The 922,746-nt window shown below is 48.1% G+C and carries 846 protein-coding genes, 21 tRNA genes, 2 pseudogenes and 3 riboswitches (2 of these 872 cut by a window edge); of the genes and pseudogenes, 405 read left to right on the top strand and 464 right to left on the bottom strand.

All coding sequences use genetic code 11. The features are described 5' to 3' along the window. Nucleotides 1–74, bottom strand: the 5' end (the start) of a protein-coding gene (locus ACKU41_RS04885) for a pitrilysin family protein (protein WP_321404411.1). Its footprint begins 2,758 nt before the window's first position; the window shows 74 of its 2,832 coding nt (coding positions 1–74); the start codon lies at nt 72–74; its stop codon lies beyond the left edge, outside the window. A 332-nt stretch (nt 75–406) separates the two neighbouring features. Between ACKU41_RS04885 and ACKU41_RS04890 the strand changes: the two genes are divergently transcribed. The 5 genes from ACKU41_RS04890 to ACKU41_RS04910 all read left to right on the top strand — a co-directional run bounded on the left by ACKU41_RS04890 (nt 407) and on the right by ACKU41_RS04910 (nt 5,220). Next, nucleotides 407–1,057, top strand: coding sequence for a succinate dehydrogenase/fumarate reductase cytochrome b subunit (locus ACKU41_RS04890; protein ID WP_319780272.1), 651 nt, complete (start codon nt 407–409; stop codon nt 1,055–1,057). 141 nt (nt 1,058–1,198) lie between these two features. Continuing rightward, a complete protein-coding gene (locus ACKU41_RS04895) occupies nt 1,199–1,894 on the top strand; it encodes a FadR/GntR family transcriptional regulator (protein WP_321404413.1) in 696 nt (231 codons plus the stop codon). Between the two features lie 24 nt (nt 1,895–1,918). After that, nucleotides 1,919–2,716 carry a sulfite exporter TauE/SafE family protein gene (locus ACKU41_RS04900; protein WP_319780274.1) on the top strand — a complete coding sequence of 266 codons (798 nt, stop codon included), beginning with the start codon at nt 1,919–1,921 and terminating at the stop codon, nt 2,714–2,716. A 140-nt stretch (nt 2,717–2,856) separates the two neighbouring features. Continuing rightward, a complete protein-coding gene (locus ACKU41_RS04905) occupies nt 2,857–3,867 on the top strand; it encodes an alpha-hydroxy-acid oxidizing protein (protein WP_321404414.1) in 1,011 nt (336 codons plus the stop codon). A 579-nt stretch (nt 3,868–4,446) separates the two neighbouring features. Next, nucleotides 4,447–5,220, top strand: coding sequence for a transporter substrate-binding domain-containing protein (locus ACKU41_RS04910; protein ID WP_321404415.1), 774 nt, complete (start codon nt 4,447–4,449; stop codon nt 5,218–5,220). Here ACKU41_RS04910 and ACKU41_RS04915 read toward each other — a convergent pair. The 4 genes from ACKU41_RS04915 to ACKU41_RS04930 form a co-directional block, all read right to left on the bottom strand. Then, complete coding sequence (locus ACKU41_RS04915) at nt 5,217–5,351, bottom strand: hypothetical protein (protein ID WP_321404417.1); 135 nt, start codon at nt 5,349–5,351, stop codon at nt 5,217–5,219. The two genes, ACKU41_RS04910 and ACKU41_RS04915, sit on opposite strands and share 4 nt — an antisense overlap. Before the next feature lie 92 nt (nt 5,352–5,443). Continuing rightward, nucleotides 5,444–5,908, bottom strand: coding sequence for a GNAT family N-acetyltransferase (locus ACKU41_RS04920; protein ID WP_321404419.1), 465 nt, complete (start codon nt 5,906–5,908; stop codon nt 5,444–5,446). Nucleotides 5,909–5,917: 9 nt separating this feature from the next. Then, the gene (locus ACKU41_RS04925) at nt 5,918–6,784 is read right to left on the bottom strand and encodes a DNA polymerase III subunit delta' (protein ID WP_321404420.1); all 867 of its coding nucleotides are present in this window, start codon (nt 6,782–6,784) and stop codon (nt 5,918–5,920) included. Between the two features lie 298 nt (nt 6,785–7,082). Further along, the gene (locus tag ACKU41_RS04930) at nt 7,083–8,363 is read right to left on the bottom strand and encodes an adenylosuccinate synthase (protein ID WP_319780281.1); all 1,281 of its coding nucleotides are present in this window, start codon (nt 8,361–8,363) and stop codon (nt 7,083–7,085) included. Between the two features lie 423 nt (nt 8,364–8,786). On the opposite strand from ACKU41_RS04930, the gene ACKU41_RS04935 reads away from it, so the two are divergent. Beyond that, nucleotides 8,787–10,076, top strand: a complete 1,290-nt coding sequence (locus tag ACKU41_RS04935) for a transglycosylase SLT domain-containing protein (RefSeq protein ID WP_321404421.1) — start codon at nt 8,787–8,789, stop codon at nt 10,074–10,076. Here ACKU41_RS04935 and ACKU41_RS04940 read toward each other — a convergent pair. Further along, the gene (locus ACKU41_RS04940) at nt 10,017–10,388 is read right to left on the bottom strand and encodes a hypothetical protein (protein WP_321404422.1); all 372 of its coding nucleotides are present in this window, start codon (nt 10,386–10,388) and stop codon (nt 10,017–10,019) included. The two genes, ACKU41_RS04935 and ACKU41_RS04940, sit on opposite strands and share 60 nt — an antisense overlap. Nucleotides 10,389–10,565: 177 nt before the next feature. Here ACKU41_RS04940 and ACKU41_RS04945 point away from each other — a divergent pair, with 177 nt between their 5' ends. The 3 genes from ACKU41_RS04945 (at nt 10,566) to plsY (ending at nt 14,907) form a co-directional block, all read left to right on the top strand. Then, entirely contained in the window at nt 10,566–11,840 is a 1,275-nt protein-coding gene (locus tag ACKU41_RS04945; RefSeq protein ID WP_321404423.1) for an IMP cyclohydrolase, read from the top strand. Nucleotides 11,841–12,151: 311 nt separating this feature from the next. Beyond that, on the top strand, nt 12,152–14,215 hold the full coding sequence (locus tag ACKU41_RS04950) for a ribonuclease catalytic domain-containing protein (RefSeq protein ID WP_321404424.1): 2,064 nt from the start codon (nt 12,152–12,154) through the stop codon (nt 14,213–14,215). 104 nt (nt 14,216–14,319) lie between these two features. Next, on the top strand, nt 14,320–14,907 hold the full coding sequence (gene plsY / locus ACKU41_RS04955; RefSeq protein WP_319780286.1) for a glycerol-3-phosphate 1-O-acyltransferase PlsY: 588 nt from the start codon (nt 14,320–14,322) through the stop codon (nt 14,905–14,907). Nucleotides 14,908–15,094: 187 nt separating this feature from the next. Here the strand turns inward: plsY and ACKU41_RS04960 are convergent, their stop codons facing one another. Both ACKU41_RS04960 and ACKU41_RS04965 read right to left on the bottom strand, forming a co-directional pair. Continuing rightward, nucleotides 15,095–16,660, bottom strand: a complete 1,566-nt coding sequence (locus ACKU41_RS04960; protein ID WP_319780287.1) for a DUF3369 domain-containing protein — start codon at nt 16,658–16,660, stop codon at nt 15,095–15,097. Between the two features lie 20 nt (nt 16,661–16,680). Then, nucleotides 16,681–17,835: a hybrid sensor histidine kinase/response regulator gene (locus ACKU41_RS04965; protein ID WP_319780288.1), complete on the bottom strand. Its 1,155-nt coding sequence runs from the start codon at nt 17,833–17,835 to the stop codon at nt 16,681–16,683. A 222-nt stretch (nt 17,836–18,057) separates the two neighbouring features. Between ACKU41_RS04965 and ACKU41_RS04970 the strand changes: the two genes are divergently transcribed. Both ACKU41_RS04970 and ACKU41_RS04975 read left to right on the top strand, forming a co-directional pair. Further along, on the top strand, nt 18,058–18,285 hold the full coding sequence (locus tag ACKU41_RS04970; RefSeq protein ID WP_321404425.1) for a hypothetical protein: 228 nt from the start codon (nt 18,058–18,060) through the stop codon (nt 18,283–18,285). A gap of 32 nt (nt 18,286–18,317) precedes the next feature. Next, the gene (locus tag ACKU41_RS04975; protein ID WP_319780290.1) at nt 18,318–18,731 is read left to right on the top strand and encodes a hypothetical protein; all 414 of its coding nucleotides are present in this window, start codon (nt 18,318–18,320) and stop codon (nt 18,729–18,731) included. A 76-nt stretch (nt 18,732–18,807) separates the two neighbouring features. Here the strand turns inward: ACKU41_RS04975 and ACKU41_RS04980 are convergent, their stop codons facing one another. The 4 genes from ACKU41_RS04980 to ACKU41_RS04995 form a co-directional block, all read right to left on the bottom strand. Next, the gene (locus tag ACKU41_RS04980; RefSeq protein ID WP_319780291.1) at nt 18,808–19,488 is read right to left on the bottom strand and encodes a CBS and ACT domain-containing protein; all 681 of its coding nucleotides are present in this window, start codon (nt 19,486–19,488) and stop codon (nt 18,808–18,810) included. 100 nt (nt 19,489–19,588) lie between these two features. Next, entirely contained in the window at nt 19,589–20,338 is a 750-nt protein-coding gene (locus tag ACKU41_RS04985; protein ID WP_321404427.1) for a methyltransferase domain-containing protein, read from the bottom strand. 7 nt (nt 20,339–20,345) lie between these two features. Further along, complete coding sequence (locus ACKU41_RS04990; RefSeq protein WP_321404429.1) at nt 20,346–20,945, bottom strand: hypothetical protein; 600 nt, start codon at nt 20,943–20,945, stop codon at nt 20,346–20,348. Next, complete coding sequence (locus ACKU41_RS04995; protein ID WP_321404430.1) at nt 20,945–22,120, bottom strand: 8-amino-7-oxononanoate synthase; 1,176 nt, start codon at nt 22,118–22,120, stop codon at nt 20,945–20,947. Before ACKU41_RS04995 ends, ACKU41_RS04990 begins: the two co-directional genes overlap by 1 nt. 223 nt (nt 22,121–22,343) lie before the next feature. Between ACKU41_RS04995 and ACKU41_RS05000 the strand changes: the two genes are divergently transcribed. Next, nucleotides 22,344–23,330 (top strand): DUF3089 domain-containing protein, encoded by a 987-nt coding sequence (locus ACKU41_RS05000; RefSeq protein ID WP_321404431.1) that lies wholly within the window; start codon nt 22,344–22,346, stop codon nt 23,328–23,330. A gap of 44 nt (nt 23,331–23,374) precedes the next feature. Here ACKU41_RS05000 and ACKU41_RS05005 read toward each other — a convergent pair whose 3' ends face one another. From ACKU41_RS05005 to ACKU41_RS05035, 7 genes are all read right to left on the bottom strand, one after another. After that, complete coding sequence (locus ACKU41_RS05005) at nt 23,375–23,599, bottom strand: hypothetical protein (RefSeq protein ID WP_321404432.1); 225 nt, start codon at nt 23,597–23,599, stop codon at nt 23,375–23,377. Further along, nucleotides 23,599–25,488: a LamG-like jellyroll fold domain-containing protein gene (locus ACKU41_RS05010; protein ID WP_321404434.1), complete on the bottom strand. Its 1,890-nt coding sequence runs from the start codon at nt 25,486–25,488 to the stop codon at nt 23,599–23,601. The genes ACKU41_RS05005 and ACKU41_RS05010 overlap by 1 nt, the downstream gene beginning before the upstream one ends. After that, on the bottom strand, nt 25,475–26,431 hold the full coding sequence (locus ACKU41_RS05015; protein ID WP_321404436.1) for a hypothetical protein: 957 nt from the start codon (nt 26,429–26,431) through the stop codon (nt 25,475–25,477). Before ACKU41_RS05015 ends, ACKU41_RS05010 begins: the two co-directional genes overlap by 14 nt. A gap of 113 nt (nt 26,432–26,544) precedes the next feature. Next, nucleotides 26,545–27,369, bottom strand: coding sequence for a hypothetical protein (locus tag ACKU41_RS05020; protein WP_321404438.1), 825 nt, complete (start codon nt 27,367–27,369; stop codon nt 26,545–26,547). Between the two features lie 24 nt (nt 27,370–27,393). Then, complete coding sequence (locus ACKU41_RS05025) at nt 27,394–27,867, bottom strand: hypothetical protein (RefSeq protein WP_321404439.1); 474 nt, start codon at nt 27,865–27,867, stop codon at nt 27,394–27,396. Next, complete coding sequence (locus ACKU41_RS05030) at nt 27,864–29,960, bottom strand: hypothetical protein (RefSeq protein WP_321404440.1); 2,097 nt, start codon at nt 29,958–29,960, stop codon at nt 27,864–27,866. The genes ACKU41_RS05025 and ACKU41_RS05030 overlap by 4 nt, the downstream gene beginning before the upstream one ends. 2 nt (nt 29,961–29,962) lie before the next feature. Then, nucleotides 29,963–30,556 (bottom strand): hypothetical protein, encoded by a 594-nt coding sequence (locus ACKU41_RS05035; protein ID WP_319780306.1) that lies wholly within the window; start codon nt 30,554–30,556, stop codon nt 29,963–29,965. Between the two features lie 288 nt (nt 30,557–30,844). Between ACKU41_RS05035 and ACKU41_RS05040 the strand changes: the two genes are divergently transcribed. Then, a complete protein-coding gene (locus tag ACKU41_RS05040; RefSeq protein WP_321404441.1) occupies nt 30,845–31,753 on the top strand; it encodes a universal stress protein in 909 nt (302 codons plus the stop codon). Nucleotides 31,754–31,817: 64 nt separating this feature from the next. Here the strand turns inward: ACKU41_RS05040 and ACKU41_RS05045 are convergent, their stop codons facing one another. The 5 genes from ACKU41_RS05045 to ACKU41_RS05065 form a co-directional block, all read right to left on the bottom strand. Beyond that, nucleotides 31,818–32,009 carry a hypothetical protein gene (locus ACKU41_RS05045; RefSeq protein ID WP_319780308.1) on the bottom strand — a complete coding sequence of 64 codons (192 nt, stop codon included), beginning with the start codon at nt 32,007–32,009 and terminating at the stop codon, nt 31,818–31,820. A gap of 13 nt (nt 32,010–32,022) precedes the next feature. Then, complete coding sequence (locus ACKU41_RS05050; RefSeq protein WP_321404442.1) at nt 32,023–32,415, bottom strand: Bbp16 family capsid cement protein; 393 nt, start codon at nt 32,413–32,415, stop codon at nt 32,023–32,025. Between the two features lie 48 nt (nt 32,416–32,463). Then, entirely contained in the window at nt 32,464–33,432 is a 969-nt protein-coding gene (locus ACKU41_RS05055) for a major capsid protein (protein WP_321404443.1), read from the bottom strand. 198 nt (nt 33,433–33,630) lie between these two features. Beyond that, a complete protein-coding gene (locus ACKU41_RS05060) occupies nt 33,631–34,263 on the bottom strand; it encodes an endoprotease (protein WP_321404444.1) in 633 nt (210 codons plus the stop codon). Continuing rightward, nucleotides 34,260–34,595, bottom strand: a complete 336-nt coding sequence (locus ACKU41_RS05065) for a hypothetical protein (RefSeq protein WP_321404445.1) — start codon at nt 34,593–34,595, stop codon at nt 34,260–34,262. Before ACKU41_RS05065 ends, ACKU41_RS05060 begins: the two co-directional genes overlap by 4 nt. Nucleotides 34,596–34,856: 261 nt before the next feature. Here ACKU41_RS05065 and ACKU41_RS05070 point away from each other — a divergent pair, with 261 nt between their 5' ends. Then, nucleotides 34,857–37,265 carry an acetate--CoA ligase family protein gene (locus ACKU41_RS05070; RefSeq protein ID WP_321404446.1) on the top strand — a complete coding sequence of 803 codons (2,409 nt, stop codon included), beginning with the start codon at nt 34,857–34,859 and terminating at the stop codon, nt 37,263–37,265. Between the two features lie 77 nt (nt 37,266–37,342). Here the strand turns inward: ACKU41_RS05070 and ACKU41_RS05075 are convergent, their stop codons facing one another. From ACKU41_RS05075 to ACKU41_RS05090, 4 genes are all read right to left on the bottom strand, one after another. Continuing rightward, entirely contained in the window at nt 37,343–37,474 is a 132-nt protein-coding gene (locus tag ACKU41_RS05075; RefSeq protein ID WP_321404447.1) for a hypothetical protein, read from the bottom strand. Between the two features lie 237 nt (nt 37,475–37,711). Beyond that, nucleotides 37,712–38,890 (bottom strand): MFS transporter, encoded by a 1,179-nt coding sequence (locus ACKU41_RS05080; RefSeq protein ID WP_319780319.1) that lies wholly within the window; start codon nt 38,888–38,890, stop codon nt 37,712–37,714. 218 nt (nt 38,891–39,108) lie between these two features. Continuing rightward, complete coding sequence (locus ACKU41_RS05085) at nt 39,109–39,324, bottom strand: hypothetical protein (protein WP_319780321.1); 216 nt, start codon at nt 39,322–39,324, stop codon at nt 39,109–39,111. Nucleotides 39,325–39,642: 318 nt separating this feature from the next. Continuing rightward, on the bottom strand, nt 39,643–40,260 hold the full coding sequence (locus ACKU41_RS05090; RefSeq protein ID WP_321404449.1) for a flavodoxin family protein: 618 nt from the start codon (nt 40,258–40,260) through the stop codon (nt 39,643–39,645). Between the two features lie 209 nt (nt 40,261–40,469). Between ACKU41_RS05090 and ACKU41_RS05095 the strand changes: the two genes are divergently transcribed. Then, the gene (locus ACKU41_RS05095) at nt 40,470–42,017 is read left to right on the top strand and encodes an FAD-dependent protein (protein ID WP_321404450.1); all 1,548 of its coding nucleotides are present in this window, start codon (nt 40,470–40,472) and stop codon (nt 42,015–42,017) included. A 2-nt stretch (nt 42,018–42,019) separates the two neighbouring features. Here ACKU41_RS05095 and ACKU41_RS05100 read toward each other — a convergent pair whose 3' ends face one another. From ACKU41_RS05100 to dgcN, 4 genes are all read right to left on the bottom strand, one after another. After that, entirely contained in the window at nt 42,020–42,931 is a 912-nt protein-coding gene (locus ACKU41_RS05100) for an ABC transporter substrate binding protein (RefSeq protein ID WP_319780324.1), read from the bottom strand. Nucleotides 42,932–43,239: 308 nt separating this feature from the next. After that, a complete protein-coding gene (locus ACKU41_RS05105) occupies nt 43,240–44,085 on the bottom strand; it encodes a D-amino-acid transaminase (RefSeq protein ID WP_319780325.1) in 846 nt (281 codons plus the stop codon). 34 nt (nt 44,086–44,119) lie between these two features. Continuing rightward, nucleotides 44,120–45,088, bottom strand: a complete 969-nt coding sequence (gene dgcA, locus ACKU41_RS05110; protein WP_319780326.1) for an N-acetyl-D-Glu racemase DgcA — start codon at nt 45,086–45,088, stop codon at nt 44,120–44,122. Further along, a complete protein-coding gene (dgcN, locus tag ACKU41_RS05115) occupies nt 45,088–46,083 on the bottom strand; it encodes an N-acetyltransferase DgcN (protein WP_321404451.1) in 996 nt (331 codons plus the stop codon). Before dgcN ends, dgcA begins: the two co-directional genes overlap by 1 nt. A gap of 639 nt (nt 46,084–46,722) precedes the next feature. On the opposite strand from dgcN, the gene ACKU41_RS05120 reads away from it, so the two are divergent. Next, the gene (locus ACKU41_RS05120) at nt 46,723–48,978 is read left to right on the top strand and encodes a methyl-accepting chemotaxis protein (RefSeq protein ID WP_321404453.1); all 2,256 of its coding nucleotides are present in this window, start codon (nt 46,723–46,725) and stop codon (nt 48,976–48,978) included. Between the two features lie 397 nt (nt 48,979–49,375). Beyond that, entirely contained in the window at nt 49,376–50,416 is a 1,041-nt protein-coding gene (locus ACKU41_RS05125) for an IS481 family transposase (protein WP_321403488.1), read from the top strand. A 162-nt stretch (nt 50,417–50,578) separates the two neighbouring features. On the opposite strand, the gene ACKU41_RS05130 is transcribed toward ACKU41_RS05125, so the two are convergent. The 4 genes and pseudogenes from ACKU41_RS05130 to ACKU41_RS05145 form a co-directional block, all read right to left on the bottom strand. Then, nucleotides 50,579–52,324, bottom strand: coding sequence for an EAL domain-containing protein (locus ACKU41_RS05130; RefSeq protein ID WP_321404454.1), 1,746 nt, complete (start codon nt 52,322–52,324; stop codon nt 50,579–50,581). 30 nt (nt 52,325–52,354) lie between these two features. Next, a pseudogene (locus tag ACKU41_RS05135) lies at nt 52,355–52,657 on the bottom strand (response regulator); the annotation flags it as partial. A gap of 43 nt (nt 52,658–52,700) precedes the next feature. Further along, on the bottom strand, nt 52,701–56,369 hold the full coding sequence (locus ACKU41_RS05140; protein WP_321404455.1) for a PAS domain S-box protein: 3,669 nt from the start codon (nt 56,367–56,369) through the stop codon (nt 52,701–52,703). A gap of 64 nt (nt 56,370–56,433) precedes the next feature. Next, entirely contained in the window at nt 56,434–59,199 is a 2,766-nt protein-coding gene (locus tag ACKU41_RS05145; protein ID WP_321404457.1) for a transporter substrate-binding protein, read from the bottom strand. Nucleotides 59,200–59,463: 264 nt separating this feature from the next. Between ACKU41_RS05145 and ACKU41_RS05150 the strand changes: the two genes are divergently transcribed. From ACKU41_RS05150 to ACKU41_RS05165, 4 genes are all read left to right on the top strand, one after another. After that, the gene (locus tag ACKU41_RS05150) at nt 59,464–60,786 is read left to right on the top strand and encodes a response regulator (RefSeq protein WP_321404458.1); all 1,323 of its coding nucleotides are present in this window, start codon (nt 59,464–59,466) and stop codon (nt 60,784–60,786) included. 9 nt (nt 60,787–60,795) lie between these two features. Further along, nucleotides 60,796–61,929 carry an HD domain-containing phosphohydrolase gene (locus ACKU41_RS05155; protein WP_321404460.1) on the top strand — a complete coding sequence of 378 codons (1,134 nt, stop codon included), beginning with the start codon at nt 60,796–60,798 and terminating at the stop codon, nt 61,927–61,929. A gap of 288 nt (nt 61,930–62,217) precedes the next feature. Then, complete coding sequence (locus ACKU41_RS05160; protein WP_321404462.1) at nt 62,218–63,141, top strand: tyrosine-type recombinase/integrase; 924 nt, start codon at nt 62,218–62,220, stop codon at nt 63,139–63,141. Between the two features lie 61 nt (nt 63,142–63,202). Then, complete coding sequence (locus tag ACKU41_RS05165) at nt 63,203–65,629, top strand: hypothetical protein (RefSeq protein ID WP_321404464.1); 2,427 nt, start codon at nt 63,203–63,205, stop codon at nt 65,627–65,629. Here the strand turns inward: ACKU41_RS05165 and ACKU41_RS05170 are convergent. The 4 genes from ACKU41_RS05170 to ACKU41_RS05185 all read right to left on the bottom strand — a co-directional run bounded on the left by ACKU41_RS05170 (nt 65,598) and on the right by ACKU41_RS05185 (nt 69,609). Next, entirely contained in the window at nt 65,598–66,728 is a 1,131-nt protein-coding gene (locus ACKU41_RS05170) for a hypothetical protein (RefSeq protein WP_321404465.1), read from the bottom strand. The genes ACKU41_RS05165 and ACKU41_RS05170 overlap by 32 nt on opposite strands. Before the next feature lie 160 nt (nt 66,729–66,888). Beyond that, complete coding sequence (gene traI, locus ACKU41_RS05175; protein ID WP_321404467.1) at nt 66,889–68,505, bottom strand: TraI/MobA(P) family conjugative relaxase; 1,617 nt, start codon at nt 68,503–68,505, stop codon at nt 66,889–66,891. Then, a complete protein-coding gene (locus tag ACKU41_RS05180; protein ID WP_321404469.1) occupies nt 68,502–68,819 on the bottom strand; it encodes a plasmid mobilization protein in 318 nt (105 codons plus the stop codon). Before ACKU41_RS05180 ends, traI begins: the two co-directional genes overlap by 4 nt. Next, a complete protein-coding gene (locus ACKU41_RS05185) occupies nt 68,794–69,609 on the bottom strand; it encodes a Rha family transcriptional regulator (protein ID WP_321404470.1) in 816 nt (271 codons plus the stop codon). Before ACKU41_RS05185 ends, ACKU41_RS05180 begins: the two co-directional genes overlap by 26 nt. 542 nt (nt 69,610–70,151) lie before the next feature. On the opposite strand from ACKU41_RS05185, the gene ACKU41_RS05190 reads away from it, so the two are divergent. Continuing rightward, the gene (locus ACKU41_RS05190) at nt 70,152–72,038 is read left to right on the top strand and encodes an alpha-amylase family glycosyl hydrolase (RefSeq protein ID WP_321404471.1); all 1,887 of its coding nucleotides are present in this window, start codon (nt 70,152–70,154) and stop codon (nt 72,036–72,038) included. A 16-nt stretch (nt 72,039–72,054) separates the two neighbouring features. Here ACKU41_RS05190 and ACKU41_RS05195 read toward each other — a convergent pair whose 3' ends face one another. From ACKU41_RS05195 to ACKU41_RS05240, 10 genes are all read right to left on the bottom strand, one after another. Next, complete coding sequence (locus tag ACKU41_RS05195) at nt 72,055–75,201, bottom strand: type I restriction endonuclease (protein WP_321404472.1); 3,147 nt, start codon at nt 75,199–75,201, stop codon at nt 72,055–72,057. Between the two features lie 13 nt (nt 75,202–75,214). Beyond that, a complete protein-coding gene (locus tag ACKU41_RS05200) occupies nt 75,215–76,126 on the bottom strand; it encodes a DUF5655 domain-containing protein (protein ID WP_321404473.1) in 912 nt (303 codons plus the stop codon). Nucleotides 76,127–76,172: 46 nt separating this feature from the next. After that, nucleotides 76,173–76,613: a hypothetical protein gene (locus tag ACKU41_RS05205; protein WP_321404474.1), complete on the bottom strand. Its 441-nt coding sequence runs from the start codon at nt 76,611–76,613 to the stop codon at nt 76,173–76,175. Continuing rightward, nucleotides 76,613–77,935: a restriction endonuclease subunit S gene (locus tag ACKU41_RS05210; RefSeq protein ID WP_321404475.1), complete on the bottom strand. Its 1,323-nt coding sequence runs from the start codon at nt 77,933–77,935 to the stop codon at nt 76,613–76,615. Before ACKU41_RS05210 ends, ACKU41_RS05205 begins: the two co-directional genes overlap by 1 nt. Next, a complete protein-coding gene (locus tag ACKU41_RS05215; RefSeq protein ID WP_321404477.1) occupies nt 77,935–79,887 on the bottom strand; it encodes a class I SAM-dependent DNA methyltransferase in 1,953 nt (650 codons plus the stop codon). The genes ACKU41_RS05210 and ACKU41_RS05215 overlap by 1 nt, the downstream gene beginning before the upstream one ends. A 448-nt stretch (nt 79,888–80,335) precedes the next feature. Further along, nucleotides 80,336–80,560, bottom strand: a complete 225-nt coding sequence (locus tag ACKU41_RS05220; protein ID WP_321404478.1) for a hypothetical protein — start codon at nt 80,558–80,560, stop codon at nt 80,336–80,338. Next, nucleotides 80,560–83,130 carry a LamG-like jellyroll fold domain-containing protein gene (locus ACKU41_RS05225; RefSeq protein ID WP_321404480.1) on the bottom strand — a complete coding sequence of 857 codons (2,571 nt, stop codon included), beginning with the start codon at nt 83,128–83,130 and terminating at the stop codon, nt 80,560–80,562. The genes ACKU41_RS05220 and ACKU41_RS05225 overlap by 1 nt, the downstream gene beginning before the upstream one ends. Before the next feature lie 54 nt (nt 83,131–83,184). After that, complete coding sequence (locus ACKU41_RS05230) at nt 83,185–85,005, bottom strand: hypothetical protein (protein ID WP_321404481.1); 1,821 nt, start codon at nt 85,003–85,005, stop codon at nt 83,185–83,187. Next, nucleotides 85,005–86,006 carry a hypothetical protein gene (locus ACKU41_RS05235; RefSeq protein WP_321404482.1) on the bottom strand — a complete coding sequence of 334 codons (1,002 nt, stop codon included), beginning with the start codon at nt 86,004–86,006 and terminating at the stop codon, nt 85,005–85,007. The genes ACKU41_RS05230 and ACKU41_RS05235 overlap by 1 nt, the downstream gene beginning before the upstream one ends. Nucleotides 86,007–86,014: 8 nt before the next feature. Next, a complete protein-coding gene (locus ACKU41_RS05240) occupies nt 86,015–86,872 on the bottom strand; it encodes a hypothetical protein (protein ID WP_321404483.1) in 858 nt (285 codons plus the stop codon). A 90-nt stretch (nt 86,873–86,962) separates the two neighbouring features. Here ACKU41_RS05240 and ACKU41_RS05245 point away from each other — a divergent pair, with 90 nt between their 5' ends. The 4 genes from ACKU41_RS05245 to ACKU41_RS05260 all read left to right on the top strand — a co-directional run bounded on the left by ACKU41_RS05245 (nt 86,963) and on the right by ACKU41_RS05260 (nt 88,964). Then, nucleotides 86,963–87,121, top strand: a complete 159-nt coding sequence (locus ACKU41_RS05245) for a hypothetical protein (protein WP_321404485.1) — start codon at nt 86,963–86,965, stop codon at nt 87,119–87,121. A 569-nt stretch (nt 87,122–87,690) separates the two neighbouring features. Then, complete coding sequence (locus ACKU41_RS05250; protein ID WP_321404487.1) at nt 87,691–88,356, top strand: phage antirepressor N-terminal domain-containing protein; 666 nt, start codon at nt 87,691–87,693, stop codon at nt 88,354–88,356. An 11-nt stretch (nt 88,357–88,367) separates the two neighbouring features. Beyond that, a complete protein-coding gene (locus ACKU41_RS05255; protein ID WP_321404488.1) occupies nt 88,368–88,544 on the top strand; it encodes a hypothetical protein in 177 nt (58 codons plus the stop codon). A gap of 93 nt (nt 88,545–88,637) precedes the next feature. Beyond that, nucleotides 88,638–88,964 carry a hypothetical protein gene (locus tag ACKU41_RS05260; protein ID WP_321404490.1) on the top strand — a complete coding sequence of 109 codons (327 nt, stop codon included), beginning with the start codon at nt 88,638–88,640 and terminating at the stop codon, nt 88,962–88,964. 14 nt (nt 88,965–88,978) lie between these two features. Here the strand turns inward: ACKU41_RS05260 and ACKU41_RS05265 are convergent, their stop codons facing one another. Together ACKU41_RS05265 and ACKU41_RS05270 are read right to left on the bottom strand one after the other, a co-directional pair. Then, complete coding sequence (locus ACKU41_RS05265; protein ID WP_321404491.1) at nt 88,979–90,094, bottom strand: hypothetical protein; 1,116 nt, start codon at nt 90,092–90,094, stop codon at nt 88,979–88,981. Beyond that, nucleotides 90,095–91,585 carry a hypothetical protein gene (locus tag ACKU41_RS05270; RefSeq protein WP_321404493.1) on the bottom strand — a complete coding sequence of 497 codons (1,491 nt, stop codon included), beginning with the start codon at nt 91,583–91,585 and terminating at the stop codon, nt 90,095–90,097. Nucleotides 91,586–91,646: 61 nt separating this feature from the next. Between ACKU41_RS05270 and ACKU41_RS05275 the strand changes: the two genes are divergently transcribed. After that, the gene (locus tag ACKU41_RS05275; protein WP_321404495.1) at nt 91,647–91,985 is read left to right on the top strand and encodes a hypothetical protein; all 339 of its coding nucleotides are present in this window, start codon (nt 91,647–91,649) and stop codon (nt 91,983–91,985) included. On the opposite strand, the gene ACKU41_RS05280 is transcribed toward ACKU41_RS05275, so the two are convergent. The 44 genes from ACKU41_RS05280 to ACKU41_RS05495 all read right to left on the bottom strand — a co-directional run bounded on the left by ACKU41_RS05280 (nt 91,982) and on the right by ACKU41_RS05495 (nt 115,176). Continuing rightward, nucleotides 91,982–93,001, bottom strand: a complete 1,020-nt coding sequence (locus ACKU41_RS05280) for a hypothetical protein (protein ID WP_321404496.1) — start codon at nt 92,999–93,001, stop codon at nt 91,982–91,984. The genes ACKU41_RS05275 and ACKU41_RS05280 overlap by 4 nt on opposite strands. After that, nucleotides 93,002–93,619 carry a hypothetical protein gene (locus ACKU41_RS05285; protein WP_321404498.1) on the bottom strand — a complete coding sequence of 206 codons (618 nt, stop codon included), beginning with the start codon at nt 93,617–93,619 and terminating at the stop codon, nt 93,002–93,004. 1 nt (nt 93,620) lies between these two features. Beyond that, nucleotides 93,621–93,935: a hypothetical protein gene (locus ACKU41_RS05290; protein ID WP_321404499.1), complete on the bottom strand. Its 315-nt coding sequence runs from the start codon at nt 93,933–93,935 to the stop codon at nt 93,621–93,623. Between the two features lie 54 nt (nt 93,936–93,989). Beyond that, complete coding sequence (locus tag ACKU41_RS05295) at nt 93,990–94,952, bottom strand: DUF5309 family protein (protein ID WP_321404501.1); 963 nt, start codon at nt 94,950–94,952, stop codon at nt 93,990–93,992. Between the two features lie 48 nt (nt 94,953–95,000). Next, complete coding sequence (locus ACKU41_RS05300; RefSeq protein ID WP_321404503.1) at nt 95,001–96,041, bottom strand: hypothetical protein; 1,041 nt, start codon at nt 96,039–96,041, stop codon at nt 95,001–95,003. A gap of 13 nt (nt 96,042–96,054) precedes the next feature. Beyond that, the gene (locus tag ACKU41_RS05305; protein WP_321404505.1) at nt 96,055–96,327 is read right to left on the bottom strand and encodes a hypothetical protein; all 273 of its coding nucleotides are present in this window, start codon (nt 96,325–96,327) and stop codon (nt 96,055–96,057) included. A 105-nt stretch (nt 96,328–96,432) separates the two neighbouring features. Then, nucleotides 96,433–98,511 carry a hypothetical protein gene (locus ACKU41_RS05310; protein WP_321404506.1) on the bottom strand — a complete coding sequence of 693 codons (2,079 nt, stop codon included), beginning with the start codon at nt 98,509–98,511 and terminating at the stop codon, nt 96,433–96,435. After that, nucleotides 98,511–99,899: a hypothetical protein gene (locus ACKU41_RS05315; protein ID WP_321404508.1), complete on the bottom strand. Its 1,389-nt coding sequence runs from the start codon at nt 99,897–99,899 to the stop codon at nt 98,511–98,513. Before ACKU41_RS05315 ends, ACKU41_RS05310 begins: the two co-directional genes overlap by 1 nt. A 60-nt stretch (nt 99,900–99,959) precedes the next feature. Continuing rightward, a tRNA-Trp gene (locus ACKU41_RS05320) sits at nt 99,960–100,034 on the bottom strand. Nucleotides 100,035–100,038: 4 nt separating this feature from the next. Further along, nucleotides 100,039–100,114: transfer RNA gene (locus ACKU41_RS05325), tRNA-Ile, on the bottom strand. An 8-nt stretch (nt 100,115–100,122) separates the two neighbouring features. Further along, nucleotides 100,123–100,198, bottom strand: a tRNA-Asn gene (locus ACKU41_RS05330). A gap of 3 nt (nt 100,199–100,201) precedes the next feature. Next, nucleotides 100,202–100,276 (bottom strand) — tRNA-Pro (locus ACKU41_RS05335). A gap of 7 nt (nt 100,277–100,283) precedes the next feature. After that, a tRNA-OTHER gene (locus tag ACKU41_RS05340) sits at nt 100,284–100,371 on the bottom strand. 1 nt (nt 100,372) lies between these two features. After that, a tRNA-Ser gene (locus tag ACKU41_RS05345) sits at nt 100,373–100,461 on the bottom strand. 3 nt (nt 100,462–100,464) lie between these two features. Beyond that, nucleotides 100,465–100,539, bottom strand: a tRNA-Thr gene (locus ACKU41_RS05350). Beyond that, on the bottom strand, nt 100,540–100,896 hold the full coding sequence (locus tag ACKU41_RS05355) for a hypothetical protein (protein ID WP_321404509.1): 357 nt from the start codon (nt 100,894–100,896) through the stop codon (nt 100,540–100,542). After that, the gene (locus ACKU41_RS05360) at nt 100,893–101,168 is read right to left on the bottom strand and encodes a hypothetical protein (protein ID WP_321404510.1); all 276 of its coding nucleotides are present in this window, start codon (nt 101,166–101,168) and stop codon (nt 100,893–100,895) included. Before ACKU41_RS05360 ends, ACKU41_RS05355 begins: the two co-directional genes overlap by 4 nt. A 344-nt stretch (nt 101,169–101,512) precedes the next feature. After that, on the bottom strand, nt 101,513–101,842 hold the full coding sequence (locus tag ACKU41_RS05365; RefSeq protein WP_321404511.1) for a hypothetical protein: 330 nt from the start codon (nt 101,840–101,842) through the stop codon (nt 101,513–101,515). Nucleotides 101,843–102,144: 302 nt separating this feature from the next. Beyond that, complete coding sequence (locus ACKU41_RS05370; RefSeq protein ID WP_321404513.1) at nt 102,145–102,612, bottom strand: terminase small subunit; 468 nt, start codon at nt 102,610–102,612, stop codon at nt 102,145–102,147. Further along, nucleotides 102,596–103,135 (bottom strand): helix-turn-helix domain-containing protein, encoded by a 540-nt coding sequence (locus tag ACKU41_RS05375; protein WP_321404514.1) that lies wholly within the window; start codon nt 103,133–103,135, stop codon nt 102,596–102,598. Before ACKU41_RS05375 ends, ACKU41_RS05370 begins: the two co-directional genes overlap by 17 nt. A 64-nt stretch (nt 103,136–103,199) precedes the next feature. Continuing rightward, on the bottom strand, nt 103,200–103,412 hold the full coding sequence (locus tag ACKU41_RS05380; protein WP_321404516.1) for a hypothetical protein: 213 nt from the start codon (nt 103,410–103,412) through the stop codon (nt 103,200–103,202). An 8-nt stretch (nt 103,413–103,420) separates the two neighbouring features. After that, on the bottom strand, nt 103,421–103,663 hold the full coding sequence (locus ACKU41_RS05385) for a hypothetical protein (protein WP_321404517.1): 243 nt from the start codon (nt 103,661–103,663) through the stop codon (nt 103,421–103,423). Further along, on the bottom strand, nt 103,663–104,109 hold the full coding sequence (locus tag ACKU41_RS05390) for a hypothetical protein (RefSeq protein WP_321404519.1): 447 nt from the start codon (nt 104,107–104,109) through the stop codon (nt 103,663–103,665). The genes ACKU41_RS05385 and ACKU41_RS05390 overlap by 1 nt, the downstream gene beginning before the upstream one ends. Further along, a complete protein-coding gene (locus ACKU41_RS05395) occupies nt 104,109–104,291 on the bottom strand; it encodes a hypothetical protein (RefSeq protein ID WP_321404520.1) in 183 nt (60 codons plus the stop codon). Before ACKU41_RS05395 ends, ACKU41_RS05390 begins: the two co-directional genes overlap by 1 nt. A gap of 18 nt (nt 104,292–104,309) precedes the next feature. Next, a complete protein-coding gene (locus tag ACKU41_RS05400; RefSeq protein ID WP_321404522.1) occupies nt 104,310–104,435 on the bottom strand; it encodes a hypothetical protein in 126 nt (41 codons plus the stop codon). Continuing rightward, nucleotides 104,419–104,562, bottom strand: coding sequence for a hypothetical protein (locus ACKU41_RS05405; protein ID WP_321404523.1), 144 nt, complete (start codon nt 104,560–104,562; stop codon nt 104,419–104,421). Before ACKU41_RS05405 ends, ACKU41_RS05400 begins: the two co-directional genes overlap by 17 nt. 374 nt (nt 104,563–104,936) lie before the next feature. Continuing rightward, nucleotides 104,937–105,347 (bottom strand): DUF5675 family protein, encoded by a 411-nt coding sequence (locus tag ACKU41_RS05410; protein WP_321404524.1) that lies wholly within the window; start codon nt 105,345–105,347, stop codon nt 104,937–104,939. Continuing rightward, nucleotides 105,340–105,855 (bottom strand): hypothetical protein, encoded by a 516-nt coding sequence (locus tag ACKU41_RS05415; RefSeq protein WP_321404525.1) that lies wholly within the window; start codon nt 105,853–105,855, stop codon nt 105,340–105,342. The genes ACKU41_RS05410 and ACKU41_RS05415 overlap by 8 nt, the downstream gene beginning before the upstream one ends. Next, a complete protein-coding gene (locus ACKU41_RS05420) occupies nt 105,848–106,006 on the bottom strand; it encodes a hypothetical protein (RefSeq protein ID WP_321404527.1) in 159 nt (52 codons plus the stop codon). Before ACKU41_RS05420 ends, ACKU41_RS05415 begins: the two co-directional genes overlap by 8 nt. 217 nt (nt 106,007–106,223) lie before the next feature. Continuing rightward, nucleotides 106,224–106,523 (bottom strand): hypothetical protein, encoded by a 300-nt coding sequence (locus ACKU41_RS05425; RefSeq protein WP_321404529.1) that lies wholly within the window; start codon nt 106,521–106,523, stop codon nt 106,224–106,226. Nucleotides 106,524–106,541: 18 nt separating this feature from the next. After that, the gene (locus ACKU41_RS05430) at nt 106,542–107,432 is read right to left on the bottom strand and encodes a phosphoadenosine phosphosulfate reductase family protein (RefSeq protein ID WP_321404531.1); all 891 of its coding nucleotides are present in this window, start codon (nt 107,430–107,432) and stop codon (nt 106,542–106,544) included. Then, nucleotides 107,429–107,575, bottom strand: coding sequence for a hypothetical protein (locus ACKU41_RS05435; RefSeq protein WP_321404532.1), 147 nt, complete (start codon nt 107,573–107,575; stop codon nt 107,429–107,431). Before ACKU41_RS05435 ends, ACKU41_RS05430 begins: the two co-directional genes overlap by 4 nt. Further along, on the bottom strand, nt 107,575–107,790 hold the full coding sequence (locus ACKU41_RS05440; protein WP_321404534.1) for a hypothetical protein: 216 nt from the start codon (nt 107,788–107,790) through the stop codon (nt 107,575–107,577). Before ACKU41_RS05440 ends, ACKU41_RS05435 begins: the two co-directional genes overlap by 1 nt. A gap of 123 nt (nt 107,791–107,913) precedes the next feature. Next, on the bottom strand, nt 107,914–108,258 hold the full coding sequence (locus ACKU41_RS05445; protein ID WP_321404536.1) for a hypothetical protein: 345 nt from the start codon (nt 108,256–108,258) through the stop codon (nt 107,914–107,916). A gap of 119 nt (nt 108,259–108,377) precedes the next feature. Then, a complete protein-coding gene (locus tag ACKU41_RS05450) occupies nt 108,378–109,142 on the bottom strand; it encodes a helix-turn-helix domain-containing protein (protein ID WP_321404537.1) in 765 nt (254 codons plus the stop codon). Further along, complete coding sequence (locus ACKU41_RS05455; RefSeq protein ID WP_321404538.1) at nt 109,126–110,418, bottom strand: replicative DNA helicase; 1,293 nt, start codon at nt 110,416–110,418, stop codon at nt 109,126–109,128. Before ACKU41_RS05455 ends, ACKU41_RS05450 begins: the two co-directional genes overlap by 17 nt. Beyond that, nucleotides 110,402–110,872, bottom strand: a complete 471-nt coding sequence (locus ACKU41_RS05460; protein ID WP_321404540.1) for a hypothetical protein — start codon at nt 110,870–110,872, stop codon at nt 110,402–110,404. Before ACKU41_RS05460 ends, ACKU41_RS05455 begins: the two co-directional genes overlap by 17 nt. Further along, nucleotides 110,872–111,036 carry a hypothetical protein gene (locus ACKU41_RS05465; protein ID WP_321404541.1) on the bottom strand — a complete coding sequence of 55 codons (165 nt, stop codon included), beginning with the start codon at nt 111,034–111,036 and terminating at the stop codon, nt 110,872–110,874. The genes ACKU41_RS05460 and ACKU41_RS05465 overlap by 1 nt, the downstream gene beginning before the upstream one ends. A gap of 44 nt (nt 111,037–111,080) precedes the next feature. After that, complete coding sequence (locus tag ACKU41_RS05470; RefSeq protein ID WP_321404543.1) at nt 111,081–111,479, bottom strand: hypothetical protein; 399 nt, start codon at nt 111,477–111,479, stop codon at nt 111,081–111,083. A 17-nt stretch (nt 111,480–111,496) separates the two neighbouring features. Beyond that, the gene (locus tag ACKU41_RS05475; RefSeq protein ID WP_321404544.1) at nt 111,497–112,705 is read right to left on the bottom strand and encodes an AAA family ATPase; all 1,209 of its coding nucleotides are present in this window, start codon (nt 112,703–112,705) and stop codon (nt 111,497–111,499) included. 13 nt (nt 112,706–112,718) lie between these two features. Then, nucleotides 112,719–113,141 carry a single-stranded DNA-binding protein gene (locus tag ACKU41_RS05480; RefSeq protein WP_321404545.1) on the bottom strand — a complete coding sequence of 141 codons (423 nt, stop codon included), beginning with the start codon at nt 113,139–113,141 and terminating at the stop codon, nt 112,719–112,721. Continuing rightward, nucleotides 113,141–113,719, bottom strand: a complete 579-nt coding sequence (locus ACKU41_RS05485; protein ID WP_321404546.1) for a 3'-5' exonuclease — start codon at nt 113,717–113,719, stop codon at nt 113,141–113,143. Before ACKU41_RS05485 ends, ACKU41_RS05480 begins: the two co-directional genes overlap by 1 nt. Continuing rightward, nucleotides 113,719–114,372, bottom strand: coding sequence for a ribonuclease H-like domain-containing protein (locus ACKU41_RS05490; RefSeq protein ID WP_321404547.1), 654 nt, complete (start codon nt 114,370–114,372; stop codon nt 113,719–113,721). Before ACKU41_RS05490 ends, ACKU41_RS05485 begins: the two co-directional genes overlap by 1 nt. Then, on the bottom strand, nt 114,373–115,176 hold the full coding sequence (locus tag ACKU41_RS05495; RefSeq protein WP_321404549.1) for an ERF family protein: 804 nt from the start codon (nt 115,174–115,176) through the stop codon (nt 114,373–114,375). A 369-nt stretch (nt 115,177–115,545) separates the two neighbouring features. On the opposite strand from ACKU41_RS05495, the gene ACKU41_RS05500 reads away from it, so the two are divergent. The 9 genes from ACKU41_RS05500 to ACKU41_RS05540 all read left to right on the top strand — a co-directional run bounded on the left by ACKU41_RS05500 (nt 115,546) and on the right by ACKU41_RS05540 (nt 121,586). Next, nucleotides 115,546–116,196: an XRE family transcriptional regulator gene (locus ACKU41_RS05500; RefSeq protein WP_321404551.1), complete on the top strand. Its 651-nt coding sequence runs from the start codon at nt 115,546–115,548 to the stop codon at nt 116,194–116,196. Nucleotides 116,197–116,708: 512 nt separating this feature from the next. Next, on the top strand, nt 116,709–117,023 hold the full coding sequence (locus tag ACKU41_RS05505; RefSeq protein ID WP_321404553.1) for a hypothetical protein: 315 nt from the start codon (nt 116,709–116,711) through the stop codon (nt 117,021–117,023). Nucleotides 117,024–117,105: 82 nt separating this feature from the next. Then, nucleotides 117,106–118,224 (top strand): hypothetical protein, encoded by a 1,119-nt coding sequence (locus ACKU41_RS05510; protein ID WP_321404554.1) that lies wholly within the window; start codon nt 117,106–117,108, stop codon nt 118,222–118,224. Then, on the top strand, nt 118,225–118,407 hold the full coding sequence (locus ACKU41_RS05515; RefSeq protein ID WP_321404556.1) for a hypothetical protein: 183 nt from the start codon (nt 118,225–118,227) through the stop codon (nt 118,405–118,407). It begins immediately after the preceding gene. Then, nucleotides 118,394–119,098, top strand: a complete 705-nt coding sequence (locus ACKU41_RS05520) for a hypothetical protein (protein ID WP_321404557.1) — start codon at nt 118,394–118,396, stop codon at nt 119,096–119,098. The genes ACKU41_RS05515 and ACKU41_RS05520 overlap by 14 nt, the downstream gene beginning before the upstream one ends. Beyond that, nucleotides 119,095–119,223, top strand: a complete 129-nt coding sequence (locus ACKU41_RS05525; RefSeq protein ID WP_321404558.1) for a Com family DNA-binding transcriptional regulator — start codon at nt 119,095–119,097, stop codon at nt 119,221–119,223. The genes ACKU41_RS05520 and ACKU41_RS05525 overlap by 4 nt, the downstream gene beginning before the upstream one ends. Then, on the top strand, nt 119,213–119,608 hold the full coding sequence (locus tag ACKU41_RS05530; protein ID WP_321404559.1) for a BC1872 family protein: 396 nt from the start codon (nt 119,213–119,215) through the stop codon (nt 119,606–119,608). Before ACKU41_RS05525 ends, ACKU41_RS05530 begins: the two co-directional genes overlap by 11 nt. A gap of 348 nt (nt 119,609–119,956) precedes the next feature. Beyond that, on the top strand, nt 119,957–120,433 hold the full coding sequence (locus ACKU41_RS05535) for an ImmA/IrrE family metallo-endopeptidase (RefSeq protein ID WP_321404561.1): 477 nt from the start codon (nt 119,957–119,959) through the stop codon (nt 120,431–120,433). Between the two features lie 100 nt (nt 120,434–120,533). Next, on the top strand, nt 120,534–121,586 hold the full coding sequence (locus ACKU41_RS05540; RefSeq protein ID WP_321404563.1) for a site-specific integrase: 1,053 nt from the start codon (nt 120,534–120,536) through the stop codon (nt 121,584–121,586). A gap of 45 nt (nt 121,587–121,631) precedes the next feature. Here the strand turns inward: ACKU41_RS05540 and ACKU41_RS05545 are convergent. Further along, nucleotides 121,632–121,707, bottom strand: a tRNA-Lys gene (locus ACKU41_RS05545). An 80-nt stretch (nt 121,708–121,787) separates the two neighbouring features. Between ACKU41_RS05545 and ACKU41_RS05550 the strand changes: the two genes are divergently transcribed. From ACKU41_RS05550 to ACKU41_RS05560, 3 genes are all read left to right on the top strand, one after another. Then, on the top strand, nt 121,788–123,728 hold the full coding sequence (locus tag ACKU41_RS05550; RefSeq protein ID WP_321404565.1) for a cytochrome c biogenesis protein CcdA: 1,941 nt from the start codon (nt 121,788–121,790) through the stop codon (nt 123,726–123,728). 86 nt (nt 123,729–123,814) lie between these two features. Then, nucleotides 123,815–125,002, top strand: coding sequence for an iron-containing alcohol dehydrogenase (locus ACKU41_RS05555; protein ID WP_319780331.1), 1,188 nt, complete (start codon nt 123,815–123,817; stop codon nt 125,000–125,002). 266 nt (nt 125,003–125,268) lie between these two features. Next, on the top strand, nt 125,269–126,156 hold the full coding sequence (locus ACKU41_RS05560) for an AMIN domain-containing protein (protein WP_321404567.1): 888 nt from the start codon (nt 125,269–125,271) through the stop codon (nt 126,154–126,156). A 71-nt stretch (nt 126,157–126,227) separates the two neighbouring features. Here the strand turns inward: ACKU41_RS05560 and ACKU41_RS05565 are convergent, their stop codons facing one another. Next, nucleotides 126,228–127,457, bottom strand: a complete 1,230-nt coding sequence (locus ACKU41_RS05565; RefSeq protein ID WP_321404568.1) for a Xaa-Pro peptidase family protein — start codon at nt 127,455–127,457, stop codon at nt 126,228–126,230. 142 nt (nt 127,458–127,599) lie between these two features. Between ACKU41_RS05565 and ACKU41_RS05570 the strand changes: the two genes are divergently transcribed. From ACKU41_RS05570 to hisF, 5 genes are all read left to right on the top strand, one after another. Further along, nucleotides 127,600–128,022 carry a CoA-binding protein gene (locus ACKU41_RS05570; protein ID WP_319780335.1) on the top strand — a complete coding sequence of 141 codons (423 nt, stop codon included), beginning with the start codon at nt 127,600–127,602 and terminating at the stop codon, nt 128,020–128,022. Further along, entirely contained in the window at nt 128,022–128,459 is a 438-nt protein-coding gene (locus tag ACKU41_RS05575) for a YkgJ family cysteine cluster protein (protein WP_319780336.1), read from the top strand. Before ACKU41_RS05570 ends, ACKU41_RS05575 begins: the two co-directional genes overlap by 1 nt. An 8-nt stretch (nt 128,460–128,467) precedes the next feature. Next, nucleotides 128,468–129,277, top strand: coding sequence for a DnaJ domain-containing protein (locus tag ACKU41_RS05580; RefSeq protein WP_319780337.1), 810 nt, complete (start codon nt 128,468–128,470; stop codon nt 129,275–129,277). 235 nt (nt 129,278–129,512) lie between these two features. Then, a complete protein-coding gene (gene hisH, locus ACKU41_RS05585) occupies nt 129,513–130,151 on the top strand; it encodes an imidazole glycerol phosphate synthase subunit HisH (protein ID WP_319780338.1) in 639 nt (212 codons plus the stop codon). Next, complete coding sequence (hisF, locus tag ACKU41_RS05590) at nt 130,144–130,923, top strand: imidazole glycerol phosphate synthase subunit HisF (protein WP_319780339.1); 780 nt, start codon at nt 130,144–130,146, stop codon at nt 130,921–130,923. Before hisH ends, hisF begins: the two co-directional genes overlap by 8 nt. 160 nt (nt 130,924–131,083) lie before the next feature. Here hisF and ACKU41_RS05595 read toward each other — a convergent pair whose 3' ends face one another. Beyond that, nucleotides 131,084–132,196 carry a glycosyltransferase family 4 protein gene (locus ACKU41_RS05595; RefSeq protein ID WP_321404570.1) on the bottom strand — a complete coding sequence of 371 codons (1,113 nt, stop codon included), beginning with the start codon at nt 132,194–132,196 and terminating at the stop codon, nt 131,084–131,086. A 326-nt stretch (nt 132,197–132,522) separates the two neighbouring features. On the opposite strand from ACKU41_RS05595, the gene ACKU41_RS05600 reads away from it, so the two are divergent. Continuing rightward, nucleotides 132,523–133,122, top strand: coding sequence for a phosphatase PAP2 family protein (locus tag ACKU41_RS05600; RefSeq protein ID WP_321404571.1), 600 nt, complete (start codon nt 132,523–132,525; stop codon nt 133,120–133,122). A gap of 299 nt (nt 133,123–133,421) precedes the next feature. Here ACKU41_RS05600 and glyA (ACKU41_RS05605) read toward each other — a convergent pair whose 3' ends face one another. The 3 genes from glyA (ACKU41_RS05605) to ACKU41_RS05615 form a co-directional block, all read right to left on the bottom strand. Continuing rightward, nucleotides 133,422–134,678, bottom strand: a complete 1,257-nt coding sequence (glyA, locus tag ACKU41_RS05605; protein ID WP_319780342.1) for a serine hydroxymethyltransferase — start codon at nt 134,676–134,678, stop codon at nt 133,422–133,424. A 53-nt stretch (nt 134,679–134,731) separates the two neighbouring features. Further along, nucleotides 134,732–134,820: riboswitch (ZMP/ZTP riboswitch) on the bottom strand. Between the two features lie 67 nt (nt 134,821–134,887). Continuing rightward, nucleotides 134,888–135,331 (bottom strand): hypothetical protein, encoded by a 444-nt coding sequence (locus ACKU41_RS05610; protein ID WP_321404573.1) that lies wholly within the window; start codon nt 135,329–135,331, stop codon nt 134,888–134,890. A 73-nt stretch (nt 135,332–135,404) separates the two neighbouring features. Continuing rightward, nucleotides 135,405–136,295: a LysR family transcriptional regulator gene (locus ACKU41_RS05615; RefSeq protein WP_321404574.1), complete on the bottom strand. Its 891-nt coding sequence runs from the start codon at nt 136,293–136,295 to the stop codon at nt 135,405–135,407. A gap of 117 nt (nt 136,296–136,412) precedes the next feature. Between ACKU41_RS05615 and ACKU41_RS05620 the strand changes: the two genes are divergently transcribed. Continuing rightward, nucleotides 136,413–137,654, top strand: a complete 1,242-nt coding sequence (locus ACKU41_RS05620; protein WP_321404576.1) for an amino acid permease — start codon at nt 136,413–136,415, stop codon at nt 137,652–137,654. Nucleotides 137,655–137,720: 66 nt separating this feature from the next. Here the strand turns inward: ACKU41_RS05620 and ACKU41_RS05625 are convergent, their stop codons facing one another. Both ACKU41_RS05625 and ACKU41_RS05630 read right to left on the bottom strand, forming a co-directional pair. Next, nucleotides 137,721–138,182 carry a hypothetical protein gene (locus tag ACKU41_RS05625; RefSeq protein ID WP_319780346.1) on the bottom strand — a complete coding sequence of 154 codons (462 nt, stop codon included), beginning with the start codon at nt 138,180–138,182 and terminating at the stop codon, nt 137,721–137,723. A gap of 238 nt (nt 138,183–138,420) precedes the next feature. Next, nucleotides 138,421–139,620: an aminopeptidase gene (locus ACKU41_RS05630; RefSeq protein ID WP_321404578.1), complete on the bottom strand. Its 1,200-nt coding sequence runs from the start codon at nt 139,618–139,620 to the stop codon at nt 138,421–138,423. Between the two features lie 337 nt (nt 139,621–139,957). Between ACKU41_RS05630 and ACKU41_RS05635 the strand changes: the two genes are divergently transcribed. From ACKU41_RS05635 to pgm, 6 genes are all read left to right on the top strand, one after another. Beyond that, nucleotides 139,958–140,146: a ferredoxin gene (locus ACKU41_RS05635; protein WP_319780348.1), complete on the top strand. Its 189-nt coding sequence runs from the start codon at nt 139,958–139,960 to the stop codon at nt 140,144–140,146. 340 nt (nt 140,147–140,486) lie between these two features. Further along, complete coding sequence (locus ACKU41_RS05640; protein WP_321404580.1) at nt 140,487–141,257, top strand: YkgJ family cysteine cluster protein; 771 nt, start codon at nt 140,487–140,489, stop codon at nt 141,255–141,257. A gap of 16 nt (nt 141,258–141,273) precedes the next feature. Then, on the top strand, nt 141,274–141,621 hold the full coding sequence (locus ACKU41_RS05645) for a hypothetical protein (RefSeq protein ID WP_319780351.1): 348 nt from the start codon (nt 141,274–141,276) through the stop codon (nt 141,619–141,621). A gap of 66 nt (nt 141,622–141,687) precedes the next feature. Further along, entirely contained in the window at nt 141,688–142,308 is a 621-nt protein-coding gene (locus ACKU41_RS05650) for a tetratricopeptide repeat protein (RefSeq protein ID WP_321404582.1), read from the top strand. 254 nt (nt 142,309–142,562) lie between these two features. After that, nucleotides 142,563–143,009, top strand: a complete 447-nt coding sequence (locus ACKU41_RS05655; protein WP_321404583.1) for a hypothetical protein — start codon at nt 142,563–142,565, stop codon at nt 143,007–143,009. Between the two features lie 248 nt (nt 143,010–143,257). Further along, a complete protein-coding gene (pgm, locus tag ACKU41_RS05660) occupies nt 143,258–144,907 on the top strand; it encodes a phosphoglucomutase (alpha-D-glucose-1,6-bisphosphate-dependent) (RefSeq protein WP_321404584.1) in 1,650 nt (549 codons plus the stop codon). An 83-nt stretch (nt 144,908–144,990) separates the two neighbouring features. Here the strand turns inward: pgm and ACKU41_RS05665 are convergent, their stop codons facing one another. The 8 genes from ACKU41_RS05665 to ACKU41_RS05700 all read right to left on the bottom strand — a co-directional run bounded on the left by ACKU41_RS05665 (nt 144,991) and on the right by ACKU41_RS05700 (nt 156,706). Next, nucleotides 144,991–147,453, bottom strand: coding sequence for a response regulator (locus ACKU41_RS05665; protein ID WP_321404585.1), 2,463 nt, complete (start codon nt 147,451–147,453; stop codon nt 144,991–144,993). Beyond that, nucleotides 147,443–148,519 (bottom strand): chemotaxis-specific protein-glutamate methyltransferase CheB, encoded by a 1,077-nt coding sequence (cheB, locus tag ACKU41_RS05670; RefSeq protein ID WP_321404587.1) that lies wholly within the window; start codon nt 148,517–148,519, stop codon nt 147,443–147,445. The genes ACKU41_RS05665 and cheB overlap by 11 nt, the downstream gene beginning before the upstream one ends. A 126-nt stretch (nt 148,520–148,645) precedes the next feature. Further along, entirely contained in the window at nt 148,646–150,934 is a 2,289-nt protein-coding gene (locus ACKU41_RS05675; RefSeq protein WP_321404588.1) for a response regulator, read from the bottom strand. 32 nt (nt 150,935–150,966) lie between these two features. After that, nucleotides 150,967–151,533 carry a chemotaxis protein CheW gene (locus tag ACKU41_RS05680; protein WP_321404590.1) on the bottom strand — a complete coding sequence of 189 codons (567 nt, stop codon included), beginning with the start codon at nt 151,531–151,533 and terminating at the stop codon, nt 150,967–150,969. 24 nt (nt 151,534–151,557) lie between these two features. Further along, nucleotides 151,558–153,111 (bottom strand): CheR family methyltransferase, encoded by a 1,554-nt coding sequence (locus tag ACKU41_RS05685; protein ID WP_321404591.1) that lies wholly within the window; start codon nt 153,109–153,111, stop codon nt 151,558–151,560. Further along, complete coding sequence (locus tag ACKU41_RS05690; protein ID WP_319780363.1) at nt 153,104–153,583, bottom strand: chemotaxis protein CheW; 480 nt, start codon at nt 153,581–153,583, stop codon at nt 153,104–153,106. The genes ACKU41_RS05685 and ACKU41_RS05690 overlap by 8 nt, the downstream gene beginning before the upstream one ends. A 6-nt stretch (nt 153,584–153,589) precedes the next feature. After that, on the bottom strand, nt 153,590–154,192 hold the full coding sequence (locus ACKU41_RS05695) for a lytic transglycosylase domain-containing protein (protein ID WP_319780365.1): 603 nt from the start codon (nt 154,190–154,192) through the stop codon (nt 153,590–153,592). Between the two features lie 99 nt (nt 154,193–154,291). After that, nucleotides 154,292–156,706: a diguanylate cyclase domain-containing protein gene (locus ACKU41_RS05700; RefSeq protein ID WP_319780366.1), complete on the bottom strand. Its 2,415-nt coding sequence runs from the start codon at nt 156,704–156,706 to the stop codon at nt 154,292–154,294. A gap of 394 nt (nt 156,707–157,100) precedes the next feature. Between ACKU41_RS05700 and ACKU41_RS05705 the strand changes: the two genes are divergently transcribed. Further along, complete coding sequence (locus tag ACKU41_RS05705; RefSeq protein ID WP_321404592.1) at nt 157,101–159,149, top strand: chemotaxis protein CheW; 2,049 nt, start codon at nt 157,101–157,103, stop codon at nt 159,147–159,149. Nucleotides 159,150–159,161: 12 nt separating this feature from the next. On the opposite strand, the gene ACKU41_RS05710 is transcribed toward ACKU41_RS05705, so the two are convergent. Beyond that, complete coding sequence (locus ACKU41_RS05710) at nt 159,162–159,605, bottom strand: Lrp/AsnC family transcriptional regulator (protein WP_319780368.1); 444 nt, start codon at nt 159,603–159,605, stop codon at nt 159,162–159,164. A 639-nt stretch (nt 159,606–160,244) separates the two neighbouring features. On the opposite strand from ACKU41_RS05710, the gene panC reads away from it, so the two are divergent. From panC to ACKU41_RS05725, 3 genes are all read left to right on the top strand, one after another. Next, nucleotides 160,245–161,093, top strand: a complete 849-nt coding sequence (gene panC, locus ACKU41_RS05715) for a pantoate--beta-alanine ligase (protein ID WP_321404593.1) — start codon at nt 160,245–160,247, stop codon at nt 161,091–161,093. Nucleotides 161,094–161,219: 126 nt separating this feature from the next. Further along, nucleotides 161,220–162,389: a methionine adenosyltransferase gene (gene metK, locus ACKU41_RS05720; protein ID WP_319780371.1), complete on the top strand. Its 1,170-nt coding sequence runs from the start codon at nt 161,220–161,222 to the stop codon at nt 162,387–162,389. Nucleotides 162,390–162,526: 137 nt separating this feature from the next. Beyond that, nucleotides 162,527–163,054, top strand: a complete 528-nt coding sequence (locus ACKU41_RS05725) for a hypothetical protein (RefSeq protein WP_319780372.1) — start codon at nt 162,527–162,529, stop codon at nt 163,052–163,054. 84 nt (nt 163,055–163,138) lie between these two features. Here the strand turns inward: ACKU41_RS05725 and ACKU41_RS05730 are convergent, their stop codons facing one another. The 3 genes from ACKU41_RS05730 to ACKU41_RS05740 all read right to left on the bottom strand — a co-directional run bounded on the left by ACKU41_RS05730 (nt 163,139) and on the right by ACKU41_RS05740 (nt 164,860). Continuing rightward, on the bottom strand, nt 163,139–163,885 hold the full coding sequence (locus ACKU41_RS05730; protein WP_321404595.1) for a transporter substrate-binding domain-containing protein: 747 nt from the start codon (nt 163,883–163,885) through the stop codon (nt 163,139–163,141). 166 nt (nt 163,886–164,051) lie between these two features. Then, nucleotides 164,052–164,522, bottom strand: a complete 471-nt coding sequence (locus ACKU41_RS05735; protein ID WP_319780374.1) for a hypothetical protein — start codon at nt 164,520–164,522, stop codon at nt 164,052–164,054. 65 nt (nt 164,523–164,587) lie between these two features. Continuing rightward, nucleotides 164,588–164,860 carry an SHOCT domain-containing protein gene (locus ACKU41_RS05740; RefSeq protein WP_321404596.1) on the bottom strand — a complete coding sequence of 91 codons (273 nt, stop codon included), beginning with the start codon at nt 164,858–164,860 and terminating at the stop codon, nt 164,588–164,590. A 382-nt stretch (nt 164,861–165,242) separates the two neighbouring features. Between ACKU41_RS05740 and ACKU41_RS05745 the strand changes: the two genes are divergently transcribed. Further along, a complete protein-coding gene (locus tag ACKU41_RS05745) occupies nt 165,243–166,682 on the top strand; it encodes a caspase family protein (protein WP_321404597.1) in 1,440 nt (479 codons plus the stop codon). A gap of 56 nt (nt 166,683–166,738) precedes the next feature. Here the strand turns inward: ACKU41_RS05745 and ACKU41_RS05750 are convergent, their stop codons facing one another. Together ACKU41_RS05750 and ACKU41_RS05755 are read right to left on the bottom strand one after the other, a co-directional pair. Further along, complete coding sequence (locus ACKU41_RS05750; protein ID WP_321404599.1) at nt 166,739–167,839, bottom strand: spore photoproduct lyase family protein; 1,101 nt, start codon at nt 167,837–167,839, stop codon at nt 166,739–166,741. A gap of 139 nt (nt 167,840–167,978) precedes the next feature. Further along, entirely contained in the window at nt 167,979–168,932 is a 954-nt protein-coding gene (locus ACKU41_RS05755; RefSeq protein WP_321404601.1) for a ParB N-terminal domain-containing protein, read from the bottom strand. A gap of 203 nt (nt 168,933–169,135) precedes the next feature. Between ACKU41_RS05755 and ACKU41_RS05760 the strand changes: the two genes are divergently transcribed. The 15 genes from ACKU41_RS05760 (at nt 169,136) to ACKU41_RS05830 (ending at nt 186,097) form a co-directional block, all read left to right on the top strand. Then, nucleotides 169,136–171,199, top strand: a complete 2,064-nt coding sequence (locus tag ACKU41_RS05760; protein WP_321404604.1) for an elongation factor G — start codon at nt 169,136–169,138, stop codon at nt 171,197–171,199. A 163-nt stretch (nt 171,200–171,362) separates the two neighbouring features. Beyond that, on the top strand, nt 171,363–172,250 hold the full coding sequence (locus ACKU41_RS05765; RefSeq protein WP_321404605.1) for a M23 family metallopeptidase: 888 nt from the start codon (nt 171,363–171,365) through the stop codon (nt 172,248–172,250). Nucleotides 172,251–172,405: 155 nt separating this feature from the next. Then, on the top strand, nt 172,406–174,598 hold the full coding sequence (katG, locus tag ACKU41_RS05770; RefSeq protein WP_321404607.1) for a catalase/peroxidase HPI: 2,193 nt from the start codon (nt 172,406–172,408) through the stop codon (nt 174,596–174,598). Between the two features lie 245 nt (nt 174,599–174,843). Further along, nucleotides 174,844–175,563, top strand: a complete 720-nt coding sequence (locus tag ACKU41_RS05775) for a lysophospholipid acyltransferase family protein (protein WP_319780383.1) — start codon at nt 174,844–174,846, stop codon at nt 175,561–175,563. Then, the gene (locus ACKU41_RS05780; protein WP_321404609.1) at nt 175,556–177,259 is read left to right on the top strand and encodes a ribonuclease J; all 1,704 of its coding nucleotides are present in this window, start codon (nt 175,556–175,558) and stop codon (nt 177,257–177,259) included. Before ACKU41_RS05775 ends, ACKU41_RS05780 begins: the two co-directional genes overlap by 8 nt. A gap of 78 nt (nt 177,260–177,337) precedes the next feature. Further along, nucleotides 177,338–178,105, top strand: a complete 768-nt coding sequence (locus ACKU41_RS05785) for a fumarylacetoacetate hydrolase family protein (protein WP_319780386.1) — start codon at nt 177,338–177,340, stop codon at nt 178,103–178,105. Nucleotides 178,106–178,279: 174 nt separating this feature from the next. Continuing rightward, entirely contained in the window at nt 178,280–179,059 is a 780-nt protein-coding gene (gene rpsB / locus ACKU41_RS05790) for a 30S ribosomal protein S2 (protein WP_319780387.1), read from the top strand. 2 nt (nt 179,060–179,061) lie between these two features. Next, nucleotides 179,062–179,682: a translation elongation factor Ts gene (tsf, locus tag ACKU41_RS05795; RefSeq protein WP_319780388.1), complete on the top strand. Its 621-nt coding sequence runs from the start codon at nt 179,062–179,064 to the stop codon at nt 179,680–179,682. Between the two features lie 433 nt (nt 179,683–180,115). Beyond that, nucleotides 180,116–180,835, top strand: coding sequence for a UMP kinase (pyrH, locus tag ACKU41_RS05800; protein WP_319780389.1), 720 nt, complete (start codon nt 180,116–180,118; stop codon nt 180,833–180,835). 2 nt (nt 180,836–180,837) lie between these two features. Further along, nucleotides 180,838–181,395, top strand: coding sequence for a ribosome recycling factor (gene frr / locus ACKU41_RS05805; RefSeq protein ID WP_321404612.1), 558 nt, complete (start codon nt 180,838–180,840; stop codon nt 181,393–181,395). Nucleotides 181,396–181,399: 4 nt separating this feature from the next. Next, the gene (locus tag ACKU41_RS05810) at nt 181,400–182,095 is read left to right on the top strand and encodes an isoprenyl transferase (RefSeq protein ID WP_319780392.1); all 696 of its coding nucleotides are present in this window, start codon (nt 181,400–181,402) and stop codon (nt 182,093–182,095) included. Between the two features lie 217 nt (nt 182,096–182,312). After that, nucleotides 182,313–184,079 carry an SH3 domain-containing protein gene (locus ACKU41_RS05815; protein WP_321404613.1) on the top strand — a complete coding sequence of 589 codons (1,767 nt, stop codon included), beginning with the start codon at nt 182,313–182,315 and terminating at the stop codon, nt 184,077–184,079. A 22-nt stretch (nt 184,080–184,101) separates the two neighbouring features. Beyond that, the gene (locus ACKU41_RS05820; protein WP_319780394.1) at nt 184,102–184,314 is read left to right on the top strand and encodes a hypothetical protein; all 213 of its coding nucleotides are present in this window, start codon (nt 184,102–184,104) and stop codon (nt 184,312–184,314) included. 4 nt (nt 184,315–184,318) lie between these two features. Then, nucleotides 184,319–185,437, top strand: coding sequence for a hypothetical protein (locus ACKU41_RS05825; protein WP_321404615.1), 1,119 nt, complete (start codon nt 184,319–184,321; stop codon nt 185,435–185,437). A 24-nt stretch (nt 185,438–185,461) separates the two neighbouring features. Then, a complete protein-coding gene (locus ACKU41_RS05830) occupies nt 185,462–186,097 on the top strand; it encodes a hypothetical protein (RefSeq protein WP_321404616.1) in 636 nt (211 codons plus the stop codon). Between the two features lie 62 nt (nt 186,098–186,159). Here ACKU41_RS05830 and ACKU41_RS05835 read toward each other — a convergent pair whose 3' ends face one another. After that, nucleotides 186,160–187,893, bottom strand: a complete 1,734-nt coding sequence (locus tag ACKU41_RS05835) for an HD domain-containing phosphohydrolase (RefSeq protein ID WP_319780400.1) — start codon at nt 187,891–187,893, stop codon at nt 186,160–186,162. A 455-nt stretch (nt 187,894–188,348) separates the two neighbouring features. Between ACKU41_RS05835 and ACKU41_RS05840 the strand changes: the two genes are divergently transcribed. The 17 genes from ACKU41_RS05840 (at nt 188,349) to rpe (ending at nt 206,291) form a co-directional block, all read left to right on the top strand. Beyond that, nucleotides 188,349–189,152, top strand: coding sequence for a phosphatidate cytidylyltransferase (locus tag ACKU41_RS05840; RefSeq protein WP_321404618.1), 804 nt, complete (start codon nt 188,349–188,351; stop codon nt 189,150–189,152). A gap of 41 nt (nt 189,153–189,193) precedes the next feature. Then, nucleotides 189,194–190,396, top strand: a complete 1,203-nt coding sequence (locus ACKU41_RS05845) for a 1-deoxy-D-xylulose-5-phosphate reductoisomerase (RefSeq protein ID WP_321404619.1) — start codon at nt 189,194–189,196, stop codon at nt 190,394–190,396. Between the two features lie 9 nt (nt 190,397–190,405). After that, nucleotides 190,406–191,473, top strand: coding sequence for an RIP metalloprotease RseP (gene rseP / locus ACKU41_RS05850; protein WP_321404621.1), 1,068 nt, complete (start codon nt 190,406–190,408; stop codon nt 191,471–191,473). Then, the gene (gene tsaB, locus ACKU41_RS05855) at nt 191,470–192,276 is read left to right on the top strand and encodes a tRNA (adenosine(37)-N6)-threonylcarbamoyltransferase complex dimerization subunit type 1 TsaB (RefSeq protein ID WP_321404622.1); all 807 of its coding nucleotides are present in this window, start codon (nt 191,470–191,472) and stop codon (nt 192,274–192,276) included. Before rseP ends, tsaB begins: the two co-directional genes overlap by 4 nt. Nucleotides 192,277–192,490: 214 nt before the next feature. After that, nucleotides 192,491–193,372 carry a flagellin gene (locus ACKU41_RS05860; RefSeq protein WP_319780408.1) on the top strand — a complete coding sequence of 294 codons (882 nt, stop codon included), beginning with the start codon at nt 192,491–192,493 and terminating at the stop codon, nt 193,370–193,372. A gap of 209 nt (nt 193,373–193,581) precedes the next feature. Continuing rightward, on the top strand, nt 193,582–195,318 hold the full coding sequence (fliD, locus tag ACKU41_RS05865; protein WP_319780409.1) for a flagellar filament capping protein FliD: 1,737 nt from the start codon (nt 193,582–193,584) through the stop codon (nt 195,316–195,318). 79 nt (nt 195,319–195,397) lie between these two features. Next, complete coding sequence (gene fliS / locus ACKU41_RS05870; RefSeq protein ID WP_319780410.1) at nt 195,398–195,940, top strand: flagellar export chaperone FliS; 543 nt, start codon at nt 195,398–195,400, stop codon at nt 195,938–195,940. Nucleotides 195,941–196,147: 207 nt separating this feature from the next. Further along, nucleotides 196,148–197,164 carry a glycosyltransferase family 4 protein gene (locus tag ACKU41_RS05875; protein ID WP_321404625.1) on the top strand — a complete coding sequence of 339 codons (1,017 nt, stop codon included), beginning with the start codon at nt 196,148–196,150 and terminating at the stop codon, nt 197,162–197,164. Nucleotides 197,165–197,167: 3 nt separating this feature from the next. After that, complete coding sequence (locus ACKU41_RS05880) at nt 197,168–198,355, top strand: glycosyltransferase (protein WP_321404626.1); 1,188 nt, start codon at nt 197,168–197,170, stop codon at nt 198,353–198,355. 87 nt (nt 198,356–198,442) lie between these two features. Further along, nucleotides 198,443–199,486 carry a zinc-ribbon domain-containing protein gene (locus ACKU41_RS05885; RefSeq protein WP_321404628.1) on the top strand — a complete coding sequence of 348 codons (1,044 nt, stop codon included), beginning with the start codon at nt 198,443–198,445 and terminating at the stop codon, nt 199,484–199,486. Nucleotides 199,487–199,502: 16 nt separating this feature from the next. Beyond that, entirely contained in the window at nt 199,503–199,838 is a 336-nt protein-coding gene (locus tag ACKU41_RS05890; protein ID WP_319780415.1) for a hypothetical protein, read from the top strand. 134 nt (nt 199,839–199,972) lie between these two features. Further along, nucleotides 199,973–201,121, top strand: a complete 1,149-nt coding sequence (locus ACKU41_RS05895) for an OmpA family protein (protein ID WP_321404629.1) — start codon at nt 199,973–199,975, stop codon at nt 201,119–201,121. Nucleotides 201,122–201,439: 318 nt separating this feature from the next. Beyond that, nucleotides 201,440–202,624 carry a 12,18-didecarboxysiroheme deacetylase gene (gene ahbC / locus ACKU41_RS05900; RefSeq protein WP_319780417.1) on the top strand — a complete coding sequence of 395 codons (1,185 nt, stop codon included), beginning with the start codon at nt 201,440–201,442 and terminating at the stop codon, nt 202,622–202,624. 346 nt (nt 202,625–202,970) lie between these two features. Next, nucleotides 202,971–203,954, top strand: coding sequence for a porphobilinogen synthase (hemB, locus tag ACKU41_RS05905; RefSeq protein ID WP_321404631.1), 984 nt, complete (start codon nt 202,971–202,973; stop codon nt 203,952–203,954). 1 nt (nt 203,955) lies between these two features. Next, nucleotides 203,956–205,155 carry a heme b synthase gene (gene ahbD / locus ACKU41_RS05910; protein WP_321404632.1) on the top strand — a complete coding sequence of 400 codons (1,200 nt, stop codon included), beginning with the start codon at nt 203,956–203,958 and terminating at the stop codon, nt 205,153–205,155. Further along, nucleotides 205,156–205,620 carry an AsnC family transcriptional regulator gene (locus tag ACKU41_RS05915; RefSeq protein WP_319780420.1) on the top strand — a complete coding sequence of 155 codons (465 nt, stop codon included), beginning with the start codon at nt 205,156–205,158 and terminating at the stop codon, nt 205,618–205,620. It abuts the gene before it with no gap. Beyond that, nucleotides 205,620–206,291: a ribulose-phosphate 3-epimerase gene (rpe, locus tag ACKU41_RS05920; RefSeq protein ID WP_319780421.1), complete on the top strand. Its 672-nt coding sequence runs from the start codon at nt 205,620–205,622 to the stop codon at nt 206,289–206,291. Before ACKU41_RS05915 ends, rpe begins: the two co-directional genes overlap by 1 nt. 123 nt (nt 206,292–206,414) lie before the next feature. Here the strand turns inward: rpe and ACKU41_RS05925 are convergent, their stop codons facing one another. From ACKU41_RS05925 to ACKU41_RS05935, 3 genes are all read right to left on the bottom strand, one after another. Then, complete coding sequence (locus ACKU41_RS05925) at nt 206,415–207,605, bottom strand: hypothetical protein (RefSeq protein WP_321404633.1); 1,191 nt, start codon at nt 207,603–207,605, stop codon at nt 206,415–206,417. A 15-nt stretch (nt 207,606–207,620) separates the two neighbouring features. Next, nucleotides 207,621–208,580 (bottom strand): tetratricopeptide repeat protein, encoded by a 960-nt coding sequence (locus ACKU41_RS05930; RefSeq protein WP_321404634.1) that lies wholly within the window; start codon nt 208,578–208,580, stop codon nt 207,621–207,623. Nucleotides 208,581–208,691: 111 nt separating this feature from the next. After that, nucleotides 208,692–209,294 (bottom strand): DUF445 family protein, encoded by a 603-nt coding sequence (locus ACKU41_RS05935; RefSeq protein ID WP_321404636.1) that lies wholly within the window; start codon nt 209,292–209,294, stop codon nt 208,692–208,694. 191 nt (nt 209,295–209,485) lie between these two features. Here ACKU41_RS05935 and ACKU41_RS05940 point away from each other — a divergent pair, with 191 nt between their 5' ends. Beyond that, nucleotides 209,486–210,637 carry a GGDEF domain-containing protein gene (locus ACKU41_RS05940; RefSeq protein WP_321404637.1) on the top strand — a complete coding sequence of 384 codons (1,152 nt, stop codon included), beginning with the start codon at nt 209,486–209,488 and terminating at the stop codon, nt 210,635–210,637. On the opposite strand, the gene ACKU41_RS05945 is transcribed toward ACKU41_RS05940, so the two are convergent. The 4 genes from ACKU41_RS05945 to ACKU41_RS05960 are packed head-to-tail and all read right to left on the bottom strand — an operon-like array spanning nt 210,619 to nt 214,325. Continuing rightward, entirely contained in the window at nt 210,619–211,305 is a 687-nt protein-coding gene (locus tag ACKU41_RS05945) for an ABC-type transport auxiliary lipoprotein family protein (protein ID WP_321404638.1), read from the bottom strand. The genes ACKU41_RS05940 and ACKU41_RS05945 overlap by 19 nt on opposite strands. 2 nt (nt 211,306–211,307) lie before the next feature. After that, the gene (locus tag ACKU41_RS05950; protein WP_321404639.1) at nt 211,308–212,456 is read right to left on the bottom strand and encodes an MlaD family protein; all 1,149 of its coding nucleotides are present in this window, start codon (nt 212,454–212,456) and stop codon (nt 211,308–211,310) included. Then, a complete protein-coding gene (locus ACKU41_RS05955) occupies nt 212,453–213,250 on the bottom strand; it encodes an ATP-binding cassette domain-containing protein (protein ID WP_319780430.1) in 798 nt (265 codons plus the stop codon). Before ACKU41_RS05955 ends, ACKU41_RS05950 begins: the two co-directional genes overlap by 4 nt. A 1-nt stretch (nt 213,251) precedes the next feature. Beyond that, nucleotides 213,252–214,325 carry an MlaE family lipid ABC transporter permease subunit gene (locus ACKU41_RS05960; protein WP_321404641.1) on the bottom strand — a complete coding sequence of 358 codons (1,074 nt, stop codon included), beginning with the start codon at nt 214,323–214,325 and terminating at the stop codon, nt 213,252–213,254. 453 nt (nt 214,326–214,778) lie between these two features. On the opposite strand from ACKU41_RS05960, the gene ACKU41_RS05965 reads away from it, so the two are divergent. Next, a complete protein-coding gene (locus ACKU41_RS05965) occupies nt 214,779–216,743 on the top strand; it encodes a methyl-accepting chemotaxis protein (protein WP_321404642.1) in 1,965 nt (654 codons plus the stop codon). 83 nt (nt 216,744–216,826) lie between these two features. Here the strand turns inward: ACKU41_RS05965 and ACKU41_RS05970 are convergent, their stop codons facing one another. Both ACKU41_RS05970 and ACKU41_RS05975 read right to left on the bottom strand, forming a co-directional pair. Further along, nucleotides 216,827–219,850, bottom strand: a complete 3,024-nt coding sequence (locus ACKU41_RS05970; RefSeq protein WP_321404643.1) for a proline dehydrogenase family protein — start codon at nt 219,848–219,850, stop codon at nt 216,827–216,829. A gap of 135 nt (nt 219,851–219,985) precedes the next feature. After that, complete coding sequence (locus ACKU41_RS05975) at nt 219,986–220,465, bottom strand: Lrp/AsnC family transcriptional regulator (RefSeq protein ID WP_319780436.1); 480 nt, start codon at nt 220,463–220,465, stop codon at nt 219,986–219,988. Between the two features lie 580 nt (nt 220,466–221,045). Between ACKU41_RS05975 and ACKU41_RS05980 the strand changes: the two genes are divergently transcribed. The 5 genes from ACKU41_RS05980 (at nt 221,046) to ACKU41_RS06000 (ending at nt 224,571) form a co-directional block, all read left to right on the top strand. Continuing rightward, entirely contained in the window at nt 221,046–221,483 is a 438-nt protein-coding gene (locus ACKU41_RS05980) for a C-GCAxxG-C-C family protein (RefSeq protein WP_319780437.1), read from the top strand. Nucleotides 221,484–221,488: 5 nt separating this feature from the next. Then, on the top strand, nt 221,489–222,370 hold the full coding sequence (locus tag ACKU41_RS05985; RefSeq protein ID WP_319780438.1) for a DMT family transporter: 882 nt from the start codon (nt 221,489–221,491) through the stop codon (nt 222,368–222,370). 275 nt (nt 222,371–222,645) lie between these two features. After that, nucleotides 222,646–223,161 (top strand): ribosome biogenesis factor YjgA, encoded by a 516-nt coding sequence (gene yjgA, locus ACKU41_RS05990; RefSeq protein ID WP_319780439.1) that lies wholly within the window; start codon nt 222,646–222,648, stop codon nt 223,159–223,161. A 94-nt stretch (nt 223,162–223,255) separates the two neighbouring features. Then, nucleotides 223,256–223,513, top strand: a complete 258-nt coding sequence (locus ACKU41_RS05995) for a hypothetical protein (RefSeq protein WP_319780440.1) — start codon at nt 223,256–223,258, stop codon at nt 223,511–223,513. Nucleotides 223,514–223,683: 170 nt separating this feature from the next. Then, nucleotides 223,684–224,571 (top strand): DMT family transporter, encoded by an 888-nt coding sequence (locus ACKU41_RS06000; RefSeq protein ID WP_319780441.1) that lies wholly within the window; start codon nt 223,684–223,686, stop codon nt 224,569–224,571. Between the two features lie 162 nt (nt 224,572–224,733). On the opposite strand, the gene ACKU41_RS06005 is transcribed toward ACKU41_RS06000, so the two are convergent. Next, complete coding sequence (locus ACKU41_RS06005; RefSeq protein WP_321404645.1) at nt 224,734–225,582, bottom strand: 1,4-dihydroxy-6-naphthoate synthase; 849 nt, start codon at nt 225,580–225,582, stop codon at nt 224,734–224,736. A 91-nt stretch (nt 225,583–225,673) separates the two neighbouring features. Between ACKU41_RS06005 and mqnE the strand changes: the two genes are divergently transcribed. The 3 genes from mqnE (at nt 225,674) to ACKU41_RS06020 (ending at nt 228,946) form a co-directional block, all read left to right on the top strand. Beyond that, nucleotides 225,674–226,762: an aminofutalosine synthase MqnE gene (mqnE, locus tag ACKU41_RS06010; protein ID WP_321404646.1), complete on the top strand. Its 1,089-nt coding sequence runs from the start codon at nt 225,674–225,676 to the stop codon at nt 226,760–226,762. Between the two features lie 269 nt (nt 226,763–227,031). After that, entirely contained in the window at nt 227,032–228,129 is a 1,098-nt protein-coding gene (gene mqnC, locus ACKU41_RS06015; protein ID WP_321404648.1) for a cyclic dehypoxanthinyl futalosine synthase, read from the top strand. After that, nucleotides 228,122–228,946 (top strand): menaquinone biosynthesis protein, encoded by an 825-nt coding sequence (locus tag ACKU41_RS06020; protein ID WP_321404649.1) that lies wholly within the window; start codon nt 228,122–228,124, stop codon nt 228,944–228,946. Before mqnC ends, ACKU41_RS06020 begins: the two co-directional genes overlap by 8 nt. A gap of 252 nt (nt 228,947–229,198) precedes the next feature. Here ACKU41_RS06020 and ACKU41_RS06025 read toward each other — a convergent pair whose 3' ends face one another. The 48 genes from ACKU41_RS06025 to ACKU41_RS06260 all read right to left on the bottom strand — a co-directional run bounded on the left by ACKU41_RS06025 (nt 229,199) and on the right by ACKU41_RS06260 (nt 261,450). Next, a complete protein-coding gene (locus tag ACKU41_RS06025; protein WP_319780448.1) occupies nt 229,199–230,092 on the bottom strand; it encodes a selenium metabolism-associated LysR family transcriptional regulator in 894 nt (297 codons plus the stop codon). Nucleotides 230,093–230,176: 84 nt separating this feature from the next. Then, complete coding sequence (rplQ, locus tag ACKU41_RS06030) at nt 230,177–230,587, bottom strand: 50S ribosomal protein L17 (protein WP_321404650.1); 411 nt, start codon at nt 230,585–230,587, stop codon at nt 230,177–230,179. Further along, the gene (locus tag ACKU41_RS06035) at nt 230,577–231,617 is read right to left on the bottom strand and encodes a DNA-directed RNA polymerase subunit alpha (protein ID WP_319780450.1); all 1,041 of its coding nucleotides are present in this window, start codon (nt 231,615–231,617) and stop codon (nt 230,577–230,579) included. Before ACKU41_RS06035 ends, rplQ begins: the two co-directional genes overlap by 11 nt. A 13-nt stretch (nt 231,618–231,630) precedes the next feature. Then, nucleotides 231,631–232,257, bottom strand: coding sequence for a 30S ribosomal protein S4 (gene rpsD, locus ACKU41_RS06040; RefSeq protein WP_319780451.1), 627 nt, complete (start codon nt 232,255–232,257; stop codon nt 231,631–231,633). A 19-nt stretch (nt 232,258–232,276) separates the two neighbouring features. Then, entirely contained in the window at nt 232,277–232,666 is a 390-nt protein-coding gene (gene rpsK / locus ACKU41_RS06045) for a 30S ribosomal protein S11 (RefSeq protein ID WP_015851090.1), read from the bottom strand. 72 nt (nt 232,667–232,738) lie between these two features. Beyond that, nucleotides 232,739–233,110, bottom strand: a complete 372-nt coding sequence (gene rpsM, locus ACKU41_RS06050; protein WP_015851089.1) for a 30S ribosomal protein S13 — start codon at nt 233,108–233,110, stop codon at nt 232,739–232,741. Nucleotides 233,111–233,122: 12 nt separating this feature from the next. Beyond that, complete coding sequence (rpmJ, locus tag ACKU41_RS06055) at nt 233,123–233,236, bottom strand: 50S ribosomal protein L36 (protein WP_015851088.1); 114 nt, start codon at nt 233,234–233,236, stop codon at nt 233,123–233,125. Between the two features lie 189 nt (nt 233,237–233,425). After that, the gene (gene map, locus ACKU41_RS06060; RefSeq protein WP_319780453.1) at nt 233,426–234,193 is read right to left on the bottom strand and encodes a type I methionyl aminopeptidase; all 768 of its coding nucleotides are present in this window, start codon (nt 234,191–234,193) and stop codon (nt 233,426–233,428) included. 5 nt (nt 234,194–234,198) lie between these two features. Continuing rightward, complete coding sequence (secY, locus tag ACKU41_RS06065; protein ID WP_319780454.1) at nt 234,199–235,509, bottom strand: preprotein translocase subunit SecY; 1,311 nt, start codon at nt 235,507–235,509, stop codon at nt 234,199–234,201. A 3-nt stretch (nt 235,510–235,512) separates the two neighbouring features. Further along, entirely contained in the window at nt 235,513–235,959 is a 447-nt protein-coding gene (gene rplO / locus ACKU41_RS06070; protein WP_319780455.1) for a 50S ribosomal protein L15, read from the bottom strand. Next, nucleotides 235,956–236,129, bottom strand: a complete 174-nt coding sequence (gene rpmD / locus ACKU41_RS06075; RefSeq protein WP_319780456.1) for a 50S ribosomal protein L30 — start codon at nt 236,127–236,129, stop codon at nt 235,956–235,958. The genes rplO and rpmD overlap by 4 nt, the downstream gene beginning before the upstream one ends. A 12-nt stretch (nt 236,130–236,141) precedes the next feature. Then, on the bottom strand, nt 236,142–236,633 hold the full coding sequence (gene rpsE, locus ACKU41_RS06080) for a 30S ribosomal protein S5 (RefSeq protein WP_319780457.1): 492 nt from the start codon (nt 236,631–236,633) through the stop codon (nt 236,142–236,144). Between the two features lie 16 nt (nt 236,634–236,649). Then, a complete protein-coding gene (gene rplR / locus ACKU41_RS06085; RefSeq protein ID WP_163352562.1) occupies nt 236,650–237,009 on the bottom strand; it encodes a 50S ribosomal protein L18 in 360 nt (119 codons plus the stop codon). A 12-nt stretch (nt 237,010–237,021) separates the two neighbouring features. Next, entirely contained in the window at nt 237,022–237,558 is a 537-nt protein-coding gene (rplF, locus tag ACKU41_RS06090) for a 50S ribosomal protein L6 (protein ID WP_321404654.1), read from the bottom strand. A 12-nt stretch (nt 237,559–237,570) separates the two neighbouring features. Next, complete coding sequence (gene rpsH, locus ACKU41_RS06095; protein WP_319780459.1) at nt 237,571–237,954, bottom strand: 30S ribosomal protein S8; 384 nt, start codon at nt 237,952–237,954, stop codon at nt 237,571–237,573. A 15-nt stretch (nt 237,955–237,969) separates the two neighbouring features. Then, nucleotides 237,970–238,155 (bottom strand): type Z 30S ribosomal protein S14, encoded by a 186-nt coding sequence (locus ACKU41_RS06100; RefSeq protein ID WP_015337847.1) that lies wholly within the window; start codon nt 238,153–238,155, stop codon nt 237,970–237,972. Nucleotides 238,156–238,167: 12 nt separating this feature from the next. After that, nucleotides 238,168–238,707: a 50S ribosomal protein L5 gene (gene rplE / locus ACKU41_RS06105; RefSeq protein ID WP_015851079.1), complete on the bottom strand. Its 540-nt coding sequence runs from the start codon at nt 238,705–238,707 to the stop codon at nt 238,168–238,170. A gap of 9 nt (nt 238,708–238,716) precedes the next feature. Further along, the gene (gene rplX, locus ACKU41_RS06110) at nt 238,717–239,034 is read right to left on the bottom strand and encodes a 50S ribosomal protein L24 (RefSeq protein WP_319780460.1); all 318 of its coding nucleotides are present in this window, start codon (nt 239,032–239,034) and stop codon (nt 238,717–238,719) included. A 25-nt stretch (nt 239,035–239,059) separates the two neighbouring features. Continuing rightward, nucleotides 239,060–239,428, bottom strand: coding sequence for a 50S ribosomal protein L14 (gene rplN, locus ACKU41_RS06115; RefSeq protein ID WP_015851077.1), 369 nt, complete (start codon nt 239,426–239,428; stop codon nt 239,060–239,062). A gap of 11 nt (nt 239,429–239,439) precedes the next feature. Next, the gene (gene rpsQ, locus ACKU41_RS06120; protein WP_319780461.1) at nt 239,440–239,706 is read right to left on the bottom strand and encodes a 30S ribosomal protein S17; all 267 of its coding nucleotides are present in this window, start codon (nt 239,704–239,706) and stop codon (nt 239,440–239,442) included. A 3-nt stretch (nt 239,707–239,709) separates the two neighbouring features. Beyond that, nucleotides 239,710–239,904 (bottom strand): 50S ribosomal protein L29, encoded by a 195-nt coding sequence (gene rpmC, locus ACKU41_RS06125; protein WP_015851075.1) that lies wholly within the window; start codon nt 239,902–239,904, stop codon nt 239,710–239,712. 1 nt (nt 239,905) lies between these two features. Continuing rightward, nucleotides 239,906–240,319, bottom strand: coding sequence for a 50S ribosomal protein L16 (gene rplP, locus ACKU41_RS06130; protein WP_319780462.1), 414 nt, complete (start codon nt 240,317–240,319; stop codon nt 239,906–239,908). Beyond that, the gene (gene rpsC / locus ACKU41_RS06135) at nt 240,319–240,960 is read right to left on the bottom strand and encodes a 30S ribosomal protein S3 (protein WP_319780464.1); all 642 of its coding nucleotides are present in this window, start codon (nt 240,958–240,960) and stop codon (nt 240,319–240,321) included. Before rpsC ends, rplP begins: the two co-directional genes overlap by 1 nt. A gap of 9 nt (nt 240,961–240,969) precedes the next feature. Further along, a complete protein-coding gene (rplV, locus tag ACKU41_RS06140; protein ID WP_015851072.1) occupies nt 240,970–241,302 on the bottom strand; it encodes a 50S ribosomal protein L22 in 333 nt (110 codons plus the stop codon). Nucleotides 241,303–241,315: 13 nt separating this feature from the next. After that, entirely contained in the window at nt 241,316–241,597 is a 282-nt protein-coding gene (gene rpsS / locus ACKU41_RS06145) for a 30S ribosomal protein S19 (RefSeq protein WP_015851071.1), read from the bottom strand. A gap of 9 nt (nt 241,598–241,606) precedes the next feature. Next, entirely contained in the window at nt 241,607–242,437 is an 831-nt protein-coding gene (gene rplB / locus ACKU41_RS06150) for a 50S ribosomal protein L2 (protein WP_319780465.1), read from the bottom strand. Between the two features lie 3 nt (nt 242,438–242,440). Then, on the bottom strand, nt 242,441–242,731 hold the full coding sequence (gene rplW / locus ACKU41_RS06155) for a 50S ribosomal protein L23 (protein WP_015851069.1): 291 nt from the start codon (nt 242,729–242,731) through the stop codon (nt 242,441–242,443). A 2-nt stretch (nt 242,732–242,733) separates the two neighbouring features. Then, a complete protein-coding gene (rplD, locus tag ACKU41_RS06160) occupies nt 242,734–243,354 on the bottom strand; it encodes a 50S ribosomal protein L4 (RefSeq protein WP_319780466.1) in 621 nt (206 codons plus the stop codon). Between the two features lie 12 nt (nt 243,355–243,366). Next, complete coding sequence (rplC, locus tag ACKU41_RS06165; protein WP_319780467.1) at nt 243,367–243,999, bottom strand: 50S ribosomal protein L3; 633 nt, start codon at nt 243,997–243,999, stop codon at nt 243,367–243,369. 14 nt (nt 244,000–244,013) lie between these two features. Next, entirely contained in the window at nt 244,014–244,331 is a 318-nt protein-coding gene (gene rpsJ, locus ACKU41_RS06170) for a 30S ribosomal protein S10 (protein WP_015851066.1), read from the bottom strand. A 246-nt stretch (nt 244,332–244,577) separates the two neighbouring features. After that, nucleotides 244,578–246,599: an elongation factor G gene (fusA, locus tag ACKU41_RS06175; protein ID WP_407944428.1), complete on the bottom strand. Its 2,022-nt coding sequence runs from the start codon at nt 246,597–246,599 to the stop codon at nt 244,578–244,580. A gap of 57 nt (nt 246,600–246,656) precedes the next feature. Then, nucleotides 246,657–247,127, bottom strand: coding sequence for a 30S ribosomal protein S7 (rpsG, locus tag ACKU41_RS06180; RefSeq protein WP_319780469.1), 471 nt, complete (start codon nt 247,125–247,127; stop codon nt 246,657–246,659). 26 nt (nt 247,128–247,153) lie between these two features. Next, nucleotides 247,154–247,525 (bottom strand): 30S ribosomal protein S12, encoded by a 372-nt coding sequence (gene rpsL, locus ACKU41_RS06185; protein WP_015851063.1) that lies wholly within the window; start codon nt 247,523–247,525, stop codon nt 247,154–247,156. A 155-nt stretch (nt 247,526–247,680) separates the two neighbouring features. Further along, a complete protein-coding gene (gene rpoC, locus ACKU41_RS06190) occupies nt 247,681–251,838 on the bottom strand; it encodes a DNA-directed RNA polymerase subunit beta' (RefSeq protein ID WP_319780470.1) in 4,158 nt (1,385 codons plus the stop codon). Between the two features lie 65 nt (nt 251,839–251,903). Continuing rightward, entirely contained in the window at nt 251,904–256,010 is a 4,107-nt protein-coding gene (gene rpoB / locus ACKU41_RS06195; protein WP_319780472.1) for a DNA-directed RNA polymerase subunit beta, read from the bottom strand. 302 nt (nt 256,011–256,312) lie between these two features. Beyond that, nucleotides 256,313–256,702: a 50S ribosomal protein L7/L12 gene (rplL, locus tag ACKU41_RS06200; RefSeq protein WP_319780473.1), complete on the bottom strand. Its 390-nt coding sequence runs from the start codon at nt 256,700–256,702 to the stop codon at nt 256,313–256,315. 48 nt (nt 256,703–256,750) lie between these two features. Further along, entirely contained in the window at nt 256,751–257,272 is a 522-nt protein-coding gene (rplJ, locus tag ACKU41_RS06205; protein ID WP_319780474.1) for a 50S ribosomal protein L10, read from the bottom strand. Between the two features lie 149 nt (nt 257,273–257,421). Further along, a complete protein-coding gene (rplA, locus tag ACKU41_RS06210; RefSeq protein WP_319780476.1) occupies nt 257,422–258,126 on the bottom strand; it encodes a 50S ribosomal protein L1 in 705 nt (234 codons plus the stop codon). Nucleotides 258,127–258,142: 16 nt separating this feature from the next. After that, nucleotides 258,143–258,568 (bottom strand): 50S ribosomal protein L11, encoded by a 426-nt coding sequence (rplK, locus tag ACKU41_RS06215; protein ID WP_321404662.1) that lies wholly within the window; start codon nt 258,566–258,568, stop codon nt 258,143–258,145. Nucleotides 258,569–258,642: 74 nt separating this feature from the next. Further along, nucleotides 258,643–259,203: a transcription termination/antitermination protein NusG gene (nusG, locus tag ACKU41_RS06220; protein WP_319780478.1), complete on the bottom strand. Its 561-nt coding sequence runs from the start codon at nt 259,201–259,203 to the stop codon at nt 258,643–258,645. A 26-nt stretch (nt 259,204–259,229) separates the two neighbouring features. After that, the gene (gene secE / locus ACKU41_RS06225) at nt 259,230–259,481 is read right to left on the bottom strand and encodes a preprotein translocase subunit SecE (protein WP_319780479.1); all 252 of its coding nucleotides are present in this window, start codon (nt 259,479–259,481) and stop codon (nt 259,230–259,232) included. Nucleotides 259,482–259,501: 20 nt separating this feature from the next. Then, nucleotides 259,502–259,578 (bottom strand) — tRNA-Trp (locus ACKU41_RS06230). Between the two features lie 15 nt (nt 259,579–259,593). Then, nucleotides 259,594–259,743: a 50S ribosomal protein L33 gene (gene rpmG, locus ACKU41_RS06235; RefSeq protein ID WP_015851054.1), complete on the bottom strand. Its 150-nt coding sequence runs from the start codon at nt 259,741–259,743 to the stop codon at nt 259,594–259,596. 6 nt (nt 259,744–259,749) lie between these two features. Beyond that, nucleotides 259,750–260,943, bottom strand: a complete 1,194-nt coding sequence (gene tuf, locus ACKU41_RS06240; protein ID WP_319780480.1) for an elongation factor Tu — start codon at nt 260,941–260,943, stop codon at nt 259,750–259,752. Nucleotides 260,944–261,013: 70 nt separating this feature from the next. After that, nucleotides 261,014–261,089: transfer RNA gene (locus tag ACKU41_RS06245), tRNA-Thr, on the bottom strand. A 43-nt stretch (nt 261,090–261,132) separates the two neighbouring features. After that, a tRNA-Gly gene (locus ACKU41_RS06250) sits at nt 261,133–261,208 on the bottom strand. A 59-nt stretch (nt 261,209–261,267) separates the two neighbouring features. Beyond that, nucleotides 261,268–261,352, bottom strand: a tRNA-Tyr gene (locus ACKU41_RS06255). 22 nt (nt 261,353–261,374) lie between these two features. Continuing rightward, nucleotides 261,375–261,450, bottom strand: a tRNA-Thr gene (locus ACKU41_RS06260). Nucleotides 261,451–261,871: 421 nt separating this feature from the next. Here ACKU41_RS06260 and ACKU41_RS06265 point away from each other — a divergent pair. The 3 genes from ACKU41_RS06265 (at nt 261,872) to ACKU41_RS06275 (ending at nt 265,680) form a co-directional block, all read left to right on the top strand. Next, a complete protein-coding gene (locus ACKU41_RS06265; RefSeq protein ID WP_321404663.1) occupies nt 261,872–262,843 on the top strand; it encodes a tRNA-dihydrouridine synthase family protein in 972 nt (323 codons plus the stop codon). Between the two features lie 99 nt (nt 262,844–262,942). Continuing rightward, a complete protein-coding gene (locus tag ACKU41_RS06270; RefSeq protein WP_321404664.1) occupies nt 262,943–263,890 on the top strand; it encodes a chemotaxis protein in 948 nt (315 codons plus the stop codon). Between the two features lie 17 nt (nt 263,891–263,907). Then, complete coding sequence (locus ACKU41_RS06275; protein ID WP_321404665.1) at nt 263,908–265,680, top strand: chloride channel protein; 1,773 nt, start codon at nt 263,908–263,910, stop codon at nt 265,678–265,680. Here ACKU41_RS06275 and ACKU41_RS06280 read toward each other — a convergent pair. The 4 genes from ACKU41_RS06280 to ACKU41_RS06295 all read right to left on the bottom strand — a co-directional run bounded on the left by ACKU41_RS06280 (nt 265,677) and on the right by ACKU41_RS06295 (nt 269,808). After that, complete coding sequence (locus tag ACKU41_RS06280; RefSeq protein ID WP_321404666.1) at nt 265,677–266,927, bottom strand: EAL domain-containing protein; 1,251 nt, start codon at nt 266,925–266,927, stop codon at nt 265,677–265,679. The two genes, ACKU41_RS06275 and ACKU41_RS06280, sit on opposite strands and share 4 nt — an antisense overlap. Before the next feature lie 127 nt (nt 266,928–267,054). Next, nucleotides 267,055–268,062 carry a hydrogenase expression/formation protein HypE gene (hypE, locus tag ACKU41_RS06285; protein WP_321404667.1) on the bottom strand — a complete coding sequence of 336 codons (1,008 nt, stop codon included), beginning with the start codon at nt 268,060–268,062 and terminating at the stop codon, nt 267,055–267,057. 1 nt (nt 268,063) lies between these two features. After that, entirely contained in the window at nt 268,064–269,158 is a 1,095-nt protein-coding gene (hypD, locus tag ACKU41_RS06290; RefSeq protein ID WP_319780486.1) for a hydrogenase formation protein HypD, read from the bottom strand. Nucleotides 269,159–269,442: 284 nt separating this feature from the next. After that, the gene (locus ACKU41_RS06295; RefSeq protein WP_319780487.1) at nt 269,443–269,808 is read right to left on the bottom strand and encodes a response regulator; all 366 of its coding nucleotides are present in this window, start codon (nt 269,806–269,808) and stop codon (nt 269,443–269,445) included. A gap of 185 nt (nt 269,809–269,993) precedes the next feature. Between ACKU41_RS06295 and ACKU41_RS06300 the strand changes: the two genes are divergently transcribed. The 3 genes from ACKU41_RS06300 to ACKU41_RS06310 all read left to right on the top strand — a co-directional run bounded on the left by ACKU41_RS06300 (nt 269,994) and on the right by ACKU41_RS06310 (nt 273,241). Beyond that, the gene (locus ACKU41_RS06300; protein ID WP_321404670.1) at nt 269,994–270,944 is read left to right on the top strand and encodes a chemotaxis protein; all 951 of its coding nucleotides are present in this window, start codon (nt 269,994–269,996) and stop codon (nt 270,942–270,944) included. Between the two features lie 138 nt (nt 270,945–271,082). Beyond that, a complete protein-coding gene (locus ACKU41_RS06305) occupies nt 271,083–271,409 on the top strand; it encodes a hypothetical protein (RefSeq protein WP_319780489.1) in 327 nt (108 codons plus the stop codon). A gap of 365 nt (nt 271,410–271,774) precedes the next feature. Beyond that, a complete protein-coding gene (locus tag ACKU41_RS06310) occupies nt 271,775–273,241 on the top strand; it encodes an autotransporter outer membrane beta-barrel domain-containing protein (RefSeq protein ID WP_319780490.1) in 1,467 nt (488 codons plus the stop codon). Between the two features lie 112 nt (nt 273,242–273,353). On the opposite strand, the gene ACKU41_RS06315 is transcribed toward ACKU41_RS06310, so the two are convergent. The 3 genes from ACKU41_RS06315 to hflX all read right to left on the bottom strand — a co-directional run bounded on the left by ACKU41_RS06315 (nt 273,354) and on the right by hflX (nt 275,314). Continuing rightward, on the bottom strand, nt 273,354–273,563 hold the full coding sequence (locus ACKU41_RS06315; protein ID WP_319780491.1) for a cold shock domain-containing protein: 210 nt from the start codon (nt 273,561–273,563) through the stop codon (nt 273,354–273,356). Nucleotides 273,564–273,607: 44 nt separating this feature from the next. Beyond that, nucleotides 273,608–273,826: a translation initiation factor IF-1 gene (gene infA, locus ACKU41_RS06320; RefSeq protein WP_319780492.1), complete on the bottom strand. Its 219-nt coding sequence runs from the start codon at nt 273,824–273,826 to the stop codon at nt 273,608–273,610. 117 nt (nt 273,827–273,943) lie between these two features. Further along, nucleotides 273,944–275,314, bottom strand: a complete 1,371-nt coding sequence (gene hflX / locus ACKU41_RS06325) for a GTPase HflX (RefSeq protein WP_321404672.1) — start codon at nt 275,312–275,314, stop codon at nt 273,944–273,946. Between hflX and ACKU41_RS06330 the strand changes: the two genes are divergently transcribed. Continuing rightward, the gene (locus ACKU41_RS06330; protein WP_321404673.1) at nt 275,300–275,539 is read left to right on the top strand and encodes a hypothetical protein; all 240 of its coding nucleotides are present in this window, start codon (nt 275,300–275,302) and stop codon (nt 275,537–275,539) included. The two genes, hflX and ACKU41_RS06330, sit on opposite strands and share 15 nt — an antisense overlap. A 302-nt stretch (nt 275,540–275,841) precedes the next feature. Here the strand turns inward: ACKU41_RS06330 and ACKU41_RS06335 are convergent, their stop codons facing one another. Together ACKU41_RS06335 and ACKU41_RS06340 are read right to left on the bottom strand one after the other, a co-directional pair. Next, complete coding sequence (locus ACKU41_RS06335; RefSeq protein ID WP_319780494.1) at nt 275,842–276,441, bottom strand: IMP cyclohydrolase; 600 nt, start codon at nt 276,439–276,441, stop codon at nt 275,842–275,844. 169 nt (nt 276,442–276,610) lie between these two features. Continuing rightward, nucleotides 276,611–277,165 carry a tetratricopeptide repeat protein gene (locus tag ACKU41_RS06340; protein ID WP_319780495.1) on the bottom strand — a complete coding sequence of 185 codons (555 nt, stop codon included), beginning with the start codon at nt 277,163–277,165 and terminating at the stop codon, nt 276,611–276,613. Nucleotides 277,166–277,485: 320 nt separating this feature from the next. Here ACKU41_RS06340 and flgB point away from each other — a divergent pair, with 320 nt between their 5' ends. From flgB to ACKU41_RS06375, 7 genes are all read left to right on the top strand, one after another. Further along, entirely contained in the window at nt 277,486–277,896 is a 411-nt protein-coding gene (flgB, locus tag ACKU41_RS06345; protein ID WP_319780496.1) for a flagellar basal body rod protein FlgB, read from the top strand. Continuing rightward, nucleotides 277,896–278,339, top strand: a complete 444-nt coding sequence (flgC, locus tag ACKU41_RS06350; RefSeq protein ID WP_319780497.1) for a flagellar basal body rod protein FlgC — start codon at nt 277,896–277,898, stop codon at nt 278,337–278,339. Before flgB ends, flgC begins: the two co-directional genes overlap by 1 nt. Nucleotides 278,340–278,390: 51 nt before the next feature. Then, the gene (fliE, locus tag ACKU41_RS06355; protein ID WP_319780499.1) at nt 278,391–278,717 is read left to right on the top strand and encodes a flagellar hook-basal body complex protein FliE; all 327 of its coding nucleotides are present in this window, start codon (nt 278,391–278,393) and stop codon (nt 278,715–278,717) included. Nucleotides 278,718–278,957: 240 nt separating this feature from the next. Continuing rightward, a complete protein-coding gene (gene fliF / locus ACKU41_RS06360; RefSeq protein ID WP_319780500.1) occupies nt 278,958–280,562 on the top strand; it encodes a flagellar basal-body MS-ring/collar protein FliF in 1,605 nt (534 codons plus the stop codon). Between the two features lies 1 nt (nt 280,563). Beyond that, nucleotides 280,564–281,565, top strand: coding sequence for a flagellar motor switch protein FliG (gene fliG / locus ACKU41_RS06365; RefSeq protein ID WP_319780501.1), 1,002 nt, complete (start codon nt 280,564–280,566; stop codon nt 281,563–281,565). Then, on the top strand, nt 281,552–282,292 hold the full coding sequence (locus tag ACKU41_RS06370; RefSeq protein WP_319780503.1) for a FliH/SctL family protein: 741 nt from the start codon (nt 281,552–281,554) through the stop codon (nt 282,290–282,292). The genes fliG and ACKU41_RS06370 overlap by 14 nt, the downstream gene beginning before the upstream one ends. Then, the gene (locus ACKU41_RS06375; RefSeq protein ID WP_319780504.1) at nt 282,292–283,602 is read left to right on the top strand and encodes a FliI/YscN family ATPase; all 1,311 of its coding nucleotides are present in this window, start codon (nt 282,292–282,294) and stop codon (nt 283,600–283,602) included. The genes ACKU41_RS06370 and ACKU41_RS06375 overlap by 1 nt, the downstream gene beginning before the upstream one ends. Before the next feature lie 42 nt (nt 283,603–283,644). On the opposite strand, the gene ACKU41_RS06380 is transcribed toward ACKU41_RS06375, so the two are convergent. The 3 genes from ACKU41_RS06380 to ACKU41_RS06390 all read right to left on the bottom strand — a co-directional run bounded on the left by ACKU41_RS06380 (nt 283,645) and on the right by ACKU41_RS06390 (nt 286,528). Beyond that, nucleotides 283,645–284,835, bottom strand: a complete 1,191-nt coding sequence (locus ACKU41_RS06380) for a SpoIIE family protein phosphatase (RefSeq protein ID WP_319780506.1) — start codon at nt 284,833–284,835, stop codon at nt 283,645–283,647. Nucleotides 284,836–284,941: 106 nt separating this feature from the next. Next, complete coding sequence (locus ACKU41_RS06385; protein ID WP_319780507.1) at nt 284,942–285,172, bottom strand: hypothetical protein; 231 nt, start codon at nt 285,170–285,172, stop codon at nt 284,942–284,944. Between the two features lie 513 nt (nt 285,173–285,685). Further along, entirely contained in the window at nt 285,686–286,528 is an 843-nt protein-coding gene (locus tag ACKU41_RS06390; protein ID WP_319780508.1) for a ThiF family adenylyltransferase, read from the bottom strand. 115 nt (nt 286,529–286,643) lie between these two features. On the opposite strand from ACKU41_RS06390, the gene cysQ reads away from it, so the two are divergent. Together cysQ and ACKU41_RS06400 are read left to right on the top strand one after the other, a co-directional pair. Further along, nucleotides 286,644–287,399 carry a 3'(2'),5'-bisphosphate nucleotidase CysQ gene (gene cysQ, locus ACKU41_RS06395; protein ID WP_321405244.1) on the top strand — a complete coding sequence of 252 codons (756 nt, stop codon included), beginning with the start codon at nt 286,644–286,646 and terminating at the stop codon, nt 287,397–287,399. Nucleotides 287,400–287,413: 14 nt separating this feature from the next. Next, nucleotides 287,414–287,677 (top strand): hypothetical protein, encoded by a 264-nt coding sequence (locus ACKU41_RS06400; protein ID WP_319780509.1) that lies wholly within the window; start codon nt 287,414–287,416, stop codon nt 287,675–287,677. Nucleotides 287,678–287,737: 60 nt separating this feature from the next. Here ACKU41_RS06400 and ACKU41_RS06405 read toward each other — a convergent pair whose 3' ends face one another. Continuing rightward, the gene (locus ACKU41_RS06405; protein ID WP_321404675.1) at nt 287,738–289,222 is read right to left on the bottom strand and encodes an ATP-binding cassette domain-containing protein; all 1,485 of its coding nucleotides are present in this window, start codon (nt 289,220–289,222) and stop codon (nt 287,738–287,740) included. Between the two features lie 237 nt (nt 289,223–289,459). Here ACKU41_RS06405 and ACKU41_RS06410 point away from each other — a divergent pair, with 237 nt between their 5' ends. The 4 genes from ACKU41_RS06410 to hypF all read left to right on the top strand — a co-directional run bounded on the left by ACKU41_RS06410 (nt 289,460) and on the right by hypF (nt 295,640). Further along, complete coding sequence (locus tag ACKU41_RS06410; RefSeq protein WP_319780512.1) at nt 289,460–290,923, top strand: TSUP family transporter; 1,464 nt, start codon at nt 289,460–289,462, stop codon at nt 290,921–290,923. Further along, on the top strand, nt 290,920–292,302 hold the full coding sequence (locus tag ACKU41_RS06415; RefSeq protein WP_321404677.1) for a hypothetical protein: 1,383 nt from the start codon (nt 290,920–290,922) through the stop codon (nt 292,300–292,302). Before ACKU41_RS06410 ends, ACKU41_RS06415 begins: the two co-directional genes overlap by 4 nt. Then, nucleotides 292,292–293,230 carry a DUF362 domain-containing protein gene (locus tag ACKU41_RS06420; RefSeq protein ID WP_319780514.1) on the top strand — a complete coding sequence of 313 codons (939 nt, stop codon included), beginning with the start codon at nt 292,292–292,294 and terminating at the stop codon, nt 293,228–293,230. The genes ACKU41_RS06415 and ACKU41_RS06420 overlap by 11 nt, the downstream gene beginning before the upstream one ends. A 61-nt stretch (nt 293,231–293,291) precedes the next feature. Continuing rightward, a complete protein-coding gene (gene hypF, locus ACKU41_RS06425) occupies nt 293,292–295,640 on the top strand; it encodes a carbamoyltransferase HypF (protein WP_321404678.1) in 2,349 nt (782 codons plus the stop codon). Between the two features lie 203 nt (nt 295,641–295,843). On the opposite strand, the gene ACKU41_RS06430 is transcribed toward hypF, so the two are convergent. From ACKU41_RS06430 to ACKU41_RS06465, 8 genes are all read right to left on the bottom strand, one after another. After that, nucleotides 295,844–296,272: a response regulator gene (locus ACKU41_RS06430; protein ID WP_319780516.1), complete on the bottom strand. Its 429-nt coding sequence runs from the start codon at nt 296,270–296,272 to the stop codon at nt 295,844–295,846. A gap of 36 nt (nt 296,273–296,308) precedes the next feature. Continuing rightward, nucleotides 296,309–296,938 carry a sensor histidine kinase gene (locus tag ACKU41_RS06435; protein ID WP_321404680.1) on the bottom strand — a complete coding sequence of 210 codons (630 nt, stop codon included), beginning with the start codon at nt 296,936–296,938 and terminating at the stop codon, nt 296,309–296,311. A gap of 20 nt (nt 296,939–296,958) precedes the next feature. Then, nucleotides 296,959–297,315: a response regulator gene (locus ACKU41_RS06440; protein ID WP_319780518.1), complete on the bottom strand. Its 357-nt coding sequence runs from the start codon at nt 297,313–297,315 to the stop codon at nt 296,959–296,961. Nucleotide 297,316: 1 nt separating this feature from the next. Next, on the bottom strand, nt 297,317–299,059 hold the full coding sequence (locus ACKU41_RS06445; protein WP_321404683.1) for an ATP-binding protein: 1,743 nt from the start codon (nt 299,057–299,059) through the stop codon (nt 297,317–297,319). A gap of 24 nt (nt 299,060–299,083) precedes the next feature. Further along, the gene (locus ACKU41_RS06450; protein WP_321404684.1) at nt 299,084–300,298 is read right to left on the bottom strand and encodes a response regulator; all 1,215 of its coding nucleotides are present in this window, start codon (nt 300,296–300,298) and stop codon (nt 299,084–299,086) included. Nucleotides 300,299–300,310: 12 nt separating this feature from the next. Beyond that, the gene (locus ACKU41_RS06455; protein WP_321404685.1) at nt 300,311–302,446 is read right to left on the bottom strand and encodes a SulP family inorganic anion transporter; all 2,136 of its coding nucleotides are present in this window, start codon (nt 302,444–302,446) and stop codon (nt 300,311–300,313) included. 13 nt (nt 302,447–302,459) lie between these two features. Continuing rightward, nucleotides 302,460–303,053 (bottom strand): TetR/AcrR family transcriptional regulator, encoded by a 594-nt coding sequence (locus ACKU41_RS06460; protein WP_321404686.1) that lies wholly within the window; start codon nt 303,051–303,053, stop codon nt 302,460–302,462. 355 nt (nt 303,054–303,408) lie between these two features. Then, nucleotides 303,409–304,548 carry an aminotransferase class V-fold PLP-dependent enzyme gene (locus tag ACKU41_RS06465; protein ID WP_319780523.1) on the bottom strand — a complete coding sequence of 380 codons (1,140 nt, stop codon included), beginning with the start codon at nt 304,546–304,548 and terminating at the stop codon, nt 303,409–303,411. A gap of 472 nt (nt 304,549–305,020) precedes the next feature. Between ACKU41_RS06465 and ACKU41_RS06470 the strand changes: the two genes are divergently transcribed. The 3 genes from ACKU41_RS06470 (at nt 305,021) to mltG (ending at nt 310,228) form a co-directional block, all read left to right on the top strand. Next, nucleotides 305,021–308,563 carry an FAD-binding and (Fe-S)-binding domain-containing protein gene (locus ACKU41_RS06470; protein ID WP_321404688.1) on the top strand — a complete coding sequence of 1,181 codons (3,543 nt, stop codon included), beginning with the start codon at nt 305,021–305,023 and terminating at the stop codon, nt 308,561–308,563. A gap of 214 nt (nt 308,564–308,777) precedes the next feature. After that, entirely contained in the window at nt 308,778–309,185 is a 408-nt protein-coding gene (gene ruvX / locus ACKU41_RS06475) for a Holliday junction resolvase RuvX (protein WP_319780525.1), read from the top strand. Next, complete coding sequence (gene mltG / locus ACKU41_RS06480) at nt 309,107–310,228, top strand: endolytic transglycosylase MltG (RefSeq protein WP_321404689.1); 1,122 nt, start codon at nt 309,107–309,109, stop codon at nt 310,226–310,228. Before ruvX ends, mltG begins: the two co-directional genes overlap by 79 nt. A 95-nt stretch (nt 310,229–310,323) precedes the next feature. Here mltG and ACKU41_RS06485 read toward each other — a convergent pair whose 3' ends face one another. Genes ACKU41_RS06485 through ACKU41_RS06500 form a run of 4 tightly spaced genes read right to left on the bottom strand, consistent with a single transcriptional unit; the run spans nt 310,324 to nt 315,405 of the window. After that, a complete protein-coding gene (locus ACKU41_RS06485) occupies nt 310,324–311,037 on the bottom strand; it encodes a response regulator (protein WP_321404690.1) in 714 nt (237 codons plus the stop codon). A gap of 37 nt (nt 311,038–311,074) precedes the next feature. Continuing rightward, nucleotides 311,075–313,105: an ATP-binding protein gene (locus ACKU41_RS06490; protein ID WP_319780528.1), complete on the bottom strand. Its 2,031-nt coding sequence runs from the start codon at nt 313,103–313,105 to the stop codon at nt 311,075–311,077. Beyond that, nucleotides 313,102–314,319, bottom strand: coding sequence for an ABC transporter substrate-binding protein (locus ACKU41_RS06495; RefSeq protein ID WP_319780529.1), 1,218 nt, complete (start codon nt 314,317–314,319; stop codon nt 313,102–313,104). The genes ACKU41_RS06490 and ACKU41_RS06495 overlap by 4 nt, the downstream gene beginning before the upstream one ends. Before the next feature lie 3 nt (nt 314,320–314,322). Continuing rightward, nucleotides 314,323–315,405, bottom strand: a complete 1,083-nt coding sequence (locus ACKU41_RS06500; RefSeq protein WP_321404691.1) for a hypothetical protein — start codon at nt 315,403–315,405, stop codon at nt 314,323–314,325. A 247-nt stretch (nt 315,406–315,652) separates the two neighbouring features. Here ACKU41_RS06500 and ACKU41_RS06505 point away from each other — a divergent pair, with 247 nt between their 5' ends. From ACKU41_RS06505 to ACKU41_RS06525, 5 genes are all read left to right on the top strand, one after another. Continuing rightward, nucleotides 315,653–316,039: a response regulator gene (locus tag ACKU41_RS06505; protein ID WP_319780531.1), complete on the top strand. Its 387-nt coding sequence runs from the start codon at nt 315,653–315,655 to the stop codon at nt 316,037–316,039. 10 nt (nt 316,040–316,049) lie between these two features. Continuing rightward, on the top strand, nt 316,050–317,816 hold the full coding sequence (locus ACKU41_RS06510) for an HD domain-containing phosphohydrolase (RefSeq protein WP_319780533.1): 1,767 nt from the start codon (nt 316,050–316,052) through the stop codon (nt 317,814–317,816). Between the two features lie 116 nt (nt 317,817–317,932). Then, complete coding sequence (locus ACKU41_RS06515) at nt 317,933–319,171, top strand: ABC transporter substrate-binding protein (protein WP_321404692.1); 1,239 nt, start codon at nt 317,933–317,935, stop codon at nt 319,169–319,171. Nucleotides 319,172–319,173: 2 nt separating this feature from the next. After that, nucleotides 319,174–321,666, top strand: coding sequence for an ATP-binding protein (locus tag ACKU41_RS06520; RefSeq protein ID WP_321404693.1), 2,493 nt, complete (start codon nt 319,174–319,176; stop codon nt 321,664–321,666). Between the two features lie 13 nt (nt 321,667–321,679). Then, nucleotides 321,680–322,369, top strand: coding sequence for a putative molybdenum carrier protein (locus tag ACKU41_RS06525; protein WP_321404695.1), 690 nt, complete (start codon nt 321,680–321,682; stop codon nt 322,367–322,369). Here the strand turns inward: ACKU41_RS06525 and ACKU41_RS06530 are convergent. Continuing rightward, on the bottom strand, nt 322,317–322,619 hold the full coding sequence (locus ACKU41_RS06530; protein ID WP_321404697.1) for an Hpt domain-containing protein: 303 nt from the start codon (nt 322,617–322,619) through the stop codon (nt 322,317–322,319). The two genes, ACKU41_RS06525 and ACKU41_RS06530, sit on opposite strands and share 53 nt — an antisense overlap. Before the next feature lie 228 nt (nt 322,620–322,847). Here ACKU41_RS06530 and ACKU41_RS06535 point away from each other — a divergent pair, with 228 nt between their 5' ends. The 4 genes from ACKU41_RS06535 to ACKU41_RS06550 are packed head-to-tail and all read left to right on the top strand — an operon-like array spanning nt 322,848 to nt 325,111. Next, complete coding sequence (locus tag ACKU41_RS06535) at nt 322,848–323,240, top strand: metalloregulator ArsR/SmtB family transcription factor (protein WP_319780538.1); 393 nt, start codon at nt 322,848–322,850, stop codon at nt 323,238–323,240. After that, on the top strand, nt 323,233–324,408 hold the full coding sequence (locus ACKU41_RS06540; RefSeq protein ID WP_321404699.1) for an SO_0444 family Cu/Zn efflux transporter: 1,176 nt from the start codon (nt 323,233–323,235) through the stop codon (nt 324,406–324,408). The genes ACKU41_RS06535 and ACKU41_RS06540 overlap by 8 nt, the downstream gene beginning before the upstream one ends. A gap of 27 nt (nt 324,409–324,435) precedes the next feature. Next, nucleotides 324,436–324,582: a hypothetical protein gene (locus tag ACKU41_RS06545; protein ID WP_319780541.1), complete on the top strand. Its 147-nt coding sequence runs from the start codon at nt 324,436–324,438 to the stop codon at nt 324,580–324,582. Beyond that, nucleotides 324,575–325,111, top strand: coding sequence for a hypothetical protein (locus tag ACKU41_RS06550; protein WP_319780542.1), 537 nt, complete (start codon nt 324,575–324,577; stop codon nt 325,109–325,111). Before ACKU41_RS06545 ends, ACKU41_RS06550 begins: the two co-directional genes overlap by 8 nt. A gap of 73 nt (nt 325,112–325,184) precedes the next feature. Here the strand turns inward: ACKU41_RS06550 and trpS are convergent, their stop codons facing one another. From trpS to ACKU41_RS06570, 4 genes are all read right to left on the bottom strand, one after another. Beyond that, nucleotides 325,185–326,180, bottom strand: coding sequence for a tryptophan--tRNA ligase (trpS, locus tag ACKU41_RS06555; protein WP_319780543.1), 996 nt, complete (start codon nt 326,178–326,180; stop codon nt 325,185–325,187). Between the two features lie 27 nt (nt 326,181–326,207). Next, nucleotides 326,208–326,846, bottom strand: a complete 639-nt coding sequence (locus ACKU41_RS06560; protein WP_321404700.1) for a site-2 protease family protein — start codon at nt 326,844–326,846, stop codon at nt 326,208–326,210. A 36-nt stretch (nt 326,847–326,882) separates the two neighbouring features. Next, nucleotides 326,883–326,959: transfer RNA gene (locus ACKU41_RS06565), tRNA-Trp, on the bottom strand. A 155-nt stretch (nt 326,960–327,114) separates the two neighbouring features. Then, nucleotides 327,115–327,474 carry a response regulator gene (locus tag ACKU41_RS06570; protein ID WP_321404702.1) on the bottom strand — a complete coding sequence of 120 codons (360 nt, stop codon included), beginning with the start codon at nt 327,472–327,474 and terminating at the stop codon, nt 327,115–327,117. A 317-nt stretch (nt 327,475–327,791) separates the two neighbouring features. On the opposite strand from ACKU41_RS06570, the gene ACKU41_RS06575 reads away from it, so the two are divergent. The 4 genes from ACKU41_RS06575 (at nt 327,792) to ACKU41_RS06590 (ending at nt 331,420) form a co-directional block, all read left to right on the top strand. Continuing rightward, nucleotides 327,792–327,989: a hypothetical protein gene (locus ACKU41_RS06575; protein WP_321404703.1), complete on the top strand. Its 198-nt coding sequence runs from the start codon at nt 327,792–327,794 to the stop codon at nt 327,987–327,989. 4 nt (nt 327,990–327,993) lie between these two features. Beyond that, nucleotides 327,994–328,932, top strand: a complete 939-nt coding sequence (locus ACKU41_RS06580; RefSeq protein ID WP_321404704.1) for an ATP-binding protein — start codon at nt 327,994–327,996, stop codon at nt 328,930–328,932. Next, nucleotides 328,929–329,948: a glycosyltransferase gene (locus ACKU41_RS06585; RefSeq protein ID WP_321404705.1), complete on the top strand. Its 1,020-nt coding sequence runs from the start codon at nt 328,929–328,931 to the stop codon at nt 329,946–329,948. Before ACKU41_RS06580 ends, ACKU41_RS06585 begins: the two co-directional genes overlap by 4 nt. 206 nt (nt 329,949–330,154) lie before the next feature. After that, the gene (locus ACKU41_RS06590; protein WP_321404706.1) at nt 330,155–331,420 is read left to right on the top strand and encodes a phosphatidylserine decarboxylase family protein; all 1,266 of its coding nucleotides are present in this window, start codon (nt 330,155–330,157) and stop codon (nt 331,418–331,420) included. An 82-nt stretch (nt 331,421–331,502) separates the two neighbouring features. Here the strand turns inward: ACKU41_RS06590 and ACKU41_RS06595 are convergent, their stop codons facing one another. The 3 genes from ACKU41_RS06595 to ACKU41_RS06605 are packed head-to-tail and all read right to left on the bottom strand — an operon-like array spanning nt 331,503 to nt 334,067. Continuing rightward, a complete protein-coding gene (locus tag ACKU41_RS06595; RefSeq protein ID WP_321404708.1) occupies nt 331,503–332,264 on the bottom strand; it encodes an aminotransferase class IV in 762 nt (253 codons plus the stop codon). Then, the gene (locus tag ACKU41_RS06600; RefSeq protein WP_321404709.1) at nt 332,261–333,550 is read right to left on the bottom strand and encodes an anthranilate synthase component I family protein; all 1,290 of its coding nucleotides are present in this window, start codon (nt 333,548–333,550) and stop codon (nt 332,261–332,263) included. Before ACKU41_RS06600 ends, ACKU41_RS06595 begins: the two co-directional genes overlap by 4 nt. Then, nucleotides 333,516–334,067: an aminodeoxychorismate/anthranilate synthase component II gene (locus tag ACKU41_RS06605; protein ID WP_321405245.1), complete on the bottom strand. Its 552-nt coding sequence runs from the start codon at nt 334,065–334,067 to the stop codon at nt 333,516–333,518. The genes ACKU41_RS06600 and ACKU41_RS06605 overlap by 35 nt, the downstream gene beginning before the upstream one ends. A gap of 229 nt (nt 334,068–334,296) precedes the next feature. Between ACKU41_RS06605 and ACKU41_RS06610 the strand changes: the two genes are divergently transcribed. Next, nucleotides 334,297–335,457 (top strand): pyridoxal phosphate-dependent aminotransferase, encoded by a 1,161-nt coding sequence (locus ACKU41_RS06610; protein ID WP_321404710.1) that lies wholly within the window; start codon nt 334,297–334,299, stop codon nt 335,455–335,457. Between the two features lie 73 nt (nt 335,458–335,530). Here the strand turns inward: ACKU41_RS06610 and ACKU41_RS06615 are convergent, their stop codons facing one another. The 4 genes from ACKU41_RS06615 to ACKU41_RS06630 form a co-directional block, all read right to left on the bottom strand. Continuing rightward, nucleotides 335,531–336,199 carry a retron system putative HNH endonuclease gene (locus ACKU41_RS06615; protein WP_321404711.1) on the bottom strand — a complete coding sequence of 223 codons (669 nt, stop codon included), beginning with the start codon at nt 336,197–336,199 and terminating at the stop codon, nt 335,531–335,533. Between the two features lie 6 nt (nt 336,200–336,205). Beyond that, the gene (locus tag ACKU41_RS06620; RefSeq protein WP_321404713.1) at nt 336,206–337,408 is read right to left on the bottom strand and encodes an AAA family ATPase; all 1,203 of its coding nucleotides are present in this window, start codon (nt 337,406–337,408) and stop codon (nt 336,206–336,208) included. Between the two features lie 138 nt (nt 337,409–337,546). Next, nucleotides 337,547–340,663, bottom strand: coding sequence for an efflux RND transporter permease subunit (locus ACKU41_RS06625; protein ID WP_319780554.1), 3,117 nt, complete (start codon nt 340,661–340,663; stop codon nt 337,547–337,549). Nucleotides 340,664–340,684: 21 nt separating this feature from the next. Further along, the gene (locus tag ACKU41_RS06630) at nt 340,685–341,740 is read right to left on the bottom strand and encodes an efflux RND transporter periplasmic adaptor subunit (RefSeq protein WP_321404715.1); all 1,056 of its coding nucleotides are present in this window, start codon (nt 341,738–341,740) and stop codon (nt 340,685–340,687) included. A 241-nt stretch (nt 341,741–341,981) separates the two neighbouring features. On the opposite strand from ACKU41_RS06630, the gene ACKU41_RS06635 reads away from it, so the two are divergent. Then, nucleotides 341,982–342,311, top strand: coding sequence for a hypothetical protein (locus ACKU41_RS06635; protein WP_321404716.1), 330 nt, complete (start codon nt 341,982–341,984; stop codon nt 342,309–342,311). A 173-nt stretch (nt 342,312–342,484) separates the two neighbouring features. Here the strand turns inward: ACKU41_RS06635 and icd are convergent, their stop codons facing one another. After that, complete coding sequence (gene icd / locus ACKU41_RS06640) at nt 342,485–343,630, bottom strand: NADP-dependent isocitrate dehydrogenase (protein ID WP_321404717.1); 1,146 nt, start codon at nt 343,628–343,630, stop codon at nt 342,485–342,487. 412 nt (nt 343,631–344,042) lie between these two features. Further along, nucleotides 344,043–344,927: a flagellin gene (locus ACKU41_RS06645; RefSeq protein ID WP_319780559.1), complete on the bottom strand. Its 885-nt coding sequence runs from the start codon at nt 344,925–344,927 to the stop codon at nt 344,043–344,045. A gap of 763 nt (nt 344,928–345,690) precedes the next feature. On the opposite strand from ACKU41_RS06645, the gene ACKU41_RS06650 reads away from it, so the two are divergent. Beyond that, nucleotides 345,691–348,219, top strand: a complete 2,529-nt coding sequence (locus ACKU41_RS06650; protein ID WP_321404719.1) for a PAS domain S-box protein — start codon at nt 345,691–345,693, stop codon at nt 348,217–348,219. Between the two features lie 76 nt (nt 348,220–348,295). On the opposite strand, the gene ACKU41_RS06655 is transcribed toward ACKU41_RS06650, so the two are convergent. Further along, complete coding sequence (locus ACKU41_RS06655) at nt 348,296–349,426, bottom strand: glycoside hydrolase family 3 protein (RefSeq protein ID WP_321404720.1); 1,131 nt, start codon at nt 349,424–349,426, stop codon at nt 348,296–348,298. A 159-nt stretch (nt 349,427–349,585) separates the two neighbouring features. Here ACKU41_RS06655 and ACKU41_RS06660 point away from each other — a divergent pair, with 159 nt between their 5' ends. The 3 genes from ACKU41_RS06660 to ACKU41_RS06670 are packed head-to-tail and all read left to right on the top strand — an operon-like array spanning nt 349,586 to nt 351,276. Next, complete coding sequence (locus ACKU41_RS06660) at nt 349,586–350,203, top strand: D-sedoheptulose 7-phosphate isomerase (protein ID WP_319780562.1); 618 nt, start codon at nt 349,586–349,588, stop codon at nt 350,201–350,203. A 27-nt stretch (nt 350,204–350,230) separates the two neighbouring features. After that, nucleotides 350,231–350,644 (top strand): response regulator, encoded by a 414-nt coding sequence (locus tag ACKU41_RS06665; RefSeq protein WP_319780563.1) that lies wholly within the window; start codon nt 350,231–350,233, stop codon nt 350,642–350,644. Between the two features lie 8 nt (nt 350,645–350,652). Then, the gene (locus tag ACKU41_RS06670; RefSeq protein WP_321404721.1) at nt 350,653–351,276 is read left to right on the top strand and encodes a LysE family translocator; all 624 of its coding nucleotides are present in this window, start codon (nt 350,653–350,655) and stop codon (nt 351,274–351,276) included. Nucleotides 351,277–351,279: 3 nt separating this feature from the next. On the opposite strand, the gene ACKU41_RS06675 is transcribed toward ACKU41_RS06670, so the two are convergent. Next, on the bottom strand, nt 351,280–351,558 hold the full coding sequence (locus tag ACKU41_RS06675) for a hypothetical protein (RefSeq protein WP_321404723.1): 279 nt from the start codon (nt 351,556–351,558) through the stop codon (nt 351,280–351,282). A gap of 134 nt (nt 351,559–351,692) precedes the next feature. Between ACKU41_RS06675 and ACKU41_RS06680 the strand changes: the two genes are divergently transcribed. The 3 genes from ACKU41_RS06680 (at nt 351,693) to asnB (ending at nt 356,648) form a co-directional block, all read left to right on the top strand. Then, a complete protein-coding gene (locus ACKU41_RS06680) occupies nt 351,693–352,055 on the top strand; it encodes a hypothetical protein (RefSeq protein ID WP_321404724.1) in 363 nt (120 codons plus the stop codon). 141 nt (nt 352,056–352,196) lie between these two features. Further along, nucleotides 352,197–354,605, top strand: coding sequence for a Cache 3/Cache 2 fusion domain-containing protein (locus tag ACKU41_RS06685; RefSeq protein WP_321404725.1), 2,409 nt, complete (start codon nt 352,197–352,199; stop codon nt 354,603–354,605). Between the two features lie 171 nt (nt 354,606–354,776). Continuing rightward, entirely contained in the window at nt 354,777–356,648 is a 1,872-nt protein-coding gene (gene asnB, locus ACKU41_RS06690; protein ID WP_321404726.1) for an asparagine synthase (glutamine-hydrolyzing), read from the top strand. 43 nt (nt 356,649–356,691) lie between these two features. On the opposite strand, the gene ACKU41_RS06695 is transcribed toward asnB, so the two are convergent. After that, entirely contained in the window at nt 356,692–357,504 is an 813-nt protein-coding gene (locus tag ACKU41_RS06695) for a metal ABC transporter permease (protein WP_319780570.1), read from the bottom strand. Beyond that, entirely contained in the window at nt 357,497–358,318 is an 822-nt protein-coding gene (locus ACKU41_RS06700) for an ATP-binding cassette domain-containing protein (RefSeq protein WP_319780571.1), read from the bottom strand. Before ACKU41_RS06700 ends, ACKU41_RS06695 begins: the two co-directional genes overlap by 8 nt. A gap of 217 nt (nt 358,319–358,535) precedes the next feature. On the opposite strand from ACKU41_RS06700, the gene ACKU41_RS06705 reads away from it, so the two are divergent. Beyond that, nucleotides 358,536–359,114 carry a GDSL-type esterase/lipase family protein gene (locus ACKU41_RS06705; protein ID WP_321404728.1) on the top strand — a complete coding sequence of 193 codons (579 nt, stop codon included), beginning with the start codon at nt 358,536–358,538 and terminating at the stop codon, nt 359,112–359,114. 96 nt (nt 359,115–359,210) lie between these two features. After that, nucleotides 359,211–360,227 (top strand): low specificity L-threonine aldolase, encoded by a 1,017-nt coding sequence (locus tag ACKU41_RS06710; RefSeq protein WP_321404730.1) that lies wholly within the window; start codon nt 359,211–359,213, stop codon nt 360,225–360,227. Between the two features lie 106 nt (nt 360,228–360,333). On the opposite strand, the gene ACKU41_RS06715 is transcribed toward ACKU41_RS06710, so the two are convergent. Continuing rightward, nucleotides 360,334–362,181, bottom strand: coding sequence for a GNAT family N-acyltransferase (locus ACKU41_RS06715; protein WP_321404732.1), 1,848 nt, complete (start codon nt 362,179–362,181; stop codon nt 360,334–360,336). A 197-nt stretch (nt 362,182–362,378) separates the two neighbouring features. After that, nucleotides 362,379–362,732, bottom strand: coding sequence for a hypothetical protein (locus ACKU41_RS06720; protein ID WP_319780575.1), 354 nt, complete (start codon nt 362,730–362,732; stop codon nt 362,379–362,381). 127 nt (nt 362,733–362,859) lie between these two features. Here ACKU41_RS06720 and ACKU41_RS06725 point away from each other — a divergent pair, with 127 nt between their 5' ends. From ACKU41_RS06725 to ACKU41_RS06745, 5 genes are all read left to right on the top strand, one after another. Next, nucleotides 362,860–364,653, top strand: a complete 1,794-nt coding sequence (locus tag ACKU41_RS06725; RefSeq protein ID WP_321404733.1) for an alpha-amylase family glycosyl hydrolase — start codon at nt 362,860–362,862, stop codon at nt 364,651–364,653. A 104-nt stretch (nt 364,654–364,757) separates the two neighbouring features. Continuing rightward, nucleotides 364,758–366,269 carry a 4-alpha-glucanotransferase gene (gene malQ, locus ACKU41_RS06730; protein ID WP_321404734.1) on the top strand — a complete coding sequence of 504 codons (1,512 nt, stop codon included), beginning with the start codon at nt 364,758–364,760 and terminating at the stop codon, nt 366,267–366,269. A 165-nt stretch (nt 366,270–366,434) separates the two neighbouring features. Continuing rightward, nucleotides 366,435–366,785 (top strand): TraR/DksA family transcriptional regulator, encoded by a 351-nt coding sequence (locus ACKU41_RS06735; RefSeq protein WP_319780578.1) that lies wholly within the window; start codon nt 366,435–366,437, stop codon nt 366,783–366,785. 75 nt (nt 366,786–366,860) lie between these two features. Next, complete coding sequence (locus tag ACKU41_RS06740; protein WP_321404735.1) at nt 366,861–367,568, top strand: TIGR04283 family arsenosugar biosynthesis glycosyltransferase; 708 nt, start codon at nt 366,861–366,863, stop codon at nt 367,566–367,568. Next, a complete protein-coding gene (locus ACKU41_RS06745; protein ID WP_321404736.1) occupies nt 367,565–368,242 on the top strand; it encodes a TIGR04282 family arsenosugar biosynthesis glycosyltransferase in 678 nt (225 codons plus the stop codon). Before ACKU41_RS06740 ends, ACKU41_RS06745 begins: the two co-directional genes overlap by 4 nt. A 55-nt stretch (nt 368,243–368,297) precedes the next feature. Here the strand turns inward: ACKU41_RS06745 and ACKU41_RS06750 are convergent, their stop codons facing one another. The 7 genes from ACKU41_RS06750 to rpmH form a co-directional block, all read right to left on the bottom strand. Continuing rightward, on the bottom strand, nt 368,298–368,555 hold the full coding sequence (locus tag ACKU41_RS06750; RefSeq protein ID WP_319780581.1) for a hypothetical protein: 258 nt from the start codon (nt 368,553–368,555) through the stop codon (nt 368,298–368,300). 1 nt (nt 368,556) lies between these two features. Beyond that, nucleotides 368,557–369,936: a tRNA uridine-5-carboxymethylaminomethyl(34) synthesis GTPase MnmE gene (gene mnmE / locus ACKU41_RS06755; RefSeq protein WP_394700736.1), complete on the bottom strand. Its 1,380-nt coding sequence runs from the start codon at nt 369,934–369,936 to the stop codon at nt 368,557–368,559. Nucleotides 369,937–370,028: 92 nt separating this feature from the next. Beyond that, nucleotides 370,029–371,537 (bottom strand): RNA-binding cell elongation regulator Jag/EloR, encoded by a 1,509-nt coding sequence (gene jag / locus ACKU41_RS06760; protein ID WP_321404739.1) that lies wholly within the window; start codon nt 371,535–371,537, stop codon nt 370,029–370,031. 51 nt (nt 371,538–371,588) lie between these two features. Beyond that, on the bottom strand, nt 371,589–373,208 hold the full coding sequence (gene yidC, locus ACKU41_RS06765; protein ID WP_321404740.1) for a membrane protein insertase YidC: 1,620 nt from the start codon (nt 373,206–373,208) through the stop codon (nt 371,589–371,591). Nucleotides 373,209–373,238: 30 nt separating this feature from the next. Continuing rightward, nucleotides 373,239–373,502 carry a membrane protein insertion efficiency factor YidD gene (gene yidD / locus ACKU41_RS06770; RefSeq protein ID WP_394700728.1) on the bottom strand — a complete coding sequence of 88 codons (264 nt, stop codon included), beginning with the start codon at nt 373,500–373,502 and terminating at the stop codon, nt 373,239–373,241. Beyond that, entirely contained in the window at nt 373,499–373,879 is a 381-nt protein-coding gene (gene rnpA, locus ACKU41_RS06775) for a ribonuclease P protein component (protein WP_321405246.1), read from the bottom strand. The genes yidD and rnpA overlap by 4 nt, the downstream gene beginning before the upstream one ends. Beyond that, the gene (rpmH, locus tag ACKU41_RS06780) at nt 373,867–374,001 is read right to left on the bottom strand and encodes a 50S ribosomal protein L34 (RefSeq protein WP_136674522.1); all 135 of its coding nucleotides are present in this window, start codon (nt 373,999–374,001) and stop codon (nt 373,867–373,869) included. Before rpmH ends, rnpA begins: the two co-directional genes overlap by 13 nt. 367 nt (nt 374,002–374,368) lie before the next feature. Between rpmH and ACKU41_RS06785 the strand changes: the two genes are divergently transcribed. Then, the gene (locus tag ACKU41_RS06785) at nt 374,369–375,019 is read left to right on the top strand and encodes a lactate utilization protein (protein ID WP_321404741.1); all 651 of its coding nucleotides are present in this window, start codon (nt 374,369–374,371) and stop codon (nt 375,017–375,019) included. A gap of 137 nt (nt 375,020–375,156) precedes the next feature. Beyond that, nucleotides 375,157–375,891, top strand: coding sequence for a UPF0280 family protein (locus ACKU41_RS06790; RefSeq protein ID WP_321404742.1), 735 nt, complete (start codon nt 375,157–375,159; stop codon nt 375,889–375,891). A gap of 102 nt (nt 375,892–375,993) precedes the next feature. On the opposite strand, the gene ACKU41_RS06795 is transcribed toward ACKU41_RS06790, so the two are convergent. The 4 genes from ACKU41_RS06795 to aroL form a co-directional block, all read right to left on the bottom strand. Beyond that, nucleotides 375,994–376,485 carry a hypothetical protein gene (locus tag ACKU41_RS06795; protein ID WP_321404743.1) on the bottom strand — a complete coding sequence of 164 codons (492 nt, stop codon included), beginning with the start codon at nt 376,483–376,485 and terminating at the stop codon, nt 375,994–375,996. A 22-nt stretch (nt 376,486–376,507) separates the two neighbouring features. Then, on the bottom strand, nt 376,508–376,801 hold the full coding sequence (locus tag ACKU41_RS06800; protein ID WP_319780587.1) for an MTH1187 family thiamine-binding protein: 294 nt from the start codon (nt 376,799–376,801) through the stop codon (nt 376,508–376,510). A gap of 165 nt (nt 376,802–376,966) precedes the next feature. After that, a complete protein-coding gene (gene aroC / locus ACKU41_RS06805; RefSeq protein WP_319780588.1) occupies nt 376,967–378,019 on the bottom strand; it encodes a chorismate synthase in 1,053 nt (350 codons plus the stop codon). 1 nt (nt 378,020) lies between these two features. After that, nucleotides 378,021–378,551 carry a shikimate kinase AroL gene (aroL, locus tag ACKU41_RS06810; protein WP_321404745.1) on the bottom strand — a complete coding sequence of 177 codons (531 nt, stop codon included), beginning with the start codon at nt 378,549–378,551 and terminating at the stop codon, nt 378,021–378,023. A gap of 272 nt (nt 378,552–378,823) precedes the next feature. On the opposite strand from aroL, the gene ACKU41_RS06815 reads away from it, so the two are divergent. Beyond that, nucleotides 378,824–381,319, top strand: coding sequence for a mechanosensitive ion channel domain-containing protein (locus ACKU41_RS06815; RefSeq protein ID WP_321404746.1), 2,496 nt, complete (start codon nt 378,824–378,826; stop codon nt 381,317–381,319). Nucleotides 381,320–381,403: 84 nt separating this feature from the next. Here ACKU41_RS06815 and ACKU41_RS06820 read toward each other — a convergent pair whose 3' ends face one another. From ACKU41_RS06820 to ACKU41_RS06830, 3 genes are all read right to left on the bottom strand, one after another. Continuing rightward, entirely contained in the window at nt 381,404–382,741 is a 1,338-nt protein-coding gene (locus ACKU41_RS06820) for an APC family permease (RefSeq protein WP_321404747.1), read from the bottom strand. Nucleotides 382,742–382,902: 161 nt separating this feature from the next. Continuing rightward, on the bottom strand, nt 382,903–383,241 hold the full coding sequence (locus ACKU41_RS06825) for an STAS domain-containing protein (RefSeq protein WP_321404748.1): 339 nt from the start codon (nt 383,239–383,241) through the stop codon (nt 382,903–382,905). A gap of 89 nt (nt 383,242–383,330) precedes the next feature. Next, on the bottom strand, nt 383,331–383,762 hold the full coding sequence (locus ACKU41_RS06830; protein WP_321404749.1) for an ATP-binding protein: 432 nt from the start codon (nt 383,760–383,762) through the stop codon (nt 383,331–383,333). A gap of 142 nt (nt 383,763–383,904) precedes the next feature. Between ACKU41_RS06830 and ACKU41_RS06835 the strand changes: the two genes are divergently transcribed. From ACKU41_RS06835 to ACKU41_RS06845, 3 genes are read left to right on the top strand one after another with little or no spacing between them, the layout of a single operon-like run. After that, a complete protein-coding gene (locus ACKU41_RS06835) occupies nt 383,905–386,400 on the top strand; it encodes an ABC transporter ATP-binding protein/permease (protein WP_321404750.1) in 2,496 nt (831 codons plus the stop codon). Nucleotides 386,401–386,402: 2 nt separating this feature from the next. After that, nucleotides 386,403–386,900, top strand: coding sequence for a cyclic nucleotide-binding domain-containing protein (locus ACKU41_RS06840; protein ID WP_319780599.1), 498 nt, complete (start codon nt 386,403–386,405; stop codon nt 386,898–386,900). Between the two features lie 32 nt (nt 386,901–386,932). Continuing rightward, the gene (locus ACKU41_RS06845) at nt 386,933–387,535 is read left to right on the top strand and encodes a hypothetical protein (protein ID WP_321404752.1); all 603 of its coding nucleotides are present in this window, start codon (nt 386,933–386,935) and stop codon (nt 387,533–387,535) included. Between the two features lie 398 nt (nt 387,536–387,933). Here the strand turns inward: ACKU41_RS06845 and qrcD are convergent, their stop codons facing one another. The 5 genes from qrcD to rfbC form a co-directional block, all read right to left on the bottom strand. Next, nucleotides 387,934–389,166, bottom strand: coding sequence for a menaquinone reductase integral membrane subunit QrcD (gene qrcD, locus ACKU41_RS06850; protein ID WP_319780601.1), 1,233 nt, complete (start codon nt 389,164–389,166; stop codon nt 387,934–387,936). Nucleotides 389,167–389,180: 14 nt separating this feature from the next. Beyond that, nucleotides 389,181–389,939 (bottom strand): menaquinone reductase iron-sulfur cluster-binding subunit QrcC, encoded by a 759-nt coding sequence (qrcC, locus tag ACKU41_RS06855; RefSeq protein ID WP_319780602.1) that lies wholly within the window; start codon nt 389,937–389,939, stop codon nt 389,181–389,183. A gap of 23 nt (nt 389,940–389,962) precedes the next feature. Continuing rightward, nucleotides 389,963–392,032 carry a menaquinone reductase molybdopterin-binding-like subunit QrcB gene (gene qrcB / locus ACKU41_RS06860; RefSeq protein ID WP_321404753.1) on the bottom strand — a complete coding sequence of 690 codons (2,070 nt, stop codon included), beginning with the start codon at nt 392,030–392,032 and terminating at the stop codon, nt 389,963–389,965. Between the two features lie 13 nt (nt 392,033–392,045). Further along, nucleotides 392,046–392,597, bottom strand: a complete 552-nt coding sequence (gene qrcA, locus ACKU41_RS06865; protein WP_319780604.1) for a menaquinone reductase multiheme cytochrome c subunit QrcA — start codon at nt 392,595–392,597, stop codon at nt 392,046–392,048. A gap of 192 nt (nt 392,598–392,789) precedes the next feature. Continuing rightward, nucleotides 392,790–393,341 (bottom strand): dTDP-4-dehydrorhamnose 3,5-epimerase, encoded by a 552-nt coding sequence (rfbC, locus tag ACKU41_RS06870; protein ID WP_321404756.1) that lies wholly within the window; start codon nt 393,339–393,341, stop codon nt 392,790–392,792. A 254-nt stretch (nt 393,342–393,595) separates the two neighbouring features. On the opposite strand from rfbC, the gene ACKU41_RS06875 reads away from it, so the two are divergent. The 7 genes from ACKU41_RS06875 (at nt 393,596) to ACKU41_RS06905 (ending at nt 405,054) form a co-directional block, all read left to right on the top strand. Then, nucleotides 393,596–394,156: a CvpA family protein gene (locus tag ACKU41_RS06875; RefSeq protein WP_319780606.1), complete on the top strand. Its 561-nt coding sequence runs from the start codon at nt 393,596–393,598 to the stop codon at nt 394,154–394,156. Nucleotides 394,157–394,158: 2 nt separating this feature from the next. Then, nucleotides 394,159–394,926: a nucleoside triphosphate pyrophosphohydrolase gene (gene mazG / locus ACKU41_RS06880; protein ID WP_319780607.1), complete on the top strand. Its 768-nt coding sequence runs from the start codon at nt 394,159–394,161 to the stop codon at nt 394,924–394,926. Between the two features lie 191 nt (nt 394,927–395,117). Beyond that, on the top strand, nt 395,118–395,327 hold the full coding sequence (locus ACKU41_RS06885; RefSeq protein WP_319780608.1) for a hypothetical protein: 210 nt from the start codon (nt 395,118–395,120) through the stop codon (nt 395,325–395,327). Between the two features lie 293 nt (nt 395,328–395,620). Then, the gene (locus ACKU41_RS06890; RefSeq protein WP_321404757.1) at nt 395,621–398,284 is read left to right on the top strand and encodes a sulfatase-like hydrolase/transferase; all 2,664 of its coding nucleotides are present in this window, start codon (nt 395,621–395,623) and stop codon (nt 398,282–398,284) included. A gap of 90 nt (nt 398,285–398,374) precedes the next feature. After that, nucleotides 398,375–399,373: a glycosyltransferase family 4 protein gene (locus tag ACKU41_RS06895; protein ID WP_321404758.1), complete on the top strand. Its 999-nt coding sequence runs from the start codon at nt 398,375–398,377 to the stop codon at nt 399,371–399,373. 402 nt (nt 399,374–399,775) lie between these two features. Further along, entirely contained in the window at nt 399,776–403,111 is a 3,336-nt protein-coding gene (locus ACKU41_RS06900) for an ATP-binding protein (RefSeq protein ID WP_321404759.1), read from the top strand. A 386-nt stretch (nt 403,112–403,497) separates the two neighbouring features. Then, nucleotides 403,498–405,054 (top strand): hypothetical protein, encoded by a 1,557-nt coding sequence (locus ACKU41_RS06905; protein ID WP_321404761.1) that lies wholly within the window; start codon nt 403,498–403,500, stop codon nt 405,052–405,054. A 32-nt stretch (nt 405,055–405,086) separates the two neighbouring features. Here the strand turns inward: ACKU41_RS06905 and ACKU41_RS06910 are convergent, their stop codons facing one another. Next, complete coding sequence (locus ACKU41_RS06910) at nt 405,087–406,919, bottom strand: SLC13 family permease (RefSeq protein WP_321404763.1); 1,833 nt, start codon at nt 406,917–406,919, stop codon at nt 405,087–405,089. A 245-nt stretch (nt 406,920–407,164) separates the two neighbouring features. Here ACKU41_RS06910 and ACKU41_RS06915 point away from each other — a divergent pair, with 245 nt between their 5' ends. Then, a complete protein-coding gene (locus ACKU41_RS06915; RefSeq protein ID WP_319780616.1) occupies nt 407,165–407,734 on the top strand; it encodes an Hsp20/alpha crystallin family protein in 570 nt (189 codons plus the stop codon). Nucleotides 407,735–408,069: 335 nt separating this feature from the next. After that, entirely contained in the window at nt 408,070–409,110 is a 1,041-nt protein-coding gene (locus ACKU41_RS06920; protein ID WP_321401718.1) for an IS481 family transposase, read from the top strand. A 636-nt stretch (nt 409,111–409,746) separates the two neighbouring features. Here ACKU41_RS06920 and ACKU41_RS06925 read toward each other — a convergent pair. From ACKU41_RS06925 to ACKU41_RS07025, 21 genes are all read right to left on the bottom strand, one after another. Beyond that, nucleotides 409,747–409,956, bottom strand: a complete 210-nt coding sequence (locus ACKU41_RS06925) for a hypothetical protein (protein ID WP_321404766.1) — start codon at nt 409,954–409,956, stop codon at nt 409,747–409,749. A 4-nt stretch (nt 409,957–409,960) separates the two neighbouring features. Then, entirely contained in the window at nt 409,961–411,034 is a 1,074-nt protein-coding gene (locus tag ACKU41_RS06930; RefSeq protein ID WP_321404768.1) for a radical SAM/SPASM domain-containing protein, read from the bottom strand. Between the two features lie 57 nt (nt 411,035–411,091). Beyond that, a complete protein-coding gene (locus ACKU41_RS06935; protein ID WP_321404769.1) occupies nt 411,092–411,796 on the bottom strand; it encodes an SEC-C domain-containing protein in 705 nt (234 codons plus the stop codon). Between the two features lie 8 nt (nt 411,797–411,804). Beyond that, nucleotides 411,805–413,031, bottom strand: coding sequence for a nucleotidyltransferase (locus ACKU41_RS06940; RefSeq protein WP_321404772.1), 1,227 nt, complete (start codon nt 413,029–413,031; stop codon nt 411,805–411,807). Further along, nucleotides 413,024–413,998: a CBASS cGAMP-activated phospholipase gene (locus tag ACKU41_RS06945; protein WP_321404773.1), complete on the bottom strand. Its 975-nt coding sequence runs from the start codon at nt 413,996–413,998 to the stop codon at nt 413,024–413,026. Before ACKU41_RS06945 ends, ACKU41_RS06940 begins: the two co-directional genes overlap by 8 nt. Nucleotides 413,999–414,163: 165 nt before the next feature. Continuing rightward, nucleotides 414,164–416,662, bottom strand: coding sequence for a MobF family relaxase (gene mobF, locus ACKU41_RS06950; RefSeq protein WP_321404775.1), 2,499 nt, complete (start codon nt 416,660–416,662; stop codon nt 414,164–414,166). Next, nucleotides 416,662–416,958, bottom strand: coding sequence for a hypothetical protein (locus ACKU41_RS06955; protein WP_321404776.1), 297 nt, complete (start codon nt 416,956–416,958; stop codon nt 416,662–416,664). Before ACKU41_RS06955 ends, mobF begins: the two co-directional genes overlap by 1 nt. Before the next feature lie 95 nt (nt 416,959–417,053). Further along, nucleotides 417,054–418,550 (bottom strand): type IV secretion system DNA-binding domain-containing protein, encoded by a 1,497-nt coding sequence (locus tag ACKU41_RS06960; RefSeq protein WP_321404777.1) that lies wholly within the window; start codon nt 418,548–418,550, stop codon nt 417,054–417,056. Beyond that, the gene (locus ACKU41_RS06965; protein WP_321404778.1) at nt 418,543–418,809 is read right to left on the bottom strand and encodes a plasmid mobilization protein; all 267 of its coding nucleotides are present in this window, start codon (nt 418,807–418,809) and stop codon (nt 418,543–418,545) included. Before ACKU41_RS06965 ends, ACKU41_RS06960 begins: the two co-directional genes overlap by 8 nt. A 361-nt stretch (nt 418,810–419,170) precedes the next feature. Further along, nucleotides 419,171–419,374, bottom strand: coding sequence for an AlpA family phage regulatory protein (locus ACKU41_RS06970; RefSeq protein WP_321404780.1), 204 nt, complete (start codon nt 419,372–419,374; stop codon nt 419,171–419,173). 170 nt (nt 419,375–419,544) lie between these two features. Further along, a complete protein-coding gene (locus ACKU41_RS06975; RefSeq protein WP_321404781.1) occupies nt 419,545–420,294 on the bottom strand; it encodes a hypothetical protein in 750 nt (249 codons plus the stop codon). Nucleotides 420,295–420,300: 6 nt separating this feature from the next. Then, on the bottom strand, nt 420,301–421,518 hold the full coding sequence (locus tag ACKU41_RS06980) for a phage integrase central domain-containing protein (protein WP_321404782.1): 1,218 nt from the start codon (nt 421,516–421,518) through the stop codon (nt 420,301–420,303). A gap of 178 nt (nt 421,519–421,696) precedes the next feature. Next, nucleotides 421,697–421,788, bottom strand: a tRNA-Ser gene (locus tag ACKU41_RS06985). Nucleotides 421,789–421,951: 163 nt separating this feature from the next. Continuing rightward, nucleotides 421,952–422,608: a response regulator transcription factor gene (locus ACKU41_RS06990; RefSeq protein ID WP_319780619.1), complete on the bottom strand. Its 657-nt coding sequence runs from the start codon at nt 422,606–422,608 to the stop codon at nt 421,952–421,954. A 170-nt stretch (nt 422,609–422,778) separates the two neighbouring features. Further along, nucleotides 422,779–422,873, bottom strand: a tRNA-Ser gene (locus tag ACKU41_RS06995). A 101-nt stretch (nt 422,874–422,974) separates the two neighbouring features. Beyond that, nucleotides 422,975–424,327, bottom strand: coding sequence for a ribosome biogenesis GTPase Der (gene der / locus ACKU41_RS07000; protein ID WP_321404784.1), 1,353 nt, complete (start codon nt 424,325–424,327; stop codon nt 422,975–422,977). A 173-nt stretch (nt 424,328–424,500) separates the two neighbouring features. After that, nucleotides 424,501–425,541 (bottom strand): S-methyl-5-thioribose-1-phosphate isomerase, encoded by a 1,041-nt coding sequence (gene mtnA / locus ACKU41_RS07005; RefSeq protein ID WP_321404785.1) that lies wholly within the window; start codon nt 425,539–425,541, stop codon nt 424,501–424,503. Between the two features lie 18 nt (nt 425,542–425,559). Further along, nucleotides 425,560–427,005 (bottom strand): Asp-tRNA(Asn)/Glu-tRNA(Gln) amidotransferase subunit GatB, encoded by a 1,446-nt coding sequence (gene gatB / locus ACKU41_RS07010; RefSeq protein WP_321405247.1) that lies wholly within the window; start codon nt 427,003–427,005, stop codon nt 425,560–425,562. Between the two features lie 193 nt (nt 427,006–427,198). After that, nucleotides 427,199–428,479, bottom strand: a complete 1,281-nt coding sequence (locus ACKU41_RS07015) for an MltA domain-containing protein (protein ID WP_321404787.1) — start codon at nt 428,477–428,479, stop codon at nt 427,199–427,201. 6 nt (nt 428,480–428,485) lie between these two features. Next, nucleotides 428,486–430,231: an ARMT1-like domain-containing protein gene (locus tag ACKU41_RS07020; RefSeq protein ID WP_321404789.1), complete on the bottom strand. Its 1,746-nt coding sequence runs from the start codon at nt 430,229–430,231 to the stop codon at nt 428,486–428,488. 7 nt (nt 430,232–430,238) lie between these two features. Next, nucleotides 430,239–431,090 carry an NAD(+)/NADH kinase gene (locus ACKU41_RS07025; RefSeq protein ID WP_319780625.1) on the bottom strand — a complete coding sequence of 284 codons (852 nt, stop codon included), beginning with the start codon at nt 431,088–431,090 and terminating at the stop codon, nt 430,239–430,241. 233 nt (nt 431,091–431,323) lie between these two features. Here ACKU41_RS07025 and ACKU41_RS07030 point away from each other — a divergent pair, with 233 nt between their 5' ends. Both ACKU41_RS07030 and flgM read left to right on the top strand, forming a co-directional pair. Next, nucleotides 431,324–431,740 (top strand): DVU0524 family FlgM-associated protein, encoded by a 417-nt coding sequence (locus tag ACKU41_RS07030; protein ID WP_319780626.1) that lies wholly within the window; start codon nt 431,324–431,326, stop codon nt 431,738–431,740. A 58-nt stretch (nt 431,741–431,798) separates the two neighbouring features. Next, nucleotides 431,799–432,098 (top strand): flagellar biosynthesis anti-sigma factor FlgM, encoded by a 300-nt coding sequence (gene flgM / locus ACKU41_RS07035; protein ID WP_319780627.1) that lies wholly within the window; start codon nt 431,799–431,801, stop codon nt 432,096–432,098. Between the two features lie 104 nt (nt 432,099–432,202). On the opposite strand, the gene fliW is transcribed toward flgM, so the two are convergent. The 12 genes from fliW to ACKU41_RS07095 all read right to left on the bottom strand — a co-directional run bounded on the left by fliW (nt 432,203) and on the right by ACKU41_RS07095 (nt 443,365). Next, a complete protein-coding gene (gene fliW / locus ACKU41_RS07040; RefSeq protein WP_319780628.1) occupies nt 432,203–432,646 on the bottom strand; it encodes a flagellar assembly protein FliW in 444 nt (147 codons plus the stop codon). Further along, nucleotides 432,622–432,861 (bottom strand): carbon storage regulator CsrA, encoded by a 240-nt coding sequence (gene csrA, locus ACKU41_RS07045; protein ID WP_319780629.1) that lies wholly within the window; start codon nt 432,859–432,861, stop codon nt 432,622–432,624. Before csrA ends, fliW begins: the two co-directional genes overlap by 25 nt. A gap of 145 nt (nt 432,862–433,006) precedes the next feature. Continuing rightward, nucleotides 433,007–434,572 (bottom strand): flagellar hook-associated protein FlgL, encoded by a 1,566-nt coding sequence (gene flgL, locus ACKU41_RS07050; protein WP_321404794.1) that lies wholly within the window; start codon nt 434,570–434,572, stop codon nt 433,007–433,009. Between the two features lie 34 nt (nt 434,573–434,606). Beyond that, nucleotides 434,607–436,721, bottom strand: coding sequence for a flagellar hook-associated protein FlgK (gene flgK / locus ACKU41_RS07055; protein ID WP_321404796.1), 2,115 nt, complete (start codon nt 436,719–436,721; stop codon nt 434,607–434,609). After that, nucleotides 436,721–437,200 carry a flagellar protein FlgN gene (locus ACKU41_RS07060; protein ID WP_319780632.1) on the bottom strand — a complete coding sequence of 160 codons (480 nt, stop codon included), beginning with the start codon at nt 437,198–437,200 and terminating at the stop codon, nt 436,721–436,723. The genes flgK and ACKU41_RS07060 overlap by 1 nt, the downstream gene beginning before the upstream one ends. Before the next feature lie 78 nt (nt 437,201–437,278). Beyond that, complete coding sequence (locus ACKU41_RS07065; RefSeq protein WP_319780633.1) at nt 437,279–437,998, bottom strand: rod-binding protein; 720 nt, start codon at nt 437,996–437,998, stop codon at nt 437,279–437,281. Nucleotides 437,999–438,268: 270 nt separating this feature from the next. Beyond that, nucleotides 438,269–439,402 carry a flagellar basal body P-ring protein FlgI gene (locus ACKU41_RS07070; protein ID WP_321404797.1) on the bottom strand — a complete coding sequence of 378 codons (1,134 nt, stop codon included), beginning with the start codon at nt 439,400–439,402 and terminating at the stop codon, nt 438,269–438,271. 122 nt (nt 439,403–439,524) lie between these two features. Beyond that, nucleotides 439,525–440,223 carry a flagellar basal body L-ring protein FlgH gene (locus ACKU41_RS07075; RefSeq protein WP_319780635.1) on the bottom strand — a complete coding sequence of 233 codons (699 nt, stop codon included), beginning with the start codon at nt 440,221–440,223 and terminating at the stop codon, nt 439,525–439,527. Nucleotides 440,224–440,243: 20 nt separating this feature from the next. Then, nucleotides 440,244–441,248: a flagellar basal body P-ring formation chaperone FlgA gene (flgA, locus tag ACKU41_RS07080; RefSeq protein ID WP_319780636.1), complete on the bottom strand. Its 1,005-nt coding sequence runs from the start codon at nt 441,246–441,248 to the stop codon at nt 440,244–440,246. Between the two features lie 126 nt (nt 441,249–441,374). Then, the gene (gene flgG, locus ACKU41_RS07085; RefSeq protein ID WP_319780637.1) at nt 441,375–442,157 is read right to left on the bottom strand and encodes a flagellar basal-body rod protein FlgG; all 783 of its coding nucleotides are present in this window, start codon (nt 442,155–442,157) and stop codon (nt 441,375–441,377) included. Nucleotides 442,158–442,181: 24 nt separating this feature from the next. Further along, on the bottom strand, nt 442,182–442,949 hold the full coding sequence (gene flgF / locus ACKU41_RS07090) for a flagellar basal-body rod protein FlgF (RefSeq protein WP_321404799.1): 768 nt from the start codon (nt 442,947–442,949) through the stop codon (nt 442,182–442,184). Nucleotides 442,950–443,092: 143 nt separating this feature from the next. Next, the gene (locus ACKU41_RS07095) at nt 443,093–443,365 is read right to left on the bottom strand and encodes a hypothetical protein (protein ID WP_319780639.1); all 273 of its coding nucleotides are present in this window, start codon (nt 443,363–443,365) and stop codon (nt 443,093–443,095) included. Between the two features lie 423 nt (nt 443,366–443,788). Here ACKU41_RS07095 and rimP point away from each other — a divergent pair, with 423 nt between their 5' ends. From rimP to pnp, 10 genes are all read left to right on the top strand, one after another. Continuing rightward, entirely contained in the window at nt 443,789–444,256 is a 468-nt protein-coding gene (rimP, locus tag ACKU41_RS07100) for a ribosome maturation factor RimP (RefSeq protein WP_319780640.1), read from the top strand. A 73-nt stretch (nt 444,257–444,329) separates the two neighbouring features. After that, nucleotides 444,330–445,703 carry a transcription termination factor NusA gene (nusA, locus tag ACKU41_RS07105; protein ID WP_319780641.1) on the top strand — a complete coding sequence of 458 codons (1,374 nt, stop codon included), beginning with the start codon at nt 444,330–444,332 and terminating at the stop codon, nt 445,701–445,703. Nucleotides 445,704–445,742: 39 nt separating this feature from the next. Further along, nucleotides 445,743–445,988, top strand: coding sequence for a DUF448 domain-containing protein (locus ACKU41_RS07110; RefSeq protein WP_319780642.1), 246 nt, complete (start codon nt 445,743–445,745; stop codon nt 445,986–445,988). Nucleotides 445,989–445,994: 6 nt separating this feature from the next. Next, a complete protein-coding gene (infB, locus tag ACKU41_RS07115) occupies nt 445,995–448,892 on the top strand; it encodes a translation initiation factor IF-2 (RefSeq protein WP_321404801.1) in 2,898 nt (965 codons plus the stop codon). Nucleotides 448,893–448,945: 53 nt separating this feature from the next. After that, the gene (locus tag ACKU41_RS07120) at nt 448,946–449,233 is read left to right on the top strand and encodes a DUF503 domain-containing protein (protein ID WP_319780644.1); all 288 of its coding nucleotides are present in this window, start codon (nt 448,946–448,948) and stop codon (nt 449,231–449,233) included. Nucleotides 449,234–449,421: 188 nt separating this feature from the next. Continuing rightward, a complete protein-coding gene (rbfA, locus tag ACKU41_RS07125) occupies nt 449,422–449,775 on the top strand; it encodes a 30S ribosome-binding factor RbfA (protein WP_321404802.1) in 354 nt (117 codons plus the stop codon). After that, nucleotides 449,738–450,703 (top strand): bifunctional oligoribonuclease/PAP phosphatase NrnA, encoded by a 966-nt coding sequence (locus ACKU41_RS07130; RefSeq protein WP_319780646.1) that lies wholly within the window; start codon nt 449,738–449,740, stop codon nt 450,701–450,703. The genes rbfA and ACKU41_RS07130 overlap by 38 nt, the downstream gene beginning before the upstream one ends. Before the next feature lie 11 nt (nt 450,704–450,714). Then, nucleotides 450,715–451,647, top strand: coding sequence for a tRNA pseudouridine(55) synthase TruB (gene truB, locus ACKU41_RS07135; RefSeq protein WP_321404805.1), 933 nt, complete (start codon nt 450,715–450,717; stop codon nt 451,645–451,647). Nucleotides 451,648–451,719: 72 nt separating this feature from the next. Further along, nucleotides 451,720–451,989: a 30S ribosomal protein S15 gene (rpsO, locus tag ACKU41_RS07140; protein WP_163292042.1), complete on the top strand. Its 270-nt coding sequence runs from the start codon at nt 451,720–451,722 to the stop codon at nt 451,987–451,989. A 249-nt stretch (nt 451,990–452,238) separates the two neighbouring features. Further along, the gene (gene pnp, locus ACKU41_RS07145) at nt 452,239–454,494 is read left to right on the top strand and encodes a polyribonucleotide nucleotidyltransferase (protein WP_321404807.1); all 2,256 of its coding nucleotides are present in this window, start codon (nt 452,239–452,241) and stop codon (nt 454,492–454,494) included. A gap of 96 nt (nt 454,495–454,590) precedes the next feature. On the opposite strand, the gene ACKU41_RS07150 is transcribed toward pnp, so the two are convergent. Then, nucleotides 454,591–455,880, bottom strand: coding sequence for a phenylacetate--CoA ligase (locus ACKU41_RS07150; protein WP_319780650.1), 1,290 nt, complete (start codon nt 455,878–455,880; stop codon nt 454,591–454,593). 110 nt (nt 455,881–455,990) lie between these two features. Here ACKU41_RS07150 and ACKU41_RS07155 point away from each other — a divergent pair, with 110 nt between their 5' ends. Beyond that, complete coding sequence (locus tag ACKU41_RS07155; protein ID WP_319780651.1) at nt 455,991–456,773, top strand: prepilin peptidase; 783 nt, start codon at nt 455,991–455,993, stop codon at nt 456,771–456,773. Between the two features lie 60 nt (nt 456,774–456,833). Here ACKU41_RS07155 and ACKU41_RS07160 read toward each other — a convergent pair whose 3' ends face one another. Continuing rightward, nucleotides 456,834–457,094 carry a hypothetical protein gene (locus ACKU41_RS07160; protein WP_319780652.1) on the bottom strand — a complete coding sequence of 87 codons (261 nt, stop codon included), beginning with the start codon at nt 457,092–457,094 and terminating at the stop codon, nt 456,834–456,836. 211 nt (nt 457,095–457,305) lie between these two features. Here ACKU41_RS07160 and lpxB point away from each other — a divergent pair, with 211 nt between their 5' ends. From lpxB to ACKU41_RS07180, 4 genes are all read left to right on the top strand, one after another. After that, nucleotides 457,306–458,433 (top strand): lipid-A-disaccharide synthase, encoded by a 1,128-nt coding sequence (lpxB, locus tag ACKU41_RS07165; protein ID WP_321404811.1) that lies wholly within the window; start codon nt 457,306–457,308, stop codon nt 458,431–458,433. Between the two features lie 30 nt (nt 458,434–458,463). Further along, the gene (locus ACKU41_RS07170) at nt 458,464–459,174 is read left to right on the top strand and encodes a hypothetical protein (RefSeq protein ID WP_321404813.1); all 711 of its coding nucleotides are present in this window, start codon (nt 458,464–458,466) and stop codon (nt 459,172–459,174) included. A 28-nt stretch (nt 459,175–459,202) separates the two neighbouring features. Next, nucleotides 459,203–459,409, top strand: coding sequence for a hypothetical protein (locus ACKU41_RS07175; protein ID WP_321404815.1), 207 nt, complete (start codon nt 459,203–459,205; stop codon nt 459,407–459,409). Nucleotides 459,410–459,625: 216 nt separating this feature from the next. Further along, nucleotides 459,626–461,419 (top strand): diguanylate cyclase, encoded by a 1,794-nt coding sequence (locus tag ACKU41_RS07180; protein ID WP_321404816.1) that lies wholly within the window; start codon nt 459,626–459,628, stop codon nt 461,417–461,419. Nucleotides 461,420–461,607: 188 nt separating this feature from the next. Here ACKU41_RS07180 and ACKU41_RS07185 read toward each other — a convergent pair whose 3' ends face one another. Next, a complete protein-coding gene (locus ACKU41_RS07185; protein ID WP_321404817.1) occupies nt 461,608–464,040 on the bottom strand; it encodes a SpoIIE family protein phosphatase in 2,433 nt (810 codons plus the stop codon). Between the two features lie 564 nt (nt 464,041–464,604). Then, nucleotides 464,605–464,922 (bottom strand): TusE/DsrC/DsvC family sulfur relay protein, encoded by a 318-nt coding sequence (locus tag ACKU41_RS07190; protein ID WP_015850868.1) that lies wholly within the window; start codon nt 464,920–464,922, stop codon nt 464,605–464,607. 407 nt (nt 464,923–465,329) lie between these two features. Here ACKU41_RS07190 and ACKU41_RS07195 point away from each other — a divergent pair, with 407 nt between their 5' ends. The 9 genes from ACKU41_RS07195 to ACKU41_RS07235 all read left to right on the top strand — a co-directional run bounded on the left by ACKU41_RS07195 (nt 465,330) and on the right by ACKU41_RS07235 (nt 472,463). Continuing rightward, nucleotides 465,330–465,614 carry a hypothetical protein gene (locus tag ACKU41_RS07195; RefSeq protein ID WP_319780660.1) on the top strand — a complete coding sequence of 95 codons (285 nt, stop codon included), beginning with the start codon at nt 465,330–465,332 and terminating at the stop codon, nt 465,612–465,614. A gap of 156 nt (nt 465,615–465,770) precedes the next feature. Then, a complete protein-coding gene (locus tag ACKU41_RS07200) occupies nt 465,771–466,430 on the top strand; it encodes a phosphohydrolase (RefSeq protein WP_319780661.1) in 660 nt (219 codons plus the stop codon). Beyond that, nucleotides 466,396–467,304, top strand: coding sequence for a D-alanine--D-alanine ligase (locus tag ACKU41_RS07205; protein WP_321404818.1), 909 nt, complete (start codon nt 466,396–466,398; stop codon nt 467,302–467,304). Before ACKU41_RS07200 ends, ACKU41_RS07205 begins: the two co-directional genes overlap by 35 nt. Before the next feature lie 32 nt (nt 467,305–467,336). Then, on the top strand, nt 467,337–468,611 hold the full coding sequence (locus ACKU41_RS07210; RefSeq protein WP_319780663.1) for a glycosyltransferase N-terminal domain-containing protein: 1,275 nt from the start codon (nt 467,337–467,339) through the stop codon (nt 468,609–468,611). A 5-nt stretch (nt 468,612–468,616) separates the two neighbouring features. Next, on the top strand, nt 468,617–469,360 hold the full coding sequence (gene kdsB, locus ACKU41_RS07215) for a 3-deoxy-manno-octulosonate cytidylyltransferase (protein ID WP_319780665.1): 744 nt from the start codon (nt 468,617–468,619) through the stop codon (nt 469,358–469,360). After that, the gene (gene carA, locus ACKU41_RS07220; RefSeq protein WP_321404821.1) at nt 469,357–470,481 is read left to right on the top strand and encodes a glutamine-hydrolyzing carbamoyl-phosphate synthase small subunit; all 1,125 of its coding nucleotides are present in this window, start codon (nt 469,357–469,359) and stop codon (nt 470,479–470,481) included. The genes kdsB and carA overlap by 4 nt, the downstream gene beginning before the upstream one ends. A gap of 31 nt (nt 470,482–470,512) precedes the next feature. After that, nucleotides 470,513–471,313: a tetratricopeptide repeat protein gene (locus tag ACKU41_RS07225; protein ID WP_321404822.1), complete on the top strand. Its 801-nt coding sequence runs from the start codon at nt 470,513–470,515 to the stop codon at nt 471,311–471,313. Between the two features lie 186 nt (nt 471,314–471,499). Further along, entirely contained in the window at nt 471,500–472,039 is a 540-nt protein-coding gene (gene gmhB, locus ACKU41_RS07230) for a D-glycero-beta-D-manno-heptose 1,7-bisphosphate 7-phosphatase (protein ID WP_321404823.1), read from the top strand. After that, on the top strand, nt 472,032–472,463 hold the full coding sequence (locus tag ACKU41_RS07235; RefSeq protein ID WP_321404824.1) for a hypothetical protein: 432 nt from the start codon (nt 472,032–472,034) through the stop codon (nt 472,461–472,463). Before gmhB ends, ACKU41_RS07235 begins: the two co-directional genes overlap by 8 nt. A gap of 149 nt (nt 472,464–472,612) precedes the next feature. Here the strand turns inward: ACKU41_RS07235 and ACKU41_RS07240 are convergent, their stop codons facing one another. Further along, nucleotides 472,613–473,629 (bottom strand): methyltransferase, encoded by a 1,017-nt coding sequence (locus tag ACKU41_RS07240; RefSeq protein WP_321404825.1) that lies wholly within the window; start codon nt 473,627–473,629, stop codon nt 472,613–472,615. Between the two features lie 47 nt (nt 473,630–473,676). Further along, nucleotides 473,677–474,135 carry a MarR family transcriptional regulator gene (locus tag ACKU41_RS07245; protein WP_321404826.1) on the bottom strand — a complete coding sequence of 153 codons (459 nt, stop codon included), beginning with the start codon at nt 474,133–474,135 and terminating at the stop codon, nt 473,677–473,679. A 241-nt stretch (nt 474,136–474,376) separates the two neighbouring features. Here ACKU41_RS07245 and ACKU41_RS07250 point away from each other — a divergent pair, with 241 nt between their 5' ends. Further along, on the top strand, nt 474,377–475,510 hold the full coding sequence (locus tag ACKU41_RS07250) for an alpha/beta hydrolase (RefSeq protein ID WP_319780672.1): 1,134 nt from the start codon (nt 474,377–474,379) through the stop codon (nt 475,508–475,510). After that, on the top strand, nt 475,507–476,385 hold the full coding sequence (locus ACKU41_RS07255) for a VacJ family lipoprotein (protein WP_321404827.1): 879 nt from the start codon (nt 475,507–475,509) through the stop codon (nt 476,383–476,385). Before ACKU41_RS07250 ends, ACKU41_RS07255 begins: the two co-directional genes overlap by 4 nt. Nucleotides 476,386–476,424: 39 nt before the next feature. Here ACKU41_RS07255 and ACKU41_RS07260 read toward each other — a convergent pair whose 3' ends face one another. Next, nucleotides 476,425–477,261: a DUF4198 domain-containing protein gene (locus ACKU41_RS07260; protein ID WP_319780674.1), complete on the bottom strand. Its 837-nt coding sequence runs from the start codon at nt 477,259–477,261 to the stop codon at nt 476,425–476,427. A gap of 112 nt (nt 477,262–477,373) precedes the next feature. Continuing rightward, complete coding sequence (locus ACKU41_RS07265) at nt 477,374–478,351, bottom strand: helix-turn-helix domain-containing protein (protein WP_321404829.1); 978 nt, start codon at nt 478,349–478,351, stop codon at nt 477,374–477,376. 111 nt (nt 478,352–478,462) lie between these two features. Between ACKU41_RS07265 and ACKU41_RS07270 the strand changes: the two genes are divergently transcribed. Beyond that, the gene (locus tag ACKU41_RS07270; protein WP_321404830.1) at nt 478,463–479,008 is read left to right on the top strand and encodes a cysteine hydrolase family protein; all 546 of its coding nucleotides are present in this window, start codon (nt 478,463–478,465) and stop codon (nt 479,006–479,008) included. Here the strand turns inward: ACKU41_RS07270 and ACKU41_RS07275 are convergent. The 3 genes from ACKU41_RS07275 to msrB all read right to left on the bottom strand — a co-directional run bounded on the left by ACKU41_RS07275 (nt 479,005) and on the right by msrB (nt 481,875). After that, nucleotides 479,005–479,937, bottom strand: a complete 933-nt coding sequence (locus ACKU41_RS07275) for a multidrug resistance efflux transporter family protein (protein ID WP_319780677.1) — start codon at nt 479,935–479,937, stop codon at nt 479,005–479,007. The two genes, ACKU41_RS07270 and ACKU41_RS07275, sit on opposite strands and share 4 nt — an antisense overlap. A gap of 38 nt (nt 479,938–479,975) precedes the next feature. Then, the gene (locus ACKU41_RS07280) at nt 479,976–480,788 is read right to left on the bottom strand and encodes a glycosyltransferase family A protein (protein ID WP_321405249.1); all 813 of its coding nucleotides are present in this window, start codon (nt 480,786–480,788) and stop codon (nt 479,976–479,978) included. A gap of 73 nt (nt 480,789–480,861) precedes the next feature. Next, a complete protein-coding gene (gene msrB, locus ACKU41_RS07285; protein ID WP_321404831.1) occupies nt 480,862–481,875 on the bottom strand; it encodes a peptide-methionine (R)-S-oxide reductase MsrB in 1,014 nt (337 codons plus the stop codon). Nucleotides 481,876–482,438: 563 nt separating this feature from the next. On the opposite strand from msrB, the gene ACKU41_RS07290 reads away from it, so the two are divergent. Continuing rightward, a complete protein-coding gene (locus tag ACKU41_RS07290) occupies nt 482,439–483,377 on the top strand; it encodes a substrate-binding domain-containing protein (protein WP_321404832.1) in 939 nt (312 codons plus the stop codon). A 49-nt stretch (nt 483,378–483,426) separates the two neighbouring features. On the opposite strand, the gene ACKU41_RS07295 is transcribed toward ACKU41_RS07290, so the two are convergent. The 4 genes from ACKU41_RS07295 to ACKU41_RS07310 all read right to left on the bottom strand — a co-directional run bounded on the left by ACKU41_RS07295 (nt 483,427) and on the right by ACKU41_RS07310 (nt 487,797). Beyond that, nucleotides 483,427–483,789, bottom strand: a complete 363-nt coding sequence (locus tag ACKU41_RS07295) for a hypothetical protein (protein WP_319780680.1) — start codon at nt 483,787–483,789, stop codon at nt 483,427–483,429. A 147-nt stretch (nt 483,790–483,936) separates the two neighbouring features. Continuing rightward, nucleotides 483,937–485,295: a deoxyribodipyrimidine photo-lyase gene (locus tag ACKU41_RS07300; protein WP_321404833.1), complete on the bottom strand. Its 1,359-nt coding sequence runs from the start codon at nt 485,293–485,295 to the stop codon at nt 483,937–483,939. Next, nucleotides 485,295–486,842: an SDR family oxidoreductase gene (locus tag ACKU41_RS07305; RefSeq protein ID WP_321404834.1), complete on the bottom strand. Its 1,548-nt coding sequence runs from the start codon at nt 486,840–486,842 to the stop codon at nt 485,295–485,297. The genes ACKU41_RS07300 and ACKU41_RS07305 overlap by 1 nt, the downstream gene beginning before the upstream one ends. Beyond that, nucleotides 486,835–487,797 carry a DUF523 and DUF1722 domain-containing protein gene (locus ACKU41_RS07310; protein ID WP_321404836.1) on the bottom strand — a complete coding sequence of 321 codons (963 nt, stop codon included), beginning with the start codon at nt 487,795–487,797 and terminating at the stop codon, nt 486,835–486,837. The genes ACKU41_RS07305 and ACKU41_RS07310 overlap by 8 nt, the downstream gene beginning before the upstream one ends. A gap of 216 nt (nt 487,798–488,013) precedes the next feature. Here ACKU41_RS07310 and ACKU41_RS07315 point away from each other — a divergent pair, with 216 nt between their 5' ends. From ACKU41_RS07315 to ACKU41_RS07325, 3 genes are all read left to right on the top strand, one after another. Next, nucleotides 488,014–490,479 carry an ATP-binding protein gene (locus tag ACKU41_RS07315; protein ID WP_321404838.1) on the top strand — a complete coding sequence of 822 codons (2,466 nt, stop codon included), beginning with the start codon at nt 488,014–488,016 and terminating at the stop codon, nt 490,477–490,479. 115 nt (nt 490,480–490,594) lie between these two features. Further along, nucleotides 490,595–490,978: a pancreas/duodenum homeobox protein 1 gene (locus tag ACKU41_RS07320; RefSeq protein WP_321404839.1), complete on the top strand. Its 384-nt coding sequence runs from the start codon at nt 490,595–490,597 to the stop codon at nt 490,976–490,978. A 152-nt stretch (nt 490,979–491,130) separates the two neighbouring features. Then, nucleotides 491,131–492,222, top strand: coding sequence for a tetratricopeptide repeat protein (locus tag ACKU41_RS07325; protein ID WP_321404840.1), 1,092 nt, complete (start codon nt 491,131–491,133; stop codon nt 492,220–492,222). Nucleotides 492,223–492,232: 10 nt separating this feature from the next. Here ACKU41_RS07325 and ACKU41_RS07330 read toward each other — a convergent pair whose 3' ends face one another. Beyond that, a complete protein-coding gene (locus ACKU41_RS07330; RefSeq protein WP_319780687.1) occupies nt 492,233–492,715 on the bottom strand; it encodes a methylated-DNA--[protein]-cysteine S-methyltransferase in 483 nt (160 codons plus the stop codon). 204 nt (nt 492,716–492,919) lie between these two features. On the opposite strand from ACKU41_RS07330, the gene ACKU41_RS07335 reads away from it, so the two are divergent. After that, complete coding sequence (locus tag ACKU41_RS07335) at nt 492,920–493,219, top strand: putative quinol monooxygenase (RefSeq protein WP_319780689.1); 300 nt, start codon at nt 492,920–492,922, stop codon at nt 493,217–493,219. Nucleotides 493,220–493,414: 195 nt separating this feature from the next. Here the strand turns inward: ACKU41_RS07335 and ACKU41_RS07340 are convergent, their stop codons facing one another. Continuing rightward, complete coding sequence (locus ACKU41_RS07340; RefSeq protein ID WP_321404841.1) at nt 493,415–494,584, bottom strand: Bcr/CflA family efflux MFS transporter; 1,170 nt, start codon at nt 494,582–494,584, stop codon at nt 493,415–493,417. A gap of 249 nt (nt 494,585–494,833) precedes the next feature. On the opposite strand from ACKU41_RS07340, the gene ACKU41_RS07345 reads away from it, so the two are divergent. Genes ACKU41_RS07345 through ACKU41_RS07360 form a run of 4 tightly spaced genes read left to right on the top strand, consistent with a single transcriptional unit; the run spans nt 494,834 to nt 499,861 of the window. Next, nucleotides 494,834–495,469: a TetR/AcrR family transcriptional regulator gene (locus ACKU41_RS07345; protein ID WP_319780691.1), complete on the top strand. Its 636-nt coding sequence runs from the start codon at nt 494,834–494,836 to the stop codon at nt 495,467–495,469. Continuing rightward, nucleotides 495,459–496,499 carry an efflux RND transporter periplasmic adaptor subunit gene (locus tag ACKU41_RS07350; RefSeq protein WP_319780692.1) on the top strand — a complete coding sequence of 347 codons (1,041 nt, stop codon included), beginning with the start codon at nt 495,459–495,461 and terminating at the stop codon, nt 496,497–496,499. Before ACKU41_RS07345 ends, ACKU41_RS07350 begins: the two co-directional genes overlap by 11 nt. Next, the gene (locus ACKU41_RS07355) at nt 496,496–499,636 is read left to right on the top strand and encodes an efflux RND transporter permease subunit (RefSeq protein WP_319780693.1); all 3,141 of its coding nucleotides are present in this window, start codon (nt 496,496–496,498) and stop codon (nt 499,634–499,636) included. Before ACKU41_RS07350 ends, ACKU41_RS07355 begins: the two co-directional genes overlap by 4 nt. A gap of 54 nt (nt 499,637–499,690) precedes the next feature. Then, complete coding sequence (locus ACKU41_RS07360) at nt 499,691–499,861, top strand: hypothetical protein (protein ID WP_321404843.1); 171 nt, start codon at nt 499,691–499,693, stop codon at nt 499,859–499,861. Nucleotides 499,862–499,894: 33 nt separating this feature from the next. On the opposite strand, the gene ACKU41_RS07365 is transcribed toward ACKU41_RS07360, so the two are convergent. The 3 genes from ACKU41_RS07365 to ACKU41_RS07375 form a co-directional block, all read right to left on the bottom strand. Further along, nucleotides 499,895–500,698 carry an AraC family transcriptional regulator gene (locus ACKU41_RS07365; protein ID WP_321404845.1) on the bottom strand — a complete coding sequence of 268 codons (804 nt, stop codon included), beginning with the start codon at nt 500,696–500,698 and terminating at the stop codon, nt 499,895–499,897. 240 nt (nt 500,699–500,938) lie between these two features. Then, the gene (locus ACKU41_RS07370; RefSeq protein ID WP_321404846.1) at nt 500,939–501,208 is read right to left on the bottom strand and encodes a DUF805 domain-containing protein; all 270 of its coding nucleotides are present in this window, start codon (nt 501,206–501,208) and stop codon (nt 500,939–500,941) included. Nucleotides 501,209–501,338: 130 nt separating this feature from the next. Beyond that, entirely contained in the window at nt 501,339–503,072 is a 1,734-nt protein-coding gene (locus ACKU41_RS07375; RefSeq protein ID WP_319780698.1) for a bacteriohemerythrin, read from the bottom strand. A 346-nt stretch (nt 503,073–503,418) separates the two neighbouring features. On the opposite strand from ACKU41_RS07375, the gene ACKU41_RS07380 reads away from it, so the two are divergent. After that, nucleotides 503,419–503,664: an EAL domain-containing protein gene (locus tag ACKU41_RS07380; protein WP_321404847.1), complete on the top strand. Its 246-nt coding sequence runs from the start codon at nt 503,419–503,421 to the stop codon at nt 503,662–503,664. A gap of 288 nt (nt 503,665–503,952) precedes the next feature. On the opposite strand, the gene ACKU41_RS07385 is transcribed toward ACKU41_RS07380, so the two are convergent. From ACKU41_RS07385 to ACKU41_RS07420, 8 genes are all read right to left on the bottom strand, one after another. Beyond that, on the bottom strand, nt 503,953–505,005 hold the full coding sequence (locus tag ACKU41_RS07385) for an FAD:protein FMN transferase (RefSeq protein ID WP_321404849.1): 1,053 nt from the start codon (nt 505,003–505,005) through the stop codon (nt 503,953–503,955). 10 nt (nt 505,006–505,015) lie between these two features. Beyond that, nucleotides 505,016–507,130 carry an FAD-dependent oxidoreductase gene (locus ACKU41_RS07390; protein WP_321404851.1) on the bottom strand — a complete coding sequence of 705 codons (2,115 nt, stop codon included), beginning with the start codon at nt 507,128–507,130 and terminating at the stop codon, nt 505,016–505,018. 27 nt (nt 507,131–507,157) lie between these two features. Then, entirely contained in the window at nt 507,158–507,733 is a 576-nt protein-coding gene (locus tag ACKU41_RS07395; RefSeq protein WP_319780701.1) for an RnfABCDGE type electron transport complex subunit A, read from the bottom strand. Nucleotides 507,734–507,747: 14 nt separating this feature from the next. Beyond that, the gene (locus ACKU41_RS07400; protein ID WP_319780702.1) at nt 507,748–508,434 is read right to left on the bottom strand and encodes an electron transport complex subunit E; all 687 of its coding nucleotides are present in this window, start codon (nt 508,432–508,434) and stop codon (nt 507,748–507,750) included. An 8-nt stretch (nt 508,435–508,442) separates the two neighbouring features. Then, nucleotides 508,443–509,012 (bottom strand): RnfABCDGE type electron transport complex subunit G, encoded by a 570-nt coding sequence (gene rnfG, locus ACKU41_RS07405; RefSeq protein WP_321404852.1) that lies wholly within the window; start codon nt 509,010–509,012, stop codon nt 508,443–508,445. 2 nt (nt 509,013–509,014) lie between these two features. Continuing rightward, nucleotides 509,015–509,986 carry an RnfABCDGE type electron transport complex subunit D gene (locus tag ACKU41_RS07410; protein ID WP_321404854.1) on the bottom strand — a complete coding sequence of 324 codons (972 nt, stop codon included), beginning with the start codon at nt 509,984–509,986 and terminating at the stop codon, nt 509,015–509,017. 249 nt (nt 509,987–510,235) lie between these two features. Continuing rightward, nucleotides 510,236–511,381: a 4Fe-4S dicluster domain-containing protein gene (locus ACKU41_RS07415; protein WP_321404855.1), complete on the bottom strand. Its 1,146-nt coding sequence runs from the start codon at nt 511,379–511,381 to the stop codon at nt 510,236–510,238. A 5-nt stretch (nt 511,382–511,386) separates the two neighbouring features. Continuing rightward, the gene (locus ACKU41_RS07420) at nt 511,387–511,863 is read right to left on the bottom strand and encodes a cytochrome c3 family protein (protein ID WP_319780706.1); all 477 of its coding nucleotides are present in this window, start codon (nt 511,861–511,863) and stop codon (nt 511,387–511,389) included. A gap of 998 nt (nt 511,864–512,861) precedes the next feature. On the opposite strand from ACKU41_RS07420, the gene ACKU41_RS07425 reads away from it, so the two are divergent. Then, nucleotides 512,862–514,889: a methyl-accepting chemotaxis protein gene (locus ACKU41_RS07425; RefSeq protein WP_321404857.1), complete on the top strand. Its 2,028-nt coding sequence runs from the start codon at nt 512,862–512,864 to the stop codon at nt 514,887–514,889. Nucleotides 514,890–514,933: 44 nt separating this feature from the next. On the opposite strand, the gene ACKU41_RS07430 is transcribed toward ACKU41_RS07425, so the two are convergent. The 3 genes from ACKU41_RS07430 to ACKU41_RS07440 form a co-directional block, all read right to left on the bottom strand. Then, nucleotides 514,934–516,874: a diguanylate cyclase gene (locus ACKU41_RS07430; RefSeq protein ID WP_321404858.1), complete on the bottom strand. Its 1,941-nt coding sequence runs from the start codon at nt 516,872–516,874 to the stop codon at nt 514,934–514,936. A 120-nt stretch (nt 516,875–516,994) separates the two neighbouring features. After that, on the bottom strand, nt 516,995–517,789 hold the full coding sequence (locus ACKU41_RS07435) for an ABC transporter permease (RefSeq protein WP_321404859.1): 795 nt from the start codon (nt 517,787–517,789) through the stop codon (nt 516,995–516,997). Next, nucleotides 517,786–518,475 (bottom strand): ATP-binding cassette domain-containing protein, encoded by a 690-nt coding sequence (locus ACKU41_RS07440; protein ID WP_321404860.1) that lies wholly within the window; start codon nt 518,473–518,475, stop codon nt 517,786–517,788. Before ACKU41_RS07440 ends, ACKU41_RS07435 begins: the two co-directional genes overlap by 4 nt. A 321-nt stretch (nt 518,476–518,796) precedes the next feature. Here ACKU41_RS07440 and ACKU41_RS07445 point away from each other — a divergent pair, with 321 nt between their 5' ends. From ACKU41_RS07445 to ACKU41_RS07455, 3 genes are all read left to right on the top strand, one after another. Further along, a complete protein-coding gene (locus ACKU41_RS07445; protein ID WP_321404861.1) occupies nt 518,797–520,119 on the top strand; it encodes a M48 family metalloprotease in 1,323 nt (440 codons plus the stop codon). A gap of 280 nt (nt 520,120–520,399) precedes the next feature. Then, nucleotides 520,400–522,832 carry a methyl-accepting chemotaxis protein gene (locus ACKU41_RS07450; protein ID WP_319780714.1) on the top strand — a complete coding sequence of 811 codons (2,433 nt, stop codon included), beginning with the start codon at nt 520,400–520,402 and terminating at the stop codon, nt 522,830–522,832. Nucleotides 522,833–523,010: 178 nt separating this feature from the next. Continuing rightward, nucleotides 523,011–524,516 (top strand): DUF1566 domain-containing protein, encoded by a 1,506-nt coding sequence (locus ACKU41_RS07455; protein ID WP_321404863.1) that lies wholly within the window; start codon nt 523,011–523,013, stop codon nt 524,514–524,516. A gap of 48 nt (nt 524,517–524,564) precedes the next feature. Here the strand turns inward: ACKU41_RS07455 and ACKU41_RS07460 are convergent, their stop codons facing one another. Continuing rightward, nucleotides 524,565–525,788 (bottom strand): NAD(P)-dependent oxidoreductase, encoded by a 1,224-nt coding sequence (locus tag ACKU41_RS07460; RefSeq protein ID WP_321404864.1) that lies wholly within the window; start codon nt 525,786–525,788, stop codon nt 524,565–524,567. Nucleotides 525,789–525,980: 192 nt separating this feature from the next. Next, complete coding sequence (locus tag ACKU41_RS07465; protein WP_319780717.1) at nt 525,981–526,637, bottom strand: nitrite reductase; 657 nt, start codon at nt 526,635–526,637, stop codon at nt 525,981–525,983. Between the two features lie 212 nt (nt 526,638–526,849). On the opposite strand from ACKU41_RS07465, the gene ACKU41_RS07470 reads away from it, so the two are divergent. The 5 genes from ACKU41_RS07470 (at nt 526,850) to ACKU41_RS07490 (ending at nt 531,155) form a co-directional block, all read left to right on the top strand. Further along, entirely contained in the window at nt 526,850–527,167 is a 318-nt protein-coding gene (locus ACKU41_RS07470; RefSeq protein ID WP_321404866.1) for a DUF3302 domain-containing protein, read from the top strand. A 2-nt stretch (nt 527,168–527,169) separates the two neighbouring features. Further along, nucleotides 527,170–528,123, top strand: coding sequence for an efflux RND transporter periplasmic adaptor subunit (locus ACKU41_RS07475; RefSeq protein ID WP_319780719.1), 954 nt, complete (start codon nt 527,170–527,172; stop codon nt 528,121–528,123). Between the two features lie 14 nt (nt 528,124–528,137). Continuing rightward, complete coding sequence (locus ACKU41_RS07480) at nt 528,138–529,490, top strand: TolC family protein (protein WP_321404868.1); 1,353 nt, start codon at nt 528,138–528,140, stop codon at nt 529,488–529,490. 182 nt (nt 529,491–529,672) lie between these two features. Beyond that, a complete protein-coding gene (locus ACKU41_RS07485; RefSeq protein ID WP_321404869.1) occupies nt 529,673–530,326 on the top strand; it encodes a transporter substrate-binding domain-containing protein in 654 nt (217 codons plus the stop codon). A 55-nt stretch (nt 530,327–530,381) separates the two neighbouring features. Next, nucleotides 530,382–531,155, top strand: a complete 774-nt coding sequence (locus ACKU41_RS07490) for a hypothetical protein (protein ID WP_321404871.1) — start codon at nt 530,382–530,384, stop codon at nt 531,153–531,155. Here ACKU41_RS07490 and ACKU41_RS07495 read toward each other — a convergent pair. Further along, on the bottom strand, nt 531,127–531,474 hold the full coding sequence (locus tag ACKU41_RS07495) for a helix-turn-helix transcriptional regulator (protein ID WP_319780724.1): 348 nt from the start codon (nt 531,472–531,474) through the stop codon (nt 531,127–531,129). The genes ACKU41_RS07490 and ACKU41_RS07495 overlap by 29 nt on opposite strands. A 96-nt stretch (nt 531,475–531,570) precedes the next feature. Here ACKU41_RS07495 and ACKU41_RS07500 point away from each other — a divergent pair, with 96 nt between their 5' ends. Beyond that, entirely contained in the window at nt 531,571–531,777 is a 207-nt protein-coding gene (locus ACKU41_RS07500; RefSeq protein WP_319780725.1) for a hypothetical protein, read from the top strand. Nucleotides 531,778–531,826: 49 nt separating this feature from the next. Here ACKU41_RS07500 and ACKU41_RS07505 read toward each other — a convergent pair whose 3' ends face one another. The 21 genes from ACKU41_RS07505 to ACKU41_RS07605 form a co-directional block, all read right to left on the bottom strand. Continuing rightward, nucleotides 531,827–532,675, bottom strand: a complete 849-nt coding sequence (locus ACKU41_RS07505; protein ID WP_321404872.1) for a uridine kinase — start codon at nt 532,673–532,675, stop codon at nt 531,827–531,829. A gap of 75 nt (nt 532,676–532,750) precedes the next feature. Next, entirely contained in the window at nt 532,751–533,941 is a 1,191-nt protein-coding gene (locus ACKU41_RS07510; RefSeq protein WP_321404873.1) for a putative sulfate/molybdate transporter, read from the bottom strand. Between the two features lie 189 nt (nt 533,942–534,130). Continuing rightward, complete coding sequence (gene prxU, locus ACKU41_RS07515) at nt 534,131–534,856, bottom strand: thioredoxin-dependent peroxiredoxin (protein WP_319780728.1); 726 nt, start codon at nt 534,854–534,856, stop codon at nt 534,131–534,133. Between the two features lie 174 nt (nt 534,857–535,030). Next, nucleotides 535,031–535,306, bottom strand: a complete 276-nt coding sequence (locus ACKU41_RS07520; RefSeq protein ID WP_319780729.1) for a hypothetical protein — start codon at nt 535,304–535,306, stop codon at nt 535,031–535,033. A gap of 68 nt (nt 535,307–535,374) precedes the next feature. Then, the gene (locus ACKU41_RS07525) at nt 535,375–535,848 is read right to left on the bottom strand and encodes a methylglyoxal synthase (RefSeq protein ID WP_319780730.1); all 474 of its coding nucleotides are present in this window, start codon (nt 535,846–535,848) and stop codon (nt 535,375–535,377) included. Nucleotides 535,849–536,007: 159 nt separating this feature from the next. Continuing rightward, nucleotides 536,008–536,274 (bottom strand): ArsC/Spx/MgsR family protein, encoded by a 267-nt coding sequence (locus ACKU41_RS07530; protein WP_321405250.1) that lies wholly within the window; start codon nt 536,272–536,274, stop codon nt 536,008–536,010. 213 nt (nt 536,275–536,487) lie between these two features. Then, nucleotides 536,488–537,153: a DUF3431 domain-containing protein gene (locus ACKU41_RS07535; RefSeq protein ID WP_319780731.1), complete on the bottom strand. Its 666-nt coding sequence runs from the start codon at nt 537,151–537,153 to the stop codon at nt 536,488–536,490. 147 nt (nt 537,154–537,300) lie between these two features. Next, the gene (locus ACKU41_RS07540; RefSeq protein WP_321404874.1) at nt 537,301–539,307 is read right to left on the bottom strand and encodes a methyl-accepting chemotaxis protein; all 2,007 of its coding nucleotides are present in this window, start codon (nt 539,305–539,307) and stop codon (nt 537,301–537,303) included. Between the two features lie 197 nt (nt 539,308–539,504). Next, complete coding sequence (locus tag ACKU41_RS07545) at nt 539,505–540,125, bottom strand: flavodoxin family protein (RefSeq protein ID WP_321404875.1); 621 nt, start codon at nt 540,123–540,125, stop codon at nt 539,505–539,507. A gap of 149 nt (nt 540,126–540,274) precedes the next feature. After that, entirely contained in the window at nt 540,275–541,750 is a 1,476-nt protein-coding gene (locus ACKU41_RS07550) for an adenylate/guanylate cyclase domain-containing protein (RefSeq protein WP_321404876.1), read from the bottom strand. Between the two features lie 189 nt (nt 541,751–541,939). Beyond that, nucleotides 541,940–544,054, bottom strand: a complete 2,115-nt coding sequence (locus ACKU41_RS07555) for a hypothetical protein (protein ID WP_321404877.1) — start codon at nt 544,052–544,054, stop codon at nt 541,940–541,942. Then, nucleotides 544,051–545,532: a hypothetical protein gene (locus tag ACKU41_RS07560; RefSeq protein ID WP_321404878.1), complete on the bottom strand. Its 1,482-nt coding sequence runs from the start codon at nt 545,530–545,532 to the stop codon at nt 544,051–544,053. Before ACKU41_RS07560 ends, ACKU41_RS07555 begins: the two co-directional genes overlap by 4 nt. A 5-nt stretch (nt 545,533–545,537) precedes the next feature. Next, a complete protein-coding gene (locus tag ACKU41_RS07565) occupies nt 545,538–545,963 on the bottom strand; it encodes a hypothetical protein (protein WP_321404880.1) in 426 nt (141 codons plus the stop codon). Nucleotides 545,964–545,988: 25 nt separating this feature from the next. Continuing rightward, nucleotides 545,989–546,624, bottom strand: a complete 636-nt coding sequence (locus ACKU41_RS07570) for a MotA/TolQ/ExbB proton channel family protein (RefSeq protein WP_321404882.1) — start codon at nt 546,622–546,624, stop codon at nt 545,989–545,991. A gap of 6 nt (nt 546,625–546,630) precedes the next feature. Next, entirely contained in the window at nt 546,631–547,206 is a 576-nt protein-coding gene (locus ACKU41_RS07575) for a hypothetical protein (RefSeq protein WP_321404883.1), read from the bottom strand. After that, complete coding sequence (locus tag ACKU41_RS07580; protein ID WP_321404884.1) at nt 547,139–548,788, bottom strand: hypothetical protein; 1,650 nt, start codon at nt 548,786–548,788, stop codon at nt 547,139–547,141. Before ACKU41_RS07580 ends, ACKU41_RS07575 begins: the two co-directional genes overlap by 68 nt. Beyond that, the gene (locus ACKU41_RS07585) at nt 548,781–549,932 is read right to left on the bottom strand and encodes a hypothetical protein (RefSeq protein ID WP_321404886.1); all 1,152 of its coding nucleotides are present in this window, start codon (nt 549,930–549,932) and stop codon (nt 548,781–548,783) included. Before ACKU41_RS07585 ends, ACKU41_RS07580 begins: the two co-directional genes overlap by 8 nt. Before the next feature lie 271 nt (nt 549,933–550,203). After that, nucleotides 550,204–550,809, bottom strand: coding sequence for a response regulator transcription factor (locus tag ACKU41_RS07590; protein WP_321404887.1), 606 nt, complete (start codon nt 550,807–550,809; stop codon nt 550,204–550,206). A 163-nt stretch (nt 550,810–550,972) separates the two neighbouring features. Then, the gene (locus tag ACKU41_RS07595; protein ID WP_319780746.1) at nt 550,973–551,386 is read right to left on the bottom strand and encodes a choice-of-anchor X domain-containing protein; all 414 of its coding nucleotides are present in this window, start codon (nt 551,384–551,386) and stop codon (nt 550,973–550,975) included. Between the two features lie 257 nt (nt 551,387–551,643). After that, on the bottom strand, nt 551,644–552,315 hold the full coding sequence (locus ACKU41_RS07600; RefSeq protein WP_319780748.1) for a response regulator transcription factor: 672 nt from the start codon (nt 552,313–552,315) through the stop codon (nt 551,644–551,646). Between the two features lie 101 nt (nt 552,316–552,416). Beyond that, on the bottom strand, nt 552,417–555,092 hold the full coding sequence (locus tag ACKU41_RS07605) for an ATP-binding protein (protein WP_321404889.1): 2,676 nt from the start codon (nt 555,090–555,092) through the stop codon (nt 552,417–552,419). Between the two features lie 468 nt (nt 555,093–555,560). Between ACKU41_RS07605 and ACKU41_RS07610 the strand changes: the two genes are divergently transcribed. Beyond that, nucleotides 555,561–556,223 carry a peroxide stress protein YaaA gene (locus ACKU41_RS07610; RefSeq protein ID WP_321404891.1) on the top strand — a complete coding sequence of 221 codons (663 nt, stop codon included), beginning with the start codon at nt 555,561–555,563 and terminating at the stop codon, nt 556,221–556,223. A 146-nt stretch (nt 556,224–556,369) separates the two neighbouring features. Here ACKU41_RS07610 and ACKU41_RS07615 read toward each other — a convergent pair whose 3' ends face one another. Genes ACKU41_RS07615 through ACKU41_RS07625 form a run of 3 tightly spaced genes read right to left on the bottom strand, consistent with a single transcriptional unit; the run spans nt 556,370 to nt 558,845 of the window. Then, nucleotides 556,370–557,329 (bottom strand): aliphatic sulfonate ABC transporter substrate-binding protein, encoded by a 960-nt coding sequence (locus ACKU41_RS07615; RefSeq protein WP_319780752.1) that lies wholly within the window; start codon nt 557,327–557,329, stop codon nt 556,370–556,372. Then, a complete protein-coding gene (locus tag ACKU41_RS07620) occupies nt 557,326–558,084 on the bottom strand; it encodes an ABC transporter ATP-binding protein (protein WP_321404892.1) in 759 nt (252 codons plus the stop codon). Before ACKU41_RS07620 ends, ACKU41_RS07615 begins: the two co-directional genes overlap by 4 nt. Beyond that, nucleotides 558,081–558,845: an ABC transporter permease gene (locus ACKU41_RS07625; protein ID WP_321404893.1), complete on the bottom strand. Its 765-nt coding sequence runs from the start codon at nt 558,843–558,845 to the stop codon at nt 558,081–558,083. Before ACKU41_RS07625 ends, ACKU41_RS07620 begins: the two co-directional genes overlap by 4 nt. Nucleotides 558,846–559,512: 667 nt before the next feature. Between ACKU41_RS07625 and ACKU41_RS07630 the strand changes: the two genes are divergently transcribed. Next, the gene (locus tag ACKU41_RS07630; RefSeq protein ID WP_319780755.1) at nt 559,513–560,583 is read left to right on the top strand and encodes a 2,3-butanediol dehydrogenase; all 1,071 of its coding nucleotides are present in this window, start codon (nt 559,513–559,515) and stop codon (nt 560,581–560,583) included. A 276-nt stretch (nt 560,584–560,859) separates the two neighbouring features. Further along, nucleotides 560,860–561,651 (top strand): MBL fold metallo-hydrolase, encoded by a 792-nt coding sequence (locus ACKU41_RS07635; RefSeq protein WP_321404895.1) that lies wholly within the window; start codon nt 560,860–560,862, stop codon nt 561,649–561,651. Nucleotides 561,652–561,770: 119 nt separating this feature from the next. Here the strand turns inward: ACKU41_RS07635 and lipA are convergent, their stop codons facing one another. Continuing rightward, nucleotides 561,771–562,649, bottom strand: a complete 879-nt coding sequence (lipA, locus tag ACKU41_RS07640; RefSeq protein WP_321404897.1) for a lipoyl synthase — start codon at nt 562,647–562,649, stop codon at nt 561,771–561,773. Beyond that, nucleotides 562,636–563,286 (bottom strand): lipoyl(octanoyl) transferase LipB, encoded by a 651-nt coding sequence (lipB, locus tag ACKU41_RS07645; protein ID WP_321404899.1) that lies wholly within the window; start codon nt 563,284–563,286, stop codon nt 562,636–562,638. Before lipB ends, lipA begins: the two co-directional genes overlap by 14 nt. Nucleotides 563,287–563,660: 374 nt before the next feature. On the opposite strand from lipB, the gene ACKU41_RS07650 reads away from it, so the two are divergent. Beyond that, a complete protein-coding gene (locus tag ACKU41_RS07650) occupies nt 563,661–563,987 on the top strand; it encodes a carboxymuconolactone decarboxylase family protein (protein WP_321404900.1) in 327 nt (108 codons plus the stop codon). Nucleotides 563,988–564,392: 405 nt separating this feature from the next. On the opposite strand, the gene ACKU41_RS07655 is transcribed toward ACKU41_RS07650, so the two are convergent. From ACKU41_RS07655 to ACKU41_RS07680, 6 genes are read right to left on the bottom strand one after another with little or no spacing between them, the layout of a single operon-like run. After that, nucleotides 564,393–564,701 carry a DUF6506 family protein gene (locus ACKU41_RS07655; protein WP_321404902.1) on the bottom strand — a complete coding sequence of 103 codons (309 nt, stop codon included), beginning with the start codon at nt 564,699–564,701 and terminating at the stop codon, nt 564,393–564,395. A gap of 20 nt (nt 564,702–564,721) precedes the next feature. Then, nucleotides 564,722–565,744 carry an NAD(+)/NADH kinase gene (locus ACKU41_RS07660; protein ID WP_321404904.1) on the bottom strand — a complete coding sequence of 341 codons (1,023 nt, stop codon included), beginning with the start codon at nt 565,742–565,744 and terminating at the stop codon, nt 564,722–564,724. A gap of 20 nt (nt 565,745–565,764) precedes the next feature. Further along, nucleotides 565,765–566,736: an alpha-ketoacid dehydrogenase subunit beta gene (locus ACKU41_RS07665; RefSeq protein ID WP_319780763.1), complete on the bottom strand. Its 972-nt coding sequence runs from the start codon at nt 566,734–566,736 to the stop codon at nt 565,765–565,767. 45 nt (nt 566,737–566,781) lie between these two features. After that, a complete protein-coding gene (locus ACKU41_RS07670; protein ID WP_319780764.1) occupies nt 566,782–567,741 on the bottom strand; it encodes a thiamine pyrophosphate-dependent dehydrogenase E1 component subunit alpha in 960 nt (319 codons plus the stop codon). A gap of 54 nt (nt 567,742–567,795) precedes the next feature. Next, complete coding sequence (locus tag ACKU41_RS07675) at nt 567,796–568,182, bottom strand: Lin0512 family protein (RefSeq protein ID WP_319780766.1); 387 nt, start codon at nt 568,180–568,182, stop codon at nt 567,796–567,798. A gap of 7 nt (nt 568,183–568,189) precedes the next feature. Continuing rightward, the gene (locus tag ACKU41_RS07680) at nt 568,190–569,536 is read right to left on the bottom strand and encodes a dihydrolipoamide acetyltransferase family protein (RefSeq protein WP_319780767.1); all 1,347 of its coding nucleotides are present in this window, start codon (nt 569,534–569,536) and stop codon (nt 568,190–568,192) included. 317 nt (nt 569,537–569,853) lie between these two features. Between ACKU41_RS07680 and ACKU41_RS07685 the strand changes: the two genes are divergently transcribed. Then, on the top strand, nt 569,854–571,926 hold the full coding sequence (locus ACKU41_RS07685; protein WP_321404908.1) for a sigma-54-dependent Fis family transcriptional regulator: 2,073 nt from the start codon (nt 569,854–569,856) through the stop codon (nt 571,924–571,926). Between the two features lie 317 nt (nt 571,927–572,243). On the opposite strand, the gene ACKU41_RS07690 is transcribed toward ACKU41_RS07685, so the two are convergent. The 7 genes from ACKU41_RS07690 to ACKU41_RS07720 form a co-directional block, all read right to left on the bottom strand. Next, on the bottom strand, nt 572,244–573,368 hold the full coding sequence (locus ACKU41_RS07690) for an FAD-binding oxidoreductase (protein WP_319780769.1): 1,125 nt from the start codon (nt 573,366–573,368) through the stop codon (nt 572,244–572,246). A gap of 111 nt (nt 573,369–573,479) precedes the next feature. After that, nucleotides 573,480–574,874 (bottom strand): NAD(P)/FAD-dependent oxidoreductase, encoded by a 1,395-nt coding sequence (locus tag ACKU41_RS07695; protein WP_319780770.1) that lies wholly within the window; start codon nt 574,872–574,874, stop codon nt 573,480–573,482. Then, nucleotides 574,867–575,172: a (2Fe-2S)-binding protein gene (locus ACKU41_RS07700; protein WP_319780771.1), complete on the bottom strand. Its 306-nt coding sequence runs from the start codon at nt 575,170–575,172 to the stop codon at nt 574,867–574,869. The genes ACKU41_RS07695 and ACKU41_RS07700 overlap by 8 nt, the downstream gene beginning before the upstream one ends. A 13-nt stretch (nt 575,173–575,185) precedes the next feature. After that, nucleotides 575,186–577,048, bottom strand: a complete 1,863-nt coding sequence (locus ACKU41_RS07705) for an aspartate ammonia-lyase (protein WP_321404911.1) — start codon at nt 577,046–577,048, stop codon at nt 575,186–575,188. 93 nt (nt 577,049–577,141) lie between these two features. After that, the gene (locus ACKU41_RS07710; protein WP_321404913.1) at nt 577,142–577,708 is read right to left on the bottom strand and encodes a DUF3156 family protein; all 567 of its coding nucleotides are present in this window, start codon (nt 577,706–577,708) and stop codon (nt 577,142–577,144) included. Between the two features lie 17 nt (nt 577,709–577,725). Continuing rightward, on the bottom strand, nt 577,726–578,049 hold the full coding sequence (locus ACKU41_RS07715; protein ID WP_319780774.1) for a P-II family nitrogen regulator: 324 nt from the start codon (nt 578,047–578,049) through the stop codon (nt 577,726–577,728). 48 nt (nt 578,050–578,097) lie between these two features. After that, on the bottom strand, nt 578,098–579,561 hold the full coding sequence (locus ACKU41_RS07720; protein ID WP_319780775.1) for an APC family permease: 1,464 nt from the start codon (nt 579,559–579,561) through the stop codon (nt 578,098–578,100). A gap of 34 nt (nt 579,562–579,595) precedes the next feature. Between ACKU41_RS07720 and ACKU41_RS07725 the strand changes: the two genes are divergently transcribed. Further along, a complete protein-coding gene (locus ACKU41_RS07725; protein ID WP_319780776.1) occupies nt 579,596–579,736 on the top strand; it encodes a hypothetical protein in 141 nt (46 codons plus the stop codon). Between the two features lie 44 nt (nt 579,737–579,780). On the opposite strand, the gene ACKU41_RS07730 is transcribed toward ACKU41_RS07725, so the two are convergent. Both ACKU41_RS07730 and ACKU41_RS07735 read right to left on the bottom strand, forming a co-directional pair. Beyond that, nucleotides 579,781–580,917 (bottom strand): tyramine oxidase subunit B, encoded by a 1,137-nt coding sequence (locus tag ACKU41_RS07730; RefSeq protein WP_321404916.1) that lies wholly within the window; start codon nt 580,915–580,917, stop codon nt 579,781–579,783. 28 nt (nt 580,918–580,945) lie between these two features. Further along, complete coding sequence (locus ACKU41_RS07735; protein ID WP_321404919.1) at nt 580,946–581,341, bottom strand: Rid family hydrolase; 396 nt, start codon at nt 581,339–581,341, stop codon at nt 580,946–580,948. A 404-nt stretch (nt 581,342–581,745) separates the two neighbouring features. Here ACKU41_RS07735 and ACKU41_RS07740 point away from each other — a divergent pair, with 404 nt between their 5' ends. Continuing rightward, nucleotides 581,746–582,537 (top strand): helix-turn-helix domain-containing protein, encoded by a 792-nt coding sequence (locus ACKU41_RS07740; protein ID WP_319780779.1) that lies wholly within the window; start codon nt 581,746–581,748, stop codon nt 582,535–582,537. A 495-nt stretch (nt 582,538–583,032) separates the two neighbouring features. Here ACKU41_RS07740 and ACKU41_RS07745 read toward each other — a convergent pair whose 3' ends face one another. Both ACKU41_RS07745 and ACKU41_RS07750 read right to left on the bottom strand, forming a co-directional pair. Next, entirely contained in the window at nt 583,033–583,959 is a 927-nt protein-coding gene (locus tag ACKU41_RS07745; RefSeq protein WP_321404921.1) for a hypothetical protein, read from the bottom strand. Between the two features lie 242 nt (nt 583,960–584,201). Further along, nucleotides 584,202–584,277, bottom strand: a tRNA-Ala gene (locus ACKU41_RS07750). 245 nt (nt 584,278–584,522) lie between these two features. Here ACKU41_RS07750 and ACKU41_RS07755 point away from each other — a divergent pair. The 17 genes from ACKU41_RS07755 (at nt 584,523) to rpmA (ending at nt 599,932) form a co-directional block, all read left to right on the top strand. After that, the gene (locus ACKU41_RS07755; protein WP_319780822.1) at nt 584,523–585,515 is read left to right on the top strand and encodes an ABC transporter permease; all 993 of its coding nucleotides are present in this window, start codon (nt 584,523–584,525) and stop codon (nt 585,513–585,515) included. Next, nucleotides 585,515–586,360 (top strand): ABC transporter permease, encoded by an 846-nt coding sequence (locus ACKU41_RS07760; protein WP_321404925.1) that lies wholly within the window; start codon nt 585,515–585,517, stop codon nt 586,358–586,360. The genes ACKU41_RS07755 and ACKU41_RS07760 overlap by 1 nt, the downstream gene beginning before the upstream one ends. A gap of 11 nt (nt 586,361–586,371) precedes the next feature. Then, a complete protein-coding gene (locus tag ACKU41_RS07765; RefSeq protein ID WP_321404926.1) occupies nt 586,372–587,931 on the top strand; it encodes an AAA family ATPase in 1,560 nt (519 codons plus the stop codon). Nucleotides 587,932–588,058: 127 nt separating this feature from the next. Continuing rightward, the gene (locus ACKU41_RS07770) at nt 588,059–588,628 is read left to right on the top strand and encodes a TetR/AcrR family transcriptional regulator (RefSeq protein WP_321404928.1); all 570 of its coding nucleotides are present in this window, start codon (nt 588,059–588,061) and stop codon (nt 588,626–588,628) included. A 43-nt stretch (nt 588,629–588,671) separates the two neighbouring features. Beyond that, nucleotides 588,672–589,874: an HlyD family secretion protein gene (locus tag ACKU41_RS07775; RefSeq protein ID WP_321404930.1), complete on the top strand. Its 1,203-nt coding sequence runs from the start codon at nt 588,672–588,674 to the stop codon at nt 589,872–589,874. A 2-nt stretch (nt 589,875–589,876) separates the two neighbouring features. Continuing rightward, complete coding sequence (locus ACKU41_RS07780) at nt 589,877–591,448, top strand: DHA2 family efflux MFS transporter permease subunit (RefSeq protein WP_319780826.1); 1,572 nt, start codon at nt 589,877–589,879, stop codon at nt 591,446–591,448. 99 nt (nt 591,449–591,547) lie between these two features. Then, nucleotides 591,548–591,648: riboswitch (SAM riboswitch) on the top strand. 277 nt (nt 591,649–591,925) lie between these two features. Next, a complete protein-coding gene (locus tag ACKU41_RS07785; RefSeq protein ID WP_319780828.1) occupies nt 591,926–592,198 on the top strand; it encodes a hypothetical protein in 273 nt (90 codons plus the stop codon). Nucleotides 592,199–592,328: 130 nt separating this feature from the next. After that, the gene (locus ACKU41_RS07790; protein ID WP_321404932.1) at nt 592,329–592,919 is read left to right on the top strand and encodes a hypothetical protein; all 591 of its coding nucleotides are present in this window, start codon (nt 592,329–592,331) and stop codon (nt 592,917–592,919) included. 19 nt (nt 592,920–592,938) lie between these two features. After that, on the top strand, nt 592,939–593,454 hold the full coding sequence (locus ACKU41_RS07795) for a nitroreductase (protein WP_321404934.1): 516 nt from the start codon (nt 592,939–592,941) through the stop codon (nt 593,452–593,454). Next, a complete protein-coding gene (locus ACKU41_RS07800) occupies nt 593,454–594,080 on the top strand; it encodes an MBL fold metallo-hydrolase (protein WP_321404935.1) in 627 nt (208 codons plus the stop codon). The genes ACKU41_RS07795 and ACKU41_RS07800 overlap by 1 nt, the downstream gene beginning before the upstream one ends. A gap of 58 nt (nt 594,081–594,138) precedes the next feature. Beyond that, nucleotides 594,139–594,336, top strand: a complete 198-nt coding sequence (locus ACKU41_RS07805) for a hypothetical protein (protein ID WP_321404936.1) — start codon at nt 594,139–594,141, stop codon at nt 594,334–594,336. 1 nt (nt 594,337) lies between these two features. Continuing rightward, nucleotides 594,338–594,946, top strand: a complete 609-nt coding sequence (locus ACKU41_RS07810) for a flavodoxin family protein (protein ID WP_321404938.1) — start codon at nt 594,338–594,340, stop codon at nt 594,944–594,946. Beyond that, nucleotides 594,936–595,310, top strand: coding sequence for a response regulator (locus ACKU41_RS07815; RefSeq protein WP_319780835.1), 375 nt, complete (start codon nt 594,936–594,938; stop codon nt 595,308–595,310). Before ACKU41_RS07810 ends, ACKU41_RS07815 begins: the two co-directional genes overlap by 11 nt. Nucleotides 595,311–595,412: 102 nt before the next feature. After that, nucleotides 595,413–596,066 carry a ComF family protein gene (locus tag ACKU41_RS07820; protein ID WP_319780837.1) on the top strand — a complete coding sequence of 218 codons (654 nt, stop codon included), beginning with the start codon at nt 595,413–595,415 and terminating at the stop codon, nt 596,064–596,066. A 74-nt stretch (nt 596,067–596,140) separates the two neighbouring features. Beyond that, nucleotides 596,141–599,248: a DUF5714 domain-containing protein gene (locus ACKU41_RS07825; RefSeq protein WP_321404939.1), complete on the top strand. Its 3,108-nt coding sequence runs from the start codon at nt 596,141–596,143 to the stop codon at nt 599,246–599,248. Nucleotides 599,249–599,317: 69 nt separating this feature from the next. Beyond that, nucleotides 599,318–599,629, top strand: a complete 312-nt coding sequence (rplU, locus tag ACKU41_RS07830; RefSeq protein ID WP_319780839.1) for a 50S ribosomal protein L21 — start codon at nt 599,318–599,320, stop codon at nt 599,627–599,629. A gap of 33 nt (nt 599,630–599,662) precedes the next feature. Further along, a complete protein-coding gene (gene rpmA / locus ACKU41_RS07835) occupies nt 599,663–599,932 on the top strand; it encodes a 50S ribosomal protein L27 (RefSeq protein WP_319780840.1) in 270 nt (89 codons plus the stop codon). Here rpmA and ACKU41_RS07840 read toward each other — a convergent pair. Further along, nucleotides 599,929–600,132 carry a hypothetical protein gene (locus ACKU41_RS07840; protein WP_321404940.1) on the bottom strand — a complete coding sequence of 68 codons (204 nt, stop codon included), beginning with the start codon at nt 600,130–600,132 and terminating at the stop codon, nt 599,929–599,931. The two genes, rpmA and ACKU41_RS07840, sit on opposite strands and share 4 nt — an antisense overlap. A gap of 70 nt (nt 600,133–600,202) precedes the next feature. Between ACKU41_RS07840 and obgE the strand changes: the two genes are divergently transcribed. From obgE to ACKU41_RS07855, 3 genes are all read left to right on the top strand, one after another. Beyond that, on the top strand, nt 600,203–601,270 hold the full coding sequence (gene obgE / locus ACKU41_RS07845; RefSeq protein WP_319780842.1) for a GTPase ObgE: 1,068 nt from the start codon (nt 600,203–600,205) through the stop codon (nt 601,268–601,270). Next, nucleotides 601,227–602,369 (top strand): glutamate 5-kinase, encoded by a 1,143-nt coding sequence (proB, locus tag ACKU41_RS07850; RefSeq protein ID WP_321404941.1) that lies wholly within the window; start codon nt 601,227–601,229, stop codon nt 602,367–602,369. The genes obgE and proB overlap by 44 nt, the downstream gene beginning before the upstream one ends. Before the next feature lie 292 nt (nt 602,370–602,661). Then, entirely contained in the window at nt 602,662–603,816 is a 1,155-nt protein-coding gene (locus ACKU41_RS07855) for a hypothetical protein (RefSeq protein ID WP_321404942.1), read from the top strand. Nucleotides 603,817–603,828: 12 nt separating this feature from the next. Here the strand turns inward: ACKU41_RS07855 and ACKU41_RS07860 are convergent, their stop codons facing one another. Further along, entirely contained in the window at nt 603,829–604,581 is a 753-nt protein-coding gene (locus ACKU41_RS07860) for a potassium channel family protein (RefSeq protein ID WP_319780845.1), read from the bottom strand. Between the two features lie 140 nt (nt 604,582–604,721). On the opposite strand from ACKU41_RS07860, the gene ACKU41_RS07865 reads away from it, so the two are divergent. Beyond that, complete coding sequence (locus tag ACKU41_RS07865) at nt 604,722–605,900, top strand: MFS transporter (protein WP_319780846.1); 1,179 nt, start codon at nt 604,722–604,724, stop codon at nt 605,898–605,900. Between the two features lie 255 nt (nt 605,901–606,155). Here the strand turns inward: ACKU41_RS07865 and ACKU41_RS07870 are convergent, their stop codons facing one another. Continuing rightward, entirely contained in the window at nt 606,156–606,512 is a 357-nt protein-coding gene (locus tag ACKU41_RS07870; RefSeq protein WP_321404943.1) for a PilZ domain-containing protein, read from the bottom strand. A 94-nt stretch (nt 606,513–606,606) separates the two neighbouring features. Then, complete coding sequence (locus ACKU41_RS07875) at nt 606,607–607,815, bottom strand: cation:proton antiporter (protein ID WP_321404944.1); 1,209 nt, start codon at nt 607,813–607,815, stop codon at nt 606,607–606,609. 448 nt (nt 607,816–608,263) lie between these two features. On the opposite strand from ACKU41_RS07875, the gene satP reads away from it, so the two are divergent. The 7 genes from satP (at nt 608,264) to ACKU41_RS07910 (ending at nt 614,916) form a co-directional block, all read left to right on the top strand. Next, nucleotides 608,264–608,821: an acetate uptake transporter gene (satP, locus tag ACKU41_RS07880; protein ID WP_319780849.1), complete on the top strand. Its 558-nt coding sequence runs from the start codon at nt 608,264–608,266 to the stop codon at nt 608,819–608,821. A gap of 188 nt (nt 608,822–609,009) precedes the next feature. After that, complete coding sequence (argB, locus tag ACKU41_RS07885; RefSeq protein WP_319781022.1) at nt 609,010–609,888, top strand: acetylglutamate kinase; 879 nt, start codon at nt 609,010–609,012, stop codon at nt 609,886–609,888. A 142-nt stretch (nt 609,889–610,030) separates the two neighbouring features. After that, nucleotides 610,031–610,738 (top strand): molybdopterin-guanine dinucleotide biosynthesis protein MobB, encoded by a 708-nt coding sequence (locus ACKU41_RS07890; RefSeq protein ID WP_319780850.1) that lies wholly within the window; start codon nt 610,031–610,033, stop codon nt 610,736–610,738. 232 nt (nt 610,739–610,970) lie between these two features. Continuing rightward, nucleotides 610,971–612,212, top strand: a complete 1,242-nt coding sequence (gene glp / locus ACKU41_RS07895) for a gephyrin-like molybdotransferase Glp (RefSeq protein WP_321404945.1) — start codon at nt 610,971–610,973, stop codon at nt 612,210–612,212. A gap of 39 nt (nt 612,213–612,251) precedes the next feature. Further along, on the top strand, nt 612,252–614,183 hold the full coding sequence (locus tag ACKU41_RS07900) for a molybdopterin biosynthesis protein (RefSeq protein WP_321404946.1): 1,932 nt from the start codon (nt 612,252–612,254) through the stop codon (nt 614,181–614,183). Between the two features lie 25 nt (nt 614,184–614,208). Continuing rightward, nucleotides 614,209–614,694 carry a hypothetical protein gene (locus tag ACKU41_RS07905; protein WP_321404947.1) on the top strand — a complete coding sequence of 162 codons (486 nt, stop codon included), beginning with the start codon at nt 614,209–614,211 and terminating at the stop codon, nt 614,692–614,694. A 27-nt stretch (nt 614,695–614,721) separates the two neighbouring features. After that, complete coding sequence (locus ACKU41_RS07910) at nt 614,722–614,916, top strand: 4-oxalocrotonate tautomerase (RefSeq protein WP_321404948.1); 195 nt, start codon at nt 614,722–614,724, stop codon at nt 614,914–614,916. A gap of 84 nt (nt 614,917–615,000) precedes the next feature. On the opposite strand, the gene ACKU41_RS07915 is transcribed toward ACKU41_RS07910, so the two are convergent. Genes ACKU41_RS07915 through ACKU41_RS07930 form a run of 4 tightly spaced genes read right to left on the bottom strand, consistent with a single transcriptional unit; the run spans nt 615,001 to nt 618,781 of the window. After that, nucleotides 615,001–615,648, bottom strand: a complete 648-nt coding sequence (locus ACKU41_RS07915) for a cytochrome b/b6 domain-containing protein (protein WP_319780856.1) — start codon at nt 615,646–615,648, stop codon at nt 615,001–615,003. A 2-nt stretch (nt 615,649–615,650) separates the two neighbouring features. Then, the gene (locus ACKU41_RS07920; protein ID WP_321404949.1) at nt 615,651–617,279 is read right to left on the bottom strand and encodes a tetrathionate reductase family octaheme c-type cytochrome; all 1,629 of its coding nucleotides are present in this window, start codon (nt 617,277–617,279) and stop codon (nt 615,651–615,653) included. A 58-nt stretch (nt 617,280–617,337) separates the two neighbouring features. Continuing rightward, on the bottom strand, nt 617,338–617,802 hold the full coding sequence (locus ACKU41_RS07925; protein WP_321404950.1) for an iron-sulfur cluster-binding protein: 465 nt from the start codon (nt 617,800–617,802) through the stop codon (nt 617,338–617,340). Further along, nucleotides 617,795–618,781: a 4Fe-4S dicluster domain-containing protein gene (locus ACKU41_RS07930; RefSeq protein WP_321404952.1), complete on the bottom strand. Its 987-nt coding sequence runs from the start codon at nt 618,779–618,781 to the stop codon at nt 617,795–617,797. Before ACKU41_RS07930 ends, ACKU41_RS07925 begins: the two co-directional genes overlap by 8 nt. Before the next feature lie 268 nt (nt 618,782–619,049). Here ACKU41_RS07930 and ACKU41_RS07935 point away from each other — a divergent pair, with 268 nt between their 5' ends. The 4 genes from ACKU41_RS07935 to ACKU41_RS07950 all read left to right on the top strand — a co-directional run bounded on the left by ACKU41_RS07935 (nt 619,050) and on the right by ACKU41_RS07950 (nt 624,635). After that, the gene (locus ACKU41_RS07935; RefSeq protein WP_321404953.1) at nt 619,050–620,423 is read left to right on the top strand and encodes a sigma 54-interacting transcriptional regulator; all 1,374 of its coding nucleotides are present in this window, start codon (nt 619,050–619,052) and stop codon (nt 620,421–620,423) included. Nucleotides 620,424–620,837: 414 nt separating this feature from the next. Continuing rightward, the gene (locus ACKU41_RS07940) at nt 620,838–622,127 is read left to right on the top strand and encodes a citrate synthase (RefSeq protein WP_321404954.1); all 1,290 of its coding nucleotides are present in this window, start codon (nt 620,838–620,840) and stop codon (nt 622,125–622,127) included. A 212-nt stretch (nt 622,128–622,339) separates the two neighbouring features. After that, nucleotides 622,340–622,426 (top strand) — tRNA-Leu (locus tag ACKU41_RS07945). A gap of 643 nt (nt 622,427–623,069) precedes the next feature. Next, the gene (locus ACKU41_RS07950; protein ID WP_319780864.1) at nt 623,070–624,635 is read left to right on the top strand and encodes a DEAD/DEAH box helicase; all 1,566 of its coding nucleotides are present in this window, start codon (nt 623,070–623,072) and stop codon (nt 624,633–624,635) included. Nucleotides 624,636–624,722: 87 nt separating this feature from the next. Here the strand turns inward: ACKU41_RS07950 and ACKU41_RS07955 are convergent, their stop codons facing one another. Together ACKU41_RS07955 and ACKU41_RS07960 are read right to left on the bottom strand one after the other, a co-directional pair. Then, a complete protein-coding gene (locus ACKU41_RS07955; protein WP_321404956.1) occupies nt 624,723–627,188 on the bottom strand; it encodes a multiheme c-type cytochrome in 2,466 nt (821 codons plus the stop codon). Continuing rightward, on the bottom strand, nt 627,188–628,228 hold the full coding sequence (locus ACKU41_RS07960; protein ID WP_321404957.1) for a hypothetical protein: 1,041 nt from the start codon (nt 628,226–628,228) through the stop codon (nt 627,188–627,190). Before ACKU41_RS07960 ends, ACKU41_RS07955 begins: the two co-directional genes overlap by 1 nt. A 221-nt stretch (nt 628,229–628,449) precedes the next feature. On the opposite strand from ACKU41_RS07960, the gene ACKU41_RS07965 reads away from it, so the two are divergent. Continuing rightward, a tRNA-Leu gene (locus tag ACKU41_RS07965) sits at nt 628,450–628,536 on the top strand. A 160-nt stretch (nt 628,537–628,696) separates the two neighbouring features. Next, entirely contained in the window at nt 628,697–629,359 is a 663-nt protein-coding gene (locus ACKU41_RS07970; RefSeq protein WP_319780867.1) for a hypothetical protein, read from the top strand. Nucleotides 629,360–629,457: 98 nt separating this feature from the next. On the opposite strand, the gene ACKU41_RS07975 is transcribed toward ACKU41_RS07970, so the two are convergent. The 3 genes from ACKU41_RS07975 to ACKU41_RS07985 all read right to left on the bottom strand — a co-directional run bounded on the left by ACKU41_RS07975 (nt 629,458) and on the right by ACKU41_RS07985 (nt 633,840). Continuing rightward, a complete protein-coding gene (locus ACKU41_RS07975) occupies nt 629,458–630,339 on the bottom strand; it encodes a methylenetetrahydrofolate reductase (protein ID WP_321404958.1) in 882 nt (293 codons plus the stop codon). A 70-nt stretch (nt 630,340–630,409) separates the two neighbouring features. Beyond that, entirely contained in the window at nt 630,410–632,683 is a 2,274-nt protein-coding gene (metE, locus tag ACKU41_RS07980; protein WP_321404963.1) for a 5-methyltetrahydropteroyltriglutamate--homocysteine S-methyltransferase, read from the bottom strand. A gap of 78 nt (nt 632,684–632,761) precedes the next feature. Continuing rightward, a riboswitch (cobalamin riboswitch) is annotated at nt 632,762–632,956 on the bottom strand. 311 nt (nt 632,957–633,267) lie between these two features. Then, nucleotides 633,268–633,840: a DUF4136 domain-containing protein gene (locus ACKU41_RS07985; protein ID WP_319780870.1), complete on the bottom strand. Its 573-nt coding sequence runs from the start codon at nt 633,838–633,840 to the stop codon at nt 633,268–633,270. 199 nt (nt 633,841–634,039) lie between these two features. Here ACKU41_RS07985 and ACKU41_RS07990 point away from each other — a divergent pair, with 199 nt between their 5' ends. Both ACKU41_RS07990 and ACKU41_RS07995 read left to right on the top strand, forming a co-directional pair. Then, complete coding sequence (locus tag ACKU41_RS07990) at nt 634,040–634,390, top strand: PilZ domain-containing protein (RefSeq protein ID WP_319780871.1); 351 nt, start codon at nt 634,040–634,042, stop codon at nt 634,388–634,390. A gap of 65 nt (nt 634,391–634,455) precedes the next feature. Continuing rightward, complete coding sequence (locus ACKU41_RS07995) at nt 634,456–635,451, top strand: glycosyltransferase (RefSeq protein WP_321404967.1); 996 nt, start codon at nt 634,456–634,458, stop codon at nt 635,449–635,451. 149 nt (nt 635,452–635,600) lie between these two features. Here the strand turns inward: ACKU41_RS07995 and metC are convergent, their stop codons facing one another. From metC to ACKU41_RS08010, 3 genes are all read right to left on the bottom strand, one after another. Further along, nucleotides 635,601–636,764 carry a cystathionine beta-lyase gene (gene metC, locus ACKU41_RS08000; RefSeq protein ID WP_321404969.1) on the bottom strand — a complete coding sequence of 388 codons (1,164 nt, stop codon included), beginning with the start codon at nt 636,762–636,764 and terminating at the stop codon, nt 635,601–635,603. A gap of 193 nt (nt 636,765–636,957) precedes the next feature. Next, the gene (gene aroB / locus ACKU41_RS08005; protein ID WP_319780874.1) at nt 636,958–638,046 is read right to left on the bottom strand and encodes a 3-dehydroquinate synthase; all 1,089 of its coding nucleotides are present in this window, start codon (nt 638,044–638,046) and stop codon (nt 636,958–636,960) included. Then, nucleotides 638,046–639,137: a bifunctional 3-deoxy-7-phosphoheptulonate synthase/chorismate mutase type II gene (locus ACKU41_RS08010; RefSeq protein WP_321404970.1), complete on the bottom strand. Its 1,092-nt coding sequence runs from the start codon at nt 639,135–639,137 to the stop codon at nt 638,046–638,048. The genes aroB and ACKU41_RS08010 overlap by 1 nt, the downstream gene beginning before the upstream one ends. A gap of 462 nt (nt 639,138–639,599) precedes the next feature. On the opposite strand from ACKU41_RS08010, the gene ACKU41_RS08015 reads away from it, so the two are divergent. Then, entirely contained in the window at nt 639,600–640,040 is a 441-nt protein-coding gene (locus ACKU41_RS08015; protein WP_319780876.1) for a flavodoxin, read from the top strand. Between the two features lie 87 nt (nt 640,041–640,127). Here the strand turns inward: ACKU41_RS08015 and ACKU41_RS08020 are convergent, their stop codons facing one another. Further along, nucleotides 640,128–640,529 carry an Hpt domain-containing protein gene (locus tag ACKU41_RS08020; RefSeq protein WP_319780877.1) on the bottom strand — a complete coding sequence of 134 codons (402 nt, stop codon included), beginning with the start codon at nt 640,527–640,529 and terminating at the stop codon, nt 640,128–640,130. 274 nt (nt 640,530–640,803) lie between these two features. Here ACKU41_RS08020 and ACKU41_RS08025 point away from each other — a divergent pair, with 274 nt between their 5' ends. The 3 genes from ACKU41_RS08025 (at nt 640,804) to ACKU41_RS08035 (ending at nt 645,068) form a co-directional block, all read left to right on the top strand. Beyond that, nucleotides 640,804–642,729, top strand: coding sequence for an ATP-binding cassette domain-containing protein (locus tag ACKU41_RS08025; protein ID WP_321404973.1), 1,926 nt, complete (start codon nt 640,804–640,806; stop codon nt 642,727–642,729). A 106-nt stretch (nt 642,730–642,835) separates the two neighbouring features. After that, the gene (locus ACKU41_RS08030; RefSeq protein ID WP_321404974.1) at nt 642,836–644,197 is read left to right on the top strand and encodes a potassium transporter TrkG; all 1,362 of its coding nucleotides are present in this window, start codon (nt 642,836–642,838) and stop codon (nt 644,195–644,197) included. A gap of 208 nt (nt 644,198–644,405) precedes the next feature. Then, on the top strand, nt 644,406–645,068 hold the full coding sequence (locus ACKU41_RS08035; protein ID WP_319780880.1) for a TrkA family potassium uptake protein: 663 nt from the start codon (nt 644,406–644,408) through the stop codon (nt 645,066–645,068). Here the strand turns inward: ACKU41_RS08035 and ACKU41_RS08040 are convergent. Beyond that, nucleotides 645,065–646,048: a tetratricopeptide repeat protein gene (locus tag ACKU41_RS08040; protein ID WP_321404976.1), complete on the bottom strand. Its 984-nt coding sequence runs from the start codon at nt 646,046–646,048 to the stop codon at nt 645,065–645,067. The two genes, ACKU41_RS08035 and ACKU41_RS08040, sit on opposite strands and share 4 nt — an antisense overlap. 176 nt (nt 646,049–646,224) lie before the next feature. On the opposite strand from ACKU41_RS08040, the gene ACKU41_RS08045 reads away from it, so the two are divergent. The 4 genes from ACKU41_RS08045 (at nt 646,225) to traT (ending at nt 654,347) form a co-directional block, all read left to right on the top strand. After that, entirely contained in the window at nt 646,225–647,028 is an 804-nt protein-coding gene (locus ACKU41_RS08045; protein ID WP_321404978.1) for a glutaminyl-peptide cyclotransferase, read from the top strand. Between the two features lie 49 nt (nt 647,029–647,077). Further along, nucleotides 647,078–651,250, top strand: a complete 4,173-nt coding sequence (locus ACKU41_RS08050) for an acyl-CoA dehydratase activase (protein ID WP_321404980.1) — start codon at nt 647,078–647,080, stop codon at nt 651,248–651,250. A 104-nt stretch (nt 651,251–651,354) separates the two neighbouring features. Beyond that, nucleotides 651,355–653,592 carry a S1C family serine protease gene (locus ACKU41_RS08055; protein ID WP_321404981.1) on the top strand — a complete coding sequence of 746 codons (2,238 nt, stop codon included), beginning with the start codon at nt 651,355–651,357 and terminating at the stop codon, nt 653,590–653,592. An 11-nt stretch (nt 653,593–653,603) separates the two neighbouring features. Next, nucleotides 653,604–654,347 (top strand): complement resistance protein TraT, encoded by a 744-nt coding sequence (gene traT, locus ACKU41_RS08060; RefSeq protein ID WP_319780886.1) that lies wholly within the window; start codon nt 653,604–653,606, stop codon nt 654,345–654,347. A gap of 179 nt (nt 654,348–654,526) precedes the next feature. Here traT and ACKU41_RS08065 read toward each other — a convergent pair whose 3' ends face one another. Together ACKU41_RS08065 and lgt are read right to left on the bottom strand one after the other, a co-directional pair. Then, nucleotides 654,527–655,108 (bottom strand): hypothetical protein, encoded by a 582-nt coding sequence (locus ACKU41_RS08065; RefSeq protein WP_319780887.1) that lies wholly within the window; start codon nt 655,106–655,108, stop codon nt 654,527–654,529. A gap of 487 nt (nt 655,109–655,595) precedes the next feature. Then, a complete protein-coding gene (gene lgt / locus ACKU41_RS08070; protein WP_319780889.1) occupies nt 655,596–656,402 on the bottom strand; it encodes a prolipoprotein diacylglyceryl transferase in 807 nt (268 codons plus the stop codon). 109 nt (nt 656,403–656,511) lie between these two features. Here lgt and ACKU41_RS08075 point away from each other — a divergent pair, with 109 nt between their 5' ends. Then, nucleotides 656,512–657,258: a hypothetical protein gene (locus ACKU41_RS08075; RefSeq protein ID WP_319780890.1), complete on the top strand. Its 747-nt coding sequence runs from the start codon at nt 656,512–656,514 to the stop codon at nt 657,256–657,258. Between the two features lie 50 nt (nt 657,259–657,308). On the opposite strand, the gene ACKU41_RS08080 is transcribed toward ACKU41_RS08075, so the two are convergent. From ACKU41_RS08080 to dsrA, 4 genes are all read right to left on the bottom strand, one after another. Further along, nucleotides 657,309–658,700, bottom strand: coding sequence for a cobyrinate a,c-diamide synthase (locus ACKU41_RS08080; RefSeq protein ID WP_319780891.1), 1,392 nt, complete (start codon nt 658,698–658,700; stop codon nt 657,309–657,311). Nucleotides 658,701–658,837: 137 nt separating this feature from the next. Further along, a complete protein-coding gene (locus ACKU41_RS08085) occupies nt 658,838–659,074 on the bottom strand; it encodes a dissimilatory sulfite reductase D family protein (RefSeq protein ID WP_319781024.1) in 237 nt (78 codons plus the stop codon). A gap of 76 nt (nt 659,075–659,150) precedes the next feature. After that, nucleotides 659,151–660,296 carry a dissimilatory-type sulfite reductase subunit beta gene (gene dsrB, locus ACKU41_RS08090; RefSeq protein WP_319780892.1) on the bottom strand — a complete coding sequence of 382 codons (1,146 nt, stop codon included), beginning with the start codon at nt 660,294–660,296 and terminating at the stop codon, nt 659,151–659,153. A gap of 15 nt (nt 660,297–660,311) precedes the next feature. Next, a complete protein-coding gene (gene dsrA / locus ACKU41_RS08095; RefSeq protein WP_319780893.1) occupies nt 660,312–661,625 on the bottom strand; it encodes a dissimilatory-type sulfite reductase subunit alpha in 1,314 nt (437 codons plus the stop codon). Between the two features lie 386 nt (nt 661,626–662,011). Between dsrA and ACKU41_RS08100 the strand changes: the two genes are divergently transcribed. Both ACKU41_RS08100 and ACKU41_RS08105 read left to right on the top strand, forming a co-directional pair. Continuing rightward, nucleotides 662,012–662,668, top strand: a complete 657-nt coding sequence (locus ACKU41_RS08100) for a YkgJ family cysteine cluster protein (RefSeq protein ID WP_321404982.1) — start codon at nt 662,012–662,014, stop codon at nt 662,666–662,668. Between the two features lie 11 nt (nt 662,669–662,679). Beyond that, nucleotides 662,680–662,949, top strand: coding sequence for a hypothetical protein (locus ACKU41_RS08105; RefSeq protein WP_319780895.1), 270 nt, complete (start codon nt 662,680–662,682; stop codon nt 662,947–662,949). A gap of 156 nt (nt 662,950–663,105) precedes the next feature. Here ACKU41_RS08105 and ACKU41_RS08110 read toward each other — a convergent pair whose 3' ends face one another. After that, nucleotides 663,106–663,510 (bottom strand): DUF523 domain-containing protein, encoded by a 405-nt coding sequence (locus ACKU41_RS08110; RefSeq protein ID WP_319780896.1) that lies wholly within the window; start codon nt 663,508–663,510, stop codon nt 663,106–663,108. Nucleotides 663,511–663,605: 95 nt separating this feature from the next. Here ACKU41_RS08110 and ACKU41_RS08115 point away from each other — a divergent pair, with 95 nt between their 5' ends. Continuing rightward, a complete protein-coding gene (locus ACKU41_RS08115) occupies nt 663,606–664,955 on the top strand; it encodes an L-serine ammonia-lyase (protein ID WP_321404983.1) in 1,350 nt (449 codons plus the stop codon). A 220-nt stretch (nt 664,956–665,175) separates the two neighbouring features. On the opposite strand, the gene ACKU41_RS08120 is transcribed toward ACKU41_RS08115, so the two are convergent. The 6 genes from ACKU41_RS08120 to ACKU41_RS08145 form a co-directional block, all read right to left on the bottom strand. Then, on the bottom strand, nt 665,176–666,918 hold the full coding sequence (locus ACKU41_RS08120; protein ID WP_321404984.1) for a phosphoenolpyruvate carboxykinase (ATP): 1,743 nt from the start codon (nt 666,916–666,918) through the stop codon (nt 665,176–665,178). A 372-nt stretch (nt 666,919–667,290) separates the two neighbouring features. After that, complete coding sequence (locus tag ACKU41_RS08125) at nt 667,291–668,418, bottom strand: sodium ion-translocating decarboxylase subunit beta (RefSeq protein WP_319780903.1); 1,128 nt, start codon at nt 668,416–668,418, stop codon at nt 667,291–667,293. Between the two features lie 9 nt (nt 668,419–668,427). Continuing rightward, complete coding sequence (locus tag ACKU41_RS08130; protein ID WP_321404985.1) at nt 668,428–668,706, bottom strand: OadG family protein; 279 nt, start codon at nt 668,704–668,706, stop codon at nt 668,428–668,430. A gap of 34 nt (nt 668,707–668,740) precedes the next feature. Beyond that, nucleotides 668,741–670,567: a biotin/lipoyl-containing protein gene (locus tag ACKU41_RS08135; RefSeq protein ID WP_321404986.1), complete on the bottom strand. Its 1,827-nt coding sequence runs from the start codon at nt 670,565–670,567 to the stop codon at nt 668,741–668,743. 708 nt (nt 670,568–671,275) lie between these two features. Then, entirely contained in the window at nt 671,276–671,461 is a 186-nt protein-coding gene (locus ACKU41_RS08140; protein ID WP_319780907.1) for a FeoB-associated Cys-rich membrane protein, read from the bottom strand. Between the two features lie 108 nt (nt 671,462–671,569). Then, on the bottom strand, nt 671,570–671,743 hold the full coding sequence (locus ACKU41_RS08145; RefSeq protein WP_319780909.1) for a hypothetical protein: 174 nt from the start codon (nt 671,741–671,743) through the stop codon (nt 671,570–671,572). Between the two features lie 229 nt (nt 671,744–671,972). Here ACKU41_RS08145 and ACKU41_RS08150 point away from each other — a divergent pair, with 229 nt between their 5' ends. Both ACKU41_RS08150 and cbiM read left to right on the top strand, forming a co-directional pair. Next, on the top strand, nt 671,973–673,598 hold the full coding sequence (locus ACKU41_RS08150; protein ID WP_321404987.1) for an ATP-binding protein: 1,626 nt from the start codon (nt 671,973–671,975) through the stop codon (nt 673,596–673,598). A gap of 161 nt (nt 673,599–673,759) precedes the next feature. Beyond that, entirely contained in the window at nt 673,760–674,362 is a 603-nt protein-coding gene (gene cbiM, locus ACKU41_RS08155) for a cobalt transporter CbiM (protein ID WP_321404988.1), read from the top strand. A gap of 64 nt (nt 674,363–674,426) precedes the next feature. On the opposite strand, the gene ACKU41_RS08160 is transcribed toward cbiM, so the two are convergent. Further along, nucleotides 674,427–675,797 carry an MATE family efflux transporter gene (locus tag ACKU41_RS08160; protein ID WP_321404989.1) on the bottom strand — a complete coding sequence of 457 codons (1,371 nt, stop codon included), beginning with the start codon at nt 675,795–675,797 and terminating at the stop codon, nt 674,427–674,429. 183 nt (nt 675,798–675,980) lie between these two features. After that, nucleotides 675,981–676,253 (bottom strand): HU family DNA-binding protein, encoded by a 273-nt coding sequence (locus ACKU41_RS08165; protein WP_015850656.1) that lies wholly within the window; start codon nt 676,251–676,253, stop codon nt 675,981–675,983. Between the two features lie 468 nt (nt 676,254–676,721). On the opposite strand from ACKU41_RS08165, the gene ACKU41_RS08170 reads away from it, so the two are divergent. After that, nucleotides 676,722–676,994 carry a co-chaperone GroES gene (locus ACKU41_RS08170; RefSeq protein ID WP_319762070.1) on the top strand — a complete coding sequence of 91 codons (273 nt, stop codon included), beginning with the start codon at nt 676,722–676,724 and terminating at the stop codon, nt 676,992–676,994. A gap of 47 nt (nt 676,995–677,041) precedes the next feature. Further along, a complete protein-coding gene (gene groL / locus ACKU41_RS08175; RefSeq protein ID WP_321404990.1) occupies nt 677,042–678,628 on the top strand; it encodes a chaperonin GroEL in 1,587 nt (528 codons plus the stop codon). A 97-nt stretch (nt 678,629–678,725) separates the two neighbouring features. Here groL and ACKU41_RS08180 read toward each other — a convergent pair whose 3' ends face one another. The 6 genes from ACKU41_RS08180 to ACKU41_RS08205 all read right to left on the bottom strand — a co-directional run bounded on the left by ACKU41_RS08180 (nt 678,726) and on the right by ACKU41_RS08205 (nt 689,917). Beyond that, nucleotides 678,726–681,158: a glycosyltransferase gene (locus ACKU41_RS08180; RefSeq protein ID WP_321404991.1), complete on the bottom strand. Its 2,433-nt coding sequence runs from the start codon at nt 681,156–681,158 to the stop codon at nt 678,726–678,728. 193 nt (nt 681,159–681,351) lie between these two features. Then, entirely contained in the window at nt 681,352–684,330 is a 2,979-nt protein-coding gene (locus ACKU41_RS08185; RefSeq protein ID WP_321404992.1) for a phosphoribosylformylglycinamidine synthase subunit PurS, read from the bottom strand. A 33-nt stretch (nt 684,331–684,363) separates the two neighbouring features. Further along, nucleotides 684,364–686,856, bottom strand: a complete 2,493-nt coding sequence (locus tag ACKU41_RS08190) for an HDOD domain-containing protein (protein ID WP_321404993.1) — start codon at nt 686,854–686,856, stop codon at nt 684,364–684,366. A 28-nt stretch (nt 686,857–686,884) separates the two neighbouring features. Further along, on the bottom strand, nt 686,885–687,853 hold the full coding sequence (locus ACKU41_RS08195) for a polyprenyl synthetase family protein (protein ID WP_319780918.1): 969 nt from the start codon (nt 687,851–687,853) through the stop codon (nt 686,885–686,887). A 51-nt stretch (nt 687,854–687,904) separates the two neighbouring features. Next, nucleotides 687,905–688,603 (bottom strand): futalosine hydrolase, encoded by a 699-nt coding sequence (gene mqnB, locus ACKU41_RS08200; protein WP_319780919.1) that lies wholly within the window; start codon nt 688,601–688,603, stop codon nt 687,905–687,907. A gap of 3 nt (nt 688,604–688,606) precedes the next feature. Further along, nucleotides 688,607–689,917 carry a nucleotide sugar dehydrogenase gene (locus ACKU41_RS08205; protein WP_321404994.1) on the bottom strand — a complete coding sequence of 437 codons (1,311 nt, stop codon included), beginning with the start codon at nt 689,915–689,917 and terminating at the stop codon, nt 688,607–688,609. 141 nt (nt 689,918–690,058) lie between these two features. Here ACKU41_RS08205 and ACKU41_RS08210 point away from each other — a divergent pair, with 141 nt between their 5' ends. Next, nucleotides 690,059–690,268, top strand: coding sequence for a DUF2065 domain-containing protein (locus ACKU41_RS08210; protein WP_319780921.1), 210 nt, complete (start codon nt 690,059–690,061; stop codon nt 690,266–690,268). Between the two features lie 5 nt (nt 690,269–690,273). Here the strand turns inward: ACKU41_RS08210 and ACKU41_RS08215 are convergent, their stop codons facing one another. The 9 genes from ACKU41_RS08215 to ACKU41_RS08255 form a co-directional block, all read right to left on the bottom strand. After that, nucleotides 690,274–691,005 (bottom strand): ubiquinone/menaquinone biosynthesis methyltransferase, encoded by a 732-nt coding sequence (locus tag ACKU41_RS08215; RefSeq protein WP_319780922.1) that lies wholly within the window; start codon nt 691,003–691,005, stop codon nt 690,274–690,276. Beyond that, nucleotides 691,006–691,191, bottom strand: coding sequence for a hypothetical protein (locus ACKU41_RS08220; RefSeq protein ID WP_319780923.1), 186 nt, complete (start codon nt 691,189–691,191; stop codon nt 691,006–691,008). 349 nt (nt 691,192–691,540) lie between these two features. Then, nucleotides 691,541–693,787 (bottom strand): hypothetical protein, encoded by a 2,247-nt coding sequence (locus tag ACKU41_RS08225; RefSeq protein WP_321404995.1) that lies wholly within the window; start codon nt 693,785–693,787, stop codon nt 691,541–691,543. Nucleotides 693,788–693,855: 68 nt separating this feature from the next. Further along, nucleotides 693,856–694,260, bottom strand: a complete 405-nt coding sequence (locus ACKU41_RS08230) for a cytochrome c3 family protein (RefSeq protein ID WP_321404996.1) — start codon at nt 694,258–694,260, stop codon at nt 693,856–693,858. 138 nt (nt 694,261–694,398) lie between these two features. Then, nucleotides 694,399–695,157, bottom strand: coding sequence for a precorrin-3B C(17)-methyltransferase (gene cobJ, locus ACKU41_RS08235; RefSeq protein ID WP_321404997.1), 759 nt, complete (start codon nt 695,155–695,157; stop codon nt 694,399–694,401). Next, the gene (locus tag ACKU41_RS08240) at nt 695,154–696,179 is read right to left on the bottom strand and encodes a cobalamin biosynthesis protein (protein WP_321404998.1); all 1,026 of its coding nucleotides are present in this window, start codon (nt 696,177–696,179) and stop codon (nt 695,154–695,156) included. Before ACKU41_RS08240 ends, cobJ begins: the two co-directional genes overlap by 4 nt. Before the next feature lie 152 nt (nt 696,180–696,331). Next, nucleotides 696,332–697,600: a glutamate-1-semialdehyde 2,1-aminomutase gene (gene hemL, locus ACKU41_RS08245; RefSeq protein WP_319780928.1), complete on the bottom strand. Its 1,269-nt coding sequence runs from the start codon at nt 697,598–697,600 to the stop codon at nt 696,332–696,334. A gap of 176 nt (nt 697,601–697,776) precedes the next feature. Then, on the bottom strand, nt 697,777–698,262 hold the full coding sequence (locus ACKU41_RS08250; RefSeq protein ID WP_321404999.1) for an Lrp/AsnC family transcriptional regulator: 486 nt from the start codon (nt 698,260–698,262) through the stop codon (nt 697,777–697,779). Nucleotides 698,263–698,661: 399 nt separating this feature from the next. Then, a complete protein-coding gene (locus ACKU41_RS08255; RefSeq protein WP_321405000.1) occupies nt 698,662–699,030 on the bottom strand; it encodes a hypothetical protein in 369 nt (122 codons plus the stop codon). A gap of 188 nt (nt 699,031–699,218) precedes the next feature. On the opposite strand from ACKU41_RS08255, the gene ACKU41_RS08260 reads away from it, so the two are divergent. Together ACKU41_RS08260 and ACKU41_RS08265 are read left to right on the top strand one after the other, a co-directional pair. Then, complete coding sequence (locus ACKU41_RS08260; RefSeq protein WP_319780931.1) at nt 699,219–700,208, top strand: NAD(P)H-dependent glycerol-3-phosphate dehydrogenase; 990 nt, start codon at nt 699,219–699,221, stop codon at nt 700,206–700,208. A gap of 18 nt (nt 700,209–700,226) precedes the next feature. Further along, nucleotides 700,227–700,505: a hypothetical protein gene (locus ACKU41_RS08265; RefSeq protein ID WP_319780932.1), complete on the top strand. Its 279-nt coding sequence runs from the start codon at nt 700,227–700,229 to the stop codon at nt 700,503–700,505. 79 nt (nt 700,506–700,584) lie between these two features. Here the strand turns inward: ACKU41_RS08265 and ACKU41_RS08270 are convergent, their stop codons facing one another. After that, nucleotides 700,585–701,538, bottom strand: a complete 954-nt coding sequence (locus ACKU41_RS08270) for a chemotaxis protein (protein ID WP_319780933.1) — start codon at nt 701,536–701,538, stop codon at nt 700,585–700,587. A 234-nt stretch (nt 701,539–701,772) separates the two neighbouring features. Between ACKU41_RS08270 and ACKU41_RS08275 the strand changes: the two genes are divergently transcribed. The 3 genes from ACKU41_RS08275 (at nt 701,773) to ACKU41_RS08285 (ending at nt 704,939) form a co-directional block, all read left to right on the top strand. Next, nucleotides 701,773–702,411, top strand: coding sequence for a hypothetical protein (locus ACKU41_RS08275; RefSeq protein WP_319780934.1), 639 nt, complete (start codon nt 701,773–701,775; stop codon nt 702,409–702,411). 122 nt (nt 702,412–702,533) lie between these two features. After that, nucleotides 702,534–704,213, top strand: coding sequence for a long-chain fatty acid--CoA ligase (locus ACKU41_RS08280; protein WP_321405001.1), 1,680 nt, complete (start codon nt 702,534–702,536; stop codon nt 704,211–704,213). A gap of 213 nt (nt 704,214–704,426) precedes the next feature. Beyond that, nucleotides 704,427–704,939 (top strand): hypothetical protein, encoded by a 513-nt coding sequence (locus ACKU41_RS08285; protein WP_321405002.1) that lies wholly within the window; start codon nt 704,427–704,429, stop codon nt 704,937–704,939. 91 nt (nt 704,940–705,030) lie between these two features. Here the strand turns inward: ACKU41_RS08285 and dxs are convergent, their stop codons facing one another. From dxs to ACKU41_RS08330, 9 genes are all read right to left on the bottom strand, one after another. Continuing rightward, on the bottom strand, nt 705,031–706,950 hold the full coding sequence (gene dxs, locus ACKU41_RS08290) for a 1-deoxy-D-xylulose-5-phosphate synthase (protein WP_319780937.1): 1,920 nt from the start codon (nt 706,948–706,950) through the stop codon (nt 705,031–705,033). Between the two features lie 161 nt (nt 706,951–707,111). Beyond that, nucleotides 707,112–708,002 carry a farnesyl diphosphate synthase gene (locus tag ACKU41_RS08295; RefSeq protein WP_319780938.1) on the bottom strand — a complete coding sequence of 297 codons (891 nt, stop codon included), beginning with the start codon at nt 708,000–708,002 and terminating at the stop codon, nt 707,112–707,114. After that, complete coding sequence (locus tag ACKU41_RS08300; RefSeq protein WP_319780939.1) at nt 707,992–708,234, bottom strand: exodeoxyribonuclease VII small subunit; 243 nt, start codon at nt 708,232–708,234, stop codon at nt 707,992–707,994. The genes ACKU41_RS08295 and ACKU41_RS08300 overlap by 11 nt, the downstream gene beginning before the upstream one ends. A 90-nt stretch (nt 708,235–708,324) precedes the next feature. Next, the gene (locus ACKU41_RS08305) at nt 708,325–709,224 is read right to left on the bottom strand and encodes a M23 family metallopeptidase (protein WP_319780940.1); all 900 of its coding nucleotides are present in this window, start codon (nt 709,222–709,224) and stop codon (nt 708,325–708,327) included. Between the two features lie 18 nt (nt 709,225–709,242). After that, on the bottom strand, nt 709,243–710,622 hold the full coding sequence (gene xseA, locus ACKU41_RS08310; protein WP_321405003.1) for an exodeoxyribonuclease VII large subunit: 1,380 nt from the start codon (nt 710,620–710,622) through the stop codon (nt 709,243–709,245). Nucleotides 710,623–710,670: 48 nt separating this feature from the next. Further along, on the bottom strand, nt 710,671–712,416 hold the full coding sequence (locus ACKU41_RS08315; RefSeq protein ID WP_321405004.1) for a proline--tRNA ligase: 1,746 nt from the start codon (nt 712,414–712,416) through the stop codon (nt 710,671–710,673). Further along, nucleotides 712,417–713,493 (bottom strand): flavodoxin-dependent (E)-4-hydroxy-3-methylbut-2-enyl-diphosphate synthase, encoded by a 1,077-nt coding sequence (ispG, locus tag ACKU41_RS08320; protein ID WP_319780943.1) that lies wholly within the window; start codon nt 713,491–713,493, stop codon nt 712,417–712,419. 203 nt (nt 713,494–713,696) lie between these two features. Then, entirely contained in the window at nt 713,697–714,404 is a 708-nt protein-coding gene (locus ACKU41_RS08325; RefSeq protein WP_321405005.1) for a uracil-DNA glycosylase, read from the bottom strand. Nucleotides 714,405–714,479: 75 nt separating this feature from the next. Then, nucleotides 714,480–715,184: a phosphoadenosine phosphosulfate reductase family protein gene (locus ACKU41_RS08330; RefSeq protein ID WP_321405006.1), complete on the bottom strand. Its 705-nt coding sequence runs from the start codon at nt 715,182–715,184 to the stop codon at nt 714,480–714,482. Nucleotides 715,185–715,443: 259 nt separating this feature from the next. Between ACKU41_RS08330 and ACKU41_RS08335 the strand changes: the two genes are divergently transcribed. Then, nucleotides 715,444–715,914, top strand: a complete 471-nt coding sequence (locus ACKU41_RS08335) for an ATP-dependent zinc protease (protein ID WP_319780946.1) — start codon at nt 715,444–715,446, stop codon at nt 715,912–715,914. Nucleotides 715,915–715,932: 18 nt separating this feature from the next. Further along, on the top strand, nt 715,933–716,838 hold the full coding sequence (rimK, locus tag ACKU41_RS08340; RefSeq protein ID WP_321405007.1) for a 30S ribosomal protein S6--L-glutamate ligase: 906 nt from the start codon (nt 715,933–715,935) through the stop codon (nt 716,836–716,838). 87 nt (nt 716,839–716,925) lie between these two features. Here rimK and nifJ read toward each other — a convergent pair whose 3' ends face one another. From nifJ to ACKU41_RS08385, 9 genes are all read right to left on the bottom strand, one after another. Beyond that, entirely contained in the window at nt 716,926–720,450 is a 3,525-nt protein-coding gene (gene nifJ, locus ACKU41_RS08345; RefSeq protein WP_319780948.1) for a pyruvate:ferredoxin (flavodoxin) oxidoreductase, read from the bottom strand. A gap of 227 nt (nt 720,451–720,677) precedes the next feature. After that, the gene (gene pta / locus ACKU41_RS08350) at nt 720,678–722,795 is read right to left on the bottom strand and encodes a phosphate acetyltransferase (protein ID WP_321405008.1); all 2,118 of its coding nucleotides are present in this window, start codon (nt 722,793–722,795) and stop codon (nt 720,678–720,680) included. Nucleotides 722,796–723,251: 456 nt separating this feature from the next. After that, the gene (locus tag ACKU41_RS08355; RefSeq protein WP_321405009.1) at nt 723,252–724,790 is read right to left on the bottom strand and encodes a DASS family sodium-coupled anion symporter; all 1,539 of its coding nucleotides are present in this window, start codon (nt 724,788–724,790) and stop codon (nt 723,252–723,254) included. Nucleotides 724,791–725,035: 245 nt separating this feature from the next. Continuing rightward, nucleotides 725,036–726,355, bottom strand: coding sequence for a malic enzyme-like NAD(P)-binding protein (locus ACKU41_RS08360; protein ID WP_319780951.1), 1,320 nt, complete (start codon nt 726,353–726,355; stop codon nt 725,036–725,038). Nucleotides 726,356–726,393: 38 nt separating this feature from the next. Then, nucleotides 726,394–726,951 carry a Fe-S-containing hydro-lyase gene (locus ACKU41_RS08365; RefSeq protein ID WP_321405010.1) on the bottom strand — a complete coding sequence of 186 codons (558 nt, stop codon included), beginning with the start codon at nt 726,949–726,951 and terminating at the stop codon, nt 726,394–726,396. Next, nucleotides 726,951–727,790, bottom strand: coding sequence for a fumarate hydratase (locus ACKU41_RS08370; RefSeq protein WP_321405011.1), 840 nt, complete (start codon nt 727,788–727,790; stop codon nt 726,951–726,953). The genes ACKU41_RS08365 and ACKU41_RS08370 overlap by 1 nt, the downstream gene beginning before the upstream one ends. A 3-nt stretch (nt 727,791–727,793) precedes the next feature. Continuing rightward, on the bottom strand, nt 727,794–728,531 hold the full coding sequence (locus ACKU41_RS08375; RefSeq protein ID WP_319780954.1) for a fumarate reductase iron-sulfur subunit: 738 nt from the start codon (nt 728,529–728,531) through the stop codon (nt 727,794–727,796). Nucleotides 728,532–728,551: 20 nt separating this feature from the next. Continuing rightward, nucleotides 728,552–730,405, bottom strand: coding sequence for a fumarate reductase flavoprotein subunit (locus ACKU41_RS08380; RefSeq protein WP_321405012.1), 1,854 nt, complete (start codon nt 730,403–730,405; stop codon nt 728,552–728,554). Between the two features lie 13 nt (nt 730,406–730,418). Continuing rightward, the gene (locus tag ACKU41_RS08385; RefSeq protein WP_319780956.1) at nt 730,419–731,066 is read right to left on the bottom strand and encodes a succinate dehydrogenase/fumarate reductase cytochrome b subunit; all 648 of its coding nucleotides are present in this window, start codon (nt 731,064–731,066) and stop codon (nt 730,419–730,421) included. A gap of 1,095 nt (nt 731,067–732,161) precedes the next feature. Between ACKU41_RS08385 and ACKU41_RS08390 the strand changes: the two genes are divergently transcribed. From ACKU41_RS08390 to ACKU41_RS08410, 5 genes are all read left to right on the top strand, one after another. Then, on the top strand, nt 732,162–732,734 hold the full coding sequence (locus ACKU41_RS08390) for a TetR/AcrR family transcriptional regulator (protein WP_319780957.1): 573 nt from the start codon (nt 732,162–732,164) through the stop codon (nt 732,732–732,734). Further along, entirely contained in the window at nt 732,698–734,869 is a 2,172-nt protein-coding gene (locus ACKU41_RS08395; RefSeq protein ID WP_321405013.1) for an MFS transporter, read from the top strand. The genes ACKU41_RS08390 and ACKU41_RS08395 overlap by 37 nt, the downstream gene beginning before the upstream one ends. 134 nt (nt 734,870–735,003) lie before the next feature. Beyond that, a tRNA-Arg gene (locus ACKU41_RS08400) sits at nt 735,004–735,080 on the top strand. A 194-nt stretch (nt 735,081–735,274) separates the two neighbouring features. Then, nucleotides 735,275–735,351 (top strand) — tRNA-Arg (locus ACKU41_RS08405). A gap of 184 nt (nt 735,352–735,535) precedes the next feature. Beyond that, nucleotides 735,536–737,953, top strand: coding sequence for a cache domain-containing protein (locus tag ACKU41_RS08410; RefSeq protein WP_321405014.1), 2,418 nt, complete (start codon nt 735,536–735,538; stop codon nt 737,951–737,953). A gap of 7 nt (nt 737,954–737,960) precedes the next feature. Here ACKU41_RS08410 and ACKU41_RS08415 read toward each other — a convergent pair whose 3' ends face one another. Beyond that, complete coding sequence (locus ACKU41_RS08415) at nt 737,961–738,368, bottom strand: hypothetical protein (protein ID WP_319780960.1); 408 nt, start codon at nt 738,366–738,368, stop codon at nt 737,961–737,963. Between the two features lie 229 nt (nt 738,369–738,597). Here ACKU41_RS08415 and ACKU41_RS08420 point away from each other — a divergent pair, with 229 nt between their 5' ends. Further along, a complete protein-coding gene (locus tag ACKU41_RS08420) occupies nt 738,598–743,997 on the top strand; it encodes an MG2 domain-containing protein (protein WP_321405015.1) in 5,400 nt (1,799 codons plus the stop codon). A 108-nt stretch (nt 743,998–744,105) separates the two neighbouring features. Further along, a complete protein-coding gene (gene pbpC, locus ACKU41_RS08425) occupies nt 744,106–746,412 on the top strand; it encodes a penicillin-binding protein 1C (protein ID WP_321405016.1) in 2,307 nt (768 codons plus the stop codon). Here the strand turns inward: pbpC and ACKU41_RS08430 are convergent. Further along, the gene (locus ACKU41_RS08430; protein ID WP_321405017.1) at nt 746,409–747,980 is read right to left on the bottom strand and encodes a SidJ-related pseudokinase; all 1,572 of its coding nucleotides are present in this window, start codon (nt 747,978–747,980) and stop codon (nt 746,409–746,411) included. The genes pbpC and ACKU41_RS08430 overlap by 4 nt on opposite strands. A 203-nt stretch (nt 747,981–748,183) precedes the next feature. Here ACKU41_RS08430 and ACKU41_RS08435 point away from each other — a divergent pair, with 203 nt between their 5' ends. The 6 genes from ACKU41_RS08435 (at nt 748,184) to ACKU41_RS08460 (ending at nt 753,509) form a co-directional block, all read left to right on the top strand. Then, nucleotides 748,184–749,461, top strand: coding sequence for a double-cubane-cluster-containing anaerobic reductase (locus tag ACKU41_RS08435; protein WP_321405018.1), 1,278 nt, complete (start codon nt 748,184–748,186; stop codon nt 749,459–749,461). A gap of 107 nt (nt 749,462–749,568) precedes the next feature. Beyond that, complete coding sequence (locus tag ACKU41_RS08440; RefSeq protein WP_321405019.1) at nt 749,569–750,321, top strand: acyl-CoA dehydratase activase; 753 nt, start codon at nt 749,569–749,571, stop codon at nt 750,319–750,321. 120 nt (nt 750,322–750,441) lie between these two features. Further along, a complete protein-coding gene (locus ACKU41_RS08445; protein ID WP_319780967.1) occupies nt 750,442–751,971 on the top strand; it encodes a 30S ribosomal protein S1 in 1,530 nt (509 codons plus the stop codon). Between the two features lie 143 nt (nt 751,972–752,114). Beyond that, nucleotides 752,115–752,249 (top strand): hypothetical protein, encoded by a 135-nt coding sequence (locus tag ACKU41_RS08450; RefSeq protein WP_319780968.1) that lies wholly within the window; start codon nt 752,115–752,117, stop codon nt 752,247–752,249. A gap of 5 nt (nt 752,250–752,254) precedes the next feature. Beyond that, nucleotides 752,255–752,980 (top strand): sulfite exporter TauE/SafE family protein, encoded by a 726-nt coding sequence (locus ACKU41_RS08455; RefSeq protein ID WP_319780969.1) that lies wholly within the window; start codon nt 752,255–752,257, stop codon nt 752,978–752,980. Between the two features lie 28 nt (nt 752,981–753,008). Then, nucleotides 753,009–753,509: an FxsA family protein gene (locus ACKU41_RS08460; protein ID WP_321405020.1), complete on the top strand. Its 501-nt coding sequence runs from the start codon at nt 753,009–753,011 to the stop codon at nt 753,507–753,509. An 82-nt stretch (nt 753,510–753,591) separates the two neighbouring features. Here ACKU41_RS08460 and ACKU41_RS08465 read toward each other — a convergent pair whose 3' ends face one another. The 3 genes from ACKU41_RS08465 to ACKU41_RS08475 form a co-directional block, all read right to left on the bottom strand. After that, nucleotides 753,592–754,389: a potassium channel family protein gene (locus ACKU41_RS08465; RefSeq protein ID WP_321405021.1), complete on the bottom strand. Its 798-nt coding sequence runs from the start codon at nt 754,387–754,389 to the stop codon at nt 753,592–753,594. A gap of 4 nt (nt 754,390–754,393) precedes the next feature. Further along, complete coding sequence (locus tag ACKU41_RS08470) at nt 754,394–755,113, bottom strand: septal ring lytic transglycosylase RlpA family protein (protein WP_321405022.1); 720 nt, start codon at nt 755,111–755,113, stop codon at nt 754,394–754,396. Nucleotides 755,114–755,222: 109 nt separating this feature from the next. Next, the gene (locus ACKU41_RS08475; protein ID WP_319780975.1) at nt 755,223–755,531 is read right to left on the bottom strand and encodes a hypothetical protein; all 309 of its coding nucleotides are present in this window, start codon (nt 755,529–755,531) and stop codon (nt 755,223–755,225) included. 39 nt (nt 755,532–755,570) lie between these two features. Between ACKU41_RS08475 and rlmD the strand changes: the two genes are divergently transcribed. The 4 genes from rlmD (at nt 755,571) to ACKU41_RS08495 (ending at nt 762,799) form a co-directional block, all read left to right on the top strand. Beyond that, a complete protein-coding gene (rlmD, locus tag ACKU41_RS08480) occupies nt 755,571–756,968 on the top strand; it encodes a 23S rRNA (uracil(1939)-C(5))-methyltransferase RlmD (RefSeq protein ID WP_321405023.1) in 1,398 nt (465 codons plus the stop codon). Nucleotides 756,969–756,985: 17 nt separating this feature from the next. Beyond that, a complete protein-coding gene (locus tag ACKU41_RS08485) occupies nt 756,986–760,918 on the top strand; it encodes a class I adenylate cyclase (RefSeq protein ID WP_321405024.1) in 3,933 nt (1,310 codons plus the stop codon). A 47-nt stretch (nt 760,919–760,965) separates the two neighbouring features. Beyond that, nucleotides 760,966–762,210 (top strand): HD domain-containing protein, encoded by a 1,245-nt coding sequence (locus ACKU41_RS08490; protein WP_319780978.1) that lies wholly within the window; start codon nt 760,966–760,968, stop codon nt 762,208–762,210. Nucleotides 762,211–762,313: 103 nt separating this feature from the next. Continuing rightward, nucleotides 762,314–762,799, top strand: a complete 486-nt coding sequence (locus ACKU41_RS08495) for a CBS domain-containing protein (protein ID WP_321405025.1) — start codon at nt 762,314–762,316, stop codon at nt 762,797–762,799. Between the two features lie 154 nt (nt 762,800–762,953). On the opposite strand, the gene ACKU41_RS08500 is transcribed toward ACKU41_RS08495, so the two are convergent. Next, nucleotides 762,954–763,970: an HD domain-containing phosphohydrolase gene (locus ACKU41_RS08500; protein ID WP_321405251.1), complete on the bottom strand. Its 1,017-nt coding sequence runs from the start codon at nt 763,968–763,970 to the stop codon at nt 762,954–762,956. A 430-nt stretch (nt 763,971–764,400) separates the two neighbouring features. On the opposite strand from ACKU41_RS08500, the gene mraZ reads away from it, so the two are divergent. The 26 genes from mraZ (at nt 764,401) to gltX (ending at nt 794,984) form a co-directional block, all read left to right on the top strand. After that, entirely contained in the window at nt 764,401–764,850 is a 450-nt protein-coding gene (gene mraZ / locus ACKU41_RS08505) for a division/cell wall cluster transcriptional repressor MraZ (protein ID WP_319780980.1), read from the top strand. A 137-nt stretch (nt 764,851–764,987) separates the two neighbouring features. Beyond that, nucleotides 764,988–765,962: a 16S rRNA (cytosine(1402)-N(4))-methyltransferase RsmH gene (gene rsmH, locus ACKU41_RS08510; protein ID WP_319780981.1), complete on the top strand. Its 975-nt coding sequence runs from the start codon at nt 764,988–764,990 to the stop codon at nt 765,960–765,962. A 6-nt stretch (nt 765,963–765,968) separates the two neighbouring features. Next, on the top strand, nt 765,969–766,244 hold the full coding sequence (locus tag ACKU41_RS08515; RefSeq protein WP_319780982.1) for a hypothetical protein: 276 nt from the start codon (nt 765,969–765,971) through the stop codon (nt 766,242–766,244). A 25-nt stretch (nt 766,245–766,269) separates the two neighbouring features. Further along, nucleotides 766,270–768,213 carry a penicillin-binding transpeptidase domain-containing protein gene (locus tag ACKU41_RS08520; protein ID WP_321405026.1) on the top strand — a complete coding sequence of 648 codons (1,944 nt, stop codon included), beginning with the start codon at nt 766,270–766,272 and terminating at the stop codon, nt 768,211–768,213. Between the two features lie 14 nt (nt 768,214–768,227). Continuing rightward, a complete protein-coding gene (locus tag ACKU41_RS08525; RefSeq protein ID WP_321405027.1) occupies nt 768,228–769,688 on the top strand; it encodes a UDP-N-acetylmuramoyl-L-alanyl-D-glutamate--2,6-diaminopimelate ligase in 1,461 nt (486 codons plus the stop codon). Beyond that, a complete protein-coding gene (gene murF, locus ACKU41_RS08530; protein ID WP_321405028.1) occupies nt 769,685–771,076 on the top strand; it encodes a UDP-N-acetylmuramoyl-tripeptide--D-alanyl-D-alanine ligase in 1,392 nt (463 codons plus the stop codon). Before ACKU41_RS08525 ends, murF begins: the two co-directional genes overlap by 4 nt. After that, the gene (gene mraY / locus ACKU41_RS08535; RefSeq protein ID WP_319780986.1) at nt 771,073–772,152 is read left to right on the top strand and encodes a phospho-N-acetylmuramoyl-pentapeptide-transferase; all 1,080 of its coding nucleotides are present in this window, start codon (nt 771,073–771,075) and stop codon (nt 772,150–772,152) included. Before murF ends, mraY begins: the two co-directional genes overlap by 4 nt. A gap of 7 nt (nt 772,153–772,159) precedes the next feature. Continuing rightward, nucleotides 772,160–773,464: a UDP-N-acetylmuramoyl-L-alanine--D-glutamate ligase gene (gene murD, locus ACKU41_RS08540; protein WP_319780987.1), complete on the top strand. Its 1,305-nt coding sequence runs from the start codon at nt 772,160–772,162 to the stop codon at nt 773,462–773,464. Then, nucleotides 773,461–774,576 (top strand): putative lipid II flippase FtsW, encoded by a 1,116-nt coding sequence (ftsW, locus tag ACKU41_RS08545; protein WP_319780988.1) that lies wholly within the window; start codon nt 773,461–773,463, stop codon nt 774,574–774,576. The genes murD and ftsW overlap by 4 nt, the downstream gene beginning before the upstream one ends. Further along, nucleotides 774,576–775,658: an undecaprenyldiphospho-muramoylpentapeptide beta-N-acetylglucosaminyltransferase gene (gene murG / locus ACKU41_RS08550; protein ID WP_321405029.1), complete on the top strand. Its 1,083-nt coding sequence runs from the start codon at nt 774,576–774,578 to the stop codon at nt 775,656–775,658. Before ftsW ends, murG begins: the two co-directional genes overlap by 1 nt. Before the next feature lie 53 nt (nt 775,659–775,711). Continuing rightward, on the top strand, nt 775,712–777,124 hold the full coding sequence (murC, locus tag ACKU41_RS08555) for a UDP-N-acetylmuramate--L-alanine ligase (RefSeq protein WP_319781028.1): 1,413 nt from the start codon (nt 775,712–775,714) through the stop codon (nt 777,122–777,124). Nucleotides 777,125–777,137: 13 nt separating this feature from the next. Continuing rightward, nucleotides 777,138–778,010: a UDP-N-acetylmuramate dehydrogenase gene (murB, locus tag ACKU41_RS08560; RefSeq protein WP_321405030.1), complete on the top strand. Its 873-nt coding sequence runs from the start codon at nt 777,138–777,140 to the stop codon at nt 778,008–778,010. Beyond that, nucleotides 778,007–778,861, top strand: coding sequence for an FtsQ-type POTRA domain-containing protein (locus tag ACKU41_RS08565; RefSeq protein ID WP_319780991.1), 855 nt, complete (start codon nt 778,007–778,009; stop codon nt 778,859–778,861). Before murB ends, ACKU41_RS08565 begins: the two co-directional genes overlap by 4 nt. Before the next feature lie 52 nt (nt 778,862–778,913). Further along, entirely contained in the window at nt 778,914–780,143 is a 1,230-nt protein-coding gene (gene ftsA, locus ACKU41_RS08570) for a cell division protein FtsA (protein WP_319780992.1), read from the top strand. 105 nt (nt 780,144–780,248) lie between these two features. Then, entirely contained in the window at nt 780,249–781,529 is a 1,281-nt protein-coding gene (gene ftsZ / locus ACKU41_RS08575) for a cell division protein FtsZ (protein ID WP_319781029.1), read from the top strand. A 75-nt stretch (nt 781,530–781,604) separates the two neighbouring features. After that, nucleotides 781,605–783,293 carry a radical SAM protein gene (locus ACKU41_RS08580; protein ID WP_321405031.1) on the top strand — a complete coding sequence of 563 codons (1,689 nt, stop codon included), beginning with the start codon at nt 781,605–781,607 and terminating at the stop codon, nt 783,291–783,293. A gap of 320 nt (nt 783,294–783,613) precedes the next feature. Continuing rightward, the gene (locus ACKU41_RS08585; protein WP_321405032.1) at nt 783,614–784,111 is read left to right on the top strand and encodes a periplasmic heavy metal sensor; all 498 of its coding nucleotides are present in this window, start codon (nt 783,614–783,616) and stop codon (nt 784,109–784,111) included. A gap of 146 nt (nt 784,112–784,257) precedes the next feature. Continuing rightward, nucleotides 784,258–785,100, top strand: coding sequence for a DUF4405 domain-containing protein (locus ACKU41_RS08590; RefSeq protein ID WP_321405033.1), 843 nt, complete (start codon nt 784,258–784,260; stop codon nt 785,098–785,100). A 12-nt stretch (nt 785,101–785,112) separates the two neighbouring features. Next, nucleotides 785,113–786,864, top strand: a complete 1,752-nt coding sequence (locus tag ACKU41_RS08595) for an ATP-binding protein (RefSeq protein WP_321405034.1) — start codon at nt 785,113–785,115, stop codon at nt 786,862–786,864. Continuing rightward, the gene (locus ACKU41_RS08600; RefSeq protein WP_321405035.1) at nt 786,864–788,264 is read left to right on the top strand and encodes a sigma-54 dependent transcriptional regulator; all 1,401 of its coding nucleotides are present in this window, start codon (nt 786,864–786,866) and stop codon (nt 788,262–788,264) included. Before ACKU41_RS08595 ends, ACKU41_RS08600 begins: the two co-directional genes overlap by 1 nt. Before the next feature lie 615 nt (nt 788,265–788,879). Then, a complete protein-coding gene (locus ACKU41_RS08605) occupies nt 788,880–790,070 on the top strand; it encodes a glycine betaine/L-proline ABC transporter ATP-binding protein (protein WP_321405036.1) in 1,191 nt (396 codons plus the stop codon). A 1-nt stretch (nt 790,071) separates the two neighbouring features. Continuing rightward, the gene (locus tag ACKU41_RS08610) at nt 790,072–790,905 is read left to right on the top strand and encodes a proline/glycine betaine ABC transporter permease (RefSeq protein WP_321405037.1); all 834 of its coding nucleotides are present in this window, start codon (nt 790,072–790,074) and stop codon (nt 790,903–790,905) included. 29 nt (nt 790,906–790,934) lie between these two features. Next, a complete protein-coding gene (locus ACKU41_RS08615; protein ID WP_321405038.1) occupies nt 790,935–791,786 on the top strand; it encodes a glycine betaine ABC transporter substrate-binding protein in 852 nt (283 codons plus the stop codon). Nucleotides 791,787–791,930: 144 nt separating this feature from the next. Then, nucleotides 791,931–792,986, top strand: a complete 1,056-nt coding sequence (locus ACKU41_RS08620) for an HDOD domain-containing protein (protein ID WP_321405039.1) — start codon at nt 791,931–791,933, stop codon at nt 792,984–792,986. 145 nt (nt 792,987–793,131) lie between these two features. Then, nucleotides 793,132–793,356, top strand: a complete 225-nt coding sequence (locus ACKU41_RS08625) for a NifU family protein (RefSeq protein WP_319762246.1) — start codon at nt 793,132–793,134, stop codon at nt 793,354–793,356. Nucleotides 793,357–793,589: 233 nt separating this feature from the next. Then, the gene (gltX, locus tag ACKU41_RS08630) at nt 793,590–794,984 is read left to right on the top strand and encodes a glutamate--tRNA ligase (RefSeq protein ID WP_319781002.1); all 1,395 of its coding nucleotides are present in this window, start codon (nt 793,590–793,592) and stop codon (nt 794,982–794,984) included. Between the two features lie 173 nt (nt 794,985–795,157). Here the strand turns inward: gltX and ACKU41_RS08635 are convergent, their stop codons facing one another. Continuing rightward, complete coding sequence (locus ACKU41_RS08635; protein ID WP_319781003.1) at nt 795,158–795,832, bottom strand: transporter substrate-binding domain-containing protein; 675 nt, start codon at nt 795,830–795,832, stop codon at nt 795,158–795,160. A gap of 258 nt (nt 795,833–796,090) precedes the next feature. On the opposite strand from ACKU41_RS08635, the gene ACKU41_RS08640 reads away from it, so the two are divergent. The 4 genes from ACKU41_RS08640 to ACKU41_RS08655 all read left to right on the top strand — a co-directional run bounded on the left by ACKU41_RS08640 (nt 796,091) and on the right by ACKU41_RS08655 (nt 801,531). Continuing rightward, nucleotides 796,091–797,758 (top strand): gamma-glutamyltransferase family protein, encoded by a 1,668-nt coding sequence (locus ACKU41_RS08640; RefSeq protein ID WP_321405040.1) that lies wholly within the window; start codon nt 796,091–796,093, stop codon nt 797,756–797,758. Nucleotides 797,759–798,000: 242 nt separating this feature from the next. Further along, entirely contained in the window at nt 798,001–798,990 is a 990-nt protein-coding gene (locus ACKU41_RS08645; protein WP_321405041.1) for a TAXI family TRAP transporter solute-binding subunit, read from the top strand. A gap of 124 nt (nt 798,991–799,114) precedes the next feature. Further along, a complete protein-coding gene (locus tag ACKU41_RS08650) occupies nt 799,115–801,043 on the top strand; it encodes a TRAP transporter permease (protein WP_321405042.1) in 1,929 nt (642 codons plus the stop codon). A gap of 125 nt (nt 801,044–801,168) precedes the next feature. After that, nucleotides 801,169–801,531, top strand: coding sequence for an STAS/SEC14 domain-containing protein (locus tag ACKU41_RS08655; RefSeq protein WP_321405043.1), 363 nt, complete (start codon nt 801,169–801,171; stop codon nt 801,529–801,531). A gap of 86 nt (nt 801,532–801,617) precedes the next feature. On the opposite strand, the gene rpmB is transcribed toward ACKU41_RS08655, so the two are convergent. Further along, on the bottom strand, nt 801,618–801,821 hold the full coding sequence (gene rpmB / locus ACKU41_RS08660; protein ID WP_321405044.1) for a 50S ribosomal protein L28: 204 nt from the start codon (nt 801,819–801,821) through the stop codon (nt 801,618–801,620). Between the two features lie 182 nt (nt 801,822–802,003). Between rpmB and ACKU41_RS08665 the strand changes: the two genes are divergently transcribed. The 24 genes from ACKU41_RS08665 to ACKU41_RS08780 all read left to right on the top strand — a co-directional run bounded on the left by ACKU41_RS08665 (nt 802,004) and on the right by ACKU41_RS08780 (nt 824,504). Further along, entirely contained in the window at nt 802,004–802,522 is a 519-nt protein-coding gene (locus ACKU41_RS08665; protein WP_321405045.1) for a DUF177 domain-containing protein, read from the top strand. A gap of 51 nt (nt 802,523–802,573) precedes the next feature. Next, the gene (rpmF, locus tag ACKU41_RS08670) at nt 802,574–802,753 is read left to right on the top strand and encodes a 50S ribosomal protein L32 (protein WP_015850548.1); all 180 of its coding nucleotides are present in this window, start codon (nt 802,574–802,576) and stop codon (nt 802,751–802,753) included. Then, nucleotides 802,746–803,771, top strand: a complete 1,026-nt coding sequence (gene plsX, locus ACKU41_RS08675; RefSeq protein WP_321405046.1) for a phosphate acyltransferase PlsX — start codon at nt 802,746–802,748, stop codon at nt 803,769–803,771. Before rpmF ends, plsX begins: the two co-directional genes overlap by 8 nt. Nucleotides 803,772–803,862: 91 nt before the next feature. Next, on the top strand, nt 803,863–804,849 hold the full coding sequence (locus ACKU41_RS08680; RefSeq protein ID WP_321405047.1) for a beta-ketoacyl-ACP synthase III: 987 nt from the start codon (nt 803,863–803,865) through the stop codon (nt 804,847–804,849). A 185-nt stretch (nt 804,850–805,034) separates the two neighbouring features. Continuing rightward, the gene (fabG, locus tag ACKU41_RS08685) at nt 805,035–805,778 is read left to right on the top strand and encodes a 3-oxoacyl-[acyl-carrier-protein] reductase (RefSeq protein WP_321405048.1); all 744 of its coding nucleotides are present in this window, start codon (nt 805,035–805,037) and stop codon (nt 805,776–805,778) included. A 35-nt stretch (nt 805,779–805,813) separates the two neighbouring features. Next, nucleotides 805,814–806,044, top strand: coding sequence for an acyl carrier protein (locus ACKU41_RS08690; RefSeq protein WP_320007440.1), 231 nt, complete (start codon nt 805,814–805,816; stop codon nt 806,042–806,044). A 121-nt stretch (nt 806,045–806,165) separates the two neighbouring features. Continuing rightward, nucleotides 806,166–807,404, top strand: coding sequence for a beta-ketoacyl-ACP synthase II (gene fabF / locus ACKU41_RS08695; protein WP_321405049.1), 1,239 nt, complete (start codon nt 806,166–806,168; stop codon nt 807,402–807,404). A gap of 225 nt (nt 807,405–807,629) precedes the next feature. Further along, nucleotides 807,630–808,868 carry a serine hydroxymethyltransferase gene (glyA, locus tag ACKU41_RS08700; protein ID WP_321405050.1) on the top strand — a complete coding sequence of 413 codons (1,239 nt, stop codon included), beginning with the start codon at nt 807,630–807,632 and terminating at the stop codon, nt 808,866–808,868. Between the two features lie 162 nt (nt 808,869–809,030). Further along, a complete protein-coding gene (locus tag ACKU41_RS08705) occupies nt 809,031–809,486 on the top strand; it encodes a cytidine/deoxycytidylate deaminase family protein (protein WP_321405051.1) in 456 nt (151 codons plus the stop codon). Continuing rightward, nucleotides 809,461–810,603: a bifunctional diaminohydroxyphosphoribosylaminopyrimidine deaminase/5-amino-6-(5-phosphoribosylamino)uracil reductase RibD gene (gene ribD / locus ACKU41_RS08710; protein WP_321405052.1), complete on the top strand. Its 1,143-nt coding sequence runs from the start codon at nt 809,461–809,463 to the stop codon at nt 810,601–810,603. Before ACKU41_RS08705 ends, ribD begins: the two co-directional genes overlap by 26 nt. A 1-nt stretch (nt 810,604) precedes the next feature. Beyond that, nucleotides 810,605–811,261: a riboflavin synthase gene (locus tag ACKU41_RS08715; RefSeq protein ID WP_321405053.1), complete on the top strand. Its 657-nt coding sequence runs from the start codon at nt 810,605–810,607 to the stop codon at nt 811,259–811,261. Nucleotides 811,262–811,436: 175 nt separating this feature from the next. After that, on the top strand, nt 811,437–812,654 hold the full coding sequence (locus tag ACKU41_RS08720) for a bifunctional 3,4-dihydroxy-2-butanone-4-phosphate synthase/GTP cyclohydrolase II (protein WP_321405054.1): 1,218 nt from the start codon (nt 811,437–811,439) through the stop codon (nt 812,652–812,654). A 15-nt stretch (nt 812,655–812,669) separates the two neighbouring features. Next, nucleotides 812,670–813,140: a 6,7-dimethyl-8-ribityllumazine synthase gene (ribE, locus tag ACKU41_RS08725; protein ID WP_321405055.1), complete on the top strand. Its 471-nt coding sequence runs from the start codon at nt 812,670–812,672 to the stop codon at nt 813,138–813,140. 178 nt (nt 813,141–813,318) lie between these two features. After that, a complete protein-coding gene (gene nusB / locus ACKU41_RS08730) occupies nt 813,319–813,786 on the top strand; it encodes a transcription antitermination factor NusB (protein ID WP_321405252.1) in 468 nt (155 codons plus the stop codon). Between the two features lie 251 nt (nt 813,787–814,037). Continuing rightward, the gene (leuS, locus tag ACKU41_RS08735; RefSeq protein ID WP_321405056.1) at nt 814,038–816,533 is read left to right on the top strand and encodes a leucine--tRNA ligase; all 2,496 of its coding nucleotides are present in this window, start codon (nt 814,038–814,040) and stop codon (nt 816,531–816,533) included. A 111-nt stretch (nt 816,534–816,644) separates the two neighbouring features. Next, nucleotides 816,645–817,142 (top strand): LPS assembly lipoprotein LptE, encoded by a 498-nt coding sequence (lptE, locus tag ACKU41_RS08740; protein ID WP_321405253.1) that lies wholly within the window; start codon nt 816,645–816,647, stop codon nt 817,140–817,142. Nucleotides 817,143–817,392: 250 nt separating this feature from the next. Beyond that, nucleotides 817,393–818,373, top strand: a complete 981-nt coding sequence (gene holA / locus ACKU41_RS08745; protein ID WP_321405057.1) for a DNA polymerase III subunit delta — start codon at nt 817,393–817,395, stop codon at nt 818,371–818,373. 222 nt (nt 818,374–818,595) lie between these two features. Beyond that, entirely contained in the window at nt 818,596–819,273 is a 678-nt protein-coding gene (gene radC, locus ACKU41_RS08750) for a DNA repair protein RadC (RefSeq protein WP_321405058.1), read from the top strand. Between the two features lie 27 nt (nt 819,274–819,300). Continuing rightward, nucleotides 819,301–819,573, top strand: a complete 273-nt coding sequence (locus tag ACKU41_RS08755) for an acylphosphatase (RefSeq protein ID WP_321405059.1) — start codon at nt 819,301–819,303, stop codon at nt 819,571–819,573. 187 nt (nt 819,574–819,760) lie between these two features. Further along, nucleotides 819,761–822,280: an endopeptidase La gene (lon, locus tag ACKU41_RS08760; RefSeq protein WP_407944425.1), complete on the top strand. Its 2,520-nt coding sequence runs from the start codon at nt 819,761–819,763 to the stop codon at nt 822,278–822,280. A gap of 303 nt (nt 822,281–822,583) precedes the next feature. Continuing rightward, nucleotides 822,584–822,838, top strand: coding sequence for a zinc ribbon domain-containing protein (locus ACKU41_RS08765; protein WP_321405060.1), 255 nt, complete (start codon nt 822,584–822,586; stop codon nt 822,836–822,838). A gap of 85 nt (nt 822,839–822,923) precedes the next feature. Beyond that, nucleotides 822,924–823,850: a hydroxymethylbilane synthase gene (gene hemC, locus ACKU41_RS08770; protein WP_321405061.1), complete on the top strand. Its 927-nt coding sequence runs from the start codon at nt 822,924–822,926 to the stop codon at nt 823,848–823,850. Beyond that, nucleotides 823,837–824,106, top strand: a complete 270-nt coding sequence (locus ACKU41_RS08775) for a helix-hairpin-helix domain-containing protein (RefSeq protein WP_321405062.1) — start codon at nt 823,837–823,839, stop codon at nt 824,104–824,106. The genes hemC and ACKU41_RS08775 overlap by 14 nt, the downstream gene beginning before the upstream one ends. A gap of 176 nt (nt 824,107–824,282) precedes the next feature. After that, a complete protein-coding gene (locus ACKU41_RS08780) occupies nt 824,283–824,504 on the top strand; it encodes a hypothetical protein (protein WP_321405063.1) in 222 nt (73 codons plus the stop codon). Between the two features lie 99 nt (nt 824,505–824,603). On the opposite strand, the gene selD is transcribed toward ACKU41_RS08780, so the two are convergent. Beyond that, nucleotides 824,604–825,644 (bottom strand): selenide, water dikinase SelD, encoded by a 1,041-nt coding sequence (gene selD / locus ACKU41_RS08785; protein WP_321405064.1) that lies wholly within the window; start codon nt 825,642–825,644, stop codon nt 824,604–824,606. A 55-nt stretch (nt 825,645–825,699) separates the two neighbouring features. Continuing rightward, nucleotides 825,700–826,779, bottom strand: a complete 1,080-nt coding sequence (cobT, locus tag ACKU41_RS08790) for a nicotinate-nucleotide--dimethylbenzimidazole phosphoribosyltransferase (RefSeq protein WP_321405065.1) — start codon at nt 826,777–826,779, stop codon at nt 825,700–825,702. A 72-nt stretch (nt 826,780–826,851) separates the two neighbouring features. Between cobT and ACKU41_RS08795 the strand changes: the two genes are divergently transcribed. After that, nucleotides 826,852–827,688 carry a WcbI family polysaccharide biosynthesis putative acetyltransferase gene (locus tag ACKU41_RS08795; protein WP_321405066.1) on the top strand — a complete coding sequence of 279 codons (837 nt, stop codon included), beginning with the start codon at nt 826,852–826,854 and terminating at the stop codon, nt 827,686–827,688. A 7-nt stretch (nt 827,689–827,695) separates the two neighbouring features. Here ACKU41_RS08795 and ACKU41_RS08800 read toward each other — a convergent pair whose 3' ends face one another. The 3 genes from ACKU41_RS08800 to pyrR are packed head-to-tail and all read right to left on the bottom strand — an operon-like array spanning nt 827,696 to nt 829,407. Next, the gene (locus ACKU41_RS08800) at nt 827,696–828,292 is read right to left on the bottom strand and encodes a hypothetical protein (RefSeq protein ID WP_321405067.1); all 597 of its coding nucleotides are present in this window, start codon (nt 828,290–828,292) and stop codon (nt 827,696–827,698) included. Continuing rightward, entirely contained in the window at nt 828,292–828,846 is a 555-nt protein-coding gene (gene thrB / locus ACKU41_RS08805; RefSeq protein ID WP_321405068.1) for a homoserine kinase, read from the bottom strand. Before thrB ends, ACKU41_RS08800 begins: the two co-directional genes overlap by 1 nt. Before the next feature lie 24 nt (nt 828,847–828,870). After that, a complete protein-coding gene (gene pyrR, locus ACKU41_RS08810; protein ID WP_321405069.1) occupies nt 828,871–829,407 on the bottom strand; it encodes a bifunctional pyr operon transcriptional regulator/uracil phosphoribosyltransferase PyrR in 537 nt (178 codons plus the stop codon). A 134-nt stretch (nt 829,408–829,541) separates the two neighbouring features. Between pyrR and ACKU41_RS08815 the strand changes: the two genes are divergently transcribed. Together ACKU41_RS08815 and ACKU41_RS08820 are read left to right on the top strand one after the other, a co-directional pair. Beyond that, entirely contained in the window at nt 829,542–832,028 is a 2,487-nt protein-coding gene (locus ACKU41_RS08815) for a heavy metal translocating P-type ATPase (RefSeq protein ID WP_321405070.1), read from the top strand. Nucleotides 832,029–832,030: 2 nt separating this feature from the next. After that, nucleotides 832,031–832,870 carry an arginase family protein gene (locus ACKU41_RS08820; protein WP_321405071.1) on the top strand — a complete coding sequence of 280 codons (840 nt, stop codon included), beginning with the start codon at nt 832,031–832,033 and terminating at the stop codon, nt 832,868–832,870. Between the two features lie 197 nt (nt 832,871–833,067). On the opposite strand, the gene ACKU41_RS08825 is transcribed toward ACKU41_RS08820, so the two are convergent. Next, on the bottom strand, nt 833,068–833,643 hold the full coding sequence (locus ACKU41_RS08825) for a tetratricopeptide repeat protein (protein ID WP_321405072.1): 576 nt from the start codon (nt 833,641–833,643) through the stop codon (nt 833,068–833,070). Between the two features lie 637 nt (nt 833,644–834,280). Between ACKU41_RS08825 and ACKU41_RS08830 the strand changes: the two genes are divergently transcribed. Continuing rightward, complete coding sequence (locus ACKU41_RS08830) at nt 834,281–835,657, top strand: sodium:alanine symporter family protein (protein ID WP_321405073.1); 1,377 nt, start codon at nt 834,281–834,283, stop codon at nt 835,655–835,657. 129 nt (nt 835,658–835,786) lie between these two features. On the opposite strand, the gene ACKU41_RS08835 is transcribed toward ACKU41_RS08830, so the two are convergent. Then, entirely contained in the window at nt 835,787–836,341 is a 555-nt protein-coding gene (locus ACKU41_RS08835) for a TetR/AcrR family transcriptional regulator (RefSeq protein ID WP_321405074.1), read from the bottom strand. 204 nt (nt 836,342–836,545) lie between these two features. Between ACKU41_RS08835 and ACKU41_RS08840 the strand changes: the two genes are divergently transcribed. Together ACKU41_RS08840 and ACKU41_RS08845 are read left to right on the top strand one after the other, a co-directional pair. Further along, nucleotides 836,546–836,854 (top strand): IscA/HesB family protein, encoded by a 309-nt coding sequence (locus tag ACKU41_RS08840; protein WP_321405075.1) that lies wholly within the window; start codon nt 836,546–836,548, stop codon nt 836,852–836,854. A 194-nt stretch (nt 836,855–837,048) separates the two neighbouring features. Then, nucleotides 837,049–837,930, top strand: coding sequence for a hypothetical protein (locus ACKU41_RS08845; RefSeq protein WP_321405076.1), 882 nt, complete (start codon nt 837,049–837,051; stop codon nt 837,928–837,930). A gap of 6 nt (nt 837,931–837,936) precedes the next feature. Here the strand turns inward: ACKU41_RS08845 and ACKU41_RS08850 are convergent, their stop codons facing one another. Together ACKU41_RS08850 and ACKU41_RS08855 are read right to left on the bottom strand one after the other, a co-directional pair. Further along, nucleotides 837,937–838,695 (bottom strand): ABC transporter substrate-binding protein, encoded by a 759-nt coding sequence (locus ACKU41_RS08850; RefSeq protein WP_321405077.1) that lies wholly within the window; start codon nt 838,693–838,695, stop codon nt 837,937–837,939. A 201-nt stretch (nt 838,696–838,896) separates the two neighbouring features. Continuing rightward, a complete protein-coding gene (locus ACKU41_RS08855) occupies nt 838,897–839,556 on the bottom strand; it encodes a CBS domain-containing protein (protein ID WP_321405255.1) in 660 nt (219 codons plus the stop codon). A gap of 254 nt (nt 839,557–839,810) precedes the next feature. Between ACKU41_RS08855 and ACKU41_RS08860 the strand changes: the two genes are divergently transcribed. The 6 genes from ACKU41_RS08860 to ACKU41_RS08885 all read left to right on the top strand — a co-directional run bounded on the left by ACKU41_RS08860 (nt 839,811) and on the right by ACKU41_RS08885 (nt 844,905). Then, complete coding sequence (locus ACKU41_RS08860) at nt 839,811–840,161, top strand: hydrogenase maturation nickel metallochaperone HypA (protein ID WP_321405078.1); 351 nt, start codon at nt 839,811–839,813, stop codon at nt 840,159–840,161. Between the two features lie 15 nt (nt 840,162–840,176). Further along, nucleotides 840,177–840,833 (top strand): hydrogenase nickel incorporation protein HypB, encoded by a 657-nt coding sequence (gene hypB, locus ACKU41_RS08865; RefSeq protein WP_321405079.1) that lies wholly within the window; start codon nt 840,177–840,179, stop codon nt 840,831–840,833. 308 nt (nt 840,834–841,141) lie between these two features. Continuing rightward, nucleotides 841,142–842,476 carry a sigma 54-interacting transcriptional regulator gene (locus tag ACKU41_RS08870; protein WP_321405080.1) on the top strand — a complete coding sequence of 445 codons (1,335 nt, stop codon included), beginning with the start codon at nt 841,142–841,144 and terminating at the stop codon, nt 842,474–842,476. A 130-nt stretch (nt 842,477–842,606) separates the two neighbouring features. Beyond that, nucleotides 842,607–843,077 (top strand): NifB/NifX family molybdenum-iron cluster-binding protein, encoded by a 471-nt coding sequence (locus ACKU41_RS08875; RefSeq protein ID WP_321405081.1) that lies wholly within the window; start codon nt 842,607–842,609, stop codon nt 843,075–843,077. 1 nt (nt 843,078) lies between these two features. After that, on the top strand, nt 843,079–843,438 hold the full coding sequence (locus ACKU41_RS08880; RefSeq protein ID WP_321405082.1) for a NifB/NifX family molybdenum-iron cluster-binding protein: 360 nt from the start codon (nt 843,079–843,081) through the stop codon (nt 843,436–843,438). A 201-nt stretch (nt 843,439–843,639) separates the two neighbouring features. Further along, nucleotides 843,640–844,905, top strand: a complete 1,266-nt coding sequence (locus tag ACKU41_RS08885; RefSeq protein WP_321405083.1) for an iron-sulfur cluster carrier protein MrpORP — start codon at nt 843,640–843,642, stop codon at nt 844,903–844,905. A 145-nt stretch (nt 844,906–845,050) separates the two neighbouring features. Here ACKU41_RS08885 and ACKU41_RS08890 read toward each other — a convergent pair whose 3' ends face one another. From ACKU41_RS08890 to rfaD, 6 genes are all read right to left on the bottom strand, one after another. Beyond that, on the bottom strand, nt 845,051–846,199 hold the full coding sequence (locus ACKU41_RS08890; protein WP_321405084.1) for an ABC transporter substrate-binding protein: 1,149 nt from the start codon (nt 846,197–846,199) through the stop codon (nt 845,051–845,053). 89 nt (nt 846,200–846,288) lie between these two features. Continuing rightward, nucleotides 846,289–846,477, bottom strand: a complete 189-nt coding sequence (locus ACKU41_RS08895; RefSeq protein WP_015850502.1) for a hypothetical protein — start codon at nt 846,475–846,477, stop codon at nt 846,289–846,291. A gap of 16 nt (nt 846,478–846,493) precedes the next feature. After that, a complete protein-coding gene (alr, locus tag ACKU41_RS08900; protein WP_321405085.1) occupies nt 846,494–847,618 on the bottom strand; it encodes an alanine racemase in 1,125 nt (374 codons plus the stop codon). Between the two features lie 30 nt (nt 847,619–847,648). Then, nucleotides 847,649–849,565, bottom strand: a complete 1,917-nt coding sequence (gene mutL / locus ACKU41_RS08905; RefSeq protein ID WP_321405086.1) for a DNA mismatch repair endonuclease MutL — start codon at nt 849,563–849,565, stop codon at nt 847,649–847,651. 240 nt (nt 849,566–849,805) lie between these two features. After that, nucleotides 849,806–852,115 carry an LPS assembly protein LptD gene (locus tag ACKU41_RS08910; protein ID WP_321405087.1) on the bottom strand — a complete coding sequence of 770 codons (2,310 nt, stop codon included), beginning with the start codon at nt 852,113–852,115 and terminating at the stop codon, nt 849,806–849,808. Between the two features lie 24 nt (nt 852,116–852,139). Further along, the gene (gene rfaD, locus ACKU41_RS08915) at nt 852,140–853,117 is read right to left on the bottom strand and encodes an ADP-glyceromanno-heptose 6-epimerase (protein ID WP_321405088.1); all 978 of its coding nucleotides are present in this window, start codon (nt 853,115–853,117) and stop codon (nt 852,140–852,142) included. Between the two features lie 452 nt (nt 853,118–853,569). Between rfaD and ACKU41_RS08920 the strand changes: the two genes are divergently transcribed. The 3 genes from ACKU41_RS08920 to ACKU41_RS08930 all read left to right on the top strand — a co-directional run bounded on the left by ACKU41_RS08920 (nt 853,570) and on the right by ACKU41_RS08930 (nt 856,569). Continuing rightward, a complete protein-coding gene (locus tag ACKU41_RS08920) occupies nt 853,570–854,889 on the top strand; it encodes an L-serine ammonia-lyase, iron-sulfur-dependent, subunit alpha (RefSeq protein WP_321405089.1) in 1,320 nt (439 codons plus the stop codon). 117 nt (nt 854,890–855,006) lie between these two features. Next, the gene (locus tag ACKU41_RS08925; protein ID WP_321405090.1) at nt 855,007–856,080 is read left to right on the top strand and encodes an OmpA family protein; all 1,074 of its coding nucleotides are present in this window, start codon (nt 855,007–855,009) and stop codon (nt 856,078–856,080) included. 69 nt (nt 856,081–856,149) lie between these two features. Further along, nucleotides 856,150–856,569, top strand: coding sequence for a hypothetical protein (locus tag ACKU41_RS08930; protein WP_319776776.1), 420 nt, complete (start codon nt 856,150–856,152; stop codon nt 856,567–856,569). 171 nt (nt 856,570–856,740) lie between these two features. On the opposite strand, the gene ACKU41_RS08935 is transcribed toward ACKU41_RS08930, so the two are convergent. Next, nucleotides 856,741–858,744 (bottom strand): methyl-accepting chemotaxis protein, encoded by a 2,004-nt coding sequence (locus tag ACKU41_RS08935; protein ID WP_321405091.1) that lies wholly within the window; start codon nt 858,742–858,744, stop codon nt 856,741–856,743. A 9-nt stretch (nt 858,745–858,753) separates the two neighbouring features. Beyond that, complete coding sequence (locus ACKU41_RS08940; protein WP_321405092.1) at nt 858,754–859,233, bottom strand: cytochrome c family protein; 480 nt, start codon at nt 859,231–859,233, stop codon at nt 858,754–858,756. A gap of 538 nt (nt 859,234–859,771) precedes the next feature. Here ACKU41_RS08940 and ACKU41_RS08945 point away from each other — a divergent pair. The 8 genes from ACKU41_RS08945 (at nt 859,772) to ACKU41_RS08980 (ending at nt 867,023) form a co-directional block, all read left to right on the top strand. Further along, entirely contained in the window at nt 859,772–860,332 is a 561-nt protein-coding gene (locus ACKU41_RS08945) for a 4Fe-4S dicluster domain-containing protein (RefSeq protein ID WP_321405093.1), read from the top strand. Then, the gene (locus tag ACKU41_RS08950; RefSeq protein WP_321405094.1) at nt 860,329–861,219 is read left to right on the top strand and encodes a CoB--CoM heterodisulfide reductase iron-sulfur subunit B family protein; all 891 of its coding nucleotides are present in this window, start codon (nt 860,329–860,331) and stop codon (nt 861,217–861,219) included. Before ACKU41_RS08945 ends, ACKU41_RS08950 begins: the two co-directional genes overlap by 4 nt. 28 nt (nt 861,220–861,247) lie before the next feature. Next, nucleotides 861,248–863,206 carry a CoB--CoM heterodisulfide reductase iron-sulfur subunit A family protein gene (locus tag ACKU41_RS08955; RefSeq protein WP_321405095.1) on the top strand — a complete coding sequence of 653 codons (1,959 nt, stop codon included), beginning with the start codon at nt 861,248–861,250 and terminating at the stop codon, nt 863,204–863,206. Then, nucleotides 863,194–863,658 (top strand): hydrogenase iron-sulfur subunit, encoded by a 465-nt coding sequence (locus ACKU41_RS08960; RefSeq protein ID WP_319776784.1) that lies wholly within the window; start codon nt 863,194–863,196, stop codon nt 863,656–863,658. Before ACKU41_RS08955 ends, ACKU41_RS08960 begins: the two co-directional genes overlap by 13 nt. A gap of 30 nt (nt 863,659–863,688) precedes the next feature. Then, nucleotides 863,689–864,648, top strand: a complete 960-nt coding sequence (locus ACKU41_RS08965; RefSeq protein WP_321405096.1) for a 4Fe-4S dicluster domain-containing protein — start codon at nt 863,689–863,691, stop codon at nt 864,646–864,648. 2 nt (nt 864,649–864,650) lie between these two features. Next, nucleotides 864,651–865,709, top strand: a complete 1,059-nt coding sequence (locus ACKU41_RS08970; protein ID WP_321405097.1) for a 4Fe-4S dicluster domain-containing protein — start codon at nt 864,651–864,653, stop codon at nt 865,707–865,709. Beyond that, a complete protein-coding gene (locus ACKU41_RS08975; protein WP_319776787.1) occupies nt 865,702–866,532 on the top strand; it encodes an FAD/NAD(P)-binding protein in 831 nt (276 codons plus the stop codon). Before ACKU41_RS08970 ends, ACKU41_RS08975 begins: the two co-directional genes overlap by 8 nt. A 122-nt stretch (nt 866,533–866,654) precedes the next feature. Next, nucleotides 866,655–867,023 (top strand): response regulator, encoded by a 369-nt coding sequence (locus ACKU41_RS08980; protein WP_321405098.1) that lies wholly within the window; start codon nt 866,655–866,657, stop codon nt 867,021–867,023. Nucleotides 867,024–867,164: 141 nt separating this feature from the next. On the opposite strand, the gene ACKU41_RS08985 is transcribed toward ACKU41_RS08980, so the two are convergent. The 7 genes and pseudogenes from ACKU41_RS08985 to ACKU41_RS09015 all read right to left on the bottom strand — a co-directional run bounded on the left by ACKU41_RS08985 (nt 867,165) and on the right by ACKU41_RS09015 (nt 871,484). Further along, nucleotides 867,165–867,668 (bottom strand): 4Fe-4S binding protein, encoded by a 504-nt coding sequence (locus ACKU41_RS08985; RefSeq protein ID WP_321405099.1) that lies wholly within the window; start codon nt 867,666–867,668, stop codon nt 867,165–867,167. 21 nt (nt 867,669–867,689) lie between these two features. After that, nucleotides 867,690–867,905: pseudogene (locus ACKU41_RS08990) on the bottom strand (4Fe-4S ferredoxin); the annotation flags it as partial. Beyond that, nucleotides 867,898–868,755 carry a substrate-binding domain-containing protein gene (locus tag ACKU41_RS08995; protein ID WP_321405100.1) on the bottom strand — a complete coding sequence of 286 codons (858 nt, stop codon included), beginning with the start codon at nt 868,753–868,755 and terminating at the stop codon, nt 867,898–867,900. The gene ACKU41_RS08995 and the pseudogene ACKU41_RS08990, both read right to left, overlap by 8 nt. Continuing rightward, nucleotides 868,745–869,290 carry a hypothetical protein gene (locus tag ACKU41_RS09000; RefSeq protein WP_321405101.1) on the bottom strand — a complete coding sequence of 182 codons (546 nt, stop codon included), beginning with the start codon at nt 869,288–869,290 and terminating at the stop codon, nt 868,745–868,747. The genes ACKU41_RS08995 and ACKU41_RS09000 overlap by 11 nt, the downstream gene beginning before the upstream one ends. Before the next feature lie 342 nt (nt 869,291–869,632). Continuing rightward, complete coding sequence (locus tag ACKU41_RS09005) at nt 869,633–870,814, bottom strand: NAD(P)/FAD-dependent oxidoreductase (protein ID WP_319776794.1); 1,182 nt, start codon at nt 870,812–870,814, stop codon at nt 869,633–869,635. Further along, nucleotides 870,815–871,132 (bottom strand): XRE family transcriptional regulator, encoded by a 318-nt coding sequence (locus ACKU41_RS09010; RefSeq protein WP_319776795.1) that lies wholly within the window; start codon nt 871,130–871,132, stop codon nt 870,815–870,817. It lies immediately after the preceding gene. A 1-nt stretch (nt 871,133) separates the two neighbouring features. After that, a complete protein-coding gene (locus ACKU41_RS09015) occupies nt 871,134–871,484 on the bottom strand; it encodes a type II toxin-antitoxin system RelE/ParE family toxin (RefSeq protein WP_319776798.1) in 351 nt (116 codons plus the stop codon). Between the two features lie 267 nt (nt 871,485–871,751). Between ACKU41_RS09015 and ychF the strand changes: the two genes are divergently transcribed. Continuing rightward, a complete protein-coding gene (gene ychF / locus ACKU41_RS09020; RefSeq protein WP_319776799.1) occupies nt 871,752–872,852 on the top strand; it encodes a redox-regulated ATPase YchF in 1,101 nt (366 codons plus the stop codon). A gap of 176 nt (nt 872,853–873,028) precedes the next feature. Here ychF and ACKU41_RS09025 read toward each other — a convergent pair whose 3' ends face one another. Continuing rightward, a complete protein-coding gene (locus ACKU41_RS09025) occupies nt 873,029–873,952 on the bottom strand; it encodes a DMT family transporter (protein ID WP_321405102.1) in 924 nt (307 codons plus the stop codon). Nucleotides 873,953–874,108: 156 nt separating this feature from the next. On the opposite strand from ACKU41_RS09025, the gene ACKU41_RS09030 reads away from it, so the two are divergent. The 13 genes from ACKU41_RS09030 to ACKU41_RS09090 all read left to right on the top strand — a co-directional run bounded on the left by ACKU41_RS09030 (nt 874,109) and on the right by ACKU41_RS09090 (nt 889,869). Beyond that, nucleotides 874,109–875,230, top strand: a complete 1,122-nt coding sequence (locus ACKU41_RS09030; protein ID WP_321405103.1) for a hypothetical protein — start codon at nt 874,109–874,111, stop codon at nt 875,228–875,230. A gap of 143 nt (nt 875,231–875,373) precedes the next feature. Next, the gene (gene pseF / locus ACKU41_RS09035) at nt 875,374–876,060 is read left to right on the top strand and encodes a pseudaminic acid cytidylyltransferase (protein WP_319776804.1); all 687 of its coding nucleotides are present in this window, start codon (nt 875,374–875,376) and stop codon (nt 876,058–876,060) included. Next, on the top strand, nt 876,050–877,051 hold the full coding sequence (locus ACKU41_RS09040) for an acylneuraminate cytidylyltransferase (RefSeq protein WP_321405104.1): 1,002 nt from the start codon (nt 876,050–876,052) through the stop codon (nt 877,049–877,051). The genes pseF and ACKU41_RS09040 overlap by 11 nt, the downstream gene beginning before the upstream one ends. 18 nt (nt 877,052–877,069) lie before the next feature. Then, nucleotides 877,070–877,984, top strand: coding sequence for a class I SAM-dependent methyltransferase (locus ACKU41_RS09045; protein ID WP_321405105.1), 915 nt, complete (start codon nt 877,070–877,072; stop codon nt 877,982–877,984). 6 nt (nt 877,985–877,990) lie between these two features. Continuing rightward, nucleotides 877,991–878,740 carry a 3-oxoacyl-ACP reductase family protein gene (locus ACKU41_RS09050; RefSeq protein WP_321405106.1) on the top strand — a complete coding sequence of 250 codons (750 nt, stop codon included), beginning with the start codon at nt 877,991–877,993 and terminating at the stop codon, nt 878,738–878,740. 9 nt (nt 878,741–878,749) lie between these two features. Beyond that, complete coding sequence (locus tag ACKU41_RS09055) at nt 878,750–879,586, top strand: transketolase (RefSeq protein WP_321405107.1); 837 nt, start codon at nt 878,750–878,752, stop codon at nt 879,584–879,586. After that, nucleotides 879,586–880,515 carry a transketolase family protein gene (locus ACKU41_RS09060; RefSeq protein ID WP_321405108.1) on the top strand — a complete coding sequence of 310 codons (930 nt, stop codon included), beginning with the start codon at nt 879,586–879,588 and terminating at the stop codon, nt 880,513–880,515. The genes ACKU41_RS09055 and ACKU41_RS09060 overlap by 1 nt, the downstream gene beginning before the upstream one ends. A 9-nt stretch (nt 880,516–880,524) precedes the next feature. Further along, nucleotides 880,525–882,057 (top strand): TIGR04372 family glycosyltransferase, encoded by a 1,533-nt coding sequence (locus tag ACKU41_RS09065; protein ID WP_321405109.1) that lies wholly within the window; start codon nt 880,525–880,527, stop codon nt 882,055–882,057. Nucleotides 882,058–882,070: 13 nt separating this feature from the next. Continuing rightward, the gene (locus ACKU41_RS09070; protein ID WP_321405110.1) at nt 882,071–883,276 is read left to right on the top strand and encodes a methyltransferase domain-containing protein; all 1,206 of its coding nucleotides are present in this window, start codon (nt 882,071–882,073) and stop codon (nt 883,274–883,276) included. Between the two features lie 92 nt (nt 883,277–883,368). Further along, the gene (locus tag ACKU41_RS09075) at nt 883,369–884,598 is read left to right on the top strand and encodes an ATP-grasp domain-containing protein (protein ID WP_321405111.1); all 1,230 of its coding nucleotides are present in this window, start codon (nt 883,369–883,371) and stop codon (nt 884,596–884,598) included. Between the two features lie 5 nt (nt 884,599–884,603). Then, entirely contained in the window at nt 884,604–886,544 is a 1,941-nt protein-coding gene (locus ACKU41_RS09080; protein ID WP_321405112.1) for a glycoside hydrolase, read from the top strand. A gap of 2 nt (nt 886,545–886,546) precedes the next feature. Further along, complete coding sequence (locus ACKU41_RS09085) at nt 886,547–887,566, top strand: sialidase family protein (RefSeq protein WP_321405113.1); 1,020 nt, start codon at nt 886,547–886,549, stop codon at nt 887,564–887,566. Nucleotides 887,567–887,709: 143 nt separating this feature from the next. Next, nucleotides 887,710–889,869 carry a glycosyltransferase gene (locus ACKU41_RS09090; RefSeq protein ID WP_321405114.1) on the top strand — a complete coding sequence of 720 codons (2,160 nt, stop codon included), beginning with the start codon at nt 887,710–887,712 and terminating at the stop codon, nt 889,867–889,869. Between the two features lie 67 nt (nt 889,870–889,936). Here ACKU41_RS09090 and ACKU41_RS09095 read toward each other — a convergent pair whose 3' ends face one another. Further along, nucleotides 889,937–894,487: an LIC12162 family transferase gene (locus tag ACKU41_RS09095; protein ID WP_321405115.1), complete on the bottom strand. Its 4,551-nt coding sequence runs from the start codon at nt 894,485–894,487 to the stop codon at nt 889,937–889,939. A 35-nt stretch (nt 894,488–894,522) separates the two neighbouring features. After that, nucleotides 894,523–895,986, bottom strand: coding sequence for a hypothetical protein (locus ACKU41_RS09100; RefSeq protein ID WP_321405116.1), 1,464 nt, complete (start codon nt 895,984–895,986; stop codon nt 894,523–894,525). 553 nt (nt 895,987–896,539) lie between these two features. Between ACKU41_RS09100 and gmd the strand changes: the two genes are divergently transcribed. Then, a complete protein-coding gene (gene gmd, locus ACKU41_RS09105) occupies nt 896,540–897,610 on the top strand; it encodes a GDP-mannose 4,6-dehydratase (protein ID WP_321405117.1) in 1,071 nt (356 codons plus the stop codon). Nucleotides 897,611–897,641: 31 nt separating this feature from the next. Here the strand turns inward: gmd and ACKU41_RS09110 are convergent, their stop codons facing one another. The 7 genes from ACKU41_RS09110 to ACKU41_RS09140 all read right to left on the bottom strand — a co-directional run bounded on the left by ACKU41_RS09110 (nt 897,642) and on the right by ACKU41_RS09140 (nt 905,430). Then, entirely contained in the window at nt 897,642–898,688 is a 1,047-nt protein-coding gene (locus ACKU41_RS09110; RefSeq protein ID WP_321405118.1) for an N-acetylneuraminate synthase family protein, read from the bottom strand. Continuing rightward, complete coding sequence (locus tag ACKU41_RS09115; protein ID WP_321405119.1) at nt 898,672–899,613, bottom strand: dihydrodipicolinate synthase family protein; 942 nt, start codon at nt 899,611–899,613, stop codon at nt 898,672–898,674. The genes ACKU41_RS09110 and ACKU41_RS09115 overlap by 17 nt, the downstream gene beginning before the upstream one ends. After that, entirely contained in the window at nt 899,614–900,324 is a 711-nt protein-coding gene (locus tag ACKU41_RS09120) for an acylneuraminate cytidylyltransferase family protein (protein ID WP_319776824.1), read from the bottom strand. It abuts the gene before it with no gap. Then, on the bottom strand, nt 900,317–901,774 hold the full coding sequence (locus tag ACKU41_RS09125; protein ID WP_321405120.1) for an aminotransferase class I/II-fold pyridoxal phosphate-dependent enzyme: 1,458 nt from the start codon (nt 901,772–901,774) through the stop codon (nt 900,317–900,319). Before ACKU41_RS09125 ends, ACKU41_RS09120 begins: the two co-directional genes overlap by 8 nt. Before the next feature lie 5 nt (nt 901,775–901,779). Then, nucleotides 901,780–902,658, bottom strand: a complete 879-nt coding sequence (locus ACKU41_RS09130; RefSeq protein ID WP_321405121.1) for a TIM barrel protein — start codon at nt 902,656–902,658, stop codon at nt 901,780–901,782. A 28-nt stretch (nt 902,659–902,686) separates the two neighbouring features. After that, complete coding sequence (locus tag ACKU41_RS09135) at nt 902,687–903,718, bottom strand: N-acetylneuraminate synthase family protein (RefSeq protein ID WP_321405122.1); 1,032 nt, start codon at nt 903,716–903,718, stop codon at nt 902,687–902,689. 290 nt (nt 903,719–904,008) lie between these two features. Next, a complete protein-coding gene (locus tag ACKU41_RS09140; RefSeq protein WP_319776830.1) occupies nt 904,009–905,430 on the bottom strand; it encodes a mannose-1-phosphate guanylyltransferase/mannose-6-phosphate isomerase in 1,422 nt (473 codons plus the stop codon). A 253-nt stretch (nt 905,431–905,683) separates the two neighbouring features. Between ACKU41_RS09140 and ACKU41_RS09145 the strand changes: the two genes are divergently transcribed. From ACKU41_RS09145 to ACKU41_RS09205, 13 genes are all read left to right on the top strand, one after another. Further along, on the top strand, nt 905,684–906,550 hold the full coding sequence (locus ACKU41_RS09145) for an N-acetylneuraminate synthase family protein (RefSeq protein WP_321405123.1): 867 nt from the start codon (nt 905,684–905,686) through the stop codon (nt 906,548–906,550). Beyond that, the gene (locus ACKU41_RS09150) at nt 906,551–908,080 is read left to right on the top strand and encodes a PfkB family carbohydrate kinase (protein WP_321405124.1); all 1,530 of its coding nucleotides are present in this window, start codon (nt 906,551–906,553) and stop codon (nt 908,078–908,080) included. Nucleotide 908,081: 1 nt separating this feature from the next. Beyond that, complete coding sequence (locus tag ACKU41_RS09155; RefSeq protein WP_321405125.1) at nt 908,082–909,047, top strand: hypothetical protein; 966 nt, start codon at nt 908,082–908,084, stop codon at nt 909,045–909,047. Nucleotides 909,048–909,063: 16 nt separating this feature from the next. Continuing rightward, the gene (locus tag ACKU41_RS09160) at nt 909,064–909,630 is read left to right on the top strand and encodes an SIS domain-containing protein (RefSeq protein WP_321405126.1); all 567 of its coding nucleotides are present in this window, start codon (nt 909,064–909,066) and stop codon (nt 909,628–909,630) included. 8 nt (nt 909,631–909,638) lie between these two features. Then, nucleotides 909,639–910,709, top strand: coding sequence for a radical SAM protein (locus tag ACKU41_RS09165; protein WP_321405127.1), 1,071 nt, complete (start codon nt 909,639–909,641; stop codon nt 910,707–910,709). 74 nt (nt 910,710–910,783) lie between these two features. Beyond that, nucleotides 910,784–911,437: a hypothetical protein gene (locus tag ACKU41_RS09170; RefSeq protein WP_319776839.1), complete on the top strand. Its 654-nt coding sequence runs from the start codon at nt 910,784–910,786 to the stop codon at nt 911,435–911,437. Then, the gene (locus ACKU41_RS09175) at nt 911,424–912,449 is read left to right on the top strand and encodes an aminoglycoside phosphotransferase family protein (RefSeq protein WP_321405128.1); all 1,026 of its coding nucleotides are present in this window, start codon (nt 911,424–911,426) and stop codon (nt 912,447–912,449) included. The genes ACKU41_RS09170 and ACKU41_RS09175 overlap by 14 nt, the downstream gene beginning before the upstream one ends. 22 nt (nt 912,450–912,471) lie before the next feature. After that, nucleotides 912,472–913,278 carry a transketolase gene (locus ACKU41_RS09180; RefSeq protein ID WP_321405129.1) on the top strand — a complete coding sequence of 269 codons (807 nt, stop codon included), beginning with the start codon at nt 912,472–912,474 and terminating at the stop codon, nt 913,276–913,278. Then, a complete protein-coding gene (locus tag ACKU41_RS09185) occupies nt 913,271–914,194 on the top strand; it encodes a transketolase C-terminal domain-containing protein (protein WP_321405130.1) in 924 nt (307 codons plus the stop codon). Before ACKU41_RS09180 ends, ACKU41_RS09185 begins: the two co-directional genes overlap by 8 nt. Nucleotides 914,195–914,340: 146 nt before the next feature. Further along, nucleotides 914,341–915,000 carry a class I SAM-dependent methyltransferase gene (locus ACKU41_RS09190; protein ID WP_321405131.1) on the top strand — a complete coding sequence of 220 codons (660 nt, stop codon included), beginning with the start codon at nt 914,341–914,343 and terminating at the stop codon, nt 914,998–915,000. 11 nt (nt 915,001–915,011) lie between these two features. Next, nucleotides 915,012–916,079 carry a radical SAM protein gene (locus ACKU41_RS09195; RefSeq protein WP_321405132.1) on the top strand — a complete coding sequence of 356 codons (1,068 nt, stop codon included), beginning with the start codon at nt 915,012–915,014 and terminating at the stop codon, nt 916,077–916,079. A gap of 15 nt (nt 916,080–916,094) precedes the next feature. Beyond that, nucleotides 916,095–918,041 (top strand): sugar nucleotide-binding protein, encoded by a 1,947-nt coding sequence (locus tag ACKU41_RS09200; protein WP_321405133.1) that lies wholly within the window; start codon nt 916,095–916,097, stop codon nt 918,039–918,041. A gap of 55 nt (nt 918,042–918,096) precedes the next feature. Then, nucleotides 918,097–920,709, top strand: coding sequence for a radical SAM protein (locus ACKU41_RS09205; RefSeq protein WP_321405134.1), 2,613 nt, complete (start codon nt 918,097–918,099; stop codon nt 920,707–920,709). Between the two features lie 61 nt (nt 920,710–920,770). Here the strand turns inward: ACKU41_RS09205 and ACKU41_RS09210 are convergent, their stop codons facing one another. From ACKU41_RS09210 to ACKU41_RS09220, 3 genes are all read right to left on the bottom strand, one after another. Next, entirely contained in the window at nt 920,771–920,917 is a 147-nt protein-coding gene (locus tag ACKU41_RS09210; RefSeq protein ID WP_321405135.1) for a hypothetical protein, read from the bottom strand. Next, the gene (locus ACKU41_RS09215) at nt 920,914–921,159 is read right to left on the bottom strand and encodes a hypothetical protein (RefSeq protein ID WP_319776852.1); all 246 of its coding nucleotides are present in this window, start codon (nt 921,157–921,159) and stop codon (nt 920,914–920,916) included. The genes ACKU41_RS09210 and ACKU41_RS09215 overlap by 4 nt, the downstream gene beginning before the upstream one ends. Nucleotides 921,160–921,240: 81 nt before the next feature. Further along, entirely contained in the window at nt 921,241–922,146 is a 906-nt protein-coding gene (locus ACKU41_RS09220) for a LysR substrate-binding domain-containing protein (RefSeq protein WP_321405136.1), read from the bottom strand. A gap of 109 nt (nt 922,147–922,255) precedes the next feature. Here ACKU41_RS09220 and ACKU41_RS09225 point away from each other — a divergent pair, with 109 nt between their 5' ends. Beyond that, on the top strand, nt 922,256–922,746 hold the beginning of the coding sequence (locus ACKU41_RS09225; protein WP_319776855.1) for an aldo/keto reductase. It continues 502 nt past the right edge of the window; only the first 491 of its 993 coding nucleotides appear in the window; its start codon is at nt 922,256–922,258; its stop codon lies beyond the right edge, outside the window.

Consider the following 922,746-nt stretch of genomic DNA (forward strand, 5'->3'; position numbering starts at 1 on the left):
ATGAAAATACATAATTTCTCAAAATCAAATCCTTTAACGGCTGCAACAGCCTGCACTTTTTGTTGAGGGACCATGTCTTTTAAACTCCGGTATGTCAATCTGGTTTGAAGTACAAATTATCGGAAAAATAGAGGGCGGTAACAATATCCCATAAACACAGAAAATAATTTAAGCATAGGTTCCGCAGAGGTCAACGTATGAAAAATAAAAATCGGAAAAAACAACTTGATCCTGTAAACAATTCCAAAAATTGTTAATTCACGCTCCAAGGTCGGAAAAACAAGTACCTATATGCAAGGTAGAATGTATATGTTGATTGACAAAACAACTTCCGAGGGACATTATTTGCGGCGCGGAAAATACCAGTTGCGAGGTGTTTTACTTCAATTAATTTACGGAGGTGCTGATGCCTTTTAATTCAACGGTCTCCCCAGTCAAACGGGGCAAGAGCGACGCAATTCTGGACTGGCTCCAGATGTTTTCAGGAGTGGCTCTTATCATTTTTGTATTTATGCATATGAGCCTTGTATCAAGCGTAATTTTCAGTCCATCCATCATGGACACCATTGCGCACACTTATGAGGAAAACTACATGGCCCAGATCGGCGGGCCGATCCTTTTTCTACTTTTCCTCTTTCATTTTTATCTTGCCGCACGCAAGATTCCCTTCAGGCTTGAAGGACAGAAAACCATCTGGAAGCATGCCAAAATGCTCAAGCATCGCGACACATGGCTCTGGGTGGTTCAAGTGGTTTCCGCCATGCTGATTCTGGTCATGGGAGCCATCCACATGTGGGCTGTACTGAGTGACCTGCCCATCACCGCAGCCCGCTCTGCCGAGCGCATTCAGTCCGGGCCGTGGATTTTCTTTTATCTTGTACTCGCTCCGCTTGTTGTAATGCATGTTGTAGCAGGTTTGTACAGGATCGCAGTAAAATGGGGCTTCATCAAAGACTACCAGCGCGGCAGGTTGAACAAATTTGCTACCGGTCTGGCCGTAGTCTTTATCTGCATCGGACTGGCAACTCTGGCCAGATTCATGACTCTGACTACATAGATTTTGCTGCAACCCGTGGCTTTAAAGCTGTCTATCTTATGATGGACAGCTTTTTTTACGGTTAAATCCTGTTGATTGATTTACAAATCAATGGTATTGGTCAGACCAATTGTTCAAAAACTTAAATTGGTAGGACCCATTATGGAGTCAAAATCTGCAAAAACAGTTCACCAGTCTGTGGCCCGGCAGATTGCAGAACTGATTGAATCCGGAAATCTCAAAAAAGGGGACAAGCTGCCGGCGGAACGCACATTAGCCGAGCGTTTCAAGGTTTCCAGAAGTTCAATCCGTGAGGCAATCAAGTCACTGGCCCAGAAGAATTTGGTCGAAAGCCGCCGGGGAGACGGCACTTACATCCTCGCTGACATGGATGCTGACATCTTCGATGCCTTCATCACTGCTTTCAGTGACCAAAAAAAACGCATCAATGATATTTTCCAGTTCAGGAAAGTAATAGAGCCGGAGATAGCCGCTCTGGCCGCATCATCAATGGATGAAGAAACCCTGAACCGAATGAAAGTGATTGTCTGTGACCAGCAGATAAAGGCCCGGACCGGGAAAAACAGCAGCAATCTGGATGCCCAGCTGCATCTGGAAATTGCCAGGGCCACCGGCAACTCAATCTTTCCGGAAATGATGCAGGCTCTGGATCGCATAATGACGGAAAGCCGCTCTGAAATCCTGCAGCCCCCGGCAAGGCAAAAGGCATCTATTGCGGCCCATTTCAAAATTCTTGAAGCTTTTGAAAACCGGGACCCGGCAATGGCCCGCGAAGCCATGCGCCAGCATATCGCTGAAGTTGAAGAAGCAGCGACCGGCCATGATTCAAAAGAATAACCTGTAGCCCAAGCAGGAGGACAAATGTTCTCGACCTTATTGATTTTCATCATACTCGGCATTTTCGCCGGGATACTGGCCGGATTGCTCGGCATCGGCGGAGGACTGGTCATCGTGCCTATCCTTGTCTTTACCCTGCCGCCGCTGGGTATCCCGGAAGTACACCTGATGCACATTGCATTGGGCACATCCCTCGCAAGCATCATATTTACTTCCATCTCAAGTATGCGTTCGCACAATAAACGAGGTGCTGTACGCTGGGATATTTTTAAATCAATTACTCCGGGTATCATTCTCGGTACATTTCTCGGTTCCCTCTCCACCTCATTCATGAACACCAATTTCCTGAAAGGCATTTTTGTAGTTTTTCTCTACTATGTGGCCTCTCAGATGCTTTTCGGGCTCAAGCCTAAAGCATCACGCAAGGTTCCGGAAGCTAAAGGAATGTTCGTAGCAGGTAACGTGATCGGCATCTTTTCCAGCCTCGTAGGTATCGGCGGGGGAACTCTTTCCGTACCCTTCCTGACTATGTGTAACATCGTAATTCACACCGCAATCGGCACAGCCGCAGCAATCGGATTGCCCATCGCCATTGCCGGAACCGCCGGATACGTCTGGACCGGTATCGGCGTGGAAGGCCTGCCCAATTACTGTATCGGTTATGTATACCTACCTGCTTTGATCGGGATTGTTTCTGCAAGTATGCTGACCGCGCCCATCGGTGTACGTCTGGCGCACAGCCTACCCGTTGACAGACTCAAAAAGATTTTCGCGGTGCTGCTGATCATTGTAGCAACCAGAATGTTGCTTAGCATTTTTTAGCTTATGCGCTAACGCGCTCTAAACAAACAATTTCGCCTCCGGTGGCCGAAAAGACTAAGCCCCTTGGAATCCCTATCAAAAGGGTTTAAGATCCCCGGCAATACGGTCTAAGGCATAATCATTTTAAAAGGAAAACCAACATGAAAGAAGTACGTAATAATGCTCGTGAATTAATGAAAGGTTACTGCAAAGTATGTCCGGTCTGTAACGGTAAGGCCTGCGTAGGTGAAGTCCCCGGAATGGGCGGACTAGGTACGGCTTCGAGCTTCAAGAACAACGTAAAGGCCCTTGAGGCCCTGAAGCTGAATATGCGCACCATCCACGAATTCAGCGAACCGGACACATCTGTCAATGTTATGGGCATCGACCTCGATATTCCGGTCATTGCCGCTCCTATAGGCGGTGTGGAATTCAACATGGGCGGCAAGGTAAGCGAAATAGATTACGTGACCAACAAACTCAAAGCATGCAAGGAAAAAGGTATCATAGGCTGTACCGGAGACGGCGTGCCGCCTTTTATCTATGAAAGCGGGTTCGCAGCCATCAAAGAAGTTGGCGGCCACGGCATTCCCTTTATCAAACCCTGGGGAGAAGAAGAGCTTAACGAAAAACTACAGAAAGCCCAGGAGACCGGATGTAAAATTATCGGTATGGATATCGATGCCGCCGGGCTGATCACTCTTAAAAAGATGGGCCGCCCAGTTACTCCCAAAAGCATACGCAAACTTCGTGAAATCATTGAATCCGTAGATGCCGACTTTATTCTCAAAGGTATCATGACTCCTGATGAAGCACGCATGGCTATCGATGCCGGAGCCAAGGGAATTGTTGTTTCCAACCACGGAGGTCGTGTACTCGATTCCTGCCCCGGCACAGCAGAAGTGCTTTTTGAAATCTCACGGGCAGTGGCCGGACAATGCTCCGTAATGGTAGACGGCGGTGTACGCACCGGAATTGACGTGCTCAAAATGCTGGCTCTGGGCGCAAATGCGGTCATGATCGGCCGCCCGTTCTCCATAGCTACCATGGGCGGCCTGCAGGAAGGTGTGGAAAAATACATCGACCAGCTTAAGTCAGAGCTCACCGCAGCCATGGTCCTTACCGGAACAGAGAAAGCAAGTTTCGTAGATATAAAAGTTTTATATCGTTAAGCACAAAAATAATATTTTGGTGTTGACGCAAGGCGATAGCGGAGTTATCTTTAAGTCAAAGGCAGAGGTAGTTGTACCAAGGCAACCCGTTACCAACCCTCAGACGGGAGTGAAATCAATTTGATGTCACTTTCTAAAAGCGAGTCTCCCAGCGAGGCTCGATTCGAGGGGAGCCTACCGCGAGAGTTCTTTTAAGACCTCCAACGGGCCCATGGAGAGATAGGAAATCGCCGGTTATCCCGGCAAATGCGAAAACGGATCCCCTCTTCTAAGGCAAAACGGATTTATTGAAACTTCGTAACCAACCATTAAATCGGTTTAGACGCGTATAGATAAGATCAAAACAACCGCTAATCCTGGTTGAAACGCGTAATTTAGGTAAAGCTAAAAGAAAACCGTCAACTTTGGTTAGGACACGTTACTTAGTAATCTGTAAAACATGTATTTAAAGCCCCCGGACAGGACTTCAGTTCTGTTCGGGGTTTTCTTTTGTGTGCTTTGTGCCTGTCTGATGGACATTCATCGTTTTGTGTGGAACTATTGGCAGACACTTAAATTATAACTACTAGACATTGCAGCATGAAACGCATTCTCTATTTTATAATCATATACACTATTGTAAGTTTATCTATATTTTGCGAACAAACACAGGCAGAACAAATAACTATCGGCTATATTGAACTACCGCCATACTACTATACAAACTCAGAAAACAAACCGGACGGATCATTACTTCATCTTACCAAAAGAATAATGAACAAAGCAGGTTATGAATGCCGTTACATAAGCATGCCATCCAAAAGAATATTGCACACAATCCAGAAAGGTAAAAATTTTGCATCAATAGGATGGTTTAAAACACCGCAACGCGAAAAATATGCTAAATTCTCACTTCCAATATATGAAAACAAACCTATTGTTGTTCTTTTAAGACATGAAGACCATGATCAATTTATAAAATACAACACACTTAAAGAACTTCTCGAGCAAACAAAATTCAAAACAGGAATAGTTGCAGGGCACTCAATGGGTGGATATATTGATTACTTACTGGAAATGCACCCCCAATCCGTCTATACTCTTTCCGGTACAACCCAACAGCTTGTAAGAATGCTGCATACCGGCCACATTGATTTTTGTCTCTTGGCGCCGGTTGAAATAGCCAAAATAATCAAACAATCGCATTACAAAGATGATAAATTTTCCTTCATGTCCATGGCAGACATCATTAAGGGAAACACACGCCACCTGATTTTTTCAAAAGACGTTTCAAACGATACCATCAGCAGAATTAACTCTGCCATAACTGAGATCAAGTACGAGACGGAGCTAAGCAGATATGCCGGCCATTAATAAATGTATGAACTATCCACATTATCGGTGGCGATGGTCATTTCAGGCAGGTCGGTAAAAAGGTTGCTCAATGCCCCTTTGGCAACCAGCAGGGATCGCTCGTCATGTTCTTTCCTGATCAGTACAGACAACCTTTTGCGTAAAAATCATACTGATCTTATTTAATAGCATGGAAAAGGCAGATTAAGCCAACTGCGGAGAGGTTAATTTAGGAAACGGGGGCTCACAATACAAACTTCATAGGCACAAAGCGAATACCATTCATATTCTGCTCTTCGCCTTCTACCGTGAAGCCACAGCCAAGATAGAAAGCGCGGGAATTTGGTGATGAATTCACGGTCAATTCACTGGTTCCGGCTTTGCGGCAATGTTCAATGACCAGACTCATCAAAATTTTGCCAATACCATTTCCCTGCTCGGCAGAATCGACGAAAAGCATTCCCAAATGCCTGAAAAAACGTATTTCAGCTACTCCGACAATCCGTCCGGCATGTCTGGCCGTGAAAACAACCGCCCCCTGCTCCATTCGTTCTCGCAAGGCCTGCGGAGTTGCGTAAACTTTAAACTCGGAACGTCCCTGCGCTGTAAAACCGGGGGCAACTTTTTCATCAAAGACTTTAAAAATCAATTCTGAGGCTTGATATTCCTCACCGGGCTGTAACTGATCGTATATAATTGACTCCGACATATTACTTTCCTAACGCCGCCGTTTAGGCATGGCAGCAGTGCAAACCCAGTCCAAAACAAGGGGCGGATTCACATTATAATTAAGGGATTCCTGTGCCTTGCCGAGCACGAGGTCGAGTCTGCGCAGTCCTTTGGGATCAAAAAGCCCTGAAATCGCATTGGCGGCGGAAGTGGACTGAGGATTGACCAGCGCATTCTTGAGTTCCCGCTGGCAGCCCATGACTACCTGTAAGCCCATTTCTTTATCCAGAGCCCCTTTGGCCGAAGTACGGGCAAACCACCCCTGACCTGATCTCCAGAAATGAAGCATGGCATTGACCCATTCGGCGACTTCCGGGGAATTCTGCTGATCTGTAGGCCATGCGAGAGTGATGACCCAGCTGCGTGAGACAAGGGTTTCCAGCAGCCGTTCACGCTGCGGGGCGGTGAGCACAAAGACATTGCCGGGGCGAGGTTCTTCCAAGGTCTTGAGGAGCGCGTTAGCAGAGTTGCCGTTAAGGTGCTGTGCTTCGCGGACCACGGTAACGCGGGTTCCGCCGCCATGCGGAGGCTGCCCCCAGACCGGAAGTAATTCACGGATTGAATCTACTGAAATATCCTGTTTGAGGCCGGTTCCGCTGTCATTTTCTTCACGGTCAATAAGCAGAAAATCGTTGAAAGCATTGTCCGCAATCTGCTGGCATGATTGGCAGGTTCCGCAAGGTTCCTGACCGTTCTCGCAGTTGAGCACACAAGCCCAGTAACGGGCCATATCCATGCGCTCGTCAGCGTTGCCGCCTTCAATCAAAAGACATTGCGGAGGCTTCTGGGCCAGTTTCGCAAAACGGGACAGAACCAGATTTTGGCGAGAAGCAGTTTCTTGAATGGATGTGAACATAGTGTGCCTCCGGCGGCCCTGCCGGGGGCCTCTCCGAGGGCCAAAGAACCCTTTTGGAAAAGGGTTCTCTGGACTCTCCTAAAACTTTTAATAAGCTTCGCGTCCCTTATTCCAAAAACACGCACTAACTTAAAAACACCAAATCCCACGTAAAACACAACGTGGGAAAGAAATATCTAAACATCATGCACTCCTAAATATCCCCGCAGCGAAGCCAACTAAAGGTTTCTGAAGGGGATGGGGTCTGGGGAAGGGGAAACTCTTGCAAGAGTTTCCCCTTCCCCAGCCGCCGGAGGTACTATCTTACAATAGTCTGAGCGCGGTCGGGACCGACGGAGACTATGCCGACTTTTACGCCGGAGAGTTCTTCAATGCGTGCAATGTAGTTGCGTGCAGCTTCAGGCAGTTCGTCGTAGGAAGCTGCCTTGGTGATATCTTCATCCCAACCGGGCATGGATTCATAAACAGGCTTGACGTAAGCCATTCCGTTCTGTTCCTGCGGGGGATAATCTACCTTTTCACCACAGTACTCGTAGGCAACGCAGATTTTAATTTCTTTAAGGCCGGAAAGTACATCCAGCTTGGTCAGAGCGAACTCAGTGAGGTCACAGAGACGTGCGGTTTCACGCAGGACAACCATGTCCAGCCAGCCGCAACGACGCTTACGTCCGGTTGTTGCACCGAACTCATGGCCGTTTCTCTGCAGGGTATCACCGGTTTCATCAAACAGTTCGGTGGGGAAAGGTCCGGCACCGACACGTGTAGTGTACGCTTTACAGATACCTATGATACGTTCCAGCTGGCGGGGACCGCATCCTGCTCCGGCAGCGGCGTTACCTGCAACAACATTGGAGGAAGTAACAAAAGGATAAGTTCCGTGGTCGATATCAAGATGCACACCCTGTGCGCCTTCGAAGAGGACCATGCTGCCTTTCTTGTTTTCATCCTGAATAACGGAGGAAACATCTCCCAGGTAAGGGACAACTCTTTCAGCGATGGGCAGTATTTCCTGATATACCTTTTCAGCATCAAGCGGCTCAACATTGAAAAGTTTTTCAAAAAGAACGTTCTTTTCCTGAAGTCCTGCAACAATTTTTTTACGCAGAAGTTCAGGATCAGCGAGATCGGCGGCACGGATACCGCAACGGTTCATTTTATCTTCGTAGCAGGGGCCGATACCGCGACCGGTGGTACCGATCTTGTTATCAGCGGATTTAAGGGATTCGCGGCAGTTGTCCATCAATTTGTGATACGGCATGATGATCTGGGTCTTCTTGCTGATCATCAGACGTTCGGGGGAAATATCCACACCTTTTTCGGCAAGTCCGTCAATCTCCTTGAGAAAAACCTCAGGGTCGAGTACTACCCCATTACCGATGAGGCACTTTTTACCCTGATGAAGAACCCCGGACGGGATGAGATGCAGGATACACTGCTCTCCTTCCACAACAAGAGTGTGACCGGCATTGTTTCCACCTTGGAAACGTACGATCGCACCAGCTTGTTCGGCGAGCATATCAACGATTTTGCCCTTGCCTTCGTCCCCCCACTGGGTTCCCACAATTACGGTATTAGCCATTACTAATGTGCTCCTTCTACAGTATTTCCGCATGCCTTTGACTTAAGACATGGAATTCTTGCTGTAATTTGATTACTTGATAGCGGCACTGCGTCTGACGTATAATAACAGGAACAAGCCTGTTGCTGCATAAAAAACCGTAAAATGGCCGCTCAAGAAGATCCGCTTACCTGCTGTTAATACCTTTTTTGCTAAAGGTTCGCCAGCATTAAGCACGGCAGACGGGTTTTAATGCGTAAAAAATCTTTCGGGGAAATGTCAATACATCAAAGTAAATTAAATGACCCAAAAACGGGTATTTTGACACTTTTTTCACAACATATTTTCAATATTGTTGTGTACTTGGCGTTATTCTCTTTTTTTTATTACATTTATTCAATCAAGCATGATATTCCCCTGCCCGGCACAATCCGGGTGGCCGCCGTGAATATAGAAAGGGTCTTTCCAAAACTTTCCCCGTGGGGTCCGGGATTCGAACGGGAATTGGTGGATGAATTCATAAAATACACCGGAACGAATCTTGATATTAAAGCCTATCCCACCCATGATCTTGCCTTTGAGGCTCTGGTCAAAGGCAAAGCCGACATCATGCTGGCCACGGGCTACAATCCGGACCTCAAATCAACCACCACACCGCTGATCAAAGGTCCGGTCTATGAACAAAATCAACCTGTCATGCTGCATCACATACTGCGATTCGAACTTCGCACCCCGTTTGAACTCTGTGATCAGGAAGTTTTTGTTCCGGCCCACTCAGGCTTGGAGCAGACTTTCAATAATCTGATCGAACACCTTGCCTGCACACCGACCATGGTCCGCGGCAAGAACTCCGCCCATCTGGAACCGCTGCTGCGGTATAACAACAACAAAACCATGCGCTTCCATCTTGTGGAATACGGAGCTTTCAAGCCCATCAGACCGTTTCTGCACAAGCTGAGAATCACGGACTATTTCGGTGATGACCTTGAATACAGGTGGTATATGCGAAAAGACGTTCATGGTCTGGGTCATGAAGCAGAAGACTATTGGCACCTGATAACATCCAACGGAACATTGGATGACCTGAAAGAAAAATATTTTGGTTTCATCCCTGAAGAAACAGACTTTTACGATCTTTACTCCCTTCGTAAAGACATCCGGGAAAAACTGCCCCTCTACCGCAATTACATAATCAAGGCAGCAAAAAAATATGATATTGACCCATTGCTGCTCACCGCGGTGATGTATCAGGAATCACATTTCGATCCCCTCGCCCGCAGCAAGACCGGGGTTCGAGGACTCATGCAGCTTACCACCGACACAGCCCAGCTCCTGGGGCTGACCAGTAGACTGGACCCGAAGCAATCCATCTACGGCGGGGCTCGTTATATCAAATTTTTATGGAACAAACTGGACAGCAGAGATGTGGACGGCTGGGATCGCTGGCTGTTTGCTTTAGCCGCCTACAATCAAGGACTGGGACATGTTTACGATGCAATAGAAATCGCCAAGTACACCAGCAAACATCCGGGAACATGGCGATCACTGAAGCAGGTGTTTCCGCTGCTGACCAGGTCTAAATACCATTCAAAAACAAAACACGGCTACACACGTGGGTATGAAGCCGTAGATTACGTTGATAGCATTCGCTATTACTATTACATTATGAACGGATTAGCTATCCTTCCGGGGCTGGAGTCGGATTACCTTGCTCCCCTTGCCGGAGCCCGTTGAACCTGCAGTAGAACTTTTAGTCTTTGACCCGAACAGCTCATCTTCGCCTTTTTCAGGCACAAAATCAGGTCTGGGAGACATTGATTCCGGTCCGGCGGCCTGAGCCCAGTGATAATTAAAAAGCTGGTTTTTAAGCCGCACAGCCTGTATCATACCGAACACGACTGCGGCTTCCTCCCACTTGCGGGTGGGTTCGAAATCGGCCACTTCAGCTTCATACTTATTCCATAATTCCGTAAGGGATGCTTCATCGTAAGCATTGAGCTGCTTGGCCAATTTCAACAGGGCCTTTTCCATATAACCTTCTGACATATATTCTCCAGATAAAATGCTGGCGACGGGACTCAGAAAAAAAACCGATCTTTTCCCGCGCACTTGAACAGAATCAACCTACAAAAAGTTTGCTGATACCGCAATTCAAAATTGCCCGCCGGAAAAGGGTGTGCTATGAGCGGCTTACCACAAGGCAACAACTCACGGAGAACAACTATGAGTGATCTTAAAAAAATGTACAAAACCCTGCAGCAGGATCCATTTCCAGCTGATATGACCGTCACCCTCGGGGACCAGAAACTGTCCTTTAAAAAAAGGACCTGGGAAATCGACGGGGAAACAAAAGGGCTTCGCTACGGCGAAAACCCCGACCAGCCCGCAGCTCTTTACGAACTGGTTTCCGGAGGTCTGGAGTACGACGGCATCAAATTTCGCGGCGAAGGACAGGGTCTTGTTTCCGCTCTCACTGAAGAACACATGATTCAGGCGGGAAAACATCCCGGCAAGACAAACCTGACCGATGTGGACAACGCTCTGAACATCCTGCAGTACCTTACCGCCAAGCCTGCGGCTGTTATCCTCAAACACAACAACCCCTGCGGAGCCGCATGGTCCGAAGACGGTGTAGGTGTTGCACTGCGTAACGCTTTTCAGGCTGACCGCATCGCCGCCTTCGGTGGAGCAATCGTAGTCAACCGCCCCTTCACCAAGGAAGCTGCCGAGGTTGTAGACAGTGCATATTTCGAAGTTGTTGCGGCCCCCTCTTTTGAGGAAGGAACCCTTGAAGTTCTTAAGAAACGCAAGAACCTGCGCATTCTTCAGATTCCCGGCATTAACAATCTTGAAAAGATGCTCGGCCAGCCTTTCCTTGATGTAAAGTCTCTCATGGACGGCGGCATGGTTATACAGTTCTCCTTCCGCAACCGTATTCTCGATGCAGAAGATTTCATCCCTGCCACCGCAGAAAAAGACGGCTCCACCTTCTCTTCCCGCGCTCCTTCCAAACAGGAAATGGATGACATGCTCTTCGCATGGGCAGTTGAAGCAGGTGTGACCTCCAACTCTGTAATTTTTGCCAAAGACGGCGTGACCACAGCCATCGGCACCGGTGAACAGGATCGCGTCGGTTGCGTGGAGCTGGCCGTTACCAAGGCCCGTATCAAATACGCTGACGGACTCTGCTTTGAAAAATTCCAGATGTCCCTTTTCGAACTGAAGCTCAAAGCCCTCAATGATGAACAGGCGGCCAAGGATCTCGCCGAAATCGAGCAGGCAGCAGTTGAAGCCAAGGGCGGACTCAAAGGTTCCGTGCTGGTTTCAGACGGTTTCTTCCCCTTCCGCGACGGCGTGGATCTCTGCATGGCGCAGGGTATCACCGCCATCGCCCAGCCCGGCGGTTCCATCCGCGACCACGAAGTGATTCAGGCTACAAATGAAGCCTCACCTCAGGTCGCCATGGTATTTACCGGACAAAGATCTTTTAAACATTAAGAATGCCTCCGGCGGCTGGGGAAGGAAAACTTTTGAAAAAAATTTTCCTTCCCCAGCCCCCATCCTTTCAAAACTATTTATTATGCTTCGCAACGTTGTTTATTAAATCAACCTAATTTTAGGCGAAGCATGCCATTTCAATAATTAAACATTTATGTTAAGTATGCCCGGATGTCTTGTTTAGACGTTCGGGGTTTATTTTTTTTTAAGACTTAGCAAGTTTGAACATTACTCCCGCCAGATTGCGAGCAGGCGGGATGCGGGAAACGTTTACTGTAGCGGCAAACACAGCAGTTCCCGGAAGGATTTACATGTCCCTATTCAAAGAAGGACGTTACGTTGCGCCCGGAAATATTGTAGAATTCATGCATGGCAACCAGCCTCAACTGGCCTTTGTCATGGAAGAGCAATCCGGAAAGCTGAAGCTTTACACTATCAACAAACGCGAAACAAAAATGCCTGCGGCACGGGTTCTTCCATGGATCGGACCGCAGTATTCCGCTACCGCTACCCGGCAGGAAATGCTTGATCACATGGTCACTCATCAAGAAAAACGGGGTGAACTTCAAGCCGGGCTTGATACCATGGAAATATGGGAACTCTCTCAGGGGGAACTGGAAAAAGCTCCTCTGAGCTGGTTTGCCGGGCTGCTCTGGGAAGAGCCGGATGCCGACCAGATTTCCGCCCTTGGCCGAGCCATGATCGCTGCCAAGACTCATTTCAAATTTCAGCCGCCTGAATTTATAATCTACACTCAGGAAAAAGTTGACCTCCGTCTTCAGCAACAGGCAGAAGAAAAAGCCCATGAAGAAATCATGAATGCCGGGCAGGAGTTGTTTAAAAACATCTGGACTGCCCGCGAATCTGGAGGAAGAATCAGGCCGGACCGTATCCCGGCAATGTCCGATGAAATCGCAGAGGGTTTAAAATCTTTCCTCATGGACAGAATTTCCGGTCTGAATGAAGATAAATCCAATAAAATGTGGTCCGCCCTGCGCAAGGGACTTCCCGACCATCCTCATTTACCTCTTCTGCTGGCTCAAGGCTGGGGCATACTTCATCCGCACCACAACTATCTTCTGGACGAAGCAGAATACGTTTTCGATGACAGCTGGGCAGAACCGCACAGTGCAGAAATATCCCGGCTGGTCAAGGCCGTGGAAACAAAAGCAGGCGCTCCCTGCCCCCTGCCCATGCGCAGTATTGATTCCGCTACCACCAAAGACATTGACGATGCTTTCAATCTGAGGAAACGGGACGATGGCGGCTACACCCTGACCATAGCACTGGCCCGGCCCTGCATGGATTGGGATTTCGGTGCTGAACTGGATCAGGCAGTCATGAATCGCGGGACCAGCATATATCTGCCCGAAGGCACCAGCCACATGCTTCCTGAAGCTCTTGGAATTGGAGCATTCAGCCTTTTTGCCGGTGAAATTCGTCCGGCTTTGATTACGACCTTCGAGCTCGACGAACATGGAATCCTGCAGTCGGTCAATCCCCACAACGGATGGGTGAAAATTACTGACAACTCCACTTATCTCGCAGTGGAGCAGATGCTTGAGGAAGGCAGTGATGATGAAATGGCCCTTGCTTATGAGCTTTCTGAAAAACTTCTGCACGAACGCATTAAACACGGGGCTATCGTAATCCGCAGGCCTGAACCCGAACTTTCCCTTGAAGGTTGGCCGCAGCAGACCAAAGTCCTCATGTCTACCAAAGAGAAAACCACCCGTGCAGACCAAATCATCAGCGAGTTCATGATTCTTGCCAACTCCGGACTTGGCAAATTCGCCGGGGATAAAGATTTACCGCTGCTCTACCGTACGCAGGACATAGCCCTGCCTTCCGACCTAAGTGGAATAATCACCGAACCGCATGAAATTTACATTCGGGTGCGCCAGATGGTCCCTCCGCAGATGGAAACGACTCCCAAGAAACACGCCACACTGGCTGTAAACGGGTACAGTCCCATAACTTCACCCCTGCGCCGCTACGCGGATTTCATTAATATGGCCCAGCTTTGCCATTTTCTTGTGGAAGGTCAGCCCAAGTGGGATGCGGACGGATTGAAATCACTCGCAGAGACTCTGCAACTGCGTTTGCAATCGGTTATAAAAATCCAGCGATTCAGACCCCGCTACTGGAAACTGCTCTATCTGGCACAAAACAGAAAAGGCTGGCACCATGCTGTGGTTGTTGACGACAATGGTCCTTTGGCTACGCTGGCTATGCCCGAAATCCAAATAAATGTACGGGTTCCCCGCCCCATGCTTGGCGACAAATTATACCCGGGTCAGGACTTTCAGATCAGGTTTAACAAAATTGACCCGTTGACAAATGAGTTACGGGTTGTGGAAGCTATGGAAGAATAATTTTCGAGGAGAGGAGACGCTTATTTCCGGCTGTCATTCTGGCTGGAATTAGCATATATGTAATTTCAGTTTATTAAACGAAAAAGACTTAAAGGAGTTAGCGCATGCTCTGGATATTCTGGCTGGTTTTCGCCTATTTTCTGGGATCAATTCCCTTCGGACTTTTTATCGGCAAAATTTGCTGCAACCTCGACATACGCACAGAGGGCAGTAAAAGCACCGGCGCCACTAATGTTGCCCGCCTTTGTGGATTCAAGTACGGAGTAGCCGCACTGGTTCTGGATCTAGCCAAAGGATTTGTTCCGGTTCTCATGGCCTGCCAGTACAGCCACAACTGGATCTTTATTTCCCTTGTAGCCGCAGCAGCAGTTCTTGGGCATGTTTTCTCCATCTTTCTGGATATGAAAGGCGGCAAGGCTGTAGCCACTACCATCGGTATATTTCTGGCTCTCGCCCCGGTTGCAACTGTCTACTCAGTCATCTTACTGCTGGCTGTTATCGGCCTGTCCGGTTTCGTTTCCATGGGTTCGCTGACATTTGCAGTGGCTCTGCCCTTCTTTACGCTGATCACCGGATCCATCGGCATGGTTCCGCTGGCATGCTGCATGACCGTGCTTCTTTTCTGGACTCACCGGGACAACATAAGACGTCTGGCTAAAGGTGAAGAAAATTCCTGGAAGAAAAAGAAATAACACCTAAGAAGGAACCTTAAGGCTCCCTCTGACTGCAGATAAAACACTATCTGCAGCATTTTATACAAAAAAAAGGCTGAAACTAGCGTATGTCTATCTACGCACCGTTTCAGCCTTTTTCTTATTCCTTACACCAGACACTGTTCTCAACAGTCTGCCAATTCTGGATTTGTAAGCGATAAGAGAATTAATCCCTATACTTTTCCCTGACTTTCATTATCTTTTCAAGATTATCAAAGAAAACATCCACCAAGTCAGGGTCAAACATTTTTTCCTTATGTTTTTTCAAAAATTCCAGTGCCCGTTCAACTTCCCATGCCTCTTTGTAAACACGGTCGCTGCACAAGGCGTCAAATACATCCGTAAGACAGATTATACGCCCAGCGATGCTGATCTCTTCTCCCTTTAACCCTTGCGGATATCCTGATCCATCCCAGTATTCATGGTGTTCGTGAGCAATGGTAGCCGCCGCCTTAAGCAACTTGCGGTTACTTGCCCGCAGAATATTATATCCTATCTCGGTGTGGGTTCGCATGACTTTAAGTTCTTCGGCGGTCAGTTTTCCCGGCTTAAGCAGGATGGAATCCGGAATACCGATCTTACCGACATCATGCATGGGTGAAGCAAAGTACAATTCATCAACTTTAACAGGATCAAGCCCCAAGGCCATCCCTAGGATACGGGCGATTTCAGAAACGCGGATTACATGAAAGGCTGTCTCTTTGGACCGGAATTCCACAACTTCACCCAACATGCGGACAATCTCTTTCTGGGTATCCAGAATCTCCTGATTAAGATAGATATTGTCGAAAGCCACCCCTACGTTATCAGAGAAGATCCTCAGCAAATCCTCATCCTGCTCATTGAATTCATTGCCGCAATTTTCCACATACAGAAGATGTGACCCGTGCTGTCGGGTAGGCAGGTAGCCAATATAATCGGAGTCGACAAAGCAACCGAATCCCTTTTCACGGACCTTATTCAGCTGTTCCTTGGTCTGCTCGGAAATAACCGGACACTCATCTACGGAGGCATTACATTCAGAATACTTACCTGTAGAAGCTATGATTCTCATCATATCATGATCCGGGCTGGAAACAGCCACTCCATCACCCTCAATGTAAACAGAGTCACGCAACCCGATAAGAGAAATGACTTGCGTCAGCACACCCTGCGCAAGTCGATGGACTGACTGCTGCTTGAAAAGGCTGCCTGAGGCTTCAATAATATGCTTGAGCCCTTTGCGGTTCTGCTCAATAACCTGCAGATCCCGGTATGAACGCAACGCGGAAAGCACTGAGGTAAAAAGGCGCTGGGCGGTCAGCTCGGCCTTATGTTTATAGTCGTTAATATCATATTCGATGATGACCTGCCGCTCTGGAGCCTGCCCAGGCTGCCCGGTACGCAGAATAATACGCACTAGAGAGTTCTTCATCTCTTGACGAATGGTTTGGACGAGTTCCAGTCCGGCATGGTTTGTTTCCATAACCACATCAAGCAGAATTACCGACACATCAGGATGTTCCTCCAGAATCGATACTGCCTGTTCAGCCGAATATGCACTGAGAAACTCCAATCCGGCACCTTCAAATTCAAAATCAGCAAGAACAAGACGCGTGGTACTATGAACGTCTTCTTCATCGTCAACTATAAGTATCTTCCAGTTTTTGCTTTTCCGCACTTGGCTCTTTTCGGGAGTTTCGTCTGCAAAAAGGAGCTCATCATTATCAACGTGATCCGAACTAGCTACCATACACTGACCTCACTTGCATATCACAAAGGGATTACTACAGAGAAAACAGCTCCCCCTTCATCCGAACAGGAAACATCCACTGTCCAATTATAACCGCTGACAATTCTGTTTACAATACTTAATCCCATTCCGACCGCTTCCGGTCTCGTAGTAAAAAAGGGATCGAAAATATATGGTAAATCAGCATCATTAATGCAGGTACCGTTATCTCTTACCTGCAGCGTGCAGACCTGGCCTTCTGTCTTGGTGCTGACAAATACTCGGGGCTGCTGCTCGGCAGCGAAAAAAACGGCATTGGAAACAAGCTCTACGATAACTTTTTCCAGAAGATCAGGGCGGGCATCAATCTTCTGCTCTGAAAGGGCAAGGTCAAACAGGACATCCCTGCCGATTTCCTGCGCATATTCCCGGCATAAATCCACCGCTTTTTCAGCAACACTAGAAATATCCGAACTACAGTGTTCACAATTGCCTATGGAAGCAAAAGTAGTAACACTTTTAACTATCTCTTCAAGACGGGCGGTCTCGGACGCTATGGTTTCCAGATATTGCAGAATCTCGGAATCATCTTTGAGCTTGCGGGAAGCCAGACCTGCAAAACCATTTATGGTCATGGTACGGTTACGTATCTGATGCGCCACGGACTTAGCCATCTGAGCCAGACTTTCGCGATTCAGTTCAATCTTACGCAAGTCGCGATAGGAGCGAAGGGCCGTGGTCATAGAAGTGGTCAACCTTCTGGAGGTAAGCTCAGCTTTCTGCCAGTAATCATTAATATCAAGCTCTGTTATGACTTTATGTTCAGGTGCAAAGCCGGGCTGTCCGGTTCTTAATATGACCCTGATGAATTGATTATTCAACTCGTTCCGGATCCGGTGGGCAACATCAAGGCCGGCAGTATTGGTCTCCATTACCACGTCGAGAAGCACCACCGCATAACCGGCATTATTCTTCAACAGATCAATGGATTCCTCCCCCGAATAGGCACTGGTAAATTCCAGGGGCCGTCCCTCAAATTCAAAATCACCGAGAACCATTCGGGTCATGGAATGAACATCCGGCTCATCGTCAACGATTAGCACATGCCAAGGATCAATATCCCGAGACAAAGAATCTTCCGGCTCATCCCCAGAAAACATAAGATCATCATCAGCAAACAAGTTATCCGAATGCATGCATATCCTCACCCGAAATCAAAATTCTAAAAAAAAGCAATCCTACCTTTAGCCTACCCCACTTGAGGAAAAACTCAAATAGTATTATTGCTTCAATCGGTAATTTATATAATTTTTTCGCCGACATTAATCATTATTTTAAATGGATAGCTATTTCTGCTTGAACATGAAAGCTATATAACCTAAGGTTTCGTTACTAAATTCACACAGGAATGAATTCTTATGACCGAAATGCTTATAGCATCAATAGCACTGATCATTTTTGCCTTTATTATCTACACTGCCTACAGTGGACAAAATGCTAAGCATGCGCAAAGGCTAAAGGCTTATGAATTGAAAGAGACACACATGAATAAATCCATGGAAAAAATACGCTCTGAAATCAGTTTAATTGAAAAAGAAATATCTGAAACAGAACAAAAATTAGAAGACATGCATAAAGACAGCTAGTCCTTGAAAAGCTATAAAAAAAAGACATTATCATGATTTTTGCAATCACATTTTCAGTAGTTGGTGCAATAGCCACAATTTTTATCTGTAAAACAATTAATAATAATTTTGAGATTAGATCCAAAGATATAGCTAAAAAAGAAAGAAAGCTGACCGAAGAAATGCAAGAACTTCGCAATCAGCGTAAATACCTTTCCCGCAGACTGGAAGACTTGAAAACACTTCTAAAAGCCGGCATCAAATCTGAAAATTCAGCAAAACCTCAAGAAGTCCCGACAAACTTGAAAGGCTGGTTGCTCCGGAAAGGGATATTGACAGAAGCTCAATATTTATCAGCTGAAATTTACGGTATGGAAAAAAATATTGACGTAATAGCCGCTCTGCTGACCCTGAATATGGTTTCAATTGAAATATACGAAGAAGCCAAACGCATGAAACTGGTTTAAAAATTTTCTGCCCAAAAAAAATGCCGCACCGGATTAATTCCAGATGCGGCATTGCTTTTTTTATTGATTTAAATCATTAAAATTCACTTTTGTACGTCTCACCCCGATGAACATGGTATCTGAGATCATAAGTTTTCTTAAGGTGAAGAACCAAAGATTCCACTGTTTCGTCATCAAGTTTCTGAACCCAAATAAAAACACGGCGCGCACCCTGCTTCACTCCCTCGTAAGAAGTAAAAACAGTAGAAAGCCTTACTCCTCTGGCCCAGAGATCATTGAGTAATTCCTCAAGAGCGGAAGCGGTATCGTCCAGCACAAAAGCAAACTGGGAACTACCCTTGCTGACACCGGTCACTGTGGTCAGGAAACGATAAACATCAACTTCGGTTACTATTCCAACAAGTCCGAACTCATCAACAACAGGAAGGCCTCCGATTTTTTTTTCCAGAAGAATCTCAGCCGCAACCTCCATACAGGTGTCCGGAGAAACGATATACGGGTCATGAGTCATTATATCCTTGACTTTCAGGCTCATCAACCCTTCTCCGTTTCCTGCGGCACTATCACCCGGAAGGAATTTTGAAGGCATGGCATCACGTATATCCCTGTCGGAAACAATGCCGGCTACCAATCCGGAAGCCTCGATAACCGGGATTTGTCTGATTCCGGCATCACGCATCATTACCATAGCGTCAAATATGGGTGCTCCAGGCTGAATGGTCAGCACACCTTCTGTCATCCAATCCCCTACTAACATTTCTCAACTCCTAAATCTCAACATCATTAATCTTCAAAAGAATTCTAATTGATCAGCAAAAAAGTCAAATGGAAACTGCCGTTCTTCAGATAATGGACAATTACAATTTCTCACCATAGGCAAAGAAAACCTTATAACTTGCTTTTATGCCTGATCCTCCACTGTATAATTTTTCATATTCTTCAACAAACCGGCGATATTTATTCTTGCCCCAGGAAATATCCACACTAGAGGCCACGGCACCGGTCTGTTTATGTTTTTTCAGGAAGTGCTTTACGGAAGGGAAGAACACCTCATGCTCCTCACGTGCGTAATTCACCTTGAGTCCTGGAATATTGTTAAAAACATCTTCATAAAAAGAACAGGAACGCAATTTCTTGACTGAACCGAATCCGGTTCTGGCACTGATTTCAGCCAATTCGCGAAGAGTACCTTCCGCAAAAATCGCAATGGCAAATCTTCCACCGGATTTCAAAACACAAAAACTTTGCGGAATTGACTTTTGAGATTCACCATACCACTGCATGGCCGAGGAACTTACCAGCAGATCAAAACAACCTTCCGAAAAAGGCAGCTCTTCACCATCCGCCGAAACAAGTAGCGCGCCCGCGCCTTTCTGTTCGAGCAGCATTGGGCTGACCAGATCCAGCGAAACATAACAGCCATAAGTGATGCGCTTCTGCAGTTCCTCATGAAGAAAGCCCACCCCGGAACCGATATCCAGAACGCGGTTATAATCCCCCTGTGGACAAAGCCCGGCACAATTACCTGCAACAATACGCTGCACAGAAGCAGCCTCACTATAGCTGGAAGCGGCTTTGCCGAAACATTGGCGAATTCTCTTTTTCACTTAATCACTATTCCCTGATGATACCCATCAATTCAGTTTCGGAAATTTTATGCCCGCTGCCTGCTTCAATGAATCTGGCAGACTCAACTACTTCTGCAACTTTATCCAAAGCCTTGCGGCGGACAATGCGATCCTTTACGCCGTGCACAATGGTCAGATTCGGGCAGGATACTTTTTCCGGAATCTCAATTTTTGAAAAGATGAGGTACTCTAGTCCGGAAACAAGGGACGCATAATCAGCGGGATTATAGTCAGGAGGATCTGTCTCGCCACAGTTTTCATGAAAAGAACTGACCACTCCGGCAGGATCGGTTTTCATGCCGGAAATCATCCTCCGGACCAACCGTTCAGGGAAAGAATCCGTAAACGATAAAAAAGGTGCGATCAAGATAACTCTTTCATAACTTTCAAATAAATGGCGGCAATCCTTGAGCAGCATATGTGCTCCTGTTGACCAGCCGACCAGAACTTCACCGCCCTGTGCAATCTGACCCGGAAGATCAACAGGTTCAAACCCGGTAAAGGGCACTAAAAAACGAGCCGATTCCGACAGTTGCGGATACTGATTCGGGGACGAAGCCCACCCCCCGACAAAAACAATCTTCATTATGTCAGATCCGTCTTCAATTTAGCAAATGCGGTCTTAATCTTTTGCAAATCATCATCAGTTAAATCTGCCCGCAAGGAAATTCGCAGCCGGGCAGTACCATCCGGTACAGTTGGAGGACGAATTGCCGCTGTGTACACCCCTTCCCCAATAATTTTTTCACGGGCGGCGAGAACTTTCTCATTGTCACCCAGAATGACCGGAATAATCTGACTCGCAGAATCTCCGCAATTAAAGCCCAAAGATTCTAAATACGTTTTCAATTCCCGGCTCATTACCAAAAGCCTTTCGCCCCGTGAGGAATCACTTGCAATCAGCCGTAAGGCAGCAAGGTTGGCTCCTATCACCGCCGGAGAAAGGGCCGTACTGAAAACAAAAGACCGTCCTTTGTTACGCAGGTAGGAAATCAGGTCCTTACGTCCGGACACAGCACCGCCGAGAGATCCGAAACCTTTTGAAAAAGCCCCCATATGCAGATCCACACGGTCAGCAATATTTCGCTCGTGGGAAATGCCCCTGCCGGACCCGAAAACCCCTTCGGCATGAGCTTCATCGACCACCAGCATGGTATCGTAAAAATCGCACAGGTCAGCAATCTCTTCCAAACGGGCAAGATCCCCATCCATACTGAAAATAGTATCCGTGACCAGGATTCTGGAATCAACATCTTTTGCGGATTCCATCCGCTTCTTCAGATGGGCAATATCATTATGACGGTACCGTACATGCCGAGCCCCGGAAAGCCTGATACCATCCAATATGCTGGCATGGTTCAATTTGTCAGAAAAAACAATTGTACGGCGCCCGGCAAAACTGTCCATTATAGCCAAATTGGCTGCATAACCGGAAGTAAAAAGCATGGAAGCTTCCTGTTCCTTGAACTCTGCCAACTCACATTCCAACTCATCGTACAAACGGAAATTGCCGGTCACCAGCCGGGACGCAGCTGAGCCGCACCCGTATTGTTCAACAGCTCCAACTGCGGCGATCTTTAGTCGTTCATCATTCGCAAGCCCGAGGTAGTCGTTGGATGCAAGATTAAGCAGATTCCTGCCCCTAAAAACAAGTTCCCTTGCAGAGCCGTAATCGACATCAGGGATATCCCTGAACAGGGAAGCCTTTTCAAGATCAGCGAGTTCGCCCTCAATACGGCGATAAAAACTTTTAGGAGTCATAAAAACAAAATCCGGCGGTCATTAGATAAATGGAAAATTTTAATTGTGAACGGAAAAAGTAAAGCTCATGAGCCAGAATAGCAACCATGATTTTAAAATGAAGAAAAATTTATGGATATGCGCCCATATTTATTGTAATTTACATCAGGAAATATAACATGGCTGCGTTACAATTATTACAATTCTATCAGCTATTACAGGCTAAACCAAAACCGGAGTCCCCATGAGACATAACAAATTAACACTCTCTATCCTTACATTAGGGATGGCATTCTTTTTTTGTGCCTGCAACCTCAAAAATACTCACCAGCTTCCCGCTGAACCGGACTATTCTCTCGACAAATCATGGTCCATCAAAACCGAAAATATCACTCATAAAATTGATGTCTTTTTCGTACATCCAACCACCTACGGCCCACCGTCGAACGGCCACTTAATTGCCGATCTCGACAATCAAAAACTTAATCAAATCACAGACAGGGACACTGTGCAGTGGATCACCGCTGCTTTTGCCGACTCATGCAATATTTTTGCTCCACGATACAGGCAAATGAATATCGAAGTATTGCAAAAGGATGACCAGAACCTGCAAGATTATCTGAAAACACCTGTTTCCGATATTGAAGCCGCATTTAAATACTATCTCAACAACCTGAACAATGGGCGACCTTTTATTTTAGCAAGTCATAGTCAGGGATCATACGTGCTGCTGACTCTGATGCGTAAGGCACCAAAGCTGATGAACAAAAGCAAACTTGTTGCCGCTTACATGCCCGGCTGGACATTTACAGACAAAGATATTGCCGACCTCGGACTCAAGCTGAGCGAAAAACCTGACCAGACAGGTTGTCTGATCACGTGGAATACCGTCGGTCCCGGCGGGATATCCCCTACGGTTAAGAAAGGAGCGCGTTGTGTCAACCCACTCTCATGGAACACTGAAACAAAAGAATTTCCGGCCTCAATGAACATCAAGGCCAAAATCTTCCTCAATCCGAATAAGAAACTGCTGATCAAAAACTTCACTGCAGCCCGTATTAATGATGACGGAGCACTGGAAATTCCGACTCCCAACCAAGTAGTGCTGGACCAACTGAATATGTCTCTGGGGAAAGAAGTATACCATCGCTACGATTATGATTTTTTCTTTTACAATATAAAAGAAAATGTGAAGCAACGCTGTGCTGCTTACCTAGAAGCACATAAATAAGACAAGAAAAGGGGTTGATGCTCACAAGCACCAACCCCTTATTTTTATTTTAAAATCTCCCCAACCACGATCCGCCCCAGAATGGACTCAAAAACATGCCTGTAATCCTCTGGTGTTGCTCCACCATCCTGGCAGACTCTGCAGAAAGCGGCACGGGTTTCAGCACTCATCTGGCTGACGTCAAAATCCTCATGGCTGCGCTTTCCCGGAATCTCACGGTGGATGGACACTCCTACCTGTTCTTCGACTTTATGTATAACGTCACTCACTACAGTTTCTCCTTGGTATAAATTTTACCGGATTTAAATATACCCCCTTCACCGCTGACGGACATAGCCAGCCGCTTGAGATTCGGGTTATCCTCCAACTCAATTTCTGCCCCGGTTATTTTGAGGTCTTCCCCGTCCAATGCTTGGGTATAACTGGCAGGGGTTAAATTGCAGCGGTCAGGAATTTTTACAATCTCAGTTCCGGCAGGTGCGGACGTAAGCGGGTTTTCAAGGGTTGCGGTCGTTATGTATTCAGACTGCGACCCGCTCAGCTTGAACCACCAGTCTTCCCCTGCACCGCTGACCTGATCATCGGTAAAATTAGATATTGTATCCCCTCTGGTGGAACCAACACCAGTAACGTCCGAAACGGTAGTAAAAGCCGGGTTACCTGTTCCTGATTGATGTTCCAGTACTATCCAATAAGAGGCACCCACCGTCAGTTCTTGTGCGGTTTCCCACGCGAATTGATATTGATCCGAGCCATCAAGCGTTACACTTGACGTTTCCGCAATTAGACTTCCGGGGCTTCCATCAACATCAGTATAAAGTTGTCCTACAAGAACGTAATCGTTACCTGCTAACGTATCAAACAGCACGCTCTCGAGAAGATTAAATTCAGCAACAAATTTTACACCTAAATGTAACCCCGACACAGAACCGATGTTCCTTGCGCTTGATACAGTTTCCTCCCACGTTCCCGCTAACGCTGGGGTACTGTTATCAACCTCATTTACACCACTGATTTTGTGGTCAACTCCATCAATTTCAATGTTGTTATGTACGCCTTCCAGCACGAAAAGGTTATTCACAAGGGAAGTGGTGGAATCGAATTTCAGCTCGGAGGTAGTCGATCCTGCCCCCCAAACCAACGGGATTTCCTGACCCAGATACTCTCCGGTTACGCCTGCGCCTACCTTGAGTGCAAGGTCAGGCTGTTTGACTGCCTTTGTAGGGATATCTGGGAGAGCTTCTACAAGAGTTGTGGTATAAACTGGATTCGTTTCAGTATACAGACGAGTCTTCTCTTCCGCAGTCAAAATACGATTAAAAACACGAAACTGATCCATTGGTGTAGCTTGTGTTGTCCCTAGTTGATAAATAGAATACAGAACATTTACGTCAGTGTGGGGGTGGGGGCTTGCATTCTTTTTCTCGCCATTGAGATAAAAATTTGACCCAGCAGTCGAGGATTCCCAAATACAATGGTACCATTCTGTTTCTGGATCCTCAAAAGACCCCATTACCCCACCACCTTGTATCATGTAGTGGAGAGTTGATGCATCTGCTCTGTACACGCCATAGTTTTTATTTACAATTGGCGTTTGGTAATCATCACCAGACTCCGCGGAAAAAAACCAACTGGTTTTTGTAGCATCCCTTTTCAGCCAGATAGATAATGTAAATTCTTCGCCAAGAGGTATAGCGTTGGTGCCAGATACAAGAGCTTCGTTATTGGCTGCTGGTGGATTCAGAGCTTGTCCAAACTTACCAGTTGTATACCCAGAGGAAACATCAAATGTATAATCATCGTATGATCCAAGATCATTTACATTCCCATTAAATGAAACACAAGATACACACGACCCATCACCAAAGATGTCAAGAGTTGTTGACGCATCTACAGAATCATCAGTGACACTTGCAACAACACACTCTCCCTGATCCGTAATAATCACATCTCCGGAAGCAAGGAGTATTGCCAATTTCAGAATGGATTCGGTTGTGCCGTCCAGCAAAACCAGTTTGCCGTTGACAACCAGAATTTCAGGGATTGCGCTAACAACCTGATTCGTATTATCCGCACCGACTGAATGGGCCGGGGTATGTACGCCGTCTGCATCAACAGTAGCACCGGGATAGCCTGCGGAAGAATCAGCAAAGGCCATTGTCGGGCCGTCCTGCACAGGGAACATATTTTACCTGTAGTTGATGAACTGCTGTATCCGAATATAATTCCCCCCTGCGCCTTCTGACCACCTCGATACTTTTTGATATATCCATGCCTGTTGTTCCCAATACCCAACTAATAATATTACCGGAAATTGATGCAGTTCCGAAATCGAAGGTGTTCAGTTCGTAGGAAGTCAGCCCATCTTCAATATGGTCAGAGATGGTTAGTGAAACAGTTGTCCCCTCCGCAGCCTCAGAAGGGCCGAACAGAACCGGAACAGCACTTCGCAGTGCCGTTATATCACCCACAGCAATTCTTATTGCGGAATCTCTTGCCTCTTCAGCTGCTGATTGTGCAGTGAGAGCCATGTCGCGGGCTCCTTCAACCTCAGTTTGAATCTCGTGTGCTTCCGAGACTAAGCTAAGGACAGTTTCTTCCGCCTCAACAGCTCCGGCATGAGCTTCCACAGCCAGATCTCTTGCATCTGAAATAGTCCGCATCAACTCCTGAGGCGATAGACGATCTTCTTCAGGGGTCGAAATGTCATATTTTACGGCTCGGTCCACCTGTTCCTGCAACTGCTGGTCACGCATCACACCACGATCAAATGCCTCATTGAGAAGTTGGGCGGAAAAAGGATCGTTATCAACAAGCTCCAGTTCCTGTGTGTAGGGAATATCGCGATAAAAAGTAATGCTCTCTCCGGGAGGCAAAGGTTCTCCGGAAACGGGGTATTGAACCCTGCCGCCGGATTCCGAATCCATGCTGGAAATAATCTTGAAATCACTTCCGGAGACGAGGCTTCTTTCCTGCCCTTCGTTGTTACGCACAACCGCGCAAAGGTCCTCTGTCTTAAAAATACGAAAATTAAAATCAAAAAGATTTTGTACACCATCCCCTGCAAAAGTTATGGTGCTGCCACTTGAAACCAATGTCATAATTTTCTCCTGTTGATGTTTTAAACCACTAAATTACCTTCCTTATTTTCAAAGTTTAAAAAAAAGGGCGGACCTGAGTAACCCTACTCAGGTCCGCCCTGCTGAAAAAACAATTATGATTTAAACGAACCAATACCCCCCATATTGGAACTCAACATGGACCCGGCGATCTTCGTGCCTTGCGAAATCAACCCGGAATTAATTGCGGCATTTCCCGCATTGGTTTCCTCCTGTGTTCTATTATAATTCAATATGGAATTACTATGCGCGGACCAGACTGACATGTCGCCACGTTCAATCATTCTGTTGGAATTAACCTCAGCCTGATATTTCACAATCTCGGCATCATAAGCAGCCTGACGGACAGTGTCTTCCCGGACATCAACTATGGAACCGGAATCAAGACGCACACCCTTGTACCCGGATACGGAATGATTGCGGCGGTATAATTCCCGGCGCAAAGTAGCCAGCTTGATTTCCGCATCCTGCTTTATAAGCTGCGCCTCTTTATAACTGACACTGCGATTGTATATGCCCTGCTGCATCAGATGGTAATTATTCATCTCAGTCAGCTGTGAATTGTATTCAACCTCGCTGCGATCCTGACTTGAGCTTAACGCGGACTGCCCGAACTGGGTCATCAAGCCTAAATAATTCATTCCTCCATCGCTTCCCCCAAGCATGCTGCTGCCCGCACTACCGGAATCACCCGATGTTGACCCCGCAGTTCCAGATGATCCGACAGTGCTGGACAGACTTGAAAGTCCGCCACCGGCACCACCGAGCATGGAACCTAAACCGCCACCGACAGCTCCGCCAAGAGCGTCCATTCCGATATTTCCGGCAGTAATATTCTGACCGGATATTCCTCTTGATGCCGCCCCCATAGCAGCACTGAAAACACCGCTATAAAACATTGAAGTTATTCCTGTTGCCATCTAACTCACCTCCATTTCCTGTTTTCACACCTTACGCAGAGCATGATAATATTCATCCCTTCCCAGCCGGATCTTTTCTTTATAAAATTCAAAACCGCACCACTTATGCCAGCTCACACTCTTGCTGTTCCGGGCACAAATCCATGTCTCTATCACAGGGAATGTCCGCTGCAGCATATCCAGCAATCTTTTGGAAGCCCTTGCATGGGCCAACGGTGCTTCATCAACCTCTGCAGAACCGACAACCCAGGGACTTCCTATTCCCTGAGCAATAGGAATGATCCCGAAAATACCCTGAATCCGGCCATCCCGGTACAGACCATAAACCAGTCTTGAATATTCAACATCGGTCAGAATAATATCACGCAGGGACTTTCCTGCATGCAGACCTTCAAGATCCTGACGGTCACTTTCACGTATATTGGCAGCCAAAAAATCTACATCTTCAAACGTAGGAATTCCCAATTTGAGGACCGAGTTTTTTTTTAATATGCTCATGAGTATACCGAAACTTCAGGAATCAAAGCCAATACGGACAAAGGCAGAGGTTGATCCTGCCTAATATAAATCTGCCCGTCTCGATCATATCCCCTGTTGAATTTGACTTCATAATCTCCGGTGTAAAGAGCAGGTGCGCCGCCGACTTTATCTGCGGAAGTACGGAAAGGGGCACGCTCAAGATGTTCCCCGTCGTACCCCACCTGCAACCCTAAAGACTGGAACAAACGCACAATGACATGGGAAATACGTTTCTTTCGCCCTTGAGCAGTACCTCCATGCATGGCCCCGCCCTCAATGCGCAGGGTTTTCATATTGGAAACATAAGGAAGTCCGGCATGGACGACCTTTGCAGGTGCGGCAAGGGTTATTGTTCCATCTTTAACCAAAACGTCCGGACGTACGGCTCCATCCGCCAGCACAGAAACGGTCTTACCCTCCAGATGTTCAAGTCCGGTAAAAACCGTATCCTCTACCCCCTGATCATAACTCAACCCGGAATCCACAAAGAATGCATCCCTCGAGCCTTCACCGCCAAACTGGTTTTCCATACGCTCCACATATTTGCGGACGGTTCCGGCGACTTCCCGCTCCACCACAGTCCAGACCTCATCCTGAGTCGGGCCGGGGATAGCGCATACCGAACGGAATTTTCCGTCCGTTGAATGACGGTGAAAACCCACAACTTCATGCTCCCGCTGATATGTAAGACCAATCATGGCCCCGTCATCACGTACCATCCAGATGATGGAATCAGGAGACTGCTGGTAAGCCCATTCAGTAATGGAATTTGATCGGGTCAGGTGTTCAGCAAGTATGGTCAAATCCGGTGCTACGTAGCCGTCTGCTTCGAATGAGTAGGAAAGCTCACGGATAGTGCGCCCCTCACGCTGGAGAAAAACCATGACTCCGCCCACAATGACCGGGGAAATTGCCGCAGAACCGTGGGTGGTTTCACGGCGGACCATTACCGAATTGGGAGTTACGGTATCTGCGCTGCTGCCGCCGGAAAGCCACCATTCTCCACCGGAAGTACCCATAATGAGTTTCTTGGAACTGACCATCCAACGTATGGCGTTCACCTGATCCGCTGAAAGCGTATAGGTACAGGCATCATCGTCCACCACCGGGGAGGAAACCCCAAAATCCTCGTATGAACCGGCCTTGCTCATCCAGACGGTTTGAGGATTCGCAGGGCTGGCCGCAAAACAAAGCCGTTCTTCAAAAAAGGTCACACATGAAGGAAATCCCTTTTCGCTGTTCCATTCTTCAGGTGGAGAGGTAAAGGAAACCGGTGCCATCTGCCAATCAACATGGGAAGTCCGGGAAAGCTTGTAGGGTTGAATTTCCGGATGGGTCAGATACATTACATCCGCAGACTGGGTAAAACGAAGTCCAGGCAAGTCATTTTCCGTGTAAGGGATCTCCACCTCCACCGGATGGCCCTGTTCGTCGACCACAATTCCGCCATTTTTATAAATGCGCACATTATGGTCAGTGAACTCCAACACGTATGCCTGCTCGGTAGAGAATTCAAAAGGGATCAGACGAGTTGCAGGATTAATTTCCCGTACCTGTACAGCCTCAACCGCCCCTGAAAAATCCGCATCTGCGATAATGGACAACAGACCGCTTTCATCAGCTCTTGAACGAAACGCATAACTACCGTCAGCAAAGACGAATTCACTGACACTTCCACTACCGGTACTGACGCACACTCCTCCGGAATTGTAATCGGAAATTGTAAAACTGATCTCATAGATACGGTCCTCAACCAGCTTTAAATCCCGGCTCAAAACAGACTGTTCTGTCTGGCTGCCGTCACAGGTCGCTCTTGAGGATGCCACGGCCCAGCCGTCACCCAAAGTCCAACCCGATGCGGAATCAAAACTTGTTTCCGGAAGCCGGTTACGCCCCAGAACTTCACGAATGAAACGGAAACCGGTCCGGCGGGATGCTCCGCCGTGTGGGTGGGTAAACATATTCTCCAACTCCGCCAGCCCGTTAGCGTACTTGGCAAGGTCTACCCTGCCGCCCAGTCGCGGAGAGAGTTCTCCAGCGCTGAAGTTGGTCATAATAAGGGATACGGACATCTCTACGCCCTCCAAACCGGGGAATCCATGCCATGGATGCCCCTTGCTTCCAGCCATGGATCATTGAGGATATTATCCTCGCGCCCTTCAGCAGAGTCTGCCAACCGGGCAGACTGCATTGCATTGAGATACAAAGTCCACATTTCACGGGCTCTGGTCGTTGATCCGGTTATATCATCAGCCATTTCCGCAGCCAGACGAGCCGCGAAAGCCATTACAAAGGAGGGGTCAAAAAGGACCGGATTGGTCACTTTCATGGTATAAACCGCTGACGCCCCGTCACGGTCTGTAAGGATTTTGTCGCCTTCGACCACAAAATCATCATTCGGCGTATCCAACTGACGCAGATGCAGGCAATCCGAAGGCAATTGATATTGGTGCGCGTAACCAAAGGCCGGAAGATCAGCCAGCTTGGCAAGCCTTATGCGCGATGCCGCAAAGTTCCATGGATGTTCACGCAGTACCGCATCACGAACCTGATCATAAAAAAGATTACAAGTTACAGCCTCCTGCGAACTGTCGCTCAAAGATTCAATAAGTCTCGCCCCAAGTTTCCTCAGGGCGAGGTTGCAAATCTTTACTTCCGAAACAGCCATAATTTCTCCTGATATGTTTTAAAGATACGATTCATTTCGTTCTCTTTTTCATTGTCAGGATAAATATAAGGGCGGACCTGAGTAACCAGACTCAGGTCCGCCACGGCAATTAAGGAAGCTAAAAAACTTCAACTCTGCTTAAAAACGATCAAACTTAGGTCCTTCTTCCATCAACAAAATTATAATTCACCCCCCTGTTTTTTATAAATGTTACCTGTTAAAGTATAGTAAATGTCCTCCTCCATTATGGCTGAGGTCCGCACCGTTTTTAAAATCAAAGAGGATAACATGATAAAAAAAATCTTACTGTTCCTTGGTACGGATATAGACTCTCCCCTGATTAAACATGCTCTGGATTTTGCAGACAAAAGCGGTGCAGAACTTACAGTTCTTCATGTTTTTAAAACTCCCAAAAAAAACGTGCTGGACTACTTCAACACTCAAGGTAAAAACCTGCAAAAATATATTATTGACGGTCATAACGCCAACATGCAGACAGCTCTGGACAAAGAGGATATCGAACAAAGCCGTATAAATTTCTCGATCCGCTGGGGCAAAGGTTTCATTGAATGCATAAAAGCGGTCAACGAAGAAAAATTCGATCTGGTCATCTGCCCACCGGCTAATCATGATAAAACACCGGACAGCACGGCCATGCACTTACTGCGAAAATGCCCCTGTCCGGTATGGATTCATCATGGTCACCTTTGGCGCGGCGCGGTAAGGATTCTTGCCGCAGTCGGTCCATTTGACAATTCACCGGGCAACGAGGCCCTGAACCGTAACATCCTCGCACATGCAGCAGAACTGAACCGTATCCTCGGCGGTAAACTCCATGTCATGCACTGTTGGAAAGGATACCTTGAAGGTGTCACGGACAATCCCTATTTTTCTGAATCGGAAGTGGAAAAATATCTTGATTACGAAAAAAACAGCAGCGAAGAAGCTTTCAATGAACTTTTTGAGTCTGCTCCATTTCAGAAAAAACCACGTAAAGTAATCATGCACGGTGACCCCGGCACACTAATCCCGGAATACGCACTGGAAAAAAAGATGGATATAGTTGTCATGGGTAGCGTGGCCCGCTCCGGTATAGCCGGGTTGCTAATCGGCAATACAGCTGAAAAAGTTGCCGGATCGCTCACGGAATCACTGCTGGCCATCAAACCGGCCGGATTCGTCTCCCCGGTAAAATAATTCCACCCAACAAAAATTGCCCCCCGGTCCTTACGGACCGGGGGGTTGTTATGCGGAGCGCTAACTACTTATCATTCATTTTCCTGCCCTGAACAGTCTTTTTTACTTCCGGCTTGGTTTTAACTCCGTCCACAGGCTCAAAATGCTCTGCCACTTTAGTTCCGGCAGCATAATCAACGCTCATACCTGCCTTGAAAAGCTGCAGCCTGCCCTGCGGATTCCTCACATAACAATCTTTTTTGCATACGTATTTCATTTCTTCACCAGCCTTAAATATTAGTCTGATCATCCATGATCAGGTAGCCGCTAAGTTTGCCGGCTGTGGCGTTGCTCCCGGTAACAGTAAAGGACAGCCTCAAAAAAGCCTTATGCTGTCCCGGCAATGAAGGCAGCGGAAAGCTGTATCCCTGCTTGAGTTCCGCAACAGGAATTGAGCCGGATTCGAAAAGAGTATCAAAGAGCGCAAAATCTTCAGCTTCAGAAGCCTGCACCCCCACACGCAGGCTCGTCAAAGTAGCAAAGTCCTCACCATCCACCAGCACCTTAAGCTTCACACTACCGCCGGAACCGCAATCCTCACCGGCATTGAGAACATTCTGGGAAACCGCACTTGCAGTAACAGCCTGCTCCTCACAAAAACAAAGTTCTTTATCAAGATACATAATACTTATCCTTTTATTTAAGATTAACAGATAGCCTCAAGACTATAATTACGCAGTAACAGCGGCCTCGGTATTCAGAATAGAATCCACGCGACGGACCGGACATCCCCAGAAGGTGGTTACGGGTTTGCCTTCCCAGTTCTCGGTCTTGAGCATGACATTGTTTTTGTCAGACGCTTCAATATCGAGCAGGGTTTTTACTGTCTGGTTGCAATAGATAGCAGTTCTGCCCATGTTGGTATTGGGGATCATATTCAGCCCCTCAATCAGCGCATGGCGCAAGGAATTTGAACCGAGGTTCTCGGGGTCAATGGAAGCGATGCGCACTACATAACGCCAGTCGCGTACAACAAGGCCGGGAGTCCACTTGTAATGAGTGCGCAGCCCCTGATACTTGCCGCCGTTACCGTCTTCGAGGGTTACTTCGCCAAGATCCTTATGACTCAGGCCGTTGGAACTGCCTTTGGGAAAGGTAAAGTGCACAGTCTGGTCGGACCAGCAAACAATCCAGATAGAAGTGCAATTGTTACCGCTGCCGCCGAAGTTAATGACGTTTTTATGATCAAGAGAATTGAAACGCGGAGCAAGGCCGAGGAATTTTTCTGGCTCAAGCGCAGTATCTCCATATACAAAGGTATCGGCGAATTCCTTGTTCATTGCTTCAAGGAAAGCACGTTCCTCGGAAGTCCGGAAATTGGATGAATGCCCATTGAGATCGGAAAGGGCCTTATCCATCTCCGCATAGGATTCGAGCATGCCGCAAGTGTCATCGATCTGCTTGGTACGGGATTTACTGGGCTTGATGCCGTAGTTGAGCTTACGCCAGCTCACGGTAGGCAGGTCGGTGCGCACGGTGGTGCGGTGACCGGTGGGCAGGTTTCCTTCAACCCATGCGGCGTCATCAAGAATTTCGTTGCTGTGGGTCAGAACTTCAGTAACTTTAGCTACATCTCCGTTGGGATCAAGGCGTCCGCCCCAGTCTGCAAGAGTAAGTGCGTTCATTCCAAGAGTTGCCATAATTAATTCTCCTTACGAGATTCGGCCCTCTTGGGAGCTCTTGTTTAAATGACGCTTTAAGCGTTCTATATTTGTTGCGCTATGCGCTTTATTTATGAGACTTCGTCTCCGGCGGCTTAAGACCTTTTGAAAAAAGGTCTTAAGAATCCCAAAAACTTTTATTCTGCTTCACAATGTAATTAACAAACCGTAATAACTTTAAATCGGCTGATTGGGATACAGAATCTCACCAATCGTCTTCTGGCGTCCGGTATTCCTGTTACTGTCCACATAGGAATCTTCAGTTAGACGCCTGCCAACATTGTAAAAGGTTCTAACCACTTCCGGGTGGCAGGAATACCCTGACTCCCGGATCATTTTTGCAAGAGCCGGGGAAGCGAAAGCCTGCAGGGCTTTGTTGGCTACCCCCATATTTTTACGGTAATTGTTGCCGTGCCAACCGGGAAGAGCACGGGTCTGCCGTTCCCATTCCCCGGTCTGGTTTTGATGTTCCTGATAACGGGCCGCTTCAAGGGAATTATGAAAATCCACCAGCCTCTGAGCCATTTCACCGCTGACACCGTTCTCGTGTGCAAACTCCCGGAACTGACGGTCAACATGCGGGTCAATCCCGTCCGGCACGCCGTAATCCAGTTCATACGCTTCCGGTGCACCGGGAACCGGATTGTCGGTCAATTGATCGGCTTCTTCCACTATGTGACCGGACAGGTCTTCAGCCTCTTCTTCCTCCAGAGTATCTCCACCGAGAACTGGTTCAGCCACATCTTCCATCTTTGCCTGCGGGGAATAATGATCCGGTTGCTGCTCATCCTCCACCGGAAAATCAATCATTTACGTTCCTCCTCTACCTTTCTCAATTTTTCAGCCCGTTCGCGGATGATGGAAAGATAAATTTCCTCATCCGCGGTGATCACCGGGCCAAGTACATTTTCGTTTACAAAATCATGAACAGCCACGTTGCGGTAGATGTCGCTCTCTCTGGAAAAAAGAACCGCATTAACACCGCCCTGCTCCAGCAGAAAGGTAAAAACCCTTTTACCATGCGCGGAACCGAATGTTTTCCGTATATCAGTTAAAAACTGATCATTGACTCTGCGTTGCTCTTCACGCTCTTTCTCTGCCTCGAGCTGTTCATCCTCCAGAAACCCGGAATCAGTTGTCATTTAATGCCGACCTCCTTTGTTTTTGGGCTCTGCCGCCCCCTTCAAAATGCATAATATGTCTCAGGGCGGACCTGAATCAGGAGACTCAGGTCCGCCCTGTTCTTTTTTTCAAAAAAAGTTTGGGATATATCTTTGAATACCTAATTGTTTAAAGCAGTTAACTATCAAAAAAAATACTTTCATATCCATAACTGTCTTGTGCCTTTCAATATAGATGTGGCATAGACCGTTAAGGAATTAATCATATCCAAGCGAGTATATATGTTTATTGAAAATGAAATCAGCTTTAAAGCGATAAGTGACCTGTTCTGCAATGCTGACAATGAAGGGCGCGACTATTTATACGAATATGAAGTATATAACCTGTTGGCCAATTCCGGTGCGGAAACTCCTCCGGCTGCCAACCTGCTGCCGCGGGGAGCTCGTTTTTCAGACGAAGAATTGATCTCCATACCGGGCGAAAAAACAGTGCTGAAAATCGTCTCCCCGACCATCATCCACAAAACAGAGGTCGGCGGAGTACGCATCGTCAAAAAAGAACCATCCAAGATTCGCTCCGCAGTACGCGGAATGATGTATGAGGTCCCGGAAAATTACGCCGCATACATTGAACGCAATCCGGACCACAGTCCCAAAGAATACAAAGGACTGCACGGCGAAGCACTGGTCAAGGCCATCAGCAGGGATCTGAAAGGGGTGCTGCAGGTCCAGTTCATGCCACCGGATTCAGATTCTTTCGGCAACGAACTGATTGTAGGCTTACGCCGGACCCGTGAATTCGGGACTATTATCAGTGCCGGGCTAGGCGGAACAGATACAGAACTCTACGCTGAAAGATTCCGTAAAGGACAGGCTATTGTTGCCGCATCAGTGTATATGGTCGATGGTCAATCCTTCTTCCAGCTTTTTAAAAATACCATCTCCTACAAAAAGCTGGCCGGATTGACACGGGGTCAACGCCGCATCGTCACAGATGAACAGCTTATCGAATGCTTTGATTCATTCATCGAGATGGGCAAATATTTTTCCCCTTCAGACAAGGATAGCGGATTCGTAATTGACGAATTGGAAATCAACCCCTTTGCCTTTACTGAATACCTTATGGTTCCACTTGACGGCATGTGCCGCTTTTCCAAAACAGGACAAAAACCGCAGGGACGCCCGGTTCAAAAAATCCACAACCTGCTCCACCCCAAGAAAATAGGCATCATCGGTGTATCCTCCACCAGACGCAATTTCGGACGTATTATTTTAGATAATGTGCTGGCAGAAGGATTTTCCAAAGAAGATGTGGTCATAGTCAGCGAAGGCTGTGATACGGTTAACGGTGTACGCTGTGTTCCCAACCTTGACTCCTTGAATCACAAGCTGGACCTGTTCGTAGTGGCTATCGCAGCCCAGCACGTTCCGGATCTGGTAGACCAGATTATTAAACTGGACTCCGCCAAAAGCGTGATGCTCATTCCCGGCGGCATGGGCGAAACCGAGGAAAGCAAGGAAAGGGCTGAACAGATAATAAACACTATCAATGAAAAGCATGCAGAAGAAGACGGCGGACCGGTTTTTATCGGTGCCAATTGCATGGGTGTTGTCTCCCGCCCCGGCGGATACGATACATGGTTCATCCCCGAAGAAAAACTTCCCAAAAACCGCAACGCAGGACATCAGCGGGCAGCGTTAATCAGTCAAAGCGGGGCTTTTATGGTTTTCCGGACCAGCCAATGCCCGGAGCTGAACCCGGCCTATATGATTTCCATGGGTAACCAGACCGATCTGACATTAGGGGATATGGTCCATTACTTTAAAAATTCTCCGGAAGTGGATGTAATCGCGGTTTATGCCGAAGGATTCAACGACCTCGACGGATTGGAATTCTGCCGGGCCGTTCGGCAGGCAGTGATGAACGGCAAGGAAGTAGTCTTTTACAAAGCCGGACGTACTCCTGAAGGAAAAAGCGCCACCAGCGGTCACACCGCCTCACTGGCCGGGGATTACATGGTCTGCGAAAGCTGTGTACAGCAGGCCGGGGCAATTGTGGCCCGCACATTTCAGGAATTTCAAGACCTGTTCATGCTGGCTGAAAAACTCAGCGGCAAAACCATCTGCGGTGACAGACTTGCCGCTGTGAGCGGAGCCGGCTTCGAAGCCGTAGGCATGGCCGATTCCATCCAGTCAGATGACTATGACATAGAACTGGCAAAATTCAGTGATGATTCAATCGCGGCAATTGATGAGATTCTCATATCCCAAAAATTGAGTACACTGGTTACCATTCAGAATCCGCTGGACCTGACTCCGGGGTCAAACGACATGGTTCACGCAAAAATGGCTGGAATTCTGGTAAAAGACCCGGCAGTAGATTCAATTGTAATCGGACTGGACCCGCTTTCCCCGTCCATGCATACGCTGGCAGATTCATCAATCCCAGCTTTCTCAATGGACGATGAAAACTCTCTGGGAAACCAGCTCATAAAAATCGTTGAAAACAGTGATAAACCGCTGTTGGCAGTTGTTGACGGAGGAAGACTCTACGAACCCCTGCGCGATATGCTGCTTGCCAACGGGGTGCCTGTTTTTCCGGTCTGCGACCGTGCGGTAGCAGCTATTGCCCTGTACTCCAAAGCACGCATGCATGCAGAAGTGATCCGTCTGACTCACGGCTGTGACTAGTGCAAATGTAAAAAGAAGGGCCGTGGTTCTGTCGAACCACGGCCTGCACTTGAAGGAGGACCTACTATTTAAACACTTTAATACTTATCGTTGTAGCGACAGGATAGTTTATCTTCACGACTGGTCTTTTCAACAACAACGCAAGCCTTTTCAGCATTAGCAAAAAAAGCGTCTTCAATAAACCTTGCTATTCCACACAACCAGCACATAAACATAAAAACAACTCCTGCAACTTAAAAGTACAATCAAGAAATCATTTTTGATTTCTTTTAATAACTTAAGTTTCAGTGTACGCAGAAAAAACACATCGTCAATGAGATTCGTTTAATTCTTTTTTTCACATTTATATAGTCATCCACTTCTAATGGATAAAATCCCTTAATCATGCGAACAACAAAACTGAATACAGATTCAGTTTTTATCAAAATAACATCCCCCCCAAAAAATCATACCTTAAACTCAGCCCTCTTTTCAGCCCTTCGCTCGATTAACCCGACACTGAGCGGTATTATCAAAAAACAGGACAAAAAGAAGATCACCCCATTCCAGCCAGAACATTCATATGCAAACCCGGCACCGGTAAGGCCCAGCCATCCTCCACTATAGTAACATAAAACATACAAGGCGTTGGCCTTACCATGACTGCAGGTCAATTTACGGTTTAACAGGACAACCGCCACTGTATGCAGAGTAAAAAAACCGGCACAGACTCCTGACAATCCCACAACTACAGCTGTAATTGACGGTAATAGAAGCAGAAAAAGCGAAACCCCAAGAAGAATAGAACTACAGATCAAAATCAGTCCCCCTCCAAGGCGGCCGCAGAGTCTACCGGAAAGAGGTCCCAGAAAAATACCGAGAACATAAACCAGATAAACAAGGGTAATTGTCTCAGTGGCAAGGTCGAAAGGTGGATGTGAAAGTCTGTATGGCAGGTAATTGAAAACAGGTGAAAAAATAAGCAGACTCCCAGCTCCGCATGCATAAACCAGAAGTAACTCTTTACGTTTAAGCAGAGAAGCATAGGTCTCTTTACCGTTGCTGGAGCGTGCGGCGGCAATTTCCTCTTTACCACTGGAGGGCAGGATAAGTACCGCCATTAAAGTTGTTACCAGAATCAGCACCGAAGCCGTACTGAACGCATATCGCCAGTGCAATGGAGGATGAATCCATCCACCGAGCAGCCTTCCGCCCAGCCCGCCTAGAATTGTGGCAGAAACATAGGCTCCCATGACCACGCTCAACCTTTTGGCCGGGAGTGTTCGGGCCAGCCATGCAGCAATACTGGTAGTCAAAGCCGGAATGAAAAGACCCTGCACAAGCCTTGCTCCGACCAGAATTGCATAACTATCGGTCGATGCACAGATAAAACCACCGGCAGCAACAAAAACACCACCGGCAACAATTATAGGTTTAACAGGATACCTATCCGACAAGTACCCGAAAAACAGGTTTGACAGTACAATCCCCAAAATTACAAAAGAAACCGCAAAGGAAGCCTGTACAGGACTGATTTGAAATTCCGACTGTAATATGGGCAAAACAGGTTGTGGAAGGTAGATATTGGTAAATGAGGCCGAAACTAGAGCAAAAACTGCAAGTTGAATTTTAATGATATTATTCATAATCGATCCTATTACAAGAATTATCACTATACCGCTTCGAAAGGTAGAACCGAAATTATTTCGCTGTCAAGGAACTAAAACCAAAACCCCGAAATTCAGCATTGCTACATTATCAAAACACCGGATTACCGCATAGACCAACCCATTTAACGCCAAAAACCCCGCTCCGGTACCGGAGCGGGGTTTTTGGGTCCAAAACAATACTATTTTAGATCAAATCAGCTTAACTCAAATGCATCTTTTTTGAAGAAACAGTAAAACTCATGATCGTAATGATAAAATCTATCAAAATTATCTTTAACAAGCTTAACTACACTATCAATTCTTTTTGATTTAATTGAAACGTTATTTTCGACATACTGTTCTGCTTTGGCTACTGCGTTCACAGAAACAAAAAAAACTAGACCAAGCGCGAAATACATTTCTAAAGCCACTTCCAGACTCCTTTTCTTGAAGGTTCTGAAATAAGCATACACTCAAAAAGACCATCGTCAACAGTTTTAAGTTAATTATTTTTTTCACATTTAAAGTAATTTTACGACATTTTTCACAATCGCTATATTTTTATTTTTAAATAATCATCAATTCTTATTTTAAACGCAAAAAGCCGCCACATTGTACTGTGCCGGCTTAAAATAAAAAGTCTTTTGTTCTTTTTTTAACAAAAACTAATATACAGAAATAATGAAATAATATCAAAAAGAAGCACTCTGACAGCCTGTCTTCAGAGTGCTTCTGCCAACAATCAGGTTCTATCCCTTTATACCTTCGCTACTCAATTGCCTGCCAAGCTTACGGGCCTGTTCCAAGGCTTCTTCCATACGATGCTGATCTGGATATGTACCGGGATCACCAAATTCACGAATGGTGTGAATTTCAGAAAATCCGAGATATTTAAAAAAGAGAGGATAACGATCCTGTATATCGGCATACAAATCTTCATTGATTGCACCTTGGCTTGTCATGAACACAACCTTTACTCCATCCTTCAGACGGCTGAAACGACGACGTTCCACAGAACCTGGCTCAAGATTTAAACCATCATGAAAATCAGGGGTAAAAATATGGTAAAGACGATCAATAAAAATTTTGGCCTGACCACTTACATCGCCAAAATAGACCGGACTAGCGATAACAAGCACATCACTTTCATGCATATCGTCATAAACCGGAGTAAGCCCATCCTCAATAGCACAACGCTCAGTTTTCCCCTTGCAGGACATACATCCGATGCACCCTGAACCTTTTAGTTCTTGTAATTCGTAACTTACGACCTCTGTGTCTTCTGCAAAGCCCTCACAGAGTGCAGCTACAAGGCTATGCGAGTTTCCTTTTTTGCGGGCACTTCCGTTAACAACAGTAACTTTCATTTTATCTTCCTCTCATTTAGGTCAAAATTTGTTAATACAGATATACTTTGTTCCGAACAGATAAGAAGAATGATAGCCAAACCTGCGAAAAGTAAAATCAACCGAAAGTATGAAAGGCAAACTGCGAAAAGACATACAATTTTTACATTGACTTTAGTAGGCCAGTAAGTACACGTAGGCTGACTTTTATACTTAATAAGGACGCAGCAATGAAACAGATAGAAATACAGATTAAAATCAATCCCGGACAAATTGAGAATCCCGGTGCAATCCGCAAAGAAGCTTTGAAGGCTTCCGGATTGCCGGACGACGAAAATATTTCAACCCGTGTGCTGCGCCGCTCAATTGATGCCCGTTCCCGCAAACCTCATTATGTGCTTCAGGTAGCCATCGGTGATCCGGAAACCGTAGAGCCGCAAAAATCCATCTTCACTCCCCTGCCCCTTAGCGGCAGACAGGTTATCATTGCCGGGGCTGGACCGGCCGGATACTTTGCAGCACTGACCCTGTTGGAACATGGCATCAAACCGATCATCATCGAACGGGGCCGCACTGTAAACGAGCGCCGTAAGGACCTCAAAAAAATATATACTGAAGGACTTATAAACCCGGACTCCAACTACTGCTTCGGAGAAGGCGGAGCCGGAACTTATTCAGACGGGAAACTATACACCCGTGCCACCAAACGCGGCAACGTCGGCCGTATCCTTGACCTGCTGATCGCAAACGGCGCTCCGGGCGATATACGCATTGACGCCCACCCGCACCTTGGCTCAAATGTATTACCTCGAATAGTAAGCAGGATGCGTGACGACATTCTTTCCTGCGGCGGAGAAATTCATTTCAACACACGTGTAGACTCCTTCATACTCGAGGGAAACTGTATGAAAGGCGTTGTTGCCGCAGGTAATGCGATCAAGGCAGATGCAGTAATCCTCGCCACCGGGCATTCCGCACGGGATATTTTCTACGCCCTGAATAATCAGGAAATTAAAATCGAGGCCAAACCGTTTGCTTTGGGAGTGCGTATAGAGCACCCGCAACCGCTGATCGATAAAATTTTCTATCACCAGTCACCGCGCCATGAGAACCTGCCCGCAGCAAGCTACCGAATTTCAACTCAGGCTATGGGGCGCGGAGTCTTCTCATTCTGCATGTGTCCGGGCGGGTATATTGTCCCGGCCTCCACTGCACCGGGAGAACTTGTTCTGAATGGAATGAGCCTTGCCGCTCGCAATGCACCTTTCGCCAATGCCGGACTAGTGGCAGAAGTAAAACTTGAGGATTTAAGCGATCCGGAGAATCCACTCTGCGCTTTGGAGTATCAAGCTACAGCGGAAAAAAAGATGTTTAACGCAGGTGATGGTAAAACCCAGCAGGCCCCGGCCCAGCGAGTCTGTGACTTCATTGCCGGTAAAATTTCAAAATCCATCCCCAAGACATCCTACATACCCGGCAGCTATTCTGCTCCGGTACACGAACTGCTGCCCTTCATTCAATCGGAAGCCTTGCGTAGTGGACTCAAAACTTTATCTCAAAAATTCAAAGGTTTTGACTCAAATGAAGCCAAAGTGCTGGCAGTGGAATCACGCACCAGTTCACCGGTACGCATCCCGCGCAACCGCGAGACATTAGAGCATGAGCAGATTAAAGGTTTTTTCCCCTGCGGAGAAGGAGCCGGGTATGCAGGCGGAATCATCTCCGCTGCCATGGACGGTGAGAAATGTGCACTTGCCGCAGCCCGGATGATAAAATAAAATCAGCGGATTATTTTGATCAGAAAACCTTTGGAAGTCAAAGATTGAGGGAGAGAAATATTCCAGCGTTTCATCTCGGGAGAGCTGAACAACAACACCCCGTTCTTACCGATGACAGGTTGAATATTTTCAACCTTCTCCCCGGCTAAGACCTTCTTCACTATTTTAAGAGCTTCACGGCCCTGTGCGACTCCCGAGACCACATACCCGCCAATAGCCATACCTTTCCCGACTGATAAATCCCAGAGTCCGAACACCGGAACCGGAGCATGCCGAGAAGTCCATTTAATTACATCTATACTGGAAATATGCCGTCCCTGATCATCCCGAAAGACATGGTAGGTTCCAACAAGAATACAGGAATAACCATCCTTTCGGGCATTTTTGACCATTTCTTTCCAGTCATTGAAATTTTTGACCAGCTTAATCCGGGCCCGCGCTCCGGCCACTGCAAGATTCATCTGTCCATGCAGAGACTCACGCACAAAGACCCTGGCACTCAGGCTGTCATCCATGAGCACAATATATTTTCCCGGTCCGATTATCTCAGCCAAATAAGCTACAGAACGTTTTACAAGTGGACGCTCAAACACCCCGGTAATTTTATGGATGTTGTCCACGTATCCGCGGGCATTTCCATTTATACCCAAAAAGACAACAGGAATACCCCGGTCCACTAGGAACTGGCCGAATGTTTTAAGCGCGTAATCATCGGTTACAACAACCAGATCAGGTTTTTCCCGGTCCACAGCCGATCTGACCTCTGCAACCCGCAAATCGCAATCCTTTTTACTAAGTCTCTTATAATCAAGATAGTAAAACGAAAAATCCACTTGACCGGCAAGCCCCCGCCTCAAAACACCATTGTGCCCCTCCACCCAGTTGAAACCTTTATTGTAACTGTTAATTACCATAATCTTTTTATCCAAAGCACGGGCAGGAGCTGAGACAAAAAGCAGCATCAAAATCAGAATAAAAGACGTCAAAACCTTAGGGAACGGTAGCCCCTTACAAGTCATATATGCGGATTTAATTACATTCATGAATAAATTATAGCACAGTCTTAAATTTCTGTACAACCTCATAACCATTAGAGTGTAGCCACTATCAAAGCGACACTAAAGAAACAGGCGGCCCGCTTCATTTGAAACGGACCGCCTTTCAACTAATTAACACAGATGTAAGTCTGTTCAGGAGCGTATACTCCCCAAGCAACGCGGATTTAGCAGGAGGCCTTACGGCTTTCCTCAATATAGACTTCACAAAGTCGTTTGCTGACCGGGCCGGGGGTACCGCCGTTAAGCTCAACACCGTCAACTTCAATAACCGGGGTTACAAAAGAAGTTGCTGCAGTCATAAAAGCTTCGACAGCATTCTGGGCTTCTTCAATGGTAAATGGACGTTCTTCAATTTCCATATCCATTTCGTCGGCAATGCGAAGTACGGATTTACGGGTAATACCGGGAAGGATGGAGTTGGAAAGGTTACGGGTAATAATCTTTCCTTCTTTGGTCACGATGTAGGTGTTGTTAGAAGAGCCTTCGGTAACAAAACCGTCTTCAACCATCCATGCGTCGTCCTTGCCCTGTTTTTTGGCTTCGGTCTTAACCATGGAGGCAGCCAGCAGCTGAACGGTCTTGATGTCACGGCGTCCCCAACGGATATCAGGAACGGAAATTACGCGCAGCCCTGTTTTCTCGCCGGTCAACTTCTTGGCCTGAGTAAAAAGAACCACAGTCTGTTCCAGCCCTTTGGGCATTACGAAATCACGATCAATGGCACCACGGGTAACCTGCAGGTAAATTGCACCTTCTTCAAGGTCATTACGCTTGACCAGTTCGCGATGAATTTCAAGCAATTCTTCGGAACTCATGGGCATGTCCATGCCGATTTCACCGAGTGAACGCTCAAGACGGGCCACATGACCTTCCCATTCACAAATTTTGCCATCCACAACAGCGGTAACTTCGTAAATTGCGTCAGCAAACAGAAAACCACGGTCGAAAACAGAAACTCTAGCCTCTTCTTCGGGCACAAAAGCGCCATTCACATAAACAGTACGACTCATTTTATTCACTTAATCCAATATGAAAGTTAAATTACTAGCCCCACAATTCACTTTGTGGAGGAAAAACAAATTTGTCATCGTATTCCAACGAGTGATTCCTGTCTTCGGCCAAAAGCAAAGGGCCGTCAAGGTCTACCACAGCAGCCCCACTGGCAACCAGCACAGCAGGAGCCATGGCCAGCGAAGAACCGACCATACATCCGACCATTACCTTGTAACCTGCAGCCAAAGCTGCTTCACGCAACTTAAGGGCCTCGGTCAGACCGCCGGTCTTATCAAGCTTGATGTTAACCATATCATACTTGCCCTTCAGTGCAGGCAAAGATTCACGGTCATGGCAGGATTCATCCGCACAGACAGGCAGAACTCTTTCTATTTCCAGCAAGGCCTCATCGTCAGATGCCGGCAACGGCTGCTCAACCATCTCCACACCAAGACGAACCAAAACCGGTGCCATCTCGCGGTAGACATCAGCTGTCCACCCCTCATTGGCATCTACAATTATGCGGGAATCAGGAGCGCCTCTGCGCACAGCCTCAATACGGGCAATATCCTCAATTCCGCCACCAAGCTTTGTCTTGAGTAAAGGACGGGCTGAATTTTCCGCAGCCTGAGCTTCCATCTTTTCCGGGGTATCAAGGGAAAGAGTGTAAGCTGTAATTTCCGGGGTCGGTTTGCTGATCCCAGCCAACTGCCAAACCGGAACACCTGCTTTCTTGGCTTCGAGGTCCCATAAGGCGCAATCAACAGCATTACGTGCAGCACCGGCTTCCAGCGCGGTCTGCAGTTCCTCACGGGTCAACGGAGTTTTCAGCCCTTCAATCTGGGCCGTAACGGATTCCACAGTCTCGTTGTAGCGGGCGTAGGGAACGCATTCCCCACGCCCGGTAAATCCGTCTTCTTCAATCTCGACCCGCAGCACAACAGCCTCGGTTCTTGAGCCGCGAGCGATAGTGAAAACCTGCGCCAGCGGGAAAACGTCTTTAGTAACCGAGATTTTCATTATACCAGAGCCTCAACCAGACGGGCTGCACCCTGACGGAAAGGATCAACAGCGGGAATGCCCATCTGCTTTTCAACTTCGGCAAGATAAGCCAGAGCCTCATCTTCAGCCATATGCTGAGTATTGACGGAAACAGCAACGGCCTTGCATTCGGGATTCACAACTCTGGCAAGGGTCAGAGCGGTATCACGCAACTCTTCGAGAGTCGGCTGCTGGTAATCGGGCAGACCACGCATATGCTCGCGGGTAGGCTCGTGGCAAAGAATAAGAGCATCAGGCTGGCCACCATGAACAAGAGCCATGGTCACGCCGGAATAGGAAGCATGATAAAGGCTGCCCTGTCCTTCAATGATATCCCAATGGTCGGGATCATTGTCCGGGGTAAGGTATTCAATAGATCCGGCCATAAAATCAGCAACAACCGCATCAAGAGGAACACCGTTGCCTTCAATGAGAATACCGGTCTGTCCGGTAGGACGAAAAGTGGACTTAAGACCCTGCTTTTTCATTTCGCGGTCAACAGCCAGAGCAGTGTACATCTTACCTACGGAGCAGTCTGTTCCTACAGCGAGACAGCGCTTACCGGTGCGCTTTTTACCACTGGCAATAGGATATTTTACAGTAGGAATACGCACATCGTGCAGTTTGCTGCCGCTCTTTTCCGCAGCTTCAACCAGTTCGGGCTGGTCACGCAGCAGGGTATGCAGTCCGGAGGCAACGTCCATACCGGCTTCAAGAGCTTCCACCAGAACAGATTTCCAGCTGTCGGAAATAATTCCGCCACGGTTTACAACACCGACAACAAGAGTTTTAACTCCTGCTTCAACAGCTTCTTTAATAGAAAGGTCTTTGATTCCGAGGTCAGCCTTGCAGCCTTCCATACGAAACTGTCCGGCAACGGCCTCCGGTCTCCAATCATATATTCCCTGAGCCATTTTTGCGCCAAGCGCATCCGGAGCATCTCCAAGAAAAAGTAAATATGGTGCTTCAAACATGATTACTGTCCCCTTTGTATTTTAATTTTTTATTTGGTTTTGTGGAATTATCAATTTGCATGCCATCGGCAATTCACAAAGAGAAAAAACACAAAATAACGGCAAGTTACCAAACACAAAACCAATTCCCCCAAAACAAGTGCACTTCAAAGGCCCACCTGAATGAATAAAATTGTATAAGGGGAGGTTTTACCAAAGATTACAATCGACAAAAACGTTATTCGTTAAATTTAATTCTATTTTTTTGCGTTTTTTTTAAATTTTATACGTTTTACCCCCCTCCAAAACGAAGCCAACTCACACTAATTTAACATTATTGTACACTGACATGAAAAAAACTTTGTTTCATAGGGCTTTTCTGCAAAAAAGAGCAAACCTGAACGAAGAGACCCTCAAACTAAAATAACACAGGATTAGAATTTTTTTTAAGACTAGCTGTTTTTTATCCTGATTAATTTGATTCAGTCATAGGGATATGATAACTTTAAAAGGGATAACCTCAGATATAGAGTAATTTGAAACATTGATATTGATAAACTTTAGCAGCGACGTATTTAATTGCAATAATACTTTCCAAATCAATTAAAATATGCTTATAAAACAATTTAATACTTAAATCTTTGTGGGATAGGAGGACAGATGAATTTAAAATCAATTAAAACCAAAATACTCTTAAGTTCAGCTTGTTGTATTGTTATTTTGGCAGCCTCAATAATTTTGTTACAGATTTGGGACCAGAACAAAACCAGTCAATTTGTCGAAAATGAAGTTAACAATTTGATTGAAGAATCAACCCAAAAAGGACTTCTAGCTGTTGCTAAAGGAGAAGCAGGAGTAATTGGTGCAAAGCTGGAAAAGAATATCGATACTGCGAGAACTATTGCCAGTGCATTTAAATCCATACGGTTAGATGACACAACCAGACATAACATAGATATCAGAAGAGTATTTAGTAACATTCTTCTCACTACTCTCAAAGATAACCCCGAATTTCTTGGCACATACAGTGCTTGGGAACCTAATGCTATTGATGGTAATGATGAATACTACAAAGGCAAAACTGAAGACGGCTATGACGATTCCGGACGTTTCATTTCCTACTGGAACAGAGACAAAACCGGGCACATCGCCCGGCAGGCACTGGTTGGTTATGAAGATTCAAGCCTGCATCCAAATGGAGTACGCAAAGGCGGATGGTATTTAAATCCAAGAGAAACGGGTAAAGAAAATATTCTAGACCCATTTCCATATATCGTCCAAGGCAAACAAGAATGGCTAACAACAATGTCTGTTCCTGTTACCATAAACAATAAGTTTCTCGGGATTGGCGGTTCAGACCTTCGATTGGATTTTGTACAAAAATTATCAGAGGATGTTGCCGGGAGTTTGTATAACGGACAGGCTACAGTAAAAGTCATCAGTTATATGGGTATTATTGTGGCAGACAGTGCCAATGCCCAGAACGTAGGTAAGCCTATTACTCAAACCAAAACCGGACATGCGGAAGAAATAAAAGCCAAAGTTAAAGCAGGCGAGGCTTTTGTAGAGCTCGGACAAGATGCTGGACTAGTGCTGGCAATGTCCCCGATTCCATTAGGAAAAACAGGAACTCCTTGGGCTGTGCTTATTGAAGTACCAAGAAAAGTAGTTTTCGCTGATGCTATCAAATTAAATTCAGCTATGAGTGAAAATGCTTCTGCAAGCTTCCAGAAGGCCATTTTAGCAGGATCAGGCATTGCTGTAATGGCATGCCTTGCCTTGTGGTTTATCACCGGTGCAATAGTGGTCCCAATCAAAAAATCCGTGGAATTTGCAGAAAGTGTTGCCAATGGTGATTTTGATCAGAAGTTGGAAATCAATCAGGCTGACGAAATCGGTGTATTGGCTAACTCGCTAAAAAAGATGGTCGATAACCTCAAAAAAATGATTCTGGAAGCTGAAGAAAAGAGTAAGGCTGCAGAAGCAGAAGCTGAGCGGGCCAACGTTGCGGTTGAAGAAGCAAATATAGCTAAGGAACAGGCTGCAAGAGCTGAAAAAGAAGGTAAACTCCAGGCTGCAAGAGACCTTGAAGAAGTTGTAAACATTGTAACTTCTGCCTCAGAGCAACTTTCAGCACAAATTGAGCAATCATCTTCGAGCATCTCAGACCAATATGCTCAAATCAGTGAAGCAGCAACCGCAATGGAAGAAATGAATGCGACCGTTTTAGAGGTTGCCCAGAATGCTTCCAGCTCAGCAGAAACAGCAAACCAGACTAAAGAAAAGGCCCAGACTGGATCGAACATTGTTACGCAAGTTCTCGCCAGCATGGAAGAAGTTCAGGCTGTCGCCAAGCAGCTCAAGGACGATGTAACAAGCTTAGGTAAAGATGCTGAAAGTATCGGTCAAGTCATGGAAGTTATCTCAGATATCGCAGACCAGACAAACCTCCTCGCCCTTAACGCTGCCATCGAAGCAGCCAGAGCAGGTGAAGCAGGCCGGGGATTCGCTGTAGTAGCTGATGAAGTTCGCAAACTCGCTGAAAAGACAATGACCGCTACTCAGGAAGTAGGCTCTGCTATCAGCAAAATCCAGCAGGGAACACAGGCAAACATAGGCCACGTTGAAACAGCAGTAACTAAAATTAATGAGACCGCAGAACTTTCAGGAGAATCCGGTCAGGCTTTGGATTCAATCGTTTCATTTGTAGATGAAACATCTGCACAGGTTCACAGCATAGCAACTGCATCTGAAGAACAGTCAGCTACAAGTGAAGAGATCAACAAATCTCTTGCGCAAGTAGCAGAAATATCCTCTCAAACAACACAAACAATGCAGGAATCAGCAAAAGCTGTTGATGAGATGGCAAAGCAGGCACAGGTTTTACAGAACCTTATAACTCAGATGAAAAACTAGGGATTGATGTAAACTTATTCTTAGCCACAGAACTGAGCTTAAAACAGTTATCCGAAGCAGTCAGTCTCAATTGAGATTGACTGCTTCTTAATTTTGCTGATTGGGATCAACCGAACACAGGTAACATAGATACGGTACTCCACAGCAACAAAATAGACCCCCCAACAATCATAAATAATTTCGGGGTAGACGGATAAGAAGAGTCACTCAGCGTCACGCGAAAGGGTGTATAGGGGTTATACAACCCGAAAAAAGAAAAAGTAAAAGGGTGCTAGACTATTAATTGTATTAGTTCCGACTTGATCTGACATTTCCTCTTGAAACAGAAGAGGTTCTCCTTTTTGATGGGAATACTAAGGAACCATCAAAACAGGGCACCGTGCCCAAGGAGAACCACATGTCCAGTTTCAATCAAAACATCATAAAACACAAGATAGGTCTGCTGAATCTGGCGGAAGAACTCGGTAATGTTTCCAGAGCTTGCAAGCTGATGGGCTTTTCTCGGGACACCTTTTACCGGTATCATTCAGCCAAGGAAGAAGGCGGTGTGGAAGCACTTTTTGATAAGTCCCGTCGTAAACCGAACCTGAAGAATCGGGTAGATCAGGCAATCGAAGACGCAGTTGTTGTTTACGCAACTGACTTTCCTGCTCATGGACAAACAAGAACCAGTAATGAGCTAAGAAAGTTGGGCGTTTTTGTTTCGCCTTCAGGAGTTAGATCCATTTGGCTCCGGCACAATCTCCATAATTTCAAGCTCCGGTTGACTGCGCTGGAGAAGATTTCAGCAGAGCAAGGAGTTGTACTCACCGAGGCGCAGGTTCAGGCCCTTGAGAAGAAAAAGGATGATGATTTGGCCTGCGGTGAAATCGAAACAGCCCATCCTGGCTATCTGGGTAGTCAGGACACCTTCTATGTCGGCACAATCAAAGGCGTTGGGCGGATCTATCAGCAGACTTTTGTGGACACCTATTCCAAGTGGGCAGCCGCAAAGCTCTACACAACCAAAACGCCGATCACTGCAGCCGATATGCTCAACGACAAGGTCCTTCCTTTCTTCGCAGAGCAGGAAATGGGCATTTTACGCATGCTGACCGACAGAGGAACCGAGTATTGCGGATGCGTTGAGAAACACGATTACGAACTGTTTCTTGGCATTTGCGGCATCGAGCACACAAAGACTAAAGCACGTCACCCGCAAACAAACGGGATTTGCGAACGCTTCCACAAAACGATTCTGGATGAATTCTACAGGGTCACATTCAGACGTAAGATCTATACTTCACAGGAAGAATTGCAGACAGATCTTGATATCTGGATTGATGAATACAACACGCAACGATCTCATCAGGGAAAAATGTGTTGCGGTCGAACACCACTGGCAACTATGCTGGATGGAAAAGAACTCTGGAACGACAAGGTTCTGAGTTTAAACTAAACTGACAATTTCGGTCCCATCAAAAAGGCGGACTGTCAGATCAAGTATGAACCACTACATATTAATCTAACACCCTGTATTTACTGTGGTAGGCCACGAAGGACTTGAACCTTCAACCAACGGATTAAGAGTACCGGTCTACCGAATTTATCCCTTCTTCATTTACGTTAAAATGTCACGATAATTATCTTTAAGCAAAGCTTCATCCTTACTCATAGGCTTGTCAAAAAGAAAACCTTGCCCATATTTACAGCCAAGTTTTCTCAGATGAGTCAGCTGTTCAACTTTCTCAATGCCCTCGGCAACAACATCCATGCCTAGCGAATCCGCGAGGGTTATGATTGTTTTGACTATGGCCAGTTTTTCTTCGTCATTCTCCATCCCATCAACAAATGAACGGTCAATCTTCAGGTTATCCGCTGGAATTCTGCGCAGGTAGCCCAGTGAAGAATAGCCGGTTCCGAAGTCGTCAATCTGAAGCCTGAGTTTTTCTTTCTTTAATGTGTGTAATAACCGGAGGGAAGCTTCTGCATCTTCCATTACCCCGCTTTCGGTTATTTCAACCTTTAACAAAAATGGATCAAGACCATAACCTTTAATCGTGCTTATTACACGCGTTGCAAAATCAATCTGCCGCAATTGATGAACCGACACATTGAAACTGATAAAAGGCGGAATTGACGATTTGCTTAATTCCCATTCCTTGGCCTGAGCACAAGCCATCTCCATTACTTTATCCCCAAGAGGAAGAATCAATCCACTTTCTTCAGCGACCGGAATAAATTTATCCGGCATTATCAAACCTTCTTCTGGATGCTGCCAGCGCAGCAGGGCTTCAAAGCCCTCAACCTGAAGAGAGTTTATATTTACGATAGGCTGGAAAAGCAGATAAAAGTCGTTATTGGACAACCCCTTGCGCATATCTCCAGTCATTTTGAAATGCAGAGCAGCTTTATCATGCATTTTTGCATCAAAAACCTGGACTGAATTCTTGCCGTGCGACTTGGCTTCGTACATTGCGGTGTCTGCATCACGGATCATTTGCAAGGCGGATCCATCTGGATTGAGATTAAAAGCAATGCCTATTGAATTAGATACGAAAATTTCAATCTTTCCAATATTGAAAGGTTGTTCCATTGCTTGTTGAATACTTTCAGAAAGAGTAAGGGCATCTCCATTGAGCTCATGCACAACAATTGCAAACTCATCACCTCCCAACCGTATTGCTTCAGTATTCATTGGCATCAGGGAGGTCAGGCGTCGTGCGTAGTTCTGGAGTAATAAATCCCCGAAAGAATGCCCAAGACTGTCATTGACTAATTTGAAATTATCCAGATCAATGAAAAGTAAAGCAACTTGTTGTTTGGCAGCAGACGCTTTGTCCAGTGCTTCAGTGAGTTGTTCAAGCAGGCGTGCTCTATTGCCGAGTCCTGTAAGCTCGTCATGGTAAGCTTGGTATTCAAGTTGTTCCTGCTGCCTTTTTTGTTCCGTTATGTCACTTAATACAGAAAGCAAACGAAGGCTTTTCCCATTTGCGTCCATAGAAACATCACTTGTTTGCAGTATCCACCTGTATTGTCCGTCAGGCAATATTATGCGGTATTCTGCCGAGGGGCATTGATTATGATCCATGCAGAACAGGCAGCCTCTACGTGCGGTTAAGACATCATCAGGATGAACTTTATCGAAGAGGATTTCCAGATTATCCAACGGCTGGACCTTATCCAGAACAAGCATGTCCCGTGCGTTGTCCGACCAACGGGTATAGATCTGCCGTCCTTTTTGATCGATTTGAATCTCGAAGCTGCAGACGCTGCCAGCTCGTTGCGACAGACTTAACAATCTGTTGTATTGAAAACGTTCATTAAGACCTTGATAGAGTGCTTCCAGAAGATCATCCTTTGTCACGGGCTTGAGCAGAAATCTAAATATTCGGCCTGAATTTATGGCACTTATACTGGCATCAAGGCTTGCATGCCCGGTCAACATTATCCTGCATAAATCCGGATAAAGACGTTTAACCTCTTTTAGCAGGTCGCTCCCGCGCATTCCGGGCATTCTTTCATCGCTGACAATAATATCCACAGATGTCGCTTCAAGTATCTCCAGGGCTGCGGCAGCAGACTCGGCTGTTAGCACTTTAAATGGTTCGCCCAAAAGGAGCCTTTTCAGGGTGCTCAAAATCCTTTTTTCATCATCTACAAAAAGAACAGTGCTAATATTCGCAGAGGAGTCAGCCATAATGTTCTCCCGAAGTTTTAGAGCCTTGTATATCAGTCAATATTTAATCCCGCTGTATTCCTTCCTCTTCCGGTTCAGGCTCAATCGGAAAGCGAAGAGTAAAAGTCGTCCCTTCATCTAAAGCGGTATTGAAACTAACACTTCCACCATGTTTTTGCATTACCGAATGTACAATTCCCAATCCTTGACCGGTTCCTTTACCCACTTCTTTCGTTGTAAAAAACGGATCAAAAATTCTGTGTTGTATATCTACAGGGATTCCCTTACCTGAATCACTTATACTAATCTCGGCAATATTTCCTCTCTTGCGGGTTTTGATAATTATATTCTTTTGTTGTCCTTTTACAGCGGCATCTGCATTGGCGTGCGCCGCGTTAACGATCACATTTAGTATAACCTGATTAAAACTTCCGGGCATGCATGAAATTGTGGGAAGGTCCGGGTCGAAATCTGTTATAATCTCGGAATAATATTTCCATTCATTACGGGAAACCGTGATAATATTTTCAATTGTTTCTTTAAGCTTGATGCTCTGCTTTGTCTCTAAACCGGGATGTGAAAATTTTCGCATCGCTTTAACGATTGAGCTAACCTGATTGACTCCAAACAATGTTTCCCTGAAGGCCTCGGGAACATCCACATGAAGAAAATCAATATCATTATCGCTTTTGACTTTTTCCCATTTCCTTAAAATGGGTTGGTCCACATTATTTTCTAAATTTTTAAAAGACTCATCACAGAAAGATAGAAGTTTCATCACCTTGGCAAATGCGTCTTGCAGGTAAGTAAGATTACCTGCAACATATTGCACAGGAGTATTTATTTCATGCGCAAGCCCCGCTGCGAGTTGCCCTATTGATTCCAACTTTTGCGCATATGCCAGTTGGTGTTCAAGATCTTCTTGTTCAGTTACATCGAACAAGACAGCAACAACCATTTTTTGACCACGCATTGTTACCGGAATAAAGCTTTCTTCCAACGGAATTCTTTTTCCTTCAGAATTTTTAATACTGCTGCGCTCTCTAAAGACAAATTTATGAGAGATTTCTCCATCGGCATCGCATTTCGGGCATTGTGAATTACATTGAAGAACCTTAGAACAGGATTGACCAATCACATCTGCTTTATTCACGCCAACTATATTTAAAAATTCATCATTGACATCATCAACAACCCTCTTCTGGAAATCTATGATCAGAATTGCCGCTTTAATGCCATGTAATACGTCTCGCAAAAATTTTTCCTGTTCCTCCAGATAAATCAATACCTGCTTTTGCTCAGTAATGTCTGTCATAGCTCCCAGTATCGCAACAGGATTACCGGATTCATCCCTTTCCCATGTCATGCTGTCGTATACCCAGTGAACATTACCACTGCGATCCAGAATTCTGTATTCTATCTTTACGTCTTTGAATTCCTGAACTGCTTTAGTAAAAAAGTTCAGGACCAACTCTTTGTCTTCCGGATGTAATGTTTTTTCCCAAATATTCGGCTGCTCCAGCCATTCGGATGGAGTATGCCCGTATATATCTTCAACGGCTTTGTTCACATAATTGACAGCGAAAGTTTTATAATCAGCCCTATAGATTAATTCTTTGAGATTTTCGGTAATTACTCTGAATTTAGTTTCCGAAGCCTTGAGATCTTCTTCAGCCTTTTTCCGCTTGCTGATATCGCGAATGGAGGCAATTGCGTGAGGGCTACCATCTATAGAGGTCAATGATAAGGCGATATCAACAGGAATTCCGATCCCGTTGCGAGTGAATATACAGATGTTTTTATTCCATAATGGGGCATGAAAATCAGGAGAACTGAAATATGATTTACATTTAGCTGCATGGCCTTTTTTGTATGGTTCCGGGACAAAAATATCGATATTTTCTCCCAACAACTCATCTCTTGAATAACCGAACGTCTTGATCGTTGCAGAATTGACCATTGTAATCTGACCGTCTTCGTTCACGACTACCAAAGCGTCCGAAATGGCCTCCAGAATATCATGCAGTTTTTTTTCACTGTTTCGAACGCTTAATTCTGCTTGTTTTATATCGGTAATGTCCTGAAACGCACCCCGGATGGAGAGAACTTTCCCATCCTCAACTCTGGGTTTGCAAATGGTTCTTATCCATTTTGTTTGACCTGTTGCGGTTACCATTTCCAATTCGAGGTCATAAGGAGTTCCGTTCTCAGTCGCTTCTTTCAGTGCCGCATCAATTTTATTTCTGTGTTCGCCATGGAAAAAAGATAACCCCAGTTCTGCTGTTGCTTTGATATTAGGATCAAGATTGTGAATTCTGGCAATTTCATCCGTCCAAGCCCCTTCTCCGGTTTCGGGGTTGAACTCCCAGCCACCGACCTTCGCCAACTGTCCCATTTCCTCAAGAAGAAAAGCCTGAGACCTCATCTCCTGCTCAGTTTTTTTTCTACGGGTAATATCGCGGGTAATGGCGGATGCACCAATAATTGTACCTTGATGGTTTCGTATAGGAGAAATACAAGTTGAAACGTTAATGCGCGACCCATCTTTGTGCATACGGATAGTTTCGAATTGTTGTATGTGATCCCCCATGGCAATTCGGTTCATTATTTTGCTTTTATCAGTGGAAATCTCAGGTGGAACTAAAATTTGGACAGATTGACCTATTATTTCATTTTGGGTGTAGCCGAAAATTCTTTCAGCTCCAGAATTCCAGTCAGTAATCGTCCCATCTAACTTTGCTCCGATAATGGCATCCTCTGATGATGTAACCAATGCCGCCAGACGAGATTGTTCAATTTGCAGTCTCAGACATTTTGCCACCGCATTATCTACCTCCTTCCGGACTTGCTGTGTAGAAAGAGGTATACTGATCGATTCTATTAGACTGTCTCTAGTAAATATTTCACTAGTCTCTGTTGCGTTACTTTCGGTCACGAGCACAGAAGTATTAGCGAATTCCTTTTCGGCGCGTAATGAATCAAGCAAAGATTGTATTTTATCCGGGCAGTTCAGCTCAATTATGATCACTGTGGGCTTAAAATTGTGTATGCTTTGCAGAGCCCCCTCACAACTGGTGGTTTGAAAAAATCTATAGCTGCCTTTGAGGGCTGAACTAACTATCTGAACTGTTTCTGGATTTGTGCTGAGCAAAAGCACTCTGGGGAAATAGCTCCCATCCTCAATATGATCGGAGGAAAAAGCTTGAGGAGTTGGGGTATAGGCATTGGTGCATCTTTCTTTTGAAGAACTGTCGGCAATATTTTTCCCGGCTTGAACAAACGGTGTAACATCTTCTGCCTTAAAAACGATACAGAACAGTTCGCCATTTTCATTCAAGATCGGATAGTTGGAATAGCTAACGTATTGTTCCTTGATTTCATCGTCACAACCTGATTGATTCGCGACCACATTCTCTCTGAGCTGCATTATATCCGGAACCAGGTTAGCTACGACCCTGTTTAACGATGACTTCAAAGATGTCAGGTAGTCTTCTGAATTGTTTTCGTGAAATGGAGAAGGTGTTTGAAAAATACTTTGCCCGAGAATGTCAGTTGTTGAAGTAGTCGCTGTAAAGAAATCCTCACTGGCGTCTATGATCTTGAATTTATTATCAAGTATTGCAAAAATACCGGAGATATGGACACATATGTCTTTAAGTCCATTGCCATCTGACACGGAATCAACACGATACTTTCTGGAAGAAGATAAATTTTCTGTATTCTTTTTATCCATTCGCCAGCCCTCTGAATTTACGGTCTCAGCACTCCCGTTGGGATTTGACAATATCTTAACAAAATCATTTGGAAATAGGTAAGGTCATAGTTACAGTTGTTCCAACTCCTTCCTTGGAATCTAACACAATGCTGCCGTTATGAATATTCACAATGACATTATAGGCGATCGCTAATCCCTGCCCTGTACCTTTCCCTATTTGCTTGGTTGTAAAAAAGGGATCAAAAGCCTTTTTCATAACATGCTCCGGCATTCCGCATCCCGTGTCTTTAATCTTGAGTATAATCGAGTCTTCCTCAGTGTAATTTTTAACTAAGATGAGTCCCTTGTCCGTTTTATCATGACCGCTGCTTTGTTCAATTGCATGCGCACTGTTAATAATGAGATTCAATATTACCTGCCCCATTTCTCCTTTTAGGCAATACAAGGGAGGCAAGTTCTCATCCAATTCCATCTCTACTTCTGCGACATACTTCCATTCATTTGTTGAAACAGTAACAGCGTCATATATGATTCCGTTTAAATCATGATAACTCTTCTGCGTTTCGCCAGGATGAGCCAACTGCTTGACCGATTTAACTATATCGGCGATCCTTCTTAATCCCTCAGTGGATTCTTTGATTGCATTGGGTATGTCTTCAGCGAGGAATTTGAGATCTTCTTCATCCATCATGTCGGCAACAATAGATTCAACTTTCTCCCATGAGTAGTTCTCTGAACCCATATTCCTGATCGTATTAAGTCTATCCAGAGTTTCAAGTATTTCCGGGTAACTGTCTTCCAAGAATTTGACATTAGTGGTTACATATTGAGTAGGAGTGTTGATCTCGTGGGCAATTCCGGCTGCAAGTTCGCCTATTGATTCCAATTTTTGGGCCTGGCGTAGCTGAGCCTCAATTACCAATTGCTGACTGATATCCCTTGCGACAGATACAAAATTAACGATCTTCCCATTATCATTACGTACTGGAGCAATGATTGTATCCTGAGTAAAGCGACTTCCGTTCTTGCCTAAATTGACAATTTGTCCCTTCCATACTTGTCCCCGGTTTATTGATTCCCACATATTAGCATAAAATGAGTCTTCGTGCTCATTGCTCTTAATTATACTGGGATTATGCCCGACAACGTCCTTGGCTGAGTAGCCACTGATAGTCTCAAAGGCTGGATTTACATAAGTTATGATCCCCGAAGTATCTGTTATAAGGATAGCCTCTGCTGCCTGATCTATCACAGCTGAAAGCAGCTTATGGTCCAGCTCGGCTTCTTTTATAGGGTTTATATCGGTTAGCGTTATAATAAATCCGGACATTTCGGATTGTGTATTACCCATTTTAACAATCTGGCCAAGTACCCATATATCAGTTTCTTCTTTTCTTTTAATCCTGAATTCAAGTCTGTTTTCAGTCAGGGTTTCAGCGTTAAACCATTTTTGAAAAATAAGAAGCTTATCCTTCATCTCTAAGAAATGAGTCCAACCTCGTTTTTTCATCTGGTCAAAAGTTGTACTGCACATCTCGACTGCACGGCAATTAGCATACTGAACGTTTCCGTAGGTATCAGTAATAATGATACCGACAGGAGATGCTTTTGCTATTTCTTTAAATTTTCGTTCACTTTCGGCCAGTTCTGTCGCCAGCTTTTTGCGTGAGACAATCTCTGCTTCAAGATTTGAACGTAAGGTAACGTCTTCAGGCACCTGGCTGAGAATCTGGATGACAAGTTCTTTAAATGGAATATCCGCGTTTTCCACTCCCAGCCAAGGTAATGGTGCGATAGGCTTTTCACTCTGCCACAGGATATCAAATTGTCCGGATTCATTATATCTGCCGATATATCCGCTACGCGAAACATGATGGTTGGCCTGTATCTCCAACCACCCCAAGGGACTGTCGATCGCACTCCCGGAGAGATTTGCCAAAATATCAGCAGGATCGCACGAGCCGATACGATCCACAATGGAGGCCCAGAGCAGAACCTGACTGTAGGCCGTGGCTAGAGGGTCCGACGAAATCCTATAGTCTATACCTTCAAGCTTGGACAAAAAAAGCTTGTTGGCAGGAGTATCAAGAGACTGAAAATATCCCCAACAAGCCAACAGCCCTTTAGGACGGTACGAAAGCATGGAGAATAAAATTTCACAGCAACTTAGTGAACAGATAAGATCAGGCTGAGTCAGGGAAGGGAAAGATTGAAGCTGCTCAAAAAAAGAAATATTTCCATAACCATTAATGGAATTTATGATCAGATCTGGGCGACTTTCGCTTAAGGCGTCAAAGACAGGATGAAAATCACTACAATTCAAAGGATGATAACTTTCATGTACGATGGCAGCATCTGTCTTTGTAAGCATAGATGCGATTAGTTTGTTCGCAGTGCGTGGAAAGACATAATCTGAACCTATCAAGGCTATCCGTTTCCTACCCATGGATAGAGCCCAGCGTATCATAGGAACAATCTGCTGATTCATACAGCTGCCAGTGTAAACAATATTCGAAGATTGCTCCAACCCTTCATACTGAACAGGATACCAAAGAAGGGAGCCCTCCTGCTCAACAACCGGCTTCACCTTCTTACGCGATGCGGAAGTCCAACACCCGAAGAGGGAACGGACTCCCCTGTTGCATATAAGTTTTTCCGCCTCTAATCCGAAATCAGCGGCTTCTTCTAGCCTTTCACCAACATAGGGGCGCACTTGTCGACCGAGAAGCCCCCCTCGCGCGTTAATTTCATTAACAGCTAAAAGAGCCGCGTCAATCAACATACGTTCACTACTGGCCATCGGTCCATCTAGAGAGTGAAGAATACCAATGGGAATATCGGATGGCATCGTAACTCCTTATATGTATGCAAAAAGTTGTATATATTATAGGCTATTATGCTGTATTGACTGTCAACTTTCAGGTTTTGCCAAGTCCATGTTCATATATTTGAGCAAGCTCAGAGGTGTAGTTCCATAGGTTAAAATTGAAAAGTTTTAAATCAGGCAAAGATTACTCCAGTTAATTTGTTTTCAAGTAACGATGGATTTCGTAGTGCATATTTTATATGCTAGAACACAGTCTATCATTTTACTATAGGTATATGAAGCACAATGCTGAGGTTATTAGCAATTGAGAGCACAACAACAGATAATATTTTAGATATAATATGTGACTGGGAAGAAATGATGCAAAATAAAATACGAGTTATTTTTGTTGATGACGAACCGAATGTCTTGGGAGCTATCCGCCGCATGCTCCGCTTTAAGCGCAAAGAGTGGGAAATTGTCTTCGCTGAGTCGGGAACAGAGGCTCTTGCCTTGTTTGAGGAAAAGCCCTTTGATGTTATTGTTTCAGACATACGAATGCCCGGTATGGACGGAGCTGAGCTTTTGCAACTAATCAAGCAAAACTATCATAAGACAATCCGTATCGCTTTATCCGGTCAAGTGGGGCTGGATGAAGTTGTTCGCACTATCCGCTCTGTACACCAATATATATCCAAACCCTGCGATGCTAGGGATCTTGCGGAGAAAATAGAAGGGACCCTGAAATCAAGATACATATTGAATGACCCTGTTATGCAAGAATTAGTTGCCGAAATTGAAACGCTTCCCGTCCTTCCCCATGTTTTCCAATCTGTTGAAAAAGAATTGGCTTCTCCGGAACCTTCAATAAAAGAAATTGCCGAACTGATATCCATGGATGTCGGGCTGGTTGCCAAGATTATTAAGCTGATCAATTCTCCATATTTCGGGCTACCTTCACAGGTGGATTCAATATTACAGGCTATCACGATGCTCGGTCTTGAAACAATTCGGGCTTTAATTGTAGGAACGCATCTGTTTTCAATGTATGATACTGAATCCCTACCTGGTTTTTCTTTGAGTATGCTATGGGAGCATAGTTTCAGAGTTTCAAACATTGCGAAAAGTATTGCTGAATATGAAGGTCTCGAAAGAAGTTTCGTCGTTGAGGCTCGCATGACAGGGCTGCTTCATGATGTCGGCAAATTGGTTCTGGCTAGCTCATTCCCCAAGCGATACAGAAAAGTTTTGGAAATAGTAGCAGGAGAAAACCTTTCTATATTTAATGCCGAATTAAAAGTATTTGGAACAACTCATGCACAAATAGGTGCTTACCTAATGGGGCTATGGGGTATGTCTGGTGAAGTTGTTTACGGAATAGGATATCATCACACTTACGAGAAGTTTGATATGAGTGTGCCAATGCTGGTGTCTGTTGCGAATATGATTGATCATCAGTGCATAATAATTAATGAAAAATACAACAAAATTGTGGTAGAAAAAAATATGTTGCATGGAGTTGGAGGGATAAAGCTTGAGGAATGGATTTCGCATATTGCGGATAATTGGGAAGGTATTGTGAAATTCAATATTCTGGATAAAGAGATGATAAATCTTTTAAGAGCATAGGATAAAGAAATGAAACATCGAATTCTGCTAGTTGATGATGAACCTAATATCTTGTCCTCTTTGAAAAGACAGTTGCGTACGTATTACGATGTTCATACCGCGGATGATCCTGAAAAAGCTCTCGGATATTTAAAAAAGGGAAAACCCTTTTCCGTGGTCATCTCTGACTATAGAATGCCTCAAATGAACGGGATAGAACTCCTCAAGGAAGTAAAGTCACGCAGCCCGGAAACGACCCGTATGATACTTACCGGTTATGCCGATCTGGATAACGCTATCATGGCGGTAAACGACGGACATGTATTCAGGTTTTTGACTAAGCCATGCGAGAAAGAGACTCTGCTTGAAAATATTAGTGAAGCCGCGAAGCAGTATGATTTGATTACGAGTAAACGAATTTTATTGGAACAAACCCTGAAAGGCAGTGTCGAGTTGCTGACCGAGATAACATCACTCGTAAATCCCCAAGCCAGTGAACGTATCAGCAGGGTCCGAAGATATGTTAAGTACCTAGCTCAAAAAAAAGAGATTAAGGCTCTCTGGCGGTTTGACATCGCCGCAATGCTTTCTCAACTGGGGCTTCTAATACTCCCTCCGGGGACTATGGAGGCGTATATTGCGGGTAAAAAGCTTACGGCTGAACAGATGCAACTTTTTGAAATGCACCCAGTAGTGGCCAAAGACCTAGTTGCAAAGTTACCCAGAATGCAAAGTATTGCTGAAATGATCGCATACCAATTAAAAGGTTTTGACGGCTCTGGAACTCCAAGAGATGGGGTTGAGGGTGAAGACATTCCACTTGGAGGAAGAATTTTAAGAATTGCACTTGATTACGATCTTTATCTTCATCTGTATGGAAACCAGCGTGCTGCATTTGGAAAACTTGAAGAGCAGGCCCAAGTATATGACCCTGAACTTCTATACTATATGGAAGGAATGCTTGGAGTTGAAGCCCGTTATGAAGTGAAATCCCTAACGATAAAGGAACTTTATCCCGGAATGATTCTGTATGAAGATGTTCTATCAGACAAGGGCGCTATGCTTCTGAGAAAAAGCCTTGAATTGGATAAAGACAAAATTGATCGTATCCATATGTTTGCCCATAAAGTCGGTGTTACTGAGCCTATCAGTGTACTTGTTTAGGCCTGACGCAGTGCAAACGCTATCTGTTCATCGCTAAATTTACTTTTCTTCACGGCAAACTCCTTACTGTGACAATAGGTTGGTTTGCCAAAAATCTCTATTTTTAATTGGTCCAGCTTATTGGGAAGACGTCATAACCCCAAAACAGCAAGGGACGCCCTGCGTGGTTATCTGCCGAACGAATCTCTCCTTAAATGAAACTTACGCCCTAAAATGATTACATATATATCAATTGTACCTTCTTTGTTTTTGTCGCATTAACTACAAAAATCAAAGGAGAAACTATATATGAAACTCAATTTCGCTATTAAAACATTTTTGCAGTATTGTTCATTAGAAAGATCACTCTCCTCATTAACATTGCAAGCCTACAGAAAAGACCTATCTCAATTTAGTGAGACAATAGATTTAAATAATATTGAATTAGTAAAAATCGACAAAGAATCTATAAGAACATATCTATCAAACATAAATCATGATTATAAACCAAAAACACTAAAAAGAAAGCTTGCTACACTAAAGTCCTTTTTTAACTTCCTTGAAAGAGAAGACTTAATCCCATTCTCTCCATTTAGAAAATTACATATTAAAATCGATAGATCAAAAGAACTACCTAAAATAATAAAAGAGACATCTCTATCTAGAATTTTAAAATATGCGTATCTGGAGAAACAAAAATTTGATCATAAAAGCAAAGCATATAGAGAAATCACACGAGACATATGTGTAATAGAATTATTATTTGCTACTGGGATCAGAGTCTCTGAATTATGCAGTATTTCACCATCTGAAATAGATTTAAAGAATAAGAAATTAATCATAAATGGGAAAGGGAATAAACAAAGATTAATCCCTCTTTGTGAAAACAAATCTTTGAAAATTTTAAAAGAATACAGCCTGCTTTATCAATATGCACTACATGATTCTACATCGTTTTTTCTAAATAGGGACCTCAAACCACTCTCCGATCAATCCGTTAGGAGAATTATCAAAAAATACAGTGAAATTGCAGGCGTTACCGAAAACATCACCCCACACATGTTCCGCCACACCATCGCGACGATGCTACTCGAAAACGGAGTAGATATAAGAAACATACAAATATTACTGGGACATAGTTCACTGTCAGTCACAGAAATATACACTCATGTGAGCCTCTCTTCTCAGCGAGATATACTCGCGAAAAAACATCCAAGGAGGAAAATTAGGTAGGATAGAAGTATCGATAACTAAAAATTATAGATCACATACATACTAATAGGTGTCAAATTTTGTGCAATTAAAAGAAGCATTAAAATTACTGCGTAAAAACCGCGTCGTAGCTATTTACGGTAGAAGCGGAGTTGGGAAATCGCATTTTGCGCTAACTCTAGGGGAAAAAGCAGGTAAGCAGATAAATGCAAAGGTTGCAGGGGTGACAGGGGATCAATTTCGTCAGCATGCATCCTTTCATCCTTTTGAACAGCAGAACTATCTAGATTCTTTACGCAAATCAAAAGACGAAATTCTTCAATTCGGCTCAGTCGCACTAGGAGCTGTTGTTCCGTGTTCCAAAATCTTTTATTCGTTTTATAAATTAATTAAAAAGCTATTTGTCTCGCAAAGGACTGCATCTACTGGTTTTACCCAAGAAGAAATAGAAGGAGCGCGTAGCTTCGCTACTAAGTCATCAGAAGAAAGAATATTTATTTTCGATAATTTCCATTTCTGGGATAGTAAGTCTCTCGATTTCGCCAGAAAGATAATTCTGACCAGAAATAAAATGAAGACATATATTATAATTGTCTGGACAGAATACGACGTAATTCAAAGTGTTAATTCTTATCATTCAGTTATAGAAGGATTTTTATTTGATCTAAAATTTCATTTCAAAGGATTGCCAGACAATGAACTTCAGCGACTTTTTTTAAATGATCTCTCCTCTGATCATGCGGCTACTATTTTAGACTGCGCTGGAGCGAATATTCCACTTATTAAACGGTTAGCGCAATTGGCAAAGGATCATACGAATAATTCGGGTATAAATGATATCCTGAGCAATGCAGCTGTTGAAATAAAAGTAGAAAGCTTGTTTGCGGTCTCAGAGATTGCTCAAGAGCAACGGGCTCTTGGATCTCTTGCTACTCTTGGATCTGGGACACCTTTGCGAGATATCGCATGCTCGCTGGATCTATCGGTAGATGAAGTGTGCCCTATCCTTGAATGGGGAATTCAACATGATTTGATAAACGTTCTGGATTCACACCAAGTCGTTTTTATTCATGACTTATATCAACGACTTTTTGACACTCCAGCCATTCTCACTCCCAAGTTTTTACATAGAATTAATTTATGCTGTTCACTTGGATTACCAGACGAATATGAGAAGAGATTGGCTATCTCTTGCAGAGGGAGCAATAGAGATTATACTTTATCTCTAGCTATTTCTTTTATTAGGCAGCACATTCTTAGTTGGAATGAAGGGAAATCGGATATAAAATGTGAACTTAATCGAATTCATCAGGTTATGAAAGGAAAGTATGCATTAGAAATACAAAATTTATATACAGTAATATCCGAGATTCTTAGACATGCTTCAAATGGTAGGTATGCTGAAGCTGCATCAATCGTATCGTTCACAAACATTGCCACTTCACCTGAAATATACGTTGAAGAAGTTGTTGTTTTTTCTCATTATGCATACATGTCTCGCGACAATTCTTTAAGGCTTTCGGCTATTGAGAAGTTAATGTCGGTTCGTGAAGTTGCCCAAAAGGAAGCAGAGAGATCTTTCATTGTTTCAACAATGCTTACTTATGGCTTGTCACTTGAAAATAGACTGAAAGAAGCCACAGCAGTTCTGGCTGAAGAAGAATCTAGATTAATTTCTTCTGCTGATCGTTTTCATGAAGCATTTTATTATATAGCGATATGTGAGCGGATCTCTTTGTCTTGTTATGGTAATGATCTGGCCCGTTTAAGGTTGGAGAGATCTTTTTCCAGTCTTGAGAGTAAATTTTATGAAGATGGATATTTGAAGCGCCCTGACGAAATTATTAAATGTGCAACAAATCTTTGTTCAGCATACATTATAGGTAATTCGGTCGAGCGAGCACACAAGGTAATCAATTCAGCACAGGCAATATCTCAAACAATTGATTTCAGTTGGTCTACAGCCCCAAGTTTTCTTTTAAATAACGAGATGGTTGTGAATATACATATGGGAAAAGCCGACTATGAGAAATATGCAAATTCATGGATGCTTCTTGCTGGACGAAATATACACGCAAAATTGTTTTTTCTCATAAATGCTCTTGCGTGCTTTTTGGAGACAGAATCCTGTCAACTCGGAAGTTTATCTATCAACAAAGTAATTGAGAAAATACTATTCTCACTAGCCGATAGCAAAGATTTGGAATCATTTATAGCTTACATGGCGCATGTTACAATATGGCAGACTTTGATTTGCCTTAATCTAGAAGGAAATAAACACTTACACCTTAAGGAAGCTACAAAGTTTGTTTCTGAAATTCCATATGTAAATGGCGATTACTTTAGAGTGCGTCATGATGCTCTTGTTGAATCAGCTAAGAAATTGAAAGAGGTACACATGATTAAATGGCAAAAAGCTGCGTTTGACAAAATTCCAATACATACTTTGCCGTACTTCTATAGACGTATTGCTCATTTTAACCCGATAGAACACTGGCTTCCATACTAGTTTTTTTAGCTAAGATTCGTTGTATATTTAGGGCTAGCATTAATTCCCAAGCGTCAAAATTAGCTCCCGATGCTTTCAATGACTGAGAAATGGCATGCCCTTCACCTAATCCTGGGACTTCAGCCATATCGAAGAGTCTAGGAGTTCCTAAAGAATCAATCCTAAAATCCATTCGTGAAATAATATCGATATTAAGCCATTCCATAGCCTCAGCTGCAATTTTTGAAATTTTATGTGATATTTTTGCAGAAGAAAAAGGTTGAAAATAATGTTTTTTCAACGTGTTCAATTTAAACCCAATGGGTCTTCCAACTGACCATTCAGGTGTTTTAATTTTAATCTCCATAGGAGTGAAAACTAAATAATTTGAAAACAATTTAAAAACAGGGGTATATATTTCAGGACCCTCAATGAACTCCTGAACTATCAGTTCATCTAAATATGTTTCATCACATATTTTGATACATTCTTCTTCAACTTCCTGAATGCTTTTATTTTTCAGTACAGGCTCATTTGATACTCCTAGCCCCCATGCTTCGGTGTTATTTTTTATGATTAAATCAATCCCGCTTTCAGGGCTAATAGACGATATCCAGCCTTCCTTCTTTTTAAATAACCAACTGCGGGGAGTAGGTATGCCATTGGATTGTAGTATAGTGGTAGAAAGGTACTTGTTCCACCCCAGAACTCGACCCGTAACTCCTGAATTTGAATAGTTTATAGAGCGAAGATCACAGATAATTGGTAACAAACATCTAATACCTTCAGTTGTAGAACTTTTCCCACCGCTGTATGCAATTTGAATTGGCTTGGTCCAATCAATCGCCTGAGTAGAAACTCCGGCAAGAAAATCAGAGTCAGAAAGGTATAGACTATGCGAGAAACCAAGCTCAGCGATCCTCAACAAGGCAATATTCGTTTTAGCCTCTGAATCGGCCCGAAATGAAATATGCGCATGTTCATCCTGATCAGTTTTTCTAACTGAATTGTCTAGGTTTGCTATGTAATGAATATTAGTTTGCTTGAAGTAGGGCCTTGTGGACTCAATGATTTTTTCTGCTTCAGCTACCGCCTCTGATCCAATAAAAATTCTACTCATAATTTTTAGTTATTTTAAAGTTTATATTACTCAACAAATCAGTTGCTCATTAATTAAACTCAAACAACAGGAGTTATATTATCTTAAAAACAACGTCAAAGCCTTTTTAAATAATCATAAAATGATATTTATACATTTATATCCTGCCCCCTTCCTTACTTTATCTTTTAATCTGCCGTGAAGCCTTACGCCCAATCTCATTCCCAAAAACCTTAACATTCCGCCCAAACATCATCCGCGCAAATCCCTGCGCTACCTGTGCCGCTCCCGGATCATTCACGCTGAAGAAAATCTTATCGCCATTGTCTTTGACCATGGAACCATTCTTCAGTGTATAGAGCACGTTTCCGGAGGAATCTACACGCCAGGTCATATTATCCAGATTACGCTTTCTCGGATCGTCCGTGCGCTTGGCCTCCTCGGCCTGCAACTGGAGCATTTTGGAAATGGATAACAGCCTGCGCTTATCCTTCCAAGCCAGATTAGAATCAGTTCTGAACTGACTCTGTTTGAGCTTCAGGTCAGATACTTTTGATTCTGGGGTATTAAACACAGGTGAAGGATTGCTTTGGATCGGCTCCTTCTTCGACCGCAGGACCTTCAGGGCGATTTCATCACCACTCGCAGCCTTCCATTTCAAGAAATCGTTCCAGCGGTTAAACGGAGTTTGCTCACGCAGCTCCGCGCGCTTTCCGAACATTTCCTTTTTGAGTGCTTCGATAGCCTCTGTCTTTCTGCCGGCAGCAAGAGCAATTAGCCGGCTACGGTCTTTGATTCTAAGTTTTTTGTCATTCTTAAGAGCTTTGATCTTGCCGTCCCAATAGGAACTGGCCTGCTTCCAGCGACCATCCTGCTCCTCACGTAGATTCTCATAATCCTTTTTCCTGCCGGCAACAGCGGCACGGTATTCAGCATACAGTTCACTGCGGTGCTTGTGCAGTGGACGGGCAACGTATCTATCCTTCTCGCTGACCACGATCCCCTTGGTATACTGGTAGTGGCCGAGCTGCGCCTCAAGCTTGGACTTGGTAAAATTCCGATCAAGCCGGCTAGCTTTAATGGCCGTCTTGGAATGACGGTCCTTTATGCTGCAACCATTCCCGCGCAGACGGACTTCAATCCCGATCGCAGCAAGAGACATATGGAATTGGTGCCAGTCCTGCGCCTGATCCAAAGACTTCAAGATAAAGTCCTTGCGTTCCTTCACGTATGAATCAAAGGACTGCTGGCCGGAATGCGCCTCATAGGTCGTTGCACGGTCATTACTGCGCTTGGGCTCCTGATCTTTCTTCCTACCATTATCGAACTTCAGGGCGAACTTCTGCTCCAACTCACGGTGCAGCCGGTCGCGCTTGTAAAAATCTCGATAAGGCTCGTAGCGGGTCAGCTTCTCCGGATGAATCATATTATATGCGATGTGCATATGAATGTTGTTGGTATTCTTGTGGACACCGCAATGCCGCTGGTGCTCCTCAAAGCCCAAGGCCTTGGAGAACTCTTGCTCGATCTCTTTGAAATCCTTCTCCGTGAGGACGGATTCATCTTCCGGCCTGAAGGAAACTATCAGATGATAGGTCTTTTCCTTGCGAGTACGCTGATTCAGATCCTGAGTATCGAGAACCTCCTGAATCGCCAGCTCGTAATCTTCACCAGCCCAACAACCGGCGCACCACAACATCAAGGTCTTTTCACCCTTGTGCTTGGCATCGGCAATGTAATCGGCCAACCGCCGATAATTGTCATTCTGAGGCTTACAAGAAATCCTGCGGCTAATCATATTGTCCGAACCTTCTGAACTATTTCCTTCTGAAGCCGGCGGAGATCTTCCAGCAAAGCTTCAACATCCGTGCGGTGCTGGTCATCATCAAGAATCCACATTTTAAGCAGACCGCCCAAACGGCCCTGATCGGCATTGAGTTTTAGCAGCTCCAGACGAGCCTGCTGATCAGTACGGCTCTTGATTTCATGTCCCAGACAAACGGCCTTCGCAAAGGCAGACCGCGACAAACTGCACTGCTGTGCGGTCGCGCTGATCTGCGCGTATTCCTCTTTGGAAACGTAGGTTTTAATGACTTGCTTCTTTGAGGGCATTTGTCTTACCGGATTCATGGTTGATGCCTTCCCAGATAAGACTTACTGCGTGGGGAACATAAGATTTAGGCAGGCACTCCAGTGATTCAATGCACATGTCTCCACACAAATTAACAAGCAGCTCATCACGAGTGGACTGGCCGCAATAAGCCCAGTAATCAAGCAACCCGTTGACCGGAGACAAATCGTCTTTCGAACATATGTCCTTACCGCGCATTTTGGGCGGGACAATGCGCATACACATTCTGAGATAAGTCCATGCACTACTCATGGCCAAGGCATCCATTTCATAAAGATCAGGAACCCGGATAGCCCCTTCAATCTGCCTTTTGCCCTGCTCCCAGCTGATACCTTCCAAAAAACACCAGTAACGCGCTACACCCTCAAATGACCTTACTGCTTCAGGCGTTGCCTTCTTATACTGAATCTTCCCCTCCACCGGCGGGATCGTAAGCTTGGCTTCCATGGCATTGAAGGCTTCAAGAAACTTGATTTTCCATTCCATGGCCTTCTTACCGGTAAACCCCATGGCGAGGAGGGAGAAGCCGTCACGGGTCATGTTGAACGAGGGCTGCTCTTTGTTCTGTTTGTTGACATAGGAGGACGGCTGAAAATTCAGCTGTCGAAAATCGTCCGGAATTTCCAATTCATTTATGGATTGCAGAACATTCTTATGCTGCTTTTCAAACAGTTCAGCCACAACTAAAGACGATGCCATTGGCTGATTATTCTCCATCACCAATTCAACAGCACTTGATATTTGTCCGTTTTTATTAGCCTTTTTATTCATCACATATACTCCACTTAGTTTGCAGTTAATGTCAGTCCAAAATTCAGCCGTCCTGAATTTCGTCAGCAACATGCGTTGAGCCGAAGGCGAATAAGCCAACCTCAGCCCCAAGGCTGAGCAGGACGTAAGGGAGACCACCTGAAAAGGTGGGCCTACCTTACCTGTCCTGCCTTCGGACTCCGGGAGATTATATGAGATTTTCCGTTATTTCGGAACCCATTTTGAAAAATATCCTATAATAACAGATAGTAACCGATAATAACCAAAAGTAACCTATGAGAGCCGCAGAAAATTAATTTACATCGGTCGCCCCATTCTTAGGGACCTTAAAAGTAGCGGCTATGCAGCCTTCAGCATATTTCCTCCACCGGAATTGATTTTTAGTTGCAGCCACAGACGTATACTTGTTATAATTAAAAATATTTTCTCATCGTAAATGTAGCTGTGAAAAAAAAGCTAATTTGATGCAAAGTTAACCTTCCTTTAATTTGAAAATTGCTTAGGTGAACACCGCGATTTTCACAAAGAATGGGGACATAAACATGAACCTATTGGAACTTGATAAACTTGGTCCACATCAGCAGGGGAATAGCAATATTGTTAATTTTGCAGTATATTTACCATGGATTACTGCCAAAGAAGGATTTGCTGTATCAGTTAAAATCATACATGAACGCGACCAATTTATTCAAGATGTTCAGCCTGTTGCCTATTCATTAAATCATCTAAGTGATCATCCAACATACGGAGCTTACTGGGCTGGGGAAGTAAATATTGATTCTATCCAGAGACCTTCCCATTCACGAGGCTGGGGAAAGCCAGGGCGTTATGTTTACCGTTATGAAGTGAGCAACAAGGAGCGTATGCAGGCTGTAGATTGGGTTATTGATCCTTTTGCTCGCGAGTATGGCATAGGGAAAATGTCCGTTTTTACACTCGATTATGAACCATACACATGGAGTAGTTTTGAGAGTGCATGGAGAACTCCACTTTTATCAGACCTTGTCGTTTACGAATTGCATCTTGGAGAATTTTCCAATGGTATTCACGGTGCTTTTGAAAAACTTGACTACTTGGCAGATTTGGGAATCAATTGTCTTGAAATAATGCCCGTTAGCAACATTGTTGAATCCGTTCGCTGGGGATTCCAACCACTTGGTTTTTTTGGTGTTGATGACCGTTTTGGTAACCGAGCACTTATGCAGAAGTTCATTGATAAGGCACATCAAAAAGGGCTTGCTATAATTCTCGACGTGGTTTTTGGCCATACGGGAGATTGTTTCCCGTATAGCTATCTATATCGAGAACTTGGGTTCTCCATGAACCCTTTTCTAGGAAAATGTTTCGGAGCTAATTTCGGTTTTGGGGAACAGACTAATTTTTGTAGTGAATTTGTTGAAGATTTCTTTTTTACCGTTAGCCATCATTGGTTGGATTGCTATCATGTTGATGGGTTTAGATATGACTGTGTTCCAGAATATTGGGACCCACATGAGATGAAAGGCTACCATCGGTTGGTGTACAACACATACAATGAAGCTAAAGCAAATTTGAAAGTTGGGAAATGGCAACGGTTTAATGGATCTAATGGAGAAATTACTATCATTCAGTGCGCAGAGCAGCTAGAGCATCCCGTAGAAGCAACAGCGAATACATATGGAAATTGCACTTGGCAAAACCGAACTCTTGATTCTGCCACATCAGTAGCCTCTAATCGAGGAACGACACAGTCACAGGCTATACAGAAACTAGGACTGCACCTTGGACTTCATGATTTTTCTTCTGAAGTAACAATGAATGGTGAAACTCGCAGCAAATCAGCATTTCAATATATAGAAACTCACGACAAATCTCGCCTTATTAACTGTTTTGGGTTAATTCACAAAATTGATGACTACAAATTACTTTTTCCTATTGGAAAACGCGAAAAATGGTACAAGAACCAACCTTATTTGATTGCACTGTTACTTGCAAAGGGCATTCCTATGCTCTGGCAAGGGCAGGAATTGTGTGAGAATAATTCTCTTCCTCCTGACGGTGAAGGTAGAGTCGGCTTTTTGCGTCCGGTTCACTGGGAATACTTTTATGACAACTATGGAAAAGCAACACTCAATCTAGTTCGTTCCCTCCTTAAAATAAGAAAACGAGGTAACCAGTTTCGTATGGGAGACTATTTCTTTTTTAATGACTGGCAGAAATACTTATCCAAAGGATTACTCGTATATCGAAGGAATTATGGAGAACTAGAAAGCTTTGTGGCAATTAACTTTACTCAAACAGACCAAAAGGTACCCATCTCCTTCCGATTTAGTGGTAATTATGTTGAAGAATTACACAACAAAAAAAGACTTGATGGAGTAGAATCTGGCAAATCATATATTGTCGAAGTTCCGAGTAATTATGGGGTAGTGTGGACGTTAGCAACGTAATTTCAGGCATTCCCCCCTAAATCCCCCGATACTCCTCAGTCAGTACTCCAAGGATAAGACGGGCTAGGCCTTTCTGGATATGCTCATCGCTCAGGAACTGCATGGCCATATCTCTATGGGTTTCCATGCTGTCGATGACGGCCTCTTCTACGGCTACAGGGAAATCCCCTTTCATGGCCCATTCCGGTGTATTGTTATCCAGCTGTGCCATTACCCGCTCATTTTCCCGTAATTTATCAACAATAGTCCGTAAATAACTAAGCCCGTCACTATCTGTGAAATCTCCGCCGAAAAGTTCATTCATTCTGGCAATAATTTCTTCAAGGCTCTCGGTTTTAGGGGCACGAGGTACGCGTGACCCAACGGCAGAAGTCGGCCTAATCTTAATATTTTCACCGGGCTGTAATTTTATTGTTTCTTCTCTTTGCTTGGACAGTCTGTAATGGGTCATGATCACGTCAGAAAGATCAACATCTTCGTCTAAATGCTGCTCTCTCAATAATGGTTGCAGATGTCTTGCATAGATATTGAAAGATTCCAAGTCACGATCCGCATAATCCAGGATCTGACTTGAAAATTCATAAAATCTGATAAAACTTAGTAAGTCCTTTTTAAAAACGTCCAGAACATCTTTTGCGATATGCGCTTGTTTAAGGCTGTGTTCCGCGTTTTTAATCATTACAGTGTGTCCGGTTGCCTTAGCCTCACACAACTCTTTATCTGCCCTGCGCAGAACCTCCATGGACTCACGGTAACGCATACGATACCTTTCTAAAGCCGGACGGCAATGGGACATCAGAACATATTGTCCGACCTTTTCATCAAAAAAGGCCCTGACAAAAGCATCTACCTCAGAATCCAGATAAATCATTTGGGAATCTAGCTTTTCCTTAAGATCGCTAGCGAGGTTTGGATCAGAAACATCAGCCAGCTCGGCAGTCTGATAAAAAGGTTTAAAAGCCAACAAGATTTCTTCCGGCTTGTTTACGAAATCGAGAACAAAGGTCTGGTCTTTACCTGGGAAGATTCTGTTCAATCTAGAAAGTGTCTGTACAGCATCAACACCTGACAACTTCTTATCCACATACATCGCGCAAAGCTTCGGCTGATCAAAACCAGTCTGAAATTTATTGGCTACTATCATGACCTGATATTCGGCAGTATCGAAGGCTTTGCGCATATCGCGCCCTCTGAGATCAGAATTCATATTTTTTTCATTGAAAGAATCAACACCGTTCTCTTCGTCTACAACCTCACCAGAAAAGGCAACCATTGCCTGAATACCTTCGCAATCCTCTCGGTTGGCTGCAATATACTTATCAAAAGCAAGTTTATAGCGCACTGCAGCTTTACGGGAATCAGTAACCACCATGGCTTTGGCCTGACCATTAAGCATAGAGGCTACTCGTGACCTAAAATGCTCTATAATGACTTCCACTTTCTGGCTGATATTGTACGGATGCAACCTTACCCATCTGGCAATTGTACTAGCTCCCTTTCGGGCATCCACTTCTTCAGCTATTGCTCCATCCTTAAGCCCCAAACGACACGCCATATTGTAGGTGGTATAGTTCTTAAGCACATCTAAAATGAAACCTTCTTCAATGGCTTGGCGCATACTATAAACATGGAACGGCTGCGGTATATTATCCTTAGACGGCGGCAAGTCTGGATCAGGAGTACGACCAAAGGTTTCAAGAGTCTTAGATTTCGGAGTAGCAGTGAAAGCAAAGTAACTTATATTTTCAGAAGCCTTACGCGACTCCACTGCCGCATCAAGCAAATCTTCCGTTGATAATTCATCACCTTCTTCTCGCTGTTTTACGCCAAGGACCTCCCGCAATTTACGGGCAGTACTTCCGGTCTGCGAGGAATGCGCTTCATCTGCAATAATTGCGTAATTATTTCCTTTTAAGGAGGTTCTCTCTCTTAAAAGTTCCAGCACGTAGGGAAACGTCTGAATGGTCACAATAATAATGCGGGTGGCACTCTCAAGGGCATTTGCAAGCTGCTCTGATTTTGATCCGTCGCCCAGCTCACGGCTGATCCGGCTGACTAGTCCACTGGCGTGTTCAAACTGATAAATTGTATCCTGCAACTGAGCATCAAGCACGGTCCGATCTGTAACCACAATAACAGAATCAAATACCTTGCCGCCTTCCCCGTCATACAAAGAAGCTAGTTGATGGGCTGTCCAGGCTATTGAGTTGGATTTTCCTGAACCGGCACTATGCTGCACCAAATACTTATTACCCGCCCCTTCATAACCGGCTGCTTTGATCAGTCTGTTAACAACATCCCATTGATGGTAGCGGGGGAAAATCAAAGTTTCTTTTATGTACTTCCGTCCTTCCCAATCTTCTTTTTCCTCCTGCTGCAAATGCAGAAATCTACCGAGTATATGCAGCCAGTTATCCGGCAACATTACCCGTTCCCAAAGATAAGAAGTATCATAACCATCAGGATTTAAAGGATTGCCTTTACCGCCATCTGTGCTGCCCATATTAAAAGGCAGAAAGAATGAATCCTTTCCGGCGAGTCGAGTGCACATCCATGCTTCTTCCTGACTGACCGCGAAATGCACCAAGGCCCTTTTACCGAAGGAAAGCAAAGGTTCAGCGCGTCTGGTGGCCGGGTCCACAGGAGGACGATCATATTTATACTGGCGTATGGCAGCAGCAACAGGCTGCTTAAATTCAGACTTAAGCTCCAAAGTTGCCACCGGAATACCGTTCACAAACAGCACAAGATCCAAACGTCCGCCGTATCCATGCGGTGAATAAGTAACCTCCGGCACAACACGCAAACGGTTACAGCCATATTGACGCAAAGTTTCAGCATTCAAGCCGTGATCAGGTTTAAAACGGCATAGACGGATACGCGCACCCCGGTCTTTATAGCCATGACGCAAGACATCAAGTGATCCTTTTTTATCCAACCGACGAACCACACTACGAATTAAAGCTGCCTCAGTATCTTTGGGAAACATCTTACAGAACTTATCCCACTGATCCGGATGCGCTTCACGCATAAATCCGACAACGTCTTCATTATACAAAGCATGTTCACGATCATAATTTTCAGCCTTACCAACGATCCATCCATTGGCGGCAAGGGAATCAATAATATCCTGCTGGAACTGTTTTTCGCGTGCGTCTGCCATGTCAAAATCCTTTTTAGCTATTCCGGTAACTCATCTCGATAAATGGTTTGGCCTTCTCAAGATCTTCCATATTCCTCAAACGCACTTCGAGATTACCCGTTCCAAGGTGACCTATATTACTCTTATCGCAGGAGAAGCCTTCTTCCAGTTCAATTTTGGATGGATCAACATTGAGAAATAGCACTAAACAGGGGGCCGTCTTCCCCGTGTTAAAAAGAACACAAAGAAAATTTTTAAGCTTTTTGAAAGCCACGTACCATTTTAACTCTTTCTCTTGAACATCTTCACCAAGACTGAAAGCATATTCACGTAAAGCTTCGTAAAGTGAAAGAAGATCCTTACTGGCTTGCTGCACACTGTGTTTATGTCCTTCAGACCTTTCACCGTTGGGCATTACAACAGGACGAGAAGCCTTGCTTTCCTCAGTGCGGTTTACAAGTTCCAGCATCAGGTAATCTTCGCTGAACAGACGATAACGCAACAACTCAATATTACGGTTAATCTGCTGGACGGCGTATTCATCGTACCTGGTGAAGTCTCCAGCTATACACAACAGACGAGGCGCGGACCAATCAATCTTCCCAGCAACCTCCCGCCCAAGACGCTCCATGACCAGCAATTGAAAATCCGCTTGATGTTCCATGAGCCAATCAAGGTAAAAAAGGCCTTGATTGATGACGTTTTCATTCAGGTGTCGCTTGTATTCAATAATCACCGGGCAATTGTTTTCATCAAGCCCCAGTGAATCAATACGCCCGCCATGGCTTTTGCTGGTGCTAAATTCTGTAGCGAGGAAGCGTACACCGAGAAAGGTCTCCATATTGCTCTCAATGAGCTGCTGGAGCCACTTTTCAACCGGAGCAGCTTTGGGAGGCAGTTCAGTTACCTGCTGGGTATTGTATTGGAATAGTCTGATGTCACTCATGGTTTTCAATCCTTCTGAAGATTACTTTGACAAAAACACAAAACAACTAAGCAATTAGAAAAACAGCTATCAATGAAGCTACCGCTGCATACGGCACAATTTCACGAAAAATGGTTCTACAACGTCTACGGCTCTCAATATAACTGATAGTTTCCTCTATCTCGTCGATTAGACGAGACCGCCCACTATTCTTTTCCCATGACTCTTTAAGTCCCACCAAGATTCTTAAAGAGGGTTCATAATATTCTGAAAAATTACGCAACTCAAAAACGACAGCAAGCTGTCTATCAAGCATTAAATCGCTGTCTTTTTCTCCCTCTACCAGTTGCTTAACGAGCGCGTGGTATGTTTTAAAATGCTTATTTTTCAACTCCTGCCGTTTTTGAAAGAGATAAAGCAACGCTCCAAAGCTGGGAGGGATTACTGCAATGAGGACAGCGAATTGACCAGAGTTATTACCCAACCATTGCCAGACAGCTTGAATCATTAGCCTTCAGCCTTCCAATCCCGCACATCAATCTTCCCGGTCACAGCTGCTGAGATTAGGGCTGTGCGGCGTTCTTTGAGGAGGGTGATTTGTTTTTGTGCTAGCCTAACAGTTTTATCGATGCGGGTAGTTTCTATATTTAAAAAATTATTTATTTCGATTTGTTCCGCTTTCGAAGGAATCGGTAATATCAATTCAGAGAGGATGCCAATATTGATGACATCCATAGTTCCCCCGCGACTCATCAAACTCATCTGTTCAAAAGTAACTTTACTTCTTAAAAGACGTTTAAAAAAAACTGGAATAATACTATTCACCAGTGTGATTTTAATAAGTCGTGGATTAGTAATACCTCGTTCTGCATTGTCGGGGACAATCGCAATTTTCCCAAAAGAGCCAACACAGCTAATTAAAATATCTCCTGTAAAAACCGCATATTGTGTCATTTCAAGAAATTTTTCATTTGATATATAGTAGTCGCCAATAGAAAAATCATCTGCGATAACCTGCTCTTGCCCATAAACCTTAATTCCTGTTTTGGTATAATTATCTTTTATCAAAGAGGAGCCAAACGGACCTGCCTTCATTGATGAAGAAATTTGCTTTAATCGCTTTACCTCCCAATGCGCCGGAATTTCCCCCAACCACTCAACCCCGCTATCCTTCATCTCTACATCAGGATCAAGCCCCTTGGTCACGGCATGAGATATTACCGCCTGCCGCTTTTCCTTAAGCAGTTCTATGAGCTTTTCCTGCTTTTCGATTAAGCGGTCAATTTTGGCTGTTTCGTGGTCGAGGAATGCTGCTATTTGGGCTTGTTCTTCAAACGGTGGACACAAAATTGGCATGCGCCGCAAATCTGCAAATTTCATAGATTGGCGCAGTCCTCCCCCCATACTGTAAAACACTTTCACCAAATCGTAGCTATGCAACAACTTATATGCATAACTATGATAAATTTCAGAAGCTGCCTCAAGACATAGATAAGCAGAAGTTATAATACCTTTTTCTTTAACTTGACCTACCCGCAAACTACGCTTGTCATTTTGCAAATCTGTAAGACGCAGAATTATATTCCATAGCCCCACAATTTGGTATGTATTGAAAGATTCAGGTAATAAACCAAAATTATCTTCAATGTTGCGTCTAACTATGCTCCCATAACTAAGAGAGAGAACATTTGTTTCCTCCCCTTTATTATTTTGAACCCTTCTTTCTCTAAACAACCTAAAAGCTGGAAATATCTTCCACCTCTCCGGCACATCCCCCAACCACTCAACTCCAGAATCCTTGTAAGCCGGATATGGCTTGTACTTACCCATCAGGAATGAACCTCCCTCAGAAGGTCCATAATCTCGGCACTTACTGCGTCAAGCTCAGCATCGATCTCTTCCAGCGGACGAGGCGGCACATACTTGTAGAAATGGCGATTGAAAGGAATCTCATAGCCGACAATTCCGGGCTTCTTATCCTTTTCGTCAATCTTCTTCTCATCAATCCATGCATCGGGAACATGCGGCAAGACTTCACGAGCGAAGTATTCATCCACGGATTCAGAGAGAGGGACGTTCTCATAATCACGAAGAGACGGATCAGGCTCTATTTTACCCCCAACCATACAAATCTCGGCTTCCGGGTCATGCTTGGATAGATGCTTTTGGAGTAATTTGAACTGCGGAGCGGAAAGCGCCAGCCCAACATCTTTAAGGTCTTTTTTGAAAACATCACGGGAAAGATATTTCTCGTCCAGATCGGCAAGCGCGGAAAGTGTGGCCTCTTGAAGCTCTTCCGGCCACTTGGTCCATGGCTTGTCTTCTGTAAGCGCGGTAATGCGTGCTTCCTCATGGGGATAAAAAGCCAATTGCAAAGGACGCTCTACGGTAATGCGGCGATATCCAAAGGCGGTGGAATCAAAAATTTTGCAGGTGTCACCAGCTTCAAAGTGACCGAACAAACGGACTAGTTCATCAATCTGGTCATCATCAATCATTCTGCGCTTAGAGCCGAGAGACTTGCGCATAGGAACAAACATATCTGTAGCATTGATAAGCTGAACCTTACCCTTACGCTCTTCACTCTTCCGATTGCAAAGAATCCAGATATAAGTGGCTATTCCCGTATTATAAAACATGTCTGTAGGCAAAGCGATGATGCCTTCGAGCAGATCATTTTCAAGAATGTAGCGGCGAATCTCACTTTCTCCGGAACCGGCCCCGCCAGTAAACAAAGGTGATCCATTCAGAATAATACCGATACGTGAGCCACCTTCTTCTACGGGACGCATTTTGCTGACAAGATGCAGGAGAAATAGCAGAGAACCATCAGAAACACGGGGTAAGCCGGGTTCGAATCTTCCCTTATCCTTTTCTTTATGTTCATCATTGATGACTTTCTGCACCTTTTTCCAATCCACGCCAAAAGGAGGATTGGAAAGCATGTAATCAAATTTCTCATATGGCAGTTGATCATCAGACAGTGTATTGCCTAATTTAATCTGAGTAATGTCCTGAGCCTTGATGAGCATATCCCCCTTACAAATGGCGTAAGACTCTGGGTTAAGCTCCTGACCGTACACGCGGATAACTGCGTTCTTATTCATCTCTGACATAAGAGCAGTACCCTCAGAAAGAAAACCTCCGGTTCCCGCAGTCGGATCATAAAGAGTGCGTACAGCTCCATCTTGAGTCAAACTTTCATCGTCATCCATGAAAACAAGATTTGTTGCCAGATGTACTATGTCGCGTGGAGTAAAATGCTCCCCGGCAGTTTCGTTGGACGATTCAGCAAATTTCCGGATCAGCTCTTCAAATGCCAGCCCCATTTCAAAGTTGCTAATTTTTTGAGGGGAAAGATCCATATCAATAAATTCTTTCACCACCAGGAACAATAAATTGGCCTGATCCAATTGCTCAAGAAAATCTGAAAAATGAAAATGCTCAAAAATTTCTCTGGCTTCGGAACTAAAGGACTGCACATAAGCTTCAAGGTTATCGAGAATCTGAGTTTCACCAAGCTTACTGAGATTCATGGGGGAAGTATTATAAAATTGATGCTTAGATGCACGCTTAAGCATCTTCGGAAGAGCGTCTTGATCCTCTTTATATCGCTCGGCAGTCTTTAAAACATCCGCCTTTGTCGGCTCCAGAACACACTCAAGGCGACGCAGCAGAGTAAATGGCAAAATGATACGCCCATATTGAGATCTCTTAAAATCACCGCGCAACAAATCCGCGACAGCCCAGATAAGATTAGCAGTAGCTGTGAAATTGACCATTGATAATCCTTTATATTTTTAACATAAAAAGCAGAACTTTTTTATTTATGCTATTAATAGTATTGTTAATTCAGCACTCGAAATGCTTGTAATGGGAGAACTTCAAAAAAACAATTTTTTTGTTTTAAAACCGGGAGAGGACCGGGAGAGGATATGGAAAGGTATTTTTTAGAAAAAGTAAAAGGGTGCTAGACTATTAATCTAACACCCTGTATTTACTGTGGTAGGCCACGAAGGACTTGAACCTTCAACCAACGGATTAAGAGTCTCTAGCCAAAAACACTAAGTAATTAACTTAATTGGTAAAAAAGACACAAAAAACGCCCTTCTGTAGCCTTAAAAGGTGAGTGAATGGTGAGTAAAACAACCAAAAATCCCCCACCCGGAACAAGCCCGGACAGGGGATAAAAACACGTCAAAGAACGCGCTTAATTCTCTATCAAATTATCTATTTCAATATCTCGCCAACCACGGTCCGCCCCAGAATGGATTCAAAAACATGCCTGTAATCCTCTGGTGTTGCTCCACCATCCCGGCAGACCCTGCAGAAAGCGGCACGGGTTTCACTGCTCATCTGGCTTACATCAAAATCCTCATGGCTGCGCTTTCCCGGAATCTCACGGTGGATGGACACCCCGGCCTGTTCTTCGACTTTATGTATAACGTCACTCACTACAATTTCTCCTTGATATAAATTTTACCGGATTTAAATATACCCCCTTCACCGCTGACGGACATAGCCAACCGCTTGAGATCGGGGTTATCCTCCAACTCAATTTCTGCCCCGGTTATTTTGAGGTCTTCCCCATCAAGTTCTTGGGTATAACTGGCAGGGGTTAAATTGCAGCGGTTAGGAATTTTTACAATCTCGGTTCCGGCAGGTGCGGACGTAAGCGGGGTTTCAAGGGTTGCGGTAGTTATATATTCAGTCTGCGACCCGCTGAGCTTAAACCACCAGTCTTCACTCGCTCCACCAATCTGATCATCAGTAAAATTAGATATTGTATCCCCTCTGGTGGAACCAACACCAGTAACGTCCGAAACGGTAGTAAAAGCCGGGTTACCTGTTCCTGATTGATGTTCCAGTACTATCCAATAAGAGGCACCCACCGTCAGTTCTTGTGCGGTTTCCCACGCGAATTGATATTGATCCGAGCCATCAAGCGTTACACTTGACGTTTCCGCAATTAGACTTCCGGGGCTTCCATCAACATCAGTATAAAGTTGTCCTACAAGAACGTAATCGTTACCTGCTAACGTATCAAACAGCACGCTCTCGAGAAGATTAAATTCAGCAACAAATTTTACACCTAAATGTAACCCCGACACAGAACCGATGTTCCTTGCGCTTGATACAGTTTCCTCCCACGTTCCCGCTAACGCTGGGGTACTGTTATCAACCTCATTTACACCACTGATTTTGTGGTCAACTCCATCAATTTCAATGTTGTTATGTACGCCTTCCAGCACGAAAAGGTTATTCACAAGGGAAGTGGTGGAATCGAATTTCAGCTCGGAGGTAGTCGATCCTGCCCCCCAAACCAACGGGATTTCCTGACCCAGATACTCTCCGGTTACGCCTGCGCCTACCTTGAGTGCAAGGTCAGGCTGTTTGACTGCCTTTGTAGGGATATCTGGGAGAGCTTCTACAAGAGTTGTGGTATAAACTGGATTCGTTTCAGTATACAGACGAGTCTTCTCTTCCGCAGTCAAAATACGATTAAAAACACGAAACTGATCCATTGGTGTAGCTTGTGTTGTCCCTAGTTGATAAATAGAATACAGAACATTTACGTCAGTGTGGGGGTGGGGGCTTGCATTCTTTTTCTCGCCATTGAGATAAAAATTTGACCCAGCAGTCGAGGATTCCCAAATACAATGGTACCATTCTGTTTCTGGATCCTCAAAAGACCCCATTACCCCACCACCTTGTATCATGTAGTGGAGAGTTGATGCATCTGCTCTGTACACGCCATAGTTTTTATTTACAATTGGCGTTTGGTAATCATCACCAGACTCCGCGGAAAAAAACCAACTGGTTTTTGTAGCATCCCTTTTCAGCCAGATAGATAATGTAAATTCTTCGCCAAGAGGTATAGCGTTGGTGCCAGATACAAGAGCTTCGTTATTGGCTGCTGGTGGATTCAGAGCTTGTCCAAACTTACCAGTTGTATACCCAGAGGAAACATCAAATGTATAATCATCGTATGATCCAAGATCATTTACATTCCCATTAAATGAAACACAAGATACACACGACCCATCACCAAAGATGTCAAGAGTTGTTGACGCATCTACAGAATCATCAGTGACACTTGCAACAACACACTCTCCCTGATCCGTAATAATCACATCTCCGGAAGCAAGGAGTATTGCCAATTTCAGAATGGATTCGGTTGTGCCGTCCAGCAAAACCAGTTTGCCGTTGACAACCAGAATTTCAGGGATTGCGCTAACAACCTGATTCGTATTATCCGCACCGACTGAATGGGCCGGGGTATGTACGCCGTCTGCATCAACAGTAGCACCGGGATAGCCTGCGGAAGAATCAGCAAAGGCCATTGTCGGGCCGTCCTGCACAGGGACGTCTTTAACTGTGATGGAGTGTGTAGCAACCCCCGACTGCTGAAAACCCAGCTTTGCAGCATAAACGGTCATAATATAATCAGTGTCGGCGTCAACGTTAGGTGTTCCCCATGTGATTTGACCGCCTGACGCCGCAGCAGAACCGCCAGTTACGGAAACTTGATAAATGTTGCCGTCGACATGATTGGAGACAGTAATAACAGTGTTCTCCCCTTCGTTAGCAGAAGCGTCACCGGACAAAACAGGGACCGGAGTAATTTTTAAAGTCTCCGCAGCATCAACCGCAATATCTCGGGCTGCTACCGCTTCATTTCTGGCAACAACCGCTTCGTCTCGTGCGGTCCCGGCCTGAGTCACTGCCAGATTGCTCTGCCCCTCTACCCATTCACGGGTGACAGGTGCACACTGTGCTGGCTCCGCTTCATAGGTAAGTATGGGGTCAACAAGAGTCTTGTTTTTCAGAATCTGTGTATCGTCAATCCCGACAATTGCCGAGGCTGTGCCGTGGGAGTCGGTGCGGTTTTTGTGACTATTTAGGTGAATCAGGGCCTGTTCAACCCTTGCTTGGTTTTTCTCCAAGATAGAGCTTTTTACAGAGTCCCCGCCGGGAGTGGTGTCAATGCTGTCCGCATCATAGCTGTAATCACTTTCTACCATGTTTCACATCCTGTGAAGTTGTTCACCTTTGGTGAAGCTGTGCACGTCCTGTGCTTATTTGAGAGAATTCAGGTATTGGTTAATTTCGTTTTCAATTTCAGGGTTCAGCTTTGCGATTACGGGCAATTTCAGCAGCTGACTTTTCATACTGCCGGGAACAACCTGTGCTAACTTGGCCCCATCCGTGAGCCACTTTACAAAGCCGGGGTTAGTGATCAGCTTTGCTCCTGCATAAGGGGAAAGTGACACAGCAGCCCCGGAAATGGCACCACCAACACCACCTGAAGCAAACCCGGTCAACGGCATCATATATGTTGCCATTGTTCCTATGGCCTGCCCGGTCCTTGAATTATTCGCCATAGCTGCAACGTCTTTCTGAGAGGCAACAACCCTGACGAGCTTATCTAGTTCATTAGGAAGATTGTTATATCTGGACCCCTGAAAAAGAGCCGCCTTTGATTCCGGGGCAAGCCTGTTCCAGTTGGTCAAAAAGCTGTTTACGCTGAAAGCCTCCCCTGCAACGTCCTGTTTGCCGGGGGTTGCTCTGCCAAGCCTGCCGAGTACCGTACCCGCTACAGTGTCCCACTCTTCCGGCTGAAAGTTTCTGCGCAGAATAGCAAGTCGTGACCCGCCGTCCTTTGCCCCGGAAACAGCCAGATTAAATGCAGCTTCATCGGTCTTGGTTTGCAATACCTTTTCAAGCGTAGGAATATTGTGTGTCATTTGCTGACGGTAATAACGGTTTGCTAGCTGATAAGCCTTCTGAGCATTGCCCCCTTTCGCCATAGCTGCGGCTTCAAGGTCATTGGCCAACGCTCCGTATAGCTGCTTCAACTGCGCTCTGTTCACATCATCTACAGCGTTAAACTTGTCCCCAAGAGCGTTGCCTATCTCGGTCCTCAGTCGTTTCAGGGTTTGGAAATCCAGAACACCGTCCGGCGCATCCTTTGCAACCCTTCCGGCTATGTCCTGTAATCCCTTGGTGAATCGAACCCCAAGGTTTGGAGCATCGGCAAAGCTGGCGAGTGTATTCTGTAAGTACGCCTGTGCATTTTCAATTGGCACCTCTTCCCCTTTGGGAAAATATTCGTCTACGGCATTGTATAGGGTTCGGGAACGTCCCTTAAAGCGATTTACTGCGGCCTCTGCTGCACCTTTAATGTGCTCCCCTGCCCCCTGCGGAGTGAGCACAGGACCGTATTCATTTGCCAAAGACCTTGCCGCTGCTGCCGTATCATCAACGGTTTGCGTTGCTGCTTCCTGCATGGTTCTGGCTGAAGCTGGCAATTGAGAAAAAGCCTGCTCTGTGGCCTGTACAGCATTGTTGCCGGAAATTGCCCCGGCAGACGGCCTTACTCCAAGGTCTGAATAATCCTGTGCAAGCTGCTTAGCTCCAGCCCCGGCAAGACGGTTTTTAACCGGAGCCAACATGCCCTTAACTACAGGCCGAGCCACATCAACAGCAGTATCGAAAGCTTTAGGGACAACCGCCCCCATAGTCGCATCTACCGCAGAATCGGTCATGCGCTCCTGAAAGGTTTTGCTTGGGCCTCCAAATAGATACTCTTTTCCAAGATCATAAATTTGTCCGCCCATAGCATCACCCAAGCCTCCTCCGATATAAGCACCGCCGGGCATGGGGGAGGCCAGCCCCAAACCGCCCCCAATCATCCCGCCCAGCATTTGTGCTCCGACTCGACCCCAGTCAGTACCTGACTCTCTGGCTTCAACCGGATCAGGGTTTACACCGACCTTCTGGGCAAAGTCGTTAAAAGACATGTCAGAGTAGAATTTTTTATGAAGTCCCTGTGCAAGTTCAAGATCGCTTACATCTTCGTATTCAGGATACTTTTCACGGATAGTCTTAATGTCCATTATCTAATCCCCAGAGGGTCAGGGTTGTTTTGTTGTGTTTTCGGCGGCTGCTCCTGAATGCCGAGATTCTTTTGAAACTGAGCTTTTTTGCGCTCCAGCAACTTGCGGACCTCCTGATAAGAAGCAAGCAATGCATCTTGTCTATTGGCCCATTTGAGAGGGTTACCGGGAACCTCTGTTGGGTTCAGAAGTATTTGGTCCATAAGCTCAAGGTCAGGACCGTTCAAAACTCCAAGATTCAAGAGTTCCTTCATTTCCATTTGAACGCCACGGTGTGCAGCCTCCATTTGGGCCACAGTTTCTGCATTGAATCCGGTCGAAGGTTCCCAGCCATACTGATTTACAAGCTCTTCAAGACGATCAAGAGAGTTGCTAACCCCCTCTGTCGCTCCCAAAGCCTTGCGGTTATCTCTAACTTCAGTTGCAGACAGCTTCACTCCGCCGGGACCGACAATTACGCCGCCACCCTGATTAATGTTAACTGCCGCAGGCTTTGAGACTTTCCAACCTGTTGGAATCGTGTTGCCCTTGATGATGTATTTTTGGTTCCCTGTTCCGTCCTCAATCACATCAAACTTAGGAGTCTTGCCGAGGGCTGAATACTTCGCGTTGATAGCTGCGATTGTTGCAGCGGTATCAATCTTGGTCTTCCTTTGCTGCTCCGGGGTCTGGTAATTCATGGCCTGAGGCGAAACATAACCGTAAGGGTTAAAACCATATTTAGATTCTAGCTCTCGGCTATCTCTGCCATATATTTCGGCATCACCTTGAAGTTGACCTGAGAAAGCCAGTGAATTTGCTTGCCGGGTTAAATCTGCAATGTCGTTGCTTCGTTTTGTCTGATCTTTTTGAAAGTCGAATTGCAACTTTCGAAAATCCCGGTCTTTTTGCTGCTCCTCACGCAAGGTCTCGTAGCGCTCTCTTCTGGTGCTTCGATCCTGACCTGTATTAAATGCGCTCAAAAAGTTTTGCATAAAGGCGTTTGCGCCCTGTCCGTCCATACTCCCTCCTAGTTAAAAAGGCCGCTCATCCAATCGCCGAACCAATCAGACCCGGCGACAGCACCAAGGCCAGCACCCGCCGCACCAAGCCAACCATTAGAACTGTTAGTGCTGTTGGTGTTTCTAACGGCATCATAGTTCCTATCGGCTGCATACTGATTTGCCTGTGCTTGCATTTGAGCGTTAGCAGAAGACCCCGCCCCGGCTGCAAGGTTGGCGGAGTTGTCGAAAATGCGCTGTTCTCCAGTCATGTCCCAGTTCTTCTGGGCTAGGTCGTAGGCAAATTTGCTGTCAATCTGTCCGTTGGTCCAATTGCGCTGGTTTTCAGCTTGCCCGTAATCCCATGCCAACTTGCCTTTATTGAAATCGTCCTGACGCTGGGCATTCATAAGCCCGAACTTAGCAACGTTCTCGTTCTCTTGTCTCATGCGGTCCATGTCGGTTTGCTGCATTTTGTACCGCTGGGCAACAGCGTCAGACAATCCAGTATTCAAAGCTCGTTGGTTGTAGCCCATAGCATCGGACATAAGGTTGTTACCGACTGATCCGTACATGCCGTTGTTACCGAAAACGTTTTGAGTGTTCACGATCGCTTTGCCATAAGCATCGTAGGCGGGTTGCTCGTATGCCTTCTGAAGGGCATCATAATCACCACCCATCAGCGGCCCGGTAGTCTGGTATTGTGGGGCCTGCGTCTGCTGGTAATAATTCATCTGTGTCGGGCCTTGTTTCTGATCGCCCGTATAGGTGGGGTACGCCGGGGTTTTCATCCCGTTAAGGGTGGACTGAGCCTTATTCAGGGCTGAGTTTACAACATTTTGCGCAGTGGTGTTATTGCTCCCGTAAGGAGTGTAGGTATCTGCCATAATTCACTTCCTGTGATTTTTGCACGTCCTGTGCGTTGGCTTATTGAAAAAATTAGCTGCTTCGTTTAGAGGGTTAGAGAAGGAGTTTTTATGAAAAATATAATACTTATTTGTTTAATTTTATTTTTGGTTAGTGGATGTGGAGGCGTTGCCGGGCCATTTTTAAATAACTTAAAGAATTGCCCTGATGAATCATGCTTAATTTCATACGCAGGCTACCCTAGCTCACAAAAAAAACTTAAAAACTGAAACACTCTATATACTTGGTCTGCAAGCAAGACATCGCAGGGTTCAGGACATTATGCTCAAGTATATCAACCTTCCACGACAAGTCAGATATATTTCAATAATGGTGCATCTGCTACCGCCTACACAAATGGTAAGTATTCACAACAATACGTTGAGGGGAAAACTAAAACGAGAAAGTGCACAATGTGGGCTGAAATCACTCCCTATGGAAAAAATATTAATTTCATCAAAAGAGGTAACAAATATGATTGTTACTTACTGTTTGCAGCTGATCGATAGACATACTTTCTTGACAACCTCCCCCTTTCCGTGCTTCTAGTGTCTGTGAACGGAGCGTCGAAACTCCAATCGTAGGCGGACACCGCCACCCCGACAGAAGCGGCTTTTTTGTGCCCTATTTCTGCTTGCGTCCATGCAAGGGCATGATATTATTGCATCCGTATTTTGCCGGGAGTGGTGAAATGTCCAAGGCTTTGGCCTAAACTAGCCAGCCCCACCTACGAGGGGTTCGAACTCCCGGCATCTTTTATCCTGAAAGGTGCTGCTCGAAAAATCGTAGGAGAGAACCAATGAGTTCCAAGCTTTCCCCCGTACCCTTTCACGGACACACCCTTTTTATCCTTTCCCATCAGGGCGAACCTTACACCCCCATGAAGACAATAGTTGAAAGCATGGGCATGGACTGGACTACCCAAAAGAGAAAAATCAAAACAAATCAAGCTCGTTGGAAAGGGGTTATGATGCCCTCTGTTGCTAAAGACGGCAGAGCAAGACAGGCTCTCTGTCTACCAATAAGAATGCTCCCCGCCTTCTTTGCCTCAATTAATCCCAACAAAGTTCACAATCCTGACACCCGAAAACAAGTAGTCCTCTTTCAAAAGGAGTGTGACAACGCGCTTTGGGATTATTGGAACAGCGGTTCCGCTATTAATCCCCGAACATACCCTGCGCCTGCCTCAGTCCAAAAAGAGCCTTCTTTGCTTGATTTCATCATTCAGGCTCAGAAGAACATGAACACCCCCATAGACCTTACCCCGGTCAAGCTTCGCCAGAACATTGTCCATAAGCTGGTTATGCCCACCTCGCTAAATCCCTCACCGGGAGAACTTGCCGTATTTAATAACCTTGTCCATTCAATTGATCGCAGTGTGAGGGACGTAGAGGACGCTTTACTACAAATGCAAGCTGGCCTCCGGGACTTGGAGTCCTTTGTACGTATGATTTCAAAGAGCTAAAAGGGGACATTATGCACATTGAATTCGACAGCGAGACAGAGATTATTGACGACATTTACTATCTTGCCAGTGCATTGGAAGATATTATCACCTACACACTACCTGAAGTTGAATCAAAAGCCCTAACATCAGTTGCCGCCATGCTGGCCCGTGGGATTCAGGATGGAGCCAACGAGTTGAGTGGTTAGTTTTATGGCCCCCGGTCTGTTGACCGGGGGCTTTCCTTTTCATTTGCCAAACTTAACAATTCTTGATTATTATCCCTGTCAAAGGAAAACATCATGAAAAAGCTAATTACAATTTTATTGCTGAGCCTGCTGGTCAGTTGCGCCAGCAAAAAGCCCCGCCTTTCACAAGAAGAACTGCGGCGCATTCGCACTCAGCCCGTTGTGGTTGATATTAGCAAATCACCTGAAACCAGCACCAGCAAAGAATTGCCTTCTCATAATGGGACTATCAATATTACTAAATATTCCCAGACTGCCGAGGAGAAGAAGCAGGCAAAACAGGACGCTCGTGACAATGTAAATCAAGTTCTTTCTGTTGGGACCGATATCCTTTTACAAGGCGTTGTGGGGTGGCCTATACCTAAAAGCTTAAAAGACTAAATCTCATATGCTTTTTAGGTGTTCGAATGAAAGGTCTGCCACCACTGCGGATAAGTCCAGCTTAGTCCCGGCCTTTGCTCGACAGGGTTAAACATGGCTTGAACCTTGGCAGGATCAGAGAAGAATTGATCCGCTCCGTTTCCCTCTCCTGCAAACTCGTTAGGAGTTGACATTTTTTCAGCCCGGTCAAGCATTGATGAATAAACATCCTGATTATAGCCATTTACTTTGCCGTCAAACCCCAAATCAAACAACGATTGACCGCCGGGAGCGATTCCCATTGTTTCAATATCAGTGCTGTAATCAAATAGGTCTGCCATCCCTCCAAGAGGGGAGGCACCCACGGCAAGGGCTTTAGCGGCGTCTATCCCTATATGCGGGACGCTCATTGGCGCAAGTCCTGACATAAAATTGCCTATTTTTTTGTATGAAATATCAGTGGTATTAGGCGCACCACCGAAAAGCCCAGACAAAGACCCAAACCCCGGCATAACGCCCAACGCCTGCATGCTTCCGTACATCTGGCCTTTGGTTGTAAGCTCAAGGTCCCCTTTGTCGTTATATCCAACCAGCCCCCGGCTTAAATAATCTTTCGCAAGTCCCGGCTGAGTCTCCACTTTGTCCGGCTCCTTACCAAACGAACTGAACAGCCCATCAATCCAGCCGGACGCCTTGTGACTTGTCGAAAGCCCGGAGGTATCAAGGCCGTATGTCTCCCGAAGGCTTTCAAGGTCTCCATAATTCACTGCATCGGTAATATCCTGCCGGATTCCGCGCACCGTCCCTACGTCAAGCGGGTTCACGTCAGGTAGGTTTTGACTTAAGAAGTCTTGTCGGGCCTTATATTCGTTTTGCAACCGGGACTGTCTTTTTGCTGCATTATAAAAAGCTTTCTCCCGCGCAACTCCTGTCGGATCGCTCCAACCATGGGCGGTGGTCATGCGTCCATTGCCAGTTAGACTTTCTTTTGTCAGGGCGTTTGAAACCTCGTGCCAGCCGTCAACAGCATTCCATGAAGAATGAGTGTTTCCGTTACCCTTATTACGAGAGTTGCGAGGATCGGAACTACCTCCGTCCGCATTGCCCATGCTCCCGGCCCGGCCTCCGCTAGCTGTGCCATTAAATCCCATTTAAACCTCCCGTACACTTGCGCATACTGAATTAACTGCTACCCGGCATCCAGAATGAGTTCTCAGCTGAAACATTAAGCCCTTGCCTCTAAATTTAGAGCGGCATACGTCTTGCCCTGAAGTTGAGGAATCAAGGCCATAAGTTGCATCAACTACACTTGTGTCCGCATCGTAAAGCTCTTGCTGGGCTGAACCGCTAACGGTATCGAAGCTCTGTAGCAACACCTTGTTTTCAGCGTTCCCGGCGTACACCTCAAGATTGTATGAGCCTGAGGTGATATAATCCACGTTGACCTTTGTTCCGGCCTCAAGAAAAAGGTCTTTCCCGTTACTGGTTTCGAACAACTTAAACCGGGTCACGCCCCAAAGGTTGTAGGCGACACCGGGGGCAACCTCGTCTGTTCCAGCGGTATGCATTTCATAAAGATAGCCGGACTCGGAGCCGAGATAAATTTTGCCACCAGCCTCACAGACACAATTCAAGCCCTTAAAGTCTGCGGCCTCCCATTCTGTAAAACCGTGACGAGGGTTGAAAATGTGAAATTCCTTCAGGCCACCACCCTTGAAGATACAGACCAGCGCACCAAGGGAGGGAACCCACGTCAGGCTGATTGTTTCAGCATTCCGGCAAAACCTGCGAAACTCGGAAGCCATGGTGAAACCAATCTCGGAGTCCACAGCAACGTCCCCGTAAGTATCGGTAGGAAAGAGCCTGGAAAATCCGTCCGTATCTATATAGTAGACAGCATTGCCAAGACTCTTAATTGCATGAGGACCAATTGCAGCATTTTCAGCGGAAAGCAGAATGGTGGACCATGCCGAAGCATCCCCAGCCAAACTTACACCATAGAGCCGCTTTTCATCACTGGAAGACTTAGAGACAACAAGCTTGTCGTGCAGAGTCGCAAAGCCGTTGACCTTGAGACCGTCACCATACCCGGCTGGAATTTTGTAGCCGCCGTCTTCTGCTGTCCATTTGTCGTGGTTCTCCGCTGCTGAAAGAAAAAAGTAGTCCGGCATGTCTTCAGAGTTGGAAACCAAACGGTTGTTGACTTCCTTCACCGCAGTAGGCTTTGTGGGTGACCCGGCAAGGGTTGATACGGTTGTACCGTCATATGCTTTCAAGCCTTCCCCGCTGTCAGCTATAATCAGCTTTGAATTAAAGGTGACTATCTGCGGATTATTGCTTTCCAGTGTTGCCACCTCCTCCCATGCAACCCCATTCAGTTTATATAACTTCCCAGCAGACACGCACATTACGTAGCTGAATGGTTCCGCGCCTGCCATGCCTCCGAAATGGCACAAGGCATTAATTCCACCGGGAAGAGCTGAAGCCGTAACACATTTAAAGCCGGGACGGGTGGAAAGCTTGCTTGTGCCGGGGTCGTAATAAACGTTGTAGCCTCGGCTCAAGGCATTTTCTGAAATGTTTGCTGCACTGGCTGATTTATCTACCCCTGCAACGGGAGTCATTACCAAAGGAACTGCCATATATTTTTACCTTGAAATCGTTTTTTGCTGTGATATGATTTGTTCAACAACGGAGATTAATATGCAGAGCATCCCCATAAAAAAGGCTTGGAAGAAGCCGAAAAGAATATTTTTCAGACAATTGAAAAAGGGTGATTCATATTACTACGAGCGTTCAAAGATTGATGCCCTCGGCAAAGCCATAACCTCCTTTGAGCGCATAGAATCCTACGGCGGGGGGTGGCACGCTATGGCCTATCTGGGGACAGACGAAAACGACCAGCCCGTTTTTTTTGCCGTTGGAAGCTGGAAGCCATGCTGGTCAAAAGCTGACGCAGAGGCAGAGCTTAAGCGCGTCTTGTTCGAAGACGGTCAATTTGTTCCTGAAAATATCCTTACTATCACCCCGAAAGCCGCCTAAATAACCCCAAAGGGATTAAGAAGTGTATCGTATGCAAATGGGCCGGGTTCACTTTGAGTCCGGCTTTTTTCATGAGGAACAGCCGGGATAGTCCCCCGCATAAAGTCCCCAGTATCCCCAAACTCACCGCTGTTGAATAATGACTTGAACTGATTGGGGTTCTTGATTGCAATCACGTTTCCCACATCGTCATGGTCATACCTGCCGTCTCTGACATTTTTTACAAACAAAGCATCATATTCTGGCTTTCTGGCCTCCTTAGCTATTTCTTCAAAAACTCCCTTTTCATATCCCATAGAGCCTGCATCATAAATAAACGGATTTTCCGCCCTGACATAACCGGGCAAAACCCGTGGGTGCTGCCCTTCTGGGACAGTACCTGCCTGAATCATATCCACAAACTTATTCAACTTCTTCCCGTAGGCATAACTGCTGGCAATATCTCCATGGTCACTGAGCCATGCCGCAAAGTCTAAAGCGTCAGCATTGCCTGTATTGGAACCGGAGTAACGCACGTCAAAAGCATCAAAGAGCGGGGCATTGGTCCCACTCATAAAAAAGGGCTGTAAATCCCCTTCCCCTGCTCCGAGGATAACAGCCCCCCTGCCCCATCTTTCAAAGTTCAAAGCCCTTTCCGGGTGATCCAACGGCAACCAGTAGGAAAGCGGCCCTAACTCCTGCCGTGCAGCTTTCGGCAGTTTCCCCCCAAACATGCCCAACATTCCCCCCGAATTGCGGGGAGTGGAAAGCATACCCACGTCCATCAGGGCTGCGGTCATTTCGCCGGGGTCATACCCGTTGCCCTCGTAAGCAGACTGCATGCCATTGCCGAGTGATCGCAAACTTTCAAAAGGGTCCTTTATAGCCATACGCCCAACACTTCCCGCTGCTGCGCCCAGCACATTTGCGGGACTTAAGGGCAAATCAACAGGATCTTGGTTCCATGTTGCCTGTGCCGCCTGAAGTGGGGACGTCCGACGGCTAGCCTCTTCAAATAAATCCTCAATAAAACCCATCTACGGTAGCCACCCCCTACGCCTCACTACATTCACGGATTGTGAGCCGTATGTATTCAAAATATTGTTCTCAAGGTCCTTGAGCAATTCAAGGTCTGCCGCCGTTTCGTCTCGGTCAACCTTCCGCGCCCGAAGTGAGGCATACTCAAGGATAAGTTCATCAAGTTGCCCATCCCACGGCATAACCGCGCCGTCAGCTTTCAGGGATTCAAGGTCTGCGCCCTTAAAATAACGAAGCCTCAGTGTTGTTTCTGCTGTGGGAACTCCCTGAATTACAAGCTCAGACCCTTCAAGCATATACTGGCTTGCTTCCTGAGGGCTTGCACTCCCTTCCCATTCCTCTTCACTGACTTTAAGAACCTTGGCTTTCGTTCCCAGATTCCACAGCCCTATATCTGTCAGGAACCCAACAGGAAGCGGCTTTGCGGATTCCCCGGCAGCAAAAACAAGATCAGCCTTCCCCTTGATGAATTGCAGATTGTTACGCCTGCCCACATGTACAGCACGGGTCACGGCCTGAGAAATAAACCGGATCAGCTGCTTGTCGCTCCAGCGGGTTTTGTACTCGTCTGAAAGCTCGTGCCGAATATTCTCTATTACTGCTGCTACTGTTGCCATATTACTTCACGATGATTCGCCCGGTGTGCCCGGTGTCGATGTTATTTACTGTCCTGTACTCAGGGTTTTCAGCAAGAAAGCCCTTAAGCCCTGTCCCGGTCAATGGTTCACCCTGCTCGTCTGCAATGCGCAGCATTTCGAAAAACTCAGCAAGGGGAACCTCGCCGATTACCCGCTGGTTTCGTCCATCGGAGAACCCGTTACAGCCAGACAACCGCTCAAAGTAAGCCTGCTCCATAATGGGAACAGCATCATAGGTTGTTACACGGGTAAGGGTATGGGTCTTTTCGTCAATATGAATATCATTTCTGAGCATTTAGCACCTTAAGGCAGGACCACCGAAGCAGCCCCGCCATTATCAAAAAGGAGATTAGGAGACCTTGGCACGGGTCAAGTTTTCAATGGAGCCGACAGCCTTTTTGCTGTGACACTTGAGGGTTTTTTCAGTCACCAGCTGATACTTGTCACCGTCCCCGGTTTTCGCCAGAGATTCACGCTTAAGACCACGGCCCTTGAGGGTCAGCATCTTGAACAGGGCCTTGTCGTAAATCAAAACACGGTCATAGAGTGTTCCAGTGTCGTCCACCGGAGCAATGGTACGGGTGGGGATAACCGCAACAACACCAAAATCGGTTTCAATCAAACGCACAGCCATGACAACCTTTTTACGGTCAGCATTGGCGTTGAAGGTCAGACGGCCCCCATCGGTAAACTTGCTGATCTTGCGTTTCTGGGCAGGCGGAGCAAGTACGGTGGTAGGGTCTGCACCCTGTTCCCACATGGACTGAAGAACATCGGTCATGATTTCTTCAGTGATATGGTTGGTTGCTGCGGGGGTGTCTTCAAAGTTATAGAAGTTGCCGGAATCCTGATCTACCCAGCCGAAAGCACCGAGCATTTTACGGGCGGTCACGGTGTCGCCTACAACCTTTGTGGCATTGTTCAGGGCTGCGTATTCAATATCCTTGGCAATTTCCTTGGTTTTCTTGCCGGACTGATACTTCAGTTCCTTTTTGCGTCCGTGAAGCTTGGAAGCCTTCAGGGTGCCGGAAATGAACAGGGCCTTTTTCAGAATCTGGGTTACGTTACCCAGACGATCAGGAGGGGTGCATTCCTCGGCGTCAGTATCTGCCCCTTCAACGTGGGCGTTCTCGCCAGCGTCTGCAAGGTCGTCCTCCAGCCAATCCGGGGTTGTGGTGTCACAACCCCCCTTCCCGATGCTGGAAATGAACGGAGTTGCGGTAGGTGCAATGTTGGTAATGAGTTCGTCCACCTCATCAACAATTGATTTGTCGTAGTTGGTCGAATAAGTAACGGTTTTCACGTCTGCCATGTTGTACATCCTGTAAAAACACCGCACGTCCTGTGCAGTGGTTAAAAATTAGTCTCCGAAAACGTCGAACATTTCGCCTGCCGCCATAAGGTCACCCTCTGCGGCCTTGGCTCCCAAAGCCCTTGCCCTCTCTTTCTGAGTTGGTTGTTGGCTTGGAGCGTCACCGCCACCGCCCTCCAAAATAGGCGCTCTCTGCTGTACCCTTGTAGGCTGGGGCAGTTGCTGCGGTTGGTCCCCTGTGGGACGCTCACCCTGACGAGCTGCAAGCAGCTGGTCTCTTACCTGTACATAGGTAGGGAAAAACACACGGGGGTTTCTGAGGTTGGCGCGGAGCACAGAACCTTCCGGGGCAAACTTGGCAATCTCTGCCATAACTTCACCACGCATTTCGTCTGCCTGAACAACATTTTGCGCCTTGGTCACAGCCGTATGGAATTCCTGTTCTTTCTGGAAGCGGGTTTGCTCCTGCTGAAGACGTCTGCTTTCTTCCTGAACTCCCTGAATTCTTTTTACAGCTTCACGGGTGGCCTGTTCAATCAGAGCTTCAACGGGGTCTTCCGGCAGAGGCTGTTCTTGCGGAATCTGCCCCGGCATTTGGCCCGTTGCATTCATAGGCACCTGACCGGGGTTCGGGTATGGAGCCTGCTGCAAGTTCTGCTGATACTGTGCGAACATCTGACGAAAGCGGGGGTCACTAGCCCATGCTTGAGCGAGAGGCTGCATAGATTCAAGGCGCATGCGCTCGTTATTCAAATGCTGCTGCTGGGTTGCAAAGTTCTCGCTCTGCTCTGCCAGCTGATTAAGCTGCTCCTGAGTCAGTTCCCTTTCCTGCCCGGCAACGACCACTTTGTAGGTGGGCTGGGGCTGGGGTTCCTGTGCGGGTTGTCCGGGCTGCTCTTTCTGCTGGTGTTCAGCCTGCTCCGGGGTGGGGTCACCCTCTTCGGCCTGTTCTTCAGCAGCTTCGGCACGGTCAAAAAGATCGCCAATATCCAGCTCTTCGGATTCTTCTGGGGTGGTCAATTCTTCCTGTTGTTCTTCTTCGGGGGCTGCTCCACCTTCAATGGGGTTCCCGTTTGCATCAAAAGCCATAATCCCTCCTTGGTTATTTATTGACTGTGGCCTTCTTGGCCTTGGGTTTCTTTTTTGCCTTGAGTTTGCCGACCTGAGTTTTAAGGCTGTGAACCTCCTTTTTTAGGGCTTCGTTCTCAGCTTTCAGGGCTTCACATTCACAAGGTGCAGAGACTTCAATTTTAACCGCCTCTGCTGCGGCTTCTCGCTGCTCAGCAAGCTCTTTCCGGGCTTCGTCAAGCTGGTGTTTATAAACTCCCCGCTCATACTCTGCTTTCGAAAGTTTACTTTTCAATGTCGCAATCATCCTGCAACCCTCCCGGCTGTTTTAATGGGTTCTCCTGCAAGCCTTTTCCGGGCTTCGTCTCCTCGGTGAATGTCGAAAGAAATAGTTTCCTTCAAATCATTCAAATTATCCCGCTGGGCCTGCCGATAGCTGAACAGGTCCCGCTGATCCGCCGAGAGGGACAGGAGGTCTGTCTGAAGGGCCTTGTCCATGCGTTGGAGCAGGTCCTGAAAGTACGGGTTGTCCATTAGGTCTTGGGCCTGCTCCCCGGTTTCCGTTTGCTGGCGCAATTCCTCGTCCGTGGACGGCTGCAAGCTGCTGTCGTGCATGCTGTAATTCTCCTGCCATTTGCTGGCATTGCTGTTTCAATTTGGTCAGTTCGTTGAATTCATCAAGTGAGCACTGAAACCCATCAACCGGAGTATCAAGCAAGCGTCCGATAGCCTCCTCAATGGCAAGAAGGTGTTCAGGCTTGGCAAGTCCTTGAGGTAAAAGGACCTGCACCACTTTCTGGAAATGGCGCTCCAGAATTGCGGCCTGATTCTGCCTGTCTTGCGGCCCTACCCCGATATTGACTTTTACATCGTAGTCGTCGTTGATATTGAAATCTTCTGTCTGAATCTGATCCTCTGGCTTAGCTCCGGGCTGAACCAAATTCTCAGGAGGAAAGAGTTTGTTGATTTCAACGCAGTCCCGGAAAACTTCTTCCATCGTATCGGCTAGAACATCTGCATTAAATTTCTGCCTCTGCTGGCCTGCTCCCTGAAGGGCCATAACTCCCGTGGCAGTCTTGCCATATGAGTTGTCGTCGATGCCTTGGTTAAGGCTGGAAACCCCGGTCTTACGTTCTGAACCAAGACGGACAGTCTCTTTTGCTTCCAGCAGAATCCCGCCGGGCTGCTTCGGCCTGACTTCCTTGAACTTGTCGTAAGCCTGTGAAAGAATCACGTCACCGATTTGCCGCCCTGCCCACTGCTTCGCGAATTCAGGGTCGCTGGTAATGATGTTGCCATAGGCGCTGTCTGCTGCGGCATCCACAAGGATACGTTGCAGGTTGGTAAGCTCCATCTGATCGTCACGAAGAACCAACGGCAAAGGCTTTGCTTCAAAGCGGTGCGCTACTTCGTAAAGTCTCCCAATCCTGAACGGAGGCCGTTTATAGGGGTTCTCCTCAAGCTGAAGCACCACATCCCCACAAATGGTAGCAATTACAGGTTCCAGCAGCCCGTCTTTATCAATGTCCATGCGTAAGTAGCATTCCCACACATAGACTTCAGAGTTGGGACTAATCGGCTTATCTACATCGGCTGTACTGATAGAAAGGTCCCCGGCATCGTCAAGGCTCAAATCGTCCACTTCGTACAAAGCATGAACTTCTTCATAAACCTCGTTAGGTTCCTGATCTTCCTGTAAGTGTTTCTCAACCTTCTTATGGCTCCCCTTTACGTATTGCCCGGTCAACTCCCCGCGCTTAATATCGTGCAGGGTTTTCTTCTTCCGGTGAGCGACAAAAGGGTTAATGTCCAAGTTTTTGTGACCCGGCACATAGTAAAATTCATTGCCCGGAACACACTCAATACAAGGTCCTGCGTATTTGATCTTCCGGCGAACAGCCTTGACCCCTTCATAGTGAATCTCGATATTACTCTGGAGAGCACCTTCAACCGCCCACTGAAGTGGGGACACCGGAACCTCTGTTTCAACTTCCTTGTACTTGGAAATCTGAATACCCGGATCACTTACAAGTTGTTCCATTTCCTCAAGGCTCAATTTGTCGTAACGCAGGGTTTCAAGGTCAAAATCCGTCTTATGGAACACCTTGAAAACACCGTAGTGATAAAGCAGGGTGTCATGAAGAAAAGACCGGATTTCGCGCTTGCCTTTGTTCTTCCGGAATATCTGAAAGCGCACAGCCTTCTTGATTCGTTTAGCTCTTTCGGCATCGTCCATTTTGATTTCAGCAAAATCGGGGTGCGCAAAAATGGAGGCCAGCCCCGGCTTCATCCATTCCACAGCATCCCAGACAACAGAGGCTACAGCCTGCGACCAGCCGTCCTGCTCATTGCCCAGCTTTTCCATGTGGTAAAGGTCGCTGCACTTTTTGCGCTGATCCGAAAGCTGTTCCTGCCAACGTTCGGCGGATGCCTGCAAGGGGCCTATCAAGCGGATCACTTCTTCATCTTTTATCTTTATATCTTTACCCATTAGGCGCACACTCTCGGATTTTTCTGTATCTGTTCAAAGGACTGCTTCATTGCAGCCGCACCGCCGTAAAGAGACAAGCCGAGAGCGTCAGCTAAGTTAGGAGATTTGCCCCCGTTCTCAACTTTTTTCATTTCCCGCTTGCCCATGACTTTAATTTTGCTGGACGGGGTGAAGTCGTATTTTACGTTTGAAAGTTCAGCTCTAAGCTTGTCTGCCAGTAAAAGCCCTGAAGGGATGCAGTTTTGTTTCTCTTCAAACCATTCCCGGACCTTCCACCATATTTCATCTCTTAAGCGTGCAAACCTGTCGTCTGCTGAAGCCTTTTCAGCAACGTTGACGCTCTGGACGGACAGCGAGGGGTACAATCTGCGCAGAGCTTGAAAAGCACCCTGCCCCCAGCCGATACCGTCAACCATGACCGTAAAGCATTTGTGCTCCATCATGTGACGGTAGGCCCAGCCTGCAATCTCGTCATAGTCGTCAAGCCTGACCTCTTCCATTGCCACAATCTTTCCGCCTTTGCGGATCACAAGGGCGGTGGGGTCACCGGAGAGAGACAAGCCAACATCAAGCCCAGCAACTGCCGGGGCATTCTTGAAAGCTATGGGCCTGTCTATGGCCTGATCAATGAGTGTTAAGGGTATGAGAATGTCGTCAGAACTGGCCTGAAAATCGACAAAGTATTCTTGCTTGATAAGTGACGGAGAACGCCCTGAGGCTAGCTCTTCGTCTATCTGTTCAGGAGTCAAAACGCCTGTAATGTTAAGGCCGTTGTTGGCTCCCTGAGGGTTAAATTCTGGGTGGTGGCAAGCAGCTAAACGCTCACAATACCAGTTAGGGTTCTTCATGGCTGACTGAAACAAATCCCAGCCATGGTTCATGCCTCGCGGTGTATAGTTGAACGCCGCCCAACCGTCATTCTCTCGCAGGATCGGGGAAACGTAGTCCCATGCCTGCGGGTCCTGTAAGGAGTACTCTGAAAAGATACAGCCTACAGGGTTGGTACCTACCACGGCGTCAATGTCGTCTGTCCCGATGATCTGAATCAGGGAGCCGTTGACTAGCTTGATATACATATCGGTGCTGTTCGGCTTCCCATCAATCAAGGCTTTCGGAATGTAGGAAAGAAACGGCCTTCCGTTGCCGTCAATCCCGTTCCAAATGACCTTTTTGCCCTGCTTGTAGTAGGGGAAGAAGTAATAATATGAGCCAACGCGCTTGAAGGCTTCGCAAATCAACAGGTTCCATTCGGTCAGGTCCTTACCCGCACGTCTGTGCCACACCGAAACCGCACGTTTCCCGCCGTTTGCAATGTAATTCCATTTAGGAATCTGGTAAGCACGAGGAATGAAACCATACGGTATGGTTATCTCTCGTGATTTTGCCAAGGCTGCACATCCTATGCATTGGGGACATACTGTCCCGCCTGTGGTTATGGTTTAGAAATTTGGCAAGAGAGGTAGGATTCGAACCCACGATCAACGGTTTTGGAGGCCGTTGCCTTACCGCTTGGCTACTCTCTCGCATTGGTCCCCGCACAAGGACTCGAATCTTGAACTCTCCGGTTATGAGCCGGACATTCTGCCAATTGAACTATACGGGGTGAAAATTTGGCTCCGGTTGCAGGGCTTGAACCTGCGCTACAGCGGTTAACAGCCGCTTGCTCTGCCAACTGAGCTAAACCGGAACATGGTACGGACAGACAGATTCGAACTGTCAGTTTCTGGCTCCCAAAACCAGAGCCTTACTGTTAGGCCATGCCCGTAGAAATTTGGCGGAAAGTAAAGGAATCGAACCCTCACGGTTTCACCCGTGGCACGGTTTTCAAGACCGCTTGTGCGCCGTTGCACGCGACCTTCCGTGGCGGAGACAGGAGGAATCGAACCCCCGCTAGATCATGCCTAGGCTACGGGTTAGCAACCCGCCGCATTACCACTCTGCCATGCCTCCATATGGAGCCGGAAACAGGACTTGAACCCGCAACAAACCGCTTACAAGGCTGCAGCTCTACCATTGAGCGATTCCGGCTTAAACTGGATGATCTTTAAAAACTAAACATTGTGCCTGCTCGTGCGGCAGCGCACCTCCTGAAAGGCAGAAAGTCTTAGGCTTGGGAATCCTCAACACGTCCAGCACAGAAAGTAGGCGACTTGCCATTTCTTTTGCCATAAAAAGGCTGTGAGCCTCCAAAACAACAGGTTTGCCGGGGTGCTTAGAAATATCAAAAGCTGCCTTCAGAATAATTCTGTTTGTCCGCCCTGTCCCTCGTGATTCAAGGTCCCAATGAGCATAGCCCTCTTTGATTAGCTGCTCTTTCTGTTCGTTAAGATGGGCAAAATATTCTTCCTCGGTAATCCCGGCCTTAAGCTCTTTCTTTTCAATCATTTGGTTAGCTGTCCGTTGTTTGCTTTCGCCAATTCGTAGGCAATGAAAGGCTCAACACATCTGTCGGTGAGTATCCCACATTCACCCGTCACGGCCTCCCGTGCCTGTCTCACTCTTTGCGTAACAGCGGTTAAGCAGCCCGGGCAAACATCTACCAGAATCTCAACAGAGTGGTTCTTGTGTCCGTCAAAATAGCCACCTTTTATGGGGCGTGGGGTTTCCATTTCTTCCCCGCAAAGATCACAGGTAATTACTGTTTTTTGCTCTCGCATTCTCGTTCCTTTATGTCTGTAAAAAAGTCTTCAGGGCCATGCTCAAGCTCCGCACGCCTCACAAAAGAGCGATTCAACCTTGTACGCTCAAGCCTTCGAAATTCTTTCCGGTCTTTCCCCGGCTTCGGTCCGCAGCAATGGCACTTCATGCCGCCCGGCCCAAGCTCTTTACAAGCTTCGTTTTTATGCAACAAAAACAGCCCCTTTTCGGTGAATTTTAGGACGAGTTAAACACACATGCCTGCCGCCTCTCTCTATGGCCTTCATCAACTCAACCTGATACGGGAAAGGCTTAAAAACATGGCCTTTTGTGGCCTCCAAAAATTTTTCAAGTTCCTGCTGCTTCATATGGGGCCCTTTTTCACGAGGCTAAAGCGCTGAAGAATGCGGCTAGCGTTTCTATCAACAATGCCCCAGAACTCTTCGTCTGAAAGCCCTGAAAGCCGAGCAACATACCCCGCTAGAACCTTGCTTTCATCACGGAATACAAGCCTCACCCCGTAGTAAGTATCAGCCCCAGCCGAACAATCAGGGGGCGGAGGGTTTCTGGACTCAGTCACGGAGACAAGCACACAAGGCTTTAAGTATTGAATAGGCGCACCGTCTTGAACAACGTCTTCAGGGACGCGCACAACTTTCATGTTCTTAATCCCGCCTATGTGAACTACGTGCAAAGCGACTCCTTTTTGTTCTGTCAAAAACTTTGGAAAGGCTGCTTGGTTTGCTGGGTCCCTTTTGTGAGTGTAGAGTTAGTGCGTTGTAGGTGTAGATAAACTCGGACGGCATGGGACCCTTTGGCGGTGGTCTCATGGATGCCCACCCCCGGCCCAGCGCACCCCGTCGTTCACCGTAGGATTCGTTAAACACTCCTAACTATCTGAATTCACAAGCCGACTATCCGTCCACCCTGCCCGATTTGCCCCTTATGTTGACCCCATCATCCATACGCAAGGGGTGAGCAGAGAGGTGAGCAACGCTATCTTTCTTCCTCGTAAACACCCTGAACCTTTATCGTTTCAATGCATTGCCCACTAGATACAGTATCCACTGGCTGCGCTTGGGCGGCTATCTGTGGTGTCATTTGCGGCACACCTTCAGGCGTTCCAAATGCGGCGATATTGACCGTCACGCCTGTGTTGTTGCTCTCAATCTCCTGCTTATCAATCCACCCGCAGTTGTTCTTAAGGTGAAAGATTTTGCCTACGGGGTTACCTGCTCCCACAATCAAGTCTCGTTCGATAATTTCTTCAATCCGGGACTTTGCTTTTTTTATTGTGTCTACGAAATCAGCTTGAACCTGTTCAGTCTCCCCCCTCTCCCCGTTCTCATAATTCAACAGAGCTTGTCGGGTGCTAAACCCAAGAGCAAGAGCCAATCCTGTCACTGTAGGGGGTTCTTTCGCCGCTTTGCACCTATCAAAATACTCGTCAATAACGGGTTGCATCTGTTCGGCTGTCTCGTATGCGGGTATTCTTCCTCTCCTGCCCATGTTTTGCCCTTTTAGTCCTGTCGTAGCTGATAGTTTTGAGATTCAAGTCCCAGTTTTCGTGGTCAAGGTCCCGGCGTTCTGGTTTGTCCTTAAAATGGCTGTCCTTAGGTCGGTAGCTAAGTACGTCCCAAACGGCTTTGATTAGATCGCCAGACCAGTTTGCAAATTTACTGAGGTCTCTTCTTATTGGTTCAAGTGCAAATTCTGCACTTACTGGTGCAGGGTACAATGTGTAGGAGTTTCTCTTGTTCCTGATTGGCGTGAAATGGATGAAGTTTGCATCCTTGAGTTCTGCCAACAGGTTAATCGTGCTTCTCCGTGACATTCCGGCCCGTTCAGCAATTGATTCCACTGAGGGGTTGCACTGGCCTGTCCGGTCGTTCCTGAATGAGACAAGAGCATGCAAAAGTGCTTTGTGCGGAGCCTTTAACCTTGTATCCAGATTAATAGCGTTGATCAGTTTTATGTTGGTGTTCACAACGCTAACCGTTTATTTCGTGGGGCAGCAGGAGATAGGCACCCGCCACCCCACACAGGAGGGATTATTTGAAAGTGTCGTAAATGATCCGTACAGCCAGCCCCGCCACCACTGTTGCTGTCCTCCAGACTGCCCGTTCCAAGGTGCGGAACTTCTCTGCATGAGTATGGCAACGTCTGGCCCCATTAATCTCTGCAATGTCTTCCTGAATAGACTTGACCCGTTCATCAATACGAATCAGCATATCCCTCAGGTCGTCTCTTTCTTCATTACTCACAAAGCCCCCTACGGTGTCAGGTCTTCCAGCTTTTCAATGGCTGCGGCCTTTTTCTGGAGGGCAGACAAGCCTTCAACTTCGTACCCGGAATTGGTGAGGATCAGGCCACCTGTAACAATCATGCTGATAATGGGAGCAAGGGGGGCGGCGGGAGTTCCTGCTGCAATTATTCCGGTAATGGCCCCGGCTGCATCACCAAAGGCTTTTGCTGTCTTCTTGTCGATTTCAAAATCTTTAAGCAGTGCGTCCATTATTCCTGCCTCCGAATCTTATTCCAGAGTTCAAGGGCCTCGGCCCAAATCTCAGCGGCGATAACTTTCTGGTCCCGGTACTTGATCCGGGCCTCAGTCTCCATTGTCGCGTTCTGGGTATCGACTCCGGTTTTCCATGCTTCAGCAGACTTAGCCACCAACAGAATGGAGGGCCTTGCAACGTTCATGGCCTCCACAAATGGGATTGCCTTCTTGCGCTGTTTTTCGGTCAGGTCCGGCTTGATTTCCAAATAGGCATAGTGTGTTGCATTGTAGGCACTCAGCAGCATGTTGCCGTATTCCACGGCCTGATCTTCTGCGGGGTAGTCAGCAAGTTTTTTGAAGGCGCACCCCTGAACAGCAAAGGCGATAGCCAGAAGAGCAAGCATAAGGCCGAGTCCGGCAGACTTAAAAGCCTGTTTAAACGAAGGATAGCCGTAACCCATTATTTGCCCCCTGCGTTCTTGGCGTTGCCGAAGTTTGCCGCCAGAACATCAAGCAAGTTCCTCATTGCCATGAGCGTCTTGTTTGTCTTGGGAATAGGAAGGATTGCAGCAGCAACAGTTACCAGCGGGTAAAGCACTGCGGGGTGATCCGCCACGTAATTAATAATCTGAACTACATCCATGTTTGTTCACTCCAGTTGTTAAAGCATCAATCGGTAAATTTTCTCATAGAACGCACAGAAGCCGTCCACGGCATCCATCAGCCTGCATTTCACGTGCATTGGGTTCAGGTAATGGCGTACCCGGTCTTTACGGCTGGGCTTCATAGTGCATCCCGTCCATGTCCTCGGAGTCTTCGTAAAGCTCCTGCTCTGCTTCCCAATCAAGGAAGGCTTCAGAATTAAAGCCGCCCTCCATAGCCTCGCAGACTGATTTGGTGTGTTCGTTCCTCATGGGGCTGTTTATAGGGAAAACCCTAAGAACCTAAATATACAGATCGCTTCTAAATGTTTATCACTACAGTTCCCTATGCCTCACAACACCCCTTCCACAACAACGCAAAAACCCCACCCTTTCGCCGCTTAAGCAAAAGAGTGGGGGCTGTTAATCGCCACAGCAAATTATATGATTCACCCATCTTAAAGAAAGGCCGACACGTTTTGCTATGACATTTTGAGTTAATCCGTCTTCAAAATATAATTTCTTAATCCTTTCGTTTCGCTTGGCTCTGGGGTCTGGTGGAGACGTTGGTATCTCTCGGCCTCCATATTCCCGGCAAACCTCACGGGCCTTTCTTTCTCCAATAATAAGCTTTAAATCCTCAAACTCTACGCCGCCACGTTGGTAATCACGATCTTCACCGGGCCTGTCCATTCCTTTGTGGCCTCCATGAGCTTATTGAATGCTTCCCGGCTGCTGAGCACCGCCCTTTTGCCTTGCAGATAACCGGGCTTAGTTCCGGTCAGGGGACAACCCTCAGTATCATCAACAGTGTTGCCTGAATGAATGCGCACATAATCACGGTGCGGCACGTCTTTAATTGTCCAGAGAGCGCGGCCTTTGGATGGGGAGTATTCATAATCTACTTCATATTCGCCTTCAGGGATGCAAGACACATTTTGTTTGTTGTTCTGCCACGGTTCTTCCAGCATCCAGCATATAGCCTTCCCGTCAGCCTTGAAAATACCAAGGGTGGCTTCACTGCTCTGTTCAACCCGGATCAGTTCCATTTTATGCATTAAGGATTCCCTCCAATCTTTTCAGCTTATAAGCCTTACGCTCATGCACCAACCGCTCAAACTCTTCCGGTCCATGAGGGTACAGCAGGGCAACCCTTTCATTGGTAATTTCAACGTCTGCCGTTTCGTCCACAACGTTGTCCCATTCCTTCAGGGCGATTCCGTCAGTGGTTGCCAGCTTTGCGCAGGCTGCGGAAAGCTCAGCGGCCTCCTCTGCGGCCTTTACAAAGGTGCGGTTGGGGCCGAATTCCCGGTTAGCTTCATGCAAAATGTCAAAACTGGACAGCTTCTTTTCTGGGTACCGGGGAAACCAAAAGGCCCCAGCCCATGCGCACGGAGAGCTAGACGGCGTTTCGTGCCACAATGTCCCTTGTTTCAACCAAGGGGGAAGCACCTTTAAACGCATTCTCTTCCCCTCAATTTCAAACTTGCCGTTATGAAGAAGGGGTTTACTTTCACACATATACGCCCCTTCTTCATTTTTACACATCCAAGGATAATTACCCATGCATCCCCCCTTCAACAAAATCCATCATATTTCCCCCGTCTTCAATATATTCGGGGTTGTCCTCAATGTACTGGGCATATGCGGCATACTGCTTGTTCGTGTATTGATTTTTATAAACACCCCGAAGGGCTTCAATCAGCTGTTCTTTCATTTTTTGCTTTACCTTTGCACTCCCCGGCTGGTAACCGGGGAGATTGTAGTTTCTTGTAATGGCTCAGACGTGTTTTGGCTTGGCGGCTTGATGCGTCTGGGCTGTTCTTACTCTTCGGGCTTCTCCCATCTTCTCAACCTCCGTGGGTTCAGGTGGATACAAAGCTCTTCCTCTGCCTCCCGGATCAGGTCCGGGCTTTCTTCGTCTTCATCGTGCATTAAAGCCGTCCGGCCTCAAGGTCTGCCATGAGGCATGCGGTCATAATTCCGCACTCAACAGCCCCGGCAACGACTTTAGATTCAGGCCCTACGTCCTCAATAGAGACAGCAACGTCCGCACCAAAAGACTTAGCAACGTAAGCCAGAGTCATTGCCGCTTTTTCGGCAGCGTGGAGCATGGCCTTTTTTGCTTTCTCCTGTTCCACATGTTCCTCAAGAGCCTTAATCAACTCGTTGCCGTTCTGCGGGGTATCTGCTGCTTTGAATTCGACATATACGCCTTTTACTTTGATGATCATTTAGTTCTCCGTGGTTAGTTATTCGTTTACTGCAAGAGGTAGTTTTAAAAACCTGTCTTCCTCTGCAAACCGAGCCTCAAAATCGCGCACTGTAACATGATCTTTAAAGCCGTTGTGCTTGCCGGGATTTAAAGTGATTCGCTCGTCCCACTCAAGCATGGTCTCCCACAACAAGGGATAGTGACGGCGAAGAGTGCGAAGGTCCCCGATCCGTTGCAAGGGGCAGCAAAAACAAGACACTCGGTGGAAGTGTTCGTATAGCCCTCCCCAATCAAACCCATGTGATTTACAAATACTTAAGGCTGCTGCTTCATCTACGCCCCACTCAATGAGCGGGAAACGATATTTAAAGCCCGCCGCTGCTTTTTTTTGTAATGTTTTCTTTTGTGTTCGATGGGCTTCGTCTGCCGCATACCCAATGCACGAGACAGCACTCTCAATGCGTTTGATATATGCATCTATTGCCCCCACCTTTTCTCTTGTGCACCAACGGCGCAAAGGAGAAGGCCAGCCATAGCCGATTCGGTAAACCTCCCCGATTTTCGTCTTTTTATACTCAAAGGGGTCTAGCTCCCAGCATTCATAATCGAACCTGAAATCGTCACCATCGTCATAGTCAAGTTCTTGTGGGGGGGGGGCTGGGCCGATCTTTTCAACCCTTACCTCTCTTGAAACAATTTCTCGTTCCATCATTAAGACGGGAAAGGGGGTTTTAGGTTTTACTCGCTGAATTTTCAGCCCAGTATACTTTTCAAGCCGATCAATATGTTCACACATCAGGGGGAACTCCCACCCTGTGTCGAAAAACACAGCCGAATGTACCGGAATCCCTTTTTCCAACATCATCAGCAAAAGAGCCGTAGAATCCTTGCCCCCGGAAAAGCTGACAACGTTGTTTTCACTGCTCACCCATCCTCCTCATGCCCATCAATCCCATGCATTACAGAGGTCAAAACCTCCTCAACAGCCGAATCAGTCAGGCCCAGCATGGCCTTTGCTCCTGTCACCTTGTTTTCAATTTCCTTTTTGAACAGTTCCTGCGCTTCGGTCATTACAGAACCCCCGCTTTGCGGAGCTTCACCAGCCCTTCAGGTTCAAACCCCGACTCTTTCAGCCGGATAAGATCATCCACCGGGACAGGTTCAAGGCATTCAAGAAGCCCTTCAGGGACCACACCGTAAGAAAGCTGTGCCCCGGTTGCAGGGTTGTAAATACGGACTGTTCCGTCCTCGTCCGGCGCAATTTCAACCACTACCTTTTTTCTCATTTCTATTTTCTCCCCAGCTAACCGCGTCTTTGCTCTCCCTTGCGCCTCGACTCGACCAACGAGTCACAAAAAGAGAGCTAAAGAGTTTTGATCAAGGTTAGCTGTATAGTTTTCAGCAAAAACCTATGCTTTTGCCTTTCGTGCTTCCTTCAAAATGGCTGTGCGCCGTTCCTTTTCCGCTTTGCTGAGCTTCCGACCTGTTCTCCCAGACCTGTGTTCATGCAAGGGGCAGGATTCCACCATGCACTCCCGCACATCGTCCCGGCTGTTCAGTTCCCCGCATTGCAAGCAGTACGCCCGGATAGTTTTCAGCGGCGATTTGTCGTAATCTTCCTTCGGTCTTTTGCCTGCGCGGAATATCCACAGGGGACAATTTTCAACCGGGCAGGCTGCAACCTCTTTCCGGTTGTCTCCACAGCAATCAACGCACTTGGCCCGGATTGCCTTCAAGGGGGTAAGCTTTTTCATATTTACCTTTGACCGCTTGACTATCTTGTGTCATGCGTTCTGTAATAGGTTTATTGTTTGCCATAGCCAAAACCATTTCGTGAAACTCTGCCCCTTCTCGGAACATCCGTTCTATATGATCATCCATTGCCGTAGAGGTCTGTCTGATCAGTTATGTACTCGGGGCCTTGAGTGGTTGTCCCTTGGCCTGCATTCCTTTCCCATGATGCAAAGATATTCTGCATTTTGGTCAGGTCGTTGTTTTTCGACTTCTTCCGAAGAGAGGCCAATGAAAGGACGTTCTTAGCCCAAAAGTCGTCTTTAACTGCCCAGCGAAGCGAGTTTCTAACCTGATCAAGGGTGAATCCATCCAACCGGATCAGCTTATCAATTACGTCCTCTCCTTTCCTGAGAAGGGAATCAGTTACTTTTGGAGCTTTTACCCCATGGACTTCAGAAACGTAGTCCTGAAAAGTCTGCACGAACTTCACAATGTCAGGAGAGTGTTTTTTATCCTCTGTACTGTTACCTGTATTATTATCTTTTAACTTTCCTTGGGGAGGGTCTTTAAGATTCCTTAAAGAGGGGTCTTTAACTTTTGTTAAAGGGGGTATGTAACAAACCTTAAGTACCCTCTTTAAGATTTCTTTAGTACCTTCCTTGTACTGGATTTCAGAGGTGACATACTTTTTTTCAACAAGAGACTTAATCACCAGTGACACCCGTGTTTTGGACAAATCAAAGAACTTGGCAAAGTAGCCGTTGGAGGCATAACAGCCGTCTTCGTTGTCTAGTGACTGGATTTCAGCCAAGAACGCCTTTTCCTGTAAGGTCAGCTCTTCGGAAAGCCAGATTTCCTTGGGTATCCAAACCCCTAGAAACCTACGCTCATGCCTTTCTGTCATATCCAATTTCCTCCAATGCCGAAAACTCAGGGCGGAAGATCAGCGGGACAACTCCCAGCGGTCCGTCTCTGTGCTTTCTGATTAGTACTTCAGTCGTGGTTTCAACTCCTGCTTTGTATGTTTTGTTGTTGGCGTAATAGCTGCCATTGTAGAGCATGATAACTATGTCCGTGTCCTGCTCCAGACTCCCGGAGTCTCGCAAGTCGGCAAGAATAGGCCGCTTGTCTGGTCGAAGCTCCACCGCCCTATTCAGCTGAGAAAGAGCTATTACGGGAACCTTCAACTCTCTTGCTAGGCTCTTCAGCTGCCATGATATATGGCTAATCTGTTGTTCTCTGGAGACCCTTGCATTAGTGGGCTTTACTAGCCCGATATGGTCAACAGCAATCAACTTGCAGCCATACTTTTTCACAGCAATACGGGACCGGGCTTTGATTTCCTCCACCGTAATTACAGGCGAATCGTCAATTCTGATTCGCGAATCTCCAACAGCAACACAGCCGTTAGAGAACTGTTGTTCCTGATCCTTGTTTAGATGAGCATCACGCACCGCCAAGGTGTTTAAATGCTGATCCTGACAAATCAGGCGTTGTACTAACTGACCTGCGGACATTTCAATGCTAAACACTTGTGCAGGAGTTCTGCCCCTGTAGGTAGAGTTCAAGAGATAAGTTGTCTTACCCATACCCGGCCTGCCAGCAACAATAATAAACCGTTCTTCCATGTACCCACCAAGCAACCTGTCTAACTGCTGGTACCCGGTAGCAATTCCGGTGGTTGCAGTGGGTTTATCCATTCTCTCTGTTGTTTCGTTCCAAACCTGCTGGACAACAGAATATACGTCTTTGCCCTGTTCCCCGGTTTCTGCCGTGGCAATCCCAGAAAGTGCGGTTGTAGCCTGCTCAATCAAGGCGGAAGTCTCCACCCCAGACCTTGCAGCCCGGATCAGTTCTTCACCTTGTTCAGCAACTGTCCGTCTAACGAATGCGTCTTTAACCACACGGGCATGATGTAAGGCGCTTTGCTTGCTGGCTGCGCTCTCTGTCAGCTGGGCCAGCACGGTCACGTCAAAACGCTGAACCGCATTGTTGTTGATCGTTACAAGGTCAATGGGGGTGCCTTTCTCATGTAAAACCTTGATTGTTTCAAAGATCGTTTTATATGCACCGGGTGCGAACTCTTCAGGTTTCACCTGTCCCAGCACATCGTCTACGTCAGTGGTTCCACTCAGGACACCGCCCAGAACCATTGCCTCAGACTCAGGCGCGGAAAGCATTTGTTGTTCTCCTTCCGTGTTCCGCCATGAGAAGCCCGTCAGCCCTGCCACTGTGTTTCTTCAAGTGAAGCTCAGCAGCCGGGAACAACTGCCGCGCACAAGGCAAACCGGGCTTATCCGTGGGACCGGACTTTTTGAGCGAAAATGTTTGCATCCATTTTTGAGGCGGTACAGTCTCAAAAGGAATGCCGAAGGAGCACAAAAGCCCCTGCCAGAACCCGAAGTTTTCACCCAGCTTAAATGTTGAGCTTACCCCCTGTTTGGGCATGGCGTGAACCCGTTCCAGAATCGCATGCTCAAGTGAATAATCTTGTTTCCATTCAAGCATTTTTGCTGCCATGGTCGGCCCGTCTATCCAATCAAGGGTTTCTATGGAGCCGTCAGCGGCAATCAGGGCCATAGCTCCGGGGCTGGTTTTGCTAGTGCCGGGATCAATCCCGATAACTGCTTTCATTACAAGTTCCCCATAATGAGTGCTTGGTTTGCAATCTCAGATGCAACAACATCGTTGCTAAGCTGAATGCGGGTCAGCGCATTTTCAAAAGTCTTGCACTTGGCATTCAGTTCCCGGTTCTCTTCCTCAAGCTCTGCAATTTTATCAATTTCTTCGTAGCTCATAATTTACCTCGTTAACGGGGCCACCGAAGCAGCCCCGATAATGGTTACTGAACCGGGGCATCCTTGCCGGGTTCGTCCATGGGCAGGGGAATGTTCCGCTCGTCCTCGTTCATCTGCCGTGACTTGTAGACCTCGTTGGTGTCAGTGCGGATGAATTCAACCATTCCGCTGTCATAGTTAAGCCGCTTGATGCATTCCACGGGGCGCATCATCCACCCGGCGCGGTAGTGCTTGGCTGCAAGGGTGAAATCCGCCTCGCATTTGTCAATCTGGGCTTTAAAGTCAGACATGGCGGTCTTTTTCTGGTCTTCAAGCTCAGCCTTGAGGTTTGCTTGCTCCGCCATGATCTGGGCTTTGTCTTGCAATTCGTCCTTGGTGAAGGAATATTGCAGGGTTTCAATGAACTTACTTTCTTTGATGTTGGGCTTTGTTACTTTGCTCAAAATGTCCTCGTTTGCGGTTACCGTGTTAAGACTTCGCCGTCTTCAATAATGACACTGCACTCTTTGCCTTTGCTGACTCTTTCAATCCAGACCTGTGCATTAGCCTTCTTTGCAACGTCAAAGACGGTTTCAAGGCTTTCATCGTCCAGCAATGAGCCGTCACGGATCAAAAGGACCTTCAGCTTGGGATTCATTGCGATTCCCATATGCATGGAAACCAGCAGGCGTTCAGCGCTGGAGCAGTTTGAAAACGGCACTCCATTGAACAGAACCCCGGATTCATCAAAGCTCAATCCCGCAACAGGGAACTTTGCAGAGGCCATAAGGTCAGACTTTTTGTTGTCGATTTCCTTCAAAGCTTCAGTAAGCCTAAGGCTTTCAGCTCTCAGAGCTTCAACACCCGCCTCAGTGTCCCGGTACTCAAGGTTTTCACGAACCTGCATGTTGATTGCGTCCGCCTGAGATATTTCAGTTCGAATTTTTTCAACATCAACGTAAGGTTTCGGCTCGGGGGCGTTTGTTTCCGACTCTTCAAGGTGGGCAAGTTCAAGTTGCAAGGCTGCAATCTCTTCCTGAACCTCTTTGATCCGCTCCTGCCTTGAATTTATTGCCGCTTCATATTCAGCGACTTCAGAATTAAACGCCTCTGCCTCGCGAAGCTGATCCATAAGCACAGCAACTGAAACAGGTTCACTTGGGGCGTCAGCATGAAAATCCAAGCTGTTAAACCTTGCCGCCTCTTCTTTGCCTTTGCGGTTGACCTCAGTTCTCTTGCTGAAGACCTCCGCCCTCCGGCTGTCGAGTTCGGAGAAGTCCAAACCCACCAACTCTTTAAGGGTGGAAAGCTGAGCCAGCGGTTTTTCATTCGCAAATACCAGCGGGTCAAAAGTGAGCTTTGAAGACAGAGCATCAAGCATTGCTTGGGGGCTTGAAAACGCTGCTCCTTCTGCGTTTTGGACCTTTACGGTAGTTTTCCCTTCAGCGGTAATGGTGCGGGTTACAAGCAATTCGCCAAGGTCACATTTAATAACGGCTCTCTCTTCTCCCTCTCGGACGGGGTTCTGTCCTTGTGCAACCTTTCCACCAAGGGCCATGAAGATTGAGTCAAGAACAGAGCTTTTGCCTTGTGCATTATTGCCGCCAATAACCACGGCGTTGCCCTCAGGGACAATTGAAACAGCCTTCAACCGTTTCACGTTCTGAGACTCAAGTCTAACTATGCGCATGTCTTAGCCTCGCTTAATTATAGTTTCCATTGTACTGGCCTTGCTGCTGGTAGCCCTGCTGATCATAGCCACTGTTACCCTGCTGGCCTCCTCCGTCCTGCTGGCTGTCCAAAGCCTGAATGTTGGAGGCGTTTATTTCGGTGGTGTAACGGTCCTGCCCGTTCTGATCCTGCCATTTGCGGGTCTCAAGCTTACCCTCAACCATAACCAAGCGGCCTTTACTCAGGTACTGGCCTGCAAACTCTGCTGTCTGTCTCCAAGCTACAACCCGGTGCCATTCAGTCTTGTCAACCTTCTGCCCGGTGTTCTTATCTTTGTAGCCTTCGTCAGTGGCAACACTTAGACTGCACACCGCTTGCCCGGACTGAGTGTAATTAAGCTGCGGGTCCTGCCCCAATCTGCCGATCAGGATTACCTTGTTCATGCTTCCAGCCATTAAACACCCCTCGGTTTGATGTTATTATCAACGCAATATTTCCAAAGATCGTAGGTAGCCATAATATCGGCAAAAGCATCGTGCGCATCATCAAAGCCTTCAGGGTTGATCAGCTTTGCATGTGCCTCGGTCAACTTGGGCCACTTATAACGGCCCATCCTGCCGGGGAGTTTGCATACATCAGTAAGGGGATGCATGATGCAGCCATGGTCAACCTCTTCAAAATCAACCCCGGCTTTTGCCATAAAGATTTTCAGAATCTTCTTGTCGAACCCGATATTGAAGCCGATGCACATGTCAGCTGTTGCCATAAGCCCTTTGACGATCTCAGCCACAGCAGCAGCCGGAAGCCCGGTTTCCATACGTCTCTGATCAATACCGTGCACGGCAAGAGCCTTGGGAGACATGCGGCAATCTTTGTGCTTCACAATCAACGACAGTTTGTGAATGAATTCATCCTTTTCAGTGTCGTAGAGAAGAGCGCCAAGCTGAACCATGTCGGGTTGTTTGGGAGAATCCAAGGCTTCCCCTGTTGACGGCAGGCCGCTTGTCTCGGTGTCATAAAAGAGAATGATCATTAAAACGTTCCCTCCAGCTTCCGGTATTCATCACGGACGCTTTCAACATCTTCACCGCAATATTCGCCGATCTTGGACAACTGCCCTTTCTGCCAAAGGCCGAAGACCTTAGAGCCGTCCATATCCTTTGTTTTGCGTTTAGACCCCAGAAAGACGGCTATTTCGTCCTGTGTTCCCTTGGCTCTGTCGTCCTGCTTGCCGTTCCAGATTTCCCGGATATCAACCACGCTGTCTGCATAGCGCTTGCGAGGAATCTGTATTGCAAGGTCTTTCAGGCCGTATTTTACTGCCCGATGATAAAGCCAATTCATGTCAAAAGAGCGCAGGTTAAAACCAATCCAGCGAATGTTGTCACCAAATCCGTTAAGCTCTTTCACGCGCCCCCAGAAACGAAACAGCAGTTCTTCTTCATCTTTTCCGTAGACCGTTTCTACGGGACCATCTTCAACCGCAAAGCCTATGCAAACGATCCGCCCCTTGAGGCTTTCAAGGGCCTGTTTTTTCCAAAGATCATCCCGTGCGGTCTCGCCATTTTCTGCAAACCATTTTGCGATAGTTTCTTTTTTCTTCATTTGACCGGGGGGAGAGACTTCGCTTTTCTTCGGTTTCTCCGGTCCGGGGATGGTTTCAATGTCAATGAATACGTTCAGCATTTATCTACCTCCTGCCTGTATGAATGCGCTTGCCGCATCAAAGGTCAGATGTTTTGTTGAATCAATGTGTGGATGATTCGGGAATTTACCCATCAGCCAATTATTGATGTATTTGATCCGGGTTGCCCGGTCCTTATGTCCAAGTTCATTTGTGCAGATGATGTTTACTCTCTGAACCTGTCCGGCCTGTGCCAACTTTCCATGCCCAGTCACCTGTGAGCCGAGGAAGGCGTTTTGCACATTGTCCACCGCTTGGTTCTGCTGACGCTGTGCTCCCTGCTGTTGATTGCGGGGTTGCCCCTGTCTTTGGTTCTGCTGTTGTCCCTGCTGCCCTTGCTGCGGGGGAGGCCCTTGGCGTTGATTCTGGTTGCCTTGTGGTCTGCCCTGTTGCTGTCTCTGCTGATCATTGCCGGGTGGCTCTTGACTATCTGCGTCCTTGTTGTCGTCAATGCAGAACAGACCGTTCAGGGCATATTTCCGGGCGTATGAACTTGCCGCCCCTGTTACCTGACTGTCGTCCATTCCCTTTTTAGTTAGCGGCTCCCTTGCCCAGCCTGTAGCCGACATTGCTTGTTCGCCCAGACTGATTGTTGCTTTGGCCTTCACATAAATCCTGTCTCCAAGAGCTTCCATAGAATCCGAGACGGTTAAAACAACACCGTGCTTTGCAAGGTGGGGCTTTAGCCCTTCAAGAATGTCCTCACAGCTGCGGTACTTGTATTTTCCAAAGCTGTTGAACTGATTCTTAGGGCAATTCAGCTCGGTTTGAATGGCAACCATTTTGGCTTGTAACTCACTAGTCACCGGGGTTTACACCTCCTATGCGATAGACAATCTCTAGACAATATGCCTACTTTTAAAGATTTTTTTTCATTTTGTAGTTGCAAAAGTGATAAAAAAAGTTAATCCTAGACCCATAATAACTCACTTGATCATGTGAACACAAATTTATGGTTCTCAATCAACCTTTTTGAGACCTTTGTTATTAAGGCTATTGACCGTTATTGTTATAAATTATAAAAACACCTCCTTAACGTTTCTTAACTCTGTTGCATTTTTTGTGTTGGTGAAAAAAGTGTAGCTAGAATAGAGTTGAAGTCAAGGCGAAAAATAGAATTTTTGCCTATAGAATAACGAGGGGTTTTTATGTATCTATTAAGGATGGGAAGAACGATGGAAGAGTCTTTTGAAGTATTTCGACGTAATATTACACGTTTACGCAAAGAGAAGGGCTTGAAACAAAAAGAGCTTGCTGCAAAGGTAGGTATAGGCGGCAAACATATGAGCGATATAGTCAACAATCGTTCAAATCCAAGCCCGGAAGTACAGAAAAAGATTAGCGAAATTCTTGACGTTGATTGGTCAGACTTATTTCTGGAGAGATCAGAAATTAGGTCAACTGCTGGAGAGTCGGTGCGCTCTAGCGATATTTTCTTAGGAATTCCGTTCATGTCTACACCTACTATAGGTGAAGATAATGAACCCATAATTGACATAAACACTCAGTCACACTTTGCATACTCTAAGGAATGGCTAAACGCGATTGGATGCCCTGACGACATGGTTGTATATCGAGTTCAAGACGAGGCCATGGCGCCAACCATACCCGAAAACTCGATCATCTTAATTGATAGAAGCCAAAACAAGCCTATCAAGTTCAAAGTTTTCGTTGTCTGGCATAACGGCAAAATGCTTATTCGTAGATGTATCCCTGCCGGATCAGGCGTAGCCTTTGCCACCGACAACAACCCTCAAGACATTATTAAAAACAAAGACTGTACTGTTATTGGTAGAGTCCTCAATATGTCTCAGTCAGATTTATAATAACATTTCAAGATGTTGGAAAAGGGCCGCTATATGCGGCCTTTTTTATTGCCCTCCTATCTCTATTTTATCTCTATTTTCCCTTGACTCTTCACCGGAGAGAGATATGCTTTTCTCAACACGTCAGGGAAATCACATCGAACACACCCGGATACAGCTTCCGAAAAGTAGATCACTGATAACCCGCCAGTACGAGTTGCCCCGCCAGTTATTAGGGACGGCTATTAGCCTAGTTGCCAGATAAAGGGATGGAGAGCCGAGCAAAGCAAGGACCCCCCTAGGCAGTGATGAAGGTGAAACCCCAGAACGAGGACAACGGCAGGGTTTAGCAGAGAATATCAGGGACTTCCCCGTCCTTATAATGACCATAGCCTTTGGCATTGCTAATCGGGCCTCGTCACTTGGGGAAGAATCTAACAGGCATAATGAACCATCGGGAAAGGCCCGGAAAGGCCGTGTATGGGGCGCACGTTAAATAGCCCCAAAAATCAGACAGGAGGAGGTGCGAATAATTGGCTAAGGTAATCTACGAACAGACCCGTAAAGACTATGAGTTTTTGCGAGAAACAACAGCCGAGCCATACGGTAGAACTGAGTACGTTCTTACGGAAGAAGCCTTTATGGAACTTCTGGAGAAGCCCACCAAAAATAAAGCGACAGGCGTTTATAAAGAGCTTTTGATCTGCTGGTTTGATGAAGGCCCTTACGAACAAGAGTCTGTCTACGGGGACAAGCGCAGGACCATCAAATATAAAAATCTGATTGCTGATCACCCTGAAATTGAAACCATTAGAAAACGACACGGGATTGAGCAGCCTGATTGGTAATCGACTAAGGCCAGAGAACTAGCCATTCTCTTTTTTTACCTACTAAAAACAATAACACCTTGAAATTACAGGAAACTACAAAATGAAAGTAAAAGGATTCAAAGGATTCGACAAGGACATGAAGTGCAGAGGCATGCAGTTTGCCACAGGTGAAACCGCTACCCATGAGGGAGATATAAAACTGTGCAATGAGGGGTTGCACTTCTGCGAAAGCCCCTTTGACGTATTCGGCTACTATCCCCCCGGTGACGGTTGCCGTTACTGCACAGTTGAAGGCAACAAGACCTCTCCCGAAAAAGAGGGTTTCGACTCAAAGCGCGTCTGCAAAGAACTTAGCGTAAAGGCTGAAATCGGTATTCCCGGAATGGTTCAGGCTGCGGTTGATCTGGTGCTTAGTAAGGTGACGGACGAAAAGAAGGAGTCCAACACCGGAGACCAGAGTGCAGCCACCAACACCGGAGACCGGAGTGCAGCCACCAACACCGGAGACCAGAGTGCAGCCACCAACACCGGATACTGGAGTGCAGCCACCAACACCGGAGACCAGAGTGCAGCCACCAACACCGGATACCAGAGTGCAGCCACCAACACCGGAGACCGGAGTGCAGCCACCAACACCGGATACCAGAGTGCAGCCACCAACACCGGATACTGGAGTGCAGCCACCAACACCGGAGACCGGAGTGCAGCCACCAACACCGGAGACCAGAGTGCAGCCACCAACACCGGAGACCGGAGTGCAGCCACCAACACCGGAGACCAGAGTGCAGCCACCAACACCGGAGACCGGAGTGCAGCCACCAACACCGGAGACCAGAGTGCAGCCACCAACACCGGATACTGGAGTGCAGCCACCAACACCGGAGACCAGAGTGCAGCCACCAACACCGGATACCAGAGTGCAGCCACCAACACCGGAGACCGGAGTGCAGCCACCAACACCGGATACCAGAGTGCAGCCACCAACACCGGAGACCGGAGTGCAGCCAGCGTTGAAGGCGAAAAGTCCGTAGCTCTCGCATCTGGCTATAAAGGCAAGGTCAAAGGGGTACTAGGTTGCGCGATCTTCTCAGTGGAAAGAGACTATATGTCTGATGAAATCATTTCGGTCTGCGCTGGCATCATTGACGGTAAAAAACTTAAGGCCGACACATGGTACATCGTGAAAGATGGGGAATTTGTTGAATGGGAGGAAGAATAAATGTCGTTCATGCTGAAAAACGAAGGTCACCCCGACATTAAGCTCAGTGAAGAAGAGGCCGCATACATGTTGAAGAAAAACGGAATACGCGCCTCTAGGCTGAACGCGATCCGGTCTTTTAATGAGTCTGCCAAGCTCCCTAAAGGAGCTGTTATCTGCTGGAGCAACAATGCTGGAAAGTAGGCCTGTGCCGGGTGCGGACTTTAATATTGATTCACTAGGCAGGCTGAAAAACATCAAAACAGGCAACTACATGATGCCTTCAGTGGTTAAGGGGAAATATTATTACAGCCCTTCCTCTGGTTCGTCAGTAAAAGCCATGATGGGGAAAATATGGCCCGAAGCTGAGCTTAGCTTTGATCGCCATTGGTGGCTGGCAACAAGGGAATACGCAGCAATCAAGAAAGCCCAAAAAAAGGCCAAGGTTAACCAGAAAAAAAACAATCGCCTTGAACTTGAAAAGGCTGGCTACTGGGGCGCGGAAGTTGAACCGCCACCGGAAGCAGAATGGAGAACACACCCAAAATTCCCAAAAGTGGAACTCTCCGATTGCGGACTACTGAGAAAGAAAGTGGACAAAGGCAAAGCCTACCGTCCTACTCTCAGCCAAAAAGGAAATCCAGTTTTCTCTGAAGGGATTACTGGTGGCCGAAAAATGGCCTTGTTCAAGGCATATCGGGAAGTGTTTCATAAAAACTTGCCTGAATATATTCCCGCAGACCATCGGGGAGCAGAAGAATTTATGCTCTCCTGCCCTTATGCGCGAGACATGATTCAAACCCTTTACGGATCAGGCAAGCCGGATGCCCAGTTCAGCCCCTTGGATTGGTTCCACGATCAACTGCCGGAAGCGGTAATAATGAGGATACAATGATGCAAGAACACAGATGCCCCAGCTGCAACCGTCTACTCATGAAAGGCAAGGTGATTGAGGTGCAGGTTAAATGCCCTAAGTGCAAAAAGATTGTCAGGATCGTGGGTGGGAACAATGAAAAGTAGCCAGCTTTCAAAAATGGTCACCCTAACAAGGGGCGAGAAATGGTTTTATCTCGATTCGCTGGGCATGGCCTACTGTACCCGGTGCAATTGTGAGCTTGGTTGTTCTGCTGACGGTGACTCTTTTCATCAATGCGACAACTGCCAAGCCACTGCAACTGACGGTGGTAAGGATTATGCCGAAGACCTCAACGCAGCACAGGAACTAGTTGAGGAAATGGAAAGTTTTGGTGGCTTTGAGATGTTCCCTAATCCCGACGGGGATGGATATGTTTTCGCATTTATCCCGAAAAACGGGAGGCTTCCCCTTGATGGAATAGGCGAAACATTGCCCGAAGCTATTTGCAAAGCCTTCCTGATCTGGAAAGGATTTCTCAATGAAAAATAGAACCCCACTAGACCTTGCGTGTCAGCTTTTGGAAGAACACGCCGGGTGTCCTGCTGAACTATTTTGTGAGTCTCCAGACCACCCCTTAAGCAAAGACACATCCTCTGTGTGCTCCTCAACTGATCCGGGCTGCACAAGCTACAAGCAGCACGTTGAGGCGGATTGCTGGAAGCGGCTTATCAAAAAGCTACACCGTGGCGAAATGTCGTTAACCAAAACTCTCAAGCTCCACGGCTTCACCCACAAGTCTTTAGGTCACAACTATATTCACGCAGTCTACAAGGACGGTGAAGAGGTGTTTAGGGGCATGGCGGGGGCTGTATGGGAGTGGTTAAAGGAAGACAGGCCATGACCAGAAAAGAAATTGAAGCGCTAGCAGAAGGTGTGGCCTGTAATCATCGAACAGAAAAACAATGCTGGATTGATGTACACCAGATAGTCAAAAAGCTTGGGGGAAAAATTGAGTACGCTAAACCAGAAAACAAAATAGAGCTGTGTTGTTATGCGGATGAATCTTTTAAAATCATCTTGCTCAGACAGCCGCACTACCACGAACAGCGAGATAGATGGTCAATAGCCCATGCGCTGGGACACGTTCTCATGCATTCCCACCCCGGAAAAACACGACTCTTCACGCGAGAAGAAAACCGTACAGAATGCATGCAGGCAAACTGGTTTGCTGCTGGCCTGCTCATGCCTAAAACGTCATTTCTCACGAAAGCTAAAGAACTAAGAAATGACACCGAAGAGCTTGCCTCTTTGTTTTGGGTAATGGAAGGCGCGGCAAGTTCTCGGCTTGAATCCTTCCGTTTAGGTCTCAGCTAACCCCATGCAAAACACTTTAAGCGACTAATGTTAGACATTGACAAGGGGCGCGCTTATACTGATCTGTAAGCGCGTTCTTTGACAATAGAGAGAGAAAATTATGCCAGTAAAGAGGAAAGGCAAATGGTACGGAAGAGTCTCATGGAGCGGATCAAGGAAAGAAAAACAATTCCCAACGAAGAAAGACGCGATTGCGTGGGAAGTAGCCATGAGGAGCAAGATATCTTCACCACAAGAAGATGGCACAAGGCTTCATGTTTTACTGGACGACTATCTAGAGAGTTGCTCGAATCGTGGGCAGACGAAGAAGCACATTGATGACAAGGAGAGGGCCTATCTGTCCTTTTTGGAGTTAACCGGATCGGGCATGCAGCTTGTCACCGAGCTTAAGTACACGACAGTCCAAAGATACCTTAACCATGTCGCTCGAAAGGTATCCCCACACCGCGCCAATGTTCACCGCAAGTTCCTTGTTGCTGCTTGGAATTGGGGTATGCGTCCGTTTGGCCTTCCTAAAGAAAACCCATTCGCTGTAGAGACCTACCGAGTAGATAAAACCTCAAAGTACATTCCTCCGGTTGATGACTTTTGGCGTTTGGTTGACGCTGTTCAGGCTCATGAAGCCCGTTTGCTCATGACTTTCCTGTATACTGGGGGAAGAAGGACAGAAATCCTTACCCTGAAGTGGGCAGACGTGGATTTCAAAAAAAAGGTGATCTGGCTGCAAACCAGAAAGAGGCGCGGGGGCGGCATGCATAGGGATGCCCTTCCGATGATTTCAGACCTTGTGGAAGTCCTTAAAGAGCAACGGATGGAGACAGGATTCAAAGAATTTGTTTTCATCAGCCCCAAAACAAAAAAACCATACAGCCCATTAACAAAGGTAATGAATAAGTGGTGCGAAAAAGCCGGAATCACTCCATTTAACTTTCACGCCATACGCCACTTGTCAGCATCCATACTCGCTGATAAAGGGTACTCATTACCAAATATTCAGAAGCTCTTGAGGCATCAGGCAGTGACCACAACAGCCAGATATTTGCACTCGCTGGGGCTGACTGATTTGGACTTGGAAGGGGCTTTTGACAGGCCCGTCAAAAAACAGGAGGTGAACAAAAAGGTGAGTAAAAACGAAAAAAGGGGTTTAGGCTAGCCCAAAATTTGAGCTTTTCTCTGCCATAAACCCCTGTATTTACTGTGGTAGGCCACGAAGGACTTGAACCTTCAACCAACGGATTAAGAGTCCGCTGCTCTACCAATTGAGCCAGTGACCCGTGTCGTGAGAAAAGGGTTTAGATATATTCACTGCAGATGTCAACAAGTTTTTAATTTTTTTTTAAAAAAAGGCAACTAAATGCGTTTTAAGCTAATTTATTTGATTTTATTAAGTTTCATTTCAACCTTTACACTTATCTGTCCGCAAACGGCTCTTAGTGCCCAAAACCGGAATCCGAACCTTGATACAAAATGGAAACTATACAGCCTCGACAAAACTAGTCAGGAACAAACAGGGTTAAAAACCAACATTCTGGCCGGACTGATTCTTGAGCCTAAAAACGGCTGGTATACATACTCCCACAATCCGGGCAAACTTGGTCAGCCGACTACACTTACAGCAACCCTGACTCCGGACAACACGATACTTCCAGTCATTTACCTGCCGGGCAAACTCAAAGATGATCCCTTCAACAAAGGCCAGAAAGTTTCCATTTACTCGGAGCCGACTCCTATTCTGGTTCCGGTGCCGCCTTCTTTGGAATCATTCACCCTCAAAACAAAACTGTCTTTACTCATGTGTTCTGACACAGCCTGCCAGCCATTTAAAACGGATCTGGATTTCTTCGGCATGGCTGTTTCCCCGAAAAATCTTCCGCAGGCCAGCCTGCAACCTTGGTGGCCAAAATTTGTAAAAACGCGAAACGGTGCAAAAACCATCAAGATTTCTCTGAAAAACATCGCCTCCAAGGACGAAGCCAAGGCTGCGGATAAAACCGCAAAATCCCAACCGCAAAATAATGCTTCCCCTGAACAGGAACTGGAAACCGGCAGGGTAAATTCCGTATTTTCATTCAGCTCCCTTACCCCCCGTTCTTTCACTCCGGGACTTGAAGTAACGGACCTGACCACTGCGATTCTGTTCGGATTACTGGCCGGATTCCTGCTTAACTTCATGCCCTGTGTGCTCCCTGTTATCAGTCTGAAACTATCCACCCTCCTGGCCGGGGCCGGACACGAAAACGAGGAAGAGCAGAAACGCGGCTTCCGGGAACATAATATTTTCTTTGCACTGGGCATCCTCCTCTACTTCGGTATTCTCAGCGGAATTCTAGGCATGACCGGGATGGCCTGGGGGCAGATTTTCCAAAAACCTCCGGTTGTAATCGGGCTGACCGGGATTGTCTTTGCGCTCAGCCTGAGCCTGTTCGGGCTTTTTAACCTGCCCATTGTGGACCTCAAACTCGGCTCCGAAAACAGCGGACCGCGCAGGCAGGCCCTGTTTACCGGGGTACTTGCCACCCTGCTGGCCACCCCGTGCAGCGGACCGTTTCTTGGCGGAGTACTGGGCTGGGCCATGGTCCAACCTCATTATATAATCAGCTCGGTCTTCCTCAGCGTGGGGGCGGGTATGGCTTTGCCTTACATACTGATGGCTGTTTTCCCGGGTTTGGCAACAAAATTTCCCAAACCGGGGGCATGGACCATCTGGATCGAACGGGCAGCAGGATTCTTCCTTGCCGGAACATGTATTTACCTGTTCAGCATTCTGCCCGAGGATATGTACATCCCGACCATGATCTTCCTCTGGTTTACCGCAGTGGGAGCATGGATGTGGGGGATTTCAGCCGGTGCGGACAAAAAAGCCGTCATGCACCTGCTTAGAGTAAGTGCACTGGCGATCTGCATCTCAGCCGGCATCTGGGCCGCAACCCCACAGGAACGGGCAGCACACTGGATCGGTTTTGAGCAGGAGGATTTCACTGCCCGCCTTGGCCGCGAAGCAATGCTGGTGGAATTCACTGCTGACTGGTGCCCTTCCTGCAAAGTTCTTGAACAGACCGTGCTGACTCCGGTCAACCTGAACCGCTGGCAGGAGACATACGGTCTCACCTTTATCAAAGTCGACCTAACCGCACCGGACAAGACTGCGGATGAATTCCTGCGTGCTTTGGGCAGCCGATCCATCCCACTGGCAGCTATTTTTAAACCGGGACAAACCGCATCTTCCCCAACCGTCATCCGCGATATCTACACCACCGGACAGATGGAAGAGGCTTTGAAACAGACTTTGAAATAAAATACCGACACCCTTTACGACTGTGCCGCAGTCAGTTATCACGTGGCTCAACAGCAACTTTAAAAAATCATATAGAAAGGAAGCGCATGCTCAATTTTCAAATATTCATCCCGACCCGTATTGTTTTCGGTCCCGGAAAAATTCAAGAGCTGGGAACCCTGCCCCTGCCCAAAGGCACTAAAGCCATGATCGTGATCGGAGAATCAGGGGCCATGATCAAAAACGGCTATCTTGATAAAATACAGGCAGCTCTTGCCAAGCAGGATGTTTCAACTGTTGTTTTCGATAAAATCTCCCCTAACCCTCAATCAGATCAGGTTGACGAGGCAGCAAAAATAGCCCGCGACAAGGGTATTGATTTCATAGTCGCCCTTGGAGGAGGTTCCACTATCGATGCTTCCAAAGCCATTGCCCTTTTGACAACCAACATCGGTAAGTGCTGGGATTACATGCAGTCCGGCTCCGGTGGCGGAGTCAATCCCGAAAATCCAGCGGCCCCCCTCATCGCCATTCCAACCACAGCAGGAACCGGCACAGAAGCGGACCAGTGGGCGGTAATCAATAAATCTGGCGGCATTGAAAAGATCAGCCTCGGCAATGATTCCACTTTTCCGGCGATTTCAATCGTTGATCCCGAACTCATGGTCAGCGTTCCCCCGCGCATGACAGCTTACACAGGTATCGATACCTTTTTCCATGCGGTTGAAACTTTCCTTTCCACCGCGCATCAGCCCATGAGCGACATGCTGGCCCTCGAAGCTGTACACTTGAGCAGCCATTACCTGCCCATGGCGATTGCCGAAGGCGATAATATTGAAGCCCGCACGGTCATGGCTTGGTCCAGCACAGCTGCAGGTATGTGCGAAACACTTTCCCGCTGCATTTCTCAGCACTCACTGGAACATGCACTGAGCGCGAAATACCCGGAACTTCCGCACGGACTCGGCCTTGCCAAACTTTCCATCCCATATTTCAAACGCCTGATCCCGGAAAGCCCGGAACGCTTTGAAGATCTCGCCATGGCTATGGGATACGACACCCAGCAGTTTGACGAAAACATGCGCTCCACCGTTTTCCTCGAAGGCTTGCGTTCCCTGCTTGAGAGAGCCGGATTCAATGAGGAGTCACTTAAAGATTACGGTGCAAAAGAAGATGATGTTGCAGAACTGGTAGATATCGCGCAGCAGACCATGGGCAAACTTTTCGACTTCACCCCTGCAGATATGAGCCGTGAAGATCTGGAATGCATCATGTCCGAGGCTATAGCCGGTTAATGACCATAGCGGCATCGGATTTGTGATATCCTTAAGGCTCGAAGCGGAAAGCTTCTGTCCTTACCCTAACGGTTACTGAGCCTAAGGGAGCAACGCTGCCGCATTTGATTATTCAGGGGGACTCACGGTGTGGGTTCCCCTAATTTAAAAAAAACTGTTAATTGACATTGCCGTATGGTCTTTTATAAGTATAACCACAGACAATTAAAGAATTTTGGCAAGCTTCAAAGTGTAGGTAGATGGGGATCGGAGGAATATACCGCACAATGACTAAAAAGCAGAAAAGAATTGTTCAATGCCCGTTTTGCGACAGCAACCGCCTGTACTTCAGGCGGGGACTGGTTTCTGACGTACTTATTTCCCTGCTTATCCCGGTCAGGTCCTACTCCTGCGGCTCATGCAGCCGCAGCTTTCGTCGTTTCGGCAACTATTTTACCAGCAAGCAGGCCCTGATCCATATATTCGGCGCACTGGCAATCCTGGCTGTAATAAATCCGCAACTACTGCTCCCGGAAAGCTGGCTGCTCCAAGAAGAACAAGCGGAAACATCACCGGTTGCAGAACCAAATATCGAAATTATTGAAAGCGAACCCGCAAATGAACTTCCTCTGCTGAGCATGGCCATTGTCAATGCTACTAACAGCTCTTTTGATATCAGCAATGGAACAGTTGTCATCGCACCCACAAATGGGACTAACGACGCCACACAGAATAATGCGACACAGGCCAATGCCACGGCAAAAACTATTCTTTCTTTCAATGGTACAGATGTAGGGAACTCCACAGCCCCCGCGAAGAAAGATGAAGAAGTTAAAAATACGGAAGAAGAAAAACACAGCCTGCAGGCAGGTAAACTGAAATCCATCTACTTCAAAGAAGTTGACGGCCAGACCAGAATAAGCCTTGATCTCGGCGGTGCTCCTCTTTCCTACACATCTTTCTTCCTGAAAGATCCGAACCGCCTTGTCGTCGATATTCAAGGCAAATGGGACTACTTCGGACCGACTGTACTCAAGCCGGAAAACCCGATTTTTTCAAAATTCAGAATTGGTATCTACGATGAAAAAATACGAATGGTCATGGATCTCAAAGGACAGACCCCGGCACCAGTCATCAGCAAGACAGAAAACGGCCTTGATATTAATGTGAAATAATTTTTTTTGGCAGGCTTAAGACGAAAAAATCCCCCGGAACTCAACCGTTCCGGGGGATTTTGCATTCATAGTTATTCAATGCAGATTATATCGAAATCATTTCCAGTGATGCTCTCTGCTCCGTAAGCTTTAACTTCGAAAGTATTTTCCACCCCGACCATGCCCACTCCGGGAATACCCTGCTTCGGCTCAAGGGCAAAGACCATACCTTCCTCAATGGGCAGGTCAAATCCTTTGGCAATGGGCGGAAAACCGTCCACTGTCAAACCGATACCATGACCGATGAAAGGAACTTTGCATTCACCGATCCCCATAAAACCTTCCATATATCCCTGCTTCTCAGCCTCAGCCATGACTTTGGCATATACATCACTGACCAGAGTTCCGGGCTTGAGATTCTCTGCAGCGAGGGCCTGCATATCCTGACAGAAAAGCTGGGCATCCAGAACCTCTTTGGGTATAGAACTTTTCGCACCGGACCAGTAAAGCTGTGTTTTATCAGTATGATACCCCTCCATGACGAATCCGCAATCAACAGATAGAGGAGCACCTGCATCCCAGAATTTATCACCGCTACCCATATAAGGGGATACTGGATGCACTCCTCGCAAACCCAACGGACCGTTAAAAGAACTGGGGTAAACGCCTGAATCTCCGGCAGAAACATGGCCGAGAAAAATCTCCTCGCCAAAACTCTGCATGCGCATGTGACCTTCATGCCCAAGCTCAAAAAACACATTCCAGAGATATTTGGCCATCTCCAACTCGCTCATGCCGATCTCAAGCAGCTCCGGAAGGACCTCCGCCAAAGCGGTGTTATGCAGATGACCGACTTCGCGCATGATTTCCAACTCCCATTCAGACTTCACAGCGCGGGAAAGAGCCAGCACTTTATCACCGGGAACAAATTTAAACTCAGGCATACGCGAAGTAAGCATTTCTCCAAGCTGCCAGGTCAGCCCTGCAGTTTCAGCTCCCATCACCTCGGTCAGGGGTTGCCCTGATTCCCGGGCAAGAGGAGCAAGTTCTTTAAATGATTTGAAGCGGACTATATTTTTAATGGTACTTTCGATTCTGGCCCGGTCAAAAGACTTGCGGACAAAAAGAACAGGCTCACCTTCCAGCGGCAGCCACACAGCACCGTTGACAAAGGAACCGGAGAGATAATAAATCTGCAAGCGCGAAAAGCAGAGCATGCCCCCAGCCTGCGGAGCCACTTCAGGAAGAAAACGGCGGCACTTTGCCCAGCGGGATTCAAGTTCACTGCGAGGTACAACTACATTTGGTTCAAGATCAGACATGGGAAATACTCCTTGGATGTATCAATTCCATATAAAAAGGATTCTTGGGAAAGAAAACCCTGTACTCGGGTAAAAGAGAGCTTTGCAAGTAGCCGGGCTTTACTGTAGCATGCGAAAATAAATTGCCTGGAGAGATCAAAAAATGCTTATAGTTGACAAAAAAAAATTAGCCGCACTTCTTGACGAGGTCAAGGTTATAGCCGTAATTGGCGCGGTGGATAAACCCGGACGCCCAGTGGACCGAGTCTGCCGTTACATGATTGATGCGGGATACCAGATTATACCTGTACACCCTAAAAGACAGGATGTATGGGGGCTTAAGACTTATAAATCTGTCACTGACATTCCCGTTCCGGTTGATCTGGTAAACCTGTTCAGGGCTTCCGAGTTCTGTGCGGGCCATGCCCGCGAAGTACTTGAACTTGAAAACATGCCCAGATGCTTCTGGATGCAGGAAGGTATTTTCAGCCCGGAAGCACGGGAGCTGCTCTCGGGTAATAACATCACCGTAATCGAAGACCGTTGCATAATGGTCGACCATATAAATTTAGCAGGCAAGAAATAATGAGTAAGGCTTTCGAATGCCGGATGTGCGGCCATTGCTGTCAGGGAGAAGGCGGCATCATCATGACAGCCAAGGACCGTACCCGTCTCGCCGGGCACCTCGGCATCTCCGAACAGGACTTGATTGAAAAACACAGCGAAACCGTGAACGGTAAGATACGCCTCCAATCCCGCGAGGACGGGTACTGTGTTTTTTATAATGAAGGCTGCGGAGTTCACCCCGGCCGACCGGATATCTGCCGCGCATGGCCATTCTTCCGGGGGAACCTTATCGACGAGATGAGTTGGGAGATGATTCAGGAATACTGTCCCGGCGTAAACAAGGAAGCCGGACACGCCGGATTTGTTAAAGAAGGCAAGCAATACATTCGCGACGAAGGCTTACGCCAGCACGACCCTGATGTTGCCCCCAACGCACTGATTACTGACGAAGATTAGTTTCTGCTATGAACACAAGACAGGCACAGAGCATTTTAAAAGTCGGACCAAACGCCAGCGAGGAGGACATCAAACGTTCTTTTCGCAAGCTGGCTTTCAGCATGCATCCTGATTTGAATCCCAGCCCTGATGCCGCCCAAAAATTCCGCGAGCTTAATGAGGCCTACGTCTTCCTCAAGAACGTGGCAGGCAACACCGGAGCCGCAAAATCTTCTGCGGAAAAGCGTTCATACACCCGGACAAAATCAGATTTCAAGTCACACTCGGACCGCAAGACCGCTCGCGAAGGTGCCAGCGCCTACCGGGCCCAGCAGTCCAGAGCCAAAACCGAAACGCGCAGCAACAATACTTCAAATGCCCAGCAGAGCCGTTACTTTTTCCAGAAGGAAGAGGACGTGCTCAAAGATATTTTGAATGACCCCTTTGCCCGGCAGGTTTTTGAAGATATCTACAGCCAGATCAGCAAAGACAAACCTTTTCAGAAACCTTCAGCCCCGATCAAAGAACGCAAACTGAATCTCAACTGGGGAGACAAAACCGCATCTGTAGATGTTTCCTCCGGTTTTGGGTCAGGGGTTAAAGCATGGTTTCAAGGGCAACTTGATTTTGAACAGACAGTTTCTTTTCCGGCCTCAGCCCTGCATCCGGGCCGGACAGTACGCATCACCCTTCAGCAGGGGATTCGCAAAAAGAGCAAAACCCTTGAAATCACCCTGCCCCGCGATTTCGTCATCGGGCGCCCTATCCGCCTCAAAGGTCAGGGTCGCAAACTCGGTCCCTTCAAAGGGGACCTGTACCTGCGCATACTGGCAAAATAATTTTTCGCCCGACATATTTTCTTTTGATGAAAAATAATTCCACGGGCTACATTTTTTCTTGTTTTCCTTCGATTTTTTGACTAGCTCCTATATATAGAACAGAACCGTTATATACTGCCTCCTCAAGGCAGCCGTTCTTTCGGATTCATTTCTGCATCCGGAATATATACCCTCATTAAAGTTACAGACTTCTGCGGTTCAATAAGTATTTAACAAACACAAGGGGGCCCCTCTCATGCTGGCGATTCTTGACTACAAGGCCGGAAACCAGACCAGTGTGCAGCGCGCACTGAATAAACTCGGCATTCCGAATCAGATCACTGCCGACAAGGAAATTCTGTCCAACGCAACAGGCATCATCTTTCCCGGTGTCGGAGCTGCCGGGCAGGCCATGGATGAACTCACATCCGGTGGACTGGATGAACTTCTGAAAGATCTCGTGCAGCAGAAAAAACCGCTGCTCGGAATCTGTGTCGGCTGTCAGATTCTTCTGGATTACAGCGAAGAAAACGACACTCAGGCTCTTTCCGTAATCCCCGGAGAATGCCGTCTCTTCAACCCTTCATGGGAAGACTACGAAGGCATACCCATCCGTGTTCCCCACATGGGCTGGAACCAGATTGAACTCAAGCAGGACTGCATCCTTTTCAAGGACGTTGACCCTGAAGCACATTTTTATTTCGTACACAGTTACTATCCGGCTCCCGAAGAAAAATACATCATCGGTGAAACCATCTATGGGCGCCCCTTCTGCTCCCTGCATGGACGCGAAGGACTGTGGGCCGTTCAGTTCCACCCCGAAAAGAGCGGACGCCCCGGCCTGAAGCTGCTTTCCAATTTCTATGAATACTGCAAGGAGGTTTCCGATGCTTAGTAAAAGAGTCATCCCTTGCCTTGATGTAAGGAACGGAGTCCTCACCAAGGGCATCAAATTCAAAGGCAATGTCGATATCGGCGATCCCGTGGAAACCGCTCGCCTCTACTACGAACAGGGTGCAGACGAAATCGTCTTCTACGACATAACAGCATCATCCGAAGGTCGCGGAATCTTCCTCGACGTAGTAGAACGTGTTGCTTCGGAAATATTCATTCCCTTCTCGGTGGGCGGCGGCATCAACTCCGTAAAGGATATGCGTGACGTACTCCTTGCCGGAGCTGAAAAGGTTTCCGTGAACTCCGGTGCGGTTAAGAATCCGGACATCATCAGCGAAGGAGCCGCTGCATTCGGTTCCCAGTGTGTGGTCCTCGGCATGGATGTTAAACGCGTTGAAAAATCCGAAAAAATTCCTTCCGGTTTCGAGATCGTCATCAACGGCGGCCGCAAATACATGGGCATTGATGCTCTGGAATGGGCCAAAACCGGGGAATCACTCGGAGCAGGCGAAATCTGCCTCAACTCCATTGACGCTGACGGCGTAAAAACCGGGTATGACCTCGAACTTACCCGCCTTGTGGCCGAAAGCGTACAGATTCCCGTTATCGCATCCGGCGGTGCAGGCAATCCGCAGCACATGGTCGATGCCGTAACCAAAGGCCGTGCCACTGCAGCGCTCATCGCCTCCATCGTTCACTACGGAGATTACACCATCCCGCAGCTGAAAGATTACATGGCTTCCAAGGGTGTGCGTGTCCGCAACAGCTGGTAAAGGCATGCCTCCGGCGGCTCTCCGAGGGCCAAAGAAACTTTTTGAAAAAAGTTTCTCTGAACTCTTCAAAAACTTTTAATTGATTGGGCAGTTGCCAGCTTGGCTGATCGTGCTATTAAAAACTTTAAAGGCGAGGTTGATTTCTCAACTTCGCCTTTTCTTATTTGTTCAGCAACTCTTCTACCAGTTGTAGATACGGCTCAATTCCGCACGGCACATCATCCGGCCATTGGAATGGTTCGCAACTGTCTTTCATAGCGGTCGCGCTGATCATCCCGGCCAGCTTCATGTAATCAGAGGGATCATCAATAATCTGCTCGTCAGGCAGGAAGTAACTGCTTCCATTGTCGCGGGAACTGATTACCGGACACCCGCAGGCCAGAGCCTCAAGCACCGAGTTGGAGCAGGCATCATAAAACGAAGGAAGCACGAAAACATCTGAACGCCCATAAAGTGTAGGCATGTCCTCCACCTTACCGAGAAACCGCACCCGGTCTGCTATCCCAAATTCTTCCGCTAGTTTTATGTACTTGGAGGGATTACGCCCTCCTGCAACCTGCAGATGATAATTTGCGGGAAGTTCGGCAAGAGACTTAATGAGGAATGAGACACCCTTGAGTGCGAAATTAGTAGTTGCAGTAGAAATAAGAATATCATTATCAGACAGGGAAAATTCTGTACGTGCTAAATTTCTTTCTTCCTGATTAAGCGGGCTGAACAAGGACAGATCCGGCTTGTTATAAAACACATCAATTTTGCGTCCGCTAAGTGAGGGATGGGAATCAATCATCCAATCGCGCACCCGGTGGGACACGCAAACCATGCGGCAATCTGATGCCGCCTGTTTACGCTCAATGTATTTAATAAGCAGGTTGACCGGAGCTGTACGACGGCGAAACATTTTAAAAGACCGGGCAAAGCCGGCAGGCCATGCCCGCTGTGAAAGCGCCCAGAATGATTCCAGCGGCCCGCCACCGATGCGCAGAACATCCTGATTAAGTGACTTGCCGAGACTTATGGTCAGATCATAATTCCCATTTCTGCGGGTTCTTTCAGCAGCCAGAACAAACCAAAACAGTTTACCGGCCCGGCACAAACCATACCGCCCTACATCTATTATACTCACACCCTGCGGAGGAGCATCCTCGGCACGGGCGCAAATAAAATCAACGGCATATCCGGCATCAACAAGAGCCGCACTTAAGTTGTACCCAAAACGTTCCACCCCTCCGTAACGGCTGAAACGGGGCAGGATCAAAGCTATTCTTTTCATGTTCATCTATATTTAAAATATCTGGTTACTCACAAAAGCGTCAGACTGTTGAGAAAGTGCCAGATGCTAGGCGCAAGAAAAATACTGGAAAAATGCGTATTAAGCATATGTGAATTTCAGTATTTTTCGCAGCACGGACGCAGATGGTGCTTTATCAGCAGTCTGATCCCTTGCGGGCTTTTATTTATATTGATACTCGCAGACCATGATCCGGCGGCATTAATGCTGCCTGAAAAAATTTACGAGCTTAAGATTATCGCAACGGACGGGGATGTTATTCGGAAACAACCGTCTTGCCAAGGAAAACGCCCACACAGGAGAAATAAGTGCCGTTTTATACCCAACCGCTGGATATGCAGGTGTTCATTCTGGTTAACCAGATATTCCGCAAACACTGGCTGGACATTGCCATGCCCATGCTTTCCTCTGCTGCTCTGCTCTGGACGATTATCACACTAGTCACGGTTTTCGGGGTTTGGAAAAAAGGAGCCAGATTTCTGGTCATAATTCTGCTTATATCCGCCACAATGGGGCTTGCCGATTTTTCCACTAACCTGATCAAAAAATCCATCGGCAGAGTCCGCCCGCTGAACTCAATCGCCCAGACATATTTCAAAGACGACGGCAAATGGCAACGCAGGCCGCTTGATTACCAACAGACAAAAGAACGCGGCAATTCATACCCTTCAGCCCACGCGGCAAACTCCATGGCATTAGCGGTCATGCTTATGTTCTTCTTCCGCCGACTGCGCCCGTGGATGCTCCTTCTACCTATAGGTGTAGGATACTCACGGCTTTATCTCGGTAAACATTTTCCCACCGATGTCATGGCAGGATGGGCATTAGGGGGCTGTATAGCAATTTCAGTATGGCTGCTCTGGAGCTACTGGCTGAAATTTAAGTTGCCGGAAAAGTACAGGCCGTAACACAATGACGCTGATTAAAAGATTTAAGGCCCCCGGCTGGGCTGCCGAAGACGAAATAAATTCATGAAAGAAGCGAAGCGCATCTTAACAAAATAAAAAATCGACTTGATCCTGATGGTTCAAGTCGATTTTTTATAGGAAGGATGGAGGTAGTAAAAAATAACCGGGCTGGCCAAAAAAGTTGTTACCCACAAGACAATTTACAATAAATTTTCAGCCAGCACCGGTGAGAAATTTTTTGTCCGGGATTCCCGGGGATGCGTGGAATCCCGGACACATAGTAAGGAAGGAATTTTCAACTAGATTCCCGGAACCGGGAACCTTGAGCAGAAAGATTCTATTTCTGACCGGGTGGTATCGGCCAGATTTTTATCTTCAGGATTTTGGAGAATGGTGGTGATCCAGCCCGCCAGTTTAACCATATCGGCCTCCTTCATACCTCGGGAGGTAGCTGCGGGAGTACCTATCCTGATGCCACTGGGCTTCAAGGGTGGATTGGGATCATCGGGGATGATCTGCTTATTGGTGGTGATCGCTACCTCGTCGAGAAGCTCCTCGGCAACTTTGCCATTTATGCCGTAGCTCTTCTCAGTATCAAGGACCATCATATGATTGTCAGTTCCTCCGGTTACAAGGGAGGCACCGGACTTAATCAGCTCATCCGCCAATGTTTTCGCATTAAGCAGCACCTGTTTGCCGTATTCCTTGAATTCAGGCTCCAGCGCTTTCTTAAGAGTTACCGCAATACCGGCAATAGTATTCATATGCGGTCCACCCTGCAGGCCGGGGAAAACTGCCTTGTCGATCCTAGTGGCAAATTCTTTTTTACAAAAAATCATTCCGCCACGGGGACCGCGCAGGGATTTATGTGAAGTGGAAGTGACGACATCAAAGCCGAAATCAAAGGGGTTGCGGATTACATCGGCTGCAATCAGTCCGCCGTAATGGGAGGCATCAGTCATAGTGATGGCCCCTACTTCATCAGCAATTTTCTTGAACGCAGAGTAATCCAGATCGCGGGGGTAGGAGGTGTAACCGCAAAGGATCATTTTCGGTTTGTGCTCAAGGGCGGTTTTACGCAGCTCATCAAAATCAATCGCGCCGTCAACCGGATTGGTTTTGTAGCGAATGAAGTTAAAAAGCTTACCCATGAAGGAAACCGGAGCACCGTGAGTAAGATGCCCGCCATGAGAGAGATCCATGGCCAGAATAGTGTCGCCTGGTTCAAGAAGGCCGAGGTATACAGCCTGGTTCATGGGAGAACCGGATAGAGGCTGCACATTGGCATGTTCACAACGGAAGACCTTTTTCGCCCGCTCACGGGCAATGTCTTCTATGGTGTCGGTAAATTCCTGACCGCCGTAGTAGCGTCTGCCGGGATAACCTTCGGAGTATTTGTTTGTGAAAACACTGCCGAGGGTGCAGAGCACTTCGGGATAGGTGTAATTTTCAGAAGGGATCAGTTCAATACCAGCTCTCTGGCGAGATTCTTCGCCGGAAAGAGCACTGAAAATTTCGGGGTCGTTTGATTGGAGAAGATTTCGATATTCCTGCATGGGCACTCCTTTAGATCAGCCTCATGGAGAGGCAAGGAAGCACGTCTTGAAAAAGACGAGGCCCAGGCGAGCGGCAGGTAACAAAAACTCCGTGTTTCCCTGTGGTTAATTCCACATTACATCGCCAGTTGCACGGAATGTATATTCAAAAAGCTGATCTACGATTAGCAACAGATTCAGCCGTTGTAAACAAGTTTTTACAAATAAACTCAAACTTCAGGTTCACCAAGCTTGTAGCGGATACGCAAAACACCATCTTCAAAGCTATGTGAAATCATCTTGAAGTCACCTATTTCATTAGTGTTTTCCACATGCTCACCGATACAGGGGCAGGCATCGAAATCACCTATATTAACAACCCGAACCTCGGTTACACCTTCAGGAAGACGGGTCAAATTAAAGCGGTCATCCGCCTCTCGAAGACTGATCATCTGTTCAGTAACCACCAGATTAGATGAAATAATATCGTTAACGCCCTGCTCGATTTCGCCAGCTTCCGCGTCAGTCAAACCGCGCTCGAATTTATAATCGCACTTGGATTTCTTCTTGTTGATATGCGCGCTGAAACAACGGTCACAACTAAATTTACGAACCATCACCTGATTTAAGATATGCTCTGCAGAATGCATGCGGGGCTGGTAATGTTTTGCCATGTCTATGTGTTCCTCATTTGCTTAACAAATTGATTATGCGACAACCTATTTCAATTGAACCTAAATAACAAGTTTAGCCTGAAACAGCCGAACTCCACCCCAGCGCAGCTTCTTCAAGCAACCGCATGAATTCTTTCATGGCCGGAGAAATCCACTTATCCTTGTGATGGACAATCTGGATCAGGATAGGATTAAGGGATTTCCATGGTATAGCCTTGAGTCTGCCATTGGATAGTTCCTTACGGACTACTATCCCCGGCAGGAAAGAAACCCCTATATTACAGAGCAGGTATTGCTTGATGACCTCCACGCTGGCGGTCTCGATTATATTGTCAGCCTTGATATCTTTATCAGCCAGCAACTGTTGGAAAATCTGCCGGTAACTGCACCCGGCTTCCGTATAAAGCACCGCATGGGAAGGGGAATAGATTAACTCGTCAGCAGGATATTCACGCGGGAGGACTACACACATGGGTTCATCAAATAGCGGTTTGCAGATCAACTCATCCTCATCCACCATACGGTCCAACAACACTGCCATATCAAGGCTTCCGTCACGTAGCAGGCCGCGCATATCAGGACAGGTGGAATTATGCATGATCAGCTCTACCTTTGGATACAAAGATTTATATTTCTGCAGCACCGGAGATAACCGGTAAAGCATGGTTGATTCCGGAGCACCAATACGCAACTGGCCTGCAGGTTCCCCCACTTCATTTTTCAATCCACAGAGATCATCATACCCGGCCAGCAAGGGTAAAACCCTGTGGTAAAGACGTTCCCCAAACGAGTTAAGGACCACACGCTTACCAAGACGGTCAAAAACGGGCTGCCCATAAAAATCCTCAATCACGCGCACATGAGATGTGATTGACGACTGAGCGTAATTGAGCAGTTGCGCAGCCTTCATAAAGCTGCCTTGTTCAACAATTTCCTTGAATGATAATAAATGCCGAATCTCCATGCAATCCTCCTGACTCCATCCTTATCTGTTTTAGTGAACATTTCAATCTGAATATTCAGTTTTTCAGATAACAAAAACATTGCTAAGCTCCGTCCATCAAATTCAGGAAGGTATAAGATGAAAAACAAGCAAATGGGTCCAATTCAACTAGGAGGACTACTGGCCGGAGCCGTTCTAGGTTCCGGCGTGATTCTGCTTCCGCCTATGGCAGAAGCAAAACTTGGAGATTGGACAGTGACTGCCTGGCTGATAATCATGGCACTGGGAGCTGTATTTGCATCGCTCTTCGCACGACTGGCAGTTGCCTATCCCGGATCGGAAGGAGTTCCCATTGCCATACATAAAGCATTCGGCGAGAAGGCCGCGCAACTGGCCTCCAACTATATCATCTGTGCCGTCTGCGTTGGCCCTGTACCAGTCATGATGACCGCAGCAGAGTCCATCGCACACACATTCAACCTGTCCGCTGCCCAGATTTCTAGCACTGCCGCATTCATGGTACTCATATGCGCTTCTATTTTGTTACGCAGGGTGACCTTTGTCAGCACCATCTCGCTCATTGCCAGCATTGCCATCGGTTTGATCATGATCAGCGGTAGCCTCACGACAATAAATTTAAACCCTGTAAGCCCGACACCTGTAAACACACCTGATTTTCCGACTCTCGGCTCCAGCCTGCTGCTGCTATTCTGGGCCATAATCGGCTGGGAAATCATCGGCAATTACTCTATGGAGGTGCGCAACCCCAAACGGACAATTCCATTGGCAACCATTATTGGCGTCAGCACAGTCAGCACAGTATATCTGCTGACAGGCTGGGCCATGCATTCAATTGATAAAAGCAAGCATGACTCCTTAAACATTGCCCAAATTGTAACACCCTTACTTGGCGGCTATGCGAACTTAACGATCATGCTGATTACCTGCATATTGTGTATATGCACCTACCTGATGATCATCGGCGGGATTTCCCGGCTTATCGCAACACTCGCAGACAAAGGTAAGCTGCCATCCATTCTGGCGAAAACCAATGCTAACAATGCTCCGTCATCAGCAATCATGCTCCTATGCTTCATCCATATGGTAAACCTGCTTCTGCTCCATAATGGAGTGGTCTCCCTAGAAGAGTTGGTCGCGTTTGCCAATGTATTCTTTCTCGCCAATTCATTAATCGCCGTGGGAGCAGCCCTGAAAATATTCAAATCACCAGCAGTACGCCTCTCCTGCTTAGTCCTTAGCTTCGGTTTTTGTACCCTGCTGGCATTTTCATCCTCCTGTTCGTTGCTGGTACTTGCCACAGTAAGTATACTCACTTTAATCCGCAGAAGAATCCCGCCATTTGCTTTCGCTAAAAAATAAGAAAAGCCGGAACCGTAATCCCATAAGGATCAAGGTTCCGGCTTTACTGTCTACCTTCTGTAGTTCTTAAATGAATATGCGCTTCACAAATCCAACAACTCCCAGACCGCCGAGCAGAATGAATGCTGCACCGGGTATGGGAATTGGAACTACATTTGAAGCTTCGTCCGCCTTTAAATTGGTTACCGCAATCTGGGGGGCGCTCCAGTTTGTATTAAACGCTGACTCATAAGTCAGGTTAACAGTTGACCCCACAGTCAGGTCACTGAAATCAGAACTCAAATTTAGAATTTCCAGATAAGACTGATTTTTCCCATTGCCCTTGGTATAAGGACCAGTCTGATCAGCATCAATTTCAACTAGATAACTTCCGGTATTACCAACGGAAATTCCAGAAATACTTGCCAAACCGCCACCATCATTAATCGCCCCGGCAGAACCTTCGAGAGTGTAGTAATAAGAAGCAAAAGCCTGTGCCGGAACAACCAATAGGACCAGCAAGGCCAGAACGCTGAATATTTTTTTCATGGGATAACCTCCACCGACTTACCCTGGATGAGAAATAACCAGAACACACAACTCAGTCAAGAAACCCACGACAGGCCGACATTAACACCCCATACAAATATTTGAAAAAAAATACCCAGCTATAGAACTGAATACGACTTTAATTATGTAAATCAAAAAACGCCACCTCCCAAAAAAATCCGGCAGACCAAAGCCAGCCGGATTGATAACGACAGTTTCGTGTTTCAGCAGCGAAACTTTAAATCTGGAACTCTCCGGACTTATAAATAACCACTTCGCTGCCATCCCTGAGAGTCGCGTAAACAGTTTTATCCTGAGTGTTTACCAGATCCCAGTGCAGAGCCGAAGTATTATAGCCCAATTCTTCTTTCATCCGGCCATCAAGCTCAGCCTGATCTCCGGCATAAGTATCAGGATAGGAAGAACCTACGGCAACGTGGCAGTTACCGAACTCTCCGCCGTAGTTCTCGTCGTAGAGAGTATTGGCCATGAATTTATCTATACGCGAAAAACGGCGGTCGGTAAGGGAAAATTCACCAAGCTTGGAAGCTCCCTCATCCATTGCCAGTTGCTTCTTGACAAACTCCTCGCCCTCTTTTGCTGTGACTTCCCTGGCTACACCATCTTCAAAAACAATGCGCACCCCTTCCACATAGTTACCGGAACGATAGGAAGGCTGGTCAGCATAGTACACGCCTGAAGTTCCGCGCCAATCCGGGGAAATAAACAGCTCAAAACTGGGTATATTGTGACCGGAAACCCCGATCCACTGACGCAGGTCACCATGTTTCACCGTCAGGTCCATATCTTCTGAAACCACACGATATGACTCAATACCCAGACCGTTCAGCCAGTCTTTTACTTCGGAGGCCTTGTCAAAAACGCCCTTCCAGCAGGCAGCCGGATCATCTTCATCGAGATAACAGGCCTTCACAATCTGGGCGGTAAAATCTTCAAGAGAAAGCCCTGCGGACTCTGCAAGCGCCTTGGTGGGGTAAGAACATAAAGTCCAACCCAGTTCTCCATTCTGTTCCCGCTTCTCCATAATATCACGCAGGAATTTACGGGCCACTGCACATTTACCCATTCGGGAAGGGTCAACCCCGGCAAGGTGGGTGAGTGAAGAAGGAGCAAGCAGCACGATCAGTCCATTCAAGGCGCTGGTAAACTCCTCTTCACCGGGAGCGATGTAACGCAACTGGTCTTCATTTCCGTCACCGTAAAAACTTTTCTCCATTTCGGAAGTCAAGGTCATTCGCGGCACCGGATTAAGTCCTTCATCAATGAGACGCTTGAATACCGCCTCGGCAAGGGGCAGAGCCTCAACTTCATAACGGACCATGATCAGATCACCTTTTTCATACGGTTTGGTCCGTGCGGTGGTCAGCCCCCACCACAGAGCATCTACATATTTATCAAGCTGTTCTTTTGTCAGCATAATTACTCCTGATAAAATTGCTTTTAAAAACCATCTATTAATTCAATGCACCGCTAAAGTCATCCTCAATGAGGAAGCAAATATCACCTATAAATGAAAATCATAATCTGTACTTGAAATCCTTAGTCATATGATTAAGATGTTTCTTGTACTTTTTAGTACCTGACTTCTTGACATGAGGAAGTCTTGTGGATATCCACAGTTCAATAGCCCTGAGTCGGGGGTAAAAGCTGGAAAGTTCCGGCTCAATCCTAATTGTTATAGACTGCGTAGCCTGTCGGCTTTGTACGCAGGCTACCAGAGGCTAAAAAAATCAATCTTTTTGGAGGGTAACTCTATGAGCTACGTTATCACTATTGATACTGACAAATGTAACGGCGACGGCGAATGCGTTGATGTATGTCCCACTGAAGTTTACGAACTTCAGGACGGCAAAGCAGTAGCTGTAAACGAAGACGAATGCCTCGGCTGTGAATCCTGTATCGAAGTTTGCGAACAGGATGCTATCACCATCGAAGAGCAGTAGAAAGTTCTTCATTACGAAGATTTTAAGGCGGGAATCAGGGTTAGCCCAGATTCCCGCCTGCTCTTTAATTGAGGCCAGTTAACTTTTAAAATGTTCATTGAACCAGCCTGCCGGAGCCGGATTTCTTTTTCTCCTCCCCCCTCTTCCTTTCCTCTTTTTATGCGCCCCCCCGGCATGCAGCCTGTGCCTGTTTCAAAAACCGTCACGCGGGGTCGGTTTCAAAATCAGTAATTATTTTCATGCAGCCAATTGACTGCTGAACAATAAGACTTAGCTTATACGAGTTTGCGCGGTTTAATCCGCCATAACTCTGAACATATTTTTTCACGGAGGTTTTGCTTTGGAGTTCAAAGAAATTTTTCAAAAATATGAAGCTCTTGTCGCTGAAGTGGACAAGACATTCAATAAAATATCCGAACAGACTGAAGACGGCATCAAATGTGCCAAAGGTTGCAGCGACTGCTGCCACGCCCTCTTCGATCTGACCCTTGTGGAAGCTATCTACATCAACCGCAAGTTCAATGAAAATTACAGTGGTATGGACCGCTCCGAGATCATGCAGGAAGCGGACAAAGCGGACAGGCTGATCCACAAGATCAAAAGAAGGGCTTTCAAAGCCAGCCAGTCCGGAGCCTCCACAACAGAAATCCTCAAGGAAATTTCCCTTGCAAGGGTCAAATGCCCCTGCCTGAAAGAAAACAACCTCTGTGCCCTCTATGACTACAGACCGTTGACTTGCCGCATTTATGGCGTACCCATGAATATCGGCGGACAGGCCCACTCCTGTCAGAAATCAGGCTTTACCCCCGGTAAATCCTACCCCACAATCAACATGGACACCCTGCAGTCCAAGCTGATGCAGCTTAGCGAAGAACTCGCCGCTTCCATCAACTCTTCCTTAACAGAACTCCCAGAAGTACTGGTCCCCCTCTCCATGGCACTGGTAACCGACTACACACCGGAATACCTCGGCGCCAACACCGGAGACAAACCGGAACCCGAAGCTCCTGCGGCAGAACAATCCGAAGCCTGCGGAACCTGCGACAAAGACAAATCCGCATGCGCCACCTGTAACTATTCTGTTGAACTCGGCGCAATGCCCGAGAATTAGCAAACAGGAGGCAATAATGGACAATCCTACTCTGGAAGAACAGGAAGAACAAAAACGATACATGTACGAAAAGCTTTCGCCGCGCAGGCGCAAGTTTGTCGACAAAATCGGATATGATGAATGGGACCCCTTTGCAAAACCTTTCGATCCCATTGACCTGCGTCAGGACATAACCGGAAGAACATCACAACAGCTTTGTGAAGAATTCCTCCGTGAAGTCCACGTGAACAGAAACTCCGAATATGCTCAGGCAGCATCCGAATTCGGGGTGATGCTGGTCATGAACTTCGAAAAAGTGCGGCCCATTTATGACTTTTGCGTCTGGTACGATGAACTGCTAAAAAAAGAAGGCAGAAACGCTTAGTTCAAGCTGAACGACCATCGGCACACCAACAACGACAATCTTTTGCAAATATAAGAGGTTTTTCATATGCAGAAATTTGATAATATTGATGATTATATTGCGGACCTGAAAAAAAAGAAAGAAGCAAGCCCCACCTGCAGTAACACCCGTTACAACCTCGGTGTTGCTTACCTTTCCAAAAGGGACTTCATGGAAGCTGAACGCGAATTCCTCGTAGCCATTGATGAATCCCCCAAAATGGCCGAAGCATACGTCCAGCTCGGTGGTATCGCAATGCAGCGCGGCGACCTTGACGGCTGCCTGCGCTACAACATCACCGCAACCCAGCAGCGTCCGTTCTTCGCTGTTCCCTGGGGCAACATAGGCTACGTCTACATGGAACAGGGTGAAACCGACAAAGCCATCAAAGCCCTGAAACGCGCTATCAAATACGATCCCAACTTTGTACAGGCTCTCTCCACTCTCGGCGCAGCATACTTCAATGAAGGCGAACTGGATGACTGCATCGAAGTCTGCGAAAAAGCCCTCAAGCTTGCTGATAACTTCGGTCCCGCTTGGAACAACCTCGCACTGTGCTACACCGAGAAAGAAGACTACAAAAAAGCTATCGAATGTGTGGACAAAGCTGTTGAGACCGGCTTTGACGTATCCCCTGATTTCCTTAAGGAACTTGAGAAGCACCGTTAATCAACAGTCAGACAGCCTGACTCATAATGATTTACCCGAGTCCCCCGGTCCGAACTGGACCGGGGGACTTTTTCTTACGAATATAATTTTCTTCTGAACATATTTTTCAGAGGGTAGGCCTCTCGTAATTTTTACGGTTCTGTTCTATATTTCTCTTAAGTCAAAAACTTTTCTGTTCTGTTTACCTTTGCCGACGAGACTTGCATCATGGCACACATCACGGAAAACATCGAAAATGAATAGCTCTGACAATTATGTATGACCCGACCACCCTGCTCACTTTCGGCGGCATGGCCTGCTTCCTGATTGCAATCCTGCACATAGTAATCATTGTTGTAGGCCCAACAGCCTACCGTTACTTCGGTGCCGGGGAAGACCTAAGCACTCTTGCGGAAAAACACTCCCTTATTCCACCGTTTTTAACTGCATTTATCGCCACAGTACTTGCAACATTCGGTCTTTACGCTTTTTCCGGAGCAGGTAAATTCAATCGTCTGCCACTGCTGGGCCCGGTGCTGCTGATTATCAGTACAATCTTCTGCCTCCGGGGACTGGCCCTGCCCATGCAACTCTTCGGACTTCTCAAAAATCCACATAAAACAGAAATTAAAGAAATTTTATTTTCATTCATATCCCTTATCATCGGGGTGTGCCTGCTCTACGGAACTGCACTAAACTGGGATTTCATTTTTCACGGATAAATATTGAGCAAAAACAAAATAGGCATAAACTTTATTTACTTAATTTTACATCAATACTCGCTTATTGCCCAAATTCCACCTGCGATACCTACCGAGAATTATAGACAAAGGACGGAGCAACCTGCTATTTGTCACAAAAAAGAGTCTAATGAAAAGCAGGTTACAATCAGCTTAAAAACATCTGTTAACTGTTGTCTTTTTATATTTCTTTGATATTCTTTATCGGTACTAAAAATACGGAGGCTTAAATGGCACTAAGCAAACTGGCAGGTCAACTTGCTCCAGCAGGCATTCTGGAAAACATACCGAGATTAGTCTCAGCTTATTATACCGTAAAACCTGATCCTTCCATTGATTCTCACCTTGTAGCATTCGGGACTTCCGGACACCGAGGATCAGCCCTTGACGGGTCCTTCAACGAGGCCCACATTTACGCCATAGCTCAGGCTATCTGCGAATACAGAAAATCAAAAGGATATTCAGGACCGCTCTTCATGGGGAAAGATCCCCATGCCCTTTCGGAACCGGCCCAGATTTCAGCCCTTGAAGTTTTCGCGGCAAACGGCGTAACCGTACTTCTCAACGACAAGGGCTTTACTCCTACCCCCGCAATCTCTCACGCCATTCTTGCCTACAACAAAGGCCGAAATGACGGTTTTGCCGATGGAGTTGTGATAACCCCTTCCCACAATCCCCCGCGTGACGGCGGTTTTAAATACAACCCGCCAAATGCAGGACCTGCTGGGACAGTTATCACCAGCACAATCCAGAACCGGGCCAATGAAATCCTCAAAAACGGTCTTAAAGATGTAAAACGTATTCCGTTCAACCGCGCTATTAAAGCCGATACAACAAAAGAATTTGATTTCATAACTCCCTATGTGGATGACCTGGAAAACATCGTCGACATGAAGGCAATAGCATCCGCAGGCCTGAGTATCGGCGTAGACCCTCTTGGCGGGGCCGCCATTGATTTCTGGGAACCCATTGCTGAGACCTACGGCTTGAATATTAATGTGGTCAACAAGAAGCTGGACCCCTCATACTCTTTCATGCATGTGGACAAGGACGGCAAAATCCGCATGGATTGTTCCTCCCCATACGCTATGGCCGGCCTTATAGAACTGAAATACCAATATGATATTTCATTCGCCAACGACCCGGATACTGACAGACACGGCATAGTAACCAAAAGCCGTGGACTGATGAACCCCAACCACTATCTGGCCGTTGCTATTGAATATCTTTATAAGCACAGGCCGCAGTGGAGCGATAAACTCACCGTCGGCAAAACCCTTGTATCCAGCTCCATGATTGACCGGGTAGCCAAGTCAATCAACCGTCCGCTCATGGAAGTTCCGGTGGGCTTTAAATGGTTCGTGGAACCTCTGCTGGACGGAACTTGCGGCTTCGGCGGTGAAGAAAGCGCCGGTGCATCCTTCCTGCGGAAAGACGGTAAGGTCTGGACCACAGACAAAGACGGTATAATCATGAACCTGCTGGCAGCAGAGATTACCGCCATCACCGAACAGGATCCGGGCGAACATTACACTGCCCTTGAAAAACAATTCGGCCATCCAGTGTACAAACGCATTGATACCCCGGCCACCGAAGAACAGAAGAAGGCATTCAGCATCCTTACGCCGGATATGGTCAAAGCCAAAACCCTTGCAGGGGAAACAATCGAAGAACGACTCACAGCCGCCCCCGGTAACGGAGAGGCTATCGGCGGTCTCAAAGTAGTGACCGAAAACGGCTGGTTTGCTGCCCGCCCCTCTGGAACGGAATCAATTTACAAGATCTACGCAGAATCCTTCAAAGGACTTGCCCATCTGGTGGCAATTCAGGAAGAAGCAGCAAAAATAGTCAATGCAGCATTTGAAGTTGCATTGAAATAAAAACAAGACCCAGATCATAATAAAAAAGAGCAGTCCGCCACATGGCCGACTGCTCTTTTTAAATTAAAAATCAATTTATTTACTCACGAATCCAATTCATCACAAATCCGCTCTGCTTCCTCTTCAAAACGGACAAGACATTCTTCAACCTTTACTGCATCCCCATCAACAATGGCTTTTTCAAGCAAGACAGCAGCCTCACGTGCATGGGGAGCACAAATAGCCGCACAGCTGCTCTTCATGGTGTGCGCAATGCGCTTAGCAACAGTGCCATCGCTACTGATGGCATGTTTCAGATTTTTAATTTCAGTGCGGACATCATTAAAAAACATGGAGCACAATTCGTTATACAAAGAACTGTCCCCCTGATACATGACTTCAGCCTTATCACGGTCCAACACACCCTCATCACAGGGCGCAGGCTTTTCAACGAAAGGGACAACCCTGTTGCCTTTAGTCATGGTTTGGATGATAACTTCCTGCAAAGCGACATACTGTACCGGCTTGGCGATATAATTATTCATCCCGGATTCGGTACATTTCTCCTTAACCCCGGCCATGGCATGAGCAGACATGGCTATAATCGGAACATTGCGGGCTGCATCACCGGCCTTTCCGCTACGGATACAGCTCGATGCACTGAAACCGTCCATTTCCGGCATTTCAAGATCCATGAGCACAAGATCCACATCAATGCCTGAAAGCATGCTGACCGCCTCCAAACCGTTGGAAGCCACATGTACACTATGCCCCATCTTCTCCAGCAGGCTGGTTGCCACCAGCACGTTAATGGGATTATCCTCCACCAGCAGAATGGAATATTCAGATTCAACCCCGACAGCCCCGGAAATAAACCCGGAGTCCACGCAGTCAACTTTCTCCGGATTGCCGATTTTGAGGACTACGGAAAAAGTGAAGACACTGCCGCAATCCTCAGAGCTGTTAACCCTGATTTGTCCGCCCATCATTTCCACCAGCTCGCGTGAAATAGCCAGCCCCAACCCGGTTCCACCGAATTTGCGGGTAGTAGAATCATCCGCCTGCCGAAAACTTTCAAAAATAATAGCCTGCTTTTCATCAGGGATGCCTATACCGGTATCGCGAACCGCGACCTGGATAACGACTTCTCCGGTATCAACACGCTCCTCAAGTTTGCTGACCTGAACAAAAACTCCGCCATGCCCTGTAAATTTAATGGAATTACCAACAAGGTTGTATAAAACCTGCTTCAAACGGACCAGATCTCCCGAAACAGCCTTCGGAACATCGTCAGCGACATCAATATTTAAAGCCAACCCCTTGTCACAGGCCTGCTGCTCCATGCTTTTGACAACATCCTGCATGGCCTCCGCCAGACAAAAATCTGTTTCCTCCAGTGTCAGCATGCGGGCTTCCACTTTAGAAAGATCAAGAATATCGTTGATCAAAGTCAGGAGCTGATCTGCAGATAGTTTCACAAGCTCAAGACTCTCGGTTTGTTTCGCGGAAAGCTCGGACCGCAAGGTAAGATCGGTCAAGCCGACAATGGCATTTAACGGGGTACGAATTTCATGACTCATGGAAGCAAGGAAACGGGATTTAAAACGATTGGCTTTTTCAGCTACATCGCGTGCCCTCAAAATTTCCCGCTCCATCTCCTTACGGTCGGTTATCTCAATAAAGGAAGCAACCGCACCTCCGGATTCTCCCTGCATGGGAGTGACTTCAAGCAAATACCAGCAGGACCTGCCCATGCTGTCAAAAGAATATTCAGAGGAAAACTTTTTGCTGATGCCTTTTACTACAGAACGCACCCCGTCCATAAGTTCACTCAAAGAACCACGAAGACAACCAGATGAATATATCGCATCCTTAAATTCCAGCCCGTCCAAAGCTTCCTCAGTTATACCGGGGACAAAAAGCTCCCTCCAGGACTCATTTGCGGCAACAATTTTCATTTCCGGGTCAAGGACAGCGATCTTGGCGGACATGGACCCCAGTACGGAGCTCAACTGTTCCTCACGGGCAACCAGTTTACGGTTGGCAACATCAAGCTGCCGGGATTGCAGAAGAGTATTTTCATAAGTAGCCAGCAGCAGGTGGAAGACCTGACTGAAATCAGCCTTCAGCACATGCTTGACGCCCTGAAATTCAAAATCCACTTCCTGAACAGTAGAATCACCGGAATCAAATGACCTGTTCCTTAGAACGGACTCAATACGGGCCAGCAAAAAGCCCTCGTCATAAGGCTTAGTGACAAAGTTTGTGGCTCCGCTTTTCAAACCTTTGATGATGTCACCCGGATCGGAAAGACTGGTCAGGAGAATTACCGGGACATCCTTATATCTACTACTTGCCCTGATCCTTTCGCAAAGTTCGTAACCGTCCATACCGGGCATGACAACATCGCTGATGACCAGATCGACTTTTCTTTCTTCCATCAACTCAAGGGCATTTTCCCCGTTGGACGCAAGGGAAACCTGAAACCCCTTGTCAAAAAGGATATATTCCAGTTTAACTGCCTGCGTTAAGCTGTCTTCCACCACCAGAATATGATTATTTGGCACGACTTCCCTCCGGCAACCCCAGAAAAATCCTGCAAAGATGCGCTCCGATATTATTGATAGGTAAAATAGACTTGGCAGCGCCGATTTTCACTGCCTCACCGGGCATTCCGAATACAATTGAACTCTCTTTATCCTGAGCAATAGTATATCCGCCACTGTTTTTGATCTCAAGCAGACCATCAGCGCCGTCCCGCCCCATTCCTGTAAGGAGCACCCCTACTACGGAACTACCAAGATTACGGGCAGCTGAACTGAAAAGGACTGAAGCTGAAGGCCTTATTTCATTCACGCACGGCCCGGCAGTGAGTACTATCTTCAGTCCAGCAGAAATTTCCATATGCAAGCCTTCAGGAGCAAAATAAACACGGCCGGACTTCAAGACATCACCGTGAGCGGCAACACAGACATCATGCCCGGTATTATTTTTCAACCAGTTCACCAGACCGTCGGTAAACCCCTCGGACATATGCTGCACTATCAGGATCGGAGCAGGGAAATTATTGGGCAATGAAGACAGAACACACTTAATTGCCTGCGGCCCTCCAGTGGAAGCGCCGATACATATGACCTTGCCTTTACACGAAGAAGGCATTGGCAAGCAATCAATGCTTGAAGATGCAGGTGGCTCGGGTACGGTTCCACTCCTGTACCGGCTTTTACGCCGGACAACCTTCACTTCCGACATTAAACGAACGGAAAGGATTATCTCCTGCATCTGTTCTTCAAAATTTTCACTCTTCAAAGCGGGCTTGTTGTGGAAGGCAAGAGCTCCCGTATCGATAAGCCGGAAACCTATTTCCGCATCTGAAGCACTGTAAACGGCACTGATAACAACAATTGGTACCGGATTTTGCTCCATGATCATCCGGGTTACCCTGAAACCGTCACAATCAGGAAGGTTAACGTCCATAGTGACCACATCAGGCTTTAAATCACGAACCATACGCAGGGCTGAGTAACCGTCTTCCGCACAGCCGACTACCTCAAAATCATCCTCACGCTTGAACAGCTCCGCAAAAAGCATGCGTACAGAAGCCGAATCGTCTACAATCAAAACCTTGATCACTAAATCTATCCCCAATCAGGTCATTTTAATACATACACATTCGGAAGTATCATCTACACTCTAACTTTCCGCCATGCAAACGTATTCATCTGATAAAAAATCACCGGCCTAAAAAAAATATTCAGCTCAACCTGCCAAGCGGTTAATAACTTCCAGCAGATTACCCTGATCGAAGCTTGACTTGATTATATAGGCATCCGCCCCGGCCTCAACTCCACGCTCACGGTCCTCCGCAGAGCCAAGCGAAGTAACAAGAATTATCGGCAGGCTGGAGCAGCCGTCCAACTTTCTTACTTTGGAAGTCAAGGTAAAACCATCCATCCGGGGCATCTCCACATCAGAGACAAGAACATCCGGCAAAGAGTCTTCAATCTTGTGCAGGGCATCCAGACCATCCATAGCTGTAACCACATTGTACCCGGCTGCTTCCAGCACATTTTTGAGCAACATACGCGAGGTAATGGAGTCTTCGGCTACAAGCACAGTTTTGACTTCAGCCACAGCCTGCCTGTTCACAACAGGCCGTACCCGGCCTCGTGAATGAATTTCCAAAGCAGTTCGGGTCATATCCGGGGTATGCAGAATAGGAGCAAGTTGACCTGAGCCCAGCATGGAAAAACCGGAAACATTGCGGACTCTCCTCAGCAGCGAGCCCATACTTTTAGCCATCACTTCCTGCTCACCTGAAAGGCCGTCAACACTGATGGCCACAGCCTTGCGTCCTTTCCCTATGATTAGGACTGCCAAGGCATCACCTTCCTGATCACTGCGTTCCTGCTCCAGAACATCCGCAAGGTGGACCAATGGAAGCGGTCTGCCATAAGCCGAAACGGTTTCCTTGCCCCCGGCAGTTATAATGTCTTCCTGCCGGACCAGCATGACCTTACGGATACCGGATTTTGGAATCACGTGCTGCCTGCCACCGGATTCCACAACTATACCCCTAAACGAAGTAAGGGCAACTGGGATATTAAATATTACCCTGATACCTTTCCCTTTGGGGCTGGCAAGCACAATGCTGCCTCCGAGGGATTCCACCTTGTCACGGACAATAGCCATTCCCAGTCCTCGGCCTGAAATATCAGTGATTATCTCACTAGTTGACATGCCGGAAAGAAATATCAACTCCAACACGGAACGGCGATCCATTTTTTCCGCTTCTTCTACGGAAATAATCCCCTTGCTAACGGCAACGGCCTTGAGACGGTCCTGATCTATTCCCCGTCCGTCATCACCGTAAATCATCTTGACCGCATCCCGGTCGGTCTGGGTTATTGAAAACTGAATGCTGCCGACAGGGTCCTTCCCCTTGGCGATCCGTTCCTCTTTGCTTTCAATTCCGTGATCAATGGAGTTACGAATCATATGAATGAGAGGATCATGGAGCATTTCAAGAATCCTGCGGTCAATACGCACCTTCGCGCCACTGGTCTCCAGTCTGCACTCCTTGCCCTGTTCCAGACTCAGCTTACGGACAATACGAGGAAACACATCCAAAAGCGAAGAAAAAGGGAGCAGCATGGAATCCTTAAAATCATTCAGCAGACCATCAACTTTGGATGTGAGATCCCACTCAGCCTTCCGGGCAGAAGCTGCAAGCGCACCTGCTTTTTGGGAAAACGCCTTTAGCTTTCTACTCATCAGGTCATTAACCTTCAACTCTTCTTCCGAAAGACTGTCCATCCGGCGTTCGTAAACTTCATTAAAAGAACGAACATAATCGGCAAGCATATTTTCGAGTTCGGCAACTTCCCTAACTCTGGCCCGCTGAGAATTTCGCGATGAAATCAACTCCTCTGTCTGCAGGAGAAGACCGGTCAAAAAAGAAGAACTGACCCGGACGGTATCGCCCATACCGCCAAGAGTCGACAAATTTTCATGTCTATCCGTCTCTGCGGCAGCAGGTTTATGTGAACAGTCAGCTGCATCATCCCCGGACGCAATGACCTCAACGGCGGCTCCCCCACCTGCGGCATCATTTCCGCCGGCCTCAATTTGCTGTGGTGAATCTACCAGCTCTTTCATACGGGATAAAGCCAGCATAACCGGTGCCGCTGCTGTCGCCCCTGCGGAATCATTTTCTTCTCGCAGAAGGCCATCCAGAAGATCAAGCCAGCCAAGCATCAGGGAACAGGTTGAAGAAGAAGGAACCAGCTCCATTTTCTTAAGTACGAAAAAAAACGACTCAAATGTCTGGCAGAATTCCTCCACCGCACTGAGCCCTACTGCTCTTGCCGCTCCTTTGAGGCTGTGCAGTTCGCGGTAGGAAGATTCGACAACCATGGCCAGTTCTTCCTTGCCACAACCTTTTTCAAGCCGCATAAAATCAGCGGAAAGGACCTGCATCCTGTCGACACTTTCCCCCCTGAATGCTTTAAGCAGTCTCTGCTTAAGATCACCACCGATCATGGACATACCCAACTCCCAGGATTATCCTTTAAACAGCCCTAGATATCACTGCCTACAAATTCATTCACAATCAACGATTCATCCTGCAGAAAAGCCTCTCCGTCCAAAACGATCTTCCTATCGTCAGTAACACCAAGGCTGTATTCGGAAATCCGGCCATCACCTTTGGGTAAGGCTTTAAGCTCCCCTTCCGGTATCCGGCTGACTCCAAGGATTTCATCAACGGCAATACAAAATTCAGATTCCCCGCCGGAAAGCATGACTACACCCGGATTTTCAAACTCCAATCCTTCACGGATTCCTAAAAACTTACACATATCAATGACCGCCCAGAGATGCCCACGCACACTGAGCACTCCAAGGTGAAAATCAGGGGTGCAGGGAACGGCTACGATATCTTCAGGAATCATAACCTCTTTGACAATGGAAGTTTCCAGACCGTAGACATCCGGTCCCAGACGAAAAAAAACATAGTCGCTCCCTCCGGCAACATTCTCAGATGCAGAATTCTCCAAAGAAGTCTGCAATGCCATTTTTTTCGCCCTTTTGCGGAGCAACTCCCTGTCACTTTCTTTTTTTAAATAATCCAATGTGCTGCTTTCCATGATTCCACCTTTGAATGAATCCTGCTAAACCGTATGATCCTTGACCAGCCGCACCATTTCCATCAAGCGTCCGGCTGTAATGTTGTCGGAAAAAGGAACAGTTTCATCGTGTTCAACTTTCTCCAATTCCTGCAAGGCAATTCTAAAATGCCGAAGGGCTGCATTTTTATCCTTGTTTTCAAGATAAACATTTCCAAGCAGCACATGCCCCATTATAAAACCGCTGTCCAAGAAGACTGCATTTCTCATTTCAGCTACAGCACGATCCCGATCACCCTGCTGCAGGCATATCTGACCAAGCAGAAAATGAGCTTGGGGAGCAATACGGTCCAACTCAATTGCTCTTTCGCACCACCGGGCGGCTTCATCCGCAAAACCGGAATCGGCCTTCACCCCGGCTATTTCGAGTAGCGCAGCAGCACGAATGTCCTGCGCATGTTCCTGACCGATAATTCTATCATAACAGGCCAAGGCCCCGGCAAAATCACCTTGCAAACGCAGATTCTGCCCCTGTTCCAAAAGCCTGGCTCCGTCAACATCTTCACCCGCAACCGGACAGTTCTCCTCCGCTTGTTCAACAGGAGTATCTTCAGGCTCATGGATGGGAATATCTATTTCAGCAAATGTACCGACTTCTTCCTGCGACTGCTCACCGAAACAGAGCCCGGGAAAAGCAAAATGAAAATCATGATCGCCATGACAGGGGCTTTGGTCTGTAAAATCAATACGGAAAGGCTTGTACTGCTCATTCTTCCTAAAAAAAAGAGCACCGTCTAGATTTACAGGTTCGAATTTTCCATGGCTCGTTAACAAGGCAGACTCACTTGGCGTGGCAATAAGCCACCCTCCGGGAGTCAGGCAATTCCATATTTTATCAAGTACATTATTAACTCCACTTGGAGAAAAATACATAAGTACGTTGCGGCAAAGAACCACATCCATATCCATGAGCGAAGTCGGGACAGCCGAATCCATAAGATTCAAACGCGACAGATTGACCATTTTTTTAATTGAAGAATCAATGAGATAGGAATTCGCGCCGACCTTCCTGAAAAATATATCCCTGAACCCAGTATCCGCCGAACGGAAAGACCATCTTCGATAACATCCTTCCTGCGCCTTGATCAAAGCGTGGCTGTCAATATCGGTTCCGTAAATGTCCGCCTTCAATCCGGACCGGCGGCAGATCATGGCAATGGTATAAGGTTCCTCCCCGGTGGAACAGGCCGTAGACCATATCCTGATTGCCCCATTGATACCGCTCCCCGTTCCGCTAAGCTTACGCAGGATCTCATGCTCAAGTACGTTTAGCGCCTTGCTGTCTCGAAAAAAGAAGGTCTCGCCTATGGTAAGGCGGTTAATAAATTGTTCAAGATCCTTATCCCCGACTGATCTGGAAAGGATATGGTCAAGACAGTCCGAAGCAGTTACGGTATTGGCCGGAGACTCTTCCCTGTGAAAAAGGATTACAGCGGTACGCAGGTCCTTCCACCTATTCGGGGCAAAATCCAACCCGAACCTATGGCGAACCATATCCGCAAGTTTGCAGATCCTGTCTTCAGTCAAGGAATTAATCATCTGATGCGGACTCCTCTGCCATGGCCGCAATAGCTTCAGCTAAGTCCCGTTCCTGATCAGGATCAAGCAGCGCCCCAATCTCCTGCACCAGAATTACATCCGCGCCCAGCCCGGCAAAGGATTTCAGAAAAGAAACTCCGGGCCAGATTTCATCCGCACTTCTCACTGTACCTGGATTAATTTCCAGCACATCGCTGATCCGATCCGCAAGCAAAGCCATGCGCCGCCCATGGGCAAAACTGAAAATAAGTCTGTCGCTGGGAATTACATCACGTTCTTCAGTACCGATCCTGCCCCGCAAGCCCAGCACTGGAACAACATCACCCCCATAATTAACCACGCCGAGAACCGGCTCAGGAGAATCGGGAACCGGGGTAAGCATAACGGCCCGTTCAACCCGGTCTACATCTACAGAAGGCAGGGCGAATTTTACCGTATCAACCTCGAAAACAATGTAATCATCAGTCTTCATAGACCATCACTTTCCGGCCTGACCGGACTTTTCCATAAGCGCATTATATTTTTTCATAACCTTCACCGCATAAGCCCTTGCCCGGCCCGGCAGGTTATTCGGCGATCCGGTATGATAGGCTCCGATCGCACGCCAGTTGTAACCGTAACGGTCAAGGCAGTAACGTAAAATCCAAGCCCCGAGACGTAGGTTTTCCTCCGGTTCAAGAGCTTCTGCAGGACTGAGCTTGAATTTCCGTATCCAGTAGGAATTAACCTGCATCAACCCCACGTCATAACTCCTGCCCTGATATTTTTCGATTATGGCAAGAGCCTCTTCACGGGTTTCAGGATACACACTTCTGCCCTCAATATTCAAGGCCCATGGATTGTAGCCGCTTTCGTGATCAGCAATGGCATTCAAAATTTCCGGATGCAGGGAAAATTCTTCAGCCACCTGCCCGAAGAGAGGCGGCACCGGGACCCTCTCCCGCTCGGCAACTTTCATACGCTGCTGCACTTCATGACGCTGAACAGGAGAATACTCACGTTCCGCATCAAAAGGAATTATTGTCCTAAATAATATGGCTCCGCAAAGGATTAAATAAAGGGCTACAATAAATCTGGACATTAACTATCAGCATCCCAGAAAGCAGTTCAAACATCAGCCAACTTCACAGATTAATACGGCAAAGTCTGAAAAAAACACCAGACGCCGGAGGCACCATACTTAAAATCTGGATCTTACCTGCTCGGCTTCCTCAAATTTTTCCTGTACTTCAAGGGCCTTTGCCAGAGTTTCCCAGAACTGCTCCTTTGAAGGTTTGAGCGCCGCACTCTGACGGGCCAACACTTCAGCAACCTGCGGATCCTCGCCTTTTTTGAGATAAATGCGGGCCAGCATATTCATAGCCGAGGCATCGTTGTGATTGACGTTCAAGGCCTGATGCAGATATTCGCGGGCCTTGTCCATGTCGCCGCGAGCGTAAGACAGGCGGGCCAGATGACGCATGGTCAAGGCATCTCCGCCTTTGAGGCCGGCGGCCTTGAGATAATACTGCTCGGCCTCGTCCAATCCCCTGTCCTGCTCGGCAAGAACTCCCAGCCTTACAAGGGAAAACACGTTCTCCGGCTCCAGCTCAAGACACTTTTCATAAGCTTCGCGGGCCTTGTCCATGCTGCCTAACATCTGACAGGTCCAGCCCAGATTATACAAGGCCATAATATTTTTGGGCGTAATATCGAGAACTTCTTCAAACTGCTTACGAGCCTGCTCCGGTTTTCCCACCTGCGCGTAGCAGATACCAAGGGAATTACGGGCAAGTATGTTGTCGGAATCTGCCAGCAGAGCCAGCCGGAACTCCTCGATTGCCCCATAAATATCACCATCCACGTAAAGACGGTCAGCGGAAATATTCAACGAAACGGAATCGAACTGAGCCACCATGGGCTTCTCAAGCATTAGCGAATGGTCCAGCCCTTTACGGCAATTCTCAAGAATTTCACTGCGCCTGTAATTGAGGAAAGGAAAGGAAGCTACTCCGGCTGCAAGTTCAATTTCAAAATCATCCACACACTCGCGCACCAGACGCAGCACATTTTCCATTACCGCGTCAGCTTCACCGTGCGGGAAAAAATAAATCAGGCTGTTCAGGCTGTATCGTCCGCCCATGCATGATTCGGCAAAAAAAGTTTCAGCCCGTGAAGCCACTTTCTGCACCTGTGCATCGGTCAGCTTCTGAAAATTACCCCCCTGCTCCGCAGGATTTGTTGCCAGGCGCAAAACAGCTACGGAAAATTTATCCAGATTCTGACGCATGCGGCTATAGCGGCCAATGAACTCCTTGTAGCTGAACAAGCCGGTGATCATATCGCGCTGCGGGGAAGAGTTTGCTTCCGGTCCTGCCTGGGCATCAAAAAAGCTGTCTTTTTCATTGAGCAGAGTCAGTCTGTCGCCCTCTGTCACGGGCCATGCCGGGTCGCTCAGATGCAAAATCTCCGCAAAAGCGATTTCCTCCTGCACCTCTATAATGACAACCTCGGCCTTATACATCGTGGGGTAGGTTCCGGAAATACGTTCATCCTCGGTCAGACGGGCCTGCGTACCGGATTGGTAATCCGGAGACCAAACCAGGAAACGCGCCCCCTCACGGGCATCCACACTCTGCCCGATGGACAAAGCAAGACGCTGCAAAGGCAAAACTTCCAGAACCTTGGCACCCTTCTGCAAAATATCGGAATAGGCAAAAACACAATTACGCCCGAAATCTTTGGCAGTTGCCACAGCCTTATGGGCTTTACGCATGAGAATGCGGGCCTGTTCGTCTGCGGAACGCTTGAAATGAGGACCGGAAAGGGACTGCGGATAGTTGGCGTATCCTGCACTTACGCTTATTTTAATTACGTCCCCGGTCACAGGATCTTTAACAGGAAAACTCTCCACCAGTGCACGCAACTCCTCAGCAAGCTTAGCGCAGGCTTTGGGCCGTCCGTCCGGGATCAGAAAAGCAAACTTGTCATCAAATATGCGTGCACAGATCACAGACTCGGTAACAACCTCATTAATACGGGAGGCAAGATCAGCTATAATTGTGTCGCCCAGCCCGTAACCATAACGGTCATTGATGCGCTGAAAATAATCCATATCAAGAACAACTACGCCGACAGAGCCACTGAAAGTAGGTATTCCGGGATCCTTGCACCCACCTGTAGTGGGCATCATGCAATTCTGAATCAGGTCCAATTCCTTATTCAGTTTGGACATGAAATAATCACGGGTCGCCAAACCGGTAAGCCTGTCGGTTATTGACCCTTTATAAAGAAGTATCTTTTCCAGTGAACAGGAAGCCAAGGCTTCAAGATAAGGAGGCAAAGCCTCCGGGGCTTCCAGCTCCACCCCGCGTGCAATAAAATAACAAAGATCACGTCCACGCAAACGCAAAGGAAGCATGAGTTGAGCTTCCTCGGCACTGTAGCGGGCCTCAAGTTTGGCCCGGAACTGCCCTTTGGCAGGCTTTGGAAAATAAAGACTATAAGATTCAAAAGGCAGAAATTCCTGAATGAGGTCCTTGAGTGTGTGCTCGTAGAGGATCAAATCCTGTGGGGAAAGACTTATTCCGGCGGTGAAGAGATTATCCTTGTTCATAGGCAGGGACATAACCCGCATGGAGATTCAAGACAAGCAGGGAGATGGTACAGCGGGCAGATTACTTTATTAAATGGCAATTCCGCACCTTATTAAAAAATCTACAATTTTGTAAGACATACTAATAACTTTTAACATAATAACTCAAATTCAAATCATTTGGCATTATATTATTATACGAAAACCATTTTTTTATTAACCAGCTCCACTCCGGAGCATTTCAGCTAAATCTACTAAGCTCAATGGTTAACTACACTTTTGAATCTTTTCGAATGACACCAATCTACATTTTTGCACGCTAATTGCAAAAACCCAATAATTATTTGCAGTTTGGTGAGCCGCAAACACACATATTTGTAATTTCACCCTACACTACTTTACAAACGAGAGCTCAATGGACCCTACACTGATAGAAAAACACTCAAGACAGCTGCTAAAGGTTATGCCTGCCACATCCAACTGTATGTCAAGGCTGACACGACTTGACCGGCAGTGGACCATGGCCACCATGACCGGGAAAATTAATTGCAGCAGAATTGCGCAGACACTGATCGATTTTATAATTAAAACTCAGGAGAATTTTTCAGGCCTCAAGCAGAATCTGATTGAAATCCTGATCAAGGAAAACACGAATAAAGTAGTTCAGGAAATCTCCGCAGTCGCGCAGGTCGTCATCGACATTCTTAAAAGAAACCTCTTTGAAAGAACTGCAGATGTCGGATTCCTCGCCACAGATGATGACCTGGTCCGCTTTTTATCCAATCCGGAAAGAACCAGCCATGACACATCTATCATCGAAGACAGGCTTCGTGAATATAGGGATAAATACACGGTATATAATGAAATTGTGATTCTGGATACAGCAGGACGTGTATGCGCCCACCTTGACCAGAACAATAGAATTTCGGCATCCAGAGACCCTCTGATATCTAAAACTTTTAAAGCCAAGGATTACGTAGAAACATACAGAGCCAGTGATCTGGCCCCGGATGCAGGTGAAATCCTGATATACTCGCAGGCAATCAAGTCCCCTGACACAGGGGAAAACCTCGGCATCTTGTGTCTTATTTTTGATTTTGCCGGAGAAATGGCCGGGGTATTTGAAAATTTAAGTGACTTTTCAAATGACACAATTCTCATTGTTCTTGATGAACGCGGAAACGCAATTGCATCCAGTGATACCGGTACAATTCCCACAGGGAAAAGACTGGACATGAATCTGGATGAAGACTTTCAGATTATCAGCATCAATGAGACACCGTATCTTTCTAAAACAGTCAAGACTAAAGGATATCAAGGTTTTTTCGGACTCCCATGGTATGGTCATGTCCTAAAAAAAATGGAAACGGCTTTCAGCGGCAGCAATGATAAGTCATTTGACGCAGAGGCAATCCGTGGCAAAGCCCACTTTTCAGGAAGATTGACCCAAGTGGAAGAATCCTCGGAAAACGTTCTCTCAGACCTTGAACTCGTAGTTCAGAACGGCGAAATAATGGCTGCCAAAAAATGCATTGAACCCAATCCTGTCGAGCAGATGGAAGGCCGAGCCCTGCCGCATATCCTAAACGAAATCAAAAAAATCGGTGATCAGGTTCAGAGTGTTTTCCAGCACTCCACCGACGAACTTCTGCAGCTTGTGACTGCATCAAGACTGCATGACACTCAATTTCTTGCCCGGCTTGCCATTGATATAATGGACCGCAACCTCTATGAGCGCGCAAACGACTGCCGTTGGTGGGCATTGACCTCAGACTTCAAAACCATTCTCGCAAAACCGACCATAGAGGACGCAGACCGGGACCGGATGTGTAAAATTCTGGGCTACATCAACAGTCTTTACACGGTTTACACCAACCTGTTCATTTATGACCGCTCTGGAAAAATCCTAGCGTGCTCCAATCCCAGTGAATACAACAAGGAAGGCCGTATACTGAATGCAGGGTATGTATCCGAAGCACTGCGGATAACCGACTCACAGCTCTACTGCGTTTCCGATTTCATCAAAACCGATCTCTACGCCACAGACGGGCAAAACCGGTATACTTATATATACAATGCATCCATTACCGACCATGAAGATTCGTCCCGTGTACTAGGCGGCATCGGTATCGTCTTCGACTCAGAACCGGAATTCAAAGCTATGCTGGGAGATGTACTTCCTCAAGACGGGCAGGGCAGAATCATTGAAGGGGCGGAAGGCATGTTCGTGGAACCAGGCGGCAAACTGATTTCCGCCACCAACCCTGAACGAAAACCGGGTGAAAACATAACCATTGACCCGGATTTCACTCAACTGAAAAACGGGGAATCCGCAGTTAAACTGGTAGAGGAGGACGGATCGCTCTATGCAGTCGGTTGTGCCCATTCCGCCGGGTATCGCGAATATAAGCGGGACGGAAGCTATAAAAATGATGTGCTTTGCATGGTTCGGGTGCGGATTTAATCCGCATCCGCATCAATAAATGGACTTCACCTCTTCCAGAACAAAAGTACTTCGGGTAGCGTTAACTCCTTTAGTATCAGCGAACTCCTTCATAACCACGGATGAGTAGTGCTGCATGTCGTGGGCAACAATCTCAACCATCAAATCAACATCCCCGGAAACAGCAAAGACGCTGACGACTCCTTCAATCCGAGCCAATTCCTCAGCAAGCTCTTTCCAGCCCACACTTGCATCACGAAATACTCCGCAATACGCGCGGACAGAATAACCAAGCTTCATGCGGTCTGTCAGTGCGCGATAGCCGACGATAACCCCATCTCTTTCCAAGCGCGAAATCCTTCGCGAACAGCTTGAATGAGTAAGGTTTACCAATTCGGCTACCTCTTTATTTGAAATCCTTCCGTTATCCTGAAGCGCGGCAACTATCTGCCGGTCAACATCATCAAGCTTTATCATGTGCAAACTCTTTGCAGTTTAATGTCTAAAAGCACTCATTATTTCAAACTAAAAGCATATATTGAAACTTATATGCACATTTTTTGAAAAAATAAAGCTTTCGTGAAAAATATTTGCACAAAAAGACCAAAAAGCAGTAAACAATAAACAGCGTGTCCGCAATTACCCTGACGGTCACCAGATAAGGAGTAACCCATGAGTTTTGCTTTAAAAAACAGCAGGCTGGCCACAGCTATTAAAACATACTTTGAAGCGATTTACTGCATACAGGCCAGACTGCACATGCCTAGGTCTTATACAATTAAGAAAGATTTACCACTCAATAAATAAGAACTCCAACACCCTCCAGAACTTCCACATCGACCTTCCCCGGCGATTAGGTTCTGAAATAAAAGCCGCGCAGCAGAATAGGCACACAAGACGCATTATTACCCCTTTTGCAAATAAGTTCTGCTGCGCGGCTTTCTCAAACCAACCTTCCCGTCAACAACCAAATTCACTCCAATAGAACTAAAGCGCGCCCACAGCCCACCATGCTATAGACAGCAGGCAGCGATCAGCGTAAACGGATTTTCTAATCTTCCATACATTGAATTAAGCCTCACACTACCAAAAACCAAACTATCAGGGTTTGAAAAAATGGAAACAATCAATAATCCGCAGGAACTTCAGAATCTTTGCCTCATGCTTCGCAACGACGGCAAAAAAATCGGTCTTGTACCTACCATGGGATATTTTCATGAAGGACACTTGAGCCTTATGGATGCAGCACGAAAGCAATGCGACGTACTCATCGTCAGCCTTTTTGTGAACCCAACCCAGTTCGGAGAAAACGAAGACCTAGATGCCTACCCTCATGATCTGGAGCGGGACTCCAGACTTGCCGAAGAACACGGAGTGGATATCCTCTTCACCCCGGCACGTGATGATATGTATTTCGAAGACCACTGCACATGGGTAGAAGTTCCCGACCTTGCCGCCAACCTCTGCGGCAAATCACGGCCTGTTCATTTTCGAGGCGTGGCAACAGTAGTGACCAAGTTGTTTATGACCGCCCAACCACATATTGCCGTATTCGGACAGAAAGATTGGCAGCAGTTGGCGCTCATCAAAAGAATGGTCCGCGATCTGAATATTCCTGTGAACGTGCAGGGGCATGAGATTGTACGAGAAGAATCCGGGCTGGCCATGAGTTCCCGCAACGTTTACCTGACTGCCGAAGAAAAATCAGTGGCCCCCAACCTTCAAAAAGGATTGAAAAAAATGCGGGATCAGGTGGCTGGCGGTGAAACAGACCCGGCAAAGCTGAAAGCAGACCTTGCTGATTTTTATGCGGAAAGCATTCCCGGCTGTAGCGTTGACTATATCGAAATTGTAGACCCGGAAAATATCAATATCCTTAAAAAAGTTGATGAAAGTGCGCTTTGTGCGGTGGCAGTGCAGGTTGGAAAGGCAAGATTGATAGACAACCTGCTCATAAAAGTGTAAGGTGTCTTCATTCTTATATGCAAGTTTAGTTATATAGTAATTTTGAACTATATATTTCGGGGAGTTACCGAAAAACGGTTTCGAATAACATTTACCCCGCCAATTAATTCCAGGAGGAACTTTTAAATGATCAGCAGCAAAGGCAAGTACTTTTTTACCTCTGAATCAGTAACCGAAGGTCACCCCGATAAAGTGGCCGACCAGATTTCCGACGCAATTCTCGACTGCCTGCTTGAGCAGGACCCCAACTCCCGCGTCGCTTGTGAAACTCTGGTAACCACCGGAATGGCATTCATCGCAGGTGAAATCTCCACCGCAGGATACGCCGACTTCCCCGCTATTGTTCGCGATACCATCCGCGAAATCGGCTATGTACATTCCGACATGGGATTCGACGCTGACACTTGTGCTGTTATTTCTTCTATCGACAAACAGTCCGTTGACATCGCTCAGGGCGTTGACCGCAACACTCCTGAAAGCCAGGGTGCCGGTGACCAGGGCATGATGTTCGGTTTTGCCTGCAAAGAAACCGATACCCTCATGCCTGCCCCCATCTACTGGTCCCACAAGCTTTCCAAAAAGCTGACCGAAGTGCGTAAAGACAAGACTATTTCCTATCTTCGTCCTGACGGAAAAACAGAAGTCTCCTTCGAATACTTCAACGGCAGACCTGTCCGCATCGCTGACGTCGTTATCGCTGCCCAGCACGATGACGGCATTGAGCAGGAACAGATTTACGAAGATATTAAACGTGAAGTTGTTCTGGCTACCCTGCCCGCAGACATGGTTGATGATGCTACTAAAATCTACATCAACACCACTGGCCGCTTCGTAATCGGCGGTCCCATGGGTGACTGCGGCCTGACCGGTCGTAAAATCATCAACGACACCTACGGCGGCATGGGCAACCACGGCGGCGGTGCTTTCTCCGGTAAGGACCCGTCCAAAGTTGACCGTTCCGGCGCATACATGGCCCGTTACATCGCCAAGAACATCGTAGCTGCTGGCCTTGCCGAGCGTGCGGAAGTTCAGGTTGCATACGCAATCGGTGTTGCAGAGCCCGTATCTGTTCTGGCTACCTCCCACGGTACCGGCGAAGTCTCCGATGAAACCCTGACTGAAGCAGTCAAGGAAGTATTTGACCTGCGCCCCTACTACATCTCCGAGCGTCTGGACCTTCGTCGTCCCATTTACAAGCCCTCCGCTTGTTACGGACACTTCGGTCGCAACAATCCCAACTTCACATGGGAAAAAACCGACGCTGTAGATGACCTCAGAACTGCCTGCAAAATCTAAGCAGAACAGAATCACACTGACTTAAAAATACCCGGAAGTTTCGGCTTCCGGGTATTTTTTTACACTTGAGACAAAACGCTTTAGCGGGTAAAGAAACTGCTTGCATAAACCAGAACGCAAGCTAGGAGATTTAAGATATGAGCGCTTTTGAAATTGTCGAAGCAAAACCGACCCCGGATTTTAATATTTTTTATTTTGCGGAACTGAACGGTTCCACCCGTATTGAGCATTCGCTTATGGAAAGCCTTGAAAAGTACTGGAACAAATGGCTGCCCCATCTTAAAGCTTACACCCTGAAGCAACCCGAAGGCGCTAAAGGAACTGACTTCCTGCTGCTCTACCTCGAAAAAGAAGTTGAAGATGCAGTAGAAGACATCTGGCAGGAAACCCCCACTGAAGGCCTTGCTCATCACAACCTCGCCATTACCCTTGTTATGTCTGCAGCACAGTCATTGATACCGCAGTTGGAAGAAGGCAAGTGCGCACCGCTGCCCAAGCCGGGTGAAGAAGTGCTCAAGGCTTTCGAAGCCCTCGGGCTCACATGGAATCAGGAAGGCACTGTAAACCGCCAGTACGCAGTATTTACCCCGTTCCCCTACTCCGGCGGCTGCGAAGTCTGTTATCTGGAAGACACCTGTCCCAAGAGCCAGACACGTAAGCAGTAGTTTTTAGGCACAAAATTCAAAGCCCGCCGGACTATCTGATCTGGCGGGCTTTTTGTTTTCCAAAAGGAAAACCATACTGAAATGCTAGCGATATTTTTCATAAATTTTATTAATGGTACCATCTGCAATTAATTTTTTAAGCGCTCTATCAAACCTCGGGACAGCTTTCTTTTTACTTGGATGAAACCGAATCATCATTTTCACAGAATTACATGGTTCACTGGCAATAAGCTGCCCCTCAGCATCACGTTCCTTGACTGCGTATATAGCAAAATCTTTGTTCATAATAGCCTGGTGCAACCTCCCGGCAAGCAGCATCTGGACAAGCTTATTCTCATTTTTTACCGCATAAGCTGTTAACATACCTTTTTCAAAATAAGGACCATAGACAGGATAAGTGTATCCGTAAACCGTCCCTATGGTTTCACCCAGCAAGTCATCAGGCATGTTTACCATCTGGTAGTACTTGGAATTATATAAGATTATCTGCTCAGAAACTGCGAAAGGGATACTGTAAACACCGGGAACCTTGGCATGTTTCCTCCAAACAGGATTAGCCATTGGTTCTATATCAACCTGTCCGGAATCAAATTTATATAATCCCCGCTTATACGGAACATCTACAAATTCAAAATTATCGCCGGTTTCCTTTGTTAACGCCGTAAAAAGATCACGTACAATACCACTTTGAGGACTATCTGAATTAAAATAATAAGGAGGAAAAGACTCACAATAACGCATAACACGAAAAGTCTCAGCCCTGATTTTTCCTGTCAGAAAAGGACTAAAAACAAAAAAGGCTATCCCCAAAAAAATAGCAAAACGTTTCATGCCTTACTCCCCGAAAGCAGCATTCAACAAAACCATCCCCACCTAATACTTCCTACATAATACTTTCTATATTATTACACAACGCATAAAATAAAAGCCGTGACACATTCCGTGTCACGACTCTACTTCTTCATAATCTGCCAACAGAAATATTCGCTGCCCACCCTCACTCGACAAATGCAACACTCTTTAATAGCGTCCTCTCACCGAAAAACTGCTCCAGCCTCTCTCGCTCTGCCCCATGGATGCGAATTTCGGACAAACCGATTTCCTCTTTGACTCCGCCGTATATTTTAAGAGCCTGATCAATAAAGCCTGATTCCACAAAACAGACATTCATAGAGTAGGAACGCTCATTCCACTTCATTCGTATTTTGATGATCGGATTGCGGGTCTCATGATCTATAACAAGATTACCGGTCCGTACGAGGGTATCGCGGACATTTTTGGGCAACATGACTGCAAAACGGCTTAAATTTTCAGAAAATGCAGGCTCAAAAGCTACGTAATAATAGGGGTCCACCTTGAGCGCGATGGATTTGCCCGGAATATTCAGAATAAATGGATTTTCGGCAAAGGCTTTCCCAAGCCCCTCCTGAAGGCGATCGACTCGAACTTTATAATCTTGTAAGGACATTGGTATAATCCCCCTTTAAATGAGTTATTATACCAAGTTTGAATGCATATCAAACAGATTGATCTTTACTTCAAATCATCCTTCATGTGCCTAAAAGTATCCTCGTCAATTTCACCTGCTGCATATCTCTTCTTCAAAACATCCTGTGCAGAAGGAGCAGAGGGTCCGCCGTCCGGCCTGCGAAACATACGCACAGTAAAATATACTATCAACCCGATCACCACCAACTGCAAAATACCGCCAAAATGAAAAGGCATCCAGCCACTCATTCCGTAACCGGCACCATGACCGAAGCCAAGACCACCACACCAATTGCTCATAGCACTGATAAATTCCATGGTTTACCTCCTATTTGATTTAACTAAACCAAAGCATATAGTGTGCCACAAAACATAATCAAGAATATTAGTATGCTGAAGAATTACAGCACTTTTATGTGCAGTTTATTTCACAATTTTCAGACAAAAAACTTCACAATTCCTGTTAGTATACATAAGATTACACATCATAGAACATACTCAAACAGACCAATACCAACAGACATACAAGAACTTACAAATAAGTCACAATCAATGCTCTGCACAAGTTGCATATGCCTCAAACAGCAGGCTCGATTTTAAACTCCGGATATGGCATATTATAGGCAAATCACATATCCCTAGACTGAAAAAATCTGCAAAAAGACCCTATGCATGACTACAAAAACTTGAAGGGACAACCATGAAAAAAATCATACTGTTTCTGCTTGCAGCAATACTTGCAACCACCCACGCACTGGCCGACACCAAGGTTGCCCTTGTAATCGGAAACTCAGCCTACCCAACATCACCTTTGACCAATCCGGTCAATGATGCCACGGACATGAGCGCAGCCCTTCAGGAACTGGGTTTCACAACAACCCTGCTGACCGATGCTACCCAACGGGAAATGGACACAGCCATCAAAAAATTCGGGCAGCAACTCTTCAATGCCGAGACAGGACTCTTCTACTTTGCCGGACATGGCATGCAAATAAACGGACAAAATTATCTCATTCCGGTAGATGCCAATGTAGCCAGTGAAAGTGATGTGAAATACGAATCCGTGAATGCCGGACGGGTGCTGGATAAAATGAACGAAGCCGGGAACAAGGTAAATATAGTGCTGCTTGATGCCTGCCGGGACAATCCTTTTGCACGCTCTTTCAGGTCCGGCAGAAAAGGGCTGGCCCGCATGGACGCTCCTCCCGGTTCCATCATCGGATACGCTACGGCTCCCGGCCAGACCGCCTCAGACGGAATCGGACGAAACGGGGTCTACACAAAAGCTCTGCTGAATAACATCGCCAAACCTGGAGCGGACATAAACCAGATGTTCATGGCCGCACGCATCGAAGTAGCCAAGCTGACTGGCAATAAACAGATTCCCTGGGAATCCAGCTCGCTGATGGACTATTTCTATTTCAACAGCAAAGGGAATAATCTGAAAGCACAAGCTAAGACACTCGCTCCGGTTCAGACTGCAAGCCTGCCGCCGGCGGCAAAAACACGGGCCAAGACAACCGATCTTAGAAATATTTCATTTCCCTACACAGACAGATTCAACAACTTTGACCATGTCATGTGGGATGAAAAAGGGGAAAATGTTAATTTGAACTTCGGCCCGGAGGGTTTGATTCTGAAGACTCCCAGAGGGGAAGAAAGTACGGGAGGGATAAAAAGTAATTTCAATTTCAGAGGCGATTTCGACATTGAAGTCGGAATCAAATTCCTGTTCGCCCCCTCACCAAAAATGATGCAAAGCTGTGTGATAAAGTTGAGCAAAGGAAAACAGCACTCACTGGTCTTTTTAATTCAGAAGGCCTACCGAAAACCGTTCATAAGAATCGGTGAGAAAAAACGATCTGAAAAACGTAAGATTTACAACACAAGGGCGAGTAGACAAGGATTTGAAGGTGCTCTGCGCATCACCCGTCTGGATGATGAAATAACATTCAGCCTCAAGCCGGCAGGAGCAGCAGACTGGAAAGAACTGGCCACCACTCCGGCGGCTTCTGAAGAACTTGATTTGAGCTTTATCCTCGACAACTACGACTGGGTAAAGAAAAATACCCAGTTCCCGTTGCAGGCTGAAATCAAATACCTGACCATCCATTCCGCCGCAAAACTTGTCGAAAAATAGGGACTCCGGCGACCAAGAAAGCTCAGCCTGTTCGGAATCCCTATGAGTTAGGCCGACTAATCATTAAAAGCCTGCTTCATAAGATGCTTGCCCAGACCACCTAAATCTTTGGGTGTGTAGCCGAAAACATCCTGCCAGTTTTCGGTTGATTCCATGCAGAAGTAGAGTTGCCTGCCCATACCGTGCTTGCGCAGTCGGTCAACAATGAACTTGAACTGACGCAGACGCAAGGGCCGCAGCAGACGCATCTTGTTGTCATTTCCGGTAATAAATTCATCATAGATGTAAGTAGTTTCCGGAAAATTCTGTTCAATTATCGACTTGAGATGAGGCATATGCCTGAATGAACCGAGACTGAAATAAGCGATCTGCTCCGGCTTCACGTAATCGAAAATCATGTCGATAATTTCAGCATACCCTTCTCGCCAGCCGTCAAAACGGATGATGGGATCGAAATGCAGACAAACCCGGAACCCGGCTTCAGCGCAAGTACGGGCAGCTTCAAGGCGTTCTATAAGAGTAGAAACCCCGAACTCCTCATGCTCGTTGACAAACGGGGCATTGAGCGACCAAGCCGGGAGCAGACGATCAGTGCGCTTAACTACATCCATCCATGAGAGATCAATGATCTTGGATTTCAGCTCAAGACAGACATTGGGATAATCACCGAGGAACTCCACCAGATCACGGCTGTACCCGGTAACAGCTTCAAGGGCGAGGGAATCTGTGAATTCTCCGGTCCCCACACGGTACCGGGTGGAACTATCCGCAGAGAAAGCCTTGCCCAACTCATCGAACAAATCATTCTGGTTGGCCCAGACCTTGAGTACGTTATCCTGAAAGTAAGCCTGCAAAATACAGTAAGAGCAGGCCATAGGGCAGCCCTCGCCGATGTGGATGATCCGGTATCCGCAACAATGATAGTAGCGGGTTCCGGGGCAGAAGCGCAGGAACTTGCCCTTGTACTCCTTTAAGTACAAAGACTGCTTTCCACCCAATTCCCCGTGAGGGAAATTATCCGGGTCCACAACCTCCACCGGGAGGCCGGGCATACGCGAAAGAACCCGCTCGGTAAGAGGAACCTTCTGCATGCTGCGATCAATATATATTTTTTCAATTCCCTTCAGATGATCGGGAAGTACATTTTTTTTACTCATTTTTAATCCGCTGATCTAAATACACGAAGCGGCGAAGCCATACTAAAAAAGTTTGGGATCCTTAAACCCTTACCAAAGGGTTTAAGCCGCCGGAGGCAAAATCTTTACATCAAAAGCGCGACAGCGCATCAAATTAATCCTACTTATCCCGTCCAAGCTCAAACAACTCTTCCCAGCCGCTGAACTTAGCAATCGACTCAAGATCGTCTATGGCTTTCCGCATCATCTCACGACTCTTGAAGCGGGTCTGGATCATGACTTCCCCGGTCTCGAAGCTGCCCACAGGCTCTACCCGCCACCTAGTCCCGGCACATACTTCTGAAACAATCTTGTTATGAACCTTCTCAAGTTCGCTCAAAGTTGGATAGCGCAACTCTTTTGCCGCCTTGCAAAAACGTGCCACCGCATCCTTAGGAGATTCGCTCTCTGATGCGGGTTCAAATGCAGGTGCGGAAATAAGTTCGTTGATCGATTTATTCTCACGCCGGGAGGTCTCATATAGCCAGGTCAGGAAATTCACGGCATTGGAGCGGGACCAGCTCAGCTTTTCAAAAAAACGGACCAGTGCGGCTCGGTCACTATCATCCAGCTTAATCAACACAGAAACTGCAGCCAGCGGAATATGCCCAAGCCTGAGCAATTCATCATATTCAGGATCAAGTTCCATCCAGTCCAACCAGAATTTCATATCCCGAGATTTAGGCTTGATGGAAAGCAACGGCCCGACAGTTTTGCTCAGTTCGGCTGCATCCATTCTGGTGCAAAAAAAGCGCATAGTCGCCAGTTTAAGAGAATCGTCTAACGTACGGGTGCAATTTTCTTCAAGATGTAACACCGCTTTTTGAGTGTCATCAACAGCATCAATAAAACGGACCAAAACATTTAACCCAAGTTTCGAAGCTGCAGAAACCCTTGCCCTGCCTGCGATAAGGATATTTTTACCCGATTCTTCCACTGCAAGCACAGGAACAAGCTGACCGTGCTTTTTCAGCGATGGAATGAGTTTTTCAGCCGGCGTTTCGGGGTGCAACAGCCATGATCCGGAGCAGTCTAAATCTGCCGGAGTGAGACTGCAAACACTGGAATTATTCAATTTATTTTACCTCCGATAAACGGAACAAAATCGTTCTTATTTTATATTTATGCACGAAATTTTATTAATTATCTACGCTTGACATGTTAGCGTGGCTGTACCTATAGGGATTATTAGGAAGAATTATAAGTTGCACCTTTAGACCTGTACAAGCCGGGTCGATCGGTCCCGGCTGTAAACATTCAGAGAAACGGAGTTGTTGAATGTCTGAAGCTTTACAAAACCAAAGGACTTTTGCACTTGTGGGCCACGGCGGTTGTGGCAAAACCTCTACCGCCGAGATGATTCTTTTTAATGCCGGTGTCATCGACAGACTCGGTAAAATCGAGGAAGGCACCACCGCCCTCGATACCGAACCTGAAGAAATCAAACGCCGCGGTTCCATTCAGTCCGGTTTCGCCGGATACAAGTGGGACAAAAACGACCACTATCTCATCGACACTCCGGGTGATGCAAACTTTTGCGGAGACCTGCCCTACTCTCTAGCCGCGTCCGACGGCGTTGTCTTTACCATTGACGCCGTGGACGGAGTCAAGCCCCTTTCGCGCAAGGCATGGGCAGCAGTTGAAAAAGCAAATCTACCCGCAGTTATTTACATCAATAAGATGGACCGAGACCGCGCAGACTTCGATTCTGCATTCGACAGCCTGAACTCTTCTCTCGGCATCAGCCCCGTACTGCTGTATTATCCCATAGGAATCAAGGAAAATTTCAAGGGCGTAGTGGATATGCTCTCTGGGCAAGCCTATCTGTTTGAGGAAAACGGAAAGGTCACCAAAGGTAATATCCCCGCCGATATCGCAGACGAAGTAGAAGTGCTGCGTGAAACCATGATTGAAAACATTGCTGAAAGTGATGAAGATCTCATGGAAAAATACCTTGAAGAAGGTGAGCTGAATCCTGACGAAATTGCAAAAGGTCTTACCGCAGGTGTCAAAAACCGTACCCTGTTCCCGGTCTGCGTTGGTTCCGCACTGGAAAACAAGGGTGGATCTTTCCTGCTGGATATGATCCAGACCTACCTGCCCTCACCGCTTGATCATGCCGAATGGCAGGGCGAAGACGGTGCAACCCGTGAATCTTCCCCTGACGCTCCCGTGGCCTGCTTTGTATTCAAGACTATCGCCGACCCCTTTGCCGGACAGCTTACTGTTTGCCGCGTTCTCTCCGGAACTGTAAGCGGAGATCTGACCCTGACCAACACCAATACCGGGGTAAAGGAAAGGATGGGCAACATTCAACTCATGGTCGGCAAGGAGCAAAAGCCGCTCAAAAACCCGGTCGGTCCCGGTGCAATTATCACTCTTGCCAAGCTCAAGGAAACTTTCACCGGCGACACTCTCAGCGCCGACAACAACAAATTTACCCTTGAAAAACCGCAACTGGCTCCGCAATTGATCACCTTTGCTCTCTCCCCTGCGGAAAAAGGTGATGAAGACAAGGTTTTTCAGGCAATTCAGAAACTGCTGGCCGAAGACGTCAACCTCAGCCTTTCCCGAGACGAAGAGTCCGGCGACATCCTGCTTTCCGGCATGGGCCAGAACCATATTGAAATCTCCGTTGAAAAAGCAAAGCGCCGTTACAAGGCTGAAATCGTACTTAATGCACCCAAGGTGCCCTACCGCGAAACAATCAAGGGTTCTGCTGAAGTTCAGGGTCGCTTTAAAAAGCAATCCGGCGGACGCGGCCAGTTCGGTGACTGCTGGATCAAGCTTGAGCCGAAGTCGAAAGGCGATGGTTATGAATTCGTCAACAACATCGTTGGCGGCGTAATCCCCAAGCAGTATATCCCCGCTGTGGATAAAGGAGTTCAGGAAGCAGCCCAAAAAGGTTTTCTTTCCGGATCGCAGATCATTGACTTCAGGGTCACCCTCTATGACGGATCCTACCATTCCGTCGATTCATCGGAAATGGCCTTCAAGGTCGCCGGTTCAATGGCTTTCAAGAAAGCCTGCGAAAAAGCCGGGGTTGCCCTGCTTGAACCGCTGATGAACGTTGTAGTTGAAGTACCGGATGAATTCATGGGTGACATCATCGGCGACCTTTCCTCCCGCCGGGGCAAGGTACTCGGCTCCGACTCCACAGCAGGAGTCACCGAAGTCAAAGCTCACGTACCCATGTCTGAAATCCTCAAGTACGCACCGGACCTGCGCTCCATGACCGGTGGTCAGGGAACTTTCACCATGGAATTATCCCATTACGAGGAATGCCCACCGCCTATCGCTGAAAAAGTAATTGAAGAATATAATGCAGGCAAAGACGAATAAGCCTGCACCAATTTACTATGGTTGAACTACTTAGGCCGGGACATGCGTCCCGGCCTTTTTTCAGTACAAAAAAACAACTTAATACAACCTTCGCTTTACAATCCTTTCATCAAATTATACCGAGACTCACAAACACAATTCAATTCTGCCCCGTGAGTAAAATATGCTGAAACGTCCTTATGCACTCAGTACTGCCCTATCAACAATTTTATTATTGCTTCCTGCTATTTGCTCTTCCGCTAACACACCTCAAATTTCAGTCTGCGCCCCAGAATCAGCGGGAATAGGTCAGCCTTTCCTCATTCAAATTTCATCTCCGCAAACAATCGACCAACTCCTAATCCGCTGGAACGGAAAAACCGTCATTCCGTCCATCTCCGTAAACAATGGAACATCACAGGCAATGGTCCTCTTAGGCTCCAGACTTAGCTCTAAACCTGAGGACATTCCACTTATAGTCGATACCACCATTCATGGGACCAAACATGAATTTCAAAAAACAATCCACATTGTCCCCCATAAATATCAAGAGGAAAAACTTTCAGTTGCCCCTAAAATGATCACCCCGCCAGAAAAAAAAATGATGCGTATCAAGGCTGAACGCGAAAAAGCGCTCAAAGCCATAAGGACAGTCTCCGCTGAGCGCAGATGGACAGTTCCTTTTGCCCTGCCTGTAAAAGGGAAAAAGCTAAGTAGATTTGGCTTATACAGGACATTTAACGGAGAAATAAAGAGGAGACACAAAGGGCTTGATTTCAGGGCTTGGCTCGGTACTCCCATCAAAGCCATCGCAGCTGGGAAGGTTGTTCTGATAGGCAACTTCTATTACGCGGGCAATTGCGTGTTTATAGACCATGGCAATGGGGTTGTTTCCAACTCAATCCATATGTCTAAGGTACTTGTCAAAGAAGGCGATCTAGTAAAACCGGGACAAAAGATAGGCCTATCCGGCGCAACAGGACGTGCAACCGGGGCGCACCTCCACTTAAGTGTTTACGTGCAGGGAGTTTCCATTGACCCGGAACCGCTTTTTACTTTGGGTAGCATCTAGCAACACAGTAAATATTGTGAAACAAATATATTAATACTCATTTTCGAAATTACCAGCAAAACTACAGCACCAAATCTCCCGTGACTTAAACTGCAAATAAATGCTAATATGGTCGCAATCTTTAAAGTCTGAATTCGACAAACGGGAGAAAAAACATGAGTGACGAAAAGAGATGTCCGGTAACAGGACACACTTCAAGCCAAGTCGCCGGTGGCGGTACATCGAACAAAGATTGGTGGCCCAACCAGCTCAACCTGCACATCCTGCATCAGCATTCAGCAAAATCTGATCCTATGAGTAAGGAATTCAACTATGCTGAAGAATTCAAAAAACTCGATCTCGAAGCATTAAAAAAAGATATCTTCGAACTGATGACTACCTCGCAGGAATGGTGGCCTGCCGACTACGGACACTACGGTCCCCTGTTCATCCGCATGGCGTGGCACAGCGCAGGGACCTACCGCACCGGTGACGGGCGCGGTGGGGCCGGATCAGGCAGCCAACGATTGGCCCCGCTTAACAGCTGGCCGGACAACGTAAACCTCGACAAAGCCCGCAGGCTGCTCTGGCCGATAAAGAAAAAATACGGACGCAAAATTTCATGGGCCGACCTGATGGTCTTCGCAGGAACCTGCGCCATTGAATCCATGGGCTTGAAGCCTTTTGGATTTGCCGGAGGACGCGAGGACATATGGGAACCGGAAGAAGATATTTACTGGGGCGACGAAGACACATGGCTCGGAGACACCCGCTACAAAGGGGACCGCAAACTGGATAACCCTCTGGCTGCGGTACAAATGGGATTGATCTATGTGAACCCGGAAGGCCCCAATGGAGAACCGAACGCAATTGCATCAGGTAAAGATGTACGGGAAACTTTTGCTCGTATGGCTATGAACGACGAGGAAACCGTTGCTCTCGTAGCCGGGGGGCATACCTTCGGTAAGTGCCACGGAGCCGGGGACGCAGCACTTGTGGGACCGGAACCCGAAGGTGCGCCCATTGAACAACAGGGCTTAGGCTGGAAAAACAGACACGGAAGCGGAAAAGGCGGGGATACCATTTCCAGCGGCATCGAAGGAGCATGGACCCCGACGCCCATCAAATGGGACAACAGTTACTTTGACACCCTTTTCGGGTACGAATGGAACCTTGAAAAAAGCCCGGCCGGAGCATGGCAGTGGCATCCCACGGACCCGGAAGCCCGTAAGACAGTACCGGATGCCCACGATCCGGGAAAAACCCATGCCCCGATGATGACCACAGCGGATCTTTCCCTGCGCATGGACCCGATATACGCGCCAATTGCCAAACGGTTTCACGAAAACCCTGAAGAATTTTCCGATGCCTTTGCACGGGCATGGTTTAAACTTACCCATCGCGATATGGGACCGCGCTCGCGCTATCTAGGATCAATGGTCCCTGAAGAAGAACTCATCTGGCAGGACCCTGTCCCAAAAATGGACCATGAACTGATCGATGAAAAAGACATAACGGACCTGAAAGCCAAAATCCTTGCATCAGGCCTGTCTGTTTCAAAGCTGGTAAGTGCAGCATGGGCGTCAGCATCCACCTACCGTGATTCAGATAAACGAGGAGGAGCCAACGGCGCACGGATCCGTCTTGCGCCCCAAAAAGACTGGTATGTAAACCAGCCCTTGCAACTGCCTGAATTACTGAAAACTTTAGGAAATATTCAAGAAGAATTCAACAATCAGTCCGGCAGCAAAAAAGTATCACTTGCCGATCTGATTGTGCTCGGCGGCTGCGCAGCAGTGGAACAGGCAGCCAAAAATGCAGGACAGAATGTGACCGTACCATTCTCGCCGGGCCGCACCGATGCTTCACAAGAGCAGACAGATGTCCACTCATTTGCAGCCCTTGAGCCTGCAGCTGACGGTTTCCGTAATTATCAGAAAATAAAATTCTCAGTTACTGCAGAAGAATTGCTTGTGGATAAGGCTCAGCTTATGACCCTGACCGCACCGGAAATGACTGTTCTCATCGGTGGCATGCGGGTACTGAATGCCAACTTTGACGGCTCAAAACATGGAGTATTCACTAACAGGCAGGACACGTTGAGCAACGACTTCTTCAACAACCTGCTCGATATGAGCACAGTCTGGACGCCCACATCCGAAGATGCTGAACTGTTTGAAGGTCGTGACCGGGATAGCGGAGAACTTAAATGGACCGCCACCCGCATAGACCTCATTTTCGGAGCAAACTCCCAGCTCCGGGCAATTGCCGAAGTTTATGGTTGTGAAGATTCACAAGAAAAATTCGTGAACGACTTCATTGCAACCTGGGATAAGGTTATGAACCTTGATCGGTTTGATCTCAAATAAGCAATCCGTAGGTCACAATAAACAAAAACGGCGTTTCAAAAATTTTTGAGACGCCGCTTTATTTTTAATTTTAAGGTAGGCATATTGCGTAATTTTTATTATTTTACCTCGCCCCCTTGTCCAGCAGTAAAAATTAAACTACCTAATGGGTTGCTTATTTGATATTAATTAATGATCGTCAGCGCGGGTGTATAACTCCCGGCTAAAAAATATTTTTCTGAAACAGTTTAACCTCCATTATTACAGTGAGTCTATTAAGAACCTTATTTTTCTACCTTATTTTTTTTCCGGCCACGATCTTTTTCTCTATTGTAGCCATTATCGGTCGCAATCAGCCCTCAAGCCACTGGTGTGAGCGAAACTGGGGCCGCGTTTGTGTCTGGCTCTGCGCCAGCAAAAACATGGTGGACCTGAGTGCATTGGATGAAAAAGAAACCTACGTATTCATGGTCAACCATCAGAGCTTTTACGATATTCCCCTGCTCTTCAAGTACCTTGCACCATGGCAATTCAAATTCGTAGCCAAAAAACAACTATTTGATTTTCCGGTATTCGGTCATGCCATGACTGCAGGGAATCATATTTCCATCGACCGCGAGAACCGCAGGCAGGGCATGCGCGACATCCAGAACGCCATCAACGTTGCCAATAGCGGACTCTCCCCGCTCATTTTCCCTGAAGGGACCCGCAACCCAGCCCCTGAAAAAGACGGCCTCATGGAATTCAAGACCGGTGGTATGGTGCTTGCCCTGAAATGCCAAAAACCCATCGCCCCCGTAGTTATGTACGGAGTCAACAGGGTCTGCAGAAAACACAGCCTGTGGATGAACCCTTTTCAGGAAGTCAAAATCAAGGCTCTGCCTCCTATTGATATTTCCGAATATAAAGTACGTGACCGCGTAAAACTCAAGGAACAGCTTGAAGAAGTAATGGGTGCGGCCTTGGCGGAGCTGAAAGATGAGTGATCCTCAACTTACAGTATGTCCGCTGGGCGGACTAGGTGAGATCGGCCTGAACTGCATGATGCTAAGCACCGCTGAAAGCTCAGTGGTCATTGACTGCGGGCTGATATTCCCTGACGATGCCCTCTTCGGAGTGGACATAGCCATCCCCCGCTTCGACCATATCCTGACCAGAAAAGATATTCTCAAGGGGATAGTACTGACACACGGTCATGAGGACCATATAGGAGCACTTCCGTGGCTTCTTCCTTACATTGATGTCCCGGTATACGGTTCCAAATTCACTCTCGGACTGGTGGAAAACAAACTTCGGGAACACAATCTGGAAGATTACGTGGAACTGCGCGAAGTCAAACCCCACGACCGCATCAAGCTGGGTGACATGGCCTTTAACTTTTTCCCGGTCTGCCATTCCATCATTGAGGGCTATGCACTGGGAATCGAAACCCCCGTGGGCCGGGTGATCCATACCGGAGACTTCAAAATCGACCGCAATCCCCTTGACGGGCATGCCACTGATCTTGAATCAATCGCCAAATTTTCCGAGCAGGGAGTAACCCTGCTCTTCTCGGATTCCACCAATGTGGAGCAAGAAGGCCACGCCCTTACCGAAAGAGAAATCAAAAGCTCCATGCGGGACATTTTTGAAGAAGCTGAAGGACGCATTCTGGTCACCCTCTTCTCCAGTCACATCCAGCGCATGCAGGAAATTTTCGACCTTGCCGGAGAAACCGGACGCAAAGTCGGAGTCAGCGGCAAATCCCTTGCACGCAACATCGATCTGGCCCGCGATCTGGGCAAACTTCGCTTTCCAGGCGGAACCCTCATTGATCTTGTGGATCTGCCCGACTACAGGGATGATGAAATTGTCCTGCTGGTAACCGGATCACAGGGAGAATCACTGGCCTCACTCTCTCGTCTTTCCACCGGAGACCACCGTCAGCTATCCATTAAGGAAGGGGACCTCGTACTCATGTCCTCACGCTTCATTCCCGGCAATACCAAAGCCATCACCCGCGTAATCAACAGGCTCTACAAGCTGGGAGCGGAAGTCCTCTATGAAAAGGTTCAAGGCATCCACGCTTCAGGACACGCCCACCGGGAAGAACTGCGCACCATGCTTGAAACAGTACGTCCCAAATATTTCATCCCCGTCCACGGCGAATACAGGCACCTTATCAAGCATTCCCGTCTGGCAGTTGAAACCGGAGTAGCCCCGGAACGGGCGCTTGTAATTGAGGACGGTGAACCGGTAACTTTCCTGCTCCACGGCATCAGGTTCGAAGAAAACGTCCCTGTGCAATGCACCCTCGTGGATGGTAAAGGCGTTGGTGATGTAGGCCAGACTGTGCTCAAGGAACGGCAGTTACTTGCCGGGGAAGGTTTGGTAATCGTGGCTCTCGTAGTCGATGTGAACACCGGGGAGATACTTAGAGGACCGGAAGTAACTTCCAAAGGATTTGTTTTTGAACAGCAGTATTCCCACCTGCTGGAAGATGCCAAATGCATTGTGCTTGATGTTTTTGAAAACATCCCTCCGGGCCAGACCAACAAACTCAAAGAACGCATACGCTCGGCCCTGCGCCGCTTTTTCCGCAAGGTTTTGGGACGTGATCCCGTGGTCATCCCGCTGGTAATATCCATAACCGGCGATGAAGAAAAGGACATCGACGCCAAGTGCGACAAATGCATCCTCTAAAACTTACTGCTGCTGTTTAATGAATTTCAGATTTGTGCTAGTCTTCAGTTTGCTATCAACTTCAGACCGGGAGAAAAGATGAAAGTCTACAGGATCAGGCATGACGAAAAAGTTTTTTATGCAACCTTGGAAGAAGGCTATTTTAAAAGCCTGGCAACAGGACAACCCGGTTCCGTGCCTATCCCTGTCTCTGAGTGTGCAATGCTGCCCATTGTTGTGCCTTCCAAAATAGTTTGCGTAGGCCTGAATTACAAAGCGCATGCGGCGGAACTGGATATGAAGATCCCTGATGAACCCATGATATTCCTCAAGCCCCCCTCTGCGATAGTTGGTAACAATGATGCCATTGTCATCCCTTCTGCATCCCGGCAGGTGGATTACGAAGGAGAACTGGCCGTGATCATGGGCCAGACAACCAAAAATGTGCTTCCGCAGGACGTTACCCCGCTCATTTTCGGATATGCCTGCGCAAATGATGTAACCGCAAGGGATTTCCAGCGCAAAGACACTCTTTTCACCCGTGCCAAAGGATTTGACACCTTTGCCCCCATCGGACCATGCATTGAGACTGATATTGATGTCAGTGCTCTGGGCATACGTACTATAATTAATGATAAGGTCCGACAGGAAGGCACTATTGCCGACATGCAATACAGCCCTGCGGAGCTGGTCAGCTACATTTCCCACATCATGACTCTCAACCCCGGCGACGTAATCCTGACCGGCACACCTCCGGGAATCGGCACACTGAATGCCGGTGACCGGGTAGAAGTGGAAATCGAAGGAATCGGCAAGCTCAGCAATCCGGTTGTTGATGACGACTCGCTGAAAACTCCGGTGCAGTAATAAAGGGTAACAACCATATAAATATTTCAAAAAGACCTGCACCAAGGGTTGCCTTTTCCGGGTAATTCCCGTAATGGTGCGTAGCCAAATCACACATTCCGGCCTCAATATGGGTGCCTGCAGCGGTTGCAGGTTCATTATCGTCGGAATGGAGGAAAAACCCAGGAGGAAATTATGGCATACGTAACTATGAAACAGATGCTGGAAACCGGCGTTCACTTCGGTCACCAGACCCGCAGATGGAATCCCAAAATGCGTCCTTACATTTTCGGCGCACGCAACGGAATCCATATTATGGACCTGCAGCAGACTGTAAAACTTTTCCGCAAAGCTCACGATTTCATCGCTGACAACGTTGCAAAAGGCGGCAAAGTTCTTTTCATCGGTACCAAGCGTCAGGCTCAGGAAGCTATCGCTGCTGAAGCAAGCCGTGCAGGCATGTTCCACGTGACTCACCGCTGGATGGGCGGAACTCTTACCAACTTCCAGACCATCAAGAAAAGCATCGATCGCCTCAAAAAACTCGAAGAAATGTTCGAAGACGGTTCCATCAACCGTTTCCCCAAAAAGGAAATCGTAATGATGGGTCGTGAGGTTAAAAAACTCAACCTCGCACTCGGCGGCATCAAAGACCTTAACGGTTCTCCCGCTGTTGCTTTCGTCATTGACCCCAAACGTGAGCAGATCGCTATTCAGGAATGCCGCAAACTCGGTATCCCCGTAGTTGCAGTAGTAGACTCCAACTGCGATCCCGATATGGTTGACTACATCATTCCCGGTAACGATGACGCTATCCGCGCCATCAAACTTTTCGCTGCCCACATGGCTGATGCCTGCCTCGAAGGCGCTGCTCGCCGCAAGGAAGACAAAGTTATGGAAGCAGAAGAAACCAAAGCTGCTGAGAAAGCTGTAGAAACTGAAGCTAAAGAAGAAACTCCTCAGGAGGCAGAATAATCATGGCTATTACCGCACAGATGGTTAAGGCCCTGCGCGAAAAAACCGGCGTAGGAATGATGGATTGCAAAAAAGCTCTCGCTGAATCCAATGGCGATGAAGAAAAAGCAATCAAATACCTGCGTGAAAAAGGTCTCGCTAAGGCAGCCAAGAAAGCAGGTCGCGCTACCAGTGAAGGTCTGGTCGGCACTTACACCCACAGCAACGGCAAACTCGTTGCTATGGTTGAACTCAAGTGCGAAACCGACTTTGTTGCTAAAGCAGAACAGTTCATCCAGCTTTCCAAAGACCTCGCAATGCAGGTTGCAGCTACCAGCCCTGTATGCGTAAAGCCCGAAGATCTGCCTCAGGATCTGCTTGAGAAAGAAAAAGAAATCTATAAGCAGCAGGCAATCGCAGAAGGCAAGCCCGAAAACATCGCAGAAAAGATCGTTGAAGGCCGCGTAAACAAATACTACAAAGAAGTATGCCTCCTTGAGCAGCCTTTCATTAAGGATGACAAGAAGACTATTAAAGATCTTCTCAACGACACCATCGCGGTTCTCGGAGAGAACATGCAGATCGGTCGCTTCGCCCGCATCAACCTTGCGGAAGCAGTTGCTGAAGAAAGCGAAGCCGAATAAGACTTCATTAAAACGGGCCGCAAGGCCCGTTTTTTTTGTCCTTTTTTTAACAAACGGCAGACCCCATACCAAGGACAGATTTGGTACATACATCAATTTCTCCTCACAACGCCGGAAAACCTCATACACGAACCAACCTTCAAAAACGTCTCCAGCCAGAAAGATCGAAGGAAGTTCAGCGGTGGATATTTTTTTAAGCTCAAATCAATACGGATACGACCGTATGGATTTGAGCTTTTTAAAGGGGCAATTTTCGCCTGATCAATTACCGTGAATAATATTTTCTGGTAACATCGGGCTAATAAACAAAAAACAAACAACCTTGATCACAGCCGGAAACAGGGAGGACCACCCTCCCGCGCCAGACAAATCAACTTCCGGCACGATTATCTACTAATAACCGGACAAGATCCGCGGAAAAACGGGAGAAACTATGGACAAATTGCGCTATTCACGGGTAATGATCAAACTCAGCGGTGAGGCACTGGCAGGCGATCAGCAGTTCGGTATCAAACCTTCAGCAATCAGCCAGTTTGCAGGCGAAATTGCAGAAGTTGCCAAGAAAGGACTTCAGGTCGCTCTGGTCATCGGCGGCGGTAATATTTTCCGCGGCATGTCTGATTCTGCAAAAGGCATGGACCGCGCTTCCGCCGACTACATGGGAATGCTCGCAACCATCATGAACGCACTGGCTGTTCAGGATGCGCTTGAAAAAATGGGCTGCGACACACGAGTTATGTCTGCAATTCCCATGCAGGCCGTGGCCGAGCCTTACATTCGCCGCAGGGCCGTTCGCCACCTTGAAAAAGGCAGGGTGGTAATCTGTGCAGCAGGAACCGGTAACCCTTATTTCACAACCGACACTGCCGCAGCACTCAGGGCCATGGAACTTAAGACCGAGGCTATCATCAAGGCAACCAAAGTAGACGGTGTCTACGACAAGGACCCGATGAAGCACGATGATGCAGTTAAATTTGAATCTATCACCTACCTTGAAACTCTGGAAAAGAGACTGGGTGTAATGGACTCCACCGCCACCTCACTGGCCATGGACAACAATATGCCCATCATTGTTTTCAACCTTTTCGAAAAAGGAAACATTGAAAGGGTTGTTAAAGGTGAACAGATCGGAACTATTGTTCACGGAGGATAATAATGATTAAAGAAGTTCTTGCCGATGGCAAAAAAAGAATGGATGGCGCGCTGACCTCTTTGGAAAACGACTTTGCAAAACTGCGCACCGGTCGTGCTGCCACCTCACTGGTGGATAACGTTCTCGTTGATTATTACGGAACACCCACCCCCATTAACCAGTTGGCTTCCGTTTCCATCCCGGATTCCCGGACCATCTCCATTCAGCCTTGGGACAAAGGCGCTTTCCCCCGTATCGAGAAAGCCCTGCAGCAGTCCGACCTCGGCTTGAACCCCGTCAACGACGGTGTAGTACTGCGCATCACCATTCCGCCCCTCACCGAGGAACGCCGTAAGGAACTGGTTAAGATTGCTAAAAAGTACACTGAAGATTCCAAAATCGCTATCCGTAATGTTCGCCGCGACATGAACGACACCCTGAAAAAACTGGAAAAAGATAAAGACATCTCTGAAGATGAACAGCGCAAAGCTCAGGATGACGTCCAAAAAATCACAGATGACTACGTAAAGAAATGCGACGTAGCATGCGGCGAAAAAGAAAAGGAAATTCTGGAAATCTAATACAATGATGCCCCGACATATAGCCGTCATCATGGACGGCAATGGACGGTGGGCAAAATCAAGAGGACTGAAACGAAGCGAAGGTCATAAGGCCGGGACGAACGCAGCGAAAAACATCGTTACCAGATGCCGTGAACTGGGCATCGAATACCTGACCCTGTACACCTTTTCCAAGGAGAACTGGGCCAGACCCAAGGATGAAATCGCAACGCTTTTCGAGCTTCTGCAAGTCTTCCTGAAAAAAGAACTGTCCAGCCTGCGTGAGCAGGACATCCGCCTGAAAATACTGGGGGAACTCTCTGAGTTCCCCTTCGGCGTAAGACAGGTTGTGGCCCACACCATTAAAAAAACGGAACACTGCAAGTCCATGACCCTCAATCTGGCCCTGAATTATTCTGGGCGGGATGAGCTTGTTCGGGCTTGCAGGAAAATGATTTCTGAAGGTGTCAGTGAAGATCAAATCACTGAAAAATCCGTGTCCGACTACCTGTACACTGCCGGACAGCCCGACCCGGACCTGATCATCCGCACCAGTGGAGAACAGCGGCTTTCAAACTACCTGCTCTATCAGGCAGCATACTCAGAACTCTATTTTACTGATGTGTACTGGCCCGACTTCACTCCCGAAGAGCTTGAAAAAGCTCTGGCCGACTTTGCCGGACGGCAGCGCCGCTTTGGAAAGACCGGAGAACAGATTTAAGACTGATCCCGTGGATAATTTTCCACGGGATTTTTTTATCCCTCCCGCTTCGATAAAATCATCCTTTGAAATTTTTTTTTATCGACAAAAATAAGCAAACTGCTTTATTCTATTTACAAAATGTGGGATAAAGCGTGTCTTGAACTGATTTTTATAATATTACACCTATATAAATCATTACAACCGACACTCATACATGAATACAGGGAGGGGTTTCATGTCATCAAGATTGGTTACCGGTTTTCTTTTATGCCTGACAGCCTGCCTGCTTGTTGCGGCGTGTGTTCCTCAAAAAAACAAACAGCAGAGTAATGCCGTAACAACAACAGTCAGAACTGAAACTGTTGTAATAACTCCTGTCATTACCGGTCGGTCTCTACTCAAAAGCAATGTCCGTGAAATTTCGTCTTCAAAGGCGGATATTGTAGATGTTCTGGCCAAGGGAACACAGGTTGAGCTGATCGGAAAAAAAGGAAACTGGTACGAGGTCAAGCGCATGGACGGAAACGGTAAACCCGGCTTTGTCTACCACAAACTAATCAATCTTGATTTCGGAAACTATCTTGGAACCCAAGGAAGAAACAATGAAAAAACTGTGGTATACGAAGCTCCGAGCACTAAATCTACCACTGTTACAGTTATTCAGCCACAGACCACTTTCGATATTATTGGTATTGAAAATGATTTTTACCATATCAAAGGTGAAAACTTTGAAGGCTATTCCTATGCCAAATATTGTGTAGCCGATCCGCTCACTCCTATAGCGAAGACTGAAACTCAAACTATTACCGCAAAAAGAGTCCCGAAAGCCTCCGGGTCGACCAACCTTGCTGCAGCACAAGTTAAACCTACAGTTACTGCAAAACCAGAAAAAGAAAAAATTCAAATCAGAACCAGAAGCAGGACCAAAACCAAAACAACTGTTAAAAAGAACAGTGCTAATCAAGGCATGGGAGCTGCTCTTTTCGGCGCCTTTGCCCAGGCCCTGCTTACCGGAGGGAACACCGGAGCCACTAATAACAGCGGTATTCCGGTACAATCTTCCAATGATCAGCTCAAGGAAATCCTGAAAAGCGTAAGTGCAGGTAAAGAACTGGCTGCCAAAACAGTTGAAATTCGGGAACAGATGCTTCAAGCCCTTAACGAAACAAGGGCACTGCAATCTCTGGTGGGGGCAACTGTAGCCGCCATGAACGACAACTACAAAATAGCGGCCGACACTGCCCGTGGAGTCAGCTCCACCGGCATGAAAAAAATATCCATCAAAGCTTTCATAAAAGACCTCTCGTACGAACCCACCGACTCAATTGAAGGTGCGGCAGTAAAAATTGCCCAGAACAGCAAAATGCTTCAGGCTCTGGAAAATAAAATCAAATCCGAGGCTGCGGAATTCTCAAACCTGAACGCCCAGCAGGTTCAGAATCTTGACTCAATTATCAATTCTTTCTCCAACAACCTGCATGCATCCAACGCGCTTTACGATTTCAGTATCGATAAAGCCAACAACGTCATCCTGCGCATTGACCGGGCCATCAACGCATACGATGAAAAAGCCGGTCCCATGGCTGCGGAAGCAACCAAACAGGCCGTGGTTATCGCGCTCGCAACTGCCGAGCTGGTCTCAATCATCAGCAATGCACAGAACGACCCGGTCAGAGCCTTGACCGCCCTGCCGAGACTGATCGAAATTCAAGATGAACTGGCTAATCTGACCACCCTCTTCGCCGACTTTCAGGCCGACTACGATTACATTGAAGAAAATTCGGCTGTCATCACCCGGCAAGGGAAAGACATCAGTAAAATTATTATGACCGCACGCCGGAAAAACACTCAGGTAACCACCATGCTTGAATCATATTACCAGAATAAACTTGCCCTGAGCAGCAGGCTCAAGAAAAAGATGGCCAGCCAGACTGCGGAAGAATTTAAAGAGGTGGAGAAAAAAGCAGCCTCTGTTGCTTTGGCTGAAGACATGCTAGACTAAAGAGATAAAAGGAGATTAATAAATGAAAAAAATCAAAGTTATTTTAATTTGCGTGATCACTCTGCTGGCCCTGTCCGGTTGTGGATTCAAACATGCTGATTCAGCCAAACAATCCATGGAAGGTGTCAACCAGTCCGCCGAAGAACTCAAAGAGGAAACCCAAACCTCCAAAGAACGCACCGAAGAAATCAAACAGGAAGAGAATCAGGATACAACCGAAGGCTACAAGTGGTAGGCAAATGATGGTCCGTAAATTCAGTTTCGTTATCATACTGCTCTCTACGCTTCTACTCGGCTCATGGGTAGAAGCTGCAGAGCTTTATATTATAGCACCGGCCATAGGCAAGGTGCGGAATAAGGAAAAAGACAGACATAAAGCGGAACTGGAAATCATACTCAAGGATAAGGAATTCAAAAAAGCCCTGCGTAAAGGAGTAATGGGATTCCTCAAACGTGCTGCAGCCAAAAACAAGGGCGTAAAAATCAAAAGGGCCGGATTCGGAGATAAATTCGACCCGGAATCTATTTTAGTACCCCTGCTGTTTGTGGATAATGTAATTTCCTTTGTGGATGAATACGGTTCCGCCGCTCAGAGATTATACAAAGGGCGGGTCTACATCGGGTTGAACTTCCTGCTCTTTCAGGCAAAGTCTGAATCTCTCGTCTATTCTGCTCCCATGCTGATATCCGTTCCTTACCTGGATAAAACAAAGAACTTCAGCCTTAATCCCCTGGCCGGACAGATCCGAAGAGCCATTGTGGAATTTTTTACTGACCGCAAAAGACTCAAGGTTGATGCGCAGGACGAACTGGGGAAATGTCTGGCCAACATGGACTATCTGTTCTCAACTAAAACATGCGCAGTTACCGATATAAATCTATCCGAGGGAACACTGAAACGCATCCAGAATCCCGGTAAATATAAGTCCTTGGCCCAAATGCTGGCCTCGCAGGCACTTTCCCAAGAAATGATGGTCCTGCCACCCAAATCAAGGTTCAATGCCATCCGCCGCGGACTGCACGCTTCGGTCTCAATGTTCGGGGTTTCTTTCCAGCAGGGATCAGAAAAATCCGGTTTCTCGGAAAGGGATAACGTATACCAGACCAGTATGCGCATGCCCAAACCCGAAACAGTGTTCCGCCTGAGCATCAAAACCGGGACCAAAGACAACGACCTCGGCGCTTTTATAGAGCGCAACTACACCACCGCAGCATACCTGCAGGGCAAAGGAGAGGTTATCAAATGCATAAAGGCCGTAGATGCCACCATTGCCAAGGGCCATACGTCCGTATCTGATGTAAACTTCTACAACAGCCTGATCAACGCCCTTTCCGATCTCGATTCCTGCAAACGATAACCGGTACAAAGCCAAGGAGTTTACATGAAAAAAACATCACTAATCTCAATTTTTGTTTCAGCTCTGCTGGTACTCTCCTTTGCCACCACAGGATTTTGCGGAAGCAAAGACGGGTACAAGATTTATAAAAAAACCGGCAAGCCGACCATTGTCTTTTCTCTGGTTCCGAGAATAAAGGGAGAAAACCTTTCACCACAGGAATGTGAAAACCTGATCCGCAACCTGAATAAATCTTTGCAACAGGAATTCAACGAAGCCGGATTCGAAACCCACAGGGACCGGATGATCACCGGTTTTCTGCTCGACTCCTGCAAACGCTCTTACGCCACATCCCAGCAGACAGTCACTGAAGACGAAATTATATCAATCGCCCGTGATAACTTAATTGATTATGTGGTCATTGGAGCATCTGAAGTGGATATTGAATATGATGAAGACTATGAACAATACTCCGCTCTAGTGGATATCAACGGTGATTTTCTAGGAGTAGAATTTGACCCGCCAACTTCTTACGCCCTGAACCTGACCGGGGAATACATGCATCCCAAAAAAGATCGGCTGATCAAGCTGGCGGTAATTGATATTGCGCGCAAAATCGCCCGCCTGCGAACCATAGATACAGTGCTGACCCACTGGCAGGAAAATAATAAAAAGAGATAAAAAATCCGGGGGAGCCGCAAAACAACTCCCCCGGATTTTTTTATAATTTGATTTTAAAAAAACTATTCATCTTCCTCGATCTGTGAAGGATCAAGCTCGGCATTGGCATAATCCATATACAGGCCGGAATCTATAAACAGGTTGCAGACATCCTCATCAATATGCCTGTCCTTGACCATGAAGCCCAAAATTTTGATGGCCTGTGAAAGTTTCATGGGTTTTTTGTATGGTCGATCTTTAGCGGTCAAAGCTTCAAAAATATCTGCTACAGCCATGATCCGGGCCTGTAGCGGCAAGTCATCCCCGCCAAGACCGTTGGGGTATCCTGAACCGTCCAATTTTTCATGGTGTCCGGCGGCATATTCAGGAACACGAGAAAGTCTCTTGGGAAATGGCAGGCGTGAAAGCATCTCATGTGTAATAGCCGCATGGCTCTCAATAACGCTGCGTTCCTTATCGGTAAGTGTCCCTTTGCGGATACAAAGGTTTCTGACTTCATCTTCAGTGAGCCAGTTAAAAGTCTCCCCGTTGCTTTCATAGGTTCGGGAAGCAATCTCCTCAACCCGCGCAATACGCTCATCAGACATGAACTCTTTGGGAATATTGCAGGAATTAATATACTGACGATCTTCTTCCACCTGCTCCAGCTCAACTGCGTAACGCATTTCAATTTCAACCAGCTTTGATGGGTCGGCACCATTTGAAAGCGCAGCCACGGTTTCTTCAAGTTGCCTATTCTTGATAATTTCAGCAATTAACCTGAATCGCGCATCGACCATCTCGGCACGGTCAAAAATTGTTTCCAGCTTTGTAGATTTATCCACCACATGTTCGGGAATGGAAATTTTCCCCACATCGTGCATCCATGCTGCCAGCTTCAGCTCCTCAAGTTCATCATCGGTAAAGCAAACATCTGCGTATTTACCTTCTTTTAAAGAATTAACCTTATCGGCAATCATCATAGTGATGGTTACCACACGCTCAATGTGACCGTTGGTATAAGGAGATTTGGCATCAATGGCTGCGGCAATACTCTGGATGACGGAATATAACAGATCTTTCAGGCCCTGAATAAGCTGGGCATTGGTCAAGGCTATTGCGGCCTGCGAAGCAAGAGAGCCGACGATGTTCACTATATCCGGTGAAAATTCGATTATTTCACCGTCTTCATCAAGAGCATTCAAAAGCTGCAATACACCGATAATATCCTGCTCGTGGTTTTTAAGGGCCAGAACCAGCATGGATTTGGAACGGTATCCGGTAGCGGCATCGTACTTCCGGGGTCCAGTGAAATCAAAACCTTCGGCTTCGTACACATCGGCAATGTTAATTGTTTCTCCGGTCAGTCCGCAATATGAAGAGACATTGGATTTATTTGGAGTATTGCCGTTAGCATAAAGCGGAACCGGAGGCAGGGTGATTTCATTACCGCTGGTGCCGCCCATGCGCACCTGCATGGTGTCATTCTGGAGAATTGAAAATTCAAGTTTGCGCCCTTCAGGATCGACAATATAGAGAGTCCCGGCATCGGCTCTAGTCAAAACCCGGGCTTCATCAACTATCATCTCCAGCAATCTCTCAAGCCGTGTTTCACCAGATAAAGCCAACCCGATTTCGGTAAGTCGCTCAATCAACTCATCTTTGGAACCCAGATCGTATTCAAGCGCATTCTCAACATCACGGCATAAATTTACCACAACATCATGATATTCAGTACCCTGAGAACTTTCAGAAGCTGTTTTAAGCACTTTCGAAAGTTCACGTAACTTGAAATCTGTTACACTATTGCTCGACACCAGACCCTCCGCACTAAGGATAATTCCCAACATTATTATTTTAAGTAATCGTCTTATTAATACAAGGGGAAGGCACGCTTGGCAAACTTAATATCAAGGGTTCGTAAAACATGCATGCCCTTCGGGGCGTCTGCATAGTTAATAGAACAGAGAAGATGCGCCTAAAAGATCTTCAAGGCATCAGTTCAAAAAGGATTGTCATTCCAGTTCTTCACGAACCGACTGTGACAGGATTAATATGGAAAAATAACTGTCAACAGCTTGCCCACTAACTATTAATGGATTATAAATATGGAGTTTTTTAAAAGATAACGTAAAATCTGCCCAGAAATGATGCTGATTTTTGCTCCTTGCGAGACATGAAACTTCCCAATATCTTAGGAAGTACCATCTTTCATAAGTAGTATCTATATATTTTAATTGCATTTTTTGTGGAAATTTCAACCGAGGACTTCATGCCCGTAAGCAGCCTTCAAAAAAGAATCATTACCTCACTGCTCCTTGTCGCAGCCTTGACCACAGCCCTGATAATGGGCGGAAACGTATTAACCGGCGGGCTGGCTATCTTCTGCACCATCGCCCTTCATGAATTTTACGCCATGTTCTGGCAGGACAGGTCACACCTTGCCTCCAGAATTGTTGGTATGGCTGCCGGCGCAGGAATAATAATGACCTCTGCCGCAGTTTCCCCGGTCTGGATGCTGTTGATAATGCTTGGAGCGTTCTGGCTTTTCAACTTACGGTTCCTGTTTTCATTCAGTGCAAAACCAGATCAGGCGGCCTACCATGACAGCTTGGTCCTCTTTGCCGGACTTGTTTATATTCCTGTTACAATGCAGTTCATGACTTCCATGAACAGCTGGGAAATACTTTTTGTACTCCTCGCGGCATCTTCCTCGGACACTGCCGCTTTTTATGCCGGAACTTTTTTAGGTAAAAAGAAAATATGGCCCCAGATCAGTCCTAAAAAATCATGGGCCGGATCAATCGGCGGATTTGCCGGATGCATCCTGTGCTGCACAGTTTATGGATTATTTTTCGGGCATGCCCCGGTCTTATACTGGATGCTCCTTGCGGCCATGCTCAACATAGGTTCCCAGATGGGGGATTTTTTCGAGTCTGCCCTCAAGCGCAAGCTCCAGATTAAAGACTCCGGTAAAATACTGCCCGGACACGGCGGTGTTCTGGACCGTATCGACAGTCTTGTGCTTGCCCTGCCCCTATACGTTCTGGCAAGACAGATTCACGCATTTTTTTAAACCGGGCTTCAACGCCTACAAAATAAGACGGATAACCAGAGTTGCAAACATATATTTCCCCTTGGCCGGCAGAAGCGAAACTCCCGGAATTCCCCAGATCAATTTCCATTCTGGGCAGCACCGGCTCAATCGGCACCAGTACCCTTAAAGTAATTGAACAACACCCGGATCTTTTCAAGATTACCGCCCTTGCCGGGGCCAGAAACGCCAAATTGCTGGCTGAACAGGCTATCAAACACCGTCCTCAATATCTCGCAGTTCTCAATGACGAGGCAGCGGCAGAATTGAACAGTCTGCTTCCCGCGGATTACAAGCCGGAAATCCTCACCGGCCCGGCGGCATACATCACCCTTTCCGAGCTGGAAGAAGTATCGCTGGTACTTTCCTCAATTGTAGGGGCAGCCGGCTTTGAGCCGACCCTCGCCGCTGCAAATAAAGGAAAAATGATCGCCCTTGCCAACAAGGAATCACTTGTGCTCGGCGGACACATCATCCGCGAAGCATGCCAGCGCACCGGAGCGACCATTCTTCCTGTTGACTCTGAGCACAACGCCCTTTTCCAAGGCTTGGCCGGACACAGTGGGGATGAAGTAAGCAGACTGATCCTGACCGCGTCCGGGGGACCTTTCCGTGGCAAATCAAAAGAATTTCTGGAAACTGTAACCCGTGAACAGGCTCTGGCCCATCCCAACTGGGACATGGGCGCAAAAATTAGTATTGATTCCGCAACCCTTATGAACAAAGGGCTGGAATTCATCGAAGCCTGCCACCTCTACGGTTTGCCGCCGGAACAGGTGGATGTAGTGGTCCACCCGCAGTCCATCATTCATTCGCTGGTGGAATATGTAGACGGTTCACAGCTTGCGCATCTGGGCGTGCCGGACATGCAGATTCCCATTGCCTTCTGCATGTGTTTCCCGCAGCGTGTGCCCCTGGCACTCAAACAGCTCAACCTTGCTGAAGTGGGGACCCTGACCTTTGAAAAACCGGACCTTGAAGTTTTTCCCTGCCTGAAACATGCAGCGGACTCTTTTGCAGCCGGACAAAGTCACCCCATTGTACTCAATGCGGCAAATGAAGTTGCTGTAGATCTTTTCCTACAGGAAAAAATTCGCTTTCTGGACATCCCGGCCATCATCGGTAAAGCACTCAATGCCCATGCCGGGTGCGATGTAAGCGAAGCCGGATCAGTTCTGGAACTGGACATCAAAACCAGACGGGACGTCATGGACTCCATCGTCTAAGGAACTATTATGTCTTGGATAGTTGACTTTATTGTGGTCCTCGGCGGGCTGATTTTCTTCCACGAGCTGGGACACTTCCTGGCGGCACGCATGCTCGGCATTGGTGTGAAGACATTTTCACTCGGATTCGGTCCCAGAATTGCCGGATTCAACTGGGGAGCCACCAACTACCGGCTATCCCTGATTCCCCTAGGCGGCTATGTCAGCCTTGCCGGAGAAGAACGGGAGATGAGCGAGGACAACGGATTCACCGAAAAAGAACTTTTCATGAGCCGCCCTCCGTGGCATCGCATGATCGTAGTCGCGGCAGGACCTATATTCAACTTTGTTCTGGCATGGCTTATATTCTGGGGCATCATCATCAGTAACGGACAAATGGGTTTGGCCCCTACCGTAGGTCAGCTCCAGCCGGACAGTCCGGCTTTGAAAGCCGGAATAGAAGTCGGAGACAAAGTTCTTTCCATTGAAGGACATAAAATTATTTTCTGGTCCGATCTCGCACAAACCATCCAGAACAGTAGATCCGACACACTTGATTTTGTTGTCGACAGGGATGGCAACATCAAAGAATTTTCCATAAAACCACAGGTTCAGGAACTCAAAAATATTTTCGGTGAAACCATCCGCAGGCCGGTGGTAGGCATAGTAGCGTCCGGTGATTCCAAAACAATTGAAATGGACGGACTCAACGGAGCTGTTGCCGCAGCAGAACAGACATGGACCGTGACCAAACTCATCTGCACCAGCATAGTTAAAATGGTTGAACGGGTTGTGCCCATGGACTCAATCGGCGGACCGATCATGATAGCTCAGGCAATCAAGCAGCAATCCGAACGCGGGCTGCTTGAACTGCTCCAGTTTACCGCCTTTATCAGCATCAACCTCGGGCTGCTCAATCTGCTGCCCATTCCCGTACTGGACGGCGGACACCTGCTCTTTTTCAGTCTTGAGACAATCCTGCGTAAGCCGCTCAATGAAAAACTTCAGGCCGCAGCCACCCGTGTGGGCTTGCTACTGCTTCTCAGCCTGATGGCCTTTGCGATATTTAATGACATAGTACGAATGAGCAGCAAATGAATGCATCCATAGAAGAAAAAGAAGAGCTTCTGCTGGCCATAAACGGCACAGAAGAAACCATGCAGATAATTATCGCCCGGCGTGAGGATGAGGGGGAGCCCTATTCCCTGCTGGAAACCAAAACCCTTGTGGTCCCCGGACGCTCGGTTAATTTCCTTGTACCCTCCATCAGGGATTCTCTTAAACTGTTCGGATACGCTGCCGGAAAGATTTCCCGTATCGCCTTAGTGGCCGGTCCGGGAAGCTTCACCGGATTGCGGCTGACTTTTGCTGCCGCTGCAGGAATTGCCGCCGGAAGCAACTGTCCGGTCTGTGGCTTGGAATACCTTCCGATCATTGCCAGAGGGACAGCCCTTGTATGCGACAGCCCTGTCTGGGCTATCACACACTCCAGAAGACTGCAGGTCTACCTGCAGGGGTTTGAGGCTGCAAACATTGACGGAACGCTGACTTCCGTCACTCCTCCTTTGCCGGTGGCTGCTCAGAAAGCAGCAGAAATAATTCTTTCATACAAGCAAGAGAATGCTGTGCTGGTTGGAACCGGATTGGTAAAAAACAAAGACTTCTTTGACGATTTTCTGGCCGGAAACCCCCAATACTCCACTATGCCTGAAAGATTCAATGTTCCATCTGTTTATGACATACTTGAAGCTGCCCAACATGCTGAATATTCTTACGAGATGCCCATACCCATGTATCTGCGCGGATCAGACGCCGAAGAAAATCTTGAAGCCATCACCCGCAAACGGGGAATTCCCCTTGAGGCTGCGCGGGAACAACTGAAGGACATTACACCGCGTTAAACATTTTTTATAAAAATTAATATGTTAAAAAGGGATCTCCATAAACGGAGGTCCCTTTTTTTATTAAATAAACAAAAAAATTAACAAACCCTAAAGTAATCTACATTTCAGACGATCAGGTAGTCACGAAGGACCAGTATAGCTTTGTGAACCTTTAGTTCCAAGGCAATGTTTTTGGCAAGGAAGCCAAAGATCACATTTCAAGGAGGAAAGCATGTCTTTAGTAATTAACCACAACATGATGGCCATGAATGCCAACCGCAACTTGGCAGAATCGTATGGTAACCTCGGTGTTTCAACTCGTCGTCTGTCTTCAGGACTCCGTATTGGCACCGCAGCTGACGATGCTGCAGGTCTCGCAATTCGCGAACTTATGCGTTCTGACATCAAGTCACTCAACCAGGGTATCCGTAACGCCAACGATGCAATTTCGATGATCCAGACCGCTGACGGCGCTCTCGGTGTTATTGATGAAAAGCTCATCCGTATGAAGGAGCTTGCAACTCAGGCCGCAACCGGTACCTACAACTCTGACCAGCGTCTGATCATCGACTCCGAATATCAGGCCATGGCTTCAGAAATCACCCGTATTGCCAACGCAACTGACTTTAACGGCATCCACCTGCTGAATGGTAACATGTCCGGCGCAAACAGCGATCACGACGGTTCCGGTATCGAGTCTTCTGGTCCTGTGAAGGTTCACTTCGGTACCGCGAACGACTCTGCGGAAGACTACTACTATGTTTCCATCGGCACTTCTACTGCATCTGCACTCGGTGTAGGTATGGGAGCAAACAACTCCATTTCAACCCAGCAGTTGGCGCAGGAATCCCTTGAGAAGCTCAACAATGCGATTATCTCAAAGGATAAGATCCGCGCTAACCTCGGTGCCCTGCAGAACAGGCTGGAAAACACCATTACCAACCTGTCCATCCAGGCTGAAAACGTTCAGGCTTCGGAATCCCGTATTTCCGACGTTGACGTTGCAACTGAAATGACTGAGTTCACCCGTAACCAGATCCTGACCCAGTCTGCAGTAGCCATGCTCTCGCAGGCTAACAGCATGCCCAGAATGGCAATGCAGCTCATCGGTTAATAAAACCGCATACGCCGCATGAATCATTCTGACTAAGTCAGACCACATGAGAAAAGCCGGGTCCGGCAAAACCGGCCCGGCTTTCTTCACCTTAATCAAATCCGCTACTTAATACTTAACACAACTTAATTTTACATTAATATTTGGCATCCTGATTGCAACGGATGAGGTGAGAATAGAATCAGGGAAAAAAGTTCCCGGAGAAAATTATGTCTGATTACACCTCAGGAAATATCAACTTTACCGGACTCGGGTCCGGAACCGACTTCCAGTCGCTTATCGACGGGCTGATCAAGCTTGAGCGGGTCCATATCAACAGGCTCGAAAGCTGGAAAAGCACATGGAGTGATAAAGTTGAAAAATTTCAGGAACTGAACACCGCCCTTCTCGGCCTTCAGAGCACGCTGAAGTCCATGGATACCCTTGATGAATTCATGACTAAAGCTGTGTCAACCACAGACGCAGACACAATAACAGCGACAGCTAACAGTGAAGCAGACATTGCCAGCCACACAATTGAAGTCAACCAGTTGGCACAAAATGATAAGATAGTAGGATTCAACGGACTTCCCTCTGAAAGCGATCAATTTTTTACCTCTACGGGGACATTTTCATTTTCATACGCAGGGGAATCAATAACACTTAGCAATATTCCAGCAGGAACGACCCTTCAGGGGTTCGTAAATATGATCAATGCCCATGCCGACACGCGCGATAAAATCAGGGCTGCGACCATCGACGACGGAAGCGAAGTCCATTTACAGATTTACGGGCTGGATCTCGGTGCAGACAATGTAATCATTCTCTCCAATATTTCCGGTGCAGTATATGACGAAACAAACTTTTTCCGTTCACAAAACGCCCAGAACTCTCAGATAAAAGTAGATGGCTATCCTTTTTTAGCTGCTCAGTGGATTGAGCGCGATTCAAACACCATTGACGATGTTATTCCTGGTGTAACTCTAAATTTGAAAAAAACAACCCCCGCAGGTTCTCCCATCAATATCGGTATTACGACTGATAAAGAGGGAATGGTCGAAAACGTTCAAAATTTTGTCGAACAAACGAATGTTATCCGGGAAATGATCAAGGACCTGACGTCGGTAAAAACTTCATCGGACTCTGCTAAGGGATCCATCCTCACCGGTAACTATGGTGTCGAACTTTTAATCGGCCAAAGATTGAAAGATGTAGTTGCCAACAAGGGTATCGGATTTTCATGGTTTTACGAAGACCCTGCCACCGGTCATACTTCGGGGGACAGGTACTCTGCTCTGTCCCAGTTGGGAATTAAGACCAACGCAGATAGCGGCGGCGCCAACATGGGTATGCTGGAGCTTGATACTGACGAACTGACAAAAGCCTTGAATGACGATCCGATGGCTGTGGCGAAACTTTTTGCGGCAAACTATATGGGAGAATCAGAATCCCCTAACCTGACTTACTTATCCCACATTAACGGAGTTACCAAAGCAGGGGACTACAATGTTCAATATGAAGTAGCCGGCGGCACACTTATCTCTGCAAGTATCAACGGCCATACAGCATCAGTGGACCCCGGAACATGGCAGATCACCGGGGCATCTGGCACCGATGAAGCAGGTATGTCCCTACGTGTTGAAAACAGGGCAGACGGAACATACGGTAATGCCGACAGCAGCGCATCAGATGCTATGAATATCAACCTCAAGCTGGGTAAGATCAGTGAAATGGTTGGCATTCTTGGTGAAATAACCAGTAAAAACGGTCCTCTTGAAATTCTGCAGAACAACTACGACACCATCATGAACAATATCGATAAGAAAATTGATTATGAAGAGGATCGGATTGCACTGAAGAAAAGAATGCTGACCGATAAATACGCTAGATTGGACAAGTTGCTTGGTAACTATCAGGGAAAAACAGCGGCACTGACTGCAAGTGTAACCCAGTTAATGAAGAGCTAATCTGAATCAAAATGTTTTTTAAAAAAACCTCTAATGTTTTCTGATAAGGCTGCCGATCAGTAAGTCAGGAGGAGCAAATATGAACAAAGCCGCTCAAGCTTATTTATCAACACAGATCCATACCACTTCCAAGGGAGAACTTCTCCTTATGCTTTATGATGCTGCCATCAAATTCATGAAGCAGGCCAAGGTGAAGATCAACGAGAAAGACTATGCCGCCAAGGGAATCCTTATTTCCAAAGCAATTGAAGTCATTTCCGAACTTGCTTCCAGCCTGAACAAGGAGAAGGGTGGTGAGCTGGCTGAGAACCTCAGTAAGCTCTATATATACTGCAACACCAGACTGCTGCAGGCTAACCTTAAGATGGACACCGAAAAGCTCGATGAAGTAATCAAGATCATCGACGGCATTGCTTCCGCATACCGGGAAATCATCCCCACGGAAGAAGCACAGGCTGCAGTTCCCCTGCAGGCCTCTGCCACTGCAAACAGCGGATCTACCAACGTAAACCGCAGCTTTGTAAATGATGCGGGATACGGACTGCCGAAGGCACAAAATATACCTGCTCCCAATGCCTTCCAGCTGAAAAAGGCTGCTAACGCATACGGTGGCAGAGCATAATACTCCGGCAACAATTTGCTCCGGATTACTTTACAGGTTATGTAGCCCCTGCTTCGGCAGGGGCTTTCTTACGTGGTCAGCCATATATATGAAGTCCATACTTTACATCGGGCTTTCTATCTGCCATCTATTTTAATCATGGGAAATAACAGAGTAAGGGTACTTCAAATATCTCCGTCACTGGGACTGGGCGGCACGGAAAAAGTCATGCAGTCTTTTGCTGCCAACCTGGATAGAAACACTTTTCAGACAGCAGTCTACTCCCCTACAGACGGGCCAAGGGGAAAACTCCTCCGCAAACAGGGTATTCCAACATTTATCGGATCCGACCTCTTTTCCGTACTGGAAAAATTCACCCCCCATGTGGCCCACATCCATCGCGCGGGATGGACAGAACCGGGGTCACTGCGCCCTTTTAAACTGGCCCGGACCCCTGTACTGGTAGAAACAAATGTCTTTGGACATCACGACCCCAGTCCGGAAGCAAAGCTAATTGACCGTCATTTGTTTGTCTCCCGGTTCTGTGCAGAACGCTTCGCTAAAGTAAATTCCATCCCGGCCAGAGAACCGAAATACTCGGTACTTTATAATCCGGTCGATACAGACTTTTTTCGTGATCACTGTCCGGCCGGTCGTGATCTTCCCCAAAACTCTTTTGGCAGAATTTCCCGGGCGGATAAGGGGAAATGGTCCAACCTCGCCCTTGAGTTCCTGCCCCTGCTGGAAGAACAGGTAAAGAAAAAAGAACTCCTTCCTTTCAGCTATAAAATCATCGGCGGCATTCCCGAAGCGCATCAATTTGTTGCTGACAAGAATCTGGAACAATATGTACATTTTCTGCCTCCGGTACTTACCGACGGAGAGATTGCCGAATTCCTCAATTCCATAAGTTTTCTGGTGCACGCTAATGATACCGGAGAATCATTCGGACTGGTCATTGCTGAAGCCATGGCGGCAGGACTTCCTGTCATAACCCACCCCAGCAGGGATATGCGTGACAACGCTCAACTGGAACTTGTTGATCATGGAGTAACCGGGTTCGTGGCCCGAACCGCCGCCGAATATGCACAAGCAGTTAAATTCCTGCTCACTCATCCCCATGAAGCCAAACAAATGGGTGAAAAAGGAAGAACCAAAGCTGAAAAATTATTCCGGGCACAGGATATCGCTACACAACTGGGACATATTTACCTGGAACTGCTAAAGACAAAAAAATTAATTTAAAATATGCCACACAATTTTGAGCTCTACTCAGCCCGCATTCTTGATTACAGTCTGGCCGGACAACAGCAGGAAGAATTTAGCACCTGCCCCGGCACAGCTACTGAAACTGCGGAGAAACACCTGCGCTTTGCTGATAGGCGCGGAGCAGACACGCTTATTCTTTTCGGAGCAGCAGATGGAAGACTGGCTGAAGCTCTGGTGAAAAAAAAGCACGCAGATCAAGAGCTGGTGATCTGCGATCTTTATCCTGAACAAATCAGACAGCTCAATTTGAGCGGCTTCGATAAAACGCTGGATGAAAGATGTGCAATTCTCACAGACTCGTCAATCTGGGCGCAATTACTTCTGCTTTTCCAGAACGGCTATGGTGCAACAGAGTCACACCTGATTTTAAATCCCGGTCTGACCGGTAAAAGTAAATCCAGGCACCAGAACCTGCAAAAACTATTTTCCGGAACAAAGAACATAGAAATCCCGAATAAAGGCGAAAGCAGTACAATATCGGCGGCCGCAATTCTCAGCCCAGATGAACCGGAACTGGAAAAATTCATAAGTTGTTTTCCTGACTGGATTGAGGAGATTGTTCTGGTTTGGGATTGCCGTGAATCCGAAAGTATCCCGGAGTTGAGGAAATTTCATAATGCAGAAATTATCAATATCCGCCATCCCCTTAATGCGGACTTTTCCGCCCAACGGAATTGTATGCTTACGCATTGTTCCGGCGATTGGATAATCTATCTGGATGCAGACGAGCGTCTTGATAATGAAAACTGGGAAATAGTCAGGAGGGCGGCAGCTTCCTCAGAATGCAAAAGTTGGTACCTGCCGCGCATGACTTTTTACCCCGATAAGGACCATTGCCGTGTCGGTTACGGACTCTGGCCTGACCTGCAGCTTAGGCTATTTAAAAACAATGACAAAATTAAATTTGTCAATAAAATCCATGAACAACTGACCGGACTGGAAGGATCGACAGGAATTCTGCCCGACTGCCCCATAAAGCACCTGACCCATCTCTTAAAAAGCAGAGAAAAAATAGAACTTAAGCTGAAAAACTTCGATCAATCCACCGACGGTAGATTCAACCATCATCTAGGAACTGAATATCCACATATTTTAAATGATTTTATCAGCCCCCGAAAAGGCTGTGAAGTAGGGCCATTATTGCTTCCGGACATTAATATGTCATAATGTTCATGCACAAATGGCATTGCCTAACAGTATAAAATTTATTAGGTCTGACCAAAATATTCAGACAAACAGCTTCAAGGAATTAATATGAAAGTTACTTGTCCCGAGTGCGATTTCAGCAGTGAGATTCCGGAGGATAAAATTCCCTCCACTGCCCAGATGGCAACCTGTCCGAAATGTCAGGCAAAATTCAAATTCAGAAACCTTGATCAGGATACAGCCCCTCTTCCGGAGCCGAATCCTGAAGAAATCAGACATCCTGACCCCGAAGAAGAATATGGTGAAGCTGCAGCTTATGTTCAGCAGCATGCCCATGAAGAAATCTCTTCCGATGCTCAGGATCCGGTAAGCCCCGCTCCGTATGATGATCAATTCGGGCAGCAGCCTGAATACAAACTGGAAGACCAGCCCGAAGAAGAAAAATCAGACTTATGGCAACGTCTTGATTCCATGAAACCCGAAGGCGATATCCATGAAGAAGAACAAGACTTCGGACCTGAAAGCAACGGAAACGAAGTCCCTTTTGAAAATCTGGAAAAGTACGGTTTTTTTCCCGGTTTTTTCCTGACCATCAAGCAAGTGATCCTCTCCCCGGCTAATTTTTTCAAGGATATGCCGCTAAAAGGATTTTTGATGCCCTTGTTCTTCTTTATCCTGCTGGCAGAATTTCAGGAAATCTGTAATTTCATATGGGCCATGACCGGAGTTGATTCCTCCATGGGCAGCGATGTCGGCAGGATCATGAATGATTCCATGATTGCGGATTCCCTGAAGGACGGAACAGGTCCGGCCCTGCTATCCCTGCTGCTATATCCATTGATGCTGGCCGGAATCAGCTTTCCGCTGATCGGTGTAACCCATATCCTGCTCATGATTTTCGGAGCTGGGGAAAAGGGTTTTCAGGCCACTTTCAGAGCTACGGCTTATTCCTATGCGCCTATTATCCTCTGCGTTATCCCCGTTGTCGGCGACATGATCGGCGCATTGATAAGTATGGCTATCTCAATTATCGCCTACAAAAATATCCATAATACGACATACATGCGGGTTGTTCTTTCAATGGTGATGCCTATTGTGTTACTGTTGGTCATTCTGGGCTTCTACATGCAGTTCAACCAGCCCACAATCTAGCTGACCGGGGATATTTATGTTTGGATGGATAAAAGGGAAAATGGACAATGCCAAGGAACGCATCCGCATTGCCAAAGAAATAAACCCTAAAAGCTTCAGGGTTATGGCCAGGGAAATTTCCGAGCTGGCCGATGCCTGTTCACAGGTATGTTCACCTGAAAGTGAGCTGTTGCAGAGAGTGGAAAGAATAAAAAGCGAAATGGAACAGCTCACCGAACTTACCCGCCAACCGGAATTCAGAAAACTCTCGGTACAGCGCAAGATGGAACTGAGACAAAGCCTGATTCAATCGAAGGAACAGATACTTGAATCCATGCAGGCGGCACCATCCCCCACCAAACTGATACAATAAAATCAAAAGCGGCTCTCCCGGCGGGAGCCGCTTTTTTCTTACCTGTAAACTCACGGCATATTTTTTGCTATATTTCCGGTACACGTAGTATGGTCAATTTTCAGACACGATAAAAAAACCACCCGGTTAACGACATGAAAAAATTTCTGCTTATATTCGTCCTTGCCCTTTCGGCCTGCACACATTTTGAACCGCAGATAGCCACCCAGTCCATCTATTATCATGATGCAGAGGTTCAGCTCTCGCAGCTTATGGTTTATTCAAGGCCGGAGAAGCCGCACTATGGTCCGCTTTCCGCTCTTTTTTACCCTTTCCACGTAACCCAGACTATGTATAAAGGAAGCGACTGGGGGCATAGGGTTTCTAGAGGAATATGGCAGAACTGGACAGGACTGCAAATTTTTCCATCCATGGTCTATGACGAAAAACTGACCTACCGCGGACTTGATGAAGCCCTTTTTACCGCCCGCTCGCGAGGCTACGACCTGCTGGTTGTAGGCTTCGTACCATACCTCTATCTGGGGCATACCATGGATGATTCAGCTTTGACTGTTCATGTAAAAATTTATGAAACCAAACGTGGGCAGATGGTCTGCTCCTTTGAACAAAGCGGACGTATTGAGAAAAAAATGGATGATGATTTCCTCATTGTCAAACGAGAACACCGCATGCCTGATTCAGCTTTCTATAATATAATTCAGGCTATTGCCACGGATATGGCAGTCCCGCTGACCTCATGGGCCCGTTACGAGAATACTGATCAGGGCATGATTGCCGGTCTGATGCCCAACATGGTTCAAATTCAGGCTCCCCCGCAGAATGTTCAAACCGGGCAACAGAACAGTCCACGCAGCACACCGCAGGAAATGCAGGCACCGGCCCCCCGCAGCACAGAGGCCCCCGTCTCTGCAACTTCGCCGAAACCAACACCAAAACCGCGCTCAATCAACCTTGCAGTGCAGTTTGATGTGAATTCTTCCGATATCAAACCGGAATCGTACCCCCTGCTGAATGAACTCGGAAAAGCTCTAATCAGCGACAACCTGAAAAACAAGCGGGTTATAATCGGAGGTCACACCGACTCCGACGCATCTCCTGAATACAATATGAAACTGAGCAAAGAGCGGGCCGAAGCAGTAAAAAAATACCTGACTACTAATTTCCCCATTGCTCCCCAACGCATCGGGACTACAGGCTTCGGTGAATCCAATCCTCTAGTACCCAATACCACCAAGTATAACAAATTGCTCAATAGACGTGTTCAAGTTTCCATTGCACCGTAAATAAAAGCCTCCCCACTTTAAATACACACCTAGTGGGGAGGTTTTTTGTTTCATGTCCACTTTTCATTGATTATTCGATTCAAATATTTAATCATATTTTTCAATAGCTTAAGCCATACAGCCAAACCTCCCAATTACCCCTTTTCCCCCGCCTACATTTGTGTTACTTGAAAACTCGCTCTCTCATTACGCATAACCGATTGATTTTCCCGGTTGACTGCTTATAAACAGTAATTATTATTACTTCCAACATAGGGAAAAACATCGTCAAAACTGATAGCCTGGCACGTTTTAACGCAGCTAGGGAGGATCTTATAAATGATTGGTATTTCAAAACTTTACTGTGGCGCGGTAGAAACTTCCGATGCCCTGCGCTATGGTCGTGAATCTGGAAAACTGCCTTCTCATCTTTTACAGTTTTCTAAAGATAAAAAACCCGTTGTTGTCTGGAACATGACCAGACGCTGCAACCTTAAATGTGTCCACTGCTACGCACAGGCTGTTGACCCTGACGGAAAAGACGAAATTTCCACCTCAAAAGCAAAAGAGATTATCGACGATCTCGCAGCATTCGGCGCCCCGGTGATGCTTTTCTCCGGTGGCGAACCGCTGGTGCGTAAGGACCTCGTTGAGTTGGCAAGCTACGCTACCGGTAAAGGTATGCGTGCGGTTATTTCCACCAACGGAACCCTGATCACCAAGGAAAAAGCCCGTGAACTGAAAGACGTAGGCCTTTCCTACGTAGGAATTTCCCTCGACGGAACAGAAGAAACCCACGACAAATTTCGCGGTGTTTCCGGTTCCTACAAAAAAGCCCTCGAAGGTGTTGAAAACTGTAAGGCCGAAGGTCTTAAAGTTGGTCTGCGCTTCACCATCAACAAACGTAACTGGACTGAAGTTCCTTCTGTCTTCAAAGTCCTGCGTGACCTTGAAGTCCCCAGAGCATGCTTCTACCATCTGGTATACTCCGGCCGTGGTTCCGAACTCATCAAAGAGGATCTGAGCCACGCTGAAACCCGCCAGTTGCTCGACCTGATCATGGATGAGACCAAGGCTCTCTTCGACGCCGGCATGCCCAAAGAAATCCTGACCGTTGATAACCACGCTGACGGTGTTTACGTATACCAGCGCCTGCTCAAAGAAGATCCCGAACGCGCCAAGGAAGTTTTAGAACTGCTTCAGTTCAACGAAGGCAACAACTCCGGTCGCGGAATCGGCTGCATTTCCTGGGACGGTCAGGTTCACGCTGACCAGTTCTGGCGCAACCACACCTTCGGCAACGTTCTGGAACGTCCTTTCTCCGAAATCTGGATGGACGAAAAGATTGAGTTGCTGCACAAACTCAAAGACAAGAAACAATACGTTGGCGGACGCTGCGCGACCTGCCGTTACCTGAACATCTGTGCCGGTAACTTCCGTGCCCGCGCCGAAGCATACTACGACGACATCTGGGCTCAGGACCCGGCTTGCTACCTCACTGACGAGGAAATCAAGAAGGACTAGGCCCACTGTTTTGAAAAACGTTTCATGACGGTCGTCCTGTCGACGATAAATATTATTAAATCCCGGCGGGCCACTAGGTCTGTCGGGATTTTTGTTCGCCTCTGGACTTTTCCCCTTCCCAAAACGCGTTGCTAATTTTAGCAAATGGAAGCTGGAAACCATCAGAGACTTGAATAATACCCCGCAAAACTTACCGCGGGAAAAAATATTTTTAAATATAGCAAACACAATGCCCCTGCGGTGACGCCCTATCAAATACTTTTGAAAGGATGGGGTCTGATGAAGGGAAACTTTTGCAAAAGTTTGTCCTTCACCAGCCGCCGGAGGTAAAAAAGGAAGGTCTGAAATGGTATTTGACTTTCACAGGGGACGCAGACTTAGACGTACCCCGGTTATTCGTGATCTGGTCCGTGAAACAACTCTTTCCGCCAGCGATCTTATGATGCCCTACTTCGTCTACGAAACAGACGATGAAAATTACAAAAAAGAAATTTCCTCCATGCCCGGCCAATTTCAGCTCAGCCTGAAACAGCTGGAAATCAAAGTTGAGGAAGCTGTTGAAAATGGCCTCAAGAGCCTGATTCTTTTCGGCATTCCAGCTGAAAAGGACCCCGTAGGTAGTCAGGCATATGATGATAACGGGATTGTGCAGCAGGCAATACGCATAATTAAAAAACGTTGGCCTGAACTGCTGGTCTGCACCGATGTCTGCCTGTGTGAATTCACCTCACACGGACATTGCGGACTCGTCAAGGATGAGGAAATCCTCAACGACGCAACCCTCGACCTGCTGGCAAAGACAGCCCTCTCCCACGCCAAGGCCGGGGCGGATATGGTCGCACCTTCAGACATGATGGACGGTCGCGTAGCTGCCATCCGCGAAATTCTGGATGAAAACGGTTTTGCAAACCTACCGATCATGTCCTACTCAGTTAAATATGCATCATCTTATTACGGTCCTTTTCGCGAGGCAGCTGAAGGCGCCCCTCAGTTCGGGGACCGCAAGACCTACCAGATGGACCCGGCCAACGCCCGTGAAGGTCTGCGCGAAGCGGCAGCGGACGTTATCGAAGGCGCTGACATTCTTATGGTTAAACCTGCCGGACCATATATGGACATCATCCGCCAGACCCGCGACAATTTCGACCTGCCTGTAGCGGCATACCAAGTCAGCGGAGAATATTCCATGATCAAAGCTGCAGCATTGAACGGCTGGGTGGATGAAGAATCCGTGGTCTGGGAATCCCTCCTCGGACTCAAGCGGGCCGGTGCTGATCTGATCCTGACCTACTTCACTGAAGACGTACTTAAAAGACTGAAAGAGAAATAATATGAGTGATAAAAAAATGACAGGTGGACATCCCGGAGGGCATCCGGGTAGCGGACATCCGGGCGGCCACCCCGGAGCTAAATCGGGACATCCCGGAGGGCATCCGGGAGTGCATCCCATCCCCCAAAAGAATGCTGACGGCTCCCCGCCGCTGCGTCTCATCGCATGGGAAATCACCCGCTCCTGCAACCTTGCCTGCAAGCACTGCAGGGCTGAAGCTCACCCCGAACCTTATCCGGGTGAACTTTCAACAGAAGAAGCAAAAGCGCTTATCGATACCTTTCCCGAAACCGGGGATCCGATCATCATTTTCACTGGTGGTGAACCGCTTCTGCGCCATGATGTATTCGAGTTGGTCTCCTACGCCAACGAGAAAGGCCTGCGTTGCGTCATGGCTCCCAACGGAACCCTGCTCACTGCAGAAAATTCAGTCCGGCTCAAGGAAGTAGGCATTCAGCGCTGCTCCATTTCCATCGATGCTGCTGAAGCCCAATATCACGATGAATTTCGTGGAGAAAAAGGCGCATTCGATCAGGCCATGAAGGGTATTCAGTACTTGAAAGATGCTGGAATAGAATTCCAGATCAATACTACCGTGACCCGCAACAACCTGCATATGTTCAAGGATATCTTCAAGCTTGCCAAAGATCTTGGCGCATCCGCATGGCACATTTTCCTGCTGGTGCCCACCGGACGTGCTGCAGAACTTGGCGCGGAAATAATTTCCGCCGACGAGTATGAAGATGTCCTCAACTGGTTCTACGATTTCCAGAAAACCACCGACATGCAACTCAAGGCAACCTGCGCACCGCATTACCACCGCATCCTGCGCCAGAGAGCCAAAGAGGAAGGCATTGCAGTAAACTTCGAGAACTTCGGTCTTGATGCTGTCAGCCGAGGATGCCTCGGCGGTGTGGGCTTCTGCTTCATTTCACATCGCGGGCAGGTCCAGCCCTGCGGTTACCTCGAACTCGATTGCGGTAACGTGCGCGAAATTCCTTTCCCGGAAATCTGGGCTAAATCCCCACAATTCCTCAATCTGCGTAACCCGGACACTTATGACGGCAAGTGCGGTCACTGTGAATATGAAAAAGTCTGCGGAGGTTGCCGTGCGCGCGCCCAAACCATGGAAGACAACTATCTCGGACCGGAACCGCTCTGTTCCTATGAGCCCAAAAAAAAGCCCAGAAAGGATAAATAGATGGATGCAGTAGATAAACAGATCCTCGGTATCATCCAATCTCATTTCCCTATTGTTTCCCGCCCTTACGCTGAGATAGGGAAACAGGTGGGCGTGTCCGAAGATGAGACCCTTTCAAGGGTCAACACCATGCGTGAAGACGGTGTTATCCGCCGCGTAGGAGCCAACTTCGGCTCCCGCGAACTGGGATGGCACTCAACTCTTTGCGCAGCCAGTGTGCCTGAAGAAAAAATAGATGAATTCGTAGCCGAAGTTAACCGTCATAGCGGAGTTACCCATAACTACCTGCGCGAAAACGACTTTAATATCTGGTTCACCTTCATCGGGCCGGACAAGGAGACCGTGATAGCAACCCTTGATGCAATCACTGAAAAAACAGGTATCCGCGTTCTTTATCTGCCCGCCACCAAACTGTTCAAGATCAAAGTTGATTTTGACATGAAGGAAGACAAGGAGAAAAAATAATGGCAGCCAAGGAAACCATCATTTCCCCGTCCCTGCTTTCCTGTGACTTCAGCCGCCTTGCCGATGAATTAAAGGCACTGGAAGAAGCGGGACTCAAATGGGCTCACCTTGATGTAATGGACGGCAAGTTCGTACCCAACATCACTTTCGGTCCTCCGGTAATCAAATCCATGCGCAAGGAATGCAACCTGTTCTTTGATTGCCATCTCATGATCGAACAACCCGAGCGTTACATTGATGAATTCTGTGATGCCGGAGCCGACCTGCTCTGCATTCATGCCGAATCCACCGTACACCTTGAACGTGCTGTAGCCGCCATTGCCGAGCGTGGAGTAAAACCTGCAATCGCACTTAACCCGGCTACCCCTCTGGAATCCATCAAATACCTGATCCCTCAGCTGCACATGGTGCTGATCATGTCCGTCAACCCCGGTTTCGGCGGACAGAAGTACATCCCATTCTGTACTCAGAAGGTGCGCGACCTGCGGGCCATGATTGATGAAATGGGTGCAGACACACTCATTCAGCTGGATGGCGGAGTGACCATGGAGAATTGTCGTGAGCTTGTTGAAGCAGGAGCTGATGTTCTTGTTTCCGGGTCCGCATTCTTCAAATATCCGCCTTACGCAGAACGTCATAAACTCTTTCTGGAAACCTGCGCCGGAAAATAAGCAGATATTCCAGCTTGAATATACAAACGGGAGAATGCCATACAGCACTCTCCCGTTTTTTATTTCAAAAAAACGCTCCCGGAAAATTATACCGGGAGCATTTTATCAATCCATATGTATTTTTTACTTATTATTTCCCTTACCGTTTCCACCTTTATTGCCCCTGCTGGAACTCTTACCTTTGGAACCGCCGGCGGCATTGGAATTGGAAGTTGCGGCACCGACACCGCCGCTTACGCCTCCCTTGGAATTACCACGGCCTCCAGAAGCGGAGCTGCTTGAAGCAGATGCAGAGCCTTTGCCGCCACTCTGAGCCTTGCTGGACGCCCTGCTAAGCCCTACAGCCTTATCACCGCTACCTCCGGAGACTCCAGGAGTCTTGGAAACACCGGTCTTGGTGTTACGCGAAGTTGCAGCTGCGGTTGTGGACTTTTTGCTCTGGCCGTAATTCTTGGCAGTTGCAACAGTTTCCGCTGATGCAAGAGCTGTGGCGGTACGTGCCTGAGCCTGTTTCTGGTGTCCAAGTCCGAGAGTACTGGGATGTACTCCAAGTTCCTGTGCAATTTCACCCCATCCCATACCTTGCTCACGCATGGAGGCAATAGCATCAGTACCGATTGATGCTGCAGCAGACAAGGTTTCGTCAGCAGTAGTTTTTGCAGTTTCCAAACTGCTTTGAGCAGCAGAAAGATCAGCTTCAGCCGCATCACGTTCAACTTCAGCAGCGGCAAGACCGGTTTCAGCGTCAGCCTTGGCTGTCTCTGCGGCAGTCAAATCATTCTGTGCTGCATCTAAAGCCGTTTGTGCATCAGCCAGTGCTTCAGCATCATCTGCAGCTGTTGCAGCGTCAACGGCTGCGGTAGCTGACGCAATTGCATCATTTGCTGCAGCTATGTCTGCTTCAGCTGTTTCAATATCTGAATTATAGCCATCCACCGCTGACTGAGCGCTTTCAACAGAAGAAGCTGCCACGTCCACGGTTTCCTGTGCAGAGGCGACTTCGGCTTCAGCTTCGGCAATGGCATCACCGAATTCTGCAGCCTTGGCTTCGGCGTCAGCAGCAGCAAGTGCATCAGCCTTGGCAGCCTGTGCAGGATTAGCAAATGAAGGAGCTTCTACCTCTTCTGCTGCACCATCTTCGGCGGTATTATCATCCGTTGTGCCTTCTTCAGTTGCACCGGTATCAGTTGTTTCCGTTACTTCATCAGTTCCAGCTTCCGGGGTATCCTGCGCTAAAACACATGGAACAACCAGAATTCCGATCAAAACCAGAACCGCCATCCACCACATCGTTCTCTTAAGTTGTTTTTTCATAGACTCCTCCCTCCCCTAGTTGACTACAGTTATAAATTGTATGGATTCATCCAGCTTGAAAGTCTTTCCATCCCGCTTCACCTCTTCTGCTGTTCCAAACCAGCTTAAAGGCATCCTTGCAGGATCAAAATCAGGATGACCACTCAATATATAATCACGGACTCCCATAGCCCGTTTTTTCGCAAGGTCTGAATCTCCATTCACATAAGCCACAACATGAAAACTAAGCTTCTTGTTCTCTTCCATCATCGCGGCAATAACATGCAAAGAACTTTTACTTTCAAAATCGGATTCAACTTTACCGGGCTTATATTTAATACTACGCAAAGTGACATTACGGGTACCAAAAATAAAATTACGGTAAGAAAAATCACCAAGCAGGTTAAGCTTATCAGCACCACTCATGGCCAGAATTCCGTCAGGATAATACTCAAGGTATTTTTTCCATGCTTTGACAGCTTCCGCCTTCTTGCCCTGCCGGCCTAGGATATCAGCACGGTTGTAGAGGGCCTCAGGATTGTACTGGTCGAGTTTGATGACTTTGTCGTAAAGGACGAGAGCCTCAACAAGCTTTCCTTCTTCAAAATAGCTGTGAGCAAGGTAGAGATTGGCTGAGATATGATTCGGATCAAGAGCAAGGACTTTGCGATAGGCAGATCTTTCCTTACTGAATTGCTTCAAGGCCCAGTAATTAACACCGGACCAGAAAAGATAATCAACATTATCAGGATCAACACGGAGTGCAGTGGAAAAATAAGGCTGGGCTTTCTTAGGCTTTTTTAAAGCCATGTAATAACGGCCTACATAGTAGGCTGTTCCGGCATCATCAGGGTCTTCTTGCAATTTTTCGCTGAATGCCTTGATCCCCTCTTTATACTTATGATTTTTAAGATAGTAAGGACCAGAGAGATTGGCACACCCTGAAACAGACAGCACAATAAATGCAACTGCCAACAGAAAAACAAATCGTTTCACAACATCCTCCACAGGTTGGAGTTTGTGTTTACGACCCCTCAAAAAAAACAATCCCGTCTACAGATATAAATACCTGCAGACGGGATTAACAATTCTTTAGATAACATTATTTTATAACAGAAAGATTCCCACCTGAATCAGACCGATAATAAAGCCGAGAATTCCACCGATAACTTCAATAAACTTAAACTCTTTCTTCATAATGGAGAAAAGGATGGACTCAAGCTGCTCCATAGAAAAACATTCCACTTTATCCTGAACAAGACACTTAAAATCCAAAGAACATTCAAGCTGGGATGAAGTGGTTTCGATAAGCTTGGGCAACATGGAATCGAGCTCCTTGGAAAGCATACCCTTAACTGTCTTCATTGTCTCATCGTTCAGAAACATGCCTACCATCGGGTGCAGTGAGGTCAACTTCTCACGGAAAAAGACATCCAAGTACTCAAGAACAACTTCTTTATGCTTATCAAGAAAGGTCGGATCATGAATGACATTTTTAATATCAGTATGAGAAATAAGTTCTCTTTCAATCATCTCACCGAGACGCAGGGCCAGTTCCTTCTGACGTTTGGGAAAAATCCCCTGAATGGAAAAAGGACCGATCTTAATCGGATTGTGCGGATGGAAAAGCATTTTTACCGCAAGGAAATTTGTGAACCAGCCGATAAGGGCACAGATTACAGGTGAAAGAAGGAGCTTCAATGTTATCATTAAGTTTTTCCTGAATTATTTTATTGATTATTCACAAAAGAAGTGCGCGCACATCTTTGTCTAAAATCAGGCAAAGTGCAAGCAAATAAGACTACAGATAACATCTTAACTAAAAATACTTGATTAGTTTACAAATCAGTGTATATTGTTCCCCCTAATAGGGTGGAGTAAAATTGTGGGGGCAATTTATCATGAAAAATCTAAGTCATTCGCGGTCAATTTATTCCGAGCTATCAGAGCTCAGGGATAAAAACAAAAGCCTGGAAGAGTCTTTAAATTCCATTCGTTCAGACTGTGAGCAGCTTTGGTTTAAAAATTTATTTGCCTCTGCAGCTTCCGCAATCGCTATTCTGGATACAAAAGGCAGGATACTCTTTACCAATCCGGCTTTTACCGAAATCACAGCATACACTCCTGATGAATGCTCACGGTTGCCCCTGCATGAAATTATCATCCCCGCACATGACGTTGAGGGGCGTGAATATCTCCGCAATCTCTTCCTGGGACCAACCAGCAAAAGCAGTCTAAGTCTTACAATTATAGATAAAAACGAACATCTTCATTTTGTTGATATGTCCGTTGCCACCATTTGCACTGCCTGCGAGACCCCTGAAAACTGTATCTGTATAATGCACGACGTTACTGCTGAAAAAGAGGCTGAACTGCGGCGAGAAGAATTGATTGAAGAACTGATGGAAGTAAAAGAACTTCAGGAAGACAATGCTGCCCAGTTGGCAACCCTGCTTCATGAGCTTGACGAAAAAAACAATGCTCTTGAACAGGAAATAGCTGAAAGAAAAAATGCCGAGCAAAAACTAAAGGAAAGCGAAGAACGCTTCAAATATATGAGCATCACCGACCAGCTGACCGGACTTTTCAACCGCCGCCATATGCTGGAAGTTGCAGAAAAAGAAATTTCAGAAAGCCGCAGTTCTGGCAGTCCGTTAAGTGTATTGCTTATGGATGTTGATGATTTCAAAATGTTCAACGACACTTATGGTCATGCTGCCGGAGACGAAATTCTCGAATCAATAGGCGCAATCATCCGAAAGAATATCCGCAGCACAGACAAAGCCTTCCGCTACGGGGGGGAAGAATTCATGGTCATCCTTCCGCAGACAAGAGGACAGGAGGCAATGAGAATTGCTGAAGACATCCGCGAAGCTCTGGAGAACTATGAATACCGTCCCCAAAACGGCACTCCGGTCTACAAAACTATAAGCATCGGCGTGGCTGAATTCTCAAACGACGAAACACTGGAAAAAATGATCAAACGAGCTGACGACAACATGTACCGTTGCAAAATAAAGGGTAAAAACAGGGTTCATTTCTCCTGTGAATAATCCTGCGCTGAATCAAAATTATTCGCGCTGATTCTTTCAGCCAGATCTTTTTCCAGTTCGATAAAGATCTCATTCAAGCCCTTGTTCATGGCTTTAACGAGGGCATCCGGCCCTGTACCGTCAATCCGCACTTCACGGCTGAAATTACGGGAATAAATAATCGGCAAGTCAGGATTACCGTTATCCAGCATTATAAACTGCATTTTCAGCACGGCCTTGTGGTCCGGCCCTGAATAATCGCCGTATATAGAATTGACCACGCCTTCCAGAAGAAGCTCCCCGGTCCCCATACTGTCCGGCCCCAGCACATTGGCAAATATTCCCGACTCCCCCATCCAGACACGCAGTTCCTGCGTGACCATAGCTGCCGGGGGAACAAAAAACGAATTGTAATAGTCGGATTCGAACCCGTTTTCACCCACCTTGTAAACCAGATCTCGGTCCTCATAACGCGGAGAAATTTTAACCCGGCGAACAATCAGATTCTTATCGGTATGGATAGAATTCTTAGCCTTATCAGCACGTACAACATCGAGGGTAAAATACTTACGGTCAAGAGTAGGCCGTTCCAATTTCACACACCCAGCCAGAAAGCAGGTAAGCAGAACAGCCAATAACACTGCCGTTTTCGCGGCTCCATAAATTTTATATGAATTGTCCTGTATCATTTTTATTCTCCACTACTTCCCTTTTTCGGCGGATCTCCGAAAAGCACTCCGGCCGGATACTGTTTCGCCTCGCTGCTCAACTCCCGCAGATTTTCCATCAGCCTGCGGACATTATCCAGAATAGCTTCAATATTGCCCTGCTGTCCGGCCACGGTCATATTCACTCTTGAGAGGGTTGATTCAAACCGTGCTGCAGCTCCCTTAATTCTGTCGGAAGCCTCGCTGATATTGTTAAGGGTTTTGGAAAGATCAGCCAGAGTCTGCTTGCCTTTCGGGCCGGAAAGATATTCTTCCATACCACCGGTAACATTTTTAGCGCTTGCCGACGCTTTCCGTATATCCTTCATCGCTGCTACAATGTCCCCGGAAGAGTTTTCCATGACCATACGCATATTGCGGGCAGCAGCAGCTACATCCGGCATCAGGTTATCCACTTCCGGTGCAGCAAGAAGCTGGTTGATCCGGGTTATGAATTTCTCAGCCTCATCCAATGTTCCGGTCAAATGTTTACTGATTTCTCCGGTGTCTGCATTTTTGAGAAAAGTGCTGAGATTCTGTGCAACTTCACGGACATCCTCAATTGCATCAGCTATGTTTGCCTTGTTAATATCTTCCAGAGTATCACTGATGGACGCCACGGCACTTTCCACCCGGCTCATCATGGATGGAGCTGAAGGCACATACAAATGCTTCGGCTTCCATGTTATCTCAAGAGGGGGATTTTTTGCAGGATCCACATAATCAATCTCGAGAAAAAGCTGTCCGGTCAGTCCCAAAGAAACCGGTCGGGCGCGCAGCCCCCGATCAACCTCCCTTTTCAAAGCAGCAACAAGATCCCTTCCCTCTTTGGTCTTGAACATTTTATGATTCAGGTCACCGAGCAGATAAACATAGCGCAATGCGCTGTGTCCGAGGTCTACATAATGATCTGTGACAAAACCGATATGACTGACCGTACCGATTTTAACCCCGCGAAACTTGATGGGAGACCCAACTTCAAGGCCATTTACCGACTCGTTGAGATAAGTTTCCATTTTCACACTGCGCTCAAAAATCTTGCCGGCCCCAAGAATAGCCAGCACAGAAACAAAGAGCAGCATGCCGATAATAATAAACAGTCCCAGCCTGAACGGGTTGCTTTTCCGACTCATATATTCTCCGTAGCCAACTGATGTTGCGTGGCTTTTCCTTCGACTTCACGGTGAAAAAATCTGCGCACCTGCGGATGCTCCGTTTCTTTGCTGAGCACTCTGGGATCACCTTCGGCAATTATGCCCCGGACAGTTTTGTCCAACATGATAACCCGGTCCGCAATGGAAAAAATAGATTGCAGTTCATGGGTTACGATAACAAAAGTAACTCCCAATGAACGTGAAAGGCTGCGTATCAATTCATCAAGTTCTGCAGAAGTGACCGGATCAAGGCCGGCAGAAGGCTCATCCAAAAATAATATTTTCGGATCAAGCGCCATAGCCCGGGCAATGGCTCCGCGCTTCAGCATTCCACCGGAAAGTTCCGAAGGCATCTTGTCCGCCGAACCTTCCAGTCCCACAAGAGAAAGCTTCATGCGGGCGGTATAATCCATGGCTTCACGGGGCATGGAGGTAAACTCTTCCAAAGGAAGACGCACATTCTCAAGCAGGGTCATGGAGCCGAATAAAGCCCCCATCTGATACATAACCCCGATACGCTGCAGGATTTCCAGACGCTTCGATCCGTATGCGGAACCTATATCATCCCCGGCAATTAGAATCCGCCCGTTTGCAGGAGGGTACAGTCCGATCATATGTTTAAGCACTGTACTTTTACCGCAACCGGAACCGCCGAGGATAATAAATATTTCGCCTTTCCTGACATCAAAAGAAATATTGTCGATGATGACGGTGTCCCCGTAAGCACAGGTCAAATCCCGCACATTGATTATATTCTCTACATCATGGGACAACTTAAATACCTGCCAGAAAATAGATTACCGCAAAAATTCCGTCAAAAACCGCAATGAGAACAATCCCGCTGACAACAGCACTGGTAGTGGAATCACCAACCGCACTTGCGCCGGACTTGGTAACCAGCCCGCGCTGGCAGCCGATACCGGCAACTAAAAAACTGAATACTACTGCTTTGATCATGCCGCCGGAAAAATCCATCCACTGCACATTCTGAAAAACACGCCCGCAATAAGTGGTCAGAGGGTACCCCATGGAAAGCATGACCAGCGCTCCACCCACGAGGCTCATAAAATTGAAAAAAAGAGTCAGTAGCGGGGTGACAAAAACCGTAGCCAGCACCCGTGGCAAAACCAAAAAGCTGACCGGATTAAGTCCCATTGTGTTCAGGGCATCCAGTTCTTCGTTTACTTTCATGGTCCCGAGCTCTGCGGCAAACGCAGATCCGGTCCGCCCGGCAAGCAGGATAGCTGTAACCATAGGTCCCAGCTCACGAAACATAACCAGCCCGAGCATATTGGGTACAAAAATTTCCGCCCCGAAACGCATTAGGGAAACAGCAGACTGAAAAGACATGATCAGGCCCATCAAAAAACCGATCAGCAATATTATGGGCAGCCCGTCGGCTCCAACTTTTTCACATGTGAGCCAGAAATCAGGCCAGCGCAATTTATTCTTACGGGTGGCTGTACTCAGGGATGCGAGCACACAGTTACCTGTAAATTCAACCTGTTCGCGCATATCCTGAAGCATCTCCTGGCCGGAAAGACCTACGGAAGTAATCCATCCCCGTATGCCACCCTTGGCTTTTGCTTCTTCCTTTGGCGGGGTGGCTTTATCCGGATCGAACAAATCAAGAAAGGCTGCAAATTCAGGACGCAATCCATTGATAGAAAGAGTCTTGCCCCTATTCCGGCATTCAGCTTTCAGCATCATAAATAACGATGAACCGCCACCGTCCAGATAATCTACACCCGAACAGTCAATTATATAGCAACCAGCCGTCACAGCAGAACGGGCCTGCTCCCAGACGGCTCCGGCTCCTTCCGCATCCAGGCGGCCTGAAATTGTCATATTTGAATTAGATTTCTTAAACAACATAAAGGCTATTACCGTATATAATACACTCTTTTACAATTATAAACCGTACGTTAGCAGTTGGTAACACGAAAGGGAAGCAGGAAATATACCAAAGACAAGTGCTTACCTATCATTTTTATTCTGGATAATCAGCACATAACAGCCGCAGCAACATAAATGCAAGGAACTTAATGGGCCGAAGTACTCTTCATGACACTGCGGCCCATTTTATTGACCAACTATCTATCCTCTTTATTTTCCAGCCATACAAATAAAATAACGCATTGAAAAACTTAAAAACGGGTAGTTTCGCCTCAGCTTCCGGGTAATAATACCCCAAAAATTTTAAATAGATACACAACATATTTAGCACTTTTAAGTTGCATATTAATATTTACTATAATAACTTTGCAGCCAAATCCCGCATAAATGCGAAAGGAGATTAATATGACTATCAAAGCAAAACTCTGGATAATAGGCATGCTGGCAACAGCAGGATTTGTAATCATTTTTACCGTCGGTATTATCGGCAAAAATATAATGGAAGAAGCAAACTGGATTGAACAGCAGGCGGCAGAAGCAGAAGTTGCCATGCTGCAGGCCCGCAGAGCTGAAAAGAACTTCCTGATCAGAAAAGACCTGAAATACGTTGAACTTGTAGAAGCCAGCACCAAAACAATGCAAACAAAGCTTACCGGCTTGCAAAATACAAAACTGGGAACCTATGCCGAAAATGGATTAACGGCTGTATCAGCCTATATATCTGCCTTCAAAGAAGTAGTAACAGACCTGAAAAAGATGGGTCTGGATCAAGACTCCGGAATTCAGGGACAACTCAGGAACACCATTCGCAATGTTGAGAAAATATGCATGATATATGACTCAAGTCTTGAATCAGGCTTACTGAGGCTGCGTAGGCATGAAAAAAACTACATTTTGTATCACGATGGTACACATCTCGAAGAAGTGAACAAAAGCATGGATGAATTCACACAATCCATCAATAACTCAGCTCTCAACACCGAGCAGAGATCAGCCCTTGGAGATCAGCTCAACTCCTACCAGCAACTTGTTACAAATTACGCCCAGCTTTCCAGTAAAATAGAAAGAAATAAACAGTCATTCATCAAGTCAGTCCGCACTATGGAGCCGCTTCTGGAAAAAATGGCCTCAGAAGCTGAAACAATGCTCAAATCGCGAAGCAATATCATTTCCCGGACAACCCTTGCAGTCGAGATCTCAACTATACTGATTCTTCTTGTATCTATAGCTTTCATTATCAAATCCATAACATCCCCACTGAAAGCCCTTGAAATCTGTGCCGATTACGTCAGTGAAGGAAACTTTGATGCCTGTGAAAAAATACATTTAACCGGGGAACTTGAGTCTTTGCGGGAAACTATGGCCCTGATGATAGTTAAACTGAAACAAAGCATGGACGACGCACAAAATAAAAGCATTGAAGCAAAAAGGCAGGCCCAAAAAGCCAGTGAAGCTATGCATGAAGCCAACTCCGAACGAGAAAACACAGCCGCTATGCTCGCAACAATGTCTGCAATTTCCGAAGAGGCTGATTTGATCACGGAAGAACTTCATGTTGTAGCTCACAATCTGGCATCAGAAGCTGAAGAAATTAAGAAAGGAGCGGACAGCCAACGCCGTAAAACTGATGAAAGTGCCATAGCGGTACAACAAATGAACGGCTCCATCACAGGAGTTGCCGATAAAGCTTCGCAGGCTTCCAAGGGAACAGACGAGGCCAGCCGCAGGGCAAAAGAAGGATTTCAGCTGGTAAGCTACGTTGTTGATTCAACCGACCGGGTTAGAATTCAAACCCAGAACCTCAAAGAAGCTTTATCTGAGTACAGTTATCAGGCGGAATCAATCGGAACCATCATGGGAGTAATTTCAGACATCGCAGACCAGACCAACCTGCTGGCCTTGAATGCTGCGATTGAAGCTGCCCGTGCGGGTGAGGCTGGTCGCGGTTTTGCCGTTGTTGCCGATGAAGTCCGCAAACTTGCGGAAAAAACAATGCATGCAACACAGGAAGTAGGGGACGCTATATCCGGCATCAGAAGCGGCACCGAGGCCAGTATGACAATTATGGATGAGACTGAGGGGGCGGTAACCCAGTGCTTTAATCAGGCAAAAGATGCAGGCCAGTCGCTTCAGGATATTGTCAGCATAGTTGCCGAATCAGCAGGAGAAGTCCAATTTATAGCATCTGCAACCGAAGAACAATCAGCCGCCTGCCAACAAATTAATTCTTCTTCAATGGAAATAAACAATGTTTCCAACGAAACTTCAACAAGGGTTGACCACTCTTTTGCAGCCATCAACAACATCACACAACTGGCTTCAAACCTTAAGGAACTGACCGGAAAACTGAATAACTGCAAAATCAGCTAAACCATCTCAAGAAAAAAAACACCGCAATACCATTCCGTATTGCGGTGTTATTTTTATTAAACAGACTTAGTTCTTTTAAGATCTTATGCTACCCAATCATCGTCCTCGGAGATCGGGGCGAAGCCGCGACGCATGGTATTTTCGCATACAAGACGTGGATCCATGAACTGGAGCAGGTAGTCAGGGCCGCCGGACTTGGAACCGACGCCGGACATCTTGAATCCGCCAAATGAGTGGCGCTCAACCAAAGCACCTACGCTGGGCTTGTTCAGGTACAGGTTGCCGACGCGGAACTCACGGGAGGCCTTTTCAAGATGCTTGGGACTTCTGGAATAGACCGCACCGGTGAGCGCGAATTTGGTAGAGTTGGCAATATCAAGGGCTTCATCAAAATCATTGGCCCGCATGATGGACAACACAGGCCCAAAGACTTCTTCCTGAGCTATGCGGTGTTCCTTGGTAATACCGTCCACGACCAGCAAAGGAGTGTAGCAACCGCCCTTCTCGCGGTATTCTGCCGGAGCTTCATGCTTAATGACAACATTGCCTTCTTCTTCAGCAAGCTTGCAATACTCAAGCACGTTCTTCTGGGCTGCCTTATCAACAACCGGTCCCATGTAATTTGTTGGATCTTCAGAGGGACCGAGCTTGATGGATGCAGCAGCTTCCTTCAAACGGTGGATAAACCGATCATAAATGGAATCAAGAACTATAACGCGCGAACAAGCTGAACATTTCTGCCCCTGAAAGCCGAAGGCAGCATAAAGAACACCGAGTACGGCTTCATCAAGGTCTGCGTCGTCATCAATGATAATACCATTCTTACCGCCCATTTCCGCGATAACCTTCTTGCACTGTTCCTGTCCGGGCTGAACCTTGGCAGCACGCTCCTGAATACGCAGACCGACTTCCATTGAGCCGGTAAAAGCGATTACCGAAACATCAGGATGATCGACCAGATGATCCCCCATTACGGAGCCACGGCCGGGACAATAGTTGAACACTCCGTCAGGCAGCCCTGCGGCCTTGAACATCTGGACCAGGCCGTAGCCGACAGCAGAGGAAATGCCTGCAGGCTTGTATACAACCGGACAGCCGGCAACAATGGCGGCAGAGACCATGCCCACACTGATAGCCAGCGGGAAGTTCCACGGGGCGATAACTGCGGCAACACCCTTACCCTGATAAAAATACCGGGAATATTCGCCCGGAGCATTACCCATACGTCTGGGTGCGCCGAGGCGGATCATTTCGCGGGCATAGTACTCAAGAAAGTCAATGGCTTCGGCAACGTCTGCCTGAGCCTGATCCCACTGCTTACCGACTTCAAGGACCTGCAGTGCACAAAGGTCATACATATTATCTTTAAGATATTGAGACGCCTTGAGCAGGTACTGGGCACGCTCCTTGTGATCGACATCACGCCAGTCCAGATAAGCTTCCTTGGCTGTTGCTACTGCTTTATCAACTTCAGCTATGCCGGCCTGACATACGGAACCAATTATTTCGGAAGGATCAGCAGGGTTGTAGGATTCAAGGACATCCTCGGTAACAACCTCCTGCCCGCCGATGTAGAGCGGATAACGCTTACCGAAATCCTGACGGACTTTAGCCATGGCAGCAGGGAAACCGTCACGCTCCTCCTTAACAGTAAAATCTGCAGGCGGAAAGTTATTGAATCTGGGCAGTTCCCCTTCCGGCAGTTCCTTTTTCTTCTTGGGCGGCTTGGCTTCCAATTCCCGCTTAAGGGTGATTTCAGGATTCTCCAACAACCGGCTTACATCTGCCTCATCGGCAAAAGTCTGTTTGAGGAACGACTCGTTGGCGGTATTCTCCAGCAGCCGGCGAACAAGGTAGGCCATACCCGGAATAAGGTCGCCGTAGGGGCAGTAAAGACGGACACGCTTGGCAACATTTTTCAAGCCCTTACGTACCGGTTCAGCCATACCGTAAAGAACCTGAAATTCATATTTATCTTCAGGAACACCAAGCTCATTGGCAACTTCCATGACAGAAGAAATCGTACGAATGTTGTGAGATGCACAAGCAAAGTGGCAGATATCGTGGTTCTCAAGAATCATTTTGGAAACACGCTCATAAGCCATGTCCGACTCCGGCTTATGGGTCCATACCGGTACAGGCCAGTCATTCTGTTTGGCAAGAACGGTTTCGTAATCCCAGTAAGCACCTTTTACCAGACGTATGGAAATGGGCAGGTTCTCTTCACGCGCCCAATTCAGCATATCTGAAACATCATCTTCCACACTGCGCAGATAGGCCTGAAAAACAATACCGATGTGCGGATAATCGGGATATTTTTTTCTGAACCGCTTATACATTTCAACAGTAGGCTCTTTATACTTAAGAGCTTCCATATCGATGCACATGAAGCCGCCCATGTCCATGACCTTCTTGTACACAGGTTCAATGGCATCCATCATACCCTGTACGGTGCCTTCAAGATCTACCGGCTTGGACTGGGAATAAAAGGCGGAAGGTTTGACTGCAACATTGATCTTGGGAGCATGTCCCCAATCAAGGTCGCCGGAAGCGTCAAGGGCATCCCATTTTTTATACTCTTTTTCTATAGCATCAAGAACTTCCAGATATCCGTCACGATAAGCGGCAGCTTCTTCATGAGAAACAGTGGCCTCTCCAAGCAGGTCAAGGACAAATGCAAAACCGTCCTTGCGCAGTTTGCGGATACCTTTTACGGCTTCCTTTGATTTCTGGCCGATTATGAACTGACGGGCCATACCCTCGATATTAGAACGTATGGTCTTGTTCAGCACCTTGGCTACAAGCCCACCGCCAAATCCGGTCTTGGAGGCACCCCATTTGAGTACATCGGGAATATTGCTGTCTTCACCGGCAAAATACTCTTCAATATGCCTTGAAAGGGACTCGGATGTATTGAGGTACGGCAACACATCGACAAAACGGAACATCTGGACCTTGAAATCTTCATTTTTCATGGACCAGTCCATTACCTTACCTGTCCACCAGCCCTTGTTGAAGATCGAAGGAGCTTCCCCGGATATGGAATCAAAAAACTGTTTACCGCGTTCTATTACCTTGCTGTCCAGAGTGGAGACTTCTGCGTTCATACCTGCCTCTCCTTAAGATTTTAAATGGTTCTTCAAAATCAAATTTTGCAGACCGCTCAAAATCATTCCGCACCTGAATCATCAGATAAGAACAGGTCCACACTGCCGAACCTGTACACGGTATTTTACAGTCTGCTATGATTCGTAATCGTCCTCTTCCAGAGGAATAGCCCGAGACTCCTTGATAGTGTTCAATACGATGGTTGAGTTGGTGTCCCTAACGGTTTCGATTCTTCCAATCTGCCCCAGCATAATGGCCAGTCCGTCGGTATCCTCGCAGCGAACTTTGATAAGATAGCTGTCTCTCCCCGCGCAGTAATGAACTTCCAGTACTCCGGGTACACGGGAAAGTTCTTCACCGGTGGAGGTGGCGCCCACGCCTTCATTAACGTTCACAAAGATAAAGGCGGTGAGGGAACGGCCAACGGCCTTGGGATTAACTATGGCTTCATATCCGGTAAGCACGTCTTTACGTTCCAGCTTGCGGACACGCTCAAGTACAGCTGAAGGGGCCATACCGACCTTACGTGCGATATCAGCGTTAGAGACCCGGCCACTATTCTGAAGTATTGTCAGAATTTTACGATCTGTTTCGTCAATTTTTCTCTTACTCATTTGTTTTTTAGAATAAAATTCAATTTTAGAAGTTTTGTCAAGAAGATTTTACATTAAAACACACACCTAAACATCAAAAGTTAAGCAAAACAGTCTTATATGCGAATTATTTTCTATACATCTCCTTGTATACCTGAATTTTTGACTGATGCACACCAAAACATATTACCAATTCATTCATTTGCTGATTAACTGATCAAACAAAATTGTCACACATTTTTGTACAACATACATTTTTGTAGTGATTTTCCACAACAAAAAGCATTGAACAACATTAATCGCTAGAGTAAAAATGAAAAAACTAATACATCTGGTCGGATTTATTGAAATGCGAAAAACACAATGCAAGTGTCGGGAAGAAGATTGAGACCAAGCGGAGCTTGACGAATTAAGTTCGCATATTATGTAATAAAACAGAACAAAGCAAGCATTCCGAACATTCTTCGGATCACACAATTTAACACCCTCAAGTTTCGTTTAACTCAAACTTTTTGCCTCATCCTCTAATAATCCGTAAGCAGTAGCTCCAAGCCCGGCTAAAACAAGAAGCAACTCATTACTAAAACCAGACGAGTCCTCAATGAATGGGAAAAAAGCACGGCATTACTTTGAAACGGGATACTTATGCGCAGAGAGCGTATTACTGGCAGGCGCCGACATTCTCGAGATAAACAATCCTGCAATCCCGGCCATGGCAACCGCTTTCTGCTCCGGGACATCTCGTACACGGGGAACCTGCGGGGCGTATCAGGGAGCCGTTCTGCTGATCAGCATCCTCCATGGCAGAAGTAACTCTGGACAAGACTTGGACTTTTGTTATGGACTTGTTCAGGATCTTACAGAATGGTTTAGAAACAATTACGGAACCACTGATTGCCTTCAAATAACAGGATGTGACTTCAGCCTGAATTCCGGGCGAAAAAAATTCAAGGAAGAGGGAATCAAGGTCAGCACATGCTACCCCCTTGTGGATAATACAACTGAATTTGTCACCAAACTTCTTAAGGAAAATTCTTAATCGACATGTCATCACCTGCACTGCTCTACTTCAAACTTATCGGCTCAGTAATATTCTGGGGCGGAACATGGATTGCCGGAAGAATTCTTGCCGGACACCTGACCCCGTATTCTGCTGCATTCCTGCGCTTTTTCTTTGCCACTATTTTCATGTTCTTCCTCAGTTGCCGGGTTACAGGTCATAAACCATCCTGCTCCCGCAAAGATATCTTACCGCTTGCTTTCCTCGGTCTGAGCGGGGTTTTCCTGTATAATATACTGTTCTTCAGCGGTTTGCAGACTGTCAACGCTGGCAGGGCCGCACTTATTATTGCGGCCACACCTACGTTCATCGCCCTTGGCTCGGCCCTGATTTTCAAAGAAAAATTCACTCTATGGAAAATTGCCGGATTCTTACTGGCCCTGACCGGGGTCAGCACCATCATCGGACACGGGAATCCCATATCCATACTGACCGAAGGGACCAGTTACGGAGATCTATGCATAATAGGATGTGTAATTAGCTGGGCTGCTTATTCACTTGCCGGGAAACCGGTCATGAAAAGGATAAATCCTATTGAGACGGTTTACTGGTCCTGCCTGTTCGGAGCATTAATGCTTCTGGGACCAGCCCTGTATCATGGACTTGTTTCAGAGATAATCAGTGCATCACTCATAGATTATAGCTGTATACTGTATCTTTCCCTACTCGGAACAGGATTAGGATTCAGTTGGTATTTTGAAGCAATACAGGAAATAGGTCCATCCAAGACCGGAATATTCATCAACCTCGTCCCAGTTACGGCAGTGGCTCTGGGGGCGGTTATGCTTGGCGAGCCCGTTGACCTGTTTCTCGTAACCGGGGGAGCACTGACCATCTTCGGGGTCTGGCTAACCAACCGCAGCTAGACTTTTACAATTTGATGCGCTACGCGCTTTTGATAAATAGATTTAGCCTCCGGCAGGAGAAAAGACAGAGACCCTCTACACTCCTTAGTAGGGCTTTGCCTCCGGAGACATTACATTGCAATTAATTTCAATTAAACGTTCCTCAGCACAGGGTGTGCGAACGTAAATTAAAAACAACAAAACCGGCGCAACCTTAATAAAAAGTTCTGGGATTCTTAAACCCTTTTCCCAAAAGAGTTTAAGCCCCCGGCAGGGCCGCCGAAGGCATACTGAACATGTACGACGCAGATGATTTATATAATGATGAAGAGGAATATTCCGGTCCCAGCAGATCGCAAAAAAAGCGGGATATGACCGCTCTGCAGAATATGGCCGAGAAACTGATGACCCTTGGCCCGGAACTGGTCAAAAAATGCGGGTTGCCGGACTACTTTATTGAAGAAGTTCTCGATGCCATGGCCATCAAATCCCATGAAGCAAAACGCCGTAAAACACAATACATCGGCAAGCTTATACGCGAGGTTGACCCGCAACCGCTCATTGATTTCCTTGAAGACATTGAGACCGGAAACAAAGCCGACAACATGAAATTCCATGCCCTTGAACAATGGCGCACCAGGCTGATTGAAGGTGATTTTTCCGTACTTGATGAAATTTTGGAGCAACATCCTCAGGCAGACCGCCAGAGGATTTCACAGTTAGCCCGCAATGCAAGAAAGGAAAAAGAAAAATCCAAGCCTCCCAAGTCCGCACGTGCCCTTTTCAAAACCCTGCGTGAACTATCTGAGTAAACGGGCTTGACTCGGGAAAATTTAATATTACTTTACTTGTGTTGTGAATTAATTCACACTCCCGTTTCCAAGAAAACAATCAAGGAGAAATACCGTGACTTATACTTTTAGTGGTGTAGAACTGGAAGAAAGAACCTGCCCCCATTGCGGGGAAGAACTCAGCCCCTGGATTGCACCGCCGGAATCCGGCTGGGGTGTAATCGTGGTCTGCAACAACAATAAATGCCCGCACTACGTCGGTTCGGACTGCGATATCGTCAACAAGCGTGATGATTCCAATCTCGGATGCCGTTATGCAGAAAACCCTGATAACAATTACACACCGTTCAACCTCCTTGCATGGACAAGATAACAGCACTATAAACACAATAATTAAAATCCCCGCAAACTGGTGTTTGTGGGGATTTTTTATTTTAAAGTCTCTTTTTCACTGTTTGCGAAAGAAATGACATATTGACAAAGCAAATCACAATTCCTATTCAAAATTCCCGGCTCCGAAACAACTTTCCCGTGAGGGTCACTATGTCCTTTCTCCAAGCTCAATATGTTGCAGTGGTTGCCCTGCTTACAGCAGTGCTGCTCTGGTCCAGCTCATTTGTTGCCTTAAAGCTTGCTATGGCGGTATATGACCCCACTTTCGTAATCTTCGGAAGAATGATGCTGGCCACAATCTGCTTCCTGTTTTTTATACCGAATTTTAAAAAGCAGCCCATCCATAAAGGAGACTTCAAGTGGTTGATCTTTATGGCCTTTTGCGAACCATGCATGTATTTCGTCTTCGAAAGTCAGGCCATAACGTATACTTCCGCCTCGCAAGCGGGGATGATTTGCTCTACCCTTCCTCTACTAATGGCTGTTTCTGCACGGTTTATCTTAAAAGAAAAGCTCAGCCGCAGGACCCTGATCGGATTTACTCTGGCTGTTTGCGGAGGAATATGGCTTTCCCTTTCCTCAGAATCCACTGAAAACGCGCCCAATCCCATACTTGGAAACTCGCTTGAGTTTTTGGCCATGTGCTGTGCGGTTGGATACATGACCGTTCTGAAGAAAATGACCGCCCGCTACTCTTCCCTTTTCCTGACCGCATTTCAGGCTTTTATGGGAGCAATATTTTACCTGCCGCTACTGGCCTTACCTTCCACCGATCTACCTACGGTTTTCGATCCGCTTGCAGCAGGCAGCATTGTTTATCTTGGAATAGGTGTAACCATAGGCGGATACGGACTCTACAACTTAGGTATGTCCAAACTTCCGGCCAACCAGACCACCGCCTACATAAACCTGATCCCGGTATTTACCCTCTTCTTCGGTTGGCTGATTCTTGATGAAACCTTTACCTCCACGCAATTTCTCGCCGCAGCACTGGTCATGGGCGGGGTTATTTTAAGTCAGGACAGGAGGCGTGGATAATTTCTCAGGAAATCCCGAAAGAGATCCCCAAGACCTTAAAAGTTATCTCTGAACTGTTTCCAATTTTTAAACTGAGATCAGATGTCCTGACCGTGAAAACCCCAAAATAAAACCGCAATATCTCAAAGTATTGCGGTTTTATTTTGGGGTTTTTATATTAAATTATATTTCAATGAAAATCGGCAGATCAGGCAATTCAATTCCATCCATTCGCGCTGCTTCTTCAAGTAATCTTGAAACAGCCTGTTCTCCTTCTTCTCCGACATCTTCGGAATAGTCGGTAACAAAAGTCTTGATGTGCTCATGGATCACATCATCATCCATTTCCTGCGCATTTTCTTTAATGTAAGGCCACGCGGATTTTTCATCTATATGAGAAAGCGTGAGGGATTTACGGATAGCGGCATTGACAAGTGAAGCGGTTTCCGCACCGAGAGAGCGTTTGATGGCGATGGAGCCGAGCGGGATAGGCAGACCGGAAAAATCCTCCCACCACTGACCAAGATCAGCAAGTCTGGATAAACCGAGAGCTTCATAAGTAAAACGGCCTTCGTGGATAACCACCCCGGCATCAACCTCCCCGTTCTTAATGGCTGGCATAACCTGATCAAAGACCATCTCCACCAGCTCTATGTTGATTCCTGCTTGGCGACACATAAGGCTGAACAATAAATTTGCGGTTGTATTGCGTCCCGGTATAGCAACACGCTTGCCATCAAGGTCATCTATGATGCAAGGTGCTCCGGTAAGCAGCAACGGCCCTACGCCACGCCCCATGGCTCCACCGGCGCGCAGAAGAATATAATCATCCATGATATGCGCTGCGGCATGGACGGAGACCTTACATATGTCCATCCTTCCGGACCGGGCCATGGAATTCAATTCCTCGACATCAGCGAGGGTGACGTCAAGTTTAAAAGGGTCTATGCTGACTGCCCCGCTTGCGAGGGCATGAAAAATAAACGTATCGTTCGGGCAGGGCGAATAGCCCAGTTTCAATATTTTGCTCATGGGCAAGGTTTTATATTTTTAAGAGCCGGAAATCCAGTGTTGACACGGATGGAAGCGACTTTTATTTACGGCTGAACAAAGGTGAATATAAATGATCTCAAAAAACTACTTTAAAGCTGCCGGACTCGAACGTATCCTCGACAAAATTCTTGACGAGGAACGACTTTCCATCGAGGACGGGCTTACCCTCTTTAATTGTCCCGACCTTAATGCGCTGGGCGCACTTGCTTCCATCCGCAGACGTCAATTACACGGCAACAAGACATTCTACGTAATCAACCGCCACATCAATTATACAAACATCTGTGTGAACGGCTGCCTTTTCTGTGCCTATGCCCGCAAGCCCGGTGAAAAAGGCTCTTTCAAACTCAGCAGGGAAGACATCCTCGAAAAGCTGAAAAATGCACCAATCCCTCCCCGTGAAGTCCACGTGGTCGGTGGGTGCCATCACGATATTCCGCTATCATTTTTCGAAGAGACCTTCGTTGAAATCAAAAAAATGCTTCCGCAGTCAGCAATTAAATCCTTCACAGCTGTAGAAATCGACCATTTTTCTAAAGCAGAAGGCATCTCCACGGTTGAAGTGCTCAAACGGCTTAAAGCTGCCGGTTCCGAGATGCTTACCGGTGGCGGAGCTGAAATCTTCAACCCGGAAGTACGCGCCAAAATCTGCCCGGAAAAACTTCCCGGCGAAGATTGGTTACGCATCCACGGAGAAGCCCACGGGCTCGGTTTCACCACCAACTGCACTATGCTCTATGGACATGTGGAATCATATGCCGACAGGATTGATCATCTGGACAGGTTACGCCGCCAACAGGATATTTCCGGTGGTTTTAACTGCCTAATTCCCTTACCCTTCCTGACAGAAAACAGCAGACTGAAAATTGATAATCCTCTTACTGGGGTTGATGAATTACGTAATATTGCTGTTTGCCGACTCATGCTGGATAACATCCCGCACATCAAGTCCTACTGGGTAATGCTCGGCGTAAAGCAGGCGCAGACCGCCCTCCATTTCGGCGCCGACGATTTTGACGGAACCGTTGTCGAGGAAAAAATCGGACATATGGCCGGAGCAGAATCCGAACAGGGATTGAGCCGAACCGAAATCGAAGAAATGATCATCGGCTGCGGGTTCATCCCGGTCGAACGCGATGCTGCTTTTAATGAAATTTAAGAATGCCTCCGGCGCCCCTTCGGGGACCAGAAAAACTTTTTGAAAAAAGATTCTCTGGTCTCTTCAAAAACTTTTAATAGTTTTGGTCAGTCATTAAGTTTCTTGACTGGCACTGACAATATTTAAAAAAGGGTTAATTTTTAAATTCACCCTAATCTTCATAAGCCACTGACGCGAAGCCCGTTAAAAAGTTTTGATGGGGGAGTCCAGAGGGGGAAACTTTTCCCGAAAGTTTCCCCCTCTGGCCGCCGGAGGCAAAAAGGTGCAATATGAATAATCTTACTCAAAGCCCTGCTGAAGTTCTTGAAATCGGCAAAAAAGTTGAAGCCGGAGAACGCATAAATTTTGATGAGGCCCTGACTCTTCTGGAAAAGGCAGATCTATTTGATCTCGGCAGCCTTGCCCACTCCATTCGGATGAAAAAACACCCTGAGCCGAATGTTACATACGTCATCGACCGCAACATCAACTATTCGAATATTTGTGACTGTGGGTGTCGTTTTTGCGCTTTTTACGTTGCGCCGGGTAAAGACGGCGGCTTCGTAATCAGCAAGGAAGAACTGGGACAAAAGATTCAGGAAACTATTGATCTGGGCGGGACCCAGATTCTCATGCAGGGCGGGCATCACCCGGATCTTCCGCTCTCTTTTTATGAAGATATGCTACGCTTCATCAAAGAGAATTACCCTGTCCATATCCACGCCTTCTCCCCTCCGGAAGTGGTTTACTGGAGTGAACTGAACGGATTATCCATCAAAGAAGTTCTGGAAAGACTGATTAAAGCAGGTCTGGCCTCCATCCCCGGCGGTGGTGCAGAAATTCTGGTTGACGAAGTCCGCAGTCATATAGCGCCCAAAAAATGCAACACTGCCAAGTGGTTGGAAGTAATGGAAACCGCCCACAATCTGGGGCTGCGCACTACTGCGACAATGATGTTCGGTCATGAGGAAAAACCTGTTGACCGCATAAAACACCTCTTTGCCCTGCGTGAAGTTCAGGACCGCACTCACGGATTTACAGCTTTCATTCCATGGACCTTTCAGCCTGACAACACAAATATCCCTGATGCCCGCAAGATGACCAGCGTAGAATACCTGCGCACACTTGCAGTCTCTCGTATCGTGCTCGATAACTTCGACAACGTACAGGTTTCCTGGGTGACCATGGGGCCTAAAATATCGCAATTGGCACTTTATTATGGCGGCAATGATTTTGGCTCCACCATGATCGAGGAGAACGTTGTCAAGGCTGCCGGTGTGAGCTTCAGGCTTTCTGAAGCTGAAATTCACAACTTGATCATTAAAGCCGGATTCGTACCCAAGCAAAGGCTTATGGATTACACCCTTGCGGAGAAAATTAATGGATAATGTAAAAATAGGCCGCATTTCTTACCTGAATGTCTTGCCAATCTATTATCCACTGGAAGCCGGGTTGATCGAAAACAATTTTGAATTCGTCTATGGTCCGCCAGCACAGCTGAATAAAATGATGTCCGAAGGGTTAATGCACATCGCGTCTAACTCATGCATAGAATACCTGCGTCATTCCGAGCAGTATTTGCTGCTGCCTGATCTGGCAATCGGCAGCCGGGGCCCGGTGCAGTCCGTTATCATGATCAGCCGCAAACCGCTTGAACAACTCAAAGGATGTAAAGTACTGGTCAGCGCACAGACACACACCTCTGCTGCTTTGCTAAAAGTGCTTCTGTCTGAATACATTCCTCTCAACGCTACTTACGAAACAGGAAATGCTACAGAAAGACTCGAAGCTGGCGAGCAACCAGAGGCGATACTTTGCATTGGTGACGAAGCCCTGAACCTACGTAAGCATGAAGACTACCCCTACATCTTTGATCTCGGTGAGGAATGGATAAGATGGACCGGCCTGCCGTTTATCTTCGGTATCTGGACCGTACGCCGCGATGCTGCTGAACGCGAAGACGTAAAACAGGCCATACGAGATCTGATCAGGGCCAAAAAATGGGGCCAAGCCAATATTGAAAAAATCTGCGAAATGACCGCCGACAAGACGATGCTCAATATGGAAGAAAGCCGTTCATACTATGACGGACTTGTATATGATTTAGGCAAAACAGAAATCGAAGGTCTTAAAGTTTTCGCGAAATATCTGGTTAAGACCGGACAAATAAATCATATTCCTGAACTCGAATTTATTGAAATATAATAAAATCCACTATGGAAAATCAAGGTTCCGGGAAGCCCATGCAAAAATTATCTCAAATTGATTCTAAATATTTTTTAAGTTAGCTGATGCTGAATTTAAAATAGCCCCACAATAAAGGCCTTAATATCATTAAAGATATTAAGGCCTTTATTAATAAATACTTACAAAACTAACTGCAAAACGCAGCCAAGAATTTTGGGAATCTTAAAAAAGTATCAATAGGATTTTAAGCACTGTCAGAGCCGCTGAAACCTATCCTGCAAGCTGCTTAACGTGTTCAATAAAATAACGCACAGCAGGGAAAAATTCTCGTCCCTGCAGATGTGCAAGATAGAAGCTTCTTTCCAGATTCAAAGGCAGGTCCTTGATATGAACAAGCTCCCCGGAATCGATAAGTGACTGTGCCGCAAGCCTTGAAGTTACGCTTACCCCAAGCCCAGCCCTAACACACTGAACTACAGCCTGAGTGGATTCTACCCAGACAGTTACATTCAGTTCACGTACGCTGGTACCCATTTCAGTCAAGCCGGCTTCAAGCGCTTTGCGGGTGCCAGAACCGCCTTCACGCATAACCCATGGCAGCTCGGCCAGATGCTGGATATCATCAATACCGTCATAGTTGCGCACAAGCACAGGAGGAGCAACGATAACAAGCTCATCCCTCATGATGGGGACAAACTCGATATTTGGTACATCGACAGTTGCACCCACAACACCGAGAATTAGCTCACCACTGCGAACTTTTTCGAGTATTTCAGTCGTATCACCAACAGAAAGATGAACACTGACATCAGGATATTTTTTGCAATAGTTGTATAAAAGATCAGGCAAAAGATAGTGCGATGGAATCGTACTACCACCGATCTCCAGATCGCCAACTACTTTATCACGCAGGATATTTATTTCATTTTCGGCTTTACCTATCAGATGGTAAATATCCTTTGCATTACGGTAAAGAACTTCGCCGGCCTGCGTTGCCATAATAGACCGCCCCAAACGATCAAACAAGTGAACGCCAAGCTCTTCTTCAAGGGTAGAAATATGAGCACTGATAGTTGGCTGAGAAAGAAATAGTTCTTTGCCTGCCTTAGAAAAACTTTTTAATTCATAAACTTTGCAGAAAGCTTCGAGTCGACGTAAATCCATGTAATCTCTCGTATCGAAAATATCTATATGTAATTATAAAAAAAAGGGACGGAATGACTTCCGCCCCTTTGAATAAGCATTGATTTATGCTTCCTGAGCTTCTTCAGCAGGTGCTGCTGCTTCAACAGAAGCTTCAGCACGTTTGGTAAGCTCGATGATGCACATAGGAGCGCAATCACCCTTACGGGGATCAGCGAGCTTGATGATGCGTGTGTAACCACCACCGCCGCCAACATAGCGGGGTCCGATTTCATCGAAGAGCCTCTTAACAAGACCATGGTTCTCAAGAGTCTTGTATGCAAGACGTCTGGAGTGGAGATCATTGCGAAGGGCAAGGGTGATCAGCTTTTCACAGGAGCTTCTCAGTTCCTTTGCCTTGGGCTCTGTGGTACGGATATGTTCGTAGGTCAGCAGGGAGCGAACCATGTTTTTCAGCATGGCTTTCCTGTGAGAATTGCTCCTGTTGAACTTTCTTCCGGACTTTTTATGCCTCATTTTTCTCTTTCCTCTTCAGCCATTCCTGATGCTTTTTATCGAAATCCTCGAGGATCATACCGAACTTGAGATCCATGCTGTCAAGAACACGACGGATTTCGTCGAGAGACTTACGTCCGAAGTTCTTGGTTTTAAGCATGGCCTGTTCAGTGCGCTGCACAAGTTCACCAACAATACGGATGTTGGCAGCCTTGAGGCAGTTTGTAGCACGAACGGACAGTTCGAGTTCATCGATGCTCTTGAACAGATTCGGGTTAAGATCGAGGTCGCTTTCTTTGGACTCTTCCTGCTCGGATCCCATTTCATCAAAATTGATGAATACGGAGAGCTGATCCTTGAGGATTTTTGCACTGTAGGCAATTGCATCCTCAGGGGTAACGGAACCGTCAGTGAAAACTTCGAGGATAAGTTTGTCATAGTTGGTCATCTGACCGACACGGGCCTGCTCCACACTGTAAGCAACCTTACGAATGGGAGAGAAGCTTGAGTCGAGCACAATATGACCGATCTCATTGACAAGACCATCGTGCATGTCAGCAGGAACATAGCCCTTGCCCATGCGGATCTCGAAAGTCATCTCCATGTCCATCTTCTCAGACAGAGTCGCAATAATCTGCTCAGGATTGAGGACTTTGACGTTCTGGTTTTCCTGAATATCAGCTGCGGTGACGACGCCCTGTTTGTTTACCCTGAGGGTAAGAAACTGGGGTTCATCTGTAGTCATTGCGAATCTGATCTGCTTGATGTTCAGAACAATCTCAGTCACATCTTCCATCACACCTTCAATAGTGGTGAATTCGTGCTGAACTCCTTCGATCTTTACAGCAACCGCGGCAGCTCCCTGCATTGAGGAGAGCAGCACTCTCCGAAGAGAGTTACCGATGGTTGTTCCAAATCCGCGCTCAAGGGGTTCACAAATGAACTTACCGTAAAGCTCGTTAGACTTGGGGTCACGCACAAGCTGTTCCGGCTTAACCAGCTCGGCCCAGTTGCGGGTGTTGATGAGTTTGTCACCGTCTTGAATAAGCATGCACTAATCCTTCTTATTTGGAGTACAGCTCGACAATCAGCTGTTCGTTGATAGGGAACTGGATATCTTCCCTAGTCGGCATCGCTTTAACTTCACCTTTAAATTTTGCGCCATCGGATTCAAGCCACTCAGGGCAACCGCGACGGGCAATAACTTCCTGTGCTTCAGTAATCACGGGGATTTTACGGGATTCTTCACGAACCTCGATTACATCACCGGGCTTAACGTGCATAGAAGGAACATTAACACGTCTGCCGTTTTTGGTGAAGATGCCGTGTTTCACGAGCTGGCGAGCCTGCGCACGGGAGTTGGCAAAACCAAGACGGTAAACAGTATTATCAAGGCGGGTCTCAAGAAGCATGAGCAGGTTCGCACCGGTAACACCCTTCATGGAATCAGCACGCTTGAAATAGCTGCGGAACTGGCCTTCCAGGACACCGTACATGCGACGCACTTTCTGCTTCTCACGAAGCTGAATAGCGTAGTCACTCATTTTCTTTCTCATGCGACCGGCAATACCGGGAGCATAAGGACGACGTTCATAAGAACACTTATCAGTAAAGCAGCGGTCGCCTTTAATGAAAAGCTTTTCGCCTTCTCGGCGGCACAGTCTGCATTTTGCTTTAGTATATCTGGCCAAGGTTATTACTCCTTCGAAATTAGACCCTGCGACGTTTCGGCGGACGACAGCCGTTGTGCGGGATGGGTGTTATATCGCGAATGAAGTTAACCTTCATACCGACGTTACCGATTGCGCGCATAGCTGCTTCACGACCGGAGCCGGGGCCTTTGACAAAAATACCAACAGTACGCATACCCTGATCCTGAGCTTTTCTGGCAGCGGTTTCAGCAGCAACCTGTGCAGCAAAGGGAGTAGATTTTCTGGATCCCTTGAAACCGGAAGCACCGGAAGTAGCCCAGCTGATTACGTTACCTTTCAGATCAGTGAAGGTAATGATGGTATTATTGAATGTTGCTTTTACGTGAGCGATGCCCACGGGAACATTCTTTTTCTCTTTTTTCTTGCCGGAACGGCGAGGTCTAGCCATACCATTCTCTCCAGAATGAATTTATATCAGCAGCACGAAGACCTTATCATGGTCTGACAACTGCGGATTGAATTATTTCTTCTTTCTGCTCATGACAGAGCGACGGGGACCTTTGCGAGTTCTTGCGTTGGTCTTAGAGCTCTGACCGCGCACGGGCAATCCGCGACGGTGACGCAGTCCGCGGTAACATCCGATATCCATCAGACGCTTAATGTCAGCAATCTGATCGCGGCGAAGGTCACCTTCAACTTTGTAATTATCTTCAAGTTCCTTACGGATGGTGTTCACCTGCTCGCCACTGAGATCGTCAGTTTTGAGTGTCCAGTCAATACCAACAGTATCAAGAATCTTGAGAGCGGTAGTCCGACCTACACCGTAGATGTAAGTCAGTGCAATATCCAAACGCTTATTTTTCGGAAGGTCTACTCCAGCGATACGAGCCACAGTTATACCTCTCTATCCTTGACGCTGTTTGTGTCTGGGGTTGTCACAAATAACCCTCAGAACACCCTTGCGTCTGATTACTTTGCATTTGGGACAAATCTTCTTAACAGATGGTCTTACTTTCATGACCGTCTCCAAATAATGCAGTTAAACAGTTTCAACAGTCGGGAGCTAGCCGACTGTGGGCCTAATGCCTCAGCTACCCACTGAAGGGTAACCGTACCATGCCAGTCTTTCGTTGCCGCGAAATTCAAGACGTGTACTCTACAGAATGATTTTAAAAAAATCAACCCCTCTGGAGTACCTAAAAATAATTTATGACAGGCTCAAAATCTGAGGCCCGTCCGCAGTAATGGCAATGGTGTGCTCGAAATGGGCGGACAGCTTCCCGTCCTTGGTCACAGCGGTCCAATTGTCATCGAGAATCTCGATATCGTGAGAACCTTCGGTCACCATCGGTTCGATGGCGAGGACCATTCCCGTTCTAAGCTGCACACCTGGAAGACCCGAGGGTACAAAGTTGGGTACTTCAGGTTTTTCATGAAGGTTTCGCCCGATGCCGTGCCCCACAAAACGGCGCACAACTCCGAACCCTGCTCCTTCAGCATATTCCTGAACTGCCCGGGAAATATCATAAAGACTGTTACCAGGCAATGCCTGTTTGATACCGAGCATAAGAGATTCACGGGTAACATCAAGGAGCTTACGGGTAGAGTCAGCAATAGCACCTACCGGGTAAGTACGGGCTGAGTCCCCATAAAATCCCTGATAAATAACACCCATATCAATGCTGACTATATCACCTTCTTCAAGAACTCTTTTCTCAGAAGGAAATCCGTGAACAATTTCCTCGTTCACAGAGCAGCAAAGGGCGAATGGAAATCCGTGGTAACCTTTAAAAGCCGGTTTAACCCCGAAACCTTCGCAGGCTTGGCAGGCTGCTTCTTCAAGGCTCATGGTCGTAATCCCCGGCTTGATAGCCTCGCCCAACATATCCAGTATGGTAGAAACAAGACGATTGGCCTCACGCATGAGGCCAATCTCCTTGTCATTTTTGAGGTAGATACCTCTGTACTTTTTCAAAGCAATTACCTGCCTTTGATCTTACTGCCCTTACCCATGAGTCCCTCATACTGACGGGAAATCATGTAGGATTCAATCTTACCCATAAAGTCCATGGCTACACCGACAACGATGAGCAGTGCGGTTCCACCAAAGTAGAAAGGCACGTTGAACTGAGCGATCAGAATCATAGGCAGTACGCAGATAGCTGCTACGTACAGAGATCCCCAGAGAGTGATCCTGGTCAGAATACGGTCAATGTATTCACGTGTTCTGTTACCGGGACGAATACCGGGAATAAAACCACCCTGTTTCTGAATATTCTCTGCTATTCCTTTGGGATCAAACATGATCGCAGTGTAAAAATAACAGAAGAATATAATCAGGGCGACGTATACAAGGTTATATACGATGGAAGACGGAGCGAAGTACGCAGAGAACTTGGAAAGAATCTCATTGTTCGAAAAACTGGCCAAGGTTGCTGGGAACATCAGGATACTGGATGCAAAGATGGGGGGAATAACACCGGCGGTGTTAATTCGCAGGGGCAGATGTGTGGTCTGTCCGCCCATCATTTTACGTCCCATCATGCGCTTGGCATAATGGATTGGAATCCTGCGCTGTCCACGCTCCATATATACGATAAAAGCGAGAATGGCGACCATAAATGCCAAAACAAAAAGAAGCAGGAAAAGTGTAATCTCACCAGCCTGCATCAATCTGAAAGTATTGAAAATAGCGGCGGGAAGTCCTGCCACAATACCGGCAAAAATGATCATAGAGATACCGTTACCAATGCCTTTCTCGGTCATTTGCTCACCGAGCCACATCAGAAAAACAGTACCTGCTGTCAGAGTCAGGATGGTTATTCCGCGGAAAGCCCATCCTGCATGCAGTACAACAGGGGCACCGGTAGGACTGGTCATACTTTCCAGCCCGACAGCGATGCCGAAACCCTGAACTAATGTAATCAGTACAGTGCCGTATCTGGTGTACTGTGTAATCTTCTTGCGTCCCTGAGCCCCTTCTTCCTGAAGCCGTTTAATGGTGGGACTGACCACACCTAGAAGTTGAACGATAATAGACGCGGATATATAGGGCATGATCCCTAACGCGAATATGGACAAGTTACGCAACCCGCCGCCTGAGAACATGTCAAAAAGGCCGAAGAGAGTGTTGGAAACACTCTCAAAAAAATCGGCCAATGCTGAGCTGTCTACGCCCGGGACCGGGATATGAATCCCGATCCGGTAGACAGCCAGAAGAAGAAAAGTCCAAAGGAGCTTTTTCTTCAGTTCCGGCAGTCGGGAAAGATTATCAACTCCAGACAATGCCACGTTTTATCCTTCCAGGGCTTTGGCAGTACCACCTGCCTTTGTGATCTTTTCAGTCGCAGATGCGCTGAAGCGGTGTGCTTCGATGGTTACGGCAGCACCAACTTCACCCATACCGAGGACTTTAACGAGTGCACCTTTTTTGCAAAGGCCTTTTTCGTAAATGTCTTCAAGGGAGATTTCGGTTTTACCTTCGAAGGCGCCAAGAATCTGACCTACGTTGAGAGCTACGTACTCTTCGCGGAAAGGATTCTTGAAACCGCGCTTAGGCAGACGACGAGCCAGAGGCATCTGACCGCCTTCAAACCAGGCAGGGACACCGCCGCCGGAGCGAGCATTCTGTCCTTTATGACCCTTGCCGGAGGTTCCACCCCAGCCGGAGCCGCCGCCGCGACCTACGCGCTTGCGATTTTTACGTTCCTCTTCGAACGGATATATTTCGTGCAGCCTCATGATTCAGTTACCTCCACAAGGTGCTCAACTTTTTTGATCATCCCTCTGATGACGGGAGAATCTTCAAAGCTTTTTTCCTGTCTGATCTTGCGCAGTCCCAGTGCCTTAACAGTGGCACGCTGTTTGGGATTGCAGCCGATCATGCTGCGTACGAGTTTTACCTTAAGCATAACTATGTCCTCCTACTTTCTGGGAGTCACAACTGTCTTCCCGCGAAGCTGACCAACTTCTTCAGCACTGCGAAGGGAAGCAAGTCCGGCGATAGTCGCGCGAAGGACGTTATGCGGGTTGTTGGTGCCGATAGCCTTAGTAAGGATATCGTGTACGCCTACAACTTCAAGTACCGCACGCACAGGACCACCGGCGATGATACCGGTACCCTTGGAGGCGGGCTTGAGCATTACGCGTCCTGCACCGTAACGGCCGAGAACTTCGTAAGGGAGAGTTCCGTCCAGCAAAGGAACGGAGATCATTTCTTTGCGAGCTTTCTCAGAAGCTTTTCTGATAGCTTCAGGAACCTCGTTTGCCTTACCAAGTCCGAAACCGACCTGACCTTTACCGTCACCTACCACAACCAGGGCGCTGAAGGAAAACCTTCTACCACCCTTAACAACTTTAGCTACTCGGTTGAGGTAAACGATTTTTTCAATCAGACCCAGATCATTCTGTTCCATGGATATTCCCATAAGTTTAGAATTTCAGGCCACCCTCACGAGCGCCGTCTGCCAGGGCCTTGACCCTGCCGTGATAGATATAACCGCTACGGTCGAAAACAACTGTTTCGATCTTGAGTTCCTTAGCCTTTGCAGCAATGTCTTTACCGACCTGAGCTGCAGTCTCGCAGGTAAGCTTAAGAGCTTCACCGTCTTTGGCGAGGGCTTTGGAAGAAGAAGCGGTCACGGTTTTGCCAATCAGATCATCCACGAGCTGAGCGTAGATGTGCTTATTTGAACGGAATACAACAAGACGCGGGCGAGCTGCAGTACCGCTGATTTTTTTGCGGATGCGGATCTTTTTACGCTGTCTTGCCTGTTCTTTAGTCATTTTCATGGCTTTACCCTACTATTTACCGGACTTACCGGCTTTACGTCTGATCTGTTCATCGATGTACTTGACGCCCTTGCCTTTATAAGGCTCCGGCGGACGTACACGACGCAGCTGCGCTGCAACTTCACCGACCAACTGCTTGTCTACGCCGCTGATGGTGAGCTTTGTGTTGCCTTCTGCGCTAGCTTCAATTCCAGCAGGCAGTTCATAGTTAACGGGGTGGGAGAAACCAACGTTAAGAACGATGTTTTTACCCTGTACGCTAACCTTGTAACCAACACCGACTACTTCCAAAGTCTTGGAGAAGCCTTTGGAGACTCCTTCAATGCAGTTGGAAAGCAGGGAACGGTGCAGGCCGTGCTGAGCACGTTCCTGACGGGAATCGCCAGACCTCTTCACCTCGACCACATTATCAGCAACGGAAAAGCTGACCATGGGGTGTACCGGGGTGGTGATGGTGCCTTTGGGTCCCTTTACGGAAACCACATCTGCACCAACAGTTACTTCCACTCCGGAAGGTATATCAATAGGTTTTTTTCCAATTCTGGACATAATAAAACCTCTCTACCAGATTTCGCACAAGAGTTCGCCGCCAACGTTAAGCTCTTTAGCTTTAACGCCGTCAACTACGCCCTTTGAAGTGGAAAGTATGCAAATCCCAAGTCCGTTGAGGACTGAGGGAATATCTTCAACGCCTACAAACACGCGACGACCGGGTGTGCTGATTTTTTTCATGCCACTAATAAGGGCTTTTCCATCAACATACTTGAGGGTGACGTTAATTTCGTTATCTTCAGCAGTGAAGTCAACGATATAACCTTCATCCTTGAGAATCCCGGCGATAGCTGTTTTGATCTTGGACCCGGGAATGGACACGGACTTATGATAAGCACCGTGAGCATTGCGAATGCGGGTCAGCATATCGGCGATAGGATCGACAACAGGCATTTTAAACTCCTTATATTACCAGCTGGCTTTACGCACGCCGGGAAGTTCACCCGCAAGGGCCTTTTCCCTGAAGCAGATACGGCAGATGCCATATTTGCGCAGGAATGCACGAGGACGACCGCAGATGGGACATCTGTTATATTCGCGCACTTTGAACTTAGGCTTACGTTTCGCCTTAACTTTTAAAGCTGTCCTGGCCAAAACGATATCCTCCTATTTCTTGAAGGGCATTCCAAGAAGCTCGAGGAGCATCTTGCCTTCTTTATCAGTTTTAGCGGAGGTGACGATAGTCACGTTCATCCCTTTAGTAATCTCGATTTTATCGAGCTGAATCTCAGGAAAGATAGTCAGTTCCTTGATTCCGAGGGTGAAGTTGCCGCGTCCATCGAAGCCTTTGTCAGGAATTCCGCGGAAGTCGCGAACACGAGGAAGTGCAAAGCTGATCAGCTTATCCAGGAAGTCCCACATGAGATCTCTGCGAAGAGTTACACGGGAACCTACAGGCATTCCTTCGCGCAGCTTAAAAGCTGCAATTGACTTTTTCGCTCTGGTGACAACTGCGCGCTGACCTGCAATAGCAGTCAGTTCTTCAACAGCACCGTCGATGAGCTTAGCGTTCTGGCTTGCTTCACCGAGTCCGATGTTCAGAGAGATTGCCTTTATACCGGGAATCTCCATCGAACTCTTGTACCCGAACTCTTTGTTAAGAGCCGGGGCGACCTTGTCCGTATATATTTTTTCGAGACGTGTCATCGCAAAACCCTAGTCGATGATTTCGTTACATTTTTTACAAAAACGGATGTTTTTTCCGTCTTCGGTCTCACGTACGCCAACTCGGGTTGCTTTAGTGCAAGCGGGGCACACAACCTGAATGTTGGAGATGTGAATAGGGGCTTCTTTCTCAACGATTCCGCCGGGCTGGTTTGCATAAGGGTTCGGCTTGGTGTGCCTGGAAACCATATTAACCTGCTCTACAAGGACAGTGTCCTTCTTGCGGTTGATCTTGAGGACCTTACCGATCTTCCCCTTATCCTTGCCGGCGATGACCATTACTTTGTCATCAACATGTATCTTGTTCATGCCGTTTACCTTCTTGTGATAAGGATTACAGAACCTCGGGAGCGAGAGAAACGATCTTCATGAAGCCTGCGCCTCTGAGTTCTCTTGCTACGGGCCCGAAGATACGGGTCCCTACCGGGTCCATGGAGTTGTTCAGAAGAACGGCAGAGTTATTGTCGAACTTGATGTAGGAACCGTCAGGACGACCAATTTCTTTTTTGGTACGAACAACAACTGCCTTCATCACAGCGCCCTTCTTCACTTTGGAATGGGGCATCGCTTCCTTAACGGAAACCACAATAATGTCTCCGACACTGGCGTAGCGTCTCTTGGAACCGCCAAGTACCTTGATGCAAGATACTTTTTTGGCACCAGAGTTATCTGCTACGTCAAGTTTAGATTCTACCTGAATCATAGCTAATACCCCTAAACTGCTTTTTCCAGAATTTTATCGAGATGCCACCTTTTGCGCCGGCTAAGGGGGCGGAATTCAACAATCTGCACCTTATCGCCGATACCGCACTCGTTGGACGGATCATGTGCCATGAATTTGGTGTGGCGACGGATGAATTTTTTATACAGGGGGTGCTTAACGAGGGTCTCACAACGAACGACAATTGTCTTGTCGGCTTTGTCGGAGACAACAACGCCGGTCAGCACGCGCCTGTTTCCTTTCAGATTAAGCTCTGCCATGGCTTATGCTCCCAGTTCCTTTTCACGCTGCACGGTGAGGATCTTTGCGATGTCTTTTTTAACATCGGACAGTCTCTGGGTGTTTTCCAGCTGAGCAGTAGCGTGCTGGAAACGAAGGTTGAAAAGCTCCTGACGAGCTTCTGCAAGCTTCTCATTCAGAGCAGCGTTGTCGAGTTCACGAAGTTCTTTGGCTTTCATTTTACAATCCCTCCTTGACTACAATGGTAGTTTTAACAGGAAGCTTGTGAGATGCACGGACCAAAGCTTCTTTGGCCAGTTCAATATCAACGCCCTTAACTTCGTACAGAATACGACCGGGTTTAACCGGGGCAACCCAACCGACTGGGGAACCTTTACCTTTACCCTGTCTGACTTCAGCAGGCTTGGCAGTGATAGGCATGTCGGGGAAAACCCTGATCCAAACCTGACCGCCACGCTTGATGTGACGCATGATAGCGATACGAGCTGATTCAATCTGGTTGTTGGTAAGTTTTCCGTGTTCCAGAGTCTTAATCGCGATATCGCCAAAAGCGATAGTAGAACCGCGCTGGGCTTTACCTTTCAGACGACCTTTCTGACGTTTACGGAATTTAACTTTCTTAGGTGATAGCATTACTGTTCCACCTCGTGGTCGAGAATTTCACCTTTGAAGATCCAGACCTTGATGCCAATGACACCGTAGGTGGTGTTAGCTCTTGCTACACCGTAATCGATGTCAGCTCTAAGAGTCTGAAGGGGCACACGGCCATCGCGGTACCATTCGGTACGAGCAATTTCAGCACCGGCAAGACGACCGGCACAAGCCACTTTGATACCCTCTGCGCCGAACTTGCGGGCAAGGCCCACAATGCGCTTCATAGCGCGGCGGAAAGCCACACGGCGCTCAAGCTGCTGTGCAATATTTTCAGCAACGAGCTGCGCGTCGGTTTCGGGACGGCGAATTTCATTTACTTCGAGAGCGAATTCTTTATTGAATTTTCTACGAAGATCTTCACGGAGCTTTTCGATCTCAACACCTTTACGGCCGATAACGATACCGGGACGTGCAGTGTGGATGATCAGACGGATTTTGCCGCCGGCACGCTCAATCTCGATTTTGGAGACACCTGCGTGAAAGATCTTCTCTTTTACATATTTACGAATGCTGTCGTCTTCGTAGACGAAAGCGGGATAGTCCTTACTGGAGAACCATCTGGAAAGCCAGTTCTTGGTGTATCCAAGTCTGAAGCCGTATGGATGTACTTTCTGACCCATGACACTACCCTACATTTCTTTTACTACGACGGTTATATGGCTGGTGCGCTTGCGAATGCGATACGCACGACCCATAGCCCTGGGCTGAATTCTCTTCCAGGTAGGACCTTCGTCAACTTTAACGATGTCCACGCAGAGAGAGTCAACATCCACTCCGGGAATCTGCTCGGCATTAGCCACTGCAGAGTAAAGCACTTTACTGAGCATTTCAGCACCCTTTTTGGGAGTGAATTTCAGAATGTTGAGGGCTTCCTCAACCGGCTTTCCCTTGATGTTTTCCGCTACCAAGCGCACTTTCCTAGGAGAAATGCGCATATATTTTGCAATAGCTCTTGCTTCCATTGCTCAACACCTTCTAGCGTTTGGCCTTGCTTTTCTTATCTGCAGCGTGGCCGTAGTAGGTACGGGTGGGGGAGAATTCGCCCAACTTATGTCCTACCATGTTTTCGGTCACGAAGACAGGAATAAACTTACGGCCATTATGTACTGCGAAGGTCAAACCTACCATTTCGGGAATGATAGTTGAGCGACGGGACCAGGTCTGGATAACCTTGCGGTCACCTGATTCCTGAGCTTTTACGACCTTTTTAAGCAGATGATCGTCAATAAACGGGCCTTTTTTCAGTGATCTTGGCATTACAGTCTCCTACCTCTGCCCGCGGCGTTTAACGATGAGCTTGGAAGAAGGTTTCTTCTTACTGCGGGTCTTGTATCCCTTAGCAGGCATACCCCAAGGAGAAACGGGGTGTCTACCACCGGAACTGCGACCTTCACCACCACCGAGGGGGTGATCGATCGGGTTCATGGCAACACCACGAACTTTAGGTCTGCGACCCAGCCAGCGGTTACGGCCAGCTTTACCGAGGGTAATGTTTTCGTGGTGGATGTTACCAACCTGACCTACGGTTGCACAGCAAGTAGCGAGCACCTTGCGGACTTCGCCGGAAGGCATGCGCAGAAGAGCATATTTGCCTTCTTTAGCAATGAGCTGTGCATAGGTACCGGCAGCGCGGCAGAACTGTCCACCTTTTCCGGGATACAATTCGATATTGTGAACGATAGTACCAACAGGAATGTTCTTCAGCAGGAGAGCGTTACCGGGTTTGATATCGGCTTTTTCACCAGCCAGAATCATATCACCCTTGTTCAGTCCTACAGGACAAAGAATGTAGCGCTTTTCACCGTCTGCGTAGTGAAGCAGAGCGATGCGTGCGGACCTGTTGGGATCATATTCGATTGAAGCAACAGTTGCGGGTACTTCAACTTTATTACGTTTGAAGTCGATGATACGGTAAAGACGTTTAACGCCACCGCCACGACGACGAGAAGTAACCCGGCCGTTATTGTTTCTACCGGCCTTCTTGGTCAGACCCTTGGTAAGGGACTTTTCCGGAGTAGACTTGGTAATCTCCTCAAAGGTGGAGATAGTCTGGAACCGGCGACCCGGCGAGGTCGGCTTCAGTTTACGAGTAGCCATCTCTTAAACTCCTTCGAAGAATTCGATTTTTTCGCCTTCGGAAAGCTTAACGTAAGCTTTCTTGTAGCCGGACAATTTGCCGACAACACGGCCGAACTTTCTGCGAAGACCAGGTCTTTTACGTACGATACGTACGGAATCAACCTTGACGTCAAAAGCAGATTCAACTGCTTTTTTGACTTCAGTCTTGTTGGCAGAAGGCAGCACGTAGAAGGCAACCTGATTGGCTGCTTCCTTAATGTCAGTAGCCTTTTCCGATATTACCGGTTTGATAAGAATCTGAGTATAGTCCATGACTATTTCAACCTCTCCTGCAGATCCTGTGCTGCGTTCTCAAGCATTACCAGCTGACGAGCTTTCAGAATGTCATAAACATTCAGCTGATCGGCAGTGATAAGCTTAATGCCGGGGATGTTCCTCGCAGAAAGGAGGAGTTTGTTATCTGCGTCCTTGACAACGACCAAGGCTTTTTCAAGACCAAGAGCTTCAGCAACTTCAACGAAGAGCTTAGTCTTAATCTCGGGCAGGTCGATGTTCTTTACAACCATCATCTTTTCTTCGCTGAATCTGGAAGTAAGAGCCATCCTGAGAGCAAGACGGCGGACCTTTTTATTAACCTTGAAGGAGTAGTCGCGGGGCTGGGGACCGAAAGTAGTTCCACCACCACGCCACAGGGGTGAACGTGTGGAGCCTGAACGAGCACGACCGGTGCCCTTCTGACGCCAAGGCTTAGCACCACCGCCACGTTTCATACCACGAGTTTTGGTGGCATGAGTACCCTGACGTTTGGCTGCAAGCTGGGAACGTACTACGAGATGCAGGATTTCAGGCTTGACCGGAACTTCGAAAACTTCCGGAGCCAGATCCATGCTCCCGACTTCCTTTTTAGTTTGATCATATATAGTAATGGTAGCCATTTTTTAATTCCTCTAGCTGGTCTTACGGATCATAACGAGACCGTTCTTAGGTCCGGGAACCTGTCCCTTAACCACGAGAACGTTTTCGTCTGCACGAACGTCTACGATTTCAATGTTGGAAACAGTAACGCGCTCGTTACCCATCTGACCGGGCATTTTTTTGCCTTTGAATACTTTGCCAGGGAAAGTAGCGTGGCCGATGGAACCAGGAGAACGGTGTACCTTTTCAGCACCGTGGGACGCACGGGAACCAGCAAAGTTCCAGCGCTTCATTACACCCTGGAAACCTTTACCCTTTGAGGTGCCGGTAACTTTTACCTTTTCACCTGCGGCAAAGATGTCCACGGAAATTTCCTGGCCCAGTTCGTAGTCAGCTACAGACTCAAGGGGAAACTCACGAAGGTGACGGAAGTAGCCTTTACCGGCTTTTTCCTGATGGCCTTTCGCGGGTTTGTTAACCTTGCGCTCGGGAAGAGCGTCGTAGCCGAGCTGGATGGCGTTGTAGCCTTCCTTATCTTCAGTCTTAACCTGCATTACAGGGCAAGGACCTACTTCGAGAACAGTGACAGGCACGATAGAACCGTCGTCCGCAAAGACGCGGGTCATGCCCAGTTTTTTACCGAGTAAACCGATAGTTTTTGCCATGTTGAATCCCTCCCTTACAGCTTGATTTCAACGTCAACACCAGCGGGCAGGCTAAGCTTGCCGAGTGCGTCAACGGTCTGCTGGGTGGGTTCAAGAATATCAAGCAGACGCTTGTGGATTCTCATCTCAAACTGCTCACGAGACTTTTTGTCTACGTGTACAGAACGCTGAATGGTAGTACGGCTGATCTGTGTAGGCAGCGGGATGGGACCTGCGATAGCAGCTCCGGTATTGCGGGCAGTATCCACAATCTCGGTAACTGCTTTATCAAGGATACGGTAGTCGTATGCCTTGAGCTTGATCCTGATACGATCACTAGTCATAGAAACCATGTTAATTTCTCCTAAATGAATTCAGAGACGGCCTTTTACGTGCAACGGTAAGAAGGATTGTGAGGTGTCTCCTTCCTGGCCTGGTATGGTCGTCCAGCCAGCATGCCGGACCTTATACCCTATCTCTGTGGTTTCACGGGGCGGTTCCCGTAAAAATAAGAACCTCCCGAACACTATGGGTCCGGGAGGTATATTGCTTTTTCAGCACTGCTGTCAAGCTAAAATGAGCTTAAAATTAAATTTAATCTAATTTTTATTGATCAGCTCTTCAGCAATGGAAGCAGGAACAGGCTCGTAATGGTCGAATTGCATGGTAAAAGTAGCACGGCCCTGAGTCTTGGAGCGGAGGTCAGTTGCATAACCGAACATTTCGCTCAGAGGAACGTCGCACTTAACAACCTGTGCATTAGCACGGGCTTCCATGGAACCGACACGGCCACGGCGACCATTAAGGTCACCCATGACGTCGCCGAGGTACTCTTCAGGAGTAACAACTTCAACAGACATGATGGGCTCGAGCAACTGGGGAGCAGCTTTCTTAACAGCTTCCTTCAGCGCCATAGAACCGGCGATGTAGAACGCCTGCTCGGAGGAGTCAACATCGTGGTAGGAACCGAAGGTCAGTGTGGCCTTGATGTCTACGAGCGGGTAGCCGGCGATAACACCGTTCTTCATTGCATCGTGGATACCACGGTCAACTGCGGGAATGTATTCTTTCGGAATTACGCCGCCTTTAATTTCGTCGACGAATTCGTATTCAGCTTCTTTGTTGGGCTCGATGGTAACGACAACGTGACCGTACTGACCACGACCACCGGACTGCTTTGCGTACTTATGGTCAACTTCCACCTGCTTGGTGATAGTTTCGCGGTAAGCAACGCGGGGAGCACCGACGTTTGCGTTAACATTGAACTCACGGAGCAGGCGGTCAACGATAACTTCGAGGTGAAGTTCGCCCATACCTGCAATAAGAGTCTGACCGGTTTCCTCGTCACCTTTAACGCGGAAAGAGGGGTCTTCCTTAGCGAGCTTTGCAAGCCCCTGACTGAGCAGATCGCGGTCAGCCTTGGTCTTGGGTTCAATTGCAACTTCGATTACAGGCTCGGGAATATCGAGGGATTCGAGTACAACTGCATTTTTCTGCTCACAAAGAGTGTCACCGGTAGCCATGTTTTTGAGACCAACAGCAGCTACGATGTCACCAGCGTATGCTTCCTTGATTTCTTCACGCTTGTTGGCATGCATCTTCAGCAGACGACCAATACGCTCTTTTTTACCAGTTGCGCCGTTGATGAAAGTAGCACCGGATTCAATTTTACCGGAGTACAGGCGCAGGAAGGTAAGGTGACCGACAAAGGGGTCGGTCATGAGCTTGAAGGAAAGAGCTGCGAGAGGAAGATCATCATCACAAGGACACTTAATTTCCTTTTCACTGTGAGGATCAATACCAACAATAGCTTTAATATCAAGCGGAGAAGGAAGATAATCCACGACAGCGTCAAGCAGGGGCTGAACACCTTTGTTCTTGAAAGCGGTACCGCAAAGAACAGGGCAGATGGTCAGATTGATTGTTGCTGTACGGATACCCTTGATGATTTCTTCGGGGGTGAGTTCTTCTCCTCCGAGGTATTTATCAAGAAGTTCTTCATCTTCTTCAGCAATGGCTTCGATCATTTCGAGGCGCATGGCTTCGTATTTATCCATCAGGTCGGCAGGAATATCCTCAATGGAATAATCCTTGCCCATGACGTCGGTGTAGATGAATGCCTTACCAGTGATAAGGTCAACTGCACCCTGATATTCATCTTCAGCTCCGATAGGAATCTGAAGGGGAACGGCTTTTGCGCCGAGACGGTCCTTGAGCATTTCTACACAACGGAAGAAGTCTGCTCCGATACGGTCCATCTTGTTAACGAAAGCCATACGGGGAACTTTATATCTATCAGCCTGACGCCATACAGTTTCAGACTGAGGTTCAACACCGGCAACTGCGTCGAAAACGGCTACTGCGCCGTCAAGTACGCGCAGCGCACGCTCAACTTCCATAGTGAAGTCAACGTGACCGGGAGTATCAATAATGTTGACGCGGTGATCTTTCCACATACAGGTAGTTGCAGCACTGGTAATGGTAATGCCGCGTTCCTGTTCCTGAACCATCCAGTCCATGGTGGCTTCGCCGTCATGAACTTCACCGATTTTATGAGAAACACCAGTATAGAAAAGGATGCGCTCTGTAGTGGTAGTCTTACCCGCATCAATGTGGGCCATGATACCAATGTTACGCTGTTTATCTCTAGCAACCTGTCTAGCCACTTTGTACTCCGATTACCAACGGTAGTGAGCAAAAGCCTTGTTGGCTTCGGCCATACGATGGGTGTCTTCCTTTTTCTTCACAGCTCCGCCGCGCTTGTTGTAAGCATCGAGGAACTCACCGCTAAGACGGGCGACCATGCCCTTCTCACCTCTGGAACGTGCGTAGTTGATCAGCCATCTGATAGCCAGAGAAACCTGACGATCGGGACGGACTTCAACAGGCACCTGATAAGTAGCACCACCGACTCGGCGGGACTTTACTTCCACGTGAGGCTTAACGTTTTCCACTGCCTTTTCAAAAGCCTTGATCGGATCTTCCTGAGTTTTGTCACCGAGGAATTCAAGAGCTTGGTAGAATATATTTTCAGACACACTCTTCTTACCGTCGTACATGAGTCTGTTCATGAACTTGGTTGCGAGCTGGGATCCGTATACCGGATCGGGAAGAATTTGTCTTTTGGATACCGGACCTTTACGAGGCATATTGGTATACTCCTTGGAATTTAATGCTATTTAGGACGCTTTGCGCCGTACTTGGAACGACCCTGACGACGATCAGCAACACCTGCGGTGTCAAGAGAGCCGCGAACAATGTGGTAACGTACACCAGGTAAGTCTTTTACACGACCACCACGGATAAGTACCACGGAGTGTTCCTGAAGATTATGACCTTCACCACCGATGTATGCAGTAACTTCGATGGCATTAGTCAGACGCACACGAGCGACCTTACGCAGTGCGGAGTTAGGCTTCTTAGGGGTAGTTGTGTACACACGAGTACAAACGCCACGGCGCTGGGGGCAGGCCTGAAGCGCAGGAGTCTTCTTACGCTTGAGCTGCTTTTCACGCCCTTTTCTTATAAGCTGATTGATGGTTGGCATGAACCCTCCAAATTTAATTTTATTGCAAAGACCGACGCAGTTAGACTAATATTTCACAATTTGTCAAGGACAAATGTGCAATACTTCATCAACACCCCTCAAGTCAGGCTGCAACCACCTGCTCTTCCGGATGAGTCTGCGTACTGGCGCCAGCACTATCTTTCGTTAACGAGCAACGGCTCATCTTCAAGTTCTTCAAGGAACTTATCAGCACGTTCAGGCTGGTCTGGAACGACAATGTCAGTACGTGCATACTTGCGGAAACCGGTCCCGGCCGGAATGAGTCGACCAACAATGACGTTTTCTTTCAGGCCGCGCAGATAGTCTTTCTTGCCGCACAAGGATGACTCGGTAAGAACCTTGGTAGTCTCCTGGAAAGAAGCAGCTGATATGAAAGAAGCGGTTGAAAGAGAAGCCTGAGTGATACCGAGAACATGTGTCTGTGCGGTAGCAGGCTTAAGTCCGTTGGCGACAGCGTCCTGGTTGGTTTCCATGAAGCGCTGCTTGTCCACCTGTTCGCCCACAAGAAAATGGGTCTCACCGGGATCAACGATGCTGACCTTCTTGAGCATCTGGCGGACAATAACTTCGATGTGCTTATCGTTAATTCCAACACCCTGGAAACGGTAAACATCCTGAATTTCTTCAACCAGAAAGCGTGCGAGATATTTCTCACCCTTAACTTTCAGGATGTCGTGCAGTTCAGGCAGGCCTTCAGTCATCAGGTCACCGGCTTCTACGAAGTCGCCTTCCTGAGCTGTGATATGACGGCCTTTAGGCACAAGATATTCTTTGGTTTCACCAATTTCAGGGGTAACAACAATTTTGCGCTTGCCTTTGGATTCAGGTCCATAGGAGACCACACCATCAATCTCCGAAATGATTCCAAGTTCCTTTGGTTTACGCACTTCAAACAGCTCCGCAACTCGGGGAAGACCACCAACAATGTCTTTGGTCTTTGAAGTTTCACGAAGCTTACGGGCGATAATATCACCAGCATTGACGATATTACCATCCCTAACCATCAAAATCGCACCGACCGGAAGCGGATAAATCGCTTTCAAGGTGGATCCTGGACGAGTCAGGGGTTCACCTTCTTCGTCGCAGATGGAGAGTGACGGTTTAAAGTTGGTGGTACGATATTCCTGGATTGTGAAGGTAGTCTGCCCTGTGGCTTCGTCAACACGCTCCTGATAAGTTTTACCTTCAACGAGGTCGGTAAACTTAACCGTACCGGTTACTTCTGTGATGAAGGGTTCTGCAAGCGGATCCCACTCGGCCAGCATGGTTCCCTGTGTGATCTGCTGCCCTTCTTCAACAAAAAGTTTTGCACCAAGCGGGAGAACGTATTTTTCACGCTCCCTGCCCTGCTCGTCCACGATACCTATCTGGCAACTCTTACCAAGGACCATCTGATGGCCGTCGGCGTTGCGGACGGAGCGCATACGGTTCAGAACAACAGAACCGTTATGCTGTGCTTCAAAAGATGACTGCTGAATTTCACGGCTTGCTGTACCACCGATGTGGAAGGTACGCATTGTCAGCTGTGTTCCAGGCTCACCAATGGACTGCGCTGCGATGATACCTACGGTTTCACCTACGTTTACAACATGCCCTCTCGCAAGGTCACGCCCATAACACATGGCGCATATACCGTGCTTCGAACGGCAGGTCAAAGGAGAACGCACAGTCATGGAGTTGATACCGTTTTCATCAATGATCTTGGCTGCTGCTTCATCAATAAGAGAATCGGCAGGGACAAGGATCTCACCGGTATCTTCCTTGACAACGTCGTAAATTGTCACGCGGCCGAGAACTTTTTCCGCCAGTCTTTCCTTGATTTCGCCACCCTTGATGTAGTGGGTCAACTCAAGTCCATCGACTGTGCGGCAGTCGTGTTCAGCAATTGTCACGTCCTGAACTACGTCAACGAGACGACGGGTAAGATAACCGGAGTTCGCTGTTTTCAGCGCGGTATCGGCGAGACCTTTACGAGCACCGTGAGTAGAAATAAAGTACTGGAGAACGGAGAGACCTTCACGGAAGGATGAAGTAATCGGAGTTTCGATAATTTCACCGGAAGGTTTCGCCATCAGACCACGCATACCTGCAAGCTGACGCATCTGGTCCTGGTTACCACGAGCACCGGAATGTGCCATCATGAAGACCGGGTTGAAGGAAGAGTTTGTTACCTGCTTACCTGTCTTGGGATCAACCATGACATCGGTGGACATTTCGTTGGTCATCTCAGTTGATACGTCGTTGGTTACTTTGGTCCAAACGTCGACAACTTTGTTGTACTTCTCAGTACGGGTGATGATACCTTCGCGGTACTGGGATTCAATGTTTTCAACTTCGGCGTAAGCTGCGTCAAGCAGGCCCGCTTTCGCAGCAGGAATGGTTAAGTCTTTAACGCCGATGGTCACTGCAGCGCGGGTTGCGTGCTCGTAACCAAGGTCCTTGAGGCGGTCACAAAGAATGACAGTCGCTTTGCTGCCTGCGGTGCGGTAGGCACTGGAAACCAGCTTGGCAATGTTTTTCTTGGTCATGACCACGTTGGCGTACTCGTAGCCCATTCCTTCGGGGAGCAATTCACCTACAAGGATACGTCCGGGAGTTGTTTCCACGAGCTGGCCTTCGACACGAACCTTAACGCGAGCGTGCATGCTGACAACTTTTGCATCCAAAGCGGCAATAACTTCCCACGGTGCCGTGAAAACCATGCCTTCCCCTTTGGAGAAAGAACGCTCAACAGTCAGATAGTACAGACCGAGAACAATATCCTGAGAGGGGTTGATGATCGGCTGCCCGTTAGCAGGCGACAGGATGTTGTTTGAAGACATCATCAGAACACGACACTCAATCTGCGCTTCCACAGAAAGAGGAACGTGAACAGCCATCTGGTCACCGTCAAAGTCAGCGTTGTATGCAGAACATACCAGCGGATGCAACTGAATAGCCTTACCTTCTACCAGAGTCGGCTCGAAAGACTGGATACCAAGACGGTGAAGGGTCGGAGCACGGTTGAGCATAATGGGGTATTCGCGAACAACATCGTCGAGGATATCCCAGACAACAAGGTCTTCACGCTCAACCATCTTTTTAGCGCTCTTGATGGTTGTAGCGATCTCCCTGCGCTCAAGTTCAGCGTAAATAAAGGGCTTAAACAGTTCCAGAGCCATCTTCTTGGGAAGACCGCACTGGTGCAGTTTCAGCTTCGGACCAACGACAATTACGGAACGGCCTGAGTAGTCAACACGCTTACCAAGCAGGTTCTGACGGAAGCGGCCCTGTTTACCCTTGATCATGTCTGAAAGAGATTTCAAGGGACGACCATTGGTACCGGTGATTGCGCGGCCACGACGTCCATTGTCGAACAATGCGTCGACGGACTCCTGCAGCATACGCTTCTCGTTGCGGATGATAATATCCGGAGCACCGAGTTCAATGAGTCGCTTCAAACGGTTGTTCCTGTTAATAACGCGGCGGTAAAGATCGTTAAGATCTGATGTTGCAAAACGGCCGCCATCAAGAGGAACCAGAGGACGAAGTTCGGGCGGAATAACCGGCACAACATCCATGATCATCCACTGACAATCGTTACCGGATTCAAGAAAAGCTTCGACGATCTTAAGACGTTTGGTCAGCTTTTTCTTTTTGGTCTGGGAACGTGTAGTCAGGGATTCTTCGCGGAGCTCATGGCGAAGTGCAGGCATATCAATCTGAGCCAGCAGACCTTTGATGGTCTCAGCACCCATGCCGACTTCAATGGCTTCTTCACCGTAGTGGTCGATAACCTGAAAATACTGGTCCTCGGAAATAATCTGATACTGCTTGAGAGGAGTTTCACCCGGATTCAGTACAATGTAGGAATCGAAGTACAGAACCTTTTCAAGATCGGCCATGGTGATATCCAGCAAGGTACCAATCTTGGAAGGCAGTGTCTTCAAAAACCAGATATGGGCGACAGGAGCGGCAAGCTCAATGTGGCCCATGCGTTCACGTCTGACTTTGGAAGCGATAACTTCAACACCGCATTTTTCACATACGATGCCGCGGTGTTTCATGCGCTTGTACTTACCGCAGTTACACTCGTAGTCTTTTACGGGTCCGAAAATTTTAGCGCAGAAAAGACCATCTCTTTCCGGCTTGAAAGTCCTGTAGTTGATGGTCTCGGGCTTCTTGACTTCACCGAAAGACCACTCTCGGATCTTCTCGGGAGAAGCAATGGAAATCTGAATACCTTTGAGGCCGCGTCCAGCGAGGCCTGCACCGGATGTTCTACGCATAGTGAACAGTTCGTCCAGACTCATTAATATACCCCTTACATGAAAAGGTTTTATTCATCGCGGGGGCCTTTTTCAGACCCCCGCGTTCATTATTTCTTGTCGGCAGCAGCAGTTTCTTCTGCTTCGTCCTGAAGGAGGTTAACATCAAGGCCAAGGGACATGAGCTCCTTGACCAGAACGTTAAAGGATTCAGGCAGACCGGCTTCAAGGAAGTTATCTCCCTTGACGATCTTTTCGTACATCTTAACACGACCGGTCACATCATCGGACTTTACAGTCAGGAATTCCTGAAGCAGGTAGGCTGCACCGTAAGCTTCAAGAGCCCAAACTTCCATCTCACCAAGACGCTGACCACCAAACTGGGCTTTACCGCCGAGAGGCTGCTGGGTAACCAGCGAGTAAGGACCGGTAGAACGGGCGTGGATCTTTTCATCAACAAGGTGATGAAGCTTGAGAATGTACATTACGCCTACGGTTACGCGGTTGTGGAAAGGATCACCGGTACGTCCGTCGTACAGGGTGACTTTACCATCTTCGCCAATACCGGTTTTGCCGACCAGATCCCAGATTTCTTCTTCGGTTGCACCGTCAAAGACCGGGGTTTTGGTGACAATACCGTCGCGTGCTTTATTTACTGCCAGTCTGAATTCTTCATCATCCAGAGAATCGATCAGTTCGTAGACATCTTCGGAGTCAAAGGTGTCCTTGATCTCCTGACGGATAACTCCGAGAGCTTCGCCGGAATCAAGCATAGCTGCGAACTTCTGTCCCAATGCGAGAGCCGCCCAGCCAAGATGCGTTTCCATGATCTGACCGATGTTCATACGTGAAGGAACACCAAGGGGGTTCAGCACGATATCAACGGGAGTACCGTTTGCAAAGAACGGAAGATCCTGTTCAGGCAAGATGTTGGATACAACACCCTTGTTACCGTGGCGACCGGCCATTTTGTCACCAACGCTAAGCTTACGCTTAACAGCGATGTAGACTTTGACCATCTTGATTACGCCCGGGGGCAGGTCATCACCTTCGGTAACTTTTTCGCGCTTCACATCGTAAATACCCTTGATGATGCGAATCTGCTTATCATATTCAGCGAGCAGTTGCTTAACTGCTTCGTTGGTATCTTTATCTGCAAAGAGTCCGCCCAGTTTCTTGAGAGGTACTTCAGCAAGAACTTCATCAGTTATGATGTGTCCGGCTTCTGCAAGAACCTCACCCTTTCTGCGACCCATGAGGGTCTGGGCGATCTGCTTATTTACAACAACTTCCGCAATTTTAACGCGGGTTTTGTTAGTCAGGGATTCAATATGCTTGCTCTCTTTCATGTCATGTTTGGCAAGCTCGAAATCCTCAATATTTCTGGTACGGTCGTCTTTTTCACCGGAACGACGGTTGAAGACTTTTACATCAACGATAGTACCTTCGATTCCCGGCGGAACTTTAAGTGAAGTGTTTTTCACATCGCGGGCTTTGTCACCGAAGATTGCACGAAGCAGCTTTTCTTCGGGAGTAAGCTGGGTTTCACCTTTGGGAGTGATCTTACCGACAAGGATATCATCGGGCGCGATGCGTGCACCGAGGCGAATGATACCGCATTCGTCAAGGTTGCTGAGCATGTCTTCACTCACGTTGGGAATATCACGTGTGACTTCTTCGGGTCCGAGCTTGGTATCACGGGCGACCAGTTCAAACTCCTCAATATGTACTGAGGTAAACACGTCTTCCTTGACCACGCGCTCGGAAATGAGGATGGAGTCCTCAAAGTTGTATCCGCACCAGGGCATAAAAGCTACAAGCAGGTTCTTACCAAGAGCAAGTTCACCATCAGAAATACCGGGGCCGTCAGCAAGAACATCGCCTTTTTTGACAGGGGTACCGATCGGCAGACGGGGACGCTGTCCGTAGCACGAGTTCTGGTTTGACTTATGCCATTTCTGCAGCTCGTAGTGCTTAACGCCGCCGGTGTCGGGATAAACACCGTCGTCATAACGAACAACAAGACGTTCAGCATCAACATAGTCAATAACACCGTCATTCTCAGCGAGAACGCAGCTACCGGAGTCCTGAGCTACGTTAGCTTCCATGCCGGTACCGACCAGAGGCTTGGAGGTTTTCAACAGGGGAACAGCCTGACGCTGCATGTTGGAACCCATGAGTGCGCGGTTAGCATCGTCATGCTCAAGGAAAGGAATCAGTGCAGCAGACACGGAAACTGTCTGGCTGGGGCTGATGTCCATAAGAGTAGCGTCCTCTCGCGGATGCATGGAAACATCACCGTTAAGACGTGCGGTTACCAACGGGTTGGAGAACATACCATTTTCATCAATGGGTGCGTTCGCCTGAGCAACAACATGTCCTACTTCACGGGTAGCATCATAATATAAAATCTCATCGGTCATGGTAGAATCTTTGATGGTCCTGTAAGGACTTTCAATGAAACCGAAATCATTGACCTTGGAGTATGTTGTCAAAGAAACAATCAGACCGATGTTCGGACCTTCAGGAGTTTCAATGGGGCAGATTCGTCCGTAGTGAGAAACATGTACGTCACGAACTTCGAAGCCTGCTCGTTCACGGGTAAGACCACCGGGTCCCAAGGCCGAAAGTCTGCGCTTATGGGTGACTTCGGAAAGAGGGTTGGTCTGGTCCATGAACTGTGACAACTGGGAAGTTCCGAAGAATTCCTTCAGTACTGCTGCCACCGGCTTGGGGTTGATCAGGTCATGCGGCATAAGAGTGGCCACTTCCTGAAGGCTCATGCGCTCCTTGATGGCTCTTTCCATGCGCACCAGACCGATACGGTACTGGTTTTCCACCAGTTCACCAACAGGACGGACACGTCTGTTACCGAGGTTATCAATATCATCAGCGGGACCGTGGCTGTCCTTAAGCTTGCAAAGAACCTTGACCGCAGTAAGAATGTCTTCATTGGTCAATGTGCGTAACTCAAGGGGAGTCTCAATATTGAGACGCGCGTTCAACTTATAGCGACCAACACTGGAAAGGTCGTAGTAATCTGAACTGCGGAACAGGTTCTCAAAGAAGTTTGCAGCGATTTCAGCTGTAGGCGGAGAGCTGGGGCGAAGTCTGCGGTAGATTTCAATCTGAGCAGATTCAACGTCTGTGGTCTTATCCAGCATCATGGAATCACGCAATGCGGAAGATACATCGGCACCCTGAGTGTGCAGAACTTTGACATCTTTGAGACCCACTTCAAGAATGCGTTCAAAGATATCTTCGGTGATCTCATCAGCTGCTTCAGCAATTACTTCGCCAGTATCCGGGTCAGTGATGTCGTTGAAAGCAAATTGTCCTACAAGAGACTTGGGATCAACTTCAATGTATTCAACACCACCGCGGATAAGTTTTTTCCAGCTGAACTTAGTTACAGGCTTATCGCGGTTGACGATGACTTTGCCATCTTCAAGGCAGAGGTCAACCCATGCATTTTCCTTACGGAACTGATTTTCGACAACCTTGCGGCGCACAATATGACGGTCAATCTGATACTCTTCAACTTCATAAAAGTAGTCGAGTATGTCCTGCTTGGAAAGGCCCATGGCTTTAAGAAGCACAGTCGCAGGCATTTTTCGACGACGGTCAATACGAACATAAAGAATATCTTTATGGTCGAAGTCAAAATCCAACCAGGAACCGCGCATAGGAATAATGCGGCAGCTATACAGAACCTTGCGGCTAGTATGGGTTTTGCCGGAATCATGTTCGAAGATGATACCGGGAGAACGCTGGAGCTGGTTAACTATAACGCGTTCAGTACCATTTATAATAAAGGTTCCCTGCTCGCTCATAAGCGGCACGGTTCCGAAATAAATATCCTGCTCTTTAATGTCGCGGATAGTTCTGCTTTCAGTCTCTTCATCGACATCAAAAACCACAAGGCGAACCTTGATACGGATCGGAGCTTCATAAGTGAGGCCCTTGGATATACACTCATCCATATCATATTTAGGCTCGCCGATGTCGTAGCTGACATATTCGAGGCTTGCGGTTTTATTGAAATCCTCAATCGGAAAAACCGAACGAAAAACCCCTTCGAGTCCGACGTCCGCCCGGCTTGCGGGGGCTACGCCTTCCTGAAGGAATTTTTTGAAGGAATCCACCTGCAGTTCAAGCAAGTGGGGAATCGGCAGAGTAACTTTGATCTTTCCAAATATTTTTCTGAGCTGACCCATCGTATCCTCAATCAAGTGAGAAGGTTAGGGTTGGAATGAAGCAATTTGACGAACATCAACCAATAAATAGTCAGTTACAAGTCAAAAAGTACAAGATAAACGTAGGCGGCAGAACAACATGCCTGAAAAGAAATTTTTAGAAGGTTATTTTGATCGCGCTTAAAGATCCGGCTGCGCCTTTTCCGAATCCTACCAAAATAATTGATCAGGCAATTTTGTCAATCTTTTTAACAGCGAGAAGAGCGCAACCCCGTTTTACAGGGGTTTGCGCTCCTCTTGCATTAGCGATAAATTCGCTTGAATTACTTCATTTCGGCTTCAGCACCGGCTTCTTCAAGCTGCTTGAGAGCTTCTTCAGCTTCTGCTTTTTCAACGCCTTCTTTGATAGCTGCGGGAGCTTCGTCAACTTTAGCCTTGGCTTCTTTGAGGCCGAGACCGGTCAGAGCGCGAACAGCTTTGATTACAGCAATTTTGTTGCCGCCAGCAGACTTCAGAATTACGTCGAATTCAGTCTGCTCTTCGCCAGCTGCTGCTTCGCCGCCAGCTGCGCCGGGCATAGCTGCTACTGCTGCTACGGGAGCTGCAGCGGAAACGCCGAATTTTTCTTCAAGTTCTTTGATGAACTCGGAGAGTTCGAGAACGGTCATATTGGAAATAAAATCAACTACCTGATCTTTGGTGATATCTGCCATGGAAATTTCCTCCTTGGGAATATACTTTGATTTGCCTTGACTAGGCTGTTATGCAGCTTCTTTCTGATCTTTCAATGCAGTCAGAACGTTCAGGAAACCGCGGGGTACATTTGCGAGCAAGCTCACAAAGTTGGTAGGTACTGCATTCATTGTACCCAGAGTTTTGCCGAGGAGCTCTTCCTTGCTCGGGAGCTTGGAAAGCGCCTTCACGCCATCTTCGTCAAGATATTTGCCCTCAAGGGATGCGAAACGCATATCGAAAGTTTTGCTTTCTTTTGCGAAATCAGCGACTGCTTTTGCTGCTGCAACAGGATCATCATATCCAATTACTACAGCGCAGTTTTCCTTGAATTTGTCAGCCAGTACTTCATGATCAGTACCAGTGAAAGCCAACCGGGCCAGAGTGTTCTTGACTACATGGCAATCGACACCGACGCTTCTCAGGCTTGCGCGCAGACGAGTAAACTCTTCTACTTCAAGGCCTTTAAAGTCGGTAACGATGGCAATACTCGCCCTTTCAGCTTTTTCTTTAAGCTGCTCAATAATCTGGGCTTTTTCTTGCCTGTTCACCTTAACACTCCTAATGATTTGACCCGGAAAGCAAGTCAAAGTGTTGTCTAAGCAGGATATTAAGGGACCATCCCTCCTGCCGTCTTCGACTAAACTTCCCGTGTATTTATACATCAAGGGCCGCCCCGTTAAGGGCGGCCTATGACATTTTAGGACTCAGAGTATTTTCTTGCTGCCAGAGGATCAATCTTGAAACCGGGGCCCATGGTGGTAGCTACGGCAACAGCCTTCATGTAGGTACCTTTCGCAGAGGAAGGTTTCAGTTTGTTCACTGTTTCCAGCAAGGTTTTGAGGTTCTCAAGAAGCTTCTCAGCTCCGAAAGAAACTTTTCCGATAGGTGCGTGCAGAACACCGGCTTTATCAACCTTGAATTCTACGCGACCAGCTTTAAGTTCGCTAACTGCATTAGCCACATCAAAAGTAACGGTACCGGTCTTGGCGTTAGGCATCAGACCGCGGGGTCCGAGGACACGACCAATCTGACCGACTTTAGCCATCATGTCAGGAGTTGCGATAGCTTTATCGAAATCAAGCCATCCGTCCTTAACTTTGGCAACCAGGTCATCGCCACCGACAAAGTCAGCGCCGGCTTCCTTGGCTTCCGCTTCTTTTTCCCCGTTCACGAAGCAAGCTACGCGAATTTCTTTACCGAGACCGTTGGGCAGAGTTACTGCGCCGCGGATCATCTGGTCAGAATATTTGGGGTCTACGCCGAGGTTGATGGCAACATCAACAGTCTCGTCGAATTTGGCATATGCCTTTTCTACAGCAGAAGCTACCGCCTGTTCAACGGTCAAACCGATCTGTTCGGTACCTTCTGTTGCTTTTCTGTATTTTTTTCCGTGCTTAGGCATGATCTTTTCCCCTTACCTAGTCTGTGACTTCAATGCCCATACTGCGGGCTGTTCCCATGATAGATTTCATGGCAGCTTCAGTATCGGCAGCGGTCAGGTCGGGAGCCTTAAGCTCAGCAATTTCTTTAATCTGAGCTTTGGTCACTTTACCGACCTTGTTCTTGTTAGGCTCGCCGGAACCTTTCGGCAGCTTTGCAGCCTTCAGCAGAAGGGTGGATGCCGGCGGAGTCTTGGTAATGAAGGAAAAGGACCTGTCTTGGTAGACAGTAATGATCACCGGAATGATCATGCCCTTCTGATCCTGCGTTTTGGCGTTGAACGCCTTGCAGAATTCCATTATATTTACACCATGCTGACCGAGTGCAGGACCGACCGGTGGGGACGGGTTTGCAGAGCCAGCAGGTATCTGAAGCTTGATTTTGCCTATTTCTTTCTTGGCCATCGCTTTATGTCCTATATTAAATTCCAGTGAGGATACTCACTGTCGGAAATGAATATGCAGCAGTGCGGTCAGGACTACCCTTTGGTTACCTGAACGAAGTCAAGTTCCACCGGGGTCTGGCGGCCGAAAATGGAGACTGACACCCGAAGCTTGCCTTTATCGTAGTTGACATCTTCTACAACGCCGTTGAAACCGCTGAAAGGTCCATCAATGACCCTGACTTCATCGCCACGATCAAAGTTGAACTTAGGTCTCGGCTGTTCCTGACGGTCTTCCATCAGGCTCAGGATTTTGGCTGCTTCGCTGTCGCGCATTGGAGTCGGTCTATTTTTGCCACCGATAAATCCGGTAACACGAGGAATAGACTGGATGAGATGCCATGATTCATCCTCCATGATCATTTTGATCATGACATAACCCGGATAAAATTTCCGAGTAGATGTTCTTTTTTCCCCTTTAACCAACTCAACAACTTTTTCCGTGGGAACGACAACCTCTTCAATCAGTCCTTTGTCCTGACCGGTTCTCATCATCTCACGGACAGTCTGCTCAACCCGCTGTTCAAAACCTGAATAGGTATGAACAATGTACCAACGGGCCTTCCTTCCCTGAGGTTTTTCAGCGTCTGCGTTCATGGAGCTCTTTCCTTTTTACGGGTTATTTAAGACAGGATTGCCTCAACAAGTTTGCTGAGCCCCATGTCAACAACACCCAGAAAAAGCGACATGACTACGACAAGGACCAAGACGGCGGTACAGGTCTGTATAGTCTCTTTCTGAGTAGGCCATACGACCTTCTTGATTTCGACCTTGGACTGTTCCAGGAATTCGGTGAACTCTTTAATCTTGCCACCAGCCCCCTGAGTTTCAGCCTTAGCCTGAACTCCCGCACCTTTATTTTTTTTCTTGGCCATATTGATTCCCATAAATGAAGTGGCAGGCCAGGAGGGATTCGAACCCCCAGCATTCGGTTTTGGAGACCGACGTTCTAGCCGTTGGAACTACTGGCCTGCTTATTTATAGAAACTACTTGGACTCTCTGTGAAGAGTATGCTTCTTATCAAAAGGGCAATACTTCTTCAACTCGATACGACCAGTAGTGTTCTTCTTGTTCTTCATCGTCGAATAGTTACGACGCTTACACTCGGTGCACTGCATCTGAACTTTGACACGCATGATGTCTTACTCCAGAATTTCGGTAACAACTCCTGCGCCTACGGTACGGCCACCTTCGCGAATAGCGAAGCGCAGACCCGGATCCATAGCGATGGGGTTGATCATTTCAACGTTGAAAGTTGCGTTATCGCCAGGCATAACCATTTCAACGCCTTCTTCGAGAGTTACAACACCGGTGATGTCAGTTGTACGGAAGTAGAACTGAGGACGGTAACCGGAGAAGAAAGGAGTGTGACGTCCACCTTCGTCTTTGGACAGAACGTAAACTTCTGCCTTGAACTTGGTGTGGGGGTTGATGGATTTGGGAGCAGCGAGAACCTGGCCGCGCTCAACTTCATCACGCTTGGTACCACGAAGGAGTACACCAACGTTGTCACCAGCCTGACCCTGGTCGAGGAGCTTGCGGAACATTTCAACACCGGTACAGGTAGTCTTAACGGTCTCGCGGATACCAACGATTTCAACTTCTTCACCAACTTTGATTACACCGCGCTCAACACGACCGGTAACAACGGTACCACGACCGGAGATGGAGAAAACGTCTTCGATGGGCATGAGGAAAGGTTTGTCGATATCGCGCTCGGGCTCTTCAATGTAGGAGTCACAAGCAGCGAGGAGCTCGAGAATAGGCTTAGCAGCTTCATCATCAGCGCTTTCGCATTCGAGAGCTTTCAGAGCGGAACCCTGGATAACGGGAAGGTCATCACCGGGGAAATCGTAAGAGGAAAGAAGTTCACGAACTTCCATTTCTACGAGCTCGAGGAGTTCTTCATCATCAACCATGTCACATTTGTTCAGGAATACAACGATTCCGGGAACGCCAACCTGACGAGCAAGCAGGATGTGCTCACGAGTCTGGGGCATGGGACCGTCAGTAGCAGCAACAACGAGGATTGCGCCGTCCATCTGAGCAGCACCGGTGATCATGTTTTTGATGTAGTCAGCGTGACCGGGGCAGTCTACGTGAGCGTAGTGACGTGCTTCGGTTTCGTATTCTACGTGAGCGGTAGCAATGGTGATACCGCGTTCTTTTTCTTCGGGAGCCTTGTCGATTTCGTCGAAAGCAACATATTCGCCGTTACCAGCAAGACCTGCGATCTTGGTGATAGCAGCAGTCAGAGTGGTTTTACCGTGGTCAATGTGACCGATGGTACCGATATTAACATGAGGCTTACCGCGTTCAAATTTAGCCTTACCCATGATAAATCCCCCTAAATTAAATAGAGTTTTTAATGATTTAAAGCGTCAAAGGTCATACTACACAAATGTATGGAGCCCACGACCGGACTTGAACCGGTGACCTCTTCCTTACCAAGGAAGTGCTCTACCGACTGAGCTACGTGGGCATCCTTATTAAACGCGCAGGAATGGACTAGGGTAAGTTCATTTTGGAGCGGGAAACGGGATTCGAACCCGCAACCCTCAGCTTGGAAGGCTGATGCTCTAGCCGTTGAGCTATTCCCGCACCCTATGTCCGTAGTTTAACAGCAGGCCTACCTGCCTCCTACAGCGCGATTATCTAAGTGGTGGTGGGGGGAGGATTCGAACCTCCGAAGGCGTTGCCGACAGATTTACAGTCTGTTCCCTTTGGCCACTCGGGAACCCCACCACTATATGTATTGTTGTTTCACTGGAGCTGGCGATGGGACTTGAACCCGCAACCTGCTGATTACAAATCAGCTGCTCTACCAATTGAGCTACGCCAGCCCTCGTGAGCGAATCTTTCTACAAGCTCTGTTTTCAAATTGCAAGAACTTTTTTGAACTTTTTTTCAAATCCGTTCCCGGCTCGAAAACTTCGTTGAACTTGAGATCCGCCGAAGCAACGAAGCGGGGTTTAAATGAAAATCGCCATTCAAGTCAACACCTTTTTGCAACTTTCTTTAATTTTTCCGAAAATAATCTGTGTAATTCGTACTCAGAATGTTAAGAAACCGCCGAAAGCAAGGCGCTGCGAAGTTTAACTTGCTGCTGATACAAAAATATCATGAATTCAACTTTTGCCGCAGCATGTAAACTTACTGAGACACAGGTCGACTTTGACTTTGTATACTTTTGGACGTAATTCACTGCCCTCGGCACCCGTGGCCGTGTAGACAACGAACACAGGATTTTCAGGTAATAAGAACATGAAATCACTTCCAATAAGCCCAGATAACCCCTGGCTGGCGCCTCTTGCCGGATACTCGGACCTGCCCTTTCGCATGCTCTGCCGTAAGCGCGGTTGCGCTGTGGCATGTACGGAAATGGTCAGCGTTAAAGGTCTCAAATACGACGGCAAGGGAACCAAAGCCCTGCTCGCGACCTCCGAGGAAGATACTCCGCTGGTGGTCCAGCTCTTCGGCGGGGAGCCGCAGGACTATTCGGATACTATGCCCCATCTGATAGAACAGGGCTACTCTTTTTTTGATTTAAACTCAGGCTGTCCGGTTAAGAAAGTCCTTAAAACCGGGGGCGGATCTGCCCTTCATCTCGATCCTGACCGTCTCGTCGAAACGGCTTCGACTATGGTTCGCACTGCGGGAGAAGGTAAAGTCGGCGTAAAAATCCGGCTTGGGTTCATGAATGGTGAAGATAACTACCTGGAAATTGCCCGACGCCTTGAAGATGTCGGAGTGGCATGGATAACCATGCATCCACGCTATGCCAAGCAAATGTTCTCCGGAGAAGCTGACTGGACCAAGCTGGCAGTATTGAAGCAATCTGTTTCCATCCCGGTAATCGGCAGCGGTGACCTTTTTACTGCAGAAGACGGTATGGAATGTATCAGGCAGACAGGGATTGACGGAATAATGTTTGCTCGCGGCGCCCTTTTTGACCCGGCTATATTCGCCCGTTATCTGCGTTTGCTTGATCATCCGAAATGCGACGACCTGCCGCCGTTCGACCTGGGCAAGACAATGGAAGAACATATCAACATAACCCGTGAATTCGACGGCAGTACCCGCTCTTTCAGAAAAATCAGATCGATTCTCCCCCGCTATGCCAAGGGAATGGATGGAATCAGGACCATAAGGGGCAGACTTACAGCTTGCGCAGACTGGGAAGAACTTATCGAAGCAGCACGGGAAGTATCCAACCTTACGTGCGAACGTTGCTAATCAGTTATTTTCTTTAAGCGATTGTTGACGATAATACTCTTTAAAGCTTAATATAGTGCTGTAATTGAATTGAAGAATCTGAATTAATCGGAGATACATATGGCCCATACTGATATTTTGCTCGAAGCGGGAACCAATGAACTTGAAATTGTTGAGTTCTGGCTTGAAGAAGAACCCCGCGAAGAAGGCGAAGGCAACTATCGCGGCTTTTACGGTGTTAACGTAGCCAAGGTTCTGGAGATTATCAGAATTCCTGAGAAAATCACCAAACTTCCCAAGGTTGCTCACCCGGCCATTATGGGCACTTTCAACCTGCGTAACAAGGTTATTCCACTAGTGGACCTGAGTCACTGGCTTAAAAAGCCTAGGGTTGAAACAGAACCTCCCAAGGTAATCGTTACCGAATTCAACAATGTGTCATCTGCTTTTCTTGTTTCAGGAGTTACCAGAATTCACAGGATCAGTTGGGAAAGGGTCGAAGCACCATCAACCTATGTCTCCACCCTTTCTGAAGACTCTATTACCGGTGTTGTAAAATTCGAAGACAGAATATCTTTGATACTTGATCTTGAAAAAATTGTTGCCGAACTCAACCCGGACCTCGGGCTTAAGCTTGATGACTCCATCGACTGGGCTAACAACGCCGGATACAAGGCCATCATCGCTGACGACTCAACGTTGATCAGGGAAATGCTTTACGAAATGATGATCAGGGCCAAATTTTCCGTGGAAATGGCCAATACAGGACGTTCCTGCTGGGATAAATTGCAGGAATACAAAAGACGTTCCATTGAGGAAAACCGTCCCATTACCGACTTTGTAAATGTAGTAATTTCCGACATTGAAATGCCGGTTATGGACGGACACAACCTTACTGTGCGCATCAAGGCGGATGATGTGCTCAAAGAACTGCCTGTAATCCTTTTCTCCTCCATCATTACCGATAAGCTTCGCCACAAGGGTGAATCTGTCGGGGCTGACGATCAGATTTCCAAACCTGAAGTAACAGAACTGGCCCAAAGAGCCATTGCCCTGATCGAAAAATAGATTAGGTGGAAATCAAAATGGTTTCCCCTTCAAAGCCAAAACCGAAAGAACGTACTGGAGCCTCATTTAATCCGAGAGTCCAGTACGTTTTGCTTATGTCTTTTTCCGTAGCTATCGGTCTGTCAGCAGCAGGTGGAGCCTTCCTCTTCCGCTGGCTGATCGAAAATTTTCAAGAATTGTTCTGGGCTCAAGGAAACTCTTTTTTAGATATGGCTGCCAATTCACCATGGTGGCTTGTACTTTTTCTGCCCTGCATTGGTGGTATTCTCGCCGGGGTAATCATTACAAATTGGGCGCCGGAAGCACAGGGACCGGGAGTACCGGAAGTGATCAAGGCTCTTGCCGTACGCGGTGGGGTCATCCGCCACCGAATCACTTTTCTCAAGGCATTGGTTACCAGCCTGCTTATCGGCTGCGGGGCGTCTGTAGGCCGGGAAGGACCGGTTGTGCAGATCGGTGCTTCACTGGGATCCTCAGCAGCAAGGCTCTTCCGCCTTCATCCGTCCATGTTGCCTGTCTGTGTTGCGTCCGGTGCAGCTGCGGGGATTTCGGCAACGTTCAACGCCCCGCTTACCGGCACCCTCTTTGCTATTGAGATTCTGCTGCTTGATACTGAGATGTCTTACGTAAGCCATATTATCGTTGCCTCTGTTACAGCCTCCGCCCTATCAAAATTTTTCTGGGGAGATTTCCCAACGTTTGACGCTCCAAAGTTCATCTTCAGCAACTTTGACGAACTCGTTATCTTTTTCCTGCTGGGAATCCTTGCCGGATTGGTATCAATTGCTTTTGTAAAAATGATCAGCTTCTCTGAACTTGCTTTCGACCATATTCCGCTTCCGGAATGGCTGAAGCCCGGACTGGGAGGACTGATTCTCGGTGCTATGGCCCTTAAAATACCGGCAGTGCTCGGTGTTGGATATGAAGCCGTAAACATGGGCCTGACCGGCGTTCTGCCCCTTGATCTGGCCTTGATCCTGTTGGGGGCAAAACTGGTGGCAACATCTCTGTGCATAGGTTCGGGTATGAGCGGCGGTATTTTTGCGCCTTCACTGGTGCTTGGAGCAGCATTAGGAGTATCAGTAAGCTCCACACTCAACATGATCTTCCCGGAATTGGCTCTGACTCACGGCCAATACGCTCTGGTGGGCATGGGTACAGTTGTGGCCGGGACTACTCTCGCACCCATAACCGCAGTACTTACGGTATTCGAACTGACCTATTCCTACAAAATAATTCTACCAATGATGGTCGGCTGCATCACCAGCGCACTGGTAGTACGCATTTTCAAGGGCTACTCTGTATACGAAGCCAAGTTGCTGCGCCAAGGAGTGAATATTCTGCGCGGACATGATGAATCAGTCATGGTCAATGTCCCGCTCTCGGATATAATGGACACGGAATTCGATTATCTACACACAACCGACAGCCTGAAAACAGCTGCGGACATGGTCCTGAACTCGGATTTCCCCCATTTCCCCGTACTTGATGAAAACAGCAAAATTGCCGGAATCCTCACCCTGCGAGACATGCGCTCTTTTCTCAAAAATGATCAAGACCTGAAAGGCTGGCCTGAAATTGTCGATACTTTAATGGTCCGTACTATTGTATCTCTACCAGTGGATTCCAATCTCAAAGAAGCCATCCTGAAATTCGAACGAACCGGTGTTTCTTTTTTACCGTTGATAAATCAGAGCGGGACTGTGGCCGGGATTATCAAATCCAAGGATGCAATGGAAATTTTCCGCCGAAATAGATATAAAAATAAAATTCTTTCTTCTTCAATCTAATTTTTTTCGCTTTCCTTAGGCAATAGTACATACTCCAGAACGAGAATCCGACCCCGGCGGCTTCCCTGTTGGTAATAAAAACCAGCAATATAATTATATCCGTCACTGCAAAGCGGATCAGGGGCGCAGAGACCGGCAACCTTTTCAAAACCGGAATTCAGGGCAACGAAGAAATCTTTGTCACTGTGATCGCTTCCCACCGCAGAAGGCAGGATACGCAGGCCAAAGGGATCAGCCCCCTTCCCGGCCAGCCGTTTACTGATTTGTTTGCCGGAACTATCCATTACATAAACAGAAACTATATTTGCGTTCTTTTTGAGCAATTCATCAAGAATACGGTTCATTTCCCCATCTTCTTCCTGCTGCAACCTGGTCATTGTACTCTTCAAAAGAAGATGCGAATTACGGAACAATTCACGGGATAGCTCTCCTTCCTTCTTTTTCTCCCCATGCACTAATTTACTTATACGGCTGACCTTATTGCCGAACGAATCCTCCCTGCCTTCCTCATCAGCACTATCGGAATAAAAATACCCCTGTTGCATGTAATAACCGCTCCGCATCAGGGCAAGGGCTTCTGCCTCGGTTTCTACCCCCTTGGCAATACCCATGGCACCACACAAGGAAAACAATTTTGCAGTAGCGGCAACTTTTTTTTGAATTCTTTGTGATTTATCAATTCCTTTGTAAAATTTGCGATCAAGTTTCACGAAATCCGGCTTGATTATTTGGAATCGGTCCATGCAGTCAACTGAGGGGACAACATTATCTACCGAGATCCGATAATTCTTTTCCTGCACGAAACGAATCATATCCAGCGGCGGAACATCCTTGAGCTGAGCTGCATCCATTTCAAAAGTTATCATACGCGGAGAATACTTAAACGGCTCGGCCAGTTGATGCGGACTGCGGCCCTTATATTCATTATGGCTATAGAGACTGCAATTGATATTAAGAAAAAGAAGCATATCCCGGTACTTTTCATACAAAGGCCCGTAAGCCGCAAACCCTTTCTTGAGACATACTTCTTCGACTTTAAACTGCGCCTGTATAGGCAGGGATGAATTGAAAAGGCAGTCAGGAGCGGCAAGAGTTGCACCGCTATCATCCACCCCGCGTGAAAAGGCTTCGAAACCGATCACAGTTCGGGAAAGAAGTGATACTATCGGCTGAAAGTAAATTGTAATGCCGTCCTCGGTAACAGCCTTGCTGATAGCTGTGATGCAACTTTTAATATCAATTTCCACGAGCACTCCTGTTAATTTACTGAGAGTATAGCATATTTCATAAAACAGTTCACACCTATTTCAGGCCAGAAAAAAGGGCTTCCCCCCATGGAGAAGCCCTTCATATTGCAATATCCAGCTTTCAAAATTAACAGATACGGGGCAGCTGCTCCCCTTCAAGCATGTTAAGCAGCCTGCGCCCTCCCAGCGGGGTAACCATAATCACCTTGCCAGGATTGGCTTCAGTGATGGTTCCAACCTGACAGGCATTCTTACCCAGCTCATCGGCTCGCATAATTTCCAGGGCCTGCTCAGCATACTCCTGCGGCAGGATGCACAGAAATTTACCTTCATTGGCAAGGTAGAGCGGATCAAGTCCTAGAAAGGAACATCCGCCTGCCACTTCAGGAAGCACCGGAATCTTGGATTCTTCAAGTTCACAACAGACTTTGGATGAAACGGTAATCTCATTCAGAGTTGTTGCCAGTCCTCCGCGAGTGGGATCACGCAATACATGAATATCAGGAACTTCCTGTACCAGCTTGACCAGCAGGTGATTTAAAGCCGCACTGTCGCTTTTCACGTTGGATTCAAGGGAAAGCCCTTCACGGGTTCCGAGAATGGTCAGGCCGTGATCGCCCATGGTCCCACTGACCAGCACGGCGTCCCCTACAGTGGCACGGTCTCCACTGGGTGCAGGATCAGCAATAATTTCACCCACCCCGGTGGTATTGATAAAAATCTTATCAACCATCCCCTTAGGCACAACCTTGGTATCACCGGTAACAATATTGACCCCGGCATGTCTGCAGGCCTCGCCCATGGATTTAACGATTTTTTCCAGATCGTCCATAGGCAATCCTTCTTCAATAATATAAGCACAGGTCAGATAGCGGGGGATAGCACCGAGCATAGCCACATCATTCACTGTTCCGTGAACCGCCAAAGAGCCTATGTCGCCGCCGGGAAAAAAAATAGGGTCAACCGTGAAGCTGTCCGTGCTCATGGAGACCTTACCCTTCAAGTTCAGGGTAGCGGCGTCGTTGAGTCTGTCCAGTTCAGCGTTTGCAAAATGCTTGAGAAAAAGTTCGGAAATAAGCCTCTGGGAAGCCCTTCCGCCGGAACCGTAATCAAGTAAAACTTTATCTGAGGACATATTAATCTACTTTGTATTTGAAGTAAGCGGCACAGCTTCCTTCAGTTGAAACCATGCAGGGACCGACAGGCTTTGCCGGGGTACAGACCTTACCGAACAAAGGGCATTTCTCGGGAGTCATTTTGCCCTTGAGCACTTCTCCGCATTTACAGCCCTTGAGCGGCGGACACTCCCCAATGTTGAGATCGAAAATTTTCTTGGCGTCATATTTTTCAAACTCTGCCCGGAACTCAAGCCCGCTGTGTGGAATCTTACCTATGCCGCGCCAAAGAGCGTCAGATTCCTCAAAAACCTGATACATGACTTCCACTGCCTTGGGGTTGCCATCTTCGGAAACTCCGCGCACATACTGATTCTGTACCACCGGATGTTCTTCCTTGGATGACCGGACCATCATCAGCAGGGCCTGCAGAATATCAACGGGATCGAATCCGGTTACAACAGAGGGTTTGCCGTATTTTTCTCCGATAAAATCATAAGGATGAATTCCGATAACAGTTGAAACATGACCGGGCAGAATAAACCCGTCAATACGTGTTTCCGGGTCGGAAACAAGAATATCCAATGCAGGCGGGACCAGCTTGTGAAACGAAAGCACCTTAAAATTTTCAAGTCCCTGCTGTTGGGCCATAAGCACCGTGGCTGCAATAGTCGGAGCGGTGGTTTCAAAACCTACTCCCAGAAAGACCACCGTGCTGTCTGGATTATTACGTGCAAGTTCAAGGGCATCGAACGGGGAATATATGATTTCCACACGCGCGCCGTCAGCCTGTGCGTTCTTCAAACAATGCCCATTGTCGCCGGGAACCTTGATCAGATCACCGAAAGTGGCCACAATAACTCCGTCCTTTCCGGCAAGATCCAGAAAAGCATTAACCTCGGATTCATGTGTCACGCATACCGGACAGCCGGGACCGCTGAGGTGGACCACCTCTTTCGGCAGCACAGAATGCAACCCGCTGCGAAATATCGATACAGTATGCGTCCCGCAGACCTCCATGAACCGTATTTCGCCTTCCAGTTCATCCCGCAAACGGTCCAGAAGCTCTTTACACAGCTCCGGATCGTTAAACTTATTCAAAATCTCAAGCGACAAGGAACACCCCCAAAGTTAACATTTCCTTAAACACATCCACAGCAGCATGACTGCCCTCTAACCCCGGTCTCCAGACCTTTCCCATCGGGATTCCATGCCCTGCCCAAAAAATGAATGATATATCCGCACCACAGATATAACCTTGTTATTCATAAGGCTTTTGTTCTCATTATACCCATTCCCGTTCAGTAACAAGTCCGTTACCTGCAATATTTTGAGACATAAAAAAAGGCTCCGCCGGGTAAGGGTGGAGCCTTTATAAAATATTAAGTTCTCGTCTTAAGTTATTTAAGACAGCGGGTAATCACTTCATTAAATTCTTCTTTATCAATCGGCTTGGGCAGAAAATAAGTCGCTCCCAGAGCCAGCAGATTCGAAATATCGGAGACACCTACCACTGCAGACATGATGACAATTGGCATATCCATAAACTGGGAATCACCACGCAAAGTCTGCACCAGTTGACGACCGTCCATTTCGGGCATCATGATATCAGTCACGAGAACATCAAAGCTGTTTTCCGCTTTCAAGGTCTCGTAAGCATGTTTACCATGCGGACTGACAAACGGTATATGTCCCAGATCCTCCACAAATCTAGCGGCAAGTTTCTGAGAAATTTTATCATCTTCGGCTATCAATATTTTATACATGAACCCCTCTTGATTTTTTATGGATTCTATTTTGCTTAAGCCAATCAACCTGTGAAGTAAAGGCCAATTACATAGCTATCATAATACATTCTTTTTAAAATCTGTAGACCTGACTATTTGAATATTGTAACTTACTATAATAAGAACTTAAACAACTTAATTATAATTTATCAGGAGCCGCTGCCATGGCTAAAACCGAAATCCTGCTCGAAACCGGGACAAACGAACTTGAAATACTTGAATTTTACATCGATCTACCGGAATCTGAAGACGGTCCGGAAGAAAGATGCCATTTCGGGGTCAACGTCGCCAAAGTAATGCAGGTAATTGAGAGCCCGGAGCTGGAACATCCCGAATCAGCGGAGCACCCCTGCTTCATGGGCACCATCCCACTTCGCAACCATATCCTCCCGGTACTGGATCTTGCTGTCTGGCTGGGTATGGAACGCAAGAAAAACAAATACGATATCGTCATCGTTACTGAATTCAGCCAGACTGTCTCCGGATTTCAGGTAAGCGGCGTAACCGAAATCCACCGTGTAGGCTGGCAACAGGTCCTTTCTCCTGACAAATTCATGAGCAGCTTTGACATGAGCTGCATAGTCGGCATAGTCGAACGCGAGGACCGCTTCATCCAACTACTGGACCTTGAATCCATTCTTGCAGACCTGGACCCAACCCTGGGCGGAGACTTTGATGCTCCCGCTGCAGTTGCCGGCGAAGCCTACAATGCGCTTGTTTGCGATGATTCCCCCACCATTAGAGCTATGCTGAAAAAAAGCCTCGATAAGGCCAACTTCCGTCACACCATCGTCCATAACGGGCAGGAAGCTCAGAATACATTAAAAAACATCAAGCTGGTAGCCAGTCAGGAAAACAGGCCGGTCAAAGACTACGTGGAAATAGTCATCTCTGACATTGAAATGCCACTCATGGACGGTTTCAGTCTTGCAAAGTGGATTAGGGAAGACCCGGACCTGAAGAATCTGCCCATAATCCTCTACTCTTCAATTATTACCAAGGAATTACGCCACAAAGGTGAATCGGTGGGAGCGGATGACCAAATATCCAAACCGGACCTGCACCTGCTCCCGGAAAAAGCAATACGCTTAATTGAGAACCGGAAGTCTCAATAATTAACCAATCCTTACTTGATTTTTTTGCGAACGGCCCTTTTTTAGGGCCGTTTTTTCTTGCATGAAATTCATTGCACCAATATCTTCCCCCTTCGGAAAAAAATTAAAACAAGCAGCCCTCGTAAGGAGGAACAAAATATGGAAGACGTAAGAGTATACGGAGATGTTCACGGACTCTCCGAAAAAGATTTTGAAGAGCTCGAATTTGGACTTCCCTTTGAAAAAATCGTCTATAAAGATAAAGTATTAAATGTTGACTACGAAGGTCATTATATCGACATCGATGACTTTCTTGAAGATATGGTCAAGCGTCTGCCGCCGGAAGGCTGGGCCAAAGTTGATTTCATTGACCATGTTGAGTGGAAACTCATCCGCTACGAAATAGAAAACAACAAAATGACTTCAAGAGAAGTCAACGTGGATGCAGTGCTCGAACCAACTAAAAACGAAGCCGGGCAAAGATAAGTAGTTGATGCGCTATTGTACTTTTAAACCACTGACCTGGCATCCGGTTGCGTAAACATCTTTGCCATAATATTTAAGAACCTTAAAACCTCTTATCATTGCTTTCCACTTCCATTCTTAGATATTACAAATCAAAAAAGCCCGCTTGTTTTTCAACAGGCGGGCTTAAATTTTGATCTGTGAGATATCCCTAAATTTACCTTACATACTGATTAAACACTTCATTTCTATTTACATATTTTTAACACTTATATACAGAACATAAATCTGTAGCTATTGCTTAAATAGAAACACATTTTCAAGGCTCAAGTCGAATTACATTCGAAAATAATACTCGTGATAAATTTGTAAAAAGGATGCTGGCGATGAAAAACAGGTCTGTGTTATCCATCTGTATTTTAATAGTATTTATGTTATGTCTTTCCAGTGAAGCATGGGCCCAGTTCGGCCATGTCTGGACTCACAGGAACCTTAGCACAGGCGAATATACCATTATCGGGAACAGCATAGGAGACGCAACCTCCGACCCTCTTGATGTCAGCGACATCATGGTTGACGGACGCAAAGGCGGCACAACAGCAATCGGATTCAACTCTATAAATGATTCCACAGACCCCACCCACCAATATATTGCGACAGTCTCCTCGGAAACATTTTCGGAAGCAACCGGACACCGAGACGTCTCAAATACAGGGACTACCGATCTAGCTAATACAGCTGAAGAATATTATATCCTGAATTCTAACGGAAGCAATTCCAGTGACAAATTCCGGGTACGTTATGATGACGGGCAGATTTTTTTGGAAACCTACGATCATACGACAGGTTTATGGACTGCTATGGACGGTGTGACCACCTATACTTATGAAGAGTATGCTGCAATTGTCGGCTCCAACACCACCGCCAAGGTCGAATCCCGTGAGGAAAAAGCAAAAATAAGCTCCCGCCTTACCAACCAGTTGATCTCTACCCGCGTAATGAACGTATTTTCTCCCCGCCCGAAAGCAAAATCCAAAGGCGGAGCCAAACCTAAAAACACCCAGAAAAATGCAGCCATCAATACCGGTAACGTTTTTGCTTCCGGCTACATCAGCAGCGAAGGTCTTTCTTCCGGTGATGATGTATATTCCGAACTGGGAATCGGTGTCTGGGGCATGGGCTCTTATGCCAGTACCTATGTAAGCAAAAGCGGATCACGTTCCGAAAACAACATCGGTGTTTACATGGCCGGTGTGGATAAACTGCTCCTTGATGACAGGCTCGCTGTAGGTGTCGGATTCGGTTACGAAAACTCATGGTCCAAACTCAAGACCAACGGCTATACTGAAAACGGTGAAGGTTTCTCCATCTCTCCATATGCAGCCTACCGGGTTACTGACCAGTTCATGGTTAAAGCCGTATTCAACTCTGCTTTCAACCACTACGATGCCAGCGGGGTTTCAAAAAACTACGACGGCACCAGACTTATGGGTGACATCAGCGGTGAATACTCCTGGATCAGAGATGCATGGCTCTTCGCAGCGGAAGCTGGGTTCATGTACATGAACGAAGATTTTAACCAGAACTACACTGATGTATACCTTGGTGAAGGGCGCATTTCCGGTAAGCTGGCCTACGAATTCGAAAACGGATTTCAGCCCTACGGACGTGCAACCTTCTATCAGGACATGCTCTCCAGATCCGGCGGCGATTTTGAAGATCACACTTGGGAAGGAGCACTTGGATTGAACTATTATGACGGTCCATGGTCCCTTTCCGCAGAAGCATTTGATGCCTTCAACAAAGACAAGAACACATACGGCGGTTCACTGCTGGTAAGGTTCGATTTCTAAAACACAAGTTAACAATAAAAAGAGGCCCCCTTCGGTGATCACCGAAGGGGGCCTCTTTTATGAATTACTACAAGCTTGCGTGACCGGGCAAAAAAATCACTTCAGTCTTACGCTAATAATTTATGATCCGGACAGCAGTAGCTTTGGGTGCGGTGTCTTCATCTATGACATCAAAAACAACCTTCTCCCCAACATTCAAAGTCTTAAATCCATCTCGTAAGACTTCAGAATAATGGACATAAATATCCCTGCCAGTCTCATCTTCGATAAAACCGAAGCCCTTGATATCATTGAACCAGCTGACTACACCTTTAACACTCATAAATATCCTTATCAGTAGGATCAAGACCGGAAAATGTCGTAAAATTATTTCATGCGGAAGGTAATACGCCCACGGGTCAAATCGTATGGCGAGAGTTCTACCCTGACCCTGTCTCCCGGTAAAATTCTGATATAATGCTTACGCATCTTCCCTGAAATATGCCCCAGAATTATATGTCCGTTCTCAAGCTCTACTTTGAACATTGCATTGGGCAACGCTTCCTGAACGACACCCTCTACTTCAATACCTTCTTCTTTAGCCATGGCTTCCTCCGTCGCCAACAACTGCTTCATAAAACAACAAGTTCTGTTGTTCTTCAGACTTTTACTAATTTAAAGGTATTAATGCAATAAAGAAAGAGCTCATTAAACTGACCTGCCTTAAAATTTATGACCAAGCCTGTCGATGGAATTAAGAATTTCTTCCACCAGAACATTCAGCGAACGACGGTTAAGTGCGCTGGAAGGAATGCCCTGCGGATAAGTGTTACGCATGAGCTCCTGCTGTTCATCATCAAGCTTATCCCATTTGTTGAGCACAAGTATAGTTGAGACATCACCGAGATTCATATCAGCAATAATATTGTTGACCGCCTGTATCTGTTCGCTCACCTCAGGATGAGAAGAATCGCAGACATGAAGCAGCACATCGGCGGCTTCCAGCTCTTCAAGGGTGGCCCGGAAAGCTTCTTTCAGTTCCATGGGCAGTTGGCGGATAAACCCAACCGTATCAGTCAGAATCAATTCCTGTTCGCGGGGGAAACGGATTCGTCTGCTGGTAGGGTCCAGTGTGGCAAAGAGTTTGTCTTCGGCCAGAACGCCGCTGTCGGTCAAGGTGTTGAGTAAAGTCGACTTGCCGGCGTTGGTGTAGCCGACAAGGGACACCACCGGGACTCCGGCACGGGCGCGACGCTCACGGGTAAATCCGCGCTGACGGCTGACTTTCTTAAGCTCATTGCCGAGCTTGGTCAGCTTGTCCTTGATGCGGCGCCGGTCAATTTCAAGCTTAGTTTCACCGGGACCGCGACCACCGATACCGCCCATCAACCGGGACATGGCCCGGTTCTTACCTACAAGCCGGGGCATGGTATATTTCAGCTGCGCCATTTCCACCTGCAATTTACCGGCACGGGTAGTTGCATGCTGGGCAAAAATATCCAGAATGAGCTGAGTACGATCAATAATTTTGCGCTCGGTGAGCTTGGCAAGGTTACGCATCTGGGCAGCGGAAAGTTCCTGATCAAAAAGAATCACTTCCGCATCTGCCTGCAAGGCAATGACTTCCAATTCAGCCAGCTTGCCCTTACCCATGATAAATTTAGGATTGAGCTTACGGATGCGCTGCACAAGACGCCCTTCCACCTTCAATCCCGCAGTATCGGCGAGATCTTCCAGCTCATCAAGAGAACGTTCCTGCACGGATCTGGGATCCTGCGAAACGCTGACCATGATGGCCCGCTCTCGTTTATCAGTGGTATCCCGCGTACGGTCAGCCCGGCGGAATTCATCCTCAAGAGCCTTGATCTGGGCCGGAAGATCCATTTCCGCACGATCCCAGCGCACCGGGGGTAGTTGCTCATACGGTTTCGTACCTGCTCCGGGAGGCAGCAGGTAGGCGTACTGCACAAAATCAGGTTCACCATGCGGATCGGAAGCGACAACTGTAACGCTGTCCAGACGCAGGAAAACCATATCCATGAGGTCTTCTTCGGACAGGTTCTCTCCGGAAATATGGGTATGCAGGAGCCGCAAGCCGCGCAAGCGTCCTTCAGACTGACGGGCCCTCGGCAGTTCGGGAATATAGATAGAACCCGGATCACCAACCAGAATAATTTCAGGTTTGCCCTGTCGATTGACCAGCAGACCTATCTGGCGTCCGATTTCATGACTGAGAAAAGAGAGCTCACGGGCCTGCTCGTTGGTGAACCCGTTGGGGTCATTGTAACGGCGGTCCGCAAGGCGGTTGATACGTTTTAACTCACTGGGCTTGAGACCCTGAGTGTTACCTTTGGCTTTAAGAGCTATGACGAAATTCCTTTTTGACGCGCTACGCGCTTTGAAGAATTAACTGATTTCGCCTCCGGCGGCTTAAACCCTTTGCAAAAGGGTTTAAGAATCCCAAAACTTTTTTAATTGGACTTAGCCATATTAACATTCAAAGACCATTTTAAAAAGCTATATGCGATAGCTGACTAAAACGTCTTTTTGGGAAGAAGGGATGGGGTCTGAGGCAATAAAAAATGGAGCGCGTCATGAATATGACGCGCTCCATAAAAATACTAAGCGTCGTGATCCGCCAAATATTTGGCGATCATGGAATCGTATTCAGAGACAAGCGCAAAAGTTTCCGCAGCCAGATCTTTTCTGAGTGCGAGAGAAACTTTGCCGTCGTTCTTTTTCATGTCTTCAAGAATACGGGAGTAATGCGCCGGACTGGGGACAACCAGAACGGAATGGAAATTTTTCGCTGAAGCGCGCAGCATAGTAGGACCGCCGATGTCGATCTGTTCGACAGCGTTTCTCAAATCCTGCCCTTCGCTAACAGCCTTGGCAAAATTGTACAGGTTAACACAGACCATATCGATAGTCTTGATACCATGTTCATCAAGAGTCGAGAGGTGCTCAGGGTTATCCTTATCGGCAAGAATACCGCCATGCACACTGGGGTGCAGGGTCTTTACGCGGCCACCCATTATTTCAGGAAAACCGGTAACTTCACTTACAGACTTGACTTCAAGCCCGGCATCAAGGAGCATTTTCCTTGTGCCGCCGGTGCTTATGAGTTCCACACCGAAGCCAGCCAACTCAGCCGCAAATTCAGCAAGCCCGGATTTATCAGTAACACTGAGCACTCCGCGCTTTATAGGCAACATATCCATAACACATCTCCAAATATTGGTTTTTGTGGAGTTGTGCCGGATTTATGCCATAAAGGCAAGTTCCGGACCGCAGTTTCTCGCCGGTAGCTGGTCCCCGTCCCCGAACCACACGAACAGAGACGGGACCAACCGGGAGGGGAGTCGGCTATATATAAAGGATCTGTGTGAGCTAAATCTGGCTCAGCAGTTCCTTAGCCGCTTCATTTGCGGGATCCTTTTCAAGGATAATTTCAAGCTGCTCAACAGCTTTGTCCTTCTGATCCATGCAGATATAAAGACCTGCGAGGGAATAGCGGACTTCGTGCTTGTCGGGATCGACTTCGAGGAACTTTTCGAGATAAGGAACAGCCTCAGCCATTCTCTCTGCCTCGTGACCGATCCTGATGATGCCGAAAAGCGCAACCATATTGCTGATGTTGCTGTCGAGAGCCTTGGAAAAGTTTTCAAAAGCTTCGTCCTGACGGGCGGTTTCCATTTGAATAAGTCCCATACCGGCGAAGCTCTTATCAGTAGCTTCTACCTTATGGGCTTTTTCATACAGGGACATGGCAGCATCATACTCACCACGCTGAACCGCGATAGTAGCAAGACCGATATAAGGATCGGGATGCACACCGTTCGATCCTGCAGCCTTCTTGTAGTAATCCTCAGCCTTATCCAGTTCACCCATGAACAGATAACACTCACCGAGTTCCTTGTTAATTTCATAATCTAAGTGGCTCATAATTCCCCTCCGGAATTTTTATTTACCGCCGGATAACCCTAAGCGGCATTTTTTTCGACCCCTAAGGACCTGTCCGACTTTATGCACGTCCCATGCCAAAACACATTTGGGCTATTCCTTCATTATATAATAAGCACTAATTCACCCTGCCTGAATTCCGACACTCGTCTATCAAACACACAAAATCGTATAATTTTATCCTTTAATTTAAATATGTTAAAACAAATGGAACACCTTTTGCTAACTACAAACCACAACGAATAAATCAATCTTTCCGACCCAACGGGGCTACCGGGAAATTTTTGCAGGAGGATATAAAAATGAAAGGACTTTTCGAAAGCCACATAGAATTGACAGGCAAAGTACTCGACATGAGACTCCAACGTCAAAACATCGTCTCCTCCAACCTGGCGAACGTCAACACTCCAGGATACAAGGAAAAACGGTTAGAATTTGAAAATGATCTGCAAAAAGCCATGGGACTTGATTCTAAAGGGAAAATGACCAGAACCAGCAAGATGCACATTCCCAATGCTTTCGATGCCGACAAATTCCAGGGTGATGTACTTTCCAGTTTCGAACCCAGAGTCATCCACGGCGAGAACAGGGTTGATATGGACAAGGAAATGGTAACCATGGCCAAGAACACCCTTTACTATAATGCCCTCTCTCAGGTTATCGGGAAAAATTTTCAGGGCATGAACAAGGTCATCCAGAGCGGAGCTAGATAATGAACTTCTTCACAGCACTTGATATCGGAGCTTCAGGGCTGAAAGCCCAGAGGGAGTACCTGAACGTTGTATCCATGAACATGGCTAACGCCAGGACTACACGGACAGCCGAAGGCGGACCTTACCGCCGCAAAAGTGTTTCCATGGAGTCCAGCCCCGTACTCTCACCCTTTGAAACCGCAATGAACCAGCAGCTCAACCAGCAGCTCCGGGGCGTAACAGTCAGGGGTATCGTCTCTGACACCCGCCCCTTCAAGGAAGTGTATGAGCCCAACCATCCTGACGCGGACTCAAAAGGCATTGTCAGATACCCGGACATTAACGTGGTCGAAGAAATGGTCAACATGATCACCATCAGCAGGTCCTATGAAGCCAACGCTCAGGCTGTAGACTCCGCCAAAAAGATGTTCAACCGCGCACTGCGCATAGGAATGGGCCAGTAGGCGGCTGAAAATTAAACGACGGATTTTCGACTTTCGAAAAAGGAGCATAACATGTCCATCAGAAACGTAGCAATGCAGGCATATACCAATGCCATTCAGACCCAGCAGAAGTTCGACAAAAAGTTCGACAAGACCATGGACCTCAACAAGGCCGAGCCGAACTCTTTTTCCGAGACACTCACCGACTCCATCAAAAACGTCAACGATCTGCAGGGACAGAAGACAGCAATGATTGAAGAATTTGCTTCCGGAAAAACCCAGAACGTTCACGAACTGATGATCTCTCTGCAAAAAGCCAGTGTTGCCATGACCATGACCAGTACAGTGCGAACAAAAGTCATGTCCGCCTATCAAGAAGTCATGAAAATGCCGTTCTAGACCGCACAGACAAGCTCCTTTACCTGTCTTTCAAAATGCAGCAACCACGGGAACTCCGTACAGAGTCTTCCCGTGGTTGCGTTTATTCTCTTAATTCCATTGGACATTTTTTTGTCACCACTCCACTCCTCTCTCTTTTGCTCCCCCCAAAAACACCTCTCAATCTATTGATATAAAATGTATTTTTACTAATGGTCCATCATTTGCTCAAACAAATGAAAAATCGTCAGGAGTTTAAGTATGCCAAATTTCATCGCTGAGTACCTGAGCAAGTTTCAGGGTTTCTGGTCCGACCGAACTGTCTCACAGAGAATCATGATCGGAGGCCTTGCGGCAACAGTTGTCATCGCCTTCATTCTCATGGTTTTCTGGCTCAATCAGACAGAGTACCGGGTCCTCTACACCAAGCTCTATGCAGAAGACGCTTCCCGCGTTGTTTCCATCCTGCAGTCCACTAAAGAACCATACAAAATTGAGGACAACGGCTCCACTATTCTGGTTCCGGCAGACAAGGTCTACGACCTGCGCCTGAAAATTGCAGGAGAAGGAGCCCTTCACGGACAGGGTATCGGTTACGAAATTTTCGATGAAGTCCAGATCGGTCAGACAGACTTCATTCAGCGCATCAACTACCAGCGCGCCCTGCAGGGTGAACTGGCACGAACAATCAGTGAATTTCCACAGGTTGAACGAGCAAGGGTACATCTTGTGCTTCCTGCCAAGTCTCTTTTCATTGAAGAGCAGGTAGATCCTTCGGCTTCTGTTGTGCTCAAGCTCAGGGAAGGAGAAAAGCTCTCCGACAAGCAGATCAAAGGCGTACTGAACCTCGTAGTGATGTCCGTTGAAGGATTGAAGCCTGCACACGTAACCATCACTGATATGCGCGGACAGGTTCTCTACCAACCGGAAGAGGACGGCGGATTAGGTCTGAATATTACCAACAGCCAGCTTGAATACAAGTCCGGCCTTGAATCCAAGATCGAACAGCGCATTCAGCGTCTGCTCATGCCTATCGTCGGCCCGGACAAAGTTATTGCCAAGGTTAACGCGGATCTCGACTTCAGACAGCGCACCATCAAAACAGAATCATACGACCCTGACGGTCAGGTGGCTCGCTCCGAACAGACCAGTGAAGAAACTACCCGCGGCACAGCCAACGTTGACGGCGGCGTACCCGAGGCAAACTTCAGGGGTGACGGTTTCACCGGAACAGCTACCACTCAGGATTCTGCCCGTGAAACCCGTACTACCAACTATGAAATCAACAAAGAAGAACAGCAGATCATCGTACCTGTGGGCGAACTCAAACGCTTAAGCGTTGCGGTAGTCGTTGACGGCACTTACGAGAAGAACCCCGACACAGGCGAAATGACCTATGTCCCCCGCTCAGAAGAAGAAATGCAGCGCATCCGGGAACTGGTCAGCTCCGCAGTGGGATACGATCAGGTACGCGGCGATATCGTTGAAGTCTCCAACATGTCCTTCGGCATGCAGGATATGTTCGGTGACGAAGGCCTCATGCGCACCATGCTCGAATACGCACAGCGTCTCGGCAAACCGTTCCTCAACGGCCTGCTCATCTTCCTCTTCCTGATCCTGGTTGTTCGCCCGGTTATCATGGCCCTCATCAAGCCCCGTGTGGCAGAAGAAGAAATTGATGAAGTTGCAGGACTGCCCGAAGCAGGCGAAAGACTCGCAATTGATGAAAGTGATCTTGACGAAGAGGCTCTTGATACGGCACGTAGACTGGAGAACGCCAAGGCTCAGGCTCTGCAACTCTCGGAAAAGAACATGGATCAGGCTGTGCAGGTGCTGAAGAGCTGGCTGAAGCAGGAGGCAGCTTAAATTGTCAACGCCGTTCACCGGTAATCAAAAAACAGCAATCGTACTTCTTGCCCTCGGGGACAAGTTTACCGCTGAGACCTTCAAACGCATGAACCGTCAGGAAATTGCCGACGTGTCAAGAGCCATGCTGGAGATGGATTCAGTCCCCAAGGAGCAGGTACTGGAAGTACTCAAAGAGTTCAACGAGACTCTGGCATATGGAGCTGAGCTCCTCATGGGTGGCGCCGATCAGGTCAAAAGACTGCTCAGCAAATCTCTGGACGAGGAAACTGCAAAATACATTCTGGACAAACTAGATCTTGAAAGCGGACCCGCTCCGTTCCAGGAACTCCAGAACGTCAGCCCCAAGATTCTGGCCCAGATTCTCAGGAACGAGCACCCGCAGACATTGGCCCTCATTATCGGCCACCTGCATCCGGATCAGGCAGCGGATCTTATATCCAACCTGCCCGGCGGCGTAAGAGCCGAAGTGCTGATGAGACTTGCCAAACTTGAAGCTGTCGCAGAAGAAATGCTCATGGAAGTGGACAGAGTGCTGCAAAGTCAGCTGATCGCCATGGGCGGCAAGGAAGGAAAGAAAGTGGGCGGCGTCCCAGCAGTAGCGGAAATTCTCAACGCTGTAGACCGCTCCACAGAAGAGGAAGTTCTTTCAGAAATCGAGGAAGAATCCACCCAGATGGCCGAAGAAATCAGGAACCTCATGTTCGTTTTCGAAGACATCAAGGGACTGGACGACCGCGCGATCCGCGAACTGCTCAAGGAAGTTTCAAACGAAGAGCTTACCACCGCACTCAAAGGTGCCTCCGACGATTTACAGGAGCTCTTCTTTAAGAACATGTCCGAGCGTGCTTCAAACATGATCCGCGAAGACCTGGAAATCATGGGACCTGTGAAGCTCTCCGATGTGGAAGCAGCACAGCAGAATATAGTTAAAAGCATCCGCCGCCTCGAAGATGAGGGACGGATTATGATCAGCAGAGGTTCAGGAGATGTCTTTGTCTAATACTGAAGACAGCAAGTTCTACACCGGTAGGGTTATCATGGGTCTTGATTCCAACAACAAGACCCAGGAAATGACTATACAGGAAATGGAAGGCAAAAAGAAGCCGACCTGGAACGAAGACACTGACCGCGAATATTATGAGCGGGTCAAAGCAAAAGCCCAGAACATGGCCAAGGAAATTATCGCCAAGGCCATGGTTGAGGCAGAACAGATCCGCGCCAACGCTCAGGCTGAAGGATATGCCGCAGGCCAGCAACAGGCCGCTCAGGAAGCTGAACAGCATCTGATTGGATTCAGCCAGAATGTAGCCCAGACCCTGCAGGCCATTCAGAACCAGTCCAGTAATGCCATAATGGCCCAATCAGCCGATGCCATTTCTCTAGTCTTCATGGTCATCGAAAAAACCCTTGCTGTGGAAATGGAAAGCCGCAGGCAGGAAATTCTTGCCTCCCTGCTGGATGAGGCCCTGAACCGCATTGATTCTCTGACCCAATTAATTATCAAGGTTTCTCCTGCAGACAGTGATATTATCGGTCCCCTTTTGGAACAGGCCAGAACCGAGCATCCTGATCTGGACAAATGGCGGATCAAAGCCGATCCTGCCATTGATAACGGAGGAGTCATAATTGAAGCCGCAGACGCGATGATTGAAAACACCGTCACTTCCCGCTGGGAAGGTGTACAGGAAATTCTGGGCCGGCTTTCCCCTGAAACCGGAGAGCAATAATGGCTGACATGAAAGACTGCACTCAACTTCTATCCGCGCTGGACCCCTGCCGCAGCTATGGCCGGGTCAGCAAGGTTGTCGGGCTCATTGCCGAGGGCAAAGGCATCAAAGCCCCTCTCGGCTCAGTCTGCCAGCTCATCCCGGAAGAAGAATCCCCCATTGCAGCAGAAGTTGTAGGATTCCGAGACGGAGCCTGCCTCTTCATGCCCTATGGAGAAATGCACGGAATCAGCTCCGGCAGCCTGATTGAAAACTCTAAAACACCGCCCAAAGTACCTGTGGGCATGAGTCTGCTCGGACGTGCGGTGGATGCCTTTGGAGAACCCATTGACGGCAAAGGGCCGATCATCCCCGAAGCATATAATTCACTTCACCGCGACCCTCCCAATCCGCTGGAAAGGCCACGCATTAACGAACCGCTTGATGTTGGAGTAAAAGCCATTAACGGGCTGCTGACCATCGGTAAAGGCCAGCGCATGGGCATCATGGCCGGTTCTGGTGTCGGAAAATCGACACTTCTTTCCATGATGGCCCGATACACAGTGGCCGACATAAACGTGATCGCCCTGATCGGTGAGCGTGGACGTGAGGTTGTTGAATTTATTGAACGCGACCTTGGACCGGAGGGACTGGCCCGTTCCGTTCTGGTAATCGCCACTTCAGATAAAAGTCCGCTTATCCGCATGCGCGCGGCCTACACCGCCACCGCCATAGCTGAATATTTCCGGGACCTGAACAAAGACGTGCTTCTGATGATGGACTCGGTAACCCGCTTTGCCATGGCCGGACGAGAAGTCGGCCTTGCCGCCGGAGAACCGCCCACACGTGGAGGTTATACTCCGTCAGTTTTCGCACAGCTGCCCAAGCTGCTGGAACGCGCAGGTAAAAACCCTCATGGTTCAATCACCGGCATCTACACCGTACTGGTTGACGGTGATGACTTCACAGAACCAATTGCCGATGCAGTGCGCTCTATTCTGGACGGCCACATTGTGCTTACCCGCGATCTGGCCGACCAGGGACATTATCCCTGTATCGACGTTCTCAAGAGCGTCAGCCGTGTTCGCAGTGATATTGTGAAGGGGGAAATTGTTGCCGCAGGACGAAAAGTGCTCGGCCAATTAGCGACCTTCCGCAAAGTCGAGGACATGGTTAACATCGGCGCCTACCAGAAAGGTGCTAATCCGGAGATAGACACCGCCATAAAGATGGTTCCGGCCATCAACGAATTCCTGCAGCAGCTGATTGAAGACAAGCAGACCCTTGATCAAAGCTATGCCAAACTGATGGAACTTGCAGGGGCCAGCTAGCCATAACAGCCCCTTGTTGCACTGAACGGATTCTGGTCGGAGCTAACTGTTCACAACTCCGGTCCAATCTATGGAAAGCGCGGTGACATCATCATCAAAGACGGGCCGCACTCCTGTCTTTTCCTCGAGAATATCTTCAATGGAATCCAGCTGCAGAGTATTTTTGACCATCAATTCCTCGACAATCTCCACAAAAGGCTCAAGACTGAAAAAATCATCATTCATGCGCCACTCGTAACAGCCGTCAGTGAACAGAAAAAGACGCAGCGAAGAAGAGAATTGACACTCGGAGAGAACACAGTCAACCGGGAAAAAACCAAACGGGGGAACTTCGGCAACCAGCGGGGCCTTCAATTTACCGTCCAGCATGACAAGAGCCGGACAGTGCCCGGCACTCATATATTTCATAATCCCTTTATTAAAATCAATATCTGCTGCAAAAAGGGTTACAAAATAGCTGTCCTTACCTATCAGGTCCAGCAGATGAGAGTTGATCTGATTCAGACTGTCGGCCAGGTTATTATGATTAGCCCCGTCTGCTTTAAAAAGAGTCCGTACGATTGCCATGATAAATGCAGCCTGCGGACCATGTCCGGAAACATCAGCCATTATCACCCGGACAACCCCGTCACTCAGACCGAAGACATCGTAATAATCACCGCTAGCCCTGCCCGAGGGGCGGTACATACTTTTTATATCCAGACCTTCAATGACCGGGACAACGGTAGGCAACAGCTTATCCTGCAGCCTGGCCACCAGCTTAACTTCATCGTCGATTATATCATAAGCCTTCTGCAAGCTGGCATTGGCGGTCTGAAGTTGACGGGTGAGCATGACCTGCCGGATGGCAACACCCACTCTGGCCTTAAGCTCAACTACATGAAAAGGCTTCGTCAGGTAATCGTTTGCCCCGCTATTTAAAGCCCGAGCCTTGATTTCCTGCTCGTCCTGCCCGGTCAGGACAATTATTATAACTTCCTGATCACCTATGCTGTTACGGATTTTTTTTATTACATCAAAACCGTCCATGCCCGGCATAATTAGATCCAGCAGGATCACACTGGGCTTGGTCATCATATATCTGGTAATGCATTCCATACCGTCGGAGGCTGTATCCACTTCATAATCGCCTTCAAGTACACGGGTCAAAAAATTCCGCATGGTGGCGGAATCATCGACCACCAGAATTCTGGGAATTTTATCATCCGCTTTTACGAGGGGACCTTCGCTCACCTGAGACCTCCGAAATATTAGTTAAACTATAACAATAGAAGCAATCCTTCGCTGGATGAACACTAACACAACTCCAAATGATTATGTAGTATAAACAGGCTCCTATTTATGAATCAGACGTTTCATAATTCAGAGAGCCGCTGCCTGAGCAGACCTCCCAGCACGAATCTGCGGCAGATGATGATTTACCTCCCAGCAATCTGGTCAGATAGGCCAACCCACATAAATTTATATTTTTACCTTCCGCCGCGTGACATTCAATAGATTCACTTATGAATTCCAATGCCTCTGAAATACAATTAATTTCTGCAACAACATCTTCAAAAGATTTATTCATACATACTCCTGGCAAGCAACGTTTATTAAAGCACACTCTCAATTCACGCAGGAATATATATAAAAATCTATTATGTCTACATAATTTTAAATTTTTCTCAATAGATTAGCCTATTTGCGAGTATCCATACATTTTAATATTTTTAAAAATTTTGCTGAAAAACTGATTTAAAAAAAAATACATTCACAGCATATTTATTTTACAAAAGTAACTACAAAACACACCCACAGCAATAAAAACAACAGATAAACCAAACATAAACAACATCATTCAACCACACCAAACGATAAAAACAACTATATATGATCAATAAACAAAACATACGAACATAAGACACGAATCATAAAATAAATAGCACTAACAAAAGAACACCTGAATACATCTGGCACAACAAACATCACGAAAAAGAAGAGCGCCGAAGCATGACGACAACATACTCCAGCGCTCTTCAAGATAATATATTTTCTATAGAGAAATTTAAAACACAACCTGCGCACTATCCGGCATATTTTGCTAAATAACCACCGTATCAAAATACATCTTATTAAGGTCGAACATCATGGCTTTTCCGGAAAGAGATGCTGATTTTCCACTAAGTATCTTTAAAATTTCACCGCTCTGGATTCCCACAGCTGTAGCAATTGCCGGAATAGGAGTCCCTAACTCCTCTTCAAGACCGTTGTCCGAACCAAAAAAATCTGCAGGAGAGCTGTCCCCCGGATAAACGGTGGACACTATCCCGGCCCATCCGGCAACCGATGCAGTCACCATGGGTATCTGCATCTTCGCGGCAGCATCTTTAAGCTTTGTCCGACAGGCAAGTCCACCAAGACAATCCGCTACAAGGTCGGCCCCGGAGATAAAAGATTCAAAATCATCTTCAATAAATTCAGAACGCACATCCAAAAACACCGCCGGGTTAACATCCCTGACCATTTCAAACGCTGCGTCGCATTTCTTGCTTTGCAGAGAATTTTCCAGCGCAAGCCTTTGCCTGTTCAAATTGGATGGTTCAAAAATATCTCCGTCACAAGCAATAATATTCCCCACTCCGGCACGGGATAGAGACTCGAGCAGGTGTCCGCCAAGACCTCCCAATCCCACCATAGCCACTTTTGAAAAAAAAAGCCTGCGCTGTTCATCCACACTGAATGTTGACAAGTTTCTGATATAGCGCTCCGGGACTGCTCCAGCAGAAAACACAACCCGTTCAACACAATTCAAATCAAGCCCGAGCTCACGGGAAATTTTACGAATAACATTGTGGGGGGCTACACGGGCAATCTCCCCCGAAGCGAAAACCTTTTCTGTAAAACGCCCAGCAAGCAAATCTTTCACTTTAACATCAATGTTCATACACACCCCCTAATTGGCAACAAATACTAACCGCCAACCAAGATCAAGTCAAAATCAACCACATCATAAACCTGAAGAGATGACACTCTGTCAAAGGTTTGATACTGCTTTGCTCATGAAGAAAATGATCAAGGCTCTCTCCAATATCGCCCGCGAAGCCGGATCCGCAATAATGGATGTAAGAAGCAAGGGCTTCAAGATTAAGGACAAAGATGATAAATCACCAGTTACCGAAGCCGATATTGCATCACACAAGGTTATTTCAAAATATCTGACTGAAATTTACCCCGGAATTCCGATCCTTTCCGAAGAAGGAACAAATATTTCTTATGAAGAAAGGCGGCAGTGGAAAGAATTTTTTCTTGTGGACCCCTTGGACGGTACAAAAGAATTCATCAAGGACAATGGGGAATTCTGCGTCTGCATTGCCTTAATGCGGGACAACCGCCCGGTACTGGGAGTCATCTACGCTCCTACTCAGGACGCTTTATTCACCGGAAGCATTGAAACCGGAGCACATGTCAGCAGGAATGGAGGAACTCCCGTACAGATTTCCACCATTCCTCAGGCTGAAGGTGAAGGACTAAACATCGTCGGAAGCAGGTCGCATCCATCGCCGGATCTGGCTGAATATCTGGACAAAATGAATGTAGCTAAAATGACTCCGGCGGGAAGTGCTATCAAATTCTGCCTTGTGGCTGAAGGCAAAGCACATCTGTACCCGCGCTTCAACCCGACCATGGAGTGGGACACCGCAGCCGGACAGGCAATAGTCGAGGCCGCAGGCGGCACCATGTATGGACTGGATGGCAACGAATTTACTTATAATAAAGAGAACCTTAGAAACCCGGGCTTCATTGTAAAAGCCTGATTGAGGACTGATACATGCGTTATGTGATACTGACTGCCCTGCTTCTTCTGACCGGTTGCACATCGTGGCAGAATCCAACTCTTGATATGTCCGTGGACAGAAGTGAACGATTTGCCACAGACCGAGCCATATGCCGGAAACGGGCACAGGAGCAGACCCATGCAGCCCCGGATAACGACCTGCCCAAACGGACCTATACTCAGGATCAGGATTTATATACCAAAGAGACCAAAGTCTTTCAGCGCTGCATGAGCGCCAAAGGTTGGATAAAAAAATAAAAACTCAAATATTTTGGCCCAAAAACAAGCCCGTCTTCAATTTGAAGACGGGCTTGATTTTCAGTCACGAAGTTTGAAATAATCTTCCTTGGTTCCCCGAAAGGCTACCCGCCCATCCGCAATCTCAAGGACATGGGAGATGGAGGGAAACAACTCTTCGCGGTGGTGGGTCACGTAAACCATGGCTACCCCGGCTTTCGCCAGCAGCTCCAGCAACTGGTAAATCTCGCGCCGAGACTCCTCATCCACCCCGGCCAAAGGTTCATCCAGCAGCAACACATCCGGCCCGGAAATCAGGGCCCGTGCAATAAAGGCTTTTCGCAACTGCCCATAAGAAACCTGCTCCATAGGCCTTTCTGCCAAATCTTCTATACCGAAAAAGCGTAACCACTCCCATGTCTTCTCGCGCATCTCATCCGAAATTTCATCAAGAATGCCCGCCGAGGCAAAAAAGCCGGAAATCACTACATCAAAGATCGGGATAGGTCTGCCAACGGCCTCACCGAAAGAAGCCTGCATGGAAGCGGAAACCATTCCCATACGTCCTCGCACTGACCGCAGGTTATCGCCCCTTTCCGGCAGACGTTCCATTTCATGTTCAGCGGCATAGGCCGCGGCGTCGCCGTAAAGCAGTCGCAAGAGAGTTGATTTTCCGGCACCGTTACGCCCCAGCACAGCCCAGTTCTGGCCGCCCTGCATCTGCCAGTCGATATTGTTCAGCACAGTCTTCCCAAGAAAAACAACACTTGAATCCGACAACCGGAACAGGGTACGGCCCGGTTCAATGGTGTTCACCTCAGGCGGGGTACGTTTAAAATCCAGACTGGCGGAACAGGCGACTTCATGTCCCTGCCCATCCTGACAGCGTTCAATCCTGCCATCGCGAATGTAGAGGGTTTTGTTGATACAGGAAGGCAGTTCCGCCTTACGGTGAGCGGAACAGACAATAGTAGTCCCGTTGGCTGCGGCAATATCAATGGCCCGGACCAGTTGTTCACGGGACTGCTGATCAACCCCTTCCAAAAATTCGTCAAGAATCAGGATTTCAGGATCGGCCATCAGAGCACGGGCGATAAGAATCTTACGCCCTTCGCCACGGGACATCTTAACCATGCTGCGTTTGGCAAGATCAAGCATCCCCAGCGAGTCCATAAAATCACGGACCCGCTCATACTCTTCATCATCTGCCAGACGGTATAAAAAAGGAGTGTTGTCCTTACCGGCAAGAACAACTTCCTCACCGGTCACATCCCAAGCCAGCTTTTCAAAAATATCCTGATGCTCGGGTGAAATCATACGGTAACGCTCAAGAGGTTCCAAAGGGCTGATAGTCATCTCGCCTTCAACGCTGAATTCGCGGGTGGTATCATCATCCGGCCAGACCTCTCCGGCAAGGATCATCATTAGCGTTGTCTTGCCTGCACCGTTAGGTCCCAGAACAGCCCAGTGTTCACCTTCCCGAATATCCCAGTCGATTCCTTCAAGGACAGGCCCACGGTCCAAAGTAAGAGAAAGATCTTTCATGGAAACCAATTTACCACTCATGGAAACCCCGCTTTGATAACATGCTTAAACTTCTAAAATATAAATCAATATTTATAATAAAGGCTAAACTTCTACTACTTAAAAACTCCAAGCGCAAGTCACCGGAAAGAGAAAAGCCGCAATGCTTCCTAACGCATAGCTGTACGCACAAACAACCTTTTCAGCACAGGTGGTTGATATATTTCCAGTTTGTTTTTATATGTAAATAAAATCATTATTAAATCAGGCAGGGAACTCATGCATAAACCCTCCGGCCGATACATACTTCTTTTCTGCGCAATGCTAGTCCTGCTCTGTCCGGAACTGCTTTGGGCAGCAGACATCAAAATCCCTGAATATATTGGAAGGGCCAACAATCCATACATTCTCCCAGACGGCAGCGGACCCGGCTTTTTCCTCTGCACGGCTATCGGGCTGATCACCGGGATGCTCAGTGCCGTCATCGGCGCTGGAGGTGGCTTGCTGGTGGTTCCGGCGCTGATGACAGCCGGGGTCAGCGGCATTTATGCAGTAGGCTCGGAGTTGTTCCGTTTATTTATATTCAGCACCATTCAATCCATACGTATGGGAATCAACAGACGCATCAAATACACTCTTGCGCTGATTATGACAGTGGGCACAATTTTAGGCGGATTGGGGGGATACGCTCTCAGCAAAACCGTCTTTATTGCCGATCCTGCAGGTAACGATATTTTCATATCAGCCATGATCATACTTTGGTTGATCATATATGCCTTCATCATTATCCCCGACTTTCGGGATGAAGCACAGAAATACGCTCTTGAATTGCTGCGCAAAGAAAAAGAGGCAAATAAACAGGAAGAAGCTATCAACACTCAGCCTGAAAATCCTGCCGAACAAAAAAATCCTGAACAAGAAAATAAAAACGCAAAAGAAGCCGAGCCAACAACGGAAAAAGATGATGATGCAAAGAAAAAAGAAACTGAACCGGAACCAGAGCCGCAGTTTGAAGACGAGCTTTATCCAGATGAAGAGCCTTGGGAAATCGCCCGCAGCCTGCGTAGCATGAAACTTCCCCCGTATATTAAATTCCCCCATACCTTTAAAGAAAAAGAAGATGAACTTGAGCCTGCTGAAATGAGACGGGACGGAGAAGAACCTGATCTGGATAAGGAAGATAGTCAGGACAAACTTGAACGAATCCCGGTTCTGCCTGTCTTTTTCATGACCATGATCGGCGGATTCTTCATGGCCATTACAGGATCGGGCGGAGTAATTTTGACCTTTACCCTTATGACCAAAGGATTAGGCTGCGTTGCCGCACTGGTGGCCGGGACGGACCTTGCAAGACTGGCCCTTTCTACCGGTGCATTGACCATGGGAACATATGGATTAAACGGATTCATTAATATCTACTGCATTACCGGTCTGATTTTCGGCACGATCACAGGGCTGCATCTGGGCAGCAAGGGACTAAAACATATCCTGCCCTACCGGGCCAAGGGACTGGTTGCCCTGCTGGTTGTCTCGGTAATCATAAACCGCATACTTGCCCTGCCCGCATTACTTCGCAAAGCCGGTGCAGCCATTCAACCGGGGCTGGTCTCAACTTTTGATTCCAGCGGAACCTACATCCTGCTCATCGGTGCGGGAATTTTCGGAAGCTGGATTCTTTTCTCCTTTCTTAACGGCATATACAGATCATTGCAGCCGGTGAATGGAAAAGGAGCAAAAAAATGATCTATTCCTATAAAAGCCTTACTGTCGCAGCTATGCTTTTTATTTCAAGCATACTCATCATCGCAGCCATGCACCTGCCCATATTTAACGGGGCTGACGGTTTTGAAGCCATGGAAAGCTCATTCAATTCCCTGCGCAAAGGGGTAAAACCTCCATTCAAACAAATTGCCCGAGAAAATACTGAAAATCTCGGCAAAAACATCAATATCACCCTTGTCTTCCGCACTGACGAGGAAGCACGGGCGGTCACCATGATGTTCCTGCGTAACAAGCTGACCGTGACTCCCAAGGAGCGCCGAATCAATATTCAAGGAGATCTGGGCTACACTCTCAAATTTTTCATGAATGATATTCACCTGCTTTACATGCACAATTTTTCGGAACTGCAACAGCGCTATTCCATGCCGCCAACCCTATCCATGTACTACCTGAACCACATACTGCAGAAAATGGCCGTTGCCATGGCTTCGCAGAAAAAGGAACCTCAGGAAAAACTTATTAAAAAAATTCGTAACAAACTTCTCATCCCGGCCTACAACCTGCGTGAGGCCCTACCGGTTAATCAAACATCCGGCTTCACATATCTTGCTTTAGGAACGCTGGGCATACTGATTTTCGCTATTCTCTGGGATATTTCCAATTTCCTGTTCTTCGGCACACTCGCATCTGAAGATTTCATGAAAAGCATACGCATCAGGCTTGGCCGGGAACTGTCCGGCGAAGAGAAAAAGCGACTCGCCGTAAGAAAGAAGAAAATGGCCAAGGCGATGGCGGAAAGAAAGAAAAAAATGGAGAAACTGGAAAAAGTAAAAAGTACCAGAACGAACAAAGAAGCTTTAAAGAAAAAAGCTACAAGCCCAAAGAGTGATCCTGCTACCGCTAAGAAAAAGGCAGTAGAAAAAAGGAAAAAGGCCGCAACTGACCCCGCAAAACCACGCAGAAAAAACGTTGCGCCTACCTCAAGAACTCAACCAGAAGAAGTTGTTTCTGGCAGGGAAGCACAGAGCAGTGATGCCCTGACATCCAAAAAGAAAGTGACAAAGAAGAAAGCGGGGAAACAAGTAGCAACATCGAAAAAGAAATCGACAAAACCAGCTGACAAGAAGCCTGCCCGACCAGTTGAAAAAGAGGCTGCAACTCCCAGAAAACAGCCGATGGCAACAGAAAACACGGGCAAAAAAGTAAAAAAGTCTACTTCACAAACCCAAAGCAAAAAAGTAACTACTCAGCAGGGGAGAAAAAAGAGCGCGGCTATATCCAAACCGGAAGCAGCAAAAAAGAAAGTTGGGAAAACAAAACCAACAGCTGAACCGATGAAAAATAGGCCGGGCAAGAAACCGCAAACAGCCCCAAAAGAGATAAAACCGGATGAGCAGTAACAACGCCAAAGCCCCAGTAGCCTTCTTCCGTATTCTTGAGTATGAATCCACATTTCTTGATACGGCCGTGGCTATGACTCTTGAGGAGTGCGGGCTGAAAATCCATCCCGGAACAAAAGTTCTGGTCAAGCCCAATCTGGTATCCCCAAAAAATCAGCTGGCCTGCACCCATCCCAATGTAACCATCTGCCTGTGTCGCTATCTTAAAGATTGCGGAGCACAGATTACGGTTGCGGACTCTCCGGGATACGGCAGCGCTGCCCAGGTATCCAAAGCCATCGGAATGACTTCCGGATTGAAAGAACTTGGCCTGAAACCAAAAAGTCTCGGGCGCCCGGTTCCGCTCAAGCTGTCCTTCGGTGAAACCATCGGAATATCCCGTGACGCTCTCGAAACGGATATGATCATAAATGTCCCAAAGCTGAAAGCCCACAATCAGTTTGTGCTTACCGGGGCAGTGAAGAACCTTTTCGGCACAGTGGTCGGCTTCCGCAAAGCTTATGCGCACACCCGTTTCGGTGAGACTCCCGGACTGATGGAAAAAATGATTATCGAGGTTGTCAATTCCATGCCTCTGGCTTTCAACCTCATGGATGCCATCTACCCCATGCACGAATCCGGGCCGATAAGCGGGAAACCATATACCATGAGCCTTTTGGCAGGTTCTCCCAACCCATACGCCCTTGATACCGCCATCTACATGCTGCTGGGCCTCAGCCCCAAAAAGATACTGCTTTGGCGTGAGAGCGCCCGCCAGAAAATTTTCGGCTACAACCCGGACCACATTGAATACGTAATCGAACCTCCCGACGATTTTGACACCACGGATTTTAAAATTCCGGAAAAACTCAGTCCTATGGAATTTGAACCTGTCCGTTTCATAAAAGGACGTGTCAAATCCCTGCTCAGCAGATTTAAATTGCTTTGATGCGCTTCACAGCCTGTGCTGATACCTTGCCATAAATTCTAAACAAAGAGATTTCTTCCAGATGACAGAGAACAGAATTTTCCGCCGACTGCTCACTGTGACCGGACAGGTACAGGGTGTCGGATTCAGGCCCTTTGTTTACAAGACAGCTCTCAAACACAATCTCTCAGGCACAGTTCTCAACAGTCCCGAGGGAGTACTCATTGAGCTTCAAGGCAGTAAGAACGCACTGAATGGATTTGATCAAAGCTTCAGCTACGACCTGCCGAGGCTGGCCCGCATTGTTTCTCTGAAAAAAGAAGAGCTGGCTGTAATTGAAGGAGAGGAACAATTCTGTATTCTGGCCTCCACTGCCGGGGAAGGACATTGCGTGCTGATCAGCCCGGACGTTGCTACATGCCCGGACTGTTTTGCAGATATGAATGATCCGCAAAACCGCCGTTTTGAATACCCGTTCACAAACTGCACAAATTGCGGTCCGCGCTACACCATCACTAAATCCATACCCTATGACCGCCCGGTGACATCAATGGCCTGCTTCGAGCTATGTGATGATTGCCGCACTGAATATGAAAATCCGCTCGACCGTCGCTTCCATGCCCAGCCTAATGCCTGTGCAGAATGCGGACCTAAAGTCTGGCTTACAGACAACAAAGGCAATGAACTTGCAGGACCGGAAACAGCCCTGCGCGAACTGGCAAAACTGCTGGCCGAGGGAAAAATAGCCGGGGTAAAAGGCCTTGGCGGATTTCATCTGGTCTGTGATGCCTCTAATCCTGAAGCTGTACGCACCCTGCGTGAACGCAAGAACCGCCCGGATAAACCACTGGCGGTAATGGTCCGAGATGTGGATGAGGCCCGTAAAATCGGAAAAATCACCGACCACGATATTGAACTGCTCGAAGGGTTGCAGCGGCCCATCGTACTTACACCAAAAAGCGACAACTATTCATTAGCCCCGGAAATAGCACCGGATACAGATTTTATCGGATTAATGGTGCCCTACACTCCGTTGCATCAAGTGTTGCTTAAATATTTTTCCGAACGAAATAAATCGGACCTACCGTCCGCTCTGGTAATGACTTCCGGAAATATGAGTTCCGCGCCCATCTGCATCGGCAACCGCGAAGCATTAACGCGCCTGCCGGATATTGTGGATGTTTTCCTCTTCCATAACCGTGATATCCTCATCCGCGTAGATGACTCTGTGACCCGCTCAGTACCCGAGTTTGCCGAAACGGATAAAAACAAATCACGCACTATCTTCATGCGCCGGGCTAGAGGCTACACCCCATCCCCTGTTTTCCTAGCTCAGGACGGTCCCTGCGTACTGGGAACCGGGCCGGAACTGAAAAACACCCTTTGCCTGACCAAAGGGGACCATGCTTTCAGTAGTCAGCATATAGGTGATATGCAGAATCTGGAGACTGCCAATTTCTGGAAAGAAATCAGACTGCATCTCCAATCAATACTCAAGGTTAAACCGGAATTGATTGTTCACGATCTGCACCCGGATTACCTGACTACCGGATTGGCTGAAGAAATTTCGCTGACAGAAAACATAAAGACCACCGCTTTGCAGCACCACTACGCCCACATTCACTCAGTGCTTGCCGAAAACAAACACATCGGCCCGGCACTGGGTCTCGCCCTTGACGGAACAGGTTTAGGCGAAGACCGCACAATCTGGGGCGGCGAGTGCCTCCTGGTTGACAATGAAAAACTGATCAACAAGCGGCTGGCAAGATTCACGCATCTACGCCTTCCCGGTGGTGAAGCTGCCGTGCGTGAACCATGGCGTATTGCTTTTGCCGCAGCCAAGGACCTCGGCCTTGATACTGACCTGATCAGCGTCCCCGAACAATTTCAATCCGGTCTGAAAATGTTTGAACAGATCCTAGAAAAAAATATTAATTGCCCGCTGACCAGCAGTTGCGGACGGCTCTTTGACGCAATCTCGGCCATGCTAGGTCTCTGCCCCGCAATATCGTACGAAGGACAGGCGGCCATCATCCTTGAAAAAATACAGGATATGACCGAACAGGAAACCTATGAATGCCCTCTCGCTCAATCCGTAGAAGCGTACGAGATCTGCACTGGTGAACTTTTCAAACAGGCTTTTACTGATTTTCAAAAAGGAATCTCTCCGGCAGTCATCAGCCGCCGTTTCCATCGGGGCCTGATTTCTGGACTTGCCGATTGTGCTGAAAAAATATCTGAGCAGACCGGGATAAGAAATGTCGGGCTAAGCGGCGGAGTCATGCAGAACCTGACCATCGCCGTAGAATTGCCATTGGAGCTTCAAAAACGAGGTCTTATTCCGCTGGTTCACCGCTACCTGCCGCCTAATGACGGATGCATTTCACTGGGACAGGCTGTTTATGGGCAATTACTACTCAATAAACGGTAATCATTGAGACTAGTTAGTTTGAATAATATTTACTATTGTCTTTCAATTCTTGAACTACAATAGTCAGTGAAACCGGATGATTCAATAAAATCAACAACCTCCACCGAACAAAAATAAGCAGGGCTGCGGAATAATCCCACAGCCCTGTTGCAACCCGATTAACCGTCATAACTTTACAGGACGGCTCAATGAAAGCTTGATTCCTACCAGCCCTTATGGCTGAGAATATCCTTAACTTTTTCCTCGGTTTTTTCTTCCACGAGGATCATTTTCTTTGCCTGTGCTTTTTTAATCTTATCTGTGAGCACATTGATGTCGGCAGGTTTTTCCACAAAGTCCATGGCACCGAGCTTCATGGCCTCGATACCTTTTTCAACTGTTGCGTGACCACTGAGCAAGATGACCTGCATTTCAGGACGCGATTTCTTGATATGCTTAAGGGCTTCTATACCGTCAATACCCGGCATCTGGAGATCAAGCACGATTGCATCGAAAGTTTCGTTGTCCACCTTATCGAGGGCTTCCTGAGGATTGGTACATGCGGTTACATCCATGCCGCGCAGCTCCATACGTTCTGCCAGACCTTCAACAAATTCCTTTTCATCATCAACCAGAAGTACTTTTTCTGCCATCTTTCTTCTCCACCTGCACGATGCAGTTTAAAGTAGTTAAAATTTAATATTTAAGATTTTTACCTGCGGGTCTGCGGCAACTTCAGCCCCCACTCTTTCAGCAATTGATTCCAGTTCGGCAAGTGATTCTTCAGGCAAAGATTCACCCAGTCCGGAAATTATTATGGCGCACCCACTATCTGCGGAAGACACATCAATGCCGAGTTCACCATCTTTCACGGCACTGTCCATGGCATACTCAAGACTTTTGGCAATGAGCATCTGGGTGGTAAACGGGTCACCCTTGCCCTTGACCTGATCGCCGTCCTTGAGGCTGACCGTCACGCACTTGCGCGATGCCATGCGGGTCAGCAGGGAAATAACCAGCGCAACCAGTTCGCGGTAATCAACCTCACACTCCGGTAGATCCACGCTATGGGCGAACCGGTTCATGTTCTTGATGATTCCGTCTCCGCGTTTAACCTGTTCCTGAACTTTCTGCGCCAATTTGTTCATACGTTCGGGATCAAGCTCCATACCCTGCTTAGCCATTAATGAATAATCCTGCAGTAAGCCGGCATCTTCATTGATGATGGCCAGAACATTTTTGAGATCATGGGAAATAGCCGCACTTATCTGCCCGAAAAAACAGAGTCCGTCACGATCTTTCTGTATGAGTAATCCCATGCGCTTCTCCTTATGGATGGTTATTCTAATCCCAGAGCCATGTTAATTTTATCCACCAGTTCTTCAATTTTCACAGGCTTAACCAGATAACACTCGGCCTTAGCCGCACCTGCGTTATAGTCTTCTTCCGAACCATGGCCGGAAAGAAAAATATATTTCATGCCGGAGCGGACTTTCTCCAATTCGGCCCGCAACTCCAAACCGCTCATGCGCGGCATTTTTACATCAAGAACCGCGAGGTCGTACTCCGTCTCTCTCACTTTGTCTATGGCTTCTGCTCCGGAGCAGGCCCAGTCGGCATCAAATCCGCGAAAAGAAAGCCTCTCGGCAAGGGCTGAAACCAATTCGGACTCATCGTCAACCAATAGAATCTTCATACTAATGCCTCTCTCCATTAATCTCGGGAGCCTTGGGCAGCGAAAAACTGAACTCAGTGCCTTTCCCCAACTCACTCTGCACTTTCATGTCTCCACCGAGATCCTGCACCAGACCATAAGTGATAGACAGCCCCAATCCTGTTCCGCCCGCTTGTTTCTTAGTAGAGTAAAACGGCTCAAAAATCCTTTTCAGATCAGAAGCGGGAATACCGCAACCGTTATCCTTTACCGAAAAATTAACCAGTCCGTCTTCATAACTTGTAACTTTGATATGCAATGCTCCGCCATCCTTCATGGCTTGAAAAGCATTGTTGATCAGGTTCAGCAGAACCTGTTCCAGTTTGCCGCGGTCGGTTACCACTTCAAAAATCTGTTCATCGACATCAACGCTGACATCGATACAGCGGTACTCGGCCTCCTTACTGAGGAAGCTCAGCACGGTTTCAATGACCTTACGTGGATATACAGGCCTGAATTCAACCTCAGTCTTGCGGGAAAATCCAAGCAGCCGTTTGGTTATACGCCCACAGCGTTCCACCGAGTCTATGACTGAATCCACCAATCCCAAAACACGGTCATCCGCTTTATAAGCCTTGCTGAAAGTGAACAGATCCTTAAGCAGACCGGCTTTCTCATTGATAATAGCCAGCGGATTATTGATTTCGTGGGCCACCCCGGCAGCCAGACGCCCTATTGAGGCCATACGGTTATGGTGCTCCATCTGCTGCAGGGCCTTCGAACGGGTCATATCGGCAGTATAAATACGTTCTACAAGGTAGGTCGCCACTGCCCACATCACCATAATAATAACAGCAATACTGAAAACGGTGAACCAGATCACGGTATTGCGCGAACGCTGCCAGCCCCCCATGAATTCGGCCTCGGTCTTCACATAGAGAAGCACGAATGGAGAATTCTTGAGATATGCATAGCCGAGCATGGCCGGATCACCCTTAAGATAGGAAATTTCTTTAACTTTGGTCCGAAAGGATTTTTCCGGCAGTTTGAAACCGACCTTGGAAAAGATATTGCCGTTCCATTTGGATGGCGTCTGCAGTACACCTTCCCGGTTTACGAGAAAGACGTCCTCACCTTCAGAAAGATCAAGTGAGGCCAGAATACCGTTGAACTGCTTGGTATCCAGTGTGGCGCGCAGAATCTTAAAGTGGCCCGCATTCTCATCAAGCATATGCTTGACCGCGATAACAATATGCGGGCTGTCACGAAAGCCGAGGAAAACCTCGCTTACATAGACCCCCTGCTCCACGGTTTGTTTGAACCAGTCCTGCCCGGCATACTCACGCCCCTCAAGGTTATAAGGTCCGACATAAGCGACCTGTCTGCCCTGATTATTAATCACACCGAGGTCGATGAATCCGCCGAAGCTGTTTTTCAATGACTTCAGCATCCCGGATAATTTGATGCGATCATCGAAGGAACGGAAATCATGCAGTTCAACCAGCAGTTGTAATGCCGATTTCCGTTCCTCCAGAAAGTAAGATACCGAACGACGGGTATTGGACGTAGTCCTTGCCGCCTCCAAGGTATTTTCAGATATGATCGCTCCCCGAGTGACACTGAAGTCAATTGAGGCCATAATCAGAATGGGAACAAGGGAAACCATGACCAATAGCCCTAAACACAGCTGCCAGATTCGCTTGTAATCAAACAGCTGCTTATACGGACCAACGGACTTAGGCTCCGCATCCAAAAATTCCGGTTTGAATATTCCCTTTATATTCATGGCCTGCCCCGGCGAGTTTATTGATTAAGATTTACGCACTTTGGCGTAAGCATCTTTCAGGGTCTTGCTCAACACATCTATGTCCACGGGCTTGTTCAGGTAAGCAAAAGCACCGAGAGCCATACATGTCTTGCGGTCTTCGTCCGAACCGTGACCGGTAAGGATGATCACTTCAATGTTGGGGCGCTCGTTCTTGACCCGGCGTAGAACCTCTATGCCGTCGATGCCGGGCATCTTAAGGTCGAGGATCATTACTTCAGGTTCATCTTCTTTGACTACGTCAAGTGCGGATTCTCCATCATAGACAACAGCTGAACCGAGGTCGCGCAACAGGAGACGTTCGGACAGGGTCTTAACGAACTCACGCTCGTCATCAACCAGCAAAACGCGGGAAGGCAATTCAAAATCCATGCGGCGGTAGATATCCGCCTCATAGAAATCCTTGCCGAAGACCACTTCAACGCTCTCAACCCCTTCAATAGGTTCAGCGATTTCGCGCAGATCCTTTTCAAGACGCTCAACCATGAGCACTTTTTTATTGATTGAGAGGGTGACATTTCCGTTTTTCGCTTTAACGGAAACGTTGTGTCCCTTGGAGACCAGCTTGGTTTCAACGCCGGCGGCAAGCAGGAAATCCTGCACGGCCTGTTTGGAAGCTTCGGTAACTTCCACGGCTGCATTATTCAGCTGTTCCCTGATCAAAGCCACGGATTCATCCACGCCGGTTTTGTCCGCAGGAATAATCATATCGTACAGGGATGATGCCCAGGGGTCATTGATCCCGGTGACTTCACGAACCCATACGGTGCGTTCCTCATCGCTGTGCTGGATTTCCTTTTCAGCTTCAGATTCGGAAAGACCGGACATAATCCGGGCAGTTTCCAACCTTTTTTGTAGGTCATCAATGATGCAGACCTTAAGAACATGGCTGATTTCCTGAGACAGTAACTGGGTAACCAGACCGGAAACCAGTAAAGCCTGACCTTCGGCCAGTTTTTGGGCAAGAGCCAGCCTGAGCCATGAAACCGAGCGTTCCTTTTCATGGCTGAATTTATTAAAGATGGAAGTTTTGGGAGAGAAAGCCTTGGCAATGGCGCTCTCACTCATTCCTCCCAGCGCTGCGGCTTCGGTCACGAGGTCGCTGTCAGTAACCAGCTTGAAATCAATATCATCAATCAAGCGTTTTATAACGGCATCAGTCTGACAAAACAGACCACTGAAAATAAAAAGATCAGACATTAGCAACCTCCACTAAGCGTTACCGCGAACACGGCAGTAAGTTGTGAGCGGACAATCGGACTCAGTTCCATCATGATGGGCCTGAGCGTGGGTTTTGCAGAGTGCGCTGTCGGTATCTGCAAAGACATGATCTTTCCCGATTTTCTCAAGTAAGTGAGTTCGTGCAAGCACATCCATAACACTTTCGTTGACACCGGAAAGGGATATATCCCGGCCACCGCTTCTGACAGTATCCACAATCAGGGAAAGGGCTTCCTCGCCGGATGCGTCTATGTCATTGATACCGCTGCAAACCAGAATAATATGCTTCAGATTAGGCATATTCAACAAACGGTCGGTAATCTGGTCTTCAAGAAAACTTGCGTTAGCGAAAAACAGGGGTCCGCCGAAACGCACAACTGCAATATGGTCGCATTCGCGCAGACCGTGGATGCTGGCATCACGCAAGACCTCGTCCTCTCCCTTTGACAGATTCGAAACACGCGGGCGCATACTCTTATAAAGGAATACGCCAAGTGAAAGAGCCACACCGATCATGATACCCTTATCAAGGTGCGGTGCAAAGGCCAGAGTTGCAACAAATGAAATAATAGAGATAGCTCCATCATATTTCTGGGCCTTCCATGCGTGGATGAAACCGGATGCGTTGATCAGCCCGATAACAGCCATCATAATTACAGCGGCCAGAACAGCCTGCGGCAGATTATAAAGCAGCGGGGTAAAGAACATCAGGGTAACAGCCACGATAGCGGAAGTGAATACGCTGGAAAGTCCGGTTACAGCACCGGCCTGCAGGTTAACTGCGGAACGGGAGAATGAACCGGAGGCAGGATATGCAGAGCCGCAGGCACCGAGCATGTTGGCAAGTCCCTGACCGATGAGTTCCTGGTTGGGGTCGAGCCTCTGTCCGGTCTTTGCTGCCATGGCCTTGGCAATTGAAATCGCTTCCATAAAACCAAGCAGGGAAATGATTATCGCGAAGGGGAAGAGTTTAAGTATTACTTTCAGGTCCAACGAAGGAATCGCCAGAGCCGGAAAGCCGGAAGGCACATTTCCTACAACGGCACCACCGCCCATCATTTTCAACGCGGCAGTATCAAGCATCTTGTTACCGACTTTGATCCTCCAGGTTCGGCCATCGGTAGTCAGCCCTGCAGGAGTTTTGCCTTCCACGTAAAAAGCCATGCTGCCGTCAGCCTGTTCCACTCCTTCAAAAAGGAAGTGACGCAAAGCGGCTCGCAACTCATGAGACTGGTGTTTAAGAACGTTAACCTGATAGTTGACCACGGCAAGATCATGTTCTGCATCGTAGTAGCCTATCTGATTTTTCTCACTCTTGGCTTTGTCTTCAAGTGCCGCAATCTCAGTACGCTTGACTGCCAGATCTTCAATACCGGTCACGGATTTGTTGAAATCAGTAATCACGGACTGAACTTCAGTGTCCTGAATGGCAGAGATATCAACTCTGACATCATGGTTAAAACCGGTGGCCCATGACAACAGGGTGGTGATTACAACCGCGCAGAGCACGTTGGGAATCTTAGGGTTGACCCGTTTCAACCCGACCATGATCACAAACGCCAAAACCCCCATGCCCAAAGTAGGTAGATGGGTGTAGTGGATTGCGCCCTTGATAACCCTCATGATGGTTTCAAAATGAAGTTCGGCCTTATCAACATAAACGCCGAACATCTTTGAAAGCTGGGATGAAGCAATAATGATAGCTGCCGCGTTGGTAAAACCGTTGACAACCGGGTGAGAAAGGAAGTTGACAACCAGACCGAGACGCAGCACACCGAGCAGAAACTGAAAAAAACCGACCAGCAGAGCCAGCAACAGGGCGTAAGCGATGTAACCTTCGCTGCCTGCCGTCGCCAAAGGCTCAAGAGATGCTGCAGTCATCAGGGACACAACAGCAACGGGGCCGGTAGCCAACTGCCGGCTGGAGCCGAACAGAGCCGCCACCATGGGCGGAAGCAGAGAGGCGTAAAGCCCATAGTAAGCAGGCATTCCCGCCAGCTGCGCATACGCCATGGACTGGGGAATAAGTACCAGTGCAACGGTCAGACCGGAAATGATATCCGCCCTGAAAGCCGCCCCGCTGTACTTTTTGAACCAGCCCAAAAAAGGAAAAATTCTAGTAAGCATGAGATAAACACCCCTAGTTAGATTTCAACATCCTACGGATGGACCTGATCAATTCGTTGTACAGGGCACCCGCATCGTAGAGATTAAAATTCTTGAATCTCACTAAACCATCTACCATCGTAAAAATGATGAGTGCACTCTTCCGGGGATTGACCTTGCCGATGGAGCCATCTTCCAACCCCTTTTGGATAGCCTGCTCAAAAAGAATGACCAGACAATTATAGATGTCCACGAGGTGTTCCCGGAACTCAGGTCGACTTTCGGCGAACTGATAAAGGAAATGTCGGTGCAGAAGAAGAAACTGATATTCCATACGCCCAGCCAGAAGAAGGTAAAACGCAACCACCTCTTCCATCTCTTCAATGCCTGTACCCGGTGCATGATGCTCCATGTGGGCCTTGAACTCCTCCAGGATACGGTCCTTGGTTGCCTCGAGGATAGTCAGCAACAGGTGTTCTTTATTCTTGAAGTGATAAAAGATTGTCCCCTCCGCCGCTCCGGTCATTTTGGATAATTCCTGCATGGAAGTATCGGTAAAACCTTTATTGGCGAAAAGGATGGTGGCAGCCTCCAGTATTGCCGCCTTCTTTTTGGACATCTTGGTCATTATTTCTCCTCTTTCAAAAACCGACTGAGCACTCAGTCGGAATCAAAAATACTCTGAATCCGGGTTCAATGTCAACCCGTCCTTTTTTTCACAATTACAATACGAATACCTATTTAATATGCTAAAATATTAGGATTTATACGTTAGAAATACGCCAATACATATATGATATTTTTTTCACATAACCCGCTAATATCTAAAAAACTGAGTTATCACTCGGTTTTTATTGGCAAATATTTTTATTTTTTTCAAGAAAAACTGAGTGTCTGCTACAAAAAAAACATTAAAAACAAAAAAAGCCCGGCTCCGCATTATTGCGAAACCGGGCTTGTTTCATTTAAGGATGGACTTGATTCTAATTGAATCCTTTTACTACCCCGCCGAGCACTTCAAGATATTCTTCAAGCATCTCTGGCATAATGTCAGCCATGTGCCCTACACGGAAGATAGGCGATTCACCCTGTTCTTCCAATTCCTTGTTAATCTTGCCGTAACCGGGGTCAAAAAGATAACCATGACCACGCATAAGCTCTTTCACTTCCTTGAGCTTGTCGATGCTCATATGTGCGGGAGTCTTAAATGTAGTCAGGCTGGGAGAACGGTAACCTTCCTGCGCGAAGAGTTCATAGCCGTCCATGGTCTCTGCCCATTTATGAGCTATGGAGCGCATTTCTTCATGACGCTTGAAGCGACCATCTACGGTCTCATCATTAACTATATAGTCGAGCTGCACACACATCTGGTTGGCAAGGGTACCATTGGGAGTGGTCAGCGTCTGGTTGATTCTGGCCTTCCCAACCTGTGCGATAATGTCCGTAGTATAACCACGGTTTGCAACAGACTCAGCTTTAATCAGGGCTTTTTCACTCACAAATCCGATACCGTACCCGGCTGGCAGCCCCAATGACTTTTGAGTAGAGGTGCAATACATGAGCGGCTTGCATTCATTAATTAATGCAGGAGCACCCCCAAAAATAGAAACCCCGTCTATAATCGGTTCCGCACCGTGGGCACGTATCACTTCGCAAACCGCAACCACATCATTGATGACCCCGGTAGAAGTTTCATTATGGGTAAAAGTGACAATGTCCGGCTTGTGCTCCTTGAGGGCATCTTTCAATTTTTCCAAATCGATAGCATGACCATAAGGGAATTTCAGCTGCACCGCATTCTTACCGTTGACCACAGCCAACTGATGGTAGAGATCGCCAAACGCCCCCACAGAAACATTGAGCACCTTATCTGAATCCGCAACAAGTGAACGAATTGAGGATTCAAGCACGTTGGTACCTGAGCCGTTGAATATAACCGGAATATACCCTTCAGGATTACCGGCAATCGCCATCAGATTACGCATAATTGGTTCAAAGCGCTTGGGATTCTCCGCATCGCGGTGTCCGAATTCAGGAAGAAGCCCGGCTTTGCGCACTTCTTCGCGCAAAAGTATGGGGCCGGTTATAAAAAGTTGGAGCTCTGCAAAATCGTCACCGATCATTATTAGACCCTCTCTTTTTCTGATTTATGAATTTTTTGGAAATTTATTGCGAATTTCGAAATAGGCTTAAAGAAACGTTCTATTGTGAGAAATATGGAGGCAGAAATAATCATTCAGTTCCACCAATTCTGTCAAGCATTAACAACACACAGTCCTTTACAATCGGCGTTACCGTATTTATACATAAGGAGTCCGGCTTGTTATTATAAGCCTCTCACTTGCTGGCCCAAAAGGCGGCTGCTGTCGGATATGTAAAAACTGTTTTGCATTTCTCAATCCTCTGTTTCCTAAAATACTACATATTAATTCAGAGAGTTAATGATCTCGGCCTCCCAAAAAAAGCTGAAAAAAATCATTATTTTGCAAAATAGTTGCTTGATTTTAACCACAGTGGTCCCTATATTCCCTTTTTTCTTCACAGGATGGTGTTCTGCCTCCCTGTAAAAACAAAAACTATTCACGGTAAGAAATTATGCCTCAATTAGGTCCCCATATTTCCATTCCCGCCGAAGCACTGCTGCAACGGGTGCTCGGCCTTGATCCCTTTGAATTTAAAGGCTGGCCAGAAGATGTACGCACCCTTGCGGAAAGCATCGCTGCCGAACTTTTCCTTGTGCGCTACAACCCCTTCATCGACCCCGAATTGGTCCGTAAATCAGTTTCCCGCACCCTGACACTTGCCCGCCCGACCCTTTCCGGCGAGTATCCGCAACGATTGGCCCGTGCTGTTGAAAATTTCTGGCTCAAACAGGATGCGGATAAGGAATTCAAGGACAGGTTCATCGAAAAGATGAAAGAGATTCTTCCCGAGCACTGTATCGGACTTGATCCGCATACCGTAGTCCAGTCCGCAACCGACGCAACAGACCTGCGTATCGAACTGCCCATCGCAGTTCTTTTTCCCGAAGATACAGAACAGGTCCGTGCTATTGTACGTCTTGCCAATGAGATGCAGTTCGGACTTATCCCGCGCGGTGGAGGAACCGGTGCAACCGGGGGTGCTATCCCCGCTCTGGACCGCACAGCTGTGCTCTCCCTTGCCCGCTTCAAAAAAATTCTGAGTGTGGACACCGAAGCCATGACTCTCTGCGCTCAGGCCGGGGTAATCACTCTCGATGCCATTAAAGCTGCGGATAAAAAAGGTGTGCTTTTCACTGTGGACCCGGCATCCAAGGCGGGCTCATCCCTCGGGGGTAACATTTCCGAAAACTCCGGCGGACCTTTTGCCTTTGAATACGGCTGTACCATCGACAACATCATCAGTTACAAGATGGTTATGCCTAAAGGTGATCTCATTGAAATTCGCCGTCAGGGTCACCCCGGACACAAAATTTTCGCCCATGAGAACGCAACCTTTGAAATTTATGATTCCAAAGACCGCCTCATCGACACTATTGAGCTCACTGCCGAAGAAATCCGCACTACCGGACTCGGTAAGGATGTAACCAACAAATATCTCGGCGGTCTGCCCGGCGTGCAGAAGGAAGGGGTCGACGGTATCATCACAGAATGCTGCTTCGCCCTTTATCCCAAACCCAGCAACTCCCGTGTGCTCTGCCTTGAATTTTACGGCCGCTCAATGCGTAACGCAATGCTGGTTATCAAGGATGTAGTGGCCCTGCGCGACACCATCCGCGAAGAAGGCGACCTTGTAAAAATTTCGGCACTGGAAGAATTCGGTCCCAAGTATGTGCAGGCTATTAAATATGTTAAAAAGTCTGACAAGTACGAAGGTGAACCTATCTCCGTACTCATCCTGCAGCTTGATTCAGATGACGAAGCCGCTCTGCAGAGTGCGGTGGACACCATCCTTTCCATTGTCCAGCCCTACGACAGCGTGGACATCTTTGCTGCCCGCGATGAAAAAGAAGCTGAACTTTTCTGGGAAGACCGCCACAAACTCTCGGCAATCGCCAAGCGCACTTCCGGGTTCAAAGTCAACGAAGACATCGTAATTCCCCTTGAAGTAATTCCGGATTTCTCGGACTTCCTTGAGGACCTGAACCTTATCTACCTTGCCAAAATCTACCGCCGCTCCCTGCTTGCAGTTAAGGAATTGCAGGGATTTCCCATTGAAGAACCGAAAGTTGAACTGGCCCTTGAGCGGACCACCAACATTCTCAAAGGCAAAATCACCGGCACGGACATGAGCGACCAGGAACTTGAGGGACAGGTTCACTACCTCTTTCAGGAACTGCGCGACGAATTTCCCAAGCTGGATGCCGAAATCAACAAAATCCTCAAGAAGCTGAAGGATCAGCGCATCATTATCGCCAACCACATGCATGCGGGTGACGGTAACTGCCACGTGAACATCCCGGTCAACTCCAACGACCCGGACATGCTGCACAGCGCCCACGAAGCTGTTGACGATGTATTCAAGAAAGTTCTTGAACTTAAAGGAGAGGTCTCAGGTGAACACGGTATCGGCATCACCAAGATAGACTACCTTTCCGAGGAGAAAATCGAAGCCATCAAAGCATACAAGCTCAAGGTGGACCCTCTTAACATCCTCAACCCCGGTAAACTGACCCGCAGGGATCTCCCGTCCCCGGCATACACGTTCTCGTTCAACAGACTGATCAACGATCTGAACAAGACTGCCATCAAGGACAAAGAGCACCTGATGGAACTGCTCCAGAACATCCAGACCTGTACACGTTGCGGTAAATGCAAACAGGTCTGCCCCATGTATTTCCCGGAGCAGGGTCTCATGTACCATCCACGCAACAAGAACATCGCCCTTGGTGCGCTCATTGAAGCTATTTACTATTCACAGGTCCAGCGTGGCGAACCTTCTCCGCACCTGATGACCAAGCTGCGCAAGATCATGGAGCACTGTACCGCCTGCGGACGCTGCACTTCGGTCTGCCCCATCAAAATTGATTCAGCCGGAGCGGCACTGCAAATCCGTTCTTTCCTCGAATACAAGGGAACCGGGGGACATCCCATTAAAAACGCGATCCTCGGCTTCATTGCCAAAGACCCGCAGAGCAGGCTGCCCAAGACTGCCAAATTCCTCTCCCTTTCCGCAGGGCTGCAGGCAAAGGCAGTGGGGCTCATTCCCGGTCACTGGCGCAGACGCATGGAATCACCCATGCTGCACAGCAAGACTCCGGCCATGGATTTCCGCAACCTGTCCGAGTCCATTCAGCTCGACAAGGGGTCCATGTTCCTGCAGAACACTCCTGCACCGGACAGTGTTTACTACTTCCCCGGCTGCGGCGCGTCACTGTTCTCCAAGGACATCGGTATGGCGACCTTGTACCTGCTGCTTAAATCAGGTGTAAACGTGGTCATGCCCGCAAAACACCTCTGCTGCGGTTACCCCCTGCTGGCAAGCGGCTGTATTGAAGCATACAACACAAACCGCCACCGCAATATCAGCGACATCCAATACCGCATTGCCAAGGCATCCATTGCGGGGATGAAGGTTTCCACCCTTATCACCGCATGCGGAACATGCCGCGAATCTCTTGAATCATACGAATTCAGGGAGCTTGGATACGACCTCAAACGCAGCGATGCAGTGCAGTATCTGCTGAACAATCCTGGCAACCTCAACTTCAGCACCGTAAAGGATGCTCAGGACGTAATCTACCACGCCTCCTGTCATACTGAATGGACGGATGTGCAGAAGAACAAGGCCCCGGAAATTTACCGTAAAGCCATTGCAGACATGCTTGGTGCTGAAGTAACCCTCTCTCCGGGTTGTTGCGGAGAATCTGGACTCGGCTCCATCACCAGTCCTGAAATCTACAATAAGCTGCGTGACCGCAAAGGCGGACAGCTCAAAAAAGATCTTCAGGGACATGGTAAAGAAACACCGATACTTGTCGGCTGCCCTTCCTGCAAAGTGGGTATCAAACGCAATATGCAGACTCTCAAAAAACATAACCGCGTACTTCACACAGTGGAATACATGGCCGAACTCATCGGCGGACCCAAGTGGCGCAAAGATTTCAAGAAAGAACTCGAACGCGCTACCCGTCAGGATGAATTAGTATTGATTTAGATATGATGCGCTATCGCGCTTTTAAGAATAATCGCATTTTGCCTCAGGCGGCTTAGCCCTTTTTGAAAAAAGGGCTAAGAACCCCAAAAACTTTTAGTAGTTTCAGTGAGGAATGTGCAAGTAAAACGGCGAAGCCCTAATAAACGGTTTTGGGATTCTTAAACCCTTTTGCAAAAGGGTTTAAGGCCCCCGGCAGGGTCGCCGAAGGCATTACATGAAAGCATTAGGCATAGACTTCGGGACCAAGCGTGTCGGCTTGGCGATTACAGACCCGGAACGGATGTTTGCTTTTCCGCTCAAAGTGATGGAACGCACCACCCGCGACGCAATGTTCTCGGAGTTGCTTGAAATTATAGAAAATGAGAAGGTCGATGACATTGTTATCGGCCTTCCCTTATCTCTGGACGGGGAAGATACTTTGACTACCAGACAGGTACGTAATTTTGCGGCTTCGCTGGAACGAAGGGTTGACTTGCCCATACATCTTGTTGATGAAAGACTCAGCTCTATTGCAGCGGAAGACGAACTCAAGGAGGCCGGACTTTGGGACCGGAAAAGAAAAAAGAATCTGGACAGCCAGGCTGCGAAAATAATTCTGGAAACGTGGCTCGCCCGAGCATAGTTCTTCGTTTTGTGATGCCTGCCATCGCCTTTGGGTGCATGGCACTCATGCTGGTTGCAGGCTGGTTCATGTACCGCAACTGGACCTTTCTCAATGTCCCCCCGGAACAGGAAGGACGCGAAATTCTTTTCACCATAGCCCCCGGTCAGCCGCTCTGGACTGTTGCTGGCGACCTTGCCGAAGCCGGGCTGATAACCAACGCCAAGCAATTCCGTGAATACGCGCAAACTCAAGGCAAGGCTTCAAAAGTACGGGCCGGGGAATTCAGCCTATGGTCCAACATGACCGCCCCGCAGGTACTCGAAACCCTGACCACATCTTCCGGTATCCTGCATAAATTTTCTGTCCGCGAAGGTCTGACATGGTGGGCTACTGCCGCAAAGGCAGACGCGTCCGGACTGACAGAATATGCAGCATTCAAAAAGGCGGTTTCAGATCCGGAACTGCTGGCTAAGTACAAAATACCGGCCAAAAACGCCGAAGGTTATCTTTTTCCGGAGACCTACCTGCTGACCAGACCCAAAAGCGATACCGGGAAAGTCATGGTAGAGACCATGCTCAAAGAGTTCCGCAAAGCCGCTAACAAGGCTTGGGACGGCAAGCTGCCATCCCCGCAGGAAATCCATAAAACCGTCATTCTTGCCTCGCTAGTCGAAAAAGAAACCGGAGATGTTCGAGAAAGACGCACCATTGCCGGTGTCTTTGCCAACCGTCTTGAAAAAGGCTACCTGCTCCAGTGTGATCCGACTATCATCTACGGGCTGGGCGAAACATTTGACGGCAACCTGCGTAAAAAACATCTGACCGACAAATCCAACCCCTACAACTCATACCAGCACAGGGGACTGCCTCCCGGTCCCATATGCTCACCGGGCCTCGACTCTCTTGAAGCAGCGATCAATCCGGAAAAACATTCATATCTCTATTTCGTAGCCAAGGGAGACGGTTCGCATTATTTCAGCAAATCGTTAAAGGAGCATAATGCAGCTGTGAAGAAGTATCAGTTGCGCAGGAACAGGCAAACGTACAGGTCTTACAACTAACGAATCTACATACAAGCATAAGAAAGGGCGGTCCTGAATCAGATGACTCAGGACCGCCCTTTTCATTATCATGGTAATTCCGGCAAATTAAATTTCTACAAACTCTTCCGCGCTTCCTGCTCAGTCGCATAAACAGAAGCCATCTGGGTTATCCCCATGGAATCGAGTACTGAACGAAAATTTTCGGATAGCCCGGCAATATGTATACCGCACCCACGAGTACGGGCTTTTTCCACCAGCTTGAATAAAGAATCCATAGCTGCCCCGTTAATGGATGACTTTTCCTGAAATATGAGCAGAAAATTTCCTTTGGCCGTACTGAGAGCTTCATCAAAGACATCCAGCAACAGGCCTTCGGATTTAGAAGTCAGGTTACCGCTGATATTTATAACCGCTAACTCATCTTCAAGGGTCAGGCAGATATCCTTCTGCCTGCTGCGGGCGAACTTGATCCTGTCAGCAGAAAGCAGCAGGGCCTTCTCAAGCTCTTCACGCTTGACCGGTTTGTTAAGGAAATCCGTAGCATCCAGATTAAGAGCCTTGATGGCAAGTTCCATATCCCCGTGCCCGGTAATGACGATAACTTCTGAATCCGGTGAAATAGATTTTATTTTTCCCAAAACCTGCAGGCCGTCCATGCCGGGCATTTTGATGTCGGTCATAACAAGGTCAGGCTTTTCGGAGTCAAAAAGACTGATCCCCTCTTCACCGTTTTCAGCAGTAAGCACCTCATGCCCGTAAGCGGTCAAAAGCATCTTAAACATGCTCAAAGTAGCTTTTTCATCATCAATTACTAAAATTTTGCTCATGCCCAACCCCTGAATAACTTATATCTTTCATTTTACCTTAATTTTCGTCCGGTGCAGCAGGAAAGGAAATTATAAAAGAAGTTCCGTTTCCGGGTTCGCTTTCAATATCGATGCTGCCCTTGTAATCTCTCACTATTCCATAAGTAATGGCAAGACCCAAGCCCATCCCATATCCTACCTCTTTGGTACTGAAAAAAGGCTCAAATATTTTGTTGCGCACTTCTTCAGTAATTCCTGCACCGGTATCGGAAACACGGGCGCAAACAAGCCCCCTGTCTTCATAAGTGTCGATATTGATGAAATCCTCGCTCTCCAAGCCAAGGTTTTCACGTTTCTCGGCAATGGCATCGCGGGCATTGTTTACCAGATTGAAAAAAACCTGCTGCAGGCGGTTATCTTCGGCAATAACTTTGGGCAGTCCTTCCACAAGATTCAAATGGATAAAAATATTCTGTAACTCGAACTGCTTGGTTACCAGAGCAAGAACCCCGTTCACCGGAGCATTGATGTCCACTCTGTCGGTCTTGAATCCCGACTTACGCCCAAAGGCACGCAGGGCGCTGATAATCTCGGCAGCACGGTCAACCTGATTGCTGACTTCACTGGCGACCTCCTGCAACTGGGCTGCCGGGACATCACGCCCCTGCTCGGCCATGAGCGCGAGAAATTCGCTGCCCATTTTGATGGCATTGAGCGGCTGATTGACCTCGTGAGCGACCCCGGCAGACATTTCGCCAAGAGACTTCATTTTGGCAGCCTGGACCAACTGGGCATCCTTCTCAATAATTTCGGTAACATCATTCACCGCCACAATCATGGACGGCTGACTCTTATAAGTGATGGGACAGACATGCATATTCACGTAAACGGGAGTCCCTCCCTTACGATAATGAAGAATCTTGGGATAATACACACAACCGGAAGGCCCGCCGTATTCCTCGAAAGCCTTGATACATTCCTCGTTGGCTTCCGGCCCCAGCCTGAGAAACTCCTCCCCGATCAATTCCTGCCGGGAGTAGCCGTAAAGCTCTGTAACACGCGGGTTGGCATCAATAATTCTAAAATCCTCACAGGAAACCACAAGAACAGGGTCCGGGCCGCTGTCAAAAAGCGACTTGTATTTCTCTTCGGACTCACGCAACCTGCGACGGTAGAGCTTGATTGACCAGACCATATTGCGAAAACTATCAGCAAGCTTGACTACCTCATCGCCTTCGCGTTTGTAGTAGAAATGACAGTCCCGGCACTGCTGAAGATTGGCATGACCGTCGATCTCCCTGTCATCACCTACGGTTGAAAGATCAAAATGCCAGCATGGAAAATCAGTATTGTAATAGGCCGGACAATTGGAAGCATTCCAGTCCGTACCGCCGGCAAGCAGATCGAGACTGAAATCGAAATTTCCTCTTGAAAGCTCATCTGAAACACGGGTCAAGGTACTGACCGGCTGGGTAATATACTTGGCCAGACGATGGCTGATCACAAAGATAATAATGACAACAAAAGAAATAAAGCCCAGAAAAGTAAACCTGAGGGTGGAAACCAGTTCATCAATATGAATTTTGTTCAATCCCACATGGACAGTTCCGATACGGTACAGCCCTTCCTTAATTGGTACGGCAATGTCGTATGCGGAAGTCCTGCCCAGATCAATACGCCGAACTGATTTGCCGTCTCCTTGCGGAATTGGGTTGGCGAGATCAAGCCCCTTGGGAAACGGTTGGGTAAAAGTATGGCAAAGCACTTTGCCATCCTTATCCAGAATGTAGATGTAAGTGATAAGATGCTGCCGCTCACGCAGCTTTGCCTCTTCAAAAGCAAGACTGAGCAGCCGTGGATAATCCTTATCGAGAATGTATCCGGCGCCGCGTTCAGCAATGGAATAGGCAATTGCCACCCCGCGCAACTCCAGTTCCTTGGTCAAAGAAGAAACCAGAATCCACCGCGCCAGCAGGGCGATAATTGCACTGATGATCAGGATAACCCCAAGAGTTGAGAAAAAAATCTTATTCTTAAGGGTCAGTCCGGAAAAACGCTCTACAAGATTCTGCTTTGTAAAAAAGCTCATTTCACAGCTCCATTTCTCAGCTCGGCCCAATTCCTGATCAATTCGAACCGGCCTTCACTCAAACGGGTGAAATAAACTTTGTCCATTCCCTGATGATCAGCATCGCCGTAGGAGACTGTAATACCCGGCGCAATTTCATAATTATTCATGGTTTCAATTGCCCGGATAAAACCCTCCCTGCTGAGGTCTCGTCCGCTGCGCTTCAAACCTTCCACAAGGATACGGGCGTTGAAAAAACCTTCCAGTCCGACAAGGCTGGGAGTTTCCTGCGGATAATACTGCTTCAGCAGCTCAATGTAGCTCGCAGCTTCAGAACTGGAAAGATCCCTGTCGTCAGCAAAAGGCGGAACCACTTGCGACATGATAACCAGTTCCTTGCCTGATTTCAGATTACGGGCAAATTCACGCGCTCCCATAAATGAGACCGTATAATAAACCGGACTGACTCCCTCACTCTCAAGCCGATCCATAAATTTGATGCATGGCCCGCTGGTCCCGATCATGAAAACAGCCTCCGCCCCGGAATCCCTGATTCGCTCGACTCCCTCACTTACATCAAGGGAACCACGGGTGTAGGAACCTCTGGCTACGGGTTCCAGATTGTAATCCTTCAAAGCCAATTCAGTCCCGGTCAACCCGTCAAAACCGAAGGCGTCATACTGGTAGAAGACAGCAATTTTAGTGATCCCAAGGTCCTCCACCATATGGCGTACAGCTTCACGGGTTTCCTGATAGTAAGAAGGACGGATATTGATCAGATAGCGGTTAAACGGCTTGCGTAAGGCATCGGCACCGGTAAACATCCCCAGCAAGGGGATACGGGCGTCCTCAACCAGCGGAAGGACCTCCACCGTTGTAGGTGTACCCACATAACAGAACAAGGCAAAAATCTTGTCCTCGATTATCAGCTTCTGGGTATTGATCAAACATTTCGGGGGATCGTAGGAATCATCGTAGGCAACAACCTCAATCGTCCTTCCATGGACTCCGCCGTTTGCATTGACATGCTTAAGGTATGCAAGAGCCCCGTGCAGAGTCTGGATACCCAGATAGCTGGCGTGCCCCTCAAGGGCCAAAGACGCACCAAGTACCACTTTGTCCGGATAAATGCCTGCGTTTTGACTTTCCTCAACCTTTACAGATACAGTGCGTTCACATGCGATAAGAAGCAGAAACAGAAGCAAAAACAGGAGCAGAAATAATTTTTTTTTCATAACCTAGCTTTCATGTTCGGGATGACTCAGGCTCATAGCCATAACCGCCTGCCCTTTAAAAAGGGAACTGCGTTTACGTGGCGGAATTTTCAGGCTACGCATAAATTGTAAACTCAGACGGGACATGCCCCGGCCCAAGCCACGTGCTGCCCGGATTTCCGCATAGATCAGGTGCGGCTGGAAAGAATTTCGCGCGGGCTGGTAGATCAGCATACACAAAATAACCTTGTCATTACGGGCTATGACCTTGCTTCCCTTACGGACCATGGCGGTGAGGGCAATGCCGCCTTTTGAAATATCAAGAACCTGTGGAGCTGAAGGATTAGGCGTTTTAAATTTACGGTTATCGATAAGTATATCAGGCTCGGTATTGTCCAGCATAAAGTCAATGTTATAGTCCTCGGATTCAAGACGCCATACTTTAATCTTGATATAACGCTGATCCGCAACCTTACGCCGGGCAAAGATCCTGCGCTTAATAAAACCGAAAGAGGACCGGCGGGTTATAACCATGCCTTTTTCGGGAGATTTGCTTTTCACCAACCCGACAAAAGCATTAACTTTTTTACCATCCCGCATCATTTCCGGAAAAATGCACTTAACCTGGGAATCGACCTCAAGCAAATCGTCACTGACCAGATCTTCGAAAGTAACTACAATATCAAGCCCTTCAACCCCGGCAACAGTAACTACTGCCACAAGAGAACGCTGACCGGAACGTTCCACAAGCACGTCCACCTGCAAACGGCTCATGACCAGTTTGTTAAGAATATCCTCATCACTTGAGACTTTCCAAGCCCCGCTGCCGGATCCGGCATTTCGCGAAAACTGTCCCCCGCGCTTTTCCGGGACAGTATCATCTTCGTCCACCATCTGAGAATGGACCCCCAAAGGGGTGTTTTTCAACAATGCATTTAAGAACTTCTTGGCACCGTATTTTTTCAACCAATAACCGAACAAAAGCAGCAAGATACCTATGGTCAGAAATATAAAAAACACCTTCACCTCGCCCTGCATCGGTGGCAGGCCGTGAAAGGTATCTTGAATTGTTCCCAGAAATCTTGAATCTACTTTGGACTGTATCATATAAAAAAAACCGTTGTGGTCATTAAAAGTACCCCATCCTTTTTACGGTATACAGGTACAGTTCAAGCTAGCTTATTACTGACAAAAGGTCACCGCTATATTAAATGAGTATATCCTGACTTTTGAAGCCAGTATACACTACATTCCTACAATACAAATATTTTTTAATTTCATTAACCTACCCCTTGCCGACATTGAACACAATATGTAAATATAGGCACAGTTTGGTAACAGATAGGGAGGACGCATGGCCGGAAAGATTCTAGTTGTGGATGACGAAGTCCACATCAGGATGCTTCTAGAACAAACTCTGGAAGAACTTGAAGACGACTATGGCGTAGAATTATTCACAGCCGAGAACGGGGAAGAAGGATTGGACTGCATCCGCGAAGAACGCCCGGAACTGGTTTTTCTCGACATCATGATGCCATATATGAACGGCTATGAAGTATGTCAGGCTGTGCGAGAAGATTCTTCGCTTTCAAATGTAAATATCATCCTCCTTACCGCCAAAGGACAGGAGGCCGACCGCAAGCACGGCCTTGAACTTGGAGCTGAACGGTACATGACTAAACCTTTCGATCCGGACGAAATTCTTGAGGTTGCCAAATCAATTCTGAACATTGAGGACTGATACTAGCCCCATGAACATAGGACTGAATCCGGAAAACCGCTTGAAAAAAATCATCAAGCCCAAAAAGCTTAAAGCTTTCATGCAAAAAGCACTGCCGCTGCTTCCCGAAGGCTCAGTTCTCTGTGTTTACATTGACGGAACCCCGATTTTTTGTGCCGAACCGATCTGCCATTCCTTTGAAGAAACAATTCTAAGCCCGTTAAAGAACCCTTTTGATGACAATCTCAGTCTTGGCGCATTTATAGTCAACCGGGCGAAACTCTCAAAACCGGAACTGAGCCACATAAAATCAGTTCTTGATTTCACGGCTTTTTCTATTTCAAATTACATTGAGTCTGAAACCGCCAGGCGGCTGATCGGCGAGGAAACCCTTTCCAAATACCGGGAACTCGCTCTTCTTCACCGATCCATTGTTGAGCTCAACAACTCCCTGCGGCTGAAAGATGTCATCACTGCGCTGACCAATGAATGCAAGACATCCGCACTGCCCGCTGAAATGGGCGCTGTCTACCTGCCTGAAGAAGAAGGATTTACCATATTTGACAGCTTTGGAAATTTCTCAACAAACGAATTGGAGAATCTGGTAGAATGCAGGCTTTTCAAAGATATCATTAACAGCCTGCGCGGTGAAATCATTAATGATGTAAGAAAAGACAACCGATGCAGCGCTAAACTTTCCGATAAAATTCGTTCAATGCTGATTATGCCCATCCCTTCGCCTAATGTATGCGAAGGGGTGCTTGTCCTGACCTCCCCCGGAACAAATGCTTTCAACGCCGCACACCTCAAACATGTAAACACACTTTCTTCTGTGGCAGGCATTTCCATCAGTAATGCTTATAATTTTGAATCCATCCGGGTATTAATGGACGCCCTGCTCAAGGCTCTGGCCGAAGCAATCGATGCACGGGATCCATTCACTGCCGGTCATTCCGAACGGGTTGCCCATCTTGCGGTTTCCTTTGCAAGACAGATTTCACAGGACAAAAACAAATTTGAGCATATCGTTTTTACAGATGAGCAGCTTAGGGAAATTTTCTATTCCGGCATTCTTCATGACATCGGCAAAATCGGCATCAAGGAAGAAGTTCTGACAAAAAAGACCAGACTTCCGACATCTATGGTTGATGTTATCGGCATGCGTTTAAAACTTTTCGGAATCCACCATAGGCAGGAATGGGAAAGCGACTACAAAAGAATCAAGCAGATCAACAGCTCTTTAAGTCCGGATCAGGAAGATCTGGATTTCGTCTACTCCATGAGTACACAAAAATTCAAGGTCAACGGTTCCACCATCCACATGCTTCAACCGGATGAAAGGAAAAGTCTGACCATACGTCGCGGAAACCTGACCGATGAAGAGCGCCTTGAAATTGAACGGCACCCGGCAGAGAGCAAAAGAATTCTTGATCATATCCCCTTTCAGGACGATCTTTCCCAATTGTTGACTATTATCGTCCAGCACCATGAAAGGATGGACGGTTCCGGTTATCCAGAAGGTCTATCCGCTGATGAAATACTCATCCAAAGCAGGATTCTGGCTATCGTGGATATCTATGACGCCATTACCCAGGAAAGGCATTACAAGCCTGCAACCCCCAAGGAACGGGCCTTGAAAATTCTTTCGCTGGAAGCCGGAGAAGGCAAACTTGATCAGGATCTGGTAACACTGTTTATTAACAATATTTCTGCGATTGAAAGCGGGGCGGATTCAATCAACCTTGACCGTCCGATTTCCACAAGGTTCTGCAAAATACCTCGCGGAAATATGAATTAATTTTTATCCCCGGAATATATTTTCCGGGGCTTTTTATTGTCCGCAATCAGCTAAATCCAGCGGACCCACCGGGGCCGCAAGGAATCAGAAAGCTGCAAAAATCTGGGGTCGCCGGTATGAACAAAAACTTATCCTCGCTCATAATCATCCTGCTCACACTCACTCTGTTCTGCTCTTCCGCCGAAGCGAAAAAAGCGAAACCGTTCCTGCTTGGAATGTCCGCAGCCTTCACTGGTCCGAGTAAAGGACTGGGGATAGAACTTTACCGGGGTTCAAAAGTTTTTTTTGATCAAGTCAACGCTAAAGGAGGGGTCAACGGTCGAAAAATTTTCATCAAAGCCATGGATGACGGCTACAATCCCGAACCAGCCATCCGCAACACCATCAAACTGGTAGAACAGGACCGCGTCGACTGCCTTTTCAACTATGTAGGTACACCAACAGTTACCCGCGTCCTCCCTGTAATCAAGCATTTTAATTCGCAAACGCCGGAATTCCTTTTCTTCCCTTTCACCGGAGCCCAGCCGCAACGGGAATTCCCTTATGAGGAATACGTTTTCAACCTTAGGGCTTCTTACAGGCAGGAAACATGGGGGCTGGTCCATAATCTTTATATGATCGGACGTACCCGTATCGCTGTTTTTTATCAGGCCGATGCATATGGCAGAAGCGGCTGGGATGGAATCCGCAAGGCCCTGCGGGAAAAAAATTTAAATATTATTGCCGAAAGTACTTACCACAGGGGGGCCTCATTTGATGACTCCATGAAAAAACAGGTGGAAATTATCAAGAGGGGCAAACCGGACGCAATCATCTCTGTTGGAGCATATGAAGCCTGCGCGGCATTCGTGCGAGATGCCCGGGATGCAGGGCTGGACGTACCTATCTGCAACCTTTCATTTGTCGGCAGTGAAAATATGCTCAGCCTGCTGGCCAAATTGGAAAAGAAAACCGGCTACACTTACACCGCCGACCTGATAAATTCCCAGACAGTCCCCAGCTATGAGGACCTCAGCCTTCCCGCTGTGAGAGAATACAGAAAGGCCATGGACGGAAACCAGCCTCCGCCGGAAGGATTCGGCCAGGACTACCAACCTCAGAAATACAGTTTTATCAGTTTTGAAGGTTACCTGAACGCCAAGGTAATGACCAGTATCCTGGAACGTATGACCGAGCCCCAGTACCAGAACAATCTATACGCAGCCACCCTGTCTATCCGTAATCTGGATATAGGAATCGGTACTGATATTAATTTCGGACGCGGCAAGCATCAGGGGCTTGATGTGGTTTATTACACAACCGTTTCGGATGGCAAATTCGTACCCCTGATTGATTGGAAAAGGTGGAGTAAATGAAAATGTCCAAAATTTTTCAAAAAACACTGCTGCTGAACTTCATTCTATTCGGGGTCATTTCCACATCCATGTCATTGATTTCGGCCCTGACTCTGCATGACCATATGGTCAATGAATACATAAGCAAGGGCAAAGCTATTGCCAGCAGTATAGCCAGCTCGTCAGTAGAAATACTGCTCAACAGGGATGCTTCAACCATCCAATCCATGATTGACCAGTTCAGGGACAGCGACGGAGCAGCCTATGTGTATGTACAGGATTCCAACGGGGATATAGTATCGCACACCTTTGTTCCTGAGGTTCCGGAAATACTTGCCGGAACAAGCATCCACCCCGCAACCATATCCATACGCGAAATGGAAGTCCCCGGCATCGGGAATGTCATAGACATAACCAAACCCATTCTCGCCGGAATGGCCGGGTACGTCCATGTGGGAATGGATAAAGGGATTATCAATGATTATGTATGGGCGGCCATTGCCAAGTTGCAGGTGGTCATGTTCTTCATTTTCTGGGCCAGCGTCTTTATTCTTTACATGATGGTCAAACGTATTGCCGAACCGCTCAACCAGTTGACCGAATATGCTAAAAAATTATCCGACCACGACTTTACAGCCGACATTGAAATTACATCCAAGGATGAAATAGGTCTGCTGGCCGGAACCATGAAAAACATGGCCGGGGAACTAACCTCACTGATTTCTGGGCTTGAACGGGCAGTGGGCAATGCCACCAGCGAATTGCAGGATACCCTGACCTACATGGAAGTAATTATGGACAACCTTGCGGACGGACTGCTGGTTGTGGACATAAGCGGAAAGATATCCGTAACCAACCCCGCCCTCGGAGAATTGTTCGGCATTAAAGATGAAGACATCCGGGGAAAGGGAATTGACTCTTTTTTTCCTGAAGAAATGATTACCTTGTTTAAGCTGGTCAAAGGCAGCGAGCATGAAGTCTTTTCCGCGGAAATCCAGCTTCCCAACCGCAGGACAGGCAAGGCTGTAGCCACCCCCATCCACAAGCTGGACGAAGAGAAAAGATTTAATGTCTGCCTTGGCGCGGTACTCCTTATACGGGATATCACATACGAAAAAGAAGTAGATAACCTGAAGACTGACTTCATATCCACTGTCTCCCATGAACTGCGGACTCCCATGACCTCAATCCTCGGGTTTGCAAAAATCATCAAGAAAAAGCTGGAAAAATCAGTTTTTCCAATCTGCAATGCTCCTGACAAGAAAAGCCGGAAAGCTATAACTCAAGTTAAGGACAACATCGGAATCATTGTTTCCGAAGGACAGCGGCTGACCGAACTTATCAACGACGTGCTTGACATCGCCAAGATGGAATCAGGTAAAATTGACTGGAAAAAAGTTCCCATGGACATTGCCGAAGTCATTGAGACATCAATCCAGACCACAACTCCGCTCTGGAAAACACGAAACCTCGATATGGTTGTAAACGTGGATGAGAATGTCCCCACTATGTACGGAGACCGGGACAGGGTTATGCAGGTTCTGGTCAATCTCATCTCCAATGCTGTAAAATTCACTGATTCCGGCTCAATAACCTGTACGGCCAGCTCGCACAATGACGAAATAATAGTCAGTGTCAGCGATACCGGAAGCGGGATTTCACCAGAAGACCAGAAAAAGATATTTGAACGCTTCAAGCAGGCCGGAGACACTTTAACCGGAAAACCCAAAGGAACAGGACTTGGGCTGCCTATCTGCAAGCAGATTGTGGACCATCATAAGGGCCGCATCTGGGTGGACAGTAAACTTGGTGAAGGCAGTTCCTTTCATTTCACCCTTGCCATAGATACCCCGGATGAAAGCAGTCCTGTTCAAATTCCAACTCCGCTGCCCAAAACTGTAAACAGGGATACCCGTCCGGGAAGTGCTGACAGCCCGTTGATCATGGTTGCAGACGATGATCCGGCACTGAATGAGTTCCTGTCGCAGGTACTTGAAGAGGAAGGCTACCGTATCATCACGGTCTCAAATGGACAGGAAGCAGTGGAAACAGCAAAAACCCGTATGCCGCAATTGATCACCATGGACCTGAAAATGCCGATTATGGATGGCGCACAGGCCATAACGGCCCTGCGCCAGGATCCGTCAACACGGCATATCCCGGTTATAGTGATAAGCGCACTTGCTGAAGGACAGCAGGCGGGAGGAGATGCAGCACTGATCAAACCCATTGATGAAAAAAGACTGGTGGAAACAATCCACGGCCTATTGCAGGAAGACCTGATCATGTCAGACCCCTGCATGGTGCTGGGCAAAGAGAATGAAACTGCTACGGAAAACCTGTTGGTAATCTGTCCGGGAAAAATCAATTATTGCCCCCCTTCCGATCTCTGGACCAGAGTTTCATCCGGTTTCAAGGGGACCATTTTCATTACCGCTGAGCTAAGTGCCACTTTGGATCTGGACCGCCTTTCACAGACCCCCGACGTACAGATTGTTATTTTACCTGAAAACTGATATTGTTTTTTCTATGGAAAGACATGCAGAATATGGACTGAAAAGATTCGCCAGTTGTAAGAATTGTGCACACACGGGACCGCTTGCCTCATTTGACAGGCAAGCGGCCTTGTTTCCAGGCAACTTAAAACTGGTCTGTCATGAATGCGGAACCTGTTTTGAAGCTGCCGGCAGTTTTCTTTTTAACGGAGCGGACTCACTTCCCGAGGGAATGACCATAATTTCAGGTGGACAGACCGGAGTTGACCGAGGCGCGCTTGATGCGGCAATTGAACAAGGCATTCCCCATCGCGGCTGGTGCCCGAAAGGGCGTAAAGCCGAAGATGGTATCATCCCCGCCCGATACAACATGTATGAGACTACTGGCTGGCAATACTGGATAAGAACGGAAAAAAACGTGCTCGATTCAGATGGAACCCTTGTCTTTCCGGGAAAAAACAAATCCAAAGGGACTTCCCTGACCATCAGGCTTGCCCGCAAACATGGCAAGCCGCTTGCCGTGGTTTCCCTGAACAGCCCTGATGCAGCAGAGACTTTGCGGGCATGGATAGCGGCTAATAATATCAGGACACTGAATGTGGCCGGCCCACGAGAAAGCGGAGAACCGGGTATCAGCCTGAAAACGAGGGAATTACTTGGTTCGCTGTTTACTATTCGGCAGGTACGAAAACAGCATTTTCAAGCAGCAACTTCAGGCGGGTAAGGCTGTTGCACAATCCGTTGGCATCTTGCTTCAGGGTAAATTCCCGCATCACTTCAAGCTCTTTAGCGTAAGCAGTAAACCCGAAAGTCAAAGCAGCTCCCTTTGAAGAATGTATCTTTTCGCGCACAAGAGAATAATTTTCCTCTTCAGCGCCACGGATCATATCCTTCAACTCGTCAGACAAAGACTTCGTAAGTACGGAGACCAAATCATAGAGATCAGGATTGACCTCTACTTTCTTCTGGGACATTTCAGGCAAAACAACTCCTTCTACGATATCAAAACCCGACTATCTGCAATCGCTTAAAAATTTTCTTAAAAATAATTATTATATAATTTTCTGCCAAATTTAAATTATATCTTTCAACAAATCCGACCGGGCTTCATATTTTTCTTGAAATTTATTTCTTCTTGACTTGAACGCGACCCGCCTTAATATATGAACAGTTGTTCACATATAAACATATCGAGTTTGATCATGATCGACAATTCAGACTGCTGCACCATTCACAACCCCACTCCCGGCGCTGTAGAACTGGTAAAAAGCAAGTGCTGCCCAGAGGAAGTGCTGGGCGAACTGGCCTCCACATTCAAAATACTGGGCGAACCGGTCAGGATCAAAATCCTGCATGCTCTCTCCATTAGCGACCTCTGCGTATGCGATCTTTCTGAATTCTTGGGAATGACCCATTCAGCAATTTCTCACCAGCTTAGAATTCTGAGGACTGCACGCATGGTTCGGTTTGTAAAACATGGACGCAGAGCTGTTTACAGTCTCAACGACAAACATGTGGAGATAATCATGCAGACTGCGCTGGCCCACATGCAGGGGGACGGATGCGATATTTCAAAAGGAGATACAGATGATTGATATACTTTTTTCCATTGTCCGCGAATCATGGGAGGTGCTGCTTGAATCAGCACCATTCATGCTTTTAGGTTTTTTTATTGCCGGATTGCTCAAAGCTTTTGTGGGGCCGGAATTCATTTCCAGAAATCTTGGTTCTGGCAAGATTTCCGATGTATTCAAAGCATCAATTCTGGGAGTTCCCATACCCTTGTGCAGTTGCGGAGTTATTCCGGCGGCAGCGCAACTGCGCCAGCAAGGCGCAAGTAAAGGAGCTACCACCTCATTTCTTATATCAACGCCGGAAACCGGAGTTGATTCAATAGCGGTAACCTATGCCCTGCTTGACCCGGTGATGGCTGTTTTCCGGCCTTTTGCAGCTTTCTTCACTGCTGTGGTGGCTGGTATTCTGGTGGATAAAGACGAAAAGATGAACAGAAATAAAAAGGAAGCACCTAAACTGATCCCAGATGCTGTTCTGCTTCCGAAAATGGATGAGACTCATGGGGCTTCGGGCTGCGGCTGCGATTCCCATGAAGGACATATCCACGAAAGCTCAGATTGCTGTGAGTCAGGATGCGGCTGTGGACACAGCCATGACGATCAACGGCCCGAATCATTAAGCGGCAAGCTGTCCTTCGGCATGAAATACTCGTTTGGTAATCTGTTGCAGGATATCGGCCTTTGGTTTCTCGGCGGAGTGTTGCTTGCCGGTATTTTCAGCGCACTTATCCCGGACGGATTTATTGAACGCAACCTCGGAGACGGATTTTTTCCCCTGCTGATCATGCTTGCAGCAGCCGTGCCGCTCTATGTATGTGCCACGGCCTCCACCCCCATTGCCGCCGCACTGGCTTTAAAAGGGCTCTCTCCCGGCGCAGCACTGGTCTTTCTGCTTGCCGGACCAGCCACAAATGCAGCTTCGTTCACTGTAGTTGCGAAACTTCTCGGTAAACGTTCTGCCTTCATATATCTCGGCACCATTATCGGTTGCTCCCTCGCATTAGGAATGTTCGCCAATTGGCTATACTACTCACTGGGACTGAGCATTACCGACTGGGTCCAATCCGGAGAAGAACATGGGCATAACCTGCTCTACACCGTCAGCGCACTCATTCTGCTTGCCTTAATCGCCATTCCCAAGGTAACAACTTTAGTGAAAGGTGAATCATTGCACGGATGTTCTCATTAATAATCAAGCTAGCAGCGGAGGTTTCTCATGACAGGTGAAGGCGTCGAAGCAATAATTGTCATGCTGGTCATCGTCCTCGCCATCTTCAAGATGGTTAAAAGGAACGGATACGGACTGGGACAAACCTCTATTCGTGATGAGAGTGAAAAAAAAGAGATGGACAAAAATGGATAAAAGCAGTGCCGGTATTGAAGCACAGTTGGATGACTTGCGTGGATCGGAAAACTTTATCGGATTTTGCGCTTTTGACCTGTTCCTTGACGATGATGAATCCAAACGCAAGGACGGTGTGCTCAAAATATCGCGTCATAACCTGACTCCGGAAACTGGGTTCCTCAAGTTCACCTTTATCGTGGATGTTTACGGGAACAAGCTGATCCGAAAAAAGGTATTGGAGCTTTTCGCCCGTTTTCACGACAACGAACTTAAATCCGACACCGATCCTGATTTCATGTACATCAAGCCCCCGGAACCAACCACGCAGAAGGATCGGGCATGGTTCATCGGCGAAGTCTTTTTTCACTTTGATTCCGTAAAAGGAGCATCCAAGGAAAATGTGGTCCGTTTTTTCCTGCCTTTCCTGACCCTGCGTCTTCCGCTCGAATTCAGCGACCTTCAATGGTGGGAAACCGAAGCGGAATTAACTGAACACAAAAAATCCGCCATTCAGGCTATTACGGATTTTATTAAGAATAAATTCTAAATTCGACACTAAAAAAAGTCCCCTGCCGCTCATGCAGCAGGGGACTTTTCAGTATCATTGCAAATAATAAAACTTAGAACTTGAAGCCGATCAATTCTCTGATCTCTTCCATATTCTCTTTGGCTTTAACCTGTGCCTTGGCTGTTCCTTCGTGGAGAATGTCCCAGACAAGCTGCGGATTCTCATCCAAATGGCGACGCCGTTCCTGCATGGGCTCAAGGAATTTGGACAGATTCTTGGCCAGCAGCTTCTTGCATTCAACACAGCCGCGACTGGCGTTGCGGCAGCCTTCCTCAATCTCAGCACAAGTTTCTGCATCGGTAAGCAGTTTATGGTAGGGATAAAGGTTGCAAACTTCAGGATCACCCGGATCTGACTTTCTGAGCCTATTCTTGTCAGTAAGCATGGACATGACTTTGGGCTGCACTTCATCCATGGGTTCACCGAGAAAAATGCCGTTATTATAACTCTTGGACATTTTGCGGCCGTCCAGTCCGGGCAGCTTTGCATCCTCGGTGAGCATAGCATTGGGTTCTGGGAAATATTCACCGTTCAAATGGTTGAAACGGCGGGCGATTTCACGGGTCAGTTCCAGATGCGGCAACTGATCCTGTCCCACGGGAACAAGCGAAGGCTTATACATAAGGATGTCGGAAGCCATAAGCACAGGGTAGCCGAGAAAACCGTAAGTATTCAATTCCTTCTGGACCAGTTCCTGCTTGATTTCCTTGTAAGTGGGGTTTCTTTCCAGCCAGCCCAGCGGGGTCAGCATGGAAAGGATCAGGTGCAGCTCAATGTGCTCCTTAACCTGTGACTGGTGAAAAATAACACATTTTTCAGGATCAAGCCCTGCAGCAATCCAGTCTTTAACCAGCTCAGGTACAAAGCCGGAAATTTTACGGGGATCGGAATACTCACTGGTCATGGCGTGCCAGTCGGCAACAAAGAAATAACATTCGTGGTCTTCCTGAATCCTGACCCAGTTGACCAGAACACCGAAATAGTGCCCCAGATGCAACCTTCCGGTGGGCCTCATGCCCGAAACTATGCGATTGTTTGTCTTGCTCATTTTAAAAATCTTGTATGCTTGGCGGTTCTAATGAACCAGAAAATTATAGAAAAAACCCATAGCCGGACTGATTATCCTGCCGAGCAGTCCGAGCATTGCCAGCAGGATCACGATAACGAATCCGTACCGGAACGACATAAACTTGAACGCGGTCTCGCGGGGCAGAAATCCGGCTATAATCTTACTGCCGTCCAGTGGCGGAATAGGCAGCAGATTAAAAAAACATAAAGCCAGATTGATGATAACCCCAGCATTGGCGATCATCACCGAAGGCTCAAGAACCTTGAGCATCAGCGGCGACAGGGAATTCACATCAAGTGAAAGAATCACCTTTACGACAATTGAGAACATTACCGCAAGTGCCATGTTTGCCGCCGGACCTGCCAAAGCGACAATCATCATATCCCGTTGCGGGTTTTTGAAGTACATGGGATTGACCGGAACAGGCTTGGCCCAGCCGATCATACGGGTCAGCACCAGAGCTAAGGTTCCCAGAGGGTCAAGATGCTTTATGGGATTCAAGGTAAGGCGCCCGGCTTGTTTAGCCGTGGGATCGCCCAGAAGATATGCGGCAAAGCCGTGCGAGGCTTCATGGCAGGTGATTGCCAGCAGAAAAGGTAAGGCAAGAATGCTTATTTCTTTGATTGTATTGGCGATGTCGAACATGGATTGTGAGCTTGTTCGCTTTTTAGAAGTGATAAATGGCAGGCCAGGAGGGATTCGAACCCCCAGCATTCGGTTTTGGAGACCGACGTTCTAGCCGTTGGAACTACTGGCCTGCATTTATTGGCTTGAGACATCTACGCCGTCAAAGCCAAGCGGGTTCTAGCACCGTCATTGGGCTTTGGCAAGTAAAAAAGGAGTCTATTTTCATAGACTCCTCAAAAAAGTTTAATTATTTTGCTGATCAGTCAACAAGAGACAGATACAGATATCAGCTTAAGGCCTGCTTCACCTTTTCCTTCAGTTCGCTTAAATCAACTGATTTCACTACGTAATGATCTGCCGCAACGGACTTCATATCGTGCTTGAAGCTGTCATACGCTGTACTGAGAATAACCGGCAGGTTCTGATCTTTCTGCCTGATCTCCTGCAGGAGGTCGAGTCCTGACCGATTGATACCAAGCTTGATATCAAGGACAACCAAATCCGGGTTTTCCCGCCCAATGACCAAAAGGATATCTTCAGAACCGTCAGAGGTGGCCACTTTGTAGCCACCGGCTTCCAGCTCTTCCCTGTAGAGCATCCGTATATGTTTTTCGTCGTCAACGACTAAAATTGTCTTCTGAGCCATATGCAACTCCTTGAAAGTCGTTTTTCATTAGTACCAGTTTAGTTCAATATTCAAGTTCGGGTCAACATTAATAGACTTTTTTTTAAATCCCGCTAAAACGCTCATTGCGGAATTCCAATCCATACCTTAATCCTAACACAAAATAACAGTGTTTTTCCGTTCTGGCTGCATTTTTTTCCATTTTTCCCCGATTGTAACCTGTAAGACAAAAATTCTTTCTCTCACAGGTAGGAAAAGCTTGCTGAAATCAAACTTACAAGCTAAATCCCAAAGCCTCGGACACCATCTTAATATAATAAACAAAAAGGAGTCTGCCCATGGTAATCGTCAAAATTGAACCGGAAGGCAAGACAGTAGAATATACAAAACTCAATACCGTCCTGCAATTACTCAACAAGCAGGGGCTGCATCACACAGATGCACTGGTCATCCGCAACGGTGAACTGCTCACACCTGATGAACGGATCTATCAGGGTGACGAACTGGAACTCAGAAAAGTAATTTCAGTAGGTTAATCATATGAAATGCAAGGTATGCAAAGCCAAGGCGGTTGTTTCGCTGCCCAGTCATAATGCCGCGTTCTGCAAAGAACATTTCAATACTTTTTTCATGCGTCAGGTTGCGCAGGGCATCAAGCACCGCAAACTTCTTGAGCGCGATGACAAAGTACTGGTCGCTCTTTCCGGGGGCAAAGATTCCCTCGGCCTCATGTTTGCGCTTGCAGAGTTGGGCTACGATGTAACCGGCCTGCACATTGATCTGGGAATTTTCGAATCATCCATCAAGGCCCGCTCTGTTGTGGAGGACTTCTGCAAAGACAAAGGCTACCCGCTGCGGGTAGTTGAGCTTGAAAAAGAAGGCGTTCCAATGCCGCTGATCAAAAAGCATATCCGCCGGCCCATTTGCGCCATCTGCGGAAAATTCAAACGCCACTACTTCAACAAAGTCGCCATTGAAGAAGGATACACCGCCCTTGCAACAGGACATAATCTTGATGATGAAGTTGCCCGGCTCTTCGCCAACACACTGCGCTGGGATCAGGGATATCTTTCCGATCAAGGCCCGTTGCTTCCTGCGGAAAACGGATTTGCCAAGAAAATAAAGCCTCTTTTCCGGGTTACTGAGTACGAAAGCGCGGTATTCTCATTTCTGGCTGACATTCCCTACCACCACCTGCCATGTCCTTACAGCTCCGGAGCCAGCTTCACCGGGCACAAGATGCTCTGGCGGGATATGGAATTGCGCAGCCCCGGCACAAAGAGAGCTTTTTACAAAGGTTTCCTTGATCGAGGCCAGCCGGCTTTCGCCGCTCTTGAGCAGAATGAAAAGGATTTTGCAATCAACCCCTGCACGGAATGCGGATATCCCACTTCCGCTGGAGTCTGCAGTATCTGCCGACTCAAACGTCAATTGCAGGAATCAATAGAACAGGAAACCATAAACACAGAAAAGGCATGAGCACCCCCAAGGTTTCAGTAACAATGCCCTGCTATAATTGCGGCTCCACAGTGGGAGAGGCAATTGAGAGCATCCTCAGCCAGACCTTCGAAGATCTCGAACTGGTGGCAGTGGATGACGGTTCTGCTGACAACACAGCAGAAGTACTGAAAAAATATGCTGCCCGCGATTCACGCATGAAACCTGTATTCCTTGGACATCAAGGAGTTGTTGGGGCAGCCAATGCCGCTATTGAAGCTGCTACAGGAAACTATGTCGCCCGCATGGATGCCGATGACATAGCCCTGCCCCGGCGCATTGAAAAACAAGCCGGGCTGCTGGACTGCGACCCGCAAACAGGGCTCACCGCCTGCCGGGTAGGGTTCGGCGGAGACAGGGAAAAAAACGGTGGCTATGCCCACTATGTTGATTGGATAAACACTCTGATCGCTGCGGAAGATATCTCCCTGAACCGTTTTGTGGAATTCCCTTTTGCAAATCCATCCATCATGATGCGCCGTGAATTAATTGATGAACTCGGCCCGTTCCGGGACGGTGATTTCCCTGAAGATTACGAACTGGTACTGCGCTGGCTGGAAGCCGGGGTCAAGATGTGTAAGGTGGATGAAGAGCTGCTCATCTGGAATGATCCTCCGGACCGTCTTTCCCGCAACCATCCTAAATACACAGTTGAAGCTTTCTACCGCATCAAGAGTAAATATCTTTTCCGCTGGCTGCAGAAACGACTCGGTCCCAGTCCTGAAGTGGGGATAATAGGTTCCGGGAGAACATCCCGCAAACGATATCAGATACTTGAAAATCTTGGGGTGGAAACAGCTTTCTACGTGGATGTGGATCCGCGCAAGGTCGGCATGTTCATCCACGGCAAAAAAGTCCTGCATCGCAATGAGCTTCCGGCGGCGGGGGAAACATTCCTGCTGTCATATGTAGCAAGCTGGGGTGCCCGGGAGGAAATTTCTGAAGTCCTGAATGCAAAAGGTTATGTGATGGGAAGGGATTATCTGCTGGTTTCTTAAGGCACAGAAAGGCAGTAACTGCTTGATTTTTCATCAGGGGCGTATATGGGTCAGACAACTCATGTACGCCCTTTTTATTTATTTCTGCATCATCTCCTGATTGTTTTTATATATCAGTTGGCAACACTACTCCCCACAGGTTATAAAGCATAAAGTAATCTACCATCCGGCTCTATCCACAAATACTTAAACGGGAGGTTCAGACAATGACTGGTAATCGATACGGTATAAAACAACTTGCGCTCTTTCTATGCGCCCTGATCCTATGCCTTGGCCTTGCTGTGTCAGCTAATGGAGCTTCACAAGCGGCGAGCTCCAAAGACACGACACAGCTTTTGCCGGTTGTGCAGGAATTCAAGGATCTGATCGAAAATGATGCCGAGCTGCTCATGCTTTTTACCCGGATGTTCGAGATGATTCCCGACAAGCCGAAATTCAAGAATGATCCGTCCGGCAATCCGCAAATACGCGACTACAAACAGATGTTGCAAAAATTAAGTGAAATTTCACAACAGGCACCGGAATTCAATAAAACCGGGATGGTGGGATTTCCTATAAACTCAATTTTAAACTGGCCCATGGGGACCTCTGCCGGTACCAGCGCTTTCCTTGACAGCCGGGTTAATGCCCAGTTGAAAAAGGTACTTAATCAATGGGCAGTATTTCTGCAGTCCAAGGACTCACGCTACGTGCTCAGTAACGACCCCAAAAAAGGATGGTTTGGACGAGATGCCCGAAAAGCCATGCCGGGGTTTGAAAAAGATTTCATCTGCAACCCTGCGAAGCCGTATCACGGATTCACCTCATGGGACGATTTCTTCACCCGAGAATTCCGGGAAGGACGCCGCCCCGTGGCTGCGCCGGACAATGATGCCGTAATCGCCAACGCCTGTGAATCAGCCCCGGTCAATCTGGCAAAGAATGTTAAACTTAGAGATAAATTCTGGATAAAAGGGCAACCCTATTCACTCTACCACATGCTTGACGGCGATCCGCTGGCAGCAGAATTCGAAGGCGGAACCATCTATCAGGCCTTCCTGAGCGCACTCAGTTACCACCGCTGGCACAGCCCGGTCAGCGGCAGGATTGTAAAAACGAAACTCATCGACGGGTCTTATTATGCCCAGTCACCTACGGTTGGTTTTGATCCGGCCAGCCCCAACAATTCGCAAGGCTATATCACTCAGGTGGCTGCCAGAGCTCTGGTCTTCATTGAAGCGGACAACCCCGACATAGGGCTGATGGCAGTCATGTTTGTCGGCATGGCGGAAGTATCTTCCAACGAGCTGACTGTTTACGAAGGCCAGCATGTGAACAAGGGGGATCAGTTAGGCATGTTCCACTTCGGCGGTTCAACACATGTGCTCATCTTCCGCCCCGGTGTAAATCTCGACTTCGACCTGCGCGGACAGACTCCCGGACTTGATACAAAAAACATTCCGGTACGCTCCCGCATAGCCACCGTCCGCTAACCTATTAAAAAGAACTCAGTCTTACTTCAAACTAAGCCCGGTGCATTTGTGCCGGGCTTAATCATTGTATCTGGATTCATAATCAACCCAGCACAAACTGACTAACCATGGCGGCGTTAACAAAATCGACCTCAAATTCCACCTCACCAACAGCTGTAACCGGAATCATACCACCCAAGGAATTAAGGGCGTACACATGATCAAATTGCCCGATATGCGCCAGATGAATTTCTGCTGCTTCAATTTCAATATACCGCTCCGCTACTTTCTGGGCAGTACCCGGAAGCTTGTACTCGGTACGGGGTTCGAAATATGTGTCCCCTTTTCTGAACAAGAGGGATGCGAATGAGGATTCCAACACATTTCCGGCAAAATCACGCAGGAGGGCATCGTCAAAACCGTCAGCCTGTGCATCCTGCCATGCGTTAACATAATCCATGCGGTTAGTGGATTTATGGGCCATCAGCGGAGTTACGAAAATTTGCGGACATGGCTTTAATGACCAAGTGCGGTCCGGAATATATTCAAAAGGAACAGCACAGATTATGGGCTGTGTTCGCCCCTGCTCCGCCGGATAGAAAATATTAACCCGTGCAAATGCATTATCCAATCCGTTTGCCGCTACAACTTCACTGATGACAACTTCATAATCCAGAGGTTCTTCAGCTATGCCGAATTCGGCAAGACTTTTACGCGCCCGCTCAAGATGCAGATCAAGATGACATATTTTGCTGCCGTTCCAGCACAGGGTTTCAAAAAAACCGTACCCCGTCCTGAATGCAGGCTGGGCTAGATCAAGACGTACTTCATCTTCAATAAATTCGCCGTTTCTGAAATAGATCATACGGACTCCGGATCGAGGATTTTAGCTGCTTTAGCAATGGTTTCCATGTACTCCGCTTCGGGGTCGGAATCAATCACAATGCCGCTCCCGGCCCAGTAATCCAATTGCTGCGTGTCAGGATCATAAACAGCAGTCCTGATGGCAATGGAGGAGACCATATCCTGCGGACCATGAATGAGAACAATACTGCCGCAATATGGCCCGCGCGCATGAGGTTCCAGCCTATCGATAAGTTCCATGGATCTTTTCTTGGGGCATCCGGTAATAGAGCCGCCGGGGAATGCATTCAGGAGCAGATCAATGCAATCACGCCCTTCTGCCAATTCACCGCGCACCCGGCTGAACATCTGCAACAGATTATCCACCGCAAACACGGACTTGTGATCCTCCACAATTACCGACCCGTAACGGCAGTCTGCTGAAATGTCATTGCGGATCAAATCCACAATCATTGAAAGCTCGGAATCCTCTTTAACCGAATTTTGAAGCGAGCTGACCTGCTCTTGTGAATATTTCTCAAAAGCGAGTGTTCCCTTTATGGGTTCTGAAAGCACCCGTCCCTGCTCTACCCGCAAAAACAACTCCGGGGAGGTGGAAATGATTGTCTTCCCACCACTACGGAACAACGCATAATACGAAGCCGGGTAACGCTTATGCAGCGCGAAAAACCAGCATACAGGTTCAATGTCCCCACCCGGCATGGTAAAGCGAGTGGTCAGATTAAGCTGGTAGGTCAAGCCGTCACGAATGTATTCTAGAGTACGGGCCACTCCGGCCTTATATCCCTGTTTATCCAAAGACATACAGATCTCTTCACTCGCGAAAGAAGGCAGTTCGACATCTGGAACAGGTCCGATTCCGCCGATCAATGCAGCAATGGATGACCGATAAGTTTTGTCGCAGGAAATCAATTTCAGGGAAGAATTACCACCGTCATGAATAAGCACAGCACGGTACTTCTTAAGGTGCAGCAGCGGAAATTCCACAGCCTTGCTGCTCCCCACTCCGCGCAACTCCTGCCCGAGTTCATAGGAAAGGTAACCGATGACCGGTCCCTCCCCGCTAAAACAGAATTCTTTCATTTTAGCGGGAATCTCAGCACCGGAAACACCGGACTGGAGCACTAACTCATCCTGCGGTTCAATCCCCAGATAACTAAGGCTTGAATCAGGTAATTCCGGTGAGCCGAGCAGCACATCTGCTTCCTGCCCATGCACAAAATGGAAAGCAATTTCCCGGAAACGCTCAAAACTACAGGAGTCCGAAATAATGAAGGGCGTATTCAATGAAAACTCCGGGCTGCTCGGTTAAAAATGATTCAGGGTGGAATTGGTATCCCATGAGAGGCAGACTTTCATGGACCACAGCCATAGGAACCTGCGCACTGTTCGCACTGAGCAGTTTCAATCCCTGCCCCAGTTCAGAGCAGTAAAGAGAATGGTAGCGGGCCACAGCAAGATTCCGCCCGGCAAAATCAATACGCTCGGTACGGCCATGAAAACAGCCACCCAGCCTTGCGGTACTCCCACCGAAATATTCATTGATAATCTGCATGCCGAGACATACGCCGAGTACAGGCAGGCCGGATTCAATTACAGCTTCATAGCCGGGATAATCCTCAGGGCAGCCCGGACCGGGAGAAATTACAATCAATGAATACGAGCTGAAATTTACAGATGCATTTCTGCCCGATACCTCTGCATACGGGAGCATGGCAATCCGTGCGCCGGGAATCTCGCGAACCAGCAGGTGCTCTAGGTTGTTGGTAAAGCTATCGTTGTTGTCGATGAGAAGTATGTTCATAGTCTGGCGGGGTATGTACTCCATCGGCAAAGCAGGTACAAGCATAATAAAATGATTCAAAACCGTATTGTTGCGTTCCAACGGTTCAAAATGTATATAAACCGACAACCTTACAAAAACCTCCCCCCTGCTAAGGATTCCAAACGGGATTATTCCTTTTGGCCGCCGGAGGCAAAATCATATCATCTTAGCGCGTAGCGCATCATATCCCTACCTCTCGGAGAGTAAAATGGACTGTATTTCGAAAAGAGCCTGTGAAATTACCCCTTTCTTGGTCATGGACGTTCTGGAAAAAGCGCAGGAAATGGAACGGCAGGGCCGCAACATCATCCACATGGAAATCGGTGAACCTGATTTCGACACCCCGGAATGCGTCAAGCAGGCCTGCATCAAGGCCATGGAATCAGGGGAAACCCACTACACACACAGTCTGGGAATCCCGGAACTGCGTGAGGCGATCAGCAGATATTACAAGGATACCTACAATGTTGATGTTGATCCGGGCCGAGTGATCATCACACAGGGAACCTCCCCGGCAATGCTGTTGCTTTTCACCTTTATTTTGGATCACGGTGACAACGTCATTGTTTCCGACCCTTGCTACGCCTGCTACAGCAATTTTATTTCCTTTGCCGGAGCAGAAGCAAACTCCATCCGCACTTTTGAAGAAGACGGCTTTCAGTACCGCCCCGAAGCAATCGAGAAAGCAATCAATGAACGCACCAAAGCGATCCTGATCAATTCCCCCTCCAACCCCACCGGAACCCTGCTCTCACCGGAAAGGATGCAGAAAATTGCCGAGCTTGGTCCATGGATCATTGCCGATGAAATCTACCATGGCCTCGTATACGGGGAGAAAGAGCATACCATCCTAGAGTACACGGATCACGCCTTTGTGCTGAACGGATTTTCCAAACTTTTCGCCATGACCGGATGGCGGCTGGGCTACATAATAGCCCCGGAAAAATACGTACGCCCCATGCAGAAGCTCTGCCAGAACTTCTTCATATCCGCCAACTCCATGGCCCAGTATGCAGGAGTAGCCGCGCTGACCGAATCATGGGAAGAGGTCAACCGCATCAAAGGAATTTACGATAATCGCCGCAAGTTTCTGCTTAAACGGCTGCGTGAAATAGGTTTTGAAATCAAGGTCGAGCCAACTGGGGCCTTTTACGTATTGGTCAACATGAAAACTCTGGCGGCAAAATTCGGAGGCAGCTCTCTCAAGCTGGCCTTCGACATTCTGGAAAAAGCAGGAATAGGAGTGACTCCGGGCATAGACTTCGGTGAAGGGGCCGAAGGTTTCATCCGCTTGTCCTATGCCAATTCCATGGAGAATCTGGCTGAAGGGATGGATCGGCTTGAAAGGTATGTAAAAGAAAACAGCTGATCGGTTCAACATTTTGAAAATCAAAAGCCCTGTGGACTAAAGTACGCAGGGCTTTACTTTTGATTTACGTGGCTTAGCGTAGCTTCTTTTTGAGGTAATAAATTGCTACACCGGAAAATGATTTCAGCTTGCCGTTTTCTCCCGGAGTTTCATATTCGCTGATTTTGCGGAGGATTTTTTCTCGCGGCCAGCTTCCCTTTTTAGGCATTTCGCCAATCACAGCATCAATCCGTGCCTGCCTCTGCATACGCAGCCTGCGTAAATTCAAATTTAAAATCCCCGGAGAGTTAACACTTCCAAGCTGCTCGTTGAAATCTTTATCTATTGAATAAATTTCGCCGTTAGCTTTGTATTTAATTACACTCTCTACATCAAAATCAGCAGGATTATATTTAAGGTCAGATGATGCTTTCAGTACATCGCAATGATGATTCTTGCGCCCCTGCCCTTCACTGCCGCAACAGGCAGCTAACAAATTTCCGTATTCAAATCTTTTATCGACATTCTTTCGTTGGCAAGCCCAATGCTCTACACGCATGCCATCCGCATCATCACTGATTTGGTTCTGACAGTAACAACACAAATAGCCCTGCTCTTCACACAAGGCTTTGCGAAGATCATCTTTTACCCCACCCTCTTCTGAGGGAATAGCTTTAAACGGTAAATCTTTTAGGTGGTGATTGTTCTCTTCCTTCCATTCCCTAAACTTACGCGGAATCGCTCTCTTATGAATGTTCCTCACAAGCCGCTACTCCGAAAGTTCAAGAACAGTACGCGCTTTAATCAAAGCAGGTACTTCGCCGAATTCAGTTTCGTATTTCTCAATCAGCTCTTTGGCTTCATCAAACTTTTCTTCTTCGATAAACGTATATATTCGGCTTAATTCCTCTTCAAATTCAGGACTGAAGGCAGGTAAGTCCATAACTTCCTGCAAAATTTCGGAAGAGTTCAGCCCTTTACTCATATCCGGCTTTTCATACTGAATATCCCCATTCTCATCACGATAGAGCGAAAAAATATTCTCCGCTGGCACCTCGCTCAGCACCTGAGGGGAATGGGTAGTGATAATAAACTGGCAATTAGGAAATGTTTCGCGCAGGGCCGGGACAATGCGGCGCTGCCATTTGGGGTGTAGGTGGAGGTCTATTTCGTCGATTATGATAAGTCTTTCTCCACCAAGAGGATCTTCTTCATCTGCGTCTATTGCTACGTCACAGGCTATTGCTGCAATTAGTCCTATAAAAGTCTGCTCGCCTAAAGAGAGTTGTGTAAATTTTAATTTCTCATCTTTGCCTTTAACTTTCTTGAAGGCTTCAAATGTTTTTAGTTTATTGTTAAAATAAAACCGCTCAAAACCTGTAATATTTGAGATGGCTTTTTTAATAGCAGTTAGCCAAGGATTTTTCACAAAAGCCCCAGCAGCATCACCATCCTCAATATGCCAACGGAATAAAGCATTTTCTTCATCTTCCATATCCTTTATTGCTCTTAAAGCGTCAGTTATCTGATCGCTATCATCCTCTGGACCTGAATATTGAACCAACACATTTGCTATCGCAACTCTCTGACGAAAAGCAGGAAAAACTGACATTTCGTTTAAATCAGACACCAAAAAATCTTGCGTTACTGAACTATAAATTTCTTTAGGAGAACTACTACGAACGACATCCACCACTCGGCCTGATATATTAAATCTTGAATTAATTTTAGCGTTCTTCTCTGTTTGATTGACATCTGAGAGGCCTAGAAACAGGTAGTCCTTCATCACCAGCTGCTCATGCCCAGCAACAAGATTTATCCGAGCTCCATAAACACCACACTCAATAGTATTTATAATACTAGTCTTCCCGCACCCGTTATCACCCACAAACACATTCAGATGCCTGTCAAATTCGATCTCCATATCCCGGATGCCCCGGTAATTGTGCAGCGATAACTTTTCTAAATACATGGCAGGTTGTCTCCTGAATCTTTGATATAAAAAATTCCCATCGGCGCATTCAACGCCGATGGGAATATAAGTAGCCTATGATCCTGTGTTTCTCAACAATCAGATCGGTTTTATTTCTGCATAATCACTTCACTTAGCTTACACCCCAGCCTCCCCGCCACCGATTTTCTCCATTTTGATGAAGAACATAAGCAGGGCCGGAATCATGAACACGGTGAAAACCGTGGACAAGGCCAGACCGCCGAGCACTACTGCGCCGAGTCCGCGATAAAGTTCGGAACCGGGACCGGGAGCGATTGCCAGCGGCAGCATGCCGAAGATGGATGTTGTGGCCGACATATAGATAGGACGCAGCCTTGAGCGAGTGGCTTCAAGCACGGCCTCGCGATGCTCCATTCCCTCGTAGCGCACGTTATTCAGGGATTGGTGAACAATGAGAATAGCATTGTTAACAACAACCCCGATCAGAATAACAAAGCCGAGCATGGTCAATACGTCCAACGGCTGCGGAGCAATAAACAGGTTCTCCAGTTTCAAGCCGAGGAATCCACCAGCGCCCGCAAGAGGAACTGTCAGCAGAATGATGAACGGGTAAATGAAGTTGGCAAACAAAGCCGCCATAAGCAGATACGTAATAACCACCGCCAGCAGGAAATTCCACTGCATGGCCTCACGGGTCTGGGTCAGCTTATCAGCGGCACCGGACATACGCACATCCACGCCTTCCATAAGCCCCATTTCCTTGACTTTAGGAATGAGCTCGGTCTGGACAATATCCATGGCCTGCTCAAGAGGCATGGTCTTGGGCGGAGTTATCTGCAGGGTTACTGTTCTCTGCCGCTCAAGGTGGCGGATCTGGGTAATGCCGTAGGTCCGCTCCAGATGAGAAAGAGAGGATACCGGGACCGCCCAGCCCTGCGGGGTCGCCACAAGGGATTCATAGAGCGCTTCCGGGGTACCTACCCTTTTTTCCGAAGCCATGAGCTTCAGGTCGATCTTCTTCTTCCCGTCTTCTTTGAAGTCGCCGATCTTGCGCCCATCCATAAGCACATCAAGAGCCTCTCCGAGTTCCTGACTGGACATGCCTGCAGCGCGCAGACGGTCACGGTCCGGCACGATACGCACCTCAGGATAAAGCATTTCAAGAGACGGAATAGGACGAATCTGCCCTCCGGGAATGGCCTGACGCGCCATGCCGAACATGGTTCCGGCGGCAGCCATGAGTTTAGGCAAATCAGGGCCGCTGAAATCAACAGCAACCATACGTCCTTTACCAAGTCCGGTTTCAAAAATAGAGGCCTGAATACTGACCCCGAACATACCGGGGATTGAGTTCATTATCCGGTTGAATAACGGGATCAAAGCCGCCGGGCGTTCTTCGTCACCTGAAATGGCACCGAAAAGATTGATATCCGGCGCAGAAACATAAAACAGCTGCTCCACAGAAGGAAAACCGTCCTTTTCTTTTTTCATGTGCGGCTTTGTCTGGGCGGCAATAAAATCGCCAATGGAGGAACGTTCCTCAAAGGAAAGCCCCGGCGGGGGGATAAGAATGGAAAGAATCAGGTTCCTGTTGCCCTGCGGCAGGTATTCCATTTTCGGAAAAAACGAGACTACCAACAATGCCGATGCCGCAACCAGAATGGCAACAGTGGAAAGCCTTGTAACCCAGTTTCTGATAGCAAGTCTGAGCAGACTCATGATGCCGTCGGAACACTTGGCCCCAATTCCGTTAAGGAAATTCTTTTTGTCCTTCTTTTCCCTTTTGGAAATGGAATAGAACTGCTTGGCCAGCATGGGGATTACCGAGATGGACACAACCATAGACAGGGAAATGGCACAGGTTACCGCGATGGCGATATCCTTAAACAACTGCCCTGCTTCCTCTTCGATAAACACAACCGGGAGGAATACCGCCACCGTGGTCAGAGTCGAGGCCAGAACCGCGCCCCATACTTCACTGGCCCCGTCATACGCGGCCTGATACGGAGCTTTTCCCATTCCCCGGTGACGGTCAATATTCTCGAGAACAACAATGGCGTTATCCACCAGCATACCGACCGCAAACGAAATACCGGACATACTGACAATGTTCAGGGTCCGGCCCATACCCCCGAAGACGATAAAGGAACCGATGACCGAAATAGGGATGGCAATGGCGACAATGATGGTCGCGGAAAAAGACTGCAGGAAGATCAGCAGCACAATTACCGCCAGCACACCACCGATAATAATATTCTGCTTTACCAGATCAATAGCGCCGTTGATGTACGGGGCCTGATCATAAACCCAGTCGAGAAAAATACCTTTGTCCGCAAGGACTCCTGCGTTGAGATCTTCTACGACTTTACGCACGTTCTTGGTCACTTCAAGAACGTTGGACCCGGGTTCGGGCTTAACCCCGATAGCCATGCCGGGAATACCGTTGTGGAGCATGGCAACGGTCTGCTTTTCAAAGCCGGGAACAACCTTGCCCACATCGCCGATGGTCACCCTTTGCTGACCGGATGAGGTGATTACAACATTTTCGATATCCTCGGGAGTCTTGAACTCCGAAGTCGTACGAATACGATAATCACGGCGGCCCACACCGAGGTTACCGGCTGCAACGTTGGCATTTTCGCTTTTCAGGACCTTGGTAACTTTATCAATGGTCAGATTATAGGCGGCCAGTTTTTCCGGGGCGACGATAATGAGCATCTCATTCTCGGTACCTCCACCGATAAACAGGTCCGCGACACCATCCACGCGCTCAAGATACTGGCGCACGCTGTTTTCAAAATAGGTGGCAAACTCGTTGATATGCTGTTTATTGTCCGGCAGGGTCCTCAGAATCATCCAGATTACAGGTGAGGCCGAAGCACCAGTTGCTGAAATAATCGGGCGGTCTGAATCCGAAGGATACTTTTTAACTTCGTTCAGCTTGTTGGAAACCCTGAGCAGGGCATCATCAATGTTGGTGCCGATTTTGAAACGCAGAGAAATACGTCCGAAACTGTCAAAGCACTCTGATTCCATCTCCAGCAACCCCGTAACACCCTTAAGCACCTTTTCCTGCTCTTCAATGATGTCACGCTCGATTTCATAGGGAGTGGCTCCGGTCCATGTAGTTTGAACGGTTATTTCCGGTTCAGTAACAGAGGGAGAGAGCTGGTACGGTAGTCCGGAAAGGGCAAGGCCTCCGAACAGAACCAGCAGGATAACCCCCACCATCACCGAAACGGGTTTTTCAATTGAAAATTTTACAAAATCCATAAATTACTCCGGCCCGCCGGGCTATTTATTGTCAATAACTACGGGCTGTCCGGGTCTGAGCCTTTCGTTACCCTTGGTGACGATATCCATTCCGGCCTTAAGGCCCTCGCCGCGAACTCCGGCATTCATGCCCTTGAAACCTACGACCTGAACCGGAAAAGGCTGAGCCTTGCCGTCAATAATCCCGATAACCATGGTTGTACCGCGCAGGGTGAGAACTGCATCACGGGGCACCACAACTGTTTCGCTGGCGAGACCGTTGGGCAGGGAAACACGGGCTTCCATACCCTGCTTGAACACGTTATTGCTGAAAATTCTGATCTTTACCGGGAAAGTTCGGCTGGCAACATCACCACGCGGAATTACAGCAAAAACCTTGCCTTTGTATTCCTTGCCTGCAGCAGAAATACCCACTTCAAGACCGGGTTTGACCACCTGGGCAACATCCTGAGGAACGTTGACCACAACATCGTAGCTTGTATTCATGCCCAGTTTGACCACATCGGCACCGACGGAAAGCCATTCGCCAAGATATACGGAGCGTTTAAGCACAATACCGTCAAAAGGTGCGCGGATTGTTTTTTTGGAAAGCTGAATCTGAAGGCGCTGAAGCTTGGCCTGAGACGAAGCTAGTTCGCTCTCCATTGCAATGGCCTTGAACCGCTTGGAGTCATACTCCCCTTCATGGACAGATCCGCTCTTGAAAAGCTTGGTTATACGCTGGTCATCACGTTTGGCGAGATCATAGTTGGCCTTGGATTCAGCGTAGGCAGCCTTCGCAGCCCGAATTTCCGTATTCAAAAGATCGGAACTGAGCCTGATGAGCACATCACCTTTTTTAACGGTGTCCCCCTCCTCAACATCGACCTGTACAATTTTACCGCTGACCTCGGATGCAACATCGGAAGTTTCAGAAAAATAAACAGTGCCTATATAAGAAGATTCAGGCGCGACCTGCCCGGCAAAGGATTTTGATGTCGCCACATGTGCAGGCGGCACTTGCGGGGCCTTTTCCTGCGCGGCGAAAGCGGGGCAGGAACAAAATATAAAAATTAAAAAAAATATTATTCGTTGCATAGTTTGGCTCCGATATGAATTATAACTTTATTTCCGACGCGCACACTTTACGTAAGATCCAAGGATAGTCAACTGAGAACACGTCCTTGTAACAGGAGTATCCACTCACCTGATCAACCAAAAGTATGAAAATTTTAATAACTGAACCGGGGTTGATTTTATAATTTACTTCCTGAATAATCCCGCTGAAGATTCTTACGAATATGTTACCGCAACAAAAAGCCCGGACAAGGGACAAACTATGAAAGCACTCACCACCGCCGTAATTATATTTCTCTTCTATGCAGCAACTCCTGCAGCCGCCCTGACCATAAAAAACAAATGTGGATATCCTGTGGCTGGATCAGTTCTTGTTGCGGAAAACAAGGTCTGCTTAGCTCAATTCAGGCTTATTCCCGGACAAAGCAAACAACTGCTCAAGGGATTTGATAAAATGAATTTGGTTGTCCGCACCATCCCGGACGTCTACGATCTCGACAAACTAAAAATATCAACAACAGAAATATACAATCCGGACAGCTACATTGAACTGAAACAGACAAAAAAAGGCATTAGATTCAAGGTTCAATAAAATACTGTCACAAATCTGGAAGCACCTGAATGTCAGTTCCTGACTGTAAAATAATGACTGGCTGAATCTCGGTAAGGTGCTGTGCGCAAAAAAAAGGCCCTCCCACGTCAATCACGGGGAGGGCCTTATATTTACAACTTTTTGTAAACTATCAGCTGTGTCCTGAGTCTTTACTACAGGTTGGCGAGGATGATTTCACCGAATTCCTTGCAACCGACCTGTTCTGCACCGCTGATCTGGCCGGCCAGATCCACGGTTACCTTCTTGGCAGCAAGAGCTTTTTCAACTGCATTCTTGATCAGGACTGCTGCATCTCCCATGTCGTTATTTTCCAGCAGCATGGCACCGGACAGCAGGATGCTACCGGGGTTGGCGAGATCTTTTCCGGCGATGGTAGGTGCGGTTCCATGGGTTGCTTCATAGATAGCGAGTTTATCGCCCATGTTAACCCCCGGAGCAAGTCCGAGACCGCCAACCTGTGCAGCCAATGCGTCGGAAAGGTAATCACCGTTAAGGTTGGTGGTAGCAACTACGCTGTACTGTTCAGGGCGCATGAGCAGCTCCTGAAACATGGCATCAGCGATACGATCATTGACGACAACCTTGCCGGTGGCGTCTTCGCCTTCCTTGACAACCTTGCCTGCATACTCTTCCTCGGCAAGATCATAACCCCACTGGCGGAAACCGCCTTCGGTGAATTTCATGATATTACCTTTGTGGACCAGAGTGACAGACTTGCGGTTCTGGGCAATGGCGTAGTCAATGGCACGGCGGACCAAACGCTTGGAGCCTGCGGGGGTGATGGGCTTAATGCCTACTCCTGCAGTGGGATCGATCTTGGCACCCATTTCATTCACCAGAAAATCTATTACTTTCTTTGCTTCGGGGGATGCAGAACTCCACTCGATTCCGGCATAAACGTCTTCGGTATTTTCGCGGAAAACAACGATATCGACGAGATCAGGACGTTTTACCGGAGATTCAATACCTTCAAAGTAGCGGATGGGGCGGATGCAGGCATAGAGATCAAAAACCTGTCTCAGGGTAACGTTGAGTGAACGGATACCTTTGCCGACCGGGGTCTGAAGAGGGCCTTTAATAGCCAACTCAGCCTTGGCGAGGGCATCGAGGGTTTCCTTGGGCAGATATTCACCTGTAGCCTCATAAGCTTTTTCTCCCGCAAGAAGCTCTACCCATTCAATCTTTTTATCACCTGAGTAAGCTTTCTCAAGAGCAGCATCAATAACAGGACGGGCAGCTCCCCATACTTCAGGGCCGATACCGTCACCTTCGATAAAATATACTTTTTTTGTAGACAAAACGATCTCCTTTATTGCTGGCACAGCTCCGGTTCCTTATGGCTGCACAGTGAATTGATACCTGTGTATGAAGAGATGACATCAGGCATGACCGGACGGCGTTTCTAGTCATTCGTTGAACTGAAAAGAGGAACCGGATGGATTCCGTCCGCAGGCTGGATTAACGGCAGGGTTGTATCTGCATAATAAAATTCAGGGGCGATAATTACGATATTCTTTCAAAAAAGTAAAGGACAGCCAACCAGACACCACTATTAAGCAGATACTTCTCAAAAAGATAAAATCAGGAAACTATAATCAAAGAAATCAAGCTCCCGCTGTAAAGTATTCGTAATTGGTCGAGAAAATAGAAAAGGGAGGCCCGGAAATACGGACCCCCCTTTCTGAGTTGTATATAACCCACCCGTGGTTATTAGCCACCGATGAGCTGCATTGCCATCCTGGGCATACCGTTTGCCTGGGAGAGCATGGCTACTGCGGACTGAGTGAGAATCTGGTTCCTGGTGAACTCAGTCATTTCAGTCGCTACGTCTACGTCGGAAATACGGGATTCCGAAGCCTGAACGTTTTCAGCCTGAATCGAGAGGTTGGTAATGGTGTTTTCCAGTCTGTTCTGGAGAGCACCGAGGTTTGCACGAATCTTATCCTTGGAGATAATTGCATTCTGCAACTTATCAAGGGATTCCTGCGCCAACTGCTGGGTTGAGATGGAGTTGTTGGCACCCATACCGACACCGAGAGCCGAAGCGGTAGAGGTTCCGATGGAGACATAGTAGTAGTCTTCCGCAGAATCGTTTCCGGTACCGAAGTGAACCTTTACCGGACCGGAGGACGTAAGTCCGGAACCGTCATGGGAACTGTTTTCACCGGACATGTTACCGTTCAGCAGGTGAATTCCGTTGAAGTCGGTCGCATTTGCGATACGGGTAATTTCTGAAGCCATTGCCTGATATTCAGAGTCGATAATAAGACGCTGGTCAGAGTTGTAGGTACCGGTTGCGGCCTGAGTTGCCAGTTCCTTCATACGGATGAGCTTTTCATCGATAACACCCAGTGCTCCATCAGCAGTCTGGATCATGGAGATGGCATCGTTGGCGTTGCGGATACCCTGGTTAAGGGACTTAATATCTGCACGCATGAGTTCGCGAATTGCCAGACCTGCGGCATCGTCAGCTGCGGTTCCTACACGAAGCCCTGAAGACAGGCGACGGGTTGAGGTTCCGAGAGCACCATACGATTCACTCAGGTTGCGTTGTGCGTTCATTGCCATCAAGTTGTGATTAATTACGAGCGACATAATAATTCCTCCTTGAATTATCTATAAAATTCGCCTGAGTGGTTCCTTCCACTCCGACCTTTTACTGGTTAACTTAGTCAGTACAAAATCCGCTTGAATTTCTACTGCATAAAATACCCTCCGGAACAGTTCGACATGCGGCCTATGGCCGGTCAGCCCGGATAACAACCGATACTTTGTTTTGAGCATCTTCGGGCATTACCTGCATTTGGACTCACGCAGGTGTCCGCTTAATCTTCGGTTAAGACGCGGGACCCCTGTTAATGAGTCCGCGACTCTGTACAGGCACGGCCATACGGCAGCAATTCTCACATGTCCCTTGTGGGAAATTTCTCTATGCGGATAGTTCCGCACATTACCAACCTCCGAGAACCACATCGGCCAAATGCCTTTATATGCTCGTAAAAATAACGGTCTGTTTTACTCCGGACATCCTCCCTTGTTGCTTGGATAGAGGTTTACTCTGCGAGAGTATTTGCAATGGGTATGCCTGCCGCCTGACAAGCGTTTATTAATTTCCAAAAAGAATACACAAGATCTTGTTTAGACAGGATTTTTAAAAATAAATCTTTCTTAATGTAAAAAAATACCGGGGTGCAAAAAGATCAAACGGGAAAGATCTGCCCTGTGTGAAGAGGAAAATCTTTCCCTCTAAGGGAGGGAGGAAAATGTTTACAGGATCTCCTTTCATATATATGACCCGGTAAAAGCATCGGGCGAAATGCCCACAAAGGCCCTTTCAAGGGCGGATCACATATTTCCAATGAAGATAAGAAGCATACATAAGCTTAACAACCGTATCAGGAACTACCTTTGCTTGTTCCTGACCATTTTCATCGCAAGCTCAATCTGTTTCATCAGCCTCTTCCTCTGGTCTGTGACCAAAGAGGTGGACAACAAAGCCGCAACATGGGCCAACTACCTTGTTGAGCGAATCTATTTTCTGGAAACCGTAGTAACTTCCCGGGCCACTTTCGATCACGGCATGTCCATCCTCAGGATATCTCCTGACGGAGAAGTGGTTAACAGCAGACCTTTTCCATCTGACACCAAATCAGTTGCAGAATCCCCTTTTTTTCAGGAAGTGAAAGACTTCGTCCCCGGCCAGTCAATACTCATATCCCAGCAGGATAAAGGTGAAAGTCAGGCTTATCTCGTCCAGCGACTGGACCACAGTTTCGCCATTGCGAAGGTTCCACCGGATTGCCTTCTTCCTGTTTCGCCGCACAATACGGAACTGCAGATTAAAGACAAAAACGGGAACTATATTTTCAATTCAAAAAACAGCTACGTTCCCGGTTCGCTAAAGCTGAGCAAACTTTATTTTTCCCATTTTCGCGTATTTTCATCCGCTGAAGCCAAAGTAAAAGAATTCGGAGGGCTCTCCCTGACCGTGGGCAAAAACGTATCCACTGAATTTTATACCGGTCTGATCCTGATTCTGTTTACAGCAGGTTGCCTCGGAATCCTGATAAAAAGGTCGGCGTTCCTGACATGGGACCTTGAAAAGAATGAGCAGGATTTTAAAAGAATCGACAATCTACTGAAAAGAGTCTCCGCAGCACCGGACGAAAAAAGAGACAACCTGCCGGCCATCGAAGCCACAGCTGAACGAATCCGCAAAGTGGACTGGGAAACCGAAGCCCGTAAAATGTCATTTGAGGAAAACCGGAACTATGTAGCTGCCACGGAATTCTTTTCCGGGAATATTCTCAGGCTGCTCGATGAAGTGACATCCCATTCGCAAAAGCTGACTATATCAAGGCAGGAATATCACGACCTCGTGCATACCGCCCGGTCCATAATTTTAAGGATGGACCGCAAGGGACGGTGTACTTTTTTTAATGAATACGCCCAGCATTTCTTCGGTTTCACTAAGCAGGAAATAATCGGGAAAAGTATAATCGGGACCTTGATTCCAAAGACAGAAAAAGGCGAATCCGGCCTTGAACAATTTGTGCAGGAACTGATCAGCAATCCTGAGGAATTCCCGGACAACACCAACCGGAACAGCCGCAAAGACGGGAGCTGTGTCTGGGTTCACTGGACCAACAGTCCAGTCTTTGACGATAAGGGGGAACTGACTGAAATCCTCTGTGTAGGTACCGATATTACCAAGCGCAAACAGATGGAGACCGAGCTTCAGGAAACCAGAAATTACATCCGCAACATACTCGATTCCATGCCTTCGATAATCATAGGACTTGATAATAATTCAAGAATTACCCATTTCAATTCCGCAGCTCAAAGGCTGGCAGTAATCCCTAAAAATGAAATTGAAGGTGCGGAAGTGGAGGAAGCTTTTCCTTCGCTTGCAAAATATGCATACAGCATCACTCAGGCTATTGAAACCGGGATCCCTGAAACCGGATTCAGGACTCAGGGGCTGACCACGCCCAACAGCTATCAAGACATCATCATCTATCCGCTAAATGAAGGGATGGAAGGTGCGGTTATCCGTATTGACGACGCCACCGAACGGGTCCAGATCGACGAAATGATGATCCAGACAGAAAAAATGATGTCTATAGGTGGACTCGCAGCCGGGATGGCCCACGAGATAAACAACCCGCTTGGCGGAATTCTGCAAGGAATCCAGAACATCGTCCGCAGGGTCTCCCCCGACATCCCGGCCAACCTCAAGGCTGCGGAAAAAGCGGGCTGTTCTATAGATTCCATTGTGAACTACATGGAAGACCGCAAAATTATAAAAACCCTGAACGGAATAACTGATTCAGGGGTTCGGGCTGCATCCATTGTTTCCGGAATGCTTGAATTCAGCCGTAAAAGTGATTCCCGGAAGGCTCCCGGAGATCTGCGTAAAATAATGGATAAAGCCGCAAGTCTGGCAGCTCAGGATTACAATCCGCAAAAAGGCTATGACTTCAAAAAAATTACCATCATCAAGGATTACGATGAGAACCTAAAGCTTACGCCCTGTACTTCTACCGAAATCGAACAGGTTTTCCTGAATCTGCTCCGCAACTCGGCACAGGCTATGAATGATTGGAAAGGCATGCCCAGAGCTCCTGAAATATCCATCAAAATCCGCAACGAACGAAACATGGTCAAATGCACTGTCTCCGACAATGGACCGGGTATGGACGAAAATATACGTAAAAGAGTTTTTGAGCCGTTCTACACCACCAAAGCTCCGGGGATAGGAACCGGGCTGGGGCTTTCAGTTTCTTACTTCATCATCACCCAGAACCACCGGGGAATTTTTCAGGTGGACTCCGCCCCCGGCATGGGCACAATCTTCACTATCCAGCTGCCGGCGATGAAAAACTGACAAAGGCCCAGAAAACAAGGAATCGGTTTTCAGGGCCTTGATCATACAAACAAGAAAATTAAGCTATCCGGCATTCTCAGCTTCGGCTGGCGGCTGACAACATTTCAGCTTTTGCCCGCATAATACGTTCATAAGACTTCCTGATCCTGCGTTCGGTAATTTTTCCCTCCCGGACCAGCTTCTTCAAATTGGCAACAGCCTTGCTGCCCAGTCCCGGCTCATAAATAAGATTGTTACCGAAAAGCAGGATATCCGCTCCGGCTTTGACCGCCCTGTATATTCCTTCCTTGAATCCATACTCACCGCTGACAGCCTTCATCTGCATATCATCAGTTACTATAATGCCTTCAAAACCCATCTTCCTGCGCAACAGGCCGTGAATAACTTTCCGCGAAAGGGTTGCCGGTTTTTTACGGTCAAGACGGGCGTTGAAGATATGGGCAGTCATAACCATATCCGCTTTGCCGTCGGAAATAATTTTACTGAAAGGATAAAGTTCGTCTGGATTCCACGAATCAGTAACATCGGTAAAACCCAGATGAGAATCTCCGCGGGAACTTCCATGCCCCGGAAAATGTTTCAGGCAGGAAAGAATCCCCTCAGAATGGAGTCCGTCAATAAAGGACTCAGCAAAACGGGAAACAATGCGAGGATCATCGGAGAAACTGCGCTGCAGTGCTGCTATAACCGGATTAGCCGCATTACGGTTTACGTCCACAACCGGAGCAAAATCCATGTTGATACCGACACTTTTCAGGGTACGTCCGATTACCTGTCCGGCCCGTAATGCAGCATGGACATCCCCGCTATTACCGAGTTCGGCGGCGGAAGGAGTTTCAGGGAATCCCATCTCGCCGGTAAGTCTTTTAATAATGCCGCCCTCCTGATCCACAGCAATAAAAAGTGGAATATCGGAATAGCCCTGCAGGTCTGAAGTAAGCTTTGCCAATTGCGCGGGACCGGCAATATTACGTACAGTACTGTTCAAAGCGCAGTCCTTGCTGAAAAGGACGATTCCACCGATATGCGAATCACGAATATCACTGATGACCGGGTTTTCCCCCTTAACCTCCAAGCCCCTGAAACCGACCATGACCATCTGCCCGATCATAACATCCAGCTCACTTGGTCCCGGAGAAATATCTTTTGAGGCGCAACCGGACAGGACTACACCTAATACCATGAATATCAATAATATTTTTCTCAACTAACACTCTCCGTTTTTCTGATACATAATAAAAAAAACATGTTATAGTAAGCATCCTGCAATTTATCAAGAATGGTAAGCATATTGCCACCCGGAATGATTTGCTATAAACGGGTTTCTCCACTTGCGTTTCATAAATTGCAAAAAGAAGGAAAATAGATGTCCCAGACAGCTCTGCAAAAAGTACTTGATCATGCCCGTGACGGACTGGAAGTCCGCGAGTCTTTTTTTGAACAGTATTCCCAGCTGGTGGTTGATGTTTCCAGAGCATTGGCCGTACGCCTTGCCCTAGGCTCCAAAATCCTTTTCTGCGGAAACGGCGGCAGTGCCGCGGACTGTCAGCATCTGGCAGCCGAACTGGTAAACAGATTCAAGCTTGAGCGCCCTCCACTGCCCGGCATTGCCCTTACCACAGATACCTCAATCCTTACCGCTATCGGCAACGACTACTCATATGAAATGGTCTTTGAAAAACAAGTGCAGGCATTGGGGCAGGCAGGTGATGTTCTGATCGGCATCAGCACTTCAGGCAGCAGCCCGAATGTAATCAGCGCCCTGAAAGAAGCCCGGCGTAAAGGAATGGTCACTGTGGGGATGACTGGAATAAGTGCGGGAGAAATGCTGCCCATCTGCGACCACATCATAAGCATCCCCAGCAAAGATACCGCTGTAATTCAGGAAGTCCACATTGCGGTCGGCCATCTTTTCTGTCACCTTATCGACCACTTCCTTTTTGAAGCAGTCGGCGAACTTGAACCCTACCTAACCGGGGAATAGGCGAAACTCCAGCAAACGAGCTCCAGCATGCAGATTCTCATTGTCGAAGACAGCAACACCAGCAGGATGTACCTCGAAGAAATACTGAAGGTAATCACTCAAAATCTTAAAACAAAAACCATAGACTGCGCTGTCTGCGGCGAAGAAGCACTGGAAAAATTCGAGCACAAATGGCTTAAAGGGACGCCCTATGATCTTATCTTCATGGATATAATCCTGCCCGGCATGGACGGTCTGCAGACCCTTGAAAAAATCAGGGATATCGAACAGACACGACAAATCCCCGAAGATAAAAAAGTAAAAGCCATCATGACCACCGCCCTCGACGACAACACAAAGGCTTCGCGTGCTTTTTTTCAGTGTGAGGCACTTTCATACATAACCAAGCCGATCACTGCCGACAAGATTCATGATGAGCTTAATAAATTCGGCATGATCTAGGGGCCACCATGGACGCACTGACTCTCGCATTCATCCCGGTCGCAGCAATTCTGACCGTCACTCCCGGATCGGACACCATGTTAGTGGTCAATAACACCCTGACCAGATCCACTGCCGACGGCCTGTGTACGGTTGCCGGAATCAACGCAGGACTGCTTATCCATGCCCTTGCTTCAGCATTGGGATTATCCATGATACTCATGCAGTCAGCGGCAGCTTTTGAAATGGTCAAGATGGCCGGCGCGCTCTATATCATTTACCTTGGTTTTCAGTCCCTGCGCAGCAGCAGGAAACATGAGCAGATGAAATTATCATCAAAACCATGCAGCAAGGGAGTCTGCGCTTCCATCCGTGAAGGTTTCCTGACCAATGTGCTTAATCCCAAAGTAGCAGTCTTTTATCTTGCACTACTGCCCCAATTCATTTCTCCAGGCGAATCCATCCTGCGCCAGTCCATGCTGCTCATGGCCATCCACTTCAGCATGGGAATTATCTGGTTCAGCTTCGTCACTTTGGCACTGGGCAGAATCCGCCATCTCGTTTCCGGGGGCAAATTCAAAAAAAGACTGGAAGCCATTTCCGGTATTGTTTTCATCGGCCTCGGCCTGAAGATGGCCCTCAGCAGAAATTAATCATTATTCAAATTCTCGCGCCACCCGCAAATTCAGCCCGGTATCTTCCAGATTCCGGGCTTTTTCTTCTGCTGCATCCCGGTCCTGACAGACCTCAAGGACCAGTTGAGCACATTTTGCTTCATCATAAACCCAGACATTTTCATCCAGCCTGACTCCGGCTTCCTCCACTTTGAGCAAAAGCTCTGCCCGGCATCGGTCCCTTTGTTCGAAAGAAGCATCAGCAAAATCACCGCCCACTGCCAGAACCCACCACTTCCCTGTTTTTTGAAGACTACTCATAAAAAACTCCCGTATATCAGTGCAAAGACACACCTTGCCCGCAAAACCTGCAAATGCTAAATCAAGGCATGATACTATCCAAATCCATACCCGCTTCCAGTATAAAAAAAAAGATAGCCTTCGTAACGGCTCTATTGGTAATCATCGGGCTTTTCTTTATTCCTTACAGAAAAATCAGGCTGGAAAGAATAAGAGCATTCGGCGAAAACAAGGCTATAGGTATAGTTATTGAAAAAAATAGCCAAATAAGCGAACATACCTTGAAAGAAAAGGACAAAGACAATCATACTGTACGGTATCGCTTTATTGATCCTTCCGGTTTGCCACGGGAAAGGACAGCAACTGTACAAAACGCTTTCTGGAGGAAAATTTCACAAGGGGATAGTGTTGTTGTGTACTACGCCAAAGCCGCTCCGGAGGTTTCCCGCATTGAACATGAAAAAGAAGATGCGGTGGTTCGGATTCTGGCAAAATTTTCAAGAAAAAGTACACACTGACCTCATGCCGAATTACTCAATGCCATTGAGGGACGCTGTAAACGCGTCTCTTGAATATATTTATTAAACCATCCCGCCAGCTTTCCGGGAAAAAAGCTTGGTAGAATTGGTTAAGCCTAAAATTTTAGAGTAGGAGTGAGCATGTTAAAAAAACTGGCCTTTCAAACCAAACTTATGCTTGGGGCTATTTTGATAGTTCTGGCCACAATCATATTTATGACCGGCATCAACCTTTATAAGGTACAGGGATCACTGCACAAGCTGGGTCAGACATCCATGCGGTCAATTGCCGACAGTGTTCATTCTCTCATGGAGATGCAAAACGACATCCTGCTGGACAAAGTAAAAGCGGACATCGATATTCTGGATAAAAAAATATTTTCACTTGGATTCCCGAAACTCAATAAACGCGCGCCGATTAAAACCACCATTACGAATCAGGTCACCAAACAAAGTGAAAGTGTGACTATCCCCAGCCTCGAATTCGGGGGCATCGCTGTCAACGACAAGTTCGACATAGTAGACGACCTGAAAAAAGAAATCGGCGGTTCAGCCACAATTTTCGAAGTCTTACCCGGCAAACTGCTCCGGGTTTCCACCAATGTGCGCAAGCTTGATGGAAACAGAGCCACAGAAACCTACATCCCGGACTCCAGCCCGGTATATAAAACAGTAATGTCCGGTAAAACATACTACGGAATGGCTTACGTTGTTAACGCATGGTATATCACCGCCTATAAGCCGTTGGCCGACCTGCGCGGCAATATTGTCAGTGTCATTTATGTGGGCCGCAAAATCATCACCGAAGCCTTTAAAAAATCAGTTTTGGCATCTAATGTCGGCGGCAAAGGCTATGCCATGATTTTTAACAGCAAAGGAGATATCCTGCTCCATCCCGCCCTTACCGGAAAAAGCCTGAAAGACACCCCCAACTGGGACCTTTTTGCTAAAACAGAAGAGGGTGAAATAGCCTATGAAAAAGACGGCATTAAAAAATCAGCATACATAACCGACTTCAAACCCTGGAACTGGTCTTTTGCCTTTGTGATGAACACAGCAGATATGTCGCATGGTGTTGACCGGGACATTTTCATAACCAACATGATAATTGCCGTTGTCGCACTTTCCATCGCAGCTTTAATCCTGCTGTTAATGATCAGGGCGACTACAAAACCCCTGCAACAGCTCTCCGACTTCACCGCAAAGGTCTCAGGCGGGGATTACGACTCAAAACTTGAATACTATGCTGACGATGTAGTCGGCAAAACCATCCATTCCGTCAAAAACATGGTCCTTGAACTCAAAAACAAACTGGGATTCTCCAGCGGGCTGCTCAGCGGTTTGACCCTGCCCTGTGTTGTTGTGGATCTGGATGAAAAAGTTTCTTTCATCAACAGACATCTGCTTGAGCAATTCGGACTTTCCGGACAGCCGGAAGACTACATGGGCAAACAGATCAGAGAGCTGATAAATGTCAGCACCGTCCAGGAAACTATCAAACGCTGCATTGAAGAAGAAAACAGCTTTTCTGAAATTGAAATCAACGGCAATGCAGCAGGTGGTGGTGAATTCTATGCCATAATCGACGTTGCCCCGCTGCATGACCTCGACAAGAAATTGATCGGTGCTTTCATGGTCATGAACGACATAACCGCCATCAAGGAAAACGAACGGGCCATAACTGCCCAGCGTGATACTATCGCTGAGACAGCAAGAGAAGCGGATGAAATTTCCGACCAGCTCTCTTCTGCTGCAGATGAACTTTCCGCTCAGGTTGAAGAATCCCGTCGGGGTGCGGAAATTCAGCAGCAACGGGCCAGCGAAACAGCGACCGCGATGGAACAGATGAACTCCACAGTCATGGAAGTTGCACGTAATGCAGGCGAAACCTCTGAAAACGCCCACGCCACCAAAGAAAAAGCTATTGAAGGACAGGAGCTTGTGAGACAGGTTGTCACCGCCATCAAGGCTCTTGAGCAGAATTCAGAAGCACTCAAATCCAGTATGGAAGAACTGGGCCAGCGTACCGATTCCATCGGCAAGGTCATGAACGTGATTACTGATATTGCAGACCAGACCAACCTGCTGGCTCTCAACGCAGCCATCGAAGCGGCCCGTGCAGGTGAAGCCGGACGCGGTTTCGCAGTTGTTGCAGACGAAGTCCGCAAGCTGGCGGAAAAAACCATGGATGCCACCAAGGAGGTAGGTGAAGCTATTACCTCCATTCAGGAAAGTACCAGAACAAACATCCGTGTCACCGAAGATGCTGTTGAATCCGTTGTTGAATCCACCACACTGGCTTCCAGATCAGGAGACGCTCTGGATGAGATCGTGCGTATGGTTGAAGATTCTGCCAACCAGATTGAAGGCATTGCCGCTGCAGCTGAAGAACAGTCCGCATCCAGCGAACAGATCAGCCGGGCAACCGAAGAGATCAACATTATCTCCGCTGAGTCCGCTGAAACCACCGTTCAATCAGCCTTGGCTATCACTGAAGTGGCAAAACTTGCTTCCAACATCAAGGAATTGATCCGTAACATGCAGTCTTAATAGCCTTAAAAGAATAAACAAATGGGCGGTCTCCTACAAGGAGGCCGCCTTTTTTACGCAACCTTTATGACAAGTTCAGTACGTCCCCCAACATCTTGACCGAAAAAAAAACACTGTGTAACCAGCTCACATAATGAGAAACATCAACCCTTCGACCCGGCGGTAAAAAACATGTGCGGCATTGCAGGATACTTCCAGCCCGGAAACTACACCGGAAGCATCAAACCCATACTTGACCTTCTCACCCACCGAGGCCCGGACTTCCAGCATATCCTTAAGGATGACCACATCGAGCTAGGTCACACCCGGCTGTCTATCCTTGACCTCTCCGAGAGCGGCAATCAACCCATGACGGATAACACCACCGGGAATACCATTGTCTTCAATGGCGAAATATACAATTTCAAATCCCTGCGAGAAAACCTGGTCCACAAGGGACACACCTTTACTTCCTCCGGTGATACTGAGGTTCTGCTCAAGCTATACGCTGAATACGGTATAAAATGCATCCCCATGCTGCGCGGCATGTTCGCCTTTGCCATCTGGGATAGAACAAAGCAGCAACTGATCGTTGCCCGTGACCGCTTCGGGAAAAAACCGTTCTTCTATGCCCGGACTGGCAGGGGTTTTGTCTTTGCATCTGAAATTCGCGCCCTTGCCGCCCATCCTGATATTTCAAAAGATATAGATGTTCAGGCTGTAGACCTGTTCATGAGCACCGGATGTGTGCCGGCACCGTTTTCAATATATTCCAATATCCGCAAACTGCCGGCAGCCCACTATGGAATAGTGGATGCAGCAGGAATAAGCCTTCAGCACTATTGGTCTCTGGATTTTACCAACAAAATAGAATGCACGGAAACAGAAGCATTGGAAGCCCTGCATACCCGACTGCTGGAAGCAACCCGTATCAGGCTGGAAAGTGACGTGCCGCTGGGGGCTCTGCTTTCCGGCGGAGTGGACTCAAGCCTTATTGTTGCACTTATGGCTGAGTGCGGGAGCAAGTCCATCGACACTTTCACAATCGGTTTCCATGAAAAAAAATATGACGAATCAGGCCATGCAGCCAAGGTTGCCAGACATCTGGGGGTGAATCACCATGTGGAATATCTGGACCCGGCACAGTTTGAAAACATGCTGCCTGCCGTTGTCCGCCAGTACGGAGAGCCTTTTTCCGATGACGCCGCTCTGGCGACCATGCTGCTAAGCGAAGCCACCCGCAAACACGTAACAGTGGCTTTGAGCGGTGACGGGGGAGACGAACTTGCTTGCGGATATTCGGCATACACCCACGTGAAACTGGCTTCCAGACTCGCACCGCTGATAGGCAACAAAGTACTGCCGGCAGCCAATATTGCCAGCGCATTTAAAAGTACATCCGCGCTGGGAGCATTGCGGCGTCAAATGATCTGCAAACTGCACCCGGAGTTCAAACACATCCTGCGTAATGAGTACAAAGTCGCCCGTTACAAAAATGATGTATACCGGGAAGAGGTTCGTGAAAAACTGGGAAATTTCACTTTGGACTGGTTATATGAACTGTCCAGAAAAGCGTGCTTACATGCGCATACACCGGAAGAACGCCTGCTCTGGATGGACACGGTCCACTTCCTTGCCGATGCCCTGCTGGTCAAAGTGGACATAGCTTCCATGGCCCACAGCCTTGAGGTGCGGTCCCCGCTGCTGGACCATGAACTTTTTGAATACATGGGCACCCTTTCCCCGGAGCTAAAAATAAAAGACGGCGAATCAAAATACCTGCTCAAAAAACTTGCCGAACGCTACCTGCCCAAAGAAATCCTTTACCGCCGCAAACAGGGATTTTCCATGCCCGTAGCAAAGTGGACCAGCGGTGATTCAGCTGAGTTCACTCTCGACGCCGTAAGTCAGGCAACCCCCTTTCTGAGGCAGTTTTTTAATATGGAAGCCCTGAATAACCGCATTGCCGAGCATATTTCCGGTCGCAAAAAACATAAAAATTTCGTCTGGAATATACTTAATCTTGCACTTTGGGCTGTTGAACATGAGGCGGGACGGGTTTAGAAATCGAAATTCCCGGCTTTGGTTCAAAGCCGGGAATAAATTTTTACGAACAGGCATTGCTAATTCTTCCCACAACAGCTGAAATCACAAATCCAGCCACACTCACAGCAATAATGGTTGCCCCGGACGATAGATTAAGCTGGTAGGAAAGCAGCAATCCGCTAACGCAGAAAACCATGCTCAGAATTGAGGACAGAATCATCATGGAAAACAGGGACGAAGTCCTGTCCTCGGCGATTTGGGGCGGTATGGTCAAAAGGGCGATGACCAGAATCAATCCGACAACCCGGATAACCATGACCACACTTAATGCAATCAGGGCCAGCATTATAAAATAGAGCAGAGTTACCGGCACCCCTCTTGAACGGGCAAATTCTTCATCGAAAGACATAGCCCAGAAACCTTTGTAGCAGACAAAGACCACCGCCAGCACGATAACTGCCAGCCCGGACATGAGCACGAGGTCGGATTTTGGCGTAGCAAGGATTCCGCCGAAAAGATAACTCATCAAATCCACATTGTAACCGGGCGTAATATCAAGCAGGATTATCCCAAGGGCCATGCCTGCCGCCCACATAACCCCGATAAAAGTATCAGCCCGTTCCTTGACCTTCATGGTTACCAGAGCCATAAGCAGTGCCGCACAGACCGCGAATCCGGTAGTTACCGGAAGCATTGGCAGACCGAGAAAGAAAGCCAGACCGACACCGCCGTATGAAGCGTGGGCCACGCCTCCGGCCAGCAGAACTACCCTGTTGACCACCACCAAAGCACCGATTACCCCACAAATAATAGAAGCCAGCACCCCGGCAATGAGTGCATTCTGCATGAATTCATAACTCAGCATCTCAAGCATTCCAGTCCCCCTCGTTGTCATCGGAGCCGGGATGGAATTCCAGCACCCGGTGCGGCAACTCCCCATGAGTAATCAGCTCAATGGGACAGGTTCCCTTGATTGTATCACCATATGCTTCGCTGAGCAGTTCGCGGGTAAGCTTCGGTTGGTCATGCATGTGGACTTTACGATTGACGCAGGCCACGGATTTCACCCCCTGCCCAAGCACGGAAATATCATGGCTGACCATCACAATGGTCATTTCCTCGTTAAGCTCTTTGAGCAGGCAATAGAGTCCGCTCTTCCCGGCCTGATCAACACTTGCTGCAGGCTCGTCAAGCAACAGCATCTGCGGCTCGTCTACTATAGCGCGGGCGATGAAAACCCTTTGCTTCTGCCCCCCGGAAAGATCAGAAACCCGGCGATCGATATGCTCAAGCATACCCACCCGTTCAAGAGCTTTTTTTACCTCAGCGGTTGAGCCGTTGCCGAAGCCAAATCCGAATACGCCCTTGAATCCGGGCGCAACCTTGCCCATAAGTACCGCGTCCCGCACAGTAATGGGAAAACTTTCGGAAACAGTCGTGTATTGCGGCATGTAGCCGATACGCCCGCCGTGTTTACCCGGTCCCCTGCCCAGAATCTCAATACTGCCCTGCTGTGGTTTAATTAAGCCAAGCAACAGCTTGAGCAAGGTGGTCTTGCCGCCCCCGTTGGGCCCGATAACCGCCAGATAATCTCCGGCATGAATTTCGAAACTGATGTCATCCAGCACTCTATGCCGACCATATCCGAAACATACGTTCTTAAAATCTATTACTATTTCTTGCTTCATAATTAATTTTCCCATACCGAATAAACCTTTTTCCGGTGAATCAGGTGATAGCTCAACTGAGAATGAATTGCACTATCTTTTTTCAAAACTGTACCATAACATAATCAGCAGTATAATATTTACAAGAGAACCACTGTATGTTTCTCTTTATTTTTAAGAATTTGACCATTAGATAAATCCAGTACGCAAACCATAACACTTTAAAAGGAACATGAAAATGCAACTGCTATTCATCGGAGACTCGCTTACTTCAGGAGTGAACGATGCGGAAAGATTGAGCTGGTGCGGAAGAATATGTAAACAACTTGACCCGCATGGGAATAAACTGACCGGATACAATCTAGGAGTGCGGGCCTCCTCAACCGACCACATTGAATCGCGCTGGGAGTCTGAAGCTGCAAGCCGTATCAATTCCGACATACCCGCCTTGCTGATATTCTGTATGGGAGCACCGGACGCGGTTAAGAACATACCGCTTGCCCAGAGTAAAACCAGCACTGAAAACATCCTGCGGACTGCAAAGAAAAATTATGCAACATTATTCATCACCCCGCCGCCCATGATTGATACGGCAAAGGACGAGCATACCAAGAAACTTGCCGCAGAATTCAGCAAAATATGCACAAATCTTGACATTCCTTATCTGGACATTAATTCACCACTGCGGAAGAACCCCGCTTACATCAAGGCCCTCAAGGAAAGCGACGGAGTTCATCCGAATTCAGAAGGTTACGGCATCATGGCCGGGATGATCAGCAAATTCATTTCCCCTTACATCCTGCCCCACCTCAGCTAAGCTACTGCTTTCCGATAAATCAAGTTACGAGCCGGACAGTACTCCCCGGTATTATTAAAACGGGAGTGCTGTCCTTATTTTATGAGGATATTTACCATGCGATCATTCGCCAGCGACAACTACTCCGGGGTCCATCCCGAAATCATGCAAGCCATAATGGAAGCCAATGAAAATCATATGTCCTCCTACGGCGCCGACCCTGTCTCCGCAGAAGCTGTAAAACTTTTCAAAAACATTTTCGGAGAACAGGCGAAAATTTTCTTCCTGACCACCGGAACAGCTACCAACACCCTGATCCTGCGACATCTGTGCAAAAGCTGGAACAGCGTTATCTGCTCTCATGACGCGCACATCAATGTCGATGAATGCGGATCACCCGAAAGTATGGGCATCAAACTCATGCCGGCCGAAACCGAGAACGGAAAAATCAGCGTGGAAAGCATCAAACCACTGATCCCTTCCGAACCGGATGTGCACCGTGCCCAACCTGCGGTAATATCCATAACCCAGAATACAGAACTGGGTACCCTCTACTCAATCAGTGAAATCAAATCCATATGTGACTTTGCCCACAGCAAAGGTCTGTACGTTCACATGGACGGGGCGAGAATCGCAAATGCTGCTGCAGCACTGGGGGTCTCATTTAAAGAAATGACCGTTGACTGCGGAGTGGATGTACTTTCCTTCGGCGGGACCAAAAACGGTTGTATGTGTGCTGAAGCTGCAGTCTTCATCAACCCTGAAGCCGGCGAGAACTTTGAATACCTCCGTAAACAGAACATGCAGCTCATCTCAAAGATGCGCTATGTAGGCGCACAGTTCAAAGCCCTGCTCACAGATGAACTCTGGAAAAGAAACGCCGGGCATTCCAACGCAATGGCCAGCAGGCTTGCTGAAAAGGCCGGGGCAATTGAGGGAGTAAAAATTACCCGTCCGGTGGAGGCCAATGGCGTTTTCGCAATCATCCCCGAGCATGCAGTTGAAAAATTACAAGAGAGATTCCCCTTCTACATCTGGGATGAGCAGACCGGGGAAGTACGCTGGATGACCTCATGGTCCACAACAGATGAGGATATTGATAATTTCTGCACGGCTTTGAATGAATTGATTTAGGCTGCCCAGACCCTTTCCCAAAACGCAGCAGTCTAGAATATATCTAAATTAATTTTTGAGTAATAGGTAATTCAAGCCTCCGGCAGGTACGCCGGAGGCTTGACCTCTAGGCTACTTTCTCGTTTTCAGTGCTGCTCTCACTAGCCTTGCTGCGGTGATAATCCAGATATTCCCTACCCTGTTCTTTACCCATGAACTTGAACAGACTACGCTCGGATGCTTCCAGCAAATCAACTACAATCAACCCGTCGAGGGCATTGCCAAACTCGGGATCAACGTTGAATCCGGCCAGCTTACCGCCTATTTTAAGATAATGACGCAGTAATACCGGAATACCGGCCCCTCCCTCAATATCCTGAACCACATGCTCAAGATCAGAAGCATCACAGCCGGAAATGCCGGGCATATATTTCCCCCAGCGCTTCAGCTTCTTGAATTTCAAGGGACGGGAGGGTGAAATAAATTCCGCCAGATCAGCACGGCCATTATATTTCATCAGGGAAGCAGCAATTAATTCTCGGGAGATTTCTTTGTAATCATTGGAAATACTTACGCACCCGAAAAGATAGCGGTACTCCGGGTTACGCACAAGATAAGCGGCTATTCCTTTCCAAAGCATCATTAGGGAATAAAAATTCTTCTGAAAACTAGGACGGATAAAAGACCTCCCCAACTCAAGGGCCGGTGAGACCTTAGCAAAAAACTCAGAATCAAAATTAAAAAAAGAATGGCTGTAGATTCCATTGAGACCGAAACGCTTAATCTGCTCATCCGCACGGGAAATACGATAAGCTCCGGCAATTTCGCGCGTTTCCTTGTGCCAGAGAACAAGATGGATGAAGGTGTTGTCAAAACGATCCACATCCACAGCCTGTCCGGTCCCTTCACCTACCTGCCGAAAAGTTTTTTCACGCAACCGGCCTATCTCATGCAGAACGAAAGGACAGTCTGCGGCATGGACTTCATGCACAGCAAACTCACTATTTTCCACCAGAATTGATTCAGGACCGAGCATGGTCAGTTCTGTAATTATCCGTCGCTGGGCAGTCCGGTCACTGATTGGCTTTTCCTTTTTCTTGAAACCCGGCAGAGCTACCTTTTTCCTCTTAAACCGGGAGCGCAGGCTATAGGTACGGAAACGCAGATATTCAATAAGTTCCTGCCTGCTTTCAAAACCTGACAGCCGCTCACCGCTGACGGTGTTGCCCACTGCATATACAACCGGACCGGACTTTTTCTTCAAATTCTCGCGAGGTAGAAGAGCCGTGCGCAATCGCGGATGTATCATGCCCGCAGCTTGAAAAAGGATGCTGTTGCGGCCATGGAAAAATACCGGGGTAGCACTGGCTCCAGTACGTTTAATAATCCCACCCACGGTGGGACTCCAGACCGGATCCTCCACTTTGGCCCCTTTGAGATTCAGACTGGCAACTTCTCCCGCAGGAAATACAGCCAGCATGCCTCCTGATTTGACCCATTTTACCGCTTCCTTAAGGCCGGAGATATTTCCCAGATGGGAATCCTTACGCCCAAAAGGGTCCACACCTATCAAATGTTCTTTCATTTCCGGAATAAGGCCGAGCATAAAGTTAGCCATGATTTTGACATCAGGCCGTACAGTCTTCAGCATCTGCATCAAAATCAACCCTTCAACCACACCGAAAGGATGGTTTGCGACCACGACAGACGGTCCGCTTTTGGGTATACGTTTTAATTCCCGGCTATCCAGCTCAACCTCAACTCCCAGCAGATTTAAAGCCTTACCCACAAAATCCGTCTGCCCTTCATCTCTCCAGCGTTCCTCTTCATGCACACAGCTGTACAAAGAATTAAGCCGGGGCAGGCACAAAAGATGTGACAACGGCTTTTCCATAATTGAAAACAAAGCCCCTCTGAAAGGATCCTCAAACGGTGATTTTAAACTGAACAGATCAGAACATGTTTCGCGAACCATTGGCAGCTCCCTGCTATTGATTTTTCAAAAACAATAGCCGGGTACCCACCTCCGCGTGTGACTCTGCAGTGACATATGCCTTACATTTTCACATTATGGAGCGGTCATTAATAGACAAATCTATATCGATTTAAAATAAAAAAGCAGACAAAACCTGTCTGCTTTTATTTTTAACTTGTCAAACGTTCAAAAGACAACTATTGAATAGTTCCAAGATCGGCTTTCATATGCCAATGTTCCCTTGGGATTGGGATACAGAAACTACGCGTAGCTACGTCGGCACACAGGATCAACCCCTTGGTATCCTGATCCCAAAACACTCGATCTATGAAAAAGGCTATCGCTTGTGAATTGGTCAACTTTTCGGGGCGACTACCGGGCAGAAATCTTTGCATCACTGCAACGGCAGCTTTCTTCAAGGTACGTACTGCGGTGGTTGAAATTGCTACATCCTGAAAATCAAGCTCGTGGAGTATTGCGCTTTCTCCAGCCATGACCTGAGCAATCTTAACCCGCTCCTCAGACACTTCATGCTGTTGACGGTTATTCATGGTCTGCCTCCTGATGCTGTTACGAGATGCAAGTACTCAATCACATGCAAAAGACGAGCCGTTCGTTGGTATCAGTATACATTATTATTAGCTCAAAAACAAATTTATTTTTAACACGGGCGCAAACATGAATAAAAAGCATTTCGGAGCACGGCTTCAGGAAGACGGAAAATGTTCTTTTAGAATTTTCGCCCCCCTTGCCCAAGACGTTAAAATAAAAGTACAAAGACAGCAGGAATTCATAGAAGAAATGATCCCTGCCAAGTACGGTTTTTACGAAACAACCCTCGAAAAAATTTCCTCCGGGGACCAATATTCTTTCGTACTGGACAACGGACTGAACATGCCTGACCCGGCTTCCCAGTGGCAGCCTATAGGCCAAAGCAACTGTTCCACAATTGTAAACCATCATTTATTTGACTGGAAAGGTGATATCTTTTCCGGGATGCCCATGAGCGAAATGATCATTTACGAAGCACATGTTGCACTCTTCAGCCCTGAAAAGGATTTCAAAGGTATCATATCCAGACTGCGACACCTGAAAGAGTTAGGTATCAACACCCTGCAACTTATGCCTGTAGCCCAATTTTCAGGGTTCCAGGGCTGGGGATATGACACTGTTTATCCCTATGCTGTGCATAGCCCTTATGGCACCCCGGAAGAACTTAAAGAATTGGTAAGGCAGTGCCATCTTAACGAAATAGCCGTCATACTCGATGTTTCATTCGGCAGCATTATTCCTGTGGACAGCCTTGCGCCGTCATATCCACCATTTTTCAGTAGCAAGCATAATGCACCTAAAGGCCGGGCGCTTAATTTTGATGAAAAATACAGTTATGGAGTCCGTGAATTCTACATACAGTGCGCACTGTCATGGCTTAGGGATTACCGAGTGGACGGCCTGCGCATCAAAGACACTGACCATATTTTCGACCAGACCCCGGTTCATTTTCTGGAAGAACTATCCGCACGGATTAAAGATTTCGCGAAGGCAAACAACAGGACCTGCGTGTTGATCAATGGAGATAAGCGTAATAGCCTACGCCCTGTCCTGTCACCGGAGGAAGGTGGGTATGGACTGGATGCACTGTATAATGAAGACTTCTACTGTGCGCTGCAAAGCAGGGTTACCGGAAGCTGCGACGGCCCTCTCAAGGATTATTCAGATCCGGCACGCATGGTTTCGGCAATGCAGTATGGATTCGCATACCGGGGTGAAATTTCAGACCATTATCTCAGGCTGCAAGGGCGCAACAAATCTGAGCTGAGCGGCTGCAAGTTCATTGTCTACTCCCAAGGACATGAAGAAAGCGACGCACATGATTCAAAATGCAGGATCATTGAAAAGTCCGGATTCGAAGCAGCAAAACTCAGTGCCGGCGCCACCCTTCTTTCTCCTTACATTCCTATAATTTTCATGGGTGATGAATATGGGGAAACAGCCCCCTTCAATTTTTTTACCGATGAAGATTGCGATGCCTCAGTCAGCAAATGCCGTTTGAATTGGCAGAACATTAAAAGCGATCAGGGGCAGGCCATGCTCCGTCTGTACCGCAAACTCCTTAAGGTAAGAAAAGAACACCCGACCATTCATGAGCCATGCCGCAGCAGATGTCAGGTACAGGAAATTGCTCCCGGTGTGATACTTATCTTTAGAAATCCGACCTCTGGGGACCGTAAATATGCTGCGGTAGTATTCAATTTCGGTAAGGAAAAAACGGAATGCAAGGTCGCAGAATATCTACCGGATGGAGTATGGACCACCGAGTTATACAGTGCTGAAAAAACATTTGCCGGGACAGCGTCCCCCTTGCCGGGAATTCTGCCACAAAATGAAGCAATACAACTAGCAGGTCAGTCCTTTGCCCTTTTCCTTTACTCCGAACTGAATGTTCGGACTAAAAATATTGCAATCGAGTAAGATCAAGGAAGCTGGACATCTCTCCTATTGCCCTGCAATATGGTACTGTTAAAGTCAGCAATGGCTTAAGCACACCTTGCAGAGTAAAAAGGAGAGTTCAACATATGAAACGTTCCAGCGGCATTTTATTACATTTCACGTCCCTTCCCTCACGATTCGGCGTGGGAGACTTAGGCCCGGCAGCCTATGATTTCGCGGACTTTCTAGCCGAGGCAGGACAAAGATTCTGGCAGGTTCTGCCAATTACTCCCACTGCTCCGCAACTTTGTAATTCTCCTTACTCCGGCTTCTCGGCCTTTGCGGCCAACCCGCTTCTGATCAGCCCTGAACTGATGGTTGAATACGGGCTGCTGGAATACGAAGAAATTCAGAGCCATACTTTGCCTGATTCAGATAAAGCCGATTTCGATACAGCCGCTCAGGTCAAGGAAAAAATTCTGCGCAAGGCGTTCTCGAAGATCGCAAACACCCTGCTTGAAGATCCGGTTTTCAATCAATTCATTTGGGATAACATGCACTGGGTTAACGACTTTGCCCTTTTTACCGCCCTAAAAAAACATTTCAAAGATGAATGCTGGACAGAGTGGCCCGACGACATCCGCAACCGCACAGAAGACGGCCTTCGTCACTGGGGCCAAAAACTCTACCGGGAAATACTCTACGTAAAATTCTGCCAATGGATTTTCTTTCGGCAATGGGGACAACTCAAGGATCATCTGGATGAAATCGGGGTGGAGCTTATCGGTGATGTACCCATCTACGTAACTCACGACAGCTCTGACGTATGGGCCAACCGGGCTATATTCAAATTGGACGAACAAGGCGAATCATACTGCGTGGCCGGGGTGCCCCCGGACTACTTCAGCAAAAACGGGCAGCTTTGGGGAAATCCGGTTTACAACTGGGAAGTGCTCCAGAATGAGGGGTTCGGCTGGTGGATCAGCCGGATGAAACATAATCTGGGTCTGTATCACTGGGTTCGGCTGGATCACTTCCGGGGCTTCTCCGCTTACTGGGAAGTACCGGCTGAAGCTGAAACAGCTATGGAAGGGTACTGGGTTCCGGCTCCGGGACACCAGTTGTTCGAAAAACTGACTTCCGAAGTAGGCTGCCTGCGGGTAATAGCTGAAGATCTCGGACACATCACCCCGGATGTAATCTGGCTGAAAGACCGTTTTCAACTGCCGGGCATGAACATCCTGCAATTCTCATTCGGCGACGATATCGGTTATTGCGGTGATGCCCTGCACAACCACAAACGTAATTCCGTAGTGTACACCGGAACCCACGACAACAACACCAACAGGGGTTGGTTCCTTGATGATGCGGATGAAGTAAGCCGTAAACATTTGCTTTCCTATCTCGGATACGACTGGATTGATGACTCCAAAATTTCATGGGAGCTGATCCGGCTGCTCATGTCCAGTGTGGGGTGTTTATGCGTCATTCAAGCGCAGGACCTGCTCAGCCTTGATGGACGCGCACGCATGAACGTCCCCGGTGAAGCTGATGGAAACTGGGGTTGGAAACTCACTCCCGGCCAGTTGACACCTATTATCCGCGAGCGTCTGGGAGAAATGACCGAACTCTTTGGAAGGACCAGCAAAATAGACTGATTTTTGCAGCACGATTTCATCTGAGAAAAGACGTTTTCCGTGAACGTTATAAAATTGTCCCCACTCCGTAACAGGAATGCGATTTTTCCCCTGACTGACTGGCGTATATCCCCCAGAGTCAAAGGATTTAATAATCAATTCCACAACTGAAGTCGGAGGTTTATTATGAATTCTTCTCAGAGAACAAACATCAGGAAGCATCTTGAAGAAAAAATTGCAGAACTCACCCAACGGATACAGTCCCGTGATACTGCAGTTGAAAACTGTGCTGACGACAACGAATATGCATCCCGCATCAGCGAACAAAAAATCAATCTCGCTCTGCATGTTCGCGAAGCAGAACTGATAGCTGCTTTGGAAGAGACCCTTGGTAGAGTAGATTACTGGGATTTCGGCATCTGCGAAGATTGCGGTGAAGAAATTGCCATTGCCCGCATTAAAGCGAATCCGACCACCCGTCTCTGCGTGTCCTGCCAGTCCCGCATGGAAGAAGACCAGCTCGGGCACGTTGTATAATATTGATGCGCTTCGACGCAGGTTATATAAAGAATTCCCTTTATCGGCTTTGAAGAAAGGGATAGTTATCTATCCATGTTATCAAGCTCGAAAATATCTGTCATCATTCCGGTGTATGATGAAGCGGAGACTATTCACTCCTGCATCGCGAATGTGAGGGAATGTTGCGGGGAAAACTTTGAAATAATCATCGTTGACGGATCCGCCGACAGGTCTACCCTGTCCGCTGTTGAAGATGACAAGGTGGTGCTTCTGGCATCACCTCCGGGACGTGCAGTCCAAATGAACCGCGGAGCGCAGAAGGCCGGTGGGGATATCCTGCTCTTTCTGCATGCCGACACCACCCTGCCCCGTGGTGCAGGTAGCCTTGTCCGTAAAGCACTCAGCGCTCCTTGCGCCACTGCCGGAGCCTTCAAACTCAGCTTCGACACTTCTTCGCGCTCCATGAAATTTATAGCATTCCTTGCCGACCTGCGGTGCCGTATTGAACGAGTTCCTTACGGGGATCAAGCGGTCTTTATTTTTAAATCCACTTTCCATGAACTCGGCGCTTTCCCGGAAATACCAATCATGGAAGATGTCGAATTTTTCCAGCGCATCAAAAACAGACGCTTCGAAATTGTTATACTCAAAGAAGCAATAACCACATCCGCCCGTCGCTACCTTGCCACTGGACCGTTGCGCTGTGCATTGCGCAATACATTTTTACGTTTCCTGCACTTGTGTGGAATCAAACCGGCTACGCTGAAAAATATGTACCGTAGACAGGAAAAACGATCATGAAATGCGCTGTCATTATTTTTATAAAATTCCCGGAACCGGGCAGGGTTAAAACGAGAATCGGTAGAGATATAGGGAACGCAGCTGCGGCAGAACTTTACACAGCCTTTGTTGAAGACATGCTTGTCAATCTGGACAAAGCCGGACTTGAACCAATCATAACTTATGATCCATTCCAGCCTCCTGAAAAATACAAAAACTGGCTTGGTAATCGGACTTATATTCCTCAGCAGGGCAACGATCTCGGTGAACGGATGCATAATGCTTTGCTGGCTGGATTCAGGCTAGGCTATGACTCCTGCCTCCTGACTGGAAGTGACCTACCAGATCTCAAGCCCGAATCTATCCTTCAAGCCCTAAAAGCCATACAAAAAGCCCCCGTTTGCATCGGACCTGCAAATGACGGGGGCTATTACCTGATCGGTTTTCAAAATAATTATCTGACAGATTCAGTCTTCAAAAATATGGAATGGAGCACAGAAAAAGTTCTATCGGAAACAATTTCCCGACTGGAAAAATTAAACATCATGCCATCCATTCTTCCGGAACATCAGGACATGGATACTGTGCAAGATTTGAAAAGATTAAGCAAAAAGCCCAACGCACAAAACCTATGTCCCAAAAGCCTGGCGGTTCTAAAGACGATTTTCGAAACCAGCTCAGCACAAAACAATTAAGTTTTCTGGAGAGTCCAGAAAACCCTTTTGCAAATTTTTTAGGCCCCCCTGAGGCTTAATACTCAACAATATTCAATCGATTCTCATTACTGTCTTTACGGCGGGTAAAGCGCAGGCGGTCACAGCCGAGGTCATCTATTACTTCAATATCCCAGTTTCCGCCTGTCCCGAAACCGCTCAAAATTTCTTCTCGGATATTGAGCCTGATCTGGAATTCGACCACCGGATTGGAGGTTGTATCAAGATGGTTAACGATAATGGGCACCAGCCCGCAGGTCACAGCTTTCAGATCAACAAATTTACTGTCATCCATTTTATTTACCAACGCAAAATTTTTCAAAGATTGAATTCAATACTTCCTGCGGCGTAATCTCCCCGGTTATCTCCGAAAGAGCACTGCAGGCAGACTCAAGGCGCACACCAAGGAGATCATATGGAACTTGCATCTCAATATCTTCCATGAGCTCTTCAAGTTCCGCGTGAGCCTTTTTAAGGGTAGCTGCCTGCCGGGAGTTGGGCACCAGCTCATCAGGATCAGGTTCGCCTGCACCCTTAAGGATATGCTCGCGGATAAGCTCAGCCAAACGCTCAATACCTTGTCCCTTTTTGGCCGAAATTTCAACAACCTCGTAACCGGATTCGCGCATGATATCAGCAGGAGCAGGATCAGCCTGTTCAAGATCCGACTTGTTGATTACGGCCAGACATTTTCCGGCCATATCAGCAAATTGCGGATCAAGGTCGGCAAGTGCAAACGGTTTGGAACCATCTATAATCAGCAGAATCAAATCAGCCTGAGCAGCAAGATCACGCCCCATATCCAGACCGGCCAGCTCCACGGCATCGCTTGTTTCACGCAGCCCGGCTGTATCAACCACCCGAACCTGCAATCCGTCGAGGTTCAGGGTTTCTTCTATAAAATCACGGGTTGTTCCCGGAATGTCTGTAACAATAGCCCGATTACGCCCCAAAAGGGCATTGAGCAGACTGGATTTTCCGGCGTTAACCTCACCCGAAAGAACGGCCAGACCGCCCTCACGCCAGGCTTTGGTACGTTCTACCCCGGAAAGGATTTCGAAAATATTTTTTACTGCGTCCCCCACTTCGGACTGCATCCGCTCAAGGGGCAGACACTCCAACTCGTCTTCAGGAAAATCAACAGCGACACAAAGCTGCGCCCTCAGTTCCTCAAGACGTGCCCGCAAGCTACTGATACGTTCTCCGAGCACACCAGAAAGTTTGACCTTGGCCAGTTGAGCCGCCCCGCGTGATGGAGCGTGAATCATTTCCGCAACAGCTTCAGCCTGAGTAAGGTCCATCCTACCATTTAGAAAAGCACGCAGTGTAAACTCCCCGGCATTTGCCAGCCGTGCCCCCCTTGCAAGCACTTCACCAAGAACCGCGCCGAGTATCGCACGCCCACCATGGCAATTGATCTCTACGGTATCTTCCCCGGTATATGAATTAGGTCCGGGCATGAAAACCGCAAGAACGTCATCGATTTCCAATGAATCAGAATCATGAATGGTTCCATAATGCATGGTGTAGGGTTTGAATCCGGCAAAGGACTCTTTTGCCGGACTGAAGATATCACCGGCAATTGTCAGGGCTTTTTCACCACTGATTCTGATAATCCCGACTCCACCGTCTCCCGGAGGAGTGGCAATAGCGGCAATGGTTCCGCTGGAGGTGATGGACATATGTATTTCTCCCTGAAAGAAAGGATAAACCCCGCAGACTGCAGTCCACGGGGTTTTCAAAATCATTATTCACCGCTCGTGAACAATTAGTAACGGTTGTAACGCTCACTGTTGTAATTAGCGCTGTTATCTTCTTTGTTGCGGTCGTTACGGCGGTTATTATTATAGCGGGACTGACGGTTACCGAAGTTGTCATCAGGCCGATAACGGTTGCCGTAATTATCATCAAAAGGAGCCGGACGGTTGAATTCTTCACGATTTCCGAAGTTTTCATCCCGCTTCCGATTGTCGTAATTGTCGTTGCGGTCATTTCTGCGGCCACGATAATTATCAGTACGCTCGGTGCGCCCACGATAATTCTCGGTACGCTCGGTGCGCTCGGTGCGCCCGCGATAATTCTCGGTACGCTCAGTGCGCCCGCGATAATTCTCAGTACCCTCGGTGCGGGTATTACGACGACCACGGTAATTCTCGGTACGTTCGTTGCCGTCACGACGAGTTCTGCTACGGTCAGTACTGCGGGATTCGTAACGCTCATTACCGCTATTGTAATTTTCGTTACGTCTTCCGCCTCCTCCGCTACGGCTGCGGCGGGGCAGGATCAGGACCCTCTTCATAGGCCCTTCACCCTTGCTGCGGGTATTAACATGCTTATCTTCCTGCAGAGCCATGTGTACAACCCTGCGGTGATAAGAGCTAAGCGGTTTTGTGGACTGTACACGTCCGGTATGCATGGCTTTGTCGGCAAGATGCCAAGCCAGCTGACGGAGCTTTTCGTCCTGACGTTCGCGATAGTCACCGGTATCGATCTGCACACGTACAGAAGTCTGCAGTTTCTTGGAAACCATACGATTGCAAAGATACTGCAGGGAAGACAGAGTCTGTCCCTCACGACCAATGATCAGGCCGGAATTTTCTTCATCGTTGACCAGAACGTTAACGCGGTCTTCACCAACTTCGATTTCGAGTTTGGGTTTATCCTGAATGATCGGTTCAATCATCATTTCAAGAGCTTCACGAACTGCGGCTGCAATATCTTCAGGATCACCTTCCATTATGCTGCGCGGTTCACGGCGTTCTTCAAAATGCTCCTCGCGCTGCTCTTCTGCAAATTCTTCCTGCGGTTCTTCCGGGCTTTCAACAACTGCCGGAGCAGAAGCTTCTTCCCTTACAGCAACTTCGCTTTCAGGCTTGAGTGCAACTTCACCCTCTTCCTTCACAGCAATATCAGCCTCAGGCTTGACTGCGGGAACTTCAGGTTCGGTACGCGGAGCAGGAGCGCTCTCCCCTTTGGCTACCGGAACCTGCTCATCGCGGCGTCGGTCAGCTCTGGGCGCTCTCTGTTCACCTTGATCTCTTCCCTGCTGACGTCCTCTTCCCCTTCTGGAATCATCATTGGTTGCAGAGCGGGTATCCCCGCCTCTGGGACGTGCTTTGACCTTAGCGTTTTTCTTGCCCACCAGACCGAAAACTCCGGTGGAACCTCCGCTGATAATCTCAATCTCAAGTTTATCGCGATTCAGACTAAAATGATCACAGGCGTTATTTATCGCCTCGTCCAAATTCTTCCCCTGGAATTCTTTGAATTCGCTCATTCTATCTCCTGATTGTTCTTCACTCCATTAACTCCGATTAGCTTTTCCGCGCTAATTCTTCACGTTGCGCATCATCATCCACTGCTGTGCAATTGAAAGAACGTTGTTCACCATCCAGTATACAACCAACCCGGCAGGGAAGTTGAGGAACATAAAAGTGAAAACGAGGGGCAGAAACATCATGATCTTCTGCTGGGTCGGATCGCCTGCTGAAGGTGTCATCTTCTGCTGCAGGAACATGGTCGCACCCATCACGATAGGAGTGATGTAAAGCGGGTCTTTAGCCGAAAGGTCGGCCAGCCATACAATATCAGTAAAAGGCAGGTAATGGATAAAATCAGCATGCCTGAGAGCAACTGTTCCCATCAACGCCCTGTACAGTCCGAAGAAAACCGGAATCTGCAGCATCATGGGCAGGCAACCGCCGGCCGGGTTGACATTGTATGTCTTATAGAGCTGCATCATCTCTTTATTGAGAGCTTCCTTGTCATCGCCGTGCTTTTCGCGGAGTTTGGACATCATGGGCTGCAAACGTTTCATCTGCTCCATGGATTTGTAACTCTTGTGAGAAAGGGGCCAGAAAAGAATCTTGATAACAATAGTCAGCAGTATGATTGCAATACCGTAGTTGTGCGTGAACTGGTGAAACCATTCAAGAGCCACAACAAGAGGCTTGGCGATGATATCGAACCAACCGAAATCAATAGCCTTGTCCAGTTCACCGGGAACTTTAGCCATCAACTCTGCATCCATTGGCCCGAAGTAGTAGGAGCAAGTCAACTTGCGTTCAATATCCTTGTCAAAGGAAATATTCTGTTCTGCGGCAATGCGAAAGATATCATCCTGCAGTTTACCCTTCATGGTCACTGAATCAGCAGCAGGAACAAGAGCAAGGATGAAGTAGTTGGAATCAATGGCTGCCCATTCGATTTTTCCAGTTTCGCTTACACCGGTTTCAGCGAGTGTATCGCGGTCTTTTTCCTCAGCCAGACCTTCAGCATTGTACCAAGCTATTCTGGTAGGATTGTAACGGTCATCAGCAGCTGTCAGGCTTTTGGTTGCGGTAGTGAAGGCAATACGGCCCATTCCGCTGGGGTTGGATTTATTGATAACTCTCACGTCCTCGTCAATGAGGTAGTTATCGGCATGAAATGTGAGACGGCGCTCGATCCTGAATCCTTCCACATCACCACGAAAAATAAGTGAACCGAGCTTATCACCGTCGAGATTGAGGTCAGCACCCTCATAACCCCAGACGCCGCTGGCCCAAGTGGGAATACCATTGAGAATAAGTCCCATGGGAGCTTTATTCAGGGCATTGGTACCGACCATGTCCACATCCGGGGAGTCGGCAGCAATCGTTGCCTTGAACCTTTTAAGTTTGAAACTTTCAAGAAGCCCGCCCTGAGAGTTGATCACAGCGGAATAGAGAGGAGTTTCTACGGTGAGTTTTGTTCCCTTGGCAGAAACGATAGCGCTTATGGAAGCGGGATCAGGCAGTTGGTTTGATACAGGTCCGGTGACATTGGAATCAACGGCCTGTTTTGGTTGTGCGGTTTGTTCCTGCTTGGCAGGCGCGGGCTGCTGAGGCTGGGGAGGAAAAAGAAATTGCCAACCGAGAAGAACTGCAAACGAAAGGGCTACAGCCAAAATAACGCGTTTATTATCCATGTCTTTTTTTACTCACTAAAAATTTGTCCCTCAGATCAAACCGGGACTGCGCGGTGGATTTTTTTTATGGGCGGGAACGGGATCATATCCGCCCTTGCATAGCGGATTACAACGCATCAGACGCCACAAAGCATACATCCCCCCTCTGAGCACTCCATGAAGGGATATAGCCTCTATGGCGTATTGCGAGCAGGTAGGATGGAAGCGGCAACACCCCGGAAACAACGGGGATATAAACTTCTGATAAAAACGTATCGGGTAAAGAAACAGAGTCCGCATTCCCTGATTTCTCATTGCTTCTCACCAGCAGAGGGAAGATTATTAATCTTTCCTATCATGGGAAGAAGTTCTTTTTCGACCAGACTATAATCCACAGTCTTGCCGTTCAGCACACGCTTGGGCACAATAATGATATCCGCACGCACCTGAAAATTATCCTGATTGAGCCTGAAAAAACTTCGCAAAACCCTTTTGATCCGGTTCCTGACAACTGCAGGTCCCTTCTTTCTGCTCACGGTAAGGCCCAAACGAACCCCGCCGGGGCCGCTACCATGACACAGCACAAAGAGTATAAAACTCCTTGTGAAGAGCTTCTTTCCCTGCTCATAGCAGAGATCAAATTCAGGCTTCCTGAGGAGCTTGTGCTCCTTTGTCCAAATTAAACGGCTAATCTTTTACGACCCTTTGCACGACGTCTTGCGATAACAGCACGACCATTTTTGCTGCGGGAACGAACGAGAAAACCGTGGGTTCTTTTTCTTCTGCATTTACTGGGCTGGTAAGTTCTTTTCATGTCTATTTCTCCAAAAATGAATAACGTTATAAAGCCGGATACCAAATTCCAGCTACGAGGAACGGGAACATATATCCCCTACTTCAGGTATCGTCAAGAAATGTTTTCAATATAGTCATACAGCTAAGTGCTTTTAATCTCACTCTGAATAATCTATGCTGCTGAAAAACGAAAACAAGTCCGCATACCCCGATGCGGCCCTGCTGTCAAAGTGAATTCATACATAATGCTGACGTGGAGTCTTCTTAACTTGTTTAAACAGATTTATCACGGGCACATTTTTTTTTCACCGCTTTTTTTATTTTTTTAAGCGGAAACTTTTTAACAGCCCTGGGTATTCGGGCTGAATAACCTCAAGGAGAGACCTATGAAACCGGTACAGACCTTCTGGGACATCAAACTCGGTGAAATCAAAGAAGTCTTCGAAGACAACGGATACGAAACATATATAGCGAAAAACCAGAACGCTGCAGCAGCACTGGTTCTGGATAAAATCATCCCCAAACTGAAGCCGAAATCCATCAGCTTCGGCGGTTCCATGACTGTGGTTGAATCCGGACTCTTTGATAAGATAAAACAACTTCAGAAAGTCAAAGTCATTGATACATACGACGTTCAGCCTCCCATGGCTGAAAGAATCGAACGCCGCCGCCAGTCCCTGCTCAGCGACCTTTTTATCACCAGCGCCAACGCTTTTACCGAAGAAGGGGAACTGGTTAACCTCGACGGCACAGGCAACCGTGTGGCTGCTATGGCTTTCGGTCCCCGCAATGTGGTAGTCATCGTCGGCCGCAACAAACTTTGCGCTGACCTTGATGCTGCTGTCAGCCGGGTTAAAGAATACGCTGCACCGGTCAATGCCATGCGCCTCAAACGCAAAACCCCATGCGCTGTTACCGGTAAATGTCAGGACTGTAATTCCAAGGACCGGATATGCAACGTGTGGGCTATCACAGAAAAATCTTCGCCCAAGGGACGCATTCACGTAGTATTTGTCAATGAAGATTTAGGTTTCTAATTTTATACGTTAGAAGATCAGAGAGGGAGCCTCTATTACTCAAAAAGGGCTTCCCTCTCTGGAATATTTTTACTTACAACAGTTGCCCCGGAGCAAATTCACAGCACTGTCTTTACGGCATTTTCGAGAACCTACCCTTGAGCAAAAAACTTCATACAGACCACACCCGCAGTTACCGCAACAATGTCGCCCTGCCTGACACCGAGACCTCATTTCAGGTCGTTGTCGAACAGACTGATTTATTTATTGTCGCTGAAAAAAATTTAAGCGAACAGGCTCTGGCTGCAGTCCATGAAATACGCGGTATTCTACAGGCTCATTTTGTACTCAATCCCGACTTTGCCACCAGCCTTGTTCCTGTTGCCGTGCCGGAGGATGTACACCCGGTAATTAAAGCCATGGCTGACGGCGCGCTGGTCTGCGGAGTCGGCCCCATGGCAGCTGTTGCCGGGGCAGTGGCCCAGTACGTGACGGAAAAACTGCTGCCATTTTCTTCTAATGTTATCGTTGAAAACGGCGGTGACATTTATATGCATTCCACGAATCCAAGAAAGATTGCCCTGCTTTCCGAACCTGATTCAGGGGCAAAAATAGGTCTTGCAGTTGCAGCGGACGCCTTTCCGCTTTCCATCTGTTCATCATCAGGGACCATCGGACATTCCCTCAGTCTCGGTAGTGGGGATCTGGTCACTGTCCGCGCCAAGGATGCGCGTTTTGCCGATGCTGCGGCTACAGCCCTTGCCAATCTGCTCAAATCCCCTGCGGATGTTCCGCTGGTCATAGAAAAAGCCCGCGCTCTCTCGGAACACGGGCTTGACGGTGTTTTCGTTCAATACGACTCTAAAATAGGAGCCTGGGAGATCTTGAATTAATAGCTCTCTAGAAATTACATCCAGCTATGATTAAAAGCTGCAAAGCACACTACAAATTTTGGAATTTATTACATTAGCCATTAGGACTGATGCGCATCAGGTTTATTGCGATACAGCGCGTTCAATTGCCATAAACGGCGGACCGTTGTTGTCTTCCCGACTTTTATAAAGGGCCATGCGGTATCCGAAGGAGATGTACAGCGGCCCGGAATCAAACTGATCGGGCTTGAGTTCAAAATCAAAGGGTATGCCTTTTCCTTCCTCCAGCTTTTCAGGCGAAAAGACTTGCAACCCCTGAGCCAGAACATCGCCGTTCATGTCGCTCAGATAGCCTTGAATCCAAAGCTCCCCGATCCATCCGGCCCACATGGGGACGCTGTTCTTTTTGACAAAAGCTTCACCGCGCAAACCGAAACTATCTTTGCGTGGCACTATCTCATAATCAAATTTCATAAATTCCATCTGCATTGTGCGCGGCGTCTCAAGCTTCCATGACTGCCGCTCCAGATGAGATACACCCAGATGCAGGCACCCAGATGCAGCAAACAGCATAAGCAATAAACAGACGTAATTAAATGACTTCATAACATTCATTAAATTCCCCAAAACCACCAGACTAGAGTTTGGATTCCACGGATGCAATCTTGCCGTGCAGCCGGTCAACCGCACCTTTGCGGCAGTCGGCTTTCATCAACATATAAATGCGCTCGCAATCAGTTTCAAGTGCCTGATAACATTTTGTGACCACAGCCATAACTTCATCCCACTCACCTTCAATGCAGGTTCCCATGGGACCAAGCTGACAGGGCAGACCGCATTCACGTATAATTTTTACAACTCTTGCCACATAAGGACTGACGCTCTCGCCTTTGTCTGTTGGAAAAATTGTCAATTCAACAAGAACACTCATTTTGTAATTCTCCATACGCGTTGGCACGGTCTGTCAACGCATTAATAAATTAGACCCTGAAATGATACGCCTCAACGTAGGGCATATCGTACGAGACACCAACTTATATTGCGTAATAGAAAGAAATGAAAACAGGCGTCCAGCAAGGTGTCAGACCTCCTGAATTTATCCCATTCTTCTTTGCAGCAGGATAAAATCTGCCACAGTCAGCATGGCCATGGCTTTAAGCACTGGAACTATTCGCGGTATGGCACAGATATCATGCCTGCCCCCGATCTGTATTTCAGCAGCTTTGCCGTCACGGTCAACTGTCTGCTGCGGTTTACTGATGGACGGAATCGGCTTCACATATGCACGGACCACAATATCCTGTCCGCTGGAAATTCCGCCGAGTATGCCTCCTGCATTATTGCTGCTGAAACCGTTCTCGTCCATAAAATCATTGTTCTCGCTGCCAAGTGAGTCCGCTGCCTTGCATCCGGAACCGATTTCAACACCCTTTACCGCCCCAACGGACATGAGCGCATAAGCCAGACGGGCGTCAATCTTATCAAAAACTGGTTCCCCGAGTCCGGCAGGAACCCCTTTTATGCATACTTCTACCACCCCACCAAGAGTGTCACCCTGTGAACGGACTTCCATAATTCGCTCTTCCCAGCGGGGAATCACATCTGGATCAGCGGAAAAAAAAGGCATTTCGTGAGCCTTTTCCGGGTGCTTCACTTCCCCATCAATCCCGCCGATACGCACTGTATAGGCCTGACAGGTTATGGACTGCTGGCGTAAAAACTCCTGAGCCACAGCCCCGCCGGTAACACGGGAAACCGTCTCGCGCCCGGATGAACGCCCGCCGCCACGATAGTCGCGAAAGCCGTACTTGGCATCAAAAGTCAGGTCTGCGTGGCCGGGCCGGTACACATTCATAATTTTGGAATAGTCACGGGAACGCTGGTCGGTGTTCTCAATATGAAACCCGATGGAAGTCCCGGTGGTGCGGCCTTCAAAAACACCGGAAAGAATCCTGACCCGGTCAGCCTCTTTACGCGCAGTGGAAGCAATGCCCTGTCCCGGTTTGCGGCGGTCCAGTTCCAGTTGAATGATTTCTTCACTAAGTTCTATCCCGGCCGGACAGCCGTCGACTACCCCGCCCAATCCGGGCCCGTGGGATTCCCCATAGGTAGTGACCTTGAAAATCTGACCGAATGTATTGCCGCTCATATTAATTCTCCCCTTTACTGATAGCTTGGTAACCCTCTAAAATCAGGTTAACCACTTCGTCAATTGTCCCGGCACCGTTAGCCACAAGAGTGGCGCAACCGGAATAAAGACCTTCCCGCGCCTCAAGCACTTCGCTGATTTCTTCAACGATAGACTTTCCGGTAAGTGACGGGCGCTGATCGTGGTTTGGATCATTTTGTAAACGATTGGCGAGGGTCTGCACATCAGCTTTGATATACACTGTAAAATTTTTACTCAGCCGAGTCCTGTTCTCTTCCCGAACAACGATTCCGCCGCCGCAAGAGATGACCGCACCCTTCTTTTTTGTAAGTTCGTGAAGCACCTCTACCTCTAAATCACGGAAACCATCCCAGCCGTTCTGCTCAACGTAATCGGCTATTTCACAACCGGCCTTTTCCACCAGAACTTCATCACTGTCATAAAACTCGTAACGCAACTTATCGGCAAGTTGTTTCCCCGCCGTAGTCTTACCACATGCACGGGGACCAATCAGATAAATATTGGGTACCATAACTCTCCCGGTTAATAATCAGCTGTAAAAAATGTTTTATTTGTCAGGCACATTTAGTACAACCAGCAGTGTACATTGAATAATAAAATTTCCGGCTGGGGGATACACGTTTTCGGATAGAATATACTACCGGACACGACCCGGTCTATACCGGAAAATTTTCATGAAAAGATAATCACAGGCAGGACTGTGAAGAAACGATCTGATAAGCAGTCAGCGGATTGGGTTAATTAACCGGAAAAATAGCAGGCTTGTCAAGCCTTGGAGCTACCATGGCCAGATACTCACAAAAAACGCATACTCTTATTCTTGCAATACTACTTCTCTTTTTCGGAACAGTCACAAACTCCTCTGCAGAGACAGAAACCGAGACCCTGCTTAACATGGTCGAAACCCTCAATGCCGACATTCAGCGTCAAGGACAGGTGGTCACCGAGCTTAAGACCAATATTCCGACTCTGACCCGGAAATATGAAGCACATCTGCATAAAGCCGAAGTCCGACTGGACCAACTGAAAATGCTGCGCGGAATGGCCAAACAGACCCCATGGTCCTATCGTACGGTTCTCATGCAACTTAATGATGTAGGCTCATATGTACGGCTGGCAAAATCAGATCTGCTCATCGAAAAAAACAGGCTGAAAAAAATCAAAATCGGATTCGATGTAATCAACGAAATCCATTTCAAAACTAAAATTACTGACAAGCAACTTAAGCAAAAACTTACCGAAACCAAAATTAAATATTTAGAAGTCCGCAATGACGCAGCAGAACTGAAAAAAATACTTGATGCAGAACTCGAAAAATCGGACCAGCTGGTGGAGTATATCAAGCAGGCGACCAAGGTTACCGAAAAATTTTACGCAACAACTCTTAAAAATTTTTATTTTGAACCTAACCTCGTTCTGTTCTTTCCTCAGGCCTGGAAGGATACGGCATACTCATTTGAAGAATGGCAGGAAAGTTATACCAAATTTTACCACCCGCTCATTGTCTGGGTTGAATGGAGCAACTTTCTGCTTATAATGTGCTCCATTACCGTTCTATTATGGTGGATCCTGCGTACCATGGCAAAAAGAATGCTCTGCAGACCCATGTTCAACAGCCACCGGATTTCGTATTACAACAAAGGTCTTTTTCTAATTTCTCTAGGCACGGCAATACTCCTTGCCCGGCAACTTACAATGTTCACCGCCAACCAGATCACCGGCCTGATCTGGACCGAGGCCATAACGCTAGGCGCAATCATCTGCACCCGCAATTTTCTCTGGGCACGCGAAAAAGTCCGTCCTGCCCCGCTCATATACACCCCTATGTTCATACTCTGGAGCCTGATGGCAGCAGGCGATATAATGCATATGCTGACCTTGCCTGCGGAATGTATCTGCGTAGTCTGGTTTGTGCTCAGCCTCGCCGGATTGTGCGCCCTGCATTTAAACCGCAAAAGATATGTACTTCCGATCACACAGGCCACATCAAAGGCCAATAAAATCATACTCGGCTGCGGGGCGCTGGTTACTTTACTCGGCTTCGGCACACAGGCCATGATCCTGACCCAGATATGGTTCCTTTTTCTGGTGACCATGAAAATTTGTACGGCACTGAAAACAATTATGATCACCGACCTGCCGCAGCCGGAAAACCTGCCGCCGGAAGACAGCCCGGAGCTGCATCAAACAGTCGAACAGGCATACAGGCAGGCTCAACACCACAACCAGATGGTTCAATTGTTCTACCCGCTTTCCATTTCAGTCATAGGATTCATATTCATAGGCTGGGCCACAGCTTATATGGGTGGTATTCCCTTTGCCCGTTTCATATTCCGCCACATGGATGTGAATATTGCCGGAGCGGATATATCGATAAAAAACATCTTCTACATAATGATCCTGTTTTTTGCGGCACGGCTGGCGCTTTTCTGGCTTAAATCGTTTGTCAACAACACCTCAATCAACGGACGGCGCATTGAGTCGGCACTGGCCCATACTCTGTCCACCATAGGGTCCTATATAGTCTGGGTAGCCTTTCTGCTGGCATCGTTCTTTCTGCTGGGTATCCCCATGTCGGCACTCACATGGATCGCCAGCGGGCTGTCTATTGGTATTGGTTTCGGCATGAAGGATATTGTCAGCAACTTTGTCAGTGGACTGATAATCCTTTTCGGGGGCTCCATCAAAAAAGGTGACACCCTGCAGCATAAAAAAATCATCGGCACGGTAGTCGATGTTTCAATCCGCAACACCACCATCAAAGCGCTGGACAACAGTATGATCATCATCCCCAACTCCAGCTTCCTGAAAGGTGAAATCGTCAACCTGAACTATCAGGACACCCGCATCAGAGTGACTATACCGGTTACTCTTGTTCCCGGTTCCAAGGTCAAAAAAGCCAAAAAGACCATGCTCAAAGTGGTCAATAAACATCCTAATGTACTCAAAGATCCAGCCCCGAGCATCTTATTCAAACGGTTTGGCCAACTGGGCCTTGATTTTGAGATACTGTTCTGGGTCAGCCACTTTGAAGACAAATATCCCACGGAGTCTGACATTGTGGATGAACTGGACCAGAAATTTCAAAGCAAAAAAATCAAAGTTGCCTTTCGCAGTGTAAAGACCAAATACAAACCCAAGGGAGACGAGGCAGCCCAGATTGCAGCTCAGCGGGAAGAACTCAAAGAAAAAAGAAAACTTATCAGCAAGTGCTTCAGGTCTGCGGCCCTGCGTAAGCATCGCTTCCTGAATAAAATAGAAATGGATCGCCCCGAATAAAAAAGCGGGAGGCAACATTAAGCTGCCTCCCGCTTTCTTCTTTTATGATTTGGCCGGATATCCGGACCGGAACCACTACACCGGCTATTTATAACTTACTATATTCAGCTCTTCGTCTTCAGGATCATCCTGAACAGGATCACTTTGAACTTCTTCGCCTTCATCAGAATCAGCTACGGAAGTATCATCTTCATCAACCTCTTCCAGAGGGGGATAATTACAATATTCCTTCATGCTGAATCCAAGAGCGATCCCGGCTACAGCCATACAGCCTACTGCGTAAAGAAAATAATTCATGAATTCTATGTTCAGGCAGCACACAGCGGCAGCGATTGCATGCAGCCCCAAAGTCAGAAATCTAGGCAGATAAAAACGGCGAGCCCTCCGCATGGCGATTATGCCCAGCAGATCAACAAGCGCATAAGACCCGAACCAGAAACAAAGACCGGCGGAAATAAGGGATTCCAATTCTTCTTTTCCTGCCCAGCCATTGGCAAGCATCAATGCTATGACAGCACCGATGAAAACGGCTGCGCCTCCGGCGGCATATTTGGAATAGCTCTCCGCCACAGCCCCGCGCACCCGGTGCCCGAAAAGCTGGAATAATCCAAAAACAGCCGCAAAGGTTGCAAGGATAATTGTTCCGCCCATAAGCAGAAGCCCTTTGCCATCAAGTACGTGTGCAGCAACCTTGAGATGCGGAACTGTCGATCCGAGCAATTCTTCCGGTGTTTCAACCAGCAGTGCGGCCCAGTTGAAAAGGACAAAAGCCACGAGAACCATAAAGATTGCAGGATAAGCCCGTGCCCCCTTATTCTCAAATACCAGCGGCAGGTCAAAACCGATAAAAGCCAGAACGGCCAGAAAAATCAACTGCACCCAACCCATAGGTCCAGCATCCCCAAGGGCAGCCGGCATAAGCGGCTTGAACATTAACGGGAGCTCGGTGGGATAGCCCATGCCGCCTGTTACAGGCTGATTGACCATAATCGCCACATAGACGAGGGAAATAAAAGCCAGAGTCAGGCTGCCCCCGAAAAGGTCTCCGGCATATTTATCAGAAAGAAAACAAGCCCAGACCGCAAAAGACAGGATAAAAAACGAAGCGGCCAAGTTTGGAAATGAATTTATAAAAATTTCATTGACCGCATTCCCCGCAATACCCAGCCATGATACAGCCAAAACAATCAGGGTAAAGAAACGGGCTGCATCAAGAAATCCGAAAGCAACACGGTCAACAGGTGTAGCACGCAACTCTCCGGACGACAGTTTATCCATGCTGCGTGCGGTGCAGACAGACACAAGAGCGCCCAGAACCAGCAGGCCGATAAAAGCCGCTCCGCCCAACCCGGCCCCGTGCCCGACAACCTCAAGTCCTCTTGGAGACAGCATTACTGCAAGTGAAGTGAATATTCCGCTCATTTCATTTTTCCCTCCGGGGTATATGGAAAGCGCTCAGGCTATAATGCCAATAAATAAGTATTGTTTCAAAAAACAAACTTCCTGTCTGCTGAAAAAAGCAGACAGGAAGTAATTCAATTAAAATAAGGAACCTGGAGTATGGCCTGATTATCTTGAAAAGTCTAGAACGCGCCCAGACACTCATCCATACTGTCGTAAATGGGCAGGAAAGAAACAAAGCCGGATAAATCGAATACTTCCCTGATGTAATCCTTAAGGGAACAGAGCAGGAGCTTGCCATCTCCACCTTTAAGCTCACGCGCCGCTTTCAGAAGGACGCGCAGTCCTGCACTGGAAATGTACTCCAGATTCTCGAAATCCAGAATAATCTTGCTTTCCCCGCCCTGAATGGAATTAAGCAGCTTTTCTTCAAAATCATTGGATGTATTGGAATCAAGGCGACCTTTTAATTGGAAAGTAATAACACCGTCATTTTTGATTTCACCGACTTCAAGACCCATCTTTTCCTCCATTTTCCCGCTAAAAAAGCGGCATTGCACTACACATCATTAATATAAAAATCCGGCCAGCGAACTGGTTTTCTGTTTTATTATTGAACATTTTTGGTCAGCTTCAATTTATTTCTACCGCCTTCCCATGCATATTCAATACTGTCCATAATCTTTCGCATAAAATGGATTCCGAGTCCCCCGATTCTGCGTTCATCACAGTTGCAATGCGTGTCAGGTTCAGGAGCTTCAAGGGGATTGAATTTATGTCCGTCATCCTCAATCCACAGAGTCAGAATACCGTCTTCAAGCTTCAACTCGATTTCAAAACTATGCTTGTCGGACTGACAACCGTAGCTGACAAGATTTGTGAACAACTCATCCAAAACGAGATTCAGCTCAAACACCGTCTTATCAGATATGCCGTTATTACTGCCGAAATCCTCAATCATTTCTGCAAGAACACGAAGTTCAGCTATATCCGATTTTAACGAAAATGCAGCAGTGACGCTGCTTTCTGCCTGCGTCTCCATATTGTTTTCCAAAGACCTATCCTCAATTTCACATTATGGACAGAAAATACAATTAACCACTTCCAAGTTAGAAAACCCTTGTCGCTGCGTCAACAAAAAGGTAATAAATTTTTGTTAGATATACAGCCAACAGGAGTATTTAATGATCACCAAGCGTCCATTAACCTACTGGGTGAAAAACAGTAATATGAAATTACAGCTCATACTGCTGGTTGTCATCTTTTTCACAGTAGCAGTCAGGCTTATTCCATTGGAAATGCAGAAAAAAATCATCAACCAGGCCATTAGTATGCGTAAGGTGGATCTGCTTTTCATGTACTGCGGATTCTACATTACATCAGTAGTGACCGCCAGCCTGCTGAAATACCTGATAACCGTCCTGCAGACGTACATAGGTCAGGAAGCTCTGGCGCAAATGCGTAAAGAACTATACGCCCATATACTCACCTTGCCGCTTGGGTATTTCAGGAAGGCCAACCCGGGAATGGTTGTTTCTTCACTGGTGACAGAACTTGCTCCAGCAGGTGAATACGTTGGCCAGTCCGTGGCTGTACCGGTGACCAACCTGCTTACACTTATCGCCTTTGCCGGGTACATGTTCTTCCTTAACCCGACCATGGCAGCCATATCCATCGCCTTATACCCCTTTGTAATTTATCTGGTTCCCAAACTCCAAAAAAAATCCAACAAAGCCAACAAGAAAAGGGTTGATACAACCAGATATCTTTCCAGCCACATCAATGAAACAATTTCCGGTATCCACGAGATACACGGCAACGGCTCCTACCGGATTGAAAATCGTAAATACGGTGCTTACGTTGATAAATTGTTTAAAATCAGGATAACATGGATCCTTTACAAACAGGGCATCAAAGTCCTGAATAGCTTTTTCCAGAATCTTGGACCATTCCTGCTCTTCATCGTCGGTGGTTACCTAGCAATTCAGGGACGATTCGACCTTGGTGCGTTGGTGGCGTTTCTTTCCGCCTACGAAAAAATATATGATCCGTGGAAAGAACTTATGGACTTCTATCAGGTCCATAACGATGCCGGAGTACGCTACAAAAGGGTCATGGAATACTTCGATGCCAAGCCGGAATTTACGCTTGAACCGGAAGGACGCGCTCCCGTTGTAATGAAAGGGGACATCGAAGTTCAGAACCTCGGGTTCACTGTTTCCGGTAACATAAGGTTGCTTAAACAGATCAACCTTAAGCTCAAGCCGGGAGAACAGTTGGCTCTTGTGGGATTTTCCGGCAGCGGTAAAAGTACATTGGCCCAGTGTATTTCCCAACTATACAAATACACGGGCGGATCTGTAAAAATCGACGGTTACGAAGTCGGTGATTTGACCAAGGCTGACATGGTCCACAATATGGGCATAGTAGCCCAATCCCCGTTCATCTTTTCCGGTACAATCAAAGATAATCTGCTCTACTCCTGTGCAGCTGTCCTTGAAGGTGATCCTGAAGCCAAGCAAAAAATGCCAACCCGTGACAATATGATTGAAGCCGTGCAACAGGCAGGAATATTTGTTGATGTTTTGCGGTTCGGTCTAAACACCTTACTTGACCCTGAGAAGAAGACCGAACTTTCCGAACGACTGGTCAGGGTACGGAAAAACTTCCACGCCGATTTCGGGGACAAGCTTGCTGAGCATGTTGAATTCTACCGCGACGGCCAATATCTGGAGTATTCAAGTGTAGCCGGAAACATCACTTTCGGCCATGCTAATGATGAAAGTTTTGCCGGGCGCAACCTGGTCAGCAACGATTATTTTCTGACCTTTCTCAAAGAAGCGCAGTTAGAAACCCCGCTACTGAGCCTCGGCAGGGAACTGGCTAAGCAGACTGTTGATATTCTGGGTAACCTTCCACCGGATGAAATATTCTTTGAACAAAGTCCCATACCTACCGATGAATTCGAAGGCTATAAGCAGCTTGTTGCCCGTATTAACGAAACTCCGCTTCAAGAACTTGAGGATAAAGACCGTGAAATGCTCCTGCACCTTTCACTCGGATTTGTCCCCGGAAAACATAAAATTGTTGCTCTTCCGTCTGTTTTGCAGAGCCTCATCCTTGACGGGCGTAGGATGTTCAACGGCAAGGTTAGCGAGGAAAGGCCTGAGACTTTCAGCTTCTACCAAATGACTGAATTCATCCCCTCGCAAACGATTCTGGACAACATCCTTTTCGGTAAACCGAAGACAGACCATCCGAAAGTGCAGGATACCATCAACCAGTCCATGATCCAGCTGCTCATTGAAGAAGACCTTCTGGAGACTGTTGTTGAACTTGGAATGGAATTTCAGGTTGGCACCAAGGGCGATAGGCTTTCCGGTGGACAGTGCCAGAAACTGGCCATAGCTCGGACCTTCCTCAAGAATCCGCCAATCATGATTATGGATGAAGCAACTTCGGCTTTGGACAACAGGTCACAGAACCGTATTCAAGGTTTGCTGGAGACCAAGTGGAAAGGCAAGGCCACACTTATCTCTGTCATCCATAGGCTGGATACAATCAAAAATTACGATAAAGTAGCAGTCATGAAGGCTGGTAAGTTAATGGAAATAGGTCCCTATGATGAGTTGATGGAACAGAAGGGGCTTCTTTATGAACTCGTACACGGAGCGCATTAGTCATGGCAGCAGAAACAAGTGAATATCAGGAACATTTGGAGATAATGAGGGAGATTCCTTATTTTTCAGGGCTGGACCTTGAAGCGCAGAAACTCATTGCCTATCTCTGCGTGCGTGAAAAATTTTCAGAGGGAGATGAAGTTTTCGCCACTGGAGATTTTGACCAGTCCGCCTACTACCTGATCAGCGGCACCATGGAAGCCTATCTGGATCAAGGAAAGACCAATATCCAATCTTTTAAGGAAGGGGATTTCGTGGGCGCTTTGTCACTCATCGGAAATTCTAAACGGTTGTTTACACTCAAGGCAACTTCCGATTGTGTCTGCATTCGTCTTACCAGTGAAAAATTCAAGAAAGCGCAGGAACAATATCCTGTAATCAGCAAAAAATTCTTGAAAGCAACAGTTGACATGATCAGCCACTGGGAAGAAAGATTTATTACCAACTACAACCCTGGGTGTTCCGGATGTACTTCCGGAATCGGTCTGACCCTTATTTAGATCAAGCTTTATAGGCTGACAGGAATGATGTTATGAACAAAATACTTTTGATGACTATGACTGCCCTGCTGCTGGTTGTCTCCAGTGCTGCGGCTGCCCAGAATGCACCTGAATCCGTTGCTGGAATTACGATTGGTAACAATGTTTCTACTGTTCGCTCTCTTCTTGAGATGAAATCAAAGACTTCCCCCTGGCAAGAAGAATACATCACAAGAATCGGCTTGAAGGATATTGAAGGATACAAGGGCGGATACGTTGTTGTGGGTAATTGCAAACGTAAAGACATTCTCCTGCGTATGAAACTCAAGTATCAGGATGAAAGCATGGAATTTTTCAATAAGCTGTACAGCAAAATTGAAAAAAGGTTCGGTAAGCCCGATGACTGGCGCGGCAACCCCTTCGGCACCCTCAAGGTCTGGAAATGGTCTCTTGGCGATGCAGACGGCAATGTAAGCCTTATTTTGCAACATTTCAGTGGAGATGACGACTCCATCACCAAAGGAAATTGCATACGGCTCTCCCGTCCTTCATGGATTGAAGAGGAAATGGAATGCTGGGAAAAAATGCATCCTCCTGTTACCGGAAAACCCATTCCGGCCAAAATGGAAGGCATAAACTGGTTCTTACCATACTAAGCACAGCTGTTACTTTGTTTTAATGATCAAAGCCTCCCTGCGTAGCGTAGGGAGGCTTTCTAATTTGTAACATTTTCGGCTGTTCTGTACCTGTAAGAATACATATTCAGATTTAAAAACTACACCAACTAGCAGACAGTATCAGTGAAAAGCATTTAAACATTATCCGTAAACTTCTGGTTGATTTCACTAAAGCTGAAATTCATAAAACCATTCACTTTATGATCTTCTGTCCCTTATTTCTCCAGTTTAAACACAGCACAGGTATTCTCAAGAGCTAATACATAGAAAGGCATTATGCTTTAAGAACTACAGCCTAAATCATTTTTATACCAACAGAAAAGGCCCTGCTCTCACGAACAGGGCCTTTTGACTTAACATGTGTAATCAGCTGAGAGCTACTTCTTGTTCAGCTTGAGTTCCTGAGGGAACACAGGCAGGTAGCGGTAGCAGAGGCTGAGTACCAGAGCACCGTAAGCGCAGATCATCAGGGTGGTGGCCCATTCTGCCCAGTTTGGTGCATAGGTTTCCCAGTGATCAAAAGGCATAACCGGGATTGCGATAGTCTGGACAGTGAAGACGTAACGGTTGATGGTCACACCAATGCAGTCCAGAATTGCTGCTGAGTACAGCAGGCTGGGGTTGTTCCTGATGGAAGGAGTGATCAGCATGATTGCGGGAACGATGCCGCAAAGCACGATCTCAGTCCAGAGCAGCCACTGACCGTAAATGTTACCGTGGAACATCTGTTCGAAGGTAAGACCGACGGAAGGCAGGTAACCGACTGCCCATGCCCAGGTATCAATGATCTTGAAGAACATGTATACGCAAAGCATGGTACCAGCGATTTTACCCATCAGAGCTTTAACTTTGTAGTCCACCAGCTTCTTACCGGTCATCTTCTCGATGAGGGTGCAAACCAGCACTGTGAAAACAGGACCGGACCCCACAGCGGAGAGAACGAAGAGGAAGAAAGTCCAGGGCCAGATGAAGAAACCTTCACGGAAGGCGTAAGGACGGCCGAACATAACACCGTACATACCACCGAGAGAACCCTGGTGGAAAGTAGACAGGAAGGTTCCGATACCTGCGAACAATGCCATATTCACGTGCAGGTGATGGGCAAAGTGGTGCAGGAAAGGAATCTTGTTCAGCTGCTTCTGCTCCAAAACCAGCGGAATGAATTCTATGATCAGAACTGTGCAGTAACAGGTAATACAGAAGATAACTTCTGTGAGCATGGAGTGCACGTTAGGGTGCCAGTAACCGAACCATGCGCGGATAGGCTGCCCGATGTCCATGGTCAGAATGAGCATGGCGCCGGAGTAGCACAGAAATCCGAGAATTACTGCGAGGTTAATAATATTCTTAAGTTGATCAATCTTGAGGATGTACTTGAGGAAACCGGTGAAGAATGCACCGGCACCAAGAGCGATAACCGCAAGGTCGAAAGTAATCCAGAGGCCGAACCCGAAGTAGTTGTCAAGGCCGGTTACGCCGATACCGTAATAGAAAATCTGTACGGCAGCGTAGACGCCCCAGAGCAGGATTGCGGTAGGAAACACCATCCAAAGCAGAAACTTGGGCAGTCCGCAACGTTTTACGCCTTCGGGGAAGAGATTGCTATCCATGGTAAACCTCCCTCCTAGTGCTTGTCTTCAGCTACGTGGTTATCACTCTGCTCACGAACCCAGTCACGACGGCTGATATAGTAAACCTGAGGTTCCATTCCGATAGACTCCAGAATGCGGAAAGCATTGGGACTCTTGATCAGTTCATGAACTTTGTGCTCAGGATTCTTGGAATCACCGAAGGAAATTGCGCCGGTGGGGCAGGCTTCCAGACATGCAGGCTGGTACCAGCCGTCAGGCAGCTTGTTAGGGTCCATACCTTCATTACGGGCACGCTGACGTGCATTGAGCAATCTGGAATGGCAGAAGTTACATTTCTCAACAACACCACGCGGACGGGAAGAAGTTGAGGGGGACAGAGCTTTGTCCATGCCTCCGGGCCATACCGGATCAAGCCAGCCGAAGTAGCGAGCGTGGTAAGGACATGCTGCCATGCAGTACCTGCAACCGATGCAACGGGGGTAAATCTGGCTGACGATTCCGCCTTCTTCGTCCTTGGTAGTAGCAACTACGGGACAGACGGGAACGCAGGCAGGGTGTCCGCACTGCATACAGGGTCTGGGCAGGTAGGCGACTTCCCTGTTGGGAAATTCCTTACCGTTATTGAGTTCGTACACAAGCATCCAGGTAAGGGTCTTAAGCTTGTTAGACCCTTCTTCCATGGGAGCTATGTTATTTTCAGCCTGGCAGGACACCATACAAGCACCGCAACCGGTACACTTGTCGACATCGACTACCATGGTCCATTTAGTATCAAATTCTATGTGTTGCATAACGTGAATCCCCTGACTTTAATTTAGGCGATGCTCACGAAAGAACTGGTCCACACGGATAAACCGGTGCCGGACTCAGTGCCAACAGTGAGAAGTTTGGAGATGTTTTCGCCCTTACCGCTGGAGTATGCATCCCATGCGGTGTGACCGAATCCAAGAGGTGCGGCGATAACATCATTCATTACGCCTTCATTAATGTGGATTCTTACAGCGCACTCTCCGCCCGCTCCGCCAAGCTTGACCTTGGAACCTTCAGACACGCCCAATTTCTTTGCGGTCTTGGAGTTGACCTGAACCACAAGGTCTTTGCCCAGCAGCTCGAACTTGCTGATAGCAACCACGTTCAATGGCGGGATGGCCACAGTGGGAGTACCGAAGATGAGCTTGGAATAAGGAGCGAGAGCAATTTCTCCGCCCTTGGGCATAGTGACCGCCTTGGAAAGAACAGAGGCTGCAAACTTGATGGAATCTGATTCAATTGAATCGGAAACATAAGCAGCACCTTCAACAAGGGAATCCCAGTCAGCGCCTGCTTTTTCGGCCTTGGCCTGATAAACTGCGTCTGCTGATTCATATCCAAGGTCGATACCCAGTCCGGAAGCCACGCCGAGAATAACATCTACAGTGGGCTTGCTGTTGTAGAGAGGCTCTGCAACAGGAGCACTGGCTGCGAGCATTGCAGCACCGACGCCATAAGGAGTCTGTGCATCTTCAAAACGCTCATAGCTGGTGGGGTTGGGCATAATCAGGTCAGCTTTGGAAGCTGTCTCATCCATATAAGTACTGAAGCTTACAAGGAAGCCCGCTTTTTCAAAAGCAGGAGCCAGAGCTGTGTTCTGAGGCAGGGCGTAAACCGGGTTGGCTTCATAAGCCATCATGACTTCGGGAGCTGCGACTTTATCTGCAGCGATACCTGCAAGATAAGCAACAAAATCCTTGACAGCCAGTTCGGAACGTCCTTCTGCCGCATCAATAGCTTTGGGCAGTTCAGGGAGAATCTTCATACCACCGTCTTTATTGACGCTTCCGGCCAGCATATTAACTGCGGCAGCGGCAATAACATCAGCTGCGCCTGCGCCCTGAGCGAACTCGGAACCGGCAACAACAACAGGAGCTGAAGACTTCATGATACGCTTGGCAAGTGCTGCCATTTCCACTCCTGCTACGCCGGTTGCTTTCTCCACTTTGTCGGGAGAGAATCTGGACATAACCAGAGTCTTGAAATCGGCGAAATCGGAAGCGGAAGCGGAAGCTCCGGCCTTAAGCATGTGGTAAGCAAGACCGAGACAGAAAATGGCGCCAGTGCCGGGGGCTACCGGAATCCATTTATCTGCAGCGGCTGCAGTGTTGTTCTGGAAAGAACCGGCATAGACATAAGTAGTTTTGATATCTTCACCGGTGGGGCGGCTTTCAGCGTAAACACGCTGGTTTCTCACAACCGAACCCCAGGAATCCATGGCATCGGCACCGACAAAAAGGACGAAATCGGAATTGTCCAGATCATAACCGATCTGACCTTTTCCGCCCATGCTGGCAAGAGCCACGGCAGCACCCTGCTCTTCACAGGGCATCAGGTAACAGTCCGCGCCCATTTCAGAGGCGAACCCGGACAGAACCTCAGTTGCAGTACCAGTAGCATCACCGGAAACAACAGCGAGTTTGCCTTTCTGTCCCTTAACAGCAGCGAGTTTCTCAGAGAGAAGCTTCTCAGCATCTTCCCAAGAAATTGACTCGTATTTGCCTTCCGCAATCTTTTTCATAGGACCATTGATGCGGGAAGGGCTGTACATGAGCTGGGGACCGCTGGCGCTGACAGGATCAACACCGCCCTTGCTCATTTCGTTTTCTGCATTACCTCTGGTAAGGTAAGGGCTTCCGCCTACTGATTTAACAATCTCCGCACAGGGGCTCGCGCCGAATTTGGCGACGGAAGCCTGCTCTGTGAGTGCACCGTATTTCAGCCTGGGAATCCAGGGCCAGTTCTGCGACCAGATAGAAGCGTCATCCAGAGTTTTCCAAATTACAGGGGTGAAGAGTGAACCAACTACACCACCTGTTACCAATTGAATAAAAGTTCTGCGATCAATACCCATTGCAGTCCCTCACTTACTTATGGCAGACGTAACATGCGTTGCTGGTACCAACTTCCGCATGACAGCGTTCACACTGCCACATCTTCATGGTCTGCTTGCTGTAACCGCTGATTCTGTTTTCGTAATACGTCGGCAGCGTGTCGCTATTGCCTACGTCGGGATGGCAATCCGTACACTCGAAGCCTTGGTGTGCCATGTGCGAAAAGTAAACGTTATCAGGCTGATACTGATACACCAGCCAGGGTACTTCCACACCCTTCTGCAGATACTCGGTCACGTAGACTTCTTCAGCTTCGGATTCACCGAGAACGTCTTCATGACACTCAGCACACTTCTCATTGGAAGGCAGACCGGCAAAGGAGCCGTCTTCCAAAAACATGTGACATGACTCACAGTCCATACCTTCGCCTTCAACATGAACCTTGTGACTGAAATTGATCGGCTGAGTCTTCTGGCTATAAATAACCTGCGGGAAAACCCACCAACCGACGATCAGGCTCGCAAGGACACCGATGAAGAAAGGAAGAACTCCTCCACACTGCTTCGATGTTCTTTTCTCCTCCATAACCTCGCCCCACTACTCCTTAAGTTTTGTGAAACATAAACAACCAATTAACGCCACTTCTTCTAAAATAGAGAATCTTTCTATGTCAAGAGAATATGAAACTTTTCACAAACTCAACAAAAGAAAAAAACTCACTATTTTCCAACAAAGGGGTGCGGAAAAGTGGTTTTAAAACACCTTCCGATTCTCAGATTAAAATTCAAATAACGAATCAAACTGAGCTAGAAAAGGAAGCTCACGGTCTTTATCCGAAAGTACCGGATTTTCAGTACTCCAGTCGATATCAAGCTCCGGATCATCCCACCGTATACCGGCCTCGCAACCGGGGGTGTATCCGTAATCGACCTTGTACATAAACTCGCTTTCCTCAGTCAGGGTTTCATAACCGTGTGCAAATCCCTTAGGGATAAACAGCCTGAGAAAGTTATCCGCCGATAGTTCAATTTTGAACGTTCTCCGGTATGTCGGTGACCCTTTTCGCAGGTCCACAACCACATCGTTGACCGCTCCCCTCGTTACCCAGACAAGCTTTGACTGAGCATGAGGGGGAGTCTGCAAATGAAGACCGCGAATGACTCCAAGACCTGATGAATATGCATGGTTGTCTTGAACAAAATCAGTAGGCAACCCGTTTTCAGCAAAAACCTTTTTATTAAAGCTTTCCAGAAAAAAGCCCCGCCTGTCCCTGAAAACCTTGGGCTCTATAACCACAAGTCCAGGAAATTCCGTTTCAATCAACTTCACGCATATCCTCCAAGCATGAACACAGGTTACTGACACAAAAAACCGTTCCCCAAAATTAACCGAGAATTACCTGAGATCATGAAATGACACAACCTCATTTTTCACTTGATTGTCATATTTTTTATTATTTTCAGGTAGCTTCATGATATTCACTTTTCCTTTGGGGTCTGCTAGGCTTCACATGTATTTTTTTAGATTAGTTCTAATGCGAAGCACGCTTTTTTCTCAAACTTCAATAATTAATGGATTTAAGTATGCAAACAGCAGGTATGGCACTTAATGCACTGGATATAATTCTGATCGTAATCGCCGGAGCCCTTATATTCAGGGGATTGTTGCGGGGAATAGTCAGGGAGGCTATTTCTGTTTTTTCCTTAATTTTAGGTTTTTATCTGGCGGCAAAATACCACTATAAACTTGCCCCCTATTTCGAAACCTTTTTTGACGGCCCCGGAACAGTCAAGGCTTTCAGCTACCTTTCAATTATAGTAGCCACCATGTTTTTGGCTTTTCTTGTCGGCGTTACCATAAAAAAGATACTTACCGTTACCATGCTCAGCTGGGCGGATCAGGTACTCGGAGGCATACTGGGTTTTGTTGAAGCCATCATTATCGGCGGCATCATAATCGTAGTTTTGAACAGCTTCACTCCCAACTCTGAATTTTTGACTAACTCCAAGCTGGCCCCCAGAGTGATGTCCACCGCGAGCTTTTTCATCAGCTTTGCCCCGGAGAACGTACTCGATTCATTAGACATAAAGTCAATGTTTCCTGACCATTCCGAACTTACCAACCCTATAAGCGATACAATGTAAAAATGAGCACAAAATCTGTTGAAAAACTTAAAGATGTAATTTCCTCCCTGACCGCACCGGACGGCTGCCCATGGGACAAAGAACAAACCCCAAAAACACTCTGCGACTCAGTAATTGAGGAAGCCTTTGAGCTGGTTGACGCCATTCGCGCCGATGACAGGCAGGAAGTAATGGAAGAACTGGGCGATGTCATGTTTCTCCTGCTTTTCATCGCTCAGCGTTATGAAGAAGAAGGAGCCTTTACTTTTGCCGATGCAGTAGACTCCAGCGCAGCAAAAATGATCCGCCGCCATCCTCATGTCTTTGCGGATACCAAGGTTGAGGATCAGGAAGAACTTTTGCGTAACTGGGAAAAAATCAAACGCAGCGAAAAGAAGGGAGACAAGAAAATTTTCGATTCCCTGCCCAAAGGCTTGCCGCCCATGCTCAAGGCCTACCGCATCAACTCCAAAGCTGCACGCAGCGGCTTCACTTATGAATCTGACGAACAATGCCTCGGTCAGCTCAACAGCGAATGGAAAGAATGGAACAGCGCACTTGAATCTGGCGACAAAGAAGCCATTAACGAAGAATTCGGCGACTACCTGTTCACTCTTATCGAACTGGGGCGCAGAAACGGCATCAAAGCCAATTCCGCTCTGGACATAACCAACAACAAGTTCCTTAAAAGATTTGCCCAAATGGAAGATCTTGCCAAAGCTCAAGGAAAAGACTTTTCCGAGATGAGCCTCATTGAACAGAATGAACTCTGGGAGCAGGTCAAAAAATAGTCCTCTTCCCGCAAAAAAAGGCACCACATCCCCGTCTTATAGATTAAGGCGGGGATTTTTTTATTTTTTTATCAACTATTGTCAGCAGTTGATTAACAAGACTTAATTTTTCTTATTTTACCCTAAAGTATTTCAGCTTTAGTCCGATTAAACTGATAGGCGCGTATATTGCCCTTTTTCGGGAGGGGTTTATGGACGTAACAGGAATCAGCTCAACAATGGATACCGCACCTGCGGTAAGTGACAAGCAACTCTTCGGGGCTCAGGTTGTTACCAAAACGCTCGACTACATGAACTCCGATCAGTTCAGTTCTTCAACCAGCAGCGATTATGATTTCCAAAAAAGCGTTCTCAGTGCCGCATATTCCGGCGTTGGGACAATAGCTAACACTATAGCCTAAAAGGGCAGTCCGTGCGCCTGAATCGTAAAACCCGGCCATTACAGCCGGGTTTTATATTAGTATCTATGACGAAGAGACTCATTCCAAGGCAAGTCCGCCCTCCTGCCCTACTTCCCCATCATCAGGCAGCCACATTTGGCTCTTCCCTTTAAGCTGACCATAAGCACTCATGGCTTAGACATCACAACTCTGGATAGACCGGAATAAAATTTGCTAGAGTTAGGACATTCTGACATCGGTTTGACATAAAGGCGATTACTAGACTTTATGAAAAACGCAAAAAGGAAAGTCTCATGAAAAACATCATCTGGATTGTAATTGATACACTCAGGTCGGATATGCTGGCCTCCTGCCTTTCCGATACAGCTGTTCCCAACGCAATTGACAAGGTAATTGAACAAGGAGTTCTCTTTACCGACGTCATGACCACCGGTGCATCAACCAGAAATACAGCACCGGCATACTTTTCTGGTCTTCGCCCCGGACTGACAGGGATGACATACCCTTCCGTACAATCCATACGCAAATTCAAAGATGATGTCATAACCGTTACCGAGCATTTTAAGCACCACGGCTACCAGACCTTCCGCTGGGCGGACAGTAGTCTTGACTCCTGCCAGCCTAAACGTGGTTTTGATGTATTTGAAGCTGGGTACCCCAACATAAGGGACACTCCCAACAAAACATACGACAATAAGAAACGTGATGATTTCATCAAAAAAGTACGCCAAAGTAAAAAACCGTTTTTCGTAAATTTTCATCTCTATTGCATACACGATTTCGATGGTGAAAAAAAATCCAGCTGGACCACAGAAGATTACCTTTACATAATTTCCAGACAAGCAATTGAATTCAAATCGCTGTGGGATAAGATTTCCCCCGGCCCAGAAGATATTGCCGTCGTGACATCGGATCACGGCTGCATCCTTAATGAAAACTACGTCGAATACGACAAGGCAAAACCCGGGATGTTTACCAACAACAGAACTCGCGTTTTTGCATCTTTCATTGCCGACGGACTTGTTCCGGCTAAGAAAAATGAACTGATCCGCTCAATAGACATTGCACCGACCCTGCTTGATATGGCCGTGGGGGGAGACATGAAAGCTCAGGGCATCAGCCTGAAATCAGTCCTTGAAGGCGGGCCGGTTCCTGAACTGATAGGAATAGCTGAACGTGACAATGAGGATAAAGCAAGCTGCATCACAGACTATGCATGTGTACGCAAAAAAGACTGGGTTCTATATTTCAATAATGGAAAACCTGAAGCGCTTTATTCCAATGCGGAAACAGATTACGCGAAAGACCACATGGGTGAAGGACTGGAAATAGAGAAAGAACTATTCGATTTTTATAAGCAAACAGCCCTCGATGCTCCCAGAACGGCAAAAGAGCTTTACGAACAAAACGGCCTGTCCACTGAAGACATCAGAGGAGATATTGAAGCAAGCATCCTGCTACCCGTATTAAACTGGTCAGACAAAACCAGACTGGCTATCGAATCTCTTCTCGACCAGATCCTTCATACCGAACTTATTCTGCTGGACGCTGACCGTAGCGGCAAAGTGAAAGCAGCTGTTGAGAAACATTTTGGAGAGCGCTTGTTCCTGCGGCGCGTAGATGCAGGGGATATGAATCTTCAACAAATGCTGAACAAAGGCCTCGGACTTGCCACCGGCCCTTTCACTGTTACAGCCGTACCGGACTGCCAGTATACGGAAAATTTCTGCTACAGCCTGCGTGAAAATTTTCTGACCAAGCCGCATACCGTCCTCAGTTACCCCAACCTCAAGCGTTTAATCAGTGATAACCGGGAGATGGAATACATAGGCAGCAACGAATGTTTTGATGAACTGCTCTTTTCTCGTCTGGGCAGCAGCTTCGAACACAAGGCAAATACTGCTATATTCTCCCTTCCGCATTTTAATGAAATCGGAGCCTGCGCCATGTTCGAAACGGCAACTCTCCGCAATGCAGAAGGATTTGCCGAAAGCAGGACCGATGTACTGGGACAAACATGGCATAAGCTGAATCGTCTCGGCAGAATCAGGCATGTCAACAAAGGACTGGTCATATCAGAAGACAAGACAATTCTCAGACCGGCAATGCCCGGTGATACAACGCTGAACAATATTAAAATCAGCGTTATTGCCCCGCTGAAAGATGCTGCTGCAATAAAAATGATGCCCATGTTTATGGACATGCTCACCAAACAGAAAGAAAAGTCAATTGAGTTACTGGTGCTCAATTCAACAGGAAATCATGAATTCCTGACAACACTTGCCGAAAACTTTCCTAAACTGAAAACCAGGATAATAAGTTGCCCGGAAGGTGACAGCGAACTATTTAACTCCGGCCTGTTTTCAGCTCATGGTGAATATCTTTTCTGGACAGATATTTCTGATAAACTTCTGCCCCATACCCTTTCTTCACTATTGAGTCAGATAAACGGCAAAACAGATGTTACCGCAGTAAAATGCGGCTATATCCTGCATGGCGCGGACAAATCAGCGCAAGCCGTGCAACCGCTTACTCAAGTCCGTGAAATGATACGCGAGATTTGTGACCTCAGAGGATTACTGTATAGACGCCGCCTGCACAATGATGTGGGGATATTCAAACAGACGGCGGAAACTGAACTGGGTTGGGATATGTGTGTACGACTGGCTCTTGTAAAATCCTTTGAGTCCAGTGAGGAACCGCTGATTATTGCAGGCAGCCCTTACCAGTTCAACATGCAGCCGACCATGGAATCATATCTCAGAATACTCCGCAACACCATCAATTGCATGGGTAATAAAGTTGACATGGTCCGCCTATATGAGGACGACTTCAGCATACATAACGCAGGCAAAGCCCGTTACATCCTTGAAGAAGAGATGAAGACAACCCTTAAGCTCATAAATCAAAGCGGAATAAAATCCGGTGCGCTGTTAAGAGTTCCCAAAACGTATTAATGGAGTTAATTTCAGCGGACTTTTTAAAAGAACCCATAAGCCAAAAAAGACATTGAGACATTGGTCGATCTTTGATAATTCCGGTACCCCATGGCTACCCAAATAATTTACCTTACCCCGGCCGGAGCTACACTCCCCAGCGTTAGATTTCGTGTCCTGCCCTTTGTAGAGCTTGGTAACGGAAAGGGACTTGATGTTTCATGGCAACGTGTTCCTAAATCCATATTCAACCGTCTGGTTTTCTTCGCCCGTCTGCCCAAGGCAGAAATATATATCATTCAGGCCAAACTCTTTTCCGCACAAGAAATAAATGTGCTCAAGCACAAGTGCGATATGCTCGTGTTTGACTATGACGATGCGATCTGGACAATGCCTCCGTTCGACCTCGCCAACCTCAAGAAAAGACGCAAGGCCGCCAAATGTGCCAGCCGATTCGCCAACCAGTGTGCAAAGGCGGACCTGTGTATTGCAGGCAACCGCTTTTTGGCGGAAAAAGGGCACCACTACCAAGACAATATTGCTATCATTCCCACCGGACTCGATACAAAAAAATATGTTGCAGGCCGCAACAACCGTCCAAATTCCGTACCGGTAGTCGGCTGGATGGGAACTTCAAGCTATCTCGATTGGGTACAGGAACCGATTTCCAAACTTCAGCGTCATGTCGGCTCAATCCAATTTTCAATTATTTCCAACGCCCAATACACCGGAGAAGGAAAAGAACACGTTAAGTGGGCTGCATGGTCTTCAGAAAAAGAAGTCTCCCAGCTTCAAGCCATGGACATAGGTTTGATGCCGTTGGAAAACAACGAATATACCCGTGGAAAGTGTGGCTTCAAGATATTGCAATACATGGCGTGCGGCGTAGTTCCCGTGGCTGCAGATGTGGGTTTTAATGCCGAAATCATCGAACACGGAATAGACGGGTTTCTGGTCCGTACCCCGGAAGAATGGGAAATATACATCATGCGGCTGGCCGAAGATAATTCATTACGCCAAGCCATGGCCGAAGCTGCCCGCAAAAAAGTTGTAGCAGAGTTCGACATCAGGGTCATGGCCGATACCTTATGGCGTGCGCTCGGGGTTTAAGATTTCAGACCTTATCCGGCTTTTACGCCATGACCAACGAATTCATTACACGCCAACCGTCTAAGGCTCTCCAACAATATTCCCGGTGATTCCAAAAAAAATACCGCTGACCGCGCCATGCCGGACACTCCCGATCAGAGCGCAATTAGTACAGACTGGCCAGGCTCAACCACTGATAGCAACCATCACAATCCAGTTTCTGCTTCTGTTGTATTTTTGTGGACTTTGATAGCCCGCCACTAATTCAGAATGAATTTCTACTGATTGAGAGGAAGTCTTCAGGAAGACACCCTTAAGATACTTGTTTTGAATTATTCTTATGTATAATATGTATTTTATAACTTAGGAAAAATTCATAGAGTCCGGCGTTGGCTTTGGCTGTTTTACAAATAAGGAGTGCAAATGCATTGGTTTCGGTCCATAGGGATTCGATGCAAATTGATTATAATTTTTGTAGTCATCAAGGTTTTACCCCTTATTGCGCTGGCTTGGATTGCCTGGAATGGTCTGGTTCTTTTAGGCCAGTCTGTGGAAGATAAAATTACACGCATATCTGACGATACCCATGAAACAGTAAATGCAATAGGCAACACCGCAGTTGAAAGTTCCATCAGGGCTCTGGATTTAAAATCAAGAGAAGCTATTGAACGACTGACTACAGATACAGCCCGCAGCCTTGCCGCTTTTCTCTACGACAGAGACAACGATATTCGTTTAGCTGCCGGTATTGAACCTACCGAAGAAAATTTCCACAAATTTCTCGATCCGTTGATCAGACAAGTCACATTGCCCTTTCCCTGGGTATTGAATGAGTCCGGTGACGCATGGGTCCCCTCAGAACCCTGCTCTGGGAATAGAGCCGTCGTCGCGCGCAATTCCAACAACACCAAAGATTTTCATTCCCGTCCAGCAGAGCATTGCGGGATACGGATTAATATCCCGTTGTTTCTGGAAATGACTTTTGTCGACCTTGAAGGTCATGAACTGGTCAAGGTCGGAACATCTGACTTCCTGAGTAAAGAAAAAAAAGATATTTCGGACAAAGCCAACACATACTGCAAGGCGGAAGGCTATTTTACAGAACTCAAAAAACTGAAGCCCGGCGAAATTTATGTTTCCGAAGTTATCGGACCATACGTCGGAAGCCCGATCATAGGACCGTATACAAAGGCTTCCGCAGAAAAAAAAGGAATTCAATTTGAGCCGGAAAAAGCAGCCTACGCTGGCAAGGAGAATCCTGTTGGCAAACGATTTAAGGGGCTGGTGCGTTGGGCAACTCCGGTTGTCCGTGGCGGCAAGGTTGTCGGATATGTAACCTTGGCTTTGGACCATACGCATATAATGGAATTTTCAGACCATATCGTACCTACCGCAGAACGCTATTCCGCTATTTCCGACGCGTCCACGGGCAATTACGCTTTTATTTGGGATTACAAGGACCGCAATATTTCTCATCCTCGTGATTACTTTATCACCGGATATGATCCTCAGACAGGCTTGCCTGCGGTGCCTTGGCTTTCTGAGGAAATGTATGAGGATTTTCTTAAGAGCGGTAAAAATATTGCCCAATGGGAGAAGACCGCTCCTGTACTCAGAAATCAATCACTTGAAAAAAAACCGGCCCGAGAACTGACAGATGCCGGATTGCTGGGCTTGGACTGTCGTTACCTGAATTTTGCTCCTCAATGTGACGGTTGGAACAACCTGACCCAAAATGGCGGGTCCGGGTCTTTTGTCATTCTCTGGAGTGGATTATGGAAGCTGACTACTGCGGCAGCAATTCCATATCATACCGGAAGGTATTCCGGGCCGCGTGGATTCGGTTTTGTGACCATCGGCGCCAATGTGCGGGAATTTCACAAGGCCGCTACCGATACAGGTAAAAAAATCAGCACCATGGCCACGGATTTCCAGATGGCGCTGGAAAAACAGAATGAGGAAACGCAGGAACTTCTTCACCGCACCCAAGCCAATACATCACGTGAAATCACACTTTCCACCCTGCTCATGGTGGGAGCAGTCATTTTCATTGCTATTTGGATGGCATCAACTTTGACCAAAAAAATTACAACCATGATCGCCAGCATTCGAAAATTTCAGGCCGGGGATATGGACCAGCGGCTCAAAGTCGAATCCGGTGATGAGATGGGGCAATTAGCCCATGCTTTTAATGAAATGTCTGACGGAATTCAGAATTTGGTCGTGGATCTGCGGCAAGCAGAAGAGCAATATCGAAGTTTTTTTGAAAATGCCACCGAAGGAACCTTTCGCAGCACTCCGGAAGGACAGCTTGTGACTGTCAACCCTGCCTTTGCCCGGCTAACGGGTTATGATTCAGTGGAAGATGTATTGGAGAATATTCAAGACATCGCTACTCAACTTTTTGTCGACCCGCAACGAAGAGAGGAAATGCTTCGGCTGCTGGAAGAACACGGCCATATACAGGGCTTTGAATTTGAAGCAAGACTGCCGTCCGGTGAAATTCGCCAGTTTGCCAACTATTGTCGTCTGATAAATGACAAGGGGCAGGTTTTCATTGAAGGCATGGTTTCTGATGTATCCCAACACAAATTGATGAAACAGGTTGAGATTGAAAAAGAAACAGCCATTCAGGCCAATAAAGCCAAGTCGGTTTTTCTGGCTAATATGAGTCATGAAATACGCACCCCTTTAAACGCCATTCTCGGCGTAACTGATTTGCTCCTTGAAACGGAACTGACCGAAGAACAGAAACAATATATTAATCTTTTCAAGACTTCCGGGGAAGGATTGCTGCGGTTGATTAACGAGATTCTTGATTTTTCAAAAATTGAAGCCGGGCAAATGATGGTTGATAATTATGTCTTCAACCTTCAAGCGCTTTTGAAAGAAATCAAGTCATTTGCGAGTGTCCCTGCCGGAGCAGCCGGGCTGGAATTTCGTATGGAAGTGGATGAGAACGTACCGGTGTGGGTAAATGGTGACTCCTACCGGGTCAGGCAGATCTTGTTAAATTTGTTGGGCAACGCGATTAAATTTACACATGCCGGATCAGTCCTTCTGGAAGTTGAGGCTAATCCCATGGATGGAGGGATAACAGAGGTCTTTTTCAGGGTTGAAGATACAGGAATCGGAATTGATAAGGATAAGATAGAAAAGATATTTGAAAGCTTTGCCCAGGCTGATTCCTCCACAACACGCAGTTACGGGGGGACTGGATTGGGACTGCCCATCTCAAAACGGTTGGCTGAACTTATGGGGGGAGCTATCGAAATATCATCCGGAACGGGAGGCGGGACCTCTGTTTTATTCAAACTGCCCTTCACCATACATTGTGAACCGGAGCAAACCGGCACTGAACTTGACCTTTCCCCACAAAAATCAGCCAGCAACAGGGCTAAAAAGGTGCTGGTGGTAGAGGATTCACAAAGCAACCGGACTCTGATTGAATTTTACCTCAAAGGTAGCGGGCATAAACTGGTCATGGCCGAGAATGGATTGGAGGGGCTTGAGACCTACAAAGAATCTCCGGATTTCGATATTATTTTCATGGATGTGCAGATGCCTATGATGGATGGTCTGGAAGCTACCAGAAAAATTCGCCTGTTCGAAGAAGAAAAAGGACTTTCTCCGGTGAAGATTGTTGCCCTGACAGCCAACGCATTTGAAGACGACAGGAATGCCTGCCTTGCAGCCGGGTGCAACAGTTTTCTGGCTAAACCGGTTAAAAAAGAACAACTGATTAACCATATCGGTTAGCTAAATGTTGGGAAAATGATGCGCTGTTAATCTATTCACGGTTAAACACAGCTGCAGGAAGAGTGGTTTAAAGTTGATATTAATCCTTATGCCCGTTAAGAAAAGTAAAGAACAATTAGTCCCAGTCTAACATAGCGTTTATACTTAAAAAAGTTAAGCACCGGGTTAACCATTCTATACCCGGCCCGGTATAACATTGGATAGTTCAATTGCAGAATACTATTTTATCAAAAACCGGATTAAAACATAGATACTCAGCGTCTTTTCCAGCCCCCCCGCTCCTCTTTGCTATTCTTGGCACAAGCTTTATTTTTCTGTGGGCCTACCTGCCCGCTTTTATCAATCCTTACATAATAAACGATGATGTCAGGCAACAGTTGTTCTGGATGCAGCGCTGGTGTCAGCCCGGGATTTATCCTGAAGACCTGCTGAGCAGCTATGCAAGGATGTATGTTCCATGGGGAGTTCAGGGATTATACTATGCAGCGTCCTTTTTCTGCTCTCCTTTGTATTTTTCCAATATTCTGACTGGGGTGCTCTATGTCCTGACCGGTTCCCTCATCTTTCTTTCCGGTAACAGAATCGGAGACTATCGGCTTGGGCTGGCCGCATTGTGTATTTACTGGGTCAGTCCGTTTTTTCTTCACTCCATGGCCGGAGGTTTAGCCAGAGGATTTGCCGCCCCATTGCTTATGCTCTACTTTTACGGGTGGTTGTGCCGATCCCGTATAATTCTGGGGCTGGCTCTTCTGCTGCAGTCTTTGTTTATTCCCTATATTTTCATACTCTGCGCAGGAGCCAGTGGATTAGGCTGGCTGGGATGGCTGATAGGCCTCAATTCCAGACCATCATTCCTGACACGGATATCAGACTTCATTTTTATAGGAGGATGTTTCAGCCTTCTGCTTCTCTGGCATATGCAGATGAGTAAAGCCGGATTCGGTCCTCTCCCGACATATGCTGAAATGCTGGATAACCCGGTATATACCGCTCAGGGAAGATTTCCCATAATCCCTGTTCCATCTATTTTTTACGAACTGTTCACCCGGCCTTGGGAGAAACTTATACCTTTTAAGGATATGAGCAACTTCGCTGCTGCAAATGCACTAATTGCAATCGCTGCAGCCGCCCTTCTGGGAGCTAAATCAGCTCAGTGGAAGAAATGGCATCCCCATCTAACAGCAATTATTTGCATTCTCTTTTCCTCAGTGCTGTTGAGCCTTTTGGCTAAACTAATCCTTCTAAAACTGTTCGTTCCATCAAGGTATCTGGAATACTCCACCGCACTGGGCTATTGTTTTCTCCTTGCAATCTGCCTTCACGGTATCATGAGACAATGGCACAAAGCCCGTAAATGGATCACTTCAATTTTGGTGGGAATTTTTTTCGTAGTCGGGATAATGCGAACCGAGCTACTCGGGCTCTATGATTATTCACCAGAGGCTGCCTTGTATGAAACGGTGCTCAGGGAGATTCCCCGCCATGCCGTCATCGCCGGAAATCCTTATCTAATGGACAATGTGCTGACTTTCGGACAACGCAATGTGCTGGCATCTTACGAATTGGCCCACCCATGGAACACAGGCTACTGGAAAAAGTTCGCCCCCCGGCTACAGGACATGCTCAAAGCGTATTATTCAGGGAACATTGTAGAAGTCATTGATTTCTGTCTGAAATACGGAGTGGAATATATGGTGGTGGATAGAAGGGATTTCAGCAAAGCATCTCTGTCCGGCAAGCCAATGTTTGCGCCCTACGATTCTCAAATTAAGGAACAAGTAAAAGGTATCAGCACGTTTGCGTTACTCTCCGAAGATCTAAAGCGGATCGTAATCAACAAGAACATCTCCATTGTCCCTTTTCCCGTTTTCGATTCGCTTGGAACCATAGAATTCAGGTCCGGCCTGTTGGACGATTACAGCAGGATGCCGCTTGAGCGATAACAACCGAGATATAAATTATCTTGACTGTGAATTTAAAGATAAAGAACAGGTAAAACGATTGATAGCGTAACCCACATGATCACCACCAGCGGGGTCCCTACTCTTAAGAAATCAGAAAAGGAATATTCCCCGGCGTTCATGACCAGTAGATTTGTTTTGTAAGCCATGGGAGTGGCAAAACTCATATTGGCCCCGAACAAGACAGCCAAAACAAATGGTTCCGGCTCCAAATTCAACTGTTGAGCAATGGAAAGCGCAATGGGAGTGCCGATTACAGCTGTTGCGTTATTGGAAATGATATTGGTGAAGATGGCCATGAGCAGCATGAGTCCACTTAAGACCAAAGCAGCCGGAGCATCGCCGCTAACCGACACGAACAGTTTACCAAGATAATCCGCGCCTCCTGTAATCAACATGGCTTTGCCCAAGGCCAGACTTGTAACCACAATTAAAACCACCTGCACGTTCAGCGCCCGTGTTGCATCCCGCCATGTCATGCATCCGGTCAGGATCATAAGCAGTGCTCCGCATGGTGCACTGATGGCAATAGGCAATATGCCGAAAGCGGCAGTCAGAATAATTCCCAGCATGATGCCCATGGCCTGACGGACCTTTTGGGAATATGGAAGATCCATTGTGGAATCGAGAACCAGCACCTTGGTGTTTTTCTTGAGTTCCGCCACTTTATCCCTCGGTCCCTGAACAAGAAGAATATCGCCCTGTTTTAATTTTATGTCGCTTATCTTATCCAGATAGCGTTTGAGTTTTTTCCCGGAACGATGAATGGCAAGGGTGGTCATACCGGTACGTTCTGCAAAATGATATTCTTTCAAAGTCGTACCTTTCAGCGGAGAGCCCTGAAAAATTACAATTTCTGCTATTTGCTGGTCAGCAGCTTCAAGCCCTGCTTCAGAGTCAACTGGAACTTTTGATCCCACAGGGAAAAGAGTGCCCTGCAGAACTTTTTCAAACTCTTTAAGCTGATCCGGGGTGTCATTTATAACAAGATGGTCACCGGTTTGCAGTATAACCCCCGGATGCAGATAAATAGGTTTTCCTTCGCCACGTTCAATTGAAGACACCTCCATAGCATTATCTGTCAATTCAATGGCTTTCGAAAGTGGATTGCCTACCAAGGGGCTGTTCTCAGTAACTTCCAAATGGGCAGTAAAAATTCGAGCCGACCCGTCGGTCAGAGTAATTTCGATTTTCGGGATAAGACGCGGGGCTATCTGCCAAAGATACAAAATGCTGATGCTGCCGACGATGACTGCCGGCAATACAAAATCAAACATTTCTATACGTTTCAACCCCATATCAGATGCAACCGCAACTACCAGTAGGTTTGTTGAAGTTCCGATAGTTGTAGCGGTGCCACCGACCAATGTGGAGAAGCCCATAGGCATAAGTACAGATGAAGCAGGAGAACCTGTCCTTAACGAAACACTGATGAGAACAGGCAACAGCAGAACCACCACGGGAACATTATTTATAAAAGCACTGATGAAAGCACCCAGCAGCAAGGTCAGTAAAAATGAAAGAGAAGGACTTTTTTTCCATAACCGGGCCAACATACGTCCCACAGGGTCCAGTGATCCTGTACGCAGAATACCCTGCCCTGCGATCATGAGCGAGCACACTGCAATCAGTGCTTCGTTACCAAAACCGGAAAAGAAATTTACGGAGTTAAACCTTTCACCGCCAGTTTGGTAGGGAAAAAGTTCAAATCCAACCGTCAGGATAAGGAGAACAATCAAACTTGAAGTTTCCAGAGGAATCTTTTTTTGGCTGAACAATATCAATGCAACAGCAGTTAAAACCAGTACTGCAATAGCATGAGGATCAGGGAGCGCGGGTAATATCATGACAATTCTCCAGTCGAAGAATGAATTAAAAAAAGAGTTTATTGACAGTACTGAAAAACGAGTGGCGTGAATAGACATTTATCACTTTAATAACAATGAACCGCCCTTCCAAATCACTGTTTATCACTCTGATATACTGCAACTTTACGACCTCAAAAAATTATATTTTGTGTTCTTGACAGCTCAAAACTCTGCTTTATTAATTTAGTGCTGACCCTAATTAAAACACTTTCAAGGAGGATGCTATGAGCATTACCAAGCTGAATCCCTGGAACTGGTTCAAGAAGGAAAGCGAACACGAAAGAACCCTTCCGATTAAACAAACGGAACAGGGCGTAAGAGGTTACGCTTCTCCGATTGACCGTTTCCACGCGGACTTTGATCGTATGGTTGATTCCATGTTCTCAGACTTTGGCATGCCATCGCCAAGACAACTGTTCAATAAAGTTGAACCGAACTTTGGCAAGGCTACCATTAAGCCCAAGGTAGATGTTTACGGAACAGACAAAGAGTATGTAGTTGAAGCCGAACTTCCCGGCATTGAAGAAAAGGACTTATCCATTGAACTTAAGGATGATGTTCTGATTCTCTCAGCTGAAATGAAGCATGAAGAAAAGACGGAAGAAAAAGGATACTACAGAGTTGAACGTTCATACGGATCATTTAGAAGAGTCCTGAACGTTCCTGAGGATGCTGACAAAGAAAACATCAATGCCAAACTTAATAAGGGTATACTGCGGGTAACTATGCCAAGAACAAAAGCTGTTGAAAGCAACTCTAGAAAAATAGCAATAGAAAATTCTAGTTCTGACTAATCCCCCTCAATCCTGTTATAGGGCCCCAGTAAGCTCTGGGGCCTAATCTCATGCTTAAAGGAGGGCTTATGGCCTACAAATGTTTGAACTGTGGTTGGACTGGACAGTGGTATGAACTGATTCACGAAACAATGTGCCCCAAATGCAGATGCAGCGCTATGCGCATGCGTGACAATAAGGACAGCATACACCGAGTAGTGCGATCATCTTTGGCACATATACTGTATTAGTTCCGACTTGATCTGACATTTCCTCTTGAAACAGAAGAGGTTCTCCTTTTTGATGGGAATACTAAGGAACCATCAAAACAGGGCACCGTGCCCAAGGAGAACCACATGTCCAGTTTCAATCAAAACATCATAAAACACAAGATAGGTCTGCTGAATCTGGCGGAAGAACTCGGTAATGTTTCCAGAGCTTGCAAGCTGATGGGCTTTTCTCGGGACACCTTTTACCGGTATCATTCAGCCAAGGAAGAAGGCGGTGTGGAAGCACTTTTTGATAAGTCCCGTCGTAAACCGAACCTGAAGAATCGGGTAGATCAGGCAATCGAAGACGCAGTTGTTGTTTACGCAACTGACTTTCCTGCTCATGGACAAACAAGAACCAGTAATGAGCTAAGAAAGTTGGGCGTTTTTGTTTCGCCTTCAGGAGTTAGATCCATTTGGCTCCGGCACAATCTCCATAATTTCAAGCTCCGGTTGACTGCGCTGGAGAAGATTTCAGCAGAGCAAGGAGTTGTACTCACCGAGGCGCAGGTTCAGGCCCTTGAGAAGAAAAAGGATGATGATTTGGCCTGCGGTGAAATCGAAACAGCCCATCCTGGCTATCTGGGTAGTCAGGACACCTTCTATGTCGGCACAATCAAAGGCGTTGGGCGGATCTATCAGCAGACTTTTGTGGACACCTATTCCAAGTGGGCAGCCGCAAAGCTCTACACAACCAAAACGCCGATCACTGCAGCCGATATGCTCAACGACAAGGTCCTTCCTTTCTTCGCGGAGAAGGAGATGGGCATTTTGCGCATGTTGACCGATAGGGGAACCGAGTACTGCGGATGCGTTGAGAAACACGATTACGAGCTGTTTCTTGGCGTTTGCGGCATTGAGCACACAAAGGCTAAGGCACGTCATCCGCAAACAAATGGGATTTGCGAACGTTTCCACAAAACAATTCTGGATGAATTTTACAGGGTCACGTTCAGGCGCAAGATCTACACTTCACTGGAAGAATTGCAGGCTGATCTCGATATCTGGATTGATGAATACAACACACAACGATCTCATCAGGGAAAAATGTGTTGCGGTCGAACACCACTGGCAACTATGCTGGATGGAAAAGAACTCTGGAACGACAAGGTTCTGAGTTTAAACTAAACTGACAATTTCGGTCCCATCAAAAAGGCGGACTGTCAGATCAAGTATGAACCACTACACATATACCTACAAGCTCTCCCAGTCAGTAATTATTTTTCATTTCAATACCTTCACCCCCTATACAAATACAGGTCATTCGGCACAGAGCTGGGTGGCCTGTTTTTTCTTGCCCTTGACCCCCTAAAAATCGACCGGGAATTTAGCTCGAAAAGGGTAGCTACAAACGCCCTCAACAGCGATGTAAGCGGGTATGTTTGCACACATCTTTTGCGTCTTCAGTGTAGAAGCTTGGAATCAAAAAGAAAAGCCCTCGGACACTTAAGTGATTCCAAGGGCTTAATTATGCTCTGGCGGAGGGAGGGATTCGATTTTACTTATTTTATTAAATAATTTTGAATAGATAAAAATTTATTTGAATTTTATATGCCATTTTTTATACCACTAACTATTTCCTACCCCTTTTAACAAATTCTAGTTGACGACTTTCTACCTCAATCCGATAGAGCCAACTATTTGCGCATTTCATTTCTTTTGGTAACTTTCCCACTAACTCCCAATATTATTCAATATCAATAAAAAAACTAAGAAAAATTAAAACCTTTCATACTGCAAAGCTAGGAATCCCTACCAAGGAGCTCACTCTTGTGGCGTATTAGAATTAAGATGTTTCATATAGATTAAATCAATATGCTTAACCTCATCATCTGCAACTATGACACCACCATTTTCCTTTATATCCGCAGCACATTTAGAAATTGCATTTTGTAAATTTGATTTGGTAATGTTAGCAGGGGGTGAATCCTTCATTTTCTCGCGAATAATCTTAATTTTTTGTTCGTCGTTCATCATACTACTCCTTATTAATTGAGCTTAGCACGCGATCAGTCACATGGCTAAAAAAGATACGATTAACATAACATTCTTCAGGATCCCTATCAGTAAAATCTCCACACTCTATGGCCCTATAAGGGCAGCCTTTGAAACAGAACTCCCAAAACTCACAATCGTGGCATTTTCCCCTTGAAAAACATCTTCTAGAAAATTGTTTATACACCGAACTGCTGAGAACATCCGACAAAGAATTTAAATCAGCTATGTTTCCATACGAATAATGCGCTCCATGAAAATCGGTACATGGGACCAACTTTCCGTTTACGGTAACACACAGAATTCCATCCTGACAATTTTTCGCAAAAGTGCATAGTGAGGGTTTATTACCCAAGATATTGCCTATAACCTCCAAGGCATCCACCAGTACGCAACCATGGTCAGATTGATCCTGTGCCCACATATCGAAGAGTGCACACATGATCTCTGCTGCCTCTTCTTTGGCGGGAGTTAGCTTACAGCCTTGTGCACCACCATATGGACGTATAGGAGAAAATCTTACCGGCAGTTCATGCCTTTTGAAAAAACTATATATATCAGCCAAATAACCAATAGATATTTTAGACAAAACGCAGATACAGGAAACATCAATACCTGCATCTTTCATCTCTATTAAGTTAGAAAGAACACGACTATAGCTTTCCCTACCATCTTTATATGGCCGATGAAAATTATGAACTCCCTGAGTTCCATCAATACTAACACCTACCGATACTTTGTTCTCTTTCAAAATATCAATAATCGAATTATCAATTAGAACAGCATTTGATTGGATAGAAAATTGAACCTGTTTTTCGCAATGATCTTTCACATAACAAATGAAATCATTTAACTTCCCCCCCCCAACAGCCAATGGCTCCGCACCATGCCAAACAAACCTAGCAGCATCTATTTCCTCAGAATTATTTACAAACCTAACAGTATGTCCGACTAGTTTTATATCCATAAAATTTGAAACACTATTCTCTGTATAACAATACCTACAGTTCAACGGACAATACTCAGATATCTTCATCAGAAAGGTATACGATCTCATAATTCAACTCTTTGCTTTAGTAACTACAAGATATTGCCCAAATTCAATCACGATAACTTATTTTTTCAAAAAGTTGAATATTCGACTACTTTTTAATACATTCGGAACAACGGTTTTTTCACCTTCACGAAAAACGCACCCCACATACTCAGAAAGAAAAAAGTTATGAGGTTTAAGAGCCTTTAGTTCTAACAATTTGGGACCATGACATTTCCTCAAAATCTTACCACTGCCACAGGGACATTGATGATGCCCTCGATAATTATCCTCAGCAATTACTTTCAAAAGAGCTAATGCTATTACTTCATCTTTAACCTTAAAAAAATCGCAATAAAACTCAGTGGTACCTTTTGCACCGTGAGACAATTCGCCAAAAGGCATTTTACCATACTTTTCAAAGAAGGAATGTTGGAATAAAAATGGTATAACAAGATCTTCAATGAAATATTTCAAAGTCGGCCTTTTAACAAATCTACGCTTTACCTCGATCTCAGCTGCCAAACAAAGAGTACCGTCAGGGTTAATATGAAAATCCTTTGGAATTCTACCACCAACTTCTCTCGCCACTGGAAGGTTATCGGGATACTCTAGAGGTATATGTATTTCTATCTGGTAGCGATCCTTGATGGAGACTCCCCCAGCTGTTGACGAAAATCCTATATCGCCCACAACTTGGAAAAGCCCCCCTGCATCTTGCTTCAAAGATGGTCTTTTGTGGACAGCTACAAGCTCGTCAAACTGTACTTTAATTAATTCACTCAAACGACCACCTATCCATCGTACCAAGGCTTTGCAGGATCATTGATATCGACATTCGGATAATCATCATCAACAGCATTGCCTGCTATCATGGTTGGCGCACCAATAGACGCTACTCTGACGGAAGCGGCCTTAACAGCTCGTTCACCTAAATAAGGGCTCACAGCCTCAGAAATCTCACTAATTGACTGTTCCCCAAGGATATCCATCAAATCCTGACGTACCCATTTCACCCATTGAAAAAAATATTTAGCCTTTTCATGATCATTCTCATGCCAACGATCTGCAAAATTTTCATCGGGATCAACGGGATTAGGGATTATCCATTTGCCATCATCTGTTTTAATAACTAGGTCTCTCTTAGCCTGCATGCTCTCAAGGGCAAAACCATGATCAATAAGGCTTGCATGAGCATCAAGCTGCTGAACAATATTGGTAAGGGCTTCAAAAGTAGTTGCCTCATTTCCATACAACATTGCAGCAAGAGTAGTTATTATCATTGAGATTGGCTTTGCATCCTCATAAGGATGTCCTGAAAACCGTTGATCACGGTGACGCTTCAAAATCTGAATTGATCTTTGTAGAGGGGTTTTGACCAATTGATCTGGAACCTCATCAATATTAGCATAGAGACCTTCGTACCCTTCAAGGATGAAATCTTTCTGAAGTTTCTCAACTGCAGCATATGCAACCTGATTCTTTTCTTCAAACCATTCAGCGTAGCCCTTTGGATTACTGGAAGCCCATTCGTAAGAGCAGTCTTCATTTCGGTGGGTAATTGAAACAGCGTCGTTCCCAATACTCTTGGGAACAGCCATTAGCACATCTAGGTGAAAACCAACACCGTCCTCTTCCGCATATTCCAACGTCCAACATCTCCGACTCTCAGGCTTAAGGAGCTGTTTGTATATACCATGATATTTCAACCGGTCACCGACCTGCTGTCTAACTTCTCTAGGGGTCGTTTCATCTACGCGCTTCTTCAACTCGAAGACCAAATCGATATCATAATCAGCTTCAGCCCCATCGATAAAAGGACGAACAACGGTTCCCATTCTAAAGGAGCCTTGTGGGTACACATCTGGGCCATCGTAACAATGGCCGTAGTCACCTTCTCCCAACCATTCGCCAACAGAGGAATAACGTTCCACTGCCTGCTCGTACTTGCTTGGCGATATATCCAATTCTCTAGCAATCTCATCGAGAAGAAATGTATACTCTTTACTTAACTTATCCATCTACTACCTCCTTAGGATAGCTGTGCAACGGTACAAACTTTGGCGCAGTATGTTTCAAAAATTTTTCCTCAAAACTGGGGCCAATATGGCGGCTAAAATGCGCCGCTTTACCAAGCAAGCCCTCAGTAGAAACTTTATCAAGAGCAAAATGTCTATCCGGAACCTGAGGGTCAAGACGAACAACGTTCTTCTTTCCAAGCAAAAGACCTGCGTGTGTAAAAGCACCAAGGCTCTGCCCCCTAAGGACAACTTCAATGGCCTCAGATTTCCACTGCCATCTTCCACCCTTATCTAAATTTTTAGGCCTTCCTTTTACCTCGTCTGTTGTCCCAATATTGAAAACACGTATCGCTTCGAGTGGCACACCAAGTTTGTTTTTCGCTTCGGCAATACCAACCATAGTAGGGTTATTTGCCCACACTCCTCCATCGATCAAACGCATATCGTCCACACCTGTAAATGCAGGGAAATAGGTTGGTGCAGCACTGGTAGCCATCGCCACCTTCCACATCTCAACTTTCCAGTCCCTTCTCAACCCTTTGTGATGGGGGGTCTTGAAAAGATAAACATCGTCTTCACTTATGTTATAAGCTGGAATGACTAATGCTCTTTCACTCTCTCCCAAAATGACATCTCCAAAATTCTTCTTCAGGCACACTTCGAGGGAGGTGCTACCATATTTACAAGATACCAGATGACGAGGAGTATCAAGATAACTATCAGGAAAAATATTAGGACCTTCATGAATATAAAACTCAACGAGTTCTTTGGGAGATAGCCCCTTACCAAGTCCAAGAGCTATAATCCCACCAGTGGAGGTCCCCGCGATTAGATCGAAATGATCTTGAATACGTATACAAAAATCACTTTCAAGTTGGGCGAGAATAGCAGCGGAAAAAAGTCCTTTTATGCCTCCGCCGTCTAGAGCAAGAATTTGAAATCGATCGTTTTTAAAATCAGTTGTCATGTTTAAACCACCTAAGCTTTATTATTCAGGTGACATGATAATCATCAAAATAAGTATGTCCATAGACCTTTTTAGTTTTTTTATAACTTCTCACGATCAAAATAGCGACTCACGCCACACATCAATAATTTCACAAATTAGTGCTAACAATATTTTTTGAAAAAATTAGCGTGAAAGAGTAAATTCATAATTCTGTGATAATTGCTTTGAAAGTTTATCTGTTTCTACTTGCTTTTCAATGGAGTAATCCAACGTTGTATCTTTTCCCTGAGAACGATCCATCTTCTTAGAAGTCTCTTCCAACACCTTTGAAAGACCTCCTTTAGAAAAGGATACTTCAGGATCATCTTTCGAAAAGTACCAGTTAACCTCATGACGTTGGCGCGTTGCCTGTACGTATGCCATTTCTTGAGAAACCATAGGGCCACCACCCAGGACATAAGACCTATCGACGGTAACACCCTGACTTTTGTGGGTGGTGACGGCATACCCATATTGAATATGCCCGTACTCTCTATCTGAAAACTTAACAGACTTGCCATCATCTGTACGCGCATGAACATAAGTCCCACTTTCTGTTTTTGCTACAAAATCAACTTGAGCAAGAGTTCCGTTTTTGACTCCCAGTTCGTTATTATTTTTCAAAAAAACGATTCGATCCTTTTCTGCAAGTTTAATATCCTGCCCTTGGGATTCACTATGGAAATTTGCTGAAACAGGACCGAGCTTTCCTTCGTCCTGTAAATGCTGACGCGCCCAATCATTTATAGAATCCACCTCCCAATTGGTTGATGCAAGCATGATTGAATCTCCTGGCTTATCTTGATTGTATCGCTGGCTCCAATCCTGAACCATTAAGTTAATAGCTTGTTTGCGGTCATCTGCGATCGAAATACTTCCATTATTGTCGTACATTTCCAAAGCTTGCAGACTCTTTCCTTCACGGATCTTCAATGCTGCTTCTTGCTGCCAAACTTCTTTTAGACGAAAAACGTCCGTTATTTCTAACTGATCATTCTCGCGATCCCAAAGAGCAGCAAAAGAACCGCCCCCACTAACTGGTTGGAGCTGCTTTGAATCGCCCACAAGAACAACCTTTGAGCCAGCTTGCTCAGCCCTTATTAAAAGATCTTCCATCTGCACAGAGCCCACCATGCCTGCTTCATCCAAAACTAAGATGGACTTTTTACTTAGGACGGAACGCCTTTCTTCTAACTCGTATAGAAAAGAATGAAGTGTCTGGGATTCAATACCGGAACCTTCCTCAAGGCCTTGTGCAGCTTTCCCTACTAAAGCGCAGCCTTTAACTCTGTATCCACTTTCTTCCCAGACTTCTTTAGCAGCGCCTAACAAATAGCTTTTCCCCGTTCCTGCATGCCCCTGTAGTAGTTCGATAGAATTTATTCCTTGGGTGATTTTCTTGAAAGCTGCTTCCTGCCCAGCAGTAAGAGAACGACTAACGAGAGCCTTTTTTACGGCCTGTTCCGACACCCTATGAGAATCCTCACCTTTCCTTTTTTCAAAGGACTCCACCATACGCTTTTCGAGCTCAACTCGTTTTCGAGTCGAGTAGCGGATAGTCCCGGTCTTTTCATTCCTAAGCGAGACGAGTTCTGAGCTTTCCAGACACTCGCTAACGCGCTTACGAACACCATCCGCGTTAAGATGGCCTTGCCCATCAATAGCAACTGTTTTCCAGATATCAGCTTCAGAAAATGTACTGGTCTTATCGGTCAAATCTTCGAAAAATTCCTCGATAGTTTTGGGATTTTCTAATTCTTTACTTGGTTCTGCTCTATTCATCACGTCCGAAAAATCAAAACTCAACTCACGAGAAGCTTCTTGCCACTCCCTAAAAAGAACTGCTCGGCTTTGCATCTCCTTAGCTTGGCGGGTATCCAGAGCGGCTATTTCAGCGGCTCTGGCTCCTGTTAATCCTTTGGTTGCAAGAGATTTTTCAATCTCCTCTCTACGGGTAGAAAAATAGTCAATTATCTCTTTTCCAACTCCTTCTATCTCAAAAGAGTCTCCGTCCCTCTGCACCTGAAAGCCCAGCTTTTGAAACCCCGCCGCCAACTCGCAACGATACAAAGCCCCTAGAGCTAGCTTATTCTGATATTGGAGGGTTGATTCCATTCCACCCCAAGAGCCATCGTCACGGCAGACAAGATTAGCCACAACGCAGTGAGTATGCAGTTGCGGATCTTGCGCACGGCTGGTGCTATGCTCAAACTTAGCAGCAACAATGCCAATTGGATGTTCTTTATTATGCCCGCCTTTACCACGCCGTGTAAGAGCTAGCTCCTCAATTCGTTCAAGAGCCTTATCAACCGCATTGTTTTGCGCCTGCTGAATCTTTTGCCGTACTTTTTGATCAGCATTAGCCCAGACTACCGAAACGCTCTTAGGAGCCGAAAACGTGAAGTCCTGCCCAGGTTGACGCTCCTTTCCAGCGTTCTGTACCAGATTTTTCCCATCAGGGGATACTCCTCGAAGGACTGCCTTTAAATGATCATTATCGACTTGCCCGGACAACTGTAAGATATCTGCACTCTTTCCAAACCACCGCCCAGGGGGTTCTCCCCCCTGAGTGTAGTAGTCTTCTTTAGCTAAAGAAGTATAGTAATCGCAGCTTCCAATGCTCATACGGCAGATTGATAGCATTATTTCCTGCCCTCCTGATCATCGTCTGAAAAGCCTGTCAATTCAGCCAATTCATCAAGAGCAGACATAATCTCTACCTTGCCCTTTTTCCCTTCATTAGGCCCTGCATTTCCCGGCTTAACAATCCCTTCTGAAGCTCGCTTGCTAACACGTCTTATTGCTTTCTCTAGCTTTGCGGACTCTTTTCTAACCTTAACAGCAGGACGTATTGTATTATGCTTTTCGAAAGGCCAGATGAGACGGCAAACAACATCTGTGTTGGTATGCAAAATAGCCCTTATCCCTTTTTTCCCCATGGACCTAGCTCTTTACTAGAAGAAATTATTTGAGGTGGAACAACAGGCACTTCAATCTCCTGATAACTATAATTTTTAGTAACTTGCTGCGTATTTCATCCTGCAGGAGGTTCGGAAAAAGATGTTGAAACAGTTAATTTTTCTATTTTACGGTTGCCTATCAGCTCTGAGAGCCATTTCGGAGAATCCTTCCCCTGCGTCCTACACAGGACTGTAGTACCAACCATTGAAAGCCAGGAGTCTGCAATATTATCAGAATATATCTCTTTTACTTGCGATATACTTTGAATTCCGAGCACAACACGGCATCCCTTTGACCTACCAATCTCAAGAAATTCGGACAGTTTGATAACCTGTCCAAGTTGCGGAACCTCATCCATAAAAAGCCAAATTCGTCTTTCTCGGGAGTCTGGGAGCTCAGGAGAATTAACTATCGAAGCTAGTGTTTCTAAAACACTATGGATGTATGCTTTGGTCGTTTCTGAATACCTAGAATTGCTTTGTAGTATTACTGTATTGGCTTTCCCGGCTCGTAGTTGACCTGTCAACCAACGACGAAACGATATTTTTTTCTTTCCCTCCCAAGCTTTTGCCAAAGCTGCGACTGGGGCCATAAAGGCCATCACTTGAACTAAAAAACTAATAGTTGTTTTAGATGAAGGATCTGTGACAAACATTGAAGCTAGTGGGTTATATTTATCAACTACTTGCTTAATTTTAATACTATCTGCGGACTTCAAATCTTTAATGATATCAGAAAAATCCCAACTCTTGTTTTTTTCTTTCTGGGCCTTAACGATAAAAGCCACAAGGATCATCCTAGCACCTTGAGCCCACATAGGCTCATTGCCAGTCTCTTGAATTATACGAGCAGCTAGTGTCTCAGCGTCTTCCTTATTTTCTATGTCCTCCCCTACTGCCCAGCCTATACAGCGATCGTCCCAGGGAGCCAGAATTAAACCAGATAAATGAGCAGTAAAATCACCCTTATTATCAAAGACTAGAACAATGTCTCCACGATCTTGAGCCTGTTTTATAAGTGGCAACATAATAGCTGTTTTGCCACCCCCAGTAGAGCCAATAAACAAAACATGTCTGCTCTCTCTGTCGCGTGATAATGCAACATTAGGGTGTATATTTAACCCCTTGCCTGAAAGCTTAATTTCGCCCTTCAAAGCTTTCACTACTGCTTTTTCAGCCTTTCTAGAGACTTCATGAAATCCCACAAAACGAGACCCAAGGATATGGCGAATCTTCGCAGGTGGACGACTAGCTAGCTCTGCTAGCCATAGAGCAACAAAACTAGAAAAGACCACCACACTATAAAAGACATATTTGACATCAGGCCATAGCCCTGCTCTCCACCATGCCATCGCAGCATCATACGTCCAGGACATTCCAATGATCTCATGCAAACCTGCCAAGCAAAATAACTTACAAAAGGATATTGGAGCCAATCCATAAGGCCTGAGCAAACCGACCCCATAGACAACTGATGAAAATATCAAAATAAGTGTAACCGCAAACACTCCCAAAAAACATTCGATTTCACGTTGAGGAAGAACTGCTCCTGTAGTCTCCTTATTAGCCATAATTTTCACCCGCCTTTCTCTTCATCAGCTGTTGTTGAGAACTAAATTCAGCCACGAGATTTCTGCGAAAATCGGCGATCCTCTCCGCAGTGCGGGCTTCACTGTCTAGGATAATATTCTTGATCTCTTCCTCTGAATTATTTGCTACCCGTTTTGCTGCATCACGGATCAGATCAGTTATAGTTGTACCTGCCTTCTCTGCCTGTTGTATAAGTCTTCTATGTTCATGGTCTGACAACCGAATTGATATAGTCTTCATCTTTACGCCCTTCTAAAATGGAATTGAATAAACTGCTTTTGGAGTATGGTAAAAATGCAGTTCATTATGTCTTTCACTGCTTTTCACTGAATCCACACTAATAAATAGCGCTTATAGCTTGCGATGAATTCAACTGCTTTCTCTAGTTGATTTCTTCTAATTTCACGGACTAAGCCGCTAAAAATAAGGATTTTGCGTTTCCCAATAATTTGGAGAAGCATCGACAGGGTGCGTCAGGTGTGGAAAAACAAATCTTCTTTGCTATGAGATCGGATAGGCAAGGCTTTATAAGCACTAAGAAGGGAGGAAGAAGAGGAAGCTTTACTCCCCTTCTCCAGATTTTTGATTAGATTAAATGAATTCATAAGTCGCTCTCACCTTCGGAGAGAGACTGAATAAGCTTGCGGATATCCTCAACACGCCAAGCTACTGTTTTCGATGTTAACTGAATTGCTGATGGATATTTTCCAGACTTAACACCCCGCAGCCAGTGGCTTTGGCTAACTGGAAAAACACTTAAAATCTGCTGTAGGCGAACAAACCCTTCGGTCGGAAGACCTTCCATATTCTTCTCCTTTTTCTGTGACACCACTGAAGTGTCGTGACTGAGTAAAGGAGAACATATGGCTAGAAAAAAGTTATTGATAACATTTTAATCCACTTCTTTTTTACATAATTAAAATGTTTGCAGCCGATATAAACTAATATATCGGCTGCTTACTGATGATTTATTTGTTATTTTAATTGATATTTATTGATAACAAGAGTCCCTAGAGTAGACTCTGCATATGGATCATCAGTTAAGCCAAGAGGCACTTTCGTATAATCGAGAAGCATTTTGGCAAATGTTAAAAATGGCCCTTCAAAATTTCCATCACGTTTAACCCCTCGCCCTTCACCACCTGCCTTTTTATAGCACTTATGTAGCCATTTCAAACAACGCCGAATGGCAAAGTTTTCACGACGCCCAGATTTCGAAGGTAGCTTTAATTCTTCTTCAACTCTCTCTCTACATAAGGCCAAATAATCGGCGACATTGTTTCCACTAAAACGAACGTCACCATATTCAGAATCACACGGTATTCTTCTTTCAAGATTCAATTTGGGTAAACCAAAGCCTTCATTATCAATATGGCAACTCACATTTGGAGTTACGCATTCATAAAGAAACAACTTCAATGGGTCATATTCTTCTTCGCTTAAAGTTCCAGGCTCATCCCACTCTAAAGCATATTCAATTAACTTGCATGCTTTATCAAAATCCTTAAGTGCCTTGGTACATTTTGCAGACGGAGGAGTATTTCCAAAGCTCCTAACCTGAGAAATATATTCTGCAAGAGCAAGCTTAATCGTATAACAAATCTCATCAGTGAAATTTAAATTTGTTTCTTCTGCAACTTTATCAAAATCAATTTCAGGAAGAGCCTCTACATTAGGAAGCCCCCAATACATACCCTTCGGGTGTACAAGCTTGAAAGAATCCATACAAACCTACCTTGTTTTTTCAATTAACAACGGAACAACTTTTCTACCGAACTTCAAACTATCCAAATAATCTGCCCATGCCTGCATCATCTTCCTACGTTCTGGCAAATGCTCAGCATAATTATAACTGGCCCTCACCTTGTCCTTTGGGGTATGCGCCAGTTGCCGCTCAATAGCGTCTTTGTTCCAACCATGCTCATTCAAAAGAGTGGAGGCCATAGACCGAAAGCCATGTCCAGTCATTTCGGTCTTATCGTAACCAATGCGGCGAAGACTTACGTTGATAGTGTTCTCTGACATCGGGCGAGTCGTTGTCCTAATACTGGGAAAAATATAACCATACGGCCCAGTCAACTGATAAACTTCTTTCAGAATATCAATAGCTTGACATGACAAAGGTACAATATGAACGGCCCCTCCCTTCATCTTTTCCTCAGGAATACGCCATTCACAAGAATCAAAGTCAATCTCACTCCATTCAGCTGCTCTTAGCTCGCCTGGGCGCACGAAAACCAATGGAGCTATGCGTAGGGCACAATGGACAACCAAAGTGCCGGAGAACTCATCTATGGCCCTTAAGAGAGGTCCTATTTTCTTAGGATCGGTAATTGAAGGGAAATGTTTTACTTTTCGCGCTGAGGGGATTGTCCCTTTAATGTCTGCAGCAGGATCGCGTTCAGCTCTACCCGCTGCAACGGCATAACGAAAAACTTGGGACATGATCTGGCGAATTCTTCTCGCTGTCTCTACAGCTCCGCGCTTTTCACATCGTTGAGTGACGCTAAGCATATCTTGGACACCGAGTTCAGAAATGGGACGATTTCCTATGAAGGGGAAAATATTCTTTTCCATACGCTCCATGGTGGTCTTGGCATGACGTTCACTCCAACCGGACACCTGCTTTCCAAACCATTCTCGGCTAATGGCCTCAAAAGCTTCAGTCGCGCCTGATTTGCGCTGGTCCTCTTTGCGCTTTCGGGAAGGATCAATGCCTTTAGCAATTTGAGACTTAAGCTCTCCCCGTTTGATACGAGCTTCTTGAAGGGTAATATAGGGATATGTACCTAGAGACAGCATCGTCCGCTTCCCATTCATCTGGTAACGGAACCTCCACCACTTGCGCCCATTAGGGCTAATGACAAGATATAAACCTTCGCCATCATTTAAAGTTTGCTCTTTATCAGTTGATTTAGCTGCTTTGATTTTCGCATCTGTGATTGCCATGAACTACTCCGGTAAGTGGTATAAAAAAATTGGTACAAATTGCTTTATACCATTTTTTATGCCCGAACAAACGACCAGTCAGGACAACTCAGGACTATTCATGACAACCAAAAGACACAAAAAAAGCCCTCATATTGAGGGCTTATGACACTTCCAGACATGAAGTGATTATTTGTAATGGCGGAGAGGGAGGGATTCGAACCCCCGGAGGGCGTAAACCCTCAATAGTTTTCAAGACTACCGCGTTCAACCGGACTCTGCCACCTCTCCAAAAGGTGAGACAAGAATTTTCCCGAACTTGCCCTGAATGTCAACCTTTTTTTAAATATAATCAGGAAAAATTTTACTCTAATTAATGTTAATGCCAGCTGAATTAATTTAAATATCAGAAACGGTTGAATTTGTGCATCACCTTTTCGGCAAACCCATTCGCTTAAAGGTAGATACCCTTTTCTTTAAGCTCTTCACCGTAACTCTTCAGTTCTGCTTTTGAACGCAGACCGAGCTTCTTCATAAAATTGGACCGATGCTTTTCCACAGTTTTGACACTGATAACCAGTAAATCGGCAATTTCCCGGTTCTTATATCCGGCAAGCACATGCTTCAAAACCTCGCGCTCCCGATCCGTAAGAGCATCAAGACTCATGCAGCTGTTCGTACGCTCCCTTTGCAAAAAACCTTTGGCCACTTCCGCTGAAATATCAGGAGCAAGGTAGACCTTACCTTTCATTACCGTTTCAATAGCCATCACCAACTCCTTGCTGGAGGAGGTCTTCAACACATACCCGCTGGCCCCGGCATCAAGGGCTGAAAAAATATGGTCAGGCTCAACATGTGCCGTTAAAGCCAGAAACTTTGTCCTGCCATCTCCGGCAAGCTCCTGAATGGCCTGCACACCGCTTTTGACAGGCATGGAAAGATCCATAAGCACAACATCCGGATTGAGCCTCCGGCAAAGACGCACCGCCTCTTCACCGTTCTCAGCCATACCGAGCACAGATATTCCCGGCTGAGACTTCAGAATTGTCTTCAGCCCTTCCCGAACCAGCGCATGATCATCAGCAATAACGACTTTAACCAGATTTAACATCGAGCACCTGAAAGCAGATAAAAAATAATTTGCAAATTCGACCGAACGATAATTCCTAGCAGAAAAGTATTACATATTGCAACATAGGATAGCACGTTCTTGCTTTTTTCAAAACTTTCCAGAAACTAAAAAAGGCAGTCGGATTACTCCGACTGCCTAGTACTTTCATGTGGCGGAGAGGGAGGGATTTGAACCCTCGATAGAGTTTTAAGCCCTATACTCGCTTAGCAGGCGAGCGCCTTCAGCCGTGCTCGGCCACCTCTCCGTATATGTGGTGAAGAAGCTTAACCCGCTTCACTCACTCAGGAAGCGTTGTAATACATCCGCACCAGCAGACTGTCAACAACATTTTTAAACTTTTTCAAATTATTTATGAACTATATCTTCTTTTGCCCTGAATGTTGACCTGAACACAATATTCAAAGGTGCGTGTTTCACATTCAGAATCTTACGGAGCCTGTTTTCCAAAAAACGATGGTAAGAAGTCTTGATCAACTTCTCGTCATTGATAAAGAAAATAAAGGTCGGCGGTTCATCGTCAGCCTGAGTCATGTACTTGAACTTGGCCCTTTTGCGCTTAACCACCGGAGGCTGATGTTTTTCAATAATTTCCTTCATAATCCGGTTCAACTGCCCGGTAGAAATACGCAGAGAGCATTCAGCCTTAAGCTTGCTGGCAAGAGGCAGAATACCACCCAGACCGGACTTGGAAATACAGGAAGTATAAACGACGGGCACATGGTTAGCCATACGCAAGGCTCTTTCGAATCCCTCACGCAGAAGCGAACGTTCGGACTTGGAAACAAGATCAATCTTGTTCACCGCGATAATGAACGGAACAGCTTCACGCAGCAGATATTCCAACAACCGCTTATCCTGCTTGGTAATACCGGCCAGAGCATCCACAACCATCACGGTAATGTCTGCCTTGGTACTGCTCCTTAGGGCACGAACAACACTGAAACGCTCAATGGTATCAGTTATGTTGGTCCGGCGTCGAACTCCGGCGGTATCCACAAAAGTATATGTTTTCCCGCCACTTACAAAAGTAACATCTACGCTGTCGCGGGTGGTTCCGGCAATGTCACTGACGATAACCCGCTCCTCCCCGGTCAAGGCATTTACCATGGAGGACTTACCTGCATTGGGTCGACCGAGCATGGCAATCTTGAGGCCTTTAGCTTCCTCGTCCTCTTCCTCGTACTTAATCCCGGTGGCAAGGGCCATGTCGGCAACCTTTTCACGCAGCTCAAGCAGGTTGAAGCCGTGTTCAGCTGAAACAGCCATCATCTCAAAGCCCAGGGCATGGAAATCCGCAGTGGCCTGCGCTTCCAATTCAGATCCGTCAACCTTGTTAACCAGCAGCAGGATGGGTTTGTTGCTCTGACGGATGTAAGCAGCTACCTGCTCATCAAGCTGGGTCAGCCCGGTACGTCCGTCCACAACAAGAATAAGAGCATGGGATTCTTCAATGGCTTCGCGAGCCTGCTCGAAGATATCTCCCTGAAATTCTTCTGAATCATTATCGCTTTCCATGACCAGTCCGCCGGTATCAATCAGGGCGTAATGAATTCCGTCGTAATGGCCTTCGGCATAGATACGATCACGGGTAATGCCGGGCATATCATGGGTGATTGCCCTCTTTTTTCTCAACAATCTGTTGAACAGGGTGGATTTCCCCACATTGGGGCGTCCGATAAGTGCAATGGTTGGCAGCATGGCTGGCCCTCCGATAATAATAAACTGCAATCCACGGGAATTCCTATTCTCGTGTGCAGAAGTATATATCAAAAAAAGCGGGAAGACATCCGCTTCCCGCTATTAGAATCTCCTAAAGGAGTCCTATTGCACAAGGTGTAAAGGCTGTAAAGCAGTTTATTGCCCCTAAGAAACTACTCTTCCTCAAAAAGCTTCTTGATGGCCTCGGTGTAGGGAGGTCTCAGCACACCTTTTTCGGTAATGATCCCGGCGATAAGCTCATTGGGAGTCGGGTCAAATGCGAAGTTGAAGACATCCACACCTTCGGGGGTAATTCGATGATCGCCCACATGAGTCACTTCGGTGGGGGTGCGGTCTTCGATGGGCACATCGTCACCGGTGGGTGTTTCGGGATCGATGGTGTAAACCGGGGCGGCAACATAAAAGGGAATACCGAACTCACGGGCCAGCAGGGCCACGCCGTAAGTTCCGATCTTGTTAACAGCATCACCGTTAGCAGCTATTCGGTCCGCGCCGACAACGACTTTCTGCACCAGACCTTTCTTCATCAGCAGTGCGCAAGCGTTGTCACAAGCAACCTTTACCGGGATGCCGTCACTATGCAATTCGTAAGCTGTGAGGCGCGCCCCCTGAAGAAAAGGACGGGTTTCATTGGCAATGACGGAAACTTTCTTGCCCTGATCTACTGCGCCACGCACTACGCCAAGCGCAGTACCGTAACCGGCGGTAGCCAGTGCTCCGGCATTGCAGTGGGTCATGATGGTGTCGCCGTCATCCATGAGCTCGCCGCCGAACTTGCCGATATCTTCGCACATGCGGATATCGTCCACATGAATTTCCTTGGCACGCTTGAGCCAGATATCGCAAAGTTCATCGAGAGAGACATCACCGGCTTCAGCCCAGATGCGTTTCATTTCGCGCACAGCCCAACGCAGGTTGACTGCAGTAGGACGGGCATTTTCAATCTTGTCGAGATTTTTTTCCAGATCGGCTTTCCAATCTGCACTACCTGCAACTTCGCGGCCTGCAAGGTAACAGCCGTAAGCAGCAGTAACTCCGATGGCAGGAGCACCGCGCACAACCATCACAACGAGAGCTTCAACTATATCATCGGTAGTTTTGCAGTCAAACCAGTCCTCGCGGGTCGGCAGGTAACGCTGGTCCAGCAGCACAAGGGCATCTTTTTCAGCTGAAAACTGAATATGCTCAGTCATTTTTTATCTCACTATTAGTTAAGAAAGTTTTTCGGAGATCATCTTGCTGACCATGCCGGGATTGGCCTTGCCTTTGGTCTCGCGCATAATCTGGCCCATAAAGAAACTCATCAGCTTTTTCTTGCCGCCTTTGAAAGCTTCAACTTCATCCGGGTTGTCGGCCAGAACTTTATCGACCACAGCCTCAAGAGAGGAGCTGTCAGAAATCTGAACCAGTCCCTTATCCTGAACGTACTTTTCAGGATCAAGTCCCTGAGTGAAAACTTCGTTGAATATATCTTTACCGATCTTGATGCTGATCACATCCTTATCCACAAGCTGGATCAGCTTGGCCATCATTTCCGGTTTGAATTTGCACTCGGCCACGGTCAGTTCAGACTGGTTGAGTTCACGCAAAAAGTCACCTTTGATCCAGTTCACAACTTTTTTAGGATCATCCTGGATCTCGAGAACTGCTTCAAAATAGTCGGCAATATCTTTTTCAGAGCTGATCAATTCTGCATCATCCTCGCTCAATTCCATGTCATCGATAAAGCGCGCCTTACGCTCTGCCGGTAACTCGGGCAGCGAAGCCTGCCATTCCGCCATCCATTCATCGGCAATAACCAGAGGAACGAGATCCGGGTCCGGGAAGTAGCGATAGTCGTGAGCTTCTTCCTTGCCGCGCATGGAATGGGTGGTTCCTTTGTCCGCATCGTAAAGACGGGTTTCCTGAACAATCTTCTCCCCGTCTTCAATGAGGTCTATCTGACGAGCAACTTCGTAACGGATTGCCTTATGAATGTTGCGGAAGGAGTTGATGTTTTTCAGTTCTGCACGGGTGCCGAATTCCTTCTGGCCCAAGGGACGAACAGAAATGTTGGCGTCACACCGAAAAGATCCTTCTTCAAGGTTACCGTCACAGATACCAAGGTACAGCAGGATGGAACGCAGCGACTTGAGGTAGGCAACGGCTTCATCAGCACTGCGCATGTCCGGCTCACTGACAATCTCGATGAGCGGCACACCGGTACGGTTCAGGTCCACAAAGCTGGCGTTTTCAGCAGCGGAGTGGATATTCTTTCCCGCATCTTCTTCCATATGGATACGGGTGATTCCGATTCGCTTAGCCTGCTTTTCGCCATCAGCATCTTCCCATGAAATATCAAGATGGCCGTGTTCGCAGATAGGCAGATCGAACTGGGAGATCTGGTAGCCCTTGGGCAGGTCGGGATAAAAATAGTTTTTACGGGCGAAAATGGATTTCTGGTTCACGGTACAATTGGTGGCCAGCCCCATCTTGGCGGCGTATTCCATTACCTTTTCATTAAGAACAGGAAGAACTCCGGGCATGCCGGAACATACTTCACAAACGTTCTCGTTGGGGTCCTTGCCGAATTCAGTGGAACAACCGCAAAAAATCTTGGTCTTGGTCTTGAGCTGGGCGTGAACTTCAAGCCCGATTACTGTTTCAAACTGCATTATATGTATCTCCTTATGAGATGCCTTCGGCGACCCTGCCGGGGGCCTTAAACCCTTTTGTAAAAGGGTTTAAGAATCCCAAAACCTTTTATTATGGCTTCGCCGCTGGTAGCATTTAATATTCTGTTAATTTAATAAAAAAACCAACCTTCAGGGATTCCAAAAAGGATTATCCCCTTTGGCCGCCGGAGGCAATCTATCGGCGCAGTGCAGATTTACTTATCAGTAAATATACAGGCACGTGCGTTTTCAGATGATGCGCGGGATATTTAAATTCATTCCCGGTCCCGATGTAATAGTCAAGGCGTGTGCCTTTGATTGCCTTCCCGGTATCCTGCGCCAGCCCCACTCCGTTAACACGGCGGGACGGATGTCCTTTTTCAGGATAAATATCCGTGCGGAAGCCAACTATGGAACCAAGCGGAATCAGCTTCGGGTCCGTAGCAAGACTGACCATTGATTTCAGAGGCTTGCCGATGGCAGCCTGCGGCTCTCCACGGGTAACCTTAAAAAAGATATAACTTTCGTTTTTGGCCATCAGCTCCCACATCCGGTCCGGATGTTTGAGCAGCCAGGATTTGATCTTTTCACGGGACAACTGACTTTTCTTGAGCACCCCGTTATGAAGCATGATACTCCCCAGACCCTTAAAAGATCGTCCGTTACTACCGCTAAAAACAGCTGTACGCAAACGCCCGTCAGGAAGACGCAGAACGCCACCGCCCTGCACATGCATGTAGAACAGGTCCACAGGATCTTTCAACCATGCTACTTCCAGCCCACGCCCGGCGAGAACCTTTTTGATATCAATGTCACGGCGGGAATGATACGGGAGTATCTTTCCATTTTCAACCCGGTAAGCTTTACGCAACTGCTCGGACCAAGGATGTGTCTGTCCCGGACGGGCTTTGCGCAGGTCGGGAGGGAGCCGGTAAACCGGATATTTATATGGGCCTTTTTGGGTCAGGCTGGCCTCGATAACCGGAGTGTAATACCCGGTCATCTCCGCACCGGACTGGAGTTCATACCAGACAAAATACTTGCCAAGCAACTCCGGGTTCCGGTCAAGCCGGGGCAACAGCCTTTCCAGATCTTCAAGAGATTTACGCAACTGGCCCCACGTAAGCCTGAGTTCCTTACGCCTGAGTGCCAGCCCTCCGGACGGGTTACGCTGAACATATTCGATAGATTTTCGAATCTGCGGACCGAGATCACGCCATGTGCGCAAACTTTGACTCTGCGCTGAAATCCTGCGTGCGGCAATGGCTGAAGAATGATCCGACAACTTGGAATAACGCACCGGACCGGAAATAAACTTCCCGCTGTCTCTTTTGCTTTTCCAGACCTTTGTTTTGGTACTCTGTGATACATACCGTTTTTGGGACACAGGGCCGACCTTGGCCGCACACCCGCAAAGACAGATTGAAAACAGGCAGAGCACCGCCAGTGACCTGAGAATTGAAATATTTTTTTTCATTTGGACCTATGACTCGATAACCACGTCGCTAAAACGCCCTACCCCGTATTCACGCCGTCTAAGGAATTTATCCGGGCCGGGTCCGATGATCTGCAACTCGCGATGGCGACGCTGCACATCCTGTGCAATATGCATTTCCTTGGTACATCCTGTTGAATATGTAGCATCTTTGCCCGCCCAGACCGGTGGAACCTTTTCACCCATCAACTCAAAACTGGTTTCAATGTCGGCATAGGTCTGAAAACGCCAGATAGTAATAAAACCGCTCCGCTGAACCTTTTCCCACATGAACATGAGATCATCGGCATCCATGCCTTCTTCAAAATGTTCCGCCGGGTTGATGATGTAGGTATCGGCAAGCCTGTCGCGCAGGTATCCCACAAAAGTATTCAACACCTTGATGGCCGTATCCACCTGTCCGGGGATGCTGCCGACAATGGCACTGTAAAACATTACCGCTTTACGTTCACTGCGGGCCAGCTGCATCTCGGCGATAATTTCATCGGCCTTGGCGGATATATCGGCCTCGGTAAACTTGTTGACCTTTTGGGATTTAGCTTTGAATTCGAGTTTAAATTCACCCTCAAGGTTACGGTAGAAACAGATTATATCGCGAGTGAACAAATGAGTGTTGCCGAGAAGCCTGCGCCTGTTACCCCAGCCTTTCGCAAGAATCAGGTCAGATTCCTTCCATGCCCGGGCAAAGGTCACGCTGCATCTGATCAGATTCAGCCGTTCACGTGTGCCGTCGGAAATGACCACAAACGGGTTCTGCCGCAAATTGGACAAGAGATCATTTTTGGAAATACGCTCTTCGGTGATAAACAAAGCATCCCTGAGAGCTTCGGCCAGCAACGGATTACTCTCCCGGTCCCAGAAAGTGGGAGAATCAAACCAGAACCCCTCTTTAAGGGCAAGAATAACGCTGTGCCCCTGACGCAACAGGGATTTAATCATCAGCAGATCAGCCATCAGCCCCCCGGTTTCATCCGGGATAACCAGAATTTTCAATCCCCCGCCGCTGCCGTGGAAAACATTGCGTACTGCACTGAAATCAATCTCATCACGGGAATACATTTTTGAGTAAAGTTTATAATCCTCACCGAACAGGGCCTGGCTCCACTGGTCCGGCAGACTGGAAAGCCTGAAAATCCGTTCAAGTTCAATCATATCCAATTCAAAACGCATGTCAGCGAGATTCACGCAATCCGGAACCGGGTACGGACATGATTCCATGGCCTGCTTGAAAAAATCACTTTCCACATAAGCCTTTCCCCGGCTGAAAAGCAGTTCCTTACGGTTACGGTAGGGGTCATCCAGCCCGCTGCGGGAAAGAAAAATCGTAATCATATTTTTGAGCAGCCGCAGGGGTATCATTATTGATGAGTCCAGGGCCTGCTTAAATTTGTGGCGGCAGAGATTAAGGATCAGCTTACGCTGGTAACGGTCGGAAACATGATTTTTAACAAGTTTGACCAGAGCCCGCCAGACAAAGACATATACATCAAGCAGATCCTGCTCCAGTCCCGGGGTAACCAGCCTGTTGAACTGCCAGTCCGAACAAGGCGCGAAAACCTGATTATCTTCCAGCGCAACCATGAAACGCAGTTGCTCAGGGGATGCGTTTTTGACCGGATCAATGATGCTTTCCAGATGATTCGCGGTCATAAAATGGAGAAGCCAGGCATCAAAAACCGGATCTTCACCGTACTTGAGATCTTTGATGGATGTAAAATCAGGCAGGATGCTCACTAGAAATCTACTCCGTAAGGAAGCCCTTGCTTCTCAATTTTTCAAAAAAAGTATTACTGCGGATGCGGGCCAGCATAAGTTCATTTTTATGGCGGGAAATAACAACGCGGTATCCCTCGCTCAGAGGATAGGGGACCCGTCCGTCTTCGGTGAGATAAACGTCGCCGGAAGCTTCGCCCACGTCGATGGTCAGCGGGGCATCAACAGGCAGAACCATGGGTCTTATCCCGTTCAGGAATGGACAGACCGGGGTCAGGCACATTGCCGGCAGTTCGGGATGGACAAGCGGGCCGCCCGCAGAAACGTTATAGGCCGTGGAGCCTGTGGAGGTTGAAATAATCAACCCGTCAGCACGAAGATTCTTAATCCATTGCCCCTTCTGTCCGATGTCGAGAGAAATAATCCTGGCTACAGCCCCACGGGAAATGACCAGATCGTTGATTGCCACCCCGCGAGCCACGATACCGTTGCCGCGCTGGACTTCGTAATCGAAAGCAGTTCTAGGTGAGATATCCAGGTCATTGCTGAAAAAATTCTCAAGAGCTGTTTCCCAATCTTCAGGAAAGACCTCGGCCAGAAATCCCACCCGGCCATGATTGATGCCCAGCACCGGGACTGCCCAGTCAATAACGTTTCCGGCTACACTTATAAATGTACCGTCACCGCCGAGAACCAGCACCAGAATGGTATTCTCCCGGTAAGCGGAAACAGTTATCCGCGCCGGGGGACAAGGATGCTCCACAATATCGGAATTAACACCGCGCACACTCAACCACCGGGCGATTTCGCCCCCCAGATCAGCTGCACTGCCCCCGCCGGACTTGGTAACAATTAAAACAGAACCTTGACTATCTGACATAGACAACTCTCCTATTAGAAAGACGCCCAAGATTCAACTGTTTGCTGCTCTAAAAAAAACAGAAAAACAATCTGCGGCTACTATACTTTTTTAGTGCAGACATTAAGCTTATTTTAGCAGTCCATCCATAAGTATCTGTAAAAAATATAAAATATTTTTTCTTTTTTTTCATAATTTCCCCTAAAGAATATATTGAAACCAGCCGATACAGGGTATGAGGAGGATTATATACCGTGGCTCACAACCCTGCTGAAATAAGAAATATGCTGCGCACTTACGGCAAGCAGCTGACCAGCGCCAAGCGACTGGCCCGATTCAGGCGTGCTCTGAAAAGGTCCGAGTCTCCTGACGTAGTCACTATTTCACGGCAGGCAAGGCGTCGCGAGCTTGTGGAAAAAATTTCCCGGGAAATTATCGAAAATCTCATAGTCTCGGGTAATGAAAATCCTGTAGTGTCCGATATATTAGAACAGCTGGAGCTTGATTTCGGTGACCGCTTTTTTTTCGAGTACCCTCTCGACGGCAGCGATGTGCAAGTTCTGAAAGAGACCCCGGAAGGTGTTTTTGACCTGCCACGCGAAGAAAAGGCGCAGGTCATGAACAGGCTCTGGGAAATCACGCTGGACAAGGTAGACCGGACCATGCTCTGATGCAGGCCGCTTAAAAAAAACTCATGACATTGTAAATTGGGTAACCCCGGAGGGGATTATGAAGATTAACCAGTATAGCCAGACCCCTCTCAAGGCCTACTCTGAAAACCGGGTGAAGGATGCTGCAGGCAAGGCCCAGAGTCAGCAGCAGAGCTCTGCCCCCAGCCGGGATGTTGTAAACGTCTCGTCACAGGCAAAGCTTCTCGGTGCCGCAAGGCAGACCGCCACAAACAGCCCGGACACCAGAGAACAAAAGGTGAGAGAACTTAGGGAACAGGTGCGCTCAGGGACTTACAAGCCGGACATTCGTAAGACGGCAATGAATCTGGTGCGCGATGAAGTTGACTTTTTAAGCTGAATAAAAAAAACGGTGAAACCCGGACAAGGATTCCACCGCTGAAGAAGCTATAATATATGGTGTTTTTACCGCACTGCTGACCCGGCAACGCCTTATGAAAAGGATTAATCGTTCGCCGGGCGGAAGTGTGACGGATACTTGGAGTCCACCTGCGGAACCTGCATTCCACGTTTGGCCTCGGAGTTGATCACTATCGGGCCGCCCAGATTCAAGGTGGTCTCGTCCGGCCTTCCGGGAGGAATTGTTACAGTAACCAGTACTGCCACCTGACGGACATTTTCAACTCTTAGAATTCTTTTCTCTGCTTCACTCAACCGGACTTCATAATCATCCATGAAGCTGTACGGGTCGGCTACAAGAAGCCCCAGTCCCGGATCCTCGAGACTCTGCAGCAGGAGAAAGGGAGAAGTTTCGCTGAGCTGAATCAAAGCGAAATCTCTTTTATCGTCAAAGCCGATCAAACCACGGGAAAAATAGATTATACCATCCTCGGTAATCTCTCTTTCCCCGATACGGGTCCTGATTATTTTCGTTCTTTCTTTTGCCATAACTCGGTCGCAGCAAGAAGGTCCTGCTCTGTGTTTTCAAGCGCCAAACGGTTCTGTTCTTTAATCTTGAGGTAAACCTCTTCCCTGTAGACAGTAGTCTCAGCCGGTATATCAAGGCCCAGCTTAACCTGCCGTCCTTGTACACTTAATACCGTGATCTTTATGTTGTCATCCAGGTAGAGGGCTTCCCCCGGTCTCCGGGTCAAAATAAGCATATCAATATGTGTGTAAATAATCCTTTTGGATTGTTTCTGCTTTAATCAAAAACATCCTCCACTATGGAGAATATTTTCAGCACTGAGAATGTCTTAGCGCAAGAAAGGGTCTACGGGCAAGCACAACTATCTACATTTAATAAAATTATACATAGTTGAGCAGGTTCATCTTCATGATCATTGAAGAACTTTTCAACACGGCTTCGTAAACAAGCTGCTGCTGGGATAGCTTTGTCATGAGTTCACCCACATCCACATCCTCAATATGGGAAATACGGTCCTTCTCGTTCAGCTCCAGACTGGAAAGAACCTGATCTGCAACAGCAAGCCTATTTTCCCTGCCCCCCACATCGGCGGCCTTGGTCAAAAGATGCTTCTGGGATGCGTTCAGGCTGTCCAGACACTCTTGAACGCCGGTCTGGTTATTGGTTTCCAGAAAGGCCACAAGGTTACCCATGGTTTCCAATAAATTCTGGCTGTCGCCACCGCCGAGAAGCATGCTGTTATTGTTGAAAACAACACTGGCACCGCTCGCACCGGGCTGCTTATAAACACCACCGAAAATATCCTTACCCACATCATTGACGCGTACACTTTCATTTTCCTGAATCTGGACATTAATTGCCGCGGTATCCGGATGTATGAGAAACTGTGCGCCTGCGGCCACTGTTCCGCCGCTGTTATCCAGGGTAAGAGTGCCGCCGGGAAGCGGAATAACGGCAGTAGTGGCACCTGCATCTGCAGGTTTAACATTCCCTTCTGTCCAGGTGACGCCGCCGTCACTGCTGTAAGAGTATGTTATTTCATCATCAACTGACGCCGGATCTGGAGTGGTGGAATCAATCCTGACCACCACATCCTTGGAAAATGCACCGTCAGCTGTGAGAGCGGAAGAAGTGAAAGAGGTATTCATCGGAACCACATTGATAGAATCCTCGTCATCACCCATATATTGGGCGGTCGGACGGACCCACATCCATGTTCCGGAACTGTCGTTGGTATTAGCTGACCCTTTTACCGGAATATTGGTAGCAGGAGTGCCCAGATCGAAATCCATGGTCACCCCGTCAAAATCAAGTGTAGTAGCACCGGCAGCAAGGGTCTTGGTAGTGAAAGTCTCGCCGCCATCCTTTGAATAACGGTATTGCATGGCTGCGCCGCCTATTGCTCCGTCCGCTTCAAACTGAACGACAATAGTCTTTTCCGCATTGCCGGTGATGGTAAAATTGCGAGATGAGACATTGGCATCGTTGCTGGTCATCCAGAGCCTTTCTTTAAAGGCATTGTCTTCAACCTTATGGCCTGCGTATATGCTCTTACCTTCATATTCGGTGTTGGCAAGGGCTACCAACTGCTGGAAAAGCTGGCGGGCTTCGTAACTGATCTGCTCCCTGTTATCGTCAGTCAAGGTTCCGGATGCGCCCTGTTCTGCCAATCCCTTGGCTCGTGTCAAAATGGTTGAAACCTGAGTCAGGGTGGTATCTGAAAGGGAAAGCCATCCTTTAGCTGTATCAATATTATCGCGGTACTGCTTGACTGTGGCAAGGGTTTCACGATGGTCGAGAATACGGGCCATGCCCACAGGGTTATCAGAAGGCTTATTAACCTTCTTCTGAGTCTGCGCCTGAATATTGGTCTCCACCAGTTGGGTCAAAGACGTATTCATGTTGGACACATACGTGTTGAAAAGCATTTGCTGTGATACTCTCATAGCCATTCTCCCTCAGCCTTGATTATGCAACGCCTTAGTTCTTCATCCCGAGCAGGGTCTGAAGCATCTGGTCAGCGGTTGTGATCAGCTTTGCAGCAGCAGTGTATGAGTGCTGATACTTGATCAGGTTACTCATTTCTTCATCAATATTCACACCCGATACTTCCTGCTGCTTATCGTTAAGATCGGATGCAAGTGTTTCCTGAAAACTGTGATTGAACTTGGTCGTCCCGGTATCCGCGCCGACCACGGCCACCGTGCCGTCGTAATATTCAATCAGGGTCTGGGTGGTGGTGCCGTCAAAAGAAGTAGTTATGTCCAGATCGGTCAGACCCATTTCCTTCATCTTGAGTGCATTGGTGTTGTCACCCTCATTGTATTCTCCGGCTCCGTTCACATGCCCGGCATTGATTAAATCAATATCCCCGTTGACTGCGCTGCTGACGGCAATATCAGAAGCCTGAGAGCCTTCAAAGTAAGTGTTCAGGCCGAGAGCAGCATAAAGTCCTGAAGTATCGGTTCCCATCTGAAATTCATGGCCGTTCTGTCCGCTAATCTGCAACTTGTGGTTAACTATGGTTGCAGAAGCATAAGCCGGGTCGAAAGTAGCATTAAAGGCATCCCTTACATCAGTAAGAGAATGAACAGAAGGATCAAAATTCTGAACTCCGGGGGCAACAGAGCTGAAATCAATCTGCCCGGAAAAAGCCAGTTCGTTGGTAGTAGAATTGTAAAAATACATCAGGGAGTTGCCGGACTGAAGCCTGTCCGCGAAGGGCAGCCCGGAAGAACCGTTCCCCAGCGCTACGGAATCGTCATCCACTCCATAAGAACCTTCCATAGAAGCATGAGCCTTCAGTCCTGCACCCTGTGAATGGATACGGTTAGTCTGCCAGACCACTTCATTGGTCAGAGCGTTCATGCGTTCTTTGTACTTACCCACATAGTTATCACGGAAGTTAAAATATCCTGTCAGTGTTCCGCCGGTCAGCCTTCTGGTGTTATCCTGTCCTGCAAAGTTGATCTGCGGAGTAATATTTTCCTTGGTAGCAGTATTTTCAACCCAGTACAGAGCACTCTTGGGTACGATGGTAAACTTATCACCTGTTTCCATATCGTTGGCAGGAGTGGCGGAAGGACTCGCCTCAGTACCGAACCAGATTTTCAAATCTTCAACCTGAAGAGCACCGGTTTCAGCATTTGCGGTAAAGGTCTTAGGAGCACCGGTATCATCCTTGAGCCAGGTGGTTCCGCCATCAAGGGAAACCTTGTAAGTAGCTGTCCCAACGGGTCCTGACGTAACACATTCGAGTGTGTATTCAAATTCGCTGGAACCGGAGAAATAAGCCTTGCCGTCGAAGTTGGATTGCGGACTCAGATTATTCTGGCTCTGCGGACCGTCATAAGAGAGGCTGAAATGCTTATCCCCGTCCACCAGAGTCTGTCCCGCCCCGGTGGTGATAGTGATATTACCCTTTCCATTGTCGATCATCTTGGTATCCATGATCTCGGAAAGCTCACGTATCAGAGTGGCTCTTTCGTCGTAAAGGGCGTTTGGATTGTTCTGCCCGTCAACCTGCTCGGTATTAATGCGCTGGTTGATATCGGCAATACGGGTCATGATATCATTGGCCTTGCCTACATCCTGCTTGATGTAGTCTTCGACCTGCTGCTGGTAGCGCTCAAGATCGTTCTGCATACTGTGCAGGGAGTTAACAAGGTTGGTGGTATCACTGAGCAACTGCTGACGGGATGCCGCGTCATTAGGACGCTGGCTGAGATCCTGCCAGTCATTGAAAAATGTCGTCAGGCTTGAGTTAAGCCCGTATCCCTGGGATTCATTAAAGAGAGACTCCACACTGCTGAGTGTGTTGTAAAGCGTATCCCAGCGTTCACGCATGGTTGCTTTATCATTGTAGCTGTTTTCAACAAACTGGTCGAAGTTGCGGTATATTTCAGCAGCACGGACTCCGGTGCCGATCTGGCCCGGATTGTAGTTAATGCTCATGCTCTCTTCGAGACGAACATTACGGCGGGAATAACCTTTGGTGTTTACATTGGAAATGTTGTCACCGGTTACAGAAATCGCCGACTGGGATGCGAAAAGGGCCCCTGTGCCCAGATTCAGAAGAGAATTAACACCGGGCATTAGAGCCTCCCGTTAATTAATGAAGCCTGAGGCTTGGGATTGAAATAACGGCCCCGTGCAGAGTAAACGTTCTGTTCCTTGGGAGTAATCTCCCTATGCAGAAAATCCAGCATGGAAGAAGACTGGTCCAGAAGGGCCCGCGCCAGTTGATGATTCTTGGTGGCCTGTACGCCGCACTTCTGTTCGAGATCATCAATTCTGGCAAGCAGCTTTTCAATTTCCTTACGCTGGCCGTCCTCGATGGCGGGAAGCACCTGACCAAGCCTCTGAGCGGAGGGGTCAATTTTTTGAATAAAGGATCTCATGGAGAGTCGCTCTGCTGAAATCTGACGCATAAGCTCCTGAATTACCAACTCAACTCCAGTTACTCCCTGAGGATCTTTATGCATAAGCAGGGAAAATTCTTCCTGAAGAAGCATGGAGAGCAACAAGACCGCCTTTGACTGCCTGTCAAGATTTGCCTGTATGAGCTTGATCATTTTCCCTCTCCTCCCAACTTAACATATTATTATTAATGACTTTTTATATTAACCAAACATTTCTTAACAAAATCTTATTTATAGACCAGCAAGTTTCTTGCCAATTTCTTCAGCAGTCGCACCCTGTACATAAACTTTTGTGTCATGCTCTTTTTCAATCTTACGGGCCAGCTCTTCGATCTTTGCCATGGCTTCAGTCCTGCTCAACAGTGCCGGTGTCGCTGTTTCAGCTGCATCACGCTGAACCTGACGCTCAACACGCTGACCAATGGTAAAATCTTCATCTTCAAGGGCAATACCCGGTTTAGGCAGGGGAATACCCGGCAACCCGTTGGCTGCATTGTTGTTGACCGCGGCAAGATGGGGTCCATGAACAGAACCTTGACGTCCCACTTCATCGAGAGTTTTCAACGCAGTGGAGTTACCTGTGCCCGGCAGAGTGGACTTGCTGGCTCTTTCCAACTTTGAACGCAACTGGTCATAAAGCATGTCACCAAGCCCTATACCGCCGCCCTCAGCCAACTTTTCGGAAAAATCCTTATCAAACATGGCAGTGTACTGCTTTTCGTAACGGTTACTGAGGTAGCCTCCCTGAGGCACGTTTTTACGCATCTGTTGCCAGATTTTACCCATGAAAACCGCTTCAAACTTCTTGCAGGCGTCACGCAGAGATTTTTCCTGATCCTTTCCGCCGGAAAGACGGTCATTCAGGCTGGTAAGCTTGCGTTTGAACCCCAGCAGTTCCTTGCTCTCAGCATTGGCCTGTGCGGTAGCTGTGTTCATTGCGCTATCAATCATTTTTACTCTTCCTCCAATTCATGTGCGGCCCCGTGATTTAATGGTTCGAGACTACTTTCAACCCAATTTTGCAAATTACGTACCGTCCACGCAACCTCCTGTAATTTAAGTTTAAAATTAATAGCAACTTAACATAACAACATCTGAGGTCCCTATTTATCACGCAAAGTCAGGACTTTGACTAAGCTGCAGGTTTGGCGCTCTCAAAAAGAAAGGCCCGGCAGCAACCTGCCGGGCCTCAATTCTATAAAGCAGCTTTACCTGTTTAAGCTATATGACCTCCAGCTCCGCATGCAGCGCGCCGGCGACCTTCATTGTCCGCAAAATGGAGATCAGATCACGCGGGGTTGCGCCGATTGCGTTGAGCCCGTCAACAAGCTCCTGCAGAGTAGCACCTTCAACCAGCATCAGCCTGTTGTTATCTTCTTGAACCTGAAGGTCGGTTTCGGGAGTTGCAACGGTTTCCGCTCCTTCGGGGGCAAAAGGTCCAGGCTGGCTAACGTCCGCACTTTCAGCTACGACCACCTGCAGGTTGCCGTGGGCGATTGCGACTTTGGTAAGACGCACGTTGCGTCCCAGAACCACTGTTCCGGTCTTTTCATCAACTACGACTTTAGCCTTGGTGTCAGGTGAAATTTCAATATTTTCAAGGGCAGCCATGAGCGGAACCATATTGCCCCGGAATTGCTCTGGAATAGCCAGATCAACAGTTGAAGCATCTACCGCGTTGGCAAATGAACCGCCCACAACATTATTGATCCGCTTAACAACCTGCATGGTGGTCCCGAAATCGGAAAGACCGAGGTTGATGGTGATCTTCTGCTGACGGTTGAATTGAAAAGGAACCGAACGTTCAATAGTTGCCCCGGACGGAATTCGGGCTACGGTAACCACGTTCTTGGATGCACTAGCCGCCTCACCGCCTGCGGAAAAACCGCCCACGGTAAGCGAACCCTGCGCAAGAGCGTAGACCTTTCCGTCGATCCCTTTAAGGGGAGTCATGAGCAACACGCCGCCGAATAGAGACTTACTGTCACCAATGGATGAGACTGTTACATCAAGAGGAGCGCCGGGCTTGGCTGACACGGGCATCTTGGCAGTGACCATTACAGCGGCAACGTTCTTGGGCTTAATGGAAGAACGGTCAACCTGAACACCCATTTTTTCCAGCATATTGATCATGGAGGTAATAGTGAATGCCGAGTTGGTTCCGTCACCCGTTCCCGAGAGACCTACTACCAGCCCGTATCCGACCAGATCGTTATCACGTACGCCGCTGAAAGAAGAAATATCCTTCAGCCTGACCGCCTCTGCGGATTGAGCGGACATAAGAACGATGAACATGACCAATAGAGCCGCCGCAAGCCCTGCTGATATGCTGTTCATCCTGTTAGCGATTTTCATCCTTTCCTCCATTGATCACTGTGACTCTTATAAAAACCTTGCAGATACCCTGAGCACCCTAAAAATAAATTCGCATTCATCTTTCCCGCCAAATTCATATCCATAACTTTGGCAACGAAATCTTAAAAAGGCCATACATTGTCAAGAATTCTGGAAAGCCATCCGGGTCTCTGCTTGTCAGCAAGAATGCCGCGCCCGTAGACTTCAATATGTGCGTCAGCCAGATAATTTGAGGCCACAGTATTGCTGGGACCTATATCACGCTGCCGCAACAGGCCGCGCACTACCAGAACCTGTGTTTCATCATTAATACGCACCTGTCTTGCGCCCTCCACCTGCATAACATTGCCGGGGAGGATACGCACTACCCTGCAAGCCACGGAAGCTGTCAGGGTCGACTCGTTCTTGGTCTCACCGGTGCTTGAAAACTTATTCGAAGTCGATGAACCGATCATCGGAGTATCACCGGCTCCGCCTTTCATATTGAAAGGATCAACAGTGGTGGCAATACCGGCGCTGAAAGCTGTTACCCCGAGACTGGTCTTATTTTCTTTCTCAGCGGTGGAATCAGAAGTATGCTTACCCTTGCTCGTTTCGGAAACAGTAACCACAACGATGTCACCGATGCGCCGGGCTCTGTTGTCATCAAACAAATATTCGGAATCCGTAGCAGCAAAAAGGGAACCGGGATTATTCATGGGTTCCGGCTCATACTGGGCAGGAGGAGTCATAACCGGCATGGGGGTAGGAGCCTGCTTGGCAGGTGAACACCCCGCACAAATGGCTGAAAAAAGCAGAATTGCCAGTATTGATTTTTTCATTTTCTTTATTCCTCCGCGTATTACTTGACCTGAACTGTCTGGGCATTGACAACCGTCGCAACCACTTTACGCTTACTTTGCAAATTACGTACCGTGACATCCTGACCAACCCCGCCGTCTTCAAGAGACTCTACCGGGACAGTAAGCTTCAGGTGTTTGCTTCTAAATACGAGTGTGACCTTATCTCCACGGGCAATAACCGGAGCCGGCTCTATGGAAGAACGCATGATGGGTTGCCCGGTTCCGACCGGAATCTTAACCCGCCACGGGCCACCCTTGCCATCCCAGACCTGATTGCCCAACTGAGCCATATTCTTGCTTTTCCAGGTAATTAAATCAGGAGTCACCAGTTCCTTGCGGTTAATAGGCCGCACCGGACACGGCACAGGCTTCCAGAGATCCATGAACACAGACCCGGCCAACTGCCGCAATACCCGCCCATCAACACTGACCACTTCCATTTTGAAACTATTGGCACCCGGTCTAAGGGCCCGGGGGATATGGACCCTCAAACTATCCATCGAGTCCTTGAAAAACAGATGCGGGGGAAGGTTGAAATTACGGAACTTGTGATCTCCGTCAATAGCTTCGGCCTGCGGAGTCAATACTTTGACCACAGCCCTTTGAAGCTGTTCCTGTGACATCACTTTGCCACCGGATTGCATGGTCAATGTTGACGGAATAATACAATTACGGACAAGATCACCGAGATAGTGCTGCAAGATAACGCGCAACTTATTACGGTTTACCCGCACGGGCTTGCGGTTGCGGGAGGGAGCGTTCCAAAGTTCAACACCTGCAAGGTCGGCTTTGGTCTGCTGAGGAAGATCGCCGTAAAACTCGGCAATATCACCAAGGGTAACCCTTGGTCCGTTAACCACAGCGGCAGATTTGATCCTGATCCGCCAGTCGGTATTCTGCTTGGAAGCCGCAGCAGGAGAAGCTGCGTAAACAGCACCCCCGGCAACAACCAGAAGCATAAAAACAACCCTGCGAAATATTGAAACAAAATCTGCCTTAGTCATGATAAACCATCCTTAATAGCCCCGGGGAGCAGAACTTAAACCAACTCCCCCGTTAGGGAGTGCAAAGGAAATCATCCTTTGCCCGCCGAAAGCGGAATCACCCGTAAAAACGCATCAGCGCATCACTTACCTTTTAACGTTAATTGCAGTCTGAAGCATGGAGTCGGAAGTAGTAATGGCTTTGGAGTTGGTCTCGTAAGCCCTTTGCCCGACAATAAGTCCGACCATTTCATCAACCAGCTCAACGTTGGAACCTTCAAGGTAACCCTGAGCAAGGGTACCGAAATTATCTTCTCCCGGAGTACCCTGAATAGCGGCACCGGAGGCCTCGGTTGCCAGGTAAAGGTTCTTACCGACAGCATTCAGTCCGGCCTCGTTAATAAAATCGTAAATTGTGATATCCGCACTGGAAAGCTCAGTTCCGTTCTTGTCAAGAGCGGCAATATGCCCGTCTTCGGAAACAACTACGTTCACAGCTTCGGTGGGCACGGTGAATTCCGGCTGCAGAGGATAACCGTTTGAGGTTACCAGGCGCCCATCACTATCGAGCTTAAAAGCACCGGAGCGGGTGTATGCATCTTCGCCGTTACGGTCCACAAGAAAGAAACCATTGCCCTCAATGGCAATATCAAGCGAGTTGCCGGTACTTTCAAAAGAGCCCTGACTGAAGAATTTATGAATACTGACCTCTTTGACGCCCATACCGACCTGCATACCTGTGGGCAGCCTGTTACCGCCTTCGGTTTCAGAACCGGCTATTCTCATAGTCTGATACATGAGGTCTTCGAATTCGACCCTGCTTTTTTTGAACCCTTGAGTGTTCACGTTGGCAAGGTTGTTGGAAAGAACATCGATGTGAGTCTGCTGGGCAACCATCCCTGTGGCCGCGGTCCAGAGTGAACGCATCATAATTTTATCCCCCTAAGTTATGAATTATCCCGATACACGACCAACCTGCTGGATAACCTTCTGGTCAAGCTGATCAGTGCTGCTAATCATTTTCTGATACATTTCAAAGCTGCGCTGACATTCGATCATCGCAACCATTTCGTTAACTACTTCAACATTGGATTTTTCAATGTAGCCCTGTACGACCTCGCCCTCTGCGGGAACCTCAGTCCCTTCGTTTACGAAAAGGTTTTCTCCGTTTTTTTTCAAATCGCGGACATCCGACGGCTGTACAAAATCCAACCTGCCGACTTCCTGACCGTCAGCAAAGATCACGCCTTCACCGTCAACAGAAACCCTTGAGCGAGGAGGAAGAGTAACTTCACCGCCGTTGGCCATAACCGGATACCCCTGCTCGGTAACAAGGACACCCTCTGAGGAAAGGGTAAAGACACCGTTTCTGGTGAGATAAGTACCGTCATCTTTCTGGACTTTAAAAAAACCGTCCCCGCGAATAGCGAGATCAAGCTGGTTTCCGGTCTTCTGAAAGGACCCCTGCGCCATATCGATAACCTCTTCAGAGAGTCTGGGGCGAGCCATAATCTTTGGTTCCGGAAGCAGATCCTTATCCCTGAGATATGGTTTTGCGTCGGCCACATAATCATGGGCGAAGCGGACAAACGTATCTTGAAAGGCACAATTGTCACGTTTAAAGCCGGTAGTATTGACGTTCGCCAAATTATTGGCACTGATATCAATCCGGTGTTCGTTGGACATGGCCCCGAAAAGGGCACTGAATATACTGGATCGCATGTCTTTTCTCCTGAAAGAGGATTTACTTCGCATCAGTTGTTGCCACAGACATTGCAAAGTACAGGCCAAAAACAAACATGCAAAAAAAATCCCGGCCAAACAAAAGCTTGACCGGGACATATTCAATTAAGGGGGGATAATTATCAGGCGGAACTATGTACAACAACTCCGACTCTCAACTCGGGAACAATTCCCTGAGTTGCATCCGGAGTGAGGAAACCCATGGTAGCATCCTCAACCTCAAAGACCACAGTAGCATCCACACTGCGCACTCCCTGAGTTGCGGGAGACACAACCACATGCCCCGCCGGACCGGGTACGGTTGATCCGGCCGGACCTGCACTGAAAGTGGCAGCCGGAGCAGCGGTAACGTGACCGGCCGGTCCAGCAACTATGTTATCAGTAAGTACCGGCATTTCTAGTTCCTGTTTTTTATTGTTCCATATAAGATAATGATAAATACGGAACCGGATAAGTCAAATTTACCTGCACAAAACAATAAAGTCAAAGAATACCGACTTGCGGCTGCCATAATATAATGATACTAAGCGTTGAACTGTGAGCAGGACCGACTTCACGTTGTTTTTCCCATTACCCATCCCCTCATTCAGTACTTGACATTGATTCAGGCTTTGTCTAGATTGCTGAACTCGGTGCGGGTGTATCTCAGAGTTCCCAACGGGTATACATCTTAGACTTTTGAAGTTTCAGGCAAACCTCATACATTCGCATCAGCCTCAATTAATAACCTTTTGTTGGGTTAAGATGCTGAGGTGGGCCTTTTTCAGGTCCACTTTTTTTATTTTGTTCGCCTGAAAACCAGCAACACGGGGTAAAACGTGGAACAAGGCTCATTAGCCAAAAAAATCAGCCAGTTCGTAGAACCTGCTATCGAATCAATGGGGCTGACTCTATGGGGTGTGGAAGTTACTTCCGCCAACCGTCCTGCTGTCATCATTTATATTGACAGCGACAAAGGCGTAAGTATCGACCAGTGTGCGGAAGTAAGCAGGGACGTAGGTCTTATGCTTGAAGTCGAAGAAATCATCGACAGCGCATACGTGCTTGAAGTTTCATCCCCCGGACTTGAACGCAAATTTTTCAAACCTGAGCAGATGTCCGCCTACATTGGCAGAAAATTAGACATCGCCCTGGTGTTTTCCATTGAGGGACGCAAAAAATTTAAAGGACTTCTTCAGGCAACAGATGAAGAAGGGCTGACCCTCAAACTTGATGATCAGGAAGAACCCATCATAATTGAATGGGACAGAATAAAAAAAGCAAAACTCATCCACGAGTTTAAATAATTAATAAGGCAGTCATTCGGCCCGCCGGCACAGTCCATGTGCCACTGGAATTGTGCCGAAGCGGAGGAGCGATATGGGTTCTGAACTCAAAAAGGCGATTGACCAAATCAGCAAGGACCGTGGAATCGACAGAGACCTGCTCATCGATACCCTTGAAGAAGCGGTTCGTTCTTCGGTGGCCCGTAAATACGGCGATGCCATGGACATTGAGGTCAATTTCAATGAAGATGCCGGTGAAATCGAGGTTTACCAGTTCAAGATTGTTGCTGAAGAAGTCGAAGACGAAATCAGCGAAATAACTCTCGAGGAAGCAAAAGAACACGACCCCAACGTTCAGATCGACGATGAAATGGGCTTCAAACTCAAGGTCGAAGACCTTGGAAGAATCGCCGCCCAGTCCGCCAAACAGGTCATCATCCAGCGCATGCGCGACGCTGAACAGGAAATCATTTACGATGAATTCAAGAACCGCATGCACGAAATTGTAAGCGGTATCATCCAACGCCGCGACCGCACAGGCTGGATCATCAACCTTGGCCGAACCGAAGCGGTGCTGCCCAAGGGAGAACAGATTCCCCGTGAAAGATACAAGCGCGGTGACCGAGTTCAATCTTTCATCATTGACGTACAGAAAGAATCCCGCGGTCCCCAGATCGTGGTATCCCGTTCGCATCCCGATTACATGACCGCGCTTTTCAAAAGGGAAGTTCCCGAAGTGGACGACGCTACCGTTAAAATCATGGGTGTTGCCCGTGATCCGGGGCTGCGCGCCAAAGTAGCCGTAAACTCCCTTGACCGCGACGTTGATCCGGTGGGTGCCTGTGTAGGTATCCGCGGTTCCCGCATTCAGAACATCGTTCAGGAACTGCGCGGGGAACGCATTGATATCGTTGTCTGGAGTCAGGATATTGCTAAATACGCACAGAACGCACTCTCCCCTGCGGTCATTACCAGAATCGCAGTTGATGAAGAGGAAAAGACCCTCGAGGTTGTAGTTCCTGACGATCAGCTTACTGTAGCTATCGGCCGCAAGGGTCAGAACGTAAAACTGGCTTCAAGGTTGCTGGGCTGGAAGATCGACGTGTTCACTGAAAGCCGCTACGGCGAAATGAATGCCGCAAGCAAAGGCCTGGATCAGTTGGCAAGCGTTGCTGAGATTCCGGTGGACAACTTTATTTCTGCAGGCTTCGAAACTGTAAGTCAGGTTGCTAACGCTTCCGAGGAAATCCTCATGTCAATCTCCGGAATGACAGTTTCCAAAGTTTCCGACATGAAGTCCGCAATCATGCTTCTGGGAATCGGCGATGCCGAAGAAAACACTGTGGAAGAAGTTGAGACCGAGATTCAGGTAGAAACTGAAGAACAGGTCGAAGAAATCGCAGTTGAAGAAGCAGAGCAGGCGGAAGAAATAGAAGAAACCGAAACCAAGGTTTCTGAAGAAGAATAATAAACTCCGGGGGAAACTCCGGAGACTCAATAAAGGCTATTGTATTTGACCGGAATGGACAGCACAGAAAAACATGAACCGACAAGGTCATGTGTCATTTGCAGGCAGCGTTTTGCCAAGGAAGAACTGTTCAGGTTCGTTGTGGGCAAGGGGGCTTCCGACAGCGAACTTATTCCGGATGAGAAAAAGGTAAAACAGGGCCGCGGATACTATGTCTGCGGCAATGAAAAATGCCTTGAAAGATTTAAATTTTTTCGGCCACGGAAGAAGAACTTCAGGGGGTAGAACCATATGGCTTCAAAAATCAAAGTAAAGGAATTGGCCGCAGAGCTCGGGGTCAATGCCAAAGACATCCTTCAAAAACTCCGCGAACAAGGCGTGCAGGCTAAAAGCACTGTAGCCGCCATCGATGCGGATCAGGCAGATGCCGTGCGCAAGGAACTTTCCGGCACTTCCGGTAAAGTTGAACAGCGCGAAGTTCAGCCCGGCGTAATTGTCCGCCGTCGTAAGGGCGGACGCAAAAAAACAAAAGAAGATGAAACGGAAGCTGTAACTGAGGCTCCTGCAGAAGAAGAAAAAACAACTGCTCCTGTTGAAAAAACGCAGGAAGCTGAAAAAGAAAAGGCTCCTGAAAAGAAAAAGCCTGCCAAAAAGGCCCCAGCTAAAAGCGAAAAACCTCTGGTAAAAGTAATCAAGCCTGAAGATCTGAAAAAGAAAGAAGAAGCCCCCGCCAGCGAAGAAACCGCAGCTCCCGAAGCGGAGACTCCCCCCGCCGCCAAGGTTGCAGAAGAAAAAACAACCGTAAAGGAAACTCCGGCTGAAAAAACCGCTGAACCTGTTGAAGAAAAGGCTCCTGAAAAGTCCAAGACTGAAGCGGAAAAGAAACCCGCGGACGATAACGAAAAAGCTAAAGAAGCAGAGCCCAAGAAGAAAAAGCGCAAAAAGAAAAAAGAAGTGGAAGCGCCTAAAGTAAAAATTATTTCCAGACCTGATCCCAACCTTCAGGCTGCTCAGCGTGCAGCAGAAGGTCCGGGCGGCGCAAGACGTCGTCCTACCGAAGATGGTCCCTCTGGTGATCGTAGGGGCGGAAGACCCGGCGGTGGTCGTCCCGCTGGCGGAAGACCCAGCGGTGGAAGGCCTGGCGGTCCCGGTGGCCCCAGTGGTCCCGGCGGTGGTCGTCCCGCTGGCCCTAGTGGTGCACGTCCCGCCGGCGGCGGAAGACCCGTCCCCGGAACACCTGCACCCGCCAATGACCAGAGCAAAAAGAAAAAGTTCAAGAAAGACAAACGGGTTGTTGAATTCGGTAAAGACTACCGTAAAAACGATCAAGAAAGAGAACTTGAAAGTAAATTTCGCGGCAAAAAAAGAGGCAAAAAGGGCAAGACCCGTCTTGAGCAGCAGCCTGTTGTTCAGAAACCTCTCAAGGCTGCCAAGCGTAAAATCAGATTTAACGAGGCCATCCGTCTCTCAGACATGGCTCACCAGATGGGACTCAAGGCTCAGGAACTCATCAAGGCACTTTTCGGTCTCGGTGTGATGGCGACCATCAACCAGTCCCTTGACCTTGATACCGCGACTCTGCTTGCTTCCGAGTTTGAATACGAAATTGAAAACGTATCCTACTCAGAAGAGGAACTGCTTCTGCCCACAAGCGAAGCGGATAAAGAAGAGCACCTCAAGTCCCGTCCGCCCATCGTTACCATTATGGGTCACGTTGACCACGGTAAAACCTCTCTGCTGGATGCAATCCGCCACAGTGCGGTTACCGACGGCGAGGCTGGCGGTATCACCCAGCATATCGGTGCGTACCATGTTTCCACTGACCGCGGCGAAATCGTATTTCTCGATACTCCCGGTCACGAAGCATTTACCACCATGCGTATGCGTGGAGCTCAGGTAACTGACATTGTTATTCTCGTTGTAGCTGCTGACGATGGCGTCATGGACCAGACCCGTGAAGCTATCAGTCACTCTAAAGCAGCCGGGGTACCCATCGTTGTTGCTGTCAACAAGATGGATAAAGAAGGCGCCAACCCTGAACGGGTACAGCGCGAACTGGCTGAATTCGATCTCGTTCCGGAAGACTGGGGCGGCGACACCATGTTCGTGCCTGTTTCCGCGAAAATGCGTACAGGTCTTGATAACCTGCTTGAAATGGTTCAGTTGCAGGCTGAAGTTCTCGAACTCAAAGCCAACCCTGACAAAGGAGCTCGCGGTAACATTGTTGAAGCAAAGCTCGATAAGGGTCGTGGTCCTGTCGGTACTGTCCTCATTCAGGAAGGTACCATCAATCAGGGTGATCCCTTTGTCTGCGGACTCTACCATGGCCGTGTCCGCGCCATGTTTGATGACCGCGGCCGCAAGATTAAATCTGCCGGTCCGGCCTTCCCGGTCGAGATTCAGGGTTTTGACGGCATTCCCGAAGCCGGTGACGAATTCATCTGCGTAGCCGATGACAAAATCGCCCGCCGCATTGCACAGGAACGTAAGCTTAAACATCGTGAACGTGAACTGGCAGGAAAATCCAAGGTTACCCTTGAATCCTTCCTCGCTTCCAAGCCGGATCAGGATGCACAAACTCTCAACGTTGTGCTTAAGGCAGACGTACAGGGTTCACTTGAAGCTATCAACGAAGCTCTTGCCAAACTGGCAACCGATGAAATCAAGGTTGAAGTCATTCACGGCGGTGCAGGTGCGATAACTGAATCAGACATCCTGCTGGCTTCCGCTTCACAGGCAATCATCATCGGCTTCAACGTAAGGCCGACTGTTAAAATCAAGGAAATTGCCGAACGCGAAGAAGTGGAAATCCGCTTCTACGACATCATCTACAAGCTGGTCGGTGAAATCAAAGACGCCATGGGCGGCATGCTCTCCCCGGATATCAAGGAAGAGTACCTCGGTCAGGCGGAAGTCAAACAGACTTTCTCCGTACCCAAAGTCGGTGTTATCGCCGGTTGTTACGTGGTCGATGGCAAGCTGACCAGACATGCTCAGGTTCGTCTGCTGCGTGACGGTGTAGTTATCTATACCGGTTCGCTGACATCTCTGAAACGTTTCAAGGATGACGCCAAGGAAGTGGCCAAAGGCTACGAATGCGGTGTCGGCCTTGAAAAATACAACGACATCAAGGATGGCGATGTAATTGAAGCCTTCCAGGTTGTTGAAGTAGCAAGAACCCTCGAATAAGAATAAACATCAGGGGCGGAAGAAGTTCTTCCGCCCCTGTTTAAAAGCTTAATATGATTATCGGCGTACTATCACTGGAATTCAGACTGCATGGAAACAGATCGCTCAAGGGAAAACGAAAAGTAGCTCTCAGCTTAAAACAGAAGCTGCGAAATAAATTCAATGTCAGCGTTTCCGAAGTAGAAGCTCAAGATGTACATGAAAAACTTGTTCTCGCCGCAGTGACCGTCGCCAACGAAACGCGCAAGGTTGAATCTACCTTGTCCAAAGCTCTCGCAATGATCGAAGCCATGGCTCCGGCTGAATTGATCCATTGCGAAACAGAAATTTTCAGTTCCTGATCTTTACGGTCAGGAATACTTTTTTTAAGAGATTTGTTGCGCTATCGCGCTTTTAATATAGATTTCACCTCTGGCGGCCAAAGGAACTGACTACCTTTGGAATCCCTGAGGGTTAAATTGTAAATTTATATAGCAATCGGCGTAGCCCGCCCAAAAGGCTCTCCGAAGGCATTTCATAGGATATTAAAATGAAGACTTCTACATCACGCCGTTCCGTTAAAATGGGCGACCAGATCATGCGCGAAATCGCTACAATGCTTATTGAAGAGATTGCAGACCCGCGCCTTGAGATGGTTTCCATCAGCGGAGTGCGTATGAACAAAGATAATAAAATAGCCGAGGTGATGTTCACCATGGCCGGGGACAAGGAAAAAATTGCTGCTGCGGTCAAAGCTCTGGACAAAGCCAAGGGTTTTATGCGCAGCAAACTGAGCAAACGTATCCGTGTCCGCCAGATCCCCGAACTCAGGTTCGTGCACGACAACTTCCTTGAGGAGATGGTTTATGGAAGCTCGACTGAAAGAGATATGTCGGATTCTTAAAGAAGAGGACGACTTTCTCGTAGCTGCCCATTTTAACCCGGACGGTGATGCTCTTGGCTCCACCGCCGCCATGGGATACATTCTCGAAAAACTGGGCAAGCGCTACCGCCTTTATAACCAAAGCGGTAAACCTGAAGCCATGGACTGGTTTGAGACACCGGCCCCGATACTAACCGAAATTCCAAAAGGATTTGACGGCTGGTACATCATACTCGATTGCGGAGATGCGCCGCGCATGGGTGAGACACTCATGAACGCGATGGACCCGGAAAAATCCATTAATATAGACCATCACATGGGCAACTCCGGTTTTGCCGCCATAAATTGGGTAGACACCAACCGCCCGGCAGTGGGTGAAATGATCACCCTCATAGCTAAAGAGCTTAAAATTTCTCTTTCAGGCAAGCTTGGCGAGTCTATTTACCTGTCCATTGCGACTGATACAGGTTTTTTCACCTACAGCAACACCAGACCAGAGACTCTTGAAATAATCGCTGATATTATTCGCTATGGGCTAGATCTTGGTGATTTTGTACCCAAAATCCGCAACCAGTGGACCATGAAGCGCATAAACCTCTGGGCTACGGCTCTGGGAAAAATTGAAATGCATCACGATGGGCAGACCGCAATGCTCTTCATACCGCAGGAAATGCTCGACGATGCAGGTGCGTCCGGCCCTGATTGCGAAGGACTGGTCAGCTTTATCCTGCGCATCAAGGGTGTTCGCGTTGCCGTACTCATTCGCGAGGACAGCCCAATGCGCTACAAATTCAGCCTGCGCTCCCAGTCCCGCGACAACGTGCAGGTCGTAGCTTCTCTCTTTGGAGGCGGGGGTCATAAGAATGCATCCGGCGGACTGATCGAAAACACCCCCGATACCGTCCGGGAAAGACTCATTACCGCCATCGGCGATAAGGTCATGAATTAAAGGCATCAAAAATGGGAAGAAAACCTAAAATAAGCCCGTTCCAGAAACATGGTGTTCTGGTACTGAACAAACCCTCAGGACCGACTTCTACTGATTGCCTGAATTCAATCAAGCGAGAACTAAAACAGTACAAGATCGGCCATGCAGGTACCCTTGATCCTCTGGCGGAGGGTGTTCTGCTGGTCATGCTCGGACAGGCCACAAAACTCGGGCCTTATCTGCTGGGACATGATAAGGTATACACCGGTAGTTTGAGTATTGGTAGAACTACAGACACTTACGACATTCAGGGTGCTGAAACCTCCACCGGGGACATTTCTGAAATTACAGAAAAAATGGTGGAAAATGAAATTTTGCACTGGAATGACTTGACTAGTCAGGAAGTTCCTGCCTATTCGGCTGCAAAGCATAAAGGCAAACCGCTCTATGAACTGGCCAGAAAAGGGGAAGAAACCCCGGTCAAAATCAAGAGCATTGAAATATTTGACGCAGAACCGCTGGAAGTGACTCTGCCACTGGCCCGTTTCCGGGTTGGGTGCTCTGCCGGCACCTACATTCGCTCCCTGGTCCATAGCTTGGGGTCGCGGCTCGGATGCGGCGCGGTAATGGAATCACTTAGGCGTGAAGAAAGCCGACCTTATCGGCTCAGTGAAGCGCATAACCTTGATGAGGTTCTTGCCGATCCTGAAGGATTCGAGGCTCGGATCATCCCCCTTGCGGATGCCCTGCCCCACTGGCACAGGTTTACCGTATCGGAAGACATGTCCATAGCCATCAGGAACGGTACAAGAATCCCCGTGAAGGATATAGCTGCTGATCAGGAAATTATCGAAGGAGAAAGGGCAATGTTCCTTGATACCGACGGTACAGCTCTGGCTCTGATGGAGACAAAGCAGATTGACGGCAAACTTCTCTGGGTAATTCTTCGCGGCCTGTGGGGCTGATTCCCCGCGGGATTATCCACTTCCGGCACAAACTAAACATTCACGTCTAAACGTGAATTGGAGGATAACGCTATGGTTATGACTGCTGAAGACAAGGCAAAAGTTATTGAAGAATACCAGACCAAGCCTGGTGACACCGGTTCCCCTGAAGTTCAGGTTGCTCTTCTTACTGCAAGAATCAAATACCTGACCGACCACTTCAAGAGCCACAAAAAGGATTTCCACTCCCGCACCGGCCTGCTGAAAATGGTCGGCCAGCGTAGAAACATCCTGAAGTACCTAAAGTCCAAAGACATTCAGCGTTACCGTGATCTTATTGCAAGACTTGGTCTGCGCAAATAAGCAGTTTCGGGGGAGGGTTTACCCTCCCCTTTTTTTATAATTAATCAGACATTTGTATTTTCATCTTGCCTGCCATCAGATAGATGGTAGCTAGAGAGGATTCAACAAAGGAATCCGTGCTCTCCTGCAACAATTTTTAGTTGGCTGAGGAAGGGGTTCATCCCCGAAAATGAAATCCTCCCTTAGCCGGCTGGAAAATTCGGACAGCATCGGGTTCCATTATTACAACTTATTTAGTGAGGAATCTAAATGTTAGTACCTTTTGAACCTACCTCCGTATCCGGTCATGTCGGAAATCTCGACATTACGCTGGAAACCGGACGCATGGCCAACCAGACCAACGGAACCGTTCTGATCAAATCCGGCGGAACTGTTGTTCTCGTCACAGCCGTAGGCATGCCCGCCGACGGTCCGCGCGACTTTTTTCCGCTGACCTGTAACTACCTTGAAAGAACATACGCTGCGGGACGCATCCCCGGCGGTTACTTCCGCCGCGAAGTAGGTCGTCCTTCCGACCGTGAAACCCTTGTTTCCCGTCTCATGGACCGCCCGATCCGCCCCATGTTCCCCAAAGCTTACCGCGACGAAGTTCAGGTTATCGCAACCGTTCTTTCCGCTGATACCGATACCAACCCCGATGTTCTGGCTATGACCGGTGCATCCGCTGCCCTGCATATTTCCGACCTGCCCTTCAACGGTCCTGTTGCTGCTGCACGCGTCGGTTACGTTAATAACGAATTCGTTCTCTACCCCACCTACAAAGGTGTCGCCGAGCAGAGCGAGCTCAACCTCGTATTCGCAGCTACCCGCGACGCAGTGATCATGGTAGAAGGCAGCTCCCAGTTCCTGCCCGAAAACACCATTGCCGAAGCACTGGAATGGGGCCATGAACAGATGGCACCGATGTTCGACCTGCAGGACGCTCTGCGTGAGAAAGTCGGCCGCCCGAAAATGGAAGTGGCTGAACCTGAAAAAGACGAAGAAGTTATCACCATCGTTACCGAGAACTTCACCGATGAACTCGACAAGGCCCTGACCATTCCCGCCAAGCTGGAACGTAAGGACGCCAAGTCTGAAGTTAAGGCCAAAGCCAAGGCTCTGGTTGAAGAAAAATTCCCCGAAGAGCCGGAAAGAGTTAAGGCTGTCGGTGATATTATGGGTGACCTTGAAAAGAAAATTGTGCGTAAACGCATTGTTGAAAAAGGCGTTCGTATTGATGGTCGTGACCTGACCACCGTACGTAACCTTTCCATGGAAGTGGGCAGCCTGCCTATGACCCACGGCTCCGCCCTGTTCCGCCGCGGTGAGACTTCCGCTCTCGCTGTCTGCACACTGGGCTCCACCCGTGATGAGCAGCGTTTTGAGACCCTCACTGGTGAAGACAGCAAACGTTTCATGCTGCACTACAACTTCCCCCCGTACTGCGTGGGTGAAGCTCGTTTCCTGCGCGCACCTTCCCGTCGTGAAATCGGCCACGGAACTCTGGCTGAACGAGCTCTGCGCCCGGTTCTGCCCGCAGCAGATTCATTTCCTTTCACCATGCGCGTAGTTTCCGAGGTAATGGACTCCAACGGTTCTTCCTCCATGGCTTCCGTATGCGGCACAACCTTGTCTCTCATGGACGCAGGTGTACCCATCAGCGCACCTGTTGCAGGTATCGCCATGGGTCTGTGCAAAGAAGGCGAAGAGTACTACGTTCTTACCGATATCCTCGGTGACGAAGATGCTCTCGGAGATATGGACTTCAAGGTTGCCGGTACTGAAGAAGGCGTTACCGCCATTCAGATGGACATCAAAATCAGCGGCATTCCCGCAGAAGTCCTGCGCAGCGCACTGGGTCAGGCCAAAGAAGCCCGTCAGATCATCCTTGATGATATGAAAAAGGTGATTGCAGAACCCAGAGCCGAACTTTCCGTTAACGCTCCCCAGATGGAAGTACTGCAGATCAACCCCGAAAAGATCCGCGATCTCATCGGACCCGGCGGTAAAAACATCAAAGCAATTACTGCTGAAACCGCAGCCGACATCGACATCGAAGATTCCGGTAAGGTTTCCATCTTCGCTCCCACTCTGGAATCCCTCAAGAAAACTGTGGAAATGGTTCAATACTACGACCAGACCGCAGAACTGGGTAAAAACTACGTGGGTACCGTTAAAAAGATCCTCGAAATCGGTGCGATTGTTGAAATTCTGCCCGGTCTCGAAGGTCTGCTGCACATTTCCCAGATCGACGTTGAACGCATCGCTGAAGTTACCGATGTTGTACAGCTCGGTCAGGAAATCACCGTCAAGGTTGTTGAAGTACAGCCCAACGGACGTATCCGTCTTTCCCGTAAGGCATGGCTCATGGAGCAGGCCGGACAGGAAGTCGATCTTGAAAAATTCAAGATGAACGGCGGTCGTCCCAGTGGTGGGCGTCCCAGTGGCGGACGTGACGGTGGTCGCCGTGACGACAGACGCGGTGGACGTGACGGCGGACGTCGTGACGACAGACGCCGCAGATAGTCTCTGCTACTTAATAAATATAAAAAGCCGCCGGGTGATTCGCCCGGCGGCTTTTTTTATTGGCTGCCTTGTGTGGTCAAAGGAGAGGGTAGGCAACTACCCCCGCTCATCAAATACGCGCTTGGTCTTGGCGAAACTTCTGGGCAGAAGGCCGGGCTTAAGGATTTCCACATTGGCCCGCACGAGGATGAATTTCCTGATTTCCTCGCAGATAGCTTTGGCGAGATTAGCGTCATTATCTTCAGATACTCCGACCTTGCGTTCAACCTTTACAGACATGTGATCCAGCCCTTCACGGCGCTCAAGGTAAATCTGGTACTCGGAGCTGGCTTCGGGAAAAGATTCCAGTACGGAAGCAATCTGGCCGGGATAAATATTAACTCCACGGAAAATGAACATATCGTCACTTCTACCGGAAATTATATCATGACGGGGCATGGAACAACCGCATGAGCACTCGCCGGGAAGAATTCTGGTCAGGTCACGGGTGCGGTAACGAACAAGCGGGGAAGCTTCCTTATTCAGGGTGGTCACCACCAATTCACCAACTTCACCATCCGGTACCGGTTTAAGCGTAACCGGATCAATAATCTCGGCAATATATTCGTCGCCCCAGTAATGGATTCCTTCATGGGCGTTACATTCAATACCTGCGCCGGGACCATATAGTTCGGTCATACCGGTAATATCGTAACTGCCTTCCAGCCCGAGAGCCTCTTCAAACTGCTTGCGCATCTTGGGTGAAACAGCTTCTCCACCGAAAATACATCTTTTAAGTTTAAGCCGCTCAGTAATTCCGGCTTTCTGGGCTTCTTCGCCGAGCAGTAAAGCCATTGACCCGGTAGCACACAAGCAGGTAGTTCCCAGATCTTCCAGAATCTGGAGCTGAATCTCAAGCATCCCGGGCCCTACAGGCAGGGTCATAGCCCCGAAATGCTCTGCCCCGAGCTGAAATCCGGCCCCTGCAGTCCACAAACCGTAGCCCACGCAGACCTGCACCCGGTCAAGAGTGGTCAATCCGGGTAATTCATAACAGCGGGCGAACATGTTTTTCCATGTCTCGATATCCTTGCGGGTATAAGACAGGATTTTACGCTTTCCGGTGGTTCCGCTGGAACCGTGAATGCGCACAACATCTTCTTCGGGAACGGAAAGCAACGGCAGCGGATAGCCCTCTTTGAGGTGGTCGGCAGTGGTGAAAGGAAGTTTCTGTAAATCTTCAAGGGACTTGATATCGCCCGGCTCCACGCCCTGTTCTTTATATTGCTTCTGGTAAAACTGGCTGTTAGCGGCTGTGTGCGCAACGGTCCATTTCAATCCTTCAAGTTGCTTACCAGCCAGCTCTTCCGCAGTCAGTTCCGGTATGAATCTATATTTGCCGCCCATTTTTTATGTCTCCGTAGAAAGCTTGTTCAATTATCTTATGTGTCGTATCCACTTGTGGATGCAACTGTTTTGCAGAAACACCCTAAATCTTCAAGTCAGCCAAGGTCAACATGCATCTGATTTCCATAAATATCTTTCACATTCTGTCTGCGGCCCTCATGGGCGCGGTTCTAGGCAGCTTCTATGGCTGTGCCGTATTCCGCTACATAAATGGACAGACATTGACCAACCCGCGCCGTTCCACCTGTCCGTCCTGCGGCCACACCATCCGCTGGTATGAGAATATTCCCCTGTTCAGCTACCTGATGCTGCGCGGGAAATGTTCATCCTGCAAACAGAAAATCAGTCCCCTGTATGCTGTGATTGAACTGGTTTCCGTTGCATGGGCGGTTCTGCTCATGCTTACCTTCGGAGCTTCGGCACAGTGGCTGGTCTATATGTTTTTCGGTGGATTGATGATTGTGGCTTCGTTCATTGACCTGCAAACCTTTATCCTGCCGGACATCATAACTATTCCCGGCTCAATTGCCGCCATTCCCTGCGCAGCCCTTTTCACCCCTGTAGGTTGGGAAGGAGCACTGCTCGGTGCCGGCATCGGCGGAGGACTGTTCTGGTCCCTGCGGCTGCTCTACCGAGGATTGAAAGGAGTAGAAGGACTAGGGCTTGGTGACGTAAAAATTATGTTTATGATAGGTGCCCTGGCTGGTCCGCAAAACCTGCCACTGGTGATCACGGTTTCGGCTTTCACAGGACTGCTTACCGGGCTGGTCATGATGGTGGCGGATAAGGATCAGGAATATGGGTCAATGATTCCTTTCGGGCCTTTTCTGGCACTAGGGTCAATGCTGACCATTTTATACGCAGAGCCGTTCTGGAATTGGTACTTACTATAAAAAAAGGGGAGAAAGCGGCAACGCCTTCTCCCCTTTATCCGTTATGAACGGGAAAATAAACTAAACACCAAACGGGCCGAACTTCTCTACATATTCCTGAAGTTCTTCCCAGAGGTGGTCAGAAAATTTGTCATATTTTTCAGCTGCGCTGTCGTAGCTTTCCAGCTTTTTAACGACGTTTGCAGCCTTTTCATAAACAGTTTTGAATTCTGCTTCGTCCATGCCTGCCATTTTCATGGCTTCCTCTTTAGAGAGGTGACCGGTATGGGCAAAAACCCCGGACAGAACGCCCATCATATTTTTTACGTTCTTTTGAGCCATCTAGCACTCCTTAATAAAATGAAATTTAAAAAAATACCTCACTACCACAGTGACACTTAACACTATTTAATCCATCATTGCAAGCAGTTCCCTTTACGACATATCAAATCATCGTCTATATTTTTGGTACAAAACGGACGATTCCATGGTCGTTGCTTTTTAATAAATGCAAACGTATTGTCCGGCTTTACAACTTATTTAAGAGATAAAAATGACTGAAAAGAATAACAGTATATGGATAAATGCAGGTGAAGCTTCCGGCGACATGCATGGAGCAAGGCTTGCCAAAGAACTAATGGAACGTGATCCAGGCCTGAAAGTCATGGGCATGGGCGGTTCAGCCATGGAAAAAGCGGACTGTGATATCCGCTATCCAATGCAGTTGATCTCACTGGTGGGGCTGACCGAAGTTTTGCCCAAGCTGCCCCGCCTGCTCAAGTTATTCGGCCAGATCGGAGATATCCTCAAAGCCGAACGTCCCAAAGCGATAATCCTTATTGATTGCCCGGACTTCAACTTCAGGCTGGTCAAAATAGCCCGCAAGCTGGACATCCCGGTATATTATTATATCACCCCGCAAATCTGGGCATGGCGGCAGGGACGGGCAAAATTCCTGCAAAAAAATGTACGCAAAATCCTGTGTATTCTGCCTTTCGAGCAGCAATTCTTCAAGGACCGCGGTGTTGATGCCCAGTACGTGGGCCATCCGCTGCTGGACCTCATGCCCCTAGATGAGCTGGATGCCATTGACCCGGACCCCAATCTGGTCGGAATCCTTCCGGGCAGCCGCAGTAAAGAAATATCATCGTTGCTCCCGGAATTCGCAGCAGCAGCCGAGCGGCTCTCAAAGGATTTCCCGGAACTGAAATTTTCCATTGCCCGCGCACCGGGAGTTAAAGAAGAAAAACTCCGCCGTTTCTGGCCGGATCATATCCCGGTAACCATCAACCAGCCTGAAAACAGATACCGACTCATGCGCAATTCCAATGTAATAATGGCTGCATCGGGAACAGCGACCCTTGAGTGTGCTTTGATCGGCACCCCCACTCTGGTTGCCTACAAAATGTCCGCACTGAGCGGATATCTGGCAAAAAAGGTACTTAACATCAAATACGTCAGCCTTGCCAACATAATCCCTGACAAATCAATCCTGCCGGAATACCTGCTTGAAAACGCCACCGCAGACAACTTTTACAAACAGATCCGGCAATGGATAGGTTTTCCGGAATCAGCGCAAAAGGTAAGAATGGAATTGCAGGAGCTGCGGAAAATGATCGGCGAACCGGGCGTGGCAGCGCGCACCGCTGATACAATTCTAAAGGATCTGCAAAAGATTTAGACCACCAAACCTGAATCAAGGAATGAGATCATGAAAAAAACATTGCTGCTGTTCGCTCTGCTGGCATCGCTAATACTTTGCGGATGCGTCGCCAGAAAAATACCGGGGAAGCATGGATTTTATTCCTCAAAATCACCGGCATTGACCATAAAATTCAATGGGCTGGAATATCTGGGAGAATTCAGGGAGACAAAGGGCAAGGCCAATGTTCATTCCTATTATTATTCAGACCGGGATGGAGAAGAAGGAGCATGGGTGGAAATCATCGATGCCCGTCAGGGCTGGAATGTACGTCCTAAACAGGTACCGGGAGGAAAGCTTCCAAATACCGGCATTTATACAAAAAAAATTGCCGGAGATAACTTTTACTGCCGAACATTCCTCATTCCGCCCGGTTCAGCTGCAAGCGGATTGGGTTCCCTGCCCGGCTATACGGCAGTGCGCATATGCACCAAACTGATTTCACCTGAACAAAAAATTTCCATTGGCTATGCCGGTCAAGTAAATGCTGCTCTGGCTAAAAATTTATTCAATTCTAAAAATTACGGAATGTTAACTCAGGCTCAAAAAAAGTTCTTTGCCGCATTCGAAGACAAAGCCGATACAGTACTGATCATGGATAAATTCATGCAAGGTGATGTAGACCAAGAAATTGCCTCTCCCGAGATGCTTGCGGATCCATGGTATAGGTTCACGGATTTTATTTCTTTGAACCAGCTGATTGGAAGAGTTCAACGGTAAGTGCTTAAATGCATGGCAGACTGATTTCATGCTATTCAGAAAGTTTCTGAAGCATGAATGCCGATGGCGTACAATTATGGTGCAGCCGGGTTGTTACCCCAATCACAACAACCTGAAAGATGATTCTTCAAGCAAGGATAACGTTCCTCACGTATTAAGGGCTGCTGCTGTAGCCGCAGCCGCCTCCGAATCCCTGAAAATTCCCGGCATAGAGTATATTAATTTAATGGCATGAAATCCACGGGAATCTTTTATACTCTCCCCTGTTTTTAGGCAGCAATAGCCACAAAAATCATATACCTAGCTGGGTCACTTGGAACTCCCTTTCAATACGGAAACATGGAACTAAAACAACATAAGTTCACTAAATCAAAATGATGTGATATTTTACAAACATATTAGGATGTACGAATACTTAGGTGAATATCCCACATCTGCGAGGAATCCGTCCATGAGGCATTTCTGTATTGATTTTAAAGGAAATGAAGACCTTCTGAGGCTTCAGAAGAAAATAGCATCCCACCCTCCTGATCAAATATTGATCCAAGTTTTCTGTGGCACATCTGACCAAGAAAAAATTACATTACTCCTTTCAAAACTTACGGAATTTTTCCCCGGCACAGCCATAATAGGAGCAAGCTCTGCAGGGGAAATAATCAATGCACAGGTAACAAAACACTCCATTGTGATCAGCATTTCACTTTTTAATCACACAAAAGTAAAAACATCCTTAGTTGATCAAAACGATGATCTCAAAGCTGCGGGACTAACCATGGGAACCGCCCTTGAAAAAAGTTCTCCCAAAGCCGTCATTGCTTTCGGCTGTGGACTTAAAAATGGAAATTTCCTGAATGATCTCCCCTTCCTAAAAGCACTGAGCAAAAAACTTGGAAGAATACCACTGGCAGGAGGGCAGGCAGGCGGATATGATGAACAAAACAGCACTGTTTATGTATTCACTGAAAAAGGGTTTACTACAGAAGGTTTTGTTGCGGCATCTCTCTCCGGTCCCAAACTCTGTATTTATACAGCTTATGATCTGGGATGGGTTCCTATCGGGAAAAAGATGACTGTCACCCATTCTAAAAACTCCAGACTTTACAGCATAGACGACAAACCGGCGAACGAGATATATAGATATTATCTTGGAATTGAGTCCGATCCGTCTTCACTATACCTAGCCAACAACTTCCCCCTCATGGTCACACGAGGAAATAAGGGGGACATCCGGACGACAAATCCCATCGCAGCTGTCAATCGGGACGGATCTTTTGAACTCATGCAAAAACTACACACAGGAGAACAGGTCCAGTTCAGTTTTTATGATGTTAGCCTCTTGGAAGAAAGTGCCCTGAAATTGAAACAATATATTAAGGCATCTGACCCTGGAGTTACATTTGTATATACCTGCATATCTAGAAAAGAACTTTTCGGAGATGATATCAACATTGATATGGATGCCTTGAAAAGCTGTAATCATTCTGCAGGTTTTTTCACCTTTGGTGAATACTATACTACGCAGGATCAGGAGCCTAATTTTTTTCAACAGACAATGACGATTCTAGCCCTTTCAGAATCAGACAGCTGTAATACGAATATTCGTCATAAGGAACTGGATAATTCCAGCAGATCAGAAAAGGACTTGAAAAGGTTTCAGTTACAGAAAGTGTTAAGCCATCTTGTTGCAAGCACAACCAGAGAGCTTAAAGCAGCTAATCAAGTGCTGGCGGAACAGGCCAACAAGGACGGCCTTACTGGTCTTTTCAACAGACGCCTGTTTGACACAACTATGCTTGCAAAAATCAAAGAGCACAGTCGTGCCGGGGCTGACATTTCCCTAATCCTTATAGACATTGATTACTTCAAACAATTCAATGACATCTACGGTCATGTTGCAGGAGATGATTGTCTACGAGCCGTGGGGCATGCCATTCAGGAGGCACTCAACCGCCCTTCAGATATGGCATTTAGATATGGTGGAGAGGAATTCGGATGCATCCTGTCATTCACGGGTCAAGAAGGGGCTCTAACTGTTGCGCAAAACATTCGCGCCAACGTTGATGAACTTGCCATCCCGCATGAAGGATCAGATGTAAACGATTTTTTAACCATCAGTATCGGAGTACTTACTGTTAATGCCAGCCGTAACATAAAACCACAGGAAGTGGTAACTGCCTGTGACGAATTGTTGTACAAGGCAAAAAACGGAGGACGGAATATTACAGTTGGAATGAGAATTAACTGAGAATAAGCATGCACCGGCAACTGCACTACTAGAGGTAACACCACCTTCGAAAAGAAAAACTCTTCCGCCGATAAATCCGCCGTCAGGGTCATGATCAGGGGAACAGATACGCCAAAGCACGAATTTGCAATTACAAATCCGTACTTAGACGTTAGAAAGGTATGGAAAGCTGGATTGTGCTTTACAGCTTAGGTCTGCTCGTAGAACTTGGCCACAACCAACGTCATATCGTCATCAACGCGCACACCGTGCGAAAACTGCTGAACGGCTTCAAAAACCCTGTCCCTGATGGTATGGGCATCCTCGGTAGCGTTACGGCGAATTACTTCCAGACAGCGTTCTTTCCCGAACATCTCATCGTTAAGGTTACGGGATTCCCAGATACCGTCCGTACCGATTATGATAATTGCATTCTTAGGTCTCACCCCAAGTCTGTAGGCTTTGTAGCGGGTATCTTCCAGTACACCAAGAGGCAATCCATGTCCTTCAAGAGTCTGAAATGTATCCTCGTCAGGATCATAAACCCAAGCAGGATCATGTCCTGCCCGCACCCAGACGAGTTCCCCAGAACGGGAATCCGCCAGAAGATGAAAAAGGGTTACAAACCTTGCTGTCTGCCAGACATCCTGCGCTAATTGGGCATTCAGGCTGGAGACCATCTCGCCGAGGTTATCCTTATCAGTGGGATGACTGCGCAGATAGGTACGCACAGAGCTGACCAGAAGCGATGCGTCCACTCCGTGTCCCGACACATCTGCGACCACGAGAGAACAGCAACCTTCGGTGGAGCAGATGTAATCAAAATAGTCTCCCCCCACTTCATCACAAGGATCGGAACGTCCGGCCAACTCCAGTCCCGGGATGTCAGGAGCTTCAGATGGAAGAAGGCTTTGCTGAAATTGACCGGCAAGCAATAACGCCCTCTTCTGTTCCGTAAGGTCTGCGGTAAAAGAGAAATATCCCATCAACTCCCCGGAATCGCTTGTAAGGGCATTCGAGTTGATAAGCACAGGAACATGCTGCCCTTTTTTATGAATAATGGCAGTTTCACGCGTTTGGCCTTTCAAATCCTGAAACTGACCGGGATCGATCCCCATAATCCCGTCCAAAGTATATGCTTCCGGGGAAGTTCCGAGAACTTCATTCCTTGTGAAACCGGTAAGCTTCAACCATGCATCATTGACATACTCAATCCGGCATTCCTTATCCATAAGCAGAAATCCCTCGGTGCAGGTCTCAACAACCCGTCGATATTTCTCCTCACTTTTTCTCAACCCGGCCTGAAGATTCAACATCAGAGTCAGTCCGGCAGTACGGTGATTCTCCATATTTTTGAGATTGAACTCTGCTCGGGTAAGCTTGCGGGCTAAAAATTCATTTTCATTTTGCAACCCTTCAATTGTAGGTTTACGATCGTTTAAACATTTCTTGCAGCATGACTCCGGCCTGGAGATGGCCTCAGCATTCTCTTCACCAAGTAAAACAGCGATCAAAGTATGGTTATGCAACAAGGGAAGACCATCACGCACAACAGGCCCAATCTCTCCAGAGCTGTAAAAACCAACCAGAGGAAAATTGCACGGTAACACCTGCTTAATGGTTGCTATTTCCTTATGGGCTCCGGTACCCAGCATCCAGCGGCGTGCTCCGCATGAAAAGGCTAATGCAATTGAAGACGTGTCAATTACTTCACGCGGAATTTCACGAAATTTGCTGTAGACCCCTTCCAACAGAAATTGAGGTTTGGATTTGGTCAGTCTCAAAGTGGATTCAACGGGTATGTCATCACTGAGAGTAATAGCCCCAGTACTTTCGTTGATACCTAAAACACCGCGTATTGAAAAATTTTTATGTCCCTTTTTCCTGACACTCAAAGGAAATTCCGGCAAAGGAGGGGCTTCCGGCCCCAGATGTTCCCGATAAAATTCGACGGCAGGACGTGAATCAATTGCATAAATCTCATGGCCGTTGGAAGCAGTCACAGTTCCGGATTTTCCTATTTCCTTCCAGTTACGGCAGGCCACGCTATGCACAGAGAGAGGACCGCCGATCAGCATGAAAACAACTCCTTTCCTGATAGATCCGGATTCATGAAATAAAACCGGCGGCTGCGGACTGCCGGGACCACTGGCAGCAATTCCTCCGGCCAGGACGCAATTTTCCTCCTCGGACATTTCCGAAAAAACTCGTAACACATGTCCGACGTTACTGACCCCAGACTCGGGGAAAACCAAACATAACTTCGGTTTTTCACCAAGATCTGCCACCGCCTTTTGCCATGCGTCCAGAACAGCTGTCCTCGGGTCATCATTCAAATTGGTTGCTAGCCCGGAAGCAAAGCAAATTGAATCGGCAACAAAAGCCGTAAGAATAATTGAATCGTCGCTGAGTCCGAAACCGGAACTGAATTCCCCAAGAGTCGTCCCGCCGGCCAGCGGAATATCCGGAAAAGATGCGGTTATGTTTTCCAGCATAAGTGAATGGTCAAACTCACTACTGGCAAATATCATCATTGCAGCAGGAACATCTCCGTCCAGATTGTCTTTCAATTGCCTGACTGCCTGTCTGACAACTGAAGCCGTATCAATACCCTCTGCATAGCCGATGGCGCTTCGAAACATATAACTACTCCTTTATTGAAAAACGGGAACGCATTTACTCCCGTATCAACCATGCCTCAAAAATACCACAACAATTGACCTTGAAGAATCATCGCAAAATATGAAAATTGACAACGTACAAATCAATAAAGCCCGTCCTGCTTTTGCAAAATGGAATGACAATAAATGTTAATTTTAACTTTCATTATGTCTTGCTGACAGCTTTTACGCGCATGATAGATTTGCTGGACAGTCTAGAAGGTATCCCGATTCTCGCCCCCTTGAGCCAATTATATACAGAGTACTTGACGGGCGCATACCCCGCTTGAGATTGCCAGACCTGCCCGAAAGGCGGGGCTACCAATAGACGCGCATTGGCCCCACAGAAACATAGATGTGAATGACTTTTTTGAAAGCGAGTCTGTTTGTGAGCACGAAAAAGAATAGCAAAACATAAGACACTGACCATATTGCATTAATCAAAAAAAACCCCGGAGCCGATCCCCGGGGTTTTTCTGACTTTGGACTCGCTGTGAAACAGTCACCGCGACTGCTTCACAATTCACAAACTGATTAACTTATAAACTATACGCAGCCGGTAGGTTTGGGCAGACCAGCCATTTTACAAGCTCCCTTACCAGGTCCGGAGGGGAACAGCTCATAAATGTGCTTGAGTTTGAATCCGGTAACCTTGGAAAGGATGCGGACCATAGGTGCGATACCGTTCTTCTTGTAGTAATCCTGCAAGAAGTCGATAACCTTCTGGTGCTCTTCGTTCAGATCTTTGATGCCTTCGCTTTCTTTACAGAAATCAACCCACTCGGGGCACCAGTCTTCGAACTTGAGCAGGAAACCATCTTCGTCTACGTCAAAGCTTTTTCCCTGAAATTCAACGATTGCCATGTAAAACCTCCTAAGAAATTAATCGTAAAAGCGCGCCTGGCGCTTTAACAACGGATATAGTGAATTTCCCGAAATCCAATTTCGGAGAAAATTTCTCACTCACCCAAAGTGCCAAATAAAACCTTGGCAAAAAAAATTCAAGTGAAATGTTGTGCGAGTTTGCATATTTCACACAAAAATGTCTAAACACGAAGCATCCTGATAACGCAATCATTAAGCAACGTATACATAATTAGTTCCTTCTTTAGAAAAAAGCGGAAAATCTTTACATTTATTTCTCTCATTTAAGACACAAAGCACGGAATTTTTGTCCTCCATTAAAAAAATAAACACCTATAATTAAAGTACATTTGTTTGCCGGAACAATTCGTGCTTGAATGTTTTTCATAAAATCAGGAGGAACTAAAATGGAAATCAGTTTTGTTAACGAATCAGTAAAAACACCCGTCAGAAATAAAAATATCGGATCACCTTCTGCGGCAAATGTCACCCGCGAGCAGAAACTCGACTCGGTTTCCGGCAACATCAAAGCCGGGCTTAGGTCTGCTGACGCAAATCCCGACGAACTTCTTGAACAAACCATGGAAGCCAGTGCCAACCAGGGAGCCATTGACGGAGCCCATGATTTCAACATGGCAAGAATAATGGAACTTCTTTCCGATCCTCTGCTGCAGGAAGATGTACCTGAATAAAAACCGAAATAATCAAAACGATTTTCATTGAACATAGCTTTTCACTTTTATTAAAAGAGAAAGGGCTGGAGACGTTGTTTCCTGCCCTTTGCCTTTTAAAGCGCAAAGTGGTAACAAAAGGGAGTTTCAGCCTACAACCGGTTACGGCAATTTTCTATGAATAAAATCAATTTGATAAAAACCCCGGACAAACCTACCCCCGGCTACCCACCCATGGAGTCATCCCTGATTCCGCCCCCGCCGGTGGAAATAGATCCTTCCTGGAGAGTTCCCTCCGCCCGGCAATGCTTCGCGTGGTGGGATGATTACAGGATGCTGGATAACATCAAGTCCCACAGCATGCTTGTTGCCAAGGTGGCAGTTCAGACCGCGACTCTTGCAATTGAATCAGGAGTAAATGTTGACATTCCAACAATTCAGGCTTCTGCCCTGCTGCACGACATAGCCAAAAGCTACTGTATATATCACAGCGGCAACCACAGTCAGATCGGGGCCGCATGGGCCATGCGTCTTACCGGAAACCCGGTGATTGCCATGGGCGTACTGCACCACGTGTTCTGGCCTTTCGAACCGGAGGCTGACAAATATTTCCTTCCGCTGGTCATAAGCTACGCAGACAAACGCGTAATGCATGACACCTTCACTACACTCGAAAAAAGATTCAATGACTTGAAGGTCCGCTACGGCAAGACCGAAAAGATTAAACAAAGAATTCATAAAACTTACGAGCAGGCCCTTGGACTGGAGGACCGTCTCGGCAAACTTATCGGAGTTGATCTGAATGCATGTTCTCTTGATTGCGGGCGGCTGGTCTGATGAAAGGGATGTTTCCCTTAGCGGAGCAAAAGGCATTGAACAAGCCCTTCTCGAACTCGGGCACGATGTTGAATTTGTTGACCCGGCGAAAGACTTCAAGAACATACTGCTTTTGGCTGAACATGCGGACTTTGCCTTTATTAATCTGCACGGTTCCCCGGGAGAGGACGGCCTTATTCAGGCCATGCTCAATCAGGTAAACTGCCCCTATCAGGGAGCAATGCCGGAAAGTTCCTTCCTGACCTTGAACAAGGCTGCCGCCAAAACCGTGTTTGATCACCACTCCATCCGCACTCCAAACTGGGAACTGGTATGTGCTGCTGACGGCTGCAAAGGACTGGACGAGCTGAAGCCTCCGGTTTTCATCAAGCCGAACAACGGCGGATCAAGTCTCGGTATGACTTTTGCCCGCACACAGGAAGAAATTGAAAAAGGGATTGAGACTGTTTTCAACCTTGGCGACAGCGCTCTTGTTGAGGAATACACCAAAGGTATTGAGGTTACCTGCGGAATTCTTGACGGGGAACCGCTGCCCCTGATCCTGATCAATCCTCCGAAAAATGCCGATTTTTTTGATTACCACAGTAAATACGCCCTAGACGGGGCGGAAGAAATATGCCCGGCCCCAATCGCCCCGGAACTGACGGCAGAAATCCAGCAGATCACAGCCAAGGTTCACAAGCTGCTGGGCCTCAGCGATTACAGCAGGGCGGACTTTATAATTTCTGAAGGAGAACCCTACCTGCTGGAGGTAAATACACTTCCCGGCATGACTCCCACAAGCCTTGTCCCTCAGGCCGCTCAGGAAGCAGGTTATTCATTCAACGAGCTGATCGCAAAGCTCATTGAACTGGGACAAAAAAAGCGGAAGTAACTTTTTTCAAACGGAAACGTCAGGATCTACACATGTCAGTATCGCTAAAACTCAAAGCTGCATCATTTCTTTATGGCCTCGGCTGGAAAGCCGCCATCCCCTTCCTCAAGAAGAACGACAGGCTGAAAGAAGGGTTCGACCGCAGAACCCTTAAACACAGCCTGCCGCCACGTGCGGATGTCTGGATTCAGGCAGCTTCAGCAGGCGAAGCCAAGATTGCCACCCGGATCATGGAAAATATCACCATGAGCAGCCCTACGAAATTCCTGCTGACCACTAACACTGAGCAGGGACTTTCCGAACTTGAGAGGACCGCGTACCGGCTGAATCCCAACCCGCGCAATGTTTCCGCAGCCGCAACTTATTTTCCCTTTGACAGCCCGGACATCGCACGCAGGGCCCTTGAAGCAGTTTGCCCGAAACTGGTGGTGCTCATTGAGACTGAAATATGGCCCGGTTTTCTTTCTGCGTGTAAAGATCTCGGCGTAAAAGTCATCATCATTAACGGCCGCATGACGACCAAAAGCCTTGCCGGATACATGGCCCTGCCGGACTTTTTCCACTCCGTGGCTCCTGAAGAAATCCTCGCCATTTCCGAAGATGATGCCACCCGCTTCAAAACACTTTTTGAAATTGAAAAAGTATCGACTATGCCCAATGTCAAATTCGACAGCACCGGAACAGCCGCGGCAGTACCTTACACTGCCAACCCGCTTTCATCCATATTCCGGCCCAAAACCCCGTTCATCATCCTCGGCTCAATACGCAAGGAAGAAGAATCACAGGTTCTCAAGCTGGCTGACGCCCTGAAAAAGGAACGTCCCAAAACTGTGATCGGTCTTTTCCCAAGGCACATGCACCGCCTTGAGGCATGGAAAAAAATGCTTGAAGACGCAGGCCTGCCATGGATATTACGCTCAGAAATCGATACAACCGTACCTTTCGGCCATGTGGTACTTTGGGATGTATTCGGTGAAATGCAATCCGCATTCTCACTTGCCCGTGCGGCTTTTATCGGCGGATCGCTGGCCCCGGTAGGCGGGCAGAACTTCCTTGAACCGCTTTCTTACGGCATCACCCCGGTGATAGGTCCCTACTGGTCGAATTTCACATGGGTGGGCGAAGAAATTTTCGAGAAAAAACTGGCCCGTCAGGAACAGGATTGGGAAAATGTACTGCAAGCCCTTCTCGACATCAGTAAACGGGCCTTCAAACCTGAAAAGGTGAAGAAGGATTTTGAAAAATACCTCGCAGATATGCGCGGAGGAACCGAAGCAGCTTGCGCGGCTATTAAAAGGAATATTTAATTTTAATGAGTATAACTTACGGATGTTATGGCATAATCCCTGCCCGCTATGATTCAAGCCGGTTTCCCGGTAAACCGCTGGCAGATATATGTGGAAAACCCATGTTCTGGCATGTCTGGAACCGGGCCTCCAAATGCCCGGAAATGGACAGAGTAGTTCTTGCCACTGACAGTGAAATCATAATGGAAGCTGCAGAGAAATATGGTGTTCCGGCCGTTATGACTGCATCGGACCACACCAGCGGTACTGACCGAGTGCTGGAGGCGGCCCGCAAACTTGAGCTGCCTGCAGATTCCGTTGTAGTCAACATTCAGGGAGATGAGCCCTGCCTTGAACCGGCCATGATCAGCGAGCTGGTCTCACCTTTTGCCAAAGACGGAGTCCGGGTTACAACTCTGGCTTCACCAATCTGTGCGCAGGAGGCAAAAAGTCCGGACCGGGTTAAAGTAGCACTTGCAAAAGATGGCCGGGCGTTATACTTTTCCCGCTCACCCATTCCATTTTCCCATCAGGGTGACGGGGATTACCTTCTACATATCGGCCTTTACGGTTTCCGCATGGAAGCCCTTGAAACCTTTGCCGGCACGGATGTTTCACCTCTGGAAAAGAGAGAGAGACTGGAACAGCTCCGACTGCTGGAAAACGGAATACCCATCCATGTCACCATTACCGAACACTCCTGCCATGGAGTGGACCGTCCCGAAGACCTGGATACAGCCATTAAGATTCTTGAGAGGGAGAAAATATGAAAGCCATTCTGGCACTTGAAGACGGCACCTACTTCGAAGGCTCCTCCTTTACCGGCCCTGGCGAGTCCGGCGGCGAAGCCATCTTCAATACCGGCATGACCGGATATCAGGAAGTCCTTACCGACCCCTCCTACACCGGACAAATGGTCTGCATGACCTACCCGCTAATCGGCAACTACGGCATTACCAAAGAAGATATTGAATCCGCAAAAATCCATGTTGCCGCTTTTATAGTAAAAGAATGCTGCAAGCATCCTTCTAACTGGCGTTCTGTAATGTCCCTGCCGGATTACCTCAAAGAAGCCGGGGTAATGGGCATTGAAGGCATCGACACCCGTGCGCTGACACGCCACCTGCGCCTCAATGGCGCCATGCGCGGTATTATTTCCACCGAAGAACTTGACCCGGAGAAACTGGTTGCAAAAGCAAAGGAACTGCCCACCATGGAAGGACAGAACCTTGCCGACACCGTAACTTCCGAAACCTGCTATGCATGGCAGGACGGTAAGCCCGTTCCGGTTGAGATTTTTTCCGGATACAACTGGAGCAACAAAAAACCACGCCTTGTTGTAATTGATTACGGCATTAAGTGGAACATCCTGCGTCTGCTGGATGCACAGGGCTTTGAGGTTCTTTGTGTACCTTCACATTACAGTGAAGAACAGGTCAGGTCACTTGAACCTGATGCAATTTTCCTTTCCAACGGGCCCGGTGACCCGGCTGTTCTCGACCGCGCGGTCAAAAGCGCCAAGTCCTACTGCGAAGATCTGCCCGTAGCGGGAATCTGCCTCGGACACCAGATTCTGGGACAGGCTCTCGGCGGTAAAGCCTTCAAGCTGAAGTTCGGTCACCACGGCTGCAACCACCCCGTTATGGACATGGAGAGCAAGAAAATTGAAATTTCTTCGCAAAACCATGGCTTTTGCGTTGACATTTCCGACTGTTCCGATCTTAAAATCACCCACAAGAATCTTAATGACGAAACATTGGAAGGTTTTGCCCATAAAAGCAAACCGATCATCGCCATCCAGTTTCACCCGGAAGCAGCTCCCGGCCCGCACGACAGCTGCTACTTCTTTGCCAGATTCCGTAAGCTGGTAAAAGAAGCAACCGGAAAATAAACAGCGGTAAATCAATACGTCGGAGACAGATATGTCCGGTGAACTGACCAATGCCAGAAAAAAACTGGCAACAGTACCTTCCCTGCTCAAGCAGCAAAAAGCCATGGCTGCGGTACAAGCGGCATATGATGCTGTACTGATTATGTGTAAAGGCGGTTTGATGAAATCCGAGCGCGAGGAGTTTCAGGAGCTGATTGACAGCACTGTACACATCCTCAACAGCGATAAAAAGCTCAGGGAAGACTATCCGCTCATAATCAACTATGCTCCCGGAGAAGAAAAAGCACTCCTTGAAACATTACGTGAAATTCTGCATGAACTGCAAAAAAACGTAAGTGCAGGAGCGCAGCAACTTCTCGCGGCCATGGAAAAGCGGAAACGGGATCAGCTGGAGAAAGGTCAGGCCCTTATTGAAGAAGACAAGGTTGACGAAGCTCAGAAGCTCTTCAATGCTTTGGTCAGAGAATTCAAGGATGATACCGAACTCAGGGCTGAAATTGCTGACAAGTTCATTAAGTCCGGGCTTTACAACGAAGCTCTTGGATATCTGGAAGAAGCGCTGAAGAACGATCCCAATGCGATATTCCTTTACAACCGTATCGGAATTGTACTGCGCAAGATGAAAGATTTTGAGGCTGCTGAAAAATACTACCTCAGGGCCTTGAAAATAAACAAGAAAGACGAGTATCTCTACTTCAATACCGGCCGCCTTTATTACGACTGGAAGAAGTGGGACAGGATGGCTAAAGCTGCATCCAAAGCACTTTCCATCAACCCCAACTTTGCCGAAGCGGAGAAAATGCTCAAATTTGCCCAGAAGAAAATAGGTTAAGAATTCCTTCGGCGCGATAATTTCAGGCACCGCTCAAATCTGTTCACTGCAGAGTTGTGATAATGGTTTTCTCGATTTTCCTACAAACTTTCAGTAGGCAATCGCTTTAAGCAAGGCTGGGCATCTTTTAAATAATATTCAAAGGAGGACTGTTTTTCAGTCCTCCTTTTTTAGTGAGAGCAATGTATGAAATTTATTCTGCTGGACCGAGACGGGACCATAATAGTTGATAAGCATTATTTGAGCGATCCGGACGGCGTAGAACTTTTCCCTAATTCTGCACGAGGCCTGAAAGCCATGCAGGATGCCGGTTATACGCTCCTTGTAACTACCAATCAATCAGGAATTGGTCGCGGTTATTATTCGGAAGACGATATGCATGCGGTAAACGCTCGCATGGCAGAACTGCTGGCAGAACACGGGATTGAATTCAAAGCCGTCTACTTCTGCCCTCACTCACCGGATCAGAAATGCAACTGCCGCAAACCGGCTCCGGGCATGTTTGATCAAGCCATTGCGGAGTTCGGCATCAATCCAGAAGAATGCTATGTCATCGGTGACAAGCTCTGTGATGTGGAACTGGGGATGGCCCGCAAGGCCAAAACCATTCTGGTGCGTACCGGAAAAGGCCTTAAGGAAGAACCCAGATGCGTAGGTAAAGCGGATTTCATTGCTGATGATCTGCTTGACGCCGCAAACTTCATAAAAGAATCTACCAATGAATAAGATCCTTACTCTAAAACAATTTCAGGATCTCGCGCTGGAAATGATTTCCCTTGAGCCGCATGTGGAGATAACCTCCGAAAACTTTCACATGGGCGATGAAGACAAAGGAATTGAAAAAATTGCCGAGGTTTATGGCTTCTCGCGTCATAGCAAGCCGGGCTATGAAATAATTTTCGACTGGGTTGCCAAAGGAAATCTGGACGGTTTTCTTATCGATATGTTTGACTTCACCATTTTCCCCCACAAAAAAGGCGACTTCTGCCCAATCTTCAAGGGCGCAACAGTTTTGGATGATTACAAGGAACCCTTTGAAGGGCACGAAGTGGCTCAAAAAATTATGGAACTTGTAAAACCCGAGCAATGGACCAGGTGGATTGTCGAGTACCTCCCTGAACCGCGCATGCTGGTTGATATGGAAGATTAAAAAACATCGCAGCCGTACTATTAAACTAGACGGTACAGCCATAATATAAAAATTTGGGATTCTTAAACTTTTAGCAAACAGTTTAAGAATCCCGAAAAAAGCCACTAAAGGCAAAACCAATTTGTAAAACGCTTTAGCGTTACAAGTTCCTAAATTTTCTGGGCTGAAACCAGTATGATTCCTTTGCTGGAATCGCTCCATGTCCTGCGAAAATTACCAAAACCGCACTCCCTCAAATCATTTTCCAGAGCATCAGGTTCAATAAAATGTGAAAAATATCCTGCAAAAGTTGTGATAACCTCCAGCGAAGCAATGGTCTGGGTGGACATAGGACTTCCGGACTTAGCGTAATGATTAGCACAAAACCAGCCCCCGGGTCGTATGGATCGGGCTATCTTTTCCAGCAACGGCTTCATATTGCCCCGGCAGGCATAAAGAACATGTGACGTAAAAATCAGATCGAAATTCTTTTGAGGGAGTTCATCTTCGCACATATCAAGACCGACGGTGCTGATCCGCTTGCCGTAGCCCATTTCCCGGCAGCGCTCCTCAGCCAAGGGAACTACATGCGGCAGGTCTAAAATCATTCCGTCCATTTTGGGATTACGGGACAAAATCGCCATGGTATAGTTTCCGTGATTCCCGCCAAGATCCCCCATAAGCCGAAAATCATCAAATCCGGGCAGATTGCTGATGGCAGAAACTGTCTCATGCAGTCCGCTGCTCAAAGACTCCTGAGCAGTCCCTTCCATGGCATCAGCAGCTCCCCAATTGTTATCGGTTTCATCCCGCTTGCTGACTTTTCCTTTCAGCAGATTTCCCATGTCTCTGTTTACCGCAGTGCAAAAATCCATAGTCAATCCCATGGCTACCCCCTGATAAAGAGGCGATGTGCTGACCAGATATTCAGTTGATATATGAGTATTGGAAAACCGGCCATCCGTGTTTTTAACCAGATCGCATGCCTCCAGCAGGTCAAGCATTGACTTTAGCTTAAGCTCATCAAATTCAAAAAATTCCGCCAACTCTTTTGCACTTGCCGATTTCATTTCAAGGGTATCAAAAAGTTTAAAATTAACAGCTTCCATTATGGCCTGCGAGGTCACTCCGCGTATGATCAATCCATGTACCGGTGAAAAATCTTGCTCAGGTTTGGGATAATTCATGGAACCCTCCGAAAGTGTTTAGCACATAAACACTCTGGTTAAAAAAATTATTTTAGATAGTTATCCATCCATTCATTCATTTTACTACAGATTTCATCAAACACCAGCAGCTCCTCTTCTGTCATTTCCTGCAGAAAGTTGATGAAGGCACGGTCATGGCTCAAGTGGAATTTGTAATGGTTGTCACTGGCTCTTTTGCCCAGTTCAGTGAGACGCAAAATCACTTTTGAGCCGTTTTCAGGATCAGGTTTTTTAACCATCAGCCCTTTTTTCACCAATTTGCTGACCAACTGTGAAGTGGCTCCTTTCGTGACCCCGGACTCCCGAGCCAGCTCTGTCACACCACATCCTCCAAGCTGATCAACAGTTGAAAGAGTATGAATTTCTGAGGGATAAAGTTCTATGCCAATCCCGAAATCAAAGGCCCTGCGCTCAACCATGTTGTACTTTACCAGTACCCTGCCGATCTCCCGCATGTGGGGAATTATTTCTTCTACACTTCTCATAGCTACAGTGTTTAGTTGCTAAACAGATTTATGTCAACCTTGAATTTACAAACAATTTAACTATTGCTACATATAAAAGATGTCAAAAGTACTCTATGGGCCGGGAAAAAAGATCTTATTCGTGTTTTACGCACTGATATTGATCATGTTCTGTGTGTTCGCTTCTGCGCATGCGGAAACAAAGCAGTTTCCCATTACAGATCCTTACAAAGCAACAATTTTCGGCACCCCTCCGGAATTGATGTATAAATTAAAAAAACCAGTCAAGCCTGATGAATGCGAGATTGTAATTGATGAACGCAGGATTCCGGACATTTTCTGGTACGATGAAAATTTTTACTACTCCACGGCCATGCAGGAAGGTGAAGCCCCCCTGCTCTTCATAATTGCCGGAACCGGATCTGAACATGATTCCACGAAAATGAGATTCCTGACCCAGCTTTTTTATGAAGCAGGGTTCCATGTGGTTGCACTTTCATCGCCTACCCACATGAATTCCGTAATCAGTTTTTCCAAATACGCAGCCCCCGGCTACGTCCCCTACGATGTGGAGGACCTTTACCGGGCTATGAAATGGATTAAAGCCGACCTTGAAGGTGAATATAAAATTCGGAATTACAGCATCACCGGGTACAGTCTCGGGGCCATGCACTCGGCCTTTCTTGCCAAGCTTGACGAAGAGCGCAAGGATTTTCATTTCCGGCGGGTATTGATGCTCAACCCACCGGTGAGCCTGTACTCATCGGCACTGCGCTTTGATTCATGGCTCAGCCCGGAAAATCTGGGGAAGAGAACACCACGGCAGGTAATCGACAACCTTATTAAAGCTTTCTCGGAAATCTACGTCCAGTCAGATATTGTCGACCTTGATGACAACTTTCTCTATGCCCTTTCACAGCACAAACATTTTTCGGAAATGGACATGCGGGCCATTATTGCCGCAGCATTCAGGATGTCGTCCTCAAGCATGATCTTCAGTTCCGATGTATGCCTCAATGCCGGGTATATCGTCCCGGTTAACAAGCAACTCGGCGTGGGAGATAACCTAATGCCCTACATCCGGGTGGCGGCGGCCATAACATTTGAGGATTACGTGGATGAGTACCTACTGCCTTACCTGCAATTTATTAAACCGGGAACAACAAAAGGAGAGCTGGTCAAAAACTGCGATCTCAGCAGTATCAGTGATTACCTGAGCAAATCAGAAAAAATTTTCGTTCTAGGCAATGAAGATGACATCATCCTGAACAGTGCGGATGTTGAATTCCTGAAAAAGACCTTCGGGCAGCGGGCCATCCTCTTTCCACATGGCGGACATTGCGGCAACATTATGTTTGGCCCCTTTGCCCGCAAAGCGCAGGAGCTGATCAGATGATGCGCAAACTACTCTGCCTCATTATGCTCTGCCTGCTGCTTCAGGGCTGTGCCACCATAATCAAAGAGGATCCCTCTTTGACCTTGAAACCGCAGGGGTTCATTGCCCCGGTATCCCGTGCTCCGATTGAGGGTAAGGAAAAGAAACTTGCAGCCCTCCACTTTCTGGATGTGTACGATCCGTGGGATTCCATGAACCGCCACATCTATTCTTTCAACGCCCGTTTTGACCGGGCCATCTACCTTCCGGCAGTGGACGTTTATACCACTATCCTGCCGCCTCCGGTACGCGATGGGGTGACCAACGCGGTCAATAACCTTAATGAAGTCAAATCATTTACCAACGGAATCCTGCAATTCAATGGAGAAAAGACTGGGCGCGCCTTTTCCCGTTTTGTAATTAATTCTTCCATCGGACTGCTGGGCATATTTGATATCGCCTCAATGTGGAACCTGAAAAGCATGGAAACAGGTTTTGCGGACACACTCGGCGTCTGGGGAGTGCCACCCGGACCATATGTGGTCCTGCCTATTCTCGGCCCCTCCAACGTGCGTGATTCAGGCGGAGCACTGGGTGATTTCGCCTTGCTCTGGTATGAAATGAACTGGGTTTACGACCTTGCCGGGGTAACCGATGGACGCACAGCCATCGGTATTGGTGAATCCACCATCCGTGGACTTAATCTGCGCGCCAATGTTCCTTTCCGCTACTACCAGACCGGATCCCCCTTCGAGTATGATATGGTCCGCTTTCTTTACACAAAAAAACGTGAGCTTGATATGGAGCGCGAAGAACTGGGCAGTTCCTCTGCAGGTAAGCCTTACATGAAAAAGGAATTTGATACCCCACGCAAGAACCGGGAGCTTGAAAGGTAATCAAAAGATCCTCCGGCAGGGCCGCCGGAGGCATCTTAGCTAATGACTGTCAATTTTGGGCCTTTTACGTTCATTAGGAACTTCGAAAACCAGTGTTGCGGTCTTCTTTTCCTGCATAAAATCAGGGCTTTCCTTAATGGGTTTTTTCTTGGTGAAAAAGCGTACAAACCAACGTCCGCTCACATCAATAGGCAATTTAATTTTACCGTCAAAAATATGCTGCCGCTGAATGTACATATCTTCAGCCTGAGTGGAAAATCCCATGTAGGTGGCATCCCAGTAGCCATCGCCTTCATAAGGCTTGCCGTCCATATAGACCTGCATTTCCAGAACATCACCCTTCTTTAGCATGGACACATCTTTGGCCGGAACCAGCTCCATGGGCATCCCCACTATGGCCGGAAAAACAGCGGAGGGATTCTCGCAGGTAACATAGGTTTTGGTCCACTGGCTGCTGCGCAGGCTGGAGACAATCTTTGATGCCCGTTCTGCCACGCTGCTCATAGGCTTGATGGAATGACGCTTGCGGTCTTTCTTGTCCATCCAGGTGGTGAAATGCCCCGGATTGGTTGCTGCGGTAAGCACGTATGTTCCGGGCATATCATAATCGATCACATAGGAATGCAACGATTTTTCATCACGCAACTTGACGTCATACCTGTTGTTATTAGGCTTGATTACAGTTACGTGGTTGAGCTTCTTCATGCGTACGGCATCATCCACCGGGATATGATGCCCGTAACAGAAAAAGAGAGGAGATTTCTTGCCTTCAGAAACATGATATCGCCCAGCCTGAATATACAGGGAATGGGCAGACGCCACCGCAGGCAGAAACAAAGCCAACGCCATAAAAAGAGAAAGCATTTTTTTAAACATCTGAGAATCCTTCAAGTTGTTTCAGTTACATGAGCCTTACGAGAGGTAACGAAATTCGTTTTCATTATCAAGAAGTTTAGACTTAATCTTATTCTGGCGATATGAATGTTGTTTATTTCATTCTACTGAAACGACTGCGATATTCGCGAGGACTTAGCCCGGTCATCTTTTTGAACAATCTACGGAATGACGACGGGTTATCATAGCCCACAAGCACAGTGATCTCGTCCACGGATGTGGAACTTACCTCCAATAGATGGCGAGCCGCCTCAATGCGCAATTGCTGCAAATAATTATTGGGAGTCATGCCTGTGGCCCGTTTGAAACGGCGCAGTAAAGTACGTTCGCCAAGCTGTGCTTTTTCAGCAAGTACCCCGCTGCTGATCTCTGAACTGTAATTGTCCTGCATCCACTCCTGCACCCGGTTTATTTCCATATCCGCAAAGCCTTTGTTGCAGACCTTGTTTTCAAACATGAAATACGGGGTCTGCACATCTCGGGTGGAATCCATGACCAGCATTTTAGCGCAGTCAGCAGCAGCATCCCGGCCCATAAAACGAGCAACAATGTGCAAGGCCAGATCCTGCCAGGCCATGGCTCCCCCGGCACAAATATAACTGCCCCCGTCAATAAGCATACGCCGGACCTGAAGATCTACGTGCTCAAACCGTGATGAAAAATCCGGAGCCAGCTTCCAGTGGGTGGTAGCAGGTTTTCCATCCAGCACTCCGGCCCGAGCCATTAGGAAAGATCCCGCACAAGCCGAGGCCAGAATAGTTCCCTGCTTCCCCAAGTCCGCAATACATTGCATAAGCGAACTATTAGCCAATAACGGCTCTATCTCTCCGAAAACAGGAGGCAGTACAAGTATATCAGGCCGCACATCGAGTATGCTCCCGCAGACCTGTAGGGGTATCCCGACATATCCGGTCACGCTCCCGCCTTCCGGGCTGACTATATCCAAACCAGTAAAGCATTCCCTTCCTGAAGACTCTCTGGCCAGTGAACTGGCAATACTCAGGATCTCCAACACTCCGGAAACAGCACTGACCAGACAATCGTCATAAGCGAGAACAGCAACACTTTTCATGAGTCTATTGTCATTTTCAGCATGCTTATTGTCAATACTGACACTTATATTTTTTTACGATTCAGACAGAATAACTCCAACTTGAACTCAAAACCTGCCAAGGAGAAACAAATGAATAAGAAAGCACTGATCATCATCGACATTCAGAACGACTATTTCCCCGGCGGGAAATTCACTCTCGACCACAGCGAACAAGCCGGAGCTAAAGCTGCTTTAGTTCTTGATTATTTCAGGAAAAACAAACTTCCGGTAATCCACATCCAGCATATATCCGTGAAGGAAGGAGCTTTCTTTTTCCTGCCGGAAACCGAAGGAGTTGATATTCATGAATGCGTGAAGCCGCTTGAAAACGAAATCGTAGTCCGCAAGAATTTCCCCAACAGCTTCCGGGAAACCAACCTTGAGGCTGAGCTGGAAAGACTAGATGTAAACGAACTGATCATTTGCGGAATGATGAGCAACATGTGTGTGGACGCCACCACCCGTGCAGCCGCAGACAAAGGCTACAAATGCACGGTGGTCCATGATGCATGCTGTGCAGCCAACCTTGAATTTGACGGTATAAAAGCCGGATCAACGGAAGTTCATGCCGGATTCATGGCCTCGTTGGGGATGTTCTATGCCCAGATGGTCAGCGCGGGGGAACTGGTCGGCTAACGCACGTTCTGAACCCGGATGTAAAGCACTAATCCCAGCATGGTCAGGCCGATTCCGATCCAGCCCAGCATTCCGGGCAGAGCCCCATGCAGGAGAATTACCTCCCCGGCCAGCGAAAAAATAACTTCCATGGACTGGGTACAGTCTGCTGCGGCCAGTTCTGCTGCGTTCCGGGCCTTGTGCCGGGCATAAAGAAACAGACTGGTTGCAGCTACACCTGAGAACAAGGCAACAAGAGCGGTATTGATAATTTGCCCGGTCTGCGGAAGAGCTGGCCGGGTAAACAATATTACCCCGGCCCACAGAGGCATCGAACCGAGAGTAAGCAACAGGACACGACAAAAGGGATCATCCATGACCGGGTCTTCAAGGGCGGGAATAATTCTACTGCCGCCGTTACGGGCTTCCCAGACCAGTTGGTTTCCGAAAGGATAAGCAAATGCGGCTATAAAAACCGGGATAGCCCCCAAGAGAACCGCATTCAGGGAACTATCCTCCATACTTTCTATATTGACCAGCAGAACACCGGCAAAAATTATCAGGGTCAGCAGCATGGCCCGCAAAGGTATTTTCTTGCCGAACCCCAGTAAAACCAGCGGGGTAGCAAGAATAGTTGTCTGCCATGTTGCTGCCACCACCCATCCGGGTGTGTACGAGGCACTGAAAGTGATCAAAGCGTAAAAAACACCAAATCCCACCCCACCTGCAATAGTCCAAAACGTAAAATGCCTGAAATAAATCTGAATTGAGCGAACCAACATTTTTTTGCGAAATAATCCCAGCCCGGTAAAAAGGAAGCCCAGCATCCAGAAATAACGCAGGCTGGCAGACCAGACCCAATGTCCGCCATCAAGACTCATGGCCCTGTTAAGCACAAAAGTAGTGCTGAAAAATAAAGCTGCCAGAATACCAGTCAAAATTATCTGCATCAATATCTCCGTGAATTAATTGCTTCCACCATTCCTGATCATGGTCGATAAGTCGTTAACATACTGAGTTCCTCGGCGGTGGGAATATAGCCGCGCCGGAATGATGGAGCGTGGGCACGTCTGTACAGGTGGTCAGAGGCCCAGCGGACAACTGAATCATGAAAAAAACCGGGATTGTTCAAGACGATCATGGCCTTGGCCACACCGTCTTCTTTTTCAGCCTGATAAGAAAAATTTAATTCATGACTATGGTGGACATACAGTGGGTGTGGAAGACGTCTGAATTTCCCCCCGGCCATCAGGCACTGCACCCAGTAATCCCAATCCTCATAAGCAGTGTTCTCCCGGTAGCGAACTCCCCCGTCCCATAACTCCCGCCGATAAACAGCGGCAGAAGCAACCGTATTCTGGGTCCGCAAATGAAGTGGATTGAAATCAGGAAGAATACGTACAAATGTTTTTTCAGGACTGACCTCGCGATAATCGGAAAAGACAACCGAGATCTTCGGGGTTGTCTCAAGAAGGTTGATGCTTTTTTCCAGAAAATCCGGCTGCAATTCATCATCGGGATCAAAGCACAGCAGATATCTGCCCGAGGCTTGAGCCAAACCGTGATTGCGAACAGGACCGGGCCTGCCGGACCTTGGCGGTGTCAATATTAAAAAATTACTGCAATCAATTCTTCCTGCCCACTTACCGGCCTGCTCTCGGGAATCGTCACTGCTGCCGTCATCCACAAAAATAATTTCCACCTCCGCAAGGGAGACGGTCTGAGCAGCAATAGAACCGAACAACCGGTCAGCGAAACGCCCGTAATTATAATTGGGTATGATGATGGAAAGCAGGATCATGTTCAAGACAGATACACCACACGGCTGCAACTACGCAAGCAGCCCGATACAATATGCACCGGGCTGATTCAGGCTATTCGAATAACTTCAGATATTCCCCGTAACCTTCGCTTTCCAGCTCATCCAGCGGAATGAACCTCAGCGATGCGGAATTAATGCAGTACCTAAGCCCCGTAGGTTGGGGACCGTCATCAAAAACATGCCCCAGATGTGAGTCGGCCTTTCGGGAGCGGACCTCAACGCGAGTCATAAAAAATGAGCGGTCTTCCTTTTCCACAACACTCTGTCCTTCGATGGGCCGGGTAAAACTGGGCCACCCTGTACCGGAATCAAACTTGTCCCGGGAACTGAATAGAGGCTCACCGGAAACAATATCCACGTAAATCCCATCTCTGTGGTTATCCCAGAACTCGTTTGAAAAAGCGGGTTCTGTTCCGCCCTCACGGACGACCTTGAATTGCAGGGGGGGCAGTGTTTCACGTAACTTCACATCATCCGGCCTCGTATAGCTTTCCTCACCAAGACTTGAGGATTCACTTTCATCTTTTCCTCCCCAATGATCTTCCGCAAATGCATCCCTGCCGGACATGAACCGGTACCAATTATAACGTACAGGATTCTTTTTGTAGTAGTTCTGGTGATACTCCTCGGCCGGATAGAACTTATCAAACGGAATCAGTTTCGTTGTCAGCGGCTTTTCAAATACATTTGAACCGTCAATCTCCTGCAGCAGTTCGGCAGCAATCTTCTTTTGCTCTTCATCACGGTAAAAAATTGCTGAAGTGTATTGCTCTCCGCGGTCATTAAAGGAACCTCCTGGATCTGTCGGGTCATGATGCCGCATAAATACACGCAGGATGTCCTTGTAGCTTACTTTACGATTATCGAAGCGAACCTGAACGGCTTCCAGATGCCCGGAACTGCCAGAACTGACCTGTTCATACGTAGGATTTTCCAGATGTCCACCGGAATAACCGGAAATGACTTCCTCAACCCCGTCCACTTTTTCAAGGTCAGACTCTACGCACCAGAAACATCCGCCTGCCAAGGTCGCTGTTTCATAATTATCAACAACCTTCTGCATCATACTTTCCCCTTTGTTTTCTCCAGCTAAAGCATATACTGTAAACAAAGCCACAATTGACAAAATTAATGGGGCTATTTTTTTCATTAGCTACCTCACTATTAATTACTATTATTAATAATAACTTTAGTCCTACTGTCAATTGCTTATGCCATGAAAAGCCGAGCCTTTCCTGATCAGGTTATGCTGAGCCAAATTTTTAAAACCGGTTTATCTAATAAAAAGTTAAAATATGTAAAAGATAACGCTTCCTGTTTATGAATGAAATGTTATCCTTTGTCTGTTAAAGACAGTTTTGCTTTATCGCAAAAGGCTGGTAAAAAAGAGTAGAGAATTGCTTTTATGTAAAAATAAATCCGCATCCATGCTAAATTGAAAAAATAATCCATTTCTGATGCGTAAAAACTTTACAACAAGATAAATTGCGATAAGCTAAAAACAGCCCCGTCAATAATAAATCTTAGTATTATTATTTTCTAATTATGCCTGATTACAAAAAACATCAAATAAAAACAGCAGCAGCGTTGCGCCGATACTTACTCACGGCAATTTTGCTGACATTTTACATGCTGTGCTATCCCACCACAAGCAATGCCCAAAAAACCGTAGTGGTCATTCCGAAAGCCACCATTATGCACTTCTGGAAAATAATATGTCTCGGAGCACACAAAGCTGTTCAGGGTGAAGACGTAAACCTTATCTGGCGTGGTCCAAGAGTGGAAAACAAAGCAGACGCTCAGATACATTTACTGAAATTTTATACAGAAAAAAAAGTTGATGCCATAGTAATTGCTCCTTCAGATAAGGAAAGGCTGAACCCATACCTTGAAAAAGCCGTAAAAGCAGGCATCAAAGTGGTCATCATCGACTCCCCGGTAACCTCGAAAGCGCCTCACGCGTACATCGCCACAGATAATTACAAATCAGGGACGATCGGCGCAGAGCTTCTGGCAAAAAAAGTCTCGCAAAAAGGGCCTCTGCTGCTCATTGGGCACAAGCCGGAAAATGGGGCTTCCTACCTGCGAGAACAAGGCTTCATCAATAGGATCAATGAGCTCATACCGGGCAGATCAATCATCCGCATGCACATGAAGGACGGGAGTGAACGTGAGACAAGAATTGTGGTGGAAGAAATCCTTACAGCCATGCCTTCCATAGCAGGTATCTTTTCAGTGAATGAACCTACTTCCGACGGCGTTCTTCATGTTTTAAAAAAACATGCTGATATTAAAATCCCCTTTGTTGCTTTCGACTACAACAAGAATCTGGAAAAGGGAGTAAAAGAAGGCAAAATATGTGCCCTGATAACCCAGAAACCTTATACAATGGGGTTCTTAGGAGTAAAAACAGCCATGGACCTTCTCTCCGGTAAAAAGGTAATCAAAAAAATGGAAAGCCCTGTAACTGTAATAACATCTGAAAATATGGACCGTTCCGATATCATCACAGGGCTGCACAAAATGACTGTTAAAGAAAGGTCAGACTGTCCCATATGCTTCAACTAAAAAAGCCGGCTGAAAAAAAGCCGGCTTTATTATCATATACCAGATTTCATCAACCGCCGAACCATCCAGGAGCCAGAACTTCCATGGCTTTAGTATAGTGAACACGCAGGTCTTCCAGCTTACCGGATATGACTTTTTCCTGTTCACCAAGACTGGTCGGGCAGACATCCTGCATTTCTCCAACTACAGCTTCCAGTTCTTTCATGGTAGATTTAAGCAATATGATCTGATCTTTGAGGCTTTCTGATTTGTCGTCAGCCAGAACATCATAAAGCCGGGACTTCCAAGAGTTCAATTCCATCTCAAGCCCTTTGCAATAGTGCTTTACAGCTTTCTGTTTCGTATCCTCAGTACTGCAACCATCAATACCGACACAACTGGGGCAGGGGCCCGGGTAATCCATATTCGCCATAACAGACCTCCAAATAATAGATTTACGTATTGCTCCTATTATATCATTCAGAATCAATTATAGGTATTGGTTTTTAAAAAAATAAAACCAATAAACATCTACAGTTCTAAAAAAGTTAGCGTTTAAACAGATGTTCTCCATCCCAATTTAATTCCCTTCAAAAGCCCTATCCGCCCACTTCTTGATATACGCGTCAACATCAAATTTGCGGCGGCAACCACGCTCATTCATATAGCGGACTGAACCGAATACCGACCGTTTTTTCCAGCCACGGTCATGCAGTCCGGCCACAGACCAAAGAGCGCCAACGTAGCCGTTCGGATCACGTCCATCCAACTGATACCGGTCATTTAAAGTAATAATTATCCGCAGGGCTTCTTCCGGAGAATCAGACCATTCCAGAATTTTCTTGGCCCAGTACATACGCATATAACCGTGCATGTATCCTGTCTTTACCATCTGCAACTGGGCAGCATTCCAAAGTGCGGAATGGGTCAGGGCCTGCTCAAATTCAGTATAGGAATATAAATAGATCCTGCGGTCTTCAGCATGCTCAGCCAGAGTTTTCAAAGCCCATTCCGGGGCCGAATCCAAAGAATCATAGTTGGGTGTATACAGGCAGAAATTTTCCGCCAGTTCGCGGCGGACAATCAACTCTTCAAGATATGCATCAACACCCTCCCCCGAAGGTCGGGCTGCTACAGAAAGAGCCGCCCGCTGCGGAGCCAGATGCCCGAAATGATAGTATGCGGAAAGATGTGAGACAGCTTCCGAGTTGGGATCATTACGCTCATATGCATACCTGCCCAGCTTCTCGGCCACGAAAACATCTAAAGCGGAACGTGCCTGAGCTTCCCCCGGAACCAAATCAACCGGGCCGACCTCCGCGTCAACAACTACGTCTCGGAGAACCTGCTCCCAATTCACCGGCGGAGACTCTCCGGTTTCCCCTTGTGCCGCCGAAAAATCGGGAAATTCTTCCAGAAACTCAGGGAGCAACCTATGGATCTTAGGCCTGATGGTCCGCGCAGAGAATTCCCTTTTCTCAGAGACAAAACGGGCCGGAACAATATTGTGTCCGTCGACTTCAATTAAAGGCACATTTATTTTGCGGGCCACAGCTTCCTGCCACTGCTGCTTGATCCGCAAGGGATCAAAATCAGTAACAACAACCCCACATTCCACACCGCTGACAAAATCAGGCAGAACCTGATCTGCAGCTCCGCTCAACAGCACAAACCGATATCCCAGATTCCGCAAATCTTGCTCCAGTTGCTGCAACCCTTTGAGCATGAAATCATAATGCCGCAAGGTTGCTCCGAGAAATGAAGGGACAAGACAAAAAACAACAATCAACTGCCTGTTCTCTCCTGCCAGTTCTCGGGCATGAAGCAACCCCCAATTGTCGCGGATACGCTGCTCCCGGCTCATCCAGTAGATTACCGGCCCATCTGCCTGCTCGGCTTGGTTCAATTGCAGAATCCTCCTGCGGTCAACCTTAAGCACTATGCCCTCCCCTTAGTTCCGGGAATGCGGCAGCGCGGAGCCGGGCCTTTCAATAATTCAGGTCCCTCCATTATCCGGCTGCCGCTACGCTCGGCAAGAGACCGGGCCATCCCCTTAAAAACAACCGAATGCAACGGGTACACTGCCCACCAATAAAAAATTCCACCTAACCCACGGGGCAGAAAGCGTGCCGTCATGGTTAATTCCGTATCCCCGGCAAGGGTATTCTCAAGACTGAATTCCAGCAGGGCCTCACCAGGCAGTTTCATTTCAGCCAGCAGGAGCAACCGTTCGCCCTGCTGCACATCCAGTACCCGCCAGAAATCAAGGGCATCCCCTATTTTTATTTCGTCCGGGCTCCTGCGTCCACGCCGTAGCCCAACCCCTCCGACAAGCTTATCCAGCCAGCCGCGCAGGGACCACAAGGAATCACAGCAATACCAGCCTTCGTCTCCGCCGATGGAAACTATCTTTTCCCAGAGCCGGGCAGAACTGCCCTGCAGCTTAATACGGTAGGCTGAATGGTAAACGGTTCCGCCGGAATATCCGGCATCCCCGCAGGTTGCCCATTCCGGGGTATCAAGGGTCCCGGCATCGGACCAGCAGGTATCGACAACTTCCTGCTGCACCTTGTTCAAAGCGCGGCGGATTGCGGTGCGGCAGTCGGTCAACTCACACGGCATAATCTGACGAATACGAAAATCCTTGCAGACCACCCGGTTGCGCAAACCCAAAACCAGCGGGGTTGCCAGCGAAACCGGAACCGGAGAAACCAAGCCCAGCCAGTAAGACGATAGTCTGGGAGAAATAAAAGGCACCGGTATGATCAGTCGTTTGCGCAATCCGGCTTCCTGCTGGTAAATGCGGAACAATCTTTCATAAGTCTCAATGTAAGGTCCGCCGATGTCATAGTTTTCACCGACGGTCTCAGGATGATCAAGACATCCTGTCAAATAAAACAGCACATCGCGGATACTGATGGGCTGGCTCTCGGTACGTACCCAGTGAGGCGTAATCATCACCGGAAGACGGTCCACCAGATAACGGAGGATTTCAAAGGAAGCGCTGCCTGAACCGAGAATCACCGCCGCCCTGAGCACAGTACATGGAATACTTCCACTGGAAAGGATCTCCCCCACTTCGGCACGGGATTTAAGGTGATGGCTGATATTCGGATCATCCGGAATTATTCCACCCAGATAAATAAGTCGCTCCACACCGGCCTGCTCTGCGGCTAGAACCGTATTCTGCGCGGCCAGACGATCCTTTTCGGCAAAATCAGAACTGCCGGGTTGCATGGAATGCACAAGATAATAAACGCAGCAACACCCCTCAAGGACGTTCTCGAGGGATTCCCGGTTAAAAAGGTCAGCCTCGGCTATTTCACAATTTTCATGAAAACTGTACGGACGGTTACGAAGCTTCGCGGAGGACCTGCCCACTGCCCGTACCGTCCAGCCTTTTTCCAGCAGTTGCGGTACAAGACGGCCACCCACATATCCGGTGGCCCCCAATACACAGATAATCCCTTTTTTTAGCTCAGACATGATTCCTCAGCATAAGTTCCGCAGGGTACGGGTTGAGGTAAAACTGTTGCTGCAAATATTCTTTATCATACTTACGCACATAATGATTAAGCATAGTGATCGGGACGATCAATGGAATCAGCTGTTTATGAAAGCGGTCTATCAATTCGAGCATTTCCTGTTTTTCATCTGCGGAAATATCTTTTTTGAAATGACCCAAGGCGTGAGTCAAAACGTTCACATGCTTTTTCACCGTAGGCCTGTATATCAGAGCCTTAAACAGCAGAGCTGAGTACTCTCCGCTAATTGCAACAGGATCAGCGCTACCGGCAGACGCAACCAGTTTGCCCATGCGACGATAAACGGCCTCATTATGGGCCATTATCAACATTTTATGCCGGGTATGAAAATCAACCAGCTTTGCAGCGGAAAAGGATTCAGATACGTTATCGCGCCAGCGTTTGAACGTGAAAATACGGTTGATAAAATTTTCGCGAATCCCATTATCATGCAGCCTTCCGTCATCCTCACAAGGCAGATCCGGAAAATGATCCATAACCATGCGGGCCCATATTCCGGTGCCGGAATAGAAAATACGCCCGTCTTCATGAAAAACCTTCATACGCCCCATGGCGTTGGAAGGAGAACCATGCTTGAAAATATAACCGCATAAATTCTCCTTTTCCAGCAAAGCAAGTTTTTTGCGCCCCCACTCCTGCATGCGCTCGGTCCAGTCCTCCCCGGAATTACGCCCCAGCAGACGGGGATTCTCAATCTCCCCCACCAGTCGTACAGCCTCACGGGGAACTCCCATGCCGCATTCCATTTCAGGACAGACCGGAACCCACTCCACATAAGGACCCAGAACATCCCTGAGATAGCGATCCAACTTGTGCGCACCATCATACCGAACTTTTTCTCCCAGAAGACATCTGGCGATCCCTAGTCTGATTTTATTATTTTCGCTGACATTCATATACGGACTCCTCTGCATATAGCACCGTTTTAATATAAAATAACCTATCGCCAAAATTAAAACCAGCACCGGATAAATATTAACCTGCTACGGGCGGAATCAACGTTTAAGAATTTTGCAAAAGGATAATCTTTTTTTCATTCTTTAATGGAAAAACAAACCTCTTTGGTTTACTATCAACATTCTGGAAACCTATTAAAATTACCAATCAGTATTATGAGTGAGCAACTGAACAGATCTCAAGCAAAGCTGAAAAAAGCCCGTCAACAGGCCCTTGATGCTGAAAAAAACATCAAGGCTTTGCTTGATGCCAACACTCAGTCAATTCTTCTTCTTGAAAAGGACGGCAGGGTTATACACGTTAACCGGACAGTCGCCGAAATTCTGCAGACCACTCCTGAAGCCCTTATCGGTAAAGATATTTTTAATTACCTCTCCCAGAATCTGGCTCTTTCACGCCGCGAACAGCTACTGAAAGTGGTAAACACCGGAAAACCGTTACAATTTCAGGATATCCGTGACGGCAGAACAATCCTTCATTGCCACTACCCTGTTTTCGAAGGGAATGAAGTCAGCCGGGTGGCAATCTATGCTGAAGACATTACAGAAATAGTCAGCAAAGAAAACGAGCTTAAGCGGATAAAACACCTGCAGTCCGTACTTCTCCAGATCATGAGTCAGTCCAATTCCGCCGATACGGTAGACGAGCTGCTGGAGTCGATTCACAAAATAATGTTCAGGGAGTTAAAGGCCGGAAACTTCTTTATTGCGCTTATCGATCAGCAGAACGAAAGGCTTAATTTCACTTATTGCGCTGATGATGATGTCAATGAATATCCTCCTATTGAAAACATAAATGATCCCGCCAACACCCGGATAAGTCTTTTACCGATCCGGGAAAACAAAATTATAAGTTTAACTCGAAAAGAAATAATTGATTCTGTAGACAAAGGAACAATTGAAGTACACGGACGCATCCCGGAGATATGGATAGGTATCCCCTTGCGTCTTCGCAAAAAGACCATCGGGGTGCTTGTGGTCCAGGACTACAATAATGCCGAAGCTTTTTCAGATGACGATGTCCGGCTTTTTTCTGCCTGTTCCGACCAGATAGCCAATGCCATTGAACGCAAAAAACTTGATACAACCATCAGGGATAGCGAAGAATTGTACCGGGCTTTTTTCGAAGACAACCACTCGGTCATGTTCATCATTGATCCAAGCAACGGAAGCCTGGAAGATGCCACAAATGCCGCTGCAAAATTTTACGGCTATACCCGCAACGAAATGAAATCAAAAACCGTCTTTGATCTTAATCAGCTGTCCAAAGACATGATGATCTCTAAAATGGAGGAAGCCAAAAAAAACAGGCTGTCCAAGTTCATTTTCCAGCATCGTCTTGCAGACGGTCAGATCAGGGATGTTGAAGTTTTTTCCGGACCTTTTAAATTCAAAGGCAAGACGCGCCTGATATCGATCATTCACGATATCACCCAACGGCTAAAATATGAAAGAGAGCTGTCCAAAGCCAAAGAGGCTGCAGTGCTCGCCAGTAAAACCAAGGATGAATTTCTGGCCAATATCAGCCATGAAATCAGAACCCCGCTGAACGGAGTTATGGGCATGCTTCAGGTCATGAATTCTGCAGACCTGAACAAAGAACACAGAAATTGCATCAATGTAGCACTGCAGTCATCACGAAACCTCCTGCGGGTACTTGACGACATCCTTGATCTTTCAAAAGTGGAGATGGGAACTCTGGACATCCTGGAAGAAAATTTTTCCCTGCGGGACCTGCTCAGCGAATGTTTAGCCCTCTTTGAACTTCAAGCCGGGGAAAAAGGAATCAACCTGTCGTACACCATAGATCAGGATATAAAAGACAGATATCTGGGTGACGAAGGCCGGATAAGGCAGATCCTTTTCAACCTTACAGGCAATGCCATCAAATTTACGGACCATGGCTCAGTCACCGTAAAAGTCTCTTCGGAAGCAGGAATTTCAGAAGGCAGGCGCAGATTATCATTCACAGTAACCGATACGGGGATAGGCATACCGGAAAACAGTCTGGACCGCATATTTGACTCCTTTACCCAGGTCGACGGTTCCCTTTCCCGCAAATACAAAGGAGCCGGACTGGGGTTATCCATTGTAAAAAGACTGGTCGAGCTGATGGGAGGTTCCATCGGGATTAAAAGCTCTCTTGGCAAAGGGACTTCGGTTACCGTCACAATCAAACTGAAAACTGCGCCAGAAGTTAAGCCGGACAAAAACATCATGCCTGAAATTACCGGGACAGTTGCCAAACTAAAAGTAATGTTGGTGGAAGATGAAATGGTCAACAGAATGATGGCCCGAAAACTTCTTGAACGCATGGGGCATGAAGTCCTCTGTGCCGGAAACGGGGCCGAATGCATTGAAATGATCGGCAGTAACAACGTTGACGCAATCCTCATGGACATACAAATGCCGATAATGGACGGTCTGGAAGCCACCCGGATCATCCGCACTTCTGAAGATTTGATAAAAGTACGGGATATCCCCATAATAGCTCTCTCCGCCCACGCCAACAAGGAAAGCAAAACTTCCGCTCTTGAAGCCGGGGTTAACGGTTATCTGTGCAAGCCATTTGAAATGAAAGATCTTGAAAAGATTCTGGTCGAAACAGTCCAACGCAATTAGCTTTAATCCGCCGAAAGAACAGTCCTGTAACAGTTGACACGATAAGGTTTTCAAAGCATTTAGAAGTGCTTGGCGGATTATGCAAATTTACGAATAAAAAATGACCGGAGTTAGCATGACTCAGTATGCTGATATTTTTAATCAGGAAATGATGAACACCCTTTTTCCCAAAGACAGGACCGACCAGTTTTTTGAAGCTCTTTTCGGAGATGCCGAAGAAGGAAGCTATGACATTTCACTGTCCTATGCCGGAGATAAAGAGGACACCGTCCATTTTGAGCTGCAGCTCCACCAACGTCCCGGATGTTGTCTGGCCTGCAACCTGACTTACGGGCTGCCTCAGGTTTTCTCGCGTCACCCTATTATCAATATTCAGAGTATTGCAGAAAAAGTAGGTGAAGCTGTTGGTAAATCTGAAAATGTGAGCTGGCAGTTGGGTTCTACGCAGGAAAAGAGCAGACAGCTTCATGTAATCCCACTGGTCGTGCGTCTAAGCTAGTCTATTCATTAATTCAAAAGCCCGCTCCCCGTTTGCGAGAAGCGGGCATTCGATTTTAAACAATTAATAACTCATTAAAGTCGGAATTAAGTTGAATCAGACTCGACGAAAAGGTATTATCAAAGATAAGTTAACCATTTCGGGAGCGGGGAATGATTGAAGACCTTCGGTACGGTATCTTTTCAAACAACTCAAAGCACATCTCCAATGACAGACTGACATTGGTGGGACTTGGTGCATCTGATATCTACGTTTATTCCAATTGGGACAACGCCGTAGTTGCTCTCGAAAACGGAGAGATTGATGTCGCACTTGTGGATGAGTCAATACACAATACATCCGGTGCAGATTGTGTAAGAAAATTGCGCAGACATGCAGTCCGGTCCCTTCCGGTAATCATGGTCACCCCTGATCAGCGTAAAGAATCAGTACTCAACTCTATTGCAGCTGGATGCGGCGGCTACGTTCTGCGTCCCTACAGCATGGAGACCCTTAAACGCCACGTTTTTGCTGCATACATGAGTGCCACACCAGATGAAATTGAGCAGGAATTGCTCAAATCTTCATGGGATCTGGTGGCAAACGGCAGCTTTGATGAAGCAATAGACAGCTTTTCAGAAATTCTTGAAGAAGTTGCTGAAGCAGACAAAAATCCTGCTGAAGAATATTTTGAAAAGGGCCTTAATTTCCTCGCTCAAGAAAAGTACGGCAAGGCTATCATAGCCTTCAACAAGGCAATCGCCCTCAATGAAATGTATGCCGAAGCATACAAAGGCATGGCCGACGCATACAAGGGCAAAGGTGATATGAGCAGCTATCAGGATTACCTGAATAAGGCTGCTGACATCTATGCGGTTCAGGACAGTCTTGATAACGTCAAAGAGCTGTTCATTGAAATACTCCAGAATGAACCTGACGCTGTAAACCCATTCAACCGGCTCGGGGTAAAACTCAGAAAAGACGGTGACTATCATGGTGCGATCAAAGCCTACCATCAGGCCTGCACCTTCACGCCCAATGACGCAAACCTTTATTACAATATGGCCCGTGCATATACATATGCCAAGGACTATGAGAGTGCGCTGAATTATACAGAACTCAGCCTGCGGCTTGATTCAAGCCTTGAGCCGTCACGGGCTCTGCACACGCAGATAGTCAAGTTGATTGAGAAAAGGCAAAAGGAAAATCCCACTCCGGAAGAAAACACTCCCAAAGTCACCATAGACGATGAGCTTGAGGAATAATTTCCCGGCATCAATCCGCCTGTTCAATCTCCAGAAGTCTTTGCTTGATACCGGTGCCGTATGCAAAACCGGCCAGACTTCCATCGGCTGAGATAACCCGGTGGCAGGGAACTATCAGCGGTATGGGGTTTTTAGCATTAGCCGCACCAACGGCCCGACTGGCCTTCTCATTCCCCAAGGCAAGAGCAACATCTTTATACGAACGTGTCTCCCCGTAGGGAATCCTTAGCAATTGAGTCCAGACCCGTTTCTGGAAATCACTGCCCTGCGGATTCAATTTAACATCAAAACAGGTGCGCTTTCCGGCTATATGTTCTTCAACCTGCCTTCTCACATCAGCAAAAAAATCATCGTTACGCACCCAATCCGGTCCTATTTCGAACATCTTCCGGCCTTCCCCGGTCTGCATATGCAGATGTGACAGGCCTTCATCATCACCGGCAAGGACCATCTCACAAAGAACGGTCATGAATCTTGTGTAGTAGACAGGCAAATTCTTTTTCCTCCTCCATACTGGAAATAATGACTCAATGAGGTAAGCACTTTTTTCCCACGCATTACCCCTGTTCCTCGGAGCCGACTCTAATGTTGAAAACAGAAGGATACAACAAAATTCATCTAAATTGATGATTCAGGGGATGGTAAAACACCATAAAAGGTGGCATATCATAGCCTAAACACTAAAACGGAGAAAAAAATGATCAGACTCACCGCTAAAATGCAGGCCAAAACAGGAAAAGAGCAGGAACTCGAAACAGTGCTGCGCGAACTGGTCAAAGCCACCGCAACAGAAGAAGGTTCACTGGAATACAGACTGCACCGGATAGTAGACGCTCCCGGAACATTCCGCTTCATTGAGAAATTCAAGGATCAGGCAGCGTTCGACTTCCATTCCACTTCTGCGCATTTCAAAACCGCCATTGCCCAAATAGGCGAACTAACCGAAGGTGACGGAGAGTTTGAAATGCTGGAACTGGTGGATTCCATCCCGGAATAAAAGAAAGAGGCCGGAGTCTCTCCGGACACCGGCCATTGCAACTGCCGATAAAGCATCATCTGCGAAATATAATATCAAAAAAGGCTGAAACAACTCGTGTGTGGACAGACCATATACGCGTTATTTCAGCCTTTTCTTGTTCCTTGCTACCCGGAACTTTCCCAACAGACCGACAATATTACTTTGCCTGCAAGCCTATCGGTGAAGTTTTTCATGGCTATGCATTCTACGCCTTGCCATCCAGAATAATGACAGCAACGGAATGCCCCCGCTTATTATTCCCATTACACCGATCATATTAATTTTAGAAGGCCAGTCAAAAGAGATCAGCTCCATGGCCAAGGCACCAAAAATAAAATATGTAAAGGTCAAAAGAGCTGAAGCAGATCCGATATCACGGTCCACGGTCTCAAGGATCATATGGTTACTGATTGGCCTGCTGACCCCGATAAAGAATGTTATCAGAAACATGGGAGCAGCAAACAAATACTCTGAACCGCCGGCAAAAAAGACCCCGAGACTGGAAAATACAACGCCAGCCAAAGAAAAACCTAGAATTGACTTGGACGAATAGCTCACACAGAGTCTGGAACATGTAAATGAACCGACCATGAACCCGATAGAGTTGAAGCCGAAAAACATGGCATATTGCTGCTCATCCATCCCGAATCCGCGTATGTAAATATCAGCCGAACCGGCCAAAAAGCCGAAAAAGCCAATGGCAATGACAGAAAAGGCAAAGCAATAAGTAGTAAACTCAACATTTTTGAGCACAACCAGATAACGGAAGAGCATGGCCCCTATCCCGCCGGACGTCTTTTCAAACTCTGGTTCCTTGAACACAATCGTGCCGTAAAAGGCCATTGACGCCAACACAGCCTGACATCCGAAAATCCACTTCCAGGACAAAAACTTAAGCATCATACTGCCCAGCATAGGAGCCAGCATGGGACAGAGGGGAATAATGACCCCGATATAAGCCAGCACCTTCTGGCGCTCATTTCCGGTATAGAGATCCTTGGCCAGCGCCATGGAAAGAGCCGAAGCAGAAGCAGCCCCGCAGGCCTGTACTATACGCGCCGCAACAAGAAACCAGATATTGGTTGAAAGGGCGCAAAACAGACTGCCCAGAACATATACCCCCACCCCACCTACGAGCACCGGCTTACGTCCGTATTTATCAGAAAGCGGCCCATAAATAAGCATGGCAAAACTGAATACTATAAAAAACAGCACCAGTGACAGGTTCACCTCGACAAGAGTTATCCCCCACAGTTGCTGAATGACAGGCAGGGCCGGAAGATACATATCAGTTGACAAGGCAGGGAAAGCCGCAAGCATGGTTATAAATAAAAAATTTGGCATAACTCAACTTATTATAAATTAAAAGAATTCTGATTAACTAGGCCAGATAAAGAAAATGAATTGCTGAGACGGGTTTTACAAAAGGAAGCTCAAAATGTGCCCTAGCTTTAGTCCCGGCTAAAATTCAGGTCAACTGGAAAACCACTTCCGGGGAATAATTTAAGCGTTGTTTGAAATACTGCTTGACTGTCCTGCTCAACAATCATACAAGGCTTCAAACAACGTTTAAATTATTGTTGGAGATAATATATGGCCGACCAAAACACCAAAGAAAGGATCCTCGAAGCCGCCAGCCGGGTGTTCTGTGAAAAAGGATTCAAAGCCACCACAGTGCGAGATATATGCGCCGAAGCTGAGGCTAATGTAGCTGCCATAAACTACCATTTCGGGGACAAGCTCAAGCTTTATCATCAGGTCCTGAAATTATGGATGGAGGAAATGATGACCGGCGCGGACAGGCAGCAGGGCATCACCGATGTCTCCACCATAGAAGAACGCCTAAGAGCTTATGTTTACGGGGAATTCAGATCGTTATGTACTTACGATGACCCGGAAAAAAGGAAAAAGAAAAAAATCCGTCTGCTCTTTGAAGAATATGTTTCAGAAGACTGCGACCCGGAACTGTTCAAGTGCCACGATGAAATTGACGGAGAACTCCTGACCCCGATTGTACGCGAAATACTGGCTCCCATCGAGGACGAAAACATTATCCAACAAGCACACATCGCTGTCAGCGGAGTGCTGGTACACCACTTTCTGGCAATAATTCATTATCCGGAAGGTGAAATTGAATCCGAAGAAAAACTTGAATTCATGGCCGATTACTACACAACATTCATAACCGGTTCACTGAAAGCCATTAAGGAAAAATACCATGCGCAATAGTTATTTCATCCCCATCTTATTGGCTGTGCTGCTCATGGCCGTTTGTGGATGTGAATCTGACAAACAGACAGAGGCCAGCACCGCAGCACCGGAAAAAGCTGTGCGGGTCAGCACCGTTGAGGTTGTACCGGTTACCATCAAAGACATGCTGACCCTGCCCGGAGAGACCGTGCCGGACAAGGACGTCACCGTATCTTCTGAATCTGCCGGAACCGTAGTCTGGCTGGGCGTGAAGGAAGGTGACATTGTTCGCAAGGGACAACTCATCGCCCGCCTTGACGGAGCTTCCAGCGGTGCCAAATTCGACCGCGCCAAAGCCGCCAAAAAACTAGCCGCTGAGCAGTTGCGCCGCCGCCGGGAACTGCTCAACAAAGGAGTGCTGGCGCAGGAAGAATACGACCAGATCAAGGCTGAACTTGAACAGAGTGAGGCTTCACTTAAAGAAATGCAGGTCAATGTGGAATACGGTATTGTGCGTGCTCCTATATCCGGTGTGATCAACAAACGCTATATTGACCGTGGGGAACGGCTGGAAGTCGGGTCTCAGGTGGTGGACATCGTGGATTCATCCACTATCAAAACCTTCATCAACGTCCCGGAAATGGATATTTCCTATATCAAGAAAGGCCAGAAAGTTGCCGTTTCCGTTGACGCCCTGCCCGGCAAAACATGGGAAGGGATTATCGACTTTGTATCCTTCAAAGCTGACCGTTATTCCAAAACCTTTGGGGTCAAAGTACTCACCGACAATACGGACGGTGAAATCCGTGCCGGAATGCTGGCCCGGGTTTCCCTGCTGCGCCGCACAGTTACCGATGCTGTAACCACTCCTCTTTCGGCTATTATCAATCAGGGCGGGGAGCGTATTATCTACGTGGAAAAAGACGGTATCGCCCACGGCAGGACCATTGAACTCGGTGTAATTGACGGTAACCGTGCCCAGATCATCAAAGGACTCAAGGCCGGGGAAAAGCTGATTACAGCCGGACACACCATGGTTGAGGACGGCATGAAGGTGGTGACCCAGTGATTATCAACAAGGCAGCATTGAACAGGCAGTCCACAGTGATGGTTCTGCTTGTTTTCATCATCATAGCCGGGATTTCAAGCTACGCATCACTGCCCCGTGAGAGTGATCCGGATATCACTATCCCCTATATCTTTGTCCAGACCAGCTTCGAGGGAGTGGCTCCCGAGGACATGGAAACCCTGATCACCATGCCCATTGAGCGCAAGCTGAAGGGATTATCAGGGACCAAGGAAATCTCATCCATTTCCGATGACGGGGTTTCCATCATCAAGGTTGAATTCAACCCCGACGTAGACATTGACGATGCCCTGCAAAAGGTCCGCGACAAGGTTGATCAGGCCAAACCGGACCTGCCGAATGACCTGCCCGACGAACCGGTCATCAACGAAGTCAACCTCTCGGAACAGCCCATACTGAACGTGGTTCTTTCCGGCCCGTTCTCCCTTAAACGACTCAAAGTCTTTGCAGAGCAGCTGGAAGACCGCATTGAATCCGTGCAGGGTGTGCTTGACGCCAAGATCATCGGCGGGCTGGAGCGAGAAATCCACGTTGAATTCGACATGGACCGCGTTGCTTTCTACAACATTCCCCTGTCCAGCCTGCTCAATGCAGTGAAAAATGCCAACGTAAACACCCCCGGCGGTTCAGTTGAAATCGGCAAATCGAAATACCTTGTCCGGGTACCGGAAGATTTCAAGCACCCGGATGAAATTAATAAAATTGTGGTTTACGAAAAGGATGGACGCCCTATTTATCTGCGCGACATCGCCACCATCCGCGACCACTACAAAGACCCGACCTCCAAAAGCCGCTTTAACGGTGTCCAGAGTGTGACCATTGAAGTCAAAAAAAGGGCCGGGGAAAATATTATCCGCATCATTGATACGGTTAAGGATATTCTGAAGGAAGAACAGCAGATTCTGCCGCCGACCCTGAAGATCAACCTGACTGCTGACCAGTCCGATGAAATCCGCCAGATGGTTGCGGACCTGCAGAACAACATCATTTCCGGGCTGCTGCTGGTACTCATCGTGGTTTTCGCTTTTATCGGCGGACGTTCGGCCCTGTTTGTTTCGCTGGCTATCCCGCTGTCCATGCTGATCACCTTTACCGTACTGGAAATTTTCTCTTACACGTTGAACATGGTTATCCTTTTCTCGCTGATCCTGAGTCTGGGCATGCTGGTGGATAACGGTATCGTTGTTGTTGAAAACATCTACCGCCACATGGGTATGGGTAAAACCCGCTTTCAGGCAGCCATGGATGCAACCGACGAAGTCGCATGGCCGGTTATAGCCTCGACTCTGACCACTGTGGGCGCTTTTTTCCCCATGATCTTCTGGCCCGGAATAATGGGTGAATTCATGAGTTACCTGCCCATCACAGTTATCATTGCCCTGAGTGCTTCACTGTTTGTGGCGTTGGTCATTAACCCGGTGCTCTCGGCAAAATTTCAGGATGTTCCCAAACTGGATGGGAAAAATAAGCCCGGCCTCATTGACCGCATGATGGAAACACTCAAAAGCCTTTACCGCCCTATCCTTGAATGGTCGCTGGATCACAGGCTGCTGGTGGTGCTTTTTTCTTTCGGATTCCTCATTGTCTCCACGGTCAGCTTCGGCATGTTCGGACGCGGGGTGGAATTCCTGCCCAAAACCGAACCCAAGCGTTCCGACGTCAAAATTAAAGCCCCTGTCGGGACCAATCTTGAAGCTTCGGACCAGTTTGTAAAAGTGGTGGAAAAAATCGCTTCCGAATACCCTGATATTGAATACATCATCGCCAATACCGGCGAATCAGGACAGTCTGATGAAATCGGCACACACTACAGCCTCGTCAAACTCGACTATCTGGATATTCAGGACCGCAGCCGCCCCTCATCCGAAACTACCAATGAGATACGGGATCGCTTGCAGCATGCAATCCGTGGAGCTGAAATTCGCGCTGAACCGGAAAAAATGGGGCCTCCCACCGGCAGTGCCGTCAACATGGAAATATACGGCAAGGACCTGCGCAAGCTGGGTGAAATTACTGCTTCCTTCAAGCGGGCTATCAAAAATATCCCCGGTCTGGTTGACCTGAAAGATAACTATATATCCGCTAAACCAGAAATCCGAGTGGAGGTGGACAAGGAAAAAGCAGCCATCATGGGCCTTGATGCCTTCACCATTGCTCAAGCAGTAAAGACAGCCATCAACGGCTTCAAGGTCGGAGTTTATCGCGAAGGTAAGGACGAATACGATATCATTGCCCGTCTGCCCAAGCAGAACCGTGATTCCCTTGAAGATATACGCCGCATCACCGTATCCGGTCCCAATGGCGAACCTATCCCCATTACCAGCCTCGCCGCTGTGACCATGGGGGGCGGACTGGGCGGCATCAACCGCATTGACCAGAAGCGGGTGGTCACCATTTCTGCTGATGTATCAGGCCGACTCGCCGAAGAAGTTATCGCGGACATCAATGCGGCGGTATCCGGCATAGACCTGCCACGCGGATATTCATACAAGTTTACCGGAGAGCAGGAAGAACAGGCCAAGGCATCCGCGTTCCTCGAAAAAGCATTTGCCGGAGCTATATTCCTGATCTTCATTGTACTGGTCACCCAGTTCAACTCCATTGCCACCCCGTTCATCATCCTGACCGCAGTAATCCTCTCCCTTGGCGGGGTCATGGTCGGGCTGCTGGTTACCGGAACGGCCTTCGGGGTCATCATGACCGGGGTAGGAGTACTCAGTCTCGCCGGGGTTGTGGTCAACAACGCTATTGTACTCATCGACTACTACGAGCAACTCAAAGAACAAGGACGCTCCGCCCGTGAAGCACTCATTGAAGCCGGGCTGACCCGTTTCCGCCCGGTGCTGCTCACAGCAATAACCACTGTATTGGGCCTGATTCCAATGGCAACAGGCGTCAGCTTCGACTTCCTCAACATGCGTCTTGACATGGGTAGTGAAACCTCCCAGTGGTGGGGACCGATGGCTGTTGCGGTAATCTTCGGGCTGGCTATAGCCACCATACTGACCCTTGTTGTCGTACCCACGCTTTGCTCCCTGCAGGAAAGCTGGAAAGCAAGGGCCGCACGGAATAAAACCGGCGAACTTGCAACTCAGGCCATAAACCAGACTAATTTATGATGAACACAGAGTGATTATCAACTAACTCCATCTGTCGATTCGATAGCCGAGGCATTGAAAGATGAAAATCTACCGGAGATGGACACGGTGGGCATTTCCCACGATCATTACGATCATCTGGAAATGTCCACCATCAAAGATCTTGCCCCGCGAACCAAACTGCTCATCGTAAAACTGGGAGTAAGTTCACATCAGGGTATCCGCTCTTGCAGCAGACAGGTGTAAAGCTGCTGACCACGCCAGATAGACGAGAACGCATCAAAATGTCTTCTGGTACTGGCGGGGCGTAAGGCCGAATCTGTCCTTGAACAGCCGGGTCAGATGACTCTGGTCGGAAAAACCGCAGCAAACTGCCGCTTCGGCAATATTGGAATAGGCAGCCAACATGGAGCGGGCCTTTTCAAGCCGCAGTTGAATAAGGAAAGAATGGGGCGATATCCCCTTATGCTTGCGAAAAATACGGATCAAATGAAACTCCGTACATCCGGCAAGATCAGCAAGTTCAGCAAGACCCAAGCTGCGGTCGATATTGGAGTGCAGATAATCAACAACCATAGCGACCCGCTTGTCTTCGCTGCCGGGGGCATAATTACGGTCATCAGTATTTTTATACAAACCGGAAAGAACGGAAAGGATGGACTCTTCAGCTTCCAGCTTTTCTGCAGGGCCGAGTAATTTATTATGCAGGCGGGAGAGTGAGGTCCAGATTTGCTTATTCTCCAGTATATTGTTGCGGAATGGAGAAGATGCTGTTTCACTACCTAAAAACTTTAAATTCAGGGAACGGACCATTTCTTCAGAAAAATAAAAACTGCGCAGATGACGGCGTTCTGCGCAGCATGGACTGTTGGAATGAATTGTTTCCGGCTCAATTATGCTGATGGATCCGGGCTGCAGAATATCAGAACTGCCTTTGAGACTGTATTTTTCACCAGACTCCGAATTCAACCATAGGACATAGCCTTCATGCAGATGGCTTTTAAACTCCCGGCCACTGCTGCATGAAAGAACTTCCAGACCCTCCACGGGCGAAGAGTAAATTATGCCTTGCTTGGTATCCATTTAATACCGGTTATTCAACGGCCTGATCAGAACTCAAGGAGGAAATAGTGCTATCCGGCTGGTCCCCGAAGTTGGAATACTAGGACAGCATGGTATCCAACGCTGAATACTCTTCTTCCAATCCAGTCTGATAGGCGTCTATCCTTACCGTCTATGGTGGCTACCGTAGTAGTTCCGCCTGAAACAGTGTACTGCTTTATGGACGAAAACAGCGCAACCTAGCTTTGCTGCTGCTTACTCCTAATCCCCGCTTACTTCCTGACTGGACTGCTTAATGCTGTTAAACCTGCGCACCAGCAACGCAATACACGGCAGCATGGTAGCAATCACAAAAAGTCCGCTGACCGTATCGATTACTTTATTAAAAAAAGGGTGGTCCACAGCAAAATCGAGCAAGAAGAAAACACCTAGGATGGCAAAATGAACCAAGGCAAAATGAATAAACTCTTCACGGCTGGCCTTGCCCTGAAAATCATTAAACCGCTTAAGTACCGCAATATATTTTTTCATAAACAATTCTCCTGTTTTACAACCCTGACCGCAGCCCGATCATTCTGTCTGGCAACTCTTCGGATCAAATTCGGACTGTGTCAAGATTTTTCGGCAGAAACGGGAGGCAGCAACTTTTCGTGCATAGCTGCTATTTGATCCCGTGACTGTTCAAAAAGGGAGAATATTTGCGGTCCTCACCTTGAATATGCTGCACCAGCCAATCCTTGAGAAACTTCATTACGTCCATGGTGACTTTGGCCTTGCCGCTGATAAGAGCGGATTCAAAATCAAGGACCTGATTAACGAAATTCACATGCAGTTCCTTATGTTCAGGACTCTGGGGATAGCCGAAACGGTCAAAAAGCTTTTCCTCTGTGCTGAAATGATCAACAGTGTAATTTTTCAGTTCTTCCACAAGGCGTTTCATAACCGCATCAGATGCCCGGTCTCGCATTGCTTTATGCAGACCGTTTATCATGTTGACCAGTTTCTTGTGTTGAACGTCAATGGCCTTGATATTAACGGAAAAATCCCTGTCACTCCAAGTCACCAACTCATCACCGGAAGCAACATCAAGATTGCCTTCGGACATACCGCGAATTAAGGAATCCAGTTCCTGCACAAGACTTGAAACTTCAATCAGAATCTGACGGGCTTCGTCCATTTCCGCAGCAGTTTCCTGAGCCACCCGCGTTACATCCGAAACCGCATTGTTGATCTCTTCGCTGGTGGCCGACTGCTGTTCTGATGCAGTAGCAATAGACTCCACCTGCTCTGAAGTGGATTCGATTATAGTCACGATTTCCTGCATATATCTGCCGGATTCAACAGCGGTTTCAGTACCGGCCACAATATCCTCGGCTGCACGGTCCACCGAGGCCACGTTGGTCTTGGCATGCTGCTGAATATCGGTAATTGCTTCACTGACCTCCTTGGTGGCTACCATGGTTTTTTCAGCCAGCTTGCGGACCTCATCAGCAACTACAGCGAATCCGCGTCCGGCCTCCCCGGCTCTTGCGGCTTCAATAGCGGCATTCAGGGCCAGCAGATTGGTCTGATCCGCAATATCGTTGATCACGTTGATAACCCTGTCAATATTCTCGGCCCGCTCACCAAGACGGCTCATAGTCTCCTTAAGGGAAAGAACCTCGCCCTCAACCTTTTTAATGGCATCCACAGCGTCATGTACGCCACGTGCTCCGGTAGCAGCATTTTCCCGTGACTGATCAGCGTTGCCGGCTGCAAGAGAGGCGTTGCGGGCCACTTCTGAAACAGTAGAGTTCATTTCTTCCATGGCGGCAGCTGTTTCGGTCATACGGTCACGCTGGAGTTCAACTCCCCCGCCGACCTTCTCAATCCGCTCACTGAGATCATTAATATCCAAAAAAATACGTTCAGACGAATTACCGGCTTTATCCGCAACCTTACGCATGGAAGTAATAAGTTTCAGCGTTTCCGCTTCCTTATCACGGCTGACCTGCAAGGCAGCTTCTATGTCTGCTGTTTTACTGCGCGCCTCTTCTCTCAGAGTTTCGGCCCGGCTGTTAGCTTCTTCCAGACTGGCAACCATAGAACAGACTGCAATCTTAAGCTCCTCCAATTCATGCATATAAAAACCGGAACAGGCATTATTCGACCGTCCTTTCTGGATATCGACGGCATAATCCCTCAAATTTTCAATCGGTGAGATTACATTACGACTGATGTTATAGACGATGAAGACAGTCAGCAGCAGGCTGATCAGGATTCCGCAGATCAAGACTATTGAAGAAACCGAGCCGATGACAAAATCGGGGCTGAAGGCAAAAAGGATGATGCCGATGATTGCTGGGATAAAACCAAGAACGAAAGAAGATATTTTAAGGCGGGTAGAAATATTCATACATAAACCTGCTGAATTTAGTTAAAAAAATAAATTATCAGTCAATTAATTAGCCTTGATAAATTTAAAAACAAATTATTTTTGATGTAAAGCGACAGCTTTGCGTCTTTACAAAAACTATGCATATACCTAGTAACCATTCCTATTAATGTCCAGTTAAAAAACAGTGACAATATATTTTCTGAAACCATATTGCTATGCGCTTAAATGGCAATACAATCCTACTTTACCTGAACAGATTAAATAATGCCAGATAAGAGCACTCTATAAGATAGAATATTTCTGCAGGAATAATTGACTTATACAGGTACCCAGCAACTTCCCGGCTCACTGTTTGAAAATCGATATGAGCTTTATTCAGAACATTGAGCAAGAACCCAACAAAAGGAACCTGTTCAAATCAATTATAAACCTTGCCCATGGTCTGAACATGGAAGCTGTGGCTGAAAGGGTTGAGACAGAAGAACAATTACAAATAGTTATTGAACAGGGATGTGATGTTGTACAGGGCTTTTATCTCGGAAAACCTGTAGTTGAGCAGGAAGCAAAAAAACTGATGGCCCATGCCCAAAACAAACCTGCAAGTAAGTAAACAGAATTTACACTGAATATTAAGAATAAAAAAGTACGGGCCGGAAGAGTGAGCTTCCGGCCCGATCGACTTTCATGGGGGCGAGGTATCATCCCATGTATGAGGATGTCGCATCCCGCAGTTACTGCGTTGTTGCCCTGAGCTAATTAAAATACTTCCTGAAAACCAAATCCAGCAGGTTGGATCTGACAGGTATCATTTTAATTTAGCCCCTTGCAGTTTCGGGGAACCTTTCATTTAGGAGGTATTATTTAGTTCCCCGACCTCCGGGATCGACTTTATATCTTTTTAAATCCCGACCAGACTTTCCCAGTTACGGGACGTCATCTTTACACCGGATAAACCGGAGATCAGGCATTCACTTTCTTTTTGCGCGTTGATGAAGCGAATAGCGCCCTGCGGATTCATAACAAATGCCGAAGTGGAAAGCGCGTCAGCCTCCATCACTGTAGGTGCCGCAACCGAGAGGCTGATCTGACACCCGTGACCATGAGACTGTGCATTTACAGGTTTTGGAACATGGTAATGGTAGCGTTCGGCATCCAAGTAGAATTCGCAGCCTCCGGAAGTTGCCACAGCAGCATTCTTGAGCTGAATAACTGCCGGATATCTTCCCTTGCCGGATAGATCTTCTATGGCGACAATCCATGGCTGGCCCGGAGTACGTTCACCACGGGCACGGATATCCCCGCCCGCAATGATGAGATGGTTCTCCACTCCGTTTTCAACCATGATATCTGAGGCACGGTCCACTATGTAGCCTCGGCCTATGCCGTCCATGGTGACGGACATGGAATTTCTATCAAAGCTGATTCCATTTCTGGAAATATGCACAAAATTAGAACCTACAAGGGCCATAGCATCATCGAAGTCACTCTGGGAAAGCGACAGCCTGCCCTTGGGGTCCATATGATTTTGCAGCATTTCAATAACAGGCATTACAGTTAAATCAAATGTCCCGCCGGAACGGTGATAATATGCCTGAGCCTTGCCCATTACCTCAAAGAGTTCAGGGGGAACATCACTCAGCTTTCCGGTTTCATTGAGTTGTGAAACAGGAGAACCTGGTTGACGGCGGTCAAAGATTGCGGAAAGACGCTCGATCTCGCTGAACGCCGCAGCTACGGCACTCTGCGCTGCCTCCTTGGACAGGTGCAGGGCAACAATGCTGACCTGTGTTCCCATGAGAGAACGGGTCGCACTGAATTTATGTCTCCGGTCCCCGATCCGCAGGGTTTCAGCCAATTTCATTGCCGCACCGAGAGGATGGGCAATTAAGGCCGCCTTCGATCCTATGGAGCCGAATGATCTGGCGAATGAACGTCTAACCGCATTTTCCATGACTTAACCCTTACTCCTTGCCCAGCTCGCTGAACTTCTGCACATCCGTATCCTGTGCGTATTCCGCACCGGCTTCGGCATCGTAACAGGTCAGGCCGCAACGCAGACAGCGGCTGCCTTCCTTGCGGGCTGCTTCGTAGACAATGGAGCCTTTAACTTCTTCCTTAAATGTGGACTTACGCTCTTCAACAGTGATCTCGGGAACTTTGATTCTCGGGATGGTGTAGGTCACGTCCATATTTTTGAGGATAGATTCAGGGATAACACGCAGCTGCGGATTCTTGGGTTCAGGAATCTCTCCTTCGGTAACGAAGTGATGGATTCCACGGGCAGCCATACGTCCGTCAGCAACAGCCTGAATAATGATGGAACGACCGGTATGCAGTTCACCGCCGACAAATACGTTGGGCATGGAGGTCTGCATGGAGGTCTTGTCACAGTCAATGCCGCCGGTCTTCTTATTGAGTTTGAAGGGGATTTCGCCTTCAGCATTCATGAACGGGGTCATATCCGGCACACGATCAGTAGCGATCACAACCAGATCGGCTTCAATAGTCTTTTCAGTTCCTTCAACAGGCAGAGGGTCGCCAAGAGCCTTCTTGGGGTCCTTGTACTGAACTTCAATATATTCCACTCCACTGACCTTGCCGTTCTCAGCAATAAAGCGGGAGGGCTTTGTCAGAAAGAGCAGTTCGCTACCCAGCTCGGCAGCGCGTTTAACTTCATTTTTGTTGGCGGACATCTTGCGCTGGATGCAGCCCACGAGAGAGGTCACATTGCAGTGGAGACGTGCAGCACTGCGAACAACGTCCATGGCGGTATTGGTATCGCCGATGACCACGACCTTCTTGCCTTTGAGGTCTGTGATGGACTTGCCAACTTCTTCGAGGAAGGTGACTGCATCCATAACACCTTCCGCATCTGCGTTCTCAAGCTTCAGAGCGGGAACTTTCCAGGCACCGGTTGCAATAAACACTGCTTCAAAGCCGTCACGCTCAAGAGTTTCAAAGGTAATATCCTTACCGAACTCAACGCCGTTTTTAACTTCAACACCGAGGTCGAGGATGGTCTGAACTTCCCAGTCAACAACTTTGGATGGCAGACGGTACTCGGGAATAACACCCTTCATCATACCGCCGATTTCTTCACGCTTTTCAAAGATCACGGGTTCGTGACCGATACGGCGCAGGAAGTAGGCAGCGGAAAGACCTGCGGGACCGGAACCGATAATTGCCACTTTATGGCCGGACGGCGGGTTGCAGTTCAGGTTTACGCGGTTGCCGGAATTCATTTCCCAGTCAGCCACGAAACGGTGCAGGGTGTGGATGGCCACACCGTCGTCAGCGATGTTGCGGCGACAGATGGTTTCGCACGGTGCGGGGCAGAGACGTCCCACAGCAAGCGGCAGCGGGTTGCGTTCCTTCATGGTCAGCAGTGCGCCTCTCATATCGCCGTTCTTCATCTGGTTGATATAAGTACGAACGTCGATCTGGGCCGGGCATTTCTGCATGCAAGGCGCCAGACAATCGTCGATTTGGTTGAGATGGAGCAGGTCCATGGTCATGCCGCTTACGCGGATAGCTCCGGTAGGGCAGACTTCGGCACATTTACCGCAGGAAACACAGGCGTTCATATCGACGACAGGCACGCCCTCTTCGTTGAGGCGGATGGCATCAAAGCCGCAGACCTTTACGCAGGAACCAAGCCCGAGGCAACCGAGGCCGCAGGATTTCTCACCGCCGTAAAGCAGTGCTTCCGCACGGCAATCCTCAACACCTTCGTAATCGAAAAGCAGGTTTGCGCGGGAACCGCCAGTGCAGATATTGTTGGCAACCTTGGGTTCCTTGAAAGATGCTTCAAGACCCATAATTGCTGCGATGTTCTCGGCAATTTCAGGTCCACCGGCAACACATATTTCAGGGGCAGCCTCACCCTTCACAATGGCACCTGCAGCAGCAGAACAGCCGGGGAATCCGCAACCACCGCAGTTTGCGCCGGGGAAACAACCTTCGACTTCAGCAATGCGGGGGTCCTCCTCAACATGCAGCACTTTGGATGCGGCAGCCAGTATGGCAGCTGCGGTAAGACCGAGCAGAAATAGGACCAATATAGAAGAAGTAACCATAACTAAATATTCTCCTTGCTTAACCTGTTAAGCAGCCATGCCCTTGAAGGCGAAAAAGGCCAGAGACATGATTCCAGCCATAATCAGTGCGATAGGTACGCCTCTGAAAACATGGGGAACCGGAGCAATGTCCAGTCTTTCACGGATTGATGAAATAATGACCAGAGCGATCAGGAAACCGATACCGGATGCAAGTGCATACATCACGGACTTGATGAAAGAATATCCGTTGCGCTGAACCATAATTGCCACACCGAGTACTGCACAGTTGGTGGTGATCAGCGGAAGGAAAAGTCCCAGAGACTTGTACAGGGGCGGGATGACCTTTTTAAGGAACATCTCGACAAACTGCACCAGAGAAGCAATAACCAGAATAAAAACAATGGTCTGCAGATACTCGATGCCGTTAGGGATAAGCACGTACTGGTGCAGGGGCCAAGTGATGGCAGTTGCCATCATAATTACAAATATGACCGCTCCACCCATTCCAAGGGCAACATCGGTAGACTTGGAGGTTCCCATGAAGGGACATGCGCCAAGGTACTGAACCAGTACGATGTTGTTGATGAAAATGGCGGAGATAAAAAGCAGAAAGTATTCCATGTTACCACTCTCCCCTATTTATCCTTGAGGTTTTCGATTTTGCCGCAGGCACCGCAATGGGCACAGGAGGAATTCATAACATCCGGCGGGGTCTCGCCACGTTTGCGGCTCTGATACCTGTTGAATGCATTCATACCGGCGAGGATTACACCAAGGCCGACGAAAGCACCGGGAGCCATGACCATGACTGCTGCGGGATTAAAGGATTCCCACATAACCGGAACACCGAACACCGTGCCATTGCCGAGTATTTCACGGACAGCCCCCAGAAAGGTAAGAGAAAGGGTAAAACCCAGCCCCATCCCCAGTGCATCGGCAATGGAAAGTATCACCCCGTTCTTGGAAGCAAATGCTTCTGCACGGCCAAGAATAAGGCAGTTAACAACAATAAGAGGAACAAAAATACCCAGCTTCTGGTAAAGCGGATAAGTATAGGCCTGCATGAGCAATTCAACAGCGACAACAAGAGAAGCTGCGATAACAATAAAGCAGGCAATACGTACTTTTGCCGGGATAATTTTCCTGAGACAGGAAATGATCAGGTTGGACATGGTCAGTACAAAGACAACCGCCATCCCCATCCCCAGACCGTTTTCAGCGGTAGAGGTAACAGCCAGTGTCGGACACAGACCGAGAAGCACCCTGAAAGGGGGGAGTTCGGCCCAGAGTCCTTTTGCAAATTCTTTTACTAAACGGCTCATGGTTTCTCCTAGGAGTTCTTCCAGATGTTGGTGATCTCAGGCTTGATGGTCTGGTAGACCTCAATGGCCTTGCGCACGGCGTCCACAGTACCCGTAGAGGAGTAGGTAGCCCCGGCAATGGAGTCGATGTCCCCACCCTTCTGGGATAGCTGCATGGAATCAAGCCCGTGCTTTTTAAACCTGTCGGTAAAAGAAGGTTTCGTCACCTTGGTACCGAGACCGGGAGTTTCAGTCTGGGTGGTGATGCCGATGCCGAGCAGTTCGTCCTTATCAACATCAAAACCGACCATGACACCGATATCGCCGGAATAACCGGGAGCAAAGGCTTCGATGGCGATGCCGACCAGCTTGCCGTCCTTCTTGGCAGGGAAGACGGTCACATCATTTATTTTAACACGTTCCTTGATGGGATCGTTGTCGCGATTTTCAAGTACTGATAACAGCGCTGGGCCTTGTACGTAGGTCAGGACCTGCTGTTCGATCTGGGATTTGGTGGCCTGCTTCAGGTTAACCAGCACCGCACCGGAGGTGGCACAGATGATGGAAAGGACCACGAGCATATGGAGTATTTCGCGCATGGTTACTTGCCTCCGAAAGGTTTGGGACGCACACGGTCCAGCAGGGGGGTAAGCAGGTTTGCCACCATGATGGCAAAAGGCACGCCGTCGGGGTAGATGCCGTATACACGGATGATGATCACCATAGCTCCGGCAATCAGTCCAAAAAGGACCTGCGGGATAATGCCCACCGGGCTGGAAGACACATCAGGTGCGAGGAAGAAGGCTCCGAACATCACTGATCCGGTCAGCAAATGGAAAAGCGGGTTGGCGTATACTTCGGGGTCGATCACCCAGAAGATGGTCGCCGTAGCAGCTACACCCACGAGAAAGGATACTGGGATGAACACTCGTACCCACTTAGTGGCTACGAGGAAAATACCTCCGGCCAGCACTGCGATAATCTGGGATGCCCCCAGTCCGCCAAGCTGCCTGCCGAGGAAGAGGTCTGTATAGTTGAACTGCTCAAGGGTATCGAGACCGAAATGCTTGAGCTGGTCCAGAGGAGCGTTGATCATAAAGTGGGCCAGATTGGCATCAATATCCATGGCAGCAGGCCAGGAAAGACGACAGAAAGCCCAGCCGATCAGAGGCGCGCAGATGGGATTGCAGCCAAAGCCGCCGAAAACAGTGCGGCCCAGAACAATAGTGATTGCTGCACCGCAGGCTACCATCCACCATGCTGCGCCCGCAGGGAGCAGAAAAGCGAAGATTATGCCTTCGTAAAGAGCAGAAAAGTTATCTACATTCACATCCCGTTCCTGCATCCTGAGACAAACTGCCTCGGTGATGACGGCAACTGCACCGGCAAGCCCTACAGTCGCGAGAGCGGGCAGGCCGAACATATTGAACGCCATGAGCAGTGCGGGAACCAGAGCCAGAAGATGATACTGCATCATCTTCTCCACGGTGCGCTTACTGCGCCAGTGCGGGGCAGGCGAAACCGTGAGTCTTACCGCAATGTCGGACATTGCTTTAATTACTGGAGGAGTCATATTTTAACCCTTGAAACTTGTATGTTTAACCGCGATCCGTGCATCCCTGTATGATTATTCAATCAACATTTTAAGCAGGTTAACCCGGTCTTACATCAGGATTGCCTTCAGCGAACCTGCCGGGAGCCTTATACCCTTTTGCAAAAGGATATAAGAATTACAGAACCTTCTAATAGGGATTCCAAAGGAGCTTAGTCCCTTTGGCCGCCGGAGGCGAAATCAAATCATCAATAGCGCGAAGCGCCTCACCTATGCCTTTTCTGCCTGACCGCTTGTCCGGAGCTGATCCTTTGCAAAACGGATGTACTGCAGGATGGGACGGCGGACGGTACAGTTGAAGGAGCAGAGACCGCATTCAAAACAGCTGTGCAGATTATGCTTTTCAGCCATTTCAAACATTTCGTACTCGGCATAACGGCTGAGCATGTTCGGCAGGATTCTGGCCGGACAGCTGAGCACACACTCGCCGCAGTTAATGCAGGTTGCGTCTTCAATGGAAGGGAAGGTTCCTTCGGGGATAACGAACAACCCGTAATCGCCCTTCTTGACACCTTCATCAAGGCTGTAAACAGCTTCACCACGGAAAGGACCGTCAAGGACAACCTTATCGCCGGACTTAACTTCAATACCCAGCTCATTACAGATGTGGGACACCGGAGTTCCGAAAAGCACGCGGTAGTTATTGTCACCGATGGTCATAATTGTGTCGGTGATGGGCATTCCGGTTTCGTAAACCCTGCCGAGATTATATAGATCCATGACGCTGATCACTTTGGTGTCATCAGGAAATTCCTTTCCGGTGACTTTCTTGACCACAAGGGCGTCGAGTGAATTGGGATATTTGGGTTTTACGAAAACACGCTCCGCCCCGGCAAGCTCATAGTGGGAACCTGCGGCAACAGCCAAAGTGGTGTGCATCGGGGTGATCAATGTTTCAGCAAGGCGCAGACCGGCCTCAATTGTCGCTTTCTCATCCTTGAGCAACTGCTCGGCGACTGAGATACCCGGCTCGGGGTTAAGACCGTTGATAACCAGATTGTCGGCGCGGGAAGAAAGGACGGCAACATTGAGGCCGAGTTCCTGCAAAGTCCGCAGCAGATCTTTACCCGGTCCCATGGATTTTACATCAACAGGTTCAACACAATCCTCACCGCCGTCGGACTTGATAGTCAGGTGATGATAGTTGACCGTGGTGGCTTTACCGGAAAGAGCCGCGCTGCAGACAGCGCCGTATTTTGAAGGACGTTCGGCAAGGAGTTGCCCTGCTGCAAGCTTCTGGCCTTTCTTGATCTTCAGAATCTTGTTGCGCATGGAAATATTGAGTTCCGCAGGCGCAGTGATGTCGGTGATAGTCTTCTGGACATCTGATTCAAGGGAATAGTGAATTCTAAGCATAAGACCTACCTCGCATGGCAATCGTAACAGGAATCTTCACCATAGGGGCCTCCGTCACTTTCGTGGCAACCCATACACTGGGTGTGGAACGCTTCGGCCCGCAAGGGAATGTTCTCAGTATCAGGCTTGTCCTCTTCTGCGAGGGGACCGGAAGGAACATCATCGTGACAGCGCAGACACGCTTCTTCACTGGGAAAATTCTTCTGGTGTTCAGCCCTGAACTTAGCGTCAAACGCAACCGGGTGGCAGTTGCCACAAGCAATGGGAGTTTCCTGCCCGATGTCGTCATGGTGACAATCCGAGCATTCGTAACCATACTCATTGGCATGGGCAAAATGGGCAAAGATAACCCTGCCGCCGCTGTTGTCCAGCACGACACGGGCCGGGTTCTCCTGCACAGCGGGCGGGAAAAGGAAACCGGCTGCAGCCGCAACGGCTAAAACAGCAACAATTAAAGTTATTGGGATATATCTGTTCTTCAACGGATCAATCCTTGGATTTAGAAAGATTCAAGATTAAGGCGCTAAGGCCGGAAACTACCGATTAGAAGCAATACCTAATGCATCAATTTGCAGTTTCATCCTCCGGTAAATCTTTAAAGTGTATGGAACCCTCTATCCACAGCCTTTAAGAAAGATTCATTCCGCTCCGAAATTCCCCTTTCAACATCCTGTTGGGGTAAGATGTTACAAGAAAACGAAATTGAGAAGCGGATAATGATTGGTCAATCATTCAGTAGCAATTTCGGAGTAACCCTTTTCAAAAAATACCGATTGGGTCAAGTAGGGAATACCATCTTAACCTATGACCAACGCCGACAATCGACCTCTTGAAACCGCGTGCACAGGAACGCAAGTGCTGAATTCGATTGATTAATCATTCAAACGTTTTTAAATAAGCAAGTACCATACCACACGTTTATAATATCTAATTATGATAATTATTTTGACCACTCAACATACTTAAATAATGAAACTTTATTTGAATATGAAATCTTTGTGAAAAAAATATTATAATTTAAATCTGAAAAACGGCTTACGCCCTTTTGTTCTTTTTTGCACAAAGTCTGAAAAAATGGAGTCCTAAAAACAAGACACATCTCACTAGCTCAACAGATTCTTGGTTTTTTTATTTTAAAAGCATGCCTGCAACTGTCTTCTTTTTAGGACCTAAGATTAATCTATCTATAACTTGAGACTTATTTTGTTCATTATCATACACTTAGCGCAATATACTAACAAAACATCCAGCTACTATTTCATAAGGAATAACTGCATGTTATTATGTTTTTCTATAGATAAACAAGAGAATAGATACATTTTATAATTGCACGTTTTACTGAAAGAGCTCTAAGTTTCTATGAAAATGCATAAAATAACATCAAATGCAGGGTTAATTTCATATTAAATTGGCTATAATTTTGTTAAAAATCTAAAGGAATCTTTTTCAATACAAAAAAATTTTACACAAAAGGAGAGTCATGAATTTTTCGATCCGCAATAAAATTGTTCTAATATCCGTGGCTATAACTTTAGTGACTGCCGCATCGATCTTTATGACTGTCAGCTATTACGTGAGCGAAGGATTTTCCAAAGAATCAATCCGAAACATTTCGACCATGAAAAAAGTTATCGACCGCCACATTGACAGCATGTCCAAAGGGTTTCGTGAAAAGGTGGAATTGATGGCCCGGAACATTGATATCATCGAAGTCATCAAGCAGGGAGATAAAACAGAACTTCGCAATAAACTCCGTTCACTGATGGCGGAAACTGAATCAGAATTTCTGACCCTGACTGATGCAAACGGCATAGTTCTGGGACGAGCCCATGCCGACAGTTACGGTGACAGCGCAACGTCGCACGGGACTGTGCAGAACGCGCTGCGCGGAAGAGTAACATCCGGTATCATCAAGGGTAAGGAAATACCCTTCTCTCTGCGGGCGACAGCTCCTATCAGAGAAAACGGTCAGATAATCGGAACCATTTCTCTTGGGACCTCCCTTTCAGACGAAAATTTTGTTGACGACATCAAACGCTTCAGCAACCTCGAAGTGACTGTTTTTAACGGCGACACCCGCGAAATGACCACTATTGTGAAAAACAACCGACGTGCAGTGGGTACTAAAATGACTAACCCCGCAGTTACTGCCACTGTTATCGACCAAGGGAAAACATTTCTCGCTCGCAACAATATCCTCGGCATTGACTATCAGACAGCGTACTGGCCTATCAAAGCTATGGACGGGAAGAATATAGGTATGTGGTTCATCGGCATGCCCATTGAGACCATGATCACTGCCCAACACAATGTTGAGATTTCTTCTTTAATGGTTATTTCGGTGATCCTGCCCCTGATCATGCTTGCGGCCTGGCTCTATGCCCGGAAGATGTCCCGCCCCATTGTAGAGGCCACGGGGTACGCCACTCGTGTGGCAGAAGGCGATCTTGATCATGTTCTTGAAATCACTACGCGCGACGAGGTGGGAGTTTTGGCCGACAACCTGAATGCCATGGTTGTCACCCTCAAAGAAAAGATCAACGAAGCTCAGGACCAGACCCGTTTGGCTGCGGAAGAAACTGAAAAAGCACAGCAGGCCACCCACGAAGCAGAGGAAGCACGTAAAGCGGCTGAAAATGCAAGACGCGAAGGTATGCATCAGGCAGCCGGAGAACTTGAAGATGTTGTCGCTATTATATCTACGGCATCTGAAGAACTTTCAGCTCAGATTGAACAATCTGCAACCGGTTCCGACATGCAGTCTCAAAGGACAGCGGAAACGGCAACTGCCATGGAGCAGATGAACGCTTCCGTACTTGAAGTGGCCCGTAACTCGGGTGAAGCCTCTTCAACCGCCGGGGAAGCAAGTGAGACCGCCACCGATGGTGCTGCTGTTGTTAAGAAAATGGTTGAAGAAATCGGAACTGTCCAAAGCTACTCTGAAACCCTTGAAAAAGAGATGGAAGAACTGGGCGTCAGCGCCGAGAAAATCGGGCAGATAATTGATGTAATCTCGGACATTGCCGACCAGACCAACCTGTTGGCTCTCAATGCGGCCATTGAGGCTGCACGGGCCGGGGAAGCCGGACGCGGTTTTGCTGTTGTGGCGGACGAAGTGCGCAAACTGGCTGAAAAAACCATGATCGCCACAAATGAAGTTGAGTCGGCAATCGGCGAAATTCAGCGCGGAACGGAGCAAAGCATCAAGCAATGCTCAAACACTGTCCATGAAATCGGTACCGTATCGGAAATGGCCAAGGAAGCCGGGGATTCCCTGCACGGGATTTTGTCACTTAACGATACTGTTTCCGAGCAGATTCAAGGAATTGCGGCAGCATGTGAGGAACAGTCCGCTACTTCTGAACAAATCAACAGAGCAGTAGATGAGATCAACACCATATCAATGGAAACCAACAGTGCAATGCGCCAGTCTGCAGAGGCTGTTTCAGATCTCGCTATGCAGGCCCAGCAGCTTAAAACCATTATCAATCAGATGAAATCAGCTTAAATCCATGCCGGTGTGTGCAAAACAGTACACACCGGCTTTTTTCATTATTCAGATTCGGTACAATAAGAGACAACCCGATTTCGCCCTTCGGCCTTGGCCTGGTAGAGACACTTGTCAGCTCTCTTCAAAATTGTCTCCACATTTGATTTTTTAGAAACCACGGCAAGCCCGATGCTTACGGTTAACTTTACGACATGCTGCCCGGCCCTTACTTCCATGTTCTCCACCGACTTACGCAGTCTCTCGGCTACCATCTGAGCATCTTTAACGCTTCCATGTATGAGCAGAGCCGCAAACTCTTCGCCGCCCACACGGCTAAAAACATCTGACGTGCGCAAAGTAGAAATACAGCAGGAGACAAACTCCTTAAGCACAACATCACCGACATTGTGTCCATAAGTGTCATTAATGTTTTTGAAATGATCAATATCAAGCATCATGAGATAGAGTTCACCGCCATACCGCTCCAAACGATCAAACTCGATTTCAGCACGTTTCATAAAAGAACGCCTGTTGTTCGTTCCGGTCAGGTGGTCTGTACTGGCCAGACGTTTCACTTCCTCAAGCATTTCCCTCTGCACGCTAATATCATGAGCGGTTATACTGACCAGTCGCTCTCCATCCACCGTCGATTCAACAGGATGGTATACCACGGAGAAAAACCGCTTACCCAGGCGGGGCAGCTCGACCCATGATTCGAAACGACCAGTACTTCCGGCAAGAACTGAATCGATCAATGTCCTGGAGTGGACATGAAAGACTTCCTTTCCGGCAACATCGAATATGGACTTACCAATGAAAAAGTCTTTGGGTTTATCAAACAGTCTTACGTATGAGTCATTGACCATTACATAAGTATATTTTGAATTAACAAGAGCGACCATATCCGGGCTGAGTTCAACCAGCCTCTTGAACAGGCGCAGTTTTTTCTCTGCAACTCTGCGCTGATCGACCTCATTAGCCATTTCCTTGTTTACCAATCTGAGATCCGCCAGAGCACTGCTTAATTCCTCTGTCCGTTTCTCCACTTTCTCTTCCATTTCACTGTAAGCATGCCTCAGGGCCGCATCAGCTTCCTTGCGGCGGACAATGTTCAACATACCGTCGGCAAGGAGACTCAACTGACGCACATCCTCTTCATCATACTCTTCTTCTTTATTACCGACACCTATAAGTATGACTATCTTCCCATTGTCAAAAAGCGGAACATTCATGTGCCGCCTGATGGAGACATGCCCCTGGGGAAGTCCTTTCTTGTCTTCACAATTCTCATAATCATTTACGATTATAGGCCGACGCTGCCTGACTGCATCACCCCAAAGTCCGGTTGCGGATACATGATAGCTACCGGGAACGTATTCAACCGAGCACTGGGGCATGACATTATGCGACCATGCATAAATGCTGAGTTCAGACTCATCGTCACTGATAAAATATATGTACCCTATCTCACTGCCGGTAATTTTTACCGCAGCTTCCAAAGCAGAATCGTAAAGTTCTTTCAAAGGAGCTTCGCCCATGCCGGCAAGTGAATAAAGAGCTTCAAATCGGGTTTCATTCAAGCGGGCATTCTTCTCACCATCACGCAACGCAATCTCATTTTTCTTGCGTTCCGAAATATCCCTGAGGATGGAAATATGAATATCGTGCTCCCCCACGGACATCACCGAAGCACTGAGACTGATGCTTATCGGCTTTCCGGCCCGGTCCAAAACAACTGTTTGGAAATCCTGCACAAGCCCATCATTGGCAAGCATATCGATTATACGTTTCCGGTCCTCAGAACTCTTGTAACAATCGTTTACGTTAGGTGGGAAAAAACTCTTCTCGACATACCCGAACAACTGTGCAGCCCGAGAATTACCGGCAAGGACATTTCCCTCAATATCGGTTATGACAATAGCATCGGGGGAAGCTTCAATGAATTTTCTGCACAGATTATTATTGGCAAATATAGCCTCGAACGCATCACTAAAATAATACAAGAATACCCCCTGAAGAACACAGACGGACTAAACTTCGGAATCCCCGCCCCATTAAACAAAACATAAACAATTTCACGAAAAGAATACATTACCTTGCGAGAAAACACCATCTTTTCAAGGCTATCCTTTTTTATTGCCCGTGAGCAGGGTCATGGCCGGAGAAAAACAACGCTTACGAACCAGCAGCAGGACTAGAATTGAAGATAATGCTGTGGAAGCCACCAACATAAACATGACCACAATCTGATAGCGGACAGCCTCTTCAGGGTCGGCTCCGGCCAGAATCTGACCGGTCATCATGCCGGGCAGAAAAACCAACCCCACGCCCATTAACGAATTTACAGCCGGGATCATCCCCGCCCGCAAAGCACCACGGAAAATATCCACAGTGGCTTCCTTGTAATCCGCGCCATGGCAAAGCATCATTTCCACTTCATTGCGGCGGTTCTTCAATTCAGAGAAAAAGCGTTCAAGGGTAAGGGCCAGAGAATTCATCGAATTACCCGCAATCATACCTCCAATAGGAATAAAATACTGCGGGTCCCACCACGGATGGGCACCGATGACCACCTTGGTAACCAAAATGGTAACCAACGAATAGCTGAACATGACCGCCAACCCGGTGGGCATGAGGTAAGAGACATTTTTCTCCTTGACCCGGCCGTGGATAATGTTGACCGAGAACAGGGTCATACCCAGATAAAGAGCCAGTACCAGCACGGCACTGTTCAAGCCGAACAGGATTTTCAGCAGATAGCCCATGGTCAGTAGCTGTACAAATGCCCGCAATACGCCGATTGCCAGATCCTTTTCCAACTTGAGTTTGTAATAAATGGACAACACACCGGACACGGACACAAGACTCAACGAGATCAGCAACTGGACCCAGGAAATGGAAATAAATTCACTGCTCATGAGATGACCTCCACTTTTCCGTCAGCAACAATCAGATGCATGTGCGGGCAACCGGGGTGATAGCTGGTGTGATTGACCATGAGCACAATAATCCCTTCCGCAGCCAATTCTTCGGCAATCTCCTCCACCCGAACCCGGCTTTCACGGTCAAGAGAACTGGTGGGTTCGTCAAAACAGATAGCTACAGGTTTTGGCAGCACAGAACGGATCAGAGAAAGTCTTTGCTGCTGTCCCACTGAAAGATCCGATGCTTCGCTGTCCAAAGAAACATCACCAAGGTCCAGCCGCTCAAACCAATGAGAAAGCTCCTTGTCTGAAGGAGGTGTGCTCTCTTTCCTGATGTTGAATGTATAGGGCATAAGCAGATTTTCACGTACGGTTCCCGGTAACATCGTCGGAGTCTGCTGCACAAACCCGATACGGGCACGCAATTCAGGAGGAAAGATGGAACCAATGGATTCACCCTGTAAAAAAATTTCCCCCAGTTCCGCTTCCTCCAGCCGCACAGCAAGACGCAGCAAAGTTGATTTACCGGCCCCGGACGGCCCGGAAATGAGTACAAACTGCCCGGAAGTCACAGCAAAGGAAACATCACTTAAGCCTTTGCCCCCCGGCCATTTGAAAGAAACATTTTTGAATTCAAGAACAGGAGTAGTTCCGGCTGACTCCTCAATAGGTATATTCAATGAAGACTCCATATTTCAGCTTGGATAATAAGGGAAACCGACCTGACCTTTTGTCAAAAACAAGTCACAGATTTACTTTCAAGTCAATATATTCAACGCGAATATAATAGAGTGGTAATCGTTGTACTCAAGACCCAAAACCGGTGTATTCAACCTCCATTGGCCCGGCGAATAAAAGAATTCCACTACGTTCCGGTAGCAAGCTCAAATAATACACTTCGATAAGCATGAAGGCTGAAGCTTTGGACACGGAAGGAGAACTGTTGCCAAAGGTAAGGACCGGATATATCTTTAAGATAATGAATATTTATCGGAGGCAGTATGGGCAACAAAAATAAAATATGTAAAATATCCAGAAGACAGGCCCTGAAACTGGCTGCAGGCGGAACACTCGGTATACTCAGCGGGTGCGCCATAAATCCGGTTACCGGGCAGCAGCAGTTGATGCTGGTTTCCGAACAGCAGGAAATCCAGATGGACCGCCAGAATTCACCACACCAATTTTCTGCAGACTACGGCGCGGTCCAGGACAGCCGGGTAAATGACTACGTAACACAGGTCGGTATTTCCCTTTCATCCAGCAGCCACAGGCCGGACATGCCCTACTCATTCCGCTGCGTGAATGCCAACTATGTCAATGCCTATGCTTTTCCCGGCGGAAGCATCGCCTGCACCCGAGGTATTCTCATTACCCTTGAAAACGAAGCCGAACTGGCTGCACTCATGGGTCATGAAATAGGCCACGTCAATGCCCGGCACACGGCTTCACGCATGAGTTCAGCCATTGCTGTGCAAGGCATTGTGGCTATCGGAGTCGGTGTTGCAGCCATTCAGGACAAGCGCCTTGTGCCGCTCGCCGCCGGGCTGGGCGGAATAGGCGCCGGGATGCTTCTGGCGAGCTATTCCCGTTCCGATGAACGGCAGGCGGACAGCCTCGGCATGGAATATATGGACAACAGGGGCTACGATCCCGAGGGCATGGTCGGACTGATGGAGGAACTTAACAAACTTCACAAAAGCAAACCGTCTTTCGTTCAGCAGATGTTCGCCTCCCACCCCATGAGTTCTGAACGTTACGATACCGCTGTACAAAAAAGGGATACCGTATACGCCGACAGCAAAGGGAAACTGCTGCGCGAAAGGTACATGGACAATATTGCCTCCATCCGCAGACTCAAACCGGCCATTGTGGAAATGCAGAAAGGCGAAGGAGCCATGGGTAAAAAAAATTACCATGAAGCTGAAGAGCATTTTACAAATGCCTTGCGTATTGCGCCAAATGACTATGCCGGACTGCTGCTCATGTCCAAGTGCCAGTTGGCACAAGGAAAAGCCAGAGAGGGACTGCTCTACGCCCAGCGAGCCAAAGACCGTTACCCCCAGGAAGCGCAAGCCCTGCACATGACCGGGATGCTCAGCCTCGAAAACCGCAACTTCCGGCAGGCTCTATCCAACTTCGACGCCTATGAAAAAAGGCTGCCCGGCAACCCTATGACCACTTTCTTCAAAGGAGTTTCTTACGAAGCTCTCGGTAACCGCGAAATGGCTGCCAATGAATATTACCGTTTTCTTAAGGTCAATAATCAAGGTGATTACGCAAAACATGCCTATGACAGACTGACAGGATGGGGTTATCTGCAATAATATAGAAGATAAAAGTAAACCCCTAAAACTGTAAAATTAATTTAACCTAATATCACAATAATAAAGATAAGGCCCGAAAGACTCTTTCGGGCCTTATCTTTATTATTTTTGACAATAGGTACAATTAAGAACATTATTCCAATATATTTTATATCTATTAAATTAAACATCATTTATTTGACATAACAAACACTGCCATTTAGTACCTTTTACTTATGAGTTCATAGACTTTAAAAAACAAGCATTTATAGAATAAAAAGTAAGCATAATGGGGGGATAAATGCTGAAAAACATGAAAGTAACAGCCAAAATTGCCGCAGGGTTCGGACTGATCCTGCTCCTGCTGGCAGCAACAGCGGGACAAGGAATCCTAAGTCTTAAAGACAGCTCAGACGGATTCGCTGAATACCACGAACTGTCTAAACACACCAATCTCGCCGGACGCATACAAGCCAATCTACTGCTGACCCGCATGGGTGCCGTTGCCTATATGAGCTCAGGAACTGACCAGGCTCTGAGGCAGTACACTGGAAGAATGAACAAGCTTCATCAACTCGTTCAAGCTGCAGAGAAGGAAATAACCAAGGCTGAACAATCCGGTCTGGTAAATAAGCTTGGACAGGAAATTGCAGCCTACGAGCAGAAATACAACCAGTTGCTCACTCATAAAAAAAATGAACACTCCATCCTGAATAAAGCGGTGGAGGGCAGTAAAATTCTCAGCCAATGTCTGGAAACACTGCGTGACAACGCACGGGAACGAGACGACCAGTTCATGCTCGCTAGGATTGAAAAAAGCAGGGCCATAATGTTTGAAGCAAGACTGGCAAATGCTTACTTCATCTATAGAACAAAGAAAGAAGAGGACGCGGAAAAAGCCCTCGCACTGCTGAAAGATCTCCAGCAAAGCATTACCGACATTGAAAATACCCTCTACTCTCCTTCCGACCTGAACATGATCGGAACAATGGCTGAAAACACGCAGCTGTATATCAAGAACACAAACGAACTTATAAAAGAGACACAAGGTCAGATTGCGGTTGAACAAAAACTGGGCGAACTCGGCCCGGTAATGGCCCAGCAGATTGAAGAACTCAAATTGTCCATAATGAAATCTCAGGATGAACTGGGCCCCAGAATGCAGACATCCATTGCTGCGGCAACGGAAAACATGACCGTAATCTCAGCCATCGCCATCATTATCGGCATGATCCTCGCTTTTTTCATCTCCCGCAGCATTACCGTCCCCCTTACCAAAGCACGTTTATTTGTTCAGGAACTGGCCAACGGCAATCTGGATAATAAAATGGATGTAAACCAGAAAGACGAAGTGGGCATGATTTGCAAAGACGTGACCCAGGTTGGTGAAGCCCTTAAAAAGGTGATGGCTGAGGTGGATAAAACCATCACCGGAATTGAGGAAGGACGGATCGATAGTCAGGCGGACCACACCGGTTTCAAAGGCAGCTATGCAGAACTCATAGACCGCACCAACCGGGCGATGAACGTAATGAAATCATTTATTGATGCCGTTCCCATGCCGGTTATGACCATAGATCGTCAGATGAATATCCTGTACATGAACAGGACCGGGACCAAATTGTTCAGCAAATCTCTTGGTGAGCTGAAAAAAAACAAGTGTTCAAAGATCATAAACACCTCAGACTGCGGAACTAAGAATTGCGCTTGTGCCAAATCATTTATATCGCACAAACCTGAGAACGGCTCCACAACAGCTGACATCGCTGCTGGCAGGCTGGAAGTTGATTATTTCAGCGTACCGATTGAAAAAGACGGTGATGTTGTCGGAGCGCTTGAGGTCATTCTTGACCAGACCGCCATCCGCACAGCCCAGCGCACAATGCAGGATGTGGCCGGGCGCACTCAGGCCGTTGCCGAGCAGCTATCCTCTGCCAGTGAAGAACTGGCCGCACAGGTGGAGCAAATCCGCAACGGTTCCGAGATTCAACATGAAAGGATTACCGAAACCGCCACTGCCATGGAACAGATGAACAGCACCATCATGGAAGTAGCCCGCAACGCATCCAATGCATCAGGTAAGTCTCTGGAAGCAAAAAATCAGGCGGAAGAAGGCGCGCAGATTGTATCCCAGTCCGTGCAGTCAATCACAGAAGTAAGCACCATTGCCAATGACCTGCGCTCCAGTATGGTTAATCTCAGCAAACAAACTGAATCCATAAGCACGGTCATGGATGTTATTTCCGACATCGCCGACCAGACCAACCTGCTGGCCCTGAACGCAGCAATCGAAGCAGCCCGTGCCGGGGAAGCCGGACGAGGGTTCGCCGTTGTTGCAGATGAAGTCCGCAAGCTGGCTGAAAAAACCATGACCGCGACTCATGAAGTAGGCAACAGTGTGGAAAGCATACAGCAATCCATGAGCGCCAACCTGCGCGAAATGGAGGATGCAGTGGAAGCTGTTGAAAAAACCACTGAACTGGCGACAAAATCCGGGGCATCCCTTAAGACAATTGTCAGCACGGTAGATTACAGCGCAAGCCAGGTCGAAGGCATAGCCACCGCCTCCGAGGAACAATCCAGTGCATCGGAGCAGATCAACAGCGCCATCACCGAAATCAACAACATCACCCGCGAAACAACTGAAGGAATTCAACAGTCTGCCAAAGCAGTACAGGAGCTGGCAAAAATGTCCAGCGAACTTAATGGGTTGATCAGAGAACTACAGTCCTAGAAAGCAAATAAACATAAACTCCGGCAGACCTGATGGTTTGCCGGAGTTTTTTAGTACACCCCATATAAAAAAGAATCGGTCCAAAGAACCATACCACCTGTTCCTTCCACAAAAACACCCTTTCTCTGGCTGAAAGCTCCACTTCATGTTTTAATGAATTACAAAAACAGGAGCATTCATGAAAATCCATTCCCTGCTGATTATATTAACAGCCTTATCTCTCGTCACAACTTCTGCATGGGCCGGGAATTACCCTGTTGTAGACAGCGGACAAGGGGCCTGCTTCGACAACTCCCGGCAGATTCATTGTCCGGACAACGGAAGTAATTTTTACGGGCAGGATGCCCAATACGAAGGAAACCAGCCACATTACAAGGATAACGGAGACGGAACAATTTCCGATCTGGTGACCGGGTTGATGTGGATAAAACAACGCGGCCCTGCCGTCAGCTGGCAGCAGGCCATGGACGGCGCTAAGGACTGCCGTGTCGGCGGATACACGGACTGGCGCGCACCGAGCATCAAAGAACTATACTCACTTATTGATTTCAATGGCTGGGTGCAGCGCACAGAAAAGGATTCCGTCCCGTTTATCAATACGGACTATTTTGAATTTAAATTTGGCGACAATTCCAAAGGGCAACGCATCATCGATTGTCAGGACTGGTCTGCAACTACTTACGTGGACACGACCATGGGGGGCGCCCCTACCGCCTTCGGGGTAAACTTTGCCGATGGACGCATAAAAGGCTACCCCAAACAAAACCACCGGGGCAGAAGCAACAGATATATACGCTATGTGCGCAGCAATCCTGAATACGGGAAAAACACTTTCGTTGACCTCGAAAACGGCAGTGTCGAAGACAAGGCAACCGGTCTGATCTGGCAGCAACAGGACAGCATTGAAAAGCTGAATTGGGAACAGGCTCTGAACTATTGTGAGAAGCTTGATTATGCAGGCCGCAATGATTGGAGACTGCCAAACGTTAAAGAGCTGCAATCAATCGTGGATTACACCCGCAGCCCCAAAACCAGCGGGACCGCAGCCATTGATCCCATATTTAAAGTAACAGACCGGGAATCATACTACTGGTCATCCACCACCCATCTGGACGGCCCCAAACCTTCCCATGCTTCCTACGTGGCTTTCGGACGGGCTATGGGCTGCTTCGGCCCCATGGGCAGCAACAATAAAAGCTGGATGGACGTGCACGGGGCCGGAGCCCAGCGCAGCGATCCCAAATCGGGAACTCCTGATGCATATCCCAACGGACACGGTCCACAGGGCGATGATATCCGAATATATAATTATGTACGCTGTGTAGCCGGAGGCGGTGTGAAAACTTATGATCCGCCCTACACCAGAATCCCTTCGTGGAAAGGCGGCCCGGCCTATAATGAGACTTTCGGCATGGGCAACAGCAATAACGGCAGGCAAAGAATGGGCAGACATCAGGACATGAATTACGGCATGGGAATGGGACAAGGGCGCGGTTCAGGAAAACACCAAGGACCACCGCAAGAAGCCTTCACAGCCTGCAACGCTAAATCTCAAGGAGACGGATGCTCCTTTCAAACTCCGCATGGCCGACTTTCGGGATTATGCATGAACCGTGGGGATAAACTGTTCTGTGTTCCCGAAGGGCATGGTCAGGGTGGAATGCGTGGCAGGCCGATGCAGTAAAAACAAAAAGCCCGGAATGGTAATTTACCGTTCCGGGCCGTTTCAACTCTACAAACTTTCTACATAGTCCATAATCGCCTGCGCGGAATTCTTGGAGCAACGCACGGCCTCGGCAACAGTTCTGGCTCCGGTGACTACATCCCCGGAAGCGAAAATACCATCGCGTGTAGTCCGCCCTTCCTCATCCGTGATGACCAGCCCGGTTTTACCGATCTCGATCCCGGTCAGATTATTGCGCGGGGCCTGACTTACAGCGATGAAAACAGAATCAGCCTGCTCCAGCTTCTCCGAACCGTCCACAGTTACCAGTTTCACCTTGCCGTCATCCCCGGTCTGTTTTTCAGTACGAACACAAACCACGCCTTCCTCTGTCAATTCCAGAGGGGAATGGAAGAATTTAAAACGGACCCCGTCCAGCTTGGCGTAATCATAATCATATCTGGTGGCGGACATGTCTTCCAATCCACGGCGGTAAAGCACGGTAACTTCCTGCGCCCCTTTGCGCAGTGCGGTGCGGGCCACATCCATGGCCACGTTTCCGGCACCGATGACCGCGACCTTCCGGCCCAGCTCATAAACATCAGGGTTTTTGAGATAGTTAATGGCGTAATGCACATTTCCGAGGGTTTCCCCTTTTAAGCGCAGGGGACGCGGGTTCCAGACCCCGGTACCGATAAAAATCGCCTTGTAGCCGTCACGCAGCAGGTCGTCGAGGCTGATAACCGGACCGATGAGCATGTTCGGCCGAATTTTCACCCCCAGCTGCATAAGAACTTCACGCAATTTTTCTAGAATATCCTTGGGCAGCCGGAATTCAGGGATGCCGTATTGCAGAACCCCGCCGATCTTTTCCTCTGATTCGAAGATGGTCACTTCATAACCTTTAAGGGCAAGAATGATGGCTACAGTGATTCCCGCCGGACCGGAGCCGACCACGGCGATACGGGCCTTCCGTTTTTCCAGCTTTTTGGGTTGGAACTGATCAAGATAATAGCGAGAAATATAATTTTCAATATCGCTGCACTGCACCGGGGAACTCTTCCGGCCCAGAATACAATGCCCTTCACAAAAATTTTCATGAGGGCAGATAAGCGAACAGACCACTGAAAGTGGGTTGTTCTCAAAAAGCATGGCCCCGGCCTCCTGCATTTTTCCGTCCAGCAGGAGTTCAATCATTTTATTAACAGGTGTACCGAGCGGACAACCTTTGCTGCAAAGAGGTTTCTTGCATTGCAGGCAACGGGTCGCCTCTTCAATTATGTGTTTTCCCATATGAATAAGATGTGGTTTGACCCTTTGATTACAGGGCTTTATTTTTTGTGAGGATTTGAAAGCAGTGCGTGGAAATGCGTTGATAGCAGGGGCTGACAGGGAGGTCCAGCGGATAATGACATTCAGGCATGGAGGTAAAAAATGCGGACTCACTTGGGAAGTCCGCATTTTAAAAACTGAACCTGCCTAAACTTATTTTACAGCTTCGAGCAGGGCTTCTTCGCCGAGTCTATCAATCAAACCGCTGACGCGTTCTCGCTTGCGGCCGTTTTCCTTGTAGAATTCAAGGGCTTTCACAACCAGTGCAAGAGCTTCATCGTCACCGAGTTTGGTACCGATTTTAACTCCTGCACGGACATTGCGTGCTGCTCCGCCGCCAAAAAGAACATCCCAGCCTTTGGGGGTGCCAACAAGGCCGATGTCGCGCACATTACTGAATGCGCAAACCATCTTACAACCGGAAACACCGCTTTTTATCTTGAAAGGATAAGGACCGTTCTGCTTGACGACTTCAAGCAGTTTCTTACCCATGCCACGGCTGTCCTGAACTCCGTATTTACAGACTCCCACACCGGTACAGACACCAACGGTCGGCGGGACCTTATCTACTTTGACTCCGAGGCTGGCAATAACCTCATCCAGTTTATCCTTGGGAATACCTTCCAGATTCAAGCGCTGTGCGGTGGTCACGCGCAGGGAGGTCAAATTGAATTTGGTCATAGTGTCCATGACGGTCTTCATCATTCCGGGAGTAAACTGTCCCAGAACCAAGGGGATACGCAGGGCGTAGGTACCGTCCTTGCGCTCAACAGGCATGGCTGAGAGAGATTCAGCAACAATATTATCCATAAAAAACTCCTTACTCTGTTTGATGGGTGTTCATTTACATCAGTGCGCAGACTTCTGCAAATAAAGAAAAAAACCAGAATACCTCCCAAAAAAAAGCAGTTTTTTATAGGCCGGTCACCTTTAATATGTTAACTGGATATTAGTGCTGATTTTCAGGTAAGGCAGTTAATTACTTACATGCTCATCCCCCACATAACGATAAGGAGAAAGCAATGGTTGTGACTGATTCCCGCATACTTGATTATATCGGTGCCGGGATGCTTATTTTTGTATTTCTGGTGTTGGTTTACGGCATAATATACATCCACGACATTCCATACAACATTGCCAAGAAAAGAAACCATCCCCATCAGGATGCCATACATGCCGCCGGCTGGGTCAGTCTCTTCACCCTGCACGCAATATGGCCCTTCTTATGGATATGGGCCATGGTTCATAAGCCGGATCTGGAAAGCGACACAACATTTGTGGAACATGAAACTGAAGCTGCAGTCGCAGAAGAAGCAGAACCGGATGCAAAGGAGGCATAGCCGTGGATATACTTATAGAATTAACATACGCGGCTATCGTTTTTGTTGCCTTCAAAGTCTTTAAAATCCCGGTAACCAAATGGACGGTGACAACTGCCGTTGTTGGTGGACTGTTTGTAGTGGGCGGTATCTTCCTGTGCATGGCCTACTACCACCCATATACACCGAACGCGCGCATATACTTCCAGACCACCCCCATTGTCCCGCAGGTCCGTGGCAAAACCATTGAGGTTTATGTCAAACCGAACACGCCTTTAAAAGCAGGAGATAAACTTTTCGCCATCGACCCTACCCCTTATCAGGCGCGAGTCGATGAGATCAAAGCCCAGTTAAGATTCTCCAATAAACGTCTTAAGGAATCGCAGGAACTCGTAAAGCACTCCGCAGGCAGCCGCTACGATGTTGAGCAGTATCAGGAAGAGGTAAACCAGTTACAGGGCGAACTGGACAAAGCTGTCTTCAACCTGAACAGCACCGTGGTGGTTGCGCCTACGGACGGCTGGGTGACCATGCTCCGGCTTCGTCCGGGCATGATGGCAGTCCCCCTGCCCCTGCGCCCGGTAATGACCTTTGTCCATTCCGAAGATCCCATGCTGGTGGCCGCCTTTAAACAGAATCCGCTCCAGAACATCAAACCAGATTTCAATGCCGAGGTTATCTTTCCGGCCATTCCGGGCCGGGCTTTCAAAGGCAAAGTGACCAAGATTCAGGAAGCATTGGCTGAAGGTCAGTTACAACCTTCCGGCGATCTGCTGAGCGTTTCCACCCATATTCCTGAAGGCAGGGTTCCTGTTTTCATTCATATCACCGATGACATGTCCCAGTACAACCTGCCTCTGGGCAGCGCGGCGGCGGTCAGTGTCTACAGTGAAAGCATGGAACCGCTGGCCCTGATCAGACAGGTCCTGCTGCGTATGGTCAGCTGGCGGAACATCATTTGTTTTGAAGCAATCTAGCCCGGAGATAGGCCATGCGAACTAATAAAATTCTACTGCTGTCTGTCGCGGCATTGCTGATACTTTGCGGCTGCAAACGAAACTATTCCCATACAGAAGCAACCGCCGGAACTAACGGAACAAAAACCGCTACCCCTGAAAAATGGGCCGGAACAGCTGTGGACAGCGGCACTATCAAAGACGGTTGGATTCATGATTTCAACGATGCCCGGCTTGACGCACTGGTTTCAGAAGCCATGAAAAACAACCCTGACCTTCAAGCTTCCGCTGCCAAGGTTGATCAGGCCAACGCGCTTGCAAAACAAGCCGGAGCAGCCCTGCTGCCAACGGTTGGATTAGGCGGACAGCTTGCCGGCACTACTGCCGGGGGAACTGCCAGACCGCAGGGAGCCGGACTCGGAATATCATGGGAAGCCGATGTCTGGGGCAGGCTGGGACAGGGAGAACGTTCTGCAGAGGAATCTGCCAAGGCTGTGCAGGCAGATTACGAATTCGCCCGCCAATCGCTTGCTGCTGCCACTGCGCGTAACTGGTTCCTGCTTAACGAAATTGAAGTTCAACAGGATTTCCTGAAATCTATTGTCGATATTCTAGAAAAAATGAACTCCATTGAAGAACGCAAGCAGAAGATCGGCAAAATTTCCATGCTGGAAGTCAATCAGATCCGCGCCCAACTGGCTTCGGCAAGGGACGCCGTAACTCAGGCAGAACTTGCAAAACAGGAGGCCGCACGCAGCCTTGAGACCCTTATCGGACGTTACCCGTCAAACAAACTTACAGGGCAGGATAAACTGATAGCCGCTCTTCCGGCAATTCCAGTGGGGCAACCTTCATCCATCCTCGAAAGAAGACCGGACCTGATTGCCGCTGAAGACCGTGTTGCAGCGGCATTTTATGCGGAAAAAGGAGCAGAACTGCTGCATCTGCCCCGCTTTACTTTCGGCTCCGGGGCCGGGATCAATGCTCTGGGGGATGCCATTGCCGGGCTGACTGCAGGCCTTTTCGCCCCGCTCTACACAGGAGGAGAAATAGAAGCTGAAGTTGAACAGGCTACGGCAGTGCAAAAAGAAGCCATCGCCAACTACGCTTCTACAGCTTTGAACGCTTTCAAGGAAGTTGAAAACGGTCTGGCAGGAGAAAAGCTTCTCAAGGAACGTGAAAAGTATATGTCTCAGGCGGCTGCAGAAAACAAAAAAACATTTGAGCTGGCCCAGATCCAGTACAAGGTCGGGAAAATAGATCTTTTCGAACTGCTAAGCCACCAGACCAAATGGATCGGCTCTGAAATGTCTCTGCTGGATGTCCGCCGGGAACGACTGGACAACAGGGTAAACTTACATCTTGCCCTTGGCGGGAGCTTTGAATAAACAGAAGATCATACAGGGTCATGCTCCGGCATGATCCTGCCGTATTATCCTAAACCTGAACATTACTTGCAATGAAACAATTTCTTTCTGTTTTCTTTACCCTATTTCTTTTGATCTATAGCTCAACAACAAGCCCTGCACAGGAAATTATCTTTCCGGTCAACCATTTTCCACCATGGAAAATGGTTGATACGCAAGACCGTATCAGCGGGATCAATATTGATATAGCAAACCTTCTGCTCAGCCAATTAGGACTCAAGGCCAAGTACATCAACCGTCCTTGGAAAAGATGCATGTTAATGATTGAGCAGGGAACTGCGGATATCATGAACGGCCTTCTGAAACATCCTGAAAGGGAAAAAGTTATGATCTTCCTTGAGCCTCCATACAAAACCAAAAGCACCAAAGCCTTTTATGTGCTGAAGGGAAATGCCGGAAAAATTAAATCATATGAAGACCTGCGCAACTTGAACATAGGGGTTACATTAGGAACCAAATTTTTCCCGCGATTCGATAATGATAAACACCTCCAAAAAGATATAGCCTCAAACGCCATAACCAACTTCAAAAAGCTGCTGGCTGGGCGTATCAAGACCTTTATTCTCACGGAAACCGTAGGGGACTATCTTCTATTCAAACATGGCTATCAGGATCGTATTGAAAAAGCCGAATACTCATATGCACAGCCCATTCCGGTCTACTTTGCAGTATCCCCCAAATCGCCATTGGCAGAACGGATACCTGAACTTAATGCCGCGCTAAAAAAGATAGTTGAATCCGGGCAGGTACAGAAGACAATTGATAATTTCATGGACAATATCCAGACGAGCTTCTAAATTGACTTGCCCATACATGGGTGGAATAGGTGTTTTTTCATAAAGGAGAATCGAAATGCGAATTTACATGGGATTTGACGATACAGATGATAAAGACGCGACCATGGGCACCGGACGGCTGGTCCGAGAGTTCGTTTACGGACTGAATATTGATTGCCACGTGGTCGGCGTAATCCGGCACCAGCTTCCCCGTCTGGAAAACATCCCATACACGTCCAACAACAGTTCGGCCTGTGCAATCATTGACATTTCTCCGGACAGCAGCATTGACTACTTGCGGAACTATGCAACTGAACACCTTGAAAAATATTGTGCTCCAGGAAGCGACCCCGGCCTGTGTATTGCCCGTGAAGATGAAGTGAACAGCGAAATTATCGAGTTCTCCAAAAACGTCACCGGACGCAAAAAGACCCAGAAAGAAGCCATGCACGCAGCACGCACCATAGAACTCTACGGGCTGGGCGGCACCAACGACGGAATCATCGGAGCCACCGCAGCTGTAGGACTGACCAAGTACGGCTGGTGCGGGCGTTTCATTGAATACGGACGACTGCGTGAACTGGGCTCACAACTGCATGTGCAAGACCTGTTTTCAGCCGGGATTGACGTCATATCTACGGACCGCGACCCGCTTGTCCCCCTGCCTGGCGATGAAATACTCAATGCAGAATGGATCAGGCCCTCGCTCTGGGGAGGACGCCCGGTTTTACAGGTGCAGCGCGTAGATTACGGTGTATGGGAACCCGCCCACGGCAAACGCAAAAAAGGACACAACATACCGTCCGATTCCAAGAACCGAGCTACTGTCCTGCCCTGTAGCGGTCAATAAAGCTGCTCAGCGCATCACGCTGACGTTCCATGTGGATTATCCACGCCTCAAGAATCTCCAGACCTTCCGGGGTGATGGAATAAACCCGCTTTGCCGGTCCATCACCCTCCGCATCCCACTTCGATTCTACCAGACCTTCCTCATCCATCTGCCTAAGATGACGATAGATCATTCCGGGAGCGGGTTCATCACGCAAAAAACCGTACCCGCTAATGGTTTGGATTAACTCATAACCATACGAAGATCCTGACCTTAAAGCCATCAGCAATGATGGTTGCACATACCTTTGGGGCTTGGCCCCGCCTGCTTTTTTCGACATTTTTAACCTATTCTTCTTGACTATATGTTCTTAGAGGATATATGTTTAGTATAGACCAATATCCATAAAGACACAACAAACGTAAAGGAGGGCTTTATGAAAATTTTCGTAAGAGAAAGAGTAAAGGCAACCGACGGCGACAAGAGACCCCGTTACCGCGTAGTTGGTGTACAGGGCGAAGGCCTGACCATAAAGGTCAAGCGTATCCGTAAGTGTGAACTCAAGGAAATCGCCGAGCACACCGGAGCTGAAATTGTCTACCTGACCCGTGACGGAAAGGGCAGTGAAGGCAAGAGAGGATAAATAAAAAAAGGGGAACAGCAAATAAAACTGTTCCCTTCTTTCATTTCGATTACTTATAAACAATAGTTCCGACATGTTCTCCGCGCAATGCGGCATGTATGGATTCAGGCTCCCGCAGCACATCGATAATCTGGAATTGCTTAAGGGTCTTGGCGTTCTTGAGGAAGGTCAAGACAGCCCGTTCCACGATCAGATCATCAAGGTCCATCTCAATCAATTCATCCACATGAATGCGATCGTAAAACTTGAGAGCTTCACGATCTTTAGCCTTCTTGGGATCATCTTCATAAAGTCCCTTTTCATCTTTCAAATAAATCACAGACTTGGCACCGATATTCTCCGCCAGCAGGAATGCCCCGGAGTCAGTGCGGTGCGGAGGAATGGAACCGACTTCCGCCGGATGCTCGAAGAATCCATAGGGCGGGATACCGGTGGTGATGGGCAGATATCCCAACTGGCAATACATATTCAGCTGTTCTAAATGCTCACCGTGGCCGATCTTTACTCCGCCGTGCTTGGCCAGCAGCACTGAAAGGATTTCCGCATTCTGCCACGAAACCTTATCTCCCAGTTTGGAGAGCACCCCGGTAGGCATACCGAGATCAACACCGATATTGTATACATGCCGGGCACGGGTTCCGCCGCCGGTCATAAGCAGGATTTTGTGATCTTCCTTGGCCTTGACCAGCTCATCGAGGACAGGCAGCAAAGCCTTGGACCCACGGTCCATGATTGACTGGCCGCCGATCTTAAGCACGTTGACGTCCGGCTGCATGTGAAAATATTCATCCGCCTCGGTATTGCGCAGGCAATCCTTGCCTACAAGCGATTCACCAAGCAGCTTGGTTTCTATATGCAAACGGCCCTTTTCTCCATCTTCTTTAATCAACTTACCCATAGACCCTCCGTTTTTATCCGTATTAACAGCCCCAAAATATGACGGAGCTTCATAATCATAAACCATATTCAGCTATTATGACACCTTAAATTTTGCCAAAACCATACTCAACAAAATTCCGGCCCCGAAGGCCCACGCAAGATTAGAAACAAGAGTAATAATGAGCATCAGAACGATCACAACCTGTGCCGGTCTTGCTGTCATATCACGAATTGCCAGCACTAACTGCAACCCGGCAAAAACCAGCAGCACACCGAGAACTCCCATGGGGATAAGCTGCAAAACCTTGACTGCTCCCGCTCCGAAGCCAATTGCCAAGCCCACGAAAAGCGCACCGATAATCAGGTTGGAACCACAGGTTCTGGCTCCGAAACGGTAGTGGGCAGCCAGTCCCCCTGCCCCATGGCAAAGAGGCATCCCGCCAACCAGTGCGGCAAAACCATTGGCAAGCCCCATGCTCATGCACAAGGCCCGGTCGGTAACCCTGCGGCCTTCCTTACCGAAATATTCATAGCTCAAATCGCGGTTTGCAATTACCGCATTGCCCAGCGTCATGGGAATCTGCGGAAGCACAAGAGCAAGAAGGGCAAAAGAGAAGTCATCCGCCGAGGGGAAACCGAAAGGCAAAAATTGCGGCAGGTAAAAGCCTAAGCTAATCTCAGTCAAGCCATTCCATGCTCCAAGTAACCCTCCTATCACCGCACCGCAGCCCACAACGACCAGTCCTGCAGGTACGCGCTTACTGTTGATCAGCTTCAAGGTTACTATTCCAAAAAGAACTCCCAAAACGACACTGAGCGGAAGCGGACCCAGTGATTGATAATTCAGAAAAGGCTCAACCCTGCCCAGCTTCTCCTGCAAGCCGCTGTTACCTGCGACAAGAGCGATACCTTTAATAATTAGAAGCAATCCTGTGGACACCTGCACTCCACGGATGACAGGCAGGGGAATCAACCGGGCAGCCTTTTTGACCAGTCCGCTTGCGCCGAGAAAAAACATAAACACGGCAATTATATACCCGGCTCCGGTGATAACCGCAGGACTGAGCGACTGGGCAATGGCATAGGCAGAAACAACTTTCATGGGCTGCACTGCAATAGGAACCCGGTAATACATGCCTCCGATGAGGTAGAACAAACCGACGGCTAAAAACAGTCCGGTTGCTGAAAGCCCGTTGACCATAATCATAGCAAAGGCCAAAGGCAGCAGGGCTCCCAGATCGCCGACAGCTCCGGCCCACTCCATCCTGTTAAAGCTTATGCGCACAACAACTCCTATTTCATGTAACCCACAATTTAACTAATACTTCAATATGTAATAAATTCTCAACAATTTTAAAAGCTGACTGCACGGACATAATTACTTTATTAACGATTTCCGATAAAATTGACATAAAAACTCCCGGCAGGCTTGGCACCGGCCGGGAGGCAGTTCTCAATCTGTATCTGAAAGATACTAATCTTCAAATGCCATGGAGACTTTCCAAGCCTCCCAGACCTTACCGACCAAATCAGGGCCGGGGTTCAATACGGTCTTACCGGGTCTCCAGCCGGAGGGGCATACTTCCGCTGCACCGGTTTTCCTAACATGCTGGTAAGCCTGAATCTGACGCAGGGTTTCAGACACATTACGCCCCACAGGAGGTGTAAGAACTTCGTAACCGACAATTACGCCGTCTGGATCGATGAGGAAACGACCACGGATATCCACACCGCCATTTTCGTCATACACTCCGTACATTTCACCGACTTTACCGCCTCCGTCAGAGAGCATGGGAAACGGCACCTTGCCTGCGGTAATCATTTTGGAAAGTTCATCATACTCCCACATTTTGTGCACAAAAACACTATCTGTGCTCATAGAAAGAACCTGAACACCAAGAGCTTCAAACTCAGCATGTTTTTCAGCGACCGCCGAAATCTCGGTAGCTCAGACGAATGTGAAATCTCCGGGATAAAAGCAAAGCACGACCCATTGCCCAAGATAATCCGATAGGGTTACTTCTTTGAACCCGCCATCCTGATATGCCATGGCAGTAAAGTCAGGGGCTTTCTGTCCAGCTTTAATCATGATTCCTGCTCCCTTAGATGTTTCGGAGGTTTCATTTTTGTTTTCGGGCTGAAGCTCATCAACTTTATTATCGATGGGCTTTGAACAACCGACCGGTTGTGAATCACTCATATTTAATTCCTCCATTTCGTTAACCTACTTCATATCACGTATTCATATCGATAAAAAGCCTCTTTATTGAAAAACCTAATAGCTCATAAAACAAAGACACAACATAACCGAATCAAGCATTGAGCAAAAAAAAAGGCCCTCCGTTTACCGGGGGCCTTTTAGCTTTTCATTTTTCTACCAAGGCATGGGATCAGGTAAAATCACATCATCAGAATATTCATACTGGTCGAACTGTTCCGAAAACCAATCAAAAAATTCGAAATAAGGAAAAATCTTGCGTCCGGCTTCAACCTTATCCAAAGCCTTTTCACCGCTGATGTCGATTTTCTTGGAATCTAGGGCCATAATCGGCACCAGATCTTCAGGACAGACGTAAGCCACATTGCCGACCACATAATAACGGATGTCGTATTTTTTGAAGGTAACCTTCTTCACAACAGTCTTGCTCATAAACACCTCTCACTTGATCTCGTTAAATTCAGGTGGTCATAAATCAAATGAGGACAGTGTTCAACATCCTACAACTTACGCTGGGTGTAATCGCTGAAATCTGTTTCCTTACGCTGAAATTCACCTTCGAAAAAGGGCGAAGAAATCAGGAACTCAGCAGTAGAACGGTTGCTGGCAGTTGGGATATTGTACAGCACAGCCAGACGAAGCAAAGCCTTAACATCAACATCGTGAGGCTGGGGCTGCATTGGGTCCCAAAAAAAGATCAGTACATCAATCCTGCCTTCGGAAATCATGGCTCCCATCTGCTGGTCCCCGCCCAGAGGCCCGGATTTCATCTTGTTCACCGGCTTGAAATCATAACTTTCTTCATTCTGCAGTGCAGATCTTTCCTTGATCATCTTTTCAACCAATCCGCCGGTAGTTCCGGTAGCCACAAGATTATGTCGGGAAAGTATACTATGGTTGCAATCCACAAAATCAAGCAATTCTTTCTTGCAATTGTCATGTGCCACAACGGCTATATTTTTTATTTTGCTCACGATGTACATCCTCTTAAATTTTAAGGTATTTATCTACAAGCACTATGGCATGACAATGGGAGAATGTCACTGACGTAAGTATTGAGTGTGTGCAAAGATATGTGTCAGAAAAAAGGCTGCCGTAATACGGCAGCCCAATATCAAGGTTCTCGCTTTAACTTAAAACCGCTCTTCCCATTCCTTAAGCTTAAATCCTATAAGCACAAAGTCATCGCCGACAAGGATGGGCCGTTTGACAAGCATTCCGTCACCGGAAATAAGCTCAAAAAGATCAGCATCAGACATGGTATCAATGGTATCTTTAAGTCCCATTTCCTTATATTTCTTGCCGTTGGTGTTAACAAACTTCTTTTTGTCCACTCCGGCAATTCTCTGCCATGCAAGAAACTCATCTTTGCTCGGGGTTTCCTTGACAATATGGCGAATGGTAAATTCAACACCCTTCTCTTCAAGCCAAGCCTTGGCTTTGCGGGAAGTTGTTCAGCTAGGGTAATGTACTAAAATCATGTTTACTTCATCTCCGTCTAATCGTTTTCAGACAATATCGACTGCCTTCTATATAGATATCACAAATAGAAAACAGCGACAATTATAGACAGAGGTGCCATTAAATTCATCTTCGGTTCAAAAAAACACTGGCTATTCAATAGGGTTGATACGTGTAGAACCGTTAAAGATAATCTGCCAAAGACGTTCAAAGGCATGCCCTGTGTTGTTTTCATCCTGAGGATCATCCAACACAAGCTGAAATGCATTTTCATAAAAAGATCTGGGGCGTGCCAAAATCCTTTCTTTTGCAACAATAAAATTGCCTGTTGGGGCATTGGCTATAAATTGTTCCGGTGATGTGCGTTTAAATAATTTCTCAAAAACATCCCCGACAGGTATATCCTTACCCCAACCTTTCCATTTACCTTTTTTAGCCGGGTCATTCATTTCATGCGGCCTGCCAAGTCTGTCACAGCGCAGTTTGAACCAGGCAAATCCAAAAAATTTAACTTTTTTAGCCATTTTCTCATCTGCCAAGTCAAAAAACTCTTCCACAGTAAGTTTGTCCATATGAAAAAACGGATCACCCTGTAAAAAGATCGTATACTCTGGGAAATTCGGATATTTTTTAAGAATATGATAAAAATAAGTATGCGCTTCCCTGCCTATATTGGGCAATAATATGGAACGCTTATCACCCATCTCAACCAAATCACCGCCCTTGTCGTATATAACCGCCGGAAAGTCCGTTTCATCAAGCCAGGAAACATCCTCCTTGTATCTTGCCACAACAATTTCAACGTCAGGTCTAACCATAAATATTCCTTAAAATACAATCAAAACAGCTGAACATTTCAGAACTAAAGTTTACCGAATAGGAACATAATATTTTTAGATATATGAGCACAACAAAAAAGGTCTCCAAATTTTTGAAGACCTTTCTGTGCTCAGGATAGCCTGTTATTAAAACTTTTCAAAATCACTGTCATCAGCTCCCATATCCAGTGACAACCCACCGAAGTCGGAAGATTCGGACTTAGGAGCCGGAGCCTGCTGCGGGGCTGCAGCCGGAGCGGCATGAGATGCAGCTACCTGGGCGGACGGCCTAGGGGTGCTGACCGGCAGGGCTTTTGGCCGGAAAAATGAGGAACTGCCATAACCGCTTACCTTGAAGAAGGACATGGTACTCTCCAGCAAAGCGCTTTGGGAAGAAAGTTCCTCACTGGTGGAGGCCATCTCTTCCGAAGCGGAAGCATTTTGCTGGATCACAGAGTCAAGCTGGGCAATAGCTTTACTGATCTGTTCCGCACCGGAATTCTGCTCAGCACTTGCCGAGGAAATTTCCTGCACCAGTTCTGCGGTTTTCTGAATATTGGGAACAAGGTTTTCAAGCATATCCCCGGCCTTCTCGGCAACCGTCACCGTGGAAGAAGAAAGCTCGCTTATTTCACCGGCAGCATTACCGCTTCGCTCGGCCAATTTACGGACCTCTGCGGCAACAACGGCAAATCCCTTGCCGTGTTCCCCGGCACGTGCCGCCTCAATTGCGGCATTAAGGGCCAGCAGGTTGGTCTGACGGGCAATTTCTTCAATAATAGATATCTTTTCAGCAATATTTTTCATGGCCGACACAGCTTCGGAAACGGCGGCCCCGCTCTCCTGTGCATCGGAAGCCGACTTAAGTGCTATATCCTCAGTGGTCTGGGCATTAAGAGTATTCTGCTTGATATTACTGGCCATTTCTTCAATAGATGCAGAAACCTCTTCAATGGATGCTGCTTGTTCAGTAGCTCCCTGCGAAAGTCCCTCAGCAGAAGCTGAAAGTTCTGTACTTCCGGAAGCAACGTTACCGGCCCCCGCTCGAACATCTGAAACAACCTGAATCAGTTGCGCAGCCATATCCCGCATGTTGCCGTAAACACCGATAGCCGGTTCGGAAAATCTCAGTTCAAGATCTCCCCCGGCAATACTCTGGGCCACATGTGCAATTTCAGATGGATCACTGCCAAGCTGTTTATTAACAGTAGTTATAATGAAACCGGCTGTTACAACACCTACACAGAAAGCAATCAGACTGATTATGACTGCCATCATAATAGCTTGGTCGTTTGCCGACTGAAGTTTCGGACCCAATATCTCCTGCTCAGCCATAATCGAGAGCTTTACATCTTCAACATTTTTAGCGATCTGAGGACCTATCTTATCAAGATGGTTTGTAACAATACCGTTACGTGTAAAGATAACCTTTGTCAGGCTATCGAAAGCAGCCATATATTTTCCTTTCAAATCAATAACTTCAGCCAGCAAACGGCGCCTTTCGGGATTTTGCGTGCTGCGGTTCAGCTCATCGAAAATTTTATCAAGCTCCTTCATTTCGCTATGAACACGGTCAACTGAAGTCTGTGCGTTGTCATCTAGAAATTTAACTACATAGAGACGCGCCAGCAGCAATCTGCGCATTGCAAATCCGCTCCGTACAGTAGTTACAACCTCGTTATCCCGTTCAGCAGTTTCAAGAATTCGGGTCAGTGTCTGTTCCATTCGCGGTCCATCCACATTGAGTTCGTCATTTACATAGTGATCGCGTTCATCTTGAAATTTTTTAATAGTAACGAAGTGCTCACCGTACTCCTTAACCTCTTTCTCTACCTCCGCAATCAGACTTGCACGTTCCGGCTTTTTGATTTCTCTGGATGCTTCATCCAAAAAATCACGCATTTTGGCATAGTACTCATCATACTGCTTAACATCGAGAACGCTTCCGGTATTGATGAAATCCTTAACATTCATCCGCACCATGAGCATATTGGCCTGCAACCTTCCACTCAAATTGGTGTCCCTTGCAAGTCCGCGGTACTGGCTAAAACCATCACTTGAATTATCAAGAGCCCAGAAAGAAATCCCAGCCAGAACAAGCAGCAAACCCAGAACGGACCCAAATCCCAGTATCAATTTAGCAGATAATTTCATCTCATTCCCCCAAAATGCTTTTTTCTCTCCAGCCGCGATCACAGCTGGATGTGACTATGGAAGACTTATATTATATTATTTGTGACTTTTTTTAAAAGGAAAAAACAATTTTCATATCAAAACAATTACCGACCATAAAAAAAGGCCGGTTGCATTAACAACCGGCCCTGCTTTTTCATAGGAAAAGAGCTGTTTATTCAACCCTCTCCGTGCAAGTATTGCACACGGGGAAAAGAATCCATATGCGGTTTGATGGCTTTGCCGAGCCAATCAATGGACTGCCCGAGATTCAGCATGTTGGCCATACCTTCTACATCTTCGAGCACTTCACCTTTATTCATCCCATACCCCATATTCCAGTAGGTGGCACCGGGAATGATCATGCCGTTGATCTGGTACAGATGATTGATTGTATCGAAGACATGGGTTGCACCACCGCGACGGACCGCAACTACCGCAGCGCCGATTTTACCCGCAAACTGACGGTCGTTTGCAAGAGACACTAGACCGGCCCGGTCTATCAGAGCTTTTATCTCCGCGCTTACGTCAGCAAAGTAGGTAGGGGAACCGATCACAACGGCATCAGCCCGAACCATCTTTTCATAGACCTCATTAAATTTGTCGTTGTCCACAACACACTGGTTGTCTTTGTTTTCCCAACACTTCATGCAAGCCATACATCCACGAATCTTCTTACCGCCAAGCTGATAAAATTCGGTTTCCCAACCGTTATCCTTAAGCGGTTCAAGAACCTTGTTCAACATAGCCTCAGTGTTCCCGCCTTTACGCGGGCTACCGTTGATTGCAAGTACGTACATTTTTCTCTCCATAATTATGTAATAAAATGGGCAGGTCCCACTATAGAACCACTCTCATACAATATTATACAACTCATGCGTTATGTGGATTCAACAACAGAGCCAAGAATTATGCATCAGACTTTTTGCTGAAATGAGAAACTGAGAAACTAGGTGGGGGGATCTAACAACCTTTGCATTAGACAACGGACAGAGACAAGTCCGGCAAATTCTCCTTTTTTAGTCACTGCGATAGGGTCGAAGGTGTAGCTTCCTTCACGGGAGAGAGCCCTTTTACCGACCTCGTTCAAATCGGATTCAGAGGGAAGAACAAGTAATTCCCTATCCATAACCGCAGACACAGGACGATCCAGAAAAAGCGCCTTATCAGTTTCACCACGAATAATATGGTCCATGCGCCCCTTAGTCACCATGCCAACAGGAGAAAGCCCGTCCAGCACAATCAGGCAAGCCCATTCTCCACTTTTGCGCAGCCTGAGCAGGGCATCAGAAACTTTGCAATCAAGGGATATTGTCTGCGCAGGCCAAACCATTTCTCCCAGAGAACCGGCTAAATCCCGTTCAATAGCATCAGCCCGGCCTACCACCTGATAAGTACGGATGGAATGCTGCACTCCTTTTACATAAATCGGAGCACGCCCCAGACAACGGAATTTATCTTTCACCAAGGCCCATGTTTCATGGGATATCAATATCTGATCCGGAGGGGCGTTTTGCTCCAGCCGGGCGGCAACATTAACCTGACCGCCGATGATGGTATAATCTATAAGCTGCTTGGAGCCGAAATTTCCTACAGTGCAAAAACCTGTATTGATCCCCATGCGGACTTTGAAAGGGGTTGAAATTCCCAACTCAAACCACTGTTGCTGCATCTCCTTAAGGGAATCTCGCATTTCAATAGCCATATTCATACAGGAAAGTGCGTCTTTCCTATACCCTTGGGAAATAGGGTCTCCAAAAAAAATCAGCACGGCATCGCCGATAAATTTATCAATGGTACCGCCGTGTTTAATGGCAATGGAGGACATGCGGTCAAGATAATTATTGAGCAAAGCGGTCATATCCTCGGGTTCCATACGTTCGGTAGTGGAGGTAAAGTCGACAATATCGGAAAAGAATATCGTCAGTTTTTTACGTTTAGCCCCGATGAGAGAATCCTGTTTGCCGTAAAAAATAGACTCGTAGACCTGAGGAGATAGGTAACGGCCCAGCTTGTCTGAAAGCCCGGTCAATCTTTCTGACTGCTCCTTCTGAATCAAGGCGGAAGCAATACGGCGCAAGATCATGGGCGGACTCAAGGGGCGGCGGATGAAATCAACAGCTCCTGATTCGAACCAACGCAACTCATCTTCAGGTTCTCTGCTGCCGGTGACAAGAACAACCGGAATTTGTGCTGTGGATTCATTTTCCCTGAGTTTTTTGCATATTTCACATCCTTGCATCTCCGGCAGATCCGCATCAAGCAGGATAAGGTCTGGTTTCTCCCTTGCAGCCACGTCAAGAACAGGGAGGACATTCATCGCCATTAGCAGAGTGTAATCCTCGCGCAGAATCTGCGCGAAAAGATCCATTTCAGGCTTCACATTATTTACAATAAAAACAACTGGACGGTTATGTTCTTTCACGCCGCTTCTCCTCTTTAAACAGCCATGTAATTCATACTTACCCAACTGCTGGAGAGATTTAAACAAAAATAATTAACTACTTCGGGTTTATTACCGACCCAGCAACGGTACCGGGCCATTCTCCAAACAAAAAGGACTCACGATTTACACCGTAAGCCCTTTTGCTGTAATTGTCCGTAACTGTTTATATTAGTGAGAGTTTTCGCAATATTTGCGGACACTTTTTCTAAGTTCCCTTATGCCGGCATATTCAGGTTCGGAAGCCAGTTTACTTTGTTCAGCATAAAGTCTTTTTAAAAAGATATGTTTCCTGTCTGCGGGAGAGTTTTCCAATTCTTCGTAAAGGGCAGAATAATTCGCTGGATTCAATATATTTGTGCTGTCCAACCGCTGCAAAACATTATTCCTGATTGCTACCGAAGTGACCTCTTCTATTGTTTCCCTTGGGTGCTTTGCACCATTCTCTTCTGAGAATATTTTGATATCATTTTTTGCAATAAGTCGCGGATTACCATCAACTGCCTTTTTAGCCTCTTGATACAGGGCATTGTACACTCCGGCAGTGATTATGAATTCTCTGGTTATATTTTCAGCACCACGCGCCGTAAAAGTACCTACAACCTGCGGCAAAGCACTAACAAGAACAGGCATGTAATCTCCAAGATATTTAATGCTCTTTTGCTCTTTTACGTAGCGGTCATCATTAACACACAGCTTTATCGAATCATGAAGACCTGTTCCGATAGGCTCCAGAAACATCATGAATTCAGAGGTCGTGCCGACCGGTTTTCCCAGATAAGAAATTGAAAAGTTATACAGATCATTAATTCCATACGGATTCAGCAAAAGTGAGTATGCCTGCAGAGCAACAGCGTCTCTGATATTTTTCTTCGTATTGCGCACCATTGCAACATCCAAAGCAATTTCCGAAAGCAATTTTGCATTGTACGAAGTTTCAAAATATGCAGAGTCGGGGATCAGGTCTTCATATCCTTCGGTGGAAAAATAATACGTGGCAAACCCAATCATTTCAGCATTCCGTTTTTTAAGGAAATCTGTATTGGAGCCCTCTTTTTTAACCAGGTCAGACTGAAACCTTACAAGCATGGCTGTCGCCTGCCATATATCCTTAAGCTGAGTAATATACTCAGCAGGATTATCAACTCCGTATTTTGAAATTTCATCCAGCCTTTCAGGACCGGCAACTTTAGCCACTGTCCGATATTTATTGAGGCAGTATCGGACATTATCCTTAATACTATCAAAGACAAAAGCCTTAACGGCCTCGCGGTCCTCCCTGATTACCCCGTTAAACAGATTCGCCACCATACTTGTAAGCAGAACGGCCTCATTTTTCAGTGCTGCAAGTTCTCCTTTTGACGTAGAGGCAAACTCCCGTGCTGCGTTATAATTCTCAACTGCTGATTTTAAAGATCCAAGTCTTGAAATTTCGGGACCTCCATTGATTGCATCAACGGAGAATTGCAGGGCCTTTGCAAAATAAACACTGTAAACAATATTTGCCGAGTCACTCTCAAGTCCGGTGTAATGTTCCATGACCGCTTTATAGACTTTGTCGTTTTTATCATCTTCAGCGTTTATGTTGAAAATCCCTTCGACAGCACCGCCCAACGGGTATAAATCTTTGACTTTGACACTTTCACTGAGAATCGCTTTATTGATAACCAGATTCAAAACACTGTTACAAACATTTCCCAGTTCAGCGGAAAAAGAATTTACAGTATCATACCCGATATCCTGTTCGCGCTTGAGAGGTATGATTTCCTCTACCCAAATTTTGTAAATACTTTCTTTAAAGTCCTCGATTCTTCCATAGTCGAGCTCAGAATAGGCATTCATTAACAGACGCCAATATGAATACCCATCAAGACTCGAAGGAGTATTGCCGAACTGGTTTGTAAGCAGCACGGCATTATCCAAGCTCTGACGGTTATTATATGCAACGTAATTAAAAAACTGCCCAATTGCTGCAGCAAGAATTTTATTTTTTTGAGCATTTTTTTTAATTTTGCCTGCATCAAGGGCAATTGTATTCAGATTAAGCTTAGGCCCGTAAACTTCCTGCAGCAACTCCATATTAAATTGCTGAAACGGTATTTTTGTGCTGCGCTTTGTCTCTGCCATAAGCTCTTTGATCCTCTCTGGTGAGAGCGTCGTAATTTCAGTGGCATAATCAATATAATCATTCCAAGAAGGCAATGCTGCAGCCTTTGCCGCAGCAGGTGCACAAATCAAAACGCCTATTGCAAAGAACAATATCACAATACCAATATATTTTTTCATTTACTGCCTCCCGTGTTAACCAGGCACTCATAAGCACTGGATAAAAAGTCACATCTGTTCTTGAATTCAATTCCTGCGTTTGCATTCAAAACAACGGTCAAAGAATATATGCCCAGCTTTCCTTTAAAGCTGAAAACCCCTTTATCATTTGAGCAAGTCGTACCTATGCCTAAACCGTCATTTTTCATAAATTGTATTATTTCACTTTTGATTACGACATCACTCAATCCTGCAGGACAAATAGGCAGATCACGGTCACTAATTTCATCCCACGCTCTCCGTCCTGCTAGTTTGTCGATTCTGGCAGGCTCAACTTCAGCTGGGGGTCCACCGTCAGAATAATCATAACCGCCACCCCCATCGGTCCCCTGTCCTGCTCCACTGCCGCCCCCAGACTCTCCTGTACCATGACCGGCAAGATCTAAAGACCGTCCCCCCTTCCTGCTCTGCTTTACCTGAACTTCTGAAATGTTCTTTTCAGGCTGCTCCTTGAGAGCGGGCATAGACTCGATTTTATATAAATTTTTGATAATTACATTTTCTGAGAGATCCGCCTTCATGGGTTCTCTTCTTGCAAATCTACGAGCTCTGGATGTATCTTCTGTAGCAGTTTTTCCAGGCCTTACAGCAGGAATAGAAATGTCTTCATTATCATCCCCGGCTAATTGCAGGCTGGGTTGCTGGCTTTCATTCAAAGCTACTACATTTTCTTGTTCATCAAAGTGTCTACGAATAACAGGCTCATATATTTGAGCCTCCTCATTTTCACTGTTATAAAAATTCATTTTAGGTTTTAGGGGCTCGGCCATGGCGGATACACTTTCTTCGTTCTTCTTCAAAAGTGACTTAGAAGATAAGTCGCGCCGAATATCTGTATTTTCGTCATTTAAAAAAAGTTTCCCTTTTTTCCTTTTCTCACGTTTCATCCGCTCCGCAGTCTTTATTTCACCGGCAGCCTTTTTTTCCTCCCGGTCAGGTTCACGGGTTTGTTTATTCTTTTTCTCAATGACTTCAGCTGCGTTCTTGCTCTCGACCAACTTACGCCCTGAATTTTCGGGTTTTGTGGCATTATCCATCTTTGCGGAAATAATTTTATCTTGAAGGCTATCCTGCGCTTTTTTGGTCTCTATATTTTGCTTTTCAGCATCAATTTCTAAACTCTCTTTTACTGGTGCCACTGGCGGTTTTTTCTTTTCAACCGGAACCGGAGCCTGAGGAAATTCCTCTTGAAGTACTGGTTTATTAATAATCTCCGCTTCGACCAAAAGACCTATCACACCCTCTTCTTTACCGGGTTTATCGTCTTTCATGTAAATAGATCCCAAAAAGATCAGGATAAGAATCAAAGCGGGCATCATAAAATATGCCATATTAGACGAAATATCATACTCAACATTAGAATAACTGATATTAAGGGGTAAATTTTTTTTTCCTACTCCACGCCCATAGCGCTTATATTTCCAATTTTTCTGATCCATATAGCCTACTTATCAATGCCAACAGGGGTAACCAGTTCCCTGTCAGGCCAAACTTTCTGGACAATGGAAAGTGCAAGTAACATGTTCCCTGATTCTGATTTACTATGTGCGGCAAAGACCCATGGATCATGTTTGGCCTTAAGCTGCAAAAGAACATCAAGCAATCCTTCCCTACTTTTTTTAAAGGGAACTTCTTCCCAAATATTTTTGCGCGAGTTTTTCTTTTGTACTGAAATAGCTTCATACTCCTGACCTTCGTCATTGACATAAACACGCCACAACTTTTCGGCTTTAATGGATTTATCAAGCCGTTTGCTATCTACTACACTGGCAAGAGTTAGGTCTGCGTAATTATTATTGTCAGTCGGGATAATGACCAGTGCCAGCACCAAAAGAAAAGCAAGATCGGCAAAAGAAAAAATCCAAACCATACTGGGAGATCTTCTCATTGTATCATTAACCTATAGTAATATAAGATGTTTTTTTCTTTGACGTTGCTTCTTTATCCTCTTTAATTACAGCTTCTGAAGCAACCTGAATTGCCAGTTTGATGCATTTGTCGGCAAGATAATCTAGACGAATCTTCAACAATTCAAAAACAATATAACTGAAAAGGGCAAATACAGTGGTCAGAAGAGCCGTCCCCATACCCACAGAGCTAAGGGAATTCTTCACACCACCGTCACCGCCAATAAAAAGCAACAACATACCTACGACAGTTCCAAGAAAGCCCATGGGGGGCAGAAGATTTACAAGATTTTCATATTTGGAAAGAATTTCATCATAATATGCAGACTGACCGTATTGGTATACTGCGTCCTTTAAGAAGAAAGGCTGTGCAGCAGTATTGTTACTACTTTCATCCTGATACGCTGAATAGTAAGCCTTCTGAACTTTCAGGGACAATGAATCAGCATTCGAGATGGCTGACTGCAGCTTCTTCTTGCTGTACCCTTTTTCAACCCGAAAGTTAAACTTAATATACAAACCGATTACAAAGCTAAACACAATCCAGATTGCCGAAAGAATTAATATCTCCGGCACCGGAGAGGCTTTAACGAATAAAGATGCTATCCATTGAATTGGTTCCATGAATTCTTATCCCCGTTCAGTAGTTATAAGCTTGAAATTAGCCAGACATTTATCGACAGTCGGATAATCCAGCCCAAGCGACCTGACATCAAGATCATTTCTCTCGCCTGCCAGCTCGCTGAGTTCTTTGATTTCGCTTACTGCTTTTCGATTTTGGGCAGTAACCTCTTCCGAATCCGGGTTATCGATATCAATACGGATTTGAATAATCAGCAGATAGGCACTGATGAGCAAATCCTTTTGTTCAGGAGAAGGATTATGCAGCATTGATGAATATTCATTTGTATCGAAAAAAAGCTTATTAAAAACAATATCGCTCATCTTTTGTAACGAAGTACGATACTCTGGATTGTCCTTTTCATGAAAATGAAAATCTGCAGTAAGAGTTCTTAGAGACTTGGCTGCTTCTATAAATGAATTCAGCATAGCCTCTCTGTACTCATCTGATTTATGCTCACTAAATGCGGAAGTTGATTCAACAGGAGCTTTTATTTCAGTTGCTTCTTTTGTTTTACTAAGAACACATCCGTTCAACAATATAATGAACATACTCAATAAAACTAAGATTAATACTTTTTTCATTTAAAATACCTCTTAAATTATATATTCCCCCACAGACTATTCCGAGAGACACTAGCACAATCAATAAACGCAAAGTATATCTTACAGGCTTACTATATTCATATCTTTTATAAAACGGCTCAGTATAGTAATGTTGGATCTTTTTATGTACCAACATAAGTTTCGCAATGGCAGCAAGCGCCGTTTTGATTTGTTTAGGCTGGATTGCATTTGTAAAAATATAAGCATCTAATTCCTGCTTTAAAATCTTTCGACATTTAGCAGTAGCTTTTTTCAACTGCCATAATGTACTGCGAAATTTATCGTGTTTTTCCTTATTTTTATCAGGAGAATTATCCGCATCAGTACCTTCTTCAAACTCATCTTCAAGAGCAATAAGAGCAGAAGATAAGTGGGCAACTTTATCTGTACATTCAATCAACATATTATCAGCGCTTTTAATCTTATGAACCTCTTTCATAAAATCATATACCGATGCATATTTTTCAGAACTAGCTTTACATTTATGGAAATAATCAAACCTATATCTTTTTTTAAACCACAACCCGGTTAATTTCTTAGCAGTAAGAACAATAAGGCAACCAATAAGAATTGCGACAATACGCAGAATTAACCCTACAACATCATAATAACTCCCAAGTCCAATGAAGCAGGCTACTCCTATACCGAAGAACAAATAAATAAATGGGACAAGAAAGACGCGAATAGCACAAGTCTGGCCACATGCATACGCTTGAGCATTTTTTTCTTTGATAAAAGGACCGACACACAATGCTCCTCCACCAGTGATAAGTGAAAAAAACACAAAGAAAAGCTTAAACCCAAATGATTCAGATTTGCTGTTGGTCACATAAGGTATCCAAGTATAGAATATTTTTTGTAACGAACTATAATTCTCAGTTTTTTTAAATTTTTCAGATACATTTTTTATTATACTGCTAACCTCTTTACCATACAGCTTCAAACTACCTTGGTACATATTGTCATCTTTCTTATCATTATCCTTTTCAAAATGAAATTCAGGCAATTTAGCTTTAGTCTTATTTTTTCTTTTTGCTAATTGAAACGCATTTTCCAATTCTTTTTTTTCATATTCTGTACAACGAAATTCAATTTTACAAACAGCTTTACTATGGTCATTACCTGTAAATTTATCGTCATCTTCATAAACAGCATTTTCAAACATCAGTTTTATAACAGGTTTACCTTTTATTTCTGAGTCAAATGAGACAATTGAATTGTGCATTGTATATATTACTTTTTTAGAATCTGTATTGTCGCCTTCTTCAGTCTTTTTAATACTTATTTTCTCATCAGGTTCGCTATAAATTCTTAGGTTTTTGTCATTCTTCTCATTCAAAATATCTTTCAAAAAAAGATTTGTTTGGGTGATAATAGGTGCACTTTCTTTAGCATCCAAGACTAGATATGAACTTTTGGAAAAACCAACATAAGCGTTAGCTAAAATTAAAAAGAACGCTAAAACTATCAGAATATAAATAGTAACAACCAGACTATACGTAAATGCCACAGAACCACACCTAGGCATTAACAAATGCAAGTATTTATGATTATTAGCCATTTTCACCCTCCACAACAAACTTTACATTAAAAGAATCTGACAAGTGATCCCGGCTATACTTTTTTATAACTTTAAAATGATGCTCATTATGAGTATAGGCAAAACGAACGTATGAACCTATTGCGCATGTTCTTGGAGATGAAGAACTGTATTGGACTGCATATTGATGACTGATTTCTGTTCCCTCAGGAATGAAGAGACTTAGATTAAGCACTCCATCCGAAATAAAGCCCGTAACATCAACCCCTAATTCGTCCTTACTAAAACCTGAACACTTCAATTTCAGAATAGGCTTTTCTAGCTCTTCCGGCTTTTCCGGCTTTTCCGGCTTTTCCGGCTTTTCCGGTCTTTCCGTAACAGGATTCTGCTGGACAGGTTTTGTAACAGAGGCATCCTGTATGCCTACTTCAGCAACAACAGGCTTTTCAGAAGCACCCTCTGCCATCTGGGAGTGGTCCGACACTACTGTTTTCAGTTGATTTATATCAGGAACCGAATCAGGCTCACGCTCATCCCAGCAGAACTTAGTGAGCACCTTGCACTCATTAGCACGTACTACGTAATCCTTATACCCTTTCCAAATATCAACATTAGAACCAAACCTGCTGAACAAATCCTGAAAATATGTATTGTGATTAATGAATCTTTCCTTGAGATTCTTCACATTACCGGTAAAACAGACGAAACGATTATACACCACCACTGTAGTTTTATTATCTTGTCCAGCTTTAAGCACATCAGAGAGGAGACATTTGTATGTTTCAAGATTTGAAAACCCGCCCCCTCTTGCGGCAATATCTTGTATATCATCCAGAAATGCATTCTTTTCTATTGAGCGTGGTCGTATTTTATATTTGGTTACTTGACTATCAAATTGTCTGATGTGCGGAATACAAAAACCGGATGTACAATCATTAAAAACGTATCTGATTTCGGCTTGAACAGATGAGGATTGGTCTTTCTTTAGAATGCCAACCATGTGTTCTGAGATTTGCTCCGCCTTTGAAAAACTCCAGCCGGAAGCATCAACATAAAAAACATAGTCTGCACATTGCCCTTCGTTCGTACTGCCGAATACAAGCAAACAAATAAGGCATACTATAAACAGGCCGCCAACGGTTTTTTTTGACTTAAGATATCGCAAAACAAATCTCCACATAACATTTTTGAACTATGTCCCCCGACACGGTCGTATTCTCTTAAGATATTAATTATGCGATTATTATTTCTTATAAACTATGTCAAGTTCTATATTAAAATATGTTATAATTTTATTCACCTAGTAATTGCTAGAATTAAATAGAATAATACATATTAAGTACTAAAAAAATATGTTGAAAACAGAAATTGGAAACAAAACAACCGTTCGTATGTCTTTCACGAAAAATTATCCTCAAAGCCTCAAGCCTGAGAATCTAATTTTCATCCAGATCAATTAAGCCATGTCTGTATGCAAAGCGTATGAATCCAAGCGGCGTCTTTACGCCCAGCTTACGCATAAGATTAGAACGGTGATTCTCTACTGTGCGTGGACTGACGAAAAGTTCTGCAGCTATTTCCTGCACTGTCAGCCCGGTCGCAAGGTGCTGCATTACTTCGTGTTCACGAGGGGTAAGGGAATTACAGAAAAGATTACGGCGCACTTTTTTACAGATGGAAAAATCCCGCTTTATTCCATGGGAGATAGCGTCATCAAGATAGAGATTACCACGCAGGACGGTGTCCATGGCGCGGACAAGCTCACAAGGCTTGGACATCTTGCCGACAAAACCGGAAGCCCCGGCCTCGAACGCTTCCGCCACATTGCCGACCTGAACATTCTCCCCGGTCATGAGCACCAAGACATTTTCATCTCTACACACCAGTTCGCGCACAAGCACAGTGCTATCGATGTCGGGTAAATCAGAATCAACTATGACAAATGACGGGGAGGTATCGCGCACGCAGGCCAAGCCCTCCTCACCGCTGGCAGCCAATGCGGCGATAAAATAGTTTTGCTCCCTTTTTAATTTAGCTTTCACTCCCTCGCAATATAAGGGGTGTGAATTGATAAGAACAATTCCGAAAGGCGGTAATTCTCGCGATTTCCTTTCAAACATCGTATGGCTGCTTTCACTTTATCTTTGGCTAAAAAAACAACGTGACCGTCTCCAAACGAAGACGGTCACGTTGTGGTTTACCAATTTATTTGACTACAGGACGAGGCGATTTGGCTTGCTGGTCATACTTGTCGTACATCACAACATTGCGGACCTTGCCCCACTTTGTCCAGCCGGCGGGAGTATTGTTATCACCTTCGCCGTTCATAACAATAGTGTAAACACCGTCTCCGGCAACAATGTCACCGTTTGTGCCGTCATCGTAAGCAGTAGTCTTGTCATTGAACTTCTTGCCATCACTGTAAAGCCATGCGTTAGCCTGAGGAGCAAAATCGCCACCGGCTACAGTAATGAGAACCAGACCGGCCTGAGTATCAGCAACAGCACCTGAAACAACCGGATCCGGTGCGGGTGATCCGTCAGGACGAACAGCTTTCTTACAACCGGCAGCGAACATCATCATGCAGACAGCAATACCGAAACAAACTAATTTCTTCATCTTACAACTCCTAAAATAAACAGTTAAACTTCTAAGGGCGAAACAGATCGTACTGCCATGACAGACTGTATAATCAACAAAACCAATTCCCTCCCCAGAAGGGAACATAAAGGACGGCAGCCGATTGAATGCATGGAGAACATCCACATATGCATCAAATATTTAACTGGTGAGTCAAAAGAAATAGGGGAATCGCACAAATGATCTGTGCGATTCCCCTATTTCTTGTAAATTGCTTATATAAATTCAAGCTGATCCTAGAGCTCAATCAACCCCTGTTTGAACGCATACCGTATGAATTCAATGGTACTTTTAAGCCCCAGTTTACGCATAAGGTTGGAACGGTGATTTTCCACGGTTCTGGGGCTGATGAAAAGACGTTCGGCAACTTCCTTTACGGAGTAATCACGAGCCAGAAGCTGCATTATCTCACGTTCGCGTGGAGTCAGCTCCGAATACGAGCCGTCAGACATGCTTTTACGGTGCATGAAGAAATCCTCTGCAACGTCCTTTGAGACTGTGCCGTCCAGATAGAATTGACCGGCATCAGTGGCATCAAGAGCCTTGATCAATTCACCTGAAGCAGAAATCTTGTTCATGTAGCCCGTAACTCCGGCCTGAAAGGATGCGGCTATCTGCTCAACCTGAGTAGTCATACTCACGATCAGGATTTTCAAATCAGGATAAACGTCTAACAGCTCCTCTGAAAGTCTGATCCCGTCATAATCCGGCAGATTTATATCTATAATGGCAAGTTCCGGTTTTTCTGACTCTACAACCAGCATAGCTTCACTGCTGGTCCCGGCTTCGCAACAGATGCAATATTTCCTGGATCTGTTGATGATGGCCTTTACCCCTTCACGAAAAAGCGGATGGTCATCTACAAGAAGAACGCCTTTTGACTGTACTGCAGCACTATTTATTTTCATATCCCCGACACTTATCAATAATCTGTGTATAAACTATAATCGACCAGTATAAACTGGTAACAAATCAGACCCCATAAGTCTATTTTTAGTATAGCTTAATTTCATATGGTTAGTGTTGTACTCAGGGTACGTTGCAGCTCCTCAGCAGCTTTTCGCACTTTGGCAAAAGCACTATCAACTTCACCGTCGGCATTTCTGGCAGCCAGTTCAAGCTCCCCGGTATAAAGCAGGAACCGGCCGGCACTGATGACCCCGGCTGATGTTTTAAGGAAATGGGCATCCCCGGCAAGCTTATCATAATCACCCAGGGCTATGGATTCTTCCATGGAGACAAGCTGCAGCGGCAATTCATCAAGAAAGGATGTGATAACCCGGCTGCACACATCATCATCGTAACCAAACATGGCCCGAAAACCGGATTCATCAAAAACAGGCAAAGTTTCCGGGATATCGCCTGCCTTCCGGGCCGAATCAATAAAAGTGGTGCTATGGACCGATGCCGCAATGACCATCAGAAGATCATCCACATTGAATGGTTTGGAAATAAAACCGTTCATCCCGGCCTGTTCGCATTCGACCCTGATTTCATCCAGCACATGTGCTGTCAGGGCCACTACCGGAATTTGTGTTTTATCTTCACCTGCCTCACCCTCACGGATTGCGCGCACGGTTTCAAGACCGTTCATATTAGGCATTTCCAAGTCCATCAGGACCATATCGAAATTTCCAGTTCTCACTGCTTCAAGAGCGGACAGACCATCATGAACATAGCTTACATGATAAGGGGTCTGCTCCAGAACAGCCCTCATCAGCTCGATATTGTTCATGTTATCCTCTGCCACCAGCAACTTGAGCGGCTTTGCTGAAACAGCCATCGCCTTAAGCGGATGATCGACCCTGACAACCTTCGCAAGCTCGCCGGGTTCGAGCGGCAATACGCATGAGATTGAGGTTCCTGATCCGGTCGAACTTCGCAGATGAATAGACCCGCCCATCATTTCCACAAGCTGCCTGCAAATAGAAAGTCCCAGCCCGGTTCCACCGAAACGGCGGGTCATGGAATCATCAGCCTGAGCAAACTTGTCAAAAATATTCTCCTGTAACTCCTTGGGAATGCCTATACCTGTATCAGAGACAGTAAAACGCACGAAATCATGGTCCAGCGGCTGGATTTTGAGGCCCACGCTACCAGATTCAGTAAACTTAACTGCATTGCTGAGCAGGTTGAGCAAGACCTGACGCAAGCGGACAGGATCGCCCTTAACCGCACGGGGCAACCTGCTATCCATATCCAAATCAAATTCAATCCCCTTAGCTGCTGAATCAATACGAACAACATCAGCAACAGAATTCACTATCTCCCGCAAGTCAAAATCAAGGCACTCTATCTCCATTTTCCCGGCTTCAATCCGTGAGAAGTCGAGGATGTCATTGATAATATGTTGCAAAAGATCAGAGGAGTTGCGCACGACAGACATTTTCCTGCGCTGGTCAGGGGTTAGGTCGGATTGCAGAATCACTCTGCTCATGCCCACGATAGCATTGAGCGGAGTACGAATTTCATGGCTCATGGTAGCAAGGAAGGAACTTTTGGCCTGACTCAAGGCTTCGGCCACCTGCCGGTCACGGCGGAGCACTGAAATACGGTCAGCAAGGGCAAGAGAAAAGAAAAGCATTTCGATCATGTTTGTGATCTGCATTGTAAAAACAAGATAGTCTAAATTAACCAGCCCGGTAATTGCGCAAAAGCTCGCAAACATCAATCCAAGGCAAAAAAGACTCCAGGATACCAGATATAATCTGGCTGCAGTAAAGCCGTCACAATAACTCCTCACCCCGAGAACAATAAAGGTTATTGAATAAACCATCATCATACCCGCAGAGATCAGTGTCATGACATTTACACCTAAAAAGAATGCTAATACTATACTAATTAATGAAACCGACTTTAAAATAATAAAAATAATTTTAGCGTATAATTTTCCCCTTATATTAGCTAAAAAGCTTTCTACAAAAAAGGAGCTTAAAAACATAAACAGACCAAGAAAAGAATAATTCAATACAATATAATATTCCATGGGGATATCAATAAATTCAATTACAGCATCGACTACAATGAAGTAATATATATTTATTGAAAGACACTGCAATGAATACCAAAGATGGCTTATATCTCTCAGGGAAATGAACAGAAAAAAATTATACAAGACCAAGGCCACAGAAAACCCGCCAACCACTGACAAAAAGAGAAGTTGCAGTCTGCTGTTTTCACGGAAACTGTTTTCATCAACCAATTCAAAAATATTATAATTTGTATCTTCAGCGCAGTAGTAAACATAGTAATCGGTGACCTTCTCATGCAAAGGCAACCTGAAAGCCAGAAAGTCTTCCCCCTTCCAACTGGTTCTCCTTGGATTCTCGTACCCGGCATCCCAACGGCCCCAGCCGGACTTCATTCCTTTAACTATTTCGGGATAAAATACTGTAAACTGCTTGGTCTGGGGAGGAGTGATAGCCACCCGCCAAATTTGATCTACCTGTGCGGGGTCAGCCTTGACCTTGAAATGAAGCCAGTATCCGTGCTTACTTAAGCCGGGATAAAAGCCTGAACCGGGTTTGGAAAACTTACCGATAAATGCATCCGAAGCGACCTGATTGATGGTGAAGCCCTCATCCTTAAGCACCGTCACATAATCACGCAGGTCATAGCTGCCCCTGCTGCCGTTCAAGATTATCGCTTGCGGACTATCGGCTAAAGCGGCCACAGGAACAAACATTGCTGTCAGCAGAACTGAGCACAAAAAGAAATGCAGAACACGACAATATAAAGTGTATAAAATTTTTATAACCATTTCTTAAGACCCACAGCTCCCTATCTTCAATATAACCAGCTCTTACACCAATTAATCCGTAATCAGCAAGAAGGCCGTTCTCCTCAAAAAAACAAATCCAGAAATCACCTGCCGGCACAGATAAAAGCAGACTGATTTGCGTATACGATGATACCAGAGTCAAACATGTCTTTATGTTGACCCGGAACTTTGAAAATTTTCGGTAAGGTGTGCGTTTTCTTTTCTAGCTGTGGGCAATCCTCCCGACCCCAAAATGCCCAAAATTTTACTTGAGATATCATGAAATGTTTCCCATTATTCCAATTGATACGCCACCACTTACAAGTATTTTCAAATGTCACTGAGAAAGATCGTCTTGACAATTTTTTTATTAATTAAACCCCTAATCGCTTTATGAAAACAATCATCCTACTTCCACCATCCGAAGGTAAAGCTGATGGAGGAAACAATCCCCCCTTAAAGTCTGTATCGGGTATTACTGCGGACTTAATTGAAGCAATTAAAGAAGCTGATCCTAAAAAATTATATGGGCTTAAAGAAAAGGCACTTGCGAAAGCCGTTGCTGTAAATGATGAAATCTTGAGCTCAAAGACAATGCCGGCAATTGAACGATATACGGGTGTTGTTTATGACGCTATTGATTACCGAACTTTGAAAAATAAATCTGACTTTGATAAAAAAGTATTAATTGTGTCAGGTTTATTCGGTCTTGTAAGTCCTGCTGATTTGATTCCTAATTATCGCTTGAAGATCGATAAATTAAAGGCTGCCAAGTTATGGTTGGATTCCAATTCAGAACAATTAAAAGATAAATTTGTTATTGATTTATTACCGCAAGCACACAAAAAAGCTGTGAAATATGATCATGGAATCGAGGTTGAATTTGTCCTGAAAAAAGCAGGAAAAAAGATGCCCGCTGGTCATCAAGGAAAACACATTAAAGGTAGATTTGTAAGATGGCTTATTGAGAATAACATCGCCGACTCAAAGCAGTTTAAAGATTTTAAGGAAGAAGGATATACGTGGACTGGTGAAATTTTCTTAAAGGAAATTTAATTGTACGCAAAAACAACAACGTAGCCATTCTCAATCGCTGCCACATATAAACAAAAAGGGACCGTCCAGCTTTGCACTGAACAGTCCCTTTTTAAACATAATTTTCAAACTATGAAAGAGTGCCCCCCTGACCTGCGGAAACTCTGCTACTCCATAAATGCTGAAGGCATGCAGACCGAGGCAGGATCAATGGCAGTATTGATCATATTATTTTCTTTCATGAAAAGAACATCTTTTTTCATGCTGGAAATATCCTCCGCAGAAAGGTGGGTGGTGAACCCGGCCCAGCCGTACAGGGTGCGGGCATCCTGCATGGATATACCATGTTCTTTGGCCCCAATGGCAATAGCTTTTTCCGGGTCAGCATTAATAAATGCCATAGCCTTGCGGAAAACCTTCAAATAACGGGCAACCAGATCGGGGTGCTCGGAAATAAACTTTTGTGAAGCGGCACTGACCAAAATGGGGGTAACCAGTCCCTTAGCAGTAGTCAAAACCCGAGCTCCAGCTTCCTTGGATTTGATTACCAGACTCGCGGCAAGAAGAGCCGCGTCCACCTGTCCGGCTAAAAGAGCTGTTCGAGACTTGGGCAAACCCATGTGAACGAACTTTACATCCGATTCCTTAAGTCCTTCCCCGTCAAGAGCAGCAACCAGCATCTGATGCAGAACAGTTCCTTTAGGCCCCGCTACGATTTTGCCTTTGAGTCCGGCCACATTCGTCGGGCCGTCATCACGCACCACTATGGCAAAGGTTTCACAAGGACGGCTGACTCCTCCGATAATCTTTACCGGGTTTTGTCCGGCATTGGCCAGCAGTACCGAAGTTGTGTTGATGACAGAGGCAATATCCAAAGAACCGGCAGCCAGAGCTTGCGATTGTTTTGCTCCGGAATTAATTTCTTTCCAGCTTATGCCGATGTTGTCCCCGGCAAATTCCTTTTCGAGCATTCCCAGTGATTTCATGACCATGATCTGCAAGTTGAATGGTGATTTCACATAGGACACATTGATAGTATCGATAGATTGCGCCATAGCATTTGAGGATGCCGCCGCAATAATCAGGGTAGCGAAAAACAGGATCAGTTTCTTAAGCACGGTACTCATAAGGTAAGCTCCTTTTTATTTTTGAGAATAAAATCAAGAATATCTGCCTTCAAATTTTCAAAACCGGGTTGCCCCGGAGAACGGGGACGCGGCAGGTCAACCGGGCAATCCCTTACGATACGGCCATCCGCCATGACCAAAACGCGGTCAGCCAAAGTTACAGCCTCACCGATATCGTGAGTGATACACAAAACGGTCATGGGGTTTTCAGCCCAGATACGGGCCAGTTCCATCTGAAGCTGTAATCTGGTCAGGGCATCCAAAGCACCAAACGGTTCATCCATAAGCAACAATTCCGGTTTGCGGCACAGTGCACGGGCCAAAGCAACCCTTTGAGCCATGCCCCCGGAGAGTTGATCAGGATATGCCTGTGAAAACTCTTGCATCCCTACCTGCAGCAAAGCTTCGGACACAGAGCGCTCATGATTATCAAGAGATGTACGCCGCAGGGCCAGAAGGAGGTTATCCTGAATGGTCAGCCAGGAGAGCAGCCTTGGCTCTTGAAACATCATTCCCAATCTTGGCCTATCCGTAACGCCCTGACTGCGGGGATTGAGGAAAGAAACAATCCCTGAATCCGGCTTTTCCAATCCTGCAATATGACGGAAAAGGGTTGTCTTTCCGCACCCGCTGTAACCTATGACAGCAACAAATGACCCCGGTTCGACCTGAAAAGTAACTCCATCCAGTGCTTGAACTGAACGATCCCCGGTCCTGTAGCACTTGCTTATTTCCCAAACCCGAATTCCGATCATGCGCTGAACTCTCTCGACAGGTGCAGCCGACATCCAGCCCAAGCCGTGATACGTGAAAGGATAATATCAAAAACAAATCCGAGAACACCGATGAGTATAATGCCCACGAACATTCTATCCGTACGGGCCAGCTGCTCTGCGTCCAGAATCATGTAACCGATGCCGGATGCTGCTGCTATCAGTTCCGCACCGATCAGGGCGCGCCAGCTGTATCCGAAACCTATACGCAATCCGGTTATGACTGAAGGCAAGGCCGAGGGGAGCAGGACACTGACAAAAATATCCCATCTAGTAAGGTCTATGGTGTCGGCCATTTCCAAAAGCCTACTGTCCGTGTTCTTTAATCCGTCCAAGGAGTTCAGGAAAATGGGAAAAAAACTGGCAAGAATAATCACTGCAAGCTTAGACTCCTCTCCTATCCCCAGCCAGAGGATAAGAAGCGGAATCAGGGCCAGAGGAGGGGTAACTCGGAGTACTGTCAGAGGGACACGCAAAAGGCGTTCACTAGTGGGGGAAAAATACAAAAATGCGGCAAGCGGAAGTGCCATGCAGGCTGTCAGTAGAAACCCTACAAAAACCCTTGCCAGACTAACGCAGGAGTTCAACCACAATTCACCGGACAAAACGGCATCAACGGCCGCGTCAATGACTGCTCCCGGCGAAGGCGTAAGGTAAGGGTTCAACATACGCCAATGGCCCAGCCCCCACCATGCAAGTATGACAACAGCCGGGATAAAGATTGTCAGAGCGAAGCCCTTCAACCGATCTCTAAAAAAAAATCGCCGGGGTGAGACATCATCTCGCCGATTACCCCCGGAGACTGCGACCACAGCAGACTCCATACTGTCATCTGGAACTATCGGTTTATGACCATACTCAAGTTCTGAGTGTATTCTTTCCGAATCAGAGGCTGTATGCAAAAAGCTACCTTTCAATCTTTAGGTATGTATTAGATGTATAACTTTCAATAACGGGTAACACAAACTCAGGTACTCCCGTGAAGCATAGCTGTCAATAGTGGCTATGGCAGGAACTAAGTTGGTTCTCTCTTGACGACAGGTGCGAAAATCTCAGCCAATACGAAAAACGAATTCTGATATGTTCATAGAAGACATACCGTGCAGCACTTTTTTAGAATGAGCCTGTTCTAAAAACGAGCATAATTCAAAAAGTGTTCTGATATGGGACATAAAACTATTGCCTCTTTTTATTGGTCTACTCTTAAAGAGCATCGGCTTTGTTTTAACTTCAAAAGTGGGGTAACATATCGATATCTTGCTTCTATTATTTTCCTTCATATTTTCTTCAGTCTCATTTCTCAGCTGTCTGCACGGTGTGGCATGCGTAATGCTAACTGCGATTTATTATCTGTGGTCTCATTGGCTGTTATCGAAAATTTCATAGTACGATAATTCAAGAGAGGTTCCCATGAGTGAAACAATGCGAGCTGCCGTCTGGCATGGCAAAGAGGATGTACGTGTAGAAACTGTTTCTGTTCCACCTTTTCCTTCTGCAGGGTGGGTAAAAATCAAGGTTGACTGGTGTGGTATCTGCGGATCTGATTTGCATGAATATATTGCAGGGCCTATTTTTATCCCGACGGAAGCTCCCCATCCCCTTACCGGCAAGCAGGGCAGCTTGATTCTGGGGCATGAGTTTACCGGTACCGTGGTGGAAGTGGGTGAAGGAGTCAGCAACGTAAGCGTCGGCGACTTTGTCGCCCCTGATGCCTGCCAGCATTGCGGGGAGTGTGTAACCTGCCGGGCCGGCCGCTACAATGTCTGTGAGAAACTCGCTTTCACCGGACTTCACAATGATGGAGCCTTTGCCAAGTATGTAAACATCCCCGCAGAACTGTGCTACAAATTGCCGGCTGGAGTTACCCCTGAAGCGGGAGCATTGATAGAACCTCTGGCAACCGGATTCAAAGCCGTGCGCGAAGCCGGTTCAATTCTTGGAGAAACGGTCGTAATTATAGGGGCCGGAACCATCGGTCTCGGAACACTCATGGCTGCGAAAGCCGCGGGTGCCGGTAAAATCATAATGCTGGAAATGTCCAAAGCCCGCACCGCCAAGGCGGAAGAATGCGGAGCGGATGTGATTATCAATCCTTCTGAATGCGATGCCGTGGCCGAGATCAAAGCCTTGACCAACGGTTCCGGAGCAGACGTTTCATTTGAATGTGTAGGTAATAAATTTACCGGCCCGTTAGCTGTGGATGTGCTCCGCAATGCCGGGCGGGCCATTATTGTCGGTATCTTTGAGGAACCGAGTTCTTTTAATTTTTTCAGCCTGAGCGGCACTGACAAACGGGTTATCGGAACTCTGGCCTATACTCTGGAAGATTTCAAGGGAGTTTCTACATTACTTGCCACGGGACAACTTAAAGCTGATCCCATGATTACCGGAAAAATCGAACTGGAAGATATTGTTGAAAAAGGCTTTCTGGAACTGATTAACAATAAAGATGAAAATATAAAAATTATAGTGAAGCCTTAAGAGAAGAATGCGAGGCCGCAAATAATAATTTATGGTAAAAGGTTTTGATCTGCAGCGTGTCCTTCGTGACTATATGCGGATTGAAATAACGGGTGTAAACCCCGGTGCCTTGTACTGTTGGCAGAGGAATAGACGTTTTCGGTTTTCCAGTTATCGGAACGGAATTGTGCACCCGAAAACGTCCGAAGGGAAGAGTCGCAAGGTTCTTCCCTTTTCTTTTGGCCCTTCGCCAGTTGAGGCGAGAAAGCCCATCTGCTCCGGCAGTGGAGTAATAAAATGAATTATGTCGATGTTACGCTTGTAGCCAACGCCGGAGTGCTGGTCAGATATGATGGAACAGATATCCTGATTGATGGAATACATTATGAAGGAGGGCATCCCTTTTGCAAAGTCTCTCCAATGGACCTGCAGCTCATGAAGACAGGGACTCCGCCTTTTGACCGTCTTGATTATCTGTTTTTCTCCCATGAGCACCCCGATCATTTCACGCCCTCCTTGGTTTGCGAGCAATTGAAACAGAGGCCGGTGAAATTTCTTTTAATTCCAGAGGACAGATACGGATCCAAATCCATGGGTGAATTGCTTGGAGAAGTTAGGAAACGCGGCATCAGCCATCATATTTCAAGTCTGGGACCGGGAGAATTTAAATCTTTTGATCTGAAAAAAGACCTAAAGCTGACAATTATCGGTACACGCCATATGGGACCCCAGTATCAGGATGTTCCAAATGACTGCTTTATGCTTGAAATGGGAGGAATAAACATTCTGTTTACAGGTGATGCCGACCCTGTAGCGGAATATTATGAAAAGCAGTTGCAGGGAGTCGAACTGGAAGCAGTCTTTGTGAATCCGTTATTTTATCATAACCGGGAAGGACGAAGAATTATCAATGAAATATTCAGGCCTAGAAATGTAGTTGTATATCATATGCCGTCTGAAAAAAGCGACCCCATGCAGTTAAGGCTGACAGTGGAGCGTGCCCGGGAGAAATATGTTAAATGCGGATTACAAACATATATTCTTCAAAGGGAAAGACAGAAAATTCGCTTTTGGCCCAACAACCTATAAAGCTGGCTGGCTTTCTGGCTTTCCCCAAGGCACGCTCCACTAGAACCTATTCCGGTTTCAGGTAGTTGATTAGCTGGGGATAACCACCTGACCGAAAATTTATCAATTTAGATCTTTAATTAATGATTACCACAACATTTGGAATTAAGCTGCCGAAAACTTTTTTCAGCATGATAGGAACTGCGGACCAAAGGTCCGGAAACAACCTCCATAAAACCGAGCCGGGTGCCGATTTCAGCATATTCATTAAATCTGTCCGGGTGAATATACTCAATTAACGGATGGTGCGCCGGGGAAGGACAAAGATATTGTCCGATGGTCAGTATGCTGCACCCCGCTTCAACAAGGTCTTTCATAACCGCCACTACTTCTGCTTTTTTTTCACCCAAACCGAGCATAAGCCCTGATTTTGTGGTAATTTTACTCTTTGAATTAATCCGGGAGACATTGCTGAGCAACTCCAGAGACTGTTCGTATTTTGCGGCAGGTCTTACTGTGGGATACAGTCTGGGTACTGTCTCGACATTGTGGTTTATCACTTCCGGGGCAGCATCAATTACCTTTAGCAAAGAATCTGTCTGTCCTTTGAAATCGGGAATAAGAACTTCCACTGTCGATTCTGGATTTTCCTTTCTAATTGCAGCGATTGTGCTTGCAAAATGACCGGCCCCTCCGTCCGGGAGATCATCGCGGGTCACGGAAGTTACAACAATATGTTTCAATCCCAGTTGTTTTGCCGTAAGTGCCAGTTTAACCGGTTCATCCGGGTCCGGAGCGTTCGGCTTTCCGTGGTTAACTGCGCAGAATGCGCAGTTGCGGGTACAGATATCCCCTAAAATCATAAACGTGCAGGTTCTGCTGGCAAAACATTCACCGATATTGGGACATTGTGCGCTTTCACAAACAGAATGAAGCTCCCCTTTCCCCAGCAGCTCCCGGATACTGTTCATATGTTGCGCGTCCGGTGCGGGTATGGTTAACCACTCAGGCTTTTGCATATTTCTCCTCCCTGATAATATTTTTCAAGGTTGTAGGGAGCAAAGGCATATCGAAAACTGCGCTGAACTGTTTACACATTTCATTTCGAACAATTTCAATCTGAACCGGCTCGCCCATTATTTCGCTCATTGAGGTAACCCCATATGATGTTATGCCGCAGGGGATTATATAGGAAAAGTGCTCAAGGTCGGGGCAGACATTCAGTGAAATTCCGTGCATTGTAATCCAGTTGCGTACAGCTATGCCCATGGCTCCTATCTTCCGGTCCCCAACCCAGACTCCAGGAAACTGCTGCTTGCGTCCGGCCTTGATATCAAAAGCACTCAAGGTCCGAATCATGACTTCTTCCATCTTCCGGGCATAAGCATGCAAATCCCGCTGCTCCCCTTCAAGGGAAATAATAGGATAGCATACGAGCTGACCGGGACCGTGGTAGGTGATATCGCCACCTCTGGAAGTATCATGGACAGTAATATTGTGCTGGGTAAGGACCTGATTATCAACAAGCAGATGATCACGGCTGCCGCTACGGCCAATTGTAAAACATGGCCAATGCTCCAGCATAATAACAACGTCAGGTATAAGTTCCTGCTTTTTCAAGGCATGGATATCCTTCTGCAACTGAAAAATTTCCATGTAGTCACTGGTGGATAAATTTAGCAACAGGGCTGTTTGCTGATGTGTGTCTTCCTTAAACATGCTTTAAGGAAAGCAACATGTATGCCAGTGATTTTTTCACGCGACAACAACTATGAACTGATCCGGAGTCCTTATGCTTATCCTGCTTCATTGCTTGTAATTTAAGCTCTGCAGGAGATTTATGCATCATACTATTTTTGTATTGTACTGTTCATTTTCCGATCAATGTTCATCTCTGGAACATTTTTAATATAATTTTTGAGTATACAGGCTCATTATTTGTACGTTTTTTGGGCCATTCCAGATAAATAAAAAGAGGCACGCTCTTTGCTTTATAGCTGTATCTTAAACCTTAAAGAGGAGAATTTAAAATGGATGCAGCAGAAAAAGCAGCGAACACCTTGGCTAAAATGACTCAGAAAGCAGGTGATGTTTTCCCTAAATACCTTAACTTCACCAAAGAAATCAGTGAATTCGGTCCAATTGACCATAAAACTCAGGAACTGATTCATGTTGCCTGTTCCATGATGTCTCAGTGCGAAATGTGCATCTCGCTCCACATTCAAGGCGCAGCAAGCCATGGTGCCAGCAAAGAAGAAATCATGCAGGCAGCGATGCTCGCCATTTCCATGGGAGGATCTCCCAAGGTAATGTACATGCACTATGTTTTTGACGAACTTGAAGATCTGTTCGATTAGTCGGTCCACACATTTTCCCCTGACCTGCGGAGAAAAAAGTTCTCCGCTATTCAGGGGAAAATGTCGCTGTAAATCTGAAAAGTAAAGTGTGCCTGCCGTCCGGTGAAAACGGACTTGCTCACGGTGGATTCATTTTCAAACGGACCGATTATGCCGACATGCCTGCGGAGCATCATCTCAGGGGAATATATGGTAAAGGTGGAAGTCTTTTATGGAGAGGAAGTTGTTTCCAGCGTGATTTTTACCTGTTTCATACCTAAAAAAATTGCTCTTAAAGGCAGGTAATTCGCTTTCTACAAAGTACGTATGTAGTCTGGAAAAAATTAACTGACTGCAAATCTGTTGTATCATATTACGCGGGGGCAGCACTTCGTTAAAGGATGCTGCCCCTGCTTACTTTTGAAATTATTTGAAGAGCTTATCACCACTGACATTGCCCAGGCCGGGATGAATGTCGAAACGAACCACTCCCACAGGCACATCTACTGCCTCGGCAACTACAGCAGTACCGGTTGCTCCGAACCCTCCGCACAACTCAATGGCGGCGATATTTTCATTCTCCACAAGGCTGCGGGCCACTTTTTCGGCCTGTGCATAATCACTTACAGCGACAGTGAGCAGCTCCACGGCTTCAGTACGCACCCAGCTCCTGTGTTCATCGGGATTACCGTTGGGAGCGATAAAAATAAAAGCAGCTTTCAGTACATTACTCATATTCATTCCTTGGAATATTGTTAACGGAAAAGGCCTGCATCCCTGGCCAGATCCATGGTTTTGCGGATATCCACTACCATAGGCCCGTCTGTGTTAAGACGTATGCCGGCGCTTGATCCGCACGGAATTTCAACTTCCCGCTCACCATCCACGGCAACAAGGCCGGGGGATACGCTGATGTTAAAGAGCTCACCCGGAGCCATCTCGGACATTTTTTGAATGGGCACTTCAGCGAACATGCCCGGAGCGATTGAAGCGGTTACAGTTGTATATGGGCTTTCCCCAAGCTCAAGGGCCAGTCCGCAAGGCTCTTCAGGAAGGATTTCCCGCAGTTGGCCTCCTATAGCAGAAAGACCTATAGAACAGGCACAACAGCGTGTCAAAAAAAGCTGAGGAACTTTCTCCATTTGCCAGACCGCCTTTGAGGCTAGAAAAACGTCATTATAAACAGCTGCATCGACCAACGCTATGTCTTCCACTTTACCATCAACGAGAATGTCGAACATACACGACCGATAGCAGCACTCCTGAACCGGGAGTCTTCCGCTGGCTACCAGCCCCGCCGCCAATCCGGCCACAGTCGCTTCACCCATGTACGGGAAAACATTGTTCGTGCCGGTTGAAAGCGGTAAAATGGGGACGGCAACAGTTCCCTTGCAAGCAACTCTGCTGGTGCCGTCCCCTCCAAGGATGATGAGACACTTCGCGCCAAGTGTCTCCATTATGCCCGCAGCTACAGTCGTATCCGTCTGATTGTTTCTGACGGGCATTTCTACCGCTTCGACAGGGATGGATGGCGAAATGGAATTAAGGGCACGCGGGATGATCTGGTAGGAATCCGGCATATAGAGAATCTTGGTAACCCCGGCACGTTCCAGTCCGAGAATAAGCCTGCGGACCATACGTACTTTTTCCTGATTATCGAAAACACTGCCATGGGCTATCAGACGCCGAATATCCTTGCCGGATGCAGGGTTGGCCAATATTGCTGCGACACTCACTTGTATGCCCTCATGAAATTCAAGGGAGAACCGCCGGGACAACGGTTCTCCTCATTATACAGTTAACGAATGCTCTTTACTGCCTCAACAATATCATCCACTCCGGGGATGTAGTGCTGTTCCAGAGGAGGAGAAAAGGGGACGGGGCAGAAGGGGGCGCCGACCCGCTTTACAGGGGCATCAAGATATTCGAGTCCTTCTTCGGCAACAAATGCTGCGATTTCGGCACCGGGACCGGCGAACTGTACTGCTTCATGGGCAACAACCAGTGCATGCGTTTTTTTGACCGATTCAAGAATGGTGTCGGTATCAAGGGGCAGGACGCAACGGGGATCGACTATTTCAGCTTCAATGCCTTCGGCAGCCAGTTTCTCCGCTGCAGCCAGAGCTGTGTATACCATCTGGGAGGTAGCAACGATGGTTACATCACTGCCTTCGCGTTTGATGTCGGCTTTACCGATTTCAATGGTATAACTTTCGTCCGGCACCTCTCCGCTGACGCCGTAAAGCATCTTGTGCTCAAGGAATACTACGGGGTTGTCATCACGGATTGCGCTGATAAGCAGGCCCTTGGCATCATAAGGAGTTGACGGGATTGCCACCTTGAGTCCGGGAATGTTCATGAACCATGATTCAAGGCATTGGGAATGCTGGGCAGCGGCACCGATACCGGCACCCTGAGGCATACGCAGGGTCATGGGCACAGTTGATTTACCGCCGAACATGTAGCGCATCTTGGCTGCCTGGTTAAAGAGCTGGTCCATGGATACACCGATGAAATCAACAAACATAAGTTCCGCAACCGGACGCAGACCGCTAAAAGCTGCACCGGTGGCTGCGCCGACAATGGCGCTTTCGGTAATAGGCGTATCCATGACGCGATTTTCGCCGAACTCATCGTAAAGCCCCTGAGTGACGCCGAAGCAACCGCCGAACTGTCCCACGTCTTCGCCGAGAATGAAAACATTCTCATCACGCTCCATTTCCTGTCTCAAAGCTTCATTGAGTGCTTGAAGGTATGTTTTTTCGGACATTATTTTCTCCGTTGGATTTATTTTCGTAAAAGAGAAGGTGAGAATTTAAGCGTAAACATCTTCCATCAGCGCGCTGCTCTGCGGCATGGGACTTTCTTTGGCAAATGCTACAGCCTCATCAATTTCCTTGCCGATGCGTGCTTTGATCTCATCCAGTTCTTTCTGGGTAAGGGTCTTGCTTTCAATGAGCTTGGCTTCAAAGCGGGGAATAGGATCTTTGGCCATCCACTCCTTCAGCTCTTCGTCACAGCGGTAGGTACACGCGTCACCTTCGAAATGGCCGCGCCAGCGATAGGTCTTGCATTCAACAAGTGAAGGACCTTCACCTTTACGGGCACGTTTAACCGCTTCGGCAATAGCTTCCTGCACGGCCAGAACATCGTTGCCGTCAACAACCACGCCGGGCATATCGTATGCAGCGGCACGGTCGGCAATGTCTACAACAGCCATGGATTTGCACTGCGGGCAGGAAATGCCGTAGCCGTTATTTTCGTTTACAAAGACCAGCGGAAGCTTCCATGCACTGGCCATGTTCAGCGACTCCTGTGTGGTACCCTGGTTGGAAGCGCCGTCACCGAAAAAGCACAGGGTGACATTGTCGGTTTTCTTGTATTTGGCAGCAAGTGCGGCTCCTGCAGCAAGAGGTCCGCCGCCACCAACGATGCCGTTGGCACCAAGGATTCCGAGATCAAGGTCGGCAATGTGCATGGAACCGCCCTTGCCTTTGCAATAGCCGGTCTGTCTGCCGAAAATTTCAGCCATCATCAGCTTTACATCACCGCCCTTGGCCAGAAGATGTCCGTGGCCGCGGTGGGTACTGGAAATCATATCGGCATCGCTGAGCACGGAACATGCTCCGGTGGCGACAGCTTCCTCTCCGAGGTAAAGGTGAACGAAGCCCGGAATTTCGCCCGCGGCGAAAAGTTCCTGCAGCTTCAGCTCGAACAGTCTGATCCTGTTCATGGTTTCGTACATTTGGGTCAATGTCTTCTTGCTGAGAGCCATTATTGTTTCTCCTATGGATTGTTCTGTCCGGATATTTTCCAGACCAGTTTTCCTTTACTGATTCCCAGTGCCGCCCATGTCTGTTTCAATGGAAATGGTCAGTGCTGCACACGCGGCTACGATGTTGCTCACACCGGCACCGAAACAGGGAACTTCGATGCCCGGCACGCTTATTCCACCAGTGCACACATTCAGCGATGTCTCGCCGATGGGAATAGCGGCAAGCACGGCTTCCCGGTCGACTTTTTCCGGATCGGGCACGGCCAGCTCGGCGTGAACGTAAACGCCCTGAAACCGATCCCGACCGCAGATCTCCACAATACCGCACAGACATATCCGCGACACCGCGTCGCGAACGGCACGGACTGCAGCCTTCGTCATATCTTCTCCGTGCAGGTCAGCAGCGTAGCCAAGTTCGATGGCAAACCGTTTTCTTGCCATGACGGGCCTACATGATCATCAGGCCGGGATTTTCCAGCATGTCACCGAGCTCGCGCAGGAAAGACATGGCCGGAGCACCGTCCGTGGTCATATGGTTAAAGGTCAGGGAAAGGGTCATCATATTTCTGATCTGGATTTCACCGTCTTTAACAGCCGGTTTTTCAACGATCCGGCCTATTCCCAAAATTCCGGTTTCCGGCGGATTGAGAATGGGGGTAAAACCGTCCACACCGAGCATGCTGACATTACTGATTGTAAATGTGCCGCCGGAAATCTCATCCATTTCCAGACCGCCTTTACGCGCACGTCCGGCTACATCGCGAACTTTGTCTTTAAGTTCTTCCAGAGTGAAGGAGTCGGCCATTTTGACATTGGGAACGATCAGCCCGTTGGAGATGGCCACCGCGATGCCGAGGTTGACATAACCATGCAGGTGAATGCCGTCGTCCTGAATGGTAGAATTCATGATGGGGTGACGCTTAAGCGCACGGCAGGTCGCATAGGAAATGATATCATTGTATGAAATGCGGTATTCTTTATCGCGCTTGTTGCGCTCAAGCAGGCTCGCGCGCAACCGGACCATTTCAGTAACATCAAGCTCCACGAAAACGGAAAGCTGAGCCGCATTATTAAGGCTGGCCTGCATGTTGTCCGCAATAAGCTTGCGTACACCGTCCATGGGGATGATGGTATCCTGAGCAACAGCCGAGGCTGCCTGTACAGGTTGCTCGACTGCAGGGTTCATGGCCCGCAGAATATCGGCCTTGGTTATTTTGCCGTCTTCACCTGTTCCGGTAACCTGACTGAGATCCACGCCTTTCTTGCGGGCGAATTCGATAGCTTTCGGGCTGGCGTTGATATTCTTGAATGGAGCATCGGCTACAGCCTGAACATCTTTCATGGTGATGGAACCGTTACGCCCTGTTCCGGAGACTGTTGCGAGATCTATCTGCAGGTCTTCAGCAAGCTTGCGGGCTGCAGGCATGGCTTTGACAAATTCTCCTGTGCCTGCAGAAGTCTGAGTCGCCCCGCCTTCCTCCGGCTTATCCGCTTCCGCCTGAGTCGCTGCTTCGTTGGAACTGCCTGCGGCAGCTACAACTTTTTCAGGTGTCTCACCCGGAGCAGCAATGATTGCCAATACAGCCTGAACTGCGGCAACCTCCCCTTCCGGTACTATGATCTGAGCAAGAACACCGCTGGCCGGAGATTCCACCGAGTTGGTGATTTTGTCGGTCTCCACCTCAAAGAGAGCTTCCCCGGCTTCCACCGTGTCTCCTTCGGCTTTGAGCCAGCGAGCGAGTTTGCCTTCTTTCATGGTTAAGCCCCATTTGGGCATAATCACTTCTTGAGCCATGACCAATCCTCCTGATTTTTTTAGGTAGTTGTCCGGGAGGATTGCAATGGCAGTGCCAAGACATAATTTCTTTTTATTACAATGACATAAGCTGAAGAAAAGATTTTTTTTAATTAATCTGTGTTCTGTAGTGGAACAAACATCTGCAGCTGCAGAAATGAGAGCATATCTACATCTATGATATTGATATCAAATAGTTTTGTTCCATCACGGATATCTTGAGATGTTCGAATTATGAACACTTGACTGGAGGGCTGTGATCGTTCAGGTAAATTGATAACAAATATAAAAATTTTTGCTTTGTCACGGAGATTGAGATGCATTTACTCATTAGAGATGGTAACAGCTTTGAAATCAGCCCTCAGCAGAGTGAACCGTCCGGTCCTGTTAAACATCCCTTTGCTTGCTCAAATCCCAAGCGAGGGCCGCAGACTGACTATTCACAGTGGAAGAGATTTGTCGAAGGCAGAGATGTCGACCTGAAAAATCTTGATGAAGCCATTGTCGATTCATGGAATAGATGCAAAAGCATGAATGTGGAGCACGCTCCGCGCAGCTGCTGGGATTTTCTGCCCATGTCCCAGTTGGAGCCTTACACCGCTACCCTTGAAAAAGTGTGCACAAACGTTGAGCGGACAGCCTATGAGGCAATCCGGGGCAAAGGACTTCTAATTACTTTCACCAATGCCAAGGCCAGGGTAATCCGCACCTGCGGAGATCTTGGAGTTCTGGAACAGGCCGATAAGCTTAATTTCGGTCCCGGAGCCAATTGGGCCGAGGAATGTGTAGGGACTAATGCCATAGGCACAGCCCTGAAAACAGGCCGCCCCATGCAGGTTTTCGGGGAAGAGCATTTTTGCCGGAGTCACCACAGCTGGAGCTGTACCGCCGCCCCTATCATTGACCCTCACGGCAGTATCTGGGGATGTTTTGATATTTCAGGCCCCGTGAACTCGGATCACAGCAAAAGCCTTGAACTTGTCCTGCAGGCTACAAGGTCCTTAGAACAAAGATTGTGCCGCCTTTACTGCTCTGAGCTTGAAGGACATCTGGGAACGATGTTTTCGTCAATGTTCAATTCTGTCATGACCGGTGTTCTCTCGCTGGACAAAAACGGAACAATACTGAGTGCCAATGCAGCATCGGAAACTTTATTGGGCAACCCGTGGGAATCAATGAGGGGCAGGCATGCAGCAGATTTTTTTGATTACGAAGCCTTCAGCGCAAAACTGAAACGGACTTCATTACGTGAACCGGTAACTATGCATTGCCATGCCAATCCTAATCTTTTTGTACGCGGATTGACTGTATGCAGCCTGACCGGATCCCGCCTTGAAACAATTGTTACCATTTGCGAAACCCAGCCTACCCATACAAGGACCACAGTTGCAAACCGGGTAATTTCAACTAACAATGATCATGCTGAAACCACGCCTGAAGGATTTGAGCATATTCTTCACTCCAGCAACTGTATGAATCAAGTCATCCGTCAGGCAGCACGGGCTTCAAAAACTCCTTCCACTGTCCTGTTATTCGGAGAATCCGGCACGGGAAAAGAATTGTTTGCCAAGGGAATTCACAAATCAGGCCCCCGTGCGGATAAACCTTTTATCGCCATGAACTGCGGGGCTTTTTCAGAAGAGCTTATCCAGAGTGAACTTTTCGGCTACCGTGGTGGTTCTTTTACCGGTGCATCAACGAAAGGCAGGGAAGGCAAATTCCAAAAGGCAGATAAAGGGGTCCTTTTTCTTGATGAAATTGCAGAAATGCCTCTTTCACAGCAGGTAAAACTGCTGAGGGTTCTAGAGGAAAGAGCAGTTGTTCCTATTGGCGGCACAACGCCCAAGCCGGTGGATGTTAAAATCATTGCAGCAACCAACAAGGACTTGATGCAGCAGGTAAAAAAAGGACTCTTTCGCGAGGATCTGTTTTATAGACTGAATGTGGTTGGAATAAGTATTCCTTCGCTACGGGAACGCGGAAATGACATTATCCAGTTGGCTGAATACCATCTTGAGCGTATGTGCGAAGATTTCGGTATCAACTGTAAAGGCATGACTGATGATGCGCAACAAACTCTCATTCTTCATGACTGGCCCGGAAATGTCCGTGAACTGGTTAATTGTATTGAGTTTGCAGTGAACAATATGTCTGGTGTCTGGCTTGAAAAGCGGCACCTACCGCCATATCTGCTTGAAAAAGCTAAAAGCGGCAAGGCGATCATCGGGGCAGCGCAAAAGACGGGTTTCCAACTGAAACAGATGGAAGCAGACACTATCCGGCAGGCTCTCGACTATCATAAAGGTAATATCAGTAAAACAGCTAAGGCCTTGGGAATCGGGAGAAATACATTATATGCGAAGCTGGATCGACATCATATCCTGCTGTGAGTCTTCGGTATATCGGTCACCAGCAACGAAAAAAGCCTAGTCATCAAAACTGATAACTAGGCTTAATTCTCGGAATTTTTAATGGTGGAGCTGGAAGGAATTGAACCCACGGCCTCTTGAATGCCATGCCTATGGACAACCAAGCTTAGTCGGTTATATTTCTGAAGAATAACTAACTTCTGTGTATTCTCAAAAACAGGGTCAGGCATCCTTGGATCTTGCCCTTCCTGTAAAGTTTCAAACCACGTTATATATCTTTAATGGTCTTCAAGGCTGCGGCGAGATTCAAAGCCATTAAAAAATAGGCTGGAACGAGCCTACTTCCTGTCAGCAAACCGATCATAACCAAGTTCACAGATATCGATGGAAGGCATTTCGTCGCAGGCCATTTCGGATATGACTGTGCCAACGGAAGGAGCGATTCCGAACCCATGGCCGGAGAAGCCACAGGCCAGAATCAATCCGGGAACCCCTTTAACATGATCAAGGACCGGAACTTTATCCTCGCACCAATCAATGAAACCGACCCATGTCCGAACCACCTTTGCATGTTTCAACGCGGGTATATAATTTAGAATCCCTTTGCATGTCGCTGCTGTAGCTTTTGCCTGGGGATGGTTTGCAACACTCTTAATGCTGGCATCCAGAGGAGAACCTCCGCCAAACACAAAGGAGCCGTGGGTCGTTTGATGACCGTAAAAATCAGCCATGGCTGTCCCAAGCATCTGGTAGAACATGGGCGGCTGGGCATTGGTGACCAGAGTGTCCAGTGCTACGCGCTTCATGGGAACATCCACTCCTACGGTATTTGAGATAGCACGACTCTCATAGCCCGCAGCCAGAACAATTTTTTCCGCCTCGAACTCCTCATTTGTGGTGACAACCTTTCTCGCCCGGCCCGCAACCGTCTTGATTGAAAGTACACTTTGCTCAAAGAGGAATGAGACTCCAAGCTGACGTGCTCTTTTATAAAATGCCGATGTTGTCAGCAGAGGATTTGCGTGACCGTCACTTTGGCACCAACTGGCCCCGGTTACCTCATTAGAAAGATGCGGACAAATTTCCCTGACCTCATCGCCACTTATCATCTTCACATCAAGCCCCAAGGATACCGCGACGTCGGTAAGTCCGCCTAAAATCTCAAGGTGCTCATCATTTTTACCCAGCCGGAGGTTTCCATGCTGGTAGTATTCCACGTTCATCCCAAGCTCTTCGGATAAATTCGGCCAGAGGTTCTGTACTCCATACATGGCCAGAGGCAGCTCTCTTTTGTCCCGGCCTGATTGGCGCACTCCGCCTCCATTACGCCCGGAACCGCCATATCCGATACCCTTTCCTTTCTCCAGAACGATGACCGTTTTACCTTTTTTGGCCAAATAATAGGCAGTCGAACAACCGATAATACCGCCACCTATGATGATGACATCTGCATGCTTTTTCATGTTTCCTCTATTCCTGAGTAGATGCAGGTAAATCAAATCCCGCGTATCTGTTCTCTCAAATTATTTGTAATGTCTTCTCGTGTAATCTCCCGCAATTGAAAAAACCAAGCATCAACTGCCCTCTTCCAATTCCAGACTTGCAAATTGTTCAATGGTCAATGACTGTTGAGGAGATCTGGTCTTATGCAAACCAATCGTTGTAATATCAAGCGAGCAACTATCTGCAATCATTTCGGTAATGGTTGTTGCGCACATTCGCCCCTGACAAGGGCCCATCCCGGCTCGTGTCTGTATTTTGATCTGAGAAGGATGGCGTGCTCCCTGTGCTATGGCTTCCCGGATTTGTCCTGCTGTCAATTCTTCACAGCGACAGACAACGGTTTCATCATCAGGGGGAACCAGCGCCTGCCGGTTGGGTGGAAAGACATGGTCGAGAAATGGGCGAATCAACTTTTCGTGTTTGGCCTTGTTCAGATACGGCTGAGCCAAACGGTCACGTTCCGAATCAGTAAATTTATCCAGCTGATAGGCAATGTTGATTGCAGCGATATGGCCTGCTACTTCCGCAACCTGTCCACCGAAAATTCCGCCGCCGTCGCCAGCTACAGAAATACCGGGAACACTCGTCTGCCCCCACTGATCAAGCACAGGTCTCCAGTACCGCTGCGGAACGTACCATTCGTGCTCACAATTGAGCAGTTGGGTAAGACGCAGATTCGGGACTACCCCTTCGTGCAACAGAACAGTTGCTGCGGCCACTTCCTGCTTTTTACCACGGCAGGTAAAACGCAAACCTTCAGCCTGTTCCTTGCCGATTATAGAAAGATCGCGGCACCCTGTGTACACCGGCACGCCTGCGCGTTTAACCGCGTATTTCATCTGTAAACCTTTAAAAAGGTAGCTGCTTCGACGCAGTGCCCCGGGCAGATGGGGGATCGCCTTAAGATAATCTCGCATACCGGATGTTTCGACCATTGCGGCAATCTCAACTCCGTTATCAATAAGGTGGCAGGCTGCCAGCAGCAACAGCGGTCCGCTGCCTGCCAGGACAACAGGACCTTCAGGCACCATATCTGCTGACTTGAACAGAATGTCAGCTGCTGCGGCACCCATAACTCCGGGAAGCGTCCAGTTAGGAATCGGAACCGGTCGTTCCACTGCCCCGACGCTGAACAATAGTTGACGCGCACGCACTCGATGCAGTGTGTCTGTGACTACAGTGTCAACATTGAATGAGCCTTCGATATTCCAGACAGTGTTGTTCGGCATATAGACAGCACCTGAAGCACGAAACTCGTCAACCAACTGCTTGCCTGCGAAATAATCCTTGCCAAGAACATGGGCGTTTTCCGGGAGACTCCTTTCAATTGAACGATATATTTGACCTCCGGGTTCGGGCTGCTCATCTACCACCAGAGCCGAAAGGCCCAATTTGTCGGCGGTGACCGCAGCCGCAAGTCCTCCGGGCCCAGCACCAACAATAATCAGATCATAAAGCTTATCCATTTGCTATATCCTTGTTGGAGTACTGTCGATTGATTACCATACCGTCCCGCACCTGAATTTTGCAGGCCTGTTGATTGGGGATTCCATCAATTTCCATGAGGCATTCGTAGCATACGCCCATATGGCAGTATGCAGAACGGTGTTCGCCACTGATTGGCGAAGTCCGATTATAACCTGCCCCGGCCGCCATAACCGCGGCTATAACGGTATCCATTGCCGGAACTTTCAGCTCCTCGCCTTCAAATATAATGGTCACTAGATCTTCTTCTGACCTATTTTCATGCAACCTTTTCAACATCTAAAACTCCTTATTAAATTTCCCGCGGATCAGTCATGTTTTCCGGGCGGAGAATCTCGTCCAGTTGTTCTTTGGTAAGCACCCCTTTTGCGAGTACGATATCGTACACGCTGGCATCGGTCCCAAGAGCTTCCTTGGCGATCGCTGCGGACTGCTCATAACCGATAACAGGGACCAATGCTGTCACCAGACCGATACTGCGCTGAACATAGCTCCTGCACACGTCTCTATTGGCTTCGATACCACTTATGCAGCGCTCCACCAGAGATATGCAGCCGTTTTTAAGAATCATCATCCCATGCAGCAGGTCATATGCGATAATCGGCTCTGCCATGCACAGTTCCAGTTCACTGGACTCTGCAGCCATGGAAACCACGGTGTCATAACCCATGACTTGGTAACATATCTGGTTCATCACTTCAGGAAGAACCGGATTAACCTTGCCCGGCATAATAGATGAACCGGGCTGCATCGGGGGCAGATTGATCTCGTTCAAGCCACATCTGGGCCCGGAAGAAAGTGCGCGCAGGTCGTTACAAATTTTGGATATCTGCACGGCCACCAGTTTCAGGCTGGCTGACATGCGTACAAAAACTCCTGCATTTTGTGTTGCTTCCACCAGATTTTTTGCTCTCCTGACAGGAAAACCGCTGATTGCCGCAAGCTTTTTCGCCACCAGATCGGCATAGCCCCGGGGGCTGTTAATACCGGTTCCAATAGCCGTAGCTCCCAGGTTAATATCAAGAAATGCCTCGGCGGTTTGCTCCATGGTACTGATGGAACTGTCTATCATCACTGCGTAGGCGCTGAACTCCTGACCGAGGGTCATGGGAACCGCATCCTGATTTTCCGTGCGTCCCATTTTGAGTACATCCTTAAATTTCTCTCCCTTGCTCGCAAGAGCATTCCTAAAAACCCGCAGTGAGCAGATAAGATCGTGGCTGGAGAGCAGTACCGCCAACTTTATCGCCGTGGGGTACGCATCGTTTGTGGATTGAGAACAATTAACATGATCATTGGGGTGCAGGTGGTGGTACTCCCCTTTGTTATAACCCATGATCTCCAAGCCCCGGTTTGCAATCACCTCGTTGGCGTTCATGTTGGTCGAAGTCCCTGCACCGCCCTGAAACATGTCCACGGTAAAATGTTCATGCAGTTCGCCGCCCAGAATTTCATCACAAGCCTGACAAATGGCATTCATTCTGGTGTCGTCAAGAGTCCCTAATTCATTATTGGTCTGGGCCGCCGCCTTTTTCACCATGGCCAAAGCTTCAACCATATGTTCAAAATTATTAAGATATATTCCTGAAATGGAAAAATTTTCCATGGCCCGCAGGGTTTGAACACCATAGTAGGCATGACCGTAGACATCTCTTGTACCAAGAGAATCTTTTTCCCGACGCAACCCGCTGATCAGCAGATCCCCACTGTTACTCTTGCAATGGACACTATCCGCAAGCATACGCATGCGACGGTTGATCCCAACCGCAACCTGAGCAACTATCCGATAAAACAACTCCGGATTGTTTTCTTTGAAAGATTCAATCTTTTCCTCAGTTATCTGCCAAATTCTGGCTCCGGTTCGCGTAAACGCGCCATTGGAGTGAGAGTCCTTCTCGAGAAGAGCACCTTCGCTGATCATGGAACCGGAAACTATTGTTCCAACCTTGCGAGAAGTGCCATGAATACCACGCATCAGTTCAAGCTCGCCTTCAAGGATGATTCCAGCCCAACGACGTGGGCTTGATTCATAGAATATCCATTCATCCTGCTGATATACCCGTTCTTCACCTTCAGCGATCAGGATAACCAGATCCTCTTCGCTGATACCGGTTGACCTAGCTGCCTGACGGACAATATTCTGTTCAATTCTCATAGTGCTTGTTTATTCCAACTCTAAAAAGATAGAGAGTTAATGGATGTAGGTGGAGAAAACTCTCCCGAACACCGTGCCTGAGTCTTTGTTTCACTAGTGGGTAACGTTTTTGCCTGCGCTGTGGCTGCTGATTATCCGCTCAATTCGCTCAAGGGCTCGAGCTGTTGTTTTTATCTGATCTCTGGGAAAAGCAACCGGATACTGAAGGGGCGGCATGCCCAGAAAGGCCAGCCCTCCCCCATAGGGGGTGAGCATGACAGTTACCTTTCCACCGGTGAGCGTAATGGTAAGCCCTCCCAGATCCAAGTCCCGGAGCGTTGCCATGAGAATGGTGTCGGCATGCAACCGGTCTATCAAATGTTGACCTATCTGACAGTTGCCTTTGCATCCGAACCGCCCACTCCTGAAACGCAGTGAACAAGATCCTGTCAATTGGATTTCCCGCTCCAGACAAAGATTAACGGACATTGTTCCTCCCAAAAGCTGGCGCTGCCAGGTCTGAATCGCGGTCAGCCCCTGCAGTGTGCCCGGAAGGTCCGAGAACCGTACATCCCCGCTTTCGGTCAACTCCGCATCTCCCCATAGTGGGGAAAAAAGGCGTGAAGTCTGAAGAATGGCTGCATTGGCTGCGTTGACACGTTTCTGTCTTGATCGGAACATAGTATCTCCTGCTTGTCCTAGATGTTCTGGTCGCCTGAGCGAATGGTATATGCTTCGGCTACCTGAAGTACGAACACTCTACCATCGCCATGGTTGCCGTCCCCTGTTCTAGCCGCCTCCATGATGGTTCTAACAGCAGCTGCTTTCTGATCGTCATCCACGAAGGTTTGAATCATTTCTTTAGGAATATCCTTATAAATCATGTCACCGACTTTGAGACCGCTCTGGTTCCCACGTCCGATAACGGGGAATTTAGTCATGCCGTACACGCCTATTTCGGCGAGAGCATCAGTAACTTCAGTAATCTTTTCTGGGCGAATAATGGACTGAATAAGATACATGGTATCTCCTTTGGGTTATATTTATTTGTCATCTGAGGCGACGACGGCTTAAATAGTGGTTGCGCTAGAGGTCGATCCGCTACCCGGAGCGATTACAAAGGTGGCCGGAATGCCGTTTTTATAGAGTTCTTTTTCCACCAGCCCCCACTCCTCCTGAGCTTCTTGAATATCCATGGGCCGGAACATGGGCTCCTTGATAACAAACCGGAGCCAGAAAATGACGTAGACGAGTGTGCAGGCTATCATGACGCCGACCAGACGGAAGATTATACTTTCCATTTCCGGAACTGGTGCGATGTTGATAATGGCATAGACCATGCCTAGAGATCCGATAATTTGAGGAATCGGATAGAACGGTGTTTTGTATGGTCGCCTCTGGCTCGGATAACGCCGACGGAGGATGAGGACATCAATATGCGCGATCACATAGGAGAAGAGCCAGGAACAACAGGCCGCAAGAATATAAACGATAAGGTTCGGGGCTTCATGGATGCCACCGAAATAAGTGACACTCATGGCCCCAGCCATGAAGAGGATGCCGACCCATGGCGTTTGAAAACGGGGATGGATAAGCCGAAAGACTCTAGGAAGTTCACGGCTGACAGCCATGCCGTAGAGCATGCGGGGAACCACGCCGATGACCGTATTGATGGTGCTTGCGCTGGCGAAGATTGAAACGACGGAGATCCAGATCATTCCTGGCCTGCCAAGCATAGCCAGTGCCATATCGACATGGGGGTGATTGGAGGTTGTCAGCTGTTCAGCCGGAACAAACTTGAGTGAGGCGTATCCATAGACCAGGTTGACAAAGAAGATAGCCAGCAAGCCGTAGATCATAGCTTTTGGGATGTTCTTTTCCGGCTGTTTGGCTTCTTGAGCCATGGGGGTGACAAATTCAATACCGATATACAGCCAGATAGCCAGAGCTGTCAGACCGAAAACTCCCATGCCCATGGGATTGAAGGGCTGATCGGGCATAACCGGGGCAGGTAGCGTACCTATACCGGTAAGGCCTATGATTCCGAGCAGAGCCATGGATATCATCATGGTCATTGTGAAGATAATTTGAAGCTTGGCAAAAATATCCACACCGATGACATTTGTAATGGTCAGGACGGCCAGAAGCAGCCCCCCCCATAGAACAGGGGGAATGCCGGGCGTAAAGGTCTCCGTGATAACGGACCCAGCTACAGCCAACTCCGCCGGTGCTGCGAACAGATTGGGAATAATATATGCGAGGATGACCGCAGCCATAGCCGGCAAACTTCCCAAGGCGACTTTTGTATAAGAACGGAGTCCCCCGGCATGAGGCATCATACAAGCAAGTTCCGCATAACTTTGAGCTGAAAAGAGTTGCAGAATCCATGCTGCAGCCATGGCAATAACAAAACCTCCGCCGGCCAGGCCCATACCTTGGCCTAGTGATACCAGTGTGCTGGAAGCGACTACCAGCCCCACCGCTACGGAAAAGCAGGAAAAAAAACCGAGGGTCTTTCGAAGTTCCGTTTTCATATTAAACTCCATAGGTGTACGTGGTTACCTGATTATGACAAATTCATCTCTGGCTGAACCGCGCCATGCGCTTCATCCGCTGTGCCGCATTGCAGCAATGGTTAATCCCTGCCGAATTACGGACCGTTGCACCGTATCTACTACCTGTCTTTCCTCGACAGACTGGGCTGGATGATGGAGTTGCTCCCAAGACAGGATGTCCCATGTATTGAATTGTCATTAGGCTAGATAGGGTTCATCCCAAAGATTCAGGGTTGTACCGATGCCCTTTTCCAAAGCATTTCGATACACGATGGTACCCCAGGCCACGTCTTCCACGGGAAGTCCTCCCACCGAATAAACAATGATTTCATCTTCATTTTTACGGGCAGGAAGTTTTCCGGTAAGCACATCGCTGAGATCTTCAAGCTGATCCTTAGCCAGCCGTCCATCGGCCATAAGATCCATGCAGTGCACAGCCGGGATGGGGATGGTATGGTAGGCAGGATACGGCATTTCTTCAGCCCATGCCTCGTACAGGGGGACATAATCAGCCACGTTACGCGCCCTGTTGAGGATAAAATCGTCATCAAATCGCGCAGCAGCCGGGCAGCAGACAAATGCACCGGGCTTGATCCACTCTTCCTTTACATAGGGATACTCATTAATATCTCCAGTAGGAGACGATGTCCCCAGAAAGAGGATATCCGCATCCTTTGCTGCACCTTCAATATCATCAGCGATAACTATTTCGCTGACGGTGGGATATTTGCCCTTCACATAATCAATGAAGCTCTGCATTGATTTCTTGCCCCTGCCTTTGATCTGCACGCGCTTGATACCGGGGCGCACGGTCATAAAGGAATCAAATGCGGTCCTACTCATGACTCCGGGACCGACTATGCCCACGGTCCTGGACTCTTCACGCGAGTAATACCGGGCACCGACGCCGGGTATCGCCCCCGTGCGGTAGGCACTAAGGATATTGGCGGACATATGAGCCATAGGAGCGCCGGTATCCTTGTCATTCAAGGTCAACATCAGGATGGAGCGCGGCAGCTCTTTTTGCTTGTTTTGGGAGTTGGAACCGTACCACTTCATGCCCACCATATCGAACTGGCCGCCGAGATATGCAGGCATAGCCATGAATCTGCGATCGGGACCGTCTACCGGCATATTGGGAAAGGGTGATTCTTCAGGAAATACCATCATGATGCCATGAGAGTTGTTACCTGCTCCCCCCATACGAAAGTCGCCCATTTTGAGCAGCCGGAACATCTCTTCCATAGCATTTACGCAACCCAACATGTCGGTTACACCAGCTTCGATCATGTCGTTTTCGTTCAGATATAAAAAATCAATTTTAGGGTTTGCCATAGTCTTATCTCCTTAATGTCTAAAAAAGTTAGCCGAGTTCACACCCGATATGAGCTTCAAGTTCAATTTCCACAAACTGGGTCGGACGATTAAGCTTGGGAGTTTCAACCATTGTGAATAACGGCCTTATGTCCTTAAAACGTTCACTGTAAGCTGCGGCTACTTCCTTAGCGAGAGCCATGTCCGTGACATAAGCTTTTACTTTGATCACATCTGAGGCAGAGGCTCCGGCCTGCTGCAACAGATCGATAAATTTAGTGAATATGTATGCTGCCTGCTCCCCAGCGCTTTCACCGGCGACAGTCCCGTCCGGCATTACTGCAGTAGTGCCGCCGATGTAGACATGATCCCCGACCTTCACCATTCGAGAGTATCCGGCGATATCTTCTAGAGGTGCTCCTGACGAATAATTAATACGCTGCATAATGCTTTCTCCTTTTGCAGTGCTAAACTGTCCATTCATTCATCAACAAAAAGCACACAGACATATTGGAAAAAACGGAACAATGTTAAAGCAGGCCACATCACACACAGAGCCAAATATCAAATTTTAATATTAAATTACAGATACTTAGTAGATATTTTTTCACCAAGACAACATATTCACATTTCACAAAATTGATATCATATTACAAAAATGAAGCACGGATTAGACATAAAACAACATTTTTGTAAAAAAATGCCTACGTGATAAAAAGTGGGAACAAAAAGCCATAAGAGTAAATCAGCTGTTACTCTGGCCTGTTACGTCTGGACATGGGCTGGAGGGGGGATGGTGATTTTCTTTGGCGTTGTTGTTGCATACTTCGGTACGACTGGAGGTAAATTGTGATTACGGAAAAAACCTACATGCCGGAGCAACCCTTTTTTCAACTATCGACGGCAGGCTATGTATCCCAATTGTCTATGTGCGACAGAGGGGTGGCCCAATATTATAGTTTTGTGAATCTGAATGCAGATAACGCCATCACAGCTGTTCCGGATGGGACAATAGACATCATCATTCAATGTTCGGGCAATCACCCCAGAGCGCAAGTGTGCGGCTCCGTCAAGAAGGGGCGACAGGTCAAATTTGAACTGGGAGTAGAGTATTTCGGAATTAGATTCTTTCCTGGAACGGCAGATGCGTTGTTACAGTGTCCTCTCAATCTATTTACCGACCAGGAAGTTCTCCTTGAAAATGTTTGTGACAGAGCGGATGAGTTAGTAGAACGGATCAGCAATGCAACCTCGTTCAAAGAACGTATCTGTTTCTTTGAACAGTATTATGCAAAACGGATTCGGGAAAATTCTGGCGTGTCCACATTGATCCCCTACCTGATTGATAAGATCAACAAGTCTCACGGAGATATAAAAGTCGGCGATTTGGCGGAGGATACCGGCTACTCGACTCGTCACATAAGCGGCCAATTTTCAAGGGCTGTTGGAATTTCGCCGAAACTGTATTCTCGCATCGTCCGTTTTCAGCGATGCCTAGGTCTGCTGTGGGGACAGGAGCAACTATCGTACGCCAGCCTTGCACAAGACAGCGGATATTATGATCAGGCTCATTTCATCAATGAGTTCCGTGAGTTCTCACTTTGCACCCCTGCGCAGGCCTTAGGGACAAGTGTGCAGTAACACAGAAAGAAATATTACTTCTAGATTGGATCGCTATGACCTGACTAAAAATTTCGTAGAATGCCAGCAAAAGAATCTTCAGTTTCAGTATTCTGAAACACCTTTATAGTGGGCACCGACCCCAATCATTCCAGAATCTTACATATCAGCCAAAATAGTTTCCCCACACATTACCCAAATGTACGCATCCCAAGTTTTCCAAACCGTCACCTGAAATGAATTTTGCGCACGCAACCACTTTTCGCCCCACACAAAGAAAGCCTCCTAATGCGATAACACAATGTGAAACTTGATTTTTATAGGAAACACACAAGAGGAATTAAACACCCGTACCGCTGGTTACGAATTGCCGGAACGGACATGTTACACCCCGTGACGAGGGGCATGCTGTGGAGTTGCTGCCGAAGCTTGGGGTAGCGAGTTAGGTTGAAATAGATTGATTGAGGATAAGGGGCGTCAGTGGCGGCGTCCCTTTTTAAGCGGCTTAAAGGACAGCTAAATTTTTGTTTTAAACACAATTTCAAGAATATCATACCCATGAATATTTTCAATAACATTTAAAGCAGCTAAAGCATTCTCATGCACAAATTTATGCTTTGTCATTAGCTCGATTTCTTCTTCTGTAAAAGGTGCAGGTATTCGTGCTCTATTTATTTGACGAGAAAGATTTTGGGCACAGACAAAATCCACACAAAAAATCATTTTTTCATAACGAGCATATTCATCAATTTCTGAGCACCATTTAGATTGCAGGTGATCAACAACCCAATCATTAAAAATATTCACTTTATCAATATATTCTTGAAATATGGTTTTTACATCCACTTCTTCACAACGATTGATAAAAGTTCGGGCCCCAGCATTCCACTTTTTAAATTGCAACAATCTATCTTTCTTTAAAAGAAAATTACGTATATTTGGACCGCCTTCGAAATCATACTTATACTGCCAATCTGCAAGCAAAAAACATCTATGAACAGAATAGTTACGCAAACTAAAAACAAAATCAGAAATATGTGAGCCATCTAAAACTTCAAGCAAACTCGCATTGAACTCATCTTTGTCTGCATATTTATCTTTTATAACATTTTGAAGATCTCTAAGTGCAGATGCTGAACTTGCAGTCGAAAAAACCGCCTTGCTAACATTGAATCTAATTTTTTCAAAATCAGTACCGACATCATTCCAAGTTGGAGTATATTCTGTTTGCTCAAATTTACCGATCTCAATCATGAGATCATCCACACAACTTTTTAATAATGCGTGAGTCTTTTTGAGATCATATATAGCTTCTAATACCTTGAAACCTTGCAAGTCTCTAATTACAGATTTTGTAGAGGAATAGGAAGCCAGAAAACTATTTGAAATACTTTTCAAGCACCAAGGTTGGTCGCCCAAATTTTGTAAAATTTTATTTTTCATTGCATAGTCAGCCCAAAAATTAATTTTAATTTAACCGGATACCCTACCCACTGTAGGCATAGTACCGAATAGGCTAAATAGCTATATATAAAGGCCAGCCCCATTGTCGACGCTCCCCCCCCCAGCTCCCCCCCCAGCTCCCCCCAGCAAATGTTGACAGCCGGTTGACAGGCAGGTTCACCAACAACGAAAAAAGCCTAGCTATCAAATCTGATAACTAGGCTTTTTCTTGGAAATTTTAATGGTGGAGCTGGAGGGAATTGAACCCACGGCCTCTTGAATGCCATTCAAGCGCTCTCCCAACTGAGCTACAGCCCCACTGCGTTGGGTGAAGTTGTGTTTATAAGAACCGCCTCCAACTGTCAACACTCTTTTGCAATTATTTTAAAATAAATAGATTTCCCTGCCTGCGTGCTTCAGTTAAGATACACTTCGGTCAGCTCCGTAAACAAAACACAACAAAGTTTATTTTTCATAAACATCAACTATTGATTCAGGAGTTGACTTGCAGTATCCTGCCTGCAATTCAACTTTCTCTAAACTGCTATTTTAAATGAGGTACCATGCTGGACATTGCTTTTAAAATTCTCTCCAAATTCGCATGGGTTTCCGTAGTCTTTATCGGCATTACCGTGATCAGCTTCTGGGTCATCCACCTTGCTCCCGGATCACCTACTGATATGGAAACCACCTTGAACCCCACGGCGACCGTTGAAACCCGCCTAAAACTTGAAAAACTTTACGGCTTGGATAAGCCGATACACGAACAATATATTAATTGGGTCACCCGTTTGGCTAAATTCGATTTCGGGTTGTCCATGTCCGGCGACAGACGCCCTGTATGGGACCGCATCAAGGAGAGACTACCCTTGACCTTCGGTATGAACATGGCCTCATTATTCCTCACGTTGATAATCGCTGTGCCTATAGGAATGTACTCTGCATGGAAACAGGACGGCTGGTTTGACCGCGGAATGACAGTACTGGTCTTTATCGGATTCGCGGTGCCGGGCTTCTGGCTGGCTTTGCTACTTATGCTCTGGCTGGGCATCCACTATCCTATTTTTCCCATATCAGGGCTGACCTCCCTTGATTACCAATTGCTGTCACCATGGGGTAAAATAGTAGATCTGGCCCGACATCTGGCTTTACCAATTTTTATTTATACCTTCGGCAGTTTAGCGGGCATGTCTCGCTTCATGCGCTCCTCAATGCTGGAGGTGCTGCGGCAGGATTACATTACTACTGCCAAAGCCAAAGGTTTGCCCATGCACAAGGTGCTTTTCAAGCATGCCCTACGCAACGGCCTGCTCCCGGTGATCACCATTCTCGGCCTGTCCATACCCGGTCTGATCGGAGGAAGCGTAATCATTGAATCCATCTTTGCCCTGCCCGGACTGGGGCAACTTTTTTATGGAGCGGTAATGGCCCGCGACTATTCATTAATCATGGGATCGCTTGTGCTGGGTGCCATGCTTACTTTGGCCGGCAACCTGCTGGCAGACATCGCCTATGGACTGGCAGACCCTCGTATCCGTGCTGGAGGGAGAGACTGATGGGTAACAAAAAACCACTCACCCCACCTTCCAAACTGCAAAAATACGGCCTGCTCTATCTCGGTCTTTTTCTGGTAGGCAGCGTTTCATTGGCGGCAGTTTTCGCTCCCCTGCTGACACCGTATGACCCTAATGCACTGAACGTGGATCACTTACTGCAGAGCCCTAGTGCAACGCACTTTTTCGGTACCGATGCCCTTGGGCGCGATGTGTTCGCCCGCATGCTTTACGGCGGAAGAGTCTCCCTGTGGGTCGGCTTTGTGGCTGTGGGAATTTCGACGGCTATCGGTCTGGCACTGGGTCTTGCCGCCGGATATTTCGGAGGATTGGTTGATGAAATCATCATGCGCGGGGTTGATGTCATGCTCTGCTTTCCTTCGTTCTTTCTAATCCTTGCAGTTATCGCCTTCCTTGAACCGGGCCTGACCAATATAATGATTGTCATTGGCTTTACCTCTTGGATGGGCGTGGCAAGGCTGGTCCGGGCCGAAACCCTGTCCCTGCGCAAACGGGATTTCGTACAGGCTTCAAGGCTTGCCGGGGCCGGGCCGATACGCATCATGCTGACCCACATCCTACCCAACGCCATCACCCCGGTGCTGGTATCAGCTACACTGGGCGTTGCCGGAGCGATTCTTGTGGAATCCTCACTCAGCTTTCTCGGCCTCGGGGTACAACCCCCGGATCCGTCATGGGGAAACCTGCTCATGGACGGCAAGGAAGTGCTGGAGATAGCCCCGTGGCTGTCCGTCTTCCCCGGCATGGCCATCCTGCTGACCGTACTCGGCTACAACCTGCTCGGTGAAGCCCTGCGCGACATTCTCGACCCGAGACTCAAACAATAACGGTAAAATTAATGCTGGAACTGCTTAGAATACGCGACCTTGCCCTTATTGAAGATGCTGAAATTGAATTCTCAGCAGGCATGAATGTTCTCACCGGTGAAACCGGAGCGGGTAAATCCTTCATCCTGCGGGCCATCGACTTCCTGACCGGGCAAAAAATGCGAGCGGACATGGTCCGCCCCGGCAAAGAACAGGCTTTTGTAGAAGCTCTGTTCATCCATCAGGACGGGTCTGAATCCATTGTACGCCGGGTTCTCTCAGCCGAGACAGGCCGCAGCCGGGTCTATGTGAACGACAAACTAAGTTCACAAAATACCATCCGCGACATGGGCTCATCCATGATCCTGCATACCAGCCAGCACGCCCAGCAGAAGCTGCTTCAGCCAGCTTACCAATGCCGGATGCTCGATACTTTTTTGGAAGATCTATCCCTACCCGGAAAAAAAGATGAAATACTGACCTCTCTGCGCGCCCTGCTGACCCAAAAGCAAGGACTTAAGGAACGCTCTGCCTCCCTGCTTGAAAAAAAAGACTTCCTAGAGTTTCAGCGTACTGAAATAGAAAAAGTCGCCCCGTATCCCGGAGAAGAAGACGAACTGCTGGAAAAGAAAAACACCTTGCGTGCGCAGGAAGATGCCGGGAAATGCATTCAGAACGCTATGGATATTATGCGCGGACCGCTTGACGTTTCCGGCGGAGTTTCCGCTCTGGGTTCAGAAATGGAGCGCATCTGTGAACTTTTCCCTGAATACGATCCGGACCGGGAAACAGTCATTGAATTTAAACATTTCCTTGACGAACTGGCTGGAAAACTACGCGCCCAACCCCTTGATTTTGATTCCGAAGAATCTATTGATGACATAGAATCACGACTTTACGAGCTATCCAAACTCAAACGCAAACTTGGACGCACCCTTGATCAGATTGTGGACCTGAAAAACGAAATTCAGGAAAATCTCGATTTTCTTGATTCCTGTGCACTTGAACTGGCCCAGATTGAAAAGAAAGAAAAAGAACTTGTAGAGCAACTTTCTACAGCTCTCGACAAATTGGCCGCAGCACGCAAAATTGCGGCCAAAAAGCTCACTGACCGCGTTGTTGACGACCTTAAAGGCCTCGGTTTTTCCGAGCATGTACAGGTCAAATTTGAATTTCAGCCCCATGAACTTTATCCGGGCCTGAATGAAATGCGCGGCAGGTTGATGTGGATTCCCAACCCCGGTCAGGCTGCCCAGCCGCTGGACAAAATCGCTTCCGGCGGTGAACTCTCCCGCTTTCTGCTGGCAATCACCGGCCTGCAAGGTGAATCGGAAAAACCGACCTTGATATTCGACGAAGTAGATTCCGGTATCGGCGGTCATACTTTGAACCGGGTAGGAGAAAAGATGCAGGATCTTGCTGCCCGTCAGCAGTTGATCGTCATCACTCACTGGCCGCAACTGGCTGCACTCGCCGAACGCCATTTTCTGATTCATAAGGGAGTGGTTAATAAAGAGACTTTCACGACCTGTCGGCAGTTAAACAATGCCGAAGTCAAGACCGAATTGGCACGGATGGCAGGCAAAGAATAACCCAGAACCCGGAGTCACTCTTTGACTCTTTTTTTACCCGGTTTTAAATCAACTAACTACAAAACTGACCAGTCAGTTCTGAATGAACTCTGGAATTAAGTTTTAAAAAAAGGTTCAGGCATCAAACATGAAAGAATATTCTGATAAGGAAGCCCGCATTCTGGATACTGCTGCAGAAATGTTCGCCAATAAGGCTTTTCACAAAGTTCTGCTCAGTGATGTGGCTCATGCCGCACGCGTAGGTAAAGGAACGCTCTATCTTTACTTCAAAAGCAAAGACGATCTGTACTTCGCAGTGCTCTTCAGAGGATTCTCCATTCTGGTTGATACTCTGAAAATGTATACGGATCAGCCAGACCTTTCACCCACCCAAAAAATGGAAAATATTATCAGGGAAATGTCTATATTCATGTTTATGAAGGCAACAAATGCACACCTGCTGAGTAGAGTTATGCATTTCCCTGAGAGCGGAGAATGGCAGGACAAAAGAACGGAGCTCTGGGGCTTGATTCAAGGTGTTATTGAGGAAGGTGTAGAAAAAGGGGAGTTTGAAGATACCAACCCCAGATTCACTTCCCAATACATCCCGAGTTTCATCCGCTCCATATCCATTTTCCCTCCCGAAGGTTTGGACCATGAACAATTCTGCACTCACGCCTGCAATTTTGTCCTGAAGGCCCTCAAACCTGACCGTTAAAACCTCAATACGGCAAGAAAGCCATATTCATCAGCTTAAAATCATGAGTAAAAATTCTATTCAGGATCCGCAGGATCAAAAGAAAAACAAACTTCCGGCAAAAAAAATCAAAATAACTATTTTAGCCTGCATATCCCTGCTTATTCTTGGTACTGTGCTGGCATACCCTTTCTATGTGCATGCAATAAATCATGAATCCACGGACGATGCTTTTATTGAAGCCCATGTAGTATCAATAAGCCCTAGGGTTCCCGGTCATGTCTCAAAGGTATTTATTGCCGACAACCAACGAGTTGAAAAAGGACAGATGCTTGCAGAAATTGACCGCCGCAACTATCAGGTTGCACTTGAAATTGCCGAGGCACGCATGGCTTCTGCGAATGCGACGGTAAAAGAAGCTGAGGCTCTTGTTGTGGCTGCCCGTAAGGAATTGGCCCAGAAACAGGCAGAACTGTCATCCCAGACTGCCGGACTCTCAAGGGTCAAGGCTCAGGTCAGTGAAGCCGAGGCAGGCCATTTCCGTGATGCAAATGACCTGAGCCGTATTCGGCGTATTGCTGAAGCTGGAGCTGTCAGTATTCAGGAATTTGACCACGCAAAAGCTCAGGAAAAGATGTCACAGGCAAACCTGAGATCTGCAAAATCAAATATTCATACCCAGAATGCCAAAATTCTGGAAGCCAGAGCCGGAATTGAAGCAGCAGCGAGTAAACTTCACCAGGCCTTTGCCCAAACGGAAATGCGTAAAGCAAAACTAAGGGAGGCCGAGGCTCAGGTCCGTCAGGCTCGACTGGACTTGTCTTATACCCGCATTAAAGCCCCCTGCTCCGGATACGTGACCAAAAAGACAGTTGAATCCGGTAACTATGTTATGGCGGGACAAAAACTGCTCAATATCGTCAGCCCTGAAGTCTGGATTGTCGCAAATTTCAAGGAAACACAAATCCACGCCATGCGTGAAGGACAACACGTAGATATTGATATCGACTCTTTTCCCGGAATTGAATTCAGCGGAAAGGTGGATTCAATCCAGCGCGGAACGGGTTCAAGATTCACCCTTCTGCCTCCGGAAAATGCCGCAGGCAACTTTATCAAGGTTGTGCAACGTGTCCCGGTCAAAATCGTTTTCGACAACTCTGAACAGAACTACAGGATTTCTCCCGGTATGTCGGTGATCCCCAGTGTAGATATTTCTTCCGGTGATGATCTGCCCCAGCAGATGGCCTCTGCAGAAGGACGGGAATAGAATTGTCCAGATTTAAATCTCCGGAAGAAACATCTCCGGCTGAACGCTGGACGATCGCCATTACTGTAATGCTGGGAGCCTTTATTGCGGTAATGGACACCAGCGTGGTCAATGTATCCATGTCGCACATGATGGGTAGCTTCGGAGCCAGTGTTTCATCCATTACATGGGTAGCCACGAGCTACAGCATTGCAGAAATCATCATGGTTACCATGGCCGGGTGGTGGAGTTCTCTTTTGGGCCGCAGAAACTTCTACCTGCTTTCAATGCTCCTGTTTACTCTCGGGTCTATTTTCTGCGGAATTGCGACCAGCTTTGAACAAATGATATTCTACCGAATCATTCAAGGGATCGGCGGAGGAGCATTGATACCCATCTCTCAGGCAATCCTGCGTGAGACCTTCCCGCTGGAAGAGCAGGGAATGGCCATGTCCATATATGGAATGGGAGTTGTGCTGGCACCGGCCATGGGACCTATTTTAGGTGGTATACTGACCGACCAGTGGGGTTGGCCCTGGATCTTTTACATTAATATTCCAGTCTGTATGCTGACAATATTTTTAACTGCCAAATTTGTCCATGATCCGCCTTACCTGCGCCGCGGTGTTCAGACCATTGACTGGCTCGGTATAGGATTGCTGACAGTATTCCTGACCGGAATGCAAATTGTCCTTGAACGGGGACAGGAAGAACAATGGTTCGACTCCGAATTCATTACCGGCGCTACAATTGCAACGGTCCTATCCTTTTTGACCATGATTTTCTGGGAATTGCGTTGCAAAGATCCTGTCGTCAACCTGCGCATTCTCAAAGACAAAAACCTGACCATCGGTACCCTTATGGGATTGATCTTCGGAGTTTCGCTTTTCGGAACAACCTTTGTCCTGCCTCAGTTCACGCAACAACTGCTGGGATACCCGGCCTTTGAGTCCGGTCTGGCTCTTGCTCCAAGGGCTATAACCCTGATGCTGTTCATGCCCGTTGCGGGTATGCTCTACCAGAAAATCGGCCCCAAGACGTTGGTTTTTTCAGGGATAATAATTATCCTCTATTCCTATTACGAACTTATGCAGTTGAATACACAGGCAGGAATGGGAGACATGATCATACCCCTGCTGATTATGGGGATCGGTATGCCTTTCATGTTCATCCCCCTGAGTGCCGTCTCACTATGTACAATAGGAAAAGCGCACATAACAGATGCTTCGAGTATCTACACTCTCGGTAGGCGTATCGGGGGAAACATAGGCTATGCTTTGGTCGCAGTTCTTTTGGACAGAAAAATTCAAATTCACACTTCATTTTTAATGGAAAATATAAGTGAAGGCAGAAACGAATCCCAAAGCTTCCTGACAGAGACAACACGACTGCTCCATGAACTCGGAGTCAACTCAGTTGCTGCATCCAAATATACTCTCGGACTATTAAACCAGATTGTTATCAAGCAGGCCAAAATGCTTGCATACAACGATATATCATTCATTTTCGGTTGCTTGTTTTTACTTCTGGTCCCTCTGATCCTGCTTATGCCTAAAAAATCAACCATCATAACTTTGAGCAAAAAAGGACGTTAAAAAAAATACGAATCACATTTTTACCCCTTCAACAAAAAAACGCTTGACGCATAACGTTCGCAAGAATAAATTGAGCGCACGTTCTTTGAATCGAAAAAATACTCATGAAGAGGATGCGAGGGAAATCGGCCCGTTGACCATCCGGCAACCTGCTTTTCAGCAAGGTGCCAATGCCTTCCCCGTTTCGGGATCCATGAGAAGGATTAAGATATTGAATTTCTTAAAGGCATTTCCGATTGGGAATGCCTTTTTCGTTTTCGGAACCCCGGACTGCTGATATTTTTTATTGGCGGCGCCAACCGGGAATCCGGTGGGAGGATTTATGGATACTTGCGCTCCCACCTAAAAAACAGATGCCGCTAAAATGCCCGGATGAGGAACGTTTTGCCCGGCACAAAAAATGCTGGGTAAGACATCAGGCGTTAACTGCTTCAGGGCATTCTTTTGGAAGCAGGACGCAAACACGGAGACAAACCAATGACCGACATCGTAAAAAAAGCCACCGGCAATTTCCATTCCGGAACAATATGCTTCTTCTGCAGGGACAACGAGAGTGATCCTTTCCCCGCTGACTACAGTGATCCTCTTACCCTGCTGGGTGATATCAGTGAACTGCATCTGGGAACTACCCAGAAAGAAGAACTGCGCAAGATTCTCTCCCGTGAAATAGAAGAAGACGGTGCTGAATCCGTATGGAAAAACCGTACCTTCCGTAAGAATATTATCCTTTCTTTCGGTAAGCTGGTCTAAGCAGATTGACAAGCCTGCCAAATGTTTCGCCAAGCCCTCTGAGTTAATTCCCGGAGGGCTTTTCTTATGACCTTGCAATTAACGGCTCTAACGCTTAAATAAGTTCAACATCATAATCGGGGGAAACCACATGAGCATCACAAACATATTGAAAACCGGAATCCTGCTTGCCGTCCTGCTGGCAATGACTGCTACATCCGCAACTGCGGAAGAAAAACTTTTCACAGTTATTAACCATACAGACGCCATTATCCGGGTCTGGGGCAAATCCAACGACTTTAAATTCGGCCGAATCAAGCCGAAGACAATCGCTGACTGCACCTGCAACTCCCTTTATAATAAAGACTGCTTTGACAAAAAAGGCGGCAAGGCCAAAATCAAACTGGCCCTTGAAGACAAGAACGGCAAAGACCTTTATTCAGGCGATACCTGCACCAAGCTTTATGTGGATCCCGGCACTTTCATAGATGTAACTCCCGACACAGACGGTCGGCATATCAAATGTGCCATAATTGATAAGTATGAAATAAGGCAGCCCATCCCTTCCTTTGAAAAAGCCGACACCAACAAAGACGGCAAAATTGATGAGCAGGAAGCCGAAGCCATCCAGTTGAAAGCAAACTTCAAGGATTATGACCATGACCTCAACAATGAGCTTAATCCCAAAGAATTTGACCGGGCCATCAACAAAATCAATATCTTCCGAGGCGTGCCTTTTTAATCAAACGGAGCATATTTTTATGAAAAGCAACCCCGTACTTGATGCGTTGCGTGAGCGGCGCTCCATCAGAAAATTCACTGATGCCCCTGTTTCCCGCGATGACCTGACCGCCATTCTGGAAGCCGGACGCTGGGCGCCCAGCGGACTGAACAACCAGCCCTACCGTTTTCTTGTTATCCATGAGGACGATGCACGTGCCAGCCAGCTTGCGGAATGTACAAAGTACGGGCACATAGTAAAGGCAGCCAAGGTCCTGATCTGTATTTTTCTGGACAGGCGGACCGTATACAGTGAGATGAAAGATCATCAAGGGGCTGGTGCCTGCACCCAGAACATGATGCTCGCTGCCCATTCCCTCGGGCTGGGAACAGTCTGGCTCGGTGAAATCATCAACCAGCAGGATCAGGTGCTGGATGTACTCAGACTGCCTGCAGAGCAATACGAACTGCAAGTTATACTTGCCCTTGGTCACCCGGACCAGAAAGGCAGCTCGAAAAGAAACGAACTCTCAGAATATATGCTGGAGGATTTTTAATGGAAATCAAGATTTTTCCCCTCGGTCCACTGGAGACCAATTGTTTTGTCATTGTTAATGAAAACAAAGCGCTCGTAATTGATCCGGGCGGGGACCCTAACCCGATTCTTTCCTATCTGAAAAAGAGCGGAGTGGAAGTGGAACGCATCCTGAACACCCACCTGCATTTCGATCACATTCTCGGTAACCGCGCATTGGCAGACGCCACCGGGAAACAGATTTACGCCTCCAATGACGACCTTGTCCTTATGGACACACAGGTCGGACGCGGCGGCTTGATGGGCTACCCGGAAGTTCCCCATTTTGATTCCGAACATATCGGTGAAGGTGAAACTGAACTGATCGGGTTGGATTGTAAAATTTATTCCACCCCCGGTCACACTCCGGGCAGTCTGACCTTCCACTTTCCGGCCCTTAATGCCGCCTTTGTGGGTGACCTTATTTTCCGCCGTTCCATCGGCAGGACCGACTTTCCATACGGAAATACAGAAGACCTGCTCACTGCAGTAAAGGAAAAAATATTCACCCTCCCGGCTGAAACCGAACTCTTTGCCGGACACGGTCCGTCCACCTCTGTAGGCGATGAGATGAACCACAATCCGTATTTCAGCGGGGTCCAGATCTAATCGGAGATACGTTATGAGTGAACAGAAGATTGTCGATGTCCGTAACAAGTGCTGAGGCGTGGGACTGGAGGTAGGTTGGTACCTCCGTTTTGCGCGGACCGATAAAATAACCGCCCTTGTGGACAAAGGTACGGAAGACCAGTTGCGCCATCAGCTGGAAATCCTGCCCGAATGGGATCTTGAAATCTTTGAAGAGGAAGACCATGTACGCGCGGTCTTCCACTGCAAAGTTCCACGGGGCAAAAAAAGCGACTAAAATGAATCAGCTACCGGTAATTTTTAAATGCAGCCATCACCGCAAAGGGAACAGCGATCTTGCCGCGGACCTGTTCCTGAAAGGTATTCATTCTGCCGGAGGTGATGCGGAAATCATTACCCTGGGCGATATGGATTTCAGACACTGTATCGGCTGCCTTAAATGCCGTACAGCTGAAAACAATCTCTGCATCTTTGCCGAAAAGGATGGCGCGCAGGAATTATATAAAAAAATTATATTCGCCCCTTTCTCTTTCTTCTCTGCTCCCATATACTTCTACCATCTTCCCTCCCGGCTGAAAACTTTCATTGACCGGGGCCAATGGGCTTTCGAAGCCTCAACAGGAAAATCCGGCATAATTACGGACCTTCCCGCACGCCCGGCATATGCCTGCCTTGTTGCCGGTCGGCCTAAAGGCGATAAGCTGTTTGAAGGCGCTGAACTTTCCCTTAAATTCTTTCTGCGGTTCTTCAAGGCTGAACTCCAGCCGGCCCTCACCTTCCGGGGCATAGACGAACCGCATGACCTGCATAAACAGATTGAAAAATGCGCCACCATCAGCAGAGCAGGGAAACAGGCATGGCATAGGATGATAAACAATGACCGCTGAAGATATTTCAAAATTGAGCATATTGGTAGCCGAAGATTCACCGCCTGTACGACTGGTACTGAAAACCTATCTCGGCAAGCTTGGCATTGCTCCGCAATTTGCAGAAGACGGACAGGAAGCAATGGACATGCTTAGCAGGGACCACTATGACATGGCCTTTATGGATGTTCATATGCCGGAAATGGATGGTCGCGACGTTGTTGCCGGAATCCGCAAAAAAGGCATAAAAATCCCGATCATTGCCATGACCACCGGTGATGACCCGGACCTCCTGCAAAGCTGCCTGGAATCCGGATACAGCACATTCATGCTTAAGCCCATACTTCAGGAAGACGTATTCAGGCTGGTGAAAAAATTCCACTAACCTCCATAGGCGATGCTTTCTCAATTCATAAAATTTTTATCACCTATTGCTGCATTTGAAAGCCTGAAAAAGGCTTTTCATGAATGCCGCTGTCCTGCCTGCATGCATATCCATACCGGCAGTGGATTATGCAAAACGTGTCAGGATCAAATAGCAGCGAAACCTATAAACGTATGTAAGGTCTGCGGCGAAGAGCTTGATTCAACGGATGCTGACGAACGCCCATGCATCACCTGCCGAACCGAGCACCGCAACTTCAGCAGGCTTTACTTTTACGGTTTGCATGAAGGACTGCTGCGGGAAATGATCATCGGCTGGAAATTCAATAACCAGTACGGATACAATGCACTTTTCCGGCAATTAATTGCCGAACGGTGCATGGATATAGCGGAGCAGGACCGCCCGGACCTGATTGTTCCCGTACCTCTGCATCCGTCCAGACTGCATGAACGCGGTTTCAACCAATCTCTCATACTGGCACAGGGAGCTGCCGCTGCCACCGGAGCGGAACTTTCGGACAAAGCCCTGCTCCGTACACGCAAAACTACCCCCCAAACACAGCTCAGCGGTGCCGAGCGCCGTACAAACCTGCACACTGCGTTTGTAGCTGACTCCACACTTGTGGCTGGCAGGCACATCCTGCTGACGGACGATGTGTATACCACAGGCTCCACTGCAGATGAATGTGCCCGCACCCTGCTTGAATACGGAGCTGAACGGATTGAAGTGCTGACCCTTTCGCGAGCCTTGATCTAAACAGCACTTATAGGTAAATTTGATTCTTTGTTTAAAATTTTCCAGATACATATTTTCTTCCAAGGAGACCTGAATTGTCCTTTAACATCTCTGAATGGACCCGCATTACCCATGACAAAACACCTGTTTACATAAGACCGGAATCCCCGGACTGGTTTGTTCCTACCCCGGCAGGGGACAAACTGCTGAGCAGCATGCTGGAAAATTCAGGCAAAACTTCTACCCCACTGAAATTATCCATTGAAGATGAACGTTTTCTCCTGCGCCTGCCAGATGCATCCGAAACTGTCTACCCCGGAAGATATGAACTGCTGAAAACAGACTCCCTGCGCGAACTCTGGTTTCATATTACAGACAACTGCAATATGTCCTGCAGCCACTGCCTGTTCTCATCCTCTCCCCAGGCCAAACGGGAACTGCCGACCGCAAAGGTATTAGAACTGACTGGGCAGGCGGAAAAGCTGGGCTGCAAAATGTTCGCCCTTACCGGAGGAGAGCCGCTGGTCCACAAGGGTCTGGATAAAATCCTGACCCGCATGCTTGAAATTGAATCCAGCCATGTTGCAGTACTGACCAACGGGCTGGCTGTGGTAAAATTCTTCTCACAACACCGCTACGACTTCAGCCGCCTGCACTTGCAGATCAGCGTAGACGGCATCGGCAAAACCCACGACATGCTGCGCGGCAAGGGAATGTTCACGGCCCTTGAAAAATCATTAAACTGGCTTTCCGCTACCGGCATTCCCTTCACCCTATCCATGTGCGTTACCAAATCCAATGTGAAAGAGATGAAGGATGTAGTGGAATTTGCTGCCAGAACCGGAGCTTCCAACGTCCATTTCATGTGGTACTTTGTGCGTGGACGCGGTGAATCAAAACAATTTGTCAAACCGGAAAAAATTTACCCGCACCTGCTGGAAGCATGGAAAACCGGTGAACGCACCGGGGTAACCGTCGACAATGTCGAAGCGGTCAAAAGCATGGTCTTCGCTCCCTGCGGGACCATACATGACGGATCAACTGCCGGGTGGGAATCTCTCGCCGTCGGACCTGATGAACATCTATATCCATCCGCTGCAACAGTTGGAATAGATAAGTTATCTACTTGTATTAATAACGACTTAGAGCAGTCATGGAAACAAAGCACCATCCTTTCCTCTCTTCGTAAAAGCAGTGGTAAAAATCTTAAAACACCCTTTAAATTTTTGCTCGGCGGCGGAGACACCGACCATAGCTACATGTACAAAGAAAGCTTCACCGGAGATGATCCGTACAGCTCTCTCTATGAAAATCTGGCCCTTGAACTTATTTCCCGCAAAGCCTCCCAATCACGGAAGCACGACAGTCCACGCCTGCTGCTCAAAATGGGCGACAAACTGGACCGCTGTTCCGGTCATGGTGCGGTTGCCCTGACCCACACCAACTGTCTGTTGGCCGTTGCGGGAAATAACAGCCTTGCCGTGGTTAAAGATTTCTACACCGAAGCTGCGGATACCGCCAAAGAAGATATCCTCAACCCGGCCTGTTACGAGCCGGAACTCATGGCCCATATTCCGGAACAATACCGATTCAGGGGATACGGCTGCGGCTCCCCGGTCATGGATGCCGGGATATCAGAAGGCGAACACGTTGTTGATCTCGGCAGCGGACGGGGTATTGAATGTTTTATCGCCGCCGGACAGGTGGGACCGAAAGGGAAAGTAACCGGGATCGACATGCTTGATCCCATGCTTGCCCATGCCCGGGAGGGACAGGCCGCTGTTGCCGAAAAACTCGGCTACGATAACATGGATTTCCGCAAGGGGTACCTTGAAACCCTGCCGCTTGAAAACGACTGCGCAGACCTGCTTCTTTCAAACTGCGTTCTCAACCTTTCTACAGACAAACGGAGCACTTTTGCCGAGATGTTCCGGGTACTCAAACCCGGCGGCAGGCTGACCATATCAGATGTGGTCTGCGAAACCGAACCGGGACCTGAAATCCGCAATGATGACACCCTGCACGGGGAATGCATCGCCGGGGCGCAAACCCAGAAAAATCTATGCGGCCTGCTAGAGGAGTCCGGTTTTGAATCCCTGACCATGGTTAAACGATTTCCATACCGCACTGTTGGTGGACACCAATTCTATTCACTGACCTTTTCCGCCCGCAAGCCCATGACAACGGAAAAGGTTAAAACCGTCTACCGCGGCCCGCTTAAGACTGCCATCACCCCCGGCGGAACCATGCTCACCCCCGGAACAGTGGCCGAACTTCCGGCACATGAAGCCGAGGCACTCGGAGAACAGATATTCATTATAAATAATGAAGGTGCAGTGGAGAATATTTTCATTGGAGAATCATGCTGCTGCCCTACGCCGGACTCGTTTGATAATGCGGAGCAGGCACTTCCCCAGTCCCATGCCCACACAACTTTTTCGTTGAAAAGCATGGAGGGATGCATGGTCTGCGGTGCAAAGCTGGAATACCTGACTGAGTACCGGGAAATGACCTGCGCTTTCTGCGGTGAAAAATACGAGGCCAACGGACACTGTGAGAAAGGTCATTTTGTCTGTGACAAATGCCACAGCGAAGATGGCATGCAGGTGCTACCCCATCTGCTCAAGTCCAGCACAGAAACGGACATGATCGAGCTGCTCATAAAAGCGCGAAGTCATCCCGCAATTCCCATGCACGGCCCGGAACACCATGCTCTCGTTCCGGGGGTGATCGCGGCTGCCTACAGAAACTGCGGCGGAGCTATTGACGAAAAGGTCATTGATACGGCAGTATCACGCGGCGCAAAAGTCGCCGGAGGTTTCTGCGGATTCATGGGAGTCTGCGGAGCAGCCATCGGCGTAGGCACAGCCATGAGTGCCATTCTGGAAGCAACCCCGTTAACAGCGTCTGAACGCTCCATTGCCCAGAAAGGAACTCTCGCGGCCCTGAAACTTATTGCGGAGATTGAGGCAGCCCGCTGCTGTCAGCGCGATTGCTGGCTGGCACTTAAAGCTGCGGCACAGGTATCTGAAAAAGTTCTGGACTTGCGTCTTAAAGCGGATGCGCATATGATATGCGATCAGATGAAAACAAATAAAGAATGCATGGGACGCAATTGCCCGGTAATAAGAAACCGCAAGGGCAGTCAACCTCCTGTGATTCAACTCCTGGGGTCGATAGCAAATTCTGAAAAAAAAGTTTAAAAGCTACTTGACTTTTCTACCTAGATACGAATATCTTCCCCTCTCTTACGTGACGGAGGTAAGTAAAAAATGTATGCAATAATTGAGACTGGCGGCAAGCAGTTCCGCGTTGAAGAAGGTCTGGAACTCAATGTCCAGAAAATGGACGCTGAAGCAGGCACAAAAGTCGATCTGGATAAAATTCTTCTTATCGGTCAGGGCGAAGACGTTAAAATCGGCGCTCCTTATGTTGAAGGTGCGAAGGTTTCCTGCAGCGTTGTTGAACACGGTCGTGATAAAAAGATCGTTGTTTTCAAGAAAAGACGCAGGAAAGACTCTCAGACCAAACAGGGTCATCGTCAGGACTACACCAGAATCAAAGTGGAAGCCATTCAGGCTTAAGCTTGACGAAAGAACCTACTAAGGAGGCTAATAATGGCTCATAAGAAAGCGGGCGGTAGCTCGAAAAACGGTCGCGATAGTAATGCCCAAAGACGTGGTGTAAAACGTTTTGGTGGTCAGGAAGTACTGGCTGGCAACATTCTTGTTCGCCAGGTTGGTAGCAAAGTCCACGCAGGTAAAAACGTAGGCACCGGTAAAGACTGGACCCTGTTTGCACTGGTTGACGGTGTTGTGGAGTACGAAAAATACATCCGCAAGAACCGCGTAAAAACCAGAGTACACATCGTTCCTGCAGAAGCCTAGACATCAGGCGAAAGCACTTTTTCAGGCAGGGGTCGCATTACTTTATGCGTCCCCTGCCTTTTCGTGTTTTTACCTTCGACCTCTTCCGGGATACTGCCGGAGGCCTTAAACCCTTTTGCAAAAGAGTTTAAGAAACCAAAAAATTTTATTAACGCTTCGCCGCTGTAACGCACCAAAAGTTTCCCTATCAGGGATTCCAAAGGGCTTTAGCTCCTTTGGCCGCTGGAGGCGAAATCACCTATAAAAGCGCGTAGCGCATCAGTTAACATTATGAAATTTATAGATGAAGCAACAATTACGGTACGTTCCGGCAAAGGCGGCAATGGCTGCGTGGCATTCCGCAGGGAAAGATTCATTCCCAAAGGAGGCCCCAGCGGCGGTGACGGCGGCAAGGGCGGAGACCTTATTTTGCGCGGCAGCTCCAATCTGCTGACCCTTTATGACTTCAGACTCAAAAGGGTTTACGAAGCCAAAAACGGTGAACAGGGACAAGGCCGTGATAAATACGGAAAAGGCGCTGATGACTTAATTATTGATCTCCCTCTGGGCACACTTGTATATGAAGTGAACCGGGAAGACGGCAGCGAAAAGCTCATCGCCGACCTTACCAAAGAAGGCCTTAAAGTTACTGTCTGTAAAGGTGGTGACGGCGGACGAGGAAACATTCATTTCAAATCCTCCACCAACCAGACTCCGCGTCAGGCAGAGGAAGGTTTTCCCGGCGAAGAAAAACGCATCCGTCTGCAGCTCAAGATCATTGCAGATGTCGGTTTGCTGGGTCTGCCCAATGCCGGAAAATCGACTTTCATTTCCAAAATTTCAGCTGCGAAACCCAAAATCGCAGCTTATCCCTTCACTACACTCGTGCCCAACCTCGGGGTGGTGGATGACAACATGGGTAACAAGCTGGTCATCGCCGACATTCCCGGCCTGATTGAAGGAGCCAGCGAAGGACTAGGACTTGGGCACCGTTTTCTCAAACATGTGGAAAGGACCAGATTCCTTGTCCACATCCTCAGTGCAGAAGATTTGAGTCTTGAAGATCCGCTGGACGGCTTCAACATGCTTGACGAAGAACTGCGCATCTTTGATGAAGAAATGGCAGCCAAAACCCAGCTTAGAGTAATAAACAAAATCGATCTGCTTTCCGAAGAAGACCTTGAATCAATCAAGGCCAAAGCCGAGGAAGCAGGCCAGAAAATTTATTTCATATCCGCTCTCCACAGCGACGGAGTTCAGGAACTCTTAAATGACATGTGGGACAGATTCAAAGCCATGAATCAAGAGGAAGCAGATGAACAGGACGAACAACAGGATTCAGACGTTACACGAAGCTAAACGCATTGTCGTAAAAATAGGCAGCGCGGTACTGACCACGACTGAGGGCATCAACCTCGGCCTGATCTGCCGCCTTGCAGATCAGCTGGCCACCCTGCATGAACGCGGGGTGGATATAGTGCTGGTATCTTCCGGGGCAGTCGCCGCCGGGCGTAATTCCATCCCTTCAGGCGCAAAGCTGGATGACCTGCCTGCGCGTCAGGCTGCTTCAGCCATCGGTCAGTCCCGGCTCATGCATGAGTACGATGAGACCTTTCGCCGTTTCGGGCTTGTGACCTCACAGGTTCTGCTGACCCGTGACGACCTCAAGCACCGCGACCGATTTCTTAATGCGCGCAACACCCTTTCACGCCTTCTTGAATGGCGGGTTATCCCCATCATCAATGAGAACGACACTGTTGCCGTACAGGAGCTTGAATTCGGGGATAATGACACCCTCGCCAGCCTGATCCTGAACGTGGTGGAAGCGGACCTGTTCATTAACCTCACTTCCGCCAACGGTGTTTTCGACAAAAACCCCGACAAAAACCCCGAGGCCAAACCTCTGGCATGCATTGAGAACATCCATGACCTCGACCTCGACGCCATGTGCGACGGCAAGACCGCTGTCGGCTCAGGAGGCATGTTCTCCAAGATGCGTGCAGCCAACCGTGCAGCTCAGCTTGGTGTCCCGACCCTGATTCTCTCCGGCAAGGACCGCATGATAATTGAACGGGTTTTCAACGGAGAACAGTGCGGGACCTGGATCGTCCCGGATGAAAAATCAGTTTCCAGACGCAAATACTGGCTGGCTTACCATTGCGATCCAGCAGGCGATCTGATCGTTGACGAGGGAGCAGAGAAAGCGTTGCTTTCCGGCGGCAAAAGTCTTCTGCCTGCCGGGATAATCGATGTAGACGGTAAGTTCAAATCCGGGGAACTGGTGCGGGTAGTCAACAAATCCGGCAAATCCCTTGCAGTGGGCCTGACCTGCTACAGTTCAAACGACATGGTAAAAATCATAGGCTGCAAGTCCTGCGATATAGAAGCCATTCTCGGTAAATGCCCTTACCCCGAAGCCATTCACCGCGACAATCTGTTACTGGATGCTGCTTTGTAATATTTGATGCGCTACGCGCCATTTATTAATCCCATTTCGCCTCCGGCGGCAAAAGGGGATAATCCTCTTTGGAGTCCTTATCACGGATTCGCCGCAGGGTATTGAATCTACTACATATATTTTTAGGACAGGCTTAAAACCCTGTCCTTTTTTTTGCCTGATAATTATGCCCAAAACGTCTTAATTATTTTTATGAAGATTTTTATCATATAAATATAAAGTTTCGTTAAGACTGTCCGATTATTTTATCAATATTAAAACCATTTCATTCAAAGTAAGGGGTGTATGGAAAATGCGTATCTCATCATTCGGGCAAAATAGCTCACAGCAGATTTCCTCCTTCAAACTTTCAAAGCAAGTTCAGGAAGAAAGCACCACTTCTGCGAAAAAAAGCATGGCTAGCAGTGATGTCCCTTCGGAAAATACTTTTTACGATCAGGACCTGCTCGAATTTCAGATAGAAAAAAATATCAACGAATCCTCAAGATTTCTTCATGACGGATTGGTTAAACTTTTTGATCGCGGCGCCTCCCTGCTTGCCGGGCGCAGTTCCGTTGAATATGAAGAGCATATCAAAAAATTATCAAAAGCCATTGAAGGTCAGGATTATAAAAACGCTGAAAAATATATCGATAGCTTCTTCAGCGGCGATACTGATAAACTTATGAAAAGGGTGAAATCACTTGCCAAGCTGGCTGAAGATAAATTCTGGCATGGCATGGACAATGCCATCAGCTCTCTTCAAAAATCTAATGCTGAATATAATCTTGAGATAGATGACCAGAAATTTGAAAACATTACGGCTCATCAAATCGCCAAGATTGCAATCAGCAGAGTCCGGGAGAGTAAAGAGGATTTCTCAGAACAAGACTTTGAATCCGTTCTGACTCCCCTGCGCGAAAAGGCCGTAGCCCACGCCAAGGGTAAATTCACCAATGCCGGTCAGAATAAATATACTGAAACTGCGGACAGCATTACTCAGTCAGCGGCTGAATATTCACGCAATAAAATTTTCAACACCGATGATGTAAACATCAAGGAAGACGACAAAGAACTTGCCGATATTTACGCCTTGCAAGAAGGAGACGAAGTAACCAGAGAACAGATTGACCGACTCAAACATCGCAACACCCGTAAGTCAGACTCGTTCTCAAACTATATGCGCGAAAGTTCGGATGATTTTGTCCAAGAATTCAGTAAGCTGATGTATGCAGCGCAAATGGTAAAAGAGAATGACATGCCGGCTGAGTCCGAAGTGAGATCTGAGATTGAACTTCCGGGCATATCCAATAATGGTATAAACCAGCTCAAAAACAATATATCAGCCCTTTTGCCTCCTGAATACTCAATAGACAGTTTCATCAAGGGGAGTGATGTTGTCGGCAAATATGCATTTCAGCAAAATGAATGGAACAAATATTTCATGGACTCCGGAAAAGAAGGATAGTGTAAAGAGGAGTTATTCTTTTTCATCTGTTGGTTCCCGCCCTTCCCCGGCTGACCCAACCTTCTGCTGCGAAAGAAATGCTCCCAGAATTCCTGCGATGAATACTGCAAGATACATCTGCCCGAACAGCCCCTGCAAAATGGCGAGAGACCGGGCCATGAGCGAAACCGGGAGCACATCCCCGTAACCTACGGTAAGCATGGTAACGTAGCTGAAATAGGTCAGGGCTCCCCGGATGACGAAAACATTGTTCAGCAACTCTATTCCTGAAAAAGAGCCTGCCTTGAAAATTTCGCACAGGCTGTAGGCATCGGACCAGACCAGTCCTGCGAGCATGTATATGCAGATGGCCCCTGAAATCAGATCCCGGGTGACCTTTTTCTGCTGCCACATGAAACGCTGGATTCCCCATATGGCGATGATCAGCATCAGCATATCGGCGAACTCACTACCCCCCAGCCAGCCCAAGACTCTGGTTCTGAAGAACATTATCGAGCAGACCAGCGATATCCCGTAAAGTCCGAAATAAGCATAAAGTTTTGCCCTGTTGACCATAATGGCTGACACAGCAGAAAGAAGCACCAGATAGGTATAAAAATACAGAACCTGCTGCAGGAGAAGAGAGTCCCCGGCAATGGGAGTGATAAAAATCTGGATAACCAGAAATCCAAGCAGAACTGTGAATTTTGACGGGCTGTACTTGAAGATATGGTAAAGCCTGAACAGGAACGGGCGGTATCTGAATTCATTTTTTGATCCGGTCATGCCCAAGTATTACCTGACAAAAGCAGGCAATTCCATAATTTTGTGTGCTGTGCCGGATTTCACTATTTCACGGCGGTTGCTAAGTGTCCCGATTGGGAGTAGCTTTCCAGGTTCACTACATCCCAAAGGACTTAACGCAGATGCAGGTTTTATATAAAAACAAGAACTTACAGATTGTATTCTCAGTAACACTTATAGCAATCATGGGTGTTTCCAGCATTATCCCGGCCCTTCCGGACATGATCCGGGAATTCGGCATATCCGGCTCTACAATAGGACTTATTTTTACCATTTTCACCCTACCGGGCATCCTGTTTGCCCCTTTAGCCGGAATCTTTGCCGACAGACTTGGACGCAAAAAAATTCTAGTCCCTTCGCTGCTGCTTTTCGGAATCTTCGGGACGGCATGCTTCTTTGTAAAAGATTTCCATTCTCTGCTTCTGCTGCGTTTCCTTCAGGGCATCGGAGCCGCCGCTATCGGGGTTATCAACCTGACCATTATAGGCGATCTTTTCAGCGGAAGGGACCGTATAAGAGCTATGGGCTTGAATGCCGGAGTCCTGAGCATGGGAACAGCCATCTTTCCGGCAATCGGTGGTGTGCTGGCCCAGATAAGCTGGGAAGCCCCCTTTCTGCTCTCACTTCTGGCCCTGCCGCTGGCATGGCTGGTAGCCTTCAAGCTGGATAACCCGGAACCGTCATCTAATGCCAATTTCAAAAAATACATGAAAGCCGCCCTGGACGGGATGCGCAGCAAGGAAGTATTAAGCTTGTTTGCCATTTCCCTGCTGACCTTCATCATCCTCTACGGCCCGATTGTCACCTACCTGCCGTTGCTGCTGAATTCCCGCTTTGCAGCCTCGCCGCTCATGATCGGGGTGGTCATATCCAGCGCATCTTTCATTACCGCACTAGCCGCTTCGCAGATGGGTAGGCTGTCCCACTTCATGTCCCAGCCGTTGATGATATCCCTATCCGCTTTTGCTTACGGCGCTGCCATGATCATGCTTCCTGCCGCAGATTCCGCCCTTTGGTGCATTCTTCCGGTATGTATGTTCGGGCTGGGTCAGGGTTTGAATATGCCGAACTCCATGTCAATGCTCACTGCTATCGCCCCCATGGAGCAAAGAGCCATTTTCATGTCCGTAAACGGCATGCTGCTGCGTGCAGGACAGACAATTGCCCCCATACTCATGGGACTTGTATACTCCGGCCTCAACCTTGAAGCAGTCTTCTATGCCGGGGCAGTAGTTGCCGCAGCTATTTTCATTGTTTCCACTATGTTTCTAACTGGGTTTAAAGCAGAAGCAGTGCAGTGACACTATGACAAGTGCAATAGTTGACTGAAAAGGTAGTTTTGTTCATTTTCGGAAGTATTCAAATCGTAGATCAATATACAGGGACCGACCAAAAAATGAACGTTGGATTTATCGCCTTTATGGAGCACATTTTTAATCCGCTCCACATATACTGCAGACTGATAGACTGCGGCATGTCTTCTTCCAAAGCGAAAAAGGCAGCCCGGGTCTATGAATTATGTATTTTCAAACCCGCAGCCTTCTGCATCCCGGTCATCAGGAATCAAAAGCGGGAGAAGTAAGCTCGCTGTCAATAGTGTCCGCATCCTCGGCATTAAATTGAATCAAACGGCGCAAATGGGTAAAACTCATTTCGTCCATATGATGAAAATCAGCAGCCAGCCCGGCTTCATCGGAACGGACAATCTTCGCACCGACCCTGATTATCGCTTCTTCGGAAAGCGGAATGGACACCTCGCATTCCTCACCTACCAAAAAGCCCTTCACCGGATCGCACAAAATACCTTTCAAACTTAAATTATGCGACACCACAAAAGCATCAATGTCATCTTTATGCAGCACGACCCTGAAACCTGCATTCACGCGGGTTCTGCGTCTCTTATTCTGATCCATGAAAACTCCAGACTTTTGATCAAACAGATACAGATTCACTGTAGCCTTCTTACTAAAAATTGAACTCTTGAGCAATACCAACAAAATTAATTCTTTAAAATGAGCACCCTTCATCGTCCTTCTTGTGCCGCTCGCCCGTATTAATATCACCCATCATTTTTAAAGCGAAACGGGTGCAGATTGGCCCCGCAATTTCAAAAAATACGGTCGTAGCCGCGATTACCGAAACGACGGCCTGAAATTCCTCGAACCTATTCGCGGCAGTGAGAGCCATGCCGAGAGCTATCCCGGCCTGAGGCATAAGGGCCATGCCCATCCATCCGCCAAAACGCCCCGTCTTTCCGGCAATCAAAGCACCGCCATAAGTACCTACAAAACGACTTGCCACTCGCAACAGGATATAAAAAACTATCAACAGTATATTCGACCAAAAAAATTCCCGCCGGACGCAAACACCCGCAAAAATAAAAAAAATGACAAGTAAAGGCCATTCCACACCTTCTATTGCACAAAACGGCCGTTCATGATGTCGGGCAAGATTTGCCACGACTGCCCCCATCACCATTGCGGAAAGGAGATAAGAAGCACCAATCCACAAGGCACAACCGCTACAAATAAAGACCATACCCAGCCCTTCTACAAGACTTGGTTCCCCCGGCAAAATACGCCCGGTCAGAAAGCTCATGGGAACACCGAGGACTACTCCTAGAAGAACAGAAACAAGAACCTCCGAGAATCCGTCCAACAACGTATGCAGTCCTCCCCCGTCAAGCATTTCAATCTGGGCTGCAGCAAACATAAGGCTAAAGATAATAAGCCCCCACGCATCATCAATCGCTGTAATTTTCAACAAGGTCTCTGAAAACTCGCCTTCGGATTTAGATTCGCTGATAACGTCTACAGTTGAAGCAGGATCTGTGGCAGGAGCTATTCCACCACATATAAGGGCAACGGGTAGGGAAACTCCGGCCAGCCATAATCCACTGGACACTACCGCAGTTGTCGCCAAAGCAACAAATATGGAAATGGATAAGACGGCCTTACCGGAACTATGTATCCTCGAGATATTGAAAGAATTACCAAGCAAAAAACCTATTGAAGCCAGAGCGATATCTGAAACAACCGGCATCCAATGCTCAATGGCAACAGGCAACAGATCAAATCCGGAAGGACCGATAATAATTCCGAAAACAAGTAATGCAGAAACGCGGGGAATCGGGGTATTCCTGCCGATAATATCTGCAACCAGCCCTAAGATAAAAAGAAACCCCAAGGTCATTAAAGTCAGTGCTGAAACAGACACAGGCCCCTCCCCTTCAAAAGATTAGAATGAACACTCTTCACGGTCTTGCCTGCGCCGCTCTCCGGGAGTGATCCCCCCCATTTTATTCAATGCGAAACTGGTGCAGATCGGCTGTTCGATCTGGTTATATAAATATTTTACTTATACATAATCCATGTTAAACTATTTCTAATGAACAAAAAAGATTTATGCTCTAAATGCATTTATCCAGACTGATCATGCGTTCACTTTTATGTATTCATTTACATCATTTTAACCTTCAGCAACTGTTAAACTAATTTATAACTTGCTTTTAAATTTATTTTAATTTAGCTGAATGAGCGTTCACTATCCGTACGACTCACCAGAAATCCAGCAACCAATAAACACTCACATGCCCGCTGCAAACCACCGGCAGCGGAAAGCCGGACACGGTGGTCTGCAACATTCATTTCCTAAGGAGAGACAAATGGAATCTAAACTGGCAAATCCCGCCCCGTTAGGCCTGATGGGCTTCGGTATGACCACCATCCTGCTGAATATTCATAATGCAGGATTTTTTCCCATAAGTTCCATGATTCTGGCCATGGGCTTTTTTTACGGCGGCATAGCCCAGATCATCGCCGGAGTGATGGAGTTCAAGAAAGGCAATACCTTCGGGACCACCGCCTTCACTTCCTACGGCTTATTCTGGATGACTCTGGTTGCCCTGATCATCATGCCCAAAATGGGTCTGGCCGACCCCACTCCGCATGCATTCATGGGCTGGTACCTGATACTGTGGGGAGTCTTCACCATGTTCATGTTCCTCGGCACCCTGAAAAGCAACAAGGTGCTGCAGTTCATCTTCTTCTCCCTGACCGTGCTCTTCTTCCTGCTTGCTGTTCGCGATTTCTCCGGCAGCCATTTCATAGGAACAATTGCCGGATGGGAAGGCATCCTTTGCGGAGCTTCCGCAGTCTACCTCGCCATGGCTGAAGTCATCAACGAACAATACGGACGCACCATCCTGCCCATCGGCGAATAAAAAACTCCGCTTCTCATGAAAGTCCAAAGGCCGCGCAGCTTGATGCTGTGCGGCCTTTTTTGATGCCCCCCACGACGAATCATCCCCCCTTCCCCTCACCCGACTTTTAAATTATAGATAGCGGACGCCAGCGGAACCGTTATCCGCCCAAGAATAGAAAAAGTTTCAGGAGAATAACCTATATGGAAATGGAACAAGATATTATAAGAGCCAAATTTCTGATTGAATCGCTGCCCTACATCAAGGAATTTTACGGCGAAACAATCGTAATCAAATACGGCGGAAACGCCATGATCGATGAAACCCTGAAACGGGCATTCGCCTTGAATATCATCCTGCTCAAATACATCGGCATCAACCCGGTAGTTGTGCATGGAGGAGGACCGCAGATCCAGAAAATGCTCAGTGCGCTGAACATCGACAGCCAGTTCAAGAGCGGATACCGGGTTACTGACGAAGCAACCATGGACGTAGTGGAAATGGTTCTCGTCGGTCAGGTAAACAAGCAGATCGTCAACCTTATCAACCTGAATGGCGGCAAGGCTGTCGGACTCTCCGGGAAAGACGGCATGCTCATTCGGGCGGAACAGAAAGAACTGGTTATCGAATCCGAGACCAAGGCCCCGGAAATCATAGATCTCGGCAAAGTTGGCGAAGTGACCAAGGTAAACACTACCCTGATCAAATCCCTGCAGAGAGAAGGCTTCATCCCGGTTATCGCACCTGTCGGTGTTGACGAGGAAGGTTCAACTTACAACATCAATGCCGACTCCGTTGCCGGGGCTGTTGCTGCCGCCATGAACGCCAAGAGACTCCATCTGCTGACAGATGTTCAAGGTCTGCTGGATGCTGATAAAAATCTTATTACCTCAATGACCTGCCGTGAAGCTGCTGAAGCCATAGATTCCGGAGTAGCCAAGGGCGGTATGATCCCCAAGCTGAGCTGCTGTCTTGAAGCTGTTCACAGCGGAGTTGAAAAAGCGCACATCATTGACGGACGGGTTGAGAACTGCGTGCTGCTGGAACTTTTCACCAAGAATGGTATCGGTACTGAGATTGTCAGTTAACAGGTTGTTGAAAACGGCGTTCTGCGTCGTTGCTTCAGAAAGTTCACCTCCTCACGTACGCTGAGTACGCCCCGGCTTTGAGCTTATTCTGCGCCTAGCATCTCACCATTTTTGAACAGCCTGTATTTAATAGGAGAAACATATGAAAGCCGTTGCCATAGTCGGTAAGAAAAAAACCGGCAAAACCACTATGGGCCTTGCGCTGGTCAAGAAGCTTACTGAAAAAGGATACAAGGTCGGGGTACTTAAGCATTCCCACCATGGTTTTGATGGAGCCGAAGGCTCAGACACCGAAAAATACAAAAAGCTCTCTTCCTGTATAGCTGCATATTCGCCCAGCGAATCATTTGTTTCATGGAAGGAGGAACGAACAGTACAGGATCTTGTTCCGCTCATGGACGCTGATATTATTGTCATGGAAGGAGGCAACAAGGTCGGGTGGTTGCCCAGAGTAATCATGGTCCGCGAAGACGATGACGACAAGGAATTTTACCCCGAACTGGCCTTGAAACAGATTCCGGCCTGCTCACCGGAAAATCCTCCTTCTGAAGAACTCCTAGAAGAATTGGCCGAACTTGTGCTGGACAAAGGATTCATCCTGCCGGGCCTCAACTGCGGAGCCTGTGGGCGGGAATTCTGCATGGATTTCGTGGCTGACATTATTGCCGGTAAGGCCCGAGTTTCCGGGTGTCAGGCCATGAAAACCCAGATGTCTGTGACCTGCAACGGCAACGAACTGGGATTTAACCCATTTGTAGCCGACATGCTCTCTGCCGGAATAACCGCTATGCTTAAGCAGTTGAAAGGTTACGTGCCCGGAGATATTGAGATTACGATCAAGAACGGTTGATGAAGGATTGCCTCCGGCGGCCAGACCTGGAGTCCCTCCGGGGGCCAGAGAAACCTTTTGGAAAAAGGTTCTCTGGACTCTTCAAAAACTTTTAATGGTTTAAATAAATTTGTTCTAACTGAACCAGTTAAATCCACAAAACGGCGAAGCCCTGATAATAAGTTTTGGGATTCTTGAACCCTTTTGGAAAAGGGTTCAAGGCCCCCGGCTGGGCCGCCGGAGGCATCCATAAATGAACCATGAGTTTTTTGAAATAATCAGCAGAGTTGAGTTTGAATCCCTACTGGAATCTTTTCCAGCAGTGGACACAGTGCGTGTTTCCATTGCCGATGCATTCGGTATGGTCCTAGGTGAAGACATAATTTCACCGGAAGACCTGCCGCCTGCAAACCGTTCCTGTATGGACGGCTACGCGCTCAATGCCCGAGACGCCTTCGGCGCAACCGAGGGCAACCCGGCCTATCTGGAATGCTCCGCCACCCTTAAAGTTGACGAAAATCCAGAATTTGAACTCCAGCCCGGAGAATGTGCAGCCATCCCCACCGGTGGAACCCTGCCTGACGGGGCGGATGCTGTGGTAATGGTCGAGCACACTCAGGATCTGGGTTCCGGTACCATTGAAATCCGCAAGTCCTCCGCCCCCGGCGAACACACCATGCTTAAAGGGGAAGATGTTGCCAAAGGCAATATTATTTTTCAGGCCGGGCACAAGGTCCGCTTTCAGGATGTCGGATTGCTGGCTGCGCTGGGAATAAAGGAAGTCTTCATTCACCGAAAACCGCGTGTGGGCATCATCTCCACCGGTGACGAGCTGGTGGAAATAGATTCACCGCAAAAAATCGGAACCATTCGTGATGTGAACTCGCACACCCTGCGCTGTCTGGTAAACGGGTCCGGAGCGGAAGCCGTCAATTACGGCATTGTCCGTGATGAACTGGATAAGCTTGAAAGCACCCTCGAAAAGGCTATTGCCGAAAACGATCTGGTACTCCTTTCCGGCGGCAGCTCGGTAGGCATGCGCGACCTGACCGTGCAGGCAATTGAATCCATGCAGGACTCTGCAATCCTCGCCCACGGGGTGGCAATCAGCCCCGGTAAACCGACCATCCTTGGCCGGGCCGGGAACAAGCCTGTGCTGGGACTGCCCGGACAGGTCACTTCGGTTCAAGTCGTCATGCTGGCGCTGGTAGTTCCGTTTATCCGCCGGCTCATGGGCCAGAAAAACGCATTTTCCGGAACCGACCGCATGCTGGTTCAGGCTGAACTGGGCCGCAACACCGTATCCAAACCGGGCCGGGAAGATTACGTACGCATGAAGCTGACCTACCGTGATGGTGAATTGCCATTAGCCGAACCGATTTATGGCAAATCCGGCCTGCTCAAAACTATGATTCAGGCTGACGGGTTGATGATCATCCCGGCCGACACCGAAGGTTTTTACGCCGGAAACATGGTAAACATCTGGAAAATATAATTTTTGTTTCGATACAGCTGTTAAATTGAGGACAACAAAATGACTGACCGCAATATCTATCTGAAAACCATCCCTGTTCACGAAGCTGTTAAGGCAGCTATGGAAAATCTTGACCGTGAAGCACTGGTTCAAACTGAAACCATTCCGGTTCACGAAGCTCTTGGCCGGGTCACAGCTGAAGCGGTAATCGCCCGCTGTTCCTCGCCCACTTATCACTCTGCAGCAATGGACGGTTACGCGGTAAAAAGCGACACAACTTTCACCGCCCGTGAAGGCCAGCCCCTTCTGTTGAAAAAAGGCACTGACTGCATTGCGGTAAACACCGGGAATCCCCTGCCGGACGGGATGGATGCCATTATCATGATTGAGCATGTGGTGGATGATGGTGAGAATATTTCCATCGAAGCCCCGGCTTTCCCGTGGCAGCATGTGCGCCGTATCGGTGAAGATATTGTAGCAACAGAAATGCTTCTGCCGCGCAAGCATACCATCTCGGCATTTGACATGGGAGCTCTACTTTCCGCCGGAATATATGAGCTCAAGGTTTATGAAAGAATTCGCATGACCTTTATACCGACCGGGGACGAAGTACTGCCCTTTGCGGACCATCCAACTCCCAAACCGGGAGAAGTCATTGAATCAAATTCACAGGTTTTCAAATCCCTTGCAGCCGGGCTGGATGTAGAATTCAGCTATACCGCTCCGGTCAAGGACCGCGAAGAAAAGCTGACAGCTGCGGTAGAAGCTGCCCTCAAGGATTCGCACATCGTAGTTGTCGGGGCTGGCTCATCGGCAGGGAGCAAGGATTTTACCCGCATAGTTTTTGAAAAACTGGGTAAGCTGCTGGTCCACGGAATAGCTGTCATGCCCGGCAAACCCACGGTTCTGGGTACAGCGCAAGGTAAGCTGCTGGTCGGTGCTCCCGGCTACCCGGTCAGCGCGGTGGTCTGCTTTGAAGATGTGCTTACCCCGATCATTTCATGGCTGGCAGGCAAATATGAACCGCAAAGAGACAAAGTTCAGGTCCGCCTTGCCCGGCGAACTCCCTCCAAACCCGGTCTTGAAGAAATCGTACGGCTGGCTATCGGACAGGTTGACGGCGAATATATCGGAGTTCCCCTTTCGCGGGGAGCAGGCATGATAACCACCCTGACCAAGGCACAGGGATTTACCCGCATCCCGGCTGAAAGTGAGGGGGTGGAAATAAACTCCAATGTTGAAGTGGAGCTTTTCTCCGGCCGTTCAGAACTGGACAAGGTGCTCATGCACGTTGGCAGCCATGACAACACCATCGACATGCTGGCAGACATGCTCATGGGAGGAAAGGATCCGCTGCGTCTGGTTTCCACCCATGCCGGATCCATGGGCGGATTGACTGCGCTGAAAAACAATATGGCCCTCTTCGCCGGAGCGCATCTTTTTGATCCAGAGACGGATGATTTCAACTTTCCGTTCATTGAAAGATATCTGCCCGGAATGGAAGTAACGGTGATTAACCTCGCCATCCGTCATCAGGGCTTTATTGTTCCCAAAGAAAACCCGAAGGGCATCGAGGGTATCCAATCTCTCGGAAATTTGCAGATTAATTTCATTAACCGCCAGCGTGGAGCCGGGACACGAATCCTCTTCGACTACCACATGAAAAAAGCAGGATTGAAACCGGAGAATATCCTCGGCTATGACCGCGAAGAGTTCACCCACATGGCTGTAGCTGCCAATGTGCTCACCGGTGCAGCCGACTGCGGACTGGGTATCTTTGCCGCAGCCAAGGCATTGGACCTCGACTTTGTACCGCTGGCACATGAACGTTATGACCTGGTCATCCCCCGGAAATATATGGAAGACAACAGGATAAAAACACTGCTGGAACTCATAAAATCTGATAAAGTAAAACAAGCTATCAATGAACTTGGCGGCTACGAAACTGACCTTACCGGACAGGAAATGAATCCGGGAGTCGGATTAGGCTAAAAAGCAACATCTTGCCGGAGGAGCTATGAACAAGGACAAGGATCACATTGTCAGGCAGAAATGCCGCGAAAACGTTATTGGTTTTGCTCCCTTCCGCTACCGCTTCGGCAAGGAAAATTTAATCCGTGAAGGTCTGCTCAATATCGGAAAATTCGAAGACCATGAAGGCGGCCATCTGGTGCTGACCTTTATCTTTGATTCCGATTCAATCATGACCGATAACGACATCCTAGACCGCATGGCGCGGTTGGACTTCGGTCCTCTGATCAAGAAAGGGCTGCTCACCGCTCTGCGCAACTCCGCCGAGTTCGAGCAGAATGAGGACTTCGCCATGCACGAGTTTAGCTTTTACTTTGATAAAATGCCCAAGGACATCCCCAGACTGCTCAAGCATTGCTTCATTCCCTTCTTCTTGGATCATCTTTACATGCGCATCGGCGATATTGAATGGATGGAAAGGGACGCAGGTAGGGGATGGCTTTGCCGGTTGAAAGACAGTTTTCACAAATAATAACTTTATAAAAAATTGAGAGACAAAATGCCTGTAATAAAAGTTGAAATGTTCGAAGGTAGAACTGTGGAACAGAAAAGGGAACTTGTGGAAGTATTCTCCAAAGAAATGGCTCGGATCACCGGATGCAGCGTAGAGTCCATCTATGTTGTCATTGATGAGGTAAAAAAGGAAAACTGGGGAGCAGGAGGAGAGCTTTGTTCTGACAAGTTTCCGGATTAATTTTTACACTGCAATTCAAAAGCAGGCCCCCGGCAGGAATTTCCCGCCGGGGGCTTGTTTTATAAACTAATTCCTTAACAAACCCTACTTCTCATGGACTTCCCATTCCTCGGCCTTGTAGTCCTCGGGTACTTCTTCCCAGCCGGAGAACATGGCCGCTATGTGGGCAGTTATGTTATGTCCGGTGGTGGTCATGTAGATATGAACCACTAGGAAGGCCAGCAGTGCGTAAGCGCAGGCCATATGGACATTGGCGACCACGTTCAGGCTCAGGAAATCCAAGCCGTAGGCGGCCCAGTCATTGTAGGTCCAATAAAGAAGACCGGTTACCATCTGCAAAGGCAGCAGGATTGCCGACAATCCAAGGTAAACCAGACGTTGCAAGGGATTGTGCTTGGCATCCTTGCTCTTATGTACCGGGTGATCTTCACCCTTGAATATGCCGGAAGCATAGTACATGGCCACATCAAAAAGCTTCTTGGAAGTGGGGATGTACTGCTTCCACTCCCCGGTGGTCAGCAGCCAGAAAATGATGAACACGAACAGGATCAGCCAGCTGATTCCCAAGGTGTTGTGCAGATCCACGGCCTTTTCAAATCCGAATAGGGTAAACACCCCGTGAACTTCAAGCCCGGTAATCATGAGCAGCATAATCAGAATGGACTGGGTCCAGTGCCAGAAACGCTCGAACTTCGAATAGAGATAGATCTTCTTCATGTTATGTCCGGTCATGACTAATCCTCCTTACGGCCTGACATGAAAATGCGGCCAAGGGCATGCAGGATGACACCCACTGCAGAGGCAAGCACTATGAACCCGCCCCCGGCATCAACCACAGAGGAGGCATCGCGTCCGGGCATGTAGAAACAGGTCATCTTGGCAAGGCGGCCCTGCTTGCTATGGCATTCTTCACAAGCTACCGCGTTTTCCTTAGGCGCGACCATGTGGGTGGTCGGATAGACGTATTCGGTTTCCACGAATCCCACTTCTCCGCTGAAAGGCAATCCGGCATACTCCATTCCGGCCTTCGCAGCTTCAGTCCAGTCATATCCCTTCCAGTAGGCGGCCTTGTCCTTGCCGAACAGATGCGGGATGACCATGGTCTTGTTTTCCTTGTCATAAGGAGTCATTCCGCGATGCACCTTGAAGGGCATGATCCGGGAATTCTTGTCATTGATGGAACCTACAGGCATGGAAACCCGAACCGGCTTGCCGGGATCAATGACTGTCTTGGCGGTAATCGTATCGATGGTTCCGTTAAACCAGTAATACTCGGGGACAACATTCTTTTCCCAACGCATATCGCCCTTCTTGGTCATGTATGTCGGCTTGCCCCATTCTCCCTTTACAACATAAGGCTTGCCGTCCTTCTTCTTACCGGCCTGCGACCAGTCCCACCACATCTTGGTGGGCAATACGCGGGCAAAGGCCGGAATATGACAGCTCTGGCAGGCCAGCTTGTCAGTATGATCATTGAGCTTCATACCCAGCTCGGACTTATGCGGACGATTACTGTGGCAGGATTCACACATGATCTTGGAGCCAAGGTCGTCTTCCAGCAGGGACTTGCGTTCGGTTGCTGCCGGAGTCGAATAGATACGGCCCGCAATATCGTGCTTGACCGTGGTGTGGCAACGGACGCAGGTAAAATTCTGCCCGTCTATACCCATGTGTACGTCAAGAGTCTTTGCAGGCTTAAGCATGGAGGAATCAAGATCACCATGCTTTACACCGTCACCGCCGCCACCGAAGAAATGGCAGGTACCGCAATTCTTACGAGTCGGACGTCCTACGGACTGGGCAACCTTATTCCATTCAGGAGCTGCGTAGAACTTGCCGTTCCCCTTAAACGTCATGCCCGGCGGGGGAGCAGGATTACCGGCTCCGGCAGGAAACTTCTTGTAAGTTCCGGTTTGCTCATGGCAGACGAGACAATCGATCTTTTCCTGCGAAGTGAAATCAAAATCCTTATTCTTCCATCCATAACCTGCGTGACAGGAGGTGCAGCGCGGTTCGTTGGATTGAATGTTGATACAGAAGTTGTTGACGACCAGACCGCCCTTACCAACCTTGAGTTCCTTCTCCGCCTTTGGATCAAGCCAGGTCCAGTGAATGGTCTTGTGAAACTGGTGTCCGGCCTCGGTATGACAGGTCAGACAGGCCTTGGTAACTTCCGGTCCGCTCTTAAAAGGTTGCTTCAACGCGTCGAACTTGGAATGGTCAGCTGTAATCCAAAGCTCCTTGCCCTTGGTCGCTTGACGTGCCATTTCCCTACCCGGAGCAGTATCCCCGGCGGCAAATGCGCTTGCGCCCAGAAAGACCACCGCAGCCAGCAGCAGTACTGAGTTCCGCATCAATCTCATCTCCATCCTCCGATAGTTATAGATGACCGGGACCCTTAACCCCGGATACTTTACATCTTTAACGGCGCAAACCTGACAATCCCTCCAGATAAGGCTTCCGCCCGCGGAAAAAAGCATACATGGCCGCCATACCCAGCAACATTGCCGCACCCAGATGGGTCCAATCGATGAGCATGACCGTAAAAGGGTCAAAAGTGACCGAATGCAGGTTCTTGACTACCCGCAACACTCCGGTTCCGAGAACAATCACGTACAGCCCCACCCGCAGCATTCCGGAAGAAGTCAGCTTGAAATATTCCTTCCCGGCTGCTGCAAAAATGGTCAGCAGGTACAGAACCATAAAAATGAGAACTGCCCCGAATATGTAATGAATCTTGTTGGTCAGATAGAAATCAGCCAGCCAGCCCAGTCCCGGAAGATCCGCGATGTAGTACCGCTTGAAAATGGGCATCTGAGCAGCCCCGGTCAGAGCCATTATAAATATAGTCAGTTTGAAAAGACGCGAGAAGAGAGGGCTAGTCATTGTCCTTCCTCCCTGCTGCAGATGCAAAATAATTTCCGGCCTTGATAAGCCCGGCAGCAATCCCGGCAAAAGGAGCTATGCCTACAGCGTAAGCCAGCTTTTCCTCATCGGCCATGGAATCTTCCACCGGGGAAAGTCCGGGCTTTCCGGCCCCTTTTTCCACTGCCTCATCAAGCAGGTTGAAAGGTACCGGGGAAAGATAAAGAGTATTGGTACCGCCGTTTTCTTCCTCGCCGTATATAAACATGTTGTTCTGCTCCGCCAGTTCATGGGCCTTTCTGATAATTTCACTGCGCGGACCGATGGTCTGCACACCTTCAGGACAAGCTTCAATACAGGCCGGAATCCCACCATCAGCTATGCGGTCATAGCAGCGGTCACACTTGTACATGACCCCGTTTCCGGCAAAATTGGGGAGCAGCCGCAGATAGAGCCCAACTCCGGTCTGACGCTGGGGAATATGCCACGGGCAGACCGCACGGCACTTGGCCCCGCCTAGGCAGACCTCTTCATTGATGCGCACGATGCCGTTTTTCTGCTTTCCGGCAGCACCCCACGGGCAAAGGTTTGCGCAAGGCGCATTGCGGCAGTGCAGACAACGTCGGGGAATGTTGACTTCATGGATTTCACCATTGAATTCAACCTCCGCACTCTGGATATACAGCCAGTTGTAGGGTGTTAGACGGTCATCCACATCCCTGCGCCCGGACCAGTCCTCAATCTTAACCCGGCTCTTGGGATACATTTCAGGGTAAGGCTTATCAGGTTTGGGAAACTTGTGTTCATTGGCTTCATGACAGGCAGAGACGCACTCTCCGCAACCGATACACTTTGAAAGGTCCAGCAGAGTGCATAACTCTTCATCGCTGCTGCCCGCAGCAACAGCTGTCTCGCGGACTGGAAGTAGCACCGCACCACCTGCGGCTCCCAACCCCTTAAGGAAAGACCTTCGTGAAATTCCACTATTCTTATTCGACATACGTATTCCTCTTCAAACGGTAATAACTTCAGAGTCATCTTGAAAACGACATTTTTTATGTATCTGTTGCTGAGCAGAATCCGTACCTTTTTTTACTATTCTTTTAATAATTACCATAGATCCTTTGTTGTTGGCTAGCATTCATTAAAATTTTAAGCTTTGAATCTGCTGACCCAAAAGGCAAATCTTGAACAATTGCATAAACACATGTACAATCGTATACACAGTATATTAGATTTGAACACTTTTTAAACACAGAGAAAGATTCATGACCGAGCAGGACATAGACCTCTATATAAGGGAAATTCTTGATACCATGAATGACGGACTGATCATCGTCCGCCCGGACGGAACCATAATGATGATTAATTCTGCTCTGCTACGCATGACCGGATTTAAAAAGGAGGACCTGCTGAACAAGCCCTGCTCGGTTCTCGGTTGTGATGCCTGCCGCAGAGTTCGGGAACAGGCTCCCGGACACTGGTGCGGGCTGTTTAAAAAACGAAAGGAAAGCCGCAAAAACTGCCACATTATCGATAAAAACGGCAATTACCTGCATGTTCTCAAAAACGCTTCCCTGCTCAGGGATGATGAAGGCAAGATACTGGGTGCAGTGGAAACAGTCACCGACATTTCAGAACTGGACCGCAAGGAGCTGAAAATAAGAGAACTTTCCCGAAAGCTGCAGCATGAAGAAGGAAAGTTCTGCGGATTCGTGGGTCATTCCCCGGCCATGCAGAAAGTCTACACTCTGCTGCGCAAGGCGGCCCGCTCCGATGCTCCGGTGATCATTTACGGCGAATCGGGAACGGGCAAGGAACTTGCTGCACAGGCCATCCATGAACTCAGCCCGCGGGCAGACAAACCCTTTGTACAACTTAACTGTGCCGCACTTAATGAATCACTGCTGGAAAGTGAACTGTTCGGACATGTAAAGGGTGCGTTTACCGGGGCCTACCGCCACAGGCAGGGGCGTTTTGAAGAGGCGGCGGACGGTTCCATATTTCTGGATGAAATCGGGGATATACCGTTACCCATTCAGGTAAAATTACTACGCGTGCTGGAAACCAGATCCTTTGAGAGGGTCGGGGAGAATATAAACCTGTCCATGGATGCAAGGCTGATTACAGCCACTAATCAGGATATACGCAGGCTTGTGCATGAAAAACAATTCCGCGAAGATTTTTTCTTCCGCATAAACGTGATCCCGGTGTACCTGCCCCCCTTACGAGACCGCAAAGAAGACCTGCCTCTGCTGGTGGACCATTTTATTCACATGAACAACCATATTGATAAAGCTGAAAGCCCGACACCGGAGACCATGCGCAAACTGATGGATTATGATTGGCCCGGTAATATACGAGAACTTAAAAGCGCACTGGAATACGCCGCTGTGGTCAAAGACAGCGGCCCGATACAACCCGAACACCTGCCGCCACAAATCGGGGAAGCAGACCGCCATACCCAACAGCCGGATCAGGTCGGCACAACTATTCAGCCGGACGAAAAACAGGAATTAATCAACGCACTGAAAAAGGCCGGAGGCAACAAGAGTAAAGCTGCAAAGATTCTGGGGGTCAGCCGGGGAACCATTCATAACCGCATGCGCAAATATACGGTCAAATATGGGTTGAACGAATAGCCTGTCCTCCGGCAGCCCTTACTACCACTGAATTTTATACTTAATTATTCTTGCAGGTTCCAAAATTATACAGTTGCCTACACTGGACATCCCGCCTGAATTTGAGTAAATAGTTTTCCAACATCGGGAAATAGCATTCGCTGTTTCCACGCAAAGTCGCCGTACAACCATTTACACTGGCAATAGGGAATCCCAGTCCCGGAACCAGTCCGAAAGAAATCACATTTCTGCCCGCTTACATATCCGGCTCTGCAAGGCTGCATACCTTGGGACCGGACCGCAAGACCCGGCATCAATCTGGTCTGCCTACTAGGAATTAGCTATACGCAAACTCCAGTTTGAATGCTGCGGAATTTTGCCCAAAAACAGAGAATACCCTATAGCGTGCGCAGACAATTAACGGGAGGACAAGACATGAGCGATAAAGACATTGCGATCCTTAAGTATGACGGTAAAGAGTACAAACTGCCCGTAATCCACGGCACAGAAGGCGAAACCGGCATCGACATCACCAATCTTCGAACTCAGAGCGGGCTCATAACTTATGATCCCGGCTACGGTAACACAGGTTCATGCACAAGTAGAATTACCTTTGTAGACGGCGAAAAAGGCATTCTGCGCTATCGCGGTTACCCTATTGAAGACCTTGCAAAGCATGGTAAATTCATTGAAACAGCATGGCTGCTCATCTTCGGGGAACTTCCGCTTAAGGAAGATCTGGCACGCTTTTCCGCCCTGCTCACTGCAGAAGAACTCATCCATGAAGATCTTCGCCACCACTTTGAAGGCTTCCCGGCTCACCGCAACCAGCCCATGGCTATCCTCTCCGCTGTTATCAACGCACTGGGCAGCCACAACCCGGACCTTAACGACATTACCGACAAGTCCGAATTCTTCCTCGCAGTTGGCAAAATCATTTCCAAGGTGCGGACAATAGCAGCCTTTTCATACCGCAAATCCATTGGACGCCCATTCGTCTACCCGGACCCGGAGCTGAGCTATTGCCACAACTTCCTGCACATGATGTTCTCAATCCCTTACAAGCAGTATGATCCGCCAATAGAAGCAGTCAAAGCTCTCTCCCTTATCTTCCAACTGCACGCGGACCACGAGCAGAACTGCTCCACATCCACAGTAAGGATGGTCGGCTCCACACAGGCCAACATTTTCGCCTCGGTATCTTCCGGTATCTGCGCCCTCTGGGGACGTCTGCATGGAGGAGCCAACGCGGCGGTAATCGACATGCTCGAAACCATTAACAACGGCGATTACACCATCGATGAATACATCGAGAAGGTGAAACAGAAGGAATGCCGCCTTATGGGATTCGGGCACCGCATATACAAGAGCTTTGACCCGCGCGCCAAAATCCTCAAAGAAGCTACTCATGACCTGCTTCAGCACGGATTCAGCGATGAACTGCTGGAGATCGCTATGCAACTTGAGGAACGCGCCCTTTCCGATGACTACTTCGTTGAGCGTAAGCTCTATCCCAACGTGGACTTCTATTCCGGCATCATCCTGCGCGCACTGGGCATCCCGGTAACTATGTTCCCGGTAATGTTCGCCATTGGCCGCATGCCCGGCTGGATTGCCCACTGGTATGAAGATTACACCAACCCGACATCAAGAATTAATCGCCCGCGTCAGATTTACACTGGCGAAACTCCGAGAAATTACGTACCTATAGATTTCAGGAAGTAAATCATGTCAGTATCATTCCGGGACTTATCCGGTCCCGGGATGATGGATATACCTACCCGGATATGCCCGTAATCCCGTCCCGCACATGGGTCGGAATTACGGGCAAGACTTTTTTCAAGGAACTGCAATCCGAATTATTTTCAAAAAAATTCATTTTTTACAAAAAAAAGCTTGCATTTATCGGACGATATTTATAAACAGTTCTTCGCCGTGCCGAAGTGGTGGAATTGGTAGACACGCTAGGTTCAGGGTCTAGTGGAGGTTTCTCCGTGGAAGTTCGAGTCTTCTCTTCGGCACCAAATTTCTGAAAAAGCCGCAACAGATGTTGCGGCTTTTTTGTTTTTTTACAGACAGCCCAAAAGAAAACCCTTGACCCAACCACCCTTCAATGCTTATGGCTTCTCCAGTCCGTCCATATCCGGTTGTTTCGGGTCCAAAGAGACCCGGATGTTTATAGCAAGGACAGTGTACCTGAAGTCGTACTCCGTCCTTATGTGACGATGACCCTGAAACCTAATAAAGAGATTGGGACCAGTTATGCAGGCAGTTCGCCTTGCTGTTTCAGGGAGAGTATGATCTGCCTTTGTTGTGTTTTTTACCCACCTTTTGTAGATCGAGATAACCGGACGGTCCCTCCAAAAATACCGGACATTTATTACGGTAGCTAAAAACCTCCCCTGCGATTAAGGGGCTGGTACTGCTTTATTTTTTCACCCCATTTCCGCAAGACCGGAACACCCCCGGATCAGACCGCATGTGCGGTTTGCTGATTCGTGTTGCTGTACTTTTGCCAGTGATAACAAACGCCCCGATTTAATATATCCGGACCAGCTGAAACGGGAATAAACACGCGTACAGCCAAATGCTGCGCGCGCCTGTGTTTTTTTGCCCTTTTAATACAACTTTTTTATTTTCACTACATCCTAGAGAGACAGATAAATCATGGAAAAATTCAGAAACCTCGGCCTTTCCGACACTATTATTGAAGCCCTTGAAAAAAAAGGCTTCACTGAACCCACCCCTATTCAGGAAAAGACCATCCCCATGCTCCTTTCCGGAGAAAAGGATATTGTCGGCCAGGCTCAGACCGGAACCGGTAAAACCGCAGCTTTCGGCCTTCCCATAATTGAAAACATACGCGACGGAGCCAACCATGTTCAGGCCATTATCCTGACACCGACCCGAGAACTGGCCCTGCAGGTTGCGGATGAAATCATTTCTTTCCGCGGCAAGCGTAAAGTATACGTAGCCACCGTTTACGGTGGGCAGCCCATGCTCCCGCAGCTGAAAGCCCTCAAGCGCGGCGCGGATATCGTAGTCGGTACTCCCGGCCGTGTGCTGGACCATATCCGCCGCGGCACCCTTGACCTCTCACAGATCAACAACTTCGTGCTCGATGAAGCTGACGAAATGTGCAACATGGGCTTCCTCGAGGAAGTTTCCGAAATTATGGAAAATGCCGGCGAAAACCACCGAACCCTGCTCTTTTCCGCCACCATGCCTCGTGAAGTAATGAATATCGCCAAGAAATTCATGGGCGACTACGATGTTATCGCAGTTAAACGCGAAAAAGACGAAGCACCGCTGACCGAACTGATTTTCCACGAAGTAAACGAACGTGACCGCTTTGAAGCTCTCTGCCGTGTTGTTGACGCACAGGCTGAATTTTACGGACTGGTCTTCTGCCGCACCCGCGCCGATGCAGACAACGTTGCCGGAGCACTGGGAGAACGCGGTTATCCTGCAGAACCCATTCATGGAGATCTTTCTCAGGCCCGCCGCGAAGACATCCTCAAACGTTTCCGCAACCGCCGCTGTAAAATCCTTGTTGCAACCGATGTTGCCGCCCGCGGCATCGACGTGCCGGACCTCACACATGTAGTCAACTTTGCCCTGCCGCAGGATCCCCAGAGCTTTGTTCACCGCGTGGGCCGCACCGGACGCGCAGGCAAGAAAGGTGTTGCAGTTACCCTTATCTCCCCACGCGAATTCGGCAAGCTTCGCTACATCACCAAAGTAACCAAGCTCCGCATAGACAAGAAACCGCTGCCGACCATCGATCAGGTCATAGATGTTAAAAAATCCCGTATGGGTGCTGAACTCAGCGAAATTGTTGAATCAGGTGAGCATCTTTCTTATCTCGACCTTGCCCACGAACTGCTTGAGGGAGTTGATCCCATTGAAGCTGTAGCCGCACTGCTCAAGCACTCTCAGGGCAGCGTTCTTGATAAACGCAGCTACCATAAAATCGAAGAATGCGGAGGCCCCAACGCCAACCGCGGTCGGGTACGTTTCACCGCCCACATTGGCCGGGCACACGGCATGACTCCGCGCAAGCTGGTGGACATGATCTGCCGCCGTTCCCGCATCAATCCCGTACGCATTCAGCATGTAAAGATTCAGGGACGCCAGTCCACCTTTACTGTTCCTGCAGGCGATTCCGACAACGTGATGAGTTCCGTGAACAGAGCGTCCAATAACGAAAGACCTTTGCTCAGAAAAGGCTAATATCCAGCTCGCTGCAGTTTAGTCTTATTTCGGTTAAGAACCCGATATAAAAATGCCCCCGGAACCATGTTCCGGGGGCTTATCTTATTATTCAAGTCCCATTCCCGGATGGTGAGCGGGATAACCCATTTCATCTTCATGGCAGACCGTGCAGGTTCCGGCGGCCCCAATTGGCTGAGCTTCGCCCATGTATTGCAGAGGACGCAGATTGTCTCGTTCATCTGTTGCCGGGAAGACAGCATGCGGCGCATTATGGCAGGCCGCACACATCACGGCATCCATTTCATCCCTGCGGTTGCGGAAAAGACCTGCCTTGTCTGCAGTCCATTCATTAAAGGCGGAATCCGACTCAGGAGCACCGAATTCCACATGACAGGTCAGACAATCGGGCTGTTGATCATGGGGCTGACGGGCATGTATTTCATCCAGACTGAACTCAACCGGAGTAATCAACTTCATAAGCCTTGTGGCCACAAGCTTCTGCTCTTCACCCTTAAGCAGGGCAAGGGCATGGTTTTCCATTACCCCGTGACAATTCACGCACTCCATCCCCGCATCAACATGCACTCCGCGCAGGCTCTCCTGCGGATGGCAGGACATGCAGGCATCGTTGGATTTTCCAGACAGATAAACTGCATGAAAACCGTGCAGGACCGTTGACAGATTAAGCTGCATCTCTCCATCATGGCATCCCATGCAGTCGATCACTTCGCTGTTCTTCAGCCGTTTCCTGAAATCAGTATTGTTATCCCGGTCATGAACAGTAACTATGTCCGCTGCAGTCTGCGCTGAGAACCCTCCCTGTTCGGGGAAATTCCAACCACCGCCATGACACTTATTGCAGCCCGGACGGGTAGAAACAGGAAGCACAATAGTTGTTGCGGCGAGGACATTTCCATCCGCGTCAACAGCCTGCACATCCAAAGGAGGCAGAGGCTGGTACCCTTCCATGGTGTAAGGCAGTATCTCAAGGGGAGCGGACTGGAAGTACCCGTCTTCAGGACTCAATTCGAAAGTTTCATCCATGCCCTGCGGCTTGCAGACTATTTTCACATCATCAGTAACTATTTCCGGAGAATCCCCACGCAAAATGAGCTGCGCACGGACAATGCTGCCCTTGTCGGAAATAGTCATGGTCCGGTCTTTATCAATGATCAGGCGCAGGCCCTCCAACGGCCAGGCCATGAGCACATATTCCTGCTTCGGATCGAAAGACGCAGCTGTAAGCTCAGATTCCTCCGTTGCAGGCAAGGCAGGATCTTTTTGCGGTCCTAAGGAATAGATATAATCCGCCAAAGCCGAGCGTTCCTGAGCTGTGCCAAGGAATTCCGGCATGTATCTGTTCAGTTTTCCCATGCCGGAAATAAACGCATCCAGCCCGGCAGCAGTGTATTTTGATGTCCGGGGAACTATATCATTCATGGGACCATTTACTGCGTGACAAGGCGCACACTGCATCTGATAAAGCCATGATCCGGCTCTTAAGCGGTTTTCAGGGCTGATTTCGCGTAAATCCTGAGGCACCCATTTGGAATTTTGCAGGATGGATTTACCTTTCAGTTCTTCGGCCTGTTCTACAGTTATATTGGTTGAATAGACCTCCCCCCAAATAACAAAGGGCTTACGTCCTGCTTCGCGTATGAATTCAAATGATCCGTAAAAAAGAAGGGCAACCACCAGCATGACCATAGCCGAGCTGAAATTCACCCTTCGCGGAGCACATACAGCCATAAACAGTCCGCCGATAAGAATAACCGGGGTAGTGTACTTAAAAATCTGTATGAAAAAAGCGACCCGGTGGGATTTGTGGACCACCAGCATGGCCTGCTCTGCAGGCAGAGAGTTCAGGTACCAGTAACCGGATAAAACGGTCAGTATCAATCCGGTCAGGGTCCATATTCCGCAGAAACGGACCAGCATGCAGCGCAGGCTCCTTTCCTTGATCCGTGCGGCAGTCACAAAACCGAATAACCCGGCCAGCATTCCGCAAAGAGCAGTGCGGAAAAAGAGCGCCGGCCAGAAAGTGGGATTAAATATGGCATCCCAGAAATTTCGGGTTTCCTGCCACACACCGGGGGTAAGCATGAAAGAAACAACACCGTTAATGGTCAAAAGAGAAAGGAATGCGAAAAGAAAATAAAACCAACCAATAATCAGGTGATCGCGGCGGTTCATTTTTTCCCAATAATAGTAATAGATGAGCAATGCCACAATCTCGCCCACAAACCAGACCCATTCAGTTGCCCACGCAAATAGAAATTCACGCACCAAGACAAGAGTCCCCTGCGGACTGAGCAAGGCCATTATGAACCAGAGAGCCACCCCGCTTCCTCCGCCGAAAACCATGGTCAGCAGCAGGAAAAATTTGGAATGTTTTTTCACATAATCAAGCAACTCACTGGAACCGGTGCTGTATGCCAGCTTTTCAGTCACAACCAGAAAAAGTCCGCCGCCTACAGCGAATTGGGCTACAAAAACATGCAGGGTCGCAATCAGCGCGATCCAGAAACCGCCACCGAAAGTTGTCAGGTGCCAGATTGGATATTCCATCATTAACTCCTTTCAGCTCTGCGCATGAGTTTCAACATGTAGACGATGCAGAATCCGCCCACTATCAGTGAAGCAATGAATAACATGAAAGGTTCCCACTGCCCGGAGACAGGGGCTGTATCAAGGGTAAAATAAGGTTCAAGATATTTCTGCCGGACAAGGTGACGCATGGTTGCCATTACCGGAACAATAAAAACAGTTGCTGCCGTGGCAAAGTAGACGTTCTTAGTGAATCCGGCATGAAGCATGCCGAATGTTGCCAGCAGTCCTACACAAAGCAGAACTGTGGCAGATAGGTTTCCACCCATGAATATGAGCATTACATCTCTGGGCAGGGCCAGCAGAAACCAGCAGCCCATCCCCACGTTCACAAGTGTAGAACGCGAGAACCACTTCATGCCCGTACCTTCAATATCGGAATTACCTTTGCGCTTACCCACAAGAGCCACAAAAAGTCCGCCCACAGCCAGTGCGGATACGGCAAAATGCATGAACCGGGGATAAAGCACCGGATCATGAAGATTGAGGACAAATCCGTGCGGATCATTGAAATACTCTGCCCAGACTTCGGGCCGCAACATCAGGGTCATTTTATTGGAAAGCATGAAAGCGATGTAAGAAATCATTGCCAGCACAGCCAGCATCAGAATCTTGCGGCCACCTTCCCCAAGCTTTTCGTAGCGGTAATTATGAATGTAAAGACCGTAATAACCACAGATAAGCGCAGCTATGACTGCCAGCCAGAAGACTGCCATAAGTATGGAAGAGACATAGCTGAATTGACCATAGACCGCCTGCAAAAAAAGCAGAGGCGGCACTCCTGCATTGATGGCAAGAGCCAGCAGGGTCGGCAGTTTGCGGGAAATATTTCGCGAAACCGGGGTGCCGCCGGAAAGTGAATGGATAAAAACAATGGTAGCCCCGCCGAAAAAAGCATTCATAAGCAGCAGGTGGGCAGAAAAAGTTATGATTGAGAGCGTTACCGGCCAGATGGGATTTACAGAAATACCAATGGCAGCCGGAACCAGTGCAGACGGAGTCATGGGTTCTCCCTGATTAAATTTCAAGTTTTGCTCTATATAACAGGAGAAATCATCCTTAACAATTAGAAACCCCATTATGATCGGATTGAACCTCCCCCTCTTCTCTGCCTATATCCATGAACCGGAAACTGTTTTGCCACCATTTTACAATTTATTTACGATTTAACAAAAAAAGTGCTTGCCAAAGCCGGCTGAAATACATAAACATCTCTCTACCGAGTGCCGAAGTGGTGGAATTGGTAGACACGCTAGGTTCAGGGTCTAGTGGAGGTTTCTCCGTGGAAGTTCGAGTCTTCTCTTCGGCACCACTCGTAAACAAAGAAAGCCGCAACAAATGTTGCGGCTTTTTTCGTTGTTACCCCTAAGCCCTTTTCCCATCTAAAAGTGAAGCCCTCTCTCCATATTTCTAATGGAAAGATTTCATCATTCATGTATACTTCTCACCTAACCCCAAAAGGAGAAACCAAGATGAAAAAACTCAGTTCCCAAAAGATAGTATTTTCCCTATTGATCGCAGCCTGCATACTTTTTCAGGTTCCTGCGGCTTCGGCCTTCAGCCTCAATGACCTTTCTTCTTCAGCTGAAACAGCAAAAAGCGCAGCGGAAGGAGCCAGCCTGCTTGACCGGGCCAAGAATGTTTATTCCGGCTTCTATGATTCCACAGAGAACCTCGTTGATGCACAGACCGTAACCATGAGCCTGCTTAACCCTGATGAAGGAGCCGCCCTCACATCCAAACTGGGCGACATCAACTCCGGCTCAACCTTCACAAGGCTGGTCAATCTGGTTGGGTTATCCGAAAGTATGGATGCGGAAACCACCAGCGCCTCCCTGACTTCAAAACTGACCAAAATCATCACGACTCCTGACAGTTTCGGAAAAGCTAAAAAAGTCTACGACCACGCTTCCACAGCTTATACTTCAGGAAACAACTCAGTAAGCGAAGCCAAGACCCTTTACACAGAAATCAAAGATTTTATCGCTTCCCCCTCATCCAAGGGGATCAGCGATACCTTGCTCTCCGGGCTGGGTAATTACTCTGACAAAATCCTGCCCTTTATCATTGAAAATGGTCCGGAAAGAGTAAAAGCCGCCGCCCAGATTGCCGAAGCTTTCAAAGGCTTTTTGTAGAAAGCCCTAAGGCTCTTCAGAATCCCTATCAGTAAGTAAAACAGCCCTGTTTGCCATTTGGCAAACAGGGCTGTTTTTTAATATTTAATTCGCCAATTTTAATTAAAATATCCATCCCTTTTCAAATCAGTAATCAGCCTTTCACACATGGCTGCCCGGTTCAGACTGTATATATGTACTCCGGGTGCGCCCTTATCCAGCAAGCCGGCAATCTGTTTACGCGCAAACTCAAACCCGAAATCCATGACAGCTTCATCCCCGCCTTTTTCAAAAGCCTTCTCCACCCCGCAATAGAGATCACCGGGGATGGACGCCCCGCACAGGGACATAATCCGGCGCAGGGAACTCAAGGACTGAATAGGCAACACGCCGGGAATAACCGGACGCTCAATACCCAGCGCTCCAAGCCGATCCACGTAATCGAAGTAGACTCTGTTATCAAAAAACAGTTGAGTCATGGTGAAATCAGCCCCTTTGGCAAGTTTGGCATGATGAAATTCCAAATCCCAAACCAGCGAAGGGGAATCAGGGTGCCCGCCGGGGTATCCGGCCACGCCGATGCCGACATCGGAAAATTTGCCGTCCACATACTCTACCAGATCAGATGCATGAAAAAAACGGCTTTGGTCATCACCGGTTGAACCGGCCACCCCGTCTCCGCCAAGGGCGAGAATATCCGTAACCCCGGCATCCACCAGATCGGACACAAAACCGTCAATGGATTTTTCGCTGGCTCCCACACAGGTCAGATGGGCCAGAATATCAATACCCATATCCTTTTTCAGCAGCGAACAGATATCAAGTGAATTGTCGTGACTGGTGCCCCCCGCTCCGTAAGTGACTGAGGCAAAAAGGGGATTCAACCCGGCCAGCCTCTCTGCCCGTTCCAAGAACTTGGGCCATGTGGATTTATCCTTGGGAGGAAAAAATTCAAAAGAAAAAAACTGTTCTGCTTTATTGATATTCTGTGCCACCTGCATTTTTACTCTCCATTTTAATATGCTTGCCTCCCGGACCGCAGGCACGGTCCAGGAGAATATTTATGTTAATCTATTTAATCTTAAGGCGTACTGTTTCCGCAGCCTGAACCATATTTTTCAGGGCCGGAATAACCTCATCCCACTTGCGGGTCTTAAGTCCGCAATCCGGGTTTACCCAGAGCCTTTCCGCAGGGATGACTTCAAGCGCCTTTTCGAGCAGCAGAGCCATGTCGTCTGCTGCCGGAATTGCCGGGCTATGGATGTCATACACTCCGGGGCCGACCTCATTGGGATAGTGAAACTGCTTGAAGCTACCCAAAAGCTCCATACGGCTGCGGCTGGCTTCAATACTGATTACGTCGGCATCAAGCGCTGCAATTGACCCCATGATTTCGTCGAATTCGCAATAGCACATGTGGGTATGAATCTGGGTCGCATCATCCACGCAGGATGAAGAAAGACGAAAACACTCCTCTGCCCACTTCAGATATTCAGCCTGCTCCGACTTACGCAGGGGCAGACCTTCACGCAGGGCCGGTTCGTCAATCTGGATTACTTTCACCCCGCTCTTTTCAAGATCAGCCACCTCGTCACGGACAGCCAGTGCAATCTGGCGGCAGGTTTCACTGCGCGGCTGGTCATCACGGACAAAACTCCAACAAAGAATGGTCACCGGACCGGTGAGCATGCCCTTGACCTCACGCTCGGAAAGGGAACGGGCATAGTTGATCCACTCCACGGTAATGGGGCCGGGACGGGAAACATCCCCAAAAATGACCGGAGGCTTCACACAGCGGGAACCGTAACTCTGCACCCAGCCATTGGAAGTGAAGCAGTAACCGTCAAAATTCTCCCCGAAATACTCAACCATGTCGTTGCGTTCTGGTTCACCGTGGACCAGCACATCAAGACCGATCTCTTCCTGACGGCGGATGCAATCTTCAATGTAGCCGCGCATGAATTTTTCGTAATCAGCACGTTCAATGCGTCCGCTTTTAAATCCGCTTCTGGTGGAGCGCACTTCCGAAGTCTGGGGAAAGGAACCTATGGTGGTTGTTGGCAGCAGGGGGAACCCAAGACTGCGCTGTATCTCTGCCCGTTGCTCATAAGCGGACTTGCGGTGGTAATCTTCAGGTTTCAACGCAGCCAATCTCTTGGCGACCTCGGGATTGTTCACCTTAGGACTGACTTTGCGGCTTTCAAGAATCCTGCGGTTCTCCATGAGTGCTTCTTCGACATCCTGACCGGAAACAGCATCAGCCACGGTTCTGACTTCCGCGCATTTCTGACGGGCAAAAGCCATCCAGCTTTTGATTTCCGCATCCAATTCTGTCTCCAGATCAAGATCAAAGGGGACATGCAGAAGTGAACAGGACGGAGCAACAAAAATCCGGTCCTCGCCAAGGGCAATGGCGGCTTTGTTCACAGCTGAAACGGCTTTATCAAGATCCGCACGCCAAATATTCCTGCCGTCCACTACGCCGAGGGAAAGACTCATGTTCCCGGCAATTTTTGCAAGCAAGGGTTCAAGATCCTGTCCGCCGCGCACAAGGTCCACATGCAACGCATCGACAGGCAAGGCGGCAACCGTTTCGAGATTCTCACCCAGCCCGCCAAAATAGGAAGCAACCATAACCTTGGTACTTGCAGCCGCTTCCTTGAAAGTGCGGTAAACCGGTGCAAAGAGCCTGCGTACATTTTCGTCAAGATCAAGAGCCAGTACAGGCTCATCAAATTGAATCCATTCGCACTTGGCTGAAAGTTTTTCAATAAGTTCCACATAAACCGGGAGCAACCCTTCCAGCAGGTCCAAGCGGTCAAATTCCTGATCCGCACATTTACCGAGCAGTAGAAAAGTCAATGGTCCCGGCAGCACCGCCTTGATTCTGTGATCCTGCGAAGCCGCCTCATCCACCTGTTGCAACAGGGATTCATCGGCAAGAAAGAACTTCTGGTCACGACAGAACTCAGGGACAATATAGTGATAGTTTGTATCAAACCACTTGGTCATTTCCATGGCTGCAACACCGTTTTCCCCGGCTTCGCCACGGGCCATCCTGAAATAATCATCAAGTGATGCATTGCGGCCTGAAATATTATATCTTTTCGGAATAACGCCGAAGCGCACGGCATTATCAAGCATATGGTCATAGTAGGAAAAATCACCAACCGGAAGAATGTCCACTCCGGCTTTCTTCTGGTCTTGCCAGTGCAACGCGCGCAGTTTTTTGGCAGTCAGGGAAAGATCGTCCCTGCCGGCATCGCCTTTCCAGTAGGATTCCAGTTTCTTCTTTAATTCACGGTTACTACCCATTCTGGGATAACCCAAGGTGTGCGTCAGCATTATACTTCTCCATGTTTGCAGTGTCCGCTTTCTGCGGCGGGATGTGCCATCCCTTTTTTCCGTACCTGTTCGCGAGGTCCGGCCACTAATTTCTGCAGGACGTCTTCTGGCTTCCGGGTCTCTTGGACGCACAGCATCAGATCTTCCCGTTAAGATAACAGTGGGCTGATACCATTTCGATTGAATTACCCGGTTACAGCAGCGCGCCTGCGACGGATTTTCACCGTCTTCCGTTTCCTGCAGATTTTCACAACTCAAGTTCAATATATAAAAATATTGTTATATAGTGATAAACAAATGACACTCTTCATCATCGAAGTCAAGCGCTAATGCAAACTTGATTAATCCAAATGAAACAAAACCCGGCAAGCGGAAAAGACTGAACCTGCTTGTTCTGAGAACATAGGCAAACGCACAAAACAAAAAAACCGGAACCAGCGTATATCTAAATACGCTTAGTTCCGGCTTTTATTTCAGCAATGCCACAGTTGGTGCTTTATCGGCACCTGAAGCTGTGAGATAAAACTCAGAGCTGTAGATAAACAGCCAAACAGTCCGAAAGGTCTTTCCTCGACTTGTTGGGACTATTCGCAATCATTCACATTAAATTTTTCACGGAAACTGCCGTTGGCAGAAGGAAACTTAATCAAAGCTCCCTTAACCAGACAACGCCCGACAACATCCAGTCCTTCGCGATCCTGGCTTACTGCCATTCCCCGCCAGAGGAAAGTTTTCATACCCTCGGATTCAGGGGTCATCAGATAGATGCGTACGGTATTGTCGACGCGGGGGGCATCAGCATCCTTGACCACACCGATTTCGGAATTGGTTTTGCTGATGTAATCATATTCATAGGCTTCCCTTTTGTAGGTAACGCCTCTTTCCATAAAAGCTTTGGAGCCGAAATTGACCAGCACGACAAAATCAGGAGAAGCAGGATCATAACGGAAGCCCTTGGACTCCAGCTCAAGTTTGGCGGAGTTCAGAAGGATAGCTTCAAGATCCTTCTTTGATTCACTTTTCTGCTTGAAAGCAAAAGTTTTAAGCTTGCTGAAATCAGTCCCCTCAACGGGCTTGTTTTCAACATCCATATTCACATAAACACACCCGGAAAGCATCATCCCGAGCAAAGCAAAGACAACTAGTAACTTCCTCACCTCAATCTCCTGACTTTATATGTTACGGCTTCCCCTGAAAAAACAGCCGTATTAAAATTTTTATTACAATTTCCTATAGCTTAAGCATTTAACTTTTTTAGCCGCTTTAGCCAAGAGTTAAAACAAATTCAACTACGGAAAAAATAATTCACTTGAATTAAATTCGATCATAGTGTCCTCTACCCATGGGGAGGTACTTATGAATACACTATCAGACAGGCGTAAACATCCTCGTATTGAGCTTAGCTCAATCAACAATTTTTTCCGGCAATGTGATATTGCAGCGTCATCTGCAACAGGCGACTTTGATATTACCATACTGAATATTTCCACTGACGGTATGAAGTTCACCCTTAATTCCGGGAACGATACAGGAAAACTGCAACAGAATGACGAAATTTTTATCCGTGGATGTATTTTCAATAACAATATAGGCTTTCTGAGCAGCCAGAAAGCAGTGGCCGTCTGGCAGGAAGACAAGCTTTTCGGGGTAAAATTTACTCCGGCCCTTGATCTTGATGAAACAAGCCTTACTGCTATGATGAAGTAACCGCAATCAAGACTGCCACCCACCCTCTCTTTCAATAAATCCGATAAATTGGTATCCTCAACTTTGTGAGTAAGCACGAAAACAAAATAATCGCATGGGTCGGCAATATCTTCTTCCGCACCGGAATGGACAGGCTGGGTTACAAAACAGTCCCTATTCCTATTACGGGCCAGCAGGTATTAACCTGGCAGGATATTCTGGATAAAACAGTAACGGAACCATTTGCTGTGGTCTATGCTGACCGCTCAATCGCCCCTCCCCTTGCCGGGGTGGAAAACTTCCCCTGCCTGACAATTTTCCATTGCATTGATACCCATATCCATAGCTGGTACCCCATCTATGCACAGGGATTCGACATCTGTCTGGTCAGCTTGAAAGACCATCTTGACCGTTTCAAACCACGTCTGAAAGAATCACGCCTGCTCTGGTTCCCCCCCGTACCCACGGATTATGATGTCCCCTCTGAAATGGAAAAAGAATGGGACCTGCTCTTCGTGGGCACCGTAGATGCCGAAATTACTCCGCAAAGAAAAAAATTCCTCGATGAAGCAGCCAAAAAAATTCCGGGACTGCATATCACTAAAGGCAAGTTCCGACACCTCTTCCCCAAAGCAAAGGTGGTGCTCAACATAGCAGAGCGCGGCGATCTCAATTTCAGGGTATTCGAAGCACTGGCCTGCGGTGCCTGCCTGCTGACCCCAAGAATTGAACAGGGACTCTTTGACCTCTTTGAGGACGGGGTCCATCTGATGACTTACGAACCGAACAGCGTTGCAGATCTTGTGGAAAAACAGAATCTGTTGCTTGCAGACGACGATTTGCGGGAGCGCATTGCCCGGCAAGGCAACGAACTGATTGAAAGTTCGCACCGAATCATTCACCGGGCCAGAACCCTGCACAATGTCATCTCTGAAATGAATGTTGAAGCAGCCGTCAGCAATCGCCTGAAAGCCGCCCCGGAGTTACGCCGCAACTTCCTGAAATCACTTTATCTGCACTGGGCCGCAGAGATATGTAACCCTGAACTTCAAAAAATTTATCTGGAAGCAGCTAAAAAATGAGAGTTTTTTAAAGAAGATTCTGCAGGACTATAACCTTGCTGCCCATTCCGTTATGACGAGAAAAGAACAGGAAACCTCTCTGCCCGCTCTTGAAACAATAAAAAAGAACTCCCACGAAGCTTTTTCGGGGAGTTCTTTTTATTTGTAAATCAAACTTTCAACCTCTCCAGCCCCTGAGCTAGATCAGCCTTTAAATCTTCAACATCTTCCAGCCCGATATTGAGGCGGAATATGGTTTTGCCCTCGTAACCGAAAGGATTTGTGCGCCGGAATTTTCCTCCGGTAATCAAACTCTTATAACCTCCCCAGCTGTAACCGAGACCGAAGAGGGCCAGATTATCCACAAATAGAGAATGATCAATATTCTCGTACTCTTCCTTGAGAGTGAAAGCAAAAAGGCCGCTCGAACCATTATAATACTTTTTCCAAAGCTCATGCTGGGGGTGACTTTCGAGAGCCGGATGGATGACCGATTCTACCATGTCATGCTTTTCAAGCCACTTGGCAACCTCAAGAGCGGACTCTTCATGCGCCTTCAGCCGAACCTTCAGAGTCCGTAAACCGCGCAACCCTTGATAGCAATCTTCCTGCGCTGCATATACTTCAAAAAGACCGCAACACTTGTTAAAAGCCGCCCAGCTCTGTTCATTTGTGGAAACCGTGCCCAGCAGGATATCCGAATGCCCGGTTATATACTTGGTGCAGGACTGGATGGATACATCCACACCGTGCTTAAAAGGATTGAAATACAAAGGGGTAGCCCATGTGTTATCAATTACCGAAACAACTCCTTTTGCACGGCATTCTGCTGTAATGGCAGAGATATCCTGAATCTCAAAAGTGTTGGATCCGGGGGATTCCATAAAAAGCAGCTTTGTGTTTTCGCGAATATATCCGGCAATCCCCACGCCTGCGTCAGAAGATAAATATTCTGTTTCAACACCGTATTTTGCGAGAAAGCCATCACAGAAACGACGTGTCGGGCCATATACATTATCACAAATCAGGATATGGTCTCCCTGTTTTGTATAAGCCATAAGGACCATAGCGATTGCGGCAATTCCGGACTGAAATGCCCTGCAGCCGTGCGCCCCTTCCAGCTCCAACATGGCGACTTCAAAAGCCTTCTGTGCGCTTAGTCCGCAGGTTCCGTATTCTATGCCCTCAAACTCACCCTTATTCGCTTTCAGCATATCGGAATAGGAATCAAAAATAACCGTGGAAGCCCGGTGCAGGGGAGGATTAATGGTATTTATAATTTGCAGCGCCTCAGCTTTACCTGCATTGACCAGCCTGGTGGAAATATCTTTCATGGGAACTCCTTGTTGTTTCTGGCCCAAAATATAAAACGGGGAACTGGAAAAACAACCAGTTCCCCGCAATTTTTAATATTTATTCAGACAATTCCAATGGCGATGCGGCCATGCCCTGACAAAACCAGAGAATCTCCTGCTAAAGATCCTCCGGCTTTAGGAAAGGCCGTCGGTAAAACCACCGGTAAATTTCTTATTGCATTTTCTCAAGCTCCGCTTCAATCAACTCAAGCGGAAAATCCTCACGCACAACAGCTTTGCCCAACATATCAAGACCGACAATGACCACCGCACCATGTTTGACCTTCTTGTCTTTCTTCATGAGTTCCATGATTCGGGCAGGCTCGATATTGAGTTTGCCGGTGGCAAGACCGAGCTTGTCCATGAGCTTCTCATGAAACTCAAGGTCCCCGGCAGATAGCATTCCTGCTTTATGACAGGCCCGGGCCACGATACGCATACCCCAGCCGACGCACTCGCCATGGGAAATCTTGTACCCTGCAAAAGTCTCAATGGCATGGCCCACAGTGTGACCATAATTGAGAATACGGCGCACCCCGCCTTCCTTTTCGTCACGGATCACAACATCGGCCTTGATCTCACAGCATCTGGCCACGACTTTAGCCATGACATCGCTATCTAACCCCCGGACCTTTTCCGCATTGGCGGACAGGTATTCCACCAGATCACGGTCAGCGATAAATGCTGTCTTGACTACTTCGCCAAGCCCGCTGAGAATTTCCCGTTCAGGCAGAGAGTTAAGGGCTGAAATATTGGTATAAACCCGCTTGGGCTGGTAGAACATACCGCAATAATTCTTCCAGTGCCGGATATTCACCGCCACCTTTCCGCCAACAGAAGAATCCACCTGTGAAAGCAGAGTAGTTGGCACCTGCACGAAATTAATCCCGCGCATATAGCTCCCGGCAACATAACCGGAGAGATCACCGACTACGCCACCTCCAAGGGCGACGACTACATCCTGACGGGTAATCCCTGCCTCAAGCATGGCTTCAAGCAACGATCCGAACACATCAAGCGATTTGCTGTTCTCCCCTGCTGGGACTGTCAGCAGCAGGGGGTCAACATCCGCAAGCGCAAGCTTTTCGACCAGATCATGGCCGAAAAGCTCGCGGGTATTTTCATCGCAGATAACTACCGGGGTATATCCGTATTTCCGTGTTTTAAGATCCGCTACAACTTCATCCATGACGGAGTAGCCCACGCTGATCTCATAGGAATTATCGAACTCCCCGCGCAGTTCAACTTTGACCTTCGGCATTAATCTTCCCCGGCCAGCACGCATTCCTGCTGACGCAGGGATTCTTCGTGGATGTACTGGAATATACGGAGCATGAAGTGCTCATCCATGCCGCGGGCAACCCCTTCACGGGTACGTTTTTCAACAGTTTTTTTCCACTGAGCAGGCTGCAGGAGAGCGATGCCGCGCTCACATTTCATCTTACCGATCTTGCGGCCAAGAGCCATGCGCTCGGCAAGAAGCTCAACGATGGCATCATCAATTTCAACAAGACGGGTGCGTTTGCTTTCCATCTTCAGGGCAAATTCTTCATCTTCTGCAACAGCATGCTTAACTTCAAGCCCGGCAAGCACTTTACCGAGATCTTCGGGTGTGAACTGCTGTTTGCTGTCACTAAGAGCTACATCCGGATTGATGTGGGATTCAATCATCAGGCCGTCAAAAAGAAGGTCAAGGGACTTCTGGGCCACAGCAGGAATCAATTCACGCTTGCCGCAAAGATGGCTGGGGTCACAGATGATAGGCATGCCTTCAGTACGGCGGCGCAGTTCAATAAAAATTCTCCAGTTGGGAGCGTTACGGTATTCACTGGGGCGGGCGGAAGAAAAACCGCGATGAATGGCACCGAGTTTCTTGACCCCGGCTTTGTTGATACGCTCCAGAGCACCAAGCCAGAGCTCCACGTCAGGGTTGATGGGGTTCTTGACCAGTACCGGGATATCGGTCCCCTGCAAGGCATCGGCCATGGCCTGTACAGCAAAGGGGTTTACTGTGGTTCTTGCACCGATCCAGATCAAATCCACACCGTACTTAAGGCAGAGTTCGATGTGTTCGGGGGTGGCTGTTTCACAGCAGATAGGCAGACCGGTTTCCTCTTTTGCTTCAACCAGCCATTTAAGACCTTCCTCGCCCATTCCCTCAAAACATCCTGGACGGGTACGGGGTTTCCAGATTCCGGCGCGCAGGAGGTGAACACCCTTATCTTGAATTCCTCGCGCGGTTTCAAGAAGCTGCTCACGGGACTCGGCACTGCAAGGTCCGGCAATAATCAATGGTCCGTCGTTATTGAATCCCCAAGAATCCAAACCGGTTACATCAAGTTGTACGCTCATGGAAATAACCTCCGTAATATTTGAAGTTGATAAGAAATCCAGGCCGGTTTGATGGCGCTAAACGGGATAACTGCAAGATTGAAATCTGAATATAACAGACAATGCAGAAAACAGCAGAAAAAAAACGGCCGGAGTATAAGGTAAGTATAAAACACGGGAGAGACTAAAGTCCCACGTGATCTAAACAAGTTGTGAATGAAGTTGGACTATATATCCTGCCGGGGAGGCAGGTTTCGGCAAGACCCGGTCGGCGTTTGCTGGCGCAAGCCGTCCGAAATTTCCGATCAGTCTCGATATCCCATAACACCACTGGGGTACGGCGTAAATACTCAATTTAATCCAACCCGTTTTTTTCATACTATCTTAACAAAACCATTTATTGATATTGACTTTGAATTTCATTGTCACTAAAAGTCTGGTTAACGGTTTCAAACCTGATTATACATCCAAAAGGAGAAAATTATGCCCAAATCACTGATCGTTTACGGTTCAACCACTGGAAACACTGAAACAGCGGCAGAATATGTAGCCGAAAGTTTAAAAAACAAGAATTTCGAAGTGGAACTGAAAAATGTAACCGACGTAAGTATTGCCGAACTCGGCAACGGCTACGACATTGTGATCTTCGGTTGCTCCACCTGGGGTGACGATGAGATTGAGCTGCAGGATGACTTCATTCCCCTATTCGATTCTCTTGAAGACGCAGACCTTAAGGGCAAAAAAGTTTCCGTATTCGGCTGCGGGGACTCCAGCTATACCTTTTTTTGCGGTGCTGTAGATGCCATTGAAGAAAAACTGGAAAAAATAGGTGCGATAGTCATCGGAGACAGCCTCAAAGTTGACGGTGATCCGGAACGAGCCGCAATAATTGAATGGGGTAGAGAAATAGCTGAGAAACTCTAAGTACTCCCTAGCAAAAAGAACCAAAAAACAAGCCCCCGGACCATAACGGTACGGGGGCTTGTAAAATATTATCGCTAAATAGACGGTCTAATTTTCACCGGCCAATGCGCGCTGAACCGAGACTTCAAGCATGGTTTTCTGCAGACGGATACTTTTAGTATTGCTGTTGAGCACGTCTTCGGTCAAAGAGCGCAATTTATCCACAGATTCCAGAGAAGCTGTGATGATGAGTTCTGTGGGAATAAGACCTTCGGAACGGATCATCTCCAGAACGTTTTCCAGCTTGTGGGAAAGTTCTTCAATGACACTTAATTTGAGCAGGTTAGACCCTGCTTTAATGGAATGGGCGTCCCTGAAAATGGAATTGATCAGTTCCGGGGTCAAATCCGCGGTACTGTTTTCCAACTGCAAAAGACCGGTCTCGATATTATCGAGCCGTTCAAGGGTCTCATCCCGAAATATATCCAGTAATCTGTCGCCAGTACTCATTTTATATAAATAGGTTCCACTCGCCATCTGGCAAGGGTTAAAAATCTGCTTACAACTCCCAACAGGAGCACTGTACGGGTTCTGCCCTAACCCTGAGCTTTCGTCAACAAAATGTAACTTAAAACCCAAATTCGTATCTCCCACGGTCGGGCTTTCCTTTTTTGCAGCAAAATTCTACACTGCCGCCCTCAACCTTGAGGCAGCAACAAAAAACAAGCTTCTATATCTTTCCTTATATGATATTTTTAATCAAGTATAGTGCGGAGTTAAACAAATGGCTTTGATGAGTGTAAGCGACGTTTCCATGTCCTTCGGTGGTCCCCTGCTACTGGACAAAGTCTCCTTCCAAGTGGAAGAAGGTCAACGAATCTGTATTGTGGGCCGTAACGGTGAAGGCAAATCCACCCTGCTCCGGCTTATGAGCGGCGATCTCTTACCCGATAGCGGAAACATTTCTTATCAGAAAGGAGTCAGCGTTGCCCGCCTTTCACAAAAAGTCCCGGAAGTTTTAAAGGGTACCGTTTTTGAAGTCGTTGCCGGAGGCCTCGGTGAACTTGGCGAGGCTCTGACCAGTTACCATACAGTAAGCCTTGAGGTTGCCAATGGCGGCGATGTTGCCAAACTTTCCGAAGTGGAAGAAACCATGGAAAAACATGGAGGCTGGGAAGCCCTGACCACCATTGAAATGGTCATTTCCCGGCTCTCGCTCAGTGCGGAGATGCGCTTTGAGAATCTTTCCGGTGGTCTGAAAAGACGAGCCCTGCTTGCCCGTTCACTGGCCTCCAAACCGGACGTCCTGCTGCTGGACGAGCCTACCAACCATTTGGATATTGACTCTATCGCATGGCTGGAAGAATTTATCGTCAAGAACATCCGTACCCTGATTTTCATTACTCACGACCGTATGTTCCTGCGCAAAATAGCAACCCGCATAATTGAGCTTGACCGCGGCAACCTCGCGGACTGGTCCTGCGATTACGACACTTTCCTCAAACGCAAGGAAGACCTGCTTGCTGCCGAAGAAAAGAACAGGTCTGAATTCGACAAAAAGCTGGCCCGTGAAGAAGTCTGGATCAGGCAGGGCATCAAAGCCCGCCGCACCCGTAACGAAGGCCGGGTACGTGCCCTGAAAAAACTGCGCGAAGAGCGCAGACAGCGGCGTGAGCGGACGGGAAAGGCCACAATTGAAATTCAGGAAGCTTCCCGCTCCGGTAAAGTAGTAGCCGAAACGGTCAACGCTTCCTATTCATGGGACGACAAACCAATTTTCAAGGACCTCAACGCCACCATCATGCGCGGTGACCGCATCGGCATCATCGGGCCCAACGGTGCTGGCAAGACAACTCTGATTCAGGTACTGCTGGGCAACCTGAAACCGGATGCCGGCAGTGTAAAACTTGGCACCAAGCTTGAGATATCATATTTCGACCAGCACCGCGAACAGCTTGACCCTGAAAAATCAGTTCGAGATTCAGTGGCCGACGGCAATGACACCGTTACCATCAACGGACGCAATAAACACGTCATGGGTTATCTCAAGGACTTCCTGTTTTCCCCGGACCGGGCCAACTCCCCGGTCAGTGTCCTTTCCGGCGGGGAGCGCAACCGTCTGCTTCTGGCAAGGCTTTTTACCAGACCATCCAACCTGCTGGTAATGGACGAACCCACTAACGACCTTGACGCCGAGACCCTTGAACTGCTTGAAGACCGAATCATGGAATATCCCGGCACAGTAATTATCGTCAGCCATGACCGTGCATTCCTGAATAACGTGGTCAGCGGAACTCTGGCCTTTGAGGGGAATGCTCAGGTCAACGATTATGTCGGTGGATATGATGACTGGGTACGTCAGCGTCTGCAGCCGGTGGAGGAAACCAAATCCAAGGCTCCCAAACCCAAACCGAAAAAGACTCCGGACGCCCGGCCGGAAAAACTGAGCTACAAAGAGCAGCGAGAATTCGAAGCTCTTGAAGTGGAAACAGTAGAACTTCCTGCTAAAATTGAAGAACTCGAAACAACCATAGAAAACATGCAGTCCCAGATGGCTGATCCTGAATTCTACAAGAAATCCGGAGAAGAAATGGCCGCAGCCCAAGCCGAACTTGAAGCTCTCGAAGCCGAGCATGAAACAACATTCGAACGCTGGGAAGAAGTGGAAGAGAAGTTGGAAGAATATCGTAAACGCACGGGACAGATTTAATTAAACTTCGCAATAGCTTTAAAACTGAGGGACTAAAGCAATTATAAAAGTTATTGTAAAAAGTCTCACACTTGCCATATTCAAACCCTAAGCGTAAATAAACCATATGAAATCCAAAGCGACTTCTCCTTTCTGGATGCCTGTTTATGCATTTCTTATGACTATTGTAGTCGGTGGATTGCTGCTTAAGCTTGATATATGCCATCCGGGAAGAGAAATTTCATTTATTGATGCCGTGTTCACTGCCACCTCTGCTGTTTGCGTTACCGGGCTGGCGGTGGTGGATACCGGTTCATTTTTCAGCCGAACGGGACAAAGTGTGATACTGGCCCTGATTCAGCTTGGCGGGCTGGGCATTATGACTTACGCCAGTCTGGTTATTTACCTGCTGGGCAAGAAAGTCAGTGCCTCGGACCGTATTGCGGTCAGCCAGACTCTGATCCACGATCCTTCGTTTAATATCGGAAAATTCATTGTCGGCGTGGTCACGGCGGTGCTCTCCATTGAAGCTCTTGGCGCACTGCTTTTGCACCACATGGACCCGATCGGTTTCTATCCCTTTTCGGCAGTATTTCATTCCATATCGGCATTCTGTAATGCCGGATTCTCACTCTATCCCGACAGCCTGACCACGTGGAAGGATCATCTAGGCATCAATACAGTCTTCATGGTCCTGATCATTATGGGCGGACTGGGTTTTTACGTCATGACCGAACTGTGGCAGAAATTAATAAATTTCATACGCAGAAAAGAAAGCGAAATCACAGCCCACGCATTGAGCTGGCATACCCGCATTGTGCTGGAAACCACGGTTTTCCTGATCATAATCGGCGGGCTGTCCATATTTTTTGCCGAGAGCTTCAAAATCCACGTAATCGAGGGTGCGCAGGTCAACAAGCTAGCGGCCCTGTTCCAGTCCGTAACCTGCCGTACCGCAGGGTTCAACACTGTGAACATTTCCGGAGTGACCAATATTTCCCTGCTGGTCATGATCGGACTTATGCTCATCGGAGGGTCACCGGGATCATGTGCAGGTGGCTTGAAGACCACAACCTTCCGAACGTGGCTGGCATTCATCATTTCCAAGATCAAAGGGCATTCACAGGTCAAGGTAGGCTGGTACGCACTCTCCGAGGAGAGCGTCAACCGCGCATTGACTCTTTTAACCATTGCCAGTGTGATTCTCGGTTCTGCTATCATTCTGCTGAGCATCACTGAAGGAAGCCACCTGCCGCACAGCGAAGTTCGCGGGAACTTCATTGAAATAACCTTTGAAGCCATTTCTGCTTTCGCAACGGTAGGACTTTCCACAGGAGTAACCCCGGGCTTGAGCGGACCGGGAAAATCCATCATAATAATTCTGATGTTCGTAGGAAGACTTGGTCCGGTCTGGCTGCTGACAGCAATCAACAGCTGGCAGCGCGAGCCTCGCTACAAATTGCCTGAAGATGACTTACCGCTTGGATAACCTTCGACGGCCCTGCGGAATTGAATAAAGACCCGCAGCCTTCTGCACTCCCGAGTAGTAATTTGCTGCCGGAGGCATTACATTAAAATATATTTAAAGAATGAACTTACCCATATTTGGGTGCGCGGGTACATCATAGATTCAAAACGGCGAAACCCAGATATTTTTTTAGGGGTAAGTCCTCAGGGACCGCCGGAGGTATAAAGATATGACAGAAGAAAAAATAGAAGTAGGCGTTATCGGTCTTGGTAAATTCGGTCTTGAACTGGCTTTGAATCTTCGCAAGCTGGGTCATAATGTTGTTGGCATTGATTCCAGCGAAGAAAAGGTCAAGGCAGCCAAGCCATACATCGCGCAAGTTTTCCAAGCGGACGGAACAGACCAGAAAACTCTGGAACAGCTGAGCTTTCAGGATTTCAACTACGTGGTTGTTTCAACCGGCGATTCACTGGAGGCAAGCGTTCTGGTGGTCCTCAATCTGCAGGAAATCGGAGTCAACAAAATCTGGGTCAAAGCAATAAGTGTCGCACATAAAAAAATCCTCAATAAAATGGGCGTGGATTATGTTGTATTCCCTGAACATTTCGCGGCCAAACAGCTGGCGCACAAGCTTGCCACTCCGGGGATGGTTGAGTACCTGTCCATGGGTAACGACATCCTGATAAAAGAACGACAGGTCGCGGACTGGGCCGGAAAAAACCTCATAGACCTGAACCTGACCAACAATTATCAGGTGCAGGTAATTGCCATCCGCAAAAACGGTTCCGAAGAATTGAATTTCGTACCCAAGGCCAATGAACCGCTTGATGAAAATGATGTGTTGATCATGATCGGTTCCCGGGAACACCTATTGAAACTACCGAAACCTTAAAAATCAGCATCAACATTGTAGATATCTTTTTCTATTTCCTTCATCTGCATATCCTCTTCCTCAAGGGCAATCATACGGTCACGTATTTCATGGGTCTTTTCAATGGCATCATCAAGTTCCACCCCGGCTGCGACCTGCATCTTGCGCAATAGATTGAGGATGTCGCTACGCAGGGTATCGCCGTTCTCGCCGCCCCCCATTTCGCGGAGCATGGTTTCATCTTCTTCGGTCTTTTTGATCAGGTAACGACAGAATTTCTGAGCTTCCTGAACCCCGCGATTCTTTTCAAGACACATGGTCAGATATCGGAAACAGTTCTCCCAGTCCCCGGACTCATAGTGGGTACGCGCGATGTTGAAAAATAAATTTTCATCGCTACTGTCAAGATCGACACCGCGGTTGTAGTACTGCAGGGCCTCGCGATACATGCCGTTTTTGCGCATGGATATACCGAAATCATTGAACATATGCTTATGCTCGGTGGCAAAAGCTGACTTGAGCTGAAGAACTTTTGCAAACACTTCCTGCGCCCGCTCCACATCCCCTTTCTCAAGGTAAGTCATACCCAGCCCGAAAGTAGCCCGGACATTCTTCTCGTCAACAGCCAGCGCGTCTGCATATTCCATTTCCGCGCTGTAAAGTTCGCCCTGTTCCCGGTGGGATTCCCCCCGGCTCAACCGGGCATCCTGCTGTTCCATGGCCGGGCGCACATGTTGCTGGTAGTAATCAAGTTCAAGGGTATAATGCGCTGCAAATTCACCACTGCCGATAATACGGGGATCACCCGTAGGGACCCGATGTTCATTCAGGAGCAGCAATTCAAAACTGTCATCATCCACCTTTGTAGCCAGCCAGTATTTCTTGCCCTTTATTCTATGCGAGTCAGACCGCAAGGAAACGACTGTCACAAGAGCTGATTCCTCTTCGGTTTCCTGCTCGGCAGGAGGAGTATAGTCAAAGAATGATGAATCTCCGCTCATTGTTTAAGCCTCCGGTGATCCTGCATAAAGAGGATCGGAGTTGGAATATGTTCAGACCCCTCACATAAATCCTATCGGCATTCTACCCCTTCCGGTATAGATTACCTATCTCCTAAATAAAGTTGTATCTTTCTTCATCTGGAACTTCTAAAAAAAATTAGCTAATCTTATTCTTGATGAAAGCATACCGTTCAATTTTAATATTAATCACCGCCGTCTTTATATTACACTTTTCCCGGCTGGAAAGCTATGCCCGGGAGAAACAAGCCACGCCGATTATCAAGGCCAGGCTTATTAACCAGTACCCGCACGACGAGATGGCATTTACACAGGGGTTTCTCTATCATGCCGGTTTTTTATATGAAAGCACGGGCAAACACGGAAGATCTTCCCTGCGCAAGGTCGAGCTTGAAAACGGCATAGTCCGCACTCTGGTAAAAAATGAGGAAAAAATTTTCAGTGAAGGCATCTGTTACCTGAATAATGAAATATACCAGCTAACATGGCGTTCCGGTAAATGTCACGTATATGATGCCGCATCCCTTGCCCGCACAAGAATCTTCAAATACAACGGGCAGGGATGGGGCCTGACCAGCGATGGTAATTTTATTTACCAAAGCAACGGTTCTTCGGTGATCACCTTCAGGGACCCATACGATTTTGCGCGAATTAAAAGATTGAGGGTTACTGATGGCATTGCCAACATCCACAGATTAAATGAACTTGAATACGTAAACGGGCTTATTTTCAGCAATATCTGGAAAAAAGACCGTATAGCAGCGATCAACCCCAAGAATGGAAAAGTAAAATTCTGGATTGATATATCAGCCCTGCGCCCCCTTGCCGGGGAAAAAGCCGAAGCAGCAAACGGCATTGCCTGGGATGCCGAAAAAAAACGACTTTTCGTGACCGGAAAATTCTGGAACAAGGTTTTTGAAATTGAACTACCCACACTTGCAGACAAGACCGCCTCAAACTGATCAATTGACTCTATCACTGGGCATTTGTGCCGGAGCATCATCCATCAGCATGGTACTGACGGACAATGACCGCGGACAAATTAAAATCCTCAAATCAATTTCACTGAACCATGAAGGAAATCCGGCACAGACCGCAATCAGAGGGCTGCGTGAACTGGGAGTTCCTCAGGGAACACCCACAGCAGTTACCGGGCGCAAATTCCGCCACCTGCTCGCTCTGCCCACCATTTCCGAACCGCAGGCTCTTGAAACTGCGCTGACCCATGACAATTTTATTAAAGAAGGCTACCGCACCGTGCTCAGCGCAGGCGGTGAGACTTTTATGGCCTACCTGCTTGATGCCGACGGCAAGGTGGCAACCGTCCATACCGGAAACAAATGCGCATCCGGTACCGGTGAGTTTCTGGCACAGCAACTTGGCCGCATGGGTCTTACTTTAGACAAAATGTCTGCCATGCAGGAATGTGAGCCGCATAAAGTTTCCGGGCGCTGTTCCGTATTCTGTAAAAGTGATTGCACCCACGCACTGAACAAGGGAATAAAAAAAGAAGCAGTTGTGGCCGGACTGGCCCGTATGATGGCAGGAAAATGCATTGAACTGCTGCGCAAACTGCCTTCCGAAAAAGTGGCCCTGATCGGCAATTGTTCACAGAACAAATTCATGGTCAATGAATTGCGCCGGGAAATACCTGACCTGCTTCTTCCGGAACACGGCCATTGTTTCGAAGCACTTGGAGCGGCAATCTGGGCCCAGACGAACGGCAATCCTCTGCCGGAAGACTTCAGCACCATCATCCGCAAGGGCGATACGGCTTTCACCTTTCTGCCCCCGCTAAAAGAGTTCACAGCTTCCGTAAAATTTTACGAATCAACAGAAGCTGAATTCATACCCGGCAACAGACTGGCCCTCGGCCTTGATGTGGGCTCGACCACAACCAAAGGGATACTGCTGGATCTGGACCGGACCGAAATCGTAGCCGCCTGCTATCTGCGTACGGACGGAGATCCCATCGGAGCTTCACGTAAAGTGTATGCTGATCTGGCTGCACAAGTTCCTGCCGGAACCACCGCCGAAGTCATGGGTGTAACCGGATCAGGACGCAACATCGCAGGGCTGCATGCGGGAACTGAAGGGATCATTAATGAAATTACCGCCCACGCCACAGCTGCAGTGCATTACGATCCGCAAGTTGACACAATTTTCGAAATCGGCGGGCAGGATGCCAAATACACATGGCTGAAAAATTCCGTTCCCTGCGACTACGCCATGAACGAAGCCTGCAGTGCCGGAACCGGATCTTTCCTTGAGGAGAGCGCCAAGGAAACTCTGGGAATTGAAGTGACCGATATTGCCGGGATAGCATTTAAAGGCCGGAAACCACCTAATTTCAACGACCAGTGTGCGGCTTTCATCGGCTCAGACCTCAAGCTTGCCGCGCAGGAAGGCGTCCCCCTTGAGGATATGGTCGCCGGGCTGGTCTACTCCGTCTGCATCAACTACTCCAACCGGGTAAAAGGCAACCGCACCGTGGGGCAGAAAATTTTCATGCAGGGCGGGGTCTGTTACAATAAGGCTGTCCCCACAGCCATGGCGGCGCTCACCGGACAGGACATCATAGTACCTCCTCATCCGGGGTTGACCGGGGCCTTTGGCGTGGCTCTTGAAGCAGCTAAACGGTCCGAACAGGGCAGTATCGCCAAAGGGGAATTCACTCCGGCAGAACTCGCTGAACGTGAAGTAAACTACAAATCTCCCTTCATCTGTAACGGGGCCGGTAGGAATTGTGATCTTGGTTGTTCAATTGCCCGTATTGAAGTTAAGGGGAAGATCTTTCCCTTCGGCGGCATATGCAACCGTTTTGATAATTCAAAGGCGGCAACAAAAAACAAACCGGCTGAAGATCTCGTACTCTGGCGTGAAAAAAGGGTTTTCCGGGACCTGACCGAACCGGTTGAGGGTCAACCGGTGATCGGCATGAACCGCTCCCTGCTGATGAATACATGGTTTCCGCTTTTTAATACCTTTTTCACAAAAATGGGTTTCGGGGTCCGATTACCGGCTAAAATTGATCCCGATGCCATAGAACAGAAAGGCGCGCCATTCTGCCATCCGGTAGAACTTGCTCACGGCGGGCTAGGCGAACTGCTGAAACTTGAGACCGACCATATTTTCCTGCCCCATCTGCGCTCCATGCCGCTCAAAAGCGGCGACCGTTCCTGCACCTGCGTGCTGGTTCAGGGCGAACCTTACTACTTGCGCTCCGCCTTCCCGGAGCTGGAAGAACGTTCCCTGCTGACCCCGCTCATCCACATGCAGGACGGAGAAGAAAAACTGCGCAAGTCCCTGCTCCAGACAGCGGCAAAGCTGCACGTTGGTGTTGAGCAGGCGGTGGATGCATTTGATGAGGCCGTTGTCGAACAGGAAAAATTCTTTACCGACCTGCGCCGCAAGGGCGAGAGCTTCATTTCCGGTCTGGATAAGGAAAGCAGGCCGGGAATGGTGCTTTTCGGCAGACCTTATAATGCATTCAGTTCATGGGGCAATAAATCGATCCCTGCCAAATTCGCCACCCGAGGTGTAAGCATTATCCCCTGCGACATGCTCCCGCGCAGCGAAAAATGCGGCGAAGATCTGAATATGTACTGGGCCACCGGGGAACAGATCATGGACTCAGCGAAACTGGTTTCAGATTACCCCGCACTCTTCGGTACCTACATAACCAATTTCTCCTGCGGGCCGGACTCCTTTCTGCTCAGCCATTTCCGAAAGATCATGGGCCGCAAACCTTCGCTGACCCTTGAACTGGACAGTCACACCGCGGATGCCGGAATCGAAACCCGCATTGAAGCATTTCTCGATATCGTGGACGGATTCAGCCGTCTGGAAGAACCGGAAGAAACAAACGCTTCCCTCTTCCGTCCGGCCCGTTGCCAAGTACGCAATGGGATTACCGGGATCACCGATTCCAAAGGGGAATGGCATGCGGTCAATTCCCCCGAAGTTACCCTGCTTATTCCCAGCCTCGGCGAGATAAGTACCGACTTTTTGGCTGCATCCATGCAGCGGGACAACATCCGCTACAAGGTGCTGGGACATGCCAGCGAAGCAGCTTTAAAAATGGGCCGCAACAATTCATCATGCAAGGAATGCCTGCCCCTGCAATTGACCGCCGGGGCATTGCTTGAATATTTGGAAAACCGTCCTAAAAACGAAATGGCCCTTTTCCTGATGCCTAAAGCCAAAGGTCCCTGCCGCTTCGGTCAGTATTCCGTATTCATGAACGACCTCATCGAACGGCTGGAAATCCCGAATCTTGCTATCTTCGCGCCCAGTTCCACTGACGGTTACGGAGGATTGAGCACCGCTGTAACCCTTGGCATGTGGCAGGGTATTGTCACAGGGTCCATTCTGGAAGATATTCACGCCACCATCTCAACTGCTGCCCAGAACAAAGGTGCATCCCTGAAACTTTTCTGGAAGGTCAGGCAGGATTTACTGGACTCGATGGCTAGCTGGAAAGAGTTTTCCACTGCCCTGCGAAAGGCAGCCTGCGATCTTTCCACCATCAAGCTGGAGAAACCCGTTCATGAATACCCGGTCATATCCCTGCTGGGGGAAATATACGTACGTCATGATCCACTGGCCCGGCGCAGCCTGCCGGAACGTCTGACCGAACAGGGGTTCATCGTCCGCGTGGCCCCGGTACTGGAATGGATGAAATATACCGACTGGCTCAACCGCAACAATATTGAAGGTAAAGCCGGACTCAAAACCATGCTCACCCAAGGCGTGAAATCATACTTTGAACGACGCATACGGCGCATTCTGTCAAAAAGCGACCTGCTCCACTATCCCGCTCCGAATGTGCGTAAAGTAGTAAACTGCGGTAAACCGCACATTTCTGAACAGCTTACCGGTGAAGCAATCCTCACTGTGGGCGCGTCCCTGCATGAAATCATGTCTCCATCCTGCGGGGTTATCTCCATCGGGCCCTTCGGGTGCATGCCCTCACGGGTTGCCGAAGCTGTGCTGAGTGAAAAATTCAGGGCAATTTCAGCCGGGGAGAAAGCAACTTCCCTGCTGAATGAAGACGAACGCCTGCCTTTCCTTGCCATTGAAACAGACGGAAATCCCTTTCCTCAACTTATTGAAGCCCGTCTGGAAGCTTTCTGCCTGCAGGCCAGAAGGTTGCATGCCCGAATGCTTTCCTATCGGGGTTAATCCTTAATTAATGCTGACTTAGTTCTTCTTGATATAGCACAATCCATTATGATACCACCTCTCAGGATGGAATGAAGCGGAAACGCTTCCTTGGGGAGGATAAGTTGAGTAGAAGATTTATTGGGCTGGGCCTTTTAATCCTGCTGTTTACGATCTGCGGGTGCAGGGCAACACGATCCATAAAAACAAATATTAAAGAAGCTGTAATTTCATCAGCTCCGGAAGATAGATTTGCCAGATCAGTGGATAGCAACGAGCTATCCCAAGCCGAACGGATATGGATCGACAATCGGGATTATTTTCTGGAAAAACCCAAGGCTCTGGAAGAAATAACTAAAGCGGCCTCAAACCTAAAAAAAAGCTACAAGCCCAAAATATCTGCGGCCACCACTAATGTCCTTTCCATCCACTGGCCTGAAAAATCCGCAAAGTGGACCCTGATCCGCCTTAAGCTGGACAATGCCCGTGACCTTGTGGATGAAATTGAATCCTGCACAATCCTAAGCGACCTCGGCCAGATTCCCCCCGGATTGGCAAAGCTGAAAAATAAGCTTCACGAAAAAGAAAATATAATCCGCTCCGATGCCCGGCCACAGTTTAAAAAATATCCTTTGCAGACCGGACCGAACTTTTTTTCCATCTACCCCGTAAAATTGGACGAGGAAAAATTCCTCCAGTCTCAAGCCGCCCTGCTGGAACGCACTGTTGGCTCTGCCACCGGCGAAGGCGTACCACACATGATCAAGGAATACGGAGATGTTATCCCGGCCAAGACCATGCGCAATATGGAAGGGCAATACTTCCGGAATCTGCTCAAAAAAGAATCTCAAGGCAGGGCCCCAACCTTCCGTACGGTAATCAGAACCATGAAAAAAGCCCAGAAAATGGGTTTCCCAGTCACAGAAGTACCGAATTGCAAGATAGCCTTTGTGCGGGTTACCAGCAAAAGCCTGATGGCAGAGCACGGCATTGAATTCGGACTGGGATTTGATGTGGACCTGCCCATGGATACGGAAACACTTGAAAAAACGTCCATGTTTAATGCCAACACAGCTAAGGACGCAGACGTTGTCATTCTAATCAACGAAGTCGTATCCAGGATTGACCGCAAGACTTTCCGGCCCAAGTCATACCGCAGTAGATATATCACCGGATACCATGAGGGGTACAACCATGCATACGATCAAGCCCAGTTACGGCTGGAACAACTAAAGCTGAAACGGCAGGAACTTAACAACCGCAATAACTACCACATTCTGGGCTGGTTCGGTGCTAATGACATAACCTCCGCCGCACATCAGGCTGCAATCGAAGAACAGAAATACGACGAAGCCGTGGCCAACGCCACCAACATTCCCCAAATGATAGATAAACCTATCTACGCCAAGTACGGCTATCGGGTTGTGCCAATCAGGACTACCAAGATTGCTTCTGTGCAATATATAATTATTGACCGCAAATCCCGAACCTACTTCACTGACTTCTTTGATATTGCTCAGGAAAAAAATTTCAAAATAGCTTATGGTGTAGATCCCGACGATCCGGACAGACTAGCCCTGACCAAGCGTTTCAATACGGACAAAGAAGTTAGGGAATGGGAAAAAAAGGTTGTTCCCATCCGCCTTTCAGACATGCTCAACCATTACTTGGAGCATCAGGAAAAAGACAAAAAATACCGCAATATGGCCCGGATTCAGAAAACAATCATGAACAACCGGAATAAGGCTCTTGCGGCATTCTACAGCGATAAATACGAGTCCGACACCGGAAATGATCCACGTTTTGATTCTACAGTTATGGTCTGGCGACCGGACCGCATGGCACACGGCAGCGGCTTCTTTGTAACCAGCAACATCATCCTCACGAACCATCATGTGGTGGAAGGCGACAGTTTTGTAGAAATAAGAATGCATAACAATCAGGAAGCATTCGGCAAAGTAATGGCCTTTGATCTTTACAGGGACCTTGCACTGGTAAAAATAAATGCCCACGGAAAACCTGTTCGCTTCTACACAAAAAACACCCTTCCTGCCGGGGTTACCCTTGAGGCTATCGGAGGCCCCGCAGAATTTCCCTTCACCATTACACGGGGAATTTTCAGTGCCTATAGAAAAAGGTACAGCCACCACCTGCCGTCAAGGGATATTCAGATACGCTACATCCAGACCGATGCAGCCATCAACCCCGGCAACTCCGGCGGCCCATTGTTTTACAAAAACAAAGTGGTCGGCGTTAATTCATGTAAAATTGCCAACCAGGAAGTCGACAATCTCGCCTTTGCTGTCCATTACGCTGAAGTAATAGAATTTCTTGAGCAATACGGCATTAAATACCGCAAATAAGGAGCCTGAAATTGAACCAAAAAAGAATTCTCGTCATTACCGCAGCGGTAATGCTCGCGGCACTGGTACTTATAAGCGGGTGCCGAAGCAAGCAGCGCATGGGCATGGTCCGCGACCAGAAAACCGGGCTGCTTTACGGCTCTATGACCAGTGGTAATTTTATGCTCGACCCTTCCCAGTTTGATACCCCGGTATTAAAGCTGACTATCCGCAACACTTCCGGTGACCCGGCGGTAAATCTCAAGGCCCTGCGCAAAACCATAGAAGAATCCTATATTTCCAAGGGCTACAAGGTTGTAAAAAATGGAAGGTACTCCATGCATCTGGATATCAATCTGCGTTATTCCGGCCAGATTTCGCAGAATATGGTCGATGAGATCAGCCTCTGGGGTGGCACTGGCGGTGCTTACATGGGAGCACAACTGGGGCAGAACCTGAACTCCATTGTGCTTGGTTCCGCGTCTGGAGCAGCCCTCGGAGCCATCATCGGGCAATACATGACACAGGATACTTACATAATGGTCGCGGATGTAATCCTTGGAATCGTGGATAAATATGCCAAGAAACGTAAAGCCATCGTCCAATTCGATGACACCCAGATAAAATGGGAGGATGAGAATGACGGATTCATTTCCTACCGTTCCCGCGAACGTTTGCAACTTGCGGTCTATGCCGGAGGGGACAACACCCCGCAAAGCAGAATCGTACGCGGGGTGACACTTAGATTTAAAAGGATTTTGCAGGATATAATCTAACAGATCCCATCACCAACCTGTTTTTATATAAAAACCCGTAATATCTATTTGATATTACGGGTTTTATTCTTGCAAAATTTATAACACAAAGCGGCTAAGCCCAGTAAAAGCTTTGGGTAAGTCCAGAGGACATTTTGTCCCCAAAAAAAGAGTTGGCCTTCGGAGAATCAGTGGAAACATCACACATCATCAAATCTGCTGCGCACGTCATTCAGTCCATCACGGTACCCCTCTGCATCTCCGTAGGGGAAAAAATGGCGATAGCGGCTGTGCACGGATTTAACCGGGCGGGCATGGCGGATCGGACACCAATACTGTTCTGTACGGGCCGCGACCTCACGCACAAAACCGATCAAGCCATTAAAATACCCGCAATAATAGCAGTTCGCCTTCTCAATAAAGTTCAGGTATTTCAGGGAGTGACGGTCAATTACCACGTAATCACGCCTGCGTACGCGTGGGATACCGTAAACCGGAAAACACATCAGCTGGTAAAGCCACGTGGAAAGATCCAGCATCAAAGCCGGAATCAGCGGCATCCAGATAAAGGGAATGGTCAGTATAACCCAAATCCCGGAATCATAAACATAGTCGCTCCACTTAGCGGCCAGCTCACGATGCTTGGCACGTACATCCGCACTGAAGCGGACCTTTTTCTCCTGCACGGTATAAAGAAACTCGCTTTTCATATCGCGCAACTCGACACGCAGTTCCTTTTCAACCGCATCCATCCGGCCTAAGATTTCATCAATTTTGCTCATGTGGCACCTTCCTTTTCAGTAACAGGTTCAATTACAGCTTCCGGGTATGGCCCGGTTTCAGGTGTCATTCATTACAGTTAGATAAATTTTATGAGTAATTGCAAGAAGAATCGGCATGAACAGGAAATTCCGCTTCCATTCGCATCATAATAAAGTTCACCGTCAGAAATATCATATATGAACTGTGCCCCGAAACCGATTCCGGTTGAACATCATACCCGTCTATCGAGCCAAAGCTCCCTGCAGTATTAAATTCTGAACGGGAAAGCTTGAACGAGAACCATGATGAATATTAGCCTATATTAATATGATAAGCCTGATATCCAATTTGACAAGGTGGGCACTTACTCAACACAAAAATATTAACAGCTTTTCAGAATTACAAATCAGAAATATAAATATCACTTTATTTAGTGCATAAAAAAAACCCGTATGCCACTCTTCCGGCATACGGGATTCTTCCATAATATATTCAGCGAATATCAAATCAGTCAGCAGCAGGCGGAATAGGTCCTCTCTTCAATCCCCAGATGAAAAGAGCCAGCCCTGCCAGAATCATAGGAACACAAAGCAGTTGCCCCATGGTCAGCCAGCCGAAAGCGATAAAACCAAGCTGGGGATCAGGCTGGCGAAAAAATTCCACAAACGCCCGAAAAAAACCGTAGCCCATGAGGAATAATCCGGTGGTTGTTCCTCGCTGGCGGGGCTTGGAGGACCAAAACCAAAGAATCGTAAACAACAAAACTCCTTCAAGTGCGCCTTCATAGAGCTGTGAAGGATGCCTCGGCATATTTCCGGCCCGCTGGCTGGGAAAAACCATTCCCCAAGGAACATCGGTCACCCGGCCCCAAAGTTCACCGTTGATGAAATTGCCCATACGTCCACAAAGCAGCCCCAAAGGGGCCAGCGGAACAAGAAAGTCGCCGACATCAAGGGTTGTCCTCTGAGTGGATTTAGCAAATCTCCAAGCCACCACGGCCACCCCGACAGCCCCTCCGTGAAAGGACATGCCGCCCTTCCAGACAGCAAAGATATCCAGCGGATGGGCCAGAAAATAATCAGGTTCATAAATCAGGCAATAACCAAGTCGCGCTCCGACAACCAGACCGACCACCAACCATGTAATCAGGTCATCAACTTGTTGAGCGGTCCAGTTATTGGTCTTTTTTGAAGCCCGATAACGTCCCAGAATCCAGGCGATGGTGAAACCGATCATATACATCAGGCCGTACCAATTGGCCTTGAGAGGTCCTATCGTGAAAGCTGTAGTATCAAATTCCGGTAATACAATCATATTATGTACCTGGTTATAAGATTCCTTAAACAAAAAACTGTTCCGGGCGGACTATGTTTCCCGGACAAATTCAGTTACAATCTGTGCACAGGAAATACAAGGAAATCCCATGGAAGAACAAAAAGATTTTGATATTTTAGAAATGCCTGCCGAAGGCCTCGCCGCTTACTGGCTGTCCATTAAAAAACTCATTGATGTAAAACGCAGCAAAAAAGTGCTTGAAGACGAGATACGCTATACTCGCGAACCTTACATCAAATTTTTATTGGAAACTGCATTTTCAGATCTGGATGAAACAACTGTGCGCCGCCTTACAGAAGCCAAAGCCAAAACTCTTGCAGAAGAATACGCACGCAAACTTTCCACAATGCAGATTGCCCTGCTGGCCATGTCTTCACAGGAAAATCCGCGTATCAGTTTCGTGCGCATGGCCTCGCAATTCCCTATCTCAATAATTTCTGAAAAAAAAGCATTCGCTCTGGCCCACGGACTGGTTGACGGTCTGTTCGACAAACAATCTGACCCGACCCTGCTTCTTGAATTTGACCACAAGCTGCAGCCGGACCGTTTACTCGTCAAAATGCTTTTTCACATCATACTCAGCCGCAAGGAAGGCAAACAACAGCTTGAACAACTGGTTCCGCACATCAAAACCCCCTTCTATACCAATGGCATAACGCAGGTCATTGATGGGTTCGACCACCGAATCCTAAAGTCAAACCTCAAAATTCAGGCCGACCAGATTCTGGCTTATTCAAAAACAAAAATGGATATGGCCGCTGAAATGTGCCTCGGCATCAGAGCCAAGCAGACATACGACGATATTTTCCGCATAGCCCGCGCTTTTATGCCTTAATTATTGATACCTACAGAGGCAAACTTTTTCGCCATAAATGCGTTAAAGATTCAAGCCTTCTTGTCTTTAAATTCAGCAGCGGCTTTAACGAAATTATTGGCCCAGCAGGGCATGCTCAGGGCGTGAATGTGGTTGTATCCGGCATAGATATTGTCACGGATTAGGCCGTCGTGTCCCTCAGCCATACCCTTTCCGCGAGACATCTCGAGAGCATATTTGGGTGAGGGTTCTTTATTGTCTACACAGAGAGAATAATGAAACTCATGCCCGATAACTTCTGTTCCTACAGGAAAGAACGGATTCTCGTAGACGATTTTACCGGACGTATATCCAAGACCCTGCGGACGCGGACAAAGCCGGGTGGAAAGATCGAGCACACCGGACATGTCATATTTATGCCCTTCATATTCAACATCCCGGCCAAGGTACATGAATCCTCCGCACTCAGCAAAAACAGGCAAGCCGGAATCAGCAAGACGGCGCACATGATTGCGGATGCCGGTATTCCGGGAAATTTCGTCAGCCAGTGTTTCGGGAAAACCTCCTCCGAGATAGAGACCGTGTATTTCCGGCCACGGTTCGGAAGAGATAAGGGAAATTTCTTTTACTACAGCCCCGGAGCGTCGCAAGGCTTCAAGGTTCTCTTCATAATAGAACCAAAGGGCTTCATCACGAACCACGCCGATTACCGGCTTTGATTCACTTGAAAGCTCTATTCCGCCCCATGCATCCTGAGCGGAACTCAAATCCGCAGATGCTTGAGCCGCAATTTGCGATATCGCTTCAAGATCAAGACAATCCTCGGCCATACAGCCGAGAGTATTCAGGGCCTTGTCCACCAGACTGTATTCCGTATTTGAAACCAGTCCCATGTGCCGTTCGGGAATGGGATTTTCTTTCAGCTTGGGCAGCATGCCCAGTACCGGAATATCAGTATAGGCTTCGATAGAATTTTTGAGAATACTGCGGTGACGTTCACCTGCAGTGCGATTGAGTATAACACCGGCCAGGTTGAAACCATCTTCGAATGCTTTACACCCGGCAACAATGGCAGCAACAGTGCGGGTCATTTTGGTGCAGTCTATAGTCAGGATAACCGGCGCTTTGATAATTCGGGCAAGCTCGGAGGTTGAGCAGGAACCGTCCACGTCCTTGCCGTCGAAAAGCCCGCGGTTGCCTTCCACAATTGAAATATCCGCCCCCTGCCCCTTTTCAAGAAAAAGGGAAATAAGCTTGTCGTTGGACATCAGGAAGGGGTCGAGGTTAGTGGCATACTGGCCGGAGGCAAGTCCGAGCCAACGGGCATCAATGTAATCGGGACCTTTTTTAAACGGCTTAACCACGAGCCCCTGATTTAGAAAGGCCCGGCAAAGCCCAAGAGTCACTATGGTCTTACCTGTACCGCCGCTCAATCCGGCCAAAACAATTCTTGGAAAATTCATCTGCTGCTCACGCCCTGAAAAATTCTTATCCGATACTTGCCTGCTCATTGGATTCAGTAGTGTCTATGCGTGGAAAAGACAAGAAAAAATGCCTTGTCCCAAGGGACAAGGCATTTAAGAGTCGAACCAAGTGAAGACTAATCTTCGTGCTCAGCACCACCCTGCTTACCAGCGCCGGTCAGGCCGTACATGGTAGTAGAGCCGGAGGACCAGTATTCAACTTTCTCTTCTTTAACAAGAGCAGTCAGAACTTTCTTGACATCACGGCCTTTTTCTTCGGGGAAAAGTTTGGTGAAATCATTGAAGTAAAATTTGCTTTTAGCACCTGTTTTCTCTTCGAGAAACTTCAGGATTTCAGCTTTTGCGGATTCCATCTCGATCGCCATAATAAGCCTCTTTCTTTTTAAAGGGGTGCGACGAAATGCCGCACCCCATATTTCTCAATTCTAATTAGAACTTGAACTGAGTGGACTGACGCCAGGTGTAATAAGCGGGATCACGGAAATCATCGATCAGGTGAGGAGTAAACTCGATACCAGTCTTTTCGAAGAAACGTTCCCAGCCAATACGCTCTGCCCAGTCACCCAGACGCTCGTATTTGAGTGCGTCGTTCTTGTAAACATCCACGATTTTGCGGATAGTTTTGGTAAGTGTGGGCCAACGGGGAGGTTCGTTGGGGATAAATGCAACAACAACCTTGGAGAACTTAGGCATGGAGATACGGTTGGAAACCTTACCACCAACCATCAGTGCGATACCGTCACCTTCCTTATCGGAAAGGGGCAGGGAGGGGCACATGGTGTAGCAGTTACCGCAGTACATGCAGCGTTCTTCCTTAATAGCAACAGTCTTGTACTGGGTACCGTCGATTTCGACCTTGGAAGGACGAACAGCACCGGTAGGACAAGCAGCTACTGCCAGAGGAATTTCGCAGAGGTTGTCGAGGTATTCGTGGTCAATGATGGGGGGCTTACGGTGAACACCGACAACAGCGATGTCGGAGCAGTGGCAAGCACCACACATGTTCAGGCAGCAAGCAACAGCGATACGCACAGGTGCGGGCATGTTGTGGCCGGTGAACTCATCAAAGAGGTCATCCATGATGACTTTAACAGTACCGGAAGCATCGGTCGCAGGAGTGTGGCAGTGAACCCAACCCTGAGTGTGAACGATGTTGGAGATACCTGCACCGGTACCACCGACGGGGAACTTGTAGGAACCGCCAGCGAATTTACGGCTGAGCAGATCGTCTTTAAGGGCAGTCATTTTGTCCTTAGAGTCGGTCATGAACTCAACGTTGTTACGGGTGGTGAAGCGGAGGTAACCGTCGCAGTGTTTATCTGCGATTTCACACATTTCACGAATCAGAGAAACACTCATGAGGCGAGCGGTACCACAGCGGACTGTGTATACTTCATCTCCGGATTCTGCAACGTGAACCAGTACGCCCGGCTCAAGGATTTCGTGGTAGAGCCACTTGCCGTAGTTGTTCTTGATAACCGGGGGCAGGAACTCTCTGTAGTCGCGAGGTCCAATATCCGAGATCCGGTTTTCCATCGGTTTGTCTGGATTGTAGCCAGAAGAAACGAACGCCATGTCTGTCCTCCCGTATTATCTCTGGTGTCTTTTTCTGTATTCGTTAACGTCACGTTCCCAAGGACCATCAACATCTTCAGCTTTCCAGAAGATGTAGGGGTTGTGTCTGGGTTCCTGAACGTGTCTGGGATCAGCCTTGATGCCGGTAACTTCGAGAAGCTTCTGGAAGCCCATGCGACGCATGGTCTCACCGAGACGCTCACGGTTTTTACCTTCTTCCATCCACCAGTCCCAAATGTTTTCAACAACTTCTTTAACTTCGTCGAAAGGCTCTTCAACCTTGATGAAGGGAACTACGAGGGAGCTGAGCTGAGGACCGTCGAGGATCGGAGCTTTAGCACCACAGAGGATGGATGCACCGCGATCGTTACCGATCATCAGTGCGCGAGGCATGGTGTTGATGCAGTGCATGCAGTGCATACATTCTTTGTCGTTGATGGAGAGTTTACCATCTTCGTACTTCATGCATTTACCGGGGCAGCGATCAACAACTTCGGACTGGATGTCGAATGCACCCCAGTCACGACCGGAGTGAGCACCAGCGTTAGGCTGGAATTCGCCACCAACGTAAGCTGCAACAGCTTCCTGGTCGATGCGGATTTCGTCTTTCCAGATACCTACAACAGAGAAGTCGGAACGTGCGAGAGCACATACGCAGCTGTTGGGGCAAGCATCAAATTTGAATTTGAACTTGTAAGGGAAAGCGGGACGGTGAAGTTCGTCCTGGAATTCCATGGTCATGTCGTAACACAGAGCCTGTGCATCGTAACATGCGTATTCACAACGGGACATACCGAGGCAAGCTGCGGGGGTACGCAGGTTGGAGCCGGAGCCACCGAGGTCAACGTTTACATCATGAGTCAGTTCGTAGAAGATTTCTTCGAGCTGAGGAGTGGTGGTTCCGAGGAAGACGATGTCACCGGTAGAACCGTGCATGTTGGTCAGACCGGAGCCGCGCATGTCCCAGATATCCATTACCTGACGCAGGAATTCAGTGGTGTAGTACTTAGCGGTGGGCTGAGCAACACGAACAGTGTGAAAGTGTGCTACGCCGGGGAACATTTCGGGCTGGTCACAGTAACGACCGATAACGCCGCCGCCGTAACCGAAAACGCCAACGATACCGCCGTGTTTCCAGTGAGTTTCACCGTCGTTGTAGGACAGCTCGAGAATACCGAGAAGGTCATCACAAACTTCGACGGGAATCTGATAATTCACGCCCTTCTCGTTTTTAGCTCTAACTTCGGCTTCTTGTTTAACGTCGGACACAAAGCTAGGCCAAGGCCCGCTTTCAAGCTCGTCCAACAAGGGAGTTTTGTGTTTCGCCATTCCCTTAAACCTCCATAAAGTTTAATAAGATATACCTACCAATACAAATTAGGCATCCGGTACTTTTGTCGGTGAACCGACATTAGCCCGGTTGCTTTCCTCTCTTAGTGCGAGATCCCTGTCATCTTTTCGATGCAAGGGATGGAAAGATACCCTTAAGTGAAAAAAAACACAACCTATAGTGCTGGATTATTAACTAACACGCTGCACACGCCCGTTGTCAATACATGATTCGGATTATCACATTTGAGAAAACTCGGACTTGCCAAGTGTGCCGTATTCAGCGTATTTACTCAACCCGAACACAAGGTGCGTTAGTAGCAGATATTTCCTACAAAAAATTTTGATAACCAGCAACATAAACTTGAAAAAGTGATTCTTTAAATATGAATGAATGCAAGCAATGCGGTACCTGCTGCCGTAAAGGCGGCCCGGCGCTGCACACTCAGGACCTGCCTCTGCTTAAAGAGGCTAACGGCATAGACCTTACTGATATAGTAACCATACGCAAAGGCGAACTGGCCTACGACCAGCCTGCAGGCGCAGTCGTACCTCTTGAAGAAGAAATTCTCAAAATCAAAGGGTCAGGCGGAGAATGGACATGTAAATTCCTGGCTCTTTCAAGTCAGGTATGCCGCATTTATAAAAACCGCCCTCTGGAATGCCAGAAACTTTTCTGTGGAGACCCGGAACCGTTGATGGAAATTTACAGCAAGGATAGAATTTCCAGAAAAGATGTTCTTCCGGGCGGGCATCCAGTTCTCGAACTTATCGTAGAACACGATAAAAAATGCGATCCCGCTAAAATGGCTGAAATAGCAGCTGCCGCCGTTGAAAACTGGGATAAAAGTGAAGAGCTTCAGGCCGACCTGCGCGAAATGCTCATTTTCGATGCAGCCGTCCGCGAGCTGGTGACCGCTAAAGCAGGTCTTCCTGAAGAATCCATGGACTTCTTCTTCGGCAGACCCATGACCATTATACTTAAGGGGTACGGCATTATCGCTACTCCCAGCGGGAAATCTTTTTCACTGCGTAAACTTTAAGGAATATTATAATGAAAGACGAACGCGGACTTTACTACTACCCTTCCCTGCAGACACGTGACACCAAAATGTACGTACGCGAAAATGAAGGTTCCATCGAGTTCAGACTCTGGTCCAACGACAACCCTGTTATCTGGGATAAACATGAGTGGCTTCCGTATGACGTAATCATGGAAGCTGCAGAAGAATACAAAAAACGTGGATCAGACCGTAATCCGCTGGCCCTTTACGACCTTAGTGTAGCCCAGCAGCTTCTCAAAGAAAACAAGATCACTCATTAAAAAACAATGTCGATGCCCTGAAATTAGAAGCGAGGCTTCTTTGCTCAAGGCTAATGGAAATTGTAACTTTGTCAGCAAGGCTTCGCCCTATCATAACGGCTAACCCTGCTTATAAAAAAATATCCCGAAAATCCAAAAAAGATTTTCGGGATATTTTTATTCTGTCTCCAGTTCAAAATTTTCTTTTCTGAGCAGAGCAGCAAAAAAACCATCGCCATCAATCAGCTTACCGCTGAAAGTACCATCATATATTCTTCCAATACCACAGGACGGGGACCGGGCTTTAAGAATTGCTTTTTTGCTGCCCACAAGCTTCGCAAGCTTCAGGGCTTCCTCCGCCCCGCGCGTAAATTTTTCCGTAACGTCATTCCCCTCATTGCTAAGGATTTTCCCGTTTACGATTTCACATGGGGGACGCGGTGTAGCCAGTCCGCCTAATTGTTCCGGGCAGACAGGTATAGCCCTACCCTCGGCAACCAGCTTCATTACCCGCTCGTCTGCATTGTTCCCGCCGTCATAGCGGCAACAAAGACCGGCCAGACAGCCGCTAACTATATACATACCTGTAACCTCCGAAAACAATGCTACATTGTTTGGTTTGAATCGTTATGATAAAGATAGATTTCATAAACAATTTGTACGGTCAAGGAGGAGTTATGCCAGCCATCACTACATCAGTTTTCGAACTGTTCAAAATCGGTCCGGGACCTTCCAGTTCCCACACCATCGGTCCCATGAAGGCCGGATATAATTTCAACAAAACTGTGGCAGATCTGGAGCCTGCAGAACAGCCGGACAATATAGAAGTGAGACTTTACGGTAGTCTCAGTGCTACCGGAAAAGGACATGGAACAGACCGGGCTGTTGTTGCCGGGCTGCTCGGTTTTCGGCCTGATAATGTTGAGTGTGATTTCCTTGATTCTCTTGCCGACGGTAAGCCGCAGCAATTTGAAAGCGGCAAAATTTCCCTGCCGCTGAGTATCAAAAACGTCGTCTATGCTGAAGTGGAAAATGATTTCCCTTATGCAAACACACTACTCATACGTCTTCGCAAAGGCGCAGAGATTCTCTTCGAACAAGAATATTATTCAATCGGTGGTGGTTTTATTAGATGGAAAGACCAACTGCCTGAAATTCAGCGCACTCCTCCTTACAAATATTCAAATATGGATGAGCTTAAATCAATCCTCGCCGAAGAAGGCATACGTATGCATCAGGCCATTCTTGCCAATGAAACAGCCATAAGCGGGATTTCAGAGGATGAAGTATATGAAAAGCTGGATGTGATTCTTGATGCCATGAAACAGGCAGTACGCAACGGTCTTGCAGCAGAAGGAGCCCTTCCCGGTCCAATCGGCCTGCACCGCAAGGCCAAACGTCTTTTTGACAACAGTTCGCAGCCAAACGCTTCAGATAGTTTCCTGATTCGCCTGAATGCATACGGATTTGCCGCCTCTGAAGAAAACGCAGCTGGCCACATAGTGGTTACCGCACCTACTTCCGGATCTGCCGGAGTTATCCCTGCAGCAGTTTATGCACTTGAGGAAGATCTGGGCATTACTCGCGAAAAGATACGCGAAGGTATGCTAGTCTGCGCAGCTCTTGGTTTCATAGCCAAACACAATGCCAGTATCGCCGGGGCTGAGGTTGGGTGTCAGGGTGAAATCGGCGTAGCCTCCGCAATGGCCGCCGGTTTGATTGCCTACGCCAACGGACACCGGTTCTGGCGCACGGAAAATGCTGCAGAATCAGCCCTTGAACACCATCTCGGAATCACATGTGACCCTGTGGGCGGCTATGTACAAATCCCTTGTATCGAACGTAATGCCATGGGTGTAGTTCGGGCCTATAATTCCTACCTCATTGCTTCGGTAGAAAATGAAAAATTCCATAAGGTCAGCTTTGACGAGGTTGTCAAAGCCATGGCCGAGACCGGGAAAGACATGAACAGCAAATACAAAGAGACTTCTCTGGGCGGGCTCGCTGTTTCTGTACCTAATTGCTAGGGAGCATCCGGCGAGTCATTCCGAAGGCCGGATAAGCCTTTATCGGGCATCACCGCCTTAACGCAAATAACCGTAATATCTTCCCAGATATTACGGTTATTTCTTTGCATGTCGCTTAAGCTAGCGATATGTGGAGCAAACAAAATTTTAATATGATGTGGCTTGGGGAAGATAAACTTTCCCAAAAGTTTACCTTCCCCAACCTCGGTAGGTATCTTAATTAGAACCAGCCTTTAATGTGCAAAGCTTTGGTCAGCTTGGCAAGCAGCTCTGGTTTGCAATTGAGATCGTCGGTCTGCTCAAGGAAATGCCTGCGCTGGGCGAAGCGGTCCTTGAGAGTCTGGAAGTACTCGGCACGGTTTTCAACGTTAGTCGGATTGTAGGTATCGTAGAATCCCGGCAAAACTTTTTCCATGCAGTTACGTTTGGGAATCTGTGCTCCGGGCAGCAGTTCCCAGTCTTCCCATTCGAGCTTGTCGGTAAGAATCATGGTCTGCAGGGTCAAGGAAGTCTGCAGGGGGATGGCATTGAGATCTGTATCAGAAGAACGCCAGAAACCTACGGAGTTGAAGCTGTAACCGTGTGCGCCACAGTCAAAGACATGTGCAAAGGCTTCAACATCTTTCCAGAGTTCATAAACACGGAATGGGTTGGCGTAGGGGATAAAGACCAGCTTCTTAAGTTCTTCTTCGGAAACGTTTTCCGCCAGATTACGCTTGGTCATCAACGCAGCACCCATTGCAACTGCGAGATATGTATCGGTAAAGCGGATAATCGGCGGCAGGCAGGTATCCTTCATGAGCCAGCAGAGGGAATCAGGGAAAGTGCAACGGTTGACGTGTTCACCGATAACATCGCGGTCGATAAGAGCACGACCATTGGGGTTACGGATATCTTGGCCAATGGGCATGACTTTGCCGTCAATTTCCAGCATGGCATGGTTCATTACAGAAACCATATATTTCCAGTCCTGATGACCTAAGGGGCGGGAGTCTGTCTTATCGAAAAGGGTCGGCTCCCAGGCACGGCAGACACGGTTTTCCGTATCAATCTGAAAAGCGTCATCGTGTAGAACTTTCTTGGCAAATCCTTCAGGCAGCGTTCCGCCGTTATCGTGGGAGTTGGTATGGGAAGACTTCCCGGTGCCGGACAAGCCGAAAAAGGCGATGGACTTCTTGCCCAGCTTCTTGATTTCAGCATCGGAACATTCGGCAAAATCAATTTCCTTGATTCCACCATGACAGGCTGCCATGCCCACACGGATACCTGAAGTCCAGGCGAGGGTAAGGGTTCCCTTCTTGCGCTCACCGAAATAGCGCATACCGAAGTTGTAAATAACGTTGCATTCTTCATCCACAAGAGCCAACTGGGGGTTGCCCTGATTATGGTAGAAAGGATCTTCGTTGCGCCAGAGGTTATCACCGACAATAATGATATCCTGAATGGGCAGTTTAGCACTCTTGGCATACTCATCTGCAAGTTCATCAAAAGGAGTGAAGTTAACCAGCCAGTTGAAAATATTAGCCGCATCGTCTTCACTGCCGAGAATTGTGGCTTTGATCATGAGATCCTGATCCAGTCCGACAACGGCTTCGGCCTTGATGAGCGGACGTTCCTGCATATCGAAAATTGCTTCACGCAGGTCACCCAGCACCTTGCGCTGATCAGGACCGTTCAATCGGTTATAGAAACGGCGGGCCATAGCAGTACGGCCGACTATTTTTCCATGGCAGTGGTTGAGCAGATTTGCTCCCTCGGGCAGACCGAGTCTTTTTGCCGCCTTAGGATAAATGGGGTAATCTGTTTCCATTACATCCCACTGCTTAAGGGCAAGTTCATATGCTTCGGCCGCATTTACTTTTCGTACCCGTTTATCAGCAAGCAGAGTTTCCGCAATCGCCCGCAGAGGCGGAATCTTGGAAAGGTCATCTTTGTAAAATTCATAGGTTGACTGACTAGCCACTGTTTTTTCCTCCAAAGAAAATGTAAGTCTCAACAACTTCTGGAAAGGCCCATTAACGGTATTTGCGATAAAATGCCACTGTTCATTTACTCAAATTTAATAAGTTTTCCCTTATGAACAGCTTCCCTTTTCGGCTTCGCAAATATTCACGCAACAGGATCAATAACATTCACACTTCCCCCTGCCGGGGCATCATAAATGAAAAGGCGCATTCCCTGCTAGAGAATGCGCCCTGGTTCAATCAGTTACGGTCTGCTGCCGCCTGTTTGCTTTCCGTTTTTCCGGTATTGGCAGTCATAACCGCAGTCGCAATTGTGCGCTTGCGTTTAGTCATTACGGTTTGTCCGGAAAGCATATTCATCCTGATTTCTCCTAAAGAGCCAGAACAGACCAGAGAACACCTGCAGCAACAGCAGAACCGAGAACGCCGGCAACGTTCGGGGCCATGGCATGCATGAGCAGGAAGTTATGCGGATCTTCATCGCGGGCAACCGTCTGGACAACTCGCGCAGAGTCGGGAACAGCGGATACGCCGGCAGCTCCGACCAGCGGGTTGATCTTGTCTTTGGTGAACAGGTTCATGAATTTGGCAAAAGCCAGTCCGCTTGCAGTTGCAACGCAGAAGGATGCAGCACCCAGCCCGAAAATAAGCATACTGTCAGGAGTCAGAAATGTCTGAGCCTGAGTGGATGCGCCAACGGAAAAACCAAGCAAAATGGTTACCGAGTCAATAAGCGAGGTGCGTGCTGTCTCGGCCAGACGCTCGGTAACGCCGGATTCTTTGAGCAGGTTACCGAAAAAGAGCATCCCCACGAGGGCAAGTGAGCCCGGTGCAATAAGCGCGGTGATGATAAAGCCGCCGACCGGAAAAAGAATCTTTTCACGGGTGGAAACTTCACGGGGTGCGCTCATACGGATAAGACGCTCTTTTTTGGTGGTCATCAGCTTCATGATAGGAGGCTGGATAACCGGGACCAATGCCATGTATGAATACGCGGCAATGGCGATTGCTCCCAGAAGATGCGGTGCCAGCTTGGAGGAGAGAAAGATGGCCGTAGGCCCGTCCGCCCCGCCGATAATACCGATAGCACCGGCCTCACTGGGAGTGAAGCCCATATACAAGGCTCCGATGAGGGTTGCAAAAATACCCATCTGGGCTGCTGCGCCGAGCAGCACAAGTCTCGGGCTTGAGAGCATGCACGAAAAATCGGTCATGGCCCCGATACCGAGAAAGATCAGGGGCGGGAAAATCCCTTTGCTGACCCCAAAGTAGATATAATAAAGCACACTGCCTTCGTCATAAACGCTGAGCGGCATCCCGGCTATGGAAGGGATGTTACCAACGATTGCACCAAACCCGATGGGCAGGAGCAGCAGCGGCTCGTAGTCCTTAATAATAGCAAGGCCGATAAAAAACGCTCCGATGACAATCATAATGAAGTTGCCGGGAGTCATCTCTGCAAAGCCTGTAGTGCTTAGAAAGTGCAGAAGTATATCCATAACGTCCGTCTAGCCCTTGTTTTTATGCAGATACGCCACTGCAGCGGCCACAACCTCCGCTTCCGAAGGACCGGTTTTAACCTGTGGAGCCGGGGCACCGGCTACAGGACCGCTGTGATGAGCCGCAGGCGGAATAATCTTATTGCAGAACGCGGCGATCTTGGGGAGCAGCGAAATATAGGCACTTACCAGAATCAGAGCCACGAACACTATGCTCATGCCTGTGATTGAAAGTGACACGCCGTTACCCGCGACCACGTTGTCCCAACTGAACAACATTTGTTGCATTTTTTATCTCCTTATTCGCTTATCTGTCAGGAGACTAGATCGTCATTTGGGCCAGAGGCTGCCCCTGCTGTACCTGATCACCCGCTGTTACGGAGTAGGAGGTCACAGTTCCGGGCTTGTGAGCCTTAACTTCCATTTCCATCTTCATGGCTTCCATGACGACGATGGTCTGTCCTTCCTGAACCTGAGTGCCGGGATCAACCGCCAACCTGATGATAAGGCCGGGCATGGGAGCCGCAACGGGTTCAGATGCTCCTGCCGGAGCTGCGGAAGCTGCCCCGCCTGCTGCCGGTGCATCGCCTGCACCAATATTGAAGGACTTGCCGTTGAGGGTCGCGGTGGAGCCGTCCACATTTACGGTGTAGGATTGGCCGTTAACAGTTACATTGACTGTTCCGGATCCGGAACCTCCGCCCACGGAAGCACCGAGCTTCTTGAGCTGTTCAGCCTCAACATCCTTCTTGTAGCGGATACCGATACGGGCTTCGCCTTTAAGATAGCTGACACCTTTATCTTTACAGGTAGCCACGATGAAAATATTTTCATCGGAAAGCTCGAAACCTTCTTTTTCGCAGATCTCACGGGCAGGTTTGAGTCCTTTGGAAGGATCAGCGTCGTTGATTTCAAGCGGAGTCTTTTTGGTCGGTTCAAGTTCCATCTGCTCGGAAGCAAGCTTTACGATCTCCTGATCAGGTTCGACCGGAGTCTTGCCGAAATAGCCCAGAACCATTTTGCCGTAACCGTCGGCAAATTTTTTCCAGGGACCGAACATTACGTTATTGAACGCCTGTTGGAAATAAAACTGGGAAACCGGGGTAACGGAAGTACCGAACCCACCCTTGCGTACAACTTCACTCATGGCCCGGATAATCTCGGGATATTTCTCCATGAGGCCGTTATCACGCAGCATCTGGGTATTTGCAGTGAGCGCACCGCCGGGCATGGGGCTGAACGGGATCATGGGATCGACCTGAGTCGCTTCGGGCGGCAGGAAGTAATCCTTCATGCAGTCGCGGAAAACGTCTTCAGCCTTGATGATTTTATCAATGTCGACATCAATGGTGTAATCAGTCCCGCGCAGGATATGCCACATGGTGATGATGTCGGTCTGGCAGGTGCCGCCGGAAGCGGGAGCCATGGACAGGTCAATGGCATCAGCACCGGCTTCGATAGCAGAGTGATAGCAGAGCCCGCCGATTCCTGCGGTCTCATGGGTATGGAAGTGGAGCATAACATCTTCGGGCAGCATCTTTTTGGCAGCCTTGATGGTCTCATAAACCTTGGCCGGCGTGGATGTGCCGGAAGCGTCTTTAAAACATACGGAATCAAAAGGAATATCCGCATCAAGAATCTGACGCAGGGTTTTCTCGTAAAAGGCAGCGTCATGTGCGCCGGAACATCCGGGCGGCAATTCCATCATGGAAACAACCACCTGATGTTTAAGGCCGGCATCGGCAATACACTGGCCGCTGTAGATCAGGTTGTTGACGTCGTTGAGCGCGTCAAAGTTACGGATGGTGGTGATGCCGTGTTTGGCAAAGAGATCAGCATGAGCTTTGATGACGTCACTGGGCTGGGATTCAAGTCCGACAACGTTAACACCGCGAGCGAGTGTTTGAAGGTCGGCATCGGGACCTGCTGTCTCCCTAAACCTGTCCATCATTTCAAAAGCGCATTCATTGGAATAAAAGTAGAGGGCCTGGAACCGTGCGCCCCCGCCAGCTTCGAACCAATTGATCCCCGCTTCTTTTGCCGCTTCAACAGCAGGCAGGAAATCATCGGTCTTGACTCTGGCTCCGTAAACGGACTGAAAGCCGTCACGAAAGGCAGTACACATGAACCTAATCTTCTTCTTGGCCACTTCCCCTCCCTATGGTTTGAGAATGGAATAGAACTCCGCAGACGGGGAGCCTGCAGATACACATTCTTGTTAAACCCAAATTTTAAAAGGAAACCAGTAATTTACGAGAACATTTTCGTCTAGCCAGAATTAAGTGCGGCAACGAGACGAGCTGAAAGTAAAACTGACTTAACACAATCCTCTGACAATTTCAGCAAAAAAGAGTAGCTTAAAAAAATTTTAATGGATAAATTGTATATTTAATCTTTTTAACCTTCCGCAACACACCTGCAGCCGACATTAAGCCAACCAACAATTCTAATAACATACTGTTTTTACAGTAAATAATACGCCATGTATAACATTTTAACCAAGAAAAGAATCTTTCAGAGTTTTTACCTCATCCCCCAGTAATCTGGCCTTGTCCCCGGCGACAGTTCATAATCGAACCTTATTTTGAACGAAAAACAACACATTTGGACTTTTTTTCACAACTATATTTACAATTTTGTTTTTAACTACGCAATTTGTTTTCACTCTGCAAAATACCTACCTGGTAAGTAGCTAATTATGGTAGAATATTCCCCGTTGGGGCTAAAAGCGCCAAGCATAAAAAAAGCCGCCCATTTACACAGGACGGCTTCGTCATAGCATTTCTTGATCACGCAATAGTCATCGCATGCTACCAACGCTTAAGCATCTTTAAAAACTATAATTTTATTTTTTTTACTACTTTTGTCGAAGATCATTTACGCAAGTTTCCGAGTCAGTGCTGCATCCGCCATTTTTAGACGCAGAGCAATCACAACCGCAATCACATCCGCAACCACAGGAGCCACCTCCCTTACCGAACCATTTTCTTACGAGATAAACTACGGCAATACCTACTGCGCCGAAAACAACTATATTTTCCATCAGGGACTCCGTTGATACAGGATTTCAATTTCATCTAACTCAATTGTAATCCCGTAAATCACGAAGTCAAGCTATGGATATTAAAACCTGCCATCTGAAAGGATAGAATCAAACAATGAAGCTCTGCCAGAACCCCAAAAGTTTGTTCACTGGACCGGGAAACCGTTCCACAAGAGTCTTCCACGCGATATAGGTGGCTACCAAAAAAGCTGCGAAGCCGCCACAGACAATAACATCAAACAAAATTGGGATTGCTTTTTCGGATATTCTTTTTTTTGGCATATGTTACCTCCTTGCAATTAAGAAGCAACTTGCATACCAGTATAAATCAGGAAACATTTACGCTGCAACACACTAAAATAAATAGACTTCTAATCCAATCGGGCACTCGCCTACGATGGTCATAAAATTGTCATAGGTAATTTTATCTATTATTATAATGCACCTTGAGCTTAAGAGCTTTATTGTGGCATTATCAAAAATGATTTTCACGTCAACTCCGGGACGATATATGGACAAAAACACTGAAGAACTGATTGTTGAGCTCAGAAAAAAAGATAAACGGATTGCCGAACTTGAAGCAAGATTATACGGCAGCGACCAGCATCTTGAAGAAAGGTTTCACAAGCTGATAGATCATGTGGAAATGGTATCCGTACAAGGTTATGATCGGGACCGTAAGGTGGTATTCTGGAATATGGCCAGTGAAAAACTCTACGGCTATTCACGGCAAGAAGCATTAGGCAGGAAGCTTGAAGATCTCATTATCCCGGAACATATGCGTGAAGGTGTAATCAGCCACATAAAAGACTGGCACGAAAAGGGGATCCGCATCCCGGCCGGAGAACTTGAATTAAAGAGAAAAGACGGCAGTACTGTCCCGGTTTATTCAGCTCACGTAATGCAAGATAATCCGGACGGCAGCAAATACATGTACTGTATTGACGTGGATTTGACCGAAATTAAAAAAGCCCACCATCAACTGATTAAGGCCAAAGAGCAGGCTGAATCCGCAAACCGGGCCAAAAGCGAATTCCTCGCCAACATGAGCCATGAGATACGCACTCCGCTAAACGGCATACTGGGCATGCTGCAACTGCTGAAATCCACACCATTGAACATTGAGCAGCAGGAATACATAGACCTTGCCGTCATGGGAGCCAAACGGTTGACCAACCTCCTCTCAGATATCCTTGATCTTTCAAGGGTGGAGGCTGGTAAGCTAAGTATGGAAGCTGCCCCTTTTGATCTTCCTGAACTCATGAGAAGTATCGTTGACCTTTACCGTCCGGTCATCCGCCAAAAGAACCTTGCAATGAATCTGGTCATTCATCCTGAAACACATATTCAATTAAAGGGTGACGGAGCACGGTTGCAGCAGGTACTGACAAACATTCTTGGCAATGCCATGAAATTTACTGATTCCGGCAAAATTGATATCGAAACATATCCCCTGCCGATAACAGACCCTGAAAAAGTAAAAATCCTGTTCAGCGTAAGTGACACCGGTTCCGGTATTCCGGACAGCAAGATGGATGAACTTTTTGCACCTTTCACTCAGTGCAGCGAAGGACTCAACCGCCCACATCAAGGAGCCGGACTGGGATTAACAATCTGCAGGCAACTCGTTCAGCTAATGGGAGGCAACATCGCCATTGAAAGTGAGCTGAACAAAGGGACAACTGTATATTTATGCATTCCATTCGAAAGACCGCCCCAAGCATGCGCATGGGAACAAAAAGAGACCATGCCGCAGCCAACAACTCAAAAATTCAAAGTGCTTTTGGTCGAGGATGAAGCGATCAGCAGACTCTCGGCAGCCCGGCAAATGGAGCTGGCCGGATGTGAAGTTGTAACAGCTGAAAACGGACAGCAGGCACTTGAAAAAATTTCAGCTGAATCTTTCGATCTTATAATGATGGATATCCAGATGCCGGTCATGGACGGACTGAGCGCTACCGCAGCCATACGTAACGGAGATGCAGGTGAAATAGCGCAGGACACTCCAATCATCGCCATGACAGCCTACGCCATGAAAGGGGACCGGGACAAATTTCTTGCTGCCGGTATGGACGATTATCTTTCCAAACCTATCGAGAACAAAGACCTGCTTAAGTTGCTAGATAAATATCTATAACTATTAAATATTTTTTACTTATACAAGAACACTTCATATCCCTGTCAGCTTGACACACCTTTTCCTGTGCTATACTTTTAAAAAAAGTATGCAAATTAAGCCTTGCAAATTAGAAAAAAGATCTGAGATTGCCCTACTCATTTACAAACAGGAACAAAAGTATGCACATATCTGAAGGAGTTCTTTCGTTACCGGTTCTTGCCAGCGGAGGAGTTGTCACTGTCATCGGAACCACACTCGGTCTTAAAACGCTTGATTCTGAAAAACTTGTTTCCGTGGCCCTGCTTTCCTCGGTCTTTTTTATTGCGTCGCTGATCCATATTCCTATCGGCCCATCCAGTGCCCATCTTATCATGAGCGGCCTTATGGGCCTGATTTTGGGCTGGGCTGCTTTCCCGGCTATTTTGACAGGGCTGCTTTTACAGGCAGTACTCTTTCAATACGGGGGGTTGACCGTCATCGGAGTCAATACGGCTACCATGGCCCTGCCCGCAGTTGCTTGTCACTATATGTTCCGCCCTCTGCTTAAAAAAAATTTCTTCAGCATGAGTCTCGGCGCCTTCCTCTGCGGAGCTGTTTCCATCGCCCTGTCCGCAATCCTGACCTCAGCGGCTCTCTCTTTTACTGATGAAAGTTTTACATCCGTTGCGAAGATGATTGTTTACGGACACATCCCGATCATGATCATCGAAGGTTTTATCTGCGCCTCCGCTTACGGATTCCTGCAAAAAGTCAAGCCGGAAATGCTGCTGGTAACTCAGTAAGCATAAATCTGAAACTACATTATATATAAAGGCCGGATCGGTTATGTTCGATCCGGCCTTTATTTTATTCAATAACCCTCATATTCGCCCACTTCCCACCCCGGAAACGCCAGTAGAAAGCAGCTGCCAGCACAACCACATAGAGAGTAAAGACAGCCCACAAAAAATACGGTCCTGAAGGATATACTTCGACTGCCATATAGCAGGGGACAACCATAATAGCTATGCAGCACAGACCTACGCTTTTCATGACAAACACAACATCTCCGGCACCTTTCAGAGCACCTGAATAAACCAGTGCTGTACCGTCAAAAAGGATATAGGCCGCGGTAAAAAGCAAAAAATGTGTTCCATAATTCAGCACGTCAGCGAACACGGCATCTGTAATATTTTCCGGACGGAACAAAGATAAAAGCAACTCCGGGAAAAGCAGATATATCAGTCCCATAATAAGCATCCATACCGTAGTGATATGCAAAGCACACGTGGTTGCCCGTCTGGCATAATCCGGCCTGCCCTGCCCTATGGCCTGCCCCACCAGGGTACTGACCCCAACTGAAATTCCGTAGGCCGGAAAGAATGATATCCCGTCAATGGAAAGGACAATGTTACTGGCCGCAAGTATAAGCGTTCCTAATCGACCAACCATATAAACAAAAAAAGTTACGGCAAAAATGTCGAGAAAGAACTGAACTCCGTTGGAAAGACCGAACTGGATGAATCGTTTGAACAATTTAGGCTCAAAGCGGAAGTTGGTGCGGGTCTTGAAATTTATTTCATTATCACGGCTGAAAATCAGCGGCACGTAAATGGAGACTATGACTGCCCCGGCTGTAATCGTGGCAATGGCCGCCCCACGGATGCCCATTTCCGGGAAAATCCATACCCCGTTGATGAGCGCATAATCGAGCGGGATATTCACAGCCGCACCTATCATATTGACCACCATGACCGTGCGGGTCAGCCCACGCCCGGCAAAAAAACCGGAAAGAGCGGTATCAAGAACCGGCAGCCCGGCCCCGAGCATGAGAATTCTGAAATACTGAATTTCCAGCTCCAGAACCTCAGGAGGATGTCCACCGCTTTCAAGTAGCGGAGTCAGCCAGAATCCCATGGCACCGAGAACCAGCCATGATCCCAGAGCAAAATATATCCCCTGCCAAAGGCTGGAAGCCACCCGCTCCGGCTTTGCTGCTCCGGTGTATTGGGCAATGAATACATTTATATAGCTGGCCACCCCCATAAAAAACGATATGAACAGGAAAGACAGAATCCCCGCAGGCAATGCGGCAGCAATGGCTTCCATTGAATAACGTCCAAGAAAAATTCTATCTGTGACCTGCATTATTGTTGTGGAGGCCATGCTGACCGCAAGAGGCATACTTATATCGAGCACATGCTTGTACCCGAATGGCTTGTTCCATAAAGATTTCATAATTATCTCCCAAAGCTTGAAACTCAGCTAGACATATTTATTTGTAAGTGCATGACATTTTTTATCATGAATGCCCGGATCACAGCAGGATGAGAGGAAGCCATGGGTAATATCTCATATACACAAAAAAAGCCGTTTCCGATGTTACCCGGAAACGGCTTTAAAACTTCTTCAGAACCAGAATTATTTAACTGCGTCCTTGAGGAATTTTCCGGGAGTGAATTTTACACCACGGGAAGCGGGAATCTGGATGGCTTCGCCGGTCTGGGGGTTGCGCCCGGTGCGTGCGGAGCGCTCAACAGTCTTGAAAGTACCGAAACCTGTAAGGGTAACATTGCCTTCTTCTTTGAGGCCGTCTTCGATTGCGCTGAGAACGCCGTCCAGTGCGGCAGAAGCATCTTTTGCACTCAGCTCCAGTTTTTCCCGGATTTTCTTAACAAGAACAGTTTTACTCATAGTTAACTCCTTCAAAAATTATTTTTCCCGCGCTCAGGCGGCGGATGTCCGTACCCCTAAAAGCCCACTACACCAGATAGCTTAAAAAAGCCATAGTGAAAAGCAAATCTTAACTTCACATACATAAGAGCCATTAAATACAAAACCCCGCAGCAAGGAGCAGGGGCGGCGCTGAAAGGGCGGAAGAGGCGAATTACAAGGAAGGCCCCGCATATGTCAAGCGAATTAAATTTTATATCAACCTTTAGCGCAAAATTAATGCGGCTTCACATAATTCTCTAAAAAAAAGCGTGATTTTTTTTGATTTACGGTGTTGACATATACACAGGCTGTCTTAATTTATGTCAGCTTCTGAGGAAGCATCCGGCCTGCTGAGATACGCAGGCTTTGAAATTTAAAAGTTTGATCCACCATAATCACGTGGATTACTTATCTTATCTAAAAAAGTTTATTTATTTTGGAGGAAACATGAATCTCAAGCCGTTACAGGACCGTGTACTTATCAAGCGTCTGGAAACCGAGCAGAAAACAGCTGGCGGCATCATCATCCCCGATTCCGCAAAAGAAAAACCCATGAAAGGTGAAGTTGTTGCTGCAGGCCCCGGTAAAGACAACAACCCCATGACTGTCAAAGCTGGCGACGTTGTTCTCTTTGCCAAGTATGCTGGTAACGAACTGAAAATTGACGCAGACGAATTCATCATCATGCGTGAAGACGAAATTCTCGCAATCGTCGAGTAATACTCCCTTAATAAATTAATTTTTCCAGATCAGGAGAATATAAGAACATGGCTAAAACTATTGAATTTGACGTAACTGCTCGTGACCGCCTGAAAAAAGGTGTAGACACCCTCGCAGAAGCCGTAAAGGTTACCCTCGGACCCAAAGGTCGTAACGTTGTTATCGAAAAATCCTGGGGCGCTCCCACCATCACTAAAGACGGTGTGACTGTTGCAAAGGAAATCGACCTTGAAGACAAGTTCGAAAACATGGGCGCACAGATGGTTAAGGAAGTTGCTTCCAAAACCAACGACATCGCCGGTGACGGTACCACCACCGCTACTGTTCTGGCCCAGTCCATCTTTGAAGAAGGTGTAAAGCTTGTTGCTGCAGGCCGTAACCCCATGTCCATCAAACGCGGTATCGATTCCGCTGTTGAAGCTATCGTCGAAGAGCTTGGCAAACTTGCCAAACCCACTCGCGACAAAGCTGAAATCGCACAGGTCGGCACCATCTCTGCAAACAGCGATTCCACCATCGGTGAGATCCTCGCTGAAGCAATGGATAAAGTAGGCAAAGAAGGCGTTATCACTGTTGAAGAAGCCAAATCCATGAAAACCGAACTGGACGTTGTTGAAGGCATGCAGTTCGACCGTGGCTACCTCTCCCCCTACTTCGCAACCGACACCGATAAAATGGTTTGCGAATTCGAAGATCCCATGATTCTTCTTGTTGAGAAAAAGGTTTCCAGCATGAAAGACCTGCTTCCCATTCTGGAACAGGTTCTGAAAATGTCACGTCCCCTGCTCATCGTAGCTGAAGACGTAGACGGCGAAGCTCTGGCTACCCTCGTGGTAAACAGACTGCGCGCCAACCTGAATGTTTGCGCTATCAAGGCTCCCGGATTCGGTGACCGCCGCAAGGAAATGCTCAAAGACATCGCAACCCTCACCGGTGCAACTGTTGTTTCCGAAGACATCGGCCTCACCCTCGATGCCATGACCGTTGAAGGTCTCGGTACTGCAAAGCGCGTACGCATCGACAAGGAAAACACCGTTATCGTAGACGGCGCAGGTAATGTTGAAGACATCAAAGGCCGTGTAAAGCAGATCGAAGCTCAGATTGCTGATTCTTCCTCTGACTACGACCGTGAAAAACTTCAGGAACGTCTCGCCAAGCTCGTTGGCGGTGTTGCAGTAATCAAAGTCGGTGCTGCTACTGAAGTTGAAATGAAAGAAAAGAAAGCCCGCGTTGAAGATGCTCTGAACGCAACCCGCGCTGCTGTTGAAGAAGGCATCGTAGCTGGTGGCGGTACCGCCCTCGTACGCTGCTCCAAAGTTCTCGATGACCTCAAAGCAGGCAACGACGATGAACTGGCCGGTATCAACATCATCCGCCGCGCTGCTCAGCAGCCCCTGCGCATGATCGCTGAGAACGCAGGTTTCGAAGGTTCCGTTGTTGTTGAAAAAGTTGCTGAAGGCAAAGACGGCTTCGGCTTCAACGCAGGTACCGGAGTATACGAAGACCTGATCAAGGCCGGTGTTATCGACCCCAAAAAGGTTACCCGTATCGCTCTTCAGAACTCCGCTTCCGTGTCCAGCCTGCTGCTGACCACCGAATGCGCTATTGCTGACGCAGAAGAAGACGAAGAATAGTTCTCTGATTCTTAGATGATTTTAAAGGCCCGGTAGCGTATGCTTCCGGGCCTTTTCTTATGCATCCTGCGACCCTTATGGGCGCCAGAGGTAAGAGTTATTGCATAGCTGATCTTTTGGACAAATCTTCATACATGGTCCAGGTCTTTAGAAATTCAGCATCAAAAGATCGTTGTTCAGTGTAGGTCCGCGCACTCTTTTTCATGTACTGCAACAGCTCTGGGTGGTCGGCAAGGCGGACAATTGCTCTGCTTAGCGCGTCTGAATTTCCGGCTTCTACGATCAGCCCGGTAGTATCCTTAATAAGATTTTCGCAGGGCCCTCCGCAATCAGTGACGATTACCGGAAGACCTGAAGCTTGGGCTTCCAGAACCACATTGCCGAAGGTATCGGTTGCGGAAGGAAATACAAAGACATCGGAACTGGCATAGCAGGAAGAGAGTTCTTCCCCGTCCAGATAGCCTGTGAACGTCACCGGGCACCCTTCCAGACGAAGTTTCATTTCATCAAGATATGGGCCTTCACCGACCACGACAAGATGCAATTCCGGCCTGATGGCGGACACTGTCTTAAAGGCTTCGGTCAGCACATCAAGATTCTTTTCACGGGACACACGGCCCACATAGAGCAATTTGACCGCTTCCTTGACTTTGAAGCGCTTGCTATAAAAACCATTGCGTTTCTCAGGAGTAAAGCGGCTGGTATCCACTCCACGGGGATAGACTTTGATTTTGTGCGGCTTGACGCCTTTACCGGACAACTCGTCCCCGGTCGCTTCGGAAGGGACGAAAACCGTATCCATCTGGTTGTAAAACCAGATCATAAATTTCCATGAGATATCTTCCAGCCCGGTATCATCCGTGAAGGCCCGGACATACTGCGGAAAGGCCGTATGGTATGTTCCATGAACAGGAAGCTTGAGAAGGCGGGCTACAGCCAGCCCTGCCAGACCGACCGGGCCTGGAGTCGCCAGATGCAACAAAGTGTAATCGCTTTCCAGACAGTGGGCCAGCACTCGCAGAAACGGCGGGTATTTGAACGACAGTTCCGGATATTCGGGAAACTCAAATTCTCCGGCAGGGGAAAAATTTACTACCTGATCACTGGATCCTTCGGAACCGCAGGTAATTACAGTAAGCTTTTTATCATGCTTACGGGCAACATCCAACTGACTTTGCAGTGTTAAGGCCACACCGTTCACGTCACTGAATGTATCGGTAAAATGGGCAATTTTAGTTTCACCTGCATGCAGGTCCTTATGCCCGAAAGCGTACAGACAGTCCCGTGCAAATTCCCGTTCACTGGCAAAGAGTCCATATGAGACAAAATAAGGAGCAAGCAGAGTATACAGGGATCCGGCCGCACCGATGGTATGGAATACATCAAAAAGATTCGCACCCAAAGCGCTGTTGATAATTTTATCTCCCAAACCGGAGAGGACTTTATCAGTAGCATTACCCACAAAACGAAACCATTCATCTTCCAGCTCTTCAGGACTGTATTTGAAACCGCAGCTTATATTACGGGCACGGTCTTCACTTTCCACAATACGGTTGGCTTCCCGCAACAAGGCCGCCTGAACTGAATCAGAAGTCCTGAAATATTTTTTAGAGCGCTGACGGTAGATAAAATTCTGAAGCTTATCCAGAATGGAAGGACTTACCTTGTCGCCGGGATCAAGCACATTGTCGATATATCCGAAGCATTCAACAGAACGTTTCAGCTTGGTACAATCAAAATGGCTTTTGTAAAACTGGTAGGCAATTCCATAAAGATTATGGGCCATGGTATGCGGAGTAGCCGCCTTTCCCTGAACCATGCACCGCCCTTCGCTGACAGCTCCAAGCATTTCCTGCGGGGTCATGACATCAACAAACTCAGTATAAACCCTCGCGATATTGATACCGGAATGGTCATCTGATCCACCGGTCAGGCCCTTGACCCATGGGGTGTTACCGTAAGGCGCAATATCGTGCTTATTTGCAAGGCTGTCGATAATTTCAGGAGTCAGGTTGTCAACGATGGTACGCAGGGCCGAGTTCTGCATTTCATCACGGGTACCGTTCAGCTCGAGGGTATTGAAAAGCAGCAGGGCTTTTTCAAAATGCTCCGGGGTCAGTCGCTCATTGACTGCGAAAAGAGGATGAGCCAGCACATGAACAATGCCCTGCTCTCGCAGATAAGGAACAAGGTCAAATACATTGTCGCGCAACTTCTGGAACTCGCGGTGGTGTTCTTCGGTGATATCATAAGCCAGAACGTGTAGCTTACAGCCGTCTTCCGGGAAATATGTCGTAATTTCTTCGCTGATGAACGCGTTTTTAAGATGGGCTATTTCCAGACTGCCGTTAATCGTGTTGTGATCGGTAATGGTGACCATGTTCATGGACCGTGCAAAAGCCCTGTCATAAATCTTCAACGGCTCGGTAAAGCTCTCCGGGCACCCCAGCTTCTGCAGAATCCACTGGGATGGGCGGGTTGAATATTTTGAGTGTACATGCAGGTCCACCCTCACATTAGAACCTTTCATGGCTTAATCCTCCTGAAATTCACGCCTTGGCTGCATAAAGACGTGCAATTGATTTTCGCCCTTTTAATAAGAGCAGGAGGCTGTAACAGTCCCACGGTTCGGTTACGGTTCAGAGTTATTTCAGAGAAAACGAAAAAAGGCCGCAACTCTCAAGAGATGCGGCCTTTTGAATATTGAATTCTATTCTGATTCTCTACCAGTTCAAGGTTTCCTTAAAAGCTGTGGCGAGATCTTCGGTCTTGCAGCGGACGATGCCTGCAGAGCCTTCCATGAGGCCGAAGGAGCTTCCGCCAACGGTCATACCGATGCGCTTGCAGATCTGGCCTGCGAAGAGCTCTTCGAACTTACCGGCATTCTCGGGAGCCACGGTCACCGCGAAACGGGATGCGGACTCACTGTAAAGCACGGACAGAGTCGACATGCCGTACTCGGTAGGTACGGAACGAAGGTCGACTTCACAACCGATACGTCCGCCAAGGGACATCTCGGCAAGGGCCACACCCAGACCGCCGTCGGAAAGGTCGTGGCAGGAAGTTACCAGCCTCTGACGCATGGCCTGATTAAGGGTCATGTAGCGGGCCTTGGCTGTGAGAGCCTCAACATGAGGCACTTTGTCATGCACGAAGTTCAGCTGGGAGGCGATTTCAGAACCGCCCATTTCGTCACGGGTCATACCGAGCACGTAGATGAATTCACCCGGCTTCTTGAAATCGGAAGTCACGCACATGTTGATGTCCGGAACAATACCGACGGTGGAGAAGAGTACAGTCGGCGGGATGGATATTTTCACGCCGCCGCCTTTGTAGTCGTTCTTCATGGAGTCCTTACCGGAAATGCAGGGAACTCCGAAAGCACGGCAGAAGTGGGACAGGGCCTGATTAGCCCGGACCAGCTGCGCCAGTTTGTAATGACCGTCCGGGCTAGATTCGGACTGAACAGGGTCGCACCAGCAGAAGTTATCGATACCGGCCATGTGGGTGATATCTCCACCTACGGCAACTGCGTTACGAATTGCTTCGTCAACGGCGTTAGCCATCATCCAGTATGTATCGAGATCAGAGAATTTGGGGCAGATACCGTGCGAAACGACCAGACCTTTGTCATCGTCAAAGTCGGGACGAAGCACACCGGCATCAGCAGGACCGTCCTCCTGCTCACCGACCAGAGGCTTGACCACACTGCGGCCCTGCACTTCATGGTCATACTGGCGGATGACATACTCCTTGCTGCAAATATTCAGACGCCCAAGCATATCCTTGAGCAGCGCTGTGTGGTCTGCAACTTCGGGTTCTCCGGTAAATTCGATTTCAGGACGTTCCCAGACAGCCTTGAGCTGCATCTGGGGAACACCGTCATGAAGGAAGTCCATGCGCAGGCAGGCTACTGGCTTTTCTCCGTAGCGGATGTTGTAGAGGCCGCTGTCAGTATAAGTACCGAGGGCAGTAGCTTCCACGTCCATTTCATCCGCAAGGGCCATGAACTCGTCCAGTTTTTCAGGCGGGACAGCTATGGTCATTCTTTCCTGAGCTTCGGAAACGAGGATTTCCCATGGTTTGAGACCGTCATATTTGAGCGGTGCCTTGGCAAGGTCAAGATCACAACCGCCGCTGTCCTCGGCCATTTCACCGACAGAGGAAGACAAGCCGCCCGCACCGTTATCGGTGATGGCGTTGTACAGGCCCAAGTCACGGGCACGCATCAGGCAGTCATACATCTTGCGCTGGGTAATCGGGTCACCGATCTGAACAGCTGTTGCCGGAGAACCTTCATGCAGTTCCTCGGAGGAAAAAGTCGCGCCGTGAATACCGTCTTTACCGATACGGCCACCGGTCATGACAATGATATCGCCGGGCAGGGCTTTCTTTTGGTGGCTGGGACGTCCTGCAGCTTCCACAGGCATGGTCCCCACGGTACCACAGTAAACCAGCGGCTTGCCGAGATAACGTTCATCAAAAACAATAGACCCGTTCACTGTGGGAATACCGGATTTGTTACCGCCATGCTCCACACCTTCGCGTACACCTTCGAACACCCGGCGGGGATGCAGCAGACGCGGGGGCAATTCACCTTCATGAAAGGGTGACGCAAAACAGAACACGTCTGTGTTACAGAGCAGGTTCGCGCCCAGCCCGGTACCCATGGGGTCACGGTTGACGCCTACAATACCGGTCAACGCTCCACCGTAAGGATCGAGCGCAGAGGGACTGTTGTGGGTCTCCATTTTAACGCAGACATTAAGCTTGTCATTGAACTTGATAACACCGGCATTATCTTTGAACACGGAAAGGCAGAAATCATCGTCGCCCTTTTCAGCGCGGATTTCCTTGGTGGTGTTCATGATGCAGGTTTTGTAAAGGCTGTCTACAGTAGAGGAAAACCCGGTTTCCTTATTTTCATAAGAAATCTTAGAGCTGAAAATCTTATGCTTGCAGTGTTCGGACCATGTCTGGGCCAGAGCTTCGAGTTCCGCATCAGTAGGCTGGGCGGTAAGTCCCATTTCCTCACGCTGCTTAACTACTTCAGGGTCGGCATAGTATCTACGGATGCAGTGGAATTCCTCAAGACTCAGGGCAAGGGTGTTCTCACGGCTGAAAGCCATCATTTCGTCATCGGACATAGCCGCGAGGTCGATAACTGCAACTTCGTCACTGGCTTTACCGGTAACCCGTGCTGCCTTGGCTTCGAATCCCGGAGACTTCACCCATTCCTCTGCGGAACGGATTTCGTAACGCTGGATAAGTTCGTTAGCCAGCAGGTCCTTTGCTATATGGCTGACCTGCTCCAGACCGAGATCCTTATCAAAAAGATACTGGGTGGAAGTATAGACTTTTACCGCTTCCACAGCTGCCGGTTCAGTAACCAGAATTACTGATTCCTTGGCAGTACGGCCTTCGTTGTCGGTAACGCCGGGACGGAAGCCCACTTCAAGGTTCCATGCGAAATCCTTGGCCAGCGGCTCAAGGGAAGGTGTATGCAGGACCGGGTCATGAAGTACGCCCAGTTCCAAAACCTTTTCAATTTCGTCTTTCTCAAGACCTTCAACAGTATATACCTTGATGGTCCGGACATCACCGGCCTCAATACCTAATTCTTCTTTGATCTTATTGGAAACTTTATGGCCGTGAACATCACGGACATGGTCTTTAAGTGCGACCTCGACACGCCAGAGCATGGCTATCTCCTCTTAATAATTAAGGTCCGGCCCTTATTCGGCCCAGACCAGTACATTTCCGCCCAAATTTTTGGCTTCATAGGTCGCTTTATCAGCGCGGTTCAGCATGACATCGGAAGTATCACCTTCCTTGAGCACTGTTAGCCCACCGCTGATGGTGACCTTGCCGGAAAATTTTTTCTCCACCCGAAGCCTGATCCTGTTGCCGATCTTTTCAAGAGTCTCGGCACGTACTTCAGTCACAATAATACCGAACTCATCCCCCCCGTAACGGCAAGGGAAATCCATTCCGGACCTGAGTTCATTACGCAAAATATCGCCGACGCCCCTAAGCACCTCATCACCGACCTGATGGCCCTCAGTATCATTTACTGTCTTGAAGCCGTCCAGATCAAAAAAAAGCAGGCCCACAGGACGTCCGGTCCGCTTGCTGCGATTGATTTCACGGGCCAGCAGAGTATTGAACTGGGTATGGTTGAAAAGGTCAGTCAAGCCGTCAAACACTGCCTGCCGTTTAAGCCTGTCCTCAAGCCTGCGGATGGCGGTAAGATCACGGGCTACGATCAGACTCTTTTCGCCCGGTCCAGCCAATTTACTGATTACAAACTCAAAAGGACGCCCGGATGTCTCAGTCCTTTTCAAAAGAACTTCAACCACGGTTTTCTCCCGCCCAAACATATCCGGTCCCCAATGGCCGGTATAGGTTTCACTGGGGCTGGCGATTTCAAAAATATTCCGCCCAAGAAAAATCTTGGAAAAACGGGATGATGCATAGGTAATATGTCCCCGTTTATCCACGGTGAGCACCACATCGCGCATGGAATCAACCAGTCCCTCAAGAAAATCTCGTTGTTTGAGAGCCTGAATCTGACTCTCGGACATTTCCCGGATATCCTCCATGACTACCGAAACCAGCTTTTCTCCGCCACGTTCCTGTTTATAGGCTGAGACATAAAGGCAGGCATCACGGGGCATGCCTCCCGTACGCAGGCTGACACAAACAATCTTACTGAAAGATTTTCGGGACTCATCACTGAGAAAAGCAGCCCAGCTTGCTCCCATCCCGGAACCGAGCCCCAGCTTAAAAAGTTCGTTAAAATTCTTTGTACCTGAAATGGATGCACCGCCCAACAGCCGGACCATCTCTTCGTTCATGTCAATGAGATCGCCCTGCGAGTCCAGACTGGCAACACCTAAAGGCAAGGTTTCGAGAATTTCTGCCCGGTCCTCAAGAAGATGCTGTTTAGCGCAGTAATGTTCATAGGCCTGGCCTATGAACCGGAAATAAAGCTTTAAGCTTTTGCGGTCTGCTGCGGGCAGGAGTTTGGGGTCAAAACGAAATCTGCCGAACAGGACATTTCTGCTGAAAATATCCTCAGCATTACCGCTGCCGCGGCGCTGCCATGGTATTTCATCCATAGGGCAATTGCTGACTACAACCTCCAGGTCTTCTCCGTCTGCAACCCGGTAAAATCTGTATTTATCAGTATGCGGAGACTTCAGGGCCAGTTCCCAGCCGGTAATATCCCAGCTGAGTTTCAGATGCCTGCCGATGATCCGGGCGATAGAGTCGACACCACCTTCAGCTGTGAGCAGCTCAAGACTCAGGAAATAGCTGGATTGCAGACTCTTAATGGAATAATTGTAAAAATGGGCATCGCCTCCACTTTCGGATATACCCAATATTTTGAGCATTGACTGAAACTTTGTCCTGCAGACTTCGCGGAATCCTTCAATCGCCTCTTCATCCATATCAAGAGAGCGTTGCAGTTGTACCTCAAACTGGAGAACATTAAATGGAGTGGTGCTGTTGCCCAGTTCCATTTCAGCCCATCTTGTTGCCAGAATCATGGCCTGAGTGGGAGAATCAAAAGAGTCAATTTCATCAAGGGCATGATGATGCTGCAAAGCCGGGCAATCGAGATTGTTCATCTTCCACCGGGTCAGCAGCAGTTGACTGAGCGCGCCGTGGTTCATTCCCCAGATATCATTTTCAGCTTCAGTCTGTCCGGGACTGGAACGGGTAACCGAATCTTTTGAAATTTCATCAGGAAGTTCCCCGGGGGCGGCGCACCGCAAAAAAAGCAGAGAAATATCTTTCAGCAGACAGCAAAGGTATACCTTATCCGCCTGCTCAGGACATATACGGGAAGCTATAAGTTGGGCCGAAATTGCCCCCCAGACTGTCAGCATCCAATCATGATAAACCTTGTAGTCATCGTTTTGCAGATTAGCACAGATATGCTTCTGATAGGTTACTGTGACCGCCAGATTAAGCAGTTCACGGGTCCCCAGTACAACAGCAGCCCGCTTGAAATCCGTAATCTCCTGCGAAAGGCCGTAAAAAGGGGAATTAACAAGATTAAGAATTGTGGTGGAAAGAGCCGGGTCCATGCTGATAATTTTTCCCAGCACAGCGAAATCAGGTTCCGGCTTGCAGGCTTCCTCCATGAGTTGGAGCATGACCGGAGGAAAGCTGAGTTTCATCATCAATCGTGGTGATTCAAGAACATCATCCAGACTCATAGCTACAGCTCCTCTATTTAAATCCCATCTATTTTTTTCGGGTCAAAACAAAATCCGCAGCTTGTTTGAGTACCCGCTTTTCTTCACTTTCAGGCAGCAAATCCAGACAGGTCTTAGCCTTCTCCACATATTCTGCTGCATAGGTTCTGGTTCTATCGCCCAGCCCGTGCTTTCTTATTTCAGCAAGCACCTGATTGCGCTTTGCTTCCGGCAGGGTGCGGTTCTTGATCTCGGCAAGCAACTGCTCTGCCTCTTTTTCTTGTAGCATTTCAAGATAAATAATCAAAGGTAAAGTGATTTTACCTTCCTTGAGGTCTCCGCCTTCAGGTTTTCCCATATCATCCGAAGGGGACTCGTAATCAAGGGCATCGTCAACAAGCTGAAAGGCAATGCCCATATTCAGCCCGAAATCACCGACCGCATCTTCCATGGCCCTGTCATCCGAAGCGAGAATGGCACCCAGACGGCAGGACGTTTCAATCAGACGGGCAGTCTTGCCGATGATAATCTCCATGTATGTATCGCGATCCATGAGCGGTTCGGAAATATGGGCAATCTCAAGAATTTCACCCTCGACAGTTGCCATGATACCGGAGGCTAAAACCGAGCTGATCCGCGGCTTGCCGTAATCCGCGCCAATCCGGTTGGCCAGAGCCAACAGCACGTCGCCGGCGAGAATTGTCTCGGTGGAGCCGAAAACTAGATGTGAAGCCTTTACTCCCCGGCGCAGATCGGCATCATCCAGAATATCGTCATGCAACAAAGTTGCAGCATGAAGAAGTTCCAGAGAACCGGCCAAGGGGTAGAGATCATCTTTCCGGTAGCCCAGCCCTCGAGCGGAAAGGATAGTAAGTACAGGGCGAATTCTCTTGCCGGGAGCAAGCAGAACATGCCTTGCAACATCTTTGACCAATCCCTCAAGTTTCCCGGTTTCCTGCTCCAGAAAACCGTTGATAAGAGGCAATTCCTTTTCAAAATATGTTAATAACTCAATCATCCGCGTATGAATTATCCCGGTTGCGAGAGAACAAGAACAGTTTTTGGAAAATCATTTCATAATCGCCCGGCAGACCCGCCCCAATTCAGCAAGGGCACCGCGCAAATCCCAATCTTTACTGTCTCTTGATCCCACAAGGTTTGAAACAGTCCGCACCTGACATAGCCCCACCCCGACAAGGGCGCACACATACGCAGCCGCAAAACCTTCCATATTTTCTAAATCAGCCCCATACTCTTCAATATATGCAGCAGCCCCTTCAGCCGTAGCCGTTACCCCGCTCACAGTCAATGATACAGCTTCGGGCAGATTCTCAAATCGGTCAAGTCCTGAATCAACAAGACTTTTTCCGAAACAAAGATCAACTTCGTTCCAGACCTGTTTCCCGTCAATCTCCGCGAGACTGAAACCCAGTCCTTTTGGATCGACAAGACCGTCTTTTTTCAGCCCGTATTCGGGCCAGATTTCCCTTTTTACCACGCACGCAGAGCAGAGGGGGAAGTCTTTTGCATTGAATGTCCCGGCAACCCCGGCCAGCAAAACCATGCTTACTTCACTCCCGGCCAGGGCCCGGCCGAGAGCGAAAGCAGTATTGATTACCCCGATTCCGGTTACCAGCAACAGCCCGGGACGATCACCGAACATGAACTCCACAGGCCTGCCCTGCTCCAAAGGAGGAAGTTTGCAGACCCCGCCCAGCGCGGCTTTCATTTCCTTGGCTGTTGCCGTAACAAAAAGAATCGGTTTCAAAAACTAAAGTCTCCAGTGCCTGATGCCTGCTTCTTCAAGTTCTTCACGGTCAAAGAAGCATTTCACATCAATGATCAGGGCGTTCTCAGGATCTCTGAACCAGCTCTTGATGGTATCAAGGCTGAGTTCACGGTATTTATCATGAGAGACAGCCAGCACGAGGGCTTCAAGCTCCTTGAATTCATCAAAGGAAGAAGTCTTGATGTTGTATTCTTCAACAGCTTCTTCAGGATCGGCATAGGCATCGTGAACAAGCACGTCCACACCGAAAGAGCGCAGCTCATCAATAACATCAACAACCTTGGTGTTGCGCAGATCGGGAACGTTTTCTTTAAAGGTCAGACCGAGGATACCGACCTTGGCTCCTTTCACTCTGCTGTCACCGTTGATCATCTGTTTGACAGTGGTGTCAGCTATAAATTTTCCTACTGAGTCATTGATCTTACGTCCGGCAAGAATGACCTGAGGATGATGGCCGATCTCCTCCGCCTTGGTGGTCAGGTAGTAAGGGTCGACACCGATGCAGTGTCCACCGACCAGGCCGGGGCGGAAAGGCAGGAAGTTCCATTTGGTACCCGAGGCTTCCAGCACGTCAAGAGTATCGATGCCCATCTTATCAAAGATCATGGAAAGCTCATTCATGAGCGCGATATTCAGATCTCGCTGGGTATTTTCAATAACTTTGGCTGATTCTGCAACCTTGATGCTGGAGGCACGGTGGGTTCCGGCTGTGATAATGGAAGAATAAAGATTATCAAGCAGTTCGACAACCTCGTCATCATTGCCGGCAACGACTTTGACTATAGTCTGCAGGGTATGTTCACGATCACCGGGGTTGATACGCTCGGGAGAGTAACCTACACCGAAATCTTCCCCATATTTAAGACCGGATTTTCCCTCTAAGATGGGTACGCAAATATCCTCGGTCAGTCCGGGATAAACTGTTGATTCATACACCACCACAGAACCTGCTGCCATATTTTCACCGACCATGGTGGAAGCGCTAACGACAGGACGAAGGTCCGGATTACGGGCTTCGTCAATAGGAGTGGGGACAGCAACGATGATAAACCCGCATTCCTTGATTCGGGAAGCATCTGTGCTGAATTCCACATAGTTGTGAAAATCATTTTCCAGCACTTCATTGGTTCGATCGTAGCCTTCGCTCAGTTCCTTTATGCGCTGGGCTGAAATATCAATCCCCAGCACCTTAAACTTTCGGCCAAGGGCAACTGCAAGAGGCAGGCCCACATAACCAAGGCCGACCACCGCAACTGTTGTTTTCTTTTCTTCAATGTCAGAGAATTTAATCATAACCTGTTGTCCTTTATTTCTTGGATAACAAAATAAACCCTTAAGAAACTTACATATAATTCAGGCCTTAAAATTTAATAGAGCAACTCAGCTCCGAAGGGGGTAGACAGAATCAACCGGCGCATATACATAGCAACTATTATGCATATCGATTGGTCCTTTCTACTGTCCGCCCTTGGTCTGGCCTTCATTATTGAAGGGATTCCTTATTTTGTTTTTTCTGAGCGCATGCCCAGAATTCTTATTTCTATTATTGAGCGCGGTCCGCGTCAGCTACGCATACTCGGACTCATCGCCATGATTTTCGGCCTGCTGCTGATCTCTTTCGGCCAGTCACTGTCAGACCTCTAGCCCTGCTACTCTCCGGTTTTCTCAGCCACATGGATGTATACAATCCCTGAAAGCAGGGGAATAAACATCACACGACCGAAACCAGACTCACGCAATTCCTCTGCCAGAGCCTGTTCATTCGGGAAAGCGCGGATGGTGTCCGCCAGATAAGAATAAGCCCCGGAATCACCAGAAACAACCTTACCCAACAGGGGCAAAACCTTGTTGAGGTAAAAATTATAAACACCTTTCCAGATTTTTTTGCTTCCGGACCCGAATTCCAAAATACAAAATCTTGCACCGGGCTTAAGGGTGCGCAAAACTTCCTTATAGCAAGCCTCGCGCGGAAGGATGTTCCTGATGCCGAAAGAAATAGTAGCCCCGTCAAGGCAATTATCCGGGAGAGGCAGCACTCTGCCGTCAGCCTGAACAGACGCAATACTTGCGCTGCGGACAGCATGTTTGCCCTCCAGCTTTTTCGCCTTACCGCAAGCCAGCATCTGATGGGTAAAGTCCATAGCCAGAACTTTCACATCCGGGTACTGACGCAACAGTTCAACGGAAACATCAAGAGTTCCGGCAGCGAGATCAAGCACCTGCCCGTCTTTGCCCGGACGAACCAGCTTAACCAGACGGTAGCGCCAATAAATATCCTGACCGGCACTTAAAAAATGGTTTAGGAAATCATACCACCCGGCAATTCTTCCGAACATGTCCCGGACCTTTTTGCCGTGCTCCTGATGTGATACCTGCGCCATTTACTGAGCATCTCCCTTGCCGTCAGCGGCAAGCTTCTCTTCCTGCTCCATGACAGAGGCAACAACATCAGCATGAATAGCGCTGAAGTGTTCAGAAAAATTGGAAGGAGAAATTCTTCCAACTTCAATAAATTTAACTACTATTTCCTTGGCAACCTGCAAAGCCTGCTTCTGAATTTTATCCATGGTATATATCCTTGATTAGGCTTGAAAAACCCCGCCCGGTGGGAAATGGCCACGACCTCCACAGGTAGGGCGCCGGGCGGGTAAAAAGAAGAAAACCTGTTAAGCACCCTTCTTTTGTGAGGCTCTTTAGCATGAGACCTCCAAATAGTCGACCTGCTTTTTTTGCATACATCCGGCGTCCGAAAGGACTCCCTTACCCAAAAAACTTGTATCAGGGCTTCCGCGCCGGGAAATTTGCAACCGGGACAGCGTTTATTTCTTTTACCTAACCCAATGTGTATAAATAAATCGGCCCGGTGAACATTTCGTCCACCGGACCTATCTTTGAGATCATTTGATAACGATATAATTATTCTTCAAGTTCACGGGCCAATGCCGCAATCTCTTCACGAATAATCCGTGCAGCTTCTGCAGGAACAGCCCGCTCAAGCTTCTCCGCAAGAAGCTCTTCCACCGATGCTTTGAAAGATTCTTCGAGCTCGTTCTTCATACTCTCTATTCTTTCCATCAAACGCGGAGCAAGATAATCTTCGATATCTTCTGTCAGACGACCTTTAACACGGTAGAAAGCCGGGGAGTCCGGATCCAATTCTTTCTCAAGGGCCTTGCTGACAACATCCTCAACATCCGGCAGCGAATTAATTTTTTCTTCGAGTTCATTGAGTCGAGGAGCAAGATCCGGCAATTCGCCAAGCCTGGTTTCAATCGCGGCAATACGCGGATCATGGTCAGGAATCTCGTCCAAACGGGATTCAACTGCGGTAATACGAGGATCATGGTCAGGAATCTCGTCCAAACGGGATTCAACTGCGGTAATACGAGGATCATGGTCAGGAATCTCATCCAAACGGGATTCAACTGCAGTAATACGAGGATCATGGTCAGGAATCTCATCCAAACGGGATTCGACGGCAGCGATACGAGGATCATGGTCAGGAATCTCGTCCAAACGGGATTCGACGGCAGCGATACGAGGCTCAAGCTCAGGGCCGGCATCAAGTTTGGCTTCTATGGAGGCAATGCGATCCTCTGCGTCTGCTCGGACTTCACGCAGTCCCAGCTGTACCTGATCCGCAACCTTGTCTCCAACTTCATCCGCTGCAGCGGCTGCAATAGCTACCACTGCCGCAGAATCGGGCCTCAAAGCTTCACTGAGCTGCTGACTTACGGCACTCTCGACCCCAGCCCCCTGCATGACTTTTTCCTCAAGCAGACGCATGTTTTCCGCGAAAGCGGACATACTGGATTCAAGATTGTCCACCCGGGCAATACGCTCAGTAGCGGATTCTAGGTCCTGTTCAAGAACAGCTATACGTTCTGTCGCATCACCCAGAGAAATTTCAAGAGCTTCGGCCCGCTTTGCAGCAGCGGCAGCTCTTTCTTCAAGTTCTTCAATGATTGCGGCCTGCTCTCCGGCAACAATCTGACCTTCAGCTTCGTCACTCTCAAGATCGGCTTCAAGATCTGAAAAATCTATTTCGGTGTCTTCAAGCAATTCACCGAGATCGAGGTCATCATCCTCAATGTCAAACTCTTCATCATCAACCAGTTCAAGGTCGGCACCAAGATCAACATCCCCGGCCACAAGATCGGCTCCGGCAGCTTCGCTTTCATCAGGAAGAACAGCCGCAACGGCAGGCTCCTCAATTACAGGTTCAAGAACTTCCGGTTCGGCAATTTCCACTTCTGCAGAAGGCTCGGCTTCAAGAGCAACCTCATCTAAAAGTTCCAGACCCTCTTCATGAAGCTCGACAACCTCTTCCTGTTCATCAGCAAGAAGTCCCTCAATATCCTCATCAGCAAGAATGTCTTCACCAAATCCGCCGAGATCAACATCATCCTCGACTTCGCCGAGCAACCCGTCAAGTTCGTCTTCTTCACTGCCGGAAGCTTCTTCAAGCAGGGAGTCTAAATCCTCTACAGCCGCATCATCTTCGAACAGGGAGTCCACATCCCCTACATCATCCGCAGCGACGGTCGCGTCTCCTCCGAGATCATCAATCAGGCCGTCAAGTCCGTCTGCGTCAAGCTCACCGTCTCCAACACCGTCAGCGGCAAGGATTTCCGCTTCGCCGAGATCAAAATCAATATCATCAGCCGGACCAGCTTCAACAACGGGCTCTTCCGCCGGGGATTCAAAAATTTCTGTTGCCTCTTCAGCAACTTCGCCGAGATCAAGCACATCATCGGCTTCTTCAACAATGTCATCAAGTTCAAGAACGTCACCACCGGAAACGTCTTCAACCACATCGTCAAGGACAAGGGCTTCTTCACCGGCGTCCTCGATAATGTCATCAAGTTCAAGAACATCATCACCGGCCTCAACAACATCGTCGAGTTCGATCAAATCATCACCGGAAGCTTCTTCTACAACATCGTCAAGTACAAGAAGATCATCCCCCCCATCTTCAACGACATCATCAAGCACAAGAAGATCGTCTGAATCGTCCATAGTCAATTCAGGCTCTTCAAGTTCAAGGTCTTCAGAAAAAAGGTCTTCAAGTTCCTGCTCAAAGCTGGCATCAACCTCTTCAGCAACATCATTAAGGTCGAGAACCTCTTCCGCGCCTTTATTTTCCGGTGAATCCGGGGTCATAGACTACCCTCTTAAAAATTTTGAAAAAAGGGGGCAGGCAGCCCCCTTTTAATTACAATCAAGAAAACTTATTTTTTCTTGGGATGGCAGTCGCCACACTTGGTGGGGCCGGTTGCCTTTTTAGCTTTCTTCATAGCCTTGTGGCAACCCACACAGCTTGTGTCTGCCTTGGCATGGAAAGCGGAGTAAAAGGAAGTAGGTTTCTTCTTACCCTCTTTGCTGGTGTCTGAGTGACAACCTTCAACAGAGCAATTCTTGATTTCGCCTTTACCATCCCACTTGTGGTGACACTTTGCACAGTCGAGAGCTGTGTGTCCCTTGTGAGAGAAAGCCACAGGTGATTTGGTCATTTTGGCACCGGCAGGTGCTTTCAGAACCATGTCACCGGGAGCATCAACAGCGTACAGGCTGGGAAGTGCGAAAACACAAACCAGAGCAGCTGTTACCATGCTGATAAGCAGGGTCTTTTTCATCCTCAGTTCCTCCTTAGAATAACGTTAACCTAATTACAGTCTTCTTGTGGATTTAATTTAGATAAAAAACCATGTCAAGCACGGTATAAAAATCCACTGATTAAAATTAGCGGTATCAAATAGTTATCCCGCGCTGAATCAGATGTCATACTTATTAGCGTAACCTCTTGGGGTAAGCATTTTTCCAGCCACCTCCCGCGTAGATGAATTACCAACAATAAGAACTGTTTGCATATCAACATCATTTACATCAAGAGTATCCAGAGTAACCACCTTTACCTTCTGCCCTTCGCGGTAAGCCCGATTGACAATGCCCAACGGGGTATTTCCGGATCTAAATTTTCTCAAAATTTCAACAGCTTCCCCAAGATGCCCGGCCCTTTTCCTAGATCTAGGATTGTAGATTGCAATCACAAAATCAGCAGAGGCTGCAGCTTCCAGCCTTTTTTCAATCTTTTCCCACGGGGTAAGCAGGTCGCTCAGGCTTACAGAAGCAAAATCGTGCATCAATGGTGCGCCGAGCAGGGCCGCAGCCGCAGTAAAAGCCGGAATTCCCGGCACTACTTCAAAGCTTATTTTATCGAACAGATCTTCAGCTTCAAGCAATTCCATAACCAGCCCGGCCATGGCATAAATTCCGGGATCACCGCTACAGACCATGACCACGTTGCGGCCTGCCACGGATGCTTCTACAGCTTTACGGCAACGCTCAACCTCAGCCATCATCCCTGTAGAAAGGACTTCCCGGCCCTCCAGCAATTCCTGCGGAATCAGCTTTACATACCCGGTATAGCCGACGACCGCATCCGCATCCTTAATAGCCTGCAGTGCCTGCGGAGCCAGCAACTTCATGTCTCCGGGTCCGAGCCCGATTACTTTTAAACAACCTTTTTTCATATTTTCTTCGCTATTGCCGCAGTCACCCGCGCACTTTTGGTCTTGGGAACCAGAACCTGTTTAGCATCTGCCAGCATCATTGCCGCCGCTTCACACACGCCGCCGACTCCCATATGTTTCATCACCATGCCCGAAGGATTGGCGACTTCAATCTCATCAAGCTCCGCTGCACTAAAAAATTTTACGTCCAGACCTAAAATTTCCGCTGCTTCAAGCAATCCCTTTTCATCGCTTTTCGCATCAATCGACCCCATGCAAAACATCGATTCAAAAGCAATGCCATTATCCGCAACAACACTGCGAACAAGCTCTAAAATCTCATCCGCAGGAACTCCGCGCCGACACCCCACCCCAAGGCTAAGGCAACGAGGATAAAGGGGTAAAACCCGTTCCGGCAGATTATGTACACTCCAGTCCACAACAATACCGCAACGAAACCGGGACAACACCTCAAAATCATCCACCATCATAAAATAATCACTGTAAACGGATAAGTCCAAAAAACGGTCAGGATCATAAACCGGAACCTTCTCGCCATCCAGTATTGCAGCATTGATATGTTTTATTAAACCGATATTTCCAATGGTCAAACCCTGATCACGGGCAATCAAATCAATAGAAGGGACTCCCGCACAATCAGTTGCAGTGGTAATCACCGGAACAGCGCCTGTTTTATCCCCTATCAGCCGGGCAAGTTCATTAGCCCCGCCCAGATGTCCGGAAACCAGACTGATGGCAAACGCTCCTTCCTGATCAACAACAACCACAGCCGGGTCCACATCCTTGCTTTTTAGGAGAGGCGCTATCATGCGCACCACAATCCCCGAGGCAGCAACAAAAATATGGCTCTCGTATTTGGAAAAACTATCCGCAACTGTTTCCTTGAGGGAAGTAAAAGGGATGTCTGTTTCTACGGCGTAGCGATCCAGAACGTAGCAGTCAACCCGCAACGAATCTGCAAGCCTGTGGGCTGTCTCTGTGCCCTTGGCGGTTAAAGCATATATAGCAATATGATTTTCCATGGGGAATCCCATAGTAACAAAAACGGGAGGAGTTTCCTCCCCCCGTCCAAATGAAACCGAATAAAAGTTTTTGGGATTCTTAAACCCTTTTGCAAAAGGGTTTAAGGCCACCGGCAGGTTCGCCGAAGGCATCCCCAGCCGCCGGAGGCTTCTTAGCCTTTAAAGCTTTTAACAGCTTCCAGAGTGGCTTCGTAGTCTGCTTCGCTGTGTGCGAAAGAGGTAAAAGTACACTCAAAGCTGGAAGGTGCAAGGTTTACTCCGTTCTCACGCATGTGGCGATAGAACTTGGAATAAAGTTCAGCATCTCCTGTTTTTGCGGATTCAAAATCAGTTACTTCCTGATCAGTGAAGAACAGTGTGAAAATAGAAGCAATATGATTAAGGCTGATTTTGAAACCGTTGGCTTCGAGTGCAGCCTTCATGTCCTGCGCAAGTTTGAGGGTGCGGGCTTCAAGAGCATTGTAATCCTGCTTCTGCAGTGCGCGCAGGGTTGCAACACCGGCTGCCATGGCCACCGGATTCCCTGAAAGGGTCCCGGCCTGATAAACATCGCCACAGGGAGAAATGCGGCTCATGTATTCTTTTTTACCGCCGTAGCAGCCAACGGGAAAACCGCCGCCGATAATCTTACCGAGAGTGGTCAGGTCCGGAGTAATATTGAAGCGGGGACCGACACCGCCTGATGTTACGCGGAATCCGGTAATAACTTCATCAAAAATCAGCAACGCGCCATGCTCGTCACAAAGAGCACGCAGCCCTTCAAGAAATCCTTCCTTGGGCAGAACGAGTCCCATGTTACCGGCAACAGGCTCAACAATGATAGCCGCGATGTTTTTACCTTCTTTTTCAAAGACGGATTTTACTGCATCAAGGTCGTTGTATGGAGCAAGCAGGGTATCCTTTACGGTACCTTCGGGAACACCGGGAGTGCCGGGGATGGAAAAAGTAGCCAGACCGGAACCTGCGCTGGCCAGAAAACAATCGCTGTGACCATGATAGCAGCCTTCAAACTTAAGAACCTTGTCACGCCCGGTAACCCCACGGGCAAGACGCAGTGCGGACATGGTAGCTTCGGTGCCGGAGTTGACCATACGCACCATCTCGATGGAGGGAACCATTTTGATAATTTCTTCGGCCAGTTCGATTTCGCCGGGACAAGGAGCACCATAGCTTGCGCCCATATCGACAGCTTTATGAGCTGCTTCTTTGATTGCATCATAGCCGTGACCGAGCATCATCGGCCCCCAGCTCATTACATAGTCGATAAGTTCCTGCCCATCCACGGACCACATGCGGCTGCCTTCAGCCTTTTCGATAAACAAGGGATCGCAGCCGACGGATTTGCAGGCGCGAACAGGGCTGTTAACGCCGCCGGGCAGCAGTTCCTGTGCCTTATTAAAAAGTTCAGATGATGAAGTCATGAAAAACTCCTTACGAAATTTGATGCGCTTCGCGCTTTTGATAAAAAGATTTTGCCTCCGGCGGCTTAAACCATTTTTGAAAAAAAGGTTTAAGAATCCCAAAAACATTTAATAGGGCTTCGCCGGGAAAACATTACGGTATGCGGGGGGAATTGAGTTCATGCCCCGTGTAAAATCTATTTCTGTTCAAAGTAGACCATGGAGGTCTTTTTCAACTCTTTGAGACTGCGCAGGATGCAATGATCGGTGATCCCGGTCTGTTCCATGAGTTCAGCAACCACGTTTTTACAATCATCCGGCCCTTTACCATGGATCATTGTATAAAGATTGTAGGGCCAATCCTCATAAATAAGACGCAGGTAACAATGGCTGATTTCAGGACGTGCGGCCATGAATTCGCCTACTTTTTCCGGTTCCTGCTCTTCAGTCACCCGCCACGCAACCATGGCATTTGCGCCGTATCCAGCCTTCTGGTGCCTGAGGGTCGCGCCGAAACGGCGGATAATTTTATCGTCTTTCAGACGGCTCAACAGGTCCAGAACTTCCTGTTCGGAACAACCGACCTGTTCCGCAATATCTGCGTAAGGAGTCGCACTACAGGAAAGATTGGTTCCCGCCAGTGCCAGAATATTATGTTCAATTTCAGTAAATTTTTTCGCCATATCCCATCCTTGGTATTTTCTTTGGTCTGCTTGTGATAACCGCATATTGCTTCATCCTCAAGTGTTGAGGGTGAAATATTTATTTTGGCTGTTCCTCCCGATTAAGGCACTTTTTTTGACTTAACTCTTGGATTAAAAACCCCAAACATGCAATATTACAATAGTGCAATCTTTTTATTTTCAATCAAGGAGGAATGATTGATCTGATTTGATTAGTGGAATGGAGACATTAGGGATAACTCCTAACAGCATGGAGGTGACTGAACAATGCCGGTAACCCCTAAAAAGAACGGGGAAGGCGGATTCAGTCGCAGATGGCGTTGGGGAGTTGTATCGGGACTCTTGATTGCGGTGGTTATGGTTCTTACGTCAGGTTACATGGTAAATTTGAAATCTGATTCAGGACAATTCTTCAATAGCCTGCGCCAAAATTTGATCTGCAGCATCAAGCACATCTACAATTTCCTGTTTTGCGGCATTCTCCAGATGTATTCCACAAGACACGGAGACAGAACAGTTGAAGACGGTTGCCAGCACATGCGCAATTTTGCGGGCCAGTTCATCTTCCTTATGCCCGGTAACGGTCAATACGGAAACCGAAGCATCCAATTTTTCACTGTCCCGCAGCCCGGCGTGAGGCACAGCCAAAGCCACTGCCCCTATATGAGGTCCGTCTCCACCGTAGAGACTGACATTTAAATCTTTGCCCATGCGTTCAATTGCCATGGTCAGGGCAAAGCGGGGAGTTGTTTTTTCAATACGGATCATAAAGCTGTCCTTGCAAAAAATTCTCAAAGCAACATGAGAATATACAGGTCTAATCATCCATGCAATTTTTCTTTTTCACTATCGCTAACCCCCTTTCATTTTTGAACAGGTTGCCAAATTTTTATGTGAGAGGTAACTTGAACGCGATATTAAATTCACGCTGAAAAGAAATTTTAAGGAGATCATATATGAAAATTGCAGTGATCGGAGCTGGAGCATGGGGAACAACTCTGGCCAATACTTTAGCCAAAAAAGGCCTCGACACCTACCTCTGGGTTCGCGAAAAAGAGCTTAGCGACGAAATAAACAAAACCGGATACAACAGTGTTTTTCTGCCTGATTTCAAACTTTCCGAAAATCTTAAAGCCAGCAGTGACGCCGAGGAAGTCATTACCGGAGCCGACTATTACGTACTTGTAGTCCCCAGCCAGTTTCTACGCAGTGCCCTCATAGAAATGAAACGGTACTTCCCTGAGAACCCGGCGGTTATCTGCGCCAGCAAGGGAATCGAGCTCAATACCGGGGCCCCCATGTCACAGGTGGTCAATGAGGCTCTGGAAGGATTGAATCCAAGATTCGCACATCTTTCCGGTCCGACCTTCGCATATGAGTTGAGTTCAGAGCTTCCCACCTCCATTGTACTTGGTTGCGAGGATGAAAAACTGGCTGCCGAAGTACAGGATTTTTTCTCGACACCTTACTTAAGAATATACACCAATCCTGATTACCGGGGAGTTGAAATCGGGGGAGCCATAAAAAATATCATGGCCATTGCCGCAGGTATGGCCGACGGACTTAAATTCGGGCATAATACCCGTGCGGCCCTGATCACCCGCGGCATTGCCGAAATGAGCAGGCTGGGCAAAGCCATGGGTGCGCAAGCATCAACCTTCATGGGGCTTTCCGGCATGGGTGATCTTGTACTGACCTGCACAGGTGATCTTTCCCGAAACCGGCAGGTAGGTATCAAACTCGGGCAAGGGCTGAAACTGAGCGAAATCCTGAAAATGCGTATGGTGGCAGAAGGAGTAAAAACAACGGAATCAGTCCATCTACTTGCAAAAAAACTTGGAGTTGAGCTACCTATAACCGAACAGGTTTACAAAATTCTCTATGAAGACAAAGACCCCGCCACAGCGGTACGCGACCTGATGAACCGTGACCTCAAGGCGGAGTAATTTTTAAAGGAGCACCTGATGAAGAAATTATTGCTGCTTTCTGCGGCCCTGCTCATGCTCGGCGGCTGCGGATCATGGCACAACCCGAACATTGCCGATCCGCTTAAAGAAAAGGAAATATTTAAGCAGGACAGCGAATTCTGCGAAAACATGGACAACCAGAATGTTCCGGTGGGAGCACAAACCGACGGGGAACCGCCAGAACCTACCACCTACGAAGCTGAGTTTTCTGAAAACTACGCTTATGAAACAACTTTTGAAAAATGCATGCATAAGCGCGGCTGGGTAAAAAAATAAAAATGAAGTCCCTCTTCAATAGTACGAAGAGGGACTTTATAAACTAGACTTTAATCTTAACTCTTAACGAACAACAGCCTCACTGCCGCCGTTCCCTGTATTTCTCAATTAATGCAATGGCCCGGCCGGTCAACTCGTTGAACTCAGGTTTGGTAACCTGATCATCGGCCTTTACCGCTTCTCCCTTATGATACAGCCCCTTGGTAATCAGGGATGAAAAAAGAATCACCGGAAGACTTGATAAATCAGAATGATCTTTAATTTTTTTAGTCAGAGTATAGCCGTCCATCTGGGGCATTTCTATATCTGAAACAACGATATCGATAACATCAGCAACGCCTCCTCCGCTTTCTTTGGCTTCGTCACTGATTTCCTTCAATGCTTCCCATGCTTCAAGGCCGTTGGAGTACAACTGGACCTCAAAATTTGCGGACTCGAAATTTCTATTGAGTAAAGCACGTACCGAGACTGAATCATCCACCAGCACAGCAGTCATTTTTTCCGGAGCGGAATAAATCTTTCCGTCGCTGCGCTCAGCCATTTCGGGATCAAGCTCACCGAGAATCCTCTCCAGATCAATCATCAGGACGAAACGATCCTTGATCTCCACAGTCCCGGTGATGCAGTTGCTGTCCATGTCTGCAATATACTTATTGGGAGTCTTAAGGTCTCCCCAGCCGATACGGTGAATCTGAGTCACGCCGGTGACCAGAAAGCCGGAGATTACATTATTAATCTCGGTAACAACGATAAGTTCGTTTTCAGACTCCTTGCGCTCAATATCCAGCCAGACCGAAAGATCAATCACCGGGAGGATAATATCACGCAGTGACATGGTCCCGAGATAGCTGGGATGCGGAGCGCCCTCGGCAGCTTCCAATCCCTTGGGGGCTTCTACCACCTCAAGCACTTTGGCCACATTTATGCCGAAATAATCACGCTCATCGCTGCCCCCGCACTTGTCATCGATAAAAAACTCAATAATTTCAAATTCATTAGTACCGGTATCAAGTAATATTTCATTATCCAGCATATAACGACTCTCCAGAAAACAATCTCTTCTTCTGTCTTTTAGGCTGCATACCTATACATTGTAGATGCCCACCCAGCCTAGATCAAGTGAATATCCTCTTTTTAATAAGAAATACACATCTTATTAAATTTTACGTAAAGCTGCATTCTATTATCATACGTCTATATTGCTAGGCTCCACGCTTTAAGATACAACTGATCCGATGTATCACTCATCCAAACTAAAGGGGCAATTATGTTAAAATTTTCCACTCACGTAAAACTGTTCTGCATCTGCCTTTTTGTACTCATCAGCGGTTGTGCCGGGCACGAAACTACACCCCCGGTTCCCATGACCGTTTTCAACCCCGGACCAGGATCATTCAATGTCCGGGTTATCCTGTTTGACCTTCAGGGTAACGGACTGCCGCACAAGGTTGAATCCGGGGTCGTACCCATAGAGCAGAATATTATTCAATCACTGGAAGGCATAGGCTACCACTACACTCCTGACGGAAATACCAACTACCTCATTGAAGCCCGAGTTGGTTCCATTTCACCGAAGTTGGCCGCAGCCGGGGTATCCCAGCAGGTCGGGTTTGAATATGACGGCTTCTATAGCGACCCTTTTTTTGCCGAATACCCGGTACTGATCAACGAATGGAGCCCCGAAATACAGCGAATCAGAAGCGGCCCCAACTCCTGCTTCATCACCATGCAGATTCTTGTCAAGGAATCGATATCCGGCAGGGATGCTGTTGTCTATCACGGCACACCGAGACCGATGGAAGTACCTTATGCCCTGGGCTGTCCTTTCGAGAAATGCGGACAGGGAGCAAATCAGGCGATCACTGCCTACCTGCTGGATATATTCTCCAGATCGGCCCGGAAATGAGCTGACATACAAACTTGCAAGAATCTTAACAGATCAATATACTCGCCCCTCTTTAATGAATAACTACGTCCCCGTGCGGGGGGATGCAAATTACTAATGCTTTGAATAAGGGAAGGTTAGGAGTGGAGATTAAACGCCCGTGGCTGGATCATTATGATCCTGATGTGCCCCAGACTGTAGATTTTGTCTATCGACCATTGTTTGAATATCTGGACCTGACAGCCGAAAGATGGCCCAAGCGCAAGGCTATTGAATTCCAGAACTGGTCCATAACATACGGCAAGCTGCAGCGTGAGGTCGAAATTATGGCCGCCAACCTGCGCAAACTGGGCATTGAACCGGGCGACAGAATTGCCATCATGCTGCCCAACACCCCGCAGATGATCATGACCTACTTCGCGATCCTCAAAGCAGGCGCAGTGGTTACCCTGACCAACCCGCTGTACATGGAAACAGAGATCGTCCATCAGCTTAATGACTCCGGGGCAAAGATGCTGATCACCATTGACCTGCTCTGGTCAAAAGTGGAGAAGCTGCGCGACAAACTCCCGATACGCAAATATCTGGTCACCAGAATTTCCGATACCCTGAAATTTCCTCTGAACATGCTTTATAATTTTAAATGCATGCGGAGCAAAAACACCCCCAAGATCCCCTACAATGGTTCTTCAATCATCAAGTGGGATACCCTCCGGGCCGGTAAAGAACGATTCAGCGCGTCTAACATCAGACCGGAAGACACAGCAGTGCTGCAATACACAGGCGGCACTACAGGTCTATCCAAAGGGTGCAATCTGACCCACGCCAACCTCAGTGCAAACGTGCAGCAGGCCCATGCCATGCTCAACAAACTGGGGGAAGAACAGGAGATCGTACTGGGGATCCTACCCTATTTCCACATATACGGCCTGACAGTCTGCCTGAACTTCGCGACCCTGCTTGGCGCTACCATGGTTCCCTTCCCGCGTTACGTTCCCCTTGATGTGCTGAAAACCATGCACAAATTGAAACCGACCCTATTTCCCGGTGCTCCGGCTCTGTACATTTCCCTGCTGCAGCAGAAAGAAGTAGAGAAATATGACGTTGCTTCAGTGAAATACTGTCTGTCCGGATCCTCCCCGATGCCTGTGGAAGGAATCAAAGAATTCAAGGAAGTTTTCGGTGCGACCATTGTTGAAGGTTTCGGGCTTACCGAAGCCTCTCCGGTCACCCATCTCAATCCCCTGCTGGGCAAAAAGAAACCCGGTTCCATCGGCATGCCTATACCCTCCACTGATGCCGCCATTGTGGATATGGAAGTGGGTAGTGTACAGCTTCCTCCCGGAAAAATGGGTGAGCTGGTTATCCGCGGGCCGCAAGTCATGAAAGGTTACTACAACAAACCAGACGAAACAGCCGGGACCCTGCGCAACGGATGGCTCTACACCGGAGATATCGCTTATATGGATGAAGAAGGTTACTTCTACATTGTAGACCGCAAAAAGGATATGATCATCTCAAGCGGCTATAACATCTACCCCCGCGAAGTTGACGAAGTTCTCTACAAGCATCCCAAAATCCAGGAAGCTGTGACAGTCGGCCTGCCTCACAAGACCCGCGGTGAAATCATCAAAGTCTATATTGTCCTGAAAGAAGGTCAGAGCATGGACCGGGCTGAAATAATAGCCTACTGCCGTGAAAAACTTGCCGGATACAAAGTTCCCAGACAAGTGGAATTTCGTAGCGAACTGCCTAAGACCATGGTCGGTAAAGTCCTGCGCCGTGCCCTGCGTGAAGAAGAAGCGAAAAAAAAGAAATCATGACCTGACAATTCTGGCCTTTAACCGCAAAGGTAATTTTGCCTTTAGAATTGTTAGATATTTTCTAAGATTAAGAATTATGCCCTGTCGGAAGAACACTCCGGCAGGGCGTTTTCTTATTTGACAAGCCTTGGTTAACAGAGCATTATCATTAATAATTACAAACAATTATACCACAAAAGACACAATTAAACATCTCACTATGCGAGGACTGCCATGCAGGAAAATCTCAAAACCGTGACCATTCAGGCCGGGATTCCGGGCACAACAACCCTGCTGCAAAAGGGAGTTTTTATCCAAACGACTTCCGGCATAAGCGTGCGAGAATTCATGGTTGAAGAAATCGGGCTTAGCCCCGACTATGCTGAAACAAGGGTCCGGGCGATTTTCGTGAACGGTTCCCCGGTTGATGACATTGACGGGGTAAAAATAAAAGACGGTGACGAGATTTCACTTTCCGGAGCCCTGCCCGGAATCAGCGGCATTGCCATGTGCCGGGACACCCCCATCGGAGCTTTCCGCACCGACATCAGCGCCAAAGCATCAGGCACAATTGAATCAGGTGAAGCAAAAATTTTTCTGAAACTGTTCAACCTGATAGCGCAGGAGGCAGGTCCCACACTGCTCAAAAAAGGAGTTCTCGCACTGGCAGAAGATGTGCGGAAATTCCTGAAAGAGGGCGTTCCGGAAGGATTGCCAGAAGACGGACCTATCCTCCTGAAGATGTAGAATAAAAAAACCGCATTCAAAACTGAATGCGGTTTTTATTTACATAGATCAGGCTTCACCCAAACAAATGAAGCCACTCCTTAAGGATCAGTTACTTCAACCCCAGCATCTCTACCATAGTTTTCTTCATACCTTCGGTATCGATACCCAGATCATTGCGCAGCTCAAGCTGAGTTCCGTGTTCAATGAACTCGTCAGGGACGCCGAGACGCTTTATCTCGTGCCCGTCGATGGCATTATTGTCCACCAACAGCTCAATCACTGCCGAGCTGAACCCGCCGGCCTTGGCGTTTTCTTCAACAATGAGAATTTTCTTGAACCGGGAAGCCAGTTCCAGAATCTGTTTTTCGGGCAGCGGCTTTATAAAACGGGCATTAAAGACTGCAACAGCTTTACCGTATTTTTCGTCAATTTCTTCAACTGCTTCCACTGCGGGCCAAACTCTTGAACCGATAGTGATAACCACTCCGTCAAAACCGTCACGCAGCAGCTCACCTTCACCTATTTCAAGGACACTGGGGGTTTCTTCAAGAATAGCCCCGATACCAACGCCCCGTGGATAGCGCACCGCAGCAGGGCCATCAAAATCAATTGCAGTCCTGACCATGCGGGAAAGCTCGGCTTCATCCTTGGGTGCCATGAAAATCAGGTTGGGGATATGGCGCATGAAGGACATGTCAAACACGCCATGATGGGTAGCGCCATCAGCACCGACCAATCCTCCGCGATCAAGGAAAAAGTTCACATTAAGGTTCTGCAGGCAGACATCATGCACCACCTGATCGTATGACCTCTGCAGGAAGGTGGAATAAATAGCCACTGCGGGTTTATAACCCAAAGTTGCCAGCCCTGCGGCAAAGGTCACCGCATGCTGCTCACAGATTCCCACATCCACAAAGCGGTCCGGAAACTGTTCACGGAATTTATTGGTCCCGGTTCCTTCAGGCATTGCGGCGGTAATGGCGACAATCTTGTCATCTTTCTCCGCCATCTTACAAAGTGTGTTACCGAAAACTTCAGTGTAGGAAGGAAGGCCGCCCTTGAATTTCTTGGCCCGGCCTGTCTCAGGCTCGAAACTGCCTACGCCATGAAAATATGTGGGGTTGTCTTCTGCCGGGGCATACCCTTTGCCCTTCTTGGTCAAGACATGAACCAGTACCGGCCCGTCCATCTTCTTGACCTGCTCAAGAACATCAACCAACTCTTCCAGATTATGTCCGTCAATAGGACCGAGATAAGTAAAATCAAGGGCCTCAAAAAGCATACCCGGAGTAAAAAAACTTTTGAATGAATCTTCACCCCGTTTGGCATACATGGCCAGATCATCACCGATCTTGGGAATCTGTTTGAGGATGGACTCGAAATCTTTCTTGAAACGGTTCATGACCGGGTGGGAAAGTTTACGGCTCAGGAAAGCGGAAAGAGCTCCCACGTTGGTGGAAATGGACATTTCATTGTCATTAAGGATCACCACCATGTTGCGCTTCATGCCTCCGGCCTGATTAAGCCCTTCAAAGGCCTGTCCGGCGGTCATGGAACCGTCACCTATAACAGCCACACAATTACGGCTCACACCTTCAAGGTCGCTGGCTACGGCCATACCAAGAGCAGCAGAAATGGAAGTGCTGGAATGCCCTACACCGAAATGGTCATAAGGATTCTCGGCCATACGCGGAAAACCGCTGATGCCGTCTTTCTGGCGCAGAGTATGAAAAGACTTGTAACGCCCGGTAAGGATCTTATGGGCATATGCCTGATGACCTACGTCCCAGACCAGACGATCCCGGTCAAGATCAAAACATTTAAACAGGGCCAGAGTCAGCTCAATAACACCAAGGGAAGGTGCGAGATGCCCGCCCCCCACGGAAACGGTATTTATTATACACTGCCGCAATTCCCCGGCCAGCTGCGAGAGTTGCTCATCACTCAGCTCGCGAACCTGCGCAGGATTATTTATTGTCTGTAGAAGTGCGTATTTTCCGCATCCACAGGAAGTTTCATTTTCACTCATATCCCAAAGAACCTCACCACTGGTTTCAATCTATGTAAACTCAAGCAGCGTAACAGCAAACTCCCCAACTCCCTCTGGAATCCACTGTTTGGCGCACGCTACTTAACACTGTTAACTTCGCAACGTATAAAAATCTTTTCCATACCTGAACCGGATTCAGTTTAATAAACCCGGTCTACAATATAACAGGCCAGTTCTGCGAGAAACTCGGCCTCTTCTCCAGAGTAAGGAGAAAGCAGTTCCACAGCCTCGTCAACATATTTACGGGCCAGTTCCTTACTCTCTTCCAGTCCGATCAGGCTGGGGTAAGTTGATTTACCCTGCTCTATATCGCTGCCCACAGGCTTACCGAGAGTAGCTTCATCACCGACAACATCCAGAACATCATCCACAATCTGAAATGCTACGCCGATGAGTCTTCCGTACTCTTCCGCCCTTCTGACATCATCTTCGGACGCCTCTGCTCCTTTAGCCAGAATTGCGCCTGATTTACAAGCTGAAAGAATAAGCGCCCCGGTTTTCATGGAGTGCATAACCTTAAGCTCGTCAAGAGTCACTCCTTCCCGTCCGGTGTAGCCCATGTCCACAACCTGACCGCCGACCATGCCCGCGCTGCCAGCTGATTTAGCCATAAGTGCAATGGCTTCGACAACATGCTGTGCAGGAGCATCAGCTTTGGTCATGAATCCGAAGGCCTCTGTGAGCAGCCCGTCCCCGGCGAGAATGGCTGTGGCTTCATCAAACTGCTTATGGTTTGAGGGCTTGCCGCGACGCAGGTCATCATCATCCATAGCCGGGAGGTCATCGTGAATCAGTGAATAGGTATGGATCATCTCAAGACTGGCAGCGAACGGCATAACCGCTTCTGTACTGGCGCCGAGCATTTTAGCCCAGACCAGCACCAGAACAGGGCGCAGTCTTTTGCCACCGGCCAGAAGGCTGTATTCCATTGATTCCAGAAGATTTTCAGGAATTTCCATATCCTTAAGACATTCACCAAGATATTTTTCTACTTCCGCAGCATGTACTGCGAGTTTTTCTTTAACTGTCATCCGCTGTATCCTCTTCTGTATCAACGTCAAAGTCTTCTACTTTGCCATCATTCACAATTTTCACTTCGTTACGGGCCTTTTCCAGCTGCGAGGCGCATTCCCTTGAAAGGGTCTGTCCCTCTTTAAAAAGAGCAACACCTTCCTCAAGGGGAAGATCGCCCTTTTCCAGGGCGGAGACTATTGCCTTCAAGCGGTCCAGACGGACTTCAAATGTTTTATTGTCTTTTGTCAAAAGATGCCTCCGGCGGCTTAAACCCTTTTCCAAAAGGGTTTAAGAATCCCAAAACGTTTTATCAGGTCTTCGCCGCTTCGTATCTAAATCTTATTTAATTCCGAGCAATTGATCGGTTGATTTTTGCAATATGTAATTGGGGTCCACCAACTTTCCCTGTACAGATACGCTCATGTGCAGGTGCGGTCCGGTGACCCTTCCGGTGGAACCGATGCCGCCGATAAGCTGCCCGCGTTCCACTAACTCGCCTTCCTTAACATCGATTCGCGAAAGATGGAAATACATCGTAACCACCCCGTTACCATGATCAATGTAGACGGAATTTCCGGCGTAGTAATGATTGCCTACCAAAACCACCCTGCCGTCGGCCATGGCTTTGACGGCTGTGCCCTTGGCTCCCCGGAAATCAAGTCCGCGATGAGGATTCTTGGGCTTGCCGTTCAGAATGCGCTGCGCACCGTATGGACTTGATTGAGATCCTTTTGTCGGACGGGCAAAGGGAACAAACCACTTACGTTCAGCACTCATCACTTCTTTGGCAGCCTTTACTTCCTTACGGTCCTGCGCGATCTTGTCATAGACTTCATGCGGCGGGGTGACCATTTTCTCAGGCAGGGTCAAGCGCTGGACTTTGTACTTCTTCTTTTTAACTTTCACAGTACGCCCGAAGGTACGCTCCTTCCCTTCCGATACTGTTTTAATCACAATTTTATCCCGACCGGGCTTATCAAAAAGCACGTCGGTTCCGAACATTGCCAGCGCGACAGAACGCCCATCCCAACTGCGGATTTCAGGCTCCACGCTTTTACCTTTCCACTTTATGGAAACAGATTCCAGCGGTTTGTCGGAAGTCACCCGGACCATAAACGGTTCACCAAGACCTACTTTTTTCGGGTAAGCCAGAAAAACCGAAGCCAGCGAGGTAGACGCGCACAGCAAAAGCAGAAACAGAGACAGAAATGCTATGCGAAAATGTTTATATCCGTTCATTTTTCATAATCTCCAAAATTATTCAGAGGTAACCCTTGCCCGGACCTCACCGGACTTCACCCGGACCCGGATAGCATCACCTTCGGCAACTTCATCCGGGCTGCGTAAAAAAGTTCCGTTCTTTTCCACTGTCACGAGGGAATATCCCCGCTCAAGCGGACTTTCCGGGTCCAACATGCGTAACGAGGTAGCCGAATTTTCATATTCAGCCTGCCTCGCTTTCAAAAAAATATCGACAGCGCGGGACAACCTGAGATCCAACCCGACAAGATCCTGTTGCATGCGCTCAATCCTGTCCCCGCCAAACGCAAAAGCCAATCTGTGTGCAAGGGCATCAACCGTATCAAATTTTGAATTCACAAAGTTCAGAGCAGTACGGTTCAACCTTTCCCCTTCCTCTGCGAAAGCAGTCAGCAGCCGTTCAATACGTTGCGCCGGGGAGAGCCAACTCAGACCTTTGTGCAGGGTTTCCAGCCGGGATTCACGCACATTCAGATAATTCTCAAATCCGCGCACGAGTGAACTTTCCAGCTCATCCACAGTCTGCACCAAAATCTCACGGCGGGGCCAGAGCTCCTGCGCTGCATGGCTGGGGGTCGCCACCCTCTTGTCGGCCACATAGTCTGCAATGGAAACATCCACTTCATGCCCCACACCGCAGACAACCGGAATTGTGGAACGAAAAAGAGCGTCCGCCACCTGCTCTGTGTTAAAGGCCCAAAGATCCTCAAGTGATCCTCCACCACGGATGAGCACCACAACTTCAGCCCAGCCGTCATCACCGACCAGATCCAACGCAGCAGCAATCCGGCCCGGAGCAAGGTCTCCCTGCACCAGTGTGGGGTAAATCCGTATTTCGGCCCCGGTGCCGCGCGTTTCAGCGATCTTCAGAAAATCCCGGACAGCTGCACCAGTGGGAGCGGTAACGACTGCCACCCGCTTCGGAGAACGGGGTATTTCCATTTTGCGATCTTCGGCAAAATAACCTTTCTCTTCCAGCTTGCGTTTCATGGCCTCGAAGGCAAGCTTCAGGTCGCCAACGCCCTGCTCCTGAACAAGTTCAGCCACAAGCTGATACACTCCACGCGGAGGATAAACATTCATATGTCCGGCACATAGGATTTCCATGCCGTCTTCAAGCTCTAACGGCCCCCCCGATTCAATCTCCCCGGTTAACGGGTTAATTGACTCTCCGCCGTCACTGCCGCCTGTGCGCTGATTTCCTTTGAACCAGACAACAGACAAGCCCGCATCACCGTCAGTGAGCGTAAAATAAATATGCCCGGACGCGGGCCGGGCCAAGTTCGTAACCTGCCCCCGCACCCAGATAAACGGGAATTCCGTCTCCAGAACGTCCTTCACGGCACGGGTTATGTCAGTTACTGAAAATATTTTCATACTTTAATATGAGGTTGGTGCTGTTTTTACAGCACCAACCTCATTAAATTATTTAGCTTCAAGTCCCCATGACTGCCAGATTTCGGCACGCCATGCTTTGAAGGCTTCGGTGAAACCTTCAAGGGGCAGTTCTATTTTTTCACCGGTCTTGCGGTTTTTGGCTTCAACGATACCGTTCTTGAGACCCTTGCCGCCGATAACCAGCTGCATGGGATATCCGATCAGGTCAGCATCAGCAAACTTAACACCCGGACGTTCCTTACGGTCATCGTAAGCAGCGTCAATGCCCATTTCCATGAGTTCATTGTAAAGCTCTTCGGCTTTTTCATTTACAGCAGCGTCTTTACCGCCGAGAGAAATCACACATAGCTCGAAAGGAGCGATTGCCGGAGGGAAGATGGCACCGTTCTCATCGTTGTTCTGCTCAATTGCGGAAGCAACAATACGTGAAACACCGATGCCGTAACACCCCATAACCATAGGCTGGGTCTTGCCGTTTTCATCAAGGAAGGTGGCTTCCATGGATTTGGAATACTTGGAACCTAATTTGAAAACGTGTCCGACTTCAATACCCTTGGTAAACTCGATAGCCGCACCGCACTCAGGGCAGGGCTCGGCTTCGGTTATCACCCTAAGGTCCGCAAACTGCTCAATCTTGCAATCACGGCCAAGGGATAGGTGCTTGATGTGGGTATCGCCCTTGTTAGCTCCGGCAATCCAATCGGTAGCGGCCAGCAGTTCATGGTCGGCAAAAATACGCTCTATCTTGAGGCCTACAGGTCCGGCAAAACCGACAGGTGCGCCGGTCCATTCCTTGACCTGCTCCTCGTTTGCCATTTCAATTTCATTTCCGCCTACGAGGTTGCGCAGTTTGACGTCGTTAATTTCCCGGTCGCCGCGAACAAGCGCAGCAACAGGCTCACCATCCACAGTGAAAAGCAGGGTCTTGACCAGCTTGTCTTCACTTACGCCGAGAAACTCGCAGACTTCTTCCACGGTGTGTTTGCCGGGAGTGGAAATTTCTTCGATTGCCGGGCATTCAGCATTGAGCATGCTTTCCCCTGCTGGAGCTGCAACCTTTGCCTTTTCAAGGTTGGCAGCATAGCCGCATTTTTCATCCTTGCATACTGCTATGGTATCTTCACCAGTCTCGGCCAGCACATGAAACTCATGCGAAAAGTCACCACCGATTGCACCGGAATCAGCCTGCACGGGGCGAAAGTTCAACCCGATACGGGTAAAAGCTTTTTTATAGGCTTCAAACATACCGCGATAGGATTCCTCGGCACCGGCTTCATCTTTGTCAAAGGAGTAGCCGTCCTTCATGATAAACTCACGACCGCGCATCAGGCCGAAGCGTGGGCGAATTTCATCACGGAATTTGGTCTGGATCTGGTAGAGATTCAGCGGCAACTGCTTGTAGGATTTTACTTCACCGCGCACGAGGTCGGTAACAACTTCCTCATGGGTTGGGCCGAGGCAATAGTCGCGGCCATGGCGGTCCTTCACCCGCAGCAGTTCCTTGCCGTAGTAATCCCAGCGTCCGGTTTCCTTCCAGAGGTCACCGGGCTGAACCATGGGCATGAGCACTTCCAGAGCACCCGCGCGGTTCATTTCCTCGCGCACGATGGCAGCGACTTTGTTTACGGATTTGAGTCCCAGAGGCAGGTAATTATAGATACCGCTGGTCAGCTTGCGGATCATGCCCGCACGCATGAGCAGTTTGTGGGAAACCACTTCCGCTTCGGAAGGGTCTTCTTTCAGTGTGGGAATATAATAACGGCTTAAACGCATTTATTGTCCTCTCTTTTCGTTCAGGAATATTTCAATTTCTTTCATAAATTCAGGCAGCAGATTTTCATCACCCCTGACCTTGCGGATGACTTCCCCCTTGCGGAAAATGATGCCCAGTCCACGGCCGCCGGCAATGCCGATGTCAGCCTCACGGGCTTCGCCGGGACCGTTTACCACGCAGCCCATCACCGCTACGGTAAAGGTTTCCTTTACTCCGCGCAGGTTGTCTTCCACCTTCTGGGCCAATCCGATCAGGTCAATCTCAGTGCGTCCGCAAGTAGGGCAGGAAACAATCTCAGGGCCACGCTCACGCAGTCCCAGCGAGCGCAGGATTTCCCATGCAACCCCCACTTCAGCCACCGGATCGTGGGTCAGGGAAACGCGCATGGTATCTCCCAGACCTTCCCAGAACAGGATGCCCAGCCCGACAGAAGATTTAACCGCTCCGCGCACCAGAGTTCCGGCCTCGGTGATACCCACATGCTGCGGGTAATCCACCTTTTCGGAGAGCAGTTTGTAAGCTGCTATGGTATTCAGTACGGATGAAGATTTGAGTGAAATCTTGGTGTTGTAAAAATTTCTCTTTTCCAGCAGCGCCACGTGTTCCAGCGCACTTTCAACCATTGCTTCCGGAGTCGGACCGCCATACTTGGCGAGCAGAGCTTTGTCCAGCGAACCTCCGTTCACTCCGATACGGATGGGTACATTGCGCTCCTTGGCTGCGGCGACAACAGAATCAACCTTGTCTTCACCGCCGATATTACCGGGGTTGATGCGCAAAGAGTCAATTCCGGCTTCCAGGGCTGCAAGAGCCAGACGATAATCAAAATGGATGTCCGCCACCAGCGGAACCGGAGAACCTTTGCGAATTTGAGGAAGAGCCTTGGCGGCTTCTTCGTCAGGAACGGCAACACGTACTATTTCGCATCCGGCCTCGGCCAGTGCATCAATCTGTGCCCGGGTAGAAATAGCGTCACGGGTGTCGGTGTTGCACATGGACTGGACCCTGATCGGGTTGTCTCCACCAATGCCGACATCCCCGATAAACAACTCACGGGTCTTTTTTCTATTGATCATTTTACACCTGATTTATTCAGTTTCTAAGCTTATTAAAAATAACGTGCGCGGTAGCATAATATATATTGAAACGATAGCCAAGTATGGACCCGGCAGCCCTTCGAGTACTCTGCCGGGGGCCTTAAATCCAAAAAATGTTACTGTGCTTCGCAGCTGTCAATATTAGAATTGCGCGCAATTAAAAGCCGCAACTAAGCTGATTTTCATCCCACCCAGTTGATTTCAGGACATCTGGCAAAATGATTCTCGCCAAGGAAGGAACCGGGCTTTTTGGAATAAAGCATGGGGTGGTGGCTCTGAAGTTTATTGGCAGCAGGGACAAAATCTCCCATTTCACAGGCATTACTGCCCCAGAGCAGCCATTTGGCCTGCGGATTTTCACGATGAATGAAACGCAGCAGTCCATCGGAAAATGATTTCCAGATATCGCGGTGACTGTTTGATTCTCCTATTTTGCAGGTCAGGGCAGTGTTAAGGAAAAGCACCCCCTGCTCTTCCAGATGGGAAAATAGTTTTTTCGGCGGCAGGAGCGGAAATTTCCCACCGACAATATCCTTACGAACTGCTCCGATGCCGAGCACTTCATCAATGCCCGTATGGTTTTTATGAAAAAGCTTGATCATATTGCCCAGCGAATTATTCACCGGATCTTCCCAGCTTTTTATATCTCCTACTTCAAAAGCCCTCCCGGTAGCCACCCCCTGCTGCGGATAAGGATCCTGCCCGAGGATAACAACCTTCATACCGGAAAGATCAGTCTGACAAAAGCGGAGCACCTTATCTGCATTAGGTGTAAAATCCCTGCCGATGGATGAACTGATCCGATCCAGTTCCATCATTCTGGGAAGGGTAAAAAATCCACGCCAGGATTCATGCACATCATAACTGGACAAACAAAAATTAACTCTCATAACAAAAATCTCTCTTTATATTAAAGCCTCAATCCCCTTAACAACGACCCCAAAGGGGCTTAACGCCTTTAATCCCTAAAAATATCCCATGGACGTGAGCTGTTCCAGATTGCGTTCTTTTTCGGAACTGCGACCGTCGCGTTCAGCGCTGCCGCCTTTAACAGTACAGGGTCTGCATCCCAAAGACCGATAACCTTGATCGTAAAGCTCGCAATGCGGAATCCGGTGCATGGCAATAAACGACCAGATGTCCATCTCGGTCCATTCAAGAATAGGATTCAGCAGAGTGTGCTCCGGATCATCACGCACTTCCATATAGCTGCGCCCAACCCTGCTGGGGTGCTCATCCCGGCGAATACCGGTTATGAGCAGGTCTATCTCGAAAACTTCTATGGCTTTCTGCAAGGGTCTGATCTTGAGATCGGCGCAACATTTTACCGGGTCCTCAGCGAGGGGATACCCGGAAAGATCGACATCAGGTCGAATAATTTTCACATCCACACCCCATTGCAGTGAGACACTGTCCCGGAAAGCCATGACTTCGGGAAATTTAACCCCGGTGTCAATGGACAGGGCCTGCGGAACAAGCACCAGCGAGGCTTCCTTACCCTTACTTTTGAGCACCTCACGCCAAAGAGCCAACACCACAGTGGAATCCTTTCCGCCGGTCCATGCAACTGCGATCCGTTCAGGTGGATACATCTCCAGCATGCCGGACATCAAACCGGCACTGTGAGCCACTTTGGCATCCAGAGGAACGGACACGTTAATATCAGTCAAGATTATCTCCTTGAAAAAAGTACTCCTCTTGTTGCCTGAAACCGGTCTTTTTGCAAGCTGCAGCCAAAGGCGGAAATTCGATTCGCAAAAAGCAACACACTCAATCTTTTTTCTTGCTTTTAGTTACTCACGGCTATATGCCCTACCTCGCTGTAATTAGAAGCTTACTCATGCACTCAATTTTGATATACTTTACATATCTTTAAAATACTGCATCAAGCTTCACTTTTACATCTTTTTTACACGCAAGGAGCAGTTTATGAACTGTCCTGAAAACATACAGGAAAAAACGGTCATCGGCTGGAGGGAATGGGGAGCTTTCCCGCAATTAAATATTCCGGCAATAAAATTCAAAACTGACACCGGAGCGAAGACATCATGCCTGCATTCTTTTCATCAGGAATTTTTCCAACGGGATGGCTGCAAATGGATTCGGTTCGGTATTCACCCGGTGCAAAAGAACACACGCGTGGAGATATTCTGCGAAGCGCCGGTAATTGACTTCCGCACAGTCACCAACTCCGGAGGCATAAGCGAGGAACGTCCTGTGATCAACTCGCAATTAGTGCTCGGCGATAAGAGTTGGGATATTGAACTGACCCTGACCAACCGGGATTCAATGAAATTCAGGATGCTTCTGGGCAGAACAGCCATGGAAGACCGGCTCATTGTCGATCCGGCCGGATCATACCTGCTGGGCAGAAAACACGCAGCAGAGTATTATAAATAAATATTTCGGGAGGCACGAATGAAAATCGGCATTCTTTCCCGCAAAAGGGAACTTTACTCCACAAATTCACTTGTGGAAGCCTGCAAGGCTCGCGGCCATGAAGTCAGGGTTATCAACCCTCTTCGCTGCTACATGAATATAACTTCACACAACCCCAGCATTCTCTACAAAGGAGAGAAGCTTGAAGGTTTTGATGCTATCATCCCCCGCATAGGGGCATCCATCACTTTTTACGGCTGCGCGGTTGTCCGCCAGTTCGAGATGATGGGCGTTTATTGTGTCAACGAATCCGTAGCCATCACCCGCTCCCGGGATAAGCTGCGCAGCCTGCAGCTTCTGGCCCGCAAGGGAATCGGACTTCCGGTGACGGCTTTTGCCCACTCCACCCAGTACACTGAAGACCTGATTGATATTGTGGGCGGTGCTCCGCTGGTTATCAAATTGCTGGAAGGCACACAGGGCAAGGGAGTTGTCCTTGCCGAGACAAGGGCGACCGCTGCAAGTATCATTGAAGCTTTCAAGGGGCTTGAGGCCAACATACTTGTACAGGAATTCATATCCGAAGCCTCCGGTTCGGACATTCGCTGCCTTGTGGTCGGAGGCAAGGTTATCGCTTCCATGAAAAGACAGGGACGCGAGGGAGACTTCCGCTCCAACCTGCATCAGGGCGGCTCTGCAACTCAGGTCAGGATTACTCCCGAGGAACGTTCCACAGCAGTCCGCAGTGCCAAAATCATGGGACTGGGGTTCTGCGGGGTAGATATTCTGCGCTCCAATCACGGCCCGGTGGTCATGGAGGTAAACTCATCCCCCGGACTTGAAGGCATAGAAAAAACCACAAATTTAGATGTCGCAGGAAGCCTGATTGAGTACATTGAAAAAAATGCCCAGCCAGGTAAAACCAAGACCAAGGGTAAGGGCTGATAATTTCAGTCGATAAAATTCAAAAGGCCCCCGCATCCATCGGATGCGGGGGCCTAATTTTACACAGACATTTTTGCTGTAACTTGATTACTCGTGCGAATAATCCAATTCGGCAAGCTGTTTGAGCATTCTATATCTCTTCTTGCAATCATTTTCGATACCGGCACGCATGGTCTTGGATGCTTCAGGCATCATGCGCTCAAGCATAGCGTAACGGTTTTCACCGGAAAGGAATTCCTGCAAGGTTCCGTCAGGCTCTTTATACTCAACAACCAACGGATTTTCACCGTTTTCTTCGCGGCGGGGGTCAAAGCGATAAAGCGGCCAGTAACCGGACTCAACAGCAAGCTTACCTTCGAGCTGGGTTTTACCCATACCCTTACGGATTCCCTGGTTGATGCAGGGAGCGTAAGCGATGATCAAAGAAGGTCCGGGGTAGGATTCAGCTTCGAGGAAAGCCTTCATGACCTGATTCTTGTTGGCACCCATGGAGATGGAAGCAACATAAACATAGCCGTAGCTCATCATCATGCGGCCGAGGTCTTTCTTGGAAGTGTGCTTACCACCTGCTGCAAACTTGGCAACAGAACCGAGCGGGGTTGCCTTGGAAGCCTGTCCGCCTGTGTTGGAGTACACTTCAGTATCCATGACGAGAATGTTGATGTCCTTGCCGGAAGCGAGAACGTGGTCAACACCGCCGAAACCGATATCGTATGCCCAGCCGTCACCGCCGAAGCACCATACGGACTTCTTGGTGAATATGTCTTCCTGCTCTTCGATTTCGAGCAGCAGGTCGTAGTTGTCAGCTTCCACTGCGAGGAGTTCGCGCAGCTGGTCACCGTATTCGAGGGACTTGGCAGCATCATCTTTGTTTTCGATCCAGCCTTTGAGAGCGGCTTTGAGTTCATCGGTGATGTCCAGCTCAAGAGCCTGCTCCATCTGCATTTTCAGACGGTCACGGCGGTTGGAGATAGCCATTTCCATACCGAAGCCGTATTCAGCAGCATCTTCAAACAGGGAGTTACCCCAGGCCGGTCCGTGACCTTCAATATTCTCGCAGTAAGGAGTGGAAGGAGCGGATGCGCCCCAGATGGAGGAACAACCGGTGGCGTTGGCAATGATCATGCGTTCGCCGAAGAGCTGGGTGAGAACCTTGACATAGGGGGTTTCACCGCAACCGGCACATGCGCCGGAGAATTCCATCAGGGACTGCTGGAACTGGCTGCCCTTGACGGTGGAGCGGGCCATGACCCTGTCCTTGAAGGACACGATTTCAGAGAAGTCGTAGTTGGGAACTTCTTTTTCGGTCTGGGTAGCCAGAGGCTTCATGACCAGAGCTTTTTCCTTAGCCGGGCAGATATCGGCGCAGTTGCCGCAGCCCTGACAGTCAAGGGTGTTGACCTGCATACGGTACTTAAGACCTTCAAGGCCCTTGCCCTTTGCTTCAATGGTTTCAAAGCCTTCAGGTGCAATTTTCATTTCCTCTTCATCTACGAGCACGGGACGCAGAGCACTGTGCGGGCAGACAAAAGAACACTGGTTGCACTGGATGCAGTTGTCCATGATCCATTCGGGAACCATGATCGCTACACCGCGTTTTTCAAAGCGGGAAGTACCCATGGGGAAACGTCCGTCAGGGGAGAATGCGCTGACCGGAAGATCATCACCCTTCTGTGCAAGGATAGGCTTGACCACATCAGTGATGAATTCAGGCTCGAAGGATTCAACGGATTCTTCATCTTCGGCAGTGGCCCAGCTTTCGGGATATTTGATTTCAATAAGGTTTGCTTCGGCCTGATCAACAGCAGCGTTGTTCATATTGACGATTTTATCGCCTTTCTTGCCGTAAGCGGTCTTGATTGATTCTTTCAGGTATTTAACTGCGTCTTCAAAGGGAATGACGTTTGCCAGTTTGAAGAACGCGGTCTGCATGACCATGTTGATGCGTCCGCCAAGGCCTACTTCACCTGCGATCTTAACACCGTCGATGACGTAAAACTTGAGATTGTTCTGAGCAATCTTACGGCGCAGTTTTGCAGGAAGTTCGGCTTCCAGCTCTTCAAGGCCCATGCTGGTGTTGAGCAGGAAAGTCCCGCCTTCACGGATACCGTCCAGCAGATCGTAAAGTTTTACATAGCTGGGATTATGGCAGGCGATAAAGTCGGAAATTTCGACGAGATAAGTGGACTTGATGGGGCTCTTACCGAAACGCAGGTGGGAAACGGTGATACCGCCTGACTTTTTGGAGTCGTAGGCAAAGTAGCCCTGTGCGTACATATCAGTCTTGTCACCGATAATTTTAATGGCCTGCTTGTTTGCGCCGACGGTACCGTCAGAACCGAGACCCCAGAATTTGCACTGAACAGTACCTTCGGGTGTGGTGTCGAGATTCTCTCCGATTTCAAGGGAAAGACGGGTAACATCGTCATTGATACCGATGGTGAAGTGATGTCTGGGAGACAGAGACTTCATGTTGTCGTAAACAGCCTTGACCATGGAAGGTGTGAATTCCTTGGAACCCAGGCCGTAACGACCGGCGTAAACGGGCAGCTCGATATTCATTTCCTTCAGAGCGGTACATACATCGAGGTACAGGGGATCACCGATGGCGCCGCCTTCCTTGGTACGGTCCAGAACAGTGATCTGCTGGCAGGTTGCGGGAAGAGCACGTCCAAGATGCTCGATGGAGAAGGGACGGAACAGGCGGACTTTGACCAAACCGATTTTTTCGCCTTCAGCCGCAAGAAGCTCGATGGTTTCTTCGATGGTTTCACAACCTGAACCCATGGCAACAATTACGTTTTCAGCTTCGGGATGACCAACGTAATCAAAAAGTTTGTATTCACGACCGGTAATTTCCTTGACCTTGGCCATAGCGTCTTCAACATAACCGGGGACAGCGTCACGGTACGGGTTGATAGCTTCGGTGGCCTGGAAATAAATATCCGGGTTCTGTGCGGTACCGCGGGTGTGCGGATGCTCGGGGTTGAGAGCACGGTCACGGAAATCACGGACCTTATCCCAATTCAGGGCGGCGGCCATGTCTTCGTAATCAATCAGTTCGATCTTCTGCACTTCGTGAGAAGTTCTGAAACCGTCGAAAAAGTGAACAAAAGGAATGCTGGATTCAACAGTCGCCAGATGGGAAACAAGGGCGAGGTCGAGGGCTTCCTGTACAGAGTTGGAAGCCAGCATAGCGAATCCGGTCTGACGGCAGGCCATTACGTCCTGATGGTCACCGAAGATGGACAGAGCCTGCCCGGCTACTGCACGGGCGGACACATGAAAGACGGTGGGAAGAAGTTCACCGGCAATCTTGTACATGTTGGGGATCATCAACAGCAGCCCCTGAGATGCGGTGAATGTACAGGAAAGGTTACCTGCTGCCAGCGCACCGTGAAGAGCCCCTGCTGCACCGGCTTCGGACTGCAGTTCGCGGACTTCCATGGTGGTATCGAAAATATTTTTCAGACCCTGAACGGCCCACTCGTCAGCCAGTTCGGCCATGGGAGATGAGGGGGTAATGGGATAGATGGCAGCTGTTTCACACATAGCGTAGGCTACATAGGAAGCGGCTTGGTTACCATCCATTGTTTTCATTTTTTTTGCCATTCTTTAATACTCCGTGTCTTTATGGTTGGGAAGGCGTGCGGCGGAAAGTGTAACACACGACCATATGCGTTGCCTACCCGTATTTCACAGCTTTCAGGCCGATTTCTTTAAAAAGTTGGTCAGCCGTTCAAAATACTTAAAAATACTGCACTTCCAAGTTTCATATCCAACCTTGAAAGCGGAAAAACTCCTTGGAAGTACATTCAATCAAACAAATTTTTTTTACGTTACTTGCCCCCGGATTTATTCTTTTCAGCAATAGCCTGAATGGCGGTAATGGCCACAGTGTTGACAACATCACGCACGGTACACCCACGGCTCAGGTCGTTGACCGGTTTTTTCAACCCCTGCAACACCGGACCGATGGCGACTGATTCAGGCTGGGAACGCTGCACAGCCTTATAAGTATTGTTCCCGGTATTGAGATCGGGAAAAATCAACACGGTAGCCCGTCCTGCAACATCGCTCTCGGGCATGAGTTCAGCGGCAACATCCGGATCAACTGCTGCATCAAACTGCAACGGCCCTTCCACCGCGATCTCCGGGGCAAGCTTGCGCACCAGTTCGGTAGCTTCTTTGACCTTATCAACAGATAACCCTTTACCCGACTCCCCGGTGGAGTAGGAAAGCATAGCCACCCTGGGTTCAATGCCGAAAATTCTAGCAGTTTGTGCAGAGCTGACGGCAATCTCGGCAAGTTCCTGCGCATTGGGGTTTGGGTTCACCGCGCAATCTCCGTACACCATAACCCGATCATTCTGACACATGAGAAAGACGCTGGAAATAATTGAAAATCCCGGTTTGGTTTTAATGAATTCAAAAGCCGGACGTATAGTCTGGGCAGTGGTGGTGATAGAACCTGAAACCATGCCGTCCGCAATTCCGGTATACACCATCATGGTTCCGAAATAAGTAGGGTCACTCATACGGTCGCGGGCATCATCCTTCACAATGCACTTATTTTTGCGCAGCTCAAAATATTCATCCACAAAACGGTCAAAATATTCAGAGGTTAACGGATCCACTATTTCGATACCCTCCAAACTGATGTCTATAGACGAAGCGACCTGCCTGATTTCATCCTTATTCCCAAGCAGGGTCATACGCACGACCCGCCTACGGCGCAAAATATCCGCAGCACGCAGTATGCGTTCCTCCTTTCCTTCCGGCAGGACTATATGCTGCTCATCTTCACGAGCCTTATGCAGCAGGGTATGTTCAAACATATACGGGGTAATGCGTGTGGAACTGCTGGAAACAAACTTCTGCTGCAATTCATGTGAATCAACACAGGTTTCAAAAAGCCCCATGGCCGAGAGAACCTTGGCCTGATTCTCAGGATCGATCTTTCCGTGCAGACCGCGCAGAATCTGGGCTGTCTTGTAGGTATGCCCCGGAGCCACCAATATAGGCAGAGGCACGCCCTTCCATCCTTCTATTAAATGATGCACGGTCATGGCCGGTTTAATCCCGCCCGTGAGCAGAATCCCCGACACATTGGGGTAGGAATCGGAAAGACGCGAAGACAGACTGGCCAGGATAATATCCGAACGGTCACCGGGGGTGATGATCAGGCTGCCGTCATTGACGTATTTCAGAAAATTTTCAATCTGCATGGCCGCGACGACATAGTTATCAATGGGAGTATCGAGGCGGTCCTTGCCGTATAAGACATTACAATCCAGCCATTTAAGCACGTCACTTATGGTCGGATTACCCAGCCTTTTGTCATCGGGGAGAACATAGACCAATGGGTGGCTTTTGCTTTTGAGGCATCTACGCAGGCGCGCTGCGAGATCAGGGGAAAAAAGCTTTGATGCCCGGTTGATCATAACCGATATAACATCCAACCCTTTATCCTCAAACATGGCGACGGTACGGTTGGCCAGATCGCAGATTTCATCTTCATAACTGTCCATGGCATTAAGCACGGCCAACACAGGACTACCGAGGTTACTTGCTACATCAAGATTTATTTCAAATTCAACGGCAGCCTCGCCGCCGAGGTAATCCGTACCTTCGCAAAGCACGAAATCGTACTCTCTCTCCAGCGTTTTGAAGCGGTCCAGAACATTCTCCATAAGCAGGGAATGCTTACCGTCATTGAGCAGGCGTGTGGCTTCGCTCTGAGTATATGCGTAGGTTGTTTTATAATCCTGCGAAAGCTTGAAATGACGAAGGATGAGGTCGATATCATGATCCCGGTCCCTGAAATTATCATGAATAATGGGCCTGAAAATAGCCACTTTCCGCAGGTGGGTTAAAAGCAGTTGCATCACACCGAGGACAATTGCTGATTTTCCGCTCCGTGCCTCTGTGGCCGCAATATATAAGCTCTTTGACATTCTTTCTCCTGAATTCAGTTACTGCATGGAATTTACTAATACCAAATCTTTCATTTTTAATCACGCTCATGAAGTGACAGAAAAGATATCTTTGCCAGACAGCAAAGAAGACACCAGATGCAGGAAGCAGAAAACCGGAACTGAGCGAATACCGGTTTATCTGACGTCCGGATTCGGAGACACCCGGCAAAGACCACTGGAGGTGCTGATGAGGTCCGCCATGCTGCCTTGGATTTAATGCTGCAACCCTTTTGTAGCGCTAAAAAAGGCAAACAGTCGTGGCCCTGCCGGGGGATGCTTGCGGAACATCCGGTGTCTCCAGGTCCGAATTTCGGACGCAGATATGGAATCAGCAACCTTGCGGCTGCAGACTATTTCAAGAAAGAACAATTATCCCAGTCAGCTTTGAAAAATCAGTTTCCGGGCGGAACATGCCGCCCGGAAACACAGGGGGTGTTACTTAGGCATAACTGCCCAGTCAGGGAGGACACTTAAATCTACGCCCCAGAGAACCGGAAGCATGTAGACAACGGAAACGGTAATCAGAACCGCACCGATAATATTCAGCCAGAAACCAGCCGCAGCCATCTGCTTGATGGATACACATCCCGAGCCGAACACAACAGCGTTGGGTGGCGTTGCAACCGGGAGCATGAAGGCAAAGGATGCTGCAACACAAGCACCGACGATGGTTGCAAAGGGGTGTACGCCCATGGCGATCGCCGCACTGCCCATAATGGGCACCAGCAGTGTCGCGGTGGCTGTGTTGGAGGTGATTTCTGTCAGGAAGATGGTAATCAGGACCACAATGGCGACGAAGGCCAGAATGGAAAGACCGTCGAGCATGGTCAGTCTGGAAGCAATATATGTCGCCAGACCGGTCTTTGAAAAACCGTTAGCGATTGCCAGACCACCACCGAAAAGCAGGATTACATCCCAGGGGATTTTAACTGCGGTTTTCCAATCCAGAAGGAATTTGCCTTTCTTGAAATCAGTGGGAATGGCAAAGAGGATACCTGCACCCAGGATACCGATGGTGGCATCATGCACATGACCAAAATTGGGCCAGATGACTGACATGAAGGCTGCTTTCTTGAGAAATCCTCGAGACAACCAGAAAGCCGCAACAAAACAGCCGACGGCAACAATGTACTTTTCTTCCTTGGACATGGGCCCAAGTGCCGCGATTTCTTTATTGATGATGGCCTCACCACCGGCAAGCTCAAGACCTTTGGACGGAAACAGGACCTTGGTCAGAATCCACCATGAGGCAGCGATCATGATTGCAGCCAGAGGAACACCATAGAGCATCCACTGGGCGAAACCGATCTGGACGCCGTACATTTTGTCAACCATACCGACCATTACTGTGTTCGGAGGAGTACCGATGATGGTACCGACACCACCCATTGAAGCAGCATAGGCGATACCGAGCATGAGACATTTACCGAAGTTTGATTCGGGGCCGGTATTGGAGCAGGCTCTAAGGTCTTTGGAGTCAAACCCGGTAGCCTGCTGGATAACAGCAAGACCGATGGGAACCATCATCATGGTCGTTGCGGTGTTTGACACCCACATGGAGAGAAAGCCGGTAGCTATCATGAACCCGAGAATCATACGTCCGGGACTGGTTCCCACCATTTTAATGGTGTGCAGGGCAATGCGCCGATGCAGGTTCCAGCGTTCCATGGTAACGGCCAGAAAAAAGCCGCCCATGAACAGATAGATGAGATGGTTAGCGTAAGGGGCACAAGCCGCTGAAGACTTCATAATCCCCAACAGCGGAAAAAGTGCGATAGGCATCAGAGATGTAGCGGGAATGGGGATTGCTTCGGTAATCCACCAGATCGCCATCAGGGCCGTAACCGCCGCAACTTTCCATGCCGCAGGATCCATACCGGAAGGTGCGGGCATTAAAAACATGATCAGGAAAACTATCGGTCCCAAAAAATAACCGATTCTACGTCCGTTACCACTATCTTGTTGATCGCTCATAGTCCCTCACTTGAGCTTGTGGCAGAGCACGCCGGATACAAATGGAATTTTACTGCCCCGCAATGCGGGTTGTCAGCGCAGCTAAAAACCATCCTGCCTGATCCGGACAGACTGCCGAGACTTTACATACAGGACCTCACCACCAGTTTTGTACCCTCCCGACCGGGGCCGGGAGGGATTGTTACCAATTCAGGTACGCAACCGAGCAGGGCTACGACCATGCAATTCAAGAGAATTAAGCTTCATTAAAGATCAAGATCATATGTCTTGAGGAATTCACCAACACGTTTTCTGGAAGCAGCCAGACGTTCGCGCAGTTCTTTTTTGTATTCTTCAATATCGATCTTCTTGCGGGCTACGCCGGTATCCATAGCTGCCTGTGCAACAGCTGCGGATTCCCATTCGATCAGACGCAGGTCGAGCGGTTTGGGGATGATGTAGTCAATACCGAATTCAAGCTTGTCCACACCGTAAGCTTCGCAGACATAGTCCGGAGCCGGCTCTTTTGCCAAAGCAGCAAGAGCATTTGCAGCAGCAATCTTCATTTCTTCGTTAATTGCACTGGCGTTCACATCCAGTGCTCCGCGGAAGATGAAGGGGAAGCCAAGTACGTTGTTGACCTGGTTGGGGAAGTCGGAACGTCCGGTACCCATGATTGCGTCAGGACGCGCTTCCTTGGCATCGGTGTAGGAGATTTCGGGATCAGGGTTGGCGCAGGCAAAAATGATGGGGGAATCAGCCATGGACTTGACCATTTCCTTAGTGACCATTCCCTTTACGGAAAGACCGAGGAACAGGTCGGCACCCTTCATTGCATCCGCAAGATCTTTGTACTCTTTATCGGTTGCGAACTGCAGTTTCTGCTCATTAAGCCCTTCACGGCTTTTATTGATATGACCACGTGAGTCGAACATGGCAACGTTTTCACGCTTAATGCCCAGAGCCATATAAAAATTAGTGCAGGCTACAGCCGCAGCACCGGCGCCGGAAACAACCAGACGCATGTCTTCGATCTTTTTGCCGGCGATTTCAGCAGCGTTGATCAGCCCCGCACCGGAGATAATGGCGGTACCGTGCTGGTCATCGTGAAAAACCGGGATATTCATTTCTTTTTTGAGCTTCTCTTCAATGTAAAAGCATTCGGGAGACTTGATATCTTCGAGGTTGATGCCACCGAAAGTAGGTTCAAGGGCCTTTACAATATTGCAGAGCTCATCAGGATCGGTAACGTCGAGGTTGATGTCATAAACATCTACATCAGCGAACACCTTAAACAGCACACCCTTGCCTTCCATAACCGGTTTACCGGCTTCAGGACCGATATTACCGAGTCCCAGAACAGCGGTGCCGTTGGAAACAACCGCAACAAGGTTCCCGCGACCAGTGTACTCGTACGATTTTTCCTTGTCATCAGCGATTGCAAGGCAGGCTTCAGCAACACCGGGACTGTAGGCCATGGAAAGGTCTTTCTGGGTATTGCAGGGTTTTACGGGAACGACTTCAACTTTACCCTTTCTGCCTTTCGAATGGTAGTCAAGGGCTTCCTGTTTAGTAAAAAGAGCCATAACTTTCTCCTTTATTGTCGATTACAACTTTTCGACGTTTACTCAACACCTGCAGCTTTGCGGTCAGGCACAGCATACAGTTCGCCACCGTGGCAGTCGTTAATGACCAGCAAAGGGAAATCCTCAACGGTCAACTCACGGATAGCTTCGGGACCCAGTTCATCAAAAGCGATAACTTTCGCTTCCTTGATGCACATGGAAAGCAGAGCACCAGCACCTCCGGTGGCTCCGAAATAAACAGCTTTATTATCTTTAAGAGCCTGCTTGACCTCATCACTACGCTTACCCTTGCCTATGCTGGCCTTCTGCCCGAGTTTGTGCAGCCGGGGTGCATAGGTGTCCATACGGTAGCTGGTAGTCGGACCGGCAGAACCGATGGGCTTGCCCGGAGGGGCCGGGCTGGGGCCGACGTAGTAAACAACCGAGCCTTTAAGCTCAAAAGGCAGTTCTTTGCCTTCATCAAGCAGGTCGCAAAGTCTTTTGTGGGCAGCATCGCGAGCGGTGTAGATGGTTCCGGTCAATTTAACAACATCCCCGGCCTTGAGCTGGACCATATCTTCATCAGTCAGCGGAGTATTCAGCTTATATTCAGCCATTAGAGTTCCACCTCCTCGTGCCTTGAAGAATGGCACTGGATATTCACCGCCAGCGGCAGGGACGCAATGTGGCAGGGACGCATTTCGATTTTCACGTCAAAAACGGTAGTCTTGCCGCCCAGCCCCATGGGACCGATGCCGAGTTTATTGAGATCTTCCATAAGCTCGGCTTCCAGCTTGGCCATTTCAGGGTCTGGATGAGGTTCGCCAACTTTGCGCATCAGGGATTTTTTAGCCAGCAGCGCGGAATATTCGAAGGTTCCCCCCACGCCGATACCGACCATTGTCGGGGGACAGGGATTGGGACCGGCTTCAGCGACACGCTCTATGACGAATTTCTTGATGCCTTCCCAGCCCTGTGCCGGAGCAAGCATGGTCACCCGGCTCATGTTTTCGGAGCCGCCGCCCTTGGCCATGAAAGTAATTTTGATCTTGTCACCGGGGACGATATCAAAATGTATAATGGCCGGGGTGTTATCCTTGGTATTGGCACGGGTCAGGGGATCACAGGCAGACTTACGCAGGAATCCTTCCTCATACCCCTTGCGTGTTCCTTCGTTGATGGCGTCCCGGATGTTCATGCCTTCCACACGCACATCCTCACCCATTTCAACGATGAACACGGCCAGCCCGGTATCCTGACAAAGCGGCAGTCCGGATTCAGCAGCCAGTTCCCAGTTTTCTTTGATCTGCCTGAACACTTCCTTTGCCGCCGGGGACTCCTCGGCAGCGGCGCATTCGTTAAAACGCTTTTTCACATCTTCAGGCAGGTAGCGGTTTGCGCTCACGCACATTTTCGCCACGGCATCAATAACCTGTTCAGCTTTAATGGTACGCATAGCTTACTTCCTGAATATTTCCTTGATTGCGGTGATCCCCATCTTGCGGCGCAGGAAACCGAGCTGGTTCTGCAACGGCAGGTTCTTGGGGCAGACATCTTCGCAGCCGAGCAAGCCCATGCAGCCGAAGATACCTTCATCATTACCGATAATTTCAAAATAATCGCGGTCGGTGCGCTGGTCTCGTGGATCGACTACGAAACGGGCCACACGGTTCAAGGATGCAGCACCGAGGAAGTCGTCACGAAGACGGGCGGTACCGCAGGCAGCAACACAGCAGCCGCATTCAATACAGCGTTCCAGTTCATAAATCTGTTCCGCGACCTCGTTTTCCATGCGCTCTTCAATCGCGGCAGGATCAAAGGTCTTGTTGGTATGAATCCATGATTCCGTGGTCTGATACATTTCCCTGAACCATATGCCGGTATCGACAGACAGGTCACCGATCAATTTATAAACAGGCAGAGGCAGCAGGGTAATGCGCTCCGGCAGGTCGATGGTTTTGGTCTGGCAGGCCAGACGGGGCTTGCCATTTACCACCATGGCACAGGCACCGCAGATGCCCGCGCGGCAACAGAAGTCAAAAATCAGGCCGGGGTCCTGCTCTTCGCGCAGGCGGTTCAGCGCGATGAACAGGGTCATGTTCTCGGTTTCGTCCAGCACAAAAGTCTGCATGTGCGGAACCGACCCCTTATCCTGAGGATTGTAGCGGAATATATCAAATTCGAGTTGTCTGCTCATTTTAATATCCTTTTCAGGGGTTATTTCTTGATCATTTTGGATTCAATCTCGGCCTTGTCGGCTTCAATGATGGAACCGCCACCGTAACCACGGTCTCCCGGAGGAATTTCATAACCGGGAGTGGCGTCTTCATACTTGAGTTCCGGCATATCCGCGCCCACAGGCCAATAAGCCAGAGTCCTGTTCAGCCATTCCTTGTCATTACGTGCGGTATAGTCCTCACGGTTGTGGGAGCCACGGCTTTCAGTACGTTCAAGGGCCGCCTTGGCAATACACAGACCCAGCTTGACCTGACCTTCGATCTTAAGGGCCGCAGCCAGTTCGTGGTTAGCGCCCAGACCGTTTGAAACAAGGCCGACCTTGCGGGCTTTATCAAGAGTACCCTGAAGGGTTTCGATGCATTGGGTGAGACCCTCCTCATTCCTGAAGACAAAACAGCCTTCCATGAGGGCATTCTGCATTTCCTCCCGTACCTTGTAGACATTTTCCTTGCCGTTAGCACCGCTGCGCAGCTTTTCAATGCGATCCTGCTGTTTGCGCACGGCTTCAGCAACGAGGGAAGTCTTGAAGTCGGTTTCGTAACCTTTAAGGAATTCAACAATCTTGGCCCCGATAATTCCCCCGGCAACGACTGTCTCAGCAAGTGAGTTACCGCCCAGACGGTTAAATCCGTGCATATCCCAACAGGCCGCTTCACCCGCTGAAAAGAGCCCTTTCATGCCGTAGACGGCACCATCTTTATTGGTACGTACACCGGCCATGGTGTAGTGCTGGGTCGGACGGACCGGGATAAGCTGTTTGCGGGGGTCAACATTAAGGAAATGGTGGCAGATTTCATCCACTTCACGCAGTTTGGTGGAAATATGCTTGTCACCGAGATGGCGGATATCCAGCCAGAGATGTTCGCCATAAGCGGATTTAACACCTTTGCCCTGACGCATGTGGTGGGTCATCCAACGGGAAACAACATCACGGGAGGCCAGTTCTGCCTTTGCCGGTTCGTAAATGTTCATGAACCGTTCTTCGTTAACATCAAGAAGAGTTCCGCCGTCACCGCGACAACCTTCGGTCACCAGAATATCGGTAGGTACGATTCCGGTGGGGTGGAACTGGATGGCTTCCGGGTTACCGATGGGAACAACCCCGGTGTCGTGGGCAAGGATGTGTCCGCCGCCGTCGCAGATAACCGCGTTGGTGGTTGCTTTATAGATGCGCCCGAAACCGCCTGTGCAGATGGCAGTGGCCTTGGAAAGGAACACTTCCAGCTCGCCCGTACGCAGGCAGCGGACAACCGCACCGGTGCATTTGTCTCCGTCATGGATGAGAGAGATTGCTTCCTTGCGGTCAAAAACATTGATTCCGAGTTCGGCACAGCGGTTGTCCATGGTACACATGACTGCGTGTCCGGTTCCGTCGGAAGTATAGCAGGTACGCCATTTGGCAGTACCGCCGAAGGAACGGGCGGTAATCAGGCCGCGCTTTTCCTCTTTTTCTTCTTTTTCAAATTTCTCGCCACCTTTGAAATAGAAGGATTTACCGGGAACTACACGGTTCCAGGGCACACCCCAGTGTGCAAGTCTGCGCATCTCAATGGGAGCTGCGTCTGCGAAAAGACGGGCCACTTCCTGGTCACAGCCCCAGTCGGAACCGCGAACAGTGTCGCCAAAGTGGACGTCTACATTGTCTCCCTCGCCCTTAGCACAGTTGCCCAGCGCGGCCTGCATGCCGCCCTGTGCTGCCGATGAATGAGACCGGCGTGCCGGAACAATTGAGAGACAGATTACATCAAAACCTTCCTGGGCCGCCTCCACAGCCACGCGCTCGCCCGCCAGTCCGGCGCCGATAACAAGGAGATCAGAGTAATATGTTTGCATTTAAGAACCCCGTTTAACTTAAAGTGATGAACCTGATCAGGGTGATGATGCCGATAACCATAAAGGTCGCAAAGAGAATGGATTCAAGCTTCTTGGCCTGTTTCCTGTTCTCAGTCCTGATGAATCCCCATTTAACACCTATGCGGTAAAAACCAACGCTGACATGAAGCTCAACGCAGGGCAGAAGGATCAGGTAGAAAAGCATCCATCCGCCTCCAGCTACACGGGCCGCCGACTTTGCGGCAGTAATGGGAAGATCATTGAGCACAACCCACATGTGGATGGCACCCATCACGAGGATGACCATTGCGGTCACGGCCTGAACAACCCAGAGCCAAGTGTCACGATGCTTAAGCATCTGTGCATGCTGCCACATGGTTGCCTGCCCTTCCGCACGGAAAGGTATCTTTCTGGCCGCCAACGCGAAATGTAGCAAAAAAGTTAAGAAAATCAAAGGACCGCCAACCTGCGCCATATATGTTGCTTCAAAAAAATAAGCAATGGCATTCATGATTTTGGGCGAAACAACAACCGAAGAAACCAGAATCATGTGACACCACATAAAAGCAACAAGCCCGGCTCCGCTAAGCATCTGCAACCAGTCGAGCACTGCATCCCTCTTGCCCGGACGCGCTAAGTGCATACCTACATCTACAGCCATAATCATCCTCCTTTGACGGAATTTCTCCCGTATTAATGGATTACCAACATGACCTCATCAGCATGAGTACAATGGTACATATCTGTCACCGACAGCAGGCCGGCAACCCCACTTCCCTCAAATTCGTCCGGACTCACGACCGGACGCCGAATCAAATACCCGGCTTAAAAGGCATAATCCCTTTTAAAGGGAATATTTTTGAAAATGGAGAAAGAAACCAGAGCAAAAAACACGCTGAATTAACCGTTTCCGCATGCGGAAACGGGTTGTTTGTAAAGCTGTATGTAGGGAAAAGTATTGTGGAAGCCGGCATCTTGTTCACTCTAAAGAATGAGAAAACAGGCACGGCAGAGGAGTTCAAAAAGAAAAAAGACGAAAGACAATGCAAGAACAGCAGGCCCCACTGTCCCGGAATGCCGCAACGGCTCCGAATACAGATTTCACCTGATTCCGCAAGAACAGGTCCCACCCCACCCTTTGCGGATATGTTTTGACTGAAAACTGGCATACATCCCCCGGCACCCGAAAAGTCTGAAATGCACACTCAGAACATTCATCCCTTCGGAGAGATTTTAATTCAACCAGATCACAAAACCTGCAACTCACATTGTCAAATATGCGGTCTCAAAACTTGAAGCTGGACCGGCATGTCATTTAGTTGTAACCTTTCTAACACCCCTTAATTGGCTGGTCAATCAATTTTGATTTTTTTATTGACAACTTCGTGAATTTTTGCACTAACGCATAAATATTACGAATTCAAAAAATGTATTATCTATTCAAGGCCCTAAGAATAAAGACTTTATACCCTAAAAATCAATTTAACCTTCCAATACACACATTAACGGTCCTTGGAAACACCTAAAAAAGTAATACATTTATTAAAATTCAACCTTGTTAATTTTTCTGTTGAGTACTACTTAAAAATATGGAAGTCAGACTCCTGCCTCCGTTGAAAAATTATTAACCTCATTTAAAACGTACAGAGGATGCACCTGAATTACATTGGCAAACAATTTCCAGTAACAGCCTGTTGATACGGTTTTACCCATTAAAGACCCGTAACTGCGACAGCCCAAAAACGGAGCAGCGCCCATGACAAAAAAAGAAAAGATACTGCTGGCCGCACAAGAGCAATTCGGAGAACACGGATATACCGCCACCACACTGAAAATGGTTGCTGATCATGCCGGGGTGGCTTCGGGACTGGTTTCACACTACTACGGAAACAAAGACAACCTCTTCCTTGAAGCAGGAGGAGACCTTATAGACCAGATGCTGGGTGTTCTCACCGACAAAGCGAAAGAAGGGCGAAACGGACTTGAAGCGCTAGCTATTTTCGTTCAGGCTTATTTCGACTTTACCGAAAGCCACAGGGCAACTTTCCCGACCCTGCTGCGCAGCTCACCTTTCAGTGATGAATACCCGCACCTTGACCGCACCCATATCGCGGCAAAATTCAAGAGACTCATTGACCGGATAGAAGAATACATAAGTCAAGGCATTGAAGACGGCTCCATACAGAATGTTCCCCTGCCCCAGACCTGCTATCTGGTATACGGGCACATCGTCGGGGCAGTACGAACTGAATTCCTGACCCCTTTTAAGATAGACAATCTTTTCAAAGAAGCATGCCAATTCGTAACTCGAAGTTTAGCCAGAACCTGACCCGATTCAACATTCCCCTGCTGATGGGAGCTGTTTTTGCTGCATCCATGGGCACGGGGGTGTTTAGTTTCACCCTGCCGTTGATGAACCTTGATGAAAAGGCCGGCGGCATGTGGCTGGGAAGTGGATTTGCCGGATATTTTCTGGCAAAACTGCTTATCGCCCCCCTATCCGGCAATTATGCCGACAAATACGGCAGCAGCAGACCACTTCTGTTTTCCTGCGGACTGGCTGCGCTGCTCCCCCTGCTCTACCTGCTGCATCCGGCCATTGAAACACTTTACGTTATCCAGTTCATTCTCGGCCTATGCGCCGGAACAGTTCGCACAGTGAGTATGGCTGCCATCGGGGCATCCATGGGAGGACACAAGCTTGCTTCACGCTTTGCCTTCCTGTCGGCGGCGATGAACTCATCTTTCCTGCTCGGCCCGCTTCTGGGCGGCCTATTATATATAGATAAAGACTACCTGCCGGTTCTCGGAACCATGTCCGCTTTCATGGGACTGGCATTCATTCTTTTTTCTTACTGCGCAAAGCTTCTGCCCACCCGCACAGCAACACAAGACGGGGACAATGAACTTTCTCCCGGACCACGCCATTATCTAGGCATACTGATTGCCCTTTTCGGCCGAGGAATGGGCATAGGCAGCCTGATTGCTTTTTATCCGGTACTGCTCAAATCTTCTTTGCATCTCAGCCCCGGCAGCACCGCTCTGCTTTTCTCCATCCCCAGTCTGGCAACAGTACTGTTGCTTCCCGTCTCAGGAAGGTTGCTGGCCGCTTTCGACCGCAGGCTGGTCACCTCCACAGGAATGCTCTTAAGTGCTCTGGCGCTTTATATCCTCGGCGGATGTTCCACAATCCCTGGATTCATGTTTACCGGCATCCTTTCCGGCATAGGCGCGGCTATTTCCATGCCCGCATCCATGGCAGTGTGTTCCGAACTGGGCTGTGCCAAAGGCAGGGCATTGGGATTCGCCAACATGGCTGCCAATATCGGTTTTCTGGCCGGACCGCTTTTCTGCGGAATAATGGTTAGTGCCAGCGGGCACATCGGGACCCCTTTCAAATTGACCGCCATTGCCGGAGCTTTAAGTGCTGTCTTTTTATTATATGAAAGCATAAGCGGAAAAGGAAAACGCAAAACAGGGATAGCCATAGCTGGCTGCTGTGCATTGTTCCTGCTTCTGATGATCCCCCGGCACCTGAACCGAAACACGGACAAAGCCGTCTTCCGCTACAGTGACATCGCCATGGGCACTGTAGTCAACCTGACCATTCCCGTTCAGGAAAATACCGGCACACAGAAGGCTGTCAAAGAAGCTATAGCCATAATGCACCAACTGCAAAAAGATCTGGATCACCGCAACAAGCTCGGCTCTATTGGCCGGGTCAACCACGAGGCTGGAAAAAATAGCGTACGTGTCTCTGACAAAGCGTTCCAAACCATCAAGAGCGGTCTTGAAATCAGCAAAAAATCCGGCGGCAGCTTCGACATCACCATTGGAGCCATTACCACCACACCCTTTTACTACGCCTTGGACAAAGAACGCTTTGCAGGACACAAGGCTTTGATTAATTTCCGGCTATTGGAAATGAACTCCGAAGACAACAAGGTCTTCCTGCCCAAAAAAGGAATGGCCCTGGACCTTGGAGGGCTTGCCAAAGGCACAATTATTGACGCCGCCGCAAATCACCTGAAAGAATCAGGCATTACCACCGCCATGGTTGAGGCTGGGGGCGACTTCATGGTCTTCGGAGACCGCGAATGGACAATCGGCATCCGCAACCCAAGAGGCAACGGCATCATCGGACGCATCAAGGTTAAGAACAACGCGGTCTGCGGATCAGGTGATTATTATCAGTTCATCATCCCGGTATCCAAAGACGAAAAAACACGGAAGCATCACATATTCGATCCGGCCCTTTTGCAATCATCCACTGAAAGCATCGCAACAACGACCATAGCCCCGAACGCAGAAACAGCCGACGCACTGGCTACCACGGTGTTCATAATGGGCCCCAAAAAAGGAAATAAATTCATGCAGAAACATTTCCCTGACTGCGCTGCAATGTGGATTCTCCCTGATATGTCCATTGTGAAGACTAAAAACTTTCCTCCCATCCAAAACTAAAATTAACACAATTATTTCAAACACATAAAAACAGATAAGAGACAAAAGCAAACATCAGGTTCACAAAAAAACTAATTTATTTTAAAATAACACTTGACCTTAAGAGGGTTTCTCCATAGAACCCTCTTCAACGCGCGCCTGTAGCTCAGCTGGATAGAGTGCCGGACTACGAATCCGTAGGTCAGAGGTTCGAATCCTCTCAGGCGCGCCACTTAGCAAAATCAAAGGGTTACGATCACAAGATCGTGATCCTTTTTTCATTTGAAATTAATTTTCTGAAAAACCGGATTCCTAATTCCGAGACCGATTTTTTTCTGTAAAAAGACAAAATCAACTTTTTTTAATTTTTTTTAAATTTACACTTGACCATTCTCTGAAATACACATAAACACTTTTTCTCGACGCGCGCCTGTAGCTCAGCTGGATAGAGTGCCGGACTACGAATCCGTAGGTCAGAGGTTCGAATCCTCTCAGGCGCGCCACTTAGTTAAATCAAAGGGTTACGATCACAAGATCGTAACCCTTTTTTCTTTTCCACTACAAGCGATGGCTTTTTTTAAGCCATTCCGGGCATTACTTTCTTGTTCCCATCCCCCCGCAATGCTACAATCTAAGATAATTACTTTTCAGTTTCTATTTTACCTGACCCAACAGCACGGTATTTTTATGAAAAGCATTGCTTCCACATTGTCGCGCTATATGCTCACTCTCTGTTTTGCTTCCATTTTCATTTTCGGGGGGCTCACAGTCTATTTCATGATTTCTGATTATCAAAAAGAAGTAATTGAAGCCAAAACATCAATTCTTGGCGGAATTGAAGGACAGCTGGTCCGGGAAGTTACCCGAATTAAACATTCCATTGAATATACGCTGACCACTAATCAACAGAACAGCATAAAAAGAGTCAAATCCACAGTTATTGAAGCTCACAAACTGGCTGAACAGCTGTATGCCACCTATAAAGACTCCCTGAACAAAAATGAACTGCAGACACTTATCAAATCAACCCTGAACTCAATGATATTTGATTTTTCAGATTCATATCTGTTTATTGTGGATATGGACGGCACAGCACAGTTGAGTCCGGGACTGCATGATATGACACAGAAAAACATACTGGACCTGAAGACCAGCGACGGCAAATTTATTGTTCAGGACATGATTAGACTCATCAAAAAGCAGGATGCAGGATATATAAAATATACTTGGCCCCGATCCGGAAAAAACAGCCTCCCACTGACGAAAACATCATTTATTAAACTATTCAAACCGTTTCGCTGGATAATCGGAATCGGGATATATGAAGATACCGTGACCATGAAAACGCAGGATGAAATACTGGACTGGCTGGCAAATATAAACCGGGATAAAGATGAAATACTGGTAGGTACTCTCAGGGGGAAATCCCTGCTCGGTCCCTCAAAAGGAAAGAATCTCCTTAAACTCAGGGATTCCGAGGGAGTATACATAGTTAAAGACCTGATCAGGGCTGCAAAGGCCGGGGGAGACTTTGTGACATACAAAAATCCGGCTTTCAGCCAGAATTTCAAGTCGTACAAAAAAATAAGCTACTGCTCATCTATACCTGAATGGGATTGGTTTCTGGCCTACGGAATAGACGTGGGCAGACAGGAACTCCGCTTTGAACAAAGCAAGGAAGAACTGTGGGACACTCTTATGATTCAAGTGGCAGCGGTGCTGACCCTTGTATTTCTTATTTCACTAAGCTGTGTTTTCTTCTCCGGCAGATTCAAACGCATACTCACAGACAATTTCAATTACTTTGAGAACTTTTTTCGCAAAGGGATCGGAACCACAGCTAAAATTGACCGTTCAAAAATAGCATTCACAGAATTAGACACTTTGGCTGAACTCGCAAACAGTATGATTGACAGCAGGGAATCAGCCAAGAATGAACTCCTGAAGTCGGAAATTACCTATCGCGAAATATTCAACTCCACCAAGGACGCCATCGGTGTTCTCGACCTGCAGAAACGGATTTTCACCGATGTAAATCAGGCCTTTCTCGATTTTTTCGTCATGGAAAGGAACGCAGCAATCGGCATGAGTCCTGAGATCATAAGTTTCAACAGCCCGCCATATGATAACAAGTACGCAGCGGAACTTTTCAATAAAGCCCTTTCCGGTGAATCCGTCCATTTTGAATGGATGGTAAAAAAAAGCACCGGGGAACCATTCTGGACTGACAACCTTGCACGTGTGGCCTCCATCGGCGGGCAAAAAAAACTGCTCATTGTCATGCGCGATGTGACAGAACGCCGCAAGATGCAGAAAATTATGGTTCAGAATGAAAAAATGATGTCCGTAGGCGGACTTGCCGCCGGCATGGTCCACGAAATCAACAACCCACTGGGCATCATCATGCAGGTAACCCAGAATATTATTCGCAGGACATCACCAACACTTAAGAGCAATCTGCCCATAGCCGAAAAATGCAACGTAGATCTGGATAATCTCCGTAATTACATGGATAAAAGAGGCATAAACAACTACCTGCGCAGTATTCAGGATGCCGGAGCACGTGCTGCCTCAATCGTCAGGTTAATGCTTGATTTCAGCCGCAAGGACAATTCCGCAAAATCCAGCGGAACCATTGAACCGGTAATTGAAACCGCAATTTCACTGGCTTCAAATGACTATGACTTCAAAAAGAAATATGACTTCAAAAAAATAAAAATTATCCGCGACTTCAACTCATCTCCCATGTTCAACTTCACCGAGATGGAAATAAGTCAGGTCATACTCAATCTGATAAAAAATGCGGCACAAGCCCTTTCCGAGGATAAAAACTCACATAAAATACCGACAATTACCATTCGGACATCTTCGGATGAAAACTTCGTCCGGGTGGAGATTGAAGACAACGGTCCGGGTATTGAGAATGAAAAACTTAAACGGATATTCGAACCATTTTACTCCACAAAAGGACCGGATATCGGTACCGGGCTTGGGCTTTCGGTTTCCTATTTCATCATCACCCACAACCATAGCGGGACAATTACCGCCGACTCCACCCTCGGAGAAGGAACCAGATTCACAATTTCCCTGCCGATACTGACTTAACCCCCGGCTAAGCCTTCCCTTCAAGTAGCATATCGGCGTAGGTCTGGTATTTGCTTTTGCCTATGTTCGGCAGGTATTCATCCCCTGCAAACAGAGACCAAACCAGTCGCGCCAGCCGCGCAGGGGCTACCTGACTATAGCTGTTACAGGATTCTGCCAGTTTTTGCTGTATGATACGTGATACATTTTCATCTCCGGTAAGGTCAAAAATGACATCCACGTCTATACCCAATTCAACAATCTCCACCAGCTCCAAAACCGGAATTCCCTTTTTCTCGGCCAATTTCCGACCCGGAGTATCACACAATTCACAAACAGCTTTTACCGTCATAACGCTGTCGCTTGATAATGCTTTTTCCAAAAAAACAGTCCCAACTCTTCCCAGACCGATAATGGCGATATTGTGATTTTCCAACTTCAGTACTCCTTTGGCAAAAACACTCCGTATTCATATAAACAATATAACTATACAGACTTAACGAAGTCTTGCAAACAATTCTGAGGGTACAGCCAAAGCAACAAAAAGCATGTTATTATCGGAAAAAGACTAAATTTTGAACGATGACGGTGCCGTAAAAAAATGGCACAATCATCAGGTTAAGCAAACACGATCTTAATAGTTTACATAAAAAGAGGATTCCATCATGGACAGAGGACCAACCCCGTTCAAAGACAAAAAAAATGTCATCATCGCCTTGTTACTCATGCTCTGCATAATTCAAGCTGCAGGGTTACTCAAAGCCAAATATGATTCAGTCTCTGCGAGAATGGAGTCCGGTGAGGGTGTAAAAATTACTGATGTAAGCCTGGACAGTCAGGGGTATTCACAACTGCTGCTCTCTTTTGACATGCCCATAGGACCGGAAGCACCGTCGTACGCCTTGAAAAAAGCCCCGGCAGTCATAACCCCGGAAGTAAAAGGAGAATGGCGCTGGATCAATCCCTACGCCTTGCGTTTTACTGCCGATCCGGCTTTCAAGGGCGATACCCGCTTCACCATAGAAGTGAAGCCTGAAAATTTCCTTTTAAAGGGTCAGGTCCTCAGCGGAGAGACAAAATTCAGCGTCCAGACCGGAAGTTTCGGGGTTAAAGAAATAAACATGCGCACCGAGCCTGTAGCCGGTCAAGGACGCAAAGTCCGCATTGAAGGGGATATCAATTTCAGTAATTACGTGACCCCGGAAAACACCCTCAAAAACCTTTCCCTGACCGGACCGGAAGGAAAGGAAATACCTTTAAGCATAACTACCAATTATGATGACTACTACCAGCGTTTTGTCAGTGCACCAATTGAAAAAGAAACCGAACCGAAAACATACATCCTCAAAATAAGCAAAGATCTCCCCGACGGTCCCGGCGCCATGGTGTTGGGCAAAGATTATGAAAAAAAAATCGACGTGGTTTTCGATCCGGTGCTGTCATATTCAGGGTACAAGGCCGAAAGCTCACTTTCCGGGGCGAGGATAGAGCTGGGCTTTTCCAGTCCGGTCATCCCCGCACAAGGTCTCGAGATGTTAACCATCAAACCTGCCGTCAAAATATCCTCTACCGCCTCGGGTAATAAACTAATCCTTTCCGGGCCTTTCAAGCCGGGTAATAAATACTCCGTCACCCTTAAGAAAGGACTCACTGCTGCGGACGGTGCCCTGCTTGAAAAAGCAATCACAGAAGACATCGCCATCCCGGACATTACCCCAACTGCAGACTTTTCAGCTGCAGGCATGTTCCTGTCCGAATCCGGATACAAAACTCTTGGAATAGAAACCGTCAACACTCGCGAAGTGGATATTGCAGTGGACCGCGTTTTCCCCAACAACCTGTTTTCGCTGTTCACCCATTACGGCTATATGGCCTTTGACCCCGACACATACGGTGGCGGAATTTCCGCGGCACTGGGCAACCGCATTTTCTCCGGCAGGCTTAAAACACCCGGCCAAAAAAACGAGAAGACAACTACTCCCTTATCCATAAAAAGCTTTATCGCCGAGGGTGGTAAAGGACTTTACCGTATTGCAGCAACAATTCCGGGCAAAGGACAGGGAGTGCAGCGCTGGGTAATGATCACCGACCTCGGTGTGGTTGCCAAGCAGGGAGAGGATGAAACCCTGTTCTGGATTTCATCACTCTCGAACCTCAAGCCCGTGGTCGATGCCAAGGTGCAGTTGATCAGCAACCGGAACCAGATTTTGGCAACCGGAACAACCAACTCTCGCGGCATGCTCGTGCTTAAAGATAAAGAGATGCGCAAAGATCTGGGCAGCCCTTACATGGCAGTTGTTACCCGCAAAAACGACATGACCTTCATGCTCATGGACCGCTTCGCCACAGAACGCTCCGGACTGGATATTGCCGGACAAAAACTCTCTTCCAAGGGACTGACCGCCTTCACTTATGGGGAGCGCACCCTCTACCGCCCCGGTGAGACCGTCAAAGGGGTCGCTGTAATCAGGAACCGCAAACTTCAGCCGCCCAAGAAAATGCCTGTGGTGCTGATTTATTCGGACCAGCGCGGACGGGAACTTTTTCGCCGCACCCTGCATACCGATGATCAGGGGATGGTTGAATTCAAACGTTCCATTCCCGATTATTCACCCACCGGACAATTCAATATTAAACTCCTTGCCGGGGACGAACGTATCGGAAACTTCCGCTATTCCGTGGAAGATTTCATGCCTGACCGTATCAGCGCTGAAATCATAACCTCCGCCCCTGCCTCCATTGGACAGGACCTTAATTTCGAAGTGGAAGGACGCTATCTGTTCGGCCCTCCGGCTGAAGGACTTCCGGTCAGTGCACGGGTAATGCTTGAACCAGCACAGTTTAATCCCGAAGGATACGAAAATTACCGTTTCAACACAGACGAAAGCTCTTTCAAACCCCGCGAGATCCTCAAGACCGAAACCAAGCTGGACGAATCCGGAAAATTTACCTTTGCCGCATCCATTCCGGCCAACCTCAAGTCGGATTCCGCAATTCAGGCCCGGCTGACTGCACGGGTCAGTGAAACCGGAGGGCGCGGTGTTACGGCTTCAAAAACAGAACCGGTAAGTATCTCCAGCTTCTACCCCGGTCTGAAAAGACTTACCAAACAGGGGTACGAACAAGGAGAATCCGTAAACCTCGACTACATAACCCTGACCCCGCAAGGCGAAAAAACCAAGGCCGGAAAGCTGCTCATGAAACTTTACCGCGACCGCTGGCAGACTATTGTCCGAGCCACTCCGTCCGGTTCATACAGATATGTGACAGAACGCGACCCTCAACTTATGGAGACACGCGAAATTTCCGCTAGCGGCGCAACCGGATCATTCAAGGTAAGCCCGACGGAATTCGGCAGCTACCGGGTAATCCTCAGTGATCCTGAATCCGGGGTTTCCGCTCAGGCCGATTTCTTCTGCGGAGGCTGGGGGTATTCACCGTGGGCACTGGAAAACCCGGCCCGCCTTGAGATCATCCCCACCCGCAAAGGTGACTACAAACCCGGAGAGATGGCTGAATACCAGATTCGCACCCCCTTTGCAGGACGCATGCTGGTTGCCATTGAAGATAACTCGATCCGCTGGACCAAAACCCTTGAAGTCAAAGGGAACACCGCAACCATCAAGGTGCCTGTGCAAAAGGGCATAAGCACAAATGCTTACGTAACCGCTACCCTGATCCGCTCGATGAACAAACTCGAAACTGGGTCCAGCGCGCGGGCAATAGGGGCAATCCCCCTTTTCGTAAACCGGGAAAGTCATAGGCTCGGCATCAACATCACCTGCCCCAAGACCACCCGTCCGGAACGTACTGTGGCCTTTCAGGTCCAGACCAAGCCCGGATCAAAGCTGACAATTGCTGCTGTGGATGAAGGTATTTTGCGCCTGTCCGCTCAGAAAACACCCAGCCCCTTTGACTACTTCTACGCCAAACGGGCACTGGACGTACGCTGGGCCGATACTTTCGGGCTGCTCATGCCTGATGCCGGACCGATCAACAAAGCTGCTGCTGGCGGTGGTATGGAACTGGCCATGATGAAGCAATTCGCAGGAAGTTCTGCAATCCGCAGAGTCAAACCTGTAACCTTCTGGTCCGGCATAATAACGGCAGACCAGCACGGCAAGGCTGTTTTCAATGCCGAGATTCCCGAATTCAGCGGAGCCTTGCGTATCATGGTTGTTGTCAGTGACGGCATGAATTTCGGCTCAACATCGAAGATCATGACCGTGCGTTCGCCGCTCATGGTCACTCCGACCCTGCCCCGTTTCCTGGCTCCTGGAGAAACCTTCGACATTCCCTTAAGTGTACGCAACGATACTCCCAAAGACGGCAAGTTCAATCTCGCCCTTGCTGCCAGCGGAGCTTTGCAACAGGACATGCAAATTAACGATTTTGCAATACCGCAAGGCAGACAGAAGACCGCATTCTTCAACGTAAAAACCGGAGCAGCACTCGGCCCGGCGGCCTTCAAATTCTCAGCAGAAGGCAATAATGAAACTGCCGGTAGCAGCATCGACCTGAATGTCCGCGCGGCCCTGCCTGTACAACGTTCATCAGAATCCGGTTTCATTAAAAGCAAATCCACCGTCCTTCCCGCAAAACTGGAGGGCATGCGTGTAGGTACTGCCGAACGCACTCTGCTCGTCGGCAGCCAGCCCATGCTCAGACTTGCAGGCAAGCTTGATTATCTGCTCCACTACCCATACGGGTGCGCGGAACAGACTGTTTCGCAGGCATTTCCGTTGCTCAAATTCCCGGAACTGGCCCGTGAATTATCACCTAAGTCTTTTGAGAAGGAATCCCCGCAATTCATGGTTCAGTCAGCCCTGAGCAGGTTATCCATGATGCAGACTGGTGACGGCGGATTTTCCATGTGGCCCGGCGGTTACCGGTCCGAACCATGGGTATCTGTTTACGTGCTGCATTTCCTGCAGCAAGCCACTATTTCCGGTTATCAGGTGGACAGCATGCTTCTCAACCGGGTCAAGCAATATGTAGCCGGCAACTACGCCGACACCATCCGCGACAACTATTCCTACCGTCTGCCCTGCTACGCCCAGTATGTGCTGGCCCGTTCCGGCAAGGTTATGCACGGTCCCATGAACTACCTGCGAGAACGCAAAACAGCAGAGATGGACAAGCTTTCCCTGACCCTGCTGGCAGGTGCTTTCGCTGCTTCCGGCGACATGGCTGCCTACCGGGAACTGATCTCCGCCAAACCTGCTCCGGTAAAAGGCAAGGATAAGGATCAGTTATTCAGTTCCGAAATACGCGATCTTGCCCTTGAACTGCTGGTACGCATGGAAGCAGACCGCAAAGATGACGCCATCCCGCAACTGGCCGACAAGCTTTACAACCTGATGGCAGACCAAAGCTACAACGTCACACAGGACAATGCATTAGGTTTCCTTGCTCTGGGGACCTTCTTTGCCCAAACCAAATCCGTTCCTCATCCGGGTGGGAAAATTATGAGCGGTGAAAAGGAACTTGCTTCTTTTGAAACCAATGGGACCGCACAGATAACCGTAAAAGGAGCTGCCCCGCTTTCCATTGAGCTGGACTCCTCTCCAGCGGAAGGAACATTTGTATGGGCCGTCAACAACCGAGCAATACCGACCATTGAAAGTTGGAAACCATATTCCAACGGTCTTGAAATCACACGAGAGTTCCTGTCCCGCGACGGAGAGCCTCTGGACATAAATTCCATCACGCAGGGCCAGTTGGTAGCCATGCGCACAGTGGTAACATCAACCGGGAAGCCTGTTCCCAATACGGTAATCAGCTGCCTGCTGCCCTCCGGACTTGAACCGGAAAATACCAGACTCGCCACCCGCGAAGATCTGCCTTGGCTCGGCGAGGGTAACGTTCAGCCCGATCATGTGGACATTCGGGATGACCGGATCCTTGTCTTTTCCGACATTCCTGCAAAAGGCAAAATCGAAAACGTGACCCTGCTGCGCGCCGTGACTCGGGGAGAATTCAAAGTTCCCCCTGTACAGGTGGAAGGTATGTACGATCCTGAAAAATCCGCAGCTACTGCATTAGGTAAGATGATTATTAAATAATTTGCCTCCGGCGGCTGGGGAAGGGACACTTTTTGTAAAAAATATCCCTTCCCCAGCCCCATCCCTTCCAAAACTTTTAATAGTACTGTCGGTTAATCTAATTTCGTGATGAGAAAGAAATATCTTTTTATATTTGTTGGAGTGTTATTCTTTCTGATCGCATCTTTTTTTGCGCTTGATTTTCTTTTCCCCTTTCCTGAACACAAACTGCATCCTCCCGTGGCCTCGGTTATCAGGGATCATGAAGGCAAAGTTTTGCGTATCTTTCTGCCTCCGGACGGAGCGCGGCGCATGCATGCTGATTTTGATAAGATTTCACCTGTACTGAAAAAGACCCTGATTGCTTCGGAAGACCAATGGTTTCAATCGCATCCGGGGATTAATCCGGTTTCAATCATCCGTGCGGCAATTATGAATATTACTGCCGGACGCGTTGTATCAGGGGCCTCGACCATTCCCATGCAGATTGCCCGTATGGCTGAGCCCAAAAATCGGACTTTGTGGTCAAAAATTATAGAGGCTTTTCGGGCCTTACAGCTCAAACGGCATCACTCCAACGACGAGTTACTGGAATTCTACCTGAACATGCTTCCATACGGCGGCAATATCGTCGGTGTGGGTGCGGCCTGTCATTTCTATTTCGGCCATGGGCCGGAGACCCTTTCACTGTGCGAAGCAGCCCTACTGACGACCATTCCCCGTGGACCGGTCTTTTATGATCCCCTGCGCAATCCTGAACAGGCCCGTGAAGGGCGTAACCGGGTTATGAGGCAACTGGCGGAAAAAGGTGTTTTTCCGGTAAAGGAAATTGAGCGCAATATGAAATTGCCCCTGCCGGATTCAATTCTGCCCGTACCGCTCAAAGCCCCCCACTTCTGCCGTATGGTGCTGGAACGCAACGGACGTATTCCTGATACAGCAACCACCCTTGACTCAAACCTGCAGCAAACGGCACAGGAAGTTCTCAAAACCCATGTGGCCCGGTTGCGCGGGGATGACATTGATAACGCAGCCTGCGTAATCATACATATTCCCAGCCGTGAAATACGTGCATTGGTCGGTTCCGCAGACTTCTTTGAAAAAGGTTTCGGCGGAGCGATCAACCTGACAAATACCAAACGCTCCCCCGGCTCAACCCTCAAGCCTTTCATTTACGGACTGGCCTTTGATCAGGGTAAGCTGGTGCCGGACTCATTTGTATACGACATCCCGGTTGATTACGCAGGATATTCCCCGGAAAATTATGACCGCATCTATCACGGACAAGTAACGGTCCGTCAGGCCCTTGCCAAATCCCTGAACATTCCGGCTGTAAACACTCTGGCAAAAACCGGGATCGTAGAATTTATCGACCTGCTCAAAAAAGGCGGAATAAGTACACTCGACAAGAAACCCATGCAATACGGCCTCCCCATTGCTCTGGGAGGATGCGAAATCAAGCTGACAGAGCTGACCAATCTTTATGCTTCACTGGCTGACGGGGGAAAATTCAAACCGTATACGGTCACACCGGAAGAGAACAACATCAGTGCTCAGATTCTTTCCCCGCAAACCGCTTGGCTGGTCCTTGAAATGCTTTCCTCGGTAACCAGACCGGAAATGAACGAAACATGGATGCTGACCCGCGATATGCCCGAAACAGCATGGAAAACAGGAACGTCCTTCGGACACCGTGATGCATGGGCTGTGGGAATTTCAGGAGATTACGCCATCGGGGTCTGGGTGGGCAACCCGGACGGCAGGCCGCGCAAAGAAATCTCCGGTGCTGTTCATGCCGGGCCGCTGCTTTTCGACCTGCTGCGCATGGCCGCTCCCGGAGGAAAACTGCCCCCGCCACCGGAAGGTTACGGCATAAGTGAGGTGGAGGTCTGCGCCCACAGCCGGCAGTTGCCCGGACCGTTCTGCACCAAACGCACAACCATACGCACTCTTTCCGGCAAGACAAAACTGCATCCCTGCGACGAATGCCGCCAGATCTTTGTTGACGGAAAAAGCGGCTACCGCATTTCCGGTGAATGCCTCGGCAGGAAAGGAATCAAAACAAAAATAATCCGCACCATTCCGGCAAAACTGGCAAGATGGCGGGCGGAAAACAATCTGGAAATCCCGCAACTGCCCCCGCTGGCCCTTGATTGCGGGCTGATCCCATCCGGCACCGCACCGAAAATTATCTCCCCGGCAGCGAATACGCCATACCTGCTGCGCAAGGACACTCCTTTAAAATTCCAGCAGATAGCTCTCAAAGCTGAAGCAGGACCGGATAGCGGAACCCTATACTGGTTTCTTGATGGACGTTTGGTAAGTCAGGGCAAGTCCAATGAAAAACTGTTCACTGAAATAACCGTTGGTAAACACAGGATTTCAGTTAGTGATGAAATCGGGCGAGTGGATGCTGTGGAGTTTGAGGTGCGCTAGCCCCACCTATCCCCGAGCGCCCGCGAAGCAATGCAGCACCCGGCCGCCATTGCCGACCATTCTATAATTTCAGGTAATGATATGGTACTGTTGAAGTCGCCGAGATGCGGGCCCGTGGTCAGGGGAATGTCTTCCTTGTTTTTCTCGATAGAGTATGCCTTTTCAGGTTCCATGCCGCATTTAATAAGATATTTGCGGAACTCAGCATCTTCCAGCAATTCCTGATCAACCACGCGCATGAACTCGAACATATGGCGGTCCACGCCCATTTCATTAATCATGTCCTGTACCAATTCCGGGACATGCAGATTAATTTCATTACAAAACTCTTTCCCGGTGAAGCCGTGGTAATATTTATCGAAGCAGTGCTTTACAGCCTGCCCAAAAAAAACGGAATCAAACAGATGGCGGGCGTCCACGGGTTCACCGTTCGCATCAAGACCGCAAAGCTGCGGTTCCTGCGCCCTGAACCAACTGCCCAGCACCAGCAGAATGGACATAAAATGAGATCCTACTGCCCAGTAGAACGAATCGCGGCCCGGTTTAAGAACCTGTAAGTGCTCAAAATCACGCAAACCGGATCGCCCGAAGTTGGGATAGCGGCAGGAATCCAGCCAGCGGTCCAGCCTTCCGAACCTGCGCCATTCGTAGACGCCTTCATCAGTGCGCCGGGTGGCCTGCACCCGGTTATGGAAAAGCGGAATAGGCGCATCATGCACTATTCCACGCCCTGCAAGCTGCCCCAAGAGGAAAGCATTACGCCCCATAATTTCCATCATTTCGGCTGATGAGCAACGGCAGCCCTCACGGTCATCGTTGGGATAGACAAAATAATCGCTGTGGGCGTGATAGGCCATGGCATAAAGTTCTTCATGCAAATTATCCGGGGCCTCTTTGGGCGGACAGTCCAGTCTGAACACCACGTGTCCACCGATGGTGTAAGGCTGCGGACAATCAAATCGCACTCCATCGGTCCCGCCATCCGAGCGAAGCCGTTCCATCCAGCGCCCTTCAAGGTGCAAGCCTTGCGGGTCTTCGCCTCTGCGCAAAATTTTTATGGCAAAAATCCGGTTCTCGCCCTCAGCCGTCATGACCGCGCTGCGTCCGGAAAAGACCGGTTCGCCCACAACTCCGGCATTCATGAGCAGGTTTTCCCACTTAACTTTAGGTGCAAAACCGGAAAACGGTTCCGGAGGTTCCGGCAAGGAAATATCAAAAGGCAAAACGCCCAGACCGGCAGAGGCTTCTACTGCAGCGTATTTTTTGCAACTGGAAGCGGCCTGAATCTGTAATTGCAAAGCGGAATGAGAAACCGAACAATCCGGGCAACCGTGACCGATAGCGGCAAGAGTCTTGGCACATTCCCGGTAAAGGAGTTGCGACATACGTTGAGAGCTGTAACGCTGTTCAATAAGCATATCCCATACTGCGTGGACAATTTCATCATCCGCGCATTCCGGGGCCTTCTGGAGCAATGAGCGCAGGTTGCGGACATCCATATAAGCAGCGCTGAATTCCCGTTCCGGGGTAAGCCCCCGCGCATAGGCTATAGCTTCATTTTTTCTCAATTTCTCCCCTCACAACTTTTATGGGGCAAAGAGTTATACGAAACACCCCGGTAAAGCCAGCACAAGAATCCCCATTCATCAACAACGACAATCAAACAACACTAAATTAATAGCTTTAATCAATTTGTAGCCACACCGGAACTCATCTATTCAAAAGAAGTTTCAGATCATTTTTTTTAACAACAAATCCGGGAGAGTTAACCATGGAAAAAGCTTCATACACCGAGATGTGGGAAAAACTGAACCTTGATATTGAAGCCCACGATGGGCTTCTGGAAGTTCTGGGAAAATTTTACGGCGATATATACATGAGTCAGCAGGGTCGTCTGCAGGGCATGGAGTACCTTGATTTCGTACTTTCCGAAGTTCACGGACTCCGCATTCAGGAACTGGTTGATGCTCAAAAAGAAGGTCGCAAAATCATCGGAACATTCTGCGTTTTCGTTCCTGAAGAACTGACCCTTGCAGTCGATGCCATTCAAGTCGGTCTCTGTGCCGGGGCCGATGCCGGAACCGAAGCCGCCGAGACTATTGTTCCCCGCAACACCTGTGCACTGATCAAATCTTTCATCGGCTTCAAAATGGCCAAGATCTGTCCCTACACCGAATCCTGCGACCTGATTATCGGTGAGACCACCTGCGACGGAAAAAAGAAAGCTTATGAGGCTTTCGGTGAAATGGCTCCCATGTACGTCATGGAAATTCCGCAGCGCAAAGAAGCATCCGACCGTGCTCTCTGGAAGGATGAAGTACTGCGCTACAAGGATAAACTGGAAGAATTGACAGGAAAGAAAATCACAGCTGAATCCCTTAAAAAAAGTATTAAAATTGTAAATGACAAACGGCGCGCCCTGCAACGTCTGAACACCCTGCGCGCCGCCGTGCCTACCCCCATCTCCGGCCGAGACGTGCTGCTGATCAATCAGGTCAGTTTTTATGATGATCCTGTTCGCTTTACCAACTCAATCAACACCCTCTGCGACCAGATTGAAGAACGCATTGCCAAGAATGGAGGTATCGTCCCTGAGAAAACTCCCCGACTCATGCTCGCCGGATGTCCCATGGCCGTACCTAACTGGAAACTGCCCTACATTGTGGAAAGCTCCGGTGCAGTAGTCGTTTCCGAGGAATCCTGTATCGGGACACGCAACACACGTGATCTGGTAGATGAATCAGCCGAAACAGTGGAAGAAATGATTGACGCAATCTGTGAGCGTTACATGAAAATCGACTGTGCCTGCTTCACTCCTAATGAAGAGCGTTTGGACAACATCAAGAAACTGGCAGAAGAAACCAAGGTTGACGGGGTGATTCACTATTCCCTCATGTTCTGTCAGCCCTACACCCATGAAACTTTCAAGGTCGAAAAAGCTCTGGCCGATGCAGAAGTGCCGATGCTGGCAATCGAAACCGACTACAGCATGGAAGATGCCGAACAGCTCAAGACCCGTGTTGAAGCCTTTGTTGAAATGATTTCTTAAAGGACTCCGGCGGCCCTTCAGGGACCAGAGAACCCTTTGCAAAGGGTTCTCTGGTCTTTCCCAAAAGCTTTAACTGGGCTTAGCCGGGGTAATATTTGGAGTAGTACATGATAGCAGGTATAGACATTGGATCACGGTCCATGGAACTGGTTGTACTTGATGGAGATAAAATTTTCATCAAACGCAAGCTACCCACTACATTTGACCCGGCTTCACAGATTAAAAACATTTTAAAAGATGTGACCCTCACCCGCATTGCCGCGACCGGATACGGACGCAAGCTGGTGACAGAAGAACTGACCGGATGCGAATGCCTGTCCCTGACAGAGATTAAAGCCTATGCTCTGGGAGTCTCGCATCTCTACCCGGAAGCGCGGACCATTCTGGATATCGGAGGGCAGGATACCAAGGCCATCTCGCTACTTGGTAAAGGCAAAGTCGCCAAGTTCGAAATGAACGACCGCTGCGCCGCCGGGACCGGTAAGTTTCTGGAACATCTGGCGACAGTATTTCAAATTCCTATTGAGGATTTCGGACGTTACGCTCTGGAAGGCACCGAACCGCTGATGATCAACAGCATGTGTACTGTTTTTGCGGAAACAGAAGCTACATCACTTATGGCTCAAGGCAAAAATCCGCGTGACATAGCATTAGGTCTGCATGGTTCAATTGTACGGCGCACCACCAACATGCTGAGCCGGGTCGGCTTGAAGGGACCGCTGGTTTTCGCTGGAGGAGTTGCAAATAACCCCTGTGTTGTCAGTATGTTAAAAGAAGCATTGGACATAGAACCGCTTATTCCTGAAGAGCCTGATTTCGCCGGAGCTCTTGGAGCGGGCATACACGCAAAAGTGCAATAAAAAATATATGAATAAATCGTTTGAAAATTGCGTCTTTTCCCGGTAGGTTCCCATTGTCCACGGCGCTATAAAAACCCTACCTTGCCGGGACCAATTTGCCCTTTCAGGAGAACCAAGAGCATGTCCGAGAAAAACTTGGAAACCAATGGCGAAGAGAACTTTGCCGAACTGTTTGAAGCCTTCCAGTCCGAATCCAACGACAACCTTCAGGTTGGAGACCAGATCAAGGGAACCGTCATTTCCATCACCAAAGATTCCGTATTTATTGATACCGGTTCCAAGGTGGACGGAGTTGTCGACCGTGATGAACTGACCGATGAAGAAGGCGAACTGACCGTCAAGGAAGGAGACAGCGTAGAACTCTACGTAATCTCCATGAACAACAATGAAATCGTCCTTTCCAAAGCCATGTCCGGCGCGGGTGGACTCAACATGCTGCGTGAAGCATACGAGAACAAAGTCCCGGTTGAAGGCAAGGTTGCAGAGACCTGCAAAGGCGGCTTCAGAGTTATGATGATGCACCGTAAGGTATTCTGCCCCGTAAGCCAGATCGACACCTCTTTTGTTGAAGACGCTGAAGCTTTCGTCGGCAGCACACACAATTTTCAGGTCATCAAGTTCGAAGAAAACGGTCGCAACATTGTTGTTTCCAGAAGAGTTCTTCTCGAACAGGAACAGGAAAAAGCCCGCGAACAGTTCATGCAGGATGTCCAGCCTGATGCTGTAATGGAAGGTAAAGTCACCAAACTTATGCCGTTCGGAGCATTTGTTGAGCTTACCCCCGGCGTAGAAGGCATGGTTCACGTTTCCGAACTGAGCTGGTCACGTTCTGCCAAGCCCGAGGATATTGTACAGCCCGGCGATGATGTAACCGTACGCATCCTTTCCATGGAGCCGCGCAAAGACGGTAAAGGCCTCAAAATTGGTCTTTCCCTCAAACAGCTGCAGAATGACCCGTGGGATGAAGTCGGCGACAAATTCAAGGCCGGTGATAAAATCAGCGGTACTGTTGTCCGCTGTGCCGATTTCGGCGCATTCGTTGAAATCGCACCCGGCATTGAAGGGCTGGTCCACGTATCCGAGATGAGCTACACCAAGCGCGTCCATAAGCCGGAAGACGAAGTATCCCCCGGCCAGGAAGTAGCTGTGATGATCAAGGAGATCGATCCGGTAAAACGTCGTATCGGCCTGTCCATGAAAGACGCTGCAGGTGATCCTTGGATGGACATGGCTGACACCTTCAAGGTTGGTCAGGAAGTGGAAGGAACAGTGGAGAACCGTGCTGAATTCGGTATCTTCATCAACCTCGCTCCCGGCATAACCGGACTGCTGCCCATGTCCCGCATCACCCGCTCCGGCAAACAGGCCGAGCTGGAAGCACTGAAGCCCGGCGACAAGGTTACCATCTCCATTGAAGAGATCAATACTGCAGACCGCAAGGTAACCCTCACCGCAGGTGAAGCCAAAAAAGACGATGGAGACAAAGACTGGAAAGAATACGCCAAGTCCGCACCCAAAAAGCCTGCCCCGCGCAAATCCGCTCCCAAAACCAGCTCCACAACAAGTAGTTCCGGTGGTTCTGGTGGTTCCGGTGGATTCGGCGGCCTGCTCGGCGACAAGCTTCAGGAAGCCATGAAGAACAAAAAATAATTACCCTAAAGGCCGGGCATTCCTTTGGGAAGTCCGGCCTTTATATTTCTGCCATGGATAACAACAAGACCATCAAATGCTGGAGAGATTGTTGAACAGGATTCAAGGAGGTGAGTTCGCACCTTCAAGAGATCCAATCCGGCATGAGTGTAAAAGCCGAAATCCGCGCAGACCAGCGCTCCAACATTGACATTATCTGCCGGGTCAGAAAATCGGAAATAATCGCAGAAGAGAACATCCCTGAAAACCTTATCCTGCTGACCCTGCGTAAAAAATAAAAATCATGTCCGCTTTCCTGCTTGTACCTGCAATCTTCCTTATCGCGGGCCTGCTCCAAGGCCTTACCGGATTCGGCTCAGCCCTTATAGCCATGCCGTTGCTTGCGTTCATTATCGACATCAAAACAGCAGTAGCGGCCTGCACCCTTTGCGGAATAACCATAAACCTGAAAATGTGCTGCAACCTGCGCTCTAATATGGACTCGCGCAAAATATTACCCCTGATTATAGGCAGCATTCCGGGAGCAGTCTTCGGCACACTTGCCCTCAAGGAAGTGGACGGCAACCTAATAACTTTCTTTCTGGGATTTCTGGTCGCCGGTTACGCCGGGTACTCACTGCTGGTGCGCCCCATTGTTCTCAAACTGAACCCGGCATGGGGTTATCTTTCCGGATTCCTGACCGGTGCCATAACTGCGGCAGTAAGTGCCGGTGGTCCCCCCACCATCATATATTCATCTCTCATGGGATGGAAAAAAGATGACTTCAAAGCAACGCTCTCCGGCTTCTTTCTGGCGGCTGCGTCTATGGCTGCACTCGGGCATCTGATCAGCGGACTCACAACATTTTATTCCTTCCAGCTCTTCCTTGCTTCCCTGTTACCGGTTCAGGCGGGAGTCTTCATCGGACACAGGCTTGCAGGAAAGGTCTCGGAAGACCTTTACAGAAGAATAATCATGATTTTGCTTGTCTTCATGGGAATCATGCTTATTTTTCAAAGCACAGGTTAAGATATATAAGCACGGGAGTTTGTTTTAAATGTTCGCTAAAATTTTTCTGGGTTTTGTCCTTATTCCCCTGATTGATCTCTACATTCTGGTACAGATCGGTTCCAAAATCGGGACACTCAATGCCATTGCCCTCTGCCTGCTGACCGCCTTTGTGGGCGCGGCTCTCGCTAAATCACAAGGCGTGGCCACCATGCAAAAAGTTCAGGAAAACCTGAACAAAGGCATCATGCCCGCCGAAGATATCCTTGACGCGGTGCTGATTTTCCTCGCCGGACTGGTCCTGCTGACCCCCGGATTCATGACCGATATTTTTGGTCTGCTCATCCTCTTCCCGGTAACACGCGGCTACTTCAAAAAGATGCTCCGCAAACAGTTTGAAAACATGAAAAACAACCCGAACATCCATGTGGTTCACCACAACTCCGAATTCACTGCCTGGACCAACCAAGACCAGCCCAAACGCCGCATTGACCACGATGTCATCGATGTTGAGGTGGAAGACAGAAAGGATAATAAGCCGCTGCAGTAGTGACGGCTATATATTGTACGAAAAGACAGCCCCCGCACTTTGCTTAGTGCGAGGGCTGTCTTTTTGCCTTTTAAAAAAGTCCCTAACCATCAACAATCGTACATAATTTTTTACTATTCTTTCTGTTTTTAGGCATTCCGGTATACACAGTAAAACTCACAACCAAAAGGATAATACCGCAAAGGACTTCATATACAGACAAAAATTGGGGCCACCAATGGGTGGGACTGATATCACCATAACCCAAGGTAGTTATTGTCACCCCGCTAAAATAAAGAAAATCAGAAAGGAGCTTGGGAGCATTGGCCAAATTTTTCACCATCTCGCAAGGGCATGGCGAGGCTGAAACCCAAAATCTTACAGGAAGCATCAAATAGAGCAAAGCAAAATTAAAAATCAGTTCCAAATAACTTTTTAATGCTAATTGAATACGTTCGTAGGGTAAAAGAAAACTTCTACTATATGCATAAGGTTTCATCCTTACACAAGCATCGGAATAGAAAGCTATAAAAATTTCATTACAGCGTGAAAATAAAAACCATCCCCACAAAAAATTAAAAAAAATTTTGACCGTTTCGTTTAGAGGGGAATTTATACTGACAAAACGTTGCCACGCCAGAATACCCCCGACACTAAGAATGGATATCATCAAATATCTAGTGTTCAAACGCCGTATAATCTCTGCCCTTTGAATTTTGCTCTCCCCTTTCTTTAATTTATGTGCGACAAACCACGTAGGGGAAAATATACATCTTAATACTGGCCAAATTTTTTTATTTAATGCTAAAAAAAAAGCATCCTCAAACACCCGAAATTTCTTTTTGTTTAATACCAAAAAATTATCCTTATTTAACATCCTCAACTTATTTTTCTTTAACATAATATTAATCTTGAATAACATCTGCCAGAATAAAAGTTCCCGGAAAGCCTTTGCCCATGGAAATGTGGGCCTTTCTGGCCTTATCCAAAGATTTATACATGCCCAGTTGCACCTTGAAAATCTGAGCACTGTCGGTAACGACTCGAACTGTGCGGGTGTTGTGAAAACCGGCCTTGTGTAACTTTTCGATCAGACGGTCGGCATTGGCCTTGACCTTGTATGCCCCGGCCTGAATGTAAAAAGCTCCGTAGAGTTTTTTCTGAACCGGGGCAGGAGCGGCTGCTGATTGCGGTTCAGGCTCCGGGCGATATGGTTCGATGAGCACCTTGGCTTTTCCGGAATCAATAAAACCGAGTTCCTGAGCGGCGGCACGTGAAAGATCAATGATACGGTCCGGAACAAAAGGACCACGGTCATTGATGGTCACTGCAGCTTTCTTGTTGTTGCCGAGATTGGTAACCGTAACTTTCACTCCCAGCGGAAGATAATTGTGAGCAGCGGTCATTTTTTTCATGTCATAAGGCTCACCGCTGGCCGTCAATTTACCCTGAAATTTTTCCCCATACCATGACGCCATGCCTTCTTCCCGATAATCTGCAGGAATGACGACTGTTTCAGAGGCAGACAAGGCTTCATCTGTTTTATTATGAAATCCATCCTGCGCATATGCGTTAACCGCAACCGTCAGCAGCAAAAGCTGCACCATAAAAAACCGTTTGATCATTTATATCTCCTGCCGAATTTAGTATAATCCAAAACATCCTTATGCAGAATTACGGTCGCTGGCAAGCTTTCAAACATCCAGACTAAGGAGAATACAGGTTGCAAGGCATCTATAATTTTTTCATCTCACGAAGATGCTTCTCTTCATTGTACTCGCCAAGTTCGTACATACGGATTTTGTTGCTGCGTGGAAATTCTCTTTTGAATAAGATCTTGAGAAGCTTTTTAATACCCTTGAGTTCGGATTGATGCTCGATTGTTTCATAACCGTCTTCGTAAATAATGTATTCCTGCTCGCGAACGTGCAAAATTAACAGGGAACGGTTGCGTTTATAGGTGCGCAGGTCTATGCAATGGCCCACAGGGAGCTTTTTGAGCTTCCGTAAAACCGATTCAAGTGCTGTTGCTTTATCAATCATGGACCGGAGCGTACAGCGGCCAAAGGAGAACTGTCAAACATGAGTAATAATACCAGCCCCATCCGCAAAGGCGATATAGTTGAAACCCGGATAGAATCTCTGGCCTTCGGCGGCAGGGGGATCGGGCGTTTTGAGGGATTGACCCTTTTTGTGGAAGGCGTTGTGCCGGGCCAGACAGTGCGCTGCGAAATAACCAAACTCAAAAAAAGGTTCGGAGAAGCCCGCCGCACAGAGATCATCGACCATGCTGAAAATGAGCAGACTCCAGCCTGTGAATACTTCGGTTCCTGCGGGGGATGTCTGCATCAGGATATCAAATATCCGGCCCAATCCTTTTGGAAAGGCCGCCAGGTATGCGAAACACTTGAGCGTATCGGCAAAATTCCCGCAAACACACCGGGCATGGGCGAAAATGCACTCTCTTCTCCGCTGGAATACGGATACCGCAATAAGATGGAATTCTCCTTCCATGGTATTGATGATTCCCTGAAGCTGGGTTTTAAGCGGCGAGGTTCTGAAACCGAGGTCATCAATATTTCCAGCTGTCCGCTGCTGCCTGCAGAGTGTACCGGAATCCCGGCCCTTGTGCGTGACTACTGTGCCCGGACCGGAATCGGGACATACCGCCACAACCGGGGCGGCTACTGGCGCAAACTTGTAGTACGATTCTCCCATCACAGCGGAGAAATGATGATCCACCTGCTCACCGGGCCGGCCAAATCACATCATGCCGTAAAAGGACTGGGCAAGCTCCTTTTTGAAAACTATCCGCAGCTGAAGAGTTTTGTGCATTCCACCCGTAAGGGGCGGGCTGATCTGGCCACCGGAGAAAGATTGATTTCACTGACCGGTCAGAAATTTATCACCGAAACACTGACCCGTGCGGACGGCACAGAAATCAACTACCGTATCACCCCCAATGCCTTTTTCCAAACTAACTCCAAAGGCGCGGAGGAACTCTACCGCAAAAGCGTGGAACTGGCTGCACCCGGACCGGATGATGTTGTCTGGGACCTTTTCTGCGGTTCCGGGGGCATCGGTATGTTCATGGCAAAAGACGTGGGTAGAATGATCGGCATTGAAGTTTCCGAAGAATCCGTGCTGTCGGCAAAAGAAAATGCCAAACTCAACGGGTTGGAGAATACGCAATATATCGTCGGCAACCTCGCCTCTGCTAAGGGACTTCCCGAGGACCTGCCCCGACCTGATATGGTTATTGTGGACCCTCCCCGTTCCGGCGTTCCTGAACCTTCCCTGCAAAAACTTCTCGAATTGGGACCGCAAAAGATCCTCTATATATCCTGCAACCCCGCGACCCTTGCCCGTGATGTTGCGAAAATGCACGAAAAGTACAGTCTGGAGCGTTTTGCCGCAGTGGATATGTTTCCACATACGGCACATGTGGAATCCATCGCGCTGTTGACGAAAACGGGCTAAACAGGTCAGGATATTATATGGCTGAGACCGAAACACATGATACCCTGCTTGAAGAGCTGCGCAGGCTGAATATTTACCCTCCTGACGAGCGGCAACTGGCTGAGTTGCGCTTTAAGATCGACGCTAAATTCAGTAGGGACCAGACATCCCCTGACAGTCTGGAAGCCGCCAAATATGCCACGCTGTTCTACGGTCTGGCCATGAAGGCTCTTGAGCAGGAAGCTGAGCAGAGCAGCAAGCCCTCCCTTGTCCCTGAAACCACCGACTCTACAGCAGCAGTCTGTCTCGACAACCTTGCCTTAATTGGTACCTGCGGTAAAAATCTTGCAGCTCTTATCCTCTGCAACCGTTTGCTGCCTTATTCTCGAGCCAAGGAATGGCTTTCCAATCAAAAAGACAAAACAGCCATTGCAGTGGCTGACCGTATGCTGGCCGTTCACACCGGGGATGTACCGGAACGGATTAAATATGCTGAATCCGTACTGGAACGCGTGGCAAACCTCGACCTGCGGGAATCAGTTGATTTCTTTGCCGGAAACGGAACCCGCAAGGGGCAGCTTTCTTTCAGCTCTTTAGAAAAATTCATGTCCGGCACCTACGGCAGAACATGCCGCGCAAGGTTGCGGACGCCAGAAAGTCTTGAAGAAATCACCCTTTGCACCGAAACCATGCCCCCCTACCCGGACAAAGACATGGTTGCAGATGTTTCTTTCCACCTGAAAACCATGGACCCCATCATCATGGAAAAGGTGCTCCGGGCTGTGGAAAGACTCGCTGACGAAATAGATGATGAACTGCTTAAAGAAATTCTGCCTCTGGCCCAGTCGCCTTCCCTGCCTCTCGCCAAAGCGTCGATGGACATTATCACCAAATTCGCAGGTCCCAGAAGAGGGCGTATCTTCGCCCAGCTTTTTAATGAAGCCCCTAAGTTGAGGGCGGAACTGATTAACCGGGTTCCGCTGCTGGGCAGTGATAGCTTCGCCCGTTTCATGAATGGAATTTCAGAAGTATTCCACACTCCGGTGTTGGCGGTTTTATTTTCCACAATAAGCGAAGAAGATCCGCAATGCTTCGGCAGCATTCTAAATCTTGTTCTCAGGCAGTCCCGCAGCCAAAAAAAGAACAGCCTTAAATCCGTGCTGGCCCGGATAATGAACACGGAAAACCTAGCCGAACCGGTCAGGAAGGAAATGCCCGAAGGCAAAAACGTTCCAGGTGTGGACTTTGTTAAACAAGGCGGCCCTATTATGCTCAATCTTGAGCATAAAGAGCAGGAACAGACCGGGTTCAAACGCATTTTCGGCAAACCTGCTGTGCAATCAGACGCTATGCCCGATATCTATACAGACGGACAGTTGACCAATCAGCGGCTACACAAATTAAACAAATGGAAAAGCCTTTCTCAAGGGCTGGCTTTCCAGAATTGCGTTTTTTCGGCTTGTGAATTCAGGGAATCATTCATGGAGGAATGCTCGTTCAAAGGATGTACCTTTGAAGCCTGCACCTTTGCTGATGCCTTTTTTCTGGAAGCGGAATTCACGGATTGTACTTTTATCAGCTGTTCCCTGAACGAAACCACATTTTATGACTGCTCTTTTAAAGATTGTTCCTTTCAATACTCACACTTTGATTCAGCAGTCACTTTCCTCAGTACTTTTAAGAACTGCCGTTTTAAAGCAACCGCATCTCCGGGAGCATATTTCTGCCGTACCAGTTTTACGGCAACCATGTTCCATACCTGTGATTTACGCGGGACCGTGTTTTACAAAGGAAGTGTGAAGGGTTCTGATTTTTGTTTCTCCGATTTTACCGCTACCATGTTCAGAGACGGAATCGTCAGCAGCTCATACTTTACAGAATGCAGCACAAGTCATTGCCGGGCCATGAACATGAAGACAGACTCCACGGAACTGCTCAAGGCCATGGTCTGGACCTTTACGGCCCGGCTTGCAGAGAGGGAGCAATTACGGAAAAGATCAACCGGATTCGGAAATATCGATGAATATGGAAAAGGCGTACTTCATAAAACGCTCAAGCGATGGTTTGTCCTCAAGGAAATAGAACGCAACCATGCCAATTTTTCCGAAAACAACAGACGCAGGCTGGACTGGACAGCGGCAAAACTTGAGGGAAAAGGCAGAAGATTCCTGAGCATACTGCCAGCCCTGCTGCACACCAATGCTTTTGAAGTCAGGTCGGGTATGGACCACCGCAGTACCGCTTCAAAAATAAACGGTTTCGAGCTTACCCCGCAGACAACAGACCTTCTGGAAGAATTCTTTCCTGAAACAAAATACGAAGAAAGCGGAAAAGACGCCATTCCCATTGAAGCTTTCATGTCTATCGGCAGCACCGGGACCATTGCCCAGACCGCTGATTCCGACCTTGATTGCTGGGTCTGCTGCAACTTCAAAGACATACATCCGGAAAGCAGGGAAAAACTGGGAATAAAGCTCAAAAGCATTGAGGAATGGGCCTTACATGAATTCGGTCTTGAAATTCATTTTTTCATCATGGACACTCTTGAAATCCGCCATAATAAGTTCGGGTTGAGTGATGAAGAGAGTTCCGGTTCCGCTCAAAGCGCAATTCTGAAAGAAGAATTTTACCGCACCGCCCTGCTGCTGGCCGGACGCCCTCCTCTGTGGTGGTTCACTCCTCCGGAATCAGGGCCCAAGACTTATGAAAACAGCAAAAAGAAAGTAAACCTGCTCAAGGGCAAAGATTTTTACGTTGATCTCGGCAATGTCCCGAAAATACCGGTAGAAGAATTCTTCGGCGCATCCCTGTGGCAGATAGTAAAAGGAATCAAGAGTCCGTTTAAATCTATTATGAAGTTCGGACTGCTGGAACTGTATACATCGGACAGCAAATATTCCCTGCTCTGTGAAAAGCTCAAGAAAAACATCCAGAATGGAAAACGCCGGCTGCATAGGGTTGATCCGTACATGCTCCTCTACCGTGAACTTGCTGACTTTTACGCTAAACGGGGACAGACCGACTGCATCTGGCTTACGGCCATGGCCCTGCGCCTGAAATGCGGACTTGTGGGTGAGAAAGGGATTGAAGGCAGTCCGGCCCGTGCTGAAGAAATTGAACTGATGAACTTCGCCTCAAGCCTGTCCGGTGAAACACCGGAAGGAGCTTTTGAAGGATTCAGGGGACTTACAGATTTCAGCTCCGTGGCCGAACTTGGCAAACAGATCAACCAGTTCATGATCAACACCTATATAAAAATTCGTGGCGAACAGGATAGAATTCCCGGAGTTGCCATTACCCCCGAAGACCTGACCAGACTCGGCAGGGTGGTTTTTTCTGCTTTTGCAAAACGCAAAGACAAGATTCAGCATCTATCCCTGCCCGGTCCCAAAACCCATTTTTTCAAGACCTTAATTATTTCACGCACGGAACAAGGGGACATATGGCAAATTCACGGTGAATTTCCAGATGAATCCGGAGCCCGGAACATCCTGACCCCAATTGAATCAGGGCAGGACCTCAACTGTATGCTGGTCTGGCTGGCCCTGAACAGACTCTACGATAAGGAGATGCAGGTCAAAACCGATATCAATTCCGGCCCACTACGGGAAAGGGATCTAAAAAGACTGTTCAGCGAACTGATGCTTTTCTTTCCGCAAAAAACGACTTTCAAAGTCCCCATTGAAGAAACCCTGAATGCTGAACGCATAACCAAAGGTTTCTTTATAGTTAACCTGTGCGTCCCCCCGGAAAGCAAAAAAATTCATGAGGTGAATCTGGTATACAGCACCAACTGGGGCGAAATATTCTGCTCTCCCCTCAAGGTGAACCGCAAACTGATTGAAAAACCTGAAATATTTCTGAAAGAACATATGGGTGCGCTTTACGATGGGAAAGTTGAACTGGGACAGTTTCTTCCCCAGAGCGCGGAGTGCCCCTTCCTGAAAATACCGGTCGGATTAGGGCACTAAGAAAATCCACCGCTACCGGAGAAAGTCCAACAAAAGGAATATCTTAAATGCCTATTATTCGCAAAAGCCTGCTGCAGTTGATTTTTTCCGGTTCGTTCATGAAAAGGTGGAATGACAAACTCCGCCCCATGGAACTGGTGGAGGTGGACAAACAAGCCCACAAAATGATTGCCGCCTGGATTCTTTTTATTCTGAACCGGGAAAATCTGGAACCACGTGATAGAATCAAGCTGGGTGACGAAATCGTTGAAGGCGGAATATTCGAATACCTCTTCCGCATGGTCATTACCGATATCAAACCTCCCGTGTTTTACCGCATTAAGGAAAACCCTGAACACTACCGCAAACTTTCGGAGTGGGTGCTCAAGCAGCTCCGCCCACGACTAATGCCTCTGGGTCTGGAATTCTGGGAGCGGCTTACAGAATACCACCTAAGCCCTGACGAGGGTTCTCTTGCCCGGCAGATACTCGATGCATCACACATGTATGCCAGCTACTCGGAATTTAAACTGCTCAAGCATCTCAACCAGATGGATGATGAACTGGTCGGGATCGAACAAAATTTTGTAGACCGTCTGGAAAGCTGCTCCGTTCTGAACGGAGTCAACGAGCTGCTGCACTCGGAAGCAACCCCTCTGGGACGTTTCGCCGACTTATGCGGTCGTTTGCGTTTTCAAACCCGCTGGTCCCAGACCCCGCGAATCCCGGAAACATCAGTGCTGGGCCATGTGTTTATCGTAGCCACCTTCGCGTGGTTCTTCAGTCTTGAGAAAGGAGCCTGTCCGGCTAGAAGGCAAAACAATTTTTTTACCGGACTGTTCCACGACATCCCCGAACTGCTTACCCGCGACATAATTTCCCCGGTCAAAAAATCAGATCCCACCATAGGTGAGCTTATCCGCGAATACGAAGATCAGGAAATGGAAAGGCGAATCATGGCTCCGCTTAAGGAGAACGGATATTCCATCGTCGCAGACAGGCTGGGGTATTTTCTGGGGGTTGAAACAGGTTCGGAATTCGATGCCGCAGCCATAGTCGGAGGATTTGCCAAAAAAATATCCACAGAGGAGCTGGATGCCCGGTACAATGACGATTCATACGACCCCAAAGACGGAGAACTGCTTAAACTATGTGATCATCTGGCCGCTTTCATGGAAGCGTACAACGCCATGCAGAACGGCATAACTTCCCCGCACCTGCATCAGGCATACTGGCGTATAAGCCAGAGCTATATGGAAACCCCGGTCGTAGCCGGAATACATGTCGGGCCTCTGCTGGCGGACTTTGAATAATCCGCCTTTGCGTGAACGCTGGAAATGTGGTTTAACTATGGTGAATGATTGCAAGCCGGCTTTGTTCAACCGCTAACAACTACAGTTCAACAGGAGAGAATCGATGCTGCTGAGAAAAAGAGCATGGGATATAATGAATGAAGATTTTTCCACCATTGAAGACTCTGCAAGCCTCGCCGAGGCTATACGCGCACTGCGCGACAGCATGAAGGAAGCTCCCGACAATCACGTTGTGGTGGTAAAAAAGAAAAACGGCTCCCTGCGCGGAGTGGTATCCATCTGGACAATGCTAAAGGCAGTCGAAGAAATGGTGCTAAAGGATGAAGACCTGAGCCTGACCGAAGAAGCGGACTGGGACCGTGCTTTCAAACGGGCCGGAACCGCCTGCTGTTCCACTGCTCTTGATGAGCACATCGAGGAAGACGTCGCGATCCTCAAACCTACGGACCCAATGCTGGTTGTACTGGAAATTTTCCGCAAAAAGAAAAGATCATGGGCTCTGGTTCAGGAAGGCGGAAACATCATCGGAGTGGTGCTTTTAAGTGATGTCTACCGCGAAATTACCCGAGATCTTGTTCAGCAGTTTTAATGGAAATCTGATGCGCTTCCAGCCAAATGGCCAGTGCAAAAATCCCAAAACTTTTTTATCCGGGCTTTGCCGCTTCGTTAATTAAATCGTCATAAATAAGACGGCCCTGTCTCCATCCAGGAAACAGGGCCGTTAATTTTTATAAGGGGTAAATCTATTTTTTCTTCAAAGTAAGCGCCCAAGCCTGAATATTCTTTGTCACTTCCGGGTCGTAACCTTTATCCTGAGAAATAGCCGCAGCAGCCTGAAGAGGGTCCACGGCTTCTGCAAAAGGACGCTTGCAGATCATGGCACAGTATGAATCAACAGCGGCAATGATCCGACCCAACTGGGTAATCTCCCGGCCTGATTTTTTCTGGGGATATCCCTTGCCGTTCAATCTTTCATGATGCTCAATGACACAGGCCTCAATCTCTTTGTATTTGAGGTCCAGCTTGCTGAGCATTTCATATCCCAGCATGGGATGCTTATCCACTTTCTGACGCTCATCAGTGGTCAGCGGCTTGGGCTTTTCGCGGATAAACAGGGGAATCTTGCTCATCCCCAGATCATGCAGAAAAAAACCTGCTGTCAGCCGATCAAAATGGGTACGGCTGATATCCCCGTCGGTAAAGTTCTTGCCTTTCATACGGATAAAAATTGATAAGGCGAGCACACCGCAATTCACGCTGTGCTGAGAAAGGGTATGCTCCCTGTGCAACCTTTTGGCCAGCGCTTTGATACGGTAAGGATCGTTCCATAGATATTCAGTCAAAACCATCAGGTCGGTCCAGAGCTTGTCCATGACTACTGCAACAGGCTGGTCCAGAAACTCGCTCATACGCATGGTCAGGGCTTCTATGAAAATATCCGCTATCTCGCTTTCCTTGAGGTTGCGGTCAACCAGCACAAGGTCCAACTGATAAGAGATGTGCTTCACGTATACCGGATGATCCTTGCGGGACACAAAAATGATGCCTTCCTTGACCATCCCGGCCAATTGCTCAATCTGTTCCTTGCTCAGCCTGCCTCCCACCTTGTAATATGGAGCAATACGGGCAACGTCCTCTTTGAACATGAAAATATCCAGTGGGGGTCTGAACTTATTGAAACTCTGAAGGATATCAGAACTGATCTGATAATACTCTTCGTTCAGACCTTCGGGAACATCCATTCTACCTTTTGCATGCATATTCAAACCTTACCCCGTAACTTGTAATCGACTTAAACCATTAGATTTACGTAGCAAACCGTAATAAAACAAAAGTTCCCATCCCGCACCCACTACGGCGGGACCGGACATAAAAAAATTAATTTGAATCCCGGTTTTCCATTGCCTATAGCACTCATATCTATGTTCGTGAAGTCTGTGTCCTGCAAGTTACAATTTTTATCTATTATTTTTAAAAAAAATATAAACTTTTTTTCTGCTTTTCTTAATTCTTTCTAAGGGCCGTATATATAAGCTTTTAGGAGAAGCAAAACAGGCTTCGACCATTGAAAACAGCCTGTTTTCGACCCTTTTATTTTGCTGGAGGGCCTTGACTTTTTCGTCAATTTCACACACAGGTGGTGAGACGGGGGGAATTGGTGGTAAATCTGTGTGATTGAGTGGTAGAAAAATGAAGTTTAGAGGTCACGCACATAGAAGCATGGATGCCAAAGGCAGACTTATGCTTACGCCGGAGTACCGGGATCAGGTTTATTCTGATTCCCCGGAAGGCTGCGTGACATTGACTATTTTCGAAGGAAACATAGTCGGCTTCACACCACCGGACTGGACGGTACTTGAAGAGAAACTTACCAGTATCAAAAGCCCCAGCCGGAAACTCAGGAATTTCATCCGTATAATCATTTCAGGTTCCGAAGAAGTCTACCTTGATAAACAAGGCAGAATCACCATCCCTTCCTATTTGCGGAAAAGCGGCAAGCTGGACAAGGAAGTAGTCCTTGCCGGAGTCGGCGACAGATTTGAGATCTGGGACAAGCGGGAATACGAAGCCCTGCTTGAACAGGATTTTGATGATGTTTCCGATGAATTGGCTGAATGCGGAGTTGAACTCCCGTTCTAGCCTGTTTTGCTGTTTCCGCCCCACTGACACGCATTTTTACTGATTTTTAAAACTTGATTTTCAAGACCGTCACGGTTAACCCCAACTCCCCCCCAGAGTGCGGTTATAACCGACAAACGTTTTTGAATCAGGAAATTATGGAAAGCAAGAAATTAAAGCCTGAACAGGTCCACACTTCCGTTCTGCTGAATGAAGTCATTGAATGGCTGGCTCCCAAACCCGGAGGCCGCTACCTTGATGGAACTCTCGGCATGGCCGGGCACTCCAGTGCAATACTCAAAGCAGCCGGCGAAGGTGCCGAACTGGCCGGGCTGGACCGCGACGAGCAGGCCCTTGAACTGGCCGGGGAACGGTTGGCCCCGTTCGGAAAAAACGCGCACAGGTTCCACCTTGCTTTCAGTAAGTTTGAAGCGGCCCTCAATGAACTGGGCTGGGATACTGTTGACGGTGTTGTTCTCGACCTCGGAGTATCCTCCCTGCATCTGGACCACGCCGAGCGTGGATTCAGTTTTATCAAGGACGGTCCGCTGGATATGCGCATGGACCCGGCAGGCGGCATGCCTCCGGCCTCTTCCATTGTAAACAAAGGTTCGTATTCCGACCTGAACAGAATCCTGAAGCTTTACGGCGAAGAACCTTTGGCCTCCAAGATCACCAAGGCGATCATTGCGGCCCGGGAAGAAGAAAAAATTACCACCACCCTGCAACTGGCCTCAATTGTGGAAAAAGCATACCCGGCCAAACGCAGGGCGCTGTCCCGGACTCATCCGGCGACTAAAACCTTTCAGGGCCTCCGTATTGCCGTGAATTCCGAACTTGAAGAGTTACAGACTTTTCTTGACCGGATTCCGGAAAGACTCAGTCCCGGAGCCAGGGTCGCGATCATATCCTTCCATTCACTGGAAGACCGTATCGTGAAAAAGACCTTCAAGGCCAAGTCGCAAGGCTGTGACTGTCCGCCCATGCAGCCCATGTGCACCTGCGGGAAGGTCAGGAAGTTGAAAGTACTGACCAGAAAGCCGGTCCTTCCCACTGAGGAAGAGATGAAAGTAAACACCCGCAGCCGCAGCGCGAAACTCCGCGTAGCCGAAAGGATAGGGGAGGACGGGTAAACTGCCATGAGTGATTCCAAGGGAATAGCCATGGCCCTGGCCCTGACCATGGGATCGGCACTGATACTTGGGCTGGTCTCGGTCTGGCTGAACATCGAGCGGGTCGACAAGGCATACGACCTGAGGCGCATGGAAAAAAGACTCGATGAACAGGATTCTCTGGCTGCGAAGCTGGAAGTGGAAAAAAACAACCTGCTCTCCCCCATAAGACTGAGAGAGCTGGCAAAAAAATACGGTTTCGGACCGGCCTCACAGGGGCAGATAAGAAGACCGAAACCATAGAAGACAAAACAGGGAGCCCTAAACAATGGCTAAAAGGAAAAAAGAAAGCCTGAAGGCGAGCAGAACAAAGCTGCTCTTCGTCATGTTCCTTTTCGCCCTTGTATGGACAGGACTTCTGGGCAGGGCAGCATGGCTGCAACTTTTCAAAGGGGCAGACCTGTCGCGCATGGTTTCCCGTCAGCACCTTGCAGCGGAACTGGAACGCGGCGAACGCGGGTCCATTTATGACCGTAACGGCAATCTACTGGCAACCAGTGTAGAAGCTTCATCCGTGTACATTCGCCCGGTCAAGGTTACCGATGTTGGCGGCACGGCTTACAAACTTTCAAAAATTCTCGGCATCTCACAGGAGAAGCTGAGAAAAAAATTGTCCCGCAAGTCGAATTTCATCTGGATCAAACGGCAGATCAATGACCGTGTTGCCCAGAAGATCAAGCAGGCTGATCTGCCCGGCGTATATCTGACTACAGAATACGTCAGGCTTTATCCCAACAACTACCTTGCAGGGCAACTGCTCGGTTTTTCCGGGATAGACGGTAAAGGGCTCGAAGGGCTTGAAAAGGAATTCAACGACCGTCTTGCAGGGCGCAAGGCACAATTTGTTGTGCAGCGCGACGCTTCAGGCCGCAGGCTCTACCTTGATGCCATGGGCCGGGAAATGGACGTGCGCGGCAAGGACATCCACCTGACCATTGATTCTCACCTGCAGTCGGTAACAGAAAATGCTCTGGCCGAGGCGGTAAAAAAATACAACGGCAAGTGGGGCTCAGCTATAGTTGTTGAAGTTGCCAGCGGCGATATTCTGGCTATTGCCAACTGCCCTCGCTTCAACCCAAATATTTTCCGCACCAGTTCTCCCAACATATGGAGGAACCGTGCGGCTCTCGACGTTGTCGAGCCGGGATCAACTTTCAAGCCATTTCTCATGGCTGCAGCTCTTGAGCACAAGGTTGTAACCCCCGAAAAGCTCTTTGACTGTGAAAACGGACGCTGGAAGATCAATGGCAAGTACATCAAGGACACCCACAAGGAAGGCTGGCTTCCGGTGCACAAAATACTTCGCTATTCTAGCAACATCGGCTGTGCGAAGATCGGTCTTGAGCTGGGCGTGCAGAACTATCATAAGTTCATCAACGACCTCGGCTTCGGACACAAAACCGGACTGCCTATTCCCGGCGACCGCAAAGGACTGATCCGTCCTGCTGCCAAGTGGAATGAAATTGACCTGGCTGCAGGATCGTTCGGACAGGGTATCGGTGTAACCACCGTGCAGATGGCAAAAGCCTACCTGACTATTGCCAACAAAGGAGTTGAGAAACCGCTCCGCCTGGTACAATTCCCCCGCTCCGAGCAGGAAGAAGCACCCAGGCGGATATTCAGTGCGGAAGTGGCTGAAAAAGTACTCTCCATGATGCGCGAGGTTGTGCAGGACGACGGTACCGGCAGTAAAGCCCGTATCAGCGGAACCACTGTAGCGGGCAAGACCGGGACCGCCCAGAAAGCACATAAGGGCGGCTACGGCACCGAGTTTATTGCCTCTTTCGTAGCACTGGTTCCCGGCTACAACCCGGATTACATCGTCTACATGATGGTGGATGATCCCAAGCCGAACCATTACGGAAGCACCGTTGTTGCCCCGGCGGTTAAAAAGATCATGACCCAGACCCTTGCCTATTACGGCAAGCTGCCGGAACACCGTAATCCGACCCCGGTCATTGCTGCGGGAGAGAATTACACAGCAATGCCCAAAAAGGCATTGCGGGCCACCCCGGTTAAAATAACCGTTTCCGGGGACAATGTTCCTGATTTAAAAGGAATGCCCATTCGCAGGGCAATTGAAATATTAGTCCAGAAAGGCTTCGTCCCCAAACTTAAAGGTCAGGGGATGACCGTAACCAAACAGCTTCCAGCCGCAGGCAACAAATGGCCTGAGGACAAAAAAGCTGAAATGGTTTTATGGGTTTCTTAGTTAAAGGAATTTTTATGTCTGAAACAGTACTGAACAAAGCAAAATGGGACAAACTCCTCGCCAGAGTAGACGAAGGGTTGATGGTCCGCTCTGATTCACGGAAAGTCTGCGAAGGCGATGTCTTTGTCGCTATTTCAGGCCCTCTGCGTGACGGTGCTGATTTCGTACCTCAGGCCCTGAAGCAGGGAGCAGCATACATTGTCTGCGAAAAAGAAGTGGAAACCGGGTCCGCCGAACTGATACCCCATCCTTCCCCACGTGAAGCTCTGGGCGAACTGGCCATGACTTACTTCAAAACCGCAGACAGCAAAATCAGGCTGGTGGGAATAACCGGAACAAACGGTAAAACCACTACCTCCTACCTGATTGAACAACTGCTTTCAGCCGCCGGAATGAAGGTGGGCGTACTCGGTACTGTAAGTTACCGCTGGCCCGGCTTTGAACAGGAAGCTCCTCTGACCACTCCCGGTTGCTGGGAGCTGCATGAAATGCTGTCCAAAATGGATGCGGCAGGCGTTGAGGTTGTTGTCATGGAAGTTTCCTCCCATGCCCTGCACCAGAACCGTGTCTGCGGACTCAGCTTCGATGCGGCGGTAATAACCAATGTCACGCAGGACCACCTCGATTACCACGGGGACATGGAAAAATATTTCAAAGCAAAATGTATGCTTTTCCAGCATTATCCCAGTGCACTTAAGCGTGGAATTATCAACTTCGATGATCCTTACGGCAAACGCCTGCTCGAGTGTTATTCCCCGGCCATAGGTTATGGAATGGACGCATCCTGCGCCACAGGCTGCAAATCCCTGTGCGGGGAAATGGTCTCCTGCTCCGGTGACGGAATGCGCCTGAAAATGACCTGCGGCGGTGAACAATGGGAAATCGAAACCGACCTTATCGGTAAGTTCAACGGCTCCAACCTGCTGGCGGCACAGGCCATCGGACTGCACTTCGGTCTTACTCCCGATCAGATGGACGTATTCAAGGAGTTTGACGGTGTTCCCGGCAGACTTGAGCGGGTCCGCAATGATCAGGGACTCAATATTTTCGTGGACTATGCCCACACCCCGGATGCGCTGGACAATGTTCTGCGTACCCTGAAAGACCTTGATTTTAAAAGGGTCATCACCGTATTCGGTTGCGGCGGCGACAGAGACAGGGCCAAACGCCCGCTCATGGCTGAGGCCGCCTGCCGCTATTCCGATGTAGCCGTGCTGACATCGGATAATCCGCGTACTGAAGATCCCATGCAGATCATCGAAGATGTACGTCCCGGCCTCAAAGGCTGTGACCACATTATCGAAGAAGTCGACCGCGCAGCAGCCATCAGGAAAGCGGTAGCGGAAATGAATGCAGACGATGTGCTGCTCATTGCAGGCAAAGGACACGAAACATACCAGATCATCGGAACAGAAAAGCGGGACTTCAGCGACAGCGAAGAAGTCTCAAAGGCGATCAAGGAGATTTACGGTTGAAGCTGACCTTATGTGAACTCGAAGAACAGCTCATGGGGAGCAGCGATCTACCCTCTGCGGCAGACATCGAAATAGCAGCTGTGCGTACTGACAGCAGGCTGGTAAAAGAAGGTGATGTCTTTTTCTGCATTGCAGGGGAAAATTTCGACGGCCACAACTTTGCAGAACAGGCTTTTGAAGCCGGAGCAGTTGCGGTGGTTGTTTCCCAGTTCATGCCCGAACTTGAGGGCAAACAAACCATCATGGTTCGCGACACCGTACAGGCCCTTGGCCGGATTGCCGCGTACTGGCGGTTGAAATCCCATGCCCGAATGATCGCAGTAACTGGCTCTGCCGGTAAGACAACCGTAAAAGAAATGCTGGCCCACGTGCTTTCCGGTTCCCATTCCGTGCATAAGAACTTCATGAACATGAACAACCAGCTAGGTCTGCCTCTCTCCATGCTTGAAGCAACAGGAGAAGAGACTTACTGGGTCATGGAGCTGGGCATCAGCCTGCCTCATGATATGGGTGAGCTCGGTCCCATTGCACAGCCTGACATGGCAATTATCCACAATATCGGTCCCGCACACCTTGAAGGGCTGGGCTCGCTGGAAAATGTTGCTATCCAGAAGTCATCACTTTTCAAATACATCCGTCCCGAAGGGAAGGCCCTGTGCTGCAAGGATCACGAACTGCTCTGGAACGCAGCCAATGAAATAAGCACGCCTGTTGCCTTTTCCTCTCAGGATGAAACCGCAGAATACTACAGCACCCTGCTGCACACCCTTCCTGACGGGTCAGGGCGTTTCCTGATTAAGGCCGGAGAGGAGACAGCGGAAGTGATTCTGCCCACCTGCGGCTCACATTTCGCGGAAAACGCAGCTGCGGTCACTTGTGCCGCTCATCAACTGGGAATGGAATTAACTGAGATTGCTGAAAGACTTTCTACAGTAGAGCTGCCCAAGCAGCGCTTCCACTGCCATACCCATGGGGAATGGACGCTTATCGACGACTCCTACAATGCCAACCCGCTCTCTATGGACCGGGCAATCGACACCGCAAAGCACATTGCCGGAGAAAGACCGCTGGTGCTGGTGCTAGGCGATATGCTGGAACTTGGCGAGGAGGCCGGATGCGCACATTGCGACCTCGGCACTAAAATCGCGTCAGTCAAGCCTGATGCAACTTTCTACCACGGTATGCACTATGCCGAAGTAGCCGCCAATACCAATGGATCTACCCTCGTTCCGGTAAATAAACCTGCTGAATTTTTGAATGGAATACATGAACTTGGTCTCAATGACGCGGTGGTCCTTTTCAAAGGATCAAGGTCCTGCCACATGGAAGACTACTTCAACGCATTGAGCAGCGATATCAACAGGGAGAGCGGAGGAAACAAAGCATGATCTATCATTTTCTAGTCCCCCTGAGCGCACAGTTGGGAGTGCTTAACGTATTCCGGTACATAACCTTTCGCTCCATCTACGCCCTGCTTACCGCGCTGGTGATCACCATCGTACTCGGCCCCATGATGATGCGCTGGCTGCAAAAAATCAAATGCGGCCAGTATATTCAGGACGAAGTCGGTGAATTGCACAAATGCAAAGCCGGAACACCGACTATGGGCGGGTTGCTGCTCGGTTTCGGAGTGCTGGTTTCCACCATGCTCTGGGCAGACCTGAGCAACATGTACGTCTGGCTGACCATGCTGGTCTTCGCCGGGTTCGGTCTGGTGGGATTCGTTGACGACTACACCAAAATAAGAGGCAAACAGAACAAAGGGATTTCCCCTAAAGCCAAACTTTTCGGGCAATTGCTGGTGGCAGGAATTGCTGTAGGCCTGCTGATCATGCAACCTGCATATTCAACAGAACTGGCTGTGCCGTTCTTTAAAAATTTCACCCCGAACCTCGGCTGGCTCTATCTGCCCTTTGCCCTGCTGGTCATGATCGGGGCTTCCAACGGGGTTAACCTCACAGACGGATTGGACGGTTTGGCAATCGGGCCATCCATCACCAGTGCCACCTGTTACGCTTTTTTTATTTACATTGCCGGGCATGTGGGCATGGCTAACTATCTGAATGTTCCCCATGTACCGGGAGTAGGTGAAGTTACGGTCTTCTGCGGGGCTCTTGTGGGCGCAGGACTTGGCTTCCTCTGGTACAACGCATACCCGGCCCAGTTATTCATGGGAGATGTAGGTTCGCTCAGCATCGGCGGCGTGCTTGGTTTTATAGCCGTGCTCTGCAAACAGGAACTGCTGCTGATTATCGTCGGCGGAGTCTTCGTATTTGAGACCATCTCGGTAATCATGCAGGTTAGTTATTTCAAAGTCAGCGGCGGCAAACGGATTTTCCGCATGGCCCCCCTGCACCATCATTTTGAACACAAGGGAGTTCCGGAATCCAAGATAGTAATCAGGTTCTGGATCATCTCAATATTAATGGCTCTTATGGCTCTTAGTACCCTGAAAATCAGGTAAGGATGTTATGGACAGCGCATTTGTAGAACAGGTCACCTCGACCCGCATGTTCACCGGCAGGTTGGCAGTAGTCGCCGGGGCCGGAAGATCAGGTCTTGCTGCAGCAAAACTGCTGCACAAGCTCAAGGCCACCGTGCGCATTGTGGACAGTAATGAAAATCTGAGCACTGACATCCTTGAAGGATTGGGACCGGATACAGAACTCATGACCGGACCCTTCTGCGAAGAACAATTTGCCGGAGCGGATGTGATAATAGCCAGCCCCGGAATCCCGGCCCGCAAAATAGCTCCGTTTATCGGTAACCTTCCGGAACGGGCCATCATTTCCGAGCTGGAACTCGCTTCGTGGTTTGCAAATGAGCCCAAAATCGCAATCACCGGGACCAACGGCAAAACAACAACAACCGCGCTGATCAAACACATTCTGGAAAGCGCAGGCCGCAAAGCTTTTGCCGGGGCCAACTATGGCACTCCCCTTTCGGAATTTATCGCCGCTGACGGCAAAGCGGATGTCCTTGTACTTGAAGTTTCAAGCTTCCAGCTCCAGAACTGCCGTTTATTCAGACCGCAGGCCGCCATCCTGCTCAATATTTCTCCCAACCACCTCAATTACCATGAGGACATGGACGAATATCTGCAGGCAAAACTCAAGATTTTCGAACGCCAGAGTGAAGACGAACTGGCCATCCTGCCTGCAGACATGAAAAATGAACTCGACCCGGCCACCTTCACCAAAGCCGAAGTAAAATGGTTTGACGGTTCAACCTTTGAAGAGCAGCCAAACCTGCCCGGATTCCACAACCGCCTGAACATTGAAGCGGCGTGGCTGGCTCTCGAAAAGATAGGTCTGACCCGCGAAGAATTTGAAGCAGGGCTGAAAACATTTGAAGGCAAACCGCACCGGGTGCAGGAGATCGGCTCTGTAGACGGAATCCGCTTCATTGATGACTCCAAGGGCACCAACCTTGATGCTGTACGCGCAGCACTTGATACCTTTGAAGGACCAGTCCGTTTACTTCTCGGCGGTGTATTCAAAGGCGGAGATGTAAGCGAGATTATCCCGGCCATGCGAGGAAAAGTTGCAGAAGTAGGGCTTTTCGGTGCAGGACGCGAGTACTTCGAACCCGCTCTCAAGGATGAATTTAAAATTTCCTGGTACGAAAATCTTGAAAAAGCAGTGCGTGCCCTTTTTGCAAATGCACAGGCAGGAGACATCATCCTGCTTTCCCCGGCAACAGCGAGCTTTGACGCTTACTCCGGGTACGAGGCTAGAGGCGATGATTTTAAACGGATCATGGAGGAACTATCTTGAACAAGAAAAAGAACCTCTCCGGCAAACCGGAACGGCTTGATTACTGGCTGTTGGGCGCAGCGCTGCTGCTGGCCTGCTTCGGACTGATGATGGTCCTTTCCGCCAGTGGAATCATGGCTGAGCGTTTCTTCGACGACAAATACATCTTCTTCAAGAAGCAGGCGGTATTTCTCGTGGCCGGAACCTTCATGATGTATATCAGCTCCCGTCTGCCTAAAGCCGTTTTCTATAATATGGTCTATGTCTGGCTTATGGCAGCTTTTGTGCTCCTGCTGCTCTGCGACTTCTCGCCCCTGTCGGTTGCTGCCGGCGGTGCGAAACGCTGGATAGCACTGGGGCCGATCCGCATCCAGCCGCTGGAATTCTGCAAACCGGCGCTGGTGCTCTATCTGGCTTACTTTTTCTCCCGTAAGCAGGAACTGATCAAGACCTTCAGCGTGGGCTTTCTGCCTCCCTTTGCCATTACCGGGGTGCTCTGCCTGCTGCTTATGATGCAACCTGATTTTGGCGGATCGGTCTTTTTATGCATGATCCTTTTCTTCATGAGTCTGGTCGGCGGAACCAGAATCAGCTACCTGCTAACTTCACTGATTTTCGCAGGCGGTGCCGGATACATGCTCATCACCAGCTCCCCGTACAGGCTGAAACGCATGACCGCGTTCATAGACCCCTTCAAATCCGCACATGAAGAAGGCTACCAGTTGGTTCAATCCCTGTACGCCTTTGGGTCGGGTAATGTCTTCGGGCAGGGGCTTGGGGCAGGTAAGCAGAAACTTTTCTTTCTCCCTGAAGCACATAATGACTTCATCATGGCTGTTGTGGGTGAAGAGCTTGGCTTTATCGGCGTGGTGGCAGTATTTGCGGTTATCGGTTTTCTTGTCTGGCGCGGATTTAAAATAGCTCTGGCTCAGGAAGATCTGCAGGACCGTTTCACCGCCTACGGGCTGACCATCATGCTCGCGCTTGGTTTCTGCCTGAACCTTGCAGTTGTCATGGGAACCGTACCGCCCAAGGGCGTGCCCATGCCTTTTGTTAGCTATGGCGGTTCAAGCCTGATGATTTCCTGTATCTGCATCGGCATCCTCCTCAATCTTTCAAGGGGGAAAGTCTGATGAACCGCATTGTCCTGACCACCGGCGGCACCGGGGGACACGTTTTCCCCGCACTGGCCGTTGCCAACGAGATTAAAACCCGTTTCCCAAACTGCGAGATTCTCTTTATCGGCGGCAAGGGACCGGAACGGGAAATGGTCGAACAGGCGGGATTCTCTTTTAAGGGACTCCCGGCAAAAGGTGTAATGGGCGGCGGTTTGAAAAAAATTTTGAGTTCGCTCTGGATAGTAGCCGCGCTGGTTATGGCCCTGAGGGAAATCGCATCATTCAGGCCGGAAGCGGTAATCGGGTTCGGCGGATATGCCGGATTCTGCCCGGTGCTGGCGGCATGGATGCTGGGCATCCCCACAGCAATCCACGAGCAGAACAGTATTCCCGGAGTAACCAACCGCATTCTGGGAAGAATTGTAAAAAGAGTTTTCGCCTCATTTGAGGACCGCAACGGATCATTCCCCGCAGCCAAAACTGTTGTGGTGGGTAATCCGGTTCGTAAAGAGATATTTAACTCCGGCAGAAATGCTGACTCCAAAGCAGTTCTGGTCTTCGGTGGAAGTCAGGGCGCGGCAGCCATCAATGATGCAATTATCAGTGGCCTTGCCAAGCTCAAGGAAGCAGGAATAACCCTGCGCCACCAGACCGGGAAAAATGATTTTGAAAAAGTCCGCAAAGCATACGTGGAGAACGGCATGGACACCGGTGCAGTATCCCCGTTCATCCATGATATGGGCAAAGCTTATGCCGAAGCTGCCCTCATCGTGTGCCGGGCCGGGGCTTCAACTGTTTTCGAGATAGCAGCAGCGGGTAAGCCGGCAATACTGATTCCGTTTCCGCAGGCCACCCACGATCACCAGACCGGCAACGCACGTTCATTGGCTGATCTGGGCGCGGCACTGTTGATTCCGCAGAACGAACTCGACGGACCAAAGCTGGCAGATGAAATTATTAAACTGATTACGGATCAGGACAGGCTGAAAGCCATGGGAAGCAAGGGGCTTTCATTTGCCAGAACTGATGCGGCCTCCGCCATCGCGGAAGGCATTGGAGATATTATTAGAATGAAAACAGTGAGAGGTGCAGCATGATCGCAGCAGAAGGACCGAGTGTACCATTAGTTACGGACACCGCATGTCCCATTATGCGCAGCAGGGTTGGCAACATCCATATGATCGGTATCGGCGGCTCTGGTATGAGCGGCATTGCCGAGGTGTTGATCAACATGGGCTTCACTGTTACAGGTTCCGACCTCGCCGCAGGTGCTCCTGTAAAACGTCTGCTCAAAATGGGCGCGCAGGTCTTCATCGGACATGGAGCGGATAATGTCACTGACGCCGACGTAGTGGTCAAATCCACTGCAATTTCCGATGAAAACCCGGAATTGCTCAAGGCCCGCGAGCTGGGTATTCCCGTTATTCCCAGAGCGGAAATGCTTGCCGAACTCATGCGCTTGCGTACCGGAATCGCCGTGGCCGGAACCCACGGCAAGACCACTACGACATCTCTGCTGGCTACAATTTTCACTGAAGCAGAACTGGACCCCACGGTCATTATCGGCGGACGCCTGAACACCTTCGGCAGCAACGCCCGCCTCGGTGAAGGGCAATTCCTCATTGCCGAAGCGGATGAATCCGACGGTTCATTCCTCTGTCTTGCGCCGATCATTACTGTAGTTACCAACGTTGATAAAGATCACCTTGATTTTTACGGCGGGCAGGAAGCTATTGATGAATCATTCCGCAAATTCATGAACTCCATTCCCTTTTACGGAATGAATGTGGTCTGCGGGGATGATCCGGGTGTGCAACGGCTGCTGCCTTCCATCAAACGCCCCTGCATGACTTACGGACTGGCCGAAGGCAACAGACTGCGCGGGGAAATCCTGTCCTGTGAAGTGCGTTCCCTGTTCAAAGTCTACCTTGACGGAAAACTGCTTGGTGAAGTCTCACTGGCCCAGCCCGGTAAACACAACGTACTCAACGCGCTGGGAGCCATCGGGGTGTCGCTTGAGGCCGGACTTGATCCGAAAATTATCCTCTCCGGTCTGTCGAACTTCATGGGCGTGGGCCGCAGGTTTGAAAAGAAAGGTGAAAGCAAAGGCATCCTCGTTGTTGACGACTACGGACACCATCCGGCAGAAATTAAGGCCACCATTGAAACCGCCAAATCCTGCTTCCCGCACCGCAGGCTGGTGGTGGCATTCCAGCCGCACAGGTTCACCCGTACTCAAGCGCTGTTCGGTGAATTCTGCAAAACCTTTGAAAAAGCGGATGAACTGCTGCTGACTGAAATCTACCCCGCATCAGAAGACCCTATTCCGGGCGTAAACGGAATGTCACTGGCGCAGGGAATAAGACAGGTCAGCGACACTAAAGTCCGCTTTTACCCTGATTTTGAAATGATGCAGAACGAACTCCCCAACATTCTCAAACCCGGTGACCTGTTCATCACGCAGGGGGCGGGGTCCATCTACACTGTTGGCGAGAAATTTTTAGAGTATCTGGGAGAGGATGGAGAAAAAGTTCTCAAACCAGAAGAAATAACAGCATTTTAACGGATAAAAAGGCATGACACTGGAACTGCTTCATAAACCGGGCTTGGCTCAGCTCACCTCACTAGGCATTGGCGGAAACGCCCGTGTACTGGCAAAGGTGCGTGACGAAGCCGGACTGGACGAACTTTCCCGCTTCATTGAGCGCGAGGGTTCTAGCCTGCTTGCCATCGGTGAAGGAAGCAACATGCTGGCCTTAGACGGGGAACTGAATATTGCCCTCGTACAGGTGGCCTGCCAGCGTAAAGCCGAAGCCGTTATATCCGGAAACAGCGTCCTGGTTCCCGCAGATATGCGGCTGCCGGGACTGCTTTCAATACTCATTAAGAATGGTCTTTCCGGTATGGAAGGACTGGCAGGAATTCCCGGTTCGGTGGGCGGTTCCATCGCCATGAATTCCGGATCATACGGAACCGACATGCAGGCTTCCGTTAAAAGAATCCGGCTCTGGACTCCTTCCAAGGGACTTTTCTGGAAGGACGCGGCTGAATTGAATTGGGGCTACAGGCACTTTTCAACTGGTCACGATGAATTCTTTCTGGTCTGGGAAGTTGAGTTTGAACTTTCCCGTTCCACAGAGGAAGAGGTCCGCTCCGGAATCAAAAAAACTTTTGAAAAAAAGAAAGCTACCCAGCCGGTCACCGCAAAAACTGCCGGGTGCGTTTTCAAGAATCCGGAAGGACACAGTGCGGGCAAATTGCTCGACGATGCCGGATTCAGGGGCAGAAACCTCGGAGGCATGGGCTTTTCCGAAATGCACGCCAACTTCCTTGAGAACAAAGGAGGCGGCACCGCAACACAGGCACTGGAGCTCATGGCTAAGGCAAGCGAAGCCGTGGCTGACAAGTTCGGCGTAACCTTAGAGCCGGAGGTCATAATACTGTCATGAGCGTAGCAGGACTGAACAAAAGCAGGTTGAACCTGAGTAAATCAGGAAAGAAACGGGTCAGCCGCAACAAACCTATGAAACGCAAGAATACTTCGCAGCCCATAGGCGGTGTTTTCGCCGCCATGTTGCGCAAGCTCTGCATTTCCGGGGTTTGCCTGTTGATTCTGGCTGTTGTGGGTCTCGGCTGCCTTGCAGGATACCGCTGGGTAACCGCCCTGCCTTATTTTGCATTGCAGGATATCAAAGTCAGCGGCAACCACCGTTTGAGCTACGGAGAGATATTGTCCATCGCCGACGTCAGCCTGAATAAAAACAGCCTCGCGGTTAATATCAGTGAAGTGGAAAACAGACTCAGCGAAAACCTGTGGATCAAATCCGCTACGGTGCGCAGACAACTTCCGGGGAAAATGCAGATTCATGTGCATGAAAAAAATCCCCGTTTCATGGTTCGTCACAATGACGTCCTTTACTATTGTGACAGCAAGGGAGAACTGATCGCTCCGGTCGCTCCTGGCAAGTTCAGTTCCCTGCCCTTCCTGAATATTGAGTCCGAAGCCATGGACAAGGCGGGAATCCTGCCTGAGTTCATGAACAAGCTCAGCAGACGGGAACTCCCCTTTGATCCGGGCCAGATAGCATGGATTGATATCAAGGGCGGCAACCGCATGGAAATTTTTATGGACAGACTTGGCCTTACGGTGCTGCTGGGTCTGGACAACTGGCAAGAACAGCTTTCACACCTGAACACAGTTTGGAAAGACCTCAAGAACAGGGGAGAGTTCAGGGATGTGGCAGTCATTTCAACCGGGAAGAACAGGGTCTGGGTTGAAAAACGCAGTTCCGGGAAATGATTGCCTCAAACGGCAATACCCCGAATTACAATGATGATGAGGAGAAAAAGTTATGGCCAAGTCTGATCTGATCGTCGGCCTCGATGTCGGCACTACCAAGATCTGCGCAGTTGTGGGAGAACCAACTGCGGACGGAGTTGACATTGTCGGTATAGGCACTGCCCCGTCCACCGGGTTGCGCAAGGGCGTGGTGGTCAACATCGAACAGACCGTACAGTCCATCAAAAAGGCGCTTGAAGAGGCTGAACTGATGGCCGGTTGCGAAATCCGCTCCGTATACGCGGGAATTGCAGGCAGCCACATCAAAGGTTTCAACAGCCACGGCGTTATCGCTGTAAAAGGCGGTGAAGTGACCCAGAAAGATGTTGACCGGGTTATTGATGCGGCCAAAGCTGTAGCCATTCCGCTGGACAGGGAAGTTATTCACACCCTGCCGCAGGAATACATTGTCGACGATCAACGCGGCATTGCAGATCCGCTGGGCATGGCCGGAGTACGACTCGAAGTAAAGGTCCACATCGTTACCGGTGCTGTTACCTCCGCGCAAAACATCATCCGTTCCTGCCACCGTTCAGGACTGGATGTTTCTGACATCGTTCTTGAATCACTTGCTTCCAGCAAGGCCGTTCTTTCCGAAGAAGAAAGAGAGATCGGCGTTGCCATTGTGGATATCGGGGGAGGTACCACCGATCTGGCAATTTTCGCAAATGATTCAATTAAACATACTTCAGTTATCGCTCTCGGCGGTAACAACCTGACTAACGACATAGCGTTCGGGCTGAGAACGCCCATGGGGTCTGCGGAACAGATCAAGGTCAAATACGGAACTGCACTCACCGATCTGGTCACTACTGACGAGACCATTGACGTGCCCTCCGTAGGCGGACGTGATCACCGCAAAATGTCTAAAAGGGTTCTGGCTGAAATCTGCGAACCACGCTGCGAGGAAATCCTTTCTCTGGTGGATCAGGAGCTGGTACGCAGCGGATATAAGAACATGATCGCCGCAGGCGTTGTTCTTACCGGCGGAACCTCTTTAGTGGACGGCATGCAGGAACTGGCGGAACAGATTTTCGATCTGCCGGTACGCATCGGTTATCCGGCAGGAATGGGAGGCCTGAAGGATGTTGTCAACAGTCCCAAATTTGCCACAGCAGTGGGACTGCTCATGTACGGTGCGGAAAAAGAAGGCAGCTCTGAGCAGGTCTTCAGAATCCGTGACGAAAATGTTTTCAACCGCATTCTGGGCAGGATGCGTAAATGGTTTACTGATATTGCGTAATTAGCAGAATTATAAATCAGTAGACTCAGGCATTAAGTTACTTTCCGGCCCCGATCACCGGAAAATATTCTCAGCAAAAGTTTAACAGGGGAAATGAAAATGATGATGGATTACATGGAAATTGAAAATGACGGTCAGGCCCGCATCAAAGTTATCGGTTGTGGTGGTGGTGGCGGTAACGCTATCAACAACATGATTCAGTCCGCCCTTTCCGGCGTGCGCTTCATCGTAGCCAATACCGATGCACAGGACATCAATAAATCCCTCGCTGAATACAAAATTCAGCTCGGTGACAAACTTACCAAAGGCCTCGGCGCTGGTGCCAACCCCGATGTAGGTAAAAACGCAGCCCTCGAATCCGTAGAACAGATCCGCGAACTGGTAAGTGACTGCGACATGGTTTTCGTCACCGCAGGTATGGGCGGCGGAACCGGTACCGGTGCTGCACCCGTTATCGCTGAAATTGCCAAAGAGGCCGGCGCATTGACCGTTGCCGTTGTAACCAAACCTTTCTATTTCGAAGGCAAACGCAGACTGCTGCAGGCAGAAAAAGGCATTGAGGAACTCAAGAACGTGGTTGACTCCATCATCACCATTCCCAATGACCGTCTGCTCCAGCTTGCCGCCAAAAAAGCAGCTTTCTCCGAAATGCTGAAAAAAGCGGACGAAGTTCTTTACTACGGCGTAAAAGGTATTGCCGACCTCATCACTGTTCACGGCTTAATCAACCTTGACTTCGCTGACGTACAGGCCGTCATGTCCAGCTCCGGTCTGGCCCTCATGGGTACCGGTATCGCACGCGGAGAAAACAGGGCCCGTGAAGCTGCCATGAAAGCAATCACCAGTCCGCTGCTTGAAGATGTTTCCATTGAAGGCGCAAAAGGCGTGCTCATCAACATCACCTGCTCCCCTGACATGACCATTGATGAGGTCAGCGAAGCAGCCAACATTATCTACGAAGAAGCTCATGAAGAAGCTCAGATCTTCTTCGGTACTGTTTTCGACGCTGAAGTAGGCGATGAAATGCGCATCACCGTTATTGCCACCGGAATCGACAGCGCTGTAGAACAGACTGTTACCCCGCCTGTTGAGCAGCAGTCTTTCGGTCAGCCCCAGCGTCCCAACCTCACTCCCAGAGGCATGGCTCCAAGGAATAAAGAAGCTACCACCAACGTGCGTCAGATGGGCAGTGCACATGCTGAAGAAGACCGTTCCATCCCGGCTTACCTGCGCCACACAGCCAGCAAGCCCACAGATGCGGCAGGTGCCACCGAACCGGTACAGCTCAAGCCCAAACAGGCTGCCAATGCAGGTGGTGAAGAATTCATCTTCCATGATGACGATGATTTTGAAGTACCGACATTCATCCGCAAGCAGGCAGACTAATAACATAGGCTCCTGACTGTGATGAACATAAAACGGAAACAGTACGGGCCAAACGGTCCGCACCGGAAATAATTCATGCCCGTGAATGAAGAATTCTTCTATTACGGCAAGGAAGAACCTTCGCCTGAGGAAACCGGAGGCCGTCTGCCCACGGCTCTAGTCTTCCCCGGACGAAAGGGGTCTGCCCTCTCAACCTTAGGCTGGCAGGCCGTCTACCGACTTCTTGCTCCGGACGCGGAACTTGCAGTAGAAAGATTCTTCCTCGGCGAACCGGGTAAACCGTCTGTTTCCATGGACAGCAGTAAAGAACTGTCCGAGTTTCCCCTGATCGGTTTCAGCATCAACTTTGAGGAGGAATATCTCCACCTCGTCAGGATGCTGAAAGATTCGGGCGTTCCGCCTCTGGCGGCGGAACGCCCGGACTTCCCGCTGGTCATGGGCGGAGGTCCGGTTGCCTTTCTCAATCCTGCTCCCATAGCTCCCTTCTTCGATTTTTTCTGGGTCGGTGAAGCAGAAGCCGGGTTGAAAGAATTGTGCCTCGAACTGAAGCAGCATATTTACAACGGGGGAAGCAAAAAAGAATTTCTGGATCGAATAAAAGACCGGGACTCCGTCTACGTTCCCGGTATGACCAAAGGTCAGGTCCGCAGAGCCGTTCTGCCTCCGGGGCCGATAGGCGAAGGACACGGGGTTCCGCTCTTAAGCGAACCAGCGTATTCCTGTTTCATCAGTCCGGAAGCTGTCTTCAAGGACATGTTCCTTGTTGAAGTCAACCGGGGCTGTCCTTACGGTTGCCGTTTCTGCGCTGCCGGATATGTCTACCGTCCACCCCGGCACGCATCCATCGACCAGCTCAAGAAAATTGTGGAACTCGCCGACCCGCCTAAAGTGGGACTGGTGGGCACAGCTCTCACCGACTGGCCGGATTTAATCCCCTATATTGAATGGCTCAAAAAACGTAAGACCAAATTCTCCCTCTCTTCCGTACGTGCCGACGGACTGACAGAAGAACTGCTGGATATCCTGCGCGCCTCGGGAGTACGCACTGTGACTCTTGCTCTGGAAGGCGCCAGCAAGAAATTGCGCGATGCCGCCAGCAAAAACCTTGAAGAAGAGGACTTCCTCCGCGCTGTCGAGCTATGCGCCGCTAAGGGAGTTAATCATCTGCGAGTATATGTCATTGTGGGCTGGCCCGGCGAAACGGACGAAGACTACGATGAACTGGCCTGCATGCTCGATAAAATGGATGCTGCCCGCATGCGTGGACAAGGTAAAAAGAAAAAGCAGTTCATGCGTATAACCTTCGGGGCCAGTTGCCTTGTACCCAAGCCCTGGACTCCACTGCAATGGGCTCCTATGCCCTCGGAAAAAGAACTCAAAGCCGTGCTTTCCAAGGTAAAAGGATTTACTAAAAAATACAAAGGCATGGCTTTTTCCGGTGACAATCCATTTCAGGCCCGTTTACAGGGCATTCTTTCCCGCGGAGACGAATCTCTGGCTGAATTTATCATTTATGCCGCAGATAACGGCGGCTGGAAAAAAGCTTCCAAGTTCTGCAAGGGCGACTTTGAACGTTTCGTGGACAAAGAACTCCATAAAGATTCCCCCCTGCCCTGGGATTTTATCGATACCGGTGTAAAAAAGAGTTACCTTTGGCGTGAATGGCAGCGCTTTCAGAAAGCCGAGAAGTCTCCGGTTTGCCCCCCTGCAGGCTGCGCTGACTGCAAAAGCTGCGGCATGCACCAATGGCTTGATGATAGCTAACCCCCTTTTTCACCGTTTGTGCAAAGACATTGCACAAACCGCCTTATCTTAACCGACTGCAAAATTAATCAAGCACTTAAAACAGCCACAGGTATCGAAATGCGCATGCGCGGATTCGGAGGTCCATCTACGGGCCTCTTTTTTTTGCCGTGAGTATGCACTTTCGTGCAACACTTTGCACAAAAAAACTGCACCTGCAAACCATCACGCCTTGCACTCTCAACACAAGACACTTAAATAAAGGGATAATTTTTTTGGCACGCCACATGCTTAGTGGTTAACTGAGAGGGCAACAACTTTTAACCACATCAGGAGACAATATGAAGAAAAAAAACCTGATTCCGTTGATCGTCGTGATGATTCTGGCAGTCGCATCTGTCGCCATGGCACGAGGCGGATACCGGAATGCAGGATACCACAACGGTAACTGGGCAGCTTATAACCAGCTTACCCCTGAAAAACAGCAGCAGGTTCAGGACATAATCCAAAAATATGAATCCTCATTTCAGAACCTGAAAAGTCAGCAGTGGGCCAAACGTACAGAGCTCAATGCGTTGGTGGATTCCGGTAAAGCTGATAAGGACACCATCCATGCTCTGGTCAAAGATCTTTCCGGTATCAGAGACAAGCTTTACGCCGAACATAACAAAATGGCTGCTGAAATTGAAAAAGAAACCGGCCTGACCTTCCCGTCCATGGGACAGGGTTACGGTAAGGGCGGAAGAGGTTGCGGAAATTACAAGCAGGGATGCCCCGGTGCTGCCGGAGACTGCGGAAATTTCCAGCAGAGAAATTGCCCCGGAGGCAATTGTTACTAAAATCCTTTAAATAATGTTCATCTACACTTAATTACAGGAAAACGGGTAAAAAGGAGGACTGACCGGTCCTCCTTTTTTTATTAAAGAGCTTTCAAATACGCACCTGTTTAAGTTATCAATGTCAGAGCAAAACCAAGGAGAGCAGCATGTTAAGAAAAATCACCTCACTGACCAGCTTTTTTTCTTTTATCGTCCTGATCAGTACCAGTTTAGTTCTGTACATTGTGCCACAGGGACGCGTCGCTTACTGGGCAGACTGGACCCTTTTCGGCTTGAGCAAGGAACAATGGGGCGATATCCACATTTGTACCGGTGTACTTTTCCTTGTCATTTCCATCCTGCACATCTGGTTAAACTGGAAACCCATTCTAGCTTACCTGAAAAAGAAAGCCGGAGAAGCAAACTTCACCTCCCCGGCATTTTTCATCAGTCTGGGTATCACACTGTTTGTTGCATTTGGAACTCTGGCTAATCTGCCGCCCATGAAGCAGGTACTTGAACTAACCCAGGATTTTCAGGCTATGGGGGAGGCCAAGTACGGCACACCTCCCTATGGCCATGCCGAACTCAGCCCGCTGCAGATTTTCTGCAAACGAATGGGACTTGATGTGGACAAAGCTTCCGCATCAATCAAAAATGCCGGGATTGAGCTGGAATCACCAAGAGAAACCATCAAATCCATTGCCAACAAAGCAGGACTGACCCCCAAAGAAATTCATGAAATCATTCTCAAGGACCAACCGCAAAAGGACTCTTCCGTGACCGATAAAAGTGTTGAATTCAAACAGCATTCAGGACAGTCCGGAACCGGAATCGGGCGAATGAATCTTGAACAATACTGCACCAGATTTAATCTGGACCTGAACACCGCGCTGGGGATTCTGCGCGAACAAGGAGTGGTTGTTGACAAAGCCACCCCCATCAAGGAAATTGCAGGGGCACTCGGCCTTGATTCGCCCCGTGCAATCGCTGACCTGCTCAATCCGTAACAATTGTATTAAATGGAATTAAGCTCACAGAAATCCCATAAGCTTCCTCTTGCTCTGGCTCTTCTGGCCCTGATACTTCTCGGGGCCGGAAGTTTATATCTTACGTGGCATAACCTGCGCCAGATGCACCAGACCGTGTTTGAACATATGCTGCTTTCAGCACGCTCCATTGCGCGCGGGCTGGATATCCAGCTGGTAGAAGGCGCACGGCTTATGAGGCCTCCGGGCAGGCATAACAGGCGTATGCCTCAAGAGCTGCTACCGGACGCAAGGGAGTTGTTTCAGGAAATGGTTGCCGAGGGAGACCTGCTCTACATCGCCCTTTACGGTCCTGATCATAAACCATTACTGGTCGTCGAGCAGGATGAAGGGGACCATACGGTTTATACCCCTCCTCCCGGTCTTTTCAACATGATTACCAGCATGCGTGAATCAAGCACCCCGGTTATGATCAAAGGAAAGGCTGCTCTTCTTTACGGCACTGTGGGCCAGCCCATCCTGCAACGATTGTACGGACACCAAAAGCACAGACGCGGCTTCATGCCCCCTCCTGAGCAGGAAACGTACCTGTTGCTGGGACTGAGTGCGGAAAAGCATCTGCGCCAGTTCAACCAGTACCGCAGGGCCGCGCTGTTGCAGACAAGTTACATTTTTCTGGCCGGATTAGTACTCTGGCTGCTGGCTGTCGCCTATTTCCAGCGCCGCGAACAAGGCAAAAAGCTAACCCGTCTGGAACGTTTTCAGGCCAACCTGCTGGACAACATGCCTGACGGACTGCTGACCCTTTCACCGCAGGGAGCTATTCTGGCGGCAAACGGTTCAGCGCATAAACTACTGCAAAGCCCGCAGGATGGTGTTCTGGTAAGTAAAAACTGGAATGATTTTTCCTATGAATCACTACAGAAATTCAAACGCGGCAACGTTGTCTGGGAACATGTCCGACTGGGTGAAAAAAACCTTGAACTCATTTTTTTTCCTTACATTGAAAGCATGGAGGAAAAAAGGAACATGGTCATCATCCGCGACCGTACCGATATTGCCGGATTGGAAGAGGATCTTTATGAAGCACGCAGGCTGGCTTCCATCGGTTCGCTTGCAGCCGGGGTGGCCCATGAAATCCGCAATCCATTGAGTTCCCTGCGTGGCTTCGCCCAACTCTTTGCCGACAAATTCAAGGATGAACAACCTTACGGCACCTACGCAACCACTATGCTTACCGAGGCGGACCGCTTGAACAGGGTAGTTACAGACCTGCTCTACCTGTCCAAACCCCACGAGCTTAACCCGGAACATCTTGACCTGAGGGAACTATGCGACTCAATGCAGACCTTATTGGGGTTCGACCTTGAGCACAAAGGGACCAGATTACAGACAGAACTAAACACTGACCGGGTCTATGCTGATCCTGACGGAATCAGACAGGTGATGCTCAACCTGCTGGTCAACAGTCTTGATGCTGTAGCCGACAAAACAGGAAAAATCTCGATCTTTGCCGAAAAGACCGAACACGGAGTCTGGATAAGTGTCTGCGATAACGGACCGGGAATGCCGGAGGATATACGCAAACATGCGCTTGAACCATTTTTTACCGACAAGCCCAAAGGAACCGGTTTAGGGCTTGCCATTGTCAATACAATCATGCGTGGACATAACGGCAGGGTAACCATCTCCGCGCCGGAACTGGACGGACCGCAGGAAATCCATTTCGACGGGACCTGCGTAAAACTGTTCTTCCCCGAACCGCGTAATGAAGGATCAGAATAATGAACTCCTCAGGAAAAAACGTACTAATAGTTGATGACGAACCGTCACTGCGCATGCTCATCCGGGCTGTGCTGGAAAGTGACGGCTGGACAGTGCACGAAGCCCAATCAGGCGAACAGGCTCTTGAAATACTTCCCGGCCTGACCTTGAACGCAGCCCTGATCGACATGCGTATGGACGGCATGGACGGCATGACACTGCTTAAAGAGCTGAACTCTATCATGCCGGGATTGCCGGTGATCATGCTGACCGCATACGGAAACGTCAACTCCGCAGTGGTAGCCATGAAGCACGGTGCTTTCGATTACCTGACCAAACCTGCCGACAACGAAGAACTGAAAGCGGTCATGGCCAAGGCACTGGATTATTCCCGGCTGGTGGATGAAAATGAAAAACTGAAATCCGCAGCCGGAGCAACAGAGGAAATGATCGGCAGTTCACAAGGGATGCTGCATGTAAAAGATCTTATCGAACAGGCCGGACCCTCGGAAGCTACAATTCTGGTATTAGGTGAATCCGGCACGGGTAAGGAACTTGTTGCCGAAGGCCTGCACCGGGCCAGCCTGCGTGCGGGCAAGCCGCTGATCAAAGTCAACTGTGCGGCACTTCCTGCGGATCTGCTGGAAAGTGAACTTTTCGGATACATGAAAGGGGCCTTCACCGGGGCCAATGCCAATAAACCGGGAAGATTCCAGCTTGCTTCAGGAGGAACTCTTTTCCTTGATGAAATCGGCGAAATGGACCCGGTACTGCAGGCCAAAATTCTACGCGCACTGCAGGAAAAGGTGGTCGAACCGTTGGGCAGTGTTTCTCCGGTTGAAACGGACGTACGCATAATTGCCGCTACCAACCGGGACCTGAAAAAGGAAGTTGAAATAGGAAATTTCCGCGAAGACCTTTATTACCGTTTAAGCGTCCTTGAAATACGCATTCCGCCACTGCGGGAACGTGTAGGCGACCTGCCCGCGCTGGTAGCCTACCTGCTGGAAAAACTGGGCCGCAAAAACAATAAAAAAGTCCGCTCGGTGAGTCCCTCATTTCTCGATGTACTTAGCAGCTATGACTGGCCCGGTAATGTCCGTGAATTGGAGAATGTTCTGGAACGGGCCATTATTCTGAGCCGTAGCGAAGTGCTCGGCCAGGAACTGTTGCCCCCGCAGGTTCATAATCCTAGCCCCCGGATACCTGCGCCGGAACCGGTTTCGCAACAACAATCTCAGCAGCAGCCGGCACCACCATCGCCTCCAGGTCCCACCACTCTGGATGATGCTGAACGTCAGGCCCTGATCTCGGCCCTTGAAGCCAATCAGCATCACCGCGAACGTACAGCTGATGCTCTAGGAATCAGCCGCAGGACGTTGCAGTACAAGCTGAAAAAATACGGATTGACCCGTCGATAATAAAATCAAGAGTTAGATTCTCAAATAAGCCCGGATTTATATTTCCGGGCTTTTTTTTGAATTAAAGCGATTAATCCCGATTATCACCAATCTCATCCATTCTACGCCGATAATCTATTCTGACCTCTCCTCAGCTTAAAAACATTGCTGAAACGGTTTAAAACGAACAGCTCTCGAACAAAAATCTATCTTATTTGACACAAGCACATATTTTATCTACCCTTAAAACTCGAGCTTATTAATTTTTAAACTCGACAAAGATGCTGAAAACGTCATTTTAACTCAGCTTTAACAATCGACAGGCAATGGTTTTTGCTTCAACGAAAAGCAGCTTATACAAACTGTACTTTACCTAAGTAAAAACAGTACTTTTAAAAAACAACATTAAACACTACTGCAAAACTAGCATACTGCAGAAAAAAATGCATTTCACACTACTACACTACATTAATCCTACCGGCACACCCGTTCAGGAGCTCAACCCCAATTCCGCTCCGGAAAAAATCCCAGTTCTTCATCTGTCTTCGGCATCTCACTCAGCTTCCAACTAGTTTTTTTTTAACCGCACTTCTTTTGACCGGAAGGCGGTGTTTAGTTTTATTTAACGGAGAAGACATGGAAAAAATCAGAGTAGAAAACCTCTACAAAATCTTTGGCAACACCCCTAAAAAAATCATCCCCATGCTGAAAAAGGGCGCCACCAAAGAAGAAATTATGGAAAAAACCAGACACGGAGTAGGCGTGAACAATGCCTCCTTCAGTGTTGAAGAAGGTGAAATAGTTGTAGTCATGGGGCTTTCCGGTAGCGGAAAATCAACTCTTGTCCGCTGCATCAACAGACTTATTGATCCCACCGGGGGTAAAATTTTCATAGATGGCGAAGACATCACCACCCTGAGCAAGGACAAACTGCGCAAAATACGTCTGGAAAAACTGGGTATGGTTTTCCAGAACTTCGCCCTTTTCCCTCATCGCACAGTCCTGAAAAACACAGAATACGGGTTGGAAATCGGCGAGGTAAATCCGGAGACAAGAAAACAAAAGGCCATGGAAGCTCTTGAACTGGTTGGTCTTGCAGGATGGGAAGACTCCTTCCCCTCACAGCTTTCGGGCGGTATGCAGCAAAGGGTAGGTCTGGCCCGCGCCCTCGCCCTCGACCCGGACATTCTGCTCATGGACGAAGCCTTCAGTGCGCTCGACCCGCTCATCCGCCGCGACATGCAGGATGAACTGATCAATCTGCAGGAACGCATGCACAAAACTATCGTTTTCATCAGTCATGACCTTGATGAAGCCCTTAAGCTCGGCGACCGCATTGTACTCATGAAAGATGGCGAAATAGTACAGATCGGCACACCGGAGGAAATTCTTACCGAACCTGCCACAGACTACGTACGCCGTTTTGTGGAAGATGTTGACATTACCAAAGTGCTTACAGCTGAATCAGTCATGAAAAAGATTGACGCCGTGGCTTACATTAGAACCGACGGCCCAAGGGCGTCTCTACGCAAAATGCGCAAAAACAATATCTCTAATCTCTTTGTACTTAATGAAAAGCACGAACTGATCGGCATGCTCAATGCCGCAGATTGCGCTAAGCAAGTGGAAGAGGGAGGTAAGGATATCCGGGAAATTATGCATAAAGACCTGCAGGCGGTGGAACTGGAATGCCCGGCACAGGAATTATTTAATATAATGCAGGACCGCGTACTGCCCCTCCCGGTTATCAATGGAGAAAACAAACTCAAAGGAGTTATTGTCCGGGGAACGCTGATCGGGGCACTGGCTGAAAGAGGAGGCAACTAGCATGAATATTCCACGCATTCCCGTAGGGGACGTAATAGAATCTTCCATTGATTTTCTGGTGGAACATTTTTCATTTGCCACCAAGGCTTTCTCCGCCTTTCTCGAAGCCGGACTGGATGTTGTAGAAGGTGTCATGAAAGCCTGCCCACCATGGGCGTTTATCATCATCGTGGGACTGATCACCTGGAAGCTGGCCAAAAGCAAGCGTACAACAACTTTTGCCGTGGCCGGCTTACTGCTCATCTGGAACATAGGACTCTGGAAAGCAACAGTCAGCACCATTGCGCTGGTCATCGTCGCAACCATGCTGGCGTTGATGATCGGAATCCCCATCGGCATTCTGGCGGCCATGAACAAACACATCAACCGGGTCGTTATGCCCGTTCTGGATGTAATGCAGACCATGCCCGCCTTTGTCTATCTCATCCCCGCAATACCTTTTTTCGGGCTGGGCAAGGTGGCCGCAATATTCTCAACAATCATCTTTGCCATGCCTCCGTCAATCAGGCTGACCTGCCTCGGAATCAAGCAGGTTCCGAGTGAATTGGTGGAGTGTGCCGAAGCTTTCGGCTCCAACCGCTGGCAGAGACTTTTCAAGCTTGAGCTTCCCATTGCCACTCCGACCATCATGGCCGGGGTAAACCAGACAGTCATGCTGGCCCTCTCCATGGTGGTTATCGCCGCCATGATCGGTGCCAAGGGACTGGGCGGTGAGGTCTGGAAAGCTATCCAGAGACTGCAGATGGGCAAGGGATTTGAAGCAGGAATTGGCATCGTTATTGTCGCCATGATAATGGATCAGGTACTTCAAAAACTCGGGTCAGGTAAAAAATAGCCGGGTTAAAACCAATCAGGAGTTTACTTATGAAAAAATTATTAGTCTTGTCTCTCGCTGTACTTCTTTTCGCAGCATTCAGCTCTGCAGCTTTCGCTGGGGATAAGAAAGTCAAACTGGCATATGTTGAGTGGGATTGTGCAACGGCCACCACCAACGTCATCAAAGCCGTACTTGAAGAACGCATGGGCGTAGAATGCGAGATAATTCCCGTTGCCGCAGCTGTAATGTGGCAGGGCGTTGCTTCCGGTGATGTGGACGGCATGGCCACTGCATGGCTGCCCGTAACCCACGCAGACTACCTCAAACGTCTTAAAAAAGACGTTGTCAACCTCGGTCCTATCATGAGCGGGGCAAGATTAGGCTGGGCTGTTCCTTCATACGTCACAGCCGAGTCCATTGCCGACCTCAACAAATACGCCGACAAATTTGACGGCAAGATCATCGGCATTGATCCCGGCGCAGGACTTATGATGCGTTCAGAAGAAGCCATCGACAAATACGGTCTTGATAAATTCGAACTCATGGAAGGTTCCGGCGCAACCATGACCGCAGCTCTGGGTGACGCTATTAAAAACAACGAGTGGATTGTCGTTACCGCGTGGTCTCCGCACTGGATGTTCGGCCGCTGGGATCTCAAATACCTCGATGACCCCAAGAAAGTTCTCGGTGAATCCGAAACCATCAACACTGTCGTCCGTAAGGGACTCGATAAAGACATGCCCAAAGTATACGCTTTCCTCGACAAATTTGCATGGAAAGATGCCAATCAGATGCAGATGGTTATGGCCTGGAACCAGGAAAAGGGTGCCGATCCTTATGAAAACGCCAAGCGTTTCATCAAGGAAAACAAAGAACTGGTTGATTCCTGGCTGAAATAATCCAGTCACATTATATCAGGATGCATGGCCTCCCGGATATTTCGTCCGGGGGGCTTTTTATTTTTTGCGAGGAAAACTTCCCCTGAAACAGCTTTTAATATATGATAAATTTAAGAAATCTATAGAAATCCAAGGCGGTTGACCATGACTGATAACATCTCCATTCCAGAAGAAATCATGCACAGGGCCGACACATTGATGGAAGACCGTTTTGCCCGCACAGACCGGAACCTGCCTGTGGTGGCAACACTTTTTGAGCTGGGCCTCTCCCACGTGACCCGTGATCTGATGGAGAACCCGGATCTGTATAAACCGCAGGCCGACATGTCCATGCCTAAGGAAAAATTTGAGCCGGTAGATCCAATCGCGCTCATGCGGAAAGAAATCAAACTTCCCTCCCTGCCGCAGGTTTTCATTGAAATGCGCCAGGTAATCAATGACCCTTCAAGCTCGGCATCCGACCTTGCAAAGGTAATCTCGCAGGATACGGCCCTGTCCGCCTTTCTGCTTCGCATGGTGAACAGCGCTTTTTACAGTTTCCCCGCCCAGATTGATACCATTTCAAGAGCTGTGGCAGTCATCGGCACCAACCAGCTCTCCACGCTTGCGATGGGAACATCGGTTATGGATATGTTCAAAGGCCTGCCTGCGGATATCATCGATCTTGAACTTTTCTGGCGGCATAGTTTTTCCTGCGGAATCATTGCCAGCCATCTCTCCAAGACTTTTAAACAAGGAACCCCGGAAAAATGTTTTGTGGCCGGTCTGCTGCACGATATCGGCCGACCTGTAATGATGATGACCCTGCCGGATCGGGCCGTTGCCGCGACTGCAATTTCCCGCAACAAAAAAGCCCTGATGTTCAAAGCAGAACAAATTGTAACAGGCTTTGACCACGCTGAACTGGGAGGCATGCTTCTCCGTAAATGGAACCTGCCGTTTTCACTGGTAAATGCCGTATTAAATCACCACAACCCTGCCAAAGCTTCCAAGTCACCGGAAGCCCTTTACGTCTATTTTGCTAATATTATCGCTAAAACCATGGGCATCGGTGGAAGCGGAGATTTCTTCATCCGCAATGTTAATAACGAAAGATGGGAAAAACATGGCCTCACTCCCGATAAATTACGGCAACTGGACTCCGAACTGACCCCCATTCTGGACGAAGCATTTTCCATATTAAAAAACATGAACGCTTAAGCGATACATATCTGTAATTAAACAACTTTTACAAATAAATAAAATTGCTGACATTATAAAAAAACACTGAAAACAGGTACCGACGGGTTTGACAAGGCGGTTTAAAGAAAGTACTTGAGCGGGCATAGCAAACGGAGGATTTACCATGCTCGATAAAGTCGAAGCCGCTCTTAACAAGGTCAGACCTCTTCTTCAGGCTGACGGCGGCAACGTAGAACTCGTTGAGGTAACAGACAAAGGCATCGCCAAAGTGCGCCTTCAGGGTGCCTGCAAAGGCTGTCCCATGTCCCAGATCACCTTGAGAAACGCCATTGAGCGTACCTTGCTCAAGGAGATTCCCGAGCTCAAAGGCGTAGAGCCTGCTGAATAGAATCTTGCCGGCCGGAGCATGCTCCGGCCGGTCGGCAATTTAAAGATTCGCGAACTTTCAGGTTCAACCTAAATACCGCCCCTGATGGCGGATTTTTTACTTTTATTTACCGCAAAATTTACTCGCCTCAGTGGTGAAGCCCTACTTAAGATTTTGGGATTCTGAAAGTTTCTTCCCAAAAGAGTTTAAGACCTAGGCAGGGCCGCTGAAGGCAGCGTTCAGGAGATAAAAACATGGCTAAAACCGTAACCAGATTCGCACCCAGTCCTACCGGGCATCTGCATATCGGCGGCGCACGCACCGCTCTTTTTGCATGGCTTCTTGCTAAACACGACGGCGGAGAATTCGTGCTGCGCATTGAAGACACTGACCGCGAACGCTCCAAGCAGGAATACACTGACGCCATCCTCGCTTCCATGAAATGGCTGGGCATGGACTGGAATGACGATCCCATCTACCAGAGTGACCGCTTCGACCTTTACAACAGCTACATCGACCAACTGCTGGAGGAAGGCAAAGCCTACTGGTGCGACTGCACTCCAGAGCAGGTTGACGCCATGCGCGAAAAGGCCATGAAAGAAAAACGCAAACCCAAGTACGACGGTTCATGCCGTGAGAAAAATCTCGGCCCCGGCGAAAACAGGGTAGTACGTTTCAAGGCCCCCCTTGAAGGACGCACCAGCTTCACAGATATGATCAAAGGCCCCATCAGCGTTGAAAATGCTGAAATGGACGATATGATTCTGCGCCGTTCCGACGGTTCGCCCACCTATAACCTCGCAGTTGTAGTGGATGACCACACCATGGGAGTAACCAGTGTGCTGCGTGGAGATGACCACGTGAACAACACTCCGCGCCAGATTCTGATTTATCAGGCTCTTGGCTGGGATATACCCAGATTCGGGCATGTTCCGATGATTCTCGGTCCGGACAAAAAGAAATTGTCTAAACGTCACGGCGCTCTTTCCGTAATGGAATATGAAAAAATGGGTTACCTGCCGGAAGCGGTAGTCAACTACCTCGTCCGTCTGGGCTGGTCCCACGGAGATCAGGAAATCTTCTCCCGCGAAGAACTGATCGAACTTTTCAACACAGACAACCTCGGCAACTCCCCGTCCGTTTTTGATACCAAAAAGCTGGACTGGGTTAACAGCGAATACATCAAAACCAAAGCTCCTGCTGATCTCATTCCCGGCATGCGGACTTTCCTGCCTGAAGGCGTAGACGCGGAGGACGCTTACCTCGAAAAAATCATCCCCCTGCTGCAGCCCCGCTCCACCACCTACAAGGATATGGCCGATATGTGCGACTTCTTCCTCGTAGACAGTGCTGCACTGGAATACGATGAGAAAGACGTGACAAAAGTGCTCAAGCCCGAAGCAGTGGAAATCCTCAAGGAATTGACCGCACGCATCGAAGCGGATGAAGAATACAGCCACGATTCACTGGAAGCAGTCTGCAAAGGTTTTCTTGAAGAAAAAGAACTCAAATTCAAGGCCATCGGTCAGCCTGTTCGTTTTGCTCTCTGCGGACGCACCCAGTCCCCCGGAGGACTCTACGATCTAATGCTCGTGCTGGGCAAAGACGAGACCATTGCACGCATGAACCGTGCTGTAACTTTGGTCTAACGGTCATCCTGCTGCAGTTATCGCTGACACCGGATTGAAAACCGTTAGCCCAAGGGCGAAAACAACAACCCCAAAAAATCTTACGGCTTCATCACGTGTGAGCCATAATTAATCAGATAAAAAAAGCTCCGTACATCGCAGTATGTACGGAGCTTTTTCGTGGCTTTAAAAAATCAGTTCAACCTTTCAGGCGGGAAATATTTATCCGCTATTTTCTGCCATTCCCCTTCCGCTTTCAACTCGTCCAGAGCTGCCTGCCATTTCAGAATAAGCTCATCTGGGGTCTTTAATGCAAAAGCGATATAGTTCGTGGTAAAAAAAACAGAAGGGCCAACCCTTTCCAGCTGGTTCAGATCAAGCTCAGGGTTGTGTTCAAAAAAATATGAAATCGCTTTTCTCCCCATGGGCACAAGGTCCACCCGGCCCCGCATCAGTTTTAAAAAATCACACTTCTGAGCCGAGCTTACGTCAAGATTGGTGTATCCCATAGCAACCAGATTCTGATGATAAACATCAAACCTTGTTACAGCAATTTTACCAACCTTTCTCGCATCATCAAGCCCCTTTAAATCAATGGAACTTCCTTTCCTCCTGTAGAAATAAACGTCATCCCAAAAAACAGGGCCTACAAATTTAAAGAGCGCCGAACGCTCCGAAGTCATGCACATTGGTAAAAGGATATCTCCAACCCCGCCCTTCAGCATTTCATATCCGCGCGCCCAAGGATAAAAACTTATCTCAGCCGGCTTCTCGCCAAGCTTCACCTGAATCCGGCGCACAAGTTCAACGAAAAGACCCTTTGTAGCACCATCCTCCCGATAACTGTACGGAGGATATTGTTCCGCCATTATCTTGAGATCTGAAGCGTGGGCAAAAGGGGGTAAGAATAAAAGGCAAAAGAGCAACCCGATAATTTGTACACTTGTAGGCATGGTATACATTAGGCATAACAGCAAATAAAAGCAATAAGGGAGCCATCCCGGAGCGACAGCACCTATTTCCACATAAATCCGGCATCTTAAACTGTTAACACTATACTACTATTGCTTTTTATCGGCAATTTACTCTATCATTACGCAAATACAATACAAAAACGGAGCACAAAAATGTCTACCTATGAAATATACAACTATACAAAACCTGCCTTCACCTTCAATTCCCGCCGCTCCCCAGTATACGCTACTAAAGGAATTGTTGCCTCAAGCCAGCCGCTGGCCACTGAAGCCGGACTGGAAATTCTTCGTGCCGGGGGCAATGCCGCAGATGCCGCTATTGCCGTAGCCGCTGCCCTTGCCGTGGTGGAACCATGCAGTACAGGCCTTGGGGGAGATGCTTTCGCACTCTTTTACAATGCGGCAGATAAAAAAGTTACCGCTTTGAACGGATCAGGTAAATCGGCCCGGAACATTTCGCTTAAAAAAATATCCTCCATGGGAATTACCGGCGCTCTTCCCATGCGCCACGCCATGACCGTAAATGTTCCCGGAGCCATGGCTCTCTGGGCTGATCTGTTAGAACAGCACGGCAGCCAGCCTCTTTCCACTGTACTCGGCCCGGCCATCCGTTATGCCATGCAGGGCTTTCCGGTCAGTCCGGTGACAGCCCGTCTCTGGGCTGAAGGAGCTGAAATTCTGCAGCACAGTCCCGGCGGAGAACAGCTGCTTTTGCAAGGTAAAGCACCCCGTTGCGGAGAAATTATGCTCAACCGCAATCTGGGACTGACTCTTGCCCGTCTGGCGGATTGCACCCCGGAAAAAGCAAAAGGACTTTTCTATCAGGGAACAATCGCTGAAAAAATAATCAAAGCAGTTCGCGATAACGGCGGTTTTCTTTCTGAAATGGATATGGGGTCCCATGCCGGTATATTTCAGGAATCCATCAGTGTTAATTACCGTGGGTATGAAATCCACGAATGCCCGCCCAACGGACAGGGGCTGGCAGCGCTTCTGGCCCTGAACACCCTTACAGAGATTGATGTCGCCGGGCTTGGCACCCCGGACTCGCCTGAATGCCTGCACCATCTCATCGAAGCCATGCGGCTGGCCTTTGCCGATGCGCGCCGACATGTAGCTGATCCGCAGCAATATTTTCCGCCGCTTGAAAAACTGCTCTCGCCTTCATACGGAGCCCAACGGGCCTCGCTGATTCTCCCGGATCGGGCCGAAACGGAGAACGTAAGCGGCGTGCCTGTCAACTCATCAGATACAGTCTACTTCTGCGTAGTGGATAAAGACGGTAACGGCTGTTCCATGGTCAATTCCAACTATATGGGCTTCGGAACCGGAATAGTACCGGACGGGCTTGGCTTCTCCCTGCAGAACCGAGGGCACAACTTCTCCCTCGACCCGGACCATCCCAATGTTCTGGCCGGGGGCAAACGCAGCTACCACACGATCATCCCCGGCATATGTCTGCGCGAGGACAAATCGCTGCACTCAACATTCGGGGTCATGGGCGGTTTCATGCAGCCCCAAGGACATATGCAGGTAATATCTGCCATGCTTGATGACGGAGCAGACCCGCAGGAAGCCCTGAACAGGCTGCGTTTCTGCATTGAACCGGGGGAAGCTGGCGGCAAGGTCTGCCTTGAGGAAGGACTGCCCATTGAAACAGTGGACAAACTGACCGCCATGGGCCACGCCACTGAAATACGCGGAGGATACAAGAGAACTCTTTTCGGGCGCGGACAGATAATTGTGCGCAATCAGGACAATGGTATTCTATGCGCAGGCTGCGACCCACGGTCTGACGGATATGCAGCAGGTCTTTGCTAATATAATTGTTCACGTGTAAAAAACAGCACCGCCTGCAAAGGCTATCTTTCTTGTTATTGCGAATCACCGCAGAGAAAAACACTCAATTATCTTTTTTACTCAAAACACCAGCGTTATTTTCGTGGATTTCGCAAAAATTCAGCTTTCTGGATTTTTTGTACATTCTATACTATACCACTTGCACAATCCATTGATCTGTACATTACACACCCACCTGATTAACATCCAACATAGGAGGAAGAATGTTCAAAAAATTCTCATGCCTCGTGCTTACCTGTATGCTATGTCTGACCTTTACAGCCGCACCTTCACAGGCAAGTGACAACAACCTGATCATCGCCACCGCCACCACAGGCGGAACCTACTATCCGGTAGGCGTTGCCATTGGTACGCTGGTCAGCATCAAGCTCGCCCAATCCGAAAAAATCACCGCTACTGCCATCAACTCTGCAGGTTCCGGTGAAAACATTCAAATGCTTAAAAACAAGGAAGCGGACCTCGCTATCCTGCAGGCTCTCTTCGGCCTTAACGCATACAAAGGTGAAGGACCATACAAAGATAAAGCTTTCAAGGGATTCCGCTCCATCACCATGCTCTGGGAAAATGTTGAACACTTTCCGCTGCTGAATAAATATGTAAAAAAAGGTGACATCTCCGACCTCAAGGGGCTGGACAAGAAATTCTCCATCGGTAAACGAGGAAGCGGCACCGAAGGTTCAGGCCGCACCCTGCTCAAGCTGATGGGTGTTGATGTAAGCAAAGACCTTGTACTTGAGTTCCTCGGCTACACTCCTTCGGCTCAAGCCATGATGGATGGACGCATTGCCGGCGCCAACATCCCTGCAGGCCCTCCTGCAGCAGCAATCACCCAGCTCTACGCCCAGCTTGGCGCGGATGACGTATCCGTTCTGGAATTCACCGACGACCAGTTGGCGGAAATCCAGAAAAGCTACCCCATCTGGAGCCGCTACGTGATCCCCGCAGGGACCTATCCTTCACAGAAGAAAGACATCAGGACCATTGCCCAGCCCAACTTTCTGGCCTGCCGTGCTGATCTGCCCGATGAAGTGGTCTACAAACTTACCAAAACCATTTATGAAAACCTGCCTTTCCTGAACAACATCCACAAAGCCACAAAAGCAATGTCTCTTGAACGTGCTACCGCGGGGCTGCCCGCTCCTCTGCATCCGGGTGCTGAGAAATATTACCGTGAAGTCGGTGTGATTAAATAAGCATACAGGAGGTCTCCGGAGTTCATGCCGGAGACCTCAAACACTGAAGATGAACCTCTTTGTCCGCAGCAGGCGAAATTATCTATCAAAAGCGCGAAGCGCATCAAATTTCCAAGGATTTCATATGGCCGACACCACCTCCCCAAAGCCGGCAGTCAAAAAAGATTCAGGCGGGGAAACCCTTGCGATCAAACGTGTGATCGAAGGGCGTACCGCAAAGCTTTTATACGCCACGGGCATCATCTGTTCCCTGTTTCATCTCTGGGTCAATACCATCGGCATCATGCCGGAGATTCAGCGTAACGCTGTTCACTACTCATTCATGCTCTTCATCGGTTTCCTGCAATACCCAATGCTTAAACGGCATGCCCGTGAGACTCTGCCTATTGACTACTTTCTGGCAATCTTGTCGTTTGCCACCGGATTCTATCTGGTCTTCTTCGAAGATGCCCTGCACATGCGTAATGAAGTGCCGATCATGGCCGACCTTATTGCTGCAGGGCTGGCAATGGTTCTTTTGATGGAAATCACCAGACGGACAACAGGGCTGCTTATCCCCTGTCTGGCTGCTATCTTTCTGGCCTACGGACTGGGCGGGGGACAATATCTGAACGGACTTTGGCATTTCCCCGGTGTGACTGTACAGCGCATGCTCTACCGCATGTATTTTGCGCCGGACGGCATATTCGGAACCATTGCCACTATTTCGAGTACGTTTGTATTTCTGTTCGTGCTATTTGCCTCGTTCCTCATCAAATCGGGGGCCGGGGAATTCATTATCCAGCTGGCCATGGCAACGATGGGACGCACCATCGGCGGCCCGGCTAAAATGGCTGTTTTTGCATCCGGTTTTATGGGATCGGTTTCAGGAAGCGCGGTTGCAAACACCGTTGGAACCGGCTCCATTACCATCCCCATGATGAAAAAGACAGGGTTTCCCAGCAAATTTGCCGGTGCAGTAGAAGCTGCGGCTTCAACCGGCGGACAGCTCATGCCGCCCATTATGGGTGCCGGAGCATTCATCATGAGCCAGTGGACCCAGATTCCCTACCTGACCATTGTCGGCGTCGCCTTCATTCCGGCAATCATGTATTTTGTCAGCGTGGCCTTCTTTGTGCATTTGCGGGCCAAAAAGCTGGGCATCAAGCCGATTCCTGAAGAAGATATCCCACGCATAGGCGAAGTAATGAAGAAGGGCTGGAACTTCTTCATTCCCATCGGTGCACTCATGGGTCTGCTCATGTATGGATTCACCCCGACCTTTGCCGCCTGCGGCGGTATTGCTGCCATCGTGGTTTCCAGCTGGCTTAATCCCAAGACACGCATGTCCGGCAAAGATATCCTCGATGCCCTTGCTGCCGGCGGCCAGAACATGGTCACCACCGGGGTTATCCTGCTTTGCTCCGGCATCGTGGTCGGCGTTGTGCTCATGGTCGGTATGGGAATCAAGTTCTCCATGCTCATCACCATGATCGCAGGAAACAGCCTGCTGCTGACGATTGTCATGGTTGCGCTGGCATCACTCGTATTGGGCATGGGACTGCCTGTAACAGCCTCCTACATCGTTTTGGCTGTCCTTGCTGCCCCGGCTATGCAAATGCTCGGCACAAGCCTTCTAGCGGCCCATATGCTCATATTCTGGTATTCTCAGGACGCAAACGTTACCCCGCCGGTCTGTCTTGCAGCCTACAGTGCCTCGGGCATATCCGGTTCCAAACCGTTGGAAACCGGATTTGAGTCGTGGAAAATTGCCAAGGGACTGTACATAATCCCTCTTCTTTTCTGCTACACCCCGATCCTTTTCGAAGGTCCGCTCTGGCAGGTAGCTGAGACTGTAGTCTGCGCCACTGCCGGTTTGTACTGTTTCGCGGTCTTCTTCGAAGGTTTCAACACATATGCTCTGAATATCATCCAGCGGGCTCTCTATCTTGGTGCTGCCACAATGCTCGTCTGGCCTGACATGCGGCTGCATGCTGCCGGAGCTGCTTTACTGATCGCAATGATGCTGCGGGAACGCTCTGTGTTCAAAAAGCAGGCTTTTGAAGCAGCCTGATAACAGTCGCCTAAAAAAAACTGAATTGAAGGGAAAGTTTCATTCTTTGAGACTTTCCCTTTTTTCAGCTCTCATGGTAAATGTGATTAAATGTTTCCTATCCACTTTTTTCAAGGAGCAGAACAATGATCACAATTATGAAAGAGAGCAGCGGTCCTATGCTGGCGGTGACAGCCACAGGTACGGTGACCGGCGAAGATTACACAGAAGTCTGGATTCCGGCATTGCAGAAAACAATCTCCGAATTCGGCAAGTGTAACTGCCTGCTTTACATGGATGAAAATTTTAAGGGCTGGGATTTGAAAGCCATGTGGGAAGACACCAAATTCGGATTTGCCCACCGTAATGACTTTGAAAAACTTTCTGTAGTCGGCGGCCCTTCATGGGTGGAATGGGGGACAAAAGTAGCCGGAAAACTGGTCAGTGGCGAGGTAAAAACCTATCCAGCTGAAGAGCTTGAAGCAGCTCTTAAGTGGACTGCAGAATAAACATGAAAAAGCCCCAGCCATATAAAATATGACCGGGGCTTTCTACACGAACGAATCGTGTGAAAAATAAAAAGATAAGAACTAGCTTACTTTTTAGCTACGGGCTTAACAACAGCGCCGGAGCGGATGCAGCGGGTGCAAGCTTTGATGCTTTTCACTTCACCGCTGGGAAGCTGAGTGCGGACTTTCTGCAGGTTGGGCATGAAACGTCTCTTGGTCTTGTTGTGAGCGTGGGAAACGTTATTGCCAGTCTGAGGACCTTTACCGCATATATCGCATACCTGGGACATGTTGAACCTCCTTGATGGTAGTCACTTATTTAGATTGCCGGAAAGCATGATTTCCCGCAAGAGAAATTGCTCTACCCGAACAAAAGAGGTATCATTTAAACGCTCGCTCTGGAAAATGCAAGCTCTTTTTCCTTGACATAAGAAAAAAAACTCATATAGAAACGCCTTCCGCGAGGAAAAATATGTCTGAACTCTGGATTACACTGAATGACATCCCCGAAGAGGGACAAAATTTCGTTTTCGAGGACCAGAATTTCTGGGCCGAAGCATGGAAACAATTTAAAATAGACGTCAAACCCGGCGATGCGCTGGTGTCTGAAGTCTATGTCCTTCCGCAGGATAAAGGATGCCTTATCAGAGGCGGAACCAAAGGTTCCGTCACAATTGCATGCGACAGATGTACGGCGGACTACAAGCACAATATTTCAACCGAATTCGAGGAGTACGAACAGGTTGCAGAAGATGGGGATGAAGAAGAAACCCCTGTCGTCAAAACCAAAGAAGGACTCAAACTCGACATCGGTGCCCTCCTCTGGGAGCATTTTGTAATAGCACTTCCGATCAAACCCCTGTGCAAGGAAAATTGTAAGGGGCTTTGCGCCAAGTGCGGAGCCGACCTGAACAAGGGCGGATGCGACTGCGAAAAAGAAGAGGGCGATCCAAGGCTTGCGGTTTTCCGCAATCTTAAGATAAAGAACTAAATTCCGGTCCGTACGGATCGGGTTAAAAAAAACTCTTTAGGAGACTTAGTCATGGCACAGCCGAAAAAGAAAACATCCAAATCCCGCAGAAACATGCGTCGTTCCCACGACCACGTAGCAACCCCCAACGTAGTATACTGCGAGTGCGGTGAACCTATCATCCCTCACAGAGCCTGCTCTTCTTGCGGTTCCTACAAAGGTCGTCAGGTAATCAATTCCGAAGATGCCTAGCATAATACCCCGCATTGCCGTAGACGCCATGGGTGGCGATTACGGTCTTTCGGTTATAGTTCCCGCAGCGGTCAATGCCGCCAAAACGGGGCTCCCGATTACGCTGGTAGGTGATGAGCACATGATCCGGTCCGAGCTTGAAAAGCTTGATACCGGATCATGTGCTATTGATATTGTCCACGCTTCTCAGGTTGTCACAATGGAAGACAAGCCTGCCGACGCTATGCGCAAGAAGAAGGACTCATCAATTCAGGTCGCATGCAGACTGGTCAAGGAGGGCAAGGCCGACGGAGTCGTCAGTGCCGGAAACTCCGGGGCCACTGTCGCCTGCGGCATGTTTACCATCGGCCGGATCAAAGGTGTCCTGCGTCCGGGAATGGCCGGAATTCTGCCCACTGAAAAAAAACCCATGGTCCTACTTGATGTTGGTGCCAACGTAGATTCCAAGCCCGAACACCTCTTTCAGTTCGGCCTCATGGCCGACGTGCTTGCCCGAGACGTGCTGGGATACAAAACCCCGCGCATCGGTCTGCTGACCATCGGCGAAGAGGAAGGCAAAGGCAATTCACTGGTAAAAACCACCTACGAAATGCTCAAGAATTCTTCCCTGAATTTTGTGGGCAATATCGAAGGCCGTGATATTTTTACCGGAGATGTTGACATTGCCGTTTGTGACGGTTTCGTAGGAAACGTTGCACTCAAGCTGGCTGAGGGACTGGCTACCAGCTTCGGCAGCCTGCTGAAGGGAGAGCTCAAACGAGACATTGTTTCCAAATTGGGAGCCATGCTTGCAATGAAAGCTTTCAAAAGATTCAGCAGACTGTTAGATAAGTCTGAGTATGGCGGAGCTCCGGTTCTCGGATTGAAAGGAATTGTCCTTGTCTGCCACGGTAAAGCCGATTCCCGGGCAGTGGAAAAAGCCATTGAAATGGCTGCCACTTTTGTCAAAAACGATGCTGTCGCCCACCTGAAAGAAGGACTGGCCGCTCATAAGGAAATCACCGCACGCGAATTTTAGTCCAATGCGGTATTCCTGCGACCTTACTTCGGACTATGGACGCATCCCGGATTAGTCAGCTCTCTTTCCATCCTAAAACAGGAATGGCGCAATGAGTACTTTCTCGTACATCAAGGGTCTTGGTTTCCATGTCCCTGAACGGATATATACAAATACTGACCTTGAAAAGATTGTCGATACCAACGACGAATGGATAACCTCCCGCACCGGAATCAAACAGCGCCACGTTGTTGAAGACGAGACCTGTCATGATCTTGCCTATGAAGCATCCTTAAAGGCTCTTCAAGAAGCAGACATGGAAGCGGAAGAACTCACCCACGTAATCGTCGCCACCTTCACCGGCGATATGCCTATTCCCAGCACATCCTGCCTGCTCATGGAACGTCTGGGTATCAAAAACATAGCAGCCATGGACCTTTCCGCGGCCTGCTCCGGTTTTGTCTACGCTGTAGAGGTAGCCCGGGCACTCATCAATCTCGATCCCACTGCAAAAATTCTGGTCTGCGGCGCTGAAGTTGTCACCAGCAGGGTAAACTGGGAAGACCGCTCAACCTGCGTACTCTTCGGAGACGGCGCGGGAGCCGCAGTAATGGTTGCAGGAACGGGCGATGAATCCGGAAAAATACTCGATACCCTTGTCCGCGCCGACGGAAATCATGGTATGAACCTGACCGTCAAGGGTGGCGGTTCTGCATATTCCTATAAAGCCGGCGACACCGTAGGTGTTGAAAACTTCGTGGAAATGCAGGGACGTGAAATTTACAAACACGCAGTACGCTCCATGACCTCCATCTCCAATGAAATTTTAAAGAGACAGGGACTGAGCATCGATGATGTAGACGTGCTGCTGCCCCATCAGGCCAACATGCGCATCATTGAGGCCGTGGGTAAAAAACTGGGTATCCTTCGGGAAAAAGTTTTCGCGAACGTGGATAAATACGGCAACACATCTGCCGCATCCATCCCCATCGCACTTGCTGATGCCAGGGAATCCGGCTTCATCAAGGACGGTGATCTGGTCCTGCTGGCCACCTTCGGAGGCGGACTGACCTGGGGTTCTTCACTGATACAGTTTTAATCGGTGTCTTAATATTTTTTGTTCTTTTCACAGAAAATTAACAACACTGCTGTATTAAAGGGAAAAACAACATTGTGCAAACGCACATGTATGTTTAAACAAATTAATTTCGATTAAATTTGCAGTCACAGCCGCTTTAGGCTATGAGACGCATGACCGGATTAATTTAACATAGAGGAAACTAAATGAGTGAACTGCCAAGTACCGCCCTTGTGACGGGCGGTTCCAGAGGAATCGGAGAAGCCTGCGCCAAGAGGCTTGCCAAAGACGGTTTTGAGGTTATCATTACGTACGTAAGCCGTCCCGACGGAGCTGAAAAAGTCTGCGCTGAAATTGAAGCTGCAGGCGGCAAAGCCCGCTCATTCAAGCTTGATTCTTCCGACCGTGAAGCTGTTACTGCTTTCTTCAAAGAGGAAATCAAAGGCAAAGTAAAGCTTGATGTTCTGGTAAACAATGCCGGAATCACCCGCGACGGACTTCTTGTCCGCATGAAAGACGAGGACTGGGACAAAGTCCTGGACATCAACCTGACCGGGGCCTTCACCTGTCTGCGTGAATCTGCAAAGATCATGATGAAGCAGCGTTACGGACGGATCATCAACATTTCCTCAGTAGTTGGGCAGGCCGGTAATGCCGGACAGGCCAACTACGTATCGGCCAAGGCCGGCCTCATCGGGCTGACCAAGGCCAGCGCCATCGAGCTTGCTCCGCGCGGTGTCACTGTGAATGCCGTTACCCCGGGATTCATTCAGACCGACATGACCGCAGAACTGCCTGAAAAAGTCATGGCGCAGATGATGGACAATATACCGCTGAAAAAACTCGGCACATCCGATGATATAGCGAATGCGGTTTCATTCCTTGCCAAGGATGAATCCGGTTATATCACAGGCCAGACTCTCGCTGTTAACGGCGGGATGTACATGTAATCAAGAAACACTAAAATAATGATCTGGAGGGGACTATGTCCGCAGCTGAAAAAGTAAAAGCAATTATCGTAGACCAGCTTGGCGTATCTGAAGACGAAATCAAAGACGAGGCTTCCTTTGTTGAAGATCTCGGCGCTGACTCTCTCGACCTCACTGAACTCATCATGGCCATGGAAGAAGAGTTCGACGTTGAAATCGAAGACGAAGAAGCTCAGAAGATCCTCAAAGTCAAGGATGCTATCGCATTCGTAGAAAGCAAGCAGTAGAGCTGATTGCTTCACAGGGTTTTTGAAAAGAGCGCCTTATTGCTCCTCACGGGCGTAAGGCGCTCCTTTTGTATTACCCTCCCAAAAGATTAACCCCAACATATTTTACAGGTTTAAATATATGAACAGGGTAGTAGTAACCGGCGTTTCCGCCATCACCCCCCTTGGTAACAGCATTGATACCAGTTGGGACAACCTCCTTGCGGGGAAGTCCGGTATTGCCGAAGTTACCGCCTTTGATGCCAGCGAATTTACTTCCCGCATCGCAGGTGAAGTTAAAGGCTTTGACGCTAAAGATTTCATCCCCGTTAAACAAGCCAAACGCATGGAAAGGTTCACACAGTTCGCTGTAGCAGCCAACCAGATGCTCATGGAGTCCACCGGACTCAAGCTTGAAGGGGATGAACGTGAACGTGCCGGAGTTGTCATCGGTGTAGGCCTTGGCGGTCTCGACACCATTGAAAAACAGCACGCCAAACTGGTGAAATCCGGTCCCAAAAAAATCACCCCCTTCTTCATCCCGATCATCATCGGCAACATGGCAGCCGGCCAGGTTTCCATCTTCGCTGAAGCGCAGGGTCCGAACCTGTGCATGTGTACTGCATGCGCATCCGGCACCCACGCCATCGGTCAGGCTTACACCGACATCATGCTCGGCCGCGCCGATGTGATGATCTGCGGTGGCGCTGAATCCACCATAACCCCGCTGGGTTTTGCCGGATTCACCGCTATGAAGGCTCTCTCCACACGCAATGATGATCCTGAAACCGCCTCCCGTCCCTTTGACAATGGCCGTGACGGTTTTGTCATGGGTGAAGGCGCAGGCCTGCTGCTGCTCGAATCCCTTGAGCACGCCCAGAAACGCGGTGTCGAGATTCTGGCTGAAGTTGTAGGTTTCGGTGCATCTTCCGATGCCTACCACATGACCGCACCGCCGGAAGACGGCGCAGGCGCGGCCCGGGCCATGAACGCAGCCATCCGTGAAGCCAAGATCGATCCTTCCGAGATTGATCACATCAACGCCCACGGAACTTCCACCAAACTGAACGACTTCTGCGAAACCAAAGCCATCTACAAAGTCTTTGGTGACCACGCGAAGAATATTGCTATCAGTGCCAACAAATCCCAGATGGGACACCTTCTCGGCGGTGCAGGCGGGGTTGAAGCAGCTTTTGCTGTCAAAACCCTTTCAACCGGAATTATCCCCGGTACTGCAAACCAGATCGAAGCTGACCCCGACTGTGATCTCGATTACTGTAAAGACGGTAAACGCGAGCAGCAGGTCAACTACGTACTGAGCAACTCGTTCGGCTTCGGCGGAACAAACGGCTGCATGCTGTTTAAAAGATTCGAAGAATAAGAGTAAATGATGCCTTCGGCGACTCTCCGAGGGCCCCTTCAGGGGGACCAAAGGGACTAAGCCCCTTTGGAATCCCTGAAGGTTTATATTCTGTACGTTTAAGTAAAAATTTTCACTTGCCTTGGCAAAGGCCTATTAAAAGTTTTTGGGATTCTTAAACCCTTTTTTCAAAAAGGGTTTAAGGCCCCCGGCAGGGTCGCCGAAGGCATAAAAAAGGAGCTTGTCATGGAAGAATTAATGATGAGAGACCCGGCAGTAGCGGCTGCGATCGGACAGGAAGTAACCCGCCAGATGACCAAGCTTGAACTCATCGCTTCGGAGAACTTTACCTCCACAGCGGTACGTCAGGCCATGGGCAGTGTAATGACCCACAAATACGCTGAAGGTTACCCCGGCAAGCGTTACTACGGCGGCTGCGAATTCGTTGACCTCGCGGAAGATCTCGCCCGTGACCGTGCAAAAGAAATTTTCGGCTGCGAATACGTTAACGTACAGCCCCACTCCGGTTCCCAGGCAAACATGGCTGTCTACTTCGCAGCCCTCAAGCCCGGCGACACTGTCCTCGGCATGGACCTCTCCCACGGCGGCCACCTGACCCACGGTTCCCCGGTAAACTTCTCCGGTAAGCTCTTTGACATCAAATTCTACGGTGTCGACCCCGAGACCAAGACCATCAACTACGACAATGTTCTTAAGATTGCCAAAGAGTGCAAACCCAAGATGATCATTGCAGGTGCATCAGCATACCCCCGTATCATCGACTTTGCCCGCTTCCGCCAGATCGCTGACGAAGTAGGCGCTGTACTCATGGTGGACATGGCCCACATCGCCGGTCTCATCGCAGCAGGCGTTCATCCCTCCTGCATCGAGCACGCCCACTACACCACTACCACCACCCACAAGACCCTTCGCGGTCCCAGAGGCGGTATGATCCTCTCCACCGAGGAACACGGCAAGGCACTTAACTCCAACATTTTTCCCGGTATTCAGGGCGGCCCGCTCATGCACGTTATAGCTGCTAAAGCTGTTGCTTTCGGCGAAGCGCTCAGGCCCTCTTATGTTGAATACCAGAAGCAGGTTGTAGCCAACGCTCAGGCTCTGGCCAAGAACCTTATGGACGCAGGTTTCGACCTCGTATCCGGCGGTACTGACAACCACCTGATGATGCTGGACCTGACCAACAAGGACATCACCGGTAAAGACGCCGAGCATGCTCTTGACGAAGCAGGCATCACTGTCAATAAAAACACCATCCCCTTTGAAACCCGTTCCCCGTTTGTTACCTCCGGTGTACGTATCGGTACCCCGGCCCTGACCACCCGCGGAATGAAAGAAGAAGAAATGGTAAAAGTCGCAGGCTGGATCAACGCCGCCATCGACTCCATCGGCAACGACACCAAGCTGAAGCAGATCAGCAAAGAAGTTGCCGAGTTCGCAAAAGAATACCCGCTCTTCGCATACTAGGATCACGAGATTTGCCAAGCAAAGCGGCAAGGCCTGATAAAAGGGTTTAAGCCGCCGGAGGCAAACTCTTGAATCAAAAGCGCGAAGCGCAACATAATACCAATAAAAACGGGCCCGAATATTCGGGTCCGTTTTCTCAGCTTCAAAGAGGGGAGCAATTTCATGGATAACAGAATGCCTTGGCCGGACTATTTTATGCGCATAGCACACCTTGTCGCAGAGCGTTCCACCTGCACCCGCCGCAAAGTCGGTGCTGTGGCAGTTCTGGATAAACGCATCCTTGCCACCGGCTACAACGGACCGCCGTCCGGTACCGCCCATTGCAAAGATGTAGGCTGTATCCGTGAGACTCTCGGAGTTCCTTCCGGTGAGCGCCATGAACTTTGCCGGGGACTTCATGCGGAGCAAAACGTCATCATCCAAGGCGCAACACATGGCGTATCTCTAAAAGGCGCAGAAATTTACTGCACCACCCAGCCCTGCCTGATCTGCACTAAAATGCTGATCAACACCGGGGTCAGTGCAATCTACTATTCCGAAAGCTACCCGGACGAACTTTCAGAACAGATGCTCAAAGAAGCCGGAGTTGAATTTGCTCTTCTTCAATTCGACAATTAGTCCCGAAGAAAAGTTCATGGCCCGTGCTGTGGAACTTGCCATGCGCGGTCGTAACCGGACCGCACCTAATCCGACAGTCGGAGCGGTAATGGTTCATGACGGGCAAATTGTGGCGGAAGGCTACCACCGTTTCTGCGGAGGGCTGCATGCCGAGAGGGAATGCATTGCCGATGCTAAATCCAGAAATGTGGATATGAGCAAATGCACGATGTTCGTTACCCTTGAACCATGCAACCATCACGGTAAAACCCCACCCTGTACCGAAGGCATCCTTGAAGCGGGCATCCCGCACATTGTGGTCGGCACCCGCGACCCCAATCCCAAGGCAGCCGGGGGCATTGAATATCTAGAATCCAAGGGCGTAAAGGTGGATCAGGGTGTGCTTGAAGAGCAGTGCAAAGATTTAATTTCCGATTTCCTGTGCTGGCAGTTCAAGGACCGTGCTTACTCCATCCTAAAGCTGGCCTGCACCATCGACGGCAAAATAGCCGGTGCCACCGGAGCGCAGGAAGCGGTATCATGCCCGGAATCTTTTCAGGATGTGCAGAGGCTGCGCTCCATGGTCGGAGCGGTTATTGTCGGCGGCAATACCCTGCGCGAAGACAACCCCAGCCTCAATTGCAGACTTGATCCGCTGCCGGAAGGATTCAGCCAGCCTAAAGCCGTGGTGGTTACCAATCACCTCCCGCAAAACCACGATGAGCTTACTTTGACCACTGCCCGCGCAGAAGAGACAATTTTCTGGACCAGTAAAAGACAGGCCGACTCAAAAACAGCCACTGAACTGAAAAACAAGGGAATTGAAGTTGTAGCCCTTCCCTGCTGTGAAAAAGGTCTTATATTTGAGAACGGATTCAAAATGCTGCGCCGGGAGCACGGCATCCTGCGCACTCTGTGCGAAGGCGGCGGCAAACTGGCCTGCTCCATGACGGAGCAGGGGTTGGTTGATGAATTTGTCATGTATCAGGCCCCTCGCATTCTGGGTAATGCGCTGGGCAGGCCGAATTTCGCAGGCTCCGGCAATACACTCATCAGTGAAGCCACGGACCTGCGGGTAAGCCGCGTAGAACAGAGTGGCCGTGACTTAAAAATAGTTTTCAAACCCGAAGGACAATAGCATGTTCACCGGACTGATTCAGGGAAAAGGACGCATTGAAAACGCCGAAAACCGGGGAAACGAAACCCGCTTCAAGGTAAGTGCGCCCAAGATTAAAGATTACGAAAAAGGCGAATCAATCGCCATCAACGGCGTCTGCCTTACAGTTGAAACGTACAGTGACAGCTGGTTCACCTGCTACGCCAGTAAGGAATCCATGTCGGTGACCAACCTCGGCAATCTCAAGCGCGGATCAATGATCAACTATGAGCGCGCACTGGCCATGGGTGACCGTCTGGGGGGACATATTGTTTCCGGCCATGTGGATTGCCTCGGTACTGTGGATTCCGTACGTCCCGCAGGTGAATCCAAAATTTACCGCATCAAGTTTCCCGAAGAACACGGTAAATATGTCGTCACCAAAGGGTCCGTTGCGTTGGACGGCATCAGTCTGACGGTCAATGATTGCGGTTCTGACTACCTCGAAGTAAACATCATCCCGGAAACTCAGGAAGAGACCACAATCTCGCTCTGGACTCCGGGATATGCCGTAAACATTGAGACTGACGTAATCGGCAAGTACGTGGAACGCATGGTCGCGCCTTGGACCGGACAAAAAGCTGCAGAAAAGCCGCAGAGCAAGCTTACTATGGACTTTTTACGCGAAAATGGATTTTAAAAATCCCCCGGCATAACCGCCCGAGACTTTTACGAATCCAACATACTGATATAAAAGAATAAAAAAACATATTTCACCCTTTGTGCATTTTGATGTATGAAGACAGACCTGTTTGCTTAAGTAGACAGCGATTTTTAAAAACCCCTCCGCATGTCGGAACACGAGGATAACGAATATGCCTTTCTGCACTATTGAAGAAGCAATTGAGGACCTCCGCGAAGGTAAAATGGTCATCATGGTTGATGATGAAGACCGTGAAAACGAAGGTGATCTTGTCTGCGCCGCAGAAAAAGTGACCCCTGAAATCATCAATTTCATGGCAACTCACGGCAGGGGGCTTATCTGCCTCGCCATGTCCGGTGAAATGGTAGACCACCTGAAGCTGCCGCTCATGGCCCAGTCCAACGGTTCCCAGTTCGGAACCAACTTCACTGTTTCCATTGAAGCACGTGAAGGTGTAACCACCGGTATTTCAGCTGCCGACCGCGCCACCACCATCCTTGCTGCCGTTAAGGACGGTGCCGAACCAGAGGATATTGTTTCCCCCGGCCACATTTTTCCGCTGCGCGCCAAAGACGGCGGTGTGCTGGTCCGTGCTGGACAGACTGAAGGCAGCGTTGACCTCGCCCGCCTTGCAGGCCTCAAACCTGCAGGTGTAATCTGCGAAATAATGAAGGATGACGGCACCATGGCCCGCCTTCCCGACCTTAAAGAATACGCCAAAGAGCACAACCTTAAAATCTGCTCCACTGAAGCCCTGATCAAATACCGCATGAAATTCGGCAGCCACACCGTTACCCGTGAGGCTGATGCAGAACTTCCTACCCGTTGGGGGGATTTCAAGGCTTCCGCTTTCCATTCCAGCGAAGACAACCGCACCCATATCGCCCTGATCATGGGCGATGTAAAACCCGGCGAACCTGTGCTGGTCCGCGTTCACTCAGAATGTTTGACCGGTGATGTTTTCGGTTCCCAGCGCTGCGACTGCGGTGATCAGTTGGCTTCCGCCATGTGCATGATCCGCAACGAAGGAAAAGGCGTGCTGCTCTACATGCGTCAGGAAGGCCGCGGTATCGGTCTCGGCAACAAGATCAAAGCCTATCACCTTCAGGACCTCGGTTGTGACACTGTTGAAGCCAACGAAAGACTCGGTTTCAAACCCGACCTCCGTGAATACGGAACCGGTGCCCAGATTCTGGTACAGCTCGGTATCACCAAAATGCGCCTCATGACCAACAACCCGAAAAAGATTGTCGGTCTTGAAGGTTACGGTCTCGAAGTTACCGAACGCGTACCCATTGAGATGGACGCCTGTGAAATGAACTTCGATTACCTGAAAACCAAAAAAGACAAGATGGGCCACATGCTGGATCATCTCGAAGATAAAAAATAAAAAGGGAGAAGCTCCATGCCTCATATCAAAACCATAGAAGGTCAGCTCGATTCCAAGGGTCTGAAAATCGCACTCGTAGCCGGACGTTTCAATGATATCATCGTTGACAGACTGGTAGGCGGAGCTGTTGATTACCTTGCCCGCCACGGCTGTGACAAGGACAACATGACCCTGATCAAAGTACCCGGTGCTTTTGAAATCCCCGTGGTAACCAAAAAACTTGCTGAATCCGGCAAATATGACGGTATCGTGGTTCTCGGTGCTGTTATCCGCGGTGCGACTCCCCACTTCGACTATGTCTGCAACGAGTGCGCCAAAGGCGTAGCTCAGGTCAGCTTGGACAACGGACTGCCCATCGGTTTCGGGCTGCTTACCTGTGACACCATTGATCAGGCTGTTGAACGTGCCGGCTCCAAAGCAGGTAACAAAGGCGTTGAAGCAGCTTCCGCAATGCTGGAAACTGTCCGCGTTCTGGAACAGATTTAACTGAAGCATAAATAATCAGGCTGATTCTTCGGAACAGGCCTTGATTATTAAACATAATTTGAAGGCATACGGTCTCCGGCCCGCAGTTTGGAGACCGTATGCCTGTTGTGTTGTTTAAATAACAATTTAGATGTATCTTGCGTTGCACGGCACTTACGCCCGCAACCTCAGGATAGTGATGCAGATGTCCCAGACTAAAGGTTTAAGAAGAAAAGGCCGCGTACTTGCTTTTCAGGTGCTTTACGGCCTGAGTTTTGTCCCCCCTCATGGAGGATGGACATGTGAACGTATATACAACCAGAGCCCTGCAGTAATCAGAGAAACCGAAGAAGACCTGATCCTCTTCGCCCGTGAACTGCTGATCGGAATCTGGAAAGCACAGGAAGAACTTGACGAAGTTATCGGTCGGTATTCCAAACACTGGAAAATCGAAAGAATTGCAAAAGTGGAACTGGCCATACTCAGACTCGCTGTATACGAACTGATCCACAAACCTGACATCCCGCTCAAGGTGGGTATCAATGAAGGTATTGAGCTGGCTAAAAAGTTCGGAGACGGCAATTCCCGCAACTTCATCAACGGCATCCTAGACGCTGTTGCCCGTGACATCGACACCGGCAAGTTCAAGGTTGAGAAGAATTTTTAATTGCATTCGGCGACCCCTGCCGGGGAGGCCTTAAACCCTTTTTGCAAAAAGGGTTTAAGAATCCCAAAAACTTATCAGGGCTTCGCCGCTTTGTATGAATAAATCGTTGTAAACAATTAGGGATTCCAAAGGGACTTAGCTCCTTTGGCCGCCGGCGGCGAAATCAGTTTGTCAAAAGCGCGATGGCGCCTCTGGTCCAGCTCCCGACAGGGCCGCCGGAGGCATAATCCCATATCAAAAGGATTTTCATAATGGGTTTTGGGAAATACGAACCGGAATTAATTGAAAACAAGTGGCAGAAGGAATGGACTGAAAAAGGAGCTTTCAATGTGGAAGCCGACGAGTCCCGCCCCAAATACTACGTGCTGGAAATGTTTCCCTACCCTTCCGGGAAAATCCACATGGGGCATGTGCGCAACTACTCCATCGGTGATGTTGTCGCCCGTTACAAACGCATGAAAGGTTTCAACGTGCTCCACCCCATGGGCTGGGATGCATTCGGACTGCCCGCAGAAAACGCGGCCATCAAGAACAACACCCACCCTGCCGAGTGGACCTACGCCAATATTGATGACATGCGAACCCAGCTCAAACGTTTGGGCTATTCCTACGACTGGCGCCGCGAACTGGCTACCTGCCACCCCGGCTACTACAAGTGGGAACAGCAGTTTTTTTTGAAATTTCTCGAAAAAGGGCTGATCTACCGCAAAAAGTCTCCGGTCAACTGGTGTGAAACCTGCCATACCGTTCTGGCTAACGAACAGGTTGAAGAAGGACTCTGCTGGCGTTGCGATACCGAAGTTGTGCAAAAAGAACTTTCACAGTGGTTCATGCGCATCACCGATTACGCAGAAGAACTGCTCGAAAGCCTGAACGAACTTGAAGGCGGCTGGCCTGAGCGCGTAATCACCATGCAGCGCAACTGGATCGGTAAATCCATCGGTGCGGAACTCGACTTTGAAGTTGAAAACTCCGAAGAAACCATCAGCGTTTTCACAACCCGGCCGGATACCCTTTTCGGTGCAACTTTCATGTCTCTGGCAGCCGAGCATCCCATGGTGGAGAAGCTCATCGAAGGCAAGCCCGAAGCAGAAAAAGTCCGCGAATTCGTGCACAAGGTTTCCAACATGGACCGCATCGTACGCGGTGCGGATGACCTTGAAAAAGAAGGTGTCTTCACCGGCGCATACTGCATCAACCCGCTCAACGGCCTGAAAATGCCTATCTACGTGGCGAACTTCGTCCTCATGGGCTACGGTACCGGCGCAGTAATGGCGGTTCCTGCACACGATCAGCGCGACTTTGAATTCGCCAAAAAATATGATCTGCCCCTGCAGGTGGTCATCCAGCCCGAAGGAGAAACCCTCAAGGTTGAAGATCTGGAAGAAGCATACTCCGCCCCCGGCGTACTGACCAATTCCGGTGAATTCGACAACATGCCCAATGAAGATGCCAAGGGCGCAATCGTTGAATTCCTCGGCAAGTCCGGCAAGGGCAAGAAATCCATCAACTACCGCCTGCGCGACTGGAACATTTCCCGTCAGCGTTTCTGGGGCTCCCCAATTCCGGTAATCTATTGTGACGATTGCGGAATCGTTCCTGTGCCCGAACAGGACCTGCCTGTTGTTCTGCCCGAAGATGCGGTCATGAACGAAGATGGCCGCTCTCCGCTGCCGGATATGGAAAGCTTTCATAACGTGACCTGTCCTAAATGCGGTAAGGCTGCAAAGCGTGAAACAGACACCATGGATACCTTTGTGGAATCTTCATGGTATTTCATGCGCTACACAGATTCCCGCAAGGCAGACGCTCCCTTTGACAGCAACTCCCTTGAATACTGGACCCCCGTTGACCAGTACATCGGCGGAATCGAACACGCCATTCTGCACCTGCTCTACGCAAGATTCTTTACTAAAATCCTGCGCGACGAAGGTTACACCCAGCTCAGCGAACCGTTCAAGAACCTGCTCACTCAGGGCATGGTCCTCAAGGACGGCGCCAAGATGTCCAAATCCAAGGGCAACGTGGTCGACCCCAACGCCATGATTAACAAGTACGGTGCGGACGCCACCAGACTGTTCATCCTCTTTGCCTCCCCGCCTGAAAAAGACCTTGAATGGTCTGATCAGGGTCTGGAAGGAGCGCACCGCTTCCTGAACAGAATATGGAGACTGGCAGAAGAGTTTGAAGGCAAGCTCAGCGCTGTCGGCGCATGTGCTAAACCCTCAATGGAACTCTCTTCCGAAGCCAAGAAGCTGCGGCTCAAGGAACACGAAACCGTCAAACGCGCCAGCCGTGACATGGAAAATAAATTCCAGTTCAACACTGTCATCGCTGCCACCATGGAGCTCGTCAACGAGATCTATTCGCTCAAAGACGAACTCATGAAGAGTGAAGACGGACGATTCGCGCTTTCTTCCGCATACAGCACCGTGCTTACCGTGCTTTCTCCCATTGCCCCGCACATCTGCGAAGAACTCTGGGCTGCAATGGGCTACAACGGTTACATAGCTGAAGTTGCATGGCCTGAGCACGACGAGACCGCACTGGTAACCGACGAAATCCTGATCATCATTCAGGTCAACGGCAAAATGCGCGGCAAACTCTCTGTGCCTGCTGCCGCTTCAAAAGAAGAAATTGAAAAAACAGCACTTGCCCACGAGAACGTGACTAAACACACTGATGGCAAAACCATCAGGAAAGTTATCGTTGTTCCCGGCAAGCTGATTAATATTGTTGCAAATTAGCCCTTCGGGGACCAGAGAGGGAAACTTTTAGAAAAAGTTTCCCTCTCTGGACTCTCCCTTCAAAACTTTTTAACGGGCTTCGCGTCTCGAGGAGTTAGAGCTGTGGTTATTATGAATTCTGTAAAAAAGCTGATCCTGCTGCTGTGTGTTGTTTTTGCTGTCTCTGCCTGCGGCTACCACAACTCTGCCACCGAGCCGAACAGGGTCGGAGAGCAATTCCGCGAAGTCGCCATCGCCAAGGTGGAAAACCCCACTCTTGAACGCTGGCTGGAACCCAAAATACGCTCTATGCTACGTGATGAAATCACTCGCCGGGGACAGCTCGTATGGACAGACAAGTCCAAAGCGGAAGCACTTATCAATATCAGAATTCTGGGACTCTCCGACGGCAGCCGCATCCTCGGTGACCAAGATGTGACCCTGAAATACGATATGACCCTCAAAGTGCAGATGAAGATCATCAGCGCATCCGACGGTTCCCTGATCTGGAATTCCGGGCCGATGAGCGTTACCGAATCCTACTACACTGGAGAGGAAGACGCGACCCAGCAGTTGGTAACCAAACTCATGGTCCGCCGTCTGGTAGACCGGATGAATCAGGCTTACTAAGGAATTTTTAAGAGAGCTTCCGGTATCCCTGACGGGGACCTCTACCCCTTTTGCAAAAAGGGTTTAAGAATCCCAAAACCTTTTTTTATGCTTCGCATTTCTTGCACACAGGCCTGCTTTAATATGTAATGCGGCGCAGCCCTACTAAAAGTTTTTGAAGAGTCCAGAGAAACTTTTTCCAAAAAGTTTCTTTGTCCCCCGGAGGGCCGCCGGAGGTCGACTAAGCACTTTTTTCAAATTAAAGGTACAAATGTCCAGACCCGGATACATGTTTCTCATCTGCCCAGACGCGGAACTGCTGCACGCCAACATTGCCGAGCTGCAGGAAAAGCACGGGGCCACGGATTACGAGAAAAAAGCTTACTGGGCGGACGAAGACCTGCCTCCTCAATTCTGGGACGACCTGACTCTGCAGACCCTTTTCGGAGCAAGCAAAGTAATTATCCTGCGCCGGGCACACAAGCTTAAGGCTGCAGTATGGGACAATATCGATAAAACTATCGCTTCACTATCAAGCTCGTCTTTTCTCTTTATCTGCCTTGAAAGCCAGTGGAAAAGCAAAACGCCCCCCATCCCGGCAGTGCTGAAAAAACGCAAATGCTGGAAATTCGCTGAAAAACAGAAATGGTTCTGGAAGTCCGCTGGGCTGGACCAGAAATCAATCTCCGGTTTTGTGGGCAAATGGGCCAGGACCAACGGCCTGCACATCGACAGCCCGGTGCTGAATGCTCTTTCGCAAGCCTTACCAAAAGATGCTCGCGCAGCACGCTTGGAGCTGGACAAGCTGGATCTGGCAGCAGGTCCGGACCGCAGGATTCTCATGGAACATGTGGGGCTTATCGCCCATTCCGAAGAAATGGACTTCTTTGCCTTCATGCGCTCCATGTCAGAAGGAGGCGACCCGGTGGAAATCTGGCGCCGGGTGCTGACCAACCACAGCGAAAAAGATTCCATGATCTTCATGCTCACCGCATCGCTGACTCGTGAGGCCCGGGCCTTATGGATGATGATACACGGCGAAGAATCGGAAGTGCGTCTGCCTCCTTTCGTTAAAAAGCAGAAACAAGCCCTTGCACAACGCCTTGGCCCGGTCCGCATTGCCAGACTTTTTGATATTGTCATGGAAGCGGAGATAGGTATCAAGACCGGGCAACGTAAACCTGAGCAGGCGCTTGAATTGCTGGTGGCTTCCCTTACTTCCCTGTTTGCTCCCCCTCAACGCAGACGCTAGCGTCCCTTTTTTATTTTCACACCCTGCTAAAAATAGCTTTTTTACACCTTTTTTGGTTTTTTAAGCCTGTTTTACATCATTTAGCATGTTAAACAGGTTGATTTGCACCTGCATCCGGTTTATCCATTCAAAAGTAAACCCGTCCGCAGGGTCTCATACTTTTTGTCGAATCTGGCCCGTGTCGGAACTGTACTACTTGCCAAAGCATACTTACTATTTATTATGAACGATAAACCTCATTACCACGGCCACCGCCAGCGGTTGAAAGAAAAACTCGGCAAAGACTCAACAAGCCTTGCCGATTATGAAATTCTGGAACTGCTTCTAGGGCAGGTGCTGCCGAGACGCGATACCAAACCGGTTGCCAAAGAATTACTGGTTGAATTCGGCAGTCTGGGCGGGGTATTCAGGGCGCCGGACGAACAATTGAAAAGGTTCAAGGGAATCGGGCCGGGGGTTTTGATATTTTTTACGCTTATGCGTGAATTTTGGACCAGAATTGCCGAGGAACCCATGAACGGTAAAGACCCAATCTCTTCTCCGGAAGCTGTCTACGAGGCAGCCATGGCCCGGATCGGCAATTTGGCTAAAGAAGAATTCTGGATTGCACTGGTCAACAACCGCAACAAAGTGATATGCTGGGATAGGCTGTCGGAAGGCACTGTGGATAAGACCGCAGTATATCCGCGAGAGATTGTGGCACTGGCTTTGCGCCACAACGCCAGCGGAGTGATTCTGACCCATAACCATCCCGGCGGGGACCCGTCTCCATCTCCTGAAGACACGGAGAGGACTATGGAAATAGCCGCCCTCTGTCAGGACATGGAAATACGTCTGCTGGACCACGTGATAGTAACAGCAGACAGGTTCCACAGCTTCAAGGAAGCAGGATATTTGTAGTTCACCTCAAATCGGAAGGAGGGTCCTATGATCAGAAGCTATCATTGTGTTGTAACCGGCAAGGTGCAGGGAGTGTTCTTTCGTGCATGGATCAACGATCAGGCTGCCGCTCTGAGCCTCAACGGCTGGGTACGCAATCTCGACCAAGGCAAGCTGGAAGTGCTGCTGCAGGGAGATGAGACAAAAGTCGCTGCGATGAGAACCCGGCTGCTGGTCGGCCCACCCCTTTCGCAGGTTACAGACGTAAAGTGTGAATGGATGGATTACGATACCGAGCACAAGGGATTTGAAATCCGTTAGTTGCGCAGCCCCGGAATCAAGCTGTATGCATTCCGGTAAAATCATATCCCGGTAACGGGCGAAACCCCGGATCGGATATGACAAATTGACTGATAAGCTCTCCGGCCCCGCCAATACGGTTTGGGGTCGGAGATTTAATGCTTTATTATACTGTAAAAACAACCATTTCTGAAACAAGGACATTGCGTTGAAGAAAAAAAAATCACCCATCAAACCGCTCAAACTGAACAAGAAAGATAAATCCGAAGTTCAAAAAAAAGCGAGACAGAAATCCACATCGGATGCAGGCAACGATCAGGGCTTGAACAAACCCCCGGTTTCTCCGCTGAATGTGCTCCATGATGCAGCAGACCTGCTGGATGACGCAGGCAATATTCCCGATGAAGCATATGTGGATATTCCCACCACCCTTCCGGTGCTGGCTGTGAGGGATATTGTTGTCTTCAACTATATGATCCTTCCGCTTTTTGTAGGCCGTGAAAAATCCGTCAATGCAGTGGAAGCGGCCATGACCGGCAACCGCTACGTAATGGTCCTGACCCAGAAAGACGAGAGCGTAGAAAGCCCGGAACATGAGGATCTTTACCTCACCGGAACCGTGTGCATGATCATGCGCATGCTCAAAATGCCAGACGGACGTCTGAAAGTACTCGTACAGGGTGTATCTCGGGCCAGGGTAAAAAGATTCATAGGTTCAGAACCTTTTCATGTTGCTGAAATTGAAGCTATTCCCGAAGCTGAAACAGGAGAGCTGGACGCCACACAGGAAGCACTTGTCCGTTCCTCTCGGGAACAGAGTGAAAAAATCCTGACCTTACGCGGTATTTCCTCCACCGACATTATGAGCGTACTCAACAGCGTCAACGAACCGGGCCGTTTAGCGGACCTGATCGCCTCCAACCTGCGCATGAAAGTTGAAATTGCTCAGTCTATCCTTGAATGCGGAGAACCTGTTGAGCGGCTGACACTTGTCAACACCCAGCTCACGCAGGAAGTGGAAGTGGCTTCCATGCAGAATAAAATCCAGTCCATGGCCAAAGAAGGCATGGATAAAGCCCAAAAAGATTTCTACCTGCGCGAACAGCTCAAGGCCATTAAAAAGGAACTCGGCGAATCCACTGACGAAGCTGAGGAAGCTGAAGAAATCCGTGCAGCCATAGCCAAGGCAAAAATGCCCAGGGAAGTACACAAGGAAGCTGAAAAGCAACTCCGCCGCCTTGAAGCCATGCATCCGGAAGCATCAGAGGCCACGGTCATCCGAACCTATCTGGACTGGATGATTGAGCTTCCATGGGCCAAGCAATCCCGTGACCGTCTCGACATCATTGAAGCCAAAAAAATTCTCGATGAAGACCATTACGATCTTGAAAAAGTAAAGGAACGCATCCTTGAATACCTGAGCGTACGCAAGCTGAACCCGTCTATGAAAGGTCCCATCCTCTGCTTTGTGGGCCCTCCGGGGGTCGGTAAAACTTCTCTGGGACGTTCCATTGCGCGCAGCCTGAAACGTAAATTCCACCGTATGTCTCTTGGCGGGATGCGTGACGAGGCCGAGATCCGCGGACACCGCCGGACCTACATCGGGTCCATGCCCGGACGCATCATTCAGGGTATCAAACAGTGCGGAACCCGCAACCCGGTGATCATGCTCGATGAAATCGACAAACTCGGTTCAGATTTTCGCGGTGACCCTTCCTCCGCACTGTTGGAGGTACTTGATCCGGAGCAGAACAACTCCTTCACCGACCATTATCTGAACGTGCCTTACGACCTTTCAAAAGTTATGTTCATCTGCACTGCTAACGTGCTGGATTCCATTCCCCGTCCGCTCTTGGACCGTATGGAAGTTATCCGCATCCCCGGATACACCGAACATGACAAGGTTAATATTGCGCGCCGCTACATCGTTGGACGTCAATGCAAGGAAAACGGACTCAAAGAAAATGAAATGATCATGGCAGATGAAATTATCGCCAAGATCATCAAGGAATACACCCGTGAAGCAGGTCTGCGTAACCTCGAACGCGAAGTAGGCTCTGTCTGCCGCAAACTGGCCCGCAAGAAAGCAGAAGGCGAAAAAGGACCCTTTGAAGTTACAGCCGACAATCTGCACAAATACCTCGGTATTCCCAAACATCTTGAAGATGAGAAGGAAAATGAACTTCCCGCAGGTGTCGCGCTCGGTCTTGCATGGACCCCGGTAGGAGGTTGCGTGCTGCATGTGGAAGTCTCGGCCATGCCGGGTAAAGGCAAACAGCTGCTCACCGGACAACTCGGCGATGTGATGAAGGAATCCGCACAGGCAGCAGTCTCCTTCGCCCGCCAGCATGCTGACGAATACGGCATCGATTCCAACTTTTACGAAGAGCTGGACCTGCACATCCACGTACCAGACGGAGCAACTCCCAAGGATGGACCGTCCGCCGGTGTGACTCTGGTCACCGCACTGGTTTCCGCACTGACCGGAATCCCGGCTGACCCGGAGCTGGCCATGACTGGGGAAATATCCCTGCGCGGTCGTGTTCTTCCTGTTGGCGGCATCAAGGAAAAGATTCTCGCTGCCGTATCCCTAGGCATGAAACGGGTGCTGATTCCCTCGCAAAACCGGAAAGATCTTGAAGATATTCCCGAAGAACTTCTGAAAAATATTGAGATCACCCCCATCGAACGTATCGATGAAATATGGCCTATTGCCAAAACTAAATAAAAATTATCTCCGGCGGACGGGGAAGGGGAAACTCATACATGAGTTTTCCCTTCCCCATACCTCATCCCTTACGGAACCTTTTAATCCGTTTCGCTATGGCGAGTTGAAACAAATCAGCAGGAAGCGGATTTAGCCAGAGCCTGATAATTAAAGCTACTTAAGGTTGCATCCGAGCTAGAAGAATCAAACTGAGGTAAGTCTCTAAGGGAGTACCGGTATCCCAGCCGGAGGCATTGCCCCTCCTGACAATTTGGGCTATGCAATTTTTCGCAACATATATTTCAAAGCACGGAGTAAATATAAATGCCTATTTTCGAATATAAATGCGCTGACTGCGGCAAGGAATTCGAGGAGCTGGTTTTCAACCGCGACGAATGTCCTCCCTGCCCGGAATGTAAATCCGAGAAAACCGAAAAACTCATGTCCGCCTGTAAGTTCAAAACCGGCGGCGGAGCTCCTGACATGGGTGATTTCGGAAGTGCACCTGCTCCATCTTCTTCCAGCAGCAGTGGCTGTGCCGGATGCTCCGGCGGCGACTGTTCTTCCTGCGGAAGTTAGCAAGCTGTCCGCAAAAAATTCAGAGCCATGAATTTAGCGGACGCAACACCGGATCAATATAAATTTCAAACATAACGGCGGAATAATGAGAAAAATAACCATTGCAACACGCGGCAGCAAACTTGCCCTCTGGCAGGCTAACCATATTTCTGATCTTCTGCGTGAAGAGTATCCCGGAATCGATGTTCAACTGCTTAAAATCAAAACCAAAGGCGACAAGATTCTGGACGTTCCGCTGGCCAAAGTGGGCGGCAAGGGCCTCTTTGTAAAAGAGATTGAAGAAGCACTGCTTGATGAACGCGCCGATCTGGCTGTACACAGCATGAAGGATGTTCCCACCGAACTTCCCGATGGTCTTGAAGTAGGCGTAATTCCCCCGCGTGAAGCAGAGACAGACACCCTGCTTTCCGTAAAATATGATTCGCTCAAAGACCTGCCTGCCGGTGCTGTGGTAGGAACAAGCAGCCTGCGCCGCCAGTCTCAGATTTTAGCCCTGCGTGACGATCTTAAAATCGAATCTCTGCGCGGAAACCTCGACACACGCGTACACAAGCTGCTCGACGGCGAATTCGACGCCATTGTTGTTGCCACCGCCGGACTGAACAGGCTCAAACTTTCCGCACCCAAAAGCGAAATTCTGGGTCCTCCGACCTTCCTGCCTGCTGTGGCACAGGGAGCGCTGGGCATTGAGTACCGCATTGAAGACACAGAAATTCAGGACATCTTGAGATTCATCCACGATGAAACCACTGCCCGTCAGGTACGTGCTGAGCGCGGTTTCCTTACCGGACTGGACGGGGGATGTCAGGTCCCCATCGCCGCATGGTCCCAGCTTGAAGGTGATCAGGTCAAATTGACCGGATTTGTTGCCGACATTGACGGTTCCAGCCCCATCCGCATGGAAAAATCCGGTCCTGCGGAAGATGCATGGAACATCGGTCTTGCCCTTGCGGACGAAGTGCTTGCAGCCGGAGCCAAGGAAATTTTAGACCGCGTTTATGATAAATGCTGATCCGGCTATACTAAAAGAGTTCCGGCAAATTCCGGGAGTAGGCAAATCCATTGCCATGGACCTCTGGAATCTGGGCTACCGTTCCCTTGATGAACTCAGGGATGAAAACCCGGATGACATGTACTCACGACTTGAAAAGCTGGCAGGATGCCATGTGGACCGTTGCATGCTCTATGTTTTCAGGTGTGCGGTTTATTATGCAAGCAATGATAACCGGGACCCTGAACTGGAAAAATGGTGGAACTGGAAAGACTGATCAAAATCACAGATTGAAAATCAAGCCCGGAACATGTGCATGTTCCGGGCTTTTTTTAATATATTTTTTATATATTATGACTATAAAGTTCCTCTCATTCTGTCCGATAAGAGTTATAAACAGGAATCATGTTCTTTAAAAACATCATTTATAACTTCCAAGGACGGAGGTATACAATGTCAAACGGACCCGAACTCAATAAGGTGTCACAGGTTCCTCCTGTAAGGGATGAAGATCTTGCGAACTCCATGAAGAATCTGCAGAAGAAGAGACTGCAGAGGAAGGCATACGCGGACCCGGATATGCACCGCGAGCTGGTGAAGATTATTTCCTCACCAGTATACAATGCCAACGCAGAGCTGATTCAGGCTGTAACAAGCAGCCGAGGTTCAGCCTAGAAAAATTTCACATACGGAAATCGCCAATTCCTCCTCATAAAATAAAAGGCGCAGGTTTGCGACAACCTGCGCCTTTTATATTTACCAAATTCAGAGAAATTATAAAATCCGTAACCGGGCAACGCCCTCCTCGTGTGCCTCAACCTGCCCGATATGTACGGCAAGATCTCCCGCTTCAAGCAGCATATCCGTGGCCTGCTGCAACTTTTCTGCAGGAACGGCCAGCACCAGCCCGCCGGAAGTCTGGGCGTCAAAAACAAGATCGGTTTTAATGATGTCAGCATCCGGCGCCGCATGGACCTGTGAGCTGCAATATTTACGGTTGGCAAAACTACCCGCGGGGATCATCCCCATTGATGCCAGCTCGACCACATCATCCATGAACGGAACCTTATCAAGCCACAATTCTACAGCCACGTTTGAAGCATCAGCCATTTCCAGCACATGCCCGCCCAATCCGAATCCGGTTACGTCTGTGGCACCTTTCAAGCCCAGATCGCGAATAACTTTTCCGCCTGCGCTGTTCAATTTGGAGGCCCATTTGTAGACGTCTTTTTCAAACCGTTCAGCGCCGTCCCAATCGGCCTTTAAAGCTGTAGCCAACACTCCGGTCCCCAGCGGCTTGGTCAGCAGCAGTTGGTCACCTTCCCGCAAGCCTTTATTGGAAGCAAATCCGTCAGGATCGACTATCCCGGTAACAGAGAGTCCGTATTTAATCTCATCGTCTTCCACACTGTGTCCGCCTGCGAGCACAGCTCCGGCTTCACGGATTTTATTCATACCGCCCTTTAGAATTTCCCGCAGAATCTCCGGTCCCATTTCTTTCATAGGATAGCAGACGATATTCATAGCGGTCCAAGCTTCACCGCCCATTGAATATACATCAGAGAGGGAGTTTGCAGCAGCAATCTGACCGAACCAATAGGGATTATTGACCACCGGAGTAAAAAAATCCAAGGTCTGGACAAGGGCTTTGCCCGCAGGAAAAGAGACAATGGCGGAATCCTCGTTCCCGCCCAGTCCAGTAAGAAGGCGCTCATCCTCCACGGCCAAGCCGCACAAAACCTGCTCCAGGTCCCCCGGAGCGATCTTGGCTGCTCAACCGGCAGCTTTTACTGTCTTTACCAATTCTTTAGGCATTTTTATCCCTTGGTGCGCTTTGCGCTTTTGATGAAATATTTTGCTGCAGGAGTCATCATCCTCCTGCGTCTACCCCGGCATCGTCAAACGTTGCCATATCGTTATAAATATTCGCGGCGGCACGCAGCATGAACATGGACAGAGCTGCACCTGAGCCTTCACCCAGCCGCATATCCAGATGCAAAAGCGGCCTGCGCCCAAGGGCCTTGATCACTTTCGCGTAGCCCGGTTCAGCCGAAGCATGGCTGAGCACGCAATAACCGCCCACAGCAGGACAGATTTTAACTGCTGCTGCATAGGCTGCAGTGGAAATAAAGCCATCAATACAAACCATCTGCCTGTTTTTGGCCCCACCGAGAATCAACCCGACAAGGGCAGCTATCTCATAGCCCCCCAGTGCGCTTAGTATAGCAAAAGGATCAGCAGAACGCACTGTTTTCGCATTAACAGCCAGAGCCCGGCGAATTACTTCTATTTTACGGAGCACGCCCTCGGGATCTATACCTCCTCCCGGCCCGGTTATATCGGCGGGATCAAGATCAAAATAAGCACAATAAAGAGCGGTGGAAGGAGTGGTATTGGAAACGCCCATCTCTCCTGTACCAAGGACTTTTATACCTTGTGCGTGAGCCTCGTCGGCTAGGTCCAGACCGAGGGCCAACGCCCGCAGGCAGCAATCTTCGTCCATGGCCGGGCCTTTGGAAATGTTAGCAGTACCACAGGCTATCCTGCGCTGAATCAGGTTCGGATGTTCTGGGAAAGGGCCGCCCTTGCACCCGGCATCCACAACAACCAGTTCCACGCCGGAAGTCCGGGCCAAGACATTAATCCCGGCTCCTCCGGTCAAAAAATTCTCCACCATCTGACGGGTCACTTCCTGAGGGAAATAGCTGACATCTTCCTCATTAACCCCATGATCACCGGCAATAGTGTAGATGCGGGCCGGATCAGCCTGCGGAGCTTTACCGCCGGAAGCCATAAACATTTTCACTGCAAGATCTTCCAGCCTACCGAGACTGCCCAGCGGCTTGGTCAGGTTATCAAGATGAGCGCGGGCCTGTTTTTCAAGAGAAAAATCCACGGGCTGCACAGCGCTTACTATTCGCTGTAAATCTTCTGCGGAAAAATTATTCACATCCATTACCTCATATTAGCTGCCCTGCCGTATTGAGAAACCATAAACGGGTATGCTAAAGTTTGTCCCGAAATGAAGAAAAAATGTATATTACACGCCAATTGTCAGGGCGAACCCATTCAAGAACTGCTTCTGCTAAGCGATGAGTTCTCTGCGGAGTATCAAATTCACAGCTTTACCAACTATACACGGGAGTTTATCCCGGATAGCCTGCTGACCGATTGCGACCTATTTCTGTTCCAGACACTCAACGAAAAATGGGGAGAACTCGCTTCAGCAAAGCTCTGCGGCAGGCTGAAAAAAAATACCCGCTCAATAGCCATCCCCAACATGCTCTTCAAACACTACTGGCCGCTGTGGTCCGCTGCTCCCGGCTTTGACTACCGAGACACATTTCTGGATTCACTGCTTGATAGGGATCTGAGCGAGTCCCAGATCATGCACCTTTTCATTAATACCAGACTGACCAATATTTATGATTTCAAGGAAATCATGGACAGATCAGAGCAGTTGGAAAGAGACAAGGAAAGCCTTACCCCGGTCCGTTACGTGGACTGGATAATGGAAAACTACAGGAAAAAACCTCTTTTCAACACCATCAACCATCCGCGCAGGGAACTTCTCATCCTGACCGTAAACACCCTGCTTGAAGAACTTGGTATGACCCGGTTGAATGATAAGGCACTGAACGGATTTTCAGATCCCTTTACGGATTTTGAACAACCCATCCACCCCCAGGTCGCAGAATATCTCGGCCTTGAATTCGGCGGCCCGGAACACCGCTATCACGTTTACGGGGCAGAACTGACCTTTGAAGAGTACGCCACGCGCTACATCAAATGCCGCAAAAACAACATTGAAGACTTCATAACATTTCTCATGGCCGCAGCAAGGATGGGCCAATCCTGACCGGATTCTACCCGTTCAAATTCGGGGGCCCCATGACGATCATCTCCGCAAGGGTCAAATCCACTTTGGGCATGGTTCTGATTCTGTTGCCAAGCAATCCCATTTCAAGACCTACAAGCTCCTTGTAAAGCGGAGTACGGTCTACAACCGGAACATTTTCCATATCTTTGGTCAGATCCTGACACTTGAAACATCCGGGAAAAGAAAGCTGGCGTCCGTTGGGCTGGCGCAGGGTATTGACCACTCCGTGCATGCGGCAGATCATCAGCCTGTGTTTGTAGACCCCGCAAAGGCCGTCATCGTTTAAAGGACACATTATCTTGGGTCGCATGCCGTTCTCAAGCATCCCCTTGGCATTGCGTACATAATCCTCGGAGCGGCGGATATATTCATTACGTTTGTCTTCCGGGAGCTTGTTCAGCCCCTGCCAGAGATAAGTCCACTCCACATAAGTATGGTGCTGGAAATAACTGGTACAGCAATTTTCCTCACACCCTTCACAGGAAAGGCCGATTTTAGCAGATGTTTCAGCATAAACAGAGGCCATGCGTTCATAAAGCGCACCCAGCTTGCGGAACACAGCCTGTCTGGTCATTTTTTTCATTATGTATCCTTAAAGTCACTTACTTCTTTTGATTTCAGCCAATTGTAAATTTTTGCCACACTCTCTTCAGGAGAAAGAGCATCTGTGTCTACAGCAAAATCAGCATATTTTTCGTAGAGAGGAATACGCTCATTATAGAGACATTCCAGCGACTGCCCCGGACTGATGGCCAGTCCGCGATCATCTCCGGAACCGACCCGCGAAAGACATGTCTCACTTGAAATACGTAAATAAATCACCGGTCCGAGAAGCTTCAGTCTCTCCATGGCCTTGGGGCCGTAGACCACGCTACCTCCGGTGGAGATCACCGTGCGAAAAACTCCGAGACCGGAAATAATGTACTCCTCGGCCCTGCGGAATTCCGGCACCCCCAGATGATCAACGATCCCCTGCAGCCGGCGACCATAATAGCCCTCGATAACCGAATCCGTATCCATGTGCTCCCAGCCCAGTTTTTCAGCCAGAAGCGGTGCCAGAGTTGATTTTCCGGCCCCGGCCATGCCTATCAGGATAACAGAGCAATTTTCTGAAAATTCTTTGTTCCATTCTTTCATATAAAATATCAAACCTTCCGGGTATCAGGAGCGGATGATTACGACCTTATCTTCTTCATCACGTTCTTTGACCAGAACATTCACATGCTGGTCTTCAAAGGTAACCACTTCCTTACCCACATAATCGGCTCTGATGGGCAATTCGCGATGCCCACGATCAACCAGCACAAGCAACTCTACCCGGTGAGGTCTCCCGAAATCCAGAACAGCTTCAAGAGCAGCCCGCACGGTCCGACCGGAAAAAAGCACATCATCCACCAAAATGATAGAGGCTGATTCAATATCAAAAGGAATTTCAGTACAATTGATGCTCGGCTGACGAGTCAGGTTGGTCCAGTCGTCACGGTAAAGATTGATATCCAGCTTGCCTAGAGGTATTTTACGCCCCAGCTTTTCGTCCAAAATTAGTTTGAGCCGTTCTGCGAGGTCCGCGCCACGCCTCTGAATACCAATAATTGCAAGGTGTTCGTTATCACCGCGCCGCTCGGTAACCTCTGATGCAAGACGATCCAGAGTGCGAGCCATGTCCTTTTCCGAAAGAATTACTTTTTGTTCCGTCATACCCACTTGCCTTATAGAAGTTGATTCTTATTATCAGATTTGTTTAAATCATTTTTTCAACCTGCCGGGACTAGCTATAATTAATGTATCCGGGCAATGCAATCCCCGGAAATCCGGCTGACAAGGATATCTTTATGAACAGCACATTTGAAATCAAGGGCATGACCTGCTCCGCATGCTCCGCAAGACTGGAAAGAGTTATCGGAAACATAGAAGGAGTAAGTAATGCCACAGTTAATCTGGCGGCAGAATTACTTTCGGCAGAGCATGACCCTGATGAGATTTCCCCTGCAGACATCATTGCTGCTGTGGAAATGGCCGGATTCGAGGCAATTGAAAAAATCGAGGGCAGCGAACTGACCATCCCTGTTTCCGGCATGGCCTGCTCCGCATGCTCTGCAAGGCTGGACCGGCTGCTGAACAATACCTCGGGGATAATAAATGCTCAGGTCAGCCTTGCAGCTGAAACCGCGACTCTTAAGTTCAATCCTGCGGAAATTTCACTACGCCGAATCAGGCAGATCATTGCAGATGCCGGTTTTGAGTCCGGGCAGATCCAATCAGCGCACAACGCCAAAGATAATTTTGAAAAAAGAAAAGCAGAAAGCAAAGCCAGACTCAGTGAAATGAAAACAAGACTGATCTCAGCTCTGCTTTTTACCGTCCCCCTGCTGATCATCACCATGGGACACATGGTCGGCATGCCCCTGCCGGAAGCAGTAAATCCCCAGACATCTCCACTGGGCTTCGCCCTGATTCAACTGTTTCTGACCGTTCCGGTGCTTTGGTTTGGTCGTAATTTTTACCAGCAGGGATTCCCCAACCTGCTACGCGGCGCACCGAACATGGACTCTCTCATAGCCGTGGGGACTTCGGCAGCTGTGATCTACTCCCTTTGGAACACCATTGAAATTGGTTTGGGAATTGATGCCCACCTGCGGGCCATGGACCTTTACTATGAATCAGCAGCTACTATCATTACTCTGATCCAGCTCGGTAAATTTCAGGAAACACGGGCACGTTCACGCACTTCCGATGCAATCGAAAAACTTATGGACCTGACCCCGGCACAGGCAATACTGCTGGAAAACGGAGAGCAAATCCCCACGCCGCTGGAAGAAATAGGTCCCGGTGACATTATTTTGATCCGCCCCGGTGACCGGGTGGCCGCAGACGGCAGGGTGATTGAGGGGCATTCCGAAATTGATGAATCCATGCTCACCGGAGAATCCATGCCTGTAGCCAAAAGTACAGGAAGCGATGTTGCAGGAGGCACGGTCAACGCCGGTGGCGGAGCGCTTAACGTACAGGTAACCAATGTGGGTGAAAACACCGTTCTTTCACGCATCATCCGCCTAGTACAGGAAGCGCAGGGATCAAAGGCGCCTATTTCAAGCCTTGCGGATACTGTCAGTTTTTATTTTGTGCCCACTGTGATGGCTATCGGAATTGCAGCGGCTCTGGGCTGGTTCTTTTTCAGTGACGAACCGTTCACCTTTGCCCTGCGTATTTTCATCAGTGTAATGGTAATTGCCTGCCCCTGCGCCATGGGTCTGGCCACCCCCACTGCCATTATGGTCGGAACCGGCCGGGGCGCTCAACTTGGGGTACTGGTCAAATCCGGTGAAGCTCTTGAGACTGCCGGTAAAATCGAAACCATGGTTTTCGACAAAACAGGAACCCTGACCTATGGCAGACCTGAAGTAGCCGATACGTTCACCATGGAAAATGAAGATCCCTCGGAACTGCTTCTGCTGGCAGGCTCAGCGGAAAAACAATCCGAACACCCACTTGCAAAAGCAGTGGTGCAGGCTGCTGAAAAAATCGGCTCCCCACTGCCGGAAACAACTTCATTTCAAGCTGTTTCCGGGCTGGGCATCAGCACTGAAACCGGGGGCAACGCCATGCTGCTCGGCAACCGCAAATTCCTTGAGCAGGGTTTTACCGGCGGGCTCGATAATCCTGCAGCCCAAGAGATTGCCCGACGCTATGCAGAAGCCGGACAAAGCCCGCTTTACATTGCCATAAACGGAAAGCTGGCCGGTATTCTGGCCATTGCCGACCGCATTAAGGATGAAACCCCGCAAACCATCAGCAAACTGCACAAACTGGGGGTACACACGGTTATGCTCACCGGGGATAACGAAAGAGTGGCCCGGTCCATTGCCGATAAAGCTGGGATTGACAAAGTAATTGCTCAGGTTATGCCCGACAGCAAGGCCGAAGTGGTTAACAGGGAAAAAGAAAATGGCCGCAAGGTAGCCATGATAGGAGACGGCATCAACGATGCTCCGGCACTGGCTTCTGCGGACCTCGGCATTGCAATGGGCACCGGAATTGATGTTGCAATTGAATCAGGAGACGTTGTACTGATGAAAGGCGATTTGAGCGGAGTACTCACCGCACTGTCCCTGAGCCGGGCAACGGTACGCAATATCAAGCAAAACCTGTTCTGGGCCTTTGCCTTCAACATATTGGGCATTCCGGTTGCAGCCGGCGTACTTCACGTTTTCGGCGGCCCTACCCTTTCACCCATGTTTGCGGCAGCGGCCATGTCGCTCAGCTCGGTGACTGTGGTCAGCAACGCGTTACGGCTGAAATTCTTTAAACCGGAAGATTAGACTTGAAAGACCTTACCCTCGTTTTCCCACAGTGGCAGGGCTCCATTGATAATGAAGCACTTTATGAAGGGGCCCTGGCTCTGGCGGAAGGAATTAATGGACTTCCCGATGTACAGACAGTACCCACGACTCCCTTTTGCGGGCCAGCCCCCGAAGGTCCCATTGCAGGTATGGAGGATATCCTTAACCAGCTCAAAGAAACCAGCTCTATACTTGAAAAAAAATGTCCGCAACGGATTCTTCTGCTTGGCGGAGACTGCTCAACCGAGACCGGACCGGTAAGCTGGATGTCCCAAAAACACGGCGAAGATCTAGCCCTGATCTGGTTTGATGCCCATCCAGACCTGAACACACCGGAAACTTCGCAATCCGGCCGTTTTCAGGGCATGGCACTCTCTGCCATACTGGGCAACGCAGGCCCCGAGATCAATGCAGCCATGTTTCAGCCTATCCTGCCCGCAAAGGTATTCTGCGCCGGTGCCAGAACTTTTGATCCACCGGAATTGGACTTCATGGTAAGCAGCAAAATGCCTTTCTTCGGTTCCGCAGAACTTAAACGGGACCCGGCATGGCTGGCACGGCAAATAGAAAAATCCGGTTGCAGCAAAGTCTACATCCACCTTGATGTGGACGCGGTAAATCCCATCGGTTTCGCACACGGGAAACCGTCTCCTCCGGCGGGCATGCAATTCAAGAATCTGCTGGATATCATTGCAGAAATAAACTCCAGTGCTGACATTTGCGGTCTGGGTATAACCGAGTTCCACCCCGGAAGCGAAAAAGGAATAGAAAAAGCCGCCACTCTTATTAATACAGCTTTGCCAGATTTTCTTACAGTGTAATATCCGACAGAAGAATTACATAATTCCAGATGCAAGTGATAGAAAAAAGCTGAGGCAACGTGTAGAAAAAATACACGAGCCTCAGCCTTTTTTTGAGTACTACTCCGATACTTGCTGTTTCGGAAATTGATCAGTGTCAGCAGAACTTACAGAACTCTATAGTAGCCCTTCAGCAAAACCAGCTTGCGCCGACAGCTCTATGAAAAATCCCTGATCATATCCTTAATCGGCTTCCCGTTTGGTGCCTTTGCTGCGGGATTCATCTGAAGCAGGCCTTTCCATGCCTGAATAGCCCCGGCTTTATCTTTCAGATCATAATACAGAACAATCCCCTTATTGAACCGGGCTGTCTCATGATCAGGCGCAGCAAGAATCGCTTTATCAAAACTCTCTACAGCCTTTTGCGGGTTACCGTTACGACGGTACATCACTCCAAGATCGGTGAGAACATGTGCATTTGCAGGCTGCAGAGCCAACGATTTATTATACGCTTCAATTGCTTTTGAATGCTGATCAGTATCAAAATAAAGATTTCCGAGCCTCGTCCATAGATTGGCAGAATCCGGCTGTGACTCTAGCTGCCTCTTTGTTTCATTAATCTGTTGGGCGAAATCAGTCCCCCCTCCGGTAGTCTGAGGGGTTGAAGAATCCTTTAGAGCGGGTATGAATACCCCGCCGAAAAACAAGCCTACTGCCAGAGCAGCCACCGCAACAAGAACAACATTATTCCTGCTGCCGTTTGAGGATTTCCCACCTCTATTCTTTTTTGCCAAATCAGCCCCCTACCCACTTCCGGCCTCAAATTCCGAAGTGCATTTTGCTGTTTTTTTTGCACAAGACAGTGCAATTAATTGCCCGCATTGCACATAACAAGAGGCAATTAAATTAAAATTACAAGGACATACACCATATGTTCAGATTGATTATGCAATGACAGTACCAATCAAAGAAATCATTAAACGCACACCCGCCCTAAAACAGCAGACGATTATACTGATTTCAGGCAATAATGTTTACAAAAAAGATATTTATTGAAATCTGACTTTTTTGATCATTTAAATTTAACTTAATATTAAGCCATGTTTTTACTTAAAACGAAATGAACAGAATTATATTTTGTATTTTTTGCAAGAAAGGCTCTTTATACAAAACCGACAACGATGCATACAAAAACGTAGATTTTAAATACAATTAACAACACACAACATTCTTTTAAATTCATATTGCTTCACATTTTCGCAGCAAAAAGACTATTTTTTTACACTAAAAAAAATTTATCAATAAAATTCTTGCCCATTTCTTCTGTTTTATGTAGGTATCTCAGAACAATATTTTGCAAAGTGGTCCTCCTGCGAAACTTATACTATCATTTCGCGGATATTTGGTGCTAAAAAAAACAAGGGATTATTTATGGAAGTTATGAATTCACTGGACGCAATTGTTGGTAAAATCGGAGCGTTCGCATGGGGACCGCCCATGCTTATTCTTCTGGTCGGTACAGGCTTCTGGCTGACCCTCGCATTGCGCGGCGTTCAATTTAGTAAACTTTTCTACGCATTGTACCTTGCGCTTATCAAACGCAAGGAAGAAACCGATGAACCCGGCGATATCACCCACTTTCAGGCCCTGATGACCGCCCTTTCCGCAACTGTCGGTACCGGTAACATTGCCGGTGTTGCTACCGCAGTCGCAGTCGGTGGTCCCGGAGCACTTTTCTGGATGTGGATTACCGGTCTTGTCGGTATGGCAACCAAATATGCTGAAGCTGTTCTGGCTGTTAAATACAGGGAAGTTGACGAAAACGGCGAAATGAGCGGTGGCCCCATGTACTATATTTCCAAGGGCCTGAACATGCCCTGGCTGGGAACACTTTTCGCAATCTTTGCTTCCATCGCCGCATTCGGCATCGGTAACATGGTTCAGTCAAACTCCGTTGCCGATGCAGTTGAAGCGACTTACGGGATTTCCCCTTACATCACCGGCGGCCTGCTGATGGTCCTGACCGCTGCTGTTATCCTCGGCGGCATCAAGAAAATCGGTAAAGTAACCGGACTTCTCGTACCCGTTATGATCGTTTTCTACATGGCTGGATCTTCATACATCATCCTTACCCACATCGCTGAAGTACCCGCAGCTTTCGCCCTGATCTTCGAACAGGCTTTCAACCCCACTTCCGCTGTGGGCGGTTTTGCAGGCGCAACCGTAATGCTGGCTATCCGCATGGGTGTTGCCCGCGGAGTATTCTCCAACGAATCCGGCCTTGGAAGCGCTCCTATCGCAGCTGCTGCAGCCCAGACCAAGGAAGCCGTAACCCAGGCTCTGGTTTCCATGACCCAGACCTTCATCGATACCCTGATCGTCTGCACCATGACCGGCCTTGTACTCATCATCACCGGCGCATGGTCCAACGGAACCACCGGTGCTGAACTGACCACCATTGCTTTCTCCATGGGCATGACCGGCGGCGCACACATCGTCACCATCGGCCTGATCCTCTTCGCCTACTCCACCATCCTCGGCTGGTGCTACTACGGTGAGAAATCCATGGAATACCTGTTCGGCGTCAAGGCGATACTGCCTTTCCGCCTCGTCTTCATCTGCTTCGTAGGTCTTGGCGCCATTGCCAAACTCAGCTTTGTATGGAACCTTTCAGATACCTTCAACGGCCTCATGGCCATCCCCAACCTTATCGGCCTGATCCTGCTGACACCGGTTGTTGTAGCTGAAACCAAAGCCTACTTCGCCAAGAAGAGCAAAACAGTGGCCGGACAGACTGAATCAAACTAGTCTGCAGGCATACATATGCATAAACAAATCCCCCATCCGGACTCCGGGTGGGGGATTTGTTATGGGCAAAGAGAAAAAAAAGGCTGCTCCGCAAAGAACAGCCTTTAAAATAAAATCAGTATAAAAAAGTTATACCAAAATACTGCGGCGGCAGAATTCAACAGCTTCCGCCCTCACATCTCTGCGGTCAGGCCAGTAAAGCTGCATTCTGGTCAGACCGAAAATAATGGTCATGACCACTGTGGCGTTTTCCTCCACGGCAATCTCGCGGATGGTTCCCTTCTTAATGCCCTGCCTTATGCAGTCTTCAAGAACCAGATCAAGATTCTTCATGAAAACAGCCATCAACCGTTTGGAAGAATCAAGCAGGCCGTATGTGGATAGCATGATCTTCATATCAATTTCGTTTGCTTCAACAAAAGCAAAATATTCATTCATAACCTCTTCAAGAGCACAAGCTTCACGGTCCAGCTTCTGGCGGATTGCTTCAATATAATATGAAAACTGCTCTTCGAGGGCATCCAGAATGTGCAGAAGGATATCTTCCTTACTTTCGAAATGACGGTAAATTGTGCCCTCAGAAATATTGGCCATTTTTGCCAGATTGGCGGTAGTGGCCTTGTGGAAACCCACCTCTGAGATCATTTCCTTGGCTGTTGCGAGGATAATGTCCTTGGTTTTCATTATACGGTCTCCCTTGAGCGCCCGGCGCCCATGTTCAATCATGTTAATGTTGTAAAAATATTTTATCAGATTTTTATCCGATTACTAACTCTATTTCTAAAATGCGCTAATTACCTCATGCAAGAGGCAAGGTCAACCTGCGTCCATTGACAAAACCTGATAGAAAACTTATTTTCAATAGACAAATCCTATGAGGAGGAAACAATGGTTGAAATCACCGAAGCTGCGCAAAAACAGCTTGAAAACTATTTTGCAGATAAAGACAGGACCCCCATCCGCATCTACCTTGCCACCGGTGGCTGAGCTGGCCCCAGGCTGGCATTGGCTCTGGATGAGTCAAAAGATAACGATGAAAGCTTGGAAGTGGAAGGTTTCACCTTCCTGTTAGATAAAGACCTTAGCGAACAGGGCAGCCCTTTCCGCGTAGACCTCAGCTACACAGGTTTCGTAATAGATTCCAAGCTCGAGCTCGGTGGCGGCGAATGCGGCTCCTGTTCCGGAAGCTGCGGTTAATTAATACTGTTTCACGGCTCCAGGGCTGTGAACACCGAAACATTAACCTGACAGTAACGACCTTTCGAGGTTACAAGGCCGTCTCTTCGGAGACGGCCTTTTCTAATTCCGGGTTCCGGCATTTTTTTGTTTTGCGGATGTGCCCGACTAAAGGTAACATAGCCTCCATCTTGATTAACATAGTGGAGTTTTAAGTGAGGAAACGGGAAAGAATACAGGGGATTTTTTCAGCTCAGACCATATCCGTAATCGGGACGGGGACCACCAAGAGAAAAACAAAACAAATGACTTACTGGTACGCTGAAGAACAGGAGAACGGTGTTCTGAAAGTTCAAGCGATCAATACCAATCATATCCCCACCGGACCTCTGGTAGCGGTGGAGATGGAAATGTTCTTGAGAGACTACCACCCCGAACCGGAAATATACGTAGAAAAAGTCATTCCCAACCTGAAAAAGCTGGAAAAATCCATATCACTGGGCGAAAGCCACCGGACCAACGGCGAAAATTACAGCGCTGAATATGAATTCAACAAGGCCATGAGCCTTGATGAAATGAACGTGCGCGTCAATTTCGGTCTGGGCTTGACCTACCTTGCCCGTGGAGAAGTAGACCGGGCAGACAATATTTTTAAAAGACTGGTTATCCTTGAAAGCTGCTTTGAGCCGCAGCACAAGCACCTGTTCAATGAATTCGGCATCTCTCTACGTAAAAACGGCATGCTTAAGCAGGCCCTTGATTACTATCTCAAAGCTGTAGAGCTGGTTAAAGAAGACGAAAACCTGCACCTGAACATTGCCAGGGTCTACTTTGAACTGGGCGAATTAAAACCATGCCTTCAATATCTCAGACAGGCATTACGCTTAAACAAAAGACTCGAAGAAGCATGCATCTTCCTGAACTTTCTAAAAGGAAAAGGTTTTATTGAAGAATGTACCCTTGAACAGGTCATTGAAAAAACTGCTGACGACAAAAAAGCTTTGGAATCTCTGCTGAAAACCGACCTTGTTTCCCCTACTGAGCAGAAGCAGACCAAAAAACCAGGGCACCTCGTGAAGGAGTTAAATTTCATGTAGCTGCTTTCATTCTTCCTTGCACCTCTGAATCCACTTATCCTGTATATTCCCTATTACGCCCCGCACCTGCAATGCCTCAAACGCATCTTCCCAGCGTTGTACTGTTTGCATGCTGGTGGACTTCGAAAAAGCAAGAAAAAGTTTTACATTTCGAAAAGTAAAAACCGGAACAGCCAGTTTACGCAATTCTTCATTGGAATCCAGAAAACCGTCAACGCCTATATTTGAGGTAGCAACCAACTCAATCCTGCCGCGCATTAGTTTTTTGAAATTCTGTTCCTGAGAAATCATAACTTCGAGATTGGTAAATCCCTGACTTTTAAGAAACTGGGCCCGGGCATCATTACGATAAACCCCTATACCGGAAACCTTTTTCGCATCCTCCAGACTCTTCACCTTACCCCTGAGCCCCTTTAATCCATAAAAAACCCACTTATAGCAGGCTATAGGACCTACCCAATAAAATTTATCCTCCCGCTCTTTTGTACGAGCGGTAGAAAACAACATGACGTCCGGGTGGTTCTCAAGATATCGGTAGCCGCGCGCCCAAGGCATTACTTCAATTTCAGCATCACAACCGATTTCCTTTTTCAAAGCCTCTACAATTTCAACCCCGAACCCTGTAAGCTGTTCCTTATTCATAATAGTAGAGGGATAGCTTCTCTCAGTAATTATTTTCAGTCCGCAATCGTCAGCCAGCCCGTAAGCGGGCATAAGAAGTAAAAGCAGAACTATATTAAAAAGCAAAATCAAGCGGTACGACATAAAACCCAACCCGTTTATTCGTATACTTCAGCACTATAAATACTATCTTTAATCTACACCCTTTATACCTTTTATACCTTGATTACACGGTAAAAACAACACCAGCTCAATATTTATCATATGCAACAAAACAAGCCGGAAGCAGAGTGACCTGCTTCCGGCTTGTAGTATGCGGCACGATACCGAGAGAATTCAGTTCATTTATTTACCGGACCATTCCGACATAAAATCTTCAGGACCGACCACCTTGTAACCCCGTTCCTGCAAAGCGGCTACAACAGGCGAGGCATCTTCTGTGTCCACACGAACAACCACCATTCTGCGGTCATTATGATGGAACAGACCGGTACTTATAATATTATATTTCATATTGGAAATGATCCCGGCAACCTCATACAGCACACCGGTTCTTTCCTCAACATCAACAACAATACGGGAACCGCCCTGCTTGAGGCCCATTTCTTCGACCAGCAATTCCAACATTTTATTACGGTTGATGTAGCCGATGAGTTTCTTATTCTCATCAACGACAGCCAGACCGGAAAGATTCATTTCAAACATTAAATCGGCTGCAGCTTCAATCTCTGTTTCAGGCGGGATCGTCGTGATGGTCTTACGCACTACTTCGCGCACGGCAAGTTTGCTCAGCAGGTAGTTCACCTCATGCTTTTCCAGTGAACTTATAACCGAGGGCAGGGCTGCACGGACATCTTCCTTAGTGACATAACCGACGAGTTCCTCCCCGTCCTTAACGAGAAGCATCCACAACTGATTGTCTTCCAGAATTTTGTCCGCTTCCTTGACCAAAGTATCAGGAGTTACGGTAACAAAGTCCTTGAGCATTTTCAGTCCCACATACATCTGCATGTCCTCCAGAATCCGGAAATAGTCCGGTGCGTAAAAAAGTTGATAAAAGCAATCTCCCCATACCCAAGCTTTCAAGCTCTTGCAAGCAATGCCCGCAACTGCATACATTTTTTATAATATCATGCCAGCAATAAGAAGTACCCCCTTGTTTGTATGTAACTAACTATCATTCACAGCGCGGACCAAGTTCTAGAATTATACACTAAAGCACCTTGCCCCAGATAATTTTTTGAGTTAGTCCAAAATCCATGCACGAAATGTCAATAGCGCAAAGTATACTTGCAATCATTGAAGAGGAAATGGAAAAGCAGCCGGGTGCCAGCCTCAAAAAAGTTGTGGTAGGCAACGGTGCGCTTGCGGGAGTAGTATCCGATGCTCTCACTTTCGGTTGGGAAGCGATAACCGTGGGAACCTCTCTTGAGGGCTCGGTTCTCGAAGTTAACGAAATCCCGATCAAAGTTCGCTGCGGCGGGTGCAAACACGAATTTTTACCCGAAGACAAGCTTTACATGGCCTGTCCGAAATGCGGTCTGGAACTTGGCCATGAGGTGCTTCAGGGCAAAGAACTGCAGATCGAAAGCATTGAGATTGACGATTAACTTAAGGAGTTGGAAATGGGTGAAATCCCTGTGGTACGCAATATTCTGGAAGCAAATGACAGAATTGCCAACGAACTGAAACAATTTTTCAAAGAAAAGAACATCCTCTGCCTCAACCTGATGAGTTCACCCGGTTCCGGCAAAACCAGCCTGCTGGAAAAGACCCTTGCGGACCTGAAGGGCGAATTCAAAATGGCAGTCATTGAAGGAGACCTCCAGACCGACAACGACGCGCGACGCGTTGCCGCAACAGGGGCTCAGGCTGTTCAGATCAACACCGAAGGCGGATGCCATCTCAACTCCAGCCAGGTTAAGGAAGCCCTTTCCCTGATCGACCTCGAAGGACTCGATATCCTGTTTGTGGAAAATGTGGGCAACCTAGTATGCCCTGCGGAATTCAACGTAGGTGAAGACCACAAAATCACCCTGTTGACTGTAACTGAGGGCGACGACAAGCCCGAAAAATATCCCCTCATGTTCCACATTTCGTCAGTCATGATCCTCAACAAAATTGATCTGCTGCCTTACGTTGATTTCGATCTTGAAAAAGCACAACAGCATGCGCGCAAGTTGAATGCGGACATCGCCCTCTTCCCCCTGTCCTGCCGCACCCGCGAAGGATTGGACGCATGGTACGACTGGCTCCGCAAAGCCCGCGCTGAAAAAGTATAAAACATGCCTCCGGCGGCCCAGCCGGGGGCCTTAAACCCTTTTTTATTGCTCCCTTCCTGAGGCTTCACCCTTCTGGGAATTGCTTTTCAGGCACCGGACAAATCCGCCTTCCTGCGGATTTGTGTAAAAAAGGATTAAGAATCTCAAAAACTTTTGATAGTTTAATCGGGTAGCTAAAATTTTCCCTTTGAACAAAATGCTTTGCATCGACAGAGCGAAGCTAATTAAAAGGTTTTGAAAAGGGGAGTCCAGAGGGGAAAAACTTTTGCAAAAGTTTTTCCCCTCTGGCCGCCGGAGGCAAATAAATCATGAAATTTCCCAGCAACCTGCCGTGTTCCGCAGTCTTAGACTCCCTTGCAGACGGGGTATTTACGGTAGACCGGGACTGGAACATCACCTTCTTCAACGAAGCGGCCAGCCGGATTACCGGGGTGCCTGCCGAAGAAGCGGTGGGTTCCAAGTGCTGGGATGTTTTCCACTCCAGCCTCTGCGACGGAAACTGCGCCCTGCGTTCCTGCATGAGCGACTGCGGCCGCATTTCCAACAAATCAATCTTTTTTATCCACGCAGACGGGCGCAAAGTCCCGGTCTCCATAAGTGCCGCGCCTCTTGTCGACGGCGAGGGCAGGCTTATCGGCGGGGTGGAAAGTTTCCGCGACCTGACCGACATCCAGATGATCCGCCGGGAAGTGGAAGAGTCATGGCGCTTTGAAGATATTATCGGCAAAAGCGCCCAGCTTGGAAAAGTCTTCGCCATTCTGCCGCAGGTCAGCAAAAGTGAAGCAACAGTGCTTCTGCTGGGTGAGTCCGGGACGGGGAAAGAACTATTCGCCCGCGCTATCCATAACCTGAGCGAACGCAAACACGGCCCATTCGTAGCCGTAAACTGCGGAGCCCTGCCTGACAACCTGCTGGAGTCAGAACTTTTCGGATACAAAGCCGGGGCCTTCACCGATGCCCGCAAGGATAAAGCAGGACGTTTTGAACTGGCTGCCGGAGGCACCATTTTCCTTGATGAAATCGGGGACATGCCAGCAAAACTACAGGTGAAACTGCTGCGCGTGCTGCAGGAAAAGACTTTCGAACCGCTTGGTGCGGTGCAAAGCGTGAAGGCCAATGTGCGCATTGTAGCCGCCACCAACAAAAATCTTGCAGAGCAGGTGGAGCAGGGACAATTCCGTCAGGATCTTTATTACCGCCTGAATGTGGTTACCCTCAACCTACCGCCGCTCAATGAGCGGGTCGAGGATATTCCGCTTTTAATCAATCACTTTGTCAACAGACTTAACGCGTTGCAGGGCAAAGACATTGACGGGATATCCGAAGACACCTTGCACATCCTCATGCGCCACCCCTTTCCCGGTAACGTGCGCGAACTGGAAAACATTCTTGAATTCGCCTTCATTCTCTGCCCTTCCGGTTTCATTCAGGTCGAGCACCTGCCTGAATATCTCCAGCCGAAGGTCAAAGACAACTTACCGCACGAAGACACACCTATGACCATGGATGAAATCAAATGCATGGCCGTGCGCCGCGCACTTGAGCGCAACAACGGCAAAAAGATGGCCACCTGCCGCGAGCTGGGAATTTCCAAAGATACCCTTCGCCGCACAATCGCCCGCTGCGAAGAAATGGGCGCATAATAAGCCCAAGCCCTTCTATTTTTGGCGAAATCTGATCCAAATAACCCTTCTCTCTACCTTCCTTTTTTACATAATAGCTTGTTTTAATTTATATTTTTTTTCATGGCACAGACTATGCCTTATAGTTGCCATGAGAGGAAACGAAGAACGCAATAATAATTCAACGCTGCTTTGTTTGGCTTGTTACGAAGACAGGCTGGCCTCTGTGTTTGACAATGCCCCGGAGCTGAAACTGTTCCGGGTGGAAGACAATAAAATTTGCCCCGCAGGTTACCTATCCCTTCCCTCAAAAGACCCAAAGGACAGGACATCCGCCATTATGACCTGCGGGGCAACGTTTTTAATATGCGGTGCAATCTGCGGTTGCACCATGAATGAACTGGAACAGGCCGGAGTAAAGGTCATCCCGTGGATAACCGGAATGATTGAAGAAGTGCTCTCGGCCTATCAACAGAACTGTCTGGAAAATCTTGTCATGCCCGGTTGCCGCGGCAGAGGCAGATGCGGACAGGGAAACAGAGGATTCAGGGCCAGAAAATCAGATCAGGGCGCAGGACGTCATGTGGGTCAGGCCATGAACCCGGTACAAAGGAGTAATTAACATGAAAATCGCCATCAGCTGTCAGGGCAACGACCTCAACGGTGAAGTCGACCCCCGATTCGGTCGCGCAAAAGGCTTTCTGGTCTGCGATACCGATGCCGGTACTCAGGAATACATTGACAACACCCAGAACCTGAATGCCGCTCAAGGGGCAGGAATCCAGTCCGCCCAGAACGTTGCAGCCACAGGAGCCTCTGCGGTTATTACCGGCCATGTCGGCCCTAAAGCCTTCACTGCCCTTGAGAAGGGATCCATCAAGATCTACCTCATAGGCGGCGGAACTGTTGCTGAAGCACTGGATGCTTTTAAAGCAGGACGCCTTGAAGCTGCCTCCGACGCAGATAAGCCCGGTCACTGGTAGAATTTTTCTGCATCACGTTCAGTCATGCCTTTTCTCCTCTCCCTTGCTCTGCGGGCATGACTGAACTTTTCAGGCATTGACAAGTCAGGTTCACGCCTTAGTTTACAATAAAATGTCTACTGTAACAGATTGATAAAATGTAAAATCTGTTTTTTTATAATGACAACCCCCTCCCTCCGGCGAGGGGCAGGAGATTGATATATGAGCGATCACGCATGCGGAAGCTGCTCTTCCTCCGGTTCCGGATGTTCTTCTTCCGGTTGTTCTGAAGGCTGTGCGCCTGAAGATATGAAGCTGAAAAAAACCCTTTCCAGAATCAAACACAAAATAGTTGTTATCTCCGGTAAAGGCGGCGTAGGTAAAAGTACTGTAGCAACCAACATCGCAGTGGCGCTTTCACTTGCCGGCAAACAGGTCGGACTGCTTGATGTTGACGTACACGGCCCCAGCGTTCCCCGTCTGCTCAGCCTGCAGGATGAAAAACCGCACATCGGGCACGAAGTAATCGAACCCATCTCCTGGTCCAGCAACCTCTGGGTCATGTCCCTTGGCTTCATGCTGCCCAGCAAGGATGATCCGGTAATCTGGCGCGGTCCGGTTAAAATCGGCCTGATCAAACAGTTTGTACAGGATGTTGCCTGGAATGATCTCGATTTCCTCGTTGTGGACTGCCCCCCCGGAACCGGTGACGAACCCCTTTCCGCACTGCAGACCCTCGGCACCGACGCTCTCGCAGTTATCGTAACCACCCCTCAGGGTGTGGCAATTGACGATGTGCGCCGTTCCGTAAACTTCTGCAAGCAGGTCGGCAACCCGGTTCTCGGCATTATTGAGAACATGAGCGGATTCGTCTGCCCCGACTGCGGAAATGTACATGATATTTTCAATTCCGGCGGTGGTGAAGAACTGGCCAAAGAAACCGGTGTTAAATTCCTCGGACGCATTCCCCTTGACCCTGAAGTTGGACGTTCCGGCGATGAAGGCTACCCCATCATCCGCACAGATCACGAAAGCCCCACCGGCAAGGCTTTGAACACTATCATCAAACCGATGCTTAATCTCACTGACACTCTGCAGGAAAATAATGAAATGCCCAAACCTGAAGAACTTCAGGGCAAAAACGGGATGATCAGGATTGCGGTCCCGGTCGCTGCAGGTAAACTCTGCATGCATTTCGGCCATTGTGAGCAGTTTGCAATTATGGATGTCGATATTGCAACCAAAGGCATTGTCGCCACTAATATGGAAACTCCTCCGCCCCATGAACCCGGCGTTCTTCCCAAATGGATCGCCGATCAGGGTGTTCAGCTGGTTCTGGCTGGGGGCATGGGCTCAAGAGCACAGTCCCTGTTTACCGATGCAGGCGTAAAAGTCATTGTCGGTTCACCTGCCGAAGCTCCTGAAAATGTAGTAGCCAGCTACCTTGCAGGTTCTCTCCAGACCGGGGCAAACACCTGTGACCACTAGTTAAAAATCCACGGGTATATCTACCGTACATAATTAGAAACAAAACAGCCTGCAGGTTTACCGCAGGCTGTTTTGTTTTTTGTGCCGATATGCAAAGTCCGGGGTTTCATGCCCCTACACCAATGAGGAATCATGCTGGCGAAAACTATTTCAGGTCAATAATTTCCTGCACCGCTATATAGCCGTCACGGAAGGTGGAAATGATTACATCCTTATCCGGGTCTCCGTTGTTATTGTAGTCGAAAGTTCCGGTCACACCATGGAAGGGAGGCATATCCACCAGAGCATCATGTATGGCAACAGGATTTGCTGTTCCGGCAATTTTTACAGCAGCAAAAAGACTCATCACTGCGTCATAGGTCAGCGCTTCAAGTTCACTTGGCTCAACCCCGTTTGCCTTCTTGTAATCCTTTTCAAACTCGGCAGCACCTTCAATTGGCAGCCCTGGGATCCAGTGATCAGTGTAATAACTGTTTTTGAATAAAGAATTACGCTGCAGCTCAATGGGATCCCATAAATCACCACCCAGCAAAATACCGTCAAAACCGAGCTTGCGTGCTTGAGCCACCTGCAATTGCACCATCTTGGTATTATTGGGCAGAAATAAAATACGTGCTCCGGATTTAATAATTTTTTTCAGCTGGATGGAAAAATCCCGCTGCCCGGCAGCATAACTTTCGAAGGCCGAAACCCGGCCTCCTCCTTTGATATAGTCTTTCTTGAATAAACGGGCCAGCTCAGCACTGTATGGACTAGAAGCGGCAAACAGCACCCCTACGTCTTTCCCTTTGAGATCTTTCAGGACAAAAAAAGCCAGCGCTTCTCCCTGTACGGTATTGGTATACGAAACACGAAATGAATATTTAAAAGAAGTCAGCTTATTTGTTCCGGCCACCGGAGTGATAAAGGGAACTTTGTGCTCCTCGCAGACCTTCGCCACGGCCAAAGCAACCAGACTACCGGCAGCGCCGACAATAGCCGAGACGTTATCCTTCTCAATCAAACGCCGGGCCACTTTTGCAGCGGTCTCTGCATCACCGTTACTGTCCGCAGGAAAAAGACTGACTTTGTAATGCTGCCCGGATAATTCCAAACCACCATCATTATTAACTTTGTTTGCTGCATAGCGGGCGGCGGTGATGATGTAATTTCCTTTTCTGAACAGTTCACCGCTGGTAACCGCAACTACCCCGACCCTGAATTCCCCGGAAGTTTCTTTATCCGAGCACCCCGCGCACGCGCAGAGCAGCAAGACCGAGACAAGCAGAACCGCAATGAATCTGTACATTTTCATAAAATCTCCGCTTTTTAAGGCTCCAGCAGACAATACCTCAATATAAAAATAAAAAGGCGGCCTTTAAGACCGCCTTTCAAACTCCACAGCTAGATACCGGCCATGCAGTTATAAAGTTCTTCGCTCACTTCGATGCGGACAATACCGTCTTCGATGTAAACACGAATGTTATTTTCAGGAATCAAGGCCATATCCATGGCCACGTTCACCCACTTGTCCCTGAGTTCTGCCGGATCAACATCCTTAAGAGGATGACTCTCTGCTACTTTCCAAGACATTTTATATCTCCCGTTTTTATTTTTTATATGTCCTCGGATTCATCCCCAGAAGACAAAAAATTTCATAAGTAATGGTCTGCCACCATCCGGCCAGATCCTCGGCACTGATGCGCCCTTCTCCTTCGCCGCCAAGCAAATAAGCAGTATCCCCGAATTTTACATCATCAATGTGGCTCACATCTACAATGCAGAGCTGCATGCATACCCGCCCAAGAATTCCGGCACGCTTTCCATGAATGCAGACCTGACCTGTATTGGAAAGCCCACGGCTGAATGCATCGGCATATCCGGCACAGACAATAGCCACGGTCATATCCCGCTCTGCCGTATAGGTACAGCCGTAACTGATGGCCTGACCTTTTTTAAGTTCCCGAACCGCGGCAATCTTGGTGCTGACCTGCATGGCCGGTTTAAGCTGCTTGCCGAATTCACTCCATTTGGTACCCAGCAGCGGGTTTGAACCGTACATGGCAATCCCACCACGCTGGGCAGAATAATGGACCTGATCATGAACAAGAATCCCCGCGGAGTTAGCCAATGAAGCTTCAAGCTCGTATCCGGCATCGGCAAGCCGTTTTAAAATTCCGGAAAATGTCTCAGCCTGTGCAGACATATAGCCCTCGTAAGCCGGATCATCGGAAGTAGCTAGATGCGAGCTTGCCAGCACCGGACAGACTTCCGGATTCCCATTCAGCCAATCAATTAACTTATCCAATTCATTCACGCTGAATCCGAGACGGGACATGCCGGTATCAAACTTCAGGCAGATTTCAACTTTACTTCCCTGTGCGGAAACAACCCCGGCCAACATTTCCAATTGTTCAAACTCTCCGATAAAGGGAATGATCCTGCTCCGTGAAGCATTAAAGCAGTCTTCTTCATTCAGTGGACCGAGCAGGGAAATAATACGTTTGTCACAACCGCTCTCGCGCAGTTGCATGCCCTCACCCACGGTACCGACGGCAAAAGTATCAGCACCTTCCTCTTCAAGGGCGCGGGCAACTTCTATCAGGCCATGGCCGTAAGCATCTGCTTTGATTACACCGTAAACCCTGCTTCCTTTCTCGCAAAGCAAGCGGTAATTATGGCGAATAGCGTTTAAATCTACTTCAACTTCAAGTGTATTGTATCCGATTGTCATTAAAAAAACTCCGATTGAGATTGAGGCTGGCTATTTGCGCTTGAAAAGTTTTTCCATTTCCAGTGCAGACCAGCTGATAAGCACCGGACGGCCATGCGGGCAATATTCCCGCTGCGGGCATTTGAACCATGCTTCAAGCAGGGAAAGAGCTTCATCCACAGCCAAAGGCAGATTGGCTTTGATGGCTGCTTTGCAGGAAAGCATAATCCAGAGGTCGTCAAGAGTTTTGGCCTGTCCATCAACTGCTGCTTTTAAGTACTCCCTTGCCGCTCCGGTTTCAAGTCCCGGAGGAATGCCGCGCATGGCAAGAGTCTGTCCCGACTCCAACTCAAGCATGAACCCGGCAGCATGGAGGTCTTCCCAGATTTCCTGTACCTGCTGCACCTCGCTGGGATGCAAGACCAGATTAATAGGCAAAGCCAAAGGACGGGATTCCCCTCTCGTACGCAGTGATTTCATATTTTCATAAAGCACCCGTTCGTGGGCGGCATGCTGGTCCAGCAGACCTAGAGCCCCATTAGGCAGTTTAAGCACAAGATAGGTATCAGCAACCTGCCCCAGATATTCAATGCGTGAACCGGGAACATAAACCGGGCCGGCTCCAGAATTCGGAAATAGTTTCGGCTCGGGTTCGGGAATGCGGATATGGTCAGCACTATAATCCATAGCCCGCTCATGAACCATATCCGGCTCATTGCGTTGCCCGGGAATCAGGGAATCTGTAAACTCGGCAGGAGCTGTAAACTCTTTTGCGGACAGTCCCGGACGGACTTTCGGTTCATCATCCAGAGCCGTAAAATCAGTGTTCTTGAATTCATTCCAGCTGGAAAATTTTGCGCCGGGTTCAATGGGCAGTGCCACACTTTCCGATAACTTCTTTTTTACTACAAGCCGATCAGCCGCCATTTCAGGCAGTCTTTCCTGCGGACCATCTCCGCCAGCAATGCCCAGTTCGTAGCGGGACAATGCCTGCCCGATACCATTTCGAATTATGCTGAAAACAGCTCTTTCTTCCTGAAAACGAACTTCCATTTTGGCAGGATGCACGTTCACATCAACCAATTCCGGGGGCAACTCCAGAAAAAGCACTGCCTGCGGATATTCGCGGGAAATGAGACGGCCCTTGTAGGCTCCACGAACGGCACTGAGCAACAGCTTGTCCTGCACCGGTCTTCCATTAACGAACATGACTATTCGATCGCCACGCCCTTGAGCAAGACCGGGAATCCCCGCACAACCGTGAACTTTCAATTCCCCGGCTTCATGAGAAAATTCAAGTAAGGATTCACAAATATTACGCGGCCAGAATACAGCCAGACGTTCAGGAAGAGATTGTCCCGCAGGAAGTCTGAACTGTTCGCGCCCATTGGAAGTGAAGCTGAATCCTGCAGCCATGTTGGCAAGAGCAATCTTGAACAAGATCTGATTACAGCGTCGGGCCTCTGTGCTTTCGGTTTTCAAAAATTTAAGACGGGCCGGGACATTGAAAAAAAGATCACGCACTTCAACTGAAGTCCCACCGGGGATAGCTGCCGGCCCCTCGTCTACAACGTCCCCGCCTTCAACGTTGATAAACCAGCCCTCATCAGCGCCGTTGCGGCGGGAGCTCATCCTGAACCGGGACACTGAAGCAATACTCGGCAAAGCCTCACCCCGGAACCCGAGACTGGTGATCGAGGTCAGGTCGTCAACATTTGAAATCTTGCTGGTGGCGTGGCGGGTGACTGCCAGCTTCAGCTCATCTGCAACAACACCGCGCCCGTTATCCTTTACAGAGATATAACCTTGTCCCCCACGCTCGACCACAACATCAATCTGCGTACTTCCGGCATCAATGGAGTTTTCCACCAATTCCTTAACCACACTGGAAGGCCGTTCCACAACTTCACCGGCAGCAATCTGATTGCGCAACGAAGCCGGAAGGACATGAATTTCAGGAGTATTCATAATATATCTATCTGATTTTTTTGCTTATATTATATTTTTTCATCAACTGACATTCAGCCTACAATAAGCAAGCCCCTCCGTCTACTCAGACAGAAGGCATCATATAGTAAATAACTAAGAAGGGCTTACGATGAACCATGTGCAGAGAACAAAAAAAGACAGGAGCTGTGCGTACATATAATACGTAAGCTCCTGTCTTTTTTAACACGTATAGTGAACAGTGCTTTATATGCCCTATGATTAGAACATACTCATGTCGATGAGGTTAAAATTAACACTGTAGCGTTCATCAACAGTGGTTTTGGAAGCAACAAATTCCATGAAAAAGCACTGATGATTCCAGCCGATGGATGCGGTCTTTTCAAGATCGCGGTCGGAGTTAAGGTCAGAACGGAATTTACCGCCAACCTGCAGATTCCACGGCAGCTTGGCCTTCATGCCGTAACTGACAATCTGCATATCTGAATCCTGCTGCCGCTTATATTCATCGATCTTACGCAGGTAATCATAACCGAGTGAGAATTCCGCATATTCATCGTAGAAGAGTTTAAGGATATTCTCATGTTCGGTAACATCGCCGAGATATGGAGAAATCCATGTCCGGGAAGTAAGATTCACAAAGTTGTAAGGGGTGACAATGAACTCGGCCATGAAATCCGAGAAGGGACGCCGTTCGTATTCACTAAGTTCTACGGAACGATTTTCCTCATCAATGTCATAGCCCTGTTCAAGGCGGACACGTAAAAATTCAAGATAATCATTTTCCAACACCGGAGTGCCGTCTTTGCCCACAACAACGGTTGCACGGTTACGGTCAAATACGTTGGTCAATGAAAGGACTATGTCGTTCTGCTCGGAAATACGGTCACGGGAATCATAGTATGGCAGTTCATCCTGTGATGCGGAATCATCCTGCACCCATGAGTACTCAAGGCGGGGAATAAAGTTGTGCTTCATTCTGGTCCATCCGGACTGCCCGACATTTTCCTTGCTTACAACTGGAGCAGACTCCAGATCGAACACCCGGTAGATATCTGTTGCCGCGCTGATTCCGGCATCAGCCAGAAAGCGGAACTGGGTAGAATCGTGGCTTCCTTCGGAGGTTGAATTCTGAAAATCTGTACCCAGATAATTTGTAGCCCTTACGCCGGCATAGGGAATAAAGGTGATTCCGCCGGTGCGCACAGGCATGCTGAACGAAGGCTTGACATCAAAACGTCCACCGGTGGTGCCGTATTCACGCCAGAAATAGCTTCCCTGAAATTCGCCTTCCCACTCGAGGGGAGTTCCGAAAAAGTTATCCTTGAATGCGTAAGCCGAAAGCTGCGGCATTGTCTGCAGGGTCGGGTTGTCACCGGAAGGATTGTTGCCATTGCGGTAAAGCAGATTCTCTGTGTACTGGGCCATGGCTGAAATTGAATATTTATCCCAGCTTCTGGCCATGAGAGCGGTACTGGTTCTTTCGTTGGCGTCTGCGGTTGCAATGTCACGCCCGAATTCATCAAGAAAATCATTACGGGTTGCATCGTAACCATTAGAGCCGGAACGGAATTCACGCAGGTAATCCTGGTCGGAAACAAGATCCATATCAAAAATGGTCTGCCAGTCGGGGTTACCGAGATATCCGTTATATTTCGACCTGAGCCACCAGCGGTTATGGTTTGGACGAATCATGGTGTCGCCGAATGAGTAATCCTGATCGGGAACATCATAACTTTTGCTGTCGTACAACCAGTCGGCACGCCATGAACCCTTGGTATTAACATCCTCGGAATGGCGAAACTCCACACCGGGCCTGAATCCGCGCTTGGACAGGTATTCCGTGTAGATGGTCATGTCCATCTCATCGTCAATAGCCCAGTAGAACGGCAGGTTGATCCTGTTACCCAGACGGTCTGAATTACCGACTTCAGGGTTCAGCACACCGGACTGGCGCTCACGCTGTACCGGAAGCTCCATATACGGAGTATACATGACCGGCACACCCTTCACATTGAACTTGGAATGCCAAAGCCTTGCATATCCATTGATGGTAATATCGCCCTCGCCGGACTCAAAGGACCAGAGAGGATTCTCACCATCACAGGCAGTCACTTTAACATCTTTAAAACTGTAGGTGGCTCCGTTATGCTTCTCAATGAATTCACTTTCAAAATAAATGTGGGGCTTGGCAACAAAAACACGGCCTTTTTTCAGCCATCCGACCATGTTGTTGAGATCGAATTCAGCTTCGGCTGCGTCGTAAAAGTCACCTTTAATCTGGGCTTTTACATTACCACGCAGGTAAATCCATTTGGTAGCCTTGTAAAAACGGGCAAAATCAGCCTTGATGTAATTGTCGCCACTCCGCAGGGTTACGTCCCCATAAGCCTGAAGATATTCGCTGTCATTTTCCACAACAAGCTTATCGGCAGAAAACTTCCACTGCTCACCCTTCTGCTCCACGCCCTTGTTGTCAGTCATAGGCACGGTCACCTGCTCCTGAGCAAAGGAAATGCTCGGCAGACAGACGAGAAGTAAAACTACAAATATGGCGAACCTTGATTTCAAAACAACCTGCCCTTTAATATTCAACTAGCTCTTGAGGTGAGGATCTTCCTGAGCCAGATAATTCTGCACATAATCTTTGGCCGCGTCTTCAAGAGAAGTAAACGGTTTGTCATATCCGGCAGCAACCAATTTATCCATATTCGCCTGTGTAAAATACTGATACTTATCGCGGATAGTCTCCGGCATCTCGATGTAGCTTATCTTAGGCTCTACATCCATCGCAGCGAAAACAGCTTTTGCAAGCTCATTCCACTCGCGGGCCTGACCGGTGCCTATGTTGAAGATACCGTTTGCGTCCGGATTCTGCAGGAACCACCACATTACATCAACGCAATCCTTGATATAAACAAAGTCACGTTTCTGTCCGCCATGGGGGAATTCCGGTTTGTAAGACTTGAACAGTTTCATCTCCCCGGTTTCACCTATCTGGTGAAAAGCCTTGCAGATTACGCTCTTCATATCATCTTTATGGTATTCGTTAGGACCGAATACATTGAAAAATTTGAGGCTGACCAATTTATCCAGCACCCCTCCACGCTTGGCCCAGAGGTCGAAAAGCTGCTTGGAATAGCCGTACATATTCATAGGTTGAAGTCTGTCAATCCCCTCATGTCCATCATCAAACCCGAATTTGCCGTCACCATAAGTTGCGGCACTGGAAGCATTGATAAAACGTACATTGTGGTTGAGGCAGAAACGGCAGAGCATCTGAGTATAGCGGTAATTATTCTCCATGAGAAAATCCGCATCCTGCTCTGTGGTGGAGGAACAGGCTCCCATATGAATTACGGCATCGGTTTCAAAGGGATCGTCCCCTTCTAGCATGAGCTTGTAGAACTGATTCCTGTGGACATAATCCTCGTAACGAAGATTGACCAGATTCTTCCATTTTTCGGTTTTGGCAAGGTTGTCGACAATAAGGATATCGTCAATTCCCATCTGGTTTAACTTCCAGACCATGGCACTGCCTATAAATCCAGCGCCGCCAGTCACAATATACATAAATCAGTTCTCCAGCTATTTTAAGCAGATGCAAGCATCTATTAATTTAATCACATAATACAAGTTGCCGGATGTTACTTATTTTTTTGACACTTTTCAACTACAATTAAGTAAAAAGAGCCATTTTACATACAAACCAAGACGAAATGAGCTATTCAACATTACGACTGCACTGAATGGTCTTTTTTTAAAATAAAACAAAACTCAGAGATAAAGAAAACATATTACTCTTAACAAAAACAATCCATTTTTCACACATAGAACAAACCAAACAATACAAACCAACAGTGAAGATGTTCTTTTTTATCTTGATTCATATTTTATTCATGCTATATTTATCTATAAGAACTATTTATTATGATTTTCTCTAGACTTTATTTAAAATATCTATTTAGATATTCACCAACACCGAGACAAAATGTTCTTTTAATATCTTAATGTTTAGGACCGCTATGAAATACTCTGTCAAAGAAATTTTACATCTTGAAGTTTCCCCGGCTCTGGGTTGCACCGAGCCGGTTGCAATTGCTCTGGCCACAGCCGCCGCTGCCTCGGTTCTTCCTGATCAGCAACCGAATAAAATCGAAGTCTGGGTTGACCCGAATATTTATAAAAACGGTCTGGCTGTGATCATTCCGGGAACCGGTGGGTTAAGTGGACTGGACACAGCTGCCGCCCTTGGAGCCCTGTACGGCAACCCCGAACTCGGTCTGGAAGTCCTTGAACCGCTGGATGAACAGAGCACAAAAGAAGCCTGCAAATATAAAGAAAACAATCCCGTAATTGTAAACCTGCTTGAAAACCGGCACGGCATATACGTCCGTGCCCTGCTCAGCTACGGCTCAACATCCACAGAAGCAATCATTGAAGGTGTTCACGATAATATCGTTTCACTGACCTGTGACGGAGAACAGGTCAAGGATTCTTCTCTGGTCAGGACGCAGCAGGAACAAAAAGCGGACATGTCCAGACTTGAAGAATACATTAAAAGTCTCTCTCTTTCCGACCTTGTAGACATGCTCTACGATCTTGATGAAGAAGATTTTACCTTCCTTAAGGCAGGGATCACATACAATATGCGCCTTGCCGACTACGGATTAAAACACGGTTCCGGGCTGGGGGTCGGTGCTACTCTGGAAAAGCTGGCCCGTATGAAAATACTCAACCGGGATATGATCCTTTCTGCTCGCATCGTCACTTCCGCCGCATCCGATGCCCGTATGGGCGGAATAAAACTTCCGGCCATGAGTTCAGGAGGATCCGGTAACCACGGACTGACCGCCATTCTGCCGATCCATGCTGTCAGTGAATTTATAGACTGCACCGAAAAAACAAAACTTGAAGCCATTGCCCTCAGCCACTTGGTCACTGCCTACGTAAAAGCGCAAACCGGAAGACTTTCTGCTGTATGCGGTTGTTCTGTCGCTGCCGGAGCAGGAGCCACTGCCGGTATAACCTACCTCATGGGAGGAACCCCGGCCCAGATGGCCGGAGCCATTACCAATCTGACAGAAGACCTTGCCGGAATTATATGCGACGGAGCCAAATGCGGTTGCGCCCTGAAACTGGCCACTGCAGCCGGGACAGCCGTGCAGGCTGCACTTTTCGCCATACACGGAGTCAATGTCCATTCCACAGACGGTATCATCGGCACATCTCCCGAGCAGACCATGCAGAATATCGGAACTCTCAGTACTCAGGGTATGATTGATACGGACAGAACAATTCTAAAAATAATGCTGGAAAAACACTTCGCCGACATAGAAAATTAGAACAAGTGGCATAAAAATAAAACAAAACTATTGATTAAGGCCTGCCAATGACTTAATTTTGGTAGAGTTAAAAATGATCAACAACCGCTAACCTTACTTAAATGGAGGCTTTCAATAATGCTCAAGAAAAAAGTTTCATTGATTATGACTGTTGCCTTAGCTGTTCTTCTGGTTTTCGGCTCAATAGCCGGCGCGGAATCCAGAATCGTCCTCAAACCCAAAGTTGATGCTTTCGCCTACTTTGTAGATACTTCCCCATCAATGGCTCAAGCATACGGATCCACCGGCAACCCCAAAATCGTTGCCGGACTTAACGCACTTAAAAGACTGAATAACGTTGTTCCCGAGCTGGGTTATGACTCTGCCCTTTACGCAATGCCCGACTTCGAAACATATGGCCCCAAATCAGTTTTCAGCAGAGCTGCTATGGCTAGCAACCTTGGCGCTGTTCCCAGCGATCTGCCTTTCTTCCAGTCTACCCCTATGGGTGAAGGCTTCTCCGATCTTGATAACGCAATCAAGAACTGGCAGGGCAAATTCGCAGTGATCTTTGTTTCCGACGGTCTTACCAATAGCGGACGCAACCCATCTCTCGTAGTTTCCGATATGGCAAAAAAATATGGTGACCGTTTCTGCCTGCACGTAATCAGTGTTGCTGACACTGCACGCGGTAAGGCAAATCTGAAACGTCTTGCCAGCCTGACCCCCTGTGGTGTTTATGTTGACGCAACCGACCTTGCAGACAAGGCAGTTCTCGACAAATTCGCACAGGATGTCTTCTATACTCAAGAAGAAGAGCTCATCGTCGAAATAGTTGAAGAAGTAGTGGTTCCCCAGGCTGTTCCTGTTCAGGAAAAAATCGTTTTCCGTAATTTTAACTTCGGATTCGACAAATACCAGATCACTGACGAAATGGTTCCGGCTCTTACTGAAGCCGCTGCTATGCTCGACGAATTCCCCAACCTTAAAGTTCTCGTAGGCGGTCATACCGACTCTTCCGGCTCCGAAGCATACAACCAGGGCCTGTCCGAACGCAGAGCCAAGTCTGTAGCAGACTGGCTGGCTGGCAACGGTGTTGCTTCTGAACGCATACAGGTCAAGGGTTACGGCGAAATGAGCCCCAAATATGACAACAAGACTAAAGAAGGACGCAAGCTTAACCGCCGCGTTGAAATCGACGTAGAAGACTAAAAGTCGACTTAATTAAAAGGGGTGGAAGGATTGATCCTTCCACCCCTTTTCTTAATTTTGGAGTAACTGATGAAACCTGTTCGCAAACTTTTAAGCTCTTTTTTTATCTGCCTGTTGCTTTGTTCAGCTGCTTCGGCCTCCCAGCCCGGCACTCCTGACGAGCTGGCTGCTTTCAAAAATTTCGCCATAGGCTGGGTAGTAAAACTCAACAAAAGCCATATCAAGGGCTTCAGCCACATGGAAATAGTCCTGCAAAAAGACGGAAACTATCTCGCCCGTTACCATGCCATCTCGCCAGACACCATTTCCTGCAAGGTAAAAAGAACCAGTGCCAAAAGCAAAGGTACGGTTGGTCTGCTTAAGTATATTGAGACCATCTATGAAAGCACCGGAAAAACTCCTCAAGCAGCACGGGCCAACAAATTCAAGCCCGTAAAAAACATCCGTATTACAGAGATTTTCAGCAACTCCGGCAAGGGCTGGCGTTAACTGTTGGAAGTCATCTAATCAAGCTACTTGCAAAGCATACCCAAAATTTTAAGAGGCCGGTGAAGAGTCATTTACCCTAAAAGCTCCCCTTCACCGGAAGCATGAGACAACAAAAAACGGCCCTTCCTGCAGCAAGCGGGAGGGGCCGTTTAACTTGTTTTTTAGCTAGTCCTACTTGAACCGTTCAACCAGATGGCTCAACTTCTGGGCCATTTCAGCCACTTCCTGAATATTGGAATTGGCATTCTGGATACCTTCCGACAAAGAATGTGAAAGGCTGTTGATTTCGGTAACACTGTTATTTATCTCGTCACTGGTGGCAGTCTGCTGCTCTGCTGCGGTCGCAATAGCCCGAACCATATCAGCAATGGTTTCGGACTCGTTGACAATCTGATCCAGAACTCCACCTGCCCCTTCAGCCATCTTCACGGAATTTTCTACCCTTCCGCGAACTCCACCCATTTCCGAAACAACCTTATCGGTGGACTGCTGAATAAGAGAAATGGCGCTTTCAACTTCATTAGTTGCGCCCATAGTCTTCTCTGCCAGCTTGCGAACTTCATCAGCGACAACAGCAAAACCTCGTCCTGCCTCACCGGCACGGGCCGCTTCAATGGCCGCATTTAGCGCAAGCAGGTTAGTCTGATCTGCAATATCATTAATGACAGACATTACTTCACCGATATTGAGCGCCCGTTCGGATAGATCAGCGAGCATCTCGGAAAGCTTATCCGTGGTTTCGGTCACTACATGAATCTCGGAAACAGTATTGCTGACCACCTGTCCACCATCCCGGGCGACAGCATTGGCCCTGTCGGATGCTTCTGCGGTTTCCCCGGTATTCTGTGCAACTTCGAGCACGGTGGCGTTCATTTCTTCCATGGCGGTTGCAACCTGACCGGTCTGCATAGCCGTAGTATCTACACCGGCGGTAAGTTCATTCATCTGATGGGAAAGTTCTGTGGTACAGGTAAGCAGAAGCCTTGAAACCTCGGTAACTTCGTTGGCAACCTCAAGCAGGGATTCCTGCTGCTGTTCAATATGTTTGCGGCTGGCTTCCTCTTCTGTCAGATCGACCATAACCGCAATGGCGCCTACTGTTTCTTCTTCGGCATTTAACAGCGGGCAGACCTGATAACGCAAGGGGAATTCAACACCGTCATCCCTATTGAAGCGCAACAGCCCTTCAGGACATCCCCCGGTAGAAATGGCATCTGCAGTCAGGGACTTACCTTCAACCTGAAAAAAATCTCCCACAGAAGAACCAAGCAGATCTGATTCCTCTTTACCTATAATATTGCGCATGGGTTCGTTAACAAAATCAATTTTACTGTCACCGTCAGCTACAATCATAGGTACGGTTATACCATTAAGAACCCCACGGTTGTAGACAAGTTGGTCCTTGATCTGGCGAGCCATTTCACCAAGATGATCCCCAAGGGAGCCAAGCTCGTCGCTGCTATTCACAGCAAATTTTGCATCAAGGTTACCCTGTGCAAAATCACTTGTTGCACCGGAAATAATCTGAATACGTTTCACGATGGATCTGCGCATAAAGAACAGCAAAGAAGATAATAGGGCAATAAAGCCGCAGAAAGAAAGGGTAGCTCCCTTGAACTGAGACTCATGGAAAGTTGCAAACTGTTGCGAAACGTCCTGCACCATGACCAGAGACCCTAGCACCGGTTGTCTTCTGCCATGGCAGTGGTAACATTTTTTCTCGTTCTTGATTGTTTCCACCTCGACAAAGACTTCTTTACCGTTCATTTCGGAAAGAAGTCCCTCTTCGACGTTATTTTTCAGACTGCTAAGAACGAGTTCGCTTATTTTCTTATCGCTTATCTTTGTTTTGATATCTGAGCGGATATCACCGGTATTCGTTGAATAAGTAATATTACCTTTAAAGTTGGTCAGGTAAATATCCACATCAGCATATTTTTTGGAAACAATAGCGAACTTTGCAGTTGTGCCTTTGTTATCACCTTTCGCCATGGGCTCACGGATGGCAAGTTGAAGCAAGTCGGAAGATTTGTGGGCATTCTGCTCAATCTCTTCCACCATGGTTGTACGCTGCCAGAATGAGTTTGCAAGAAACAGAATAACAAAAGCCGATGCCGTGAGCAGCGAAGTCAGAACCATAACCTTATTGCCAAGGGAAGTCTTAATAAATTTCATTATGACTCCCTAGTGCGCGCCGCCGAAAATCAGCGGTTTAAAGTTAAAATTGCTTACTCTTTCAGCATTGTGGCAAACTTCGCAATCTTTGATACCCATCTTTCTTTTGATCAGTTCGGGATCGCCGTCTTCAGCGTGCAGTGAGCCGGGACCATGACAAACTTCACAGCCGGCATCGGCGAGTTTGGGAGTCTGTTCAAACGAGACAAAGCCCCCTGGTTTTCCATAGCCGGTAGTGTGGCAGACAAAACACTCCTCAAGCTCGTCCGGATCAAGATCGGAAGCCATTATCTTCACACTCTTACTGGAATGGGCTTTTTTAGAAAATTTTTTATAATTGTTGTATTCCACCTCATGACAGTCTGCACATGCCTCCGACCCTACGTAAACAGCTGAATCAGTGATTCCGTATCCGGCCAATGCACAGCTGTAGACCACAAAAACCGTAGCAAATACCCCTATTCGCACGGCAACGCCCTTACCTTTCATACTCACCCCGTTGTTTTGAAATTCAGCTTCTTTTACCCCAAAAAGCCACATCCCTTCCAAAATTTACACACACAAGTAAGTATCCCGTTTCTATATGGAAGTGAAGTACAAATTCACAAAAACGACACACTTCGCAATAAAATATGACACACCTGCAACCTAAATACTTTAACGATAAACAATCCTAGAATTCAGTTCAATGAAAAATAACACAAGCAACATTCTAAGTATTCTAAATATACCCGAAGAACATTAACCACCGAACACAACATAGAACAAAATACATATCTCCTTTAGCGCAACAGCTTAATGAAAAGGGACATGTTCTGAAACAATTCCCCCGAAGTCATGATTATACCGCCGCGAAATTAATAAACCATGCTGAAACACGTTATTATCACTTGCAGTATACATAGAACTTCTGGCAGAATACTTCCTCTTAAGAATCCATACTCTGTCAATAATCTTTAAGCCAATCTACGAAAAACTAAAGGTCTGCTCCACCGGACTTTTAAAGCGGGAAGGCGGCTACTCATTTATGGGAATAGTTAACATTACTAAGTCTTACGATGCCGATTTTGTTAAGCAGGTAGAAAAGGAAAGCGGGCAGAACATGTCCCTTTGCTACCAGTGCGGTAACTGTACCGCCGGATGTCCGTACACTTTCGCGTACGACATCCCTGTAAGCAGAATCATGCGTCTCGTTCAGGCAGGGCAAAAAGATACCGTGCTCAAGTGCAAGTCCCTCTGGCTATGCGCTACCTGTGAATCCTGCACCACAAGGTGCCCCAACAACATTGACGTGGCCCACATCATGGATGTGCTGCGCCACATGGCCCGTCGGGAAGGCTATGCTCCCGTGCCAACGGTCAAAAAATTCTGGGACAGCTTCCTCGATTCCGTCGAGAAAAACGGAAGAGTATTCGAAGTAGGTCTCCTTGCGGCTTATGTTGCCAAAACAGGCAGATTCTGGACCGACATTGATTTGGGACCGAAAGTACTGCCCAAGGGCAAAATGCATTTCAAACCCCACGAAATTCAGGGTAAGGATGAAATCAAGAAAATCTTCAAAAGATTCGAAGAGGAGTCCCGCAAATGAGTGATTCCTTAACATACGCCTATTATCCCGGATGCTCCGGAACCGGAACATCCATGGAATATGACATGTCCACCCGGGCGGTCTGCGAAAAACTGGGGATCAGGCTCACTGACATCCCCGACTGGAGTTGCTGCGGTTCCACCCCGGCACACACAGTGGATCATACCCTGTCCAGTGCTCTTTCAGCCCGCAACCTGCAGTTGGTGGAGAAAATGAATCTGGACACAGCGATAACCCCCTGTCCCAGCTGCCTGACCAACCTCAAAAGCGCAGAGCATCGTATGGAAAAAGACGAGATGCGCGAAAAGGTCAACAAGCTGCTGGACAATCCCTACAACGGAGGGGTTTCCACCAAATCCGTGCTTCAGATCCTCGTTGAAGACTTGGGGCTCGACGCGCTGAAAGCAAGCACCGTCAAACCGCTCAAGGGACTGAAAATTGCCGCATATTACGGCTGCATCATGAACCGTCCCCCGGAAGTGATGAAATTTGACGACCCGGAACACCCCATGGCCATGGACAACATCATGAAAGCCATGGGCGCCACTGTGCTGCCCTTTCCTTTAAAGGTAGAGTGCTGCGGTGCATCCTTCGGTATTCCCCGCAAGGATGTGGTCATGAGACTGTCCGGCAAGCTGCTTGACGCAGCGGACGACCTCGGTGTGGACGCACTGGTCACCGCCTGCCCCCTGTGCCAGATGAACCTCGATCTGCGTCAGACCCAGATCAACTCCGCCACAGAGGCAAGGCACAACCTGCCCATTTTCTACTACACCCAGCTCATGGGTATTGCTCTGGGCATGAGTGAAAAGGAAGTGGGAATGGACAAGCTCTGTGTGAGCCCCCGTAACGCACTCAATGCCATCGGCAAAGAAGAGAAAAAATAGCGGAAACCCTGCTAAGGAGAAGACTTAAATGAAAATAGGAGTCTTTGTCTGCCATTGCGGGACAAACATCGAAGGTACCGTGGACACTGCTGCCGTTGCCGCAGCTGCACGGGAATTCCCCGGTGTTGTTTTCGCAACAGATACAATGTACGCCTGCTCCGAACCCGGACAGGACGAGATCATAGAAGCCATCAAGGAACACAAACTCGACGGTGTGGTCGTAGCATCCTGCACACCCAGAATGCACGAACCCACCTTCCGCAAAACCCTCGAAAGAGCCGGACTGAACCGCTACCTCTTCGAGATGGCCAACATCAGGGAACACGTTTCCTGGATCGGCCGTGACCGCGAAGCCAACACCAACAAGGCAACTGACCTTGTACGCATGGCTGCAGCCAAACTGCTTAACGACAAACCCCTTAATGCCAAATTCTTTGACATGAACAAACGGGTTATGATTGTGGGCGGAGGTGTTGCCGGTATTCAGGCAGCTCTCGACTGCGCTGACGGCGGACTCGAAGTTATCCTTGTTGAAAAAACATCATCCATCGGCGGCAAAATGGCCAAACTGGATAAGACTTTCCCCACAGTGGACTGCTCCAGTTGTATCCTCGGCCCCCGCATGGTTGACGTTGCCCAGCATCCCAACATCACCCTTTACGCCTGCAGTGAAATTGAAGAAGTAAACGGATATGTCGGTAACTTCTCCGTCAAGGTCAAAAGAAAAGCCACTTACGTTGATTGGGACAAATGCACCGGTTGCGGTATCTGCATGGAAAAATGCCCCAGCAAAAAGGCCGATAACCCCTTTGACGAAGAACTGGGTAAAACCACCGCAATCAACATCCCCTTTCCGCAGGCTATCCCCAAGAAAGCGGTTATTGATCCCAACTTCTGCATGAAGATCAAACGTGATAAATGCGGCGTCTGCGCCAAGGTCTGCCCTTCTGAAGCCATCGTTTACGATCAGGTGGATGAATTCGTAGTCGAAGAAGTGGGCGCAGTTGTTGCAGCCACCGGTTTCGACCTCGTGGACTGGACCGTATACGGCGAATACGGCGGAGGTCAGTACCCCGACGTAATCACCTCCCTGCAGTACGAGCGCATGCTCTCAGCTTCCGGCCCCACCGAAGGTCACATCAAGCGTCCTTCCGACGGAAAGGAACCCAAGAACGTGGTCTTCATCCAGTGCGTAGGTTCCCGTGATAAATCCATCGGGCGTCCCTACTGCTCAGGATTCTGCTGCATGTACACCGCAAAGCAGGCCATTCTGACCAAGGACCACTGCCCTGATTCACAGTCCTACGTATTCTATATGGACATCCGTTCACCGGGTAAAATGTTCGACGAATTCACCCGCAGGGCGCAGGAAGAATACGAAGCAAGGTACATCCGCGGCCGCGTATCCATGGTTTACCCCAAAGGCGACAAACTTGTTGTCCGCGGTGCCGACACCCTCATGGGTGAACAGGTCGAAGTAGACGCGGATCTCGTAGTCCTCGCCGTCGGTGCTGAAGCTGCGCACGGAGCTTCCGATCTGGCCAAGAAACTGCGTATATCCTACGATGCCTACGGTTTCTTCATGGAAGGACACCCCAAACTCAAGCCAGTTGAAACCAACACCGCCGGTGTTTTCCTCGCCGGTTCATGTCAGGGTCCCAAAGACATTCCTTCCTCTGTTGCACAAGGTAGTGCTGCAGCGGCAAAGGTTCTGGCCATGTTCTCCAAGGACCAGCTGGAAAGTGACCCCGCGGTTTCTGTAGTTGATATCAAACGCTGCATCGGTTGCGGCAAATGCATCAGCACATGCCCCTTCGGAGCTATCAAAGAAGTAGACTTCCGCGGGCAGCCCAAAGCTGAGGTGATTGAAACAATTTGTCAGGGCTGCGGTATCTGCACATCAACCTGTCCTCAGGGTGCAATCCAGCTCCAGCACTTCACTGACAATCAGATTCTTGCGGAGGTTAACGCAGTATGCCGGTTCTAGAAGGTAAAGAACTCAGAATCGTCGGTTTTCTCTGCAACTGGTGCTCCTACGGTGGTGCTGATACTGCAGGTGTAGGAAGATTCACCCAGCCGACAGACCTGAGAATCATCAAGGTTCCCTGTTCAGGCAGGATTGATCCTCTGTTTATTGTGAAAACACTCATGTCCGGCGCGGACGGAGTGCTCGTGTCCGGTTGTCACCCAAATGACTGCCACTATGCCGAAGGTAACTTCTATGCCCGCCGCAGGCTGGAAATGCTCAAAAGGTTCATCCCCATGCTGGGAATCGAACCTGAGCGTTTCGACTACACCTGGGTTTCCGCATCAGAAGGCCAACGCTGGCAGGAAGTTGTGACCAAGTTCACCGAACAGATTCACAAACTCGGCCCGGCCCGCAAAATCGAAGGCCCGGATGCTGAGGAGACACTCAAATTGATGGAAGCCTCCCTCTAACCGGGACTTTTCCATCCAAGGAGAAACAGAGTGAAAAATCTGGAAGATCTTAAAAAGCAAATCAAGGACGGACTGTCTGAGCTTGATGTGGTCATCGGCTGGACAGACAGTTTCGATCCTCTGCATGCCACTCCGCACTTCATGCGCAGTGAAGCAGATGTAGATAAATTAAAAGTGGACGCACTCTGCGTTCACAACCTTGCCACCTACCTGCCTTCCCTGAAAGGCAAAAAGGTCGGTATCGTGGTCAAAGGCTGCGACAGCCGTTCCGTTGTAGAACTGCTGCAGGAAAACCTCATCAAACGCGAAGATGTGACTATCTTCGGTTTCGGTTGCAACGGTGTTGTAGACCAGACCAAAATCCGCCGCGCTGCAGGTGAGGTAGGACAGGTTGAAGCCTGCGAAGTGAATGACACGGAAGTGAAACTGACAGTAGCAGGCAAAGAACTCAAGCTGTCCATGGCAGATGTACTCGCTGACAAATGCCAGACCTGCCGCTATCCCAACGCAGTGCTCTCCGACCAGTTTGTAGGTGAAGAGATCAAAGCAACCGCTTCTTTTGAAGACGGCTACAAAGACCTCGAAGAATTCGAAGCCAAGTCCACCGAAGAAAAATTCGCGTTCTGGCTTGGCGAGATGGACCGCTGCATCCGCTGCTACGCCTGCCGCAACGCATGTCCCATGTGTGTCTGCCGCGACCATTGCGTAGCCCAGTCCCGCGATCCGCACTGGCTGAGCCAGGAAGCTCACGTCCGTGACAAATGGATGTTTCAGGTCATCCATGCCTACCACCTCACCGGTCGCTGCACCGAGTGCGGTGAATGCCAGCGGGCCTGCCCGGTAGACATTCCCATCCTGCTCTTCAAGAAGAAGTTCAACAAGGAAATCAAGGAAGTCTTCAACTATGAAGCCGGTCTTGATCCTGAGGCAACCCCTCCGCTTCAGACCTTCAAAATTGATGAACCGACAATCAAGGAGAAGGAGTGGTAGCCATGGCAAAATTCATCAAATCCGACAAGGTATCGGCATGGCTGGAAGAACTGGGGCAGAAACACGAAGTTCTCGCTCCCAGGAACGAAGGCGATTCCATTGTCTTCAAACCCTACGACTCCAAGAAAGGATTCAACATCGAGCGTGAAGCAACGGCCCCTCCCAAAAAGGCCTGCTTCCCCCAGAGTGAAACTCTGGTTGAATTCAGCCATATCAAAGATCTTGAGAATCCCGAGAAAGTTGCTCTTGATGTGAAGGAAACCATTCCCGATTCATCATGGGTTGTTTTCGGCAGCCGTCCCTGTGACGCCCGCGGATTCACCATGTTCGACCGTGTTTACCTGAACGGTAAACACGTGGACGTATATTACAAAGCCCGCAGGGAAAACACCTTCTTCATCACCCTTGCGTGTGAAAAAGGCGAAAATACCTGCTTCTGTAACTGGGTAAACTCCGGTCCGTCCGATCCTACCGGTTCCGACGTGCTCATGGTCCCCGTGGACGGCGGCTACTTCCTTGAAGCAGTCAGTGATCGCGGAGAAACACTGCTTTCCAGCTCCCTGCTGGAAGACGGCGGTTCCAAACAGGCAGAAGCTGACAAGTTCCGCACTGACGCCGAACAGTCCATGAGCGAAGCACAGGACCTTTCCAAGGCTCCGGCTAAGCTTCTCGAAGCATTCGACGACATGGACTTCTGGGAAGCACAGTCTGCCAAATGCCTGAGCTGCGGCGCATGCACCTATCTCTGCCCCACCTGCTACTGCTTCAACATCACTGACGAGTCCGACGGAATCAAAGGTGAACGCATCAGAAGCTGGGACAACTGCATGTCAAACCAGTTCACACTTGAAGCCAGCGGACATAACCCCCGTCCCACAAAGGCCCACCGCCTTAGAAACAGGGTCGGGCACAAGTTCAGCTACTACCCTGACCTGCATGACGGAGTTATCTCCTGCTGCGGTTGCGGACGCTGTATCAAGAGCTGCCCCGTAGGGGTGGATATCCGTGAAATCGTCCTGAACGCTATTGCATACGAAGCAAAGGAGAAGGCAAATGACTAGCAATCCTTATCTTCCTGCAATGGCCACCATTCAGGAGGTCATTCAGGAAACTCCCAATATCATGACCTTCCGGGTGACACTCAACAATCCGGAAACAAAAAAGAACTTCACCTTTGAGCCAGGTCAGGTAGGGCAGCTGTCCGCCTTCGGTATCGGTGAATCCACTTTCGTAATCAACTCCTCCCCCACCCGCATGGATTACCTGCAGTTCAGTGTAATGCGTACCGGGGAAGTAACTGAAAAGCTGCACACTCTGAGTGCAGGTGACCAGATCGGCGTACGCGCACCACTGGGCAACCATTTCCCTTACGAAGCCATGAAGGGCAAAGATATTGTCTTTGTCGGCGGTGGTATCGGTATGGCTCCCCTGCGCACCCTGCTCTACTACATGCTGGATAACCGCAAAGATTACGGCAAAATCACCCTGCTTTACGGCGCCAGAAGCCCCGTAGACATGGCGTACCAGTATGAACTGCCCGAATGGCTTGAACGCGACGACCTCGACACCCATCTGACCATTGATGCGGAATACGAGGGCTGGGAGCACAACGTGGGCCTGATCCCCAACGTGCTGCTGGACATCAAACCACCGTCCAAGAATGCATTCGCTGTCACCTGCGGTCCGCCGATCATGATCAAATTCACCGTGCAGGCTCTTGCCAAGCTCGGCTTCAAGGATGACCAGATCATCACCACCCTTGAAAAACGCATGAAATGCGGCATCGGCATCTGCGGTCGCTGCAACATCGGCACCAGCTACGTATGTCAGGACGGTCCTGTTTACACATACGAACAACTCAAGCAGCTGCCTAACGAAATGTAATCCTCCCGGTCCGTGCGGACTGGAACCAAATTACAAAAATAAACCCCGCTCTTGTTATAAAGGCGGGGTTTTATATTGGGTTTATCTTTACAGGAAAGGTTCTTTCTTAGTACTATGGCACCATGAAAATTCTTCTTGTTGATGACGAAAAAATAAATACTCTATCAGCTTCGCGGTTGCTCGAAAAGCAGGGTCACTCTGTAACGACTGCCTGCAACGGGCTTGAAGCGCTTGATAAGCTGCATGAATCCGAATTCGACTGCATTCTTATGGATATCCAGATGCCGGAAATGGATGGCTATGAAGCCATCAGCAGAATCCGCGATGAATTCGTTTTCGGTGAAAAATCCAAAACGCCCATAATAGCCATGACCGGGCACTGCTACTCTGAATCATTCGATCAATTCAAACAGGCCGGTATAAAATATTATGTGTGCAAGCCCTTCGATTTTAATACTCTACTGAGCGTGATTGAAGAGGCCACCAGTTAGCCCCTATACTTCCATTGAATATATAAACCTTATACACCACACACAAATAAACATTGTGCTGCATAAGAAAACCTCCCTTTTGTCGAATGCAATTCGACATAAAGGGAGGCTGTGTTGATACCCGTATGAAGCTCACCTTCTCTATTTTTTTAAAAACAAAGAATTCTTCCTAAGGTCAATGGATTCTTCAGGACACACAGACTTACAGGAACCGCAGTTGGTACAGTTGTGCTCAGCAGGACGTGTTTCCAAATCACAATGACGGTCACATTTACCGCAATTGGTACAACTTTCATCCATACTGTAACCAAAGAACGCAATTTTACGAAACGGCTCAAGCAACGCCCCGGTAGGGCAGACAAAACGGCACCAGAAATGGGGGATAAGCAATCCTAAAGCCAAAAACGCGACCACCAAAGCAGTTCTGGTTAACCACAAACCCGAAGCATGTTCAAAGGTAAGAGCTGTTGATTTAATGAATTCACCTGTGCGAATGGGGACTGCCCATCTCGGATTATTCATACCCCAAAGCATATACATGGAGAGCACCAGCACGCCGTACCTGAAGTATGACAACCTTTTCTCCAGAGCTCCCTTTATCCGGACCTTAAGACAGGCAAAACGTCCCAACAGTTCAGAAAGCATCCCTCCCGGGCATGCGTGTGAGCAGAATGATTTTCCGAAAATCAAGGCAGAAAACAGTATTCCGAGCCAAGCGGTCAACCAAATTTTGCGACCGGGACATTGTATTACGGGACAATTTTCGCAACTCACATATGGGACAGCAAAAGGACAACGAAAAATTCCGTAGTATGAAAAAATTCCAAGAAAATAGAGTCCCCCAGCTTGGATGAGTCTTCGTACCCATTGAATATTAGCCATCGTTCACTCCGTATTTTTTTGCCAGCCTGCGCCCTTCTTCAGACAAGGCAGGAATGAATCCGGCTCGCTCAAAACAGGCCTGTCCTGTTTCAGAACAAATAAATTCTACAAACTTTTCAGCAACACGCTTATCCTTGGCCCACTTCATGACTCCGATAGTAAATGGAATCGGAGGGGCCGGGAAAAACTCTTCCGGAATATCAAAAATTTCAAAGGCATCCTTATACCGAGGGAGTCTGGTTATACGCAGTTCTACAACTGACGCATCACATTTTCCGGCAGCAACGTCTGCAACATCATGCTGAACACATGAGCCCATCCTAATCGCATTGGCAGTTGCTTCATTCAGGACTCCACTCTTCTTAAGCAGTCCCGTCACCGCAGCTCCGCCCGGAGGGGAGGAATCAGGTGAAAACATGGTTTTAACCCCTGAACGCTTAAGATCCTCAATAGACCTGATTCCGGCCGGATTCCCCTTAGGGGTAATCAGTACATATTTGGTGAAACAGAGCGGCCTGTAGGACAACATCTTTCCCTGTTCCTTTAGTTTCTTCGCCAGATTCAAAACCCGAGGAGCAAACACTTCCGTCTGAGCACTGCCTAGCAAAGATTTCCCCAAAGCTCCTGCAAATGCGCCGGTGTAGGCAATCGGAACACCATTTTGTTTTTCCCAAGCTTCGTTAGCGGGGATAAATGCTTCCGCCAAGCCACCACAGGACCAGACCTCAAGTGAACGGACTCCGTCCTCCTTGGATGACGCACCGGCTGCTCCAGGAACCGCCAGCGTTGCCAAAGCGGCACTTCCTTTTAAAAATGTCCGTCGGTTAATACCACCATTCTTATCCTGCAAATGACACCTCCTTACCGGGAATACCTTTGGCATCAGCACTGTACTGCTTACATTTGGTAAATACAGGCAAATGGCCGGAACAGACTTCCCGCAAATTTTTCATATAGTTGATATCCGGTTTTAGAGAAGAACGGAGTTCTCCCCTCGGCAATAAAGGAACAGGATTGATTATAGCTACACCGAAGCTTGCGGCCTGTTCCGCAATAGCCTCAGCCTGCGCTCCATTGATATGGGGGACAAAGACCATATTAATCTTAACGGTAATACCGATAATGGAATCATCACCCCATTCCGTAAGAAAATTCTCAGCCTCTGTTACTGTTTCATCCACGGAAAGAATTTCACTGGTTGAGCCCGGACCGGCCTGGAGTCCGGGAACGGCATCAAAAACACGCCGACTATAGGCGCACTGAATATTACAAAGCGGTGCAATGGGAATATGAATACGAGCAACTTTACCGTGGGCTTCTTCATTCACGCAGGGATGGAAAGGGAGACACGCTTCTTTGGATGATTCCAATTCAGAAAAAGACATATGGGCAAGGTCCTCAGGATATTAATTACAAACAACTACAGAGTAGTGCTCTTCCTGATATCCCAGACAAAACAATTATGTCCAAACCTTAATACTAATAACTAAAACAATTTCTCATAGATAAACACAATATCATACCTTAAGCGAATAGATTTATCTTTGAATGCTATTCACAAAATAAACCGCGGTACCACTAATCAATACTACAGTTTTTTAAAACGCTAACATCTATTCTTTAAAATACGTATCAATATACATCTTAAGCGAGCTACTACATATATCTCTTGTGATACAATTGAAAATTTACCAGCTTCGCACTCTTCTTATTACAAAAAGACAACATCATACAAACTGAGCCGCGGCAAAACCAGACGACCAGGCCCATTGCAGATTGTATCCGCCAAGCCATCCGGTCACATCCAGTACCTCTCCGATAAAATAGAGACCGGGAACCTTCTTGGCTTCCATTGTCTTAGACGAGATTTCAGCTGTATCGACGCCCCCCGCAACAACCTCGGCCTTGGCAAGCCCCTCTGTTCCCTGCGGTTTAACCATCCATGAGTGGATGCGCTCCGCAAGAGCAGACCTGCGTTCCTTGGTCAATTGACTGACCGGAGTTTCTCCGTCCTGTCCTTCAAGCAACAGGCCGACCATCTTGCGGGTAAAATAACGAGCCAGAAAATTCCGAAGAGCAACATTTTCGGCGCGGCTTGCCTCAAGCAGCTCTGAAATATCATGGGCAGGCAACAAATTGATGATCAATGCCGATCCGCGCCGCCAGTAATTGGAAATCTGCAGCACTGCCGGACCGGAAATACCTTTGTGGGTAAAAAGCATATCCCCCGCAAAAACACGCTTCTCACAACTGATTTCCACAGGGAGGGCATTGCCGCTGAGTTCCTTGCAGAACTTCCCATCCCGACCGCCAACGGTAAAGGGAACCAGAGAAGGACGAACCGGAAGTACTTTCAGGCCGTACTGTTCCGCAAGCTTGTACCCAAAAGCTGAAGCTCCCACCTGAGGCCATGCCGGGGACCCCAGAGCCACAACTAAAGACCCGGCCTCAAAAACCTGCGATCCGCTGCGCACGGCAAATGGGCCTTCACCGCTAACCTCTTCAATCTGCCGATCCAGCAAAATTTCCACACCGGCTCGGTGGCATTTGGAAACCAGCAGCCCGGCAATCAACCCGGCACCTTCAATGGTGAACAGCTGTCCATCTTCGCGCTCTTCATATTCAATCCCGGCCTCGGCAACAAAGGAAATAAAATCCCACTGGTTGTGACGCGCTAACGCTGATTTTACGAAGTGCTGATTTCTGGAAATATAATTGTCAGCAGCAACATCCATATTGGTGAAGTTACACTTACCGCCCCCGGCAACACGGATCTTGCGCCCAGCCTTACCTGAATGGTCCAGCACCAGAACCCTGCGTCCGCGCGCGGCAGCATGCATGGCACAATAAAGCCCGGACGCGCCAGCGCCGAGGATGATTACATCATAATTTGTAGAGGTATTGCTCACTTACTGCCCACACTCCTCAAACTGCTTCAACTCAAACTCCCCTTTGCCGGGGATGGAGGCCGTAACTTTCAAAGTCCCGCCCATGGCGCGGATTATCTGGCAGAGCGTACTAATCTGCATGTCGCTCTGGCGCTCCTGCTTGGACACAGATGCCTGCGTAACCTTGAGAATTTCCGCAAGATCGGTCTGAGATATTCCGAGCTTCTTACGCAACTGTTGCAGGGTTACTTCCAAGATTAGCTCATCGGTGCGAGTCTGAATCTTCTCCTGCCGCTCCTTGGGCATTTCATTTACGATATCTTTAAGAGTTCTTGCCATGTTAACTATCCCCCTGCTCTTTTAGATGCTGTTCAAATCTTTTATCCGCAATAGGGATCATTCGTTTATAAAATTTCTTATCATTGGCTTTGCTGCCGCCCACCAAAACAATAGCCCGCCTTAATGGATCAAAAGCAAAGAAATAACGATGAGGCTGTTTGTCAAAACTGAACCGCAGCTCTTTCATATTGCTGAACTTCGATTCCTTAATGCTATCTACTTGAGGCCGCCCGAGTGAAGGTCCAAACTTACTCAAAACATTTAGTTGTGCGATTAATTCGTCTTGCAATTTTTCTCCGAAGCTCAAAAATTCGTCTTCAAACTCATCGCATAAAATTATTTCCCATTCCATGTCTTGAATATAACCTACAATGAATAATTGTCAAACGGCTATCAATCCATCCTCCCTCCTCCAAACTCAACACTTGCCCATCCCCGCAAAGACGGGTATTGAGGGGCCGCAACACGTGCATTATCTTTATGGATAACAAAGACGAAAGACTCACCTTTCACGCTACAGCACCCCGGATAAATTAACTTTTTCATGCAACCAGCGTTGTATGTGCGGGATGTTTGCGGCGTGGACAGGAATTTATATTTTTTTTGAGGAGAATTTATTATGGCTCTCAGTATCGGTATCGTGGGACTGCCCAACGTCGGTAAATCCACACTTTTCAATGCCCTGACCAAAGCCCAGAACGCGGAAAGCGCCAACTACGCTTTCTGTACCATCGAACCTAACAAAGCAGTTGTTCCTGTTCCTGACGAACGCATCGACAAACTGGCCGAACTGGTCAATCCCCAGCGCGTACAGCAGTCCACAGTGGACTTCATCGACATCGCGGGCCTTGTTGCAGGAGCAAGTAAAGGTGAAGGACTCGGCAACAAATTTCTGGGCAACATCCGCGAGACTCAGGCTATTCTCCACGTTGTGCGCTGCTTTGACAACGACGACGTAATCCACGTTGCCAACTCCGTTGATCCCCTGCGCGACATCGAAATCATCGAGACCGAGCTGATTCTCGCCGATGTGCAGGCACTCGATACCCGCATTGAGGGCATGAAGAAAAAAATCAAGGGTGACAAAACCCTCGGCCCCAAAATCGCCGAAGCGGAGAAGCTCCTTGAACACCTCAACGAAGGCAATCCCGTAGGCACCTACGGTGAACTGGATACCGATAACATGGTCGAAATGCTCCGCGACCTGCGCCTGATCACTGCCAAGAACGTAATCTACTGCGCCAACGTGGACGAAGAAGGTCTTACCGAAGACAATGACTACGTGAAAAAAGTTAAGGCCCTCGCCGAAGAACGCGGAGCTGAATTCGTAAAGATTTCCGCCAAAATGGAAGAGGAACTGGTCGGCCTTGACGAAGAAGAATACAACGAATTTCTCGAATCTTACGGTGTAACCGAATCCGGGCTGGCCAAAATCATCCGTACAGGTTTCCACACTCTGGGCATGATCAGCTACTTCACCGCCGGGGTAAAAGAAGTCCGCGCATGGACCATTCATGACGGCGACAAGGCTCCCCGCGCGGCAGCAGCCATTCACACCGACTTTGAACGCGGCTTCATCCGCGCCGAGGTTATCGGTTACGAAGACTACATCGCCAACGGTTCAGAAGCTGCCTGCCGTGCAGCCGGTGTGTTACGCTCCGAAGGAAAGGAATACATTGTAAAAGATGGTGATGTTATTCACTTTCTGTTCAATGTTTAAAGCCTCCGGCGGCTCAACGGACGGTCCCACCGGGGGCCGGAGAATCCTTTAAAAAAATTTCCGGACTCTTCCAAATTTTTTTATCAGGGCTTCGCCGCTTCATTTTAAAAATACGGCAAACAAAAGCCCCCGCAATATCTTCCGGATATTGCGGGGGCTTTTCATCTCTTATTATCCTACCTTTTCTTCAGCACAATCACCCCGAAAACAATCAGAAAACATCCGGCCCATTGTTCTACGGTCATGTATTCGCCGAGCACCGGGATAGCCACCAGCGCGGTCATCATGGGCTCGGTGGTAAGCAGGACGTTGACCACGGACGGAGACAAGTGGGTCAGGCTGGAATTAATCAGGCTCCATCCTGTCATGGACGGCCCGATGGCTAGGGTCAGTATGCAGGCCCAGCCTTTCCAATCCACCCCGGGCATAAAGATATCCGCAGGCTTGGGGGCTGCCCCCGGAATTGTTCCATGAGCCAGTAGATTCATAACCAGCATATAGACAGCGGCAATTCCGAAGACATGCATCAGCACACATAACGGATGGATATTCCGCTGGGCGCACTCCCTCCCGAACAGGCCATATGCAGAATAAAAAACACCGGACAAAACCCCTGTAAACATTCCCATGGGAGTCAGGGTAAAATCCGAAAAACCGTGCAGTCCGCAAACCATGGCACAGCCCGTAAGACAGAATACAATGGAAGGCACAATACGAAGTGTGGGCCTGTCGCCACCCAGCCCCCATTGAGCCATAACTGTCAACGGGACTGAAATATACACTAGAACGGTTGAAACACCCGCCCCGTTAAAATAGACTGACCAGCCCCATATTCCATTCAAACCGGTCAGGACTGCACCATAAAAAGACAGCAACCCCAGATTTTCACGTTCGAACCTGAGCAGTTTAGGCTTGAAAATCTTCAACCCGGCCATAAGCATGATGCAGACAAAAAGGTTGCGCCAAAAAGTGACCACCAATATCGGCTGCCCGTAATCAACCACCATGATTTTTATGAAAATACCCACCAGGGAAATCAACGCAGATCCGCCGAGAACCTGTGCGATTCCAAGACTTGTGGACGATTTAAGATTAATCATTCTATTTTCCTTTAATGAAATCACGCCCCATAGGACATGGGGTCAGGCACAATATTTCATCGCCCTGAAGATGCAAAGAGAAATTTGACGTAATCATGGGCAGGCGGCTAGATACAATTATTGAAAACAAAACAGATACAGTGAGGTTTCATACATATGCCCAAGGTCCTGCCGCGAATCATAACCGCCCTGCTGTTTTTCCTGCTCGGCGGATTCATCCTGTTCATGCTCAACCAGATCGCAGGACTGGCCCAGCTCTGCGCTGTATATTTTCCAGAATCGCGCGACTACGTGCTCTTCGGGGTGAGCGGATTGTTCCTCGCCATATGTCTCAGTCCGTTGGTTGTTTATCTTTTCCGCCCCGGCCCGCTGGTCATGCCTGCCGACCCCACCCCGGCACAGCAGCGGGAATTCATCCGCAAGCTGCGCAAAAGACTGCGCGGCAACAGATATATTCGCGAGGCAGCGCTCCCTCTCTCCAGCAATGAAGATCTGGACATCGCGCTTGAGCACCTTGACCGCATTTCAACGCAAAAAATGAAAACCGTGGCCTCAAGGATTTTCCTGTCCACGGCAATCTCCCAGAACGGGCAACTGGATTCATTCATTGTACTCGGCACCCTGACCAAGCTGGTCTGGGATGTTTCAAAAATTTACAACCAGCGCCCTTCCATACGTGATATGATAGCGGTATATGCCAATGTTGCAGGTACGGCTTTTTTTGCCAGCGCAGTGGAAGAACTGGATATTCAGGCCCAGATAGAAGCGATAATGTCCCCGGTTCTGGCCGGATCGGCTCTAGGCATGATTCCCGGAGCGAGCGGAGTCACCTCTATTGTCACTGCTTCCATTCTGGACGGTTCCACTAATGCCTTTCTTGCGCTCAGGGTCGGCATAATCACCCGCGGACATTTTAATTTCCATGCGGAAAAAAATTCTCCGGGCTACCGCCGGGCAGTTCTGCGCGAAGCAGCAGGCATGCTCCTTTCCATAGCCATGGGCTCCACCAAAACCATCACCGGAGCCTACCTCAAAACAATAACCGGAGCTGCCGGGGAAAAGGCCGCCAGCGCTGCCAAAAAAGTAGTCGATTCAACCGATAAAGCTTTTCAGGCCACTACCAAAGCTGCCAGATACTCAGCTGAACAGGTCGGCAAGGTGGCCCGCTTCGCAACTTTCAGGAATGAAAAACAACAAGAACCGGAGCCGGAAACTATGAAAGAAAAAGCTAAGAAACGTCTGGGTCGGTTTAATAATATTTTTAAACGCAATAAATAATGCATTCGGGCAGTCTACCGACTACCACAAACACTCCACAACGCTAATGGACCAAGTGCATTCTGCAAAAATATTATTTGTTTTCAACATCATACTTTATTACAAACCATAGCACTTACTCAAACTCTGCCGGAGGAAGAACAGTGCAGATAGCAATTATCCCGGCCCGTGGCGGCAGCAAACGAATCCCAAAAAAATCAATCCGCCCATTTCTGGGAAAACCACTTATTGCCTATACCATTGAAGCCGCTGTCAAAAGCGGATTCTTTGATCATATTCTGGTCAGTACGGACAGTGAAGAATTCGCAGATATTGCCCGTGAGTACGGAGCTGAAGTTCCTTTCATGCGCCCTGCGGAACTGGCGGACGATTTCACCCCCACCCAACCGGTTATTAACCATGCTATCAACTGGGTACGGGAAAACTGGGGCGAGCCGGAACGCTACTGCCAGTTCTTCGCCAATCCATTTGTAACTGCCGAAAACATTCGCGGCGGCTATGAGATGCTTCGTGAGCACCGGGCCAATTGCGTACTGGGCGTAGCAGAATTCCCATATCCTATCCTGCGCTCCTTTAAAAAAAATGAACAGGGCGGGGTTGAATATGCTTTTCCGGAATATGCACCATGCAGGTCACAGGACCTCCCGGTCTTTTTCCATGATGCAGCCCAATTTTACTGGACGGAACTGACTGATGTCCCCAAAGACCGCAAAAAAGGCTTAAGCCTGCCTTACTTCCTACCCCGCTATATGGTGGTGGATATCGATACTGAAGAAGACTGGCATATTGCTGAACGATTATATCAGGCGTTCATGTGTGATGAAAAATAGCGGACCGATCCTTTTTCTCTGCGAGGCCGGACCCCAGACCGGATTTGGTCATGCGGGACGCTGCCTTGCTGTAGCCTCAGCCCTGCAGGAAAAATTCGGCTGCGAATCCGTTTTCGGCTTCCGGGGTAGTTCTGAAGCCGAAGCGACAATAAGGGCTGCCGGGTTCAAAACCATTCCTGTTACCGAATTCAACGAGAGAAACTTCGGCAATGAAACGGCGGTAGTCCTCGACCTGCGTATTGATCTTTCCTTCTCCTTTTTCCAGCGCGCTAAAAAGGCAGGCAAGCTGCTGGCAACGATTGACGACCCGACTCCGAACAGATTGCATTGCGATATGGCATTCTATCCTCCCGTACCGCAATTTCACGAACTGGACTGGACGGGATTCAGCGGCGAAATCCATCGCGGTTGGGATTTTGTTCCACTGCGTAAGGAATTCCGGCTTGCCCGAACAACAAAAAATACAAACTATCCGCCCAGAATTTTAATAACCATGGGCGGCAGCGACCCCCACGACATAACGTCAAGAATCCTACGCGCCCTGAAGTCCGTCTCCGGAGAATGGCAGGCCGAAGTTGTAATCGGACCCATGTTCAATAATCTGGACAAAATCAACCAGATAACGGTAGAGCACGGAAAGCGTATAAAATTATTGTATGATATAAAGGACATGTCCGTACCCATGCAACGCTGTGACGCAGCCATTGCATCGTTTGGCATGACCGCTTACGAACTGGCGGCCTGCGGGGTTCCGCAGATGCTGCTTTGCTTAAGTGAAGACCATGCCCTCTCGGCATCGGCATTGCAGGCATGCGGAGCAGCTGTTTCACTGGGAAAATTTGACCGCATCAGTGACCGGGAACTGGCTGCTGAATTGCAAAATTTTATTTCATCCGAAGATTTGCGAACGACCATGGCTGCAAAAGCTGCCGGACTGAATATCGGGCAGGGAGCCATAAACATCGCCACCCGGATTGTGGAAGCCGTTTAACAAAGCTTGGAGCAAGTTTTGAGTGAGAGAAAATGCTGGATAGACCACAGCGGTATCGTGCTGGACTCAGTTGACGGATTCGATGTGATTCAATGTGAAAGCTGCGGCTTCAAACACATCATCCCCATACCGGATGAAGATGAACTGGAGCACATTTACAAGCATGAATACCATGTAACAGACAAACCGCTCATGCTTCAGCACCAGTTGGAAGATCAGGACTGGCACGCTGCCACCAATACGGCCCGGCTGGAAACCATTGAAAAATTACTGGGACGCAAGGGATCCATTCTGGACGTAGGCTCAGGCAACGGTTTTTTCCTGAAGCAGGCCGTTGAGCGGGGCTGGCTGGCCAAGGGAGTTGAACCGGCTGACAAGGCGGTAGAATACTGCCGATCCATCGGCCTTGATGTTGTTCATTCTGTTTTTGATCAGGAATGCGCTGAGACCATAGGTAAATTTGATGTTGTATATCTATGGGAAGTTCTGGAACACCTGCCTAATCCTGCGGGATTACTTAACCTCTGCCGACAGGTGCTGAATCGCGGAGGGCTGGTTGTCGTCGGTGTTCCCAACGATTACAACAAACTGCAAAAGATAATGGTTGAAGACATGGACGAGAAGCCTTGGTGGGTGACTCCCCCGCATCACATAAATTTTTTCAACCGCAATTCCCTCGAACTTTTGCTGCGCCGACTGGATTTTGAACCGCTGCATCATGAAATTACTTTTCCGATGGAGCTTTTTCTGCTCATGGGCAAAAATTACAGACAAAATCCGGAACTTGGCCGCGAATGCCACGCCATGCGCAAGGAACTGGAACTGAACCTGACCCGCACGGACAACCGCGATGTGCTGGACAAGCTTTACAACAGTTTATCCGAAGCCGGATTCGGTCGTCATACAGTGATCATGGCAGGAAAAAAGGATTAAACTTACATGCCAAGACTTAAAAATAAAATCGCGCTGGTCACCGGCGGTGGGCGTGGTATAGGAAAGGCCATCAGCAAAAAACTGGCCGCAGAAGGCGCAGAAATAATATTCACCTGGGTCAATGACCGCACAAGCGCAGAACAGACTGCAGCAAAAATTTCAAAAGAAGGCGGCAAAGTACGCATCCTGCATCTTGAGGTGAGTAATGCGGACTCCGTGGATGCAGTTGCAGGCGACATCAGTGAAAACGAAGGTAGGCTGGATATTCTGGTCAACAATGCCGGGATCAATGCTCCGCAGGACTTCGACAAAATCACCCCGGAGGAATGGGACCGCATCCTATCAGTGAACCTCAAGGGACCTTTCCTTTGCACCCAGCGCTGCCTTGGGCTGCTCAAAAAAAGCAGGGCCGCCAGTGTGATCAATATCGGCTCAGTCAGCGGCCAGTACGGTGGACCGCGCACCGCCCATTACGCCGCCAGTAAAGCCGGACTGATCTCCATGACTCAGGTGGCTGCGCGTTTCGGCGCGGAGTGGAATATCCGCTGCAACACCGTCGCCGCAGGGCTGGTAATATCCGATATGGCCGATGCCGGACTTCAAAACCCGGCAGTCCGGAAAGCGGCGGAAAACGTGCTCCTGAAACGTTTTGCCACTGCTTCGGAAATAGCGGACAGCGTGGCTTATCTCGCATCGGACGAATCTTCCTACATCACCGCCCAGACCATCAACGTCAACGGCGGACTTTATTTCTAAGGAGAATCAATGGACCAGTCCAGTTATCAGGAACTTAAGGATTTCGCCTCCGAACTACGTAAATCCATCATCACCATGAACTGCTACGCCGGTTCAGGCCATCCGGGCGGTTCCCTCTCCTGTGTGGAAATCGTCAGCTGGCTGTTCAGCAGGGAAATGAATTTCAGTCCGGCAAACATGGCTGATCCATGCAGGGACCGCTTCATTCTTTCCAAAGGCCATTCCTGCCTGACCCTGTATGCAGCATTGGCAGAGAAAGGTTTCTTCTCCAAAGAAGAATTCAAAAAGCTGCGCCACGCGGACAGCATGTTGCAGGGGCACCCGGACCGCATCAAAACCCCCGGCGTGGAATTCAACTCAGGATCACTAGGTCAGGGTTTTTCCTTTGCCTTGGGCTGTGCCCTCGGTGCCAAACGGGCCGGACGCGACAACCGCACCTATGTGCTGCTGGGCGACGGAGAACTTAACGAGGGCCAGATCTGGGAAGGCTGCATGTTCGGGGCGCATCACAAGCTCAATAATATTGCTGCGGTGGTTGATTACAATAAATTCCAGAGCGACGACCTCAATGAAAACATAACCGCGCTCGAGCCTTTAAACGACAAATTCAAGGCCTTCGGCTGGCAGGTCATTGAAATTGACGGGCACGACTTCCGAGAAATCGAAAACGCATTCTACCGGGCACGGACAACAGCAGAAAAACCGACCATGATCATCGCTCATACAATTAAGGGCAAAGGAATTTCATATATGGAAAATGTTCCCAAATGGCACGGCAGCCTCTGCCCTACCGGTGAAGAACGGGAATGCGCACTGCGTGAATGCGGGTGCGGGGAGCTTGCCTGATGGAAAATATGCGCGACGCCTTCGGCAAAGCCCTTGTGGAGCTTGCCGCTATTCGTGACGACTTCGTGGTTCTTGATGCCGACGTTGCCGGAGGGACCGGAACATATCATTTTCGAGAGGCCTGCCCGGACCGGTTTATCCAGTGCGCCATCGCCGAACAGAATATGTTTTCCGTTGCTGCCGGACTGGCGGAATCCGGGATTATCCCCATCGTAACCTGTTATGCGGTCTTTGCCTCAATGCGCGCGTTGGAGCAGGCCCGCAACTCCATCGCCTACCCGAATTTCAATGTGAAGATTGCAGCCAGCCACCTTGGACTGGATGTAGGACCGGACGGAGCCACCCATCAGGCTCTGGAAGATATTTCCATCTACCGCAGCATACCCAACATGACTGTTGTTTCTCCGGCTGACCCGGTTGAACTGCGCGCTGTATTGCCTCATCTGCTGGATAGCCACGGACCGCTATACCTGCGTACCGGACGAAGTCCCCTGCCTGATGTGTTTGATGCCGGCACCAAATTCGAACACGGCAAAGCCCAAGTACTTGCCGAAGGCGAAGACTGTACCATCATGGCTGTGGGGGTCATGGTCCACCGGGCTTTGGAAGCAGCTCGAAAACTGGCCGGAGAAGGTATATCCTGCCGGGTTCTGAATATGAGCTGGCTCAAGCCCATGGACGAGAATGCGGTAATCAGGGCCGCAAAAGAGACCGGAGCCATAGTCACCTGTGAGGACCATAACAAATACGGAGGCCTAAGCGGGGCGGTCATGGAAACAGTCTGCGAAAACCATCCGGTTCCAGTTGAACGGGTAGCTGTAAATGATGTTTTCGGAAGCTCCGGGGAACCGGAGGATCTTGCCCGAGAATACGGACTCATGCCCGAGAACATAGAAATGGCAGTGCGCCGGGTACTGAAACGGAAATAGTGGAGCACAATGGCTGAAAAAGAACGGTTGCTCATCATCGGCACTGCCCAGCAGAGCCATATACGAAAATTCCTTGCCGGCGTAGACCGCAGCAAGACAAAAGTCATGCTCCTGCTCCCGGAACGTGACCGGGGTAATTTTGCTAACGAGCAGACTGTTTTTTTCAATGGCATGTTCCATCCTCTTTTTCCGCCCCTGCTGAAAACAATACTTCACTTCAGGCCGCACGAGGCTGTCATTATCTGCGGTATGACCTACGACCATGACAATGTGGTCCGGGCGATTTCCTTTTATGCCAACTTCTATTCCCTGCGTATCCGCACCTGCATCAGGAACCAAATCTATCCGGCAGATGAAACCTTGCGTCCCAATCCCGGCATAGAAGCCTTGAAATGGACAGGATTTGCGGCGCTGGCCCTGCTGCTTAAAACTTTCTCTATTTTCAAACCTGTAAGGGTTGCAGAAATTTATTCTTCCCGGTTGGGGCATTTGGCCCTTGATTGTGAATTGTATCTTTCCGAAAAAGAACTGGGCAGGCATGATGGATTCCTGGACCTGTTCTGTTTCAAAGACGGGACAGTTGCCAACAAGACTCTTGGCACTCTTTATTCCCGTAAAATGAACATCAGCAAGTGGAACCGCTACCTGCTGGAAGCAGTTAAAATGTTCAACCTCTCGGCAAAACATGAATTGCTTTTGAATACCCGCACCATCTCCTTTGCCCGCGATTATGAATGCCTAATTCAGCAGACTGACCCCCATCTGAATTTCACTGCCGAAGAACTTGAACGGGGCAGGCAGGAATTTAAACATCTCGGCCTTGACCCTAAGCGGCCGCATGTCTGCCTGCTGGGACGGGACTCAGCTTTCCTGCGTCAGACCTTGCCGGAAAGCGACGGCGACATGCAGGAACCACGCAACATGGATATCTCCACCTTCAAAGCCGGAGCTGAAGCTCTGCTGCAACTCGGATATAACGTAATCAGAATCGGCAGCATTGTTCAGGAACCACTTAAAATAAACCACCCCAATTTCGTGGACTATGCAAGCAGCGGCAGGCAAAATGATTTTATGGACATCTACCTGCCGTCCACCTGCTTTTTCCTCGTCGGGGTACAAAGCGGCCCCATGCATGTGGCAAACCTTTTCCGCAAACCCTGCCTGCGGGTGAATACTGCCCGGCTGGAAGTAATTGAATACTGCTCCCCTGAAGATCTGGCCCTGTTCAAACTGATCCGTTCGAAATCCACAGGTCGAATTTTAAACATTTCTGAAATAATATCTGCCAAAATTAGCAAATGGCCCATAGAAAACTTTGCAGATTCCGATTTTGAGGTTATCGACAATACTGAAGATGAATTGATGGAAGCCATGCAGGAAATGCATCTACGCATGAATGGCGAGTGGCAGGCAACTAAAGAGGAACAGGAGTTGCATAAGCGGTTTCTTTCCTGTCTTGAAGTCTCGGACTATAATTCGCGTTTTGAAACGCCCATAAGTCCCTACTTCCTGCGTAAGCATGCAAGCGAACTCTTTAACTGAAGAAGGATAACTGATGGACACCCCGATTGTATTGGTACAGGCTGCATCAAGGGCATGGAGCGGAGCACCGGACTGGTGCATGAATGAAGTTGAGGACCGCCCTGTGGTCGCCCTGACCGTGGAAAGCGCACTCAATGAGTTTCCCGGTGCAGACGTTCGAATCATCGCTCCGGAATTCGACCGTGGCGGCAGGCTGGAAGAAATCCCGGAGATGTTCCCGGAACATAACATTTCTGTTTTCTACGGACACGATGAAAGTCCCCTTGAACGCATGATTGCCGCTCTTGAAGATGTGGATGAGCAAAGCCTTTTCATCCGGGTTGACGGATTACACTTCGGCTGGCTTGCAGCACACGCCCGGACCATGCTGGAACAGGCCGAAAAAAAAGGTCTGGACTGCATAAAAACCGAAGATGATTTTCCCATCCAGCTTACAGCGGATATATATAGATTGAGCGCACTTAAAAAGGTATTGGACATTCTTGAAGAAAGGTCCAATGGCGCACCTTACCGGGTCCATCCCAAATTTTTCATGTTCAATGAGCCCGAAGAGTTCAAATGCTCCCGCGTGGAGGGTCCGGCTGTTAGCGAGCAGTGGCTTAAAAAATGCCGCGAAACCGCAGAGCAGGTCTACATCGCGGGAAACATGAACGTCGGCCAGCACAAAGGTATCAGTGCCGGAGATCAGCTTACTTTCCATTATGAACTGGCTCTGGATCATATCAGCCCGGAATCAAAAGTGCTGGACTGTGCATGCGGCCCCGGATACGGAGCAAGGATGCTGGCCGAAAAAGCGCAGAAAGTTGTTGCTGCAGACCTTGATCTTGAGACCGTGCGCCAAGCCTCTTCTGGTAAATATTTTGATAACATCACCTTCCAGACCGGGGATGCAACCTCGCTCAGTTTCGAAGACGGGGCCTTCGACGCAGTGACCAGCTTCGAGACCGTGGAACACGTCAACCCGGCACCCTTCTTTAAAGAAATGCAACGTATTCTAAAGCCTGGAGGGCTGCTCATCCTGAGTACTCCCCAGAACAGCCACGGGCATATCCCGGTAAATTCCCAGCACCTGCACGAGTTTTCCCTGCAGGAAATCTGCGGACTCTGCTCAGAGCATTTTGAAATCATGCAGACCACGGGCATCAAGCAGGGACGCATTGTCTTTCCTGATGATCCCAAAGGGCAGAACACCTTCATGGTTTGCCGCAAGGCTATGTAATAAAAATGCCTCCGGCGGCCCTCCGTGAGCCAAAAAAACTTTTAACAGGGCTTCTCCATGTTTGATCGACAAGCCGTGAATGACATTCGTTTATGCGCAAGACACTGATCGTAATCGGGGCCGGGATGGAATCAATTCCGATTCTTAAAAAGGCTCAAAAAATGGGACTGCATGTGCTGGCGGTTGATGCCAATCCGCAGGCTCCAGGATTCGCTTTTGCCCATGAACCGATCATCGGCTGTGTCTATACCCCGGAGATAACGGTTGCCGCCCTGACCCTGTGGTCGAAAAAGGGCGGCAAACCGCAGGGGGTTATCTGTGCGGCGGTTGATGCTCCCGGAACTGTTGCGGCTGTAGCGGATCACTTCGGATTGAATGCAGTCAGTATGGAAACATCCCGACTGGCTACAGACAAAATAGCCATGAAAGACCGTTTCAGGAAACGAGGCATCCCCATCCCGTGGTACCGGGAAATTTTCAGTGCCGAAGAACTGACCCGGATCATCGCTGAACGGCGGGAAACAATGGTCTTAAAACCCGTAGACAGCCGGGGGGCGCGTGGAGTGCTCCGACTTGTGTACGACTCTCCCGAGATGCCCGATCCGCAGTGGGCATTTAAGTATTCCAGAAAAGAATCCCCGTCCGGACGGGTCATGGTAGAAAAACACCTCGACGGCCCACAGGTCAGCACCGAAGGCTTTGTGGTCAACGAACAGCCATTCTGCCCCGGTTTCTCTGACCGGAACTACGAATTTCTGGACCGCTTCGCACCTAATATCATTGAAAACGGTGGAGATCTGCCCTCTTTCCTGCCGCAGGACATGCAGCAGGCAGTCAAGGAACTTTCCGGGCAGGCGGCAATAGCCCTCGGCATTGAGAATTCCATGTTCAAGGGAGACATGGTGGTGCATGAAGGAAAACCGTATGTTATTGAAATGGCTGCCCGCCTTTCCGGGGGCTATTTCTGCTCCCATGAAATTCCGTGGAATACGGGAGTTGATTTCGTGGGCACAGCCATCAGGCTAGCTCTTGGGGAGACTCCCGCACCAGAGGACATGAGACCGTCCTTTCAAAAAGGTGTGGCCCAACGCTACATTTTTCCCAAGCCGGGAAAAGTAATCTCCATTGAGGGAGTAGAAAAAGCAAAGCAGATGGACGGAATCCACATGGTGGAGATCCGCACTGCTGTGGGCGAAATGATATCCCCGGCAACCAGCCATCCCGCCCGAGCAGGTGTGGTCATGGCCCGCGCTGCAACCCGCGCGGAAGCTGTGACACGGGTGAAAGCTGCTATTGACGCAATTACAATAATCACCGCCTAGTTGATATGAAAATATTTGCCATATTTCATCTCAACCTCATGTTTTCCTCCATCCCGGAAGAAAGCCGCACCGAGGTCATCAAACGCTGCTATCGGCCGCTCTTACGGCTGGCAGCAGCCGGATATCCGCTTGGCATTGAAGCCTCAGGTATCACCCTTGAGATTATCCGCGACCTTGATCCTGAATGGATTGCAAATTTCAAAGCCCTGCTCCACGAAAATAAAGCCGAATTCATCGGCAGTGGGTACGGGCAAATCATCGGTCCTTTAGTGCCTCCCTCGGTAAACCGGGCCAATCTGAATTTAGGAATGCTGGCCGGAAAGAAAATTCTGGATGCAACCCCGCAGATAGCTCTGGTTAATGAGCAGGCGTGGTCTACCGGCATGGTCGCACATTACCTTGAAGCCGGATTCAAGGCCGTCTTCATGGATTACGATAATCCGGCTCTCTACGCGAACTGGTCCGATCACATCCAGCACTTCCCTCAGCGTGCAAGGGGGACCAACGGCGAATCCATCCCCGTACTCTGGAGCCGCTCCATGGTCTTCCAGAAATTGCAGCGTTTCGCCCACGGCGAATTGGAGTTGGATGAATATCTCAATTACGTGGAAGGACTGGGTACTGCTGACGGCTGGCTGCCTATTTACGGTAATGATGCTGAAATTTTCGATTTCCGGCCCCGCCGTTACAGAAATGAAGCTGTTCAGGAAACAGAAAGTGAATGGAAACGGATTGAGCTGGTTTTCAAAACATTGCGTGAACGGGGCCATAAATTCCAGTTTCCTTCCGCTGTACTTCACGGTCTGGACCATAAATCAGGCGGTAATTATCTGGACCTGAGTTGTGCAGGCCAGCCCATCCCGGTAAAGAAACAAAGCAAGTACAATATCACCCGCTGGGCTCTTAGTGGACGTGACGACTTCCGGCTCAACTCCCTGTGTCGGGCGGTCTGCCACAAACTTGATAAGAATTTCCCTTTTTGTGCTGAAAATGAAGAAAAATGGCGAACACTCTGCTTCTGCTGGTCCAGTGACCTGCGCACGCATATCACCGGGAAACGATACGACGAGGCTCTAATCAGACTGGAGCAACTTGCTTTTGAAACCAATGCGTCAGTCCGGGAACCGGACTTTCAAGTTTTCGGGACTCAGCTCAGCGGACAAAACCGCATGCTCAAGCTGGAGACCGCCGGTGCATCAGTCATCCTGAATACCGCCAAGGGGTTGGCAATACAGGAAGCGTCGTTCCCCTCCCACGCAAACACCCCGTCATTCGGCACCCTCAGTCACGGTTATTTTAAAGATATAGACCTCGGAGCGGACTTTTTTTCAGGTCACATCATTATGGAAGGGCCGGGAATACCCAAAGACACTGATCTGGCCCGGATCACCCCGCTAATTGATGAAAACGACAAATTCATTACAATTTCCTGCTCCATCAATCTTTATCAAGGTGCGCTGGATAAAGCCGTGCGTATCCACAGGCACCGGGAACAAATCGATATTCTCTACCGCTTTGCGCTGGATTGCAGACCTCCGGGGTATTCTCGAATCGGGCATGTAACTCTGCTCACTGCAAATATGGACCCTGCCAGACTTTTCTACTCCACCTGCAACGGCGGGCAAATGGAACGTTTCCTGTTGGACGGGCAGACCTTTGACCACAGCGACAGTATTTCTTTTGCAGTCTCGGCTTCGCAAGGATTAGGCATGACAGATTCAAGCATCGTACTAGGCGGGGCGGAACGGGCCTTGAAAATCAGTCCACTTTGTCCCGAACACGGTTTTATCGGCATGGTCAAATGCAGGCAGGCAGAGCCGTCACCTTTTGTACGGGTTCTCTTTTCCCTGCAGGAGATGGATGAAACAAGCCTGCGCGGATGCAGTCCCGACCCCAAATTCAATTTCAGCACCGGATTCAGCATCACACCACATCCCGGAGAATAAATATGACCAGCAAACAAACCAGACTTTCCCTCTCCATTCTTGATACCAAACGAATTACCCCGCCGGAATGGGAGGGATACCAATCTTTCCCGACTATCACTAATGTGGATGGAGAACTGCTGGTAGGATTCAGAAGAGCGGTAAACATCAGCAACGACCTGCGCCAAGTAATGGATCACGGCATGGCCGGGGACATCTACACCACCCGCTCCAAGGACGGAGGGTATACATTTGAGCCTCCGCAGCTGATCATCAGCCACGCTCAGGAGCGCACCAATGAGCATGACGCCCTGCTCACCCATCTGGGCAACAACAAGGTACTGCTTATCTCCCGAACTCATACATCTGACCTACGCCGCAACTATTATTCCCTAAGCACTGACGGCGGCAGGAGTTTTCCTAAACGCCAGACTCTGGACCTCTACGGATACGAATGGGCTTCTTTCGGACATTTCATCCCTGCCCTTGATGATACAAACACCTTCATAGGCACATTCTACAACGGTCCCGGATGCGGAACCTTCCGCTTTAATCCAGAGAACGGTGAAACTTCCCGGCAGTCATATATCTATAAAAGTATCCCGGAATACAGGCTCAATGAAACATCAATCACCCGTCTGCCATCAGGCAGGATACTGGCCCTTATACGCCAGCAGCCATGCCTTGACGGGCTTTTCAAATCCCACTCAGATGATGACGGCAAAACATGGTCCACCCCGCAACCTATCGGACTCTATGGTGAAGCTCCTTCCATAACACTCCTGCCGGACGGACGTATCCTATGCCTTTATCGTGGGATGATCCGCAAAAATCCAAAATGCCGCGTAGCACTGAGCATATCGGAAGACAGCGGCCAAACATGGAGCCGCCCGCAAACCCTTGCATGGTATAAAGGCGGACGTTTTCACGGAGGTTATGGAGATTTAGAAGTAAACCACAGGGGACAGATTGTGGCGGTTTACTATATTTCCAGAAAACAGGAGGCACCTGTAGTGGAACGGATGATGTTGGAATTGGAATAGAAGAGTACGGAAAGGCAGATATCGGAGCAACAGATTACTCCAACAAATCAAGCCTTTCCTTGCCACGTTGAGCAAGAAAAGATACGATTCGGCAACTTACTGAAGTACACAATTTATGTATTGCTCAAATGCAGGGAGAGAGCATGATTGACCAGACTGCAAATAAAGAAAATATCCTCAAAAGCAGATTAGCGGAAATCAACTGGACCGACCGCTTCAACAGTTACAACAATGCAATCTCCGGTATCAAACAACTTGAATCGCAAAGCCAGAAGCTCCCTCAAGCTTCTGTTGTTATAGTTGCTTCCAAAAACTTCTCCCCTGAAATTGTTGGAAAATTAAAGCAGGAAGCCCCCGCAACCGAGATCATCCTTGTCTCCGAATCAACTCAAGCGGAACAGGCTGAAAAACCGGAAGCAGACACCAAGATTACCCTGCATGCAGGATTCACCGACGGTATGGCCCGAAACATCGGAGCCGTATTCTGCAAAGCACCCTTACTTATATTTTTGGACGGTGAAGCTGTTCCTGCCGCTAATTTTACCAGCGCCCATCTGGAAGAACACTCCAGATATCAGGCAATTATGATTCGGGGCACATGTCTTCCAAAAACCAAATCCCCGCTAAACAGTAAAGCCGAACATTACTTTCTCGGCGACAAAACCTTCCCGCATTTTTGCGACCTTGAAGAGAATATGAGCATCAATGCAGAATCTTTTTTTCAGGTCGACGGTTGGGATGAGCACATTAAATACGGACATGACGGCATAGACCTGAGTTACCGTTTACTGCAAAAATTTCCCAATCCGCAACAACTGCTCTACTCACCCCTGCCGGTAATTCGGAATGATTACGTGGAAAGCGAGGAGGAACTTGTCAACAAACAGCATAGAATGGCTGTTTCATGGCGATACCTGCAGAGCAAGCATGCCGGGATGGACCATTTTATTCCCCGCTGGGAACGGGAATGGTCCAAACTGCCACCAGTAGATAAAGAATCGCAGGAAACGCTCGTCCCCGCAGGAAATTTTACTTCAGCAAACGGGCCCCGGAAAGTTGATAATCCGGAATATGAATCCATGCTGCGCCTTGCAAAACGTTACAAGGACTCAGGCAATATGGAAAAAGCCCGGCAATATGAAGAACGGGCCAGAAAGATTGAACAGGCTGCGCCTCCGGCAGAACACCCTTCAGTTATGCAGGAAGAAACAGCTCTTCCCACAGACGGCCAGCTTCTGGCCCTTGCCGACCTGCTTATGCTGGGAGAATACGAACAGGTTCTCGCTTTCCGGCATGTCGGGCACCCGCAGCTGATCAGTATGCAGAGTGCTGCAGCCATGCGTATGGGAAATCTGGAACTGGCGGCCACACTGATTGAGCGCATTGAAGACTCCAATGAACGGAGGCTCAAACGCAAGGCACTGACCCTGCTGCCCAAGCTTGCCGAACCGCTTTCGGGCAATCCACGCGTTCACCTGATAATCCTCTGCCACAACAGGGAAAAGGAACTCACACAGGCTTTCAGAGAACTGGCGAAGACCAAATATGAAAACTATGCCGTCTATATTGCCGACAACGGCTCCACAGACCGTACATGGGAACGCCTGCAGGAAGCTGTAAAGCTGTTTCCACCGCACATCCCCGTTGAAATAGAGCGCTTACCCACCAACATAGGCAGGCCGGCAGGCCACAACTGGCTGCTGACCAAATATGACCACAGCAAATCAGATTTCATTGCCATCGGTGACGATGATCTTGTCAGTGTTCCTGAAAACTGGCTTATTGATATGCTCAAGACTGCGGAACTCTTCCCCAATGCAGCTGCAGTGGGCGGCAAGTCTCTCGATCCGGGACTTCCCCCGGTCATTCATGCCGGAGTACGAAATATCGTTAAATTTGAAGCCTATGAGTTAGGTATGACCAACAGTGCTCCCGCTCTTGATCTCGGACAATTCGACTTCATTGATCTGGTGGATCATGTCATCGGCTGCCTGCATATTTACAAGAGCGAACTGTTCCTTGATAAAGTTGGATTATTCGACATTTCCCTGTCTCCCTGCCAATGCGTGGACATTGAACACCACTTACGGGCCAAAACACTCGGATATGACATTGTATTCAATGGATTTATCCAATTTCAGCATATGCGGGCCATGGGCAAAAGCGTTTCGAAAAACAAAGCCCTTTCAGGCAACTCGTTGGGCAATGTAGTAAAAATCCTTGCAAAATATGATCAGGAGCAAGTTGCTGACGTCCTTTCCAAAGATCGCGCCAAGCGTGAAGAATGGCTGGATGAGGAATAAAGCACTCGTAATGCCGTCCGGATGAACTTTTATTTTAATTTGGTGGGCGTTTTTCAGGGCTAACGGGTTAAGTGAACATGGCGCCACGTAAAGCTTCCAGAAACCCATGTCCCCATTTCAGGTCCGGCTCCAAATAATTGCCTTCCGCCCACTCGTTCCATGCTTTTATAAAAAGAATACGCTGGGATTCAGGACGCGATCCGATCTTATCCAACAATATTTTTACCAGTTCACCAAAAAGTTCGGGAGTTGGGTTTATAAGCGCGTGCCCATTTCCCCGGCTTCGCGGCGTGTTATCCCATCCAGGAACTGCCAGCGGGTATTCCAGCGGATGAAGCTCCTGCGTTTTCATATACTGGACAAAATCTGCGTAGGATCTCACCGTCGGCGTAATGTTTTTATCCAGAAAACGCACATCCGCTTGCGGTGAGGGGAAGTTGATAAACGGCGCATTGGCTACACAGGAATCAAAACCGTGATCCAGCCACTTCCGGCTGCCATGCTCAATAAAATGGAAATCGGGCACACCATGCGCATGGGCCATTTCCCGCCAGAACATTACAAAGACTTTTGGATCCGGAAGGTCTGCTGCATTGTAAACGAGAAAGATGTTTCGACCGTCAATCTTGGCATAGCGCGGATCGTCAAAAGCCGGAAGCAACGCTTCAAAATGAACACGAAAATCATGCACCCCCGGATAAGTCTGTTCGATGAGGGTTCTTTCCGGTGCGCCATGCCATATTCCGGACCAAGTCTGGTTGGCCCAGCCGAGGCAGAACGGAAAATCAGGCTGCTTGGATTTAACAACCTCATCAAAAGGGCGTTCCAACAATCTTTTTCCATTCCCGAACCAGTAGTGCCAGTAGCAGAAAGCATCAATTCCATATCTGGAAGCCAGCTCAGCCTGAGCGATACGCGTTTCCGGCACCCTTAAATCATAAAAGCCGAGGTCCGCGGGCAGGTGGGGCTGGTCGTGACCTTCAAACAAAGGTTTGGCCTTTGCGGTATTTGTCCATTCCGTAAACCCCTCGCCCCACCAGATATTGTTTTCCGGGATCGGGTGGAATTGCGGGAGGTAAAATGCGATTGCCCTTGCTTTCGGGATTTCAGGGGGCTTTACTTCCGTATTATCCTGATCCGAAATCAGCTGCCGGTCTTCTACATCTTTCTTCTGTGCCGGTTCAGCTCTGTCCTGAACCTCTATCCGGGAATTAGCAGCAGGAACAGAAGCCAAAACAGGAACAGCACCTGCTAAGGGTTTTGCATAGACCTGCATATCAACCTGTTTGATAATATCATAATACTCAACAAACATAGCGTCGGTGAGTACAATTCCCAGTTGCTGAAGAACTTCCAGCATATACTCCCGACGTAAAAATTCATTCTTTTTATCTAACTCTCTCAAGGCATCGATAGTGCGGATTAACAAAAAACCGAAGCTGGCCGGAACTCTTAAATTCCATTCCCTGTCAATGTAATCAAATTTACCATCCTTAATGATGATATTTGACGGAACACAATCAAAATAATCCGCCTTGATTGTGGATTCAATAATGTTCTTACTGCTAACCTGAGCAATTGCATTGCTGAGCATAAATTCTATTTGCAGCACGAACAATTGGAATAATTCTTCCATATTTCCAAGCAAAATACACTTTTGGTATTCTGCCTCAAGGTTTGTGCCGGGAATATACTTTTCAGTGCGTAGCAGTTGTTTAAGCACCCCTCCATTCGGGGTGGCTATATCCCGCCCCACAATATGTTTCTTTTGAACAAAAACAGAATCATCATGCTGAAAAAAAACATTTTTAGTATTATATGCAAGCTCCCTGTCTACCGTATAATACCAGCCAAGAGCTTCCTCCCGAAACAATTTTTCAATACTGTCGCTGGAACGTGAAGCAAAAACCAAAAAGGAATTGGCCATATCCGGCAAAAGACCGTTTTTATTAAGAGTTGCTACCGCCAACCGCTCATCAAAATTAGCAATAGGAGGCCCGGCATAATCTCTGGATTCTGTCTGGCGAATAATTTCAGACGGATCGAAAATAGAAGACTCGAAAGCCGCTTCGGTAAAAACGCTCCGGGGAATTTTGTAATCAGGATATGGATAATGAAATACTATATCTTTCAGCCCGGATTCATGAATTTTTTGTTCAAGCTCACGCCGTCCGTAAGTAATGGAAGTGTCGGAATTGTAGCGGTTTTCTATGCCAAAATACGGTATGCCCTCATGATCTTCACGCATACCGGCAAAATATTTCAGTCCCAGCTGATTTTCAATTGCGACAATTAAAACGCCATCCTTGCTTAGAGCGTTTGCCGCCAGCTGCAAACATTCCTGAATAGGATTTTCCGATTCAAAAAACTGCGGACTGTATTCCAAAACACCAATGAGGGTGACCAGATCATATTTACGTTCAAAAACTACATCCTGAAAATTGGAACAATAAATCTTAACATTTTCCAAATCCGCACAGCGCAAGGCCGCGGCACGGGCGCGAGTATGGCTTCCCTCTACGGCATCAACATTCGCCCCGCTTTCACCCAGCTGTCTGGTTATGGAACCACAACCGCAGCCAAGCTCCAGAACATTCATGCCGGAGTTTATCTTAACGTGCCTGAGTAGATTGTGACGCTCTCTGGAAAAATGATATTCACTAACCCAGTCATGAATTTCCGCCTTCAATTCTTTGGAAAAAATGGAACGGTCGGAACATTTTTCCAAGCGGTTGATAACGTCCTGCTCGTGTTTTTTACCGTCCGAATATGAAAAAGAATTAAGATGTCCGGGAGGAATATGAACACCATATTCGTCGCAAATAAATTTATCCATGTCGACAGAACCTGCTTTCTTTAATAACGATAATAAAAAATCAGTTGTACGAGAGGACGGCCCGATAAATTTTTCTGTAAAAGCTGTAACTGCTTTTTGCACCGCATGACTTTTCCACCACTCTTCAACGTTATCATATATTTTTTTAATAAACGTTATTGCTGATTCAGGCGTCCTCTGCACCAGTCCGCAAGCGATAAGTTCATCAAAAGAATTTTTGTATTCATCAGCAATCACATCCCAATCTTCATAATGCACAAGTATGAAAGGCACATTGCAGATGAGCAATTCTATGAAGGTAGTCGTAATGTGGTCGATCACTACAATTCTGGACTGCTGAATCAACTCAGACAAGGGAGTGTCACAATCGACGCGGATTCCCTTTTTCTCCACCTCCCAATACGACTCTGTATCCCAAAAACCCTTTTCCCGTCTTGGGCGGAGCAGGTAATTATCCTTGTATGCATCTGAAAGACCTGCAACAAGTTCTTTTGTATGGTTCAGATAATTAAAAAAACGCCCCCCCGTTGCAGGAGTTCCGTAACCGATTTGAAGCAGGTAACGAAAACGAGTTGTGCCGACATGCAGAATATCACGTTTATCCTTGTGAAATACATATTTTTTATTTTCCCTTGTCGCAACTCCGCCCCTGACAAAGTTAGGGACGTCGTAATCCCAGCCATGGGTGATATATTTATCAGCAACTTCACATTCCTGCCATAGCAAAAACCATTTGTGAAACTGCATTCCAATGCCATGCTGGTTTAAAACAAGACCAACTTTTTTTTCATGCTTTGCTATGGCACAATAAATGGATATTGGTGAAAAGGAAATCCAGGCTTCAGTTACGATGTGCGTCAGGTTGCTATCTTTAATATGCTCTGTGAATACTTTTCTATAATCTGAAAAATACTCCACAAATATTTTTGGAAATGAGAACGGCAATGTTTCAATAAAATATCTATCAAAGGGGCTGTCCTTAAGATCGATATTTTTAAATAAGCTGCGAATCTCAAGGTTCAATCTATCTTCTTTAAACTTAAGAATCGGAATTTTAAACGGATAAATTTTACCTTTTGATTTGCGGAAGAGTTCTTCCATAACAGATTTTGTATAATAAACACTGCACAGCCCGACCTGAGCCTGATCCGGATGGGACTCACACATATAGGTACAAGGTACATCCAGCTTAGAATCAAGCAGAACACTCGCCATAGGGTAGCGGGGGCAGCCATCTTTTTTATTGTCGTACTCTTTATCTATTTCAGGAAAATCTGTTCTTTCAGCAAAAATTTTATAATATTGAGATACCAACTGATTTACGCCGTGGCTGTTGGCAAAGGAAAAGGTGTAGTCGTAATGATCTCTTGGTACATGATATGAAGATTCAGCTAGAAGTTTTATACTTGTGCGGTCTATGTCAACTTGCTGAAGGTTGCTGTATTTATCATAAACAAGGCAGATATGGCGATAAAGCCAAATGCCCAGTGCGGTTCTCCAAAATTCTACAGGCAGGTCTGTATTATGAATGCTGTTCAGGGCTCCAGCAACATGAGGCAGGTATCTATAAAAATTCTTTTTGGCAAAATCGTAAACATTATCCAAAGACTCTTCAGATTCATACATATCAGGCACTACACTATAGCGGCTTGTACCCTCTTTAAGCTGGCAGGACTCTCCATGATATCTGACAGACTGCCAAAGATATAAATTTTTCTGATATTCTTCACCCCAAAACAGAGAATCTTCGGTTGCTCTTATGTTTACATTCTTAAATTTCATAACTTTGATGATACCATCTACGTAGATGAAGACTTTTACATTTTATTTTGAGATAAGAAAAAATAGATGTTCTTTCTTGCGCTTTTTATATCCGAGACAATATACGGATTTTCCTCGGAAATAAAATCACCTTCCATCCCTTCTTTAATAGAACTGAGAATCTGCTCCCCTGTTTGAGCATAGATAAAATATCCTTTTTCAATATATTCTGGATAAAGGGCCTTGGCGATAGGATGTACAACAACAGTATTTATACCAAAAGACAATGCTTCGTAGCAGACACTGGAAAAAGTAGTTACATGGTGGTCCACTCTTTTCAGCAGGGTATAGAGACTTGCCCGGTTGGTAATATCAAATTCATAATTTGATATACCGTTCGCTTTCAATTTCTCAACAACAACTTCCCTCCTGTCACGAAAAGCTGGGGGAAGCCTTAACAACCAGCACCAATCCTGCGGAGCATCACGCATGGCTGAAATCATGGAGTCCAAAAGCATAACATTGCCGTCTTCAGTCCTCTGCAGACAGACAAGTATTGTTTTTTTACCGGAAAAAAGGCGTTCAAATTCACGAATAACATCAGCATCTTCGGAACACATACCGTTAACCCACAAATAAAGCCATGGGCTCCCCCCGACCAGAGTCTGGTGCATGCGTCCGGCGTCTCCCATCCAGCGGGAGATGTTGTATGCAGATTCCTCTCCCCAGCTCCAGAAATAACGGGGAAGCAGTTCATAACCTTCCGGGGGAACAGCGGTCCAATGAGTATACATCCCATGGAACTTGCCCTGCTTTCCATGCTGATAATCCACCGACGGAATACCCAGGTGACGGCAGGCTCTAATCAGCCCCATATTTATTCTGGAGTAATAACAGGCAAAAAATACGGCCTTTGGGCGTATCACCTGCAACATATCCAGAAAATATTCGAAGTAAGAAAAAACGTTTAGAGCTATTTCCAGCAATTGTTCCCGCGCAATGCGCGCACCGCAGACAGCTTTAATAACAGCCGCAACTTCATCAAAATTTTTAATTTCAGGGAGTTTTTCTACCGGAGCTCTAAGTACGCTAACTGATGGGCAAAAATAATGCGGTTTGTGAAGCCGGTCACTTCTTTCAACTGATAGAGCAGTCCGAAGCTCAATCTTTTTAATATTTCCTTTATCAAAGAGTTCAATAAAAGGATCTTCGAAACGGCAGAAATACTTACCGTCAATCTTATCTGTATAGTATTCAGGATTTGACAGCCATAAAATATCCGTTCCGGCCATGGATCTGGAAAATTCCGGAAATTTTCTGTCATAATCGAACTTATTGAACCACACCTCACCAGTAGAAATAAAATTACCCTTACCCCAGGTCAGCTGATCATAGAGCATGAATCGGATCAAAGGCCAGACCTGCATTCCCCCGAAGGTCACGCTATTGACGTCAAACTCTCTTTCTACCGCAGCAGCTTTTAAACATGCTAATTTGACATTGAATTTTCTGGACGTCATATCTTCTCCTTTTTCCGATTGAACACCTGCAAATAAATTACCTGAACATCTTGACTTCTGCGGGATCAGACAAGAACTTCCATTGAAGCGATACAGCAATTACCGCAATTTTGGAATTCACAAGTACCATATTTTTTTGACAAACATTGCGACAATATAGTTTTGAGGTCAACTTTATTCTAGGAGATTCAACAGGCTGCCTGCCACCTGATCCGGACAAACAACCAGCGCAATCTTCATCAAGAACAGCGTATCACATCGTTTTTGTGTATACTTTTTCATGCCAAACGCTAAAAAACTTTGTATGCAACCCTTATAAGAGCATGCCTATTAATAAACAGTTCAAATTGGTCCTCTGTTTCCGGATATTATTCGGTTGAGCTCTTACAAAAATGATGATTTTTATGGTCTATTGAGGTAGGCATTATGCTGATCCGGCTGAAATGTTTGGCTTACAAACTGAATTTATATCTCTTTCTATAATTGTTTATCCGGTAAAGAGAGTAACATTGTATTTAATCAATGTGTTAATGGCATCCCGTAAGGTTTTAAAATGACGATGAAAAAAGCCCTTATTACCGGTGTAACCGGGCAAGACGGTTCTTACTTAACCAAGCTTCTTCTGGAAAAAGGATACGAGGTTCATGGTATTCAACGCCGGTCTTCCGTATCAAATACCCAACGCATTGATGACATCTATGGCGACACACATGAGGAAGTGAATAATTTTTATCTTCACTACGGAGATCTTACCGATTCCACGAATCTTATCCGTATAATTCAAGAAGTGCAGCCTTGCGAAATTTATAATCTTGCAGCTCAAAGCCATGTCCATGTTTCGTTCGACAGCCCGGAATATACGGCCGACGTAACCGGCATCGGGACACTGCGCCTTTTAGAAGCAATCCGTATTCTGGGGCTGCAGAAAGAGACCCGCTTCTATCAGGCTTCTACATCTGAACTTTTCGGCAAGGTCCAGGAAAGCCCACAGATGGAAAGCACTCCTTTTTACCCCCGCTCTCCTTATGCAGTAGCCAAGCTTTATGCTTACTGGATTTGTGTAAACTATAGAGAGGCATACGACATGTATGCATGCAACGGAATTCTCTTTAATCACGAGTCCCCGGTCAGGGGTGAAACCTTTGTAACCCGCAAAATAACTAAAGCGTTGGCCCGAATCAAGCTGGGTATGCAAGAATGTCTTTATCTAGGTAATATGAATGCCAAACGGGACTGGGGACATGCCAAGGATTTTGTATATATGCAGTGGCTTATGCTGCAGCAGGATACACCTCAGGACTATGTTATCGCCACAGGCCATCAACATTCCGTAAGGGATTTTGTCAACGCAGTGGCAAAAGAAATGGGGATAGATCTCGAATGGCAAGGCGAGGGGGAAGAAGAACATGCTATAAACACTGTAACCGGAAAACGTGTTGTGGCGGTTGACCCACGTTATTACCGGCCCACAGAAGTGGAAACACTCCTCGGTGACCCCTCAAAGGCCAAAAGGGAATTGGGATGGGAACCCAAAATAACTTTTGAAGAACTTGTACGTGAAATGGCCAGAGAAGATTTAAAATTAGCCAGCCGGGAAGACCTTTGCATCAAGCATGGATTTTAAACAAAGGCTCTTAAAAGGCATATATCTCCGTTTAATCCTGGCCGCAGCCATCCACATACTCTGCGAGAAAAGCTGCCCCTTTTGAAATGTTTTGAATTATTTTTTTGCCTAACAGCTCGTTCGCCTTGTCGGGAGAGTAGCCGTTTAATTTACCCGTGCGCAAAAAGCTCAGGTCTTCCTTGGAAATAATGCTGCCAGCAGTTAAATTTTTCCGGGCTACAATTTGCTTTTTTTGAAACTTTCTATAATTACGCTCAGCTTCGGACAACGGCTGAATGGAAGTTTCCCCCATGGCTGTTGAAGCTGTCCTGATTCGTTTTACATAAGCATTCAGTTCTTGAGGATTTAAGGCAGCCTGATAGTCTGTTTCTTTCAATGACCTGTCCAAGGTATAATGCTTTTCAACCACACATGCCCCGGCGCCTATGGCAAGAAGATCTATGACCCCGGCAAAGGCGTCATCTCCACTTGTATGGTCCTGATACCCAACGGGCAAATTGAAACAGCTCTGAAATATTTTTATTTTATTAATGTTTGCGTCAGCTATTTCAGTTGGAAAAGCCTGCATGCCGTGCATCAGGATTGCATTCTTTTGGTAATCTTTTATGCGAGCCAGAGCTTCCGATATTTCTTCCACAGTGGAAGCACCTGTCCCAATTGTAAACGGGATTCCCGATCTGGCAACGGTCTCAAGCAGATCATGATTGGATAAATCTGAAGAGTTCAGTTTAATGCCTTCTACCCCAAGCCTGATTGCGAATTCGGCACTTGGCGTATCATAGGTGCATACGAAGACATCCATTGAGTATTTGCGTGCATGGTCATAGATTTTGCGCCATTCATCTTCGGAAAATGACAGCTTTCCAAGCAGATCGTAGGCGGGGTGTTCCACACTCATCAAGTGGTCACGTGAGAAAAATTGCAGTTGTACAGCGTCAACCTCAGCTTCAACCGCTACGTCTACAAGTTTCAGGGCTTTTTCCAGACTGCCGTGGTGAGCGCAAGCCATTTCAGCTATAACGTACACAGGATGGCCTATACCTACAGTGCGATTATTTATTCTAATTTGAGGATACATAATTATTTTCTGCCAAAATTCTTTTAATTATATTTTTAGAATCAGAATCAAGCTGGTTCAAAGGGGCCCGTTCGTAAGAATGCATGAGTCCATGCTGACACAAGGCTTCCTTAAGCGCTAAGTGCCATCCTAGTTTAACTGCTTCAGTAAAAAAAGGTTTTTCATAATTAAGAACAATGTCCTGAGCCTTATCAGTAGCACCTTCTTTTAAGTGATTAAAAAACTCTATTTCAATTTTCGGGAGAAAACTGCCTATACCCACAAGGTATGCCGGCTGTCCCCAGTTGAAGGCTTTCAGATAAGAGTTCATGCCTCCGGCTCCACCGATAATAAGAATTTTATCTTTAAATTTATCGTTGTATTTTTGGGTCATATCCGGGAGGTTGCACTCTTCCTTCATTCCGACAAAGTTATCGTAACTATATAAATTTTCGAGAATATCCATGCTGTAAGGTATGACTTCCGGGAATCTTCCGGCTCCACGGTCCATTTTTTTCAGATGGATCATCACTCCGGTTGATGTGCTTTTGCACATTTCCGAAAAGAACTCAGTGACGCTGTCATCTCCGTAATATCTTTCCGGGTAGACGCCTAATATCGCATCGGCCCCAATCCTTTCTGCATGCTGGGCAAATGAAATGGATGTTCTCAGTGAGCCAAGAGGAGGTGTTGTGACAATTGTGGTTGCTTTTCCTTCAGCGGCATTTACAACACAGGCATTCATATCCAGCATTTCCTGTTCTGAAAGGAGATTGAACCGGCTTGTACCAATGGTGACCATCAAAGTTTGTGCACCGGATCGAATCAAAAAATCCACATAATTTTCGACAGCATTGAAATCAATATCGCCGCTGGCGGTGAAGGGGGTCAGAATCGGAAAAACCGGTCCTTCTACCGAATTAATAAAAGAAGTGCGAGCAACCATTTAGTTTAACTCCCCTTGTTTTTTATGGTTGAGAAAACCCTCTATAATATCCAGCTGGTATTCATAGTCTATGTCGAGAGATGCTTCAGCAGGTAAAATATGTGCCAGCATTTTTTCAGCGAAAAAAGTTGATTTTTCCAGATAAGCCTCTGTTGTGGCGAGGTATACTGATCCATTAGGATGATAAGTCGGGGTATTGTCCTGACTACGTGTATTCAAATACGCAGCAGGAGAGTTGGGCGTTACCACTGTCCCTTCTTCATTTAAGGTCATTGCCAGTTGCGGTGGAAATTCATATTTGGTTACTCCCACCAGAAACGGTATTTCGCTTTTATTGGCTTTGAAAATATTCATAGCGTCTATCAGATGTTGCGCCGTTCTTAGCGGGCATGTGGGGAGACACATGCATATGCTATCCCATTTTTCCTGATTTTCCGGTCGTTTCAAAAATTCATCGAGAACCTGAGTGGCTTTAATCGTATCCCCAGCAAGATATTCAGGACGAACATCGATCTGCGCCCCATATTGAGCGGCAATATCCAGAATTTCTTTATCGTCGGATGAAACTACGACACTATCAAAGCAACCGCTTTCGGTAGCAGCCATAATTGTGTAAGCGACGAGAGGATGGCCTGCCAGTTTTCGTGCATTTTTGCGCGGAAGGCGTTTTGACCCTCCTCTAGCCGGAATCAAGCAAACTGATTTATTCATCAACACTTCTGCCTTGTTGTAATTTTTTTATGTAACTGCACACTGATTTGATTCTTTCCAGTGACAAGTTATTTGCAGTAGGTAAGCTTAACCCTACTTCATGCAATTTTATTGCCACAGGGAAAACACCTTCCACTGCGAGTGTCTTGTAGGCAGGTTGTCCATGAAGAGGAGGAAAAAAAGGACGGGAATCAATTCGGGCATTTTTTAAATGCGACATCAAGGTATCACGCGTCATTCCAAACTTTATTTCGTCAATCAGGATTGTGTAAAGCCAGAAGATACTGTCTGTTTCTTCCTGTCTGGGGGGAAGAGTTATGCCTGGGATATCCTTTAAACCTGATTCATACTCCATGACAATTTTTTGACGATGGCTGAGAAATGAATCAATCTGTTCCATCTGCGCCAGTCCCACTGCAGCCTGCATGCCGGTCAGACGATAATTAAAACCGACATACTCATGACGGTACCGCTCCGTCAGCGACATTCCATGGTCTCTCAATTGGCTGACTCTTTGGAGTATATCCTTTCTCTTTGTTATCACCATTCCCCCTTCTCCCGTGGTAATAACTTTATTGGAGAAAAAACTGAAACATCCGATGTGGCCGATTGTACCGGTCAGCCTGCCTTTATAGCGTGCGCCCAAGGATTCTGCGCAGTCCTCAATAACCAGCAGGTTGTGCTCCTCGGCGATGCTCATAATTTCATCCATACAAGCAGGCTGGCCGTATAAATGAACCGGCATGATTGCTTTAGTTCTGGGAGTAATCGCTTTTTGGAGAAGCTCTGGATTCAGGGTCCAATGATCTTCTGATATATCCACAAACACAGGACGCGCCCCGGCATGAATAACCACGTTTGCACTGGCGGCAAATGTACTGTCAGGAACTATGACTTCATCCCCGGGACCTATACCGCTTGCGACCAATGCCAGATGAAGCGCTGCAGTTCCGCTGCTGGTTGATAGTGCCGGATAGTCATAATGGTATTCACTGAATTTTTTTTCAAATTTTTTAACGTAGGCTCCCTGAGAGGATATCCAGCTGGAAAGGACGCAATCGGTAATATATTTAAGCTCATTCCCGCAGAGAGAAGGGGAACTTACCGGAAGAAATGCATTTTCCTTAAAAAATAATATGTCTACAAGATGTCCTTCTTCATTCAGGATAGGCAACTGTAATATTTTGCCTTGAATTTTTTTTAGATATTCATTTCTGGGCAGCCCTTCAAGAGCGTATATGAAATCCGTATTCATATATTTGCGGACCTTGTCCTCAAGGGGCGCTCCTTTCAATATAGCCCTTCTCACATCCCCATCAGTCATAAGCCCCTTGACTACGCCATTGTTGTCATGAAGAAAAATAATTCCGTTAACACCTTTATTCAGGCTTTCCATAACATCACGTATGGAACACTCAACAGAACAGAGGTTTTTGCTTATATCTTTCATTTTAGTCACAATACCTTTTTGAGTATTTGGATCTGCTTTGCCAGTGAATCGGCTGTCTGATCATTACTTTCCATAACAAGTTTGACATTCGGCCCAAAATGGTTGGCAAGGAGATCCAGGAACCATGAACTCTCAGTCATGGGGAGGTGCTCGTCATAGATTCCGTTATTATCATGAATATGAATCGCCAGCGTTCGGGAAGACAGTTTTTTTATGGCATCGTTTAAATCAAAACCCATTGACCGGGATGTGATTTTTAAGTGCCCCAGATCAAGCAGTAAGCCTAGATTTTCCATGTGAACACTGTCGACAATCTTTAAAAGTTCATCTGGGGTTGCTCCGGGCAGGAGTTTGTTTTCTCCATTTACAAGATTAAATGAAGATACAGTGTGATTTTCTATTGCAATTTTAACACCCATTCTTTGGGCATATGAGCATATTTTTTTCAAGCTTTGGACGAAAATATCCATTGCATTTTGCAGAGGTATTCTTTGCAGAGAAGCAAGGGGCTTACCCAAGTCCTCAGGTGCTGCATTGCAGGCGAACCCGCAGTGAACACTGTAAAAAGGAATATTTGCTTTCCGGCAAAAACGGATTGCTTTCTCAGCAAGCAAAATGCTTTGCTCAAGTGTTTCCGCAGAGTCTGAGGCCAGATTCATTACAAAATGATTTTCAGGCGGAGGGAAATAATTGTGAACCAGCAGCTTGCATTTTTTTTGGTCTGCCTGTTGCTGGATAGTTGCGAGATCCGGTATTGCACCGCTGAAGTGGCTAAGCTCAAGACCTGTTGCCGGAAGAGTGGACACTGTGTCCAGAATGGCTGCAAATTCACCCTTTTTAAAGCAACTGCTTGATATGTATAACTCCGTTTCAATTTCAGCCATGAACTTATTCTACTTTTTAAAAAGGTGTTTAACGAACTGAAAGATCGTTAAAATAAAGAAAAGAATCTTTGGCTATGTCCTTCGCAGAGATACGTCCGATCATGTGTTCAGCATGTTTCGGGCTGACGCCGGTTGCAGGCCGCTTGTATGCTATATGATCACTGGAAATACGAGTTCCTTTGGGGATGTCGCAGGCGGCAACAATACTCCTGCGCATGGCTTTTTTATTGATTATCTCCGCCGCACAGGGAGTTTTTATTCCGTTTCCGAGGATCTTTTCGCTTTCTTTCACAGCAACAACCAATTGCGCAAATTCTTCGGGATCTGAGGAACTGGAGTGATCAGGGCCCGGAAAACTTTTGTCCAGGGTAAAATGTCTTTCTATGACGGAAGCGCCAAGCCCTACAGAAAGTGTAGCGGCTGCCAGACCTTGGGTATGATCTGAATATCCTGTTAAAACATTCAGTGATTTACCCATATTCTTCATAGCCATCAAATTGCAGTCTTCATTGCGCGAGGGGTAGTTGGTTGTGCACTGCAATAAAATTATTTTATTATTTCCACATTCTCGTATCGTTTGCACTGCTTCATATACTTCAGCCCCTGTACACATGCCTGTTGACAACAGTATCGGCTTCATCGTCTTAGCCAACGCTTTTAAAAAAACAGGTTCTACGGCCCATGCAGATGCAACTTTATATGCCGGAAGATTAAATTCTTCCAAGAATGCTATGTCTGAAGTGTCATATGGAGTTGATAGAAAAATAAGGTTATGCCGCCGGCATTCTTCTATCAGTTCCGGATACCATGCAGTTGGCATCTCCAGATTCTGGAGCATTTTGAATTGTGATTCTTGTGAACCGGTGTTTTTCTTCTGGTATTCAGCTTTTTCAGTGTCTCTAAGTACTATTTTATCCGCTTTGAATGTCTGAAACTTAATGCAGTCTGCTCCGCACTCAGCTGCTTTAGCGATAAGTTCTTTAGCAAGGTCTATGCTTCCATTATGATTTACACCCGCTTCCGCAATGATGAAAGTCGGACAATCTCTTCCTATTAGCATTTCACCTATGTGAAGGTTTTCTGGCATGACGTAAAATAAGGTTTTATATATTTTCAGGATAAAAAATTAACATTGCAACAGCCGTATTCGATTAAGTTAAAACAAAGCGCCTGAGACCAACCACAACCGGGCCAAAATCAGTAGCTAAACGCCCAAGAACAGAGGACAATTCAGATGTGACACAGAATAACAGAATCCTCTTTCAACTGCTACCTCTGATTTACAGACATGCACTTACGCAAATCGAAGCCCTGTATCAGACAACAGCCGCCCCGACCCGAAATGAATCATTATTTCGTCCGTCCATACACATCTTCCAAACGCACAATATCATCCTCACCGAGATAGCTGCCTGTCTGGACTTCAATCAATTCCAGATCGACCTTGCCCGGATTTTTAAGCCGATGCACCGATCCCAGCGGTATATATGTAGATTGATCTTCAGTGAGAACCATTTCTTCTTCATCATGGGTAACGACAGCTGTACCCTTAACCACTATCCAATGTTCGGCCCGGTGAAAGTGTTTCTGCAGCGACAGGCTCTGGCCCGGATAAACAATAATCCTCTTGACCTGATAACGCTCACCGTCATCGATGGACTCATAATTGCCCCATGGACGGTAAACCTTGGTGTGCGATTCATATTCTCTGCGACTTTCCGTTTTCAGCCTACTGAAAATCTTCTTAACATCCTGAACCCGATCCAGAGGTATGACCAGAACTGCATCCTTTGATTCAACGACTGCTATATTGTCGAGCCCCACTCCGGCCACCAGTCTTCCGGACGAATGAAAATAGCAATTATTTGAATCCTCAAGAATAACATCACCGATGCGTACATTCTGCCGGGAATCCTTATCCCGGACCTCGTACAACGAGGACCATGATCCCACGTCACTCCAACCGCAATCCAAAGGAACGACTATCCCTTTGAGAGTCTTTTCCATAACTGCGTAGTCAATGGAATCCTCCGGGCAACGCTCAAATTCATCCTTATCAAGACGCAGAAAATCGAGATCCACACAGGCCTTCTCAACCGCCGAACGGCAGCAGTTGACCATCTCCGGCTCAAACTTTTCCAGCTCCTGAAGATATGATTCGGCCTTAAATAAAAACATGCCACTGTTCCAGTAGTAATCACCGGAAGAAACGTATTCGCAGGCCCTTTCAGAATCCGGCTTTTCAACAAAATGATCGATAAAATACCCCTGCCCCATGCTATCAGGAACAGCTACCCCCCGTTTAATGTAACCGTACCCGGTTTCAGGATTGTCCGGCACAATTCCCAGAGTTACGAGTCCACCATCCTCGGTATACTTTGTGGCGCCCGAAATACTGGCCAGAAAAGATTCAACATTGTGAATATGATGGTCGGCAGGCAGCAGCAAAACATTCTGGTCGCCCCCTTCCCGCTGGGCCAGAATAGCACCCACAGCTGCGGCCGGAGCGGTACTTCTCCCCATTGGCTCAAGAACGATTCTGGCAGAATCAACACCTATGGCCTGCAACTGCGAAGCAACTATAAACCTGTACTTTTCATTCGTTACAACCACCATAGACTGCACTTCAGGCAGCTTTCTAACCCGCTTTACTGTTTCCTGGAGAAGGGAAAACTCACCGCCCAGTACGGGCATCAATTGCTTGGGAAAATTTTTTCTAGAAAGGGGCCACAGTCTGGAACCTGTGCCTCCTGCCAAAATAACTGGAATCATATTTTACCCCTATACCTGTTCCGATGAGAGTAACTTAAATCTGCGCGATCAAACAAAAAGCTGACACAAAAATGCGCTATCAACAGAACCATGCTATATTTATACCACTTTTGTCATTTCAATTCGTACCATATAATTATTTTCAAGGAGGAATCAGCAGGAATACCTCGGCAGCTGTTGACTTGTAAACGTGCACCAAATAGACTCTTGAAGCTGTTATATTCTATAAACAAACTACCAATTATCATAAATTATGAATCCCCTCCCCCTATTCATAGCCGAAATTTCCAGCAACCATGGCTGCAACATTGAGCGCTGCTATGAATTCATCGATACCGCCGCGCGTATCTGCTGCGGAGCAGTCAAATTCCAACTATTTAGGATTAAAGACCTTTTCGCTCCTGAAATTCTGGCCGGAAGCGCAGAGCACCGCGAACGCGAACGCTGGGAGCTGCCGGAATCCTTTATTCCGCTTATTGCCGAACGTTGCAGGGAACGGAAAATCCTTTTCTCATGTACCCCGTTCTTTCTTGATGCCGTAGACATTCTCAGCCCGCATGTTGATTTTTTAAAAATTGCCTCCTACGAACTGCTCTGGACAAATTTGCTTGAAAGGTGTGCCGCCAGCGGTAAACCTGTAGTTCTTTCCACCGGAATGGCAGAGATGAATGAAATCGAAGCGGCAGTGCACACTTTATACTCTTCGGGCTGTAAGGATCTCAGCCTGCTGCACTGCGTTTCCGGCTACCCGGCTCCGGTAAATCAGGCCAACCTTGCAGCCCTGCGGACCTTGAAAAATAAATTCAATTGCAAAATCGGCTGGTCTGACCATACAGTAAGCGAGTCCGTTATCCAACGGGCAATTCATAAATATGATGCCGAAATAATTGAATTGCACCTTGACCTTGATAAAACCGGTGCCGAATACGAAGCCGGACATTGCTGGCTGCCGCATCAGGTTGAGCGGCTGATCCGTCATATTCGTAAAGGTCTGGAAGCGGATGGTGATGGAGTAAAAAGACCGGTAGAAGCGGAAATGCCGGACCGGGAATGGCGGGCTGATCCAGAGGATGGGCTGCGCCCTTTGAAGTCAATCAGAAAGATATGGAAAGCAGAATAAATGGCCAGTGCCGACGGTAAAATAAAAACAATTTCAGAACTTGCTGAAATATCCGGAGAGTTGCGCGCAAACGGCAAACGTATTGTGCTTTGCCATGGAGTATTTGACCTGCTCCATATCGGACATATCCGCTATTTCAATCAGGCCAAGGAACATGGGGATGTACTCATGGTCACCCTGACCCCGGACCACTATGTGGATAAAGGACCGGACCGTCCGGCCTTCACCGAAATCCTGCGCGCCGAAGCCCTCGCCTCCCTCGGGGAAACCGATTACGTGGCTATCAATGAATGGCCCACCGCCGAAGAAACCCTGCGCGCCATACGGCCCCATGTCTACGCCAAAGGTGACGAGTTTAAGGACATCGACAACGACCCGCTGGGCAAAATCGGCAAAGAAGCAGATGTGGTCCGTGAAATCGGAGCCGAACTGGTCTTCACCTCGGACATTGTCTACAGCTCATCCAACCTGATCAACCGCTACCTGAACCGTAACAGCGAAGAGCTTGACGAATACCTGAAAATGTTCCGCAACCGCTACAGGCTGGACGACCTGCTCGACCATCTGGAACGCATGCAGGACCTCAAAGTGCTGGTAATCGGGGATACCATCCTTGACGAATACCAGATAGCTTCCACCCTTGGGAAATCATCCAAGGACCCTATTCTGGCTCTCAAATACCAGTCCCACGAGCTGTATGCCGGGGGGGCGCTGGCAGTAGCCAACCATGTAGCCAATTTTGCCGGAAATGTTACTTTGCTGACCATGCTCGGTGAAAACGAACGCTACGAAGATTTCATCCGCGAAAAGCTGGACGCAAAAATAAATCCCCGCTTTTTCACCCGCCCCAAGGGGCCGACCACCCTCAAACGCAGGTTCATTGACAGCTATTCCCTGAGCAAGGTCATGGAAATATACGTCATGGATGACAGTCCGCTGCCGGAAGAAGTGGAGCAGGAGATATGCGCCGAACTGGGGGAAATTATAGGTGATTACGATCTGGTACTTACTGCAGACTTCGGACACGGTTTGATCAGCCCGGCAGTAATCGAACTGCTGGTACAAAAATCACCCTACCTTGCGGTGAACACGCAGGCCAATGCCGGAAACCGGGGTTTCAACACCATCGGCAAATATCCTAAGATGGACTTTTTCTCACTGGCCGAACACGAATTGCGCCTTGAAACCCGCGATCAGATCAATGAATTGAGGCCCCTGCTTATAGAAACCGTAACCCGCTTGAAAACCAGAGTAGGTCTGGTGACTCAAGGCAGCAGGGGGTGTTCACTTTACAATCCGGCCAGCGAATTTGTACGCATCCCTTCCTTCCAGTCCAATGTGGTGGACCGGGTCGGGGCTGGAGACGCGCTTTTTTCCATAGCGGCAATGTCCGCCTGTATGGGTCTGCATGAAGAACTGGTCGGTTTTCTCGGCAATATTGCCGGGTCACTGGCTGTGCAGATCATGGGCAATGACCGGGCCATCGACAAACAATCCATGCGCAAATACATAACCGCAACCATGAAATAAAATGAGTAGCAAATACACTCAGTTCGACCGCAGCAGGCTCAAAGTACTTCCTCTGGCAGAACGCAGGAGCCTCATCGACACCGGCCTTATCGAAGCCCCCACGATGTGCGCTGAAGTTCATCCGTCTCTCAGGATTGTGGCAGAAGAACTTGCTGCTGCACGAAAGAAAAACAGCGCGCGGGTACTCATGATCGGTGCCCATGTCATCCGCTCCGGAATGCAGCGTTATCTGTTCGACCTTATGGAAAAAGGGTTGATCAACTGCATTGCAGTCAACGGAGCCTGCGCCATTCACGATTTTGAATTCGCCCTTCTCGGGCAGACCACGGAATGCGTTGCCACCTATATTTCCAACGGCCAATTCGGACTCTGGCAGGAAACCGGACAGCTCAATGATATTATTTCCAAAGGCAATGCACAGGGGCTTGGCTTTGGTGAGGCTGTGGGTAAATACATCAGTGAAAACAATCTCCCTCACGCTGAAATCAGTCTTTTTGCCAAGGCCTATGAACTGGGCATTCCGGTGACCGTCCATGCCGGGATCGGGTACGACATCATCCACGAACACCCAAACTGTAACGGAGCAGCCGTTGGTGAGGCCAGCTACCGTGATTTTTTGATATTTGCTGCTCAACTTGAGCAGCTTGAGTACGGGGTAGTCATGAATTTCGGCAGTGCCGTCATGGCCCCGGAAATATATCTCAAGGCTCTGGCAATGGTCCGCAATGCTGCCGCAAATGCAACCCCGAAAAGATCAATCCGCAATTTCACCACCTTAGTATGTGATTTGCATGACCTTCCCGAAAATGTAGGAAACGAAGCCCCGAAAAGCGATGCCCAGTACTACTTCAGACCATGGAAAACCATGCTGGTACGTACAGTTGCAGACGGTGGAAAGAGCTACTATGTCAGGGGATTTCACGCCCGGACCATCCCCCAACTCTGGTCCGCAGCATCAAATCTTTAATTACCGGGAAATCATCTTGTGGAATAAACATACTGAAAAATTACAGAACTGCCTCAGCTCCATAGAAGTAAGCGGCAATCACTGCTGCAAGGATGGTTGTGACCAAGCCTTCGCGGTCTGGAAAGAAATGACTGAAAGACTCCGCGATCAAGGTAAAATCATATACCTCATCGGTAACGGGGCCAGTGCTTCCATGGCCAGTCATTTTTCAGCCGACCTTGCAAAAAACGCCCATGTACATACGCAGGTATTTACTGATCTGGCACTTATTACCGCTCTTGCAAACGATATTTCATACGATCAGGTTTTCGTGGAACCCCTCAAACGCAGGCTGACCCCAAATGACATGCTGGTTGCCATCAGCAGTTCGGGAAATTCACCCAATGTGCTCAAAGCCTGTGCTTTTGCCGCTGAAACCGGAGCCTCGGTAGTCACCCTCAGTGCCATGTCCCCGAAAAACAATCTGCGCACTCTGGGCGACATCAACTTCTGGCTCCCGGCGGACACCTACGGCATGGCAGAGACGGGCCACGCCTGCATCCTGCATTATTGGATGGACTCCGTTTCTACTTCCCCGGCATAAGGATATACATGAGTGATAATCTGCGCATAGATTCCCATAAGCTGCACCTGCACCCCCGCCGCGTTGCCGAATGGCTGGACGGGGGAAATGTCTATCCCCTGTACATGGAACTGAGTCCCGCCGGAGCCTGCAACCACCGCTGCAGATTCTGCGGTCTGGACTTTGCCGGTTACAAACCCGACTTTCTCGATACCGAAATCCTCTGCACACGTTTGGTAGAAATGGGAAAGCTGGGAGTCAAAAGCATCATGTACGCAGGCGAGGGCGAGCCTCTGCTGCACAAGGATATGGCCCGGATCATCTGCGCCACCAAAGAAGCCGGAATAGACGTGGCCCTGACCAGCAATGCAGTGCTGCTCAATGAAAAGACGGCTGAACAAATTCTAAGCAGCACCAGTTGGATAAAGGTCAGTCTCAATGCCGGGACTCCCGCTACCTACGCACATATCCACGGAACACAGGACGAAGATTTCCGGCGAGTGCTTAATAATCTGGAAACAGCTGCCAATGTCCGCGAAAAACAACAGGCAGGATGTACACTAGGCGTACAACTTGTCCTTTTGCCCGAAAATGAAGGAGAGGTAGAAACCCTTGCTGCACAGGTCCGTGACGCGGGCATGGACTATCTGGTGGTCAAGCCCTACTCCCATCACCCGCAAAGCATCTGCACAGAGTACAAAGACATAGACTATACCGATTGCAGTGAACTTGAAGAACGGTTGCAGACGTACAAAACAGATAGTTTCAACATAATTTTCCGTAGTGAAACCATGAAAATCTGGGACGGTCAGAAACGGGACTACAAGCATTGTAATGCCCTGCCCTTCTGGTCCTACATTGATTCCAAGGGCAATGTCTGGGGCTGCAGCATTTTTCTGGGAGAGGACAATTTTCTCTACGGGAATATTCACGACAGCAGCTTCGAAGAAATATGGAACGGACCAAAACGGTCTTCCTCGCTTAAATGGTGTGCAGAGAATCTTGATCCGCAGCAATGCCGCATCAACTGCCGCATGGACAAGATCAACAGGTATCTTTGGGAACTCAAGAATCCCGGCGATCATGTAAATTTTATTTAAGGCAGGAAGTTGATGCGCTTCGGGCTTTTGGATGAATAAATTTCGCCTCCGGCGGCCAAAGAGGATAATCCCCTTTGGAATCCTTAGTAGGGGTTTGGCCTGTGATTCTGGGAATCGACCTTGATAATACCATCATCTGCTATGACAATTCCTTGCATGGAATTGCCCATGAACGCGGATTGATTTCCAGTGACACCCCAAAAATGAAAAGGGTAATCCGTGATCAGATACGCGCTGTTCATGGAGAAATGAAATGGCAGAAATTACAGGTCGCTATTTACGGCACGCACATAGATCGAGCGGAACTGATGCCCGGCGTTTGGAATTTTTTGCTGGAATTGAAAGAACGAAACGTAAAATTTCAGATTGTCAGTCACAAAACCCGTTACCCTAATTGCGAAGGCAGCAAGGAAAATCTGCATGCAGCGGCAATGAATTTCCTGCGCCAAAATAATTTTTTTGCCAAGTCAGGCTTGGGGATAACTGAAGAAGATGTCTTCTTTCTGCCCACTCGTGCTGAAAAAATCGCAACCATCAGCAAGCAAAAATACTCCGTCTTCATTGATGATCTCAAAGAACTGTACTTAGAACCAAATTTTCCGGCACACATCACCAAAATTCTTTTTTCAGCTGAACCGGGACTGGATCTGACCGATGTTACTGTCCTGCCCGACTTTACCCATATCAGCGAATTTATTTTCAAGAGGATGGGAAATGCTAACTTCTGACCCCGAAAGCCTTGTTCGTAATTTGACCGGAGAATTACCCATAAATACGGAACGAATCCGTGCCGGACGCAACAGCAGAGTGTTCCGAGTTGATTGTAAATCCGGACAGAGCATGCTTGCCAAATTCTATCTTCATCCTACAGCAGATGGACGCAGCAGACTTGAACAGGAATGGACGGCCCTGCAATTCATGACCGAGTCAGGGCTCAGCAATGTTCCTGCTCCGCTGGCATTCGATGAATCCGTTCAGGGTGCGGTCTTTTCATTTATCAAAGGAGACAGGATTGAAAACGGAACAGATCAGGACCTCCGGGAAATCATTTCATTCCTATCCAGACTCCATGAATTATCCGGGCGAAAAAAAGCGCTGGCCCTGCCCCGAGCAGCAGAAGCCTGCTTTTCCCCCGCAGAACTGATAAAAAACATTACGCAACGCCTCAAAAAATTGCAGGCCCTCCCTACGGAAGGCAAGTCATACCGGCACCTGCATACGTTTCTCAAAGATCAATTTTCACCGCAATTTGAAACCTGCATCAACGACGTAAAAACTCATTTCGCCGGCAGGTTGTGGACAGAACCGTTGGCAATGGAATTCAGGACACTCAGTCCTTCAGACTTTGGTTTTCACAACGCAATAAAAAACGGACAAAAGATAACCTTTGTTGATTTTGAATATTTCGGCTGGGATGATCCGGTTAAGGCCACTGCAGATTTTCTGCTCCATCCTGCGATGAATTTAAGTGGACAGCAGATGGCTATTTTCTTTGCTGACATGAAAAAATTTTTTATGCACGACGAAAATTTCATCCTGCGTTTTAAAAAACACCTGCCCTTGTTTCGCCTGAAATGGGCTGTAATCCTGCTCAACGAATTTTTAAGCCAGCATCTTGAGCAACGGGAATTTTCCTGCGGAAAAATTACCAACCCAAAGGACAGGCTCACCCAGCAACTTGAAAAGGCCGAAAATATCCTTAATAAAGACCAAAAGATACTTCACGCACTGGATCTGTAAAACCAATACACCGGAGAATAATTTGGACCAGCGTTCGAAACAGCTCAGAAAAAAAATAGTGGATGTGCTCCATCATGCCGGGCGCGGCCATGTCGGTCCGTCCATGTCCTTAGTGGAAATAATCCGCGTGCTCTACGATTCGGTTTTAAAATATGATCCCGCCGACCCGCAATTACCGGAACGGGACCGCTTTATTCTCAGCAAAGGACACGGCTGTCTGGCCCTTTATATACTGCTGGCCGAAAAAAGATTCATCAACGATGATGAATTGTTCAGCTTCTGCTCCTATAACGGACTGCTGGGCGGACACCCCACAACAAAAACTCCGGGAATTGAATTTGCTACCGGAAGTCTGGGGCATGGCTTACCTTTTGCCGTGGGTGTTGCCGCAGCGCTTAATATCGACAAATCGAAAAGCCGTGTTTTCACCGTACTCGGCGACGGTGAATGCGGAGAAGGAGCGATATGGGAAGCAGCCATGAGCGCGGCCCGGCATAAGCTCTCAAACCTGACAGCCATCGTCGATTACAACAAGCTTCAATCCTATGGTCCCACCGAGAACATTTCCGGTCTGGAACCCTTTGCCGATAAATGGAAAAGCTTCGGCTTCGCAGTGCGCGAGGTGGACGGACATGATGTTGGCGAGCTTAAAAAAATATTTTCAGAACTGCCCTTTGAAAAAGACAAACCTTCAGCAATTATCTGCCACACGGTCAAAGGCAAAGGCATTCCCGCAGCTGAGAACAACCCCACATGGCACCACAAGACAAAAATGTCCGCCGAAGACCACGCCATGCTCATCAAAAGTATAGAGGATTACCATGCGTAAAGCCTGCCTTAAACAAGTTTATCAGTTGGCGGCAAGAGATGAGCGGGTAGTCTTTATGGGCTCCGATCTCGGCGCGGGAACTCTTGCCCATTTTCAGAAAGAGATGCCGGAACGCTTCTTCATGGAAGGCATTGCCGAGGCACATACCGTGGGTATGGCTTGCGGCATGGCCCATGAAGGCAAAATTGTTTATGTGAACACCATCCAGAGCTTTCTGACCCGGCGTTGCTATGAACAATTATTGTTAGATGCCTGTATGCATAACCTCAATGTGCGTTTCATCGGTAACGGCGGAGGGCTGGTCTATGCTCCGCTCGGCCCCACCCATTGGGCCACCGAAGATCTTTCCATCCTGCGGGTTATCCCCAATCTGACCGTACTCTGCCCGGCTGACGCAGACGAAATGAACCGGCTCATGCCGCAGACACTGAAACATCAGGGACCGATTTTCATCCGCCTTGCAAAAGGTTACGACCCCATCGTTACCGATGAAAAAACTTTTGAAATCGGCAAAGCATACCCATACCGGGAAGGCAGGGACCTGCTGCTTATCGGCTGCGGGGTCATGCTGGGAATCATGAAACAGGCCGGAGAGCTTTTGGCTAAAGCAGGAATCGAAGCTTCAATTCTGCACCTGCCTACAGTTAAGCCTCTGGATACGGAAGCGATAATTTCACGGGCGCGGCAAACACGAGCGGTTATTACCGTGGAGGAAAATACCATCCTCGGCGGTCTGGGCAGCGCAGTGGCGGAAATCCTTGCTGAGGCAGCCCTGCCTAATCCGTTGCGCATGAAGCGGATCGGACTGGCGGACTCCTTCAGCGAAAATTACGGCTCACAACTTGAGCACTTCGCCCACAACGGACTGACCGCGGAGAATATCGTAAAAGAGGCCCACAGGTTAATTGACAATTAATCTAAATATTTGTCTGACCTGTTACATCTCCCGGGCGAAGTCGGACTAAAAGCTTTTGGGATTCTTAAGACCTTTTTTCAAAAAGGCCTTAGGCCGCCGGAGGCAAAATCTTTCAGACAAAAGCGCGCAGCGCATCATATAATATTATGGGAAATCTTCTGAATCTAATCACACCGCTGCACACATCCACCAAACGCGAATACCTGCCGCGCATGCTGGATGATAAAGTGCAGTGCATGCTCAAAGCCAAAGAATATGAATTTGATTACTGGGACGGAGACCGCCGCTACGGTTACGGTGGATATCGTTATCTTCAAGGATACTGGACTCCCGTTGCTGAAGGTCTGATTGAGAGATACGGATTAAAGCAGGGTTCCCGCATTCTCGATGTGGGCTGCGGCAAGGGTTTCCTGCTCTATGAACTGCACAAACTGGGCATGGAGGTTTGCGGCTTTGATGTTTCCCGTCACGCGCTTGCGGAGGCAAGGCCGGAAATAAGAAGCAACCTGTTCCTCAGGGAAGCAGAGAAACCTTTCCCCTATGCGGATGAAGAATTCGATCTGGTCATTTCCGTAAATTCCCTGCACAACCTTCCTGTGTTCAATCTCAAAAAAGCCCTTGGCGAAATGGAACGGGTCGGGAGAAATAAATATTTGTGCGTGGAAAGCTTTCGCAATGAGCAGGAATTGTTTAATCTCCAATGCTGGGCCCTGACCTGCGAATCTTTTTTCAGTAACGAAGAATGGGAATGGCTTTTCAATGAATTCGGATATTCCGGAGATTACGAATTTATCTACTTTGAATAAAAGAGGAAAGCATGCAGCTCTATACCAACCTGAAAATTTTTCATTACCAGCATAAGCTTGATTCACTGTCCCCGGAATCGGAACGCATTGAAGCGCCTATCCATATCAGAATTAAGCCCACCAATTCCTGCAACCACAGCTGCACATACTGCGCCTACCGAAACCCAAACCTGCAGTTGGGACAGGACATGTCCATTGCCGACCGCATCCCCTCGGTAAAAATGAAGGAAATCGCTGCCGACTGTATTGAAATGGGGGTCAAAGCAGTAACTTTCAGCGGCGGCGGAGAACCACTCTGCTATCCAAAATTGGCAGGCACCGCCAGAACCCTCGCGGAGGGCGGGGTAAGCATCGCCACCCTGACCAACGGCGGACTGCTGCACGGTGAAGTGGCTGAAGTATTTTCAGCCTTGGGAACATGGATCAGAATCTCCATGGATGGCTGGGACGGACCGAGCTATTCCCGTTTCCGCTCAGTGGACGAAAATGAATTTTCCAAAATCATGACCAACATTGAAAACTTCAAAAAAATGGGCGGCAAATGCTTTTTGGGCGTGAATTACGTGATCAGCCGCGATAACGCAGGACAGGTCTTTGATATGGCCCGCAGACTGAAAGATGCTGGGGTGGACAGCATCAAGTTTTCCCCCTGTGTGGTCAGTAATGACGGACATGAAAACAACCGTTACCACGCACCTGTTTTCGGCAGGATCAAAGATCAGACCCAGCGGGTCATTCAGGAACTGCAGGACAGCTCATTTGAAGTATTCGACTCCTACCACGCTCTGGATGAAAAATTCGACAAACCGTACCAATGGTGCCCTTACCAGCAGATTCTCCCGGTCATCGGAGCAGACCAGCGGATATACTCCTGTCAGGACAAAGCTTACAACCTTGATTGCGGTGTCCTCGGCTCGATCAAAGAAATGAGCTTCAAAGAATTCTGGTTCAACAACCGGGATAAGTTCTTTAAAATCAATCCATCCAAGGACTGCGCCCACCACTGTGTCTCCAATGGCAAAAACATGCTCATTCACGATTACATGAACGCCAACCCCGACCACCTGCCTTTTGTCTAGGCGGTCCGCAACAGCATGAAAATTCTGGTTATCGGTGATGGAGCACTTGGCAATGCCATTGCAGGACTGGCGGAAAAATCCGGACATGAGACATTTCAGACTTCACGCAAAAATTCGCAACTGCTTTATCTTGACCTGAAAGAGGAACTGAAATTCACTGATCTTCCTGACACTGATTGGGCGGTAATCGCAGCCGGAATTTCAGGATATAAGGAGTGTGCGGAAAATCCGCACTCCCGGAAAGTAAACGTGGAACGGACTATAGAACTGTGCCGTGCACTTCTTGCCCGGGGCACAAAAATACTCTTCCCTTCCAGTACCGCTGTGTTTGACGGGGAAACTCCCTCCCCGGCACCGGACACAAATCCATGCCCGTCCACAGAGTATGGACACCAGAAAACCGAAGTGGAAAACTTTCTGCGAACATACCCGAAACAGACGGCAATAGTGCGGCTGACCAAGCTTCTGGAGCGCAATACACCGCTAATCTCCGGCTGGCTGGAAAACCTTGCTGCAGGCAGACAAATCACACCTTTCGAAGACCTGACTATCGCCCCGGTCCATTTTGAGGACGCAGCCCTTGCCTGCTGCCGGATCATGGAAAACAATGGCAGTGGAATTTTCCATTGCTCCGGTCCGCAGGAAATCAGCTATCTCGAATTCGCGCAGAGGATTTGCAGGCAATCCGGCTTTGACAGCAGGCTGATCACCCCCGGAAGTTGTAAAGGATTTCTGGATTACTGCCCGCCCCATTGCGCTCTTGAAAGCGGGGCAACCGAAGAATTCATAAAATTTAATTTTCCCGCAGCCGACCGGCTCATAGAAGAAATCCTGCGCCCCCGCTGCCTGCTCTGCGGCAGCGGCAACCTGCACATATTTGAGCAGCGCCAAAACTTTCCCGGCATCACTTCGGACTGCAAACCGTGGCCGCGTGCAGGAGGATTCATTCTCTGCAAGGATTGCGGACACGCCCAAAAAAACATTTCCCCGCAATGGCTCAGTGATATCAATAAAATCTATTCCGGTTACGAAATGTACCCCCTGAGCAATGGAAGTGAACCCTTGATCTTTGATGAAAACGGACACGGCAGACCGCGTAGCGGAATTCTGCTGGACAGGCTGATTCACACCCACCCCCTGCCGGAAGACGGAACCATGCTTGATGTCGGCTGCGGCAACGGAAGCCTGCTCCAACAATTCCATCTGCGCCGCCCCGGATGGAAACTGTGTGGTCATGAACAGTCTATACAACGGGAAGAAATTCTGCACCTTCCCGGAGTAGAAAATTTTTATTCCGGCTCATTTGATAAAATCGGGCGCAAATTCGACCTGATTACCCTGACCTACGTCATCGAACATCTTACAGATCCGGTAAGTGCCCTTAAAAAGCTGGCAGGACTTCTGCGCGAAGGGGGCCTGATCATGGTCCATACATCATCTTTCGCCGAAAACCCTTTTGACCTCATGGTCTGCGACCACTGCTCCCACTTCACCCCGGACTCGCTGGAATTTTTGGCAAAACAATCAGGGCTGGACGTTACCGCCAAAACCGATTCGTGGCTGGCAAAAGAAATAGGCATCACTGCCCGCAAAGGAAGTTCCATGCAAGAACGCGTTCCAGCTCAAAAGCATCTGCAAGTCATGAAAGATACTCTGGACTGGCTGGGTCAACTGGCCCATAAAGCTGGGCAGGCCAGCGCGAAATATAAAACCGGAATATTCGGAACTGCAGTGGCCGGAACATGGCTGGCTGCAACCCTGAAAGAACAAGTATCTTTTTTCGTGGATGAAGACCCTTCCAAACAAGGGCAAAGCCACATGGGACTACCCATCCTCGGGCCGGAAATGGTTCCGCCGGACGCGGCTGTTGTCATGGGCTTCAACAAAGAGCTGGGATCACATATTGCACAACGTTTGAATGGCTGTTATCCCCGAATTAAATTCATTATCCCTGATATATAATTTGAAAAACGGCACTCATCAGTCCGGCTACATACCTGCTACTTACGGAGACAAAATGGACATTGCGAAACTTCATGCTCACGCACAAAATGCATTTGCCGCAGAAAATTACATCGAAGCTGAAACAGCGGCAAAAAGGATTCTAAAAGAATCTCCTGAAAACTACGAAGGACTCGAGCTGTTGTCCAGAATTGCCCTTAAATGCGGATGTCCGGAAAAAGCGGTTGAATATTTTACCAGACTTGAAAAATCATACACCCCTGAGGCAGAACTGAACCTGCTGATGGCCGGGGCATATGAAAAACTAGGCAAGACAGCTGAAGCAAGCAGGCTGCTGGGCAAAGCAGCCGAACAGGAACCCGAAAACGAAAACATCCGAAAACAATACTTCCAGCATGAATACCGGGCAGCCAATCTGGATATTTTCCCATATGAAGATTTTTTTTCCGAAGGCCAGCGCGAAAGAGAGCCGGGGGCAATTTTCTTTCACGCAGTCAATGTGGTCTGGGGTGAAGAATTCACCGCCCTGTTCGTGGACGATGTAATGCCTACCCAACTCGGCAAGGATAATATTGAAAGCCTGAACAGAGAAGCACGTTCCCTGTACATAATTTACACCACCCCGGAAGATGCGCCGTATATTAAAAATTCAGCTGTATTCAAACTTATGCTGAAAGCCATCGATATCAGGATCTACTACATAGATTTCAGCTACATGAATGCCGAAAATAAATACGAAATGATGGTTCTAGGGCATAAACACGCCCTGCGCAAAGGACACGAGGCCGGAGCGCATATGATTTTCCTTGCACCGGATGCAGTTTTCTCGGAATCAACTTTCCGCAATTTATATGAAAGAACAAAGGAAGGTTACAGGGCAATAATGATCGGGACCATGCGGGTGACCAAAGAAGAATTCCGCCCGCGCATGCGCGAACTATTCTTCCCGGAGGATTGCGTTGAAGCCCCGATTGAAGCCCGTGAAATGGTTGATCTTGCCATACAACACATCCATCCCGACACCAGAAACAGTTTTATCAATGCCACCAAAGCCAACGGCTGGCCTTCACAATTCCTGTGGGAAATTCCGGGGGAAGGGGTCATTGCCCATAATTTCCACCTCCATCCGATCATGATCAATCCGGTAGTGCTCAATGAATTCCACGGAGCCGTTGACAACGACTGCGTACAGAGCATTTGCAAAAGCATGGACGAAATATACATTGTGACCGACTCCGATGAAATGATCGGCTTTGATCTGAGCAAACTGGATGTGCGGACCATTCAACTGGATACCCCCATCAGTGCCGGATATATCGCCGCATGGGCTGCAGACAAGGCTGACCACCTGCACCGTAAATTCATGGAACGGGAAATACGCATCCACAACGGCAAAAGGAGCAGCCAATGGGAAAAGCTCAGCAGCGAGGCCACCGATTTCGTCAACGAGATCAAAGCGCTTGAACAGGATGACCAAGAACATTACTTCCCGGAAACACTCTCCGATTACGACCTGCGCTTTCCTCCGCTGAAACTCGATTCTGTAAATTTTCAGCCGATTACAAAATGCAACCTGAGCTGCGTCTATTGCCCCCAGCACTGGAACAAGGCAGAAGGCTCGGAGATGGATAACTCCCTGCTGCGTAAAACAGTTGATTACATAAAGGATAATGACGTTATTCAGGCAACGGTAGGGTTCTATGGTGAAACCCTCATCGGGAAAAACTGGAAAGAGTACTGCGCTGAGCTGCTGGATTCAGGGGTGACCATGAATCTCTGCTCCAACTTCAATATGGAACTAAGTGATGAAGACTGCCGGATTCTTTCCCGGTTCAATCATATCCAGCTCAGTATAGACTCAGCGGACCCGGAAATCCTCAAGGAAGTCCGTCCCCCGGCCAACCTGCAAAGGATGCTTTTAAACATGCACAAAATCAGGGCCGCTGCGATTATCCAAGATCTGCCCGTTCCTGATTTTCAATGGATGTGTACTTTGACCGACCGGGTGGTTTCACAGCTCCCTGCCCTTGTAAGCCTTGCCGCATCCAACAATGTACCGCAACTCAACTGCAACGAGCTTGCATATTTTGACGGCAAAAAACTTCCGGTCAACAGCATCTTTTCACTTCAGGGGAAAAAGTTCGCAGAAGCTATCAATTACGTTGAACATGCCCTGCAAATAGCCCGGAAAAACAATATCCGCATGAGCATGCTGCCCGCGTGGAAAGAAATGGTAGAAGCAAAGCGCGCGGTTGAACATGCTCATGATGAATACGGAGTGGAACTTGATCTGGCAGTTAAACCCGTTCAACTTGGAAACCAGATGCATAACATTCAGGGCGACGCACAAATTTACGGACAGCGCAGCGATATTCCGGGCCCCGGAGAAACGAGAGCCTGCCTGTTTCCTTGGAATTCAGTATACATAATGCCCGACGGCAGCCTGCACTCCTGTTGCATAAGGGGTGATGTGATGGCAAATCTCAATAACTATAAAAACGTGCGTGAAGCCATGCATACCCCCGGCTACACAGACCTGCGCAAACAGCTTATAACCGGAAAAATTTCTGACCGGCACTGCCAGAACTGCCCGATAACCTACATTATTCCGGTCCGGGAACTAAAACGCAGGGTAGCGGACATGATTCGCGCAAGCTTTAAAAAATAAATAAAGACCTACCTCCCAGTGAAGCAGGTCTTTATGTTACTACTTATATCAGGTATTTAAGCTACCTGCGTCCTTTACCAGCACTGCCGCGCACAAGGGCGGGGCTGCCAAAACGATGACGATGACGGTGTTTGCGTTTTAGCACCAGCGGCAGAAAAAGCAGAGTGCCGATAGCTCCGAAGAGTGCGAGTCTTGCTAATGTAGTCATACGTTTTCCTTTGCTGTTTCTTTAGAAGCAAGGGCATTGCTCTTTTCCCGGGCCTGCTCAGCCAGCGACTTAACATCCTCTTTGATGTTTTCGTACTGTTTTACGGACCAGTCCCTGACCTTCATTCCGGCTTTCACAGTGGAGACTGCAACTGGCCTTACTTTTTCAGACTTGAGGGCATAACATCCCAGAACACCAACTGCGGCACCTGCGGCAAAAACAACTATTCTTCCAAGAGACATAAGAACCTCCTTTGGCTTGCATTTGAGTTCAGATTATATCCCATGGAAAAAGTGTGCAAAGCCTGAATACAAATATCACTTTCAATTTTCTACCCGGCCTTGCATGTTTCCGGCCGCCCTCATGGCGTCTACAAAATTCAGCACTGCCGGGAAACCTTCCTGCCGCTTGTAGACCAGCTGCATTTCAATAGACGGGAAATCCCCGGTAAGTTTCTTGAATACAACGCCCTGCGGTTTTCTCCTGACCATGCTTTCCGGAACAATCCCGATCCCCATACGGGCCGCAACAAGCGCCACGGTAGCACTTTTCCGGGACGCCTCCTGTACCACATCCGGCACAAAACCGGACTCAGCAAAAACCCTCATCCACTCATCATAAAGCCGGGGCTGATCTTCACGGGGGAAAAATATAAACTGTTCTCCGGCCAGTTCGGTGATATCCACACTTTCCTTTTCAGAGAGACGGTGATCCGAAGGCAGGACCAGAGCATAGGACTCCCGATGGAATAATTCGCACTCAAGATCAGAGACATCATGACGAAACAAACGGACAACCCCGGCATCGATCTCGCCCTTGCGTAAAGCCTTGAGCTGATCCTTGGTAAACATTTCCCGCAAGCTCAACCGGACGGCAGGATAACTTTTTTTGTATCCGCGGATAATTTCAGTCAGCGAGGTTTCAAGTGCCGGACCGATATACCCGAGACAGAGCTGCCCGCCCTGCCCGCTTGCAGCATCCAGCAGTTTTGCTTCGGCCCGTTCAATGGAACGTAGAATGGACCGGGCATCGCGCAGTAAAGAATTCCCTGCTGCGGTCAACGAAACCGAACGTTTATTGCGCTGAAAAAGCTTAACTCCAAGCTCTTCTTCAAATTTCATAATCTGCTGGCTGAGCGGAGGCTGGGAGATATGCAACCGCTTGGCGGCGCGCCCGAAATGCAGTTCCTCGGCCACCGCCAGAAAATATTTCAACTGTCGTGTTTCCATTAGTAATATCTAACAGATATTACTCTGATTAAAAAGATATATTCGACATATTTATTGCCAGGTTCTATTAATTGATCCACCCAGTAATCAAAACACACAGGAGATCAATATGTCTGACAACATGCATTACAAACAACTCGGCAACAGTGACATCAAAATATCCGCCATCGGCCTCGGCTGCATGGGGCTAAGCGAATTCTACGGAGCCCCGGCTTCGGAAGAACAAGGATGCGAACTGATCCGCCACGCACTGGACCACGGTGTCAACTTTCTCGATACTGCGGACATGTACGGAGACGGTCACAACGAAAAACTGCTGGCAAAGGCTCTTAAGGGACGCAGGGATGAAGCGGTCATCGCCACCAAATTCGGTATTGTCCGCGAAAACGGAGAATATGCCCGAACCATCAGTGGAAAACCGGAGTACGTCCGCAAAGCCTGTCACGAAAGTCTGCGCAGACTGGAAACCGACTGCATCGATCTTTACTATATTCACCGGGTGGATAAAGATACGCCGATTGAAGAAACCATCGGGGAAATGTCACGACTTGTAGATGAAGGTAAAATCAAGGCCATAGGTATATCCGAAGCTTCAGCGGA

The sequence above is a fragment of the Maridesulfovibrio sp. genome, from assembly GCF_963678865.1.
GTDB lineage: Bacteria > Desulfobacterota > Desulfovibrionia > Desulfovibrionales > Desulfovibrionaceae > Maridesulfovibrio.

Bases quoted from the DNA above. Each gene is read 5' to 3' on its own strand.
- ACKU41_RS05950 (WP_321404639.1), bottom strand. From the start codon at position 212,456: ATGAGTCGGAAAAGCAACCCGTTCAGGCTGGGACTGTTTATTATTATC.
- satP (WP_319780849.1), top strand. From the start codon at position 608,264: ATGGAATCTAAACTGGCAAATCCCGCCCCGTTAGGCCTGATGGGCTTC.
- ACKU41_RS04940 (WP_321404422.1), bottom strand. From the start codon at position 10,388: ATGTCAGAAGGTTATATGGAAAAGGCCCTGTTGAAATTGGCCAAGCAG.
- ACKU41_RS09080 (WP_321405112.1), top strand. From the start codon at position 884,604: ATGAAAATATTTGCCATATTTCATCTCAACCTCATGTTTTCCTCCATC.
- ACKU41_RS09125 (WP_321405120.1), bottom strand. From the start codon at position 901,774: ATGAAAGATATAAGCAAAAACCTCTGTTCTGTTGAGTGTTCCATACGT.
- ACKU41_RS08615 (WP_321405038.1), top strand. From the start codon at position 790,935: ATGAAAAAATTATTAGTCTTGTCTCTCGCTGTACTTCTTTTCGCAGCA.
- ACKU41_RS08950 (WP_321405094.1), top strand. From the start codon at position 860,329: ATGAGTGATTCCTTAACATACGCCTATTATCCCGGATGCTCCGGAACC.
- glp (WP_321404945.1), top strand. From the start codon at position 610,971: ATGAACCATGAGTTTTTTGAAATAATCAGCAGAGTTGAGTTTGAATCC.
- ACKU41_RS06820 (WP_321404747.1), bottom strand. From the start codon at position 382,741: ATGAGCGGAATATTCACTTCACTTGCAGTAATGCTGTCTCCAAGAGGA.
- ACKU41_RS06830 (WP_321404749.1), bottom strand. From the start codon at position 383,762: ATGGAGACGCAGGCAGAAAGCAGCGTCACTGCTGCATTTTCGTTAAAA.
- aroB (WP_319780874.1), bottom strand. From the start codon at position 638,046: ATGCCGAAGGTCAAAGTTGAACTGCGCGGGGAGTTCGATAATTCCTAT.
- ACKU41_RS05230 (WP_321404481.1), bottom strand. From the start codon at position 85,005: ATGGACATTAAGACTATCCGTGAAAAGTATCCTGAATACGAAGATGTA.
- aroL (WP_321404745.1), bottom strand. From the start codon at position 378,551: ATGGTACCCAATATTTATCTGATTGGTCCCCGTGCATGTGGTAAGACT.
- leuS (WP_321405056.1), top strand. From the start codon at position 814,038: ATGGGTTTTGGGAAATACGAACCGGAATTAATTGAAAACAAGTGGCAG.
- ACKU41_RS09115 (WP_321405119.1), bottom strand. From the start codon at position 899,613: ATGGTTGCTCGCACTTCTTTTATTAATTCGGTAGAAGGACCGGTTTTT.
- ACKU41_RS07315 (WP_321404838.1), top strand. From the start codon at position 488,014: ATGAGTGAGCAACTGAACAGATCTCAAGCAAAGCTGAAAAAAGCCCGT.
- ACKU41_RS06705 (WP_321404728.1), top strand. From the start codon at position 358,536: ATGCAACTGCTATTCATCGGAGACTCGCTTACTTCAGGAGTGAACGAT.
- ACKU41_RS06415 (WP_321404677.1), top strand. From the start codon at position 290,920: ATGATCTATTCCTATAAAAGCCTTACTGTCGCAGCTATGCTTTTTATT.
- rplO (WP_319780455.1), bottom strand. From the start codon at position 235,959: ATGAGGCTGCACGAAATATATCCGTTCGAAGAGGAACGTAAAAATCGC.
- ACKU41_RS07385 (WP_321404849.1), bottom strand. From the start codon at position 505,005: ATGGAAAATGCGGTTAGACGTTCATTCGCCAGATCATTCGGCTCCATA.
- ACKU41_RS06700 (WP_319780571.1), bottom strand. From the start codon at position 358,318: ATGAAGCAAGAAATAGTAATAGATTTTAAGAACGTATGTTTCGGATAT.
- ACKU41_RS05000 (WP_321404431.1), top strand. From the start codon at position 22,344: ATGAGACATAACAAATTAACACTCTCTATCCTTACATTAGGGATGGCA.
- ACKU41_RS05785 (WP_319780386.1), top strand. From the start codon at position 177,338: ATGAAAGTCTACAGGATCAGGCATGACGAAAAAGTTTTTTATGCAACC.
- flgF (WP_321404799.1), bottom strand. From the start codon at position 442,949: ATGCGATCCAGTATATTCAGTGCCCTTTTCGGGGCCATGTCCAACGAA.
- ACKU41_RS06710 (WP_321404730.1), top strand. From the start codon at position 359,211: ATGCGATCATTCGCCAGCGACAACTACTCCGGGGTCCATCCCGAAATC.
- ACKU41_RS08650 (WP_321405042.1), top strand. From the start codon at position 799,115: ATGGCCGACACCACCTCCCCAAAGCCGGCAGTCAAAAAAGATTCAGGC.
- ACKU41_RS06400 (WP_319780509.1), top strand. From the start codon at position 287,414: ATGCGTTATGTGATACTGACTGCCCTGCTTCTTCTGACCGGTTGCACA.
- ACKU41_RS07240 (WP_321404825.1), bottom strand. From the start codon at position 473,629: ATGAATTATCCCAAACCTGAGCAAGATTTTTCACCGGTACATGGATTG.
- ACKU41_RS06585 (WP_321404705.1), top strand. From the start codon at position 328,929: ATGAGCACCCCCAAGGTTTCAGTAACAATGCCCTGCTATAATTGCGGC.
- ACKU41_RS05270 (WP_321404493.1), bottom strand. From the start codon at position 91,585: ATGGCAGTTCCTTTGGTAATGACTCCCGTTGCAGGGGTAGATAAATCA.
- ACKU41_RS06515 (WP_321404692.1), top strand. From the start codon at position 317,933: ATGAACAAAAACTTATCCTCGCTCATAATCATCCTGCTCACACTCACT.
- ACKU41_RS05820 (WP_319780394.1), top strand. From the start codon at position 184,102: ATGAAAAAAATCAAAGTTATTTTAATTTGCGTGATCACTCTGCTGGCC.
- fabF (WP_321405049.1), top strand. From the start codon at position 806,166: ATGAACAGGGTAGTAGTAACCGGCGTTTCCGCCATCACCCCCCTTGGT.
- ACKU41_RS06560 (WP_321404700.1), bottom strand. From the start codon at position 326,846: ATGTTCGACATCGCCAATACAATCAAAGAAATAAGCATTCTTGCCTTA.
- ACKU41_RS08205 (WP_321404994.1), bottom strand. From the start codon at position 689,917: ATGATTAAATTCTCTGACATTGAAGAAAAGAAAACAACAGTTGCGGTG.
- alr (WP_321405085.1), bottom strand. From the start codon at position 847,618: ATGACAATCGGATACAATACACTTGAAGTTGAAGTAGATTTAAACGCT.
- ACKU41_RS07305 (WP_321404834.1), bottom strand. From the start codon at position 486,842: ATGTCTGAGCTAAAAAAAGGGATTATCTGTGTATTGGGGGCCACCGGA.
- ACKU41_RS07205 (WP_321404818.1), top strand. From the start codon at position 466,396: ATGCATGTTCTCTTGATTGCGGGCGGCTGGTCTGATGAAAGGGATGTT.
- ACKU41_RS05410 (WP_321404524.1), bottom strand. From the start codon at position 105,347: ATGCATAAAATGGAACTGATCCGGGTTGAACAGAGCAGTGAAGCCACC.
- ACKU41_RS08255 (WP_321405000.1), bottom strand. From the start codon at position 699,030: ATGATCCGTATTGAAAAAACAACTCCCCGCTTTGCCCTGACCATGGCA.
- ACKU41_RS08435 (WP_321405018.1), top strand. From the start codon at position 748,184: ATGGAAAAAGCTTCATACACCGAGATGTGGGAAAAACTGAACCTTGAT.
- ACKU41_RS08085 (WP_319781024.1), bottom strand. From the start codon at position 659,074: ATGGAATCCGCAAAAGCTGAAATCCTGAAGTTTCTCGAAGAGAAAACA.
- ACKU41_RS05885 (WP_321404628.1), top strand. From the start codon at position 198,443: ATGAAAGTTACTTGTCCCGAGTGCGATTTCAGCAGTGAGATTCCGGAG.
- ACKU41_RS05190 (WP_321404471.1), top strand. From the start codon at position 70,152: ATGAACCTATTGGAACTTGATAAACTTGGTCCACATCAGCAGGGGAAT.
- ACKU41_RS04980 (WP_319780291.1), bottom strand. From the start codon at position 19,488: ATGTTAGTAGGGGATTGGATGACAGAAGGTGTGCTGACCATTCAGCCT.
- ACKU41_RS06375 (WP_319780504.1), top strand. From the start codon at position 282,292: ATGGCTGACATGAAAGACTGCACTCAACTTCTATCCGCGCTGGACCCC.
- ACKU41_RS07705 (WP_321404911.1), bottom strand. From the start codon at position 577,048: ATGAGAATTGAACAGAATATTGTCCGTCAGGCAGCTAGGTCAACCGGT.
- ACKU41_RS08010 (WP_321404970.1), bottom strand. From the start codon at position 639,137: ATGAGCGTACAACTTGATGTAACCGGTTTGGATTCTTGGGGATTCAAT.
- rnfG (WP_321404852.1), bottom strand. From the start codon at position 509,012: ATGCGCGAAATACTCCATATGCTCGTGGTCCTTTCCATCATCTGTGCC.
- ACKU41_RS07600 (WP_319780748.1), bottom strand. From the start codon at position 552,315: ATGAAAATAAATAGTGCTGCAGTACAGTCAAAAGGCGTTCTTCTTGTA.
- nifJ (WP_319780948.1), bottom strand. From the start codon at position 720,450: ATGGCAAAAAAAATGAAAACAATGGATGGTAACCAAGCCGCTTCCTAT.
- ACKU41_RS08375 (WP_319780954.1), bottom strand. From the start codon at position 728,531: ATGAGCAGACAACTCGAATTTGATATATTCCGCTACAATCCTCAGGAT.
- dgcN (WP_321404451.1), bottom strand. From the start codon at position 46,083: ATGTTTGAAGCACCATATTTACTTTTTCTTGGAGATGCTCCGGATGCG.
- ACKU41_RS08250 (WP_321404999.1), bottom strand. From the start codon at position 698,262: ATGGCGAAAAAATTTACTGAAATTGAACATAATATTCTGGCACTGGCG.
- ACKU41_RS08380 (WP_321405012.1), bottom strand. From the start codon at position 730,405: ATGCAAACATATTACTCTGATCTCCTTGTTATCGGCGCCGGACTGGCG.
- ACKU41_RS07495 (WP_319780724.1), bottom strand. From the start codon at position 531,474: ATGTCGAAAAAAGCAGGCGGGGCCAAGCCCCAAAGGTATGTGCAACCA.
- truB (WP_321404805.1), top strand. From the start codon at position 450,715: ATGGGAAGAAAACCTAAAATAAGCCCGTTCCAGAAACATGGTGTTCTG.
- ACKU41_RS07730 (WP_321404916.1), bottom strand. From the start codon at position 580,917: ATGGCAAACCCTAAAATTGATTTTTTATATCTGAACGAAAACGACATG.
- ACKU41_RS06695 (WP_319780570.1), bottom strand. From the start codon at position 357,504: ATGCTTGAGATGCTGAGTTATGAATTCATGCAGAATGCACTCATTGCC.
- ACKU41_RS05765 (WP_321404605.1), top strand. From the start codon at position 171,363: ATGCTGAAACGTCCTTATGCACTCAGTACTGCCCTATCAACAATTTTA.
- ACKU41_RS05070 (WP_321404446.1), top strand. From the start codon at position 34,857: ATGTTTATTGAAAATGAAATCAGCTTTAAAGCGATAAGTGACCTGTTC.
- ACKU41_RS06510 (WP_319780533.1), top strand. From the start codon at position 316,050: ATGAACATAGGACTGAATCCGGAAAACCGCTTGAAAAAAATCATCAAG.
- ACKU41_RS07900 (WP_321404946.1), top strand. From the start codon at position 612,252: ATGACTGACCGCAATATCTATCTGAAAACCATCCCTGTTCACGAAGCT.
- ACKU41_RS07855 (WP_321404942.1), top strand. From the start codon at position 602,662: ATGCGTATCTCATCATTCGGGCAAAATAGCTCACAGCAGATTTCCTCC.
- ACKU41_RS05810 (WP_319780392.1), top strand. From the start codon at position 181,400: ATGATGCCCCGACATATAGCCGTCATCATGGACGGCAATGGACGGTGG.
- ACKU41_RS05695 (WP_319780365.1), bottom strand. From the start codon at position 154,192: ATGTCCAGATTTATTGTAGCCCTTTATTTAATCCTTTGCGGAGCCATA.
- ACKU41_RS08515 (WP_319780982.1), top strand. From the start codon at position 765,969: ATGAGTGATTCCAAGGGAATAGCCATGGCCCTGGCCCTGACCATGGGA.
- ACKU41_RS07455 (WP_321404863.1), top strand. From the start codon at position 523,011: ATGAAAATCCATTCCCTGCTGATTATATTAACAGCCTTATCTCTCGTC.
- ACKU41_RS06625 (WP_319780554.1), bottom strand. From the start codon at position 340,663: ATGGATTTTGTAAAATTTTCAATTGAAAAACCCGTTTCGGTGATGGTG.
- ACKU41_RS05440 (WP_321404534.1), bottom strand. From the start codon at position 107,790: ATGAGAAAAAAGGTAGTGGTTGAAATTGCGCCGGACGAGGACGGAACA.
- nusA (WP_319780641.1), top strand. From the start codon at position 444,330: ATGGGTTCTGAACTCAAAAAGGCGATTGACCAAATCAGCAAGGACCGT.
- ACKU41_RS06620 (WP_321404713.1), bottom strand. From the start codon at position 337,408: ATGTATTTAGAAAAGTTATCGCTGCACAATTACCGGGGCATCCGGGAT.
- ACKU41_RS07450 (WP_319780714.1), top strand. From the start codon at position 520,400: ATGCTGAAAAACATGAAAGTAACAGCCAAAATTGCCGCAGGGTTCGGA.
- ACKU41_RS05020 (WP_321404438.1), bottom strand. From the start codon at position 27,369: ATGGCAACAGGAATAACTTCAATGTTTTATAGCGGTGTTTTCAGTGCT.
- ACKU41_RS06570 (WP_321404702.1), bottom strand. From the start codon at position 327,474: ATGGCTCAGAAGACAATTTTAGTCGTTGACGACGAAAAACATATACGG.
- ACKU41_RS05975 (WP_319780436.1), bottom strand. From the start codon at position 220,465: ATGAGTAAGAGAAAAATTGACGAAACAGATCGTAAAATTCTGACAATA.
- ACKU41_RS05235 (WP_321404482.1), bottom strand. From the start codon at position 86,006: ATGGACGGACAGGGCGCAAACGCCTTTATGCAAAACTTTTTGAGCGCA.
- ACKU41_RS05510 (WP_321404554.1), top strand. From the start codon at position 117,106: ATGAAAGTAAAAGGATTCAAAGGATTCGACAAGGACATGAAGTGCAGA.
- ACKU41_RS06575 (WP_321404703.1), top strand. From the start codon at position 327,792: ATGGTAATCGTCAAAATTGAACCGGAAGGCAAGACAGTAGAATATACA.
- ACKU41_RS07570 (WP_321404882.1), bottom strand. From the start codon at position 546,624: ATGGAACCAATTCAATGGATAGCATCTTTATTCGTTAAAGCCTCTCCG.
- ACKU41_RS05240 (WP_321404483.1), bottom strand. From the start codon at position 86,872: ATGGCAGATACCTACACTCCTTACGGGAGCAATAACACCACTGCGCAA.
- lipA (WP_321404897.1), bottom strand. From the start codon at position 562,649: ATGCAAAAGCCTGAGTGGTTAACCATACCCGCACCGGACGCGCAACAT.
- gmhB (WP_321404823.1), top strand. From the start codon at position 471,500: ATGAAATTTATTCTGCTGGACCGAGACGGGACCATAATAGTTGATAAG.
- ACKU41_RS09155 (WP_321405125.1), top strand. From the start codon at position 908,082: ATGAGTAGCAAATACACTCAGTTCGACCGCAGCAGGCTCAAAGTACTT.
- ACKU41_RS07195 (WP_319780660.1), top strand. From the start codon at position 465,330: ATGGAAATCAGTTTTGTTAACGAATCAGTAAAAACACCCGTCAGAAAT.
- ACKU41_RS05305 (WP_321404505.1), bottom strand. From the start codon at position 96,327: ATGATTGCGACATTGAAAAGTAAACTTTCGAAAGCAGAGTATGAGCGG.
- ACKU41_RS06495 (WP_319780529.1), bottom strand. From the start codon at position 314,319: ATGAAAAAAAAATTATTTCTGCTCCTGTTTTTGCTTCTGTTTCTGCTT.
- ACKU41_RS06840 (WP_319780599.1), top strand. From the start codon at position 386,403: ATGGCAGCAGAAACAAGTGAATATCAGGAACATTTGGAGATAATGAGG.
- ACKU41_RS06370 (WP_319780503.1), top strand. From the start codon at position 281,552: ATGTCTTTGTCTAATACTGAAGACAGCAAGTTCTACACCGGTAGGGTT.
- ACKU41_RS07745 (WP_321404921.1), bottom strand. From the start codon at position 583,959: ATGAAAAATAAAATTTTACAAAATTTGGGCGACCAACCTTGGTGCTTG.
- ACKU41_RS08160 (WP_321404989.1), bottom strand. From the start codon at position 675,797: ATGAAATCTTTATGGAACAAGCCATTCGGGTACAAGCATGTGCTCGAT.
- ACKU41_RS05700 (WP_319780366.1), bottom strand. From the start codon at position 156,706: ATGAACAAGGATAATCTCTTCACCGCCGGAATAAGTCTTTCCCCACAG.
- ACKU41_RS05385 (WP_321404517.1), bottom strand. From the start codon at position 103,663: ATGGACGCACTGCTTAAAGATTTTGAAATCGACAAGAAGACAGCAAAA.
- ACKU41_RS05245 (WP_321404485.1), top strand. From the start codon at position 86,963: ATGAAAAATATAATACTTATTTGTTTAATTTTATTTTTGGTTAGTGGA.
- ACKU41_RS05690 (WP_319780363.1), bottom strand. From the start codon at position 153,583: ATGAAGACTGATGATTACATTGTTTTCGAGGTTGATACGGTAAAATTC.
- ACKU41_RS05295 (WP_321404501.1), bottom strand. From the start codon at position 94,952: ATGGCAGACGTGAAAACCGTTACTTATTCGACCAACTACGACAAATCA.
- ACKU41_RS07345 (WP_319780691.1), top strand. From the start codon at position 494,834: ATGGCCGACCAAAACACCAAAGAAAGGATCCTCGAAGCCGCCAGCCGG.
- ACKU41_RS04975 (WP_319780290.1), top strand. From the start codon at position 18,318: ATGATTTTTGCAATCACATTTTCAGTAGTTGGTGCAATAGCCACAATT.
- ACKU41_RS09205 (WP_321405134.1), top strand. From the start codon at position 918,097: ATGGACATTGCGAAACTTCATGCTCACGCACAAAATGCATTTGCCGCA.
- ACKU41_RS07815 (WP_319780835.1), top strand. From the start codon at position 594,936: ATGACCGCTGAAGATATTTCAAAATTGAGCATATTGGTAGCCGAAGAT.
- ACKU41_RS07065 (WP_319780633.1), bottom strand. From the start codon at position 437,998: ATGATTGATAGCGCAATGAACACAGCTACCGCACAGGCCAATGCTGAG.
- nusG (WP_319780478.1), bottom strand. From the start codon at position 259,203: ATGAACGCAGACGCTGAAAAACCTCAGGGAAGGAAGGCCCGTTGGTAC.
- ACKU41_RS06720 (WP_319780575.1), bottom strand. From the start codon at position 362,732: ATGAATAACCGTCAACAGCATGAAGTGTCTGAGGAGCGGGTTAAGATT.
- ACKU41_RS06835 (WP_321404750.1), top strand. From the start codon at position 383,905: ATGATCACCAAGCGTCCATTAACCTACTGGGTGAAAAACAGTAATATG.
- hypB (WP_321405079.1), top strand. From the start codon at position 840,177: ATGGGTGAAATCCCTGTGGTACGCAATATTCTGGAAGCAAATGACAGA.
- ACKU41_RS08360 (WP_319780951.1), bottom strand. From the start codon at position 726,355: ATGGCTCTTTTTACTAAACAGGAAGCCCTTGACTACCATTCGAAAGGC.
- ACKU41_RS07915 (WP_319780856.1), bottom strand. From the start codon at position 615,648: ATGACCGGACATAACATGAAGAAGATCTATCTCTATTCGAAGTTCGAG.
- ACKU41_RS05025 (WP_321404439.1), bottom strand. From the start codon at position 27,867: ATGAGCATATTAAAAAAAAACTCGGTCCTCAAATTGGGAATTCCTACG.
- ACKU41_RS06795 (WP_321404743.1), bottom strand. From the start codon at position 376,485: ATGAATGTTATGAAGTCATTTAATTACGTCTGTTTATTGCTTATGCTG.
- ACKU41_RS07155 (WP_319780651.1), top strand. From the start codon at position 455,991: ATGCATCTGATTTCCATAAATATCTTTCACATTCTGTCTGCGGCCCTC.
- flgG (WP_319780637.1), bottom strand. From the start codon at position 442,157: ATGATGCGTTCACTCTGGACCGCGGCCACAGGGATGGTTGCCCAGCAG.
- ACKU41_RS07325 (WP_321404840.1), top strand. From the start codon at position 491,131: ATGATTGAAGACCTTCGGTACGGTATCTTTTCAAACAACTCAAAGCAC.
- ACKU41_RS07470 (WP_321404866.1), top strand. From the start codon at position 526,850: ATGGTTGTGACTGATTCCCGCATACTTGATTATATCGGTGCCGGGATG.
- ACKU41_RS06540 (WP_321404699.1), top strand. From the start codon at position 323,233: ATGATTGATATACTTTTTTCCATTGTCCGCGAATCATGGGAGGTGCTG.
- ACKU41_RS07270 (WP_321404830.1), top strand. From the start codon at position 478,463: ATGAATAAGAAAGCACTGATCATCATCGACATTCAGAACGACTATTTC.
- rpsL (WP_015851063.1), bottom strand. From the start codon at position 247,525: ATGCCAACCATCAATCAGCTTATAAGAAAAGGGCGTGAAAAGCAGCTC.
- ACKU41_RS05725 (WP_319780372.1), top strand. From the start codon at position 162,527: ATGAGCGCTTTTGAAATTGTCGAAGCAAAACCGACCCCGGATTTTAAT.
- ACKU41_RS07930 (WP_321404952.1), bottom strand. From the start codon at position 618,781: ATGTCGAATAAGAATAGTGGAATTTCACGAAGGTCTTTCCTTAAGGGG.
- ACKU41_RS05535 (WP_321404561.1), top strand. From the start codon at position 119,957: ATGACCAGAAAAGAAATTGAAGCGCTAGCAGAAGGTGTGGCCTGTAAT.
- ACKU41_RS05500 (WP_321404551.1), top strand. From the start codon at position 115,546: ATGGAAGAGTCTTTTGAAGTATTTCGACGTAATATTACACGTTTACGC.
- ACKU41_RS08075 (WP_319780890.1), top strand. From the start codon at position 656,512: ATGGAAGAACAAAAAGATTTTGATATTTTAGAAATGCCTGCCGAAGGC.
- ACKU41_RS08420 (WP_321405015.1), top strand. From the start codon at position 738,598: ATGGACAGAGGACCAACCCCGTTCAAAGACAAAAAAAATGTCATCATC.
- ACKU41_RS05840 (WP_321404618.1), top strand. From the start codon at position 188,349: ATGCCCGTAAGCAGCCTTCAAAAAAGAATCATTACCTCACTGCTCCTT.
- ACKU41_RS07955 (WP_321404956.1), bottom strand. From the start codon at position 627,188: ATGATGGAATATCCAATCTGGCACCTGACAACTTTCGGTGGCGGTTTC.
- ACKU41_RS07375 (WP_319780698.1), bottom strand. From the start codon at position 503,072: ATGAATATTTCTACCCGCCTTAAAATATCTTCTTTCGTTCTTGGTTTT.
- ACKU41_RS09050 (WP_321405106.1), top strand. From the start codon at position 877,991: ATGCCAAGACTTAAAAATAAAATCGCGCTGGTCACCGGCGGTGGGCGT.
- ACKU41_RS08690 (WP_320007440.1), top strand. From the start codon at position 805,814: ATGTCCGCAGCTGAAAAAGTAAAAGCAATTATCGTAGACCAGCTTGGC.
- ACKU41_RS07365 (WP_321404845.1), bottom strand. From the start codon at position 500,698: ATGGATACCAAGCAAGGCATAATTTACTCTTCGCCCGTGGAGGGTCTG.
- ACKU41_RS06960 (WP_321404777.1), bottom strand. From the start codon at position 418,550: ATGGCTAATAAGGAGACTACAGGAGCAGTTCTTCCTCAACGTGAAATC.
- ACKU41_RS07565 (WP_321404880.1), bottom strand. From the start codon at position 545,963: ATGGTTTGGATTTTTTCTTTTGCCGATCTTGCTTTTCTTTTGGTGCTG.
- ACKU41_RS07095 (WP_319780639.1), bottom strand. From the start codon at position 443,365: ATGCCGGTACTTACTGATAACATAGTTGCTGGACCGGCCGGTCACGTT.
- ACKU41_RS07680 (WP_319780767.1), bottom strand. From the start codon at position 569,536: ATGGCTCAAGAAGTGATTATGCCCAAATGGGGCTTAACCATGAAAGAA.
- ACKU41_RS09190 (WP_321405131.1), top strand. From the start codon at position 914,341: ATGGGAAATCTTCTGAATCTAATCACACCGCTGCACACATCCACCAAA.
- ACKU41_RS08475 (WP_319780975.1), bottom strand. From the start codon at position 755,531: ATGATTGATAAAGCAACAGCACTTGAATCGGTTTTACGGAAGCTCAAA.
- ACKU41_RS08780 (WP_321405063.1), top strand. From the start codon at position 824,283: ATGTCAAACGGACCCGAACTCAATAAGGTGTCACAGGTTCCTCCTGTA.
- ACKU41_RS05455 (WP_321404538.1), bottom strand. From the start codon at position 110,418: ATGCTTTCCGCGCCTGAGTCTGAGGCAATGGTTCTGGGCGGTGTCCTG.
- mtnA (WP_321404785.1), bottom strand. From the start codon at position 425,541: ATGACTGAGCATATTCAGTTTTCAGCTGAAAAAGATGCCCTTGTGCTG.
- ACKU41_RS08165 (WP_015850656.1), bottom strand. From the start codon at position 676,253: ATGAGTAAAACTGTTCTTGTTAAGAAAATCCGGGAAAAACTGGAGCTG.
- ACKU41_RS08610 (WP_321405037.1), top strand. From the start codon at position 790,072: ATGAATATTCCACGCATTCCCGTAGGGGACGTAATAGAATCTTCCATT.
- murG (WP_321405029.1), top strand. From the start codon at position 774,576: ATGAACCGCATTGTCCTGACCACCGGCGGCACCGGGGGACACGTTTTC.
- ACKU41_RS05030 (WP_321404440.1), bottom strand. From the start codon at position 29,960: ATGTCCGTATCCCTTATTATGACCAACTTCAGCGCTGGAGAACTCTCT.
- ACKU41_RS08295 (WP_319780938.1), bottom strand. From the start codon at position 708,002: ATGACAGTTAAAGAAAAACTCGCAGTACATGCTGCGGAAGTAGAAAAA.
- ACKU41_RS05215 (WP_321404477.1), bottom strand. From the start codon at position 79,887: ATGGTCAATTTCACAGCTACTGCTAATCTTATCTGGGCTGTCGCGGAT.
- ACKU41_RS09200 (WP_321405133.1), top strand. From the start codon at position 916,095: ATGAAAATTCTGGTTATCGGTGATGGAGCACTTGGCAATGCCATTGCA.
- rplE (WP_015851079.1), bottom strand. From the start codon at position 238,707: ATGACACGTCTCGAAAAAATATATACGGACAAGGTCGCCCCGGCTCTT.
- ACKU41_RS08015 (WP_319780876.1), top strand. From the start codon at position 639,600: ATGCCCAAATCACTGATCGTTTACGGTTCAACCACTGGAAACACTGAA.
- ACKU41_RS07670 (WP_319780764.1), bottom strand. From the start codon at position 567,741: ATGGCTCTCAGCAAGAAGACATTGACCCAAATGTACGAAACCATGAAC.
- ACKU41_RS05435 (WP_321404532.1), bottom strand. From the start codon at position 107,575: ATGACCGAAGCGCAGGAACTGTTCAAAAAGGAAATTGAAAACAAGGTG.
- ACKU41_RS07910 (WP_321404948.1), top strand. From the start codon at position 614,722: ATGCCTGTAATAAAAGTTGAAATGTTCGAAGGTAGAACTGTGGAACAG.
- ACKU41_RS05560 (WP_321404567.1), top strand. From the start codon at position 125,269: ATGACTAAAAAGCAGAAAAGAATTGTTCAATGCCCGTTTTGCGACAGC.
- ACKU41_RS08100 (WP_321404982.1), top strand. From the start codon at position 662,012: ATGAATGAATGCAAGCAATGCGGTACCTGCTGCCGTAAAGGCGGCCCG.
- rpsS (WP_015851071.1), bottom strand. From the start codon at position 241,597: ATGCCAAGATCACTGAAAAAAGGCCCGTTTATTGACGATCATCTGCTT.
- ACKU41_RS08495 (WP_321405025.1), top strand. From the start codon at position 762,314: ATGCTGCTGAGAAAAAGAGCATGGGATATAATGAATGAAGATTTTTCC.
- ACKU41_RS07795 (WP_321404934.1), top strand. From the start codon at position 592,939: ATGAAAAGCAACCCCGTACTTGATGCGTTGCGTGAGCGGCGCTCCATC.
- rplC (WP_319780467.1), bottom strand. From the start codon at position 243,999: ATGGCAAAAACTATCGGTTTACTCGGTAAAAAACTGGGCATGACCCGC.
- ACKU41_RS06470 (WP_321404688.1), top strand. From the start codon at position 305,021: ATGCCTCAATTAGGTCCCCATATTTCCATTCCCGCCGAAGCACTGCTG.
- ACKU41_RS07870 (WP_321404943.1), bottom strand. From the start codon at position 606,512: ATGGATCAGAATAAGAGACGCAGAACCCGCGTGAATGCAGGTTTCAGG.
- pnp (WP_321404807.1), top strand. From the start codon at position 452,239: ATGTTAGTACCTTTTGAACCTACCTCCGTATCCGGTCATGTCGGAAAT.
- ACKU41_RS06420 (WP_319780514.1), top strand. From the start codon at position 292,292: ATGAGCAGTAACAACGCCAAAGCCCCAGTAGCCTTCTTCCGTATTCTT.
- rpmA (WP_319780840.1), top strand. From the start codon at position 599,663: ATGGCTCATAAGAAAGCGGGCGGTAGCTCGAAAAACGGTCGCGATAGT.
- ACKU41_RS08080 (WP_319780891.1), bottom strand. From the start codon at position 658,700: ATGAATTTTCCAAGAATTGTTTTGGCCGGATTGAGCGGCGGTACAGGT.
- ACKU41_RS07605 (WP_321404889.1), bottom strand. From the start codon at position 555,092: ATGTTTGTTCCTGTGGCCGCTTTAGCCGATAGTCCGCAAGCGATAATC.
- ACKU41_RS05570 (WP_319780335.1), top strand. From the start codon at position 127,600: ATGCTTATAGTTGACAAAAAAAAATTAGCCGCACTTCTTGACGAGGTC.
- ACKU41_RS05750 (WP_321404599.1), bottom strand. From the start codon at position 167,839: ATGAGTAAAAAAAATGTACTTCCCGATCATCTGAAGGGAATTGAAAAA.
- ACKU41_RS05760 (WP_321404604.1), top strand. From the start codon at position 169,136: ATGTCTGAAGCTTTACAAAACCAAAGGACTTTTGCACTTGTGGGCCAC.
- cobJ (WP_321404997.1), bottom strand. From the start codon at position 695,157: ATGAAAAAAGGTTGTTTAAAAGTAATCGGGCTCGGACCCGGAGACATG.
- ACKU41_RS08490 (WP_319780978.1), top strand. From the start codon at position 760,966: ATGCCTATTATTCGCAAAAGCCTGCTGCAGTTGATTTTTTCCGGTTCG.
- metC (WP_321404969.1), bottom strand. From the start codon at position 636,764: ATGAAAGATATTTCCACCAGGCTGGTCAATGCAGGTAAAGCTGAGGCG.
- ACKU41_RS08265 (WP_319780932.1), top strand. From the start codon at position 700,227: ATGAAGAAATTATTGCTGCTTTCTGCGGCCCTGCTCATGCTCGGCGGC.
- ACKU41_RS07715 (WP_319780774.1), bottom strand. From the start codon at position 578,049: ATGTATCTTATTCAGTCCATTATTCGCCCAGAAAAGATTACTGAAGTT.
- ACKU41_RS07775 (WP_321404930.1), top strand. From the start codon at position 588,672: ATGAGTAAAAATTCTATTCAGGATCCGCAGGATCAAAAGAAAAACAAA.
- ACKU41_RS08190 (WP_321404993.1), bottom strand. From the start codon at position 686,856: ATGAGTCTGGATGATGTTCTTGAATCACCACGATTGATGATGAAACTC.
- hypE (WP_321404667.1), bottom strand. From the start codon at position 268,062: ATGTCCTCAGATAAAGTTTTACTTGATTACGGTTCCGGCGGAAGGGCT.
- ACKU41_RS06430 (WP_319780516.1), bottom strand. From the start codon at position 296,272: ATGGCAGAAAAAGTACTTCTGGTTGATGATGAAAAGGAATTTGTTGAA.
- ACKU41_RS09120 (WP_319776824.1), bottom strand. From the start codon at position 900,324: ATGAATAAATCAGTTTGCTTGATTCCGGCTAGAGGAGGGTCAAAACGC.
- ACKU41_RS05400 (WP_321404522.1), bottom strand. From the start codon at position 104,435: ATGAAGCCCAGCCGTAAAGACCGGGTACGCCATTACCTGAACCCAATG.
- ACKU41_RS08665 (WP_321405045.1), top strand. From the start codon at position 802,004: ATGTCTGAACTCTGGATTACACTGAATGACATCCCCGAAGAGGGACAA.
- frr (WP_321404612.1), top strand. From the start codon at position 180,838: ATGATTAAAGAAGTTCTTGCCGATGGCAAAAAAAGAATGGATGGCGCG.
- hemB (WP_321404631.1), top strand. From the start codon at position 202,971: ATGGTATTTGACTTTCACAGGGGACGCAGACTTAGACGTACCCCGGTT.
- ACKU41_RS09210 (WP_321405135.1), bottom strand. From the start codon at position 920,917: ATGACTACATTAGCAAGACTCGCACTCTTCGGAGCTATCGGCACTCTG.
- ACKU41_RS05875 (WP_321404625.1), top strand. From the start codon at position 196,148: ATGCAGTCTTTTGCTGCCAACCTGGATAGAAACACTTTTCAGACAGCA.
- ACKU41_RS08855 (WP_321405255.1), bottom strand. From the start codon at position 839,556: ATGTATGTGGGACTGAAAATGCTCAAGGACTTTGTTACCGTAACTCCT.
- ACKU41_RS05730 (WP_321404595.1), bottom strand. From the start codon at position 163,885: ATGAAACGTTTTGCTATTTTTTTGGGGATAGCCTTTTTTGTTTTTAGT.
- ACKU41_RS06890 (WP_321404757.1), top strand. From the start codon at position 395,621: ATGAAAAACATCATCTGGATTGTAATTGATACACTCAGGTCGGATATG.
- ACKU41_RS05160 (WP_321404462.1), top strand. From the start codon at position 62,218: ATGAAACTCAATTTCGCTATTAAAACATTTTTGCAGTATTGTTCATTA.
- ACKU41_RS05395 (WP_321404520.1), bottom strand. From the start codon at position 104,291: ATGGATGTAGTTCAGATTATTAATTACGTGGCGGATCACCCCGCAGTG.
- ACKU41_RS06715 (WP_321404732.1), bottom strand. From the start codon at position 362,181: ATGGTTCGCGAAACATGTTCTGATCTGTTCAGTTTAAAATCACCGTTT.
- hisF (WP_319780339.1), top strand. From the start codon at position 130,144: ATGCTTAGTAAAAGAGTCATCCCTTGCCTTGATGTAAGGAACGGAGTC.
- ACKU41_RS06435 (WP_321404680.1), bottom strand. From the start codon at position 296,938: ATGGGATTACTCATACAGAAAGATCGTGACGGACTCTGTTTTTTCGGG.
- ACKU41_RS07500 (WP_319780725.1), top strand. From the start codon at position 531,571: ATGAAAATTTTCGTAAGAGAAAGAGTAAAGGCAACCGACGGCGACAAG.
- ACKU41_RS07370 (WP_321404846.1), bottom strand. From the start codon at position 501,208: ATGAAAAAATATATTGCGGTACTTAAGCGGTTTAATGATTTTCAGGGC.
- ACKU41_RS05965 (WP_321404642.1), top strand. From the start codon at position 214,779: ATGACTATCAAAGCAAAACTCTGGATAATAGGCATGCTGGCAACAGCA.
- glyA (WP_321405050.1), top strand. From the start codon at position 807,630: ATGGAAGAATTAATGATGAGAGACCCGGCAGTAGCGGCTGCGATCGGA.
- ACKU41_RS07710 (WP_321404913.1), bottom strand. From the start codon at position 577,708: ATGTTCCGATCAAGACAGAAACGTGTCAACGCAGCCAATGCAGCCATT.
- ACKU41_RS05390 (WP_321404519.1), bottom strand. From the start codon at position 104,109: ATGGGTTACGGCTATCCTTCGTTTAAACAGGCTTTTAAGTCTGCCGGA.
- metE (WP_321404963.1), bottom strand. From the start codon at position 632,683: ATGCTGACGCACACCTTGGGTTATCCCAGAATGGGTAGTAACCGTGAA.
- ACKU41_RS07015 (WP_321404787.1), bottom strand. From the start codon at position 428,479: ATGAAAAAAAATATTTCAATTCTCAGGTCACTGGCGGTGCTCTGCCTG.
- ACKU41_RS09025 (WP_321405102.1), bottom strand. From the start codon at position 873,952: ATGATTAATCTTAAATCGTCCACAAGTCTTGGAATCGCACAGGTTCTC.
- ACKU41_RS06550 (WP_319780542.1), top strand. From the start codon at position 324,575: ATGGATAAAAGCAGTGCCGGTATTGAAGCACAGTTGGATGACTTGCGT.
- ACKU41_RS08980 (WP_321405098.1), top strand. From the start codon at position 866,655: ATGAAAATTCTTCTTGTTGATGACGAAAAAATAAATACTCTATCAGCT.
- ACKU41_RS06845 (WP_321404752.1), top strand. From the start codon at position 386,933: ATGAACAAAATACTTTTGATGACTATGACTGCCCTGCTGCTGGTTGTC.
- ACKU41_RS08755 (WP_321405059.1), top strand. From the start codon at position 819,301: ATGATCAGAAGCTATCATTGTGTTGTAACCGGCAAGGTGCAGGGAGTG.
- ACKU41_RS05980 (WP_319780437.1), top strand. From the start codon at position 221,046: ATGAATGGGAAAAAAGCACGGCATTACTTTGAAACGGGATACTTATGC.
- hypF (WP_321404678.1), top strand. From the start codon at position 293,292: ATGACAGAGAACAGAATTTTCCGCCGACTGCTCACTGTGACCGGACAG.
- ACKU41_RS04950 (WP_321404424.1), top strand. From the start codon at position 12,152: ATGTCCCTATTCAAAGAAGGACGTTACGTTGCGCCCGGAAATATTGTA.
- ACKU41_RS06725 (WP_321404733.1), top strand. From the start codon at position 362,860: ATGAATAAAAAGCATTTCGGAGCACGGCTTCAGGAAGACGGAAAATGT.
- ACKU41_RS06800 (WP_319780587.1), bottom strand. From the start codon at position 376,801: ATGAGTGTTCTTGTTGAATTGACAATTTTTCCAACAGACAAAGGCGAG.
- ACKU41_RS04965 (WP_319780288.1), bottom strand. From the start codon at position 17,835: ATGCATTCGGATAACTTGTTTGCTGATGATGATCTTATGTTTTCTGGG.
- secE (WP_319780479.1), bottom strand. From the start codon at position 259,481: ATGGCCAAGAAAAAAAATAAAGGTGCGGGAGTTCAGGCTAAGGCTGAA.
- fliE (WP_319780499.1), top strand. From the start codon at position 278,391: ATGTCCATCAGAAACGTAGCAATGCAGGCATATACCAATGCCATTCAG.
- ACKU41_RS06535 (WP_319780538.1), top strand. From the start codon at position 322,848: ATGATCGACAATTCAGACTGCTGCACCATTCACAACCCCACTCCCGGC.
- ACKU41_RS06980 (WP_321404782.1), bottom strand. From the start codon at position 421,518: ATGGCAATCACAGATGCGAAAATCAAAGCAGCTAAATCAACTGATAAA.
- jag (WP_321404739.1), bottom strand. From the start codon at position 371,537: ATGAGCGAATTCAAAGAATTCCAGGGGAAGAATTTGGACGAGGCGATA.
- ACKU41_RS05300 (WP_321404503.1), bottom strand. From the start codon at position 96,041: ATGGCTTTTGATGCAAACGGGAACCCCATTGAAGGTGGAGCAGCCCCC.
- ACKU41_RS07970 (WP_319780867.1), top strand. From the start codon at position 628,697: ATGAAAAAACTCAGTTCCCAAAAGATAGTATTTTCCCTATTGATCGCA.
- ACKU41_RS07235 (WP_321404824.1), top strand. From the start codon at position 472,032: ATGAATAAGATCCTTACTCTAAAACAATTTCAGGATCTCGCGCTGGAA.
- ACKU41_RS07665 (WP_319780763.1), bottom strand. From the start codon at position 566,736: ATGTCCGAAAAAACATACCTTCAAGCACTCAATGAAGCTTTGAGACAG.
- ACKU41_RS07170 (WP_321404813.1), top strand. From the start codon at position 458,464: ATGAAAAAAACATTGCTGCTGTTCGCTCTGCTGGCATCGCTAATACTT.
- ACKU41_RS05595 (WP_321404570.1), bottom strand. From the start codon at position 132,196: ATGAAAAGAATAGCTTTGATCCTGCCCCGTTTCAGCCGTTACGGAGGG.
- ACKU41_RS07810 (WP_321404938.1), top strand. From the start codon at position 594,338: ATGAATCAGCTACCGGTAATTTTTAAATGCAGCCATCACCGCAAAGGG.
- ACKU41_RS05515 (WP_321404556.1), top strand. From the start codon at position 118,225: ATGTCGTTCATGCTGAAAAACGAAGGTCACCCCGACATTAAGCTCAGT.
- carA (WP_321404821.1), top strand. From the start codon at position 469,357: ATGAAAGCCATTCTGGCACTTGAAGACGGCACCTACTTCGAAGGCTCC.
- ACKU41_RS07695 (WP_319780770.1), bottom strand. From the start codon at position 574,874: ATGGATAAGCTTTATGATCTGATTATTGTTGGTGCTGGGCCCGGAGGA.
- ACKU41_RS08645 (WP_321405041.1), top strand. From the start codon at position 798,001: ATGTTCAAAAAATTCTCATGCCTCGTGCTTACCTGTATGCTATGTCTG.
- ACKU41_RS06385 (WP_319780507.1), bottom strand. From the start codon at position 285,172: ATGAATAAATCTTTTGAAGATGTTGTTGCAGAAATTAATTGTATTTCA.
- ACKU41_RS05205 (WP_321404474.1), bottom strand. From the start codon at position 76,613: ATGATTCAAGCTGTCTGGCAATGGTTGGGTAATAACTCTGGTCAATTC.
- ACKU41_RS05480 (WP_321404545.1), bottom strand. From the start codon at position 113,141: ATGGCTGGAAGCATGAACAAGGTAATCCTGATCGGCAGATTGGGGCAG.
- ACKU41_RS05555 (WP_319780331.1), top strand. From the start codon at position 123,815: ATGCTCAATTTTCAAATATTCATCCCGACCCGTATTGTTTTCGGTCCC.
- ACKU41_RS07075 (WP_319780635.1), bottom strand. From the start codon at position 440,223: ATGAAAAAATCAATACTGGCAATTCTGCTTTTTTCAGCCATTTGTGCG.
- rpmD (WP_319780456.1), bottom strand. From the start codon at position 236,129: ATGCTTAAGGTAAAACTCGTACGCAGCATGATCGGCTGCAATCCCAAA.
- flgL (WP_321404794.1), bottom strand. From the start codon at position 434,572: ATGAGAGTATCACAGCAAATGCTTTTCAACACGTATGTGTCCAACATG.
- rplQ (WP_321404650.1), bottom strand. From the start codon at position 230,587: ATGAGGCATAAAAAGTCCGGAAGAAAGTTCAACAGGAGCAATTCTCAC.
- ACKU41_RS08445 (WP_319780967.1), top strand. From the start codon at position 750,442: ATGTCCGAGAAAAACTTGGAAACCAATGGCGAAGAGAACTTTGCCGAA.
- ACKU41_RS08885 (WP_321405083.1), top strand. From the start codon at position 843,640: ATGAGCGATCACGCATGCGGAAGCTGCTCTTCCTCCGGTTCCGGATGT.
- ACKU41_RS05035 (WP_319780306.1), bottom strand. From the start codon at position 30,556: ATGGCTGTTTCGGAAGTAAAGATTTGCAACCTCGCCCTGAGGAAACTT.
- murD (WP_319780987.1), top strand. From the start codon at position 772,160: ATGGACAGCGCATTTGTAGAACAGGTCACCTCGACCCGCATGTTCACC.
- dxs (WP_319780937.1), bottom strand. From the start codon at position 706,950: ATGAGTGAAAATGAAACTTCCTGTGGATGCGGAAAATACGCACTTCTA.
- ACKU41_RS05675 (WP_321404588.1), bottom strand. From the start codon at position 150,934: ATGTCCATGATCGGTGGTGATCTTAAGCAGAGACTGCTTAAAGCATTC.
- ACKU41_RS07935 (WP_321404953.1), top strand. From the start codon at position 619,050: ATGACCGAGCAGGACATAGACCTCTATATAAGGGAAATTCTTGATACC.
- ACKU41_RS08945 (WP_321405093.1), top strand. From the start codon at position 859,772: ATGGGAATAGTTAACATTACTAAGTCTTACGATGCCGATTTTGTTAAG.
- ACKU41_RS09220 (WP_321405136.1), bottom strand. From the start codon at position 922,146: ATGGAAACACGACAGTTGAAATATTTTCTGGCGGTGGCCGAGGAACTG.
- ACKU41_RS08025 (WP_321404973.1), top strand. From the start codon at position 640,804: ATGGCTTTGATGAGTGTAAGCGACGTTTCCATGTCCTTCGGTGGTCCC.
- ruvX (WP_319780525.1), top strand. From the start codon at position 308,778: ATGAAAGCATTAGGCATAGACTTCGGGACCAAGCGTGTCGGCTTGGCG.
- ACKU41_RS07255 (WP_321404827.1), top strand. From the start codon at position 475,507: ATGATGCGCAAACTACTCTGCCTCATTATGCTCTGCCTGCTGCTTCAG.
- ACKU41_RS08595 (WP_321405034.1), top strand. From the start codon at position 785,113: ATGGAATTAAGCTCACAGAAATCCCATAAGCTTCCTCTTGCTCTGGCT.
- ACKU41_RS08335 (WP_319780946.1), top strand. From the start codon at position 715,444: ATGAACTGTCCTGAAAACATACAGGAAAAAACGGTCATCGGCTGGAGG.
- ACKU41_RS07340 (WP_321404841.1), bottom strand. From the start codon at position 494,584: ATGCCAAATTTTTTATTTATAACCATGCTTGCGGCTTTCCCTGCCTTG.
- ACKU41_RS06295 (WP_319780487.1), bottom strand. From the start codon at position 269,808: ATGTATAAAATATTGATAGCCGAAGATGATAAAATTTCTCAGAAACTT.
- ACKU41_RS07940 (WP_321404954.1), top strand. From the start codon at position 620,838: ATGAGCGATAAAGACATTGCGATCCTTAAGTATGACGGTAAAGAGTAC.
- ACKU41_RS08815 (WP_321405070.1), top strand. From the start codon at position 829,542: ATGAACAGCACATTTGAAATCAAGGGCATGACCTGCTCCGCATGCTCC.
- ACKU41_RS05420 (WP_321404527.1), bottom strand. From the start codon at position 106,006: ATGAAAGAACAGCTGATTGAAGCCCTTCGGGGTGTTTATAAAAATCAA.
- obgE (WP_319780842.1), top strand. From the start codon at position 600,203: ATGAAATTTATAGATGAAGCAACAATTACGGTACGTTCCGGCAAAGGC.
- glyA (WP_319780342.1), bottom strand. From the start codon at position 134,678: ATGCAGGAATATCGAAATCTTCTCCAATCAAACGACCCCGAAATTTTC.
- ACKU41_RS07925 (WP_321404950.1), bottom strand. From the start codon at position 617,802: ATGACTAGCCCTCTCTTCTCGCGTCTTTTCAAACTGACTATATTTATA.
- ACKU41_RS05370 (WP_321404513.1), bottom strand. From the start codon at position 102,612: ATGCAACCCGTTATTGACGAGTATTTTGATAGGTGCAAAGCGGCGAAA.
- ACKU41_RS07070 (WP_321404797.1), bottom strand. From the start codon at position 439,402: ATGAAAATCGCTAACAGGATGAACAGCATATCAGCAGGGCTTGCGGCG.
- ACKU41_RS09085 (WP_321405113.1), top strand. From the start codon at position 886,547: ATGACCAGCAAACAAACCAGACTTTCCCTCTCCATTCTTGATACCAAA.
- ACKU41_RS08185 (WP_321404992.1), bottom strand. From the start codon at position 684,330: ATGCTCTGGCGTGTCGAGGTCGCACTTAAAGACCATGTCCGTGATGTT.
- ACKU41_RS06485 (WP_321404690.1), bottom strand. From the start codon at position 311,037: ATGAGCAAAATTTTAGTAATTGATGATGAAAAAGCTACTTTGAGCATG.
- rpsB (WP_319780387.1), top strand. From the start codon at position 178,280: ATGGCATACGTAACTATGAAACAGATGCTGGAAACCGGCGTTCACTTC.
- ACKU41_RS06785 (WP_321404741.1), top strand. From the start codon at position 374,369: ATGAAACCGGTACAGACCTTCTGGGACATCAAACTCGGTGAAATCAAA.
- ACKU41_RS07390 (WP_321404851.1), bottom strand. From the start codon at position 507,130: ATGGTTACTTCTTCTATATTGGTCCTATTTCTGCTCGGTCTTACCGCA.
- ACKU41_RS05355 (WP_321404509.1), bottom strand. From the start codon at position 100,896: ATGATTGAAAAGAAAGAGCTTAAGGCCGGGATTACCGAGGAAGAATAT.
- ACKU41_RS09150 (WP_321405124.1), top strand. From the start codon at position 906,551: ATGGCCAGTGCCGACGGTAAAATAAAAACAATTTCAGAACTTGCTGAA.
- ACKU41_RS07595 (WP_319780746.1), bottom strand. From the start codon at position 551,386: ATGAAGAAATTAGTTTGTTTCGGTATTGCTGTCTGCATGATGATGTTC.
- ACKU41_RS06905 (WP_321404761.1), top strand. From the start codon at position 403,498: ATGCAGCGCTGGTGTCAGCCCGGGATTTATCCTGAAGACCTGCTGAGC.
- ACKU41_RS08970 (WP_321405097.1), top strand. From the start codon at position 864,651: ATGGCAAAATTCATCAAATCCGACAAGGTATCGGCATGGCTGGAAGAA.
- pbpC (WP_321405016.1), top strand. From the start codon at position 744,106: ATGAGAAAGAAATATCTTTTTATATTTGTTGGAGTGTTATTCTTTCTG.
- rbfA (WP_321404802.1), top strand. From the start codon at position 449,422: ATGAAGACTTCTACATCACGCCGTTCCGTTAAAATGGGCGACCAGATC.
- ACKU41_RS08640 (WP_321405040.1), top strand. From the start codon at position 796,091: ATGTCTACCTATGAAATATACAACTATACAAAACCTGCCTTCACCTTC.
- ACKU41_RS08460 (WP_321405020.1), top strand. From the start codon at position 753,009: ATGTTCGCTAAAATTTTTCTGGGTTTTGTCCTTATTCCCCTGATTGAT.
- ACKU41_RS07250 (WP_319780672.1), top strand. From the start codon at position 474,377: ATGTATAAATTAAAAAAACCAGTCAAGCCTGATGAATGCGAGATTGTA.
- ACKU41_RS06490 (WP_319780528.1), bottom strand. From the start codon at position 313,105: ATGAGCTTTTTTACAAAGCAGAATCTTGTAGAGCGTTTTTCCGGACTG.
- ACKU41_RS06920 (WP_321401718.1), top strand. From the start codon at position 408,070: ATGTCCAGTTTCAATCAAAACATCATAAAACACAAGATAGGTCTGCTG.
- ACKU41_RS09055 (WP_321405107.1), top strand. From the start codon at position 878,750: ATGGACCAGTCCAGTTATCAGGAACTTAAGGATTTCGCCTCCGAACTA.
- ACKU41_RS04925 (WP_321404420.1), bottom strand. From the start codon at position 6,784: ATGTTCACATCCATTCAAGAAACTGCTTCTCGCCAAAATCTGGTTCTG.
- ACKU41_RS07560 (WP_321404878.1), bottom strand. From the start codon at position 545,532: ATGGATCAGAAAAATTGGAAATATAAGCGCTATGGGCGTGGAGTAGGA.
- ACKU41_RS06545 (WP_319780541.1), top strand. From the start codon at position 324,436: ATGACAGGTGAAGGCGTCGAAGCAATAATTGTCATGCTGGTCATCGTC.
- ACKU41_RS05425 (WP_321404529.1), bottom strand. From the start codon at position 106,523: ATGATCATCAAAGTAAAAGGCGTATATGTCGAATTCAAAGCAGCAGAT.
- ACKU41_RS05485 (WP_321404546.1), bottom strand. From the start codon at position 113,719: ATGATCATTCTCTTTTATGACACCGAGACAAGCGGCCTGCCGTCAACA.
- ACKU41_RS06925 (WP_321404766.1), bottom strand. From the start codon at position 409,956: ATGAACGACGAACAAAAAATTAAGATTATTCGCGAGAAAATGAAGGAT.
- ACKU41_RS08130 (WP_321404985.1), bottom strand. From the start codon at position 668,706: ATGCAACAAATGTTGTTCAGTTGGGACAACGTGGTCGCGGGTAACGGC.
- ACKU41_RS06265 (WP_321404663.1), top strand. From the start codon at position 261,872: ATGAAATCACTTCCAATAAGCCCAGATAACCCCTGGCTGGCGCCTCTT.
- ACKU41_RS07425 (WP_321404857.1), top strand. From the start codon at position 512,862: ATGAATTTTTCGATCCGCAATAAAATTGTTCTAATATCCGTGGCTATA.
- ACKU41_RS05525 (WP_321404558.1), top strand. From the start codon at position 119,095: ATGATGCAAGAACACAGATGCCCCAGCTGCAACCGTCTACTCATGAAA.
- ACKU41_RS06635 (WP_321404716.1), top strand. From the start codon at position 341,982: ATGAAAGCACTCACCACCGCCGTAATTATATTTCTCTTCTATGCAGCA.
- ACKU41_RS08605 (WP_321405036.1), top strand. From the start codon at position 788,880: ATGGAAAAAATCAGAGTAGAAAACCTCTACAAAATCTTTGGCAACACC.
- ACKU41_RS06035 (WP_319780450.1), bottom strand. From the start codon at position 231,617: ATGCTTATTCAAGACGGTGACAAACTCATCAACACCCGCAACTGGGCC.
- ACKU41_RS07555 (WP_321404877.1), bottom strand. From the start codon at position 544,054: ATGAAAAAATATATTGGTATTGTGATATTGTTCTTTGCAATAGGCGTT.
- ACKU41_RS05745 (WP_321404597.1), top strand. From the start codon at position 165,243: ATGAAAAAAATCATACTGTTTCTGCTTGCAGCAATACTTGCAACCACC.
- ACKU41_RS05265 (WP_321404491.1), bottom strand. From the start codon at position 90,094: ATGGGATTTAATGGCACAGCTAGCGGAGGCCGGGCCGGGAGCATGGGC.
- hemC (WP_321405061.1), top strand. From the start codon at position 822,924: ATGAGAAAAATAACCATTGCAACACGCGGCAGCAAACTTGCCCTCTGG.
- ACKU41_RS08680 (WP_321405047.1), top strand. From the start codon at position 803,863: ATGAGTACTTTCTCGTACATCAAGGGTCTTGGTTTCCATGTCCCTGAA.
- ACKU41_RS05260 (WP_321404490.1), top strand. From the start codon at position 88,638: ATGAAAAAGCTAATTACAATTTTATTGCTGAGCCTGCTGGTCAGTTGC.
- ACKU41_RS07175 (WP_321404815.1), top strand. From the start codon at position 459,203: ATGCTATTCAGAAAGTTTCTGAAGCATGAATGCCGATGGCGTACAATT.
- ACKU41_RS04970 (WP_321404425.1), top strand. From the start codon at position 18,058: ATGACCGAAATGCTTATAGCATCAATAGCACTGATCATTTTTGCCTTT.
- ACKU41_RS06305 (WP_319780489.1), top strand. From the start codon at position 271,083: ATGGAAGACGTAAGAGTATACGGAGATGTTCACGGACTCTCCGAAAAA.
- holA (WP_321405057.1), top strand. From the start codon at position 817,393: ATGTCCAGACCCGGATACATGTTTCTCATCTGCCCAGACGCGGAACTG.
- ACKU41_RS07890 (WP_319780850.1), top strand. From the start codon at position 610,031: ATGAAAGCCGTTGCCATAGTCGGTAAGAAAAAAACCGGCAAAACCACT.
- ACKU41_RS05880 (WP_321404626.1), top strand. From the start codon at position 197,168: ATGCCACACAATTTTGAGCTCTACTCAGCCCGCATTCTTGATTACAGT.
- ACKU41_RS07765 (WP_321404926.1), top strand. From the start codon at position 586,372: ATGCTGGAACTGCTTAGAATACGCGACCTTGCCCTTATTGAAGATGCT.
- ACKU41_RS05310 (WP_321404506.1), bottom strand. From the start codon at position 98,511: ATGGGTAAAGATATAAAGATAAAAGATGAAGAAGTGATCCGCTTGATA.
- ACKU41_RS07185 (WP_321404817.1), bottom strand. From the start codon at position 464,040: ATGTTTCGAAGCGCCATCGGCTATGCAGAGGGTATTGATACGGCTTCA.
- ACKU41_RS08040 (WP_321404976.1), bottom strand. From the start codon at position 646,048: ATGAGCGGAGATTCATCATTCTTTGACTATACTCCTCCTGCCGAGCAG.
- ACKU41_RS08485 (WP_321405024.1), top strand. From the start codon at position 756,986: ATGGCTGAGACCGAAACACATGATACCCTGCTTGAAGAGCTGCGCAGG.
- ACKU41_RS06910 (WP_321404763.1), bottom strand. From the start codon at position 406,919: ATGATATTACCCGCGCTCCCTGATCCTCATGCTATTGCAGTACTGGTT.
- ACKU41_RS07735 (WP_321404919.1), bottom strand. From the start codon at position 581,341: ATGCAGCGTATTAATTATTCGTCAGGAGCACCTCTAGAAGATATCGCC.
- ACKU41_RS09195 (WP_321405132.1), top strand. From the start codon at position 915,012: ATGCAGCTCTATACCAACCTGAAAATTTTTCATTACCAGCATAAGCTT.
- ACKU41_RS07445 (WP_321404861.1), top strand. From the start codon at position 518,797: ATGGGCAACAAAAATAAAATATGTAAAATATCCAGAAGACAGGCCCTG.
- fliF (WP_319780500.1), top strand. From the start codon at position 278,958: ATGCCAAATTTCATCGCTGAGTACCTGAGCAAGTTTCAGGGTTTCTGG.
- kdsB (WP_319780665.1), top strand. From the start codon at position 468,617: ATGAGTATAACTTACGGATGTTATGGCATAATCCCTGCCCGCTATGAT.
- ACKU41_RS08390 (WP_319780957.1), top strand. From the start codon at position 732,162: ATGACAAAAAAAGAAAAGATACTGCTGGCCGCACAAGAGCAATTCGGA.
- ACKU41_RS09040 (WP_321405104.1), top strand. From the start codon at position 876,050: ATGAAAAATAGCGGACCGATCCTTTTTCTCTGCGAGGCCGGACCCCAG.
- rpsK (WP_015851090.1), bottom strand. From the start codon at position 232,666: ATGGCTAGACCTCGCCGTTCCGGCAAGAAAAAAGAGAAAAAGAATGTT.
- qrcA (WP_319780604.1), bottom strand. From the start codon at position 392,597: ATGGAGGAGAAAAGAACATCGAAGCAGTGTGGAGGAGTTCTTCCTTTC.
- ACKU41_RS08940 (WP_321405092.1), bottom strand. From the start codon at position 859,233: ATGAAAGGTAAGGGCGTTGCCGTGCGAATAGGGGTATTTGCTACGGTT.
- ACKU41_RS05360 (WP_321404510.1), bottom strand. From the start codon at position 101,168: ATGCGAGAGCAAAAAACAGTAATTACCTGTGATCTTTGCGGGGAAGAA.
- ACKU41_RS05180 (WP_321404469.1), bottom strand. From the start codon at position 68,819: ATGCCCTCAAAGAAGCAAGTCATTAAAACCTACGTTTCCAAAGAGGAA.
- ACKU41_RS07790 (WP_321404932.1), top strand. From the start codon at position 592,329: ATGAGCATCACAAACATATTGAAAACCGGAATCCTGCTTGCCGTCCTG.
- argB (WP_319781022.1), top strand. From the start codon at position 609,010: ATGGAACAAGATATTATAAGAGCCAAATTTCTGATTGAATCGCTGCCC.
- ACKU41_RS06270 (WP_321404664.1), top strand. From the start codon at position 262,943: ATGGCCCATACTGATATTTTGCTCGAAGCGGGAACCAATGAACTTGAA.
- ACKU41_RS06340 (WP_319780495.1), bottom strand. From the start codon at position 277,165: ATGAGCCACTTAGATTATGAAATTAACAAGGAACTCGGTGAGTGTTAT.
- ACKU41_RS06940 (WP_321404772.1), bottom strand. From the start codon at position 413,031: ATGGATAAGTTAAGTAAAGAGTATACATTTCTTCTCGATGAGATTGCT.
- ACKU41_RS08410 (WP_321405014.1), top strand. From the start codon at position 735,536: ATGAAAAGCATTGCTTCCACATTGTCGCGCTATATGCTCACTCTCTGT.
- ftsZ (WP_319781029.1), top strand. From the start codon at position 780,249: ATGGATTACATGGAAATTGAAAATGACGGTCAGGCCCGCATCAAAGTT.
- ACKU41_RS05075 (WP_321404447.1), bottom strand. From the start codon at position 37,474: ATGTGCTGGTTGTGTGGAATAGCAAGGTTTATTGAAGACGCTTTTTTT.
- rplD (WP_319780466.1), bottom strand. From the start codon at position 243,354: ATGGCTACCATTACTATATATGATCAAACTAAAAAGGAAGTCGGGAGC.
- ACKU41_RS07785 (WP_319780828.1), top strand. From the start codon at position 591,926: ATGACCGACATCGTAAAAAAAGCCACCGGCAATTTCCATTCCGGAACA.
- ACKU41_RS06580 (WP_321404704.1), top strand. From the start codon at position 327,994: ATGAAATGCAAGGTATGCAAAGCCAAGGCGGTTGTTTCGCTGCCCAGT.
- ACKU41_RS08030 (WP_321404974.1), top strand. From the start codon at position 642,836: ATGAAATCCAAAGCGACTTCTCCTTTCTGGATGCCTGTTTATGCATTT.
- ACKU41_RS08355 (WP_321405009.1), bottom strand. From the start codon at position 724,790: ATGAGCGATCAACAAGATAGTGGTAACGGACGTAGAATCGGTTATTTT.
- ACKU41_RS08960 (WP_319776784.1), top strand. From the start codon at position 863,194: ATGCCGGTTCTAGAAGGTAAAGAACTCAGAATCGTCGGTTTTCTCTGC.
- ACKU41_RS08455 (WP_319780969.1), top strand. From the start codon at position 752,255: ATGTCCGCTTTCCTGCTTGTACCTGCAATCTTCCTTATCGCGGGCCTG.
- ACKU41_RS05940 (WP_321404637.1), top strand. From the start codon at position 209,486: ATGAAAAATCTAAGTCATTCGCGGTCAATTTATTCCGAGCTATCAGAG.
- dsrB (WP_319780892.1), bottom strand. From the start codon at position 660,296: ATGGCGTTCGTTTCTTCTGGCTACAATCCAGACAAACCGATGGAAAAC.
- ACKU41_RS08920 (WP_321405089.1), top strand. From the start codon at position 853,570: ATGAAATACTCTGTCAAAGAAATTTTACATCTTGAAGTTTCCCCGGCT.
- ACKU41_RS06310 (WP_319780490.1), top strand. From the start codon at position 271,775: ATGAAAAACAGGTCTGTGTTATCCATCTGTATTTTAATAGTATTTATG.
- ACKU41_RS07675 (WP_319780766.1), bottom strand. From the start codon at position 568,182: ATGGCAAGAAAACGGTTTGCCATCGAACTTGGCTACGCTGCTGACCTG.
- ACKU41_RS08275 (WP_319780934.1), top strand. From the start codon at position 701,773: ATGTTAAAATTTTCCACTCACGTAAAACTGTTCTGCATCTGCCTTTTT.
- ACKU41_RS05450 (WP_321404537.1), bottom strand. From the start codon at position 109,142: ATGACAGAAAGGCATGAGCGTAGGTTTCTAGGGGTTTGGATACCCAAG.
- ACKU41_RS07410 (WP_321404854.1), bottom strand. From the start codon at position 509,986: ATGACTCCTCCAGTAATTAAAGCAATGTCCGACATTGCGGTAAGACTC.
- ACKU41_RS05200 (WP_321404473.1), bottom strand. From the start codon at position 76,126: ATGAGTGACATCAGACTATTCCAATACAATACCCAGCAGGTAACTGAA.
- asnB (WP_321404726.1), top strand. From the start codon at position 354,777: ATGTGCGGCATTGCAGGATACTTCCAGCCCGGAAACTACACCGGAAGC.
- ACKU41_RS06275 (WP_321404665.1), top strand. From the start codon at position 263,908: ATGGTTTCCCCTTCAAAGCCAAAACCGAAAGAACGTACTGGAGCCTCA.
- ACKU41_RS09175 (WP_321405128.1), top strand. From the start codon at position 911,424: ATGCTAACTTCTGACCCCGAAAGCCTTGTTCGTAATTTGACCGGAGAA.
- ACKU41_RS05680 (WP_321404590.1), bottom strand. From the start codon at position 151,533: ATGGAAAGCAGCACATTGGATTATTTAAAAAAAGAAAGTGACAGGGAG.
- ACKU41_RS08895 (WP_015850502.1), bottom strand. From the start codon at position 846,477: ATGTCTTGGAAAGTAGCAGAGAGTCATCCTCTTAAGGATGTTGATCCG.
- murC (WP_319781028.1), top strand. From the start codon at position 775,712: ATGCGCAGCAGGGTTGGCAACATCCATATGATCGGTATCGGCGGCTCT.
- ACKU41_RS05100 (WP_319780324.1), bottom strand. From the start codon at position 42,931: ATGGTAATTAACAGTTACAATAAAGGTTTCAACTGGGTGGAGGGGCAC.
- katG (WP_321404607.1), top strand. From the start codon at position 172,406: ATGAGTGACGAAAAGAGATGTCCGGTAACAGGACACACTTCAAGCCAA.
- ACKU41_RS07260 (WP_319780674.1), bottom strand. From the start codon at position 477,261: ATGTTTAAAAAAATGCTTTCTCTTTTTATGGCGTTGGCTTTGTTTCTG.
- mraY (WP_319780986.1), top strand. From the start codon at position 771,073: ATGATCTATCATTTTCTAGTCCCCCTGAGCGCACAGTTGGGAGTGCTT.
- pta (WP_321405008.1), bottom strand. From the start codon at position 722,795: ATGTCAAAGAGCTTATATATTGCGGCCACAGAGGCACGGAGCGGAAAA.
- ACKU41_RS07575 (WP_321404883.1), bottom strand. From the start codon at position 547,206: ATGAAAAAAGTATTAATCTTAGTTTTATTGAGTATGTTCATTATATTG.
- ACKU41_RS05575 (WP_319780336.1), top strand. From the start codon at position 128,022: ATGAGTAAGGCTTTCGAATGCCGGATGTGCGGCCATTGCTGTCAGGGA.
- ACKU41_RS08520 (WP_321405026.1), top strand. From the start codon at position 766,270: ATGGCTAAAAGGAAAAAAGAAAGCCTGAAGGCGAGCAGAACAAAGCTG.
- fliD (WP_319780409.1), top strand. From the start codon at position 193,582: ATGTCTGATTACACCTCAGGAAATATCAACTTTACCGGACTCGGGTCC.
- fabG (WP_321405048.1), top strand. From the start codon at position 805,035: ATGAGTGAACTGCCAAGTACCGCCCTTGTGACGGGCGGTTCCAGAGGA.
- ACKU41_RS08450 (WP_319780968.1), top strand. From the start codon at position 752,115: ATGAGTGTAAAAGCCGAAATCCGCGCAGACCAGCGCTCCAACATTGAC.
- ACKU41_RS08590 (WP_321405033.1), top strand. From the start codon at position 784,258: ATGTTAAGAAAAATCACCTCACTGACCAGCTTTTTTTCTTTTATCGTC.
- ACKU41_RS09000 (WP_321405101.1), bottom strand. From the start codon at position 869,290: ATGTCTTTTTCTGAATTGGAATCATCCAAAGAAGCGTGTCTCCCTTTC.
- ACKU41_RS05490 (WP_321404547.1), bottom strand. From the start codon at position 114,372: ATGCTGAACGTATTCATTGACATTGAAACCATCCCCGGACCGGAGAAA.
- ACKU41_RS08465 (WP_321405021.1), bottom strand. From the start codon at position 754,389: ATGTTAAAGAAAAATAAGTTGAGGATGTTAAATAAGGATAATTTTTTG.
- ACKU41_RS05065 (WP_321404445.1), bottom strand. From the start codon at position 34,595: ATGACAACTGATTCCGGGTTTCTGGAGGATGAACAGCTCGAGGCAGAG.
- ACKU41_RS06650 (WP_321404719.1), top strand. From the start codon at position 345,691: ATGAAGATAAGAAGCATACATAAGCTTAACAACCGTATCAGGAACTAC.
- ACKU41_RS05145 (WP_321404457.1), bottom strand. From the start codon at position 59,199: ATGCCATCCGATATTCCCATTGGTATTCTTCACTCTCTAGATGGACCG.
- ACKU41_RS05290 (WP_321404499.1), bottom strand. From the start codon at position 93,935: ATGCTCAGAAATGATATTCATATTGACGAAAAGACCCATACCCTTACC.
- ACKU41_RS07760 (WP_321404925.1), top strand. From the start codon at position 585,515: ATGGGTAACAAAAAACCACTCACCCCACCTTCCAAACTGCAAAAATAC.
- ACKU41_RS07460 (WP_321404864.1), bottom strand. From the start codon at position 525,788: ATGGGAAAACACATAATTGAAGAGGCGACCCGTTGCCTGCAATGCAAG.
- ACKU41_RS06595 (WP_321404708.1), bottom strand. From the start codon at position 332,264: ATGATCTATTTCAGAAACGGCGAATTTATTGAAGATGAAGTACGTCTT.
- ACKU41_RS09010 (WP_319776795.1), bottom strand. From the start codon at position 871,132: ATGGCAAGAACTCTTAAAGATATCGTAAATGAAATGCCCAAGGAGCGG.
- ACKU41_RS07720 (WP_319780775.1), bottom strand. From the start codon at position 579,561: ATGAAAACGGAACTTCGAAAGACCCTCGGTTTTTTTTCCTGCTTTTCC.
- ACKU41_RS05060 (WP_321404444.1), bottom strand. From the start codon at position 34,263: ATGATTGATTTTCCGGTGGAGGATGAGCAGCAACCGGATCATTATTCC.
- ACKU41_RS08305 (WP_319780940.1), bottom strand. From the start codon at position 709,224: ATGAACGGATATAAACATTTTCGCATAGCATTTCTGTCTCTGTTTCTG.
- aroC (WP_319780588.1), bottom strand. From the start codon at position 378,019: ATGAGCGGCAATACATTCGGTCAGATTTTCAAGGTCACTACCTATGGG.
- ACKU41_RS08215 (WP_319780922.1), bottom strand. From the start codon at position 691,005: ATGGCGCAGGTATCACATCAGGAGCACGGCAAAAAGGTCCGGGACATG.
- rpmJ (WP_015851088.1), bottom strand. From the start codon at position 233,236: ATGAAAGTAAGACCATCTGTTAAGAAGATTTGTCCCAAATGCAAAGTA.
- ACKU41_RS08145 (WP_319780909.1), bottom strand. From the start codon at position 671,743: ATGCCAAAAAAAAGAATATCCGAAAAAGCAATCCCAATTTTGTTTGAT.
- ACKU41_RS05285 (WP_321404498.1), bottom strand. From the start codon at position 93,619: ATGGCAACAGTAGCAGCAGTAATAGAGAATATTCGGCACGAGCTTTCA.
- lpxB (WP_321404811.1), top strand. From the start codon at position 457,306: ATGACTGAAAAGAATAACAGTATATGGATAAATGCAGGTGAAGCTTCC.
- ACKU41_RS07310 (WP_321404836.1), bottom strand. From the start codon at position 487,797: ATGAATGTCAGCGAAAATAATAAAATCAGACTAGGGATCGCCAGATGT.
- ACKU41_RS05915 (WP_319780420.1), top strand. From the start codon at position 205,156: ATGGATGCAGTAGATAAACAGATCCTCGGTATCATCCAATCTCATTTC.
- ACKU41_RS08775 (WP_321405062.1), top strand. From the start codon at position 823,837: ATGATAAATGCTGATCCGGCTATACTAAAAGAGTTCCGGCAAATTCCG.
- ACKU41_RS09065 (WP_321405109.1), top strand. From the start codon at position 880,525: ATGGCTGAAAAAGAACGGTTGCTCATCATCGGCACTGCCCAGCAGAGC.
- ACKU41_RS07225 (WP_321404822.1), top strand. From the start codon at position 470,513: ATGTCCGGTGAACTGACCAATGCCAGAAAAAAACTGGCAACAGTACCT.
- ACKU41_RS06915 (WP_319780616.1), top strand. From the start codon at position 407,165: ATGAGCATTACCAAGCTGAATCCCTGGAACTGGTTCAAGAAGGAAAGC.
- ACKU41_RS08720 (WP_321405054.1), top strand. From the start codon at position 811,437: ATGCCTTTCTGCACTATTGAAGAAGCAATTGAGGACCTCCGCGAAGGT.
- ACKU41_RS05860 (WP_319780408.1), top strand. From the start codon at position 192,491: ATGTCTTTAGTAATTAACCACAACATGATGGCCATGAATGCCAACCGC.
- ACKU41_RS05185 (WP_321404470.1), bottom strand. From the start codon at position 69,609: ATGAATAAAAAGGCTAATAAAAACGGACAAATATCAAGTGCTGTTGAA.
- ACKU41_RS08930 (WP_319776776.1), top strand. From the start codon at position 856,150: ATGAAACCTGTTCGCAAACTTTTAAGCTCTTTTTTTATCTGCCTGTTG.
- ACKU41_RS05255 (WP_321404488.1), top strand. From the start codon at position 88,368: ATGCACATTGAATTCGACAGCGAGACAGAGATTATTGACGACATTTAC.
- ACKU41_RS05685 (WP_321404591.1), bottom strand. From the start codon at position 153,111: ATGATTAATTCCTTGACTGAAGACAGGATCTGCAAACTTGCGGATATG.
- ACKU41_RS05280 (WP_321404496.1), bottom strand. From the start codon at position 93,001: ATGGGTTTTATTGAGGATTTATTTGAAGAGGCTAGCCGTCGGACGTCC.
- hemL (WP_319780928.1), bottom strand. From the start codon at position 697,600: ATGACTTCATCATCTGAACTTTTTAATAAGGCACAGGAACTGCTGCCC.
- ACKU41_RS07685 (WP_321404908.1), top strand. From the start codon at position 569,854: ATGCATTTACTCATTAGAGATGGTAACAGCTTTGAAATCAGCCCTCAG.
- proB (WP_321404941.1), top strand. From the start codon at position 601,227: ATGAACAGGACGAACAACAGGATTCAGACGTTACACGAAGCTAAACGC.
- ACKU41_RS05620 (WP_321404576.1), top strand. From the start codon at position 136,413: ATGAAAAACAAGCAAATGGGTCCAATTCAACTAGGAGGACTACTGGCC.
- ACKU41_RS05565 (WP_321404568.1), bottom strand. From the start codon at position 127,457: ATGTCTGATCTTGAACCAAATGTAGTTGTACCTCGCAGTGAACTTGAA.
- rplB (WP_319780465.1), bottom strand. From the start codon at position 242,437: ATGGCTACTCGTAAACTGAAGCCGACCTCGCCGGGTCGCCGGTTCCAG.
- ACKU41_RS07800 (WP_321404935.1), top strand. From the start codon at position 593,454: ATGGAAATCAAGATTTTTCCCCTCGGTCCACTGGAGACCAATTGTTTT.
- ACKU41_RS08385 (WP_319780956.1), bottom strand. From the start codon at position 731,066: ATGGCTGTAGATGTAGGTATGCACTTAGCGCGTCCGGGCAAGAGGGAT.
- ACKU41_RS07190 (WP_015850868.1), bottom strand. From the start codon at position 464,922: ATGGCAATCGTTGAATTTCAGGGAAAAAGCTTTGACGTAGACGAAGAT.
- ACKU41_RS05550 (WP_321404565.1), top strand. From the start codon at position 121,788: ATGCGTTTTAAGCTAATTTATTTGATTTTATTAAGTTTCATTTCAACC.
- ACKU41_RS09030 (WP_321405103.1), top strand. From the start codon at position 874,109: ATGCCCAAGGTCCTGCCGCGAATCATAACCGCCCTGCTGTTTTTCCTG.
- ACKU41_RS05890 (WP_319780415.1), top strand. From the start codon at position 199,503: ATGTTTGGATGGATAAAAGGGAAAATGGACAATGCCAAGGAACGCATC.
- ACKU41_RS06735 (WP_319780578.1), top strand. From the start codon at position 366,435: ATGAATTCTTCTCAGAGAACAAACATCAGGAAGCATCTTGAAGAAAAA.
- dgcA (WP_319780326.1), bottom strand. From the start codon at position 45,088: ATGAAAATCTCGGTTACTAAAGACGTTTTCCCGCTGGCGCAGGTTTTC.
- ACKU41_RS06750 (WP_319780581.1), bottom strand. From the start codon at position 368,555: ATGGATGACAGTAAATTTGTTGATCTGAAAGCTGTGACCTGCGGGCTG.
- rpmG (WP_015851054.1), bottom strand. From the start codon at position 259,743: ATGCGTGTCAAAGTTCAGATGCAGTGCACCGAGTGTAAGCGTCGTAAC.
- tsf (WP_319780388.1), top strand. From the start codon at position 179,062: ATGGCTATTACCGCACAGATGGTTAAGGCCCTGCGCGAAAAAACCGGC.
- ACKU41_RS08585 (WP_321405032.1), top strand. From the start codon at position 783,614: ATGAAGAAAAAAAACCTGATTCCGTTGATCGTCGTGATGATTCTGGCA.
- ACKU41_RS05735 (WP_319780374.1), bottom strand. From the start codon at position 164,522: ATGTCCTTACAAGATTATAAAGTTCGAGTCGATCGCCTTCAGGAGGGG.
- ACKU41_RS08975 (WP_319776787.1), top strand. From the start codon at position 865,702: ATGACTAGCAATCCTTATCTTCCTGCAATGGCCACCATTCAGGAGGTC.
- lptE (WP_321405253.1), top strand. From the start codon at position 816,645: ATGAATTCTGTAAAAAAGCTGATCCTGCTGCTGTGTGTTGTTTTTGCT.
- ACKU41_RS05610 (WP_321404573.1), bottom strand. From the start codon at position 135,331: ATGGCAAAACATTACCAGCCCCGCATGCATTCTGCAGAGCATATCTTA.
- ACKU41_RS07770 (WP_321404928.1), top strand. From the start codon at position 588,059: ATGAAAGAATATTCTGATAAGGAAGCCCGCATTCTGGATACTGCTGCA.
- ACKU41_RS08890 (WP_321405084.1), bottom strand. From the start codon at position 846,199: ATGAAAATGTACAGATTCATTGCGGTTCTGCTTGTCTCGGTCTTGCTG.
- ACKU41_RS07400 (WP_319780702.1), bottom strand. From the start codon at position 508,434: ATGAGCCGTTTAGTAAAAGAATTTGCAAAAGGACTCTGGGCCGAACTC.
- ACKU41_RS06025 (WP_319780448.1), bottom strand. From the start codon at position 230,092: ATGGATTTACGTCGACTCGAAGCTTTCTGCAAAGTTTATGAATTAAAA.
- ACKU41_RS06590 (WP_321404706.1), top strand. From the start codon at position 330,155: ATGACTGGTAATCGATACGGTATAAAACAACTTGCGCTCTTTCTATGC.
- ACKU41_RS08860 (WP_321405078.1), top strand. From the start codon at position 839,811: ATGCACGAAATGTCAATAGCGCAAAGTATACTTGCAATCATTGAAGAG.
- pyrR (WP_321405069.1), bottom strand. From the start codon at position 829,407: ATGACGGAACAAAAAGTAATTCTTTCGGAAAAGGACATGGCTCGCACT.
- ACKU41_RS08050 (WP_321404980.1), top strand. From the start codon at position 647,078: ATGGTACTGACGGACAATGACCGCGGACAAATTAAAATCCTCAAATCA.
- ACKU41_RS07210 (WP_319780663.1), top strand. From the start codon at position 467,337: ATGTCAGTATCGCTAAAACTCAAAGCTGCATCATTTCTTTATGGCCTC.
- ACKU41_RS09100 (WP_321405116.1), bottom strand. From the start codon at position 895,986: ATGACGTCCAGAAAATTCAATGTCAAATTAGCATGTTTAAAAGCTGCT.
- ACKU41_RS05580 (WP_319780337.1), top strand. From the start codon at position 128,468: ATGAACACAAGACAGGCACAGAGCATTTTAAAAGTCGGACCAAACGCC.
- rpmB (WP_321405044.1), bottom strand. From the start codon at position 801,821: ATGTCCCAGGTATGCGATATATGCGGTAAAGGTCCTCAGACTGGCAAT.
- ACKU41_RS07395 (WP_319780701.1), bottom strand. From the start codon at position 507,733: ATGGAATACTTTCTGCTTTTTATCTCCGCCATTTTCATCAACAACATC.
- ACKU41_RS07505 (WP_321404872.1), bottom strand. From the start codon at position 532,675: ATGGGTAAGTTGATTAAAGAAGATGGAGAAAAGGGCCGTTTGCATATA.
- ACKU41_RS07905 (WP_321404947.1), top strand. From the start codon at position 614,209: ATGAACAAGGACAAGGATCACATTGTCAGGCAGAAATGCCGCGAAAAC.
- ACKU41_RS05050 (WP_321404442.1), bottom strand. From the start codon at position 32,415: ATGTATCTTGATAAAGAACTTTGTTTTTGTGAGGAGCAGGCTGTTACT.
- ACKU41_RS06970 (WP_321404780.1), bottom strand. From the start codon at position 419,374: ATGGAAGGTCTTCCGACCGAAGGGTTTGTTCGCCTACAGCAGATTTTA.
- ACKU41_RS08170 (WP_319762070.1), top strand. From the start codon at position 676,722: ATGAATCTCAAGCCGTTACAGGACCGTGTACTTATCAAGCGTCTGGAA.
- ACKU41_RS07160 (WP_319780652.1), bottom strand. From the start codon at position 457,094: ATGGCTCAAAAGAACGTAAAAAATATGATGGGCGTTCTGTCCGGGGTT.
- ACKU41_RS07200 (WP_319780661.1), top strand. From the start codon at position 465,771: ATGAATAAAATCAATTTGATAAAAACCCCGGACAAACCTACCCCCGGC.
- ACKU41_RS09165 (WP_321405127.1), top strand. From the start codon at position 909,639: ATGAGTGATAATCTGCGCATAGATTCCCATAAGCTGCACCTGCACCCC.
- ahbC (WP_319780417.1), top strand. From the start codon at position 201,440: ATGATTGGTATTTCAAAACTTTACTGTGGCGCGGTAGAAACTTCCGAT.
- ACKU41_RS07650 (WP_321404900.1), top strand. From the start codon at position 563,661: ATGGATGCAGCAGAAAAAGCAGCGAACACCTTGGCTAAAATGACTCAG.
- fliS (WP_319780410.1), top strand. From the start codon at position 195,398: ATGAACAAAGCCGCTCAAGCTTATTTATCAACACAGATCCATACCACT.
- ACKU41_RS08150 (WP_321404987.1), top strand. From the start codon at position 671,973: ATGGACAAAAACACTGAAGAACTGATTGTTGAGCTCAGAAAAAAAGAT.
- ACKU41_RS08260 (WP_319780931.1), top strand. From the start codon at position 699,219: ATGAAAATTGCAGTGATCGGAGCTGGAGCATGGGGAACAACTCTGGCC.
- ACKU41_RS06020 (WP_321404649.1), top strand. From the start codon at position 228,122: ATGGATAATGTAAAAATAGGCCGCATTTCTTACCTGAATGTCTTGCCA.
- yidD (WP_394700728.1), bottom strand. From the start codon at position 373,502: ATGAGAAATCAGGGAATGCGGACTCTGTTTCTTTACCCGATACGTTTT.
- ACKU41_RS05830 (WP_321404616.1), top strand. From the start codon at position 185,462: ATGAAAAAAACATCACTAATCTCAATTTTTGTTTCAGCTCTGCTGGTA.
- ACKU41_RS05045 (WP_319780308.1), bottom strand. From the start codon at position 32,009: ATGAAATACGTATGCAAAAAAGATTGTTATGTGAGGAATCCGCAGGGC.
- infB (WP_321404801.1), top strand. From the start codon at position 445,995: ATGGCTTCAAAAATCAAAGTAAAGGAATTGGCCGCAGAGCTCGGGGTC.
- rplR (WP_163352562.1), bottom strand. From the start codon at position 237,009: ATGAAAATGACTAAAGAACAGGCAAGACAGCGTAAAAAGATCCGCATC.
- ACKU41_RS05055 (WP_321404443.1), bottom strand. From the start codon at position 33,432: ATGGCAACTCTTGGAATGAACGCACTTACTCTTGCAGACTGGGGCGGA.
- ACKU41_RS08140 (WP_319780907.1), bottom strand. From the start codon at position 671,461: ATGGAAAATATAGTTGTTTTCGGCGCAGTAGGTATTGCCGTAGTTTAT.
- ACKU41_RS08105 (WP_319780895.1), top strand. From the start codon at position 662,680: ATGAAAGACGAACGCGGACTTTACTACTACCCTTCCCTGCAGACACGT.
- ACKU41_RS06410 (WP_319780512.1), top strand. From the start codon at position 289,460: ATGCATAAACCCTCCGGCCGATACATACTTCTTTTCTGCGCAATGCTA.
- ACKU41_RS07465 (WP_319780717.1), bottom strand. From the start codon at position 526,637: ATGGATAATATTGTTGCTGAATCTCTCTCAGCCATGCCTGTTGAGCGC.
- ACKU41_RS05780 (WP_321404609.1), top strand. From the start codon at position 175,556: ATGAGTGATCCTCAACTTACAGTATGTCCGCTGGGCGGACTAGGTGAG.
- gmd (WP_321405117.1), top strand. From the start codon at position 896,540: ATGACGATGAAAAAAGCCCTTATTACCGGTGTAACCGGGCAAGACGGT.
- ACKU41_RS08500 (WP_321405251.1), bottom strand. From the start codon at position 763,970: ATGCATGCAAAAGGTAGAATGGATGTTCCCGAAGGTCTGAACGAAGAG.
- ACKU41_RS05705 (WP_321404592.1), top strand. From the start codon at position 157,101: ATGGACCCTACACTGATAGAAAAACACTCAAGACAGCTGCTAAAGGTT.
- cbiM (WP_321404988.1), top strand. From the start codon at position 673,760: ATGCACATATCTGAAGGAGTTCTTTCGTTACCGGTTCTTGCCAGCGGA.
- ACKU41_RS08870 (WP_321405080.1), top strand. From the start codon at position 841,142: ATGAAATTTCCCAGCAACCTGCCGTGTTCCGCAGTCTTAGACTCCCTT.
- ACKU41_RS05985 (WP_319780438.1), top strand. From the start codon at position 221,489: ATGTCATCACCTGCACTGCTCTACTTCAAACTTATCGGCTCAGTAATA.
- ACKU41_RS07960 (WP_321404957.1), bottom strand. From the start codon at position 628,228: ATGACTCCGTCTGCACTGGTTCCGGCTGCCATTGGTATTTCTGTAAAT.
- ACKU41_RS06445 (WP_321404683.1), bottom strand. From the start codon at position 299,059: ATGAATATAAAGGGAATATTCAAACCGGAATTTTTGGATGCGGAGCCT.
- csrA (WP_319780629.1), bottom strand. From the start codon at position 432,861: ATGCTTATTTTGACCCGGAGACCGGGGGAAGCCCTCTACCTGGATGAC.
- ACKU41_RS08830 (WP_321405073.1), top strand. From the start codon at position 834,281: ATGGAAGTTATGAATTCACTGGACGCAATTGTTGGTAAAATCGGAGCG.
- ACKU41_RS05225 (WP_321404480.1), bottom strand. From the start codon at position 83,130: ATGGTAGAAAGTGATTACAGCTATGATGCGGACAGCATTGACACCACT.
- ACKU41_RS06000 (WP_319780441.1), top strand. From the start codon at position 223,684: ATGTCCTTTCTCCAAGCTCAATATGTTGCAGTGGTTGCCCTGCTTACA.
- ACKU41_RS09090 (WP_321405114.1), top strand. From the start codon at position 887,710: ATGATTGACCAGACTGCAAATAAAGAAAATATCCTCAAAAGCAGATTA.
- ACKU41_RS08470 (WP_321405022.1), bottom strand. From the start codon at position 755,113: ATGATCAAACGGTTTTTTATGGTGCAGCTTTTGCTGCTGACGGTTGCG.
- ACKU41_RS07130 (WP_319780646.1), top strand. From the start codon at position 449,738: ATGGAAGCTCGACTGAAAGAGATATGTCGGATTCTTAAAGAAGAGGAC.
- ACKU41_RS08195 (WP_319780918.1), bottom strand. From the start codon at position 687,853: ATGATTGAGTTATTAACATATTTTGAAAAGGAATTGCCTCTTATCAAC.
- ahbD (WP_321404632.1), top strand. From the start codon at position 203,956: ATGAGTGATAAAAAAATGACAGGTGGACATCCCGGAGGGCATCCGGGT.
- ACKU41_RS05010 (WP_321404434.1), bottom strand. From the start codon at position 25,488: ATGGCCTTTGCTGATTCTTCCGCAGGCTATCCCGGTGCTACTGTTGAT.
- ACKU41_RS07320 (WP_321404839.1), top strand. From the start codon at position 490,595: ATGACTCAGTATGCTGATATTTTTAATCAGGAAATGATGAACACCCTT.
- ACKU41_RS05895 (WP_321404629.1), top strand. From the start codon at position 199,973: ATGAAAAAATTTCTGCTTATATTCGTCCTTGCCCTTTCGGCCTGCACA.
- rpsE (WP_319780457.1), bottom strand. From the start codon at position 236,633: ATGGAACAGAATGATCTGGGTCTGATTGAAAAAATCGTTTACCTCAAC.
- ACKU41_RS08270 (WP_319780933.1), bottom strand. From the start codon at position 701,538: ATGCTGGATAATGAAATATTACTTGATACCGGTACTAATGAATTTGAA.
- plsX (WP_321405046.1), top strand. From the start codon at position 802,746: ATGCCTAGCATAATACCCCGCATTGCCGTAGACGCCATGGGTGGCGAT.
- hisH (WP_319780338.1), top strand. From the start codon at position 129,513: ATGCTGGCGATTCTTGACTACAAGGCCGGAAACCAGACCAGTGTGCAG.
- ACKU41_RS09095 (WP_321405115.1), bottom strand. From the start codon at position 894,487: ATGAAATTTAAGAATGTAAACATAAGAGCAACCGAAGATTCTCTGTTT.
- ACKU41_RS05150 (WP_321404458.1), top strand. From the start codon at position 59,464: ATGCTGAGGTTATTAGCAATTGAGAGCACAACAACAGATAATATTTTA.
- ACKU41_RS09215 (WP_319776852.1), bottom strand. From the start codon at position 921,159: ATGTCTCTTGGAAGAATAGTTGTTTTTGCCGCAGGTGCCGCAGTTGGT.
- ACKU41_RS05250 (WP_321404487.1), top strand. From the start codon at position 87,691: ATGAGTTCCAAGCTTTCCCCCGTACCCTTTCACGGACACACCCTTTTT.
- ACKU41_RS08925 (WP_321405090.1), top strand. From the start codon at position 855,007: ATGCTCAAGAAAAAAGTTTCATTGATTATGACTGTTGCCTTAGCTGTT.
- mobF (WP_321404775.1), bottom strand. From the start codon at position 416,662: ATGCTATCAATCTGCCGTATGAGCATTGGAAGCTGCGATTACTATACT.
- ACKU41_RS07725 (WP_319780776.1), top strand. From the start codon at position 579,596: ATGACAAATTCATCTCTGGCTGAACCGCGCCATGCGCTTCATCCGCTG.
- ACKU41_RS08580 (WP_321405031.1), top strand. From the start codon at position 781,605: ATGCCCGTGAATGAAGAATTCTTCTATTACGGCAAGGAAGAACCTTCG.
- yidC (WP_321404740.1), bottom strand. From the start codon at position 373,208: ATGGATAATAAACGCGTTATTTTGGCTGTAGCCCTTTCGTTTGCAGTT.
- ACKU41_RS05655 (WP_321404583.1), top strand. From the start codon at position 142,563: ATGTATGACCCGACCACCCTGCTCACTTTCGGCGGCATGGCCTGCTTC.
- ACKU41_RS05960 (WP_321404641.1), bottom strand. From the start codon at position 214,325: ATGACAATTTCAGGCCGCCTGGATGCGGAAGGAGCCGGAGCCGTCTGG.
- ACKU41_RS06815 (WP_321404746.1), top strand. From the start codon at position 378,824: ATGGCCAGATACTCACAAAAAACGCATACTCTTATTCTTGCAATACTA.
- ACKU41_RS08220 (WP_319780923.1), bottom strand. From the start codon at position 691,191: ATGGATAAAATTCAGAAGCAGGCTTTGCAGGTTGCCAAGGAAATAGTA.
- ACKU41_RS06005 (WP_321404645.1), bottom strand. From the start codon at position 225,582: ATGAGCAAAATATTGAAACTGGGCTATTCGCCCTGCCCGAACGATACG.
- ACKU41_RS07535 (WP_319780731.1), bottom strand. From the start codon at position 537,153: ATGGTTAGACCTGACGTTGAAATTGTTGTGGCAAGATACAAGGAGGAT.
- ACKU41_RS07290 (WP_321404832.1), top strand. From the start codon at position 482,439: ATGCTGTGCTATCCCACCACAAGCAATGCCCAAAAAACCGTAGTGGTC.
- rpe (WP_319780421.1), top strand. From the start codon at position 205,620: ATGGCAGCCAAGGAAACCATCATTTCCCCGTCCCTGCTTTCCTGTGAC.
- radC (WP_321405058.1), top strand. From the start codon at position 818,596: ATGAACGATAAACCTCATTACCACGGCCACCGCCAGCGGTTGAAAGAA.
- ACKU41_RS05170 (WP_321404465.1), bottom strand. From the start codon at position 66,728: ATGAGTAGAATTTTTATTGGATCAGAGGCGGTAGCTGAAGCAGAAAAA.
- ACKU41_RS05520 (WP_321404557.1), top strand. From the start codon at position 118,394: ATGCTGGAAAGTAGGCCTGTGCCGGGTGCGGACTTTAATATTGATTCA.
- ACKU41_RS06405 (WP_321404675.1), bottom strand. From the start codon at position 289,222: ATGAGTGGTAAATTGGTTTCCATGAAAGATCTTTCTCTTACTTTGGAC.
- ACKU41_RS05740 (WP_321404596.1), bottom strand. From the start codon at position 164,860: ATGGAATTTATCAGTGCTATGAGCAATTGGTGTGGTGGTCTTGGCTTC.
- ACKU41_RS07690 (WP_319780769.1), bottom strand. From the start codon at position 573,368: ATGAAAAAGCATGCAGATGTCATCATCATAGGTGGCGGTATTATCGGT.
- qrcB (WP_321404753.1), bottom strand. From the start codon at position 392,032: ATGGGTATTGATCGCAGAACTTTTATTCAATTGGTAACAGGTGGTGTA.
- ACKU41_RS08045 (WP_321404978.1), top strand. From the start codon at position 646,225: ATGAAAGCATACCGTTCAATTTTAATATTAATCACCGCCGTCTTTATA.
- flgA (WP_319780636.1), bottom strand. From the start codon at position 441,248: ATGACTAAGGCAGATTTTGTTTCAATATTTCGCAGGGTTGTTTTTATG.
- ACKU41_RS08210 (WP_319780921.1), top strand. From the start codon at position 690,059: ATGCATATCGATTGGTCCTTTCTACTGTCCGCCCTTGGTCTGGCCTTC.
- ACKU41_RS07655 (WP_321404902.1), bottom strand. From the start codon at position 564,701: ATGAGTAATGTACTGAAAGCTGCTTTTATTTTTATCGCTCCCAACGGT.
- ACKU41_RS07480 (WP_321404868.1), top strand. From the start codon at position 528,138: ATGCGAACTAATAAAATTCTACTGCTGTCTGTCGCGGCATTGCTGATA.
- ACKU41_RS05970 (WP_321404643.1), bottom strand. From the start codon at position 219,850: ATGAACGCAGAAGTCTCCACTCTGGACAGCAAGGTAATAGAACGCGGT.
- ACKU41_RS05465 (WP_321404541.1), bottom strand. From the start codon at position 111,036: ATGAGCTACGAAGAAATTGATAAAATTGCAGAGCTTGAGGAAGAGAAC.
- ACKU41_RS07755 (WP_319780822.1), top strand. From the start codon at position 584,523: ATGCTGGACATTGCTTTTAAAATTCTCTCCAAATTCGCATGGGTTTCC.
- ACKU41_RS08880 (WP_321405082.1), top strand. From the start codon at position 843,079: ATGAAAATCGCCATCAGCTGTCAGGGCAACGACCTCAACGGTGAAGTC.
- ACKU41_RS06505 (WP_319780531.1), top strand. From the start codon at position 315,653: ATGGCCGGAAAGATTCTAGTTGTGGATGACGAAGTCCACATCAGGATG.
- ACKU41_RS05405 (WP_321404523.1), bottom strand. From the start codon at position 104,562: ATGAGGAACGAACACACCAAATCAGTCTGCGAGGCTATGGAGGGCGGC.
- ACKU41_RS06525 (WP_321404695.1), top strand. From the start codon at position 321,680: ATGGAAAGACATGCAGAATATGGACTGAAAAGATTCGCCAGTTGTAAG.
- ACKU41_RS09015 (WP_319776798.1), bottom strand. From the start codon at position 871,484: ATGGAATGGGAAATAATTTTATGCGATGAGTTTGAAGACGAATTTTTG.
- mutL (WP_321405086.1), bottom strand. From the start codon at position 849,565: ATGAATACTCCTGAAATTCATGTCCTTCCGGCTTCGTTGCGCAATCAG.
- rfaD (WP_321405088.1), bottom strand. From the start codon at position 853,117: ATGTATATTGTGACTGGCGGCGCTGGATTTATAGGCAGTGCCATGGTC.
- ACKU41_RS05825 (WP_321404615.1), top strand. From the start codon at position 184,319: ATGATGGTCCGTAAATTCAGTTTCGTTATCATACTGCTCTCTACGCTT.
- tuf (WP_319780480.1), bottom strand. From the start codon at position 260,943: ATGGGTAAGGCTAAATTTGAACGCGGTAAGCCTCATGTTAATATCGGT.
- trpS (WP_319780543.1), bottom strand. From the start codon at position 326,180: ATGAGCAAGACAAACAATCGCATAGTTTCGGGCATGAGGCCCACCGGA.
- rpsO (WP_163292042.1), top strand. From the start codon at position 451,720: ATGGTTATGACTGCTGAAGACAAGGCAAAAGTTATTGAAGAATACCAG.
- metK (WP_319780371.1), top strand. From the start codon at position 161,220: ATGATCAGCAGCAAAGGCAAGTACTTTTTTACCTCTGAATCAGTAACC.
- ACKU41_RS09130 (WP_321405121.1), bottom strand. From the start codon at position 902,658: ATGGCTGAAATTGAAACGGAGTTATACATATCAAGCAGTTGCTTTAAA.
- ACKU41_RS06645 (WP_319780559.1), bottom strand. From the start codon at position 344,927: ATGTCGCTCGTAATTAATCACAACTTGATGGCAATGAACGCACAACGC.
- ACKU41_RS08620 (WP_321405039.1), top strand. From the start codon at position 791,931: ATGACTGATAACATCTCCATTCCAGAAGAAATCATGCACAGGGCCGAC.
- ACKU41_RS06685 (WP_321404725.1), top strand. From the start codon at position 352,197: ATGTTAAAAAAACTGGCCTTTCAAACCAAACTTATGCTTGGGGCTATT.
- ftsA (WP_319780992.1), top strand. From the start codon at position 778,914: ATGGCCAAGTCTGATCTGATCGTCGGCCTCGATGTCGGCACTACCAAG.
- ACKU41_RS07485 (WP_321404869.1), top strand. From the start codon at position 529,673: ATGGTTGATACGCAAGACCGTATCAGCGGGATCAATATTGATATAGCA.
- groL (WP_321404990.1), top strand. From the start codon at position 677,042: ATGGCTAAAACTATTGAATTTGACGTAACTGCTCGTGACCGCCTGAAA.
- ACKU41_RS08370 (WP_321405011.1), bottom strand. From the start codon at position 727,790: ATGCGTACCATTAAAGCTGAACAGGTTATTGATGCCGTGGCGAAAATG.
- mazG (WP_319780607.1), top strand. From the start codon at position 394,159: ATGAGCACAAAATCTGTTGAAAAACTTAAAGATGTAATTTCCTCCCTG.
- rpmF (WP_015850548.1), top strand. From the start codon at position 802,574: ATGGCACAGCCGAAAAAGAAAACATCCAAATCCCGCAGAAACATGCGT.
- ACKU41_RS06390 (WP_319780508.1), bottom strand. From the start codon at position 286,528: ATGAACATTGATGTTAAAGTGAAAGATTTGCTTGCTGGGCGTTTTACA.
- ACKU41_RS04990 (WP_321404429.1), bottom strand. From the start codon at position 20,945: ATGAAGATTGTTTTTGTCGGGGGGTGGGCTTCGTCCCCGAATCAGTAT.
- ACKU41_RS08835 (WP_321405074.1), bottom strand. From the start codon at position 836,341: ATGAAAACCAAGGACATTATCCTCGCAACAGCCAAGGAAATGATCTCA.
- ACKU41_RS05460 (WP_321404540.1), bottom strand. From the start codon at position 110,872: ATGAAAGCAGTTATCGGGATTGATCCCGGCACTAGCAAAACCAGCCCC.
- rplU (WP_319780839.1), top strand. From the start codon at position 599,318: ATGTATGCAATAATTGAGACTGGCGGCAAGCAGTTCCGCGTTGAAGAA.
- nusB (WP_321405252.1), top strand. From the start codon at position 813,319: ATGCAGATGTCCCAGACTAAAGGTTTAAGAAGAAAAGGCCGCGTACTT.
- ACKU41_RS06530 (WP_321404697.1), bottom strand. From the start codon at position 322,619: ATGTCCCAGAAGAAAGTAGAGGTCAATCCTGATCTCTATGATTTGGTC.
- rpsC (WP_319780464.1), bottom strand. From the start codon at position 240,960: ATGGGTCAGAAAGTACATCCATACGGCTTCAGACTTGGATACACCAAG.
- ACKU41_RS04905 (WP_321404414.1), top strand. From the start codon at position 2,857: ATGAAAGAAGTACGTAATAATGCTCGTGAATTAATGAAAGGTTACTGC.
- ACKU41_RS07380 (WP_321404847.1), top strand. From the start codon at position 503,419: ATGAGCTTTATTCAGAACATTGAGCAAGAACCCAACAAAAGGAACCTG.
- pyrH (WP_319780389.1), top strand. From the start codon at position 180,116: ATGGACAAATTGCGCTATTCACGGGTAATGATCAAACTCAGCGGTGAG.
- thrB (WP_321405068.1), bottom strand. From the start codon at position 828,846: ATGAAAGAATGGAACAAAGAATTTTCAGAAAATTGCTCTGTTATCCTG.
- ACKU41_RS04900 (WP_319780274.1), top strand. From the start codon at position 1,919: ATGTTCTCGACCTTATTGATTTTCATCATACTCGGCATTTTCGCCGGG.
- ACKU41_RS07635 (WP_321404895.1), top strand. From the start codon at position 560,860: ATGAATTATGTCGATGTTACGCTTGTAGCCAACGCCGGAGTGCTGGTC.
- ACKU41_RS07545 (WP_321404875.1), bottom strand. From the start codon at position 540,125: ATGTACGTACTTGCAATCAACGGTAGCCCGCGTAAAGGCGGGAACACT.
- infA (WP_319780492.1), bottom strand. From the start codon at position 273,826: ATGGCTAAAGAAGAAGGTATTGAAGTAGAGGGTGTCGTTCAGGAAGCG.
- qrcD (WP_319780601.1), bottom strand. From the start codon at position 389,166: ATGGATAGCAATCTCTTCCCCGAAGGCGTAAAACGTTGCGGACTGCCC.
- rseP (WP_321404621.1), top strand. From the start codon at position 190,406: ATGTCTTGGATAGTTGACTTTATTGTGGTCCTCGGCGGGCTGATTTTC.
- rpmH (WP_136674522.1), bottom strand. From the start codon at position 374,001: ATGAAAAGAACTTACCAGCCCAGTAAATGCAGAAGAAAAAGAACCCAC.
- ACKU41_RS08985 (WP_321405099.1), bottom strand. From the start codon at position 867,668: ATGCTTTCTGAACTGTTGGGACGTTTTGCCTGTCTTAAGGTCCGGATA.
- ACKU41_RS08110 (WP_319780896.1), bottom strand. From the start codon at position 663,510: ATGTATATAGTTAGCGGCTGTCTGGCCGGTCTTTGTTGCCGCTATGAC.
- rpsQ (WP_319780461.1), bottom strand. From the start codon at position 239,706: ATGGCAGAGCTTAATCTGAAAGGAAACAGGCGCGTGCTGACCGGCGTT.
- pgm (WP_321404584.1), top strand. From the start codon at position 143,258: ATGGCACTAAGCAAACTGGCAGGTCAACTTGCTCCAGCAGGCATTCTG.
- ACKU41_RS06975 (WP_321404781.1), bottom strand. From the start codon at position 420,294: ATGGATTCTTTCAAGCTTGTACACCCGAAGGGTATGTATTGGGGGCTT.
- ACKU41_RS07245 (WP_321404826.1), bottom strand. From the start codon at position 474,135: ATGAGAAGTGTAGAAGAAATAATTCCCCACATGCGGGAGATCGGCAGG.
- ACKU41_RS07280 (WP_321405249.1), bottom strand. From the start codon at position 480,788: ATGATCCTGCTTTCCATCATCATACCCAATTATAATTACGGGCGTTTC.
- ACKU41_RS08440 (WP_321405019.1), top strand. From the start codon at position 749,569: ATGATAGCAGGTATAGACATTGGATCACGGTCCATGGAACTGGTTGTA.
- ACKU41_RS05445 (WP_321404536.1), bottom strand. From the start codon at position 108,258: ATGAAAAAGCTTACCCCCTTGAAGGCAATCCGGGCCAAGTGCGTTGAT.
- ACKU41_RS07265 (WP_321404829.1), bottom strand. From the start codon at position 478,351: ATGAAAAGTGTTGCTGTTCTCGCTTATGACGATTGTCTGGTCAGTGCT.
- fusA (WP_407944428.1), bottom strand. From the start codon at position 246,599: ATGGCCCACATTGATGCGGGTAAGACTACCACTACAGAGCGCATCCTT.
- ACKU41_RS05540 (WP_321404563.1), top strand. From the start codon at position 120,534: ATGCCAGTAAAGAGGAAAGGCAAATGGTACGGAAGAGTCTCATGGAGC.
- ACKU41_RS05630 (WP_321404578.1), bottom strand. From the start codon at position 139,620: ATGCTGACAAAAGAACAGCTTGATAAATATGTAGATGCTCTGTGGTGG.
- ACKU41_RS07060 (WP_319780632.1), bottom strand. From the start codon at position 437,200: ATGATCAAGCTCATACAGGCAAATCTTGACAGGCAGTCAAAGGCGGTC.
- ACKU41_RS04895 (WP_321404413.1), top strand. From the start codon at position 1,199: ATGGAGTCAAAATCTGCAAAAACAGTTCACCAGTCTGTGGCCCGGCAG.
- ACKU41_RS07580 (WP_321404884.1), bottom strand. From the start codon at position 548,788: ATGGCTAATAATCATAAATACTTGCATTTGTTAATGCCTAGGTGTGGT.
- ACKU41_RS05140 (WP_321404455.1), bottom strand. From the start codon at position 56,369: ATGGATAAAAAGAATACAGAAAATTTATCTTCTTCCAGAAAGTATCGT.
- ACKU41_RS06610 (WP_321404710.1), top strand. From the start codon at position 334,297: ATGGACTGTATTTCGAAAAGAGCCTGTGAAATTACCCCTTTCTTGGTC.
- ACKU41_RS08655 (WP_321405043.1), top strand. From the start codon at position 801,169: ATGATCACAATTATGAAAGAGAGCAGCGGTCCTATGCTGGCGGTGACA.
- ACKU41_RS07975 (WP_321404958.1), bottom strand. From the start codon at position 630,339: ATGCAGGTGGCACAGAATATCAATAAAGCAGAACAGTTTTTTTCTTTT.
- ACKU41_RS07920 (WP_321404949.1), bottom strand. From the start codon at position 617,279: ATGAGATTGATGCGGAACTCAGTACTGCTGCTGGCTGCGGTGGTCTTT.
- ACKU41_RS08020 (WP_319780877.1), bottom strand. From the start codon at position 640,529: ATGAGTACTGGCGACAGATTACTGGATATATTTCGGGATGAGACCCTT.
- ACKU41_RS05475 (WP_321404544.1), bottom strand. From the start codon at position 112,705: ATGCGCATAGTTAGACTTGAGTCTCAGAACGTGAAACGGTTGAAGGCT.
- ACKU41_RS08715 (WP_321405053.1), top strand. From the start codon at position 810,605: ATGTTCACCGGACTGATTCAGGGAAAAGGACGCATTGAAAACGCCGAA.
- ACKU41_RS05015 (WP_321404436.1), bottom strand. From the start codon at position 26,431: ATGACATTGGTTTCAAGTGGCAGCACCATAACTTTTGCAGGGGATGGT.
- ACKU41_RS06450 (WP_321404684.1), bottom strand. From the start codon at position 300,298: ATGTCTGATCTTTTTATTTTCAGTGGTCTGTTTTGTCAGACTGATGCC.
- ACKU41_RS08795 (WP_321405066.1), top strand. From the start codon at position 826,852: ATGAAGAAAAAATGTATATTACACGCCAATTGTCAGGGCGAACCCATT.
- rpoB (WP_319780472.1), bottom strand. From the start codon at position 256,010: ATGGGTCAGCTCAGAAAAATATTTGGAAAGATCAAAGTTACTCTGCCG.
- ACKU41_RS05710 (WP_319780368.1), bottom strand. From the start codon at position 159,605: ATGATAAAGCTTGATGATGTTGACCGGCAGATAGTTGCCGCGCTTCAG.
- msrB (WP_321404831.1), bottom strand. From the start codon at position 481,875: ATGATGCAGAAGGTTGTTGATAATTATGAAACAGCGACCTTGGCAGGC.
- ACKU41_RS06520 (WP_321404693.1), top strand. From the start codon at position 319,174: ATGTCCAAAATTTTTCAAAAAACACTGCTGCTGAACTTCATTCTATTC.
- ACKU41_RS09110 (WP_321405118.1), bottom strand. From the start codon at position 898,688: ATGTATCCTCAAATTAGAATAAATAATCGCACTGTAGGTATAGGCCAT.
- ACKU41_RS06740 (WP_321404735.1), top strand. From the start codon at position 366,861: ATGTTATCAAGCTCGAAAATATCTGTCATCATTCCGGTGTATGATGAA.
- ACKU41_RS09145 (WP_321405123.1), top strand. From the start codon at position 905,684: ATGAATCCCCTCCCCCTATTCATAGCCGAAATTTCCAGCAACCATGGC.
- lipB (WP_321404899.1), bottom strand. From the start codon at position 563,286: ATGGAAATTTTTCAGTTGCAGAAGGATATCCATGCCTTGAAAAAGCAG.
- rpsJ (WP_015851066.1), bottom strand. From the start codon at position 244,331: ATGGTTTCTATGACTAGTGATCGTATCAGGATCAAGCTCAAGGCATAC.
- ACKU41_RS08230 (WP_321404996.1), bottom strand. From the start codon at position 694,260: ATGAAAAAGACCCTGCTTATCAGCATGGTAACAGCTGCTCTGGTTTGT.
- ACKU41_RS06605 (WP_321405245.1), bottom strand. From the start codon at position 334,067: ATGAACATACTTCTCATCGACAACAACGATAGCTTTACCAACAACCTA.
- ACKU41_RS07820 (WP_319780837.1), top strand. From the start codon at position 595,413: ATGCATATCCATACCGGCAGTGGATTATGCAAAACGTGTCAGGATCAA.
- ACKU41_RS06665 (WP_319780563.1), top strand. From the start codon at position 350,231: ATGCAGATTCTCATTGTCGAAGACAGCAACACCAGCAGGATGTACCTC.
- ACKU41_RS07150 (WP_319780650.1), bottom strand. From the start codon at position 455,880: ATGGGCGGCAAATATAGATTCATACCGGAACTGACTGCGGAAGAGCTG.
- flgB (WP_319780496.1), top strand. From the start codon at position 277,486: ATGAAAGGACTTTTCGAAAGCCACATAGAATTGACAGGCAAAGTACTC.
- fliW (WP_319780628.1), bottom strand. From the start codon at position 432,646: ATGGCAAAAGAAAGAACGAAAATAATCAGGACCCGTATCGGGGAAAGA.
- ACKU41_RS06500 (WP_321404691.1), bottom strand. From the start codon at position 315,405: ATGATACAGTCCAAAGTAGATTCAAGATTTCTGGGAACAATTCAAGAT.
- ACKU41_RS08800 (WP_321405067.1), bottom strand. From the start codon at position 828,292: ATGAAAAAAATGACCAGACAGGCTGTGTTCCGCAAGCTGGGTGCGCTT.
- ACKU41_RS07615 (WP_319780752.1), bottom strand. From the start codon at position 557,329: ATGAGTACCGTGCTTAAGAAACTGATCCTGTTTTTCGCTACCCTGATT.
- ACKU41_RS07025 (WP_319780625.1), bottom strand. From the start codon at position 431,090: ATGTCAGATAGTCAAGGTTCTGTTTTAATTGTTACCAAGTCCGGCGGG.
- mqnC (WP_321404648.1), top strand. From the start codon at position 227,032: ATGAATAATCTTACTCAAAGCCCTGCTGAAGTTCTTGAAATCGGCAAA.
- ACKU41_RS08285 (WP_321405002.1), top strand. From the start codon at position 704,427: ATGCAGGAAAATCTCAAAACCGTGACCATTCAGGCCGGGATTCCGGGC.
- ACKU41_RS08395 (WP_321405013.1), top strand. From the start codon at position 732,698: ATGCCAATTCGTAACTCGAAGTTTAGCCAGAACCTGACCCGATTCAAC.
- rpsG (WP_319780469.1), bottom strand. From the start codon at position 247,127: ATGCCTCGTAAAGGTCCGGTATCCAAAAGACAAATTCTTCCCGATCCG.
- ACKU41_RS09135 (WP_321405122.1), bottom strand. From the start codon at position 903,718: ATGCTAATAGGAAGAGATTGTCCGACTTTCATCATTGCGGAAGCGGGT.
- ACKU41_RS05155 (WP_321404460.1), top strand. From the start codon at position 60,796: ATGAAACATCGAATTCTGCTAGTTGATGATGAACCTAATATCTTGTCC.
- ACKU41_RS05645 (WP_319780351.1), top strand. From the start codon at position 141,274: ATGGACAATCCTACTCTGGAAGAACAGGAAGAACAAAAACGATACATG.
- ychF (WP_319776799.1), top strand. From the start codon at position 871,752: ATGGCTCTCAGTATCGGTATCGTGGGACTGCCCAACGTCGGTAAATCC.
- ACKU41_RS07350 (WP_319780692.1), top strand. From the start codon at position 495,459: ATGCGCAATAGTTATTTCATCCCCATCTTATTGGCTGTGCTGCTCATG.
- ACKU41_RS06990 (WP_319780619.1), bottom strand. From the start codon at position 422,608: ATGTTAAATCTGGTTAAAGTCGTTATTGCTGATGATCATGCGCTGGTT.
- rplN (WP_015851077.1), bottom strand. From the start codon at position 239,428: ATGATTCAGGTAGAATCTAAACTTGACGTAGCAGATAACTCTGGTGCC.
- ACKU41_RS09075 (WP_321405111.1), top strand. From the start codon at position 883,369: ATGCGCAAGACACTGATCGTAATCGGGGCCGGGATGGAATCAATTCCG.
- rplV (WP_015851072.1), bottom strand. From the start codon at position 241,302: ATGGAAGCAAGAGCTATTGCAAAATATATGCGCATTTCTCCTAGGAAA.
- ACKU41_RS06745 (WP_321404736.1), top strand. From the start codon at position 367,565: ATGAAATGCGCTGTCATTATTTTTATAAAATTCCCGGAACCGGGCAGG.
- ACKU41_RS06965 (WP_321404778.1), bottom strand. From the start codon at position 418,809: ATGAAGACTATATCAATTCGGTTGTCAGACCATGAACATAGAAGACTT.
- ACKU41_RS07275 (WP_319780677.1), bottom strand. From the start codon at position 479,937: ATGCAGATAATTTTGACTGGTATTCTGGCAGCTTTATTTTTCAGCACT.
- cysQ (WP_321405244.1), top strand. From the start codon at position 286,644: ATGAAGAAAATGATCAAGGCTCTCTCCAATATCGCCCGCGAAGCCGGA.
- ACKU41_RS08565 (WP_319780991.1), top strand. From the start codon at position 778,007: ATGAGCGTAGCAGGACTGAACAAAAGCAGGTTGAACCTGAGTAAATCA.
- ACKU41_RS09140 (WP_319776830.1), bottom strand. From the start codon at position 905,430: ATGATTCCAGTTATTTTGGCAGGAGGCACAGGTTCCAGACTGTGGCCC.
- ACKU41_RS07865 (WP_319780846.1), top strand. From the start codon at position 604,722: ATGCAGGTTTTATATAAAAACAAGAACTTACAGATTGTATTCTCAGTA.
- ACKU41_RS04910 (WP_321404415.1), top strand. From the start codon at position 4,447: ATGAAACGCATTCTCTATTTTATAATCATATACACTATTGTAAGTTTA.
- rplA (WP_319780476.1), bottom strand. From the start codon at position 258,126: ATGCCTAAGCACGGAAAAAAATACAGAAAAGCAACAGAAGGTACCGAA.
- ACKU41_RS06335 (WP_319780494.1), bottom strand. From the start codon at position 276,441: ATGGATATGTTGCCTATAAAGCGCGGAGTGCTCAGTGTTACTGATAAA.
- ACKU41_RS08240 (WP_321404998.1), bottom strand. From the start codon at position 696,179: ATGGAAAATCATATTGCTATATATGCTTTAACCGCCAAGGGCACAGAG.
- ACKU41_RS08875 (WP_321405081.1), top strand. From the start codon at position 842,607: ATGAGAGGAAACGAAGAACGCAATAATAATTCAACGCTGCTTTGTTTG.
- ACKU41_RS07620 (WP_321404892.1), bottom strand. From the start codon at position 558,084: ATGATCGGAATTCGGGTTTGGGAAATAAGCAAGTGCTACAGGACCGGG.
- ribE (WP_321405055.1), top strand. From the start codon at position 812,670: ATGCCTCATATCAAAACCATAGAAGGTCAGCTCGATTCCAAGGGTCTG.
- ACKU41_RS07700 (WP_319780771.1), bottom strand. From the start codon at position 575,172: ATGTTGAAAAGGTTGCATGAAAATAGGTCAGAAGAAGATCTAGTGACC.
- ACKU41_RS04960 (WP_319780287.1), bottom strand. From the start codon at position 16,660: ATGGTAGCTAGTTCGGATCACGTTGATAATGATGAGCTCCTTTTTGCA.
- ACKU41_RS07990 (WP_319780871.1), top strand. From the start codon at position 634,040: ATGAATACACTATCAGACAGGCGTAAACATCCTCGTATTGAGCTTAGC.
- ACKU41_RS08625 (WP_319762246.1), top strand. From the start codon at position 793,132: ATGCTCGATAAAGTCGAAGCCGCTCTTAACAAGGTCAGACCTCTTCTT.
- ACKU41_RS09185 (WP_321405130.1), top strand. From the start codon at position 913,271: ATGCGTAAAGCCTGCCTTAAACAAGTTTATCAGTTGGCGGCAAGAGAT.
- flgK (WP_321404796.1), bottom strand. From the start codon at position 436,721: ATGCCCGGTGTTAATTCTCTTCTGAATCTGGGCACAGGGGCCCTTTTC.
- mqnE (WP_321404646.1), top strand. From the start codon at position 225,674: ATGATCTCAAAAAACTACTTTAAAGCTGCCGGACTCGAACGTATCCTC.
- rimK (WP_321405007.1), top strand. From the start codon at position 715,933: ATGAAAATCGGCATTCTTTCCCGCAAAAGGGAACTTTACTCCACAAAT.
- plsY (WP_319780286.1), top strand. From the start codon at position 14,320: ATGCTCTGGATATTCTGGCTGGTTTTCGCCTATTTTCTGGGATCAATT.
- ACKU41_RS06675 (WP_321404723.1), bottom strand. From the start codon at position 351,558: ATGAGTAGTCTTCAAAAAACAGGGAAGTGGTGGGTTCTGGCAGTGGGC.
- ACKU41_RS05650 (WP_321404582.1), top strand. From the start codon at position 141,688: ATGCAGAAATTTGATAATATTGATGATTATATTGCGGACCTGAAAAAA.
- ACKU41_RS07520 (WP_319780729.1), bottom strand. From the start codon at position 535,306: ATGAGCAAGACTGTTGTGAAGAAGGTTACCTTCAAAAAATACGACATC.
- rpoC (WP_319780470.1), bottom strand. From the start codon at position 251,838: ATGAGTCTGGACGAACTGTTCACTATGCGTAGAACATCCGGTGCAGGC.
- ACKU41_RS05275 (WP_321404495.1), top strand. From the start codon at position 91,647: ATGCAGAGCATCCCCATAAAAAAGGCTTGGAAGAAGCCGAAAAGAATA.
- ACKU41_RS08180 (WP_321404991.1), bottom strand. From the start codon at position 681,158: ATGAAAGGTTCTAATGTGAGGGTGGACCTGCATGTACACTCAAAATAT.
- ACKU41_RS07120 (WP_319780644.1), top strand. From the start codon at position 448,946: ATGATTATCGGCGTACTATCACTGGAATTCAGACTGCATGGAAACAGA.
- dsrA (WP_319780893.1), bottom strand. From the start codon at position 661,625: ATGGCGAAACACAAAACTCCCTTGTTGGACGAGCTTGAAAGCGGGCCT.
- ACKU41_RS05195 (WP_321404472.1), bottom strand. From the start codon at position 75,201: ATGGCAGACGCACGCGAAAAACAGTTCCAGCAGGATATTATTGATTCC.
- ACKU41_RS08365 (WP_321405010.1), bottom strand. From the start codon at position 726,951: ATGGCTGAATATAAGCTGAATACTCCGCTGACTGATGAAGATATGGTC.
- traI (WP_321404467.1), bottom strand. From the start codon at position 68,505: ATGATTAGCCGCAGGATTTCTTGTAAGCCTCAGAATGACAATTATCGG.
- ACKU41_RS05105 (WP_319780325.1), bottom strand. From the start codon at position 44,085: ATGAGTCGTACTGTTTATGTGAATGGCGCTTTTGTGCCCGAAGAAGAG.
- ACKU41_RS06300 (WP_321404670.1), top strand. From the start codon at position 269,994: ATGGCTAAAACCGAAATCCTGCTCGAAACCGGGACAAACGAACTTGAA.
- ACKU41_RS04945 (WP_321404423.1), top strand. From the start codon at position 10,566: ATGAGTGATCTTAAAAAAATGTACAAAACCCTGCAGCAGGATCCATTT.
- ACKU41_RS07435 (WP_321404859.1), bottom strand. From the start codon at position 517,789: ATGAGCAGTGAATTTATTTCCATTTCCTGGGTCCAGTTGCTGATCTCG.
- gltX (WP_319781002.1), top strand. From the start codon at position 793,590: ATGGCTAAAACCGTAACCAGATTCGCACCCAGTCCTACCGGGCATCTG.
- ACKU41_RS08765 (WP_321405060.1), top strand. From the start codon at position 822,584: ATGCCTATTTTCGAATATAAATGCGCTGACTGCGGCAAGGAATTCGAG.
- ACKU41_RS05945 (WP_321404638.1), bottom strand. From the start codon at position 211,305: ATGATACAGGACAATTCATATAAAATTTATGGAGCCGCGAAAACGGCA.
- ACKU41_RS05530 (WP_321404559.1), top strand. From the start codon at position 119,213: ATGAAAAGTAGCCAGCTTTCAAAAATGGTCACCCTAACAAGGGGCGAG.
- ACKU41_RS09060 (WP_321405108.1), top strand. From the start codon at position 879,586: ATGGAAAATATGCGCGACGCCTTCGGCAAAGCCCTTGTGGAGCTTGCC.
- ACKU41_RS06875 (WP_319780606.1), top strand. From the start codon at position 393,596: ATGCAAACAGCAGGTATGGCACTTAATGCACTGGATATAATTCTGATC.
- ACKU41_RS05935 (WP_321404636.1), bottom strand. From the start codon at position 209,294: ATGATAACATTGAAGCTCCTTCTTTCACCTGTAATCTGTGCCCTTATC.
- ACKU41_RS04930 (WP_319780281.1), bottom strand. From the start codon at position 8,363: ATGGCTAATACCGTAATTGTGGGAACCCAGTGGGGGGACGAAGGCAAG.
- ACKU41_RS06670 (WP_321404721.1), top strand. From the start codon at position 350,653: ATGGACGCACTGACTCTCGCATTCATCCCGGTCGCAGCAATTCTGACC.
- mraZ (WP_319780980.1), top strand. From the start codon at position 764,401: ATGAAGTTTAGAGGTCACGCACATAGAAGCATGGATGCCAAAGGCAGA.
- ACKU41_RS06895 (WP_321404758.1), top strand. From the start codon at position 398,375: ATGGCTACCCAAATAATTTACCTTACCCCGGCCGGAGCTACACTCCCC.
- rlmD (WP_321405023.1), top strand. From the start codon at position 755,571: ATGAGTAATAATACCAGCCCCATCCGCAAAGGCGATATAGTTGAAACC.
- ACKU41_RS09070 (WP_321405110.1), top strand. From the start codon at position 882,071: ATGGACACCCCGATTGTATTGGTACAGGCTGCATCAAGGGCATGGAGC.
- ACKU41_RS08325 (WP_321405005.1), bottom strand. From the start codon at position 714,404: ATGAGAGTTAATTTTTGTTTGTCCAGTTATGATGTGCATGAATCCTGG.
- rplX (WP_319780460.1), bottom strand. From the start codon at position 239,034: ATGAACAAGATACATGTTGATGACAAAGTAATGGTCATCGCCGGCAAG.
- ACKU41_RS06330 (WP_321404673.1), top strand. From the start codon at position 275,300: ATGCAGGAGCCGCAAGCCGCGCAAGCGTCCTTCAGACTGACGGGCCCT.
- ACKU41_RS07180 (WP_321404816.1), top strand. From the start codon at position 459,626: ATGAGGCATTTCTGTATTGATTTTAAAGGAAATGAAGACCTTCTGAGG.
- ACKU41_RS08955 (WP_321405095.1), top strand. From the start codon at position 861,248: ATGAAAATAGGAGTCTTTGTCTGCCATTGCGGGACAAACATCGAAGGT.
- ACKU41_RS05615 (WP_321404574.1), bottom strand. From the start codon at position 136,295: ATGGAGATTCGGCATTTATTATCATTCAAGGAAATTGTTGAACAAGGC.
- ACKU41_RS05815 (WP_321404613.1), top strand. From the start codon at position 182,313: ATGTCATCAAGATTGGTTACCGGTTTTCTTTTATGCCTGACAGCCTGC.
- ACKU41_RS06630 (WP_321404715.1), bottom strand. From the start codon at position 341,740: ATGCAACGAATAATATTTTTTTTAATTTTTATATTTTGTTCCTGCCCC.
- ACKU41_RS04890 (WP_319780272.1), top strand. From the start codon at position 407: ATGCCTTTTAATTCAACGGTCTCCCCAGTCAAACGGGGCAAGAGCGAC.
- ACKU41_RS07415 (WP_321404855.1), bottom strand. From the start codon at position 511,381: ATGCTTAGAATTCACTATTCCCTTGAATCAGATGTCCAGAAGACTATC.
- rpmC (WP_015851075.1), bottom strand. From the start codon at position 239,904: ATGAAAGCCAAAGAACTTCGTGAACTCGACAACGCTGCTCTGAATGAG.
- rplW (WP_015851069.1), bottom strand. From the start codon at position 242,731: ATGGACTATACTCAGATTCTTATCAAACCGGTAATATCGGAAAAGGCT.
- ispG (WP_319780943.1), bottom strand. From the start codon at position 713,493: ATGATCAATAGAAAAAAGACCCGTGAGTTGTTTATCGGGGATGTCGGC.
- ACKU41_RS08065 (WP_319780887.1), bottom strand. From the start codon at position 655,108: ATGAGCAAAATTGATGAAATCTTAGGCCGGATGGATGCGGTTGAAAAG.
- flgM (WP_319780627.1), top strand. From the start codon at position 431,799: ATGAAGATTAACCAGTATAGCCAGACCCCTCTCAAGGCCTACTCTGAA.
- ACKU41_RS07860 (WP_319780845.1), bottom strand. From the start codon at position 604,581: ATGACCGGATCAAAAAATGAATTCAGATACCGCCCGTTCCTGTTCAGG.
- ACKU41_RS07295 (WP_319780680.1), bottom strand. From the start codon at position 483,789: ATGGCGAATATGGATTACCCGGGCCCCTGCCCCAGTTGTGTCGGTATT.
- ACKU41_RS08225 (WP_321404995.1), bottom strand. From the start codon at position 693,787: ATGACCCCGGATTCACCGGAAAATAAAGGCGCGGAAGAGGTTCTCGAC.
- ACKU41_RS08935 (WP_321405091.1), bottom strand. From the start codon at position 858,744: ATGAAATTTATTAAGACTTCCCTTGGCAATAAGGTTATGGTTCTGACT.
- ACKU41_RS06660 (WP_319780562.1), top strand. From the start codon at position 349,586: ATGTCCCAGACAGCTCTGCAAAAAGTACTTGATCATGCCCGTGACGGA.
- ACKU41_RS07950 (WP_319780864.1), top strand. From the start codon at position 623,070: ATGGAAAAATTCAGAAACCTCGGCCTTTCCGACACTATTATTGAAGCC.
- panC (WP_321404593.1), top strand. From the start codon at position 160,245: ATGGAAACAATCAATAATCCGCAGGAACTTCAGAATCTTTGCCTCATG.
- lgt (WP_319780889.1), bottom strand. From the start codon at position 656,402: ATGATTGTATTACCGGAATTTGATACTACAGCTTTCACGATAGGACCT.
- ACKU41_RS08115 (WP_321404983.1), top strand. From the start codon at position 663,606: ATGCCAGCCATCACTACATCAGTTTTCGAACTGTTCAAAATCGGTCCG.
- ACKU41_RS05625 (WP_319780346.1), bottom strand. From the start codon at position 138,182: ATGAAAAAAATATTCAGCGTTCTGGCCTTGCTGGTCCTATTGGTTGTT.
- ACKU41_RS08850 (WP_321405077.1), bottom strand. From the start codon at position 838,695: ATGTCGTACCGCTTGATTTTGCTTTTTAATATAGTTCTGCTTTTACTT.
- ACKU41_RS08705 (WP_321405051.1), top strand. From the start codon at position 809,031: ATGGATAACAGAATGCCTTGGCCGGACTATTTTATGCGCATAGCACAC.
- ACKU41_RS05120 (WP_321404453.1), top strand. From the start codon at position 46,723: ATGAATTTAAAATCAATTAAAACCAAAATACTCTTAAGTTCAGCTTGT.
- rplF (WP_321404654.1), bottom strand. From the start codon at position 237,558: ATGTCCAGAATTGGAAAAAAACCTATTGATATACCTTCCGGAGTGGAA.
- malQ (WP_321404734.1), top strand. From the start codon at position 364,758: ATGAAACGTTCCAGCGGCATTTTATTACATTTCACGTCCCTTCCCTCA.
- ACKU41_RS05925 (WP_321404633.1), bottom strand. From the start codon at position 207,605: ATGAAAAAACAACTTAAGAGAACGATGTGGTGGATGGCGGTTCTGGTT.
- xseA (WP_321405003.1), bottom strand. From the start codon at position 710,622: ATGAAAATATTTTCAGTAACTGACATAACCCGTGCCGTGAAGGACGTT.
- ACKU41_RS06465 (WP_319780523.1), bottom strand. From the start codon at position 304,548: ATGATCGGTGACGATTTTGCAGAGCTCCAACTTTTTATAACCGGCCCC.
- ACKU41_RS08600 (WP_321405035.1), top strand. From the start codon at position 786,864: ATGAACTCCTCAGGAAAAAACGTACTAATAGTTGATGACGAACCGTCA.
- ACKU41_RS05090 (WP_321404449.1), bottom strand. From the start codon at position 40,260: ATGAAAGTTACTGTTGTTAACGGAAGTGCCCGCAAAAAAGGAAACTCG.
- ACKU41_RS08525 (WP_321405027.1), top strand. From the start codon at position 768,228: ATGTCTGAAACAGTACTGAACAAAGCAAAATGGGACAAACTCCTCGCC.
- ACKU41_RS06825 (WP_321404748.1), bottom strand. From the start codon at position 383,241: ATGGGTCTTGAAGTCGGTGAAATCAAAAATGACGGTGTTATTACTTTC.
- ACKU41_RS06455 (WP_321404685.1), bottom strand. From the start codon at position 302,446: ATGCTTACTAGAATTTTTCCTTTTTTGGGCTGGTTCAAAAAGTACAGC.
- ACKU41_RS06955 (WP_321404776.1), bottom strand. From the start codon at position 416,958: ATGGGGAAAAAAGGGATAAGGGCTATTTTGCATACCAACACAGATGTT.
- ACKU41_RS06930 (WP_321404768.1), bottom strand. From the start codon at position 411,034: ATGAGATCGTATACCTTTCTGATGAAGATATCTGAGTATTGTCCGTTG.
- ACKU41_RS08315 (WP_321405004.1), bottom strand. From the start codon at position 712,416: ATGCGTTTAAGCCGTTATTATATTCCCACACTGAAAGAAGACCCTTCC.
- ACKU41_RS07540 (WP_321404874.1), bottom strand. From the start codon at position 539,307: ATGAAATTATCTGCTAAATTGATACTGGGATTTGGGTCCGTTCTGGGT.
- der (WP_321404784.1), bottom strand. From the start codon at position 424,327: ATGCTGCCAACCATTGCACTTATCGGACGCCCCAATGTGGGGAAATCC.
- ACKU41_RS05210 (WP_321404475.1), bottom strand. From the start codon at position 77,935: ATGGGTAAGTACAAGCCATATCCGGCTTACAAGGATTCTGGAGTTGAG.
- ACKU41_RS05095 (WP_321404450.1), top strand. From the start codon at position 40,470: ATGAAACAGATAGAAATACAGATTAAAATCAATCCCGGACAAATTGAG.
- murB (WP_321405030.1), top strand. From the start codon at position 777,138: ATGACACTGGAACTGCTTCATAAACCGGGCTTGGCTCAGCTCACCTCA.
- ACKU41_RS06440 (WP_319780518.1), bottom strand. From the start codon at position 297,315: ATGAAGATTCTATTGGTTGACGATGAGTCCGAATTGGTTTCAGCCCTT.
- ACKU41_RS08635 (WP_319781003.1), bottom strand. From the start codon at position 795,832: ATGGCGGAACAATATCCTCCGTACAGTTATCGGGAGGATGGTGCTACA.
- ACKU41_RS05080 (WP_319780319.1), bottom strand. From the start codon at position 38,890: ATGAATAATATCATTAAAATTCAACTTGCAGTTTTTGCTCTAGTTTCG.
- ACKU41_RS06945 (WP_321404773.1), bottom strand. From the start codon at position 413,998: ATGACAACTGATTTTAAAAACGATCGATTTCAAATTCTTGCTCTAGAC.
- ACKU41_RS07630 (WP_319780755.1), top strand. From the start codon at position 559,513: ATGAGTGAAACAATGCGAGCTGCCGTCTGGCATGGCAAAGAGGATGTA.
- rplL (WP_319780473.1), bottom strand. From the start codon at position 256,702: ATGGCAGATATCACCAAAGATCAGGTAGTTGATTTTATTTCCAATATG.
- ACKU41_RS07335 (WP_319780689.1), top strand. From the start codon at position 492,920: ATGATCAGACTCACCGCTAAAATGCAGGCCAAAACAGGAAAAGAGCAG.
- yjgA (WP_319780439.1), top strand. From the start codon at position 222,646: ATGTACGACGCAGATGATTTATATAATGATGAAGAGGAATATTCCGGT.
- ACKU41_RS05040 (WP_321404441.1), top strand. From the start codon at position 30,845: ATGATAAAAAAAATCTTACTGTTCCTTGGTACGGATATAGACTCTCCC.
- ACKU41_RS06900 (WP_321404759.1), top strand. From the start codon at position 399,776: ATGCATTGGTTTCGGTCCATAGGGATTCGATGCAAATTGATTATAATT.
- ACKU41_RS08035 (WP_319780880.1), top strand. From the start codon at position 644,406: ATGACAGAAGAAAAAATAGAAGTAGGCGTTATCGGTCTTGGTAAATTC.
- ACKU41_RS04995 (WP_321404430.1), bottom strand. From the start codon at position 22,120: ATGACTCCTAAAAGTTTTTATCGCCGTATTGAGGGCGAACTCGCTGAT.
- ACKU41_RS07490 (WP_321404871.1), top strand. From the start codon at position 530,382: ATGCGAATTTACATGGGATTTGACGATACAGATGATAAAGACGCGACC.
- ACKU41_RS06885 (WP_319780608.1), top strand. From the start codon at position 395,118: ATGGACGTAACAGGAATCAGCTCAACAATGGATACCGCACCTGCGGTA.
- ACKU41_RS06460 (WP_321404686.1), bottom strand. From the start codon at position 303,053: ATGACCAAGATGTCCAAAAAGAAGGCGGCAATACTGGAGGCTGCCACC.
- flgC (WP_319780497.1), top strand. From the start codon at position 277,896: ATGAACTTCTTCACAGCACTTGATATCGGAGCTTCAGGGCTGAAAGCC.
- ACKU41_RS04920 (WP_321404419.1), bottom strand. From the start codon at position 5,908: ATGTCGGAGTCAATTATATACGATCAGTTACAGCCCGGTGAGGAATAT.
- ACKU41_RS08125 (WP_319780903.1), bottom strand. From the start codon at position 668,418: ATGGATATACTTCTGCACTTTCTAAGCACTACAGGCTTTGCAGAGATG.
- rplK (WP_321404662.1), bottom strand. From the start codon at position 258,568: ATGGCCAAGAAAGAAATAGGCAAAATCAAGCTTCAGATACCTGCTGGC.
- ACKU41_RS07610 (WP_321404891.1), top strand. From the start codon at position 555,561: ATGAAAACAATCATCCTACTTCCACCATCCGAAGGTAAAGCTGATGGA.
- rpsH (WP_319780459.1), bottom strand. From the start codon at position 237,954: ATGCCTGTTGTCGATCCTATCGCCGATATGCTGACCCGCATTCGCAAT.
- ACKU41_RS05415 (WP_321404525.1), bottom strand. From the start codon at position 105,855: ATGGGTAATTATCCTTGGATGTGTAAAAATGAAGAAGGGGCGTATATG.
- qrcC (WP_319780602.1), bottom strand. From the start codon at position 389,939: ATGCAACACATAGAATTTGATACTAAATGGACCATGGTAGTCGATGTC.
- ACKU41_RS06315 (WP_319780491.1), bottom strand. From the start codon at position 273,563: ATGAGTGTTAAAGGTGTAGTCAGCTGGTTCAATGATATCAAGGGCTTC.
- tsaB (WP_321404622.1), top strand. From the start codon at position 191,470: ATGAATGCATCCATAGAAGAAAAAGAAGAGCTTCTGCTGGCCATAAAC.
- rplP (WP_319780462.1), bottom strand. From the start codon at position 240,319: ATGCTATCACCTAAGAAAGTTAAATTCCGTAAACGTCAGAAAGGTCGT.
- rsmH (WP_319780981.1), top strand. From the start codon at position 764,988: ATGGAAAGCAAGAAATTAAAGCCTGAACAGGTCCACACTTCCGTTCTG.
- ACKU41_RS05125 (WP_321403488.1), top strand. From the start codon at position 49,376: ATGTCCAGTTTCAATCAAAACATCATAAAACACAAGATAGGTCTGCTG.
- ACKU41_RS05635 (WP_319780348.1), top strand. From the start codon at position 139,958: ATGAGCTACGTTATCACTATTGATACTGACAAATGTAACGGCGACGGC.